Origin of the sequence: Enterobacter sp. A8, assembly GCF_004296595.1 — a bacterium.
Taxonomy (GTDB): Bacteria; Pseudomonadota; Gammaproteobacteria; order Enterobacterales; family Enterobacteriaceae; genus Enterobacter; species Enterobacter cloacae.
The window spans coordinates 743,485-1,666,230 of record NZ_SCMF01000001.1 but is presented as its reverse complement, the minus strand read 5'-3'; the positions used below and the strand labels follow the sequence as shown (position 1 = coordinate 1,666,230).

The window sequence follows — 922,746 nt, the reverse complement described above, 5'->3', positions numbered from 1 at the left end:
AATGACGCACAAAAAGGTGCCTGCCGTCCAACTACTGATCATAGCGTTGCTTTATCAGGACAGGGCGAAACGTCGAGTTAGGCACCGCCTCATTCCATGACAAAGCCGGGTTTTTACCCGGCTTTGTTGTATCTGAAGGGCAGACTCAGTTACGCTCTCCTCAAACCCATTCAAAGAGAGTAATGCGTTGAAACGCTGGCCCGTTTTCCCCCGTTCCCTGCGTCAACTCGTAATGATGGCCTTTTTGCTGATCCTGCTGCCTTTACTGATCCTGGCCTGGCAGGCGTGGCAAAGCCTGAACGCGCTCAGTGCTCAGGCGGCACTGACTAACCGCACGACGCTTATTGACGCCAGACGCAGTGAGGCGATGACCAATGCCGCGCTGGAGATGGAGCGTAGCTATCGTCAGTATTGCGTGCTTGACGATCGCACGCTGGAAAAGGTCTACCAGAATCAGCGTAAACGCTATAGCGAGATGCTGGATGCGCATGCCGGCGTGTTGCCGGACGATAAGCTCTACCAGGCATTACGTCAGGATTTGAACGATCTGGCCCAGTTGCAGTGTAAGAACAGTGGACCTGATGCCGCCGCAGCCGCGCGCCTTGAAGCCTTTGCCAATGCCAATGCTGAGATGGTGCAGTCTACCCGTGCGGTGATTTTCTCTCGCGGTCAGCAACTGCAGCAGGAGATTGCCGAACGCGGTCAGTTCTTTGGCTGGCAGGCGCTGGTGCTGTTCCTGGTCAGCCTCGCGCTGGTGTTACTTTTTACCCGAATGATCATCGGCCCGGTGAAGGGCATCCAGCGGATGATCAATCGTCTGGGAGAGGGGAAATCACTGGGCGATACGGTGGCCTTTAAAGGCCCGCGCGAGTTGCGTTCCGTGGGGCAGCGGATTATCTGGCTTTCGGAGCGCCTGTCGTGGCTGGAATCCCAGCGTCATCAGTTTTTACGTCATATTTCCCACGAGCTTAAAACGCCGCTGGCCAGCATGCGCGAAGGCACGGAATTGCTGGCAGACGAAGTGGCGGGGCCGCTGACGGTGGAGCAGAAAGAGATTGTTGAGATCCTCGACGCCAGCAGCCGCAATCTGCAGAAATTAATTGAGCAACTGCTCGATTACAACCGCAAGCTGGCGGATGGAGCGGTCGTCCTCGAAAATGTCGAGATTGAGCCGCTGGTGGATATGGTGATCTCTGCCCACAGCTTGCCTGCAAGAGCTAAAATGATGCATACCGGGGTGGCGCTTAATGAGCCAACCTGCCTGGCTGAACCAATGTTATTGATGAGCGTTCTGGATAATCTTTATTCCAATGCGGTGCACTATGGTACTGAATCCGGTAACATTTATATCCGAAGCTATACGAATGGTTCACGGGTGTTTATTGATGTCGCCAACACCGGCACCCCGATCCCCGATGACGAAAGAGAGATGATATTTGAACCCTTCTTCCAGGGAAGTCATCAGCGAAAAGGTGCGGTTAAAGGAAGCGGTCTGGGGTTAAGTATCGCCCGGGATTGTATACGACGCATGCAGGGGGAGCTAAACATTGTCACGGATGAACGTTCCGATGTTTGCTTCCGTATCGAACTGCCCCTGAGCCGGAAAAACCAATAAAATGAAGCTATGTCTGGTGAGTATGTCACACGTCTTTTTCCGCGCCATACGCGCGGTGTTTTCCCGTAAAACGTTGCGCCTGAGTCTGCCTTGTTTATTGCTGGCGGGGTGTGTTTCCCATGTGCCAAAAAGTGCCATTAGCGATAAACAGGAAGATAAATGGCCAGAGAATCAGCTGGCAGATTTTCTCTCAACCCGCTGCGACGACATCTGGAACCTGTCGGGGCATGACGTCGAAACCAATCCTCTGTTCTGGCTACGCGGAATAGACTGCGCGCAGCGTCTGGCTCCGGTTGAAGCCCGCTCAAAAGCGGCGATGCTGGACGACGATACCTGGCAGGACGCCTTCAAGCGCGGAATATTGCTTGGGGATGCCAAAATTACCCCTGTCGAACGACGCACGAACGTCACGCGGCTCGACACCTTTGTGGCATATCTTCCCGCTCAGGTACGCCCTGTTTATCAGCTCTGGCGCGATGGGCAGACATTACAACTTCAGCTGTCTGAAGAGCGCTCCCGTTACAGCAAGCTGCAACAGTCAACCGACAGCGAGCTGGATACCCTGCGTCAACAGCAACAACATTTGCGTACGCAACTGGATACCACGACCCGTAAGCTGGAGAACCTGACCGATATCGAAAGACAGCTCTCGTCGCGTAAATATCAGCCTGGGAGTTCATCCGCTGTACCGGACAGCGATACACCGAAACAAGAGGATGTGAAGCATGACGAGCCGTAAACCTGCCCATCTCCTGCTGGTGGATGACGATCCTGGTTTGCTCAAGTTGTTGGGAATGCGTCTGGTTAGTGAAGGCTACAGCGTCGTGACGGCTGAAAGCGGGCTGGAGGGGCTCAAAATTCTCGCCCGGGAGAAAATTGACCTGGTGATAAGCGACCTGCGGATGGATGAAATGGATGGCCTGCAGTTGTTCGCGGAGATCCAAAAGCAGCAGCCGGGCATGCCGGTGATTATCCTGACGGCGCACGGCTCGATCCCGGATGCCGTCGCGGCGACACAGCAGGGGGTTTTCAGCTTCCTGACCAAGCCGGTGGACAAAGACGCGCTGTATAAGGCCATCGACAGTGCGCTGGAACATGCTGCCCCGTCGAGCGATGAGGCGTGGCGGGAGCCGATTGTCACGCGTAGCCCCATCATGCTGCGTCTGCTGGAACAGGCCCGGATGGTGGCGCAGTCTGACGTCAGCGTCCTGATTAACGGGCAGAGCGGCACCGGGAAAGAGATCCTGGCGCAGGCCATCCATAATGCCAGCCCGCGCAGCAAAAACGCCTTTATTGCCATTAACTGCGGCGCACTGCCGGAACAACTGCTCGAATCTGAACTCTTCGGCCACGCCCGCGGTGCGTTCACCGGTGCAGTCAGCAGCCGGGAAGGCCTATTCCAGGCGGCGGAAGGCGGTACGCTTTTCCTGGACGAGATTGGCGACATGCCTGCACCGCTGCAGGTCAAATTACTGCGCGTGCTGCAGGAGCGAAAAGTGCGCCCGTTGGGCAGCAACCGCGATATCGACATTAACGTGCGCATCATCTCCGCCACGCACCGTGATTTACCAAAGGTAATGGCGCGCAATGAGTTTCGTGAAGATCTTTACTACCGCCTGAACGTCGTGAACCTGAAAATTCCGGCGCTGGCCGAACGTGCGGAAGATATCCCTTTGCTGGCGAATCACCTGTTGCGCCAGTCTGCGGATCGCCACAAACCGTTTGTGCGGGCGTTTTCCACCGATGCGATGAAGCGGCTGATGGCCGCAAGCTGGCCGGGAAACGTGCGCCAGCTGGTCAACGTGATAGAGCAGTGCGTGGCGCTGACGTCGTCACCTGTCATCAGTGACGCGCTGGTGGAGCAGGCGCTGGAAGGCGAGAACACGGCACTGCCAACGTTTGCCGAAGCGCGTAACCAGTTCGAGCTAAACTATCTGCGTAAGCTGTTGCAGATCACTAAAGGTAACGTGACCCACGCGGCACGCATGGCCGGACGCAACCGCACCGAGTTCTATAAGCTGCTGTCACGCCATGAACTGGAAGCCAACGATTTTAAAGAGTAGTACCGCAAACTTCGAATGAATATGATACTGTGAGCAATCGATTACGACGCAGCTTACAGGCAAGAGTTTAAGGACCCACCATGAAAAAGATTGATGCGATTATTAAACCTTTCAAACTGGATGATGTACGTGAAGCGCTGGCGGAAGTGGGCATCACCGGTATGACCGTGACCGAAGTGAAAGGTTTTGGTCGTCAGAAGGGCCACACCGAGCTTTACCGTGGTGCAGAGTACATGGTGGACTTTCTGCCGAAAGTGAAAATTGAAATCGTGGTAAGCGACGATATTGTCGATACCTGTGTGGATACCATTATCCGTACGGCGCAAACGGGTAAAATTGGCGACGGTAAAATCTTCGTCTTTGACGTGGCGCGCGTCATCCGTATCCGTACCGGCGAAGAAGACGACGCCGCGATTTAACATTGTCAGCGGTTTTGCAGGCCGGGTCAGGCGTAGCCGCCACCCGGCAAAAAAAGCCCCTCGTTCGAGGGGCTTTTGTATTACAGCACTTTATGCGGTCCAAAACATTCGTAATGGATGTTGTCTTTATTGACGCCCAGCTCAACCAGCTGTTTCGCGGCATACTGCATAAACGCCACCGGACCGCAGACGTAGAACTGCATCTCCGGCGCGCTGAACGCGCCTTCATGCTGGCGTAAATCCATCAACCCTTCGCTGTCAAAGCGGGCCGCTGTACGATCGGCATCCGTTGGCAGACGATACCAGGTGTGCGCGGTGAAACGCGGCAGGGTAGCACCCAGCGTTTTCACCTCATCAGCAAAGGCGTGCACATCCCCGTTTTCAGCGGCGTGGAACCAGTTAACCTGCGCGCTGTGGCTGGATTTCGCCAGCGTGTCCAGCATCGCCAGCATTGGCGTTTGACCCACACCCGCAGAGATCAGCGTCACCGGGGTATTTGCCTCAACGGTCATAAAGAAATCGCCCGCCGGCGCAGCCAGATGAACCACGTCGCCCACGCTGGCCTCGTTATGCAGCCAGCTGGAAACCTGGCCGCCGTCCTCGCGTTTCACCGCAATACGGTAGCCTTTGCCGTTTGGCTTACGGGTGAGGGAGTACTGGCGGATCTCCTGATGCGGGAAACCTTCAGGCTTCAGCCAGACGCCGAGATACTGCCCCGGCTGATAATCGGCAACGGGTTGACCATCCACCGGCTCGAACTCAAAACTGGTAATCAGCGCGCTACGCGGCGTTTTCTCAACAATGCGGAAGGCGCGGGTCCCTTCCCAGCCACCGTTCTTGCTGGCGTTTTCGCTGTAGATCTGCGCTTCACGGTTGATAAAGACGTTTGCCAGCACGCCGTAAGCTTTGCCCCATGCGTCCAGTACCTCCTGGCCCGGGCTGAACATCTCGTCCAGCGTCGCCAGCAGGTGACCGCCCACAATGTTGTACTGCTCGGGTTTGATCTGGAAGCTGGTATGCTTCTGCGCGATTTTCTCCACCGCAGGCAGCAGGGCTGGCAGATTTTCAATGTTGCTGGCGTAGGCCGCGATGGCATTGAAAAGCGCTTCCCGCTGATCGCCGTTACGCTGGTTACTCATGTTGAAAATCTCTTTCAACTCCGGGTTGTGCGCGAACATGCGGTCGTAGAAATGAGCGGTGAGCTTAGGGCCTGTCTCCACCAGCAGGGGAATGGTGGCTTTAACGGTAGCGATGGTTTGAGCGTCGAGCATGAGCGCGTCCTTCTGATGTGAACTTAATGATGTATTTTAAATGCATCTTATAAAAATAACCCTGCGATGTAAATGGTTCTTTGCAAGATGAAATATATGCATCACAAACCTGAAAAGAAATCCGTTGAAAATGACGAGGGCTTTATTCCTCAAACCCTTGCGTGGCGTGAAGGAAAACGTTTGCGTAAAATCGTTTGTCAAGACCTGTTATCACAGAACTATTCAGTTATACTGTTGCCCGTCGTCCAACAGGACTGCCTTTTCAGGCCAAATTTTACTTGTTAGCTGAGTCAGGAGATGCGGATGTTAAAGCGTGAAATGAACATTGCCGATTATGATGCCGAACTGTGGCAGGCTATGGAGCAGGAAAAAGTACGTCAGGAAGAGCACATCGAACTGATCGCCTCCGAGAACTACACCAGCCCGCGCGTCATGCAGGCGCAGGGTTCTCAGCTGACCAACAAATATGCTGAAGGTTATCCGGGCAAGCGCTACTATGGCGGTTGCGAGTACGTTGATATCGTTGAGCAACTGGCGATTGACCGTGCGAAAGAACTCTTTGGCGCTGACTACGCTAACGTCCAGCCGCACTCCGGCTCTCAGGCAAACTTCGCGGTCTACACCGCGCTGCTGCAGCCGGGCGATACCGTTCTGGGTATGAACCTGGCGCAGGGCGGTCACCTGACTCACGGCTCCCCGGTAAACTTCTCTGGCAAACTGTACAACATCATCCCTTACGGTATTGATGAGTCAGGCAAAATTGACTACGAAGACATGGCGAAGCAGGCTAAAGAGCACAAGCCGAAGATGATCATCGGTGGTTTCTCTGCTTACTCCGGTATCGTTGACTGGGCAAAGATGCGTGAAATCGCAGACAGCATCGGTGCTTACCTGTTCGTGGATATGGCGCACGTTGCCGGTCTTATCGCCGCGGGCGTTTACCCGAACCCGGTTCCTCATGCTCACGTTGTGACCACCACCACGCACAAAACCCTGGCGGGTCCACGCGGTGGCCTGATCCTGGCGAAAGGCGGCGATGAAGAGCTGTACAAAAAACTGAACTCCGCTGTGTTCCCAAGCGCACAGGGCGGCCCGCTGATGCACGTGATCGCGGCAAAAGCCGTCGCGCTGAAAGAAGCGATGGAGCCAGAGTTCAAAGTCTACCAGCAGCAGGTTGCCAAAAACGCCAAAGCGATGGTGGAAGTGTTCCTGAACCGTGGTTACAAAGTGGTGTCCGGCGGTACTGAAAACCACCTGTTCCTGCTGGATCTGGTTGATAAGAACCTGACCGGTAAAGAAGCTGACGCCGCCCTGGGCCGCGCCAACATCACCGTGAACAAAAACAGCGTACCAAACGATCCGAAGAGTCCGTTCGTGACCTCCGGTATCCGTATCGGTTCTCCGGCTGTTACTCGCCGCGGTTTCAAAGAAGCGGAAGTGAAAGAGCTGGCTGGCTGGATGTGTGACGTTCTGGACAACATCAATGACGAAGCGGTTATTGAGCGCGTAAAAGCGAAAGTTCTGGATATCTGCGCACGCTTCCCGGTATACGCATAATTCTTCTGCTTAGCAGAAATAAAAAGGCCGCGTTTGCGGCCTTTTTTTATGTCTTAACGTCGGTCGAGGGATATTGCTCCCGGTCCCACAATGGCCAGCAGGATAAATGCGCCAGCAATACTGACGTTCTTGTAGAAATTAATCATATTCGGCACAACCGCATCCCCGGTCATGTCCCAGTAATGGTGACCAATAACTGCCGTGCCCAGCGTGTAGAACACAAACAGTACGGCGAGAGGGCGGGTGAAAAAGCCCAGCACGATCAGGATGGCGGCAGGGACTTCCATCACCACGGCGATAATGGCCGCCAGCATGGGCATTGGCGCGCCAAGCGACGTCATATATTGTACGGTGCCGTTAAACCCCGTCAGTTTTGGATAGCCGAAGATAATAAAGAGTACGACAAGCGCGATACGGGCAATCAACAACAACAGGTGGCGTGACTGACCGAAATCGAAATAGCGAAGTGAGTTCATGGCAGAAAACCTCTGCAAGTGGAGTAATTTAAACGTAATACACATTTTCGTTCCCTGCCATAAGCCAGACGACTGCATAGAATGTTAATTTTTCGTTAATTTATAGCAGGCTATCTACTTGCTTAATTTTTATATTCTCGCCAGACTATGGCCTCCATTTCGGGAGGGATTCATGGTCTTGCATTCCACGCGCTGGCTGGCGCTCAGCTATTTCACCTATTTCTTTAGTTACGGTATTTTTCTGCCTTTCTGGAGCGTCTGGCTCAAGGGAATTGGCCTTACTCCGGAAACCATCGGTTTCCTGCTGGGGGCGGGGCTGGTGGCGCGTTTCCTTGGCAGCCTGCTGATTGCACCGCGCGTCAGCGATCCCTCCTCACTCATCAAAGCGGTGCGTATTCTTGCCTTGTTAACGCTGGTCTTTGTGGCCTGCTTCTGGGTCAGCCATCAGTTTGCCTGGCTGATGGTGGTGATGGTCGGCTTTAACCTGTTCTTCTCCCCGCTGGTTCCCCTGACGGACGCCCTGGCAAACACCTGGCAAAAGCAGATCACCATGGACTACGGTCGCGTGCGCCTGTGGGGCTCCATTGCGTTTGTGATTGGCTCTGCGCTGGTGGGGAAACTGGTCAGTCTTTACGATTACCACGCCATTCTTGCCCTGTTAAGCATCGGTATCGCCTCGATGTTGCTGGGCATGCTGCTGCGACCGTCAGTCATGCCGCAAGGCGAAAGTCGCCATCAGGAAAGCGCAGGCTGGCCCGCCTGGCGAAGCCTGGTGGCGCAAAGCTGGCGTTTTCTGGCCTGCGTCTGCCTGCTTCAGGGGGCGCACGCGGCGTATTACGGCTTCAGTGCCATTTACTGGCAGGGCGCCGGTTACTCTGCCTCTGCCGTGGGCTACCTGTGGTCGCTTGGCGTGGTGGCCGAAGTGATTATCTTTGCGCTCAGCAAGAAACTGTTTCGCCGCTTCGGCGCGCGCGACCTGCTGCTGCTCTCCGCCGTGTGTGGCGTGGCGCGGTGGGGCATTATGGGCTGGACGACTGAACTGCCCTGGTTGATCGTGGCGCAAATTCTGCACTGCGGCACCTTTACCGTCTGCCATCTGGCGGCCATGCGCTATATCGCCGCGCGTGAAGGCGGGGATGTGATTCGCTTGCAGGCGGTCTATTCTGCGGTGGCGATGGGCGGCAGCATTGCCGTGATGACGGTCTTTGCGGGCTTCCTGTATCAACATCTGGGACACGGCGTGTTCTGGGTAATGGCACTGGTCGCGCTACCGGCGATGTTTATTCGCCCGAAAGTGGCCGCGCGCGCCTGACTACGATTCCAGCATAGCGCGAATATGTTCTTGCTGCTGTGCGTTCAGCGATTCCACGGCGTGGATCAGCGGCGGCGAGAACAGGGGCAGGGCGGTGGGGTAAGGGGTAATGACCAGCGCCGCTTCGCGCGGAGCTCCCTCTTTCTGAAAAGCCTGCAGCGTCAGATAACGAATATTGAGCGGCAGCAGCGTTAGTTCGCGTAGCTGCTGTTCAATCACTTCTTCACAGGATTTATCCTCTCCGGTTAATAACACCACCTGTTTTTCGTGCAGATCGGTCTCCTGCATCAGCCAGGCGCCAAAAATCACCGCCACCAGACTCATCTCTTCATCAGAAAAACGCAGGCCAAACTCCGCTTCCAGCTCAAACAACGCCTCCTTGGTGGTGCGTAACAGACGGGGGTAAAGGCGATGGATCTCTTCTGGCAGGCTGTTGTCGATGCCGATCTCAAACAGCGACCGGTCCAGCGCCTGTGCCAGATGAACGTAGAGCTGATCGGTCAGCCCTTGTTCATCGCTGAAGTTCATTCCTGTCTGGGCGCGAAAACGGGCAATCATCCGCACGATGGCCCGGCGCAGACGCTGATCCTGCTGATGTTTATCGAGCACCGGATCGGGCGTGCGCAGCATCATAAACAGCAGCGCGAGGAACAGTTGTTCGTTGCTGTGGGTGCCCTGCGGCACGCAGCGTTTCCAGTGACGCACAATTTCCTGCGCCGTAAAGTATTCCCCTCGCGACTGTGTCCAGTTGCGCTGATCGGGGGAAAACTGCGGCGTATTGCCCAGGTGATGCTGGATCAGACAATACTGCAAGAAGAGCTGTAAAAATTGCACGTCACGGCAGTCAAAGGGGCGCTGTAGCTTTCGCGAACAGAAGCTGATCAACGCCCGCAGATTCGTATCGTCATAAAGCGGACGCGCGATGCCCTGCTGTTTAAGCGCGGTTTTAAGCGCCGGGGTAAACTGTTGCGAAACAAAATGTGGGCACAGGCGGAGCGCCCTGCGCAGCCAGTGCAGCAGACATAAACGCTGATTCAGGACCGTGCCTTCAATCCGGTAGCTGCCGTCATGGTGCGTGACAATGTCCAGCCGGTGATAGCGCTGGATTTCATCGCGCGTCTCGGCTATATCTTGCCGTGCCATGGCGTCGTCCACGCCGTTGGTTGCGATTATGCTCTGTGCGGTGACGGCAGCATCGGGCAGGTAAAGCATCAAAAGCACCTGGCAGCGGCGCTGCGAACTGGAAAGCACAGATGGAATTTCAAGCGTTGTCATCATCTGTTGGGTATCCAGTGTGAATGTCTGGTAAGAATAGCTAAAGGATCGACGCTGAAAAGCGTACCGGCAGCCCTTTCACTCAGGATTGCTGGCGAACATCACAGAATTTTTGACGTGAGGAATTGATGCAAACAGTTAAACACAGCGCGATGGCGTTATTTTTGGCGGTTATCACTTTCACCGCCGGCGCGCATCCTCACAGTTTTATCAGTCTCAAAACCGAGCTGGTGACTGACGGAACCCAGTTGAGCGGCCTGAAAATGCGCTGGACGATGGATGAAATCACCTCGGCCGATCTCCTGTATGACGCGGGAAATGCAAAGCCAGGCGATGAGATCTGGAAAAAGCTGGCGGCGGAGGTCATGGCCAACGTGCTGGGACAGCACTACTTCACCGAGTTCTGGCATAACGGACAAAAGGTGAAGTTTATGAATCGCCCGACGGAGTACGGCATGTCGCGCGACGGTCATCAGGCGGTGCTGACGTTTGTTCTCCCGCTGGCGCATCCTCAGCCGCTGGCAGGACAGACGTATACCTTTTCCACCTTCGACCCCACCTATTACGTCGATATGAGCTATGCGAAGGAGAGTGACGTGACGCTACCGACTACCCTGCAAAAATCCTGCAAACTCGCTGTTCATACGCCAAAACCCAGCGAAGAGACGCTCAACTTCGCCGTCTCTCTGGATAAAGAGGATGCCCCTCCTGAAGATATGGAACTGGGTAAACAGTTTGCACAGCAGGTGACGTTACAATGTCAGTGATCGCCTCTTCCGCCCGCAAACCACGTCGCTGGCTTCATCTCTGGCCGCTGGCGCTTTTTTTATTGTTGGCCGTGTGCGGCGCGCTGTGGTTATGGCAGGCCTGGCCGCAGGTTATGATGAAAAGCATTCTCTGGCAGCGTGACGTTAACCAGCAGATGAGTGGACTACTCAAGGCGGTGGCGGATAACCCAACAAAAGCAGGTGGTTCCCTGCTGGCATTCAGTTTTGTCTACGGGGTGCTGCATGCGCTGGGGCCGGGGCACGGCAAGATTGTGATTACTACCTGGCTTGCCACGCATCCCTCGAAGCTGAAATCGAGCATCGGTCTGACACTGGCCTCTTCGCTGCTGCAGGGCGGCGTCGCTATCGGGCTGGTAGTGGTCGTCCTCTCGCTGTTACAGCTTCCCGCTCGTCAGCTGCACCTGAGCAGTTTCTGGCTGGAGAAGGGAAGTTATGCGCTGGTGGGCGTGCTGGGGGTGATCCTCTGCTGGCGGGCGCTGAAAAAACTGCGCGTACTGCTGCAAAAGCCAACCTTCAAATCCTTTACGCCACATCATGTCCATGATGCCCACTGCGGCTGCGGACATCAGCATCTGCCTACGCAGGCGCAGTTGCAGAGCGGCGGCGACTGGCGTGCGCGGGTGATGATTGTTCTTTCAATGGGGATGCGACCATGTTCAGGCGCAATCATGGTGCTGCTGTTCAGCAAAGTGATTGGCGTATTCGGCTGGGGCATGCTCTCTGCGCTGGCTATGGCGGCAGGAACGTCCCTGACCATTTCGTCACTGGCATTACTGGTTCACAGCTTCCGTCAACTGGCGGTAAAACTCAGCGGCAATAAGACGCCGGTGCTGTGGCGACAGGTAGGCTGGACGACGCTCGCGCTGGCGGGCGGGGTGATTCTGCTGGTAGCGGCGGTGACGATGTGGATGAGTGCGGTGCCGGTGGGAAGGGGATTACGGCCGTTTTAGTAGGGTGCGGTCTGATGCCCTCACCCTGACCCTCTCCCACCGGGAGAGGGAATTACCGGGATTAACGCTTCAGCGCATCGCTCAGTTCATCACGCATGTTTGCCAGCATGGCTTTAACAACGCGTGGGTTACCTGCAACGATGTTGCCGGTAGACATATAGTTATGGCCGCCGGTGAAATCGCATACCAGTGCGCCTGCTTCACGCGCGATCAGCTCGCCCGCAGCAAAGTCCCACGGCTTCAGCGCCAGTTCGAAGTAACCGTCAACGCGGCCGGTCGCCACGTAGGCCAGATCCAGCGCGGCAGAGCCGGTGCGACGGAAGTCCGCGCATTCGGTGAACAGTTTGCCGAGGATATTCATGTAGGTGGTTGCGTGCTGTTTCGCCTTGAACGGGAAACCGGTCGCCAGAATGGTGCCGTCCAGATCGCGTGCATTGCTGCAGCGCAGACGGTAACCGTTCAGCTGCGCGCCCTGACCGCGGGTAGCGGTGAACAGTTCGTTACGCATTGGATCATAAACAACGGCAACTTCAGTACGGCCTTTAATGCGTACTGCAATAGACACAGAGAAGTGTGGCAGGCGTTTAACGAAGTTGGTGGTGCCATCCAGTGGATCGATAACCCATTGAACATCCTGATCGGTACCTTCATGTTCACCGCTTTCTTCGGTGATGATGGTGTGCTGTGGGTAAGATTTGCGGATCGTTTCGATAATAATCGCTTCTGCGGCTTTATCGACGTTAGTCACGAAATCATTGCTGCCTTTCTGGCTGGTTTCTACGGAGTCTGGCGTTTCGTAGTGTTTGGCAATTACATTACCCGCCTTGCGCGCTGCGCGCACGGCGATTGTCAGCATCGGATGCATCGGTCTCTCTCACTGGATGTTAAAGAACAGGAAAATCGGCGCAGAGTATAGCAGCGGGATCGGAATATGTCTCTCGTTTATGATAATATGCCCGAATATTCTTTAGACACTGAATTCAGACATCCAAAACTATGCTGCAAAACATTCGAATCGTGCTGGTCGAAACATCGCATACCGGCAATATGGGCTCCGTTGCCCGCGCTATGAAAACCATGGGCTTAACGAATCTGTGGCTGGTTAATCCGCTGGTGAAACCGGACTCTCAGGCCATCGCACTGGCCGCCGGTGCCAGCGACGTGATTGGCAACGCGCAAATTGTTGATACCCTGGACGAAGCGCTGGCGGGTTGCAGTCTGGTCGTCGGTACCAGCGCGCGTTCCCGTACGCTGCCGTGGCCAATGCTGGACCCGCGCGAATGCGGCCTGAAAAGTGTCTCAGAAGCGGAACAGGCGCCTGTGGCGCTGGTGTTTGGGCGTGAGCGCGTCGGCCTGACCAATGACGAACTGCAGAAGTGCCATTACCACGTCGCGATTGCGGCGAACCCGGAATACAGCTCGCTGAACCTGGCGATGGCGGTACAGGTCATTGCCTACGAAGTGCGGATGGCCTGGCTGGCGACCCAGGAGAAAGTGGCAGAACCGAAAGAAGAGACCGCCTATCCGCTGGTGGACGATCTGGAGCGCTTCTATGGTCACCTGGAGCAGACGCTGCTCTCTACCGGTTTTATCCGCGAAGGCCATCCGGGGCAGGTGATGAATAAGCTGCGTCGCCTGTTCACCCGTGCGCGCCCGGAAAGCCAGGAGCTGAACATCCTGCGTGGGATTCTGGCGTCGATTGAGCAGAAGAATAAAGAGTAGTGTCGTCTGTTCGCCGGGTGGCGCTGCGCTTACCCGGCCTACAAAACCCGTAGGCCCGTGCAAGCGCAGCGCCGCCGGGCAAAAGAATACGGCACGGAAGGTTAAATACCTGACTAAAACAGTCAAGTAAATAGTTGACCAATTTAGTCAGGAATGTCAGACTTGGCCCTGCTATGCAATACCCCATTTTACTATAAAAAACCCCGGGCAGGGGCGAGTTTGAGGTTAAGTAAGACATGAGACTGACATCTAAAGGGCGTTATGCCGTAACCGCGATGCTGGACGTTGCGCTCAACTCCGAAGCGGGCCCGGTTCCGTTGGCTGATATTTCTGAACGACAAGGGATCTCCCTCTCTTATCTGGAACAGCTGTTCTCCAGACTGCGTAAAAATGGACTGGTTTCCAGCGTTCGTGGCCCAGGCGGCGGTTATCTGCTGGGTAAAGACGCGGGCAGTATTGCGGTTGGCGAAGTCATTAGTGCGGTTGACGAATCCGTTGATGCGACCCGTTGCCAGGGTAAAGGTGGCTGCCAGGGCGGCGATAAGTGCCTGACCCACGCGCTGTGGCGCGATCTGAGCGATCGCCTGACCGGCTTCCTGAACAACATCACCCTTGGTGAACTGGTGAATAACCAGGAAGTTCTGGATGTATCGGGCCGTCAGCACAGCCAGGAATCTCAACGCAGCACCCGCGCGCAGGACGCTATCGACGTTAAATTACGCGCGTAATAAAAAGATAAGTATTTCAGAATCAGGCCGGGGCGAAGCTGCCCCGTGTACTCGGTCGTACATCCAGCCGGTTGCCTGATTCCTTGCATTGAAGCGATGTACGGAGTTTATAGAGCAATGAAATTACCGATTTATCTCGACTACTCCGCAACCACGCCGGTGGACCCGCGTGTTGCCGAGAAAATGATGCAGTGTCTGACCCTGGACGGAAACTTTGGTAACCCAGCTTCCCGTTCACACCGTTTTGGCTGGCATGCTGAAGAGGCGGTGGATATCGCCCGTAATCAGATTGCTGACCTGGTGGGTGCCGACCCGCGTGAGATTGTGTTCACCTCCGGTGCGACCGAATCCGACAACCTGGCGATCAAAGGTGCAGCCAACTTTTATCAGAAAAAAGGCAAGCACATCATCACCAGCAAAACCGAACATAAAGCTGTGCTGGACACCTGCCGTCAGCTCGAGCGTGAAGGCTTTGAAGTCACTTACCTGGCGCCACAGAGCAACGGTATTATTGACCTGAAAGAGCTCGAAGCGGCGATGCGTGATGACACCATCCTGGTTTCCATCATGCATGTAAACAACGAAATCGGCGTGGTGCAGGATATCGCGACCATCGGCGAAATGTGCCGTGCGCGCGGCATCATCTATCACGTTGATGCGACTCAGAGCGTGGGCAAACTGCCTATCGACCTGAGCCAGCTGAAAGTCGACCTGATGTCCTTCTCCGGCCACAAAATCTATGGCCCGAAAGGTATCGGCGCGCTGTACGTTCGTCGTAAGCCACGTATCCGCATTGAAGCGCAGATGCACGGTGGCGGACACGAGCGCGGCATGCGTTCCGGTACGCTGCCTGTTCACCAGATTGTGGGCATGGGCGAAGCTTACCGCATTGCGAAAGAAGAGATGGAAACCGAGATGGCGCGCCTGCGCACGCTCCGTAACCGTCTGTGGGACGGCGTGAAAGATATGGAAGAAGTGTATCTGAACGGCGATCTCGAGCAGGGCGCACCCAACATCCTCAACGTGAGCTTCAACTATGTTGAAGGCGAATCGCTGATCATGGCGCTGAAAGACCTGGCGGTCTCTTCCGGTTCTGCCTGTACGTCTGCAAGCCTGGAGCCATCCTACGTGCTGCGCGCGTTGGGTATGACTGACGAGCTGGCACACAGCTCTATCCGTTTCTCTTTAGGTCGTTTCACTACCGAAGAAGAGATTGGCTACACCATCAAGCTGGTTCGCAACTCCATCGGCCGTCTGCGTGACCTTTCTCCACTGTGGGAAATGTTCAAGCAGGGCGTGGATCTGAACAGCATTGAATGGTCACATCACTAATCGGTACATAAGGAGAATTCAATCATGGCATACAGCGAAAAAGTAATCGATCATTACGAGAACCCGCGCAACGTTGGCTCTTTTGACAACAGCGACGAGAGCGTAGGTAGCGGTATGGTTGGCGCGCCAGCTTGTGGCGACGTGATGAAGTTGCAGATTAAAGTCAACAATGAAGGTATCATTGAAGACGCGCGCTTCAAGACCTACGGCTGCGGTTCTGCTATCGCGTCCAGCTCCCTGGTTACCGAGTGGGTGAAGGGCAAGTCTCTGGACGAAGCACAGGCAATCAAGAACACGGATATTGCTGAAGAACTCGAACTGCCACCGGTGAAAATTCACTGTTCTATCCTGGCAGAAGACGCGATCAAAGCCGCCATTGCGGATTACAAAAGCAAACGTGAAGCAAAATAATTGAGGTTTGAGTATGTCGATTACCCTTAGCGACAGCGCTGCCGCGCGAGTAAGCTCTTTTCTGGCGAACCGTGGTAAAGGCTTTGGCCTGCGACTGGGCGTACGTACCTCCGGCTGTTCTGGTATGGCTTACGTACTGGAGTTTGTTGACGAACCAGCGTCCGATGACACTGTGTTTGAAGACAAGGGCGTGAAGGTGGTGGTCGATGGCAAAAGCCTGCAATTCCTCAACGGCACTCAGCTGGACTTTGTAAAAGAAGGCCTGAACGAAGGGTTCAAATTCACGAACCCGAACGTCAAAGACGAGTGTGGTTGCGGCGAAAGCTTCCACGTTTAATCGCGCGTCATCCGAAACCCCACCGTGGCTTTATTTGCTACGCGTGGGGTTTGTTCTAACAGGCTACCCCTGAGATTGTTATGGATTACTTCACTCTCTTCGGTTTACCCGCTCAATACCCGATTGATCTCCAGGCGCTGACGATCCGTTTTCAGGACCTGCAGCGTCAGTATCATCCGGACAAATTCGCCAGCGGTACTCAGGCTGAACAACTGGCTGCGGTGTCGCAATCCGCGACCATCAACCAGGCCTGGCAGACGCTGCGCCATCCGCTGGCGCGTGCAGAATATCTGCTTTCGCTCCACGGCTTTGATCTGGCGAGCGAACAACACACCGTACGCGACACGGCGTTTCTGATGGAACAGCTTACGCTTCGCGAAGAGCTGGATGAGATTGAACAGGCCAAAGACGAAGCGCGTCTGGAAGGGTTCATCACGCGCGTGAAGGGCATGTTTGATACCCGCCATCAGCAGATGGTGGCGCAACTGAACAACGAGACCTGGGACGTGGCGGCAGACACTGTGCGCAAACTCCGTTTTCTCGATAAACTGCGAAGCAGTGCTGAACAACTCGAAGAAAAGCTGCTCGATTTTTAATTTCGGAAGCAATTATGGCCTTATTACAAATTAGTGAGCCTGGCTTAAGTGCCGCACCGCACCAGCGTCGTCTGGCGGTGGGTATTGATCTTGGCACCACCAATTCCCTCGTGGCAACCGTGCGTAGCGGCCAGGCGGAGACGCTGGCTGACGAGCAGGGCCGCCATCTGCTGCCTTCCGTGGTCCACTACCAGCAGCAGGGCCACGCGGTGGGCTTTGATGCCCGCGCTAACGCCGCGCGCGATCCGGCGAATACCATCAGCTCCGTTAAGCGGATGATGGGCCGCTCGCTGGCCGATATTCAGACCCGTTACCCGCATCTGCCGTATCAGCTGCAGGCCAGTGAAAACGGCCTGCCGATGATTGCGACTGCGGCCGGGCTGCTGAACCCAATTCGCGTATCCGCTGACATCCTTAAAGCGCTGGCGGAGCGTGCCACGGCAACGCTCGGCGGCGATTTAGACGGTGTGGTGATTACCGTTCCGGCCTACTTTGATGACGCACAGCGTCAGGGCACCAAAGACGCCGCGCGTCTGGCGGGCCTGCACGTGCTGCGCCTGCTGAACGAACCGACAGCGGCAGCGATTGCCTACGGCCTCGACTCCGGCCAGGAAGGGGTGATTGCGGTTTACGATCTCGGCGGCGGTACCTTTGATATCTCGATCCTGCGCTTAAGCCGTGGGGTGTTTGAAGTGCTGGCGACCGGCGGGGACTCCGCGCTGGGCGGCGATGACTTTGACCATCTGCTGGCGGATTACATTCGCGAGCTGGCGGGTATCAGCGATCGCAGCGATGCCCGCGTACAGCGTGAACTGCTGGATGCGGCCATCGAGGCCAAAATTGCGCTAAGCGATGCTGAGTCAGTCAGTGTGAACGTGGCGGGCTGGCAGGGTGAGATCGCCCGTGAACAGTTTAACGATCTCATCGCCCCTCTGGTGAAACGCACGTTGTTAGCCTGCCGTCGTGCGCTGAAAGATGCCGGCGTTGAGGCGGATGAGGTGCTGGAAGTGGTCATGGTGGGTGGCTCCACCCGCGTACCGCTGGTGCGTGAGCGTGTAGGCGAATTCTTTGGCCGCACGCCGCTGACCTCCATTGACCCGGACAAAGTGGTTGCCGTGGGCGCGGCGATTCAGGCGGATATTCTGGTCGGCAACAAGCCGGACAGTGAAATGCTGCTGCTGGACGTCATCCCGCTGTCGCTGGGTTTAGAGACCATGGGCGGACTGGTGGAGAAAGTCATTCCGCGCAACACCACCATTCCGGTGGCACGTGCGCAGGAGTTCACTACCTTTAAAGACGGTCAGACGGCCATGTCCATTCACGTGATGCAGGGCGAACGCGAACTGGTGCAGGATTGCCGTTCTCTGGCGCGCTTTGCGCTGCGGGGCATTCCGGCGCTGCCTGCGGGCGGGGCGCATATTCGCGTCACCTTCCAGGTGGATGCGGACGGCCTGTTGAGCGTCACGGCGATGGAAAAATCGACTGGTGTCGAATCGTCCATTCAGGTGAAGCCGTCCTACGGCCTGACCGATGGCGAAATCGCCTCCATGATTAAGGACTCAATGAGCTACGCCGAGCAGGATGTGAAGGCGCGTATGCTGGCCGAACAAAAAGTGGAAGCCGCACGCGTGCTGGAAAGCCTGAACGGCGCGCTCGCTGCCGATGCCGCGCTGTTAAGCGCCGCTGAGCGTCAGGTGATTGACGAGGCTGCTGCGCACTTAAGCGTGGTCGCCCAGGGCAATGACGCTGACGCAATAGAAGAAGCCATTAAAAACGTTGATAAACAAACCCAGGACTTTGCTGCTCGCCGCATGGATAAATCTGTCCGCGTCGCGCTGAAAGGCCAGTCCGTGGACGAGGTTTAATATGCCAAAGATTGTTATTTTGCCTCATGCGGACCTCTGTCCGGATGGCGCTGTTCTGGAAGCGAAGACCGGTGAAACCATTCTCGATGTTGCCCTGCGTGCAGGTATCGAAGTGGAACACGCCTGTGAAAAATCCTGTGCCTGCACGACGTGCCACTGCATTGTGCGTGAAGGTTTCGACTCGCTTGCCGAGAGCACCGAAGACGAAGATGACATGCTGGATAAAGCATGGGGTCTGGAGCCCGACAGCCGCTTAAGCTGCCAGGCAGCGGTGACCGACGAGGATCTGGTCGTGGAGTTCCCACGCTACACCATCAACCACGCACGCGAGCATTAATATGGGACTGAAGTGGACAGACAGCCGTGAAATCGGCGAAGCGCTCTACGACGCTAACCCGGATCTCGATCCAAAAACCGTACGTTTCACCGATATGCATCAGTGGATCTGCGATTTAGAGGATTTTGACGACGATCCCAACGCATCCAATGAAAAAATTCTGGAGGCGATTCTGTTAGTCTGGTTAGATGAAGCAGAGTAAATCACGTAACGGGCTGCCTTCAGGCGGCCCGTTTGCTAATAAGGATAAATAAAATGACCGAAGCGATGAAGATTACGCTCTCTACGCAACCCGCCGATGCGCGTTGGGGCGAAAAAGCCACTTACAGTATCAACAACGACGGTATTACCCTGCACCTGACGGGCAACGACGATCTGGGCCTGATCCAGCGCGCCGCGCGTAAAATTGATGGGCTCGGCATTAAGCATGTCTCTCTGGCAGGCGAGGGCTGGGACACCGACCGCAGCTGGGCGTTCTGGGCTGGTTATAAAGGGCCAAAAGGCACCCGCAAAATTGAGTGGGCCAACCTTGACGAAGCCGGTCAAAAAGAGCTGGAAAGCCGCCTGACCATTATCGACTGGGTACGTGACACTATTAACGCACCGGCTGAAGAGCTGGGGCCGGAACAGCTGGCACAGCGCGCCGTTGACCTGCTGTGCGGCGTGGCCGGCGATAACATGTCTTATCGCATCACCAAAGGTGAAGACTTGCGCGAGCAGAACTACATGGGCATTCACACCGTGGGTCGTGGCTCTGAGCGTCCACCGGTGCTGCTGGCGCTGGACTACAACCCAACCGGCGATAAAGACGCGCCAGTGTTTGCCTGCCTGGTCGGGAAAGGTATCACCTTCGACACCGGTGGCTACAGCCTGAAGCAGAGCGCGTTCATGGACTCCATGAAATCCGACATGGGCGGGGCGGCAACCATCACTGGTGCGCTGGCGTTTGCGATTACCCGTGGCCTGAAAAAACGCGTGAAGCTGTACCTGTGCTGCGCGGACAACATGGTAAGCGGTAACGCCTTCAAGCTGGGCGACATCATTCGCTACCGCAACGGCAAAAATGTTGAAGTGATGAACACCGATGCAGAAGGCCGTCTGGTGCTGGCCGATGGCCTGATCGACGCTTCTGCCCAAAAGCCAGAGTTGATTATCGATATGGCCACCCTGACCGGCGCGGCAAAAACGGCGCTGGGTAACGACTACCATGCGCTGTTCAGCTTTGACGACAAGCTGGCGGCCCGCCTGCTGGCAAGCGCCGCGGCAGAAAACGAACCGTTCTGGCGTCTGCCGCTGGCGGAATTCCACCGCAGCCAGCTGCCGTCTAATTTTGCCGAACTGAATAACACCGCGAGCGCGGCGTACCCGGCGGGTGCCAGCACTGCAGCAGGCTTCCTGTCCCACTTCGTTGAGAACTATCACGAAGGCTGGCTGCATATCGACTGCTCCGCAACCTACCGTAAAGCGGCAGTTGAGCAGTGGTCTGCGGGCGCGACCGGCCTGGGCGTGCGTACCGTGGCGAACCTGCTGACGGCTGAGTAATGCTTTTTGCCCTCACCCTAACCCTCTCCCTTGAGGGAGAGGGCCGGGGTGAGGGGGGAAATTCGACATCTGGAATTGTTATGTCCGAAACCAAAAACGAATTAGAAACCCTGCTGGAACAGGCGGCGACCGAGCCCGCCCACCGTCCGGCATTTTTCCGCACGCTGCTGGAATCCACCGTCTGGGTGCCAGGAACCGCGGCGGAAGGTGAGCAGGTTGTTGAAGACAGCGCGCTGGATCTGCTGCACTGGGAGAAAGACAACGGCACCTCGGTGATCCCGTTCTTTACCTCGCTGGAAGCGCTGCAGACCGCCGTTGAAGATGAACAGGCGTTCGTGGTGATGCCGGTGCGCACGCTGTTCGAAATGACGCTGGGCCAGACGCTGTTCCTTAATGCGAAACTGCCGACCGGGAAAGAATTCACGCCGCGTGAAATCAGCCATCTGATTGGTGAAGAGGGTAACCCGCTCAGCACCCAGGAAGTGCTGGAAGGGGGCGAAACGCTGCTGCTCTCTGAAGTGGCCGAACCGCCAGCGCAGATGATCGATTCCCTGACCACGTTGTTCAAAACCCTGAAGCCGGTAAGACGCGCGTTCCTCTGTTCGATTAAAGAGCAAGCGGATGAACAGCCGGTACTGTTGATTGGTATTGAAGCTGACGGCGATATCGATGAAATCATCCAGGCGGCGGGCAGTGTGGCCACTGATACGTTGCCGGGCGATGAGCCAATTGATATCTGCCAGGTGAAGAACGGTGAGAAGGGCATCAGTCACTTTATTACCGAGCACATCACACCGTTCTATGAGCGTCGCTGGGGCGGTTTCCTGCGCGATCTCAAAACCAACCGCATCATCTGATTACAGCGGGGTGACTGTCACCCCGTTGCTTCCAGCAGCAGTAAATCCATCAGCAGTACCAGATTCGACTCAAACGACGTCACCCCTGCGGCTTCCGCGGCGTAATGCACCGCCTCGTCATAGAGAGCGAAGTGCACGTCCGCCATGCCCGCCAGCGTATTGGCCGAGGCGCGGGTAAACGCGACAATCGTCATCCCGACGTTTTTGGCGATCCGCGCTTTATCCAGCACCTGCTCTGTTTCGCCGCTGCGCGAGACGGCAATAAATACCTGATAACGGGCGGCGTTGCTGAGGAAAATGTTCCGGCTGTCACCCGGCCCGGAGATAAACGCCGTTTTCCCCAGCACCTGCAGTTTTTTGGTCAGGTATTCGGCAAACAGATAGGAAAACCCGGCACCGTAGAGAAAGAAGCTCTCTTTGTGACGCAGCAGGTCGGCAAACTGCAGACGCTTCTCATCGGTCACCCACTGGAATGTCTGCTGATAGTTGGCAATAAACTGGCTGAACAGCGCGGGCAATTGCGGAAGGGCGTTTCCTTGCGTCGTAATATGCGGCGTGTCGGTGAGGAGCTGTTTGCAGTGCCAGATAAACTCGCTAAACCCGCTGAACCCCAGCTTCTGACACAGCCGCATAATCGTCGCGGTAGAGACAAATGTCGCCTGCGCCAGTTCCCGCACCGTGATGTTGCCCACCAGCAGTGGATGCTCCGTGAGATGTGCGAGTACGCGATATTCCGCGCGGGTCAGCGATTCCCCGCGCGTTAACAGCGTGGCCAGGCGGTTATCCATTATTTCGCGGGTTCAACCGGCAGGTCGTCCCGCGCACCCCACTCACTCCAGGCGCCATCGTACAGCGTGACGTCGTTTACGCCGAGCGTGGCGAGCGCCAGGATCACCACGCAGGCCGTTACGCCGGAACCGCAGCTGGCAATAATCGGACGGTGTAAATCCACGCCCTGACGATCAAAAATCGCGCGTAGCTCATCGGTGGTTTTCAGCTCGCCCTCAAACACCAGATCGCCCCACGGCACGTTCAACGCCCCCGGAATGTGTCCGCGTTTCAGGCCAGGGCGAGGTTCGTCCGCTTCAGCGTTAAAACGTGCGGCAGGACGCGCATCGACGATTTGAGCAGTGTTTTCATGGCTGACGACCAGCACGTCGGTCAGGCGTTTCACCACATTTGCGTCAAACGTCGCGTCAAAATCCCCCTCCGGCAGCGTCACATCTCCCTGCTGCAGCGGCAATTCGTCGCGCTTCCAGCCAGCCAGACCCCCCGCCAGAATCGAGACTTTCTCGACGCCGAAGTTTTTCAGCATCCACCACGCGCGCGGGGCAGAGAAGAGGTTACCTTCATCATAAACAACGAGGTGTTTGTCTTTGCTGATGCCCAGCTCGCGCATCGCTACGGAGAAGGCTTCCGGGCGCGGCAGCATGTGCGGCAGAGAGGAGGTGTGATCGGAGAGGGCTTCGATATCAAAAAATACCGCGCCCGGCAGGTGCCCTGCGCGGTATTCACCGGGAACGTCACGATGCTCCTGGCCCGGAGGAGCCATACGCGCGTCAATAATCTGCACTTCAGGATCGTCGCCGTGCTCAATCAGCCAGTCGGCGGCGACAAAATATGAGGTGGACATGGGTTGCCTCCATTCTTTTCCGTAAAAAAGGATTGTCGGTGTTTTTTCTGACACCGACAAGCAAACCACGTTCAACTCGCGAGCAAGCCCCTATTTTTTCACCGCTTCGCCGTTCTGCCAGGCTTTTTGCAGCGCAGGCCAGTACTCGCGGTTAGCCTCGATCATCTCATCCAGAATCGCTTTCGCGTGCTCCATGGTCGGCACGGTGCGATTCAGGGTAAATGCCTGCAGCGCTTTCTCATAGCTCCCTTCAATGGTTGCTTCCACCAGCAACTGTTCAGAGGCGAGCTGCTGTTGCAGCAGCGTCTGATGGAACAGCGGCACCTGGCCCACGCGGACAGGCTCTGGCCCCTCGGATGTGATATAAGCGGGAACCTCGACGACCGCATCGTACGGCAGATTAGTAATTGCCCCGCGGTTTTCCACCATCACCAGATGACGGCTCCGCAGGTTGAAGGCCAGCGAGCAGGCGACATCGACGATAAACTCGCCGTGAACGCCAACGTGGAAGGCATCCGGCAGGATCCCGGTACGCTTATATTCTTCGGCTGCGGCAAACAGCTTTTTCTCACGCCCGTTCATCACTTCGTTAGCGCGGGTGTAGTCCGGGTTCTGATGCTCGACAATCTGGTTCGGCATCAGGTAGTACTGCAGATACGGGTTCGGCAGATACTCCGGGAAGTTATCCATGATCGGCTTGATGTTGCGCCAGGTTTTCACCCACGACGGATCGGAGTGCTGCGGGTCGGTTTTGGCGGCATCTTCCGTCAGCAGACCAAACTTCGCGATATGTTTACGCAGCTCCGGCAGCTTGTCCTCGCCGTCCACCAACACACGGGTAAACCAGCCGAAGTGATTCAGCCCAAAGTAGTCCACCTCCAGCTTGCGGCGATCAACCCCCAGAATGGCTCCCATGTTACGCATTGCAGCAACCGGCATATCGCAAATATTCAGCACGCGGGCGTTTGGCCGCAGACGACGCACCCCCTCTGCGACGATTGCCGCCGGGTTGGAGTAGTTTACGATCCATGCTTTTTCATGCGCGTAGCGATCCACCAGATCGATAAGCTCGACCATTGGGAGGATCGTACGCAGCCCGTAAGCCAGCCCGCCGGGGCCGCAGGTCTCCTGACCAACCACGCCGTGTCGCAGCGGGATCTTCTCATCCTGCTCGCGCATTTTATACTGGCCAACGCGCATCTGGGCGAAGACGAAGTGTGCGCCGCTGAAGGCCACTTCCGGGTCATTGGTGACGGTAAATTTGATGCTCTGGCTGTGGTCGCGGATCACTTTTTCCACCACCGGGGCAATCGTGTTCTGACGCGCCTCGTCGATGTCGTAAAGGCGGATTTCGGCCAGCGGGAAGTCCTGCAGACGCACCATCAGGCTTTTCACAATACCTGGCGTGTAGGTGCTACCGCCGCCAGCAATCGACAGAATGAATGGGGGTGTAAACATCTTTAGCTCCTTTCAGAGAAACGTCTCAACGGCTTCTCGCATTTTTTTGACATGCAGCCCGTAGACCACCTGAACGTTGTTACCTTGTTTGATAATCCCTTTTGCGCCGGTCGCTTTCAGGCGCGGCTCATCAATGATGGCGACATCCTTTACCGTCACACGTAAGCGGGTGTAGCAGTTATCCACCACTTCAATATTTTCCCGGCCGCCCAGACCGACGACGATGGATTCACCCAGCCCGTCGTTATTGCCCTTCGCCTGGTACTCCTGTTTGCTGTAAAGGCGCGTCTCCTGGTCCTCATCTTCACGGCCTGGCGTTTTCATGTTGAAACGCAGGATCAGGAAGCGGAACACCACGAAGTAGAGGGCGAACATGATCAGCCCGACCACGATGTACATCGGCCAGTTGGACTTCTCCGTACCGAGCGGCAGGTTGTAGAGAATAAAATCGATAATCCCGTTAGCGCCGATGGCGTGAACACCCAGCAGGGAGAACAGCATCATCCCGATACCCGTCAGCACCGCGTGCACCACGAACAGCAGCGGGGCGACAAACAGGAAGGAGAACTCGATGGGCTCGGTGACACCGACCAGCAGTGAAGTGAGCGCCGCCGGGATCAGAATCGCTTTTGCTGCCGCTTTACGCTCCGGCTTTGCGGTCATGTACATCGCCAGCGCCGCCGCCGGCAGGCCAAACATCTTGCTGATGCCGCGCGCATCCCATACCACCGTGCTGCTGAGCTGTTTCACCTCCGGGCAGGCCATTTCCGCGAAGTAAATGTTGCGCGCGCCCTGATAAACCGTACCGCACACCTCTTGCGTGCCGCCCAGTTCGGTATACAGGAACGGGGTATAGACCAGATGATGCAGACCGGTGGGCACCAGAATGCGCTCAAGGAAGCCGTAGATCGCCACGCCGAACGGACCAGAACCTTTGATGGCAAGCGCCATTGCGCTAATGCCGTGCTGGGCAAACGGCCACAGCTCGCTCATCACTACGCCGAGCAGCATGGAAACGGGCAGCATCACAATGGCGACAAAACAGTGACCAGAGTAAATCGCCATCGCGCCGTTAAACTGTACGCCGGAGTATTTGTTGTACAGGTATCCGGAAAGCGCGCCGGTCAGGATCCCTGCGAACACGCCCATCTCCAGCACCTGAACGCCCAGCACCATAGTCTGCCCGGCGGCTTTCATCTGTGCTGCGGGTGCCAGTTCGCCCTGAAGCTGTAGCGTGACGTTCATGGCGTTGATAAACACCACAAACGTTACCAGTCCAATCAGCGCCGCGTAGCCTTTGTCCCGTGTTGCCAGACCAATCGGGATGCCGACGGCAAACACCAGGGCCAGGTTAACCAGCACCGACACGGCAGATTTGGCGATCAGCTGGCCGATATTCTGGATCAGCGGATGGCCGAGAAACGGCAGATACTCGGCCAGGTTGCCATTGCCCAGCACATTGCCAAAGGCGATAAACAGACCGACGATCGGTAAAATAAGTACCGGTCCGTACAATGATTTTCCGAAATTTTGTAGGGCGTTCACGGCTCGTTTCATGGCTTTCTCTCTTATTGAACCGCGCACTCGGGGTGCGTCTTGAGCTTAAAACTAGCAGGCTCCCGGCGAGCTTATCCAGCTATCTTCTTGTTTTAAAAACAAATGACGTGAAAGGTAACATGTGACGTTTGACGTTGTGATCGGCGTAACATCACCACGTTGACGATGCGAGCCGCCTTCCAGATCCTAAAAATGGACTTTTTGTATTAACGAAACTTGCGGATAATACTTATCCGGAAGACGACCAACAGGCTCCATGGGCCAGGGACAAAGGATGAAACCGTTTCGCTTAGCCGCGCTCTCTCTTGCGCTGCTCACCACGTTTACGCTTGTCGGCTGTGATAACAGCGACGATAAACCTCAGGCTGCGGCTCCCGCGGCATCTACAGCAACCACACCAAAAGCGGCGGAAAAGCCAGACGCTGACAAGCTGGCAAAACTGGCGGCACAAAGTCAGGGCAAAGCGCTCACTCTGCTTGATGCCTCTGAAGTGCAGCTGGACGGCGCCGCCACGCTGGTGCTGACATTCTCTGTTCCACTGAATCCGGATCAGGATTTCTCGAAAACCGTGCATGTCGTGGATAAGAAAAGCGGCAAGGTTGACGGGGCGTGGGAACTGGCGCCGCACCTGAAAGAGCTTCGTCTGCGCCATCTGGAGCCTAACCGCAATCTGGTCGTCACCGTGGAACGCGATCTGCAGGCGTTAAACAAAGCGACTTTTGGCATCGACTACGAAAAAGCCCTGACCACCCGGGATGTCGAGCCGACGGTCGGCTTCGCCAGCCGCGGGTCACTGCTGCCGGGGAAAGTCGTGGAAGGCTTGCCTGTCATGGCGCTCAACGTCAATAACGTGGACGTGAACTTCTATCGCGTGAAACCGGAATCGCTGGCTTCATTCGTCAGCCAGTGGGAATACCGTAACTCGCTGACCAACTGGGAATCTGACAATCTGCTGAAGATGGCCGAGTTGGTTTATACCGGTCGTTTCGATCTTAACCCGGCACGCAACACGCGTGAAAAACTGCTGCTGCCGCTGAAAGATATCAAGCCGCTCCAGCAGTCGGGCGTCTATATTGCAGTGATGAATCAGGCAGGGCACTACAACTACAGCAATGCCGCCACGCTCTTCACCTTAAGCGATATTGGGCTGTCCGCTCACCGTTATCATAACCGTCTCGATATCTTCACCCAGAGCCTGGAAAACGGTGCGGCGCAATCCGGTGTAACCGTCACGCTGTTAAACGATAAAGGGCAGACCCTGGCTGAGGCGAACAGCGATGCCGACGGCCATGCAAAGCTCGAAACTGACAAAGAAGCCGCGCTGCTCCTTGCCAGTAAAGATGGCCAGACTACGCTGCTTGACCTCAAGCTGCCGGCGCTCGATCTGGCGGAGTTCGACATTGCCGGTAGCCCGGGTTACAGCAAGCAATTCTTTATGTTTGGCCCGCGTGACCTCTATCGCCCAGGCGAAACGGTGATCCTGAACGGCTTACTGCGCGACAGCGACGGTAAACCGCTACCCGCGCAGCCGGTGAAGCTGGATGTGCTTCGCCCGGACGGGCAGGTAGCGCGTACCGTCGTCGTCCAGCCGGAGAATGGTCTCTATCGCTTTAACTATCCGCTGGACAGCGGGGCGCAAACCGGCATGTGGCATATCCGCGCCAATACGGGCGATAACCAGCAGCGTCTGTGGGACTTCCATGTCGAAGATTTTATGCCAGAGCGTATGGCGCTGAATCTGAGCGGACAAAAAACGCCGGTTTCACCGCAGGATAACGTCGACTTTAACGTGGTGGGATATTACCTGTACGGCGCACCGGCCAACGGTAATGCCCTGCAGGGGCAGCTCTTTTTGCGTCCACTGCGTGAAGCGGTTCCGGCGCTGCCTGGCTTCCAGTTTGGCGGTATCGCCGAAGACAACCTGAGTCGCAGCCTGGATGAAGTGCAGCTTACGCTTGATGAACAGGGGCGTGGGCAGGTCTCTACAGAAAGCCAGTGGAAAGAGGTGCACTCTCCGCTTCAGCTGATCCTGCAGGCCAGCCTGCTGGAATCAGGCGGTCGTCCGGTGACGCGTCGTGCTGAACAGGCTATCTGGCCAGCAGCCGAATTACCGGGTATTCGTCCTCAGTTCGCCAGCAAGGCGGTGTATGATTACCGCACCGATACCACCGTTAACCAGCCTATCGTCGATGAAAACGGCAACGCCAGTTTCGACATTGTCTATGCCGATGCCAGTGGGGCGAAAAAGGCTGTTTCCGGGTTACAGGTGCGCCTGATCCGCGAACGCCGCGACTATTACTGGAACTGGTCAGAAAGCGATGGCTGGCAGTCCCAGTTTGATCAAAAAGATCTCATTGAAGGCGAGCAGGAGCTGACCCTCAAGGCCGATGAAACGGGCAAAGTGACGTTCCCGGTAGAGTGGGGCTCCTATCGTCTGGAAGTGAAAGCGCCTGATGACATGGTCAGCAGCGTACGTTTCTGGGCCGGGTACAGCTGGCAGGATAACAGTGACGGCACGGGAGCCGCGCGCCCCGACCGCGTGACCCTGAAACTGGATAAGCCTTCTTACCAGCCGGGTGACACCATCCAGTTGCATATCGCCGCACCTGCCGCAGGTAAAGGCTATGCGATGATCGAATCCAGCGAAGGGCCACTGTGGTGGAAAGAGATCGACGTCCCGGCCAACGGACTGGATCTCTCTATTCCGGTAGACAAAGCCTGGAAACGCCACGACCTCTATCTCAGCACGCTGGTGGTTCGCCCTGGCGATAAATCCAAATCCGCCACGCCGAAGCGGGCGGTTGGCCTGCTGCATCTGCCGATGGGGGATGAAAATCGCCGTCTGAATATCGCGCTGGATAACCCGCAGAAAATGCGCCCTAACCAGACGCTTTCCGTGAAAGTAAAAGCCAGCGTTAAAGAGGGCCCGGTACCACAGAAAGTGAACGTGCTGGTCTCCGCGGTGGACAGCGGCGTGCTGAACATTACCGATTACGTCACGCCGGATCCGTGGCAGGCCTTCTTTGGTCAGAAGCGCTATGGTGCGGATATCTACGATATCTACGGCCAGGTGATTGAAGGCCAGGGACGTATGGCCGCGCTGCGTTTTGGTGGTGACGGCGATGAGCTTAAACGCGGCGGTAAGCCGCCGGTGAACCATGTCACCATTATCGCCCAGCAGGCACAGCCTGTGACGCTTGATGCGAATGGTGAAGGGTCCATCACCCTGCCAATTGGAGACTTCAACGGTGAGCTGCGTCTGATGGCGCAGGCCTGGACGGAAGAGGATTTCGGCAGCAGCGAAAGCAAAGTGATTGTGGCCGCGCCGGTCATTACCGAGCTTAATACGCCGCGCTTCCTGGCAAGCGGCGATACCTCACGGTTGACACTGGATCTCACTAACCTGACCGATCAGCCGCAAACGCTAAATGTGGCCTTAACCACGACCGGCAAGCTGTCGCTGGAAGGGGCACAGCCGCAGCCTGTCAAACTGCCACCGGATGCGCGCAGCACGCTGTTTATTCCGGTGCGTGCACTGGAAGGTTACGGTGACGGCGAATTGACGGCGCAGGTAACAGGACTTCAGCTGCCTGGCGAGACCTTCGCTCCGCAGCAGAAGAGCTGGAAAATCGGCGTCCGTCCTGCGTTCCCGTCGCAGACGGTGAATACCGGGGCCATGCTGAACCCGGGTGAGTCCTGGACTGCGCCAGGGCAGCATATCAACGGCTTCTCTCCCGCTACATTGCAGGGACAACTGCTGCTTAGCGGCAAACCGCCGCTTAATCTGGCGCGCTATATCCGTGAGCTGCAGGCATATCCTTATGGCTGTCTTGAACAAACCACCAGTGGCCTGTTCCCGTCGCTCTATACCAACGCGTCACAGCTGAAGGCGCTTGGCATTAAAGGCGACACGGACGACAAACGTCGTGCTGCCATTGATATTGGCATCTCCCGCCTTCTGCAGATGCAGCGTGATGACGGTGGTTTTGCGCTCTGGGATAAAAACGGTCCGGAAGAGTACTGGCTGACTGCCTATGTCACTGACTTCCTGGTGCGTGCCGGTGAGCAGGGCTACAGCGTGCCGACGGATGCGGTCAATAATGCCAATAGCCGACTGCTCCGCTACCTGCAGGATCCGGGCATGATGTCCATCCGCTACAGCGACAATACTCAGGCCAGCAAATTTGCCGTGCAGGCCTATGCCGCACTGGTACTGGCGCGCCAGCAAAAAGCCCCGCTGGGTGCGTTGCGTGAAATCTGGGATCGTCACGGGCAGGCGGCTTCCGGTCTGCCGCTGATGCAGCTCGGTATGGCACTCAAACTGATGGGGGATGCCCCGCGCAGCCAGCAGGCGCTGGATCTGGCCCTCAAAACACCGCGCAACGACAGCAGAAACTGGATGGCGGATTACGGTAGCGCGCTTCGTGATAACGCGCTGATGCTCTCCCTTCTGGAGGAGTACAAGCTGCTGCCGGATGCGCAAAATACGCTGCTGAATGCCCTGTCTGAACAGGCCTTCAGCCAGCGCTGGCTGTCTACGCAGGAGAGTAACGCGCTGTTCCTGGCCGGACGTTCGCTACAAACTCTGTCCGGAGCATGGCAGGCGGAAACCTCACTCTCGGGTACCGCATTGAGCGGTGACAAGGCGCTGGTGCAGAATATGAATGGCGATCAGCTTGGTGCGCTGCAGATGACCAACACCGGCACGACACCGCTGTGGGTGCGTCTGGATAGCACCGGTTACCCGGACTCAGCCCCTCAGCCATCCTCGAATGTTCTGCAGATTGAACGCCATATTCTGGCAACCGACGGCAGTTCGAAATCGCTCTCTTCGCTGAAGAGCGGTGAGCTGGTGCTGGTATGGCTGAAAGTGAAGGCCAGCCAGGACGTGCCGGATGCGCTGGTGGTGGATCTCCTCCCGGCGGGTCTGGAGCTGGAGAACCAGAACCTGGCGAGCAGCAGCGCCAGCCTGCAGGACAGCGGCAGCGAAGTGCAGAACCTGCTTAGCCAGATGCAGCAGGCGGATATTCAGCATATGGAGTTCCGCGACGACCGCTTTGTGGCCGCAGTGCCGGTAAACGAAGGGCAGCCGGTTACGCTGGTTTATCTGGCGCGCGCCGTGACGCCGGGAACGTACCAGGTACCGGTGCCGCTGGTGGAGTCCATGTATGTTCCGCAGTGGCGGGCAACGGGTGCGGCCAGTGGCCCGCTGATTGTTGTACCGTAATATGTCAGTTGCACGTCTGATACGCTCCCGCTGGCTGTGGCTGGCGGGGGCGCTTCTCATTTTATGGGGGCTGATCGTTGCCGCCGACCGCCTCTGGCCGTTGCCGCTGAAAGAGGTTAACCCCGCCCGGGTGGTGGTGGATGAGAAGGGCACGCCGCTCTGGCGTTTTGCCGACAGCGAAGGGATCTGGCGTTATCCGGTCACGATTGAAGAGGTCTCTCCTCGCTATCTTGAGGCCCTGATCCAGTATGAAGATCGCTGGTTCTGGGAGCATCCAGGCGTGAATCCTTTCTCTGTGCTGCGCGCTGCCTGGCAGGATCTGACGTCCGGTAAGGTTGTCTCCGGCGGCAGTACACTGACCATGCAGGTTGCGCGTCTGCTGGATCCGCATCCGCGCACCTTTGGCGGTAAAATTCGTCAACTCTGGCGGGCGATGCAGCTTGAATGGCATCTCTCCAAGCGCGAGATCCTCACCCTCTACCTTAACCGCGCCCCGTTTGGCGGGACGCTCCAGGGAATAGGTGCCGCAAGCTGGACCTATCTGGGTAAACCGCCATCACAGCTCAGCTATTCCGAAGCGGCCCTGCTGGCGGTGCTACCTCAGGCCCCCAGCCGTTTACGCCCGGACCGCTGGCCAGCGCGGGCGGAAGCGGCGCGCAACAAAGTGCTCGACCGGATGGTAACGCAGGGCGTCTGGTCAGCCCGACAGGTTAACGAATCCCGTGAAGAGCCGGTATGGCTGGCTCCCCGGCAGATGCCCCAGCTGGCGCCGCTCTTCGCACGCATGATGCTGGGAAAAAGCCGTGATACCAAAATTGTCACCACTCTGGATGCCGCCTTACAACGGCAGCTGGAAGAGCTGGCAATGAACTGGAAATCCCGCCTGCCGGCGCGCAGTTCACTGGCGATGATCGTCGTGGATCATACCAATATGAAAGTGCGCGGCTGGGTCGGTTCGGTGGATATTAACGATGACACCCGCTTCAGCCATGTGGATATGGTGAATGCGATCCGATCCCCAGGATCGGTACTGAAACCTTTTATCTACGGTATGGCGCTCGATGATGGATTGATCCATCCCGCTTCGCTGCTTCAGGATGTCCCCAGGAAAACCGGTGATTATCGTCCCGGTAACTTTGACAGCGGATTCCATGGGCCGGTGAGCATGAGCGAAGCGCTGGTGCGCTCCCTTAATCTGCCTGCCGTGCAGGTGCTGGAGGCGTACGGGCCTAAGCGTTTTGCCGGCATGCTCAGCAACGCAGGGTTGCCGCTTATTTTGCCTGCGGGGGCGCAGCCAAATCTGTCGTTGATCCTGGGCGGGGCGGGAGCGCGGCTGGCAGATATTACTGCTGCCTACAGCGCTTTTGCCCGCCACGGTAAAGCGGGAAGGCTGCGCTTACAGCCAGGTGATGCGCTGGTTGAACGTCCGCTGTTGTCACCCGGCTCGGCCTGGATTATTCGCCGTATTCTGGCGAATGAAGCCCAACCGTTACCGGATAACGCACTGCCGCAGGTTGCGCCGCTGGCATGGAAAACGGGCACCAGCTACGGCTATCGCGATGCCTGGGCCATTGGCCTGAATGCGCGTTACGTGATTGGCATCTGGACAGGAAGGCCGGACGGCACGCCCGTGGCGGGACAGTTTGGTTTTGCCAGTGCCGTGCCGCTGTTAAATCAGGTGAATAACCTGCTTCAGTCGCGCTCAACGATAGACGAAGCGCGCCTGCCACGCGATCCGCGCCCGGAAAGCGTCGGGCGAGGCGTGATCTGCTGGCCTGGCGGGCAATCGTTGCCGGAGGGCAGTGAAAACTGCCGTCGACGCCTGTCGACCTGGCTGCTGGAAGGAAGTGAGCCGCCGACGCTGTTGCTGCCGGAGCAGGAGGGCATCCGCGGGATCCGTTTCCCGATCTGGCTGGATAAAACTGGCAAAAGCGTTGCGGCAGATTGCCCGGATGCCACAGAGAAAGTGCTGGACGTCTGGCCGCTGCCCCTGGAGCCGTGGCTACCGGCAGCGGAAAAAAGAGCGGCACGTCTTCCCGCACCCTCAACGGTTTGTCCACCGCTGGATGATAACAATGCGGCACCGCTAATGATTTCGGGTGTCAGAGAGGGGGCGGTCATTAAGCGTCTTCCGGGTGAGGAAAAAGTGACAATTTCCGCCACGACCAGCGGGGGAGAAGGGCAGCGATGGTGGTTTTTAAATGGCGAGCCTCTTGAACATAAAAATCGGAATTTTTCAATGCAGTTATCTTTGCCCGGTAAATATCAATTAGTTGCAATGGATGAGGCCGGGAAATTGGCTACGCTTAATTTTGAATTAAGCCGCTAACCCCTACTCCCTATTAATTAGCTTGATAATAATCAATGTTCGTTCCTGCGAAAAAACGAGAATGCGTTTTTATTTGAAGGAATGAGCAATGACAAAAATAAAAAGCCAGGGAGACGGCCTTTTACCCGCTGTATCCCGACGTCAGTTTATCCAGGCCGGGTCGGCGCTTGCTGCCCTGCCGTTTGTCGCCCGCGTAGGCAAAGCAGAAGCGAGTGAAGGCACCGCTGCACAAGACGAGCCTGCGGAAAACATTATTCAGACCTGCAGCACATTTGACTGCGGGGGGAAGTGTGATATTCGGGCCCACGTCAACGATGGCGTGGTGACCCGAATTTCTACGCGCCCGGATAATGAGCTGGATCCGCAAATGCCGGTGATGCGCGCCTGCGTTCGTGGCCGGGCTTACCGGAAATTTGTTTACCATCCTGACCGTTTAAAATATCCGATGAAACGCGTGGGTAAGCGCGGTGAAGGTAAATTTGAACGTATTTCGTGGGATGAAGCTACCACGCTTATTGCCGAACGGTTAAAAACGATCACGCAACAATATGGCGCAGCCTCGCGCTATGTTCATGTGGGTACGGCGGTTTCCGGGGGCACCTTTTCCGGGGATAAGATGGTCCGTCGTTTGCTCAACTTAACCGGCGGATACCTTGAAAGCTATCATTCGGTCAGTATGGGCAATACAGCTGCCGCGACGCCTTACACCTACGGCACTGCCGCCAGCGGCAGTTCGCTGGATACACTGCAGGATACCCGGCTGGTGATCCTCTGGGGTCATAACCCAACGGAGACCATTTTTGGTCACAGCAACCACTATTTCCAGAGGATGAAGCAAAACGGCACGCGTTTTATCGTGGTGGATCCACGCTACTCAGATACCGTTTCATCCCTTGCCGATCAATGGATCCCCTTATTACCGACGACCGATAACGCGCTAATGGACGCGATGATGTACGTTATCGTCACGGAAAACCTGCACGATCGTGAATTTATTCAGCGCTATACGCTGGGCTTCGATGAAGCCTCAATGCCTGAAGGTGTGCCCGCCAACGAGTCTCTTGTCGCCTATCTGACCGGTGCGAAAGATGGAGTGGTGAAAACTCCCGAATGGGCAGAGCAAATTACCCATGTGCCAGCGCAGACCATCCGGCAGCTGGCACGCGACTATGCCACAACAAAACCTGCCGCGTTAATTCAGGGCTGGGGTCCACAGCGCCACAACTGCGGCGAACGCACCGCGCGTGGCTCTACGCTGCTGGCAACGCTGACGGGCAATGTTGGCGTAAAAGGTGGGTGGGCTGCAGGATATGGTGGTTGTGCCAACCGGAAATTTGCGGTCGGTCCTGACATGCCGGATAACCCGGTCAAAGCAAAAATATCGGTGATGAACTGGGTTCAGGCCGCTGACGATGCCTCACAGGTCACACCGGATGTCGGCCTGAAGGATGCTGAAAAGCTCGACAGTAATATCCGCATTCTGTTTTCTCTGGCGGGTAACTATCTTGCTAACCAGAACCCCGATCTGCACCAGGCGACACGGGTACTGGAAGACGAGTCGAAAATTCAGTTCATCGTGGCAAGCGATCTCTTCATGACGCCGAGTGCCCGCTATGCCGATCTTCTGCTGCCGGAAACCAGCTTTATGGAACGCTGGAATATCGGTGAAACCTGGGGGACCGCAAGCTATCTGATCCTGTCGGAAAAGCTGATCAAACCCGAATTTGAACGCCGTTCAGACTATGACTGGCTGCGCGAAGTAGCCGCTAAGCTGGGTATCGAACCGGCCTTCAGCCAGGGGCGGGATGAAAAGGCGTGGATTGAACACATATGGGAGCAGACACGCCTGGCGATGCCAGAGGAAAACTTGCCTGACTTCGCGACGTTGCAAAAGACGCGGCAACATCTCTTCAAAAGCGCACCGTATGTCGCTTTTGAGGACAATATTCGCGACCCGCAAAATCATCCCTTCCCGACGCCATCCGGAAAAATTGAGATCTTCTCGAAGCGTCTTTACGACATGCATCACCCGGAAATCCCTGCGCTGTCGCATTACGTGCCAGCCCATGAAGGACCGGAGGATGAACTGGCGAAGACGTTCCCGTTACAGCTCATTACCTGGAAAGGGAAAAACCGCGCCAACTCCACTCAGTATGCCAACCCATGGCTGATTGAGGTTCAGCAGCAAAAGTTATGGATTAACCCACAGGACGCGCAAAAACGCGGTATTGCGCAGGGAGATACCGTGCGTATTCACAATGCACGGGGCATTTGTGAAATCCCGGCCGAAGTCACGCCGCGCATCATTCCTGGCGTTGTTGCCATGCAGGCTGGCGCCTGGTGGCAGCCGGACGAGCGGGGCATTGATAAAGGTGGCTGCGCGAACGTGCTCAGCTCCGCCCGCATTACCGCACTTGCGAAAGGGAATTCTCATCAAACCATGCTGGTGGAGGTAGCAAAAGCATGAGTCAGTTTAAACACTACGCGCCGGTGAGCGACAAACAGCTGGGTTTCTATATCGACTCATCCCGCTGCTCGGGCTGCAAGGCCTGCCAGGTGGCGTGCAAAGATAAAAACAACCTTGAACCCGGGCGTCGTTTCCGTCGCGTGTACGAAATCAACGGCGGGAATTTCATCCCAACCGGCCAGGGCGGCGTCAGCAATAACGTTTTTGCCTACACACTTTCTGTCTCCTGCAACCACTGTGCGGATCCTGTCTGCACCAAAAACTGCCCGACCACCGCGATGCATAAGCGTCCGGGTGACGGCATCGTGCGCGTCGATACGGATAAGTGCGTCGGCTGTGGATATTGTGCGTGGTCATGCCCCTATGGCGCGCCGCAGCTCAACGAGCAGACCGGGCAGATGTCCAAATGCGATTTTTGCGTGGATCTGCAGGCGAAAGGCGAACAGCCTGTCTGCGTGGCAACCTGTCCCCTTGAAGCGATCAAATTCGGGCCGATTGATGAACTTCGGGCGAAATACGGTGTGGTCTGTGACGTGAAGGGATTGCCTGATTCCTCCATCACCAAACCTAACCTGGTGATCAAAGCACATCAGGGCGCAGAGAAAGAGGGGACACGTCATGCATGAGTTACCGTTGCTGATTTTTACCCTGTTCCTTCAGGGATCGGTAGGCGTTACGCTCTGGCTGGCGCTCGGAGGCGCGCAGGCTTCGCCGCGTAACGCGCTGCTGCCTGCTGCCGGGGCATTCGTGCTGGCCTGCCTGGGGCTGCTCGCCTCGACGCTGCATATGGGCTACCCGCTCAATGCTCTCAACGCGCTGCGCCACGTATCCAGCTCCTGGCTGAGCCGTGAGATTGTATTTGCCAGCCTTTACCTTGCGGCGCTTGGTCTTGCGACGCTGCTGATGTTCGCGAAAAAACCAGGCTGGAAGCCGCTTCTGGCGGTGGCGGGGCTTGTCGGGCTGGTGGACGTGTTCTGCATGGCGCAGATTTATATCCATACGTCGGTTGTCACCTGGCAGCACATCAACACGCTGGTGCTGTTCATCGGCTCGGTGGGAATCATTGGCTCAGCCTGCGTGGCCGTTGGGGCGCCTTCCCGGATTAACCTGCGCGCGGCGGTTGTGATTATTACGCTGCTGGTGCTTGTGCGTCTGGTGACGCAGCCCGTCTGGCTGGCAGACATTACAGCCATGGACAACACCGAGGTGACATTCCCTCACGCTCCGTTACGGATGCTGGAGCAACTGCGCACGGTGCATCTGCTGAGCTGGTGCGTTTCCGTTGCGGGCATGCTGTGTTTTGCCGCGGGCGGTCTGAAGGCCGCGCGAGGCCCGGTGCTGCTGGGCAGCGCATTACTGATTGTGGGTGAGCTAATGCTGCGCTTCGTTTTCTTCAGTATTGGCTGATGGCCGGATTAACGCTTATCCCGGCGATGGACGTGACGCATGCTTGCGTTCGTCGCCGTTTCCGCCATGCCTCCTGCCACGCCTGTGCGGACGCTTGCCCTGTGCAGGCGTTCTCTTTTACGGACTCGGGCGTTCTGATTGATGACAGCCGATGTATTGAATGCGGTGACTGCCTGTTTGTCTGCCCAGCCGGAGCCATTACCGGCATCGTACCGCGAAAACGCTTTTTGCGTGGAGATACGCTTGTCGGGCCGTTTGCGGAACGCGCACCTGGAGTGAATGAGCTGCTACTGTGGCACGCGCAATACCGCGTTCGTTTTATCAGTATTGAGGTGGAGCACCATCCTGACTGGTTGCTGGCGCTTGCCCGGCTTAATCTTACGCTTCGCCGACGCGGTGAAGGGGCGTGGGCATTTAAGCTCATCCCGCACAACGAGGTGAATCTCGCCCGCCGTGCGCTAATGCACGTTCCCCGCGAGGATGTTCGTGCCTGTCGCGTCATGCCCGGCCTGCGTGAGTTGCGAAGGGCTTTTCCCGCGTTTAGCGAGGCAGAGATCGCTCTCGACGCCGGAAAGTGCGTGCTGTGCGGGGCGTGCTGGCGAAGCTGTCAGGAAAAGGCGATTCGTTTTGAGAACGCCAGTCTGAGGGTGGAAACCGAATATTGCACCGGTTGCGGTGGTTGTGAAGTGGTTTGCCAGCATGCGGCGATAAAAGTGACACAAACAGAGGGAATAGCGAAAACGGTAACCATGCCCGCATATGAGGCCATTTGCCAGACGTGCCGCCGTCGGTTCTGGTCATTTACGCCTGAAGAAAAGCAGTGCCCGCTCTGTTTCCACCATCACTACGGGATGCGAAATCTGTCCTGTTGCTAATCTTCGTCTCATTTTAAAAAAATGTTATGTATAACCATAGGCAATGGCGCTATTGCTCTTTATAATCCGCGCCACACCATACTCAGGTATGCAAAAACAACAGAACATTTTACAGAGGTTATCAATGGCTATTGAACGTACTTTTTCCATCATCAAACCAAACGCGGTGGCAAAAAACGTTATTGGCAGCATCTTCGCTCGCTTTGAATCAGCAGGGTTTAAGATCGTTGGCACCAAAATGCTGCATCTGACCGTTGAGCAGGCTCGCGGTTTCTACGCTGAGCATGAAGGTCGCCCATTCTTTGACGGTCTGGTTGAGTTCATGACCTCTGGCCCGATCGTGGTATCCGTGCTGGAAGGCGAAAATGCGGTACAGCGTCACCGTGACCTGCTGGGTGCAACCAACCCGGATAACGCGCTGGCAGGTACGCTGCGCGCTGACTACGCTGACAGCTTCACCGAGAACGGCACCCACGGTTCTGACTCTGTTGAATCTGCAGCGCGCGAAATCGCTTTCTTCTTCGCTGAAGGCGAAGTGTGTCCACGTACCCGTTAATTTAACGGTTTCGTTTACACATTATTTTCGTAAATGCCACGTGCAAACGTGGCATCCCTGCGCCAGACTTTGTACAATGCAACGCCCCGGACGAGCAGAACGCTTTCCGGGGCGTTTCTTTTCAACCCTCCATGGGCCATAACGTGTAACAACGAGGCCGGAAAATATTATGTCTGAATTAGTGAATACCTCCGAAGTCGCCACGCCTGCGGTTCCAAATAAAAATGGAAAAATTAACCTGCTGGATCTGAACCGTCAGCAGATGCGCGAGTTCTTTAAAGAGTTGGGCGAGAAGCCGTTTCGTGCCGATCAGGTCATGAAATGGATGTACCACTATTGCAGCGACAACTTTGATGACATGACTGATATCAACAAAGTGCTGCGCAACAAGCTCAAAGAAGTGGCTGAAATCCGCGCACCGGAAGTGGTGGAAGAACAACGCTCTTCAGATGGCACCATCAAATGGGCGATTGCCGTTGGCGATCAGCGTGTTGAAACCGTGTATATCCCGGAAGACGATCGCGCCACGCTGTGCGTCTCTTCTCAGGTTGGCTGTGCGCTGGAGTGCAAATTCTGCTCAACCGCGCAGCAAGGTTTTAACCGTAACCTGCGTGTATCGGAAATCATTGGCCAGGTCTGGCGTGCCGCGAAAATCGTTGGCGCGGCGAAAGTGACCGGAACCCGCCCAATTACCAACGTGGTGATGATGGGGATGGGTGAACCGCTGCTGAACCTGACTAACGTGGTTCCGGCAATGGAAATTATGCTGGACGATTTCGGTTTTGGCCTCTCCAAACGTCGCGTGACGCTCTCTACGTCAGGCGTGGTTCCGGCTCTGGATAAGCTGGGTGACATGATTGACGTGGCGCTGGCCATCTCTCTGCATGCGCCAAACGATGAAATCCGCGACGAAATTGTGCCGATCAACAAAAAGTACAATATCGAAACCTTCCTTGCGGCGGTGCGTCGCTACCTGGAAAAATCCAACGCCAACCAGGGCCGCGTAACCATCGAGTACGTGATGCTCGACCACGTGAACGACGGTACCGAGCATGCGCATGAACTGGCTGCACTGCTGAAAGATACGCCGTGCAAAATTAACCTGATCCCATGGAACCCGTTCCCGGGAGCGCCGTATGGCCGCAGCTCGAACAGCCGTATCGACCGTTTCTCGAAGGTGTTGATGGAGTACGGTTTCACCACCATCGTGCGTAAAACCCGTGGTGATGATATCGATGCCGCATGCGGTCAGCTGGCGGGTGATGTGATTGACCGAACCAAACGTACCCTGCGTAAACGCATGCAGGGCGAGACGATTGCGGTCAAAGCTGTTTGATTATTATGCAATCACGGCGCATTATTGCGCCGTGAAGCATAATCTTACTGAATAATCAGTCAGATTCGTGATGACTGAGTAATAATTACGGTGCGTTTCATACGACTTTCGGGCAGTATGTAACGACGTAACAACAGTTTAGCTTCACGGGCAGGGCGCACTGTCATCTCCGGGCTGACAGTCTTATACTGACTGTTCAAGGTTAACTGACCAGAAGTTTCGCGGTGCGGGTGGCATTGTGACTCACCGGCACCTGAACCCTTATTTTTCACGTACCAGTAGTTGTAGCGAATGAATACTGAAGCCACTCACGACCAACATGAAGCACTCTCCACTGGCGTTCGTCTTCGCAACGCCCGTGAACAACTCGGACTCAGCCAGCAAGCCGTTGCAGAACGCTTGTGCCTGAAGGTTTCCACGGTTCGCGATATTGAAGAAGATAAGGCACCTGCCGATCTGGCTTCAACATTCTTGCGCGGGTATATCCGCTCTTACGCAAAACTGGTGCACATCCCTGAAGACGAATTACTGCCAATGATGGAGAAGCAGGCACCGGTTCGTGCAGCCAAAGTTGCACCGATGCAGAGCTTCTCTTTGGGCAAACGTCGTAAAAAACGTGATGGCTGGCTGATGAGCTTCACCTGGCTGGTGCTGTTTGTGGTGGTCGGCCTGACCGGCGCATGGTGGTGGCAAAACCACAAGGCGCAGCAGGAAGAGATCACCACGATGGCCGATCAATCCTCTGCCGAACTTAACCAGGCCGGAAACGGTAACGCGCAGAGCGTTCCACTGAGCACCGACAGCGCGGCAACGACCAGCGAACCACAAACCGCGACGACCGATACGCCAGCTACCGACGCTGCGCAGACCCCAGCGGCAACGGCTAACACGCCAGCGCCTCAGACGCAGGCTCCAGCGCAGGATCAAAACGCGGTGGTTGCACCTTCTCAGGCTCCTGTGGATACCGCAACGAACGCACCGGCGGCGAACACCGCTGCCCCCCTGCCGACCGATCAGGCCGGTGTCGCAACGCCCGCGGTTGACCCTAACGCGCTGGTGATGAATTTCACTGCAGACTGCTGGTTAGAAGTCACTGACGCAACAGGTAAAAAACTGTTCAGCGGCCTGCAGCGTAAAGATGGCACGTTAAACCTAACCGGTCAGGCACCGTATAAACTTAAAATCGGCGCACCGGCAGCGGTACAGATCCAGTATCAAGGAAAACCTGTCGATCTGAGCCGCTTTATCAGAACTAACCAGGTTGCACGTCTTACCGTTAATGCCGAACAATCAGCAGCACAGTAACAGACGGGCTACGCGGGAGATTTTTCATGCATAACCAGGCTCCGATTCAACGTAGAAAATCAAAACGGATTTACGTTGGGAATGTGCCAATCGGCGATGGGGCGCCTATCGCCGTCCAGTCGATGACCAATACGCGCACCACGGATGTGGAAGCGACGGTCAACCAAATCAAAGCCTTAGAACGCGTAGGCGCGGACATTGTTCGCGTCTCCGTGCCGACCATGGACGCCGCAGAGGCGTTCAAACTGATCAAACAGCAGGTCAGTGTGCCGCTGGTTGCAGACATCCACTTCGACTACCGCATTGCGCTTAAAGTTGCCGAATACGGCGTCGACTGCCTGCGTATTAACCCAGGCAACATCGGTAACGAAGAGCGTATCCGTATGGTGGTGGACTGCGCACGCGATAAGAACATCCCCATCCGTATCGGCGTGAACGCCGGTTCTCTGGAAAAACATCTGCAGGAAAAGTACGGCGAACCCACGCCGCAGGCGCTGCTTGAATCCGCGATGCGCCACGTTGATCATCTGGATCGTCTTAACTTCGATCAGTTCAAGGTCAGCGTAAAAGCCTCCGATGTCTTCCTGGCGGTAGAGTCCTATCGTCTGCTGGCAAAGGAGATCGATCAGCCCCTGCACCTTGGCATCACCGAAGCGGGTGGCCTGCGCAGTGGCTCTGTCAAATCAGCCATCGGCCTGGGTCTGCTGCTCTCGGAAGGGATCGGCGACACCCTGCGCGTTTCGCTGGCGGCCGATCCGGTCGAAGAGATCAAAGTTGGCTTCGACATTCTGAAATCACTGCGTATCCGCGCCCGTGGGATCAACTTCATTGCCTGTCCAACCTGTTCACGTCAGGAGTTTGACGTCATCGGAACCGTGAATGCCCTGGAGCAGCGTCTTGAAGACATCATCACCCCAATGGACGTCTCCATCATCGGTTGTGTGGTGAATGGCCCGGGTGAAGCGCTGGTGTCAACGCTGGGCGTCACCGGCGGTAACAAGAAAAGTGGTCTCTATGAAGATGGCGTTCGTAAAGATCGTCTGGATAATAGTGATATGATCGATCAGCTTGAAGCGCGCATTCGTGCCAAAGCGTCGATGATGGACGAAGCGCAGCGCATCAGCGTTCAGCAGGTTGAAAAATAACGTGATGGGAAGCGAAGTGCTTCCCATGTATGATTGAACCCATTCTTTGGGTTCTTTTTTGTATATAGAAAGAGAATAAACGTGGCAAAAAACATTCAAGCCATCCGCGGCATGAACGATTATCTGCCTGGCGAAACCGCCATCTGGCAGCGCATTGAAGGCACACTGAAACAGGTGCTCGGCAGCTACGGTTACAGCGAAATCCGTTTGCCGATTGTAGAGCAGACCCCGTTATTCAAACGCGCGATCGGCGAAGTGACCGACGTGGTTGAAAAAGAGATGTACACCTTTGAGGACCGCAACGGCGACAGCCTGACGCTGCGTCCTGAAGGTACGGCGGGCTGCGTACGCGCCGGCATCGAACATGGTCTCCTGTACAATCAGGAGCAGCGCCTGTGGTATATCGGCCCGATGTTCCGCCACGAACGTCCGCAGAAAGGTCGTTATCGCCAGTTCAACCAGCTGGGTGTGGAAGTGTTTGGCCTGCAAGGACCCGACATTGACGCTGAGCTGATCATGCTGACCGCCCGCTGGTGGCGCGCGCTGGGCATCTCTGAGCATGTCTCTCTGGAGCTGAACTCTATCGGCTCTCTGGAAGCGCGTGCCAACTACCGCGATGCGCTGGTGGCGTTCCTTGAAGAGCACAAAGAGAAGCTGGACGAAGACTGCAAACGTCGCATGTACAGCAACCCGCTGCGCGTGCTTGATTCCAAAAATCCGGACGTGCAGGCGCTGCTGAACGATGCGCCTGCATTAGGCGATTACCTGGACGACGAGTCTCGCGAACACTTTGCTGGTCTTTGCAAACTGCTCGAAGCAGCAGGCATTGCCTATACCGTTAATCAGCGCCTGGTGCGCGGTCTGGACTACTATAACCGTACCGTGTTTGAGTGGGTTACCACCAGCCTCGGTTCGCAGGGCACCGTGTGTGCTGGCGGCCGTTATGACGGTCTGGTTGAGCAGCTTGGCGGCCGTGCCGCGCCTGCGGTTGGCTTCGCGATGGGCCTTGAGCGACTTGTTTTGCTGGTTCAGGCAGTTAATCCGGAATTTAAAGCAGATTCCGTTGTCGATATATACCTGGTGGCCTCAGGCGCGGAAACGCAGTCTGCGGCGATGCAGCTTGCTGAACGCGTGCGCGATGCACTGCCTGAGGTTAAGCTGATGACCAACCATGGCGGCGGCAACTTCAAAAAACAGTTTGCTCGTGCCGATAAGTGGGGCGCAAGTATTGCACTGGTGCTGGGTGAGTCCGAAGTGGCCAACGGCGAAGTGGTAGTGAAAGACCTGCGCTCTGGTGAGCAGACAACGGTAACGCAGGACGGCGTTGCGGCGCACTTGCGCACTCTATTGGGCTAAGGAGAAGGACTGCGTGGAAATTTACGAGAACGAACACGACCAGGTCGACGCGATCAAACGCTTCTTTGCTGAAAACGGCAAAGCGCTGGTTGTTGGGGTTATTTTAGGTGTAGGTGCATTGATTGGCTGGCGCTACTGGAACAATCATCAGGCGGATTCCGCGCGCGGCGCGTCTCTGTCCTATGAAAATACCGTGAGCGCCATTCGTGCCGATCAGCCGCAAACGCTGACGGCAGCAGAGAAATTTGCCGCTGACAACAAAAACACCTACGGTGCGCTGGCCGCGCTGGAAGTGGCTCAGCAGTACATCGACAAGAACGAACTGGATAAAGCGGCTGCCCAGCTGTCGCAGGGGCTTGCAGCCGCCAGCGATGACAACCTGAAAGCGGTTATCAATCTGCGCCTGGCCCGTATCCAGGTTCAGCAGAAAAAAGCTGATGAAGCGCTGAAAACGCTCGATACCATCAAAGGCGAAGGTTTTGCTGCCATCGTTGCCGATCTGCGCGGTGAAGCACTGCTGAGCAAAGGTGATAAAGCGGGCGCGCGTAAAGCGTGGCAAGCTGGTGTAGATAGCAATGCATCCCCTGCGCTGAGCGAAATGATGCAGATGAAAATAAATAATTTGTCCGTCTGAGAGGGACCCGATGCAATTGCGTAAATTACTTCTGCCAGGACTGCTTTCTGTTACGTTATTGAGTGGCTGTTCACTGTTCAGTGGCGAAGAAGACGTTGTGAAAATGTCCCCGCTGCCGACGGTTGAAAACCAGTTTACCCCGTCAACCGCGTGGAGTACTTCCGTGGGCGATGGAATTGGTGATTTCTATTCCAACCTGCACCCGGCTTTTGCTGACAGCGTTATCTATGCGGCTGACCGTAAAGGTACCGTAAAAGCGCTTAACGCCGATGACGGAAAAGAAGTGTGGTCCGTTAACCTGGCAGAAAAAGACGGCTGGTTCTCCCGTAAACCTGCACTGCTGTCTGGCGGCCTGACCGTTGCCGGCGGTCACGTATACGTGGGAAGCGAAAAAGCACAGGTCTATGCCCTGAACACCAGCGACGGTTCTGTTGCCTGGCAAACCACGGTTGCCGGTGAGTCTCTGTCTCGTCCGGTGGTGAGCGACGGCCTGGTGCTGATCCACACCAGCAACGGCCAGCTGCAGGCGCTGAACGAAGCCGATGGTCTGGTGAAGTGGACCGTCAACCTGGATATGCCATCACTCTCCCTGCGCGGCGAATCTGCCCCGGCGACAGCCTTTGGTGCTGCCATTGTGGGTGGTGATAACGGTCGCGTGAGCGCGGTGCTGATGCAGCAAGGTCAGATGATCTGGCAGCAGCGTATCTCTCAGGCGACGGGGTCAACTGAAATCGACCGTCTGAACGACGTCGACACGACGCCTGTTATCGTCAACGGTGTGGTTTATGCGCTGGCGTACAACGGAAACCTGACCGCGCTCGATCTGCGCAGTGGCCAGATCATGTGGAAACGTGAACTGGGCTCAGTGAATGATTTCATTGTTGATGGTAACCGTATCTATATGGTTGACCAGAACGACCGTCTGCTGGCGCTGAGCACCGATGGCGGCGTGACGCTGTGGACGCAAAGCGATCTGCTGCACCGTCTGCTGACCGCACCGGCGCTGTACAACGGTAGCCTGGTGGTGGGTGATAGCGAAGGCTACATGCACTGGATCGATCCGGAGACGGGCCGCTTTACTGCGCAGCAAAAAGTCGACAGCTCTGGCTTCCTCACCGACCCGGTTGTGGCTGACGGCAAACTGCTGATTCAGGCAAAAGACGGCACGCTGTACGCGATCACGCGTTAATTACCCGGCGGTTGTAGTATACTAAACGGCTCCTGTTCACTCAGGAGCCGTTTTGACATTTTTAAAAACGCTGCGAAAGCGACGTTATTTTGAATTTTATGAGGCTTCAAACATGGTACCTGTGGTCGCGCTTGTCGGGCGCCCTAACGTTGGAAAATCCACTCTTTTTAACCGTTTAACACGCACCCGTGATGCGCTGGTTGCGGATTTCCCGGGGCTGACGCGTGACCGTAAGTACGGTCGTGCAGAGGTGGAAGGACGCGAGTTCATCTGTATCGATACCGGTGGTATCGACGGGACAGAAGACGGCGTTGAAACCCGCATGGCGGAGCAGTCTCTGCTGGCCATCGAAGAGGCAGACGTCGTGCTGTTTATGGTGGATGCTCGTGCTGGCCTGATGCCTGCGGATTCCGCCATTGCTAAACATCTGCGTTCGCGTGAAAAACCGACCTTCCTGGTGGCGAACAAAACTGACGGTATCGATGCCGATCAGGCGATCGCCGATTTCTGGTCTTTAGGTCTGGGTGATATCTACCCGATCGCCGCATCGCATGGCCGCGGCGTGACCAGCCTGCTGGAAACCGTTCTGCTGCCGTGGGTTGACGAAGTGAACCCGCCGGAAGAGGTGGACGAAGACGCGGCATACTGGGCGCAGTTCGAAGAAGGTGAAGAAGGCGAAGAAGAAGAGCCTGAAGAGACATTCAACCCGCAGGATCTGCCGATTAAACTGGCCATTGTGGGGCGTCCAAACGTAGGTAAGTCTACGCTCACTAACCGTATTCTGGGCGAAGAGCGTGTGGTGGTATACGACATGCCGGGCACCACCCGCGACAGCATCTACATCCCGATGGAGCGTGATGAGCGTGAGTATGTGCTCATCGACACCGCGGGCGTGCGTAAGCGCGGAAAAATCACCGATGTGGTGGAGAAATTCTCCGTCATTAAAACCCTGCAGGCGATTGAAGATGCCAACGTTGTGCTGCTGGTTATCGACGCGCGTGAAGGTATCTCCGATCAGGACTTGTCGCTGCTCGGCTTTATCCTCAATAGTGGGCGCTCACTGGTTATCGTGGTGAACAAATGGGATGGCCTGAGCAATGAAGTTCGTGAGCAGGTGAAAGAGACGCTGGACTTCCGTCTGGGCTTCATCGACTTTGCTCGCGTGCACTTTATCTCTGCGCTGCACGGCAGCGGTGTGGGTAACCTGTTCGACTCCGTGCGTGAAGCGTATGACAGCTCCACCCGTCGTCAGAGCACCGCTATGCTGACCCGCATCATGAATATGGCAGCAGAAGACCATCAGCCGCCGCTGGTACGTGGCCGTCGCGTGAAGCTGAAATACGCCCACGCCGGTGGTTATAACCCGCCAATCGTAGTGATTCATGGCAACCAGGTGAAAGACCTGCCGGATTCCTACAAGCGTTATCTGATGAACTACTTCCGTAAATCGCTGGACGTGATGGGCACCCCTATCCGTATCCAGTTCAAGGAAGGGGATAACCCGTTTGCCAACAAGCGCAACACCCTGACGCCAAACCAGATGCGTAAGCGTAAGCGTTTGATTAAGCACATTAAGAAAAGCAAATAAGCTTTGCGATCTTACAAAAACCCGCGCCTGTCGCGGGTTTTTTTCGCTCATACAAAACGCCTGCCTTCCCTGTGTGATGTCAATCACTATTCGCTTTTAACCATGTTTAAATCTAAGAAAGTAGACAATCGTCGAATTTTCATCTTAAAGTCCAGGGTCTGGTACTAGACAAAACTAGCGCCTGGTTATCAAATGGTTAACTCATTTTTCGCCGCATGTAAAAAATCGGTCAGATACGTAACTGGCCGGCGTACGCGCGGTGCTTTCAGCACAACGACATACCTTTCGGGAGAATTATGCAATCCTCTGTTAATCAAAAAGAAAGCCGAACGTTCTTCGGTCATCCTTATCCGCTCGGTTCGCTGTTCTTTACCGAGATGTGGGAGCGTTTCTCGTTTTACGGCATTCGTCCGTTACTGATCCTCTTTATGGCCGCCACTGTCTATGACGGCGGCATGGGGCTGGCGCGTGAAAACGCCTCGGCGATTGTCGGTATCTTCGCTGGTACCATGTACCTGGCCGCGCTGCCGGGTGGCTGGCTGGCCGATAACTGGCTCGGCCAGCAGCGAGCCGTCTGGTACGGTTCGATTCTGATTGCGCTCGGCCACCTGTCGATTGCGCTCTCGGCGGTGATGGGGAACAACCTGTTCTTTATCGGCCTGATGTTTATTGTGCTGGGATCGGGCCTGTTCAAGACCTGTATCTCCGTGATGGTCGGCACCCTGTATAAAAAAGGCGATGCGCGTCGTGACGGCGGATTCTCGCTGTTCTATATGGGCATCAACATGGGCTCGTTCATTGCGCCGCTGATTTCCGGCTGGTTGATTAAAACCCACGGCTGGCACTGGGGCTTTGGTATTGGCGGCATCGGGATGCTGGTGGCGCTGATTATCTTCCGCGTGTTTGCTGTCCCGTCCATGAAGCGCTACGACAGCGAAGTGGGCCTCGATTCCACCTGGAACAGCCCGGTGGTCAAACGCAACGGCGTGGGCGCGTGGCTGCTGGCGCTGGCGGTTGGGGTGGCGGTTCTCGTCACGCTGATCGCCCAGGGGGTCATTGTGATTAACCCGGTCGCGGTGGCCAGTATGCTGGTCTATGTGATTGCGGCATCCGTTGCGCTCTACTTTATTTATCTGTTCATCTTCGCCGGCCTGACCCGTAAAGAGCGCGCCAGACTGCTGGTCTGCTTTATCCTGCTGGTTTCCGCTGCGTTCTTCTGGTCCGCGTTTGAACAGAAACCGACTTCCTTTAACCTGTTTGCCAACGACTACACCAATCGCATGATCGGTGATTTCGAAATTCCGGCCGTATGGTTCCAGTCGATCAACGCCCTGTTCATCATTCTGCTGGCACCGGTATTCAGCTGGGCGTGGCCGAAGCTTGCCACCATGAACATTCGCCCGAGCAGTATCACCAAGTTTGTTATCGGTATTCTCTGTGCGGCGGCGGGCTTTGGCCTGATGATGCTGGCGGCGCAGAATGTGCTGAGCAACGGCGGGGCAGGCGTTTCGCCGTTCTGGTTGGTAGGCAGTATTTTGATGCTGACGCTGGGTGAGTTATGTCTGAGCCCGATTGGTCTGGCTACCATGACCCTGCTGGCACCAGAAAGAATGCGCGGTCAGATGATGGGGCTGTGGTTCTGCGCAAGTGCGTTGGGTAACCTGGCTGCCGGTCTGATTGGCGGCCACGTGAAGGCCGACCAGCTGGATATGCTGCCAGATCTCTTCGCGCGTTGCTCCATCGCGCTGCTGATTTGTGCTGCGGTACTGATCGTTCTCATTGTGCCGGTTCGTCGCATGCTGGAAAATGCCCGGACGAAACCTGCCACTGAGGCGGTATAATCGATCTGCCGGGGCGACCGCTTCGCCCCGGCAACCTGCTTAAGGAGTTACTATGTCGATCGCCTGTCCAACCTGCCATGCCGAGCTGGAGCCGCAAAACGGCGTGGCTTACTGCGAACACTGTCATAAAGATATTGCGCTCGAAGCCCGTTGCCCGGAGTGCCATCAGCCACTCCAGGTATTAAAGGCCTGTGGTGCGGTGGACTATTTCTGCCAGAACGGCCACGGCCTGATCTCTAAAAAACGCGTGGAGTTCGTCCCTGCCGGGGCTTAATCACACACGCAGCCTTCGCCTTTCTGCCAGAGTTCAACCAGCGATTCGGGCGCTTCCTGCTCCGGTACCAGCACAATAATATCGGTATACTGCGCTTCATTGTGCCGGGTCCAGAAGATCTGGATACGAAAATAACGCTGGTCACCGCTGCCTGGTGACGACGTCTGACCAGGCGGTTGCCCACGCGGAATGGCCTGCTCCAGAATACTCACCACGCGCTGACGCTGCGCCTCATTGAGAGATGAGAGCGTGATGGTGCGCTGGCCGCTCAGCCTGGGAATAAAAGCGACGCCGCCTTCCCGGGCCAGCTCAACCACGGCGTCATCCGTCAGTTCCGGAACCTGCATTTACAGCACTCCCACCTGTTCCCAGGCTTGTCTTATCGCCGCCCCAACGTCGCTGCCCGAGCGCTTTTCGCCGTGGGCTATCGTCAGTTTTGCGAAGGCATCAAAATCCGCATCTTGTGGCAGATTGCGATCGCAAACTGTGTCGTACCAGGCATAACCCGCTTTTTCCCAGGCATAGCCGCCGATTGCCGTTGCGGCCAGATAAAACGCCCGGTTGGGAATGCCGGAGTTCAGGTGGACGCCGCCGTTATCTTCACGCGTTTTGATGAAATCCTTCATGTGCGCCGGTTGCGGATCTTTACCGAGCAGAGGATCGTCATAGGCGGTGCCCGGCTCCGACATGGAGCGCAACCCTTTGCCGTTAATCCCTTTCGCCAGCAGACCTTCGCCAATCAGCCAGTCGGCCTGGTCGGCGGTTTGCTTCAGGTGATACTGTTTAACCAGCGAGCCAAACACGTCCGACAGGGACTCATTCAGCGCACCCGATTGTTCAAAATAGATCAGCCCGGCTTCGGTCTCGGTAACGCCATGGCTGAGTTCGTGCGCCACAACGTCGATGGCAATGGTAAAACGGTTAAATATTTCCCCGTCGCCATCGCCAAAGACCATCTGCTGACCGTTCCAGAAGGCGTTCTGGTATTCCCGGCCATAATGCACGGTGCCGGTGAGGATCAGCCCTTTATTATCGAGCGAGTCACGCTGGTATTCTTTCCAGAAGAAATCGTGGGTGATGCCTAAATAGTCATAGGCTTCATCGACCGCCACATCCCCATTGGACGGCTGGCCTTCATAGCGCACCTGCGTGCCCGGCAGCTCCTGGGTCTGTTTCGCATCGTAGATATCACGCTCCAGCTGTCCGGCTTTGCTCACGTGCGGCGCGGCTGGTTTACCGGGCATGTGGGCCATCAGCGTCTGAACATGGGTTAAAGTCTGGCGGGCGCAGCGCTGCTGCGGCTCTGAACCGCTTTCGATAATACGACGAAGAATATAGGGGGGGATCACGCTGTGAATTCGGGTCATGCAACTCTCCTGTTTTCTGGCAATGCCGAAAAAAGAATCTTCTTAAGTGTAAAACATTAAACCGGTGCTGGTTGTAAGTCGGACAATTCGTCTCCTTAAAAACTGGCGCAACGCTTCACCACCGTTTAGGTTTTTTAAACGGCATTAACTAAGAGGAGCGTAATGAACAGGCAGACTTCGCTGAGCATAACCGGGTTTTCAATCATCGCGGTGACCTATGGTATGGCAAGGTTTTCGTGGGGCCTGATGCTGCCTGATATCCGCCAGGCTATCCCTTTCACCCCGCAGGTGGCGGGGTTTATAGCCTCCTGTAGTTATGCGGCGTATTGCATGTCGATATTTATGGCCTCATACCTTATTGCGCGCGTAGGGCCTCGTTTGCCCGCCTTGCTGGCGGCCATCGCCGCCGCCGCGGGGTTGTTCATTCTCGCGACTTCGGCACATTCAACGATGCTGGCGATAGGTTTATTTATTGCCGGGCTGAGCTCCGGCCTGGCCTCACCGGCCCTTGCCGGGGCGGTTAATGACAGGATCGCCTCCGACCGTCAGCTTCATGTGAATACCACCATCAATGCCGGAACGAGCGGTGGGATCATTCTCTCGGTGCCCGTTCTGTTTTTCATGCCCGGGGGCTGGCGGGCAGCCTGCATTGTGTTCGCCATTATGGCACTGCTGTGCCTGCCGGCTTTGTGGCGGTATCTGCCGTCATCTGCGGCGAAATCCCGTGAGTCAACGCCAAAGGTGCTATCTATCGTACGCAAACCCGGCATGTTTCGGCTGCTGGGGATTGCCTTTATCAGCGGTATGGCCAGCGCCGCATGGTGGAGCTTTGGCCCGGAAATACTTATGCGTCACACGGAGCTGGATAGCGCAGCGACCAATGTTCTCTGGCTGATAAGCGGCGGGGCGGGGATTGTTGCCATATTTACCGGAAGTATGGCAAGGCGTATCGGCATGCGGGGGGTCTATCGTTTATCCCAGATCTTCATGGCCATTTCTCTGGCGGTTCTGACAGTAAGCCACGGTTTCTCCTGGTGGCTTATTCCGGCAGTGGCCATGAGCGGCGCGGGGTATGTGATTTTGTCCGGGGTATTGCTGGTGAAGGGGGCAGAGATCGCACATCCTTCACCTGCGGCTGGAGTCAGCCTGGCCTTTCTTATGCTGGCAGGTGGGCAGGTTGTGGGGGCTATCCTTTTTGGCCTGCTTCTGGGGTTAACGAGCGCAGTGGCTGCGCTGGCGATTTTTTCAGGCATGTCCTGGCTGATGCTAGCCGTCACGCCAGAGAGCCATCGCTGATTACGCCTTTTTACGGGCGCGAGGTTTTTTTACCGGCATCACGCCTTTCACTTCGCTTTCCACCCAGCCGTCCGACAGACGGGTGGTCAGCACGTCTCCGGCTTTCACCTGTTTGGTTTGCTTCAGCACTTTGCCGTCAGTGGCGGTGGTAACGCTATAGCCGCGTGCCAGGGTAGAAAGTGGGCTAACCGCTTCAAGATGGGTCACCGCATTGCCAAAGCGTTCGCGGGTGGTGCTAAGTCGTGCCCGGACAGTTTCTGCCAGACGATACTCCAGCTGCTGAATGCGCGTTTGTGCGCGGTAAATTTTCGGCTGCGGGTTTTGCTGGTTCAGGCGCTGCGTCACGCGCTGCTGACGCGACATCGCGCGCTTGAGCTGATTATCCAGCGCGAAGTTCATCCGCTGGCGCAGACGCTCCAGCACGGTTTGCTGACGCGCAAGGCGAAGCTGTGGATGCTGCTGCTGCAGGCGGTGATGAAGCTGGGTAAAGCGGCGGGTACGGTTAGCGAGGAAGTAGTCCATCGCCATCTCCAGGCGCTGCTGGCCGTTCTGGATCTGACGCAGCAGCTCCAGCTGATTGCGGCTCACCACTTCCGCCGCAGCAGACGGCGTAGGCGCGCGTAAATCCGCAACGAAATCGGCTATCGTCACATCCGTTTCATGCCCGACCGCGCTCACGATGGGAATAGCACTCGCAAAAATCGCCCGCGCCACGCGCTCGTCGTTGAAGCTCCACAAATCTTCCAGCGAGCCGCCGCCACGCCCAACGATTAATACGTCGCACTCATGACGCGCGTTCGCCAGCTCGATGGCACGCACAATCTGGCCTGGCGCATCGTCACCCTGAACAGCGGTCGGGTAGATGATGACGGGCAGGGAAGGATCGCGACGCTTGAGGACGTGCAAAATATCGTGCAGCGCGGCACCGGTTTTCGAAGTGATTACCCCAACGCAGTGGGCTGGTGAGGGCAGGGGCTTTTTATACTGCTGGTCGAACAACCCCTCTTGCGAAAGCGCAGCCTTAAGCTGTTCATACTTCTGCTGGAGTAAGCCTTCGCCCGCAGGTTGCATGCTCTCGACGATAATCTGGTAGTCGCCGCGCGGTTCATACAATGTGATATTGGCGCGCACCAGCACCTGCTGGCCATGCTGAGGACGAAACGTCACTCGGCGGTTGCTGTTGCGGAACATGGCGCAGCGCACCTGGGCGGTGTCGTCTTTTAATGTAAAGTACCAGTGGCCGGAAGCGGGCTGCGTGAAGTTAGAGATCTCGCCGCTGATCCAGACCTGCCCCATCTCCTGCTCAAGCAGCAAACGCACCGTCTGATTCAGGCGGCTGACAGTATAAATTGAGGGGGATTGAGAGGATAACATGTGAGCGGGATCAAATTCTAAATCAGCAAGTTATTCAGTCGATAGTAACCTGCTGAGAGGGGAGTGCAAGGTTTTTTTATAAAAAAGTGTGGATGCAATCGGTTACGCTCTGTATAATGCCACGGCAATATTTAACCACCCAGGTCAGAGATATTGCCCATGCTACGTATCGCTAAAGAAGCACTGACGTTTGACGACGTCCTCCTCGTTCCCGCTCACTCCACCGTTCTGCCGAATACTGCCGATCTCAGCACGCAGTTGACGAAAACCATTCGCCTGAACATTCCTATGCTCTCTGCGGCAATGGACACCGTGACTGAAGCGCGCCTGGCTATTGCCCTGGCACAGGAAGGTGGCATTGGCTTTATTCACAAAAACATGTCTATCGAGCGTCAGGCGGAAGAAGTTCGCCGCGTGAAGAAGCATGAATCCGGCATCGTATCCGATCCACAGACCGTTCTGCCAACCACCACCCTGCACGAAGTGAAAGCCCTGACCGAACGTAACGGCTTTGCCGGTTACCCGGTGGTGACCGAAGAGAACGAGTTGGTGGGTATCATCACCGGCCGTGACGTGCGTTTCGTGACCGACCTGAACCAGCCGGTTAGCGTATATATGACACCAAAAGAGCGTCTGGTGACCGTGCGTGAAGGTGAAGCGCGTGATGTCGTCTTCGCAAAAATGCACGAAAAACGCGTTGAGAAAGCGCTGGTTGTGGATGCGAACTTCCACCTGCGCGGTATGATCACCGTTAAAGACTTCCAGAAAGCAGAACGTAAACCTAACGCCTGTAAAGACGAGCATGGCCGTCTGCGCGTTGGCGCTGCGGTTGGCGCAGGTGCCGGTAACGAAGAGCGTGTTGATGCGCTGGTTGCCGCAGGCGTTGACGTGTTGCTGATTGACTCCTCCCACGGCCACTCCGAAGGCGTTCTGCAACGTATTCGCGACACCCGTGCGAAATATCCTGATCTGCAGATCATCGGCGGTAACGTGGCGACGGGCGCAGGTGCTCGCGCGCTGGCTGACGCAGGTTGCAGCGCGGTGAAAGTGGGTATCGGCCCTGGCTCCATCTGTACAACCCGTATCGTGACCGGTGTAGGTGTTCCACAGATCACTGCGGTTTCTGACGCGGTTGAAGCGCTGGAAGGCACCGGTATTCCGGTCATCGCAGACGGCGGCATCCGCTTCTCTGGCGACATCGCTAAAGCGATCGCCGCAGGTGCTTCCGCGGTGATGGTTGGCTCCATGCTGGCAGGGACTGAAGAATCCCCGGGTGAAATCGAACTCTACCAGGGCCGTTCTTACAAATCTTACCGTGGTATGGGCTCTCTGGGCGCGATGTCTAAAGGTTCTTCTGACCGTTACTTCCAGACCGATAACGCTGCTGACAAACTGGTGCCGGAAGGTATCGAAGGCCGCGTTGCCTACAAAGGCCGTCTGAAAGAGATCATTCACCAGCAGATGGGCGGCCTGCGCTCCTGTATGGGTCTGACCGGCTGTGGTACCATTGACCTGCTGCGTACTAAAGCGGAATTCGTACGCATCAGCGGTGCGGGTATCCAGGAGAGCCACGTTCACGACGTGACGATCACCAAAGAGTCCCCGAACTACCGTCTGGGCTCCTGATAAGTTTCCGCGCCCGGCTCATGCCGGGCGCTCTGTTTTTGTTTCACTTGCCTCGGAATTAGCGTCAATGACGGAAAACATTCATAAACATCGCATTCTCATCCTGGACTTTGGTTCTCAGTACACTCAGCTGGTGGCGCGTCGCGTGCGTGAACTGGGCGTTTACTGTGAACTGTGGGCGTGGGATGTCACGGAAGCACAGATTCGCGAATTCAATCCAAGCGGCATTATCCTGTCCGGCGGCCCGGAAAGCACCACCGAAGAGAACAGCCCGCGTGCGCCGCAGTATGTGTTCGAAGCGGGCGTGCCGGTATTCGGCGTCTGCTACGGTATGCAGACCATGGCAATGCAGCTGGGCGGCCACGTAGAAGGCTCTAACGAGCGTGAGTTTGGCTATGCACAGGTTGAAGTGGTGAACGACAGCGCGCTGGTGCGCGGTATCGAAGACTCCCTGACCGCAGACGGCAAACCGCTGCTGGACGTGTGGATGAGCCACGGCGATAAAGTGACCGCTATCCCGTCCGACTTCGTGACCGTTGCCAGCACCGAAAGCTGCCCGTTCGCGATTATGGCGAACGAAGAGAAACGCTTCTACGGCGTGCAGTTCCACCCGGAAGTGACTCACACCCGTCAGGGTATGCGCATGCTGGAGCGCTTCGTGCGCGATATCTGCCAGTGTGAAGCGCTGTGGACCCCGGCTAAAATCATCGACGACGCCGTTGAGCGCATCCGTCAGCAGGTTGGCGATGACAAAGTCATTCTCGGCCTGTCCGGTGGCGTTGACTCCTCCGTAACCGCGATGCTGCTGCACCGCGCTATCGGTAAAAACCTGACCTGCGTATTCGTGGACAACGGTCTGCTGCGTCTGAATGAAGCCCAGCAGGTCATGGACATGTTTGGTGACCACTTCGGTCTGAACATCGTTCACGTGGAAGGCGAACAGCGCTTCCTGGACGCGCTGGCCGGTGTCAACGATCCGGAAGCCAAACGTAAGATCATCGGCCGCGTCTTCGTGGAAGTGTTCGACGAAGAAGCGCTGAAGCTGGAAGACGTGAAGTGGCTGGCACAGGGCACAATCTACCCTGACGTGATCGAGTCTGCGGCATCCGCAACCGGTAAAGCACACGTCATCAAATCTCACCACAACGTGGGCGGCCTGCCGAAAGAGATGAAGATGGGTCTGGTTGAACCTCTGCGTGAGCTGTTCAAAGACGAAGTGCGTAAGATCGGTCTGGAATTGGGTCTGCCGTACGACATGCTCTACCGTCACCCGTTCCCGGGTCCGGGTCTGGGCGTGCGTGTGCTGGGCGAAGTGAAGAAAGAGTACTGCGACCTGCTGCGTCGCGCGGACGCGATCTTCATCGAAGAGCTGCACAAAGCTGACCTGTATAACAAAGTGAGCCAGGCGTTCACCGTGTTCCTGCCAGTTCGCTCCGTCGGCGTTATGGGCGATGGCCGTAAGTACGACTGGGTTGTTTCCCTGCGTGCGGTGGAAACCATCGACTTCATGACCGCGCACTGGGCGCACCTGCCGTATGACTTCTTAGGCCGTGTGTCTAACCGCATCATCAACGAAGTGAACGGTATTTCCCGCGTGGTGTATGACATCAGCGGTAAGCCACCGGCTACGATTGAGTGGGAATAATCCCCCTCTGAGTTAACACCAAAACCCTCTGCCTGCGCAGGGGGTTTTTTATTTCCTTACTTCCCTTCACCCAACCTATACGCCAGCGCCACCACCAGCGACTGCACCAGGCACAGCGTTGCCGACTGAGATCGAAACGCATCCACCTGCGCCTCTTTCACCACAAAGCAGAGATCGCTAAATGTCGCCAGCGGGCTAATCTGGCTGTCCGTAATCACAATCTGCCGCGCGCCGACGCTGGCGGCGGTTTCGCTGACCATCACCGTCTCTTCCGCGTACGGCGAGAAGCTGATCGACACCACAATGTCGCGCGCCTTAATGCGGCTGATCTGCTCACGCAGCATGCCGCCCATGCCGTCGAGCAGAATCGGGCGGCACTCCAGGTGGCTTAAAGCATAGGTGAGATAAGCAGCGACGCTAAAGGAGCGGCGCAGTCCGGCGATGTAGATGGTGTCCGCGTCGGCCAGAAGCTGTACGGCGCGCTCCAGCATCTCCGGTTCGGCGCGGGCGGCCAGCTGCTGCAGCGCCTGCGCGTTCGAGCGGGCAAACTCCTGCAGGATATCGAGCGGCGTTTCCGGCACGGCTTCGCTCTCCATTTCGCGGAACAGCCGCGCGCGATCGCTGTAGCTGGCGGTCTCCTCCACCAGGTTCATACGAAACAGCTGTTTCATCTCGTTGAAGCCGGTAAAGTCAAAGGCATTGGCAAAACGGATTAGCGTCGAGGGCGGCACATCGGCACGCTCGGCAATGACCGCAACCGTATCAAACGCCACACTGTTCGTATTATCCAGTACATAGCGGGAGACCTGCTGCAGCCTCTTGCTCAGGCTATCGTAGCGATCGCGGATTTGCTGCTGCAGTTCGTTCAGGCTGGTTGCTGTCGTCATGTTATCCCCCAAATACAGTCTTATGATTCTAAACGCAAAACCGCGTCTTTTAAATGTTGGCCATCCATCTGGCAGCAAAAATGAAACAGAAACTTCACTCATTTCATCGCCTGAAAATCCTTAATAGCGCACGCTGCGTCAGTGTTGTTGGCTGTTAACATAAAAATCCATCCTTGATCACAATAATCATCATTTATTTTATTTCAACTTAAAATGGAATATTTGTTTCATATATAGTGTTCAGTACACAGTGTTCAGGTAACAGTCACGTATCAACAGCGAGAGGTTAAGGATGGAGACGGTAGCGAATTTTATTCACGGCGAATGTGTCACCGGTTCAGGCCAGCGCGTTCAGGCGATCTTCAACCCGGCCACCGGCGAGCAGATCCGTCAGGTGGTGATGAGTACGGCACAGGAAACGGAGCAGGCGATTGCCGCCGCGCAGCAGGCGTTTCCGGCGTGGGCGCGTCATTCTCCGCTTAAGCGCGCGCGTGTGATGTTCCGCTTCAAAGCGCTGCTGGAAGAGAATATGGAACGTCTGGCCCGTCTTATCAGCGAAGAGCACGGTAAGGTCTTCTCCGACGCGGTAGGCGAGCTGACCCGTGGCCTGGAAGTGGTGGAGTTCGCCTGTGGCATTCCGCATCTGCAAAAGGGTGAACACTCTGCCAACGTGGGCACCGGTGTGGACAGCCACTCGCTGATGCAGCCGCTCGGCGTCTGCGCCGGGATCACGCCGTTTAACTTCCCGGCGATGGTGCCGATGTGGATGTTCCCGATTGCGCTGGCGACCGGCAATACCTTCGTGCTGAAACCATCAGAAAAAGATCCCTCTCTGGCGCTCGCGCTGGCAAAACTGCTGAAAGAGGCCGGCCTGCCGGACGGCGTGTTTAACGTGGTGCAGGGGGATAAAGAATCCGTTGATGTGCTCCTGACCGACCCGCGCGTGCAGGCCGTGAGCTTTGTTGGCTCTACGCCGATTGCGGAATACATCTACCAGACCGCGTCCGCCCACGGCAAACGCTGTCAGGCGCTGGGTGGGGCGAAAAACCACTGCATTTTAATGCCGGATGCCGACATGGAGATGGCAACCAACGCCATTATGGGCGCGGCCTACGGCGCGGCGGGGGAACGCTGTATGGCGCTTTCAGTGGTACTGGCGGTGGGCGATAAAACCGCCGATGACCTCTGCGCCCGTCTGGAAAAACAGATTGCCGCGCTGCGCGTTGGGCCAGGGCTGGACCAGACGCCAGAAAACGAAATGGGGCCGCTTATCTCCTCCGCGCACCGCAGCAAGGTGCTGGGCTACATCGACAGCGGGGAAGCGCAGGGGGCGAATCTGCGCGTGGACGGCCGCGGCTTTAGCGTGCAGGGTCACGAGAAGGGCTATTTTGTCGGGCCGACGCTGTTCGATAACGTCACCCCGGAGATGACGATCTATAAGGAAGAGATTTTCGGCCCGGTGCTTTCTGTGGTACGCGTAGCAGATTACGCCAGCGCGGTGGATCTGATTAACCGCCATGAATATGGTAATGGTTCAGCCATTTTCACCCGCGACGGCGGCTGCGCGCGCCGCTTCTGCGAAGAGGTGCAGGCGGGCATGGTAGGGGTTAACGTGCCGATCCCGGTGCCGATGGCGTTCCACAGTTTCGGCGGCTGGAAGCGCTCGATTTTTGGCGCACTCAACGTTCACGGTAACGACGGCGTGCGTTTCTACACCCGAATGAAAACCGTCACCGCACGCTGGCCGGAAATGCAGCAGGAGACAGGCGCTGCGTTCTCCATGCCGACGCTGGGCTGACAGGAGGTTTTATGCAAACCGAACGTATGACCATGGCCCAGGCGCTGGTCCGGTTCCTTAATCAACAGTACGTCAGCATTGATGGCATTGAAACACCCTTCGTGGAGGGCGTGGCGACCATTTTTGGTCATGGCAACGTGCTGGGCATCGGCCAGGCGCTGGAACAGGATCCGGGCCATCTGCAGGTAATGCAGGGCTGTAATGAGCAGGGCATCGCCCACATGGCGACGGGATTCGCCAAACAGCATCGCCGTCAGCGCATTTTCGCCGTGACTTCTTCCGTCGGGCCGGGAGCCGCCAATATGATCACCGCGGCGGCAACCGCCACGGCGAACCGTATTCCGCTGCTGCTGCTGCCGGGGGATATCTACGCCAGCCGCCAGCCGGACCCGGTGTTGCAGCAGATCGAGCAGTATCACGATCTCAGCATCAGCACCAACGACTGCTTCCGCCCGGTCTCCCGCTACTGGGACCGCATCAATCGCCCGGAGCAGTTAATGAGCGCCATGTTAAACGCGATGCGAACGCTCACTGACCCCGCAGATACCGGTGCGGTAACCCTTTGCCTGCCGCAGGACGTGCAGGGCGAAGCCTGGGATTACCCGCCGAGCTTCTTCGCGCGTCGCGTGCATCACATCGAGCGTCGACCGCCAGATCCGCAGCGTCTGGCGCAGGCGCAGGCGTTGATTGCGCGCAAACGCCGTCCGCTGGTGGTGTGCGGCGGCGGCGTACGCTACTCCGGCGCGCATGAGGCGTTGCGCGAATTTGTCGAGACGCTGCATCTGCCGTTTGCCGAAACCCAGGCCGGAAAAGGGGCGCTGGTAAGTGACCACCCACTTAATATGGGCGGGGTGGGCGTGACGGGCGGAATGGCCGCCAACCAGCTTGCGCCGCAGGCCGACTTAGTGATTGGCGTGGGGACACGTCTTACCGATTTTACCACCGGCTCCAAGGCGCTCTTTTCCCACCCGGACGTCGAGTTTCTGCTGCTCAACGTGGCCGAGTTTGACGCCCTGAAGCTTGACGCCACCGCGCTGATTGCCGATGCCCGGACCGGACTGCAGGCCTTAACCCACTCGCTCAGGGAGTATCGCAGCGGCTGGGGAGAGGAGATTGCGCAGGCGAAAGCCGCCTGGCATGACGAGTGCCGCCGTCTCTGGGATCGCCAGTGGCGCCCGGACGAGGCACCGGAAGTGGCGGGCCATCTTGATGCCCAGCTGACGGAATATGGCGAGACGCTCAACACCTGCCTGACCCAGACGCGGGTACTGGGGCTGATTAATCAGCATGTTGAAGATAACGCCATCGTGGTTGGCGCAGCCGGTTCGCTGCCGGGAGATTTACAGCGCCTCTGGCAGGTCAAAATGCCTGATACCTATCATCTGGAGTACGGTTACTCCTGCATGGGTTACGAGATTGCGGCGGCGCTTGGCGCGAAGCTTGCCCGACCCGGGCAACCGGTTTACGCCATGGTGGGGGATGGCTCTTACATGATGTTGCACTCCGAGTTGCAAACCGCGGTGCAGGAGGGCATTAAAATCACCGTTCTGCTGTTTGATAACGCCAGCTTTGGCTGCATTAATAACCTGCAGATGGGACATGGAATGGGAAGCTTTGGCACGGAAAATCGCCACCGTAACCCGCAGACCGGGCAGCTTGACGGGCCGCTGGTGAAGGTCGATTTCGCGCAAAACGCGGAAAGCTACGGCTGTCGCGCGTGGCGGGTACATGATGAGCAAAGCCTGCTGGCGGCGCTGGAGGCGTCCCGCGCCCATCCAGGCCCGACGCTGCTGGACATCAAAGTGCTGCCGAAGACCATGACCCACGATTACGCCTCCTGGTGGCGAACCGGCGATGCGCAGGTAGCAGCGTCTACTGCCGTGCGCGAAGCCGCGGCGCAGACGCAGGCGCAGGTGAAAAAAGCTCGTCAGTATTAAGATTTCCCGCCTTAACGAAATTTTCATTTCATTTTTCTTTTTCCCCTCACCCTAACCCTCTCCCACTGGGAGAGGGGATAGTTCGGTGCGGTTTTCCCTCCCTCTCCCTGAGGGAGAGGGCCGGGGTGAGGGGAAGATGTCCTCCCTCCCATGTTGTGAGATTGATAACAAAATTTATCTCATTCATCTCAAAAGTGTTAACCCACACTCAAAAACATAATTTTCACTATTTATAAAAATGAAATAAATGTTTTATTTAAAGGGTCGTTAGTTCACAGCATTCACCAACACCGGGAGCCGTTATGTTTAACATTGCTTTACTGGGCGCTGGCCGAATTGGCCAGGTACATGCAGCTAACATCGCCAGCCACAGCGCGACCACACTCTGGTCCGTGGTTGACCCGAATCAGGAATTTGCCACCCGTCTCGCCACGCAGTATCAGGCCCGCCAGCAGAGCCTGATTGAGGCGATGACCGACCCTGACGTTCATGCCGTGCTGATCGCCTCGGCGACCGATACCCATGCGGACCTGATTGAAATGGCCGCCCGTCATGGCAAAGCCATCTTCTGTGAAAAACCGGTACACCTCGACCTCGCCCGCGTGCGTGACTGCCTGAAAGTAGTCAAAGAGTACGACGTGCCGCTGTTTATCGGCTTTAACCGTCGCTTTGACCCGCAGTTCCGCCGTGTGAAAACCGACGCCCAGGCCGGGCGTATCGGCAAACCGGAATCGCTGCTGATCATCTCCCGCGATCCGTCTCCACCACCGGCGGAGTATGTCCGCGTCTCTGGCGGCATGTTCCGCGATATGACCATTCACGACTTTGATATGGCGCGCTTCATCATGGGTGAAGAGCCGGTGTCAGTGTATGCCCAGGGCAGTAACCTGGTGGATCCGGCGATTGGCGAGGCGGGGGACATCGACACCGCATTTATCGTTCTGAAATATGCCTCCGGCGCAATGGCGACCATCGTCAACAGCCGCCGCTCCTCTTACGGCTACGACCAGCGCCTGGAGCTACACGGTTCTGAAGGGCTGCTCTGCGCGGGCAATATTCTTGAAAATCAGGTGCAGCACTACGGCAAACAGGGCTGCACCAGCGCGCTGCCGGAACACTTCTTCCTGCAGCGCTACAAATCCGCTTACGCCGCGGAATGGGAACACTTTGTTGCGGTATTGCGCGGCGAAGCGGTGCCTGACTGCAGCGGCGATGATGGTGAACGTGCGCTGTACCTCGCGGATAAAGCGCTGGAGTCGCTGCGTAGCCAGCGCGAGATCGTCCTCTAAACACAACCACCCTACACAGAGAGACATAATAATGAAAAAGCTGATCTTAGCCGCCCTCATCGCCATGACGTCCGGGGCCGCCCTCGCCGAAAACGAGCAAATTGTTTTCAGTACGCCAAACCTGGCGATGCCGTTTGAAGTTCACATGCAGCGCACGGCGGTGAAAGCCGCAAAAGAGATGGGCGTCAAGTTGCAGGTGCTGGACGGGCAGGGCAGTTCACCAAAACAGGTGGCTGACCTGGAAAACGCCATCACCCGCGGAGCGCAGGGGTTCATCGTCTCCCCGAACGACGTGAACGCGGTCTCCAGCGCGGTGGATGAAATTCAGGATGCGAAGCTGCCGGTGGTCACCCTTGACCGCTCCGTCGACAGTCAGAAGAAAGTGCCGCACTTTGGTGCCAATAACTACAAAGGCGGCCAGGCGATTGGCGACTTCGTGAAAAGCAAATTCCCCGACGGGGCAGAGATCATTCTGCTCACCGGTCAGCCGGGCTCCTCTTCCAACATCGAACGCACCAAAGGGATCCGCGACAGCCTGAAAGCGGGTGGCGATAAATACAAGATCGTCGCCGATCAGACCGGCAACTGGATGCGTTCTGAAGGGATGCGCATTGTAGAAAGCGTTCTGCCGTCACTGCCGAAACGCCCGCAGGTGATCCTCTCTGCCAACGATGATATGGCGCTGGGGGCGATTGAAGCCCTGCAGAGCCAGGGCGTGAAGCCCGGTGAAATCCTGGTAACCGGCTTTGATGCGGTTCCTGAAGCGCTGGCTCGCGTGCGTGACGGCTGGCTGGCGGTGACTGCGGATCAGCGCCCGGGCTTTGCGGTGCAAACGGCAATGAGCCAGCTGGTGGCCAACGTGCGTGAGAAGAAAGCCATCACCGGCGCGGACTACCCGCCAACGCTTATCACCAAAGAGAACCTGCAGCAGGCTGAGCGTATCGGTGAAGCCGGTAACTAATATGTCCCGAGCCGCCTTTGGCGGCTCATCATGAGGAGGAGCAGACTGATGTCGCAACCCTTACTGAAAGTGACCGAGCTGGCGAAAAGCTTTTCCGGCGTCTGGGCGCTGAGCAATGCCCAGTTGACCGTCGGGCCAGGAGAAATCCACGCCCTGCTGGGGGAAAACGGGGCGGGAAAATCCACGCTGCTGAAGGCGCTTGCGGGCGCGCAGCCGCAAACGCGCGGGGAGATCTGGTTCAACGGCGAAACGCTGCCGGTAGATGACTCCCCGGTGGAACGACAGAACAAGGGCATTATCACCATCTATCAGGAATTTAATCTGCTGCCCAACATGACCGTCGCGGAAAACATGTTCCTTGGGCGTGAGCCGCGCAAGCGGAACCTGATCGTCGATGAAAAAGCGGTAAACCAGGAGGCGCAGGTCATTCTCGATTACCTGCAGCTGAACGTCGCGCCGACCACACCCGTTGCCCGCCTGAGCGTGGCCCAGCAGCAGATGGTCGAGATCGCGAGAGCGCTGACTCTCAACGCCAGGCTGATCATCATGGATGAACCTTCCGCCGCGCTGAGCGACAGCGAAGTAGAAAGCCTGCACCGTGTGGTGCGGGAGCTTAAAAACCGCGGGGTGAGCATTATCTATGTGACGCACCGCCTGCATGAAGTTTTCCAGCTCTGCGACCGTTTCACCGTTTTCCAGGATGGCCGTTTCACCGGCACCGGCGCGGTGGCAGAAACGAACGTAGAGCAGCTGATCCGCCTGATGGTCGGGCGCGACGTGGCGTTTAACCGCCGTCCCGCCAGTGAAACCCATCATGAGGATAAACCCATCCGTCTGGCCGTGAAGGGGCTGAGCCGCGAAAAGCCGCCGCTGGATCCGCACGGTATTGCCCTGCATGACATCAGCTTCCATGTCCACGCGGGTGAGGTGCTGGGCATCGCCGGACTGGTGGGGGCAGGACGCACCGAAGTGGCCCGCTGCCTGTTTGGCGCAGACGCGTTTACCTCTGGCAGCTTTGAGCTTGACGGCGTGCCGTACCAGCCGCGCGACCCGCTGTATGCCCTCGATCAGGGCGTGGCGCTGGTGCCGGAAGATCGCAAAAAAGAGGGGGCGGTGCTGGGGCTGTCGATTCGCGACAACCTGTCGCTCTCCTGCCTTTCGTCACTGCTGCAATGGCGCTGGTTCGTCAATACCCGCAAAGAGGACGATCTGATTGAGTCCTACCGCCAGGCGCTGCAGATCAAGATGGTCAACAGCGCGCAGGAGGTGCGCAAGCTCTCCGGCGGTAACCAGCAAAAAGTGATCCTCGCGCGCTGCATGGCGCTCAACCCGCGGGTGCTGATTGTCGATGAGCCAACGCGTGGCATCGACGTGGGGACCAAATCAGAAGTGCACCAGGTGCTGTTTGACATGGCGAAAAAGGGCGTGGCGGTGATTGTGATCTCCTCCGATCTGCCTGAAGTGATGGCGGTGTCCGACCGGATCATCACCCTGAGCGAAGGCCGGGTCACCGGCGAGATCCACGGCGATGATGCCAACGAAGAGCGGCTGATGACGATGATGGCCATCAACCACAACGCCCTGAACGCGGCATAACGGAGTTTCTCATGACGCAGATGATTTCTAAAACGCAGGCCCCGGTCAAACGCGCCGGACGCATCGATCCCATCGCCTTCTTCGAGCGCTTTGGGGTGCTGATTTTCATGATCCTGCTGCTGATCTTCTTCCAGTCGCAGAACAGCAATTTTTTCTCGGAACGCAACATTTTCAACATCCTGACCGAAGTCTCCATCTACGGGATCATGGCCGTGGGGATGACCTTCGTCATCCTGACCGCCGGGATCGACCTCTCCGTCGGCTCCATTCTGGCGGTGTGCGCCATGACCGCGGCGTACGTGATTAAAGGCGACAACTTTACCACCGTCGACCCGAACGCCTGGGGCGGCATGAGCTGGCTGATAGGGCTGGGGATTTGTCTGGCGATGGGCACGGCGATTGGTTTTCTGCACGGTCTGGGCGTCACCCGCCTGCGTCTGCCGCCGTTCATCGTCACCCTCGGGGGGATGACCATCTGGCGCGGCCTGACCCTGGTGATTAACGACGGCGCGCCAATCGCCGGTTTCGATCAGGGCTACCGCTGGTGGGGACGGGGCGAGCTGCTCGGTATCTCCATTCCGATCTGGATCTTCGCCATCGTCGCCGTTGGCGGTTATCTGGCGCTGCACAAAACCCGCTGGGGGCGCTTCGTTTACGCCATCGGTGGCAACCCGGAGGCGGCGCGTCTGGCGGGTGTGAACGTGAAGCGCGTACTGGTCAGCGTCTATGTGCTGATTGGCTGTCTGGCGGGGCTGGCGGGCTTTATTCTCAGCGCGCGTCTGGGGAGCGCCGAGGCGGTAGCCGGGATCTCCTTTGAATTGCGCGTCATTGCCTCGGTGGTGATTGGCGGCACCTCGCTGATGGGCGGCTACGGACGCATCGGCGGCACCATTATCGGCTCCATCATTATGGGCATTCTGATTAACGGCCTGGTGCTGATGAACGTCTCGGCTTACTACCAGCAGATTATCACCGGGTTAATTATCGTTCTGGCGGTGGCGTTCGACACCTACGCCAAGAGCCGTCGCGGCGCACTGTGAGGATCACGATGAAAGAGGTTCGTATTGGATTAATTGGCACCGGGTATATCGGCAAGGCGCATGCCATCGCTTATGCCCAGGCCCCTACGGTATTCAACCTGCGCGGCAAGCTGGTGCGTGAGATGGTGGCCGAGGTAAACCCGACGCTGGCGGCAGAGCGCGCGCAGGCGTTTGGCTTTAACCGTTCAACGGGAGACTGGCGGGCGCTGGTGGCCGACCCGGCCATTGATGTAGTGGATATTTGCTCGCCCAACCATCTGCATAAAGAGATGGCGCTGGAGGCGATCCGCCACGGCAAGCACGTTTACTCGGAAAAACCGCTGGCGCTGAACGCCCACGACGCGCGTGAGATGGTCGAGGCCGCTAAGCGGGCTGGGGTGAAAACCCTGGTGGGCTTCAACTACATGAAAAACCCTACGGCGCAGCTGGCGAAAGAGATAATCGCCCGCGGCGAAATAGGCGAGGTGATCCACTTCTACGGCACCCACAACGAAGACTACATGGCCGACCCGCTTTCGCCCATTCACTGGCACTGCTTCAAAGAGACTGCCGGGCTGGGGGCGCTGGGCGATCTGGCGGCGCATATCGTCAATATGGCGCAGTACCTGGTGGGGGAGATTGAGCAGGTTTGCGGCGACCTGAAGATTGTGGTCCCGGAACGTCCGGCGAAGGCCGGGTCGTCGGAGATGATTGCCGTCGAAAACGAGGACCAGGCCCACGCGATGGTACGTTTCGCGGGCGGGGCGCAGGGTGTGATTGAAACCTCCCGCGTCGCCTGCGGCCGCAAGATGGGGTTGTCATATGTGATCACCGGAACGAAAGGCGCCATTAGCTTCACTCAGGAGCGCATGGCCGAGCTGAAGCTCTATCTGCATGACGATCCGGTCAACCGTCAGGGATTCCGCACGCTGCTGGTCGGCCCGGCACACCCGGACTACGGCGCGTTCTGTATGGGCGCAGGCCACGGTATTGGCTTTAACGATCAAAAAACGGTGGAAGTGCGTGACCTGGTGGATGGCATTGCCGCCGACGCACCGATGTGGCCGGACTTTGAAGAGGGCTGGAAAGTCTCGCGCGTGCTGGACGCCATCGCACTCTCACACCAGCAAGGCCGCTGGCTGAACGTGAATGACATTGTCTGAAGAGGTATCAACGTGGAAAAGCAGTTTGATGTGATATGCATGGGCCGCGTGGCGGTAGACCTCTACAGTCAGCAGATTGGTGCGCGGCTGGAGGATGTGTCGAGCTTTGCCAAATATCTCGGCGGCTCGTCCGGCAACGTGGCGTACGGCACGGCGCGGCAAGGGTTGCGTTCGTCGATGCTGGCGCGCGTGGGCGACGAGCATATGGGCCGATTCCTGCGCGAAGAGCTAAATCAGGTGGGCTGTGATACCAGCCATCTGATCACCGATAAAACACGCCTCACGGCGCTGGTGCTACTCGGCATTAAAGATCGGGACACCTTTCCTCTGATTTTTTATCGCGATAACTGCGCGGATATGGCCATTACGGCCAGCGATGTGGACGAAAACTACATCGCTTCCGCACGGTGTCTTGCCATCACCGGGACTCACCTTTCTCATCCGCAGACCCGCGAGGCGGTGCTGACGGCGCTGGGCTACGCCCGTCGTCACGGCGTGCGCACGGTGCTGGACATTGATTATCGCCCGGTGCTGTGGGGGCTGACCTCCTTAGGCGACGGCGAAACGCGCTTTATCGCGGCCGATCAGGTCACCCGTGAACTTCAGGAAGTGCTCCACCTCTTCGACGTTATTGTCGGCACCGAGGAGGAGTTCCACATTGCGGGCGGCAGCACGGACACCCTGCAGGCGCTGGCGCAGGTGCGTGCCGTGAGTCAGGCCACGCTGGTCTGCAAACGCGGCGCGCTTGGCTGTTCGGTCTATACCGGTGCCATTCCGGCCCGTCTGGATGACGGCCTGACGGTGACCGGCGTGCGCGTGGAGGTGCTGAACGTCCTCGGTGCGGGCGATGCCTTTATGTCCGGCCTGCTGCGCGGCTACCTGAACGATGAGGGCTGGGAGCAGGCGTGCCACTATGCCAACGCCTGCGGCGCGCTGGTGGTCTCGCGCCACGGCTGCGCCCCGGCGATGCCGAGCAAAATTGAGCTGGATGACTATCTCTCGCGCGCCGCGCTCGTTCCACGCCCGGATCTCGACCCGCGTCTGAACCATCTGCACCGGGTCACCACCCGTCGCCGCGAATGGCCGGAATTGTGCGTAATGGCGTTCGATCACCGCAGCCAGCTTGAAGATATGGCACTGCAGTGCGGGGCGTCGCTCAAACGTATTCCGGCGCTCAAGCAGCTGATCCTGCAGGCCAGCCGCGAGGCGGCGAGCCGTGCCGGGCTGGCAGGCAAAGCGGGCCTGCTGTGTGACGGTACGTTTGGTCAGGACGCGCTCAACGCCATTACCGGTGAAGGGTGGTGGATCGGGCGGCCCATTGAGCTGCCGGGCTCCCGTCCGCTGGAGATGGAGCACGGCAACATTGGCACCCAGCTTATCAGCTGGCCGCAGGAGCATGTGGTGAAGTGCCTGGTCTTTTTCCACCCGGAAGATGCCCACGGCCTGCGCCTGGAGCAGGAGCAGAAAATTGCCGAGGTCTACCACGCTTGCTGCCAGTCCGGGCATGAGCTGCTGCTGGAGGTGATATTGCCCGCCAGCATGCCGCGTAGCGATGAACTTTATCTGCGTGCCATCTCCCGCTTCTACAACCTGGGTATTTACCCGGACTGGTGGAAATTGCCGCCGCTGACGTCCGATGGCTGGACGGCACTGAGCGAGATTATCCAGCGCCGGGATCCGCACTGTCGTGGGGTGGTGATCCTCGGGCTGGATGCGCCTGCCGAGCAGCTGCGTGCCGGGTTTAACGCCGCGGCAGGGCACGAACTGGTGAAAGGATTTGCCGTGGGGCGCACGCTGTTTGGCGAAGCTTCCCGCGCATGGCTGAAACACGATATTGACGATGCGCAGCTGGTGGCGCGCATCCGGGACAATTACCTGCAGCTTATCGCCTGGTGGCGCGAGCGCGGACACGCATAATGGAGACGACAATGAGTGTGCAATTAGGCATTAACCCCCTGACGTGGACTAACGACGATCTGCCTTCCCTTGGTGCCGAAACGCCGCTGGAGACCTGTCTGAGCGAGGGGAAAGAGGCCGGTTTTGCCGGTTTCGAACTGGGCAACAAATTCCCGCGTGAAGCGCGCCTGCTTGGCCCCATTTTGCAGCGCCACGATCTGCAGCTGGTCTCTGGCTGGTACTCCGGCCGCCTGCTGGAGCGCAGCGTGGAAGAGGAGATTGCCGCCGTGCAGTCCCATCTGACGCTGCTGCGTGAGCTGGGGGCAAAGGTGCTGGTATTTGCGGAGGTGAGCGGCTGCATTCACGGCGAGCAGCAGACGCCGGTGCATCTGCGCCCGCGCTTCCCGCAGGCACGCTGGAAAGAGTATGGCGAGAAGCTCACGGAATTTGCCCGCTACACTCAGCAGCAGGGGGTGCAGATTGCCTATCACCACCATATGGGGACGGTGATTGAGTCTGCTGACGACGTGGACAACCTGATGACCCATACCGGCGAAGAGGTCGGGTTGCTGCTGGACACCGGTCACCTGACCTTTGCCGGGGCCGATCCGCTGACGGTGGCGCAGCGCTGGGCGTCGCGCATCAACCACGTTCACTGCAAAGATGTGCGTGCCGACGTGCTGGCAGATGTCAAAAACCGCAAAACCAGCTTCCTCGATGCGGTGCTGAGCGGCGTGTTTACCGTGCCGGGCGACGGTTGCGTGGATTATCCGCCGATCATGCAACTGCTGAAAGCGCAGAATTATCATGGCTGGCTGGTGGTGGAGGCGGAGCAGGATCCTGCGATTGCCCATCCGCTGACCTATGCCCGTCTGGGGTATAACAACCTGAGCCGTCTGGCGCGCGACGCCGGGCTTATCTGAGGAGATGACATGTCACGTCTGCTATCACGCTGGCAACAGCCGAACGCTGAAGGGCGGACCCAGTCCGTCACGCCGGAACGCGCCGGGTGGGGATATGTTGGCTTTGAGGCCTATGAGCTGCAGGAGGGGCAGCAGTTGACGCTGCCCGCCGTCAGCGAAGAGCGCTGTCTGGTGCTGGTGGCCGGGCGCGCCTCCATCAGCACGCCTTCCGCGCAGTTTAACGATATTGGCGAGCGGATGAGCCCGTTCGAGCGCATCAAGCCGTGGGCGGTGTACGTTACCCCGCAGGAGACGGTGCAAGTGAAGGCGCTCACGAAGCTGGAACTGGCGGTTTGTGCCGCTCCGGGTAAAGGTAGCTGGCCGACGCGGCTGATTGCACCGCAGGATATCGACGCTGAAGCGCGCGGCAAAGGCCATAACCAGCGCTATGTGCACAACATTCTGCCGGAAGACAAACCGGCTGACAGCCTGCTGGTGGTGGAGGTCTGGACCAACGAAGGCTGCACCAGCTCGTACCCGAGCCATAAGCACGACACGGATAATCCGCCCCAGGAGACGTATCTGGAGGAGACCTATTACCATCGCCTCAACCCGGATCAGGGGTTCTGCATGCAGCGGGTCTACACTGACGACAGAACGCTGGATGAATGCATGGCGGTCTACAACCGTGACGTGGTGATGGTGCCGAAGGGCTACCACCCGGTGGCAACCCTGGCGGGGTATGACAGCTACTACCTCAACGTGATGGCCGGGCCGGTGCGCAAATGGATGTTCACGTGGGAAGAGGACCACGCGTGGATTAACCGGGATTATCCCGCAGAGAATGGGGGCTGAAGCGGCCTTTCTTGTCGGGTGGCGCTGCGCTGACCCGACCTACGAAACCGTAGGCTCGCGCAAGCACAGCGCCGCTGGTCGAATTGTCTTCAGTGCATCTGCCTCGCCTGCTCAATCGTGCGGGCAATGGCTTCCGGCTGGCTCACCATCGATACGTGGCTCGCCGCGACCTCGGTGGTGTTCGCGTGGATGGCCTTCGCCATCGCGCGTTCAAGCTCAGGATTGATCATCCGGTCGTTCTTGCTTACCACATACCAGCTCGGCTTCGCGTGCCACGCCGCGCGAGTGACTTTTTCGCCAAACGCATCGCCCTTTATTGGCCCCTGTGTGGCGGCGATGATCTGTTGTTCACCCGGTTTCACATCCGGTGCGAAGTCCTTACTGACCGACGCAGGCGGCAGGTATAAAAAGCCGTCCGCGGTTTTTGCGATACCGGCGCTCCCCGGTGGCGCCGGGTAGCTATTCGCCAGCTCTGCCGTTGACTGACCGGCGTCCGGCGCGAACGCCGCCACATACACCAGCGATTTCACCCGCGCATCGTTGCCGGCCTCGCTAATCACGGTGCCGCCCCAGGAGTGACCTACCAGTACCACGTCCCCGTGTGCACGAGCGATGGCGCGCCGGGTGGCTGCTACGTCATCTTTTAGTGAAGTCAGCGGCAGCTGGACGGCTATTACCTCGGTGTGGCGTTTCTGCAAAAGGGAAATCACCTTGTTCCAGCTGCTACCGTCGGCAAATGCGCCATGCACCAGCACCACGCTGGTTTCACTCTGCGCAAAGGCGCTGGCCGACATCGCCAGCAGACCCGCCGTCAGTATCGATAATGTTTTCATCTTCAGGCTCCTCAGAAATGGTGGACCGGCGCATGCGGCGGCACGGTGAATTCAAGGGTTTTATGGTCGAGAGGCTTATGCGTCGGGTCGGCCAGAATAATGGTCACCTTGTGTTTTCCGGCGGGCAGTCCCACCAGAATCACCGGCTCACCGCTGGTGTCCGCCCAGTGCCAGGGTGCGTCATCCACCACAACGTGAATATGGCCGATGCGCGGAGTGACTTTCAGCGCGTCGGGCCCAAAGACAGGTTCAATGCGCAGGTTTTCAACACGGTACTGAATAAAGACGGCACCCTTACTCAGCGGGCCTGCCAGCGGTGGATCGACAATCAGCCTGGCGGGCGGCTGGGGCTGCTCAAGCGGGGCAACGGCAGCCGGACCGTTGACGTCGGCGGCGCTGAGGCCGCTCAGGGGCGCGGCGCAGACGGAAGACGTTAGCGCGAGTAAAGGAAGCAACAGATGCTGGCGAATCATTTTGGTCTCTCCTCGTGGGGTCATGTCACGAGAGACAGCAGACCATTTTTATGTATCGCGTCTGTTTGCTGATGCGGGATTTTTGTATCGATGCGTAAGCCAGATGAGGGAGATACAGTGCGATACATTTCCCCCGGGCATGACGAGAAGTTTGCTGGCATGGTGTCTTCAGGCGCATCCATCGGATGTGGAGATTTCCCGGAGAAAACATCATGAATAGTGAAAAAGTTGCGTTGATTTTCGGCGGCGCACGTGGAATTGGTGCGGCTATAGCGGCACGGCTGGCGAAGGAAGGATATCGCGTTGCCGTGACATGGGTATCACGTCCGGACTGGGCTAATGCACTGGTCTCATCCATTACTGATGCGGGCGGGGTGGCGCTGGCGATTAACGCTGATAGCGCAGATGCAACTGCAATTCAGGCTGCGGTTGATGCCACGATCAACCATTACGGCAGGCTGGATGTTGCCGTAGTGAACGCAGGCGTACTGCGGCTGGGCATGCTTGAGGATTATTCAGTGGACGATCTGGATACCACGCTGTCGGTGAACGTGCGCGGCGTTTTCCTCTCTGTGCAGGCGGCAGTTAAACGAATGAGGGAAGGGGGAAGGGTGATCACCATTGGCAGCAATACCGCTGTGCGAACCGGGCATGCCGGTAGTAGCGTTTATGCGATGAGTAAAGCTGCGGTGGCAGCCATGGTGCAAAACCTGGCGCTGGATCTGGCTCCGAAGCGGATCACAATTAACAATATCCAGCCCGGCCCCATCGCCACGGATATGACGGCCGGAATGGCGGAGCAGATCACTGCACATATCCCTTTAAAACGCATTGGGCAGCCTGAGGAGATCGCATCACTTGCCGCATGGCTTGCTGGAGAAGAGTCTGGATATATGACAGGCGCGAGCCTGACGATTGACGGTGGATTCGTGCTTTAACTGCAGGGGGCAGGGAAGCCCGACATTCTGACTAGCGCACGGGTGCGTCGACCACCAGACCCGTTTGCTGCGACTGGAGTTTGTCCTGATGGTGATACCAGGCACCAATGGAGGAATAAACGAAGCGGCCAAAGAAAAACAGGAAGCTGATTAGCAATATGATGCGGGTCATTCGAGTGTTAAATCGATGTCGTTTTCGCATACGTGTGGCCTGACTCACTGTGTTTTTCCTGGACATACCCTTTTGGGCGACGCGGATATTAAGGCACAGCGGGAAGGGTGGGTCAATTCTGCGATGTGTAAATAACCGTCAACATATACATTAACCGATGTTATTAAAAATAATAATTGCATTTACGATATTGATAACACGAAGAAAATTCACCGGAAAAAAACAGAAGAAAGGAAATTTTGAATTAAATAGTTTGATTTAAGTCAACGGATTCCCCTCAGTGGTATTTAAAATCCCTCCTCCATACTGTTTGCCCCGGGTGTTAGCGGGCAGCACGTACGTCAGGTCGGATGCCTGTCTTCATTTTCCCTCAGGAGAAAGGGGTTTAATCGGGCATCTATGAACACTATTGCTTTCCTGAAACAGAATAAAGACCGCTGGTGGGCGCTGCCGCTTATTTTACCGGTGGTGTTGCTGCCCGTGCTGAGTGCGGCCAATACCCTGACGCAACTGGGCGACGGCATTGTGGCACTCTATTATCTGCCGCTCTTTTTCCTGCTCACCTTAATGCTGTTTTTCGGCGTTGGGGCTATTCCCGGAATAGTGCTGTCGCTGTTTATTCGCTATTACCCGCAAGTTGGGCTGTTTGAAACCATTGCCGGGATCTTCCATTTTATTATTCCCTTAGTGCTGAGTTGGGGCGGTTATCGCGTTTTTGCCCCCAGACGCAATATGACGGCTTACGGCGATATACGGCTGATGGCGCAGCGCATTTTCTGGCAGGTGTTATGTCCGGCAACGCTGTTTCTGGTGCTGTTTCAGTTTGCGGTTTATCTGGGCGTGTATGAGAGTCGCCAGAGCCTGGCGGGGCTGAACCCGCTTAATATTCACACGCTGATCAACTATCAGGCGCTGCTGGTCAGCGGCTTAACGGGCGTACCGCTGAGTTACCTGATAATCCGGCTGATTCGCCATCCGCGTTATTTCAGGGCATTGATTTCACAGAGCCGCGCGCAGATAGATAAAAAGGTGACGCTCATCGAGTTTCTGATCTGGTTGATCATACTGGGCGGGCTGCTGCTGTTGCTGCTGATACCAATGAATGAGAACAGCTCTATCTTCACCACTAACTACACGCTGTCGCTCCTGATGCCGGTGATGCTCTGGGGCGCGATGCGCTTTGGTTACAGGCTGACATCCCTCATCTGGACGCCGGTCCTGCTGGTCTCTATTCACTATTTTTACCGTTATATCCCTGTGAATCAGGGCTACGACATTCAACTGGCGATCACCTCTTCCAGCTACCTGGTCTTCTCGTTTGTGGTGGTCTATATGTCGATGCTGTCGACCCGCCAGCGTGCCGTGAATAAGCGCTCCCGCAGGCTGGCGCTCCTCGACCCGGTTGTCCATATGCCTAACCTGCGGGCGTTGTTACGCGATCTGGCCCGGAACCCGTGGTCGGCGCTCTGTTTACTGCGTATTCCTGAACTGGAAGTGCTGGGCCGAAATTATGGCGTATTGCTGCGAATTTTATACAAACAGCAACTGGCACAGTGGGTTAATGGCACACTCCAGCCCAATGAGCGGGTGTATCACCTTACCGGGTATGATCTGGCAGTGCGACTCAACGCGGAATCTCACCAGCAGCGAATCGAGACGCTGGATGAGCATATCAAACAGTTCCGTTTTATCTGGGATGGCATGCCGCTTCAGCCGCAGGTGGGCATGAGCTACTGCTATGTGCGCTCACCCGTGAACCATCTCTATCTGGTGCTGGGGGAGTTAGGGGTTATTGCCGATCTGTCGCTCTCAACCAACCACCCGGAAAACCTTCAGCAGCGTGGTGCTGTCCATCTGCAGCGCAGCCTTAAGGATAAAATCGCGATGATGAGCCGCCTGCAAAAGGCGCTCGACAACAACGAATTCACCCTGCTGGCGCAGCCCGTTCGTGGCCTGCGTGGCGATCGCTATCATGAAGTGCTGCTGCGGATGCCGGATGCGGACGGCGCGTTACTTACTCCCGATCGGTTCCTGCCCGTCGCTCAGGAGTTTGGCCTGTCGTCGCGGGTCGATTTGTGGGTGCTGGAGCGCACGCTGCGTTTCCTGGCCGAACACCGTGACAGGCTGCCCGGCCAGCGCTTTGCCATTAATCTTGCGCCCTCAACCGTTTGTCGGGTGCAGTTCCCGCTGGAGGTAAGCCGTCTGCTGAATAAATACGCCGTGGAGGCGTGGCAGTTGATCTTCGAGGTGACCGAGTGCAGTACCTTCGGCAGCGCGGAGCAGGCGATGCATACCCTCCGGCAGCTACAAAAAATGGGCGTACGCATTGCGATAGATGATTTTGGTACCGGCTATGCAAGCTATGCGCGGCTGAAAAGCGTGGACGCAGACATCCTCAAGATTGACGGCAGCTTTATTCGCAATATCGTCAGTAACAGCCTAGATTACCAGATTGTGGCCTCTATTTGCCATTTAGCGCGAATGAAAAAGATGCTGGTGGTTGCGGAATATGTGGAGACCGAAGAGATACGTAGCGCGGTTCACGCGCTCGGTATCGACTATGTGCAGGGCTATCTGATAGGTCGGCCGGAGGCACTTGAGTCACTGCTGGAGGCAGAGGCGTCCTTGACGGACGCCTGAGCCGTTACGCCGCGACGTCGGCGCTCTCTTCTTCGATTTTGAGCAGCCAGCCGGTGACCGCTTCCCAGTACTGCTGCTCTTTTTCCAGATCCAGCAGAACCAGCGCATTCTGGCTAAACCAGTCGTGCGGGAAGCTCAGCGTCCAGTGATGGTCATCCGTTTTGAGTTTCAGCGTGGGCGGCGTGGTTGTGGCCTGACGCTGGTTATTCAGCAGCACGCCCAGACGCAGTAGCTGAATCAGCGGCAGGAACTGCTTTTTCTTGAACAGCGTGAAGCGCGGCAGATCGTCGAGCTTAATGGCTTTGCGATGATAGCGCACCAGCGTCGCCATCATGGTTTGCTGCTCCTGGTTGAAGCCCGGCAAATCGCTGTTTTGCAGAATGTAGGCGGAATGACGGTGCATGCCGCTGTGGTTAATGTTCAGCCCCACTTCGTGCAGCATCGCGGCCCATTTCAGCAGGGCGGCAAGCTGCGGATGGGCAAGCTTCGGATTCTGCTCCTGCCACTGATCGTACATCTGAACGGTCGTTTCCAGCACCCGCTTCGCCTGTTCGCGGTCGATGTTGTACTGGTTTGCCAGGCTTTGCGCGGTACGGCTGCGAATATCCTGATGGCGGAAGCGGCCTTCCATCTCATACAGCACGCCTTCACGCAGCGCGCCGTCAGAGAGACGCAGCTCCTTAATGGCCAGGGCATCGAATACGCCGCACAGGATAGCCAGCCCCGGTACAAACACCGCTTTACGCTCGTCGGAAAGACCCGGCAGGCTTAACGCGTCGAAACTTTTATGTTTCAGCACCTCTTCGGTCAGCAACGTCAGGCGTTCGGGGGTGATAAAACCGTCTTTTTCACCCATCGCCAGCAGCACTTCATGGGCCGCTTTGATGGTGCCCGAGGCTCCCAGCGCGACGTTCCAGCCCTGGATACGGTACTGCCAGGCCAGATTTTCCAGCTTCTGAACGGCGGCCATGCGCGCCCGCTGGAAGTTTTCCCGCGAAATCGCACCGCCCGGGAAATACATCTGCGCAAAGCTGACGCAGCCCATACGGCGGCTTTCCACCAGACGCGGTTCAAAGTCTTCGCCAATGACCAGCTCTGTGGAGCCGCCGCCGATATCAATCACCAGCTTGCGGCCTTTTTCCGGCTGCGTGTGCTCAACGCCCATAAAAATCAGACGCGCCTCTTCGTTACCGGAGATGATCTCAATGGGGTAGGGGATCACTTTTTCCGCACGCTTGAGGAATTCAGGGGCATTCAGCGCCTGGCGCAGGGTATGCGTTCCCACAATGCAGACGCTGGAGGGTGAGAAGCCCTGCAGGCGTTCGGCAAACAGCGACAGGCAGTTCAGGCCGCGCTCCATCGCCTCTTCGCTGAGCATGCTGCGTTCATCAAGACCATCTGCCAGGTGTACGCGCTGCTTCAGACGACCGATGATCTGCAGCGCGCCATCCACCTCACGGGCGATGACCATGTGGAAACTGTTAGAACCAAGGTCGACCGCGGCGAATTCCTGTGGTCGTGGGGTCTTATCATTTATCGGCATAGGTTAATCGGGTTGCTCGAGTGATTTGATATAGTCGTAAATCGCCAGTTGCGACCGCACTTTGCGGCGGTTGCCGCGCGGTACATAGCGGTTACTGAGTTCTTTGTCGATATAGCGCGCTTTCACCGTGTCGCTAAACAGAATCTCGATAATGTCGAGAATACGCTGTTTCAGGCGCGGATCCAGCAGCGGCGCTGCGACTTCAATTCGATAATCAATATTGCGCGTCATCCAGTCTGCCGAAGAGAGATAGACCTGTTTATCTCCCGCATTATCGAAAATATAGACCCGATCGTGCTCCAGGTAGCGGTCGACAATGCTGATGACGCGAATATTATCGCTGATACCTTCCAGTTCCGGGATGAGGGAGCACATGCCGCGGATCAGCAGGTTAACCGGAACGCCGGAGCTGGACGCCGCATAGAGTCTGTCCACGAGACCTTTGTCGACCAGATTGTTGAGCTTCAGCGTGATGCCGGACGACAAGCCTTTCTGGGCGTTGGCAATTTCTTTGTCGATCATATCGTACAGCAGGCGGCGCGAGTTCTGCGGTGACACCAGCAGATAATCGAAGCTCACCGGGCGGTACGGGTTCTCAATAAAGTTGAACACCCGGCGCACCTCGTTGGTGATGCGCGCGTCGGCGGTCAGCAGCGAGTAGTCGGTATAAATTCGTGCGGTTTTCTCGTTAAAGTTCCCGGTACCGATGTGGGCATAGCGCACCACGTCGTCACCCTCTTTACGGGAGATAAGGAACAGCTTGGCGTGAATTTTCAGCCCCGGGGCGGAGAAGATAACGTGCACACCTGCTTCCGTCAGACGGCGCGCCCAGTGGATATTGGCCTCTTCGTCGAAACGTGCCTGCAGCTCAACCACCACGGTTACTTTTTTGCCGTTGTGCGCGGCGTGGATCATCGCATCGATGATGCGGGAGTCTTTCGCCACGCGGTAAATATTGATTTTGATTGCCAGCACGCTCGGGTCAAAGGAGGCCTGACGCAGCAGCTCCAGCACGTGTTCAAACGTGTGATACGGATAGTAGAGCAGGACGTCGCGTTCGCGGATGGCATCGAAACCGTTACGGAACTTATCGAACCAGAGATGACGCAGGCGCGGCAGTGGTTTATTTACCAGATTGGCTTTGCCGACGTTCGGGAAGCCAATAAAGTCTTTAAAGTTATGGTAACGACCGCCCGGCACGATGGAGTCATAGCGCGAGATAGTCAGCTTGTCGCGCAGCATTTCCACCATCGCGTCTGGCATATCACGCTGATAGACAAAGCGCACCGGTTCGGCCGTCAGACGCTGCTTGAGGCTGGAGGACATCAGCTCCATCAGGCTGGCTTCCATCTCGTGCACCAGGTCATATTCGGCGTCACGGGTCATCTTCATCGAGTAGGCGTTTAACGCGTCGTAATCGAAGAAGCCTTTGAAGATATCGTCCAGACAGTAGCGCAGGATGTTATCCAGCAGGATCATCGGCTTGCGTCTGCGCGGGGTTTCCGGCGGCAGGTTCACAAAACGTGGCACCTTGTCGGACGGGATCTCCAGCAGCGCGTAACGGATGGATTCACCGCGAATAATTTCCACCGCCAGGTAGGTGTAGTCATCTTTCAGGAACTGCACCAGATCGGTTTCGCGGTTGATCAGAATAGGGGTGATGTGCTGGCGCAGATACTGTTTAAAGTAGTGGCGCAGCCAGTTTTGTTGGTTAACGGAGAGCTGACGTTCGTTAATCAGGAAGATTTGATTGCGTGCCATCTCCAGCAGCAATTCGTTATAGAGGCCGTCAAATTCCTGATCGGCTTTCAACACGCGGGACTGAATTTTGCCTAACAGATGGCGAGAGTGAGAGTTTAAGCCCTGCTCTTCGCTGATGATGATCCGCCGTTTCAGCTCGGCAAAGCGAACCTTGTAGAACTCATCAAGGTTGTTGGAATAAATGCCCAAAAAACGCATGCGCTCAATAAGCGGGTTGCTTTTGTCCGCCGCTTCCTGGAGTACGCGTTCGTTGAATGCTAACCAGCTTAGCTCTTTCTCGATATATAACTTTTCCTGACCCATTACAGCTCACACTCCAGTTCAATCACAGGACGTGGTAAATCCGTCTCGTCCTTATTATGGCGAGCATTTCCACGATATGTCCAACAGTGCCAGAAAAGTATGACAGTTATTTTTTTGTTGGAGATTTTAGAAGGTTGGAGAAGGGAATATCGGGTAATGCGCTTTGTTGGTCGGGGACGCGCTGCTGCGCCACCCGACAGAACAGACTACTCTTCGGCCGCGTAACCCTGCGGGGGCAGTTTCACGCCATCCAGCCAGGCAGCCCCGTCGCGCATCGCCAGACGCCCGTCGACAAACCAGCTGACCACCAGTGGATAAATGGCATGTTCCTGGCTCTGCACCCGTTCGGTGATGTCGTCTTCGGTGTCGCCGTCAAAGACCGGGACTTTCGCCTGCAGGATCACCGGTCCGCCGTCCAGCTCATCGGTCACGAAATGCACCGAGGTCCCATGCTCTTCATCGCCGTTTTCCAGCACCTGACGATGGGTGTGCAGGCCGGGATATTTCGGCAGAAGCGAAGGGTGGATATTCAGCAGACGCCCGGCGTAGTGCCCGACAAATGCCGGGCTCAGGATACGCATATACCCCGCCAGCACCACAACGTCCGGCGCGTAGGCATCAATCTCCTGAACCAGTTCGCGGTCAAACGCTTCACGGCCAGCGAACTGACTGGCCTCCAGCGCGTGCGCGGGAATGTTTGCTTCCCGGGCGCGCTCAAGGCCGAACGCGTCGGCCTTGTTGCTGAATACTGCCCGAATGGTGCCATTGATTTTCTTCTGTTTGCAGGCGTCAATGATGGCCTGCAAATTGCTTCCGTTGCCGGAAATGAGCACCACGATGTTTTTCATTCAATGACCACACGCTGTTCGGAATCGGAAGCTTTGATAATACCGATTTTCCACGCGTTTTCACCTTTGTCCGTCAGCAGCTTAACGGCTTTATCCGCTTCGCTCGCTGGCAGGGCGATCACCATACCTACGCCACAGTTAAAGGTGCGGTACATTTCGTGAGAACTCACGTTGCCCGCGGTTTGCAGCCAGTTAAAGACCGCTGGCCACTGCCAGGACGATTCGTCGATTACCGCCTGGGTGTTGTCCGGCAGTACGCGCGGAATGTTTTCCCAGAAGCCGCCACCGGTCAGGTGGGCAATGGCGTGAACGTCCACGTTCTCAATCAGCTCCAGCACGTTTTTCACGTAGATGCGGGTCGGTGCCAGCAGATGGTCAGCCAGAGGTTTACCTTCAAGCTCGGTGACTTGTGGGTCGCAACCGCTTACTTCGAGGATTTTACGCACCAGCGAGTAGCCGTTAGAGTGCGGGCCGCTGGAGGCCAGCGCAATCAGCACATCACCATCAGCCACTTTACTGCCGTCGATAATTTCTGATTTTTCTACCACACCCACGCAGAAGCCTGCGACGTCATAATCTTCGCCGTGATACATGCCTGGCATTTCTGCGGTTTCACCGCCAACCAGCGCGCAGCCAGACTGCAGACAGCCTTCGGCAATACCGTTGATCACGCTGGCTGCGGTATCCACATCCAGTTTGCCTGTCGCGTAGTAGTCGAGGAAGAACAGCGGTTCAGCGCCTTGTACCACCAGGTCGTTTACACACATCGCGACCAGATCGATACCGATCGTGTCGTGACGTTTTAAATCCATCGCCAGGCGCAGTTTTGTGCCTACACCGTCAGTACCCGAGACCAGAACAGGTTCACGATATTTTTGCGGCAGCGCGCACAGTGCGCCGAAGCCACCCAGACCACCCATCACTTCCGGGCGGCGGGTTTTTTTCACCACACCTTTGATTCGGTCAACCAGCGCATTACCTGCGTCAATATCAACACCGGCATCTTTGTAGCTGAGAGAAGTTTTGTTGGTCACGGCTCAAGTCCCCACGCGATTGCATAGCTAGTAAGAAAAATCGGCGCAATTCTAACAGTCCAGGCAAACGTTTGCGAGCCTATTCTCGGCGCGAGGATCTTTTTTTCTGCTCCACCCCCGGCGGCGCGCAAACTTGACTCCGTTCACGAAAATGAAACCGGTTTCGGCGATCTGCTTGCATGCGGTTTAGGGAATGAACATCATGAAATGAAACCGGTTTCAGTTTCATTTAGGAGGAATGAAGGCCATGAACATCGCCGCATTTGATATCGGTGGCACCGCGTTAAAAATGGGCATCGCGACCGCGCAGGGAGAGCTACTGCAAACGGATAAGGCCGCCATCAGGAACAGCGACGGTGACGCCATTCTTGCGCAGATGCTGAACTGGGTAACGGCCCATCCCGGGCTTAAGGGGATCGCCATCAGCGCGCCGGGGTATGTTAATCCACATACCGGTTTTATTGAGATGGGCGGGGCCATTCGCCGCTTCGACCAGTTCGCAATGAAAGGCTGGCTTGAGGCGCAAACGGGTTTACCGGTCACCGTCGAGAATGACGCTAACTGCGTGCTGCTGGCGGAGCGCTGGCAGGGCAAGGCGAAAGATATCGATAACTTTCTGGTACTGACCATCGGCACCGGGATCGGCGGGGCAATTTTCTGCAACGGCAGGCTGGTTCACGGGGCGCGTTTTCGCGCCGGAGAGTTCGGCTACATGCTCACGGAAAGGGCAGACTCAAGACGTGTTGCCCGCCACTCCATGAATGAAAACTGTACGTTACGCACGCTTCGCAAGCGCTATGCCGACTTTCACAGTCTGACGCTTGAGAGCGTCACCGGCGAGGCCATTTTTGATGGCTATGACGCAGGCGACACCGTATGCCGCCGCCTGGTGGATGATTTTCTTAACGGCATTGCGACAGGGCTCTACAACCTGGCGAATGTGTTCGACCCGCAGAGCATCTTCATTGGCGGCGGTATCGCGGAGCGGCCCGGGTTTATGGATCTGCTTCGCACCCATCTTGCGTGGTTTGGCATCGCGGATATCGCCGATGTCGTCAGCCACGGCAACCGGGCCGGTCTTGTCGGCGCGGTTTACCACTTCAGACAGCAGTATCCGTCAGCAATCAGCAACATCGAATGAGGGAAAGAGTATGTCAGGATTTAAAGAAGGTTTTCTGTGGGGCGGCGCGGTGGCCGCGCACCAGCTGGAAGGTGGCTGGAAAGAGGGCGGTAAAGGCGTAAGCGTCGCCGATGTTATGACCGCTGGCGCCCACGGCGTGCCGCGTGAAATCACCGACGGCGTGCTGCCAGGAAAAAATTACCCGAACCACGAAGCCATCGATTTTTACCATCGCTATAAAGAAGACATCAAACTCTTTGCGGAGATGGGGTTCAAATGCTTCCGTACCTCCATTGCCTGGACGCGTATTTTCCCGAAAGGGGATGAGCTGGAGCCGAACGAAGCGGGCCTTCAATTCTACGATGACCTGTTCGATGAGTGCCTCAAATACGGCATCGAACCGGTTATCACCCTGTCGCATTTTGAGATGCCGTATCATCTGGTCACCGAGTACGGCGGTTGGCGCAACCGTAAGTTGATCGACTTTTTTGTCCGCTTCGCAAAAGCGGTTTTCCAGCGCTATCAGCATAAGGTGAAGTACTGGATGACCTTTAACGAGATCAACAACCAGGCTAACTTCCACGAAGATTTTGCGCCGTTTACCAACTCCGGGCTGAAGTATGCGCCGGGTGAAGACCGTGAGCCGGTGATGTTCCAGGCCGCGCACTATGAACTGGTGGCCAGCGCGCTGGCGGTAAAAGCCGGGCGCGAGATTAATCCTTCCCTGCAGATCGGCTGCATGATTGCCATGTGCCCCATTTATCCGCTGACCTGCGCGCCTGACGACATCATGATGGCGATGAACGCGATGCATCGTCGCTACTGGTTCACCGACGTTCATGTGCGTGGCAAGTATCCGCAGCATCTACTTAACTACTTTGCGCGTCGTGGTTTCACGCTGGACATTACCGAAGAAGACAAAGCGGCGCTGACGCAGGGCTGCGTGGATTACATCGGCTTTAGCTATTACATGTCCTTCACCACCAAAGCGACGGCGGATAACCCGGAACTGGATTACGATGAAAGCAAGAGCCTTGTCTCCAACCCGTACGTGCAGAAATCTGACTGGGGTTGGCAGATTGACCCGGTTGGCCTGCGCTACTCCCTGAACTGGTTCTGGGATCACTACCAGCTGCCGCTGTTCATCGTTGAGAACGGCTTCGGCGCGATTGACGTGCAGGAGAGCGACGGCACGGTGAACGACCAGTACCGCATTGATTATCTCTCGGCGCACATCCGCGAGATGAAAAAAGCGGTGGTGGAAGATGGCGTGGATCTGATGGGCTACACCCCGTGGGGCTGTATCGATCTCGTTTCTGCCGGCACCGGTGAGATGAAGAAACGCTACGGGTTTATCTTTGTTGATAAAGACAACGAAGGGAACGGCACGCTGAACCGCAGCAAGAAAAAGTCGTTTGACTGGTATAAGCAGGTGATTGCGAGCAACGGCGACAACCTGTAATTGTCGGGTGGCGCTTACGCTTACCCGACCTACACTACACGTAGGCCCGCGTAAGCGCAGCGCCACCGGGCAGAACCCCGCACCCAAGCCGGAGTCTCGCCTCCGGTTTTTTTGTCTCTAAATCACTTTGCTTGATATACGTCAAGCAAGATGGGTATGGCCTAATCCGAAAAAAGCGGTATAATCCCGCGATTTTTTTGCGGACGCCACCTCAGAGGAGAAAGAGAATGAAGATTGTGGAAGTGAAACACCCACTCGTTAAACACAAGTTGGGCCTGATGCGTGAGCATGACATCAGCACGAAGCGTTTTCGCGAACTGGCATCTGAAGTCGGCAGCCTGCTGACCTACGAAGCGACCTCTGACCTCGAAACGGAAAAAGTGACCATCGAAGGCTGGAACGGCCCGGTGCAGGTTGAGCAGATCAAAGGTAAGAAAATTACCGTGGTGCCAATCCTGCGTGCTGGTCTTGGCATGATGGAAGGCGTGCTGGAGCACGTACCGAGCGCGCGTATCAGCGTGGTGGGGATCTACCGTAATGAAGAAACCCTGGAGCCGGTTCCGTACTTCCAGAAGCTGGTGTCTAACATCGACGAGCGTATGGCGCTGGTGGTTGACCCGATGCTGGCGACCGGCGGCTCAATGATTGCCACCATCGACCTGCTGAAAAAAGCAGGCTGCAGCAGCATCAAAGTGCTGGTGCTGGTTGCGGCACCGGAAGGGATCGCGGCGCTGGAAAAAGCACACCCGGATGTGGAGCTGTACACCGCGTCTGTCGACCAGGGGCTCAACGAGCACGGGTACATCATCCCGGGGCTGGGCGATGCCGGCGATAAGATCTTTGGTACGAAATAATCGAATAACGATAAATAAGCCGACTTTGAAAGTCGGCTTTTTTTTGAATAAAACACACATAACTAACCATCTCAGAGGAAAACACTATGACGCGCCGTGCTATCGGGGTGAGTGAAAGACCGCCGCTTTTACAGACTATCCCGCTTAGTTTGCAGCACCTGTTCGCTATGTTTGGCGCAACCGTGCTGGTGCCAATCCTGTTTCACATTAACCCGGCTACCGTGCTGTTGTTCAATGGTATCGGGACGCTGCTGTACCTCTTTATCTGTAAAGGCAAAATCCCGGCGTATCTGGGGTCGAGCTTTGCCTTTATCTCGCCGGTGTTGCTGCTGCTGCCCCTGGGGTATGAAGTGGCGCTGGGCGGCTTTATCATGTGCGGTGTGTTGTTCTGCCTGGTCTCTTTCATTGTGAAGAAGGCCGGTACCGGCTGGCTGGACGTGATGTTCCCACCGGCGGCGATGGGGGCCATCGTTGCCGTTATCGGTCTGGAGCTGGCAGGCGTGGCGGCGAATATGGCTGGCCTGCTGCCTGCTGATGGGCAGTCGCCGGACTCTAAAACCATCATCATCTCACTGGTGACGCTGGGCGTGACGGTATTTGGCTCCGTGCTGTTCCGCGGTTTTATGGCGATTATCCCGATCCTGATCGGCGTGCTGGCGGGTTATGCACTCTCCTTCGTGATGGGTGTTGTCGATACCACGCCAATTGCTCAGGCGCACTGGTTTGCCCTGCCAACCTTCTATACGCCACGCTTTGAATGGTTTGCTATCTTCACTATTCTGCCTGCCGCGCTGGTGGTTATTGCTGAACACGTTGGCCACCTTGTGGTGACGGCGAACATCGTTAAACGTGACCTGATCCGCGACCCGGGTCTGCACCGTTCGATGTTTGCAAACGGCTTCTCGACGATCATCTCCGGTTTCTTTGGCTCCACGCCAAACACCACCTACGGTGAGAATATTGGCGTCATGGCGATCACTCGCGTTTACAGTACCTGGGTTATCGGCGGTGCGGCAATCATCGCAATCCTGCTCTCCTGCGTGGGTAAACTGGCGGCAGCGATCCAGATCATCCCGGTTCCGGTGATGGGCGGCGTGTCTCTGCTGCTGTACGGCGTAATTGGCGCATCCGGTATTCGCGTGCTGATTGAGTCCAAAGTGGACTACAGCAAAGCGCAGAACCTGATCCTGACTTCCGTTATCCTGATCATCGGCGTGAGCGGCGCGAAGGTACACATCGGCGCGGCCGAGCTGAAAGGCATGGCGCTGGCGACCATCGTTGGTGTGGGCCTGAGTCTGATTTTCAAGCTGATTTCCGTGATCCGCCCTGAAGAGGTGGTGTTGGACGCTGACGAAAGCGAAAAAGCGTCACACTGATCGTAAAACCGGGTGGACGATCCGCCCGGTTCTCTCCTGGCAGGTTCCGTGCTAAACTCCGTTCCGATTTTATGTAAGATCTGGTTGAGGTACTTCTGAACGGACCGGCACAGCTCTCTCTGCCACTCTATCTCCCTGACGACGAAACTTTCGCGAGTTTCTGGCCGGGTGATAACCCCTCTTTACTGGCTGCACTGCAGAACGTGCTGCGCCAGGATCACAGCGGATACATCTATATCTGGTCACGCGAAGGCGCGGGACGCAGCCACCTGTTGCATGCCGCCTGTGCTGAGCTTTCAGCGCGGGGGGATGCGGTAGGCTATGTACCGCTGGATAAACGTACCTGGTTTGTGCCTGACGTGCTGGAGGGAATGGAACATCTCTCCCTGGTCTGCATCGATAATATCGAATGCGTGGCGGGGGATGAGCCGTGGGAAATGGCGATCTTTAACCTCTATAACCGTATCCTGGAATCGGGCAAAACCCGGCTGCTGATCACCGGCGATCGTCCGCCGCGCCAGCTGAATCTGGGGCTGCCGGATCTGGCCTCCCGACTCGACTGGGGGCAAATCTACAAACTGCAACCGCTGTCAGATGAAGACAAACTCCAGGCGCTTCAGCTGCGCGCCAGACTGCGCGGATTTGAACTGCCGGAAGACGTAGGGCGCTTCCTGCTCAAGCGTCTGGACAGGGAGATGCGCACGCTGTTTGATACGCTCGATCAGCTCGATCGCGCCTCCATTACCGCCCAGCGCAAGCTCACCATTCCGTTTGTGAAAGATATTCTGAAGCTTTGAGTTTTTTGCCCGGTGGCGCTGCGCTTACCGGGCCTACGGGATCGAATAGGCCGGGTAAGGCGCAGCCGCCACCCGGCTAGAGGTCTCCCATCAGGTGCTCAACCAGCAGCGGAATCGGCCTCCCTGAGGCCACGCTTCTGCCACCCTCACGCCACAGCGCCGTACCGCTAATATCCAGATGCGCCCACGGGATTGTCGGCGGGCAGAAGTGATGCAGCAGCCACGCCGCCGAGGCACTGATCGCCGCATTGTTGGGCGGCGTATTGCACAGATCGGCGATGGCGCTGTCGGTCTGCTTTTTCAGCCGCGCATCCAGTGGCAGGGACCACACTTCATCTCCGCTCTGTTTTCCTGCCTGCGTCAGCGCCTGGCGCAGTGGCTCGTCCTGGGTCATCAACCCGCTCAGCTCATATCCCAGCGCTTTGACCACCGCACCCGTCAGCGTTGCCATATCGATAATGTAGCGCGCCTGCGGATGGCGCTGGCTGGCCCAGGCGATAGCGTCTGCCAGCACCAGTCGGCCTTCGGCATCGGTATTGTTGATTTCAACCGTGGTGCCGTTGTAGGCTCTGGCTACCGTGCCAGGCTGCATGGCGTCCGGGCCGATGGCGTTTTCTGCCAGCGCCAGCACGCCCATGAGGCGCACGGGGAGCGCCAGCTCTGCAACGGTCAGCATCAGCCCCAGCACGTTCGCTGCCCCGCACATGTCATATTTCATGGTGTACATGCCTGCGCCGTCTTTGAGCCACAGGCCGCCGGTATCGAAGGTAATGCCTTTACCTACATAGCAGCGCACCGGGCCGTCAGAAACACCGTCATAGTGAATAGCCAGCAGTCGTGGCGGGCAGGAGGCGCCTTTGCCAACGGCGTGAAGCAGCCCCAGACCCTGCTCAACGATCTGCTTTTCATCCAGCACTTCACAGTGCAGGGCAGGGAAGGCCGCGCACAATGTTTGCGCCTCCTGCACCATAAATTGCGGCGTGCAGCGGTCGGAGGGGATATCGGCCAGACGGCGTGCGGCGACCATTCCACGGCTAATGGTGAGCTGCTGGCGGAAGATAACGTCCAGCCGCGCCTGCTGTTCTGGCAGGCAGAGGGCGGTAACGTGCTCAACGCGCAAAGTGGCATCGTCCGCTTTCTTCAGCTGCAGATCGCTAAGCCTGTGCGACTGATTAAAAAGAAAACGCAGGACCTGTTGCAGCACAACGTCGTCAATGTGGGTGACATCCAGGACCACGTCGGTGCTGACGGGCGTGGCCAGCAGCGGACGGAGTGCCGTAAGCAATCCTTCGGTAAGGCTATCCTGCCAGAGTGCATCTGGCAGCAGCGTGATGCGCGCAAAAGGCGCACAGCCAAAACGGGTGTCGGCAACGGCATCTTGCCCGCGCATTTCCGCAATCAGTGGCGTGTCCGGTAACAGCGTAGACGAGCTGCGGGCGATGAAGTGGCCGTGTGGCTTTACGTCAGAAAGGGCGGTGATCAGCTGATACGTCATCATCATTACTCCTCAATCGGTGCGCGGATCCGTGCGGCATAGGCCTGCATCCATTCATCATCCACCGCCTGATAGTGCGTTTTTTCCCGCAGCCGTTCGGCGCGAAACACGGTCAGCGGCTGGCGTGCCGTCGCCACCACAAAGGAGAACGTTTTAATGTTGGTGGCGGCGCCAAATTCACCTTTGTTATTCATGCATACCACGGAGAGATCCCCCGCGCGGCCAAAGCGCGACATCAGCCTGTCTTCCAGCTCGAACACCACGGAATCTGCCGCCTGCTGCGGAGACATCCCCTGCGCCATGCGGCGAACAATTTCGTAGCTGGTGCAGCCTTTCATCAGATCTTCGCCCACGCCCGTGGCGGTGGCGGCGCCGGTTTCACTGTCGCAGTAGAAGCCGGAGCCGATGATCGGCGAATCGCCAAGTCGGCCGCGCTTTTTCATAAACAGGCCGCTGGTGGAGGTCGCCACGCTCATGGATCCCTGTTTGTCGAGACCGATAATCCCGACCGTGTCATGGCCATCGTAGGGGCTTAAGCCTTTATCCAGCGTCTCCCGGCAGCGCTTGCGGTAGTGCTGCATGGCCCGGTCGGTGAGCATCGTTTTGTCGGCAAAACCCTGGCTCAATGCCCACTCGCGTGCGCCCTGGCCGACCAGCAGGCTGTTATAGCGCTGGCGGCTTAACGCCTGCGCCACGCGTACCGGGTTGGCGATATCCACCAGATTTCCCACGGCGCCAAACGCCAGCGTGTCGCCGTCCATGTAGGCGGCGTCCAGTTCCACCTCGCCATTTTCGGTTGGTAGCCCGCCGTAGCCGACCGATTTATAGAACGGGAAGTCCTCGACGGCGGCAACGGCATCCACGACCGCGGCAGCCACCGGTTTCCCTGCTGCCAGCGCAGAGGCCGACTCGGTGACGCCTTCAAGCGCCATTCGCCAGGTGGCGATAATTCCCCACATGCTTTACTCCTGTTTTGCAAGGGTGGTGTCGGTTTGCGTCACGGTGGCAATCTCCGCGGCGCGGTACTGTTTATCCACGATACGCATGAATGGCAGATACAGCATGGCGCCAATCAGCAGGTTGATAAGCTGCATGATGCTGCCGCTGAGATGCCCGGTGACGATAAAACCGCTGATAACAGGCGGCAGCGTCCAGGGGATAAACACCCCGGTGGTGACGGCGACCGCACCAATTTTCATTGCCACGTACTGCACGGTGACCAGCACCAGCGGCACCAGATTGAACGGAATGAGCATGATCGGGTTCATGATCACCGGCAGGCCGAACAGAATCGGCTCGTTGATGTTAAACACCGAGGCCCCCGCGCCCAGGCGGGCCACTTCGCGCATGTTTTTACTGCGGGCGAAAATCAGCATCGCAATCACCAGCGACAGCGTGGCCCCTGCGCCGCCCATCCAGATCATGTCAAAAAACTGTTCGGTGATAATGTGCGGTGGGGTGGCGCCGGCCTGAATGGCGGCGATGTTATCGGTCTGGTTCTCCATCCACAGCGGGCGAATAATGCCGTTGATCATCGAACCGGAGTTAATGCCCACTGACCACAGAATGGTGATGCTGAAGACCGTCATCAGCGCGCCAAAATAGGAAGTGCCGTAGTGGCGAACCGGGGTTGCCACCACCTCGTAAATAAACTGGTGGATGGTGTTGTAATGGGTGTTTTCAAAGCCGATACGGATCATCAGTACCAGGATCATCACCAAGAGGGCAGGGATCAGCGCCGCGAACGACTCCTGCACCGCAGGCGGCACGCCATCCGGCATTCTGATAACCAGTTTTTTGCGCTTCAGCCAGCAGAACAGCTCCGTCCAAAGCAGAGAGCCAATCATCGCCACGAATAGCCCTTTACTGCCAATCCACTCTACCGGCATGACGGTGATGCCACCCTGTTCCGCCACTTTGATAAAAGGGGTCAGGATCAGAAAGGCGACCAGCGCCAGAATGCCGCAGGAGATACGGTCTTCGCCATAGTGTTCAGCCAGGCGATAGGCGACCAGGAAGCTAATAAACAGCGACATGGTCGAGAACACCGCGTTGAACGGGATTTCGATAATCGCGCTCCAGCTTTCCCCAAACGCCTGAGACATAAACTGCTGATAGGTTTGGTTGGGGAAGGAGGAGATCACCAGCAGGATAGAGCCGACGATGATAAACGGCATGAATGAAACGTAGGCACCGCGAATGGCACCAAGATGACGCTGCTGGGCCGTTTTGGCCGCCAGCGGCATCAGTTTTGCTTCAAGAAATCCCAGAACATTGTTCATTGTGAACTCCGTACAAGATTGAGAGGTGTTGTTTATGTTATCTCTGGGGATTATCAGTGAAGCGCGGCGAGCGAAAGGTGAAATCGGTCACAAAGCAATCGCTGGTCCATTATAAATCTCATAAGATTAGTTCTGGAGTTTGTTGCGATGGAAATCAAACTGCACGCCAATGCGACCACGACGCCGCGCATCCGTCGTTATCTTCAACAGTCGGATAAGAGCGACAGAGAGCTGGCCGTCGAGCTGGGTATTTCGGTCACCACCGTCAGACGCTGGCGCAATCGCGACCAGGTGTCGGATAACCATACGACGCCAAAAGTGATACACAAAGCGATGAGACAAGAGCAGGTTGCGCTGGTGAATGCCCTGCGTGACATCCTGGGTGCGCCGTTGGATGACCTGCTGCTTATGGTCAACGACGTCCTGGGCATTGCCGTTTCCCGCGCCACGCTGAACCGCTATCTCAAACCAGCCGCTGCAAAGCAAAAAGGGGCCCCCTTGCAGGGGAAAAAGGCGCTGAATGCGGGTATTACGCCCCATACGCTGGAACTGCACCATTTGCCTTTGTCGCTGCATATGGACGACGGCGGGGAGCAGCATCTGCTTTGGGCGCGAGAGCCGGTGAGCGGCTGGTGCTATGCCCGGCTTTATGCGGGGCTGTCGCCTCAACGACTGAATACCTGGACGCAGGAGGTGCTGGCGGCGTGTCCGGCTGCTATACAATCTATTGAGACTTTTGGTTTTGAGGCGACGCTGGCTGTTAACAACATTGCGGTGAAGGCACATCCACGTACCTGCAGGGCACTTCAGGTGATAGTGCCCTTACGCGATATTATTCCGCGCGTGAATGTTGAACCGGCGGGTGCGCTATTGATGACCTTGTGCGAGTTTTACAACCGGGGTAAAGCGCAGAAAAAACTGGGGGAAAGTACGCCGCAGGCCTTTCTGGAAAGGCTGCGGCGCGAGGTTTAAAGAATGTCGAGCACATCTTCCGGCGGACGCCCGATGCGCGCCTTGCCGTTTGCCACCACAATCGGGCGTTCAATGAGCTTCGGATTGTCAACCATCGCCTGCACGAGTTCAGCTTCAGTGAGACGCGGGTCGTCCAGGTTAAGTGACTTATAGAGATCCTCTTTCTGGCGCATCAACTCACGTGCACTGCCCATGCCCAGCATATGCAGGATCTGGCGGATCGTCTGTGCGTCTGGCGGTGTCTCCAGATACAGCACCACCTCAGGCTCTACACCGTTGGATTTCAGCAGGCTGAGGGTGTCGCGGCTCTTGGAGCAGCGAGGGTTATGGTAGATTTTTACCGCGTCAGTCATATTTTCTTCCTTTTTACATCTTTTCGTACGGCTTGAAGCGCTGCTGTAGCGCGCGCAGCTGATCGATACGCGCATCGTAACGGGCCTGTTGCAGGCTGCCAAGTTTGACCTGCGAACTGGCGCTGCTGAGCATCGAAATGGCCTGATCCAGACGCCCCACCAGGGCAAACCCTTCGGCGCGTGCCGCCAGCTCCTGATCGCGGTTGCCCAGTTGGGCTTCTGCCTGAGCGAGCAGATCCCAGCCGTTTTGATCGTCTTTATTGTCGAAGGTGTAGCGGTTCAGAATGGTGGCCGCTTCACCCGGCTGGCCGCCCTGCAGATAAGCGTTCGCCAGGTTAAGCTGCAGCACCGGGTTGGTCCGCACCTCTTTGGCACCTTTCAGGCGGTTAATCGCATCGGCAGGTCTCTTCTGCCCCAGATCGATATCCGTGGAGAGGTCGAGATACCACGGGTTATTCGGGTCGGCGGCCAGCAACGGTTGCAGCGTTTTTCGCGCTTCGTCGTATTTGCTGGCTTCCATCGCCTGCAGGGCACGGCCGTATTGCGCCGCGTTCTTCTCGCGCACGTTGCCTTTTGCCAGGGCATCCAGCAGGTCGCTGGTGAGCTGGTTGCGCCCGGAATTGTACATGCCCAGCGTTCTCACTTTCGCCATGTAGAAATCCTGTGAGGATTGCACCACCACCGGACGCATCTGATTGGCACGGTTACGCGCATCGGACAGACGGCTTTCCGGTAACGGGTGGGTGAGCAGAATTTCGGGTGGACGTGACGAGTAGCGTGCCTGATCGAGCAGTTTTTCCAGGAAGCTGGGCATGGCCTGTGGGTCAAAGCCCGAGCGCTGCAACACCTGGATGCCAATGCGGTCCGCTTCCTGTTCGTTTTGCTGGGTGAAACTGATCATCCCCTGGCGCGTGCCTGCCAGCGTGCCGGTTAATGCGGCCATCCCGGCCTGCGGGCTGGCCATCGCCAGCAAAATAGAGCCCAGCGCACCCACCCAGGTCAGGGGCGCGTTGCGTTTCTGGTCTTCCATCGCACGGGCCAGATGGCGCTGAGTCACGTGGGAAATTTCGTGCGCCATGACCGACGCCAGCTGGCTTTCGTTATCGGAGTAACGGAATAACGCCGAATGCAGCACCACGTTACCGCCAAAGAAGGCGAAGGCGTTGATTTCGTCGTTATTGATTAAATAGAAGTGGAAGGGGGTTTTTACCGAGTTGGCGTGCGCGACCAGGCGCATCCCCAGACCATTAATGTACTGCACCAGCAATGGGTCATTGATCAGCGGAGCACTGCCGCGCAGCTGGCGAACATAGTAATCACCCATCTGCATCTCCTGACCAATGGAGAGCGTGCTTCCTGCTGTGGTGCCCATGTCCGGCAATGAATCGGACGAATCAGCAAAAGCTGGCAACACCTGACCGACCGTTACGGCGGCAATCAGTGTCGCAACCACTGTTTTTTTCAACTGCCTGAACATAACCACTGTCCTGTATTTTGGATGTGCTAATTTGACCGATGAACCCGCATATCGTTCATCTCCACTGCCCTGCGAGTGTAGCCGTGTTGTGGCATGAAGAAAATCCCATTCATCAGGCTTTTGCGGATTGTGACAGCGATACAAAAAGCGAAAGTCTTTTTTGTGACAGTTAGATACAATTCACCTTTTGACTCCCGTCATTCGATTCAGGGAAGGGTTGTATGCTCGAAATGTTAATGCAGTGGTACCGGCGCCGGTTTAGCGACCCGGAAGCCATTGCTTTGCTGGTTATTCTGGTTGCCGGGTTCGGTATTCTGTTCTTCTTCAGCGGCCTTCTGGCGCCACTGCTGGTGGCGATTGTGCTGGCCTATCTGCTGGAGTGGCCAACCGCGCGGCTGGAGAATATCGGCTGCTCCCGACGCTGGGCGACCAGCATCGTGCTGGTGCTGTTTGTTGGCATTCTGCTGTTGATGGCGTTTGTGGTCATGCCCGTCGCCTGGCAGCAGGGGATCAACCTGATCCGCGATATGCCCGGCATGTTAAATAAGCTTTCTGATTTTGCCGCCACGCTGCCGCGTCGTTATCCGGCGCTGATGGACGCGGGGATCATCGATGCGATGGCCGAAAACATGCGCGCCCGCATCATGACCATGGGTGATTCGGTGGTGAAATACTCCCTGGCGTCGCTGGTTGGGCTCCTTACGCTCGCCGTCTACCTGGTGCTGGTACCGTTGATGGTGTTCTTCCTGGTGAAGGACAAAGACCAGATGCTCAACGCCGTGCGGCGAATTCTGCCGCGTAATCGTGGGCTGGCCGGGCAGGTGTGGGAAGAGATGAACCAGCAAATCACCAACTACATTCGCGGCAAGGTGCTGGAGATGATTGTGGTTGGGGTCGCGACGTGGATTGGCTTCCTGATCTTCGGGCTTAACTACTCGCTGCTGCTGGCGGTGCTGGTGGGGCTGTCGGTCCTTATTCCGTATATTGGCGCTTTTGTGGTCACCATTCCGGTTGTTGGGGTCGCGCTGTTCCAGTTTGGCCTGGGCACCGAGTTCTGGAGTTGCTTCGCGGTTTACCTGATTATTCAGGCCCTGGATGGCAACCTGCTGGTGCCGGTGCTGTTCTCAGAAGCGGTGAATCTGCATCCGCTGGTGATTATCTTATCGGTGGTGATTTTCGGCGGGCTGTGGGGATTCTGGGGCGTGTTCTTTGCCATTCCGCTGGCGACGCTGATTAAAGCGGTCGTCCACGCGTGGCCGGATGTGCCAGCGGTGGAGGAGAAGTAGTTTTTGTGCGGCCTGATGCCCTTCTCCCACGGGGAGAGGGGCAAAACACTAAAAACGGCAACCAGGTTGCCGTTTTGCATTTATCTTGTAGGTCGGGTAAGGCGAAGCCGCCACCCGACACTCACTTTCAGGCACTTTGTTTCAGCCAGTTCAGCACCACGTCGTGGTGGTTGCTGGTTTTGAAGTCGTCAAAGACATGTTCCACTTTACCGTCAGCGTCAATCAGGAAGCTGATGCGGTGAATGCCGTCATAGGTTTTGCCCATAAACGTCTTCTCGCCCCAGACGCCGAACTGCTCACAGACCTGATGATCTTCGTCGGAAAGCAGCGTGAAGTTCAGCAGCTCTTTTTCAGCAAATCGTGACAGCTTTTCTGGCTTATCGGTGCTGATGCCCAGCACTTCCACGCCGGCTTTTTTCAACTCGTCCATGTTGTCGCGTAAGCCGCAGGCCTGCACGGTGCAGCCCGGGGTCATGGCTTTCGGGTAGAAATAGACCAGAACACGCTGTCCCTGGAAGTCGGTCAAATTTACTTGCTCACCATCCTGATCCGGTAAGCTAAATTTCGGTGCGATGTCACCGGCTTTCAGTGGGTTCATTACTCAACTCCATCCTGTTCATGCTGCGAATAATTTACGACGCTTATACTGCCTTGCGCGTGTAATTCTGTACAGAGGGCTTTGAACGCTTGCTCGATATTTGACGCATCCTGTGATGCAGGACTGTGGGCGGTGATTTGAATAAAGAGGGTAGGAACGGCACTCTCATCAGCCGGTTGTGTGCGGGAAACCAGCTCGGCAATGTTCATCTGATGGCTGTCAAACAGCGCGGTAAAACGCTCAATCAGATGAGGGGAATCAGGAACTTCAACCTGTACCCAGACGGTGGCAGGCATGGCCGGACGCGGACGCGCATTGGTGCGTTTCATCACGATCAGCAAATCCAGCTCCGCGCCTTTCAGCGGCAGGGTAGATTCGATAAGCGTGATGGCGTTCCATGTCCCGGACAGCAGCATAATAAACGTGAACTCTTCGCCCAGCATCGCCAGACGGCTGTCCTCGATATTACAGCCGCAGCTGCTCACGTGGCGGGTAATGGTGTTCACGATACCCGGCCTGTCAGCACCCAGCGCAGTGATAACCAGGTAATGTTGTGATGAGGTTGTCAAACCTGTTCTTCCTTTGCTTGGTTAAGTCTTCCTAAGGAAAGCATAAAAAAAACATGCATACAACCGCCTGAGGGCCTCAGGTCGCTTGCTTTTATTACAGTTCCAAACGTACCATTGAGGCTCTTGTTCGCACAGAGGATGGCTCATGTTCACGGGAAGTATTGTCGCGCTTGTAACACCGATGGATGAAAAAGGTAATGTCTGCCGGTCAAGCATGAAGAAGCTGATTGATTACCATGTCGCCAATGGAACCTCGGCGATCGTTTCGGTAGGGACTACCGGTGAATCTGCAACGCTGAGCCACGAAGAGCACGGCGATGTGGTGATGTTGACCCTCGAACTGGCTGACGGACGTATTCCTGTCATCGCGGGAACGGGCGCGAATGCAACCGCAGAAGCGATCAGCCTGACCCAACGTTTTAACGACAGCGGCGTTGTTGGCTGTCTGACGGTCACCCCTTACTACAACCGTCCTACTCAGGAAGGTTTGTTCCAGCATTTCAAAGCCATCGCTGAACATACTGACTTGCCACAAATTCTGTATAATGTGCCGTCCCGTACTGGCTGCGATATGCTGCCGGAAACCGTTGGTCGTCTCTCGAAAGTAAAAAATATTATCGGGATTAAAGAGGCGACAGGGAACTTAAGCCGCGTTCATCAGATCAAAGAGCTGGTTTCAGACGACTTTATCCTGTTGAGCGGTGACGATGCGACCGCGCTGGACTTCATGCAGCTCGGTGGTCATGGCGTGATCTCCGTAACGTCGAACGTTGCGGCCCGCGATATGGCGGAAATGTGCAAGCTGGCGGCGGCAGGTCACTTTGATGAAGCCCGTCTCATTAATAAACGTCTGATGCCGTTGCACAATAAATTATTTGTCGAACCCAATCCGATCCCGGTGAAATGGGCATGTAAGGAGTTGGGACTTGTAGCAACCGATACGCTGCGTCTGCCAATGACACCGATTACCGACCACGGTCGTGAAATCGTCACTGCAGCGCTGAAGCATGCCGGTTTGCTGTAAAGTTTAGGGAGATTTGATGGCTTATTCAGTACAGAAGTCGCGCCTGGCGAAGGTTGCGAGTGTTTCGCTTGTTATGCTGCTCGCTGCCTGTAGTTCAGACTCGCGCTACAAGCGCCAGGTGAGCGGTGATGAATCCTATCTGGATGCGACCCCGCTTGCTGAACTTCATGCACCGGCTGGCATGATCCTGCCGATTCAGAACGGCGATTATAATATCCCCGTGACCAACGGCAGCGGCCCGGTGGGCAAAGCGCTTGATATTCGTCCGCCAGCACAGCCTCTGGCGCTGGTGAGCGGGGCGCGCACCCAGTTTACCGGTGATACCGCGTCTCTGATGGTGGAAAGCACACGTGGCAGCACGCTGTGGCCACAGGTGGTGAGCGTCATTCAGTCGAAGAACTACACGATTGACAAGCGCGATGACGCCAGCCAGACGTTAACCACCGACTGGATCGAGTGGAATCGTCTGGATGAAGACCAGCAGTACCGTGGTCGTTATCAAGTCTCCGTTAAACCGCAGGGCTATCAGCAGGCGGTTACCGTTAAGCTGTTGAACCTGGAGCAGGCGGGTAAACCGGTGGCGGATGCTGCCTCTATGCAGCGTTACAGCACTGAAATGCTGAACGTGATTGCTGCGGGTCTGGATAAGAACGCCACAGACGCGGCTAACGCCTCACAGAACCGCAACGGCATGACGTTTGATGTCCAGAGCGGCGCGGATGATACCGGCCTGCCAATGCTGGTTGTTCGTGCGCCATTCAACCAGACCTGGCAGCGCCTGCCAGCGACGCTGGAGAAAGTGGGCATGAAGGTGACCGACAGCACGCGTTCAACCGGTAGCATAACCGCAACGTATAAGCCGCTGTCCGACAGCGCATGGCAGGAGCTGGGCGCACGCGATCCACAGCTCGCTTCCGGCGACTACAAGATTCAGGTAGGCGACCTTGATAACCGCAGTAGCCTGCAGTTTATCGATCCGAAAGGCCACACGCTGACCCAGTCGCAGAACGATGCGCTGGTCGCGGTCTTCCAGGCTGCATTCAGCAAATAAATACGAGGGCTGGTGAATCCAGCCCTTTTTATTTTCGTGCTACGCAAACGTGTGCGTGGCATAATATGCCCAGTTTTGAACACAAATCATCACACCAGGAGTAATCAAGATGCAGAAGCAAGCTGAGTTGTATCGTGGCAAAGCGAAGACCGTATACAGCACGGAAAACCCGGATCTGTTGGTGCTCGAGTTCCGCAATGATACGTCAGCAGGGGATGGCGCACGCATTGAGCAGTTCGATCGTAAAGGCATGGTGAACAACAAGTTCAACCACTTCATTATGACCAAACTGGCCGAAGCGGGTATCCCGACTCAGATGGAAGCGTTGCTGTCCGATACGGAATGTCTGGTGAAAAAACTGGATATGGTTCCGGTTGAGTGCGTCATTCGTAACCGTGCCGCGGGCTCCCTGGTGAAGCGTCTGGGCATTGAGGAAGGCATCGAGCTGAATCCACCGCTGTTCGATCTGTTCCTGAAAAACGACGCCATGCACGATCCGATGGTCAATGACTCCTACTGCGAAACCTTCGGCTGGGTGAACAAAGAGAACCTGGCGCGCATGAAAGAGCTGACCTACAAAGCCAACGACGTGCTGAAAAAACTGTTTGATGATGCTGGCCTGATCCTCGTTGACTTCAAGCTGGAGTTCGGTCTGTTCAAAGGCGAAGTGGTACTCGGCGACGAGTTCTCACCGGACGGCAGCCGTCTGTGGGACAAAGAAACGCTGGATAAAATGGATAAAGACCGTTTCCGTCAGAGCCTGGGTGGCCTGATTGAAGCGTACGAAGCAGTGGCTCACCGTTTAGGCGTTAAGCTCGACTAACTCCCTCATCGCCAAAGGATGTTCATATCCTTTGGCGTCTTACCTTTGTTTCCTATGGTAATCTTGCCGTTAACCGCCTACGATCATAGCTATTATTAATGGAATAGTTCGAGGTAGTTATGCGCTGGCAAGGGCGTCGTGAAAGTGACAATGTAGAAGACAGACGTGGTGATAGCGGTGGCGGCCCTTCCATGGGTGGCCCCGGCTTCCGTTTACCCAGTGGAAAAGGCGGAATCATTCTGCTGATTGTGGTGCTGGTTGCGGGTTACTACGGGGTCGATCTCACCGGGTTAATGACCGGTCAGCCGCTGCAGCAACAGCAGCAATCTCAGCGCTCCATCAACCCAAATGAAGATGAAGCGGCCAAATTTACCTCCGTTATTCTCGCGACCACTGAAGACACGTGGAGCCAGCAGTTTGAGAAAATGGGGCGCAGCTACCAACAGCCGAAGCTGGTGATGTACCGTGGTGCGACCCGCACCGGCTGCGGCACCGGACAGTCGGTGATGGGGCCGTTCTACTGCCCGGCAGACAGCACCGTCTATATCGATCTCTCTTTTTATGATGACATGAAACGCAAACTCGGTGCCGACGGTGATTTTGCTCAGGGCTACGTGATTGCGCATGAAGTGGGGCATCACGTGCAAAAATTGCTGGGCATTGAGCCTAAGGTTCGTCAGCTTCAGCAAAACGCCTCGCAGGCAGAGGTCAATCGCCTCTCCGTGCGTATGGAGCTGCAGGCGGACTGCTTCGCGGGCGTCTGGGGTAACAGCATGCAGAAGCAGGGCGTGCTGGAATCTGGCGACCTGGAAGAGGCGTTAAATGCCGCAGAGGCCATTGGTGACGACCGTCTCCAGCAGCAGAGCCAGGGCCGGGTTGTGCCGGACAGCTTCACTCACGGGACGTCAGAACAACGTTACACCTGGTTTAAACGCGGTTTTGACAGCGGTGACCCGGCGCAGTGCAATACCTTCGGTAAAGCCATGTAATGGTGGCGTTTGACCAACTGATTAGCCAGCTTGAGCGCACCGGCCAGCGTCGGCTGGTGGTGCTCAGCGGTGATGCGCAGTGGTCCCTGGCGCAGGCCGGGGCGCTGCGTGATACGCTTTCCGGGGATTGGGTGTGGCTGGATGAAAACCCTTCCCGGGAGATAAGCGGGCTGCTGGGGCGCGAGTTCCGGCATGCTGTTTTTGATGCCCGCGTCGGGTTTGATGTCTCAGCCTTTGCCGCCCTGAGCGGAACGCTGCGTGCCGGGAGCCTGCTGGTGCTGTTGGCTCCCCCGCTTGCGGTGTGGGCTGGCACGCCCGACAGTGATTCCCTGCGCTGGAGCGACAGCGCGGAACCCATTCCCACGCCGAATTTCATTCGCCACTTTTGTCAGACGATTACCCGCGATCCCGATGCAATCGTCTGGCAACAAAACCAGCCGTTAACCCTTCCTCCGTTTCCTGATGCCCCTGACTGGCAACCCGCTAACGGTGCACCCCAGCGCGAGCAGGCGGAAATCCTGCAGGCACTTCGTGCAATGCCGAAAGGCGTTGCGGCCGTTACCGCCCCGCGCGGGCGGGGAAAATCGGCGCTTGCCGGCATGCTGCTGAACAGCATTGAGGGCAGAGCAGTTGTCACCGCACCGGCAAAGGGAGCAACGGAGGTCATCGCACGGTTTGCGGGTGAACATTTTCGCTTTATGGCACCGGATGCGCTGCTGGCCTCCTCACACCATGCCGACTGGCTGATTGTCGATGAGGCGGCGGCCATACCCGGCCCTGTGCTGGAGAAGCTGGTTGCGCGCTTTCCACGGGTACTGTTAACCACGACGGTACAAGGGTATGAAGGAACCGGAAGAGGGTTTTTGCTTAAATTCTGCGCGCAGTTCAGCGCCCTGCAGCGTTATACCTTATCCACCCCCGTTCGCTGGGCTGCGGGATGTCCGCTTGAGCGGGTAGTCGCCAGCGCACTGCTGTTTGACGACACGCTCATCGACCAGCAGCCGAAAGGAGAGGTGCAACTGACCTCTCTGGCCCCCGACGCATGGGAGCACACGCCTGCACTCGCCGCGAGTGTCTACGAGCTGCTTTGTGCGGCCCATTACCGTACCTCGCCGCTGGATCTGCGCCGTATGATGGACGCCCCCGGTCAGCACGTTGCCGTCGCGCAAACGGACCCGGTCATTGCGGGCGCGCTGTGGCTGGTAGACGAAGGCGGGTTAAGCCCGGCGCTAAGTCGCGCAGTATGGGCGGGTTTTCGTCGACCTCGCGGCAATCTTGTCGCGCAGTCTCTGGCCGCGCATGGTGGCACGCCTCTGGCAGCAACGCTGAAAGGTCGACGGATCACGCGCATCGCTGTTCACCCTCACCGGCAACGGGAAGGGATCGGCCGGGCGCTCATCCGCGAGGCCTGCGGGGAGGATTATCTCTCGGTGAGCTTTGGCTTTACCGACGCGCTGTGGCATTTCTGGCAGCAGTGCGGCTTTGAGCTGGTACGGATAGGCAGCCACCGCGAAGCCAGCAGCGGCTGCTATACCGCAATGGCATTATTGCCGCAAAGTGAGGCGGGGCATCGTCTGTGTGAACAGGCCCGGCTGCGCCTGCATCGCGATGCGCGTGTCTTATCATTGTGGAATGGCGAAAAGATCCCGGTGGCAGATGAGTGGGAAGCTACCCTTAATAGTGACGACTGGCTGGAGCTGGCAGGCTTTGCCTTTGCACACCGGCCCTTTGCTACGTCCGTTGCCGCATTGACGCGTTTGCTGCTCGCCGTGGATCTGCCGCTTCCGGCCCTGCGCGGTAAAATTGAGGCACGAAGAGAGGACGCTGCGCTCAGTGCTGAACTGTCGCTCACCGGGCGAAAAGCGGTGCTGGCAAGATTACGCGCTGAAACGGCGCAGGCCCTTGAATGTCTTGATAAAGCACGCAGTCAGCAGCTCAAAAGCGACATTTTGCAATGGCAATTTTTTCAATGACTTCTTCAGTAAAGTGGCATGGTCATTCCCCCCGCAAGGCGTAGAATCCAGGTCATCAATTAAGGAGACCGCCATGAAACACGATCATTTTGTTGTTCAAAGCCCCGACAAACCGGCTAAACAGTTACTGTTGCTGTTTCATGGCGTTGGCGATAACGCCGTCAATATGGGAGAGATTGGTCGCTGGTTTGCACCTGTTTTTCCTGAGGCGCTGATTGTCAGTATCGGCGGCGTGGAGCCGTGTGGCCCTGACGGACGGCAGTGGTTCTCCGTTCAGGGCGTGACGGAAGAGAACCGTCAGGCGCGTATTGATGCCATTATGCCGGTCTTTATCGAAACCGTGCGTTACTGGCAGCAGCAGAGCGGCGTCGGTGCCGACGCGACCGCGCTGATTGGCTTTTCACAGGGGTCAATTATGTCTCTGGAGAGCGTGAAAGCAGAGCCGGGTCTGGCTTCGCGCGTGATTGCCTTTAACGGCCGTTTCGCGACGCTACCGACGAGCGCGACCACGCAGACAACGATCCACTTGATCCACGGTGGCGAAGACCGGGTGATTGAGCTTTCGCATGCCGTAGCTGCCCAGGAAGCCCTGATCCGGGAAGGCGGGGATGTGACGCTGGATATCGTTGACGATCTCGGCCACGCGATTGACGATCGCAGCATGCAGTTTGCGCTCGACCATCTGCGCTATACCGTACCGAAGCACTACTTTGATGAAGCGCTCAGCGGCGGTAAGCCGGACGATGATGATATTGTTGAATTTATGTGATTATTTCCCCTCACCCTAACCCTCTCCCCTAAGGGGAAAGGGAACATGGCACCCCTCGCCTCTCTGGGGAGAGGGGCTGGGGGTGAGGGGATTACTTCTTCTGGTCTTTCTTCGGCCAGTCGTCGTCGTCATCCCACTTATCGTTAAAATCACGATGAGGCGGAAGATCCGGCTTGTTGGCGAGGAATTTTTTATGGTCAACGCGCTTAAGATCTTTAATCACGTTAAGCAATACGCCTACCAGAAACACTAACACCAGAATCCACCAGTACTTTGCAAGCCAATCCATTCGCTATTCCTCTCAGAGCGCTCGTCAGGCGACGATTTGCTCCATAATACGTTGATACATACGGGCCAGCAGTTGTAAATCCGCGGCATTTACACACTCATTGATTTTATGAATGGTCGCGTTCACTGGCCCCAGTTCGACAACCTGAGCTCCCATGCGGGCGATAAAGCGTCCGTCTGAGGTGCCACCCGTCGTCAGCAGTTGTGGCTTAATTTCATTATAGTGCTCGATGGCGTTCACCACCGCATCCACCAGTTTGCCACGCTGTGTCAGGAACGGCTGGCCGGAAAGCCACCAGTCCACGGTGTAACGCAGCTGATATTTTTCCAGCAGGGCGATAACGCGCGCTTTGATCATCTCATCGGTCAGCTCGGTGCTGAAACGGAAGTTAAACTGAACGAAACAATCGCCCGGGATCACGTTATTGCTGCCGGTTCCGGCCTTCACGTTCGCAATCTGCATGCTGGTTGGCGGGAAAAACTCATTGCCTTTGTCCCACTCAATGCTTACCAGTTCACTCAGCATTGGCGCTGCGCGGTGAACTGGGTTATCGGCCAGATGCGGGTACGCCACGTGTCCCTGTACGCCGTGAATGGTCAGGTTACAGGTTAACGAACCGCGGCGGCCATTTTTCACCACATCGCCCACCACCTCGGTGCTGGACGGCTCGCCGACCAGACAGTAGTCCAGACGCTCGTTGCGGGCCATCAGGGCCTCAACCACCTTGACGGTGCCGTTATGGGCGCTGGCTTCTTCATCAGAGGTAATGAGAAACGCGAGACGGTTTTTATGGTTCGGGTGCTGGGCGACAAAGCGCTCAGCCGCCACAACCATTGCCGCCAGGGAGCCTTTCATGTCTGCGGCGCCGCGGCCAAACAGCATGCCATCGCGGATGGTTGGTTCAAACGGAGGGTTGATCCAGCGGTCCGCATCACCTGCGGGAACCACGTCGGTATGCCCGGCAAAGGCCAGTGTTTCACCCTGGCCACGCCACGCCCAGAAATTCTGGGTGTCGCCAAAATCCATCCGCTCCACGGTAAAACCGATGGCACGCAGGCGCTCAATCATTAATGCCTGACAACCTGCGTCGTCCGGGCTAAGGGAAGGACGGCGAATAAGCTGCTGAGTCAGCTCAATGACCGGGCATGACATAAACTACACCTCAACGAAAAAAGTCGGAATAAAGGGTTTCACTGAAACCCAGCAGCATAGGCTGCCCGGGCGCGCAGAGCAATGGGCGTTTGATGATTGCTGGCATTTCAAGCATCAGATTTGCTGCGCTGTTGGCATCCTTGATGCTGGCGCGCAGTGATTCGTCCAGCTTGCGCCAGGTCGTGCCGCGGGTGTTCAGCAGCGCGTCCCACCCCAGTTCGTTAATGGCGGTATGCAGAAATTCTGCATCAAGCCCATCGGCACGGTAATCGTGGAAGCGGTACTCGATGTTGTTAGCTTCGAGCCAGCGACGGGCTTTTTTGATCGTGTCACAATTTTTAATGCCGTACATGACAACCATGTTGAATCCTTTTGTTCTTATGACCATTAAATGTTCAGTAAATTCGAAGATATATCCTTAAACGGAATATAACACATTCAGAAACGCTCTGGATTAACACCTCTTTTAAATTCAACTCACACCTGTACGCTGAATATTCTTTCATCATTTAAGCATAGATGTCCATCAGGTATAAATTGTCTGTAAACTCAGCGGGTAAAATAAAACTCACCCGTGCGTAGGGTTATTTCAAAATATTGCTGGCCGTCACACAAAATTTAAGGTTCTCCGTTCATATTTATCATAAATCCAGCGCGCAGACGGGGTACAATCACAGCAATCGGTTAAATTGTCTTCACAATGATGATACGTTTTCGTAGAATGCGCATAATAATAAGAGAGGTTGTTATGATTGAACGTGAACTGGGGAACTGGAAAGATTTTATCGAAGGCATGCTTCGTAAATGACATTCAGTAAGAATTGCAAGAGCACTTAAATAAGTAAAATAACCATAGTGTGAATTAATCGCACAGTAAAAAGGCGGCCTACTGAGCCGCCTTTTTTATTTTCACTATCTTATTCAGGCCGTTCCTTGAGCGGGAAGCGGCGACGCACCAGCACGAAGAACAGCGGCACAAAATAAATGGCCAGGATCGTGGCTGAAATCATTCCTCCCATGACGCCTGTACCTACCGCATGCTGGCTGCTGGAGCCTGCACCTGAGCTGGTTGCCATTGGTAACACCCCGAAGACAAACGCCAGCGAGGTCATCAGGATTGGACGTAAGCGCTGACGGCAGGCATGCAGCGTGGAAGCCATCAGCTCATGGCCTTTCGCATTCATCTCATTGGCAAACTCAACAATCAGGATGGCGTTTTTCGCTGACAACCCAATCACGGTGAGCAGCCCCACCTGAAAGTAAACGTCGTTCTCCAGACCGCGCATCCAGGTGGCGAGCAGCGCGCCGATCACGCCAAGCGGTACCACCAGCATGACCGAGAACGGGACTGACCAGCTTTCATACAGCGCCGCAAGACAGAGGAAGACCACCAGCAGCGAAAGCGCGTAAAGCGCGGGAGCCTGCGCCCCGGAGAGCCGCTCCTGATAAGACATGGCCGTCCACTGCAGACCAAAGCCAGCGGGCAGCTGTTGCACCAGCTTTTCCATGGTGTCCATCGCCGTACCGGTGCTGACACCCGGCGCGGCTTCACCGACGATCTCAACGGCGGAATAGCCGTTATAGCGCTCCAGACGCGGAGAACCGCTCTCCCAGTGCGAGGAGGCGAAGGCGGAGAACGGCACCATGCCGCCCGCATTGTTGCGGACATACCAGCGGTTAATATCGTCCGGCAGCATGCGGTATGGCGCGGCGGATTGCACATACACTTTTTTAACGCGACCGCGATCCATAAAGTCATTCACATAGCTTGAACCCCACGCCGTTTGTAGCGTGTCGTTGATGTCGTCGATGGAAACGCCCAGCGCCTGCGCCTTACGCTGATCAATATCGACCTGCAGCTGCGGGCTGTCATCCAGACCGTTGTGACGAACGCGGGTCAGACCCGGATCTTTACCGGCCAGCTCTAACAGCTTGTCGCGCGCCGCCATCAGCGCCGTGTGGCCCGCACCGGCATGGTCCTGCAACTCCATGTCAAACCCGGCAGAACTGCCGAGACCGCTGATGGCCGGTGGGCTGCTGGCAAAAACGCGAGCCTCTTTGATACGGGAGAAGGCTTTGGTCGCGCGTTCGATAATGGCAAACGAGGTACCCGTTTTCGTATCGCGCGCGTCCCAGTCTTTCAGGCGCACAAACATACGTGCAACGTTCTGCCCGTTCCCGCCCGGGCCTGAGCCGACGGTGGAGAAGACCGACACCACGTTATCTTTCTCTTTGGTAAAGAAGTACTGCTCCACCTTCTGAACTACCTTCAGCGTTTGCTGCTGCGTTGACCCGCTCGGGAGTTGCACTGAAGTGATGAACATCCCCCGGTCTTCCTGCGGCAGGAACGAAGTCGGCAGATGCAGGAACAGCCACACCATACCGCCCAGCAGCACAACGTAAATCATCATCCAGCGCAGGCTGCGGTGCAGCACCTTGCCGACGGCGGTTTCATAACGCGCGGCACTGCGGTTGAACATGCGGTTAAACCAGCCAAAAAAGCCCTTCTGACCGTGCTGCTCCCCTTTATGTAGCGGTTTGAGGAGGGTGGCGCAGAGGGCAGGCGTGAGGATCAACGCCACCAGCACCGACAGCACCATTGCGGAGACGATGGTGATTGAAAACTGACGATAAATGGCGCCAGTTGTGCCGCCGAAAAACGCCATCGGGATAAAGACCGCCGAGAGCACCATCGCGATGCCAACTAACGCCCCCTGAATTTGTCCCATCGATTTACGCGTGGCCTGACGGGGGGAAAGCCCTTCCTCGCTCATGATGCGCTCGACGTTTTCGACCACCACGATGGCATCGTCCACCAGCAGGCCAATCGCCAGCACCATTGCAAACATCGTCAGGGTGTTAATGCTGTAACCAAACGCGTAAAGCACCGCGAAGGTACCCAGCAACACCACCGGAACGGCAATGGTCGGGATCAGCGTTGCGCGGAAGTTTTGCAGGAACAGGTACATGACCAGGAAGACCAGCGCGATCGCTTCCAGCAGCGTTTTCACCACATCTTCAATAGAGGCTTTAACGAAGGAGGTGGTTTCGTAGGCGACTTTATATTCCAGCCCGTGGGGAAAATAGTGCGACAGCTCATCCAGACGATCCAGCACCAGCTGCGCGGTGGCCATTTCATTGGCCCCGGAGGCCAGTTTTACCCCCAGACCGGAGGCCGGGTTACCGTTAAAGCGGCTGAGATAATCATATTTCTCTGCCCCCATTTCTACTGTGGCGACATCGCCCAGGCGGACCTCTGAACCATCCTGATTTACGCGCAGGGTAATGTTGCGAAACTGCTCCGGGGTCTGAAGCAGCGACTGTGAGTTAATGGTGGCATTCAACGCTTGTTTATCGACGGAGGGCGTTCCCCCCAGTTGTCCCACCGCAATCTGGGCGTTCTGGGATTTAATGGCATCCGTCACGTCGGTTGCCGTCATCTGGAAGCTGTTCAGCTTATTCGGATCAAGCCAGATACGCATTGAATACTGAGAGCCGTAAGCATCGATATCACCGACGCCGTTAATACGGCTGAGGGGATCCTGAATATTACTGGCGACGTAGTCCGCAATGTCCTGCTTATCCATGGAACCGTCGGTAGAGACAAACGCAATAGTCAGGATGTTGGTGTCACCGGTTTTACGTACGGTAACCCCCTGATTCTGCACCGCCTGAGGCAGTTTACGCATCGCCGACTGCAGCTGGTTTTGCACCTGCTGTACGGCTTCGTCCGGATCCGTACCGGCGGTAAAGCTCAGGGTGACGGTCGCCTGGCCCGTGGCGCTACTCTGCGAGGACATGTACATCAGGTTATCCAGACCCGTCATGTTCTGCTCGATAACCTGCGTGACGGTATTTTCCAGCGTTTGTGCTGAAGCTCCGGGGTAATTTGCCGTGACGCGCACGTTTGGTGGTGCCAGGTCGGGATATTGCTCAACAGGAAGTGAAGTAATGGCCAGGACACCTGTCAGACACAACAGTATGGCAAGTACCCAGGCAAAAATGGGGCGATCGATAAAAAAATTCGCCATGAAAATGAGACCTCGTTTTGCTGCACGTCATTATTGTTTATTGCCCGCATCACTTTAGCGGCAAGACGAAGACCAAACGTGGAGAAATAAAGGAGATAGTGTAAATTATCATGCGCTTTTCTCTGCGCTTCACCTTTTACCGTTATTTACCTCCCGGCCCCGTTTGTCGGGAAGATCACGCTCACCAGCGTCCCCCCGTTTTGCGGCTGGGAAAAGTGCAGCGTTCCGCCAAGTCGCGCCGCCCGTTCGCGCATAATATTCAGCCCGTAATGTCCCGGCGGCTCGCTGGCTTCGCCAATCCCGATACCGTTATCGCGAATGCTGACGCTGTGGGTGCCGTCAGCAGACGTCACGCAGCTGACGGTTATCTCGCTGGCCTGGGCGTGCTTCATCGCATTCAACACCGCTTCACGCACGATCTGCAGCAAATGCACCTGTTTCTGGGCATCCAGCGCCAGCGAGGAGAGGCGGCAGTCGAGGTGCAGCTTTGCCTGCGTCTGGCTCTGTAACCCGTCCAGTGACTCCTGTAGGGCCGCGGGCAGATTGGCGTGGTTAAGCGTCAGGCGGAAGGTGGTAAGCAGTTCCCGCAATTGATGCCAGGCGTTGTTAAGCTCGCGGGAAAAGTCGGTGATAATGGTCTGCGCCGGGGCATTTTCCTGCGGGATAGCGCGTTTCAGCAGCGCCAGCTGAATACGTAAATACGACAGTACCTGCGCCAGGGAATCGTGCAGCTCGCGGGCGATCGTCGCGCGTTCTTCCATCAGCAGCAACTGCTGGTAGTGCTTTTGCGCCTGGTTGAAATACAGTCCGCGTCCGAGCATTGTCGCCACGCTTTCCATCAGCGGCAGAGGAACGTGGCCCGTCTCGCTTTGCCAGCGTAATTCCCCGTACAGGGTATCCTGCATCAGCACGGGCAGCGTTTGGACAGGGCTCCCGGTTGATTCGATACCTTCACTGAGCCGCCAGTCGTCGCTGGTGCGCAACTCCAGGTAGTTCATCTGCGTGTACTCATGCACTATCTGCAAAATATGCCGGAAACAGTGGCTGTCTATCTGGCCGGTATTCAGTGCCTGAGAGCATTTAAACAGCATCTCTAGTTGCTGATGCGCCTCATTCAGATGCTGCGTTTTTTCCGCTACGGAGTGTTCAAGCGAGCGATACAGCGTATGCAGCTCGGCAGACATGTGGTTGAACGCCCGGGAAAGTTGGCCCAGCTCGTTTGGCAGCGCGGTATCCGGTGCAGGCGTATCGAATTGCCCCCGCTCAATGCGCTCGCTGGCCGCCACCAGATTATTAAGCGGTAACACCACCTGGCGGCGGATGCGTCGCAGGGTAAAGATCGTCAGGATCAGGATGCCCATCCCGCCCGCCAGGGAGATCAGAATCACCGCCCGGATTTTATGTTCGGTGTAGTGCTGAAGGGCGAGCACAAAGGCGTCAATCCGGCCGACAAAGTCTTCAATGTGGGCCTGATACCACCCGATATCGCCGCGAGCGATGTGGTTGTCCATCTCCTGCCATGCCAGATGCAGTTGCTGATAGCGCGCCTTAACATCGTCCGGCACGTACCAGCGGCTCAGCTTCTGTAGCGCAGGGGCGCTCAGCGTCTGCTGCCAGCTCTCGCGATGCGCCGCCAGGGCGTCGCTGTTGCGTTGCATCTCATAGCCCAGACGGTAGCTCTGCATTCGCAGGGAACCGGCAATATTGATGGCTTCTGCATCCCGCTGGCTGCTGGCAAGCGTGAACAGTGCGACGGTGCTGGTCAGAACGGACAGCACGATAATGGAAATGAAAGCCCGGGCCAGGCTTCCGGAAACGGGTCGTTTAACGGTCACAGAACAGCTTCCTGAAAAAAATTGATCTGCCACAGGTTCACTGGAGATAGTTCGGCTTCCTGGGCATTTGTACATTGCCTGATAGCGCCGCCGTGGGTAAATACAATATTCCTATAAAGAATAAGGTTATTGAACCAAAAACAGGTGTCGTTATGAATCGTTTTATTATGGCCAACAGCCAGCAGTGTATAGGGTGCCGTGCCTGCGAAGTGGCCTGCGTGATGGCGCACAACGATGAACAACACGTGCTGAGCGAACGCCATTTTCATCCCCGCATCACTGTCCTGAAATCTGGCGCGAAGAGCACGCCTGTAACCTGCCACCATTGCGAGAATGCGCCCTGCGCGCAGAGCTGCCCTAACGGGGCCATCAGCAAATGCGATGACAGCGTACAGGTGAATCAACAAAAATGCATTGGCTGTAAAGCCTGCGTGGTTGCCTGTCCGTTCGGCACGATGGAGATCGTTGTTACGCCTCTCGACAAGGGCAACGTAAAAGCCTCGGCGCATAAATGCGATCTTTGCCACACGCGCCCACAGGGCCCGGCCTGCATCGAAAATTGTCCGGCACAGGTGCTTACCCTGGCGACGCCCGCCGTACTGAATAACCTGGCGAAAACCCGCCGCCAGCGCACCGCCCGTCAGGAGGCGCAGCCCTGGCACGGCGAGGCGGTAAGGCCAGACCTGCCGCACACCCGCTTTGAGCAGATGAGAAACACACCGCGACGCGGGGAGCCGGATAAACTCGCCGCGAGTGCACGCGTCAGCCATTTTCAGGAGATCTACCTGCTGTTTCGGGCAGAGCAGGCCGCGCGTGAGGCATCGCGCTGCCTGAAGTGCGGCGAACACAGCATTTGTGAATGGACCTGTCCGCTGCACAACCATATCCCCCAGTGGATTGAACGCGTTAAAGCGGGGGATATCGCCGGGGCGGTTGAGCTTTCACACCAGACCAACTGTTTACCTGAAATTACCGGCCGCGTCTGCCCGCAGGACCGATTATGTGAAGGCGCCTGTACCGTGCGTGATATCTCAGGCGCGGTGACCATTGGCAACATCGAGCGCTATATCTCTGACCAGGCGCTGGCGATGGGCTGGAAGCCGGATCTGAGCGGCGTGACGCCGGTTGATAAACGTGTGGCGGTGATCGGCGCGGGGCCTGCGGGGCTTGCCTGTGCCGACGTGCTGGCGCGCAGCGGTGTCAGCGTCACGGTCTATGACCGGCACCCGGAGATTGGCGGCTTGCTGACGTTTGGTATCCCGGCCTTTAAGCTCGATAAATCGCTGCTCGCACGGCGCAGGGAGATATTCACGGCCATGGGGATCCAGTTCGTTCTGAACTGCGACGTCGGACAGGATGTGCCGCTGTCACAGCTGCAACGCGAATACGATGCACTGTTTATTGGTGTGGGAACCTATCGTTCCATGAAAGCGGGTATCGCACATGAAGATGCGCCCGGCGTCTATGACGCGTTACCTTTCCTGGTGGCAAACACCCGCCACGTGATGGGGCTTGAGGCAACAACCAAAGAGCCATTTATCGATACCCGGGGGCTGAACGTGGTGGTGCTCGGCGGGGGCGATACCGCCATGGACTGTGTCCGCACCGCGTTACGTCACGGTGCGGCGAAGGTAACCTGCGCCTACCGCCGGGATGAAGCCAATATGCCGGGCTCGAAAAAAGAGGTGAAGAATGCGAAGGAAGAGGGCGCCGCGTTTGAGTTTAACGTTCAGCCCGTGGAGTTAACTCTGGCACCTGACGGACAGGTCAACGGCATTCGCATGCTGCGTACCGAACTCGGCGAACCGGATGCTCAGGGCCGTCGTCGGCCGGTACCGATAGCGGGGAGCGAATTTGTGATGCCTGCGGATGCGGTGATCATGGCATTTGGTTTCAATCCACACGAGATGCCGTGGCTGCAGGCGCAGGGCGTGGAGACGGATAGCTGGGGACGAATTATCGCCTCGGTGGAGAGCCGCTATCGCTATCAGACCTCTAACCCGCAAATTTTCGCAGGCGGTGACGCCGTACGCGGCGCAGATTTAGTGGTCACCGCCATGGCGGAAGGGCGACATGCTGCGCAGGGTATCCTCGACTGGCTGGGCGTCAGCGCGTTAAAAACGCATTAAATCGGGTGGGCGACAAAGCGGGGTTCACGGCGTAATATAGGCAGACTCATTGTGTCGTGGAGCCCGTATGACCCTGAAAATTGACGTTATCAAAGACAAAATCCTTTCTGATAATTACTTTGTCCTGCGTAACATCACCTATGATTTAACGCGTAATAACGGGGACGTGATCCGCCACAAACGTGAGGTTTACGACCGCGGCAATGGGGCAACCATTCTGCTTTATAACCGTGAAAAGCAGAGCGTGGTGCTGATCCGCCAGTTCAGGGTGGCGACGTGGGTCAATGGCAATCCGGACGGACGGCTGATTGAAACCTGCGCAGGTCTGCTGGATGACGATGAGCCGGAAGTGTGTATCCGCAAAGAAGCCATCGAGGAGACGGGCTTTGAAGTGGGTGAGGTTAAAAAAGTTTTCGAACTGTTTATGTCACCCGGCGGCGTGACGGAAATCGTCCATTTCTTTATTGCCGAATACAGCGATGCGCATCGTATCCATCAGGGCGGTGGGGTGGAAGATGAAGATATCGAGGTGCTGGAGATACCGTTTGTCCAGGCGCTGGCGATGATCCGTTCCGGGGAAATTAAAGATGGTAAAGCTGTAATATTACTGCAGTATTTACAAACAACCGGGCTGATGGATCCCTCTTTCGAACGGATGTAGTTTGTTTTTCGGATAAATCTATCCGATAAATCCGATTGAGCAACCCCGGCGGGAACACGAAGATACTGCCCAGTTAAGCGTTTTCGTTCCGGGATTGTGCCATTCATGCGCTACTGCGTTTTTATTTTTTTCCTGATTTGTGTGCTCCCCGCACCGCGGGTGTGGGCTGCGCCTGCACAGCAATCATTCTCAGACTGGCAGGTGACCTGCAATAACCAGAATTTTTGCCTGGCACGCAACACCGGTGAACACCGTGGTCTGGTGATGACGCTTAGCCGCAGCGCTGGCGCGAAAACCGATGCCTCGTTACGTATCGATCTCGGCGGTCTTTCAGACCCGTCTGTCAAAGAGCCTGCAATTGCGCCGCGCCTGCTGCTTGATGGGGTGCCCGTGACGCTGGAGCGCCAGCACTGGCAGTTAACGCCGTGGCATCTGAAAACGGACGATGCTGCGACCATCACTGCATTTCTTAAGCATATCCAGGAAGGGAAAGCGCTAACCCTGCGTGATGGCAAGCAGGCGATCTCCCTCAGTGGCCTGAAAGCGGCGCTGTTGTTTATCGATGCGCAGCAAAAGCGCGTCGGCAGTGAAACCGCCTGGATTAAAAAAGGTGACGATCCGCCGTTAAGCGTGCCGCCCGCACCGGCCCTGAAAAAGGTGGCGGTTGTGAATCCCACCCCGACACCGCTCTCCCACAGCGAACTGAACGATCTGCTGGATTATGGTACCTGGCGGATGAATAACAGCCAGTGCTCGCTCGACCCCAACCGTCGGGAAGTGCGCGTCACTGCGCTTACCGATGACAAAGCGCTGCTGATCGTCAGTTGCGAAGCGGGGGCGTATAACACCGTCGATCTGGCCTGGCTGGTATCACGTAAAAAACCGTTTTCTTCCCGTAGCGTCAGGCTGCGTCTGCCGTTTACGCCGTCCAGCGGCAGCAGTGAAATGGAGTTAATGAACGCTCGCTTTGATGAGAAAACGCGTGAGTTGACCACCCTGGCGTTAGGGCGGGGGATTGCCGACTGCGGTATCCAGACGCGCTGGCGCTTTGACGGCCAGCGCTTCCGTCTGGTGCGTTATGCCGAGGAGCCCAGCTGCGATAACTGGAATGGGCCAGATGCCTGGCCCACGTTGTGGATCACACGCTAGTTTTGCCCGGTAAGCGTAGCGTCACCGGGCACGCAGGCCGCACTAAAGCACGCTTAACGCCTTCTCAACGACGTTCTCAACGGTAAAACCGAAATACGGGAACAGCTTGTCGGCCGGCGCCGATTCACCGTATCCCCGCATGCCGACAATGGCCCCTTTCAGCCCGACATATTTGTACCAGTAGTCGGCAATGCCCGCCTCAACTGCCACGCGGGCCGTCACGCTGGATGGCAGGACCGATTCACGATACGCCTCATCCTGCGCGTCAAAGATGTCGGTTGAAGGCAGGGAAACCACGCGCACCGCGTGACCTTCGGCAGTCAACTTCTCCGCCGCTTTGACGGTAATCTCCACCTCGGAACCGGTGGCAATCAGGATCACATCCGGCTTGCCGCCGCTGTCCTTCAGAATGTAACCGCCACGGGCAATGTCTTTCACCTGCTCCGGCGTGCGTTCAATCTGCGCCAGGTTCTGACGTGACAGGATCAGCGCCGTCGGTCCGTTATGGCGCTCTACTGCCAGCTTCCAGCCCACCGCGGCCTCGACCTGATCGCAGGGACGCCAGGTGCTGAAGTTTGGCGTCAGGCGCAGGCTCGCCAGCTGTTCAACGGCCTGGTGGGTTGGCCCGTCTTCCCCAAGCCCGATGGAGTCATGGGTGTAAACCATAATCTGCCGCGCTTTCATCAGAGCCGCCATGCGTGCGGCGTTACGGGCGTATTCCACAAACATCAGGAAGGTGGCGGTGTAGGGGACAAATCCGCCGTGATGAGCGATACCGTTGGCAATGGCGGTCATGCCGAACTCGCGTACGCCATAGTGAATATAGTTTCCGGCGATATCCTCTTTCAGCGATGTCGAGCCAGACCAGATGGTCAGGTTGCTGGGGGCCAGATCCGCCGAGCCGCCCAGCAGCTCAGGCAGGATTGGGCCAATCGCATTCAGGGTGTTTTGCGACGCCTTACGGGTGGCGATTTTGGCCGGGTTAGATTGCAGGTTTTCAATCAGCGCCTGGGTTTTCTCTTCCCAGTCCTCCGGTAGCCCTCCGCTCATGCGGCGGGTGAATTCGGCCGCCAGCTCCGGGTAGGCCTTTTTGTAGGCGGCAAATTTCTCGTTCCAGGCGTGCTGGGCCTTTTCACCCTCTTCACGGGCATCCCATGCGCGGTAAATCTCTTTCGGAATTTCGAACGGCGGATATTTCCAGCCCAGTTTCTGCCGGGTCAGCGCCACTTCCTCATCACCCAGCGCCGCACCGTGCGCCTCTTCTTTACCTGCTTTGTTCGGCGAACCAAAGCCGATAACCGTGCGGCAAATAATCAGCGACGGTTTGTCCTTCACGCTTTGCGCTTCCTGAATCGCTTTTTTCACCGCCTCGGGATCGTGGCCGTCAATTTCATGCACCACATGCCAGTGGTAGGCCTCAAACCGTTTTGCCGTGTCGTCGGTAAACCAGCCCTCGGTTTCCCCGTCTATGGAGATGCCGTTGTGGTCATAGAAGCCAATCAGCTTGCCCAGCCCCAGCGTGCCCGCGAGCGAACAGACCTCATGGGAGATCCCCTCCATCAGACAGCCGTCACCCATAAAGACATAAGTGTAGTGATCGACGATGTCATGCCCCGGCTGGTTAAACTGCGCACCCAGCGTGCGTTCCGCGATGGCTAGCCCAACGGCGTTGGCTAAACCCTGTCCCAGCGGCCCGGTGGTGGTTTCCACCCCAGGCGTATAGCCGATCTCCGGGTGGCCGGGGGTTTTCGAATGCAACTGGCGGAAGTTTTTCAACTCTTCGAGCGGCAGATCGTAGCCGGACAAATGCAGCAGGCTGTAGAGCAGCATCGACGCGTGGCCGTTAGAGAGAATAAAACGGTCGCGATCGTACCAGGTGGGGTCGTTAGGGTTGTGCTTCAGGAAGTCATTCCACAACACTTCGGCAATATCTGCCATGCCCATTGGTGCGCCAGGGTGGCCGGAATTGGCTTTTTGCACGGCATCCATGCTGAGGGCGCGAATGGCATTGGCTAACTCTTTACGGGACATAGTTCACTCCGTGGCAAGGTTAAAGTTTGGCGGCGAGAAGATCTTCAAGTTTGCGCTGGTCGACGGCGAACTGGCGGATGCCGTCCGCCAGTTTTTCCACGGCCATTGGGTCCTGATTGTGCTCCCAGCGGAATTCCGCTTCGGTCATGGCTTTCGGTTTGGGCAGTACGGTAGAGGTCGGCACCAGTTTACGGATCACCGTCTCTTCTTTGTCCTGCAGCTTTTTCAGCAGGTCAGGGGAGATGGTCAGGCGGTCACACCCTGCCAGCGCCAGGATCTGCTCGGTGCGGCGGAAGCTGGCCCCCATTACGATGGTTTCGTAGCGGTGCTGCTTGTAATAGTCGTAGATATTACGTACCGACTTCACGCCCGGGTCTTCTTCTACCACGTACGGATCCATCGGCTGTTTTGCCTGATACCAGTCGTAGATGCGCCCGACGAACGGTGAGATCAGGAATACGCCCGCTTCGGCACAGGCGCGCGCCTGCGCAAACGAGAACAGCAGCGTCAGGTTGCAGTGGATCCCCTCTTTTTCCAGCACTTCCGCCGCGCGGATGCCTTCCCAGGTGGAGGCGAGCTTAATCAGAATGCGTGATTTGTCGATCCCCTGCTCCTGGTAGAGTTCGACGAGGCGGCGGGCTTTATTGATGCTCTTCTCTTTATCGAAGGAGAGGCGGGCATCGACTTCGGTGGAGACGCGCCCCGGGATGCTTTTCAGAATTTCCGCACCGAAATTAACCGCCAGCTTGTCACTGGCTTCGGCAACCTGTTGTTCCTGGGTTTTGCCGCGCTGTTTGCCATAGGCAATGGCGTCATCAATCAGATGACTAAAATGGGAAAGCCCTGCCGCTTTGAGCAGCAGCGACGGGTTGGTGGTTGCGTCTTCAGGCTGGTAGTGCCGAATCGACTCGATATCGCCGCTGTCTGCAACCACGGTAGTGAATTGTTTGATGCCGTCAAGTTGGTTCATAAGTCATGACTCCTTGAAAATAAAAGCGTTAGACGAGTGCGTTAGTTCACACTTCTGGAAAAATCATGATGGACTTAACAAAAAAGCATAGCAGACGGGGGAGGCATTGCTTTTGAGACGGGTAACATGGCTGTTATAAATTGATAACAATTTTTAATGTGTGATGGTGAGAGTTTGGCAGCCTTCAAAGTTTATGCGGCAGCCTGCGGCGATACTATCTGACCGATACGTAAAAGGAATAACAAGATGGACGATCAGTTAAAACAGAGTGCCCTCGATTTTCACGAGTTTCCTGTCCCGGGTAAAATTCAGGTCTCCCCGACAAAACCGCTGGCAACCCAGCGCGACCTGGCGCTGGCCTACTCGCCGGGCGTGGCGGCACCGTGTCTCGAAATTGAAAAAGATCCGCTGGCCGCTTACAAATATACCGCGCGCGGCAATCTGGTCGCCGTGATCTCTAACGGTACGGCGGTGCTGGGCCTGGGCAACATTGGTGCGCTGGCCGGTAAGCCTGTGATGGAAGGAAAGGGCGTTCTGTTCAAGAAATTCGCCGGTATCGACGTGTTTGATATCGAAGTGGACGAACACGATCCCGATAAATTCATCAACGTCGTGGCGGCGCTGGAGCCGACCTTTGGCGGTATTAACCTCGAAGACATCAAAGCGCCGGAATGTTTCTACATTGAGCAGAAACTGCGTGAACGTATGAACATTCCCGTGTTCCATGATGACCAGCACGGGACGGCGATTATCAGCACCGCCGCCATTCTTAACGGCCTGCGCGTGGTGGAGAAAAATCTTTCTGACGTGCGCATGGTAGTTTCCGGCGCGGGGGCGGCGGCCATTGCCTGTATGAACCTGCTGGTGGCGCTCGGGATGCAGAAACACAACATTGTGGTCTGCGACTCCAAAGGCGTGATCTACAAAGACCGCGAACCGAACATGGCGGAAACCAAAGCAGCCTACGCGGTGGACGACGACGGCAAGCGTACGCTTGAGGATGTCATTGACGGCGCGGATATCTTCCTGGGCTGTTCAGGCCCGAAAGTGCTGACCCAGGAGATGGTGAAGAAGATGGCGCGTGCGCCAATGATTCTGGCGCTGGCGAACCCCGAGCCGGAAATCCTGCCGCCGCTGGCGAAAGCGGTGCGTGAAGATGCCATCATCTGTACCGGTCGCTCCGACTACCCGAACCAGGTGAACAACGTGCTCTGCTTCCCGTTCATCTTCCGTGGGGCGCTGGACGTAGGCGCGACGGCCATTAACGAAGAGATGAAGCTCGCGGCGGTGCACGCCATTGCGGAACTGGCACACGCCGAGCAGAGCGAAGTGGTTGCTTCAGCCTATGGCGATCAGGATCTGAGCTTTGGCCCGGACTACATCATTCCAAAACCGTTCGACCCGCGTCTGATTGTCAAAATCGCGCCAGCGGTTGCGAAAGCGGCGATGGACTCTGGCGTGGCGACGCGCCCGATAACCGATTTCGATGCTTACGTGGATAAGCTCACCGAGTTTGTTTACAAAACTAACCTGTTTATGAAGCCGATTTTCTCTCAGGCTCGTGCCGACGCGAAGCGGGTGGTGCTGGCGGAAGGGGAAGAGGCGCGCGTGCTCCATGCCACGCAGGAGCTGATCACCTTAGGGCTGGCGAAGCCGATCCTGATTGGCCGCCCGAGCGTTATCGAGATGCGTATCCAGAAGCTGGGCCTGCAGATCAAACCGGGTGTTGATTTTGAGATCGTCAACAATGAATCCGACCCGCGCTTTAAAGAGTACTGGAGCGAATACTACGCGATCATGAAACGTCGCGGGATCACTCAGGAGCAGGCGCAGCGGGCGGTGATCAGCAACACCACGGTGATTGGCGCAATCATGGTTCATCGCGGCGAGGCGGATGCGCTGATCTGCGGAACCATCGGTGATTACCACGAGCACTTCAGCGTGGTGCAGGAGATCTTCGGCTATCGCGACGGGGTGCACACGGCCGGTGCGATGAACGCGCTGCTGCTGCCAAGCGGTAACACCTTTATCGCCGATACCTACGTCAACGACGATCCAACCCCGGACGAGCTGGCGGAGATCACCGTGATGGCGGCTGAAACCGTGCGTCGCTTTGGTATCGAACCGAAGGTGGCGCTGCTGTCGCACTCTAACTTCGGCTCCTCTAAATCTGCGGCGGCCTGCAAAATGCGACAGACGCTGGAGCTGGTTCGCGAGCGCGCACCGGAGCTGATGATTGACGGTGAGATGCACGGCGACGCCGCGCTGGTGGAGAGCATCCGCAATGAACGTATGCCAGACAGCCCGCTGAAAGGCTCAGCGAATATCCTGATTATGCCAAACGTGGAAGCGGCGCGTATCAGCTACAACCTGCTGCGCGTCTCGAGTTCTGAAGGGGTGACCGTGGGGCCGGTGCTGATGGGTGTGGCAAAACCGGTGCATGTGTTAACGCCAATTGCCTCTGTACGCCGTATCGTGAATATGGTGGCGCTGGCGGTAGTTGAGGCGCAGACGCAGCCGCTGTAAGCGCGTGGTGTCGGGTGGCGCGTTCGCTTACCCGACCTACGGGTTGACCAGGACGGATAAGCGCAGCGCCATCCGGCAGTTAAACCCAGTCCCGAACCTTAATAAACTCACTCAGGGCAGCCTCCGGGCTGCCTTCTTTTGGCTCGTAGCAGTACTCCCAGCGCACCAGCGGCGGCATTGACATCAGAATCGACTCCGTGCGCCCGCCGGTTTGCAGGCCAAACAGCGTCCCGCGATCCCACACCAGGTTAAACTCCACGTAGCGCCCGCGACGGTAAAGCTGGAACTCGCGTTCGCGCACGCCGTAGTCGGTGTTTTTACGCCGTTCAACAATGGGCAGATAAGCGTCGGTATAGCCTTCGCCCACCGCACGCATAAAGCTGAACGCGGTATCAAAATCAGGCGTGTTCAGATCGTCAAAGAACAGCCCGCCAATGCCGCGCTGTTCGTCGCGGTGTTTGAGGTAAAAGTAGTCGTCGCACCACTTTTTGTATTTCGGGTAAACGTCTTCGCCAAACGGCAGGCAGAGATCGCGTGCGGTCGTATGCCAGTGCACGGCATCCTCTTCAAAGCCGTAGTAGGGGGTCATGTCGAAACCGCCCCCGAACCACCAGACCGGATCGGCCCCCGGTTTTTCCGCAATGAAAAAACGCACGTTGGCGTGGCTGGTTGGCACAAACGGGTTGTGCGGGTGTACCACCAGCGAAACGCCCATCGCCTGGAAGCTGCGGCCTGCCAGTTCAGGACGATGCGCCGTTGCAGAAGCGGGCATGGCTTCCCCGTAAACGTGGGAAAAATTGACGCCCGCCTGTTCAAAGATACCGCCGTTTCGCAACACACGGCTACGCCCGCCGCCGCCGGCCTCGCGCTGCCAGTTATCTTCCTGAAAATTACCGCCGTCTGCAGCGGCCAGTTTCTGGCAAATCTCATCCTGCAACTGCAGCAGGAAGGTTTTTACCCGCTTTGCATTCGGTTTCATTAACGTTTCCTGGAGTGCGCTTTTTGATTATCGAACCAGTTAAAGTAACTGATGATGCCGGAGGCGATGGCATTGGCGATCTTCTGACGAAACGCCGCGGTACCAAGCAGACGCTCTTCTTCCGGGTTAGTAATGAAAGAGGTCTCCACCAACACGGACGGAATCGACGGTGATTTCAGCACCACGAACGCGGCCTGCTCCGTGCTCTTGCTGTGCAGACGGTGCACCGGCTTAATCCGTTTGAGGATATGCGAGCCCAGCGTCAGACTGTTTTTGATGGTATCGGTCTGCACGAGGTCGAACAGCACCTGCTGTAACAGGTGATCTTTATCGGTGGCCTTCTTCCCAGCGACTTCATCCGCACGGTTTTCACGGTCGGAGAGATATTTCGCCATGGCGCTACTGGCGCCGCGATTGGAGAGGGCAAATACCGACGCGCCCGCAGCGGAAGGGTTTGTAAAGCCATCCGCGTGAATGGACATAAAGAGATCGGCACCATGCTTATGGGCAATTTCCACGCGGTCATACAGCGGAATAAAGGTGTCGCCCGTGCGCGTCAGGCGGGCGTCAATGCCGTTGCTGCGTAAAATCGATCGCACATTTTTTGCAATTGCCAGCACGACGTGTTTTTCTTTTGACCCGTTTTTGCCAATGGCGCCGGTATCAATGCCGCCGTGACCCGGGTCGAGCATGACCAGACGCTTCGCGCCTGGTTTTTTGGCTTTGGGTTTGCTGTGTCCGTTACTGGTTTTAAGCGTGCTCTCTTCTTTTGCCTGAGCCTGCTGTGCGATGCCCGTTAACGTTAAGGCCGCCAGCCCCGCTTTGAGAACCTGACGACGCGATGTGAGTGCTTTTAATGGTTTGAATGTGCTCATGCGGCCTGAATAGTAAAAATTGCGGTCCTGGTGTTATATCGTATCGCGTTTAGCGTTACGACAGTCCTTATTGAGAATTGTTTTACTTTTCATTTCAATACGTGACAAAGTGACATTATGCCAAATTTTGGCGAGATTTTCCCCGGTTATTGGCTAAATGCCCTGTTCGCGCCATAATCACTGTTTTTAAACCCGAAAAGGCGGTTAATACCATGGAGATACGCGTTTTTCGCCAGGAAGATTTCGAAGAGGTGATCACCCTTTGGGAGCGCTGCGATTTGCTGCGTCCGTGGAACGATCCAGAGATGGACATTGAGCGTAAGCTGAATCACGACGTCAGTCTGTTTCTGGTGGCGGAAGTGAACGGCGAAGTGGTGGGCACGGTGATGGGCGGTTACGACGGCCATCGCGGCTCTGCTTATTATCTGGGCGTTCACCCGGAATACCGGGGGCGCGGCATTGCCAATGCGCTGCTCAATCGTCTTGAGAAAAAACTGATCGCTCGCGGTTGTCCAAAAATTCAGATCATGGTGCGCGAAGATAACGACGTGGTGCTGGGCATGTATGAACGTCTGGGCTATGAACACGCTGACGTGCTGAGCTTAGGTAAGCGTCTGATCGAAGATGAAGAGTATTGAGATCCACCCGGCAGATTACGACGCGCAGGGGCGTGTCAGGCTGCCTTTCTTATTCTGGTGCGTACTGCTGCTGCAGGCCCGCACCTGGGTGCTGTTTGTCATGGCCGCCGCGTCCCGCGGGCAGGGCGATACATTACTGACGCTCTTTTATCCCGATCACGACGCCTTTTGGCTCGGCCTGTTACCGGGCGTACCGGCGGTGGTGACGTTTTTGTGCAGCGGCCGACGACAGGCGATCCCACGGCTTTGGCGTGCGCTTCGCTGGCTGCTGATCCTGGCCCAGATTGCGCTGCTCTGCTGGCAGCCTGTGCTCTGGTGGTACGGTGAACCGCTTACGGGCATCGGCATTGCGCTGGTGGTTGCCGATATCGTGGCTCTGCTGTGGCTGCTGACTAACCCCCGCTTACGCGCCTGTTTTACGCATGAGTCAGATTAACGCGGCACTTTTTGCCGATGCTGCACTCCAACAAGCGTTGATTTAACACGTAAGGACGTTTCAATGAAATCGCTGCGTTTACTTTTATGCGCTCTCCCGCTGGCGTTAACCGGCTGTTCAACGCTCTCCTCCATTAACTGGTCGGCCGCTTATCCGTGGAACTGGTTTGGCTCTTCGCTGGAAGTGACCGAGCAGGGCGTGGGCAACATTACCGCCGCGACGGCGCTGGATCAGGACGCGCTTCAGGCGGCCCTGAGCAGCGACTATCGTCTGCGCAGCGGCATGAAAACTGAAAACGGCACTATCGTGCGTTACTTCGAAGCGCTGAAAGGAGACAAACTGGCGCTGGTGATTAACGGCGATAAAGGCACGGTAAACCGTATTGCCGTGCTGGACGATGCCATCCCGACGGCGAGCGGCGTGAAGGTTGGTACGCCGTTTAGCGATCTCTATAAACAGGCTTTCGGCAATTGCGCCAGCGCGCCTTCAGACGATGGCGTGGCGGTGCAATGTAAAGCACCGGACAGCCAGCACATCAGCTACCTCTTTACCGGAACCTGGAGCGGCCCTGAAGGCTTAATGCCGTCTGACGATACGCTGAAAAACTGGAAAGTGAGCAAAATTATCTGGCAGCAGTAATTTGCGCCTGAACAATCCGTCTCGCTGAAATCCGGGTATAATACCCGCCATCAATGCCACGTTGTCGTGGCATCTTTATTTCAGGAGGAGCGATGTCTCAGGTTCAGAGTGGCATTTTGCCAGAACATTGCCGCGCGGCGATTTGGATTGAAGCCAATGTGAAAGGGGATGTGGATGCCCTGCGTGCGGCCAGCAAAGTTTTTGTGGATAAACTGGCCACCTTCCAGGCCAAATTCCCGGATGCCCATCTGGGCGCTGTGGTGGCCTTTGGCAATAACGTCTGGCGTCAGCTGAGCGGCGGTGAAGGGGCGGAAGAGCTCAAAGACTTTATCCCTTACGGCAAAGGTCTGGCACCGGCAACCCAGTACGACGTGTTGATCCATATTCTCTCTCTGCGCCACGACGTGAACTTCTCCGTTGCTCAGGCGGCGGTAGCGGCGTTTGGTGACAGCATTGACGTTCAGGAAGAAGTCCACGGTTTCCGCTGGGTGGAAGAGCGCGACCTGAGCGGCTTTGTCGACGGGACGGAAAACCCGGCAGGTGAAGAGACGCGCCGTGAAGTGGCGGTCATCAAGGATGGCGTGGATGCCGGCGGCAGCTACGTATTTGTTCAGCGCTGGGAGCATAACCTTAAGCAGCTTAACCGCATGAGTGTTCAGGACCAGGAGATGATGATTGGCCGTACCAAAGAGGCCAACGAAGAGATCGACGGCGATGTACGCCCGGTGACCTCTCACCTGAGCCGCGTTGACCTCAAGGAAGACGGTAAAGGGCTGAAGATTGTTCGCCAGAGCCTGCCGTATGGCACCGCAAGCGGAACCCATGGCCTTTATTTCTGCGCCTACTGCGCGCGTCTGTACAATATTGAGCAACAGCTGCTGAGCATGTTCGGCGATACCGACGGCAAGCGTGACGCCATGCTGCGCTTCACCAAACCGGTCACCGGCGGCTACTACTTCGCACCATCCATTGAGCGTCTGCTGGCGCTGTAATTCCCTTCCTCCCTCTCCCTTTGGGAGAGGGTTGGGGTGAGGACAACAGGCCACACCCTTATTCCCTTTTCTGCTTGTAAATCACCAAACGGTATATAAAACCGTTACTCCTTTCGACCTCGTTATAAATATTATGACAATAAGATAGTCATCACATTTATAAGGGTGCGCAATGGCCGTTACTGTACTGAAAAAAGGATCCCTGGCACTGGCAGGTTTACTGCTGGTGGCACAGGCGCAGGCGACTGAGCTGCTGAACAGTTCATATGACGTCTCCCGCGAGCTGTTTGCCGCCCTTAACCCGCCGTTTGAGCAGCAGTGGGCGAAAGACAATAACGGCGACAAGCTGACCATTAAACAGTCTCACGCCGGTTCGTCCAAACAGGCGCTGGCGATCCTCCAGGGGCTTAAAGCGGACGTGGTGACCTATAACCAGGTGACCGATGTGCAGATCCTGCATGACAAAGGCAAGCTCATCCCGGCCGACTGGCAGAGCCGTCTACCAAACAACAGTTCGCCGTTCTACTCCACCATGGGCTTCCTGGTGCGTAAAGGCAATCCGAAGAATATCCACGACTGGAGCGATCTGGTTCGTTCTGACGTAAAGCTGATTTTCCCGAACCCTAAAACTTCCGGTAACGCGCGTTATACCTATTTAGCGGCGTGGGGCGCGGCGGACAAGGCTGACGGTAACGATAAAGCCAAAACCGAGCAGTTCATGACCCAGTTCCTGAAAAACGTCGAAGTGTTTGATACCGGCGGTCGCGGAGCAACCACGACTTTCGCAGAACGCGGTCTGGGCGATGTGCTGATTAGCTTTGAATCGGAAGTGAACAACATCCGCAAACAGTATGAAGCGCAGGGCTTTGAAGTCGTTATCCCGAAAACCAACATCCTGGCCGAGTTCCCGGTGGCGTGGGTGGATAAAAACGTGCAGGCAAACGGCACTGAGAAAGCGGCAAAAGCCTATCTCAACTACCTGTACAGCCCACAGGCGCAGACCATCATTACTGATTACTACTATCGCGTGAACAACCCTGACGTGATGAACAAACTGAAAGATAAATTCCCCCAGACCGCGCTGTTCCGCGTGGAGGATCATTTCGGCTCCTGGCCTGAGGTGATGAAAACGCATTTTGCCAGCGGCGGTGAATTAGACAAATTGCTGGCGGCGGGGCGTAAGTAATGTTTGCCCTCTCGACTAAACGCGTGCTGCCGGGGTTTACCTTAAGCCTCGGAACCAGCCTGCTGTTCGTCTGCCTGATTTTGTTGTTGCCGCTCAGCGCGCTGGTGATGCAGCTTGCGCAGATGAGCTGGTCCCAGTACTGGGAAGTGGTCACCAACCCACAGGTCGTTGCGGCCTATAAAGTGACGCTGCTGTCGGCGTTTGTGGCCTCGCTTTTTAACGGCGTGTTTGGCCTGCTGATGGCGTGGATTTTAACCCGCTATCGTTTTCCGGGCCGCACGCTGCTCGACGCGTTAATGGATTTACCGTTTGCACTGCCGACGGCCGTTGCCGGTTTGACGCTGGCGTCACTTTTCTCTGTAAACGGTCTGTACGGCGAGTGGCTGGCGAAATTTGACATCAAAGTGACCTATACCTGGCTCGGTATCGCGGTGGCGATGGCCTTTACCAGCATTCCGTTCGTGGTACGTACCGTACAGCCGGTGCTGGAAGAGTTAGGCCCGGAATATGAAGAAGCGGCAGAAACGCTGGGGGCTACGCGCTGGCAGAGCTTCCGTAAAGTTGTCCTGCCTGAGCTTTCCCCGGCGCTGATGGCGGGAGTGGCGCTGTCGTTTACCCGTAGCCTCGGCGAGTTCGGTGCGGTCATTTTTATCGCCGGTAATATTGCGTGGAAAACGGAAGTGACGTCGCTGATGATTTTTATCCGTTTGCAGGAGTTTGATTACCCGGCAGCGAGCGCCATTGCCTCGGTCATTCTTGCCGCATCGTTGCTGCTGCTCTACACAATCAACACTCTGCAAAGTCGCTTTGGTCGACGTGTGGTAGGTCACTGATGGCGGAAGTTACTCAATTGAAGCGATACGATGCGCCCCGCATCAACTGGGGTAAATGGTTTTTGATTGGTACGGGCGTGCTGGTTTCTGCTCTCATCCTCGTGGTACCGACAATCTATATTTTCGTGCAGGCGTTCAGCAAAGGGATTATGCCCGCGCTGGAAAACCTGGCGGACCCGGATATGCTGCACGCCATTTGGCTGACGGTGCTGATTGCGCTGATCACCGTGCCGGTCAACCTGGTATTCGGTACGCTGCTGGCCTGGCTGGTGACGCGCTTTACCTTCCCGGGGCGTCAGATGCTGCTGACGCTGCTGGATATCCCGTTCGCCGTCTCACCGGTGGTGGCGGGTCTGGTCTATCTGCTCTTTTACGGCTCTAACGGCCCGCTGGGTGGCTGGCTGGATGAGCACAACCTGCAGGTGATGTTTGCCTGGCCGGGTATGGTGCTGGTGACTATCTTTGTAACCTGTCCGTTTGTGGTACGCGAACTGGTACCGGTGATGTTAAGCCAGGGGAGCAACGAAGACGAAGCGGCTGTGCTGCTGGGCGCGTCAGGCTGGCAGATGTTCCGCCGCGTCACGCTGCCGAATATTCGCTGGGCACTGCTCTATGGGGTGGTGCTGACCAACGCCCGCGCAATTGGCGAGTTTGGGGCGGTGTCGGTTGTATCCGGTTCCATTCGAGGTGAAACCCTGTCGCTGCCGTTACAGATTGAACTGCTGCAGCAGGACTATAACACCATCGGCTCCTTTACCGCCGCAGCGTTGCTGACGCTGATGGCTATTTTGACCCTGTTTTTGAAGAGTGTGGTGCAGTGGCGTTTAGAAAATCAGGAAAAACGTCAGCATCAGGAGGGAAATCATGAGCATTGAGATTGCCAATATTAAGAAGTCTTTTGGTCGCACCCAGGTGCTGAATGATATCTCGCTGGATATCCCTTCCGGACAAATGGTGGCGCTGCTGGGGCCGTCTGGCTCGGGTAAAACCACGCTGCTGCGTATCATCGCCGGTCTTGAACATCAGACCAGCGGACATATCCGTTTTCACGGCACCGACGTGAGCCGCCTGCATGCCCGCGATCGTAAAGTCGGCTTCGTGTTCCAGCATTACGCGCTGTTTCGCCACATGACGGTGTTCGACAACATTGCGTTTGGCCTGACCGTGCTGCCGCGTCGCGAACGCCCGGATGCGGCTACCATCAAAGCGAAAGTGACCAAACTGCTGGAAATGGTGCAGCTGGCCCACCTGGCTGACCGTTTCCCGGCGCAGCTTTCGGGCGGCCAGAAACAGCGTGTCGCACTGGCGCGCGCGCTGGCCGTGGAGCCACAAATACTGCTGCTTGATGAGCCGTTTGGCGCACTGGATGCGCAGGTGCGTAAAGAGCTGCGCCGCTGGCTGCGTCAGCTGCATGAAGAGCTGAAATTCACCAGCGTCTTCGTCACCCACGACCAGGAAGAGGCGATGGAAGTCGCGGACCGCGTGGTGGTCATGAGCCAGGGGAACATCGAACAGGTGGACGAGCCAGAGCAGCTCTGGCGTGAACCTGCCACCCGTTTTGTCCTGGAATTTATGGGCGAAGTTAACCGTCTGCAGGGCACCGTACGCGGCGGACAATTCCACGTTGGCGCACACCGCTGGCCGCTGGGATACACGCCTGCCCATCAGGGGCCAGTGGACCTGTTCCTGCGCCCGTGGGAAGTGGATGTCAGCCGTCGTACCAGCCTGGATTCACCGCTGCCGGTGCAGGTACTGGAAGCTAGCCCTAAAGGTCACTACACACAAATGGTGGTACAACCGCTGGGCTGGTATACCGAGCCGCTGACGGTGGTAATGCGCGATGAAGAGGCGCCACACCGGGGTGAACGCCTGTTTGTGGGGCTGCAGCATGCCCGTATTTATCACGGTAACCAGCGCATCGAGACGCGCGAGGATATTGCTCTGGCGGAGTCAGCCTGATAGGTTATTAGGATGTTTATCGCCCGGTGGCGCTGCGCTGACCGGGCCTACAGCTAAAACTGCGTCTTGTAGGCCGGGTAAGCGAAGCGCCACCCGGCTTTTTTATTGAGTAAAAATCGTGAATACACTCGAACACACCATCGGCAACACTCCACTGGTCAAGCTTCAGCGCATGGGGCCTGACAACGGCAGCGAAATCTGGGTCAAACTCGAAGGCAATAACCCGGCGGGGTCGGTCAAAGACCGCGCGGCGCTGTCGATGATTGTCCAGGCTGAGAAGCGCGGTGAAATTAAGCCAGGCGACGTGCTCATTGAGGCCACAAGCGGGAATACCGGCATTGCGCTGGCGATGATTGCCGCGCTGAAAGGCTACCGCATGAAGCTGCTGATGCCGGACAACATGAGTCAGGAGCGCCGCGCCGCGATGCGCGCTTACGGTGCTGAACTGATACTGGTGACCAAAGAGCAGGGAATGGAAGGGGCGCGCGACCTGGCGCTGGCGATGGCTGAGCGCGGTGAAGGCAAACTGCTGGATCAGTTCAATAATCCGGATAATCCCTACGCCCACTACACGACCACTGGCCCGGAAATCTGGCAACAAACCGACGGGCGTATCACCCATTTTGTCTCCAGCATGGGCACCACCGGCACCATCACCGGCGTGTCGCGTTTTCTGCGCGAGCAGGAAAAACCGGTCGCCATTGTCGGCCTGCAGCCGGAAGAGGGGAGCAGCATTCCGGGTATTCGTCGCTGGCCTGCGGAATACATGCCGGGCATTTTTAATGCTCAGCTGGTGGATCAGGTGCTGGATATTCATCAGCGCGAGGCGGAAAATACCATGCGCGAGCTGGCGGTACGCGAAGGCATCTTCTGCGGGGTTAGCTCGGGTGGCGCGGTAGCAGGTGCGATGCGTGTGGCGCAGGATAATCCTGGTGCAGTGGTGGTGGCGATTATCTGCGATCGCGGCGATCGTTATCTGTCTACCGGCGTCTTTGGCGAAGAGAGTTATTCGCAGGGGGCGGGGATTTAAGCGTCATGGAGATGATTTTATTCCGGGATAAAACCCGGGCGCAGCAAACCGATATTGTCGCGGTGCAGTCGCAGGTGGTGTACGGCAGCGTGGGGAACAGCATTGCGGTACCCAATATTCGAACCCACCGGCTTAACGTGACCGCCGTGCCGACGGTGCTGTTCAGCAACACGCCGCACTATGACACCTTTTACGGCGGGGTGATCCCCGATGAGTGGTACAGCGGCTACCTGAAGGCGCTGGAAGAGCGCGAGATCCTGCGCGAGCTTAAGGCGGTCACCACTGGCTACATGGGCAGCGCCAGCCAGATCGTTCTGCTGGCGCAGTGGCTGAAGGCGATCAAAGTGCAGCACCCGGAGCTGCTGGTGCTGGTTGACCCGGTGATCGGGGATATCGACAGCGGTATGTACGTTAAACCTGATATTCCTGAGGCGTATCGTGAGCATCTGCTGCCGCTGGCGCAGGGCATTACGCCCAACGTATTCGAACTGGAAGTGTTAAGCGGTAAACCGTGCCGCACGCCAGAGAGCGCCATCGCCGCCGCGCAGGGGCTGCTTTCCGATACGCTGAAATGGGTGGCGATAACCAGTGCGCCAGTGGCCGACGACCCGCAGAATATTCACGTCGTGCTGGTGAGTAAAGAGGGCGTTACCGTAAGCGCGCACCCGCGCGTCGAGACGGATCTGAAAGGAACGGGCGATCTGTTCTGTTCAGAACTGGTCAGCGGTATCGTGGGGGGGAAAACCGTTGCTGACGCCATACGCATGGCAGGCGATCGGGTGACTGACGTCATGATCTATACGCAGTCGAAAGGTTACGACGAGCTTATCCTCCCCGCATAAACAAAAATGGCGCCCGAAGGCGCCATTTTTCTGTGCGGCAAGAATTACTTCTTGATGCGGATAACCGGGGTTTCACCCACGGTGACGCTGCCAGACAGTTTGATCAGCTCTTTGATTTCGTCCATGTTGGAGATAACAACCGGCGTCAGGGTAGACTTGGCTTTTTCTTCCAGCAGTGGCAGATCGAATTCAATCACCGGGTCGCCAACTTTAACACGCTGGCCTTCTTCTGCGATACGTTTGAAGCCTTCGCCTTTCAGTTCAACGGTGTCGATACCGAAGTGAACGAACAGTTCGATACCGCTATCAGATTCGATAGAGAACGCATGGTTGGTTTCAAAAATTTTACCGATGGTGCCGTCAACTGGAGCAACCATTTTGTTGCCAGTTGGTTTGATAGCAATGCCATCACCAACGATTTTCTCAGCAAACACTACATCCGGCACGTCTTCGATGTTGACGATCTCGCCGGAGAGCGGAGCAACAATCTCAATAGTTCCGGAGTCTTTCTTATCATCAGAAACCAGAGATTTCAGTTTATCGAACAAACCCATGATCTTCTCCTAAGCAGTAATTTGGGCCGCATCTCGTGGATTAGCAGATTGTTTTTTCTTCAATGAACTTGTTAACCAGCGTCATTAACTCGTCCGTTGTCGGTTGAGCAAGAGCCTGCTCTGCTAACACCTTCGCATCTTCGAAGTTCGTGTTACGGATAATCTTCTTAATGCGCGGGATGGAAATGGCGCTCATAGAGAATTCGTCCAGACCCATACCCAGCAACAGAAGTGTAGCACGTTCGTCGCCTGCAAGCTCACCACACATGCCAGTCCATTTACCTTCTGCATGAGAAGCATCAATAACTTGCTTGATCAAGTTCAGTACGGACGGTGACATTGGCTGGTAGAGATGTGAAATCATATCATTACCACGGTCAACTGCCAGGGTGTACTGCGTTAAATCATTGGTGCCGATACTAAAGAAATCAACTTCTTTGGCTAAATGACGCGCAATGGTCGCGGCTGCTGGTGTTTCCACCATTACGCCGATCTCAATTGACTCGTCAAATGCTTTACCTTCGTCACGCAGTTCCTGTTTGTAAATCTCGATCTCTTTCTTCAGTGCACGCACTTCTTCAACAGAGATGATCATCGGGAACATAATGCGCAGCTTACCGAAAGCAGAGGCACGCAGAATCGCACGCACCTGGTCACGCAGGATCTCTTTACGATCCATGGCGATACGCACTGCACGCCAGCCCAGGAATGGGTTCTCTTCTTTCGGGAAGTTCATGTACGGCAGCTCTTTGTCGCCACCGATGTCCATGGTACGGACGATAACGGCCTGAGAGCCACAGGCTTCAGCCACCGCTTTGTACGCCGCAAACTGCTCTTCTTCAGTTGGCAGGGCGTCACGGTCCATGAACAGGAATTCAGTACGATACAGACCCACACCTTCCGCGCCGTTGCGCTCAGCGCCATCGACGTCGCGTACGGTACCGATGTTAGCGCACACTTCTACCTGATGGCCGTCCAGCGTGATGGCTGGCAGGTCTTTCAGTTTAGCGAGTTCCGCTTTCTCGGTGGCAACCTGCTCCTGAACGGTACGCAGTTGCTCGATCACATCGTTAGTTGGGTTGACGTAAACCACGTTGTTTACGGCATCCAGAATCAGATAGTCGTCGTTTTTCACCTGAGTGGTGACGTTACCGGTACCCACGATGGCAGGCAGTTCCAGAGAACGCGCCATGATTGAGGTGTGGGAGGTACGGCCACCGGCGTCGGTGATGAAACCCAGCACCTTGTTAAGGTTCAGCTGTGCGGTTTCAGACGGGGTCAGATCAGCGGCAACCAGGATCACTTCGTCCTGAATCGCGCTCAGATCGATGATGGCCAGACCCAGGATGTTGCGCAGCAGGCGCTTACCGATGTCACGTACGTCAGCCGCACGCTCTTTCAGGTATTCATCGTCCAGCTCTTCCAGGGCAGATGCCTGACCTTCGATAACTTCATGCGCAGCCGCGTCGGCCGTCATGCCTTTATCTTTAATCAGGGCTATGATTTCCTGCTCCAGCTCCTCATCTTCGAGCAGCATGATGTGCCCTTCGAAGATAGCTTCTTTTTCTTCACCGAAAGTTTCGCCAGCTTTAGTTTTGATTGCTTCCAGTTGCGCAGATGCCTTGGCACGACCGCTCAGAAAACGTTCAACTTCCTGATCAACCTTGTCGGCAGAAATTTTTTTCCGGTCGATGACGATCTCGTCTTCTTTCAGCAGCAATGCTTTGCCGAAAGCGATACCCGGGGATGCTAAAATGCCTGAAATCATAACCCTACCTTACTTGTGACTGATATTTAAAAGAACCCGGAAACTTACTCGAGCTCAGCCATCAGTTTTACCAGATGCTCAACTGCTTTCTGCTCGTCTTCACCTTCAGCAGAGATAGTGACAACGGTGCCCTGAGTCAGGCCCAGAGTCTGCAGTTTGAACAGGCTTTTTGCGCTAGCGCTTTTGCCGTTGGAAGTCACAGTGATTTCAGAAGTGAAGCCTTTCGCTTCTTTAACAAACTGAGCAGCAGGGCGGGTGTGCAGACCGTTCGGAGCGGTAATGGTAACTTCTTGCTGGAACATTGTATTTCCCCAACTTATAGGTTTAGTGTTGTGGAACTAAAGTCTAGCCTGGCGACTGAACTTTAGCCTGTATTGTTAGCGCTGACGTTTCGATCGTCATTAAACATTATGCAGCGAAAGCAAGACTTGAACCAAATCATAAAATCGATTCAGCAAGGGTATTTCGTTCGCTGATTAATTTCACGCATCAAAATAATTGCTGGTTTAAATACCAGACCCAACGGGGTGAATCAATGCCAGGAGGGGTAAAACTTTGAAGCAGTCCACAAAAAAGCACCTAAAAAGGTGCTTTTTTACGCGTTATTAACATGCTGGCATTACTGTTGCAGTTCTTTCTCGGTAAACAGATCGGCAAACAGTGCAGTGCTTAAGTAACGCTCACCTGATGAAGGTAGGATAACCACAATATTCTTGTTGGTAAAGGACTCATCTTCCTGAAGTTTGAGCGCCGCCGCAACGGCCGCGCCGGAAGAGATACCGGCCAGAATACCTTCTTCATCCATCAGGCGGCGTGCCGTCGAGATGGCTTCTTCGTTCGTGATCGTGACGACTTTATCGATAAGCTTCAGATCCAGGTTACCCGGAATAAAGCCTGCGCCGATACCCTGAATCTTGTGCGGGCCCGGTTTGAGCTCTTCACCCGCCAGCGCCTGGGTGATAACCGGCGAGTCGGTCGGCTCAACGGCCACGGTGATCAGGTCTTTTTTACCTTTCGTGCCTTTAATATAGCGTGACACACCGGTCAGCGTACCGCCGGTACCCACGCCGGAGATAAACACATCAACCTGGCCATCGGTATCTTCCCAGATTTCCGGGCCGGTGGTTTTTTCGTGAATTTCCGGGTTTGCCGGGTTGCTGAACTGCTGAAGCAGCAGGTATTTCGCCGGATCGCTGGCAACAATCTCTTCGGCTTTCTGAATGGCACCTTTCATGCCCTTCGCGCCTTCGGTCAACACCAGGTTTGCACCCAGCGCTTTTAGCAGCTTGCGGCGTTCGATGCTCATGGTTTCAGGCATGGTCAGCGTCAGCTTATAGCCACGCGCCGCAGCCACATAGGCCAGCGCAATACCGGTGTTGCCGCTGGTAGGCTCCACCAGCTCAACGCCTGGCTTGAGCACGCCACGTTTTTCGGCATCCCAAATCATATTTGCACCGATACGGCATTTTACGCTGAAGCTCGGGTTGCGGGATTCGACCTTCGCCAGAATGCGTCCATTACCGATACGGTTCAGTCGAACCAGGGGCGTATGACCGATAGTCAGCGAGTTGTCTTCATAAATCTTACTCATGGCCTGTCCTTAACTGTATGAAATTGGGATACCGACCCAGCATACCTGCTAAGCAAGTAGGGGGAAGTAAGGAATTCGCATATCTATATACTGCAAGGAAATAATGGGGATCAGTATGGAATAAGGGATAGCATAAGCCATCCCTTGTTTACACATTTTTGCATTACTTCCATAACGCGTGCTTAGCACGGTAGCAGTCGACCCACATTGCCGTTGCGCCGCACACCGCAACGGGCATGATGAAAAGATTAAGGAAGGGGATCAAGGTGAACAGGCTGGTAAGCGCGCCAAACTGCATATTGGCCACTTTCTGCGTGCGCAGCGCGGTACGCATCTCTTTAAAGGGCACCTTGTGGTTATCAAAAGGGTAGTCGCAGTACTGAATAGCCAGCATCCAGGCGCTGAACAGGAACCACAGCACAGGCGCCACCGTCTGGCCGATACCGGGCACCAGATAAAGGAGAAGCAGTACAATTGCACGGGGGAGATACCAGGCGAATTTTTGCCATTCGCGCTTCATGATGCGCGGAATATCTTTCATGATCCCCAGTACGCCCGTGTCCGGTGGCGTGGCACCTGTCAGACGCGCTTCGAGCTGTTCCGCCAGCAGGCCGTTAAACGGCGCCGCAATCCAGTTGGCGATCGTTGAGAAGAAATAGCCGAACACCAACAGCACAGAAATCACCGCGAGTGGCCACAGCAGATAGCTCAGCCACTGCAGCCAGTCAGGCACATAGCTCATCATGGCCGGGACCCAGCTTTCAAGCTTCGTGAAAAGCCACCAGAAGGCGCCGCCCATAAGAATAATGTTGATCAGCAAGGGCAGAATGACGAAACGTCGAATACCCGGCAGGGAGACCAGTTTCCAGCCCTGAGAAAAATACCAGACGCCGCTGCGTGGGGGAGAAGAAAATGTTGAAACCATAACCAGGCTGTACTCCTTTTTTCACAACCAGTGGAATTGCCCGCCTATATTATCCAGTTACGGACCAATGACCAGTTCGGAAATGTTCGAAAAAACAGCAAAAAGCACGATTTAGTTCATCTTTATGCTGTGAATGCTCTGCACACACTTGCACTTGACGTAAACGGCAAATACTCTTAGTGAGTAAATGTTTGCCGTGGTGGCAAGGTGTTAGAACAACAGAGAATATAATGATGCAGGATTTGCGTCTGATATTAATCATTGTTGGCGCGATCGCCATAATCGCTTTACTGGTACATGGTTTCTGGACCAGCCGTAAAGAGCGTTCTTCTATGTTTCGCGATCGCCCACTGAAGCGCATGAAGTCCAGTCGTGACGACGATGACAGTGAATATGACATCGACGATCGCGATGACGACGGCGTGGGTGAAGTTCGTGTTCATCGGGTCAATACTGCGCCCGGCGCGGCTCATGGGGAGCATGAAGCCCCCCGTACTGCGCAGCACCAGTATCAACCGCCGTATGCTTCTGCACAGCCGCGCCAGCCTGCGCCGCAGCCTGTGGAAGAGCCGGTGCGTCAGCCGCCGCAGCAGCCTGTTCAACAGCGGCCAGCTGCGCCGCAGCCGGTTCCACAGCAACCCGTGCAGCAGCCTGTACAACCGCAGCCTGCTCAGCCGGTACAGCAACCGCCGCAACAGCCTGTTCAGGCGCAGCCTGCACCACAGCCAGCCCCGGCACCGCAGGTTGAGCCAGAGCCCGTTGTAGAGCCAGAACCGGTTGTTGAAAAACCGCAGCGTAAAGAAGCGGTGATCATCATGAACGTGGCCGCCCATCACGGCAGCCATCTGAACGGTGACGTGCTGCTTAACAGTATTCAACAGGCTGGCTTCAAGTTTGGCGACATGAATATTTTCCATCGCCACCTGAGCCCGGACGGTAGCGGCCCGGCGCTGTTTAGCCTGGCCAACATGGTTAACCCTGGCACCTTCGACCCTGAAATGACGGGCGATTTCGTGACGCCGGGCGTGACGATCTTTATGCAGGTTCCGTCATACGGTGATGAACTGCAAAACTTTAAGCTGATGCTGCAGTCCGCTCAGCACATCGCTGACGAAGTCGGTGGTGTGGTGCTCGACGACCAGCGTCGCATGATGACGCCGCAGAAACTGCGCGAGTATCAGGACCGCATCCGCGAAGTTAAGGAAGCCAACGCGTAATCGACGCGTTTTCTTCAACTCCTCCTCAACCCCCGCCTGTCGGGGGTTTTTTCTCATTGATGGTGCGATATGGACTCAATCGAACAACAAATCACTGAACTGCGAACCACGCTTCGCCATCATGAATACCTTTATCATGTGATGGACGCACCGGAAGTGCCGGATGCGGAGTACGATCGCCTGATGCGTGAACTGCGCGATTTAGAGGCGCAGCACCCGGAGTTGATCACCCCGGACTCGCCAACCCAACGTGTCGGCGCTGAACCGCTAGGTGCGTTCAGCCAGGTACGTCATGAAGTGCCGATGCTCTCTCTGGATAACGTCTTCGATGAAGAGAGCTTTCTCGCCTTTAATAAGCGTGTGCAGGATCGACTCAAAAGCAGCGACGCCCTGACCTGGTGCTGTGAGCTGAAGCTGGATGGCCTGGCCGTCAGCATCCTCTACGAAAACGGCGTGCTGGTCCGTGCCGCAACGCGCGGTGATGGCACCACCGGGGAAGACATCACCACCAACGTGCGTACCATCCGCGCGATCCCGCTGAAGTTGCACGGCGACAATATTCCTGCTCGTCTGGAAGTGCGCGGTGAAGTTTTCCTGCCGCAGGCGGGCTTCGAGAAAATCAACGAAGAGGCGCGTCGCACCGGTGGGAAGGTGTTTGCGAACCCGCGCAATGCGGCGGCAGGCTCTTTACGCCAGCTGGACCCGCGTATTACCGCGAAGCGACCGCTTACTTTCTTCTGCTATGGCGTCGGTATTCTGGAAGGAGGGGAGCTGCCGGACACCCACCTCGGGCGTTTGCTGCAGTTTAAAGCGTGGGGCTTGCCGGTCAGCAACCGCGTGCAGCTTTGCGACTCACCGGAGGCGGTTCTTGCGTTTTATCGCAAGGTTGAAGAAGACCGCCCGACGCTCGGTTTTGATATCGATGGTGTGGTGATCAAGGTTAACTTGCTTGCGCTTCAGGAGCAGCTAGGCTTTGTGGCGCGAGCACCACGCTGGGCTGTGGCGTTTAAATTCCCGGCTCAGGAACAGATGACCTTTGTTCGCGATGTGGAGTTCCAGGTGGGTCGTACCGGAGCTATCACGCCGGTTGCGCGTCTGGAGCCAGTACACGTGGCCGGTGTGCTGGTGAGCAACGCCACGCTGCATAACGCGGATGAAATCGATCGTCTTGGCCTGCGTATTGGTGACAAAGTGGTGATTCGCCGGGCGGGAGATGTGATCCCGCAAGTGGTCAACGTGGTTCAGTCAGAACGCCCTGATGATACGCGCGCCATCGTGTTTCCGACGCATTGCCCGGTATGTGGCTCAGACGTAGAGCGTGTGGAAGGCGAAGCGGTGGCTCGCTGTACCGGGGGATTAATCTGTGGCGCGCAGCGTAAAGAGTCACTCAAGCACTTCGTTTCCCGACGGGCAATGGACGTTGACGGCATGGGCGACAAAATTATCGATCAGCTGGTTGAGAAAGAGTATGTCCATACGCCTGCGGATCTTTTCAAACTGACGGCGGGTAAGCTGACCGGTCTTGACCGCATGGGGCCGAAGTCGGCTCAGAATGTGGTGAATGCGCTGGAAGCCGCCAAAGAGACCACGTTTGCCCGTTTCCTCTATGCGCTTGGTATTCGTGAGGTGGGTGAAGCCACCGCTGCAGGTCTGGCGGCGTACTTTGGCACGCTGGACGCGCTGGAAAAAGCGAGCATTGAGGAGCTGCAAAAAGTGCCTGATGTCGGCATTGTGGTGGCCACGCACGTCTTTAACTTCTTTGCCGAAGAGAGCAACCGCGACGTCATCGGCAAACTGCTGGAGCAGGGCATTAAATGGCCTGCGCCAGTCGTCGTCAATGCCGAAGAGATCGACAGCCCGTTTGCCGGTAAAACGGTAGTACTGACCGGCAGTCTCAGCCAGCTTTCACGGGATGATGCGAAGGCGCGTCTGGTGGCACTGGGGGCAAAAGTGGCGGGCAGCGTGTCGAAGAAAACGGATCTGGTGATCGCCGGGGAAGCCGCCGGTTCCAAGCTTGCAAAAGCGCAGGAGCTCGGGATTGAGGTAATCGATGAAGCAGAAATGATGCGTCTGCTGGGAGAGTAACGTGGAAAAAGAGCAGCTCGTCGAGATCGCCAATACGGAGATGCCGTTCGGTAAATATAAGGGCCGCAGGCTGATTGATTTGCCGGAAGAGTACCTTCTGTGGTTTGCCCGAAAGGATGAATTCCCGGCAGGACGACTGGGCGAGCTGATGGCCATCACGCTACTGATTAAAACCGAGGGGCTGACCCAGCTGGTTCAGCCCCTGAAACGTCCTTAAGCCTTCGCGGCGCGGGTCTCTTCCTGCGCCAGTTTTTCCGTCTGACGCTTGTAACGACGCGCCAGTACCGCACAGACCATCAGCTGGATCTGATGGAAAATCATCAGCGGCAGTACCATCATCCCAATCACCGAGGTAGGGAACAGAATGTTGGCCATCGGGATGCCGTTTGCCAGGCTTTTCTTCGAGCCGCAGAACACAATGGTGATTTCGTCTGCTTTATTGAAGCCGCACTTGCGTGCCACAAAGACGTTTACCGCAATGACAATCGCCAGCAGGACGATACTGACCACTACGATAAACAGCAGCGAGCCTGCGCCCACCTTATGCCAGATACCATTCACCACGGCTTCGCTGAAGGCGGAGTAAACCACCAGCAGGATCGACGTCTGATCGGTTTTTGAGATCCATTTCTTGTGCTTCGCCACAAACGCCCCCGTCCACGGACGAGAAAGATGACCAAGGACAAATGGCAGAAGCAGTTGCAGACAGATTTTCCCGACCTGCTCCAGATTACCGCCTGCACCGTGCATATTCATCAGTAGGCCAACCAGCAGCGGCGAGACGAAAATCCCTAACAGGCTTGATGCCGATGCCGAGCAGACAGCGGCCGCGACGTTGCCGCCTGCCAGCGAAGTAAAGGCAATCGCGGACTGGACGGTGGCTGGCAAAATACAGAGGTAGAGGAAACCGGTATAGAGCGCCGGGTCAACATTGACCGGAGCCCACCACGCAAACAGCACGCCGAGTATTGGGAAAAGAATAAAGGTGCTGCACATGACCCACAGGTGGAGTCGCCAGTGGCTTCCCCCTGCGATAATGGCTTCGCGGGAGAGTTTGGCGCCGTGCATAAAGAACAGCAGCGCGATGGCCGCGGTAGTGAGTCCTTCAAAGAACGGCACAAAACCGCCGCGCGCGGGGAAGAAGGAGGCCAGTAAAACGGTGACGACCAGGGTTAGTGTAAACGGATCAAGAATACGAAATAGTTTCATAATGACTCCTGAAAACAGATGTCGCTATTGTGCTTTGTTCCCTTTGAGAAATAAAATTGATTTATTGCATCTATTCATGAATTAAACAGATGAATTATTCCTTACGTCAGCTTCGCGTTTTTGTCACCGTGGCCCATGCTCGCAGCTTCAGCCGGGCAGGGGAGATCATTGGCCTGAGCCAGTCGGCCGTGAGCCACAGTGTGAAAGAACTGGAACTCCAGACAGGTGTGCGTCTACTCGACCGCACCACGCGTGAAGTGGTATTAACCGAAGCCGGACAGCAGCTGGCGCTGCGACTGGAGCGGTTACTGGATGAACTGAACAGCACGCTCAGGGATGTCGGGAGACTGGGGCAGCAGCTTTCTGGCACCGTACGGGTGGCAGCAAGCCAGACGATTTCGGCGCATCTTATTCCGCAGTGTATTGCTGAGGGTAACCAGCGCTATCCGGATATCGATTTTGTGCTGCACGACAGGCCGCAACAGTGGGTGCTGGAGAGCATCCGCCAGGGCGATGTGGATTTTGGCATCGTCATCGATCCCGGCCAGGTGAGTGACCTGGAGTGTGAGATTGTGCTTTCTGAGCCTTTTTTGCTGCTCTGTCGGGACGACGATCCGCTGGCAATGCTGCCTCATGTTAGCTGGCAGACGCTGCAGGGCGCGAAACTGGTTTTACAGGATTATGCATCGGGCAGCCGTCCGTTGATTGACTCCGCGCTGAATGCTCAGGGGGTAAAAGCAACCATCGTGCAGGAGATTGGTCATCCGGCTACGCTGTTTCCTATGGTTGAGGCAGGCATTGGGATCAGCGTATTGCCTGCCCTGGCGCTGCCGTTGCCACAGGGGAGCCGGCTGGCTGTAAGACGGTTGACCCCGGTGGTTGACAGAAAGCTGATGCTGGTTCGACGAAAAAATCGTTCTCTTTCGGGGGCGGCACAGGCTATCTGGGAAGTGGTGCGTATCCAGGCGCAACGGTTAACCGAAGCCCGCATACGCGACCCACTGTTTAATGCTGCAGATGATTAGATGTAAATATCGATCTGATTGACATCTGATGGGTTGTTTACGCCTTCCACTTTGCCCTGCTTCTGGTCTTGTTTCTTCTGGGCCTCTTCCGCCTGCTGGCGCAATAGTTGTGCAAGCTGTGTCTGCAGCACTTTAAGCTGTGCCTGAATGAGCTCCTGCTGTTTTTTCTTCTCTTCCGGGCTGCCGGCACTCTCTGGCAGCTCTTTTAGCTGTTGAGTCAGTTTGGTGATTTGCTCCGTAATGCGGCTGATTTGGGCAGCAATATCGTTGCCACTGGAAGCACTCCCACCACTGTTACTGGTTTGAATAGGGTGGGTTGATGTCTGAATGGTCGTCATAGTCTTTCCTCTTACCATAAAACAGAGATATCGGCACCGATGGTGGGAGCTTGAGGAAAACTGCTATATCTGGCAGGGCGTTAGGCTGGCTGGAGCGGCTACAGGAAGTTTCTGTGCAAAAGATTCGAACCGTCCATATCGCAGATAGCAAAAAAGCGCCTTTAGGGCGCTTTTTTACATTGGTGGGTCGTGCAGGATTCGAACCTGCGACCAATTGATTAAAAGTCAACTGCTCTACCAACTGAGCTAACGACCCGAAATGGTGGGCGATGACGGGCTCGAACCGCCGACCCCCTCCGTGTAAAGGAGATGCTCTACCAACTGAGCTAATCGCCCATTTCGGAACTGCTGCGATAAGGTGAGAATGGTGGGCGATGACGGGCTCGAACCGCCGACCCCCTCCGTGTAAAGGAGATGCTCTACCAACTGAGCTAATCGCCCAATCTCAATTCTTATCTACACTGCGAGTCTACGTGAAGTAGATGGTGGGTGATGACGGGCTCGAACCGCCGACCCCCTCCGTGTAAAGGAGATGCTCTACCAACTGAGCTAATCACCCCCGCTGTGTGGAGTCGCATTATAGGGAGAGTTGAAAATGAGTCAACGCATTTTCTAAAGTTTTTATTCGTTCGTCGTAAAATTAAACAAAACGATCGTGAAATGGGCTGTGGCGCATGATTTCTAAACAAAAACAGCAAACTCGGTCACGATAAAGGGATCGACATTGAGGAATCGCCGCACAGTGATAGAATATTGCCCATCGTTTTTTCCCCAGGATTTGCCGATTGCCGGCATCTTTATAACGTAAGGCCATTTCATGAAAATCAAAACTCGCTTCGCGCCCAGCCCGACAGGCTACCTGCACGTCGGTGGTGCACGTACTGCTCTCTATTCCTGGCTTTTTGCACGCCACAACAAAGGTGAGTTCGTGCTGCGTATTGAAGACACCGATCTCGAGCGCTCCACGCCGGAAGCAATTGAAGCCATTATGGATGGGATGAACTGGCTGAATCTGCAGTGGGATGAAGGTCCTTACTTCCAGACCAAACGTTTTGACCGCTATAACGCGGTAATTGACGAGATGCTGGTCGCGGGTACGGCATACAAATGCTATTGCTCTAAAGAGCGCCTGGATGCGCTACGTGAAGAGCAGATGGCGAACGGCGAAAAGCCGCGTTACGACGGCCGCTGCCGCCATGACCACAGCGAGCATGCCGCTGATGAACCTTGCGTGGTGCGTTTTGCTAACCCACAGGACGGCTCTGTTATTTTTGACGACCAGATCCGTGGCCCAATCGAATTCAGCAACCAGGAGCTGGACGACCTGATCATCCGCCGTACCGACGGTTCTCCAACCTATAACTTCTGCGTGGTGGTGGACGACTGGGACATGGAAATCACTCACGTTATCCGTGGCGAAGACCATATCAATAACACCCCGCGCCAGATCAACATTCTGAAAGCGTTAAATGCCCCTGTTCCGGTCTATGCGCACGTTTCAATGATCAACGGTGACGACGGTAAAAAGCTGTCTAAACGTCACGGTGCGGTCAGCGTTATGCAGTATCGCGACGACGGCTATCTGCCGGAAGCGCTGCTGAACTACCTGGTGCGTCTGGGCTGGGCTCATGGCGATCAGGAAATTTTCAGCCGCGAAGAGATGATCGATCTGTTCTCTCTGAACTCTGTGAGCAAATCCGCCAGTGCGTTCAACACTGACAAGCTGCTGTGGCTGAACCACCACTACATCAATACCATGCCGCCGGAATATGTGGCGACTTACCTGCAGTGGCACATTGAGCAGGCCAATATTGATACCCGTACTGGCCCTGAGCTGGCGGACCTGGTGAAACTGCTCGGCGAGCGTTGCAAGACGCTGAAAGAGATCGCCGAAAGCTGCCGCTATTTCTATGAAGAGTTTGATGAGTTCGATGCGGATGCCGCGAAGAAACATCTGCGTCCTGTTGCGCGTCAGCCGCTGGAAGTGGTACGTGACAAACTGGCTGCCATCACTGAGTGGACCGCCGAGAATGTGCATCATGCGATTCAGGCTACAGCTGACGAACTGGAAGTCGGTATGGGTAAAGTAGGTATGCCACTGCGCGTAGCGGTGACCGGTGCGGGTCAGTCTCCGGCGCTGGATGTTACCGTTCACGCGATCGGTAAGTCTCGCAGCGTGGCGCGCATTAACAAGGCTCTGGGATTTATTGCTGAACGCGAAAACCAGCAGTAAAACAGCCTGAGATGCAAAAACGGCAGGGTAACCTGCCGTTTTTTTATGCGTGTAATTCAGCAATACCCAGGCGCGAAAGAAAACCGCTGATGCCTTCGCGTTTTAGCAACACATGCAGTCGCTCCTGTTCCAGCTGCGTCATGTTTTCAAGTGTGTCGACAATCTGCACGAGCAGATTCGATGACGCAGGATCGCCATAGGGCATCGTTACTTCTGCCAGGTGGTAAACCGCCTGACGGTTGCGAATGGCAGGGAGGTTCATGATATGCTCCTTCACCCGAGCATCAATGTGGATCAGCCGCGCCCGTCCCCCTTTCACGCCATTGATCCCTTCGGTTTTCCAGCCCTGCTGACGAATCCAGCGGTTAACGGTTTGCCGGGCAACACCCAGGCTGTTCGCCAGCTCTTCCGTGGTCATTTTGCTGCGTAATCTTTTCATATCAGTTATGGTCGCGAATCCCTAAACGTTGCAACAATCCGGTAATCCCTTCCCGCAGTAACAGCGATGTCATCTGCTTTTGCTCTTCCGGCGTCATTTCATTCGCCAGCGTCAGAAGTAATGTGTGCAGAGAACCGTTTTGCAACGCATTTTCCGGCATATCTGCGGTTTCCGTTGCCCGGCGCGCGCTGCGGATAAAGTCACGCACTTTCTCGTTCACATGTACCAGGCGCGCTTTCCCGCCCTGAACTCCCGGTTTTGGCGATGTAATCCAACCCTCTTTGCGTACCCATTTATTGATGGTCTGGCGGCTATAGCCAGTGAGGAGGGCTAACTCTTCTGGCGTCATTCGTTCCTTGATCATACAATTTCCTGAATATTTGTGGGGTCAATTAACGGTTCATTTTATAGCACCGTTTTAGGTGAAAACGTGACAGGCTTAACTCCTGACTGCGAGGCGGCTCGCAAAGTGGTTCATTTGCATGATTTTTCGGCGATTGAACGGCAGTGATTGATTTTGCCGTTGACACTCCGCAGCGGAATTCATATTATGCCGCCCGTCAACATGACAGCTTTACGATGGGGCTATAGCTCAGCTGGGAGAGCGCTTGCATGGCATGCAAGAGGTCAGCGGTTCGATCCCGCTTAGCTCCACCAAACTCTGAACCCAACAGAGTAGGGTAAGTAAAGTAACATGTGGGGCTATAGCTCAGCTGGGAGAGCGCTTGCATGGCATGCAAGAGGTCAGCGGTTCGATCCCGCTTAGCTCCACCAAAATTTGAACCCTCGTCGAAAGACGGGGGTTTTTTTATGTCTTTGTAACGACCTTCACCCTCTTTTGTTGCCAAATTAGCAGCGTTCCTATACCTCGCCTCAATCCAAATCAATAAACGAGTCTATAAATGGACTTCAACTTGATTCGAGCAATTAATAAACCTATTATCCGTCCGGCCAATAATTTGCATGGTAAAACAGATTATCCAACTTAATGAATAGAAAAACTTACAATAATGTAAAGATATTTATGATTGCTCTGGCGCTGTGTTTGATTACGGTGCCCTTTTCCCGTTATATCTCTCCACGCGCTATAGTAAATGGTCATGATGTTTATCTGGCATGGCTGCCGTTAAGCGTTATGCTGGCCGTGATTTTGTTATTTGGGCGTCGGGCAATCATTCCCATTCTTTTAAGTTTCACTATTGCTAACATCTACAATATTAATTTAGCGCCACTACAATATTTAGTATTATTGATCTGTCAGACGTTTTCTGTTTTTGCTGCCTGTGGCGTCCTGCGCCTTGTGCTGGGCAAGCGCTGGCGTCACTGCGTGCCGAACAAACACATTGGGCAACGTATATTCTGGCTGGGCTTTATGGTGCCGATAGGCATTAAAGGGTTGATGTATCTGTCTGGCTGCTTATTTGATTTTCCCGTGACTATCTCAACATTCTTTGGCGAAGGCACCGTAATTTATAACATCGTTGATATTCAAAGCTTGATATGCGCAGCGTTGATTTTCACCATGATGTTCTATTATCCATTAAGAATGATAATTAATCCCCGCTATGTCAGAACCTTCTGGCTGCGGAGCGTGAAGCCAGTGTTTTTTCATAAAAAATCTTTGTATGTATTCATCTGGCTGGCTTTTTTAATTTTCACCCTTGCCGTGTTATGTGCGCCATTTGAGTCACCGGTTATTGCTGGCTATTTAATGCCAGTCATTTTTATTCTCTTTACGCTAGGCATCAGTCGCCTCAGCTATGCGCTCATCTCTTTACTGTGGGCGGCATCCGCTCTGCTGCTGTTGACCTATAACTACAACTTCCTTAATGGCGTCGAATCTGGGCATTCACTCTCCTTTATCCTGTCTGTGCTGATCTCTTTCGCTATCTGTCTGCTTTACATGTCGCGGCTCTACCAGCGAAGCAACTGGTTGAAGCAGGACTGGCAGGACAGGGCGCTGACCGACCCGCTGACTGGTTTACCGAATATTCGGGCGCTGGAAGAGTTTCTTCAGGCTCAGCCGGATGCAAAAATCTGCTGCCTGCGGATGGACAACCTGGAATTTTTAAGTCGCCACTACGGCATTCTCATGCGGGTGCATTGCAAACGTAGGGTAACCACCTCCCTGCAGCCGCTGTTGCAGAAAGATGAGAAGCTCTTCCAGTTGCCAGGCAGCGAGCTGGTCATTGTATTGCTGGGGCCTGAAACCGCTGAACGGCTGCAGCATATGGTCGATCAATTAAATAGCCGAAAAATTTACTGGAACAACACGGGGCTGGATATCGAGTTTGGCGCATCCTGGGGAATGGTCGAAAACGGCGAGAACTTGCACCATACGCTGGGCCAACTGAGCTGGCTGGCCGAGCAGTCATGCGGAGCGCATAACGTACTCGCGCTCACCAATAGCCTGGAGGCCGCATCGGGGCAAACCACAGAACGGGTGCTGATGTTAGCGCGTATTAAACATGCCCTGGATGCCGGTCAGTTTCATTTATATGCCCAGCCAATCCAGAAAGCGGATGGCAGCGGTTATTACGAAATACTGGCGCGCATGGAAAGCGAGGGAGAGATTATCACGCCTGACCGCTTCATCCCGCTGATTGCCCAGTTTAACCTGAGCCACCGGTTTGATATGTGCGTGCTGGAAAAACTGCTGTTGTGGTTGCGCGATCATCCTGCGTCGCAGGGTGGCACTCGCTTTTCTGTCAATCTGATGCCTCTGACGCTGATGCAAAAAGAGGTGGCTACCGAGATTAGCGTGTTGTTCGAACACTATGGTATCGCGCCGCAGGACGTTGTCCTTGAGATCACGGAAGAGCAGGCCTTCTCGAACTCTGGCAGCAGTATCAAAAACCTTCAGCAGCTGCGGGATCGTGGGTTCCGTATCGCGATTGATGATTTTGGTACCGGCTATGCCAACTACGAACGACTCAGACGCCTTCAGGCGGATATCATTAAAATAGATGGCTGCTTTGTTAAAGATATCTGTACCGACGACATGGACGCGATGATTGTGCAGTCGATTTGTAATCTGGCAAAAACCAAATCACTGAGTGTGGTGGCAGAATATGTGGAGACGCCGGCGCAACGCGACATGCTGCTGCGCTTTGGTGTGGATTACCTGCAGGGATACCTGATAGGCAAACCGACGCCGCTTGACGCACTGCAGGCATAAAAAAACCGGGAGCCAGGCTCCCGGTTCTCATATAACGTGACGGGTTACAGTACCAGTGCTGCGATAGACGCTGACAGTACGCTCACCAGCGTTGAGCCGTAAACCAGTTTCAGACCGAAGCGAGAAACAACGTTACCCTGTTCTTCGTTCAGACCTTTAATCGCACCGGCGATGATACCGATGGACGAGAAGTTCGCGAAGGAAACCAGGAACACGGACAGGATGCCTTCCGCACGTGGAGAGAGCGTGCTGGCGATTTTCTGCAGATCCATCATTGCAACGAATTCGTTAGAAACCAGTTTGGTCGCCATGATACTGCCAACCTGCAGCGCTTCGTGAGCAGGGACACCCATCACCCAGGCAACAGGGTAGAAGATGTAGCCCAGGATGCCCTGGAAGGAGATGCCCAGAACCGCGGCGAACAGGGCGTTCAGGGCAGAGATCAGGGCGATGAAGCCGATCAGCATCGCGGCAACGATAATCGCCACTTTAAAGCCCGCCAGAATATATTCACCCAGCATTTCAAAGAAGCTCTGACCTTCGTGCAGATTTGCCATCTGCAGGTTCTCTTCGCCTTCCTCAACACGGTATGGGTTGATCAGTGACAGCACGATAAAGGTACTGAACATATTCAGCACCAGAGCAGCAACCACATATTTTGGTTCCAGCATGGTCATATACGCGCCCACGATAGACATGGAAACGGTGGACATTGCTGTTGCGGCCATGGTGTACATACGGTTACGGGACATCTTGCCGAGAATATCTTTATACGCGATAAAGTTCTCTGACTGGCCCAGAATCAGGGAGCTGACGGCGTTGAATGATTCCAGCTTACCCATACCGTTAACTTTGGACAGTACGGTACCAATGGCGCGGATCACAATCGGCAGAACACGGATGTGTTGCAGAATACCAATCAGCGCAGAGATGAAGACGATTGGGCAAAGTACTTTCAGGAAGAAGAACGCCAGCCCTTCGTCGTTCATTTTACCGAAGACAAAGTTCGTCCCTTCGTTAGCGAATCCGAGCAGTTTTTCGAACATTTCGGAGAAGCCTTTTACGAAGCCAAGCCCCACGTTGGAGTTCAGGAAGAACCACGCGAGCAAAACTTCAATAACGAGAAGCTGAACAACAAAGCGAATGCGGATTTTTTTACGGTCATGGCTGACCAGCAACGCAAGCGCAGTAACGACAACGAGTGCCAGGACAAAGTGAAGGACGCGGTCCATATTTGCTCCAAATATGAGGCAGGTTTAATTTTCGTGCACATTCTATGTAACAACCGAAAAGAAAACGAGATCAAGGACACACTATAGTTACATCCTGTGACGAGTCTCAAAAATAGTGATCCACAATACATTTTTGTTATGTTAGGTAAATGAGTGAAAAGTTAAGTTTGTGTGCTAGTCTTCACAAAAGAGCGCGCGATTTCGGTTTCTGTTAGAGCGCCCCCGCTTACCCGCCTGTCTATCGTTCAAAGCTATCAGAGAAATCACTGCAACCGTTACAAATGATCTTGATAATCATTCTCATTTTGATAGCATTAAACATAGCAAAGGCTATATTTCAGAGGCAGAAATGACAAACAGTCGCGTAGAGGGTAGCAGTGGCAGAGCAGCGCGCAAGTTGCGGTTCGCATTAATGGGACCTGCGTTCATCGCTGCCATTGGCTATATCGATCCAGGCAATTTTGCGACCAATATTCAGGCCGGGGCCAGCTTTGGCTATAAGCTTCTGTGGGTGGTTGTCTGGGCTAACCTGATGGCTATGCTGATTCAGATGCTCTCCGCGAAACTGGGTATTGCCACCGGTAAAAACCTGGCGGAACAGATTCGCGATCATTACCCGCGCCCGGCGGTATGGTTGTACTGGATCCAGGCGGAAATCATTGCGATGGCAACCGATCTCGCCGAATTCATTGGTGCGGCAATTGGTTTCAAGCTGATCCTTGGCGTATCGCTGCTGCAGGGGGCGGTGCTTACCGGCATTGCCACCTTCCTTATTCTGATGCTGCAGCGTCGGGGGCAAAAACCGCTGGAAAAAGTCATCGGCGGCCTGCTGCTGTTTGTCGCTGCGGCCTATATTGTCGAACTGATTTTCTCGCAGCCTAACCTGGCGCAGCTCGGTAAAGGGATGGTGATCCCAAGCCTGCCAACCTCTGAAGCGGTGTTCCTCGCTGCCGGGGTGCTGGGGGCGACCATCATGCCACATGTGATTTACCTTCACTCCTCGTTAACCCAGCACCTGCACGCGGGGACGCGCAAAGAACGCTATTCGGCAACCAAATGGGATGTGGCTATCGCCATGACGATTGCCGGTTTTGTGAATCTGGCGATGATGGCTACCGCTGCCGCAGCGTTCCACTTTAACGGTCACACCGGCATTGCCGATCTCGATCAGGCCTATCTGACGCTGGAGCCGTTACTGAGCCATGCGGCTGCGACCATATTTGGCTTAAGCCTGGTGGCGGCAGGTCTCTCCTCTACGGTGGTAGGAACACTGGCCGGGCAGGTGGTCATGCAGGGGTTCGTCCGCTTCCATATACCGCTGTGGGTACGTCGCACCGTCACAATGTTGCCGTCATTTGTGGTGATCCTGATGGGGCTGGATCCAACACGCATTCTGGTCATGAGCCAGGTGCTGCTGAGCTTCGGGATCGCACTTGCGCTGGTGCCGCTGCTGATCTTTACCAGCAACAAACATCTGATGGGTGAACTGGTTAACACCACGCTGGTGAAACGGACCGGATGGGTCATCGTGGTTGTGGTAGTGGCGCTGAACCTGTGGTTACTGATAGGCACGGCATTGGGGTTATAAAAGAAAAAGGAGCCGGGAGGCTCCTTTTTTAGATTAGTGACGACCGTGGCCGTGACCATGTCCACCGCGACCTTTACCGCCGCGATCCCAGCCGCCACGGCGGTCATCACGGTCGTTCCAGCCTTCGCGATAACCACGCTCGTAGGCGTTGTTTTTGTACCAGCCGCGGTGCAAACCATTATCATGTTTCCACCAGCGGTCGCCGCGCCACTCATAGTGACGGTGCCAGTAGTCACGGTCGCGCCAGTAGCCACCGTCCCAGTATCTGCCGTAGTCGTCACGATCGCCAATTTGTAATTTTACTGATGGCAACAGGGTGATTTCGCCAGCAGTGGCGACCAGCGGGGCCGAAGCCAGTAATACCGCTGCAAGAATCAGTGACCTGAACATACTCTTCTCCTTCACGATCGGGGCCTTAGGGGGCCTGTTAACGCAATTTTACGAGTTAGAAAAGCCTCGTTTCATCGCCTCAACTCCGAATTCAGACGTGATAGCACTTTTTGCTAAAACAGGATTTATTTTGAGCTATTCAGGATCCCGTCAATGGTGGCCAGCTCTTCCGCCGTGAAATGGCGGTTCTCCAGCATGCCCACTGCATCGTCTATTTGCCCGGTTTTACTGGCGCCAATCAGTACGGAAGTTACCGCCTCGTGGCGTAAAATCCAGGCCAGCGCCATCTGAGACAGCTTCTGTCCCCGGCTTTCTGCCAGCGCGTTCAGTCTTCTGACTTTTTCCAGTTTCTCCTGGGTTATCTGATCCGGGTTCAGGAACTTACTCCCGCTCGCGGCACGGGAGTCCGCCGGAATGCCGTTCAGATAACGATCGGTCAGTTGACCACCCGCCAGCGGCGAGAACGGAATGCAGCCGACACCTTTTTCCTGCAAAACGTCCAGCAAGCCCGCTTCCGGCGCACGTTCAAACATTGAATATTTAGGCTGATGGATCAGACACGGCGTGCCGAGGTCATGGAGTATGTCGATAGCCTGCCGTGCAAGCTCGGCCGGGTAATTGGACAAACCGACATACAGGGCTTTCCCCTGACGCACCAGATGGTCAAGCGCTTTCATTGTCTCCTGCAGCGGCGTTTCCGGGTCTGGACGGTGGTGGTAGAAGATATCGACATACTCCAGCCCCATACGTTTCAGACTTTGATTCAGGCTTGCGATGAGATATTTGCGCGATCCCCAGTCACCGTAAGGGCCGTCCCACATGGTATAGCCCGCTTTCGTCGAGATGATCAGCTCATCGCGCCACGGCAGAAAATCTTCCTGCAAAATGCGGCCGAAATTGCGCTCGGCGGAACCGGGAGGCGGACCATAGTTATTGGCAAGGTCGAAGTGTGTAATACCAAGATCAAACGCGCGCTGTAAAAGTTGACGGCTGTTTTCGATAAGCGTGGCGTCACCGAAGTTGTGCCAGAGCCCAAGAGAGACGGCGGGTAATTTAACGCCATTTTGCCCACAGCGACGATACAGCATTGTCTGATAACGGTTTTTATCTGGCTGATAGTGCATTCTCATGACCTCTGGCGCTAAAAAATAATTACAGTGTATGCGTTTACACTGATGCGAAAAAACAGAGCATAGCGCAGCCTTTTTTGTAAAGCATTCTTTCCATACTCTTCTTTCTGCCATTTCTGGACAGCCATCACGCTTATTTAATACTCAAAGTGAGGTCAACGTCAGAAGGACACCTGTTATGCGAACCCCGTACTGCGTCGCCGATTACCTGCTGGACCGTCTTACAGATTGTGGTGCCGATCATCTGTTTGGCGTGCCGGGCGACTATAACCTGCAGTTTCTCGATCATGTCATCGACAGCCCGGATATCTGTTGGGTGGGCTGTGCCAATGAGCTAAACGCATCTTATGCCGCTGACGGATATGCCCGATGTAAGGGCTTTGCCGCGCTGCTGACAACATTTGGTGTAGGGGAATTAAGTGCCATGAACGGCATGGCTGGCAGCTTTGCTGAGCATGTTCCGGTTTTACACATTGTGGGGGCACCGGGTACGGCCTCACAGCAAAAAGGGGAGCTGCTGCACCACACGCTGGGTGATGGTGAGTTCCGTCACTTCTACCATATGAGTGAACCGATCACGGTCGCGCAGGCGATCCTGACCGAACAAAACGCCTGCTACGAAATCGACAGAGTGTTAACAACCATGCTGCGGGAGCGACGTCCAGGCTACCTGATGCTGCCTGCTGATGTGGCTAAAAAATCAGCCACGCCGCCTGTAAACGCTCTCACGTTAAAGACAGCGCATGCCGATAACGCCTGCCTGAAAGCGTTCCGAGACGCCGCCGAGAGCAGGCTGAAAACAAGCAAGCGTACCGCGCTGTTGGCCGATTTCCTGGTCCTGCGCCACGGCATGAAACATGCCCTGCAGAAGTGGGTGAAAGAGGTGCCCATTGCCCACGCCACCATGCTGATGGGCAAGGGCATTTTTGACGAACGCCAGCCCGGTTTTTATGGCACGTACAGTGGTTCGGCAAGCGTCGGGGCGGTAAAAGAGGCCATCGAAGGGGCGGATACGGTACTGTGCATTGGCACGCGTTTTACCGATACCCTGACGGCGGGGTTTACCCATCAGCTGACGCAGGCGCAAACGATAGAAGTGCAGCCCCATGCCGCACGGGTGGGGGATGTCTGGTTTACCGGTATCCCTATGTCTGACGCGATCGAGACGCTGGTGGCTCTCTGCAAACAGTATGTCCACGATACCCTGGCGCCAGTCTCTCACAGCGGTATCGCCTTCCCGCAATCGGAGGGCTCGCTCACTCAGGAGAATTTCTGGAGCACCCTGCAAAACTTTATTCGCCCGGGTGACATTATTCTTGCCGACCAGGGGACGTCAGCCTTTGGTGCGATCGATTTGCGTCTGCCGGCAGACGTGAATTTTATCGTCCAGCCGCTGTGGGGCTCCATTGGCTACACTCTGGCCGCGGCGTATGGTGCCCAAACCGCCTGTCCAGACCGGCGCGTCATTGTGCTCACGGGGGATGGCGCCGCGCAGTTGACCATTCAGGAACTGGGCTCGATGCTGCGTGATAAACAGCACCCCATTATCCTGGTGCTCAACAATGAAGGGTACACCGTAGAAAGGGCCATTCACGGACCGGAACAGCGCTATAACGACATTGCCTTATGGAACTGGACGCAAATTCCGCAGGCACTGAGCCTGGATCCTCAGGCACAGTGCTGGCGGGTCAGTGAAGCGGAACAGCTGGCGGAGGTGCTCGAAAAAGTGGCACACCACGAGCGGCTATCACTGATTGAAGTGATGCTACCCAAAGCGGATATCCCGCCGCTGTTAGGGGCGATTACCAAAGCGCTGGAAGCGCGTAACAACGCCTGATCACTTGTCGTTACGCCAGGCCATCATCATCGGTTTGCCCGCCAGCAGGAGCCAGGCGGGCAACATCACGATGCAAAGTAAGGGGATGAGAGTAGTATCCGGAACCACCACCGCGGCCATAAACAGGCTCAGCCAGGCATCACGTGTCACCACCAATATCAGCCCCAGAATAGAGCAAGAGACGGTAATCGCCGCCGGAACCGCATCCACATGTTCATGCAGCATCAGCCCCAACGCGACGCCAACAAAGACCGCCGGGAAAATCCGTCCGCCACGGAAACCGCACGCTGCCGCCACCACCAGCGCAGCCAGCTTTATGAGTGCAAACAGCAGATAATCGGACACGCTAAACACCTGACTGAAGGCCAGTTGTTGCATCTCATCCAGACCTTTAAACAGCGTTACCTTACCGCCGATGGCCCCTAAAATGCCGAGGATCAATCCGCCAACCCCGAGGATAAGCACCGGATGTTTGAGCTTATGCACCAGCCGGTGCAGACGCGGCAGACACCATACGGCGATCATCCCCAGCGCAATGGCAATAGCGACCACAACCGCACCGCTGAAGATATCGGCTATCTGCATCTGGCCGTAGTGGGGAAGGGAGAGCGAGAAGTGTGGATTGAAAAACAGACTGGTGGTGAGCGCACCAGCCGCAGCAGCCATCAGTGGCGCAAAGAGTTTATCCCAGAGCGGCACGTCGTTATTGCTGGAGAGCGTCTGCGAGAAAATCAGCGCGGCCGCGACCGGCGTGCCGAAGAGCGCGCCAATGGTGCCGGCCGATGCCAGAATCGTCCAGTCCAGGGCCCCGACGCGGGGTAAAATGCGTGAGCCGAGATACACCGCCAGACCGATGTTGACCGCCATGATCGGGTGTTCCGGCCCCAGGCTAACGCCGCCCGCCAGACCGATAATCAACGCGATAATAAGTCCTGGCAGCGCTGCAGGTGCGACCGGAGCACCAATCAGCGGTTCCAGCGCCGGATCAGGCCCGGCGTGCCCTGGGCTAAAGCGGATCACCAGACCCACCGCAACCCCCGTCAGGGTCAGCATCATAATGATCCATGCCGGCGAATCAACGCTGATACCCACCTGAGCCGGAAGCGCAGTCCATAACATCGTTTGCAGCACCGAGGCGACTTTCATCACGACGATAAGCACCAGGCTTGAGACAATACCAATAATTAAGGCCGGGATTGCCAGCAACAGCATGGTTCTGGCTCGCGGGTGGAGCATGATAATTTCCTTGTACAAAAAGGTATTACGTTACTTTGCACAATCAGCATTGTGGCAATAGTGCAAAAGGTGCTGAAACGGTAAAGTTATTCTGTGACGAAGATCGATAATCCCGGGGCATTCACCTTCCGGTCATTGTTGTTATCACGCCTTGAATTTACAGTGTTCCAAAGATTTATTCTGACTTTAGCGGAGCAGTAGAAGAATGACAAAGTATGCTTTGGTAGGAGATGTGGGCGGCACTAACGCGCGCCTGGCATTATGCGATGTAAGTAGCGGTGAAATTTCCCAGGCGAAAACCTATTCAGGGCTGGATTACCCCAGCCTTGAGGCCGTTGTACGCGTCTATCTGGAAGAGCACAAGGTCAGCGTTGAAGATGGCTGTATCGCGATTGCCTGCCCGATTACCGGCGACTGGGTCGCGATGACCAACCATACCTGGGCATTTTCCATTGCCGAGATGAAAAAGAACCTCGGCTTTGCACATCTGGAAATCATCAACGACTTTACTGCGGTGTCGATGGCCATCCCGATGCTGAAGCCAGAGCACCTGACTCAGTTTGGCGGTACTGCCCCGGTAGAAGGCAAGCCGATTGCCGTATACGGTGCCGGTACAGGGCTGGGCGTTTCGCATCTGGTTCATGTTGATAAGCGCTGGGTGAGTCTGCCGGGTGAAGGTGGCCACGTGGACTTTGCACCGAACAGCGAAGAAGAGGGCATTATTCTGGAAGAGCTACGCGCTGAGATCGGCCACGTGTCGGCTGAGCGCGTGCTTTCCGGCCCGGGGCTGGTAAACCTGTATCGTGCCATTGTGAAGTCTGACGGCCGTCTGCCGGAAAATCTGCAGCCGAAAGACGTGACCGAGCGCGCACTGGCAGACAGCTGCATCGACTGCCGTCGCGCACTGTCGCTGTTCTGCGTGATAATGGGGCGTTTTGGTGGCAACCTGGCGCTTACGCTCGGCACCTTTGGTGGCGTTTACATTGCCGGTGGCATTGTGCCGCGCTTCCTGGAGTTCTTCAAAGCGTCAGGCTTCCGCGGCGGGTTCGAAGACAAAGGACGTTTTAAAAGCTACGTGCAGGACATTCCTGTTTATCTGATTGTGCACGACAACCCGGGTTTACTTGGCTCGGGCGCCCACCTGCGTCAGGTGCTCGGCCAGATCCTCTAAAACCCAGCCCCTCTCTTGCGGGAGAGGGGATTTACAGGTGCATTAACTGGCGGAACTCTTTGACCTTGCTGCGGCTCACTGGCACCTGAAAATCAAGATCCTTCAGGCGCAAAATGTAGGTATTGTTAAACCACGGCTCGATCTCGCGGATCTTGTTTAAATTCACACAAAACGAGCGGTGACAGCGGAAGAAATGCGCTGTCGGCAGCTTGCTGCAAAACTCGGTAATGTTCATCGCCATCACGTACGATTCCCGCCGCGTATAAACAAACGTCATCTTTTCATGGGCTTCGGCATAGTAGATATCGTTAACCGGCGTCACGATGATACGTTCATCCTTCACCAGGTTAATCGTGTCATTCTCACGTACTGCGGGGCTTGCGGTGACAGGGGCGTTCTGCTGTTGCCACGCGGCCTCCAGCTTTTGCAGCATGGTGACGATGCGCGACTCCTGGTAAGGCTTAAGGATATAGTCAAACGCCTCCAGCTCGAAGGCTTCAACCGCGTGCTCCTTCCAGGCGGTGACGAAGACAATAAACGGCTTATGGGCAAACTGATTGATGTTTTGCGCCAGTAATACGCCATCCAGCGACGGAATGTTGATATCAAGAAAAATGGCATCAACGCGGTTATGCTGCAAAAACTTCAGCACGTCCAGACCATCGTCAAACGTGCCCACGATCTCCATCTGACTGTGCGTTTTGATGAGCCAGCTCAGCTCCTGTTGAGCCAGAAACTCATCTTCTACAATGATCACTTTCACGGGTTACTCCGGCCTAAGGCAACAGGGATGTAGACGCATGAACGGGAGAGCGTTCATTCGGAATATAAAAGGCGATCTCGGTGCCCGGTTCAAGGCGCTGAATATGCAGCCCGTCGCCGTACAGCAGTTTGACCCGGTGGTGGACATTCAGCAGCCCAATCTTATTCCCCGGCATCTCGTTGGCCTCAACGCGCTCAATGACTTTAGGATCAATTCCGTGGCCGGTATCGCGCACGGCAATCCGCACGCGGTTGCCGCTTTCGGTCACGCTGATGGTCACCACCCCTTTCCCTTTACACGGCTGAATCCCATGGACGATAGCGTTCTCAACCAGCGGCTGGATCAGCAGGCTTGGGATCACACAGTTGACCTCTTCATCAATATCGTAAATGACCGTGAGTTTGTCACCAAAGCGCGCCTGCTCAATCGCAATGTAATCCTTGATCTGATAAAGCTCTTTTTTAATGTCGATCTGCTCGTCATCTTTTAGCTCAATGTTGTAGCGCAGATAGCGTGACAGATTGAAAATCAGCTGACGTGCGGTATCCGGATTAAGTCGAATGGATGAGGAGATCGCATTCAGCGCGTTAAACAGAAAATGAGGATTAATTTTACTCTGCAGCGCGCGCAGCTCTGCCTTATTTGCCATCTCGCGCAGCTGTTCCGCGCGGGAGACCTCCAGCTGGGTAGAGATAATCTGCGACAGCCCGATGGCCATCTCCTGCAGGGAGGAGGTGATCTGGTGCGCGTGGCAGTAGTAAATTTTCAGGGTTCCCGTCACCACGCCTTTCTCCCACAGCGGGATCACCAGCATGGAGTGAATTTCTGGGGTTCTGTGGGCTTCATCATTGTTTTTAATGATGATTTTACCGTAATTGATCGCCTGCCTGGTGGTGGGGCTGATGGTGTCATCGCTGTCCTGATAGTTATGCTCACCTACGCCAACATAGGCCAGGACGTGGTCGATATTGGTAATGGCCACGGCATCGGCATGAATATCGCGACGGATGATATCGCAGACCTGACGTAAGGATTCGGCGTTAACATGGCGGAAGAGCGGCAGCGTTTTGTTGGCGATATCCAGCGCCAGCTTGGCCTGACGTGCGGCGCTGGCCTCTTTTTCCCCTTCAACGCTTTGCACCAGCAGCACGATAAAACCGATACAGACGCTGCCGAGGATCATCGGAATACCGATTTTAGAGACAATATCCAGCCCCAGCGCGATGGTGGGAGCCCAGACGACCACCAGAACCATGGTCAGCGTTTCGCACAGCATGCCCGCGATGATCCCGGCGCGCCAGTGCTGCTTTTTCGGTATTTTGCGGTTAATCCAGCCGGAAAGGACACCGGCGATGATGCTGGTGATAAAACACGGCACCGCCGTCACGCCGCCGATATCTATCAGGTAACGATGTGTCCCGGCGATGAGACCCGTAATAATGCCCACCCAGGGGCCAAACAAGATCCCACCGGACATCACGGCGATAACACGCACGTTGACCAGCGACCCTTCTACCGGCACCCCGGACCAGGTGCTGAACAGGGCGAACAGTGAAAAGATGGCGGTAACGGCCAGCAGCTCTTTTGCCGAGTGGGCAGACTTGTGCAAAAGCTCGCGGAACAGGCGAATACGAATGAGGAAAAACAGGCAAATCAGCATTAATGCCGCACGGTCAAAAACCGCCAGCAGCATATCGAATATTTCGTGCACGAGTCGACCAGCGAAAAGAGGAAAGCCCAATGATAAAAAACCTGACGCCTGTTGACCAGCTATCCGTCGTGTTTATCAAATGAGGAAAAACCATAATCTTCAAAGGGGATTGAGGGTGACTTCCTGAAGATGCCAGTTTTTTAACTCCTGGAGAGCGACAAGGTAACAGCTTTGATATCATCATGTTAAACACTGGGTATTAAAATTGCGCAATTAGCAGGAACGCTTCCGCTTTCAGTACCTGAAGGTTCCCGTTTTTAATGCGACATCTTTTTTTTGCTTAACCCCTCGACAGCATGTTTTTTTTCAGGTTATTTTCTAAACACGCCACATAAGTGGCAGCGTCGCTCGGACGGTCCGGGCGCTAACGTTAATCTGAGGAATCTATGGCTGAATTCAGTCCTGAACGCCGTTTTACGCGTATCGATCGTCTCCCCCCTTATGTTTTCAATATCACTGCTGAACTGAAGATGGCTGCGCGTCGTCGCGGCGAAGATATTATCGATTTCAGCATGGGTAACCCTGACGGCCCAACGCCTGCGCATATTGTTGAGAAGCTCTGCACGGTCGCCCAGCGCCCGGATACGCACGGTTACTCCACCTCTCGCGGCATTCCTCGATTACGTCGCGCGATCTCTCGCTGGTACCGGGATCGCTATCAGGTTGACATCGATCCGGAAAGTGAAGCCATTGTCACCATTGGCTCGAAAGAGGGGCTGGCGCACCTGATGCTGGCTACGCTGGATCATGGTGATACGGTGCTGGTGCCTAATCCAAGCTACCCCATCCATATTTACGGCGCGGTGATTGCCGGCGCACAGGTTCGCTCTGTGCCGCTGGTGGAAGGGGTCGATTTCTTTAACGAGCTGGAACGTGCGATTCGTGAAAGCTATCCGAAACCGAAGATGATGATCCTCGGTTTCCCGTCTAACCCTACGGCGCAGTGTGTAGAACTCGACTTCTTTGAGAAAGTCGTCGCACTGGCGAAGCGTTACGATGTGCTGGTGGTACACGACTTAGCCTACGCCGATATTGTGTACGACGGCTGGAAAGCGCCTTCCATCATGCAGGTTCCGGGCGCACGTGATGTGGCGGTGGAATTCTTTACCCTGTCGAAAAGCTACAACATGGCGGGGTGGCGTATTGGCTTTATGGTGGGTAACAAAACGCTGGTGAGTGCACTGGCGCGTATTAAGAGTTACCACGATTACGGCACCTTTACCCCACTGCAGGTGGCCGCTATCGCCGCGCTGGAAGGCGATCAGCAGTGTGTTCATGATATTGCCGCCCAGTATAAACGCCGTCGCGATGTGCTGGTGAAAGGGCTGCATGAGGCTGGCTGGATGGTGGAAATGCCGAAAGCGTCAATGTATGTCTGGGCAAAAATCCCTGAGCCTTACGCGGCGATGGGGTCACTGGAGTTTGCCAAAAAGCTGTTGCAGGACGCGAAAGTCTGCGTCTCGCCGGGCATTGGCTTTGGTGATTATGGCGACACCCATGTACGGTTCGCGCTGATTGAAAACAGCGACCGTATTCGCCAGGCGGTGAGGGGCATCAAGAGTATGTTCCGCGCCGACGGGCTTCTCGCATCAAAGAGTGCCGTTGAACAGCACGAATCTTAATGACATAAAAAGACAGGAGCCAACGGCTCCTGTTTTTTTGACTGCATGTTCTTCGCTAGATCATCAGGGCGAAGGTTCCGGCCCACACTAAAACAATCACCGAAATGCCCATAAAGAAATATTTCACGTTTCATCGCTCCGCGTATCTTCTGGTACGCACTTAAAAACAGAGTCCACCTGATTATAGAGAACTGACATTTGCCTGAGACGGAAATGAGAATTATCCCGTTACGATGCAAACTCCAGCTCAGAATTCTGTGCTTTCCTGTTGCCAGACGGCGCTAATGTACGCCTAAAAATGAGGGGTGACAAGAGGCATTTTTTTAAATACTTTCCGTAACTTACGGGTGTCGTGGAACGGCGACAGTTTGATTTCAGAGCGCAATAAATCCACGTTGAGCGACGGCAAGAAAAGACAATTACTCAGGGTGATTACAGGTGATTGAAAAGGTTAGTTTCTTAGCGAAACTAACCTTTCTCCATATTAAATATAGAGAGACGCTTCGCCATGCGGCCGCGTTTTGAAACGGCGATGCATCCACAGATACTGCTCCGGCGCGCGCATAATTTCGGTCTCGATAACTTTATTGATGAACGCTGCAGCTTCGCATTCATTTTCCGGATAGTTTGCCATCTCCGGTGAGATGTGCAGACGATAGCCAGATTTATCAACCTTTCTCACCATTGTTACGGTCAGCATTGCGGCGCCTGACAGACGCGAAATCACGAACGTGCCGTTGGTGGTGGCGACATTTTTAACCGCAAAGAAGGGCGCAAAACTGCTGCCTTTACGTCCGTAGTCCTGATCGGGTGCAAACCAGACGGCTTCGCCTTTCTTCAGGGCGCCGACCATACCGCGCAGATTGTTACGGCTGATCATCGCCTTATTGGAACGCATGCGACCACGGGTTTGTACCCACTCCATCAGCGGACTGTTGTGCGGGCGGTAGGTGGCCATCATCGGCTGACAAAGCCCCATTACTCGGCCGCCCAGCTCCAGCGACATAAAGTGGACACCAACGACCATCACGCCACGGTTTTGCATTTGCGCGCGTTTCAGGTTTTCGAGACCTTCCACGTCAAACCATTTGCGGACGCGCTCATCAGGCCAGAACCAGGCCATGCCGGTTTCAAGCAATGCCATGCCGATAGATTTAAAGTTCTCGGCAATCAGTGTTTCGCGCTGCTGCGCATTATACTGGGGAAAGCACAGTTCGAGATTTTTACGGGCAATAGATTCACGACGTTTGAGGAAGTGGCGGGACGCGCTGCCGAGCCTGGAGCCCAGTACGCGGATCACAGGATAAGGAAGTTGAACCAGAAGCCAGAGTACGCCAAGACCAAACCATGTAAACCAGTAACGCGGGTGTAAAAACGCACGTTTGAAGTGGGATTGAGACAAAATAGTGAACCTATGTAAAGCCTTTGAAAGTAACGCATAAAGCGATACCACGTGCCAATTAGACCGTTGGACAAGGTCATGGTTGCAGGCTTTACCGATCTTTACGGCGTTGCCTGACCACTGCTGACGTTGGGTGGGCGGCGTAATGTAGCACCGTTATACGATATGTGCTATTACTCGTTTTTGATTAAAAAAGCGGCACCTGGAAAGGGTGTTGATTTTGTTGCTGTTGTTGATTATCACGCATGCCAGACGGTGAATCCGTGCGCTCAATTCCCGTCGGACAAGCTAACGATCTCCCCTAGAGGGTGTAAATGGAAACCTATTTACAAACCGTAAGGGATGAGTGGATTCAGTTAATCAATGAAACGGATCCCCTCGTTCATCAACTTACTGCGCAACTGGCCAGCGATCATGCTTCTGGTCTGATTACGGAGTTTTATCGTGTGGTCCTGGCCGACCCTCATGCAGCGGAGTTTCTGACCACTGAGCAGGTTGAAAGGCAGCTGCAGGAGGCGCTGCGCCGTTGGCTTGTTGATGTTCTCTCCTGCCGGGTTGAACAGGTTGATGAACAGATGCGGGCTCAGCAGCGCGCCGCCGATGTTCACGCCCGAATAGGTATATCAGTCGACCTGGTTGAGATGGGTTTTCGGATCCTGAAAAAGCTGTTGTTACCTCTTATTAATGCCACACCACACCCTTCTGAGACCAAGTTAAGCATCTATCACTACGCCATTAACAGCATTGATCTGGCAATGGAGGTGATGTCGCGCGCGTATGTCTTCAGCGAGAACAATGCGGCAAAAGAGGACGAGAACTATCGAATCTTCTCGCTGATGGAAAATGCGGAAGTTGAGAAGGAACGGCAGACCGCCGCATTACTGACGTGGGAACTGTCGCTGCTTTATAAAGTGATGCTGGACTCCAGCATCGACAATAGCCGGCCGCTCGGGCAGTCCGACTTTGGGCTGTGGTTCAGTCATAAGGGACGTCACTACTTCAGTGGTATTGCCGAAGCAGGGCATATCTCTCGTCTTATCCAGGAGTTCGACGCGGCTTTTCATGACGTTCGTCAGACAGACGATGCCCTTCACGACAGACTGCGGCAGGTGCAATTTTTGCGGCTGACGCGAACGACCTTCTCGCAAATCGTGACCCTGCTGCATGAGCTGTTTGATGAGGTAGCCCGGCACGAGGTGGGCGTGGATGTGCTCACTCGTCTGCTTAACCGTCGCTTCCTGCCAACCATTTTTAAACGTGAAATTACCCAGGCAAGTCGTTCTGGTACGCCGCTGTCGGTGTTGCTTATTGATGTCGATAAGTTCAAGCAAATCAACGATACCTGGGGGCACAACACGGGAGATGAAATATTAAGAAAGGTTGCCGGGGCATTTTATGACAACGTTCGCACCTGTGACTATGTCTTCCGCTACGGCGGAGATGAGTTTTTGATTGTGCTAACAGAAATCACCGAAGCCGATACCCTGCGCATTGCCGAGCGGATCCGCCGACGCGTGGAAAAAATTAAGGTTCATTCCCCGACAGGCGAGCCAATACCGTTGTCGCTTTCGATTGGGGCGGCCATGTTTAATGGTCATCCTGACTACGAACGTCTGATTCAGGCTGCGGATGAGGCGTTGTATGGGGCAAAACGACGGGGGCGAAACTGCGTGGAGTTATGGAAAGCGCAGTGATGTTTACTATCAAAGTGTCCCCTGCAGGAATCGAACCTGCAACTAGCCCTTAGGAGGGGCTCGTTATATCCATTTAACTAAGGGGACGAGGCGGCACGAGTATACCGTTATTTACACTTTGCGTTAAGCGCATTGCCGCCCGACTGCTCAAAGAGTCACCATTCAGGCCGATTTATTTGCCGATTTTTCATCATTTTCCTGCGCTTTCAGCTCGGCTTTACGCTTATTAGACATGTCGTTACGGATCTGGGCATGACTCAACAGCGCAAAAATAAAGGTTCCGCCGCAGATGTTGCCCGCAAGCGTGGGCAGTGCAAATGGCCAGAAGAAATCGGTCCAGTGAAGCGTGCCGTTAAACACCAGATAGAGGATTTCTACAGTACCCACCACGATATGGGTGGTGTCGGCCAGCGCAATCAGCCACGTCATTAATATGATTACCACAATTTTGGCGCTGCCTGCAGACGGGAACATCCAGACCATTGTCGCGATAATCCAGCCAGAGATAATGGCGTTAGAGAACATCTCCACGGGCGTGTTTTTCATCACATCCATACCGATTTTCACAAACGCATCCCGGGTGGGTTCATCAAATATCGGCATATATTCAAACGCCCAGGCGGCGATACCCGTGCCGATGAGGTTGCCCAGCAGGACCACGCTCCACAGACGCATCAGTAAGCCAAAGTTACCCAGGGTCGGGTTTTGCATGACCGGCAGAACGGCGGTGACCGTGTTTTCAGTAAAAAGCTGCTGGCGGGCCATAATGACGATGATAAAGCCGAAGGTGTAGCCCAGGTTCTCCAGCAAAAAGCCACCGGGTACACCTTCAAGCTGCACATGGAAAATGCCCTTCGCAAGTAGCGATGCCCCCATCGAGAGGCCGGCCGCGATAGCGGACCACAGCAGGGCCATGGCATCGCGCTCCATCTCCTTTTCCCCATCCTGACGGATATGTTCATGGATCGCCATCGCGCGGGAGGGAAGACGATCTTCATCAATCTCTATCTTTTCACCGCGCTCTTTTTCCTCGCTCTCAATTTCAAGTTCTTCATTGCTCTCGCCAATTTTCTCTTCGCCCACGTCTTTCATAACCGCTCCAGTTGGGTGTTCTTTCTTTTAAGCGTAGCGGCTTTTAACAAAATGCCCGTGGGGATGCTCTTAAAGTGAGGGTAATGGCAACAAAGGTGAGACATCTCATTCAAAGCCATTATAAAATTGCCAGCGAAACGAATTCTAAAAGCCAGGCTATGCTGAGATCAGAGTGACGGTGGTTACTGCCCGTAATTGTGCTCATAGACATCGGTAAACGTGCTGATACAATCACTTGCACGTTTACAGACGGAGCATCAAATGCTCCGTTACGGATGGCAATCAACGATAGCCATACTGAACAGGGAGAATTTTATGAAACTTCGGCTGTCGGCGCTTGCGCTGGGCGCGACGATGCTTGTGGGCTGCGCCAGCTCCGGGGAGCAAACGGGACGCTCCGATCCTCTCGAAGGATTTAACCGCTCAATGTATAGCTTCAACTATAACGTGCTGGATCCGTATGTGGTTCGCCCGGTGGCGGTTGCATGGCGTGATTATGTTCCCCAGCCTGCGCGTAACGGGTTGAGCAATTTCACCAGTAACCTTGAAGAGCCAGCGGTGATGGTCAACTACTTCCTGCAAGGCGATCCGTATCAGGGGATGGTGCACTTTACTCGCTTCTTCCTGAACTCCCTGCTGGGGATGGGGGGCTTTATCGATGTCGCCGGCATGGCGAACCCGAAACTGCAGCGTGAACAGCCGCACCGCTTCGGGAGTACGCTGGGTCATTATGGCGTCGGTTACGGCCCGTACGTTCATCTGCCGTTCTATGGCAGCTTTACCGTGCGTGATGATGGCGGTGATATGGTGGATACGCTGTATCCGGTTCTTTCGTGGCTGACCTGGCCGCTGTCGATTGGTAAATGGACGGTAGAAGGGATTGAAACACGTGCGCAACTGCTCGATTCCGACGGTCTGCTGCGTCAGTCTTCCGATCCATACATCATGGTGCGTGAAGCTTACTTCCAGAATCATGACTTTATTGCCAATGGTGGCAAGCTGAAGCCGGAAGAGAATCCAAACGCGAAGGCAATCGAGAACGAATTAAAAGATATCGATTCGGAATAAATAAAAAAGGTGAGCGATGCTCACCTTTTTTGATCCCTGCGCGAATTAGAACGCGTAGTTGAAGTTCAGGCCATACAGCCAGGCTTTACCTTCGGAAGAGAACTCATACGGACCTTCCTTGAAGCTGACTTTTTGACCGTGCATATACGAAACACCCGCATCGACAGAGGCATCTTTGTTGAATGCATAGGTCGCACCGGCGCTCAGCCAGAAGCGGTCCTGATCCGGAATGGAGATAGAACGTTTGTCAGCCGGAACCGGGCTATCATCGAAGGCAATACCGGTACGGAACGTCCAGTTGTCATCCATATAGTAGGTGGTACCCAGTGCGATGCGGTAGGCATCACGGAAGCTTTCATCTTTATAGAACAGCGTGTCGCCTTTGCTGTTGGTCGCTTTCAACTCCTGGAACTGGCTCCAGCTGGTGTAGGTCAGGCTATAGTGAATCGCCCACTGTGGTGCCACGCGGTTATAACCGGACAATTCCCACATTTCCGGTAAGTGCAGACTCAGAGAACCGCCAGTGGTACGGCCATCCGTGCCCATTGGCAGGCCGAAGGTGCCGAGGATCTGGTTATAAGCAGAAGGCAGGCTGCTCTTGTAGTCGCCGTCAAAGTCGATTTTCACTTCGGAACGGTAGGTGAAACCGTAACGGTTGTTTTTATCGAGTTCATAAAGGATACCGGCGTTCCAGCCAAAGCCCCACTCGTCGCCCTTCAGATAGGCGATCTGGGTGTCTGCCGGGATCCCTGCAACCTGTTGTGCCAGAGGCGGCGGCAGTGCGCCGGAGCCCGCAACGATTTTGCCGAGATCGCCCGCGTAACGTTCGATTTTCGCTTTAGCATAAACGGCATCAAAGCCAACGCCGAAGCTCCAGTTACTGTTCAGACGGTAAGCACCGCTCAGGTTCAGGTTCAGAGTCTCAAGGTCGGTCTTACCGCCATAGGCTCCTGCTGCGTAGTCGTTATTAAACTCGGTCGCTAAACCATAGTTAGAGGTTACGGATGCACCCCAGCCAAACTGGTCGTTGATTGGCGCGACGAAGTGCAGGTTTGGCACCCATGCCGTTGGCGCGATGTTATCGGAATTCAGGCTGGCTCCGCTCGGGGAACGGCCCGTAATATCCACACCCGGATCAACAAAGATGGCGCCCGCTGAGAAGGTTGGGCGATCAAACATCATGATCAGCGCAGGGTTACGACTGGCGTTACCTGCATCATCAGCAATTGCACCTTCCCCGGAATACGCACGGCCAAGGCCAGAGGAAGAAAATTCGTTTAACTGGAAGCCCGCTGACCAGGCGGACGTAGAGACGATTGCCACTGCGACTGCCAGCGCAGTCTTGTTGAACAGGGTTTTCTGGCTCATGACCATAACCTCATTGAGTTATTTTTATTCAATAATTGTTACATACCGTAACAGGAGCGCGAAGTGTAGGGTCTGAGGTATGACTTACAAATCAGACCAGTGGCCAGAGTATAGGTCTGACCAGCTAGAATGTTGCAAGTTTGTTTATTAATATTTTCAAACATGTTTCTTGAAACGAGATCTGGTTGGCAAAAATGTGACCATCACGACTCACCCAAAAGGGCGAATTTTGTTTTAGATCATTTTTTAGTGTGATATTGGTCACTTATCCCGTTTTGCGCCATTAACGGCTGGAGAGCGTCTGCATCGGGGCGTAAAATATCAGCATCGTGTTTGTCTCGCGTCCTGCGCGAATACAGAGGAAATTGAGATATGAGTAAATGCAGTGCTGATGAAACCCCGGTTTGCTGCTGTATGGATGTTGGTACCATCATGGACAACTCCGATTGCACCGCCTCTTACAGCCGCGTGTTCACCAACCGTGCCGAAGCGGAAGAAACCCTGGCGGCGCTGAGCAAGCGCGCGCGCGACGTAGAATCCGATCCGTGTGAAATCAAGTCCACCTACACGGAAGTGGACGGCGGCGTGAAGCTGGATATCGACTTTATCTTCGCCTGCGAAGCTGAAACGCTGATTTTCCAACTCGGTCTGCGTTAATCTCCGCGGCCTGATGCCCTCTCCTACGGGTGAGGGTGCAAACACTCAAAACGGTAACCTCTGGGTTACCGTTTTGTTTTTACCTCGGGGCATTTTCTTTTTTCTTCTCTGTGTTTTAGTTCGCATTTTTTCGTTTCCCCAATTGGCTGAATGTAAAAAAATGGTTAAGACTATTTATCAGGTCAGACCACTTTATGTTTGCAAAAAATTTTTACAGGGGAATGTTATGAGTCAGGCATTACCGCTTATCACCCGACAAGGTGACCGCATTGCCATTGTCAGTGGATTGCGTACGCCGTTTGCGCGTCAGGCGACAGCGTTTCACGGCATACCGGCCGTCGATCTGGGGAAAATGGTGGTGGGGGAGATGCTGGCTCGCAGCGAAATACCGCCTGACGTCATTGAGCAGCTGGTTTTTGGCCAGGTTGTTCAGATGCCAGAAGCCCCGAACATTGCACGAGAAATTGTCCTTGGCACCGGAATGAACGTGCATACGGATGCTTACAGCGTCAGCCGTGCGTGTGCAACCAGCTTTCAGGCGGTGGCAAACGTGGCCGAAAGCCTGATGGCGGGCACCATCCGCGCCGGGATCGCCGGCGGGGCAGACTCGTCCTCCGTGCTGCCGATAGGGGTCAGTAAAAAGCTGGCCCGCATTCTGGTGGATGCAAATAAAGCGCGCACCACCGGGCAAAAACTCAAGCTCTTCTCGCGTTTACGCCTTCGTGACCTGATGCCTGTTCCACCTGCGGTGGCTGAATACTCCACCGGCCTGCGCATGGGCGACACCGCCGAGCAGATGGCCAAAACCTACGGCATTACCCGGGAGCAGCAGGATGCGCTGGCTCACCGTTCCCATCAGCTTGCGGCGAAAGCCTGGTCGGAAGGCAAGCTTAACGACGAGGTGATGACCGCGTATATCCCGCCTTACCGCGAACCGCTGGTGGAAGATAACAACATTCGTGGCACCTCGACGCTGGCGGACTACGCCAGACTGCGTCCGGCATTCGACCGCAAACACGGCACCGTTACGGCCGCCAACAGTACTCCGCTGACGGATGGTGCTGCCGCGGTGATCCTGATGACCGAATCGCGAGCCAAAGAGCTTGGCCTTACCCCGCTCGGTTATCTGCGCAGCTACGCGTTTACGGCGATCGACGTCTGGCAGGACATGCTGTTAGGCCCGGCCTGGTCCACGCCGCTGGCGCTGGATCGCGCAGGGTTGACCCTCGCTGATTTAACGCTGATTGATATGCACGAGGCCTTTGCCGCACAAACCCTGGCCAACGTCCAGCTACTGGCCAGCGAAAGTTTTGCTCGCGATGTGCTTGGCCGCGCCCATGCCACCGGAGAAGTGGATCAAAGCAAATTTAACGTACTGGGCGGCTCTATCGCCTACGGTCATCCGTTTGCGGCGACGGGTGCGAGGATGATCACCCAAACATTACATGAGTTACGTCGCCGTGGCGGCGGTTTTGGCCTCGTCACCGCCTGCGCGGCGGGCGGTCTTGGGGCAGCAATGGTTCTGGAGGCTGAATAATGGCAATGGCATCTGCATTTAATCTGACGGTTCGCCTCGATAACGTGGCTGTGATTACCATTGATGTCCCCGACGAAAAGATGAATACCCTGAAGGCGGAATTTGGCGTTCAGGTGCGCGAGATGTTAAAGCAGATCCGCGAGAACAAAGCGATTCGCGGCCTGGTGTTTATCTCGGCAAAGCCAGACAACTTTATTGCCGGGGCCGATATCAACATGATCGCCCGGGCGCAAAGCGCGCAGGAGGCGGAAGATCTGGCGCGCCAGGGGCAGCAGGTGATGGCGGAGATCCATTCGCTGCCGATCCCGGCGATCGCCGCGATCCACGGTGCATGCCTGGGCGGTGGGCTGGAGCTGGCGCTGGCCTGTCACAGTCGTATTTGTACTGACGACGCGAAAACCGTTCTTGGGTTGCCGGAAGTACAGCTTGGGCTGCTTCCCGGCTCCGGTGGAACGCAGCGTCTGCCGCGGCTGGTTGGCGTTAGTACAGCGCTGGAAATGATCTTAACCGGCAAACAGCTGCGCGCCCGTCAGGCGCTGAAAGCGGGGCTGGTTGATGACGTCGTTCCGCATTCTATTTTGCTGGAAGCCGCCGTAGAGCTGGCGCTGAAGGGACGTCAGGCAAGACGTGTTCTGCCGGTGCGTGAGCGCGTCCTGGCCGGGCCGCTGGGGCGGGCGCTGCTGTTTAGCATGGTGGGCAAGAAAACCGAACAAAAGACCAAAGGCAACTATCCGGCGGCGAAGCGCATTCTTGAGGTGATTGAAACCGGGTTGTCGCAGGGCAGCAGCAGCGGTTATGCCGCGGAGGCAAAAGCCTTTGGTGAACTGGCGATGACGCCGCAATCGCAGGCGTTGCGCAGCATCTTCTTTGCCAGCACTGACGTTAAAAAAGATCCGGGTAGTGACGCTGAACCTGCGCCGCTCAACGCCGTTGGCGTTCTCGGGGGCGGTCTGATGGGCGGCGGCATTGCGTTTGTCACAGCCAGCAAAGCCAAATTGCCCGTACGTATCAAAGACATCAACCCGAAAGGGATCAACCACGCACTGCAGTACAGCTGGCAGAACCTTGATCGGAAGGTTAAACGCCGCCATATCAAGGTAAGCGAGCGGGATAAAACCGTGGCCATGATCAGCGGCACTACGGACTACCGTGGTTTTGCCCATCGCGATCTGGTCATTGAAGCGGTGTTTGAAGATCTGGCGCTTAAGCAGCAGATGGTTGCGGACGTTGAGCAACATTGTGCGCCGCACACGATTTTCGCCTCGAATACCTCTTCATTACCGATCGGTGATATCGCAGCTAAAGCCGCGCGTCCTGAGCAGGTGATTGGCCTGCACTTTTTTAGTCCGGTTGAAAAAATGCCGCTGGTTGAAGTTATTCCACACGCGTCAACCAGCCCGCAGACTGTCTCTACGGTAGTGAAACTGGCGAAAAAGCAGGGCAAAACCCCGATCGTCGTGGCGGATAAAGCGGGTTTCTACGTCAACCGCATTCTGGCGCCGTATATCAACGAAGCGATGCGCCTGCTGGTGGAAGGGGAGAAGATCGAACACGTCGACGAGGCGCTGGTCAAGTTTGGTTTCCCCGTTGGGCCCATCCAACTTTTGGATGAGGTAGGAATAGACACCGGCACTAAAATTATACCTGTGCTGGAGGCCGCATACGGCGAGCGTTTTAGCCCGCCTGCAAACATTGTTTCTGCAATTTTGAAGGACGATCGCAAAGGCAGAAAAAATGAACGCGGTTTCTATCTTTACGGTGCAAAAGGGCGTAAAAGCAAGAAACAGGTCGACCCTTCGGTCTATGGGCTTATCCCAACAACCGGACAGGCGAAACTGTCTGCCGTTCAGTGTGCTGAACGCTGTGTGATGATGATGCTTAATGAAGCCGCACGCTGTTTTGGCGAGCAGGTGATTAAAAGCGCACGCGATGGCGATATTGGCGCCGTATTTGGTATTGGTTTCCCGCCGTTCCTTGGCGGCCCGTTCCGTTACATGGACACCCTCGGAGCGGGTGAAGTGGTTGCGATTCTGCAACGTCTTGCCACGCAGTATGGTCCCCGGTTTACACCCTGTGACGAATTATTGCAGATGGCGGAACGGGGCCAGACATTTTGGCCAGCAAGGGAAACTGTCCTCGTAAGTTGAGGTCAAAGAAGGGTAAATCCGGCGGTGAATGAATCTGATTTGGCGATTTTGTAAACAGAGATTGACTATACTTACGCCATTGAGGTAAAAAACAGCGTTTCATTCACCGAATGGATCAGGCACAATGCCCGGCCATCGGGTTTTCTACCTCAAGCATTAATCGCGGGTAGTTAACGCCGGTGATTCTGGTTAACAAAAGCGGTGCAATATGCAAGTTTTTATCATGCGTCACGGCGACGCGGCACTCGATGCCGCCAGTGACTCAGTACGTCCTTTAACCGTCTGCGGCTGCGACGAATCTCGTCAGATGGCGAACTGGCTTAAAGGTCAAAAAGTGGACATTGAACGCGTTCTGGTGAGTCCGTTCCTGCGTGCTGAACAGACGCTGGATGTGGTAGGGGAGTGTATGAACCTGCCGACCAGCGTGGATGTTCTCCCTGAACTCACGCCGTGTGGTGATGTCGGCCTTGTCAGTGCCTACCTGCAGGCGCTGTGCAATGAAGGTGTCGCTTCTGCACTGGTCATTTCCCACCTGCCACTGGTTGGCTATCTGGTATCTGAACTGTGCCCAGGCGAGACGCCACCGATGTTTACAACCTCCGCCATTGCCAACGTCACCCTCGACGAAACCGGCAAAGGGGTCTTCAACTGGCAAATGAGTCCATGCAATCTCCGGATGGCGAAAGCAATCTGAGGTGACGTGCGATAAGGCGGGAGCAACTATGCCTCCCGCCATGTTTTCAGGGCAGTTCTGGCGGTTGCCACTCTTCAACTTCAATCAACACCAGCAAGGCGGCATCTCCGCCGTACTCTTTGGGCGCCTGATGAAACGCCATCACGTGTGGATGCTGAGCCAGCCACAGCGGCGTTTGTTGCTTAAGAACATGTTTACCGTGGCCGTGCATCACGCAGGCACAAAACACATGTTCGCGGCGACAGGCGGCAATCAACGCCCCCAGCTCCTGTTTCGCCTGCATCTGCGTCAAACCATGCAAATCGAGAAACAGCTCGGGTGAATAATCTCCCCGGCGTAATTTTTTCAGCTCAAAGTGGCTGACATCTTCGCGAACGTACTTGACCGCACCCTGCGTGTTAAGCAGCGGCTGAAACTCATCGGAAAAATAGTGGCTATTATCCGCCTGCTCCTGCAATAGCCTTTTGACCGGTACTTCGCTGACTTTTTTGCGCATCGGCCGGTGGACAATGGTGTCCTGCTTGATTTGACGCGTCCCGGTCATGAGCTGACGGAAGAGCGCCTGATCCTCCTCGCTGAGCGATGTTTTCTTTTTCATTCGTCGTTCTCATCTCGTATTTCCGATAGTGTACCCGACTAAACGCATTTTTTAACCTCAAGCGGTATGCGTCATTGCTGATTTATCGCCGTCTTCATGGCAAACTAGCCGCCGAAAATTATGCGAGCATGCCCTGGAGGAAAGAGTGGATAAAATTTTTGTCGATGAAGCAGTAAACGAGCTGCATACCATACAGGACATGTTGCGCTGGTCGGTTAGCCGCTTCAGCGCCGCCAATATCTGGTACGGACACGGTACGGATAACCCGTGGGATGAAGCTGTTCAACTGGTGCTGCCTTCTCTCTACCTGCCGCTCGATATTCCGGAAGACATGCGCACCGCGCGTCTGACCTCCAGCGAAAAGCACCGTATCGTTGAGCGTGTGATCCGCCGCGTGAACGAGCGTATTCCGGTAGCCTATCTGACCAACAAAGCCTGGTTCTGCGGTCACGAATTCTATGTTGATGAACGCGTGCTGGTGCCGCGCTCGCCAATTGGTGAGCTGATCAACAACCACTTCGAAGGGCTGATTAACCGTCAACCGCAGCACATTCTGGATATGTGTACCGGCAGCGGCTGTATTGCTATTGCCTGCGCTTATGCCTTCCCGGAAGCGGAGGTGGACGCGGTGGACATCTCCACCGACGCGCTGGCGGTAACCGAACACAATATCGAAGAACACGGGCTTATCCACCATGTCACGCCTATCCGCTCCGATCTGTTCCGTGACCTGCCGACGCTGCAGTACGATCTGATCGTAACCAACCCGCCGTACGTGGATGCGGAAGATATGTCCGATCTGCCGAACGAATATCGTCACGAGCCAGAATTGGGCCTGGCATCGGGTTCTGACGGCCTGAAGCTGACCCGCCGCATTCTGGCCTGCGCACCGGATTATCTGACCGACGACGGTGTTCTGATTTGTGAAGTGGGCAACAGCATGGTACATCTGATAGAGCAGTACCCGGATGTGCCGTTCACCTGGCTTGAGTTCGACAACGGCGGTGACGGCGTCTTTATGCTGACCAAAGCGCAGCTGCTCGACGCGCGCGAACATTTCAGCATCTACAAAGATTAATCCAGCGGGCTTCGGCCCGTTTCACAACGCTCACACACAAATAACGACATCGGAGCCGTGATGGCAGGAAACAGTATTGGACAAATATTCCGCGTGACCACCTTTGGTGAGTCGCACGGGCTGGCACTGGGCTGTATCGTTGACGGCGTACCGCCAGGCATCGAACTCACCGAAGCCGATTTACAGCACGACCTTGACCGTCGTCGTCCGGGCACCTCTCGCTACACCACGCAGCGTCGCGAGCCGGACCAGGTCAAAATTCTCTCAGGCGTTTTTGAAGGCCGCACCACCGGGACCAGTATTGGTCTGCTGATTGAAAACACCGACCAACGTTCTCAGGACTACGGTGCCATCAAAGATGTGTTCCGTCCGGGCCACGCTGACTACACCTACGAACAAAAGTACGGTTTTCGCGACTATCGCGGCGGTGGACGCTCCTCCGCCCGTGAAACTGCGATGCGCGTCGCCGCAGGGGCGATTGCCAAGAAATACCTGCAGCAGAAATTTGGCATCGTGATCCGCGGGTGCCTGACCCAGATGGGTGACATTCCGCTGGCCATTAAAGACTGGGAGCAGGTTGAACAAAACCCGTTCTTCTGTGCTGATGTTGAGAAGCTGGAGGCGCTGGACGAGCTGATGCGTGGCCTGAAAAAAGAGGGCGACTCTATCGGTGCAAAAGTGACCGTGGTGGCTGACGGCGTACCGCCAGGCTGGGGTGAGCCTGTATTTGACCGTCTGGACGCGGACATTGCCCACGCGCTGATGAGCATCAACGCGGTGAAGGGCGTCGAAATTGGCGACGGTTTTGACGTGGTTCAGCTTCGCGGCAGCCAGAACCGTGACGAAATTACAAAAGAGGGCTTCCAGAGCAATCATGCGGGTGGCATTCTCGGCGGCATCAGCAGCGGGCAGCAGATTATTGCCAATATCGCGCTGAAGCCAACGTCCAGCATTACCGTGCCGGGCCACACAATTAACCGCTCTGGTGAAGAAGTTGAGATGATCACCAAAGGACGTCACGATCCGTGTGTCGGGATCCGCGCGGTGCCAATCGCAGAAGCCATGCTGGCAATCGTGTTGATGGATCACTTCCTGCGCCAGCGTGCGCAGAATGCGGATGTGACGACCACCATTCCACGCTGGTAACTATGAAAAAAACCGCAATTGCTCTGCTGGCGCTACTCGCCAGTGGGGCCAGTCTGGCCGCCACGCCATGGCAAAAAATCACTCACCCGGTGGCGGGAAGCGCGCAGTCGATTGGTGCGTTCTCCAATGGCTGTATCGTTGGTGCGCAGGGACTTCCTCTGCAGTCGGATACTTATCAGGTGATGCGTACCGACCAGCGTCGTTACTTCGGCCACCCGGATCTGGTGCTGTTTATCCAGCGTCTGGGCAACCAGGTGCATAACCTGGGGCTGGGTACGATGCTGATTGGCGATATGGGTATGCCTGCTGGCGGTCGTTTCAACGGTGGGCACGCCAGTCACCAGACCGGGCTGGATGTGGATATTTTCCTGCAGTTGCCTAAAACGCGCTGGACCTCGGCCCAACTGCTGAAGCCGCAGGCGCTGGATCTGGTGGCGCGCGACGGCAAAAGCGTTGTGCCATCGCTGTGGACACCGGATGTTTTCAGCCTGATTAAGCTGGCAGCGAAGGACAACGAGGTCACGCGGATCTTCGTTAACCCGGCCATCAAGCAGCAGCTCTGCCTGGATGAGGGAACCGATCGCGACTGGCTGCGCAAAGTGCGTCCGTGGTTCCAGCATCGTGCGCATATGCACGTACGTCTGCGCTGCCCGGCAAACAGTCTGGAATGTGAAGATCAGCCGCTACCACCGCCAGGCGATGGCTGCGGTGCGGAACTGCAAAGCTGGTTTGAACCGGAAAAACCTGGAACCTCTAAGCCTGAGAAGAAGACACCGCTTCCGTTGCCGCCTTCCTGCCAGGCGCTACTGGATGAGCATGTACTTTAATGGATAATTTCGTCGACCTGTTTATGGTGTCACCGCTGCTGCTGGTGGTGCTGTTCTTTGTGGCAATGCTGGCCGGTTTTATCGATGCCCTCGCGGGCGGTGGCGGGTTGCTTACCGTTCCGGCGCTGCTGGCGGCGGGCATGAGCCCGGCTCAGGCGCTTGCCACCAACAAGCTTCAGGCCTGCGGCGGGTCCCTTTCCGCGTCGCTCTATTTTATTCGCCGTAAGGTGGTTAATCTTGCCGACCAGAAGCTCAATATTCTGATGACCTTCATCGGCTCAACCTCCGGTGCGCTGTTGGTTCAGCATGTACAGTCTGACATTCTGCGTCAGATCCTGCCGGTGCTGGTCATCTGTATTGGCCTCTACTTTCTGCTGATGCCTAAGCTTGGTGAAGAGGACAGGCAGCGTCGGCTGCATGGTCTGCCGTTCGCGCTTATCGCAGGCGGCTGCGTCGGGTTTTACGATGGCTTCTTTGGCCCAGGCGCCGGGTCGTTCTATGCCCTGGCGTTTGTCACGCTGGCCGGATTTAACCTCGCCAAATCTACCGCCCACGCTAAAGTGCTGAATGCCACCTCGAACGTCGGCGGCCTGCTGCTGTTTATCATCGGCGGCAAGGTTATCTGGGCAACCGGGTTTGTGATGATGGCGGGGCAGTTTTTAGGCGCGCGCGCGGGCTCGCGTCTGGTATTAAGCAAAGGACAGAAGCTGATTCGCCCGATGATCGTCATCGTCTCGGCGGTGATGAGCGCCAAGCTTCTTTATGACAGCCATGGACAGGAGATCCTCACCTGGCTGGGGATGAATGCATGAACAGTACGCATAACTATGAACAGCTGATTGAGATTTTTGACGGCTGTTTTGCTGATGATTTTAATACCCGTCTGATTAAAGGCGACGACGAACCGATCTATCTTCCTGCTGATGCAGAGGTGCCCTATAACCGCATCGTGTTTGCGCATGGTTTTTACGCCAGTGGCCTGCATGAGATTTCACACTGGTGCATTGCGGGAAAAGCGCGTCGCGAGCTGGTGGACTTTGGTTACTGGTACTGTCCGGACGGACGTGACGCGGCCACGCAGGGTCAGTTTGAAGATGTGGAAGTCAAACCGCAGGCGCTGGAGTGGCTGTTCTGCGTGGCGGCGGGTTTCCCGTTCAACGTCAGCTGTGACAATCTCGAAGGGGATTTCGAGCCAGACCGTATTCTCTTCCAGCGCCGCGTACATGCGCAGGTGATGGAGTATCTTGAGAAAGGCATCCCGGAACGCCCGGCACGCCTGATCAAGGCTTTACAGAATTATTACCATACGCCGGAGATCACGGCGGAATGCTTCCCGTGGCCGGAAGATCTTTAACAGAGGAAAGAAGATGATCGCAGAATTTGAATCACGCATTCTGGCGTTAATTGATGACATGGTGGAACACGCCAGTGATGATGAGCTGTTCGCCAGCGGTTATCTGCGTGGTCACCTGACGCTGGCCGTTGCCGAGCTGGAAGCCGGGGACGATCACTCTGCCGAGGCCATTCATGATGAAGTGAGCCGCAGTCTGGAAAAAGCCATCCAGGCGGGCGAGCTTTCTCCCCGCGACCAGTCTCTGGTGCTGGGTATGTGGGACAACCTGTTCCAGCAGGCGAAAGCGAAGTAAGCGTTTCACCTCCCTCTCCCGGTGGGAGAGGGCACCCTATTTAACCTGCTTCCCCTTCAGCAATTTCCGCACCCACAAACGATTCGGATTCAGCCCTGCGAGCGTGGTGCTGTCCAGCGGAATGGGCTCATCGCTCATTTGCGCCGCTAACGCCTCAGCCAGCAGCGGTGCAGAACATAACCCGCGCGATCCTAGTCCGCCCAGCATAAACAGCTCCGGATGAACCGGTGAGACCACAGCCGTCTCCTTGTGTTCAGCCAGATCCTGATACGCCTCAAGCGTTGCCTCATAGTCCGGTACATTTCCCGCCATGGGCAGATGATCGCGGGTGGCGCAGCGTACGCCGCAGCGCGCTTCGCCCTCGCTGACGTCAACCTCTCTCGCCCACGCCGCGTCCGGGAAGCAGTCAATCAGGCGCTGGCGGTTTTGCTGCTGATCCTCCTCGCGGTAATGCGTGTCTGTTTCACCGCGATGGTAACTGGCACCAATGCAGTGATGAGCATTAGACGGATTTTGCGGCGTCAGGTAGCCGTCATAGCACAGCACCTGGCGTAGTTGGCTCAGTGCAGGCGCGGTCGGAATATGGCTCACCTGGCCGCCAACCGGATAAACGGGCAATGTCTCTGTCTGGACAAACTGATTGATGTGATGTCCGTTTGCCAGCACAACGCTGGCATGCGTGGCCTCTTTGCCATCGGCAAAGCGCAGGGTCCAGTGGGCTGTCCGGCTAAGCGATGCAACCTTATGAGCATAATGCACCGTCAGCCCGCGTGACTGTGCCAGGGTAATCGCCGCAGTGGTCAATTCGGCAGGGCACAGCCAGCCGCCGAGCGGATACTGAATACCGCCGCAGCCCGTCTCAACGCCGGTGGTGTCTGTCACCGTTTTCGCACTTACCGCGCGGGCAATCTCTTCCGGCAGGCCCAGCGACAGCATCTGCGCGATTTTTTGCTGGCTCTTTTCATCCCAGCCGAGCTGCGTCACGCCGCACCAGTCATGGTCGAATGCCACCGGAAGAGTGTCGTATACGCGACGGGCAAAGGTAAAGGCCGCGGGGAAAAACTGGAACAGCGCCGGGTCGTGCGCGCTTAAAAGCGGATAAAGGGCTCCCTGACGGTTGCCGGAGGCGCCGTTTGCCGGAGCCGGGTCAGCACAGTAGAGCGTCACCTGCCAGCCACGGTGTAAAAGCGCGAGCGAAAGCAGTGCGCTGGCAATCCCTCCGCCGATTATCGCCACCTCACGGGAGGCGCTGGCGCGGCGTGCAAACCAGGGCGCCCGGGCGGGGATCGCCAGCGTCTGCTCCATCGTCCCGACCAGCATGTCGCGCTTGCGGCCAAACCCTTTGGTTTTTCGCATCGTAAAGCCTGCTTCCTGTAAGCCGCGGCGGACAAACCCCGCCGAGGTAAAGGTCGCGAGCGTTGCGCCAGGCCGCGCCAGACGCGCCATGGCGCTAAACAGATGCTGACTCCACATCTCCGGGTTTTTGGCTGGCGCAAACCCGTCAAGGAACCACGCGTCCACCTTCTGGTTCATTGAATCATCAAGCTTATCGGTCAGTTCGTTGATATCGCCGAGCCATAAGTCCAGCGTGACGCGTCCACCGTCCAGCAGCAGACGATGGCAACCGCCGATGGCGGGCGGCCACTGCGCCTGAAGCTGTTCAGCCCAAGGGGCAAGCTCCGGCCAGCGCTGGTGCGCCAGGTGCAGGTCGTGCGCGGTGAGTGGAAATTTTTCGAAACTGATGAAATGTAATCTTTGTAGCGTACCCTCAGGATGGGCAGCGTGAAACTGGTCGAAAGCCTGCCAGAGGGTCAGAAAATTCAGGCCGGTACCGAACCCGCTCTCTGCGACGACAAACAGACTGCGCGGATGGGCGGGAAAGCGTGCGCTGAGCTGATTTCCGTCGAGGAAAACATAGCGGGTTTCTTCCAGTCCGTTATCATTAGAAAAATAGACGTCATCAAAATCTCGGGAAACAGGTGTACCCTCAGCGTTGAATTCGAGGTTGGCGGGTTGTATAGCGTTTTGTTTCACGTAAGTTACTCGTCTGACAGGCAGTGGCACGATCTTAACGATGTGAGTCCATCGGTGCAAATTTCCGCAGAAAATGTCTGATCGGACTTGTTCGGCGTACAAGTGTACGCTATTGTGCGACTCGAAACTTACTATAGTGCGACTTACAGAGGTATTGAATGAAACGTGCAGTGATTACTGGCCTGGGCATTGTTTCCAGCATCGGTAATAACCAGCAGGAAGTCCTGGCATCTCTGCGTGAAGGACGCTCCGGGATCACTTTCTCTGAAGAGTTTAAAGATTCAGGTATGCGTAGCCACGTATGGGGTAACGTCAAACTGGACACCACCGGTTTGATTGACCGTAAAGTGGTTCGTTTCATGAACGATGCCTCTATTTATGCTTATCTCTCCATGCAGGAAGCGATCAAAGATTCTGGCCTGAGCGAAGAGGTTTACCAGAACAACCCGCGCGTGGGTCTGATTGCCGGTTCCGGTGGTTCATCCAAAGCGCAGGTATTCGGTGCTGACGCCATGCGTAGCCCGCGTGGTCTGAAAGCAGTAGGTCCGTACGTGGTAACCAAAGCCATGGGTTCTGCGGTCTCCGCGTGCCTGGCAACCCCATTCAAAATTCACGGTGTGAACTACTCCATCAGCTCTGCATGTGCGACGTCCGCACACTGCATCGGTAATGCTGTTGAGCAGATCCAACTGGGTAAACAGGACATCGTATTTGCTGGCGGCGGCGAAGAGCTGGGCTGGGAAATGGCTTGTGAATTCGACGCAATGGGTGCCCTGTCTACCAAATACAATGAAACCCCGGCTAAAGCATCCCGTACCTATGATGCGCACCGTGACGGTTTTGTTATCGCAGGCGGCGGCGGTATGGTTGTGGTTGAAGAGCTGGAACACGCTCTGGCACGTGGCGCGCACATCTACGCTGAGATCGTGGGCTACGGTGCAACGTCTGACGGCGCTGACATGGTTGCTCCATCCGGCGAAGGCGCGGTGCGCTGCATGAAGATGGCGATGCACGGCGTTGATACTCCAATCGACTACCTGAACTCCCACGGGACTTCTACGCCGGTAGGCGATGTGAAAGAACTGGGTGCGATCCGTGAAGTCTTCGGCGACAACAGCCCGGCAATCTCCGCGACCAAAGCCATGACCGGTCACTCTCTGGGTGCAGCTGGCGTGCAGGAAGCAATCTACTCTCTGCTGATGCTGGAAAATGGCTTTATCGCGCCAAGCATCAACATCGAAGAGATGGACGAGCAGGCAGCGGGCCTGAACATCGTGACCGAAACCACCGAACGTGAGCTGACGACCGTAATGTCCAACAGCTTCGGTTTTGGCGGCACCAACGCCACGCTGGTGATGCGCAAGCTGAAAGCGTAAGCGTTTGAAGGTATAGTAGAAGGGAGCCGCGAGGCTCCCTTTTTTTATGCCTGAACACGGAGTTACGCATGAAGGCCGTTATCCCTGAGAAGAGTACCCCTTCCGGGAACCTTTCCCTTTTCCGTATCGCCTTTGCGGTATTTCTGACCTACATGACCGTTGGCCTGCCGCTGCCAGTTATCCCGCTGTTTGTTCACCAGGAGCTGGGCTACGGCAATACCCTGGTTGGCATCGCCGTGGGTATTCAGTTTTTAGCTACCGTATTAACCCGCGGCTACGCCGGGCGTCTGGCGGACCAGCACGGTGCCAAACGCTCAGCGCTGCAGGGCATGTTTGCCTGCGGGCTGGCGGGCGCAGCGTGGCTACTTGCCGCGCTTCTGCCGGTCGACGCAGCGTATAAATTTGCCCTGCTGGTGGTGGGACGTTTAATTCTCGGCTTTGGTGAAAGCCAGCTGCTGACCGGTACCCTGACCTGGGGAATGGGGCTGGTAGGTCCTGCGCGCTCGGGCAAAGTGATGTCCTGGAACGGTATGGCCATCTATGGCGCACTCGCGGCAGGTGCGCCGCTGGGGCTGTTGATCCACAGCCAGTTCGGTTTTGCCGCGCTGGCGGCCACCACCATGCTGTTACCGCTGCTGGCATGGGCATTTAACGGCTCGGTGCGCAAAGTACCTGCCCATAAAGGTGAGCGTCCTTCCCTGTGGAGCGTAATAGGTCAAATCTGGCAGCCGGGGCTGGGGCTGGCGCTACAGGGCGTGGGCTTCGCGGTGATTGGGACATTCGTTTCGCTGTACTTTATGAGCCGCGGCTGGGCGATGGCGGGCTTTACGCTAACCGCCTTTGGTGGCGCGTTTGTCCTGATGCGCGTGCTGTTCGGCTGGATGCCGGATCGCTTTGGTGGCGTGAAGGTGGCCGTGGCGTCGCTGGTGATTGAGACCCTCGGTTTGCTGCTGCTGTGGTATGCCCCTGTGGCCTCCGTTGCCCTTCTCGGAGCGGCACTGACCGGCTGCGGCTGTTCCCTGATCTTCCCGGCGCTGGGGGTTGAGGTGGTAAAACGCGTCGCGCCACAGGTGCGCGGTACGGCGCTGGGCGGTTATGCGGCGTTTCAGGACATCTCATACGGTGTCACCGGACCGCTGGCGGGGCTCCTGGCCACGTCATTTGGCTATCCGTCCGTCTTCCTGGCAGGTGCGGTTTCAGCCGTTGTTGGGATCGTGGTGACGCTGGTGGCGTTTCGCAGGCCTTGAGCCGTTGTCGCCGGATGGCGGCTTCGCCTTACCCGGCCTACGGTTCGGGTCGTTGTAGGCCCGGTAAGCGCAGCGCCACCGGGCAAAACATCAGGCAACCAGCCAGAAAATTGCCAGCGCAATCAGTAACGCAATAAACAGTAATCCCGGACGCGCAGAGAGGGTTCTGAAGGTCTCCACCACCGGCGCAAACAGCGGGCTATAGATCGGTTGAATATCCCTGACTTCCGGCACGCCGCCTTCGCGCTCGGCGCGGCGAATAAAGATCTGATTCAGCAAATCTTGCACCTGCGCGGTGGTCAGTACCGTTTGCGGCGTGGCCTGCCAGGTCTGCTGGGCGTAATCCCGAATCACCTCAAATTCATGCGGCTCCAGCGGCTGCTTCAGTGCCGCCTGTAGCGTATGCAGGGTAGGGGTACTTTGGGTGCTCAGCGTCTGGCGAGCCTGTAGCCAGGTGACCAGATGCGTAAACTGTTTGGCCGGGATCAGCTCACCCGCCTTCACGCCGGAAAGCTCGAGCATCGACTGCCAGATAAGCTTTGTTGATTCGCCGGTGGCGGCGGCCAGCCTGGTCACCATCTGGTTCAACGTATTGTGTTCAGCAGGCAGCAGCGGACGCTCGGTTGACGGACGCTGTTGCGGTTGCGGAATGGTCAGCTGATTGGTTTGCAGCAGCGTCAGCACGGTTTTCAACTGGTCTGGCGTTAGCTGGCTCAGGGCGGTCTGGCCAAACTGCTGGCGAATGAAATCACTGACTGCCTGACGGTTGTTGCCCTGGCCCAACAGCTCGGTCAGTTGTGCAACTATCTGGCGAGTGGTGTGATTTTGCTGTGCGGTGGTAATACGCTGATTCAGATTTTGCTCGGCCGCAGGGAAGTGGCGCGACTGCAACGGTGCATCGTTCCGGACGCCTAAATCATGCTTTACCCCGGCCCAGACTTCCGCATTTTGCTGTGAAGTGAGCGCGATCAGGCGCGTGATCAGGCGCTCCAGCACGGTGCGCTGTTGCGTGGAAAGCGGTTGTTCACCTGCAACGTTTGGCGTGACAGGGCCTTCACCCGGAGGGCGTGGTGGCGTACCTGAAATAGGCTGCATCGTCAAAAATCCTTAAAGTCAAAACTCAGCGTAAACCCGGCATGCATATATGCCTGGCGGCCAGATTATGGCACACTTGGCAGGTTTTCTTCCTCTCAAACAGGTACTCAGACGTGAAAATCCTCGTTGATGAAAATATGCCTTACGCCCGCGAGCTCTTTAGCCGCCTTGGTAATGTTAAGGCTGTCCCTGGTCGACCCATTCCGGTAAACGAGCTGGATGATGCCGATGCCCTGATGGTGCGCTCGGTGACCAAAGTAAATGAGGCGTTGCTCTCCGGCAAAGCGATTAAATTCGTCGGAACCGCAACGGCCGGGACGGATCATGTGGATGACAAGTGGCTTACGCAGGCGGGGATCGGATTTTCCGCCGCGCCTGGCTGTAACGCCATTGCGGTAGTGGAATACGTTTTCTCTTCTCTGCTGATGCTGGCAGAGCGCGACGGTTTTGCGCTGAAAGACCGCACCGTAGGCATTGTCGGGGTGGGCAACGTGGGAGGACGCCTGCAAAAACGCCTTGAGGCGTTAGGCATTCGCACCCTGCTATGCGACCCGCCGCGTAAAGACAACGGTGATGAAGGCGACTTCCGCCCCCTGGATGAGCTGGTTGAAGCATGTGACGTCATCACCTTCCATACGCCCCTCTTCAAAGAGGGGGCCTATAAGACGCTCCATCTTGCTGACGAGGCGCTGATCCGTCGTCTGAAGGCTGGCACTATTCTGATAAATGCCTGTCGTGGCCCGGTCGTCGATAACGCCGCGTTGCTGAAATGTCTGGAAGAGGGGCAGGATCTCAGCGTGGTGCTGGACGTCTGGGAGCCGGAGCCCGATCTCAACGTTGCGCTGCTGAACAAGGTCGACGTTGCAACCGCGCATATTGCGGGTTATACGCTCGAAGGAAAGGCCCGTGGTACAACCCAGGTCTTTGAGGCCTATAGCGCCTTTATTGGCCGTCCGCAGCAGGTGGCGCTGGACACCTTACTCCCCGCGCCTGAATTTGGTCGCATTACCCTGCATGGCCCGCTCGATCAGGCAACGCTGAAAAGGCTGGTTCATTTGGTGTATGATGTGCGCCGCGATGATGCGCTGCTGCGTAAAGTGGCGGGGATCCCGGGGGAGTTTGACAAGCTGCGCAAGAATTACGTTGAGCGCCGTGAATGGTCTTCTCTGTATGTCATGTGCGATGACGCAGCGGCGGCAACGCTGCTGCATAAACTGGGTTTTAACGCCGTTCATCACCCGGCGCATTAATGTCTTCTTAACGCTCCCTGTTGGATACTCCGACAGGGACGCTTTTTTATTTCTGGAGTAAACCACCATGTCTGAAGGCTGGAACATTGCCATTTTAGGTGCCACGGGTGCCGTGGGTGAAGCCCTGCTCGAAACCCTTGCTGAGCGTCAGTTCCCGGTGGGTGATATCTATGCACTGGCGCGCACTGACAGCGCCGGTGAGCATCTGCGTTTTGGCGGCAAATCCGTCATGGTTCAGGATGCCGCCGAATTCGACTGGACGCAGGCGCAGCTGGCCTTTTTTGCGGCAGGTGCTGAAGCCACCGCGTCGTACATTGAAGACGCGACGAATTCTGGCTGTCTGGTGATCGATCTGAGCGGCCTGTTCTCGATGGAGCCGGATGTCCCGCTGGTGGTGCCGGACGTGAACCCGTTTGTCCTGGCCGACTACCGTAACCGCAATATCATTGCGGTTCCCAATAGCCTGACCAGCCAGCTGCTGACCGCTCTTAAACCTTTAATCGACGATGGCGGTCTGTCGCGTATCACCGTGACCAGCCTGCTTTCCGCTTCTGCGCAAGGCAAAAAGGCCGTCGACGCGCTGGCCGGACAGAGTGCGAAGCTCCTGAACGGCATCCCGATTGACGAAGACGATTTCTTCGGCCGTCAGCTGGCATTCAATATGTTGCCGCTGCTGCCGGATCGTGAAGGCTCCGTGCGTGAAGAGCGCCGTATCGTCGACGAAGCGCGCAAAATTCTGCAGGACGAGGGGCTGATGATCTCCGCAAACGTCGTGCAGTCGCCGGTCTTTTACGGTCATGCGCAGATGGTAGGTTTCGAAGCCCTGCGTCCGCTGGCCGCAGAAGAAGCGCGTGATGCGTTCGGCCGCGGTGAAGACATTGTGCTCTCCGAAGAGAGTGAATTCCCGACGCAGGTTGGCGATGCCACCGGCAGCGCACACCTCTCGGTGGGCTGCGTACGGAATGATTACGGTATGCCGGAGCAGGTTCAATTCTGGTCCGTAGCCGATAACGTGCGCTTCGGCGGCGCGCTGATGGCGGTCAAAATCGCTGAAAAACTGGTGCAGGAGTATCTGTACTGATGTCAGACGTGGAACAAAAGCCGGTTCATAAAGTCGCCCTCGGTATCGAGTACGACGGCAGTAGATATTATGGCTGGCAGCGTCAAAATGAGGTGCGCAGTGTCCAGGAAAAACTGGAGAAAGCGCTCTCTCAGGTGGCGAACGAACCGATTAACGTCCTGTGTGCAGGACGCACTGACGCCGGTGTCCACGGAACGGGGCAGGTGGTTCACTTTGAAACCACCGCCGTGCGCAAGGACGCTGCCTGGACGTTGGGTGTAAATGCGAATTTACCTGGTGACATTGCGGTGCGCTGGGTGAAAGCTGTGCCGGATGATTTTCATGCGCGTTTCAGCGCCACTGCGCGCCGTTATCGCTATGTCATCTACAATCAGCGTCTTCGTCCGGCGGTGTTAAGCCAGGGCGTGACGCATTTTTATGAACCGCTGGATGCAGAACGTATGCATCGTGCGGCGCAGTGTCTGATTGGTGAAAATGACTTTACCTCGTTTCGTGCGGTGCAGTGTCAGTCCCGCACGCCGTGGCGTAACGTCATGCACATAAACGTCAGCCGTTTTGGCGCGTATGTGGTGGTGGATATCAAAGCCAATGCCTTTGTACATCATATGGTGCGGAATATTGTGGGCAGCTTGATGGAAGTGGGCGCCGGACACCAGCCGGAGAGCTGGATTGCAGAACTGCTGGCAGCGAAGGACAGAACGCTTGCGGCAGCAACGGCGAAAGCGGAAGGGCTGTATCTGGTCTCGGTGGACTATCCGGACCGGTTTGACCTGCCAAAACCGCCAATGGGCCCGCTGTTCCTGGCGGACTAAACAAAGGTGCAATTAAGGCTTAGACAATATGGACGTAATACGTTTTCTGATTGATTTCATTCTGCATATTGATGTTCACCTAGCGGAGCTGGTCGCGCAGTATGGCGTCTGGGTGTATGCCATTCTGTTCCTCATTCTGTTCTGTGAAACCGGTCTGGTAGTCACGCCGTTTCTACCGGGGGATTCGCTGCTGTTCGTCGCGGGGGCGTTATCTGCGCTGCCTGGCAACGATTTGAATGTGCACATAATGGTGGTGCTGATGGTGATCGCCGCAATTGTCGGTGACGCGGTCAACTACACCATTGGACGGGTCTTCGGTGAGCGCTTATTCAGCAATCCGGACTCAAAAATATTCCGTCGTAGCTATTTAGATAAAACCCATGCGTTTTATGAGCGCCACGGTGGAAAAACTATTATCCTTGCGCGTTTTGTGCCTATTGTGCGTACATTTGCGCCATTTGTGGCGGGAATGGGGCACATGTCCTATCGTCATTTTGCGGCATACAACGTCATTGGCGCGCTGCTGTGGGTGCTGCTCTTTACCTATGCAGGCTACCTGTTTGGCGATCTCCCTGTAGTTCAGGAAAACCTTAAGTTACTGATTGTAGCGATTATTGTGCTTTCTGTTTTACCGGGTGTTATCGAAATTATTCGTCACAAGCGCGCGGCAGCAAAGCAAGCGAAGTAAATGCACGCAGGCGGTTCGACCACTTTTTTATCCAAAGTTTCGGGCTGTTATGTTTTAATGTGCAACATTCATGGTCTGTTGGAGGCAAAAATGGCATTATTCGCCTCTTACAGCAAAACTGGCATACGACCAGGTTCAGGCAGAAAGGTTATCAATGAGCTGGATTGAACGAATTAAAAGCAACATTACCCCAACGCGTAAAGCGAGCATTCCTGAAGGGGTATGGACGAAGTGTGATAGCTGTGGTCAGGTTCTGTATCGCGCAGAGCTGGAACGCAATCTTGAGGTGTGTCCGAAGTGTGACCACCACATGCGCATGACGGCGCGTAATCGCCTGCACAGCCTGCTGGACGAAGGTTCTCTGGTAGAACTGGGTAGCGAGCTTGAGCCAAAAGATGTGCTCAAGTTCCGTGATTCCAAAAAATATAAAGATCGCCTGGCCTCTGCACAGAAAGAGACCGGCGAGAAAGACGCGCTGGTCGTGATGAAAGGCACCCTGCACGAGATGCCGGTAGTGGCCGCCGCGTTTGAGTTCTCCTTCATGGGTGGCTCAATGGGTTCCGTGGTCGGTGCGCGCTTTGTGCGTGCTGTTGAGCAGGCGCTGGAAGACAACTGCCCGCTGATCTGCTTCTCCGCCTCTGGCGGTGCACGTATGCAAGAAGCGCTGATGTCCCTGATGCAGATGGCGAAAACCTCTGCTGCGCTGGCTAAAATGCAGGAGCGCGGTCTGCCGTACATCTCTGTACTGACCGACCCAACCATGGGTGGCGTTTCTGCAAGCTTTGCGATGCTGGGCGATCTGAACATCGCTGAGCCAAAAGCGCTGATCGGCTTTGCTGGTCCTCGCGTTATCGAGCAGACCGTACGTGAAAAACTGCCGCCGGGCTTCCAGCGCAGTGAGTTCCTCATTGAGAAAGGCGCGATTGACATGATCGTCCGCCGCCCGGAAATGCGCCTGAAACTGGCGAGCATCCTGGCGAAGCTGATGAATCTGCCGGCGCCGAACCCGGATGAGCCGCGCGAAGGCGTGGTAGTACCGGATCAGGAACCCGAGGCCTGATAACTGAAAAGGGCAGGGCCGGTTGGCGCTGCCCTTTTGCTTTATAAACTGTTAATGACAACCGGGCATCATGGAAAATAAAAGCATTCCCCAAGCCACGTCGCCCCTGGCCACGTGGCTTTCTTATCTGGAAAACCTGCACAGTAAAACCATTGATATGGGGCTTGAACGCGTAAGCCAGGTTGCTGCGCGTCTCGATGTGCTGAAACCTGCGCCGTTTGTTTTTACCGTCGCCGGAACCAACGGTAAAGGCACCACCTGCCGTACGCTTGAAGCTGTCCTGATGGCTGCCGGTTACAAGGTTGGTGTCTACAGCTCTCCGCACCTGGTACGTTATACCGAGCGGGTTCGCATGCAAAACAGCGAACTGCCAGAGTCTGCGCATACGGCGTCGTTCGCAGAAATTGAAGCGGCGCGCGGTGAGATTTCATTAACCTATTTCGAATACGGCACTCTGTCGGCGCTGTGGCTGTTTAAACAGGCGCAGCTGGACGTGGTGATTCTGGAAGTGGGCCTCGGCGGGCGTCTGGATGCCACCAATATGGTGGATGCCGATGTGGCGGTGGTCACCAGCATTGCCCTGGATCATACCGACTGGCTCGGCCCCGATCGCGAAAGTATTGGCCGTGAGAAGGCCGGTATTTTCCGCACGAATAAGCCCGCGGTGGTTGGCGAGCCGGATATGCCGCACACCATTGCCGACGTGGCGAAAGAGAAGGGCGCTCACCTGCTGCGCCGGGGTGTGGACTGGCAGTATGAGGTTCAGAACAACGGCTGGCGCTATCGCGATGCGCAGGGAACGCTGGAGAATCTGCCCCTGCCGCAGGTACCGCAACCTAATGCCGCCACCGCCCTGGCGGCACTGCGCGCAAGCGGGCTGGCGGTGAGCGAACAGGCCATCCGCGACGGTATTCAGAATGCGATTCTGCCCGGGCGTTTTCAGATTGTCAGCGACGCTCCGCGGCTGATACTGGATGTCGCACATAACCCGCATGCTGCGGCGTATCTCGCCGCGCGTCTCAAATCGTTACCAAAAACCGGGCGCGTGCTGGCGGTTATCGGTATGCTTCATGATAAAGATATCGGCGGTACGCTGGCCTGCATGGAGAGTGTGGTCGATAGCTGGTATTGTGCTCCTCTGGAGGGGCCGCGCGGTGCGACGGCCGAGCAGTTGCTGGAACATCTCGGCAAAGGCGCAATCTACAATAGCGTGGCTCAGGCCTGGCAAGCTGCGATGGCGGATGCTAAACCAGAAGATACCGTGCTGGTGTGTGGTTCGTTCCACACGGTGGCACATGTCATGGAAGTGATGGACGCGGGGAGAACCGGTGGCGAGTAAGTTTCAGAACCGTTTAACAGGAACCATTGTGCTGGTCGCGCTCGGGGTGATTATCCTCCCGGGTCTGCTCGACGGGCAGAAAAAGCATTACCAGGATGAATTTGCAGCCATTCCGCTGGTGCCGAAGCCGGGCGATCGCGACGAACCGGATATGCTGCCTGCGGCGACCCAGGCGCTGCCTGCTCAGCCGCCGGAAGGGGCGGCTGAAGAAGTGCGTGCCGGGGATGCGGCCGCGCCGTCCCTCGATCCGTCTCGTCTGGCGGCGAATAACAACATCGAAATCGATCCGGTGCCGGTAGAGCAGCCGAAGCCGGTGGAAAAAACACAGCCGAAACCGCAGCGGGATAAAGCAGCAGAACAGCTGGCCGCGGCTTCAGAGACGCCGCCTGCGGCAAAACCGGCCCAGCAAGAGGCTGCACCGACGGGGAAAGCCTACGTTGTGCAGTTGGGTGCGCTGAAAAATGCCGATAAGGTCAATGAGGTAGTGGGTAAGCTGCGCAGTGCGGGTTATCGCGTTTACACTTCACCTTCCACGCCGGTGCAGGGTAAAATCACCCGTATCCTTGTGGGGCCAGAAGCGTCTAAGGATAAGCTCAAAGGCTCGCTCGGTGAGCTGAAGCAGATCTCTGGCCTGAGCGGTGTGGTGATGAACTACAGCGCCAATTGATAAGGTTCCCCTCACCCCGGCCCTCTTCTCAAAGGGGAGAGGGTGAGGGGGAGTGGCAGACGTCCAAAGAGACGTAATAAGCCAACGGCGTTGAACATTTTTTCAGCGCCTTTTTTATTTACGCGCGGGAAGGAAATCCCTACGCAAACGTTTTCTTTTTCTGTTAGAATTCGCCCCGAACTGGATGACAGGGCGTTAAATCGTGGGACACATATGGTCTGGATTGATTACGCCATCATTGCGGTGATTGGTTTTTCCTGTCTGGTTAGCCTGATCCGTGGCTTTGTTCGTGAAGCGTTATCGCTGGTGACTTGGGGTTGTGCTTTCTTTGTTGCCAGTCATTACTACACTTACCTGTCTGTCTGGTTCACGGGCTTTGAAGATGAACTGGTCCGAAATGGAATCGCCATCGCGGTGCTGTTTATCGCGACGCTGATTGTCGGCGCTATCGTGAATTACGTGATAGGTCAGCTGGTCGAGAAAACCGGTCTGTCAGGAACGGACAGGGTGCTCGGGATCTGTTTCGGGGCATTACGAGGCGTGCTGATTGTGGCCGCGATACTGTTCTTCCTGGATACCTTTACCGGGTTCTCCAAAAGCGAAGACTGGCAGAAATCGCAGCTCATTCCAGAGTTCAGCTTCATCATCAGGTGGTTCTTTGACTATCTGCAAAGCTCGTCGAGTTTCTTGCCCAGAGCGTAACCCGCTCTGAGATGTGGCTTAACGAGGAAAAGACGAATGTGCGGTATTGTCGGTATCGCCGGTTTCATGCCGGTAAACCAGTCGATTTATGACGCGTTAACGGTGCTTCAGCACCGTGGGCAGGATGCTGCGGGTATCATCACCATTGATGCAAACAACTGCTTCCGTTTACGTAAGGCGAATGGCCTGGTAAACGATGTGTTTGAAGCCCGCCATATGCAGCGTCTGCAAGGTAATATGGGGATCGGTCACGTTCGTTATCCTACTGCTGGCAGTTCCAGCGCCTCTGAGGCACAGCCTTTCTACGTCAACTCACCGTATGGCATCACGCTTGCTCACAACGGCAACCTGACCAACGCGCATGAGCTGCGTAAAAAGCTGTTTGAAGAGAAACGTCGCCACATTAACACCACCTCTGATTCAGAAATCCTGCTCAACGTGTTCGCGAGCGAGCTGGATAACTTCCGCCACTATCCGCTGGAAGCAGACAATATCTTTGCCGCCGTTGCTGCGACAAACCGCCAGATCCGCGGTGCCTACGCCTGCGTGGCGATGATTATCGGTCACGGAATGGTCGCCTTCCGCGATCCAAACGGTATCCGCCCGCTGGTGCTCGGCAAGCGTGACCTGGGTGATGGCCGTACCGAATATATGGTTGCCTCTGAAAGCGTGGCGCTGGACACCCTGGGCTTCGAATTCCTGCGTGATGTAGCTCCTGGCGAAGCGGTCTATATCACTGAGAAGGGCCAACTGTTTACCCGCCAGTGTGCAGACAACCCGGTCAGCAACCCATGCCTGTTCGAATACGTGTATTTCGCCCGTCCGGACTCGTTTATCGATAAGATCTCCGTCTACAGCGCCCGCGTGAACATGGGAACCAAGCTGGGTGAGAAGATTGCCCGCGAGTGGGACGATCTGGACATCGACGTGGTCATTCCTATCCCGGAAACGTCCTGCGATATCGCGCTGGAAATCGCCCGCATTCTGGATAAGCCATACCGTCAGGGCTTCGTGAAGAACCGCTACGTTGGCCGTACCTTTATCATGCCGGGTCAGCAGCTGCGCCGTAAGTCCGTGCGTCGTAAACTGAACGCTAACCGTGCTGAGTTCCGCGACAAGAACGTGCTGCTAGTGGATGACTCCATTGTACGTGGCACCACCTCAGAGCAGATTATCGAGATGGCGCGTGAAGCCGGTGCGAAGAAAGTGTATCTGGCCTCTGCGGCGCCAGAGATTCGCTTCCCGAACGTGTATGGCATTGATATGCCTACCGCGAACGAGCTGATTGCCCACGGCCGTGAAGTGGACGAGATTCGCCAGATCATCGGTGCCGATGGCCTGATTTTCCAGGATCTGAACGATCTTATCGACGCGGTGCGCGCCGAGAACCCGGATATTCAGCAGTTTGAATGTTCCGTGTTTAACGGGGTTTACGTCACCAAAGATGTTGATCAGCAGTATCTGGACTATCTCGATTCGCTGCGCAACGACGATGCGAAAGCCGTCCAGCTGCAAAACGATCTCGAAAGCTTAGAGATGCACAACGAAGGTTAATTGTGCAGGCAAGTGAGGGCCTTCGCCCTCACTTGCAACTCCCCGCAAAATCCTGCACAGTCTGCCCTGAAATCAGTAAGGGCGAAAATCATGAAACGACTCATTGTTGGGCTTAGCGGCGCCAGTGGCGCGATCTACGGCGTGCGTCTGCTGCAGGTGCTGCGTGACGTGGCGGAAGTCGAAACCCATCTGGTGATGAGCCAGGCGGCGCGTCAGACTCTCTCCCTCGAAACCGATCTCTCCCTGCGCGATGTCCAGGCGCTGGCGGATGTCGTACACGATGCCCGCGATATCGCTGCCAGCATCTCCTCCGGCTCGTTTAAAACCGCGGGCATGGTGATATTGCCATGTTCAATTAAGACCCTCTCCGGCATCGTTAACAGCTATACCGACACGCTGGTGACGCGTGCGGCGGACGTGGTGCTGAAGGAGCGTCGTCCTCTGGTGCTTTGTGTGCGCGAAACGCCGCTGCATCTGGGGCATCTGCGTTTAATGACCCAGGCCGCTGAACTGGGCGCGGTGATCATGCCGCCGGTGCCGGCGTTTTATCATCGTCCGGCCTCGCTCGATGACGTGATTAATCAGACTGTGAACCGCGTGCTGGATCAGTTTGATATCCACCTGCCCGAAGACCTCTTCACCCGCTGGCAGGGCGCCTGATTCTGTGCACAAACAGCGTGCATGAACAGAGACGATGCCCTGTTTCAGGGCAAAATTGCAACGGCGATCATATCCTCGACATTTAATTCGTTTTTTCCCTTTTTCTCTTTCCGGTTCGTTCGGCAGACCTGCTATCTTTCACCATTAAGGCAATATCGCAACGTTTTATTAACATATTTAACGTCGAAGTTTTGACCCGACGGCAATGTGGCATAAGACCTGCAAGAGAAGCCTGCAACACAACACACAACACAATACATAATAAAATCACGGTACTTGAGGGTAAATGTATGAAGAAGACGGTTCTGGCTCTGTCTTTGCTGGTGGGGTTAAGTGCAGCAGCAGGTAGCTATGCAGCGCTTCCACAGACAGTGCGTATCGGTACAGACGCAACCTACGCGCCATTCTCTTCCAAGGATGCGAAAGGCGATTTCGTAGGGTTTGATATCGATCTGGGTAATGAGATGTGCAAACGCATTGCGGTGAAATGCACATGGGTGGGCAGCGACTTTGACGCGTTAATTCCGTCGCTCAAAGCCAAGAAAATCGACGCCATTATCTCTTCTCTTTCCATCACCGAAAAACGTCAGCAGGAGATTGCCTTCTCTGACAAGCTCTACGCCGCGGATTCCCGTCTGATTGCGGCAAAAGGCTCCCCCATTCAGCCAACCATTGACTCCCTGAAAGGCAAGCATGTCGGCGTGCTGCAGGGGTCGACTCAGGAAGGTTATGCCAATGCAAACTGGCGTGAGAAGGGCGTTGACGTGGTGGCTTACCAGAACCAGGATCTGATTTATTCTGACCTGGCGGCCGGTCGTCTGGATGCGGCATTCCAGGATGAGGTTGCCGCAAGTGAAGGCTTCCTGAAACAGCCGGCAGGTAAAGACTACGCCTTTGCTGGCCCGTCCGTGAAAGACAAAAAATACTTTGGTGACGGCACCGGTATTGGCCTGCGTAAAGATGATACCGAGCTGAAAGCCGCCTTCGACAAAGCGTTTGCAGAACTGCGCAAAGACGGTACCTACGACAAACTGGCGAAGAAATACTTCGACTTCAACGTCTACGGTGATTGATACTCGATGATGGTGCACTGTTCTGGTGCATTGCGGGTGTGATTGATCCAATATGGTGCGTTTCGTGCACCGTATTGGATCGCTGTGTGCATACTTACGCATTTATCATGCAAAAAATCTCGCCTGAAAGGCATTAATCTTTGCCTGATGGCGTGGATTGATGGCACATTAGCACCACCCCGTCGTCGTAAAAATCACGTAAGAAGACAGTTTGTTGAGGACAGATATGAAAAAACTCGTGTTGTCGTTATCTCTGGTGCTGGCCTTTTCCAGCGCTACCGCGGCGTTCGCAGCAATTCCGCAGAAAATCCGTATTGGTACCGACCCTACCTATGCCCCGTTCGAATCTAAGAATTCGAAGGGTGAACTGGTCGGTTTTGACATTGATCTGGCCAATGAGCTGTGCAAACGCATCAAAGCGCAGTGTACCTACGTCGAGAACCCGCTGGATGCACTGATCCCATCGCTGAAAGCCAAAAAAATCGACGTTATCATGTCCTCGCTTTCCATCACTGAAAAACGTCAGCAGGAGATTGCCTTCACCGACAAACTCTATGCGGCAGATTCTCGTCTGGTGGTGGCTAAATCGTCTGATATCCAGCCTACCCTTGAATCACTGAAAGGCAAACGCGTGGGCGTGCTGCAGGGCACTACCCAGGAAACCTACGGTAATGAACACTGGGCACCGAAGGGGATTGAAATCGTCTCTTATCAGGGCCAGGAAAATATCTACGCTGATCTGACGGCAGGCCGTATCGACGCCGCTTTCCAGGATGAAGTCGCCGCGAGCGAAGGCTTCCTGAAGACGCCGGTAGGTAAAGATTACAAATTTGGCGGCCCATCCATTAAAGATGTGAAGTTGTTTGGTGTCGGCACCGGTATGGGTCTGCGTAAAGAAGACAACGAGCTGCGCGAAGCGCTGAACAAAGCATTCGCTGAAATGCGCGCGGATGGCACGTACGACAAACTGGCGAAAAAGTACTTCGATTTTAATGTTTACGGCGGCTAATCGCCCCGTCAAATAACGTGCGGCCCCTCCCGCTCAGGGAGGGGATAAGACACGGTCCATCACTCACGATACGACAGGGCTCGCGGTATGCTGTACGGATTTTCTGGCGTTATTTTACAGGGCGCGCTTGTCACCCTTGAGCTGGCTATCAGCTCCGTGGTGCTGGCGGTGCTGATAGGTCTGGCAGGCGCAGGGGCGAAGCTTTCGGCAAACAAACCGCTGGCGCTGATTTTTGAAGGTTATACCACGCTGATTCGCGGCGTTCCCGATCTGGTGCTGATGCTGCTTATCTTTTACGGGCTGCAGATCGCGCTTAACAGCGTGACGGACGCCATGGGAATGGGACAGATCGATATCGACCCGATGGTGGCCGGTATTATCACTCTCGGTTTTATCTACGGCGCGTACTTTACCGAAACTTTCCGCGGCGCTTATATGGCGGTACCGAAAGGACACATAGAAGCGGCGACCGCCTACGGTTTTACCTCCTCCCAGACGTTTCGCCGGATTATGTTCCCGGCCATGATGCGCTACGCGCTTCCGGGCATTGGCAACAACTGGCAGGTTATCCTCAAGGCCACGGCGCTGGTCTCTCTGCTGGGTCTGGAAGATGTGGTAAAGGCCACGCAGCTTGCCGGTAAAAGTACCTGGGAGCCGTTCTACTTTGCGGTGGTGTGTGGCGTGATCTATCTGGTCTTTACGACCGTCTCCAATGGTGTGCTGCTTCTGCTCGAACGTCGCTACTCCGTGGGTGTGAAGAGGGCTGACCTGTGATTGAGATTATTCAGGAATACTGGAAATCGCTGCTGTGGACGGACGGCTATCGCTTCACCGGCGTGGCCATTACGCTGTGGCTGCTGATCTCTTCGGTGGTGATGGGTGGCATTCTGGCGGTGTTTCTTGCCATTGGCCGCGTGTCGAACAATAAATTTATTCAGTTCCCGATCTGGCTGTTTACCTACGTATTCCGTGGTACACCGCTTTACGTACAGCTGCTGGTGTTCTATTCGGGCATGTATACGCTGGAGATTGTGAAAGGCACCGAGATGCTGAACGCCTTCTTCCGCAGCGGCCTGAACTGTACGGTGCTGGCGTTGACGCTCAACACCTGCGCCTACACCACCGAGATTTTCGCCGGGGCCATCCGCTCCGTTCCTTACGGAGAAATCGAAGCGGCGCGCGCGTACGGCTTCTCGTCGGTGAAACTGTACCGCTGCATTATTCTGCCGTCGGCGCTGCGTATCGCATTGCCAGCCTACAGTAACGAAGTGATTTTAATGCTCCACTCCACCGCGCTGGCCTTTACCGCCACGGTGCCCGACCTGCTTAAAATCGCCCGCGATATTAACTCTGCGACCTATCAGCCGTTTACCGCGTTTGGCATTGCGGCAGTGCTCTATTTGATTATTTCATACGTCCTGATTAGCCTGTTCCGTAAGGCAGAAAAGCGCTGGTTGCAGCATATAAAACCCTCTTCGACGCACTGAGAATGATGATGGCTGAGAACAAATTAAACGTAATTGATTTGCACAAACGCTACGGCGAACATGAAGTGCTGAAAGGGGTGTCGCTGCAGGCAAATGCAGGCGACGTGATCAGTATTATCGGATCATCCGGCTCGGGGAAAAGTACCTTCCTGCGCTGCATCAACTTCCTCGAAAAGCCGAGTGAAGGCTCAATTGTGGTGAGCGGGCAGAATATCAATCTGACCCGGGATAAAGACGGCCAGCTGAAGGTGGCAGATAAGAACCAGCTGCGCCTGCTGCGCACGCGACTGACAATGGTTTTCCAGCACTTCAACCTCTGGAGCCACATGACGGTGCTGGAGAACGTGATGGAAGCGCCGGTTCAGGTGCTGGGTTTAAGCAAGCAGGAGGCCCGTGAGCGCGCGGTGAAATACCTGGCGAAAGTGGGTATCGATGAGCGACAGCAGATAAAGTACCCGGTGCATCTCTCTGGTGGTCAGCAGCAGCGTGTCTCTATCGCCCGCGCGCTGGCGATGGAGCCTGAAGTATTGCTGTTCGACGAACCGACCTCAGCACTTGACCCGGAACTGGTTGGCGAAGTACTGCGCATCATGCAAAAGCTGGCGGAAGAGGGTAAAACCATGGTCGTAGTAACGCACGAGATGGGCTTTGCCCGCAACGTCTCGAACCACGTGATCTTCCTGCATCAGGGGAAAATCGAAGAGCAGGGACATCCGGATGAGGTGCTGGCGAATCCGCAAAGCCCGCGTTTGCAGCAGTTCCTGAAGGGCTCTTTGAAGTAGGTTTTGCCTTTCTCCCTCTCCCCCTGGGAGAGGGCCGCAGTGCAGCCCAATCGCCCGGTGGCGCTTCGCTTACCGGGCCTACAGGCTGGGTTTTCTCCCTCTCCTGTGGGAGAGGGCCGGGGTGAGGGCATCAGACCGCACCGCACTCCAGCCGATACACCCAGTCGTCATACCGTACGCCGTCAATCTCGTACGCCTTCTCCAGCACCTGCGTACGCACAAACCCCGCTTTCTCCAGCACCCGCACCGACCCGCCGTTGTCCGCCAGTACGTAGGCGTTAATCGCTTTCACGCCGGTCTGGTTAAACGCATACTCACATACCGCCCGCAACGCCTCACTGGCGATACCTTTCCCCTGTGCAGCAGGCACAACCGTATAGCCAATATCAGCCTCTTCACGATTCTCTGGGCTGATCTGCAGGCCGATATCGCCCAGCGGCGTGTCATCATCATGAAAACGAATCACAAAAACGTGCGCCGCCGTTAAGCGCGCAGCAAATACGCGCCGGGTCTCATTTTCCGGCGCGATGGCGGCCATGTAACGCATGATATTGCGATCTTCCCGCAACGAGCGGAAGAAGGCCCAGTCAGTGGGTTCGAAAGGGGTGAGGTGAAGCCGGGGTGTGGTGATGGTTGCCATTGTTACGCCATTTCATCGGGACATGGCGTACAAATGTAACATATTCATCCCACCACATCCCTCAACGCCTCTTCTAAGTCATACCAGCGAAACGCAAACCCGGCCGCTTCGAGTCGTTTAGGCTGCGCGCGCTGCCCGCCCAACACCAGCACAGACGCTTCACCCATCATCAGGCGAATCACCGTTGCGGGCACGCGTAAAATCGCCGGGCGATGCAGAGCATGGCCCAGCGCGTGGGCAAACTGCTCGTTACGCACCGGGTACGGCGCAACCATATTGAACGGCCCACGCAGATCGTTATCCAGCAGCCAGAGAATGCCGTTGACCATATCGTCGATGTGGATCCACGGCAGATACTGACGGCCATTACCGATGGGGCCGCCCAGTCCGAGCCGGAACGGAGGAAGCATTTTCGCCAGAATGCCGCCTTTCGGCGCGAGAACGACGCCGGTACGCAGCAGGCACACGCGGGTATTATCGCTCTGGGCAGCACAGGCAATACGTTCCCACTGGGCGCAGAGCTTATGGGTAAACTCGTTGTGCGGCGGCTCTTCTTCGGTCACGACCACCTCACCGAGATCGCCGTAATAGCCTACCGCAGAACCGGAAATCAGTACCGATGGCGGGGTATGGCTGTTACGGATGAGCTCGACCAGCTTTTCGGTGATGTTCCAGCGGCTGCTGCATAACAGCTGTTTTTGCTCTTCCGTCCAGCGTTTGTCGGCGATGGGTTCACCGGCCAGGTTGATGACGGCGTCAAAGCCGTCCAGATTCTGCCGGTCAGCCAGATTTTTCCAGATGTCGATACCGGCACCCAGCACCTGGCGCGCTTTCTCAGGGCTGCGCGTTACCACGGTAATGTCGTGATGTAACGCCTGCAGGCGCGCAATGAGATGACGGCCAATCAGGCCTGTACCGCCGGTCAGCAGAATCTTCATACAACCTCCAGGTTTACGCCCGGCGCTGCCAGCTTAACGTCATGGAGACGGAGTCGGCATAACGCAGGGCGTGAAGTTTATCGATCTCTACTTCAGCATAAGTGACCCAGTGATGTTCGCGTGCGATGTCGAGCACATCCTGAGTTAATTTTTCCAGCAGAGAGAAGCGGTTATTTTCCACGTACTGAATGATGCTTTTCGTAATCGTGCGATAGTTCAGCGCGTCATTGATATCTTCACTGCCTCTCGCCTTGTCTGCCGGATAGTGGATAACCACATTAATCACGATATCCTGACGGTTGGCGATCTCCTCGTCTTTGATACCGATAAAAGTACGTAAGCGTAAATTTTTTATACGAATAATAGCGTCATGCTGCGACATTGCAGGTCTTCTCCGTGTCAGTATTTCCTCCCCATAATACATGAGAGCCTGACACGCGCCCAACCGGGCGCAGGCCTAAATCTCCTGGATTTTTTTCATCGCACGCTCGGTCGCCGGGCGGGTGCGGATACGTTCAAACCAGTTGTTAACCGCCGGGTAAGAGGCTAAATCAATACGGTGACGTTCATGGGTATTCACCCACGGCCAGCAGGCGATATCGGCGATACTGTAATGATCGCCCCCGAGCCACGGTGATTTCTCCAGCCGACGGTTCAGTACGCCGTACAGCCGCTGCGTTTCCACCTGATAGCGCTCTATCGCATACGGGATGGGTTGTGGCGCGTAAGCGGTAAAGTGGTGGTTCTGCCCCAGCATTGGGCCCAGGCCGCTTGTCTGCCAGAACAGCCACTGTAGCGTGTGGTGACGCTCGCGCAGTTCCCCGCTCAGCAGTTTGCCGGTTTTCTCCGCCAGATAGAGCAAAATCTCCCCGGATTCAAACAGGCTCAACGGTTTGCCGCCATCAGCTGGCAGGTTATCGATGATGGCCGGGATTTTGTTGTTCGGTGAGATGGCCAGAAAGAGAGGCCTGAACTGATCGCCTTTGCTGATATCCACGCGGATGATCCTGTATTCCAGCTCGGCTTCTTCAAGAAAGAGGGTGATCTTATGGCCGTTTGGAGTAGGGGCGTAATAAAGGTCGATCATTCTCAACTCCTGTCAGTGTGAAGTGTAATGCCATGACCAATCAGTATAGGTGGTTGTGCAAAATCGTGAGTTTTCATCAAGTGACAGCGGCGTAAAGAGACTATATGTTGAGGGAATATCGATCAGCCGATGAGGATGTTATGAACCAGCCTGTAATCACGTTGTGGTCCGATGCCCAATTCTTTTCACCCTATGTCATGAGCGTGTACGTGGCGCTGGCGGAAAAAGGGCTGTCATTTAGCCTGAAAACCGTTGATCTGGACGGCGGTGAACATCTGAAACCGCAGTGGCAGGGTTACGATCTGACCCGGCGCGTGCCGGTACTGGACATTGATGGTTTCGCCCTGAGCGAATCGTCTGCGATCGATGAATACCTGGAAGATCGGTTCGCGCCACCAGAGTGGGAGCGTATTTATCCTCACGATCTGCAAAAGCGGGCCCGGGCACGGCAAATCCAGGCGTGGCTACGCAGCGATTTGGTGCCGATTCGCGTTGAACGCTCCACGGATGTGGTATTTGCGGGTGTGAAAAAGCCCGCCCTGAGTACTGAGGGGGCGCAGAGCGCGCAAAAGCTGATTGACACCGCCACCTCGCTGCTGGCCCACGGTAACCCGAACCTGTTTGGCGAATGGTGTATTGCCGATACCGACCTGGCGCTGATGCTGAACCGCTTGATCCTTAACGGCGATGACGTTCCCCAGCTGCTGGTGGATTACGCCACTTTCCAGTGGCAACGTGCGTCGGTGCAGCGCTATGTGGCACTCTCCGCTAAGCGCGTCGGCTGATAAGCCCTGGCGCTTAAGGTATGATAAGGGCAGTCTGTTTTTCTGAGGAGTGACTGATGAAACTGATGTTTGCGTCGGATATCCATGGATCGCTGCCCGCGACCGAGCGCGTTCTTTCCCTGTTCGCACAAAGTGGGGCGCAGTGGCTGGTTATTCTGGGTGACGTGTTGAACCATGGCCCACGTAACGCATTGCCGGAAGGCTATGCCCCTGCGCAGGTGGCGGAAAAACTCAACCCCTATGCCTCGCGCATTATTGCCGTGCGCGGTAACTGCGACAGCGAAGTGGACCAGATGCTGCTGCACTTCCCCATGACCGCTCCGTGGCAACAGGTGCTGCTGGAAAAATGCCGTCTGTTCCTCACCCATGGTCATCTTTTTAGCCCGGATAATCTCCCGGCGCTGGCCGCTGGCGATGTCCTGGTTTACGGCCATACTCATATTCCGGTAGCAGAAAAACGCGGGGAGATTTATCACTTCAACCCAGGTTCGGTCAGCATCCCGAAAGGCGGATACCCGGCGAGCTATGGCATGCTTGATGAGCATACGTTAAGCGTTATCGCACTTAATGATCAGCAAGTTATTGCACAGGTAGCGATTAATCCGTAAGTTACACCTCAACTGTAAACGCGCCGTAAGAGCGCTTAGACGAGAAGGTTTCCCGATGGTGGAGCAGAGTCATTTGGCAAGTACAGAGTGGGTTGACATTGTCAACGAAGAGAATGAAGTGATCGCGCAGGCCAGCCGCGAACAAATGCGCGCTGAACGCCTGCGTCATCGTGCGACGTATATTGTTGTTCATGACGGCATGGGCAAAATTTTGGTTCAACGCCGCACGGACACCAAAGATTTTCTCCCTGGTATGCTGGATGCCACTGCGGGCGGTGTCGTTCAGGCGGATGAGGTCCTGCTGGATTCCGCACGCCGTGAAGCGGAAGAAGAGTTAGGCATTGCGGGCGTACCGTTTGCCGAACATGGGCAGTTCTATTTTGAAGACGAACATTGCCGCGTCTGGGGCGGGCTGTTTAGCTGCGTTTCCCACGGGCCGTTCGCCCTGCAGGAAGAAGAAGTGAGCGAAGTGAGCTGGATGACGCCGGAAGAGATCACCGCGCGTTGTGACGAGTTCACGCCGGATTCGTTAAAAGCGCTGGCGCTGTGGATGACCCGCAACGCCAAGAACGAATCGACCAAATCTGAGAAAGAAGAAGAGGCCGAATAAGCTTTAGCAGCTCTCCCTCAGACACAGACTGGATGCGATGGGTTTCTGATCGCGCCAGTCTCCGTCATTCAGACGTTCCAGCAATGCACGTCCCGCTTCAATACCAATCTTACGATGGGGTACTGCCATCGTCGTCAGCGGCGGCTGACAGACACGGCTGACGTCGCTGTCGCCAAACCCGACCACGGCCAGATCGTCCGGCACCTTGATACGCCTGCGCTGGCACTCGTACAGCGCGCCACAGGCCAGTTCATCTGAGACGCAAACCAGCGCATCCAGCTCCGGCCACGCCAGCAGAAATTCAGGAAGTTGTGCGGCCCCCGTCGAAAAGCTCGGCGGCATGGCGGCGTTAATCACCCGGTTAGGCGACATATGGTGGCGCAGCATCGCTTTGTACCAGCCCTGCAAATGCTGCTGGAAAATCCACTGCTCCTGGTTGGCACACAGCAGGCCGATGTTCTGGTAGCCGCGTTTGATGACCATTTCCGTAAGTTCATACATGGCCGCGACGTTATCAATCCCGATATTCATATCGATAGGATCGGCGCGCATGGCGCCCATCTCCATCACCGGAATCGAGGCGTTTTTTAGCCAGTGACGCACGGTGTCAGTATGTTCAACACTGAGCAAAATCGCTGCAGCGATATTTGACGCCAGCAGCGTTTCCAGCAATTTCTCTTCCTGTTCAAGACGATGCTGGGATTCGGCCAGCATGATCTGATAGCCGGCGGGCTGTAACACCTGCTGGAGCCCGGCGAACATTTCTGAACAACCGGCTTCGGAAAGATTGGGGACGACCATCGCAATCGTCCATGACGAGGCCGAAGCCAGCGCACTGGCTGCAAGATTGGGCATATAGCCTAACTCTTGTACCGCGGCTTCTATTTTTTCTCGCAGTTTATCGGAAACCTGTTCAGGCGTGCGAAGAGCACGGGACACGGTCATTGTGCCCACACCGGCAAGCTGTGCGACATCGGCAAGTGTCACTTTACCGGTACTGCGCCGTTTTCGGGTTAGAGACATACACCTTCCTGCTGACAGGACGCCACTCATTTCATCCTTCGCTTCACGTGACAGGCAGTATACGCCTTAAATCCCTTTTTTTGCTGTGATTTCGCGCCAGGATGTTAATTTGATAGCGCTATCACACTTCTGAATGTTAGATCTTGGTAGCGCTATCTTTGTGATCCTGATCGCAGCCAATTCGTTATGCGTTGAATAAAGTTTGTTCATCTTTAGCGCGATGTCGGGAGGGGAAATGCTCAAAAAGTGGATATATGATACAACCATCACGCTGCAGGATAGCGTTGAGAGTTGGCGGCAGGCGCTGGAGATATGCGCGAAACCGTTGCTGGAGCTGCAGGTCATTGCGCCGGAATACGTGACGGCCATTATTGAGCAGCACCACACTTTAGGACCCTATTATGTGCTGGCACCAGGGCTGGCCATGCCGCATGCGCGGCCGGAAGAGGGGGCAAAAGGACTGGGCCTCTCATTATTAAAACTCAGGAAGGGCGTTTCATTCGGTGCAGGCGAATTTGATCCCGTCGATGTGATCGTTATGCTGGCAGCACCGGATAAACACAGCCATATAGAAATGATCTCCGCGCTGGCTGAATTATTTTCAAGCGATGAGGATATGGCGGAATTACATCAGGCGAATACCCTGGAGGAAATTAAAACGATAATCGACCGCTTCTGATTTAATTATTTAATCCGACTCGTCACACACATTACGCGCAAGCGTGATGGGACATACTCTACGCAAAAAAAGGGGACAACAATGAAAATCATGGCTATATGCGGTTCTGGCCTGGGCAGTAGTTTTATGGTCGAAATGAATATTAAAAAAGTGCTTAAGAAGCTGGACATTGACGCCGAGGTTGAGCATTCCGATCTCTCTTCAGCCACGCCCGGTGCGGCCGATCTTTTCGTGATGGCGAAAGATATTGCCTCCAGCGCCAGCGTGCCGGAAAACCAGCTGGTGGTGATCAACAACATCATCGATATCAACGAACTTGAAGCGCAGCTGCGTGCCTGGTTCGAAAGACAATAACCCTGATAAGGCGAGGTGGATATGTTTATCCTTGAAACGCTGAATTTCGTTGTCGATATTTTAAAAGTCCCTTCCGTGCTGGTGGGCCTGATTGCCTTAATTGGTCTCGTTGCGCAGAAAAAAGCCTTTTCTGACGTTGTAAAAGGGACCATTAAAACTATTCTCGGGTTTATTGTGCTGGGTGGTGGCGCCACCGTGCTGGTGGGGTCTTTAAATCCATTAGGCGGTATGTTTGAACACGCCTTTAATATCCAGGGCATTATTCCCAATAATGAAGCGATTGTTTCCATTGCGCTGGAAAAATATGGGGCCTCGACTGCGCTGATTATGGCGTTTGGGATGGTGGCCAATATTCTCGTCGCCCGCTTTACCCGTCTGAAGTATATCTTCCTGACCGGACACCACACGTTCTACATGGCGTGCATGATTGGGGTGATCCTCACGGTTGCGGGCTTTGAAGGGGTAGGGCTGGTCTTTACGGGGTCGCTGATCCTCGGGCTGGTCATGGCCTTCTTCCCGGCGATTGCGCAGCGTTACATGAAGCGCATTACTGGCAACGATGATATTGCTTTCGGCCATTTCGGCACTCTGGGCTACGTGCTGTCCGGCTGGATTGGCAGCAAGGTCGGCAAAGGTTCACGTTCAACCGAAGAGATGAACCTGCCGAAGAACCTGAGCTTCCTGCGTGACAGCTCGATCTCCATCTCTCTGACCATGATGATTATCTACCTGATCATGGCGGTGAGCGCCGGGCGTGAATACGTCGAGGCGACCTTCAGCGGCGGTCAGAACTACCTGGTCTACGCCATTATCATGGCAATCACCTTCGCCGCTGGGGTGTTTATCATCCTGCAGGGTGTACGCCTGATCCTGGCAGAAATCGTCCCGGCCTTTACCGGCTTCTCAGAAAAACTGGTGCCCAATGCGCGTCCGGCCCTGGACTGCCCGGTGGTCTATCCGTATGCGCCCAACGCGGTGCTGATTGGCTTCCTGTTCAGCTTCCTCGGGGGGATCGTGGGGTTAATTATCTGCGGCCAGTTTAACTGGGTGCTGATCCTGCCGGGCGTGGTGCCGCACTTCTTCACCGGCGCAACCGCGGGCGTGTTTGGTAACGCCACCGGTGGACGTCGCGGGGCAATGATTGGCGCCTTTGCCAACGGGCTCTTAATCACCTTCCTGCCGGTGCTGCTGCTGCCAGTACTGGGAGCCATTGGCTTTGCCAATACCACTTTCTCGGACGCTGACTTCGGCGCCGTCGGGATTGTGCTTGGCAACCTGGCGCGCTTCCTGTCACCACTGGCCATCACCGGGCTTGTCGTTGCGTTGTTCGCGCTGCTGGTGGCGTACAACGTGTTCGCGAAAAACAAATCTGCGGGTGGTAATGCGCAGGAAAACACCGGAGCCAAATCATGAATGAGAATGAGATAACCGAACTCGCGCGTCAAATTCGACTCGAGACCCTGAAATCGCTGACGCAGCTGGGATTTGGTCACTACGGCGGCAGTATGTCGGTCGTCGAAACCCTGGCCGTACTGTACGGTGCGGTAATGAAAATTGACCCGGCAGACCCGGACTGGCCAGAACGAGACTACTTTGTCCTGTCGAAGGGCCATGCGGGACCGGCCCTGTACAGTACGCTGGCGATTAAGGGCTATTTCCCGATGGAAGAGCTGAGCACGCTTAACCAGAACGGCACACGCCTGCCAAGCCATCCGGACCGGCTAAAAACACGCGGTGTGGATGCCACGACCGGTTCGCTTGGCCAGGGGATCTCCATCGCGGGGGGCATGGCGCTGTCGCACAAGCTGGCCGGGCGGTCAAATCGGGTCTTTTGCATCGTCGGTGACGGCGAGCTGAACGAAGGGCAGTGCTGGGAAGCGTTCCAGTTTATTGCCCACCATCGTCTTAACAACCTGACGGTGTTTGTGGACTGGAATAAACAACAGCTTGATGGCGAGCTGGATGAGATCATCTGCGCGTTCGATCTGGAAGGGAAATTCCGCGCCTTTGGTTTTGACGTGGTGACGGTGAAAGGAGATGACATCCCGACACTGCTGAAGGTCACCGCACCGGTTCCGCCAGCGGATGCGCGTCCGCGGGTGGTGATCCTCGACAGCATCAAAGGACAGGGAGTGGCGTATCTGGAACAGCTGGGTAACTCGCACCATCTGCGATTGACCCCGGAGAGCAAAGCGGCCCTCGACGAGGCGATCCGCCAGCTGGAGGTAACTCATGATTAAGGTTGCACCTGCAGGACAGAAAGATGCCATAGAGATGCGTAAGATCTACGCGGGCTTTGTGGCAAAACAGATTGAAGCCGGGAGCGAGATCATCGCCCTGGAAGCGGATCTGATGAGCTCAATGGCGATGGACGGCGTGGCGCGCGATTATCCGCAACATGTGATCAACTGCGGCATTATGGAGGCCAACGTGATCGGTACCGCGGCCGGGCTGTCACTCACCGGCCGCAAGCCGTTTGTTCATACCTTTACCGCGTTTGCCAGCCGTCGCTGCTTCGACCAGCTGTTTATGTCCCTGGACTACCAGCGTAATAACGTGAAGGTTATTGCCTCGGATGCGGGCGTGACGGCCTGCCACAACGGCGGGACGCATATGTCGTTCGAGGATATGGGCATTGTGCGCGGTCTGGCGCATTCGGTAGTGCTGGAGGTGACTGACGCGGTGATGTTTGAAGACATACTGCGCCAGCTTATCGACCTCGACGGGTTCTACTGGGTACGTACTATCCGTAAGCAGGCGCCAAGCGTGTATGCCCCGGGTTCAACGTTTACCATCGGCAAAGGCAATGTGCTGCGCGAAGGAAGCGACATTACCCTGATTGCCAACGGCATTATGGTGGCCGAAGCGCTGGAAGCGGCCCGTCAGCTTGAGCAGGAGGGCGTTAACGCGGCAGTGATAGACATGTTTACCCTGAAGCCCATCGACCGGATGCTGGTGAAAAACTACGCCGAGAAAACCGGGCGGATCGTGACCTGTGAAAACCACAGCATTCACAACGGGCTGGGCTCGGCGGTGGCGGAAGTGCTGGTGGAGACCTGCCCGGTGCCGATGCGTCGGGTGGGGGTGAAGGAGCGTTATGGCCAGGTAGGGACGCAGGACTTCCTGCAGAAGGAGTATGGCCTGACGGCGCATGACATCGTTTCAGCGGCGCGAGAGTTGCTGTAAATAAAAAAGGCGACCGTGGGGTCGCCTTTTTGTTGCCCGGTGGCGCTAGCGCTTACCGGGCCTACGGTCCTGTAGGCCGGAAAAGCGAAGCGCCATCCGGCAAGACCTTATTTACTGCTGCTGAGAAGACTGGATCGCCGTCAGCGCGATGGTGTAGACGATATCGTCTACCAGCGCGCCACGGGACAGGTCGTTCACAGGTTTGCGCATACCCTGCAGCATTGGCCCGATGGAGATCAGGTCTGCTGAACGCTGTACCGCTTTGTAGGTGGTGTTACCGGTGTTCAGATCCGGGAAGATGAACACGGTAGCGCGACCTGCAACCGGGGAGTTTGGCGCTTTGGATCTCGCAACGTCAGCCATAACTGCGGCATCGTACTGCAGCGGGCCGTCGATCATCAGATCAGGGCGTTTTTCCTGTGCAATACGGGTCGCTTCACGCACTTTCTCTACGTCGCTACCTGCACCAGAAGTGCCGGTAGAGTAGGAAAGCATCGCGACGCGTGGTTCGATACCGAAGGCAATCGCGGAGTCCGCGGACTGGATTGCGATTTCAGCCAGCTGCTCTGCGGTTGGATCCGGGTTGATCGCACAGTCGCCGTAAACGTAAACCTGTTCAGGCAGCAGCATGAAGAATACGGAGGAAACCAGAGAGCTGCCTGGAGCCGTTTTGATCAGCTGCAGCGGTGGGCGGATGGTGTTCGCGGTAGTGTGAACCGCACCGGATACCAGGCCGTCAACTTCGTCCTGCTCCAGCATCAGCGTACCCAGCACCACGTTGTCTTCCAGCTGCTCACGCGCAACGGCTTCGGTCATGCCTTTGTTCTTACGCAGTTCGACCAGACGGGCAACGTAGCTTTCGCGAACCACTTCTGGATCAACGATTTCGATGCCAGCACCCAGCTCAACACCCTGGGATGCCGCAACGCGGTTAATCTCATCCGGGTTACCCAGCAGCACACAGGTCGCGATGCCGCGCTCTGCACAGATTGCGGCCGCTTTCACGGTACGTGGTTCGTCGCCTTCTGGCAGAACAACACGTTTGCCCGCTTTACGCGCCAGCTCGGTCAGCTGGTAACGGAAGGCCGGAGGAGACAGACGACGGCTGCGCTCGGAGGTTGCGGTCAGCGATTCGATCCAGTCTGCGTTGATGTAGCTTGCAACGTATTCCTGAACTTTCTCGATACGCTCGTGGTCATCAACCGGCACTTCCAGGTTGAAGCTCTGCAGGCTCAGGGAGGTCTGCCAGGTGTTGGTATTAACCATGAATACCGGCAGGCCAGTCGCGAACGCGCGTTCGCACAGCTTGCTGACGCGTGGATCCATCTCGTAAGCACCGGTCAGCAGGATAGCACCGATTTCTACGCCATTCATCGCGGCCAGGCAGGCAGCAACCAGCACGTCTGGACGGTCTGCGGAGGTCACCAGCAGGGATCCTGCACGGAAGTGCTCCAGCATGTGCGGAATGCTGCGGGCGCAGAAGGTCACGGATTTCACGCGGCGGGTATTGATGTCGCCTTCGTTGATCACGGTGGCGTTCAGGTGACGCGCCATATCGATGGCACGAGTGGCAATCAGATCGAAGCTCCACGGCACCGCGCCCAGAACCGGCAGCGGGCTGGATTCCTGCAGTTTAGCCGGGTCAACTTTAATGACTTTCGCTTTGGAAGAGTCGTCGAAGATCTCGGACAGGTCAGGACGCGTACGGCCCTGCTCATCCACCGGCGCATTCAGTTTGTTGACGATAACGCCCGTGATGTTGGTGTTTTTAGTACCACCGAAGCTGCTGCGGGTCAGTTCGATACGCTCTTTCAGCTGCTCTGGGGTATCAGTGCCCTGAGACATCACAAAGACGATCTCGGCGTTCAGGGTTTTCGCAATTTCGAAGTTCAGCGACTGGGCAAACTGGTGTTTGCGGGTCGGAACCAGGCCTTCAACCAGCACCACTTCCGCGTCTTTTGTATTGGCGTGGTAGTTGGCGATGATCTCTTCCATCAGCACGTCTTTCTGGTTGCTGGAGAGCAGAGATTCAACGTGGTTCATCTTCAGCGGTTCGGCCGCTGGCAGATTGGAGTTCTTACGAACGATGGTGGTGGTCTGGTCTGGCGCATCGCCACCGGCACGTGGCTGGGCGATTGGCTTAAAGACGCTCAGACGAACGCCTTTGCGTTCCATAGCACGGATCACGCCAAGGCTGACGCTGGTCAGGCCGACGCTGGTTCCGGTAGGGATCAGCATAATAGTACGGGACACGGTTTATCCTCTTTCGTTACCGCCTGATTGTGGCGGGTGACAAAACAGCACCGCCAGCAGAGCTGGCGGTGTGGAATCAAGCAGTCAGACGGTGCGCGTCTTGCGCGATGACCAGCTCTTCGTTTGTTGGGATAACGAGAGCAGGGCGGGTGCCTTCTTTGTTGATGAAGCCAGACTTGCCGAAGCGGGCAGCCAGGTTACGCTCGTGATCAACCTCAAAGCCCAGAACGCCCAGTTTGCCCAGGGACAGTTCGCGAACCATTGCCGCGTTCTCACCGATACCACCGGTGAAGACAACAGCGTCAAGACGGCCATCCATCAGCGCAGTGTAAGAGCCGATGTATTTCGCCAGACGGTGGCAGTAAACGTCCATTGCACGTTTAGCATCTTCTTTCTCTGCGTAGTTGTCTTCAACGTAACGGCAGTCGCTGGTGACTTCGGTCAGACCCAGCAGGCCAGACTCTTTGGTCAGCATTTTGTTGATCTGGTCAACGCTCATGCCCAGGGTGTCGTGCAGGTGGAAGATGATCGCCGGGTCGATGTCACCGGAACGCGTACCCATCACCAGACCTTCCAGCGGGGTCAGACCCATGGAGGTATCAACACATTTACCGTTGCGGATTGCAGAAACGGAACCACCGTTGCCCAGGTGGCAGGTGATGATGTTCACTTCTTCAACCGGTTTGTTCAGCACTTTTGCCGCTTCCTGAGTCACATAGAAGTGGCTGGTGCCGTGCGCGCCATAGCGACGAACACCGTGCTCTTTGTAGAGGCTGTATGGCAGGGCATAGAGGTAAGACTCTTCCGGCATGGTCTGATGGAACGCGGTGTCAAACACGGCCACGTTTTTGTCTTTCAGATTCGGGAAGGATTTCAGCGCTTCAGCGATACCGATCAGGTGCGCCGGGTTGTGCAGCGGTGCAAAAGATGCAGAGTCTTTGATGCCCTGGATAACAGAGTCGTCAATCACGACGGAACTGGTGTATTTCTCGCCACCATGGACGATACGGTGACCAATCGCAGTCAGCTGAGCAGACAGTTCTGGTTTTTGTGCCAGAATAGTGTTAACGATAAAGTTCAGCGCTTCACTGTGAGCGGCGCCTGCACCTAAAGCCGCTTCTTGTTTGCTGCCGTCCATCTTCCACTTGATACGTGCTTCAGGCAGATGGAAACATTCGGCCAAACCAGAGAGGTACTCGTCACCGTTGAGCGCATCGATGATGGCGAATTTCAGTGAGGAGCTACCGCAGTTCAGAACCAGTACTAACTTACTCGACATGGAAGTACCTATAATTGATACGTGGCTAAAAAAACGTCAAAGAGTCTAAAAGCGTAACGCATGCTGACCCAGACATTTATGATTAACATCATGCCAAACGAACATTCTGGCAGGATGGAAGAAATACCTATGATTTTAAGCCATTTTGAACATTTTTCAGACAATGGCATAATATGCGATAATTTGACGAGTTAACGATTCTCGTCTACGGCCCTATCAGGCTGGCACAGGATACCCGATACGGGGTAGTGATGACAAAATATTTTGAACGTTGTCATAGCTTGTTGTGGTTTTGCACGAAAATTTTAATTTTTATATGTGAAGTTGAGGTATGCCATGTCGACACCTGAGATCCCGTCCGTGAATTTTTTTAGTCTGTTTCGTCGGGGACAGCATTACGCGAAGACGTGGCCGATGGAAAAACGCCTTGCACCCATGTTCATTGAGAATCGCACAATCCGCGCCACGCGCTACGCGATTCGCTTCATGCCTCCTGTCGCTATTTTTACCCTCTGCTGGCAAATTGCGCTGGGCGGACAGCTCGGCCCTGCCGTGGCGACGGCGCTTTTTGCGTTAAGCCTGCCGATGCAGGGGCTGTGGTGGTTAGGTAAGCGTTCAATCACACCTCTGCCGCCTTCTATTTTACACTGGTTTTATGACGTTCGCGGGAAACTGGAAGAAGCCGGTCAGGCGCTCGCTCCGGTTGAAGGCAAGCCCGATTATCAGGCGCTGGCTGACACGCTTAAGCGAGCTTTTAAGCAACTTGATAAAACATTCCTCGATGATTTGTGATTGATCATCGAAACGACTAATAAAAGAAGGCACAGTAACACACCGTTACCGTGTCTTTTTTTTCAAGTGCCATGCGCTACAGGAGTCGAAAGATGGAAATGACCCATGCTCAACGTCTGATTTTGTCCAACCAGTACAAAATGATGACTATGCTTGATCCCGATAACGCTGAGCGCTACAGCCGCCTGCAGACCATCGTCGAACGCGGTTTTGGTTTGCAGATGCGTGAACTGGACCGCGAGTTTGGCGAGCTGAAAGAAGAAACCTGCCGCATCGTGATCGACATTATGGAGATGTACCACGCGCTTCACGTGTCCTGGACCAACCTGAAAGATCAGCAGTCCATTGACGAGCGCCGCGTCACTTTCTTAGGCTTTGATGCCGCAACGGAAGCGCGCTATCTGAGCTATGTCCGCTTTATGGTGAATACAGAAGGGCGTTATACGCACTTTGATGCGGGCACCCACGGCTTTAACGCGCAGACCCCTATGTGGGAAAAATACCAGCGCATGCTGAGCGCATGGCACGCCTGCCCGCGCCAGTACCACTTAAGCAGCAACGAAATTCAACAAATCATTAATGCCTGACGGAGGTGCGTGTGCAGTGTAGAGGTTTTCTGTTTGATCTGGACGGTACGCTGGTGGATTCGCTACCGGTTGTAGAGCGTTCATGGTGCCATTGGGCGGACAGACATGGCATCGACCATCAGGACGTGCTGAATTTTATCCACGGCAAACAGGCCATAACCTCGCTCCGCCATTTTCTGGCGGGACGCTCTGAGGACGAAATTCAGGCAGAGTTTAAATATCTGGAACACATTGAAGCCACCGATACGGACGGCATTACTGCGTTACCCGGTGCTCGTGAACTGCTTGAGCATTTGAATGAAGCGGAAATTCCGTGGGCCATTGTCACCTCCGGCTCGGTTCCCGTGGCTCACGCTCGTCATAAGGCGGCGGGTTTACCCACGCCGGACGTGTTCATTACCGCTGAGCGCGTAAAACGCGGCAAACCGGAACCTGATGCCTTTTTGCTGGGTGCAGAACTGCTGGGCATCCCCCCGGCGGAGTGCGTGGTGGTGGAAGATGCGGCAGCGGGCGTGCTGGCCGGATTGAACGCCGGCAGCCACGTTATTGCCGTCAACGTTCCGGCCGATTCTCCCCGTCTGGACGAGGCGGACTTTGTGCTCAATACGCTGACCGCGCTTGATATCGCTAAGGCGCCAGACGGTATTGTAACCGTCTCGCTAAAAGTGTAATCCCATGATTTAGCCCCACGCTGCTGGGGCTTTTTTATGGCACAATTTCGCATCTCTCTCTGACAAGGACATGTTGTGAACGGTGAACTGATCTGGGTGCTCAGCCTGCTTTTAATCGCCATCATTCTGTTTGCTACAGGCAAAGTGCGCATGGATGCCGTCGCTTTGTTTGTTATCGTTGCGTTTGCGCTGAGCGGTACGCTCACGCTGCCGGAAGCCTTCTCGGGGTTTAGCGATCCTAACGTCATTCTGATTGCCGCGCTGTTTATTATCGGCGACGGGCTGGTGCGCACCGGCGTGGCAACCCTTGTGGGGGCATGGCTGGTGAGGGTGGCTGGCAACAGCGAAACCAAAATGCTGATCTACCTCATGCTAACGGTCGCCGGGCTGGGAGCCTTTATGAGCTCGACGGGCGTCGTTGCCATCTTTATCCCGGTGGTGTTGAGCGTCTCCATGCGCATGCAAACCTCACCGTCGCGCCTGATGATGCCCCTGAGCTTTGCCGGGCTCATCAGCGGTATGATGACCCTGGTGGCCACGCCGCCAAACCTGGTGGTCAACAGCGAGCTGATACGTGAAGGGCTGGAGGGCTTTAGCTTCTTCAGCGTCACCCCGCTTGGGCTGGTCATTTTGTTGATGGGTGTGGTGTATATGCTGCTGACTCGCTTCGCCCTGAAAGGCGAGAAGCAGGATAAAACTAAAGATGGCTGGAAACGACGCACCTTCCGCGATTTGATCAAAGAGTACCGTCTGGCCGGCCGCGCCCGCCGTCTGTCTATTCGTCCCGGTTCGCCAATGGTCGGCCAGCGCCTGGATGACCTGAAACTGCGCGAACGGTATGGCGCGAACGTGATCGGCGTGGAGCGCTGGCGTCGCTTTCGCCGGGTCATCGTCAACGTGAACGGGGTCTCCGAATTCCGGGCGCGTGACGTTCTGCTGATCGATATGTCCACCGCAGAGGTCGATCTGCGTGAGTTTTGCAGTGAGCAACTGCTGGAGCCGATGGTGCTACGCGGAGAGTATTTCTCCGACCAGGCGCTGGATGTGGGGATGGCGGAAGTGTCGCTGATCCCGGAATCGGAATTGTTGGGCAAAACCGTGCGTGAAATGGGGTTCCGTACCCGCTACGGCCTTAATGTCGTCGGCCTGAAGCGTGATGGCGTGGCGATGGAAGGGGCCGTGGTGGATGAGCCCATCCTGCTGGGCGATATTTTTCTCGTGGTGGGTAACTGGAAGCTTATCAGCCAGCTCGGCCAAAAAGGCCGCGATTTTGTGGTACTCAACATGCCCGTTGAGGAGAGCGATGCCTCTCCGGCCCACAGCCAGGCGCCTCACGCCATTTTTTGTCTGGTGCTGATGGTGGCACTAATGCTCACCGACGAGATCCCGAACCCGGTGGCGGCGATTATTGCCTGCCTGTTAATGGGCAAGTTTCGCTGTATTGATGCCGAGAGCGCCTATAAAGCAATTCACTGGCCAAGCATCATTTTGATTGTCGGGATGATGCCATTCGCCCTTGCCCTGCAAAAAACTGGTGGGGTGGATTTAGTGGTTAAAGGGCTCATGGACATCGGCGGGGGATACGGTCCGTATATGATGATGGTGTGCCTGTTCGTGATGTGCGCCACGATAGGGCTGTTCATTTCCAATACCGCCACGGCGGTGCTGATGGCGCCCATTGCACTGGCGATGGCGAAATCGATGGGTGTGTCGCCGTACCCCTTTGCAATGATGGTGGCGATGGCGGCCTCTGCGGCGTTTATGACGCCGGTCTCTTCGCCGGTTAACACGCTGGTACTGGGGCCGGGGAATTACCGCTTTAGCGATTTCGTGAAGATTGGCGTACCGTTCACCATACTGGTGATGCTGGTATGTGTGGTGCTGATTCCGGTGTTATTCCCGTTTTAGCGTGAGCGCAGAAACGTTGGCCGGGTAAGGCGAAGCCGCCACCCGGCGAAAAATTACAACGGAGAATCCTGGCTGATCTCATCCAGCGATAAATGGAAGCTCGGCACAAACACCTGCATAAAATAATCCATCTCTTCGCTGCGGCGGGATTCCAGCGTCTTCTCCAGACGCGTTTTGGCCAGTAAAAACTCGTTATTCCCCGCGGACAACTCTTCCAGACATTTCAGATAGGCACACAGCGCGTCCGCCTGCTTCACCAGTGACTTTTCCTCTTCCGTATACTGATGTTCGTCAATCAGCGGCTCAAAGACGTCACGTAGCTCTTCCGGGACCATCTCAATCAGCTTCTGCTGGGCAATCTTCTCAATGGCCTTATATTCCTGTGCAATCTGCGAATTGAAGTATTTCACCGGCGTGGGGAGATCCCCGGTCAGCACTTCGGACGCATCGTGATACATCGCCAGCAGCGCGATACGTTCCGCATTGACCTGACCGTTGAATTTGCGGTTTTTAATGGCCGCAAGGGCATGCGCGACCATCGCAACCTGCAGACTATGTTCTGAGACATTTTCGGTGCGCACATTGCGCATCAAAGGCCAGCGGTTGATGAGTTTCAGGCGGGAGAGGTGGGCAAAAAAATGACTCTGACTCATAGGTTACCTTTTGTCTTCACTGCGACAGACTTCATTGTGCGGGGAGGGGAGGGAAGATGCAAATTTGCGGATTTTGAAGGCCGGGTTAGCGCAGCGCCACCCGGCAGAATGATTGTATTACTGGTGGTAGCCGGAGAGGAATCGCCCGAAGCGGCTGATGGCCATTTCGAGGTCGTCTTCGCGCGGCAACGTCACGATACGAACGTGATCCGGCCATGGCCAGTTAAAGGCCGTGCCCTGAACCAGCAGCACTTTTTCCTGCAGCAGGAAATCAAGCACCATTTTTTGGTCATCGTGAATGTTGAAGCGCTTCGCGTCGATTTTCGGGAACATGTAAAGCGCACCGTTAGGCTTCACGCATGAGACGCCAGGGATGTCGTTGATCAGCTCCCAGGCGCGGTTACGCTGTTCGTACAGGCGGCCGCCGGGCACGATGAACTCGCTGATGCTCTGATAACCGCCCAGCGCCGTCTGGATCGCGTGCTGGGCCGGAACGTTGGCACACAAACGCATGGAAGCCAGCATCTCCAGCCCTTCAATGTAACCTTTCGCATGTTTTTTCGGGCCGTTCAGGACCATCCAGCCCTGGCGGAAACCGGCCACACGGTAAGTTTTAGACAGGCCGTTAAAGGTGACGGTCAGCAGGTCTGGCGCCAGCGCGGCGATAGAGTGGTGCTGCGCGGCGTCATACAGGATCTTGTCGTAAATTTCATCAGCGAAGATGATCAGGTTATGCTGACGGGCGATCTCCACGATCTCCATCAGCAGCGCTTTAGAGTAGACGGCACCCGTCGGGTTGTTCGGGTTAATAATCACGATGCCGCGCGTACGCGGGGTGATTTTTGCACGAATATCATCGAGGTCCGGGAACCAGTCAGAGGATTCGTCGCAGAGATAGTGCACCGCCTTACCGCTGGAGAGTGATACGGCCGCCGTCCACAGCGGGTAATCCGGGGCGGGTACCAGCATTTCGTCGCCGCTGTTCAGCAATGCCTGCATGGCCTGCACGATCAGCTCAGAGACGCCGTTGCCGATATAAATATCCTCAACGGTAACGTCACGCATACCGCGTGCCTGGTAGTGCTGCATAATGGCTTTGCGTGCGGAGTAGAGTCCTTTTGAATCACAATAGCCTTGTGCAGTAGGCAGGTTGCGGATCACATCAACCAGGATTTCATCCGGCGCTTCAAAACCAAACGGCGCAGGGTTACCAATGTTGAGTTTCAGAACCTTATTGCCTTCTTCTTCCAGGCGTTTTGCCTCTTTGAGAACCGGGCCACGGATGTCGTAACAGACGTTATCTAGCTTGCTGGATTTTTCGATAGGGGACATGAACCTTTAACCTTTTCGCTATTATTGCCGCTCCCTGCCGTGGAAGTCAGCACGGAACAATGTACTCCCCCCTCGCTTCGTTTTGAAGGGTAAACAGAAGAAGATTTTGTGCAATAGAAAAAATTCTGCTGAATCTCTTTCGCTGCCTGCGTTGAAATTTTCTGGTCTAAAGTTATGCATGAAAGCGTTTTATTAGGTTAATTGTGCTGTTAATTTTAATCTTTGTTGCATATTGTGCTATTAAAAATAAAATAGCGGCCAGGGTTAAGACGGAAGTTTACCTGAGTGACTTTTCGTAAAATCTGAGTGCTTCAATAGATCACGCTGTAATAGCAGGCTTTGGTTAAAAGTTGCTCATGTGAAATTAATGTTAAGTGTTATTAATGATTGGCCTTAATCTAAATTAAAATTTATTTATTATTAACCTACAAAATGCAACTTTAGTTAATTTTAATAAAATTAGTTTAGAAGCCTAACAACAACCTTAAATCCTGAATATTGCGATAAGACTTATAAATAAAGTGGATTTGAGTTAAGATGTCTTTAAGGAAAGCAGAGGAAAGACGTATGTGATTTGTATATCTTGCCCTGATTTTCTGAATTAATTGATTGTTATTGTTGGAGTTATCTCTGGCTGGCGTGTGCAAAGCACAACCTGCAACGTTGACAGCGCTGCGATAAAGATGGCAGAAAAGGTGTCATACCTTTAATGTAATTTACATTAACCTGCGATCATCTAAATATCCTGAACGTTTAAGAGAATTAAAATAACGTCATGAAACGTGCTTTCTGACTGTTGATATATACACTAAAGCAGCACAATAACTATCTGTCAGGCAGTCTGCCGGGCCGGGATGCGAGGGAAAACTCCAGAAGGAATTGCTTAACTGTTACACACAGCTTCAACCCGGGCAGCTCCGCACGAGCAACCTGAAAGTGAATAGATATGATAAATGCAAATCGTCCGATAATGAATCTCGACCTCGATCTGCTGAGAACGTTTGTTGCGGTCGCAGACCTCAACACTTTTGCAGCAGCTGCTGCCGCAGTTTGCCGAACCCAGTCCGCCGTCAGTCAGCAAATGCAGCGTCTGGAACAACTGGTTGGTAAAGAGCTTTTTGCCCGTCATGGCCGTAATAAGCTCTTAACGGAACACGGTATTCAGCTACTGGGTTATGCCAGGAAAATACTTCGCTTTAATGACGAAGCATGTATGTCATTAATGTTTAGCAACCTTCAGGGTGTGCTAACGTTAGGTGCATCTGATGAGTCAGCGGATACTATATTGCCGTTCCTTCTTAATCGAATCAGTTCGGTTTATCCGAAGCTTGCGCTGGATGTTAGCGTGAAGCGTAATGCTTTTATGATTGAGATGTTAAAAGAGAACGAGGTTGACCTCGTGGTCACTACGCATCGTCCCGGCCAATTTAATTGCCTGACGCTGCGAACGTCTCCTACGCACTGGTATTGCGCGGCGGAATATGTGCTTCAGCAAGGCGAGCCGGTTCCTCTGGTCTTACTGGACGATCCGAGCCCATTCCGCGATATGGTGCTGGCGGCGCTCAACGAGGCCAACATTCCGTGGCGACTGGCGTATGTGGCCTCCACATTGCCTGCCGTTCGCGCAGCGGTCAAAGCCGGCCTTGGCGTAACGGCGCGTCCGGTGGAGATGATGAGCCCGGATCTGCGGGTGCTGGGAAAATCCGATGGGCTCCCTCCGCTGCCGGATACGGAGTATCTGCTGTGCCACAACACGTCCAGTAACAACGAGCTGGCGAAAGTGGTGTTCGAAGCAATGGAGAACTACCATAACCCGTGGCAGTTCGAGCATGTTACCCACGAAGGGGGGGATGACTCCCTGATCGTTGAAGGTGACTTTGAGTGATCGAGAGCTCAAAATTCTGGTAACAAAATGTAAGTGTAAAAAAATGCCACTCGCGCGATTTTCGCATGGAGTGGCTTTTTTTTGCACAAATTCTCTCCGCTAATGAGAGTGAAATGAAAAGAGTTCTTAATTATCAATAAGTAAAATACAGTTGATTAAAGTCTGAACAAATTCTTTTCTCACTTCCTTCCCGCGCCCGGCATGTTAATAAAACAGGAAAGATGTTGCCGTTTTATTGGTTGAATTAACAAAAGCGTGTCTCAGATCAAGAAAATACTCCCATTTAGGGGGAGGAATCGTTGGCAAATCCTGTCAAAATAGGAGGGTTATTTTTTTTACTTCCAAAACGGACACGATTCAACAACATGCATTTGACGAAAAGTCAGGTAACCACCAGGGTTAAAGGGCACCAAATGTTAATGAGAATCGCTCGATGTAATTTAATGTGAAGAAACCTTTGTTAAAGTTGACAATAGGTTATAGAAAGGAGTAAAAAACCCCATCATTTTGCTGTCTACGTCTCATTTCTGACAGTTAGTGTAAGGTTATTTGTTCCTCCCCATGAATCGATGTGATGCCCATCTGCCAGCAAGAGCAGTGTCGTTGGTATCACTTTTGATGAGTAAGCAATGAGTATGTCAACATCCACAGAAGTCATCGCTCATCACTGGGCATTCGCAATCTTTCTTATTGTAGCCATTGGCCTGTGCTGCCTGATGTTAGTCGGCGGCTGGTTCCTGGGCGGTCGCGCCCGCGCAAGGCACAAAAACACCCCTTTCGAATCAGGTATTGATTCAGTAGGTTCCGCTCGCTTACGCCTGTCTGCCAAGTTCTATCTGGTAGCCATGTTCTTCGTCATCTTTGACGTGGAAGCGCTTTACCTTTTCGCATGGTCGACCTCCATCCGCGAAAGTGGTTGGGTAGGCTTTGTCGAGGCCGCAATTTTCATTTTAGTGCTACTGGCCGGTCTGGTTTATCTGGTGCGTATTGGCGCGCTTGACTGGACGCCTGCGCGTTCACGTCGTGAACACATCAACCCGGAAAACAGTATCTCTAATCGTCAGCAGTAACAGCGAGGCAATAAGATGGATTATACGCTCACCCGCATAGATCCTAACGGTGAGAATGACCGTTACCCCCTGCAAAAACAGGAGATCGTAACCGACCCCCTGGAGCAAGAAGTCAATAAAAGCGTGTACATGGGCAAGCTCGAACATGCCATGCACGATATGGTCAACTGGGGTCGTAAGAACTCCATCTGGCCATACAACTTTGGCCTTTCCTGCTGCTACGTTGAAATGGTGACGTCATTCACTGCGGTGCATGACGTTGCGCGTTTTGGGGCAGAGGTACTGCGTGCATCCCCACGTCAGGCTGACCTGATGGTGGTGGCCGGTACGTGCTTTACCAAGATGGCACCGGTTATTCAGCGTCTTTATGACCAGATGCTGGAGCCAAAATGGGTTATCTCCATGGGCGCATGTGCAAACTCTGGCGGTATGTACGACATTTATTCCGTTGTGCAGGGCGTAGATAAGTTTATTCCAGTGGATGTATACATCCCGGGTTGCCCGCCACGTCCGGAAGCTTACATGCAAGCGCTGATGCTGCTGCAGGAGTCTATCGGTAAAGAACGCCGCCCGCTGTCGTGGGTTGTTGGCGATCAGGGTGTCTATCGCGCGAACATGCAGTCTGAGCGCGAGCGTAAACGTGGTGAACGTATTGCCGTCACCAACCTGCGTACGCCTGACGAAATTTAATTTGCGCCTGTGGGCCTGGAGAACACCTTCGCATATCACTACTCAAATAGCGCGAAGCCAGGCTTAACAGTCACCACGGACCATTTGCAATGGTGAACAATATGACCGACTTAACCGCGCAAGAAGCCGCCTGGCAGACCCGGGATCATCTGGATGACCCCGTCATTGGCGAACTGCGCAACCGTTTTGGGCCGGATGCCTTTACTGTTCAGGCGACCCGCACCGGGGTACCCGTTGTTTGGGTGAAGCGTGAACAATTGCTGGAAGTTGTCGATTTCCTCAAGAAATTGCCAAAACCTTACGTCATGCTGTTTGACTTACACGGCATGGATGAACGTCTGCGCACGCACCGCCAGGGTCTCCCTGCTGCGGATTTTTCCGTTTTCTACCACCTGATCTCAATAGACCGCAATACGGATATCATGCTCAAGGTGGCATTGTCTGAAAACGACATGCATCTGCCGACGCTCACAAAACTTTTCCCGAACGCCAACTGGTACGAGCGTGAAACCTGGGAAATGTTCGGTATGACCTTCGACGGCCACCCGCATCTGACGCGCATCATGATGCCGCAGACCTGGACCGGCCACCCGCTGCGTAAAGACTACCCGGCACGTGCGACTGAATTCGATCCGTTTGAGCTGACCAAAGCCAAGCAGGATCTGGAGATGGAAGCGCTGACCTTCAAGCCGGAAGACTGGGGCATGAAGCGCGGTACCGAAAACGAGGACTTCATGTTCCTCAACCTCGGTCCAAACCACCCGTCTGCGCACGGTGCATTCCGTATTATTCTTCAGCTTGATGGCGAAGAGATTGTCGACTGCGTTCCGGATATCGGTTACCACCACCGTGGTGCTGAGAAAATGGGCGAGCGTCAGTCCTGGCACAGTTACATTCCGTATACCGACCGTATCGAGTACCTCGGCGGCTGCGTAAACGAAATGCCTTATGTGCTGGCCGTTGAGAAACTGGCAGGCATCACTGTGCCGGATCGCGTTAACGTGATTCGCGTTATGCTGTCAGAACTGTTCCGTATTAATAGCCATCTGCTGTACATCTCCACGTTCATTCAGGACGTTGGCGCGATGACCCCGGTCTTCTTCGCCTTTACCGACCGTCAGAAAATTTACGATCTGGTGGAAGCGATTACCGGTTTCCGTATGCACCCGGCCTGGTTCCGTATCGGCGGTGTGGCACACGATCTGCCGCGAGGCTGGGACCGTCTGCTGCGTGAATTCCTCGACTGGATGCCGAAACGTCTGGCCTCGTATGAGAAAGCCGCGCTGCGTAACTCCATCCTGAAAGGCCGTTCCCAGGGCGTTGCTGCCTACGGCGCGAAAGAGGCGCTGGAGTGGGGGACCACCGGTGCTGGCCTGCGTGCGACCGGTATTGATTTCGACGTGCGTAAAGCGCGTCCTTACTCTGGCTATGAGAACTTCGACTTTGAAGTCCCGGTTGGCGGCGGTGTTTCCGACTGCTATACCCGCGTGATGCTGAAAGTAGAAGAGCTGCGCCAGAGTCTGCGCATCCTTGAGCAGTGCCTCAACAACATGCCGGAAGGTCCGTTCAAGGCGGATCACCCGCTGACGACGCCGCCACCGAAAGAGCGCACGCTGCAGCATATCGAAACCCTGATCACCCACTTCCTGCAGGTTTCCTGGGGCCCGGTCATGCCGGCACAAGAATCCTTCCAGATGATCGAAGCGACCAAGGGTATTAACAGTTACTACCTGACCAGTGACGGCAGCACCATGAGCTACCGTACCCGCGTGCGTACGCCGAGCTTTGCGCACCTGCAGCAGATCCCGTCCGCCATCCGCGGCAGTCTGGTCTCCGACCTGATTGTGTATCTGGGTAGTATCGATTTTGTTATGTCAGATGTGGACCGCTAATTATGCACGAGAATCAACAACCACAAACCGAGGCTTTTGAGCTGAGTGAAGCAGAGCGTGCCGCCATTGAGCACGAGATGCACCACTACGAAGACCCGCGTGCGGCGTCCATTGAAGCGCTGAAAATCGTACAGAAACAGCGTGGTTGGGTGCCGGATGGGGCGATCTATGCGATCGCAGAAGTGCTGGGTATCCCGGCCAGTGACGTAGAAGGCGTAGCCACGTTCTACAGCCAGATCTTCCGTCAGCCGGTGGGCCGCCATGTGATCCGCTACTGTGACAGCGTTGTTTGCCACATTACCGGTTATCAGGGCATTCAGGCTGCGATTGAGAAAAAACTCAATATCAAGCCGGGCCAGACCACGTTCGATGGTCGCTTTACTCTGCTGCCAACCTGCTGCCTGGGTAACTGCGACAAGGGGCCGACCATGATGATTGATGAGGATACTCACAGCCATCTGACGCCGGAAGCCATTCCTGACCTGCTGGAGCAGTACAAATGAAAACTGTAATTCGTACTGCTGAGACGCATCCGCTGACCTGGCGTCTGCGCGATGACAAACAGCCGGTATGGCTCGACGAATACCAAAGCAAAAACGGCTATGCCGGGGCGCGTAAAGCCCTGGGCGGCATGGCGCCAGACGACATCGTTAATGCGGTGAAAGAGTCGGGTCTGAAAGGCCGCGGCGGCGCGGGCTTCTCCACCGGTCTGAAGTGGAGCCTGATGCCAAAAGATGAATCCATGAACATCCGTTACCTGCTGTGTAACGCGGATGAAATGGAGCCGGGTACCTATAAAGACCGTCTGCTAATGGAGCAACTGCCGCACCTGCTGGTGGAAGGCATGTTGATCTCCGCGTTCGCGCTGAAAGCGTACCGTGGTTACATCTTCCTGCGCGGTGAGTACATCGAAGCGGCGGAAAACCTGCGTCGCGCGATTGCCGAAGCGACCGAAGCGGGCCTGCTTGGCAAAAACATTCTCGGCACCGGGTTTGACTTCGAGCTGTTCGTGCACACCGGTGCAGGGCGTTATATCTGCGGTGAAGAGACCGCGCTAATTAACTCCCTGGAAGGCCGCCGTGCGAACCCGCGTTCCAAGCCGCCGTTCCCGGCAAGCTCCGGCGTGTGGGGTAAACCGACCTGTGTGAACAACGTCGAAACCCTGTGTAACGTTCCGGCTATCCTCGCCAACGGCGTGGAGTGGTATCAGGGCATCTCCTCAAGCAAAGATGCCGGTACCAAGCTGATGGGCTTCTCCGGCCGCGTGAAAAACCCTGGCGTCTGGGAACTGCCGTTCGGTACTACCGCCCGCGAAATTCTTGAAGACTACGCCGGTGGCATGCGCGATGGCCTGAAATTCAAAGCCTGGCAGCCGGGTGGGGCAGGGACAGACTTCCTGACCGAAGCCCACCTTGACCTGCCGATGGAATTCGAAAGCATTGGTAAAGCAGGCAGCCGTCTGGGTACGGCGCTGGCAATGGCCGTCGACCACGAGATCGGCATGGTCTCGCTGGTGCGTAACCTGGAAGAGTTCTTCGCCCGTGAGTCCTGCGGCTGGTGTACACCGTGCCGTGACGGTCTGCCGTGGAGCGTGAAGATCCTGCGTGCTATCGAACGCGGCGAAGGCCAGCCTGGTGATATCGAGACACTTGAGCAACTGTGTCGATTCTTAGGGCCGGGCAAAACCTTCTGTGCCCACGCACCGGGTGCCGTCGAGCCACTGCAGAGCGCGATTAAATATTTCCGCGACGAATTCGAAGCAGGCATCAAGCAGCCGTTCAGCAATACCCATTCAATCAATGGTATTCAGCCGAACCTGCTGAAAGCACGCTGGTAAAAACAGAATTTTGATTAACGCTCGAAGCAATTCGAGACAACTGGAAGCATGCTAATGGCTACGATTCATGTAGACGGCAAAGAATACGAAGTCAACGGGGCGGACAACCTGCTGGAAGCTTGTCTGTCTCTTGGCCTCGATATTCCGTACTTTTGCTGGCATCCGGCGCTGGGCAGCGTCGGTGCTTGCCGCCAGTGTGCGGTGAAGCAATATCAAAACGCGGAAGACACGCGTGGTCGCCTGGTGATGTCCTGTATGACGCCAGCCACCGAAGGCACCTTTATTTCGATTGATGACGAAGAAGCAAAACAGTTCCGTGAAAGCGTTGTGGAATGGTTGATGACCAACCACCCGCACGACTGCCCGGTCTGTGAAGAGGGCGGCAACTGCCACCTTCAGGATATGACCGTAATGACCGGTCACAGCTTCCGTCGCTATCGCTTTACTAAACGTACTCACCGTAACCAGGATCTGGGGCCGTTCATCTCTCACGAAATGAACCGCTGCATCGCCTGCTACCGCTGCGTGCGTTACTACAAAGATTACGCAGACGGTCAGGATCTGGGTGTGTATGGCGCACATGACAACGTCTACTTCGGTCGTCCGGAAGACGGTACGCTTGAGAGCGAATTCTCCGGTAACCTGGTAGAAATCTGTCCGACCGGCGTATTTACCGATAAAACTCACTCCGAGCGTTACAACCGTAAGTGGGACATGCAGTTTGCACCAAGCATCTGCCAGCAGTGTTCGCTGGGCTGTAACACCAGCCCGGGTGAGCGCTACGGCGAACTGCGTCGTATCGAAAACCGTTACAACGGTACCGTAAACCATTACTTCCTGTGCGACCGCGGTCGTTTCGGCTATGGCTATGTGAACCTGAAAGACCGTCCGCGTCAGCCGGTTCAGCGCCGTGGCGACGACTTTATCACCCTGAACGCTGAACAGGCGATGCAGGGTGCGGCAGATATTCTGCGCCAGTCGAAGAAAGTGATCGGTATCGGCTCCCCGCGTGCCAGCATCGAAAGCAACTTCGCGCTGCGTGAGCTGGTGGGGGCGGAAAACTTCTACACCGGTATCGCTCAGGGCGAGCAGGAACGTCTGCAGCTGGTACTGAAAGTGCTGCGCGAAGGCGGTATTCATACCCCTGCGCTGCGCGAAATCGAATCGTATGATGCGGTTCTGGTGCTGGGCGAAGATCTGACGCAGACCGGCGCTCGCGCGGCTCTGGCGGTTCGCCAGGCGGTGAAGGGTAAAGCACGTGAAATGGCAGCGGCGCAGAAAGTGGCTGACTGGCAGATTGCGGCAATCCTCAACATCGGCCAGCGCGCGAAGCATCCTCTGTTTGTGACGAACGTCGACAACACCCGTCTGGACGATATCGCCGCGTGGACCTACTGCGCGCCGGTTGAAGATCAGGCGCGTCTTGGCTTTGCCATTGCTCATGCGCTGGACAACAATTCTCCGGCCGTTGAACTGGATCGTGACCTGCAAAGCAAAGTCGACGTGATTGTTCAGGCGCTGGCGGGGGCGAAGAAACCACTGATTATCTCCGGGACTAACGCCGGTAGCGCCGAGATCATTCAGGCTGCAGCGAACGTTGCCAAAGCCCTGAAAGGCCGCGGTGCGGACGTTGGTGTCACCATGATTGCCCGTGCGGTGAACAGCATCGGTCTGGGTATGATTGGCGGCGGCTCGCTGGAAGAAGCGTTAAGCGAACTGGAGTCCGGTGCTGCTGACGCCGTTGTGGTGCTGGAAAATGACCTGCATCGCCATGCCTCTGCCGCGCGCGTTGACGCTGCGCTCTCTAAAGCACCGCTGGTGATGGTAATCGACCATCAGCGCACCGCGATTATGGATAAAGCGCACCTGGTGCTCTCTGCGGCAAGCTTCGCAGAAAGCGACGGTACGGTTATCAACAACGAAGGCCGCGCACAGCGTTTCTTCCAGGTTTATGACCCGGCGTACTACGACAGCAACACCGTGATGCTGGAAAGCTGGCGCTGGCTGCACTCCCTGCACAGCACCGTGCAGAGCCGTGAAGTGGACTGGACGCAGCTCGACCACGTTATCGATGCGGTAGTCGAAAAACTGCCTCAGCTGGCGGGCATTAAAGATGCCGCGCCTGAAGCGAGCTTCCGTATTCGCGGCCAGAAACTGGCGCGTGAACCGCACCGTTACAGTGGCCGTACCGCGATGCGTGCCAATATCAGCGTGCACGAACCGCGTCAGCCGCAGGATAAAGACACCATGTTCGCCTTCTCCATGGAAGGGAACAACCAGCCGTCTGCGCCGCGTTCACAGATCCCATTCGCATGGGCGCCGGGCTGGAACTCCCCGCAGGCGTGGAACAAGTTCCAGGCGGAAGTGGGCGGTTCACTGCGTCACGGCGATCCGGGCGTGCGTCTGATTGAAGCCTCCGAAACCGGTCTGGACTTCTTCACCACCGTTCCGGCGAGCTTCCAGGCGCAGGACGGTAGCTGGCGTATTGCGCCGTACTACCATCTGTTTGGTAGCGACGAGCTGTCCCAGCGTTCACCGGTATTCCAGCAGCGTATGCCGCAGCCGTACATCAAGCTCAACCCGGCAGACGCCGCGAAGCTTGGCGTGAACGCGGGTGCGAACATTGCCTTTAGCTACGAGGGCCAGACCATCAGCCTGCCGCTGATTATTTCTGAAAGCCTGACAGCAGGGCAGGTCGGTCTGCCGATGGGTATGCCTGGCATCGCGCCGGTACTGGCGGGTGCGCGTCTTGATAACCTGCAGGAGGCAAAAGCATGAGTTGGTTAACGCCGGATCTTATCGACATCCTGCTGAGCATTCTGAAAGCGATTGTCATTCTGCTGGTGGTGGTCACCTGTGGTGCGTTCATGAGCTTTGGTGAACGTCGTCTGCTTGGTCTGTTCCAGAACCGTTATGGACCAAACCGCGTTGGCTGGGGGGGATCACTCCAGCTGGTTGCGGACATGATCAAGATGTTCTTCAAAGAGGACTGGATCCCACGCTTCTCGGATCGCGTGATCTTTACGCTGGCACCGATGATCGCCTTCACCTCGCTGCTGCTGGCGTTTGCTATCGTTCCTGTCAGCCCGACCTGGGTGGTGGCTGACCTGAACATCGGCATTCTGTTCTTCCTGATGATGGCAGGGCTCGCGGTTTACGCGGTACTGTTCGCAGGCTGGTCCAGTAACAACAAATACTCGCTGCTGGGTGCGATGCGTGCTTCCGCGCAGACGCTGAGCTACGAAGTGTTCCTGGGGCTCTCCCTGATGGGCGTGGTGGCGCAGGCCGGTTCATTCAACATGACCGACATCGTTAACAACCAGGCCGACATCTGGAACGTTATCCCGCAGTTCTTTGGTTTTGTTACCTTTGCTATCGCGGGCGTGGCGGTGTGTCACCGTCACCCGTTTGACCAGCCAGAAGCCGAACAGGAACTGGCCGACGGTTACCACATTGAATATTCCGGTATGAAATTCGGTCTGTTCTTCGTGGGCGAGTACATCGGTATCGTCACCATTTCCGCATTGATGGTAACGCTGTTCTTTGGTGGCTGGCATGGCCCGTTCTTACCGCCGTTCATCTGGTTCGCGCTGAAAACCGCGTTCTTCATGATGATGTTCATTTTGATTCGCGCAGCGTTACCGCGTCCGCGTTATGACCAGGTAATGTCCTTCGGCTGGAAAGTGTGCCTGCCGCTGACGCTCGTCAACTTGTTGGTAACGGCGGCTGTCATTCTCTGGCAGCAGCCATAAGGGGCTATAGACCATGACCTTAAAAGAATTACTGGTAGGCTTTGGTACCCAGGTACGCAGTATCTGGATGATCGGCCTGCACGCGTTTGCCAAACGCGAAACCCGGATGTACCCGGAAGAGCCGGTATATCTGCCGCCGCGCTACCGTGGCCGTATCGTGCTGACGCGCGACCCGGACGGCTCCGAGCGCTGCGTTGCCTGTAACCTGTGTGCGGTAGCGTGTCCGGTAGGCTGTATCTCTCTGCAGAAAGCAGAGACGGTAGACGGCCGCTGGTACCCTGAGTTCTTCCGCATCAACTTCTCACGCTGCATCTTCTGTGGTCTGTGTGAAGAAGCGTGCCCAACCACGGCGATTCAGCTCACCCCGGACTTCGAACTGGGTGAGTACAAGCGTCAGGACCTGGTGTACGAGAAAGAGGATCTGCTGATTTCCGGTCCGGGCAAATACCCGGAATATAACTTCTACCGGATGGCGGGTATGGCAATCGACGGCAAAGATAAGGGCGAAGCAGAGAACGAAGCCAAGCCTATCGACGTCAAGAGCCTGTTACCGTAAGGAGAGGGCAATGGAATTCGCTTTTTATATCTGTGGCCTTATCGCCATCCTGGCTACGCTACGAGTGATTACGCACACCAATCCGGTGCATGCGCTTCTGTACTTAATCATTTCGCTGCTGGCTATTTCCGGGGTGTTCTTTGCGCTCGGCGCGCACTTTGCCGGTGCGCTGGAAATCATCGTTTACGCCGGTGCCATCATGGTGCTGTTCGTCTTCGTGGTGATGATGCTGAACCTGGGCGGCTCTGAAATTGAGCAGGAACGTCAGTGGTTAAAACCGCAGGTGTGGATTGGCCCGGCAATTTTGTCGGCCATCATGCTGGTGGTGATTGTTTATGCCATTCTCGGCGTGAACGACCAGGGCATCGACGGTACGCCAATCGGCGCGAAAGAAGTGGGTATCACGCTGTTTGGCCCATACGTTCTGGCGGTTGAACTGGCCTCTATGCTGCTGCTGGCGGGTCTGGTTGTTGCCTTCCACGTTGGCCGCGAAGAGCGTGCTGGTGAGGTGCTGAGCAACCGCACTGACGACCGCGCGAAAAGAAAAACGGAGGAACGCGCATGATCCCCTTAACACATGGACTGATCCTCGCTGCGATTTTATTCGTTCTGGGCTTAACCGGTCTGGTTATCCGCCGCAATCTGCTGTTTATGCTGATCGGTCTGGAAATCATGATTAACGCCTCCGCGCTGGCCTTCGTGGTCGCCGGAAGCTACTGGGGCCAGACCGATGGTCAGGTGATGTACATTCTCGCCATCAGCCTCGCGGCTGCCGAAGCGAGTATTGGCCTGGCGCTGTTGCTGCAGCTCCATCGTCGCCGCCAGAACCTGAACATCGATTCAGTAAGTGAGTTGCGTGGATGAACATGCTTGCCTTAACCATTATTTTTCCGCTGATTGGCTTCGTGCTGCTGGCGTTTTCTCGCGGCCGCTGGTCTGAGAATCTGTCTGCGACCGTCGGCATGGGATCTGTCGGTCTGGCTGCGCTGGTAACAGCGTATGCGGGTATCGATTTCTTCAACAACGGGCGTCAGGCCTTCAGCGTGCCGCTGTGGACCTGGATGTCGGTCGGTGATTTCAACATCGGTTTTAACCTGGTGCTGGATGGTCTCTCGCTGACCATGCTCTCCGTGGTGACCGGCGTGGGCTTCCTGATCCATATGTTCGCCTCCTGGTACATGCGCGGTGAAGAGGGCTACTCCCGCTTCTTCGCCTACACCAACCTGTTTATCGCCAGCATGGTGGTTCTGGTGCTGGCCGATAACCTGCTGCTGATGTATCTGGGCTGGGAAGGCGTGGGTCTCTGTTCGTACCTGCTGATCGGGTTCTATTACACCGATCCGAAGAATGGCGCAGCGGCCATGAAAGCGTTCGTCGTGACCCGTGTGGGTGACGTCTTCCTCGCGTTCGCGCTGTTCATTCTCTATAACGAACTGGGCACGCTGAACTTCCGCGAAATGGTGGAACTGGCGCCGGCACACTTCGCCGCAGGCAACAACATGCTGTGGTGGGCAACGCTGATGCTGCTGGGTGGTGCTGTGGGTAAATCTGCACAGCTGCCGTTGCAGACATGGCTGGCCGACGCGATGGCGGGTCCAACCCCTGTCTCTGCGCTGATCCACGCCGCGACCATGGTTACCGCCGGTGTGTACCTGATTGCGCGTACCCATGGCCTGTTCCTGATGACCCCGGAAATTCTGCATCTGGTGGGTATCGTCGGTGCGGTCACGCTGGTGCTGGCAGGCTTTGCCGCGCTGGTGCAGACCGACATCAAACGCGTTCTTGCTTATTCCACCATGAGCCAGATTGGCTACATGTTCCTGGCGCTGGGCGTTCAGGCGTGGGACGCGGCGATTTTCCACCTGATGACGCACGCGTTCTTTAAAGCGCTGCTGTTCCTCTCATCCGGTTCCGTGATCCTGGCCTGCCATCACGAGCAGAACATCTTCAAGATGGGCGGACTGCGTAAGTCCATCCCGCTGGTGTATGTCTGCTTCCTGGTGGGCGGCGCGGCGCTGGCGGCACTGCCGCTGATTACCGCGGGCTTCTTCAGTAAGGACGAAATCCTTGCCGGTGCCATGGCGAATGGTCATATCAATCTGATGGTTGCGGGTCTGGTCGGTGCGTTCATGACCTCCCTGTATACCTTCCGTATGATTTTCATCGTATTCCACGGTAAAGAACAAATTCACGCTCATGCAGGGAAGGGGATTACTCACCACCTGCCGCTGATTGTGCTGCTGGTCCTGTCCACCTTCGTTGGCGCGATGATTGTGCCGCCGCTGCAGGGTGTACTGCCAGACACCACCGAGCTTGAGCACGGCCGCGTTCTGACGCTTGAAATCACCTCTGGTGTGGTCGCTATCGCGGGTATCCTGATTGCTGCATGGCTGTGGCTGGGCAAACGCACGCTGGTGACAGCCGTTGCCAACAGTGCGCCAGGCCGCCTGCTGGGCACCTGGTGGTACAACGCGTGGGGCTTCGACTGGCTGTACGACATGATCTTCGTTAAGCCGTTCCTGGGCATTGCGTGGCTGCTGAAGCGCGACCCACTGAACAGCCTGATGAATATCCCGGCGATCCTCTCCCGCTTTGCAGGTAAAGGCCTGCTGTACAGCGAGAACGGTTACCTGCGCTGGTATGTGGCGTCCATGAGCATCGGTGCGGTTGTCGTGCTGGCGCTGCTGATGGTGTTGCGTTGATCGTAAAGTGAATTTTATTCGAATTCGTTGAAAATCAGGCCCCTTCTGGGGGCCTTAAAAAGGAATGTAAATCGCCATGTTACTACCCTGGCTAATATTAATTCCCTTCATCGGCGGCTTCCTGTGCTGGCAGACTGAACGCTTTGGCGTGAAGATGCCGCGCTGGATCGCGCTGATCACCATGGGATTGACGCTCGCGCTTGGTCTGCAACTCTGGTTGCAGGGTGGCTACTCCCTGACCCAGTCTGCGGGCATTCCGCAGTGGCAGTCTGAGTTTATCCTGCCGTGGATCCCGCGTTTCGGCATTACGATCCACCTGGCGATTGACGGTCTGTCGCTGCTGATGGTGGTGCTGACCGGTCTGCTCGGCGTTCTGGCGGTACTTTGCTCCTGGCGAGAAATCGAAAAATACCAGGGCTTCTTCCACCTGAACCTGATGTGGATCCTGGGCGGCGTAATCGGCGTGTTCCTTGCCATCGACATGTTCCTGTTCTTCTTCTTCTGGGAGATGATGCTGGTGCCGATGTACTTCCTGATCGCGCTGTGGGGCCATAAGGCGTCCGACGGTAAAACGCGTATCACGGCGGCCACCAAGTTCTTCATCTATACCCAGGCGAGTGGTCTGGTGATGCTGATTGCCATTCTGGCGCTGGTGTTTGTGCACCACAATGCGACCGGTATCTGGACCTTCAACTACGAAGACCTGCTGAAGACCCCGATGTCTCACGGTGTGGAATACCTGCTGATGCTCGGCTTCTTCATCGCCTTCGCGGTGAAAATGCCGGTCGTACCGCTGCACGGCTGGCTGCCAGACGCGCACTCTCAGGCGCCAACCGCAGGTTCTGTTGACCTGGCGGGCATCTTGCTGAAAACGGCAGCCTACGGTCTGCTGCGTTTCGCACTGCCACTGTTCCCGAACGCGTCCGCTGAGTTCGCACCGATTGCCATGTGGCTGGGTGTGATTGGTATCTTCTACGGTGCCTGGATGGCATTCACGCAGTACGACATCAAACGTCTGATTGCGTACACCTCCGTTTCCCACATGGGCTTCGTGCTGATTGCTATCTACACCGGCAGCCAGCTGGCGTACCAGGGCGCGGTGATCCAGATGATTGCGCACGGTCTGTCCGCAGCCGGTCTCTTCATCCTCTGTGGTCAGCTGTACGAACGTCTGCACACCCGTGACATGCGTATGATGGGCGGTCTGTGGAGCAAAATTAAGTGGCTGCCGGCGCTGTCCATGTTCTTCGCGGTGGCGACCCTGGGTATGCCAGGTACCGGTAACTTCGTCGGCGAATTTATGATTCTGTTCGGCAGCTTCAAAGTGGTACCGATGATTACCGTCATCTCCACCTTTGGTCTGGTGTTCGCGTCCGTCTACTCGCTGGCGATGCTGCACCGTGCTTACTTCGGTAAAGCGAAGAGCGAAATTGCTGCACAAGAACTGCCGGGGATGTCGCTGCGTGAGCTGTTCATCATCCTGCTGCTGGTCGTACTGCTGGTGCTGCTGGGCTTCTTCCCGCAGCCGATTCTGGATACCTCGCACTCCGCGATGGGTAATATCCAGCAGTGGTTTGTTAATTCTGCTTCTACTACAAGGCCGTAATTCGCCATGACAATAACTCCACAACAACTGATCGCGCTGCTACCGCTGCTGATCGTCGGATTGACGGTGGTGGTTGTGATGCTCTCCATTGCGTGGCGACGCAATCACTTCCTGAATGCCACGCTGTCGGTCATCGGACTGAATGCCGCGTTAGTCTCTCTCTGGTTTGTTGGCCAGGGCGGGGCGATGGACGTCACCCCGCTGATGCGCGTTGACGGCTATGCCATGCTGTACACGGGGCTGGTTCTGCTGGCGAGCCTGGCGACCTGTACCTTTGCCTATCCGTGGCTCGAAGGCTACAACGACAACAAAGAAGAGTTTTACCTGCTGGTACTGATTGCCGCACTCGGCGGCATTCTGCTGGCGAATGCAAACCATCTGGCTGCGCTGTTCCTCGGCATTGAGCTTATCTCTCTGCCGCTGTTCGGCCTGATTGGTTACGCCTTCCGTCAGAAGCGCTCTCTGGAAGCGAGCATCAAGTACACCATCTTGTCTGCTGCTGCCTCGTCCTTCCTGTTGTTTGGTATTGCGCTGCTGTACGCGCAGACCGGTAACCTTTCGTTTATGGCGCTTGGTAAGAGCCTCGGCGACGGCATGCTGCACGAGCCGCTGCTGCTGGCGGGTCTGGGCATGATGATTGTTGGCCTCGGCTTTAAACTCTCTCTGGTTCCGTTCCACCTGTGGACCCCGGATGTTTACCAGGGCGCACCGGCGCCGGTTTCTACCTTCCTGGCGACGGCGAGCAAAATCGCTATCTTCGGTGTGGTCATGCGCCTGTTCCTGTACGCACCGGTAGGTGACAGCGAAGCAGTTCGCACGGTGCTGGGGATTATCGCGTTCGTCTCCATCATCTTCGGTAACCTGATGGCGCTGAGCCAGACCAACATTAAACGTCTGCTGGGTTACTCCTCCATCTCTCATCTGGGCTACCTGCTGGTGGCACTGATTGCGCTGCAGAGCGGTGAGATGTCGATGGAAACCGTAGGCGTTTACCTGGCCGGTTACCTGTTCAGCAGCCTCGGCGCGTTCGGCGTGGTGAGCCTGATGTCCAGCCCGTACCGTGGCCCGGATGCAGATGCACTGTTCTCCTACCGTGGCCTGTTCTGGCACCGTCCGATCCTGTCTGCGGTGATGACCGTGATGATGCTCTCTCTGGCGGGTATCCCAATGACGCTGGGCTTCATCGGTAAGTTCTACGTGCTGGCTGTCGGTGTGCAGGCGCACCTGTGGTGGCTGACTGCGGGCGTGGTTATCGGCTCGGCAATCGGTCTGTATTACTATCTGCGTGTGGCCGTGAGCCTGTACCTGAGCGCGCCTCAGCAGCTCAACCGCGACGCACCAGGCAACTGGCAGTACAGCGCAGGTGGTATTGTGGTGCTGATCTCCGCGCTGCTGGTGCTGATCTTCGGTATCTATCCGCAGCCGCTGATTGATATCGTGCAGCGAGCAATGCCGCTGATGTAAAAGCAAAAAACCCGCCTCGGCGGGTTTTTTTATGGTTTTCGCCCTCTCCCTGTGGGAGAGGGACGGGGTGAGGGCTCCAGCCCGCACCAGACTTAAGCCAGCTGTTTCCTGCTAATCAACGGCCCGTCAATCTTCTTCATCGAACGGTCCAGCACCTCTTCAATCACCGACGACAGCTCGTTCAGCTCAAACTTCGCCACGTAGCCGTCGGCCTTCACTTTACGAATATGATCTTCGTTGGCGTTGCCCGAAAGCGAAGAGTGGATCACAACGGGAATATCTTTCAGCAGCGGGTCGGTTTTGATTTTGCGCGTCAGCGTGAAACCGTCCATCTCTGGCATTTCGAGGTCGGTCAGCACCAGGGCAATTTTATCGGTGATCGGCACCCCTTCAGCCTGCGCCTGCGCGGCCAGCACGCCAATTTTCTCCCATGCGTCTTTACCGGTGATATGCAGCTGCGCCGGGATCTCCATAGCCTGTAATCCTTTCTCCAGCATGGAGCGCGCGACTTTGGAATCTTCCGCCACAATCGCCACAGCGCCAGGCTTGATGTGGAACTTAGTGGTCTGCAGATTCGTGGCGTGCAGATCGTGGTTGGCCGGCGTAATGTCATACAGGATCTGCTCAACGTCCAGCACCATCGCCAGCTCGTTGGTATCGGTCTTTTCGTCCAGACAGGCGATACTGGTGATGTAACGTCCGCTGACGGCGGTTTCCGCCGCGTGAACCTGCTTCCAGTCGAGGCGCATGATGTTCTCAACCGATTCCACCGCAAACGCCTGCACGCTGCGGGCATATTCGGTGATCAGCAGGATGTTGAGCCCCGTCGTCGGCTTACAGCCCGCCACCGCGGCCAGGTCGATCACCGGGATCACCTGATCGCGGATATTCACCATCCCCATCAGCGGGGACTTCATCCCTGCGGGTTTGGTGAACTCCGGCATCGGCACAATTTCACGCAGCTTAAAGACGTTAATGCCAAATAGTTCGGATTTATTTTCATTCAGAGACGTGCCCAGACGGAACAGCAACAGCTCAAAACGATTCGACAGGGTGAGATTTGCCCTGTCATCAATATCTTTCTGGAAATTATCCATTCTACCCTCAAGTGAAATGCTGCCCTTTTAATCGTTATCGGCATCCTGAGAGAAAAATGAAGGACTAAACGCTGACCTTAGTGAAATCGTTGGCCAGCTCACACGCCGGGAACACGTCGCGGCACTCTGCCAGCAGTTTTTCACAGCCGTGGGCGTCATAGCGCGAGCTGACATGGGTGACAATCAATCTTCCGGCGTTCGCTTCACGGGCAAGCGCCGCCGCCTGACGCGTGGAGCTGTGACCCCGGCTGTTGGCTTTCTCTTCCATCGCCGTTTCAAGCGTGGCTTCGTGCACCATCACATCCACCTCTCGCGCCAGTTGCAGGGCCGCAGGGCAGGGCGCGGTATCGCCAAAAATCGCCAGTTTTTTCCCTGGCTGCGGTGGGGCGAGATAGTCCTGGCCATTAATCGTGCGGCCGTCCTCAAGCGTGACGGTATCGCCCTGTTTCAGTCGCTGGAAAAGCGGTCCGGGCTTCACACCATCGGCAATCAGCGCAGCGGCGTCGAGCGCGCCGGGCTTATCATGCGCTTCGATGCGGTAGCCATAGCACTCAACCGGATGATTCAGCGGCCGGGCGGTGACGGTATAGTCCCCGTCATCCAAAACCAGCCCCTCGGTTATCTCAATCACCTCCAGCGGATAATCCGTCCACGACCCGCTCAGGCGCAGCGTGGTTTCAACAAACTCACCAGTACCCGCCGGCCCGTAAATCGTCAGCGGGTTGGCATTACCCGCCATCGAACGGCTGCACAGCAGGCCCGGCAGGCCAAACAGGTGATCGCCATGCAAATGCGTGATAAAGATCTTATCCAGCTTACCGGGATGATAAGCGGTGTGTAACAGCTGATGCTGCGTTCCTTCGCCACAGTCAAACAGCCACAGTCCGCCACGGGTTGGGTGCTGCAGATCCAGCAGGATCGCGGTCACGTTTCGTGTGCGTGTTGGCACGCCAGCGGACGTACCCAGAAAAATCAGTTCCATAACGCAATCAGCCCTTTGCCGAATGGGGGAGGGTTTAGTATAACGTGATGAACCCAGGAAGGAGACCGACATGATCCAGTGGCAAGATTTACACCATAGTGAACTCACCGTTCAGACACTGTACGCCCTGCTCAAACTGCGCTGCGAAGTGTTTGTTGTGGAACAAACCTGCCCGTATCAGGACATCGATGGTGATGATCTGGTGGGCGAGAACCGTCATATTCTCGGCTGGAGGGATAACGAGCTGGTGGCGTATGCGAGGATTCTGAAAAGCGGGGACGATTTTGAGCCTGTCGTTATTGGTCGCGTCATTATTAGCGGCAAGGCGCGCGGTGAAAAACTGGGCTATCAGCTGATGGAAAAAACGCTGGAGGCATGCCAAAAACAGTGGCCAGACAAGGCGTTATACCTTGGCGCACAGGCGCACCTTCAGTCTTTCTACGGCCACTTTGGCTTTATGCCGGTCACGGACGTGTACGACGAAGACGGCATTCCTCATATCGGTATGGCGCGGGAAGTGAAACAGGCGTAATGGCAGGTCGTTGGCTATAGTTAGCGGACTGGTGTACTAACATGGAGAAAAATATGTCATTTCAATCCTGGGATACCCGTGTCGATGACGACCTGACGTTACTGAGCGAAACGCTGGAAGAGGTGTTACGTTCGTCCGGCGACCCTGCCGATCAGAAATATATCGAACTCAAGGCACGTGCCGAACAGGCGCTACATGACGTCAAAACCCGCGTCAGCCATGCGTCCGACAATTACTACTACCGCGCAAAAAAAGCGGTGTATCGCGCCGATGATTACGTCCATGAAAAACCGTGGCAAGGCATTGGTGTCGGAGCGGCGGTGGGGCTGGTGCTGGGGCTGCTTCTGGCCCGTCGTTAACCCCTGAATCGGACGCTTAACCCCTCCCTATACGTGGGTACTGATATTTCTGGTGGTACCCCGTATACTAAGCGTTTTTACAGGGAGAGGTTCGCGTGCATTCGATTTCCAACGCGCTGGAACGTCTGCGTACTCAGCTTGCGCAAGCGTTACCCGCTACACCCGGCTTACGTCACGTTGACGTCTCTTTCCCGTTAAACGACGCTTTCGACCCTCTCGCCTGGCTTGGTGCTCAGTGCCTGTTTCCCCAGTTTTACTGGCAGCAGCGTAACGGTGATGAAGAGCTGGCTGCGCTGGGCGCCGTGATCCATTTTTCCTCTCTGGCTCAGGCTTCGCAGTTTTTACAGCAACAGCCTGTAGCGAACGACACGCGGATCTGCGGCCTGAATGCCTTCACCCCGGAGCAGGGCAGTCTCTTTTTACCCCGCCTGCTGTGGCGACGTTCTGCCGGGACCGCCACGTTGCGTCTGCAGCTGTGGAGTGACCGTTCCCTTCAGGAGGATGCCGACGCGGCGCTGGCGTTCTTACAGCAGCTTCGCGATGCCCGCCCAATCCGCCCGCTCTCCGCCCAGGTAGTGCAGGAGACCCATCAGCCGCAAAAACCGGAATGGCTGCGCCTTATCCGTCAGGCGACAGAGACCATTGCGCGCGGCGAAGTCGAAAAGGTGGTGCTCGCCCGGGCAACCGATCTGCAGTTCAGTCAGCCGGTGAATGCCGTGGCGCTGATGGCGGCCAGCCGTGCCCTGAATCTGAACTGCTATCATTTCTGCATGGTTTTCGATGCCAGCAACGCGTTTCTTGGCTCCACACCTGAACGGCTGTGGCGGCGGCGCGGCAACCTGCTGCGTACCGAAGCGCTGGCCGGTACCGTCGCCAGCCATCCCGATGACAAGCAGGCCCGCCTTCTGGGCGACTGGCTGATGAACGATGATAAAAACCAGCGTGAAAACATGCTGGTGGTAGAGGATATCTGCCAGCGGCTGCAGCACCATACCCGGACGCTGGAGGTCCTGCCAGCACAGGTTATGCGGTTGCGCAAAGTGCAGCATCTTCGCCGCTGCATCTGGACCGAGCTCAAGCATGCGGATGATGAGCAATGTCTGCATGTGCTGCAGCCGACGGCTGCGGTTGCCGGGTTACCGCGCCAGCCAGCACGCGAATTTATACACCGCGTTGAACCTTTCGACCGGGAATGGTATGCCGGATCCGCCGGATATCTGTCGCCAGAACAAAGCGAGTTCTGCGTGGCCCTGCGCTCGGCACGCGTCCATGACGCCACCGTCCGTCTTTACGCCGGGGCGGGGATCGTCAGCGGTTCCGATCCGGAACAGGAGTGGCAGGAGATCGAAAATAAAGCCGCAGGCTTGCGCTCTCTGCTCCTGAAGGATTAGTACTGATTCGCGCAATCCCGATTCATATCAAAATTCTATTTTTTTCTATTATTTATACTGTGTCGCATTCTTGATACCGGACAATCTCATGTCAGTAAGTTCTTTTAACCGACGCTGGGCGACGGTGATCCTTGAAGCCCTGACTCGCCATGGCGTCAGGCATGTGTGTATTGCGCCGGGCTCACGCTCCACACCGCTGACGCTGGCGGCAGCAGAGAACCGGGCATTTATTCACCACACCCATTTTGACGAGCGCGGCCTGGGCCACCTGGCTCTGGGGCTGGCAAAGGTCAGCATGGAACCGGTGGCGGTGATCGTCACCTCCGGTACTGCCGTGGCAAACCTCTATCCGGCCCTTATCGAAGCCGGGCTGACCGGTGAGAAACTGGTGCTGCTGACGGCCGATCGCCCGCCCGAGCTTATTGACTGCGGAGCGAACCAGGCTATTCGTCAGCCGGGCCTCTTTGCCTCGCATCCTTCGCAGACGGTTTCGTTACCCCGACCCACGCAGGACATTCCCGCAAGCTGGCTGGTCTCGACCGTCGATCATGCCATGGAGACATTGCGCAGCGGGGCGTTACATATTAACTGTCCGTTTGCCGAGCCGTTGTACGGCGAAATGGACGACACCGGTCTTGCCTGGCAGCAGCAGCTTGGCGACTGGTGGGAGAGCGAAAAGCCGTGGCTGCGCGAGCAGACACACCTTGAGAGCGCAAAGCAACGTGACTGGTTTTTCTGGCGACAAAAACGCGGCGTGGTTATTGCCGGGCGCATGAGCGCCGCCGAAGGCAGGCAGGTGGCCGAATGGGCACACACCCTTGGCTGGCCGCTGATTGGCGACGTGCTGTCCCAGACCGGACAGCCGCTGCCGTGTGCCGATCTCTGGCTCGGGAATGCGAAAGCGGTGACTGAGCTGGCGCAGGCGCAGATTGTGGTTCAGCTGGGCGCAAGCCTGACCGGCAAACGGTTACTGCAGTGGCAGGCAACCTGTAGCCCGGAAGAGTACTGGCTGGTGGATCCACTGGAAGGGCGGCTCGATCCGGCGCACCATCGCGGCCGTCGTCTGGTGAGCGACATTGACGCCTGGCTGGGGCTCCACCCGGCGGAAAAGCGCGCCCCGTGGGCCGTTGAGATCCCGGCGCTGTCGCGTCAGGCGTGGGAGTTGACCGAAGCACAATGCGAAGAATTTGGTGAAGCGGAGCTGGCGCACCGTATTTACCGGTATCTGCCGGAGCAGGGGCAACTGTTTGTCGGCAACAGCCTGGTGGTGCGTCTGATTGATGCGTTCTCAAAACTGCCTACGGGCTATCCGGTCTACAGTAACCGGGGAGCCAGCGGCATTGACGGGTTGATCTCTACGGCGGCGGGTGTGCAGCGAGCCAGCGCGAAATCCACGCTGGCGATCGTGGGCGATCTTTCAGCGCTGTACGATCTCAATGCGCTGGCGCTGCTGCGGCAGGTGTCGGCGCCGTTTGTGCTGATTGTGGTCAACAATAACGGCGGGCAGATCTTCTCCCTGCTGCCGACACCGCAGAGCGAACGCGAGCGTTTCTACCTGATGCCGCAGAACGTGCAGTTTGAATATGCCGCAGCGATGTTTAATCTGAAATACCACCGCCCGGAAAACTGGGAAGCGCTGGATGCAGCCCTGAGCAGCGCCTGGCGACAGCCCGGTGCAACGCTGATTGAACTGGTCGTCAACGAGGCTGACGGTGCGCAGAAGCTGCAAAGTCTGCTGGCGCAGGTGAGCCACCTGTGATCCTCGCAGGCGCGCAGCAGGCCGGTAAGCCAGGTTACCCCTGGCTGGTCTTTTTGCATGGATTTTCTGGCGATTGCCGCGAGTGGCAGACGGTCGGCGAGGCGCTCAGCGATTATCCCCGGCTTTATCTCGACCTGCCGGGGCATGGCCGGTCCGCCAGTATGGCCGTCACGGGGTTCGACGAGATGAGTGACGTGCTTACCCGAACCCTTGTTAGTTACAACATACTTAACTACTGGCTGGTGGGGTACTCCCTTGGCGGCCGCATTGCGATGTTTCATGCCTGCCAGGATCCTGCGGGGCTTTGCGGCATCATCGTGGAAGGCGGACATCCGGGCCTGAAGGGGGTCGCAGCACGAGAGGCAAGAGCAGCATCCGACCATCTGTGGGCTCAGCGTTTTCGCACGCAGCCCCTCTCAAACGTCTTTGCCGACTGGTATCAACAGCCTGTCTTTGCCTCCCTGACGGACAGCCAGCGCAGGGCGCTCATCGCCCTGCGCTGTCGCAACGCGGGCACAAACCTGGCGATGATGCTCGAGGCAACCTCGCTCGCCGTGCAACCAGACCTGCGTGCCGCCCTCAGCGCGCGAAATTTCCCTTTTGATTATCTCTATGGCGAACGTGACGAGAAGTTCGCGGCCCTGGCCGCTGAACTGAACGCTGTTCGCCATGTCATTCCAAACGCCGGACACAACGCCCACCGGGAAAATCCCGGGGCGGTTAGCGCGAGTCTGGCTCAGATACTGCGTCGTCGAATAAAGGACACTCTATGATCTATCCTGATGAAAACATGCTCTATGCACCGGTTGAATGGCAAGACTGCTCCGAAGGTTACACCGACATTCGTTACCACAAATCGGCTGACGGTATCGCCAAAATCACCATTAATCGTCCGCAGGTGCGTAACGCCTTCCGTCCCCTGACCGTAAAAGAGATGATTCAGGCCCTGGCGGATGCGCGCTATGACGACAACATCGGCGTTATCGTCCTGACCGGGGAAGGCGAAAAAGCGTTCTGCTCCGGTGGCGATCAGAAAGTACGCGGTGACTACGGCGGATACCAGGACGATGCGGGTACCCATCACCTGAACGTGCTTGATTTCCAGCGTCAAATCCGTACCTGCCCAAAACCCGTGGTGGCCATGGTAGCAGGTTACTCCATCGGCGGCGGCCACGTGCTGCACATGATGTGCGATCTGACCATTGCCGCAGAGAACGCCATCTTCGGTCAGACGGGCCCGAAAGTCGGCTCCTTTGACGGCGGCTGGGGGGCTTCTTACATGGCGCGCATTGTTGGTCAGAAAAAAGCCCGCGAAATCTGGTTCCTGTGCCGTCAGTATAACGCCCAGGAAGCGCTGGATATGGGCCTGGTTAACACCGTGGTGCCGATTGCCGATCTCGAAAAAGAGACCGTTCGCTGGTGTCGCGAAATGCTGCAGAACAGCCCAATGGCGCTGCGCTGCCTGAAAGCGGCCCTGAACGCTGACTGTGACGGTCAGGCGGGGCTGCAGGAGCTGGCGGGTAACGCCACTATGCTGTTCTACATGACCGAAGAGGGTCAGGAAGGGCGCAACGCGTTTAACGAAAAACGCCAGCCAGACTTCAGTAAATACAAACGGAACCCGTAATGCGTCGCGCGCAGGTATACCGCTGGCAGATACCGATGGACGCGGGCGTGGTGCTGCGTGAACGGCGGTTAAAAACCCGTGATGGCTTCTTCGTGCAATTGCAGCAGGGCGAAGGGCAGGGCTGGGGCGAGATTTCGCCTCTGCCGGGCTTCAGCCTGGAGTCGCTGGAGGAGGCGCAGGCTGCGCTGATGGCATGGGTAGAGGAATGGCGCACAGGCCTGAATCCGCCGCTGCCCGATCTCCCTTCCGCCGCGTTTGGCATCAGCTGCGCGCTCGCGGAGCTCGACGGCAGCCTCCCTGATGAGGCCGATTACCGTGCCGCGCCGCTCTGCACGGGCGATCCGGACGAGCTGTTTGCCTTGCTCAGCGCAATGCCCGGCGAGAAAGTGGCGAAAATCAAAGTCGGTCTTTACGAAGCGGTACGCGACGGCATGGTCGCTAACCTCTTGCTGGAGGCGATCCCCGATCTGCGCCTGCGTCTGGATGCCAACCGCGCCTGGACGCCGCTTAAGGCGCAGCAGTTCGCGAAGTACGTCAACCCGGCGTACCGCAGCCGCATCGCTTTTCTGGAAGAGCCGTGCAAAACCCGTGAGGATTCACGCGCTTTTGCCCGAGAAACGGGCATTGCCATCGCCTGGGATGAAAGCCTGCGCGAGGCGGACTTTGCCTTTAGCGCCGAGCCAGGCGTCAGCGCCGTGGTCATAAAACCGACGCTAACGGGCAGTCTGGCGAAGGTGCGCGAACAGGTGGCGGCAGCGCATGAGGCAGGGCTGACGGCGGTGATCAGCTCCTCCATCGAATCCAGCCTTGGGCTGACGCAGCTGGCGCGCATTGCCGCCTGGTTAACGCCCGACACCATCCCGGGGCTGGATACGTTAAACCTGATGCAAACCCAGCTCATTCGCCCGTGGCCGGGGAGCGCGCTGCCGTGCGCGGGCGTTGAGGCGCTGGAGCCGTTGCAATGAGTTTTAGCGACTGGCCGTGGCGGCACTGGCGCGAGCAGCGTGCTGATAAACCGGCTCTGCGTCTAAACGACGAGGTGCTGAGCTGGCAACAGCTCTGCACCCGCATCGACAATCTGGCTGCAGGGTTTCATCAGCAGGGCGTGGAGGCGGGTGACGGCGTGCTACTGCTCGCCCATAATCACCCGCAGACCCTGCTGGCATGGCTGGCGCTGCTCCAGTGCGGCGCGCGAATTCTTCCCGTTAATCCCCAGCTCCCGCATCCGCTGCTGGAGGTGTTGCTTCCGCAGATGACGCTGCGTTTTGCGCTGGTGCTGGATGGTCACTATGACGGGCTCGCCGCGCTTAGCATGCATGCTCCGTCCGGCGAATACCGCGTGGCATGGCAGCCTGAGCGGCTGGCCTCAATGACGCTCACCTCCGGCTCCACCGGGCTGCCGAAAGCGGCCGTTCATACCTGCGGGGCGCATCTTGCCAGCGCTGAGGGCGTCCTCGCGCTGATGCCCTACGGCGAGGATGACGACTGGCTGCTTTCGCTGCCGCTGTTTCATGTCTCCGGGCAGGGGATCTTATGGCGCTGGCTGCAGGCTGGCGCGCGCTTAACCGTACGCGAGAAGCAGCCGCTGGAGCAGGCCTTGCAGGGGTGTACGCATGCCTCGCTGGTGCCAACCCAGCTCTGGCGTCTGCTCAATACCCACCAGCGGATCGCGCTGAAAGCGGTACTGCTGGGCGGGGCCGCCATCCCCGTTGAGTTGACGCAACAGGCGCGCGCGCAGGGTATTTCTACCTTTTGTGGCTATGGCCTGACGGAGTTTGCCTCTACCGTCTGCGCGAAAGAGGCTGACGGTGAGCCGGACGTGGGCAGCGCATTGCCGGGCAGGGAGGTGCAGGTCGTTAACGGTGAAGTGTGGATCAAGGCGCAAAGCATGGCCTCAGGCTACTGGCGCGACGGCGCGTTGCTGCCGCTCACGAATTCAGAGGGCTGGTTTGCCACCCGCGATCGCGGCGAACTGCATGACGGTCGCCTCACGATCCTCGGTCGGATGGATAACCTCTTTTTCAGTGGAGGCGAGGGCATTCAGCCGGAGAGCCTTGAGCGGATTATCGCGACCCATCCGCACATCAGCCAGGTTTTCATTGTTCCGTTGAATGACGCCGAATTCGGTCAGCGTCCGGTAGCGGTGGTGGAGTGTGAACCGGGAACGGATATCACCCATTTGCCGGAATGGGTACAGGGCAAACTGGCGCGATTTGAGCAGCCCGTGCACTGGCTGGTACTGCCTGCGGAGTTAAAAAATGGCGGGATTAAGATCTCCCGCCAGGCGTTAAAACAGTGGGTGAATGCCCAGTTGTCTGGTTAATTAGCCGACATCGGGCTGCGGCTTACGCTGACGACGCAGCAGGCGCAGCACCGGCGGCACGACCACCACCACAATAGCCAGCACCAGCAGGATCTTCGCCACATTGCTGTCCCACAGAATGGCGACATCGCCATTGCTGATGGACAGGGCGCGGCGCAGGTTCTGTTCCAGCATCTCACCCAGCACAAAGCCCAGAATCAACGGCGACATCGGGAAGTGCATTTTACGCAAGATGTAGCCGAACACCCCCAGCACCACCATCAGAATCAGGTCGAAGGTGGTGCTGTGCACCGCATACACCCCTACCGCCGAGACGGCCGCGATTGCGGGTACCAGGAACCACAGCGGAATGGTCAGCATACGGGTGAACAGGCCAATCAGCGGAATGTTCATGACCAGCAACATCACGTTGGCAATCAGCAGTGCCGCAATCAGCCCCCAGACGATATCCGGCTGTTCGGTGAACATCGCCGGTCCTGGCGTGATGTTATAGAGCGTCAGCGCCCCCATCATCACCGCCGTGGTACCGGAGCCGGGCACGCCGAGCGTCAGCATGGGAATAAACGAGCCACAGGCCGAGGCATTGTTGGCCGCCTCGGGTGCGGCGACGCCGCGAATATCGCCTTTACCAAAGCTGTCGCTGTTACCGCTGAGTTTTTTCTCCGTCATGTAGGTGATGGCGCTGGCGATGGTCGCCCCGGCACCCGGCAGAATGCCAACAAAGAAGCCAATGACCGCTGAACGCAGCGTGGCACCGATACACTGCGCGCCCTCTTTGGCGTTAAAGAGCATCCGGCCGGTTTTACGCACCAGCGTCTGCCCGCTGCTGGTATGTTCCAGCATCAGTAAGATCTCAGAGACAGAGAACAGACCAATCACGACCACGATAAACTGCACGCCGTCAGACAGGTGAACGCTGTCGAAGGTAAAGCGATAGACCCCGGTGTTGGCATCCACGCCGACGGTGGCTAACCCTAAGCCAATCAGCGCAGACAAAAACGATTTCAGTGGGTTTTGCGCCATCATGCTGCCGAGACAGGCAATGGCGAAGACCATCAGGGCAAAATACTCTGCCGGACCAAACGCCAGCGACCACTGGGCCAGCGCAGGCGCAAACAGAATGATGCCGCCAATGGCAATCAGCGAGCCAAAGAACGAACTGACGGCGGAAATAGACAGCGCCACGCCGCCGCGCCCCTGCCGCGCCATCGGGTAACCATCCAGCGCGGTCATAATGGCCGCCGCATCTCCGGGCACGTTGAGCAGTATTGATGAGATTCGGCCGCCATATTCACAGCCGATGTAGACCGTCGCCAGCAGGATCAGCGCTGATTCCGCAGGCAGATGCAGGGCAAACGCCAGCGGGAGCAAAATAGCGACCCCGTTGATGGGCCCAAGCCCAGGCAACAGACCGACGATCGTCCCGACGAAGCAGCCGATCAGGGCGATCACCAGGTTTTCCGGGGTCATCGCCACAGCGAACCCCTGTGAGAGGTAAATCCAGGTATCCATAGCGTGCTCCGTTAATTAAGCCAGGCGCCAAGCGGCAACGTCACATCCAGCAGGCTGTCAAAGGCGTACCACAGGAAAATGCCCATCACCACGCCCGAGATCCCCGCCGCAGGCAGGCTGGCGTTAAACAGCGTGCCGATGACCATCGTCAGGATGGCGGTCGCCACCGGGAAGCCGAGCCATTCAAAGCCCCAGGCATACATCAGCAGCACAATGACCATCACCAGCAGCCGCTGCAAAATGCGCTTAGGCGGCCACTCGACGGTATCCGGGTGGCGTAACAGCATGGCCACCGAGCAAAGCAGCATCAGTCCGACAATGCCCATTGGAAAGGGGCGGGGCCCCACGGGTTCATAGCTGTATTCGCTGTGGATCTGCCAGGCGACGAACATCCCGCCAATGCAGAGCAACAACCAGATCCCGGCAAAAATGCGATCGCTCATAGCGCCTCCGGTTATTTGGCCAGGCCAAACGCTTTTGCTTTCTCGCGGTAGTCATTCACCTGTTTTTTGACATACTCGTCCAGCTGCTTGCCGTTCAGGTTGAACTCAAACAGCCCGCGCAGATCGCGCTGCTTTTTAAATTCGTCTGTCTGCTGCAGTTTGTTAAAGGTGTCGACCCACCACTGGTATTCGGCATCGGTCACTTTTGGCCCGACAAAGAAGCCGCGGATAATCGGCCAGACGAGGTCATAACCCTGTTCTTTTGCAGTCGGCACGTTTGCCAGCTGTCCCGGCAGACGGTTTTCGGAGAAGACCGCCAGCACGCGGATTTTATCGCCGTTCAGGTAGGGCACCATTTCACTAAGGTCACCGGAAACTGCCTGCACGTGGTTGCCCATCAGCGCCGTCACCGGTTCACCGCCGCCCTCAAACGCCACGTAACGCATTTTGTGCGGATCCACTTTCGCCTGCTGCGCCAGCAGGGCGGCTTTCATCCAGTCCTGGCTGCCGATGGAGGCGCCTGCACCAATCACCACGCTGTTAGGGTCTTTTTCCATGGCGGTGAGCAAATCCTTCAGGGATTTCCACGGGGAATCTGCACGCACGGCAATCATGCCGTAGTCGGTACCGACGGTGGCCAGCCAGCGCACGTCATCCACGCCGTAGCGGCCAAACTTGCCCTGGGAGAGGTTAAGCAGCGAGCCGCCGGAGAAGGCCACCACCGTGCCGGCTTCCGCCGGACGTTGCGCGACAATCGCGTTATAGGCTACCGCGCCCACGCCGCCTGGCATGTAGGTCACGCGCATCGGTTTTTCAATGGCCTTCGTCTCCAGCAGGCTGACCTGAATCAGCTTGCAGGTGAGATCGAAACCGCCGCCCGGTTTGGCCGGAGCGATACATTCGGTGCGGGACGGGGCGTCCTGCGCCTGGACAACAGAGGTACTCAACATTAATACGCTTGCAGCAATCGTTGAAAGTAATTGTTTTTTCATCGTTTATCCTCACGCCGGTGATCCGGGGGTACGGGTTTTTTTCTGATTATGTGAACCACCTTGTAGCGGTTCCGTTGCGTGATTGTTAAAACAATAACCTTTCATTTCCCTTTCAACGCGACACCAACTTTACAGGATGTGATATGCGTCTCTTACTGGCGGAAGATAATCGTGAGCTGGCTCACTGGCTGGAGAAAGCGCTGGTGCAGGAAGGCTTTGCCGTAGACTGCGTTTCTGACGGGCGCGCGGCCGATCATCTGCTGCAGGGGGAAAACTACGCGGTGGCGATACTGGACATCGGTATGCCCGGTTTTGACGGCCTGGAGGTGGTGCACCGTTTACGTAAACGCGGCCAGACCTTGCCGGTGCTGTTTCTCACCGCACGCAGCAACGTGGCTGATCGGGTAAAAGGCCTGAACGCCGGGGCGGATGATTATCTGCCAAAACCGTTTGAGCTGGAGGAGCTGGACGCCAGGCTTCGCGCCCTGCTGCGCAGAAGCGAGGGGAGAACCCAGGAACGCCAGCGCCTTGGTGAGCTGGAGTACGACGACGACGGTTTTTTCCTGCTGCGCGACGAGCCGCTCTCGCTCACCCCGCGCGAACTGTCGCTGCTGAAGGTGCTGATGCATCGTCGCACCCGCCCCGTTTCCCGGCAGCAGTTGTTTGATCAGGTGTTTAGCCTCAACGACGACGTCAGCCCGGAGAGTCTCGATCTTTACATTCATCGCTTGCGCAAAAAGCTGAGCGGCAGCGGCGTGCGGATCACCACCCTGCGCGGACTGGGCTATGTGCTGGAGTGCGGCGATGAAGTGGGTTAAGCCTCAGTCGCTTTATCTGCAACTGCTGCTTTTTCTCGGCCTGCCGCTGCTGTTGCTGTGGGGATTATCGGCTTTTAACAGTTACGTCAGCGCCCTGCAGGCGGCGACCCAGGCGTACGACCGCACGCTGTTATCTTCGGCGCGTACCGTCTCTGAGCGGCTGGAGGTGCACAACGGCAAGCTGCTGGTTGATGTTCCCTGGGTGGTGCTCGACAGCTTTGAGCTGAACATGAACGATCGTCTCTATTACAAGGTGGTTGACCCGGAGGGGCGGGTGATCTCCGGCTATGACGATCTGCCGAACATGCCCCCCTCCACGTCGCGCACCACGCACTATCCCGCGCTGGCCTGGTTTTATCATACCGAGTATCGCGGCCAGGCGATCCGCGTGGCGAAGCTGCTCCAGCCGATTAACGAAGACAATGTTTCCGGTATGGCGGAGATCTACGTCGCCGAAACCTTGCAGTCGCGGCGCTATCTGGCCACTCAGCTTCTGTTTTCTTCGCTCGTTTCGCAGGGACTGCTGGTACTGCTGACGCTGGTCTTAACCGCCTGGCTGCTGCGCCGCGTGCTGCGCCCGATGCGTCAGCTTTCCTCGCTGATGGTGCGCCGTGAGCCTGGGCTGCTGGCCCCGCTGCCGGAGCTGCTGCCCTGGTCGGAAACGCGGCTGCTGATCGTGGCTTTTAACCGTTATATCGACAGGTTACGCGGCGTGCTTTCCCGCCAGGAGCGCTTCAACGCCGATGCGTCTCATCAGCTCAAAACGCCGCTGGCGGTGCTCAAAACCCAGGTTTCCGTTGCCCTGACGCGAAACGATCCGGCCCTGTGGCAGGAGAGTTTACGCGCCATGAACGTGACGCTGGATAACACCATCGTCCTCACCGAACGGCTGCTGCAACTCTCCACGGTGAGGCGCAAAGAGCAGGGGGATCGTCAGTTTGCGCCGGTGGACCTGGTTCAGGTGGTGCAGAACTGCTGTTTCTCCAGACTGACGCAGGCGCGCAGCAAGGCGATCGATTTGGGTTATGACGGCATTCAGCAACCCGTCTTGATAGACGGTGATGAGGTGCTGCTGGGGGAGCTGTGCGCCAACCTGCTTGAGAACGCGATCAAGTACACCCCGGCAGGAGGCATCGTCACCGTGTTCCTGCACACCGACGCGGGCGGCGTTGAGCTCAGCGTGGAGGATAGCGGGCCCGGCATCGAAGACAGCCAAATTCATCAGGCAATACTGCCTTTCCATCGGCTCGACAACGTCGGGGACGCCAGCGGATCGGGTATCGGGCTGGCGCTGGCGAGCGATATCGCCCGGCTTCACCGAAGCCACCTGCAGCTTTCCCGCAGTGAGGCACTGGGAGGGCTGAGCGTAAAAATGCGCTTTCTGTTGCTGACGTAAAAAAAACGCGCGTTTCAAATCGTTACAATCTCCTTGCCCGCCGCACGCAGAGTGCTTGATCGCCAGGCGTCTCAGGTTAAAATCTCGCGGTTTTTTTGGGACTTTTCTATAAATTGCGCGGGAACACGATAATGAAAAAAGTGGCATTGATGGGCTTAGGCCTGATATTCGTTTCGGCGGCGGCTAACGCCATCAGTTTTAACGGCTCTGCGGGTCAGGATTACACCCACCTGGGCTTTGGCCTGGGTACCGAGACCGCCGGTCTGGCGATGACCGGCGGCTGGACGCATAACGATGACGATGGCGATGCGGCAAGCCTCGGCCTGGGTCTGAATATTCCTCTTGGCCCGTTCCTGGCCACCGTCGGCGGTAAAGGCATCTACACCAACCCGAACGACGGCGACGAAGGGTATGCGGCAGCGGTGGGCGGCGGTCTGCAGTGGAAAATTGGCGACAGCTTCGGCCTGTTTGGTGAGTACTACTACTCGCCGGACTCCCTCTCCAGCGGTATCGACAGCTATGAAGAAGCCAACGCGGGTGCGCGCTGGACCATCATGCGCCCAATTACCATTGAAGCGGGTTATCGTTATCTGAATCTGGCGGGCAAAGACGGCAACCGCGACAACGCGCTGGCTGACGGCCCGTACGTGGGCGTCAGCGCAGGCTTCTAACTCCTCCGGCGCGGCGTCCGTCGCGCCAGTTTCTCTCCTCTCCATGCCGGTGATTGCGTTATAGTGTTTTCACCATATAAGCGGGAGAACACAATGATTAACGTGGAGATGTTATCCACCGGCGACGAAGTGCTGCATGGACAGATTGTTGATACCAATGCTGCCTGGCTTGCCGATCTTTTCTTTGAGCAAGGATTACCGTTAACGCGCCGCAATACCGTAGGCGACAGTCTTGAGTCGCTGGTGACTGTCCTGCGCGAGCGTAGCGAACACTGCGACGTGCTGATTGTGAACGGTGGGCTCGGCCCCACCAGCGACGATCTCAGTGCGCTGGCTGCCGCGACCGCCAAAGGCGAAGGGCTGGTATTGCACGAGGAGTGGCTGGCCCACATGGAGCGTTTCTTCTCCGAACGTGGCCGCGTGATGGCCCCCAGCAACCGCAAACAGGCTGAAATCCCAGCCAGCGCCGAACTGGTCGATAACCCGGTGGGTACCGCCTGCGGTTTCGCCGTTCAACTGAACCGCTGCCTGATGTTCTTCACGCCGGGTGTCCCGTCTGAATTTAAGGTGATGGTCGAACAGCAGATCCTGCCGCGCCTTCGCCAACATTTTACCCTGCCTGAACCGCCAGTCTGCCTGCGCCTGACCACCTTTGGCCGTTCGGAAAGCGATCTGGCGCAGAGCCTCGATCACCTGCCGCTGCCGCCGGGGGTATCCATGGGCTATCGCTCTTCCATGCCGATCATTGAACTCAAGCTCACCGGGCCTGCCACGCAGAAAGCGGCGATGCTGGCGCTCTGGCCGGAAGTGCAGCGCGTGGCGGGCGAAAGTCTGATTTTCGAGGGTACGGAAGGGCTACCGGCGCAGATTGCGAAGCATCTGCAGTCGCGCCAGCTGAGCGTCACCCTCAGCGAGCAGTTCACCGGCGGCCTGCTGGCGCTGCAACTGTCGCGCGTTAATGCTCCGCTGCTGGCCAGCGAGGTGGTGCCGTTCCAGCAGGAGACGCTGGCGCAGACGGCGCGCTGGGCGTCAGAACGCCGGGTCAACCATTTTGCCGGGCTGGCGCTGTTTGTCGGGGGGATGGATGAGGAATATCTCAACTTTGCGCTGGCTACGCCGGAAGGGACGCATGCCTTAAGAGTCAAAATGAGTATCACCCGCCACAGCCTGGCGGTGCGTCAGGACGTCTGCGCCATGATGGCGCTGAACATGCTGCGTCGCTGGCTGGCAGGTAAAGAGGTGGCCAGCGAGCACGGCTGGATCAACGTGGTGGAATCGCTGTTCGTTGAGTGACCGGTTTGCCGGGGCGGCGGCCCCGGCGATACCTAACCCAGGGCCTTCGCCAGCAACGTGATCGGATGCTCGCAGCGCTTGCTGGTGGACATCTCTATCTGCCACTTGCAGGTTTCGCAGTCGGTCACCACGATATCCGCGCCGCTCTCCTCAATCTGGCGGAACAGCGGCGCGCCAATTGCCTGTGATGTTTCGTAATTTTCACGTTTAAAGCCGTACGTCCCCGCAATGCCGCAGCAGCGCGAATCCAGCACCGTCAACTCCAGCCCCGGAATTAACCGCAACAGTTCCAGCGTGTAAAGCGCCCAGCCCATTTTTTCCATATGGCACGGCGTGTGGTAGACCACTTTCAGGGGTAAATTTTTCAGCGGTAGCGTCTGCCCGCTGTCCAGCTTGCGCCACAGGAAACGGGTTGCCAGCTCGATATGTTCGCGCAGGCCGGTATTGTCCACGTCCAGCAGGTGCGGATACTCATCGCGCAGCGTGAAGGTACAGGTCGAGGAGGTGGCCAGCACCGGAATGCCTTTATCGACGATGGCCTCGCGCAGCGACGAGACGTTGCTTCTGGCCTGTTTGCGCGCTTTATCGGTAAATCCGTTGGCGATCAGCGGCACGCCGCAGCATTTCTCCTTGTTCAGTAACTGCACGCCTGTACCCATGGCGTTCAGCACTTTCAGCAGATCTTTACCCAGTTGCGGATGGTTGTAGTTCACGTAGCAGCCATGAAAGAACGCGACCTGGTCGGCATACCGCGCCTGGTCTGCCGCTACGGATTTGTACCAGCGGCGGAAAGTGCCGTGGGAATATTTGGGCAAACTGCGGTGATGGTCGATCTTAAGCGTGGCATCCAGCAGCTGGCGCACCGGTTTCAGCGAGGTCGCGGCGTTCACCAGCGGGGCAAACGGCGTGGAGACGCTGCCCATTAGATCGGTATGGCTAAGAATGGCATCGCGCAGCGACGGTTTTTGCGTGCTATAGCGTGCCCGGGCGCGCTGAATAATGTCGCCGATTTTCACATCCGACGGACAGGCGACTTCACAACGTTTGCAGTTGATGCAGTATTTCAGCGCGTCATCGTACAGCGCGCCGTCCTTCAGACGCAGGCGCTCGCCGTCCGGCCCGGCCTGTTTCGGACCGGGATAGCGCGGGTTAACGCCGCTGACCGGGCAGACGGTGGTGCAGACCGTGCATTTGATGCAGCTTTCAAAGCGGGTATCGTTCATTGTTCAGCCTCCGTGCGCTGGCAAATCTGCTCTGCCACATAGAGCGCCGTTATGGCGCAGACGCCGCCGCCGCAGCCCTGGGCGATAGGATCGTATCCGCCCAAAAGCGAGCCGATGGCGTAGAGATTCGGTACTGACTTTCCTGAAAGTTGCGGATGCAGCTGGTTATCCACGATTACGCCGAACTGCTGCCACGGCTGCGGGGCAAAGAAATCGCTCTGATACCAGTCCGCGCGAGAGGCGCTCTGGCGGACGTCCAGCCCCATAATCGCCTCGCGAATGCCGTCCCGGCTGCTCAGCAGACCGTTGCTGAAGAAACTGCCGCTTGCCAGCACCGCGTAACGCGTACGAAGCGGAATATCGTCGTGGTTGCGGGTCCAGATTTCGCTCACCGAGCCGTCAGTCAGGGTGATTTTTTTCACTTCATCACCCGCCATCCACACGCCTCCCTGGGCCACAAACTGGCGCTGAAGCTGGGTATGCAGGCGAATACCGGGCACCGACGGAGGAAGCGTTGGCAGCAGGCCGAGCGAGCAGGGCAGGCGGTCGGACAGCCAGCGCCACAGCCGGTTGTCCTGTAAGCCAAAGCAGGCGGGCATAAACAGCGCATCGCATCCCTCTGCAAGCGGTTTGAGCGCCTCATACAGCAGCGGCCATTTCTCTTCGTTATCGAGCAAACGGGCAATATTCACCGCGCGGAACTCGCTGGGGTTGTCGCGCAGGACATCCAGCTCAGGAAGGTCAATCTCTGCCGTTTCAGCGTTGACCCCCTGGCGACTGAGCGAGGCCGCCGCCAGATGGGGCTGAAAATCCAGAAAACCGCTAATGCCCACCACCCGCACGCGCGTGGCCTTGAACGGGGCAACGGGCACCTCCTCCGGGCTGAGCCAGGCGGAACGCAGGGTGCCAAGCGGCGTGACGCGCGCGTGATTTTGCCTGGCGCTCCCCTGCATACGTGCGCCGCAATCAGCCAGCAGCGCTTCGGTCTCCAGGGCAAAGCGGTCAATGTGCTGCGCGCCAGTCAGGTGATAAGGATGCTCTGCCGGCAGTTTTTCGCGGTACGTTTCGTCCACCAGATCCAGCGAGCCCGACGAGAAGTGCAGGGCGCTCTGGCCCCGGGTGATAATGGCGCAGCGCAGTCCCTGCTTCGTGAGTTTGATGCCACAGAGCAGACCCGCCAGCCCGCCGCCGACGATCACCGTATCAAATTTCATCGCGTTGCTCCTTCTCAAGACCGCAAAGCCCCTGGTACACCCAGCGGGTAAATTCGCTTTCACGCAGGGCATCACCCCAGGCGACAGGCTGAATGCCTTTCCAGCGCTCGTTCAGAAAATCGCTGAGCTGATCGAGCGACTGGGTGGCGGTGGTGGTATGAAAACGCTGCAGCAGCCCGGCGGCACGGCAGGCACACAGCTCCCCCTGACAGGTGCCCATCCCGACGCGGGTGCGGCGGCGGAGATCGAGCAGGCTATTCACCGTCAGATTCTCCACCGCGTATTGCACTTCCCCGGCGGTAACGGCCTCGCACTCGCATACCAGACTGCGGCTCAGCCGTCCTTCACCCAGCCAGACCGGTGTTCTGTCGCCATGGCGATAGACAGCCGAACCACGCAGGGGGGCAGGCAGGGAGATAATTTTTTGCAGCGTTTTCTCGGTGGACTGGCGCGAGCCGGGCAGGGGCTGTTCTGCGGTCACGCACGGTTCGCTATTGCCCAGCTTGCGGCAGACAGCATCCGTCGCCCATTCGGCCATCAGGCGGTAGGTCATCAATTTACCGCCGGTGATGGTGATGAAGCCGTCCAGCCCGTCGCGCTCGGCATGGTCAAGCAGCACAATGCCACGGCTGACATTGCGTCCGCTCGGGTCGTTATCGCTGGCGACAAGCGGACGCACACCCGCGTAGGCGCGCAGGATGCGGGTCTGGGCCATCACCGGCGCCAGTTTTTCTCCTTCGCGCAGCAGGATGTCGACCTCTTCTGCGGTGACCCGATTGTAGTCAATCTCGCTGTAGTCAACGTGGGTGGAGGTGGTCCCGATTAACGAAATGGTATCGCCGGGGACAAGGATGTCTGCGTCAGACGGTTTACGGCAGCGGTTGATGACATGGTTATTAATGCGGTGGTCGAGGATCAGCAGCGAGCCTTTGGCCGGGAACATGCGCACAGATAAATCGGCGTATTCTGCGATGTGTTGCCCCCAGATCCCCGCCGCGTTGACCACCACGGCGGCATACAGCTCGCTGTGTTCGTTGTACTGCGTATCCAGGACCCGCACGCCCACGATGCGATGCCCCTCACGGATAAGCCCGGTGACCTGATGGCCGGTCAGGATCCGCGCGCTGTGCTCGCGGGCGTCCAGCATGTTGGCCGCCGTCAGACGAAACGGATCCACGGTGCCGTCCGGGACTTTTACTGCACCCGTCAGTGCCGGATTAACCGAAGGTTCGATGCGGCGTGCAAGGGCCGGGTCAATGGCTTGTGCCTGAATTCCCGCGGCCTGGCAGGCGGTAATGAAAGTTGACTGAAAGGCGAGATCGTCTTCGGGAAGCGTAATAAACAGGCCGTCGGTCGGTTCAATACAGTGGCGGGCGATACGTCGCAGGATCTGATTTTCGGCGATACATTCGCGTGCCGATTCGCCGTCGGTAACGGCGTAGCGGGCGCCGCTGTGCAGCAGGCCATGATTGCGTCCGGTAGCGCCGGTCGCAATATCATGGCGCTCCAGGAGCGTGACGCTCAGCCCTCTGAGCGCACAGTCGCGTGCGATGCCAGCGCCGGTCGCGCCCCCGCCAATGATAATCACATCGCTGTAGCGTGGATCGTGAATTGTCATTGTCATCCCTCTGTGTTCGTTTTTTATCATTTAGCCACATGAAAACTGTGATTTGTTTGATTTCGAACACAAACGAGCGAAATTCGAAAGTGAAACGTGATTCCATGCGCTTTTTTGCGCATGTTGTCATATTTCTGTAACAATTTGTGCGTTGATTCACAGTAACAATCACCGTGATTTCTTAACATCCCCGCCTTGCTGGAGTTTGGGGCAGTTAAACCCCTGTAAATTCAATACATGGCCACGGAGGCTGTCATGCTCAGTATCTTTAAACCTGCGCCGCACCGGGCGCGTCTGCCTGAGGCAGAAATAGATCCGCTTTACCGCCGCCTGCGCTGGCAAATCTTCCTGGGGATCTTCTTCGGGTATGCGGCGTATTACCTTGTGCGTAAAAACTTTGCCCTCGCCATGCCTTATCTGGTTGAGCAGGGCTTTTCGCGTGGCGATCTCGGGTTCGCGCTGTCGGGGATCTCCATCGCCTACGGCTTTTCGAAATTCATCATGGGATCGGTGTCGGATCGCTCGAATCCGCGCGTGTTCCTTCCAGCCGGTCTGATCCTGGCGGCGGCGGTGATGCTGTTTATGGGCTTTGTGCCATGGGCAACGTCCAGCATCGCCATTATGTTTGTGCTGTTGTTCCTGTGCGGCTGGTTCCAGGGGATGGGATGGCCGCCATGCGGGCGTACCATGGTGCACTGGTGGTCGCAAAAGGAGCGTGGCGGCATCGTGTCGGTGTGGAACTGCGCGCATAACGTGGGTGGCGGCATTCCGCCTCTGCTGTTCCTGCTGGGGATGGCCTGGTTCAACGACTGGCACGCTGCGCTCTATATGCCTGCCTTTGGCGCCATTCTGGTGGCGATTATCGCCTTTGCGCTGATGCGTGATACACCGCAGTCCTGCGGCCTGCCGCCGATTGAGGAGTACAAAAACGACTATCCGGATGATTACAGCGAGAAGCACGAAGAAGAGCTGACGGCAAAGCAGATCTTCATGAAGTACGTGTTGCCAAACAAACTGCTGTGGTACATCGCGGTTGCGAACGTGTTTGTTTACCTGCTGCGCTACGGCATCCTCGACTGGTCACCGACCTACCTGAAAGAGGTGAAGCATTTCGCGCTGGATAAATCCTCCTGGGCCTACTTCCTGTACGAATACGCGGGGATCCCGGGGACGCTGATTTGCGGCTGGATGTCGGACAAAGTATTTAAGGGCAACCGTGGCGCAACGGGCGTCTTCTTTATGACGCTCGTGACCATTGCCACCGTCGTCTACTGGCTCAACCCGCCGGGTAATCCGGGCGTGGATATGACCTGTATGATCGTCATCGGCTTCCTGATTTATGGTCCTGTTATGTTGATCGGTCTGCATGCGCTGGAACTGGCACCGAAAAAAGCAGCCGGTACGGCGGCAGGCTTTACCGGTCTGTTTGGCTACCTGGGCGGTTCGGTCGCGGCGAGCGCCATCGTGGGCTATACCGTTGACTTCTTCGGCTGGGACGGCGGCTTTATGGTGATGATCGGCGGCAGCGTGCTGGCGGTACTGCTGCTGATTGTTGTGATGATCGGTGAAAAACGTCACCACGCGGACGTGCTGGCGCGTCGTCAATAAGGAGCATTGCCATGAAATTAACTCAATTAGCGACCGGTCTGCTGCTGGCGGGCCTGATGACCGGCTCCGCACTGGCGGCGGATAAAATCGTTATTGCCCATCGCGGCGCAAGCGGCTATCTGCCGGAGCATACGCTGCCGGCGAAAGCGATGGCCTACGCGCAGGGGGCCGATTATCTTGAGCAGGATCTGGTGATGACAAAGGACGACCAGCTGGTCGTCCTGCATGACCACTATCTTGATCGCGTGACCGATGTGGCGGAGCGTTTCCCGGACCGCGCCCGTAAAGATGGTCGTTTTTACGCCATCGATTTTACTCTGGATGAAATCCGCTCTCTGAAGTTTACCGAAGGCTTCGAGATTGAAAACGGCAAGAAGGTGCAGGTTTATCCGGGACGTTTCCCAATGGGTAAATCTGACTTCCGTATCCATACCTTCCAGGAAGAGATTGAGTTTGTTCAGGGGCTGAACCACTCGACGGGCAAAAATATCGGTATCTATCCGGAAATTAAAGCCCCGTGGTTCCATCACCAGGAAGGGAAAGACATTGCCAAGAAGACGCTGGAGGTGCTGAAGCAGTACGGCTACACCAGCAAGAAGGACAAAGTTTATCTCCAGTGTTTTGACGCCGCAGAACAGAAGCGCATCAAAACCGAGCTGGAGCCTAAGATGGGGATGGATCTCAATCTGGTCCAGCTGATTGCCTATACCGACTGGAACGAAACCCAGGAGAAGCAGGCAGACGGCAAGTGGGTAAACTACAACTACGACTGGATGTTCAAACCGGGCGCCATGAAGCAGATCGCGCAGTACGCCGACGGGATCGGGCCGGATTACCACATGCTGGTGGCGGAAGGTTCAACCCCGGGCCACGTGAAGCTGACGGCGATGGTAAAAGAGGCACACGCCAGCAAGATGCAGGTGCATCCGTATACGGTGCGTGCTGACCAGTTACCGCCGTACGCCACGGACGTGAATCAGCTTTACGAGGTGTTGTATAAGCAGGCGGACGTAGACGGGTTGTTTACGGATTTCCCGGATAAAGCAGTTTCATTCCTGCATAACAAGTAATACAAGGGGCCGTAAGGCCCTTTTTTATTCGGGCAGTAGGCCGGCCAGCCTTAGCTTTTTTTCCCATTCTGGCTCTGGCCCTAGCTGTTCTGCGACCAGGTTGACCAGCGCCTGGATCACTGGCGAGGCGCGACGCGTCTGGCGATACAGGGCCACAATGTTGCCACCATCCGGTTGCCAGCCGGGTAAAATGATATTCAGTTCTCCGCGCAATATCGCATCAGCACCTAAAAATAACGGCATGACCACAATCCCAAGCCCTGCTTTGGCGGCTTCCAGCAGGCTGAAAGCGTTATCCGAACGCAGGCGATTTCTGACGCGCCAGTTCTGGTGCTGCCCGTTATGCAGTAGCTGCCAGCAACCGCCTGGCGCACGGTGGGTATATAACAGTCCGTCATGCTGCTCCAGCTCAACGGGGTGCACAGGCGTGCCCCGTTGCGCCAGATAGTCCGGGCTCGCGCACAGCCAGGTCAGATTGAGCGCCAGCGTGCGGGCGATGAGCGTAGAGTCCGGGACGAGACCGAGGCGGATGGCGATATCAAAGTCGGGCTGATGCATATTAATCTGCCGATCTTCTGTCGAGATATCGAGAGACAGTCCCGGATGAGCGCCAATAAATCCGGCCAGGATCGTCGACAGATGGGTGGTCATAAAGGTATGCGAGGTGGCGATACGCAGCTCGCCGTGAAGCTCGCTGCGTGAGGGTGCCACGGCTTCTTCCGCCTGTGTGACTTCGTCAAGGATACGCACGCACTCCTGATAAAAAAGCAGACCCGCTTCCGTCAGGCTAAGGCGGGGCCCACGCTCCAGCAAGCTTGCGCCAAGCCGTTTCTCCAGCATCTTCACGCGCTGGCTGACCACCGATTTTGATGTTCCCAGCTTTGCCGCCGCGCCAAAAAAGCTTTGCGACTCAACAACCGAAACAAACGTGCTCATCTCCACGAACTTGTTCACACAGGCGCTCCTTTATGGCTTATTCGGTTTACTATGCGCCGTTCAGGGAGCCGGAAAAACGGCTGGCGAGATATTCTGCCGCCATGATCACATCCGGGTTAGTCGCCTGAGAGGGAACGTCCGGGAACAGCGAGGCATCGACGACAAACAGCCCGTTAATGCCGAAGACGTTGCCGCACGCGTCCACGACTGCTGCCGGATCGCTTTCTTTACCCATCGGTGCTGTCGCGCTGAGGTGTAGATTGCTTTTCACCGTCGCACGCTGCTCCTCTGCTATCTGCTGGTCTGTTTTGGCGAGTTTACCGCCTTTAACTGCCGGGACTTCGCCAGTAACCAGTGCCTGCAATGGACCTTCCTGCACCAGTGCCCGGGACAACTTCACCGCTTCGACCATCCGTATGACGTCGCGCTTGTCGCCCAGCAGATTGAGATCGATAGTGGGGGCGAGCAGCGGATTGCGGCTCGTCAGTGTCAGACGCCCACGGGCACAGGGGCGAGCCACGGTGAAAAAGAGCTGGAAACCCGCCCCGTATGGAAACAGTCCCGGATCGACGAAGTGATTATTGCTGATATACAGATCCAGTTCGTCGGCTGCGGCCAGCGAAGATTGTGTCCAGAGCGTTGCACCTATTGGGGGATAGCTGGCATGTTCTGTAGAGGTCGCCAGCATGATCCCGTTCACGGGTTGTTCCTGCAAATTGCGGCCAACGGGGAGATCCTGTTTTAGCGGGATTTCCAGACGGCGTAAATCGTCAGCAGGACCAATGCCGGAGCGTAACAGAATGGCTGGCGTACCGGCCGCACCGGCACAAAGGAACACGCAGTCGGCAGCGATCCGTGTCCCATCCGCAAGCTGTATGCCGTTCACCCGCGAATTGTCTATCAGCGCTTTATCCACAACCGTCATGCCGACAATTGACAGATTCTTGCGCGCCCGAACCTCCGCCGTCAGGTAGACCATGCCGGTGTTTTGCCGGATGCCGTTGACAACATTCAGTGGATAGATGGCGACGCCGTGTTGTTGTGCGCCGTTAATATCGTCAATGGCGGCAAAGCCGTGAGCGCGACAGGCGTGATAAAACGCCTGACTTGCCGGACTGAGTGTCTCCAGCGCAGGTAATCGCACCGGAACGGGACCGTGGCGGCCATGCCAGCGATCGTCGCCATAGTCGGCATTTTCAAGCCGTTTGAACCACGGTAAGACCTTATCAAACGACCAGTCGCTCAGGCCGCGCTTTACCCAGCGGTCAAAATCGAATTTAGGGGCGCGAACAAACGCGCCTGCGTTGATCGTGGAGCCGCCACCGAGTACTTTGGCCCGCAGATGACCAGAGGTATGATCGGTTCCCGTCGCCGCGCCGTGTTCCCAGACGTAATCACCGCCGCCAACAGAGTGGCTTTGCGTCAGTTCATCCGGCCAGCCATCGGGGGCAAAGACGGGGCCGCCCTCCAGCAGCAATACCTGGCAGTCAGGGTTCTCGCTAAGACGTGCGGCGAGAACCGCACCCGCTGAACCACCGCCTGCGACTATGACGTCGTACGATTGTTTCATTATTCTGGCGCTGTTTTCCGGCTTGATGGATACCATTTTTCCTCTCCTCATGAATATCGTTACGCAGCGCATCAGCCAGTTTTTCTGCCATCTTGATGATGGTCGGATTGAGGTTGATGAGCGGGATTTCGGGCAAGATCGATGCGTCGATGACCCGTACGTCATGCAGACCATAGAGGCACCCGTTTTCATCCACCACGGCATAGGGGTCATCAGGGGGTCCCATCGGTGCGGTGGAACAGGGGTGCTGGAGGGTGCTAACCCCCTGCGCCAGAGCCTGGCGAATGTCAGATTCATCATCCCCGACCGAGGCTCCGGGGCTGATTTCGTACTCAATGAGCTGGCGCAGCGGCGGCATATCCGCCAGCAGGCGTGCCAGACGAAAGCACTCGACCATCCGGCGCATGTCATCTTCTGTCGTCAGGTGATTAAGCGCTATTTCCGGTGCATCGTGAGGGGCACGGCTCTTCAGGCGGATGTAGCCTGTGGAGCTGCAATGCATGAGTTCCAGCCCGAGGGAGAAGGCGACGCCGGTTGGGCTGAGGTCTGCAGGTAACAGATGCGAAAGGGAAATGGCAATGTCCATTTCGCGGGCTGATTTGGCAAAGCTTGAATTCGTCCAGATCTGGGCGGCGACAACCGGATGCTCGTGGCCCTTAAGTTCGGCTTTTCCGGCGAAGTTGATCCAGTAGAAGGCGTGATCCCGCAGACGCTCACCCACCGGGGCCTCTTTCACGACGGGGATCGACAGCGATTCCAGATGGTGGCGTGGGCCGATGCCTGAGCGCAGCAATATCGCGGCGGAACCATAGGCGCCGGCGCTGAGGATTGTCTGGCGGGCAAAGCACTGTTCCCCGTCGGCAAGCTGCACGCCTTTGACCCGGTTCTCCTCAACGATCAGCTTGTCCGTGAGCGCCCCATACACGATGGTCAGGTTCGGGCGCTGGCGCACCTTGCGGGTAAGCCATGCCATTCCGGTATTCACCCGAACGCCGTTAATAATATTCATCGGATTGGGCCCGGCGCCGTTGTTGGCTTCTGGGTGGTTAAAGTCTTCAACCCGCGCAAAACCCAGCTGCCACGCCGCTTCCAGGGTGGCCCGCTGAACTGGGGTGATCTCCTCTAACGTCATCTGATGGATCGGAAGTGGACCTTCACGACCGTGATATTTATCCTCACCCAAAGGGTAGGTTTCCATCTTTTTGTAGTAGGGCAGCACATCCTCATATTTCCAGCCCTTGAGCCCTTTTGCCGTGATGCGTTCGAAATCCCAGGGGAGCGCCCGGCAGGCGACGGCGGCGTTAATGGCTGAACTTCCGCCGAGGGTTTTGCCGCGCGGAGTATAGACGGGATCGGGCTGGCTGACCGGGCTGGCGTAATAGCCCCATTCATATCGCTGATCGCCATTCGCCGCGATAATATTGCCGCTGTAAAGCAGTTCCGGATAGCCATCGGGATCAAAAGACGGACCATATTCCAGCAGCAGAACACGTGTCTGCTCATCTTCGCTAAGACGTGCTGCCAGCACTGCCCCGGCAGAGCCCGCGCCAACAATGATAATATCGTAGGGCATCTGCTCAGGGGGCGTGGTCATGAACTGTTCTAAGGATAAAACGGACATTGCTGATGGCCTCCTCAGGTGGATATACCGTTAGAGTAAGCGGCATGAGGAGGGGTGAACAGGTGAGGAAAGGCGAATCACGGGTTCGTAAATCACGAACCCGAAAGGAGGGGGGGCGCTATATTTCTATTTCAATATCACCTTTTGCCCGGCAGCAGCAGGGCAAAATTTCCCCTTCATTGATAAAGGCCAGCGGTTCGGTCAGCCAGTCCACCTGGCCGGTGACCAGGCGGCAGCGGCAGGAGCCGCAATAGCCTTCACGACACTGATACTCTACCGTCACCTGATTCGCCTCAAGGGCTGCCAGCAGGGAAGGGTGCTCTTCCTGGCACAGCACTTCTGTGCCCGAAAGACTCAGCGTTACGCGCGTCATCAGAGCTGGAAATTGCTCAGGTCGTCAGTGTTGACTTCAGAATCAATCTGACCGACCAGGTAAGAACTGACTTCCACTTCTTGTGGCGCCACCTGCACGTTATCGGACACCAGCCAGGTGTTGATCCACGGGATCGGGTTGGAACGCGTCTGGAATGGCAGATCGAGACCGACCGCCTGCATACGGATGTTGGTGATGTACTCAACGTACTGGCACAGAATGTCTTTGTTCAGGCCAATCATGGAGCCGTCGCGGAACAGGTAGTCTGCCCACTCTTTCTCCTGCTGTGCGGCCAGCACGAACAGGTCGTAGCACTCCTGCTTGCACTCTTCAGCGATTTCCGCCATCTCCGGGTCGTCTGCACCGCTGCGCAACAGGTTCAGCATGTGCTGGGTGCCGGTCAGGTGCAGGGCTTCGTCACGGGCGATCAGACGGATGATTTTGGCGTTACCTTCCATCAGCTTGCGCTCGGCAAACGCAAAGGAGCAGGCAAAGCTCACGTAGAAGCGGATGGCTTCCAGGGCGTTAACGCTCATCAGGCACAGGTACAGCTGCTTTTTCAGCGCGCGCAGGTTCACGGTGACAGTTTTGCCGTTCACGTTGTGGGTCCCTTCGCCCAGCAGGTGCCAGTAGCTGGTCATCTCGATCAGCTCGTCGTAGTAGTGGGCAATCCCTTCCGCGCGTTTCTGAATCTGCTCGTTGGTGACGATATCGTCAAACACCACCGCCGGATCGTTAACGATGTTGCGGATAATGTGGGTGTAAGAGCGGGAGTGGATCGTCTCCGAGAACGCCCAGGTTTCCACCCAGGTTTCCAGTTCCGGAATGGAGATCAGCGGCAGCAGGGCAACGTTCGGGCTGCGGCCCTGAATGGAGTCCAGCAGCGTCTGGTACTTCAGGTTACTGATGAAAATGTGTTTTTCATGCTCCGGCAACGCCTGGAAATCAATACGATCGCGGGAAACGTCAACTTCCTCCGGACGCCAGAAGAAGGAGAGTTGCTTTTCAATCAGCTTTTCGAAGATGTCATATTTTTGCTGATCGTAGCGTGCCACATTGACCGGCTGGCCGAAGAACATCGGCTCTTTGAGCTGGTCGTTTTTCGTCTGTGAAAAGGTGGTATATGCCATGAGTGTGTCCTGTGGTGTTATTTCCCCCTCATCCCGGCCCTCTCCCACAGGGAGAGGGGGAAAGAGTTCCCTCTCCCTGTGGGAGAGGGTTAGGATGAGGGGATTTATTAGATCTTACATGCGCCGCTTTCGCAGCCATCATCCTGAATTGACGGTGCCAGATCGTCCTGCGCGTCTTCTGCACCATCACGGGTGTTGTGATAATACAGGGTTTTCACGCCAAATTTGTACGCGGTGAGCAGGTCTTTCAGCAGTTGCTGCATTGGCACTTTACCAGACGGGAAACGCGTCGGGTCGTAGTTGGTATTGGCAGAGATCGACTGATCGATGAATTTCTGCATGATACCCACCAGCTGCAGATAGCCGTCATTGTTTGGCATTTCCCACAGCAGCTCGTAGTTGTCTTTCAGCAGTTCGTAATCCGGCACCACCTGGCGCAGGATGCCGTCTTTCGACGCTTTAATGCTGACGTGACCGCGCGGCGGCTCGATACCGTTGGTGGCGTTAGAGATTTGCGAAGAGGTCTCAGACGGCATCAGGGCAGAGAGCGTGGAGTTGCGCAGGCCGTGAGTCTTAATGGACTCGCGCAGTGCTTCCCAGTCCAGATGCAGCGGCGCGTTTGCAATCGCATCCAGGTCTTTCTTGTAGGTGTCGATTGGCAGAATGCCTTTCGCATAGGTGGTTTCGTTAAACCACGGGCATGCGCCTTGCTCTTTCGCCAGCTCGTTAGACGCTTTCAGCAGGTAATACTGGATCGCTTCGAACGTTTCGTGGGTCAGGTTGTTCGCGCTGCCGTCGGAGTAACGCTTACCGTGTTTCGCCAGCCAGTAGGCGAAGTTGATGACGCCGATACCCAGCGTACGACGGCCCATTGCGCCGCGTTTCGCCGCCGGGATTGGGTAATCCTGGTAGTCCAGCAGGGCGTCGAGCGCACGGACGGCCAGCACCGCCAGCTCTTCCAGCTCGTCCAGGCTCTTAATCGCGCCCAGGTTGAACGCAGACAGTGTACACAGCGCGATTTCGCCGTTTTCGTCGTTTACGTCTTCCAGCGGTTTGGTCGGCAGGGCGATCTCCAGGCACAGGTTAGACTGGCGCACTGGCGCAACAACCGGATCAAACGGGCTGTGGGTGTTGCAGTGGTCAACGTTCTGGATGTAGATACGGCCGGTAGAGGCACGTTCCTGCATCATCAGGGAGAACAGATCGACCGCCTTCACGCGCTGTTTACGGATGCTGTCGTCTTTTTCGTATTTGGTGTACAGACGTTCAAACTCGTCCTGATCGGCGAAGAACGCGTCATACAGACCCGGGACATCGGACGGGCTGAACAGGGTAATGTCTTCGCCTTTCAGCAGACGGGTGTACATCAGTTTGTTGATCTGTACGCCGTAGTCCATGTGACGCACGCGGTTACCTTCAACCCCACGGTTGTTTTTCAGTACCAGCAGGCTTTCGACTTCCAGGTGCCACATTGGATAGAACAGGGTTGCCGCACCACCGCGCACGCCGCCCTGAGAGCAGGATTTTACTGCCGTCTGGAAGTGCTTGTAGAACGGGATACAACCGGTATGGAAGGCTTCACCGCCGCGAATTGGGCTGCCCAGGGCACGAATGCGACCGGCGTTGATACCGATACCGGCACGCTGGGAGACGTATTTGACAATCGCGCTGGAGGTCGCGTTGATGGAATCCAGGCTGTCACCGCACTCGATCAGTACGCAGGAGCTGAACTGACGGGTTGGGGTACGCACGCCAGACATAATCGGCGTCGGCAGAGAAATCTTGAACGTAGAGACCGCATCATAGAAACGCTTAACGTATTCCAGACGGGTGTCACGCGGGTAGTTTGAGAACAGGCAGGCGGCCACCAGAATATAGAGGAACTGGGCGCTCTCGTAGATTTCGCCCGTGACACGGTTCTGGACCAGGTATTTGCCTTCGAGCTGTTTCACCGCTGCGTAGGAGAAGTTCATATCACGCCAGTGGTCGATAAACCCGTTCATCTGCTCGAACTCTTCTTCCGTATAGTCTTCCAGCAGATGCGTGTCGTATTTACCCAGCTCAACCATTTTCACCACGTGGTCGTAAAGCGCAGGCGGCTCGAACTGGCCGTAGGCTTTTTTACGCAGGTGGAAAATCGCCAGACGTGCAGCGAGGTACTGATAATCCGGCGCTTCGCGGGAGATCAGATCCGCCGCCGCTTTGATGATGGTTTCGTGGATATCAGACGTTTTGATGCCGTCGTAGAACTGAATATGGGAACGCAGTTCAACCTGGGAGATAGATACGTTGTTCAGGCCTTCTGCTGCCCAGTCGAGAACTCGATGGATTTTGTCCAGATTGATACGCTCGGTAGTACCGTCGCGCTTTGTCACCAGCAGACTCTGATTCATGTGGGTTTTACCTGTCCGTGAAATAAAAAAATATCCCCCGTTTATCCACAGATCCGCCTTGTGACTAACTCTGTGGATAAATACTACATATAGGGGGTTTGCGATAAGAGAAACGCTATATGGTGAGTATTCTAGTAAGGATTCTTTTCAGTACAAGGGTTGATTTTGACGTTAAATTGGGGTTGTGAAAGGGTAAAAAAGGCTAAGTCCTCATGCTGTAAGGCCTGGAAGAGATGTCAATAATTAAGAAAAAAAATTCAAAATTTGATCGAGTGCTGATTTCTTCAACGGGAGGTCAGAATTGCGCAACATGATGTCGCGCAATCTTTATAAGAATAATGGATGACGTTAGTCGTTTTTGGCGGTGGTGTGCAACATATAGTTAACATCCACACCCGGGGCGAGTTTGAATTTATCGGTCAGCGGATTGTAGTGCAGACCGGTGATGTGCTGCTCCTTGAGCCACGTCTGGTCAACCCAGCCCAGTAACTCGGCAGGCTTGATGAATTTCTTCACGTCGTGTGTACCTTTGGGCACCATGCGCAGTACATATTCTGCGCCGACGACGGCCATCAGCCAGGCTTTGCCGTTACGGTTGATGGTGGAGAAGAAGACCTGGCCGCCCGGTTTCACCAGTTTTGCGCAGGCGTTGACGACGGACTGCGGGTCGGGAACGTGCTCCAGCATCTCCATGCAGGTGACCACGTCGTACTGGTGCGCATGTTTTGCCGCGTGTTCCTCAACGGTTTCCTGTACGTACTCCACCTGAATCCCGGACTCCAGGGCATGCAGACGGGCAACCTGCAACGGTTCAAAACCCATATCCAGGCCGGTGACGGTGGCCCCTTCGCGCGCCATGCTCTCTGCCAGGATGCCGCCGCCGCAGCCGACATCGAGCACTTTTTTACCGAACAGACCGCCGGAACGCTCCGCGATATAGCCCAGACGCAGCGGGTTGATGCGATGCAGAGGTTTGAACTCACCTTCGAGATCCCACCAGCGGGATGCCACCGCTTCAAATTTGGCAATCTCTTCGTGGTCTACGTTGTGAGCCACCGGGGATTTTTCGGCATTCATGGGCGCTTTTACTCCTTATTTAGCAAGACGAATGAGTATATCAGGCAATCCCTGTGAATAAAGCGTATAGGTTTACCTGTATCACCGCGGCTGTGTTATAATTTGCGACCTTTGAATCCGGGATACAGTAGAGGGATAGCGGTTAGATGAGCGACCTTGCGAGAGAAATTACACCGGTTAACATCGAGGAAGAGCTGAAGAGCTCCTATCTGGACTATGCGATGTCGGTCATTGTTGGCCGTGCGCTGCCGGACGTCCGCGATGGCCTGAAGCCGGTACACCGTCGCGTACTATACGCCATGAACGTATTGGGCAATGACTGGAATAAAGCCTACAAAAAATCTGCCCGTGTCGTTGGTGACGTAATCGGTAAATACCATCCCCATGGTGATTCCGCGGTGTACGACACCATCGTTCGTATGGCGCAGCCTTTCTCGCTGCGTTACATGCTGGTAGATGGTCAGGGTAACTTTGGTTCTATCGACGGCGACTCCGCCGCGGCAATGCGTTATACGGAAATCCGTCTGGCGAAAATTGCCCATGAGCTGATGGCCGACCTGGAAAAAGAGACGGTTGATTTCGTTGATAACTACGACGGCACGGAAAAAATTCCTGACGTCATGCCAACGAAGATCCCTAACCTGCTGGTGAACGGTTCGTCCGGTATCGCCGTAGGGATGGCGACCAACATTCCGCCGCACAACATCACCGAAGTGATCAACGGCTGCCTGGCCTATATCGACGATGAAGACATCAGCATTGAAGGGCTGATGGAACACATCCCGGGCCCGGACTTCCCGACGGCGGCCATCATCAACGGTCGTCGTGGTATTGAAGAAGCGTACCGCACCGGTCGCGGCAAGATTTACATCCGTGCCCGCGCCGAAGTGGAAGCAGATGCCAAAACCGGCCGTGAAACCATCATTGTTCACGAGATCCCGTATCAGGTGAACAAAGCGCGACTGATTGAAAAAATCGCCGAGCTGGTAAAAGAAAAACGTGTTGAAGGCATCAGCGCGCTGCGTGACGAGTCTGATAAAGACGGTATGCGCATCGTGATTGAAATCAAACGCGACGCGGTGGGCGAGGTTGTGCTGAACAACCTGTACTCTCAGACCCAGCTGCAGGTCTCCTTCGGTATCAACATGGTTGCACTGCACCATGGTCAGCCGAAGATCATGAACCTGAAAGAGATCCTGAGCGCGTTTGTCCGTCACCGCCGCGAAGTGGTGACCCGTCGTACTATTTTCGAACTGCGTAAAGCGCGTGACCGTGCCCACATCCTTGAGGCACTGGCCGTGGCGCTGGCCAACATCGACCCGATCATCGAGCTGATCCGTCGCGCGCCAACCCCGGCGGAAGCGAAAACCGCGCTGATTTCCCGTCCGTGGGATCTTGGCAACGTTGCGGCAATGCTGGAGCGTGCCGGTGATGACGCCGCGCGTCCTGAGTGGCTGGAACCTGAATTCGGCGTGCGTGATGGTCAGTACTACCTGACTGAACAGCAGGCCCAGGCGATTCTGGATCTGCGTCTGCAGAAACTGACCGGCCTTGAGCATGAAAAACTGCTCGACGAATATAAAGAGCTGCTGGAGCAGATCGCTGAACTGCTGCACATCCTGGGCAGCGCAGAGCGCCTGATGGAAGTGATCCGCGAAGAGCTGGAGCAGATCCGCGATCAGTTCGGCGATGAGCGTCGCACCGAAATCACCGCCAACTCCGCAGATATCAACATCGAAGACCTGATCAACCAGGAAGACGTTGTTGTGACCCTGTCTCACCAGGGCTACGTGAAGTATCAGCCGTTAACTGACTACGAAGCACAGCGTCGTGGTGGTAAAGGCAAATCTGCGGCACGTATAAAAGAAGAAGACTTTATTGACCGTCTGCTGGTGGCGAACACCCATGACACCATCCTCTGCTTCTCCAGCCGGGGTCGTCTGTACTGGATGAAGGTCTACCAGTTGCCGGAAGCGAGCCGTGGTGCACGTGGTCGTCCGATCGTTAACCTGCTGCCGCTGGAAGCGAACGAACGTATCACCGCCATTCTGCCGGTACGCGAGTACGAAGAGGGCGTGAACGTCTTTATGGCGACCGCCAGCGGTACCGTGAAGAAAACCGCGCTGACCGAGTTCAGCCGTCCACGTTCTGCCGGTATCATCGCGGTGAACCTGAACGAAGGCGATGAGCTGATTGGCGTCGATCTGACTTCAGGCAAAGATGAAGTCATGCTCTTCTCCGCAGCCGGTAAAGTGGTGCGCTTCAAAGAAGACGCCGTCCGTGCAATGGGTCGTACCGCAACGGGCGTTCGCGGTATCAAACTGGCGGGCGAAGACAGCGTCGTTTCTCTGATTATTCCGCGCGGGGAAGGGGCTATCCTGACCGTGACGCAGAATGGTTACGGTAAACGTACCGCGGAAGGGGAATACCCAACCAAGTCGCGTGGCACGCAGGGCGTTATCTCTATCAAGGTGACCGAGCGCAACGGTTCCGTTGTGGGCGCGGTGCAGGTAGACGATGCCGACCAGATCATGATGATCACCGATGCCGGTACGCTGGTGCGTACCCGCGTGTCGGAGATTAGCGTGGTGGGTCGTAATACCCAGGGCGTTATCCTCATCCGTACGGCGGAAGATGAAAACGTGGTGGGTCTGCAACGTGTTGCTGAGCCAGTGGACGACGAAGAGCTCGACTCCATCGACGGTAGCGTCGCGGAAGGTGATGATGATATCGCACCGGAAGTGGACACCGACGATGATGCAGCGGATGATGCTGACGAGTAATGTCTCCTGACGCATAAAGGGCCGGATTCCGGCCCTTTTCTTTTGCAGATGCAGACAAGTCAACGTTGCGACAAGCCGCGTTTACCGCTACCTTAACCACATTCTTTTTGACCCCGACGGCGGAGCCTCGCCCCTTTGAAATACCTCGTCTCCTTTCGAACCACGCTGAAAGTCTCTCGCTATCTGTTTCGGGCGCTGGCGCTCTTGCTTTGGTTACTGGTGGCCTTGTCCTCGGTGTTTTACATCGTCAACGCGCTGCACCAGAAAGAAGCGGAGATCCGTCAGGAATTTAACCTAAGTTCCGATCAGGCCCAGCGCTATATTCAGCGCACCTCCGACGTGATGAAGGAGCTGAAGTACATTGCCGAAAATCGCCTGACGGCGGAAAACGGTATTCTTGCCATCCGCGGCCGTAATGACAAAACCGAAGTACCGGATTTCGAGCCGCTGTTCCCGGATTCCGACTGCTCCGCCATGAGCAACACCTGGCGCGGTTCCCTGGAATCGCTCTCCTGGTTTATGCGCTACTGGCGCGACAACTTCTCCGCCGCCTATGACCTGAACCGCGTATTCCTGATTGGCAGTGAAAACCTCTGCATGGCCGACTTTGGCCTGCGCGATGTGCCCGTTGAACGTGATGATGCGCTGAAAAGCCTGCATGAACGCATTTTGAAATACCGCAATGCGCCGCAGGACGAGCGCGGGAATAACATCTTCTGGATAAGCCAGGGGCCGCGCATGGGCGTGGGCTATTTCTATGCGCTGACGCCGGTTTATCTGGGCAATCGCCTGCAGGCGCTGCTGGGCATTGAACAGACCATCCGCATGGAAAACTTCTTCACGCCGGGCAGTCTGCCGATGGGAGTGACCATTCTGGATGAGAACGGCCATCCCCTGATTTCACTCACCGGGCCGGATAATCGCCTGAACGTCGATCCGCACTGGATGCAGGAGCGTTCGTGGTTTGGCTATACCTCAGGATTCCGTGAGCTGGTGCTGAAGAAAAGCTTACCGCCATCGTCGCTGAGTATCGTCTATTCCCTGCCTGTGGATATGGTGCTTGAGCGGATCCGTATTCTTATCATGAATGCCATCCTGCTGAACGTGCTGGCCGGTGGCGCGCTGTTTACCCTGGCGCGGATGTATGAGCGGAAGATTTTTATCCCCGCTGAAAGCGATGCCCAGCGTCTGGAGGAACACGAGCAGTTTAACCGTAAGATTGTTGCCTCCGCACCGGTGGGGATCTGTATCCTGCGCACCCAGGACGGCACCAATATCCTCAGTAATGAACTGGCGCATAACTACCTGAACATGCTGACGCACGAGGACCGGCAAAGGCTGACGCAAATTATCTGTGGTCAGCAGGTGAATTTTGTCGACGTGCTGACGAGCACCCACACTAACTTACAGATAAGCTTCGTGCATTCGCGCTATCGCAATGAAAACGTGGCGATTTGCGTGCTGGTGGATGTCTCCGCACGTGTGAAGATGGAAGAGTCTTTGCAGGAGATGGCCCAGGCGGCAGAGCAGGCCAGCCAGTCGAAATCCATGTTCCTTGCCACCGTCAGTCACGAACTGCGTACGCCGCTGTACGGGATTATCGGCAACCTCGATCTGCTGCAAACCAAAGAGCTGCCGAAAGGCGTTGATCGCCTGGTGACGGCGATGAACAACTCCTCAAGCCTGCTGCTGAAAATCATCAGCGACATTCTCGATTTCTCGAAAATTGAGTCCGAGCAGCTGAAAATTGAACCGCGAGAGTTCTCTCCGCGCGAGGTGATGAACCACATCAGCGCCAACTATCTGCCGCTGGTGGTACGTAAACAGCTGGGTCTCTATTGCTTTATTGAGCCAGACGTACCGCTGACGCTGCATGGCGATCCTATGCGTCTGCAGCAGGTCATTTCGAACCTGCTCAGTAACGCCATCAAGTTCACCGACATCGGCTGTATCGTGTTGCATGTGTGCCGGGCAGGGGACTACCTGAGCATTCGCGTGCGGGATACCGGTGTTGGGATCCCGGCGAAGGAAGTGGTTCGTCTGTTTGACCCGTTCTTCCAGGTTGGTACCGGCGTGCAGCGTAACTTCCAGGGGACCGGACTGGGGCTGGCAATTTGTGAGAAGCTCGTCAGCATGATGGACGGCGATATCTCGGTGGATACCGAACCCGGCATGGGCAGCCAGTTCACCATTCGTATTCCGCTCTATTCTGCGCAGTATCCGGCGAAAACGACGGTTGACGGCCTGAGCGATAAGCGCTGCTGGCTGGCGGTGCACAACGCCTCGCTGAATGATTATCTGACGGCACTGCTGAACCACAGCGGCGTGCGGGTTTCCCGTTATGAAGGCCAGACGCCGGACGTGGACGATGTATTGATCACCGATGACACGCTGGCGCAACCGTGGCAGGGAAGGGGCGTGGTGATGTTCTGTCGTCGCCACATCGGTATTCCGGTTGAGCGTGCGCCGGGCGAGTGGGTTCACAGTGTGGCGACGCCACATGAGCTGTTGGGGCTGCTGGCGCGCATCTACAGCGTGCAGCTCGAAGAGAACGATGGCGCGGCGACCCTGCCGTCACCGGAATCGCTGGCGTCAGTAAACGACGATATGATGATTCTGGTCGTGGATGACCATCCGATTAACCGTCGCCTGCTGGCTGACCAGCTGGGCTCGCTGGGTTATCAATGTAAAACCGCTAATGACGGCGTGGATGCGCTGAATGTGCTGAGTAAAAACCATATTGATATCGTTCTCAGCGACGTGAATATGCCCAATATGGACGGCTATCGTCTGACGCAGCGTATCCGCCAGCTTGGTCTGACGTTGCCGGTGGTTGGCGTCACGGCGAATGCGCTGGCGGAAGAGAAACAGCGCTGCCTGGAGTCAGGAATGGACAGCTGTCTGTCGAAACCGGTTACGCTGGACGTACTGAAGCAGACATTGTCGATTTACGCGGATCGGGTGAGAAAAACGCGGACATAAAAAAGGCCCGTAAGGGCCTTTTACTTTTCACCCTCTCCCCGTGGGAGAGGGACGGGGTGAGGGCATCAGGACGCACACCCGTTCTGGATCAATCCTTATCCGTCGCGCTCAGCGTCACGGAGGAGAGATAGTTCAGCAGCGCGATATCGTTGTCCACGCCCAGTTTCATCATGGCTGATTTCTTCTGGCTACTGATGGTTTTAATACTGCGGTTCAGCTTCTTGGCAATCTCGGTCACGAGGAAACCTTCAGCGAACAGACGCAGAACTTCGCTCTCTTTTGGCGACAGGCGTTTGTCACCGTAGCCACCTGCACTGATTTTTTCCAGCAGACGAGAGACGCTCTCAGGGGTGAACTTTTTGCCTTTCTGCAGCGCAGCCAGCGCTTTAGGCAGGTCAGTTGGTGCGCCCTGTTTCAGTACAATCCCTTCGATATCCAGATCCAGCACGGCGCTCAGAATCGCCGGGTTGTTATTCATGGTCAGAACAATGATCGAGATGTCCGGGAAGTGACGTTTAATATATTTGATGAGCGTGATCCCATCACCGTATTTGTCTCCAGGCATGGAGAGATCGGTAATGAGCACGTGTGCATCAAGTTTTGGGAGGTTATTGATCAGTGCTGTAGAGTCTTCAAATTCACCGACTACATTCACCCACTCGATCTGTTCAAGTGATTTGCGAATACCGAACAGTACAATCGGATGGTCATCGGCAATAATTACGTTCATATTGTTCATGTATTAGGCTACCTTGCTACAGCAAGCTTTTGACGTAGGCGTCAATGTCGCTGATGTATTTTTCAATGCCAGAGGCATCTTTCTCACGAATTAGATGTTCCAGCGTTTCACATAACTGCTTGCCGGGAACCAGATTAAGCATGGCAAACACCCCTTTAAGCCGGTGTGCTGTCTGCGCCAGCGCTGCAAAATCATTCGCAGCGGACTCAGTATACAACCGCTTAACATCATCTGGTACTGTATCAACAAAGAGTGAATAATATCCGCTGGCGTGAAGCTCGGCATTTTCATTGCCGCCTAACGGGGATTCCGCTATCTCTTCCTGCGCCAGTTGCTCTTCTATTAGTTGTAGTACAGCTTCCTGCATCGCATTGCTTATATTAAAGTTGACGCGCAGCTGGCCTGGGCCGATTTTTCGCACGCCTGGCTCATCATCGCTTAAAAGCAAGCCGGAGGCAGTAAGATTAGACGGATTATCAGTTAAAAACAGATCAAATTCTTGACTTGAGAGTCTTTCATCCGGCGTGATGCAGGCCGCACCCCAGTTTTCCAGCAGGCGTACCACGATATTGCGGATCTCGTTCGAGGTCACATCCACCATCACAACCACATCGTCCAGCAGGCGTTCTTCATCTTCTTCCTGAGGATTGGCGGCCATTTTTACGTGCAGCGAATAACGGGTGCCAAGCGATTCACGGGCTTTAATGTTCAGATGGCCGCCAAGCTTACGCGCCAGCTGATCGCACAGCCAGAAGGTCAGGGCATTGGCCTTACCGTAGCGATCGCTTTGGGTATCGTTCAGGAACGGGAAGTGCAGATTATCAATCTCACTGGTTGTGACGCCTTCACCGGTATCGAGGATACGGAACGTCAGACGATCCTCCGCGGACTCGTCGGTATTGACCTCAAGCGTGATTTTGCCAATTTGCGTGGTGGTGACGGCGTACTGAATAATCATCAGCAGAATTCGACGCAGCGCCTCACGATCGCCGTGACGTTCGTCGTTGGCCGGCAGATGGTTATTAATCAGCAGCTGCAGACCTTTGCGCTTAATCACCGGCAGAACTTCCGGCACCACTTCGTCAATCAGATCCTGAATCGAGAAGAGGGTCGGCGTGCCTTTCCAGAAGTCGTTCTCAAGCATGTTCGCGAGCTGGATCTCATCCACCATCCGCACCAGCGAATCCGCCTGGCTTGCCAGCTGTTGACTTTCAGGCGTGCTCAACGCCGCCGCCTGCGTCGCCAGCGTTCTTAATGGCTGTTTGAAGGCATCACCAATATTTTGCATAAACGCGGCGCGACCCTGCTGATTTTTCTCATACAGTCTTTGCGCCTGCTTCAGTTTTTTGTTCACCAGCACTTCGCGATCCTGATCGCGAATAATGAAGATCTGCGTGCGGGAGGCGACCTGGCTGCGGAACTGACGGATCTCGTACAGTTCATTATTGATGGTGGCCTGAATCACCCCCTGATGCTGATCCGCCATGGTGGTGATGTTCTGCAGGTTAAGATGCGGCAGCAGATGGTCGGCAATTTTATTGCTCATCACCGTGCGGTTGGCTTCCTGGTCGTGAACCAGCACACCCAGCGGCAGTACTGAGATGATTTCTTCATTCAGGGCACGTAATACGCGCAATTCATTACTGGTTCCGGCCGGGACCGTTGAGGCATCGCTCTGACGCCCGGGCTGGAAACGGAACGTACTGTAGCCAAACAGCGCCAGCGCCAGCAGCCCAATATTCAGCAGCAGCGGTAACAGGATATTTTGCAGGGTGTCGAGCAGCAGCGTGCCAAACGGCACCTGCCACACCAGGCGCATACCGGTTGAGTTCAGCGAAGAGGCAATTTCAATCTTCGAGCCGTTAAAGGAGATAGAAACGCTTTCTGCGGCCTCTTTATCCGAGGCAGCACGCATGTTCTGGGTACTGCTGTCCGGCTCCAGGCGGAAGCTGTCGAGCGGCATATCCGGCGGGATCAGATCGTTAATTGGCAGATCGAACGCCACAACCGTCGCCAGATGTCCTGGCTGGTTAAAGGTGGTGCGCAGGGTAAAGTAATGGCCATTTTGCCAGGCCAGACGGCGCAGGGAAGAGAAGCTCTCGCGTTCATCAAGGGCGTTCGCCTGCTGCAGCATTTCTGCCCGGCGGGAATCGACTATGCTGCCCACGGTCGTCTCTTTAAAACCTGAGGAGAGATCTTTAAGCGGCAGGGTCGAAATCAGGATCATGCTGTTATCCTGACCGTTCAGATAGTACATCGACCATGGCACCGTCTCGGCACCCCAGAGGGTATCGAGATAGGTCGAAATGCGCTGCGTCATCTCAAGCGTCGCGCTGTCGTGCGAGCCGAAAATAAGCGCTTCCGTTTTGCGCTGCGGCTTTTCCAGGTAGTAAACGTCCTGCTTCAGTCGCGTTTCCTGCAGCCCTTCGCCTGAGGACGTCGCCGGGGCGGCCGCGATATTGTCGTAAATCTGCCAGGTGGCGTAGCGCCAGGTGTCAATGCGCTTGTGCACGGCATGCGTGATATCAACGACCTGATAGCTCTTATCCTTCAGCCAGGCGTTCACCGCGCTCTGAACCATAACCCCCATCGTGACCAACAGCACAACGATCAAAAGAAGAAAGAAACGGGTGATGCTCCCGGGGAGAAGGGAGAATTTGCTCGGGGCGGTAGTTTCAGTCTGACTCATTGATATGTTTAACCCGTAATGGCCGTGCTTTATGGCGATAGGGCAGTATAAAGGGTAATAACTGAATTTCCAGCCTCATAGCCTTTGAACACGCGACTTTTTCCTCTGTGAGTACTACTGAATGGTCTGTATTAAATGTGTACATACCCGAGGTGAATGTACAGATTACGCTCGATATCAGACAGGGAATAGCACGAATAAACAAGAAATTATGATTTGTTGCGTTGCGTTTTATGCGGGAGGGGTTTCAGGTGAATTTAGTTAATAGTCGTTATGATTTCTGTGCGGTAGCACAAAAAAAGAATAATTACGTAAAGAAAGGTAAAAAAAAACCGAATGCGAAGCATTCGGTTGAATTAGGGATAAACAGACATTCAAAGCTGAATGACGGTAATAAATAAAGTTAATGATGATAGCGAGAGTTATTTTAGTGATTACGCACGATCTTGTTTTGTCATTCAGTGCTGTAAATTTTTATATTGTAACTATATGATTTTTATGGGTGTATATTTTCGTTTGATTATTAGTGCTAATTTCTTAAGCGCTTTGTGCTTTGTAAAAGTTCCTTGATGTTTACAAATTGAAACATCTTGATAGTGAAATGAAACATTTTCAAAGTTTTCGTATCATATTCCTGTTGGATTATTCTGTAATTTTGAGGAGAATGAAATTGCCGACTGGTTAAGAGGGTTAACCGGTAAGCAGTGGTAATAATAAGGCATATAACAGAGGGTTAATAAAATGAAAGTTAAAGTACTGTCCCTCCTGGTACCAGCACTGCTGGTAGCAGGCGCAGCAAATGCGGCTGAAATTTATAACAAAGACGGCAACAAATTAGATCTGTACGGCAAAGTCGATGGTCTGCACTATTTCTCTGATGACGACGGTCAGGATGGCGACCAGACCTACATGCGTCTTGGCTTCAAAGGCGAAACTCAGGTTAACGATCAACTGACCGGTTACGGCCAGTGGGAATACCAGATTCAGGGTAACACGACGGAAAGCGACAACCAGGCCTGGACGCGTGTGGCGTTCGCGGGTCTGAAATTCGCTGACGCGGGTTCATTCGATTATGGTCGTAACTATGGCGTGATCTACGACGTAACCTCCTGGACTGACGTTCTGCCAGAATTCGGCGGCGACACTTATGGTTCAGATAACTTCCTGCAATCCCGTGCTAACGGTGTAGCAACTTACCGTAACCAGGACTTCTTCGGTCTGGTTGATGGCCTGAACTTTGCTCTGCAGTATCAGGGTAAAAACGGCAGCGTAAGCGGTGAAAACGACACCGGCCGCAGCACCCTGAAACAGAACGGTGACGGTTACGGTGCGTCCCTGACCTATAACCTGGGTGAAGGCTTCAGCATCGGTGGTGCAATGTCTTCTTCCAAACGTACTGCTGACCAGAACAACACCGCTAACCCTGCGCTGAAAGGCGAAGGCGATCGCGCTGAAGTCTATTCTGGTGGTCTGAAATACGACGCCAACAACATCTACCTGGCGGCGCAATACTCCCAGACCTACAACGCAACCCGTTTCGGCAACTCTCAGAGCAGCAGCGATATTTACGGCTTTGCTAACAAAGCGCAGAACTTCGAAGTGGTTGCTCAGTACCAGTTCGACTTCGGCCTGCGTCCATCCGTGGCATACCTGCAGTCCAAAGGTAAGGACATTGAAGGTTACGGCGATCAGGATCTGCTGAAATATGTTGATGTTGGTGCGACTTACTACTTCAACAAAAACATGTCTACCTACGTGGACTACAAAATCAACCTGCTGGATGACAAAGAGTTCACCCGTAATGCAGGTATCAGCACTGACGATATCGTAGCACTGGGTCTGGTTTACCAGTTCTAATCGCTTTTCAGTGTAACAAAGGGGCCGGCTGGCCCCTTTTTATTGCCTTTTTTAAGGCCTTTCAATTCCCGCATTTTGGTGTACTCTTGCCGCCCTGGCATGAGGATAATAATGAATGGACATGACTTTTTTACGCGCCAGCGTCCTGGCAACCTTTTTTTTCCTGACCGCATGTGACTCTTCCACGCCTGTGGCACACACCGACGCGCCAGCGGCGACGGTGCTGGAAGGCAAAACGATGGGGACATTCTGGCGCGTCAGCGTAATGAACCTTGATAAAGCACGCGCAGAAGAACTTCGCGGCAAAATTCAGTCTCAGCTGGATGCCGACGATCAGCTGCTATCCACCTACAAAAACGACTCGGCGCTGATGCGCTTTAACCTCTCTACCAGCACGTCCCTGTGGCCGGTGAGCGAGGAGATGGCCGATATCGTGACCGAATCGATGCGCGTGGGCTATAAAACCCACGGTGCGATGGACGTGACCGTGGGGCCGTTAGTTAACCTCTGGGGATTCGGCCCAAATAAGCAGCCGGTGACCACCCCCGATCAGGCGGCCATTGACGACGCCCGCGCCCGGACAGGGCTTCAGCACCTGACGGTGATCAACCAGTACGGGCAACAATATCTGCAAAAAGATATCCCCGATCTGTTTGTTGACCTGTCGACAGTCGGGGAAGGTTATGCGGCGGATCATCTGGCCGCACTGATGGCTCAGGAAGGCATCCCGCGTTATCTGGTCTCCGTGGGTGGCGCATTGGTCAGCCGGGGGATGAACGCCAGCGGCAAACCGTGGCGTGTGGCGATTCAAAAACCGACCGACCAGCAAAATGCGGTGCAGGCGATTGTCGATATTAACGGCCATGGCATCAGCACCTCCGGCAGCTACCGTAACTATTACGAGCTCGACGGGAAGCGGATCTCGCATGTCATTGACCCCCAGACCGGGCGACCCATTACGCATAATCTGGTCTCGGTTACGGTGATTGCCCCGACGGCGCTGGAAGCCGATGCCTGGGATACCGGGTTAATGGTGCTCGGTACTGAGAAAGCCAAAGAGGTGGTTCGCCAGCAAGGGCTGGCGGTGTATATGATCACCAAAGAGGCCGACGGCTTTAAGACCTGGAGTTCACCGCAGTTCGACAGCTTCCTGGTGAGCGAAAAGAATTAAAAAGCAAGGTTGCGGGTTTTTGATTGCTGGCGCTCAGGCAAGCTGTAGGTATGCTTGTAAGAGGAGCCGATGATGAAAAACCCGACCTATATGACCGATGAGGATCGCTGGCAGGCTGTGCTGGCCCGCGATCCGCGTGCTGACGAACAATTTGTCTTTGCCGTCCAGACGACAGGGATCGTATGTCGTCCGTCCTGTCGCGCCCGACACGCGCTGCGTAAAAATGTCCACTTTTACCCCGATGTGCACCATGCTGTTCAGGCAGGGTTTCGGCCGTGCAAGCGCTGCCGACCGGACAAACGCGACCCGCAGGAAGAGAAGCTGGAAAAAGTGGAGCGCGCCTGCCGCCTGCTGGAGCAGGATCCCGCGTTAACGCTGGAAATGCTGGCGCAGCAGGTTGCCATGAGTCCTTTCCATTTTCACCGCCTGTTTAAATCCGTAACCGGGATGACGCCAAAAGCCTGGCAGCAGGCAGCGCGAGGACAGCGCCTGCGCAATGCGCTCGCCCACGGGGATAAAATAACCGATGCCGTGTTGGCGGCAGGGTTCCCGGACAGCAGCAGCTACTATCGTAAAGCCAACGACGCGCTGGGCATGACGGCAAAGCAGTACCGAAAAGGGGATGTCGCAGTGCGCTATGCCATCAGCGAGTGTGCCTTAGGCCGCTGTCTGGTGGGCGAAAGCGAGCGGGGGATCTGCGCAATATTGCTGGGCGATGATGATGCCAAAGTCACCCTGGAGATTTTGTCGCTGTTTCCGGACGCTGAACGCGCGCCGCTGGAAGGCGAATTTGCCCGACGTATTGCTCAGGTTATCCATACCATCGATAACCGTGGCGTGCCGCTGGCTCTGCCGCTGGATATTCGCGGAACCGCTTTCCAGCAGCAGGTCTGGCAGGCCCTGCGCAATATTCCCTGCGGTGAAACAGCCAGCTACCAGCAGGTGGCGCAGGCGATTGGCAAACCTGGCGCGGTACGTGCGGTGGCCGCAGCGTGTGCCGCAAATAAACTGGCGATCGTCATCCCTTGTCATCGTGTTGTACGCCAGGACGGAGCGCTTTCGGGCTATCGCTGGGGGACGGAACGAAAGGCGCTATTATTGAAACGTGAGTCCAGGAATCAGGAGGGATAATGCTCGATCTCTTTGCGGATGCAGAACCCTGGCAGGAGCCGCTAGCGCCTGGCGCAGTGATCCTGCGCCGGTTTGCACTCTCCCGGGCCTCGGCGCTGCTGGCCGGGATCCATGACGTCGCGGCCGTTTCGCCATTCCGACATATGGTGACGCCTGGCGGCTACACCATGTCGGTGGCGATGACCAACTGCGGTACGGCAGGATGGGCAACCAACGAACGGGGCTATCTCTATGCCCCGGACGATCCCGTCACCGGCAAGCCCTGGCCGCCCATGCCTGCGGTTTTTCAGGCGCTCTGCCATGATGCCGCCGTCGAGGCCACCTATCCCGATTTTCAACCGGATGCCTGTCTTATCAACCGCTATGGCGTTGGGGCGAAACTCTCGCTGCATCAGGATAAAGATGAACCCGATCTGCGTGCGCCGATCGTCTCGGTATCCCTGGGTCTGCCCGCCATATTCCAGTTCGGCGGATTACGCCGCAACGATCCTCTCCAGCGTCTGATGCTGGAGCATGGGGATGTGGTGGTGTGGGGCAGGGAGTCGCGGCTCTATTACCACGGCATTCAGCCACTGAAGCCTGGCGTCCATCCGCAGACGGGCGAGTTCCGCTTTAACCTGACTTTCCGCCAGACCGCGCCAGGCAAACAAAAATAAGAATTATTCTTGATGTAAACGCAGGGCAGTTTACACTGCTGGCTGATTTTTATTGTCCGGATTGCCTGCATGCAACTACTTCTTCTTGTCTGGCGTCAGTATCGCTGGCCCTTTATTGCGGTAATGGCGCTAAGCCTTGCCAGCGCCGCATTAGGTATTGGTCTTATCGCCTTCATCAACGTGCGTTTGATCGAAATGGTCGACACCTCGCTGTCCGTTCTGCCGGAATTTCTGGGGCTATTATTGCTGCTGATGGCGGTCACGCTGGGTTCCCAGCTGGCGCTGACGGCCCTCGGGCATCATTTCGTCTTCCGCCTGCGCAGCGAGTTTATCAAGCGGATCCTGGACACCCAGGTGGAGCGCGTCGAGCAGCTCGGCAGTGCCTCTTTGCTGGCGGGACTGACCAGCGACGTGCGCGCCATCACCATTGCGTTTGTCCGTCTGCCGGAGCTGGTGCAGGGCATTATCCTGACCGTTGGCTCGGCGGCCTATCTCGCCTGGCTCTCCAGCAAGATGCTGGCCGTTACGGCACTGTGGATTACTATCACCATCTGGGGTGGTTTTCTGCTGGTTTCCCGCGTCTACAAACACATGGCGGTACTGCGTGAAACCGAGGACAAACTCTATAACGATTACCAGACGGTACTGGAAGGGCGTAAAGAGCTGACCCTGAACCGCGAGCGTGCCGAGCATATCTTCAACAACCTCTACATCCCGGACGCGCGTGAATACCGGCACCATATTATCCGTGCCGATACCTTCCACCTGAGCGCGGTTAACTGGTCGAACATTATGATGCTGGGCGCGATTGGCCTGGTCTTCTGGATGGCCAACAGCCTGGACTGGGCCGATACCAATGTAGCGGCAACTTACTCCCTGACGCTGCTGTTTTTGCGCACACCGCTGCTCTCTGCCGTCGGCGCATTGCCCACCTTGCTGAGCGCGCAGGTGGCGTTTAATAAGCTCAAAAAGTTCGACCTTGCGCCGTTCAAAGCCGAGTTCCCGCGCCCTCAGGCCTTCCCGAACTGGCAAACGCTGGAACTGCGTAACGTCACATTCCGCTACCAGGACAACGCCTTTTCCGTGGGGCCGGTCAATCTGACGATTCATCGCGGCGAACTGCTGTTTCTCATTGGCGGTAACGGCAGCGGGAAATCGACGCTGGCGATGTTGCTGACGGGGTTATATCAGCCGCAATCGGGTGACATTCTGCTGGATGGCCGCGCGCTCAGCGCAGAGAAACATGAGGATTATCGCAAGCTGTTCTCGGCGGTATTCACCGATGTCTGGCTCTTCGATCAGCTGCTGGGGCCGGAAGGGCAACAGGCTAACCCGGCGCTGGTGGAGAAGTGGCTGGCGCATCTGCAGATGTCGCACAAGCTTGAGCTGCAGGACGGCAAGATCCTCAACCTGAAGCTCTCGAAAGGCCAGAAAAAGCGCGTGGCGCTGCTGCTGGCTCTGGCGGAAGAGCGCGACATCATTCTGCTGGACGAGTGGGCAGCGGATCAGGACCCGCATTTCCGCCGCGAGTTCTACCAGGTGCTGCTGCCGCTGATGCAGGCGATGGGCAAAACTATCTTTGCCATCAGCCATGACGATCACTACTTCATTCACGCCGACCGGCTGCTGGAGATGCGTGACGGCAAGCTGAGCGAACTGACCGGTGAAGAGCGCGATGCGGCGTCTCGCGATGCGGTGGCGCGCACGGCTTGAAGCCTTCACTCTAACCCTCTCCCACGGGGAGAGGGGATAAATCGTGCATGTTATGCCGATTTTTTCTCCATCCCGCCCCGTTGTTTATTCTTATTTACATATCTCCGCGCTATGCTTAAAGCCAACTTATTTCATGGATTTATGATTAATGTCGGTTTTAAAGAAAAACAGTGCCAGGCAGCGCGACCAGGAACGTGCGCGTCTCATCTGGCTCCTCACGACGGATAAAGCGGTCACCTCTGCGTTACTGGGCAAACTGACCCTGGCTGAGCAATATGATGTCGGCACGCTGGCCGACGATATTGCTGAGGTAGGTGCGCTGGTTGCTCATTTACCTCCGCCGGATCTGGCGGATACCCTGGAAGCCCTCCCCTCGGAAGAGCGTCACGCCCTGTGGCGGCTGGTGCAGGATCACGAGCGCGGGCAGGTGTTGCTGGAAGCCTCTGAAAACGTCTGGGACGATCTCATTGATGAGATGAGCGACCGGGATATCCTCGATGCCCTGCAGACGCTGGACATTGACGAGCAGATTTACCTCGTTCAGCACCTGCCGCGAAACCTGACCGGGCGACTGCTGGCTTCGCTGCCTGCGGAAGAGCGGGCACGCGTGCGTCAGGTGATGCACTATGACAAACACAGCGTGGGCGCCATTATGGAGTTTGGCGTCATCATGGTGCGCCCGGATGTAACTCTCGGTACGGTGCAGCGCTATCTGCGTCGCCTGGGCAGCATGCCGGACAACACCGATAAACTGTTCGTCACCTCCCGGGATAAAACCCTGCTTGGCGAGCTGGAGCTTAAAACGATCCTGCTCAACAGCACCCAGCGGCGGGTGAGTGAGGTGATGGAAACCGAGCCGATGGTCTTCTCCCCGGAAGACGACGCGGAAAAAGCGGCCCGTACCTTCGAACGTGACGACCTTGTGAGCGCGGCGGTCGTTGATTCTGTGGGTAAACTGATGGGGCGTCTGACCATCGATGAGATCGTTGACGTGGTTTACGAAGAGACCGATAACGATTTACGTGCGCTCGGCGGGATCAGCGCCGAAGATGACGTCCACGCCTCCGTCGGCAAGGCGGTGAAAACCCGCTGGGCATGGCTCGCCATTAACCTCTGCACTGCATTTATCGCCTCACGGGTGATCGACGGCTTTGAACACACCATTTCACAACTGGTCGCGCTGGCCTCGCTGATGCCGATTGTGGCCGGCATTGGCGGCAACACCGGCAACCAGACCATTACCATGATCGTCCGTGCACTGGCGCTGGAGAACATTCAGCCGGGTAACTTCGCCTTCCTGATCTTCAGGGAGATGGGGGTGGCGCTGATTAACGGCCTGGTGTGGGGCGGCATTATGGGCGGCATTACCTGGTGGCTGTACGATGATATGGCGTTAGGCGGGGTGATGATGCTGGCGATGGTGCTGAATCTGCTGGTGGCCTCCATGATGGGGGTCATTATCCCCCTGACGATGACCAAACTGGGGCGCGACCCCGCGGTGGGGTCGAGCGTGATGATTACCGCCATCACCGATACCGGCGGTTTCTTTATTTTTCTTGGGCTTGCAACGATTTTTCTTCTTTAAGCCGACGCTTGAGCCGGGCGGGAAGCAGGGCCATCACAATAATCCCGCCCAGTACGCCAATGGCCAGGTTACCGGTTGAAACCGTTGCTGCAACGGTAATCAGCATCACAACCGTTTCGGCAATGGGCGCACTTTTTAACGTGGCAGGCTGAAGGCTGTGCCAGTTAAACGTTTTGATGGCAACAATCGCCATGATCCCGGCCAGAACGGCCATAGGGATTTTTGCCATCACCTCACTGAGGGCGGTGACCAGCACCAGCAGCACCATGCCCGCTGCAAAAGTTGAGACGCGACTGCGACCTTTGCCCATCTCCACGTTGACGATGGTTTGTCCGATCATGGCACAGCCCGCGATCCCGCCGTACAACCCGGCAAGAATATTCCCTGCGCCCAGACCAATACTTTCACGGCGTTTGCTGGACGTCGTCGCGGTCAGTTCATCCACCAGTTTTGCCGTCAGCAGTGATTCCAGCAGGCCGACAAAAGCGATACTCAGCGCGCATGGCCAGATGATGCTGAGCGTTTCCATGTTCAGCGGAACGAGCAGCTGTGTCAGCCCTGGCAAACCACTGCTCATAGAACCTTCATCCCCCACCGTCGGGAGAACCTGTCCGCTGGTCACGGTGAACAGGGTGAGCAATACAATCGCAATAAGCGGTGACGGGATGCTTTTAACAAAGCGCGGCACCCACAGCACAATCAGCAGCGTCAGCACGAACAGGCCCACAATCAGCGGGCTGCGGCTCCAGAAGTGGGGAACCTGTGCGAAGAAAATTAACAATCCCAGCGCATTTACGAAACCGGTCATCACCGACTGGGGAATAAAGCGCATCAGGCGCGCCATTCCGAACACGCCGAACAGAATCTGGATTATCCCCGCCATCAGGACCGCCGGCAGGATGTACTGCACCCCGTGCTGATGCACCATCGGGCCAATCACCAGCGCGACGGAGCCCGCAGCTGCTGTGACCATCGCACGACGACCGCCGAACGCTGAAAGGGTCAGACACAGCACCACAGAGGCAATCAGGCTGACCTTTGGGTCAACGCCTGCGACCACGGAAAAGGAGATCACCTCAGGAATGAGGGCCAGAGCGGTAATTACGCCTGCCAGCGTTTCGCGTAGCAGCAGTTGAGGGGAACGCAGCACCGTGGCGACCTGGTCTTCACGGGAAAGAGAAGCATGGGGTAATGACATAACAATTCGCAGATTAGGGCGGGCTTCCGTGCGCGCGATCACAAAGTGCAGCATAGTAACCAGAAATAACGCGCCTTGCCAGTTTCATCCGGCAATCCCACACAAACAATCCATCATTAAATTTCACAATTACAATAATTTCGTAACCTTTAAACAATATTTAAAAGTTGCTACCGTTCCCCCCGCAGCTTTTTTCACCTGCAATTTCCACGCTTCAAGCACTACTCAACTAAGGCAAAATTATGAAAAAAATGACTGCCATGCTCTTTTCTCTGGCCGTGGGGCTGAACACCGTCTCCTTGGCGGCGAAAGCTGACGCACCAAAAGAGCAGGAAACGGACGTCCTTTTAATTGGCGGCGGCATCATGAGCGCCACGCTGGGAACCTATCTGCAAGAGCTTCAGCCGGACTGGTCAATGACCATGGTCGAGCGCCTCGATGGCGTGGCGCAGGAAAGCTCAAACGGCTGGAATAACGCCGGTACCGGACATTCGGCACTCATGGAACTGAACTATACGCCGCAGAAAAAGGACGGTTCCATTAGTATCGAGAAGGCGGTAGAGATCAACGAAGCATTCCAGATTTCTCGCCAGTTCTGGTCTCACCAGGTGAACAGCGGCGTGTTGCACGATCCGCACTCCTTCATCAACACCGTGCCGCACATGAGCTTTGTGTGGGGCGAGCAGAACGTGAACTTCCTGCGCGCACGCTACGCGGCGCTGCAGCAGAGCACGCTGTTCCGCGGCATGAAATATTCTGAAGATCACGCGCAGATCAAAGAGTGGGCACCGCTGGTGATGGAAGGCCGTGACCCGAACCAGAAGGTGGCGGCAACCCGTACTGAGATTGGTACTGACGTCAACTATGGCGAAATCACCCGTCAGCTGGTGGCCTCTCTGAAGAAAAAAGAGAACTTCAATCTGCAGCTCAGCACCGAAGTGCGTGGCTTTAAGCGCAACGCTGACAACAGCTGGAGCGTGACCGTTGCCGATCTGAAAAACAACGAAGCCGAGCATGTCATCAAGGCAAAGTTTGTCTTTATTGGTGCGGGCGGTGCGGCGCTGAAACTGCTGCAGGAGTCCGGTATTCCGGAAGCGGACGACTACGCGGGCTTCCCGGTGGGCGGTCAGTTCCTGGTATCGGAAAACCCGGAAGTGGTGAACCGTCATCTGGCAAAAGTGTATGGTCAGGCCTCCGTGGGGGCGCCGCCAATGTCCGTTCCACACATCGATACCCGTATGCTTGATGGTAAGCGTGTGGTGCTGTTCGGGCCGTTTGCAACCTTCTCCACTAAGTTCCTGAAAAACGGCTCGTTGTGGGATCTGCTGAGCGCAACCACCACCTCAAACGTGAAGCCAATGATGGATGTCGGGCTGGATAACTTCGATCTGGTGAAATACCTGATTAGCCAGGTGATGCTTTCTGATGAAGAACGCTTCGAGGCGCTGAAAGAGTACTATCCGCAGGCGAAGAAAGAAGACTGGCGCCTGTGGCAGGCGGGTCAGCGCGTACAGATCATCAAACGCGATCCGAAAGAGGGCGGTGTGCTGCGTCTGGGTACCGAAGTGGTAAGCGATAAAGACGGCACTATTGCCGCCCTGCTGGGGGCTTCCCCTGGTGCCTCTACCGCTGCACCTATCATGCTGCACCTGATGGAAAAAGTGTTTAAAGATAAAGTCGCCACGCCGGAATGGCAGGCGAAGCTGAAAACGATTATTCCATCCTACGGTACGAAGCTGAACGGTAACGTGGACGCGACGGAGCAGGAGCTGGAATACACCAGCCGCGTGCTGCAGCTGCAATACGTTAAGCCGCAGGCTGCTGATGCTGCACCAAAAGCGGAGCTGAAGCCGCAGGCAGAAAACAAACCGGTGGCGGATATCGCGCTGTAAGGTAAAAGCAAAACGGTAACATCCGTTACCGTTTTTAGTGTTTTCTCCCTCTCCCGGTGGGAGAGGGTTGGGGTCAGGGCACCAGAGCACACCCATTCCGGGTCGGGTAAGGCGAAGCCGCCACCCGACTTATTCTTAACGTACTACCGCTTGTCCGATATTTTCATCCGCCTTCCACACGCGATATTTCACTTCCACGTTTTCCGGCGTATACACCACGATTGGCAGCTTGCTGTTGTAGCGTAACAGGCTGTTATCACCCAGATACGCGGTCACGAATTTCTTCTCTTTCTTGCCATCCGGGCAGGCCATCATGGTGGAAACCGGTGACGTCACTTTATCAAAGATAAAGTAGTCGTAGCCCCAGCCTTCCAGCGTTTTGCTTTCCAGCTGTCCGCCGAGACGATGCTGGTTGCAATCCACTTCCAGCGTCTGGCCGATCAACAGTTCCACTTTGAAATTCGCTTCATTTTGCTGAGCCGGTAACTGGATCACCTGACGCTTCATGCCTTTTTCCGCTTGCGGATAAGGCGCGATTTTTTCCAGAGGTTGTACCTTCTGGCTTTCAGTTGCGAAGGCGCTGGTGCTGACGCACGCGGCGGCGATCAGGGCAAGGGCAAATTTAGGTGCGTTTTTCACAGTCATTCCTTTATGTCAAAACCATCCTGATGAGATTAGCATAACGCCCATGAATGATTAGCGTGATTTACTTACATTTTCAATAAAAGCAGTGTAATGAGCTAATGCAGTGCCATTTTTGTGGTGGTTTGTACTTCGGTGGAGTCTGGCGGCAGATCGTGTTATTTTAAGGCATACATAATGTTATTCATCTGTAAAGGGAAGAGAGATGATTCGTGCAAAACTGAAAACACCTGAAGGCCGTAAGTTCCTCCTGGCGCTGCTGGTTGTGTTTATGATTGCGGCCGCGTGCGTGGGCCGGGCTACCATTGTCGGCGTCATCGAACAGTACAACATTCCACTCTCTGCGTGGACGACCAGCATGTATGTCCTGCAGTCGGCGATGATCTTCGTTTACAGCCTGGTGTTCACCGTCCTGCTTGCCATTCCGCTGGGTATTTTCTTCCTTGGCGGGCGCGACAAGCACTAAGCGTTCACTTGCGATCTCAAAAGCCAGCCTGCGGGTTGGCTTTTTTTGTGCACAAAAAAACCAGCCATATGGCTGGTTTTTAAATAGTTTTGGTCGGCACGAGAGGATTTGAACCTCCGACCCCCGACACCCCATGACGGTGCGCTACCAGGCTGCGCTACGTGCCGACGCATGAAATGAATACTACTCGATTCCGTTTTGAATGCAAGGGAATCTGAGGCTAACTGGTTTATAATTAATCAGTTAGCGATAAACCGTTTCTCATCCGTCAGAACCTGTAGCAGCAGATTCAACTGCGGTTTCTGGTCTTTCAGCCGTTCACCCTGCAGATTATACGTCTGATAGTTTCCGTTATTGTTCAATACCAGCGTCAGCATTGGCGTGGTGACCGCCAGCGTATCATTGCCCGCTGCCGTGACCCAGTTGTGGCGACGCGTGGCGCTGAAGAGATCCTGCCCCTGTGAATACTCATTTGCCGGTGTACTGACGTGCAGCAGCCGTTGCATCAGCGTGGTCATCACATCTTTATGTTCGGTGAGCATGTTAATGCGCTGAGCGGGGGTGCCCGGCCAGTGGATCACCAGCGGAACATGCAGATTCGGCCGCGACCAGCTCATACTCTTCGCTTCGTCGCCCAGCGGTACGCCGTGGGCTGCCGTCACGATCACCACGGTGTTTTCGAGCTTGCCGGATTCGCGTAAGGCATCAAGCACGCGGCTAATCTGGTCATCAACATTGCCTGCTGCACGGCTGTAGCGGCGCGCAAAGCCTTTCTGATTGCTGTCATCGAGCGTGGTGCCATTAAAGGCAACCCAGGAGAACCAGCGGTTATCTTCCTGCGCATAACGCTGCAGCCAGTTAATCCACTGACTGGCGGTCTGCTCGTCCGACTGGCTTTCCGCGGCTGGCAGGGAGAAATCAGACAGCAGCGCCTGGCGGTACAGCGCGCTGTTAAAGCCGTCTGAGGAGAACAACCCTAACTGATATCCCTGCTGATTGAGCCCGGTGATCAGCGCTGCAGGAATGCGCGCAGAAAGCACGCCGTCCATGTAGGCGGCTGAAATGCCATAGAACAGGCCAAAAATGCCCGCATCGGCGGTGTTGCCGGAGCTCATATGCTGGGTGAACGTCACGTTCTTGCTGGCGAACTCGGCCAACGCGGGCATCTGCTTCTCGTAACGGGAGTAGTTCAGACCATCGACGGTGATCAGCAGGACGTTCTGCCCGCGTCCCATATCGCGATAGCGCAGATCGCTCAGCGGATACTGCACACTAACCGCTTCCGGATTCCCTTGCTCAATCAGACGACGCTGGTACTCCTGCGCGTCCAGCAGCCCGTGCTTCTCAAGGAAACGACGCGCCGTCATTGGATAAGAGAGCGGCAGGTTCGCCCGCTGCATGGTGATCGGGCGATAGAAGTTCGCATCCGCCCAGATATACATGATGTGCGAACTGATAAAGGAGATGAAAAAGATCGCGGCCACCGGTTTCGCGTAATGGCGTCGGCGGGTCAGGCTGCGCAGTTTTTGCCAGCTCCAGGTGGCAAACAGCATCTCTATCAGAAGGATCACCGGGACGCTGATAAACATCAGCTGCCAGTCACGGGCCGTTTCGTTCTGATCGGGGTTAATCACCAGCTCCCAGACGATGGGATTGAGATGCAGGTGGAAGCGGGTGAACACTTCACTGTCGATAAGCAGCAGCGTCATCCCTGCCGTTGCAAGGATGGCGGATAAAAATCGCATCAGACGCTGCGACATGACGATAAACGTCAGCGGGAAGAGGATCAGCAGATAGGTGGCGAAAACCAAAAAGCTAAAGTGCCCTACAACGCTTATCCAGGAGTAAATACGCCCGGTTAGCGTCGTCGGCCAGTCTGCGACAAACAGATAACGACAGCCGATAAGCGTCGCCAGCAGAATGTTGAACAGGGCAAACCAGTGCCCCCAGCTGACCATCTGGGAGACTTTTTCACGGTAGCGCTGACGATTCGTCACCATAAACTGTTGTTCGTTTCCCTTAATGGGCCTGGTCGTCGCTAACGGAAGACTGTAAAGCCTGGGCGAAAGATTTGGCGATCGCCTGACGCTGAGCCGGAGCAACGCTGGTATTGATAAGGTTGGTGACCATATTTCCCAAAACCATCAGGGAGAGATCGGTCGGTGTTTTATGTTTTTCCAGTACGTTGACCAGCTCACTGAGCAATTGTTCAACGTGTTCATCACTGTAGCGGGAATGTTGTGGCATAAATCAAAATCAGTTTGTTGATGAAAGGGCAACATATTACCGTAGCAACAGCTTTTTTTCCCCTTTTTTATCAGTTGTTGCACACATGTCCTGGTGGTGGTTGAATACCGCCCGGTCTAAAAGGAGAGTTTATCATGAGTCTGGAAATCAACCAGATTGCCTTGCACCAGCTTATCAAGCGTGATGAGCAAACCCTTGAAGTGGTGCTGCGCGATTCGTTACTGGAACCCACGGCAACCGTTGTGGAAATGATGGCGGAACTGCACCGCGTCTACAGTGCAAAAAATAAAGCCTATGGTCTGTTCAGCGACGAGAGTGAACTGGCTGATAGCCTGCGCCTGCAACGCCAGGGTGAAGAAGATTTCCTGGCGTTTAGCCGCGCGGCAACCGGGCGTCTGCGCGACGAACTGGCAAAATACCCGTTTGCCGACGGCGGTATCGTTCTGTTCTGCCACTATCGCTACCTGGCGGTCGAGTATCTGCTGGTCACCGTGCTGAACAATTTAAGCAGTATGCGCGTGAATGAGCAGCTGGATATCAGCTCCACCCATTATCTGGATATCAATCATGCGGATATCGTTGCGCGTATTGATTTGACCGAGTGGGAGACCAATCCGGAGTCGACGCGCTACCTGACCTTCCTCAAAGGGCGTGTTGGCCGTAAAGTGGCCGATTTCTTTATGGACTTCCTCGGTGCCAGCGAAGGTCTCAACGCCAAAGCGCAGAACAAAGGGCTGTTGCAGGCGGTGGATGACTTCACGGCGGAAGCGCAGCTCGATAAATCTGAGCGCCAGAACGTGCGTCAGCAGGTTTACAGCTACTGCAACGAACAGCTGCAGGCGGGGGAAGAGATTGAGCTGGAGTCGCTGTCAAAAGAGCTGGCCGGCGTCAGTGAAGTCAGTTTCCAGGAATTTACTGCTGAGAAAGGGTATGAGCTGGAAGAGAGCTTCCCGGCGGATCGCAGTACTCTGCGTCAGTTAACAAAATTTGCCGGAAGCGGCGGCGGGTTAACCATCAACTTTGATGCCATGCTGCTGGGGGAACGTATCTTCTGGGATCCGGCCACCGATACGCTGACCATTAAAGGTACGCCACCCAACCTGCGCGATCAGCTGCAGCGTCGTACTACTGGCGGTAAATAACCGCCATAAAAAAACCCCGCCGAAGCGGGGCTTTTTTTCGACATGTTTGCGATTACGCGCGAACGAAGTCGATGTGAGTCAGTTTTGGCTTGAACGCGTGACGCTGAACAGCCTGAACTTTCACTTTTTCTTCTTTACCGCCAACAACGATGGTCAGAACTTCGCTGTAGAATTCAGCTTTGGTCTGCATGTTCCATACTTTGTCGTGATCCAGTTCGATAGAAACTGGAGCAGCTTCGCCACCGTAAACGATAGCCGGGAACTTGTTAGCGGTACGCAGGCGGCGGCTCGCACCCTTACCCTGCACGTTACGTACTTCTGCTTCGATAGTGAACATTGATTTCTCTCTGTATTTAAAACCCTACTACAGGCGACCCAGCAGCAGGTGAGTGTTCTGCTTTGCGGATGCAAAAGCGGGCGGCATTATAGCCCCCAATCCACCTCAGGGCAATGAATTAATCCCCACTAAAAAAACCGCTTAGGGCGTCGGCGACGGCCTGAGGCTGCTCTTCTGGCTGAAAATGGCCGCAACGGGGGATCACGTGCCCGTCAACGCGTTCTGCAAACGCCCTCAGCGGCGAGGCCATATCAGGAATCGAACCCTGATCGGCACTGAGTGCCAGAACGGGAACGGAGAGTTTACCCCGTTCGCTAAGCGCCCGGTTTTGCGCGGCGGAGAGGGCGGCAGCGCGATAGTAAGCCAGCCCTGCGCGCAAGCCACCTTCGCGCGTAAAAATGCGCAGATACTCGTCAAGATCTGCCTCGCTGAAGGTGAGGGGATTCGCCGCTTTGCGACGCAGAAACCACTCCAGATAGCCACGTTCTTTGCCCCTGATGAGGAATTCAGGCAGGTCTGCAATTACGTGAAAGGCAAAATGCCAGGTGCGCCAGGCGCGGTCCGCGGTGACGGGGAGGGCATCGGGTAAGGTAACACCCGGAATGCCGGCGTCCAGCAGCGCCAGCTTTATCACCTCATCGCTGTACATCGCCGCATAAGGCCAGGCAACCCAGGCTCCCACGTCGTGACCGGCCAGATAGTAGCGATGCACGCCAAGCTGGGTCAGCAGTTCATGAACATGGCTGGCGAGGGTGTGGGTGTCATACCCCTCTGACGGACAATCGGTATCACCCTGTCCGGGTAAGTCCGGGGCGATGACATGATAACGCTCGGCCAGCAAAGGGATAACATGGCGCCAGGCGTACCAGCTTTCGGGGAAACCTGCCAGCAGGACAACCGTCTGCGCGTGCTGTTCTCCGGCGGTGACGTAGTGCGTGCGGATGCCATTGATGAGCGTGAAGTGGTGCTGCGGGGCGATGGGCATGGTCATAACGATCTCCGGAATAATAGGAAATAATCGTTTCCTAATTGGTTAAAAAAACTCAGCCGAGCAGGCTGAGTGCCGCGTTAACGGCGCTATTGATTTCGTCCTCAGACAGGCCTTTTTTGCCGATCACGCGGTAACCCTGCAGCAGCGCGAAAAGATTACGTGCCGTTTGCTCCGTGGGCAGCGCGCGGGAAAGGCTACCGTCCCGCTGGCCTTCCTGAACCAGTTCGAGTAACAACTGCTCGGTACGCTGCATGGCGGCTTTGATGTACTGCGCGGTTGCCTCATCAAAAACCGCCAGCTCGGTCGCGCTGGCGACCACCAGACAGCCGCGTATGCCCTCTGGACCGTGGCTGCTCTCGGCGTAGAAACGTAACACCGCCGCGATTTTATCTCGCCCGCTGCGTGCCGCCTCGGTACGCTGGCGCAGGGCGGCGCTGCGCGTCCGGATGTAACGGTCGAACGCCGCGAGAAACAGGCCATTCTTGCTGCCAAAGGCTTTATACAGGCTTCCCGCCGTAAGGCCCGTCGCGTCACTCAGCTCTTTGATTGAGGTAGCATGATAGCCGCGCTCGCGGAAAACGAGCAGGGCGCTGTCGATGGCAGCGTCGGTGTCAAATTCACGCGGGCGACCGGGAAGACGTGACATGAGTGAGTCCTGTTGCAATACGATAATGCATAATAGGAAACAATCGTTTCCTATTCAAGGCCTGTCTGTCGTTAACGCAGTTCGTTGGCCCGACGAAAACGGCCTTCATAGTCAAAAACCTTTTCACGGACTTGCCAGTACTGGCCTTTCTTGCGGGCGACAACAAAATCCGGATGGCGCAGCAGCACCTGCTGATGCACGATATCCGCCACGGTTATCCAGCGCAGCGGTACGCCCGGCGTGCGGGTATGCGGGCGGATAAAGAGCTGTTCGAAAGCCATGCGCTGAGCCGGAGTGTGCACCCGGAAGCGCTCGCTGACGTCGGCACCGTCCTCATCGTAATAGGTGATTTTCAGCCATTCGCCTTTTTCATCCGCTCCCGGTTGCAGCGCCATGCCAGAGCAGCGCAGCACCAGGGCATCCTTTAACTTCAGCGCGGCCTTCAGCATGTCATCAGGGTCGACCAGAACCGTGTCACATTCGCGGCAGCGGCGGGCGGCAATATCATTTTCTGCGTTGCACTGGGGGCAGTTTTTAAAGCGGAAACGGAAATCGCACTGCTCGCGATGCCCTTCATCATCTTCAAACCAGCCCTGACAGCGGCGGCCAAAATGTTCGATCAGCGTACCGTCAGCCGTCGTCTTGCCCCAAAAGGTGTTGGCAAAGCCACAGGCAGGACAGAAGACCTGTACCGGCACGTTGTCACTTTTTCCTTTCGGCGTACCCACTTCAGGCGAGTAGAGATCGTGCGGGTTACCGGCGTAATCCAGGATCAGGCAGTCGGTTTTACCGGGAGCCAGACGCAGACCGCGGCCAACGATTTGCTGATACAGGCTGACCGATTCGGTCGGACGCAGAATAGCAATCAGGTCGACGTGGGGGGCATCAAACCCGGTGGTGAGTACCGAGACGTTTACCAGATAGCGAAACTGCTGTGCTTTAAACGCCTCAATCAGGCTGTCGCGCTCCGGGCCGGGCGTCTCGCCGGTGATCAGCGCCGCGTCGCCAGAGGGCAGTAAGCCGGTGATTTCGCGCGCATGCTCAACGGTGGCGGCAAAAATCATTACCCCTTTGCGCGTTTCAGCGAACTCTTCAATCTGGCTGATAATGTGCGGAGTGATGCGCTTTTGCTTTTTCAGCTCCTGGTTCAAATCCGCTTCGCTAAATAAGCCGTTGCTCTGCGCCAGTAAGCGGCTGAAATCGTACTGGACGACCGGCATATCCAGCCGTTCAGGCGGGGTCAGGTAGCCGTGTTTAATCATATAGCGCAGCGGAAGTTCATAGATACAGTCGCTGAACAGCGCCTTCTCATCCCCTCGCACCATACCGTGATAATGAAAGCGGTAAATCCAGCCTTTACCCAGGCGAAATGGGGTTGCCGTCAGGCCCAGCAGGCGTAAGTGAGGGTTCACCTCTTTCAGGTGAGTGAGGATTTGCTGATACTGGCTATCGTCGTCATCACTGATGCGATGGCACTCGTCGACAATCAGCAGCGAAAATTCGCTGCGAAACAGGTCAAGGTTGCGGGCAACAGACTGCACGCTGCCGAACACCACTTTGCCGTGGCTCTCTTTCCGCTTTAGCCCGGCGGCGAAGATATCGGCCTCCAGACCAAGCGCACAATACTTGGCATGGTTTTGCGCAACCAGCTCTTTGACGTGCGCCAGCACCAGCACGCGGCCGCGCGCCAGGCGGGCAAGTTCGGCGATCACCAGGCTTTTGCCTGCGCCAGTCGGGAGCACAATGGCCGCGGGCTCACGGTGTTTGCGAAACCAGGCCAGGGTGGCGTCAACGGCTTCCTGCTGATAGGGGCGAAGTGTAAAAGTCATGGGGTCTCTGTATCGTTATTCCGCATATAGTATGCCACGAAACTTTTTCCCTTGAGTGGCGCAACCAGACCATTATACTGAACCGTTCCTGACTGCTTCTTTTTCGGACGCATTGTCCGACTTCCAGCACCATTAAGGCTAAAAAGATTTCATGCGACTTGATAAGTTTATCGCTCAGCAACTCGGCGTAAGCCGTGCTATTGCCGGGCGCGAGATCCGCGCCAGCCGCGTTACCGTGGATGGCGACATTGTGAGAGACAGCGCGTTCAAACTGCAACCTGACCATCAGGTGGAGTATGACGGCAACCCGCTCACCCAGCAGCACGGCCCGCGCTATTTCATGCTCAATAAGCCGGAAGGCTACGTCTGTTCTACGGACGATCCGGATCACCCGACGGTGCTCTATTTCCTCGACGAACCGGTTGCGCACAAGCTGCATGCGGCTGGCCGCCTCGATATCGACACCACGGGGCTGGTGCTGATGACCGACGACGGTCAGTGGTCCCACCGCATTACCTCTCCGCGACATCACTGTGAAAAAACCTATCTGGTGACGCTGGAATCGCCGGTGGCAGATGACACGGCAGAACAATTTGCCAAAGGCGTTCAGCTGCATAATGAAAAAGACCTCACCAAACCGGCGGTGCTGGAAGTCATTACCCCGACCGAAGTCCGTCTGACCATCAGCGAAGGGCGTTATCATCAGGTGAAACGTATGTTCGCCGCGGTGGGTAACCACGTTGTCGGTCTGCATCGTGAACGTATTGGGGCAATTGAACTCGATCCCGATCTGGCGCCTGGCGAATATCGCCCGCTGACAGAAGAAGAGATCGCCAGCGTCGGTCTGCCCTCGCATTAATTTCAGGAGAACCCTGTGACCATCAGGCCACACTCGTCTTTCAAAATCGTGTTCATTCTTGGCCTGCTGGCCATGTTGATGCCGCTGTCGATTGATATGTATCTGCCTGCGCTGCCGGTGATTTCGGCGCAGTTTGGCGTACCGGCAGGCAGCGCACAGATGACGCTCAGTACCTATATTCTCGGTTTTGCCCTTGGCCAGTTGTTTTATGGCCCGATGGCCGACAGCCTCGGGCGTAAGCCGGTTATTCTGGGCGGAACGCTGATCTTTGCAGCCGCAGCCGTGGCCTGTGCGCTGGCACAGAGTATCGATCAGCTGATCGTGATGCGTTTATTCCACGGCCTCGCGGCGGCGGCGGCAAGCGTGGTGATTAACGCCCTGATGCGTGATATCTACCCGAAAGAAGAGTTCTCCCGCATGATGTCGTTTGTCATGCTGGTAACCACCATTGCGCCGCTGGTGGCGCCGATGGCCGGTGGCGCGGTGCTGGTATGGTTCAGCTGGCATGCCATTTTCTGGATCCTGGCGCTTGCCGCACTGCTGGCCTCGGCGATGATTTTCTTCTTTATTGATGAAACGTTAGCCGTCGAGCGCCGCCAGAAATTCCACATCCGTACCACAATGGGGAATTTTGCCTCGCTGTTCCGCCACAAGCGCGTGCTGAGCTACATGCTGGCAAGCGGCTTCAGCTTTGCCGGCATGTTCTCCTTCCTGAGCGCCGGGCCGTTTGTCTATATTGAGCTGAACCACGTTTCCCCTCAGCACTTTGGGTATTACTTTGCACTGAACATTGTGTTCCTGTTCATCATGACCATCATCAACAGCCGCTTTGTTCGCCGGATTGGAGCACTGAACATGTTCCGTGCCGGGTTGTGGATCCAGTTTGTGATGGCTATCTGGCTGGTGGTCAGCGCGTTTTTCGACGTGGGATTCTGGGCGCTGGTGGTGGGGGTTGCCGCTTTTGTTGGCTGCGTCTCGATGATCTCATCCAATGCGATGGCGGTTATCCTTGATGAGTTCCCGCATATGGCTGGCACCGCCTCATCGCTGGCGGGGACGTTCCGCTTCGGGATTGGTGCCGTGGTGGGGGCGTTACTCTCAATGGCGACCTTTAACACGGCCTGGCCAATGCTGTGGGCGATGGCGTTTTGTGCCACCAGCTCCATCCTCTTCTGTCTTTATGCCAGCCGACCGCGAAAAGCCGCTCATTAATCTGCACATCAGGCCCGATACGGGCCTTTTTGTTGACCCATATCAACCAAACTTGCGTTCGTTTACCCTGTGTTTGTTTCTTTTATGTAAAATCTATTTGTGTAAAAAGTCACATCATTGTATTTAAAAAGGTTGAGTTAGATCGCAGAAACGGGTACATATAGCGCCGACGCGAGCCTGGATACCTATAAAAAAGCGCTGAATAGTGCAGGTTGGCGATGATGTGTTACTATAAATGTAAATAAATTGTGAAGTAAATTTGCTTCCGGGGATCGAACGTGAATACATTACAACTCTCCATAGTCCATCGCTTGCCCCAGAGCTATCGCTGGTCGGCGGGTTTTGCAGGTTCGAAAGTTGAACCGATTCCGCAAAACGTTGCAGGTTGCGAGAATTGTCTGGTCGCGCTCAAACTGCTTAGCCCGAGCGACGAAGAGGCATGGCCGGTAATGGAACGCTTAAGCCAGGCGCTGTCGGATATCGAAGTGGACAGTTCCGTACTGGAGTGTGAAGGCGAGCCGTGCCTGTTTGTTAAAAGTCAGGATGAATTTGCCGCAACCTGCCGCCTGAAAAACTTTGGCGTGGCCATTGCTGAGCCTTTCTCGGGACAGTATCCCTTCTGAGTGCTAGTCTGCCGATAACAGCTGGCGCGTGTAGCTCTGCGTCGGTGCAGTAAATACGCGCTGGCTCTCACCTTGCTCGACCACTTCTCCCTGCCGTAGCACAATCACCTGATGGCATAACGCCCGCACCACCTGTAGATCGTGGCTGATAAAGATATAGGCCAGCCGGTGCTTTTCTTGTAACCCTTTCAACAGGGTCAGGATCTGTGCCTGCACGGTTCTGTCCAGCGAGGAGGTCGGTTCATCCAGGATGATCAGCTCAGGTTTGAGGATCAGCGCGCGGGCAATGGCGATACGCTGGCGCTGTCCGCCAGAAAATTCAGCCGGGTAGCGGTGGCGCGTCTCGGGATCTAACCCTACCTCTGCCATCACACGCCTGACCTCATTTTCACGTTGCAGAGCCGTCAGGGTAGGCTGATGGACGCGCAATCCTTCTTCGATGATCTGCAAAATACTCAGCCTTGGATTGAGCGAGGAGTTGGGATCCTGAAACACCACCTGCATGCGGGGACGTACCGGCAGCATCTGCCGACGGTTCCAGTGGTGCAGCGGCATGCCGTCAAACAGGATCTCGCCCTGCGAGGCAATTAAACGCAGCAGTGCCAGGCCGGTGGTGCTTTTGCCTGAACCTGACTCGCCCACCAGTCCCAGCGACTCGCCCGGGCGCAGTGAAAAACTGATGTTCTTCAGCACGGCGTTCTGGTCGACCACGCGGCGCAGAATACCTTTACGGATGGGGAAGGAGACAGACAGCCCCTCGACGTTGAGCAACGGCGCGCTGTCCCCCCGGAGAGGCACAGGATCGCCTGAGGGTTCACTGTCGAGCAGCCGCTGCGTATAGGGGTGCTGAGGCGCGTTCAGCAGTGCGGCGGCGGTGTTCTGCTCTACACAGCGTCCGTTTTGCATTACGGCGACGCTGTCGGCCAGCTTTTTCACAATGCTCAGGTTATGGGTGATAAACAGCAGACTCATGTTCTGCTCGCTACGTAGCTCCCGCAGCAGCTGCAAAATCTGCGCCTGCACCGTGACGTCCAGCGCGGTGGTGGGCTCATCGGCGATCAGCAGTTCCGGGCGCGTCAGTAGCGCCATGGCAATCATCACACGTTGACGTTCACCGCCGGAAAGCTGATGCGGGAAATCGCTCAGCCGTTTTGCCGCGTTGCGGATGCCGGTTCTCTCGAGGCAGTCGAGGATTTCCCCGCGCGCGGCCTCTTTGCGCATGCCCCGGTGCAGGGAGAGCACCTCGTAAAGCTGTTTTTCCAGGGTATGCAGCGGGTTGAGTGAGACCATCGGCTCCTGGAAAATCATCGCAATTTTATTGCCGCGGACGCCCCGCAGGGTCTGTTCGTCGGCGTGCAGCAGCGAGCTGCCGTGAAACAGAATATCTCCTTGCGGGTAGCTCACTGGCGGAGACGGGAGCAGGCGCAGAATGGAGAGTGCCGAGACGCTCTTGCCGGAGCCGGATTCCCCCACCAGCGCCAGCGTTTCGCCACGCTGGATCTGCAGCGACAGATCGCTGACCACGGTGCGCGTCTCACCCTGTTTCGAAAAGGCAATCGACAGATTCTCGATACTGAGAAGGGGCTGCGTCATGTTACACCGCCTTGTTGGGATCGAAGGCGTCGCGCACGGCTTCGCCAATAAAAATCAGCAGCGAAAGCAGTACCGCCACAGAAAGAAAGGCTGTAATGCCCAGCCACGGTGCCTGCAGGTTGTTTTTGCCCTGCAGCAACAGCTCGCCGAGCGAGGGGGAACCGAGCGGTAGCCCGAAGCCCAGAAAATCGAGCGAGGTGAGGGTGGTGATGGAGCTGCACAAAATAAACGGCAGAAAGGTCAGTGTCGCCACCACGGCGTTCGGCAGCATATGGCGGAAGATGATCCCGCGGTCGCTCACGCCCAGTGCCTGTGCGGCACGAATATAGTCAAAATTACGGGTGCGCAGAAATTCTGCGCGCACGACGCCCACCAGCGCCATCCAGCCAAACAATACGGTGATCCCCAGCAGCCACCAGAAGTTTGGCTGCACCACGCTCGACAGCAGGATGATCAGAAACAGCGTTGGCATACCTGACCACACCTCAATCACGCGCTGACCCCAGAGGTCAATTTTACCGCCATAGTAGCCCTGGACGGCACCTGCCACCACGCCCATCACGCTGGAGAAGAGCGTCAGCATCAGCCCAAAGAGGATCGAAATTCGGGTACCGTAGAGGATGCGCGCCAGCACGTCGCCACCGTTGGCATCCGTTCCCAGCCAGTTTTGCGTGGACGGGGGAGAAGGGAAGGGGGTCGTGGTGGCGAAATTGATACTGTTGGCGCCAAAACGGATCGGGGCCCACAGTGCCCAGCCGTGTTGATCAATCTGCTGGCGCAGCCACGGATCCTGATACTCCGCCGGTGTTGCAAACGGGCCGCCAAAGTCACTTTCACTGTAGTTATTAAGCACGGGTACATACCAGCGGTCGTTGAAATGCACCAGCAGGGGTTTATCGTTGGCAATCAGCTCTGAGCACAGGCTTAACACAAACAGGACGGCAAAAATCCATAACGACCAGTAGCCACGACGGTTGTGGCGAAAACGGGCCCAGCGGGCCTGATTGACGGGGCTTAAACGCGGCATCATCGGCCCTCAAAATCGATTCGGGGATCGACCAGCGTATAGCTGATATCACTGACGATATTCAGCAGCAGGCCAATCAGGGTAAAAATGTAGAGTGTGCCAAACATCACCGGATAATCCCGCGACACGGTGGCTTCATAGCCCAACAGCCCCAGACCGTTAAGCGAGAACATCACCTCAATAAGCAGCGAGCCGGTAAAAAACATACTGATGAACGTGGCAGGAAATCCGGCAATCACCAGCAGCATGGCGTTGCGGAACACGTGCTTCCACATGATCTGTTTTTCACCCACGCCCTTCGCGCGGGCGGTGACGACATACTGTTTGCGGATTTCATCAAGAAAGGCGTTTTTGGTCAGCATGGTCAGGGCGGCAAATCCGCCAATCACCGTTGCCAGCACCGGCAGCGTGATGTGCCAGAGATAGTCGGTGACTTTCTGATACCACGGCAGGGTGCTGAAATCGGCGGATACCAGCCCCCGCAGCGGGAAGAGATCGAAATAGCTGCCGCCGGCAAAAAAGACAATCAACAGCACAGCGAACAGAAACGCCGGAATGGCATAGCCGATGATAATGAACGTGCTGCTCCAGATATCAAAACGGCTGCCGTTGTTGACCGCTTTGCGGATCCCAAGCGGAATGGAAACCAGGTAGATAATCAGCGTTCCCCACAGTCCCAGGGTGATCGACACCGGCAGGCTTTGTTTGATCAGGGTTAAGACCGAGGCACTGCGGAACAGGCTATCACCAAAATCAAACCGGACGTAATCCCACAGCATTTTGAAATAGCGCTCGTGAATCGGTTTATCAAAGCCATAGCGATGGGTGATCTCGGCAATCACCTCCGGATCCAGCCCGCGGCCGCCGCGATAATGGCTTTCGCTGATATTCCCCACGCCCGTTTTGGCATGGCTTGCGCCCATTCCTTCTCCGCCACCGCCGGGCATCCCGCCGCTGGTGCCAAATTCAATCGCCGCAATCGCCTGATCGACCGGCCCGCCGGGCGCGATTTGCACAATAAAAAAGTTAATAGTGATGATGGCCCACAGGGTTGGGATGATCAGCAGGAGACGGCGGATTAGATACGCACCCATGATGATTCCTTATCGCCGCTCAGCTGGGAGTCTGGCGGCTTTGTTAACGTCATACCACCAGGTATCGAAGCCCAGCGAATAGATCGGGCGCACGGCAGGCAGCGAAAATTTGTCCCAGCGGGCAAGACGATCTTCACCCATATACCACATGGGCAGCATGTAGTAGTTCCAGGTTAACACTCTGTCGAGGGCGCGTCCTAATGGCAGGAGCTTCTGTTTATCGCCCTGTGCCGCCACGATCTTTGCAATTAGCGCGTCAACGACCGGGCTTTTTACCCCCGGCGCATTGTACGAGGAGTCGATGTAACTGGACGCCCAGGAAATCTGCAGGTCGGAGCTTGGCCAGGGCTGCGCGGGCCACAGGCTCTGCATCATATCGTAATCCCGGCTGCGCTTGCGGTTGGTCAGCTGGGCGATATCCACCTGGCGTATGTTCATTGTGATCCCCAGCCGGGCCAGGTTGTGCTTAAACGGCAAAACCCACTGATCGTTTGCCCCTGACGCGATCAGTAGCTCGAAGCTCAACGGTTTTCCCGTTTGGGCATTGACCCGTTTTTGATTTTTCAGGACCCAACCGGCCTCATCCAGCAGTTTGCTGGCTTTCAGCAAATTGTCACGATCAAAGCCGTTGCCATCGGAGGTGGGGGGATCAAACACGGTGGTAAACACTTCCGGCGGCAATTGTGCTTTGAAGGGGGCCAGCAGCGTCAACTCGTCGGCATTGGGGTAAGCGCGCGCCGCGTATTCGGTATTCTGAAAATAGCTGTTAGCGCGGCTGTAGGCGCCATAAAACAGCGCCTTGTTCATCCACTCAAAGTCAAAGGCCAGGGTAATGGCCTGACGTACCCGGCGGTCGTTAAATACCGGACGCTGAATATTAAACGCCAGCCAGCGCGTGTCCTGGGCAGAGCTATTTTTTTGCTCGTCCTTGACGATGTAGCCTTTGGCAAAGTTTTTACCGATATAGCGCGTAGCCCAGTTTTTAGCGCTGCTCTCCAGGCGTAAATCGAAGGCTCCGGCCTTAAAGGCCTCAAAAGCCACGTTATCGTCCAGGTAGTAATCATAGCGAAGGGTGTCGAAATTCCAGCGCCCCCGGTTTACCGGCAGGTTGGCGGCCCAGTAGTCTTTTACACGGGAATAGACCACATACTGCCCCATGCGCCAGTCGGTGATGCGGTACGGGCCGCCTGCCAGCGGTGGCGTGGAGAGCGGGTCGCTCAGCTTATGGGCTTTCCAGAACGATTCAGGCATTACGGGCAGGGAGAACAGGCTCAGCATATTCTCTTTATTCGGCTCGCTCAGCTCAATGCGCACGGTGAGCGGTGCGATGGCCCTGACCGACGCGCCTTTGTAGACAATACGGAACTGGGGAACGCCTTCAGTCATAAATTTATGAAACGTAAAGGCGACATCGCTTGCCCTGACCGGCGAACCGTCATGAAAACGCGCCCGCGGGTTAAGCGAAATTTCCGCCCAGGCAAAATTATCCGCATACCGCACGTTTTCGGCGATCAGCGGATAGTAGCTTCCGGGCTCATCATCAGAGGTGACAAACAGGGTATCGTAGAGAGATTCTGTGCGCGCCGCGGCCACACCGCGCAGGGCAAAGCGGTTGAAGTTATCGAACGTGCCGGTGGCGGAGAGCGTCACATTCCCGCCTTTCGGCGCGGCAGGGTTGACGTAATCATAATGGGTGAAATTCACCGCGTATTTCGGTTCACCAATCACCGCAAACGCAACGTCTTCTTTGATGGTTTGCGCCTGGCTGGACAGGGCCGTCAGTGCCAACAGCAACAGTATGAAGCGCATAAACATCTCGCAACAGCTCCCTCTTTAACAGACCGGCTCAGTTAAGCTGAATAATAAGTGACGTCACGGGCAATGTGAAATTATTCGCCAGCGTGCGTCAGGTCGGGCCGCCACTCACGGAACTGCTCCAGCGGCATCGGACGGCTAATCCAGTATCCCTGCAGGAAGTTAACGCCATGTTCGCGCAGCCAGGCCGCCTGTTCCGGCGTTTCCACGCCCTCTGCGACGGTGGACATGTTCAGCCGTCTTGCCAGCATCAGTACGGCATCAAGCACCGGTGAGGTGACGGTTTCCGTCCCGATGGCGTTAACAAAACCCCGGTCGATTTTGATGTAATCCATGGTGAAATGTTCAAGATAGATCAGCGCACTGTGGCCGGTACCAAAATCATCGATCGCTATCTCAAACCCTTCGTTGTGCAGCCATTCGAACAGGTTGTTGGCTTCACGGTGGTTGAGCATGTCGCGCTCGGTAATTTCCAGCACCAGCTGGAAGTGATCCGGCGGCAGTAACTCTTTAAACGTGCGCATATCATCTTTAAAGCTGTCGGCGTGCAGATGCCCCGGCGCAATGTTGATACCGAGTTTTGCGCCCGGCGGTAGCTGGGTCTGTAATACCGGCGCATCGTGAATGATAAGGTCAAACAGATGCAGCGTGAGCGGAACAATCAGCTGCTGCGCTTCAGCAAAATTGATAAACGCATCAGGGGGGATCTCACCCATGGTGGGGTGCTTCCAGCGCATCAGGACCTCAACCCCCCGCATTTTCAGATCTTTTGCATCCACCACGGGCTGATAGACCACATAAAACTGGCCGCGCTTAATGGCGCTGAGGATCTCTTTGCCGGGATTTACGCGGATGGTGAGGATATAGAAATTCAGCGAACCTGCCGCAATGCCGCACACCAGCCCAAAGAAGAGGGCGTAGAGGATTTCGTCGCTTGTCCACTTTTCAGCGTACAGCTTAATGGTCAGCGGCACGGCCTTAAGCGTGGCGGTACGCTCGGGCACGGCATGTAAATCTTGCGCCCTGACCAGAGTACTGGATATGGTGGACAGCGCCATATCACCGATGATGATGGCAATCCCTGCGAAGTCGTCCTGGCGCGCGGTATAAAGCAGGTACGGGGTCAGATTGAGATTAACTGACGTAAACACCCCGCCGTCTTTAACCAGAGGGTTTCGGTACCAGATGGCAATGGCGGGTTTATTCGGCAGCATAGGCGTGCCCGGCAGTAATGCCATATCAATCTTCTTGTTGATGTGCAGCTCAGGTATAAGAGCTTCCATCGGCGTATCCATCGGCCCGGTGGCCGACGAGCAGAAGGCGATTTTGTCCCTGACCAGCAAGAACGCGCGCACATTGAGGCTGAAGGCCGCGCGCGACGTCAGCTCGGCATTGACGTCATGGCAGCTGTTCAGCGTGAGGGGCTGAAGAACATCGATAGAGGTTTTCAACTCTTCGAAATAGCTCTCCATGTAGAGGCTCACATCGGTAATCAGGGTGTCGAACCGGACTTCCCGCTTGTGGTAACTCCAGAAAAATTGCAATGAACCCAAAAGCAGGGCAGTGACCAGACCTGTAATAATACTGAGGAACAGTATCTTGCGATGACTGGAAAAGTAGCGGGTGAACATAGACGTCGTGATTCCTGAATTGCCGCTGGATGTATTCAGTGTAACGGGCAAAAAAAAACACCGCCGAAGCAGTGTTTTTTTTCATCATATCGCCAGCCAAGGGATAACCAACGATACAATCATCATATTAACTGCGGGTCAGTACGCGACGCGCTTCGTTGTAGCGCTTCTTCCAGTATGGCTCGTTCATGCTGGAAATGGTCACACCGCTGCTGGTGGAGGCATGCACAAACTGGTCATTACCAATATAGATGCCGACATGTCGACCCGTTGAACCGGCACGGAACAGAACTAAATCACCGGTGCGCAGTTTTGTACGTGAAATCGACTTACCCACTTCCTGCTGTTCGTAAGTTGAACGCGGCAGGTCTAACCCAAACTGCTCACGGAAGGTACGCTGTACAAAGCTGGAACAATCGATACCTTTTTTGGTGCTGCCGCCCAGACGGTAACGCACGCCTTTCCAGTCAGCATACTGGTCCATAATACGGGACTTCACGTCCAGATTACGTACCATATTTTCAAATTCATCCTGAGAGGCTTGCAGTGACGAGGAATCTTCCATTCCCACAACACGCGTCTCAGGATGCATATTCTTTGCGGTGTTCGATGTACTACATGCAGACAACAGTACCGCAACTGCTATCGCCGGGATCCCCCGCAAGATATATCTCAAAATCGGTTGAGATTTGACCATTTTGTTTATTTTCCCTTGAAGTCCTTAACGACAAATATCGTTATAAAAATGCCAAACGTGACGAGACTAATTATCTGTTCACAATGAGACAATTCTTTCTGGTCACATTTGTGGCGCAGCGCACAAATTTATTCACCAAGGAAATAATTATCTCTATGGGGCAAAACGAGTTCGAGATTAACCGATTGCCAGGGCTATTGCGAGTAAAAAAAGCCTTTTTTTTATAAGAAATTGTGATACAGAAAGTAAAAATCCGACATTGCTTAAAATGCAGTCAGATCCGGCGCTTAATCACGCAATTGATTCATTTTTATCATGAAAGAGATGACGGGAAGATGACAGTGCGAAACGATCGTGGCGGGAGATCTATCAGGGATCGCAATGATCCCTGATAGCGGACGTTAATTTTGGTTAATTATTTGTTTAATGCTTGTTGCTTTTTACCCGGCAGATAGCGATCGAACAGGGCTATTATCCGGTCGCTCAGCGGTGTCATCAGGCACCACGGTAACGCGACCAGCGCAACAGAGAGCGAGCCCACGGCAATATCGGTGAACCAGTGTGCGCCAATCATTACGCGAGGGAAGGCGAAAACCACAAAAATAATCAGGGCTATGGCGAACGCCTTCCTGCCGAAATAGCGCAGCATGACCGCACAAAAAATAAGCAGCATCATGCCGTGATCGCCAGGGAAACTGGCCTTCGAGGCATCTTTCGTTGGAATATGCAGCAATTCGCTGACGCGATAAATATCGGTAAAGAACAGCGTTGGGCTTGAGCGTTTGACCGGAATAATAGCCGTAGCCAGCTGGTTAATGGCGACAGCCAGCAGCAGCATCATCAGACCAATAATCATAATGCGGCGACGCCCGGTTTTGTCCTCTTTCAGCCAGAAAGAGAGCATCAGGCAGCCCATCGCCACCAGCGAACAGCCGTCAAACGCGCGGTTGTTGGTAATCGCCACCAGCCACAGAAAGGCATCACTCTTCACCAGAGCCTGGTTAAAGAAATGGAAGATGGCAGAATCCAGCGGAAACCAGAAACCATGATCCACCGGGATATACCAGGAGAAAAAGAGCGCCAGTCCGGCGACATTGAGCAGCAAAATCAGGGGAATTCGAGTTGTCATAACATTCAGCATACAGGGAAATCAGGGGCAACGTTAGCCGCCCGAACTTAAACGAAGCTTCAACAGGCTGGACTGCAGGGCATTCCAGTCGGCGTTAACCGCACTAATTAACTCTATTCGGCTATCCGGGGGCGCAACATTCTGCGTTTCAATAAAGAAATCTTCACCCTGACGGTTGATGCGCACCAGGCCGTCGGGGGTGCGCATAATCCCCTTAACGCGATCGACCGGCGCCAGTCTTGCCCACTCAAGCACGCCTATGGTGTCGAAAACGGTGTCGGCATCAAAGATCCACCCGCAGGCCTGATGACCCTGACCGCTGTTGAGATTACGTCGCCAGCGCTGGTGTTCCGGCAGGCTCAACGCCGCCAGACCCTGCTTTGCGGGATGACTATGCGCATGCTCCGCACTGGCTGGCAGCTCGGTGAGGTTCAGGCGTGGCAGGTCGAGCAGGGCGACATCTATCTTCCCCTGAGTGGTTTGCACCCGCTGACGGTTGCCCCCGAAATGTTGCCACCAGGCATCGAATGCCGCCTGGCTTTCAGCCGTGGCCCGATCTTCTTTATTGGCGACGATAATATCTGCGCAGGCGAGCTGATCGCGGAAGTTGTCGTTGGCCACCGCTTTTTCATCCAGCAGCTGTCGCGGGTCGAGCAGGCAAAGCGTGGCGCGTAAGTCTATCCACGGCTCGTAAACCGGCGCGGTGAGTAAATCAAGAATTTGCTTCGGGTGGCCAAGCCCCGTCGGTTCAATCAGCAGGCGGTCGGGTTTACCCTGACGCAGCAGCGTGTTCAGCCCCACCTGCATGGGCAGGCCATTCACACAGCACATGCATCCGCCCGGGATCTCTTTGATCATGGCGCCGCTGTCAGACAGTAACGCGCCATCAATACCCACTTCGCCGAATTCGTTGACCAGCACGGCCCATTTTTCTGCCGGATCTTTATTGGCCAGCAGGTGGAGAATTGAGGTGGTTTTCCCGCTACCGAGAAAACCGGTAATAAGGTTGGTCCTGGTCACGTGCGCTCCGGTAGATAATTGTGATGATGTAACAATTATCTCTTATCCTGACGAAAAAAGGGCGCAATGAGAAGAGGAAGGGCAAACGGAGCGCATGTCCGTTCGCCTTAAGCGCAATAAACGTTAAAGTTTTAACGTTTCGATAACAGCCTGGCGCGCCCCGAGACGGGCAATACGTTGGTATGCCTGGTTCACCGACTCGACAAAAACGTGGTTTTGCGCGAGATCGTGACCAAAGACTTCGCTCAGCGTCAGCAGAGCGTTTACGCGGTTTGCGTCATTGCTGGCTTCAACCTTCGCACGGATTTTGTCGCTGAGCGGATCGCGGACATCAATCGTATTGCCTTGTTCATCTGTACCGCTGACGTAGCGGATCCAGCCCGCCACACCCAGCGCCAGCAGGGGCCACGCGCTTTGACGCTCCAGATGAATACGGATCCCATCCAGCATGCGCTGGGGCAGCTTTTGACTGCCGTCCATCGCAATTTGCCAGGTACGGTGCTGCAGTGCCGGGTTGGCAAAACGGTCGAGGAGGCTGTCGGCGTAAGCCGTCAGATCAACATCGGTGATACGCAGCGTAGGGGCCTGTTCATCCAGCATTAACCGCCGCGCGGCCTGACGAAACGCCTCATCCTCCATACATTCATTAATGTGCGCATACCCGGCGAGATAGCCCAGATACGCCAGGAAGGAGTGGCTGCCGTTCAGCATACGTAATTTCATCTGTTCCCACGGCAGAACGTCCTGCACCATCTGCACGCCTGCCACTTCCCACTCCGGGCGTCCGGCGACAAAGTTATCTTCCACGACCCACTGAATAAAGGGCTCGCAGCTGATGGCGCACGGATCTTCCACACCGAGTTCCTGCGCGACCTCCGCCAGCGAGGCATCGGTGGCGGCGGGCACAATCCTGTCAACCATTGTGCCCGGGAAACTCACATGGGTATCAATCCATCCGGCCAGGTCTTCAGAGCGTTTCTGCGCCATGCCGAGCACGGCATTTTTCACCACGTGGCCGTTATCCGGGATGTTATCGCAGGAAAGCACCGTAAAGGCGGGTAAGCCGCGTTCACGGCGGCGGTGGAGCGCTTCGACGATGATCCCTGGGGCGGAATGGGGCTCCGTCGGGTTTTCCAGATCGTGAACGATCCGGGTGTTTTGCAAATCGAGTTTCCCGGTTGCGGGGTCGATGCAATAGCCTTTCTCAGTAATGGTGAGGGAAACAATTGCCACCTGCGGCTCGCAAAATTTCTCAATGATGGCAGCCAGCGAGTCCAGTTTTGCGTTCAGGCATTCATGCACGGCTCCAGTGATAATCGGCTGGTTGCCCTCCGCGCCTTTCTCCAGCACGGTGAAGAGGTGATCCTGCGCCCGCAGCTGGCTCATCAACACGTCGCCGCTGAACAGGCTGATCTCACAAATGCCCCAGTCGCCTCCTTTGGCATTCAGCACCCGATGGGTTAATAACGCCTGATGCGCACGGTGAAAAGCACCAAAGCCGAAGTGGACGATGCGCGAGCGCAGAAGCGAGCGATCGTAGCGCGGCTGCTGAACATGGGCAGGAAGCGAGGTGGAGGCAATTGTCTTCATGAAATACACACCTGATTAACCATTAATTAACAATGCCAGTGTAAAGTTATATGACAACAAAGAGAATTGGTAAGCCGTAAATATCGCCGTTCTGTGAGTTCGATCAATCAATCTGTGGCGCTGTGTTGACCCTCTTCATTAAACATGTATGGTAGTCGTCATCGCAGTAATACATATTGGTATAACAACTTTGGAGGGTGGGCAATGGAACAAACCTGGCGTTGGTACGGGCCGAACGATCCAGTTTCTCTAGATGATGTGCGTCAGGCTGGCGCAACGGGTGTCGTCACGGCGCTGCATCATATTCCGAATGGCCAGGTGTGGCCGGTAGAGGAGATTCAACAGCGTCAGGCGCTGCTGGCAGAAAAAGGCTTAACTTGGTCTGTCGTGGAAAGTATTCCCGTTCACGAAGATATCAAAACCCATTCTGGGGAGTATCAGACCTGGATTGCTAACTATCAGCAGAGCATCCGCAACCTGGCGGCCTGCGGCATCGATACCGTTTGCTATAACTTCATGCCTGTTCTTGACTGGACGCGTACTGACCTTGAGTATCAGCTGCCAGACGGTTCCCGAGCGTTGCGTTTTGATCAGATCGCCTTCGCGGCCTTTGAGTTACACATTCTGAAACGCCCTGGCGCGGAAGCCGATTACACGGCCGACGAGCAGCAGCAGGCGCGCGAATGGTTTAATGCAGCAAGCGAAGCAGACATTGAAAAGCTGACCCGCAATATCATCGCGGGCCTGCCGGGTGCAGAAGAGGGCTACACGCTGGATCAGTTCCGCGCCCGTCTGGCAGAGTACGGCGGCATTGATAAAAATCAGCTGCGCGAAAACATGGCGTACTTCCTGCGCGCGATTGTGCCGGTCGCGGAAGAGGCGGGCGTGCGTCTGGCCGTGCACCCGGACGATCCTCCGCGTCCCATCCTCGGCCTGCCGCGTATCGTCTCAACCATTGAAGATATGCAGTGGCTGAAAGAGACGGTCGATAGCATCTATAACGGCTTTACCATGTGCACGGGCTCGTATGGCGTGCGTGCGGATAATGACCTGGTGCGGATGATTGAAACCTTTGGCGATCGTATTCACTTCACGCATCTGCGTGCGACCTGCCGTGAAGAGAACCCGAAAACCTTCCACGAAGCGGCGCACCTGAGCGGTGATGTGAATATGGTGGCGGTGGTGGATGCCATTCTGGCGGAAGAGGCACGTCGTAAACAGGCTGGCGATTTACGTCCTATCCCGTTCCGCCCGGATCACGGACACCAGATGCTGGACGATCTGCGTAAGAAAACGAACCCGGGCTATTCGGCGATTGGCCGCCTGAAAGGGATGGCAGAAGTGCGCGGCGTAGAGCTGGCGCTGAAGATGACGAAGTATCCTGAGCTTCTGTAAGTTCTGTTGCCCGGTGGCGCTACGCTTACCGGGCCTACAAAAAACCGGCCTGAGAGCCGGTTTTTGTGTTTTTGTAGATCGGGTAAGGCGAAGCCGCCACCCGACAAAAGCCGCACTCAGTCAGCACGACCCATATAGCGTTTTTCTTCGATATGGATGCGGATTTTCTCACCCGCGGACAGGTATTCAGGCACCTGTACCACCAGACCGGTGGTCAGCGTCGCGGGTTTGTTACGCGCACTGGCGGACGCGCCTTTGATGCCCGGTGCCGTTTCAACGATTTCCAGATCAACCGTCTGCGGCAGTTCCAGCGCCAGCAGCACGCCGTCCCAGGTCAGAACCTGCATATCCGGCATACCGCCCTCAGGAATGAACAGCAGCTCTTCTTCAATCTGATCTTTGGTGAAGATATACGGGGTGTAATCTTCTTTATCCATGAATACATATTCGTTGCCGTCGATATAGGAGAAATCAACATAGCGACGGGTCAGAGTGACGGTATCAACGATATCGTCACCTTTGAAACGTTCTTCCACTTTAAGGCCGGTACGTACATCGGCGAAACGCATTTTGTACAGCGTTGCTGCACCACGGGCGCTCGGGGCCTGAATATCGATATCTTTCACAATCAGCAGTTTGCCGTTGTAATTCAGTACCATACCTTTCTTAATTTCGTTCGCTCTTGGCATTGCAGTAATCCTGTCTACGGGAGGTAAAAAATATCGCGCCAAATTACTCGTGCGCGGCCTTTCAGGCAAGCGGAATTCGTGGCTTTTGCTATCAATACATAAAAGGTGTTACTGTGCGCCCGATACCCGACTGCGCGGGTCTTTCACCGATAGAGAGCATTTATGGATTGTCGTCCCGATTGCGGCGCGTGCTGTACCGCACCGTCCATTTCCAGCCCCATTCCAGGAATGCCGGAGGGCAAGCCTGCGAATACCCGCTGCGTTCAGCTCTCTGAAACCAACCTGTGCATGATCTTTGGCTCGCCTCTGCGCCCGAAGGTCTGCTCCGGGCTGCAGCCCTCCGCCGAGATGTGCGGCAACACGCGCGCGCAGGCGATGACGTACCTGCTTAATCTGGAAGCACTCACCGCACCTTAAACGTCTTTAATTCTTGTCAGGCACGCTATCGTCAGGGTGCACATCACCAGCGCAATCCAGAACACTGTGTGATAGTTCCAGATTTCAGCCACCACGCCGGCCATTGAGCCTGCGATGATCCAGCCCACGCGGGTGGTATTAGTATAAAGGGTGGTGGCAGAGCCTGCCTGGCCCGGCATCAGATCCTGGAAATAGAGCATGCCAATTCCGGCGAGTATGCCGATATAGATGGCGTTCAGCAGCTGTAAAGCCAGCAGCAGCCCCGGCGTATGTACCGTCAGCATTCCGACATAGAACAGTAGCCCGGCGACGGCGGCGATACGCATCAGAAAACGTTTCCCGAAACGCTTCGCGTAATAGCCAGCAATCAGCATGGTGGGGATTTCAAGCCCGGCCGCGGTCCCCATCATGATGCCAGCAAGCTTTTCGGGCAGATGCAGTTCATCAATAATAAACAGCGGCATATTAATGATATACAGGCTGTTTGTGCCCCACATCAGCGTACAGATAATAAAGAGGAGCAGGGCGTCACGACGGTTACGACGCGGTGCCTCCAGCACGCCTGTTGCCACTTTTGGCTCTTTACGCATCGACGGCAGAAAGAACCACACCATGGCGCCACACACCACAAAGGCCACTGCCGCACTCAGGTACATCACCGTAAAGCCAAACCCCATAGCCAGCGCGTAAGCCAGCGGCGGGCCAATAACCCACGCCAGCGATACTTGCGCACGCAGAATAGAGCTGAACATCACCGCTTCTCGCCCGGTATGGTCGGCATGCTCACGGGCAAGGGCGAACATCTGCGGATTCGCCGTTGAACCGAAACTGCTCAGAAACACCCCGATAAACAGCAGAACAAAATAGTTGCGGTTCCAGGCAAACAGGACGCAGGCGAACACCCCCAGCAGACAGCAAAAGACGATCAGGCTTTTACGATCGCCTTTTTTATCTGAACGCCCCGCCAGAAACTGGCTCACCAGGATGCCGATAATGGCGCTTCCGGTAAAGAAGAAGCCCACCATCGCCGGACGCGCATGGACTTCATTGGTCAGGAACAGGCTCAGCGTAGGGGTCTGCAGCGCACCGGCGATGCCGGTCAGGAAGGCAACAATTAAAAATGCCGTTGAGGTGAAATCAAAGGGCTTCGGTGAGACGGCGGCGGGCGTGTTATGCATGTTTCACAGTCGGTGAGTTTCCAGGAGACGCGGAGTGTACGTCGCGAGTCAGAAAATAAACAGAGGGTGAGGTCAATTTCGCCACGAATAATCAAAATGGCATTTCATATTCGCGTGCAGCTGACCTTAGCTGAAACTGATTTGCTGACCGTCAGCAAAATTCAGCTGAACGAGGAAGAAATGTGCTGCATCTCTAAATTCTGCAATCAGAAATGTAACTTTCCTTGCAACGTCTTGCAGAAAGCGCAAGACTTTTTGAAACGTTTCAGCGCTATCTTGTTTTAACAAACGGAGCAGGCTAGCGCATTTTTTCTCAGTGAAGCTGAAACGATTCACTTTCAGCAGGAGAGGAGAACCATGTTCCAGTTATCTGTACAGGATATCCACCCGGGCGCTCAGGCCGGGAACAAAGAAGAGGCCATTCATCAGGTTGCCGCTGCCCTTGTGCAGGCCGGCAATGTGGCTGAAGGCTACGTCAACGGCATGCTGGCGCGTGAGCAGCAGACCTCGACCTTCCTCGGCAATGGCATCGCCATTCCGCACGGCACCACTGACACCCGCGATCAGGTGCTGAAAACCGGCGTTAAGGTTTATCAGTTCCCGCAGGGCGTAGTGTGGGGCGAGGGGCAGGTGGCTTACGTGGCCATCGGTATCGCGGCCAGCAGCGACGAGCACTTAGGTTTGCTGCGTCAGCTGACGCATGTGCTGAGCGATGACGCCGTGGCCGAGCAGTTGAAATCTGCCACCACCGCTGAAGAGCTGCGCGCTCTGCTGATGGGCGAAAAACAGAGCGAAGCGCTGAAACTGGATAACGATACGCTGACGCTGGACGTTGCCGCGACCGATCTGGTGACGCTGCAGGCCCTGAACGCCGGACGCCTGAAAGAGGCCGGGGCAGCAGACGCCACCTTTGTTACCCGCGTCATTAACGATAAGCCTCTCAATCTGGGCCAGGGAATCTGGCTGAACGACAGTGCTGAAGGCAACCTGCGGAGTGCTATCGCGGTGAGCCGTGCCGCAAGCGCCTTTGACGTAGACGGTGAAAGCGCTGCACTGCTGGTGACCGTCGCCATGACCGATGACCAGCCGGTTGCCGTGCTGAAGCGTCTGGGCGATCTGCTGCTGAACAACAAAGCTGAAAAACTGCTGAACGCGGATGCCGCCACCGTGCTGGCTCTGCTGACCAGTGATGATGCGCTGACGGATGACGTGCTGAGCGCAGAGTTCGTTGTACGTAACGAGCACGGCCTGCATGCCCGTCCGGGCACCATGCTGGTGAATACCATTAAACAATTTGAAAGTGAGATCACCGTGGCTAACCTGGATGGCACGGGCAAAGCGGCCAATGGTCGTAGTCTGATGAAAGTTGTCGCGCTGGGCGTGAAGAAGGGTCACCGTCTGCGTTTCACCGCGCAGGGTGCGGATGCTGAACAGGCGCTGAAAGCGATTGGCGATGCCATCGCGGCGGGTCTGGGGGAGGGCGCATAATGAGCAGACGTGTTGCGACTATTACGCTGAACCCGGCTTATGACCTGGTGGGGTTTTGCCCGGAGATTGAGCGCGGCGAAGTAAACCTCGTGCGTACCACTGGCCTGCATGCTGCAGGCAAAGGGATTAACGTCGCGAAAGTGCTCAAGGATCTCGGTATCGATGTCACCGTGGGGGGATTCCTCGGTAAAGATAACCAGGATGGTTTCCAGCAGCTGTTCAGCGAGCTGGGCATTGCTAACCGTTTCCAGGTTGTTCAGGGCCGTACCCGTATCAACGTCAAACTGACGGAGAAAGACGGGGAAGTGACCGATCTGAATTTCTCTGGCTTTGAAGTGACGCCGTCTGACTGGGAGCGTTTTGTTAACGATTCTCTGACCTGGCTGGGCCAGTTCGACATGGTGTGCGTCAGCGGCAGTCTGCCATCCGGCGTAAGCCCGGAAGCCTTCACCGACTGGATGACGCGCCTGCGCAGCCAGTGCCCGTGCATCATCTTTGACAGCAGCCGTGATGCGCTGGTCGCCGGCCTGAAAGCGTCCCCGTGGCTGGTGAAGCCTAATCGCCGTGAACTGGAGATCTGGGCTGGCCGGAAGCTGCCAGAATTAAAAGATGTGATTGACGCTGCCCATGCGCTGCGCGAGCAGGGTATCGCTCACGTGGTGATTTCGCTTGGTGCAGAAGGGGCGTTGTGGGTTAACGCGTCTGGCGAATGGATCGCCAAACCGCCGTCGGTTGACGTTGTCAGCACCGTTGGCGCAGGGGATTCGATGGTTGGAGGTCTGATCTATGGCCTGCTGATGCGCGAATCCAGTGAACATACTTTACGTCTTGCCACCGCCGTTGCAGCCCTGGCCGTGAGTCAGAGCAATGTCGGCATTACCGATCGTACCCAGTTAGCCGCGATGATGGCGCGCGTTGACTTAAAACCTTTTAACTAACAGCAGGAGAGGAATAATGAAAACGCTGCTGATTATTGACTCCGGTCTCGGACAGGCTCGCGCCTATATGGCGAAGACCCTGCTGGGAGCGGCGGCGAACAAAGCACATCTGGAAATGACCGATAACCCGGGCGACGCTGAACTGGCGATTGTGCTGGGTGATAAGGTCCCGGCTGACAGCGCGCTGAACGGCAAAAAAGTGTGGCTGGGCGATATTAATCGCGCGGTGGCACATCCGGAACTGTTCCTGAGCGAAGCGAAAGGCCACGCGTCTGTCTACAGCGCACCGGCTGCGGCAGCACCGGTTGCTGCCACGGGCCCGAAACGCATTGTGGCGGTGACAGCTTGTCCGACGGGCGTCGCGCATACCTTTATGGCGGCTGAAGCGATTGAAACCGAAGCGAAAAAACGCGGCTGGTGGGTGAAAGTTGAAACCCGTGGCTCGGTGGGTGCGGGCAATGCCATCACCCCGGAAGAAGTGGCGGAAGCCGATCTGGTGATCGTTGCGGCGGATATCGAAGTGGATCTGGCGAAATTCGCGGGTAAACCGATGTACCGCACCTCTACCGGTCTGGCGCTGAAAAAGACCGCGCAGGAGTTTGATAAAGCGCTGGTGGAAGCCCAGCCTTATCAGGCAACCGGTGCGGCTAAACCGGCTACCGAAGGGAAAAAAGAATCTGCGGGCGCCTATCGTCACCTGCTGACCGGTGTGTCTTATATGCTGCCGATGGTGGTGGCGGGCGGTCTGTGTATCGCACTGTCATTCGCGTTTGGTATCACCGCATTTAAAGAAGAAGGGACGCTGGCTGCGGCGTTAATGCAGATTGGTGGCGGCTCCGCGTTCGCGCTGATGGTGCCGGTGCTGGCAGGCTTTATCGCCTTCTCCATCGCTGACCGTCCGGGTCTGACGCCGGGTCTTATCGGCGGTATGCTGGCCGTGAGCACCGGTTCCGGCTTTATTGGCGGTATCATTGCCGGTTTCCTGGCGGGCTACGTCGCGAAGCTTATCAGCTCGAAGCTGAAGCTGCCGCAAAGTATGGAAGCCCTGAAACCGATTCTGATCATTCCGCTGATTTCCAGCCTGGTGGTCGGTCTGGCGATGATTTACCTGATTGGTAAGCCGGTGGCAGGTATCCTGGCGGGTCTGACCCACTGGCTGCAAACCATGGGCACGGCAAACGCGGTGCTGTTGGGTGCTATCCTCGGTGGCATGATGTGTACCGACATGGGTGGTCCGGTAAACAAAGCGGCCTATGCATTCGGTGTTGGCCTGCTGAGTACCCAGACCTACGCGCCAATGGCGGCCATTATGGCGGCCGGTATGGTGCCACCGCTGGCGCTCGGACTGGCAACGATTATTGCGCGTCGTAAATTCGACAAAGCGCAGCAGGAAGGCGGCAAAGCAGCGCTGGTACTGGGCCTGTGCTTTATCACCGAAGGGGCGATTCCGTTCGCTGCCCGTGACCCAATGCGTGTTCTGCCTTGCTGTATCGTTGGCGGCGCGGTGACCGGGGCTATCTCAATGGCGATTGGCGCGAAGCTGATGGCACCGCACGGTGGTCTGTTCGTTCTGCTGATCCCAGGCGCTATCACCCCGGTACTGGGTTACCTGCTGGCGATTGTTGCCGGTACGCTGGTGGCGGGGCTCTCTTACGCGGTGCTGAAACGCCCTGAAGCGGAAGCGGTGGCAAAAGCAGCCTAAAAGTGGTGTCGGGTGGCGGTTTCGCCTTACCCGACCTATAAAAAAGCCGGACGCTTAACGCGATCCGGCTTTTTTTATGCCGCCTGTTCAGCGGTCTGCTGTGCCTTCAGCCAGGCGATCTCTTCCGCCCAGATATCCGGATTGATGGTTTCCAGCACCATGGGGATACCATCGAAACGGGCGTCCTGCATGATAAAGCGGAACGCATCATGGCCAATATTACCTTCACCCAGGCTGTGGTGACGGTCTACGCGGCTGCCAAAGGCGCTTTTGGCATCGTTTAAGTGCATTCCGCGCAGATACTTAAAGCCTACCACGCGTTCGAACTCATCGAAGGTGTTTTTCGTGGCCTCGGTTGTACGCAGGTCGTAACCGGCTGCAAATGCGTGACAGGTATCGATACATACGCCCACGCGGGATTTATCTTCCACGCCGTCAATGATGGCGGCCAGATGTTCAAACTTAAAGCCGAGGTTGCTGCCCTGACCGGCGGTATTCTCGATCACCGCGGTAACCCCCTGGGTTTTATCCAGCGTGATGTTAATGGACTCCGCAATGCGTGCCAGGCAGGCCTCTTCGTCTATCTGCATCAGATGGCTACCCGGATGGAAATTCAGCAGCGTCAGCCCAAGCTGCTCGCAGCGCTGGACTTCATCCAGAAACGCTTCGCGGGACTTCTCCAGCGCTTCCTGAACCGGATGGCCGAGGTTGATCAGATAGCTGTCGTGGGGAAGGATTTGACCCGGCCCGTAGTGGTACTTCTCACAGGCGGCTTTGAAATCATCTATGACATCAGCGGTAAGCGGCGCGGCGCGCCACTGGCGCTGGTTTTTGGTGAACAGGGCGAAAGCGGTCGCCTCAATTTCGGCGGCGCGAATGGCGGCATTCGCAAGGCCACCGGCAGCGCTGACGTGCGCTCCAACGTATTTCATAAAGGGACTCCTGTTAACCCGAAATGCGTATCATAACGGGTTAACAGGGGAAGGATGTAGTGGTTTATGCCATCAGGCTGTGGACCACGAGGTTAATCGCGCCGCCACCCACAATCAGCCAGATGAAGAGCACCAGCGCCATCAGCAGCGGTTTCGCACCGGCTTTTTTCAGCGCGCTGACGTGCGTGGTCACCCCCAGCGCCGCCATCGCCATCGCCAGCAGCACGGTATCCAGCGTCACCAGCATATCGACCACCGCTTTTGGCAGCAGGTGGAAGGAGTTGAAAATCGCCACCACGATAAACAGGATCGCAAACCACGGTATGGTGATTTTACTCTTCTGATTACCACCCGCGGGCGCAAGCTGTTTCACGCGGGCGGCCAGGATAATCAGGAAGGGTGCCAGCATCATGACGCGCAGCATTTTAGCAATCACCGCGGCGTTTTCTGCTTCCGGGTTAATGGCATGACCCGCCGCCACGACCTGCGCCACTTCATGCATGGTTGAGCCAATGTAGATGCCATAGGTTTCCGGGCTAAACCAGTGGGCCACCAGCGGATACATGGCCGGGTAGAGGAAAATAGCCAGCGTACCGAAGATCACCACGGTCGCGACCGCCACCGTAACTTTGCTGGATTCCGCCTTGACCACAGGTTCGGTTGCCAGCACCGCCGCCGCACCGCAAATACTGCTCCCGGCACCGATCAGCCAGCTGGTCTGTTTATCCAGGCCAAAGATTTTCTGCCCGATAAAGCAGGCCAGTAAAAAGGTGCTGGTCAGGGTCAGGACGTCAATGGCGATACCGCTAATGCCAACATCCGCAATCTGTGAAAAGGTGAGGCGAAAGCCGTAAAGAATGATCCCGAGGCGCAGCAGATGCTGCTTGGCAAAAATAACGCCGCCATCACAGGACTTCCAGATGTGCGGGTAAACGGTGTTACCCACGACCATGCCGAGCAGGATCGCCAGCGTTAAGGCGCTAAAACCGGCACCGGCGACGGCGGGAATGCTGCCGCCCCATAATGCCACACCGGTGACGACCGCGCTGAGCGCAAGACCCGGCACGAAGTGCCACAATGTACGATGATGCTGTAAGGTGATTTCTGACATAACCTTCTCCTTTGTCTGGCTAAAGGTTACGGCGCGCTGGTTTAAAAATAAAATTGATTATATACTTATAATCAATCTATATAAGTGGTAAGCAACCATGCACATTACTTTGCGTCAGCTGGAAGTTTTTGCCGAAGTGCTGAAAAGCGGGTCGACGACCCAGGCCTCGCAGATGCTTTCGCTTTCCCAGTCTGCGGTCAGCGCCGCGTTAACCGATCTTGAGGGCCAGTTGGGCGTGCAGCTCTTCGACAGGGTAGGGAAGCGGCTGGTGGTTAACGAACATGGCCGCCTGCTTTATCCCCGCGCGCTGGCACTGCTGGAACAGGCAACGGAAATTGAACAACTCTTCCGGGAAGAGAACGGTGCCATCCGCGTGTATGCCAGCAGCACCATCGGGAACTATATCTTGCCGGAAGTGATCGCCCGCTATCGCCGGGATTTCCCGACCCTGCCGCTGGAGATGAGCGTGGGGAACAGTCAGGATGTGATTAATGCGGTAATCGATTTTCGCGTGGATATCGGTCTTATCGAAGGGCCATGCCATAACGTCGATATCATTGCGGAACCCTGGCTGGAAGATGAGCTGGTGGTCTTCGCCTCACCCGCCTCGTCGTTATTGCAGGGTGAAGTAACCCTGGAACGTCTGGCGCAGGCGCAGTGGATCCTGCGTGAGCAGGGCTCCGGCACGCGGGAAATTGTTGATTATCTGCTGCTCTCCCATTTGCCGCATTTCCAGCTGGGGATGGAGCTGGGCAACTCAGAGGCAATCAAGCATGCGGTGCGACATGGCCTTGGGATCAGCTGCCTTTCACGACGGGTCATTATTGAACAGCTTGAGGCCGGAACGCTGGTTGAAGTTCCGCTTCCGCTGCCCAAACTGGTGCGCACGTTGTGGTGTATTCACCATCGTCAGAAACATCTTTCCAGCTCGCTGCAGCGTTTTCTGCGCTATTGCGCCATGTAAAAGCGCCCCTCACCCCAATGGGGAGAGGGAAAAATTATGCTTTACTTATAATCCTGGCCGAGTCATGAAGCTCTCTTATAACTCAGTATTTCTGCCGGAAGGAACGCGGATCGTCTGCTACAATCGCGCCTCATTTATTAGATGGACAGCATTTTCACATGGTTTCAGAAACTAAAACCACAGAAGCGCCCGCGCTACGCCGCGAACTCAAGGCGCGTCACCTGACGATGATCGCCATCGGCGGCTCAATCGGTACAGGTCTTTTCGTTGCCTCCGGGGCAACCATTTCGGCAGCTGGCCCGGGTGGGGCACTTTTCTCTTATATCCTGATTGGCCTTATGGTCTACTTCCTGATGACCAGCCTGGGCGAACTGGCCGCGTACATGCCGGTATCCGGTTCGTTTTCGACCTACGGTCAGAAATACGTTGAAGAAGGCTTCGGCTTCGCGCTGGGCTGGAACTACTGGTACAACTGGGCGGTCACCATCGCCGTTGACCTTGTCGCCGCACAGCTGGTTATGACCTGGTGGTTCCCGGACACGCCAGGCTGGATCTGGAGTGCGCTGTTCCTCGCGGTCATCTTCCTGCTGAACTACATCTCCGTTCGCGGCTTTGGCGAAGCGGAATACTGGTTCTCTTTGATCAAAGTGGCAACCGTCATCATCTTTATCGTCGTCGGTGTGGCGATGATCGTTGGTATTTTCAAAGGGGCGGAACCGGCCGGGTGGAGCAACTGGACGATTGGCGATGCGCCGTTTGCCGGTGGTTTCTCGGCGATGATTGGCGTGGCGATGATTGTTGGCTTCTCCTTCCAGGGCACCGAGCTGATTGGTATTGCCGCCGGTGAGTCTGAAAACCCGGAGAAGAACATTCCGCGCGCGGTGCGTCAGGTATTCTGGCGTATTCTGCTGTTCTATGTGTTCGCGATCCTGATTATCAGCCTGATTATCCCGTACACTGACCCAAGCCTGCTGCGAAACGATGTCAAAGACATCAGCGTCAGCCCGTTCACGCTGGTCTTCCAGCATGCCGGTCTGCTCTCTGCGGCGGCGGTAATGAATGCCGTTATCCTGACAGCGGTGCTGTCTGCGGGTAACTCCGGTATGTACGCCTCAACCCGTATGCTCTATACCCTGGCCTGTGACGGTAAAGCGCCGCGTATTTTTGCAAAACTGTCTCGTGGCGGTGTGCCGCGTAACGCGCTGTATGCCACAACGGTCATTGCTGGTCTGTGCTTCCTGACCTCCATGTTCGGTAACCAGACGGTCTACCTGTGGCTGCTCAACACCTCTGGTATGACGGGCTTTATTGCCTGGCTGGGGATTGCCATCAGCCACTACCGCTTCCGTCGCGGCTATGTTATGCAGGGACACGATCTGAACAACCTGCCGTACCGTTCCGGGTTCTTCCCGCTGGGGCCGATTTTCGCCTTCATTCTGTGTCTGATTATCACCCTGGGCCAGAACTATGAAGCGTTCCTGGCGGACACCATTGACTGGGGCGCCGTAACGGCCACCTACATTGGTATTCCGCTGTTCCTGGTGATCTGGTTTGGCTACAAGCTGATGAAAGGAACGCACTTCGTTCGCTACAGTGAAATGGAATTCCCTGAACGATTTAACAAATAAACCGCACTTCCTCTCTTTTAGCCCGCTCATTTGAGCGGGCTTTTTTATCTCCACATTATGCAGAACGGATATAATTTTTAACAATTTAATTGATAATAATAATCGTTTGCTTTATCGTTACGTCAAAATAAGCAGACCACCGACCCGCCGGAGATGCGGGCGGAGCAAAAGGCATTGTGGGCAATAATCTTTTGATTTAGTTGTATTTACCTCATGGAGATATGGAATGTTTAGGTTGAATCCCTTCGTCAGGGGAGGACTTTGTGCGTCCGCAATGTCCCTGGCACTGCCTGTCATCGCTGCGGAATCCAGCGACACACTGGTTGTCACGGCGTCAGCGACTGAGCAAAACCTGAAGGACGCACCGGCGAGCATCAGCGTCATCACCCAGGAAGACCTGCAGCGTAAACCCGTTCAGAACCTGAAAGATGTGTTGCAGGACGTACCGGGCGTGCAGCTCACTAATGAAGGGGACAACCGTAAAGGGGTAAGTATTCGCGGTCTGGACAGCAGCTATACGCTGATCCTGATCGACGGTAAGCGTGTTAACTCCCGCAACGCCGTCTTCCGCCATAACGATTTCGATCTGAACTGGGTTCCGGTCGATGCGATCGAGCGGATCGAAGTGGTGCGCGGGCCAATGTCCTCGCTCTACGGCTCAGATGCGCTGGGCGGCGTGGTGAACATCATCACCAAAAAAATCGGTCAGAAGTGGACGGGCACCCTGAGTGCCGACTCCACCATTCAGGAACACCGCGATCGCGGGGACACCAACAACGGCCAGTTCTACACCAGCGGCCCGCTGGTGGACGGCGTGCTGGGGCTGAAGGCCTACGGCAGTGTGTCTAAGCGTGAAAAAGACAAGCAGCAAGAATCGTCTACCACAACGAGCGGTGAAACGCCGCGCATTGAGGGCTTCACCAGCCGCGATGCCAACGTGGAATTCGCCTGGACGCCGACGGAAAATCATGACTTTACCGCAGGCTATGGTTTCGACCGCCAGGATCGTGATTCCGATTCCCTCGATAAAAATCGCCTTGAGCGCCAGAACTACTCTCTGAGCCACAACGGCCGATGGGGGACAGGCAACAGCGAACTGAAAGTTTACGGCGAGAAGGTGGACAACAAAAACCCGGGTAACAGCCATACCATCACTTCCGAGAGCAACGCCGTTGATGGTAAATACGTGCTGCCGCTGGGTGAAATCAATCAGCTGCTGACCTTCGGCGGCGAATGGCGTCACGACAAACTGAAAGATCCGGTAAACCTGACCGGCGGCTCCGGCAGCGCGACCTCTACCAGCCAGTATGCTCTCTTCCTTGAAGATGAATGGCGGATATTTGAACCGCTGGCGCTGACTACCGGCATTCGTATGGACGACCACGACACCTACGGCGATCACTGGAGTCCGCGAGCGTATCTGGTCTATAACGCGACCGATACCGTCACGGTGAAAGGGGGCTGGGCAACCGCGTTTAAAGCGCCATCCCTGCTGCAACTGAGTCCGGACTGGATCACCGGATCGTGTCGCGGTGCCTGCGAGATTGTCGGTAACCCGAACCTGAAACCGGAAACCAGCGAAAGCTTTGAACTCGGGCTGTACTACAGCGGGGAAGAGGGATGGTTAGAGGGCGTGCAGGCCAGCATTACCACCTTCCAGAACAATGTTGATGACCGTATCAGCATCAGCCGTACGGCGAACGTTGACCAGGCTAAGAGCTACCCGAACTACGTGGGGCTGAATGCTGACGGTGAACCGATCTTCCGCTATTACAACGTCAACAAGGCGCGTATTCGTGGCGTGGAAACCGAGCTGAAGATCCCGGTGGCTGAGGACTGGAAGCTGACGCTGAACTATACCTACAACGACGGGCGTGATATTAGCAACGGCGGCAACAAACCGCTGTCCGAACTGCCGTTCCATACCGCCAACGGTACCGTGGACTGGAAGGCGACGCAGGACTGGTCGTTCTACGTCCAGGGCCACTACACCGGCGAGAAACGTGCGTTAACCAGCGCAGACGCAACGCCGGGCGGCTATGTCATCTGGAATACCGGCGCGGCATGGCAGGCAACGAAAAGCGTGAAGCTGCGCGCGGGCGTGCAGAACATGCTGGATAAAGATCTGAGCCGCGACGATTACAGCTACACGGAAGATGGCCGCCGCTACTTTGTGGGTGTGGATTATAAGTTCTGATGTGGTTTTCATGCCCGGTGGCGCTTCGCTTACCGGGCAAAAAAGACCGCACTTACCCGAACAAATGCTCCGCATGGAAGCGGAGGTGATCCTCAATAAAGGATGCAATGAAATAGTAGCTGTGGTCATATCCGGGCTGAATACGCAGCGTCAGCGGCCAGTCTTTCTGACGTGCGGCTTCAGCCAGCACGGCGGGCTGTAGCTGTCCGGCCAGGAACTGATCCGCATCACCTTGATCGACAAGCGTCGGGATCGCATTTCCAGGCTGGCTCGCCAGCATCAGGGCACAGCTGTCCCACTCCTGCCAGCGTTGTGCGTCATCGCCCAGATAGTTCGTAAAGGCTTTCTGCCCCCACGGTACCTGGGTGGGGTTCACTATTGGCGCAAACGCGGAAACGCTGGTGTATCTGCCAGGATTTTTTAGCGCCATGATCAACGCGCCGTGCCCACCCATGGAATGCCCGCTGATGGCACACCGGTTGCTTACTGCAAACTCACGCTGGATCAGGGCTGGCAGCTCGTCGGCAATGTAGTCGTACATGCGGTAATGGCTCGCCCACGGCTGCTCTGTGGCGTTCAGATAGAACCCGGCCCCTTTGCCCAGATCATATCCGGCATTGTCCGCCACCTCATCGCCACGCGGGCTGGTGTCTGGCATCACCAGGGCGATACCCAGCTCAGCCGCCACACGCTGCGCGCCCGCTTTGGTGGTGAAATTTTCATCGTTACAGGTTAATCCCGAGAGCCAGAACAGAACCGGGGGCTTAGCACCCTCTTCAGTGGGCGGCAGGAAAATGCTGAACGTCATGGCACAGTTCAGGACAGTGGAGTCGTGGCGCCAGCGCTGCTGTCGACCTTCAAAACAACGATGCTCTTCGAGCAGTTCCATGCAAGGCTCCTTAATGCGAATTGCTATTCATTCAGCCCATAATACAGAGTTTTCATTTACCTGTGAGCAACTTTCACTTTCGCAAGACAGCGAGATCCTGCATCATAAATTTACTTTTTATTAACAACTGGAGCGGTCATGGCGCTGCGAATTGCGCTCAGTGGATTTGTGGTTCTGGTGGTAGCGATGGGAATTGGGCGCTTCGCGTTTACCCCTCAGGTGCCGCTGATGATTGCCGCCGGGCAACTCACGCTCACCAGCGCAGGTCTGGTGGCGGCGATGAACTATCTGGGCTATCTGGTGGGCGCATGGGATGCGATGCGCGCCCATCGCTTCGTTGAAACCCGCCTTTGGCTGGGTATTACTGGCGCTGTGGCGCTGACGCTGCTTTCCGCCGCAGCGGATAACGCGCTGGTACATGGTCTGCTGCGCTTTGTGATTGGCTGCATGAGCGGCTGGTCGATGGTGCTGATTGCCGCCTGGACCAACGAGCGGCTGGGGCAACTGGGTAAACCGGGTTTGAGCGCGGCCGTGTTTGCCGGGCCGGGCGCAGGTATCGCCCTGAGCGGACTGCTTGCGGTCTATATTCACGCAAAAGCGTTGTCGGCCGGGGCCGCATGGCAGATTTACGGCGTGCTGGCGCTGGTGCTTATCACACTGGTTGCCCGCTATTTACCGCGTGCCGGGCAACTGCACCGGCCGGGCAGCGCGCCTGAACCCCTTATTCTGACGAAAGATTTGAAGTGCCTGGTCTGGAGCTACAGCCTGGCCGGATTTGGCTACATCCTGCCTGCAACATTTTTATCACAAATGGCGGCCGTGCGTTTTCCCGGCAGCCTGTTTGCACAGTTTGTCTGGCCGATATTTGGCGCTGCCGCTGTTGTGGGCATCGTGCTCAGTATCGTTTTGCGTCACACCTCTACCTCGAACCGCAGGCTGGCTATCGTGCTGTGGTTACAGGGGGCGGGTGTGCTGGCGGCGTGGCTACTGCCGGGAATTGGCGGCTTGCTGACGGGCGGCCTGCTGGTCGGCGGCGGATTCCTGTGTGCCGTTCAGCTCTCTTTACTCTACGGGCGCGAGCTGGCACCCGAACATACCCGCTATATGGCGGGGCTACTGACTACCGGTTATGCCATTGGACAGCTGGTGGGGCCGATGACCTCGGCGTTATCCACCTGGCTTACCCACAAGCTTGAGCCTGCGCTGGGGCTGGCGGGCATTGCGCTGTTCATTGCGGGCGCGCTGGTGTGGAACCGTCAGGCCGAAAGGCAGCAGCAATTGCAATAATTATCGTCGTGAATACTGGATTATGTGCGCGGCCTCACGCACAATGAGCGCACACTTTTGCCACAACGAGGGCAAAAGACGCCACACCTGCAGGAGAAAAGAATGTCATCACTCAGTAAAGAAGCGGCCCTTGTCCACGAAGCTCTGGTTGCGCGCGGTCTTGAAACGCCACTGCGTCCACCCGTTCAGGAAGTGGATAATGAAACCCGTAAGCGTCTGATTGCCGGGCACATGACCGAGATCATGCAACTGCTGAATCTCGATCTGAGCGACGACAGTCTGATGGAAACGCCGCATCGCATCGCAAAAATGTATGTCGACGAAATTTTCTCCGGCCTGGACTACGCCAACTTCCCGAAAATCACCGTCATTGAAAACAAAATGAAGGTGGATGAGATGGTGACGGTGCGCGATATCACGCTGACCAGCACCTGCGAGCACCACTTCGTGACCATCGACGGTAAAGCGACCGTGGCTTACATTCCAAAAGATACGGTGATTGGTCTGTCCAAAATCAACCGTATCGTGCAGTTCTTTGCCCAACGCCCACAGGTGCAGGAGCGTCTGACGCAGCAGATCCTGACCGCGCTGCAAACGCTGCTGGGCACCAATAACGTCGCGGTCTCTATTGACGCGGTTCACTACTGCGTGAAGGCGCGCGGTGTACGTGATGCCACCAGTGCGACCACCACCACGTCGCTGGGCGGTCTGTTTAAATCCAGCCAGAACACCCGCCAGGAGTTCCTGCGCGCCGTGCGTCACCACAACTAATCAGACAGGGCAGGGACCATGGAGCGAAACGTCACGCTCGATTTTGTTCGCGGCGTCGCCATTCTCGGTATCCTGCTGCTTAATATCTGCGCCTTCGGTCTGCCGAAGGCCGCTTATCTCAACCCCGCCTGGTATGGCGAGATCACCCGTCGCGATGCCTGGACGTGGGCAATCCTCGATCTCTTTGCTCAGGTGAAATTCCTCACCCTCTTTGCGCTGCTGTTTGGCGCCGGTCTGCAACTGCTGCTCAAACGCGGCACCCGCTGGATCCAGTCACGTCTGACCCTGCTGGTGCTCCTTGGCTTTATTCACGGCCTGTTCTTCTGGGACGGTGATATTCTTCTCGCCTATGGATTAGTCGGGCTGATTTGCTGGCGACTCATCCGTGATGCGCATAGCGTCAAAAGCCTGTTTAACACCGGCGTGATGCTCTATGTCATGGGGCTTGGCGTGCTGCTGTTGCTGGGCATGATCGCCGGCGACGCAACAAGCCGCTCGTGGATACCGGACGCCGCCAACCTGCAGTATGAGCAGTTCTGGAAGCTAAAAGGCGGCGCGGAAGCGATAAGCAATCGCGCGGATATGCTGGGCGATAACCTGCTGGCACTGGGGGCGCAATACGGCTGGCAGCTGGCGGGGATGATGCTGATGGGCGCATCCCTGATGCGCACCGGCTGGCTGAAAGGGGAATTTAGCCTGCGCCACTATCGTCGCACCGGAGTCTTGCTGGTGCTGCTGGGCGTGGCGATCAATCTCCCGGCGGTGATTGCGCAGTGGCATCTACACTGGGATTACCGCTGGTGCGCTTTCCTGCTGCAGGTTCCGCGCGAGCTCGGTGCCCCGTTCCAGACCATCGGCTACGCCGCGCTCATCTATGGCTTCTGGCCGCAGCTCTCCCGCCTCTGGATTGTCAGTGCCGTTGCCTGCGTTGGCCGCATGGCGTTAAGCAATTACATTCTGCAGACCCTCATCTGCACCACGCTGTTCTATCGATTCGGCCTGTTTATGAAATTCGACCGTCTTACGCTGGTGGCGTTTGTTCTTCCGGTCTGGACGATAAACCTGGCGTTTTCGGTTCTCTGGCTGCGGTATTTCCGCCAGGGGCCGCTGGAGTGGGCGTGGCGTCAGTTAACCGCAAAAGCGTCAGGTGTTTCATTGAATAATACATCCAGATAACGATCTGGATCACAATCATTAACAAAATGGATGTAACCGTTTTCATCTGTGTGAGCTTCTTCACGTAGTCCCCTTTCTCTCGCTGCCAAAATAGCCACCTTGCTAAACACAGGGGGTGTCTGTGAGTTGCTGCAATCCTTTTAAGGATGGTGAATATGATCACCATTCGTGACGTCGCCCGTCAGGCGGGCGTTTCTGTGGCCACCGTCTCTCGCGTGCTGAACAACAGCGCGCTGGTCAGCCCTGAAACCCGTGAAACCGTAATGAAAGCCGTGACCCAACTGGGTTACCGCCCCAATGCTAACGCGCAGGCGCTGGCTACGCAGGTCAGTGACACCATTGGCGTGGTGGTGATGGACGTGTCGGATGCGTTTTTTGGCGCGCTGGTGAAAGCGGTGGATGTTGTTGCCCAGCAGCACCAAAAGTATGTGCTGATCGGCAACAGCTATCATGAAGCAGAAAAAGAGCGCTATGCCATCGAAGTGCTGATCCGCCAGCGTTGTAACGCGCTGATTGTGCATTCAAAAGCCCTGAGTGATGAGGAACTTGCCGGATTTATGGAGCAAATCCCCGGCATGGTGCTCATCAACCGGATTGTGCCCGGCTATGCCCACCGTTGCGTGGGGCTGGATAACGTGAGTGGCGCCATGATGGCCACGCGCATGCTGATTAATAACGGGCACCAGCGAATCGGTTATCTGGCCTCCAGCCACGCGATTGAGGACGACGAACTGCGTCGCGAAGGCTGGCAAAATGCTCTGAAAGAGCACGGCATTGCGCCTGCTGAAAGCTGGGTAGGCACCGGTACCCCGGACATGCAGGGAGGGGAGGCGGCGATGGTCGAGCTGCTGGGCCGTAACCTACAGCTCTCCGCGGTGTTTGCCTACAACGACAGCATGGCTGCCGGAGCACTGACGGCGTTAAAAGATAACGGCATTGCGGTGCCACAGCATTTGTCGTTGATCGGTTTTGACGATATTCCCATTGCCCGTTACACCGACCCGCAGCTGACAACGGTACGCTATCCCATTGTCTCGATGGCCAAACTGGCGACTGAGCTGGCGTTACAGGGCGCGGCAGGGCTGCTTGATACGGGAGCAACACACTGTTTCATGCCGACATTAGTGCGCCGCCATTCGGTCTCTGCCCGGCAAATTGTGGTTCCGATCACTAACTGATAAAGCCAGCTGATGTAACCGTTTTCAATCTGTGAGTAAATTCACAGTATCTTAACAAGGCGCTGACTATGATGTCAGCGTTTTAGGGGCTGAAACGCTATGTAACAGTGATTATTCACTTTCACTATAGCCAACGTGCCGCAAACAACGAATAAAACGCATTTCTGGAGCGTTACCGAACACGGAAGATAGAAATTTTATAAGTGAACTTCGGCTGTCAGTAACGTTTTATTAACACCTGCCCGCCGATCGTTATTCACAAGAACTACCCTGCATAAAAAAAACCGGAGATACCATGAATAAGAAGGTGTTGACTCTGTCTGCTGTAATGGCAAGCATGCTTTTTGGTGCAGCAGCGCACGCTGCGGATACCCGTATTGGTGTGACTATCTATAAATACGACGACAACTTCATGTCTGTTGTGCGTAAAGCGATCGAGAAAGATGCTAAAGCAGCGCCAGATGTTCAGCTGCTGATGAATGACTCCCAGAACGACCAGTCCAAACAGAACGATCAGATTGACGTCCTGCTGGCAAAAGGCGTGAAGGCGCTGGCAATCAACCTGGTTGACCCGGCTGCTGCAGGCACAGTTATCGAGAAAGCGCGCGGCCAGAACGTGCCAATCGTCTTCTTCAACAAAGAACCTTCCCGTAAAGCGTTGGACAGCTATGACAAAGCGTATTACGTCGGTACTGACTCCAAAGAGTCCGGTATTATTCAGGGCGATCTGATCGCGAAACACTGGGCGGCCAACCCGAACTGGGATCTGAACAAAGACGGCCAGATCCAGTTTGTGCTGCTGAAAGGCGAGCCAGGCCACCCGGATGCTGAAGCGCGTACCACTTACGTTGTCAAAGAGTTGAACGACAAAGGTCTGAAAACCCAGCAGCTGGCTTTAGATACCGCGATGTGGGATACAGCTCAGGCGAAAGATAAAATGGACGCGTGGCTGTCTGGTCCTAACGCGAACAAAATTGAAGTGGTCATCGCTAACAACGACGCGATGGCAATGGGTGCGGTAGAAGCCCTGAAAGCACACAACAAATCCTCTATCCCTGTGTTCGGCGTGGATGCGCTGCCAGAAGCGCTGGCACTGGTGAAATCAGGTGCGATGGCCGGTACCGTATTGAACGATGCCAACAACCAGGCGAAAGCCACCTTCGATCTGGCGAAAAACCTGGCCGACGGTAAAGGTGCGGCAGATGGCACCAACTGGAAAATCGACAATAAAATCGTTCGCGTACCTTACGTGGGCGTAGACCAGTCCAACCTGGCTGAGTTTATCGGTAAATAAGATAGTTAGTTATGTCTCCACAGGGCGCAACATGTTGCGCCCTTTTATAACGCGATATGCGAGGCCAACAAGGTATAATTATGGTCAGCACAACTACTCCGTCGTCCGGTGAATTCTTGTTGGAAATGAACGGCATCAACAAGTCGTTTCCCGGTGTTAAGGCACTCGATAATGTTAATTTAAAAGTTCGGCCTCATTCAATTCATGCCTTAATGGGTGAAAACGGTGCCGGTAAATCAACATTATTAAAATGTCTTTTTGGGATCTATCAAAAAGATTCTGGCAGCATTCTTTTTCAGGGGAAAGAGATCGATTTCCATTCAGCGAAAGAAGCACTGGAAAACGGTATCTCTATGGTTCACCAGGAATTGAACCTGGTACTGCAACGCTCGGTAATGGATAATATGTGGTTGGGACGTTATCCAACCAAAGGTGTTTTTGTCGATCAGGACAAAATGTACCGTGACACCAAAGCCATTTTCGATGAGCTGGATATTGATATTGATCCGCGTGCCCGCGTGGGAACATTATCCGTCTCACAAATGCAGATGATCGAAATTGCCAAAGCGTTCTCTTATGATGCCAAAATTGTCATCATGGATGAACCGACATCGTCATTAACGGAAAAAGAGGTTAACCACCTTTTTACCATTATTCGTAAGCTAAAAGATCGCGGCTGCGGCATTGTTTATATCTCCCATAAAATGGAAGAAATCTTCCAGTTGTGTGATGAGATAACCATCCTGCGCGACGGCCAGTGGATTGCCACTCAGCCTCTCGAAGGGCTGGACATGGACAAGATCATCGCCATGATGGTGGGCCGTTCCCTGAACCAGCGTTTCCCGGACAAAGAGAACAAGCCGGGTGAGGTGATCCTTGAGGTGCGTAATCTGACCTCGCTGCGTCAGCCCTCTATTCGCGACGTCTCCTTCGACCTGCACAAGGGCGAAATTCTGGGCATTGCAGGCCTGGTCGGGGCAAAACGTACCGATATCGTCGAAACCCTGTTTGGTATTCGCGAGAAAGCCGAAGGCACCATCACGCTGCACGGTAAGAAAATTAACAACCACAACGCCAACGAAGCCATTAATAATGGTTTTGCGCTGGTGACGGAAGAGCGTCGTTCGACCGGTATTTATGCCTATCTGGATATTAACTTTAACTCGTTAATTTCTAATATCCGTAACTATAAAAACAAAGTGGGTCTGCTGGATAACTCCCGCATGAAGAGTGATACCCAGTGGGTTATTGACTCTATGCGCGTAAAAACGCCGGGGCATCGTACGCAAATTGGTTCGTTGTCGGGCGGCAACCAGCAAAAAGTCATTATCGGTCGTTGGTTATTAACGCAGCCAGAAATTCTGATGCTGGATGAACCAACCCGCGGTATTGACGTCGGCGCGAAGTTTGAAATTTATCAGCTGATCGCTGAACTGGCGAAAAAGGATAAAGGGATCATTATTATCTCTTCCGAAATGCCGGAATTGTTAGGGATCACAGACCGTATTCTGGTTATGAGCAATGGTCTCGTTGCCGGTATTGTTGACACGAAAACGACAACGCAAAACGAAATTTTGCGTTTAGCGTCTTTGCACCTTTAAGATCAGGGGCTCCTCATGAGTGCGTTAAATAAAAAAAGTTTTCTCACTTATCTGAAAGAAGGCGGTATTTACGTTGTTCTTTTAGTATTGCTGGCCATTATCATTTTCCAGGACCCTACGTTCTTAAGTCTGCTGAACCTGAGTAACATTCTGACTCAGTCTTCCGTGCGTATTATCATCGCGCTGGGCGTGGCGGGGCTCATCGTCACCCAGGGGACTGACCTTTCCGCAGGGCGCCAGGTCGGCCTGGCGGCGGTGATCGCGGCAACCCTGTTGCAGTCGATGGAAAACGCCAACAAGGTGTTCCCGGAAATGGCGACCATGCCCATTTTCGTGGTGATCCTGATTGTCTGCGCCATCGGTGCGGTGATTGGTCTGATTAACGGTATCATCATCGCTTACCTGAACGTGACGCCATTTATCACCACCCTGGGTACGATGATCATCGTTTACGGTATCAACTCCCTGTACTACGACTTCGTCGGTGCGTCCCCCATCTCGGGCTTCGACAGCGGTTTCTCGACCTTCACGCAAGGATTTATTGCGCTGGGCAGCTTCCGCCTGTCGTACATCACTTTCTACGCGTTGATTGCGGTGGCGTTCGTCTGGATCCTGTGGAACAAAACCCGCTTTGGTAAGAACATCTTCGCTATCGGGGGTAACCCGGAAGCAGCGAAAGTGTCCGGCGTGAACGTGGCCCTGAACCTGCTGATGATTTATGCCCTGTCCGGTGTGTTCTATGCCTTCGGCGGGATGCTGGAAGCGGGCCGTATCGGCTCTGCCACCAACAACCTCGGCTTTATGTACGAACTGGATGCGATTGCCGCCTGCGTGGTGGGCGGGGTCTCCTTCAGCGGCGGTGTGGGTACCGTGCTTGGCGTGGTCACCGGTGTGATCATCTTTACGGTCATCAACTATGGTCTGACCTACATCGGCGTGAACCCGTACTGGCAGTACATCATCAAGGGTGCCATTATCATCTTCGCGGTTGCGCTGGATTCACTGAAATACGCGCGTAAGAAATAACCTTCCTGAAAAGTTAAACCCGCCGTATGGCGGGTTTATTTTTTCTTCTGCATGTCCAGCAGCTGCTCCGGCGTCACCGCAGGGTAACCCTGCGCATCTTCCGGTACTTCATGCATGGCCGGAATCGGCACCAGGGGGCCTAAAAAGCGCGGTTCACGTTTGAAGATATAGAGATCGGCCAGCGCGCCAAAGCGAGCGCCAAACTCACGCACGCGCACGCTCAGCATATCTTTTGGCGAGGGCACCGCATAACACTGCGCCTGAATGCCCATGTGCAGCGCGATAAACAGCGCACGTTCGCAGTGGAAGCGCTGGGTGATGATGATGAAGTCGTTGGTGTCGAACACTTTGCGCGTGCGCACGATGGAGTCGAGCGTGCGGAACCCGGCGTAGTCGAGCACGATATCTGCCGGATCAACGCCTGCGGCAATCAGGTCTTTGCGCATGGTGACCGGTTCGTTGTAGCTTTGCAGCGCGTTATCGCCGCTTAACAGCAGGTAATTGACCTTGCCGCTGTTGTAGGCGTTGAGCGCGCCCTGAATGCGGTAGCGGTAATACTGATTGATGACACCGGTGCGGTAATACTTCGCGGTGCCGAGCACCACACCCACCTGGCGATAGGGCAGGTCCTGCAGGTCATCAAAAATGTAGGGGGCCGTTTTCCAGCTCATCCAGCGGTCGAGACCCAGCACGATCAACAGCAGTATGCCGACCAGGACAGACAGGCTGTAAAAAACGCGCTTTAACATGCAGATGGCTCGTACCGAAGGTGAATTTAACTCAGGCTACTGTACCCGCCTGGTTAGCGCAAGAAACAGCGCATCAACTGAAGGCTTTTTCAGCAAAACGGGCGGGCATGTCTGCCCGCCAGAAGGATCACGCCAGCAATACACGCTCGATTGACGTGCAGCCCAGCGCTTTCAGGGTGGCGGCGGTGGCATCCCATTGAATCAGCGGTGCATCGGCAATTTCTGCCAGAATGGCGCGCTGAATATCCGGGTAGTCATAGCCGTTCAGACTCAGCAGGTTCAGTGCGCCCTGCAGCGGTGGCAGCGTTGGGTTAAACGCGGCGTTTTCGGCATAGCTGCCGCTAAAAATACGCCCATCGCGGCATTGCAGTGCCACGCCGCTCGGGGATTTGCTGTACGGCGTATGGCTCTTGTTGGCAGCGCGAATGGCCGCCTGAGTCAGGTCATCACCGGTCAGCGTGTAACCGTGATCCTGCTCGTCCATCAGCAGGGTTTTGATTTCAAGATCTTTCGGACCAAAGGCGTCAGGCAGGTAGTCGCCCAGCGTATGCGGCGCGCGACCCGGCAGATTAATGCGCAGCTGCAGCCCGCTGTTCAGTTCATTCATAAACTGACGGCAGTGCCCGCACGGGGTGTAGTTCACGGTAATGGCGCTCAGGGCCTTTTCGCCGCGCAGCCAGGCGTGGCTGATGGCGCTCTGTTCCGCATGAACAGTCTGCTGCATGGTTGCGCCCAGGAATTCCATGTTTCCGCCGAAGTACCAGGTTCCGCTGACGCCGCGCGCAATGGCGCCAACGTTAAAATGGGAAAGATCGGCACGTGCACAGGCGGCAGCCAGCGGCAGCACTGCGAAAGCCAGCGCGTCTTCGTCAAGATCCGTGGCCTGTTTCAGCGTGGTGATCTGCTCAGCGGTGAGCAGGGCGGGGAAATGCTCATCCGCCAGAATCGGGGCCAGAGCTGATTGCAAATTCTCTGCAAGCCGGGCGAAAGCCGCTTGAAAACGTGGATGCATGGCGTTTGCCTCATAAAGGTTAATGGATCGGTAGTGTACGGAGCCGCTGGGGCTTTATATGTGATCCATATCTCATTATGTATGCAACTTATGAAAACAAAATGAAATTTGCGCGACGCATCGCAAATTTTAGCCCATCACCGCCAGAATCACGGGGAAAATGAACGGCGCCATCAGCGAGGTCATGATTCCGCAGATCACCAGTGCCAGCGAGCTGAACGCCCCCTCCTGATAATCCAGCTCCGCACAGCGGGCGGTGCCCAGCGCGTGCGACGCGGTGCCCATCGCCAGACCGCGTGCGGCTTTGGTATGAATGCGCATGACATTGAGTAGGGTATGGCCAAACACGGCGCCCAGTATGCCAACAAAGATCACGCACATGGCGCTGATGGCAGGAATGCCGCCGAGGCTGCCGCCCACGGCCATGGCGATAGGCGTGGTCACCGATTTCGGCAGAATAGAGGCGGCAATTTGCGCAGAGGCCCCCATCAGCAGTGCGACTGAAGTACCGGTGATCATCGCCACCAGGCTCCCCACAAAACAGATGGTAATAATGGATTTCCAGCGGGCGCGGATCTGGTGCAGCTGTTCATATAAAGGAAATGCGAGCGCGACCACGGCGGGTTGTAGCAGGTCGTTTAAAATTTTGCTGCCGGCAAAGTAGCGTTCGTAAGGAATACCGGTAAGCAGCAGGAACGGGATAATCACCACCATCGCCACCAGCAACGGGTTAAGCAGCGGCATCTTGAACCGGGCGGCAAGTTTGCGCGCCGCGAAGAACACCGCCAGGGTTAATGGCAGCGACCACCAGATATTGGCCATCATTGTTTTGTTCCTTTCTGTACAACCACTTTACGTTCGCCATGTACCAGATGCGAACTCCAGCTCACCACAAGGAAAACCACCAGCGTACTGACTGCGCAGGAGACGACAATCGGGCCGAACTGGGCTTTAAGCAGTTCGAAGTACTGCATGACCCCGACGCCAATCGGCACGAACAGCAGCGCCATATAGCGAATAAGAACGAAGCAGCCGGGGTTGACCCACTTAGCGGGCAGAATTTGCAACGCCAGCAGAACAAAGAGGATCAGCATGCCGATAATGCTGCCGGGAATGGTGATAGGAAGCAGGGAAGCGATGAAAATCCCGGCGTACAGGCAGGCGTAAATCAGGACGAATGCGCGCAGATATTGCCAGATAATGTTCAATGATTTTCTCATGGTTAAAATCCTTGCTGAAACGCATTCATCATACAATTAAACCCGAAAGTGTGCCATGGATCACATCATGAATTTTAAGCATACCCGTCATTCCAGAATAGAACGTCGTGCTTTCAACATACATACAGAGCGATTACTATAGCGCGTCTTTTTTCACAGGTACTGCTATGCGTGTTTTACTGGCCCCAATGGAAGGCGTGCTCGACTCCCTCGTGCGCGAACTTCTGACCGAGGTAAACGATTACGATCTCTGCGTGACGGAGTTTTTGCGCGTGGTCGATATGTTGTTGCCGGTAAAATCGTTCTACAGACTCTGCCCGGAGCTGCACCGTCAGAGCCGGACTACCTCCGGCACGCTGGTGCGTATTCAGCTGCTGGGCCAGTATCCTGAATGGCTGGCCGAGAACGCCGCCCGTGCCGTCGAGCTGGGCTCTTACGGGGTCGATCTCAACTGTGGCTGCCCGTCGAAGCTGGTGAACGGCAGCGGCGGCGGGGCGACGCTGCTGAAAGATCCTGAGCTGATTTACCGTGGCGCGAAAGCGATGCGTGAAGCCGTGCCTGCCCATTTGCCGGTGACGGTGAAAGTGCGCCTGGGCTGGGACAGCGACGCGCGGCAGTTTGAAATTGCCGATGCGGTGCAGCAGGCCGGGGCTACTGAACTGGTGGTGCATGGCCGCACCAAAGAAGATGGCTACAAAGCCGAGCGCATTAACTGGCAGGCAATTGGTGAGATCCGCAAACGCCTCAGCATTCCGGTGATCGCCAACGGTGAAATCTGGGATTACCAGAGCGCGCAGGCCTGTCTCAAGGCCACCGGCTGCGAGGCGGTGATGATCGGCCGCGGGGCATTGAATGTGCCTAACCTCAGCCGGGTGATTAAATATAACGAGCCGCGTATGCCGTGGGCTGATGTTGTGACGCTGCTGCAAAAATATAGCCGTCTGGAAAAGCAGGGCGACACCGGGCTATATCACGTGGCGCGCATCAAACAGTGGCTCAGCTATTTACGCAAAGAGTACGATGAAGCGCTGGGGTTATTTCAGGAGATTCGGACATTACAGACTTCTGCGGATATTGCGCGGGTGATCCAGGCAAAATAATAAGCGTGTGACCGCAATTATCCCTGTGAAGCGCTGGACCAGACGCATGGGCTGGTTGACCTTTGCCCGGCGCGGTGCCGGGCAAATGAATCAGAAAATCATCTTGAACACACCCGTTACTACCAGCAGTCCTATCAGAAATATAATTAAAATGACCCACAATAATATTTTCATTCCCTTCTCCTGCGTATGTATGTCAACAGTAAGTGTAGCAGGTGATTTATAATTAAGATGAATTTGTTAGTTTGACTTATTCTCGGCATGTATAATTTTCTAATTACAAAAATGTATGACAATTTGCGCATTGCCACGCATTACTAAAAAAAAGAGAGACATCAGGCGTACTTTGCGCCTTTATTTTTTGGCGTGAATGGCGTAATGAAACGTTTTCTTATTTTATCTCTGAGTGCTCCCTTTGCCGTTATTCTGGCCGGCTGTGCGCCACAACATGCCACGGTAACTCCCCTTAATACCCAGTCACTCACGGCGTCGGTTAATACGGTGCTGCCTCATCAGGACTGGCCGAAAAATGCATGGTGGAAAGCGTATAACGATCCGCAGCTTGATAAGCTAATTGCCATAGCATTAAGCGATGCGCCCGATATGCAGATTGCCCGTCAGCGTATTACCCTTGCCGAAGCCCAGGCCAAAGCAGCCCTGGCGGCCGACGGCCCGCAAATTGATTTTTCGGCCGATGCTGAACGTCAGAAAATGTCCGCTGAAGGGCTGATGGGGCCCTTTGCCATAACCGACCCGGCTGCGGGCACCACCGGCCCCTGGTATACCAACGGTACCTTTGGCTTGACCGCGGGCTGGGATCTGGATTTGTGGGGCAAAAATCGCGCCCGGTTGGAGGCCCGGATAGGCAAGGTGAATGCGCAAAAAGCGGAGCTTGAGCAGACCCGTCAACTGCTTGCCAGCAGCGTGGCGCGGCTCTACTGGGACTGGCAAACTCAGGCCGCCGTGGAGGAGGTCCTCACGCAGATCAAATCCCAACAGGACAATATCATCGGTGCCGATCGCGAGCTGTATCAGCACGGGATCACCTCCTCTGTGGAAGGTGTCGAAACCGACATCAGTGCCAGCAAAACCGAAGAGCAGATCGCAGAGGTTCACGGCAAAATGAAAGCCATCGAGGCGCGTCTGAACGCGTTGACTAATACCCCCGCGCTGGCGCTCACACGGCATGCCTTACCGACGGTTGAAGCGTCGTTACCGTCGACGCTGGGGTATGAACTGCTGGCCCGACGGCCGGATCTGCAGGCGGCGCACTGGTATATCGAAGCGTCAATGAGCGAGGTCGAAGCCGCCAGAGCGGCGTTTTATCCTGATGTGAATCTGATGGCGTTTTTACAACAGGATGCCCTGCACCTGAGCGATCTGTTCCGTTCTTCAGCTCAGCAAATGGGTGTGACCGCCGGGCTGACTCTGCCCATTTTTGACAGCGGCAGGCTGAACGCGCAGCTGGATATTGCCCAGGCACAGAACAATCTGTCGGTGGCGAACTACAACAAGGCGGTGGTGGATGCTGTGAACCAGGTGGCGCGCACGGCCAGCGAAGTGGAAATGCTGACGGCGAAAAATCAGCATCAGCAGCAGGTAGAAAAAGATGCGGCGCGCGTGGTGGCGCTGGCGCAGGCACGTTTTAGCGCCGGAATTATTGCCGGTTCGCGCGTCAGTGAAGCCAGAATTCCAGCGCTGAAGGAACATCTCGCCGGATTGATGCTGCAGGGTGAGTATATCGACGCCACGCTACAGCTCACCTCCGCGCTGGGTGGTGGTTATCATCATGGCTAATCAGGGTCATTATCTATACTTACCTCTTTGCCGTTCTTCAGGAGGTGAGTATGACCAAAGTAGCGATTGTTACCGCATCGGATTCCGGGATTGGTAAAACCACGGCCCTGATGCTGGCTGAACGTGGGTTTGATATTGGCGTCACCTGGCACTCTGATGAACAAGGGGCGCGGGATACCTGCCGCGAAGTGGAGGCGCAGGGACGGCGGGCTGAAGCTATCCACCTTGATCTAAGCACCCTTCCACAGGGCGCGCAGGCGATAGAAACGTTAATTGCCCGTTTTGGTCGCCTGGACGTGCTGGTTAACAATGCGGGTGCGATGACCAAAGCGCCCTTCCTGGATATGCCGTTTGACGAGTGGCGAAACATTTTCACCGTCGACGTGGACGGTGCGTTTCTCTGTTCGCAGATTGCCGCACGTAAAATGGTGGAGCAGGGGGAAGGAGGGCGAATCGTCAATATCACCTCGGTGCACGAACATACGCCTCTGCCGGAAGCCAGCGCCTATACCGCCGCAAAACATGCGCTGGGAGGTTTAACCAAATCGATGGCGCTGGAACTGGTGCAGCACAACATTCTGGTGAATGCCGTTGCGCCGGGGGCGATTGCCACACCGATGAATGATATGGACGAGAGTGAAGTGAAGGAAGGATCGATGCCAGCGATCCCGCTCGCAAGACCGGGATATACCAAAGAGATCGCCAGTCTGGTGGCGTGGTTATGCGACAGCGACGCCAGCTACACCACCGGGCAGTCGTTTATCGTCGATGGCGGGTTTATGCTGGCGAATCCGCAGTTTAAGCCGGAAGGTTAGCTTCCCCTCACCCCGTGGGAGAGGGTGCTTTAAGTTCCCTCTCCCAGTGGGAGAGGGTTAGGGTGAGGGCAACAGACCGCACTCACTCCTCATCCTGCTTCTTCTCTCTGTGCCGCATCCACAGCCTGACTCCAATCACCGCTACAACCACCAGAATCAGCCACGCCCAGTGCTTCAGATGCTGGTCAAGGTTATGCAGCCACGGGCCAATCACTTCTCCACCCACGTAACCGAGCGTGGTAAAGATCAGCGCCCAGGCGCACGCGCCAATCACGTTCAGCGGCAGGAAAATTTTCGGCGGCAGGCGGCTGGCGCCAATCAATATCGGCCCGATAATCCGAAAGCCGTACATAAAGCGGGTGCCAATCACAAACAGGTAAGGGTGGCGCTGGATCAGCCGCTGCGCGCGGTTAATTTTCTTCTTGTGCTTAGCGAAACGCTTAAGCAGCGTCGGCCCAAAACGCAGCCCCAGAAAGTAGAGCAGCTGATCGCCAATCATCCCGCCCAGCGCAACCGCGGCGACAACCAGCGGGAATTTAAGTAATCCCTGATGCGCGGCGACGCCGCCTAACAGGGTGATGGTTTCACCTTCTGCCACGCTTCCGACAACCAGCGCAGCGTATCCGTATTGTTCAATAACTCCGTTGATATCCATTACGTAAATATCATCTCCCTCAGCGTGCCTCGGTTAATCATATACCCCTTGTGACAACCGCGGGGCAATCAACGGAAATTTCCCGCTGTACATAAAATAATCTAAACCCTGCATTATACTTAAGGTATCGATGACGGGCCGACAACAAGGGGGCGCTATGAACCATGTCTGGGGACTTTTTTCCCATCCCGATCGTGAAATGCATGTCATCAAAAGTGAGAACGAAACGGTCTCACATCATTACACGCACCACGTGCTGCTGATGGCGGCGGTGCCGGTGATATGCGCGTTTATTGGTACAACACAAATCGGCTGGAACTTTGGTGATGGCACCGTAGTACAGCTTTCCTGGTTTACCGGGCTTTATCTTGCCATTCTCTTTTATGGCCTGATGCTGGCAGGGGTGGCGGTTATGGGACGCGTCATTCACTGGATGGCACGTAACTATCCGCAGCGTCCTTCCCTGGCACACTGTATGGTCTTTGCCGGATATGTCGCAACCCCGCTGTTCTTAAGCGGTATTGTTGCGCTCTATCCCCTGGTCTGGCTGTGCGCGCTGATCGGGACCATTGCGCTCTTTTACACCGGCTATCTGCTGTATCTGGGCGTACCTACCTTCCTGAATATCAATAAAGAAGAAGGCCTGAGCTTTTCCAGCTCTACGCTCGCCATCGGCGTGCTGGTACTGGAAGCGTTACTGGCGCTGACGGTGATTCTTTGGGGTTATGGTTACCGTCTCTTCTGAGTTAATTGCATTGCTGGCGTAAATGCCAGCAATGCAGCATCTGTTCACGATTATCCGCTGGCGACAATGCACGGTGACCGCTATGATGCCGAAGCCAGCCTGTGTTTCTCCGTCGACGCAGGCGGTGTACGTCATAACGTGCGTGAATAATTATCAGAAGTCTCACCATGCTGAAATTCCGAGTTTCTTTACTTAGCCTGGCACTGTTGCTGGGGGCGTCCGCTGGCGTGCCAGCTGTCGCCAAAACGCCCGCGGTGACCACCGCTGCTCAACCGCAAATCGCTTCCGGCAGCGCGATGATTGTTGATCTCAACACCAATAAGGTGATCTACGCCAGTCACCCGGATCTGGTGCGCCCGATCGCCTCGATAACCAAATTAATGACCGCGATGGTAGTGCTGGATGCACATCTGCCGCTGGATGAAAAACTGAAAGTGGATATCAGCCACACGCCGGAGATGAAAGGGGTTTACTCCCGCGTACGCCTGAACAGTGAGATCAGCCGTAAAAACATGCTCTTGTTGGCGCTGATGTCGTCTGAAAACCGCGCCGCGGCGAGCCTCGCCCACCATTATCCGGGCGGCTACGACGCCTTCATTCGAGCGATGAATGCCAAAGCCAAAGCGCTGGGAATGAATAACACCCGTTTTGTTGAGCCGACAGGTCTGTCGATTCACAACGTCTCTACGGCGCGCGATCTGACCAAACTGCTGATTGCCAGCAAACAGTACCCGCTGATTGGGCAGCTCAGTACCACCCGTGAAGAGATGGCGACCTTTGCGAACCCGGCCTATACGCTGCCGTTTCGCAATACGAACCACCTGGTGTACCGCGAGAACTGGAATATTCAGTTAACGAAAACCGGCTTTACTAACGCGGCGGGGCACTGTCTGGTGATGCGTACCGTGTTCAACGGTAAACCGGTGGCGCTGGTGGTGATGGATGCCTTCGGCAAATATACTCACTTCGCCGATGCCAGCCGACTGCGCACCTGGATTGAAACCGGGAAAGTGCAGCCTGTTCCGGCTGCGGCATTGACGTATAAAAAACAGAAAGCCGAGCAGATGGCGACGGCGCAGAACGATTAGGTAAAAGCAAAACGGTAACTGTGTTACCGTTTTTTATGTTTTCTTCCTCTCCCGGTGGGAGAGGGCGGGGGTGAGGGCACCAGACCGCACTGGTCCTATTCCGGCAGGGTCCAGTCTCCGTCGTTGAGCGGGCGCTGCATAATCACCGTATCCCGCCAGTCGCCTTTTTTGTAGCCCACGCTGCGCAGCTGACCGACCACTTCAAAACCGTGCTTTTTATGCAGCCGCAATGACCCGGCGTTATTATGGCCATCCCCCACAACGGCAATCATCTGACGCCAGGGACCTTGTTCGCAGCGTTCAATCAGCGCGTCCATTAGTGCACTGCCAAAACCGCGTCCGGTGGTGCTGGCATCCACGTAGATTGACTCTTCCAGCGTGAAGCGATACGCGTGTCGTGGACGGTATGGCGTGGCGTAGCAATAGCCCACCACAATGCCGCGATACAGCGCCACCAGCCAGGGCAAACCGTTATCGGTCACGTTTTTCAACCGCTTACGCATTTCATCAACGGTGGGGGGGATTTCCTCAAACGACGCACGTCCGTGAAGTACATGCCATGCATAAATAGCCGAAATGGCATGCACATCGTCGGGAAGGGCATCGCGCACTTCCACTTCGGTTACGGATAAAATATCAACAGCCGACATGATGTGCCTGCTCCTCGTCAAAGAATGCCGGAGAAACGTTTCTCCGGCGAGTGCAGGTACTCTAGTACGATTGAGCTGTGCTTAACAATCTCTTAAATATGGCTGTATGAATTAATCAGATGCTTGCGTAATGGCCTGCTCTGCGTTATCGCTCTCTTTCCAGTATTTATTCCGCGTTGTTTTACCAATGCCGGGATTCATACTGTTTGTAGGGTCATTCTCGCGATAAAACTGCTTAAGTGTCTCAGGGGCTTTGTAAAGATGCCCAACGTTGTGTTCCGCAGGATATTGTGCGCCACGTTCGCGCAGAAGGGCGAGCATTTCCTCTTTCAACGCGTGCGCGTCGACCCCTTTTTTAACGATGTAATCCTGGTGGAAGACGTAGCACATAAAGTGGCCGTAGTAGAGCTTATGCACCAGCTTGCTGTCGATTTCCGGCGGCAGGTGTTCAAACCACTCGGTATCGTTGCGTCGCAGCGCAATATCCAGCGCCAGAATATCCTCTACTTCTTCTGAGTGTACGGCCTGATAACGGATGGCGGCCCCCGCAGCGGCAAAACGGTGCAGGAACGCTTTGCTCCCCTCCTCAGGTGTACAGGCGAAGAAATCTCCCTCGGCGGTTTTGAAGAATTCGCTCAGCCAGTTTTGTGCTTCGGCGATCCCGTCCCCGGCCATTTTCAGCAGCAGGTGATGTTCATACTTGTCGCGCCAGGTTTTCATTCGCTCCGGCAGGTGGGCCGGGAAAACGTTACCCAGCTTCTGCATAAAGCGGTCGGTGAAGTGGGGTTTAAACAGCGGCACTTTCTCCAGCATTGCATCAGTGCGGCCCTTCATGGTGAAGAAGAACGGCATTTTGTCGGTGCCGAGCTTGTCGATCATCAGGAACGTATCTTTGCCGTAGCGTTCGGCGATGTCGTAAATATCCCGATGCATATACTCGCCCGCCACCGGCAGATGCGTGAATTCGCCAAGAATATGACGACGGATTTCGGTCAGCACGTCAGGCTGATTGGTGCCGATGTAAAACACCTGCTGTTTTTTCTCGGCCGGGAAGGTGTCGAGCCGGACCGCGAAAACGGCCAGTTTGCCCGCGCAGCCGGAGGATTCAAACAGGCGATCCGGGTCGGCGTTGTAACGCGCTGGCGTATCCGCGTTGATATCCCGTACGCGGGTGATGTAATCGTGATCGTGGGCATGACGCCCATCGTGCTGTACGTCTTCATCTTTCACGCGATCGTCGTCGAGCTTACTCAGGATCTGCTCCGGCGTGACGCCCAGATCGATTCCCAGATGGTTCACCAGCGTCAGCTTGCCGTTTTCATCAATACGGGCATAGAGCGACATTTCGGTATAAGCCGGGCCGCGCTGCACCAGCGAACCGCCGGAATTATTACAAATCCCACCAATGACGGAGGCGCCGATGCAGGATGAACCAATCACCGAATGCGGTTCTCGCCCAAGCGGCTTAAGCGCTTTTTCCAGCGAGTAGAGGGTGGTGCCAGGGAAGGCCAGTACCTGCTCGCCTTTATCGAGCAGGTGAAGTTTGTCGAGGCGCAGGGTGCTGATAATCACGATGTCGCGATCGTAATCGTTGCCGTTCGGCGTCGAGCCTTCGGTCAGGCCGGTGTTAGCCGCCTGCATTAAAATAATCTTGTCCGCGGCGACGCAGGCGCTCAGGACGCGCCACAGCTCCAGCAGCGTGCCGGGAAAAACCACCGCCAGCGCATCGCCCTGTCCGGAACGAAAGCCCTTACGGTAGCGGGCAGTTTTGGCCGGGTCGGTAAGCAGGTGAGAGTGACCAACCAGGCGCGACAGTTCGTTAATAAAAGTCGTGTTATCGGCAGTTCGAACAGAAGACATCTTCCACTCCTTGTGGTGGGGCAAATTTCTCGCTGTAAAGCATAGCGCGATTAGCTGTTTAGAGGGCGCGTATTTGCGAGAAAAATCAGAGAATAACCCTGCAACGTTCTGAGGGTTTGTGGCACACTGCGCTTTTCGCACGCCCTGGCCGAGATCTTCCGGCGGAAATTGATGAGAGAGTAAAACGACATGAAATGGCTATGTTCTGTAGGTGTCGCCGTCAGCCTGGCACTGCAACCTGCGCTGGCAGATGAACTGTTTGGTAATCACCCGCTTACGCCTGAAGCACGGGACGCGTTTGTCACGGAATTGCTCAAGAAAATGACGGTCGATGAGAAGATCGGCCAGCTGCGTCTTATCAGCGTCGGCCCGGATAACCCGAAAGAGGCGATCCGCGAAATGATTAAAGAGAGCCAGGTAGGGGCGATTTTTAACACCGTGACCCGTCAGGATATCCGCAAAATGCAGGATCAGGTGATGGAACTTAGCCGCCTGAAAATTCCGCTGTTCTTCGCCTATGACGTGGTACACGGACAGCGTACCGTTTTTCCTATCAGCCTCGGTCTGGCCTCCTCCTTTAACCTCGACGCGGTGAAAACCGTTGGGCGCGTCTCGGCATATGAAGCCGCAGACGACGGCCTGAACATGACCTGGGCCCCGATGGTTGACGTCTCCCGCGATCCGCGCTGGGGCCGCGCGTCAGAGGGCTTTGGTGAAGATACTTATTTGACCGCCACAATGGGGAAAACCATGGTGGAAGCGATGCAGGGTAAAAGCCCGGCGGATCGTTATTCGGTCATGACCAGCGTCAAGCACTTCGCCGCCTATGGTGCCGTGGAAGGCGGTAAAGAGTACAACACCGTCGACATGAGCCCGCAGCGCCTGTTTAACGATTACATGCCGCCGTACAAAGCAGGCCTGGATGCCGGTAGCGGCGCGGTGATGGTCGCCCTGAACTCGCTCAACGGCACGCCTGCCACCTCTGACGCCTGGCTGCTGAAAGACGTGCTGCGCGACCAGTGGGGCTTCAAGGGCATCACCGTCTCTGACCATGGCGCCATTAAAGAGCTCATCAAACACGGTACGGCCTCCGACCCGGAAGATGCGGTGCGCGTGGCGCTCAAATCCGGCATCAACATGAGCATGAGCGACGAATATTACAGCAAATACCTGCCGGGGCTGGTGAAGAGCGGCAAGGTGACGATGGCGGAGCTGGACGATGCCACGCGTCACGTGCTGAACGTGAAATATGACATGGGGCTGTTTAACGATCCATACAGCCACCTGGGTCCGAAAGAGTCAGACCCGGCGGACACCAATGCCGAAAGCCGTCTGCACCGTAAAGAGGCCCGAGAAGTGGCCCGTGAAAGCCTGGTGCTGCTGAAAAACCGCCTCGACACGCTGCCGCTGAAAAAATCCGGCACCATTGCGGTGGTCGGCCCGCTGGCCGACAGCAAGCGCGACGTGATGGGGAGCTGGTCCGCTGCGGGCGTGGCCGATCAGTCCGTGACCGTGCTCACCGGTATTAAAAATGCGGTCGGTGAAAACGCTAAGGTGGTGTACGCCAAAGGGGCGAACGTCACTGATGATAAAGATATCGTGACCTTCCTCAATCAGTATGAAGAGGCGGTGAAGGTGGATCCGCGCTCGCCGAAAGAGATGATTGACGAAGCGGTAAACGCCGCGAAACAGTCTGACGTGGTGGTTGCCGTGGTGGGTGAAGCACAGGGGATGGCACACGAAGCCTCCAGCCGAACGGACATCACGATCCCGCAAAGCCAGCGCGATCTGATCGCCGCCCTGAAAGCCACCGGCAAGCCGCTGGTGCTGGTGCTGATGAACGGTCGTCCACTGGCGCTGGTGAAAGAAGATCAGCAGGCTGATGCTATTCTGGAAACCTGGTTCGCCGGTACGGAAGGGGGCAACGCCATCGCCGACGTGCTGTTTGGTGATTACAACCCGTCGGGCAAACTGCCGATGTCCTTCCCGCGCTCTGTCGGGCAGATCCCGGTGTACTACAGCCACCTGAATACCGGCCGTCCGTATAACGCCGATAAGCCAAACAAGTACACCTCCCGTTACTTCGATGAAGCGAACGGTCCGCTGTATCCGTTTGGTTACGGTTTGAGCTACACCACCTTTAAGGTCTCTGACGTGAAAATGTCGGCCCCGAGCCTGAAGCGTGACGGTAAGGTGACTGCCAGCGTTGACGTGACGAACACCGGTAAACGTGAAGGTGCGACGGTGATCCAGATGTATGTTCAGGATGTGACCGCCTCCATGAGCCGTCCGGTGAAACAGCTGCGCGGCTTTGAGAAGGTCAACCTGAAACCTGGTGAAACCAAAACCATCAGCTTCCCGATTGACGTGGATGCCCTGAAGTTCTGGAACCAGCAGATGAAATACGATGCGGAACCGGGCAAGTTCAATGTCTACATTGGTGTGGATTCCGCCCGCGTCAATAAAGGCGAGTTCGAGCTGCTGTAACCTTTCCCTCCTTTGCATCCCCCGTTCACCGGGGGATGCGTCTTACCTTATGCTAAAAAGGCATTTTGCCGGGTAAATCCGCCGTTTTAAGCTACGCTTTTCTCTCAAGCCTCTGAAAAAGGCAGCAAAAAAATGAGGATAGTGGAATGACGATTAAAACGGGGATGGTAGTTTCTGCGGCGTTATTCGCGGCGCTAAGCCTGCCGCTACAGGCGGCAGAACCGGTAAAAGTGGGCTCAAAGATCGACACTGAAGGCGCGCTGCTCGGGAATATTATTTTGCAGGTGCTGGAAAGCCACGGCGTGAAAACCGTGAATAAAGTTCAGCTGGGTACCACGCCCGTGGTACGCGGGGCCATCACCTCCGGCGAGCTGGATATTTATCCGGAATACACCGGCAACGGGGCATTTTTCTTCAAAGATGAAAACGATCCGGCATGGAAAAACGCCAAAGCCGGGTATGAAAAAGTCAAAAAACTCGATGCAGAACAGAACAAGCTGGTCTGGCTGACCCCGGCTCCGGCCAACAACACCTGGACCATCGCGGTGCGTAAAGACGTGGCGGAGAAAGGCAAACTGACGTCACTTGCGGATCTCAGCCGCTATCTGAAAGAGAAGGGCGACTTCAAGCTTGCGGCCTCGGCGGAGTTTATCGAGCGTCCGGACGCGCTGCCTGCTTTCGAAAAAGCCTACGACTTCAAGCTTGACCAGGCACAGCTGCTCTCGCTCGCGGGCGGTGACACCGCGGTGACCATCAAGGCGGCGGCGCAGCAGACCTCTGGCGTCAATGCGGCGATGGCCTACGGTACGGACGGCCCGGTCGCGGCGCTTGGTCTGCAAACCTTAACCGATCCAAAAGGCGTTCAGCCTATTTATGCCCCCACGCCTGTGGTGCGTGAGGCGGTGCTGAAAGCCTACCCGGATATCGCCGACTGGCTCAAACCGGTCTTTGAAAAACTGGATGCAAAAACGCTGCAACAGCTCAATGCGAGCATTGCCGTAGAGGGACTGGATGCCAAAAAAGTGGCCGCCGATTTCCTGAAACAACAAGGGCTTGTGAAGTAACAGGACAGGGCTGTGCCAATAAAATGTCATAACCGCGTACTGCTGCTGTTGGCCTGTGTGGCCATTGCGGCGGTCGCGCTACCGTTTGTCAATGTGGCGCCAAACCGCCTGATGTCGGGGGAAGGGCGCGCGCTCTGGCAGGTCTGGCCGTTTACGCCGCTGCTGCTGGTTGTGGCGCTGGGTGCACTGGTTGTGCTCTCGCTCAGCCGTGGGCGGGTTGCACAGTGGCTGACGCTACTCCTCAGTGAAGGCCTCTTCATCACCTTGTTCTGGAGTGCCGGGCTTGCCGCCACGCACATGACCTCGGCGGAAAGTCCACTGGCGCGAACCACCGTGGGCAGTGGCCTGTGGCTGTGGCTGGCGCTGTGTCTGCTGGCCTGCAGCGATGCGATCCGTCGCCTGATCCCGTCATCTGCCTGGCGCTTGGTGCTCAATGCCCAGATCTGGTGTATTCCGTTGCTGCTGCTGTTCAGCGGTGAGCTGAATAATCTCTCGCTGTTAAAAGAGTACGCCAACCGTCAGGAGGTGTTTGATGATGCGCTGGCGCAACACCTGACGATCCTCTTCGGCACGCTGTTCCCGGCGTTACTGCTGGGGGTACCGCTGGGCATGTGGTGTTATCGTCATCCCTCCCGCCAGGGCGGGGTTTTTGCCGTGCTCAACGTGATCCAGACCATCCCTTCCGTGGCCCTGTTTGGCCTGCTGATTGCGCCGCTGGCGGGGCTGGTGAAGTCATTTCCGGCGTTAGCCTCGGTCGGTATCGCCGGAACCGGATTAACCCCCGCGCTTATTGCCCTGGTGCTGTACGCGCTGCTGCCGCTGGTCCGCGGCGTGGTGGCGGGCTTAAGCCAGGTCGCGCCGGATGTACTGGAGAGCGCCCACGCGATGGGGATGAGCCGGCGACAGTGCTTCTGGCAGATCCAGCTGCCGCTCGCCTTGCCCCTGCTGCTGCGCAGCCTGCGGGTGGTGGCGGTCCAGACCGTCGGGATGGCGGTTATCGCCGCGCTGATTGGCGCAGGCGGTTTTGGCGCGCTGGTGTTCCAGGGGCTGCTGAGCAGCGCGCTGGATCTGGTGTTACTGGGCGTGGTGCCCACGATTGCACTGGCGGTCGTCATCGATGCGCTGTTTGCCTTATGGCTCGCGTTGCTCGGGAGAAGAGCCAATGATTGAATTACACGATGTCAGTAAAACATTTGCCGGTCGTCCGGCAGCAAGTCACCTGAACCTGAATTTTGCCGAGGGGGCGTTTTCGGTACTGATTGGCACCTCGGGGTCGGGGAAATCCACCACGCTGAAGATGATCAACCGCCTGGTGGAGCACGACAGCGGTGTAATACGTTTTGCCGGGGAAGAGATCCGCAGTCTGCCGGTGCTGGAGCTGCGTCGTCGCATGGGCTACGCCATCCAGTCCATTGGCCTGTTTCCCCACTGGACGGTCGCGCAGAATATTGCCACCGTGCTGCAGCTGGAAAAATGGTCGCGGGCAAAGAGTGACGAGAGGGTGGACGAGCTTATGTCGCTGCTGGGGTTAGAGCCTGGGCTGCGTGGTCGCTATCCGCATCAGCTTTCAGGTGGACAACAGCAGCGTGTGGGAGTGGCGCGCGCGCTGGCGGCGAACCCGCAGGTATTGCTGATGGATGAGCCTTTTGGCGCGCTCGATCCCGTTACGCGCGGGGCACTGCAGACGGAGATGACCCGCATTCACCGCATCCTTGGCCGGACGATCGTCCTCGTGACCCACGATATTGATGAGGCGCTGCGGCTGGCCGATCATCTGGTGTTGATGGACCACGGGGAAGTGATCCAGCAGGGCACGCCGCTTGAACTGCTGACCCATCCGCAGAACGATTTTGTGCGCGAGTTTTTTGGACGCAGCGAACTGGGCGTCAGACTGCTCTCCCTGCGAACCGTCAGCGATTATATGCGTCGACAGGATGTGGCGATGGGTGGTGAACCGTTACAGGAACAGATGAGCCTGCGGGACGCGCTCTCTGCATTTGTGGCGCGCCAGTGCGAGGTACTGCCGGTTACGGATGCCGCTGGGGCACCGTGCGGTACCCTGCATTTTCGCGATCTGCTGGCCGGGGAGGTGACGCATGAAGGTCATGCGTGATCCGCTCCTCTGGCTGACGGGGCTTTTTGTTGCCCTGCTGTTTCTGATGCCGCACAGTGGGGCGCTGTTCAGCTCGCTTTTTCCCGGCCTGCCGCGCCCCGTCTATCAGCAGGAGAGTTTTATCAATCTTGCCCTGGCGCACCTGTGGCTGGTGGCGCTCTCCAGCGCGATTGCCGTGGTGCTGGGCGTGGGGGCGGGGATTGTGGTCACCCGGCCCTGGGGGAGAGAGTTTCGCCCGCTGGTAGAGACGATTGCGGCTATCGGACAGACATTTCCGCCGGTGGCGGTACTGGCGATTGCGGTGCCGGTGATCGGGTTTGGTCAGCAACCGGCTATCATTGCGCTGATCCTTTACGGCGTGTTGCCTGTTCTTCAGGGGACGCTGGCGGGCATTGCGTCGGTACCGGCATCGGTACTGAGCGTGGCCGAAGGGATGGGCATGAGCAGCGGTCAGCGGCTGTGCAAGGTTGAGCTGCCGCTTGCGGCACCGGTGATTATCGCGGGGATCCGTACGTCGGTGATTATTAACATCGGCACGGCGACCATCGCGTCTACGGTGGGGGCCAATACGCTGGGAACGCCGATCATTATCGGCTTAAGCGGGTTTAATACGGCCTATATCGTTCAGGGTGCGGTACTGGTCGCGCTGGCGGCCATCGTTATCGATCGCCTGTTTGAACGACTGGCCCGGCTTCTCAGCCGACACCGCCACGAACAATAAATGAGTACCCGGCCAGCATCACGCCGCCGATGCCGCTTACGGCCATCAGTACAAAAAGGGTAATTACGGCCAGTTTGGTTGCCTTCATCATCTGCTCCTGTTGTTAACGGAACAATTATACGGTGAAGCGCAGCTGTTAATGAACCATTAAATGCCGTTACGTTTCGTCGGGGCCCAGGGCGTAAACCGGATAACCGTGCTCCCGCCATTCCGTCAGCCGCTGTTGCTGCGAGGCGGTGGGCACTTCCCCGCACCAGACCAGCAGAGTCTGGCCGTCGAAGAATTCGGGCCGTAGCTGAGCCAGCGAATGCGCCAGCACCTCCACGCGCCAGCCCTGCTGGGTGGCGATCCAGGCTTCGAGCCACAGCCGCGTGGTATCGTGCACGTTCCAGCCAACAACCAGCGCGTCTTTTCCGCCCTTGTTTCGCGCCGAGGCAAGACAGACGGCGATATAATTGATCAGCACCCCGTCGAGCATACTCAGCAGCGCCTGCAGGGTAGAGTGCTGGCATTGCAGCCGTCGACGAAGCGGGATGAAAAGATGGTTGATTAAGGTTTGCGCCGGATAATCGCGGCCTTGCTCTTTGATCCACGCGCGCAGACGTTGAACGTTGCCCGCCTGCAGAAGCCGGAGCAGGGTTTCCTGCTGTTCGCGCCAGCGGTGTTGGGTATCGGGATCGTCATGGCAGAGCAGCGACTTTACCTTGCTCACCTGCACACCGTTATCTATCCAGCTTTTGATCTCGCGGATCCGATCGATGTCGGCATCATTGAAAAGGCGGTGACCACCGTCCGTGCGCTGCGGTTTGAGTAAACCATACCGTCGCTGCCAAGCCCGTAGCGTGACGGGATTGATATCACAAAGGAGTGCCACTTCACCGATCGTGTAAAGCGCCATATTCGCCCCCTGGCTAACGCGTCCCCAGCTTAACTGTAGACCCAGTTTGTCGAACCAGGAAGAATTGCCTTTTTTTTGTACAAATAATGCGAAGCAGCCGTTATGTTCGGCAAAAGATGTGATGACGGACACGATTTACCGCTTTTTTGGACTGCTTCAAAGAAACTTCGGCGCCTTCAGTGTATGTTACGCGTTTTCAGAAGGTGCGGTTCCTGAGTATGTACGAGTTTAATCTGGTGCTGCTGTTGCTTCAGCAGATGTGCGTGTTTCTTGTCATCGCCTGGTTGATGAGTAAGACGCGTCTGTTTATCCCGCTGATGCAAGTTACCGTCCGCCTGCCGCACAAGCTCCTCTGTTATGTGACCTTCTCCATTTTCTGCATCATGGGGACCTATTTTGGCCTCCATATTGAAGACTCGATTGCCAATACGCGCGCCATCGGCGCGGTGATGGGCGGGCTGCTCGGCGGCCCGGTTGTGGGTGGCCTTGTCGGTTTAACCGGTGGGCTGCACCGCTATTCCATGGGCGGGATGACGGCGCTGAGCTGCATGATCTCGACCATCGTGGAAGGGCTGCTTGGTGGCCTGGTGCACAGCTACATGATCAAACGTGGCCGCCCGGATAAAGTCTTCAGCCCGCTTACCGCTGGCGCGATCACCTTTGTGGCCGAAATGGCGCAAATGGCGATCATTCTGCTTATCGCCCGACCTTTTGAGGACGCACTGCATCTGGTGAACAGTATTGCCGCCCCGATGATGGTCACCAACACCGTGGGCGCGGCGCTGTTTATGCGCATTCTGCTCGACAAGCGCGCCATGTTTGAGAAATACACCTCGGCGTTCTCTGCCACGGCACTGAAAGTCGCCGCTTCAACCGAGGGGATCCTGCGTCAGGGCTTTAACGAAGAAAACAGCATGAAGGTGGCGCAGGTACTCTATCAGGAGCTGGATATCGGTGCCGTTGCGATTACCGATCGTGAAAAGCTGCTGGCCTTTACCGGTACCGGCGACGATCACCACCTTCCTGGCAGACCGATTTCGTCCGCGTATACGCTTCGTGCGATAGAGACCGGTGAGGTAGTCTATGCCGACGGTAACGAAGTGCCTTACCGCTGTTCGCTGCATCCGCAGTGTAAGCTCGGCTCTACGCTGGTCATTCCGCTGCGGGGGGAAAACCAGCGGGTGATGGGAACCATTAAGCTCTACGAAGCGAAGAACCGCTTGTTCAGCTCGATCAACCGGACGTTGGGGGAGGGGATTGCGCAGCTGCTTTCCGCGCAGATCCTGGCGGGGCAATATGAGCGGCAAAAAGCCCTGTTAACGCAGTCGGAGATTAAGCTCCTGCACGCTCAGGTGAACCCGCATTTCCTGTTTAATGCCCTCAACACCCTGAAAGCGGTGATCCGTCGCGACAGCGATCAGGCCGCGCAACTGGTGCAATTTCTGTCGACGTTTTTCCGCAAGAACCTGAAACGGCCGTCTGAGATTGTGACCCTGGCCGATGAGATTGAACATGTTAACGCCTATCTGCAGATTGAGCAGGCACGCTTCCAGTCTCGTCTGCAGGTGTCGTTATCCGTGCCGGATGAGCTGGCGTATCAGCATCTCCCGGCCTTTACGCTGCAGCCTATTGTGGAAAATGCCATTAAACACGGGACATCGCAGCTTCTGGGCACCGGGGAGATCACTATTTCTGCCAGCCGTTTTAATCATCATCTGGTGCTGAATATTGAAGACAATGCCGGGCTTTACGTCCCGTCCGCTTCCGGCGGGCTGGGGATGAGCCTGGTGGATAAACGCCTGCGCGCTCACTTTGGGGATGGATGTGGCATTACCGTGGCCTGTGAGCCGGACCGATTTACCCGTATTACGTTACGATTGCCGCTGGAGGAGACCGCATGTTAAGAGTGCTGATAGTCGATGATGAACCGTTGGCACGGGAAAACCTGCGCGTGCTGTTGCAGGAGCAGAGTGACATTGAGATTGTGGGAGAGTGCGCCAATGCCATTGAAGCCATTGGTGCTGTGCATAAATTGCGCCCGGATGTGCTATTCCTCGACATCCAGATGCCCCGTATCAGTGGGCTGGAGATGGTCGGCATGCTTGACCCGGAGCATCGCCCGTATATCGTGTTTCTGACGGCGTTTGACGAATATGCCGTGAAGGCCTTTGAAGAACACGCGTTCGATTACCTGCTGAAGCCGATTGAAGAGAAGCGGCTCGAAAAGACCCTGACGCGTTTACGCCAGGAACGCACGGTACAGGACGTCACGCTGCTGCCGGAAAACCAGCAGCCGCTGAAGTTTATCCCGTGTACCGGGCATAGCCGGATTTACCTGCTGCAAATGGATGATGTGGCATTTGTCAGCAGCCGCCTGAGTGGGGTGTTTGTCACCAGCGCCGAGGGCAATGAAGGCTTCACCGAGCTGACGCTGCGCACGCTGGAAAGCCGCACGCCGCTTGTCCGCTGCCATCGGCAGTATCTGGTTAACATGGCGCACCTGAAAGAGATTCGTCTGGAAGATAACGGTCAGGCAGAGCTGATACTGCGGGCCGGTCAAACGGTACCCGTCAGTCGTCGCTACCTGAAAAGTTTGAAAGAGGCGATTGGGCTGTAAAACTGGTACACTGCGCGCCATTGCATCATCGACAGTTAAAGGCACTCATGCTTAGTAATGATATTCTTCGTAGCCTGCGCTACACCCTGAAAGCAAACAACAACGACATGGTGCGCATTCTTGCGCTGTCTGCCATGGAATCCACCTCTGCTGGTTTTGACACCTGGATGACCAAAGAGGACGAAGAGGGGTTTGTTCGCTGCCCTGACATTATCCTGTCAGGCTTCCTGAACGGCCTGATCTACGATAAGCGTGGCAAAGATGATTCTGCACCTGAACTGGCGCTGGAGCGTCGGGTGGACAACAACACGGTGCTGAAAAAGCTGCGTATCGCGTTCTCGCTGAAAACGGATGATATTGTGGCGATCATGACGGAGCAAAAATACCGTGTATCCGTGCCAGAAGTGACCGCCATGATGCGTGCGCCGGGCCACAAAAATTACCGCGAGTGCGGCGACCAGTTTCTGCGTAACTTCCTGCGCGGGCTGACCCACCGGGTGCATAATACGAAGGCGTGATTGCGGAATGGGTGCGGCCTGATGCCCTCATCCCGGCCCTCTCCCTGTGGGAGAGGGAGAACAAAAAAAGCCGGAGATAATCTCCGGCTTTTTTTGTTATTTCACCTGCTGACCCGGCTTCGCGCCTTCGTCAGGGCTTAACAGGAAGATATCTTTCCCGCCAGGGCCTGCGGCCATCACCATCCCCTCAGAGATGCCGAAGCGCATTTTACGCGGTGCCAGGTTCGCGACCATGACGGTCTGACGGCCAATCAGTAACTGCGGATCAGGATAGGCAGAACGGATGCCGGAGAAGACGTTACGCTTCTCACCGCCCAGATCCAGCGTCAGGCGCAGCAGCTTGTCAGAGCCTTCCACGAATTCCGCGTTTTCAATCAGCGCCACGCGCAGGTCAACTTTAGCGAAATCGTCAAAGGTGATGGTCTCCTGAATCGGATCGTCTGCCAGCGGGCCGGTCACCGGTGCGGCAGCTGCTTTCACCTCTTCTTTCGAGGCTTCCACCAGGGCTTCAACCTGTTTCATTTCGATGCGATTGTAGAGCGCCTTGAAGGTATTCACCTTGTGGCCAAGCAGCGGTTGCTGGATTGCATCCCAGCTCAGTTCGGTGTTCAGGAACGCTTCTGCACGCGCTGCCAGCTGCGGCAGTACAGGCTTCAGCCAGGTCATCAGCACGCGGAACATGTTCAGACCCATGGTGCAGATCGCCTGCAGGTCAGCGTCACGGCCTTCCTGTTTCGCGACAACCCACGGGGCCTGCTCGTCCACATAGCGGTTGGCAACATCGGCCAGCGCCATGATTTCACGAATTGCTTTACCGAATTCACGGCTTTCCCAGGCTTCGCCAACCGCAGCGGCGGCATCGGTGAAGGTTTTATACAGCTCAGGATCGGCCAGCTCGGCAGAAAGCACGCCGTCAAAACGCTTGGCGATAAAGCCCGCGTTTCGGGACGCCAGGTTCACCACCTTGTTCACGATGTCCGCGTTCACGCGCTGCACGAAATCTTCCAGGTTCAGGTCGATATCGTCGATGCGGGAAGAGAGCTTCGCCGCGTAATAATAACGCAGGCTGTCTGCATCAAAGTGGTTCAGCCAGGTGCTGGCTTTGATGAACGTCCCACGCGATTTGGACATCTTCGCGCCGTTCACCGTCACGTAGCCGTGAACAAACAGGTTGGTTGGCTTGCGGAAGTTGCTGCCTTCCAGCATTGCCGGCCAGAACAGGCTGTGGAAGTAAACGATGTCTTTGCCGATGAAGTGATACAGCTCGGCGGTGGAATCTTTCTTCCAGTATTCGTCGAAGCTGACGGTGTCGCCACGCTTGTCGCACAGGTTCTTGAAGGAGCCCATGTAGCCGATTGGCGCGTCCAGCCAGACGTAGAAATATTTGCCCGGTGCATTTGGAATTTCGAAACCAAAGTAGGGCGCATCGCGGGAGATATCCCACTGCTGCAGGCCGGATTCGAACCACTCCTGCATTTTGTTCGCTACCTGCTCCTGCAGCGCGCCGCTGCGGGTCCACGCCTGCAGCATTTCGCTAAAGGATGGCAGGTCGAAGAAGAAGTGCTCGGAGTCACGCATCACAGGCGTGGCGCCGGAGACCACCGATTTCGGGTCGATCAGCTCTGTCGGGCTATAGGTAGCGCCGCACACTTCGCAGTTATCGCCGTACTGATCCGGTGATTTACATTTCGGGCAGGTGCCTTTGACGAAACGGTCCGGCAGGAACATGCCTTTTTCCGGATCGTACAGCTGAGAGATAGTGCGGTTTTTAATAAAACCGTTCTCTTTCAGACGGGTGTAGATAAGCGTTGACAGCTCGCGGTTCTCCTCGCTGTGCGTGGAGTGGTAGTTGTCATAGCTGATGTCAAAGCCAGCAAAATCGGTCTGATGCTCCTGACTCATTTCGGCAATCATCTGCTCCGGGGAAACACCCAGCTGCTGGGCTTTCAGCATGATCGGCGTGCCGTGGGCATCGTCCGCGCAGATGAAGTTAACCTCGTGGCCGCGCATTCGCTGGTAACGGACCCAGACATCAGCCTGGATATGCTCCAGCATGTGGCCGAGGTGGATTGAGCCGTTGGCGTACGGCAGTGCGCACGTTACCAGAATTTTTTTCGCGACTTGAGTCATAGTAGGCATTACTTCTTTTAACTGTGAAAAGGGTTTTTGATATTACCAAAAGGGGCATTATTAAGTAAGCACAAACCACGGCCTTTCAGGTAAACTTGTTCATCTAAGGTCTTATTCACAAGAACAAAGGAGTCGGGATGAGTTCGCAATCCCAGGCCAAATCACCGGAAGCCTTACGAGCAATGGTCGCCGGGACGCTGGCTAACTTTCAGCATCCAACCCTGAAGCACAATCTCACTACGCTGAAAGCGTTGCACCATGTCGCATGGCTGGACGATACGCTGCACATCGAGCTGCAGATGCCGTTCGTCTGGACCAGCGCCTTCGACGCGCTGAAAGAGCAAACCAGCTCGGAGCTGCTGCGCATTACCGGTGCAAAAGCGATTGACTGGAAGCTGAGCCACAGTATCGCCACCCTCAAGCGGGTGAAAAACCAGCCCGGCGTTAACGGTGTGAAAAACATCATCGCCGTCAGCTCCGGCAAGGGCGGGGTGGGGAAATCGTCTACCGCCGTCAACCTGGCGCTCGCGCTGGCGGCCGAAGGGGCGAAGGTCGGTATTCTGGATGCGGATATCTACGGGCCGTCAATTCCCAACATGCTGGGCGCAGAAAACCAGCGTCCAACCTCGCCAGATGGAACCCACATGGCGCCAATCATGGCGCACGGTCTGGCAACGAATTCCATCGGTTATCTGGTGACTGATGACAATGCGATGGTCTGGCGTGGTCCAATGGCCAGCAAAGCGCTGATGCAGATGCTGCAAGAGACCTTGTGGCCGGATCTGGATTATCTGGTGCTGGATATGCCGCCGGGTACCGGTGATATCCAGCTGACGCTGGCGCAGAACATCCCCGTCACCGGGGCAGTTGTCGTCACTACGCCGCAGGATATCGCGCTGATCGACGCCAAAAAAGGCATCGTGATGTTTGAGAAAGTCGAGGTGCCTGTGCTCGGTATCGTCGAGAACATGAGCATGCACATCTGCAGCAACTGTGGTCATCACGAGCCTATCTTCGGCACCGGCGGTGCAGAAAAACTGGCGGCGCAGTATCACACCCAGTTGCTGGGACAGATGCCGCTGCACATCACGCTGCGTGAAGATCTGGATAGCGGGAAACCGACGGTCATCAACCGCCCGGACAGTGAGTTTGCGGAGTTGTACCGTCAGCTGGCGGGGCGCGTTGCGGCGCAGCTTTACTGGCAGGGTGAAGTCATTCCTGGCGAAATCGCCTTCCGCGCGGTGTAATTCTTCTGCGCTTGAGTGCCGGGTGGCGCTTCGCTTACCCGGCCTACAAATGGCACCATCATGTAGGTCGGGTAAGGCGAAGCCGCCACCCGACATTAACGCAATCGGTAATGCATCAGATAGTACTCTCCCTCCGGAGAATCCCCCGTTGCCTCGATGTGCCAGCCATGACGCTGATAAAACGCGATAGCCCGTTCGTTTCTCACCAGGCACTTTAACGCCCCCGTACTGGTAAACGTTTTTTGTACCTGTTCCAGCAGCAAACGGCCTACGCCCAGGCTCTGATACTGCGGATCAACGAACAGATTGTGCAGAAAGTTATCATTCGTCCAGACTGACGCAAAGCCCACACGATGGCCGTTCTGTACAGCAACCCAAATCACTTCGTCTCGGGTTGCCTCGTCAAAATCTTCGAGTTGCCATTCTGCACCGTTCAGCCACGGCCACGCCTCGCGGCGGGCATGCAGGTAAAGGGTGCGCAGGAAAGGACGATCGCTCTCCTGCCACGGCCGAATATGGACGGTATCAGCGATGATAGAAGATATCTCCGTTGTATGCTTTATAGATCTTACCGTCGGCATCGCCGATCAGGACATAGTTCTCGCCCATATAGGTCCAGTGCGTACCCGCATCCGGCGCCGGGAGGTTACGCAGTTGATACTGTTTGATGGTGTATTCAGGGGTTTGATACAGCGCCGGAGCCGTGTCGCCAATTTTGAACTTCGTGAAATCAGCAATGAACTCTTGTTCTTCATAAGCTTTGATGCCGCCAGATGCTGACGCCGTTTGCGGGGCTGCCGAAGCCGCGCTCGCAAGAGACATTACTACACCCAGAAGCAGCCATGTACGCTTAGCCATTTTTTCTCCAGTTATACCGTTACTGATACGCTCAGCCTGCTGTGTTGACGATATGGCAGACAGCCTATTTTAAGTATCCCAGCAGAGCCTGTTAGAAAAAAAATGTAACAAAAGTGGACGGTTTTGTGTAGATCAAACGGTTAATACTATTTTGTTTATGAATATTATTTCCTAGGACTTATTCAGAACGGAAATATTTTTTTTAATTAATTCTGAAAATATAAGTTTACTCTAAATTTGTGACCTGAAATGCATGCATTTCATTTGAAGACGATTTAAACTTCTAAAAGCGGAGCGGTTTAATTCTCAATTCTACGTGGTTCCGGTCCTTCAGTTCATTCTACACATCATTCAGTGATGTGTGATTTTACGTAATTGCTTGAAAAACAGCATGTTGAAAAAGTAGGCGATTCTTCCGGAATGGCCTGTTATGCGTTTTTTGCGCTCATGAATGAAATATTAATTCTAATGAAAAACACAACCACATTATCTGTAATATTCTTAGCGATAAGTCAGTTGACGGGCTGCGTATTTTCTCCCGGGCAAACATTAAGCTCAGCGGGAAAAAACGTCATTACGTCGGGTGATGAAAATAATAATTTAGATAAGCGCGTGGATCTCTATCCTGTTACCCCTTCATTGATTGAGAAATTGCGCCCTGCCGTCACCAAATCTCAGTCTAATCCTAAGCTCGATGAGCAGGTCAGAAACTGGGAGTACCGCATTGGAACCGGTGATATTTTGACCGTAACCGTCTGGGATCACCCTGAACTGACAACACCGGCCGGACAGTATCGCAGTGCCAGTGACACCGGCAACTGGGTCAACGCCGACGGTACGCTCTTTTATCCCTATGTCGGCAAACTCCCGGTGGCGGGAAAAACGGTCTCTGAAGTCAGGGAAGAGATCGCCAAACGGCTGGATAGCGTGATCGAAAGCCCGCAGGTTGACGTCAGCGTGGCTGCCTTCCGCTCGCAAAAAGCCTATGTCACGGGCGAAGTCGTCAAATCTGGTCAGCAGGCAATCACCAATATTCCCCTGACGGTCATGGATGCCGTCAACGCGGCAGGCGGGCTTTCTGCCGATGCGGACTGGCGCAATGTGGTTCTCACTCACGAGGGGAAAGATTCGCGCCTCTCTCTGTATGCGCTGATGCAGCACGGCGACCTGACGCAAAATAAGCTGCTCTATCCGGGCGATATCCTTTTTGTGCCTCGTAATGACGCCCTGAAAGTCTTCGTGATGGGGGAGGTGATCAAGCAGAGCACGCTCAAGATGGACAGGAGCGGAATGACTCTTGCTGAAGCGCTAAGCAATGCGGGCGGCCTGAATCAGGATATGGCCGATGCGACGGGCATTTTTGTCATTCGCTCCATTGCCAAAGGCAACGACGCGGGAAAAATTGCCAACATTTATCAGCTTAACGCGCAGGATGCCTCCGCGATGGTGTTGGGCACTGAATTCCAGCTTGAGCCGTACGACATTGTCTACGTCACCACGGCACCGCTGTCACGCTGGAATCGCGTCATTACGCAGCTCGTGCCGACCATCAGTGGCGTTCATGACCTGACCGAAACGGTCCGTTACATCAGATCGTGGCCGCAATAATGTTTGATTCCATCTTAGTGGTCTGCACCGGCAATATTTGTCGCTCGCCGATTGGCGAGCGGCTGTTGCGTCAGCTGCTACCGGGAAAACGGATAACCTCGGCAGGTATCTATGGGCTGGAGGGCAGCCCGGCGGATGTCAGCGCTCAGGACGTGGCCAGGCGACATGGGATCTCACTTGAGGGACATCGCGCGCGCAAACTGACCCCGCAGATCATGCGGGAATCGGATCTGATTCTGGTGATGGAACCTGCCCATCTTCGCTTTATCTCTGACATGGCCCCGGAAATTCGCGGCAAATCGCTGCTTTTTGGGCAATGGCTGGGGCCGCAGGACATCCCAGATCCCTATTGTAAAAGTCGTGAAGCGTTCGATTATGTTTTCGGTCTGCTGGGCAAAGCCAGTCAGGAATGGGCTCATCGTTTGAGTCAACAAGGAATGAAGCGTTAATGTCGTCTTACACAACAGACAGTTACGGTGCGGCAGCACCGGAGAACCATGAAATCGATCTCATTAGCCTGCTCGGCGAGGTGATCGATCACCGTGCAGTCATTTTATCGATAACTTTCCTGTTCACCCTGCTGGCGGGGCTGTATGCCTTTCTGGCCACGCCCGTTTATCGCGCAGATGCCTTAATCCAGGTAGAAGGAAAGCAGGATAACAGCCTGCTCAAAAATTTAAGGCAGTTTGGGAGTGAGATGTCTCCCGATGTCGAACCTGAAATTCTCCTGCTTAAATCGCGGATGATTCTGGGCGCAACCGTCGATGAATTAGGCCTAACACAGCACGTGACGCAGCGTACGTTCCCGGTTGTGGGGCGTCTGTGGGCACGATTGCAGGGCCGTAAACCGGCGACGGTTGCCCTTGGCTGGCTGCAACTTCCCCCTGTCGAAGGCAAACCTCGCACCCTTGTGCTCATTGTGCTGGAAAAAGGGGCATACCGGCTGGAGGGGGATAACTTTTATGCCGAGGGCAGGGAAGGGAAACCGCTGGAAAAAGCCGGCGTTTCACTGTTGGTGGTGAAAATGAATGCGCCAACGGGCACGCAATTCACGGTGCAAAACAGCACCCGCCTGGAGGCGATCAATACGCTCAGCACCCAATTTAGCGTCGTTGAATCGGCAAAGCAGAGTGGGGTGCTGACGCTCACGCTGACCGGCAACGATCCTGAGCGCATTGCGCATGTGCTTGACCGGATTGCCAACAACTATCTGCAGCAAAACATTGCGCGCCAGGAAGCCCAGGATGCCCGTAGCCTTGCATTTTTGCAGAAGCAGTTGCCTAAAATCAGAAGCGAACTGGATCTGGCTGAAGAGCGGCTGAATCAGTATCGCAAACAGCGTGACTCGGTGGATCTCTCCCTGGAAGCGAAATCGGTTCTCGAGCAGATTGTGAATATCGAAAACCAGCTCAACGAGCTGACGTTTCGTGAGGCGGAGATTTCTCAGCTGTTCAAGAAAGATCACCCGAACTACCGCGCCTTGCGTGAAAAGCGTCAGACGCTTGAGCAGGAGAAGGTCCGCCTTAATCAGCGTGTCGCCGCCATGCCATCGACTCAGCAGGATATTTTGCGCCTTAGCCGGGATGTGGAGTCAGGCCGCACCATCTATTTGCAGCTCCTCACCCGTCAGCAGGAGCTGAACATTTCGCGCTCCAGCGCCATTGGTAACGTGCGAATTATCGACAGCGCGGTGACGCAACCCGATCCCATCAAACCGCGAAAGCTGGTGGTCATCGTCTTAGGCATCCTGTTGGGGCTGATATGCTCAATGGGGCTGGTCCTGGTCCGCATGGCGCTCAGACGCGGCATCAACACCTCCGAGCAACTGGAAGGGCTTGGCGTACAGGTGATGGCCACCTTGCCCCGTTCCCTGTGGCTGTGGAAAAAAACCAATCTGCGTAAAAAACGTGTTTTTGGCTCACGCTGGAGACACAAGATTGTCGATGTCCCTTTCCTGCCAGTTGATCGGCCTGCGGATGTTTTTGTCGAGGCCGTGCGGGGGCTTCGCACCAGCCTGCATTTCACCTTGCAGGATGCCGCTAACCGGATCGTCATGATTTCAGGCCCAACGCAGGACTGCGGTAAAACCCTTGTCAGCACCTCGCTGGCCGCGATTGAGGCGCAGGCCGGGCTCAGGGTGTTATTCATTGATGCGGATATGCGCGAAGGCTATGTACACAACATCTTCGATCTGAAAAACCATACCGGGCTTTCCGACGTGCTTGACGGGAAATGTCATTTCCAGGCGGCGATTCAGCGCTATGAGAAAGGCAACATTGATGTGCTGACCTGCGGGCCGGTTCCGTTACGCCCCTCTGAACTGCTGATGAGCGAACGCTTCAGGGCGTTAATGACCTGGGCAGACGAGCATTATGACCTTGTGATCCTCGATACCCCGCCGGTGCTGGCCGTAACCGACGCCTCAGTGGCTGCCCCGGTGGCCGCCACCTCGCTGCTGGTGGCCCGCTATGGTAAAACCAGCCTGAAAGAGATGGAGAACAGCATTAAGCGTTTGCAGCAAACGGGGGCGCATATCAACGGCACCGTGCTGAACGATGTGGTGAAATCAGCAGCGCTGTATTACCGTGCAGGCTATGGCCATTACGAGTATGGCCAACGCCCGACACGGCAACCGCGCAAGGATTAGTGCTTCACCAGCGTGGCAAAGTAATACACCAGCGGAATGGCGAGGATCCAAAGACCAACGGGGATTTCTCGCCATTTTCCTGCAATCGCTTTGATGACGATGTAAAACAGCAGCCCTCCCGCAATCCCTGTCCCGAAGCTGTTGGCAATCAGCGTAATCATTACCATCATCAGCACCGGCAGCCCATCGGTGAAGTTTGCCAGATCCACCTTACGCAGGCCGCTGAACATATTCAGGCCGATCAGGATCAGGGCAGGGGCGGTGGCTTCTTTTGGGATCATGAGCGCAACGGGCGTAAACAGCAGCATCAGCAAGAACATGACCGCAGCGGCCAGCGCCGTCATGCCGGTTTTACCCCCTGCTTCTGCGGCCGCGGAGGATTCAATCAGCGCCGTGGCGGCAGGAATACCCACCCACGGGCCAATCGCGGCGGCTATCGAGTCCACCATAAACGGGCGATTGATGTTTGCCATATTGCCCTCTTCATCCAGCAACCCGGCTTCACCTCCCACCGCCAGCGTGGTGCCCATGGTGGAGAAAAACTCCGATGCGAAAAAGACAAACAGGAACGGCAGGAAGGCAATATTCAGCGCGCCCAGCATGTCGATATGGCCCAGCACCGGCGTCAGTGAGTGAGGCATGTCAATAAAGCTGGCAGGAAGGTGAGTCACCCCCATCGGAATGCCCACGAGGGTGGCAAACAAAATGGCCCACAAAATGGCGCCCGGAATGCGACGCGCCTGCAGGGCAATGGCGAGGAACAGACCGCTGAGCGCCACCAGCGCGCCTGGGGAGAGAAAATCACCCAGCATCAGCGCGTTCGTTTTTGCGTTAGCCAGCACCAGCCCGGCATTGCGAAAGCCCAGTACGGCGACAAAAAGACCGATAGAGGCCGTCAGTCCCAGTTTGATGGACTGCGGTACGGAGCGGGTCACAACCTCTCGCAGGCCAAAACGGGTGAGCAGGAAGAACAAAATTCCCGACCAGCAGGCAATGCCCAGACCAATTTGCCAGCCGATGCCTTCACTGCCCGCCAGCGTTACCCCAACCAGCACCGAGCCACCAATGCCGGGCCCGACAATAAACGGCAGGTTGGCGTAAAACGCCATCAGCAGCGTACCGGCCACAAACACCAAAATGGTGCCGGTGGTCGCCGCGCCTTTATCCATCCCGCCCACGGCCAACAGCCCCGGGATGACCACCAGCAAATAGGCGGCGGCGAGAAAACCGGTGAGACCGGCCAGACACTCTGTGCGCACGGTACTGCCGCGCGTATGCAGTGCAAAACGACGTTCAAGCCAGTTCCCTGGTGCTGGCGAATTAACGGTATTGTCGGCCATTATCCGGCTCTCCTTCGGTATTATTGTGTGGTGTCCGGGGTTTCCCGGTAAGAAATCAGCGGATCGACAATCTGGCGCGTGCTGCCATCGGTCAGTCCAAGATCGGTTAAATGCGGCCCGGCGTTGCAGGCAAGGCATGTCCCTTCAATGGCTTTAAATACTCTGTATGGCGGCTCCCAGTCGGCAATCTGGCTGCTGCGTTCGCGCAGCTCACGGAACTGGCGCGCCAGTTCCGCAGGGGCGAGTTCTGACAACATCCCCGCAATGGGCATCGCCACATGGGCGATCACATCCCCGTTCTGCACCAGCGCCATCCCGCCACCGCTTTGGATCAGCGTGTTGGCGGCCAGTGCCATGTCATCAGGATTGCGTCCCAGTACCACCAGGTTGTGTGAATCGTGGGAGTAGCTGGTGGCAATGGCCCCCCGCAGCTCTCCCCAGCCTTCCAGCAGGGCGATTTGCGGTTTTGCCGCATGGCGCGCGTGGCGGTGCTGAACCCAAATCAGGCTAAAACCAGCCGGTATCTCAACGCGTCCGTCACGTACCCGGGCGTCGGTTTCTCCCCAGCGGGTAAAACGTGCGCCGCTGATATGACGCAGGCGCGCCACACCGTGGTTTGCGTTGTCGATGCGCATGTAAAAATCACTGGCGGTCAGCGACGACAGTCGCACGGTATCCCGGGGCAGCGTCAGGGGCGTATCAACAATCGGCTCGATCATCGCTCCGTCACGGGCAATGCATTTTCCGGCGACGTACACCCGGCGAGCCGTCAGTTTATCCAGTGAATCGAACACCACCAGATCCGCACGACGACCCGCGGCAATCAGCCCGAGATCGTTACGCTGCAGGCGCAGGGAAGCATTCAGGGTGGCAAACCGCAGCGCGTCCGTCGCCGGAAGGCCATGTTCAATCAGCAGGTTGAGCAGGGCGATGATGCCGCCTTTTTCCATCAGGATGTCCGGTGGGACATCGTCAGTGCAGACCGTGATTTGTGACGACAGATGCGGCAGCGTTTTCAGCGCGCTGACGATATCAGGCAGCAGATAAGGATGCGAGCCGCGGATCTCCAGCGTCAGCCCGGCGCGTAATTTTTCCAGCGCATCGTCGGCAGAGGTGAGTTCATGATCGGAGGTGACGCCCGCCGCCAGGTACGCCTGTAAATCCGCGCCGCTCAGACCACGCGCGTGACCTTCAATCAGCTTCCCACTTTCCAGCCCGGCCTGCAGGATCTCCAGCATACGCTGACTGCCATTCAGCACCCCGTGCATGTCCATCACTTCCGCCACGCCGCGCACTTCGGGCCAGCCAAGCAGGGTATTCATCTCTTCGCCCGCAAAGTCTGCGCCGGACATCTCCAGCCCCGGTGTGGAAGGAACGCTCGATGGCGCCGCGACCATTACCTGCAGTGGCAGGTTGCGGCTCGCCTCAATGGCAAAGCGGACGCCTTCAATCCCCAGCACGTTTGCCAGCTCGTGCGGATCCCAGAACACCGCAGTGGTGCCCTGCGCCAGTACGATCTCTGCGTAGCGGGCAGGCAGCAGGTGCGAGCTTTCAAGGTGAACATGCGTGTCCATTAGCCCCGGAGAGAGAAACTGGTTGTTCAGGTCATGCGTCTCAAGCGCATCGTTGCGGCTGCCGCGCGGATGGACGCTGGCGATAAGCGAGCCGACGATACCCACATCCGCGTCGCGGATCTCACCGGTTGCCATATCAACAACTCGGGTATGCGTAAGCAACAGGTCAAACGGCGTTTCGCCTCGTGCAGCCTTCACGGCGCGGCGTCGGGTTTCGGCAGTCATGCAATTAACAGTTCCAGCATTGAAATATTGACGTTACTCTATGCACCCGGCAAACGTTTGCCCAGCTGATAAAATTTATCGTCCGATAACCCCGGGTTATTCTGTGACGCGTGTAATGGATAATGATGACGGAACCCTGGCAGCGCTTGCCTGCGCTCTCTCTTCGGCAGCTACAGTATTTTGTCACTCTGGCGCAACTGCGTCATTTTACGGATACCGCCAGTAAACTGGCCATCAGCCAGCCGGCGCTCAGCAGCGCCCTGCGGCAAATCGAAACCGTGCTCGGCGGTAAACTGGTCAACCGTACCGCGTCGGCGGTCACGCTGACCGAGCTGGGTCACGCCATTCTGCCACACGCCCAGCGGGTGCTCAGCGTGGCGCAGCTGGCGTTTGATGATATGCAGCAGATTGTGCAGGCCGGCGGCGACGGTACGGTGCGGATCGGTCTGGTGCCTTCTGTCAGTTCACTGCTGTTTCCGCTGCTGCCGCAGACGCTGGCGCAGGCTTTTCCGCGCCTGCGGGTGGAGTTTCACGACCAGACCAACGATGCGCTGGTGGCGCAACTGCTGAAAGGGCAGATTGATTTTGGCATCGGGGCGCTGGACAACTCGGTACCCGAACAGCTGGACGTGTTCCCGTTGCAGGAGGATCCGTTTGTGGCCGTGCTGCATTGCGACGATCCGCTCGCCGCGTCGGCACATGTTCCCTGGAAACAGCTGGTGGGCCGGGATATTGCCGTTTTCTCAAAAGGCAATATTCAGCGGCTGGTCAATGCGCTTGCCGAAAGCCACCGTCTGTCCCTGCAGACCCGTTATCAGGTGGACTATATCGAGACATTATACGGGCTGGTGCGCTCGAAGCTTGCCGTGGGTATATTGCCTCAGCTTTATACCACCCACCTGCAGGACCCGCAGCTTAAGGTGGTTCACCTTCAGCAACCGGCCCTGGCGCGCACGGTGGCGCTGATGCGTGCCCCGCAGGCGCTGCCTCCGCTCATTGAGTCCTGCTTTACCCTGATGGTTGATACCTTGCGCACCAGGTAGGGCGACACTTCTTTACAGCGAAACGGCGCGCAGCTCGCTAAGATGACCTTCGTTAAATCACGAGGTCACAATGGAAAACAGCAAATTCAGCCAACTGCGCCGCTGGGCGCGGGAAGGGATCATACTCGTACTGCTGGCGCTGGCCGTGATGTGGGGTGTGGATCAGTACCGCAAGCCGACATTACCCGCCACGTTTAGCGCTACCCCAATGCAGGGCATTGATGGCTCAGTACATGACATTGCTGCACTCAGTCAGGATCGGCCGCTGCTGATTTACGTCTGGGCGACCTGGTGCAGCATCTGTCGCTATACCACGCCTGCGGTCAATAGGCTGGCAGAAGAGGGCGGGAACGTGGTGAGTATTGCCATGCGCTCTGGTGATGACGCTAAGCTTGCGCGCTGGGTCGAAAAGAAACAGCTGAAAATGCCGGTGATTAATGACGAAAACGGTGCGCTGTCACAGCAATGGCAGGTTAGCGTAACGCCGACGCTGGTGCTGGTCTCTAAAGGCAATGTCGTCAGTACAACAACGGGCTGGACAAGCTACTGGGGATTAAAAGTCAGGATGTGGTGGGCAGGGTTATAAAAATAGCCCCTCTCCCGGTGGAAGAGGGGCTGTGGTATTACTTCGCCAGAACTTCCTGCGCAGTACGCTCAACCAGAGACAGCAGGGTTTTGATATCCTCCAGCGTCACGGTTGGGTTCAGCAGCGTCAGCTTCAGACAGGTCACGCCGTTATGCTCGGTCACGCCGACGTTTGCACGGCCGGACTCCAGCAGCGCATCACCAATTTTCTGGTTCAGCAGGGCGATACCTGCATCATCTGCCTGCACCTCGCCACGGAAGCGGAACAGCACGCTTGCCAGCTGTGGCTGCATAACCAGTTCCAGTGCGGGCTGCTCTTTCACATAAGCTGCAACCTGCTGTGCCAGCGTCACGCCGTGATCGATGATCGCTGCGTATTGCTCCTGACCCAGCGCTTCCAGGCTCATCCACAGCTTCAGCGCGTCGAAACGGCGTGTGGTCTGCAGCGATTTGGAAACCAGGTTCGGCACGCCGGCTTCTTCGTCGAACTCAGAGTTCAGGTAAGCCGCCTGATAGCGCATCAGCTCATAGTGGCGCGCTTCCTTCAGCAGGAATGCACCGCAGCTGATGGTCTGGAAGAACTGTTTGTGGAAGTCCAGAGTAACGGAATCCACCAGTTCAATGCCGTCCAGGTAGTGGCGATACTGCTCAGACATCAGCAGTGCGCCGCCCCAGGCCGCATCAACGTGTACCCAGATGTTCTGCTTCGCCGCCAGTTCAGCAATGGCACGCAGCGGGTCAATAGCACCGGCATCGGTGGTCCCTGCTGTCGCGACAATCGCCAGAATCTGTTCGCCGTTGGCGTTGCACTGCTCGATTTTCGCCGCCAGATCGGTCAGATCCATGCGAGAGAATTCGTCAGTTTTCACCTGCACGACGGACTGATAACCCAGCCCCATCAGCGCCATGTTTTTCTGCACGGAGAAGTGCGCGTTTTCGGAGCACAGTACGCGGATCTTACGCAGATCGCCCGTCAGACCATCCTGCTGGACAGAGTGGCCCTGACGTGCGAAGAACGCATCACGTGCCAGCATCAGACCCATCAGGTTGCTCTGGGTGCCACCGCTGGTGAAGACACCCGCGTCGCCAGCCTGATAACCCACGCGGGTACGCAGCCATTCGATCAGTTTGATCTCAATAATGGTTGCGGACGGGCTTTGATCCCAGGAGTCCATGCTCTGGTTAGTGGCGTTAATCAGCACTTCCGCCGCCTGGCTAACGACCAGGCTTGGGCAGTGCAGGTGCGCCACACACTGCGGGTGATGAACGGACAAACTGTCTTTCAGGAAGAACTCCACGGCGCGTTCAATCGCCGCTTCGTTGCCCAGCCCTTTCGGGTTGAAATCCAGCTTAATGCGGTCGCGCAGTTCCGCGACCGTTTTGCCCTGATACATCTCAGGCTGTTTCAGCCACTGCATCACAGCCTGAGTGCTTTGTTCAATCGCCTGCTGGTAAGCTTCAATGCTCTGCGCAGAGGAGAACAAAATTGGGTTTGAATCAGACATCGTAATCAACAACTCCGGTTACGCCGGGCGAACGCCCGCAGCAAGCAGTGCCTGCTCGAATTTATCCAGGAAGACTTTCAGCTCATCATCGCTGATCAGCAGAGAAGGCAGCAGACGCAGAACGATACCGTTACGACCACCGCGCTCCAGAATCAGACCGGCTTCGAAGCACTTCTTCTGAATCAGTGCAGACAGCTCGCCATCACCCGGGAAGCAACCCATGTGGTCAGCGGCTTCGTGTGGTTTAACGATCTCAATACCGATCATCATGCCCAGACCGCGAACGTGGCCGATAACCGGATAGCGTTTCGCCATCTCGTTCAGCTGGCCTTTCAGCCATTCGCCCTGTGCAGCCACTTTGCCAGCGATGTTTTGGTCTTTCAGGATCTTCAGCGTCGTCAGACCGGTTGCCATCGCCAGCTGGTTGCCGCGGAAGGTGCCGGTGTGGTGACCTGGTGCCCATGCATCGAACTGCTTTTTGATACCCAGCACAGCCAGTGGCAGACCGCCACCAACGGCTTTAGACATCACGATGATGTCTGGCTCAATGCCCGCGTGTTCGAACGCGAAGAATTTACCGGTACGGGCAAAGCCTGCCTGAACTTCGTCCAGGATCAGCAGAATGCCGTGTTCCTGAGTCACTTTACGGATGCGCTGCAGCCACTCAACAGGAGCCGGGTTCACGCCGCCTTCACCCTGAACGGCTTCCAGGATTACCGCAGCAGGTTTACGCACGCCGCTTTCAACGTCGTTGATCAGGTTTTCGAAGTAGTAGGTCAGCGCTTTCACGCCCGCTTCACCGCCGATACCCAGTGGGCAACGGTACTGGTGTGGGTAAGGCATGAACTGCACTTCTGGCATCATACCGTCTACCGCTTCTTTCGGAGACAGGTTACCGGTCACGGACAGTGCACCGTGAGTCATACCGTGGTAACCACCCGAGAAGCTGATGATACCGCTACGGCCGGTGACTTTTTTCGCCAGCTTCAGCGCCGCTTCCACGGCGTCAGCACCGGATGGACCGGTGAACTGCAGGCAGTACTCTTTGCCCTGACCAGGCAGCAGAGAGAGCAGGTATTCGGAAAACGCGTCTTTCAGAGGCGTAGTCAGATCCAGAGTATGTAACGGCAAGCCGCTGGTAATGACATTTTGGATGCTTTTCAGCACATCAGGGTGGTTATGGCCAAGCGCGAGGGTGCCTGCGCCTGCTAAACAGTCAAGGTATTCTTTATTATCTGCATCGGTGATCCACACGCCTTCTGCTTTAGTGATGGCCAAAGGCAGTTTGCGCGGATAACTCCTGACGTTAGATTCAAACTCGGCCTGACGGGCCAGATAGGTTTCGTTGCTTTTGTGGGCATCTACGGTGTCAATACGGACTTTATCCGTCATCATATCACTCCTACAACCGCCGCTTCGTTATGAGCCACGATTGAATAAAAAGTTAAAAAACAGATGGGGGCCTGAAAAAAACGCCGCCAATATAGAGCCTTTTGCCACGGGGCTCAATGGTTAATTTGTTTACTGTTTTGTGACATGGGGCACAGGGGACGGAATATCCCCGTTTTGAGAAAGAAAATTATGCGTTATGGCAAATAAAAACAGCCGGTTACGTGCTAACTGCCCAGAGGGTAAAATCATAAAAAAGAGTGTGACAAATCGTGCCATTTTTCCCTGAAAGGGAGGTTGACGCCTCCTTAGCCTGCTTATTACTGCGACAGGGCTAAAAAGCGGTGGTCATGATAGATGCGTAATGGAATTCCGCATTAAAAATGGACTTTCAACGCGCGTGGTTTCCCGATGGGTTTCACCGTGAATAATATGCAGAGCACTGAGGCGACCAATTTCATAATGCGGCAGTTGAACCGTTGAAAGAGGCGGAAGAAAGAGTTCTCCAATGCCTACCATATTGTCATAGCCGATCACCGCGATATCTTCAGGGATGCGAATTCCTTGCGCCAGCAGGGTCTGGTAAACCATCAATGCGATACGATCGTTGCCGCAGATAACCGAGTCGAACTGGGGAAGGCCATTCTGAATGCGCGCCTGCAGAACTGACGGAATGTCGCGATAGTGCTCGTCCCCAAACGCCATATAACTATGATCCAGACGGTCCGGGTCGAGCCCCGCTTCACGGCATGCACGTTCCAGCCCGTGACGGCGTCGGGTTGTGGCCAGATGATCTGCGGGTAAATGCAGGCACAGGGGCTGTCGATAGCCTGCGGCGAGTAACGCCTGTACGGCGGCGTACTGCCCCTGTTCATCATCAGGAATATAGCTGGCGACCTCTTCATCGATACTTTCGCAGTTGGCCAGCACGCAGGGAAGGGTAAGGAGCTTGGCCGGGAGAGGAACCTGACGTAATCCCATGGTGGTGTAAATAATGCCGTCCGGGCGGTGAGAGAGCAGCAGATCGACGATTGCCTCCGGGTTGTCATCGGTAAACATATTCATGACGAAACTGTTCCAGCCGTGCATCCGGGCCGTCTCTTCAATGGACAGCGTAATCTCCACCGAGAAAGGTGTCGTCACCGTATCGAGTGCCAGCACGCCTATGGTTTTTGGCGAGGCATGCGCGCCGCGTACTTTCTTGGCGGAAAGATCGGGTACGTAGCTGGTCTGCTCAATAGCCTGCTGTACGCGTGCCAACGTTTCCGGTTTAAGGCGCTCCGGGTTGTTAAGCGCGCGTGAGACGGTCATCAGCGATACGTTAGCCAGCTTTGCGACGTCCTTCAGGGAAGCCATTTTCTTACTCCGTTAATGTCACGTGTTAAAGAGTATACAACTAAGTTACTGATGTAAAAGGAAAGGGGGTATGTGAGTGGAGCCAGACAGGCTTCATTGATGAATAATTGATCGCGATCTCACTTCTGTAATGTTAACGTTAACTTTCGTGATTAACATCATGAATCTGCTCCAAACCGCATGAGTAACGCTCAATGTTAACGTTACCATTTTGTCATTACTCCAACATGAGAATGTCATGATGAAAACGCATCACTCTCACAGCTATCCCTTATTGAGCGCATTACTGTTTTTCTTTTTTGTCACCTGGTCTTCTTCCGGCTCTTTGCTTTCCATCTGGCTCCACCAGGAGGTGGGCTTAAAAGCGGGCGACACCGGCATTATCTATGCCGTGCTTTCTGTCTCCGCGCTTTTCGCTCAAATCTGCTATGGATTCATTCAGGACAAACTTGGTCTGCGCAAGAACCTGCTCTGGTTTCTGACCAGCCTGCTCATTCTTTCTGGTCCGGCCTTTTTGCTGTTTGGTTATCTGCTGCAGATTAACGTTTTACTCGGCAGTATTTTCGGCGGGATCTATATCGGCCTGACGTTTAACGGTGGGATAGGGGTACTGGAGTCCTATACCGAGCGTGTCGCCCGCCAGAGCCAGTTTGAGTTCGGCAAGGCGAGGATGTGGGGATCGCTTGGCTGGGCGGTGGCAACCTTTTTCGCGGGACTTCTGTTTAACATTAATCCGAAGCTGAACTTCGCTGTCGCAAGCTCTGCAGGACTGCTGTTTTTTGTTTTGCTGGCGCGTCTCAGGGTCTCTTCCGCCCCGCACGCCATGCAGGAAGCGGTGTCAGGCGGTAAAGTCACGCTGGAAGATGCATTGCGTCTGCTGACGCTGCCGCGGTTCTGGGCGCTGGTATTTTTTGTTATCGGCACCTGTATTTATGGCGTTTACGACCAGCAGTTCCCGGTCTATTTCTCCTCCCAGTTCCCGACGTTACAGGAAGGAAACGCCATGTATGGCTATCTCAACTCCTTCCAGGTTTTCCTTGAGGCGGCGGGCATGTTCTGCGCCCCATGGCTGGTGAATCGCCTTGGCGCAAAGAATGGCCTGATTTTTGCGGGAATGGTGATGGCGATGCGTATGGTGGCTTCGGGGCTGGTTGAGGGACCGGTACTGATCTCCATTACCAAGCTATTACACGCGGTCGAACTGCCCGTTTTGCTGGTCTCAATTTTTAAATACAACAGCTTACATTTCGATAAACGGCTCTCTTCCACCCTCTATCTGGTGGGCTTTGCCTGTACCAGCTCGGTGATCGCCTCGGTCCTCTCGCCGCTGGCGGGTTACAGCTATGAGAAATACGGCTTCGCCCAGTCCTATCTCATTATGGGGCTGTTAGTTTTCAGCACCACGTTTATCTCCATCTTCCTGTTGCGCTCGGGTAAATCCTCTTCTGACCCGCTCATGCCGCAACCTTCCACCATCTGATCGAAAGAGTAGAGAAATGACGTATTCAATTACTAAAGCAGAGCAGGAACTTCAGTCCAGACGCGAAGGGCTCAATCTGCGCTGGTATCCGCGTTACCACCTCGCTGCGCGCGCTGGCTGGATGAACGACCCAAATGGCCTGGTCTGGTTTGACGGTTGGTATCACGCTTTTTACCAGCATCATCCGTACTCCACCCAGTGGGGGCCTATGCACTGGGGCCATGCGCGTAGCAAGGATTTAGTTCACTGGGAACATCTCCCCGTTGCGCTGGCGCCAGAAGGGCCTGAAGACAAGGATGGCTGTTTTTCCGGATCGGCGGTGGTGGATGGCGATACGCTGGCGCTGATTTACACCGGACATAAATTCCATGGCGATCCTGATGACGAGGCGAATCTCTACCAGGTGCAATGTCTGGCGACCAGCCGTGACGGCATTCATTTTGTCCGGCAGGGAATGATCGTTGATACCCCGCCAGGTCTGCATCACTTCCGCGACCCGAAGGTGTGGCGTGAAGGGGATAACTGGTACATGGTTGTCGGTGCGCGGGACGGTGAGACGGGCCAGGTGCGCGTTTATCGTTCTGCCGATCTGCGCCAGTGGCAGGATATGGGCGTGCTGGCGGTGGCTGAAAAAGAGATGGGCTACATGTGGGAATGCCCGGACTTTTTCACGCTCAATGGCAAACGCGTGCTGATGTTTTCGCCTCAGGGGATGGCCGCTGAAGGATTCAAAAACCGTAATCTTTTCCAGAGCGGTTATCTGTTGGGCGAATGGCAGCCCGGGCAGCCTTTTGTGCGGGAAGGTGAGTTTGTGGAGATGGATCGCGGGCATGATTTCTATGCGCCACAAAGTTTCCTCACGCCTGATGGTCGCCGCATCGTTATCGGCTGGCTGGACATGTGGGAATCCTCCCAGCCGGAACAGGAGGACGGCTGGGCAGGCATGCTCTCTTTACCGCGCGAACTGACGCTTAGTGCGGATAACCGTCTGCAAATGCGACCGGCCAGAGAGGTCGAAGGTCTCCGGCGAGCGTGGTTCCCCTGGCCGGTCAGTACGCTGACTCATCAGCAGATGGCTCTGGTGGAGCGCTGCGACGCGATGGAGGTTATTCTGCAGTGGGATTGTGCCAATAGCAGTGCCGAGCAGTACGGCATGAGTCTGGGAGAGGGGCTGCGCGTCTACGTGGATGCTCAAATGCAGCGTCTGGTTCTTGAGCGAAACTATCCGCAGTATGGCCTGTGCGGGACACGAAGCGTCGCGCTGAACCTGGATAATACGCTTAATCTGCGTCTGTTCTTCGACAGTTCATCCGTGGAAGTTTTTGTCAATGAAGGCGACGCGTGTTTAAGCAGCCGAATTTATCCTGAGGCAGGGCGAAGGGAAATAAACGTATTTGCCTGGGGTGGCTCAGCGTTATTATTCGAAGCCGGAGCCTGGCAGCTGGAGTGACGACTTCCCGTTCATTCGCATGGTGAGTTTGCAATAAAGGGGCTGCCACCCCTTTATTGTTGCCGGTTTAGATCATTATTTTGACAGCTGGCTGTTCACAACAATTCCCTTTTCAACCACCAGCGTTAAGGTATATCCCTGTTTATGCCATTTACCGTTGTTTGGTTTCCATCCTTGCCCCAGCAGGAATGCCGCACCGTCATCGATGGTACCGTTCATTACCGCTTCGGCCTCGCGGGAGAGCTGTTTTAAATCACGCGATTGACTTTTATCTGAATTTGCAGTGCATTCGCCGTTAGCTTCCTCAACCTGCGTACATCCTGAATGAGCAAGCTCTTTTCTGTGCTTATGCGTCATTTGTGCATGTTGCACCGCATAAGCCGCATTCGCAAAAGCCGCATTCATCGACGCGTTGCTGATCGCTGCCTGGCGTTGTGATTCTGCGAGATAACAGGTGTCTTTAGAAATGCCTTCATTAAGACACTCCTGCATCCTTGACGCCTTTGTTGCACATCCGCCGAGAAAATACGCTATGCCGAGTATGACTACAGTAAATATCGTTTTTTTCATTGCGCTAACATCTCAATTTTAATATATGCTGTGATGATAATAATTATTATAAAAATAACTATCACCGCTAATGACCAGTAAATGATTTTAATTTTACACCCCAGTAGATCATTTAATTGCGCTCTTGCTTTGATATAAACAAAGCATGTCATTGCAAGAGCAGATGTCTAAATTATTTCAGGAATTTAAACGCAACTTGCGATTAATGGTTTTACTCTATGTGGTTGTTTTTAATTACCAGCCAAGCCCTATACCCGCCCCTACAGCATAATCGTTATTCGTTGTGGTGGTGACACCCGCTTTCACAATGGCATGTTCACCCGCATGGAAGGACGCGCCTACCGCAACGGCGCTTTCGTCATGAAAAGTCCCGGCACCCGCACTCACCATAAACGTTTGATCCCGCTCGACTTGCGGCATTGAAGCGATAGCAACGGCACCGGCGATTCCACTACGGGACTCTTTTTTATTATCGTCCACGTCGTCTTTAAGGCTTTTAAACTGTGCGTTAGAACTTTTTTGCTGCTGAATAAGCATTTGTCGGGCCGCGTTGAGCTCCTGTGCTTGCCCGGCTGTTTGCGTAGTCAGCGTATTGATCTGTTTAACGGCGGCTGTATCAGTGATATTACGGGTGATAATCGTCGTCACGCCGTCTTTGCCCGGACGGCCATCACGACCATTAATGACCTGGTTATGTTGACCGTCTAAATGTGTTGCCTGCGCGGTTTTCAACGCCGTTGCAGAACCATCAACAGAGCTTTGTATTGGGTCAACCGCAATTTGTTTCACGGGAGTTTTCTGCGGCGGCAGAACAGGCGTGGGCGCCTGACCAGGCTCAATATGCTGCCCGTCCAGGTGAGGGGCTAATAATACTGGCTGTGGTGCAACCGGTGTTTGTTGCGTCGGCAGGGTAATAACAGGTGTGGCAGTAAATTGCTCATTCTTTGCGGAAATATATGCGTCCCCCCAACTGGATGTAACCGGCGAGGTAGAGGCAAGAACTGCTGTGCCAGGAACAGAAGTTAAAATAAAAACAGATATGGCGGTTTTAATACATTTCATTTCCAAACTCTCATCAATAAAATTATTTCGCTATCCTGGCGGGAGGATATAACGTCTTGTTATATTTAATTTAAAAAAGGAGGTTACGGTGATTTTTTCTAAATCACTTTTTTTTGTAACGCGCAGCAACTATCCCGGATATTCACGTTTTATTTATTGATCTTCATCAATACTGGCACGCATGGCTAAAAAGGGGAGTTTGAGAGCGGATTGATCTACTCATTATAAAACAAGGAGTTAATTTTTATGGGGATTGACGGGCGTTCTTGGGTAAAACTAAGAATACATTAATCTTGCTTATCTTTTTTCGTCAAAAAATTACATTATTACGCCTGTTTAATTAATTTATTTAAAGCGTCTTTTGGTTTTCCTTTCTATTGATTTCGTTATTTGTTTTGAATGAAACTTTTATGATTGCCTCTGCAAAATATTTTCCACATGAAAAAATATCATGTTGTAACGGTTTAAAAAGAACGAATTTATCGTGTTTAGGTAACAATGATTTAATTATCGCGAAACGTATAGCTAAAAAATACAGGAATGATCTCCCTACGATAAGCTGCGGCCACATGCTGCATGCGACTGGCCTTGTAGAAACCCCTTGCACCGTGGCCTTCGCTACGGTTACACTAAATTCAAGCAAATATTTGTATCTAACTATTTGTTTTAAAAGTATTTTGACTCGGGGTGCCCTTCTTTGTGAAGGCTGAGAAATACCCGTATTACCTGATCTGGATAATGCCAGCGTAGGGAAGTCAGATGCCTCCTCTGGTCATCGCTTCTTCACGCAAGGCAGGAGCGAACCTATGCAGCCTGACCTGCTCGATTTACACGTTTTACATCACTTCCGGACCCGTTCCCCGCTTACGCACTGTATGACCAATGATGTCGTGCAAACCTTTACGGCCAACGTTCTGCTGGCGCTTGGCGCTTCTCCGGCAATGGTGATTGAAGCCGAAGAGGCCGAGCAGTTTGCCGGGATGGCCGATGCGCTGCTGATTAACGTCGGTACTCTCACCACGCCCCGCGCCCAGTCGATGCGTCGTGCTATTGAGAGCGCGGTGGCGGCAGGCAAGCCCTGGACGCTTGACCCGGTTGCGGTGGGCGCTCTGGCGTTCCGTACCCGCTTTTGTCATCAAATCCTTGCCCTGAAACCAGCAGCCATTCGCGGCAATGCGTCGGAAATTCTCGCCCTTGCGGGGATGAGCGCAGGGGGACGCGGTGTAGATACCACCGACACCGCCGCCGCCGCGCTACCCGCCGCGCAGGTGCTGGCTCGCCAGACCAATGCCATTGTGGCAGTGACGGGGGAGGTGGATTACGTCACCGACGGCCAGCGCACCCGAACGGTTGCGGGCGGCGATCCGTTAATGACCCGCGTGGTGGGCACCGGGTGTGCGCTCTCGGCGGTGGTGGCGGCGAGTTGTTCCCTGCCGGGGGAGCGGCTGGATAATGTTGCCGCTGCCTGCGGATGGATGAAGCGTGCCGGAACGATCGCCGTTGCGCAGTCTCACGGGCCGGGCAGCTTTGCCAGCGCGTTCCTTGATGCGCTGCACAACCTGGAGGCACAGGCATGAAACGAATTAATGCTCTGACGATTGCCGGTACCGATCCAAGCGGCGGTGCCGGTATCCAGGCCGACCTGAAAACGTTCTCGGCTCTTGGCGCTTACGGCTGCTCGGTGATCACCGCGCTGGTGGCGCAAAACACCCGTGGCGTGCAGTCGGTCTACCGTATCGAGCCTGATTTTGTCGGTGCACAGCTGGACTCGGTATTCAGCGATGTGCGCATCGACACCACCAAAATTGGGATGCTGGCAGAAACGGATATCGTCGAAGCGGTGGCTGAGCGGCTGCAACGTTATCAGGTGCAAAATGTGGTGCTGGATACGGTGATGCTGGCTAAAAGCGGTGACCCGCTGCTCTCTGCCTCTGCTGTTGAGACATTGCGCAAGAAACTGCTGCCGCAGGTGGCGCTGATTACGCCAAATCTGCCGGAAGCGGCCGCACTGTTAGACGCGCCACACGCGCAGAACGAACGTGAGATGAAAGAGCAGGGGAACGCCCTGCTGGCGATGGGGTGCGGCGCGGTGCTAATGAAAGGCGGCCATCTCGATGACGATGAAAGCCCGGACTGGCTCTTTACCCGCGACGGTGAACTGCGTTTCACGGCCCCGCGCGTGCATACCAAAAATACCCACGGTACGGGGTGCACGCTCTCTGCCGCGCTGGCGGCGCTGCGTCCACGGCACAACAGCTGGGACGATACGGTACGCGAGGCCAAAACATGGCTCTCGGCCGCGCTGGCAAAAGCCGATACTCTGGAAGTGGGTCACGGTATTGGGCCGGTTCATCATTTTCATGCATGGTGGTAAGCCAGTATACTGGCAGGAAACACCACGCCTGAGAAAACAGAGATGGAACAAGCGCATACCCGGTTAATCGCTCAACTGAATGAACGGATCGCCGCGCCCGACAACATGCCGCTGTATCTGAAATTTGCCGAAACGGTAAAAAACGCGGTACGCAGCGGAGTGCTGGAGCACGGGAATATTCTGCCCGGCGAGCGCGATCTGAGTCAGTTAACCGGGGTGTCGCGCATTACCGTGCGCAAAGCGATGCAGGCGCTGGAAGAAGAGGGCGTGGTAACGCGCGCCCGGGGTTACGGGACACAGATCAACAACATCTTTGAATATTCGCTCAAGGAAGCGCGCGGGTTTTCCCAGCAGGTGGTGCTGCGCGGTAAAAAACCTAACACGCTGTGGGTGAATAAACGGGTGGTGAAGTGTCCGGAAGAGGTGGCCAGCCAGCTGTCGGTACCCCCGAACAGCGAGGTATTCTTGCTTAAGCGCATTCGTTACGTTGACGATGACGCGGTGTCGATTGAGGAGTCCTGGGTTCCGGTTGAGTTAATTCATGACCCGGACGCAATTGGCATCTCGCTGTACGACTACTTCCGTAGCCAGAATATCTTTCCGCAACGCACCCGCTCCCGGGTCAGCGCCCGGATGCCGGACAGCGAGTTTCAGGCGCATATCAGTATGGATGACAAAATACCGGTACTGGTGATCAAGCAGGTTGCGCTTGACCAGCAGCACCGGCCGATTGAGTACAGCATCAGCTACTGTCGCAGCGACCTATACGTCTTTGTGTGCGAGGAGTAATGCCTCGCGCGTCGGCGCGCAATCCCCGCCGCGGTGGCTGACCACCCAGGCCGCCACGGCATTTCCCAGCGTCACGGCATCCGCCAGACGCCATCCTGCCGCCAGACCGGCAAGCGTACCGCCCGCATGGCTGTCGCCTGCGCCAATGGTATCGACGACGGTGGCGGGAAACGCAGGAACATAACCCGATGCGTCGCCTTCATACCAGGCTGCGCCATCTTTGTCGTGACGAATAATTAGCGCGGCGCCATAACGGTGCTGCCACTGCACGCCTAAGGTATCAACGTCCATGCCAGCGCGCTCTGCGGCAATCTGCGCCTCCTGACGATTGAGCGACACGATAGGTTTCAGGGCCATGATCCGCGCCATCAGCGCGTCGGGAATATCAGCAATGCGGGGGCCAAAATCGATAAACGCGGTGACGTTTTCCAGCGACTCCAGCCAGCGTGTGAGCAGTTCGCCCGATGGCGATGCCAGCTGATAGCCGGACAGATACACCAGGCTACCCGGTGGGACGTTCAGCCCATCCAGCCAGTGCGGCTGCCACTGGTTCTCCACGCCGCTAAACGACATAAAGGTGCGTTCGCCGTCAGGCTCTACCAGCGCCAGACACCAGCCGTTATCGCCCGCTTCGGCCTCCACGGCGCTGTGCAGATCCTGTCTTGCCATGGCGTTACGGATGATCTCCGCCCATACGCCGTGGCCGACGGGCAGGGCGTTTTGCGCCGCAATGCCGAGCCGCTTCAGGGCGATGGCAATATTCAGCGCACAGCCGCCGATATTCACCCCTTGTTGTTTCAGCTCGATATCGCATCCGCGCCAGGGCAGGGCGTACGCGTCGGCGATCACGTCGATGACCGCCGCGCCCAGCACCGTGACCGGGCGTGTGGCCTGTAATGTTTCAAGACGCTGGGCTAACGTACTCATACGCCCTCCCTTTGCTCCCGGTAGTGCAGCAGTTTTTCGCAATAGTAGTCAAAATCGAGCCGGTTTTCGGTATCGAGTTCATCCTTCAGCGCCGGGTCAATCGCCTGCACGCCGTGCAGTGCCCCGCAGATGGCCGTTGCCATCGCCCCGATGGTGTCTGTATCTCCGCCGAGGTTGGCGCACAAAATCGCGCAGCGGTTTGGGTCCGTGCCGGCCAGCTCCACCATCGCAATTGCCGCCGGAACGGACTCGATGGTGCTGGTGCCCGCACCAATAAGCTGATAAATCTGCTCGCTGGCGGAGTCGATGCCGTGTGCTTCCCGCACGGTCTTAAGCGCCAGTTCAATACGAGCCGCCAGCGAGGCGCTGAAGGTGGTGGTATTCGCCTCCTGTGCGTAGCGGGCAATGCCGGGCAGGGCATCGACGATGTTCTGCCAGCGCTCGCCGTCGATGGCGCGCGAAACCGCCCAGGCAATAACCACGGCCCCGGCGATGGCGAGGTCCGATTTATGCGTCGGGCTGGAGGCCAGCGCGACCTGCCCGACAAAATGTTCCAGCCGCGTCGCCGGTAGCAGGCAGCCCAGCGGGGAAGCCCGCATAGCCGCCCCGTTGGTCACACCGTTGTTGTCCAGTTCGCTGACGGGTTTGCCGTCGCGGATGGCGTTAAGCGCGATTTTTGAGGTGGGACCCAGCACGTTTTTATTAAAGGCATCGAAATCCAGCGCCCAGTTCAGGATGTGTTTGCCGATGACATCCGCGTCAATCTCCCCGTCGCATTCGATAATCGCATCGGCCAGGCACAGCGCCATCGAAGTATCATCGGTAAACTCCGCGCGCTTAAAATAGCAGGCCGCGTTATTCTCTGCCGGGCCGGGTAAGAAGCGATCGATCCAGCCGAAGTGCGCTTTGACGCGCTTTCTTGGCCACAGCTCGGAGGGCATACCCATCGCATCCCCTAACGCCTGCCCGTAAAGAGCACCGAGAATACGTTCTTGTTTCATTTAACTTCCCCTTGTGTCAGCGCAGCATCGCCATCAACCACCTCAATTGCGGTGATCTCTTTGTCCGATTCGCGGAAAAACAGCATAAACAGCACGGCGATCACGGCAATCATGATCGCACCGAATGTCCACATTCCGGCCCAGTTGAAGGTCAGCCCATTCACCGGCTCTTTGTAAGCGAACATTTTTTCCATCATCACGCCGCCCAGGCGGTAACCCAGCAGGCTACCAAAGCCCTGACAGCACAGCGTAATCAGGCCTTGCGCAGCCGTACGCATATGCGCCGGCGCTTTTTTATCCACGTAGATATACGCGGTTACATAGTAGAAGTCGTAGCTCACCCCGTGCAGCAGAATGCCGAGGAACAGCAACGCATAGGTGAAGTATTGTTCCGCGCCACCGTAAACAAAGAAACCGTAGCGGATGGCGGCCGTGAGCAGGCCCAGCAGTAAGACCTTCTTAATACCAAAGCGTTTTGTGAAGAACGGCAGTGCCAGCATAAAGAAGATTTCAGAGAACTGGCCGAGCGTCATCCAGCCGGTGGCGTTTTTCATCCCCACTTCGGTGAGATAGCCGTTGGCGAAGATGTAATAGAAGGCCAGCGGCATCGCGAACAGGAAAGAGCAGAAGAAGAATACCAGGAAGTTTTTGTCGCGCAGCAGGATCAGCGCGTCCAGACCGAGCATCACTTTGAAATCCAGCTTGCCGGTACTTTTCGGCGGCGTATTCGGCAGGAACAGGGCAAACACGCCCAGCAGGGCAGAGCTGGCTGCGGTCATCAGCAGCGGAATATTGGTATCAGAGATATCGCTATAGCCCAGCATCTGCGGCAGGAACCCGCATGCCAGACCGGAGGCGATCCAGCCGATAGTGCCCATCACGCGAATACGCGGGAAATCGGCTTCCACGTCATCGACGTTGGCGAAGGCAATACTGTTGGTCAGCGCAATGGTGGGCATATAGGTAAGAGAGTAGGCCAGCAGCAGCGGGAAGAAGGTGCTGAACTGGGTTTGCTGTGCGGCGAAGTACATCAGAACGGCACCGGCAAACATCAGCACCGCCAGCACTTTCTGGGCGGCAAAGAAACGGTCGGTCAGCGAGCCGACGAGAATAGGCGACAGGATCGCCGCAATGGCCGTACAGGCGTAGGACCAGCCAATCTCCCCGGCGGTAAAGCCGCTTTTGCTCAGCCATAGCCACAGCGGCACAAACCACGCTCCCCAGATAAACCATTCAACAAACATCATGAATGACAGTTGGACTTTCGTTTTCATTGTTTAATCCTGCATGTCAGTGAGAGTACGCCTTTAACATACCATTAAATAATACCTTTGAAATACCTTTGTGGTGATTGTTTGATCAATGTAACAGTTTTGTTGTACACGAATCGAGCCAGCAGATTGTGCTGAAAAAAAATGCAAATGCTGGAAAATCTGTTAAGTCGGTACCAGGCTTAGTCTGCCCATAAAAATGTGGGTCTGGATAAACACTCACCGACATGACGTCGGAATTACGGGAGCATCGCTATGACTGATATTGCGCAGTTGCTTGGCAAAGACGCCGACAGCCTTTTACAGCATCGTTGTATGACCATTCCAGCCGACCAGCTTTATCTGCCCGGCCACGACTACGTTGACCGCGTGATGGTGGATAACAACCGTCCACCGGCCGTGCTGCGAAATATGCAGACGCTCTATAATACCGGGCGGCTGGGCGGTACCGGGTATCTCTCGATTCTGCCGGTTGACCAGGGCGTTGAGCACTCGGCAGGCGCCTCCTTTGCAGCCAATCCGCTCTACTTTGATCCGAAGAACATTGTTGAGCTGGCGATTGAAGCAGGCTGTAACTGTGTGGCCTCTACCTATGGCGTGCTGGCGTCTGTTTCACGGCGTTATGCCCACCGCATTCCTTTCCTCGTCAAACTGAACCACAACGAGACGCTCAGCTACCCAACCGAATATGACCAGACCCTCTACGCCAGCGTAGAGCAGGCGTTCAATATGGGCGCAGTAGCGGTTGGGGCGACGATCTACTTCGGTTCTGAGCAGTCCCGTCGTCAGATTGAAGAGATTTCCGCCGCCTTTGAACGCGCCCATGAACTCGGGATGGTGACCGTGCTGTGGGCGTATCTGCGTAACTCCGCGTTTAAAAAAGACGGGGTGGATTACCACGTCTCAGCTGACCTGACCGGTCAGGCGAACCACCTGGCCGCAACCATTGGCGCTGACATCGTGAAGCAGAAAATGGCCGAGAATAACGGCGGCTATAAAGCGGTGAACTTCGGTTATACCGATGACCGTGTCTACAGCAAGCTGACCAGCGATAACCCGATCGACCTGGTGCGCTACCAGCTGGCGAACTGCTACATGGGACGCGCCGGGCTGATTAACTCCGGCGGTGCGGCGGGTGGAGATACTGACCTGTCTGACGCGGTACGCACGGCGGTTATCAACAAACGCGCAGGCGGTATGGGGCTGATACTTGGCCGTAAAGCGTTTAAGAAATCGATGGCTGACGGCGTGAAGCTGATCAATGCAGTTCAGGATGTCTATCTGGACAGCAAAGTGACGATCGCCTGACGCCTCACTCTCCCTCTCCCTTTGGGAGAGGGCTGGGGTGAGGGGATTAGCGCAGAAGCACACAATCCGGCGGCAACCGGCACTGCAGCGCGCCGGGCAATACCTCTATTCGGAAATGCTCCCCGCTCAACGGTTCCCCATCCAGATTAAACGTCATCCCGTGCGGGGCATTCACTTCGAACCACGCGGATTTTCCGGCAATAATGTTTGGGCTCTCTTCGGGCTGCGTCAGCGTGGTAAATAGCGCGGGCAGCAGGCCGTCGCCGGTGAAAATACGCAGCTGAAGCTGACCGTCATTAATCAGCGCCTCCGGGCAAAGCTGCTGCCCGCCGCCTGCCTGACGTCCGTTGCCAATGCCAATCACCAGCGCGTCTCCCTGCCACTGGAAATCCTCGCCGCGAATTTCACAGCGGTCAGGCTTGAGGGTGTCCATGCGCATCAGGCCGTGGATCAGATAAGAGACACCGCCCAGCGCCGCTTTGAGTTTTTCCGGCGTTTCGCTGGTGATCCGCGTGCCGAACCCGCCCGTCGCCATGTTGATAAAGCAGGTTTTGTCATTCACCTGCGCAATGTCCACGGCGGTAGCTTTGCCAAGGATCGCCAGTTGCAGGGCTTTACTCAACTCCTCCGGAATGCCAGCGCTGGTGGCAAAATCATTGGCGGTACCGAGCGGTAAAATGCCCATCACCGGACGGCCTTCGGTGGGCAGGTCGACAAGCGCAGAGGCGATCTCATTGATGGTGCCGTCGCCGCCGCCGGAGATAATGGTTTCGACACCCAACGTCAGGCCTTCATGGATATACCGTGCCGCGTCGCCTTTTTCCCACGTGACCCGTACATGGATCCGCGCCCCATCTTCCCGCAAATCAGTGATTGCCTGACGCAGCAGATCGTTGCCTGCACTTTTACCATTGAGAATCAATAAACTGTCTGGATAGGTTGCCATCCTCGCTGCTCCCTTTTTTAGCGTTAGTAAGAGTGTATAGCAGTGACGAAAAAAGCGGGTAAGAACAGGATGAAAGGGAAAAATAAGGCCGCCAATTTTATCTGGAGGCCTTTCCAATTTAGACTCATTTATGAGGAGGGTAATCGAAACCTCCATGAGGACGACGACAGCGATAAATGCGTTGTAATCCCAATCTCCACCCTTTCAGAAAACCGAACCGCTTCAGGCTAATCAGCGTGTACTTTGAGCAAGAAGGAGTATGGCGGCAGCGATTACGGATACTCATTGGGGCATGGTTACGGTATAAGAGTATGAAATGTATGCTAAGCCATTTAAGCATCTGTCACTTCTTTTCTGAAAGTAATGACATAATAGTGGGTCAATGTTGATTTATTTCCGCCAAAGCACCCTGGCCGCTCTTCTATACCGATTGTATCAACGCGCTGGAATTCCCACCCTTCGGCAGCCCAGGAATTCACTTCTTGCTCTAAATACGCTGCTGCAATGCCATCTTTATTATCCTTTGCCTTGATAGAAATGTTTGGTGGTATCTGAACCATCTTATAGGTGTACATATAGAATCCCTTGCTGTTTGAGTGGTTATTGATGGTAAGGCCTGACATCTTTTGATTCAAATGGATTGTTGCAGAAACAAGGTGATGCGATCGCCTACAGGCATCAAAAGTGTAATTTTATTTCCTCAGGAGATGTTCAATACAAGTGCAGCAGAATGGCGAAAAACAGAGCATTAAAAAAATAAGCCCACGTAAGGGAGATTACGCGGGCTAAGGAGGTGGTTCCTGGTACAGCTAGCATTTATGGGTTATGTTTTTCAGCGCTGGGGATAATACCCGTATTGAACGAAGCGGTATGTGATCCGATTCTAAGAATTTTCCCGGCGCGAAAAAATTTCCCTGGTTGACTATTTACTATGCGGATTTCGGGTGCTTTCACCGTTGAAATTACGCATCAGCAGGGCAAACTCCAGCTCCACCTCTTCCGGTACCGGCAGCCAGACGGTATGGCCATTGCCCGGCGCGACCTCAATCGCTTCGCCTTTGCCGTTCTCCAGGTGTTCCAGCGTGAAGTTCATGTTGCCCTGCGGGGTCATCAGCTCTAGGCTGTCGCCTTTGGTGAACTTGTTTTTCACCGCCACGGCGGCCAGCGTACCTTTGCGCTCGCCGGTAAAGTCGCCGACAAACTGCTGACGCTCGGACACAGAATAGCCGTGCTCGTAATTCTGGTAGTCGTCATGGGTATGACGACGCAGGAAACCTTCGGTATAGCCGCGGTGCGCCAGACCTTCCAGAGTTTCCAGCAGGCTGGTGTCGAACGGTTTACCGGCTGCCGCGTCGTCAATCGCTTTGCGGTACACCTGTGCGGTACGCGCGCAGTAGTAATAGGATTTGGTGCGGCCTTCAATTTTCAGGGAGTGCACGCCCATCTGGGTCAGACGTTCAACGTGGGCGACGGCGCGCAGATCTTTTGAGTTCATGATGTACGTGCCATGCTCGTCTTCAAAGGCGGTCATGTACTCGCCCGGACGTTTGGCCTCTTCAATCATAAACACGCTGTCGGTTGGCGCGCCGATGCCCAGCGTAGGCTCAACGTTCGTAACCGGGATTGGCTCATGCTTGTGGACGATATTACCGATATCGTCCTCTTTGCCTTCCTGGACATTATATTCCCAGCGGCAGGCGTTGGTGCAGGTGCCCTGGTTCGGGTCGCGCTTGTTGATGTAACCGGAGAGCAGGCAACGCCCGGAGTAGGCCATGCACAGCGCACCGTGAACGAAAATTTCGATTTCCATATCCGGCACCTGGGTGCGGATCTCTTCAATCTCGTCGAGGGAAAGTTCACGCGACAGAATGACGCGGGTCAGCCCCATCTGTTTCCAGAATTTGACCGTCGCCCAGTTCACGGCGTTAGCCTGCACGGAGAGGTGAATATCCATCTCCGGGAAGTTCTCCCGAACCAGCATGATTAGACCCGGATCCGACATGATCAGCGCGTCCGGCCCCATATCCACCACCGGCTTCAGGTCACGGATGAACGTCTTCAGCTTGGCGTTGTGCGGCGCGATGTTGACCACCACGTAGAATTTTTTGCCCAGGGCATGCGCTTCGTTGATGCCGAGCTGCAGATTCTCGTGGTTGAATTCGTTGTTGCGCACGCGTAGCGAGTAGCGCGGCTGGCCCGCGTAGACGGCGTCGGCACCATAGGCGAAAGCGTAACGCATATTTTGCAGCGTTCCCGCCGGGGAAAGGAGTTCCGGTTTAAACATGTTTATTCTCGTTCTGATGACAGGTCAGATCCGCGTGCACCAGGTGCAGCGGTAAGGGGAGATCCCCCACTTTAAGGGCGGGCATTGTAGCGCTGCGGGGCAGGGAGGTAAAGCTTTGCCCCTCACCCCTTTGGGGAGAGGGGGAGGGGGCGTTTAGCTATGCAATCCTGCACGCATCCGCTTCCCAGCGGTATCCCACGCCATACACCGCGCGAATAAATGACTGTTCGGCGTCGAGCGCCTCCAGCTTACGGCGCAGGTTTTTGATGTGGCTGTCGATGGTGCGGTCCGTCACCACGCGGTAATCGTCATACAGGTGGTTGAGCAGCTGCTCGCGAGAGAACACTTTCCCCGGCTCGTGGGAAAGGGTTTTCAGCAGGCGGAACTCTGCAGGCGTGAGATCGAGAAGCTTGCTGCGCCAGCTGGCCTGGAAGCGGCTCTCATCAACAATCAGCGGGCTTTCGGCGTCCAGCACCTGAAGCTCGCGCTGCGGTTTACAGCGGCGGAGAATGGTTTTCACGCGGGCGACCACTTCACGCGGGCTGTAGGGTTTGCAGATGTAATCGTCCGCGCCAATTTCGAGTCCCAGCAGGCGGTCGATCTCTTCGATTTTTGCCGTCACCATGACGATCGGCACGTCGGAGAAGCGACGAATTTCCCGGCACAGGGTCAGGCCATCCGTTCCGGGGAGCATCAGATCCAGCAGGATCAGATCCGGCGGCGTCTGGCGCACGTACGGTAACACCTGATCGCCATGGCTGATAAGCGACGGGGCGTAGCTGGCCGCACGTAAATAGTCGATCAGTAACTGCCCAAGCTTAGGCTCGTCTTCCACAATCAAAATGCGTGGCGTGTTTTCGTCAATCGGTAATTCGGTCATGCTTCTCTCGATAAATCCCGTTCCAGCGGTAACTCTACTGTAATGCTAACCCCGCCAAAAGGCGAATGGGCGGCACGCAGGGTGCCATTGTGCGCCTCGACGATATTAACGCAAATCGCCAGTCCCAGCCCGGAGCCGCCGCTGGCACGGTTGCGGGAGCCTTCGGTGCGATAAAAACGTTCAAACAGTTTTTCCAGCTGCGCATCCTGCACGCCAGGAGCGGAGTCGGCAAAGGTGAGGGCGAAGCGGCCGTTTTCTTGTCTGCCGGAGATGTGCAGTCCGCCACCGCTGTCGGTGTAGCGCAGGCTGTTTTCCAGCAGGTTGTTGAAAAGCTGCATCAGACGATCTTTATCGCCAAACACCACCGCGCTGTCCGGCAGGGAGAGGTCAATGGTCAGGTTGCGGCTGGCAAAACGCTCGCGGAAAGCCCCGCTGATAACCTCCAGAATGTTGATTACGTCCACCGGTGCTTTCTGATAGGCCAGCGCCCCTTCGTCTGACATGGAGAGCTGGTGCAGATCGTCTACCAGTTTGGTCAGCGTACCCACTTCCGCCTGCAGCGAGGCCACGGATTCGGGCGTGAACTTGCGCACGCCGTCCTGAATGGCCTCCAGTTCGCCGCGCAGCACTGCCAGCGGGGTGCGCAGCTCGTGCGAAATATCGGCCATAAAATCGCGCCGCATCTGCTGGTTTTTCTCCAGCGTACTGGCGAGCTGGTTAAAATCCTGCGCCAGCTTGCCCAGCTCATCCTGGCTGCGCGTGTCTACGCGGGTGGAAAAATCCCCGGCGGCCAGTTTATGCGTGCCTTCCACCAGCCTTTTCACCGGGGCGAGCAGGCCCCGCGCCAGCGGGAAGGTGGCAAGCGCAGCCAGCAGCGTGGAGAGGATGACGATCAGCCAACTGGCCCGGCGCTGCTGACGATCGAAGTTGATATCGGTGTTGCGCGTCAGGCGCTCCACTGGCGAGGCGATAACCCAGCCGACGGTGGCGTTATTCACTTTGATTGCCCGCCGGGTGCCGTCCGGGGGGATGGGCGCACGTGGGCCAACCAGCGTGCGCATATCCTGGTCGATCACCCAGAACTGGGTGCGCCAGCCGTGGGGCGGCATGCCCGGGCCGGGGCGGTCATCGCCGCTATCGTGCTCCAGCGAGCGCAGGATCTGGAAGATAAAACGGTCATTGTTACGTAAAAAACGCCAGTTCCCGTGCTGGGCATACTGCTCGCTCAGTGCATCGCTCAAACCCTGCAGGCGCTGCTCATTACCATGCTTAATGTAATCGATAAAACCGCGCTCAAAGCTGAGCCGCACGGCCCAGTGCATGGTGATCAGCAGGACAATACAGGTGGCAAAAATTGCCAGAAAGAGCTTACCGGTAATGCCCGGACGCCAGAATTTCATGATCCACTCCTTTTACTGCGCCGGATAACGACGTTCTTACGGGTATCATCCGGCACGCGGGCGAAGATGAAAGCGGGCAGGGCGATGATAACCGCCATGCTGAGATACGTGTATAAAAAGACCTGATGCGCCACCGGCGTGTCGATGCTGAGATGGTGCTGACCGTACATGCCGAGCAGTAAACCGGCAATGGTGACCCCCACGCTCATGGAGAGCTGCATGATCATCGACAGCAGACTGTTGCCGCTGCTTGCCAGTTCGTCCGGCAGATCCTTCAGCGTCAGGGTGTTCATCGACGAGAAGCGCATGGAGTTAATAATGCCCTGGCAGAACAGCACCAGCGGCAGGGCGTAGTACCAGCCCATCAGCGCTACGGCCATAAACAGCAGGCTGACCAGTGCCAGCCCCAGCGTGGCGGTGACCAGCACGTGGCGATAGCCAAAGCGGTTAACCACCTGCACCACAATGCGCTTCATTCCCATGCTGCCCAGCACCATCGGGATCATCATCAGCCCCGCGTGAAACGGTGAAAAGCCCATACCGATTTGCAGGAACACGGGTGTCATAAACGGCAGCATGCCGCTGCCCACGCGCCCCGCAAAACTTCCGAACAGGCCAAGCCGGTAGGTAGGGTTTTTAAACAGCGTCAGGCTGAACAGCGCCCGGTCGTTTCCTCTGGCATGCCACAGATACCACAAAATGGCGCTCATCCCGATAACGATCAGAATGGCGAGCGTCAGTGAGGAGATTCCCAGCCCTTTTTGCCCGTCGAGAGCGAGGGTCAGCGTCGCCATACCGGTGGCGAGCAACAGAAAACCGACTACATCAAAGCGCCGCGTCTGCAAGGTATAGTTGGGCATCAACGCCAGGGTGGCGATAGCACCAATAATGCCCACCGGCAGGTTGATGAGGAAAATCCAGTGCCAGGAGGCATATTCCACGAGTATCCCGCCCAGCGCCGGACCAAGCAGCGGACCCACCTGGCCTGGTAAGGTCACAAAGGTCATTGCCGCCATATACTGCTCGCGCGGGACGATTTTCATCACCGTCAGTCGCCCGACTGGCACCATCATGGCTCCGCCAACGCCCTGCAGAACGCGTGCCATTACCAGCTGATCCAGCGTATTCGCCATCGCGCAACACAGCGAACCCGCGGTAAACAGCACGATAGCGGTGAAGAAGATATTGCGCACCCCCACTTTGTCCGCCAGCCAGCCGCTGGCAGGGAGCATCAAGGCAACGGTCAGCACGTAGGAGACAATCACCATATGCATGTGCAGCGGGCTCTCCCCGAGGCTTTTTGCCATTGAGGGGAGGGCGGTGTTGACGATGGTAGTATCCAGCGACTGCATAAAAAAGCCGAAGGCCACTATCCATAATTGCCAGCGAACGTTACTGGGAAGATCAGTCATTTACCCGGTCACCGTGGTTCTGTTTTTACGTGAAAAACGCAGCCGCAGGCGGTCAAAGAACAGATAGACCACCGGCGTGGTGTAGAGCGTCAGGAGCTGACTCATCACCAGCCCACCGACAATAGTGATCCCCAGCGGCTGGCGCAGCTCTGAACCATCGCCACCGGAGATCACCAGCGGCAGCGCGCCAAACAGCGCCGCCAGAGTGGTCATCATGATCGGACGAAAACGCAGCAGGCAGGCCTGGAAAATAGCCTCTTCTGGCGTCAGGTTGCCGTTACGCTGAGCCTCCAGCGCAAAGTCCACCATCATGATGGCGTTTTTCTTCACAATACCAATTAACAGCATGATCCCGATTAAGGCGATGAGGCTAAAGGGCGCGCCAAACAGCTCCAGCGCCAGCAACGCCCCCACGCCTGCCGATGGTAGCGTCGAGAGAATGGTCAGCGGATGAACATAGCTCTCATACAGCACGCCAAGCACGATATAGACCGTGGCAATGGCCGCCAGAATCAAAATCACCTGCGAATTCATCGTCTCCTGGAAGACCTGCGCGGTCCCGGCAAAACTGCCGCGCACGGTCGAGGGCACGCCGAGCTGGGTCATGGCACGGTCGATGGCCTCGCTGGCCTCGGAAAGCGACGAGCCGGTGGGCAGGTTAAAGGAGATTGTGGACGCTGCCGACAACCCCTGATGGTTCACAGAGAGCGGCGCGTTAGCGGGCCGCCAGCTGGCGAAGTAAGAGAGCGGGATCGCTTTACCGTCGTTGTTAATGACAAACATTTTATCCAGCGCGCTGATGTCCTGGGTATAGCGCGGGTCCACTTCCATCACCACCTTGTACTGGTTCATTGGCTGATAGATGGTGGAAATCTCGCGCTGGCCAAAAGCGTTGTTCAGCAGACTGTTGGCGGCTTCAACGTTAATGCCCAGCCGCGACATGGTTTCACGATCGTAGGTCAACGCCATTTCTGCCCCGTTGTCCTGCTGATCGGAGTTCACGTCCGCCAGCTGCGGCAGGGCGGCCAGCGCTTTACGGATTTTGGGCTCCCACTCGCGCAGCGCGGCCAGATCGTCAGAGAGCAGGGTGTACTGGTAACTGGCGTTCGCCTGACGTCCGCCCACGCGGATATCCTGAACGGCCATCAAAAACAGGTTGGCGCCTGGCTCTTTGGCGAGCTTCATTCGCAGCCGGTCTATTACCTGCTGCGCCGTTTCATTGCGCTCGCCGCGCGGCTTAAGGGTGATAAACATCATCCCGCTGTTAACGCGTGACCCGCCGGTAAAGCCGGTGACGTTATCCACCGCCTTGTCTTCGCGGATGATCTTCATAAAATCCTGCAGCTTGCCGCGCATCGCCTGGAAGGAAATACTCTGGTCAGCCTGGATGCCGCCCATCAGCACGCCGGTGTCCTGCTCCGGGAAGAAGGTTTTCGGGATGGAGATATACAGCCAGACGTTGAGCGCGATGGTGCCGACAAGCACCAGACCAACCAGCCGCGTATGGTTGAGCACCCACTTCAGCGATTTTCCGTACCCTTCCTGCATTGCCAACAGGAAACGGCCAAACCCTTTACGACGCGGCTGCGAGTGCGGTTTGCTGCGCTTAAGCATCCAACCGCACATCATTGGCGTGAGCGTTAGCGAGATAATCAGCGAGATGCCGATAGCCACCGAAAGGGTGACGGCAAATTCGCGCAGCAGTCGCCCCGGCAGCCCGCCCATAAGCAGCAGCGGCAGGAATACCGCCACCAGCGACAGGCTCATGGAGAGCACCGTAAAGCCCACTTCGCGCGTGCCCTGCAGGGCGGCCTGCAGCGGTTTTACCCCGGCTTCCAGATGGCGGGAAATATTCTCCAGCACCACGATGGCGTCATCCACCACAAAGCCGGTGGCGATGGTCAGCGCCATCAGCGACAGGTTGTTCAGGCTAAAGCCGCACAGGTACATGGCGGCGAAGGTACCAATCAGCGACACCGGTACCGCAACGGCAGGAATAAGCGTTGCGCGGCCCGAGCGCAGAAACAGGAACACCACCAGAATCACCAGCCCGACGGAGATCACCAGCGTCTGTTCCACCTCTTCAAGCGAGGCGCGAATGGTCGGCGAACGATCCTGGGCAATCTGCAGATCAATAGCGGCCGGAATGGTCTTCTGTAACTCCGGCAGACGCGCGCGAATGCTGTTTACCGTTTCAATAATATTGGCTTCCGGCAGCTTGCGGATCATCAGCAAGATGGCCGGTTTGGCGTTGGTCATCCCGGCGTTGCGCACGTCCTGCACCGAGTCGGTGACGCTGGCTACGTCGCTTAAACGTACCGCCGCGCCGTTATTGTAGTGGATGATGAGCGGCTGATATTCGGCGGCGGTTTTGAGCTCGTCGTTGGTCTGGATCTGCCAGCGGTGGCTGTTGCTCTCTATCGCCCCCTGCGGCCTGCGCACGTTGGCGCTGCTGATGGCGGAGCGCACATCATCCAGCGACACGCCCTGGTTAAACAGCGCCTGCGGGTTCAGGCCGACGCGCACGGCGGGCAGGGAGCTACCGCCAACGCTCACGTCACCCACGCCGTTTATTTGTGAGATCGTCTGCGCCAGCTGGGTCGACGCAAAGTCGTAGAGCTGCCCCTGGGAATAGGTGTCCGAGGTCAGCGTCAGGATCATGATCGGCGCGTCGGACGGGTTGGCTTTACGGTAGGTCGGGCGGCTTGGCATTCCGCTCGGCAGCAGGCTTTGCGCGGCGTTGATCGCCGCCTGCACGTCGCGCGCCGCACCGTTAATATCCCGGTCGAAGCTGAACTCCAGAATGATGCGCGTGCTGCCGAGCGAGCTGCTGGAGGTCATCTCGTTGACCCCCGCAATTCGCCCGAGCGAGCGTTCCAGTGGCGTGGCAACCGACGAGGCCATGGTCTCCGGCGACGCGCCCGGCAGCGATGCGCTGACCATGATCACCGGAAAATCCACCTGCGGCAGGGGGGCCACCGGCAGCAGGCGGAAGCCCAGCACGCCGCACAGCGTAATGGCGAGCGAGATTAAAATCGTCGCCACCGGGCGGTAAATGAAGAGGGCGAAAAACTTCACTTACGCCTCCTCTTCACGTTTCGGGAAGCGGCTTTTGGTCCACAGGGCCAGTTGGTCAAACAGCAGGTAAATCACCGGCGTGGTGAACAGCGTCAGCACCTGGCTCACCAGCAGACCACCGACCATGCCGATACCCAGCGGACGGCGCAGCTCGGCACCGACGCCGGTGCTGAGCATCAGCGGCAGCGCGCCCAGCAGGGCGGCGAGCGTGGTCATCAGGATCGGACGAAAACGCAACAGACAGGCCTGGAAGATGGCATCTCGCGGCGACATGCCCTGCTCGCGCTCGGCGGCAAGGGCGAAGTCGATCATCATGATGGCGTTTTTCTTCACGATCCCGATAAGCAGAATGATGCCGATAATGGCGATGACGTCCAGTTCGCTGCCCGCCAGCATCAGGGCCAGTAGCGCACCCACCCCGGCAGTCGGCAGGGTAGAGAGGATGGTGATTGGGTGGATAAAGCTTTCGTACAGCACCCCAAGGACGATGTACATCGCCACCACGGCAGCCACGATCAGCCAGATGGTATTGCCCAGCGCAGCCTGGAACGCCAGGGTGCTGCCCTGGAACTGGGTCTGAATATCAGACGGGAAGTTGAGTTCTTTCTCCGCGCCCAGAATGGCCTCGACCGCTTCGCCCAGCGAATAGTTGTCCGGTACGTTGAACGAGATGGTGGTGGACGGGAACTGATCGAGATGGTTAATCGACAACGGCGTATAACGCTCCTCCACGCTGGCTATGGCGCTTAACGGCACAATACCACCGTCTTTGCTGGTCAGGCGCACCGAGTCCAGCGCGGCCAGGCCGGGCGTGTTATCGGTGTTGTGTTCCAGCACCACGCGATACTGATTCGCCTGGGTATAAATGGTGGAGATGAGGCGCTGACCAAAGGCGTTATAAAGCGCGTTGTCCACGTCGGACATGGTGATGCCCAGCCGGCTGGCAGTATCGCGATTGACGTTCACATATGCCGCCAGCCCTTTGTCCTGCCAGTCGCTGCTGACGTCAGAAAGCTGCGGCAGCGCCTTGAGTTTGTTTACCAGTTGCGGTACCCACGTGCTCAGCGCATCAAGGCTGGTGGCCTGAAGCGTGAACTGGTACTGCGTGCGGCTGACCTGGGTATCGATGGTCAAATCCTGAATTGGCTGCAGGTAAAGTTCAATCCCCGGCACGCGCGCCACGGCAGTTTGCAGCCGCTCAATAACGGCGTTGACCCGATCGTCGCGGTCATCCAGCGGCTTGAGGTTGATCTGCAGACGCGCACTGTTCAGCGACGGGTTGGTGCCATCGACGCCCACATACGCGGTCAGGCTTTCCACCGCCGGATCTTTCATGATGATGTCAGAGACCTGCTGCTGACGCTGCGCCATACTGGCGAAGGAGACCGACTGGGGCGCCTGAAGCGTGCCCTGAATAATGCCGTTGTCCTGGATGGGGAAAAAGCCTTTCGGGATAACGATCCACAGCATGACGCTGAGCGCCAGCGTGCCGAGCGCCACGCCGAGCGTCGCCCACGGGTGGTTAAGCACTTTTGCCAGCACCCGGCCGTAAGCGGCAATGATCCGTTCGAACATCCGCTCAGAGGCACGAGAGAAGCGGTTTTGCTTGCGCAGGGATTCATGGCTCAGCATACGGGCGCACATCATTGGCGTCAGGGTCAGCGACACCACGGCAGAGATCAGAATGGCGACCGCCAGCGTGACGGCAAACTCGCGGAACAGCCGCCCGACGATATCGCCCATAAACAGCAGCGGGATCAGCACCGCAATCAGCGAGAAGGTCAGCGAGATAATGGTAAATCCGATCTCACCCGCACCTTTCAGCGCTGCGGCCAGCGGTTTTTCGCCTTTCTCGATATAGCGCGAGATGTTCTCGATCACAACGATAGCATCATCCACCACGAAGCCGGTGGCGATGGTGAGCGCCATCAGCGTCAGGTTGTTGATCGAAAAATCGAGGAACACCATCACGGCAAATGTTCCCACCAGCGAGAGCGGCACGGCAACGGCGGGAATGATGGTTGCCGGTACGTTGCGCAGGAACAGATAGATGATCATCACCACCAGCGCAATCGCCAGCATCAGCTCAAACTGGGTATCGGTAACCGACGCGCGAATGTTGGTGGTACGGTCGGAAAGCACCTTTACAGTGACCGATTTGGGCAGGCTTTCAATAAGCTGCGGGAGCATGGTGCGAATGCTGTCGGCGGTTTCAATGATGTTAGCGCCCGGCTGGCGCTGCACGTTCATCACAATCGCCTGCTGTTTGTTGGCCCACGCACCCAGCCAGCTGTTTTCTGCGCCTTGCTCAACGGTGGCGACGTCACCCAGACGTACCGGCGCACCGTTCTGGTAGGCAATAATCAGCTGACGGTACTCATCGGCAGACTGCATCTGATCGTTAGCCGAGAGCGTCACGGCGCGGGTGGGGCCGTCCAGCGAGCCTTTCGCCGAGTTGACGTTGGCGTTGCTGATGGCGGTGCGGATGGTTTCGCTGGTCAGCCCCAGCGCAGCGATGGCCTGCGCGTTAAGCTTCACGCGCACCGCCGGGCGTTGTCCGCCCGCCAGCGTTACCAGCCCGACGCCGGAGACCTGGGAAATTTTCTGTGCCACGCGGGTTTCGACCATGTCTTCCACCTGCGTCATTGGCATGGCGGAAGAGGTGACAGCAAGGGTCATGATCGGCGGATCCGCCGGGTTTACTTTGCTGTAGACCGGCGGGTTAGGCAGGTCTGACGGCAGCAGGTTGGTGGCGGCGTTGATCGCAGCCTGCACCTCCTGCTCGGCCACGTCCAGTGACAGCGAGAGCTGGAACTGCAGCGTTACCACCGATGCCCCACCGGAGCTTTGCGATGACATCTGTTTCAGGCCCGACATCTGACCAAACTGGCGTTCCAGCGGAGCGGTAATGGCGGAGGTCACCACATCCGGGCTGGCGCCAGGATAGAGGGTAACGACCTGAATGGTGGGGTAATCCACTTCCGGCAGCGCCGAGACGGGCAGGAAGCGATAGCCAATAATCCCGGCGAGCAGGATCGCCACCATCAGCAGCGTGGTGGCAACAGGGCGCAGAATAAACAGGCGTGATGGCCCACCTGTTGCGCCTGGCGGCATGACCTGCATCAGGAGTTCGCTCCCTGTTTCGCGGGTTCAACCACTTCGACTTTGGCGCCTTCGGTCAGACGATCGATACCGTCCGTCACCACGCGGTCGCCCGCAGAGAGTCCGGCGCTGATCACAACCGTCTGGCTGTCCTGAATTCCGGTTTTCACCAGGTGCTTGCTGACTTTATTGTCGCTGTTCAGCACCCAGACGAAGTTACCTTCGTTGCCCATCTGCAGCGCGGCGGTGGGGATCACCACCGCGTTTTCTTCGGTCGCCACCAGCATGCGTGCGTTTACAAACTGATTCGGGAAGAGGGCGTCGTCCTGGTTGTTAAAGCGCGCTTTCAGCTTGATGGTGCCGGTGGTGGTGTCGATCTGGTTATCCAGGCTAAGCAAAGAACCTTTGCTCAACTTCTGCTTGTTGGTACGGTCCCAGGCTTCCACCACCAGCCCCTTTCCGGCTTTCTGTGCCTGCACCACCGTCGCAATTTCGCTTTCCGGCAGGGTGAAGACTAAATCAATCGGGTGGGTTTGGGTTATGACCACGATGCCCGTGGTATCTCCGCTTGAGATCTGGTTGCCGATATCGACCTGCTTGAGGCCAACGCGTCCGTCAATTGGCGCGGTGATGCGGCTCCAGTCAAGCTGCAGCTGCGCGCTGGCCACCGCGGCCTCGTCAGCTTTGATGGTGCCCTGGGTTTCGCTGACCAGCGATTGCTGCGTGTCCAGCTCCTGACGAGAGACCAGATTGGTTTTCACCAGCTGCTGATAGCGCGCCAGATCGCGCCGGGCGTTAGCGAGCGTGGCTTTGTCTTTGGCAAGCTGCCCCTGAGCCTGGGCAAGGGCGACTTTGAACTGGCTTGGGTCGATCTCGGCCAGTAAATCGCCAGCTTTCACCTGCTGACCTTCCTGGAAGTGGATCGCCATGAGCTGACCGTCGACGCGGCTGCGTACTGTGACGGTGTTGGCGGCGGTAATGGTCCCGAGGCCTGTGAGATAGCGAGGAACGGCTTTATTCACCGCGGTGGCCGCCTGAACCGGTGCCAGCGCGCCGCCTCGCATACCGTGACGACCCCCGCCCGCAGGGCGTTTTGACTGACTGCTGGCGCCTGCCGGAGTAGAAGGCTCGGCGGATTGAGTGTGCCAGTACCAGGCGGCGGCAAGGACCACCACAATGATGCCAGCGGCGATTGCCCAGCGGGATTTGTTACTGCCTTTCATCGTTATACGTTCTCATCCTGAAACACTTCGGGGAATGATACTAGTTTAGTCAGGTCAGTCGGCAGAAAAATGGAGGAAATATGGAAGACTGTCGGGAATTGTCTGAATAGCGGAGAGGGCAATGTGACACCGTGTGCACGGGCATAAGATGCTATCTCATCGCTTTGAGTGAAAGCGGCGAAGAACAGCAACACGTTGTGATAAATGCGCGAAATAAACCGTATCATTCGAATACCAGGATTTTTATATTATTCGCGGAATATTCTTATTTTTATAAATAACCAAGAAAATAATGAATTTCTCGTGCGTTATTACTTTTAGGTTGCGTATAAGAATTTTCCTTGATTTATTTATTTGCGTTAGGAATATTTCATTTTTTACTAAAATGGGTTGTTTTTGTAGCATTTTTTTAACAAGTTTTTTCTTTTCTGAGGGTTTTCATAGTTTATTGATTTGAAATGTTTTTTAATCCTTTGAATCTTTTTTTAATTTTGATTTGCATCAAAAAGCAAGAATGGATGAAAATTTTTTAATTTGATTATTTTTTAGATTTAAAAACTTAGTTATGAATTTTTATGGTTTTAAGTTCTAATCTGTAGGTGTTTACTTATCTTCCAGACAAGAAAATTCCTAATGATGTTGAGGATTTGATAATTTCATGCTGTTGCTGTTAACAATATCTCGGAACATAATTTTTCGGCGCGGCAATTCTCGCTCGCAATTAAATGGAGCTTCCCGGTTACTTATTATGAAAAGTGCCAGGTTGCGCGTTTGTTCTTAGGAGAAGAAAATGAAAAAATTATTACTGGTGGCCTCTCTGGTTTCTGTTTTCGCAGCAGCAAATGCAATGGCTGATGTTACTGCATCTGCCACTGCGTCATGGGATGCTACAGCAACAAAAGATACAACTAGCATGCTGGTTGTTACTCCGCTGAACTCGCTGACATTCCAGTATGCGGAAGGTCTGAATGCTTTTAATACTCAGGATGGTGCTTTTGACATTACGATCCAGGGACAGGAAAGTGCAACCGACTTTGAACTGACTGCACAGGTCATTAGCAATACCCTAACCAATGCAAGCGGCGATGCATCTACTCTGGATGTCGGTGTTGCCTGGAACGGTAATGCACTTTCCAGTTCCGCTGAAACCGTTCTGGTTAATGCCTCATCAACTTCTGGTCTGGAAAGTCTGATGGCTGACGGTGCTTATAACGGTGCTGAACGCGTGAGCGATCAGTCCAGCTTTAAGTTCTCTATCGCCTCTGCGACGTCTGATGGTTCAACAGCTGTCACTGACTATTCTGCTTTGCCTGATGGCTACTGGACAGGCGATGTGAAAGTACAGTTCAACGCGACCTAGACCACGCCTGCGTAATGAATGAAAAAATTCGGGAGATTTTTCTCCCGAATTTCTTAGGAATGTACTGATGAATAAATATTTACCCTTTGCCATATTGGCGGGGATCGCTACGTCTTTTTCCAGTTGGGCAATTAATGTGGGTGATATCACGTCGATAATGACTTCCGAGCAGAGTTCATTATCGAAAGAGATTATCAACACGACGAATTCCGCACGCTATGTCAGCGTTACGGTGAAACGACTCTCATCACCGTTGCCTGATGGCACCGAAATAAGCATTAATCCAGGCGAATTACTATCTACACCCGCCAGCCTTATTCTTCCAGGCGACGCGAAAGATGTTTTCCGCTTTTTCTATAAAGGGCCAGAGGATGATAAAGAACGCTATTATCGCCTGCAATGGATTGATGAACCTGTGAGCGAAAGCGCAGCAACGAAAGCGGGCAAAGCCGCGACGGCAACGGCTTCAGCGGAAATTGGGACTATTTTAGTTGTAGCTCCGCGTAATGAGCGCTTCAACTACAGTCGTCAGGACGATTTGATCATCAACACAGGTAATGTCTCTTTCCGCGTGATTGCCTATGGCGTGTGTAAGGATCCCGCTCAGGACCAGGGGCGGGGATGCCGGGAACGCTATTACGTTATGCCTGGAACCAAAATAAGGCTTCAAAAAAGCGATGTATCAAACAGCCGCACTCGTATTGGCATTTGGCATGGCAAGCAATTTATTACAGTGAAGTAATGCACGACGCCATTACCGGTGCCAATAATAAAATGCTGAAGTGTAAGGATGCATATGTCATTTAAATATTTTATTGGAGGGAGTGTATTTCTCTCTTTAGCGTTAACACCAGGGGCAGTTCATTCCGCCCCCGTTAAAATTGGTCATTATGTCATTCCTGGTACTTTTGCGCGCTCTCTGGAGCAAGGGATGACAGTTCCGGTGTTTATTCGGTATCAAGAGACGGACGAAAAAAGCCAGCAAAAAATTGCTGATGCGGTGATCTCATTGGTTGACGGGAATATTACAGTCAAATCGATAATGGTTTCTGACTTGCCAAACAATGCTGTGCTGGCGGATAAAACGCGCGAGATGGTAGAAAAAATAGGCAATGTGAAATTTAAGGACAACACCGCTATTGCCCTTACGCCTGAAGCACGTCTTCAACTGAACATTTCATCGTTCCACCTGGAGATGATCGTCAGCAGGGACGCGTTGACCGAGGCTGTTGTGGCGCGCAGCTCCTTGTTAGGTCCGTCAAGCGTTGACCGGTTAACTAACGTGCTCAATTACAGTTTTGGTACCTATTACAATGATTATCAAAACGGCAACAGTTCCCGCAGCTATTTAACGCTGGATAATACAACGTCACTTCGTGAGCACCATTTTAATATTAATGGTTCGGTATATGGTATTGGTGAAAGTAATGGTTCCAGCAACGTTTATCGGGCGATGTACGAGCGCGATTACGAAGGTTATCGCCTGGCATTAGGAATGCTTGATACGTGGAATGTCCAGTCTATTGCCAGTCTTAACGCCTTAAACGGCGGAAAAATCTACGGTGCAAGCTACGGAAATAAAGGCAGCACCGTTGTCGAAAATACCTCCCTTTCGCTGACCCCGATTACGGTCTTTTTACCGGCAGCAGGGGAGGTGCATGTATTTCGTGACGGACGCCTGCTGAGCGTTCAGAACTTTAACATGGGCAGCTACGAAATTGACACCAGCCGTTTCCCTTACGGGGTGTACGACGTTACGGTGGATATTGTCGTCAATGGGCGCACGGTCAATACCCGCATGAGTCGCGTAAATAAAATCTTCTCACGCCAGCAGGCGGCGGGGCTGCATGAGATCTCATGGCAGGTTTTTGGCGGCTCGCTTGATTACGATCGCGTCAGTTATAAGCGCAATCATTACCGTGACTTAGGCAGTGAACAGAGCTGGATTGGAGGGGGCGCGGCTTCTCTGACGCTGGCGGTGCTTTCCGGCCTGAATATGAAGTCAACGCTTTACGGTTTTGATTCCAATGCGGTTAACGAAACTGATATCACGTTAAATGTGAACGAATACGTGAGTGTGGGTGCGCAAACGATGCTGGCAAATGATGGAACCTGGCGAAATGTCAGCAATGTGAATGTCAGCGCACCCGGTGGATTTGGCTCAGTGTGGGCCTCTCGGGAAGACAGCAAAATTGGTGACCGTTTGCCGGTGCAAGAACGTGATAACTACTCCATTGGCGGCACGATCAACCTGGGAAGCGTTATTCCACACGGAGGATCGCTAACGCTAAGCCAGACGGAAAACCGCTATTCAGGCAATAAGTATCGCAACATAGATTACAGCACAACACTTTATGCCGGACGGTATGCCACTGTCGGTCTGCGGGCGGGTGTACAGCGCTACTTCTATAACAACACGAATGATGACGGTCGTCAGGAGCGTTATGTCAGCCTGGACTTCTCGTTACCACTGGCTTCCTGGTTAAGTGTGGGCGCATCGCGCGATCGTTACGGTGCGACGCAGGGCAATATCAGCGCTCGTAAACAGTTTAAAGATGGCCCAATCACCTCAGCAGGCGTTTCTGCCTCGACGCGCCTGAGCGGAGAGCAGAATTACGGCAACGATTATTCCGTCAATGGCAATGTCAGTTACAGCACCCAATATAACGCCGGGACGGTCTCTGTCACTCGTTCAGCAGATAACTCGACTAACATGAACTTCTCTTCTCTCGGGGCAATAGCCTGGGCTGGCGGTGATGTTGGTCTGAGTAATGAGCGACAACGCTCGGGGATCATTGTTAAAACGGGTCTGGCAGGCGATGGAAAACTGGCAGCAAAAGTCAATAACCGCAATTACCTGCTGAGCGGTAAATCGACCTTTATTGCGCTCCCTCCGTATGCGCAATACAAACTGGAAATTATGAACGACCGGAACTCCGAAGACAGCTTCGATATTGTTTCCGGACGCAAACACGCGATGAACTTGTATCCAGGGAATGTGAGCGTTGTTGCACCGGAAGTGAAAAGTATGGTGACCGTATTTGGTCGCGTCCGCTATCCCGATGGGCAACTGGCGGTGAACACAGATATCCATAATCACATAGGCAAAACTCGGACTGACGGGAAAGGTGAGTTTGCGATCGATATCGATAAAAAGTATCCCATCATTACCCTGGTATCAGCTAATGGAAGTATCTGTGAAGCCGATTTGGATCTGGATAAAGCCAGGGGGGCCGCGTGGGTGGGTGATGTTAAATGTGCACTGCAATCGACAATGGCGCAGAGGTAATTCTATGAAAAAAAGTGCAAATATTATTATTCCTTTACTCATTGTCGGTGCCTTAACACCCTTTACAGCGAAAGCGTTGACGGCGACATCCTCCGGATCTGTCAGTAATAATTTTATGTTTATCGAAAATGCCATTGATGGTGAGTACTTTATTACTCCTTCCTCGCTTGATCCACGTTTCAGCGGGTCGAATACCTGGGTGAAATATGGAACTTCCCAGGTAAGTCTAGGCTATTTAGGCTACGTAGGTTGGACGGCACCGGCGAATAACTATCAGGATATGTGGATTGATAATTCCCCAATCGATGGACCGTTTAGCGGTATTCGTTGCTACAGTGGAACGCAGTGCCCAACGACAGGGTATATTACGGGTCAGGGAACGGACAGCAACGGTTTCTACCATGCTCAGGTCGGGTCTGTCGCCGGTGTGGTCGGCGGGGCATATGGGTTTGCCTCCCTGAGTGACTCTGCCTACGAATATTTCCGCAATATGGCCACCGGAAGTAGCGAAACATATGTTTTCAATCGCTGTTATACCTCGGTCAATTATGATTACGCGGCAGGCGAGCGCTGCAAAGATCAGTCCTCAGGACGCTGGAACTACGTAAACTACACGTTAACCAAACGCGGCCATCTGGCACTGGAATCGACCAGCGCCTTCCAGGAGCTGTGGATTGCAAGCGACGGCACGCCGAGTATTACCAATGATTCAGGTGCCTGTGAGTTGGGCGTCGTCAGTAACGTGAGCGGTGTTATCTGCAAAATGGTCAGCTATAATCTTCAGCAGACAGCTAACCTGACGGCATCATTGACGTTCAGGGCGTATGTGGATTCAACAGCGCTTGGATTTACCCCTGCAGCGGCCACCGTGCGGTATTCCGGTAATGGCTCCACATGGTATAACTTCAGTGCCTCGACGGCGTATTACAACGTGTTCACCACCAGCGGTGAATATGTGTACCTCTTTTTGTCGCAGACATTTCTCAAAAATCTGGTCAATGCGGGCGTCAGTATTACGAATAGCCAGCCGTTTACCTTTGCGTTTACTAATGCTCTAACACCTGAGTCAGGTTATTACCAGTTCACGCCTTCGTTACAGCTTAATATCGTACCTAAGGAGTATGGGATAAGTATTATTTCATCTAATAATACAACGTCTGCTAGCGGTAGCGGCACTATTGGCGAGGATACGCCAATAAGAATGGATTATACCGTTACTGTTTCAGGCCCTCGCCAGGCTGACAGCATTACCGCGCAAGTTATTGGCGATAGCACAACGTTAAATGACACGCCGTACTGCCTGTTTACGTCCGCACAAGGTGGAGTAAGCGTGCCGATACCGGCCTATCTTGAGTATAACAACCAGTCAGGTAGTGTGACTCAGGCAAGAAATAGCTGTGGTGAAGCGGCCATAAGCCTGAATGATGCTCTGTGGCAACAAACGCCCTGGGACGCCAACAACACTGATGACGGGAGTTACTTCAATACCCGTTTATCACTGCTCTTTCCGATGGACGATTCTCGCTCTGCTTTAACGGTATCAGGTTCTGACTGGGAAGGCGTGGTCAGCGCCAGTGGGGAGATAAAAGTCATGGCGAACTGGGTAGGGGTGACAAAATGACCGGATGGCGTGTGGCTATGATCGTTACTGGTTTGGCTCTCCTGGCGTTATTTAGCCTGCCCGCACGCGCCTTGTATCTTGATTCAACCATTTTTGACATGGCGGCGGATAAATCCTTTATCAGCAAACGTGTTTTTAATGACAGCCACAAGCAGAATATTTACAGCATTTCGGCGGTGAAAATTGATAAGCCCGGGCCTGGCGGGGAGCGTCGCCAGGCTATCGAAGAGGGCGAATTACTGTTTGCACCGCTTAATTTCTCGCTTGCACCGGATGCAGGAGAGTTTTTCAAGATTTTCTATCGTGGTCCGCAGGATGACAAGGAGCGCTACTACCGTGTGCAGTTTACTGAAATGCCCATCACCCTTTTCCCGGAGCGCAACAGGGGTAAAAAGAGCGAAGCGATACCAGCTATCGCACTGGAAACCATTCTGGTTGTTCGGCCACGAAAAATGAATTTGCATTATATGCTGGATGAGCAGAAAGGGGTTCTTGAAAATACAGGAAATACCTTTTTTAAAATCATTGTTCAAAAGGGGTGCAATTCGACCGATGATGAAGCGACCATTCGCTATATTCTACCGGGAGAAACGTACCGAAGCCCCGAACTGAAAGCACAAAATAAAAAATTTATAGTGGCTTTGCAAAAGTATATCCCTGTTGGTAGTGGATGTTTTACACATGCCTCATAAAATTGGAACAAACTATTCTTGTATTGCTAACTATCTGGTGTGAATATATTCTGTATCGTATGTGAATCTCGTCAAAGATAAAAATAAGAGTTTATCTGGATGAAAAAAATAATTAACGGTCAGGTTTTATACGATTCAGAGCAGAGGGTATTAAGTGTGCAAGGTGAAAGGATTATCCTCTCTGCACCAACCTCAAGGTTACTGGAACTTTTCATTGATAATAACTATAAGCAAGTAAACCGGGAACTGATCATCGAAGAGGTCTGGGGAAAACATGGCATGATACCCTCAGGGCATAGCCTTAATAAAAGCGTGAGCATATTGCGCAAAGCTTTTTCATCGTTAGGCTTGAACAATATAATCGTCACGATCCCGCGCGAAGGGTTCCTTTTTCAGGCCCGGGTCAGCAGCGTGAATGATGATATCAAGAGTAAAAGAATAACGACCACCCAGTTAGATATTGTTGATAAGGCTTTTCAGTATAGACGGTGGCCGCAGCTTATCCTATGGTGTGTTTTCACTTTTATTGTCTGTGCAGTTATGGTTTTTTTTCTCATATTAATGTTTCGCAATAACGATGGGGTAGTACATATATTGAAATCCGGCTCGTGTGATTTTTACACCACAGATGATAATTCATCAGTGAAGTTATCCCGATTTTTGAATTCACCAAATTGGCAAAAACACAGTTCCATTTGTGAAGGAAGAGATAAAGTCATCATATTTTATGATGACAATAACTTATCGGCAGGTAATAAACTGAAAGAGTATTTCTTTAGCGTGTGTAAAATGGAGCAAAAAGGAACGGTGCATGAGTGCGAAAATTATCTTTATTAGTATGTTCGCTGCGGTCATGGTGATATTTCTTTTTTTGCTTAATCGCCCTCGTATTCCATCGGCTTTTGTGTGTACGGCTAAAAGCCATGTTTTTCTCCATACTCAAAAAGAGGGGGTGAGCATTGAAGGTGAGGTTTTGTTAGTTTTGAGGATTTCGTCTGCAGAGGAAGGTGCTTTCTCACAAGTTGGGGTGCTGGATGTTAACGGTAAACATTATGCTATTAATCGCTCCACTACGTTGAGCTTCCTTAGAGAAGACAGTGATGGTTATTTGCGTACGCAACGCATTGCGGTGGTAAAAAATGATAACGATGACTTGCCTGATGAAATAACCAACCTGCTCATGTCTAAGCAACAACTCTTTTATTACAAGATCATACATATCACCGATAACGTTTATGGGGTCAGGGATCTACGGCGCACGCTGATGGTCTGTCGAGCAAAGTAACGTGACAATGAGGACTTCTCTTTGGCGTGATTCTCTTCATCTTGTGAGTTTCACAGACATTAATTCTGCAATTTTTCTTTTTGTTCTTATTTTATTTTGTCTGGTTCTGAATGTAAGTGCATTAATTTGTACTGTATTAGGATAAGGAAAATTTCTGTATCTGCTGCGGAAATATTCTTATCATTGTGGAAAAAATATGATCTTGACGGAGGGAGGGACCATTAAGATTAACCATTTCTTGTTCTTGTTTTATTAAGGCGGATATTGTCTACCGGGCATTGGATGTTTTGCGAAAACCAAAGCAAATATAATCTTTCTCTCTGTACGATAGAAGGAAGCGATTTTCAATTAAACTTTTACGGTGATAATTATGAACACGAAAAAGGTCTTTCTGCTCAGTTACGACATTTATCTTTTCTCAGGAATAAGGTCATTTCTGCCTAATCTGGTACTCGTTGATTCTGGAACGTTTGTTTCTGATTCAGACATTTTAATGCCACAGTACAACAGCTGTTTGTTAATCATTGATAACAGAGTGCCATTTTGTATAATACAAAAATGGCTGCAAAGAAATAGCAGCCAGTTTATCTATGTTAACAGTATTGTTCTCACGATGAGTGACAGTAAATGTATCAATCGAGGCTGTGAAAATAGTGAGTCTGTTAACGCTAAAGTAAGCTGTAATAGCCTTATTTCTGTTCTAAAAACTAAATTGATGTCAAATGTGCAGGGGGGCGCTCCGTCAACATTGGGCTGCGTTGATAGATTTCATTTAAGTGATTTTGAACAAGAGATGATTTACGCCTCTTTCACTAAAATGGGGCTGGAAGAATTTTGCAAGGCAAATTCTTTAACGCCAAAATCGCTCTATCGTTATCGAGATAAAATAACTCATCGCCTGAGTTTTGATAACTTTAATGAGACTATAATTTATCTTTCCAGAAATGGTTTTTTGGCAGAACGATGGGGGGTACATGACAACAAGAAAAGCCAAACAATGACAGAGGGTATATTTGATAGCAACGAAGCTAATAGATTAACTCTGGCTTTGAAAAATGATGAGATTGTGCCTTATTTTCAACCCATCGTCGGAATTAAAGGAGAGCTGTGTGGCGTTGAGGTGCTGGCGCGGTGGCCTTCAGGCCACAACTATGCCATTTCTCAACGTGAGTTCATCCCGCTGGCGGAAATTAGTGGTCAAATAAACGATCTGACAAGTTATCTGATGAATAAGGTCGCGAGTCATTTAAATCACGATATTACCTGGCATGGACAGTCTTTTTTTGTGGCGTTTAACGTGAGCCCCTCAAATTTGAGTAACCCTGTTTTTTATTGGGAATGCCTCAATTTTTTGGAATTAACGGAATCACTGCCAATAAAATTGATGATTAAGATTACTGAAAACCAGACACTGGTAGTCACGCCTGCAATAAAAGAGTTAATCCGTTCGTTACGTAACCGGGGTGTCCTCTTTGCTCTGGATGATTTTGGAACGGGATACGCCAATCTGTGTTGTCTGAATGAACTCGAGCTGGACGTGATTAAGATTGATAAGATCTTTATCAAAGGGATCCATGCAGAAGATCAGACGCTGCCGATGCTGGAATCGATCATTAATCTGGCTGGCATTCTGGGGTTACGTACTGTTGCAGAGGGCGTGGAGTATGCCTGTCAACGCGAATGGCTTATCGCCCATAAGGTTGATTTCCTGCAGGGGTATTATTTCATGCCACCTATGGCACTGGCTGAATTTCATCGCTATATGCAGCAGTATGGCTCCGCAGCAATAGGGTCTGCATGGAGGAGAAAAAGACTAAATTCAGACCCAATGCAAGTGGAGCGTTGTCGCTCACTATAGATACCGATACTGAGGCCCCACGAGATGATCGAGGGGCCTCAGTTTGTGTATTTAACTAAACATCACCTGCGCCCAGCGCGCCAGCCCCGCCGTGACGGAGCCAAAGTCATCGCCGCCGGCAACTGGAATGCCCGGCAGCTGTTCTGCCAGCGCTTTCTTGATCAGCGGCGAACGGGCGCTACCGCCGGTCAGGTAAATCACGTCCGGCTTCTCTTTGCCGTTCTCCAGCGCCAGTTGCACCTGTTCCAGAATGCGCTGCAGCGGCTGGGCGAGCGCGGTTTCCAGTCCTTCCTGAGAAATGGCGGTTGCCAGATCTTCACTGATAAACGGCAAGGAAACCGCGTGCTCCGGACGATCGGAGAGGGCGATTTTGCTCTCTTCGGCAGTACGCACCACGCGATAACTCAGACGCTGACGCCAGACTTTGTAGAGCAGGGCGACCTTGTCGGCCTCCCGGGCATCGCGCACCATATCGTTCAGGAAGCGGCCATTCGCGCTGCTGTAAAAATCGCTCTGCGCGGGGACGTCGTTGATGGCGATAGCGTTCCACCAGGGCAGGATCGGCAGGGCGATCCCTTTTTCCGTTTGCCCACCCATGCCCAGCAGTGGCATCAGGCTCTTAAAGGCGAGCGCGATATCCAGATCGTTACCGCCCACGCGGCAGCCGCTGTGCCCCAGCAGGCTGTTTTCGCGGTCACGACGGTTATGCCACTGCGGCCCCATCAGCAGCAGTGAGCAGTCGGTGGTGCCCCCGCCGATGTCGACGACCAGCACGCGCTTCTCTTCTGTCAGCGTGGCTTCAAAATCCAGCCCCGCCGCCACCGGCTCATACTGGAATACCACGTCGCGAAAGCCCGCGCGGTGCGCGGCACGCTCAAGGATCCCCTGCGCCTGCTGGTTAGCCTCGTCGCCACCCAGCCCCTGGAAGTTGATCGGACGGCCAATGACCGCCTGATCGATCGCCTCCGGTACCTGGGTTTGCGCCTGATTGCGAATGTGCAGCATCATGGCGCAGACCAGATCTTCAAACATCGCCACCTGCTGCGGCTTCAGCCCGCTGGCGCCGAGAAACGATTTTGGCGATTTAACGAAGTAGACCTCTTCCGGGTCGTCAATGTAGTGTCCGAGCGACGAGAGGCCGAACTGGACGCTCGACGGTGTGACGTCGATATCTTCTTCGCGGTTAAAACTGACGGCCCGGCGCAGCAACGCTTGTGATTCCGCCGCCGTGGCCGGAACCTGATGGTGGCGGAACAGCCATTCGCTGACCGCTTCGCGGGTTGGTGCGCAGAGCATTGACGGCAGCAGCGTACTCTGGTTTTCCATTTTCAGGAGCAATGGTTGTCCGTTTTGCATAATCGCAACCGAACAGTTCGCCGTACCGTAGTCGAATCCAATAAACACGATTAATCCCCATGCCAGTGAGAAGGGGCGAGACTTTAGCGGAATGCCCGACCGGCGACAACAGGAATATGAAAGCAAGGCGAAACAAGGCCTTTCGGTTTATGCTGAGGTGAACAAAAAAGGAGTGACAATGTATACCCTGACCTGGCAACCCCCTTATGACTGGCAATGGATGTTTGGCTTTCTTGGCGCGCGTGCGGTGGAGGGGATCGAGACGGTTACCGAACGCTACTACGAGCGCAGTTTCACCTGCCAGCGGCACCAGGGGATCTTTCGCGTCACCCCGGATCTGAACACCCATACGCTCAACGTCACGCTTAGCCCGGGGTTAATCCCGGTTGCGCAGACCTGTCTTGAACGCATCGCAGGTCTGTTCGATCTTGCCTGCGATCCGCAGCAAATTCAGCAGGCGCTGGGCGACCTTGGCGCTGCGCGACCAGGGTTGCGCTTACCGGGGGCGATGGATGCCTACGAGCAGGGCGTGCGGGCGATCCTGGGGCAACTGGTCAGCGTGGCGATGGCGGCGAAGCTGGCCTCACGGGTGGTAGCCCTGTGCGGCGAACCTGTAAAAGATGCGCCGGGCTATCTGTGCTTTCCCACACCTGAGGTGCTGGCTGCGGTGGATCCGCTGGCGCTGAAGGCCCTCGGCATGCCGGTCAAACGGGCGGAGTCGTTGATTCATCTGGCCCGCTCCGTGGTCGACGGCACGTTTCCGCTGTTCCCGCCTGCGGATATTGAGGCCGGGATGAAAGCCTTACAGCAGCGGCCGGGGATAGGGCGCTGGACAGCAAATTACCTTGCCCTGCGCGGCTGGCAGGCGAAAGATGTGTTCCTGCCGGATGACTACCTGATTAAGCAACGCTTTGCTGGCATGACGCCTGCGCAAATTTGCCGCTACGCCCAGCGCTGGCAGCCGTGGCGCTCTTACGCCCTTTTGCACATCTGGTATACCGACGGCTGGACGCCATCAGTTGATGGCGAAATAGCTGGTGTTCAGCAGTAGATCCAGCGGCTGCGGCTCACCGATGGTGTCACCGAAAATAAAATCAACGCCGATGCCGGAGAGCGTATCCATCATGATGGGTTGGTTACACGGACCGGCGATGGTACGCATCCCCAGACGCTGGGCATGGCCCTGAATAATGGTAACCATCATCTCATCCATCAGGTTGCCGTGCACATTGGTCACCACTTCGGCGTCCAGCATCAGATAATCAGCCACGTTGGCACCAAGGTGGCTAAAAAGCTCCATGTTGCGTCCCGCCTGGCTGAGCACCACGCGGCAGCCAACGTGGCGGAGCTTTTGTAGCCCCGTCTGGACATTTGGATCCGGGTTTGCCACAACGTCGATCGCGATGACCAGATGCAGCAGACGGCCCGGTAAAGGCCCTTTATCCAGCAGGTCGAGTAATTCGTCGATCAGCGTGGTGCTGGCTAAACCCGCGGCGGACAGGGGAAGGGCGACCCCGAGGCCTTTTTTGGCAACCGGAGCGGCATACGCGCGGAAGAATTCGCTAAATATACGGCGGTCCAGCGCATGTAAAAGCTCAGGCTCCGCCAGGCCGGAACGGAAGGCGTGCTCTTCCTGCACTTCTCCCTGGCTGGTCCACAGGCGCAGCGAAATCAGCCAGAAGTTGCAGCTTTCCGGGATGCGCGGGGAGGCCACGCTGCGGGCGATCATCATCAGATGGTTGTCTTTGATCATATGCCACTGTTCATCAAGCGACATCATGCTGCGCGCGCTGTGTGCCCGCTCCTGCTGCGGCTCGTACACTGTCACCACGCCGCGACCGTTGTTTTTCGAGGCGTAGCAGGCAATGTCGGCCTGGGACATGACTTCCGAGGCCTGATGATTATTTTCATCAATCAGCGTGATCCCCGCGCTGGCGCCGATCCGGTGCAGGCGGCCCTCCCACATAAAGTGATAGTCGTTGATGGTATGGACCAGCCGACCCGCAATATAGCGGGCACTTTCAATATTGCAGTCCGGCAGCAGCAGCCCGAATTCATCCCCGCCCAGACGCGCCAGCACGTCGCTGGAGCGCAGCATGGTCAGCATCAAGGACGCAAGCTCCCGCAACAGGGCGTCGCCCGCCGCGTGGCCTGCGGTATCGTTGACGGCTTTGAAGCGATCGAGATCGATAAACACCAGCGCATGTCGCTGGCGCGTCTCCTGCACGGTTTGCAGCAGCCGCTTGAGGTGATTTTCGAAACTGACCCGGTTTGCCAGATGGGTGAGGGCATCGTGAGAAGCGCTATAACTGAGCTGACGCAGCATTTTGCGCGATTCGGTGACGTCCTGAATAACCAGCACCGAGCCGATATTCTGCCCGTCCAGCGTGCTGAGCGGGGTGATGCTGTAATGGATATCAAAAACGCCGCCGGTACGGCAGTTCAGCACCACATCCTGCTCGATATCTGAACGGGACATATCGCCGCTGTGAATATTCTCCATCAGCGGCCCTTTTTCGCCGAAGGTGATATGCAGAACCTTCAGCACCGGCTGGCCGATGGCCTCGGTTTGCAGCCAGCCGCTCATTTTCTCGGCGACCGGGTTCATAAAGGTGACATTCATGTCGACATCGGTACACAGCACTGCTTCGCCGATGGAGTCGAGGGTAATGTGCAAACGCTCTTTTTCCTGGAACAGGGCCTCATTGAGCTGCTTCACTTCGGTCATGTCCATATTGATACCGAGCAAGCGTTCGACTTCCCCCTGTTTGTTCAGGACCCGGTTCGCCAGGGAGCGAATATGGCGTACCCCCTCTTTCACGCGAATACGGAATTCAAGCTTAAACGGCAGCCGTGAAATGAGTGATTCCCGAAGCACTTTTTCCGCATGGGCGCGATCTTCAGGCAGCATCGTATCGTGCCAGAGCTGCCATGTAGGTTTGATGTGCGGCGGGATTTCATACAGCTCAAACATCCGCTTATCCCAGCTGATGATGTCCGGCTCCAGATCCCACTCCCAGATGCCAATGCCGCCCGCTTCATTGGCAAGGGTAATGCGCTCCATCAGCCGTTTATTGACCCATTCGGTCTGCTTAAGATCGTTAATATCTTCAATCTGGGCAATGAAATAGAGCGGTGAACCGTCGGCATGACGTACAACCGAGACCGCAAGCAGCGCCCAGACCACCTCGCCGCTGCGGGTGTAGTAGCGCTTCTCAAGGGTGTAGGTGTTGATATCCCCGTTGACCAGTTGTTCAAGCTGTTCGAGATCGGTGTGCAGATCTTCCGGCCAGGTTAGCTGCTGGAAGGTGAGCGACTGCAGCTCCGTCTGGCTGTAGCCGAGAAAGTTACACAGCGCTTTATTGGCCTGCAGCCATTGGCCGTCAATGCTGACCAGCGCCATGCCAATGGCGGAATACTCCATCGCATTACGAAAACGCTCTTCACTTTCAGTGATGTGTTTTCGCTCTGCGCGAAAGGCATACATCACCATGGTCATGACGTTGGCTGGCAGAAGCAGCATCAGGAACGGCAGCCAGGGGGCGTTCAGCATCGCGCCAGTGTGCTGCGTGGTCAGTGCCTCCGGGTTATGGGCAATCATCAGCGAAACCACCATCACGGTGACCAGAAACACCATAAAGGCTTCCATGCGCGGCAGGCGTACAGCGCTCCACATCAGCAGAACAATGACGCAGGTAAAAGGCCACGGCAGCCAGACGATGGCCGCCCAGCTGAGGACCAGCGTCACGGCCATGGTTACCAGCGTTTCCAGCAGCAGCTTCGGGTCTCGATGGCGCAGGAGATAGTGCGGCTTAAACAGTAACCCTAATGGCACCAGGGCCAGTGCGCCAACCGCTTCAGACAAGACCCACACGAGGAAATTACGCAGCGGCTCCGGGCTGGGTATCAGTAAATGCACCAGCACACCGCCCACCAGCGGGGGGATCAGCGCGCTGCCGATGGCCAGGCGGATCCAGTCATTCAGATTCTGCAGCGGGTTGTACCAGGGGAGCAGTTTGCGCAGTAATAACGCACCAACTACCGCTTCCACCACGTTAATGGCGGTATAGGTCGGATTAATCGACGACCAGGAAAAGAGCATCCACGAGGCCAGAATATTGCCAAACGAACAGGCCAGAGCAATACCGGGCCACATTTTTCCGGCGTGGCGATAAAACGCCACCATCATAATGGCGGTGGGAAACCAGAGCGGAGCCAGCAGCGCGCCGAAGCGGGTCAACTCCAGCGAAAAAAGGGTAAAGATAAAGGTGACCAGGCCCAGACAGACAAGTCGCATAAGAGGATGTGGGGTGGTAACCAAAACCCGCTGGTGTTGTTTATTCATTACCGCTTTATCCAGAGACGCCATGCCGTCGGGAGTGAAGGTCCGGACGAGTGAATGTGCTAATTTGGTTTATGCTAGTACAAACAATTTACAATTCATATGGCGACTGCTCATAATTTGACATCATAGATTTATTAAATAGTTAGTGTTTAAAAAAATCCTGTTAAACGCTGAAAAAACGCGCGTAAAAATTTCACTCAGGGAACATGACGTCACTTTTCAGCCTGTCTCGCATAACCTGCGCTTTCGACTGGTATCACGCCCGTGAAATCCCTATAATTGCCGCGTTTGACGCTCCGGCGTCGTCCTTCCTTAACATCCAGGTTAATCAGGTCGCTAAATTTATGACTGATAAGTCTCATCAGTGCGTCATTATAGGCATTGCCGGCGCATCGGCTTCAGGTAAAAGTCTTATTGCCAGTACGCTATACCGCGAACTGCGTGAACAAGTTGGTGATGAGCACATCGGCGTCATTCCCGAAGACAGCTATTACAAAGACCAATCCCATCTGTCGATGGAAGAGCGCGTAAAAACGAACTATGACCATCCTAATGCCATGGATCACAGCTTGCTGTTCCAGCATTTAGAAGCGCTCAAGAGCGGCCAGGCGATTGAACTGCCTGTTTATAGTTACGTGGAACATACCCGCACGCAGGAAACGATTCGCATTGAGCCAAAGAAGGTGATTATCCTTGAAGGCATCCTGCTTCTGACCGACGCGCGTCTGCGCGAGTCAATGAACTTCTCCATCTTTGTTGATACCCCGCTGGACATCTGCCTGATGCGCCGCATCAAGCGTGACGTGAACGAACGTGGCCGTTCAATGGACTCCGTCATGGCGCAGTACCAGAAAACCGTTCGCCCAATGTTCCTGCAATTTATTGAACCATCCAAACAATACGCCGATATTATCGTGCCGCGCGGAGGCAAAAACCGCATTGCCATTGATATCTTAAAAGCGAAAATCAGCCAGTTTTTTGAATAAGCCGCGCGAATTGTGTACCGTTCAGAGATAACCTGCTTTGCCCTGAGTCGTTATCCTCAGGGCACGATGCACGAAAGGAGAGAGTGCCATGCGTCTTTGTGATCGCGATATAGAAGCCTGGCTGGATGAAGGCCGCCTGTCTATTACCCCACGTCCACCCGTGGAGCGTATCAATGGTGTCACCGTTGATGTGCGACTGGGGAATAAATTCCGCACCTTCAGCGGCCATACCGCACCGTTCATCGACCTTAGCGGGCCGAAGGATGAAGTCAGCGCCGCGCTTGATCGCGTGATGAGTGACGAAATCGTTATCGACGAAGGCGAGGCCTTTTATCTGCATCCGGGCGAGCTGGCGCTGGCGGTGACCTTTGAATCGGTGACGCTGCCCGCGGATCTGGTGGGCTGGCTCGATGGCCGTTCCTCTCTGGCGCGTCTGGGGTTGATGGTACACGTGACCGCGCACCGTATCGATCCAGGCTGGTCGGGCCGAATCGTGCTGGAGTTTTTCAACGCCGGTAAACTGCCGCTGGCGCTGCGCCCGGGCATGATGATTGGTGCGCTGAGCTTTGAACCGCTGACGGGTCCGGCCGATCGTCCTTACAACCGCCGTCAGGACGCAAAATACCGCGACCAGCAGGGTGCGGTTGCCAGCCGTATTGATAAAGACTGATCGTTAGTCCATTGAGGATGCCATGAGAAGAGTTCTGACAACGCTGATGATTTTGCTGGTGGTGCTGGTTGCTGGCCTTTCAGCGTTGGTTCTGCTGGTTAACCCGAATGATTTCCGCGCCTATATGGTGCGGCAGGTCGAAGCCCGCAGTGGTTATCAACTGAAGCTGGATGGGCCGCTGCGCTGGCACGTCTGGCCCCAGCTCAGCATTCTCTCTGGCCGCATGTCGTTAACCGCGCCGGGGGCTGCGCAGCCCCTGGTGTCTGCCGATAACATGCGCCTTGATGTGGCGTTAGTTCCGCTCTTTTCGCACCAGTTGCAGGTCAACCAGGTGATGTTAAAAGGCGCGGTGATTCAGCTGACGCAACAAACTGAAGCCGTGCGTAACGCGGATGCGCCGGTTGCGCCGCGGGAAAATACCTTACCTGATGAACCGTCGGATACGGGTTGGTCATTCGATATTGGCAAACTGAAGGTGGCCGATAGCGTGCTGGTTTTCCAGCATGAAGACGATGAGCAGGTCACCGTACGGAATATCAACCTCAAGATGGAGCAGGATGAGCACCATCTTGCTTCGCTGGAGTTTAGCGGACGGGTCAACCGCGATCAGCGCGATCTCACTTTGTCTCTGAATGCCAGCGTCAATGCGTCGGATTATCCGCACCAGCTTACCGCCGACATTCAGCAGCTGAACTGGCAACTGACAGGAGCCGATCTCCCTGCCCAGGGGATTGCCGGTCAGGGAACGATGCAGGCCGTCTGGCGTGAAGAGTTAAAACAGCTGGAGATGAATAATCTCAACCTGCAGGCGAACGACAGCAGCCTGAAAGGGCAGGCGAGCGTCATTCTGGAGGCGAAGCCGAAATGGGTGCTCAATCTGCAGTTTGACAAGCTCAACCTGGAAAACCTGCTTCCTCCGCCTCCGGCGAGCGCTACGGACAACGATCCCGCGCAGCTCGGGCAAAACCAGGGGAAACAGACGCGTCCGGTTATCTCGTCTAATCTCGATCAGCCGGACTATAACGGTCTGCGGGGCTTCACGGCGGACATTCTGCTGAAGGCCAACAGCCTGCGCTGGCGCGGTATCGATTTCACCGACGTGAGCAGCCAGATGTTCAACCAGAACGGTTTGCTGGTGATCTCCGAACTGAGCGGCAAAATGGGCGCCGGGCACCTTTCCCTGCCGGGCACGCTGGATGTGCGTAAAGAGGCCTCGACTGCGGAATTTCAGCCGCGTCTCGACAACGTTGAGATTGGCACCATCCTGAAAGCCTTTGACTACCCCATCTCCATGACGGGTCAACTGACGCTGGCGGGGGATTTCTCGGGCACGAAGATCGATGCTGATGCTTTCCGCCGCGACTGGCAGGGGCAGGCTCACCTTGAACTGAAAGATGCCCGCATGGAAGGGCTCAACTTCCAGCAGCTGGTACAGCAGGCGGTGGAGCGTAGCAGCGAAGTTAAAGCGCAGGAAAATTACGACAGCGCCACGCGTCTCGACAGCTTTAGCAGTGACCTGACGCTCGACAATGGGCAGCTCTCCCTGAACGGCATGCAGGGGACCTCCTCACTGTTGTCATTAACCGGCGAGGGCAAGCTCGATCTGGTAAAAGAGACGGCAGATACCCACTTCAACGTTCAGGTGCTGTCCGGCTGGCAGGGTGAAGGTAAGCTGATCGACTTCCTGAAAGAGACGCCGGTACCGCTGAGCGTATATGGCCAATGGCAGTCGCTGAACTACAGCCTGCAGGTGGATCAGATCCTGCGCAAGCATCTGCAGGATGAAGCCAAACGTCGGTTGAACGACTGGGCGGATCGCAATAAAGATACCCAAAACGGGAAGGACGTGAAGAAGCTGCTCGATAAGCTGTGATGCCTGTTGTGCCGGGTGGCGCTTCGCTTACCCGGCCTACAAAAGCCGGGCACAGTAGGCCGGGTAAGCGAAGCGCCACCCGGCTTTTTTACACCTCAAAATCCATCTCGTCTTCGTCGCGCAGCGGTATCAGCTGCACCTTCTGCACGCGATGGTTTTCAATCTGCAGCGTCTTGAGCATATAGTCGCCTACCTGAACTTCTTCACCCGGCTGGGGAATGCGCTGCAGATACTCCATCAGCAGACCTGCAATGGTGTGATACTCGCGCTTTTCATCCAGCGGCAGGGGAACATACTGGACCAGGTCTTCAAGCGGCATATGGCCGTTGGCCGTCCATGAACCGTCCGCGTTTTTCTGAATGTCGTGGCGCGCATCGATTTCATCCACTTCGTTTGGCAAATTACCGGCGATGGTTTCCATCACGTCGCTGAGCGTGACCAGCCCCTCAACCGAACCAAACTCATCCACCACAAAGGCAAAGTGCGTACGCGCGTTACGGAATTGCTCAAGGGCAGAGAGCAACTGCAACCCCTCCGGGAACACCAGCGGCTGGCGCACCAGGGCGCGCAAATTGAGTGCCTCACCGTGCAACTGCTGTTGCAGCAGGTCAATGACGTGCACCACGCCCAGCAGCTCCTCTTCCTCGTCACCCCCCGTCACGACCACCCGGGTATGCTGGTTTCTGTCCAGCAGGGCGCGGATCTGCTCTTCCGGGGCGGTGAGGTCGATATGTTCGATGTCATGGCGCGACGTCATGATGCTGCTGACCGTGCGCTGGTTAAGATTGAGCACCCGCTCAATCATCAGTCGTTCCTGCGGGTTGAAGATCTGCCCGTCACTGTGATCGGCCAGCATCGCGGAGGATTCGGCATCCAGCTCCGCATCTTCTTTCTTCCCGCTGAGCAGGCGCATCACCGTGTCGGCGGTGCGTTGACGTAATGTCTGATTTGCCGAGAGGAAACGGCGGCGGTTGAAAATCGCCAGCTGGTTAAGCGCCTCAATCATGACGGAGAAACCAATGGCGGCGTAGAGATAGCCTTTCGGAATGTGGAACCCAAAGCCGTCTGCCACCAGGCTAAAGCCAATCATTAACAGGAAACTCAGGCAGAGAATCACAATGGTCGGGTGGCTGTTAACAAACCGGGTCAGCGCTTTACTCGCCATCACCATCAGCGTAATGGCAATGATCACCGCAGCCATCATCACCGCCAGATGGTCGACCATCCCGACGGCGGTAATGACGGAGTCCAGGGAGAAGACCGCATCGAGCACCACAATTTGCGCCACCACCGGCCAGAATTTAGCCCCACGCCGCTGGGTGGGGTTTTCGCTGTCTTTGCCTTCGAGCCGCTCGTTCAGTTCTACCGTGGCTTTAAACAGCAGGAACAACCCGCCGAAGAGCATGATCAAATCACGCGCGCTAAAGCTCAGGCCGTGAACGGAGAAAAGGGGCTTTGTCAGGGTCACCAGCCAGGAGATTGAGGCCAGCAGCAGCAGTCGCATCACCATCGCCAGCAGCAGGCCCGTTACGCGCGCACGGTCGCGCTGCGCCGGGGGGAGTTTTTCGGCGAGGATGGCGATAAAGACCAGGTTATCAATACCGAGCACTAATTCGATGACGACCAGCGTAACCAGCCCGGCCCAGATTGATGGATCGGCAATCCATTCCATAGTAATCGCAATACCTTCTGTTATATGAGCAATGTCACACTTCGATCATGGATAAAGCCAGTGGAAATTGCAATGCCGGGCTGAGATTTCTCTTAATACGATCCGGCAAAAAGGAAGAACAATGCGGAATCTGTAAATAAGCTAAATACGTAGATTTAATTACGGCGAACGCATTTTAGGATATATCGCAATAAATGGTTTTTATTTTAATTTTGTCAATATAAAGAAAATCCTAAAACGTCAAAACTTTGCTCTTAATATTAATCTTAAAAACCGTTATTAGGACAGTTGTCTCCTTGCCTGCTATTAGGTTAGCTGCAACAATTCTCCCAGCATCAAATGTTAAATCTCCTTGTTGCTATTATTGTTCCGGTCTTCAGTGATGGTTATTCATTATCTGCCGTGTATCGCAAGCGGTTGATATATTTCCAGAAGGCCTTATCAAAGAGGGTGTCTATCCATAACGCATTGTTTAGTCAGTGGATTGGTAACTGAAAGCCAAGGGCGGTAGCGTGCCTGAAAGCGTGTGAATCAGCCTCGATTATTCTGTCAATAGCCAATGGATGAATAAGCTTTTTTTAGGACTGATGCCAGTTATATTTCTATTTGAACAACTGCATGCTGAAAGCCAAATCGACCCGGCTTATTTAATTGCACAGGATAATTACTCTGCCAAAGTGATAAATAATCAATGATGAAATCCAAAATGAAATTGATGCCATTATTGGTGTCTGTGATCTTGATGAGTGGTTGTACAGTCTTTCCCGGCAGCAATATGTCAACAATGGGTAAGGATGTGATCAAACAACAGGATGCTGATTTTGATCTCGACAAAATGGTGAATGTTTATCCACTGACACCACGTCTGGTCGAACAATTACGTCCACGTCCAAATGTTGCGCAGCCGAATATGTCTCTGGACCAGGAAATTGCCTCCTACCAGTACCGCGTAGGTCCGGGTGACGTGATTAACGTTACCGTGTGGGACCATCCGGAATTGACCACGCCAGCGGGCCAATACCGCAGCTCAAGCGACACCGGTAACTGGGTGCAGTCTGATGGCACCATGTTCTATCCCTATATCGGCAAAGTACACGTTGCCGGGAAAACCCTTGCCGAAATCCGTAGTGATATTACCGGCCGCTTAGCGCAGTACATCGCCGATCCGCAGGTGGACGTTAATATCGCCGCATTCCGTTCGCAAAAAGCCTATATCTCCGGACAGGTGAACAAATCTGGCCAGCAGGCCATCACCAACGTGCCGCTGACCGTGCTGGACGCCATTAACGCCGCGGGCGGCTTAACCGACGGTGCCGACTGGCGCAACGTCGTTCTGACCCACAACGGTAAAGAACAACGCATTTCTCTGCAGGCGCTGATGCAAAACGGCGACTTGACGCAGAACCGTCTGCTCTATCCGGGCGACATTCTGTATGTACCGCGTAATGACGATCTGAAAGTCTTCGTGATGGGTGAAGTGAAGAAACAGAGCACCCTCAAAATGGACTTCAGCGGCATGACCCTGACCGAAGCCCTGGGTAATGCAGAGGGTATCGATCTCACCACCTCTAATGCCACCGGTATCTTCGTGATCCGTCCGCTGAAAGGCGAGGGCAGTGCGAAAGGCAAGATTGCCAATATTTACCAGCTGGATATGTCCGATGCGACTTCTCTGGTAATGGCAACGGAGTTCCGCCTCCAGCCTTATGACGTGGTGTATGTCACCACCGCACCGGTTGCCCGCTGGAACCGTCTGATCAACCAGTTGCTGCCAACCATCAGTGGCGTTCGCTACATGACGGATACGGCGCGCGACATTCATACCTGGTAATCCGCGATGTTTAATAAAATTCTGGTGGTATGCGTGGGGAACATTTGCCGTTCCCCAACGGCTGAGCGGTTGCTGAAACACTACCAGCCCGAGCTCACCGTCGAATCTGCAGGGCTGGGCGCGCTGGTCGGTAAAGGTGCCGATGAAAGCGCCGCGAGCGTGGCCCGCGATCACAACCTTTCTCTTGACGGGCACTGCGCCCGCCAGGTCACCGGCCGCATGTGCCGGGAGTATGACCTGATCCTGACGATGGAAAAACGCCATATTCACTCGCTATGCGAAATCGCACCGGAGATGCGCGGCAAAGTGATGCTGTTTGGTCACTGGGAAAACGAACGCGAAATCCCCGATCCCTATCGCAAAAGCCGTGAGGCCTTTGAGGCGGTGTATACCTTACTTGACCAGTCTGCCCGTCAGTGGGCGCAGGCACTGAAAGCTCAGCAGGGATAACAATGACAGAAAAAACAAAACCTTCTGCCGCCCCGATTTCGGGCAGTGATGAAATCGATATTGGTCGCCTGGTCGGCACCGTCATAGAGGCGAAGTGGTGGGTACTTGGGATCACCGCCGTGTTTGCCGCCGCGGCGATCGTCTATACGCTGTTTGCGACACCCATCTACAGCGCCGATGCGTTGGTGCAGATTGAGCAGAACACCGGCAACTCGCTGGTGCAGGATATTGGCTCTGCCCTGGCGAACAAACCGCCTGCCTCCGAGGCCGAAATTCAGCTGATCCAGTCGCGTCTGGTGCTGGGCAAAACGGTTCACGATCTGGGGCTTGATATCTCCGTCACCAAAAATACCTTCCCGATATTTGGTGCCGGCTGGGATCGCCTGACCGGGCACAGCAACGACACGGTAAAAGTTACCGACTTTGTGCTGCCGAAAGGGAGCGCGGATCAAACCTTTACCCTGACCGTGCTAGGGCCGAAGCAGTATCAGCTGACCAGCGACGCAGGCTTCAGCGCGCGCGGTGAAGTGGGGCAGATGCTGACAAAAGATGGCGTCAGCATGAAGGTGAGCGCTATTCAGGCGCAGGAAGGCAGCGAGTTTACCGTCACCAAATTCTCCACCCTGGGGATGATCAACAATCTGCAAAACAACCTGACGGTCACCGAAAATGGCAAGGACACGGGTGTCCTGAGCATGACCTTTACCGGTGAAGATAAAGATCAAATCCGCGAAATTCTCAACAGCATTACCCGCAACTACCTTGAGCAGAACGTCGAACGCAAGTCGGCTGAAGCGGCGAAAAGCCTGGCCTTCCTCGCCAAACAGCTCCCGGAAGTACGCGCACGTCTGGATGACGCAGAGAACAAACTGAACGCGTTTCGTCAGGATAAAGACTCCGTCGATCTGCCGCTGGAAGCGAAATCGGTGCTCGATTCGATGGTCAACATTGATGCGCAGCTCAACGAGTTGACCTTCAAAGAGGCGGAAATTTCTAAGCTCTACACCAAACGTCACCCGGCCTATCGCACGCTGCTGGAAAAACGTCGCACCCTCGAAGAGGAGAAAGCGAAGCTTAATGACCGCGTCACCGCGATGCCAAAAACGCAGCAGGAAATTGTGCGTCTGACCCGCGACGTGGAATCCGGCCAGCAGGTCTATATGCAGCTGCTGAACAAACAGCAGGAGCTGAAGATTACCGAAGCCAGTACCGTCGGCGACGTGCGTATTGTTGACCCGGCCATTACCCAGCCTGGCGTACTGAAGCCGAAGAAAGCGCTGATTATCCTCGGCAGCATTATCCTCGGCCTGATGCTCTCCATTGTTGGTGTGCTGCTGCGTTCGCTGTTCAACCGCGGTATCGAAAGCCCGCAGGTGCTGGAAGAGAATGGTATCAACGTTTACGCCAGTATCCCGCTCTCCGAATGGCAGAAATCGCATGACCGGGTCAAAAGCGTCAAAGGCGTCAAGCGTTACAAGCAGAGCCAGCTGCTGGCAGTGGGTAACCCGACGGACCTGGCAATTGAAGCGGTGCGCAGCCTGCGTACCAGTCTCCACTTCGCCATGATGCAGGCCAAAAACAACGTACTGATGTTAACCGGTGTCAGCCCGTCGATAGGTAAGACCTTTGTCTGTGCCAACCTGGCGGCGGTGGTCAGCCAGACCAATAAACGGGTGCTGCTGATCGACTGCGATATGCGTAAGGGCTATACCCACGAGCTGCTCGGGACCAATAACGTTAACGGCCTGTCGGAAATCCTGCTTGGCAAGGGTGAGATTAGCCAGAGCGCAAAACCGACCAGCATCCCGAAATTTGACCTCATCCCACGTGGTCAGGTGCCGCCAAACCCATCCGAACTGTTGATGAGCGACCGCTTTGCCGAGCTGGTGGAGTGGGCGAGCAAAAACTATGACCTGGTGCTGATCGATACACCACCAATTCTGGCCGTGACCGATGCGGCCGTGGTCGGTCGCCTGGCGGGAACCACGCTGATGGTGGCGCGCTATGCGGTGAACACCCTGAAGGAAGTGGAAACCAGCCTGAGCCGCTTCGAGCAGAATGGCATTGAGGTGAAAGGGGTGATCCTGAACTCCATCTTCCGCCGTGCGACCGGGTACCAGGATTACGGGTATTACGAGTACGAATATAAGTCTGACAGCAAATAACAATCCCCCTCACCCTAACCCTCTCCCGAGGGGAGAGGGAACTGCCCGGTGCAGCTATTCTCCCTCTCCCTTTGGGAGAGAGGCGGGGTGAGGGATCAGGGGAAGACTATGACCACACAACGCCCTTTAGTTTCTATTTATATGCCGACATGGAATCGTCAGCAGCTGGCGATCCGTGCAATCAAATCGGTGCTGCGCCAGGATTACGATAACTGGGAGCTGATCATTGTTGATGACTGTTCCTCTTCGTATGAGCAGCTGCAAAAGTTTGTCACTGACCTCAATGACCCGCGTGTCAGCTATACCCATAACGCGATCAACTCCGGGGCGTGTGCGGTGCGTAATCAGGCAATTATGCAGGCCAAAGGGCAGTATCTGACCGGCATCGACGACGATGACGAGTGGACACCAAACCGTCTGTCCATTTTCCTGTCGCACAAGGAACAACTGGTCACCCACGCTTTCCTGTATGCCAACGACTATGTCTGTCAGGGCGAGGTTTACTCGCAGCCTGCCAGCCTGCCGCTGTACCCGAAATCACCATACTCTCGCCGCCTGTTCTACAAGCGCAACATTATCGGCAATCAGGTGTTCACCTGGGCGTGGCGCTTTAAAGAGTGCCTGTTCGATACCGAACTGAAGGCCGCGCAGGATTACGACATCTTCCTGCGAATGGTGGTGGAGTATGGCGAGCCGTGGAAGGTGGAAGAGGCCACGCAGATCCTGCACATCAACCACGGGGAGATGCAAATCACCTCCTCACCAAAAAAATTCTCGGGTTACTTCCATTTCTACCGCAAGCACAAGGATAAGTTTGACCGTGCCAGCCGGAAGTACCAGCTCTTTACCCTCTATCAGATCCGCAATAAGCGGATGACCTGGCGTACCTTGCTGACGCTGTTTTCCGTGCGCAACGGCAAGCGACTGGCTGATGGACTGCGGGGGAAATAATGTTTCTGGAAGATTGCCGCGCTAACAGCTGGAGCCTGCGCCCGTGCTGCATGGTTCTGGCGTACCGCATCGCGCATTTCTGCTCGGTGTGGCGTAAGAAAAATGTTCTGAACAACCTCTGGGCGGCACCGGTTCTGGTGCTGTACCGGATTATCACCGAATGCATTTTTGGCTATGAAATTCAGGCTGCGGCCACCATCGGCCGCCGCTTTACCATTCACCACGGCTATGCGGTGGTCATCAATAAGTTCGTGGTCGCCGGGGATGATTTCACTATTCGTCATGCGGTCACCATCGGCAACCGGGGGCCGGAGAGCCTGGCCTGCCCGGTCATCGGCAACAACGTCGAGCTGGGGGCGAACGTGGTGATCATTGGCGACATTACCATTGGTAACAACGTCACGATTGGTGCAGGCAGCGTGGTGCTGGACAGCATTCCGGATAACGCGCTGGTAGTGGGCGAAAAAGCCCGCGTGAAGGTGATCAAATGAACATTCTGCAATTTAACGTCCGTCTCGCCGAGGGCGGGGCGGCTGGCGTGGCGCTGGATCTGCACCAGCGTGCGCTGCAAAAAGGGCTTCAGTCTCGTTTTATCTACGGCTATGGCAAAGGCGGTAAGAAAAGCGTCAGCCACGATAGCTATCCGCAGGTGCACAAGCAGACGCCACGTCTGACGTCTGTCGCCAACATTGCGCTGTTTCGTCTGTTTAACCGCGATCTGTTTGGCAACCTGAACAACCTCTATCGTACGGTCACGCGCACTTCCGGCCCGGTTGTGCTCCATTTTCACGTGCTGCACAGCTACTGGCTGAACCTGCAAGAGGTGGTGACGTTTTGCCAGAAGGTACAGGCTCACAAGCCGGATACCCGCTTCATCTGGACGCTGCACGACCACTGGAGCGTGACCGGACGCTGTGCGTTCACCGACGGCTGTGAAGGCTGGAAAAACGCCTGCCAGAAGTGCCCGACATTAACCAATTACCCGCCGGTGAAAGTGGATCGCGCTCACCAGCTGGTGGACGGAAAACGTCAGCAGTTCCGCGATATGCTGTCGCTCGGCTGCACGTTTATCTCCCCCAGCCAGCATGTGGCCGATGCTTTTAACAGTCTGTATGGGGCAGGGCGGTGTCAGATCATCAACAACGGGATCGACGTGGCGACGGAAGCGATTCTGGCCGAGTTGACCCCGGTTGCGGAAACCGCAGGCAAACCGAAAATTGCAATCGTCGCTCATGACCTGCGTTACGACGGCAAAACCAACCAGCAGCTGGTGCGCGATATGATGGCGCTGGGTGACAAAATCGAACTGCATACCTTCGGCAAATTCTCGCCGTTCGACGGCGCTAACGTGGTGAATCACGGGTTTGAAACGGATAAGCGCAAGCTGATGAGCGCCCTCAACGGGATGGATGCGCTGGTGTTCAGCTCGCGCGTCGATAACTACCCGCTGATCCTCTGCGAAGCGCTCTCGATTGGCGTGCCGGTGATCGCCACCCACAGCGATGCGGCGCGTGAAGTGCTGGAAAAATCGGGCGGGAAAACGTTCGCGGAACAGGAGGTGCTGCCGCTGGTGCAACTGCCGAAGCCGCAGATTGCGCAGGCCGTTTTTGGCACTGACCTGGAATCGTTCCGCAACCGCAGCCGCAAGGCCTACAGTGGACAACAGATGCTGGAGGAATATGTCTCGTTCTATCAGAGTCTGTAGTTATCTGCTGCTGCCGCTGATCTATCTGCTGGTCAACGTCAAAATTGCCCAGCTTGGCGAAAGCTTCCCGATAACCATTGTGACTTTCTTGCCTGCTCTGCTTCTGTTGTACGTCGATAAAATCAACCTCAAGAAGCTGATGATTGCCTTAGGGATGGGCTTTGGCCTGACGCTGTTTAACTACATCTTTGGCCAGTCGCTGGATCCCAGCAAGTACGTCACCTCTACCATGCTGTTTGTTTATATTGTCATTATTATTGGCATGGTGTGGAGTATTCGTTTTAAAACTATTTCTCCGCACAATTATCGGAAAATCCTCAGGCTCTTTTATATTGCCGTTGCGTTAATTGTTATGCTTGCTGCACTGGAAATGGCGCAAATTATTCTCACCGGTGGTAGCAGCCTGATGGAGATAATTTCGAAATATCTCATTTACAGTAACAGCTATGTACTGAACTTCATTAAGTTTGGCGGTAAGCGTACGACAGCCCTCTATTTTGAACCGGCGTTTTTCGCTCTGGCGTTAATCTCAATTTGGCTCAGCATCAAACAGTTTGGTATCAAAACCCCTAAGACCGATGCTATGATTCTTGCAGGAATCGTTCTGTCTGGTTCGTTCTCAGGGGTCATGACATTTATCCTGTTTTACCTCCTGGAGTGGGCATTCCAGTACCTGAACAAAGATGCGATTAAGAAAAAGCTGCCGCTGGCGATCATCTCCCTGACGGTATTTTTAGTAGGCGTGATATTTGCATTCCCGTATATCTCAGAGCGACTGGGAGATTTGGGAACGGAAGGCTCATCGTCCTATTATCGCATTATCGGGCCGCTGGTGATGGTGGGTTATTCCTTAACCCATATCGACGGTGTAGTAAGATTCGGCTCACTTTACGAATATGTTGCATCATTCGGAATCTTTAACGGTGCGGATGTCGGTAAAACCATAGACAATGGCCTGTATCTGTTAATTATTTATTTTTCGTGGTTCGCCGTACTGTTGACGCTCTGGTATCTGTTTAAAGTTTTCAAAATGATGATTAACGCGTTTGGGGATAACCAGAACTTTCGCGTGCAGCTTTATCTGTTTACGCCAGTGTCGCTGTTTTTTACGGGGTCAATATTTAGCCCGGAATATGCTTTCTTGATTGTCTGTCCGTTTATTCTGCGCAAGGCGCTTAATATTACGAACGTATGACGAAATGAGGTGATTTATGTTTCTTAGCGTCATTACTGTTGCCTTTCGTAATTACGAAGGGGTGGTAAAAACCTGGCGCTCGCTGCGCAACCTGGCGCGCGATCCGAGTCTCAGCTTTGAGTGGATCGTGGTCGATGGCGGCTCGAACGATGGCACGGCGGAGTTTCTGGAAAAACTCAACGGTGAGTTCAACTTACGCTTCGTAAGCGAGAAAGATAAAGGCATCTACGATGCGATGAACAAAGGCATTAACATGGCGCAAGGCCGTTATGCCATCTTCCTTAACTCGGGCGATGTGTTCCATGACGATGTGGCGCAATTTGCCCGTCAGCTGGCGCGCCAGAAAGACGACGCGATGTATATTGGCGATGCGCTGCTCGATTTTGGCGACGGGCATAAAATTTGCCGCAGCGCGAAACCCGGCTGGTATATCTATCACAGTTTACCGGCAAGCCATCAGGCCATTTTCTTCCCGGTAAAAGGTCTGAAAAAACAGCCTTACGATCTGCAGTATAAAGTGTCATCAGATTATGCCCTGGCCGCCAGTCTGTATAAATCAGGCTACCCGTTCCGTCGAATTAAAGGGCTGGTGTCTGAATTTTCAATGGGCGGTGTATCCACCTCGAATAATCTGGAATTGTGCCAGGATGCAAAAAACGTACAGCGTAAGATATTACGCGTGCCCGCATTCTGGGCGGAATTGTCTTATTTATTCCGCCTGCGCACCACGGGTAAAACGAAAACCTTATATAACAAAGCCTGAATATAAGGAAATGTAATGCAGGATCTTAACGGGTTCACCGTGCCGAAAGGTTTCCGGGGCGGGAACGGAATTAAAGTGCAGTTATGGTGGGCCGTTCAGGCCACCTTATTTGCCTGGTCACCGCAAATACTGTATCGCTGGCGTGCCTTTTTATTGCGTCTGTTTGGCGCAAAAATCGGAAAAAACGTAGTTATTCGTCCATCGGTAAAAATTACTTACCCCTGGAAATTAACGCTTGGCGATTACGCCTGGGTAGGGGATGACGCCGTGTTATATACCCTTGGCGATATCACGATTGGTGCAAACGCAGTGGTGTCACAGAAGTGTTATTTGTGTACCGGCAGCCACGATTTTATGAGTCAGCATTTTGATATTACCGCTTCGCCAATTGTGATTGGCGAAAAATGCTGGCTGGCAACAGATGTATTTGTTGCACCTGGTGTTTCTGTTGGCGATGGCACGGTAGTCGGTGCCCGCAGCAGCGTTTTTAAATCGCTACCGGCAAATAAAATTTGCCGTGGCAACCCCGCAGTGGTGATACGCGAACGCGTTGAAACTGATTAAATTCATAAGTAGAGGAATATAAACATGTCTAAAGTCGCTCTCATCACCGGCGTTACCGGGCAGGATGGTTCTTACCTGGCAGAGTTACTGCTGGAAAAAGGTTATGAAGTTCACGGTATTAAGCGTCGTGCTTCTTCTTTCAACACGGAACGTGTGGATCATATTTACCAGGATCCGCATGCGGCGAACCCGAAATTCCATCTGCACTACGGCGACCTGACCGATACCTCCAACCTGACCCGCATCCTGCAGGAAGTACAGCCGGATGAAGTTTACAACCTGGGCGCGATGAGCCACGTAGCGGTTTCTTTCGAATCCCCGGAATACACCGCTGACGTTGACGCCATGGGTACGCTGCGTCTGCTGGAAGCGATTCGTTTCCTCGGCCTTGAGAAGAAAACCCGTTTCTACCAGGCATCCACCTCTGAACTGTACGGTCTGGTGCAGGAAATCCCGCAGAAAGAGACCACCCCGTTCTACCCACGTTCTCCTTACGCGGTAGCCAAACTGTATGCCTACTGGATCACCGTAAACTACCGTGAATCTTACGGCATGTACGCCTGTAACGGCATTCTGTTTAACCACGAATCCCCACGTCGTGGCGAAACCTTCGTGACCCGTAAAATTACCCGCGCTATCGCCAACATCGCTCAGGGTCTGGAATCCTGCCTGCACCTCGGCAACATGGACTCCCTGCGTGACTGGGGCCATGCCAAAGACTACGTGAAGATGCAGTGGATGATGCTGCAGCAGGAGCAGCCAGAAGACTTCGTGATTGCGACCGGTGTGCAGTACTCCGTCCGTCAATTCGTGGAAATGGCTGCCGCACAGCTGGGTATCAAACTGCGCTTCGAAGGCACTGGCGTGGAAGAGAAGGGGATCGTTGTCTCTGTGACCGGCCATGACGCACCGGGCGTGAAACCAGGTGATGTGATTGTGCAGGTTGACCCGCGTTACTTCCGTCCTGCGGAAGTGGAAACCCTGCTGGGCGACCCAACCAAAGCGCACGAGAAACTGGGCTGGAAACCAGAAACCACTCTGCAGGAGATGGTCTCTGAGATGGTAGCCAAAGATCTTGAAGCAGCGAAAAAACACTCCCTGCTCAAATCTCATGGCTACGAGGTTGCCATCGCGCTGGAGTCCTGAGAATGACAAAACAACGTATTTTTGTCGCCGGTCATCGCGGAATGGTGGGTTCCGCGATTGTTCGCCAGCTGGAGCAGCGCGGTGACGTGGAAGTGGTTGTCCGTACCCGCGACGAGCTGAATCTGCTCGATAGCCGTGCGGTACAGGACTTCTTTGCCAACGAACGTATCGATCAGGTGTATCTGGCGGCGGCAAAAGTGGGCGGCATTGTCGCTAACAACACTTACCCGGCAGATTTCATCTACGAGAACATGATGATTGAGAGCAACATCATTCACGCGGCGCATCTGCACAACGTGAACAAGCTGTTGTTCCTCGGCTCATCCTGTATCTACCCGAAAATGGCGAAACAGCCGATCGCCGAGAGCGAACTGCTGCAGGGGACGCTGGAAGCAACCAACGAGCCGTACGCCATTGCCAAAATTGCCGGGATCAAGCTGTGCGAGTCCTACAACCGTCAGTACAACCGTGACTATCGCTCGGTGATGCCGACCAACCTGTATGGGCCGCACGATAACTTCCACCCGAGCAACTCGCACGTGATCCCGGCGCTGCTGCGTCGTTTCCACGAGGCGACCGCCGAGAACGCACCGGATGTGGTGGTGTGGGGCAGCGGCACGCCGATGCGCGAATTCCTGCACGTGGATGACATGGCCGCGGCCAGCATTCACGTGATGGAGCTGGATCGCGAGGTGTGGCAGGAGAACACTGAGCCGATGCTGTCGCACATCAACGTTGGCACTGGCGTGGATTGCACCATTCGCGAGCTGGCGCAGACCATCGCTCAGGTGGTGGGCTATAAGGGCCGCGTGGTGTTTGACGCCACCAAACCGGACGGCACGCCGCGCAAACTGCTGGACGTCACCCGTCTGCATCAGCTGGGCTGGTATCACGAGGTGTCGCTGGAACAAGGGCTGGCAAGTACCTACCAGTGGTTCCTGGAAAACCAGCACCGCTTCCGGGGGTAACAATGTTTTTAAGTCAGGAAGATTTTGCCACGGTAGTGCGCTCCACTCCGCTCATCTCAATTGATTTGATCGTGGAGAACGAACGCGGCGAGTTCTTGCTGGGGAAACGAACCAATCGTCCTGCTCAGGGCTTCTGGTTCGTGCCCGGCGGGCGCGTGCAGAAGGATGAGACGCTGGCCAACGCGTTTGAGCGTCTCACTCTGGCGGAACTGGGCCTGCAACTGCCGATGGCAGCAGGCCAGTTTTACGGGGTCTGGCAGCACTTCTATGACGATAACTTTTCAGGTACCGGCTTCACCACGCACTACATCGTGCTGGGGTTCCGCCTGAAGGTGAGTGAGGCAGACCTGCGTCTGCCTGATTCTCAGCACGACGACTACCGCTGGCAGACGCCAGAGGCGCTGCTGGCCAGCGACAATGTGCATGACAACAGTCGTGCCTATTTCCTGGCCGATCGTCAGTCTGAGGTGCCGGGACTATGAAGATCCTCGTATATGGAATCAACTACTCGCCGGAATTGACCGGTATCGGGAAATACACCGGCGAGATGGTCGAGTGGATGGCGAGCCAGGGACATGACGTGCGGGTCATTACCGCGCCGCCGTACTACCCGGAATGGAAAGTGGGCGAGCGCTACTCCAGCTGGCGCTATCGCCGCGAAGAGGGCGCTGCGACCGTCTGGCGTTGCCCGCTGTACGTGCCGAAGCAGCCCTCGACGCTGAAACGTTTAATTCATCTGGGCAGCTTTGCCCTGAGCAGTTTCTTCCCGCTGATGGCGCAGCGTCGCTGGAAGCCGGATCGCATCATCGGCGTGGTACCGACGCTGTTCTGCACGCCGGGCATGCGGCTGCTGGGCAAGCTCTCCGGTGCGCGCACGTTGCTGCACATTCAGGATTATGAAGTCGACGCCATGCTGGGCCTGGGGATGGCAGGTAAAGGCAAGGGTGGCAAAGTGGCGAAACTCGCCAGCGCTTTTGAGCGCAGCGGTCTGCATAACGTGGATTATGTCTCCACCATCTCGCGATCGATGATGAACAAAGCGCAGGAGAAGGGCGTCGCGCCGGAAAAGGTGATCTTTTTCCCGAACTGGTCCGAAGTGGCCCGTTTCCGTGACGTAACAGAACACGACGCGCAGGCGCTTCGCGCAGAGCTCGGTTTGCCTGATGACCAAAAAATCATTCTTTATTCAGGCAATATCGGCGAAAAGCAGGGGCTGGAGAACGTTATCGAGGCGGCTCAACAGCTTAGCGAACATCCGTGGATGTTTGTGATTGTCGGTCAGGGCGGCGGAAAAGCGCGTCTGGAGAAGATGGCAAGCGTTCGCGGCCTGACTAACGTGAAATTCTTCCCGCTTCAGTCTTACGAGGCGCTGCCTGCGCTGCTGAAGATGGGTGACTGCCATCTGGTGGTGCAAAAGCGCGGCGCGGCGGATGCGGTGCTGCCGTCCAAGCTGACCAACATTCTGGCCGTGGGCGGGAACGCTGTGATCACGGCAGAAGCCGAAACCGAATTAGGCCAGCTGTGTGACAGCTACCCGGGGATCGCCGTTTGCGTGGAGCCGGAATCGGTTCCGGCGCTGGTGACCGGAATTGAACAGGCACTCGCCATGCCAAAAGTGAACACGGTGGCACGTGAATATGCCGAACGCACGCTCGAGAAAGAGAACGTGCTGAGCCAATTTATTGCAGATATACGGGGATAAATCATGAGTCAAACCACGTTGTATCCGGTTGTGATGGCAGGTGGCTCTGGTAGCCGGTTGTGGCCGCTGTCCCGCGTGCTCTATCCAAAACAGTTCCTCTGCCTGAAAGGGGATCTCACCATGCTGCAAACAACGGTTAACCGTCTGCAGGGTGTGGAGTGTGAAAGCCCGGTGGTGATTTGTAACGAACAGCACCGCTTTATTGTTGCCGAGCAGCTGCGCCAGCTGAACAAACTCACAGAAAATATCATTCTGGAGCCTGCCGGACGAAATACCGCCCCAGCCATTGCCCTGGCGGCGCTGGCGGCAAAACGCAGCAGCCCGGATTGCGATCCGCTGATGCTGGTCCTGGCGGCAGACCACGTCATTCAGCAGGAAGAGGCGTTCCGCGACGCGGTGCGGGCGGCCATTCCTTACGCAGAAAGCGGCAAGCTGGTGACCTTCGGCATCGTGCCGGATCTGCCAGAAACCGGCTATGGCTATATCCGCCGCGGCAGCGTGACGCCGGGCGAAGGCGACAGCGTGGCGTTTGACGTGGCGCAGTTCGTTGAGAAACCGAATCTGGAAACCGCGCAGGCCTACGTTGCCAGCGGTGAATACTACTGGAACAGCGGTATGTTCCTGTTCCGCGCCGGTCGCTATCTGGAAGAACTGCAAAAGTATCGTCCGGATATCCTGAGCGCCTGCGAAAAAGCCATGAACGTGGTGGATCCGGATCTCGACTTTATTCGCGTCGACGAAGCCGCTTTCCTCGCCTGCCCGGAAGAGTCCATTGACTATGCGGTAATGGAGCGCACGGCGGATGCGGTGGTGGTGCCGATGGATGCAGGCTGGAGCGATGTTGGCTCCTGGTCCTCCCTGTGGGAGATCAGCGCGCATACCCCGGAGGGTAACGTCCATCACGGTGATGTGATTAGCCACAAAACCGAGAACAGCTACGTCTACGCCGAATCCGGCCTCGTGACCACGGTGGGGGTGAAGGATCTGGTGGTCGTCCAGACCAAAGACGCCGTGCTGATTGCCGACCGTAACGCCGTGCAGGACGTTAAAAAGGTGGTGGAGAAGATCAAAGCCGACGGTCGCCACGAGCACCATATTCACCGCGAAGTGTACCGCCCGTGGGGCAAATACGACTCCATCGATGCGGGCGAACGTTACCAGGTGAAGCGCATTACCGTGAAGCCGGGCGAAGGCCTGTCGGTACAGATGCATCACCATCGTGCCGAGCACTGGGTGGTGGTGGCGGGTACCGCCAAAGTGACCATCGACGGCGAAGTGAAACTGCTCGGTGAAAACGAGTCAATTTATATTCCGCTGGGGGCGACACACTGTCTGGAAAACCCAGGGAAGATACCTCTCGATTTAATTGAAGTGCGCTCCGGCGCGTATCTGGAAGAGGACGATATTGTCCGTTTCCAGGACCGCTACGGTCGGGTGTAACCGCTTCGCATCATGCCCGGTGGCGCTGTGCTTACCGGGCCTACGAATGAATAAAAAATATTTTGCCTGTTAATTGGGCGGGCCAACTGTTGCCTGAAAAAGGGGTCATGATGGAAAAGTTAACCTGTTTTAAAGCCTACGATATTCGCGGCAAGCTGGGTGAAGAGCTGAATGAAGACATTGCGTGGCGCATCGGCCGTGCGTACGGCGAATACCTGAAACCGAAAACTATCGTACTGGGTGGCGACGTGCGTCTGACCAGCGAATCCCTGAAGCTGGCGCTGGCGAAAGGGCTGCAGGACGCGGGCGTGGACGTGCTGGATATCGGCCTTTCCGGTACCGAAGAGATCTATTTTGCCACCTTCCACCTGGGCGTGGACGGCGGGATTGAAGTCACGGCTAGCCATAATCCGATGGATTACAACGGTATGAAGCTGGTGCGCAAGGGTGCGCGCCCTATCAGCGGTGATACCGGCCTGCGCGACGTGCAGCGTCTGGCGGAAGCCAATGACTTCCCGCCGGTGAACAAGTCTGCACGCGGCAGCTACAAGCAGATCGATCTGCGTAAAGAGTACATCGATCACCTGCTGGGTTACATCAACGTGGCGAACCTTAAGCCGCTGAAGCTGGTCATTAACTCCGGCAACGGCGCGGCGGGCCCGGTGGTGGATGCCCTGGAAGCCCGCTTTAAGGCGCTGAACGTGCCGGTGACCTTCGTCAAGGTACACAACACCCCGGACGGCAACTTCCCGAACGGTATCCCGAACCCGCTGCTGCCAGAGTGCCGCGACGACACCCGCAATGCGGTGATTGAACACGGTGCGGATATGGGCATCGCCTTTGACGGCGATTTCGACCGCTGCTTCCTGTTCGACGAGAAAGGGCAGTTCATCGAGGGCTATTACATTGTCGGCCTGCTGGCGGAAGCGTTCCTCGAGAAAAATCCGGGGGCGAAGATCATTCATGACCCGCGTCTCTCCTGGAACACCGTTGACGTGGTGTCAGCGGCAGGCGGTACGCCGGTGATGTCCAAAACCGGTCACGCGTTTATTAAAGAGCGTATGCGCGAAGAAGACGCCATCTACGGCGGCGAGATGAGCGCCCATCACTACTTCCGCGATTTTGCCTACTGCGACAGCGGGATGATCCCGTGGCTGCTGGTGACCGAGCTGCTGTGCCTGAAAGGTCAGACCCTGGGCGAGCTGGTGCGCGACCGTATGGCGGCCTTCCCGGCAAGTGGAGAGATCAACAGCAAACTGGCGCAGCCGGCTGAGGCCATTGCCCGTGTGGAACAGCACTTTGCTATTCACGCGCTGGAAATTGACCGTACCGACGGTATCAGCATGGCGTTCCCGCAGTGGCGCTTTAACCTGCGCTCGTCCAATACCGAGCCGGTGGTGCGCCTGAACGTGGAATCCCGCGCCGACACCGCGCTGATGGAAGCCCGAACGAAGGACATTCTGGCGCTGTTGAATCAGTAATCATTGCCCCTCACCCCAGCCCTCTCCCCACAGGGGAGAGGGTGTTCAAGTTCCCTCTCCCCTGTGGGGAGAGGGTTAGGGTGAGGGGTAAGGTTTTGAACTAAAGGAACAACGATGACGAATCTAAAAAAGCGCGAACGAGCGAGAACGAATGCATCGTTAATCTCTATGGTGCAGCGTTTTTCTGATATCACCATCATGGTCGGCGGATTGTGGGCGGTGTGTTGGATCAGCGGGCAATCGTTCTTATACATGCACCTGCTGATGGCACTGATTGCGCTGGTCGTGTTTCAGATGATCGGCGGGATGACGGATTTCTATCGTTCGTGGCGTGGCGTCAAGATGACCACCGAACTGATGCTGTTGCTGCAGAACTGGACCTTAAGCCTGATCTTCAGCGCGGGCCTGGTGGCGTTCAGCCATGATTTTGATAATCGTCTGGTGACGTATCTTTGCTGGTATCTGTTAACCAGCGTCGGCATGGTGGTTTGCCGCTCCCTGATCCGCTTTGGCGCGGGCTGGTTGCGTAACCGTGGTTACAACCGCCGCTATGTCGCCGTTGCCGGCGATCTGCCTGTGGGCCAGGTGCTGCTTGATAGCTTCCGCAAGGAGCCGTGGTTAGGTTTTGAAGTGGTTGGGATCTACCACGACGCGAAACCGGGTGGCGTGCCGTCGGACTGGGCGGGCAACTACGACCAGCTTATTGACGATGCGAAAGCGGGCAAAATTCACAACGTCTACATTGCCATGCAGATGAAAGAGGAGTCCCGCATTAAGAAACTGATGCGCGACCTGGCGGACACCACCTGTTCCGTGATCCTCATTCCGGACGTCTTTACCTTCAACATTCTCCATTCCCGTATCGAAGAGGTGAACGGTGTACCGGTAGTGCCGCTGTACGACACGCCGCTGTCAGGTATCAACCGTGTTCTCAAACGCCTGGAAGACATTGTGCTCTCTTCACTGATCCTTCTGCTGATCTCCCCGGTGCTGTGCTGCATTGCCCTGGCGGTGAAGCTGAGCTCTCCCGGCCCGGTCATCTTCCGTCAGACGCGCTACGGCATGGACGGTAAGCCGATCATGGTGTGGAAATTCCGCTCCATGAAGGTGATGGAGAACGACAAAGTGGTGACGCAGGCTACGCAGAACGATCCGCGCGTGACCCGCGTGGGGAATTTCCTGCGCCGCACCTCGCTGGACGAGCTGCCGCAGTTTATCAACGTCTTTACTGGCGGTATGTCGATTGTCGGGCCACGTCCGCACGCGGTTGCCCATAACGAGCAGTACCGCTCGCTGATTGAAGGCTACATGCTGCGCCATAAAGTGAAACCAGGCATTACCGGCTGGGCGCAAATCAACGGCTGGCGCGGTGAAACCGACACGCTGGAAAAAATGGAAAAACGCATTGAGTTCGACCTTGAGTACATCCGTGAGTGGAGCCTCTGGTTCGATATCAAAATTGTTTTTCTGACCATCTTCAAAGGTTTCGTGAACAAAGCGGCGTACTAAGATGAGCTTACGTGAAAAAACCATCAGCGGCGCCAAGTGGTCAGCGATGGCGACTATCGTCATCATTGGCCTGGGGCTGGTGCAGATGACCGTGCTGGCGCGCATTATCGATAATCATCAGTTCGGTCTGCTGACCGTCTCGCTGGTGATTATCGCGCTGGCCGACACGCTGTCTGACTTCGGTATCGCCAACTCGATTATCCAGCGCAAAGAGATTAGCCAGCTGGAGCTGACCACGCTCTACTGGCTGAACGTGGGGCTGGGGATATTTGTTTTTGTGCTGGTGTTCCTGCTGAGCGATGTGATCGCCAGCGTGCTGCACAACCCGGATCTGGCCCCGCTGATGCGCACGCTGTCGTTTGCCTTTGTGGTGATCCCGCACGGGCAGCAGTTCCGCGCGCTGATGCAAAAAGAGCTGGAGTTCAACAAGATCGGCATGATTGAAACCAGCGCCGTGCTGGCGGGCTTTACCTTCACGGTGGTGAGCGCCCATTTCTGGCCGCTGGCCATGACCGCCATTCTGGGGTATCTGGTGAACTCTACCGTGCGTACGCTGCTGTTCGGCTACTTTGGCCGCAAGATCTACCGCCCGGGGCTGCATTTTTCCCTGGCGTCCGTCTCCTCGAACCTGCGTTTTGGCGCCTGGCTGACGGCCGACAGCATCATCAACTACGTCAATACCAACCTTTCCACGCTGGTGCTGGCGCGCATTCTGGGGGCGAGCGTCGCGGGGGGTTATAACCTGGCCTACAACGTTGCGGTCGTCCCGCCGATGAAGCTCAACCCGATTATCACCCGCGTGTTGTTCCCGGCGTTCGCCAAAATTCAGGACGACACTGAAAAGCTGCGCGTCAACTTCTACAAGCTGCTCTCCGTGGTCGGCATTATTAACTTCCCGGTACTGCTGGGTCTGATGGTGGTGTCGAGCAACTTTGTGCCGCTGGTATTTGGCGAGAAGTGGAACAGCATCATCCCGATCCTGCAGTTGCTCTGCGTGGTGGGGCTGCTGCGCTCCGTGGGTAACCCGATTGGCTCCCTGCTGATGGCGAAAGCGCGCGTGGATATCAGCTTTAAATTCAACGTATTTAAAACCTTCCTGTTTATTCCGGCAATTATCGTCGGCGGACACATGGCGGGCGCCATTGGCGTCACGCTGGGCTTTCTGCTGGTGCAAATCATCAACACCGTGCTGAGCTACTTCATCATGATCAAGCCAGTGCTGGGCTCCAGCTACCGTCAGTACATCCTGAGCCTGTGGCTGCCGTTTTATCTCTCCTTGCCGACCCTGGTGGTGAGCTACGGTCTGGGCGTGCTCCTGAAGGGGCATCTGCCACTGGCCGCGCTGCTGGCAGTGCAGGTTGCTGCGGGCGCACTGGCGTTTGGGGTGATGATTGTGCTGTCACGCAATGCGCTGGTGGTGGAGATGAAGCGCCAGTTTTGCCGTAACGAAAAAATGAAAACGCTGCTTCGCGCAGGCTAGTTATTTAAGAGGCCATTATGAAATTATTAATTCTTGGCAACCATACCTGCGGCAACCGTGGCGACAGCGCCATCCTGCGCGGTTTACTGGATGCAATTAACACCCTTAAGCCTGAGACAGAAGTGGACGTGATGAGCCGTTACCCGGTCAGCTCATCCTGGTTACTGAACCGCCCGGTGATGGGCGACCCGCTCTACAGCCAGATGAAACAGCACAATAACGCTGCGGGCGTGATGGGACGCGTGAAGAAAGTGTTGCGTCGCCGCTACCAGCATCAGGTGCTGCTTTCTCGCGTAACCGACACCGGCAAGCTGCGCAACATCGCCATTGCGCAGGGCTTTACCGATTTCGTGCGTCTGCTTTCCGGCTATGACGCCATTATTCAGGTGGGCGGTTCGTTCTTCGTCGATCTCTACGGCGTGCCGCAGTTTGAGCATGCGCTCTGTACCTTTATGGCGAAGAAGCCGCTGTTTATGATTGGTCACAGCGTCGGGCCATTCCAGGAACCTCAGTTCAACCAGCTGGCAAACTATGTGTTTGGCCACTGCGATGCCCTGATTTTACGTGAGTCAGTCAGCCTCGACATGATGAAGCGCAGCGAGATCGACACCTCGAAAGTCGAGCACGGGGTGGATACCGCGTGGCTGGTGGATCACCAGGACGACAGCTTCCAGCCGAGCTACGCGGTGCAGCACTGGCTGGACGTGGCGGCGAAACAGAAAACCGTCGCCATTACCCTGCGCGAACTGGCACCTTTTGATAAGCGTTTAGGTACGACTCAGGCCGCCTACGAGAAGGCCTTTGCCGAGGTCGTTAACCGCGTGCTGGACAGCGGTTATCAGGTGCTGGCGCTCTCCACCTGTACCGGTATCGATAGCTACAACAAGGATGATCGCATGGTGGCGCTGAACCTGCGCCATCTGGTGAACGATCCGTCCCGGTATCACGTGGTGATGGACGAACTGAACGATCTGGAGATGGGCAAACTGCTCTCTGCCTGTGACCTGACCGTGGGTACCCGTCTGCACTCTGCCATCATCTCGATGAACTTTGGCACGCCGGCCATTGCCATCAACTATGAGCACAAATCTGCCGGAATTATGCAGCAGCTGGGGATGCCGGAAATGGCCGTGGATATCCGTCATCTGCTGGATGGCTCGCTCGGCGCAATGGTGGGCGACACCCTTGGGCAACTGCCCGCCGTGAATGAGCGCCTGACCGTGGCGGTGAAAGCCGAGCGCGAAAAGGGAATGGGGATGGTGAAGTCTGTGCTTGACCGCGTGCGGGAGGGGAAATGAAGGTTGGTTTCTTCTTACTGAAATTTCCACTGTCGTCTGAAACCTTTGTACTCAATCAAATCACCGCGTTTATCGATATGGGATATGACGTGGAAATTATCGCCCTGCAAAAGGGCGATACGCAAAACACCCATGCGGCGTATACCCAGTATGGGCTGGAGGCGAAAACCCGCTGGCTGCAGGATGAGCCATCCGGAAAAGTGAACAAGCTGCGCTACCGTGCCAGCCAGACCTTACGCGGGCTCCATCGCGCGTCGACCTGGCGAGCGCTGAACATCTCCCGCTATGGCGCGGAGTCGCGCAATCTGATCCTGTCGGCCATCTGTGGGCAAACGGCGCAGCCGTACCGCGCTGATGTCTTTATCGCCCACTTTGGCCCGGCAGGGGTGACCGCAGCCAAACTGCGCGAGCTGGGGGTGATTGACGGGAAGATCGCCACGATCTTCCACGGCATTGATATCTCCAGCCGTGAAGTGCTGAACCACTACACGCCGGAGTATCAGCAGCTGTTCCAGCGCGGCGACATGATGCTGCCCATCAGCGACCTGTGGGCCGGACGCCTCAAAAAGATGGGTTGCCCGGGCGAGAAAATCACCGTCTCGCGGATGGGGGTGGATTTGGCGCGTTTTACCCGACGTCCGGTCAAGGTGCCGGGTAAACCGCTGCAGATTATCTCCGTTGCCCGACTGACCGAGAAAAAAGGGCTGCATGTGGCGATTGAAGCCTGCCGCCAGCTCAAGGCGCGCGGGGTGGATTTCCGTTATCGCATTCTCGGTATCGGCCCGTGGGAGCGTCGTCTGCGTACGCTTATTGAACAGTATGAGCTGGAAACGCACGTGGAGATGCCAGGCTTTAAGCCGAGCCACGAGGTGAAGGCCATGCTCGATGAAGCCGACGTGTTTCTGCTGCCGTCCGTTACGGGCGCCGATGGCGACATGGAAGGCATACCGGTGGCGCTGATGGAGGCGATGGCGGTGGGGATTCCGGTGGTATCGACGCTGCACAGCGGGATCCCTGAGCTGATCAAGTCAGATCATTCCGGCTGGCTGGTCCCCGAAAATAACGCCATGGCCCTGGCCGATCGGCTGGCCGCGTTTAGCGATATCGACCAGCAGGCGCTGGAGCCCGTGCTGCACAATGCCCGACAAAAAGTCGAGGCAGATTTTAACCAGCAGGTGATCAATCGCCAGTTAGCGAGCCTGCTGCAAACGTTGTAACGCCGAGGTTGTATGCTGAAAAAGATTACCCGACGCAGCTTTGTCTCTTCTCTGTCCGTCCTGGCGGCAATGCCGCTACTGTCGCCCCGCGTTGCGCGGGCGGCAACCGGCGAGACGGTCTCTGTAAATCAGTACAATAACAACGACTGGATCGCCGCCTTTAAGCAGGCGTTTAACGAAGGCGACACCGTCGTAGTGCCTGCAGGGCTCACCTGCAAAAACATCAACACGGGCATTTTCATTCCTGACGGCAAAACGCTGCTGATTCGTGGGGCGTTAACCGGCAATGGCCGGGGGCGCTTTGTCCTGCAGGAGGGCAGCAAAGTCATCGGTGAGGGCGAAGGCCGTACCGAAAATATTACCCTTGACGTTCGTGGCTCTGACTGCGTGATCAAAGGGCTGGCGATGAGCGGATTTGGCCCGTTAACGCAAATCTACATCGGCGGCAAAAAGCCCAGCGTGATGCGTAATCTGGTCATTGATAACATCCGCGTGAGCCAGGCCAATTACGCCATCCTGCGTCAGGGGTTTCATAGCCAGGTGGATGGCGCCCGCATCACCAACAGCAAATTCAGCCACCTGCAGGGCGATGCGATCGAATGGAATGTGGCCATCAATGACCGCAATATTCTGATCTCCGACCATGTGATCGACAACATCAACTGCACCAACGGGAAGATTAACTGGGGGATTGGTATTGGCCTTGCGGGCAGTACCTACGACAACGACTACCCGGAAAAACAGACCGTGAAGAACTTTGTGGTTGCCAATATCACCGGCAGCAACTGCCGCCAGCTGGTGCACGTTGAGAACGGTAAACACTTTATTATCCGCAATATTAAGGCCAAAAATATTACGCCTGATTTCAGTAAAAAGGCGGGAATAGACAATGCCACGGTAGCAATTTATGGCTGTGATAATTTCGTTATTGATAATGTCGATATGGTCAATAGTGCCGGCATGTTAATCGGTTACGGCGTGATTAAAGGTGACTACCTGTCGATTCCGCAGAACTTCAAGCTTAACGATATTCGTCTGGATAATAGCCAGCTTGCCTATAAGCTGCGCGGCATACAAATTTCATCCGGTAATGCGACCTCGTTTGTGGCCATCACCAACGTCGACATGCAGCGCGCGACGCTTGAACTGCATAACAAACCTCAGCACCTTTTCTTGCGCAATATCAACGTGATGCAGGAAGCAGCAATCGGACCCGCGCTGAAGCTGAACTTCGACCTGCGTAAGGATGTGCGGGGTAAGTTTATGGCGAAAGACGAGACGTTGCTGTCACTGGCAAACATCAAAGCAGTGAATGAGAAAGGGCAGAGCTCGGTGGATATTGACCGGGTGGATCAGCATGTGGTGAATACGGAACGGCTGAATTTTGCGCTGCCGCACAGATAATCGTCAGTGGGCTTTTTGCGACTATTCCTGGCACGGAATCGCATTCTATTCAGATTACAACTACTGTAATTTGTGGTGCTAAGGCGTAATATCATTACAGGATTACGGCAAATCATACTGGCGAAAACAGGTTTAAGAGCTATAATTCGTCAACCATTTTAAGGTGGAAGAAATAATGATTAATTTGAAAGCAGTCATTCCGGTAGCCGGACTGGGCATGCATATGCTGCCAGCCACAAAAGCCATTCCTAAAGAGATGCTACCGATCGTCGACAAGCCGATGATTCAATACATCGTCGACGAGATTGTTGCTGCAGGGATCAAAGAAATCGTTCTGGTTACGCACTCGTCCAAGAATGCGGTTGAAAACCACTTCGACACCTCTTACGAACTCGAAGCGCTGCTGGAGCAGCGTGTTAAACGTCAACTGCTGGCGGAAGTGCAGTCTATTTGTCCTCCTGGCGTGACCATCATGAACGTGCGTCAGGCGCAGCCGCTGGGCCTGGGCCACTCCATCCTGTGTGCTCGCCCTGTCGTAGGCGACAATCCGTTTATCGTGGTCCTGCCGGATATCATCATTGATACCGCTTCTGCGGATCCGCTGCGCTACAACCTGGCGGCGATGGTGGCGCGTTTCAACGAAACAGGCCGCAGCCAGGTGCTGGCGAAACGCATGAAAGGCGATCTGTCCGAGTACTCTGTTATCCAGACTAAAGAAGCGCTGGAGACAGAAGGGCAGGTGAGCCGCATCGTTGAGTTTATCGAAAAACCGGATCAGCCGCAGACGCTGGATTCCGACCTGATGGCGGTTGGTCGTTATGTCCTGAACGCGGATATCTGGGCCGAGCTGGAAAAAACCGAGCCAGGCGCCTGGGATCGTATCCAGTTGACCGATGCGATTGCCGAGTTGGCGAAGAAGCAATCTGTTGACGCGATGCTGATGACCGGTGAGAGCTACGACTGCGGTAAGAAGTTGGGCTACATGCAGGCGTTTGTGAACTATGGGCTGCGCAACCTGAAGGAAGGGGCGAAGTTCAGAAGCCGGATTGAGAAGTTGTTAGCTAACGACTGATTTTATCTTACTTGATTTGCACAAGCGGCAGTCATCATTTGGGTATGTTGAAACATAACCAAAATGGTAGCTGCCGTTTTTTGTTATTAATTCTAATGATAACATGGATTTATCTGATTTAAATCTGGTCAGATTTGTAACGATTTGTGCTTGTTTCTGAGGTCGTTTAGGACGACAATTAACGGCAGTTTTTGCAGTTGTCCAGCGCCAGTAGAGTTCGGTGTCGGACTTCAACAAATGGAACATTTCACCCTCGTTCAGTGCACTGGTAGCTGTTAAGCCAGGGGCGGTAGCGTGGGTAAAACCCATGCAGGGCTGGGTTACAATCTCTTCAATTGTAGCATTCAATAAGTTGATATTTTCTGGTGAAAAACATGTTTGATAATAAAACGATTCTGGTAACTGGCGGCACAGGTTCATTTGGCAATAAGTTCGTTCGCATGACGCTTGAAAAATATAATCCTAAAAAAATTATCATTTATTCGCGTGATGAAATGAAACAGTGGGAAATGGCAAAGCATTTCAAAGATGAAAGTCGCATCCGCTTTTTCATCGGTGATGTGCGTGATAAAGATCGTTTGTACCGCGCGTTAGATGGGGTTGATTTCGTGGTGCATGCAGCAGCAACAAAAATCGTTCCTACCGCAGAATACAACCCGTTTGAGTGTGTAAAAACCAACATCAACGGTGCGATGAATGTTATTGATGCATGTATTGATAAAGGTATCGAGCGTGTCGTTGCACTGTCTACTGACAAAGCAAGTAGCCCAGCAAACCTGTATGGTGCAACTAAACTGGCATCCGATAAATTGTTTGTGGCAGGTAATTCCTACTCCGGTGCTACCAAGACTCGCTTCGCCGTTGTGCGTTACGGGAACGTTATGGGATCCCGTGGTTCCGTAATTCCATTCTTCCTGTCTATCAAAGACAAGGGCGAACTGCCAATCACTGATGACCGCATGACCCGTTTCATGATTACCCTGGAACAGGGTGTGGAACTGGTTTGGCACGCCTTCAATGACATGGAAGGTGGCGAGATCTATGTTAAGAAAATCCCATCAATGAAAGTGACTGATGTTGCAACGGCTGTTGCTCCTGATGCAACTCAGAAAGTGATCGGTATTCGTCCGGGTGAAAAACTGCATGAACAAATGATCAGTGCAGAAGATGCGCATTACACCTATGAATATCCGGAACATTTCAAAATCCTTCCTGCAATCCATAACTGGTGCGATTCTCCTGAACGTATTAAAGATGGTAAACGTGTACCAGAAGGGTTCGTTTACGAAAGCGACAGCAATACCGAGTGGATGAGCATTGAAGAACTGCGTCAATGGATTGATGATAACCGTGAAAAAGTAGGCAATATCTAATGAAATTTATCCCCTACGGACGGCAGGATATCTCAGAAGAAGATATCAGTGCAGTGGTGGACGTACTGAAGTCTGATTTCTTGACTCAGGGGCCATGTGTTCCACAGTTCGAGCAGGCCATTGCTGATTATGTTGGCGTTAAACATGCTGTAGCGGTTAATAGCGCAACGTCTGCACTTCATATTGCATGCTTAGCACTGGGGTTGAAAAAAGGCGACTGGCTTTGGACTTCGCCTAATACCTTTGTGGCTTCGGCAAACTGTGCGCTTTATTGTGATGCCAATGTAAGCTTTGTTGATATTGATCCGCACACTTACAACATGAGTGTTTCCGCTCTGGAAGCTAAACTCATTGCGGCTAAAGCAGAAGGCAAATTGCCTAAAATCGTGGTGCCAGTAGCGTTTGCGGGTCAATCATGTGATATGGAAGCGATCCATAAACTGTCTAAAGAGTATGGGTTCGCCATTATCGAAGATGCGTCGCATGCGATCGGTGGTAATTATCAGGGAGCTAAAATTGGCAACTCGCGTTTTGCCGACATTACCATTTTGAGCTTCCACCCGGTTAAGATCATCACAACTGCTGAAGGTGGTATGGCGCTGACAAACAACGATGCGCTGGCCGAGAGTATGCAACTTTTCCGCAGCCACGGGATTACCCGCGACAACGAGAAAATGACCAAACTATCGGAAGGTGGTTGGTACTATCAGCAGGTAGATCTCGGATTAAACTATCGCATGACCGAACTACAGGCTGCACTGGGTGTGAGTCAGTTAAAACGTATTGACGGTTTTGTGGCTCGACGTCATGAACTGGCAAAACGTTATCACGCGGCTTTTGACGGTGTTCCTGTTTCAATACCGCAGCAATCAGAGAGTGGATACAGTGCTTTGCATCTTTACCCACTGACGGTGAACGATCCGGCGCAACGTAAACCACTGTTTGATTATCTGCGTGATAAAGGCATTGGGGTTAACGTCCACTATATCCCCGTTCATACTCAGCCTTATTATGAGCAGTTAGGTCATAAATCTGGTGATTATCCCGTCGCTGAAGACTATTACTCTCGCGCGCTGAGTATCCCTATGTACTCAACGCTGACAGATGAAGAGCAAGACTACGTTATTCAGTGCATTAGGGAGTTTTTTTAAATGAATGTGGCAATCATTCCTGCGCGTGGTGGCAGTAAGCGTATTCCACGAAAAAACATTAAAGAATTTTGTGGGAAACCAATGATTGCCTGGTCCATTGAAGCCGCTCAAAAGAGCGGCGTCTTTGACCGAATCATTGTCTCAACAGATGATGCGGAGATAGCTGAAGTTGCGCGTCAATATGGTGCAGAAGTGCCATTTATGCGCCCGGAAGAACTCTCAAATGATTATGCAGGTACTATTCCTGTGATTCGCCACGCGACTGATTGGCTCATTAGTCACGACTGCGCGGTTGATTATGTTTGCTGTATTTATGCTACAGCTCCTTTTATCCGCGCTGAAGATATTATTCAGGGATTAGGAACTCTCCAAAGCCAGCAAGGCGATTATGCTTTCACAGTTTCAAGGTTTCCTTATCCCATTCAACGAGCACTTAAAGTCAGTGATGAACAGCGTATAAGTATGTTTTCACCTGAGATGTTCCATGTCCGGTCACAGGATCTTGAAGAGTCGTGGCACGATGCCGGGCAATTTTATTGGGGGACATCCTCAGCTTGGTTGAACGAAAAGCCGATTTTTAGCGCAGATTCCTACTCGATTGAACTTCCGCGTGAACGTGTCCAGGATATTGATACTCCAGAAGACTGGCGCGTAGCTGAGTGGTTGTTTAAAGCCATGGAGTTTAAAAATGAACGTGTTTCTGCGGGCTGATTCATCGCTATCGATCGGTTCTGGTCATATTATCCGTTGTCTAAATCTTGCGAAAGTCTTAGAAAAAGCAGGAGCTCGTTGTTCATTTATATCAAAAGACCACCCTGGTAATATTCTGGATAAAATAAAACAGGAAGGTTTTTCTGTCGAAGTTATCGCAGCTGCCGATAAATCGAGTACTTACATCAGCGATGAAAAATCATGGCTTAATGGAAGTCAATACGATGATGCTGAGAAATTTATCGATTTAATAGTAGAAAACTGTTCTGATCCAGACATCATCATTGTCGATCACTATTCTCTTGATTACGAATGGGAAGCGATTGTGAAAGCACGTTTTCCTGATTCACATTTAGTGGTGATCGATGATCTCTGCAACCGGCCGCATTGTTGTGATTTACTGATTGATCAAACCTATATGCGCAGCGCCAGAGAATATGCCCAATTCAATAAAAGAGAAGGTAAAGTTCTCGCTGGCGCAAAATATGCGTTGCTAAACCCTGCATTTTCGCAATTAAGAAAACAATCAATTGTTCGTAAAGCCAACATTACTGCACCGAAAAAACTATTATTAACAATGGGTGGGGTGGATGCACATAATGTTGCTGGAAAAATGCTGGTATTCCTTGAGCAGTCAAACTTTAAAAACATAGAAAAAATCACTGTTGTATTGGGCTCTGCTTGTCCACACCGTTCTGAAATTATCTCTCTTGCGAATAAATCGAAATACGACGTCGACGTTCTCGTTAATGTGTCAAATATGGCAGAACTGATGCTGGAACACGATTTCGCAATCGGCGCTATGGGGGGAACGACTTGGGAACGATGTACTATGGGATTACCTGCGGTAAACGTAGTCATTGCGGATAATCAAAAAACCATCGCAAACAATCTGTCTAACGCTGGTGCGATTGTGCTATATGCGGATAATTTTAATGCTGCAGAGTTGAGCGAGGCTCTGAATCATTTGATCGCGCATTATCACGAGCAGCGCCTCCTTGCTATGAACATATGTGATGGACAGGGGCTTAACAGAGATATCCAGGAAATAGTAATAATGTCAGCCAAAGATGGCACTAATGTGACTCTGCGTCAGGCTACATTTGACGATATCGATTTTGTATATCAACTTCAATGTGAGCCGCAAACGCGCAAATATGCTCGAAATCCTGAAATTCCTGCATACGAGAATCACGTCGAATGGATGAAACGAAAGTTAAATGCCGACAATGCATTTTTTTACGTTATTGAAAATGCAGGGGCATGTGGTGTCATTCGATTAGACCCTGTTGAGCATGCCTTTGCAAACTATGAAATATCGATTTTTCTGACATCAGCATGTCACGGTAAAGGCATTGCGAGTGCAGCTATCAAACGCGCCTTAATGTTGCATAAAGGTATAAGCATACTGGCAACGGTTTTACCTGAAAACCATACATCGCATCAGTTATTTGAGCGTATCGGATTTTATAAATTTTCACCCAGCGAATATATCAGCGAGAAAAAATAATGAACAAATTTATTACTATTGATGGTCGTAAAATTGGTAAAGATCATCCTCCTTATATTATTGCTGAGCTTTCGGCGAACCATAATGGCGACATCAACCGTGCATTCAAGATTATGGAAGAAGCGAAAGCTGCAGGTGCAGATGCCATAAAATTACAAACATACCGTGCAGACACCATCACCATTGATTGTGATACTGAAGATTTTCAGATTCATGGCGGCCTATGGGATGGGCAAACGCTTTATAATTTATACAAAGGGGCACAAATGCCCTGGGAATGGCATAAGCCTCTGTTTGACAAAGCTAAAGAACTCGGAATCACTATTTTCAGTAGTCCTTTCGATTATACAGCTGTAGATCTTCTGGAGGAACTCGGAGCCCCTGCCTATAAAATCGCTTCATTTGAAGCTATCGATCTGCCATTAATAAAATATGTTGCAAAAACAGGCAAGCCGATGATTATTTCAACGGGCATGGCTGACGAGCAGGAGATTCAGGAGGCTATTACTGCAGCACGTGACGGTGGTTGTAAGGAACTTGTCGTTCTGCATTGCGTGAGTGGTTACCCGGCACCAGCAGAAGATTATAATCTGGCGACTATTCCAGATATGGCTGAGCGTTTTGGGGTCATTACTGGGCTGTCCGATCACACAATCGATAATACGACTGCAGTTGCATCAGTTGTCCTTGGTGCTAACGTTATTGAAAAACACGTTACACTGGATCGGAATGGTGGGGGGCCAGATGACAGTTTCTCGCTTGAACCTGCCGAGTTAATTGCCTTGTGTAGGGATGCAAAAATAGCGTGGAAAGCTTTAGGCTATGTAAATTATGAACGTAAAGAAAGTGAAAAAGGAAATGTTAAGTTCCGTCGTTCACTCTATATAGTTAAGGATGTCAAAAAAGGTGAAAAGCTAACGGCTGAAAACGTCAAAAGCATTCGTCCCGGATATGGGCTTGCGCCTAAAAATTATCATGATGTAATTGATAAATTTGCTACCCGGGATCTAAATAAAGGCACTCCACTTAAAAAAGAACATTTTAGTTAAAATATTAGCCAAGGAGGGCTAAGAGTTCTTAGGATGGTGTAATTTTGTTAAAAATAAAAGTTCCAACGTATTTATTTGATTTGTCATTAAGAATAGCTGCGCTTGGCGGCAAGTTTTTGTTAATGATGGCTATCGCTAGGTTCTTAACAGTTAAAGATGTCGGTGATTATGGATTATATGTCAGTATAATAGTTGTTTCACTTTATTTTGTTGGTTTGGATTTCTATATTTTTTCAACTCGAGAAATATTAGATCCTAAAGTAATTAAAAATATAGGTGAAATACTGTTTAATCAGTTAATTTTTTTTGCTTTTAGTTACTTATTGCTTGCTGCAATCTGGCCGGGGTTATTAACTTTATCCGCAATCACTGGAGTCGGTGGATTGTTGTTTGTCTTAACGATCACAGAACATCTTTCACAAGAGTGTTATCGCGTATTAATTATCAAAGAAAGAATTACGATTGCTAATTTTATATTGTTTATTCGGTCAGGCATATGGTGTTATTTATGTGTGCCACTACTTTATTTTCATTTCATCAAATTAGAACAAATATTCTATATATGGTTAGTCTTTTCAGCAATATCCGTAGCTGTAGGAGTAATCTCTATTGTAAAATTCGAATCTGTTTCAATTTCTGATTTCAAGTTAGATGTTCAATGGTTAAAAAGAGGGGTAAAAACTTCATTCCTTTTTTTTCTCGGTACTCTATGTCTTCGAGTAATTAACTATTTAGATAAAGTCATTGCAGTTCACTTTATTACGTCACCAAACTTAGGTGTATATGTCTTCTTTTTTGGAGTAGCGGCTGCCGTTCAAGCGATTATTGATGTATTGGTCGTGACAAGATACTACCCTTCACTTGTTAAAGCGATTCAAGCTAATAATGTAGTCGAAGCAAAAAAAGCTTTTGTAAGATTCAAAAAGAAAATTTTCTTGTATAATTTTGGGCTTTACATACTATCTATTCCAGCCTGTTATTTAATGATTACATTAACAGGTAAAGTTGAATATGCTAATTATTTCCTGTGGTATATTTTAATAGTTATTGCAACATCAATTTTAAATGTGTCAATGCCTTATCACTATGTTTTATACTCCAAGAAGAAAGACACTTCAATTATCTGTATAAATGCGATTGCATTGCTATTATTTATAATTATTTCATTCTCCGGTGTTAAAATACTGCCTGATAGCGGTATGCTTGCGATATTAATAGCCTTAATTGGTTCTAATCTATTTATCTTAATAATTAAGTATATTCTATTTGTGAAGGAGTTCAATGGTGAAGGGCGTCATCTTAATTAATAATGCAATTTTCTCCCCAGTATTTAAAAGGTTGGCGATTGAATTAATAAATAAAAATGTCGACATTACTATAATTACCGATAGCTATTTTTCCATTAGGAAATATAAACTTCATGAAGTGAAATGTGAAATTATTTGCTTCGAAGAATATACTAGAACAGATAAAGATATTTCATTGCTAAGTCAGTATGATAAGTGGAATATACATTCTGATTATGATCGTGATAATTATTATCATTCAGTTTATTCTTCCGAGAGTAATTTTTGGGGGCGCGTTTCTAAGAATTTATATTGCTTTTTTGAAAGCATTTTCAGTAAACAAAGGTTTGACTTCGTTTTTTATGAAAATGTTTCAAATGGATTGGCATATACTGCAAATCAAGTTGCAGAAAAATACGGTGTGAAATATTTAGGCTTAACAGCGAGTCGTTTGCCAGGGCGATCCTTATTTTCATCTTTGGACGATCGCTTATCTAAAACAATATTAAAAACGATAGATACAATGCCTGAACTCAGCCAGGAGAAGCATGAAGAAATTAGTGAATATATTGCTAATATTCAGCATATCCAACCTGATTATATGAATAATAACGGGCTTTCTTCTGTTAATTTTGTGAGCAAAATTTTAAAGAAACGGGATTTTACTTTTATTACTGAAACTATAAGGCAAACCATTGTCGGTAAAAATGTCTTGTTCCAAGTAGGAAACCCATTGCTGAAAAGTTTTCACATGAATTATAGAGAGGTAAAACGTTGGTTTTGCGTGAAAAGGATAAAAGATTTCTTCGATGAAGATCTTACATCGCAACCCTTTTATCTATATCCATTGCATTACCATCCCGAATCATCTACATCTATTCTTGCAAAATTTTACGATGAATATAACCTCATCCGCAATTTAGCTTTCAGTTTACCACATGGGGCATTTTTGGTTGTAAAAGATCATATTTCCGCGACTGGATATGAAGGTATTGATTTCTATAAAAAAATCCTAAAACTTCCTAACGTTAAACTTGCTAATCCGAAACTGAATTCTAAAGAATTAATAAATAAATCATTAGGTGTATTCACATTAACCAGTACGGTGGGTTATGAGGCTGTACTGATGAATAAACCAGTTGCCGTTTTCGGTGATGTATTTTATATGAGGCATCCTCTTGTGCATCAGTGTAAAGGCTACGGTGATATCGTAAATGCTGTTAAACATATTGATGACAATCAGTCTGCAAATTATAATGAATACAACATTCGATTTGTCGGTGCTTATGACTCTCTTTGTTTTCCACTAACGATAAATTACACGAATTATCCAGGTGCTGAATTTGTTGAAAAAGTCAGCTCACAAATAATTCGCGCATTAAAGGACCACTAAATGCTAATGTTGTGGTGCTGGATATCTGTTTTCTTAACAAGCTATATCTTTCATGGTTCGTATATACTTAATCTGATTGTCGTACTAGGTTATATAATTGTACTTTTTTACCTGTTAATTAAAAAAGAAGATTTCTTTATAATTGGCAGCTTCTTTTTATGGTCTATTTTAACAACAGCGATTAGTGGCTTGATTCTTGAAACCGGTGTATTTTTACCTGAACTCGGAGAAATATCTACGGTAAATGGTGCAACGGCTATAAATGTTAGTTTGGCAGTAATAACCTTTTTGATTGCATCCAATTTTTTTATTTTCATGAACGAGCGTATAGTTGTTAATTTAAATACCTCATTTGTAGTGAATGCTATTATAGAAAGGATATATCCAGTCTTAGTTCTTTTTGCTACCCTAGTCGTGATATTTTTCTTTATTAAATTTGGCAGGCCAAGCGACTACGGCCAGGACAGGTTTTACTACTGGAATAATGTTGCTCCATCTTGGGGCAATAATGTGCGATTGTTTGTGGAACAATCAGTATTTATTCTTGGCTGTATATATGCCAAAACTAAAAGTAAATTTACCCTTGGAATATTCCTTTTTGGCGTCATTTCGCAAGTTCTTGTTGGCGAAAAATTCACGGGAATTTTCCAAATGCTTCTTTTCTTCAGTGTATGTTTTCTCATTGCATCGAACAAAAAAATTAGCAAAAAATTATTTTCATTAAGAAGTATATTGTTATTTTCAGTCTTAGGTATTGCTTTTGTTACTTTAGTTTGGACTAGCTATTTCTCTCTTTCTGGAGATAGTTCGCTCGCATTTGAATCCCTGAAAACGCGTATTGCAGCGCAAAGTCAGCTTTGGTGGTCTCTAACAAATACTGCGAACTCAGCTGAAGTTGATGTGTCGAATATTTTTGGTAATTTTTTTGGCATCGGAGTTCAACCTGAAAATACGGGAATGTCATACCTCATGGGGCTGGTTATGCCTCAACAATTATTCAATGTTTATCAAGAGGCAGGAATTGCTCTGACTATGGCATTCCCTGCAAATGTATTGCTGTTCTTTGGTCCAGTTTTGGCACTACTAGTATGTGCGATATTGGCGTTTTTCCTATCATTGGCCTTTTGGTTTACAGCATATACTTTAAGGAATAAAGACTATATCTTGCTGTTTATAGCAATGAAAGTTTTCAACATCGCTATTCAGTTCATATTGATGGGCAGGGTATACCTTTTGTTTGAATGGAAAATTATTCTTTTACTGCTGCCTTTAGTATTTGCCTTGGTTGCACATTCAAAAAATAGGGTTTCTAGAACCAATGTTTAATGTTTCTTTTATCATACCCGTCTATAATGTATCTGCTTATCTTAAAGATTTTTTTTCACCTTTCAAATTATGTACATTACCTTGTGAAATAATTTTCATTGATGATGGTTCGACTGATACGTCAGCTGAGATACTTAAGCAGTTTGCATTAGCTGATCCAAGAGTGATAGTTTTACATAAAGAAAATGGTGGAGTATCCACTGCAAGAAATTATGGTATTAGTCATGCTTCTGGTAAGTTTATTTCATGTCTAGACCCAGATGATTTGCTCTCACCCGCTTTTTTTAAATACTTAGAAGAATCCATTAAGAAGTTTAATGACGTTGATACAATTATTTACCGCTATGAGAAATTCCAGGATGGTATAGAACCTGAAATTTTAAATGCCGGCTTCGATTTTTCTTCATTGGAACTTGTACCAAAAAAAGTGCTCTCTACAATCCATAATTATCCTTGGGTGAGAGTTGTTCGGCGAGAATTTTTTAATAATAATCTTTTTCCTGAGGGGATTATTTATGAGGATTCGGTAACGGTACCTTTGCTTAACGCTAGGGCTCAAAATGTTTTAAAAATCAATGAAGTGCTTTACTATTACCGCGTAAGAAAAAATTCGTTGACGAATTATAATGTTCTAAGGAACATGGAATTAGTTACTGCACTTTCGCTTCTTGAAGAAAGGGTCAAGAAAATCAAAGAATATCGACCGCACCTATATTCTTGCGTTGCTCATTTATCAAGAAGTGCTTTGATTACGCTATACAAAACCTCCAAAACAAATAGTTCTTCGCATATGTTAAGGGAGAATCAAAAAATTATTTATACAAAATTCAATCAATATCCCCTTTCTTTAATATTACAATGCGATGCTAACCTATCAGATAAGATTTGCTTTGCACTATTGAAAATGAATAAGGTCGGTTTTTTCTGTTTCAAGATACTATACAACCGTATTAGTAAATAAAACGGCAATTGCATTGTCGTGCCTGATAATGATTATGTTAAAGGTAATAAATGAAAGTATTTGTGGTTTCTCATAAACCTTATGAATTTCCAACCACTCGAGAATATGTACCTCTTAAAGTTGGCATGTTAAGTGATGAAATATCTTCGAGTTACGAGCAAGACTGTGCTGGCGACAACATCGCCCATCTAAATTCATCATTCTGCGAACTCACCGCAGCCTATTGGATATGGAAGAACTCTCAGGAAGACATTGTCGGTCTCGCGCACTACCGTCGATATTTTGCATCATCAACTAGTAACCTGATGGTTAAGGGGAAGCGTATCGCCTCTCCTGAAGAGATGATGAACCTTCTGCAAAATGCTGATATTCTGGTTGCTAAACCACGTAATTATTATATTACGAGCATTAAAAGCCATTATATACATGCTCATCATGAATCGGATTACACTCAACTGCGAGATGAAATAGCGCGACAACAACCTGATTATCTCTCAGATTTTGATGATGTTATGGGGGGCACTAAGATCAGCCTGTACAATATGTTCGTCTGTAAAAAAGCATTGATAGATGAATATTTTGCCTGGCTCTTCCCACTATTGTTCGCGCTTGAACAAAAAATTGCTTATCAGAATTATGATGCGTACCAAAAACGCGTCTTTGGGTTTATGGCAGAAAGACTTTTCAATGTGTGGCTTCATCATCAGCGCAATCGACTGAGGATTAAATATATGCCGGTGGTCAATATTGATGGTGAGAACCTCCTTCTGAAGGGGATTGGATTATTAAAACGACATTTTTGGGGAACAAAATGACAGTCGCTATTGTTGGTGCAGGTATCTCTGGGGCCGTTATCGCCAGGCTGTTAGCTGAGCAAGGAATATCATCCGTTGTTTTTGATAAGCGCTCGCATATTGCAGGAAACTGCCATTCTGAACGTGATCCGCAGACTAATGTCATGCTGCACGTCTATGGTCCGCATATCTTCCACACAGATGATAAAGAAGTCTGGGACTTCGTAAATGCTTATTCTGAATTCATGCCTTACACAAACCGCGTAAAGGCTGTTTACAAGGGCAATGTCTATCTGCTGCCTGTTAACCTGCACACCATTAACCAGTTTTTCAATAAAACACTACGTCCTGACGAAGCTCGGGCGTTTATTGAATCAAAAGCGGATAAATCAATTGTCGATCCGCAAAACTTTGAAGAACAAGCAATTAGCATGATTGGCCGTGAGCTCTACGAGGCGTTCTTCAAGGGATACACGCGCAAGCAATGGGGCGTTGAACCAACGGAATTGCCTGCCAGTATTTTGAAGCGTTTGCCGCTGCGCTTCAATTACAACGACAATTACTTTAATCATCAGTATCAGGGCATGCCTAAAGAAGGCTATACCGAGATGGTCGCAAAAATTCTCGACCATGAGCTGATTGAGGTCAGAACGGATACTGAGTTTTCTGCGGCAGAAAGCACTGCGTATGAACATGTGTTCTGGTCAGGAGCCCTGGATGGATACTTTAACTTCAGCGAAGGGCGGCTTGGCTATCGCACATTGGACTTTGAAAAATTCTCCGCAGAAGGCGACTATCAGGGTACAGCAGTGATCAACTATTGTGAAGAAGACGTACCTTATACTCGTATCACCGAGCATAAGCATTTTTCACCCTGGGAATCACACGAAAATACTACCTGCTATCGTGAGTTTAGCCGTTTTTGTACCGAAAACGATGTGCCTTATTACCCGATTCGTATGGTAAAAGAGAAAGAGTTATTAAACCGATATCTTGACAAGGCCATGGCACTCCGTAATACAACTTTTGTTGGCCGTCTGGGTACCTATCGCTATCTTGATATGGATGTCACTATCCGCGAAGCTATTGATGTGGCAAACAAATATCTCGAATGCCAAAAAAATCAGGAGCCGATGCCTGTATTTAATATAAATCCGCGATAAAGTCAGGTGTGGTCATGGATACGGATAATTTTTTGAATAAATATAACCCGTTGCTATGCAAATTTTTTCTGGCGGCTTCGGATTTTATATTTTTTAACGTTTCACTCGCACTCTCAATTGGTTGTGTGTATTGGATTTTTAACGATCTCTATCGTTTTATTCCTGATAACCAACTTGAGATGCGTATCATTTCCCACATTATATTAAGTATAATTTGTGTGGGATGGTTCTGGGTTCGGTTGCGGCATTATTCCTATCGAAAACCATTTTGGTTTGAATTAAAGGAAATTATCCGTACTATTGTTATTTTTGCTGTCTTTGACCTGGCGCTTGTTGCCTTTTCTAAATGGCAGTTCTCACGATATGTATGGGTTTTTTGCTGGACCTTTGCGTTAATCCTGCTTCCATTCTTTAGAGCCATGACGAAGCATCTTCTTAATCGTCTTGGTATCTGGAAGAAAAAAACCATCATCATGGGAAGCGGAAGCAATGCTGTTGAGGCTTACTTCGCGTTGCAGAGCGAAGAAATGCTCGGTTTCGATGTCGTGGCCTTCTATGATGAAGAGTCTTCGGAATCGATGCTCCAGGGACTGCCTGTTTTGCGTGACCCCGAAATTCTTTGGCAGATGAAGAAAACAGGGGATATTCATTTCATCGTCGCATTTGAAATGGAAAACAGCGATAAGACCCTAAACTGGTTGCGAGAACTGTCAAAGAAAGACTGTCGTTCCGTTACGGTGATACCTTCCTTACGAGGTTTACCGCTATATAACACCGATATGTCATTTATCTTCAGCCACGAAGTTATGCTTCTTCGAATCCATAATAATCTGGCGAAGAGGACTTCTCGTTTCCTGAAACGCACATTCGATATTGTTTGTTCGTCACTGATCATCCTGGTTGCGTCACCTTTGCTTATTTATCTCTGGTATAAAGTGACACGTGATGGTGGCCCGGCAATCTATGGACATATGCGCGTCGGGCGACATGGTAAGCTTTTCCCATGTTATAAATTCCGCTCTATGGTCCTGAATTCACAGGAGGTTTTGCAAAAGCTTCTTGATTCGGATCCGGCGGCCCGTGAAGAGTGGGATCGTGATTTCAAGTTAAAAAATGACCCCAGGATCACTTCGGTAGGTCGGTTTATTCGGAAAACTAGCCTTGATGAACTGCCTCAGTTATTCAACGTCCTTAAAGGGCAAATGAGTCTGGTTGGGCCGCGTCCTATTATTTCTGAAGAACTGCCTCGATATGATGATAATGTCGATTACTATCTGATGGCGAAACCTGGCATGACAGGTTTATGGCAGGTGAGTGGCCGTAATGATGTTGATTACGATACGCGCGTCTACTTTGACTCCTGGTATGTAAAAAACTGGTCGCTCTGGAATGATATCGCGATTCTGTTCAAAACTGTGAAGGTCGTTCTTCATCGTGATGGTGCATATTAATGCACCAATACGCGGGTTTTATATGGTTTAAGACCATTCTAAATAAGACATCTATTGCTACCTTCTGGACTCTAACCTGAGTTAACATGTTCTTCACTTTACCCGCCGGCTCCTTTACGGCGGGGTATCCACACCTGACAGGAGTATGTAATGTCCAAGCAACAGATCGGCGTTGTCGGTATGGCAGTGATGGGGCGCAACCTGGCGCTCAACATCGAAAGCCGTGGTTATACCGTCTCCGTTTTCAACCGCTCCCGTGATAAGACCGAAGAAGTCATCGCTGAGAATCCGGGTAAGAAACTGGTTCCTTTCTATACGGTTAAAGAGTTTGTTGAATCTCTGGAAACGCCTCGTCGTATCCTGTTAATGGTGAAAGCGGGCGCAGGTACCGATGCAGCCATCGATTCCCTGAAACCTTATCTGGACAAAGGCGACATCATCATTGATGGTGGTAACACCTTCTTCCAGGACACCATTCGTCGTAACCGTGAACTCTCTGCTGAAGGTTTCAACTTCATCGGTACCGGTGTTTCCGGTGGTGAAGAGGGCGCGCTGAAAGGCCCATCTATCATGCCTGGCGGCCAGAAAGAAGCGTACGAGCTTGTTGCGCCAATCCTGACCAAAATCGCTGCAGTTGCGGAAGATGGTGAGCCGTGTGTGACCTATATCGGTCCGGACGGTGCAGGCCACTATGTTAAGATGGTTCACAACGGCATCGAATACGGCGATATGCAGCTGATTGCTGAAGCCTACTCTCTGCTGAAGGGGGGCCTGAACCTTTCCAACGAAGAACTCGCAGAGACCTTCACTGAGTGGAACAAAGGCGAGCTGAACAGCTATCTGATCGACATCACCAAAGATATCTTCACGAAGAAAGATGAAGAGGGTAAATACCTGGTCGATGTGATTCTTGACGAAGCGGCGAACAAAGGTACCGGCAAATGGACCAGCCAGAGCTCTCTGGACCTGGGCGAACCGCTGTCTCTGATCACTGAATCCGTATTCGCTCGTTACATCTCTTCTCTGAAAGATCAGCGCGTTGCGGCTTCCAAAGTGCTGTCTGGTCCGCAGGCTAAACCAGCTGCTGACAAAGCGGAATTCGTTGAGAAGGTTCGTCGTGCTCTGTACCTGGGCAAAATCGTCTCTTACGCGCAGGGTTTCTCACAGTTACGCGCGGCTTCTGACGAAAACAACTGGGATCTGAACTACGGTGAAATCGCGAAGATCTTCCGTGCAGGTTGCATCATCCGCGCCCAGTTCCTGCAGAAAATCACCGATGCCTATGCTGAAAATGCAGGTATCGCGAACCTGCTTCTGGCACCTTACTTTAAGAAGATTGCTGACGAATACCAGCAGGCGCTGCGTGATGTGGTTGCATACGCTGTACAGAACGGTATTCCTGTGCCGACCTTCTCCGCTGCAGTGGCGTACTACGACAGCTATCGCGCTGCCGTACTGCCTGCCAATCTGATCCAGGCGCAGCGTGACTACTTCGGTGCGCATACGTATAAACGTACGGATAAAGAAGGTGTGTTCCACACCGAATGGCTGGATTAATCTAATTAGTTCTGCCATTCCATCAAGCCCGGTAGCGATACCGGGCTTTTTTATCTCGCCAAGTCCACTCACTTTTGAACGGAATAGATTGCGTGAAAATTCTCGTCACCGGTGGTGCCGGTTTTATCGGTTCCGCGGTTATCCGACATATCATTAATAATACTCAAGATAGCGTTGTTAACGTTGATAAATTGACCTATGCCGGTAATCTGGAATCCTTGCGTGAAGTAAGCGATAGTGACCGCTATGTTTTTGAACATGCTGATATATGCGACAAAATTGCAATGGAAAAGATTTTTGCCGCTCATCAACCCGATGCAGTAATGCACCTGGCGGCAGAAAGCCATGTTGATCGCTCCATCACTGGGCCAGCTGCATTTATTGAAACAAATATTGTTGGCACTTACGTCCTGTTAGAAACGAGTCGCGCTTACTGGTCTGCACTGGATGAGCGGGCTAAATCGACATTTCGTTTTCACCATATTTCAACAGATGAAGTTTATGGCGATTTACCCCATCCTGATGAGCATCACAGCTCCTCTTCGTTACCGCTCTTTACCGAAAAAACAGCGTATGCGCCAAGCAGTCCCTATTCCGCATCAAAAGCATCAAGCGATCATTTAGTTCGTGCATGGATCCGCACCTACGGACTGCCGGGGATTGTCACTAACTGCTCCAATAACTATGGTCCTTTTCATTTCCCGGAGAAATTAATTCCACTCGTCATCCTTAATGCTCTCGAAAATAAGGCATTACCTATTTATGGCAAAGGTGACCAGATCCGCGATTGGCTATATGTTGAAGATCATGCACGTGCGTTGTATGCCGTTCTGACTACGGGTAAAACTGGCGAAACATATAATATTGGCGGCTACAACGAGAAGAAAAATATTGAGGTAGTTCATACAATATGCGATCTGCTGGATGAAATTGTACCAAAAACAAGCTCTTATCGGGACCAGATCACCTACGTAACCGATCGTCCTGGACACGATCGTCGTTATGCCATTGATGCCCGTAAAATTACAGCTGAACTAGGTTGGAAACCTCAGGAGACGTTTGAGAGTGGCATTCGAAAAACAGTCGAATGGTATTTGAACAACCAGGAATGGGTTTCTAATGTTCAAAGCGGTGCTTACAAAAGCTGGATTGAGCAGAATTATGGAGAGCGCAAGAAATGACGAAGCGTAAAGGTATCATTTTAGCTGGCGGTTCTGGTACGCGTCTTTATCCCGTAACGATGGCGGTAAGTAAACAGCTCCTGCCAATTTACGATAAACCGATGATCTATTACCCTCTTTCTACGTTAATGCTGTCAGGTATCAAGGACATTTTGATTATCAGCACGCCACAAGATACGCCTCGTTTCGAACAATTGCTGGGGGATGGCAGCCAATGGGGGTTGCGCCTGCAGTATAAAGTACAGCCGAGTCCTGATGGACTGGCGCAGGCCTTTATTCTGGGTGAAGAATTTATCGGTGATGACAATTGTGCTCTGGTGTTAGGTGACAACATTTTCTATGGCCATGATTTACCCAGATTACTCGAGGATGCAGCCAGTCAGGAAAAAGGTGCGACCGTTTTTGCCTATCATGTCAGTGACCCGGAGCGTTATGGTGTCGTTGAATTTGATAAAGAAGGTGTAGCAATTGGCATTGAAGAAAAGCCTGAAAAGCCGAAGAGTAATTACGCGATAACCGGCCTCTATTTTTATGATAATGATGTTATTGAGATGGCCAAAACCTTACGCCCGTCGGCACGTGGTGAGCTTGAAATAACAGACATCAATCGTCTTTACATGCAGAAGGGACAATTGTCGGTAGCGATGATGAGACGTGGTTATGCCTGGCTTGATACCGGAACACATCAGAGTATGATCGAGGCGAGCAACTTTATTGCCACTATCGAAGAACGGCAGGGGCTGAAAGTATCCTGTCCTGAAGAGATTGCTTTCCGTCGGGGCTTCATCAATGCGGAGCAGCTTCAGTTGCTTGCCGAGCCATTAAAAAAGACGGGTTATGGTCAATATCTACTAAATCTCATTAAGGGATTAGTCTGATTTGAGCTCAACTATTAATTTTCTTTTTTTTAGCTCGAATAGTCGTCAAATGCAGCGTTGATGCTGGTGTAAAGGCGACTAACATGGCGTTTGGATGGTTCCTGAAACGGAGAAAAAGCCCTTGCCCGGCAGGGTGTGAATCTTGACAGGGAATTGGCATTAGCGCTAAAAATCCACCAGTTAATCATTGTGGTGGGCCTTTGAATGTCACCAGAAACTCATACTGAAGAAGTCAAGTAAATGAAAATAACAATCTCCGGAACAGGCTATGTTGGACTCTCGAACGGTATTCTGATTGCCCAGAACCATGAAGTGGTTGCGCTGGATATCGTGCAGTCCAAAGTGGATATGCTCAACCAGAAGAAATCGCCAATTGTTGACAAAGAAATCCAGGATTATCTTACTCATAAAGAACTGAATTTCCGCGCTACTACGGATAAAGAAGATGCCTACCGCGATGCGGATTATGTCATCATTGCTACTCCCACTGACTACGATCCGAAAACGAATTACTTCAACACATCCACTGTAGAAGCGGTCATTAAAGACGTTATCGCAATCAACCCGAACGCGGTGATGGTGATTAAGTCAACCATTCCGGTAGGTTTCACTAAATCCATCAAAGAAGAGTTGGGCATCGATAACGTCTTCTTCTCGCCAGAGTTCCTGCGCGAGGGCAGGGCGTTATACGATAACCTGCATCCTTCCCGTATCGTGATTGGTGAGCGTTCTGAACGTGCTGAGCGCTTTGCTGCCCTACTGCAGGAAGGCGCCATCAAGAAAGATATTCCGGTACTGTTTACCGACTCCACTGAAGCGGAGGCGATTAAGCTTTTCGCCAATACCTACCTGGCAATGCGTGTCGCTTACTTCAACGAACTGGACAGCTACGCAGAGAGCCTGGGGTTAAATACCCGCCAGATTATCGAAGGTGTTTGTCTCGATCCGCGCATTGGTAACCACTATAACAACCCGTCATTTGGCTACGGTGGTTACTGCCTGCCAAAAGATACCAAGCAGCTGCTGGCCAACTATCAGGCTGTGCCAAACAACCTGATTTCAGCGATTGTGGATGCCAACCGCACGCGTAAGGATTTCATTTCTGATTCCATCCTGGCGCGTCAGCCGAAAGTGGTGGGTGTGTATCGTCTGATCATGAAGAGCGGTTCCGATAACTTCCGCGCCTCGTCCATTCAGGGGATCATGAAGCGTATTAAAGCGAAGGGTGTTCAGGTCATTATTTATGAACCTGCAATGCAGGAAGATGAGTTCTTCCATTCACGCGTGATTCGCGATCTGGATGCATTCAAGCAGGAAGCGGACGTGATCATCTCTAACCGCATGGCAGCAGAACTGGCAGACGTGGCGGATAAAGTGTATACCCGAGATCTGTTTGGTAGCGACTGATATTTGCGTTAAGCACGTAAAAAACCCGGCCAGTGTGCCGGGTTTTTTGTTTTAGACGTTGTAGAAAGCGCGATACCAGTCCACGAAGTTTTTCACCCCGTCTTTGACTGAGGTCTGCGGTTTAAAGCCAATAACGTCATACAACGCTTTCGTATCCGCGCTGGTTTCCAGCACGTCACCTGGTTGAATCGGCATCATGTTTTTCTCTGCTTCTTTGCCGAGTGCTTCTTCCAGCGCCGTAATGTAATCCATAAGCTCAACCGGAGAGCTGTTACCAATGTTATAAACGCGATAAGGCGCGGAACTGGTCGCCGGCGAACCGGTTTCGACAGTCCAGTTTTCATCAGCCTGAGGGATGACATCCTGTAGGCGCAGAATAGCTTCGGCGATGTCATCAATATAGGTAAAGTCGCGCTTCATCTTGCCGTAGTTGTAGACATCGATGCTTTTGCCTTCGATCATCGCCTTTGTAAACTTAAACAGCGCCATGTCCGGACGTCCCCACGGGCCATACACGGTAAAGAAACGCAGACCAGTGGTCGGCAGGTTATACAGATGGGAATAAGTATGCGACATCAGCTCATTGGCTTTTTTGGTCGCCGCGTACAGTGACACCGGGTGGTCTACCGAGTCGTCAGTAGAGAAGGGCATCTTACGGTTGAGGCCATAAACTGAACTTGATGACGCATACAGCAGATGCTGAACGTTGTTATGGCGACAGCCTTCCAGCACGTTAAGGTGACCGACCAGGTTAGCATCCGCATACGCGTGCGGATTTTCCAGCGAGTAACGCACACCTGCTTGTGCGGCCAGATGTATCACGCGATCAAACTTCTCAGAGGCAAACAGCGCTGCCATGGCTTCACGATCGGCTAACTCCATCTTGTGGAAGGTGAAATTCCCGGATTTCAGTAAATCCAGACGTGCCAGCTTGAGATTGACGTCGTAGTAGTCGTTCAGATTATCAATACCGACGACCTGGTGTCCGGCATCCAGCAAGCGTTTGCTGACATGCGATCCGATAAAACCTGCCGCGCCCGTAACCAAAAATTTCATATCTTCCTCGTTAACTCTTCGTTCTTGTCGATGCCTGAGACATCAGAATTGCTATATGATAGCGCGTTGGCCGCGAGTTATATAACCCATCTTTCCGATATAACTCATCGGATTCTGATAGAAAAATCGCTGGCAACAGATACACTATGTAGACATCACTTTTTTTGCCCTTTTTCATCTGTTAGGGATTGTATGACGCAGAACAACAATACTCCGGTTAATAGCAGTAATGGTCCGGAGCAAATTGATTTACTTGATTTAGTGCTACAGCTGTGGCGTGGAAAGTGGGTAATTGGCGCTTTTGTTGCTGTTTTTATCATCATTGCGGGTATTTACATCACCGTTGCAAAAGAAAAATGGACCTCGTCCGCCATCATTTCCCAGCCGGATGCGGCGCAGATTGCCACATACGCGAATGCACTGAATATCCTTTATGGTAATGCTGCTCCTTCAATGCAGGATATCCAAAACCGTGCCATTGGTCGTTTCAATTCCTCATTTTCTGCTTTAGCTCAGGCGCTTGAAAATCAGGAAATGCCAGAAAAACTGACCATCGATTCTACCGTTAAAGGGCAAGCGTTGCCGTTGAGCGTCACGTATCAAGGTGAATCTGCTGAAGCTGCGCAGAAGCAGCTGGCGCAATACATTCAGCAAGTAGACGAGCAAACTGCGAAGGAACTTGCGCTCGATCTTAAAGATAACATTAAGCAGCAGATTACCACGCTAAATGACTCTCTTGAAAACCAGGAGAAAGTTGCTCAGGAGCAAAAAGATCTGCGTATCCAACAGATCACTGAGGCGCTTAAGAATGCGGAAGCGGCGAAAATTACCACCCCGCAGATCCAGCAAACTCAGGACGTGACTCAGGAAACCATGTTCCTGCTGGGAAGCGAAGCGCTGAAATCGATGATTGATAACGAAGCGTCTCGTCCACTGGTCTTCCCTGGTGCGTATTATCAGACCAAACAAAACTTACTGGATATTGAGAAGCTAAACGTTAAGCCGGACACTATTCATGTCTATCGTTACGTCATGAAGCCGGATCTTCCTATCCGACGTGACAGCCCGAAAAAGGCCATCACGTTAATTCTGGCAGTCTTGCTCGGTGGGATTATCGGTTCAGGTGTGGTTCTCGGCCGCAACGCGTTGCGTAACTACAAACCAAAAGCCTGACTTGCAGATAAAAAAAACCGGGGAAATTCCCCGGTTTTTTTTATTTATGCCGCTTACGAAGATTCTCAATCACCGCCGTCAAATCCAGCTCCTGATCCTGCAGCAGCACCAGCAGGTGATACATCAAATCAGACGCTTCGTTGGTCAGCTCTTCGCGGTCATGCACCGTCGCGGCCAGCGCGGTCTCAACGCCTTCTTCACCCACTTTCTGCGCAATACGCTTGGTGCCGCTTGCATACAGCTTCGCCGTATACGAGCTAGAAGGATCTGCCGTTTTACGCTCAGCCAGTAACTGCTCCAGTTGATACAGGAACAACCACTGATGGCTAGCCTCTCCAAAGCAGCTGCTGGTGCCTTTATGGCAGGTCGGACCGATGGGGTTAGCCAGAACCAGCAGAGTATCGTTGTCGCAATCCGGCGTAATGCTAACCACATTCAGGAAATGGCCGGAGGTTTCCCCTTTGGTCCACAGGCGCTGTTTCGTGCGCGAGAAAAAGGTCACTTTACCGCTGTCGACCGTTTTCGCCAGCGCCTCCTGGTTCATGTATCCCAGCATCAGCACTTCACCGGAAACGGCATGCTGGACAACCACGGGCAATAATCCGTCAGTTTTTTCCCAATCCAGCTGCGCCTGTTGTTGCTCTGTTAACATACCCTGATCTCCACGCCCTGGTCGGCCAGGTACGTTTTTAACTCACCAATATTGATAATCTGTTTGTGGAACACGGAAGCCGCCAGCGCGCCGTCAACGTTCGCATCGCGGAAGGCTTCCAGGAAGTGTTCCATAGTGCCCGCACCGCCGGAGGCGATCAGCGGTACGTGACAAACCTCACGCACTTTTTTCAGCTGCTCGAGGTCATACCCGTTACGCACGCCGTCCTGGTTCATCATGTTCAGCACGATTTCGCCTGCGCCACGTTTCTGCACTTCCTGAACCCAGTCCAGCGTCTCCCATTGGGTCACGCGGGTACGGCTTTCGTCGCCGGTATACTGGTTGACGTGATACTTGCCGGTGGCCGCGTCATACCAGGTGTCGATCCCGACAACAATACACTGCACGCCAAAGCGATCGGCCAGACGGGTAATCAACTCCGGGTCGGCCAGCGCCGGGGAGTTGATCGAAATTTTGTCGGCACCAAAGGAGAGGATTTTCGCCGCATCTTCTGCAGACTTAATCCCGCCCGCCACGCAGAACGGAATATCAATGACTTCTGCGACGCGCGCGACCCAGCTTTTGTCCACCACGCGGCCATCGCTGGAGGCGGTGATATCATAAAATACCAGCTCGTCTGCACCTTCATCGGCATAGCGTTTTGCCAGTGGGACGATGTCGCCGATGATCTCGTGGTTGCGGAACTGCACGCCTTTTACGACCTGGCCGTCACGTACGTCCAGGCAAGGGATTATCCGTTTTGCCAGCATTGAATCGCCTCCGTCACAGTAAATTTTCCTTCAAGCAGGGCCCGGCCCACAATCACACCCTTCACGCCGGTTCCGCGCAGCGCGGCGATGTCGTTAATATCACCTATGCCACCAGAGGACTGAAACGCCACCTGCGGATAGCGGGCGCAAACTTCTTGATATAAAGAAACATTAGAGCCTGCCAGCGTGCCGTCGCGGGAGATATCGGTGCACAGCACGTGCTTCAGGCCAACGGGCAGATAAATATCCACCAGCTCCTCCAGGGAGACGCCAGAATTCTCCTGCCAGCCGCTGACCGCTACCAGCTTATTGCCCTGTTCGTCGATACGAACATCCAGGGCCAGCACCAGCGCGTCGGCACCGAAGCGGCGGAACCAGCCTTTCACCGTGTCGGGGTCTTTGACCGCCGTCGAGCCGACCACCACGCGCGCCACGCCGGCGTCCAGCAGCGCCGCAACGTCATCTTCCGTGCGCACACCGCCACCAACCTGTACGGGGACATCCACGCCCGCCACCAGTTTTTTTAACAGTGGGATCTGGCGTTTTGCCGGATCTTTCGCGCCCGTTAAATCCACCAGGTGCAACACCTGCGCACCCTGAGCGGCATAATCCTGCAGGCGGGGCAGCGGATCGTTACCGTAGTCGCGCTGCTGGCCGTAATCACCCTGATGAAGACGAACAACCGTGCCGTCAATTAAGTCTAAAGCGGGAATAATCATCACATCTCCAGGAAGTTTTTCAGCAGATGAGCGCCTGCGGCACCCGAACGTTCCGGGTGAAACTGCACGCCGAAGAAGTTATCTTTCTGCACTGCCGCCGTAAACGCCTCGCCATAATTGCACTGGGCGATGGTGTAGGGATTCACCGGCATGGCGTAGCTGTGCACGAAGTAGAAGTAAGCGCCATCCTCAATGCCGCGAAACAGTCTGTCACCCGCTTTCGCATAAACGCGGTTCCAGCCCATATGTGGCAGTGGTAAACCGTGATCGGTCATTTTTGGCACGTCTTCTTCAATAATACCCAGCAGTTCGACGCCGTTGCTCTCTTCACTTCGACGGCCGAGCAGCTGCATACCCAGGCAAATCCCAAGCACAGGCTGGGTACAGGCTTTGATGAGATCGACCAGTTCACGCTCGTGGATCTGATCCATCGCCGCCTGCGCGGTGCCTACACCAGGCAGGAAGAGTTTGTCTGCGCGCAGCACGACGTCCGGGTCACGGCTCACCACCGGCTCGTAGCCGTGGCGGGCAATGGCCGATTTCACGGAGTTCAGGTTGGCGCATCCGGTATCCAGAATCACCACATTCATTACAGCACTCCTTTTGATGAGGGCAGGGCGTCACCTTCCACACGAATTGCCTGGCGCAGGGTACGGCCAAAGGCCTTGAACAGGCTCTCCACTCGGTGGTGGTCGTTCTTGCCTTTGGTCTTCAGGTGTAGCGTCAGGCCCATGGTGTAGGACAATGAACGGAAGAAGTGCTCCACCATTTCGGTGCTGAGATCGCCCACGCGCTGGTAGGTGAAATCGGCTTTATATTCCAGGTGAGGACGACCGGAGATATCCATCGCACAGCGCGCCAGGCACTCATCCATTGGCAGAACAAACCCAAAACGGTTAATGCCACGTTTGTCGCCCAGGGCCAGTTTCAGCGCTTCGCCCAGTGCCAGACCGGTGTCTTCAACGGTGTGGTGATCGTCAATGTAGAGATCGCCTTTTACCGTAATCTCCATGCGGAAGCCGCCGTGGGTGGCAATCTGATCCAGCATGTGGTCGAAGAAACCCACCCCGGTGTGGATCTTGCTGCCGCCTTCGCGATCCAGCCACACCTTCACGTCAATCTGTGTCTCTTTGGTGTTGCGTTCTACGTGCGAGTAGCGGTCACGTTTGGTGAGCTGCTCGCCAATCTTCACCCAGTTGAGTTCGTCGCGGTTGTAGCGCAGCCCGGCGATGCCCATATTTTCGGCAAGCGTAATGTCGGTGGCGCGATCGCCAATGACATAACTGTTGGCTTTATCCAGGACATCTTCCAGCAGATAGCGCTCTACCAGTTTCACCTTCGGCTTGCGGCAGTCGCACGCATCGGCAGGCAGGTGTGGGCAAATCAGCACCTCATCAAATACTACCCCCTGAGAGGTGAGAACCTGCATCATCAGATTATGCGGGCCGTCAAAGTCGGCCTGCGGGAAGCTGTCGGTACCCAGACCGTCCTGGTTGGTGATCATCACCAGCTTATATCCGGCTTTCTGCAGTTTCAGCAGCACCGGGATCACGTCTGGTTCAAAAGCCAGTTTGTCGAAACGATCGACCTGAAAATCGGTTGGTGGCTCCGAAATCAGGGTGCCGTCTCGGTCGATAAAGAGGATCTTCTGGCTCATACTTTCTCCGCTTTCAGTGCGTCAATCACGCGCTGGCTCTCTGCATGGGTACCTACGGTAATACGCAGGCAGCCGCTCAGAGAAGGTTGTTTATTTTGATCACGTAAGATAATGCCCTGATCCCATAAAGATTTAAATACGGCACTGGAGGCGGTAAAGCGAACCAGGAGGTAGTTGGTTTCAGAGTCGAACACCTGCTCTACGCAAGGGATCGCTTTCAGGGCGGTCACCAGGTACTGTCGCTCTTCCAGGATTTGCGCCACACGCTCACGCATCGCATTGATCCCTTGCGGGGTCAGGGCCTGAGCGGCAATGTCAGCCACGGGAGTAGAAAGCGGATACGGGGCGATCACTTTCAGCAGCAGGTCGATCACCGCTTTATTGGCCAGCGTAAACCCGCAGCGCAGACCTGCAAGCGCAAAGGCTTTCGACAGCGTACGCAGCACTACCAGGTGTGGGTACTCTTCCAGCCAGCCGGCCAGCGTCGCCTGAGGGCAGAACTCAATATAGGCTTCGTCGGCGACCACCAGTGCTTTGCCGCGGGTCATTTCCAGCAGGGTACGGATATCCTGAGGGTTGATAATCTGCCCGGTTGGGTTGTTGGGGCTACAGACAAAGACCACCTTCACGCCGTCCAGATTGTCGGCAATTCCCTGCAGGTCCAGCTGCCAGTTCTCCAGGGCGAGCACGTTACGGCACGCCACGCCAAAGGTTTCCGCGCTGACGCTGTACATGCCGTAGGTAGGCTGGCAATACATCACCGCATCTTTACCCGGCTCGCAGAACGCGCGGATCAACAGCTCAATGCCTTCATCCGCCCCGCGGCTGACCAGCACCTGCTCCGGCTTCACGCCCGCATATTGCGCATAGTTTTCAATCACTGCTTTTGGCTGACACTCCGGATAACGGTTCAGCGTCTGCTGTGACAGCTCAAACTGTACCGCTGTCGGGAATTCGTTGGCGTTCAGCCAGACATCACCGTTGCCGCCCAGGCGACGAGCAGACTGATAAGGCGTCAGTCGACGGACATTTTCCCGCGCTAATTCTTCAATGTTCATGCTTGCTCCTTCAGGGCTGCAACGCGCAGCGTAACGGCGTTTTTGTGGGCGATAAGGCGCTCGGCGGCGGCCAGCGTCTCAATGGTGGACGCCAGCGAGGCAAACCCTTCACGGGAGAGTTCCTGCACGGTCATGCGTTTCTGGAAATCGGCCAGACCCAGGCTGGAACAGGTCGAGGTGTAACCATACGTCGGCAGAACGTGGTTGGTGCCGGAGGCGTAATCGCCCGCGGACTCCGGGGACCAGTCGCCGAGGAAAACCGAACCTGCGCTGGTGATGCTGTCGACCAGGTCGCGCGCGTTGCGGGTCTGAATAATCAGGTGCTCCGGGCCGTACTGGTTGGAGATAGCGATGCACTGGTCAAGATCGCGTGCCACAATCAGGCGGCTGGCGGATAACGCCTGGCGTGCCGTGTCGGCGCGGGGTAAATCGGCAAGCTGACGCTCTACGGCTTCACCCACGCGTTTGGCCATATCGGCATCTGGCGTCAGTAAAATCACCTGAGAATCCGGGCCGTGTTCCGCCTGGGATAACAGGTCAGACGCCACAAAATCCGGCGTGGCGCCGCTGTCGGCAATCACCAGCACTTCAGACGGACCCGCTGGCATATCAATGGCCGCGCCATCAAGGCGCTGGCTGACCTGGCGCTTGGCTTCGGTGACAAAGGCGTTGCCCGGGCCAAAAATTTTGTCGACCTTCGGGATAGATTCTGTGCCAAACGCGAGGGCAGAAATCGCCTGCGCGCCGCCGACTTTAAACACTTCCTGCACGCCACAGAGTTTTGCAGCATAGAGAATTTCATCGGCAATCGGTGGTGGGGAGCAGAGCACCACTTTCTGGCAACCGGCAATACGCGCCGGGGTGGCCAACATTAATACGGTTGAGAACAGCGGGGCGGAGCCGCCAGGGATGTAGAGGCCCACCGAGGCGACCGGACGGGTCACCTGCTGGCAACGCACGCCCGGCAGCGTTTCCACATCAACGGTCTGCAATTTCTGCGCGACGTGGAAGGTCTCGATGTTTTTCACTGCGACGGCCATCGCCTGTTTGATGTCATCACCCAGACGATTACTGGCATCAATGATTTCCTGTTCGGTAACCTTTAATGCATCAACTTCCGTTTTATCAAACTTTGCACTGTATTCCCGCAGCGCTTTATCGCCACGGGTTTTGACGTTATTCAGGATCTCCGTCACGGTGCGGGTGATGCTTTCGGAGGCGCTGATGGCCGGGCGCATTAACAGCTCGCGCTGCTGTTCGTCAGTACACTCATTCCAGGTGATGATCGTGTTAAAGCTCATGGCAATTACTCCATCATCTTCTCAATTGGCAGCACCAGAATGGAGCTTGCGCCCAGTGCCTTCAGTTTTTCCATGGTTTCCCAGAACAGCGTTTCGCTACTGACCATGTGCATCGCCACACGCTGCTGATCGCCCGCCAGTGGCAGAATGGTAGGACGCTCAGCACCTGGCAGCAGGGCGATCACTTCGTCAAGACGTTCGGTTGGTGCATGCATCATGATGTACTTGGATTCACGGGCCTGAATCACACCCTGAATACGGGTCAGCAGTTTGTCGATCAGTTGCTGCTTGGCGTCAGCCATTTCGCCGTCACGCTGGATCAGGCACGCTTTGGAGCGGTAGATCACTTCCACTTCGCGCAGGCCGTTCGCTTCCAGGGTGGCACCGGTGGAGACGAGGTCGCAAATGGCATCCGCCAGGCCCGCACGCGGTGCGACTTCAACAGAACCATTCAGCAGACAGGATTTAAACTGCACGCCTTTCTGATCCAGATAGCGTTTTAACAGGTGAGGGTAAGAGGTAGCGATGCGTTTGCCGTTCAGCGCGGCCGGGCCATCCCAGGCTTCATCAACCGGTGTTGCCAGCGACAGGCGGCAGCCGCCGAAGTCCAGGCGACGCAGGGTGAAGTAACGCGGATCTTCACCCTGAGCGCGACGGGTCAGGAGCTCTTCTTCCAGCACGTTTTCACCGATGATGCCAAGGTCAACGACACCGTCCATCACCAGGCCTGGGATATCGTCATCACGCACGCGCAGAATGTCGATGGGCATGTTTTCAGCCAGGGCAATCAGGCGCTGGGTGTGCAGGTTGATTTTAATCCCGCAGCGGGCCAGCAGTTCGCGTGAATCATCACTCAAACGGCCTGATTTTTGAATAGCTATGCGTAAACGTGAGTTATCTAACATTCTGTGTTCCTCGTTAACCTGTTTTAATCTGTCTGAATTTGGTCCAAAAAAAAACCCCGGAAGAAGATCTTCCGGGGGCTTTTTCATGCGTTCATGCACCACTGGAAGATCCAAACGTCTTCCAGCACACATCGCCTGAAAGACTAGTCAGGATGATGGTGATGATGGTGGTGTTTAAATTGAACGCGTGTCATATAAATTCTCGATGAATGCTTATTCATTTGATGTCTTTTAACCTAAACCAGTTGTATGACACATTGCAAGGGCTTTTTTTGATCATTAATTCATTTCATATTGATGCTATGAATTGTGTGTTCTGCTGCGCTGGCGTAGCCTTATGAGAGACGAGTGAGAGTCAGGAGAATTCACATGAAAAAGGTCGCGATTGTCGGTTTAGGATGGCTGGGAATGCCGCTGGCGATGTCATTAGCAGCGAAAGGCTGGCATGTGACCGGGAGCAAAACCACGGCGGATGGCGTGGAGGCGGCGCGCATGTGCGGTATTGATGGCGTCGAGCTGCGTCTTGAACCAGAACTGGTATGTGATACTGACGATCTGGACACGCTGATGAATGTGGATGCGCTGGTCATTACGCTTCCCGCGCGTCGCAGCGGCCCGGGCGAATCGTTCTATCTGCAGGCGATGCAGGAGATTGTCGACAGCGCGCTGGCACACGATGTGCCGCGTATTATTTTCACCAGCTCAACCTCGGTCTACGGTGATGTTGAAGGTGTGGTGAAGGAGACTACCGAGCGCCGTCCTGTTACCGCGAGCGGAAAAGTGTTGAAAGAGCTGGAAGACTGGCTGCACAACCTGCCGGGAACGCAGGTAGATATCCTGCGTCTGGCGGGGCTGGTTGGCCCTGGGCGACACCCGGGACGCTTTTTTGCCGGCAAGTCTGCCCCCGATGGGCAACACGTTGTGAATCTTGTGCATTTAGACGATGTTGTCGGGGCAATTGAGCTCCTCTTACAGGCTCCAAAGGGCGGGCACATCTATAATATATGTGCACCCTCTCATCCTGCGCGAAGCACATTTTACCCGCTGATGGCGCGTCAGTTGGGTCTGGCGCCACCCGTTTTTGGTGAGACAAAGGACGAAAGCAAAGGCAAAATTGTTGATGGCAACCGCATTTGTCATGAGTTGGGTTTTGAGTATCAGTATCCCGATCCGCTGGTGATGCCCATGGCATAAGTCCTCCGGCGGAATCCCTCGCACACCGGAAGGGGGCGAACATGAAACCGCTGCTGGATGTTCTCATTATTCTGGATGCACTGGAAAAAGAAGGCAGCTTTGCGGCTGCCTCAGCGAAGCTCTACAAAACCCCTTCAGCGCTGAGCTACACGGTTCATAAACTGGAAAGCGATCTGAATATCCAGATCCTCGATCGCTCTGGCCACCGGGCCCGCTTTACCCGCACCGGACAAATGCTGCTGGTAAAAGGGCGTGAAGTGCTGCACACCGTCCGCGAACTGGAAAAACAGGCCATCAAACTTCATCAGGGCTGGGAAAATGAACTGGTGATTGGCGTTGACGATACTTTTCCGTTTTCCCTTCTGACGCCGCTGATTGAAGCGTTTTATCAGCGCCACAGCGTGACCCGGCTGATTTTCATTAATGGTGTACTGGGCGGCTCCTGGGAGGCCTTGGTTCAGGGGAGGGCGGATATCATCGTCGGCGCATTACATGAACCTCCTCAACTGAGCGATTTTGGGTTTGCCCGCCTCGGGATACTTGAGCAAGTTTTTGCGGTTGCTCCGCATCATCCGCTGGCCCGGGAGCCTGAGCCCATTAACCGGCGCGTTATTAAAGGTTACCGTGCCATTGTGGTGGGCGACAGCTCGCGGCCGGAATGTGCCGTATCGTCGCAGCTGCTTGATGAGCAGGAGGCCATTACCGTTTTTGATTTTAAAACCAAGCTGGAATTGCAAATCAGTGGGCTGGGTTGCGGCTATTTACCTCGCTATCTGGCGCAGCGATTTCTTGATAGCGGCGCGCTGATTGAAAAACAGGTGCTGGCTCAAAGCAGTAATGAATCGGTCTGGGTTGGCTGGAATGAACAAACGGCGGGGTTAGCCAGCGCCTGGTGGCGGGACGAAATTTTAGCAAATAGTGCTATCGCCGCTGTCTATACGCAGAGCAGCGTCCACAAATCAGCCAGTTAGCGCAGGAATATTTACAATGCCTTTGTAAAGTATTGCGTTTTGTATCTGATGTGGGGCAAAATGCGCCGCAGCAACCAAAGGAATAATCGACGATATAAAAGGCGTCGGTTATTTTTTTTTGCATGTATGAAACGAAACTAAAAACCAAGAGGCCGGGCTTCGTACCGGATAGATATTTACTAAAATCCGACAGTTGTTGTCGCTGAGGAAGAAAGAAATGGGGCAATTTTTCGCTTACGTGGCGGTTATCACCGTAAAGGAGAATAACTATGTCGCATAACGCAACTCCAAACACCTCTCGCGTGGAATTACGTAAAACACTTACGTTGATTCCGGTTGTTATGATGGGCCTTGCCTATATGCAACCAATGACGCTGTTCGATACATTCGGTATCGTATCAGGCCTTACTGACGGTCATGTGGCAACGGCGTATGCCTTTGCACTGGTCGCTATTCTCTTTACAGCGCTGAGCTACGGTAAACTGGTTCGCCGTTTCCCGTCTGCAGGCTCTGCCTACACCTATGCCCAGAAATCCATTAGCCCGGCGGTTGGCTTTATGGTGGGCTGGTCATCGCTGCTGGACTACCTGTTCATGCCGATGATCAACATTCTGCTGGCAAAAATTTACTTCGAAGCGCTGGTACCTTCCGTACCGTCGTGGCTCTTTGTTGTTGCGTTAGTGGCCTTTATGACCATCTCTAACCTGCGCAGCATTAAGACCGTGGCGAACTTCAACACCCTGATTGTTATTCTGCAAATGGGTATTGTTGCGGTTATTGTGGGTTTGATCATTTACGGTGTTTCTCACGGTGAAGGCGCGGGCACGCTGGTCAGCTCTCGTCCGTTCTGGTCTGAAGGGGCACATGTGGTGCCGATGATCACCGGTGCGACTATTCTGTGCTTCTCGTTCCTGGGCTTCGACGGTATCTCTTCTCTGTCTGAAGAGACCAAAGATGCAGAACGCGTGATCCCACGAGCCATTTTCCTGACTGCGTTGATTGGTGGCATGATCTTCATTGGTGCCTCCTACTTCCTGCAGCTCTACTTCCCGGATATCTCTCGTTTCAAAGAGCCGGATGCTTCACAGCCTGAAATCATGCTGTATGTAGCAGGGAAAACCTTCCAGTGGGGCGTACTGATCTTCTCCAGCGTTACCGTTCTGGCTTCTGGTATGGCTGCGCATGCAGGGGTTTCTCGCCTGATGTATGTAATGGGTCGTGACGGTGTGTTCCCAACCCGTTTCTTCGGCTACGTTCATCCGAAATGGCGTACTCCGGCGTGGAACGTGCTGTTGGTTGGCGCAATCGCCCTGATGGCCATTAAATTTGACCTGGTGACGGCAACGGCACTGATTAACTTTGGTGCGCTGGTGGCCTTTACCTTTGTTAACCTCTCCGTGATCTCGCAGTTCTGGATCCGTGAGAAGCGCAACAAAACGCTGAAAGACCACTTCAATTACCTGGTTCTGCCAATGTGCGGTGCGCTGACGGTCGGTGCATTGTGGATTAACCTGGAAGAGAGCTCTATGATTCTGGGTCTGATCTGGGGTGGTATTGGTCTGGTTTACCTGGCCTGCGTGACGAAGAGCTTCCGTAACCCGGTTCCTCAGTACGAAGACGTTGCGTGATAACGTGTCGGGTGGCGGCTACGCTTACCCGACCGACAAAACCCGTAGGCCCGCGTAAGCGCAGCGCCATCGGGCAAAAAAACCGGAGACCATCGCCTCCGGTTTTTTTATCGCTGAATTTCAGACTATCTCTTGTACGTACCTGAACAGTGCTTTCAGCAGCGCCTGCTTCTCTTCATTCCCTTCGTATTGGCCGTAAAGCATCTCCAGCTCCTGCGCATAGCTGTGCAGATATTCAGGCGTAAACACATTACGGCGATGCAGCAGCCAGCGTTCCTGCTCAGCTTCATCCAGCGTGCCGGGATAGTTACGCGCGCGGTAGTTAAACATCAACTTCTCAATGCGTTTATCCGCAAAGGTGATGTCCAGCGCGGGCAGGTTACGCGGTTCAGTTTGTAGGACGATGTTCATCGCAGCACGGTCGGCATCGCTGAAGAAGCCGTTATACAGCTGCGCATCCACGTTTTCGGACGGCACGAATGGCTCGGCTTCGGCAAATATGGCGACGACTTTCTCGCGCACCTGCGGATTTTCGCGCAGTATTTTAAGGTTATCCAGGCAGTGCTGGCGGTTGATCCCGAGCCTGTCGGCATCTTCCGGGCGCAGCGTATTGGCCTGCGCCAGTACGGGACATTTATTGATATGCACCAGTTTGACCGGCACCGCGGGCAGGTCTCCCAGCGCATCTTTAGGGGTATAGAGGCGCTCACGCAAGGTATTGCTGTCGAGCTCCAGCAGCGGGGAGATATCCCCGGCTAAATCCACCATGATGACCGCGTTACGGTTATCCGGATGCCAGGCCAGCGGTGCCACCCAGCTGGTGTTGCCGCGCCAGGCACCAAACATGCCGGAGATATGCACCAGCGGTTTCATCTGCGGCACATCAATCAGGGTCATCAGTTTCTGCTTACTGCGATGACTCAACAGATACTCAAACAGGCGTGGTTGTGCGGTTTTAACGAGCTTCGCCATGGCAATGGTGGCGTAGACGTCGGCCATCGCGTCGTGGGCATTACTGTGCTCAATGCCGTTGGCGCGCGTCAGGTGCTCCAGCCGGAAGCTTGCCAATCCGTCTTCGTTCTCTGGCCAGTTAATCCCCTCCGGACGCAGGGCATAACAGGCACGCATGATATCCAGCAAATCCCAGCGCGAATTGCGGTTCTGCCAGCTCCAGGCGTAGGGATCGTAGAAGTTGCGGTAGAAAATGTTGCGCGTCACTTCATCATCGAAACGGATATTGTTATACCCGACCACGCAGGTATGGGGAACGGTGAACAGATCGTGGATACGGCGGGCGAACTCTGCCTCGTTAACGCCTTTTTCCCGCGCTTCCTGGGGCGTTATCCCCGTGACCATGACCGCGCCGGGCTGCGGCAGGTAGTCATCGGCAGGTTTGCAGTAAAAGACCTCTGGCTCACCAATAATATTGAATTCGTCGTCAGTACGGATGGCGGCAAACTGCGCCGGTCGGTCCAGCGCCGGGTGGGTGCCAAAGGTTTCGTAGTCGTGGAATAAAAAAGTCGGGCGTGCGGCAGAGTCAGACACCAGTAATACCATCCTGTTAAAAAGTGACGTCACTATGGTAAACGATCGTGAGGGACAGACCGAATAAAAAGCGCCGCCATGCTGCAAATTTGCGAGCGTGGTTCCGGGAAAAACATGCTTTCTGTCACATTTTTTTGCAATTAAGCCAGGTAACGACACCAGAACTCCCGTAAAAAGGTCATCGATTTTTAATGACCTGAGGATATACCGTTGAAACGCCGTCTGTTTATTGCTGTTTCTCTACTCGCTTCGAGTGTCTCATCTGCTTTTGCGGCCGATCCGCTGGATTTTTCGCCGCAGCCTCCGGCCATTCAGGCCGGCTCCTGGGTACTGATGGATTACACTACGGGTCAAATCTTAACGGCGGGCAACGAACATCAACAACGCAACCCGGCGAGTCTCACCAAGCTGATGACCGGCTACGTTGTTGACCGCGCTATTGATAGCCACCGCATTTCCCCGGATGACATTGTCACCGTCGGGCGCGACGCGTGGGCAAAAGGTAACCCTGTCTTTGACGGTTCGTCACTGATGTTCCTGAAAGAGGGGGACCGCGTTTCTGTGCGCGACCTCAGCCGCGGTCTGATTGTTGATTCTGGTAACGACGCCTGTGTGGCGCTGGCGGATCACGTGGCCGGTGGCCAGCCGCAGTTCGTGAAGATGATGAACGACTATGTGCAAAAGCTGAATCTGCGCGATACGCACTTCGAAACCGTTCATGGTCTGGATGCCCCAGGCCAGCATAGCTCTGCGTATGATCTGGCCGTGCTGTCCAGAGCCATCATCCACGGCGAGCCTGAGTTTTACCACATGTACAGCGAAAAGAGCCTGACCTGGAATGGGATCACGCAGCAAAACCGTAACGGTCTGCTCTGGGATAAGACCATGAACGTAGACGGACTGAAAACGGGGCACACGTCAGGGGCCGGATTTAACCTGATTGCTTCCGCCGTGGACGGTCAGCGTCGCTTGATCGCCGTGGTGATGGGGGCAGACAGTCCGAAAGGGCGTGAGGATCAGGCCCGTAAACTGCTGCATTGGGGACAACAGAATTTCGATACCGTGCAGATCCTGCACAACGGCAAAAAAGTGGGCACTGAGCGGATCTGGTACGGCGATAAGGAACAGGTGGACCTGGGCACCGACCAGGATTTCTGGCTGGCATTACCGAAAGCAGAAGTACCGAACATCAAGGCAAAATACGTGCTGGATACAAAAGAGCTGGAAGCGCCAATAGCCGCCCATCAGCGGGTAGGCGAGATCCAGTTATACGACCGCGATAAAGTGGTCGCTCACTGGCCGCTGGTGACGCTGGAGCGTGTTGATAAAGGTGGCCTTTTCTCCCGTCTGAGTGATTACCTGCACCACAAAATCTAACCTTTCTGGGCAGACTGGCAGGGTTGCGAGTCTGCTCACATAATAAACTCTCCTCGATTGCCGATTATAGAAATTCTGCTTTATAGTGTATAAATATACAGTGATAAACGGAGGCAGTATGGACTACAGCATCAGGCAGGAAAAGAAACGTAAGATTGCCGGTTTTCACCTGGTCGGGCCATGGGAACACACGGTAAAACAGGGCTTTGAACAGCTGGTCATGTGGGTCGATGGCCGACACATTCAGCCGCTGGAGTGGGTTGCGGTTTATTACGATAACCCGGACGAAGTCCCGGCAGAAAAATTGCGCTGCGATACGGCCGTTACGGTACCGGATGATTTCGTTATCCCGGAAAACAGCGAAGGGGTGATGATGACGGAAATTGCGGCCGGAGATTACGCCGTCGCGAAAGCACGTGTTGAAAACTATGACTTCGCCACGCCGTGGTACCAGTTCTTTAACTCCCTTTTGCAGGACAACACATTCCAGATGGCTCTGAAACCGTGCTTCGAGCGCTATCTCAATGATGGCAACGCCGACGGGTACTGGGACATCGAAATGTTTATCGCCGTAGAGCATAAAGCAGGGTAGTCCTGTTAAATACAGGGTTTTTCAGCCGGGTGTGATCCGCCCGGCTGAAAACACAGTACAATTGTGATTTGCCGTGTAGCTGGAGAGCGGGTGTGCGTCCCGACAAATCATTAACGTCTTTCGAAATTCGGCTGTATAAACACTACCGCGTGGTTCATGGGTGCCGTATCGCGCTGGCATTCGTTCTGACGTTTGTGCTGGTCCGTTTGCTGGATGTTCCTGAAGGAACGTGGCCGCTGATCACGCTGGTGGTTGTCATGGGGCCTATCTCGTTCTGGGGGAATGTTGTCCCGCGTGCCTTCGAGCGCATTGGCGGTACGGTTTTAGGCTCTGCTCTTGGGTTGATTGCCCTGAAGCTGGAGCTTATTTCATTTCCGGTGATGCTGGCCTGGTGCGGTGTCGCCATGTTCCTCTGCGGCTGGCTGGCGCTGGGTAAAAAGCCCTATCAGGCACTGCTGATTGGTATCACCCTCGCGGTGGTGGTCGGCGCGCCAGCGGGTGATATGACCACGGCACTGTGGCGAAGCGGGGATGTTATCCTTGGTTCACTGCTGGCGATGCTTTTCACCGGTATCTGGCCGCAGCGCGCTTTCCTGCACTGGCGCATTCAGATGGCAAATTACGTCACCGCTTTTAACCGCGTCTACCAGGCCGGTTTTTCACCTAATCTTGTCGAACGTCCCCGGCTGGAGAAGCACCTTCAGCAGATCCTTAATGACGTGGTCAAAATGCGCGGTCTGATTACCCCTGCCAGTAAAGAGACCCATATTCAGAAATCGATTTTCGAAGCTATCCAGACCGTGAGCCGTAATCTGGTCTGCATGCTTGAATTGCAAATCAACGCGCACTGGGCCTCGCGCCCCAGCCATCTGTTAATGCTGAACGCGCAGACGCTGAAGGAGACGCAGCAGATGACGCAGCAAACCCTGCTGACCATCGCTCATGCCCTTTATGAAGGTAACCCGCAGCCCATCCTCGCAAACAGCGAGCGTCTGAATGAGATCGTTGCCGAACTGAAACAGCTGATCAACGAGCGACAGGGCGATAACGTAGCGGAAACCCCAATCCATGGTTACGTCTGGCTGAGCATGGAGCTGGCGCGTCAGCTTGAGTTGCTGTCGCATCTCATTTGCCGCGCACTGCGCAAATAAAGAGCAGCTATCGCCATATGTGACGGCTGCTGCTTCGATTCAGCATCAATTGGGGTTATGATAGTTTTAAACGATATACTCATTGTCATTCGCAGCCGCTGTCAGTAAGGTTATTGGTACAACGGTTGCTTTAACGAATCCGAATCTCACATTATCAGGGGTGTAAAAATGGAAACTACCAAGCCTTCGTTCCAGGATGTTCTGGAATTCGTCCGCCTGTTCCGCCGCAAAAACAAACTGCAGCGTGAAATCCAGGACGTTGAGAAGAAGATCCGTGACAACCAGAAACGTGTTCTGCTGCTGGATAACCTGAGCGACTACATCAAGCCAGGTATGAGCGTTGAAGCTATTCAGGGCATCATCGCCAGCATGAAGAGCGACTATGAAGACCGTGTTGATGACTACATCATCAAAAACGCTGAGCTGTCTAAAGAGCGTCGTGACATCTCCAAAAAGCTGAAAGTGATGGGCGAAATCAAAAACGCTGAAGCCAAAAGCGAATAATCGCTGCTGATTGCAAAAAAGGCTCTCTGGTAACAGAGAGCCTTTTTTATTACGCAGAGCGCGGCTGAAGCTGGTAGATCCAGGCCTTAACCTGATCACCTTCGGCGGTGGTCACCATGACCTCGACCCGATCGTAGCCGTCTTCAAATTCGTCCAGCATCGGCCAGTGTGCCTCAAGGTTACTGGAGATAAACAGATAACCCTCAACGCGCGGGCCATCGGCGTGCAGCACGATACCCGGAAAATCTGCCGCAGCGCCCCAGCCACGCGCATAAAATGTCCCGGTGACAAAACCGGCCTGCCATTCACCGCCGATGCTTTCGAGAATATGTGCATTTGAATGGCCCGGGCGTAACGTACCGTAGACAAACAAAGAGTCCATTTTTCCTCACCAGAAAAGCAAAAAGCCCGCTTTAAAAGCGGGCTTTTCAGAATGTGGCTCCTCTGACTGGACTCGAACCAGTGACATACGGATTAACAGTCCGCCGTTCTACCGACTGAACTACAGAGGAATCGTTGTGGAGGCTTATCTTAGCGGCGAAAAAACTTTTGTCAAACCTGATCTTAGTGATTAGCGATCGATTGCCGATTCTGTCATCAGTTTGTTGCAAATCCAGACATCTTTTTATGGAAAATACTTTGCAGGATGAGCTTTTCTCCCCCATCATTTGAAATGGAGTTTCAACTTTTCTCGCTAAGGTCCATTTTGAACGTTACTGCCACTCTCCGCCAGGCGATTATGCGCACGCCATGGTATGCAAAACGTAAAAGTTATCGTGTTCTGTTCTGGCGTGAAATCACCCCGCTTGCCGTACCTATTTTTCTGGAGAATACCTGCGTTCTGCTGATGGGGGTGTTGAGCACCTTCCTGGTGAGCTGGCTGGGTAAAGAGGCGATGGCCGGGGTCGGGCTGGCGGACAGTTTTAATATGGTGGTGATGTCTTTCTTTGCCGCAATCGATCTTGGTACCACGGTGGTGGTGGCCTTTAGCCTGGGCAAGCTGGATCCGAAGCGTGCCCGCGAAGCCGCCCGGCAGTCGCTGATGATCATGACCCTTTTTTCGATCACCCTGGCGGCGGTGATCCACTATTTCGGCAAAGAGATTATCGACTTTGTCGCGGGTGAAGCGACGAATGAAGTTAAGGATCTGGCGCTGACCTATCTGGAAATGACGGTCTTAAGCTATCCTGCTGCGGCTATCGCGCTGATCGGTAGCGGCGCGCTGCGCGGGGCGGGCAACACAAAAATTCCGCTGCTGATCAACGGCGGAATGAACATCCTGAATATCATGATCAGTAGCGTCCTGATCTACGGTGTTTTCTCCTGGGAGGGGATGGGGTTTGTTGGCGCAGGCCTGGGGCTGACTATCTCCCGCTACATTGGTGCGGCAGCCATCATCGGGGTGTTGATGGCGGGGATCACGCCATCGCTGCGCCTCACGTTAAAAAGCTACTTCCGACCCTTTAACTTCGCCATTATCTGGGAAGTGATGGGGATTGGTATTCCTGCCAGTATCGAGTCGGTACTGTTCAACGGCGGTAAACTGCTTACCCAGATGTTTGTTGCCGGTATGGGGACAGATGTGATTGCCGGTAACTTTATTGCCTTCTCCATCGCCTCGCTGATTAACCTGCCGGGTAACGCCTTAGGGTCGGCCTCCACCATTATCACCGGTAAACGGCTCGGCAAAGGGCAGATAGGGCAGGCGGAGCGGCAGCTGCGCCATGTCTTCTGGCTGTCGACCATCGGTCTGACGATAATTGCGTGGGGGAGTGCGCCCTTTGCCGGGCTGATGGCCTCGTTCTATACCCACGAAGATGATGTTAAAGAGGTCGTTAAGATCCTGATTTGGCTCAACGCGGCCTTTATGCCGATCTGGGCGGCGTCCTGGGTACTGCCTGCCGGGTTAAAAGGGGCACGCGATGCCCGCTTTGCGATGTGGGTCTCTATGCTCGGCATGTGGGGTTGCCGCGTGGTAGCGGGGTATACGCTGGGGGTCATGCTCGGTATGGGGGTCGTCGGGGTCTGGCTGGGGATGTTCCTTGACTGGGCCGTGCGTGGGGCATTGTTCTACTGGCGTATGGTAAGTGGGCGCTGGCTCTGGAAATATCCGCGGCACAATGCCTGACAAATGTGCGAAATGTTGAATAAATCGGCAAACGATCGGAAATCTGCATTCTGCCTTTGACAACATCGGGTAGCATCGATAATATGCGCCCCGTTCACACGATTCCTCTGTAGTTCAGTCGGTAGAACGGCGGACTGTTAATCCGTATGTCACTGGTTCGAGTCCAGTCAGAGGAGCCAAATTTGAAAAGCCTGCTTTTAAAGCAGGCTTTTTGCTTTTGTGCGTTCTGGAAACCTGCCGGGTGGCGGCTTCGCCTTACCCGGCCTACGGGACTGTAGGCCCGGTAAGCGCAGCGCCACCGGGCAATAAACCGCACTACCGGTTAACACGAATCGGTGCCGTCGCCTCCACCAGCCACGGACGCGCGTCGCTCTCCACCAGCGGGGACAGCGCTTCGCGCACCTGCTGGTGATACTCATCCAGCCACTGCTTTTCCTGCTCGTTTAACAGATTGAGTTCGACCTGGCTGAGATCGATTGGGATCAGCGTCAACGAGGCAAATTTGCAGAATCCTGGAGAGCTTTCCACAATCTCTACCTGATTTTCAATGCGGATCCCATGGCTATCCGCCAGATAGTATCCCGGCTCGATAGTCATAATATTGCCCGCCACCAGCGGCCATGGGTTGACCTTTTTAGCGATGCGATGCGGGTTCTCATGGATAAGCAACTGATGACCCACGCCATGGCCCGTTCCGTGATCGAAATCCAGCCCCATCTCCCACAGCGGCCGACGCGCGAAGGCATCCAACTGATGCCCCTGGGTGCCGGACGGGAACTGCAGGGTAATCAGCGACAGAAAACCTTTCAGCACGGCGGTGTAGTGTAATCGCTGCTGCGGGCTGACCTTGCCCCACGCCAGGGTACGCGTGGCGTCAGTGGTACCGTTATGGTACTGACCACCAGAATCATTCAGATAAAAGTGGTCATGGCCGATGGGTTTGTTGCTGGCTTCGCTTGAGTGGTAGTGGCACATCGCCGCATTGCTGGACGAGGCCGAAATGGTCGCAAAACTTTGCTCAATAAAGCCTGGCTGCAACTCGCGAAACACGAGTTGCTGTGCCTGGGCCTCCAGCTCGGTCAGCGGCTGGCCTGCTGCCGCACGTGCGGGCACTTCACGGCTCAGCCAGGCAAGGAAATTGACCCACGCGGCACCGTCCTGATGATGGCACTCCCGGTAACCCGCCAGTTCTACCGGATTTTTATTGGCCTTCATCAGCGTGATGGGGTCGGTGCGCCAGAGAATGTCACCGTGTGGCTCAATGGCAAAACGCAGAGCCACCGGCGCTGAATCGGCATCTACCATCACCCGTTTACCGTGAGAAAGGCGCTGGCAGCGTTCAATAAAGGCATCCTGCGGCGCAATGGTGAAAGCGTTTCGCACGCTATCAGGCAGGTTGCTTAGCTTATTGTCGTTAACGAACCACTCAACGCTACCGTCCCGACTGAGCAGGGCAAAAGAGAGCGGAACCGGGCTGGTGGGAATATCTGAACCGCGCACGTTAAGCAGCCAGGCGATGTTATCCGGCAGGGTCACGGCCAGGTAATCGGCATTGTTCGCGGCCAGCACGGCGGCAACGCGCTGACGTTTATCGGCGCTGCTTTCACCGCTGATTTCAACGGGCATCTCGCGGATAAGCCCCGCCGGAGCGGCAGGGCGATCGGCCCATAACGTATCAAACGGTGACTGGTTAAGCGGCACCATTTCGCACGGTGTCGCAGACAGCGTCTCATAATCGGCATTGGTCATCAGCAGCGCTTCAAAACCAATACGGGTGCCAGCTTCAATGTTGGCCGTCAGCCATTGTGCCAGCGGCTCGTTGTGCAGATGATGGATCTCTACTTCATCCATATTGACCTGCACGCGGGCCTGAACCTGATAGCGGCCATCGACAAAAAGCAGGGCTTTGTCTTTTAGCACCAGAGCCAGCCCCGCCGAGCCATCAAAGCCGGTCAGCCAGGCCAGTTTTTCATCATACGGCGCGCAGTATTCGCTCTGCCAGGCATCCGCGCGTGGGACGATCATCCCGTCGAGCTTATTTTCCTGTAGCCACTGACGCAGGGCCGATAACGGTGATGGGGTGTGCATTATTTTTCCTTATTGTTATCAGCGGAAAGGCGGTTCGTTAAAGGTACGCAGCTTGCGTGAGTGCAGCCGGTCACCTTCTGCCCGCAGCAAATCAATGGCGCGAATGCCAATTTGCAGGTGTTCGGAGATAGCCCCTTCGTAGAACCGGTTTGCCTGTCCCGGTAGCTTGATTTCACCGTGCAGCGGTTTATCGGAAACGCACAGCAGCGTACCGTAAGGCACACGGAAGCGATAACCCTGAGCGGCAATGGTGGCGCTTTCCATATCAATCGCCACCGCGCGGCTCAGATTGAAGCGCAGGGCAGAGGCGGAGTAACGCAGCTCCCAGTTACGGTCATCTGTCGTGACTACCGTGCCAGTACGCAGACGCTGTTTGACCTCTTCACCCGGCATGCCGCTCACCTCTTTGGTGGCGTCGTAAAGCGCGCGCTGCACTTCGGCAATGCTTGGGATCGGGATGTCCGGCGGGAGCACGGCGTCAAGCACATGGTCATCACGCAGGTAGGCGTGGGCCAGCACGTAGTCGCCAATCAGCTGGCTTTCACGCAGCCCACCGCAATGACCAATCATCAGCCAGACGTCCGGGCGCAGCACCGCCAGATGGTCGCAGATGGTCTTGGCGTTTGACGGCCCCACACCGATATTGATAAGCGTAATGCCCTGGCCGTCGGCGGTGATCAGGTGCCAGGCTGGCATCTGGTGCTTCTTCCACGCCAGATCGGAGATAGCCTGCTCAGGCGCTTCGGTTTCAGCGGTGATCCAGATCCCGCCGGCGCAGGAGAGGGCGATATAAGGGCTCTCCGGGTCAAGGATCTGGCTACAGCCCCAGCGGACAAATTCGTCGACATAGCGGGTGTAGTTGGTAAACAGTACGAACGGCTGGAAATGCTCGGCTGGCGTCCCGGTGTAGTGACGCAGGCGCGCCAGGGAGAAATCCACCCGGCGGGCGTCAAAATGCGACAAGGGGGAAAACTCTGCCGGGTGATAAATGCCGTCGGCGGTCTCATCGCCAATTTGCGACAGCTCGGTCGTCGGGAAATGGCGCGTCAGCCCTGCGCTCATGGAGCGATCGAGCGTTAACGCCGAACCGTCAATCACGTACGGATAGGGGATTTCATGCTGTGATGGCTCAACGGCAATGTGCGCGCCGTAATCCTGATAGAGCAGAGTGAGTTGCTCCTCAAGATAAGGACGGAACAATGCAGGGCGGGTCACGGTGGTGCTATAGCAGCCGGAGTGGGTAAAACGCGCGTAGGCACGGGTCTTTGGCGTGGTACTGGCGCTGCCGTCCCAGGTGACAGAGAGCGATGGATAAACAAAAAGGCCCTGGGTTCTGGCCTTTTCGTCGGGAAGTTTCCCTGTTTCGATGTACTCACTGATGGCGCTGCGCAGCGCATTGACGGACTGTTCGTACAGCGCGTCGAGTTTTTCCAGTGCCTGAGCCGGGGTCAGGCTGGAGCCCTTATTATTCATGTCTGTCTCCTTGTTCCACAGGTGTGCTGCTATACCCGATAGTATGTCACACGCCTGTGAAACAAAAGGGAGATCAGGAATGGTGTGTCTCTTTCATCACCAGCGCCGTGGCGGCCGACAGCAGGCAGCCTACCAGCAGGTAGCCTGCCACGCTGTGCCAGTTTCCGCCGGAGAACGTCACCAGCGCGGCGGCAATAAACGGCGTAAATCCGCCGCCCACGACGCTCGCCACCTGGTATCCTACGCCCGCCCCGCTGTAGCGGTAGCTTGCGCCGAACAGTTCGGTAAACATCGGTTGCTGCACGCAGACCACCATGTCATGGGCAATGTTGGCGAGCATAATGGCAAAGAAGACTATCCAGAAGACCGACTGTGCCTCCAGCGCCATAAAGAACGGCCAGGCGCTCAAGGAGCCAATCAGCGCACCGGTAATATAGACGCGGCGGCGGCCAAACCGATCCGCAAGCCAGGCGAAGCAGGGGATTGTCAGACAGCTGATCCCGCCCACCAGCAGACCGATATTCAGGAACAGCTCACGGGGGAGGCCGAGGTTCTGCGTGGAATAGTTGAGGGCAAACGCGGTGACGATATACATCGTCAGCAGCTCGCACAGGCGCAGGGCGATAATTTTCAGAAAAGCGCCAGGATGACGAATGAGCGCCTCCATCACCGGCAGCCGTTTTCTGGCAACGGGTTTTTCCCGCTGCTGTTCAAACTCGGCGGACTCTTCCATTCCGTTACGGATCCACAGCGCGGCGATAACCAGCACGATGCTGAAGATGAAGGGAATGCGCCAGCCCCAGCTCAGAAACTGCTCATCGGTCGTGAAGTGGCTGATAAGCGATACCAGCCCGGTAGAGAGCAACAGACCCACGCCGTACCCAACCTGCACGCCGCTGCTGTAGAACGCTTTCTTATTTTTCGGTGCGCTTTCGACCGATAACAGCGCCGCGCCGCCCCATTCGCCGCCCACGGCAAAGCCCTGAATGGCGCGCAGGGTGACCAGCAGTACCGGAGCCCACCAGCCAATCGTGGCAAACGACGGCAAAATACCGATGAGCGCAGTGGCGATCCCCATCATCCAGACGGTGAGCATCAGCATGCGTTTGCGGCCAAGGCGGTCGCCGAAGTGGCCGAAGATCACCCCGCCCAGCGGACGGAACAGGAAGCCGACGCCAAAGGTGGCAAACGCGGCGAGCGTGCCCATGGCGGGGCTAATTTGCGGAAAGAATTCGCGGTTAAAGACCAGAGCGGCGGTGATGCCGTAGAGCAAAAAATCATACCAGTCCACGACGGCCCCCGCGAAGCTGCCAAAGGCGGCGCGGCGGGCACGGTTAAGGCAAGGGGTCCCCTCGCCGGGACGTGTGGAGATGAGGGTGGAGTCCATAGTTGTCCTGTCTGCACTGATTTTTTATTTATTGGTATAAGAAAAGGTTACTCACAAAGCCATCGTCATAGCGACGCGATCTATGAGACTACCGCGACGGGCGGCACGAGGAAACTGATTTTATTTCCTGATGGGTAATGCAAAGCGGCTACGCTATGCTTAGCAAATAGTGAAGCGACTAAGGAAGGGAATATGCGTCGTAGAAATGTGCTGGGCTGTCTGGCTGCCTTGCTCATAAGCCAGAGTGTCCAGGCGGTGAGTTATCCTTTGCCGCCCGCCGGGAGTCGGCTGGTGGGCAGCACGCAGGTTATTACCGTACCGGACCACAACACCTTGCCGCTTGAAGCGTTTGCCGCGCAGCACGGGCAGGGGCTGAGCAACATGCTGGAGGCAAACCCCGGTGTTGATCCGTTTTTACCGCAATCCGGTACCCGACTGGTGGTACCTCAGCAGCTCATTCTTCCCGATACGGTTCGCAAAGGCATCGTGGTGAACGTGGCAGAAATGCGCCTTTATTATTACCCGCCAGGCAGCAATACCGTTGAGGTGTTTCCCATCGGTATTGGCCAGGCCGGGCGCGAAACGCCCCGCAACTGGGTGACAGCCGTCGAGCGCAAGCAGGAAGGGCCAACCTGGTCGCCCACGCCAAACACCCGGCGTGAATACGCGAAAGAGGGGAAAACGTTGCCCGCATTCGTGCCCGCCGGGCCGGATAACCCGATGGGGTTGTATGCGCTCTATATTGGCAGGCTTTATGCCATTCACGGTACCAACTCGAATTTTGGCATCGGCCTGCGCGTCAGTCAGGGGTGCATTCGCCTGCGTAATAACGATATCAAATACCTGTTCGACAATGTGTCGCCAGGCACGCGCGTGCAGCTTATCGATCAGCCTGTAAAAGTGACGACGGAGCCAGACGGCAGCCGCTGGGTGGAAGTGCACGAACCGCTGTCGCGCAACCGCGCAGAATTTGAATCAACCAATAAAGTGCCGCTGCCGATTACCCCCGCGTTGCGGGCACAGCTAATAAACGAGGGGGCGGGCGCTGAGCTGGAACGTCGATCAGGGATGCCGGTTAAGCTTGCTTTGCCCGGTGGCGCTGCGCTTACCGGGCCTACAGTCCCGTAGGCCGGGTAAGGCGAAGCCGCCACCCGGCAGTTTTCCAGAACGCACAAAAGCAAAAAGCCTGCTTTAAAAGCAGGCTTTTCAAATTTGGCTCCTCTGACTGGACTCGAACCAGTGACATACGGATTAACAGTCCGCCGTTCTACCGACTGAACTACAGAGGAATCGTGTGAACGGGGCGCATAGTAACGGCCTGCGTACGCCTTGTCAAAGGGTGAAACCACGCTTTGCGTCTGTTTGCTGACAATTTCAGCAAAGTGGCGATTTTGCCAACGTAATGCACCGTTGTGGTGCGGATATACCTCTTATGGGGCAGATCATAAACCGCTGTTTCAGTAATAAATCCGGCGTCTATGATTAGGTTTCCTTATTTTCAGGCGCTTAGCGAACAAATCTGACCTGCTGGTAAAACTGGCATTCATATTGCAAAACCTGTTCAACAACAACAGCCAGTACCGGCACAGCATTTCGAACAGGGGGCAAAATGAACTTAAGACGACTGAAATACTTCGTAAAAATCGTCGATATCGGCAGCCTGACTCAAGCGGCGGAAGTGCTGCATATCGCGCAGCCTGCGCTGAGCCAGCAGGTGGCTACTCTGGAAGGCGAAATGGATCAGCAGCTGTTGATCCGCACCAAACGCGGCGTGACCCCAACGGAAGCAGGCAAGATCCTGTATACCCACGCGCGCACCATTCTTCGTCAGTGCGAACAGGCGCAGCTGGCAGTAAATAATGTTGGTCAGACGCTGAGCGGACACGTTTCCATCGGGCTGGCACCGGGGACCGCAGCGTCTTCAATCACCATGCCACTGCTGCAGGCGGTGCGCGCTGAACTGCCGGAAGTGCTGGTCTATCTGCACGAGAACAGCGGCTCTGTCCTGAATGACAAGCTGCTCAATGGCCAGCTTGATATGGCGGTGCTTTACGATCGCTCCCCGGTTGCGGGGATCACCAGCCAGCCGCTGCTGAAAGAAGATCTGTATCTCGTGGGCACCCGCGATCGTCCGGGGCAGAGCGTTGATCTCACTGCGGTTGCAGAGATGAATCTTTTCCTGCCGCGTGATTACAGCGCCGTGCGCGTACGCGTGGACGAAGCGTTCTCCCTGCGCCGCCTGACGGCGAAAATCATCGGTGAAATTGACTCCATCTCCACGCTGACTGCGGCGATTGCCAGTGGGATGGGCGTCACGGTGCTGCCAGAATCCGCCGCCCGCTCGCTGTGCAGCGCAGCAAACGGCTGGATGGCGCGCATCACCACGCCATCAATGAGTTTACCGCTGTCGCTGAACATGTCCGCCCGCGGCTCGCTGTCGCCACAGGCACAGGCGGTGAAAGAAATTTTAATGTCGCTGGTCAGTAAGCCATCGCTGGAGAATCGTGAACTGCAGCTCGTGAGTTAATATTCCAGAAAAGCATAAGATGCTGGTTTTTATTATTTGTTCTGCAGCTCAGCTGACTCTAACAATAGAGCTATGTCAGATGCGCCGGAGTGAATCGTGAATTTCCAGCAACTTAAAATTATCCGTGAGGCGGCCAGGCGGGGCTATAACCTGACCGAAGTCGCCAATATGCTTTACACCTCCCAGTCGGGTGTCAGCCGCCATATTCGCGAGCTGGAAGAGGAGCTTGGCATTGAGATTTTTATCCGTCGCGGCAAGCGCCTGCTTGGCATGACGGAGCCAGGTAAAGCGTTGCTGACCATCGCTGAGCGGATCCTCAACGAGGCCAGCAATGTCCGTCGCCTGGCGGATCTCTTTACCAATGATGCCTCCGGCGTGCTCACCATCGCCACTACCCATACTCAGGCTCGGTACAGCCTGCCGCCAGTGATAAAAGCGTTTCGTGAAATTTTCCCTGACGTTCGCCTGGAGCTTATTCAGGGCACGCCGCAGGAAATTGAAATGCTCCTGCAAAACGGTGGGGCGGATATTGGTATCGCCAGCGAACGCCTGAGCAACGACCCGCTGCTGGTGGCCTTTCCCTGGTTCCGCTGGTACCACAGCCTGTTGCTCCCGCTCGATCATCCGTTGAATCAGGTTTCACCGCTAACGCTGGAAGCGATCGCGAAATGGCCGCTGATTACGTATCGCCAGGGTATAACAGGACGTTCGCGCATCGATGAAGCATTCAACCGCAAAGGGTTAACGCCGGATGTGGTGCTGAGCGCGCAGGATTCCGATGTGATCAAAACCTACGTCGAGCTGGGGCTGGGCATTGGCCTGGTCGCGGAACAGTCCGGCGGCGAGGGCGATACCGGGAACCTCGTGCGTCTGGATACACGTCATCTGTTCGATGCCAATACCGTATGGCTCGGCCTCAAGCGCGGACAGCTCCAGCGCAACTACGTGTGGCGCTTTATCGAACTCTGCAACGCCGGGCTGTCCGTTGACGAAATCAAACGCCAGGTGATGGAGCCGGAAGAAGTGGCGATTGATTATCAGATTTAGTTCCTCTGGCTGGGATCGCCTTAGCCAGTAACTAGCGAATAAACAAGCTAAATCAGAATTCCCTTTCGGTTGGCGTTGGTGACATGCTGCTGCACCAATTCAACGATCCAGTCAATAAAAACGCGCAGTCTGGCGTTGACATGGCGGTTCGGCGGAAACGCCAGGTACAGGGGCATTGGAGCAATACGCCAGTGTTCAAAAAGCGGAATCAGGGCACCACGAGCCTGATGCGCTGCCGCCATATAGACTGGCAGTGCGATCACGCCTAATCCCGCTAACCCGGCTTCGAGGTAAGCATTGCCATCATCCACGGCCAGTACATAGCTGCCCGTGATTTCAATACGTTCACTCTCACTGCGCAGTACCAGAGGATCAATCTTACCGGTGCGTGAGGACAAGAACCCTACGATGCGATGGTCGGTGTTTTCCAGCTCTCGCGGGTGCGAAGGGGGGCCAAGGCGTTCCAGATAATTGGGGGCGGCGTAGACGCCGATTTGCAAATCTCCGACATGGCGTGCAATCAGGGACTGATCGGTGATCTCGCCGCCGCGCAGCACGCAATCCACGTTGTCGCCAATCAGGTCCACCACCCGGTCGCTCACACCCATGTTGAACTGAATGTCAGGGTAGCGTGCGTGGAAAGCCGGTAGCGCCGGCACCAGGATGAGGCGGGCCAGCGGACTGGGCACATCCACCCGTAGCCGTCCCCTGGGCGTAATTGCCGCACTGGACAGACTGTTTTCAGCATCTTCCATGTCCGCCAGCAGGCGGATGACGCGTTCGTAGTAGACCGCGCCATCGGGAGTGACGCTGAGTTTGCGGGTGGTGCGATGGAGCAATCTGACGCGCAGGCGCGCTTCCAGCTGCTGAATAAGCTGCGTCACCGTGGTTTTGCTCATATGAAGCGTTTGGGCAGCCTTTGTGAAGCTACCTGCCTCTACCACGCGAGCAAAGGCGCGCATCGCATCGAAACGATCCATTCCTTATCCTCTCTTTTCACCGATTGTTTGGATATTACAAACAATGATGGACTAAGTCGCTTGTTTATCCGCCCGCTCCTGCACCTGTAAAGTGTCTTTAAGTTCATTGGGCAGATTTCGCCCCATTGCAAAGGTGTAAATATGACAGCACGCGAAGCAGTTTTTCCCTCAGGACGCCAGGCGCTCTATGAGCGCAATCGCTATTCACCGGCCATCAAATCTAACGGTTTCCTGTTCGTTTCGGGGCAGGTTGGTAGCCGTGAGGATGGCTCGCCTGAGCCCGATCTAAAAGCGCAGGTCAGGCTGGCATTCAATAATCTTAATGCTGTCCTCGCGGCTGCGGGCTGCACGTTCGATGACGTGGTTGACGTTACCCTTTTTGTCGTCGATCCCGAGTCAAACCTCGACGCTATCTGGAGTATCCTGCCAGAATATTGGGGGGAAGCGCCTTACCCAACGTTGACCGGGATCGGCGTAACGTGGCTGTACGGATTCCAGTTTGAAATTAAGGTGATTGCCAGGCTGCCCTGAGCGTTAGGGACTTTCCGCCAGTCGAAAGTCAAGACAGAGGAAAAATGATGAAAGCAGGGGATTATTGCCCGGTGGCGCTGCGCTTACCGGGCCTACAGTCCCGTAGGCTGGGTAAGGCGAAGCCGCCACCCGGCAGTTTTCCAGAACGCACAAAAGCAAAAAGCCTGCTTCAAAAGCAGGCTTTTCAAATTTGGCTCCTCTGACTGGACTCGAACCAGTGACATACGGATTAACAGTCCGCCGTTCTACCGACTGAACTACAGAGGAATCGTGTGAACGAGGCGCATAGTAGCGACCTCGGTTCGGCTTGTCAAAGGGTGAAAACACCCTTTTTGATTGTTTGCCGACAATTTCAGCAAATCGCTGATTTTATAGCAAATTTGCGCTGAAATTACACAGCAGAATGCGCCGCCCGCGGGCAGGCGGCGCAGTTGTTTAGAACAGCACGGAGTAGTTCAGACCAAATGTGCGGCCACGGCCTTTATAGGTATACAGACCCGGAGCGCCATACGTTGGGCTATACAGCCCCGGTGCGCGCTGTCCCCAGGCGGTGGTGTAGTCTTTGTCCAGCACGTTTTCCACGCTGAAGCTCACTTTACCCACCGGCAGGGCGTAGCTGCCCAGGAAATCTACCGTGTTATAGCCATCGATCTTCTTACCGTCGGCATCAGAGACGTCAAAGGTCTGGGTACTCTGCACGCGCAGGGTCCAGTCGCCCGGCGCCCAGTTGACCCAGGCGCTGGCTTTCGACGGGCTGGCGCTGTCTACCGTCAGCTTCTCCCATTTACCGTTTTCACGGGTTTCAGACTTAATGGCGTTAAAGTTCGCGCCGGTGCTCCAGTCGCTGTCGGTGAAGAAATAGTCCACCTGACCTTCCACCCCGTAGATACGACGCTTGTCGTCTTCAAGGTTGATGGTCATATCGGTTTTGTTGATGGTGATGGTTTTATCCGAGAGCGAGTAGTACGCCGCAACCTGCGTGCGCAGGTTATCACCGGTGTAGCGCCAGCCCAGCTCGTAAGCGTTAACCTTAATGCCGTCCAGCGTCGAGTCGTTAACGTTCACGCTGTTCAGCAGGCGATAGTGCCCGTCGACAAGCTGATAGGTGCCGGAGCCGTAATACTTCGCCAGGTCCGGAATTTCAAAGCCCTGAGAGAAGTTAAACCACAGCTGCTGCTGTTCGGTCAGGCGACTAAGGATCCCGGCGTTAAACAGGAAGTTGTTGTAATCGGTTTTCCCGCCCGGCACCGCGTCTGCTGAGGTGGCTTTCCCGGTGGCGATGGCCTGCTGCTGGGCGTAGCCAACAAAATCATCCACCTTATTTTCAGTGTACTGGTAGCGCACGCCGCCGCTCAGGGTGATGGCGTCAATGTCGTAGCTCGCCTGCAGGAACGGGGCGAGGTTGGTAATGCTGTAACCCGGATAACGCCCCACGTTGTACGCATTGTCCAGCTTCATGCCGCCGCTCGCTGCCGCTTTACTCAGGTCGAAGAACTGCTGGTTGGCGTCGAAGGTTTCATGGTCGGCGTCCACACCCCAGGTGAGCGTCAAATCATCCACCGGCTTGCTGTTCAGCGTCAGCTTGCCGCCGTAAAAATCGGTTTTCTGCTGGGAGGCACCGATGCTGGTCACCGTACCTTTGCTCAGGGTCGGGAACGGGTAGTAGGTCAGGCTCTCGTCACGATAGTAGATCTGCGCGACCAGGTCCTGACCCCAGAAATCGGTATTAGAGTACTGCAGGTTAATCAGATGGCGCTCGGTACCGGGAATACGGTCAGAATCCAGGTTGTTTTTGTTATACGCGGTGGCATCACCCGTAACCGCCGAGAAGTTCTTCCCGAGGTACAGGCCGTGTTTGCCATCAGATTCGCTCTTGTAGTACTGGGTGGTTAACTGCAACTGCTGATGATCGTCAATATTGATGGTACCAGTGCCCATCACATCAATACGGTCAGAATACTGTAAGCCGGTCTGGGTATTATCGATAATCACCTCGTCGCCGTTGCCGTCATACCAGCCGCCGTAACGCTGATAAGACACGGACAGGCGCCCAGACGCATTATCATTGCCGCCGCTGACCGCCGCCGACACGTTCTCATCGTGGTCGTTGTGGCTCTTAAATCCGCTTTTTGCACCGGTCTGGAATTCGACTTCCGTCTCCGGCTGACCTTTTTTGGTGACGATGTTCACCAGGCCGCCGGTACTGCCGCCGCCGTACAGTGAGGTAGCGCCAGAAATCACTTCAATTCGGTCGATGTTGAACGGATCGATAGAGTCAAGCTGACGGCTGTCGCTGCGGGAGGAGTTCAGACGCACGCCGTCCACCATCACCATCATTGAACGACCGCGCAGGTTCATGCCGTAGTTGGTGCGCCCCTGGCTGCTGACGTCCATGCCCGGGATCAGCTGCGCCAGCACGTCTTTAATCTCTTTCCCGCCCTGAACCTGCTGCTCAATTTCCGCACGCTCGATAACCCAGGTGGTCTGCGCCATCTCCGCCATGCTGCGGTGTGCGCGGCTGGCGGAGACAACGATATTTTCTTCCTTTTGTTCTTCTGCCCACGCAGAGGTCGAAAGCATGGCAAGCAAGCACGGATTTAAAACCCAAAGATGAGAACGTTTCATTGTTATGTTGATCCTGATTGTGTGTGTCAGTACTCGGTGGTCTGTGCTAATGATTTAAAAACCTGGCTGTTATCCGTGCTGGTGGTGCTACGCCAGTGGATCACGCCGGGGGTAGTAGCCAGCTCAAACGGCTCGTCATCGTGCGCGCGATTGAGAATTCGCGCGGCGCGCCAGGCCATCAGGCTGAGCTGGGGTTCGGCAATACCGAGACGGTGCATCCCGGCATTCACGGCAAACAGGCGGTTGCCCTGCGGGCCGTCCCATTCAAGGGTGAAATCGTTGTTGATGTGAAAAGCTTCGTCGGCATCCAGGTGCAGACGATGGGAGAGTGGCGCCAGAAACGCAGGCTGCGCGGCGCGGTAGCCCGTGGCAAAGATCACCACGTCGCTCTCCAGCTGTTCACGGCCACCGTCGAGGTGATGCTGTAGCGTCAGGCGTTGCCCGTTTTGCAGCCGCGTGAGTGCGGTTACCGAGCGGGACGGCATCAGGTGCGCCCAGGGTTTTTCACGCAGCACTTCAAAGCGGTGATACATGGCGCGGTAAATCGCCAGCAGGGACTCGGTGGTGATACCGTCAGAGGTCATCTTCTGCTCGTGCAGCATCTGACGACGGGCCTCTTCACCAAGTGTGGAAAAGCTGTCCACGTACTCCGGTGTGAAATACTCGTTGGCAAATGCGGCCTCATCCAGGGCGTTGTAGTTGTTGCGGCGCGACACCCAGTTCAGGCTCAGCGGCTGACCCCACTCCCCGCGGAAGATATTCAAAAACAGATCGGCACCGCTCTGGCCGCCGCCAACGACGGTCACCCGTTTGCCCGCCAAATCTGGCGTGCGCAGCATCATCTCGCTGGCGTGGAAGCAGCTGTCATCCTGCGCGGTCACACAGTCGGGGAGGTTGATCTGTTTACCAATCCCCACGCAGACGTGGCGCGCCAGGAAGCGATCGCGCTGGGTTACTACCTCAAACAGGCCCTTTTTCTCATCAAAACTCACCTGCTGCACCTGCTGGCTGAAGGCGAGGTTGGTGAGGTTATCCGCCGCCCAGCTCAGGTAATCAGCAAACTCCTCGCGGGAGACGGTGCGCTGCTCGGTGGTCAGAAAACGGTAGAACTTTTTACGCTGTACCAGGTAGTTCAGAAAGCTATGGCGGTTGGTCGGCTCCACGGCGCTGACCAGATCCTTCAGGAAGCTGGTTTGCATGTGGCAGTCCGGCACCATCATCCCCGGGTGCCAGGAGAAATGCGGCTTACGTTCAAGAAACAGTGAACTGAATCCGTCCAGCCCCTCTGCAAGGGCAGCGATGCTGAGGTTAAACGGGCCAATACCAATGCCGATGAAATCATACGTTTTCATTGCGCTGACTCCTGGGAGACCAGAAAAAGGGGGTTATCGAGATCGCAGACGTAGTTCGGCAGCATGCGGCTGCCACCGTCGTGTTCGGAGAAGGTGAGTTTGACCGGGTTGAGGATCACGCGAATGATCTGCGGCTTAAACAGGTCGAACTTCGCGAAGCGCCCGGCAAGATCCGGATGCGCGGCCATATAACGGCGCAAAACCTGCGCCAGGATCTGATAGAAGCGGGTTTCGCTGACGCCGCTTTGCTGCGTGAGACGCGAGATAAAACGCAGCACCGTCACGAAGTTGCCGGTTTGCAGGTCATGGATGATGTACTCCGCGCTCAGGCGCGCCGTGACGGCTTTCACCTGTTGCGGCAGGCTTTCCGCCTGTGGGAAATATTCATCGACCAGCCGCATATCGCCCTGGAAATCCTTCAGCAGAATGCGCTGCGGTACGTAGTCTTTCATCACCAGCGTTACGTTCTGTCCGTGGGCGATGAGTGCCACGCCGTAGCGGCAGAGCAGGTGATAGAAGGGGACCACCGTGGCATCGAACAGTTTTTCCAGCCAGGCTTCGGCAGTTAATCCGGAATGGGCAATCCACGCGTCAATCAGCGGGCGTCCGGCGTTGTCGGTCTCCATCAGCGCCGCCATCAGCACCGCCTGCTCGCCGTCCTGCAGATAGCAGGACGGGTTTTCGCGCCAGATCACGCCCAGCATCTCCTGATAGCGATAGGGCGCTTTCGGTAGTGCGGCGTAACCGGTATGCGCCAGATATCCGGCGGCGGGTTCGCCAAGCACCTGCGCGCCAGAGCGGGTGAGAGTGGCGTCGCTGGCAAACTGCTGCTGTAACCAGCGCGAGGCCAGCGGCCCGGCGGCAATGTACTTGCCCGGAATGCCGCGATAGCAGGAGGTGTTGTAGATGGTCAGCGGCAGCTTGATGTCATACGGCGTGCGGCGGCTGGCGTTGGTCAGCGTGCGCAGGGACTGTTGGGCCAGATACTCATCGCCAAATTCCCCCAGCTCTACCATCTCACCGCGCGCGAGCTGGGCCAGGAAATGGACGGCAATTTTTTGCTGCCACTGCCACGGGTGCAGCGGCACCGGCAGCCAGCTGTCGTCAAGCTTCAGCGCCTGCCAGCGGGCGTCAAAGCGCGCGCGCTCGGCACTGTCCATGGTGCTGGCCAGCAGGGAGTTGATATCGCAATCGACATCGCTGCTCCAGACCAGATGCTCGCGCTGCACGGCAACCCAGTGCAGGCGAAAACGGCCACGGTATTCCGGCGCGTACTGGCGCAGCGCCTCCAGCCCCCAGCCGCGGCGTCCTTTGTTAAAAATGAACTTGGGATGGCCGCTCATCAGACACTGGAGTTCGTCCGGGTCGAGATGAATAAGCGCGTAGGCATCCAGCGTCTCTCGCGCCTGCAGCAGCTGCATGTCGCCCCGCAGCGTGGCGTAAAGATCTTCCAGATGCTCTGCCGTTTGTGCGTCGCTCATCTCCAGCACCGTCGCCAGCTGCAGAAACGCGCTTTCCGCTTCCACGGCGGCTCCGCTGGCGGTGGTCAGACTGGCGGGATCGATATGTAACCAGCCCCAGATGCCGCGCGTGGCGCGAAACTGCCATGTTTCGCTGCCCATGGTGATTTGCCAGCGGTCAGCGGCCAGCAGTTCGGCGCTCAGGGTACGTTCGTATTCCAGCTCGGCGAGGATCTTCGCCACCATCTCGCGGTTCACTTTTTGCCAGAGTGCGTTCACAGTCCCACCTCGCTGAAGAAGCGGTGACGCTCGCTCATGATGAGGCGCGAACGTTTATGCGGGAAGTCGAACTCTTTAACGGTGTCGAAACCGGCAGACGCCAGATGGCGGAACAGGCGCTGATTGTCGAAACGTGGCTCAGCGACAATGCGCGTCGTGCGCGGTTCATCCAGCCACAGATAGTGGCTCAGACCGCGCAGCCAGCTACGGATATACTGCGCGCCGCGCCAGTTCTCTTCGCCGACCAGCATATGCAGCCCACGGTCAAACGGCTGCCAGCGATAGTGGCGTCCGATACGGTCTTCTGCGGCCCAGTAGAGTTCAAAATAGCCGAACGGCTGATCGTCAAAGCAGCCGATAACCGGGTAGCAGTACGTCGAGTCGAGCTGACGGCGCAGGTAGTTTTCCTGCTCTTCCTGAGGACCGGCCATCTCCCAGAACGCGTTGACGCGCGGGTTGTTCATCCACTGGGTAAAACGCTCACCGTCCAGCGCCACGTCGGCCACGCGGAAGCTCAGGGTGCGTTTAATTTGCGCATCGTAACGGCGATAGACTTCCCCTTGCGGACGGTGAGGGCGCAGCGGGAAGTAAAGCTGACGGCTCTCATCGAACTGCATGCCACCGCTGGCCTGCGGACGCTCCCCCTGCAGCCACAGCGGCAGCTGCCAGAAGGTCTCACGGGCCAGATAATCGCCGCTGGCAAGCGCGAATAACGCCTGCGCCTGCGGTTCATCCTGCCAGGCTGCCCACGGCAGCGTGATGCCGGTCAGTGCCGGTGCGGCGACAAACAGCTGATCCAGCGCCTCGACCAGCCAGCCGTCCGGGATATCGCGCAGGCGCTCCAGCACCGCGCTGCCGTCGAGGCCTAAGGTCAGCGGCAGGGATGTGTCCGTTGCGGTGCAACGAAAGCCGTAGCCGGAATGGACGATATTCGCGTTAGCCATCACGCCTTCTCCTTGTAAAACGGGTTGCTAAAGTCGAAATAGATCACTGCCGGATCGGCAATCGTGTTTTCGTTGCGATCGTGCAGGTAGCAGAAAAAGTTGCCTTTGCAGTTCCAGGTCGGGCTGTCGAGCACGTAGTCGAGGCAGCGGGTCTGCTTCGCGGTCTGGCGCAGGCTGGCCAGCGCGTCACGCACCCGTGACATCAGGCTCTCTTCGCTGTCGAAACCTGCGGCAGCGAGGGCGGCGGTGACGGCGAGTGTGGAGTTCAGCAGCAGGTAATAGGGGAAGTAGCGCAGCAGCTGGCTCTCGCCGAAGCGGTTTTCCACCTCGCTTTCACCTGCCTCTTTCAGCCACGCATCGGCCCCTTCGGTCCAGGCGCTGCCCTGGCAGTCACGGTAGATAAGCCCGACCGGGAAGTCCTGCTGCATCTCCACAAGAATGTTTTGCTGATGTGCCAGCAGGACCAGACCGTAATCGGCTTCGGCGCTGAACAGCGGAAGGAGAACGCGGTCGCAATAGGCGTCCAGCCAGCAGCGCGCGGCCTGGGCAAGGGGGAGATCCAGACGCTGGCTCAGACGGCGGACCGCAGCCGCCAGCAGGCTGTCACCGCCGTCCGGCGCGGCCTGCGTCAGGCTCACCAGCACGTTGGTTTGCGTATCCGGCGTATCAAACAGCAGGTTCACGCGCAGTGCCATCAGGCTCTCTTCCTGAATGACGCCGCTTTCGTCACGCAGACCCGCCCAGCCGTCTTCCTGCATCACGCGCATGGTGGGGTAGCGCGCCTGGAGCTCCTGCCAGCGCGCCGTTTTCGCCAGACGCGCCAGACGCATCCCGCGCTTAACCTCTTTCAGCGACAGCGTGCGTACCGAGTTGGTCAGGCGCACGCTCAGGGAAAACTTAATCATGTCGCTGTTGGTTTCGCAGTACAGCGAGCGGGAGGAGCTGGTGGGCAGCCACTGCGCGCCCGCTTCGCCCAGATCCTGCAAGGCTCCCTTCGCCACCAGTCGCTGGCACCAGTCCTGACCGAGCAGATACTCCGCCTGCCACGGGTGCATCGGCAGCAGCCAGCGGGTGTCGGTGAAATGACCGAGCAGTTCAGGGGCGCTCTGGGCTGCGAAGCGCAGCAGACGTTCGCGCAGGGAGACGTTCAGACTCTCGCCAGCGATCAGTTCACTCTCAACGGCAAACCAGCGCAGTGGAAAGCGGGAGGCGAAATCGGGCAAATAGCGGCGGGCTTCGGTTTCGTTAAACGGCTCGTGTGACTTCGGGGCCGGATGGAATGCGTGGCCGACCAGCAGCGCTTGTTCCGCCTCGGCGAACGTCAGCGGCGTGTCGCGCAGGTTTGCCCAGCGGTGACGCAAGTCGATCGCCTGCCAGGTATGGGCATGGCTTTCAAGGGCGCGCTGCTTAAAACGCGTCAGCGTATCGGCATCCAGTGAGCCTTTTATATCGGTTTTTTCAAGAATTAAATCAACCAGTTGAGGGAAAGTGACGGCGTCACTACGGTCGCTGTCGGTCTGGATGAGCGTTGCCGGGAAGCGATACTGATGATGCTGGGTTGGGGAGAAATAGTGTACTGAAACCCGGATGGCCTGGGTTTGCGAGAGCGGGATATGGATCTGCGATAGCTCATCCGCAGCGGTAGCGGGGAGATAGCGCCAGTCCTTCGTTTCGCGCAACAGGGCGTTTAAAAAACACTGGGCCGCAACGTCTGTACCGGCAGAGCGGGGCAGAGTACGCATAGATGTACCTCATTCCATGACTGATAATAATTCTCGTTATGATATTCATTCTGTTTACAGTCGCAACTATTTTTGCAATATTTGTTTTCATAAACTTCATGATTTCCACACATTTATTGACACTATGTTCACAATTCTATGCGCTCACTTTCCGACACTCTGACCGACAATCTCACCCCGAAAGCGAACTGGCCCCTGGCGTTGTGTGCCGGTTTACTGGGGATCGGGCAAAACGGTTTGCTGGTCATGCTGCCGCAGCTGGTCACGATGACCGGGCTATCGCTCTCCGTTTGGGCGGGTCTGTTGATGTTCGGTTCGATGCTCTTTTTACCGGCTTCGCCCTGGTGGGGACGCCAGAGCGAGCGGCACGGCTGCAAAAGCGTGATGCTGGCCTCGCTGAGTGGCTATCTGGCAAGTTTCTTCGTCATGGCGCTGGTGGTCTGGGCAATGGCGAACGGGATGCTTAATGCCGCCTGGGGGCTGGCAGGGCTTATCCTCTCGCGCACCCTGTACGGCCTGACGGTCTCTGGTCTGGTGCCGGCGGCCCAGACATGGGCCATTCAACGTGCGGGTCTGGAGAAAAGAATGGCCGCGCTGGCGACGATAAGCTCGGGCCTCAGCTGCGGGCGTCTGCTGGGGCCGCCGCTGGCAGCGCTGATGCTCAGCGTTAACCCGGTGGCACCGCTGTGGCTGATGGCTATGGCTCCGTTTATCGCCCTGCTGATGGTGCTGCGTGAAGTGGCCGATCCGCCTTTACCGCCAGTGGCGCAACAGGCGACGCGGCTGCAGGCATCAATGCTGCCTTATCTTATGCTGGCGCTGTTGCTTGCCGCACTGGTGAGCCTGATGCAGCTTGGTCTGTCACCCCATCTCAGTCCGTTGCTGGACGGCAATGCGGCGCAAATCAGTCATCACGTTGCGCTGCTGCTGAGCCTGGCCGCGCTGGCAACGCTCGCTGCCCAGTTTCTGGTGGTGCGTCCGCAGCACTTTCGCCCGATGACGTTACTTTGCCTGGCAGCGGTGCTGATGGTGGTCGGGCTTGGGGTGATGTGTCTCGCGGATGTGGCGCTGTTCTATGTGGGGATCGTCATTACCTCGCTGGGGGCGGCGATGGCAACGCCCGGCTATCAGCTGCTGCTGAACGACAGATTAACGACAGGCAAAGGGGCGGGGGTGATCGCCACCAGCCATACGCTGGGCTACGGCGTCAGCGCATTGCTGGTGCCGCTGGTGACGCGCACATTCGGTGAAACATTTTTAATCGTGGCCGCCTGGGCAATGGCGCTGCTGTTTTTAGCCTTGAGCTTAGGGGTACGGTCGGTTGAGCGTACCCCAGAAACAGGGGCCTAATGGACGTGACGGGAAGCGGTGCTGCCGGAACCCTCACTCTGGCGCAGACGCTGCAGGGGATCCTGCTGATAAAAATGACAAAAACGTTGCCACAGGGCCGGGAAACGCGGGGCGAACAGCTCCGGGGCGCTAAAGAAATACTCTGACAGCACCGCAAAACACTCGGCCGGATCGGTTGCCGCATAGGCATCAATGCTGGCCGCGCTTTCCCCGACAAGGTCAATCTCATCCTGGATATTTTCCATCGCCGCATGCAGGTCGTGCTCCCAACCGGCGACTTCACGCAGCGGGATCAGCGGAACACCGCTGGCGCGATCGCCGTTGCGGGTATCAAGCTTATGCGCCACTTCGTGAACAATCAGGTTAAACCCGGACGCGTCGAACGAGTCCTGAATATCCAGCCAGTTGAGGATGATCGGGCCTTGCTGCCAGCTTTGCCCGGACTGCACTACGCGCTGGTTATGCACCAGGCCAATATCATCTTCCCACTCGTCATCAACGATAAACGGCGCGGGGTAGATCAGCACTTCGTGGAAGCCATCCAGCCACTCGATACCCAGTTCGAGCACCGGCAGGCAGAAAAGCAGGGCGATACGCGCGCTTTTAAGTGCATCCAGCTCAAACCCCTGCAGCGGAACCAGCCGCTTTTGCTGCAAAAAGCGATCCGCCAGTTGAATTAGCTTTGACTGTTCATCCGGCTGGAGGTTGGCCAGCACGGGGATCGCCAGCGCGTCATCCCACGGCAGCGCCACATGTTGACCAGCGTCATTTGATTTCCAGGGCCACTTAATCATCGCTGTGCTCGCAAACTCGTCACGTGTACAAAATTGAAAGGTCAGGTTCCGTTAACATGCCAAAGAACCCGGCATGAAGGCAACTATAAAACGTAGAGATGTGGGAATGGCAGGAGAGGCCAGCCCTCTGCCATTATTCAAACACTTATCCCGTTTCCTTTCAGTGACAAAAATCCCATTGAGACGATCCCCAGTGGAAAACATGGCACAACGGGTGGCACAGGGCGTTTATCGACGTTTGATTTCCCCGAGCGCGTCGATCAGCTGCGCCTTCTCCAGCGCTGAGATCTGCTTAGTGTTCAGCAACCCGGACAGTGTGCGGTCCTGCTCTTCACCAAATCCGCCACCGGTCATGATTTGCCGGCTAATCAGGTTCAGGATGGTGTTATCCAGTTGAAGAATTTGTGCTCTTACTTCTGCCAGCGGGCGGGGCTGCCACGCTTTTTCAGGCTGCAAACGCCATCGATCGAGATAGCGGTACTGGATGTTTTTACTGACGGCCATCTGTATCTGGATAAACGCATCAATACTCTGCGGATCCAGCATGACGTCGCGGGCAGCACTCTGGGCCTTCAGAAGCACATTTTTTTCTCTCGGAAGATCCTCAACGGGAAGATGGTTCGCCGCCTTATAACCCGCCACATCTTTCATCACCTCGAATCGTGTATTTAATGCCTCAGCCAGCTCAGGAAGGGTTGCCGAATTCACGGACGCGGCCAGCGATGAACCACACATTAAAATTGACGAAACCACAACTGCGAAATAGCGCACGGTTATTCTCCCGCAAAGATGAATTGAGCATCTATTATCGCAGCCTGTTTATTACAGGCAATCGTTTATAACGTTAATAAACGGCCATATTTGTAAGCATTTCAGGGGACGGATAGAAAATAAAAAATCCTGAAGAATAAAGTCATCGATAGCGCAAATGTCTTTAATCTTATTGCCAAATTTCGCATTTCCAATTGCTATGACTGGAATATGCTACCGAGCGACATCTTATTCTCCATTTCAGAAATAATATGAAAAATAACCACCCTATGTTCGGACGAAAATGAAGAAAATTTATAAAAATGAGTCAGGCAAATCACCGATGGCAACGTATGGGATACGCTTAACCCTGGTTGCGATAACTCACCGTGACCTGATTACTCAGCACATGCAGCGGCGCGTCGAAACGCGCCCCCGCCACGGAATAATACTCAAAACGAAACGGCCCGGCGGCTGGCATCCCGGCAGGCAGGGGCAGCTCCCCGGCAAAGCCGGGCAGCGTCAGGCAGCGCGTGGTGCTGCACAGGTGAATGCGAAACCCTACGGGCGTCAGGCCGTCTGTCTGAATCTTCCAGTACACGCGTGAGGCCACTGCGCCAGCGGGCAGGGGTGAGGGGCTTTGCACCGGTTTGCTTTTTAGTACCATTTGCCCCCGTGTCAGCGTGCCGCCAAAGCTCTCTCCGCTCCAGGAACCGTCCGCCGCGACAGCCAGCGGCGAAACCAGAAGCAGCGCAAGCACTGCTCTCATCATCCTTTGCCCCCAATCAGATACGTCATCCGCACGTTGCGCTGGGTATTGATCTCCTGGCTGGAGAGCACCGCCAGTTGCGGGAAGATGCGGCGCAGGTAGCGCGACAGCATCAGACGCAGGGCCGGGTTCACCAGCAGCACCGGCGGTGCGCCTAAACCTTCCTGATGCTGCAGCGCCTTTTCGGTCTGCTTCATCAGGTTTTCAGCTATCCCCGGCTCAATTGCGCTGCCGCTCTGGGTCGCCTGGATCAACAACTGCTCCAGGGAGAGATCCAGCCCAATCAGCTGAATGTCCTCCTCGCCCGGGAACCACTGCTGGGTTATCGCCCGGGAAAGGCGCGCCCGTACGCGGGTGGTCAGCTCATCAGCGTCGCTCTGGGCGGTGGCAAACTCCGCCAGCGTATCGATGATGGTGCGCATATCACGGATCGGCACGCGCTCGGCCAGCAGATTCTGCAGCACCTTATGCAGTGTGGTCAGGCTGATGACCGCCGGGATCAAATCTTCCACCAGTTTCGGTGAATGTTTGGTGATCTGATCGAGCAGCTGCTGCGCCTCCTGACGACCAAACAGCTCCTCGGTATGGGTGGTAATCAGATGGTTAAGGTGCGTTGCCACCACTGAACTCGGATCCACCACCGTGTAGCCCAGCGTCTGCGCCAGTTCGCGGTGGACTTCGTCAATCCACAGCGCAGGCAGGCCAAAGGTGGGCTCGGTGCACGGCGTGCCGGGCACTTCCCCCTCGGCACAGCCCGGATTGATCGCCATCCAGCGATCCGGCTGCACTTCCCCGGAACCAATGGTGACCCCTTTAAGCAGGATGCGATAGTGCGTTGGCGCCAGATCCAGGTTGTCACGAATATGCACGGCAGGCGGCAGGAAGCCCATCTGCTGGGCAAACTTCTTGCGAATGCCGCGCACGCGGGTCAGCAACTGACCCTGCTGTTCGTGATCCACCATCGGGATCAGGCGATAGCCCACTTCCAGACCCAGAGTATCTTCCATCTGAACATCAGACCAGGAGGCCTCGTTCACCTGCGCCACCTCCGCATCTGCCGCATCGGCATCCGCCTGTACGCCGCCGGTTTTTTTCGCTTCACCTTCGCGGCCTCGCAGCCACCAGGCGACACCCAGCAGCGTGGCGGTAAACAGCAGGAAGACGAAGTTAGGCATGCCGGGGATCAGGCCCAGCAGGCCAATCACGCCTGCCGCCAGCACAATCACGCGCGGAGAGGTAAACAGCTGGCCCACCATCTGCTCGCCCACATCCTGGTCGTTGGCAACGCGGGTCACCACCACGCCAGCCGCGGTGGAGATCACCAGACCCGGGATCTGTGCCACCAGACCATCACCGATGGTCAGCAGGGTATAAGTCTCACCGGCTACGCCCACGGACATGTCGTGCTGCATCACACCGATCACCAGGCCACCAATTATGTTGATCGCCATAATCAGCAGCCCGGCGATGGCATCGCCACGCACAAACTTACTTGCACCGTCCATCGAACCGTAGAAGTCGGCCTCCTGCGTCACCTCTTTACGGCGGCGTTTTGCCTCCTCTTCGCCGATCAGTCCGGCATTGAGATCGGCGTCAATCGCCATCTGCTTGCCCGGCATCCCGTCGAGAGAAAAGCGCGCGCCCACTTCAGCAATACGTCCGGCACCCTTGGTGATCACCATAAAGTTAATGATGATCAGAATGATGAACACGATGATACCAATGGCGAAATTACCGCCCACCAGGAAGTGGCCGAAGGCCTCCACCACCTGACCCGCCGCTTCCGAACCGGTATGGCCGTTCATCAGGATCACGCGCGTTGAGGCGACGTTAAGCGCCAGACGCAGCAGGGTGGAGAACAGCAGCACCGTCGGGAACGCCGAGAACTCCAGCGTGTTCTGGGTAAACATGGCGACCAGCAGGATCATGATCGACAGCACGATGTTGAAGGTAAACAGCAGATCCAGCACAAAGGTCGGCAGCGGCAGGATCATCATCGCGAGGATGGTCATGATCAGTACCGGCCCGGCCAGTACCTGCCACTGGGTTTCCTTCATGTTGGGTAATCGTAATTTGGTGGCGATATTGGCCATCACTCTCTACTCTCTTGTGCAAAATCCATCCCCGCCGGAACGGGAAGATCTTTAGGTGTCAGCGGACGTAAGCCATAGCCTTTACGCCAGCGCTTAAGGCCATAAACCCAGGCCAGCACTTCTGCCACCGCGCTGTACAGCTCGGCGGGAACCGGTGTGCCGGGGTCACAGTGGCGATACAGGGCGCGCGCCAGCGGCGGCGCCTCAAGCATGGGGACCCGGTTCTCTTCGGCCAGTTCGCGGATGCGCAGGGCGATAAGCCCGCTGCCGCTGGCAACCACCATCGGCGCGCCCATGGCGCCTTCCTGGTACTTCAGGGCGACCGAATAGTGGGTCGGGTTATTAACCACCACGTCAGCGGTAGGGACGTCGCTCATCATTCGCTGTTGCGCCATCTGACGCTGCAACTGGCGAACCTTACTTTTAATCAGCGGGTCGCCTTCCTGATTTTTGAATTCGTCTTTGATTTCTTTCAGGCTCATGCGCAGCTTTTTGAAGTTGCTCCAGAGCTGGTAAACCACGTCGAACGCCACCATCGGGATCAGCGATAAAATAATGACCAGCATGCAGCCCATCAGCAGGGCGCTGATATCACCCAGCGCCATGCGCAGCGGTTCATACATCAGGCTGATAAACTTCCCTTTGTTGAACCACAAAAACAGCCCGCCGCCGATGCCCGCAAGCGTTACCTTCAGAATGCTTTTCACCATCTCCGACACCATCTGCCCGGAAAACAGGCGTTTGATGCCGCTGATCGGATTGAGCTTTTTGACGTTAAATTTGAGGGCCTTGGCGCTCATATTCAGGCCGCCAATCAGCGACGGCGTGGCGACGGCGGTCAGAAACAGGCCACCGACGAACGGCAGCAGCGCCAGAAACGCCATTCCTAGCAGCGATCCGGCGTGATGCAGCATCTGCTGCGGATCGCTGACTAAGAGCCGGTCAAACGTTAAGCCGTTATGCAGCAGATGCTGCAGCTGTTTTGCCAGCCAGCCGCCCGCCACCAGCAGTAACCCCCAGCCTGCCAGCAGCATCAGGACGCTCGTCAGCTCGCGTGATCGGGGAACCTGTCCCTCTTCGCGCGCTTTTTGCTTTCGGTGGGGGGTGGGGTCTTCTGTTTTTTCGCTGTCGTTTTGTTCTGACATGACGTTCGCCCGGCGGGATTAGAAGCCGAGTGACTCCAGCAGATCGTCCACCTGCTCCTGAGAGGCCACAATGCCTTCGGCGCGGGTATCGATCTGCGGACCGTTCTTCAGATGCGCGTCACCGGTGGCGGCGCTGGCGTCGCGCTCGCTCATGTTTTCCACCAGCACGCTGATAAGCTCTTTCTCAACGGTCTCAATCACATGCATCAGGCTTTGCAGCACCTGTCCGGTGAGATCCTGGAAGTCCTGCGCCATCATGATTTCGGTCAGCTGGCGGTTGGTCTGCTGGGTTTTCTCCGGCACGTCGTGCAGGAAGGCGCGGGTGGCTTTGACCAGCTCGCGGGCATCCTCCAGCGGCTGCGGATGTTCAAACCAGGCGTCCCAGCGCGCGCTCAGCGCAGTGGCGTTATCGCTCAGCCCTTCCTGCAGAGGGCGCGCCACTTCCACGCTGGTCAGCGCGCGATCGGCGGCCTGCGAGGTCTTGCCGACCACATAGTTCAGGCGGTCGCGGGTGTTCGGAAAAGCGTCGGCGACTTCCATAATCGCCTGTTCAAGACCGAGGTTGGCCATGCTGTCGCGCAGCAGACGGGTCAGTTGTCCGATGCGAACGAAAATCTCTTTGGCGTTATCCGCCTGCATATTTAACGGGGAGTTCATAAGCGTTACCCGAGTTTTTCAAAGATTTTGCCAAGCTTTTCTTCCAGCGTGGCGGCGGTAAACGGCTTAACGATGTAACCATTGGCCCCCGCCTGCGCGGCAGCGATGATGTTCTCTTTCTTCGCCTCAGCGGTCACCATAAGCACCGGTAGCTTTGCCATGGTGGCATCGCTGCGAATGGTTTTCAGCAGCTCCAGACCGTCGATGTTTGGCATGTTCCAGTCGCTGACGACGAAATCAAAACCTCCGGCACGCAGCTTGTTGAGCGCATCCTGACCGTCTTCGGCCTCGTCAATGTGTTTGTAGCCCAGATCCTGCAGCAGGTTACGTACGATGCGTCGCATGGTGGCGAAGTCGTCCACCACCAGAAAACGCAAATTTTTATCCGACATGGGGGGTATCTCCTGAACGTGAGTCGGTTTTGGATGAATTATGTTTATGGAAACTGTCCAGTAAGCACTGGCTGATATCGTCGAGGTCGACGACCTTCTTCGCCGCACCCAGCGCAATCGCCTCGCGCGGCATGCCGAACACCACGCAGGTGGCTTCGCTCTGCGCGAGGGTAAACGCCCCGGTCTGGCGCAGATGCAGCAGGCCACGCGCGCCGTCCGCGCCCATGCCGGTCAGCAGGGCAGCGCTGGCATGCTTGCTGGCCTGACGCGCCACGGAGTCAAACAGCACATCCACTGACGGACGATGACGATTCACCGGTGGGGCATCGCTGAGCCGGACCCGGTAGCCGTTGTCCTGACAGATAACCTCCATATGACAATCGCCCGGTGCGATCAGGGCGGTACCTGGCCGCACGGGTTCGCCATCCTGCGCTTCACGCACCGCAATCTGACACAGTGAGTCGAGTCGCTGGGCGAAAGAGTGGGTGAAACCGGCGGGCATGTGCTGGGCTATTACAATCCCTGGCGTACTGACCGGCAGCGGCATCAGCACCCGACGCAATGCCTCCGTGCCGCCGGTAGAGGATCCGATAGCGATGAGGCTCTGCTGGCGCACGGGGATCCCGGCGAGCACCGGTCTGGCGTCGGGGGTATGCTGCGCCAGCTTCGCGCGGGCGGCGACGCGGATCTTCTCCACCACCAGCTGGCTCCAACTGTCGATATTCTCTGCGCCGCGATGCTCGGGCTTGGGCAGAAAATCGACCGCACCGTGCTCCAGCGCGGTGAGGGTGGCTTTCGAGCCGCGGGTGGTCAGGGAGGAGATCATCACGACGGGCATCGGGCGCAGGCGCATCAGGCGGGAGAGAAACTCCAGCCCGTCCATGCGCGGCATGTCGATATCCAGCGTCAGCACGTCCGGGTTGAGCTGTTTAATCAGCTCGCGCGCAATAAACGCATCCGGCGCCGTGCCGACCATTTCCATATCAGGCTGCTGATTGACGACCGCGCTGAGCATGTTACGCATCAGGGCGGAATCATCGACCGCCAGCACACGAATCGACTTCACCGTGTGGCCTCCGTCAGTTCATATACCGACTGCCCACGCAGGCGCAGCGGAATATGTGCATGGTTAAAATGTTCCGAATGGCCGACAAACAGCAGGCCGCCCGGCTTGAGCAGACGCGCAAAGCGCTGCAACAGGCGCTGTTGCGTCGGCGCATCGAAATAAATCATCACGTTGCGGCAGAAAATGGCGTCGAACGGCCCGGGAACGGACCACTTTTCATCGAGTAAATTCAGCTGCTGGTAGTGAATGGCGGACAGCAACTCCTGGCGGGCTTTCACCCATTCGCTGTTGTCACCCGCCCCGCGCAGAAAATAGTGACGCTTTTGCGCCAGCGTCAGCGCGTCCAGATCGTTCAGGCGGTAGATGCCCGCTTCCGCTTTTGCCAGCACCTCGGTGTCGATATCCGACGCCCAGATCCGCGGTCCGGCCACTGACGCGCCCAGCTGTTCATTCAGCGTCATGGCGATAGAGCAGGGCTCTTCCCCCGTGGACGCCGCGGTACACCAGACGCGGTAGCCCGATGCGCGCTGGCGCGCATGTTCCGCGAGGATCGGGAAGTGATACGCCTCGCGGAAAAAGGAGGTCAGGTTAGTTGTCAGCGCGTTGATAAAGTTCTGCCATTCCGGATGCTCTGAGTGTGACTCAAGCAGGGCGATATAATCGCTGAACGTGGCAAGCCCCAGCGTGCGCACGCGACGGGAAAGACGATTAAAAATCATCTCTCGCTTTTGCGCGTTAACGACAATTCCGGCGCGCTTATAGATTAATTTCCCGACACGCTGCAATTCGCTGTCAGTCAGAGAAAGCGTATTCAGGGATAAGCGTGCAGAAGTGCTGATAATTTCACTCATAGAATTGGGGCAGACCTTAAACCGGTGTATTCATTATTTCCTGATACGCACTAATCATCTTATTTCGTGCCTGCATGCCAAAGCTGAATGAAATAGACGATTTCTGCATCGCCAGCATCACGTCATTCAGGGCAATATCGCCACTGCCGGACATCCACTGCTGTGTTTTGCTCTTCGCTTCAACCTGGGTTTTATTTATTTCGTTAATGCTGTTAAATAAAACGTCAGAAAAGGAGGGGGCGTCGCCGCGAGAGGTCTGCAGCCGGTGAGACGGGCCGCTGACCTGCTGCGCCTGGCTCTGAATTTGATCGAGTACGCCACGCATTAATGTCGCTGACATTCTTTTTATTCCTGGTAATTAAGATAAAAACGGCGGTTTGTTGCATATCTTTTAAACGTCGACAGCTTAGCACGTGATTAAAAACCTCAGAAAATCCAATAAGCCGACAGAACTTTGAGCTTATTTATCCTTAAAAAAAATGCCTTTCAGACGATAATGCCCGCCTGAAAAATTCTTATATTTTTGAAATCGTCGACATCACTCTCGCGAATTTCGTGAGCTGACGCGCATCGTTGATGCGTGCTATTTCATACAGGAATACGGCATGAGTGCCACACTAAATGAGTTAACCAACAATCCGGCAGAGCGAATCAAATCGATGCTGTCCTCACTTCGCGGCAGCCCGAAGCTTTTGCTGGTGATTTGCGGCGCTGCGGCGCTTTCCGTCATCATCGCGTTAATGTTCTGGGCAAAGGAGCCGGATTACCGGGTGCTGTTCAGTAATATCAGTGATGAAGAAGGCGGCGCCATCGTGGCGCAGCTGTCGCAGCTCAATGTCCCTTACCGCATCGACACGCCAGGGGGCGTGATCATGGTGCCGGCTTCACAGGTGCATGAGGTGCGCATGAAGCTGGCCCAGCAGGGGCTGCCGAAGGGCGGCGGCGTGGGTTTTGAACTGCTCGATCAGGAGAAGTTTGGCGTCAGCCAGTTCACCGAGCAGGTGAACTATCAGCGTGCCCTGGAAGGCGAGCTGGCGCGTACCATTGAAAATCTCGGGCCGATCCAGAGCGCGCGCGTGCATCTGGCCACGCCAAAACCGTCGATGTTTGTCCGCGAACAGAAAAAACCGACCGCATCCGTCACCGTTAACCTGTTGCAGGGCCGTACGCTTGACGACAGCCAGGTAGTGGCGATCACCCATCTTATTTCCAGCGCAGTGACTGGCCTGGCAGCCGGGAGCGTGACCATTGTCGATCAGCGCGGCAACCTGCTGACCCAGAGCGGCCTGCGTGGTTTGCAGACGGCGCACCTGAAATACACCAGTGAAATTGAAACCGACTATCAGCAGCGCATTCAGCGCATTCTGGCCCCGCTGGTGGGGGATGAAAACATCCGCGCCCAGGTGACCGCGCAGATCGATTTCACCGAGCAGGAACAAACTCAGGAGCAGTATCAGCCGAACAGCGACCCTGAAAAAATGGCCATCCGCAGCCGTCAGGCCAGCCTCTCTGAGCAGGGGAATAGCCGTGGCGCGAGTGGCGTGCCGGGGGCGTTGAGCAATACGCCACCGGCACCGGCCACCGCACCACTGACCCAGCCCCTCAATACCCCGGCGGATGACAAAAAAGAGAAAACCACCGGTAACAGCGCGAACCGTGAGCCTGCACAGCCGTACAACAACCGCAGTGACGAGACCACCAACTTTGAGGTCGATCGCACTCTGATCCATACCAAATCGAATGCCGGACGCATTCAACGTTTATCCGTGGCGGTGGTGATTAATCATCTGCCGCAGGGGGAAGAGGGCAAGCCGGGACCGATTAGCGAGGCCGAACTGACCCGCATTAACGCGCTGGTGAAAGAGGCGATTGGCTATAACGCGGCGCGCGGTGACAGCGTCAATATCCTCAACTCCGCCTTTAACGGCGTGGTGGAAGAGCCGGTGCCGCCGTTCTGGGAACAGGATCGTTTCTACGCGCTGTTGATGGCTATCGCCCGCTATCTGGTCATCGCCATTATCGCCTGGGTCATGTGGCGCAAGCTGGTACAGCCTGCCTGGATCCGTCACCAGGAGACCACCCTGCGCCGTCTGGAGATGGAAAAAGAGGCGCGGGAAGAAGAGATTGCCGCGAAAAAACGTGCAGCGGAGAAAAACAACCGCGACCGTGCCCAGCAGCGTGTGGATACGGAACTCAATGGTCAACAGCTGCGTGAGCTGGCAGAGCAGGAGCCGCGCGTTATTGCCCTGGTGATCCGCCAGTGGATGAGTAAGGAGCCGAAATAATGAATGCCTCAGAAAAAAGCGCCATCGTCATGCTGACGCTGGGAGATGTCCTGGCTGCGGAGGTGTTCAAACACCTCAACGCCCACGAGGTGAAGCAGATCAGTGCCTCAATGGTCAACATGGCGGGCTTTACTCACGACCAGATGGCCATGGTGCTGGAGGAGTTTAAAAAAGACTCCAGCGAATATGCGGCGCTCAGCCTCAACACCAACGATTATCTGCGCAGCGTGCTGGTCAAGGCGCTGGGCGAAGAGCGTGCTTCTTCACTGCTGGAAGATCTGCTGGATACCCATCAGGGCACCAATGGTATCGAAACGCTCAACTTTATGGATCCGCAGGCGGTGTTCGACCTTATCCGCGAAGAGCACCCGCAGATCATCGCCACCATTCTGGTCCACCTTAAACGTAACCAGGCGGCAGACGTGCTGGGTAAATTCGACGAGCGCGAACGTAACGACATCATGCTGCGTATCGCCACCTTCGGCGGCGTACAGCCGGCCGCGCTGCAGGAGTTGACGGAAGTCCTCAACAACCTGCTGCACGGTCAGAACCTCAAGCGCAGCAAGATGGGCGGTGTCCGTCCGGCGGCGGAGATCCTTAACCTGATGAAATCTCACCAGGAAGAGGCTGCCATTGAGGCGGTACGTGAGTTCGACGGCGAGCTGGCGCAAAAAATTATCGACGAGATGTTCCTGTTCGAAAACCTGGTGGAGGTGGAAGACCGCAGCATCCAGCGCCTGCTGCAGGAGATCGAGAGCGAAACGCTGATCATCGCACTGAAAGGGGCCGACGAGCCGCTGCGCATGAAGTTCTTCCGCAATATGTCGCGCCGCCAGGCCGAGCTGATGACCGACGATCTGGCCTCCCGTGGCCCGGTGCGTCTGTCCCAGGTGGAAGCCGAACAGAAGACCATCCTCAACGTGGTGCGTCGTCTGGCCGAGGCTGGCGAGATCCTGATTGGAGGCAGCGACGATGCCTACGTTTGATGAACATAACGCCACCGGGTGGCGCGCCTGGCAGCCTGAAAACCTGCTGGGAGAGCCGCAGGATACCCCGCTGCCGACGATGGATAACACCCAGTCTGAGGCGCAGCTGAAAGCCGAACTGGCGCGTCTGCGCAAGCAGGCGGAGCAGCAGGGGTATGCCCAGGGGCAGCAGCAGGGCCAGGAAGAGGGCCGCAAACAGGGCTATGAGGCCGGGCTGAAAGAGGGCCGCGACGTTGGGTTTGCTCAGGGCGTGGAGCAGGCACGCGTGGAGCAGCAGGCGCTGCTGCGCGAGGCGGAAACCTGGGTCAGCAACTTTAAGCTGGCGCTGGAAAACCTCGAAGGGCTGATCCCGGCGCGTCTGGTGCAGCTGTCGCTGACGGCGGTGCAGCAACTCTACGGTACGTCTCGTGTGGCGGATAACCATGCTCTGGTCACGCAGATCCGCAGCCTGATGCAGCAGGACGCGCTGCTGCACGGCACCATTCAACTCTATGTCAGCCCGGAGGCGTTTGCTTCGGTGCATGAGGCGCTGGGTGAAACGCTTGCCGCGATGGGCTGGGAGCTGCACCGCGACGCCAGCCTGGCCGCCGGGGGATGCCGGGTGGTCTCACCGGATGTGGAAGTGGACGCCAGTATAGAAACCCGCTGGCAGGCGCTGTGTCAGCTGGCGCGCGAGGAGCTCTCGCAATGAGCCAGCAGCTAAAAAAGTGGCTCTGCGCCCTTGACCGGGTGGAGGAAAAACTCACCCAGGTGCCCGATTTTCGCCAGTACGGCAAACTGACGCGCGCCACCGGGCTGGTAATGGAGGCCGTTGGGCTCAAGCTGCCTATTGGTGCGCTGTGCATCGTTGAGCGTCAGACGGAGCAGGGCATTATCCCGGTTGAGAGCGAAGTGGTGGGCTTTAACGGCCAGACGCTGTTTCTGATGCCGCTGGAGCATGTCGACGGCATTCTGCCCGGGGCGCGCATTTATGCCCTGCAAAGCGACAGCCACGCCGGTAAACAACTGCCCGTGGGGCCGCATCTGCTGGGCCGCGTGCTGGATGCGCAGGGTCGACCGCTGGATGGCCGCCCCGCGCCGGGGAAACCGGCGGCGGGGCTGTTTACCCCAACGCTCAATCCCCTGCACCGCGATCCGATCAAAAACGTGCTTGACGTTGGCGTGCGCGCCATCAATGGTCTGCTGACGGTGGGCCGTGGTCAGCGTATGGGCCTGTTCGCCGGTTCCGGCGTCGGCAAAAGCGTGCTGCTCGGTATGATGGCCCGCTTTACCACTGCGGACGTCATCGTGGTGGGGCTGATTGGCGAGCGTGGCCGCGAGGTAAAAGATTTTATCGAGAATATCCTTGGCGAGCAGGGGCTGGCGCGTGCGGTAGTGGTTGCCGCCCCGGCTGACGTTTCGCCGATTTTGCGTATGCAGGGCGCCGTTTACGCCACGCGCATTGCGGAAGATTTCCGCGAGCGCGGCCTTAACGTGCTGCTGATCATGGACTCCCTGACCCGCTACGCCATGGCGCAGCGTGAAGTGGCTCTGGCGATTGGTGAACCGCCCGCGACCAAAGGCTATCCGCCGTCGGTCTTTGCCCGTCTGCCCGCGCTGGTCGAACGGACCGGTAACGGCGTGAAAGGGGGCGGCTCAATCACCGCGTTTTATACGGTGCTGACGGAGGGGGATGACCAGCAGGATCCGATTGCCGACTCCGCGCGCGCAATCCTCGACGGCCACATCGTGCTGTCGCGTCGTCTTGCCGAGGCGGGGCACTATCCGGCGATTGATATTGAAGCCTCGATCAGCCGTGCCATGACCGAGCTTATCCCCCATGCCCAGTACCGCAAGGTGCAACGCTTTAAACAGTTGCTATCCGCGTATCAGCGCAACCGCGACCTGGTGAGCGTGGGGGCGTACGTCAAAGGGAGCGATGCGATGCTGGATCAAGCTATCGACAAATATCCCTCGCTGGAGGCGTTCCTCCACCAGGCGATCCACGAGCGCAGCGGCTATGACGACGCCATTCGCGCCCTGTCCGGGCTTTTCCCGGATATTAAAGACTAAGCCGGAGGCGCGATGAAAGCACATAACCCCATGGTTCTGCTGCGCGACAAGGCGCAGGAGACGCTAACGCAGACCACACGCGCGCTGGGCGGTGCGCAGCAGCAGCTCCAGCAGGCGATGACTCAGCACGAACAGCTTCAGCACTATGAGCAGGAGTACCAGCAGTCCCTGCGTCAGGGGATGATGGGCGGCGGTATGTCGGTGGCGGATCTGGTGAATCACCAGTCGTTTATTTTGTCGCTGAAGCAGGTGGTAAAGCAGCAGGCAGGCCACGTGAACGCCTGCGAAAAGGCGGTAGACGAGGTGAAAAAGAACTGGGTACAAAACAAGCAGCGCCTGAACGCGTTTGAAACGCTGATTGAACGCCGGGCGACGGCGCAGGCGTTAGTTCAGAGCCGACATGAACAAAAGCTGATGGATGAATTTGCTCAGCGTGCCGGACAAAAGAGAGAAAGGCTATGAACATTGATATGGCGACCCTGTTACTGGGTGGGGGAGCGCAGGGCAAACCGAAGGGCGGTTTACTGGCTGACGACGGCTTCAGCCTGGCGCTGGATGACAAGCTGGCTGAACTGGTGCAGCTTTTCCCGGGACTCGACCCGCAGGCGCTGGCAGCCATGCCGGAAGCCGCGCTGGCGGGGTTACCCGCAGATTTACTACCGCAACAGCTTGCCGACGACGCGCCGGTAACGGATGCCGACGGTATGCTGCTCGCCGCGCCGCCGGGGCTGGCAGAGGCCCTGAACGGGGTTTCGCTCACTGAGGGTGAGAGAGAAGAGAGTCCGCAGTGGCAGCTGCAACAGCTGGTGACCCGCAGCGTCACGGGGACAGAAACGGTCAACCCTGCGAAGGGGGTAGCAAATGGGAAGGCTCCTGAGCCTGAGGGCAAAACCGTTTCTCCGCTCATGACCGCTGCCGATAAAACCCCTGCGGCCAATGCCACGCCGCTGACGGCCCAGCCTGCACCGGTCACCAGTGAGATGGTGGTCACGCCAGAGATGCCTGCGGCCACATCGGCGAACGCCGTGGCGCTGCCTGCCGCCGTACGCACCAGCGTCGCGCACGCCCCGCAGCAGGTGGTCACCGTTAACCATCCGCCAGAAACGCCGGAGTGGAAGCAGTCGGTCAGCCAGCATATCGCCATCTTTAGCCGTAACGGGCTGCACAGCGCGGAGATCCGCCTGCACCCGGAAGAACTGGGGTCGCTGCAAATTTCCCTGCGCGTACAGCAGGATCAGGCGCAGATCCATATCGTCAGCGAGCATGCCCACATTCGTCACGCCATGGAGCAGGCCATGCCGCAGCTGCGTGCCGCGATGGCGGAGTCGGGTATTCAGCTTGGCCAGGCCAACGTGAGCGCGGAAGGACAGCAGTTTGCCGCCGGTGAGCAGGGCCAAAACGCATCGGGTGACGAGCACGGTGCCCAGGAAGGGGAAGAGCAGTCGGTTGAAGAGGAGATCGTGCCGACTTTATTAACCACCACCCCCGGAAATATATACGGAATAAATACCTTTGCCTGAAGTGTTGAATTAGCTTCAGGAATGAAATTTTATCACCTGATTATCAGGGTGATGATATGGACTACAATGTCCGCCATATTGACCCGAGGGCAATACGCTGCCCTCTCTTATTTTCAGGTGTACGTTCAATGAGTAATAAAAATAAAAAGGTCGCCAGCGGCGGAGGCTCTCGCTCGCTTCTGATGACGTTCATGTTTTTGACTGCCGTTGCTGCGTGCGGTGTTTCCGGCTACCTGTTCTGGGAAATGAAATTTGCGAAACCGGCAGCAGAGGTTGCACAAGGGGAAGTGGAAACAGCACCGGCACCCGCACAGGTAGAGCCGCTGTACGCCTCAATGAATACCTTTACCGTGAGCCTGAAGCCCACGGCGAACGAATCGGATCGGGTATTGTACCTGGGCTTGTCCATTCGCGTGGCAGAACAAAAATCGCTGGCGGTGCTGGAAAAATATTTGCCGGAATATCGCAGCCGCTTATTTATGTTGTTAACCCATCAGACTTATGAAGATTTAGCCACCGATGAGGGTAAACGCCGTCTGATGACCAATATTAAGAGTGAGCTGGATAAACCGCTGGCTTTTGACCAGTCCATTCGCGTCACCGACGTCCTTATTAATGAATTTATTCTGCGGTAATTATTATGGCTGACAGCTTTTTATCTCAGGATGAGATCGACCGTTTGCTAAACGCCGATGCGGAAAGCAACAGTGAACATCATAAAAACGGCCCCGATGCAGGGATTAAACCTTACGATCCGCACACCCAGCGCCGGGTTATTCGCGAGCGTCTGCATTCGCTGGAAATTATTAACGAGCGTTTTGCCCGTCAGTTCCGTATGGGGTTGTTTAACCTGCTGCGCCGTAGCCCGGATATTACGGCGGGGAACATTAAGATCCAGCCGTATCACGAGTTTGCCCGCAACCTGCCGGTGCCGACAAACCTGAACCTGCTGCACCTTAACCCGCTGCGCGGCACCTCGCTGATGGCGTTCTCGCCGGGGCTGGTGTTTATGGCCGTGGATAACCTGTTTGGCGGCGACGGTCGTTTCCCGACCAAGGCCGACGGGCGCGAGTTTACGCCAACCGAGCAGCGCGTGATCCACCGCATGCTGTCGATGGCGCGCGAGGCCTACGAATTTGCCTGGAGCTCTATCTATAAAATCAAAACGGAGTATATCCGTTCCGAAATCCAGGTGAAGTTCACCAATATCACCTCATCGCCGAATGACGTGGTGGTCACTACGCCGTTTTCGGTGGAGATCGGCTCGCATCGCGGGGAGTTCAATATCTGTATTCCCTTCAGCACCATCGAGCCGCTGCGCGAGCTGCTGAGTAACCCGCCGATGGACAACTCCCGGCACGAGGACTCCCACTGGCGCGGCCTGCTGGCCAGCCAGATGCGGGAAACGGAGCTGGAGCTTACGGCGCGTTTCGCGGATATCGGCACCCGGCTCTCCCGCGTGATGCAGATGAAAAAAGGCGACATTATCGCGCTGGATAAGCAGGAGTTTATCGAAGCCAGCGTCGGCGGTGTGCCGGTCTTCACGGCCCGCTACGGCGCCGTGAACAATCAATATGCCCTGAAGGTCGAGCAGATGATTCAGCCTTCATTACTTTCATTAAACAAGGAGTAATTTCCCCATGAGCGATATGAACACCTCATCGGGTACTGACGATCAGTCCATCGATAATCTTTGGGGTGAGGCCATGACCGAACAGCACGCGGCGGGAATTACCGACACCATGGCTGCACCGCAATTCTCTGACGAGATGAACCTGATCCTGGATATCCCGGTAAAAATGACCGTGGAGCTGGGACGCACCAAAATGACCATTAAAGAGCTGCTGCGTTTAAGCCAGGGCTCGGTGGTCTCGCTGGATGGTCTGGCGGGTGAACCGCTGGATATTCTGATCAACGGTTACCTGATTGCGCAGGGTGAAGTGGTGGTGGTCTCCGATAAATTTGGCATCCGCATTACGGACATTATTACCCCGTCCGAGCGCATGCACCGTCTGAGCCGCTAATGAACGCCACTGATTCCCTTCCGGCCACTGGCTCGATGCTGATGACGGTTACCGGCGCGCTGGCGTTGATTATCCTGCTGATGGTGGTGATGGCCTGGGCTGCCCGCCGTAGCGGACTGGCGCGTCGGCTTAACGACGCCCAGGGCAACATGACCCTGGTGGCGACCCAGTCGCTGGGGCCGCGTGAGCGCCTGGTGCTGGTTGACGTGGGTGAACAGCGTCTGGTGCTGGGCGTCACCGCCTCGCAGATTACCTGCCTCGCCACGCAGGCGCGCCCGGAAAACGCCCCACAGGCCTCCGCGCCCGCGACGTTCCCGCTGATGCTGGAAAAGCTGCGTCAGAAATACCGTCCAGGAGGTGAGCAGTGAAACCTCGTCTGCTGCTGGCGCTCGGCCTGATGTTACCCGCCGCCGGTGCGCTGGCGGCCAACGGTGACATCACCCTCGGCCAGCCTTCCGGGGAAGGGGGCTGGACGCTGCCGGTACAAACCCTGCTGCTGCTGAGCGGCTTTACCTTTATCCCCGCCATACTGCTGATGATGACCGGGTTTACCCGCATCATCATTGTGCTGGGGTTAATGCGTAACGCGCTGGGCACGCCTACCGCGCCGCCAAACCAGGTGCTGGTGGGGCTGTCGCTGTTTTTGACCTTTTTCGTTATGTCGCCGGTGTTCAGCCAGATCTACGAAAAAGCCTGGCAACCGCTGCAGGAAAACAAAATCACCATGGAGGTGGCCCTGACGGAAGGGGTGAAACCGCTGCGCGCGTTTATGCTCGACCAGACCCGTGAAAGCGATCTGGCGATGTTTGCCCGTATCGCCAAAACCCCCGATATCGCCTCGCCGGAAGAGGTGCCGCTCAGCATTCTGGTGCCGGCATTTATCACCAGCGAGCTGAAAACCGCCTTCCAGATTGGCTTCACCATCTTTATTCCGTTTCTGATTATCGATCTGGTGGTCGCCAGTATCCTGATGGCGCTGGGGATGATGATGGTTCCGCCGACCACCATTGCCCTGCCGTTCAAGCTGATGCTGTTTGTGCTGGTCGACGGCTGGCAGCTGCTGGTGGGATCGCTGGCGCAGAGCTTTAACAGTTAGGAGAGACCCATGACCCCGGAAAGCGTAATGGTGATTGGCATGCAGGCGATCAAGGTGGGACTGATGGTATCAGCCCCGCTGCTGGTGGCCGCGCTGGTCACCGGTCTTATCATCAGTATTTTGCAGGCCGCCACCCAGGTCAACGAAATGACCATGACCTTCATCCCGAAAATCCTGATGATTGTCGGCGTCGCGGTGGCGCTTGGCCCGTGGATGATGAAAATCTTTATTGAATACACCCGCGCGGTGTTCGCCAGCATCCCGTTCGTGATCGGCTGATGGCCTTCGGACTTCCTCTCGACCAGCTCTACGGGCTGGTCAGCCACTGTTTTTTCATTATGGTGCGCATTGCCGCGCTGCTGCACGTTGCCCCGGTGTTTGGTGAGAAGGCGGTCAGTGCCCGGCTGCGTGCCGGTCTGGCGCTGTTGATCGCCATTTTGATTGGCGGCACGCTGCCCGATGCGCAGGTGGGCCTTTACGCCTGGGAAGGGGTCTGGGTGCTGGCAAAACAGGTGATTATCGGTGCGGCGATGGGGCTGACGCTGCAATTGCTGTTTGCCGCCGTGCGCATGGCCGGGGAGATCATCGGTATGCAGATGGGGCTGTCGTTCGCCACCTTCTTTGACCCGGGTGCCGGGAACAGCCCGGTGATCTCACGCTTTCTCAACCTGCTGGTGACGCTGCTGTTTCTCGCTTTTAACGGTCATCTCTGGTTGCTGGCGCTGCTGGCGGAAACCTTCCAGACGCTGCCGATAGACGCCACGCCGCTGCACGCGGGCGGGTTTATGTACCTGGTCACCCATGCGGGGATGATCTTCAGCCAGGGGCTGATGCTGGGGCTGCCCGTCATTGCGCTGCTGCTGTGCATCAACTTTATCCTCGGACTGTTAAACCGCCTGACGCCGCAGCTCTCTATCTTTGTGATTGGCTTCCCGCTGACGCTCACCTTCGGCATGCTGGCGCTGTTTCTGATTGCCGAAACGCTGGCCCCATTCTTTGAGTGCCTGATGGCTACCGGGTTTGATATCCTTGCCGGGCTGATTCAGGCGCTGGTATAACCCTTAGTTCATGCAGGCGATGCGGGCGACGGTTTCTGTACCGGAGGCGAGCACTTTGTCATCCAGCAGGTAGGCGGTGCTGGTGGCGACTTCACCCGGTTTAATCTGCGGGAAAATATAATCCGTCACGTCTTGATCCGGGGCCTGGCCGCCAAGTTTGCGGTGTTGGCTGGTGACAGTCAGATGGATCCGTTTGCCCGACAGTTCAACATCGTAACGCACTTCACGGTTCACCGCTTTGGGCAGTCCGTCGCGCTTGCCGTCCCTGAAGTGGCTGATAGTGCCGATATAGGTGGTATGCCCGCTAAACAGACCGTCGCGGTAGGAGCGGTAGATACCGCGTGCCAGCGTCGCGTTGTTGTCGTCCTCAATCACGTAGTAGGAGGTGGGGGCGATACACTGCGATGCGTACGGCGAGGTCTGAAATCCGTACAGCGCCATACCGCCCAGCCCGACGACCATCCCGCCCAGAAACAGCAGCGCGAGCGGGGATTTAATAAAGGCGAAAATAGAACGATTCGCAGTCATTCCCTGAATCCTTAAAGGGTTGTTGGCAGGCAATAAGCCCCTGGAACTGGCTCATTTTTTCAGAGCCGGTGGTGACGTACAGCACGGCGGCCGGTTTTTCGTTGGGGCGGCGGTCCAGCACATGACGGGTATAGGTTTGCAGCGTGGATTCAATCAGCGCTTGCTGCGACTGTTTATCCTCCTGAACCATCACCATTGAGCCCGGCGGCACGCCAGGGCCATTCCAGCGCACAAAGTGAACCGGCTGCGGGCTAAAGTCGACAACGCCGCGCAGGAGGAGCGCAATCACCAGCCCGACGAGCACGCCGCTAAGCGTGACGCAGAGCTTTTGTTTAAACGTGTTGCCCCCACGGGCAGGCGCGTGGGTGACCACCGGCTGTGCTTCAGCTGTGTCTGCCTGTACCGGTTCATCCTGCAGGGGCAGGGGTTCCGCTTGTGGCAGTTCGCTGTTTGCCTCCCGCACCAGCAGGCGGTAGCCGCTGCGCGTCACGGCGATGAGCGTGATCGCTTCCTGCAGGTTCAGTTGAGTAAACGCGCGGCGCAGTTTGGTGATCATCACCCGCACGCTGTTATCCGTGACTTCTACCCCGGCGCTACGCCAGCCGATCTCCATCAGCTGTTCCTGGGAAAGTACCTCACCCTGCGCCTCTGCAAGTGCTGCGAGACACAGGCACGCGCTTTGAGGAAGGGTAACGGTCTGTTGCGTATCCGTACGGGTAAGCATGCGGGTCTGCAAATCCAGCGTGACGGACGTTCCAATCGCGATATGGTTTAGCATAGTTATTTGATTCTTCTGGTGTATTGGGTATCGCTTCTGGTTACTGTAATTAATAGTAATGAATGCCCCTTATTGCTAGCCGAAGGCCAGAGCGACATGCTTTTTATGTCTTACGTCATATTTTTGCAACCACTACGTAATAACAGCCTTAATGCTTTTAAGGTTATTAAATAGGGGGGTATTAACCTCATTAAAAGTAATGCTTTAGGTGGTTTTACTTTAATTTTATTAAAACCAGATACTTGCGACATTGATGGCGCAAATGGGCCATCTGTCGCACTGATAATGAGACGCTGTTATTATTTCGAATTAACAATTTTTAATCTGTATATAATTATTAATTGTGTCGGAAAGGGAACGGGAGCGGTTGCTAATGAGGTCTGCGAATTTATACTGCGCAAAGACAGATTATTGAATTTATTACACAGTATGAATTTTCTTTACAAGGATGGATGATGTTCTCTCTGAAAAGTTTTATGCAAACGTCCGAGCTGCCAGCGATGTTTCCCGTATTTATTTGCCGTCTGGTGGTGGGGGTATTTTTCTTTACCGCCGGGTTTAATAAATTATTTGTGACGGAAAACCAGCTGCTGATGGTCGATACGATGCACGATGCGGGGATCCCGTTTCCGGCCGTGATGGCGATTGTTGTTGCTTTCCTGGAATGCAGTATGGGCCTGCTGTTGACGCTGGGGCTATTCAGCCGTTTTAGCGCGCTGGTACTGATAATTATTAGTACCGTAGCGCTGGCCACCATTGGCATCTATACCATTCCACGCGGGCTTAATCTGATTGCATGGCTGAGCTGGCTCTTTTATCTGCCTGAAACGCTGTATATCGTGCTCTGCCTGTTCCCGTTGACCTGGGGCGGCACGTTTTGCAGTCTCGACGGCTGGCTGGTGAAACGCTGGGATAACGTGCGCAAAATTGTTTTTGTGGAGGGGTAACACAAGTGTGCGGTTATCAACGGTTTGAAGAGCATATTTACTGACGCCTGCATAATAAAATAGCCCTGTAGAGGTAGCGTTGTGCTGCCATTAAAAGAACAGGGCTGTTGTCATGGTTTTTATCGTTATTTTAGTCGTTATTTTTATTACCCTGGTGATTCTGGTGCAGGCTGGGGTTATGCCCTGGTTTATTCGTACCGAGGGACAGCGTCTGCGCACGCAGGTTGATGCCCTGGCCACCCAGTTACGTGAGCAACTCGACAGGGTTGAAGCGCAGCAGCGTTCAATGACCGAAAGTGGGTCACCCTGAAAAGCTTTGCGCTGGACAAAGGAGCCCCTGGCGAGACCGATCTTACGGAAGAGACGGGTACCAGCCGTCAATTCTTCAATTCACTGGTCAAAGAGATCGGCGAGCGTCTTGGCGGTCGCGCCTGGATGGTGGATGACACCGGGCGCATCATCGGTGATGCCGCCGGCGCGCCGACGGTGCAATCTCTTAACGATGCCAGCCTGCCGATGGCGGTTCCGCTGCGTGGGCTGCTGGCCCAGCCGGGCGAAGGGTTACGGCATACCCGTTTTCGCAGCGCCAGCGGCGAACATACGCTGGTGGTGACGCCCATTGCTGAGACACCGTGGCTGCTGGCCACTGATGTTCCCACCCGTAGGCTGGGCGAACGCCCGGGCATACTCCTGCATAAACCGTGGCCGCTGGCGGCCTTGCTGCTGGTCTCCACGTTAACTCTTCTGCGCAGCCTGAACCTGCACCTTTCCCGCCTTAACGAAGAACTCCCGTCGCAGGTGAAAACCGAGCAGTGTGCGCACTTGCCGCCGCTGATGCAGGAGATTGGCGAACAGGTGAGGGTAATTGCGCAGGCAGCCAGCACGATTGCTGAGGAGAACGAGCGTCTGCTGCGGGTACCTGAAGCGAACGGTAATCTCCTCGCCATGCTGAGTGAAAGCACCTCGGGCGTGGTTCAGGCGATGAACGCCCTGCATGACGCCGCGCTGCAGATTGCCGACAGTAGCGGCACGCTGGTGCAACTGGCCAGCCGTGCTTACAGCTATTCGCTGCATAACGAAGAGGGTATTTTTGCCGTCGAGTCGCGCAATCTGGCCAGCCGCTGTGCGCGTTCCTCGAAAGAACTCCGGGCGCTGATTGACGACGCGATGATGCAGGCGCAAAGCGGGGCACCGTCGGTGACGCAGAATAATAGCGTGCTGATTGAAGAGGTTTATACGGTGGCGAATGCCCTGCTTCAGCGCACAGGCAGCTAGCCGGGTGGCGCTGCGCTTACCCAGCCTACTTTCGGAGATTTTGTAGGCCGGGTAAGGCGTAGCCGACACCCGGCACAAATCTGGAAGCCGCCTCGCAATCCCATAAGTAACTCTCTGTAATACGCGATTTATCCTGTTATTAGTTTCTATCCCAACTAAAGTGCCCGCGTTGCGGCAATACCCGCAGCCGGGCGTGAGAACCTGAAAATACAAGGTGGTACCGAAGCGACCTGCTGGTTTGCTCTTTGTTATTCATTTCTCATCTCTCCGGAGGCTTTCATATGACGATTCTGTCCGCACTTTCTTCTTTCTCTCGCAACGATTTCTCCAGCAACTCATTGCCCATGACGCCACGCCGTTGTGCATGCCGGACAGCTGGCAGGACACGTTTACGCCGGTTCACTATGCGCAGGCGCTGCCACAGGCAATATTGGGAAACATCCTGCCGCAGGAGGTGAATATAGCGTTGATGGGATGACTGCACGATATGGTGTACCTGCTGGCGGATTATGTGAAGGAGCCTTATCTCCCGTCTTAAACCCTTGCCGGGTGGCGGTGGCGGCTGACCCGACCTACGTTTGCCTTGATCCTTGTAGGCCCGTGCAAGCGCAGCGCCGCCGGGCAATGCGCACAGAGCACAAAAACAAAAAAGCCCTCCACCAGGGAGGGCAAACCGCGCGTGAGTCACGCGCGTAATAATAGTGAGGTGGTAACGCAGATTAACGCAGCAGGGACAGCACGTTCTGCGGAACCTGGTTGGCCTGGGCCAGTACGGAAACACCTGCCTGCTGGAGGATGTTCGCGCGGCTCATGGCGGACACTTCTACGGAGAAGTCAGCGTCCTGAATACGGGAGCGCGCTTCGGTGGTGTTGATGATATTGGTGTTCAGGTTCGCAATGATGGAACTGAAGCGGTTCTGAACGGCACCCAGGTCGGCGCGGAAGTCCGCGACGGTGGTCAGGGCTTCATCCAGCTTGGCCAGCAGGCCATCGGCTACAGCCTGGCCTGCCTCTTTCTGAATGAATTCAGCGTCTGCCGGACGAGCTTCTTTAATTGACGCTGCAGTAACGGAACCATCGTTTTCCAGAGTGAATGTTTTAACGTCGCCGGCTTTGTTGATTGCATAGTAAGTATTTGCTGCACCGCCATCAACGGAGAAAATCTTCATCCCGGAGGTGGCTGCGTCCTCATTATTAAACAGGGCTTTTGAAAGATCATCCAGCTTGTTTTCGTCAAGGTTAATATCTGTGCCGGCTTTATCCTTGAAGGTATCTGCGGCTGTCATCTGCTTTGCATTTGACAATGTAGATGGGCCGTTTACCAGCATATCAGAATCTGCAGCATCCAGCGCAGTCAGCGCTGCTTCTGGCGCGGTAGCCAATTTCTGACGGTCTGTTGCGCCAGCTGCCCAGGTAACAGCAGTGAGATCGAGTTTGTATACTTGTCCTGTGTCTTTATCATGTACGAATGCTTCGCCATCAAGAGTGAGAATTTCAGCATTCGCAGTAGTCTCACCGGTGATACCATTGATTGTAGCGTTCAGTTTGGTAATATCGTCCGCGTGAACCTGCCATTCATCTCCGCCGCCTGGAGGAGTGATTCCAGTGTCAGCGTTTACGGCTACCGGAGTAGCCGCTTCTTTATACTGGCTACCTGCAGTGCCTGCACCATTCAGCGTAATCCCGATATCCGCGAAATCATCCATAAATTTATCCAGACCCAAGGTTTCCATATCCAGCTTGCTCAGCTTGATATCGATGGTGTCTTCGTCTTTATCTCCGATCTGAATGGTAATTTTCTCTTTCGAGCCGTCAAACACTTTCACACCGTTGAAGTTGGTGGTTTCCGCTACGCGGCCAATCTCTTCCAGGCGGGTGGTGATCTCTTTCTTGATAGAGTCCAGGTCGCTGGCGGAGTTGGTGCCGTTTTTCGCCTGTACGGTCAGCTCGCGAATACGCTGCATGTTTTCCGTCACTTCTTCCAGCGCGCCTTCGGTGGTCTGCGCCAGGGAAATACCGTCGTTGGCGTTACGCGCCGCCTGGGTCATACCGCGGATAGAAGAGGTGAAGCGGTTAGAAATTGCCAGACCTGCCGCATCGTCTTTGGCGCTGTTAATACGCATACCTGAAGAGAGGCGCTGAATTGCGGTACCCAGCTGAGTCTGGGATTTGTTCAGGTTATTCTGAGCCATCAGGCTCAGCGCGTTGGTATTAATGACCTGTGCCATTGTTATATCCTTCTAAGTAATAACGAAATATGAGATATGCGTTAATTGCTTCGCATACTGAATTCATCGGGGGAAATTAAAATGACTGAATTATTTTTTCGATTTTTTTGTCATTACCGGAAATGGCGACAGAGTTGACATTAATTATCGGGATGGTCAAAAGCAATTAACCAATAAACGCGCATCTCTGTTATCCGCACGCCTGCGCGTTGTTCACGCATATATGAAAAATTAAACTTCCTTCTTTATTTCCCGATAGAAAAGTAACAGGACATCCCTTTACAACAGGAGACTTTATTATGGTAACAACCAATTTTTTAGGCATGGGCTCGGGCCTGCCGTTTGAAGAACTGCTGGCAAAGGAGCGTGAGGCCAGTTCAGTCAAGCTGAACCCCTATCTGCAAAAACAGAAAACCTATAACGGACAAATCTCCGCATGGGGCTCTATTTCCAGCGCGCTGAGCACCCTGAAGGATAATCTTGGCAAGCTGGAAGATGAGGGCTTTAACGGCGTCAGCGTCAGCGATAACAAAACCTTTAAGGCCACGGCGGGTAAAGGGGCAATCCCCAACAGCTACTCCATGGCCGTGGAGCAGCTGGCGAAAGCGCATCAGCTTGGGGTGACGCGAGATTCACGAGATAAGGATATTGGTAAGAGCGCCGCGACGGTCACCATCGAGATGAAAGGCAGTGACAAACCGCTGGTGGTGGAACTCAAGCCAGACGAAACGTCCCTCGATGATATTGCTAAAAAAATCAATGCGCAGAAGGGCGACGTTGCGGCTGAAGTGGTCACCGTTAAAGAGGGGGAGCACAAACTCGTCCTGACCTCAAAAAAAACCGGTACAGACGGTGAGATGACGATAAAGGTCACGGGGGATACCGAAGTCGAAAAGGCGCTTGAGGGGGCTAATGACGTCACTAAACCTCAAAATGCCATTGTCTGGCTCAACGGCGATATGGTTGAGCGCAGCTCGAATACCATAAAAGATTTGATTACCGGCGTAACCCTTGAACTGCGCGAAGTGTCGGAGAAAGACCCTGATGCCGAACCATTAGATCCACACCCCTTCAAAACCGAATCCCTCACCATCACCGAAGACACCTCGAAGGTGAAATCACTGATTGAGGAGTTCGTGAAGAACTACAACAGTTACCTCAGCACCGTCGCCAGTGCCACCAAATACACGGCGCCCGATCGCGACAAGCTCGCGGAGGGCGAAATCCCGCTGCCTGACGCCGACAACGGCGCGCTGTTCAGCGACGGCTCCCTGCGTCGTCTCACCAGCCAGCTGAAGGCCACCGTAGGCGGTGAGTACCGTGATGCCGGGGATGTGATCACCTCCCTTGGCCGTCTCGGGATCACCGTCACCTTCGATGGCAAAACCGGTGAGGATCGCACCGGGACGCTCGGCACCCTGACCATCGACAGCAAAAAGCTCGATGCCGCCCTGAAGGATAACCCGAAGGAGGTCGAGGCGCTGTTCCTTGGCAAAGGGGGAAGCGAGGGGATCAAAGATCGCATGGAGGGCATCTTTAACACCTATCTGGGCGATAAGGACGCGATTCAGAAAAAAGACGGCGTTATTGAAACCACGCTGGAGTCCCTTCGCGATCAGGAAAAGCGCGTTGGTAAACAGATCACGGCGGTGCAGAGACGTATCGATGAAGCCATGCTGCGCAGCGAAAAAGAGTATCAACGCCTCGATAAAGCCATGAGCGATATGAACAGCATGAGCACCCGGTTGCAGCAGTCGCTGGCGGGGTTAATTTAATTATTAGCAATCCGGGCAGGCCGCTGCCCGGCAGGATTTGACGATGTACACCAAAACGGGCAACAGTGCCTACACCGCTGTCTCACTCGACAGCCAGATCACCGGCGCCACGCCGCACCAGCTGATCGTTCTGCTCTACGACGGGGCGATCAACGCCATGAAGCGCGCGGAAATCTACTTCCAGTCGGGCAATATCGCCCGTCGCGGTGAGATGATTTCCCGCGCCATCAATATTATCGATAACGGCCTGCGCGCCGGGCTGGATCACGAGAAGGGCGGGAAAATCGCCGAAGAGCTGGAGAGTTTGTACGACTATATCTCCCGCACGCTACTGGAGGCGAATCTCAACAAATCCGGCGAAAAGCTGCCGCACCTTATCGCCCTGATGACAGGCATGGCTGAAACCTGGCAGGCCATTGCGCCACAGCAAAAGCAGGTGAAACATGGATAAGGACATCATCGCGCTGATTGAAGAACTGCTTATCAGCAATGCTAAGCTGCGCCAGCAGGCTGAGGCTGGCGAATGGGATCTGTTTCTTGACGAGTCTGTGACGTACACCATGGGGATGAGAACGCTGTGTGATATCGATTTAACCCAGCTGGCACAGCACAACAAAGCGTCCGTCAGCTCTCAACTGGCGACGCTGCTGGAGCACGACGCCCTGTTAACGCAGGCTATTCAGGGCCGTCTGACCACCATCAGCACCGAACTCTCCGCCATGCATAAATCCCGCACGATGAATAAAGCCTACACGGCTGTTTAGTTCCCTCCCTGATTGCCGGGTGGCGCTGCGCTTACCCGGCCTACTCAACGATGAAACCCGCAGGCCCGTGCAAAAAAAAGCCCACCTGAGGCGGGCAAAAGAGGACAACGCAGACAGGAACGATCAGATACTGATGTTGTACTTGCGGCCAGAAGGCAGCTGGCTGGATTCTCCTGCCGGGCCATAGAGCGCGTTTGCATGGCCCACATGGTCGATAGCCTTGCGGATATGCTGATTTTTCTTCATATGACTTTGCAGCAGCGATTCCACTTTTTGATTCAGCGCCTTGGTGCTGCGCACCTTCTCATGCACCTGCTGCCAGCTGGCAAACAACTTACCGAGCCCCGGGTAGGGGGCTTCCGTGCCACAGCTCTGCTCCTGCTGGCGGCGCATATCGTCGTAATACTGAAGCGTGGTCAGCAGCTGGTTTTTGTTATCCGCCAGCACCTGCAGCGACACCGGGTTGATCTGCGTGCGGTTGAGCTGATTCACCTCTTCAATCATGATCGCCTCCAGTTCATCCAGAGACGTTTTCATCTGCGCGAGTATCGGGTAAAGCTTGTCCATAAGGGGCCTGTAAACGGTTAAAACTGAAACATGTCCTGCACCATGGCCTGAGCAATTTTCTCAGGCTCAATGCGCAGGGTACCTGCTGCCAGCGCGTCGCGCAGTTCGGCGACACGCGCGTAATCCACGTCGCGGCTGTCGTCGGTCTGGATCTTTTTGGTCAATTCACTCAGGGTGACGTTGGTTTTGTCGCTCTTTTCCGGGTGTTTTGCCGCAGCGTCATGTTCCTGAGACTGCGTACGGGCGCGCAGTTCCTGCGTTGGGGCGATTTTTGCAATCGGCGCGGTGGTCTGGCTGCTGTTAATGCTCATGGGTGTCCTCGCAAATCAATTTATCTACTCAATACTGCTTTCATCGGTGATTCACAGAAAACCTAAAATTTATTGTTGGGAAATAATCATCACCTGACCGTCAGCCCCCACTTTTCCGCTTACGGTGCGCCCGCTCACCGTTTTCACCTTCAGTACGTCATCCACCGCCGCGTTGTTCAACGCCTTGCCCTGGCTGCGAATACGAAAGCCTGCGCCGGTGGTGACCAGGTCCACCGTCTGCCCGGCCCGCAGTCGCCACTGCTGGCGCAGCTGGTTTTCTAACAGCGGTTTACCGGCATCGACGGCGCGGGTCAGACGCTGGCCGATTATCTCGTCGGCGTTAAAGATTAAACCGCCAGGCTGGTGGTCGAGACTGCCGGTGACCGGTTCGATATCGCTGCGCTGGACAATCGCCCCACCGGGCAGGCTCTGGCTTGCCACCCACCAGGTACCTTCGGCGCTAATGCGTACCGGCAGGAAATGGCGGCGCGGGCCACACTGCGCGAGCACGGTGCGTTTGCCGGTGAGACGGCTGTCGCGTCCCACCAGGCTCAGCGTGGGGTTCTCGCACACGGCGGCCAGCTGTGCCGGGGTGGCGAGCAGGGTCGCGGTACGCACGATCTCGCTGCCGTTCTCGGGCTGTTTGATCAGGGCGTCCAGTTTGAGCATCAGACGTTGCTTCGCCGTCTGGTCGGATGGCACGCTGGCTGCTGCAGAGGCAGAACAGAGCAAGACGGCCATCGCCGTGCTGAATAATCGGAGCGTCATCTTATTGCCTTAATATATAAAACGTGGCGAAATTATATACGCAGGAACCTGTGTTTTATTCCCTTAAATAATGACACTTTTGACGCTATTTAAATTCTTCGATGTTTTAACGTTTCTCTCATTATTTCTATTTCTCTAAATAGGCTTATTTCTGTCGGGTCTTCGCGGTGTGATATTTCACCCGTGCTGACTACACTATCGCAGTTTAAATAACGCGAGACAGGAGTCCTGTTGTCATGAATAAACTTGATGACGCCTTTCGCTTTCAACAGCAGGCGTTAGGTTTGCTGTCGCGCCGCCAGGATATATTGGCTTCAAATATTGCGAATGCTGATACGCCGGGCTACAAGGCGCGAGATATTGATTTTACTCAGCAGCTAAAAACCGCCATGGAAAATAACGCCATGGCGAAATCACCCGTGTCATTGTCATTAACGTCAAATAAGCATATTGAAGGTAAAGCGAGGCCGTTTGACGACAGTCAGTTGCTGTATCGCGTACCGGATCAACCGAGTGCCGATGGCAATACCGTGGATATGGATCGAGAGCGCGTCAATTTTGCGGATAACGCCGTGAAATATCAGTCGGGACTGACGTTCCTTGGCGCGGATATTAAAAAAATGATGACTGTGCTCAGTCAGGGGTAATCAACGATGTCGCTCTTTAGCGTATTTGATATTTCGGGCTCGGCGATGGCCGCCCAGTCCCGTCGCCTTAACGTCAGCGCCAGCAATATGGCCAACGCCGACAGCGTGGCGGGCCCGGACGGGCAGCCGTACCGCGCGCGTCAGGTGGTGTTTTCCGTTGACGCGTCTGCCGGCCAGGAGATTGGTGGCGTGCAGGTTAGCGACGTGGTGGAGAGCAGCGCGCCGGACCGCCTGGTCTATGAGCCGGGTAATCCGCTGGCGGATGAACAGGGCTACGTGCGCATGCCCAACGTCAACGTCATGAACGAGATGGTGAATACCATTTCAGCCTCCCGCAGCTACCAGGCCAACGTGGAAGTGATGAACTCCGCCAAAAGCCTGATGCTGAAAACATTAACGCTTGGTCAGTAAGGACACCTATGGCGGTCTCTTCGATTAACAACAACAGCGGCGCAGGTGGCACCGGTACCGGCAACAGCGCGGCGGATCTGTCGAACCAGTTTATGACCCTGCTGGTCGCGCAGATGAAAAACCAGGATCCCACCAATCCGATGGATAACAACCAGCTCACCTCGCAGCTGGCGCAGTTCAACATGGCGGCAGGCGTGGAGAAGCTCAACACCTCTGTCGCGAATGTACAGGCGTGGATGGTTCAGCTCGGCAGCATGAGCGCCTCCTCCTGGGTGGGTCGCAGCGTGCTGATAGAAGGGGAGGCAAAGGTTTCCTTTGGCGAACCGGGGATCGGCATCATGCAGGAAGGCGTGGAGATCCCGGGCAATTCGGACGACTTCCACTTCGCGCTGACGGCCGATGCAGAAACGGTCACCGTCACCCTGGAAGACAGCGAAGGGAATGCCTACACCGCCGAGCTGAAAAACGTTAAGCAGGGGATGAATACCTACAACCTCGATGACCTGGAAAACTTCAAGCCGGAGCCGGGTCCACCGCACGATCGCGAATACGACATCTCCTTTGCTGCCAGTAATCCTGATGGCGATAAGCCGGAGGTATTTGGTCTGGTACAAGAGCAGGTGCAAGGGGTCACCATGGATCCGACCGGCCCGATTCTGCATCTGCTGAATCACGACCCGATTCGCATGGATAAAGTCTTCGTTATTCAAAAATAGTTATCACTTACTTTCTGGAAATTAATAATGGGTTTTTCACAAGGTCTTAGCGGCCTGAGTGCCGCTGCAAAAGCACTGGACGTGGTGGGTAACAACATCGCCAACTCCCAGACCGTGGGGTTTAAAGCGGGTTCTGTTTCGTTTGCCGATATCTTTGCCGGTTCAACCGGGATGGGGGTACAGGTCGCCGGTGTGAGTCAAAACTTTGCTCAGGGCGGGCCAGCGGCAGGCAGTTCGGCGCTGGATATGATGATCAATGGACGAGGCTTTTTCCGCATGGTTGATGAAGCGGGCAGTGTGTTCTACGGGCGCAACGGTCAGTTCGAGGAAAATGAGAGCGGCTTCATCACTAACAAAACAAATGGTCTTTTTTTAACTGGCTACCAGGCCACGGATGGGGTGATCAACCCCGGTGCACAGGTGGGGCCGATCCAAATTCCAAAAGATGATATGCCACCGGTGGCGTCGAAAGCCGGTTCATTGACGGGCAATCTGAAGTCGGATGCCGAAGTCATAACCAAGGTCCCCTTTAACAAGGATGACAAAGAGACTTATAACTATGTGAGTGATGTTACCGCGACAGACAGTCTCGGGAACAAACATACCATCAAAGTCTATTTTGTGCATACCGCGGAAGGGAAATGGGAAGCGCATGCCGAAGACTCCACCTCACCTGATGGTTTGGCGAAACTTGAGCTTAATTTTGACTCATCCGGTAATTTGATCGGCCCTGGGGTAATGGATATCAAGGGCAAGGGCTACAACGGCTCCGATGCGTTGACGTTGAAGTTGGACCTGTCAAAGCTCACCCAAAACGCCAGCGATACCCAGGTGATGCTGGATGAAATTGACGGCCAGGCACCGGGTAAATTTAACAGCTATCAGGTCAGTGACACTGGCGAAGTGATCGCCATCTACAGCAACGGCAAACGTCAAACCGTGGCGCAGGTCGTACTGGCAGATTTCGCCAACGCGGGTGGTCTGGAACAGCAGGGGAATAACCTGTGGGCGGAAACGGTGCAGTCTGGCCAGCCGTACCTTGGCACCTCGGGTTCCGGCAGCTTCGGGAACATGACGGGCGGTTTGCTGGAATCCTCCAACGTCAACCTGGGCGACGAGATGGTCAACATGATCGTCTACCAGCGCAACTACCAGTCCAACTCACAAACCATCAAAACCCAGTCTGAAGTTCTGCAGACACTGGTTAACCTGCGTTAAGGCTGAGTAATGGATCGCGCTATCTATACCGCCATGAGTGCCGCGAACGCGGCGCTCAACCGCCAGGCGGTCACCTCAAACAATCTGGCGAACAGCTCCACTGCGGGCTTTCGTGCCCAGCTGGCGGCCTTCCGTTCGGTACCCATTGAAGGGGAAACCCTGCGCACCCGCGCGCTGGTGGCGGAGTCTACGCCGTTTCACGACACCACCATGGGGCCGATCACCCACACCGGGCGCAGCCTGGACGTGGCTTTGCCGCAGAACGGCTGGCTGGCAGTGGCGCTGGACGACGGCAGTGAAGGCTATACCCGCAACGGCGCTATTGAAGTGGATCAGGATGGGGCGCTCAGCGTCAACGGCCGTCCGCTGATGGGCGACGGCGGACCGCTGGAAGTGCCGCCGCAGTCCCACGTCACCATCGGTAGCGATGGCACCATCTCGGCACTCGGCATGGGCGATGACCCGACGGCGCTAGTGCCGGTTGGCCGTCTGAAGCTGGTCAACGCCGACATGAACAGCCTGGTTCACGGCGACGACGGCCTGTTCCGCACCGTGGACGGCGAGAGGCTGGCGCAGGACGAAACCCTGCGTCTGACGCCAGAGGCCATCGAGGGCAGCAACGTCAGCCCGGTGCAGGCCATGACGCAGATGATCGCCAACTCCCGCGGCTTCGACATGAACATGAAGGTGATCCGTACCGCCGACGAGAACGCCCAGAAAGCCAACCAGCTATTAAGCGTGAGCTAAGCCCGCGCAAGGAGTCACAATGATTCGTTCTTTATGGATCGCAAAAACCGGGCTGGAAGCACAGCAGCTCAATATGGACGTTATCTCCAACAACCTGGCGAACGTCAACACTAACGGCTTTAAGCGTCAGCGCGCCGTGTTTCAGGATCTGCTCTATCAGAACATGCGCCAGCCTGGTGCGCAGTCAACCGAGCAGAATACCCTGCCAAGCGGCCTGCAGCTGGGTACCGGTGTGCGTCCGGTTTCCACTCAACGCGTGCATACCCAGGGCGGCATGAACCAGACCGGCGACGAGTACGACGTGGCTATCGAAGGGGAAGGGTTCTTCCAGGTACAGATGCCGGACGGCAGCACCGCCTACACCCGCGACGGCCACTTCTCCAAAAGCCCGGACGGGCAGCTGGTGAATGCCGAAGGCTATCCGATTCAGCCGGGGATCGTCATCCCGCAGGATGCCACCAACCTGAACATCGGCAGCGACGGTATCGTTAGCGTGAAGGTGCCCGGTCAGGCGGAAGAGCAGCAGATCGGCCAGCTGACGCTGACTACCTTCGTCAACAACGCGGGGCTCGAAAGCATCGGCGGCAATCTCTACAAAGAGACGCAGTCGTCCGGTGCGCCGAACGAGCTGAACCCCGGCATGGAGAGCGCGGGCACGCTGAAGCAGAGCTACGTGGAAATTTCTAATGTCAACGTGGCGGAAGAGCTGGTGACCATGATTCAGGTGCAGCGCGCCTACGAAATCAACAGTAAAGCGGTCTCTGCTTCTGACCAGATGCTGCAGCGTCTTTCCCAGCTTTAATCCTCTCTCTGGCCGCGCGAGCGGCCAGACATTTTATCGACACTGAAATGAAAATATTGTCTATGCACATTCCGGCGGCTGCGCTGCTGGCAAGCACGCTGCTGCTCAGCGGCTGCGCGCACATCATGCAAAAGCCCCTCGTTGAGGGTCCTACCACGGCAACACCATTACCGATGGCACCGGCGGCCACCGGCGGCTCACTGTTTCAAGCCGGGCAGGCCATGAACTACGGCTATCAGCCCATATTCGAAGACCGCCGCCCGCGTAACGTGGGCGATACGCTGACCATCCTGCTGCAGGAGAACGTCAGCGCCAGCAAAAGTTCTTCCGCCAGTGCCAACCGTAATGGATCGGCCGGGATGGGGCTGATTGCGGTACCGACCAAACTCAACGGCTGGCTGGGGGACGGCAAAGCGGATTTCGAAGCCGAAGGCAAAAATGATTTCGCGGGGAAGGGCGGTGCGGCGGCACGCAACACCTTCACCGGCACCATCACCGTCACCGTAAAAGAGCTGCTGCCCAACGGCAACCTCGGCGTGGTGGGCGAGAAGCAGATCGCCATCAACCAGGGCACCGAATTTATCCGCTTCTCCGGCGTGGTGAACCCGCGCACCATTAGCGGCAGCAACACGGTGCCGTCCACTCAGGTGGCGGACGCGCGCATCGAGTACGTCGGCAACGGCTACATCAACGAAGCGCAGAACATGGGCTGGCTGCAACGCCTGTTCCTGAACCTCTCTCCTTTCTGATATGACCATGAAAAAAGAATCTATCCTGTTTTTTCTCAGCATCCTGCTCTATGGCATGACGCTGGCGGTACCCAAAGTGGTCCACGCGGAACGAATCCGCGATCTGGCGACGGTACAGGGTGTGCGTTCAAACTCCCTGATGGGCTACGGCCTGATTGTCGGTCTTGACGGGACCGGCGACCAGACCATGCAGGCCCCGTTCACCGGCCAGAGCCTGAACAACATGCTCTCGCAGCTGGGGATCACCGTCCCGCCTGGCACCAATATGCAGCTGAAAAACATCGCGGCGGTGATGGTCACCGCCGAGCTGCCGCCGTTTGCCCGTCCCGGCGACAAGCTGGACATCGTGGTCTCCTCGGTGGGTAACGCCAAAAGCCTGCGCGGCGGCACGCTGCTGATGACCCCGCTGAAAGGGGCCGATAACCAGATCTACGCCATCGCCCAGGGCAACATTTTGATCTCCGGCGCAGGGGCGCAGGCGGGCGGCAGCCGCGTGCAGGTGAACCAGCTTAACGGCGGGCGCATCAGCGGCGGGGCGACCGTGGAGCGGGAAGTGCCGAACGATTTCGCCGCCCAGAGCATCGTGCGCCTGCAGCTGAACGAGACCGATTTCTCGCTCGCGCAGCAGATCAGCGACGCCATTAACCAGCGTTACAGCGGCGGGGCGGCATTGCCGGAAGATGCCCGCACCGTGCGCCTGTTCGCGCCGCCGGACGGCCCGTCCCGCGTGCGTTTTATGGCCGACATTCAGGACATTCCGCTACGGGTGAACGTGCAGGACGCGAAGGTGATTGTGAACTCGCGTACCGGCTCGGTGGTGATGAACCGCCACGTCTCGCTCGACGCCTGCGCGGTGGCGCACGGCTCGCTGACGGTGGAGGTGATGCAGAACAACATCATCAGCCAGCCGGATACGCCGTTTGGCGGCGGCGAAACGGTGGTGGTGCCGCAAACCGATATCTCGGTGCGCGACAGCGGCGGCTCGCTGCAGCACGTGCGCAGCAGCACCGATCTGAACGCGGTGATCCGCGCCCTCAACAGCTTGGGCGCCACGCCAAACGAGCTGATGTCGGTCCTGCAGGCGATGAAAAACGCCGGCTGTCTGCGGGCGAAGCTGGAGGTGAACTGATGAACGCCTTCGATAAATTCGACCAGCCCGCCTTTGATGTTCGTTCGCTGGATACCTTAAAACGGGAGGCCGGGCGGCAAACGCCCGGCGCGCTGAAGGCGGCGGCAAAGCAAATGGAGGGGATTTTCGTGCAGATGATGATGAAGAGCATGCGCGATGCCACCTTTAAGAGCGATCTGCTGAGCAGCCAGTCTTCAGAGATGTACACCGCGATGCACGATCAGCAGGTCGCACAAAACATTGCCGGGAGTGGTCAGCTCGGCTTTGCCGATCTTATCGTCCGCCAGCTGGGCGGGGAGAGTGATGAACCCGTAGTGAGCGCGCCAGGACGTGATTTCCTGCGCCCGGGCCTGTCTTCGGCTCCCGCCACCGGTCCACTGCGTCTGCCTGCGCCCGTGTCGTTCGCCAAACCGGCGGAAGGGGCGCATCCGTTTATTGCCCGTCTGCTGCGTCCGGCCCAGGCTGCCGCGCAGCAGAGCGGGCTGCATCCGCATCTGATCCTCGCCCAGGCGGCGCTGGAGTCCGGCTGGGGGAAACGCGAAATCCCGGCCGCAGACGGCCGCCCGAGCCACAACCTCTTTGGCATCAAGGCCACCGGCGACTGGCGCGGCAAAACCACCGAAATCACCACTACCGAATACATCAACGGCGTGAAGCAGAAGGTGAAAGCCGCCTTCCGCGTCTACGACTCCTATGAACACGCGCTCGCGGATTACGCAAAGCTGCTGACCAACAATCCGCGCTATCGCGGCGTGGTGCAGTCCGGTTCACCGGAGCAGGGGGCAAAAGCGCTGCAGGCAGGCGGTTATGCGACTGACCCGGCTTACGCCAAAAAGCTCATCACCATTATTCAGAAAGTGAAAGGCGATATTCAGCAGGGCGTGAACGCCTACAAAAACGATATCGACAAAATTTTTTAGTGAATTTTTGAATCACCGATGAAATAGACAGAGCCATGAACTTTCTGGCCCGGTTGCGTATGCCGGGCCTGCAATCAGGGAATATCGAATATTATGAACAACTTATTTAACCTCGCGAAAGGTGGCCTGAGCGTTGCACAGGCTGCATTGCGCGTGACGGGTGATAATCTGACAAACGGCATGTCCGGCACTTACAGCCGTCGCAGTCTGATCATTGGTGAACTGGGCGGTATGTCTACCGGGCAGGGCTTTTTCGGTTACGGGGCGCGCGCCAGTGGTGTCGAGCGCGCCTATGACGCGTTTGCCAACAATCAAATGCGTGGCTCGCTTTCTCACTATGCCGCTCTCGCCGGGCGAAATGAACAGTTGGCTGACATCGACAATATGCTGGCCGACGAGTCCGATAATGTTTCAGTCTCAATGAACGATATGTTTAAGGCCATGGCGACGCTGAGCGGTAATCCGTCTGATGGGGCGGGGCGAGCGGCGGTGTACAACTCCCTTGGTACGCTGGCGAATCGTTTTAACGCCAGCGCCAGACGCCTGACCGCACTGGAAAAGAGCACCAATACACAGATTGAGCAGAGCACCAAAGATATTAACAGTTACACCCAGCAACTGGCAGAGCTGAATAAACAGCTTGAACGCGCCCAGGGAAATGGTGCTCCGCCTGCCGACCTGCTCGACCAGCGCGATGCGCTGCTGGAAAAGATGAGCGAGCACATTGGGATCACAGTGACCGAAGACAAAACCTCGGGTCGGGTTGACGTACTCCTGTCTGACGGACGTCCGCTGGTGTCCGGGGACAGAGCCTATAAGCTACAAACCTCGCCCTCGGACAGCGATCCCAATAAAACCATCGTCTCCTATGTGGATGCGAACGGTAAAGCCTCGCCGCTCGATGAAAGCAGCATCACCAAAGGTCGTCTGGGCGGGTTGTTTAAATTCCGTAACGAAGACCTGACCGTTGCGCGCCAGGAGCTCGATCAGATCGCCTTTACGATGGCGAACCGCATGAACGAGCAGCATGCGCAGGGTTATACCCCAGACAGAAAACCGGGTGGGGATCTCTTCTCACTGGCAGAAATTAAAGCCTATGCCAACGCGAAAAACACCGGGACCGGTAAGCTGGGAGCAATTACCGTCGCCGACTATAAAAATGTCAAATCAGAAAACTATACCCTGACCAGCGATGGTGCTGGGGGTTGGACCGTAACGGGTGAAGATGGACGCACGGTACCTGTAGATACGACCGATCCGACGAAGCTCAAATTTGACGGTGTGGAAATTGACGTTCCGGCGACCGGTTTCGATGCCGGCGACAGTTTCACCCTTAACCCGATGGCGGGTGCTGCGGAAGGGATAACCCGCAAGATCGCCAGCGCGCAGGAGTTTGCGGCTGCGGGTGATAACGCGGGTGAACCGGGTGATAGCAAGAACCTCGATGCGCTGCGAAAAATCCAGGATGAAAAGCTGATTGGCGAAAACACGTTAACTGAAGCCTACGCCAGTCTGGTGGGGACTATCGGTGACCATGCGCGTGGCGTGAAATCTGAGCTTGCCAGTGCCGAAACTGATTTTCAGACCAAGTACGACACTAAGCAGGCGCTCTCTGGCGTCAATATGGATGAGGAGTACATCAATCTGGATATGTTTAAACAGTATTACAACGCCAACGCGCAGCTGCTGAAAACCGCTACCGATATGTTTGATGCCTTACTGTCTATCCGATAAGGAACCGATGATGCGATTAAGTACGCTTTATATGTATAAAACTAGCGCAGAGGCCATGACGAAACGCATGAGTCAAAGCAATGATGTTTATTTACGCATGTCGGCAGGCAAAACGCTGCTGAAAGCGTCGGACGATCCGGCGGCTGCAACAGATGCGGTGAAGCAGCAGGACGTGCTGGCCAGGCTGGAGATGTACAACAACGTGCGTTCCCTGGCGCGCGGTGCGCTGGAGCATCAGGACAATATTCTGAATGGGGTGGGGAATTTATTAACCACGACGCTGAAAGAAAAAATTGTCGCGGCGAAAAGCGATACCTACTCAGCGGAGGATCGTAAGGCGTTGGGAGAGGAGATCAAAGGCATCCGTGCCAATCTTCTCGACTTAGCGAATAACCGCGACGCCAGCGGAAACTATATTTTCTCTGGTTTTAAGACCGATACCCCCGCGTTTGATGAAGTGGGTAATTACCGTGGTGGAGACGAAGCCCGCAGGCAAACCGTGGCTGACGGAACTGAAATGCAGATCAGTCATCTGGGTAAGGACGTCTTCGGTGACATTTTCATGGTACTGAATGACGCCGTTGCCGCGCTGACCGCTGACCCTGACGGAGCTGATTACGACACGAACCTCGAAGCCGCTCTCAGCGCTGCAAGCCTGGCTGTGGATGACGGTATCAACCGTCTGGGCAAAGCCCAGGCCGAAATTGGTACTAACCTGCAACAGATTGATGCCCTGGATCTATCCGGGAACGTGCTGATCAACGACACCATTGTGAAAGTGCAGAACGCCATCGGTTCTGATACCAGCAAGCTGGTGACGCTGGTGTCTGAATCACAGATGTCAGAGCTGGCCTTTAATGCGTCGATGTTCGTCTACAAAAAAATGCAGTCGATGAACCTCTTTAATATGTCCTCCAGTTGACCGTTTAATTGACTCCCACAGGCACCGGCCGTCTGCGGCCGGTGAAAATCTATGTTAACGAAACTCAAAATTTATAGCGCAATCAGCCTGATTATTGGCCTGTTTGCGGTGATGCTGTTCGGCGTAACCGCCTATTCTGTTTATGACGCTGTCTCTAATAACAAGAATTTTAAACGTATTGTTGTCGCCTCTGAAAATAACGATCAGATGCGTGATGCGGCCTATAACATCAGCGCGGTAATGGCCAATACCAACGGCCTGATGCTGCAGGCGGCGTTGGGTAACCCGGTCTCTGAGAATGTCGCTAAACACACGGTGAATGTGGTGAAAATTGCGCGTCGTAATATGGATGCGTTTATGGCCTCACCGTTTAATACCGAAGAAGAGAGCCGTCTGGCGGCTGAAGTGAACGCGGCGTTTAACGAGGTGTATAAAGTCGCCAACGTTAAGCTGGGTTACCTGCGAAATCCGGCTGGATATACCGGGTCGCTGGAAAATGATATGGAGCTGCGCACCGCGCTGCGTAATAAGGTCGATCAGTATACCGATGCCAGCGCCCGCATAAGCGAAAGCTATATTCATGCTTCCGAGCGCGGCTACCGGATTATGCTGGGCGTGGGGATTGTCGTACTCATTCTGGCCGTCGGGTTGCTGCTTGCCGTACGTTACTGGTTGCGTCATACCCTGGTGCGTCGTATGGAGACCACGGTTGAAATGCTGCGTCGCGTGGCGGCGGGCGATCTGAGTCAGCCCATTGACGCTGGCAGCCAGAATGAAATTGGCCACATGTTGACCGAGCTGGAGACCATGCGTACTTCCCTGACCAGTACGATCCTCGGCATCCGTGACAGCGTGCAGCGTATTCACACCAACGCCCAGGAGATTGCCCACGGCAATAACGATCTCTCTTCCCGTACGGAAGAGCAGGCGGCGGCGCTGCAGGAGACGGCGGCCAGCATGGAACAGATCAAAACCACCGTACGTCAGAACGCCGACAACGCCCACGCGGCGCGTGAGCTGGCGGAAAGCGCCAGCCACAATGCCCATAACGGCGGGGAAGTGATGCAGAGCCTGGAGCAGATCATGGCGCAGATCACCACCAGCTCGCGCCAGATTGCCGATATCAACGGCGTGATCGACAGCATTGCCAACCAGACCAACATTCTGGCCCTGAACGCGGCGGTGGAAGCGGCACGAGCAGGTGAGCAGGGGCGTGGTTTTGCGGTAGTGGCAGAAGAGGTGCGTAACCTGGCAAAACGCAGCGCCGATGCGGCCAAAGAGATCAACCAGCTGATCAATACCAGCGTGAACAATATCGATATCGGTTCACGTCAGGTGGGGCAGGCCAGCACGGTGATGCAGGAGATTGTGACCTCTGTTGCACAGGTAACGCAGATCATGGGCGAAATCACCTCGGCGTCTGACGAGCAGAGCGCGGGTATCAACCAGATTTCCCAGGCAGTCAACGAAATGGATCTGGTGACCCAGCAGAATGCGGCGATGGTGGAAGAGGCGGCAATGGCGGCGGGCGAACTTGAAGCGCAGTCCGATGCGCTGGAGAAACTGGTAGCGCAATTCAGGTTGAACCATGAGAGCGCGATGGCGAAGGTGCCTGTAGAAGCGAATAAACCGCAGCGTCAAAAAGAGCCCGACCTGGCCCAGTGGGAAACCTTTTAATCTTATTAAATACCGCCGTTAATCACGCTATTTTATAAAATAGCCTGTTAATACAAACGAAGTATCAGAATGCGCATTTTTATAAAGGCTTATCGCACTATTTGAATGCGCTATTTCACCGGATAATTCTTAAAGAGAATAGCAGGTGGAATGCAATCGTGGATGGTATTTACACGGCCGAAGGGCTGGAAAATAAATCGGTAGTCTGGTCTAAATATCACTATCTGGTGCGGCAGGAAGCATTGCGTTTACATAAGCGACTTCCTGCCAGCGTCGAGCTGGATGATTTAATTCAGGCGGGCTCGATAGGTTTTTTAAGTGCAGTCGAGAGTTTTGACCCGAAAAAAGGGGTAACGCTTACGGCGTGGATCACCCAGCGGGTGAAATGGGCATTATTAGATGAGCTGAGAGAAAGTGACTGGGTTCCGCGTCGGGTTCGAACTCATACTCGGGAAATTGTCGCGCTTATTCAACAAATCGAGCAGGAAAAAGGGGGTGAAGCTACGGAAGCTGAAATCGCCGAACGCATGGGCGTCTCGTTGCAGGAATTTCAGCAGATGCTGGCAGATAATAACGCCAGCCAGATGTACTCGGTTGACGAGTTGCAGGAGAATTATGCCGACAGCTGGGAAACCAGTGATGAGGAAAATGAACAGCTTAATCCATTGAACGATGCGGTCAGGCAGAATTTGATGGAACGGATCACAGAACATATTCAGGTCATACCCGAAAGAGAGCAGGTGCTGTTGCAGCTCTATTATCTGCAGGATTTGAATATGAAAGAGATCGGGCTAATCCTGGGTATTACGGAAACGCGCGTAAGTCAGTTACACAGCCTGGCTGTTAAGCGGTTAAGAAGTCGGATGGAATCATCATCGAAATAATTACAGGCTATTAACATTGCGGCTGTTAATTCGGAGTAAGGAACAGGGTTAATCATTAAAATCAAGGTTTAATAATGTTTAATAATGCTTTATTAACTTATAAAATCAACGAGTTAACATCAATTTGTGGATTTGAGGAAATTTCTGTCGCTTGTTCGGAAAATACTTAGTGTTTATGATTTTGCCAGTTTTGAGATGCAGCCTCCTTTGGCATTGACTCATTTACTGAGGAAGAATGACTTACCTTGGTGAATATCAATACCAAAAGACTCTCTGCATCAGTTCGGAAACGTTATCTATCTTAACTGACATGCCAGCTTTTGGCTGAATAACATTGGGAGTTTTCGCCTGTGTCCAATTTTGACGAGTATCTGCAAAATATTCACGATATTAACCTGTCCTATCTTCTGCTGGCGCAGCAGCTGATCCGTCAGGATAAATTTGCGGCGGGTTTTCGCCTTGGATTGTCTGAAGGCACAATTGATAACCTGAAAGAACTTTCGCTGCCACAATTAATGAAGCTGGCCACCACTAATCAGCTTATCTGTCGTCTGCGGGTTGACGATGAAGTTGTGATTGAAAATCTGACCAAGGATTCGCGTATTGAAGCGCTGCAGCAAATTCACACCGGCATTATTTTGTCGACCAATCTTCTTAATGCCTTAAGCGAAGAAGATGCCATTACCGCGGAGGAGGCATAATCATGTGTGGTGAAAAGAGTCTGCTGCAGGAAATTGACGAAGTAAATATCGCCATGGGGTTAATTTCTCTCGGGGCGAGAATGCAGGTGCTGGAATCGGAAACATCACTCAGCCGCCGTCGCCTGCTTCGTTTATATAAAGAGTTGCGCGGCTGTCCGCCGCCAAAAGGGATGCTGCCCTTTTCCGAAGACTGGTTTATGTCGTGGGAGCAGAATATTCACTCTTCCATGTTCTACAACATTTACCTCTATTTGAAAAAGACCGAGCAGGGCCGCTCCATTGAAATGCTGATGAAGACCTATCGTCTTTATCTGGAACAGTGCAGTACCTGTTCTGATGAGAAGCCGGTGCTGGGTCTGACCCGAGCCTGGACACTATTACGTTTTATCGACTGCGGCATTATTTCGCGTAAAGCCTGCAGCGTGTATGGCGGTGGTTTTATCGTCACCACCGAATTTATTAAAAACCCATTTACCTGCAGCTTGTGCAGCCCGCCGTCGCGCGCGCTTAAAAAATCCCAGGTGAGCAATACCGGGCTTCTGGGCACGTTTGCCGCGCCGGAAATCATGACGGCGTAACTCCGGACGGCTGTGCGCAAGATGGCGTTTACCTGATGCCGGGAGGACCGGCATCGGTCAAAAAAGTAAAAGGAGAGAGTGTGTTAGTTATTGTTGGCTATCTTGTTGTCATATTGACCGTTTTTGGTGGTTTTCTTTTGTCCGGCGGTAACCTGATGGCGCTGTTTCAGCCGCTGGAGCTGTTGATTATCGGCGGTGCCGGGGTTGGGGCGTTTATTGTCGGCAACAATATTAAATCCCTGAAGTCGACGGGGAAGGCGCTGGTTAAAATCTTTGTCGGTAAGCGCTACAACAAAGCGGTGTATATGGATTTGATGGCGCTGATGTTTCTGCTGCTCTCCCAGAGCCGCGTTCACGGGCTGATGTCGCTGGAAAAGGACATTGAAGACCCGCAGAACAGCGATATTTTTAGCGCCTATCCCCGCCTGATGAGCGACCCGATGCTCGCCAATTTTATCCTCGACTACTTCCGTCTGATGATTGGCGGCAGCATGAATTCCCATGAAATCGAAGCCCTGATGGACGAGGAGATAGAAACCTGTGAAGAAGAGCTGGAAGTGCCCGCCCACAGCCTGAACACGGTAGGCGATGCGTTTCCGGCGTTCGGTATTGTAGCGGCGGTGATGGGGGTGGTTAACGCGCTGGGGTCGGCGGATCGTCCGGCGGCGGAGCTGGGTATGCTGATTGGCCATGCACTGGTGGGCACCTTCCTCGGGATCCTTATCGCTTATGGTTTTGTCTTGCCGCTGGCGACATTGCTGCGCCAGAAGAGTTCTGACCAGGTCAAAATTTTGCAGTGCATTAAGGTGACGCTGCTCTCCAGCCTGAATGGTTATGCCCCGCAGATTGCGGTTGAGTTTGGTCGTAAAACCATCTTTACCAGCGAACGTCCATCGTTTGAAGAGCTGGAAGAGCACGTGCGTGAAGTCAAATCTAACGCCACGCTGAAAACCAAAACCTCGGACGGCGCCGCATGAAGAACGTCACGCCTGTCATCATTTCACGTAAGCGTAAGAAAAAGAAACATGCCCACCACGGTGGGACATGGAAGATTGCCTATGCCGATTTTATGACCGCGATGATGGCGTTCTTTCTGGTGATGTGGCTGCTGTCGCAGTCCACGGACATGGAAAGGGAGCTCATTGCCGATTACTTCCGTATGCCGCTGAAGCCCTCGATGGCCAACGGCGATAAAACCAGCCTGAGCGACAGCGTCATTCCCGGCGGAGGGGATGACATTCTCAAGCGGCAGGGTGAGGTGTTTAAAGGACAAATTGCCAGTATCGATAAGCACAAGCGCTTCGAAAGCCTGAAGCAGGCGAAAGAGAAGCTGCAGAAGATGATCGAAACCGATCCGCGGCTGAATAACTTTAAATCCAACATTCTGCTCAACCTCACCAACGACGGTCTGCTGATCCAGATCACCGACTCGCAGGACCGCCCGATGTTCCGCGTCGGCAGCGAACTGCCGGAATCCTACATGAACGGCATTCTGCAGGCGCTGGTGCCGCTGCTGCAGGAGTTGCCAAACGCGTTGAGCCTGACGGGGCACACCGATTCGCTGCCGTATGCCGGTGGCGACGGCGGATACAGCAACTGGGAGCTATCCGCCGGGCGCGCAAATGCCGCCCGCCGGGTGTTGGTCCGGGGCGGCCTTAACGATGAACGCTTCTTACGCGTGATTGGCACCGCCAGCCGAATGCCGCTGGAGAACACATCCCCGGACAGTGCGGTGAACCGCCGCATCAGCATCCTGGTGCTCAGCCGCTCGAAAGAGCAGGAGATCCGTCTGGAAGATACGCAGGCCCAGCGTGCAGATAGCGTGCTGAGCGATATCAATCTGCAAAATGTGCAGGGCTATACCGATGGACATGAATGATTTTTCGCAGATTTTCTTTACCGAGGCGGAAGAGCTGCTGACTGAGATGGAGCAGCTTTTGCTGCAGCTTGACATCGAGGCGCCGGACCCGGAGCAGCTGAATGCCATCTTTCGTGCGGCGCACTCGCTGAAAGGGGGCGCGGCCACCTTTGGCTTTACCGCATTACAGGAGACGACCCACCTGCTGGAGAACCTCCTTGACCAGGCGCGGGCAGGGGAGAGAACGCTCAGTCGCTCAATCATCAACCTTTTTCTGGAATGTAAGGACATTATGCAAGCGCAGCTGGAAGCCTATCAGTCTTCGCAGGAGCCTGATGAAGCACGTTATCGCTATATCTGTGAAGCCCTGAGGGAGATTGCCCTTGACGGCCAGCAGCCTGTGATGCCAGCCGAACCCGCGCCAGCGTCGGCCAGTACGATGCAGGAAACGGAAACCACACTGGTGGTGACCCTGCGTGACGTCGGGGCGCGCGAACAGACGACGCTGCGCGACGAGCTGACCAACATGGGCGAGGTGACAGACGTTGAGGCGACGTCAGACAGCATGACGGTCACGCTACAGACCACTGCCTCGGCGGAGAATATCACCGCCGTGCTCTGTTTTGTGCTCGACAGCAAGCAGATTGAGATACGTTCTGCAGAAGCCACTCCGCCGGTACCAACGCCTGCTGCGCTACCTCAAACCGTTATCAAAAAAGCGCCTCCTGCACCGCGCGCAGCCAGTCAGGAGTCGGGCAGCATTCGCGTGGCGGTGAGTAAAGTCGACCAGATCATCAACCAGGTCGGGGAGCTGATTATCACCCAGGCAATGCTCTCCCAGCTGTCGAAAACCCTCGATCCGGCCAGCTACGATCTGCTTTCCGGCTGCGTGGCGCAGATGGAGCGCAACACCCGCGAGCTGCAGGAGTCGGTGATGTCTATCCGTATGATGCCGATGGACTACGTCTTTAGCCGCTTCCCGCGGCTGGTGCACGACCTTGGCGCTCGCCTGAATAAAGAGGTCGAACTGACCCTGAAAGGCGGTTCCGCCGAGCTGGATAAGAGCCTGATTGAGCGCATTATCGACCCTCTTACCCACCTGGTGCGTAACAGCCTCGACCATGGCATTGAAGAGAAAGAGGTGCGCGCCGCAAAAGGTAAACCGGTGACCGGGAACCTGACGCTTTCAGCCGAACACCACGGTGGCAATATTGTGATTGAGGTCAGCGACGACGGGGCGGGGCTGAACCGGGAGAAAATTCTCGCCAAAGCCCGCTCGCAGGAGATGACCATCAGCGACACCATGAGTGATGACGACGTGTGGATGCTGATCTTCGCCGCCGGTTTCTCTACTGCCGAAAGCGTGACGGATGTCTCCGGGCGTGGCGTCGGCATGGACGTGGTGCGACGCAACATCCTGGCGATGGGCGGCCACGTGGACGTGCTCTCGACGCCGGGGGCCGGGACCACCATACGCATTATTCTGCCGCTGACGCTGGCGATCCTCGACGGCATGCTGGTGAAGGTGGGGGACGAGATTTACGTCCTGCCGCTGGGCGCGGTGATGGAGTCGCTGCGGCCGACCGACGACATGCTGTGCCGCTTTGTCGGCGAAGAGCGTCTGCTGCAGGTGCGCGGCGAATATCTGCCGCTGGTGCTGCTGCGCCAGCGCCTCTCGGTGGCGGGCGAAGCGCCTGCCGATGACGGCATTGTGGTTATTGTGCAAAGCGCGGGCTGCCGCTATGCGCTGTGGGTCGATCAGCTTATCGGCCAGCAGCAGGTGGTGGTGAAGAACCTCGAACATAACTATCGCAAAGTGCCTGGCGTCTCCGCAGCGACCATCCTAGGGGATGGCAGCGTGGCGCTGATCCTTGATGTGGTTGAGCTTTCAACGCTCAACGCTCCACAACCCCAGAGGGAGGGGGTAAATGCATGACTGTAGCAACCGCCAGTAAACCCGCCGCAACCGACGCCATCGCCCAGGAGTACCTCGTATTCCGCCTGGGCGACGAAGAGTACGGCATTGATATCCTTAAAGTGCAGGAGATCCGTGGCTGCGATCGCCTCACGCGCATTCCGAACGCGCCGAACTTTATTACCGGCGTAACCAACCTGCGCGGCGTGATTGTGCCGATTGTCGATCTGCGCGTGCGCTTTGATCTGCCCGATCCGTCACAGGACGACAAAACGGTGGTCATCGTGCTCAATCTGAACGATCGCGTGGTGGGTATCGTGGTTGACGGCGTGGCGGACGTGCTGTCGATAGATGTGGATAACATCAAGCCGACCCCGGACGTGGCCTCGGTGCTCTCTGGCCGCTACCTGCTTGGGCTGGGCGTGCTCGACAGTCGAATGATTATTCTGGTGAATATTGAGATGCTGCTGAGCCGTGAAGAGATGGCGCTGGTGGATTCGGTGACCGAGTCATATATCGACTCCCACTAAGGCGCATCGCGCTTTCTGGATACGCATCAGCGGTGGAGGTTGCCGCTGATTCATAAGTCGCTATTATGAATATTCGAGTTTCCAGAAAGCGCTAAGGATTGCCAGAATCTATGCCCGTCAATTTCGACCTCAACGATCTTTATGCCTTCCGAGCGCTGGTGGAGTACGGTAACTTCCGTATTGCCGCGGAATCTATCTGCCTCTCCCAGTCCGCCTTAAGCCGCCGCATTGAAAAGCTGGAGACCGCCGTCGGCGCGAAACTGTTCGACAGAACCACCCGGCGCGTGACGCTGACGCTCTTCGGGCAGACCTTTGCCGACCGCTGCGGGCAGCTTCTGGAAAATGTGGAAACGATGCTGGCGGATATCGACAAGGTGAGCGAGGAGCGCACCGGGCTAATTACCGTTGCCACCGTGCCTTCGGCGGCCTGCCATTTTATGCCGGAGGTGATCCGCCAGTTTCATCGCCGCTATCCGCGTGTGCGCATCAAGCTTATCGACAGCAGCGCGGGCAACGTCATTGACGCGGTGGCCAGCGGGCAGGCGGATTTTGGCATCTGTTTTGCGAGGAGCCTGCAGCCAGATCTCACCTTTATTCCGCTGGTGGAGGATGTATACGTCGCCGCGTGTCGTCGCGATCATCCGCTGGCGGGACGCAAGAGTCTGACCTGGCAGACGTTTTATCAGCAGGATTACATCAGCCTGGACATTACATCGGGGAACCGGAATCTGCTCGATCAGATGCTCGGCCATATTAAGCCGGAGCGCCCGGGGATCTGCGAGACGCGCCACGTCACCACGATGCTGGGAATGGTGGAGGCGGGGATTGGTATTGCTGCCGTCCCCGCCATGTCAATGCCGCACTCTGAGCACTCCTTCCTGACGCACATTCCGCTGACCGAGCCCGAGGTCAAACGCACTGTCGGGCTGATCCGGCGCAGCGGGCGTATTCAGTCGTGGATTGCCGCTGAGCTGGAAACACTCATTACTGCGCGTTATCGCGCGGCGGAGTGACGGGGATCATCCCGGTGGCGGTGATGGTCTCCTGCGCGTTTGCTGATGCGAGGTAATCCAGCAGCGCTTTACCTTCGGAAGGATGCTCCGCGTGAGCGGTGACCGCGCCGGCAAAACGGGTGATGTACTGCAGGTTATCCGGCAGTTTGCCAACAAAGGTTACGCCGGGCACGGGTAACAGCTCGCTGACCTGCTGGAAACCCACGGCGTATTTCCCTTTTGCCACCTCGGAGGCGACCGGTATGCGCTCCACCTTATGCGCTTTGCCCTCTACCTGTGCTTCAATCCCCAGCTTTTTGAAGAGCTCTGTTTGCACATACCGGCCGCTGGCGCTGTCGGAATAGGCGATGGTGGTGGCCTTAAGCAGAGTCTGTTTGAGCGCGCTATCGGTCGCGATATCCGGTACCGGCGAGCCGGCTTTCACCACCACGCCGATGGGCGAATCCGCCAGTTCAACGCGCGAGCCTTCTTTGACCATCCGGTCATTCGCCAGGTGCGCCAGTGCATCACCCACCATAATCACCACGTCTGCTTTTTCACCGCGCGCCAGTCGGTTGGGGATCGCCTGCGGCGTCTGTCCCATCGACGGCCCCGGGATCAGCACGATATGGTCGCCCGTCCGGGCTTCATACTGGGGGGCGAGTTTTTCCAGCGCGGCCTTAAAACCGCCTGAAATCATGACCGTCACCTCCTGGGCCAGCGCACCTGCGCTGGTCGCCAGTATTACCAGCCCGGTCAGGCCTGAACGTACAAATATGCGCATATTATCCTCTCTGTACTTGCAGACGCATCGCGCTGCGACGGTAGAGATAAAGCGTTGCCAGCAACGCGCATATCGCCGCGAAGCTCATCCAGTACCCCGGGGAGGCTTTATCGCCGGTGTACTCAATCAGGGCCGTTGAAATGACCGGTGTAAACCCGCCGAAGATCGCGGTAGCAAGGCTATACGCCAGTGAGAAACCGGCAACACGCACTTCAACCGGCATGATCTCCGTCAGCGCCGGGATCATCGCGCCGTTATAGAGGCCATAGAGGAAGGAGAGCCACAGCAATACGCTCAGCATCATGGAGAAGCTCGGTGCCTGCGCCAGCAGCGTCAGGGCCGGATAGCTGGTGATCAGCGCCAGCAGCGTCATGGCAACCAGCACCGGTTTACGGCCGAAGCGGTCCGACAGGGCTCCGCCCACCGGCAGCCAGATAAAGTTGGAGATGGCCACCAGCAGCGTCACCAGCAGGCTGTCGGAGGCGCTGAGCATTAACACTTTTTTGCCGAAGGTAGGCGCATAGACGGTGATCAGGTAGAACGCGGTGGTGGTCATGGCGACCATCAGCATGCCCGCGACCACAACCGGCCAGTTCGCCAGCAGGGTGGTAAAGACCTGACGCATCGCCAGCGTGTGACGGCGGGTGCGAAACTCTTCGGTCTCTTCCAGCTTGCGGCGCAGGAAGAAGATAAACGGCACAATCAGACAGCCGAACAGGAACGGGATCCGCCAGCCCCATTCACGAATGGCGCTCTCTTCCAGCATCGCGTTCAGCGCAAAGCCCATTGCGGCGGCCACCATAATCGCCACCTGCTGACTGCCGGACTGCCAGCTGGTAAAGAAGCCTTTGCGACCCGGCGTGGCAATTTCAGCCAGGTAGACCGACACGCCGCCAAGCTCCGCCCCGGCGGAAAAGCCCTGCAGCAAGCGTCCAGCCAGCACCAGCAGTGGCGCCCACAGGCCCATGCTCTCATAAGAGGGGATCAGCACAATCAGGAAGGTACCGGCCGCCATTATCGACAGGGTGGTGATTAACCCTTTACGGCGACCCACCTTGTCGATGTAAGCCCCGAGGACAATCGCGCCAATGGGGCGCATTAAGAAGCCTGCGCCAAAGACGGCGAAGGTCATCATCAGCGAGGCAAACTCACTGCTCGCCGGGAAGAAGGTATGCGCGATGTAGGTGGCATAGAACCCGAACAGGAAGAAGTCGAATTGCTCAAGGAAATTGCCCGAGGTGACGCGAAGTATCGCGCCCGCTCTTGCGCGAACGGTTGCAGGTGGGGTTGAGGAAATCATGGTCGTCTCCAGTTTTTTATTGACGTGTTATCCGTCTGTTTCTGAAAACTGGCGCATTAAACGGAAATTAATAAGCGCAAATCACGCATGGACTGATGCGTGCTGCACATCAATGACAGGACGTTGACCGGGATTTACATGCCTAACAATAACTTAACAATTCATTGATTTTTTATTCACCATAATTCGCTAAGTGGCTGATATCGCTATTTTGTGATATCGCGCAGAAGGGCAGAGTAGCCGCTGCTCTTGTCGGGTGGCGCTTCGCTTACCCGACCTGTGAATTTTGTAGGCCCGTGCAAGCGTAGCGCCGCCGGGCAAAACTGGCAGAGCGCTCTATTCAGCGCAGCGCCTGTGCAATTGCGCTAAACATCAGCGACGCTTCCAGCGGCTGGGCGCTGAAAGACGGCTCCGCCTGCGGCCAGGTGGACCACTGGACGATCACCAGGTTTTCCTTTTGATTCACCATAATCATCTGGCCAAAAATCCCCAGCGCCCAGAGTGAATCTTTCAGGGAATCCTCTGGCGCGGGCTTAACGTCTGTGGCCGTGGCGGGCACCTCGTTATTCCACCACTGATAGCCGTACAACCCTTTCGGATGCGCGTCTGAGACGGAGCCTTTCGCCTGGGTCCAGTCTGACGACTCTTTTACCCAGCCGTCAGGCAGGATCTGTTTGCCCGAAGGGAGCGTACCGTTATGCAGGATAAATTCGCCGAAGCGGCCCCAGTCTTCCAGCGTGGCGTTAAAGCCGTGCGCGCCGACATCGTGCTGGCCTTTACGGTAGGCATGCCATACGCCGTCGTTCGCCATCCCGTACGGCTGCCAGATGCTTTTCTCCAGGTACGCCGCCAGCGTCATACCGGTGGCGCGCTCCAGCACGTCACCCAGCAGCCACGCGCCACCCGATGAATAGGACCAGTTCTCTCCGGCCGGGTGTTCCCGATGTAACCCCTTCACCAGCTTACGCACGCAGTCGTAGGTGCCCGGCTTCGCTTCGCATTCGGTGAGCTGCGCGAAATCAGACTGTGGGTTGGTGTAGTCTTCGTTCCACGCCACGCCAGAGGTGTGAGTGATCAGCTGTCTCAGCGTCACCCCATCCCACGCCGTGCCTTTTAAATCGGGTTCGTAGCGGGTGATAAGATCGTCAAGGGAGTGGATTTTGCCCTCTTTAAGGGCGACCCCGACCAGCGCAGAGACCACGGATTTCCCCACCGAACGTGATGTCCAGAGCGTGGAATCGGTATTGCCTTCACCCAGATATTTCCACGCTATTTTGCCGTCCTTCAGCACCAGCATGCCGCTGACGTTCTGGCGCTTCACGTAATCCTGGAGGGTATAGGTCTTGCCATTAACCTGATAGCGGGCGTCGGTAAGCGGTTTCTCTGCTGCCAGCAGCGGTGTGGCCTTTCCGTGGCGGAAAACATCGCCCGCGTAGTTGCGATAGTCGTTACGAAAGCCCACCACGCGATCCGCCTGACTCCAGGTGAGCATGCTGTGCGTGTCGGGAAGGGTTGCGTCAAACGGTGCGGGGCACTGGTTGAGGTCGGTGCCGTGACAGGCAGCCATAACGGCAGGGGATAAGAGGCTGCTGACCACCAGTGCGGCGAGCAGGCTGCGGTTTAACGTTTTGTTTTTCATGTTTATCTCGTTTGGTTCAGGAAGGACTTCAGTTTAAGAAGCCGCGCCCTATAATAAAAAACGGGTTATGGGGGAAATTCCCCCGAAAAACGGAATGAAGGGAGAGGAGACGATGGTCTATTCATTTGCCCAGCTGGAGGCGTTTACTGCGGTGGCAGAGCACGGCAGCCTGATGAAGGCGGCCATTAAGCTCGGTAAAGACCGTACGACCCTGCGCGATCTGATCGATTTTCTTGAGGACGGGCTGGGTTATGCCCTGTTCCTGCGCGAGGGACGCAGCGTGCGGCTAACGCCTGAAGGGGAACAGCTTCAGCGACAGGCGCACCTGCTGATGCGTCAGGTGAAAGCCTTTGAGGCCTTTGCCAGAGCGGTGCCGGACAGCGCGACGCAGGACATTGCTCTTGTTTACGATCCGTTCACTCCCCGGGCTTTTCTGCAGGCGCTGATTGCAGAGATGGCGGCACAAAAAATACGCCTGAGCCTGACCAGCGCGTCGCGTGACGAGGCCGAAGCCCTGCTGGCGAGCGGAGAGGCGGATTTAGGTATCTGCCAGGCGCGCAACCGCAGCGTGGGTAATGAGATGGAGTGGCGGGCTCTGGGAGCCATCGACATGGATTTTTACGCCGCAGACGCGCTTTTTGCGAAGGTTGCCACGCCGGTTTCGCTGCTCGATCTCTCTCTGGTTCCGCAGGTGGTTATGCATGCCGCGTCAGATGAACCGGTTGCCCGTCGTCTGCAAATTGCCGGGCATACCCTTTTCACTAATGAAATTGAGATGCTGCGCGGCCTGCTGGAACAGGGCTGTGGCTGGGGCTTTTTGCCGACCCATCTTCATGCGACGCAGTGGAAAAACGTAAAAAGGCTGCCCACCGAAGTGGGCAGCCAGGGGATAAGTCAGACGATGGTCACTATCTGGAAGCCGGGCAGCGACAAGCGTGAGAGGATCAATCAAACGTTGTCGCGGCTGCCGGCACTATGGAAACGCTCAGCGCTGTGAACATCCCTGGCACTGTTTGTTCTGGATCTGCTGGAAGAAGTCGTTACCTTTGTCATCCACCAGGATAAACGCCGGGAAGTTCTCCACTTCAATTTTCCAGATGGCTTCCATTCCCAGTTCCGGATACGCCACGCACTCCAGGCTCTTGATGCTGTTTTGCGCCAGTACCGCCGCCGGGCCGCCGATGCTGCCCAGATAGAAGCCGCCGTGTTTGTGGCAGGCATCCGTCACCTGCTGGCTGCGGTTGCCTTTGGCCAGCATGATCATGCTCGCGCCGTGGGACTGCAGTAAATCCACATACGAGTCCATGCGGCCCGCAGTGGTTGGGCCGAGTGAGCCGGAGGCATAACCTTCCGGCGTTTTGGCCGGGCCCGCGTAGTATATCGGATGGTCTTTAACGTACTGCGGCAGTTCCTCGCCGTTGTCGAGCAGCTCTTTCAGCTTCGCGTGGGCGATATCACGCGCCACGATGATGGTACCGTTCAGCGACAGGCGGGTAGAGACCGGGTGCGCGGAAAGCTGCGCCAGGATCTCGTTCATCGGCTTGTTGAGGTTGATGCTGACCACGTCGCCTTCGCCCTGCTGGCGCAGCGATTCAGGAATGTACTGACCCGGGTTGTGTTCCAGCTTTTCAATCCAGATCCCGTCGCGGTTGATTTTAGCTTTGATGTTACGGTCTGCGGAGCAGGAGACACCCATGCCGATTGGGCAGGAGGCACCGTGGCGCGGCAGGCGGATCACGCGGATATCGTGAGCGAAGTATTTACCACCAAACTGCGCACCCAGACCCAGGTTCTGCGCTTCCTGGAGCAGTTCCTGTTCGAGCTGAACATCGCGGAACGCCTGGCCGTGCTCGTTCCCCTCGGTAGGCAGGGCGTCGTAGTAGCGGGTAGAGGCCAGCTTCACCGTTTTCAGCGTCGCTTCCGCGGAGGTTCCGCCAATCACGAAGGCAATATGGTAAGGCGGACAGGCCGCGGTACCCAGGGTGCGCATTTTCTCCACCAGATAGTTTTTCAGCTTCGCCGGGGTGATCAGCGCTTTGGTTTCCTGGTAGAGGTAGGTTTTGTTGGCTGAACCACCGCCTTTCGCCATGCAGAGGAATTTGTACTCGTCGCCGTCGACGCTGTAGAGATCGATCTGCGCAGGCAGGTTGGTGCCGGTGTTCACCTCTTTATACATATCCAGCGCCGCGTTCTGGGAGTAGCGCAGGTTGTCTTCGATGTAGGTGTTGTACACCCCCTGACTCAGCGCGGCTTCATCGCCACCGCCGGTCCAGACACGCTGGCCTTTTTTACCCATGATAATCGCCGTGCCGGTATCCTGGCAGGTTGGCAGCACGCCTTTAGCGGCGATTTCAGAGTTACGCAGGAACTGCAGGGCAACGTACTTATCGTTCTGGCTCGCTTCCGGATCGTTAAGAATGGCGGCGACCTGCTTCTGATGGGAAGGACGCAGCATAAACGCAGCATCGTGGAACGCCTGCTGTGCCAGCAGCGTCAGCGCCTCTGGCTCGACTTTCAGGACTTGCTGACCGTCGAACTCGGCAACGGAGACGTGCTCTTTGGTCAGCAGATAATATTCGGTGTCGTCGTGCGCGAGTGGGAAGGGGTTTTGATAAAAAAACGGTTTGTTTGACATAGCTTGCTCCAGAAAAATAAAACCGCCGGAGGAGAAGTCCGGCGGTCAGGAATCAGAACATCATGGACATCCACGGATAACCAATCAGCAGCAGGGCCGCCAGGAAGATGGCACCGAAGATAGTGCCCAGGCGCCAGTAGTCTTTGGTTGGCAGGTAGCCACTACCGTAGTAAATCGGGCTTGGGCCGGTACCGTACGGGGTGATGATCCCCATCACACCCAGCGAGGTCACCATCAGCAGGACGAAGACTTCCATATTCATGCCCGGAATGGTGGAGGCGATGGTCAGCATCGCCGGCAGCAGCGCGGTGGTGTGCGCGGTGGTGCTGGCAAACAGGTAGTGCAGCAGGTAGAACGCCAGCAGCAGTACGATGGTGGCAACGCCCGGCGAGATACCGCTCATTAACAGACCGCCCTCTTTACCCAGCCAGCTGATAAAGCCGGTCGAGGAGAGGCCATCTGCCAGCGCGACCAGGGTGGCGAACCAGACGAAGGTATTCCACGCGGCTTTATTGCCGGTGATATCGTTCCACTCCAGCACGCCGGTCCACAGCATCAGACCTACAATCAGCAGGGCAGCCATGGCTGGTTCAATCCACGCGGCGGCGAAGATCCACATCAGCAGCGCACAGCACACGAACACCAGCAGCAGAATTTCATTGCGGGACAATTTGCCCAGTTTTTCCAGCTCACGGGTTGCCCACAGCGGTACTTCATTATTCACTTTGACTTCTGGCGGGTAGAACCAGTAGGCCAGCAGCGGCATAGTCAGAATCAGCAGAATGCCCAGCGGCAGGAAGGCGAGGAACCAGGTACCCCAGGAGATATCAATCCCTACCGTGCTTTTCACCAGCGCCAGTGCCAGCAGGTTCGGCGCAAGGGCGGAGAGGAACATCGAGCTGGTGATACAGGCCGCGGTGATCGCCACCCACATCAGGTACGAACCTATTTTACGCGCGCTTGGGTCGTTTGGTTTTGAGCCATACAGCGGCGGCAGGTTAGCGATGATCGGGTAGATGGTCCCGCCGCTACGTGCGGTGTTGGACGGCGTAAACGGTGCCAGCAGCAGGTCCGCGAAGGTGATGGCATAACCGAGCGTCAGGCTGCGACGGCCGAGATATTTCACCAGAATCAGCGCCAGACGGCGGCCGAAGCGGGTTTTATCATAGCCCGCGGCGAACATGAAGGCGCCGAAGATCAGCCACACAGTCGAGTTACCAAACCCGCTGACCGCCCACTTAAAGGAGGCACCCGCCAGCTTGAATTTCGGGTCGGCCAGCTGTTCAGGGCTGAACAGCACCCACTGGCTGCACAGCGCAATCGCCACCACGCCAGTCAGACCGATCACCGCGCCCGGCAGCGGTTCGAAGATTAAGCCGACGATCACGCCGACAAAGATCGCGAAGTAGTGCCACGCATAAGGCGGCAGTCCTTCTGGTACCGGAACAAACAGCAGCAGGACGGCGACGATGACGGGCAATGCCATCATCAGCAGTCGTTTTGCTTTCCCATTTGATGCCTGGTTCGCCACAGGGGGCGTTACAGCAGTTTTTGTATTCATAGTTTCACGTCTTAAGTTGTCAAAAATTCGGTCGCACTGAAAAACAAAATTGCTTTCTTAAGTTTCTTTGCTTTTTTTAGTTATTAAAGGTGCTGATTTGTATTTTCAGTAATAGCGATTTAACGCATTTTGGTTTGCGCTAAATTAAAAATTGATGATGTTTTTATATTGCGCTTTTGGATGCCGTGACTATTGATCGCGATCAAAAAAAGAGAATTGCAGAGTTATTTTTATGCTTTTATTAATAACCACTCTGGCGTATGTGGGTATTACGTATATTATGAGTTCAATTTATCATTTCTGTAACAATATCGAGTTTTGATAATTTTTATATGATTGATTTTTATGGGCTTTGTTGGTTTTTGGAGAAATGGTCTTACCATTGATTATTTAACGAATTTTAAATTATTGTGAATGGCTAAATTACAATCGCTAACACCAATGTGTTATTTGTGTTATCGCAGGGATTAAATAGTTTTTTAACTAACGTAATAACTTTAGAAACTAAAAAAATCATTATATTAATATCATGACATCGGCAAATAACGACGAAATAAAAAATCCATCCGATAACGAATTCTTAATTTTTAAAGTTTGGAGTTTCAATTATGAGCACTGACGAACGTATTCTGAGCCCCTTCACATTACCGAATGGCACCGAACTGAAAAACCGTTTGTTAATGGCACCCATGACCACCTGTACCGGCTATTACGACGGCACGGTCACCAGCGAGCTGGTGGAGTACTATCGGGCCCGTTCCGGCAGCATTGGTACCATTATTGTTGAATGCTGCTTTATCGATGATCTTGGCCTTGCGTTCCCCGGCGCGATTGGTATCGATAACGACGAGAAAATCGCCGGGCTGGCGAAAATCGCGGACGCCATTAAATCCAAAGGCTCGAAAGCCCTGCTGCAGATCTACCACGGCGGCCGTATGGTCGATCCAAAACTGATCGGTGGCCGCACGCCGGTTGGCCCAAGCGCCGTTGCCGCGCCGCGTGACGGGGCCGCCACGCCGGTTGCTCTGACCGGTGAAGAAGTGGAAGGCATGATCGGCAAGTTTGGTGAAGCCGTACGCCGCGCTATCCAGGCCGGTTTCGACGGGGTTGAAATTCACGGCGCAAATACCTACCTGATTCAGCAGTTCTACTCCCCGAACTCTAACCAGCGCGACGACGAGTGGGGCGGCAGCCGCGATAACCGCGCTAAATTCCCGCTGGCGGTGCTGGATATCACGCACAAAATGGTGCGCCAGTACGCGGACGACGCGTTCATTATTGGCTACCGTTTCTCCCCTGAAGAGCTGGAAGTCCCGGGCATCCGCTTTGAAGACACCATGTACCTGCTGGAAAAACTGGCGGCGCGCGGTGTGGATTATCTGCACTTCTCCGTGGGGGCGACCCTGCGTCCTTCCATTGTCGACACGCAGGACCCAACCCCGCTCATCAAAAAATATTGCGCCATGCGTTCTGAAACCCTGGCTCAGGTTCCGGTGATGGGTGTCGGCGGCGTGGTGAATGCTGCAGACGTTAACGAGGCGCTGGATAGCGGTTACGACCTGATTGCCGTGGGCCGCGCCACCATCGCTTACCCGGACTGGACTGACCGGATCGCGGCCGGTGAAAGTCTGGAGCTGTTTATGGACAGCACCAAACGCGAAGATCTGAGCATTCCTGAACCGCTGTGGCGCTTCTCGCTGGTGGAAGCGATGATCCGCGATATGAGCATGGGCGAATCAAAATTCAAGCCAGGCATGTTCACTGAGAAGGTGCAGGACGATGTTAACGAACTGGTAATCAACGTCAGTCTGGAAACCGATCGCATCGCCGATATTGCGCTGGCGTCTGGCCCTAGCGAAGACGTTGAGTTTGTCACCAGCTTTGAAGAGATCCGCACCCGCATTCTGGACGCCAACACCCCGCACGTGGATGCCATCACGGGTGCAACCAGCCAGAGTGAAGCGGTGAAAAAAGCGGTCTCTAAAGCGATGCTGAAATCCAGCAAAGCGCTGGCGGCAGAAGAGGGCGCTGACCCGAACGCGACCCGCAGCGTGGATGTGGTGGTAGTGGGTAGCGGCGGCGCCGGTCTGGCCGCAGCCATTCAGGCCCACGATGAAGGCGCGAGCGTGCTGATTGTTGAGAAGATGCCAACCATCGGCGGGAACACCATCAAAGCTTCTGCCGGGATGAATGCCGCAGAGACGCGCTTCCAGCGGGTGAAAGGGATCCAGGACAGCAAAGAGCTGTTCTACCAGGAGAGCCTGAAAGGGGGCGGTAACAAGAACAACCCGGAACTGCTGCGCCGCTTCGTGGAGAATGCGCCTCAGGCGATTGAATGGCTGGCAACCCGCGGTATTATGCTGAATGACATCACCACCACCGGCGGGATGAGCATTGACCGTACGCACCGTCCAAAAGACGGCTCTGCGGTAGGCGGCTATCTGATCAGCGGCCTGGTGCGTAACGTCAACAAACGCAACATCGACGTAATGCTTGATACGTCTGTCTGCGAGATCCTGTTCGAAAACGGCGAAGTCACCGGCGTGCGTCTGACCACAGAAGAGAACGAAACCCTTACCGTGACCACTAAAAGCGTCATTGTCGCCACCGGTGGCTTCAGCGCCAACAGCCAGATGGTGGTGAAATACCGCCCTGACCTGGAAGGTTTTGTCACCACCAACCACAAAGGGGCAACCGGCGGCGGTATCGCGCTGCTGGAACGCATCGGTGCCGGTACGGTAGATATGGGTGAAATTCAGATCCACCCAACCGTTGAGCAGAAAACCTCGTACCTGATTTCCGAATCCATTCGCGGCGGCGGAGCGATTCTGGTGAACCAGCAGGGGAACCGTTTCTTCAATGAGATGGAAACTCGCGATAAAGTCTCGGCGTCAATCATCGCACTGCCGGAGAAATACGCGTATATCGTCTTTGACGAGCACGTTCGTGCCAAAAACAAAGCGGCGGATGAGTACATCGCCAAAGGCTTTGTGACCAGCGCCAGCTCGCCAAAAGCCCTGGCCGAGGCGCTGGGTATGGATTACCACGCTTTCCTGGCGACCCTTGAGCGCTACAACGGCTTTGTTGAAAAACAGCATGACGATGATTTTGGCCGTACCACCGCGCTGCGTGCGCCCATCAACGAAGGGCCGTTCTACGCCATTCAGATTGCGCCGGGCGTGCACCACACCATGGGCGGCGTGACCATCAACACCGAAACCTGCGTGCTGGACAGCAACCACAACGTGCTGCCAGGGGCGTTTGCGGCCGGTGAAGTGGTCGGCGGGATCCACGGTGGTAACCGTATCGGCGGTAACGCGGTGGCAGATATCATTATTTTTGGTACGCTTGCAGGACATCAGGCGGCTATGCGTTCGAAAAAGCAGTAAGACCCCTGTGTTGTATGCCGGATACGCGCAGCGTTATCCGGCATTTTCCCCGGCGGCGCGGTGCTTGCCGGGGCTACATCTGAGGACTCATGCTATGCCTGATGACCATCGCGTTTACAATTATTCCGCCGTCCTGATGGGATCGCCCATTCTCCTCAAACTCTTTTCCCATGACGAAGCCCTCGCGTCCCGCGTATTTCGCTTAATCAAACAGTACGAAGATCTGCTTACCGTTAACCGTGCGCATTCACAGGTGATGGATATCAACCATGCGGCCGGTCAGCATCCGGTTGCCGTCAGCCGTCCGGTGTTTGAGTTGATCCGCTGCGCGAAAGCGGCAAGCGTGCTTAAAGACAGCGCGTTTAACCTGGCCATCGGCCCGCTGGTGAAACGCTGGAAAATTGGCTTTCGCGGCGACAGCGTGCCGCCCGCCGAAGACATCGCCGCCTTGCTGGCGATTACCCGCCCTGAGGATGTGGTGCTGGACGAGGCCAGCAGTAGCGTCTTTTTGACCCAAAAAGGGATGGAGATCGACCTGGGCGCCATCGCCAAAGGCTATATCGCCGACAGGGTGCGGGATTATCTGCGCAAAGAGGGCGCTGAACTTGGGCTGATCAACCTTGGGGGCAATATCCAGACGCTGGGCTCGCCGGAGGGGGGCTGGAGCGTGGGGCTTAAAAAACCGTTTGCGGGTGATGAGCTGATCGGCGCGATGACGGTAGAGAATCGCTCCGTGGTGACGTCGGGAACCTATGAACGCTACTTTGAACAAAACGGCAGGCGCTACCACCATATCCTTGACCCGCGTACCGGGTATCCGCTGGATAATGAACTGGACAGCGTGACCATCATTTCAAACGATTCTATCGACGGGGATATCTGGACCACGCTGATGTACGGCATGGGTGTGGAGAAGGGCTGTGCGGTGCTGCGCGCGCGACCTGATATTGAAGCGATCTTTGTGACCAAAACAAAAGAAGTGGTGCTCTCGTCAGCGCACCACTTCCGCTTTACTTTACTGGATAATAGTTACCGCATTACTGACAGTACTGTTTGAGCAGGCCTGTCTGCTCGGGCTGGAGACGGTAACGATATACCGGGCGCCCGGTAGCGCCGTAGTGAATGCTGGTGAACAGGATATTGATTTGCGCCAGCCAGATCAGATATTTTCGGCAGGAGACGCGCGAGATATTCACCGCGCTGGCCAGGTCATCGGTGGAAAACTCGGTCTCCGGGTGAGCGTCAATCCACTGGCAGATAGTGCGCAGCGTTTGCGGCGTTAACCCTTTTGGCAGCTTTTTGCTGTCTGCCAGCTCCGGCGCGCCGCCGTGGATCAGCCTGTCGACGTCCGCCTGCTCATAATACTGGTGCGAGCCCATCAGGCTGTGCTTTGCCTTCCAGCCGTTCAGCGCCTCTTCAAAGCGCGGGAACTGGAACGGTTTAATCAGATAATCCACCACGCCGTAATGGATAGAGGTCTGGATTGTCGCGGCGTCCGCAGCCGAAGAGATCATAATGACATCGATTGGGCGACCGGAGGCGCGGATCACTGGCAGCAGATCCAGCCCGTTATCCTGCTGCATGTAGACATCCAGCAGCACCAGATCAACCGGCTGGGCAGGGTTGTTAATAATGGCCTCGGCCTGGTTCAGCGTGGAGGCGACGCCGCAGCAGCTAAAGCCTTCAACACGGTTAACATACAGACGGTTGAGGTCGGCTACCATGGCGTCATCATCGACAATTAATACATTTATCACGCGATATTCCTCTCGCTATCCCAGGGGATGTGAACAAAAAATTGGGTAAATACGCCAGGTTCAGATTCGACGGTGATATCACCGCCCAGGTTCTGAATTTGCTGGCGGGCAAGGAACAGCCCAACGCCCCGGTTTTCACCTTTTGTTGAGAAGCCTTTAGTAAAAATAGTCTCCAGCTGGGCGGGATCAATTCCCGGGCCGTCATCGCTGACTTCACAGCTGAGCCAGCCATTCTGATAGTGCAGCAGCAGGGTGATTTCGCCTTCCGGCTGGCCCTCCATCGCGTCCAGTGCGTTTTCAATCAAATTACCGAGCACGGTGACCAGCACCGCGACCTGCTCTTCGTTGGCGGTATCCGGTATCTGGCACTCATCCGCCAGGGTGAGGGTGATCCCCGCTTCTTTCGCCCGGTTGATTTTACCCAGCAGGAACCCGGCAATCACCGGGGATTTCACCTTGCTCTGGATGGTGCCAATGTCCGTCTGATAATTGTGCGCTGTCTGCAGGATGTACTCTTCCAGTTTGTCGTAGCGCTTGATATGCAGCAGGCCCAGGATCACGTGCAGTTTGTTCATAAACTCGTGCGTGTGGGCGCGCAGGGCGTCGACGTAATTCACCATGCCGTCGATGCGCTGCATCAGCTGGCTGATTTCGGTTTTGTCGCGGAAGGTGGTGATGGCGCCTATCACTCGCTCCTGACTTTTCACCGGCACCATGTTGCACAGCAGCAGCCGGCCGTTGCAGCTGATCTCCTGATCCTGACGCGCGATGCCCGTCTTTGACACCTCACGCAGGCTGGCCAGCAGGGGCGCGCTGGCGTTTTCGGTCTGCTTGCCGGAGGGCAGGAGCAATATCTCTCTGGCGGTGTGGTTTATCATCGTCACGCGGCCATGAATATCGACCGCTAACACTCCTTCGCGGAGCGACTGCAGCATCGCCTGACGTTGTTCAAACAGCGCGGAGATTTCATACGGCTCCAGCCCGAACAGGATGCGTTTCAGAACGCGAACCAGTCCCCAGATCGCCATGGAGCTCATAAAGATACTGAACAAAATGGTCCAGACGGCGTTAAGTCGCCCGCGGGCGATCTGGTCTTCCACTTTTTTTAGCGAGATGCCGACCACCACCACGCCGATCTGCTCATGCTGGCTGTCATACACGGGCGTAAATACGCGAAGGGCTTCCGCGAGCGCACCCCGGTTGACGGAGACGTTCTCTTTCCCTTCCAGCGCCGGGTTCAGATCGTCGCCGATGAAATGCAGGCCAATCAGCGCTTCGTTCGGGTGCGAATAGCGAATACCGCGCATGTCGGTGACCACGGTCAGCAGCAGGTCGTTGCGTTTTGTAACGCCCTGGGCGATGGGCTGGATGATATCGGCCTGCGGCGGTTGCATCAGGCCGCGCTGGATCTCCGGGCTGTTCGCCAGCGTTCGGGCAATACCCAGCGCCGTATCTTTGACATCATCGCGGGTTGCCCGGGTGATCTGCACTGAATAAAGCGCAAAGACCAGCAGCAGCACAGAGGCGATGATCGCGCACACCATCAACGTGACCAGCGTGTTCAGTTTCATGGGGCGCTTGCGCATCTGGGGAAAGGGCTGCAAATCGCTCATCAACACTCCGCGATGAAGAAGAAAGGGGTAATTATCGCCGATGACGCGCTTTTCTTAAAGCTGTGTAAAAGCATGCATTTGCTCCGCTTTTCGTGACCCTCCTCGCATGTCATCCATATAAAACACTTTATAGTGTGTGGGTACTCATAATAAGGAGGCTGTTTATGAGCATTATGCTTACCGGTTCGGTCAAGGAAAGACGGCACGCCAGCACGATGAATATCGATAGATTGTCCACGCTGGACATGCTGAAAGTCATTCACCAGGATGATGCACTTATCTCCGCTGCAATCACCCCTTTTTTACCCATTATTGCCCGTGTGGTGGATAACGCTGCCGCGACCCTGAGCCACGGGGGGCGTCTGGTCATGGTTGGCGCGGGGCCGTCCGGCTGTGTGGCAAAACAGGCGGCGGATGAGTATGCCCCGGGTAAAACCCCGGTGATTGCCATCACGGCGGACGACGGTGCGACAAGCTACGAGCGCGGCGTTGCCGACCTGCAGGCGATTAACTTTGGCGAGCACGATATGATGCTGGCGGTCACCGTAAGCGGAAAAACGCCGTGGGTCTGGGGCGCCATGCGGCATGCGTGGTCGCTCGGTTCACCGGTGGCGGTGATTACCGATAATGCGCAAAGCGAAGCGGCGCAGCTGGCAAGTATGGTGATTGCGCCAGAGCTGGGCCCGGATGTGGTTGCCGGGTATCTGAACACCAAAGCGGCCATCGCGCAGAAAATGATCCTCTCTATGGTGACCACCGGGCTGGCCGTCCGCACCGGGCGGGTTTACAGCAACCTGCGCGTGGATCTGGAGGCGAGCAGCATCCAGTGGGCTGAACGGCAAATCGCGATAGTGATGGAAGCGGGGGGATGCACCCGAGCGGTAGCAAAAGCCGCGCTGGAGAGCTGTAACCATAACTGCAAAACGGCGGTGCTGATGGTGCTGACCGGGCTGGATGCATGGAAAGCGCATGAGTTGCTTGCGCAGAACAACGGGTTCATTCGGGTGGCGTTGCAGGAAGCGCCGTAATAGAGCGCGCAGGAATAAAAAAAGGCCGCGATTGCGGCCTTTGCACTTTTTAAATATTAGAACTGATAAGTTAAACCAATACCTACAACGTCATCGGTAGAAATACCATACGCCTCATACAATGATTCATCTTCATCAAGCAGGTTGATTTTGTAATCGATGTAAGTGGAGAAGTTTTTATTGAAATAGTAGGTACTTGCAACGGAAATATAATTCACCAGGTCGTGGTTGAATCCTTTACCATCCAGGTCTTTACCTTTTGAGTAGACCCAGGCGAGGGAAGGACGCAGACCGAAATCAAACTGGTATTGCGCAACAGCTTCAAAGTTTTGAGTCTGGTTGGCTATACCATAATTACCAATTGGAGTCATATTGCGGGTTTCTGCATACATCATCGCCAGATAGACATTATTGGCATCATATTTTGTGCCAACGGTCCAGGCTTCGGCTCTTTCACCTCCGGCCATACCGATGCTTTCAAAAGCTTTGCCTTCAGCAACCTGAACATTCGTACGGTCAGAAGATGCGTAAGCTGCACCGAAGCTGAGACCACTTAAATCGCCGGAGAAATCATAGGAGGTTGAAATACCGAAGCCATCACCATTCTGGAAACGTGGATTTTCATGGCCATTGCGAGTGCCTTCCTGATCTTCATTATTATTGGTGCCTTCATTGGCTGCCTGATATTGCAGCGCAAAGTTGAGCCCTTCAATCTGACCAAAGAAATCACTGTTGCGGTAAGTCGCTACACTGTTTGCACGACCTGTCATGAAGTTGTCAGTCCAGGTATAGGAGTCACCACCGAACACTGGCAGCATATCAGTCCATGCTTCGACGTCATAAATCACACCATAATTACGGCCATAATCAAATGAACCGTAATCTGCAAATTTCAGACCAGCAAAGGCAAGTTTTGCATAACTATTTTGTGCGCCTTCAGTATCACTTGCCTGAGTTTTTAACAGTGCCTGGCCATAACCCATCAGTTCACTATTAATTTGTGTTTCACCGCGGAAACCCACTTCAATAATGGTATCATCGCCATCTTCTTTTGCATTGTCAGAGAAAGTATGACGAGCATCAACTTTTCCGTACAAATCCAGTTTATTACCGCCTTTGTTATAAATCTCAGCGGCATTTGCTGCGCCAGCCATTAATAACGCGGGTACAAGAATGGCCAATACTTTTCTTTTCATTATATATTCCCTTTAGAGATAATTTATATGAATATATGTAATCACGCTCCGCAACTACAGCGTCGATACTATTCCAGGAGAGGGGGTTTAAGTTCAATAATAAATGTAATTAAATGGGTAAAGATATTGCTAAATATTTCTAAGTGTCGCTTTATTTTTCTCGTGAATTATAATTTGAAATATATATTGGTTAATTATTGTTAAGTATTTTTCGTGATTATTTTATTAATTCTATTATTAACCTAAATTATATTTCTCCGAATTAAACACTCACCAGTCGTCCTCTTCTGTAACCTTGCCCAGGATCAACTTAAGGCAAACTGAGCGTCAGAAACCTTCACACAGCACAGGGTTTAATGCCAAAATGTGATAGTTGTCACAAAACTAAAGTAAGCATGTGCAAACGGTACGGCGGTGACCGTGGAGTGAAAGATGGAACGAAAAATCGAACGCAGCCTGGGAGGCAAACTGGCCCTGTGGGTGTTTTATGCTTTTTGCGGTTACTTTGTCTGGGCAATGGCCCGGTATATCTGGGTGATCAGTAAAATACCGTCGCTGCCGAATGCGGCAGTGGAAGGGGATTTGGGGTCGACTAGCGGCAAATGGCTTGGGGCATTGCTGGGGTTTCTGGTGCTAGGCACGGTCGGCCTGATCCTGGGTGGAATTGCGTGGTACACCCGTCCCCGTCAGGACAACTCGTGATAGCGTCCGGGAAAGTTGCTATTGTAACCATTTTAACAACAGGACGTGATGATGGAACTTACGCAGTGGCAGCAACGTTTTGAGCGCTGGCTCGGGGAAAACCATACCACCGACGACACCGCGCATGATATTTCCCATTTTCGTCGCGTCTGGATGACGGCGCAAAAAATCCTGGCTAACCAGGCGGTCGAGCCGCTGGTGATCCTGACCGCATGCTATTTCCATGATATTGTCAGCCTGCCGAAAAACCATCCTGAACGCGGCCAGTCATCCCAGCTGGCAGCGCGTAAAACGCGTGAGATCCTGCATCGCGACTTCCCGGACTTTCCCCCCGCGCATTATGACGCCGTGGCGCATGCTATTGAGGCGCACAGCTTCAGCGCCGGGATCGCGCCGCAGAGTCTGGAAGCGAAAATTGTGCAGGATGCTGACCGGCTGGAAGCGTTAGGGGCAATTGGCCTGGCGCGCGTGTTTGCCGTTTCTGGGGCGCTGGGCGTGCCGCTTTTTGACGCACACGATCCCTTTGCTGACGCGCGAACCCTTGATGACCGGGCGTTTGCTCTCGACCATTTTCAGACCAAGCTGCTGCGCCTGCCTGATACAATGCAAACAGAAATGGGGCGCGAGCTGGCACGCCAGAACGCCGATTTTCTCATCCAGTTTATGGCAAAACTGAGTGCCGAATTACAGGGTGACTGCCTGGGGCTGGATAGCCAGGTACTGAGCCGCTTCCGCCGCAGTTTGCACCGTTGAACTGTGGTAATCTGTTTCCAGTCTTTATTGTCCGGTTAAAAGAATGCAGGAAAATCGATCAGTGAGTGAGCCCGCACCTGAGCAGGCTGAGAAATCAACGGCAACGGTGCAGGCGCTGCTGCGCCAGCTGCTGGATATCTATGATGCCAAAACCCTCGCCAGCCAGCTCATGGCACACGGCGAGGGCCACTGGAGCCCGGCAATCATTAAGAGACTTATCACCAGCGAGCGGGCAGGGCATCGCCTGAGCGACGGCGAGTTTCGTTATCTGCAAACGTTGCTTCCGCGTCCTTCCGCCGCCCATCCCCACTATGCCTTCCGCTTTATCGATCTGTTTGCCGGTATCGGGGGCATTCGACACGGATTTGAAGCCATCGGCGGACAGTGCGTCTTCACCAGTGAGTGGAACAAACACGCGGTCCGCACCTATAAAGCCAACTGGTATTGTGACCCGGACGCGCATCAGTTCAACGCGGATATCCGCGATGTCACGCTGAGCCATAAAAGCGGCGTGAGCGATGAAGAGGCGGCCGAGCATATCCGCCAGAACATTCCGGCGCATGACGTACTGCTGGCGGGCTTCCCGTGTCAGCCATTCTCGCTTGCCGGGGTATCGAAGAAAAATGCCCTCGGACGTGCCCACGGTTTTGCCTGCGATACGCAGGGAACCCTGTTTTTTGATGTTGCCCGTATTATCGATGCCCGCCGTCCGGCCATTTTTGTGCTGGAAAACGTCAAGAATTTAAAGAGTCATGACGGCGGTAAAACCTTCCGCATTATTATGCAGACGCTGGATGAGCTGGGCTACGACGTGGCGGACTCCCAGGATATGGGTGCCGATGATCCGAAAATCATTGACGGGAAATACTTCCTGCCCCAGCACCGGGAACGTATTGTGCTGGTCGGGTTCCGCCGCGATCTCAACCTGAAAGGTGATTTTACCCTGCGGGATATCCCGTCGCTCTATCCGGCGCGCCGTCCGTCCGTCGCCGATCTTCTGGAGCCCGCCGTCGACGCGAAATTTATCCTCACCCCGGTGCTGTGGAAGTACCTCTATCGCTATGCCAAAAAGCATCAGGCAAAAGGCAACGGTTTTGGTTTTGGCCTGGTCAACCCGAACGATCCGCACTGTGTCACCCGCACCTTGTCCGCGCGCTATTACAAAGACGGTGCGGAGATCCTGATCGATCGTGGCTGGGACAAAGCGCTGGGCGAGAAAGACTTTGATAACCCTGAGAACCAGCGTCATCGTCCACGTCGCTTAACCCCACGCGAGTGCGCGCGGCTGATGGGGTTTGAGACGCCGCAGGGGTACAACTTCCGCATTCCGGTCTCTGATACGCAGGCCTACCGACAGTTTGGCAACTCGGTGGTGGTGCCCGCCTTTGCGGCGGTGGCGAAACTGCTGTCCTCACGCATTAAACAGGCGGTTGCCCTGTGCCAGAGTGAGGCCGTCAATGACGGATGTGCACAATAAGGCGACGCGCAGTAAAAACATGCGTGCCATCGGCACGCGTGATACGGCGATTGAGAAACGCCTCGCCGGGCTACTGACTGAGGCAGGCTTTGACTTTCGGGTGCAGGATGCCGCACTTGCCGGGCGTCCTGATTTCGTCATTGATGCCTATGAGTGCATTATCTTTACCCACGGCTGCTTCTGGCACCGTCACGACTGCTATCTGTTTAAAGTCCCGGCGACGCGCACCGATTTCTGGCTGGAGAAGATTGGCAAAAACGTCCAGCGCGATCGGCGGGATATCGGAACGCTTGTCGAACAGGGATGGCGGGTGCTGGTGGTGTGGGAGTGTGCGCTACGCGGCAGACTGAAGCTGAACGATCGGGAGTTGACCGAACGGCTGGAAGAGTGGATCTGCGGCGGCGGTCAGACCGCGCAGATCGACACTCAGGGTATTCATCCGTTTACGGTTTCTCCACCTGACACGGCACCACCTCAGGCTTAGCGGGCAGCAGGTATTTCCCCAGCGTGACCAGCACCACGGCAAAGACAATCACGCCCAGCGCCAGCCATTCAACCGGCGACAGCGTTTCACCGCCGAGTCCCGTTCCCAGCAGCACGGCCACCACCGGGTTAACGTAGGCGTAGCTGGTGGCGACCGCCGGAGAGACGTTGCGGATGAGGAACATGTACGCATTAATGGCAATGATGGAGCCAAACAGCGCCAGATAACCCACGGCGAGGAAGCCAGACAGATCCGGCATGGTTGTCAGCGTTTCGCCCGTTAGCGTGGAGGCAATCAGCAGCACAATGCCTGCGGCAAGCATCTCAATGGCGCCCGCCATCATGCCGGACGGCAGCTCAATACGCGAACCGTAGACGGAGCCAAACGCCCAGCTCATGGATCCGATAAGGATAATCACGGCCCCCCACGGGTTACCGCTCAGGTTGCCGCCGCTGTTGAGCAGAATGATCCCGGCGAGCCCAATTCCAATCCCCAGCCATTCCAGCTTGCGGGTGCGAATGCCGAAAAGACGGCTAAAGCAGAGCGTGAACAGCGGGACAGTGGCGACCACCACCGCCGCGATACCGGAGGGCACGTTCTGATGTTCAGCGACGGTGACAAAGCCGTTGCCCACGGCCAGCAGCAGCAGGCCAATCAGCGCCGCATTCAGCATCGGGCGCAGCGGAGGGAGTTTATGTCCGCGCAGCAGCAGGAAGGCCATCAGCAGGACGCCAGCCGAGAGAAAACGGATACCCGCCATCATCAGCGGAGGCCAGCTTTCCACCCCAATGCGAATGACGAAGTAGGTTGACCCCCAGATGATATACAGCGATAAGAGCGCCCCGATGAGCGGTAGTAAGTGCCGAAAACGCATAGTCCCTCACGACGAAATAAAAAGTTCGCTCATAGTAAACGCCAAAACTACCGGGCTGGCGAGCCCTTTAATTGTGTAGTTGCTGTGAAATTTTTGTTGACGCAATGTGCCTGTTTCCGGGTGTGCGGTTTTGTTCCATACTATTCACTTAATTAGCAAAAAAAGAAGGATAGTCATTTTGGCGGGAAGTAGCTTATTAACATTGCTGGACGATATTGCCACCTTGCTGGACGATATTTCCGTTATGGGAAAACTGGCGGCGAAGAAAACAGCAGGGGTTCTGGGGGATGATTTATCGTTAAATGCGCAACAGGTAAGCGGGGTGCGGGCTAACCGCGAGTTGCCGGTAGTATGGGGCGTGGCAAAAGGCTCATTCCTCAACAAGGTTATCCTGGTGCCGCTGGCGCTGCTGATCAGCGCCTTTATCCCCTGGGCGATTACGCCGCTGCTGATGATTGGCGGCGCATTTTTATGCTTTGAAGGGGTAGAGAAGGTGCTGCACTCCTTCGCCGCGAGGAAGAAGCACGACACGCCAGAAATGCGCCAGCAGCGTCTGGAAGCGCTGGCGGCGCAGGATCCAAAAACCTTCGAACGCGATAAAATCAAGGGCGCCGTTCGTACCGACTTTATTCTGTCGGCGGAGATTGTGGCTATTACCCTGGGTATTGTGTCTGAATCGCCGCTGCTGAATCAGGTGCTGATCCTCTCCGGGATCGCCATTCTGGTGACGGTGGGGGTTTACGGCCTGGTAGGGCTTATCGTTAAACTCGATGATATTGGCTTCTGGCTGGAAGCGAAATCGAGCGCGGTAGCTAAAGGGATTGGTAAAAGCCTGCTGGTGCTCGCCCCGTGGTTGATGAAGAGTCTTTCCGTGGTGGGGACGCTGGCGATGTTCCTTGTCGGCGGTGGGATTGTGGTACATGGTATTGCGCCGCTGCACCATGCGATAGAACATTTTGCTGCACAGCAGGGCGCCGTGGTGGCGGCCATTCTGCCTACGCTGCTTAATCTGGTGCTGGGCTTTATTGTGGGCAGTATCGTGGTCGCCGCAGTGAAGCTGGTTGAAAAGCTGCGCGGTACGGCGCACTAATTGTTACCCGCGCCAGGATGCAAAAAGGCCATTCCTCGTCTAAATTGAAACAGTTTCACCCTGATACAGGAGGCAGGTATGGTCTTTTTGGTCAGTGATGAAGTTAAGCCTAAGAAGGGCGGCCCACGTATGATTGTCACCGGCTATTCCAGCGGAATGGTGGAGTGTCGGTGGCATGACGGTTACAGCATCAAGCGGGAAGCGTTTCGTGAAGATGAGCTTCAGCCGGGTGACGGGCGGCAAAAGCGTGACAAGGCTTAATCACTTAACGCCCGGCCTTGCCGGGCGTTTTTATATCAAGTATCGGGTGTAAGGAAGCGATCAGGGAGTATTTGTGCAGCGTGATACTTTTGTTGTAAGACGAACTTTTCTGCAATGGCTGCATAAGCGTAGCAATCCAGGTGCGATTGTTAATCTCTGTTTTCTTGTGGTACTGGTTTTTTCGACCCTCCTCACCTGGCGTGAAGTGGTGGTGCTGGAAGATGCCTATATCTCAAGCCAGCGCAACCATCTGGAAACGGTGGCCACGTCGCTGGACAGACAGCTTCAGTTCAGCGTGGACAAACTGCTTTTTTTTCGCCAGAGCATGCGCGATGCGCTCCAGACGCCGCTGGCGTTTGATGTCCTGCGTGCAGCGGTGACACGCTTCAATGCAGACCGGTCTCGTCCTTTCTGGCAACTTGCCGTGGATACAAAACGTACGCTGCCCATCAACGGCGTATCGGATGCCTTTGTTGAAAAGACCACGCTGCTTAATCGCGACGATGAACTTCTCGATAATGAAGTGTCTGCTGCGCTTGAAGTGGGGTATTTGCTCAGGCTGGCCTCACCGGTCATGCGCAGCGAAGAACGTGTGGTCTATGTCTCCCGCGCCGGGTTTTACCTCTCCACGGAGACAGCGACACAGACTGCCGATATTATCCCGCGCTATTACCATCTGGTGACCCAGCCCTGGTTTACGCAGCAAACGGAACGTAACAACCGTGCGCGCGCGGTGTTGTGGTTTATCACCTCGCCGTCAACCTGGACGGGCAACGAGCGCATGATCACCGCCAGCGTACCCATCTATTTTGACCATTACTGGTACGGCGTGGTGGCGATGGATTTTTCTCTCAATACCATGAAACGTCTGCTGGCCGACGCGACGGATGACCACGCCGAGGGCGAATATCAGCTGTATGATACCCGGCTCAATATGATTGCCTCTTCTGAAGCGTCCACAAGCGAGGCTAACCATTTTGATGAGCGTGAAACGGCACAGATTGCGCATGCTATTGAGAACAATACCGGCGGCGGGATCCGGCTCGGCAGCCGTTTTGTCAGCTGGGAGCGGCTCGACCATTTTGACGGGGTTATCCTGCGGGTGCATACCCTGCATGAAGGGGTAAAAGGCGACTTCGGCAGCATCAGTATCGTGCTGGCGCTCCTGTGGGCGCTCTTCACCGCCATGCTGCTGATCTCCTGGCTGGTGATCCGCCGGATGGTCAGCAATATGTACACGCTCCAGCACTCGTTGCAGTGGCAGGCCTGGCACGATCCTCTCACCCGCCTCCATAACCGTGGGGCGTTGTTCGAGCGGGCAAAAGCGCTGGCCGGGCAATGTCAGGCGCAGTCGCTGCCGTTCTCGGTGGTGCAGATCGATCTCGATTATTTTAAAAGCATCAACGACCGTTTCGGCCATCAGGCCGGAGATAAGGTGCTGTCCCATGCGGCGGGGCTGATTGCCAGCGCCCTGCGTAAGAACGACGTTGCCGGGCGCGTGGGCGGGGAAGAGTTTTGCGTGGTCCTGCCGGGTATCGGGCTGGAGGAGGCAAGAGCGGTGGCGGAACGCATTCGCTCACGCATCGACAGCAAAGAGCTCCTGGTGAAAAAGAGCACGACGTTGAGGATCAGCGCGTCGATGGGGGTCAGCTGCGCGCAGGAGAAGGGGAATTACGACTTCGAACAACTGCAGTCGATAGCGGATGCCCGGCTGTATCTGGCAAAACAGCGCGGCCGCAACCAGGTGGTCTGGGACGATCAGGACAAGAAGTGATCCAGCCCTTCATGCCAGCCCGCCGGTCCTGCTTGCTGCGTGTGATACACCCGGGCAGGGTTATCGTCGCGCAGTGTGATGCCCTGGCGGTTAATGCCCTTGATCACCACCGCGAAGTCGACGCTGTCGAGCAGGGGCGCATCATTCGGACCGTCGCCCAGCCCGAGCGTCGTGGGCATGATGCCTTCCTGTTCGCGATATTGCGCAATGAGCCAGTTCACCGCCACGTCCTTTCCGCAGCGGGCGTCCAGAATGTGCCAGAAGCGGGCACCCTGCAGGCATTTCAGACCGCGCTGCGCCAGCTCCTCTTCAAACTGCACCATTTTCTCATCGGTGTCGCGCCAGATGAGCGTGACAGAGGCTTCATGTTTACGCGCAAGCGTAGAACGATATCGGCTCAGCCCCGTCCATTCGCCGATCACCCGGTCATCGACATCGTCAAAGGTGGTGAATTTATACCCTGCCTGCAGGCGGATTTGCTCAATGAACGGGCGAATGTCGCGGTGAAGCATTCCCATAGTATGGCGCTGCGCCTTTTCCCAACGGACATCGGGCTGGATGACCGCGCCGTTTTCGGCAATAAAAGGTAACCCCTCGAGGCCCAGATCCTGCTGAATATCCTGCATCTCCGCTGCGGTTTTGCTGCTGCACAGAATGAGCGGTACCTGAAAATCCTGCAGCTTATCCAGCCAGGGCATTGCCGGCTGCCAGGCGTAGGTATGAATATCCAGCAACGAACCATCCAGGTCGGAAAAAACCAGCAGGGTGTCCTGCAGGGAAGGCCGTGCAGCTCCCGATTGCGAATAGCGCTTCATCTAAGAATATTCCTAAAAAAATAGGACTGTCGGAAGGGAAACGCGCGGAACCGATCCCGCCAAACCCGCATTCGACGTACCTTGCTGCTCATAACAAAAATTCACGTTTAGAAAATATAATATTCGCCACGAGAATATATGCTTGTCAGGCAAAATCGTTGAGGATAGTGTTTCAGCTACATCAGATTTCCTGGTGTAACGAATTTTCAAGTGCTTCTTGCATAAGCAAGTTTGATCCCGGCCATCCCCATGACCGGGATTTTTTTCGCCCTAACGATTCGCTTCAGACACGCTAAAGTCATGGATATCAAGCTCGAAGGCCTCGGCCAGTTCACGGTAGGTGTGATAATCCCTTCCGTTGACGATGACCCGGTCAGAGTTGTCATCCGTACGACGAACTTCTGACTCACTGATCTCATTGATGGCGGCCAACAGGGCATCGACATCCACTTCGACCTCGCGTTTGATGGTGTCGCTGTACTCTTTATCGGTCTTCATTTCGGGGTCCTCATTCAACCGTGTCCAACATTGATTATAGACTGAACACAAAAACGCCATTCGCGCGCCGTGGCGATGTGTGTTTTTGCGTTTTGTTCTACACTGGCTCAAAACCACAGGAGGAACGTATGAAGGTTAACGATCGGGTTACTGTCAAAACGGACGGTGGACCGCGCCGCCCGGGGGTGGTACTGGCAATTGAAGAGTTTAGTGAAGGTACAATGTATCTGGTATCACTGGAAGACTACCCGCTCGGCATCTGGTTCTTTAACGAACTGGGGCATCCGGATGGCATCTTTGTGGAAAAAGCGGAGTAACACGGCATCGGGTGCCCGACAGCGCCCGTAAAAGCAAAAATCTCTGGCCAGGCCAGAGATCGTGTAGGGTACTCAAGGTCTTATGCAACTAACGCATGTTGACGAAAATCCCGTTCGTCACATTATCGGTCAGGCGGACAACGTGGTAGATCACTTGCTTATTATGGGTTTTAATCTTCCTTTTAATATTTCCTTTATGTGACGAAACGGTTTTCGCTTTAATATTCATCTGGTCTGAAATTTGAATCGTTCCTTGCCCGGCCATCCACATTCGCAGCATGCTTGATTCAGTTCTGCTTAATGATAGGGTGGGTAAGTTAACCGCTCCTACATTCTTAACTTCCTTATTCAAATAATCCCCCAGAATGTCATCCAGCGACTCTGGTTTTATCGATTTAGAACTGATCAATAAATTTTTACGGACCAACAAATACTCATCGAAATGGATATTTGCGATCGCCATAAAAACAATAAACAGGGTTTTAGGATGCTGATTAATGATTTGCTTAATGTGCTGACTGTTGGCTGGATCGTGAATGAAACAGTCCTCATTAATAAACACCACGCCTGGTTTGAGTTCATCACAAGCGGCTGCGAGCTCCTCAACGGTGTGTGCGTCGTTGATGTCTCTCTTTCTTACCCCTCTGCTTGCCAGATACCCGGTTAACCCTAGCCGGGTGTAGCTGCATAAATCCATAATGATCGTTGACATGGCATACCCTCACTCAATGCGTAACGATAATTCACCATCTGCCTGAGAGCTCATAAACAGCCATACGGGATGGAAAAAATTAATAAACCTGTGAGCATGACAAAGACTTTCAGGCGGACTCACTATCCCGTAAAGTTACGTATAATTTGCCAGGAATCATCTTAAAGTAAAGTAAATATTAAGTATTGTGAGGTGGTTAGAAACAATTAAACCGCGTCAGATATATCCTGGAAGATGTTTTTCGTGTTTTATTTTAGGAATATCCTCAGAAAGACAATAACAACCGTGGGGACTATTATTTACGAGGCAGCTCGCTGACAATATCCGCTAAGAGGTTGAATATCTCGCCGAATAAATGCTCACAGAAGGGGGCGATAAGTGGCATTAGCAATGACATTAATAAAATTCCCACCGTCAGCGTCAGCGGAAAACCAATGACGAACACCGACAGCTGCGGGGCCATGCGGTTGAGTAAACCCAACGCCAGGTTCACGGTCAGGAGCAGGGTGATGATCGGCAGCGCCAGCATCAATCCGTTGAGGAACACCAGCCCGGCGGCGCGGGTGAGTGCCAGGAACGCATTGCTGTTAACCGGGTTTTCCCCAATCGGCAACGTGTGGAAGGTGTCCACCAGCATGGAGATGAGCCACAGATGGCCGTTAAACGACAGGAAAAGCAGCATCGCCAGCATATCGATAATGCGCGCCAGCACCGGCATGTTGAGGTGGCTGCCGGGGTCGACAAACGTGGCGAACGATAGCCCCATCTGCAGGCCGATCAGTTCCCCGGCGGTGCGCACGGCCGCAAAGGCCAGCTGCATGGTAAAACCAACCGCGACGCCAATCAGAATTTGCTGCAACGCCACCCATACCGCATTGGCCGAGAAGATCGGAATATTCACCGGAGGCAGGGAAGGGGCAACGATGATGGTGATGATGATGCCCAGCCCCACTTTGACCCGCTTCGGGATCGCTTTCTCGCTCAGGATGGGGGCGGTGGTGATCAGCGCCAGGATGCGCAGCATGGGCCAGAAATAGACCCCAAGCCACTGAATCCACTGGTCGCTGGTAAAATGGAGCATCGTCGCGTCAGCCGATGATGTACGGCAGATTGGTAAACAGGTTACGCATGTAGTCCAGCAGCAGATTGAGCATCCACGGCCCGGCAACAATGATTGCCACGAACACGGCGATGATTTTCGGAATGAACGAGAGCGTCATTTCGTTAATCTGCGTGGCGGCCTGCAGAATACTGATGATCAGACCGGTCACCAGGGCGACAAGCAGCAGCGGCGCGGCAACGGCGATTGCGATTTTCATCGCTTCCGTGCCCATCATCATGACCGATTCTGGCGTCATTGCGCGCTCCTCAACTGTAGAAACTCTGCGCCAGCGAACTGACCAGCAGCTGCCAGCCGTCGACCAGCACAAAGAGCATGATCTTAAAGGGCAGGGCAATGGTGGCTGGCGGTACCATCATCATACCGAGCGCCATCAGTACGCTGGCGATCACCAGGTCGATAATCAGGAACGGAATAAAGATGGTAAAGCCAATCTGGAAGGCGGTTTTCAGCTCGCTGGTGACGTACGCAGGCAGCAGTATGCGCATCGGCACGGCTTCCGGGCCCTGCAGCTCCCCGGTGTTGGAAAGGCGGGCAAAGAGGGCCAGATCCGCTTCGCGCGTCTGGCGCAGCATGAATTCACGCAGCGGCTGCGCGCCTTTCTCCAGCGCCTCCTGCATGGAGATTTTATCTTCACTGAACGGCTGGTAGGCGTCGGTATAAATCTTATCGATCACCGGCGACATAATAAAAAAGGTCAAAAACAGGGCCAGGCCCAGCAGCACCTGGTTTGGCGGCGCGGAAGGGGTACCCAGCGCGTTTCGCAGCAGGCCAAAGACAATGATGATGCGGGTAAAGCTGGTCATCATCAGCAGGATCGCCGGAATAAAGGTCAGCGAGGTGATGAACACCAGCGTCTGAACCGGGAGCGACCAGCTTTGTCCGCCGCCCGCCAGAGGGGTTGAAACCAGACCGGGCAGTTGCGCATAAACCGCAGGAGCAAACAGGCCAACGCCCGCGAGCGTCAGGGATAACAAACGGCGCATCAGGATCTCCCGGAACGCTTAAGCAAACTCTTCATGACGGACTGGAAATCCGCAGGGGCTTCTGCACGCTCATCACTGATAGCAGGGGCGGGCGGCAGTTTATGTAAAACGTTGACGTTTGACGCGGTGACGCCCAGCACCAGCCGTGCGTCCTCAACGTCTACGATGACCACGCGCTCGCGTGGCCCCAGTGTTGTACTGGCGCTGACCTTCAGACCGCGCGTCCCGGCGGTTTTACCCGCCAGGCCAAAACGCTTCGCCAGCCAGGCGGCGATAAGAATAAAGGCAATAATACCGAGCAACGCGCCGCTCACCTGGAGCAGCGGTGAGCCGGGAACGGCGGAAGGTTGTGATACTGTTGCCTGGGTTTTCATTCTTAACGGCTCAGACGACGCATGCGCTCAGACGGGGTAATGATGTCGGTGATACGCACGCCGTATTTATCGGCCACGACCACCACTTCACCCTGAGCAATCAGATACCCGTTGATCAGGATATCCAGCGGCTCACCGGCCAGACCGTCGAGGGCCACGACGGAACCCTGCGTCAGACGCAGCAGCTCTTTAATGGTCATGCGGGTGCGGCCCAGCTCAACGGTGAGCTTAACCGGGATATCCATAATCAGGTCGATGTCCTGCAGCGTACCGCTGACATCACCGCCGCCTAACTGCTGGAAGACGGCATCCGCTGCACTTTTGGCCGGGGTCGCTTTTTGCTCGTTTAACGCGTCAGCCCACAGATCGTCCAGTGCTCCGCTGTTTTCATCGGACGGATTGTTCATGTCACTCATTTGGGCTGTTCCTCATTCAGCGAATTCAAAATCGGGTTGATCAAGTGCTCAACGCGTAACGCATACTGGCCGTTAATTGTGCCGTACTGACTTGTCAGCACGGGGACACCATCCACATGGGCAATAATGCGGTCGGGTTTTTCTATCGGCAAAACGTCACCGGGTTGTAATTTCAGGATCTGGGATAACCGCAGCGGAATATCGGCAAAGCTCGCCACCAGCTCAAGCTGTGAGTGCTGGACCTGGCGCACCAGGTTTTCACGCCAGTTCTGATCTTCATGACGTGAATTCTCCAGCGGCGGGTTGACCAGCAGCTCGCGCAGCGGTTCGATCATGCTGAACGGCAGGCAGATGTTGAACTCGCCGGTCAGGTTACCGATCTCCACGTGGAATGGCGTGTTGACGACGATGTCGTTCGGAGAGGTGGTGATATTGGTAAATTTCACCTGCATCTCAGAACGCACATACTCCACTTCCAGCGGGTTAATGGCCTTCCACGCGTCGCTGTATGACTCCAGCGCCAGCTTCAGCATGCGGTTAATGACGCGCTGTTCGGTGTGGGTGAATTCACGACCTTCTACTTTGGTCGGGAAGCGCCCGTCGCCGCCGAACAGGTTATCCACCGCAATAAACACCAGGCTTGGGGAAAACACCACCAGACCTGTGCCGCGCAGCGGTTTCAAATGGATCAGGTTAAGGTTGGTTGGCACCGGCAGGTTGCGGGCAAACTCATGATACGGCTGAATGCGGATCGCACCGACCGTGATATCCGGGCTACGACGCAGCAGGTTAAACAGCCCCATACGGAACTGACGTGCAAAACGTTCGTTAATGATCTCCAGCGCCTGCAGACGTTCACGTACCACGCGACGCTGGGTATTCGGGTCATAGGGACGAATATCGCTATCGCCGCCAATGCCCGGTTGCGGATCATCACTCTTATCGCTGTCGCCGTTGAGCAGCGCATCGATTTCTGCCTGAGAAAGAATACTGTCGCCCATGTCGTTACCGCAGAATAAAGGCTGTATACAGAACGTCAGTGACTTCCTGCTTAGGTTGGCCGTTCACCAGCGGGGTCGCCAGCGTTTGCTTAATAGCGTCGACCAGCTTTTGCTTGCCTTCATCGGTGGCAAGCGTTGAAGCGTCCTGACGAGAGAACAGCAGCAGCAGACGGCTGCGCACTTCCGGAAGGTAATCGTTCAGTCGGGAACGGGTGGCTTCATCTTTCAGGCGCAGCGTGATGCCGACATACAGCACACGATCCGCATCACCGAGGTTGACGGTGAAGGTATCCAGCGGGAAGAACACCGGTGCCGGCGGAGGTGGCAGTTCGGCTTTGGCCGCAGCAGTAGAAGGTTTCTGCTGCATGCGCCAGTAACTATAGCCCGCGGTAGCGCAGGCGGCGAGCGTGATTAACACCAGCAGCGGGATCCAGATGGAACGCTTACTTTTTTTGGTGATCGCGGAGTCAGTCATCTGATACGAGCTTCCTGTTTCGGTACAGCTTAATATGGTGATTATCCCGTGTCCGGCTGACGTCAAAGCGTGGAAAAGACGGGGATAATCACGCTACCTCTGGCGTTTAGGCGAAGATGTCTACGGCGCGGTTGCCGCTCGCAGCGGATTGCAGGGCTGACGGGGTCGGCAGCAACTCATCGCTCTCTTCAGTAAATCCGCCATGTTGGCCGGAACGCGACGCCTGCTGTTGCTGCTGGGACGAAGACTGCTGCTGCCCGGCAAAGCTCTCGCTGCTGACGCTACTCTGCGTAAGCTGAATACCGTTTTCCGCCAGTGACGTACGCAGTACCGGCAGGGCGGCTTCCAGTGCGGCACGCACGTGGCCGTGCGCAGAGACCATCTGCAGCTGCGCCTGGTCATTATCCAGCTTCAGCGAAATGTGCACCTGGCCCAGATCTTCCGGGTTCAGGCGCAACTCTGCGGTTTGCTGTCCTTGCTTCGCAAACAGCGTGATGTGCTGGCTCAGGTTCTGTTGCCATTCGTGGGTGCCGAGCGGCTGACTCAACACCGGTGCGGTGGCAACGGTTGCGGCAGGCTGCGCAGTGGCGTGGCTGGAGACAATCGGCGCCAGGGTGGCGGTTGGTGTTGAAGACGAAGACGCGCTGGCAAGATCCTGTTTCTCGGCCGCGACGGCGAGCGCTGGCGTCGCCGGTGCGTTGGCCGGCAGGGACGGATCAACGCTTTGCGCCTGCCCGGCGAAAGATGGCTGCGCGTTATCCTTGCCCGTCAGGGCGCTGCTCAACGCGTGTGCAGACGTGCCGTTTTGCGTAAGCGTCGTGGCGGTCAGGGCTGACGTTGCTTTGAGTCCCTCACTGCCCGCGCCTTTCGCCGTGACCGGCGTGGAGGTCTGCTGGTGCGGCAGCATGGCCATCAGCGCGCTTAAGCCCGCCAGCTCTTCTTCGCTCAGTTCGGTTTTGCTGTTATCGGCGCTATTCGCCGTGGTCAACGTCTTCAGGGCATCGCCCTTAGCGGCAGGCATCAGCCCGGAGACCAGCGTTTGCAGCGGCGTCGTCTGCGCCGTTTCATCGCCAGCCTGCGTGGATTGACGCGCGAGCAGATCGGCAATTTTCGCCTGCAGGGTGGACTCTCCCCCGGCGTCCTTCGCGACCTTTGACAGCTTGCTGCCAGCCGCCTTCAGGTCGGCCAGCGTCAGCGGCGCATCTTTGCCCTGACCGCTGGCGTCCGTTAACGCGCCCGCCAGCAGAGAAAGAAAGTCTTGCGCACCGTCGGTGCCTTTCCCCGTTTGCATGCCGCCTGACAGGTCGCTGTCGGTCATCAGCAGTTGTTGCAGTGTGATCATTCCGGTTTCCTCATTGATGCGCGCTGGGCAAACTCATCCATTTTTTTCTGATCCTGGCGGTTTTCCGCCAGCGTCGCCGCGGCAATCTGCCGGTCCTGTAAGGTCTGCCAGGCCTGCAGTCGCTGCTTCTTCTCGCGCCAGAAATTCAGCGCGGTGTCGACTTTTTGGGTCCATTGCTGAAGCTGCTGGCGATGCTGTTCTATCGCCTTCTCCAGCGTCTGAATAAACTGCTGATAGTTAATCCAGCGCTGGCTTCCAATGCCCTGTGTCATATCGGTATTGAGGTTGGTGCGATACTCATGCTGATAGTCGATTAACATCTTCAACTGCTCTTCAGCCTGCTGGCACCCGCGTCGCATTGCGCCAAGCTGCAATGCGGCATCATCAACTTCTTTTTCAGCCAGATCTTTCAGCGTTGATAACGCGCTGTTTTGCGCCATGATCGTCGCCCTCCACCTGTGTTACACCTGCGGGAAAATCAGCTCCAGAGCCTGAATCGAATCTTCCCAGTCGGCACGTTCAAATATGCCTTGTTGCAAAAATGCCTCCAGCTGCGGCCACAGGCTAATCGCTTTGTCGAGCATGGGATCGCTACCTTTGGCATACGCCCCCACGCTCACCAGATCGCGGTTGCGCTGGAAGCTGGAGAGCAGTTGTTTGAAGTTACGCACGCGGGCGTAGTGCTTCTCGGTAATCAGCGCCGTCATTGCGCGGCTGATGGATGCTTCAATATCAATGGCCGGATAGTGTCCGGCTTCGGCCAGGCGACGCGATAACACAATATGACCGTCGAGGATCGCACGCGCAGAGTCGGCAATCGGGTCCTGCTGGTCGTCGCCTTCGGTCAGCACCGTATAAAACGCGGTAATGGAGCCACCGCCGCTAATGCCGTTCCCTGCGCGTTCAACCAGCGCCGGGAGTTTGGCAAAGACCGACGGCGGATAGCCTTTGGTGGCCGGTGGCTCACCGATGGCCAGCGCGATTTCACGCTGCGCCATCGCGTAACGGGTCAGGGAGTCCATGATTAGCAGCACGTGCTGGCCGCGGTCACGGAAATCTTCGGCGATGCGGGTGGCATACGCGGCACCCTGCATACGCAGCAACGGGGAGACATCCGCCGGGGCGGCGATGACCACCGAACGGGCGCGGCCTTCCGCACCCAGAATGTTTTCAATGAAGTCTTTAACTTCGCGGCCACGTTCACCGATCAGCCCCACGACGATCACATCGGCCTGGGTGTAACGGGCCATCATGCCGAGCAGGACCGATTTACCCACCCCTGAACCGGCGAACAGACCCATACGCTGGCCGCGACCGACGGTCAGCAGGGCGTTGATCGGGCGCACACCGGTATCAAGAACATGTTCGATCGGGGTACGCTGCAGGGGGTTAAACGGTTGGGTGATCAGCGCGCCGGTTTCGGTGGTATCCGGGGCGGGCAGGCCGTCGAGCGGTTTACCGCTGCCGTCCAGCACGCGGCCCAGCAGGGCAGGGCCGAGCGGGAGCTGCTTACCGCTTTGCAGACCATCGCCGATGATGTTTTTCGCATAGACGCGCGCGCCGGGCAGAATGCCTTCCACCTCTTCAAGCGGCATCAGGAAAAGACGCTGGCCGTTAAAGCCCACCACTTCGCTTTCCACTTCTCGCGTTTCCTGCCCATCCTGACGCTCGATCACGCAGGTGGCCCCCAAAGGCAGCTGCAGGCCGGTGGCTTCCAGCACCAGACCGGTGGCGCGGGTCAGGCGTCCATAACGACGAACAGATGGCAGTTGCGCCATCTTCGTTTCAAAGTTATCGAGCGTGTTGAGCCAGCGAGTGAGGCGTGCGGTCATCAGACGACTCCCGGAGCCGCCAGGCGGCACAGTTCCTGCCAGCGGGTGGCGACGCTGGCATCCAGATCGCCTTCATCGGCGGAGACTTTGCATCCGCCGTGATGTAGCGACGGGTCACCGCGCAGACGCCAACCGTGCAGGCTCAGCGTGGCACCGAGACTCTCTTCCACGCGCTGGAGATCGTCCGGATGAACGCGCAGCTGCGGTTTCCCGCTGAACAACGGCTCTTGCTGCAGCAGGCCCTGAATTTGTTTGATCAGCGCTGAATTATCGACCGCCGGGGTCTGGCCAATTACCTGACGGGCCGCTTCCAGCGCCATCTGCATCAACCGGGAAGCAATCACGCTGTCCAGCGCATCCAGGGTGTGCTGGAACTCGCTGACCAGCTGCTGCATACGGGCATGGAGAGGCGCCTGCTGCTGGCGCGCCTGCTCAATACCCTGTTCTAACCCTTTCGCCAGACCTTCCTGATAACCCTGGTCATGGCCTTTCTGTCGGCCTTCGTTCAGACCCGCATTAAAACCTTGCTCATGCGCCTGCATTTGTAACTGCGCCAGCATCTGCGTGCGCTGTTCTTCTTCGCTCAGTTCAGGCGCCTCGACGTCGGTGTCGCCCTCCTCGGGCGACGCTACGACAGCCGGGGTGAATTCAGAGAGGGCAGGGGCCAGATCGTCAGGCGTCCAGCGCTTCCACGGTAGCTCATTAGACATAGGTGTCGTCTCCGCTGCCAATTACCATCTCGCCGGTTTCTGCCAGACGACGAACGATGAGCAGGATCGCTTTCTGTTCGTTTTCCACCTGAGACAGACGCACCGGGCCACGGTTGGCAAGGTCGTCGCGCAGGATATCTGCCGCACGCTGGGACATGTTGCGCAGGAACTTCTCGCGCAGCGGCTGTTCGGCACCTTTGAGGGCGATAAGCAGCGACTCGGAGTCCACTTCCTGGAGCAGGCGCTGGATGCTGCGGTCGTCCACTTCGACCAGGTTTTCGAACAGGAACATCTCGTCGATAATTTTCTGCGCCAGCTCGCCGTCGAACTCGCGAACCGCCGTAATAACGGCTTCTTCCTGCTGCGTTTTCATCAGGTTGATGATTTCCGCTGCCGTTCTCACGCCGCCCATTTTGCTGCGCTTGAGGTTTTGGCCGTCGAGCAGGTTGTTCAGCACTTCGGTCAGCTCCGCCAGCGCGGCTGGCTGGACACCGCCGAAGGTGGCGATACGCAGCATCACATCGTGACGCAGGCGCTCTTCGAACAGCGCCAGAATATCGGCCGCCTGACCACGTTTGAGGTGAACCAGGATGGTGGCGATAATCTGCGGGTGCTCGTCGCGAATAAGGTCGGCGGCACTCTGCGGCTCCATAAAGTTGAGCGTTTCGATCCCGCTGGCGGTATCGCGCGTTTCGAGAATGTCCTCCAGCAGGCTGGCGGCACGCTCTTCGCCCAGCGCCTTGACCAGCACGGAGCGCAGATAGTCGTTGGCGTTGACGTTGAGCGCTGCAAACTGTTCGGCTTCCTGCTCAAACTCCGACAACACTTCGGTCAGCTGTTTGTTGGAGATCTGACGCACGTTGGCCATGGCCGCACTCAGAATTTGTACTTCTCGCTGGGAGAGGTGTTTAAACACCTCTGCCGCTCGATCTTCGCCAATGGTCATCAGCAGGATGACGCTTTTATCGGTGCCCGTAAGCGTATTACTCATGTTCGTTACCCATCCACTGGCGGATGACCAGCGCCACGACGCGCGGATCGTTATCTGACATTTCGCGAATGCGCTGGCTCATGACCTCAGCACCCATGCGCTGGTTAGCACGACGCTGCTGCATCTGTTCGTCTTTGCTGAGGCGGACTTCCACCGCTTCTTCCACTTCCTGACGCGCGTTCATCTGTTCGCGAGCCGCTTTCTCGGCTTCTGCACGACGCTGCAACTGAGGACGAACGCCCTTACGCCACAGCAGCCAGGCGACAATCAGCACCAGCAGCCAGCGTCCTGCAGACATCAGCTGATCGATAAACGCCTGCTGTTGCCAGAACGGCAGCTCACCGCCGGTCTCATCTACCGGGTTAAACGGTGAATTCACCACGTTGAGGCTATCGCCACGCTTCTCGGAGTAACCCATCGCTTCACGGGTCAGGTCTTCGATCTGCTTCATCTGCTCTGCCGTCAGCGGCAGCGGTTTGCCATTCGGCAGCGTTTTGTAGTTCACAACGACGGCCACCGACAGACGCTGAATATCACCCACGTTCAGTTTTGTGTGGCGGATAGTCCGATCCACTTCGTAGTTGGTGGTTTCGTTACGGCTGCTGGTACGTGGACCGGCATTGCTGGCCGTCGAGGTTGTGGTCTGCTGATTTTGCTGACCGTTCTGCTGATTAGCCGGCGGCGTAGAAATAGGGGCCGCGTTAGCCGGGGCAGGCTGGTTAGAGAGTGCGCCCGGCACGCCGCCTGGGTATGCACCGCCAACCTGTTCGTTTTCGTTAACCTGGCGAGAGCGCATCACTGCCTGAGCCGGATCGCCGTTCGGGCGGTACTGCTCTTCGGTCTGTTCTTTATTAGAGAAGTCGATCTGCGCGGTAACCTGGGCATGGACGTTGCTGTTACCCACAACCGGGCCGAGGATCGCTTCGATGCGGCGCTGGAGGCGCGCTTCCACATCGGCGGCATATTTCAGCTGCGCGTCATTCAGATCGCGTCCGGCGGTATTGCTTTGGGTCAGCAGATGACCACTCTGGTCAACCAGCGTGACGTTACCCGGCGGTAAACCGGCGACGGCGCTGGAAACTAAATGTGTAACCGCGCTGATTTGCCCTTCATCCAGCGCCCGGCCGGGTTCAAGGTTGACGGTGACGGAAGCCGACGGGGATTTCTGTTCGCGGACAAACAGGGACGGTTTAGGCATGGCAAGGTGCACGCGGGCACTCTTCACCGGGCCTAATGTTTCAATCGTGCGGGCCAGCTCACCTTCCAGCGCACGCTGGTAGTTCACCTGCTCGCTGAACTGGCTGATACCGAACTTTTCCTGATCCAGCAGTTCAAAACCCACCGCGCCGCCCTTCGGCAGGCCCTGCTGCGCCAGACGCAGACGGAGTTCATGGACTTTATCTGCCGGTACCTCAAGCGCACCCCCGTTATCGGCGAAGCGATAAGGGATGTTCATTTGAGTCAGTTGGGTGACGATGGCGCCGCCATCCTGATCGGAAAGGTTGCTGTAAAGCGTGCGGTAATCAGGACTTTTCGCCCACAACACCATCGCTACAAGGATCGCAATTGCGGCAGCGCCTGCCACGATCAACGGGATTTTAGGATTCGCGCGAAGGCGGTTCATCCACTCGAGTGATTTATTCTGCGGCGCTGTCGATGCTGCTGCACTCATTGCGCACCTCTTAAATCCTGGTGGTTTACGTTATTCGTGTAGAGAAACAAAACTGACTCCCGGGTCGGCAAACACGACAAAAGTTCCATATTGATGGCCCAGCCATTATTTGATGATTCGTGATTTTCTATGGGCCAAATAACCTGGTTTTTTATCGCTATTTACCGCCATTATCTTATTGACAAGCTGTTAGTCTTGACCGCGTAAAAAACCATCCAGGGGAGAGTCATGGCTATACAGGGTATTGAAGGGGTTATCAGTCAGCTGCAGGCAACCGCGATGACGGCCCGTAATCAGAATGTGGCAGAACAGCAGCCGACCATCAGCTTTGCCGGGCAACTGCATGCTGCGCTCGACCGTATCAGCGATACCCAGACCGCCGCGCGTACCCAGGCCGAGAAGTTCACCCTCGGTGAACCTGGCGTGGCGCTGAACGATGTGATGACCGATTTGCAAAAAGCCTCGGTCTCTCTGCAGATGGGGATCCAGGTGCGTAATAAGCTGGTGTCTGCGTATCAGGAAGTCATGGGGATGCAGGTCTAAGACCTGGACGATCTTCGCTGGCAGCCTTAGCGCTTTAATGCCACAATATTTTTTTCTTCGAATGCAGGAAAGATGATGAAAAAAATAGCAATTGCTGGCGCGCTGCTGGCACTCACCGGGTGCGTACAGGTTGATAGCTACAAGGATGTGATCAAACATCCTGTTCCGGCACATCTGGCGGGATACTGGCAGTCAAAAGGGCCGCAGAGCAAAATGGTCAGCCCGGAGGCGATTGCCACGCTGGTGGTGACGGAGGAGGGCGATACGCTGGACTGCCGTCAATGGCAGCGCGTGATTGCCGTGCCGGGTAAAATCATGCTGCGTTCAGACAGCTATTACAACGTAACCAGCAAGCTGGATATCTACCCGCTGGAGCGCGATGGCTCGGTGCTGGAGTATGATGGCATGGAGCTGCAGAAGGTCGATCGCCCAACGGTTGAATGTGCCGATTACCTGAGCAAAAATCCGCTGGAAAGTAAGCTGCCGTAGCTGTTTTTGGTGTTTGCACCCTCTCCCTGTGGGAGAGGGCCGGGGTGAGGGCATCTGGCCGCACTCTTCAAATACTACAATGCATCCTCAATTACCCACACGCTCACGCTTCCGCCTTTGCAGGTAAATGTCCCTTCGCCATCCGCTGCGGTGGTGACCGTTTCTTCACGATTGCCGAGAAAATCACGCCAGGTTTTGTTCCCGTAGTTTTCCCCAAGGCAGATCACTTTCTCGCCATCATCACCGTTGGACATCACCACCACGCAACCGGGATCCTCTTCCGTCCCACTGCGGCTGAATGCGATGCAGTTAGGGTGGTCAAAAAACAGCGTCTGCACGCCGTGGGCAAAGCGCTGACGGGCGAGGATCAGCTCGTGCAGTTGCTCAATCACCGGCATATCAATGTGGTAAGTTTCACCGTCTCCCCCGGTATCGTCATAGCTGGCGCCAAAGAGATCGGGATAAAACACGCTCGGCACGCCATTTTCCCGCAGCAGGATCAGCGCATACGCCAGCGGTTTAAACCAGGCTTCCACCGGGGCTTCAAGCGCCTGCAACGGCTGGGTGTCATGGTTGGCAACCAGCGTCACCGCATGGAACGGATCGGCCTCCACCAGCGTGCCGGTGAAAATCTGGCTCATGTCGTAGTCCCGCCCCTGGCGTGAGGCCTCGTGGAATTTCATCTGCAGGGGGGCATCAAACAGCATCGTTTTACCCTCGACCTGATTAATATACGCCTGCAGCTTATCCACCTCGTGCGACCAGTATTCCGCGACGATAAACAGCGGCTGCGTCGCCACTTCCTGAACGTGTTCAATCCACTCCTTATAGAACCAGGCGGGGATATGTTTGACCGCATCCAGGCGGAATCCGTCGCAGCCGGTTTGTTCCATGACCCAGCGCGCCCAGTACTTGATCTCCTCCGTCACGGCATGGTTACGGAAATCGATATTTTCGCCCATCAGATAGTCGAAATTACCCATTTCGTCATCGACCTGATCGTTCCAACCTTCGCCGGTGTAGTCATTGACGATTTTGAAGATGCCATCCTCATCGGGGTTTTCGATGTGGTCGATGCCGCTAAAGCATTTGTAATCCCAGACGAACTGCGAATACTGTCCGGCGCGGGCAGGGAAGGTGTAGCGGGTCCAGGCTTCGCACTCGATGATCTCATCATCGATTTGCGTGCGGTCCTGTTCGTTCACACGCTGAACGCGAACGTGCTCTTTCTCATCGGCGCCCATTTTGTGGTTAACCACCACGTCCAGCAGCACCGCGATGTTATTACTTTTGAGCGCATCAATGGCTTCCAGAAGCTGGGCTTTATCACCGTATTTGGTGGCAACACTGCCTTTCTGGTCAAACTCGCCGAGATCAAACAGATCGTAAGAGTCATACCCGACCGAGTAACCGCCCGATGCGCCTTTATAGGCTGGCGGCAGCCAGATCATATTGATGCCGATTTCGTTAAGATTGGGGGCTAATGCCGTGACCTCTCGCCACAATTCACCGCCTGCAGGGTAATACCAGTGAAAGCATTGTAACAGGGTGGGGTTTTTCATCGTCCGTGCTCCAGAAGCCGTTTGGCTGACTTCTGGAGTATGGATTAAAAAAAGACTGAGTGGGGGCTATTGGTTGAGATTGTCTGGGAAGAGCACTTTGCCGGACATGCTGCCGTACGCGGTGGTGACCGAGTGCTGTTTACCGGTAGTATTGATAAGGTCGCGCAACACTTCCATCCGTACCTGCAGCAATCCTTTTAATTCCGCTTCGTTGGCGAGTACGCGCTTCAGTAAATCTTTGGCCTGCTCGCTCTGTAGCGTGTTGTTCGGACTAATAGGATTTTGTGCAATGTGTTCGACAAGCTGCACATAATTCACTTCTTGTTCAATCAATTCATCCCATTTGCCTGAATGGGCGAGGTTTAGCATGGAAACGCTGAGAGCATGTAACGCATGCCAGTCAGTCAGTGATGGGATGAAATTTGTCATCAACGCATATCCTGATGGGTAGAAGCCGTTTCGCCAATTTGTTTCCACGCATCAGCGATATTATTCAGCAGTCCCTCAACTTCAATAATGGTTTCCACGTCGTTATGCATGTTAGCCAGTAACAAGCGGCGCACCATATAGTCATAGAGCGATGCCAGATTTTTGGAAAGGTCTCCTTCTGCATTCATATCCAGTCCTGCTTTAAGACCGCTATCAATAATGCCGATCGCTTTTGACAGCGCCTCGCCTTTAGATACCATGTCCCCTTGCTCCAGGAACAGTCTCGCTCTGACCAGGGCGCTTAACGCCCCGTCAAAAAGCATGACAATCAGTTGATGAGGGCTCGCACTCATTACCGCGCTTTCCACGCCCACTTTCTGATATGAAAGTGCACCACTTTGGCTATACATATTAAATCCTTAACTGCTGGACTTACTAAACTGCGACGCCAGGTACGTTGAAGTACTGTTCATCTTGGTTACCAGGCTGTCCAGCGCAGTGAATTGCGCTTTGTAGCGAGCCATAGTGGCTTCGATACTGGCTTCCATTGCGGTATAGCGTTTGTCCAGGGTTTTAATTGTGGCATTGATACCGTCCTGCGCACTCTGGATCACCCCTTCGCTACCGGCTGATGTGTTCAGCATGTTGGTGAGAGAGGTACCCATTGTGGTTGCCAGACCGGTTGTTTTACCATCACCGATGAAATAGGCCTGAACGGCTTCCGGATTTTTTGTCAATGCGGCGTTCAGTTTGTCAGTGTCAACTTTCAGGTTGCCGGTTGAACCATCTGAGCCCACTTTAGGATCCTGAGTGATCCCGAACTGCGCCATAATGGCATAAGAACCCGACTGTACCTGCGTCAGATGGCTGCGCAGCTGTGCCTGCACGCTGCGAACGGTACCGTCACCTATCAGCGCACCGTTAGAGGTTGACTGACTGTCTGCGCCAGCATCAACAGACACATATTTCGTGACGCTGGCAATGGTCGACTGTAGCGCGTTGTAGGCCGTTACCCAGTCGTTAACTGCTTTCGTTGTTGCGTCTGTTGAGCGCGTAACGTCCAGCGATTCATCGGCTGAGCTTTTGGCTTTCAGCGTAAGCGTGACGCCCGTTAATGCATCGTCAATTTTATTGACAGAACGCTCAATCATAATGCCATTAATGGAGACGCGGGCATTTTGTGATGACGTCTGTACGCTCATTGCGCTTGAGGTATTGTCATGACCAATCAGCTGCTGGAGCGTATCATCGCCATCAACTGTGACCGTCATATCCCCATCCGTTCCCGTTGATTTGGAGGTCAGGAACAGACGATATTCACCGTCATCCGCTTTCATGACGGTAGCCGAGACGTTGCCGCCCGCTTTATTAATCTCACTGGCGATACTTGTCAGGGAGGTTTGCGAGTCTGACAGCTTAATTTTAAGCGGCTCTTTCGTGCCTGGCTGCGTGATGGTTAAAGTACGCGTGCCATTACTGGTCGTCCCGCCCAGCTGTTTAGTGCTGCTGTCGATATTACCGGACATCAATACCTGAGCTTTAGCAATTTGGTCCACGTTAACCGTATACGATCCTATCGTGGCATCGGTAGAGGTTGTAGCAGAAAACGCAGTATTAGAACTGGTAACGGAAGTTGCATTCCAGGTTGAAGCTTTACCTAACGCGGTCGTTGCCGTTTGCAGGCTAGTCAGGGCGCTTTGCAACTTACCGTAAGCACTTAACTGAGCGGAATAGGTCGTTTTCTGCTTGGTAATCGCCGTAAGCTTAGTATTTTCAGCCGTTTCAAGGTTGTTATAGAGCGTGGCCAGCGGCAAACCAGAACCCACACCCAAATTACTCAAATCAACAGTAGCCATGTCAGAATTCCTTGCGTCTTTGATTTAACTTGACTCTGTATCGGCATCAATGAGGAAAAGTTTACACACGCAGTGAAAAAATAATCGATAGAAAAGGGCGACCAGTTAGCGGTAAATAAGCTGATTGTCTGGTTGAAAAATAACCGAAATGGCCAGCTGACAAATACCTTAGTCACACTTGAGTAAATTTAAACATAATAAAATCAATGGCATGAAAGTTTTTAATCGATTAATTCTAAAGTCCCTTGAAGTTGGGTCGATACCCTTTTTGACGGTGAGAGACGCCGTGAGTGTTAGGCACCGAACCTAAACCCAATTTTTGAAGGAAAGTAAATTATGGCAGTTATCAATACTAACCTGTTGTCCCTGACTACTCAGAACAACCTGAACAAATCTCAGTCTTCTCTGGGCACTGCGATCGAGCGTTTGTCCTCCGGTCTGCGTATCAACAGCGCAAAAGACGATGCTGCTGGTCAGGCGATTTCTAACCGCTTCACCTCTAACATCAAAGGTCTGACTCAGGCTGCGCGTAACGCAAACGACGGTATCTCTATCGCTCAGACTGCTGAAGGTTCTCTGAACGAAATCAACAATAACTTGCAGCGTATCCGTGAACTGTCCGTACAGGCTCAAAACGGTACTAACTCCGGTTCCGATATCGACTCCATCCAGTCTGAAGTTAACCAGCGTCTGGACGAGATCAACCGTGTTGCAAGCCAGAGCCAGTTCAACGGCATCAAAATCCTTGCTTCTTCTAACTCTGACACCACCATCAAAATCCAGGTCGGTGCTAACGATGATGAGAAAATTTCTATCAGCATCACTGGCAACAGCGGCTGGAACAAATACAACGCAACAGGTACTACCGGTGTTACTACTGGTCTGGCAACGGGCGAAAGCCGTAGCGTTACCACAAAAGGCTTCGACGTTCTGGCAACCAACGTACTGTCAGCTATCGATGATGCACTGAAAGCTGTTGATACTCAGCGTTCAGACCTGGGTGCGATTCAGAACCGTTTCGAATCTACCATTTCTAACCTGAACAACACGGTCACCAACCTGACCGCCGCACAGTCTCGTATCCAGGATGCTGACTATGCAACTGAAGTATCCAACATGTCTCGCGCGCAGATCCTACAGCAGGCTGGTACTTCTGTACTGTCTCAGGCAAACCAGGTTCCACAGACCGTTCTGTCTCTGCTGCGTTAATCGGTTTACTCTCCGATATACAGACTACCGCCTTTATGGCGGTAGTTTTTTTCATGCGCTTCTATCTTCCGAATAGAAAGCGATTCCTTATTTTCTTCCGCCATTCAACATCATCCCGATTTGCTACGATAACCTCATTTCCAGGAAACACACCGTGTGGATCTTGGGAACGTAGCGCTATTAGCAGGAGTACCTCCGTGAAAGTATCCATCATGCAGCCCTATATCTTTCCGTGGATAGGTTATTTTCAACTTATATCGCAGTCAGATATTTTTGTGCTCTACGACGACGCGAATTATATCAAGCAGGGGTACATCAACCGTAATAGCCTGCTCTGTAATGGGCAAGTACACCAATTTACCCTGCAGGTGCCTGGTGCCTCCTCTTTTAAACGGATCGGCGAACTGACGTTTAGCGATCAAATGACAAAAATCGTAAAAACGATCGCTCAGAGCTATTGCAAAGCGCCTTATTTCTCATCGGTTATGCCCCTGGTCGAAAAGGTCTTATTACAGCCCAATCGCGATATTACGTTTTGCTGCCAATTAGCGATTGAGTCTATTTTTGATTATCTTGGGCTTAACCTAACGATTTTGCGCTCTTCTACCCTTTCCTATGACCGGCATGAGAGTGCAGAGAATAAAGTCATTGGCATGTGCCACGATCTGGGTGCCAGCGTGTATGTCAATAATCTTGGCGGGCGGCATTTATACAATGCAAACCACTTCGCACAGCGCGGGATAGCACTACGTTTTCTGGAGGGGCGGAATATGCCGTATTATCAAGGGATAGACACCTTTGTGCCGAATTTGTCTATTATCGATGTGTTAATGCACTGTGAGCCTGAGCAAGTTAGACGCGCGCTGGAGACGTATTCCTGTTCAACACCAGTTGTAGAATGAAAAATCAAACCTTTGGCGGTTATCTTCCGTTAGAATTATACGCTAACGATGAAATGTACTATCCCGACGCCTTGCGCTATCGCTCAGCAAGAAATGCCTTGTCCCATCTTCTTTGCATCATTAAACCAGCGATTCTGTGGCTGCCACGGCTTATCTGCAACAGTGTTGTTGATGCAGTGGCGGCATCGGATACTGATATCCGCTGGTATTCCCTGGATGAGCATTTTCTTCCTGAAGATTGCGGATCGTTCAATCAGCAGGACATCTTCCTGTACGTGAATTACTTCGGGCAATGTGACGAGCAGGAGGCGCGGCTGGCCGCGTTCATTCCACCTGAACGCACGCTGTTCGATCATTCTCAGGCGTTTTATTCACGGCGAGAACGCGCCCTGGGCAATCTCTACTCTCCACGCAAATTCTTTGGTGTCCCCGATGGTGGGATACTGGATACCTGCTACCATCTTCCCGCACCGCACAATAGCGATAACACGTCATACCTGCGGTGCTTGCATCTGCTTTTACAACATGAGCAGGGCACCTCCGCGGGATACGCTGCCTTCATGCAGGCCGAAGAGACGTTAGATGAACATGTTCCCTGCTCAATGTCCGCGCTAACTGAGAGAATGCTTCATAGCGTTGATTACCTTCAGGTTAAAGTGCAGAGGGAAAGAAATTATGCCCTGATGCACTCCCTGCTAAGCGATCTGAATGGGTGGCGATTCGCCCCTCTTAGCGTAGAGGGACCCTTTTGTTATCCCTTCTTAATGCCGGGACGACAATTACACCAGGCGCTTATCAATAAAAATGTCTTTGTGGCAACGTACTGGCGCGAGGTGCTGCAACGTGTTGAACCTGACAGCGTAGAGGCTCGCTTTGTGAATAACGTAGTGCCGTTACCTTGCGATCAGCGTTATAGCGAAAGAGATATTCGCCAGCTTTGCGAGCGCGTCAGAACGGTTGTGGAAGAGGAGAGGAAGCAGGCATGCAAGCAATGAAAAAACTCAACGTACTGGTCTTTCCCTGCGGATCGGAGAATGCGGGGGAAATTGCACAATCGCTTCGCTATTCTCTGCATGTTAATCGGCTCATTGGCGCCTCGAGTTGCGAGGATCATGGCCGCCTCCATTTTGCCGACTACATTGGGGACGTTCCCTATATCTCTGCGCCGGAGTTTGATACCTACTTTGCCGCACTGCTCGAACAGCACCAGGTTGACGTCATTTTTGCCACACATGATTCCGTTTGTGAAAAACTCGCCAGTCTGGTGCTCCCGGCCGCGTGCTATCTGGTGAACGGGGATAAAACCACCACGCATATTGCACGCAGAAAAAGTGCAACCTACGCACATTTCGCAGGTGCCGATTGGCTTGCGCATGTTTATCCTCAGGGAGTCGTACCCGACTGCTGGCCGGTCATTGTGAAGCCTGACTGCGGGCAGGGAGGTAACAGCGTCGGCCTGGCTCATGATCGTGGCGAGCTTGAACACCTGCTTCGTACCGTTGAAGAGCCCGTTGTCGTTGAATATCTTCCCGGTAATGAACTGACGGTAGATTGCTTTACCGATCGTCAGGGCAGGATAATCTGGACCGGGCCCCGAACGCGCGAGCGCGTCAGGGCCGGGATTGCAATGCGTTCCCGGTTTGTACCGCTGGAGAAAGAAATCGCGACTATTGCAGAGAGTATAAACGCCCGGCTGGCCTTGCGCGGCCCTTGGTTTTTCCAGATAAAACAATCGCGTACAGGGCAGTGGAAATTGCTGGAAATTTCTTGCCGCATCGCCGGAACGATGGTTGCTCAGCGGGCGAAGGGGGTTAACCTACCCTTGATGGCGCTGCATGACTATATGGGCCGAGACGTCACTCCGCTTCCAACCCCTCATGTTGCAGAGATTGAACGTTCAATAAAGACGCGGGCCGTGCCGACGCTTGAATACGGTCGCGTTTATGTTGATCTCGACGATACCCTGATCGTTAACGATTGGCCTAACCCGGTGGTGCTTGCCTTTTTATACCAGAGCCGGGCAAGCGGAAAACGCATTTATCTCATCACTCGCCATGCCTGTGAGCCGCTTGAAACCTTAAACAAGGCGGCCATTTCGCCTTTGCTGTTTGATGAAATTATTCATCTTCGTGAAGGTGAGCATAAATCTTCACGCATCACGGGCCCGGCGATGTTTATCGATAATTATTTCCCGGAAAGGGTCGACGTTGCCCGGTTTGAAGATGTCCTGGTGCTTGATGTCGATGCCGTCGAGTTTTACCTGCGATAAGGTGATACTGATGGTGAAACGTGACGCCGGTGCCTGGCAAAATTTACGCTGCTGTCACAGGGGCACGTCCGGTAAATTCAACGTTATCCGATAGAAAGAATTAACTCAATAAATGGCGTTTACTCTACCAATGGTTACTACAGCGCGCTGCTAGGATGAGGAAAATAACTTCAAGATCCTAAAGGATAGCGCTGTGTTCTCATTAGATTTACCGCAAAGTTTTAGTCTCGCCTCCGTCTCATCCGAGCTCCTTAAGTCTGATTCGGTGGCTCCCTATCTCTGCGTAAATAGAATTCAGGCCAGCGCCTGGCTTTACGGTGCCGAGGGGGAAGATCCTCATTCGGCGCGCGTGCTCGATCTGGGGTGCGGTGATGCCTCCCACCTGTTACCTTTTGCGCTCTCCTATCCCCAGGCAAGGATTATTGGTATTGATTTGTCCCCGAACAAAATCGAGGCGGGCCAGTTCCAGATGAGGCTGGCGGGCATCGACAATATCCAGCTTTTCTGCGCCGATCTGGCGACGATTTTAGGTGGAATCGACCAGACGTTTGATTACATCATCATCCATAACGTCTTCTCTCTTCTCGATGCGGAGTCCAGAAAGGCATTGTTTGCCTTTTGCCGCCAGCATCTCAGCTTAAAGGGAATTATCGCAGCAGAATGGCTGACGCAGCCGGGCACCGGCCTCGCTCAGTTCGTCAGGGATGCGATTGCCCTGCATACGCGTGATGCGAGCAATGAAGAGATGCAGATTGAAAGCGCTAGGGCCGCATTAACCTGGCTCTCGCTTGGAATGTGCAACCATCCTGCCCGCGAAGCCTTAGCCGAGCTGATTAAAGAAGCTGAGGCGATGGAGGATGATATCTTTGCGCTGCGCTATCTGCATGGAATGGAAAATGCGACCTATTTTGTAGACTTCCACCATTCAGTTGAACAATCGGGTCTGCAGTATTTGGGAGATTTGTTCCCCTGGAAAGAGTGTCCCCAGCATTATGGCGAAAATGTTGCCGCGCTTTCAGAAGCCATCTGCCCGGGCCAGGAACACCTTTTACAGCAGCAATACCTTGATTTTTCGGTTAACCGCCGCTCGCGCTTTAGCCTTTTGAGCGGGGATACCGAGAATCAGGCGCGTTCAGCCTCTCCTGATTTGACGCGTTTGCGCGATCTTCACTGGGCCGGCAGTTTCCGTCGCGTGGTTGACGGTGAGGGACACGTTAAGAACCGCCTACGTTCCGAGTCGGGCCATTTTGTGGCAACGGATGATGTGGTCACGCTCTCAGTACTGGATGTGGTAGGTAATGCCTGGCCGCTTAGCCTCAGCTTCGATCAAATCGTTTTCCATACTCATTCTCCTGAGGACGATCTCCTGGAGCATGAGAATAAAGTGCTCCTTTCGTTGGGGGCCTTGTTTATGCAGGATACCGTTGGGCTTCACTTCCAGCGCGTCACCTCAGTGTATAACACTAAACGTTCCACCCACCTTGAATCCATTTTTGGCCGCGCTTTCCACCAGATCAAAGCGGGGTTCAACCTGTGGGGAGAGCCCGTTGAACTGACGGCGCAGGAAGTCTCGATCTTGGAGAAAGGTGACTTTCTCCATGCTGACGTTAAACGCATTGATGAGCTGCGCCGTAAAGGGATCATGACCGGAAGCCCGGCCTGCTGGCGGGCACATTTCCAGCGATTAATTACGCAGGTATATCCGCACGAACTTGCCGACAGCTTATTGCCGCTCATCCTTTTCTCTTCGCCGCCGCATGCTGGTGGCTTTGAGGATGCGCTCTCAGATACCGTGAACAAAACGGTAGATAAGAAAGATACCCAGCCGGTTGATCAAAAATTGATTGATCGTATGCATGCCCTTATTGCGCGAGAAGAGTTTGCTAAAGCCCGTGAACTGGCCCGCGAGTTAACGCAAAAATCAGAAAATAATCCTAACGCGTGGTTGGAACTGTCCCGCGTCTACAGCCGTACGATGGAATATGCTGCCGCAGTCCGGGCGATCTGCCGCACCCTTAACATTACTTCGATTAACTGGGATATCTATTTTGAGCTTTCAATTGCGCTCTGGAATCTTGAGAAAGGCTGGCTCACGGGCAGGGTGGTCAGAGCCATATTGCGTGCGAATCTGAATAACGGTCTTGCCTGGAACTCCCTGGCACATATGTATGCAGAGTTTCAAATAGTAGATAAAGCAGAAGTCTGTTTTGAAAAAGCGTTGAAGATCATGCCTGAGAACAGCGGCGTGCTCTCAAATTATTCGGCGCTCATTTCAGAAAAACTGCGCATGAATGAAGCCATTGCGATGCTGCGCAAAGCCATCCAACTGTCCCCTTCAGATATGAACCTTTACAGCCGCCTCAATTTTGAGCTCTCCCATAGCGGTGAATGCTCCCCGGCTGAACTGTACGAACAGCATCGGGTGTACGGTCGGCAGGTTGAAAAATGGGCGAAAGGGCAAAAAACGGCGTTTACATGGTCTGCGGATAAAAACCCTGAACGCCGTCTGCGCATTGGTTTTGTTTCGGGCGATCTGTGTCGCCATCCGGTGACCTGGTTCCTGAAACCCTATTGGGTCAATATTAACCGCGATCTCTACGAACTCTACGTCTACAACACCTCGCCAATTTATGACGAGGTTAGCGAAACCTTTGCGAAAACGGCGTCCAAGTGGCGCAACGTCTTCTCCGAGAGTTCAGTGGAGCTTGCACGTATCATTAATGGTGATGACATTGATATTCTGCTCGACCTGTCTGGGCATACCGGATATAACCGGCTGCCAACCTTCGCACTGAAACCCGCCCCCGTGTCAATCGGGTGGATTGGCTATCCATGCACCTCCGGACTGAAGGAGATGGATTACCATATCTGCGGGACCGGTATGGCCACGCCGGGGGAACTGGACGATCAATTTTCAGAAAAGCTGATCTTTATGTCGATGCCAGTACAGTACGAGCCGCCGGCAAATTCGCCGGACATCAACCCTCTGCCCGCACTGTCATCAGGAGTCTTTACCTTTGGTAGCTTGAACAGACCAAAGAAGATTAGCGACAAAGTCATTGAAGTGTGGGGCCGACTGCTCGCCACTGCACCACAAACGCGCCTGTTGATTGGCTATATGCCTTCTGATGATGTTATTCAGACCTTACGGACCAAATTGGAGGCACATGGGGCAAGGCCAGACCAGCTGAATTTCCGCATGAAGACACACTTCGACGAATATATGCGCATGCATCACGAAATCGACCTGATGCTTGATACCTTCCCTTATGACGGCGGCACGACCAGCAACAACGCCGTATGGATGGGCGTGCCGATGATCACCCTCAACGATAAAACGATGGCGGGCCGCCAGGGCAATGAAATTATCAAGGCATACCAGCTAGAACAGTTCCTGGCCGCAGATGAAGACGCTTATTTTGAACAGGCTCTGGCATGGACTGAGAAACGGGAAGAACTCAACACGATCCGACTGACCATGCGAGAGCGTTTCGAGAAAAAAAGAAATCAGGTTACTGAGCCTGCCCGTACCTTCGAGGCAACCCTCCGCACCGTCTGGGAAAATTACTGCTCAGGTCATAGGCCAAAAAGTTTTGTCGTAGACGGCGACGACCATAACGCTGAAGAGAATTAACCATGCGTGAGAATCTTTTTGTCACTAGTCCGTTGTTGCCGCCTTTAGAAGAGTTCATTCCGTATCTTGAACAAATCTGGCAAAGCAAACAGCTCACTAACTCGGGGCCTTTTCATCAGCAGCTGGAAAAGGCGTTGGGGGAATATCTTGGGGTGAAGCATTTATCGTTGTTCTCGAACGGTACGCTGGCGCTGCTTACGGCGCTTCAAGCATTAAGAATAAAAGGTGAAGTCATCACGACACCTTATTCATTTGTGGCAACGGCGCATACGATCTTGTGGAATTCGCTGACGCCGGTCTTTGTTGATATTGATCCCGTAACCTGCAATATGGATCCTAAAAAAATCGAAGCGGCGATCACCCCAGAGACGACGGCGATTTTGCCAGTCCATTGCTATGGTATTCCTTGCAATGTACAGGAGATCCAACGCATAGCAGATATGTATGACTTACGCGTGATTTACGATGCGGCACATGCTTTTGGCGTCAAAGAGCAGGGAGAAAGTATCCTCAATCATGGGGATCTCTCGGTGCTGAGTTTCCATGCGACCAAAGTATTCAATACCATTGAAGGCGGGGCAATTATCTGTCAAGACGCGAAGATGAAAAAGCGCATTGATGATCTTAAAAACTTTGGTTTTGCAAATGAAACCACGGTTGTTGCTACGGGTATCAACGGCAAAATGAATGAAGTTCAGGCAGCCTTTGGAATGCTACAGCTTCAGCATATTGATGAGGCTTTAGAGAAACGGAAAATTATCTATGATTATTATCGTGAGAACATCGCAGATATTCAGGGGATCACCCTTCTTGAAAAGCCCACTGAAATTGAGTGGAACTATGCTTATGCGCCTGTTTTTGTTGAACCATCGTCGATGTGCACGCGTGATGAACTTTATGAAAATTTGAAGCTACACGGTATTTTCACCCGGCGCTACTTCTATCCGTTAATTTCTGAGTTTCCAATGTACAGGGGATTGCCTAGTGCGCAACCGGGCATGATGCCGGTCGCTGAAAGTATTTCCGCGAGCGTACTGTGTCTGCCTGTTTTTCCAACCTTAGCGCTTGATGAGGTTGAAAGAATTGTTGGGTTAATTCGTGCGCAGATTGAAAGACATCAGTTTTCAATCGATTCTCCGCTCTGTAAAACCGCTTGAGAAGGTAAAATAGATGAAGCGAGTTATCACCTTTGGTACGTACGATGTTTTTCATATAGGACATATTAATATTCTTGAGCGTGCCGCGCAGTTGGGGGAGTATCTTATTGTAGGGATCTCCTCTGACAATCTGAGTTATAAAAAAAAGCAGCGCTATCCGCTTTATTCTCAGGATGACAGGATAAAAATAATCAGTTCAATGCGTTGCGTTGATGAAGTCTTCATTGAGGAGTCTCTTGAGGATAAAGCCCGCTATATCCAGGAAAAAAATGCAGACTTACTGGTCATGGGGAATGACTGGGAAGGGCGATTTGACTGGGTAAAGCCCTGGTGCGACGTGGTTTATCTTCCTCGTACCCCGTCAATATCGACAACAGAAATTATCGAAATTGCCCGGGGCCGTTAGAAAAAACCCATCATTATGATGGGTTTTATACATTCAGAGCAGGCTGTCTTTCCTGGCAATATAATCCTGTAGCAGTTTCGACATCTCTTCGTACGCCGTCATGATAATCTCCTCGCAGCCGGGAGATAAAAAGTTCTGAATATGCGGGTGGGCTCCGGCAGAGCGACCAATGCCTAGTCGCTCATAGTCGATCGTCATTTTCCCCTTCACGTTTTTCATATAATCGAGCAGATTGAACTGGTTAGCGCTATCGGCTTGCCAGGCATACATTTTATACTCGCCATTAACATACAGCAGATGAAAAAGCTCAGAGGTGATGGAATAGCCCTTACGGAGCGGGGTGTGAGGTGTATCACCCGACTGTGCGGCAAAAAGGTTGCGGCTATAGCAGTACTTGCGTTCACCAGAGAGGGCGGACCATGTTGTCGGCGTTTTTTCCGGCATGACAGGAAGATCCAGCATGTCGAACACCGTTTTCTGCAGATCAATCATGCTCACAAGATGATTAATATCACGGGCTTTATGGTGGCTATTATAAATGAAGGCTGGCGTATGAACTAACGATGTATAAGGCTCGATGGCATGGGCAAAGCCACCATTTAAACCGTGATTCCAGAAATCGTCACCGTGATCGCCAAAAATTACCAGAACGGTGTTTTCCATCTGTTTGTAATTCATCAGCAAACGCAGGATATCGCCTACGGTGCTATCCATACTCTCGTATCCGCGCTGCCAGCGAACAAAACTGTTCTCACCGGCGGACTTATAGCTATCCTGATAGCAGAGATGGCTGCTGAGGTTCCAGATATAGAGCGCGAAAGGTTGTGAGCGATCTGAAATGATACTTTCCGCGTTATGCACCATTTCATTAGCTGTAGAGAACCATTTAAATTTATCGCTTTCACTCCAGATCTCATCGAAGTTAGCCCAGTTGATGGGATAACCTAATCCTGAGGTGCGATATCCTGCCTGGCGAAGCTGGTCAAACATGGCGGGTGCTTTACGGTTTGGCGTCAATCCCACTTCAAAATTCACATTGTGCTCGAGAACATCATCATCGCCATGCAGCAAGTCACTTACCGCCATGAAAGAAGACGTCGCCGATGAGATGAAATTATTCAGTCGTAATGAATGAGGAACAAGGCTATTGAGGCAGGGAAACCACTGCCGGTGGCTGTAAATTGCCTGATTGAGGCTTTCAAGATGAATGAATACAACATTCTTTTTCATGGATATTCCTTGGCCTGGCTACGATACGATTGACAAAAGGGGATGCCGTAGAGGCGTCATATCGATGACGCTGCCTTGATTTAGCGGTGAATAAAGTAGAGTGAGCATAAGCAATCAAAAGATCCGTTGCTCCCAAATACAGTATGAAATGATGTTCAGACCACAACAGGTTAAATAACCCCTCATTTCACCCACTATTCATCCAATTAAAACCCCTGCAGAATCGGATAATCATGCCGATAACTCAACTAACGCAGGGCTGTTTATCGTGAATTCACTCTATACCGCTGAAGGTGTAATGGATAAACACTCGCTGTGGCAGCGTTATGTCCCGCTGGTGCGTCACGAAGCATTGCGCCTCCAGGTGCGTTTGCCGGCGAGCGTGGAACTGGACGATCTGCTACAGGCGGGCGGTATCGGGTTATTGAATGCAGTTGACCGATACGACGCTCTGCAAGGAACGGCATTTACCACTTACGCAGTTCAGCGTATTCGTGGTGCGATGCTGGACGAGCTGCGCAGCCGGGACTGGGTGCCGCGCAGTGTTCGCCGCAACGCGCGCGAAGTGGCGCATGCGATGGGGCAGCTGGAACAGGAACTGGGACGCAACGCGACGGAAACGGAAGTGGCGGAACGGCTTGGTATTCCTGTTGAAGAGTATCGTCAGATGTTGCTCGATACCAATAATAGCCAACTCTTCTCTTATGACGAGTGGCGCGAAGAGCATGGCGATAGCATCGAGCTGGTGACGGATGAGCATCAGCAAGAAAACCCGCTACACCATTTAATGGAAGGTAATTTACGCCAGCGCGTGATGGAAGCCATTGAAGCTTTGCCAGAGCGCGAACAGCTGGTGTTAACCCTCTATTATCAGGAAGAGCTTAATCTCAAAGAGATTGGCGCTGTTCTGGAAGTGGGGGAGTCGCGGGTAAGCCAGCTGCACAGCCAGGCCATCAAACGCTTACGAACCAAGCTGGGTAAGTTATAGGTGATTGATTCACCTGAAAAATGCCGCACAACGTATTGACAACCAGGAGTTATCATGACGGTGCAGCAATCTAAAAGACGGCCTTTAAGCCGCTACCTGAAAGACTTTAAACACAGCCAGACGCATTGCGCCCACTGTAACAAGTTACTCGATCGTATCACGCTGGTTCGTCGTGGCGAAATCGTCAATAAAATTGCGATTTCTCGTCTCGACACGTTGATGGACGAAGCCGCGTGGCTCGAAGAGCAGAAAGAGTGGGTGGCGCTTTGCCGTTTCTGTGGCGATCTCCACTGCAAAGAGCAAAGCGACTTCTTCGATATTATCGGTTTCAAACAGTTCCTGTTTGAACAGACCGAGATGAGTCACGGGACCGTTCGCGAATACGTGGTTCGCCTGCGTCGCCTGGGACAGCATCTCACCGTGAATAACATTTCCCGCGATCTGCTCAAGACCGGCTATCTGGATGAAAACCTGGAGCCGTGGCTGCCTGCGACCAGTACCAATAACTACCGTATTGCGCTGCGCAAGTACGCACAATATAAGGTCCAAATGCCGGCGGCGGTAAAGCAGAAAGCCCACGCCGGGACAACTTCTGATATATATTAAAAAAGAATAAGATGTAGCGCAGTCGCCTTTGACCTTGCAGGCGATTTCTCTACACTACACAAAAATTCCACTATATCGGGGTACTTATGAAATTAGCACTTCTGGGTCGTCAGGCGCTGATGGGCGTTATGGCCGTTGCGCTGGTCGCGGGAATGAGCGTGAACACCTTCGCCGCAGAGAACCTGCTTAACAAAGTGAAAGAGCGCGGTACGCTGTTGGTCGGGCTGGAAGGAACCTATCCTCCGTTCAGCTTCCAGGGTGATGATGGTAAACTGACCGGTTTCGAAGTGGAATTTGCAGAAGAACTGGCGAAACACCTTGGGGTGAAAGCGTCCCTGAAACCGACCAAATGGGACGGTATGCTGGCGTCGCTGGATTCCAAACGTATTGATGTGGTGATTAACCAGGTGACCATTTCTGACGAGCGTAAGAAGAAGTATGACTTCTCCACGCCGTACACCGTGTCCGGTATCCAGGCGCTGGTGAAGAAAGGCAACGAAGGCTCAATCAAAACGGCCGCGGATCTGAAAGGTAAAAAAGTCGGTGTCGGTCTGGGAACCAACTACGAAGAGTGGCTGCGCCAGAACGTTCAGGGTGTGGATATCCGCACCTATGATGATGACCCGACAAAATACCAGGATCTCCGCGTTGGCCGTATCGATGCCATCCTGGTTGACCGTCTGGCGGCGCTGGATCTGGTGAAGAAAACCAACAACACCCTGGCGGTCGCCGGTGATGCGTTCTCTCGTCAGGAATCCGGGGTTGCTGTCCGTAAAGGTAACGAAGACCTGGTCAAGGCGATCGACTCCGCCATTGCGGATATGCAAAAAGACGGCAGCCTGAAAGCGCTTTCTGAGAAGTGGTTTGGGGCAGACGTCACCAAATAAGTCTTTGACGTTAAAAAAAGGCGCTTTTAAAAGCGCCTTTTTTATTTCTTACGCGTCTGCGTGCATAATGAAAAATATTACATTTTGTCTGAGTTACCGGAGAACCCATGTCACTACAGAATTTAACGCGCTTTCCCCGCCTGGAGTTTATCGGCGCGCCGACGCCGCTGGAGTATCTGCCGCGATTTTCTGACTTTTTAGGACGCGATATTTTTATTAAGCGTGATGACGTGACGCCAATGGCGATGGGGGGCAATAAGCTGCGCAAACTGGAGTTTCTGGCGGCTGACGCGCTGCGTGAAGGGGCGGATACGCTCGTCACCGCAGGGGCGATTCAGTCCAACCACGTTCGCCAGACGGCGGCGGTGGCGGCAAAACTTGGGCTGCACTGCGTGGCGTTGCTGGAAAACCCAATCGGTACACGGGCAGAGAACTACCTCACCAACGGTAACCGTTTGCTGCTAGATCTCTTTAACGTGCAGGTTGAAATGGTCGATGCGTTGACCGACCCGACCGCACAACTCGATGAGCTGGCCACACGCCTTGAAGCACAGGGCTTTCGTCCGTATGTCATTCCGGTGGGCGGCTCGAATGCGCTGGGTGCGCTGGGGTATGTGGAAAGCGCGCTGGAGATTGCTCAGCAGTGCGAAGGGGCGGTGAGCCTCTCGTCAGTGGTGGTTGCCTCTGGCAGTGCGGGCACGCACGCGGGGCTGTCCGTCGGGCTGGAGCACCTGCTGCCGGACATTGAGCTGATTGGTGTGACGGTATCGCGCAGCGTTGCGGATCAGAAACCCAAAGTGGTGAGCTTGCAGCAGGCGGTGGCAGAGCAGCTGGAATTGAAGGCAAAGGCCGATATTCTGCTCTGGGACGACTATTTTGCGCCGGGTTACGGCACACCGAACGAAGAGGGAATGGAAGCGGTTAAACTGCTGGCGCGCCTTGAAGGCATACTGCTGGATCCGGTCTATACGGGCAAAGCGATGGCCGGGCTTATTGATGGCATTGCGCAGAAACGCTTTAAGGATGAAGGGCCGATTTTATTTGTGCACACCGGCGGCGCGCCCGCGCTGTTTGCCTATCATCCTCATGTCTAAAAATCAGGTCGAAAAATAATAATGCAAGAAAGTATTCAACTGGTTATCGATTCGCTGCCGTTCCTGCTGAAAGGCGCGGTGTTCACCTTACAGCTCAGTATTGGTGGCATGTTCTTCGGCCTGGTACTCGGGTTTGTGCTGGCCTTAATGCGTATGTCGCCCGTCTGGCCGGTGCGCTGGCTGGCTCGTTTTTATATCTCTGTGTTTCGCGGCACGCCGCTTATCGCGCAGCTCTTTATGATCTACTACGGTTTACCACAGTTCGGGATTGAACTGGACCCGATCCCGGCAGCGATGATTGGGCTGTCGCTTAATACGGCGGCGTATACCTCGGAAACCCTGCGTGCGGCAATTTCGTCGATTGATAAAGGGCAGTGGGAAGCCGCGGCCAGTATCGGTATGACACCGTGGCAAACCTTGCGCCGGGCCATTCTGCCGCAGGCGGCGCGGGTGGCGTTGCCGCCGCTCAGCAACAGCTTTATCAGCCTGGTGAAAGACACCTCGCTGGCGGCGACGATTCAGGTGCCGGAGCTGTTCCGTCAGGCGCAGCTTATCACCTCGCGCACGCTTGAAGTGTTTACCATGTATCTTGCTGCCTCGCTGATCTACTGGGTGATGGCAACGGTGCTGTCTGCCCTGCAAAACTATTTTGAAAACCAGCTTAACCGCCAGGAGCGTGATCCAAAATGAGTGCTATCGACGTTAAAAACCTGGTGAAGAAATTCCACGGGCAAACGGTGCTCCACGGGATCGATCTGGAGGTGGAGCAGGGGGAAGTGGTGGCGATTATCGGCCCGAGCGGCTCAGGAAAAACCACGCTGCTGCGCAGCATTAACCTGCTTGAACAGCCGGAGGGAGGCACCATTCGGGTTGGGGAGATCACCATTGATACCGGTAAATCCATCAGCCAGCAAAAAGGCCTGATCCGCCAGCTGCGCCAGCACGTGGGGTTTGTTTTCCAGAGCTTCAATCTGTTCCCTCACCGGACGGTGCTGGAGAACATTATTGAAGGACCGGTGATTGTGAAAGGTGAACCAAAAGAGGAAGCCACGGCACGCGCGCGGGAACTGCTCGCCAAAGTGGGGCTGGCAGGGAAAGAGACCAGCTACCCGCGTCGTCTTTCGGGCGGGCAACAGCAGCGTGTGGCGATAGCCCGCGCGCTGGCAATGCGCCCGGATGTGATCCTCTTTGACGAACCCACTTCTGCGCTCGATCCTGAGCTGGTGGGCGAGGTGCTTAACACCATTCGTCAGCTGGCACAGGAGAAACGCACCATGGTCATTGTGACTCACGAAATGAGCTTTGCCCGTGACGTCGCCGACCGGGCTATTTTCATGGATCAAGGACGGATTGTGGAGCAGGGGCCGGCAAAAAGTTTATTTGCCAACCCGCAGCAGCCGCGAACCCGTCAATTCCTTGAAAAATTCCTTATGCAGTAGCATTTTTGCACGCATTTGCTCCAGATTTTTCTTCTGGAGCAAATTATTCTCTCGCGGTTTCGTCTGCCATGTTTTTTTATTCCGCTCAGTTCAGATAAACCTTATCAAAACTAAAGTTAATTGTGCTATTGCCGATATTTTGTGGTTAGAAATAAGTTTTATGTGTTAGGTTATATTCACCTTAATAATGAATATCATTTCAGAGGCTTCATTTAGTAAGTATGAAGGATTCAGACTTTTTCACCTGGCGACGGGATTGCTTCCTCCGGTTTCAGGCACTGACCTGTGCCAGTGAGGTATATCAGGAACTACAGCGACAAACTCAGGCGCTCGAATTTGATTATTACGCACTCTGTGTGCGCCATCCTGTGCCATTTACGCGCCCCAGGATATCTGTGCACGCCACGTATCCACAACAGTGGATGGCGCAATATCAGTCAGAGAATTATTTCGCCATTGATCCGGTGCTCAAACCGGAGAATTTCATTCAGGGCCATTTACCCTGGACGGATGAATTATTCGCGGACGCTGAGGCATTATGGAATGGCGCACGCGACCATGGCTTGCGTAAGGGAATAACACAGTGCCTGATGCTGCCAAATCACGCGCTCGGTTTCCTGTCCGTTTCGTGTACCAGCGTTCAGGCGGGCGCGGTCACCAGCGAAGAATTAGAGCTGCGGTTGCAGATGCTGCTGCAAATGGCGTTAACCAGCCTGCTGCGTTTTGAAGATGAGATGGTGATGCCACCCGAAATGAAATTCAGCAAACGTGAGCGGGAAATTCTGAAATGGACTGCGGAAGGGAAGACATCAGCGGAAATAGCGATCATTCTCTCTATCTCGGAGAATACCGTTAACTTCCATCAGAAGAATATGCAGAAGAAATTCAACGCGCCAAACAAGACGCAGATTGCGTGTTACGCGGCGGCGACAGGGTTAATCTGAGCAGAGAGAACGTTCTGCGTGCCAGACGAGATAACGGCTGAATGCAACACATTCAGCCGTTTTTTTTACTGACGGTAGGCTTGTTTAATTTGCTTAACGGTATTGGCAAATACCGCTGACTCAGCCTGGTTTTCCATCTGCGCGATTTGCTTTTCCATTTTAATGATCACACGTCCGGCGTCAGCCTGACCCATTGCCTGTAACATCAGCGTCAGCAGGGCTTTCAGGCAGTTGACTTCCTGGGCCAGTTCCTGGCTATTCTCCGCAGTTGCAAATTCAGGTGTGCTCATTTATTTTCCTCGTTATAAAACAGCGCTCGCGCGCGATGATGCAAGTCAAGGCGGCGGAGTATACCACAAGCTGTTCCAAAAAATGCAGCGGTTGTTTTTCATACTTTTCCGCAGGGTGTTTATTTGCATAAACACCGCGTGCCAGTAAACTGTACAGGGTCGAAGATTATTAATTGTTTATGGCCGGTTCGCTTGCCGTTAATTATTGTTACAAAAATTTGAGAACTGTTTTTTTGACCGTGACGGGGCAGCGATTTTTGTAACTTTTTGAATACAGATGCTTAAAAAAAGCCGTACAAGCGCTCACCGCGCGGGCTTTCTTTCCAGCATCTGTACAGGCTAATTTCCAAAAACGCGAGCGAAATCGAATAGCCGGTTTTTTAACGTTTTAATCTTGTGAGGAAAAACGTTAATATAAAGCCAATTATCACTCAGTAGCGTTATCCCTATTCTGGAGACATTCCCTTTGATCAACGTCCTTCTTGTTGATGACCACGAACTGGTGCGCGCAGGGATACGACGCATTCTTGAAGATATAAAAGGTATTAAAGTTGCCGGTGAGGCGTGCTGTGGCGAAGATGCCGTTAAATGGTGCCGCACCAATTCAGCCGATGTGGTGCTGATGGATATGAACATGCCCGGTATCGGTGGGCTTGAAGCAACACGCAAAATCGCGCGTACCTTTGTTGACACAAAAGTCATCATGCTGACCGTACATACCGAAAACCCGCTTCCTGCGAAGGTGATGCAGGCAGGGGCGGCAGGTTACCTCAGTAAAGGCGCCGCGCCGCAGGAAGTGGTGAACGCGATTCGTTCCGTCTTTGCCGGCCAGCGTTACATTGCTTCCGACATTGCGCAACAAATGGCGCTGAGCCAGATTGAGCCGGAGAAAACCGAATCTCCGTTTGCCAGTTTGTCTGAGCGTGAATTGCAGATTATGCTGATGATCACAAAAGGGCAGAAGGTAAATGAGATCTCGGAGCAACTGAATCTCAGCCCGAAAACGGTGAACAGCTATCGTTACCGGATGTTCAGTAAACTGAACATCCACGGTGATGTTGAACTGACTCATCTTGCCATCCGTCATGGTCTGTGTAATGCGGAGACGTTATTAAGTCAGTGAGTGATGTATTTGATTCAAAAGCATTTCTGAAAACCGTGACCAGCCAGCCTGGCGTTTATCGCATGTATGACGCTGGCGGTACGGTTATCTACGTGGGGAAGGCGAAAGATCTCAAGAAACGCCTCTCCAGCTATTTTCGCAGCAACCTAGCCTCCCGTAAGACTGAAGCGCTGGTCGCGCTCATCCAGAATATTGATGTCACCGTCACCCATACGGAGACAGAAGCACTCCTGCTTGAGCACAACTATATTAAGCTCTATCAGCCGCGCTATAACGTTCTGCTCCGGGATGATAAATCCTACCCGTTTATTTTTCTGAGCGGCGATACCCATCCCCGGCTCGCGATGCACCGTGGTGCGAAACATGCGAAGGGTGAATACTTTGGGCCGTTTCCTAACGGCTATGCCGTGCGTGAGACGCTGGCGCTGCTGCAAAAAATCTTTCCTGTTCGTCAGTGCGAAAACAGTGTCTACCGTAACCGCTCGCGTCCGTGCCTGCAGTACCAGATTGGCCGCTGTCTGGGGCCCTGCGTCGCCGGGCTGGTGAGTGAAGAAGAGTACGCGCAGCAGGTTGAGTACGTGCGCCTGTTTTTAGCCGGTAAAGACGATCAGGTCCTGACCCAACTGATTGCCCGTATGGAGAAAGCCAGCGCCGCGCTGGAGTTTGAAGAGGCCGCGCGCATACGTGACCAGATTCAGGCGGTGCGCCGGGTGACGGAGAAACAGTTTGTTTCGAACACCGGTGACGATCTCGACGTGATCGGCGTTGCCTTTGATGCCGGTCTGGCCTGTGTGCATGTGCTGTTTATTCGTCAGGGCAAAGTGCTCGGCAGCCGCAGCTATTTCCCGAAAGTGCCAGGCGGTACGGAGCTGGGTGAAGTGGTTGAAACTTTTGTCGGCCAGTTTTATCTGCAGGGGAGCCAGATGCGCACGCTGCCGTCGGAGATCCTGCTTGATTTTAACCTTGCCGATAAAACCCTGCTGGCCGATTCTTTATCCGAGCTGGCAGGACGCCGGGTGAATGCCCAGACCAAACCGCGCGGCGACCGTGCGCGTTATCTGAAGCTGGCGCGTACCAATGCCGCGACAGCGCTCAGCACCAAACTTTCCCAGCAGTCGACGGTGAGCCAGCGTTTAACGGCTCTGGCGACGCTTCTGAAATTGCCGGAAGTGAAACGCATGGAGTGTTTCGACATCAGCCATACCATGGGGGAGCAGACCGTTGCTTCCTGCGTGGTGTTCGATGCGAACGGTCCGCTGCGTGCTGAGTATCGTCGCTACAACATCACCGGCATCACCCCGGGGGATGACTATGCGGCAATGAATCAGGTGCTGCGTCGTCGCTATGGTAAAGCCATTGAAGAGAGCAAGATCCCGGATGTGATCCTGATTGACGGCGGGAAAGGGCAGCTCGGCCAGGCGAAGGCGGTCTTTGAATCCCTGGATGTCAGCTGGGATAAAAACCATCCCCTGCTGTTGGGGGTGGCAAAAGGGGCCGATCGTAAAGCCGGGCTGGAGACGCTGTTCTTCGAGCCGGAAGGTGAGGGCTTTAGCCTGCCGCCGGATTCCCCGGCGCTGCATGTTATTCAGCATATTCGCGATGAGTCGCACGATCACGCGATTAGCGGTCACCGAAAAAAACGGGCGAAGGTGAAAAACACCAGCACGCTGGAGACCATTGAAGGCGTTGGGCCAAAACGTCGCCAGATGCTGCTGAAGTATATGGGCGGATTGCAAGGATTACTCAACGCCAGCATGGAGGAAATTGCAAAAGTGCCGGGTATTTCGCAAGGGCTGGCAGAAAAGATCTACTACTCGTTGAAACATTGAGGGCTCTGTAGCAACATAGAGCTAAATTTTACTGACAACAAATAGTTACCGTCATTATGCAATATAACATCCCTACGTTGCTCACTCTCTTTCGCGTCGTGCTTATCCCGTTCTTTGTACTCGCGTTTTATCTGCCATTTGTCTGGGCCCCTTTTGCCTGTGCGCTGATTTTCCTGGTTGCCGCGGTCACCGACTGGTTTGATGGTTATCTGGCGCGCCGCTGGAACCAAAGCACCCGTTTTGGTGCTTTCCTCGATCCGGTGGCCGATAAAGTGATGGTGGCTATTGCCATGGTGCTGGTGGCTGAACATTACCATACCTGGTGGGTGACACTGCCAGCCGCCACCATGATTGGACGCGAGATCATCATCTCTGCACTGCGTGAATGGATGGCTGAACTGGGTAAACGCAGCAGCGTGGCGGTATCCTGGATCGGTAAAGTGAAAACCACCGCGCAAATGGCGGCGCTGGTCTGGATGCTGTGGCGTCCGAACGCCTGGGTAGAGTGGGCGGGAATCGGCCTGCTGTGGGTTGCCGCGGCGCTGACCCTGTGGTCAATGCTGCAATATTTGAACGCGGCGCGCGGAGATTTGCTTGAACAGTGATCGTTTCGCCGTAATTTTCAGCAAACGATCCGGGGATGCAAAAAATAACGTTGACTCATCACGTCATATCAGTAGAATGCAACGCATCGAACGGCGGCACAGTTAGCCGGACGATAATGAAATCAAGTGGTTAGCAGTTAACTTGATGACATGCGGGAATAGCTCAGTTGGTAGAGCACGACCTTGCCAAGGTCGGGGTCGCGAGTTCGAGTCTCGTTTCCCGCTCCAGATTAAAGACATGCGCAATAGCGGGTGTCAGTTTAAAAAAGTTTAACGGCGCGTTAGCAAAGCGGTTATGTAGCGGATTGCAAATCCGTCTAGTCCGGTTCGACTCCGGAACGCGCCTCCACTTTCTTCCCTGGCCGGATGGTGGAATCGGTAGACACAAGGGATTTAAAATCCCTCGGCGTTCGCGCTGTGTGGGTTCAAGTCCCACTCCGGCTACCATGGGAAACAAAGAATAATCAAAGCAATAAGCAGTGTCGTGAAACCACCGAAAGGTGGTTTTTTTGTGTCTGAAATTTGCTTTTCCTGGTATTAATGCAAGAGTGGGTGCAAAAAATAAGGCGGATTAACCGCCCTGCATTAGACTGTAACGCGCTCGTTCCATGCGTCCGAGTATTGGACATTCCCGTCGCAGTACTTCCAGGTGATACGCTCATAGCGGAGCTGTATACCTTCGTTGTGATTGTGTATCTGTAATGCTGGCTCTTTGCAGTTATGCATAACGGGGTTAATACTGACTACCCGGACGTTTTCAAGCAACATATTGAAGTATTCAACTTCTTGTCCTGCATCGTTGATTTTATACCATTTGATCTCTGCACTTCTTAGCGTCTGACCTGTTGCTACCGCTTTGTAGAGGTACGGACTCGAGCTATCAAACTCTTTTTCGATTACGAGAGGCGCATGGAGGCGCGTACCGGTTATTTTGCCCGTCCCGTTATCGGTCGGAACCAATAAGCCGTGGCTAAAGGAAAGCACTTCAATGCTCCCTTCACGATCTAAAATATCAACAGATCCTTTGATATCCGCACCACCGTCATCCTTAAGCCACAAGTAAGCAGGAATAGCCATTTCTAAAACTCCTTGTTGATGATTAAACGGCCATTAACGGCTAAAACTGGATAGCGCGTAATACAGATTGTGCCATTGGTGAATGAAATGAAATTACGTTACTTATTGATATTAATAATAAAAATATTAAATTGATCTCGGGCAATATACACAATCTCAATTACTTTTATGTTGCCTGCTTTAAATGGCTACAGAGATCAAGGATGGCATGTATACCAATTTACCCACCCCGTGGGCTGGAGATTTTACGGGAACATATCAGACTCGCGAGAGCACGGTGCGAAGTGCAGGACATGGCCGCTCCGCTAACGTATATCTGGTTTTATCAGCGAGTCAGAAACGGTGGGCCGTGGGATTACAAACAAAAAAATCGGCTGTGGGCTGATTTTGGTAACTTTCATTTCGGGGCAGTGGGCTATGCTGCTTGCATTCCGGCAGAAATTTTACATATGGCCGCTGGTGCGGCGCAGTGGAAAGCGGGCACATCAAGAAAAGAATGGGGAAATTTCATGCAAGGCCCACCGTTCGGCGATGACCCGATTGATCAGTTCTGGATAAAACAGGGAATAGACTATGCTAAACAGCACCACTTTTAGAGTGCTGCATTGGACCGCCACTGTGATTATGGCCGTTATGATCGCGATGTACTGCTATTTACAGCATATTCAGCGCTTAACTGTGCGAGACAAGCTTTACGAGGTTCGTCAGCTCACTCCGCGGACGTGGCTATATATCACTGAATACGCAGAACCGGACACGACAACAGGGGACGTATACCGCTATTTCTTGGCGAGCAAGTTTGACGGCGATCCCCTGGAGGGACTCGAAAAACAGCACATTGCCCCCACGCTTACAGCGAACACGCCACGAGCAAAAGTTGATGGAATCGGAAATAACATCTCTTTCACCGTTCACGGCACCGTATACGACTTTACGACCTCCGCATTTTTTTATGATGCTGAGGGAATAGCTGTCGTGCCATCGGTCGATTTAACTGCTCGTGGTGAAGGCTGGGATAAAGGAAAATTCAACAAATAAATAATGTTGGCGCGCTCTGCTGTTCAAGAAGTTAATGACCAGCCTTTGACATCACACCCCGCCCAAATACGCCTTCCTCACCTCCTGATTCCCCAGTAACTCTTCTCCGCTGCCGCTCAGGCGGATCTGCCCGTTAACCATCACGTAGCCGCGGTCAGAAAGCTTCAGCGCGTGGTGCGCATTCTGCTCCACCAGAAAAATGGTCATCCCGTTGCGGGCCAGTTCGCGCAGCGTCTGGAAGATCTGTTTCACCACAATCGGTGCCAGGCCGAGGCTGGGTTCATCCAGAAGCAGGAGTTTAGGGCGGCTCATCAGCGCCCGGGCGATAGCCAGCATCTGCTGTTCCCCGCCGGACATGGTCATCGCGCGCTGTTTACGCCGCTCTTTGAGGCGAGGGAAGAGGTCAAACATGGTGTGCATATCTTCCGTTGCAAACTGGCTGCCAATGGGGATGGTCCCCATCAGCAGGTTCTCCTCCACGGTCATATCGGGAAAAATGCGTCGTCCTTCCGGCGCCTGGGCAATGCCTTCGGAGGCGACATAGTGGGTCGATTTATGGCTAATGTCCTCTCCGCAAAACACGATCTGACCGCTGCGAATACGCGGCTGGCCGAAGATAGACATCAGTAATGTCGATTTACCCGCGCCGTTAGCGCCTATCAGCGCCACGGTCTCCCCTTTGTTTACTTCAAGGGTTACCTGTTTCAGCGCCTGGATCGCGCCGTAAAACACGTCCACCTCGCGAAAGGCCAGCATCGGTTCGCTCATAGATTGACCTCGCTTTCTTCGGTGCCCAGATACGCGGCGATCACTTTTTCATCATGCTGGATCTGCTCGGGTTTTCCCCTCGCGATGACGTCTCCATGGTCGAGCACAATGATGTCGTCCGAAATCTCCATCACCATTCCCATATCGTGTTCAATCAACAGTACCGTAATGCCGTGGTGGTCGCGCAGAAAACGGATGATGTTGCTCAGCTTGTGCGTTTCAACCGGGTTGAGCCCGGCGGCGGGTTCATCCAGACAGATCATCTCTGGTCCGGTGCACATGGCGCGCGCGATTTCCAGACGCCGCTGCTGGCCGTAGGACATCTCGCCCGCCAGGCGATTGGCACACTCCACAAGATCCACCACCTCAAGCCAGTAGAAGGCCCTGTCCAGGGCGTCGCTCTCTGCCCGTCGGTAAGCGGGGGTATTGAGGATCCCGGCGAGCAAATGACGGTTAACGCGCATATGCTGTGCGACCAGCAGGTTTTCCACGACCGACATCTCGCGGAACAGACGAATGTTCTGGAAGGTGCGCGCCAGCCCGGCGCGGTTGACCAGATGCGTCCCGCCAAACATCTTATAGAAAAGGCGCTGCCCCAACTGTGCAGGGTGAATCCAGTCGCCCGGCTGGAATTTTTGCCCGAGTACCTGAATGACGTTGGTCGTTCTGTTGCGTGCATTAAACAGAATGTTCCCGCCGGACGCTTTATAGAAGCCGGTCAGGCAGTTAAAGACGGTGGTTTTGCCAGCGCCGTTTGGGCCGATAAGGGCGGTAATTGAACCGCGCTGCACGTCGAGATTGACGTCATTGAGCGCCTTGATCCCGCCAAAATGCATCATCAGGTGCTCTACGCTTAATATCGTTCCGTTCATGGCGCCACGCCCTTACGCACGGCAAACCCGCTTCGGTTAATGCGGATCAACCCGCGCGGACGCCAGATCATCATCACCACCATCAGCATGCCAAACAGCAGGACGCGATACTCAGCAAAGCTGCGCAACAGCTCGGGTGTCACGGTGAGCACAAAGGCTGCCAGCACGACTCCGAGCGTAGAGCCCATGCCGCCCAATACCACGATGGCGAGGATCAGCGCAGATTCAAAAAAGGTGAATGAGGTTGGATTCACAAAACCCTGATAGGTGGCAAAGAACACGCCCGCAATCCCGGCCGTTGACGCGCCCAGCGTAAAGGCCGAAAGCTTAACCAGCACATGGTTGAGGCCCATGGAGCGGCAGGCGATTTCATCTTCCCGCAGGGCTTCCCATGCCCGGCCAATTGGCATTCGTGTCAGACGATGCTTGATATAAAGCACTAGCAGCACCACCAGAAACAGCACCGCGTAAATAAAGATAAACTTCATATTCGGGTTGTACGTCAGATGGAAAAACTCATGAAATGGCACGCCACCTTCTTTGGCGCGTCGACCAAACTCCAGTCCGAAAAACGTAGGCGGTGGGGCTGACACGCCATTAGGCCCGCCGGTGAAGGTTAGCCAGTTGTTCAGCACCAGACGGATAATTTCCCCGAACCCGAGCGTCACAATCGCCAGGTAGTCGCCGTGCATGCGCAGCACCGGGAAGCCGAGCAGGGCACCGGCAGCCGCAGCCATAATTGCCGCCAGCGGCAGCATGCTCCAGAATCCGAGTCCCAGATATTGATACCCCAACGCCAGCCCGTAAGCGCCGATGGCGTAGAAGGCGACATACCCCAGATCCAGCAGTCCGGCCAGACCCACGACGATATTCAGGCCGAGGCCGAGCAGGACGTAAATCAGCCCGAGGATAGCAACCGTCAGCAGGTATTTGGTGGCGACAAACGGGAAGCAGATCGCAAGGGCGATCGCCAGAGGAATAACCCAGCGCAGACGGCTTTTGTATTCCGGCGGGCGAACATATACCCCCGCGCTGTCGGCTTCGAACCGCGCCTGAAAACGGGCCCCGGCAGCAGTACTTAAAAAAGCGCTCAGCAGAAAACGCCCAACCATCACTGTGCCAACCATCCAGGCCAGGCGCTGTCCGGCAAAGTTAAAGCTATACCCGTCCAGCACCAAGCCCGCAATCGGGCCAAAAATAATCAATGCGATCAGCCCGGAAAACATCGCGTCCAGCAGGCAGCGCTTGAGGGAGAAACCGTGTGATGTCATCGTTCTCTCCTTCACACTTTGGCCACGACAGGGCGGCCGAGCAGTCCCTGAGGGCGGAAAATCAGGATCATGACCAGCAGCCCAAACGAGAACACATCTTTGTAGTCCGAGTTCACCATGCCGGAAAATTGAGCTTCGGCCACCCCCAGAATCAGCCCGCCGAGCATCGCGCCGGGCAGCGAGCCGATCCCCCCGAGCACCGCGGCGGTAAAGGCTTTGATACCAATCACAAACCCGACGTAGAAATCAAAGGTGCCGTAATTCATGGTAATGAGCACCCCCGCCAGACCGGCCATTGCCGCGCCGATGACAAATACCAGAGAAATAATCCTGTCGGTATTTATCCCCAGAATGGAGGCCATTTTGCGATCCTGTTGTACCGCACGACACATGCGTCCCAGCCGGGTATGGCTGATAATCCAGGTGAGCAATAGCATCCCGGCGAAGGAGGCGACCAGAATGAATACTTTGGTATAGGTAATCTGCACGAACCCCTCTCCCAGATGCAGACGAATCACGCCATCCAGCATGGTTGGCACCCCTTGCTGACGCGGCCCCTGGCTCAGTTGCGCGTAATTTTGCAGGATAAGCGACATGCCGATGGCGGAGATCAGCGGTGCCAGACGGGTGGAGTTGCGTAGCGGTTTATAGGCAATGCGCTCGATGGTCCAGCCATACACTCCGGTGACCACGATGGTGAATACCAGCGTGCCGAGGATCAGTAGAGGGAACGACTGCAGGCCGAAGAAGGAGAGCAGCGCCAGGCCAATCGCGCAGAGATAGGCAGAGATCATATACACTTCGCCGTGGGCGAAGTTAATCATGCCGATGATGCCGTACACCATCGTATAACCGATGGCGATGAGTCCGTAGACGGAGCCCAGCGTTAAGCCATTAATTAACTGTTGCAGGAAGAATGTACTCATCTTAGCGCGCTCTTTATAACGGCCGCATAAACCGCGCAGCCTGATGTGTTGTTTGCGTCGGCAGGCGGCCCTGCCGACGTTGAGCGTGACTCCGTCCTGTTACGGCACTTCCTTATACTTTCCTTTGTCGTCCCACTGATACACCACGTAGTCAGAGACTTTCAGATCGCCTTTGCTGTCCCAGGCTTTTTTGCCCATCACCGTATCGACGGAATTAGCCTTCAGCCATTCGCTTGCTTTGGCTGAGTCCTTGCCGCCCGTCGCCTTGAATGCCGCAGCGATAGCCTGCACGGAGGCATAGGAGTAGAGGGTGTATCCTTCCGGTTCGAATTTACCGGCGCGGAATTTCTCAATAACCGCTTTACCGTCCGGGATCAGGCGCGGATCTTTACCGAAGGTCATATAGATGCCGTTGGTATATTGCGGTCCTCCCGCCGCGGTCACCATCTCTTCGTTGACAATACAGTCGCCGGAGAAGAATTTTGCCTGCACGCCCTGTTCACGCATCTGGCGAACCAGCGGGCCGGCTTCAGGGTGACAGCCCCCGAAGAAGACGACGTCCGGTTTTTGCGCCCCAATTTTGGTGACCAGGGCGTTAAAGTCTTTTTCACCGCGGGATAACCCTTCGTACATTACGTCCTGCACGCCGCGTTTTGCCAGTGCGGCTTTGGTGGCGTCCGCCAGCCCCTGACCGTAGGTGTCTTTGTCGTGAATGATCACCACCCGTTTGGCTTTCAGCTTGTCGATAATGAAATCGCTGGCGACCTGACCCTGCTGGTCATCGCGGCCGCACATGCGGAACATATCGCTCATGCCGCGCTCGGTAATCTGCGGGTTGGTGGAGCCAGGCGTGATGGCGATGATCCCCGCGTCGCTGTACACCTCAGAGGCGGGCATGGTGGACGAAGAGCAGAAATGACCGACCACCGCGTTGACCTTATCCTGGTCGACTAAACGGTTGGCGACGGCAACGGCCTGCTTGGGCTCGCAGGCATCATCTCCCTGAACCAGCTTAATTTTTTCACCGTTGATCCCGCCTGCGGCGTTAATGTCCTCTGCTGCCTGTGTTGCGCCATGCCAGTACTGATCGCCGTAGGTGGCATTGGGGCCTGTAAATGGCCCGGCCACGCCAATGACAATATCTGCCCGGGCGGAAAATGCCGTCACCAGACAACCGGCCAACACAAGAGAAAGAGGAGTTCTGATTAATTTCAGCGACATTATTGTGTTCCTTAGCAATGAGGTTTTTGCACCACGGTGTAAACCCGAACGCCCGACGGCGCAGCCAATCAAAAACACGAGCGAGAAAAATGATGTTACGAACAAGATACGGTCAGCATCCTGCTTAATACGGCGAGGTTTCCATGCGCAGTGTCGCGTGCTGAAGATTAAGCAAAATCGTTGCCAGAATGGTTAACCTGTTGACGGCGTTGCGACATGTTGAGTATAGAGCGCCGTTGTACGCAGCCTTGCGGGACGCACTGAAATTACAGCGGAGATCACATCTCGTTAACAATAAAGCCCATAAGTTGTGCAAGGGTCACGATTTGCACGTTTTTGCAGCAATAATTCCCGTAACTTCCGCCGGGAAAGGCGTACGATATGTGCTAGGATCCTTTCCTTTTTGATCAGGAGTGTCAGCAATGACTGAAGGCCCATTAAATGAAAGCGAAATGGCGTGGCTGGAAGAGACGTTAATGTCTTACGGTCATGACGATGCGTCCGTGATTGACGTGTCCGAACTGGACGGCATGCTTACGGCAGTGCTTTCCGGCCCCGTGGTTGTCGAGCCAGACACCTGGCTGGTGGCGGTATGGGGCGGCGAGAAATATATCCCGCGCTGGAAAAACGATCGAGAAATGAACCGTTTTATCGATCTCTGCTTTAAGCATATGAACGACATTGCTGAGCGCCTGAGCGAATACCCGGATCAGTTTGAGCCGATGTTTGGTTATAACGACGTGGACGGTCAGAGCTACACCGTGGTGGAAGAGTGGTGTTATGGCTATATGCGCGGCGTGTCGTTGACCGACTGGTCTGCACTGCCTGAAGAGCTGAAAGCGGATCTGGATGTCATCGCGCTTCACGGCGCAGAAGAGAACAGCGAGAAGCTGGACGCGCTGAGCGAAGAGGAGTACATCGCCAGCATTGAGCGTATCCAGCCAGCGGCGCTGCGTTTATACGACTACTGGTCTGCTAACCCACAGCAACCGGAAGCGAAGAAACCGATTGTTAACGGCACAAAGGTCGGGCGTAACGATCCGTGTCCGTGCGGCAGCGGGAAGAAGTTTAAGAGCTGTTGCTTACACTGATAAAAAAGGGGCTGTTGATAGCCCCTTTTTTTTACCCCACTTCCGGCAGCATTCCCGCCGCAATCAAAAATTGCACCAGAATAATGACGACCCCGCAGGCAAACACAATGCACAGCAGCGGCTTTCCACCTGCCACCCGGTACCCTTGCCGGGCATGCTGTTGGCGGCTCTTCCACGCCAGCAGAGAAGGGAGCAGCAGGGCAAGGATGGATAGAGCCACCCCCGCATATCCCAGCGCCATGACAAACCCGCGCGGGTAGAAGAGGGCAAAGGCCAGCGGAGGCAGGAAGGTGATCGCCCCTGTCTGTAAGCGGCCGGTGACGGAATTGCGACGCTGGAACAGATCTGCCAGATAATCAAACAGACCGAGCGCCACGCCCAGGAAGGAGGTGGCCAGCGCCAGATCGGCAAACAGATGCACCGCCAGCTCAACGTGTGGAGAAGTTACCACTTCACGCAGCGCCAGCAAGAAACCATTCAGACCGGCGTGTTCCGCCATCAAGCCAATAAAGGTGGAAGAGTCGATACTGCCCAGCGTCACCAGCTGCCAGAAAATGTAGGCAATCAGCGGGATGGCGCTACCGATAACAAACACGCGGCGAAGCTTGCGAATATCACCGTTCATGTAGCTGACAATGCTTGGCACACTGCCGTGGAAGCCAAATGAGGTAAAAATGACCGGGATCGCGGAAAGCGCCAGGCCTTTTTCCAGCGGCAGCGTCAGCAGGTTAACCTTATGAACATGCGGTGCCAGCAGAACCAGCATCACAATCAGAAAAAGAATTTTGGCGCTGAATAAAAAACGGTTAAACAGATCGACCAGCGAGGTGCCCACACAGACCACGCCGCCGCCGATGAGCGTAAAGAAGATGGCCCCCGTCGCTGGCGTAATGTCAGCACCGAACCCGTCGTTGACGCTGGAAGCGATCAATTCCCCGGCACCGCTGATATATGCAGCGGTCAGGGCGTACATCAGAAACATCATGCTAAAGCCTGTCACCCACTGTCCGTAACGGCCCAGATAGCGTGCCGCAAGCGAACCCAGCCCGGTATCGGCGGGGACGTGCTGATAAACCTCAAGCAGCAACAGCGCGGTGTAACACATTAATGCCCAGAGCGTACCCAGCAGCAGTAATGTCATGCCAAATCCGACGCCCGCGGCGGCCAGCGGCATCGCCAGCATTCCTGCGCCAATCGTCGTTCCGGCGACGATAAAAATACTTCCCAGGGTTCTGTTTTTCACGCTTTCCTCTACAACGCTTCACGATCGCGACAAAATCTGCGGCGCAGAGTAAGGGAAAAGCCGTATTTCGTCAAATCACCGTTACAAGAAGTGTAACTTTAACTTTACGATTTTAGCCGGGCGAGGCTCTTCAGGTAACTCTCTGATCCTTCGGAGGTGTAAGGCTACTTCATAAGGACAATAGGATCGCGTGAAAATCAGGCGTAATTTAAACAAAAATTGCAAAACATAAAATAAAATGAGGGTCTGATGGCGGGGGAAAATCCATTCACAGCGGCCTGGAGCCGGGGAGGCAATTTGCTATGTCACGGCCACTGGATCATTAGCTGGCAGAATACGGCGCTGACGTTGCCGGAATCCCGACGTGAAAAGGATATGGGCACATGGGCGATTTATTCGATTATCGATCCTGAGGATGAGACCTTTGCACAGGGGTTAAAAGAGGATGAGTGGATAATCGAAAACGTGGACTGGCTGACGGATTTATTCTTCGACGCCGGGATCCCGCTTGAGGCGGCAAACTACCGGTACTTTTTCCAGGCCGTAAATCCGCATGACTGGCGCTGTACCAGTTGCGCAGGTTGCATGTAAAACAATACGGCGCTGAAAGTCAGCGCCGTATCGATATTAATTCTGGGTATCAAGCGTAGAGAGTTCTTTATCAATAAAGTAAAGACCTTCACCGGTTTTACCGGCCAGCGATAATTTATCCAGAACCGATTTAAACAGTTTCTCTTCTTCGTGTTGTTCGGCCACATACCACTGCAGGAAATTAAAGGTTGGATAATCCTGGCTGGTCATTGCCGCATGCACCAGTTCGTTAATTTTCTGGGTGATCAGCTGCTCGTGCTCGTAGGTAGCGCGGAAGAGTTCATCAAGTGAGCCATACTCCGCAAACGGTGATGCCACGTTATCAATGCGCGGCAGGCTGCCGGTATCTGTCAGATAATCAAAGAGACGCTGCATGTGGGTCATCTCTTCCTGAGCGTGACGACGCAGGAACGCGGCGGCACCTTCAAAGCTGTGATAGCTGCACCAGGCACTCATCTGCTGGTAGAGCAGGGAGGAAAAAAGCTCAAGATTCATTTGTGCGTTGAGCTTGTCGATCATTTCAGTTTTCAGCATGGTGACGCTCCGGTTTATTATTTCTGGTTCACAATGAGCGACACTATAATTTGTTATTTAATTATATGCAAAACGTAAAATAAATATTTGCTTATTTAAAAATACGAATGGGAATAAAACGCATTGGCGATATTTATATTTATAAATGAGAATTGTTTATTTTAACGGGCTGCCAGCCAAAACTGGCAGCGCAGATTAATACCACGGATTACTGGTGGCAGGTTTAACAGCATAACCCATGCATTTGTACTGAATGGTGACGCTCTCGTTCAGACACAGTGAGCCGCTAATCAGGGTGCAGGTTTTAATGGGCTGCCCATAGGAGGAGGCGGTGGCATATCCCATGCCCTGGCACGCTTTGGTTGCGGTGCCGTTATTCACATATTCATCAGACCAGGCGTTTTGTAGGGCGGCCTGACCATAGTCAAGGCGGACTATGCCATTTGGCGCATCCAGACTGCTCACCTGTGCCTGGCGGTTGATGCTACATCCCGCGAGCAGCAGGACCGTGCCGACAACGAAGACTCTTTTCATGGTTCGCTCTGAGTGGAGGGAAATACGTTATCGTACCGCTCGCTGTCCGCCGCAATGCCCTGAATAGCCGGACAATCTGCCCTTTCTCTTTGCAACGGGCCGGGCTCAGACCTGTCATCAACAAAAATGTGAGTCCTCTTTGGTTTTTTAAAACAATCTTTCATTTAATTTGAAAGTGCGTTTGTGTGATAGTAGGGTGAAGATGAAAAGGTATCCATGATGGGCTCGCCCGCAACGCATTCAGGAGAGAGACAATGAAAATCGCACTGATGATGGAAAACAGCCAGGCCGCAAAAAATCCAGTGATTCTGAAAGAGTTAAAAACGGTCGCCGACGAAAAAGGGTTCCCGGTGTATAACGTTGGCATGAGCGATGAGAACGACCATCATCTGACCTATATCCATCTGGGGATCATGGCGAGCATTTTACTCAATGCGAAGGCCGTTGATTTTGTGGTGACTGGGTGTGGAACGGGCCAGGGGGCGTTGATGTCGCTGAACATCCACCCGGGCGTGATCTGCGGTTACTGTATCGACCCTGCAGATGCGTTTCTCTTCGCCCAGATTAACAACGGTAACGCGCTTGCCCTGCCGTTTGCCAAAGGCTTCGGCTGGGGCGCAGAGTTGAACGTTCGCTTTATCTTCGAAAAAGCGTTCACCGGCCGCAAGGGAGAAGGTTATCCGCCAGAGCGCAAAGAGCCTCAGGTACGTAATGCGGGGATCCTGAATCAGGTGAAAGCGGCTGTGGTCAAAGAGAACTATCTGGACACGCTGCGGGCAATCGATCCTGAGCTGGTAAAAACCGCCGTTTCCGGCCAGCGCTTCCAGCAGTGCTTCTTTGAAAACTGTCAGGACAAAGAGATCGAGGCTTTCGTGCGCGAGATTGTCGGCTAACACGCGTAGTTGAATACAGAAAAAATTGTGATGTGAGTCACAAAAATATTGATTTTTGTGATAGTGGTCATATTATAGGCACATTGACGATAAAGTTGTATAACAAGTTAATGGAGCATCACAATGAAACTGCGCAAAATCCTCAAAAGCATGTGGGCTAACTACTGCAACACCTTCAAAGACGTGCCGCCTGGCGCGATGTTCTGATAAAAAAACCTGCTTCGGCAGGTTTTTTTATGCCTGCAACCACCAGAAGGGAGATGAAAGGGGGCGTGTTTTGTTACTATGGCGGCCTTTGAATAAGGAGAAACCCCATGTCTCAAAACCTGAGCGCCGATCAGGAACTGGTATCTGATGTTGTCGCATGCCAGCTGGTCATCAAACAGATCCTTGATGTCTTAGATGTTATCGCGCCGGTGGAAGTGCGCGAGAAAATGTCTACCCAGCTGAAAAACATCGATTTTTCCAGCCATCCCGCTGCGGCTGACCCGGTTACGCTTCGGGCGATTCAGAAAGCCATCGCGCTGATTGAGCTGAGATTCACGCCGCAGAGTGAATCTCACTGATAGCGCGCAACGTGAGAAGGGCGACAGTGCCTGTCGCCCGAAAGCGTTTAAAAGAAGGTCTGTACCAGCAGATAACTCGCCGCGCAAGCACAGCTCACGCCAATTATCCCCGGCAGGATAAAGCTGTGGTTGATAATAAATTTGCCGATACGGGTTGTCCCTGAACGGTCAAACCCGATGCAGGCCAAATCGCTTGGGTAGGTAGGCAGAACAAAATAGCCATACGACGCCGGGAAGAAAGCGATCAGCATTTTCGGATCGATACCCAGCATTAACCCCATCGGCGCCACGGCCGTCAACGCTGCCGCCTGGCTGTTCACCAGTTTAGAGACCAGGAAAAGCACGATGGCGTAGGTCCACGGATGGCTTTTCACGACCCCTTCCAGCGCCAGTTTTAGCTCGTCGAGATGCGCCTGGAAAAAGGTATCACTCATCCACGCGACGCCGAACACCGAGAAAATCGCCACCATTCCGGCTTTAAAGACCGCGCCGTTAGAAATGGTCGCTGCATTGACCTTGCAGGTGACCAGCATCACCGCACCCGCAATGAGCATCATCATCTGAATGACAAGGTTCATCGACAGCGCCGTCATTTTGCCTTTCACCTCAAACGCCGGACGCAGTTCAGGCAATGCCCCGAGCAGCACCACCACCGCGATCCCGGCGAAGAAAATCCACGTTGACCAGTAGGCCTGTTTCGGAAAACGTTGGTTCATCAACGTCTCGGTTCCGCCGTAGATAAACTCGCGCTGTTTTGGATCTTTCAGCTTTTCCTGGAATTCCATGTCATCGGCTAAATCTTTCCCGCGGCGTAAACTCCACAGGGCGGCAATGGTCACACCGAACAGCGAGGCGGGAACCGACACGGCGAGAATTTCAAGGATCCCCCACGCGTGTCCAATGCCATGCTGGGCGGCCAGAATGGAAATCAGCGACACCACGGCAACGGAGACCGGGGAGGCGGTGATCGCCATTTGCGATGCCACCGACGCCACGGCCATCGGACGTTCCGGGCGGATCCCTTTTTTCAGGGCGATATCGGCAATAATCGGGAACATGGTGTACACCACATGGCCGGTACCGCAGAGAAAGGTCAGCATCCAGGTGGTAAAGGGGGCGAGGAGGGTGATGTGCTGAGGATGCTTGCGCAGCAGGCGCTCGGCAAATTGCATCATCACATTCAGCCCGCCTGCCGTCTGCAGGGTGGCCGCACACCCGATCACAGCGAGGATGGTCAGCATCACATCAACCGGCGGTTTACCGGGCTGCAGACCAAAGATAAACGTCAAAATAAACAGACCGATACCGCTTATCAGCCCCAGTCCCATCCCGCCAAAACGCGTGCCTGTCAGCAGGCACAGGAGGATGACAATAAACTCAATGGTGATCATGATGCTCCCTCGTCATTAATTATGTAATTAAATAAATCATTACATGTTGTAGGGATAATCATTGAGAGCGAGATCTGATTTGTTAAATCTTTTAAAAAGCAGGAGGTTGGCTGTGAAAAAGAGGCCCACTCCCGAACGGGAGCAGGCGAAAAGCTTAGTGGTGCTGTACTGTTACCAGATCGAGCAGGTGACGGTCGGTCTGTTCCGGGCATAACCCGGACTGTTGCGCGTTGCGGAGCTCATCCGCCAGTGCTTTAAGCAAAATGCCGTCCTGCTGCTGCTCTTTGTCCATATCGCGCAGGAACTGCAGTGTTGCGCTGTCATGCTGAGCCCTGGCTTCATCCGCCAGTTTATTCAGCGTGGCGCAGCGTTGCTCATACTCTTCAAGCGTTTTCCTGAATAACTCCTCCAGCGAGGAGTAGTGCCCATTAATTGCATCCGGGGCTTTGACGATAGGATTTGCCCCTGCGCCTTTCAAAAAGTTAAAGACGCGCATCATATGGGTGACGTTACTTTGTGCCTGGGTACGAAAAAAAGTGGCGGTACCGTTGAGACGGTTCTCAGAACACCACTCGCTCAAATGGAGGTGCAGATTCGACGCATAGAACTCCAGGTTCATCTGCGCATTGAGTTTTTGCATCATCGTTTGGGTAGTCATACCAATATCCTTATAGACTGTTAGTGTGATGTCCGTAACAAAACCTGAACGGGCAGGTTAAGACGAGTAAGTGGCAGAAAAGCATTTCTGCAGTGACAAAAGTCGACCGAATAATCACTTCCTGTGTTCGATATAAATAAGCATACCCCTGCCCGGTGTTTAAGAAAACTCTTAATTGGTGCGTTTTACCATACATTACAAAATTTAATATAGTACAAAAATAACAACATGTTGTTATAAAATAAGATTTATCTAATGCCTTGAAATTACTGGTTTTTACCTATTTTAATATCGATTTTTACCCACTGGGAATAGTGAGTCGGAATAATACTCTGAGAAAGATTTAATTCAGGATTAACTATTTCAAATATATGATGCGCCGACTAAATTGCGCTAAATCAATTTTCGCAGAATAACGCCATAAAATATATTTTGCGGCAACGCCAGTGCTACACAGTTCCTGATGATGGTAACGCCGTACCGCGATCGCGCCCGGAGCGCGGGGGTTTGGGTATCAGGGATTTCTTAGCTGATCTTATGGATAATTCTGCTTATCTCGGTTTCATTTGTCCGACAAATACTGCCGTTTTTATGTCATTTTTCGCTGAATTTATGTACGCAATTACTGTAATTCTGCGGTGTGATGGCGCTCTCTTATGGATGATTAATTTCCCGCTAAAACTATCACCAGCACTAACGCTTATGACGAGGTAAGCGCTAATGCCTTGTTTTAATTCCGATTAAATAAGAAGTACGCAAATATTCCCTACAGAAAAGAACGCTAATGCTGGAGTTTACCATGCACAAATTTACTAAAGCGCTGGCGGCCATCGGTCTGGCTGCCGTTATGTCACAATCCGCTATCGCTGAGAATTTAAAACTCGGTTTTTTGGTAAAACAGCCGGAAGAACCCTGGTTCCAGACCGAATGGAAATTCGCCGATAAGGCCGGGAAAGATTTAGGATTTGAAGTCATTAAAATCGCCGTGCCTGACGGTGAAAAAACGCTGAACGCTATCGACAGCCTGGCGGCCAGCGGGGCGAAAGGGTTCGTTATCTGTACGCCGGATCCCAAACTGGGCTCTGCGATTGCAGCCAAAGCGCGCGGTTACGACATGAAGGTCATTGCGGTTGACGATCAGTTCGTCAACGCCAAGGGCAAACCGATGGACAGCGTGCCGCTGGTGATGATGGCGGCCACCAAAATTGGCGAACGTCAGGGCCAGGAACTCTATAAAGAGATGCAGAAACGCGGCTGGGATGTGAAAGATACCGCCGTGATGGCCATCACCGCCGACGAGCTGGATACCGCCCGCCGTCGTACCACCGGGTCAATGGACGCGCTGAAAGCGGCCGGCTTCCCGGAAAAACAGATCTATAAAGTGCCGACAAAATCCAACGACATTCCGGGGGCCTTCGACGCCGCCAACTCCATGCTAGTTCAACATCCAGAGGTGAAGCACTGGCTGGTGGTCGGCATGAACGATAACACCGTCCTGGGCGGTGTACGCGCAACGGAAGGTCAGGGCTTCAAAGCGCCTGATGTGATCGGTATCGGCATCAACGGCGTTGACGCGGTGAGTGAGCTCTCTAAAGCGCAGGCGACGGGCTTCTACGGCTCACTGCTGCCAAGCCCGGACGTACACGGCTATAAATCCAGCGAAATGCTCTACAACTGGGTCACCAAAGGGGTGGAACCGCCGAAGTTTACTGAAGTGACCGACGTGGTGCTGATCACCCGCGACAACTTCAAAGAGGAGCTAGCGAAAAAAGGACTGGGCGGTAAGTAATACGCGGTGATTGTGCCCCTCGCGAACCGCGAGGGGCCAGACGTACACACTACAGGAATCACGGAGACGTTATGCGACAGTCTGATCCGTATCTCTCTTTTCGCGGTATCGGGAAAACCTTCCCCGGTGTTAACGCGCTGACCGATATCAGCTTCGACTGCTATGCCGGTCAGGTTCACGCCCTGATGGGCGAAAACGGCGCCGGAAAATCCACGCTGTTGAAAATCCTCAGCGGCAACTACACGCCAACCACCGGCACGCTGGCCATTCGCGGCCAAGAGGTGGCGTTTGCTGATACCACCGCTGCGCTCAACGCCGGGGTGGCCATCATCTATCAGGAACTGCATTTGATCCCTGAGATGACGGTGGCGGAAAACATCTATTTAGGCCAGCTCCCGCACAAAAGCGGCGTGGTAAACCGGTCGCTACTTAATTACGAAGCGGGGCTGCAGCTGAAACATCTGGGTCTGGATGTCGATCCCCAGACACCTCTGAAGTATCTCTCCATCGGCCAGTGGCAGATGGTTGAAATTGCCAAGGCGCTGGCGCGTAACGCCAGGATCATTGCCTTCGACGAACCGACAAGCTCGCTTTCCGCGCGTGAAATCGAAAACCTGTTCCGGGTGATCCGCGAGCTGCGTAAAGAAGGCCGCATTATTTTGTATGTTTCGCACCGTATGGAAGAGATTTTTGCCTTAAGCGATGCCATCACCGTCTTTAAAGATGGCCGCTACGTGCGCACCTTTACCGATATGGAGCAGGTCAATCATGACCAGCTCGTTCAGGCGATGGTTGGCCGCGAGCTGGGAGATATCTATCACTGGCAGCCACGCAAATACGGCCCTGAGCGCCTGAAGCTGGAAAACGTTAAAGCGCCGGGTGTGCGAACGCCGATCTCGCTCTCGGTGCGCAGCGGGGAGATTGTCGGGCTGTTTGGTCTGGTGGGCGCAGGGCGTAGCGAGTTAATGAAAGGCCTGTTTGGCGGTACGCGCATCACCGAAGGGCAGGTATCCATTGACGGGCAGCGGGTCGATATCCAAAAGCCCGCACATGCCATCCAGGCCGGGATGATGCTCTGCCCGGAAGACCGCAAAGCGGAGGGCATTATTCCGGTGCACTCGGTACGTGACAACATCAATATTTCCGCGCGGCGGAAGTTTATTCGCGCCGGTTGCCTGATCAACGACGGCTGGGAGGAGAGCAACGCCGACCACCATATCCGTTCGCTGAACATCAAAACCCCGGGCCCGGAACAGCTGATCATGAATCTCTCCGGCGGTAACCAGCAGAAGGCGATTTTAGGCCGCTGGTTGTCGGAGGATATGAAGGTCATTTTGCTGGATGAGCCAACGCGCGGCATCGATGTGGGGGCGAAACACGAAATTTATAACGTGATCTATGAGCTGGCAAAACGCGGTGTGGCGGTGTTGTTCGCCTCCAGCGATCTGCCTGAGGTACTCGGCGTGGCCGACCGCATTGTTGTGATGCGTGAGGGCGAAATCGCCGGTGAATTGCTTCATGAACAGGCGAATGAACAACAGGCGTTGAGTCTCGCCATGCCGAAAGTTAGCCAGGCTGTCGCCTGAGTAAGGAGTTAATGATGTCCTCTGTTACTACATCCGGAGCGCCGAAATCGAAATCGGCCTTCAGTTTTGGCCGCATCTGGGATCAGTACGGCATGCTGGTGGTCTTTGCCGCACTCTTTGTCGCCTGCGCGATCTTTGTGCCCAACTTTGCCACCTTCATTAATATGAAAGGACTGGGGCTGGCCATTTCCATGTCCGGCATGGTGGCCTGCGGGATGCTGTTCTGTCTGGCCTCGGGCGATTTCGACCTGTCAGTGGCCTCCGTCATTGCCTGCGCTGGCGTCACCACGGCGGTGGTGATCAACATGACCGAAAGCCTGTGGATTGGCGTGCTGGCGGGTCTGCTGCTGGGCGTTATCAGCGGTCTGGTTAACGGGTTTGTGATTGCCCGCCTGAAGATTAACGCCCTGATCACCACGCTTGCGACCATGCAGATTGTGCGCGGTCTGGCCTATATCATCTCCGACGGTAAAGCGGTGGGGATTGAAGACGAGCGCTTCTTCACCCTGGGCTATGCGAACTGGCTGGGGTTGCCTGCGCCAATCTGGCTGACGGTGGCCTGTCTGATCCTGTTCGGCTTCCTGCTTAACCGCACCACGTTTGGCCGAAATACCCTGGCGATCGGCGGTAATGAGGAAGCGGCGCGGCTGGCGGGTGTACCGGTGGTGCGCACCAAGATCATTATCTTTGTGCTCTCCGGTCTGGTCTCGGCGGCAGCGGGGATTATTCTGGCATCGCGCATGACCAGCGGCCAGCCTATGACCTCCATTGGATACGAGCTGATCGTCATTTCAGCCTGCGTGTTGGGCGGGGTTTCGCTGAAGGGCGGCATCGGAAAAATCTCATATGTGGTGGCCGGTATCCTCATTTTGGGGACGGTAGAGAACGCCATGAACCTGCTGAATATTTCGCCGTTCTCCCAGTATGTGGTTCGTGGCCTGATCCTGCTCGCAGCCGTGATTTTCGACCGTTACAAGCAAAAAGCGAAGCGTACCGTGTAACGTTCTTTCTGCCTTTTAATTGCTCAACTTATAACCTTAGTTGACGCCTGAACCGCCCCGCCAGTTCCGCTGGCGGGGCGGTTGTCAAATGGCGAGCGACGTCACACTGTCTATACTTACATGGCTATGAAAGAGGTAAAGGCGTTTACCTCTCGTAAACCGTAAGGAGGACCAGGGTGGCTGACTTGTTAACCGCACCGCCTGTACTGCCCGGACACTATGCTTTCTTTTTCGATCTCGACGGCACGCTCGCCGGGATAAAACCGCACCCCGACCAGGTGGTTATCCCGGAGGCGGTATTACAGGATTTGCATCAGCTCTCGCAAATGAATGAGGGAGCACTGGCATTGATATCAGGGCGCTCAATGGCCGAGCTGGATTTGCTCGCCAGTCCTTACCACTTTCCGCTGGCCGGTGTACACGGAGCGGAGCGCCGCGACATCCATGATCACACGCACATCGTTTCACTCCCCGATGCATTAATCGAAAAGCTGCAGGCGCAGCTCGCTGCTGCACTGGCTGAACTGCCGGGCACGGAGCTGGAAGCCAAAGGGATGGCCTTTGCCTTGCACTATCGCCAGGCACCGCAGCATGAAGAGGCCGTGCTTGCGCTCGCCGCCAGGGTCGCGCAGGCGCATCCTGAGCTGGCGCTGCAGCCGGGTAAATGCGTCGTGGAGCTTAAACCGAAAGGGATCAATAAAGGGGCTGCGATCGCCGCGTTTATGGCAACGCCGCCTTTCCAGGGCCGGACGCCCGTTTTTCTTGGGGATGACCTGACCGATGAGGCCGGGTTTCGTGTAGTGAATCAGGCCGGAGGGATCTCCGTGAAGGTTGGGCCTGGTGACACTGAAGCCGAATGGCGTCTGGCAAATGTGGCCAGCGTCTGGCAGTGGATATCTGACATCGCTAACCAGCAACAACAACAAATAGCGCAAAACAAAGGGGGAAACCATTATGGGTCGCTTAGTCGTCGTCTCTAACCGTATCGCACCGCCTGACGATAAAAAAGCCAGTGCAGGTGGACTGGCGGTGGGGGTATTAGGTGCCTTAAAAGCTGCTGGCGGGCTGTGGTTTGGCTGGAGTGGTGACATCAGTGAGGAAGAAAAACCACTTAAAAAGGTGACGCGCGGCAACATCACCTGGGCGTCATTCGCCCTGAAAGAGAAAGATTATGACGAGTACTACTCCCAGTTCTCGAATGCCGTGCTGTGGCCCGCGTTCCACTACCGTCTGGACCTGGTCAAATTCCAGCGAGAATCGTTTGAAGGCTACAGCCGCGTCAATGCGCTGCTGGCGGATAAACTGCTGCCTTTAATCGAGGAAGACGATATTTTATGGATCCACGATTATCATCTGCTTCCCTTCGCCCGCGAGCTGCGAAAACGCGGAGTCAACAACCGCATCGGCTTCTTCCTCCATATTCCGTTCCCGACACCGGAAATTTTTACCGCGCTGCCGCCACATGAAGAGCTGCTGGAAGCGCTGTGTGATTACGATTTGCTGGGCTTCCAGACTGAGAATGACCGCATTGCGTTCCTGGATTCGGTATCGGGCAAAACACGCCTGATGACGAAAGGGGGCAAAACGCATACGGCCTGGGGTAAAACGTTCCATACCGAAGTCTATCCGATTGGGATAGAACCGGATGAGATTGCTGAGCAGGCGTCTGGTCCGTTGCCGCCGAAGCTGGCGCAGCTTAAAAACGAGCTGAAACACGTGAAGAATATCTTCTCGGTGGAGCGTCTCGACTACTCCAAAGGGCTGCCGGAGCGCTTCCTGGCGTATGAAACGCTGCTGGATAAATATCCGCAGCACCACGGTAAAATCCGCTATACGCAGATTGCACCTACGTCGCGTGGAGAAGTGCAGGCCTATCAGGATATTCGTCATCAACTGGAGACGGAAGCAGGGCGCATCAACGGCCGCTACGGTCAGCTGGGCTGGACGCCGCTGTTTTATCTGAACCAACACTTTGACCGTAAGATCCTGATGAAGGTGTTCCGCTATGCTGACGTCGGCCTCGTAACACCGCTGCGCGACGGGATGAACCTGGTGGCAAAGGAGTATGTGGCGGCACAAGATCCGGCCGATCCGGGGGTGCTGGTGCTTTCTCAGTTTGCGGGAGCCGCGAACGAACTCACTTCAGCGCTCATCGTGAACCCTTACGACCGGGATGATGTGGCGAACGCGCTCAACCGTGCTCTGACGATGCCGCTGACGGAACGTATTTCCCGTCATGCGGAAATGATGGATACGATCCGCGAGAACGATATTAATCACTGGCAGGCACGTTTTATTCGCGATTTGCGTAATATTGAGCCGCAAAGCCATGAAGGCGTTCTGCAAAAAAAGATCGCGACTTTCCCTAAACTGGCGTGATATTCCTCTGGGGGTTTAACGACCCCCAAGAGGCACCAACAGCACATCAACCAGGCTTGAGGCGACTATCGATTTCGCCGCGCAGGCCGCCCGTGAAATAAAGCTTTGGTTATGATTACCGCATATCACTAAATCAATTTTCTCTTTGCGACATACGTCGAGAATATGCGCATTCAGTTCACCTGTCGCAATGACGGTCTGATAAATGGGATATTGCGCTTTCTCCACCAGCTCCTGCAGAAATTGCTGCGTTTCTTCCTGTAACACCTCACGAATATCTTCCAGCATGGGGGCTGCCAGTTGATTGTACATCTCGGGTTCGGCCGCAAGGGTAATTAAGCTGATGCGCGCATTATGCGGGCGGGCGATGGACACCGCCCGGGCAACGAGTTGGTGACTTTCCGGTGAAACTGCAACAGAAACAAGAAGATGGGAGTAACTCATCACGCACTCCTTAGCTGTCTGAAAAACCGCGTCTGTGTCAGCATTACCGCGAAATCAGCACTTCTGCAAGAGGTGAATACGACATTAGTGTGAAGCTTCTCATAATTATTCATTAATTATTCTTATAAGAAGAATAACGCCAAACCGCGTGCAAATGAAAAAAATTAACAACTTAACGTAAATCACACATTTTGATGCGCGTGATGTTAAATCGTTTTAAAGCGTTATAGACGCAATGTGAATGATCACGCTTTGAAACAAATTTTTCACCCCTCAAGCATAACTGTATGTTTTTCATAGGTAATGAAAATGTGGCCCTGAGATGTATAGCGTGTGAATTGTTGCGGTAGTCGCTATTGCTCAAAAAAGCAATCGCCATGCGCCTTCTGTTCGCACTTCTGCATGAGTATTCGTCCATAAAGAATATAAAATGGTCTTGATTGGTTAAAAAGTGAACAAATTACAAGTCTCACTGATGGATTTATGGATGATATTCACTTAAATTATGTGACATTGATCACATTTTTTTTAAATTTGAGGATGGCTGCATTGTATGTGTCAAAACTGACGAGTAGAGTTTGCGTCGAATTAGGAAAAATCTTAGTTATTTGTAAGAAATGATAAAACATGTAAGAAGCGCATCCGCGCTTCGTTGGTGCACGTTTTGCAGAATACAAACCTAAATTCAACTATGCATTTAGCCTTTTTTTTAAATACCGGGTGTTTTCCCGGCGACATCACGGGGTGCGGTCTTTCCGCATAAAAATAATAGTTGGTTATTCGGGATGGGAAAAATGCATACATCCGAGTTGCTAAAACATATCTATGACATCAACCTGTCATATTTACTGCTCGCGCAGCGATTGATTAGTCAGGACAAAGCGTCCGCGATGTTTCGTTTAGGTATTAACGAAGAGATGGCAACCATGCTGGGCGGGTTAACCCTGCCGCAAATGGTTAAACTGGCTGAAACGAATCAACTGGTTTGCCAGTTCCGCTTCGATAATCCTCAGACTATCACGCGGCTGACACAGGAATCTCGTGTGGACGATCTGCAACAGATCCATACCGGTATTCTTCTCTCCACCCGCTTGCTCAACGAAATCAGCCAGCCTGATGACGCAGCCCGTAAAAAAAGAGCGTAGAAATGAGCGAGAAAAGCATTGTTCAGGAAGCGCGTGACATACAGTTGGCCATGGAGCTGATTACACTGGGTGCTCGTTTACAAATGCTGGAAAGCGAAACTCAGTTGAGCCGTGGTCGTCTCATCAAACTGTACAAAGAGTTACGTGGTAGTCCCCCACCGAAAGGAATGTTGCCGTTTTCAACGGACTGGTTTATGACCTGGGAGCAGAACATTCACGCCTCCATGTTCTGTAATGCCTGGCAGTACCTTCTCAAAACCGGTTTGTGTAGCGGCGTCGATGCCGTGATCAAAGCGTATAAACTTTACCTTGAACAATGCCCACAGCAGGAAGAGGCTCCCCTGCTGGCGCTGACCCGCGCATGGACGCTGGTGCGTTTTGTTGAGAGCGGAATGCTTGAATTGTCGCGCTGCAACTGCTGCGATGGCAATTTCATTACCCATGCTCATCAGCCTGCAGGCAGCTTCGCCTGTAGTTTATGTCAGCCTCCATCCCGTGCAGTAAAAAGACGTAAACTTTCCCGGGATGCTGCCGATATTATTCCACAACTGCTGGATGAACAGATCGAACAAGCTGTTTAACCCGAACGTGTGGGAAAGATTCCAGCAGCGGTAAGCCATTACCGCTGCTTTTTTTTATCCTGGATTCGGTAAACGCTGCGAGCTGAACGTCCTTGCCATAGTCACTAGCGGAAGGATGATGTCGTGCTTATCTTATTAGGTTACCTGGTAGTTCTCGGTACAGTTTTCGGCGGTTACATGATGACCGGCGGGCACCTTGGAGCACTCTATCAACCGGCTGAACTTATTATCATCGGCGGCGCAGGGGTAGGGGCTTTTATCGTTGGTAACAACGGGAAATCGATCAAGGGGACGCTGAAAGCTATTCCATTGCTGTTCCGTCGCTCGAAATACACCAAAAGCATGTATATGGATCTGCTGGCTCTGCTCTATCGCCTGATGGCGAAGTCGCGCCAGCAGGGGATGTTCTCGCTGGAACGGGATATCGAAAACCCGAAAGAGAGCGAGATTTTTGCCAGCTACCCGCGCATCCTTGCCGATGCCATGATGCTGGATTTCATTGTCGATTACCTGCGCCTGATCATCAGCGGCAATATGAATACCTTCGAAATTGAAGCGCTGATGGACGAAGAGATCGAAACCCACGAGAGCGAATCCGAAGTGCCGGCCAACAGCCTGGCGCTGGTGGGGGACTCATTGCCGGCCTTCGGTATCGTGGCGGCGGTCATGGGGGTTGTTCACGCGCTGGCCTCGGCGGATCGCCCGGCGGCAGAGCTGGGGGCGCTGATTGCCCACGCCATGGTGGGAACCTTCCTCGGTATTTTGCTGGCGTATGGTTTTATCTCTCCGCTGGCCAGCGTTCTGCGTCAGAAGAGCGCGGAAACCACCAAAATGATGCAGTGCGTGAAGATTACGCTGCTCTCTAACCTCAACGGTTATGCGCCACCGATCGCGGTTGAGTTTGGCCGTAAAACGCTTTACTCCAGCGAGCGTCCGTCGTTTATCGAGCTTGAAGAACACGTGCGTGCGGTGAAAAACCCAAACCAACAGACGACAACTGAGGACGCATGAAAAACCAGTCCCATCCGATCGTCATCGTAAAAAAGCGCAAGCATAAGGGGCATGGGCACGGTGCGCATGGCTCCTGGAAAATTGCCTACGCCGATTTTATGACCGCAATGATGGCCTTCTTTCTGGTGATGTGGTTGATCTCGATCTCCAGCCCGAAAGAGCTGATTCAGATTGCGGAATACTTCCGTACGCCGCTGGCGACTGCGGTCTCTGGTGGGCCGCGTATCTCTAACAGTGACAGCCCGATCCCCGGCGGCGGCGATGATTACACTCAGAAGCAGGGTGAGGTGAAAAAAGAGCCGAACATCGACGAGCTGAAGAGAAAGATGGAGCAGGCGCGTCTGAAGAGACTGCGCGGCGATCTCGATCAGCTGATTGAAGCGGACCCGAAACTGCGCGCGCTGCGACCGCATCTGAAGATCGATCTGGTGCAGGAAGGGCTGCGTATCCAGATTATTGATAGCCAGAACCGCCCGATGTTCAAAACCGGTAGCGCCGAGGTTGAACCCTATATGCGCGATATTTTGCGCGCCATTGCGCCGGTGCTGAACGGTATTCCAAACCGCATTAGCCTGTCAGGCCACACGGATGACTTCCCGTACGCCACGGGCGAGAAGGGATACAGCAACTGGGAGCTTTCTGCCGATCGTGCCAACGCCTCGCGTCGCGAGCTGGTGGCGGGTGGGCTTGATGATGGCAAGGTACTGCGCGTGGTCGGCATGGCAGCAACCATGCGTGTCTCTGACCGCGGGCCGGATGACGCCATCAACCGTCGTATCAGTCTTTTAGTGCTGAACCAGCAGGCGGAGCAGGCCATCCTGCATGAAAACGCCGAAAGTCAGAATGAGTCACTGGACGATTTAAAACAGCCTGGGGCCGTTCCTTCGGCTGCCGTTCCAACATCGCCACCAGCCAATCCGAGGTGATAGCGTGAGCATGGATATTAGCGATTTTTACCAGACATTCTTTGATGAAGCCGACGAATTGTTGGCGGATATGGAGCAACATTTGCTGGATTTGGTGCCAGAAGCGCCAGACTCTGAGCAGCTCAATGCCATCTTCCGCGCTGCGCACTCCATTAAAGGCGGAGCCGGAACATTTGGATTTACCATCCTGCAGGAAACCACCCATTTAATGGAAAACCTGCTTGATGAAGCACGACGCGGTGAGATGCAGCTCAATACCGACATTATCAACCTGTTTTTGGAAACCAAAGATATTATGCAGGAACAGCTCGACGCCTATAAAAGTTCGGCAGAGCCTGATGCCGCCAGCTTTGAATACATCTGCAATGCGCTGCGCCAGCTTGCGCTGGAAGCAAAAGGTGAGGTTGCCGCAGCCGTTGTTCCTGCAGCCAAACTGAGCGTTGTTGATGCGCCAGCCGCTGAAGATGCAGCACCTGCCGCCGCTAAAGCGGGGAAACTGCGCGTTGTGCTGTCACGCCTGAAAGAGAACGAAGTCAACCTGCTGGAAGAGGAGCTGGGTAACCTGGCGACATTAAGCAACGTGGTAAAAGGCAAAGACAGCCTTGCTGCGACGCTCGATGACGGTATCAGCCAGGACGACATCGTGGCAGTGCTGTGCTTTGTTATCGAAGCCGATCAAATCGCCTTTGAAACGGAAGCGGTTGCCGTTGACGCGCCAGCTGCAGTGGAGGAGGTTGCCGCTGTGGCTCAGGCTGCTGCGCCCGCGGTCGCCCCTGCTGCCCCGGCGTTGAAAGCCGTTCCTAAAGAAGCTGCCGCCCCGGGCCGTGGTGAAAAACCGGCGGCGCGCTCCAGCGAATCGACCAGCATCCGCGTTGCCGTAGAGAAGGTTGACCAGCTGATCAACCTGGTCGGCGAGCTGGTGATTACCCAGTCAATGCTGGCCCAGCGTTCTAACGAACTGGACCCGGTCACGCACGGCGATCTGATTACCAGCATGGGGCAGTTACAGCGTAACGCCCGCGATCTGCAGGAATCGGTGATGTCCATCCGTATGATGCCGATGGAGTACGTCTTTAGCCGCTTCCCGCGTCTGGTGCGCGACCTGGCCGGTAAACTCAATAAGCAGATTGAACTGACGCTGATGGGTAGCTCCACCGAGCTGGATAAGAGCCTGATTGAACGCATTATCGATCCGTTAACGCACCTGGTGCGTAACAGCCTGGACCACGGTATCGAACTGCCGGAAAACCGTATTGCCGCCGGAAAGTCCCCGGTCGGTAACCTGATCCTGTCTGCGGAGCACCAGGGCGGGAACATCTGTATTGAAGTAACCGATGACGGCGCGGGCCTTAACCGCGAGCGTATCCTGGCGAAGGCGATTTCGCAGGGGATGGCGGTCAGCGAAAACATGACCGATGAAGAAGTGGGCATGCTGATCTTCGCCCCGGGTTTCTCAACCGCCGAGCAGGTAACGGATGTCTCCGGACGCGGCGTGGGAATGGACGTGGTGAAGCGTAACATTCAGGAAATGGGCGGCCACGTCGAAATCCAGTCTAAGCAAGGTTCTGGTACCACCATTCGTATTCTGCTGCCGCTGACGCTGGCGATCCTCGACGGTATGTCGGTGAAAGTGGCGGACGAAGTCTTCATTCTGCCGCTGAACGCGGTAATGGAATCACTGCAGCCACGTGAAGAAGATCTGCACCCACTGGCAGGTGGCGAGCGCGTGCTCGAAGTGCGCGGGGAATACCTGCCGCTGGTGGAACTGTGGAAAGTCTTCGAAGTCGACGGGGCGAAAACAGAGGCCACGCAGGGTATCGTCGTGATCCTGCAAAGTGCGGGTCGCCGCTACGCGCTTCTGGTTGACCAGTTGATTGGTCAGCACCAGGTGGTGGTGAAAAACCTCGAAAGCAACTACCGCAAAGTGCCGGGTATTTCTGCCGCCACCATTCTGGGTGATGGTAGCGTGGCGCTGATCGTCGACGTGTCGGCGCTTCAGGGATTAAATCGTGAACAACGTGTGGCGTACACAGCCGCCTGATTAAGTAAAGGGTAAGAACATGACCGGTATGAGTAATGTAACGAAACTGGCGGGCGAGCCATCAGGACAGGAGTTCCTGGTATTCACTTTAGGCGATGAGGAGTACGGCATCGATATCCTGAAAGTGCAGGAAATTCGTGGTTACGATCAGGTTACCCGCATCGCGAACACGCCAGCGTTTATTAAAGGCGTCACCAACCTGCGCGGCGTGATTGTGCCTATCGTTGACCTGCGCGTGAAGTTCAGCCAGGGCGATGTGGAGTATAACGATAACACCGTGGTGATTGTCCTCAATCTGGGGCAGCGCGTGGTCGGTATCGTGGTGGATGGCGTGTCTGACGTGCTTTCACTGACGTCTGACCAAATCCGTCCGGCGCCGGAGTTTGCGGTCACGCTGTCTACCGAGTACCTGACGGGGCTGGGTGCGCTGGGTGAGCGTATGTTGATTCTGGTGAACATCGAGAAGCTGTTGAACAGCGAAGAGATGGCATTGCTGGATATCGCGGCGAACCATGTAGCGTAGGTAAATGCAAAACGGCAATCCAGGTTGCCGTTTTTTGTGTTTGCTCCCCCTCCCACAGGGAGAGGGGTGGGGTGAGGGCATCAGGCCACACCCCTTTTGTACTCTTACACTTCCTGCTCTACCAGCTCCGCTTCAGCTTCCCGCGCCCCTTCATTCTGCGACAGCATTGCGGTTGCAATCCCGTTACCCAGCACGTTAATGGCGGAACGCCCCATATCCAGGAAGTGGTCGATCCCCATCAGCAGCAGAATACCCGCCACCGGAATATTAAAGCTTGGGATGGTCGCCGCCAGTACCACCAGCGAAGAGCGTGGTACGCCCGCAATGCCTTTTGATGCCAGCATCAGCGTCAGCATCAGAACGGTGACCTCAGAGAAACTCAAATGAATATTGTACGCCTGAGCGATAAACATTGAGGCAAAAGAGCAGTAGACCATCGAACCGACCAGGTTAAAGGAATACCCAATTGGCAGGACGAAAGAGGCGATGCTGCGCGAACAGCCAAATCGCTCCAGTTGCTCAAGGGTTTTCGGATACGCTGCCTCGGAGCTGCTGGTGGTAAAGGCGACCAGCACCGGATCTTTCAGCATGCTGAGCAGGCGGAACACCTCTTTTTTCAGCACCATGTAACCCACTGCCAGCAACACCATGCAGGTGAGCAGGATCGCCACATAGTAGCCGCCAATAAAGGAGGCATAGTTCAGCAGAATGCCGAGACCCTGGGTGGCAATCACCGACGAGATCGCGGCGAAAATCGCCAGCGGGGCAACATACATGACGTAGCCCGTGACCTTCAGCATTATATGGGATACCACATCCAGCGCCGCGACCAGCGGGGCGTTGAATTTCTGGCCCAGCGACGCGCCGCCGATGCCAAAGAACATGGAGAACACTACAATTTGCAGAATTTCATTGTTCGCCATCGCCCCGGCAATGCTGGTCGGAATGGTGTGGGAGAGGAACGCTTTCAGGGTCATGCCGCCGACGGCCAGCCCGGTATCCACTGCTTCAGTGGGGATCGTCAGGTTCAGACCGCTGCCTGGATGCTCCAGAGTGACAATAAACAGCCCCACCAGAATAGAAAGCACCGATGAGCTGATAAACCATACCATCGCTTTACCGCCTACGCGGCCAATAGTCGAGGTTTCGCCCATTTTCATAATGCCGACCGTCAACGTGCTGAAGACCAACGGTGCAATCACCATTTTGATCAGTCGCAGGAAAATATCGGTGAGAAGCGTAATGTTATCCGACCAGGTTTTGATGGCATCCGCAGATGCGTATTCATGAATGGCCGCCCCTGAAAGAATACCCGCCAGCATGAATATCACGATGAAGAGCGTAAGTTTGTTTGCACTTGCCACGAAAAAGACCCCTATGCGCTGTAGATGTCGCCCGCGCCGATATATATGGATTTTTTATTACTGCGCGGGAAATTATTCGGCACATAAATTGAAGTAAAGCGGGGGGAGATACAACTCCTTTTTAAATTTTATTAATTTTGTTGCTAATGCCGCGACGATATATTGTGATGCTTATCACACTTTAATGGGATATATCCTCAGGCAACATTCGGTAAATTCCGTTTATAAATCAATAACCCAATGTTTCTAAAATCATTTCTCTGTCAATCGGACAAGGGGGTGACTGACATGGCCGCTAGTGGTCGAAGCGATAACCATAAACTAAATTCTCAATAACCCCCTCGGAGGAACATTAAGCGGGGCTAACATCTTGAACGTTAAAACTAAATTGTTGTACGTGAACGGAGACGTCTTCTGGAGGGTGGTAAATGAAAAGAAAACGCCTTTTGACCTGCGCTGGCATTCTGTTAACCGCGACAACCGCCCATCAGGCGCTGGCGGTCACCAGTAGTGGCACTATCGGCGCGACGCTGACATTGACAAACGGGTGTCTGATTAATGGATCGCCCACTCAAAACGGCATTAACTTCGGGACACTGGATTTCGGGACCCATCCTGCAACCTTTTCCACCCTGACGACGCAGTTGACCGGTGCCAGCGGCGGAAACACCTTCACGATTCAATGTACAACCGCCAGCTACACGGTGGCGATAACCGGGAATACCAACTCCACTGCGCCGGGCACCGTCGTTGGCACGACGGGGACACCCGCCCGCTATCTGATCAACACCACCAACACGGCGCAGGGTGTGGCATACAGCCTGTATAGCGACAGCGGATTTAATAACGTTGTGGCGAATAACGCGGCATTGCCGATCGCGTCCACGGCCGGTGGGGTGGACAGTTACACCCTCTACGGGCGTATTACCGGCGGCGGAAACAGCGTTACGGTGGTACCGGGGACCTACACCGACACCATAAATGTCAGCGTAACCTATTAGCCCACTTAGCCCATGAAGACCGCTTTTTCAGGTCTGCGCCACTGCGCAGAGGGGATCGTGCATCTTTTTTTTACGCTGATCCTCGGGCTGGCGCTGGTGCCGGCCGCTATGGCCGTCACGTCGCAGTCCTTTAAGGTCAGCGCGACCATTGTGCCGGGATGCGCGGTGAGCACCGGCAGTGGGGGGCTGTTAGGCACGCTGAACTTCGGTACCCATACCGGTGTGGAGAGTGCTCCGGTGAGCACCAGCTTCGTACCAAACGGGGCACTCTCGATCGCCTGTACGCCAGGCGTGGCGCTGAGTATGAGTATTAACGGCGGGCAGAATTACGCCTCCGTGCGGCGAATGACGCGCAACGGCGGGAACGACGTGGTGGGATACCGGCTTTACAGCAGCAGTTCACTTGCGGCGAACAGCGAAATAGGGGTCAACCAGGCGATTCCGGTGACCTATACCAACAGCAATAACATCGCGCTGCCGCTGTTTGGCGTGGCGCTATTGACCGGGTTCAGCCCGGCAGGAACCTATTCTGATCAACTTACCGTGACCTTGTCATGGTGATAAAGGGAGAGCGTCGATGACGACATATTTCAGGCGCATATGTCTGGGAAGTTTGCTGGGGGTGATGGCCCTGGCGGCAGGCCAGGTGCAGGCCGCCGCGACCATTCTGTTATGGCCTATCGATCCGTGGCTGGCGGCTGACGCCAAAGCCACGGAGCTGTGGATCCAGAATCAAGGAAACAGCCCAACCACCATGCAGGTACGCATTGTGCGCTGGAAGCAGGAGGGCGGGTTCGAACGTTACAGTGCCCAGCAGGATGTGGTGGCCAGCCCGCCAATTGTCACCATCGCAGCGGGCAGCAAGCAGCTTATTCGTCTTATCAAACAGGGGACGGTTCCGGTGGGGGTCGAGCAGGCCTACCGCATTATTGTCGATGAAATTCCTCAGCCGGACAACAAAGCCGAACCGGCTATTGGTCTCAAACTGCAGATGCGTTATTCCATTCCCCTTTTTGTCTATGGGCAGGGGATCCCGACAAGCAAAGAGGGGGCGCACCATGCGTTTGTGGATACGCACAACCTCAGCTGGCGGGTAAAAAATGAGGGCGGACAGCCTCACCTGGAGGTTAACAACCGGGGCGATGTACACGTCAGGCTCAGTCAGGTTTCGCTGGTGCAGGGCGGGCAGAAACGTCCTGTTGCTGAGGGATTGCTGGGCTACGTGCTGGCGGGCAGTACCCGCAGCTGGGCCATCCCGGCCGGAATTCGGCAGCCAGACCAGATGCGCGCGCAGATTAACGCCAGGGATGAACAATGGCAGTCGACGCCCGTCAACTGAAACCGGCGATGATGATCCTGCTTTGCGTCACGACCAGCGCCTGGGCAGAACCCGGCGATGACAGTTTACCGCCGCCTCCCGAGGCCCGGGCGGTGAACGATGAGGCGGTTTTTCAGCTTGGCCTCATAGTGAACCACTACGATACCGGTCTGGTGGTGCCCGTGACGCAGCGTAAAGGCGCTTACTTTGTCTCGAGCGCCGATTTGCTGCGTGCCGGGCTGCCGCCGGAGCATGTGCCGACCGGCGAGGTGGATCTCTCATCGCTTGCTCAGGTTCGCGTGGAGTACGACAGCGCCGGACAGCGTCTGCTGCTCAGCGTGCCCCGCGAATGGGTGGCCTCCCGGGTGACCTCCTTTGGCGGGCAAACCGCGCAAAGCAAACCTCACTTTGGGCGCGGGGCGCTGCTGAATTACGATCTTTATACTAACCACACGGAACACGTGGGCGGCCAGGCTTCTCTGTGGCATGAGTTCCGCTACTTCAATGAACGCGGTTCGCTCTCTTCTACCGGTTATGTGCGGAAAAATTTCGCTGGCGATGACGGCCAGCAGGCCGGATATGTGCGCTATGACACCACCCTGCTGGTCACCAACGAAGAGGACGCCACCACCTGGACGGCCGGGGATGTGATCAGCGATGCCCTGAGCTGGAGCTCCAGCGTGCGTATGGGCGGGATAAGCTACGGGCATGACTTCTCCCTGCGCCCGGATCTGGTGACCTGGCCGCTGCCGGAATTCTCCGGGGAAGCAGCGGTTCCCACCTCGGTCGATCTCTTTATTAATGGCTATCGGTCTGGCTCTACGCAGCTTCAGCCGGGCCCCTTTACCCTGACGAATCTGCCCTATATTAACGGGGCCGGGGACGCGGTGCTGATCACCACCGATGCGCTGGGACGGCAGGTGAGCACTACGCTGCCGTTCTATGTCACCAGCGAACTGCTTAAACGCGGCTTGAGCGATGGGGCGGTGACGCTGGGAAGCCTGCGGCGCAACTACGGGATCGACAATTTTGATTATGGTCCGGCGGCGGGCAGCGGTTCTTATCGCTACGGGGTAACGGACTGGCTGACCCTTGAAGCTCACGCGGAAGGGGCGGAGTCGCTGGCGCTGGGCGGGGCCGGGACGGTGGTGAAGCTCGGGCACTTTGGCGTTGTGAATACCGCGTATACCCAAAGCCGGATGCGCGGCGATGAGGGCGGGCAGATCGCCTGGGGCTATCAGTACAGCACCAGCGATTTTAGCCTTGCCACTCAACATACGCGACGCGATCGCGGCTTTGGCAACCTGGCCCTCTATGACCAGCCGACGATCTATGACGAAAACGACCGGCCTGTCGCCAGCTTCAGCCGCAATACCGATCAATATTCCCTGACTTTTAACCTTGGGCAGTACGGCAATATCGGGGCTGCCTAGATCGGTGTGGAGAGTTTTGACAGCCAGAAAACAGAACTGCTTAACCTCTCATGGAGCCGCAACCTGTGGGGCGCGAGCAGTCTTTACCTCGCCGCAAGCCGTGATCAGCAGCGGGGCGACTGGACGGTTGCACTCTCGCTACAGGTCCCGCTTGGGGAACGGGACAGCGCCGCAGTCACCTTCGAAAACACGCCGGAGGCAGGCAGCACGCAGCGCATCAACTACAACCACTCCATGCCTTCCGATGGCGGGTTAAGCTGGAACATGGCATGGGCGCATCAGTCGCGGGCGAACAATTATCAGCAGGGAACCTTGGGCTGGCGTAACAATAATATCGAAGTGCAGGGTGGGGCCTACGGTGAAAAGGACATGATGACCTGGTGGAGCGAGGCGCTGGGCTCCATTGTGCTGATGGACGGCGAGCTGTTTGCGGCGAATAAAATCAACGACGCCTTTGTGGTGATCAGCACTGATGGTCAACCGGATGTACCCGTCAGCTATGAGAATCAGCCGGTCGGCAAAACGAATCGCAACGGCTATCTGCTGGTGAGCGGCGTGTCGGCCTATTACCCGGCCAGTTACCGCATTGACACCCTTAATCTGCCTGCCGATACGCGTCTGAAAGAGACCGAACGCCGGATTGCGATCCGCCGCCACAGTGGTTATCTGGTGGACTTCCCTATGGAGCAGGAGCGGGTGGCAAGTGTCATTCTGCATGATGCCGAGGGACAGGCCATTCCGGTGGGCAGCCAGGTCAGACGTGCCTCACGCAGCAACGCGGTGGTGGGTTATGACGGGATCGCCTGGCTGGAAAATCTTAGCGACGTCAATTCGCTGGAGGTGATCACCCCGACGGGGAAACGGTGCCAGGCGACGCTGACCGTTGGCGCGAACCCGGAACACAGGCTGCAAACCTACGGGCCGCTGGTATGTCGGGAGGCACGGTGACGCGTTATCTGCTGGTGATTTTGCTGCTCTTCTCCGGTGCCAGCGGCGCGGCCTGCACCGTCAGTACGGTGAATGCGTCGTTTGGCAGCGTGACCTCGTTCGCGCTGAGCGGAACCGGGGAAGTGGAAACCACAGGCACGCTGGTGGTGGCCTGCGATACAGTCCTCAACCTGCTTACCAACGACTCGGTGGCGCTGACTTACACCTCGGCATCGATATTCGCCAACAGTCGCGCCACCCTGAAGCGCACGGACAATGCGGCTATTACCGATGTCATACCCACGCGCCTGTGCGCTGCCTCCGGCTGTGGCGGTAGCAGCGAAGTGCAGATCGGTAATGCCTATACCTGGAGCGGGAACACGCTGCTCGGGCTGCTGGGGTCGAAGCGCTACAACATTCCGCTCTATTTCCGTACGGTGCCGGGACAGAACGTCTCGGCCGGGCCGTATCAGGTGCTGCTGACATTCAGCATTAATTACAACGTCTGTGCCGTTGGCGCTGCCGGACTTTGCCTGACGCCGCAAACCGGCACGGCCACCACCACGATCCTTCTCAACATGACCGTCACTAACGACTGCAGCACCATGACCACCCCGGACGTGAATTTCAACAGCGCGCCGCTGGTACAAAGTTTTCCAACCGTCTCGCAGGCCATCGCCGTCACCTGCACCAAAGGCAGTACCTATACCATAGGGATTAATAATGGTGCCAACGCGCTGAACAACGTTCGTCGCATGGTGAGCGGCAGTAACTACATGAGTTACGACATCTATAAAGAAGCGACCACCAACCGCTGGGGCAGCAGCGGCACCGAACGCTGGACCAGTGCGACCTCGTCCCAGGTCAGTACCGACGGATTACTGCGTACCTACAATTACACCGCCAAAGTCCTGACCGGGCAGGCCACGCCCCCCGCCGGAACCTATACCGACACGCTGATTGTTGACGTGGCGTTCTAACCCCCGCGCTTTTCCCTTTCGCAAATGTAAAGTTCCTGTGGCCTGTGCCGATAACACCGTTAATAAATCTATGAGAAGGTGTTGTATGTTGAACCGTATCCGCGTTGTCACAATGCTCATGATGGTGCTGGTCATTTTCGCACTACTTCAGCTTATCTCCGGTGGGCTTTTTTTCTCGTCGTTAAAACAGAATCAGGACAGTTTCGCCGCCTCAAACGATCTGCGCCTGCAGCAGAGTGAACTCACGTCAACGTGGGATTTGATGCTGCAAACGCGTATCAACCTGAGCCGCTCCTCCGCCCGCATGATGATGGATCCCAATAACCAGCAGAGCAGCGCGAAAACCGATCTGCTGAAAAATGCCCGCGCGACCCTTGCGGATGCCGCAAAGCACTACGACGCCTTTAAGAAGATCGCCCCGCAGCCTGCCATGGAGCAGGTGAGTCAGAACATCGACGAAAAATATAACGCCTACTATGCCGGTCTGACGGAGCTAATCCAGTTCCTGGAGAGCGGCAACATGGACGCCTATTTCGCCCAGCCGACACAAGGAATGCAAAACGCGCTCGGCGCGGCGCTGAGTGAATACGCCAAAGCCAGCGCAGATCTCTACCACTCGGCCTTTACGGAAAGCCAGAATGATTACCGCTTTGCCAAATGGCAGATGGCTGTAATGGCGCTGGCGCTGGCCATTGTGCTGATCGCGGTATGGTACGGCATTCGCCATAGCCTGCTGAACCCACTGGGTCGCGTCATTGCCCATATCCGCGAGATTGCCAGCGGCGATTTGACCAAAACGCTGACCGTCTCCGGGCGTAACGAAATCACCGAACTGGCTAACAGCGTAGACCATATGCAGCGTTCGCTTATCGATACCGTTGCCAACGTGCGTAGCGGCACGGATGCCATCTATACCGGCACCAGCGAAATTGCGATGGGCAATAACGATCTCTCTTCCCGTACCGAACAACAGGCCTCCGCGCTGGAAGAGACCGCGGCCAGCATGGAACAGCTCACCGCCACCGTGAAGCAGAACGCGGATAACGCGCGTCAGGCTTCTCAGCTGGCAGAAAGCGCGTCCGAAACGGCGCAGCGTGGCGGTCGGGTGGTGGATGGGGTGGTGAAAACCATGCATGAAATTGCCGACAGCTCGAAGAAAATCGCTGACATCATCAGCGTGATCGACGGCATTGCCTTCCAGACCAATATCCTGGCGCTGAACGCCGCCGTTGAGGCTGCGCGTGCGGGTGAACAGGGGCGCGGGTTTGCGGTGGTGGCCGGTGAAGTGCGTAATCTCGCCAGCCGCAGTGCTAACGCGGCGAAAGAGATTAAAGCCCTGATTGAAGGCTCGGTTTCCCGCGTCGATACCGGCTCCGTGCTGGTGGAAAGCGCAGGGGAGACCATGAATGACATCGTGAATGCCGTTACCCGCGTAACGGACATCATGGGTGAAATCGCCTCTGCCTCTGATGAGCAGAGTCGTGGTATCGACCAGGTTGCCCTGGCGGTATCGGAAATGGATCGCGTGACACAGCAAAACGCCGCTCTGGTCCAGCAGTCCGCCGCGGCGGCCGCTGCGCTGGAAGACCAGGCGAGCCGTCTGAAGATGGCCGTCTCGGCGTTTCGTCTCGCTTCACTCGCTGGAAATACGGTCACCCCGCAAGCCACGTATCGTGCGCCAGCCGCTGAGCCGGCGGCCACGCGTAACCGCGCCGCGACGACCGGACATGATGAAAACTGGGAAACATTTTGACTGACATTTAAACCGCGGCTGCTTGCCGCTTGATGGGAGCGTGGATGTTAAATCGTATTCGTATCTCGACCACACTGTTTTTGATTCTGATCCTTTGCGGTGTGTTGCAGGTTGGCAGTAACGGGTTGTCTTTTTGGGCGTTTCGCGATGGCTATCAGAATTTGCAGGAAGTTGAGGCGAGTAATCAGCAGCGCTCCGCACTGGCACAAACGCGTGCCGTGCTGTTGCAGGCAAGCACTGCGCTGAACAAGGCGGGAACCTTAACCGCGCTGAGTTATCCGCCGGATGATATCAAGGCGCTGATGGCGACGGCACGCAACAGCCTTAAACAGGCCGACGCGCAGTTCAAAACGTTCACCGCGCAGGAGGACGTCAGCGAAAAAGGGAAAGCGCTGAAAGCTGCCATGAAGAAGAACTTTGAGCAGTGGCACAGCGATCTGGATCACCAGGCGACCTGGCTTGAGAACAACCAGCTCTCGGACTTTATGAGCGCGCCGGTGCAGGCCTCACAGGCGGCGTTTGATGACAGCTTTAACGCCTGGCAGCAGGACATTAACCAGTTTGTGCAGCGCGCAGGGGAAAGCAGCCGCATGAGCTACCACATGTCCGGCGTGATTTTTACCGTGGTGGTGATTCTGGCGGCGCTGCTGACCGGTGCCGCGCTGCTCTGGTCGCGCAAGATGATTGTTCAGCCGCTGGCGATCATCAGCAGCCACTTCGACAGCATTGCGAAGGGGGATCTGGCGCGTCCGGTGGCGGTGTATGGCAAAAACGAAATTTCGGCGATCTTTGCCAGCCTGAAGGCGATGCAAGGATCGCTACGGGAAACGGTCTCCGATGTGCGCCAGGGCAGCTATGCCATGCACACCGGGATCTCAGAGATTGCGGCTGGCAATAACGATCTCTCTTCCCGCACCGAGCAACAGGCGGCCTCGCTGGCGCAAACGGCGGCCAGCATGGAACAGCTGACTGCGACGGTAAGCCAGAACGCCGACAACGCGCGCCAGGCGTCAGACCTGTCAAAACAGGCGGCGATGACGGCGAAGAAGGGGGGCGACCAGGCGTCTCATGTGGCCAGCACCATGCAGGATATTGCCGCCAGTTCGCAGAAAATTGGCGACATCATCAGCGTGATTGATGGCATTGCGTTCCAGACCAACATTCTGGCGCTGAACGCGGCTGTGGAAGCGGCGCGTGCGGGTGAGCAGGGGCGCGGGTTTGCGGTGGTGGCGGGTGAAGTCCGTAACCTGGCGAGCCGCAGCGCCAACGCGGCGAAAGAGATCAAAGGGCTGATTGAAGAGTCTGTCTCCCGCGTCCAGCAAGGCTCCGCGCTGGTGGATACGGCGGCGAAAACCATGCACGAGATTGTCACCTCCGTTACGCGGGTGAACGACATCATGGGCGAAATTGCCTCGGCGTCTGATGAGCAGCGTCGCGGGATTGAGCAGGTGGCCCAGGCGGTAAGCCAGATGGATCAGGTCACGCAGCAGAATGCCTCGTTAGTGGAGGAAGCGGCAGCGGCAACCGATCAGCTGGCCAGTCAGGCGGATCATCTGACCGGGCTGGTCGCGGTATTTAATGTCAAAGAGCACGTTGAAGCAGTAACAGAAGTCGGGCGGTCGCAGGCCGTGCCAGTTGTATCCTGAATGTAATTAAGAAGGCGCTATGACATCACCAATGCCCCCAGGGCAAACGTCATTATTGTTGCAGATGACACAGCGCCTCGCGCTGTCCGACGCGCATTTTCGTCGGATATGTCAGTTAATTTACCAGCGTGCGGGGATCGTGCTTGCTGACCATAAGCGAGACATGGTCTACAACCGTCTGGTGCGGCGCCTGCGTACGCTGGGGCTGGATGACTTTGGTCGCTACCTGAGCATGCTCGAAGCGAACCAGAACAGCGCCGAGTGGCAGGCTTTTATTAACTCTTTAACCACTAACCTGACGGCCTTTTTCCGCGAAGCTCACCACTTCCCGGTACTGGCAGAGCACGCCCGCCGTCGCACCGGGGAATATCGCGTCTGGAGTGCGGCGGCCTCGACCGGGGAAGAGCCTTACTCGCTGGCGATCACCCTTGCCGATACCCTGGGAATGGCGCCGGGTCGCTGGAAAGTGTACGCCAGCGATATCGACACCGAAGTGCTGGAGAAGGCGCGTAACGGCGTCTATCGCCAGGATGAGCTGAAGACGTTGTCGCCTCAGCAGCTTCAGCGTTACTTCATGCGCGGTACCGGCCCGCATGAAGGGCTGGTGCGCGTGCGCCAGGAGCTGGCGAACTGCGTGGAGTTTGCACCGGTTAACCTGCTGGATAAGCAGTACAACGTGCCGGGGCCTTTCGACGCCATTTTTTGCCGTAACGTCATGATCTATTTTGATAAAACGACGCAACAGGACATTCTGCGTCGGTTTGTTCCGTTGCTCAAGCCTGACGGTTTACTGTTTGCCGGGCACTCGGAAAACTTCAGCAACCTCGTGCGTGAGTTTAGCCTGCGTGGGCAAACGGTATATGCGCTGAGTAAGGAAAAAGCATGAGTAAAATCAGGGTATTGTCTGTCGATGATTCGGCGCTGATGCGCCAGATCATGACTGAAATTATCAATAGCCACAGCGACATGGAGATGGTCGCTACCGCGCCGGATCCGCTGGTAGCGCGGGATTTAATTAAAAAATATAACCCCGACGTGCTGACGCTGGATGTCGAGATGCCGCGCATGGATGGCATTGATTTCCTGGAAAAGTTGATGCGTCTGCGTCCGATGCCGGTGGTGATGGTCTCATCGCTGACCGGCAAAGGCTCGGAAATTACGCTGCGCGCGCTGGAGCTGGGGGCGGTGGATTTCGTCACCAAACCCCAGCTTGGCATTCGTGAAGGCATGCTGGCCTACAGCGAAATGATCGCTGAGAAGATCCGCACCGCCTCGCGCGCGAAGCTCGCGGCCCATAAGCCAACGGCTGCCCCGGCAACCCTGAAGGCGGGTCCGTTACTCAGCTCGGAAAAACTGCTGGTGATTGGCGCATCAACCGGAGGAACAGAGGCAATTCGCCATGTACTCCAGCCATTGCCGCTTTCCAGTCCGGGTATTCTGATTACTCAACATATGCCGCCAGGCTTTACCCGCTCGTTCGCGGAGCGTCTGAACAAGCTGTGCCAGATCAGCGTGAAAGAGGCGGAAGATGGCGAGCGTGTGCTCCCGGGTCATGCTTACATCGCGCCGGGCGATAAGCATATGGAGCTGGCGCGCAGCGGCGCTAACTATCAAATCAAAATTCATGACGGGCCGCCGGTAAACCGGCACCGTCCGTCGGTGGATGTGCTGTTTCATTCGGTGGCGAAACATGCGGGGCGCAACGCCGTTGGGGTGATCCTGACGGGGATGGGCAACGATGGTGCCGCCGGAATGCTTGCAATGCACCAGGCTGGCGCCTGGACGATTGCGCAGAATGAAGCAAGTTGTGTGGTGTTCGGCATGCCGCGCGAGGCCATCAATATGGGTGGCGTGAGCGAAGTGGTCGATCTTAGCCAGGTAAGCCAGCAGATGCTGGCGAAAATCAGTGCCGGACAGGCAATACGTATTTGACTCAGGAGTATTATTTTATGGCGGATAAAGAGCTTAAGTTTTTGGTTGTGGATGACTTTTCCACCATGCGTCGCATTGTGCGTAACCTGCTGAAAGAGCTGGGCTTCAACAACGTTGAAGAAGCAGAAGACGGCGTGGATGCGCTGAACAAACTGCAGGCGGGCGGGTTTGGTTTTGTTATCTCTGACTGGAACATGCCGAACATGGATGGTCTGGAACTGCTGAAAACCATCCGCGCGGATGCAGGCATGGCCTCTATGCCGGTGCTGATGGTGACCGCAGAAGCGAAAAAAGAGAACATCATTGCCGCTGCACAGGCGGGCGCAAGCGGCTATGTGGTGAAGCCATTCACCGCGGCGACCCTGGAAGAGAAGCTCGGTAAGATCTTCGAGAAACTCGGCATGTGAGGTGTTGGTTATGATGCAACCTGCTATGAAACCCGTTGAAGAACATTCGCCCAGCGATATCATTGCCCGCATTGGCAGCCTGACACGCATGCTGCGTGACAGCCTGCGTGAACTGGGGCTGGACCAGGCAATCGCAGAAGCGGCGGAAGCGATTCCTGACGCGCGTGACCGTCTGGACTACGTTGTGCAGATGACCGCGCAAGCGGCTGAACGTGCGCTGAACAGCGTTGAAGCGTCACAACCGCACCAGGATGCGATGGAAAAGGGCGCGAAAGCGCTGACCAAACGCTGGGATGAGTGGTTTGAGAATCCTATCGAGCTGGCGGATGCCCGCGAACTGGTGACGGATACCCGTCAGTTCCTGGGCGATGTACCGGGCCACACCAGCTTCACCAACGCTCAGCTGCTGGACATCATGATGGCGCAGGATTTCCAGGACCTGACCGGTCAGGTGATCAAGCGCATGATGGATGTGATTCAGGAGATTGAACGTCAGCTGCTGATGGTGCTGCTGGAAAACATCCCGGAACCGGCTGCACGTCCGAAACGCGAGAACGAAAGCCTGCTTAATGGCCCACAGCTCGACGCCACCAAAGCGGGCGTTGTGGCAAGCCAGGATCAGGTAGACGACCTGCTGGACAGCCTCGGCTTCTGATACGCCTTTCCGCCTCAGGTGTGCATGCGCCTGAGGCGGTTAACGCAGAATCACCGAAAAGAGCCCGAATAAACGGGCTTTTCCCGCCATTGGATTTCCTCTGCGCTGGCATGATACCCGTGACGTAATGGGCTGAGCATGCACTGTGGCAGAAGAGAACGACGACAAGACAGAAGCCCCCACACCCCACCGACTTGAAAAAGCGCGTGAGGAAGGGCAGATCCCCCGATCCCGAGAGCTGACATCCCTGCTGATCCTTATTGTGGGTGTGTGCATCATCTGGTGGGGTGGGGAGTCGCTCGCCCGAAAACTGGCGGGGATGCTCTCTGCCGGATTACGTTTCGACCACAGTATGGTCAACGACCCAAACCTTATCCTCAGCCAGATTATTCAGCTTATTAAAGGGGCCATGGTTGCACTGCTGCCCCTGATTACCGGGGTGGTGCTGGTCGCGCTGATCTCGCCGGTGATGCTTGGTGGTCTGGTCTTTAGCACCAAATCGCTGCAACCGAAATTTTCCAAACTGAACCCGCTGTCCGGCATCGCGAAAATGTTCTCCGCGCAGACCGGGGCAGAACTGCTTAAAGCCATCCTCAAAGCAGCGCTGATGGGCAGTGCCGCGGGGTTTTATCTCTGGCACAACTGGCCGGAAATGATGCGGCTTATCAGCGAGTCGCCTTTGACCGCGATGAGCAATGCGCTGAATCTGGTCGGACTCTGCGCGCTGCTGGTGGTCCTCAGCATTATTCCGATGGTGGGGTTCGACGTCATCTTCCAGCTGTACAGCCACTTCAAAAAACTGCGCATGTCCCGTCAGGATATCCGTGACGAATATAAGCAGATGGAAGGCGACCCGCACGTGAAAGGGCGTATCCGCCAGATGCAGCGCGCCGCCGCCCGTCGAGGGATGATGGAAGATGTGCCGAAAGCCGACGTTATTGTCACCAACCCGACCCACTATTCCGTTGCGCTGCAGTACGACGAAAACAAAATGAGCGCGCCGAAAGTGGTGGCGAAGGGGGCGGGCTTAATCGCTCTGCGCATCCGCGAGATTGGCACGGAAAACCGGGTGCCAATACTGGAAGCGCCGCCGCTGGCGCGTGCGTTGTACCGCCACGCGGAAATTGGACAACAGATCCCAGGACAACTCTACGCCGCCGTGGCGGAAGTGCTGGCCTGGGTATGGCAGTTGAAACGCTGGCGTCTGGCTGGCGGTCAACGACCTGTCAAACCTGAGAACCTTCCGGTGCCTGCTGCGCTGGATTTTATGAACGAGAAGGACACTGATGGCTAATCTGGTGGCAATGTTGCGCCTGCCCGGCAACCTGAAATCGACCCAATGGCAAATCCTTGCCGGGCCGATCCTCATCCTGCTAATCCTGTCGATGATGGTATTGCCGCTGCCGGCATTCATCCTCGACCTGCTTTTCACTTTCAACATTGCGTTGTCCATCATGGTGTTGCTGGTGGCGATGTTCACCCAGCGTACCCTTGAGTTTGCGGCGTTTCCGACCATCCTGCTGTTTACCACCCTGTTACGACTGGCGCTGAACGTGGCGTCCACGCGTATCATCCTGATGGAAGGCCACACCGGCGCGGCAGCAGCGGGTAAAGTGGTTGAAGCCTTTGGCCACTTCCTCGTGGGCGGTAACTTTGCTATCGGCATCGTGGTGTTTGTCATTCTCGTTATCATCAACTTTATGGTTATCACCAAAGGTGCAGGGCGTATTGCGGAAGTGGGTGCGCGCTTTGTGCTGGACGGGATGCCGGGTAAGCAGATGGCGATCGACGCCGACCTTAACGCCGGGCTTATCGCGGAAGATGAAGCGAAAAAACGCCGCGCGGAAGTGACCCAGGAAGCGGACTTCTACGGCTCAATGGACGGTGCGAGTAAGTTTGTGCGCGGTGACGCCATCGCGGGCATTCTCATCATGGTGATTAACGTGGTGGGTGGCCTGCTTGTTGGGGTGCTGCAGCATGGCATGGGCATGGGCCAGGCGGCTGAAAGCTATACGCTGCTGACCATTGGTGACGGTCTGGTTGCCCAGATCCCGGCGCTGGTCATTTCTACCGCCGCGGGCGTTATTGTTACCCGCGTCAGTACCGATCAGGACGTTGGCGAGCAGATGGTTGGCCAGCTGTTCAGCAACCCGCGCGTCATGCTGCTGGCGGCGGCGGTGCTGGGTCTGCTCGGCCTGGTGCCGGGCATGCCGAACCTGGTTTTCCTGCTGTTCACGGCAGCACTGCTGGGCCTTGCCTGGTGGATGCGTGGCCGTGAAATGAAACCCGCGGCAGAACCTGTACCGGTAAAAATGCCGGAGAACACGCAGGCCGTGGAAGCCACCTGGAACGACGTTCAGCTGGAAGATTCGCTGGGGATGGAAGTGGGTTACCGTCTGATCCCGATGGTCGATTTCCAGCAGGATGGCGAACTGCTTGGCCGCATCCGCAGTATCCGGAAAAAATTCGCCCAGGATATGGGCTTCCTGCCGCCGGTTGTGCACATCCGCGACAACATGGATCTTCCGCCTGCCCGCTACCGTATTCTGATGAAAGGGGTTGAGATTGGCAGCGGCGATGCGTATCCAGGCCGCTGGCTGGCGATTAACCCGGGCACAGCCGCCGGTACGCTGCCGGGTGAACAGACCATCGATCCCGCGTTTGGTCTGGCCGCTATCTGGATTGAAAGCGCGCTCAAAGAGCAGGCACAAATTCAGGGGTATACCGTGGTGGAGGCCAGTACCGTGGTGGCTACCCATCTTAACCACCTGATTGGACAGTTCTCAGCAGAGCTGTTTGGCCGTCAGGAAGCACAGCAGTTACTCGACCGCGTGAGCCAGGAGATGCCGAAGCTGACGGAGGATCTGGTACCGGGCGTGCTGACGTTGACCACCCTGCATAAGGTGCTGCAAAACCTGCTTGATGAAAAAGTGCCGATCCGCGATATGCGCACCATTCTGGAAACCCTCGCCGAGCATGCACCGCTGCAAAGCGATCCGCATGAGCTGACGGCGGTGGTGCGCGTGGCGCTGGGCCGCGCGATCACCCAGCAGTGGTTCCCGGGCACCGGCGAAGTGCAGGTGATTGGCCTGGATACGCCGCTGGAACGTCTGCTGTTGCAGGCCCTGCAGGGCGGTGGCGGGCTGGAGCCGGGTCTGGCTGACCGTCTGCTGGCGCAAACACAGGAGGCGCTGGCGCGTCAGGAGATGCTGGGGGCACCGCCGGTGCTACTGGTAAACCATGCGCTGCGTCCGCTGCTGTCACGCTTCCTGCGCCGTAGCCTGAACCAACTGGTGGTGCTGTCGAATCTGGAGCTGTCTGATAATCGCCATATTCGTATGACGGCGACGATTGGAGGTAAATAATGCGTAAGTGGTTAGGGCTATTACTCTTCCCGCTGGTGGCGCAGGCCGCGGGCGAAGGGAGCTGGCAGGCCAGCAGCATCGGCGTGACCCTCAGCAACCGTGGCGTGGCGATGTCGTCGCGCCCGCTGGCGCCTTCTGAACCGGTGTCCGGTCAGATGAGCCTGGTGGTGTGGAACTACTCGCTGATTGGCCCGACGCCTGCCGGGCTGCAGGTGCGTCTGTGCTCCCAGAGCCGTTGCACGGAAATTGACGGAGAGAGCGGCACTACCCAGGCGTTTAACGGCGTACCTGCTATAGAACCTTTACGCTTTATCTGGGAAGTGCCGGGCGGCGGGCGGTTGATCCCGGCGCTCAAGGTGCAGAGTAATTCCGTTATCGTTAACTACCGCTAGTTGCCTGCCTCAACGCCCGTTATCAACGTTTATGATAGCGGGCTCGCAAAAATGACCTCACCTTTTGAAGTAATAGAAACGCTGTTTTATAAATCAGTGATGCACGTAATGACACTCTTTGCATTTTTGCCAGCCTTTGCGGTGTGATGGCAGAAACAGAAAGGTTTCCACAGTGCGTTAATTCTACTGTAGCCGTGTAAAAACTCCCGGACGAGGTTTGCTTACAGGGGGTCTCCTAAAACTGATTAGGGTTGACGGCAATGAAAACACGAAAAATTGGACTCGCAAACTATCTTGCATACGGGGCAGGGGATTTCCTCGGCGCGGGAACGACCGCGCTGACGGCGGCCTGGCTTTTGTATTTTTATACGACCTTCTGTGGACTCACACCGATTGAAGCGACCTTTATTTTTGCTGCTGCAAGGGTACTGGACGCGGTGGTCAGCCCGCTGATGGGCTTTTTAACCGATAACTTTGGCACCACCTGGCTGGGAAAACGCTTTGGTCGCCGCAAATTCTTTATTCTGCTCGGCATTCCCTGCGTCTTCAGCTACTCCCTGATGTGGGTTGGGGAGATGAATTTCTGGTACTACCTGCTGACCTATCTGGTCTTCGATATCGTCTACACCATGATTCTGGTGCCGTATGAAACGCTGGTCCCGGAGATGACCGATGACTTTAAACAGAAAACGAAATTCTCCGGTGCGCGTATTTCGATGGCGCAGATGTCCGCTATCCTGGCTTCGTTCCTGCCGGGGATCCTGCTGACCCACTTTGGTAAAGACAACGCGATCTCTTTCTTCTACGCAAGCCTGGTCTTCTCGGTGCTGTGCGCGCTGATGCTGACCTTTGTCTGGTTCTTCACCTGGGAGCGCCCGCGTGAGGAGTGGTCTGAAGCGGCCCTGCGCGCGGAAGAAGAGAAGAAAAAACTGACCCTGGGCCAGAGCCTGAATCGCCTGTTTGTGGAGTTAAGCTCGACGCTGCGCATCAAGATTTTCCGGCAGCACCTGGGCATGTACCTTGGCGGCTACATTGCGCAGGACGTCTTCAACGCCGTCTTTACCTATTACGTGGTGTTTGTGCTAATGCAGGAGGCGTCTATGGCGTCGAACCTGCTGGGCACGATGGCCATTTTCCAGTTCCTTGCCGTGATTGGGATGATCCCGCTGTGCATTCGCTTTGGGCCTGCGCCGTCTTACCGCATGGTGGTGGTGCTGTTTGGCCTGGCCTCTCTCTCTTACGCCGCGCTGTATTACGCCGGGCTGAGCGACGTTTACGCTTTGCTGCTGCTTATCTCCGCGGTTGCCGGTCTTGGTCGCGGCGGTATCAACTATGTGCCGTGGAACACCTATACCTACATTGCTGACGTGGACGAAGTGATCACCGGCCAGCGTCGTGAGGGCATCTTCGCCGGTATCATGACGTTGACCCGAAAAGCGTCTCAGGCCGGTGCGGTAATGCTGGTGGGCATCGTGATGCAGATGTCCGGCTTTGTCAGCGGTCAGAAAACCCAGCCTGCTGAAGTCAGCCACACCATTCTGCTGATTTTGAGCGTGGGAACCCTTCTGGTGCTGTTCTGCGGCTTCCTGGTTTCCCTGCGCTTCAGGCTCAATCTACAAACCCACAGCACGCTGCGCGAAGAGACCGCGAAAATGCGCGAATCGGGCCGCGCCATGCCTGAAGCGGCCAGCCCGCACGCCCGCGCCACCGTAGAAATGCTGGCCGGTATGCCGTTCGAATCCTTGTGGGGGAATAACAACATTGGTTATCTCAATCGCAATAAACCAGCGGCTCCTTCGCTGAAGGGACGTGCGGTACTGAATTCGACATACAACAGAGGTTAAGATGATGAAAATTTGGCCTGTCAAACATAGCCCCTTGCTGCGTCAGCCAGAGCGTTTTATCGCCAGGGACGAGCTGAAATCGCTGATTCAGAAGGTGACGCATAACCTGGTCAATATCCACGACAAAACGGGTGAATTTTTGCTGCGGCTGGACGACGGGCGCGTCATAGATACCAAAGGCTGGGCAGGGTGGGAGTGGACGCACGGCGTCGCGTTGTACGGTATCTGGCAGTACTACTGCCAGACCGGCGACGACGGGATGCGCGACATTATCGACAGCTGGTTTGCGGACCGTTTTGCGGAAGGGGCAACCACCAAAAACGTGAATACCATGTCGCCGTTCCTGACGCTGGCGTACCGCTATGAAGAGACCCGAAATCCGGCCTGGCTGCCGTGGCTGGAGAGCTGGGCGGAGTGGGCGATGCATGAGATGCCGCGTACCGAACACGGCGGCATGCAGCACATTACCCTGGCGGAAGAGAACGCGCAGCAGATGTGGGATGACACGCTGATGATGACGGTCCTGCCGCTGGCCAAAATTGGCAAGCTGCTGAACAAACCGGAATACGTTGAGGAGGCGGTGTACCAGTTCCTGCTGCATGTGCAGAACCTGATGGACCGGGAGACCGGGCTGTGGTTCCACGGCTGGAACTATGACGGCAACCATAACTTTGCCCATGCCCGCTGGGCGCGTGGCAACAGCTGGCTCACCATTGTGATCCCGGACTTCCTCGAACTGGTCGATCTGCCGGAAAACAACGCCGTGCGCCGTTATCTGACGCAGGTTCTCAATGCGCAGATTGCCGCGCTGGCGACATGTCAGCACGACAGTGGCCTGTGGCATACGCTGCTCGACGACCCAGACTCATACCTGGAGGCGTCGGCCACGGCAGGCTTTGCCTACGGTATTCTTAAGGCCGTGCGTAAACGCTATGTGGCGGCGGAATACGCTGAGGTCGCGGAGAAAGCCATCAGAGGGATTGTGAAAAACATCTCGCCGGAAGGGGAGCTGCTGCAAACGTCGTTCGGAACCGGGATGGGGAGCGATCTGGAGTTTTACCGCCAGATCCCGCTGACGTCGATGCCGTACGGTCAGGCAATGGCAATCCTCTGTTTGACGGAGTATTTGCGGAAGTACTTCTGATCATAAAAAAACCCGGCGATGATGGCCGGGTTTTTTGTATTACATACGTTCTACGGTTTCGATACCCAGGGTATCCAGACCCAGCTTCAGGGTCTTCGCCGTCAGCTGCGCCAGCTTCAGGCGGCTGTTGCGGACCGATTCATTTTCCGCAGACAGAATAGGGCAGTGCTCGTAGAAGCCGGAGAACAGACCGGCCAGATCGTACAGGTAAGCACACATCACATGCGGCGTACCGTCGCGTGCAACCACGGACAGCGTCTCTTCAAACTGCAGCAGACGGGCCGCCAGCTGGGCTTCACGATCTTCGGTAATGGTGACGGTCGCATTCGCCAGCACGCTTTCATCGATATTCGCTTTACGGAACACCGAGAGCACGCGGGTGTAGGCATACTGCATGTACGGCGCGGTGTTACCTTCAAACGCCAGCATGTTGTCCCAGTCGAAGATATAGTCGGTGGTACGGTTCTTGGAGAGATCCGCGTATTTCACCGCACCGATACCCACGGCGTTCGCCAGTTTTTCCAGCTCCTCGGCCGGCATATCCGGGTTCTTCTCTGCCACCAGGCGACGGGCGCGTTCCAGCGCTTCGTCCAGCAGGTCGGACAGCTTCACCGTACCGCCCGCACGGGTTTTGAACGGCTTGCCGTCTTTACCCAGCATCATGCCGAACATGTGGTGTTCCAGCGGTACGCAATCGGGAACATAACCGGCTTTACGCACGATAGTCCACGCCTGCATCAGGTGCTGGTGCTGACGGGAGTCGATGTAGTACAGCACGCGGTCAGCATGCAGCGTTTCGTAACGGTACTTCGCACAGGCGATATCGGTGGTGGTGTAGAGGTAGCCGCCATCCTTTTTCTGGATGATCACGCCCATCGGTTCGCCTTCCTTGTTTTTGTACTCATCAAGGAATACGACCGTTGCGCCTTCGCTCTCAACCGCCAGATGTTTGGCCTTCAGGTCGGCCACAATGCCCGGCAGCATTGGGTTATAGAGGCTTTCACCCATCACGTCGTCGCGGGTCAGGGTGACGTTCAGACGGTTATAGGTGAGCTGGTTCTGGGACATGGTGATGTCCACCAGCTTGCGCCACATCTCCAGGAAATACGGGTCGCCGCCCTGCAGTTTCACCACATAGCTACGCGCGCGCTCGGCGAAGGCTTCATCTTCGTCGTAGTGTTTTTTGGCTTCACGGTAGAACCCTTCCAGGTCCGCCAGCGCCATTTCACCCGCGTTTTCCTGCTGCTGTTTTTCCAGGTAAGCAATCAGCATACCGAACTGGGTACCCCAGTCGCCCACGTGGTTCGCGCGGATCACCTTGTGACCGAGGAACTCAAGGGTGCGTACTGCCGCGTCACCGATGATGGTGGAGCGCAGGTGGCCAACGTGCATCTCTTTCGCGACGTTTGGCGCGGAGTAGTCAATCACCACGGTCTGTGGCTCTGGCTGGGTTACGCCCAGACGGTCAGATTTCAGCGCTGCGTCAACGTGGCTTGCCAGGAAGGCCGGCTCAAGGAAAATGTTGATAAAGCCCGGGCCAGCGATTTCGGTTTTGCTGGCAATGCCGGTGAGATCCAGATGAGTCAGCACCTGCTCAGCCAGTTGTCGCGGCGGCATGCCCAGTTTTTTAGCCACTGCCATCACGCCATTAGCCTGATAGTCGCCAAACTGTACTTTCGCTGACTGACGAACCTGCGGTTCGCAATCCGCAGGCGCACCTGCGGCAATCAGTGCCTGACTGACTTTTTCTGAGAGAAGAGCCTGAATATTCACCTGGATACCTTACGTTTTTGATGCGGGCTGACTGCCACCCGCGCCAGTTAAAGAATGAGGGCGGGAGTATACTGCAAATGCCTTCTGGCGTCAGCACTGCGGGGGGCGAAGATTGCGCAGAATCCAGGCTAAGAAAGCATGCATAATCATGCAGTGATAAAAAGCGTCATTCCGCGGTTGGTCAAAAGGGGGCAACAGAGTAAATTAGCGGCTTTGCGACACGATAAGAGACTGACTTATGGCGAACTGGCAATCCATTGACGAACTGCATGATATTTCCGCAGATTTACCGCGCTTCACCCAGGCGTTCACAGAACTTGCCACCCGTCTTGGTCTGGACATTGCGCCGCTTGAGGCCGATCACATCTCCTTGCGCTGTCATCAGAACGCCACCGCCGAGCGCTGGCGTCGCGGGTTTGAACAGTGCGGGGAACTGCTCTCTGAGAACATCATCAACGGCCGTCCTATCTGTCTGTTTAAACTGCATGAGCCGGTCTGCGTAGCGCACTGGCAATTTAGCGTTGTTGAACTGCCGTGGCCGGGAGAAAAACGTTACCCGCATGAAGGCTGGGAGCACATCGAAATCGTGCTGCCTGGCGAGCCCGACACGCTGAATGCGCGCGCGCTGGCGCTGCTGTCTGATGAGGGGTTAAGCAAGCCGGGTATCTTTGTGAAAACGAGTTCACCAAAAGGCGAGCGCGAGCGTTTACCAAACCCGACGCTGGCCGTGACTGACGGACAGGTGACGGTGAAGTTCCATCCCTGGACGATAGAACAGATTGTTGCCAGCGAAGAGTAAGCGTTGTGACGACACGCGAAGACCGACCGGGAGCGGCGTGTCATGATGGTGCATTACGCGGAATTTAAGGAGGAGTGGATGGCGCGGCTGGAGATTTGCTGTTACAGCGTGGAGTGTGCCGTGACGGCGCAACAGCGGGGGGCAGACCGCATTGAACTGTGCGCGGCACCGAAAGAAGGGGGGTTAACGCCCTCGTACGGTGTGTTGAAGTCTGCCCGTCAGGCTGTCACCGTTCCGGTACACCCTATCATTCGTCCTCGGGGCGGTGATTTTTGTTACTCGGCAGGCGAGTTCAATGCCATGCTTGACGATATCGCCCTTGTTCGCGATCTGGGATTCCCGGGGCTGGTGACGGGGCTGCTCGATGAAGAAGGCAACGTCGATGTACCGCGTATGCGCCAGGTAATGGCGGCCGCAAAGGGGATGGCGGTAACATTTCATCGCGCGTTCGATATGTGTAAAAACCCATTACAAGCCTTTGATACCCTTGCGGAACTTGGCGTGGCGCGTGTGCTGACATCGGGCCAGCAGTCGTCGGCTGAAAAAGGACTGCAATTAATTACGGAACTAAAAGCACATTCCGGTGTTCCAATAATAATGGCGGGTGCGGGAGTCCGTGCCAGCAATCTGGAACTGTTTTTAAACGCCGGGGTGGAAGAGCTTCACAGCTCTGCCGGGAAATGGATACCGTCGCCCATGCGTTATCGCAACACAGGGTTGTCTATGTCGACGGATGCTGAAGCGGATGAGTACTCACGCTACGGTGTAGATGGAGAGTCGGTTGCGGAAATGAAATCGCTGATTGAACGTCATCACGTGTAGCAACGTACCGATTTTTACCGCGCATCATGTCGCCCAATATGATGCTTGCTTGTACCAGGCCCCTGCCAATTACACAGGGGCCTTTTTTTCTCCTTCATATTTCAAGCCGCAGCTGCGTTGGCTGCCTCGCTCCCCCCAGTCACTTACTGATGTAAGCTCCTGGGGATTCGCTGCGTTGCCGCCTTGCTGCAACTTGAAATATTTTGGAGAAAACCTGCGATGACCAGGCCGGGTAAGGCGCAGCCGCCACCCGGCTAAAAGGCTACGGCTTCGTGGCAATCAACACCGCACGCATTGGCGCCGGATAGCCTTCAACGGTTTTGCTGTGGTCGGTTGGGTCAAGGAACTGCTCCAGCGATTCGGTCACCATCCACTCCGTGCGGCGTTGCTCCTCGATGGAGGTCACGCAGACGTCGGCGATGCGCACATCCACAAATCCGCACTTCTCCAGCCAGTTTTTCAGCGCCAGCGCGGAAGGAATGAAGTAGACGTTGCGCATTTGCGCGTAACGATCGCCGGGAACCAGAACGGTATTTTCATCGCCTTCGACCACCAGCGTTTCCAGCACCAGTTCGCCGCCGCTGACCAGCTGATCTTTCAGCTGCCATAAATGCTCCAGCGGGGAACGGCGGTGGTAAAGCACGCCCATGGAGAAGACGGTATCAAACGCTTTCAGCGCGGGCAGTTGCTCAATGCCCAGCGGCAGCAAATGCGCGCGCTGGTCGTTACCCAGCAGCTTACGCACGGCTTCGAACTGGCACAGGAACAACTGCATCGGGTCGATGCCAACGGCTAAATGCGCGCCCGCGCCAATCATGCGCCACATGTGGTAACCGCTACCGCAGCCGACGTCCAGAATGGTACGCCCGGTCAGGTCGGAGAGGTGCGGCAGCACGCGATCCCATTTCCAGTCGGAGCGCCATTCAGTATTGATATTCACCCCGTAGAGCGAAAACGGTCCTTTGCGCCACGGCATCAGGTTACGCATCAGCGTTTCGATGCGATTAATCTGCCCGGCGGGCAGCGGCTCTGCGCTTTCTGCCGTGACGCTGTGCAGCAGATCCAGACGGTGAGGCGTCAGCTCCGGCAGAAACTCCACCGCATTTGACCACTGCTTCAACAGCCCATGCTGCTGATCGCGCTGCCAGGTGGCAATCTGCGCAGGCAGCGTCTCCAGCCAGTGGGAGAGATGGTTTTTTGCAATCAGCTGATAGAAGTTACCGAACTCAATCATGCCGCGTCCTCAGCTTTCAGCGCCACCAGGGAGCCAAAGTTAAAGCACTGGAACCACAGTTCGCTGTGCTCAAAGCCTGCCTGGCGCAGACGCGCTTTATGGGTTTCCACGGAGTCCGTCAGCATCACGTTTTCCAGCATGCTGCGTTTCTGGCTAATCTCCAGCTCGCTGTAGCCGTTTGCACGTTTGAAATCGTGGTGCATGTTGAACAGCAGTTCGCCGACGGTCGCGTCTTCAAAGCTGAATTTCTCAGACAGCACCAGCGCGCCACCGGGGTTAAGGCCCTGATAAATTTTGTCCAGCAGCCGCTGGCGGTCATCGGGCACCAGGAACTGCAGGGTAAAATTCAGCACGACCATCGAGGCGTTGTGGATTTCGATGTCACGAATGTCGCCTTCAACGACCTCGACCGGAGTTGCCGCTTTCCAGGCATCAATATGACGGCGGCAGCGTTCAACCATCGCCGGGGAGTTATCGACGGCAATGATTTTACAGCCTTCGTGATGAACGTTACGACGTACCGACAACGTTGCCGCGCCGAGCGAGCAGCCCAGGTCATACACCAGCGTGCCGGGTTGAACGAAGCGCTCAGCCAGCATGCCGATCATGGAGATAATATTGGAATAACCGGGAACAGAGCGCTGGATCATATCCGGGAAGACTTCGGCTACCCGTTCATCGAAGGTCCAGTCGCCCAGGCTGGCGATAGGCGCGGAAAAAAGCGTGTCGCGATCTGACATAACGTAAAAATCCGGGAAAAATAAAGTGGCGTATTGTGCGCTAACGGAAGGAGAAAACCAACTCCCACGGCATATACCAAAGGTTAGCCAGCACCATCAGCAAAAGCGAGCACCATGTCGCGCTCATGCCGGAACGACGCCAGCGGAATAAGCGGTGGTGAAAGCCGTAATAATGCATTAACCGACCCGCAATCAGCAGCAGGCCACAAATGTGTACCATCCAGGTTTCGGCGCCATTCATCTCCATAAACAGCAGCAAAATGAGTGCCACCGGAATGTACTCAACCGCGTTGCCGTGGATACGGATAGCGCTTTGCAGTTCGGAAAACCCCCCGTCGCCGTATGAGACGCGGTACTGCATTCTGAGTCGCACAACATCAAATGAAAATTTAATCAGCAGTAATGCACCTAGCACCGCATACAACGCGCTGACCATACAAACTCCCTGTGTTTTGGCAGATGGCGTCTCTATGATATGGCGTGATCTCAGAAAAGAGAAGATTGTTGTGGGATGGAGGGCGCGCTGCCGAGCGACGGAACCGCGGTTTGCAGGGCCTGCCAGAGCGTATCGACCAGTTCGGGGGCCTGGGCGATATCCGGCGTATGTAAAAAAAGATACGGCGTGGTGGTCTGTTCCCATTTCGCTAACGTGTGCAGCCAGACGGCGAACATCTCCTGATTTTGCTGCATATTGTCGCTGCCGATAAACCGGACCATCGGATTGTGCGCGGTTACGATAGCGTGGACCGGGACTTTGGGCTTCTTGCGCTGGGCATCAATAATGGCTTCGTTATGCGCAATTGCGCTGTGAACAGGACGACTGTCAAGGATGACGCGGTTGACTGAGCGCTCATGCAATCCCCGGTTGAGTGCTTTCTCTACCTCGCCTTTGGCAAAAAATTCAGGATGTCTCACTTCAACGCCGTAGGTAAAGTCCCGGGGCAGGCCATCAAGGAATGGCCAGAGCGCGGGCAGATCGCGCGGACCAAAGGTGGCGGGAAGCTGCAGCCAGTACTGGCCGATACGGTTTGCCAGTGGCGACATTCGGCCAAAAAACTCTTCGGTTAAATCACTGCAGTTACGCAGGGCGGCGTTATGGGAGATGGTTGCCGGAAATTTAAAGCAGAAGCGGAAATCATCCGTGGTTTGATCCCGCCAGCGCTCGACAATCTCTGCCCGGGGAAGGGCATACAGCGTGGTGTTGCCCTCCACGCAGTTAAAGTGCCGGGCGTACTCTTCAAGGCTGGTTATGCCAAGGCGCACCCATTTCGGGTGCGACCACTGGGGCAGGCCCACGTACATCATAACGCGCTTAAAATCTCATCCGTGCTGCGCACGCGACCGATGCGCGGGAAAATATGGGTCATGCTGCCCTGGTGTTGTTCCGCAGAAGCCGCGCTGCATGCGTCTTCGGCAATCACCAGGTTAAAGCCCAACTCCCAGGCGTTACGGGCGGTGGATTCCACGCCAATGTTGGTGGAGATCCCGCACAGGATAATGGTGTCGATACCGCGGCGGCGCAGCTGTAGCTCCAGGTCGGTGCCGTAGAAGGCGCCCCACTGGCGTTTGGTCACTTCGATATCGCTGTCGCGTTTGCCGAGCGAGACCGGATACGTCCACCAGTTGTCCGGCAGGGCGTGCGCGGGCGCCTGAGCGTCAACCGGCTGTTTTAACGCTTCGGCAAAATCGGCCGACCAGCCAACGCGCACCATGACAACCGGTGCACCGCTGGCGCGGCATTTTTCCGCCAGACGGGCGGCACGGCTGACGACATCATCAGCGGTGTGCGGGCCACCGGCAAAGGGAAGGATCCCTTCCTGTAGATCAATCACCACCAGGGCGGTTTTGCGGGCATCAAGTGTCAGCATGGTAACTCCAGTTAAATGAATCGCTTCCGTTACACCTTACGACGTTATGGCCTGTTATCGGTCGGATAATTTTGTTAATTTTTGTGAGAATTCGCAATAAGAGCGCAGCAAACGTGCGTCTGGCCGTGCTTCGCTCTTATCGTCCGGCGGAATTTCCAGTATAATAGCCGCCTTTTTTCATCCAGTTGTGACATACAGAAAGCTGCGACATAGTAGCCTGCATACCAGGCGACATTTAGCCTGCGGCTAATTAAGGGATATCTCATGCGTACAGAATATTGCGGGCAGCTGCGTCAGTCCCACGTCGGACAGCAGGTGACCCTGTGTGGTTGGGTCAACCGTCGTCGTGATCTTGGTAGCCTTATCTTCATCGATATGCGCGACCGCGAAGGTATCGTTCAGGTGTTCTTCGATCCGGATCGCGCGGACGCGTTGAAGCTGGCTTCTGAGCTGCGTAATGAGTTCTGCATTCAGGTCACCGGCACCGTACGTGCGCGTGACGAGAAAAACGTCAACGCAGATATGGCGACCGGTGCCATTGAAGTGCTGGCCTCCGATCTGACGATCATCAACCGTGCTGAAGCGCTGCCGCTGGACTCCAACCACGTCAACACTGAAGAAGCGCGTCTGAAATACCGCTACCTGGATCTGCGTCGCCCGGAAATGGCACAGCGCCTGAAAACCCGTGCGAAAATCACCAGCCTGGTGCGTCGCTTTATGGATGACCACGGTTTCCTCGATATCGAAACCCCGATGCTGACCAAAGCCACGCCGGAAGGCGCGCGCGATTACCTGGTGCCATCCCGCGTTCATAAAGGCAAATTCTACGCGCTGCCGCAGTCTCCACAGCTGTTTAAACAGCTGCTGATGATGTCCGGCTTCGATCGCTACTATCAGATCGTAAAATGCTTCCGTGACGAAGACCTGCGCGCTGACCGTCAGCCAGAATTTACCCAGATCGATGTGGAAACCTCCTTCATGACCGCTGAGCAGGTGCGTGAAGTGATGGAAGCGCTGGTGCGCAGCCTGTGGAATGACGTGAAGGGCGTGGAGCTGGGCGACTTCCCCATTATGACCTTCGCCGAAGCCGAGCGTCGTTACGGCTCCGACAAACCAGACCTGCGTAACCCTATGGAGCTGGTGGACGTTGCTGACCTGGTGAAATCCGTTGAGTTTGCGGTGTTTGCCGGCCCGGCTAACGATCCGAAAGGTCGCGTAGCAGCCCTGCGTGTACCGGGCGGTGCAGCGCTTAGCCGTAAGCAGATTGACGACTACGGCAACTTCATCAAGATCTACGGCGCGAAAGGTCTGGCCTATATTAAAGTAACCGAGCGTGCGAAAGGTCTGGAAGGTATCACCAGCCCGGTGGCGAAGTTCCTGAACGCGGAGATTGTAGAAGCGATCCTTGAGCGCACCGGCGCACAGGATGGCGACATGATCTTCTTCGGCGCTGACAACAAGAAAATTGTTGCCGATGCAATGGGCGCGCTGCGTCTGAAACTGGGCAAAGATCTGAACCTCACCGACGAGAGCAAATGGGCGCCGTTGTGGGTTATCGACTTCCCGATGTTTGAAGACGACGGTGAAGGCGGCCTGACTGCCATGCACCACCCGTTCACCTCGCCAAAAGACATGACGGCGGCAGAGCTGAAAGCGGCACCGGAAGAGGCAGTCGCGAACGCCTACGATATGGTTATCAACGGCTATGAAGTGGGCGGCGGCTCCGTGCGTATTCACAGCGGTGAGATGCAGCAGACGGTGTTCGGCATTCTGGGCATCAACGAACAGGAACAGCGCGAGAAGTTCGGCTTCCTGCTGGATGCGCTGAAGTACGGTACGCCGCCTCACGCAGGCCTGGCATTCGGTCTCGACCGTCTGACTATGCTGCTGACCGGCACCGACAACATCCGTGACGTTATTGCCTTCCCGAAAACCACCGCAGCGGCGTGTCTGATGACCGAAGCGCCAAGCTTCGCTAACCCGGCCGCGCTGGCTGAGCTGGGTATCGACGTGGTGAAAAAGGAAGAGAAAAACTGATATGGCATATAAGCGTCCCGTTTCTGTCTTAGTTGTAATTTACGCTCAGGACACGAAGCGGGTGCTGATGTTGCAGCGGCGCGATGACCCTGAATTCTGGCAGTCGGTTACCGGCAGTCTGGAAGAGGGCGAAACCGCGCCGCAGGCCGCCGCGCGTGAAGTAAAGGAAGAGGTCACCATTGACGTTGCTTGCGAGCAACTGACCCTGAAGGACTGTCAGCGCACGGTGGAGTTCGAAATTTTTAGCCATTTACGTCATCGCTATGCACCGGGTATCGAGCGCAACACGGAATCGTGGTTCTGTCTCGCGCTCCCTCACGAACGGGAGATCGTGTTCACTGAACATCTGACCTACCGCTGGGTGGATGCGGCGGATGCCGCCGCACTGACCAAATCGTGGAGCAACCGGCAGGCGATTGAAGAATTTGTAATTAACGCAGCCTGAAAAGGCGCGATTTTTGGAGAACTTTTTATGGCAGGTCATAGTAAGTGGGCCAACACCAAACACCGCAAAGCGGCACAGGATGCCAAGCGCGGTAAGATCTTTACCAAAATCATTCGCGAGCTGGTGACAGCAGCGCGTCTGGGCGGCGGCGATCCGGCGTCTAACCCACGTCTGCGTGCGGCAGTAGATAAAGCGCTGTCCAACAACATGACGCGTGACACCCTGAACCGTGCTATCGCTCGTGGCGTGGGCGGTGATGAAGACACGAACATGGAAACCATCATTTATGAAGGTTACGGTCCTGGCGGCACCGCGGTAATGGTTGAATGTCTGTCCGACAACCGTAACCGTACCGTTGCAGAAGTGCGCCATGCGTTCACCAAAACCGGCGGTAACCTGGGGACTGACGGTTCTGTAGCGTATCTGTTCAGCAAAAAAGGCGTCATCTCCTTCGAGAAAGGCGACGAAGATGTCATCATGGAAGCGGCACTGGAAGCGGGTGCGGAAGACGTAGTCACCTTCGACGATGGCGCTATCGATGTCTACACCGCGTGGGAAGAGATGGGCGCAGTACGTGATGCGCTGGAAGCGGCGGGCCTGAAAGCCGACAACGCTGAAGTCTCCATGATCCCGTCCACCAAAGCGGATATGGATGCTGAAACGGCACCAAAACTGCTGCGTCTGATCGACATGCTTGAAGACTGCGACGACGTGCAGGAAGTGTATCACAACGGTGAGATCTCTGATGAGGTTGCAGCGACTCTCTGATGAGAGCGTTTAAACCGTTTACGGGAGACGCGTGATGTCGATTATCCTTGGGATTGACCCCGGCTCACGCGTCACCGGTTACGGCGTTATCCGTCAGGTTGGACGCCAGTTAACCTACCTTGGCAGTGGCTGTATTCGCACCAAAGTCGAAGATCTGCCGTCGCGACTGAAGCTCATTTATGCAGGCGTGACGGAGATTATCACCCAGTTTCAGCCTGACTATTTCGCCATCGAGCAGGTCTTCATGGCGAAAAACGCCGATTCGGCGTTAAAGCTCGGTCAGGCGCGGGGCGTGGCAATTGTTGCTGCCGTGAACCAGGATCTTCCGGTATTTGAATACGCGGCAAGACAGGTCAAGCAGACGGTGGTGGGGATTGGTAGCGCGGAGAAAAGCCAGGTGCAGCATATGGTGCGTACCCTGTTGAAGCTCCCCGCGAACCCGCAGGCCGATGCCGCCGATGCGCTGGCAATTGCGATCACCCACTGTCATGTCAGCCAGAACGCGATGCAAATGAGCGAGTCGCGGCTCAATCTGGCGCGAGGCAGGTTACGATAATGAGAAATCAGGCTGGATGTTTATCCAGCCTTTTTTTATTATGTCGCAAATCAATAATTTTCCAGAACGCAGGAGCGTCACGTGATAGGCAGACTCAGAGGCATCATCATTGAAAAACAACCCCCGTTAGTGCTGCTGGAAGTGGGCGGCGTGGGCTATGAAGTCCATATGCCAATGACCTGCTTCTACGAGCTGCCGGACGCGGGCAAAGAGGCGATTGTCTTTACCCAGTTTGTGGTGCGTGAAGATGCTCAACTGCTCTATGGCTTCAACAACAAACAGGAACGCACCCTGTTCCGCGAGCTGATTAAAACCAACGGCGTCGGGCCGAAGCTGGCGCTGGCCATTCTCTCCGGTATGTCCGCCCAGCAGTTCGTGAATGCCGTTGAGCGCGAAGATCCTGCCGCGCTGGTTAAGCTCCCGGGCATTGGTAAGAAAACGGCAGAGCGCCTGATTGTTGAGATGAAAGACCGCTTTAAAGGTCTGCATGGCGATCTCTTTACCCCTGCTGCCGATCTGGTGCTGACTTCGCCGGGTGCGCCTGTGTCGGATGATGATGCCGAGCAGGAAGCGGTTGCCGCGCTGGTGGCGCTGGGCTATAAACCTCAGGAGGCCAGCCGAATGGTGAGCAAAATTGCCAAACCGGATGCCAGCAGTGAAACTCTGATTCGTGAAGCGCTGCGCGCTGCGTTGTGAGGTAAAGGATGATTGAAGCAGATCGCCTGGTATCGGCAGGCACTATTCAGGCAGAGGACGTGGTGGATCGTGCGATCCGTCCGAAGTTGCTTGATGAGTATATTGGCCAGCCGCAGGTGCGTTCCCAGATGGAGATCTTCATCCAGGCGGCAAAGCTGCGCGGCGATGCGCTCGATCACCTGCTGATTTTCGGTCCTCCGGGTTTGGGGAAAACCACCCTGGCGAATATCGTTGCCAATGAAATGGGCGTGAACCTGCGTACCACGTCTGGCCCGGTGCTGGAAAAAGCAGGCGATCTGGCGGCGATGCTGACCAATCTTGAACCGCACGACGTGCTGTTTATCGATGAGATCCACCGCCTGTCACCGGTGGTGGAAGAGGTTCTCTATCCGGCAATGGAAGACTACCAGCTGGATATCATGATCGGCGAAGGCCCTGCCGCGCGTTCGATCAAAATCGATCTGCCGCCGTTTACCCTGATTGGCGCCACCACCCGTGCCGGGTCTTTAACCTCTCCACTGCGCGACCGCTTTGGTATTGTGCAGCGCCTCGAGTTCTATCAGGTCGCCGACCTCCAGCATATCGTGGGCCGCAGTGCCCGCTATATGGGGCTGGATATGAGTGAAGAAGGGGCATTTGAAGTGGCGAAGCGTTCGCGCGGAACACCGCGTATCGCTAACCGCCTGCTGCGCCGCGTCCGTGACTTTGCAGAAGTGAAGCACGATGGTTCTATTTCTGCCGAAATTGCTGCTCAGGCGCTGGATATGCTGAATGTCGATGCTGAGGGTTTTGACTACATGGACCGCAAGCTGCTGCTGGCGGTACTGGACAAATTCTTTGGCGGGCCGGTCGGGCTGGATAACCTGGCGGCGGCAATCGGGGAAGAGCGCGAGACAATTGAAGATGTACTCGAACCGTATCTGATCCAGCAGGGCTTCCTGCAACGTACCCCGCGTGGGCGTATGGCCACGGTGCGGGCGTGGAATCATTTCGGTATCACGCCACCGGCAATGCCGTAATGCTTAATTCCCTCTCCCAAAGGGCTGAGGGATCCCCATAAATAATGCCTGCACAGACGGCCCCCCTCTCCCTTTGGGAGAGGGCTGGGGTGAGGGGGAACATACGGCTATGGAGGTCATTCCGTTCACTTCATGTTCCTTGCTACTCTGCAATAACATGATCCGTGAACGTGCCAGGGCGGCTCAATCGCCGCCGCCCTGGCGACCCGGGCTCCCGGCGGTAAATCGCCGCTTCGCGGTGCCCTCGGCTTATTCCTTCCGGCTTATCGGGGACGGGCGGATGTAACGTCCCTGTAAAGCCGCCCTCTCGGCGCATCCCTGCGCCTCGCCCCGGCCTGCAGGAAACGCCTCAGCGATTTACAGCCGGACCAGGGCGTCGCTGTAAGTCATTCATTTTCCTGAAGCAACATTCATCGCTTTCGGTAAAAAATTACTGGGGATTCCTCAGCCCAAAGGGAGAGGGTTAGGATGAGGGCATCAGCGCCCTCGATATCAACTAGCGGTCTTCTTCATCATACTTAAAATAAACAGTACCGCCGCACACAGCACCACTGACGGCCCCGCAGGCGTGTCATAGAACGCCGAGAAGGTTAACCCGCCCGTGACCGCAATCATCCCGATAATCACCGCCACGCCTGCCATCTGCTCCGGCGTACGGGCAAAACGACGCGCGGTGGCCGCAGGAATAATCAGTAGCGACGTAATAATCAGCGCACCGACGAACTTCATCGCCACGCCGATGGTTAACGCCGTCACCAGCATCAGCAGCAGCTTCACCCGCTGCAACTTCACGCCGTCTACAAATGCCAGATCCGGGCTGACGGTCATCGCCAGCAAATTACGCCACTGCCACAGCAGAATACCCAGCACCACCACCACGCCAATGGCAATAGCAATGAGATCTTCAGGCGTCACGGCGAGCAGGTCGCCAAACAGATAGGCCATCAGGTCAACGCGGATATTGGACATCAGGCTCACTACCACCAGACCCAGGGACAGGGCGCTGTGCGCCATAATGCCGAGCAGGGTATCAATGGCGAGGTGAGGGCGTTTTTCCAGCCAGACCAGACCGGCGGCGAGGAGCAGCGTAACGACAATCACCGCATAGAACGGGTTGACGTCCAGCAGTAACCCAAAGGCCACGCCCAGCAGTGAAGCATGGGCCAGGGTATCGCCGAAATAGGACATTCTGCGCCAGACCACAAACGAGCCAAGCGGACCCGCGGCGCAGGCGAGCATAATCCCGGCCAGCCAGCCGGGCAGTAACAGTTCAATCATGAGTGTCCATTTCCCCGGCGCAGGACAATTCGTCCCTGTAAATCATGGCGGTGGTTATGATGATGGCGATAAATACCCAGTTGTTCAGCCCCGCGAGGGCCAAACATAGAGATAAATTCGGGGTGCATTGACACCACTTCAGGCGTGCCGGAACAGCAGATATGATGGTTCAGACAGAGCACTTCGTCGGTTTTCGCCATCACCAGATGCAGGTCGTGGGAGACCATCAGCACCGCGCAGTTCAGTTCGTGGCGCAGCTGGTCAATTAAATCGTAAAGCGCGACCTGACCATTGACGTCCACACCCTGCGTTGGCTCATCCAGTACCAGCAGCTGTGGGCTGCTGAGCAGCGCCCGGGCAAGTAACACGCGCTGGGTTTCCCCGCCGGACAGTTTTTGCAGTGGCGCGTCCACCAGGTGGCCCGCCTGGACACGTTTCAGCGCCGGAAGAATATCGGCTTTACGCGTACCAGGGCGCAGGCGCAGGAAGCGGCTGACGGTCAGCGGCAGCGTGGCATCAAGATGTAATTTTTGCGGCACGTAGCCGATACGCAATTTTTCTTCACGCTTGATGACACCTTCATCAGGGGCTACCAGACCCAGCACCACGCGCACAAGGGTGGATTTACCCGCGCCGTTCGGACCGAGCAGCGTCAGAATTTTACCGGGCTTCAGATCTAGCGACACGTCAGAAAGGACGCGGCGCTGACCGAAAGAGACCGAAACATTTTCAAGAGAAACCAAAGTTGTCATGTCAATTTAAGCTTGCAGAAGTCAACGAATGTTATAATATCACATTCCACGCATTCATTACGATGATTAGTCGCATTATGTTACATAAAAATACGCTTCTTTTCGCAGCATTATCCGCTGCCCTTTGGGGCACAACAGCACAAGATGTTAACGCTGCCGTTGTCGCTTCGCTCAAACCGCTGGGATTCATTGCATCGGCCATTGCAGATGGGGTGACGGAAACCCAGGTTCTGCTGCCCGATGGGGCCTCTGAGCATGATTATTCCCTGCGTCCATCCGATGTAAAACGCTTACAAAACGCGGACTTAGTTGTCTGGATTGGGCCGGAGATGGAAGCCTTCATGCAGAAGTCTGCGAACCAGATCGCGGACACGAAAAAGGTCACCATTGCCGAACTTTCTGGCGTGAAACCGTTGCTCATGAAGGGGAGTGATGACGACGGTGACGAACACGAAGGTCATCATGCTCATGATGAAAAAGGTGACGGGGATCACCATCACGGCGAGTACAATATGCATCTTTGGCTCTCCCCAGAGATAGCGCGGCTTTCGGCGGTTGCAATCCATGACAAATTAGTGGAACTTATGCCGCAAAGTCGAGCCAAACTAGACGCCAACCTGAAAGATTTTGAGGCACAATTAGCCGCAACCGATAAGCAGGTGGGTAACGAGCTGGCACCGCTGAAAGGAAAAGGGTATTTCGTTTTTCATGACGCCTATGGCTATTACGAAAAACACTACGGCCTGACCCCGCGTGGGCATTTTACCGTCAACCCTGAAATTCAGCCTGGTGCGCAGCGTTTACATGAGATCAGAACACAGTTGGTTGAGCAAAAAGCGTCCTGCGTTTTTGCTGAGCCACAGTTCAGGCCAGCGGTCGTAGAAGCCGTGGCCAGGGGAACATCCGTGCGCATGGGAACCCTTGACCCGCTAGGAACGAACATCCAGTTGAGTAAAGCGAGCTATTCGCAGTTCCTCACTCAACTGGCGAACCAGTATGCGAGCTGCCTGAAAGGAGATTAACGAGGAAGTGAATACGTGCAACAGATAGCCCGCTCTGTCGCCCTGGCATTTAACAATCTGCCCCGACCCCATCGCGTTATGCTGGGGTCGCTTACAGTTCTCACCTTAGCGGTCGCCGTCTGGCGGCCCTATGTTTACCACCCGAGTTCTGCCCCTATCATCAAAACCATCGAGCTTGAGAAGAACGAAATCCGTTCTCTGCTGCCGGAGGCCAGTGAGCCTATCGACCAGGCGGCTCAGGAAGATGAAGCCATTCCGCAGGATGAGCTGGACGATAAAACCGAGAATGAAGCCGGGATCCATGAATATGTGGTCTCCACTGGCGATACGCTGAGCAGCGTACTGAACCAGTACGGCATTGACATGGGGAATATCAGCCAGCTGGCTGCCGCAGATAAAGACCTGCGTAACCTGAAAATTGGCCAGCAGCTCTCGTGGACGTTAACGCCAGAGGGCGATCTGCAGCGCCTGACCTGGGAAATGTCCCGTCGCGAAACGCGCACCTACGACCGCACTGCAAACGGTTTCAAGATGACCAGCGAGTTGCAGAAGGGCGACTGGGTTAACAGCGTGATGAAAGGGACCGTAGGCGCAAGCTTTGTCTCCAGCGCGCGTGATGCGGGCCTGACCAGCGCTGAAATCAGCTCGGTTATCAAAGCCATGCAGTGGCAGATGGATTTCCGTAAGCTGAAAAAAGGTGATGAGTTCTCCGTACTGATGTCCCGCGAAATGCTGGACGGCAAGCGTGAGCAGAGCCAACTGGTGGGTGTACGTTTGCGCTCTGATGGTAAAGATTACTACGCCATTCGCGCTGAAGACGGCAAATTCTATGACCGCAGCGGTACCGGGCTTGCGAAAGGCTTCCTGCGCTTCCCAACGGCGAAACAGTTCCGCATCTCATCCAACTTTAACCCGCGTCGTCTGAACCCGGTCACCGGGCGCGTGGCGCCGCACCGTGGCGTGGACTTCGCCATGCCGCAGGGCACACCGGTGCTGGCGGTGGGAGATGGTGAAGTGGTTGTCGCCAAACGCAGCGGGGCGGCCGGGTACTATGTTGCGGTCCGTCATGGTCGCACTTATACCACCCGTTATATGCACCTGCGTAAGCTGCTGGTGAAACCAGGCCAGAAAGTGAAACGTGGCGACCGTATCGCCCTCTCAGGCAATACCGGACGTTCTACAGGGCCACACCTGCATTATGAAGTGTGGATCAACCAGCAGGCGGTAAACCCGCTGACGGCGAAACTGCCGCGCACCGAAGGGCTGACGGGTAAAGATCGTAAAGATTACCTGGCGCAGGTGAAAGAGGTTGTGCCGCAACTGCGTTTCGACTAAACCCTTCCGTTTTGTCTAAAGCCGGCGTCAGTAAGCGCCGGCTTTTTCTTTTGTGCGTGGGGCGCTGCCTCGCTACACTATCGTCATTATATTTTGCGTCACCAGACCCTGGAACCAGCATGGAAACCAAAAAAAACAATATTGAGTTCATTCCTGAGTTTGAAAAATCCTTTCGCCACCCGCGTAACTGGGGCGCCTGGCTTGGCGTTTACGCGTTTGCTGGCATTGCCATGTTACCTGCCTCTGTGCGCGATCCCGTTCTGGGGAAAATTGGCCGTCTTGCAGGACGAATGGGCAAAAGTGCCCGTCGTCGTGCGCAAATCAATCTCTACTACTGCTTCCCGGAAAAGAGCGATGCCGAGCGCGAAGCGATTATTGATGACATGTATACCACCGCGCCACAAGCCATGGCGATGATGGCAGAGCTGGCGCTAAAAGGGCCAGAAAAGGTCCTTAAGCGTGTTGACTGGAAAGGGCTGGAGATCATTGACGAGATGCGCCGCAACGATGAAAAAGTGATTTTTCTCGTCCCGCACGGCTGGGGTGTGGATATTCCGGCCATGCTGATGGCATCTCAGGGCCAGAAGATGGCGGCCATGTTCCATAACCAGGGTAATAAAGTGTTTGATTTCGTCTGGAACACCGTGCGTCGTCGTTTTGGTGGACGCCTGCACGCCCGTAACGATGGTATCAAGCCGTTTATTCAGTCCGTGCGACAGGGGTACTGGGGTTACTATCTGCCGGATCAGGATCACGGCCCTGAGCACAGCGAGTTTGTCGATTTCTTTGCCACCTACAAGGCGACGCTTCCGGCGATTGGCCGTCTGATGAAAGTCTGCCGCGCCCGGGTTATTCCGCTGTTCCCGGTCTACGATGGCAACACGCACCGTCTGAGCATTGAGGTTCGCCCGCCGATGGACGACTTACTGACCGCGGACGATAACACCATCGCGCGTCGCATGAACGAAGAGGTGGAGGTGTTGGTGGGACCGCATCTTGAGCAATACACGTGGATCCTGAAGTTGCTCAAAACGCGTAAGCCTGGCGAGAAAGAGCCGTATCAGCGCAAAGAACTTTACCCAAAGAGATAAAACCCCTCACGCTGACCCTCTCCCCGTGGGGGAGAGGGAAACATCTGTTTATTATTCGACGGTTAATACGCGGGTGGTGTTGGTTGAGCCGATGGTGCTCATGACATCACCCTGGGTCACGATGACAATATCACCGGATACCAGGTAGCCTTTGTCGCGCAGCAGATTAACGGCATCGTGCGCCGCTGCCACACCGTCATTGGTGCTGTCGAAGTAAACCGGGGTTACGCCGCGGTACAGCGCCGTCAGGTTCAGCGTGCGCTCGTGGCGGGACATCGCGAAGATCGGCAGACCGGAGCTGATACGGGACGTCATTAGCGCGGTACGGCCCGATTCGGTCATGGTGATGATCGCCGTGACGCCCTTCAGATGGTTAGCCGCATACATGGCGGACATCGCAATCGCTTCTTCCACGTTGTCGAACTGCACGTCCAGACGGTGTTTAGAGACGTTGATGCTTGGGATCTTCTCCGCGCCCAGACAGACGCGCGCCATCGCGGCAACGGTCTCTGCCGGGTACTGACCGGCTGCGGTTTCCGCAGAGAGCATGACCGCATCGGTACCGTCCAGCACGGCGTTAGCCACGTCCATCACCTCTGCACGGGTCGGCATTGGGTTGGTGATCATGGATTCCATCATCTGGGTTGCGGTGATCACCGCGCGGTTCAACTGACGCGCGCGACGGATCAGCGCTTTCTGGATGCCGACCAGTTCCGGGTCGCCAATTTCCACACCCAGATCGCCACGGGCAACCATCACCACGTCAGACGCCAGAATCACGTCGTCCATGGCATCCTGATCGCAAACGGCTTCCGCACGTTCAACTTTTGCTACGATTTTGGCATCGCAGCCTGCATCACGCGCCAGACGGCGGGCATAGTTCAGGTCTTCGCCGCAGCGCGGGAAGGAGACGGCCAGATAGTCCACGCCGATCAGCGCCGCGGTAACGATATCCGCTTTGTCTTTATCGGTCAGCGCTTCGGCAGACAGGCCACCGCCGAGCTTGTTAATGCCTTTGTTGTTAGAGAGTGGGCCGCCGACGGTGACTTCGGTGAACACCTTCATCCCCTGAACTTCCAGCACTTTCAGCTGAACACGACCGTCGTCGAGCAGCAGGATATCGCCAGGCACAACGTCAGCCGGCAGACCTTTATAGTCGATACCCACTTTCTCTTTATCGCCTTCACCTTTACCCAGGTTGGCATCAAGCAGGAATTTATCGCCGATATTGAGGAAAACTTTGCCTTCTTTGAAGGTCGAGACACGAATTTTTGGACCCTGCAGGTCACCGAGAATAGCAACATGGCGGCCCAGTTTAGCCGCGATCTCACGCACTTTGTCGGCACGTAATTTATGGTCTTCTGGCGTACCGTGAGAGAAGTTCATACGCACCACGTTGGCACCCGCGGCGATAATCTTTTCGAGGTTATTATCGCGATCGGTGGCCGGGCCTAAGGTGGTGACGATCTTGGTTCTGCGAAGCCTTCTGGACATGTAATACTCCGTTGACTGAAACAACTTTGGTGTTGCGTGAAGATTGAATCGGCCTTCATCTGCTGCAAAGCAACCGCGAGGGGACCGAATGCCGTAAATCGTTACATCGTAATTATTCGTTACGTCTTAGTTATCTACTATCAGGGAACATCGCTCTTTATAAGCAATTCTTTATCAAAACGCGATTCCTTGAGCGCTTCCTTGACACGCTTCAAGTTATCTCTGAATTTAGCGCCGCGGCGTAAGGTAAAACCGGTTGCCAGGACGTCAATCACCGTCAGCTGCGCCAGACGGGAGACCATTGGCATATAGATATCCGTATCTTCCGGAACGTCCAGAGTGATGGCGAGCGTGGCTTCTCTTGCCAGCGGCGTGCCTGCCGTCGTGAGGGCGATAACCATGGCATCGTTTTCACGCGCCAGCTGCGCCAGCTCAACCTGACTTTTGGTGCGCCCGGTATGGGAAATCAGGACCACCACGTCATCCTCGCTACAATTCATACAGCTCATGCGTTGCAACACGATGTCATCGGAATAAATGACCGGGACGTTAAAGCGGAAGAATTTATTCATGGCATCATGCGCCACGGCCGCCGACGAACCGAGTCCGAAGAACGCAATTCGCTTGGCCTGGGTCAGCAAATCGACCGCCCGGTTAACGGAACTCATATCCAGCGACTGACGCACGTGGTCAAGCGTGGCCATGGCCGATTCAAATATTTTCGCCGTGTATGCATCTACGCTGTCGTCTTCATCCACATTGCGATTAACATAGGGCGTACCATTTGCCAGACTTTGTGCCAGATGCAGTTTAAAATCAGGAAAGCCACGCGTTTCCAGGCTCCGGCAGAACCGATTCACCGTCGGCTCGCTGACGCCTGCATCCTGTGCCAGAGCGGCGATGCTTGAATGAATCGCCTGAGCAGGCGAGGCGAGAATAACTTCAGCCACTTTTCGCTCGGATTTGCTAAGGTGTTCCAGTTGAAACTGAATTTTTTCCAGCATGTTCATGTTAACAGGACGCTCATGGGTGTAAACGATTTCATCCATAGATGAAATTGAGATTCGATTTAGCCGATATTACCCTCGTGGCTTCCATAAAGGGTAACAGTCGACAAGATAATGTTGTTGTTTTTTTTCATTACTTGATCGGTGTCGGGTTTTACTGTGACCGTGTTGCGCAAAGAATCGACGCTTGTTGCGTCATCAGGCCAGCGTAATCCTCTTAAGGGGTGAAAAATCGCCGTATCGCACGCGACGTTAAGCGCTAATGGTTTCGGGAATGACGTAAAAGCAGTACAGTGCATTGTAATAAAATTACAACGATACCTGGCAGAAGCACCAGGTGATCCAACTGAGGAGAATGACATGGCGGTAACGCAAACAGCCCAGGCATGTGACCTGGTCATTTTCGGCGCGAAAGGCGATCTTGCACGCCGAAAATTGCTGCCTTCCCTGTATCAACTGGAGAAAGCGGGCCAACTTCATCCGGATACCCGTATCCTGGGTGTAGGGCGCGCCGACTGGGACAAGGACGCATACACCAAAGTCGTGCGTGAAGCGCTCGAAACTTTCATGAAAGAGAAAATTGATGAAAGTTTGTGGGATACCCTGAGCGGACGTCTCGATTTCTGCAATCTGGATGTGAACGACGTGAGCGCGTTTACCCGTCTGGGTGAGATGCTGGATCAGAAAAACCGGGTCACCATTAACTATTTCGCCATGCCACCAAGCACCTTCGGCGCCATCTGTAAAGGTCTGGGCGAAGCGAATCTGAACGCCAAACCTGCGCGTGTGGTAATGGAAAAACCGCTGGGTACCTCACTGTCTACCTCCCGCGAAATCAACGACCAGGTGGGCGAATACTTCGAAGAGTGCCAGGTCTACCGCATCGACCACTATCTGGGCAAAGAGACGGTACTGAACCTGCTGGCGCTGCGTTTTGCCAACTCTCTGTTTGTGAACAACTGGGACAACCGTACCATCGACCACGTGGAAATCACCGTGGCCGAAGAGGTGGGTATCGAAGGCCGCTGGGGTTACTTTGACCAGGCCGGTCAGATGCGTGACATGATCCAGAACCACCTGCTGCAGGTACTCTGCATGATTGCCATGTCTCCGCCATCAGACCTGACCGCTGACAGCATCCGCGACGCGAAGGTGAAAGTGCTGAAGTCACTGCGTCGTATCGACCGTTCTAACGTGCGCGAGAAGACGGTGCGTGGTCAGTACACATCCGGCTTTGCGCAGGGCAAAAAAGTCCCTGGTTATCTGGAAGAAGAGGGCGCGAACAAGTCCAGCAACACTGAGACGTTCGTGGCGATCCGCGTGGATATCGATGACTGGCGTTGGGCGGGTGTGCCGTTCTACCTGCGTACCGGTAAACGTCTGCCAGCCAAATGCTCTGAAGTTGTCGTTTACTTCAAAAACCCTGAACTGAACCTGTTTAAAGAGTCGTGGCAGGAGCTGCCGCAGAACAAACTGACTATCCGTCTGCAGCCGGATGAAGGTGTGGATATCCAGATCCTGAACAAAGTGCCGGGGCTGGATCACAAACATAACCTGCAGACCACCAAACTGGATCTGAGCTACTCCGAGACCTTCAATCAAACGCACCTGGCGGATGCTTACGAGCGCCTGCTGCTGGAAACCATGCGCGGTATCCAGGCGCTGTTTGTGCGTCGCGACGAAGTGGAAGAGGCGTGGAAATGGGTCGACTCCATCACCGAAGCCTGGGCTGCCGATCAGGATCCGCCAAAACCGTATCAGGCGGGCACCTGGGGACCTGTCGCCTCCGTGGCGATGATCACCCGTGATGGCCGCTCCTGGAACGAGTTTGAGTAAGATAATCCTCTAGCCCGAAGGTGTTATTTTACCGGTAACATGATCTAACACAGCTAGTGGCACAATTTTTATACTTTTAAGCTCCGCGTGGATTCACCCGCGGGGCTTTTTTTATTACACTGCCGGAAGCGATTTTGCCCCTGAGCTCCGGACAGCAAGCGTTTCAGCGTTGTTAACAACTGCCAGCGACTTTGTAAACTCCCGAGCCCGGACAGATAAATTAGAGGAGCTTTTATGAATCCGACATTGTTACGCGTAACACAACGCATTATCGAGCGCTCGAAAGAGACCCGTTCGGCCTACCTCGCCCGCATTGAACAGGCTAAGACCAATACCGTACACCGCTCGCAGCTGGCCTGCGGTAACCTGGCGCACGGTTTCGCCGCCTGTCAGCCTGAAGACAAAGCCTCATTAAAGAGCATGCTGCGTAACAATATCGCCATCATTACCTCCTATAACGACATGCTCTCCGCGCATCAGCCGTACGAAGTGTACCCGGACATCATCCGTAAAGCGCTGCACAGCGTGAATGCGGTGGGCCAGGTGGCGGGGGGCGTGCCGGCCATGTGTGACGGTGTGACCCAGGGGCAGGACGGGATGGAGCTGTCGCTGCTGAGCCGCGAAGTCATTGCCATGTCTGCAGCGGTCGGTCTGTCTCATAATATGTTCGATGGCGCGCTGTACCTCGGCGTGTGCGACAAGATTGTCCCGGGGCTCGCCATGGCGGCGCTGTCGTTTGGTCATCTTCCGGCCATTTTTGTGCCGTCAGGTCCGATGGCCAGCGGTTTGCCAAACAAAGAAAAAGTGCGTATCCGCCAGCTGTATGCCGAAGGTAAAGCAGACCGCCAGGCGCTGCTGGAAGCGGAAGCCGCTTCCTACCATGCGCCGGGTACCTGTACCTTCTACGGTACGGCCAACACCAACCAGATGGTGGTGGAATTTATGGGGATGCAGCTTCCGGGCTCCTCCTTCATTCAACCCGATGCGCCGCTGCGCAAGGCTCTGACCGAAGCCGCCGCCCGTCAGGTGACGCGTCTGACCGGGAACGGCAACGAGTGGATGCCGCTGGGTAAAATGGTCGACGAGAAAGTGATCGTCAACGGCATCGTGGCCCTGCTGGCAACGGGGGGCTCAACCAACCACACCATGCACCTTGTGGCAATGGCACGTGCGGCTGGCATCCTGATCAACTGGGATGATTTCTCCGACATCTCTTCCGTGGTGCCGCTGATGGCGCGCCTGTATCCGAACGGTCCGGCAGACATTAACCACTTCCAGGCCGCCGGTGGTGTACCGGTGTTGATGCGTGAGCTGCTCAAGGGTGGTCTGCTGCACGAAGACGTGAACACGGTGGCGGGCTATGGTCTGCATCGCTATACCCTTGAGCCGTGGCTGAACAACGGTGAGCTGGACTGGCGTGATGGGGCGAGCGCCTCTCTTGATCCGCAGGTCATTGCTACCTTCGAACAGCCGTTCTCACGCCACGGCGGCACGAAAGTGCTGAGCGGCAACCTGGGACGCGCGGTGATGAAAACCTCTGCCGTGCCGGAAGAGAACCAGGTGATTGAAGCCCCGGCAGTGGTCTTTGAGAGCCAGCATGATGTTTTACCTGCCTTTGATGCGGGCCTTCTCGACAAGGATTGCGTGGTGGTGGTGCGTCATCAGGGACCCAAAGCGAACGGGATGCCAGAATTACATAAACTTATGCCACCGCTTGGTGTATTATTGGACCGCCGTTTCAAAATTGCACTGGTCACCGATGGACGCCTCTCGGGTGCCTCAGGTAAAGTGCCTTCAGCCATCCACGTAACGCCTGAAGCGTATGATGGTGGTTTGCTGGCTAAGGTGCGTGACGGCGACATCATCCGCGTCAATGGCCAGACAGGTGAGTTAACCCTGCTGGTGGACGAAGCCGAGCTGGCGGCCCGTCAGCCGCATATTCCAGACCTGAGCGCATCGCGCGTGGGAACCGGACGCGAAATGTTTGGCGCGCTGCGTGAGAAACTCTCCGGGGCGGAGCAGGGCGCAACCTGTATTACGTTTTAAGACGACTTGATTTTATCGATCTGGCGAGAGAAAACTCTGATGAAAAACTGGAAAACAAGTGCAGAAGCAATCCTGACCACTGGCCCCGTTGTGCCGGTTATCGTGGTGAACAAACTGGAGCACGCGGTACCGATGGCGAAAGCGCTGGTTGCGGGTGGCGTTCGCGTTCTGGAAGTGACCCTGCGTACCGCCTGCGCGATGGACGCGATTCGCGCAATCGCTAAAGAAGTGCCGGATGCCATCATTGGTGCGGGTACCGTTACGAACGCAAAACAACTGGCTGAAGTGACCGAAGCGGGCGCGCAGTTTGCCATCAGCCCGGGTCTGACCGAGCCGCTGTTAAAAGCGGCAACCGAGGGCACCATCCCGCTGATCCCCGGGATCAGCACCGTTTCTGAACTGATGCTGGGCATGGACTACGGTCTGAAAGAGTTCAAATTCTTCCCGGCAGAAGCCAACGGCGGCACCAAAGCGCTGCAGGCGATTGCGGGTCCCTTCTCTCAGGTGCGCTTCTGCCCGACGGGTGGCATCTCTCCGGCCAACTACCGTGATTACCTGGCGCTGAAGAGCGTGCTGTGCATCGGCGGCTCCTGGCTGGTACCGGCGGATGCCCTGGAAGCAGGCGACTGGGATCGCATCACCAGACTGGCTCGCGAAGCGGTTGAAGGCGCGAAGCAGTAAGCACCTCGCATCATGAAAAACGGGCCATCAGGCCCGTTTTTTTTATCCGTTAACGCTAACCGCGGCAGCGGCAGCTTTCGCCCTTGCCACGGCATCATCCACGCTATCGCCAGTGGCTAATGCCACGCCCAGTCGACGCGTACCGTCGATCTCCGGTTTCCCGAACAGGCGAACCTGCAGACCTGCCCCAACCGCGCCTTCAACGTTGTCAAAGGTGATGTTCTGGCTGGTCAGTTGCGGGAGGATCACCGCCGAGGCGGCCGGACCATACTGGCGAATACCACCAACCGGCAGGCCGAGGAACGCGCGCACGTGCAGGGCGAACTCGGAGAGATCCTGGGAAATCAGGGTCACCATCCCGGTATCGTGCGGGCGAGGGGACACTTCGCTGAATATCACCTCATCACCGCAGACAAACAGTTCCACACCGAACAGGCCGTAACCGCCCAGCGCCAGCACCGTTTTACGGGCGATCTCCTGCGCGCGCGCCAGCGCCAGGGCACTCATCTGCTGCGGCTGCCAGGATTCACGGTAATCGCCATCCTCCTGACGGTGTCCAATCGGATCGCAGAAATGGACACCATCAACGGCACTGACGGTCAGGAGGGTAATTTCGAAATCAAACTTCACCACGCCTTCAACAATCACGCGACCGGCTCCGGCGCGACCGCCCTGTTGGGCATAATCCCATGCCTTGTCCAGCGTGCTGCTGTCGCGGATGAAGCTCTGCCCTTTACCGGAGGAACTCATCACCGGCTTAATGATGCACGGATAGCCAATCTCCTCAACGGCCTGCAGGAAAGCAGCTTTATCGCCGGCAAAACGGTAGCCAGAGGTGGGTAATCCCAGCTCTTCCGCCGCCAGGCGACGAATGCCTTCGCGATTCATGGTCAGCTTCGCGGCCTTTGCACAGGGCACCACGCGCTGGCCTTCCTGTTCAAGGGCAAGCAGCGTATCGGTGGCGATGGCTTCGATTTCCGGTACGACAAAATCCGGTTTCTCACGCGTAATCAGCTCGCGCAGGGCATCGTCATCCAGCATGTTAATCACATAAGAACGGTGGGCAACGTGCATGGCGGGTGCATCGGCGTACCGGTCTACGGCAATGACTTCCACGCCTAAACGCTGACACTCAATGGCGACCTCTTTGCCCAGTTCACCCGATCCCAACAGCATTACACGCGTTGCCGCAGGTCGCAGCGCGGTTCCTAAACGAGTCATAACAATCCCCCTGAAAAAGTTGCGCGCAGTATAAACGAAAACGTTTGCGTGTGTCTTGATCGGGGCCCGTGCGCGGGGAAGAAATTTGCGCTTCTTTAGCCCCGCCAGACATTTCCTGACGCCTGCTCGCTTACGCTGTGGAATATGTACACCGTTAAGTGAGGGAAACCATGTCTGGCTGGTTAAATCAATTGCAATCACTGTTAGGGCAGAAAACGTCGCCATCCGGCGAGCAGGGGCTGAGCAAACTGGTCCCCGGGGCGCTCGGCGGGCTGGCGGGCCTGCTGGTGGCGAATAAATCCTCGCGCAAGTTGCTGGCAAAATATGGCACCGGCGCGTTACTGGCCGGTGGCGGAGCCATTGCGGGCACGGTTCTGTGGAATAAATACAAGGACAGAGTACGAACCGCACATAGCGATGAACCCGATTATGGTCAGCACACATCACCGTTGGATCTGCGCACTGAACGGCTGATCCTTGCGCTGGTTTTTGCCGCGAAAAGTGACGGGCATATCGACGATAAAGAACGGTCGGCGATTGAGCAGCAGCTGCGGGAGGCCGGTGTGGAAGAGCAGGGCAGAACGCTGGTGGCTCAGGCCATCGAACAGCCGCTGGATCCGCAGCGCCTTGCGCAAAGCGTAAAGAATGAGGAGGAGGCGCTTGAACTCTATTTCTTAAGCTGTGCCGCCATTGATATTGACCACTTTATGGAGCGCAGCTACCTCAATGCCCTCGGCGACGCGTTGAAGATCCCTCAGGACGTGCGCGACGGCATTGAGAAGGATATCAGGGAGCAAAAACAGGCGTTAGCGGGTTAACTGTCACCGTCGCGGTCATGTTTCGCTTGCATCATGCGCGTGTTTTGCCAACCTTATAGGGTGTAAAACTCAAAAGAAACATGACATGCCACCAAAAGCCCGACGTACTCCTTATGCGATCACCACGCATGGCGATACGCGCATTGACAACTATTACTGGCTCCGGGACGATTCGCGTTCCCGGCCAGAGGTGCTCGACTATTTGCACGCGGAAAATGACTATGGCCGCAAGGTCATGGCCAGCCAGCAGGCGCTTCAGGATCAGTTGCTGAATGAAATGGTGCAGCGTATTCCCCAGCGCGATGTCTCCGCACCCTGGACCAAAAACGGCTATCGTTATCGCCATATCTACGAGCCCGGTAATGAATATCCCATCTACCAGCGTCAGTCGGTGTTAAGCGCCGAGTGGGATGAATGGGATATTTTGCTGGATGCCAACCAGCGTGCTGCCCACAGCGAGTTTTATACGCTGGGCGGCATGTCGGTCTCGCCCGATAACGCCATTATGGCGCTGGCGGAAGATTACCTCTCCCGGCGTCAGTACGGCCTGCGTTTTCGCAATCTGGAAACCGGTAACTGGTATCCGGAGATGATTGCGAACGTTTCGCCGGATTTTGTCTGGGCGAATGATTCTGAAACCGTCTATTACGTGAAGAAACATGCCTCCACGCTGCTGCCTTATCAGGTATGGCGTCATACCGTCGGCACCAGTGCGGATGATGACGAGCTGGTCTACGAAGAGAAAGATGAAACGTTCTATGTCAGTCTGCATAAAACGTCGTCACGCCACTATGTGATTATCTTCCTCGCCAGCGCAACCACCTCTGAAGTTCTGCTCCTGGATGCCGAGCTGCCTGATGCGCAGCCGCTCTGCTTCCTGCCGCGTCGTAAAGATCATGAGTACAGCCTGGATCACTTCCAGCACAGCTTTTACCTGCGCTCTAACCGCGAGGGCAAAAACTTTGGCCTCTATAAAACCAAAGTACGCGATGAACGGAAATGGGAAGTGCTCATTCCTGCGCGGGAACAGGTGATGCTGGAAGGATTTACCCTCTTTACCGACTGGCTGGTGGTGGAAGAGCGCCAGCGGGGGCTGACCAGCCTGCGGCAAATTAACCGCAAAACGCGGGAGGTCATCGGGATTGCGTTTGACGATCCGGCCTATGTTACGTGGATTGGGTTTAACCCCGAGCCGGAATCTTCCCGCTTGCGCTATGGCTACTCGTCAATGACCACGCCGGATACGCTGTTTGAGCTGGACATGGAGACCGGACAACGTCAGGTGCTTAAGCAGTCTGAGGTAAAAGGGTTTGATTCCGATAACTACCGAAGCGAACACCTGTGGGTCACCGCCCGGGATGGCGTTGAGGTGCCCGTCTCGCTCGTCTATCACAAGGCGCATTTCCAGAAAGGGAAAAACCCGATCCTGGTCTACGGGTATGGATCCTACGGCTCAAGCATGGATGCCGATTTCAGCAGCAGCAGATTAAGCCTGCTCGATCGTGGCTTTGTTTTCGCCATCGCCCACGTGCGCGGTGGCGGCGAGCTGGGCCAGCACTGGTACGAAGACGGGAAATTCCTGAAGAAGAAAAACACCTTTAACGACTACCTCGACGTCTGCGATGCGCTAATAGAGCAGGGCTATGGCGATCCGCAGCTCTGCTTTGGCATGGGCGGCAGTGCGGGAGGGCTGCTGATGGGGGCGGCCATTAACCAGCGTCCTGACCGCTTCAAAGGGGTCATCGCGCAGGTTCCGTTTGTCGACGTGGTAACCACGATGCTGGATGAGTCTATTCCGCTGACGACCGGTGAGTTTGAAGAGTGGGGGAATCCTCAGGACGAGATCTATTACCGCTATATGAAAGAGTACAGCCCGTACGATAACGTGGAAGCTAAAGCCTATCCGCACATGCTGGTGACCACCGGTCTGCACGATTCACAGGTGCAATACTGGGAGCCCGCAAAATGGGTGGCTAAGCTGCGGGAGCTGAAAACCGATAATAACCTGCTGCTACTCTGTACCGACATGGACTCCGGACACGGCGGGAAATCGGGACGATTCAAATCGTATGAAGGGGTCGCGCTGGAGTATGCCTTTTTGATTGGCCTGGCGCAGGAAACGCTGCCAGGCCGTGCCGGAAGTTAAGCTTCACCCAGATAGTGCTTGAGCGTTAAGCGAAGCTCCGGGCTCATTTTGTCGAGGTTGTTATACAGCCAGCGCAGGTAGCCCGGATCTTTATCGGCGATATCGGACACCGCTTTGCCGCGGTATTTGCCAAAGGTGAAGGTGGTCAGCAGCGCCGGTCGCCCGGTGATCGTTGCCATATCATCCGGCGTCCAGCCAGAGGTATTCATAATATCTATGAGTAGCGCCGCGGTGATATAGCAGTCGTACAGGGCGCGGTGATGATGCAGCCCCTCGGGCGTTCTGACGCTGAGCTTACGCGATTTATACAGCGCCATATTGCTGTATTTGATCCCCGGCCACAGACGACGCGCCAGCTTCATGGTGCAAATCCATTCGCCGGGCATCTCGGGCAGTACCCGGCGGTCAAAGCTGGCGTTGTGCGCGACATACCACGGGCTACCGTAATAGTGCGGAATGACCTCTTCAATCCAGGGTTTATCTGCCACCATCGATTCTGTAATGCGATGAATGGCCATCGCCTGCGGGCTAATCGGGCGGTCGGGACGCACCAGATGGCTCATTGGATTGACGATTTTACCGTCAATGACGTCAACAGACGCCACTTCCACTATTCCGCCCTGAAGATCGCAAGTTTCGGTATCGATGACGCGCAGCATTGAACGCTCCTGAGCTAAAACGCTTAGCCTAAAGGAATGATATCGCCTTGCCAACCCTGTCGGCCCAGAGATCCGGTCAATAATAGTTCGCCCTTATCCGCACGGACAATCAGCTGGCCTTTTTCATCCCACAGCGCGCTACCGCCACGGGCGTTCGCCATTAACACGGCAATGGCATACCTGTGCGCGAAGCGCTGCAACGTGTTGATGGACTGGCGCCAGCGGGTATCGCCCACCGACTGACAGCTGGTAAACAGCGTCGCCTGCGGATCCAGATTGGGGGAATCGGCATGCGTATCAACAATCGTCAGCTGTTTATCACCCGGCACCAGGCTGGCTCCACTTCCCTGGGGGTAGCGCAGGATGCTGTGCCGGGACGGCGAAAACAGGGCGAGGCCCTTAACGCGCTGACCATTCAGATCAAGGGGCAGACCGGCAATGATGGTTATTCGGTAACGCTTTGCGGCGGCGAGCAAAGGGGCCAGCTGTGCGTCATCGGGTGGGGGAGGTAGGTCCGTCCTTCCCGGTCCTGTTAACGAGAGTTCAGGAAAGACCAGGAGATCGCACCGCTGTTGTGCCGCTTCCGCAACGAAACGGAGGTGGTGCGCTACGTGGTCATCTACACTGTGATGCTGCCCGGCATACTGGGCGGCGGCAATATTCCATTGTGACATCGTGACTTCCTTATACACAGAGTCGCAGGATTTAAGAATACACCTAAACTAATCAGGGTTTTCTTATCCTGGCATATTCCGCGTAAGGAAGTGTAACGAGTCGTTAAGCTTATTTAACTTTAGGTTCGTACGGCAAACGAGAGAGATTGACCGACGCGAGTCGGTGCGCAATCAAACGTTCGCGGAACCAGTCACGCAGATGGGCGGGTTGTTCACGTTCCACCACCTCAGCCACGATTGGCATGTTGTAACGCTCTTTAAACGCGACACCTGCGGCAGCGAGATCGACATTCACTTTATCCATCTCGTCCTGAGGAAGGGCAGCCAGATTGATCTTCATTACCTTCTCCTTTTTATGCGGCGGCAACGTTACCGCGATTGCACGATGATGACAAGCGGAGGTGGGATGATCCTCGACTCGATTATTATACAGCGTTATTCTTTAGCATACAGGCATAACAAAAAGGAATGATTGCGATGGGTTTATCCGCTTCCCGCGCGGTATGCGCGCTGGCTTTTCTCTTCTCTTCCGTTACAGCGACCCCGGTGCTGGCGCATGCGCACCTCCAGCAGCAAATCCCGGCAGCCGATAGCCAGGTAGCAGCTCCTCAGGCGCTTACCCTGAATTTTTCCGAAGGCATTGAACCCGGATTCAGCGGTGTCGTGGTGAAGGATGCACAGGGGAACGTGGTTAAAACCGGTGATATACAGCGTGACGAGCAGAATAAGGCCCAGTTCCATGTTCCGCTGGAGCAGACGCTGGTGACCGGCACGTACCGGGTTGACTGGCATGTGGTCTCGGTAGATGGTCACAAAACCAAAGGCAGCTATCGCTTCAGCGTGAAATAATATGCTGGCCTTCATCTATGTGGGGTTGCGCTTTATCCATTTCGGCGCGCTGATGCTGATTTTTGGTAATGCGCTGTATAGCGTCTGGTTCGCGCCGTCTTCTTTGTACCGTCTGATGTCCTGTCGTTTTCAGGCGCAGCAACAGATTGCGGCGCTGGTCAGTCTGACGTCAGCCATGCTGATGTTCATGATCCAGGCGGGGCTCATGGGCAACGGCTGGGGAGACGTGTTTAACCCGAACGTCTGGCAGAGCGTGCTGGCAACGCAGTTTGGTAGCGTGTGGCTGTGGCAAATTATCCTGGGTGCAATTGCGGCCTGTGTCGCCTGGCTTGCGCCCCAGAAAGGATCGCGACTCTTGCTGCTCGCCATGGGGCAATTTGTCCTGCTGGCAGGCGTAGGGCATGCTGCAATGAACGACGGTGCAGCGGGGGCGTTGCAGCGTATCAATCACGCTCTACATCTGCTCTGTGCCGCCACCTGGGTTGGCGGCCTCCTGCCGCTGCTGTATTGCATGCATCTGGCGAAAGGGCGCTGGCGGGTTGCGGCAATTTATACCATGATGCGCTTCTCTCGCGTGGGGCATTATGCCGTAGCGGGGGTAGTGCTTACCGGCGCGATCAATGGGCTCTTTATTCTGGGCATTACGCTGCCCTGGCAGACGGGCTACGTGCAACTTTTGTTGTTCAAATGTGCGCTGGTGGCATTGATGGTGGTAATTGCGCTGGTGAATCGGTATTTTCTGGTGCCACGGTTTGGTGCCCACATCGGGCGCGAACAACAGATTTTTATCAGAATGACACAGGCAGAGGTGGTGCTGGGGGCGTTGGTGCTGGCAACGGTCAGCCTGTTCGCGACCTGGGAACCCTTTTGACAAGGTTAAAAAGCATATGAAAAAGACAGTACTTTCTCTCTTATTGTTGGCCTGCACGGGTAGCGCGCTGGCGGCACCACAGGTTATTACCGTCAGCCGTTTTGAAGTGGGTAAGGATAAATGGGCGTTCAATCGTGAAGAGGTGATGCTGACCTGCCGTCCGGGTCATGCGCTGTATGCCATCAACCCAAGCACGCTGGTGCAATACCCGTTAAACGACGCGGCCGAGCAGCAGGTCGCCAGCGGTAAGAGCAGCGGACAGCCCATCAGCGTTATCCAGATTGACGACCCGTCCAGCCCGGGGCAGAAAATGAGTCTGGCGCCGTTTATCGAACGCGCTGACAAGCTCTGCTAGCTTTCGGTTTCCAGTAAAAAAAACCGCAGTGGCTTGCGAAAGCACTGCGGTTTTTCATATTTATTGATGTTTTGACGCTTTTTTTCCGGCCGCTTTAGCTGTGGACTGGAAAACCTGGCGTCGTCATCTATTCTTAAAAGGCAAGGCGACTTAGCCTGCATTAATGCCAACTTTTAGCGCACGGCTCTCTCCCAAGAGCCATTTCCCTGGACCGAATACAGGAATCGTATTCGGTCTCTTTTTATCTGATTGAAAGTAACGACAAAATCCACTTATCGACTCTCTCAGAAGGGACACTTCCAGTGAACCGCCTTCAACCATACCACACTACGGCAGGCGGAAGTCCAGCCCTTTTTGACGGTTTTGTTAAATTTTTGTATGTGGTTGGCAAAAGCAAGACGCAGGGTTAAAAGCGGGCGTTAATGGCCGTTTTAATTTCATCAAGCAGCTCAAAGCGGCGGCGATATTCTGCCCGTTTCTTACTGGCAATCTCGTCCAGGGATTTACGCGCCATCTCAAGTGGCAACTGCCAGCAGAAGGTCGAGCGTTTCTTACCGTCCAGGGTTTCCCAAAACTCATCGTAGCTGGCGTGGAAATGACGGCCTTTGCTCAGGCGATAACGCAACGCGCGGAAAACATGGCCCTCATCACTGACGGCATAGATGGCGCGGATGTTTGACTGTGCGACCAGCTGGAAAATCACTTCCATCAGTACGCGTTTTGGGAACAGACCGTGGCAGGCGCGGGTAGCCTGTTTTATCACATCGCGCGTGACGCCACGGCGAGGCCCCTGAAGACCGCCGATCACCAGTACCCGTTGTCCCGCGCTGTGCGCAACAGTGAAGGTCAGGCTTGCGAGTAAGGTATTCTCGTCATCGCGCAGCCACAGTGTGCTTTCACCTTCGCGCTCGGCTTTGTGAGCGGAGGAGGCGTTGACGGTATAGAGCACCTCATTTTTAGCCCTGAACTGCACGACAGGTTGCTCCTGAGGGCTGGTCAGCGCATGGGCGAGTAAGGGGTCTTTCAGACCATCAATCCAGTGGTAGTGGCTGACGATCGCGTCAGCACGGTCGCCGGCATTCAGGCCGCGCATCAAGTACTGGCGGTGGGTTTTACTGGGTAACGTGATTTGCGCGGCCAGCAGTCGCTCAAAGTCATCCCGGCCAGAGAGTGCCTCAAGCATGCGTCGGGTAGAAGACCAGAACAGAAGCGAGCGTAACAGGAATTTCAGCCGATACTCACGCTTTTTCCAGATGGGGCCCGGAACGCATCTTCCGTTGACCAGGTCGGAAATAATATGTGTACGATGCGGATAGAGCACATCGTTATGCATGTGAGTATTGGACACGTTGAAACCTCTCTTTTATTTAGCGCTTATTTTAAAGGCCCGATAAAAAGGGATTAATAGCGCGGGAAGGTTTATTTCCGTTTGGTTTAGCGTTTGTTTGGCTTTGTGATGCCCGGCGCTGATATTTGCATTTTCTGATGCGGCTATACTTATTCAGGGAGGCCTTATGTCTCAGCGAATCGATGGTGGAAAGTGGCGTCACGTCTGGGTTGTGAGCGATATACACGGTTGCTATCAGTGGCTCTTGGACGAACTGAAACGCCGCCGTTTTAATCCTTATGAGGATTTGCTGATCTCCGTTGGGGATTTGATTGATCGTGGCCCTGACAGCGTTAAGTGCCTGCAACTGATCAATGAAAAATGGTTTCGCGCAGTCCGGGGGAACCATGAGCAAATGGCAATCGACAGCGTGGAAAATAACGACGTTGCGCTCTGGTTGATGAATGGTGGAAGCTGGTTTTCGCAGCTTGGTGATTCGCAACAGCAGCAGGCGCTGACCCTGTTAGAAGCGTGCCGACAGTTGCCGCTGATTATTGAGATAACCTGCACAAACGGCCTGAATGTTATTGCTCATGCTGACTATCCGGCAGCGGAATATCGCTGGCAGCAGCCGGTGAGCGCTGAGCGGGTGCTGTGGGATCGGGATCGGCTAATGGGGTTTATGGCAGGAAAAGGGCAGGGAATTCGCGGAGCGGATCACTTCTGGTTTGGTCATACGCCGCTGGATAAGCGATATGATTTTGACAACCTGCACTACATTGATACCGGCGCGGTGTTTGACGGCTATTTCACGCTGGCGCAGCTGCAGTAATAAATAACCCGCCTTCGGGCGGGTTCTCTCTGGTCAGGCAAGACGCATGACCCAGGCATCGGTTTTACTATCGTAATGCTCGCGGTAAAGGACGGAATGTTCGCCATCAAGGATTGCCGGAACGCTGGTGTCGGCATCCCAGGCATCCAGTTGCATACACAAATCCGGGTCGGATTTGCAGGGAATACTTAACGTTCGTTCGCCCTGTGTTTCGCCGCGCAATTCTGCGTCGTCGATTTCAAAAGCGCCAATTCGCACGCTGGTTTTCGTCATAATGCTCTCCGGGTGTGTTGTCAAAATCTGGTATGACCAGTACAGCCATCCATTTTTGATCGTAGACAAGGAGAGCAAAATCGCCAGTAAAAAAGTGCGCTTTTTTTAGTCGGCGCGATCGTTACCGGTAAACAGGCGACCATCGCGCACCAGTTCGCGTGGATAGCTGTTTTTCAGACGCGAACCCACTTTCTTTGCCAGTCCCAGCGGGTATCCCTGGTACGTCACCACAACGTCATCCTGAGAAGGGGCCGTTTCCGGATACACATCGCGCCCCCGGTACCACTCTTCAGCTTCCTGATGCGTCAACGCGAAGGTGTTAGCCGTGCCGGCAAGGGCAATGACCGCCTCGTGCTGCCAGCGATAGCCCTTGTTATGCACTTCCGCCAGGCGGATCCCGATTCGGGAAAAACGAACTTTGCCGATAAGCGGTTCGATGTTCGCCGGGAAAAGCCAAATCTCTTTATCGCGCTGCCAGAGGTGAAGATCGTCATTCCAGTTCAGTCCGGCTATGCGGGCTGCGGTGGTGACCTGCTCTGCTTCACGGCTCTTCAGCGGTGTGAAGGGGAAATTACCGACCTTAAATGTTGGCGCGGGCAGTGGTGCGATGGCGGCAGTTTTACGCAGACGGGCGACAAAAAAACCTTCGCAGTCATAAATCTGCGGGAATACGTGGAGGAAACCTTCCGGGGTGATGGCGTCTTCAGCAGAGGCAAATAAGTCATTCAGTGGCAGAAACTCAACCGCATCGGGGTATTGCGCTTTCAGCCACAGGCAGACGTCTTCGTTTTCATCACGGTTTAACGTGCAGGTGGAATAAACCAGCGTACCGCCTGGACGAAGGGCATGAAACGCGCTGTCGATCAGTTCGCGCTGCGTTGCGGCAATGTCGAGGTTGCTTTCAACTGACCAGTTTTTTAGCGCATCGGGATCTTTGCGTACCACGCCTTCACCGGAGCAGGGGGCGTCCAGCAGGATGGCGTCAAACGCTTCCGGCAGGGCGGCGCCAAACACGCGTCCGTCGAAATGCGTCAGGGCAACATTCTGAATGCCGCAGCGGCTGATGTTGGCATGCAGCACCTTCACGCGGCTGGCTGAAAACTCATTGGCGAGAATGGCCCCGCGGTTAGCCATGCGGGCGGCAATCTGCGTGGTTTTTGAACCGGGGGCGGCAGCCACATCCATGACCCGTTCAGGCGCGTTGCCATCGGCAAACAGCGCAGCAACCGGCAGCATTGAGCTGGCTTCCTGAATATAAAACAGACCGCTCAAATGCTCGGCGGTACTGCCCAGCGGCAGTGACGCTTCGTCCTCCCGTTCGATCCAGAAACCCTCTTCACACCACGGCACGGGCGTGAGCTGCCAGTGGTAAGGTGATACCAGCGCAAGGAAATCCGCGACGCTGATTTTCAGCGTGTTGACGCGAATACTCCGGCGTAACGGTCGCTGACAGGCGGCGATAAAATCGTCTAACGAGAGGTGAGAAGGAAGCGCCTCGCGCATCTGCGCCAGGAATTGTTCAGGAAGATATACGGAGTTTTGAGCCACGGGCACACCACAGGGAAAAGTTCAGGTGCGCAGTGTAACATAAAGGCTCCGGCGCGTTGACACCGGAGCCCTGAGATTAACGCGGCAGGGCGGTTCCCCACTCACGCCACTCTTTAGGTTCGCTTTCGAGCAGCAGGAAGTGTTTGCCCGGCTGTGCTTTCGGCGCCAGCGGTGTACCCGGCGGCGTGGCGAAAGCAATACCGCCGCGAATAAACTGGTTGAACGTACCGGTTTTCACCACGCCGCCCGTCAGGCCGAAGTCCAGCGAATAGCCAGAGGCCAGCCAGAACACCGAGTTATTCCGCACCAGATGCTGGTAACGATCGCTGATGCGTAACGCCACCATCACGCGGTCGGAGAGCGTCCCGAGCGTCAGGCCGGTCACCGTTCCTACTTCAATACCGCGGAACAGGACTGGCGTGCCGATGCTAAGCGAGCCGGCTTCCGGTACCTCCACCACAATGCTCAGACCATCAAGATAGCGCGAGTCGGTGATGGTGGCTTCCTGCAGTTCAAAATCACGACGCGCGTTGCCACGGCCAGGCTCGACGTTGATATACGGCTGCAGAATGGTGTCGAGATGTTCAACGCCCGCGGCCGAGATCTGCGGCGTCACCACGGAGAAACGCGTGCCTGAACGGGCGAACGTCTGCACATATTCCGGATAAAGCACCGCGGTGGCCTGCACTTCATTGCGGGCGGTGATCAGCGTCAGCTTCTGGATCTGTCCGATATCAATGCCCAGGTAGCGGATAGGCATTCCTTCCGCCAGCTTTCCGGCATCGAAGGCGTGCAGGGTAATCTGCCCGCCAACCGCACGTGCAGCGGTTTCAGACGGGAAGAGGATACGCTTGTCACCCTTGCGCATATTGCCGCCCGCGCCGGGCAGATTATCGAAGCTGATCGCTCCGCGCAGCGCGCGCGAGAGCGGGGAGGCCTGCACGGTCAGCCCGCTACCGTTAAGCTGAACTTTTGCGCCACCTTCTGCCCAGAAGACGCTGTTCGGGGTAAGCAGTTTGCGATACTCCGGCTTGATGTGCAGTTCAATATCAAAGGCGTCTGCACGAGGGCGAACGGTGATGACCTCCCCAACTTCAAATTTGCGATACAGCACGACCGAGCCTGCCTGAACGTCCGGCAGCGTTTCCGCACTTAATGTCAGCGTGGTGGTCGGCAGATCGCTCATGCTGTTTTCAATCGCTTTATCCAGATTGGCATACAGCGGATAGCTGTCGCGAACGGGACCTTTGCTTCCCGGCAGGATGCGGATCCCGCCGTTCACCCACTCGCTCGCACTGGCTCCGAGGAATTCAACGCCGTCCAGCCCGACCTTCACGTCTACGCGGCTGTTAACCACGAATTTGCTGTCGCCATGCACCAGATTGCTGTATTGCGGATCGATTGCAGCGGAGAAGCTCACACCGTTTCCCGACAGCGACCGCTCCAGCACCTGACCTACCTGTACACCGTGTAAGATCAGCGGCTGACCGGCTTCGATACCGTAACTTTCCGGCGCGTTCAGTGTTATTGTCACCACGCCGGGTTTTTGCAGCAGGGCTTTATCCGCCGGGGCAACCACAAAGGTGTTGCTGGGCTGGCCTTCGCCGGGGATCAACTCGAAGGTACTGCCTGTCAGGAGGCTGCTGATGCTGGCATCACTCAGGGACAGTTTCGGGCTGCGCATTTCGATACGCGTTTTTTCGCGCAGAAGATCTACCACGCTTGGGTCAACCGTCATCTCCCCGGTTACGGAACCGCCCGGATTGAGCGTCATTTTGGTGAGCTGACCGACCTCCAGACCCTGATACATCAGCGGCGTAGAACCGGCTTTTAACCCTTTGGCATCGGGCAGGGCAAGTTTGACGATCACGCCACGCTGGCTGTGCGCCAGGTCGGCATACAGACCGAACGTGTCATCTGCGGCGGCAGGGCTGGAATTTTCCGGGGAGTCAAAGGCAATGGCACCATTGACCAGCGCGGCCAGACTTTCAAGCTTCACTTTCGCACCGCTGAGGCTTAGGTCAGCATCCACGCCGGAAACGTTCCAGAAACGGCTGCCTTTTTTCACCAGATTGGTAAAGCGACGCTCGATTAACACATCGATAGTTACCCCCTGCTTGTTGGGGTTGATGGCGTAATCGTACACCCGGCCCACCGGGATTTTACGGAAGTACACCAGCGAGCCGCTGTTAAGTGACCCCAAGTCCGGCGCCTGCAGGTGGATCATCAGATCGCCGTTATTGAGACGATATTTGGGCTGCGTATCAAGCGCCACAAAGTGATCCTGTGGCTCACCTTTACCCGGCATCATGCCGATATAGTTCCCGCCAACCAGCGCATCCAGACCGGACACCCCCGCCAGAGAGGCCTTAGGCGTTACCAGCCAGAACTGTGTTTCGCTGCGCAGCGCGTCCTGCATATCGGATTTGATGCTGGCCCGCACCTGAATCTTATTCAGCCCTTTTCCAAGGGAGATATCCTGGACGGTACCGACTTCCACCCCCTGGAAACGCACCGGGGTACGTCCGGCCACAATGCCGTCGGCAGACTGGAAATCAATGGTGATGGTACTTCCGCGATCTTCATAGCTCGTCCAGATAAGCCAGCCTGCAATCATCAGGGCGATGACAGGTAGCAACCAGAATGGCGAAATGCGGCGTTTTGTTTTAATTCTCGCTTCAGTCGGCGAAGCGGGGGTTTCCTGACTCATGTGCATCCCAAAGTAAGCGGCTATCCAGCCATTCCACAGCAAGAATAGTCAATATCACCGCAGAGCCGAAATAAAAAGCTGCGGGTCCCATTGTAAAAGCAAGTAGCTGGTCGCGGTTAATCAGCGACATCATCAACGAAATCACGAACAGATCCAACATCGACCAGCGGCCAATCCAGGTAACGAAGCGCAGGAGCAGGATACGGGTACGTAAGCCTTGCTCACATTTAAAGTGAATGCTGATGAGCAGGGTAAACATCACCACCACTTTGGTAAACGGCACCAGAATACTGGCGATAAACACAATTGCCGCCACGCCAATATTACTGTGCGCAAGGGAGATAATGCCCGAGAGGATGGTATCCTCCTGCCGCCCGCCATTCACGTAAATAATCGATATCGGCAACATGTTGGCAGGAAGCAGGAATATCAACGAGGCGATGAGGGCGGCCCAGCATTTTTGCAGGCTATTGTTGCGCCGCAGTCGCAAGGGAATATGGCAGCGTGGGCAGCGGCCGCGCGCATCGGGCAGCCCGGTGTAGTGGCAGCCCAGACAGACCCGGAGATTCTCGTCCGGGCGCGTGGCGGGGCGCTGCGGGTAAAATCGCTCCCAGAGCTGCTCAACGTTGAGATGGATCAGCGTCAGGATACTGAGCAATACCAGACAGATAAAAGCAAAGAGGCCGACACCCGGTTGCAGAAACGCGTAGTCTTGCACTTTTATGGAGGCCACGCCAACACCCACCAGATAGATATCCAGCATCACCCACTCTTTGAGTTTATCGAGCATCAGCAACACCGGGCGCAGGTTCATGCCGAGAATATTACCGAACCAGAGATACGCAATGGCGGCGACTAGCACCAGCGGTGCACCAACGGTACAGAAAAGCACCATGGCTGCGGTCACCGGATCGCCCTGGCGCGTCATCTGCCAGATCCCCTGCAGCACGTTGGCATCGATGCGCACGCCGAGCAGGTAGAGCTTCAGCAGCGGCTCGCTCCAGGCAAAGGGCATCAACAGCAGCATGGTGACCGCCATGGCGGCGAGACGGGTTAATGACCAGTCGCGGCCGTCACGAATTTTGGCGTCGCAGCGGGGACAAAAGGCGCTTTGGTGCGATTTCATCTTCGGCAACATAAAAAGCGTATCGCACTGGGGGCAACGCTGATAATGTGCACGAGGCAAAGCTGCGCTTACCGTATGGACAGTTATCTTTTTTGTCGGCGTGATTTTGGTTGTTTTTAAGGCCATCAGTTGCGCACAAATAGGTATTGTTGAAAGTTATAATAACTCATGAATGGATTCATCTTGAGCATGAGCGCATTAAATGCTTATTTTAATAGGCTATGCGGTAATTTTGTAAGACAACTAAGTGATTGAAGAATGAACAAAACAGAATTCTACGCGGATCTGAACCGCGATTTTAAGGCATTGATGGCGGGTGAAACCAGCTTCTTAGCCACTCTGGCAAATACTAGCGCATTGCTGTTTGAACGTCTCTCTGACGTGAACTGGGCCGGTTTTTATCTTCTGGAAGGTGAAACGCTGGTGCTGGGGCCGTTCCAGGGCAAACTGGCCTGCGTGCGCATTCCGGTCGGCCGGGGTGTCTGCGGCACGGCAGTCGCCGAGAATCAGGTACAGCGTGTGGAAGATGTGCATGCGTTTGACGGGCATATTGCCTGTGATGCCGCCAGTAATTCTGAAATCGTGCTGCCGCTGGTGGTAAAAAATCAGATTATTGGCGTTCTGGACATCGACAGTACGGTCTTCAGTCGCTTTACAATCGAGGACGAACAGGGGCTGCGCGAGCTGGTGGCGAATCTGGAAAACGTTCTTACAGCAACCGATTATCAAAAATTCTTTGCGAGCGTCGCAGGATAATCAACGGATAACGTAGCATTTACTGATAGCGTCATTATAATGACGCCTGTTCATGCCTGCGCTTGTTGGCAACGTCCGTTGTAATCAGGAAATTTCATGGAAAATCAACCTAAGTTGAATAGCAGTAAAGAAGTTATCGCATTTCTGGCCGAGCGTTTCCCACAGTGCTTCAGCGCTGAAGGCGAAGCTCGTCCCCTGAAAGTCGGTATTTTTCAGGATCTGGTAGCACGCGTTGAGGGGGAAATGAACCTCAGCAAAACTCAGCTGCGTTCCGCCTTACGTCTTTATACTTCGAGCTGGCGCTACCTGTACGGTATCAAACCGGGCGCGACTCGCGTGGATCTTGACGGCAACCCATGTGGTGAGCTGGACGAGCAGCACGTCGAGCATGCGCGTAAGCAGCTTGAAGAAGCCAAAGCACGCGTTCAGGCACAACGTGCAGAACAGCAGGCGAAAAAACGTGAAGCCGCTGCGGCAAACGGCCAGGAAGAAGCGCCTCGTCGTGAGCGTAAACCGCGTCCTGCACCGCGTCGCAACGAAAATAACGATCGCAAACCGCGTGCTGACAAACCAGCAGCTAAAGCCCCGCGCGCGCCTCGTGAAGAGCAGCGCCACACTCCGGTTTCAGACATCAACGCCCTGAGCGTCGGTCAGGCACTGAAGGTAAAAGCGGGTAACAATGCAATGGACGCCACCGTTATGGAAATCACCAAAGATGGCGTTCGTGTACAGCTGACTTCTGGTATGTCAATGATTGTACGCGCAGAACACTTGTTGTTCTGAAACGGAGGCCAAGCCTGGCATGAACACTTTTTTTAAGCTCACCGCGCTGGCCGGCCTGTTTGCCATAACAGGCCATGCTTTCGCAGTGGACGATATTACGCGTGTTGATCAAATTCCGGTTCTCAAGGAAGAGACGCAGCACGCGACGGTGAGCGAGCGTGTAACGTCACGCTTCACCCGTTCGCACTATCGTCAGTTCGATCTCGATCAGGCCTTTTCGGCCAAAATCTTCGACCGCTATCTGAACTTGCTGGATTACAGCCATAACGTACTGCTCGCCAGCGATGTCGAGCAGTTCGCCAAACGTAAATCCGACGTCGGTGATGAGCTGCGTTCCGGCAAGCTGGATCTGTTCTACGATCTGTATAACCTGGCACAAAAGCGCCGCTTTGAACGTTATCAATATGCGCTGAAAGTGCTGGAACGTCCGATGGACTTCACCGGCAATGACACCTTTAATCTGGACCGCAGTAAAGCGCCCTGGCCGAAAGACGAAGCCGAGCTGAACGCCCTGTGGGACAGCAAAGTGAAGTACGACGAACTGAGTCTCAAGCTCACTGGCAAAGATGAGAAAGAGATCCGTGACACGCTGACGCGCCGTTACAAGTTTGCCATTCGTCGTCTGGCACAAACCAACAGCGAAGATGTTTTCTCGCTGGCAATGACTGCCTTTGCCCACGAAATCGATCCGCATACGAACTATCTCTCCCCGCGTAACACCGAACAGTTCAATACCGAAATGAGCCTTTCTCTGGAAGGTATCGGCGCGGTGCTGCAGATGGACGACGATTACACGGTGATCAACTCCATGGTTGCGGGTGGCCCGGCATCAAAAAGCAAAGCGATAAGCGTAGGCGATCGCATTGTCGGTGTAGGCCAAACCGGGCAGAACATGGTTGATGTCATCGGCTGGCGTCTGGACGATGTGGTTGCGCTGATCAAAGGTCCGAAAGGCAGCAAAGTTCGTCTTGAAATTCTGCCTGCCGGGAAAGGCACCAAAACCCGTATCGTTACCCTGACCCGTGAGCGTATTCGTCTTGAAGACCGCGCGGTGAAAATGTCGGTGAAAACCGTCGGTAAAGAGAAGGTGGGTGTACTTGATATCCCTGGCTTCTACGTAGGGCTGACCGATGACGTAAAAGTGCAGCTGCAGAAGCTTGAGAAGCAGAACGTCAGCAGCGTGATCATCGATCTGCGCAGCAACGGCGGTGGTGCACTGACAGAAGCTGTCTCTCTGTCTGGCCTGTTTATCCCGTCTGGCCCGGTCGTGCAGGTGCGCGATAACAACGGTAAAGTGCGTGAAGATGCCGACAATGATGGCGTGGTTTACTACAAAGGCCCGCTGGTAGTGCTGGTCGATCGCTTCAGTGCGTCAGCATCAGAAATCTTTGCCGCTGCAATGCAGGACTATGGTCGCGCGCTGATCGTGGGTGAGCCGACGTTCGGTAAAGGTACCGTCCAGCAGTATCGTTCCCTGAATCGTATTTACGATCAGATGCTGCGTCCGGAATGGCCTGCGCTGGGGTCTGTTCAGTACACCATTCAGAAATTCTATCGTGTGAACGGCGGCAGTACGCAGCGTAAGGGCGTGACGCCAGACATCATGATGCCGACAGGCACGGAAGAGACGGAAACCGGTGAGAAGTTTGAAGATAACGCGTTGCCGTGGGATAGCATCAATGCCGCGACTTACGTGAAAGCCGGTGATATGACCCAGTTTGGTCCGGAGCTACTGAAAGACCACAACGAACGCATCGCGAAAGATCCTGAATTCCAGTACATCATGAAGGACATTGCCCGCTTTAATGCCCTGAAAGAAAAACGGAATATTGTTTCTCTGAACTACGCTCAGCGTGAGAAAGAGAACAATGAGGATGACGCAACGCGTCTGGCGCGTATCAACGATCGCTTCAAACGTGAAGGTAAACCGTTGCTCAAGAAACTGGACGATCTGCCAAAAGATTACCAGGAGCCGGATCCGTACCTGGACGAGACGGTACATATCGCTCTTGACCTGGCGAAACTCGAAAAAGCCAGGCCCGCCGAGCAACCCGCTCCGGCAAAATAATCCCCAACAGGCACAAGAAATTGTGCCTGTTTCTTTTTGTTCTGCATCCTTCCGTCAGGCAGATTTCCAATTGTGTAAAGTTGTGTCTTTCTGGTGACTTACGCCCTTCGTATGCTTGAAAATAGCCACAATACCCATACGATGTGGGTAATCGCATAGTGCGTTTTGTTAAACTGAGGTTAAAAGAAAATTATGATGCGAATCGCGCTCTTCCTGCTCACCAACCTGGCGGTAATGGTGGTATTCGGGCTGGTGCTAAGCCTGACAGGAATTCAGTCGAGTAGCGTTCAGGGTCTGTTGATTATGGCGCTGCTGTTTGGTTTTGGTGGCTCTTTTATTTCACTTCTGATGTCGAAGTGGATGGCGCTGAAATCGGTAGGTGGTGAGGTCATTGAACAGCCGCGCAACGATATGGAGCAGTGGCTGATGAATACGGTGGCGCAGCAAGCTAAGCAGGCGGGGATCGCCATGCCGCAGGTTGCCATTTACCATGCGCCGGACATCAATGCCTTTGCTACGGGTGCCCGTCGCGATGCGTCGCTGGTTGCCGTAAGTACCGGGCTGCTGCAGAACATGAGCCGTGACGAAGCCGAAGCGGTTATCGCGCACGAGATCAGCCATATTGCGAACGGTGACATGGTAACCATGACGCTGATTCAGGGCGTGGTGAACACCTTTGTGATCTTTATTTCCCGTATTCTGGCGCAGATCGCCGCTGGCTTTATGGGTGGAAACCGCGATGAAGGTGAAGAGAGCAACGGTAACCCGCTGATCTACTTCGCGGTATCAATGGTTCTGGAACTGGTGTTCGGCATTCTGGCCAGCATCATCACCATGTGGTTCTCCCGTCACCGTGAATTCCATGCGGATGCCGGCTCTGCGAAACTGGTTGGTCGTGAGAAGATGATTGCTGCCCTGCAGCGTCTTAAAACCAGCTACGAGCCGCAGGAAGCAAACAGCATGATGGCATTCTGCATCAACGGTAAATCAAAATCGTTGAGCGAGCTGTTTATGTCTCACCCGCCGCTGGATAAACGTATTGAAGCGCTGCGCAGTGGGGAATACCTGAAGTAACGCTGAAGATGCAGTCTGAGCCGGGCGGAGGTAACTCCGCCCGGCTTTTTTTACGCCTGTACGCTGGGCTGCGTGACGCGCAGGCCGCTGACGATCGCGGCAAGTGTGGCAAGTGCGCCTGCGGTGAGGAGCGCAAGGTGATTACCATTCTGCCCGGCGAGGTTGAACATCAGGGCGACCAGTGCCGCACCGGTGCTTTGCCCCAGCAGGCGCGCGGTACCCAACATGCCACTGGCTCCTCCACTGCGGTGGCGCGGTGCGGAGGTGATAATGGTGTGGTTGTTCGGTGACTGGAACAGGCCAAAACCGGCACCGCAGAGGATCATACGCCAGATAATATCCAGATCCGTAGGTTGCGAGGGAAGCAGCGCCAGCGCAAACAGACCCGCCGCCATGACCGCCAGACCCAGCGCGCCCAGTAATCCGGCATGCACGCGCTCTATGAGATAACCTGCCAGCGGTGCCATCACCATCGTTGCCAGCGGCCATGGGGTCAGCAGCAGTCCAGTCTCCACTTCCGAACGTCCTATTACGCTCTGCAGGAAAAAGGGCAGAGAGACGAGGGCGAGCATCTGGGCGCAGAACGAACAGATGGAGGTGCATATTGAGAGCGAAAAAAGCGGAATACGCAGCAGATCCACCGGCAGTAACGGCACAGGCAAAGCGAGCTGGCGGCGAACAAAGAAGTAGCCAATGATCAGCAGAGCAGCAACCTCTGCAACGGTCAGCAGGAGTGATTGACCCTGCGCAAAGCCGCTCAGAGCCGTAATCAGCAGGCCAAAGGTCAGCGCATTCATCACCGCACTGGCGATATCAAAACGAGGCATGGTGCTTTTGGGGCCGTTCCCCGGCAGATAGCGCAGGGCAAAGAAGATGGCCACTATACCCAGCGGCACATTGATGGCGAACAGCCATTGCCATGAGGCGACAGACAGTATAGCCGCCGCAATGGTGGGCCCGGCGGCTGAGGATACCGCCACAATAAAGGAGTTTATTCCCATTCCGCGCCCCAAATGGCGCTGAGGATAAATTAAGCGAATCAACGCGGTATTAACGCTCATCAACGCCGCGCCGCCAAAACCCTGCGCAATGCGGGCCAGCGTCAGCATATGCAGCGAATCAGAGAGGGCGCAGAACAGTGAGGTTAAGGTAAACACAGCCAGACCGCACTGATACACCCGCCGGTAGCCGAACATATCACCAAGAAACGAGAACGAGAGCAGTGAGATCACGATCGCTATCTGATAAGCGTTAACTATCCAGATTGAGCTGGCGGGTGAGGCATGCAGATCGCTGGCAATGGTAGGCAGGGCAACATTGGCAATCGCGCCGTCGAGCACGGCCATTGAAATACCGATGATAATCGTAGCGATAGCGCCATACCGCTGGGGTAAAGGCAGGCCATCGGACAGTTTTTTTTCCATGTGGGATGAATAGCTCAGTGTGAAATTATTCTCAGGGTAACTATTTTAGCACTGTTACAACCGCTTTATGTCGCAGATTTGTAACGAAGTAAACGCGGATTGATTGCAGCAGGCATGACGGGAATTTATAATAAAAACCGGTTCTGATTTTTATAAAACACTCTCTATGAGGTGATGAATGGCAATTGCAGATTTGGATAAACAACCCGATTCTGTTTCTTCCGTGCTGAAGGTGTTTGGCATCCTGCAGGCGCTCGGAGAAGAGCGTGAAATTGGTATTACAGAATTGTCGCAGCGTGTGATGATGTCGAAAAGCACCGTTTATCGCTTTTTGCAAACCATGAAGTCACTGGGGTATGTCGCGCAGGAAGGCGAGTCTGAAAAATATTCTCTGACGCTGAAACTGTTCGAATTAGGTGCCCGTGCGCTGCAAAACGTTGACCTGGTGCGTAGTGCAGATATCCAGATGCGTGAGCTCTCTCGTCTGACCAAAGAAACCATTCACCTGGGTGCTCTGGATGAAGACAGCATTGTTTACATCCATAAAATTGACTCAATGTATAACTTGCGCATGTACTCTCGCATCGGGCGTCGCAATCCGTTATACAGCACGGCTATCGGCAAAGTTCTGCTGGCCTGGCGCGACCGTGAAGAAGTGAAGCAGATTCTGGATGGGGTGGAGTACAAACGCAGTACCCAGCGTACCATCACCAGCACGGACGAACTGCTGACGGTGCTTGATAAGGTACGTGAGCAGGGCTATGGCGAAGATAACGAAGAGCAGGAAGAAGGGCTGCGCTGCATTGGTGTGCCGGTATTTGACCGCTTTGGTGTGGTGATTGCGGGTCTGAGTATCTCCTTCCCGACGCTGCGCTTCTCAGAAGAGCGTCTGCATGAGTATGTTGCTATTCTTCATACCGCCGCGCGTAAGATTTCTGAGCAGATGGGCTATAACGCGTATCCGTTTTAACCCCTCTCAGCATAAAAAACGCCGCAGACATTGCGGCGTTTTTTATCGGTCGTAAAAAAGGGTAATTAACCGTTATCAATGACGACAGAAGTTTTACGCAGAACCGGGCAGTTGGTTAAACCGATGATCCCGCTATCAGAATGCAGGTACTGGGCGGTGCTCATTCCCTGGGCAGTCAGGTATTTACACTGGATACCTAATCCAGCTGCGTTTTCGGTGCTCCCCACAAGCACGCCATATCCGGTTAATAAAAGGCCAATCCATACTACGGCCAGTGCAATAATTGTTCGAATGATTAAATGCATCATTGCCTCTTTATCTTTGTTGTCATGCCTCAAGACTAAACGGTTTACTCTATGAAACAAGTGCATGATTCTGAAAAGGGCTTACAGGCGTTACAGTTAGTCCTTGTTTAAGATAACCGTGATAACCTGTATGCAACAGGTGTTAAGACGGAGTGTGGAGTGAAAAAAATACGCTGGGTAATTCTGGTTATCGTGCTGATTGCATGCGTGGTGTTGTGGACGCAGACGATCAATGTGATGTGCGATCAGGATGTACAGTTTTTTAGCGGCGTTTGCGCAATCAATAAGTTTATTCCGTGGTAACAGGCATTTTTTCTTAAGGTGATTTCCTTCCTTCGCGCCAGTGGTAAAATGCGTGTTTTTATTGAGGTGGTGAAATGGGTGAGTTACTGAATTCAGGGCTGCTGAATATGGCATCCCTGATGGTTTCTGTCGTTGTTTTGCTGGTGGGACTTGTCATCTGGTTTTTCGTGAACCGTGCGAGCTCCCGGACGAACGAGCAGATCGAACTGCTGGAAGCGCTGCTCGATCAGCAAAAGCGTCAGAATGCGCTGTTACGCCGTCTCTGTGAGGCCAACGAACCGGAAGAGAAAGAGACGGCGAAAGAGGTGGCTGCGGAAGAGAGCGACGACAAAGACGACTTTATCCGTCTGGTGGCAGAGCGTTAATCTTTCTGACCTGGGAGGTGGTCGTGGTCTGGAAAAATCCCTGGTATGACGCCTCCCTGAAGCATCACACACCGAACGGTTTTCAGAATACCTGTCCCGTTGGGCATCAGCCCGGCGACCTTGAGCGCTGGCGTAAAGCGCGTAAAGAAGCCGGTTTGCCCAAACCTCCTGCGCTCGGTTATGACGACTTTATCCGCCAGTGGTGGCAGCCCGTGTCGCTTAATCAACCTCATGAAGATGGGGTATGGTGGCTGGGGCATGCGAGTATGCTGCTGCAAATGGACGGCAATACTCTTCTCACCGACCCGGTGTTTTCCCGACGCGCCTCTCCCGTACCGTTCCTGGGGCCCCTGCGCAGAACGCCTCCCGCTCTCTCTGTGGAACAACTCACGCAGCTTGATGCAGTGGTTATCTCCCACAATCATTACGATCACCTTGATGACGCGACCATTCGCCGTATCCTGAAGCGCTTTCCCGACGTCAGTTTCTTCGTGCCGTTAGGACTTGCACAATGGTTTCGCCGCCGGGGAGCAAGGCGCATCGTTGAGCTGGACTGGTGGCAGAGTATCACCTGGCAGGGGATAACCCTGACCGCCGTTCCGGCACAGCACTGGAGCATGCGAACACTCTGGAACCGCAATCGCTCTCTGTGGTGTGGCTGGGTCTTTGAGGGACGACACCGCCGTTTCTGGTTTAGCGGCGATACGGGTTACTCTCCGGAGCTGCTTTTGATCCCGGAACGATTGGGCAAGATCGACGCCGCCGCATTGCCAATTGGTGCCTATGCACCAAGATGGTTCATGGCGGTACACCATATGGATCCGCAATCTGCCGTCGCATTGTGGCAGCAACTGGGAAGTCCCTTAGCCTTTCCCATTCACTGGGGGGTGTTTGAACTAGCGGATGAATCACTGGATGAACCTATCAGAGAGTTAACTGACGCGCTTGTTAATTTAGCACCGGTTAATAATTCCTTCAGGATACTGAAAATTGGTGAATATTTATCCTTGTAAGCGAAGCGATGATTTGTTGCATATATTCTGCTATTAAAGCCACTATCTAATGTTTTATTTTTATCGAAACGTTTTGCTTGCCTTCTTTTGAGGCAGAGTCATAAAAATTTCATTATTTTGGTGCATAACGTTTTTATTATCTGGTGATTTTTAACACAGTTTGGCCGGGCTTATTAGCTGTGTATTTTCTTTGTAACAATACAGTTGCGTTACAATGATTTGAGCATAACTTTTCACAAAATGTTCTAAATCAATCACTGTTTCCGGCTTTCTTTCGTAGGTTGCTGGACGCATTGTAATGATTGAGCTATGTTAAAAAAGTCTTTGATTACAGCGGGTGTGAAAGCAACGTTGAGTCTGTATAAGGACGAGGACTGGTTTGTATGCGGTAAGCATAAATGTGCAAATCCTTACAGGCTGTGTTCGAATTTGTGCGGCGGATCGAGACATGTTTAAAAATGGCTTGCCATATTAAACATAGTGTGTGATAACACGTTTTGGGTCAAACGAGGTACAGTTCTGTTTATGTGTGGCATTTTCAGTAAAGAAGTCCTGAGTAAACACGTTGTCGTTGAATACCGCTTCTCTGCCGAACCTTATATTAGTGCCTCAAGCAGTAATGTCTCAGTTTTATCTCAGTCAATGCCTGCGGGCTAAGAAAACACTCTAAGGAATTTTGCAAATGGCAAAGATTAAAGGTCAAGTTAAGTGGTTCAACGAGTCTAAAGGTTTTGGTTTCATTACTCCTGCTGACGGCAGCAAAGACGTGTTCGTACACTTCTCTGCAATCCAGGGTAACGGCTTCAAAACTCTGGCTGAAGGCCAGAACGTTGAGTTCGAAATTCAGGACGGCCAGAAAGGCCCAGCTGCAGTTAACGTAACTGCTATCTGATCGAACCGCTGCTGACTGAAGCGCGTAGCACTTCAATCTCAGACATAAAGCCTCGCAAACGCGGGGCTTTTTTATATGCCTTATCTTTCAAAATATTACCATCCCTGTGTCTGTTAGTACCTTGTTGCAAAGCTACGAGATTATTAGCACTGTTTTCCCCCCTCCACAGCGGCTTTTCCCGTTAAATCAGGGCGTTGTTCAACAGCCCTGGGGTTCAGGTGAAGAAGAAAATGATACCGAGTGCCGGCAGTTTCACCCCGGCACGTTTTGCTCTGCTCTGTTTTGCTATTTTTTGCAGCCTGGCATTTTTACTGGGACGCGTTGCCTGGCTGCAGATTATTAAACCTGACAATCTGGTAAAACAGGAAGATATGCGATCGCTGCGTGAGGTGGCGATTGATGCACCGCGTGGCATGATCATGGACCGTGAAGGTCGTCCGCTGGCGGTGAGTGTGCCCGTCAGGGCCGTGTGGGCCGACCCCAAAACGGTGCTGGCAAAAGGTGGGGTTGGGTTTGATGACCGCTGGCAGGCGCTGGCCAGTGCGCTGCATCTCTCCCTTAGCACGCTGGCATCGCGCATTAACAGCAATCCACAGGGGCGCTTCATTTACCTTGCCCGTCAGGTGGATCCTGCTCAGGCGCAGTGGATCGATAAACTCAATTTGCCGGGCATCAACCTGCGCGATGAGTCCCGGCGTTTTTATCCGGCAGGTCATGTGGCCGCAAACCTTATCGGTTTTACCAATATTGATGGTCAGGGGATTGAAGGCGTAGAGAAGAGCTTCAACGCGCAGCTGATGGGGAAGGCCGGGGTCCGGCAGGTGAGGGAGGACCGCTATGGACGCGTGGTGGAAAACCTGACCGAAGTGGCGCCCGTTCCTGCGCATAATATCCAGTTGAGCATTGACGAGCGGCTGCAAACCATCACCGAGGACGCGCTTGATAATGCGGTGGCCTGGAATAAAGCCGAGTCGGGTGCATCGGTCCTGATCAATATCCCCACAGGGGAAATACTCGCCATGGCGAGCTATCCCGATTTCAACCCGAACAACCGTGAAGGTGCAACGTTAAACGATTTTCGTAATCGTGCCATTAGCGATACCTTCGAACCCGGCTCCACCGTTAAGCCGCTGGTTCTGATGACGGCATTGCAGCAGGGGCTGGTGCAACCGGACAGCGTCATTGATACCCATCCGTATACTCTTGACGGTCACCGTATCCGTGATGTGGGTTACTATCCGGAACTGACGATGACCGGGATCCTGCAAAAATCGAGCGACACCGGTGTTTCCCGTCTCTCTCTGGCGATGCCCATCCAGCATCTTATCGATACCTACCGGAACTTTGGCTTTGGCACCAATACCGGGCTGGGTTTAACGGGCGAAAGCTCAGGGTTACTGCCGCAGCGTAAATTCTGGAGTCAACTCGACAGGGCAACCTTTGCCTTCGGCTACGGCCTGATGGTGACGCCCCTTCAACTGGCCCATGTCTACGCCACCATTGGCGGGTATGGGCTTGAGCGCCCGCTCTCGATCACCCGTATCGACCCGCCGGTGATAGGCCACAGAGTCATGCCAGAAAAGATTGTCCATGAAGTGGAACACATGATGGAAAGCGTGGCGCTTCCGGGCGGTGGAGGAGTGAAGGCCGCCGTACGGGATTACCGGGTGGCGGTCAAAACCGGTACGGCGAAAAAGATTGATGACAGTGGCAAGTACGTCGATAAGTATGTCGCCTATACCGCAGGCGTTGCGCCTGCCAGCGACCCGCGTTTTGCGCTGGTGGTAGTCATAAACGATCCGCAGAACGGTGCCTATTATGGTGGTGCCGTTTCAGCGCCCGTTTTCAGTGAGATCATGGGGAATGTGCTGCGCCTGGAGAACGTGAAACCGGATGGCCTGCCGGCTGATTCCGGCCACCTTATCGTCATGCGTTAACCCTGGCGTTTTATAACGGGGCGAATAGCGGTACACTTCGCCCTTTGATTTATGCCCCGGAGTTGTCATGCCCTTCAGTTGCCCCCTTTGTCACGCGCGTCTGACGCGTTCTGAGAAAAGTTATGCGTGTCCGCAGGGACATCAGTTTGATATGGCGAAAGAGGGGTATGTGAATCTTCTGCCGGTGCAGCATAAACGCTCCCGCGATCCGGGCGACAGCGCAGAGATGATGCAGGCGCGACGTGCATTTCTGGATGCCGGACATTACAAGCCGCTAAGGGAGAGTGTCGCGCAGCTGCTGGACCACACGCTGACGCAGAGTGCCTCCGCTCTGCTGGATATCGGCTGTGGTGAAGGGTATTACACCGCAAGGTTTGCCGAGATTGCCGCCGGGAAGGGCGCGCAGACGACGGGTCTGGACGTGTCGAAAGCGGCGATCCGCGCAGCGGCAAAACGCTACGCGGGGGTGATGTTCTGCGTGGCCTCAAGCCACCGGCTGCCGTTTGAAGATGCCAGCATGGATGCCGTTGTGCGTATTTATGCTCCCTGTAAGGCAGAAGAGCTGGCCCGGGTGGTGAAACCCGGCGGGTGGGTGATAACCGTCACGCCAGGACCACGTCATCTGATGGAGCTGAAAGGGCTGATTTATGACGAGGTTCGCCTGCATGCTCCCCATTCAGAACAACTGGCTGGTTTTGTGCTCAGGCAGGAAGAAACCGTAGCATATGAGATGGATCTGACAGGGGATGAAGGCGTGGCGTTACTGCAAATGACGCCGTTTGCCTGGCGGGCAAAACCGGCTGTCCGGGAGACGCTGGCTGCACAGGCCACGTTTCGCTGCCAGACGGATTTCAGCATCCACTGCTGGCAGCGCGAAGGTTAACCCGCGAAGTGTGCCCAGAGTATCTGGGCACCAATACCGATTAACACGATCCCGCCCAGGATCTCGGCTCGCTTACCCAGCAGCGGGCCGATAAAACGGCCAACCATCATGCCCAGGGTGGACATAATCAGTGTGGCGCAACCAATGGCCAGCGCGGTGGCAATGATATTCACCTGCAGGAAGGCCAGACCAACACCGACGGCCATCGCGTCAAGGCTGGTGGCAATTGCGGTGGTGACCAGCAGCCAGAACCCGTGGCGGTGCTGAGGCTCTTCATCTTCATCGCTGTTGCCACGGAATCCTTCAATCACCATTCGTCCGCCGAGAAACACCAGCAGCACAAACGCAATCCAGTGGTTCCACTCCAGTACAAACTGGCTGGCCAGCATACCCAGGCCCCAGCCGATAAGCGGCGTCAGGGTTTCGATAGCACCGAAAATCAGACCTGTGCGCAGCGCTTCAGAAAATTTTGGTTTATGGAGTGTGGCACCTTTTCCGATGGAAGCAGCAAAAGCATCCATGGACATGCCGAAAGCGAGAAGAATGGTGGCGGAGATGTTCATACAAGCGTCCAGACCGGGAGAAATCCATATGACACATCACTGCCCCCAGTAAACAGCAGTTGATGTATCTATGGTCTCGCCTGACCGTCACACAATGATGTGCAGAAAACGATCCGTACGCGCCACGTTTTTCAACGAGTATGTTGACACGTACATTTCCTGAGTACAGGAAATTAGCTACTCCCCAACGACGGGCGCAACCTTAACATATTTTGAGAATATAAAACAACAACAGCGGGGGTATTATTTTATTATCTTGTTGATAACGATTTTCATTTAGATTTATTCGTAAAAATAGCGTTAAAAAATAGGAAGGATAAAAAGAATGGAATATAGCTATGGCTATATTTCGTGAGCAACGTTAACACGGAATATAGCCGATGCTATAAATATAACTTATTGAGTTTTAATGAGTAATTTGTATATCTTTTCCAGGTCATCTATATTTTTGACCCGAATGAGCAGGCGGCGCTGTTCTAATTGCATCACCAGCACCCCGTCTTCAGATAAATTCATCTCTTTAATGCGGTTATATTCTATCCAGACATTGGCAAAGAAGAACCCGTGTTTTTTAAAAATGAGTTTTGGCGAACGGATCCAGAACAGGTAAATCGCCATTAATGCCAGCGCACATAATAACCATGTGGTTAATATTGCACCATGGCTGGTCACGTTATTGTAAATCAGGATGACCACCAGCCCGGCGAAGATAAACGCATCAATGCGTCCACGGCGTAAGAGGGGAAGGGTCAGCAGCGTCTCGCCGTGGCGGCGAGGCATAATGAACTCGTCATAGATCGCGTAAGCCAGAAGGGCAACAATAAACAAAACCAGTACGGTGTCCGTGACAGTCATTCATCCTCCAGATAAAAAAACCGGGGGCAAGCCCCCGGCGTATAACATAAAGCTTTACAGGCCCAACAGACCGACAGCGTAGCCCGCGATACCGATGACGAAGAAGCCAACGATGATCCACAGCGGGTTCACTTTCTTACGCAGCAGCCACATACAGGCGAAGGTCAACAGCAGCGGCACCAGGCCAGGCATCAACTGGTCAAGGATGGTCTGCACGGTGGTCACACGGGTTTGCCCATCCTGTCCGGTGATGGTTGAAACCACCAGCGGGATGTTCACGTGCGTCCACTTGTTAACCAGCGCCCCCATCACAAACAGGCCGAGGATTGACGCCCCCTCTGTCAGTTTTTGCAGGAAGCCGCCGCCCATATCTTTAACGATATCCACCCCTTTACGGTAACCGTACGCCACGCCGTAGTAACGGGTCAGCAGACGCACCGCATTGAACAGGATGAAAAACAGCAGTGGACCGAGCAGGCTGCCGCTCATCGCGATACCCGCGCCCAGCGCTGCAAAGACCGGACGAACGGTACCCCAGAAGATCGGGTCACCTACGCCTGCCAGCGGACCCATCAGACCGACTTTAATACCGTTGATGGCACCATCGTCGATCTCTGCGCCGTTTGCACGCTGCTCTTCCATCGCCAGGGTAACGCCCAGTACCGGTGCCGCTACGTAAGGATGGGTGTTAAAGAATTCCAGGTGACGCTTAATCGCCTGGCGACGTGCTTCGTTGTTCTCCGGGTATAGGCGTTTGATCGCCGGTACCATGGAGAAGCAGAAGCCCAGGGCCTGCATACGTTCGAAGTTCCATGAACCCTGAAACAGGTTAGAACGGATGAACACGCCACGAATATCACCCGGAGTGAGTTTCTTCTCAGGGGTAGTTTTAGTCATATCAACCATTTCGCTCACCTGTTAGTCCAGTTCGTTATCGAGATCGTTATTACCAGCAGCCTGCGCTGGGGCACCCGCAACGCGGTTATATTTCGGGCTGAGCTGGATGTAGAGAATTGCCATTACCGCACCAATCACACCGAGAGCAACCAGGTTGAAGTTGGTGAACGCCGCGGTTACGAAGCCCAGGTAGAAGAATGGCATCAGGTAGCCTGCGCGCATCATGTTGATGACCATCGCATAACCAACCACCACGATCATACCCCCGGCGATGTTCAGACCGCTGGTGACCACTTCAGGGATGGCGTTGAGCATGCCCTGAACTTCGCTGGTGCCTACGGAGATAGCGACGATAACGGCAGGAATAGCGATACGCATCGCCTGCAGGAACAGGGACGAGACGTGGATCCAGGAGAGCGCCGTGAGGTTGCCGTTTTCGGCCGCCTTATCCGCCGCGTGCTGGAAAGCCACGGTGATAGTACGAACGATAATGGTCAGTACCTGGCCTGCGGCAGCCAGCGGAATTGCCAGAGCGATACCGGCACCGATGCTTTGATGACCGGCAATGACCAACACAGTTGAAATAATGGACGCCAGCGCGGCATCGGGCGCAACCGCCGCACCGATGTTCATCCAGCCAAGGGCGATCATTTCCAGGGTACCACCGATGATGATACCGGTTTTCATATCACCGAGAACGGCGCCAATCAACGTACAGGCCACCAGAGGGCGGTGGAACTGAAATTCATCAAGTACGGATTCCATACCCGCAATACACGCGACGATGAACACCAGCACAATCTGAAGAGTGGTAATCTCCATTGTACTTCTCCTATTGCATAATCTTTATGTGAAAAACCGGCGCGGGCTTATTTCCCAACTTTGCCGATCAAATCCATCATTTTCAGTTTCGGGTCCGTGGAAACCTTACGGGCTTCCAGTTCAATACCGCGAGCATTCAACTTGTTAAATGCCTCGATATCCTTCGCATCGACTGAAATCGCGTTGTTGACCTGCGTTTTGCCCTGACGGAAAGCCATACCACCAATGTTCACGGAGGTAATTTTCACGCCGCCTTCAACAATGCGTTCGACGTCTGTCGGGTTAGTGAACAGAAGCATCACGCGTTCACCGGCATATTTCGGGTTGTTATAGACGCGAATCATCTTGGCGACATCCACCACGTGCGCGGTAACGCCCGGAGGAGCAACCTGGGTGAGGAGGGTTTTACGCACCGTGTCGGCGGCCACTTCGTCGCTGACCACGATAATACGTTGAACGTTGGTCTCTTTAGTCCAGCGCGTTGCCACCTGGCCGTGAATTAAACGGTCATCGATGCGCGCAAGGCCAATCACCATATAATCGTTCGGGCCCATCGGTTTTGCGGGGGCAGCGGCTTTCGGTGCCGCGGCAGCCGCCGGTGCGGGTTTCTCAACCGGCTGTGCCTTCAGCGCTTTCACGCCTTCGCGACCGGTTTCGACCGCCAGGGCAACCAGCTCATCAAAAGCCGGATTGTCGTCGCGTGCCATGAAGGTTTCCACCAGCATCGGAATATTGACCCCGGCGACAACTTCATAGTGCTCTTTATCGACGACAATGCGGCTGGCAGCGTTGAACGGGCTGCCGCCCCATGTATCAACGAGAAACAGCACGCCTTTGCTGGTATCCAGCTTCGACAGTTGAGCCGTGTATTTCTCAATCAGCGTCTCGGCGTTTTCACCGGGAACGAAATCGATCCAGCCGACGTTTTCCTGCTCGCCCAACAGCATCTCTGCTGTTTTGAGTAGCTGCTCTGCAGCCCAACCATGTGTGCCTATGACAATAGCAATGGTCACTTGCTACCTCCTTTTATTATCATTAATACCTCTGCCAGGCAGACGTACTGAGAATCGTATTGGCGAACCGAATCGATTCAGATAAGGGTTAGAGTTAAAAAAGCTCAGACTTACGCGAATTATTTTAGATAGTGAAAAAATAATTTATGTGATGAAGATCCGTAATTTAGGTTTCGAAAATCAGAAATTACTCAACACAAATTCTGCCTTTTCACGTTTTTGCAAAGGAACGTAAATCTTTGCTAAAAACGTAATGTCTCTGATATGTTTAGCCTCCGTTTAATTGATCAGGAGTATAGGGCTACAGCCCACTATATGGACCGTCACCGACGTCAGTCATCTATCAGGCCACTTCGCGCCTTTTTCACCGGCGATCCTCGCCACGTATCGACTCTGTTTACCGCTGTTTTGCCCACATTGAGTGGGGCACCGTTTCGTCATTCCTTTAGCAGGAGCTTGTCATGGAATTCTTAATGGACCCGTCAATCTGGGTGGGATTGCTCACGCTGGTGGTGCTGGAGATCGTTCTCGGCATTGATAACCTGGTGTTTATTGCCATCCTCGCGGACAAACTGCCGCCAAAACAGCGTGATAAAGCGCGTCTGATCGGCCTCTCGCTGGCGCTGGTTATGCGTCTGGCGCTGCTGTCCGTGATCTCGTGGATGGTGACCCTGACAAAACCGCTCTTTACCGTCATGGATTTCACCTTCTCTGGCCGCGATTTGATCATGCTGCTCGGTGGGATATTCCTGCTCTTTAAAGCAACGACAGAACTGCACGAGCGGCTGGAGAACCGTCAGCACGACGATGGTCATGGCAAAGGCTATGCCAGCTTCTGGGTTGTGGTGCTGCAAATCGTGGTGCTGGATGCTGTCTTCTCGCTTGATGCGGTGATCACAGCGGTGGGTATGGTGAACCATCTCCCGGTGATGATGGCGGCGGTGGTTATCGCCATGGCGGTTATGCTGCTGGCGTCTAAACCGCTGACCCGCTTTGTGAACCAACATCCGACGGTCGTGGTGCTGTGTTTGAGCTTCCTGCTGATGATCGGTCTGAGCCTCGTTGCGGAAGGTTTCGGTTTCCATATTCCGAAAGGTTATCTGTATGCCGCGATTGGCTTCTCGATCCTGATCGAACTGTTTAACCAGATTGCACGCCGTAACTTTATTAAGCAGCAGTCCAATCAGCCGCTGCGTGCCCGCACCGCGGATGCCATCCTGCGCCTGATGGGCGGTCGCCGTCAGGTGAATGTGCAGAGTGACACCGAGAACCGTAACCCGGTTCCGGTGCCGGAAGGGGCATTTGTGGAAGAAGAGCGTTATATGATTAACGGCGTTCTCTCCCTGGCCTCCCGTTCACTACGCGGCATCATGACCCCACGCGGCGAGATCAGCTGGGTAGATTCCCGGTTGAGCGTTGATGAAATTCGTCAGCAGCTGCTCTCTTCACCGCACAGCCTGTTCCCGGTGTGTCGTGGTGAGCTGGATGAGATCATCGGTGTCGTGCGTGCCAAAGAGATGCTGGTCGCGCTGGAAGAGGGCGTTGACGTCGAAGCCATCGCCGCCGCCTCACCGGCTATCGTGGTACCGGAAACGCTGGACCCCATCAACCTGCTTGGCGTTCTGCGCCGTGCCCGCGGCAGCTTCGTGATTGTCACCAACGAGTTCGGTGTGGTGCAGGGGCTGGTCACGCCGCTGGACGTGCTTGAAGCCATTGCCGGTGAGTTCCCGGATGAGGACGAAACACCGGAAATCGTGGCCGATGGTGAAGGCTGGCTGGTGAAAGGTACCACTGACCTGCACGCGCTTTCGCATACGCTGGGGCTGGAAAACGTGGTCAACGATGAAGAAGACATTGCCACCGTGGCCGGTCTGGTCATCGCCGTGAACGGGCAGATCCCGCGCGTGGGGGATGTGATCGAACTGCCCCCGTTGAGCATTACCATTGTTGAAGCCAACGACTATCGCGTTGATATGGTGCGTATTGTTAAAGAGCAATCCGTGCACGACGAAGATGAGTAACGCTTCTTAACGCAACGGCATTAAGGGCACGATGTGCCCGTTATGATGCGCTGGCGGAGGTGAACTCTCCGCCAGCCATTGTGGAAAATCCCGCAGCGGCATCGGCCGCGCATAGAAATACCCCTGCAGAGTATGAACACCGTGTCGGCGTAAGTAGCGCGCCTGCTCCTCCGTTTCGACCCCTTCCGCAACCAGCTCAATATTCAGCCGCTGACCCAGCGCAATAATGATATCTGTCACCGTTGAGTTCACGGCATCGGTTCCAATGGCGGTGGTAAAGGACTGGTCGATTTTCAGTACGTCAGGATGAAGCTTTTCAAGCCAGGAGAGCGAACTGTTCCCGGTACCAAAATCGTCGATAGCCAGTTTGACCCCTTTGCGATGCAGCTCGCGCACGATGCGATAATCTGCATCGACCAGCGCGTCACGCTCGGTAAGTTCGATAACCAGCCGCTGGCTCGGGTTTGCACTGAACCAGTAACGGTTCAAATCCTGAAGTAGCACGGCGTGACGGAAGTGGCTGGCCGCCACGTTAATACCGATGTGAAAGCCCGGGTGGGAGGGGAAATAGCCTATCTGGCGTACCGTCTCGGCAATCACGTAGCGCGTCAGGGGAACAATCAGGTTATGTTCTTCTGCCAGGGGGATGAACACTTCCGGGGAGATCCAACCCTGACGCGGGTTGTTCCAGCGCAGAAGAATTTCCACGCCGATACACTCCTGCGTACGGGCATTCACCAGCGGCTGACAGAACAGCTCAAATTCCCGCGCCGCAATCCCCATATCGATTTCCCACGTGAAGCTCATCCGGTTTGCTGTGGCCAGCCAGGCCAGATACCCCAGAACCAGGCTCAGCATTAACCCCAGCGGCAGCTGTGCCGGCAGGCTTTTAAGTGCCAGCGCGCCAGGACCCGGCCCACTGACCGTGATGGTAAATGGAAAGCGTGTAGAGACTTCCTCTATTCGCGAGTCAGCCTCATTAAACTTCAGCGCGTCGGTAATACCTTGACCGTAGCGTAAAGAGCGATCTCCCACGGTTAACGCCACGTCAGTGATAAGCGGGCGGGGCGGCTCAAGGATCATTCTGGTGATGAGATCGATATTGATCACCTCCATCACCCCCTCTTCACCGCGTTGTGACGTCGGGTGCCACTGGATAAGAATAGGGCTGCCTTTAAGCAGCCACTTATCGGTCGATAAAATCAGTTTTGGCAGACCTGACGGCAGTTCGGGAAATAATTCATGAACCGGGACGGCGCGACTGCCAAAAATACTGGAGCAGTAGAGGATCCCCTCTTTAATCAGGGTAATCGAGCGGACGGTCTGTAAAATGGCGGCCTGCTTACGCAGAGTCAGATGCGCCTGCGGGCACGGCTGGCCGACAAGACCCAACAACTCCGGTCGGCGGTTATCCAGAGAAAGCAGGACGTTTTCAAGTGAGCGAACGGTATGGCTGGCGAAATCGACAATGCGTTGTTGATTAACATTGCGCTGTGAAATAAATCGAATGCCCAACGTCAGGATGAGCGTAAGGAGCGCAACCGTCACGCAGACGATAACGCGTTTTCGGCGATAGTTTTTAATGATCGTTTGTGCGGTTTGCATGAACGGTCGCCTGATACACCTCCAGCCCCAAAAGCCAGACGCAACAGTGAAAGTGTAGTGGGGAAAGTGAAAGGCGACGAGAATCAGAAGGAAATTTCGCCCATCCGTTGCAGATGGGCGAGGGGAGGTATTAGTCGCACTGTACCTTAATGGCCAGACCACCACGGGAAGTCTCACGGTACTTCGCGTTCATGTCTTTACCGGTTTCGTACATGGTCTCAATAACTTTATCCAGCGACACGCGAGGCTCGCTGGTACGGCGCATTGCCATACGGGAGGCGTTAATCGCTTTCACCGACGCAATGGCGTTACGCTCAATGCACGGTACCTGCACCTGCCCGGCAACCGGGTCACAGGTCAGGCCCAGGTTATGTTCCATACCGATTTCCGCCGCCACGCAAACCTGCTCAGGGCTTGCGCCCAGCAGTTCAGCCAGACCAGCGGCCGCCATGGAACAGGCCACACCCACTTCACCCTGGCATCCTACTTCAGCGCCAGAGATAGAAGCGTTCATTTTGTACAGCGCACCAATGGCACCTGCCGCCAGGAAGTAACGGATGTAGATATCTGGCGTAACAGGTTCAATAAAGTGATCGTAATAAGCCAGCACCGCCGGAACAATACCGCACGCACCGTTGGTGGGCGCCGTCACTACGCGGCCACCGGCAGCGTTTTCTTCGTTAACTGCCAGAGCGAACATATTCACCCAGTCGACCACGTTCATCGGGTCGTTGGAGAATTTATCGGTGGTCACCAGCATGCGGCGCAGGGCAGAGGCACGACGCGGTACGCGCAGCGGACCCGGCAGCACGCCTTCGGTGTTCATCCCGCGATCGATACAGGCGCGCATGGTCTGCCATACGTTTGCAAAATAGTCTTCGATCTCTTTTTTGCTGTGCAGTGCCAGTTCGTTCTGCATCACCATGCCGGACAGCGACAGGCCGGTCTCTTTGCAATAACCCAACATCTCGGTGGCCGATTTGAACGGATACGGCACGTTGACGTCGCCGGTGCTCTCTTTACCGAAATGCTCTTCATCCACGATGAATCCACCGCCGATGGAGTAGTACGTTTTGCTGTAAATCTCTTTTTCACCATTCCAGGCATGGATGGTCATGCCGTTTTCATGCAGCGGCAGGTTGTCGCTACGAAAACGCATCCCGTCATCCTGCGGGAAATCCACTTCGTGCTGGCCGTTAGCCAGCAGCAGACGACCGCGCGCTTCCACGTCACGGATGAATGCCGGGATGGCATCAATATCTACAGTGTCCGGCATATTGCCCGCCAGACCCATAATAATGGCGATATCGGTGTGGTGGCCTTTACCCGTTAATGACAGTGAGCCGTAGACATCCACGGCGACACGGGTAACGCTTTCCAGTAATCCTTTTTCGACCAGATCATCGACGAACTGTTTACCGGCCTTCATCGGCCCAACAGTATGGGAAGACGAAGGGCCAATTCCCACTTTGAACATGTCGAATATACTAATCACTTTCACACTCCTGACAGGGTTACCGGGGTTCCAGTAACGATGTTATAACTGCGCATAGTGTAAGAGGGAACATCGACCTCGGCTTAACTATTCACATGAATTAAACTAATGGTTAACGATGGTTTTGCTAATAGCGCGACGCCGATCGCAAACCTGACAAAAGAGGGTGGAATGTAAAGTATAGTCAAGGCTTCAGGCCGATTTGCAGAGCCAGTTCACGAATGATGCCCGCCGTCATGCCCCAGACAAAATAATGCTGATACCAGGACAACCAGACCCGATGATCGTGTCCACGGCGCTGAATATCCAGCGGGTGATAGCGGCTCAGGCGAAGGGCTTCTTCCAGCGGCATTTCAAACACCGCAGACACCTCATCAACACTGGCGTGATACTGCAGGCCGGGCGGGATAATGCCCACCACCGGCGTCACCTGGAAACCGGTCACGCTGTCCACCGGCGGGAGGACGCCGACAATCTCGACGGCCTCCGGTGGGATCGCCACCTCTTCCTGCGCTTCACGCAGCGCCGCGGCAATCAGCGAGGCATCGCTGCTGTCTACCGCGCCGCCGGGGAAAGCGACCTGACCGGCATGTTTGCGTAAATGAGGGGAGCGCTGGGTCAACAGCAAACCGGGCTGCTCACGACGCACCACGGGGATCAGCACCGCCGCCTGACGTTGATTAAGCGCTTCGCGGCTCACCTGTGGCCGCAAAAGCTGAAAGCGCGACAGAAAATCATCCAGCGTCAGGTTCTCTCTCTCCACCCGTCAGTTCTCCAGTTGTTGCAGGATACGGTTAACTTTATCAAAGGTTTCCTGATATTCCGCCTCGACCTGGCTGTCAGCAACAATTCCGCCACCTGCGGAACAGTAAAGCTGGCCGTCGCAGGCCGTCAGGGTGCGAATAGTGATGCTGGTATCCAGCGTGCCGCAGACGCTAACGTAGCCAATGCTGCCGCACCAGGCGTTGCGACGGTGCGGTTCCAGCTCATCGATAATCTCCATCGCCCGCACTTTTGGCGCGCCGGTGATGGAGCCACCCGGGAACGCGGCGCGCAGAAGATCGCAGGGGGTACGCGAAGCCGGCAGCTGTGCGGTAATGGTGCTGACCAGATGGTGCACCGCCGGGAAAGGCTCGACGACGAACAGCTCCGGCACGCGAACGCTGCCCGGTACCGCCACCCGGCCAATGTCGTTGCGCATCAGGTCGACAATCATTAAATTTTCGGCGCGATCCTTCGGTGACGCGGCGAGCTTTTCCGCCTGCTGGCGGTCGGCAGCCGGATCGCTCAGGCGCGGCAAGGTCCCTTTAATCGGGCGTGTCTGGATCTTGCCTTCCGCCAGATGAATAAACCGCTCAGGCGAAAGACTCAGGATCGCGCCTTGATCGAGACGGATAAACGCACTGAACGGTGCCCGGTTGCTGGCATTGAGGCGGGTAAAGGCCTGCCATTCATCGCCCTGATACGTTGCCTGGAAGCGCTGGGCAAGGTTAACCTGATAACAATCGCCGCTTTGCAGATACGCCTGCACGCGTGCGAATTTTTCCGCATAGGTCTGCGGGGTCATGTTTGAACGCCACGCAGAGGTCAGACGGAAATCTGGCGCGGCTGCGGGCTGCTGTGCGTTCAGCCAGGCCAGGCGTGCCTCCACATCCGAATGGCTGAGCAGGGAGACCACCTGTTTATGGTGATCGACAATCAGCGCCCAGTCGTAAAGTCCCACCGCCATATCCGGCAGCGGAATATCCGCCTTCGCAACGGAAGGCAGCGTTTCAAAGCGGCGACCAAGGTCATAGCCAAACACGCCCAGCGCACCGCCCTGGAAGGGAAGATCCGGGTTCGGCGTGGCAGACAAACCCAGCTCGTCGATAGCCTCCTGAAGCTTGATCAGCGGATCGTGCGTGGAGGGCTGGTTTTCGGATGTCACCGTGCGCACCGGGTCAGCAACCACAATGTCGAAGCGGCTGTAAGGATGGTCCGCATGGCCGGAATGCAGCAGCATCGCCCAGGGAAGATGGCTCAGATGAGCAAACCAGAATTCAGCGGCGTCAGTACGCCACGGCAGGGTAATAACAGTGGGGAAGCGCATGTTCATGTGTGGCATACTACCGGGCAGCGTGAAATAATTAGCGCGAATAATTTAGCAGGAGTTGACGATGTTTGCAGGTTTACCTTCTCTGAGCCACGAGCAACAGCAGAAAGCAGTTGAGCGGATACAGGAGCTGATGTCCCAGGGGATGAGCAGCGGGCAGGCCATTTCTCAGGTGGCGGAAGAACTTCGCGCCACCCATACCGGCGAGCGGATCGTGGCGCGTTTCGAGGATGAAGATGAAGAGTAACCGGCTTACACAGCCGCGATAATCTTAATCTCTACCTTGTATTCCGGCTTCATCAGCGTGGCCTGTACGGTACAACGTACAGGCGCGTGACCCGCCACCACCCACGCATCCCAGGCTTTGTTCATGGCCGCAAAATCGTCTTTATTCGCCAGGAAAATGGTGGCGTCCAGAATACGCGATTTGTCGCTGCCTTGCTTTTCCAGCACCGCATCGATCTGCGCCAGGGTGTCAGCTGTTTGTTCAAAGGCATCCGCATCCAGATTGGACGGCACGCCAGTGTAATAGAGCGTCTGGTTATGAATGACTACATCAGACCAGCGGGCTTCGGCATCAATGCGCACAATTGTCATAAACGTTTCCTCGTTACTTTCGTCATCAGGCGGCAAGACTGCCATATTGTTTCGCCGTCGTCACTATTTGGGGTGGCACAGGAGAGGATGGGCTGACATAATCCCTGTGCAAAAATACAGTGAGAGAACACCGTGGCAGACGATTTTTCCCCTGAAGGGCAGTTAGCACAGGCTATTCCCGGTTTTAAACCGCGTGAACCGCAGCGTCAGATGGCGCATGCCGTCGCTCGCGCCATCGATAAGGCACAGCCGCTGGTGGTCGAGGCCGGAACCGGCACGGGAAAAACCTACGCTTACCTTGCACCGGCGCTGCGCGCGAAAAAGAAGGTGATCATCTCTACCGGCTCGAAGGCGTTGCAGGATCAGCTCTACAGCCGTGATTTGCCGACGGTGGCAAAAGCGCTGAAATACAAAGGGCGGCTGGCGTTGCTGAAAGGGCGCTCCAACTATCTCTGCCTGGAGCGTCTTGAACAGCAGGCGCTGGCGGGCGGCGACCTGCCGGTGCAGACCCTGAGTGATGTGATCATCCTTCGCGCCTGGGCTAACCAGACGGAAGAGGGGGATATCAGCACCTGCGCGAGCGTGGCGGAAGACTCTCCCGCCTGGCCGCTGGTGACCAGCACCAATGACAACTGCCTGGGCAGCGACTGCCCGCTGTATAAAGACTGTTTTGTGGTCAAAGCGCGTAAAACCGCGATGGATGCAGATGTGGTGGTGGTCAACCACCATCTGTTTCTCGCGGATATGGTGGTGAAAGACAGCGGTTTTGGCGAACTTATTCCTGAAGCGGAAGTGATGATCTTCGACGAAGCCCATCAGCTTCCGGATATCGCCAGCCAGTATTTCGGCCAGTCGCTCTCCAGCCGCCAGCTGCTGGATCTGGCGAAAGATTTCACCATTGCTTATCGCACTGAATTAAAAGATACCCAGCAGCTGCAAAAATGTGCCGATCGCCTCGCGCAAAGCGCGCAGGATTTTCGCCTGCAGCTTGGCGAGCCGGGCTACCGCGGCAATCTGCGCGAGCTGCTGGCGGACAATAATATCCAACGTGCGCTACTGCTGCTGGATGATGCGCTGGAACTCTGTTACGACGTGGCGAAACTGTCGCTTGGCCGTTCTGCGCTGCTGGACGCTGCCTTCGAGCGCGCCACGCTCTATCGCGGGCGGCTGAAACGGCTGAAGGAGATCAACCAGCCGGGGTACAGCTACTGGTATGAATGCACGTCTCGTCATTTCACCCTGGCGCTTACGCCGCTGACGGTGGCAGACAAATTCAAAGAGGTGATGGCGCAAAAACCGGGGAGCTGGATATTTACCTCCGCGACCCTGTCGGTGAATGACGATCTGCACCACTTCACCGAGCGTCTCGGGATTGAACAGGCGGAGTCACTGCTGCTGCCGAGCCCGTTTGATTATGAAAAACAGGCGCTGCTCTGCGTGCCGCGTAATCTGCCGTTACCCAACCAGCCCGGCGCCGCACGCCAGCTGGCAGCCATGCTGAAGCCGATGATTGAGGCCAACAATGGCCGCTGCTTTATGCTCTGCACCTCTCACGCCATGATGCGCGACCTGGCAGAACAGTTCCGCGCCACCATGACCTTGCCGGTGCTGCTGCAGGGGGAAACCAGCAAAGGGCAACTGTTACAGCAGTTTGTCAGTGCCGGGAATGCGCTTCTGGTGGCAACCAGCAGCTTCTGGGAAGGCGTGGACGTGCGGGGCGATACCCTGTCGCTGGTGATTATCGATAAACTGCCTTTTACCTCGCCGGACGATCCGCTGCTCAAAGCGCGAATGGAAGACTGCCGTCTGCGCGGGGGCGATCCTTTCGACGAGGTACAGCTGCCGGACGCGGTGATCACCCTCAAACAGGGGGTAGGACGCCTGATCCGTGACGTGGACGACCGCGGCGTGCTCGTAATCTGTGATAACCGGCTGGTGATGCGCCCCTACGGTGCGACCTTCCTCGCCAGCCTGCCGCCCGCGCCGCGTACGCGGGACATTAAACGCGCGGTTCGCTTCCTGGCCAACCCAACGGCGGAGTAATTTGCCCGGGAGTGTGCTAAGATGCGCGCCATTTTGTGACTGACCATTGCGAGAGCGCGACGACTGATGCGAATTCTGGCTATTGATACCGCTACAGAGGCGTGTTCCGTTGCTCTGTGGAACGACGGTGCTATTTCTGCTCATTTCGAAGAGTGCCCACGAGAACACACCCAACGTATTCTGCCCCTGGTGAAAGCGATTTTGACCCAGGGCAACACCACCTTAACCGACCTCGATGCGCTGGCCTTTGGCCGTGGCCCCGGCAGCTTTACGGGTGTACGCATTGGGATCGGTATTGCGCAGGGGCTGGCGCTTGGCGCTGACCTTCCGATGATCGGTGTTTCCACCCTGGCGACGATGGCGCAGGGCGCGTGGCGTATGACCGGTGCTACCCGTGTGCTGGCAGCGATTGATGCCCGCATGGGCGAAGTCTACTGGGCTGAATACACCCGCGACGAGAAGGGCGTGTGGCACGGCGAAGAGACGGAAGCGGTGCTCAAGCCGGAAGCGGTAACCGAACGGTTGCAGAACCTCTCCGGTGAATGGGCGACGGTAGGGACCGGTTGGGCGGCATGGCCTGACATGGCAAACGGTACCGGCGTAACGCTGGTGGACGGCAACATGCTTCTGCCTGCCGCAGAGGATATGCTTCCTCTGGCTTGCCAGCTGCTCGCAGCAGGAAAAACCGTGGCTGTTGAACATGCCGAGCCGGTTTATTTGCGAAACACCGTCGCGTGGAAGAAACTTCCAGGCCGCGAGTGAATCTCAGTAACAGGAACTGAGAAAAAGGAGTCGCATCATGGCGGTTCAGACTAAAGTAGTACGCCTAATTATGGCAGGCGCTGTGGCCATAGCATTGAGCGGATGCGTTTCCGTTCCTGATGCGATTAAGGGCAGTAGCCCTACGCCACAGCAGGATCTGGTTCGCGTGATGAATGCCCCTGAGCTTTACGTCGGTCAGGAAGCGCGCTTCGGCGGGAAGGTGATTGAGGTGCAAAACCAGCAGGGGAAAACCCGGCTGGAAATCGCCACCGTGCCACTGGATAGCGGCGCGCGGCCGATCCTCGGCGAAACCTCGCGCGGGCGCATTTTTGCCGATGTCAGCGGCTTCCTCGACCCGGTTGATTTCCGTGGACAGCTGGTGACCGTCGTCGGGCCGATTACCGGCACGACACAGGGCAAAATCGGCACAACGCCCTACAAATTTATGACCATGCAGGTTAACGGCTACAAACGCTGGCGGCTGACACAGCAGGTGATCATGCCGCCTCAGCCTGTTGATCCGTGGATGTGGGGCCCACACCCGTATCGTTACGGCTACCCCGGCTGGGGCTGGTATAACCCAGGCCCGGCGCAGGTACAGACGATCGTTACTGAGTAACTTACTGTTATTGTTAGAAAAGAGACAGCGGCTCAGCCGCTGTCTCTGTTTTTTTACGGCTAAAACGAAAAAAAAGAGTGACGCGCTTCGCAACCTTAAATCTGGGCAATTAATAAACTGGTACGCTGAGTTAATATAATGTTAACAAACTGTTTATTATCGGGGTTGTGATGACGACGAACACTCAATTCAGAGGTGATGCATTGAACAAGGTTTGGCTTAACCGTTATCCCGCAGATGTGCCTGCGGAGATCAATCCTGACCGTTATCAATCCCTGGTTGAATTATTTGAACACTCGGTAAGGCGTTACGCCGATCAGCCCGCGTTTATCAATATGGGTGAGGTGATGACGTTCCGTAAGCTTGAGGAGCGGAGTCGGGCGTTCGCGGCCTATTTGCAGGAAGGGCTGGGGCTGCAAAAAGGGGATCGCGTCGCGCTGATGATGCCGAACCTGCTGCAATACCCGGTCGCGTTATTTGGTATCCTGCGGGCCGGGATGATTGTCGTCAACGTCAACCCGCTCTACACCCCACGTGAGCTGGAGCATCAGCTGAACGACAGCGGCGCGACCGCAATTGTGATCGTCTCAAACTTTGCCCACACGCTGGAGAAAGTGGTCGACAGAACCCAGGTGAAACACGTCATCCTGACGCGCATGGGGGATCAGCTCTCCACCGCCAAGGGCACACTGGTTAACTTTGTCGTCAAATACATCAAACGTCTGGTACCGAAATACCATCTGCCGGATGCCATCTCCTTCCGCCGCGCGCTGCATGCCGGGTATCGTATGCAATACGTCAAACCGGAAGTGGTATCAGAGGATCTTGCGTTCCTGCAGTACACCGGTGGCACTACCGGCGTGGCCAAAGGCGCCATGCTGACTCACCGCAATATGCTGGCGAACCTTGAACAGGTGAATGCGACCTACGGGCCGCTGCTGCATCCGGGCAAAGAGGTGGTCATCACCGCGCTTCCGCTTTATCACATTTTCGCGCTGACCATGAACTGCCTGCTGTTTATTGAGCTGGGTGGTCAGAACGTGCTGATCACCAACCCACGCGACATTCCGGGGCTGGTTAAAGAGCTGGCGAAGTACCCATTCACCGCCATGACCGGGGTCAATACCCTGTTTAACGCGCTGCTTAATAACAAAGAGTTCCAGCAGCTTGATTTCTCCACGCTGCACCTCTCTGCGGGCGGCGGAATGCCGGTTCAGCAGGCGGTGGCCGAGCGCTGGGTGAAACTCACCGGGCAGTATTTACTCGAAGGCTATGGCCTGACCGAATGCGCCCCGCTGGTCAGCGTCAATCCGCATGATATCGACTATCACAGCGGCAGTATCGGCCTGCCCGTACCGTCGACGGAAGCCAAACTGGTGGATGATGATGACAACGAGGTTGCACCGGGCGAGCCGGGTGAACTGTGCGTTAAAGGGCCACAGGTGATGCTGGGCTACTGGCAGCGTCCTGATGCCACCGACGAAATCATCAAAGACGGCTGGCTGCACACCGGTGATATCGCGGTGATGGACGAAGAGGGCTTCCTGCGCATCGTCGATCGTAAGAAAGACATGATCCTCGTCTCGGGATTTAACGTCTATCCGAATGAGATCGAAGATGTGGTGATGCAGCATAGCGGCGTGCTTGAAGTTGCCGCGGTTGGCGTACCTTCCGGCAGCAGCGGCGAGGCAGTGAAGATTTTTGTGGTGAAGAAAAACGCCTCTCTTACCGAGGAGGAGCTCATCACGTTCTGCCGCCGTCAGCTCACCGGCTATAAAGTGCCGAAGCTGGTGGAGTTCCGCGATGAGCTGCCGAAATCGAACGTCGGGAAGATATTACGACGAGAATTACGTGACGAAGCCCGTGCCAAAGTGGACAATAAGGCCTGAGCTTCACGCTAATCGCCCAGACGCCGGTTTAGCCGGCGTTTTTTATGGGCGCAAACAAAAGAGAAACCGTTTTGAATTACCAGATGATCACGACCAACGACGAGCTGGCTTCGCTGTGCGAAGTGACGCGCGACTTTCCTGCCATCGCCCTGGATACCGAGTTTGTCCGTACCCGGACGTATTATCCGCAGTTGGGTTTGATTCAGATGTACGACGGCAAACACGTGTCGCTGATTGACCCGCTCGGCATTACCGACTGGACGCCGATGCGTGACCTGCTGCTTGATACTGCGGTCACCAAATACCTGCACGCAGGCAGTGAAGATCTGGAAGTCTTTCTGAATACGTTTGGCATCATGCCGCAGCCGCTGATTGACACGCAGATCCTCGCCGCGTTCAGCAATCGTCCGCTTTCATGGGGCTTTGCCGCCATGGTTGAGGAGTACACCGGCCTGACCCTGGATAAAAGTGAATCCCGTACCGACTGGCTGGCGCGCCCGCTCACGGAGCGTCAACTGGATTACGCTGCGGCAGATGTGTTTTACCTGCTGCCGATTGCCGGACAACTGATGAAAGAGGCAGAAGCCTCCGGCTGGCTGCCTGCTGCTCTGGATGAGTGCCGCATGACGCAGCAGCGTCGCCAGGAAATTGCTGACCCGAAAGAGGCCTGGCGCGATATCAGCAACGCGTGGCAGCTGCGTACGCGTCAGCTGGCCTGTCTGCAATTATTAGCCGACTGGCGCCTGCGTAAAGCGCGCGAACGCGATTTGGCCGTTAACTTTGTGGTACGCGAAGAGCACCTGTGGGCGGTCGCACGCTATATGCCAGGCAGCATGGGCGAGCTGGACAGCATTGGGCTTTCAGGCAGCGAAATCCGTTTTCACGGAAAAACGCTGCTCGCGCTGGTGGCCAAAGCGCAGCAGATACCGGATGACGCACTGCCAGAGCCTCTGCTGAATCTGATGGATATGCCGGGTTACCGCAAAGCGTTTAAAGATATTAAAGCGGTGGTGCAGGCTGTGGCGGCAGAAAGCAAACTGAGTGCCGAACTGCTGGCATCACGTCGTCAGATAAACCAGTTGCTGAACTGGCACTGGAAGCTGAAACCGCAGAATGGCTTACCGGAAATGATGGCGGGCTGGCGCGGGGAATTGATGGCCGATCGCCTGAATACGTTGCTGGAAGGGTATCCACGATAATAAATATGCCGGGCGATATACCCGGCATATTCCCCCGGTGGCGCTGCGCTTACCGGGGCTACGAAATCAAAAACTACGGACGCGACTCTTCCGCTTCCGGGAGCGTGACGTTCAGCTCCAGAATCGAAATATCCCCGTCTTTTTGCTCCAGCTGCACGGTGACCATCTCCGGGTCAATCTGCACATATTTGCAGATCACTTCCAGGATGTCCTTGCGCAACTGCGGCAGGTAGTGAGGCTCGGCGTCGCTACGACGACGCTCCGCAACGATGATTTGCAGTCGTTCTTTTGCGATGTTGGCGGTGTTCTTTTTCCGCGAGAGAAAAAAGTCCAGTAATGCCATAACTTATCCTCCGAACAGGCGTTTGAGGAAACCTTTCTTCTCTTCTTCAATGAAGCGGAAAGGACGTTCTTCTCCCAGCAGACGGTCAACCGTATCCGCATACGCTTTACCGGCATCTGCTGTTGTATCAAGGATCACTGGCTCGCCCTGGTTAGAGGCGCGCAGCACGGACTGGTCTTCCGGGATGACGCCCACCAGTTTAATGCGCAGGATCTCCAGCACGTCTTCCATGCTCAGCATGTCACCTTTGTTTACGCGGCCCGGGTTATAGCGGGTCAGCAGCAGGTGCTCTTTAATCGGGTCTTCGCCATTTTCCGCACGGCGGGATTTGGATGCGAGGATCCCGAGAATGCGGTCAGAGTCACGGACGGATGACACTTCAGGGTTCGTGGTGATGATCGCTTCATCAGCGAAGTAGAGCGCCATCAGGGCACCGGTTTCGATACCGGCAGGGGAGTCACAGACAATGAAGTCGAACTCCATTTTTTTCAGCTCATCGAGCACCTTTTCAACCCCTTCGCGGGTCAGGGCGTCTTTGTCACGCGTCTGAGAGGCCGGGAGGATATAAAGGTTCTCGGTGCGCTTGTCTTTAATCAGCGCCTGGTTAAGGGTGGCATCGCCCTGAATCACGTTTACGAAGTCATACACGACGCGACGTTCACAACCCATAATCAGGTCGAGGTTACGCAGACCGATATCGAAATCGATAACGACGGTTTTCTTTCCCTTCTGGGCCAAACCAGTAGCGATGGCCGCGCTGGAGGTGGTCTTGCCAACGCCTCCTTTACCCGAAGTAACAACAATAATGCGTGCCATAGAAATTCCTTGTTAAAAAGGGATCAATTCAACGGTTGAACGGTCAACGCGTCGTCTGCCAGTCGCAGACGAGCCGCTTTGCCATAAAATTCGGCTGGGATCTTGTCGCTCAGCCAATATTCACCTGCGATGGACACCAGTTCCGCAGTCAGGTGAGTACAAAATATTTGTGCGTCCCGATCGCCACTCGCCCCGGCGAGTGCACGCCCACGCATCATACCGTAAACGTGAATGTTGCCATCTGCAATCAGCTCAGCGCCAGCGCTGACGTGGCTTGTAACAATTAGATCACAGTTTGGTGCATAAATGCGCTGTCCGGAACGAACCGGCACATCAATCATTCGCGTTTTTGTGAGGGCGGTAACGTTTTGTACCGCAGGTGGGGGCGTTTCAACGGCAACGGGGGCCGCACGTGGGGCTTTTTCTTTGCCCTCGTTCAGAAGAGGCAGTCCCGCACGGTCGATTTCCGCTTTCAGCTCAGTATCTTTACAGCCGCTGATGCCCACAATGCGCAGACCGGTAGAGGAGACGGCCTGCTGGAGTTGTTTCCAGTTAACCGGGGATTCCAGACCGCTGACATTGATAACAACAGGGGCGTGTTTCAGAAAGGCGGGAGCCTGAGCGATTTTGTCTTCTAACGCCTGACGAATAACCTCGGGTTTTGCATCATGCAAATGTACCACTGATAAGGTGAAGCTACTGCCTTTAAGCTCGATGGGCGTGTTTGACATCCTGGCCTTACTCAATTTGCTATTAACCGCAACCACTCGCTGCGATATTCCGAAGAGTATCAGGCATGTTATAGTCAGGAGTATATTGAGGCAAGCAACCACCTATGAATTCAGAGTAAAAACATGTTTTGTGTGATCTACAGAAGTACAAGCCGCGACCAGACCTATCTTTATGTCGAAAAGAAAGACGATTTTTCCCGCGTGCCAGAAGAATTAATGAAGAGCTTTGGCCGACCTCAGCTGGCGATGCTGCTGCCGCTCGACGGTCGTAAGAAACTGGTTAACGCCGATCTGGAAAAAGTTAAAACGGCCTTAACGGAGCAAGGCTATTATTTACAGCTCCCGCCACCTCCCGAGAATTTATTAAAACAGCATCTTGAGGTGACCGGTAAAAAATAGCCTCACCTGTTTTCGGGCATAACACATCAACCGTTTAGGGGTCGACCATGTATCAACATCATAACTGGCAAGGTGCATTACTGGATTATCCCGTCAGCAAAGTGGTTTGCGTGGGCAGCAATTATGCCAAACACATTCAGGAGATGGGCAGCGCGACGCCAGAAGAGCCGGTGCTGTTCATTAAGCCGGAAACCGCGCTTTGCGATATCCGCCAGCCGCTGGCACTGCCGCAGGGACTGGGTTCAGTGCATCATGAAGTGGAGCTGGCGGTGCTGATTGGCGCGACGCTACGCCTGGCCTCCGAAGAGCATGTGCAAAAAGCTATCGCCGGTTACGGTGTGGCGCTGGATCTGACGCTGCGTGAGGTACAGGGCAAGCTGAAGAAAGCAGGGCAGCCGTGGGAAAAAGCCAAAGGCTTTGATAATGCCTGCCCGATCTCGGGTTTTGTTCCGGTCGGCGAATTTACCGGCGATCCACAGAACACGTCCCTCAGCCTGAAAGTGAACGGTGAGATCCGCCAGCAGGGCACCACGGCAGATATGATCCATAAGATCGTGCCACTGATTGCCTATATGAGCCGCTTCTTTACCCTTAAGCCGGGTGATGTGATCCTGACCGGTACGCCAGAAGGTGTCGGCCCTCTTAACGGTGGAGACGAACTGGAAGTGAGCTTTAACGGCCTGTCACTGAAAACCCGCGTGCTGTAAACGCATTTTGCCGCCCCTCAGGGCGGCAAAACTTGCATCAACGTGCCAGACTCGTTATAAGGTGCGCTTTCTTTTGACGTGTGGACATCCTGATGAACGACATCCCTTTCTGGCAACGCAAAACTCTCGACGAAATGACAGACGTGGAGTGGGAGTCGTTATGTGACGGCTGCGGGCAGTGCTGCCTGCATAAGCTCATGGATGAAGACACTGATGAAATCTATTTCACCAACGTTGCCTGTAAGCAGTTAAACATCAAAACCTGCCAGTGCCGCAACTACGAGCGCCGCTTCGAGTTCGAGCCGGACTGCATTAAGCTCACCCGTGAGAACCTGCCGACGTTTGAATGGCTGCCGCATACCTGCGCGTATCGCCTGCTGGCGGAAGGGAAGGATCTGCCGACATGGCACCCCTTGCTGACCGGGTCTAAAGCGGCCATGCACGGCGAACGTATTTCGGTGCGCCACATCGCGGTGAAAGAGTCCGAGGTGCGGGACTGGGAAGACCACATTATGAATCACCCGACCCGGTGATAAATAAAAACCCGCCGAGGCGGGTTTTTATTGGGGTGCGGCCTGATGCCCTCACCCCAACCCTCTCCCACGGGAGAGGGCGCAAAAACTAAAAACGGCAACTATCGTTGCCGTTTTGCTTTTACCTTCCGAACAGATCGCGCTTCTTCGGCTTAAACGGCTGAGCAATTAGCACCAGCAGCGCGACCACGAAGTAGGCCACAAAAATGCCCACCAGCCACTGCGGCATCTCCAGCGACAGGAATTCCCACTGACGTACAGAGCAGTCACCGGAAGCGACAAACACCTGCGGCAGCCATTTATCCAGCGGCAACCAGCTCGGGAAGCGGGCAGCGAAATCACAGGTCATAAACGGCGACGGGTGCAGTTGCATCATGGTGTGCTGCCAGGAAAGCTCAATCCCTTTCCAGGCGCTATACAGCCAGACCGCGATAGCGACGTAGCGGAGCGGTGTTTTTGGTGCAATCGCACCCAACAGACCCGCGCCCATGACGCCAAACAGCGCGCAGCGCTCGTAGATACAGAGCACGCAGGGTTTGAGTCCCATCACATGCTGGAACCACAGCGCGACCATTTCCAGCGCAAAGGCGGTCAGGGCCATTAACAACCATGCTCCGCGACCGCGGGAGCACTGGTTTAAAAATCTCAACATAATCATTTCCCTGGAACATGCTTAGAAAGCGCAGTGTAAACGAATTTTAATGCGCCGCAAGTATACCCGCTTGTATCAGCCATTGCGTACAGGGAATGAGGGTAATTTTGACGCAAAGCAATCCCACAATGGTGAGAACCAGCGTATAGGGCAGCGCCATCCAGACCATCTTTCCATAAGAAAGACGTATGAGTGGCGCGAGGGCCGAGGTCAGCAGGAACAGGAACGCGGCCTGTCCGTTTGGCGTCGCCACCGACGGCAGGTTGGTGCCGGTATTAATGGCAACCGCCAGCAGCTCGAACTGCCCGGCGTTGATAATGCCTTCTTCCATCGCCGCTTTGGCTTCATTGATGTAGACCGTGCCGACAAAAACGTTATCGGAGATGGACGACAGCAGGCCGTTGAACAGATAGAAGAGCGACAGTTGCGCGTCGGGCGCCGCCTGCAGTACAAAAGTAATAATCGGGGCGAACAGGTGTTGGTCGATAATCACCGCCACCACCGCAAAGAAGACCGCCAGCAGCGCGGTAAACGGCAGGGCTTCGGTAAAGGCTTTACCGATAGCATGTTCATCCGTTACCCCGCTAAAGGTCGTCGCAAGAATAATAACCGAAAGACCAATCAGCCCGACTTCGGCAAGATGGAAAGCCAGCGCGACGATAAGCCAGATACCGATGATCCCCTGCGCAATCAGACGAAGCGTCTCCTGGCGCGTGCGCTGCGTACGGTTCTGCTCGTCAAATTTATGCAGCTCTTTGCGAACTGGCTCAGGCAACTGCGCACCGTAGCCGAAAACGTTGAATTTCTCGACCAGGATACAGGTCGCTAACCCGCAGACGAACACGGGCAGGCTGACCGGGGCCATGCGCAGGAAAAACTCGCCAAAATGCCACTCAGCCGCTTTGGCGATGATCAGGTTTTGCGGCTCACCAACCATGGTCATCACGCCACCTAATGCGGTACCGACGCCCGCGTGCATCATCAGGCTGCGCAGAAACGCGCGGAACTGTTCCAGCACCTCACGGTTATGCGCCTCGACGTGGCTGTCGTCCTGCAAATCCTCGCCCGGACGGGACGATGCCACGCGGTGATAAATGCCGTAAAACCCGACGGCAACGCTGATGACCACCGCCACGACGGTTAGCGCATCCAGGAAGGCCGAAAGGAATGCGGCAGCAAGGCAGAACGCCAGCGACAGCATCGTTTTAGACGGAATGCTGAGCAACAGGCGGGTGAAGATAAACAGCAGCAGCTGTTTCATAAAGTAGATACCGGCCACCATGAAGATCAGCAGCAGAAGCACTTCAAGGTTGGATGCCAGCTCGGCTTTGACATGTTCTGCGCTCGTCATGCCGATAACCACGGCTTCAAAAGCCAGCAAACCACCCGGCAGCAGGGGATAACATTTCAGCGCCATGGCCAGGGTGAAGATAAACTCCGCCACCAGCAGCCACCCGGCGACGAACGGAGTGATACTAAAAATAATGGGATTAACAACCAGGAAAACCAGAAGTATCAGTTTGTACCAGTCAGGAGACTGGCCTAAAAAATTGCGCCACAGCGCGCGCCCAAAAGAAATTTCCACAACAGACGTCCTTCCCCGTCAGGTAAAACAAAACATCAGTATACGCAAAAAATGCGGGGCAGAGGCGGATAAGCGTGTATTGTAAATTTCACGAAAATAAAACAGCGATCCCTCTTTTCTCTCTTTCACGCGCTACCTGCCATTGCATGCCTCTGGTATGATGAGTGCAATTTGCAAAAGCTGTGTAATGGAAATCTCACTATGGTCATTAAGGCGCAGAGCCCGGCGGGTTTCGCGGAAGAGTACATCATTGAAAGCATCTGGAATAATCGCTTCCCTGCGGGATCCATTCTTCCGGCTGAACGCGAACTCTCTGAACTGATTGGCGTCACTCGCACCACGCTGCGTGAAGTGCTCCAGCGACTGGCGCGCGATGGCTGGTTGACGATCCAGCACGGTAAGCCAACGAAAGTAAACAACTTCTGGGAAACTTCCGGGCTGAATATTCTTGAAACGCTGGCGCGCCTCGATCACGAAAGCGTGCCACAGCTGATCGATAATCTGCTCTCGGTGCGTACCAACATTGCGACAATCTTTATTCGTACCGCTTTTCGTCAGCATCCGGAAGACGCGCTGCAGGTGCTTGCCAGCGCGAACGAAGTGGAAGATCACGCGGATGCCTTTGCCACGCTCGATTACAACGTTTTCCGCGGACTGGCGTTTGCCTCCGGTAACCCGGTGTACGGTCTGATCCTGAACGGCATGAAAGGGCTGTATACCCGTATCGGTCGCCACTACTTTGCTAACCCCGAGGCGCGCAGCCTGGCGCTGGGCTTCTACCATAAGCTCAGCAAGCTCTGTACTGAAGGCCTGCACGATCAGGTGTATGAAACGGTGCGCCGCTACGGCCACGATTCCGGTGAAATCTGGCACCGGATGCAGAAAACGCTGCCGGGTGATTTAGCCATTCAGGGCCGCTGAAATAAAAAACCTCTCAAGTGAGAGGTTTTTTTTCGCCCGGTGGCGCTTCGCTTACCGGGCCTACAAAACCCGGCAAAAACCATTACAACGTATTCAACCGCGCCGGGCAACGTTCCAGCAGCTCCACGCTGCCATCTTCATTCTGCTGCTCCAGCAGCACATCAAAGCCCCACAGGCGATGCACATGCTTCAGCACCTCTTTGCGTCCTTTATCCAGCGGCGCCCGGTTGTGCGGAATATAGCGCAGCGTCAGGGAGCGATCGCCGCGTAAATCCACGTTCCATACCTGAATGTTGGGTTCAAGGTTGCTCAGGTTGTACTGGGAGGAGAGGCGAGAGCGAATCTCACGGTAGCCTTCCTCGTTATGGATCGCCGAAATCTCCAGGTAGTTATTGCGGTCGTCATCCAGCACGGTGAAGAAGCGGAAATCACGCATGATCTTCGGCGACATAAACTGGCTGATGAAGCTCTCATCCTTAAAGTCACGCATCGCGAAATGCAGCGTTTCCAGCCAGTCAGAGCCGGCGATATCCGGGAACCAGTACTTATCTTCTTCCGTTGGCGACTGGCAGATGCGTTTAATGTCCTGGAACATCGCAAAGCCGAGCGCGTACGGGTTAATGCCGCTATACCACGGGCTGTTGTAAGGCGGCTGGAACACCACGTTTGTATGGCTGTGCAGGAACTCCATCATGAACCGCTCGGTGACTTTCCCTTCATCGTACAGATGGTTAAGGATGGTGTAATGCCAGAAGGTGGCCCAGCCTTCGTTCATCACCTGGGTCTGTTTCTGCGGATAGAAATACTGGCTGACCTTACGCACGATGCGCAGGATCTCACGCTGCCATGGCTCCAGCAGCGGCGCGTTTTTCTCCATAAAATAGAGCAGGTTTTCCTGCGGCTCAGACGGGTAGCGACGCGCTTCGGTAACCGCTTTTTCTTCTTCACGTTTCGGCAGGGTGCGCCACAGCATATTCACCTGGCTTTGCAGATACTCTTCGCGGCTTTTCTGCCGCGCTTTCTCCTCCTGGAGGGAGATTTTCTGTGGACGTTTGTAACGATCAACGCCGTAGTTCATAAGCGCGTGACAGGAGTCGAGCAGTTTCTCCACTTCGTCCACGCCGTAGCGCTCTTCGCAGTCGGTAATGTACTTACGCGCGAAGATCAGGTAATCGACAATCGAGCTGGCATCCGTCCAGCTGCGGAACAGGTAGTTATTCTTGAAGAACGAGTTATGCCCGTAGCAGGCATGCGCCATCACCAGCGCCTGCATGGTAATGGTGTTCTCTTCCATCAGGTAGGCGATACACGGATTGGAGTTGATCACGATCTCATACGCCAGCCCCTGCTGGCCGTGCTTATATAAGCGCTCCGTTTCAATGAATTTTTTACCAAACGACCAGTGCGGATAATTGATCGGCATCCCGACGCTGGAGTAGGCGTCCATCATCTGCTCGGACGTAATGACTTCAATCTGATGGGGATAAGTATCCAGACGATACAGTTTTGCCACCCGGTCGATTTCGGCGAGATAGACATCCAGCAACTCGAAGGTCCAGTCGGGTCCATCGCTCAGACGTGTGCTGTCCTTATTCAGGGAATCAATAGTAGCCATTAGCGCGCCCTCGTTGTGGGAGCTCTCTCTGTCTGGAGAGCCTCCTGATAAGCATAGATCACCGTGTTAAAAAGCGTGCTGGAGCAGAAATTTTTTCTTTGCGATTTCCCGTTTTTGATGCGGCAAAAAAAGCGGTCTTCACAGAATTTTATACTGGTTAAAAATAACGCGCAGCAGGAGATCCCAAATTCGCCTCATCCCCTGACGCTGGGGGATGTGTGAGGTAAGTCACCATAAAAAAGTCGTATGTTGAATAATATTTTCATCTAGGTTATCAATCTGTAATTAGAAGATTGTTCTTTTGCACATATGGAGTGGCTATGCGTGTTGTCATACTGGGAAGTGGTGTCGTTGGCGTAACCAGCGCCTGGTATTTAAGTCAGGCGGGACATGACGTGACCGTTATCGATCGTGAGTCAGGGCCTGCGCTGGAAACCAGTGCGGCGAACGCCGGACAGATCTCTCCGGGCTATGCCGCGCCGTGGGCGGCACCCGGCGTTCCGCTGAAGGCAATTAAGTGGATGTTCCAGCGCCATGCGCCGCTGGCCATCAGCCTCGACGGCACCCAGTTCCAGCTGAAGTGGATGTGGCAGATGCTGCGCAACTGCGACACCCGGCACTACATGGAAAACAAAGGTCGGATGGTGCGTCTGGCGGAATACAGCCGTGACTGCCTGAAAGCACTGCGCGCCTCCACCGGTATTGAGTACGAAGGTCGTCAGGGCGGCACGCTGCAGCTGTTCCGCACCGCGCAACAGTATGAAAACGCCACCCGTGATATTGCCGTGCTGGAAGATGCGGGCGTACCGTATCAACTGCTCGAAGCCAGCCAGCTTGGGCAGGTTGAACCGGCACTGGCAGAAGTGTCGCACAAGCTGACGGGCGGCCTGCGTTTGCCGAATGATGAAACCGGCGACTGCCAGCTGTTTACGCAGCGTCTCGCGCAGATGTGCGAGCAGGCGGGGGTGAAATTCCGCTTTAATACCGCGGTCGACAAACTGCTGTCAGAAGGCGGCAGTATCTACGGCGTGAAGTGTGGCGATGAAGTCATTAAAGCGGATGCCTACGTCATGGCGTTTGGCTCCTATTCCACCGCGATGCTGAAGGGCATTCTCGACATTCCGGTTTACCCGCTGAAGGGCTACTCCCTGACCATTCCGGTAAAAGAGGACAGCGGGGCGCCAGTTTCCACCATTCTGGATGAAACCTACAAAATCGCCATTACCCGCTTTGATAACCGCATCCGCGTTGGCGGGATGGCGGAGATTGTCGGCTTTAACACCGAGCTGCTGAAGCCGCGCCGTGAAACGCTGGAGATGGTGGTGGGCGACCTGTTCCCGCGTGGCGGTTTTGTCGAGCAGGCAACCTTCTGGACCGGGCTGCGTCCAATGACGCCAGACGGCACGCCAATTGTTGGCCGTACGCCGTTCAAAAACCTGTGGACCAATACCGGCCACGGTACGCTTGGCTGGACAATGGCCTGCGGCTCTGGCCAGCTGCTTAGCGATTTGATATCCGGGCGCACGCCGGCAATTCCGTTTGACGATTTAAGTGCCGCACGCTATCAATCGGGGTTTACCCCTTCGCGTCCACAGCACCTCCACGGCGCGCATAACTAAGGAGTTGTCATGTCCCGTCCTGTTCTGGCTCAGCTCGATTTGCAGGCCCTGAAGGATAACCTACAAATTATTCGCCGGGCGGCGCCAGGTTCACGCGTCTGGTCGGTGGTGAAAGCCAATGCCTACGGCCACGGTATCGATCGTATCTGGAGTGCGCTCAGCGCCACCGACGGTTTTGCGTTACTGAATCTGGAAGAGGCCATTCTGCTGCGCGAGCGCGGCTGGAAAGGGCCCATTCTGTTGCTTGAGGGGTTCTTCCACGCCGACGATCTGCCGCTGCTGGATAAGTACCGGCTGACCACCAGCGTTCACAGCAACTGGCAAATTAAAGCGATTCAGGATGCAAAACTGCATGCGCCGCTGGATATTTATCTCAAGGTGAACAGCGGTATGAACCGCCTGGGCTTCAAGCCTGAGCGGGTCCATACGGTATGGCAACAGTTGCGCGCCCTGAAGAACGTGGGCGAAATGACGCTGATGGCGCATTTTGCCGATGCGGAAAAACCGGACGGCATTGCCGATGCGATGGTACGCATTGAGCAGGCGGCAGAAGGACTGGATTGCCCACGTTCGCTCTCCAACTCAGCGGCCACGCTGTGGCATCCTGAGGCGCATTATAACTGGGTGCGTCCTGGCATTGTCCTTTATGGCGCCTCTCCCTCAGGCCAGTGGCAGGATATCGCCAACAGTGGCCTTAAGCCGGTGATGACCCTGCGCAGCGAAATCATCGGTGTGCAGACGCTGAAGGCCGGCGACACGGTGGGCTACGGCAGCCGTTACCGGGCGACGGGCGAGCAACGGATTGGTATTGTGGCGGGCGGTTATGCTGACGGCTACCCGCGTATCGCGCCGAGCGGCACGCCAGTCTGGGTAGACGGGGTGCGTACGGGAACGGTGGGCACCGTCTCCATGGATATGCTGGCCGTTGATCTCACGCCATGTCCGCAGGCGGGCATTGGTTCCCCGGTCGAGCTGTGGGGTAACGAAGTCAAAATTGATGACGTGGCTGCCGCGGCGGGGACGGTAGGGTATGAACTGATGTGCGCGCTGGCACCGAGAGTGCCGGTTGTGACGGTGTAACGTGTCTGTGTGCCGGGTAAGCGTTAGCGCCACCCGGCAAAAAACCACTACTCCACGTCCTCTTCCATCGGCCGCAAACCGACTTTCCGCACTGCGTTATCTTCTTTCTCTGCTACGGTCCAGATCATCCCGGCAAACTCCACCTGGTCACCCACAACCGGGGCCGCACCAAGGCGCTGCTGGATGATTTCGCCCAGCGTTTGCTGGTTATCGTCGCCTTCAGCACCTTCATCCAGCCCATAAATCAGGGCCACATCCGCAAACCTGGCGCTGGCTTCCAGAATAAAATCGCCGAAGAAACGCTGATCCAGCGCCACCGGAGGCGACTGGCTGAACAGTTTACCCAGGGCGGGCAGGTCCCGCTCGCGGCCAATCACACACAGAATATCGCCTTCGCGTAGCCGGGTGCTGCCGGTTGGGTGCAGCAGGACATTATCGCGGAACAGGGCGGCAATTCGCGTTTCCGCAGGCATGTGCAAATCGCGCAGCGATGCCCCCACGCACCATTTATCAGCGCTGAGCTGGTAAACAAACTGTTCCCACGGGTTTTCCGGGTGAATATCCAGCCCCACGCGGGAAACCGGCCAGCCCACAGGGGGAACCACCACTTTGGCTTTTTTCGCCGCCCACCCGAGCGAGGTTCCCTGGAACAGCAGCGAGATCAGCACCACGAAGAAGGCGACGTTAAAGAACAGCCGCGCGTTATCCAGTCCGGCCATCATCGGGAAGACAGCCAGGATAATGGGTACCGCGCCGCGCAGCCCCACCCAGCTGATAAAGACCCGTTCGCGCAGGTTGAAGCCGCGAAACGGCAGCAGACCGGCAAACACCGACAGGGGGCGTGCGAAGAAGATCATCCACGCCGATAAAATCAGCGCCGGAACGGCAATCGGCAGCAGGTCTGACGGCGTCACCAGCAGGCCCAGCACGAGGAACATCCCGATTTGCGCCAGCCAGGCCAGCCCGTCGAAGTTCTGCAAAATGGCGTGACGGTTGCGAATAGGGCGATTGCCCAGCAGGAAGCCGCAGAGATAAACCGCGAGGATACCGCTACCGTTCAGCGCAGTGGTGACGGCAAAAATGAGAATGCCGCCGCTCAGGGCAAGCAGCGGATACAGCCCCGAAGGCAGCGATATCCGGTTGATCGTCTGCTGAAGCAGGTAACCCCCGGCCAGGCCGAGCGCAATCCCCAGGCCGAACTGCTGCAGGATATGCAGGACAAACATCCAGCTTAAGCCCGTTTCATGCTGCTGAATCATCTCTATCAGCGTGATGGTGAGAAATACCGCCATCGGATCGTTACTGCCGGATTCAATCTCAAGCGTGGACCCGACGCGTTCGTTCAACCCTTTGCCCCCCAGCAGGGAAAACACCGCCGCCGCGTCGGTTGAGCCGACAATCGCGCCAATCAGTAAACCTTCCATCAGATCGAGATGGAACAGCCACGCCGCCATCATGCCGGTCAGACCGGAGGTAATTAACACCCCGACCGTCGCCAGCGACAGGGCGGGCCCCAGCGCCACGCGAAATGAGCTCGCCTGGGTGCGCATCCCGCCGTCGAGCAGGATCACCGCCAGCGCAAGGTTACTGATCATGTAAGCGAAAGGGTAGTTATCGAAAGGAATACCGCCGATACCATCGACACCCGCCAGCATGCCGATGGCAAGGAAAATAACAAGAATAGGTATGCCGAGACGCGATGAAAATGAACTTAATAAAATACTACAGGTTACGAGCACAGAACCCAGAATGAAAAGACTGATTATCGCTGTGGCATCCAATGTTGTCTTACTCCCACCTCAATGTTAATGCTGTTACTAAAACCCTAACATATTAACGACGGAAACAGCGGTTTATTGAGGGGGATTAACGGCTTTTTTATGCCTTTAAGACCGGATGACCCCCAATCGTTAACCGACTGCCCGTTTCATCATGCTTCAGGGTGGCCTGCGCGCCTAACGCCAGGGTGACGGTTTGCTGCTCGTGGCCGAAGTCCAGCCCGGTAATAACAGGAATATCAAGGCGTGAGCGGATGAAATCGACCATCGTTTCCAGCGAGTATCCTGCGTCATAGTCATTCGGTGCGGCACCGGTAAAACTGCCAAGAATAACCGCGGATTGACGTTCCAGAATACCGGCGTAATACAGCTGCAATAACATGCGCTCGACGCGGAACGGATGTTCATTGATATCTTCCAGCACCAGAATGCCGCCGTCAATTTGCGGCAGCCATGGCGTTCCAATGAGCGACACCAGCATTGCCAGATTTCCGCCCCAGAGTTGTCCTTCACACGACCAGTGCGGCCCGTTGCCCTGCCACTCAACGCTGTAGGTCGGGTTTTTCAGGGCGCGCCAGAAGTTTTCCACCGTAAATGGGTCAAGCTCGGGTGCCCCGAAATTACCGGCCAGCATCGGGCCGCTGAAGGTCACCACGTTATGCAGCGCGAGCAGCCCGAGCTGGATTACGGTAAAGTCGCTGTGGCCGCAGATAAGCAGCGGATCCTGCTGCTGACGCTTTGCCAGCCCTTGCCAGTCAATACTCTCCAGCAACCGGCTCGCACCATAGCCGCCGCGCACCGCCAGCACGATATTGTTCTCACCCTGCAGGTTCACCAGGCTGTTGATATCATTCAGCCTTTGCGCTTCCGTACCGGCAAAACGCTGCTGGCGGCGGGGGATAATTGTCTGATTTTCTACCGGGTAACCGAGTTCCAGTAAGCGCTCAACGCCCCGCCGTGCCGCCTCCTGGTTGATGCAGTACCCGGACGGCGCGATAAGATGAAACTGAGACATGGCAATTCCTTGCTGAATGAGAATCTAATTGTCTATATCATGCCGCTTATACGTTGCCTGCTTCAAGGGCGATGACCGGCTATAAGGATAGATGACGTGAAATTGAGATGGTTTGCTTTTTTGATTGTGTTGCTGGCTGGCTGTAGTTCAAAACATGACTATCAAAACCCGGCATGGAACCCGGAAGTGCCTGTAAAACGGGCCATGCAGTGGATGCCGATCAGTGAACAGGCAGGCAAGGCCTGGGGCGTCAGCCCGCGACTGATCACGGCGATCATTGCCGTGGAATCCGGCGGTAACCCAACGCTTGTCAGCAAATCTAACGCCGTAGGGCTGATGCAGCTTAAGGCCTCAACCGCAGGGAGAGAGGTCTACCGCTATATGGGCTGGCGTGGTCAGCCGTCAACCAGCGAGCTGAAAAACCCGGAACGCAACATCTCCATGGGCACGGCCTATTTGAGCATTCTGGAACACGGCGTGCTGAAGGGAATCGAGGATCCTGAAGTGATGCAGTATGCGCTGGTGGTCTCTTACGTGAACGGCGCGGGTGCGCTGCTCAGGACGTTCTCATCGGACCGTAAAGAGGCGATAGAAGAGATCAACGACATGGACAAAGACGAGTTCTTTGAACACGTGGTGAAAAATCATCCGGCACCACAGGCTCCGCGTTATATCTGGAAAGTTCAGAAAGCGATGGATGCCATGTAATGCCGTTGTCGGGCGGCCTGTGTGCTGCCCGGCTCCTGTCACAACACTTTATTCGCCCGCTCCCGCGCCTCTCGCTCCAGAGAATAGATAATCCGCTGCAGTTCACGCTCTGCGCCCGGCCCGACGTTCAGGAAGCGGAAGCTCAGACGCGGCGTGACGATCGTTTCATTTTTGCTGTCGACCACCTTACGCTCGCTGATGGCAATCAGCTGCGCATCAAAGTAAAAACGCCCCCAGCCTCCCATATCCAGTTCGATTTGGGTAAATCGCATGCCTTCTACCAGTCCGTCAGGCTTTGGCGTATCCATCAGCGCACCCATGCCGCCCAGGGAGAGGTCAAAAAGGCGAAAGCGGATCTCTTTTTTGTCCGGCATTTTGGCCTTACCAAAATAGGCAGGGTGAAGCGGGGCACTGATACGAAAATATTCACGGCGCTGAACAAACCAGAGGTTGGCCGGCAGCGGGGTGACAAACGCCGGAAGACCACCGTATTCGCTCAACTCCAGGCGCGGCAGGACAAATTCCACTTTTGCGCCGTGCGTTTCTGCCATCACCGAGATTTTCTCCGCCCGCAGCGCGGCGCGGTTTTCATGCTCCTGGCTGCCCAGGTCAATGACCAGCCTCTCTGCAGAAGCATCCAGGATCTTGCTGATGAACTGATTGTTTGACCAGCTGATGCGCAGCGGTACCTCGCCTTTTTGCAGGTCGCGCAATACCCCTAATACAGCCAGCGGATTTTGCTTCAGGAACTGCTCACTGTAATTACTCACGCCGGATGGCTCCTTGATAAATGACAGACTGTCTCTGCGTTATCGGCAGCGTGAAACGAAACTTAATACAAACCGGTGAGTTTTTTTCGCAGTACAGAGAAGTTAAGTCGGTGAGATGAAATCGGTTTTACCGTGATGACCTATACTTACGTTACCTGCGCGGAGGGTTTTCTGCGCATGCGTTAAACCTGCAAGAGGGCATCGCTATGGGTATTATCGCGTGGATCATCTTTGGTCTTATTGCCGGGGCTATCGCTAAACTCATCATGCCGGGAAATGATGGCGGCGGCTTTATATTGACCTGTGTTCTTGGGGTTATTGGTGCGGTTGTCGGCGGCTGGCTGGCGACCATGTTTGGCTTTGGAGGCGACATCAGTGGATTCGACCTGCACAGTTTCCTTGTGGCTGTGGTGGGCGCCATTGTTGTCCTGGGCATATTCAGGTTGCTCCGACGGGCATAGATGACACAAAACGGCTCTCGCGACAGGGCCGTTTTTTTTGTCGTGATATTGATTTGCTAATCGAAATGATAATAATTGTCGTTCCTAGTTACATATAATCACAAGACGACATTATGAACACCTCACGTTTTGCAGTATGCGCGTTGGCAGGAGCCGTGACGCTGGCATTACAGGCACAGGCATTTGCTGAAGAATCCACCATTCTTGTCACCGGCTCTGAGCAGGGCAGCGTTCTCCCCGCATGGACAAACAGCGCAACCAAATCGGCCGTTGCCGAAAGTAAAACGCCGCAGGTGATCGATACCGTCTCTGCGCAGCAGATCGCGCAACGCCATGCCAACTCCGTGAACGAAATCCTGCGCTATGTTCCGGGCGTTTCGACAGAGCTGCGTGGCAATACCACCTACATGAGCGAATATAAAATCCGTGGTTTTTCCGTTGACCAGGAGTTCTACAACGGACTGCAACTGCCGTATAACGTCACCGGAAATACCAAAGCGCGCATCGATCCACTGCTGATTGAAAGCGTTGATATCCTCAAAGGGCCATCTTCTGTGCTCTACGGCGGTGGCTCCCCGGGGGGGCTGGTGAATATTCAGGGTAAAAAGCCACAAAAAACCGCCCATACCGAGTTGGGTTTCAACACCGGCAATCGCAATCTGAAGGAGGGTTATCTCGACTCGACCGGACAAATTGCCGACAGCGACTGGAACTACCGACTGCTGGGCAAAGCCACGGAAAATGACGATCAGCCCCATACCACGCGCTATGAAAATTATCTGGTTGCCCCGTCCGTGACATGGGAGCCGGACAGCAAAACGCGTCTTACGGTTGATGCACTGGCGCAAAACTCCCCGAGCCTGTCTCCATCCAACCCGTTGCCGCTTGCTTATCTGCGCTCGAAATATGCCGACCGCCGGGATTATGCCGGGGATGAGTGGAGCGGTTTCAAACAGCGTCAGTGGATGCTGGGCTACAGCTTTGAACATGAGTTTGACAGTGGCTGGGGCTTTAACCAGAAGGCACGGTACTTTGATGTCGACACCCACCAGCGCAGTGTTTATGCCACGGGGACGGGGAGCGCGGTATACCAGCTTAACCGGTTTGCTTACACCACGGATGAAGATCTGAAGAGCTTCAACATCGATAACCAGGTAACCAAAACCGTGGCGCTGGGAGAGTGGAAACACCACCTGTTGGCCGGGTTTGACTATCAAAAGATGGACTCTCACTTCTACTACCGTTATGCCTCAACAACGCCTGGCATCGATATGCGAAATCCTGACTATTCGCAGATCAATGAACGCGATCTCGGGTTGTATACGGGGCAGAAAAATCGTCTGAGCTATCAGCAAAACGGCTATTACCTGCAGGATCAGGTGGAGTTTGGCGGTTTAAATCTGCTGGCCAGCCTACGTTATGACGATTACCGCTCGGTAACCACCAACTATATGCAGAATGGCGACAAGGCGTGGGTCTCGCAGGACCGCGTGACCAAACGTCTGGGCGCGCTTTACGCGTTTGAGAATGGGCTTTCACCGTTCATCAGCTACTCCGAAGGGTTTGCTCCGGTGTCGCCGCAGGGTACGCTCACCGCTAAAGATGTGAAGCCAACCACCAGCAAGCAGGTGGAAGGCGGGGTGAAATACCTGCTGGCGGATTACGCCACAACCTTTACCGCCTCGGTATTTAATATCCGTCAGAAAAATGTCGTCACCTCCGATCCGGGCTTCCTGAATTACAGCCAGACCGGAGAAGTGGAATCTAAAGGGGCTGAGCTCTCAATCGTCAGCCGCCCAGCGGATAACGTGACCCTGATTGCCAACTATGCCTACACCCATCTGATCAATACCGAAGATGACAAATACCAGGGCAAACGGCCAACGCAGGTACCGGAGAACGCGTTCAACCTGTGGGGGGATTACACCTTTGACAACACGCCGCTGAGAGGGCTGATGCTGGGGGCAGGGGCGCGCTACACCGGTCCAATGGAAATTTCACCGAACAACGATGCGGGCAAACTGGGCGGCACCATGCAGTACGATCTGGCGGCCTCCTATCGTATGGGGGAAATCCTGCCGTCGCTGGAGGGATTGACGCTGAAAGCCAGTGCGCAAAACATCACCAACAAAGAGACGCTGACCTGCTACGACGCGACAAACTGCTGGATTGGACGTGACCGGACGTATCAGTTGGGGGCGAGCTACAGCTTCTGATTATCGTTTCCCTCTCCCGAAGGGAATGCAGGCCGGGTAGGCGTTAGCGCCACCCGGCATTGTTCACTTACTGCGCCGTACTTTTCACCGGCGCAGCCTCATCATTCGCCGCAGGCTGATTCTGCGGCACGCTGTCACACGGTTTCTCTTTCGGACAGACCAGATCCAGCATCTTCAGCGTCACGCCGTTGCTCCAGCCGAATCCATCCTGTAGCGGATACTCACCGCCGCCGCCGCCCGTACCGGTGGAGGAGACATCATATTTCTCCACCAGTTTCTGCTCGCGATCGTAGGTATGCTGAACATTTTTCAGGAAGCGCCAGGTGACATCCATCGCAACCTTGTCCTGTCCATAATTCTGCAACCCTTCCGTGGCTACCCACTGCAGTGGCGCCCAGCCATTGGGGGCATCCCACTGCTGGCCGCTGTTCACGGTGGTGGTGGTGATGCCGCCCGGTTTCAGCAGACGTGAGGACGTCGCTGCAGCCACTTTATCCGCGCGATCCTGTGCCGCGGCCTTCACATACAGCGGGAAGAGCGCTGCAGCCGTGAGCTGATTACGCACCTTCTTACTCTTCAGGTCGTAATCCGCATACCATCCCTCTTTATCGTTCCACAGATACTTCTCCATCGCCTTCTGGCGCGCCGTGGCCAGGGCTTCATATTTGCTCGCGCTGGCGGCATCGCCGCTCTCCTGGCTTGCCCGGGCGAGCAGTTTTTCCATCTTGAACATCAGGGCGTTCAGATCCACCGGCACAATACTGGTGGTGCGGATGGTGCCCAGCTTTTGCGGATCGTCCATCCAGCGGGAGCTGAAGTCCCAGCCTGAGGCCGCCGCAGAGCGCAAATCGCGGTAGATTTCGGTTGCCGGGCGGTTAGGGTTGCTTTTGGCGGTGGTGATATCGTCAAGCCACGACTCCGGACGCGGCGTGTCGCGGTCATCCCAGTAGCGGTTAAGCAGCGAGCCATCCTCCAGCTTCACCACGCGTTTGTTGGCCTCTCCGGCCTGCAGCGCATCTGCGCCCTCCATCCAGTAGGCGTACTCCTTTTCCATCTGCGGACGGTATTTCTTCAGCGCCTCGCTGTCGTGCGTGGCCAGCAGTTCCACCATCAGCGAGAAAAATGGCGGCTGGGAGCGGCTCAGATAGTAACTGCGGTTGCCGTTCGGAATGTGCCCCCATGTATCCAGCTCGTAGGCAAAGTTGTCCACCATATCGCTGATTTTGTCCCAGTGGCCGCTTTCCGCTAGCCCTAACATGGTGAAATAGCTGTCCCAGTAGTAGACCTCGCGGAAACGCCCGCCCGGCACGACGTAGGATTTCGGTAAGGGCAGGAGTATATCCCATTTGTTACTGGCTTTATCGGTGGTACGCGTCAGCACAGGCCACAGCCCGTCAATATGCTCACGCAGGCTCTGCCCCGCAGGAGGAACATATTTTTCCCCTTCCGCGGGAAGCGTGAAGTTCATATCAACAAAATGGCGTAAATCAAACCCGGACTGACGACGCTGCATGCGGTAGTCGGCCAGGATCGTCAGGGGATCGCTTTTCGGTACGGCATCGGCAAAGGTTTTTTGATCGGGGAAGAGTTTGGCGCTCTGGACATCGTTGAAGAGAGGGCCGAGCAAGATATCCGGTGAATTTGTCTGGCCAGAGTTCATCTCTTCCGCGTTGCCTGTCGCGGCAACCGCGAGCAGCGCACTGCCCAGAACCAGAGGTAAGAGGCGAGGGCGCAGCTTTTGAGGTGTTATCATCGGTGCTTCTCCTTATTTCGCTGAGCAGCGGTCACGCTGTAATCATTCACCAGAAAACCTTAGTCGAATATTCCGCGCTTCGCGTGTCGAACATCGCACTTTGCACAAATCCAGACAATTTACCGTTGCGTTTAATGCCCCGGTGGCGCGGCTGAAATATTGATATTGTGAATGGCTGTAGGCGAGAAAATAAATTGCGATCCGTTACGCATAATTTTCCGGATAAAGGCTTTCTTTTAATTATCCCGATCACATAAAGCAAAAAACATAACTTCATGGTGAAAAAACATAATGGATCGCCTCGTTGCGCTCAGGCGAAATTATTGCCAAAGCAGAAACCGGTTTCATCAATAAGGAGTAACGTGATGTCAGTGAGTGAAAAAATTCCGGTCCGGGAAAAAATAGGCTACAGCCTTGGAGATGCCGCGAGTCATATTGTTTTTGACTCCTCGGTCGCCATTCTGGCGTATTACTACACGGATATTTATGGCTTACCCCCGGCCGTAATGGGAACCATGTTTCTTTTGGTCCGCTTATTAGATGCCATTACCGACCCCGTTATGGGAGCGATTGCCGATGCAACATCCACTCGCTGGGGACGTTTTCGTCCCTGGCTGCTGGCGATATGCGTTCCTTTTGCGGTGAGTTGCGTGCTGGTATATTCCATACCTGATTTTACTGAAACCGGGAAAATTTATTATGCCGTTGGCGCGTATATATTTATGACCCTGATGTATACCGCCATAAATATCCCGTATTGTTCTCTGGGGGCGGCGCTGACGTCCGATCCGCATGAAAACCTCTCGTTGCAGTCCTGGCGCTTTGCCATTACGCCAATTGGCGGGGCGCTCGGCACCGCGTTGATTCTGCCCCTGGCGGACTATCTCTACCCCGGCGACAGGGCGACCGGCATCCAGGTGGCGATGGCGCTTTTTGGCGCAATCGGCTGCGTGATGTTTATCATTTGTTTTGTTACCACCAAAGAGCGTGTCCAGCCGATCAAAGAGGAAAATCTGAACATCGCCCGGGACGTTAAAATCCTCTTTCGTAACGATCAGTGGCGCATTCTCTCGATCTACAACTTTATGATGCTGGTGGCGGTGGTGATCCGCGGTGGCGCAGTGGTCTATTACGTGAACACTGTTCTCAACAAGGGGGCTGACGTCATCTCGTTCTTTATGCTGGGCGGGATGCTGGCCTCGATGTTTGGTTCGGTTCTGGCGCAGCCGTTCGGTACCCGTTTTTGCAAGGTTAAACTCTCGTTCTGGATCAATATTCTCAACGCTGCGTTAGGCGTGGCCTGCTTCTGGCTGCCGCTGGAGTTCTGGGTCATTCCACTGATTGCCCATGTGCTCATTCAGATTGTCCAGGGCGGTAACGGCGCGTTGCAGTGGTCAATGATCACTGATGCAAATAATTACGGTGAATGGAAAACCCAACGTCGTATTACAGGTATGAATGTTGCGGCCAATATTTTCGTGATTAAGTTGGGTGTCGCCGTCGGTGGTGCTATTCTGGGTTGGGTGCTGGCCTGGTTTAATTACCAGTCGAACAGTACCGTACAGTCAGAATCCGCCATTCAGGGCGTTATTTTATTGTTCACGTTAATCCCTTCACTCTTTTATTTACTCACCGCATTCTCGATCAAATTTTATAAATTAACTGAAAACGTCATGAATGGCGTGGTGAGTGATTTAAACAAAGGCGAATTCGCTAACTCTTAATAGTTGAAGCAGTAAGCCGATAATTCATTTGAATTATCGGTGAGGTTCTCTGTGTCCGTCAGGAAATAATGATTAACTCACGAGGATGGAGTCGATGAAAGTGAAAAATATTGCACTGCTCGTCAGTGCGTTTTGTTCTACCGCAGCAATGGCAGCAAATGATACCCAACGTCTGGAAGATAAACTGGCGCAACTGGAGGCGCGCCTCGAAAAGGCCGAAACAAGGGCAGCAAAGGCAGAAGCACAAATTCAGGTTCTTGAGCAACAGCAGCATCCCGTGGTAGCTGCAAATCCTGTGGTGGTTGAATCCACAGAGCCTGCGACAGCGCAAACGGCACCTAAGCTTACGTTATCCGGCTACGGTGATATTAAATTTTATGGTGACGTTGAATTTAATATGGATGCGGCCAGCAAGACCGGCAGTTTAACGTCCATGAAAACGACAGCCAATAAAGACTGGGCACCCGGTAACCATGAACGCTGGGATATTAACGGGCGTTTGCTGCTGGGGTTTGACGGCTATAAGCGAATGGAAAATGGCAATTTTGCCGGTTTCTCCGTACAGCCGCTGGCGGACTTAACGGGCAAAATGAACCTGGATGACGCGGTCTTCTTCTTTGGCACGGAAAACGACTGGAAGGTAAAAGTTGGCCGCTTTGAAGCCTATGACATGTTCCCGCTTAACCAGGATACCTTCGTTGAATATTCCGGCAACACCGCTAACGATCTCTACGGCGATGGCTATGGCTATATCTATATGATGAAAGAGGGGCGGGGGCGTAGCGACAGCGGCGGTAACTTCCTGCTGAGTAAAACCCTGGGCAACTGGTATCTCGAGGTTAACACGCTGCTGGAAGACGGCAGCTCGCTGTTTGTTGACCAGCAGTATCATGGCATGGACCTGGATAACGATAAAAACGTCGCCTACGTCCGTCCGGTGATTGCCTGGCAGGAAGGAAACTTCTCGACCGCCATCGCGATGGAGAGCAACATCGTCAACAATGCCTACGGCTACCACGATGCGTCCGGAAGATGGGTCGACCAGTCTGACCGCACCGGCTATGGCTTTACCATGACCTGGAACGGGCAAAAAACCGATCCGGATGACGGTATCGTGGCGAACCTGAATACCGCCTACATGGATGCTACCGACGAGACGGATTTCACCGCGGGCGTGAATGCCTTATGGCGCAATGTTGAGCTGGGCTATATCTACGCGCATAACCAGATCGATAATTTCAACACCGCCAACTTTAATGCGGATTGTGATGGCGACTGCTGGGTGACCGATCCCGGTGATTATGATATTCACACCATTCATGCGTCGTACCTGATCCCGAACGTCATGAAGATGAAGAATTTCAATATCTATCTTGGTGCGTATGCCTCCTGGGTTGAAGCACATCCGAATGACGGCGATGACCGTAACGACGATCGCTATGGCGGGCGCGTGCGCTTCAAATACTACTTCTGATGTCCTGCGCCAGTCAGGCCTCTTCCGGGGTCTGGCTGGTCTCCCGCAGCGTGCCCGGCGCATGGCCGATTATTCGCTTGAACGCCCGGCTAAACGCCGCAAGGGATCCGTACCCCAGGCGCAGCGCGACCGTTTCAATAGGCTGATTTTCATGGCGAATGTAATGAATGGCCAGGCGCATCCTCAATTCGCTGAGGTATTTCGCCGGGGTGGTGCCCGTTGCGGCGAGAAAACGTTCCGCAAACACCGAGCGGGAGGTGCCAGCCTCTTTTGCCAGATCCGCCACGCTCCAGTTCAGACCCGGCTGCTGGTGCATGGCGTAAATGGCCCGGCTCAGACGCGGGTCACGCAGTACCTGGACCCAGCCGGTGGCTTTTCCGCAGCCTCCTTCAACCCAGCCCCGCACGATTAGCGCCGCCACTACGTCCGCCAGCCGCGCGAGGATCCCGGCGAATCCGGCCTGACGCGTCATGGATTCGCGCTCCATCGCCGCCAGCAGCGGGTGGATCTCCGGCCAGGTGGACATCAACCGGCTCACCATCATTACTTCCGGCATCGCTTTAATTAGCGGCTGCATTCCGCCCAGTTCAAAGTCCATGCATCCGCTGAAAATCACGGTGTTCTCGCTGTCCGGGCAGGGTTCGCAGGTGATGGCGCAGACCGAGCCGCAGATAGGCTCGCTGGGAAACGCGCTAACCGGCGTGATGGTTGCTTTCTCGTCAGACAGCAGGGCGTGCGCATTACCGTTCGGAATAAAAAGGGCATCGCCGCCGCTTAAGGTGAACGTTGCGCCACTCTCCATACGCAGCAGGGCGCTGCCGCGGCTGACAAAATGAAACTGTGCTTTGCCCGGTGCCTGGTGGAACGCCACGCCGAAAGGCGCGCTGGCTTCAATGCGGCGGTATTTCACGCCCGACAGGCGCATTCCGCGCAACAGCTCGCTGATCAGATCGGGGGACTGAGCGGTCATGGCAAAACTCCGGACGAATAATCAATAAGTGGAGATTATATGTCATAGATCGTCCAGGGTGAACACTCTATCCTTTTGCGACAGTTGTCACATTTTCATAACGGGAGATCAACAGATGAGTTCATGTGTCGCGGCGAGAGAGGCTGTTGTGCCTGCAAAACCCGCCTGGCGGGCCGTCTATTCACTGGGGCTGGGGGTGTTTGGTTTGATCACGGCGGAGTTCCTGCCCGCCAGTTTGTTAACGCCCATGGCCGCAAGCCTGGGCGTAACGGAGGGGATGGCTGGGCAGGCGGTGACCGCCACCGCGCTGGTCGCGCTGGTCACCGGATTGCTGATCACCCCGGCGACCAAAAGTATCGACCGTCGCTGGGTACTGATGTTTTTCTCGGTGCTGCAAATCGTCTCCAGCCTGCTGGTGGCTTTTGCACCCACGCTGCACGTACTGCTGATGGGACGCCTGCTGTTAGGGATTGCCATCGGGGGATTCTGGGCGATGTCGACCGCCACGGCGATGCGTCTGGTGCCTGCCGATAAAGTGCCGAAAGCGCTGGCGGTGATCTTCTCCAGTGTGTCGATCGCCACGGTGGTCGCGGCCCCGCTGGGCAGCTATCTTGGCAGCCTGATTGGCTGGCGTAACGTCTTTATCCTCTGCATTCTGCCGAGCATGCTGGCGTTGCTGTGGCAGCTCTGGGTACTGCCGTCAATGAAGCCGGAGAGCAGCGGCAGCCTGGGCACACTGTTCCGCGTGCTGCGTCGTCCGGGAATGATCGGTGGAATGCTGGCGACCATTCTGATCTTCAGCGGTCATTTTGCCTTCTTTACCTATCTGCGTCCGTTCCTTGAAACGGTGGGGCAGGCAAGCGTGGAGAGCATCTCGCTGATCCTGCTGGGCTTTGGGATAGCCAACTTTATCGGTACCTCCGTAGCCGGACATCTGCTGGCGCGTAATCTGCGCCTGACGCTGGCGCTGGTACCGTTCGCCATGGGCGTGCTGGCACTCACCATGGTGGCGTTTGGTCATCTGGCGATACTGGATGGATTGCTGGTGGCGATGTGGGGCTTTGCGTTTGGTCTGGTTCCGGTGGGCTGGTCAACCTGGCTTGCCACGACGGTGCCAGATGAAGCCGAAAGCGCAGGTGGTTTGCTGGTAGCCTCTATCCAGCTGGCAATCAGCGCCGGTGCTGCCGTGGGCGGGGCGGTATTTGACCTCAACGGCGCCAGCGGCGTCTTTGCCGGAAGCGGTTTCCTGCTGGTAACGGCGATGGTGATTGTGTTGATGGGCGTGAAGGTTAAGGCGGAGTGAATTATTAGCCGGGTAAGCGCAAGCGCCACCCGGCTTAAACCTTACAACCCTTTCTTATCCATCAGCACCGCCAGATCCACCAGGCGGTTAGAGAAGCCCCACTCGTTGTCATACCACGCCAGGATCTTCACCATCCGACCACCAATTACCAGCGTGGAGAGACCGTCAATAATCGAAGAGCGCGGGTCGCCCTGATAATCGCTGGAGACCAGCGGTTCATCGCTGTATCCCAGAATGCCTTTCAGTGGCCCGCTGGCCGCGGCTTTGCGGAACGCATCGTTCACCTCTTCGGCCGTAACGTCACGGCTCAGCGTCACCGTTAAGTCCACAATCGAGACCACCGGAACCGGTACGCGCAGGGAATAGCCGGTCAGCTTGCCGTCCAGAGACGGGATGACTTTCCCCAGTGCCTTCGCGGCACCGCTGGAGTACGGCACAATCGACAGGGCTGCTGCACGTGCGCCGCGCAGATCTTTTTCCGGCTGGTCGTGCAGCGCCTGGCTGTTGGTATAAGCGTGCGTGGTGTTCATCAGGCCATGCTCAATACCAAACTGCTGATGCAGGACCTGAGCAGCCGGGGCCAGGCCGTTCGTGGTGCAACTCCCGTTGCTTACTACCACGTGCTTAGCCGGATCGTACTGCTCGTGGTTAACGCCCATCACCACCGTCAGATCGTCATTTTTACCCGGCGCGGAGATGATGACGCGCTTCGCCCCACCGTGGGTGATATGCACCAGCGCTTTTTCGCGCTCGGTGAAGAAACCGGTCGCTTCAATTACCACGTCAACGCCCGCATCGCGCCAGGGAATATTCGCCGGATCGCGTTCGCTAAAGACGGTAATGCGCTGGCCGTCAACCTTCAGCGCGCCTTCCGCCGCTTCAACGGGTGCCGGTAGCGTGCCGAGCAGGGAATCATGCTTAAGCAAATGGGCGAGGGTTTTGCTGTCCGTCAGATCGTTAATCGCCACAATCTGCAGGTCCGGATTGCCCAGCGCCGCGCGCAGGAAATTACGTCCGATACGGCCGAAACCGTTAATGCCGACCTTAACCATAATGCACTCCTTATCTCTGTTGTCTGGAGTCACTGTAGGCTTCAGGCCGGATGGCGTAAACGACAAAAAAGGATCACATTACGCCATTTTGCGGCAGTGAAAACGCTGACGGTATTCACCGGGTGTGAGGTGGAGCTGTTTTTCAAATACGCGACGCAGGTTGATGCTGGTGCCAAATCCGCTTTTCTCGGCGATAACGGACAGCGGATCGTCGGTCTGTTCAAGCAACTGTCGGGCTGCGGCAAGGCGCGCTTCGGTCACATAGCGTGCCGGAGACGCCCCCGTGTCGCGGGTGAATACCCGGGTGAAATTGCGCGGGCTCATGGCTACTTTTTCCGCCAGCTTTTCGACGCACAGATCGGCCGTCAGGTTTTGCAGGATCCAGGTTTGCAGCTCGCTGATGGGGCCGGAGGAGCCGGACTGCGACAGGTTATAGCGGCTGAACTGTAGCTGTCCTCCCGGGCGGCGCAGATACATCACCATATCCTGCGCCACGTCGCGCGCGAGGCTGAAGCCATAATCGTCTTCCACCAGCGCCAGGGTCAGATCAAAGCCGGAACTCACGCCACCGGAGGTCCAGACAGGGCCATCCTGAATATAGAGCGGCCCCCCCTCAACACGGATGGTGGGGTACTGCGCTTGCATGGTTTCCAGCAGCCGCCAGTGGGTGGTTGCCCGACGGCCGTCAAGCAAACCTGTCTGGGCCAGCAGCATTGCGCCACCGCAAATGGAGGCGATCCGCCGCGCATGGGGGGCTGCAAGATGCAGCCAGTCCACCACGGCGGTGCTCTCCTGCTCGTTCATGCCGCGCCCGGTAATGATGATGGTATCAAGCGGCTCACGGGGATCCAGCTCCGGCAGGCGATAATCTGCCAGCAGATTGAGACCGGACTGGCCGTGGATCACCTGGTGCGGCTGGGTCGTGGCGATGATGATGCGATAGCAGGGCTGCGCAAGGCCTCCCGGGTGCAGGCGGTTGGCCTGCATCAGAATGTCGGCGATGCCGGCGGCTTCAAACAACATGCCGCCGTCAGGAACAATAATCAGGATCTTCTTCATGTCCTGAAAAGTACCTTTATTGCAAAATAAGTCAAGCGGAGGGCAAGGGGGTTAACGGGCGCTACGCGCCTTTCTGGCAAAGCAAAGTGATTTAAGTTCTTTGTTATTTCAGGCGTTATCCCGGATCGTCAGCATATTATCTCTGGCGAAACGGCTCTGAAGGAATGGGTAAACGAAGCTCCCTCTATTTACATCCGCAGCAACGCGACCAAATTCACCATCTCGCCTCGGGGTTTCTCTGGCGAACCGAACTGCCCACGTGGCTGTTGATCGCCACCATTTATGGCGGCTGGTTCTCGACGCTGGCGTTCTGGCACACCCTCGGTCTGCTGCCTGCCACGCTGTTGCTGATTGGGTTTACCGCCTGGTATATGTCCCTTCAGCATGAATTGATCCACGGCCATCCCACGCGTTTCGTGTGGCTGAACCAGCTCTTTGGCACGCTGCCGCTGGCGGTCTGGTATCCGTATGGTCTGTACCGGGACTCTCATCTGGCCCACCATCGTCATGACCATCTGACCATTCCGGTGGATGACCCGGAGTCATACTACTTTACGCAGGCGAGCTGGGCGCGATTGTCGCCCTGGCAGAAGCGGGTGATCCACGCCCGAAACACCTTTACCGGGCGACTGTTGCTGGCGCCGCTGCTGGATATTCTCCAGACGCTGGGCAGCGCGGTGGCGGCGTTTCGCCATCTTCAACTGCGTGCGATGGTGATGTGGCTTGTGCATATAGCGTTATTGGCGCTGCTTTTTACCTGGATGATGCACAACGGTTTCTCTCCGCTCTGGTTTGTGCTGGCGGTAAGCTACCCGGCGCTGGCGCTGACAAAAGTACGCTCTTTTCTGGAACATCGCGCGGCGGACGACCCGCTGGCGCGTTCGGTGATTAACGAAGCAGGCTTGTTCTGGCGCGTGCTGTTTTTAAATCTTAACTACCATTCAATACATCATGATTTACCCGGCGTGCCCTGGTACGGGCTGAAGACGATCTACCTGCAAAACCAGCAGGCGTACCGGGAGCGTAACCACGGGTTTCTGGTCAGAGGGTATGGCGAATGGATGCGACGGTTCTGGAAAACGTCGGTGGACGTCACCGTACATCCCTGGCGTCAACAGGAGGAAGGAGATGAGTAACCGGCTGGCGTTTCCGATGTATGCGGTGGATAGTACCGATACTCTTGCCCTGTGGCGGGCCGTCCAGCGTCTGCTGGTGGCGCGTGGTCTGCCGGTGGAGAAGCTTATTCCCGGCAGGCCTGAGCCTGATCTGCTGGCACACTGGCAGCAGCCTAATCTTATCCTGAGCCAGACCTGCGGCTACCCGCTGATGACACAACTGCCGGAGGTGCAGGTCGTCGGCTGTTTTCAATACCGGGTACCGGGCTGCGAAGGGATAAATTACTGCAGTTTTCTGGTGGTACGTGATGAGGATAAACACCGCACGCTGGCTGATTTTCGCGGACGGCGGGTGGTATGTAACGCGCCCGATTCCCAGTCTGGCTACAATGCGCTGCGCAAACGCGTGCCGTCACGTGCGTTAAATGCCTGGTTCTCACAGGTTATCTTTAGCGGCAGCCATCGCCAGTCGCTGATCGAAGTAAAACGTGGGGGAGGGGATATCGCGGCGATCGACTGCGTGACGTATGCGCTGTTGCAGCGGCATGAACCGACCCTGCTGGCGGAGCTAACTGTGATTGACCAGACGCCCCTCACGCCAGGACTGCCGCTGATCACTGCGTCCGGCACTCCCCCCGAAACGCTTCATGCCATCCGTGATGCGCTAACCACGCTGGTGAGCGCCCCGGAATACCGGGGCGTGTGTGATGCGCTGTTTATCGGCGGGTTTAGCGTCGTGGCGCGTGAGGCCTGGTCTGTGTTAACCGGGATTACAGCGGACGGATCTCTTTCGAGCGCAGGGTGAGGCGGACAGGCACCGATTTATACGACGGCGTGCCGCTCTCTTTATCCAGATAGTCGAGCGGAACCAGCACGTTAGCCTCAGGATAGTAGGCCCCGACCGAGCCCGGGGCGATGGCATACGCCACCACAGTGATATCCTCCAGACGCTGAGCGCTGCCTGGCAGGGCGGTTTCGATATCCACCCGGTCGCCGTGCTCCAGTCCTGACTGCGCCATATCCGCTTCATTCATAAACAGCACGTCGCGACGGCCAAAGACGCCCCGGTAGCGGTCGTCGAGAGCGTAAATCGTGGTGTTGTACTGGTCGTGACTGCGCAGCGTGATCAGACGCAGGACGTTATCGCCTTCACCGCTGGCATCTTCATTGACCCCTTCAAATACCGAGAACATCGCTTTGCCCGTCGCCGTCGGCCAGATACGTTTCGTGGGCGGCAGCGGCATACGGAATCCACCGGGTACCCGGATCCGCGCGTTATAGTCCTCAAAGCCCGGAATGGTCTGCTCAATCAGATCGCGAATGCGATCGTAATCCGCAACCAGGTGCATCCAGTCCACGCGGGTTGTCTTCAGGGTTGCTTTCGCCATGCCGGCCACAATAGCCGGTTCGGCGCGAAGCAGAGGAGAGGCGGGTTTCAGCTTGCCTGAGGAGGCATGAACCATCGACATGGAATCTTCAACGGTAATGGACTGACGTCCGCTGGCCTGCATATCCAGTTCCGTGCGACCAAGGCAGGGGAGAATGAAGGTCTCTTTACCCACCAGCAGGTGCGTACGGTTCAGCTTGGTGCCAACGTGCACGCTCAGATCCAGCTTACTCATCGCCGGGAAGCCGTTTTCGTGATCGGGCATCGCCACCGCGAAGTTGCCGCCGAGGCAGATAAGCGCTCTGGCACGACCGTCAATCATGGCCTGGGTTGCCTGTACTGCGTCATGGCCATGGTGAGAGGGCGGCTCAAAGCCAAACACCTTCTTAAGACGGTTCAGAAATGCCGGAGTTGGTTTCTCGCTTATCCCGACGGTACGGTTTCCCTGAACGTTAGAGTGGCCGCGCAGCGGACAGATCCCCGCACCGGGCTTTCCTATATTGCCGCGCAGCAGCAGCACATCGGCGATCAGGCGGACGTTGGAAGTCCCTTTATTATGCTGCGTAATGCCCATGCCGTAGGTAATGATGGTGGCATTCGATTTCGCGTAGGCATCGGCAACCTGTTTCAGCGCCGCCTGGCTCAGCCCGGACTCGCGCTCAATGGCGTCCCAGCTCGTTTGCGCAATGTCTGCCGCAAAGTCTTCAAAGCCCTGTGTGTGTTCAGCGATAAACGCGTGGTCGAGCACGTTGCCGCGCCCGGCTTCCATTTGCAGCAGGTGTTTGGCGATGCCTTTTAGCGCGGCGGCATCGCCCCCGGCTTTAACCTGAAAGTAGGTAGAGGCGATGTCGGTAGAGCTGTAGGTCGCCATCTCAATCACGCTCTGGGGATCGGCAAACCGTTCCAGCGCGCGCTCGCGCAGCGGGTTCAGGACGATGATCGGCACGCCGCGGCGGGCCAGTTCATGCAGAGTGCCCATCATACGCGGATGGTTGGTGCCGGGATTATGCCCGATGGAGATCACCAGCTCCGTCTTGTCAAAATCGTCCAGCGAGACGGTGCCTTTTCCGATACCAATAGAGCGCGGTAAACCGACGCTGGTGGCTTCGTGACACATGTTGGAGCAGTCGGGAAAATTATTGGTTCCGTACTCACGGGCAAAAAGCTGGAACAGCCAGGCCGCTTCGTTGGAGGCGCGGCCGGAGGTATAAAACTCCACCTGGTCTGGTTCAAGCCCACGCAGAACCTCGCCGATGCGTTCGAAGGCATCCTCCCACTCAACGGGGCGGAAGGTGTCACTTGCCCGGTCATAGCGCAGGGGATGGGTCAGGCGCCCGTATCCTTCCAGCTCAAAGTCAGATTTTGCCAGTAACGACGTAACGGTGCTATGAGCGAGGAACTCAGGGGTCACCCGTTTGCTGGTGGCTTCCCAGGTGACCGCTTTTGCCCCGTTCTCGCAGAACTGAAATGTGGATTTATGCTCTTTGTCTGGCCACGCGCAGCCCGGGCAGTCGAAGCCGTCAGGCTGGTTGGTGCGCAACAGCGTGGCGGGAGCATCCAGGGCATCCATCTGTGTTCGCACGGCAATTGCCGTCGCTTTTAATGCTCCCCAGCCGCCTGCAGGGCCGTCGTAAGGTCTGATGCCGGGAACGGCACGTCGTTTGTTATTCATTCCAGATTACCCTGTTAGACCGCCGGTCGTGCATGATGCGGCTGAGAAAAATTAAAGAAATCATAACAAATTTTTATCATGTCGATAATGTGTCCTGACCAGGGTGGCGTGAAGGCGACAATGTTAGTGACAGTAAAATTTCAAACGAAAGGCGGGCAGGGGAACCTGCAATATATTTACCCGACGATGCTGAAGGCGATAAAGTGAACAATGCGCCGGGGAATAAAGATGTAGTCCTGCTTAACTGTTAATTCACTGCGGGTGGTGTAAATCGTGCCTCTCAGGGATTAAAGGCATCAGGTTATTTTGCGCCGTAAAATTAATTTTTTTCATCGTCTATGAATTGTCTTAATTCAGGGCGGAAAAGTCATCGCTATTAAAGATACGCTATCAATGCAACAAATAATTCATGGAAGATATATTCATACTCCCCCTGAAAAAATCCCCATTCTACTAATTATGGTAGTGGCGATAATAGCAGTATTGCGTTAATGACAATGGTTCTCTTTTGATTTTTTTTGTTTCTCATTCAATGGTTTGTGTTAGAGGAACGCGTAATAATAAGACAAATTCAGCAAAGTAAGCTTTTTTTCTCAGATTAATCCTATAATGAGTCGGGTGCTTCATTAAGCAGCAGTTGTGAGGAAGGAAATATTGAATTGGTGACAAGCTCATGTAAACTTGTTTACCGTTTGTCAAAATATGTCAGGAAGACGCTGGGCCTTATTCTGAAGGGCTCGTGCGGTAGCTATGTCCGAATAATAGTAACGCCCCGAAAATATCCTGGCTATTTTAACGATAGCACTTAAGTCAAACTTCATCCCCTTTATCTCATCATCGAAATATCGCTACGGAAAAGCATATGAAAATGCGCGTATTGTTTTCACTTCTGTTTGTAATGGCGGTGGCGGGCTGTAAAGCGCCGCAGAAACCTGTGGTCACCGACGATACGATCGTGACCAGCCAGGTCAACGGCGTCACCTTAACCCACCGTCATGCCATCACGCCTCCTGCTGAGTTCACTCAGGTTAACGAGCCATACCGTGCCATGTATCCGGCCTCCCTGATGAGCCGCCCTGATTTCGGTGGGAAAGTGGTCAGTACGCTTGTCACCGGTAAAACCTACGTGGTGCTGGGGCAGGTTGAACACTACTGGATGGCGCTTGCCGATGAAGGACAAGACCAGCTGATTGGTTACGTTCCAATGCGTGCGGTAATCAAAGCCGATCAGTACGAAGCCACCGTGCGTAAACAGGCTATTCGTCCTAAGGCGCGTAAAAAAGCGACCTGTGTCGATGTCGATGGTAACAGCAAAGCCTGCAAAGACAGCGCTAACGGTACCTGGATCCTGAACTAAACGGCTTTTCTGAGCGTATTTTTATGAATAATAAAAATTTTCATAAGCTGTGGTTCGTCTTTTACGCGGTGATATTCGCCCTGGTCAGTGGTTGTTCGTCGTCTTCACACAGCGACCCCTCCCGCTACAATCTGCAGTTTCAGGCTCATCCACAAATCAATGATTCTGCGCCGCTTAAAGTCAGAGTGCTGCTGTTGAAGTCCGATGCGGATTTCATGTCCAGTGACTTCTATTCCCTGCAGAACAACGCGTCAGCCACGCTTGGCGCGAATCTGCTGAACAGCGATGTTTTCTTCCTGATGCCGGGCCAGCTTTCGAAAACCCTTAGCGGACAAAGCTCACCCGAGGCGCGCTATATCGGTGTTATGGCCGAATATCAGATGCTGGATGGAAAGAAATGGCGTGTCTCACTCCCACTGCCTGTTCCGGGCGAAAACCATCTCTACCAGTTCTGGAAATGGTCATCCGATGAACTCCAGGCCAATGTCTTTCTCGACATAAATGGCATCCGGGTCATCAGCCAGTAACGCGCTTAAAAACAGGAAACCTATCATGACCAAAGCAGAGAAGGTCGTCTGGACCGAAGGCATGTTCCTGCGTCCACACCATTTTCAACGGACAGAAAGTTATCTGCTCAACCACGTTCGGGAATGGGGTGCGCTGCAGCGATCGTATCTTTGGGGCTTCCTCGACGTTGAACTGGACGAAGCGATGCTTCGCCAGGGCTGCATTGCCCTGAGCTACGCCAGCGGTGTGCTACCCGACGGTACGTTTTTCCAGGTTCGCAACGGGCGCAATGGCCCGGCCCCGCTGAAAATTCCTGACAATCTCACCAACGAAAAGGTGGTGCTCGCGCTGCCGGTACGTAGGGGAGAGCGTGAAGAGGTTATTTTCAGCGAAGAGCCCGCGTCACTGGCGCGTTTCATCGCCTTCGAGCAGGAAGTGGAAGACGATAACGCCATGTCGGTGGGGGATGCCACGGTGCAGTTTGGCCGTTTACGTCTGACCCTGATGCTGGAAAAAGATCTGACGGCCGAATGGACAGCGATTGGCATCGCGTTTGTCGCGGAAAAGCGCAACGACAACCATGTGCGTCTGGATAGCAGCTACATTCCGCCGATGCTGAACGCCTGCAACAGCCCGCAACTCTACAGCATGGTCAACGATCTCCACGGCTTGCTGGTGCAGCGCAGCCAGCAGATTGGGGGGCGTTTGCGCCAGCCTGGCCGCTTTAACACCTCAGAGCTGATCGAATTTACGCTGCTGTCGCTGATTAACCGTCACCTGGGCGAAGTCTCCCATTTAAAAACGCTCCCGCTGTTGCACCCGGAAACGCTCTGGCGCAGCTGGCTGCCGTTTGCCACGGAGCTTGCCACCTGGACCTCGCAACGCACCGCCGAAAGCGTGCTGCCGATTTACGATCACGACGACCTTGCGGGATGCTTCAGCAAGCTGATGCTGATGCTGCGTCAGGGGCTGTCGCTGGTGATGGAAGATCAGGCCATTCAGCTGCCGCTGAACGAGCGCTCCCATGGCCTGAACATCGCCACGGTGCCGGAGACCAGCATGGTGCGCGAGTTCGGCTTCGTCCTGGCGGTGAAAGCCAACGTGCCGGGCGAACACCTGCAAACCCATTTCCCTGCCCAGATGAAAGTCGCGCCGGTGTCGAAAATCCGCGATCTGGTTCAGTTACAGCTGCCGGGCATTATGCTGCGCGCCATGCCGGTTGCGCCGCCGCAAATCCCATGGCATGCGGGCTACAGCTACTTTGAACTGGAGAAGGGCAGCGAGCTGTGGCACGAGATGGATAAGTCCGGTGCATTCGCCCTGCATCTCGCAGGGGAGTTCCCGGGTCTTGATATGGAGTTTTGGGCCATCCGTAGCCCGACTGAATAATAAAGCGAGCGCTTAATATGCAGGAACGACAGGATACCGGCAGTGATGCCGCGTTTACCGGAGCCAGTAGCAACAATCAGCTGGTGGCGGCCGCCAATCCGCTGCTCAACGCGATTCCGCAAATCCGTCATTCGGTGTCTCATGACGATCAGGTGGCACTGCGCCAGCGTCTGATCGACGAGATTCGCCGTTTTGAAGTCCGCTGCCAGCAGGCAGGGCTGGCGTATGAGGTGATCGTCGGGGCGCGCTATTGCCTCTGCACGGCGCTGGATGAAGCCGCGGCGCTGACCCCCTGGGGCAGCAGCGGTGTCTGGTCAAGCAATGGTCTGCTGGTCACGTTTCATAACGAAACCTGGGGCGGCGAAAAGTTCTTCCAGCTGCTGGCGCGTCTGTCGCAGAACCCGCGTGAACATATCCTCCTGCTGGAGATGATCAACTACTGCCTGCTGCTCGGTTTCGAAGGGCGCTATCGGGTTCTGGATAATGGCCGCACCCAGCTGGAAACCATCAAGCAGCGGCTGTGGCAGATGATCCGTGGCGTGCGCGGCAGCTATCCGGCACCGCTCTCTCCACACCCGGAAGATCGTCCCGTGCTGCGCAAGCTGTGGCGGCCGATGGTGCCGCTGTGGGCCTGTGTCGCGTTGGCCGGGTTTATCGCCTGCCTGTTCTACATCATTCTCAACTGGCGTCTTGGCGACAACACCAACCCGGTACTGGCGAAGATTTACCAGTCTCAGTTGCCTGAAACCACCATTCAGCAACCTGCGCGTCAACTGCCTGCGGTGCTCAACCTGCGTGGCTTCCTGAAGCCGGAAATCGACGCCGGTCTGGTGGCGGTGAAGGATGAAGCGGATCGCAGCGTGGTGATCCTGAAAGGAGACGGGCTGTTTGCTTCTGCCTCTACCGTGGTGCGTGACCGCTATGAGCCGGTTATCAACCGGATTGCCCAGGCGATGAACAACGTCAGCGGCAAAATTCTGGTGGTGGGCTACAGCGATAACGTGCCAATTCGCAGTGCGCGCTTCGCCTCCAACTATGAACTCTCTTTGGATCGCGCCCGGTCCGTGCAAAAAATGTTGCAGGGAAGCCTCTCGCAGCCTGACCGCGTGAAAGCGGAAGGGCGGGGAGAGATCAATCCTGTGGCGCCAAACAATACGCCTGAAAACCGCGCCCGTAACCGCCGTGTGGAAATAACTCTGCTGGTGTCGCCTGAAAATACGCAGGCTGAGCTGAACGGATTGCCGCAAGGAAACTAAGGATGCTGACGACTCTTCTTTCCATACTGACCAATCGCATTCTGTGGAGCTTCCTGGGCGTTACCGCGCTGTCGGCGGTGATCTGGATGATTGGTCCACTGTTATCCATCGTGGATACCCGCCCGCTCGAATCTGAACAAAACCGCATCATCAGTATTGCGGTGGTTTATCTGCTCTGGGCGCAGGGGCATATTCTGCCGCGGCTGTACAACGCCTGGCTGAACCGCAAGCTGATGGACAAGCTCAATGAAAACACCGCCAAACCGGACGCGGCCGATCCCCAGAAGCGGCTGAACAGCGAGGAGCAGATCCTCGCCGGACGTTTTGATGAAGCGGCGCAAATGCTGAAAAAAGCCCACTTCAGCAAAGCGGGACACGGTGCCCAGTGGACGCAGCGCTTCAGTACGCAATATCTCTACCAGCTGCCGTGGTACGTCATTATCGGCGCACCGGGCGCTGGTAAAACCACGGCGCTGGTCAATTCCGGCCTGCAATTCCCGCTGGCGGATCGCTTCGGTAAAACCGCTCTGCGCGGCATTGGCGGCACCCGCAACTGCGACTGGTGGTTCACTAACGAAGCCGTCCTGCTGGACACCGCGGGGCGCTACACCACTCAGGAGAGCGAGCAGGTTCAGGATGCCGGGGAGTGGCTGGAATTTATCGGCCTGCTTCGTAAGTATCGCCGCCGCCAGCCTATTAACGGCGTCATTATCACCATCAGCATTTCCGATCTGCTGACGCTCTCCCCGGAAGCCGCGCGCCAGCAGGCGGTCAACCTGCGCCAGCGGCTGTCTGAGCTGCATGAACAGCTGGGTATCCGCTTCCCGGTTTACGTGATGGTGACCAAGGCGGACCTGCTTAAAGGCTTCCGCGCCTGGTTTGCTGACTACGACAAAGCGCAGCGCGACCAGATTTGGGGCTTCACGCTGCCGTGGGAACAGACCAAACACGCCGATTTCGACCTGATGGGGAACTTCCACCAGGAGTTCTCGCTGTTGCAGCAGCGTCTGGACGCCGGGCTGCCGGAGACCATGCTGAAAGAGCATGACGCCAAAACCCGTGCCGAAGCGTATCTCTTCCCGCAGGAGTTCGCGGCGCTGCGCCCGCTGCTGGCAGACTACCTGAGCACGGTCTTTGCCCGCTCTAACTTTGAGACCGAGTTCTCCCCACGCGGAATATACTTCGCCAGCGGCACCCAGGAAGGCATGCCGTTCGACCGCGTCATGGGTGAACTGAACCGCGCCCTGTCACTGCCGGAAGGGGCAGAGGCAGAGAAGTGGGATTCGGTCAGTAAAGAGGCGCCGATCCCTGGTGCAAAAGGGCAGAGCTTCTTCATTAAAAACCTGCTGCAAAACGTCATTTTCCAGGAAGCCGGTATTGCCGGTGAAAACCGCTGGTGGGAACTGCGCAACCGCGCGGTGATCTGGTCCGGATACGCGGCGCTGCTGGCGCTGCTGGTGATCCTCGGCGGACTGTGGCTGACCAGCTATGCCAAAAATAAGGCCTATCTGGAAGAGGTGGACGCTAAAGTCCCGCAGCTGGAGCAGCAGAGTAAAGCGTTACAGAATCAGCCTCAGCGCGATCTGTTCGCGCTCCTGCCGCTGCTGAACAGCCTGGTCGATCTGCCGAAAAGCGAGGCCTTCGATGTCAACGACCCGCCGGTCTCCCGCCGTATGGGGCTCTATCGCGGGGATGACGTCAGCGATGCTTCTCAGTCGCTGTATCAGAAAGCGCTGGATCAGATGCTGCTGCCCGCCGTGGCGATGCATATCACCACCTGGCTGCGCAACGACAACGGCAGCGACGTGGAATACAGTTACGAGGCGCTGAAAGCCTACCAGATGCTGTATCAGCCTAAACACTACGACGGCAAATTCCTGCATTCCTGGGTGATGCTCAATTTGCAGCGTAATCTGCCGCAGAACGTGACGCAGGCGCAGCTGCAACAGCTGGAGTGGCACCTGACGCAGCTGCTGGAGCCAAAAATTCAGGCCTCGCCGTATGCTCAGGACGAAGCGCTGGTGGCTCGCGAGAGGGCACTCATCAACCAGCAGCCGCTCTCCACCCGCGTGTATGGGCGTCTGAAGCGTCTGCTGGAGCATGACGACAACCTGAAGCCGGTCTCCCTGTCCGACCTGGGTGGCCCGCAGAGCGAACTGGTGTTCTCCCGCAAAAGCGGCAAACCGGTGAGCGAAGGCGTGCCGGGGCTCTATACCCCGGACGGCTACTGGAAGAGCTTTAACAGCCAGATTGACAGCGTGACCACGGCGCTGCATGAAGATGATGCCTGGGTGCTGGGCGCGACCACCTCCGGGGAAGACAAGCAGCAGATCGATAACGCCGTGCGTCAGCTCTACATGCGCGACTTTATCGCTAACTGGGATCGTTTCCTCGCCGACATTCAGCTTAACAACAGCGCCGATCTCTCGCAGCGCATCAACACGGCGCGCCTGCTCTCCGGCGCAAACTCGCCGCTGCGCCGTCTGGTGCAGAACCTGAGCCAGGTGCTGACGCTGTCGCGCAACGCGCCAGCGCCGGAGGACGCGGGGAAAGCGCAAGACCAGAGTAACCGCGCCACTCGTACGCTCGAAGCGCTGTTCAGCAATAACGACAATGCCCCGACGCAGGGGGCAGTAGTGACGCAGGCACCTGAACAGCTGGTGACCGACCATTACGCGCCGATGATCGAGCTGGCTCAGCCGCTGGAGAAGGGCGGCAAGACCATCGTCTTTGATGATTTCCTCAAGCAGGTGGATGAGCTGTATCGTTACCTGACCGCGGTGCAGGACGCTGCCAACAGCGGCATGCCAGCCCCGGGTGGTGAAGCAATCAGCCGTCTGCAGGCCAGCGCCGGGCGTCTGCCGGGCGGGCTGCAAACCATGTTCAGCAACATGGCGGTGGGGGCCAGCAGTGATACCCAGCGTCGCGATCTGGAAAACGTCCGTAAGCGCATTAACGTCGAAGTGGGCGGTTTCTGCCGTCAGGCAATTGCCGGTCGCTACCCGCTGGTGCGCAGCGCCAGCACCGAGGTGACGCCGGACGATCTGGCACGCATGTTTGCGCCGGGTACCGGGCTGATGGATACCTTCTTTCGCGACAACCTGACCAACAAAGTGGATACCACTCAGGCGAACTGGCGCTTTATGCCGGGGATCGACGGGAAAACGCTGCCGGGAAGTGAAGGACTGCTGCGACCGTTCCAGCAGGCCCAGTCCATTCGCGATGCCTTCTTTGCTAACGGTGCGACGACCCCCTCTTTCAAGGTGACGGTGCGTACCGTGCGGATGGATAACACCATTCTTAACCTGACGCTGGACGTTGACGGCCAACTGCTGCGTTACAGCCACGGTCCACAGGCGGTGCAGATCATGAACTGGCCAGGGCCGGGCGGCACCAACCAGGTGCGTATGCAGCTGGGTCTGGCCAACGGCAGCACCGCGACGCTGGTAACCAACGGCGCCTGGGCCCTGAACCGCTTCTTCGATAAAGCGCGCACCAGCCCTGGGGCAGGTAGTCTGAGCCGTCAGGCCACGTTCAACGTCGATGGCCATCAGGTCACGCTGGAGTTTGCGCCGAACAGCATTCGCAATCCGTTCCAGCTTCCTCGTTTCTCATGCCCATAACCGCAAGGACAGCCGTATGACGAATACCCCTGCGATGAACCGCTACAGCTGGTATGGCAAATTACCCAGCGCCGGAGATTTTTTGCAGCGTCGCTTTCCTGACACTCTACAGCGTCAGTGGTCACACTGGTTTCAGGTCGGCCTGCTGGCCTGGCAACAGGAAGAGCAGCGCAGCGGCGAACGCCAGTTTAACAAGGCGCCGGTGTGGAACTTTGTTGTCCCGCCGATGCTGGGCAGCCAGATGATCCAGATGGGCTGCCTGCTGCCGGGCCGCGATAGCGTGGGCCGACAGTACCCGATCTGCATTCAGCTCAGCTTCGCCCCGTCAGAGTGGTCGACCAACCTGCTCAGCCAGGCTGAAAGCTGGTATCAGCAGATTGGCCGTCTCGGGCTGCATGCGGTGCGCAACAGTTTTTCCGCCTCGCAGCTGGATGAGATGCTGATGTCGATTCCGGCGCCGCAGCCCGTCGAGCCGCAGAAGCGTTCCGACATCCTTGATGTGATTGGTTATGACGAAGACGGCCAGAGCACGCTGGGCTGGCCTCAGGCGGCGGAGTGTTTTGACCCGCTTCGTCAGACCAGCTACTGGTGGACCAACCGCTGCGACGGCTACCCGCTCTACACCCACGTCCACAGCGGAAACTTCACCGGGCAGCTCTTTACGCTGCTGTTCGATCCGGCTGGCGGCGCCCGACCAGGCCGTCACGGTCTTTATCCGCCTATGTTTGAATAAGCAGGGATCACATGAATATCGAAGAATTTCTCGCGCCGATAAGCCCCGAAAAACCCTGCGGCGACAACCTTGAGTACGACGCCGATTTTCAGGCTATGGGACAGGCAAGCCAGGGTAAAGCGGAACAGCAGTTCGGCGACACGATCATTCCCGCCGAGCCCGCTGACTGGAATACGGTAGAAAAGCTCGCCACCAGCCTGCTGGGGCGCACCAAAGATCTTCGCGTCATGCTGGCGTTAACCCATGCCTGGACCCGACGTCGTGGGCTGCCGGGCTACGCGGACGGCCTGCTGCTGGTGCAGGAGGCGATCACCCGCTACTGGGAGCCGCTTTATCCACTGCTGGAGGAGTATGGCGAAACGGACCCGTTCTATCGCATTAACGCCCTTGCCGCGCTGAGCGATAAATCTGACCTGACCGTCGCGCTGCGAAACGCCTCGCTGCTGCGCTCAAACGGCGATGAAATTTCGCTGCGTGACGCGCAGGCATTGCTGGATGGCAGCAAAACCGAATGCCCGGATTATCCCGGCGGCCGCCCAAGGCTGATTGACGAACTGGCGCGCGGCGACCAGCCAGGTACAGAGGCCGTCATCCTGATTAACGAAAGGCTGCTGGCCATTCGCGATCTGCTCAGCGGTTACCTTGGTGAAAGCGGCGTACCGGAAATGGAGCAGTTGTTGAAAACCGTGGGCCTGGTTGCCAGTGCCTGTCAGGTGACCGACATCAGCAAGCTGCTGCCCAATCGGGATGCGCAGGCGGAACACCACGCTGAGCCGCAGACGGTGGCCACCCAACCCGTGCAGCAGGTCACCGACTGGCGCAGCGTGCAGGTTACCAGTCGCGCCGACGCCCAGCTGATGCTGGAGAAAGCGAAACAGTATTTTGCGCAGTACGAACCGAGCCACCCCGCACCGCTGATGATTGAACGAGTGCAGCGGCTGTCAGAACTTAACTTTATGGACATTATTCGCGACCTGGCGCCAGACGGCGTTAACCAACTGGAAAATATCTTTGGACGCCGCGAATGACGCGTCCAGGCATTATGACGGCGGGCACGGAGCTTGTCGTTTCACCTTCACCGCGCATCTTTGATGGAGAACATCATGGCAATGAGTAACAGTGGGCAGAAATTTATCGCACGTAACCGTGCCCCCCGCGTACAGATCGAGTACGACGTAGAGATCTACGGTGCAGAACGTAAAATTCAGCTGCCGTTCGTGATGGGCGTTATGGCCGATCTGGTCGGCAAACCGGTGGAAAATCTGCCGGCCGTCGATGAGCGTAAATTCCTCGAAATCGATATTGATAACTTTGACGAACGCATGAAGGCGCTTAAGCCACGCGTGGCGTTCCAGGTGGATAACACCCTGACCGGCGAAGGCAAGCTCAACGTCGATCTGACCTTCGACAGCATGGACGACTTCCTGCCGGATGCGGTGGCTCGCAAGGTTGAACCGCTGAACAAGCTGCTGGAAGCGCGTACTCAGCTTTCCAATCTGCTGACCTACATGGACGGTAAAAACGGCGCGGAAGAGCTGATCGCTAAAATTCTGCAGGATCCGACGCTGCTCAAATCCCTGAGCCAGTTGCCGAAAAATGACGAAAGTGCGAAAGGTAGCGAGGAGTAATCGATGAGCAACCAGACTCAACAACACGAGCAGCAGGCAGGTCAGGCGTTCAGCCAGGACGAGTTCAGCGCACTGCTGAACAAAGAGTTCCGTCCTAAAACTGACCAGGCGCGTTCCGCCGTCGAGAGCGCGGTAAAAACTCTGGCGCAGCAGGCGCTGGAAAACACCGTTACCTTCTCCAACGACACCTATCGCACCATCCAGAACCTGATTGCGGGTATCGACGAACAGCTCTCTCAGCAGGTGAATCAGATCATTCACCACGAAGAGTTTCAGAAGCTGGAGAGCGCCTGGCGCGGTCTGAGCTATCTTGTGAACAACACTGAAACCGACGAGATGCTGAAGATCCGCTTTATGAGCATCTCCAAGCAGGAGCTGGGCCGTACCCTGAAACGCTATAAGGGTGTGGGCTGGGATCAGAGCCCGATCTTCAAGAAAATCTACGAGCAGGAGTACGGTCAGTTTGGTGGTGAGCCGTTTGGCTGCATCGTCGGCGACTACTACTTTGACCACAGCCCGCAGGACGTTGAACTGCTGGGTGAAATGGCGCGTATCGGCTCTGCGGCTCACTGTCCGTTCATCACCGGTACCGCACCGGGCGTGATGCAGATGGAGTCCTGGCAGGAGCTGGCTAACCCACGCGATCTGACCAAAATCTTCCAGAACACCGAATACGCCGCCTGGCGTTCACTGCGTGAATCGGAAGATGCCCGCTATCTGGGCCTGGTGATGCCGCGCTTCCTGTCTCGCCTGCCTTACGGCATTCGTACTAACCCGGTCGACAGCTTTGACTTTGAAGAGCAGACCGACGGCGCGAACCACAACAGCTACGCCTGGGCGAATGCTGCTTACGCGATGGCGGCCAACATCAACCGCTCTTTCAAAGAGTACGGCTGGTGCACCTCCATTCGCGGCGTGGAGTCCGGCGGGGCGGTTGAAAACCTGCCGTGCCATACCTTCCCGAGCGACGACGGCGGCGTGGACATGAAATGTCCGACCGAGATCGCCATCAGCGACCGTCGCGAAGCCGAACTGGCGAAAAATGGCTTTATGCCGCTGGTTCACCGCAAAAACTCCGACTTTGCTGCCTTCATTGGCGCGCAGTCGCTGCAAAAACCGGCCGAGTACCACGACCCGGATGCCACCGCCAACGCGCGTCTGGCCTCCCGTCTGCCGTACCTGTTCGCCTGCTGCCGCTTTGCGCATTACCTGAAGTGCATCGTGCGTGACAAAATCGGCTCCTTCCGCGAGCGCGAAGAGATGGAACGCTGGCTGAACGACTGGGTCATGAACTACGTGGACGGTGACCCGGCCAACTCCTCTCAGGAGACCAAGTCCCGCAAGCCACTGGCCGCTGCAGAAGTCCAGGTGCAGGAGATTGAAGACAACCCGGGCTACTACGCCGCGAAATTCTTCCTGCGTCCGCACTACCAGCTGGAAGGTCTGACCGTTTCTCTGCGTCTGGTATCTAAACTGCCGTCGCTGAAGACGAAAGACGCGTAATTTTTGTGAGTTTCGCCCGGCGGCGCTACGCTTGCACGGGCCTACAATGCAACGTGAAATATATTGATATCGCTGCACAGCGTAGGCCGGGTAAGCAAAGCGCCACCCGGCAAGAAAGTCTGGTCCTGAGAGGTTCCGGAATAACGTTCGGTAGTAAAAGACTTCTCATTCTTTCCTTTTATTCGGGAGGGAATGTAAGACTGTCAAATGACACGGGTCATTTGATGTGAGGCAGAGGTAAAATATGGACGGTTTTATTCAGCCCCATGCTTTCCTGTTTGCCATATAAGTGCTTTTTCGAAAGCAATATTGTTCATCCACGAAGAGTAGATATTATGGCTATTGATATGTTTCTGAAGGTCGAGGGTGTTACGGGCGAATCTAAAGATTCTAACCACACCGGCTGGACTGATATTACCTCCTTCTCCTGGGGCGCTTCCCAGCCAGGTAATATGAGCGTTGGCGGTGGCGGCGGTGCCGGTAAAGTTAACTTTAACGATCTGCACGTTAACGCTCTGATCGACAAATCCACCACAGCAATTCTGAAACACTGCGCCAGCGGTAAACACCTGACCAAAGTTGAGCTGTCCGTCTGTAAAGCCGGTGGCCAGCAGGTGGAATACTCTCGCATTACCCTGGAAGACGTTCTGGTAACGTCTGTTCAGTACACCGGTGCAGACAACGGCGATACCGTTGGTGTGACCTATGCATTCCAGGCTGCGAAAGTGAAACAGCAGTACTGGGAGCAGACCACCTCTGGTGGTAAAGGTGCTGAAAGCAGCGCTGGCTGGAACATCAAAGAAAACAAAGAAGCATAATAGTAGTGGGTCCGAAAGGGCCCACTTTTTCCTGAGCTTCTTTTCAAGGAGAAACAAGATGTCTCATATGCGTCCTGCTTTTGGTGCCGCCTGGAACCGATTTAAAGAAGTGAACGTCAACGTAGAACAGGTTGGCAAGTTATTGGGGGGGAAAGTTCAGCATAATATAGATGCTGGTATTTTTAAAAATGCCTGCCCCATTCGTATGAGCTATGTTTTAAATTATTGTGGCATTCCAGTTCCTTCTAATAGTAAATATGCAACTGTGACCGGGAGCGACAAGAAGCGATATATGTTCCGTGTTAAAGATATGATTGCTTTTTTACCCACGGTATTGGGAAAAGCTGACATATCTGTTTCTTCTCCAACCCCAGCACAATTTGCGGGCAAGCAAGGTATTATTATTTTTACCGGGCATGGCTGGCTTGATGCAACCGGGCATGTAACACTCTGGAACGGAAATATTTGTTCGGATGATTGTCATTTCCTTGGCTCACCGGGTAATGGTTCATTTATCCCTACTAACGCAACCTTCTGGAGCCTGAAATGAAAAAGCCATTGCTCTTTGTCTTAGCCTTCGTTGCCTCCGCCGCAAATGCCCAGACGTTGCCTGATATCAGTACTTTTTCTCAACAACAAATCTTCGAAAACTGGGTGCAGAATCGATGCATCGGTAAGATTGCGGACAGTAAAAGCCTGAAAGAAGATGCTGACGCCAGCGCCGCGGCATGGCTGGAAGCAAGCAATCTGCCTGCTGAGAATTTTGAAAAAGCTGATGAGGTGATTGTTTCTTTACTGAAACAGAAGGTAGGTGGTACCGAGCCTGGTCATTATCAGATATTGAAGTGCACCTTGATCGCTAATAGTGACGCTATTCGACCACTCAAATCCTCAAAGTAGTAAAGATGAAATCGGCCCCAAACGCCGCCGTTCTCACCCCCGAGAGCGGCAGCGTTTGAGCGCTAATCATACCAGCAGGAATACGCCATGCGATTCACGATTATTTCTACGAAACCCGGTCATCAGCCGCCGCAGAGCAGTTGTGATTTTTATGCCCCCGGGGGCACTATTGGGCGCGGTACGGATAACAATCTGGTACTGCCGGACAATGACCGCACCATCTCGCGCCTGCAGGCTATTGTTCACGTTGACGCCCAGGGCGAATGCCGCGTGACCAACCGTGGCAGCGTCACCCGCGTGGTTTTGAACGACATCCCGCTGGAGCGGGGGCGTCAGGTAGAGCTGCAGGACGGGGATATTCTCGGTATTGATGACTACCGCATCGAAGTGACGGAACTTATCCACGACACGCAGCCGGTGAGCCGCATGGCCGCCAGTATGCAGCAGCAGGCTCGCCCGACAGTGGCGCAGACACCTGCTCCGCAGCCGAAGCCAGCCAGTGCCGCACCGCGCGGCAAGGCGGAGCCAACGGCCGTGCCGTCGGAAATCTGGGATAGCCTGATGCAGGAGTTCTCAATCTCTGACAGCATCTCCAGCAACCGCGCGAAACCGCAGCCTGCGGCGTCTCACGATCCCTTCTCGCAACCCGCGGCACCCGAGCGTAACGCTGAAGACCCGCTGGCAATGTTCAACGACAGCGAGCCGAAGCTTGAGCGTAAGAATGTCGATCCCGACACGCTGTTCAGCGATGAAGCGTTGTTCAAAAAAGAGAGCATTTTTGACGATGTCACCCCTTCAACGCTGGTGCCGCCGGTAGAGAGCAAACCTGCGCCTGCAGAAGAGGCGACGGATGAACTCGACCCGCTGGCCCTGTTTGGTGGTTCGGCCAGCGCGCCAGCCGCGCGTAACGATGATCCGCTCGGGCTGATGGGCGGGGCGCCATTAACCCATCCGGATGAGATCGTGCCTGAGACATCTGCACCCGCGCCAGAGCCAGAGGCCGTACCGCAGGACGATCCGCTGGCGGATTCTCCGCTGTTTGCCCCTGAGCCACAGGACCCACCGCGTGCGGAAGAGGAAGAGCCGGTACGTACCGATTACGCAGGCTTTACTATGCCTACGCCGCAGGCCGTCGCACGCAGCAGCGCACAGACGCCGAAGGGGCGTCTGCGTATCGACCCGGTCAAAAACGCGGCTGTGCCAAGCGCTACGGCGCAAAACGGTGAGAAAGGCGAGGTGCTGCAGGGCGAGCTGCTGGAGGCGCTGTTGGAAGGGATGGGCCTGAGCGAAATGCAGCCGGTGCCGCAGTTTGACCGTGAAAATATGCGTCAGCTGGGCCAGATCCTCGGCATGTTCTCGCAGGGCACCGTGGCGTTGCTCTCTTCGCGCTCTATCCTCAAGCGCGGCGTAAAAGCCGATATGACCATGGTGCTGGACGATGCCAACAACCCGTTCAAGCTGCTGCCGACCGGGAAAACGGTCCTGATTCAGATGTTCGGTACGCCGATGCCGGGCTTTATGCCACCCACCAAATCAGTGCGTGACGCGCTGATCGATCTGCAGGCGCATCAGCTGGGGATGATCTCCGGTATCCGCGCCATCATCGCCGCGATGCTGCAGTCCTTTAATCCGGAGCAACTGGAAGAGCAGGCGAAGCAGAACGGCATGACCTCTCGTCTGGCGCTGCCGGGCAGCCGCAAAGCCGCGCTGTGGGACTACTTTGTTCGCAGCTATGGCGAGACGGCCGGTGAGATTGAGGATGACTTCCACACCCTGTTTGGCGAAGCGTTCCTTCATGCCTATGACATGGAGGTCAATCAGTACAAAGACTCACAGAGCGGATCGGAAGAAAAATGAATATCGCAACGGCTTCTCTCTCCCGCCAGGGAACGCGCGCCAGCAATCAGGACCAGACGGGAGAAACCATAGGGGAACGTTCAGCCTGCTTTGTCGTCTGTGACGGCATCGCTGGTCTGCCGGGCGGTGAGGTGGCCGCTGAACTGGCCCGCAACAGCATCATCTCCCGTTTTGATGGCGACAAACACCTTAACGCGCAGCATATTCGTGACTATGTGCAAACCGCGAATCGCACCATTCTCAGCGAACAGCAGGCGGTGCAGGACTATCGCCGGATGGGTACCACCCTGGTCAGCCTGTTTATCGACCGGGATTACCGTCTGGCCTACTGGGCACACGCCGGGGACAGCCGTCTGTACCTGTTTCGTCGCGGCTGGCTGTGGCATGTCACCACCGACCACAGCCTGGTTCAGCAGATGAAAGATGCCGGTCACCAGACCGATAACCTCAACAGCAACCTGTTGTATCTGGCGCTGGGTATTGAAAACGGTGGCCCGGAAGCGAGTTACAGCGACGTGGTGCAGGTTGAAGACGGCGATGCCTTTTTACTCTGCACCGACGGTTTCTGGCACGGCGTCAGCGAAGAGCAGATGAAACAGTCGCTGCATATGGTCAACACCCCACAGGAGTGGCTGACCTTAATGAACCAAATCATTCAAAAGAATGCTGAACAGGAGGGGAATGCTCAGGATAACTATACGGCGCTGGCGGTATGGATGGGCAACCCTCAGGACACCACTTTGCTGCATACGCTCTCTGACGCAGCACAATTTCTTCCCTGCGGAACTGACTAGACACACAAGGAACGATATGAAACTTTGGCTATCGGGTTTGGCACTTCTGGCGGTGGCCTCCACCGCCCAGGCTGAAAATTTCCGCATCGTGCAGTCTCCTGCGCAGAAGCTGGATATCTGGATCGACAACATCAAAGACAACACCCCGCAGAGCTGGTGTAAATCAGAGATTGCGCTGCGCATTGTGGCGAACGGCAATAAAGACGTTTCAGTGCTGGAAAACTTTGTTCCGCGTCTCGGCTCGCTGCTGGAACACCAGTGCAGCAAAGTGAATAAGCTGAGCTGGGCCCTTAACGATCCGGCAGGGACTACGCTTGCGCAGGGAACGGCAGACAAAGCTCAGGAGTGGAAGCTGGTGGTGAAACAGCAGCAGACGGCGCCCGTAGCGACCCAGACCAGCGGCGCGTTACTGCCACCTGACCAGAACTCTGAAACCAATACGGTGGCCGCTGACCGCACACCGTGGCAGGAGTTTACCCTCCAGGACGGCTGCCATCTGCGCACCTTCTGGGAAGGCGGATCTTCCGCGCCGGCGCTGTTTATCCCGGATTCCGACACGACCCGCTGCGGCAACGGCAGCTGGCTGAGCGGCCACACGGTTATCTCGCAGATCCGCAGCGGCGGTCAAAAAGAGATAGCGGTGACTTACATTCACGGCTTCCCGGTGATGGGGCTGAATCAAAGCGTCGACCCGGAACATGCTCTGATCACCTCCGTCAACAAAGAGCGTATGGTCTTCAGCACCCCGAACAGCGACCAGAGCTGGATGATCCTGCCTTACGACAGCGCCCTGAACGGCTGGAAAAGCAACGGCACGGTGGCCGTGGAGATCTCGCGTGAAACCGCCAGCGACGATGCAAAACTGCAGGCGCGTATTGCTGCAGTGAAGAAGGTCTGGAGCGCCTGGGTTACCCCTGGCACCACGCTGAATATTGTCCTGATTGATACCCTGCGTCCTCAGCTGCGTGACCCGGCAGTGGGCGCCTGGCGCGCGGCAAACTAAGGAATGGCTATGAATACGCTCTATCAACATCTGGCGGGTGAGTCGCTCAGCGACGCGCTGGTGCGTCTTGAAAACGAGATTAAAGCCCGTCCGGCGGATGCCGATCTCCGTGCCGCGTTTGTGCAGTTTCTCACCCTCAGCGGTAACTGGACGCGCGCACTGACCCAGCTGAAAAGCTGGCTGGCGCTTAAGCCGCAGGCGAAACCCACCGTCACCCTGCTGGAGCAGTGCATTCAGGGAGAACTGCAGCGCGCGCAGGTGATGGCGGGAGAACGTCGTCCGGCCATGCCGGAAGCCCAGTGGCCATGGCTGACAACCCTTGCCGCCGCGCTGAGCGAGAGCGATGAACGCGCTCACGCGCTGCGTCTGGAAGCCCTTGAACAGGCGCAGGCGAGCGCGGGGCAATGGACGCTTGAGAATGATGAGACGCAGACCTTTGAATGGCTGATGGACGGCGATGCCCGTCTGGGGCCGGTGTGCGAAACCCTTGTTAACGGCCGTTACTTCTGGCTGCCGTTTAGCGCTATCGCGGAGATCCGTTTCCAGGCTCCGGCCAGCGTCACCGATCTGGTCTGGCGTCATGCGCTGGTGCGTTTGACCGATGGGACGGAGCAGGTGGGTCAGATCCCGGCGCGTTATCCTTTTGCCGCCGATGCCTCTGACGCCGTTAAACTCGCACGCACCACCGAGTGGCTGCCGCTCGATGATGACGGCACTCTGTATGAAGGGTTGGGGCAGAAAGCCTGGCTCAGCGAGCAAAGCGAAAGCCCGCTGCTGTCGCTGAGTCTCGTTACTTTTGCAACGGATGGAGCCCATGAGTAATCCTGCTGGCGAAGGCGATCTGCTGCGCAGCGGCTGGCAAGCCCGCAGTAAGCAGGAGAAGGTGGGCGCACGCGATAAAATGCAGCCGTCGCTGCTCGATCGCCTCACCGATAACGACCCGGAGAAAAAGCGCGAGTCGGCCAACAGCAACCTGATCACCCATGCCGCGCTGCGTCGCAACGTGCTGCGGGATCTGCAGTGGCTGTTTAATACCATCAATCACGACGCCTCCGGCGATTTGAGCATGCTGCCACACGTAAGTCGTTCGGTAGTGAATTTTGGCGTTGCGCCGCTGGCCGGAAAGCGCATGTCGGATATCGAATGGCACGACATTCAGCGCAAACTCACTGAGGCCATTGTCAACTTTGAACCCCGCATTTTGCCCCAGGGGCTGCAGGTCCGCTGTGTGTCGGACACCTCCTCGCTGGATCTGCACAACGTGCTCTCCATCGAGATAAAAGGGCGTTTGTGGTGTGTGCCGTACCCGCTGGAGTTTCTGTTTCGTACCGATGTCGATCTGGAAAACGGCCACTTTGAACTGAAAGATGCGGGGTGATCGTGGAAAGTAAACTGCTCGAATATTACAACCGTGAGCTGGCCTATCTGCGTGAGATGGGCGCCGAATTTGCCGAGCGCTATCCCAAAGTGGCCGGACGGCTGGGCATGCGCGGCATCGAAGTGGCGGATCCGTACACCGAACGACTGATGGAGGGCTTTGCCTTTCTGACCTCGCGCGTGCAGATGAAAATGGACGCGGAGTTTCCGCGCTTCTCCCAGCGCTTGCTGGAGATGATTGCGCCGAACTATCTCGCGCCCACTCCGTCCATGGCGATTGCTGAAATTCAGCCTGACAGCAGCCGTGGCGATTTGAGCAACGGTTTTATCGTGCCGCGCGGCACAATGATGGACAGCCTGGCGCTGAAGAAAACCGGCGTGACCTGCAGCTACACCACGGCGCATGAGGTGAACCTGCTGCCGCTGAAAATCGACAAGGTTGAGCTGGGCGGTGTGCCTGCCGACCTGCCCCTGACACAGCTTGGTCTGGGCCAGCAGGGGATCAGCAGCGCCTTACGGATCCGCATTGCCTGCGACGGTCCGCAAAACCTCGGCCACCTTGATTTTGACCGGCTGGAGTTTTTCCTTAGTGGCCCGGATATCGAGGCGTTAAAGCTGCTGGAGCTGGTAATGGAGCACCATGTCGGGGTGGTCTGCCAGACCGTCAGCAAACATCCGCAGCGTGATGTGCTGGCGTCTGATGCCCTGCGTCAGGAAGGGTTTGACGCGGATCAGTCGCTACTCCCGGACGATCTGCGCAACTTTGACGGCTACCGTCTGCTGCAGGAGTACTTTGCTTTTCCGGCCCGTTTCCGCTTCATCAGCCTGAGCGGGCTGAGCAAACTGATCCAGCGCTGCGAAAACGAAAAAGCCTTCGATATCTTCATTCTGCTGGATAAAACCGATGAACAGCTGGAGCGCGTTGTCGATGCCAGCCATCTGGCCCTGCACTGCACGCCGGTGATCAACCTGTTCCCGAAGGTAGCGGCGCGTCAGAAGCTGAGCGAAGGCCAGCATGAATACCATCTGGTGGTGGATAACATCCGCCCGCTGGATTACGAAATTTACGCGGTAAATAAGATATACGGCAGCGCGGATGGTCAGCGCGACGACCAGACGTTTCGTCCGTTCTGGAGCACCTGGAGCGGCGATGCAGGCAACTACGGGGCCTACTTTTCCCTGCGCCGGGAACAACGCGTGCTCTCTGAGCATGCCCTGCGTTACGGCACCCGCACCGGCTATATCGGCTCGGAGGTCTTTGTCTCGCTGGTGGATGAGCAGCATGCGCCCTGGCAGGAGAACCTGCGCTACATCTCGGCCGAGGTGTTGTGCACCAGCCGGGATCTGCCGCTGATGCTGCAGCAGGAGCTGGGACAGTTCATTATGGCTGACTCCATGCCGGTGAAGTCGCTGACCTTGCGTAAGGGGCCGACGCCGCCGCGTCCGGCGCTGGCAGAAGGGTTCAGCACCTGGCGGTTGATCAGCCAGCTACAGATGAACTACCTCAGCCTGATGGACAGTGAAAACGAAGAGGGCGCCGCCGCGCTGCGTCAGCTGTTAGGGCTGTACGCCAATCTCGCGGAGACGCCGGTTGCGCGTCAGGTAGAAGGGGTTCGTCACTGCGTGCTGGAGCCGGTTCACCGCCGCGTGCCCGAGCCGGGACCGGTCGTCTTCGCCCGTGGCATCGGCATTACCCTGACGGTGGATGAACGTGCGTTTTCCGGTGCCAGTCCCTGGCTTTTCGGTAGCGTGCTGGAGCGGCTGTTTGCCCGTCTGGTGTCGATCAACAGCTTCACGGAATTCACCCTGAAAAGTCAGCAGCGCGGCGAGATTGGCTACTGGGCGCCGCGTATGGGCAAAAGGGCACTGGTATGAGCGACGTTGTCACTGCGCCACTGAAGGTCCATCGTCTGACGCCGCTGCCGGACAGTTTATGGCGCGGGGTTCGCGAGACGCCATGGCGCTACGATCTGTTCCAGCTGTTAAGGCGCATTGATGCTCAGGGCGGGGAGCGCTACCCGCTGGGGCGTGCGCCGCTGCCAAAATTCGAGCCGCTACGCCTGGGCCAGCAGCCGTCGATGAGTTTTGCACCTTCGACGGTGGCGCAGGTACGCCAGCGCGAAGGCAACGGGCTGCACGAGGTCTCCATTCTGAGCTTCGGCCTGTTTGGTCCTAACGGGCCGCTGCCGGTTCACATGACCGAGTACGCCCGCGAGCGGATCCATCATCATCAGGACACCAGCCTGAGCGCGTTTGCCGATCTGTTCCATCATCGTCTGACGCTGCTGTTTTATCGCGCCTGGGCCGATGCGCAGCCTGCCGTCTCCCTCGACCGCGCCGACAATAAACGTTTTGAGGGATATCTGGCGTCGTTGATTGGTATGGGGCAGCCCGGCCAGATGGACAAAGGCAGCCTGAGCGCCCATGCCCGCTTTACCCACGCCGGACACCTGACCCGCCACGGACGGGATCCTGAAGGTCTGGAAAAAATCCTGCGTAACTATTTTAAAGCCCCGGTCAAACTGATCGCCAACGTACCGCAGTGGATGCCGCTTTCACCGCGCGAGCAGGCGCAGCTGGGAGCAGGACGCCGCGTGCCGCGGATGGGCGAATCTGCGTTTCTGGGCGTGGCGGTCCGCGACGTGCAGCATAAATTTCGCATCGAGATTGGCCCACTCAGCGCGGAAGAGTACAACCGGTTTTTGCCCGGAGAAGCATGGGTAACCGAACTGCGGGACTGGGTACGCCAGTACGCAGGGGTGGAATTTGAATGGGAAACACGGGTGATCCTGCGCGCTGACGCCGTGCAGGGCGCCACGCTCGGCAGCACCGGGCGATTGGGGTACAACACCTGGCTGGGCCTTCAGCCGCAGCCTGTCCCGCGTGGCGATCTGGTGTATCGCGCAGAGCGGTAATCCTTCCGTATACCGAATCATTGTTAATGGAAACTAACATGTCAGAAATTAGCCGTGCCGTGCTTTTCGGCAAACTGGATACGCTGTTATTTACCTCTCTGGAAAGCGCCACCGCGTTCTGCAAGCTGCGCGGCAACCCCTACGTCGAGCTGGTGCACTGGCTGCATCAGTTGATGCAGCAGCAGGATGGCGATCTGCAACAGGTGATCCGTCATTTTGCCCTCGACGAACAGCAGCTGACGCGCGATATCGTGGCGGCGCTCGATGCCCTGCCGCGCGGAGCCAGTTCCGTTTCCGATCTCTCCGAACATATCGACAGCGCCGTCGAGCGCGCCTGGGTCTATGGATCGCTGAAGTTTGGCGTCAGCCGTATCCGCGGCGGCCATCTGCTGATCGGCATTCTGAAAACCTGGAATCTGGCGAACGTGCTGAAGAGCATCTCGGCGCAGTTTACCCGTCTTAACGTCGAGGTGCTGATTGAGCAGTTCGACACCATCTGCGCCAACAGCAAAGAGACGCAGCAGGCCGCTGCCGCAGTGGATGCGCCAGCCGGTTCGGTGCCTGCTGCCCAGGGAACGCTGGCCCAGTATGGTCAGGACCTGACCGCCCGTGCCCGTGAAGGCAAAATTGACCCGGTGGTTGGGCGCGATGAAGAGATCCGCCAGATGGTCGATATCCTGATGCGTCGTCGCCAGAACAACCCGCTGCTGACCGGGGAAGCCGGCGTCGGAAAAACGGCGGTGGTGGAAGGGCTGGCGCTGCGCATCGCCGACGGCGATGTGCCGGAGCCGCTGCAAAACATTCAGCTGTGGCTGCTGGATATCGGCATGCTGCAGGCCGGTGCCGGGATGAAAGGCGAGTTCGAAGCCCGTCTGCAGGCATTAATCAATGAAGTACAGTCCAGCGCCACGCCAATCATTCTGTTTATCGATGAAATCCACACCCTGATCGGTGCGGGCGGTCAGCAGGGCACCGGTGATGCCGCCAACCTGCTGAAGCCAGCGCTGGCGCGTGGACAACTGCGTACCATTGGCGCCACCACCTGGGCGGAATACAAAAAATACATCGAGAAAGATCCGGCGCTGACCCGTCGCTTCCAGACGGTGCAGGTACATGAACCCGATGAGGCCAAAGCGGTTCTGATGCTGCGCAGCACCGTGTCGCCGCTGGAGACCCACCACCAGGTCTTACTGCTCGACGAAGCGGTTAGCGCAGCCGTGAAGCTTTCGCATCGCTACATTCCGGCCCGTCAGCTGCCGGATAAAGCCGTTGCGTTGCTGGATACGGCCTGCGCTCGCGTGGCGGTGAGCCAGAGTGCACCTCCGGCGCAGCTGGAAGATTGCCTGCGCCATCTTGCGGCGCTGGACGTGGAAATTGAGATAGCGGAGCGCGAAGCGCGCGTCGGTGCAGGGGAATCTGAGCGCGTCACGGCATTAACCGCAGAGCGTGACGCGTATGAGGCCAAACGTGAGGCCCTGGCCCGGCGCTGGGAAGACGAGCGTAGTCTGGTGCAGGAGATCATTCGCCTGCGTGCCGCACTGTTTGCGGCGGGCGATGACGACACCGCTGAGCTGCGCAGCCAACTGGCAGAGCAGCAGCAGGCGCTGAACGCCTTACAGGGTGATGAACCGCTGCTGTTTGCCGCTGTGGATGAAAACGTGGTGGCGGCCGTAGTCTCTGACTGGACCGGCATCCCGCTGGGCCGGATGGTGAAAAACGAGATTGATGCGGTACTGAACCTCGCCGACACGCTGAACCAGCGGGTGATTGGCCAGCGTCATGGTCTGGATCTGATTGCCCGCCGGGTGAAAACCTCCCGGGCAAAACTCGACGATCCGAACAAGCCGGTTGGCGTGTTTATGCTCTGTGGCCCGTCCGGCGTGGGGAAAACCGAAACCGCGCTGGCGCTGGCGGAGTCGCTGTACGGAGGTGAGCAGAACGTCATTACCATCAACATGAGTGAATTCCAGGAAGCGCACACCGTTTCCACCTTAAAAGGTGCACCCCCGGGATACGTCGGGTATGGTGAAGGCGGGGTGTTAACCGAGGCCGTCCGTCGCCGTCCTTACAGCGTGGTGCTGCTGGACGAAATCGAAAAAGCGCACCCGGACGTACATGAGATCTTCTTCCAGGTCTTCGACAAAGGCTGGATGGAGGATGGCGAAGGTCGTCACATTGATTTCCGTAATACGATTATTATTCTGACGTCTAACGTCGGGACCGAGCTTATCAGCGCCATGTGTGCCGATCCGGAACTGATGCCGGAGCCGGAGGCGTTAAGCGGGGCGCTGCGCCAGCCGCTGCTGGAGGTGTTCCCACCGGCGCTGCTGGGCCGTCTGCTGGTGGTGCCGTACTATCCGCTGAGCGACGCGATGCTGGGGCAGATTGTTCGCCTGCAGCTCAAACGCATTCAGCGTCGACTGGAAGAGAATCACAATATTATTTCCGAGTTTGATGACAGCGTTGTAGAACAGATTGTTCAGCGCTGTACCGAGGTGGAATCAGGTGGACGTATGGTGGATGCGATCCTGACCAACACCTTGCTGCCTCAGATGAGTCAGATATTACTTACCGCCAGCCGCAGCGACGAGCAGTACCGACGTCTGCATGTCACCTGCGAGCAGGGCGAGTTTCACTGTCAGTTTGCCGCGTAATAATCATCAAGAGAACTGTAAAAGATGACGGATAATGATAACAATCGGACTGTCCCAAACGCGCTCCCGGTCGGGTATCGCTTCAACGAGTTTGAAATTAAAGAGGTGATTGGCGGCGGCGGATTCGGCATCGTCTATCGCGCCTGGGATCACCAGCTCGAACGCACTATCGCTATCAAAGAATTTATGCCTTCCTCGCTCGCCGTGCGCGGCGACGACATGACGCTGGTACTGCGCAGCGAACGCTTTGGCAAAGCGTTTTCGGCGGGGCTGAACAGCTTCATTCAGGAAGCCCGCCTGCTGGCGCGCTTCAACCACCCGAACCTGCTGCACGTGTTGCGCTTCTGGGTGCAAAACGATACGGCTTACATGGGCACGCTGTTTTACAGCGGCACCACGCTTTCTCGCCTGCGCGAGGAGAAGCCGGAGCTGATTAACGAGGCATGGATCCGTCGTACGCTGCCGATGCTGTTTGGCGCAATCAAGACCATCCATGACGAGGGCTATCTGCACCGCGATATTTCGCTGGATAACATTCAGATCCAGGATAACGGCCTGCCGGTGCTGCTGGACTTCGGCTCCGCGCGTCGCACCATCGGTAACCTCTCTGACGAAACCGAGACCATGCTGCGTCCGGGCTTTGCGCCTATCGAGCAGTACACCGACGACAACGAAAGCGAGCAGGGACCGTGGACGGATATCTACGCGCTCGGCGCGGTGCTGCGCACCCTGATCGTGGGCTCACCGCCGCCGGTCAGCGTGGTGCGTTCTATTCAGGATACCTGCAAACCGCTGGCGGAAATCCAGCCGCAGGGGTACTCCCTGTCGCTGTTGCAGGCTATCGACCGTGCCCTGGCTTTGCACATGGAAGACCGTCCGCAGTCTATTGATGAGTTCGCGGCGTTAATCGAGATGCCGGTCGCCGGTATCGATGACGTGCTGACTGCTAAAAAACCGGGCACCATGCTGGTGCCGGTGGAAGAAGAGGCACCGGCTTCGGCATTTGACTGGCGTCGTTACAAGATCCCCGGGATGGTTGCCGCGGGTGTGCTGGTTGGGGTGGTCGCTGGCGCGATGCTGTTCAGCGGCGGCCACGATGCGCCAGAACAGGCTGCGCAAGCGCCGGAAGCATCCCGCACGACGGAAACCGCATCGAACGCGCCAGATGTCAAACAGGAGACCGCGAAGGTAAGCGAACAAGCGGCAACGCCTGCGACAGCGCAACCGACGCCGCCACCGGTTGAAGCCAGCCCGATTGCTCTGGTCTACATTCGCATCCTTGACGGCGAGACGTTGAAAGTGAACGGCGAGCCGAAAGCGCTGCGTCCGGCGAACAACGGCTATGCATCGCTCAAGCTGCCAGCGGGTGAGGTGAGCATTGAACTGCAGGGCAACGGCAGAACCCGTAGCCAGACGCTGGATATCGTGAAGCCTGGCACCTGGCTGGTGAATCCGTAGGAATATAAACAGGAGATCTTATGGAAGTGTACGATCTTAGAAGCCAAAGACTTCATCCAAAGGAATTCGAAAAGATTGTCTCTCCTGTGTATGCACGGAGCGATGTAGGTCGTGAATTTGTCGTGGTTCGTGGAGTATCTAATCCATTTCACAGCATAGACGGCCTGAGTATACGACATCGCTTCGAATTTAACCCTAATGCGGTATTCGATCCGCTATATGCTCAGAACCTGAATAAGATTGAGCGATTAATTGACTCAGGGGAAGTGGTTTTAATTGCTCAACGCCAACGCACAAAATCCACTTACCCTTTTTTCATCGCTGAATCGGGTGATTTATTTTGTGTTGATCTGGCGATGTACAACTCGGCTTTTGTAAATTACATCATCGAGCGCTATCGCCATAATGTGGCTCTGTTCGGAAAACCTTCTCCAACGAGAGATACGTTTGTTCCCGCCACGGCTCAATATGGGCCTGGATATTGGAAGACGGTAGACAATGATTATCATGGCACAAAAAATGTTGTGATTATGGCGATAAACCGACTGACAAGTATGGGGGATGAGGGGCGAGTTTTTGGATCTGACGGCAAAGATTATATGAATACGTCACGTGATAAAATTCAACATTGGACGCCTTTGCCTGCTGATTTAGATAGTGTTTCTCGTGCCTTAATATCGGAAAAGTCTGTAATCAGGCGATATGGTGAAGTACGATCGATTTATCAAAAGTATCAGGAAGGGGATGATGCCTGGGCTGTAAGTGGTAAATCATGGCAATGGATACCGGGAGTCAGAGAAGAAGATTATGAATTTAAAAAATAAATTATGGTATTTCTGGGGATGTATGGATGTCCTGGCAGTCATGCTTTATTTTGTGAATACAATTCGGCAGGGTAGAATTCCATTTATTTCTGATATCGTGGCGTTTAGTGGCCTTTCCAGCGATGTTGCAAGCGGTGGTTATAGCGTTCTGGTGTTTCTTTTTTTTATTTTGGATTTAGTTCTCTTACTTTCGCTATTTGCTTCTGCCTGGTTCTTCTTTAAAAGAAAAACATATGCGATTAAGTTTGCGATTATGCAAGAGGTTTTGCGGCTTATTTCTTTCAGATGTTCAGTAACGCTATTCCCTCTGTTAGTAACAGTGTCTGGAATATCAAACACTTGGCTGAATTTAGGGTTGTTTGTTTTATCTGAGTGTCTGAAATTATATTCTATGCTCTATTTAATGAGCAACAGGAAAACAGAACGTAGTTTAAATGGCTCGCGTTGATTGCTGAAAATAAATTTTCTTTGCGAAATTTAAATTACGTTGGTGCCCAGTATGACTGCGAGAGAAAAAATATTCTACTTTTGGGGTGTCATGGATGTCATTGGGGCTGTGTATTACGCCATTGATTCCTGGGGTTTTCTGGGTGGAGATTGGGTTTCAGCATTAGTGAATCTGGCTTTGCTAGTGTACATGACATGGTTCGGAGGGGTAGATGATACGTTGCAGGGGACGTATTACCTTGTTTATGTGTTGATACCGCTGGTGTTGCTTTTTTCTGCGTGGTTTTTTTTCAAGAAAAAGCATTATGCTGTTAAGTTTTCATTGTCACTTGAGGTTTTGCGCATTATCACTTTACGAAGCTCAGTACCTTTTTTTCCTATGATTGCAGGTGGATTAGGATGGGGCGGATTAAAAGTAAATATCTCTCTTCTTGTCCTGTCTGAAATAGCAAAGATAGGTTCACTTATTTATCTCATAAAAAGTCAACCCGCCATAAATAAGTCGGCTGAATCAGAATAGTATTCAGCATGTCAGATCTACTGACGTAATCATTTGTGTCGCATAAGCCATATGGAATAACGATTATGCTCAACCGAATTACCGTTCAGCTCCCCGTCGAGGGGCTGCTTTTCTGGAAACTCTCCGGCCGCGAGGCGATGTCCGAGTCGTTCGCCCTGACGCTGACCCTGCTCGGCACGGATGCGCGTATCGACCGCAGCAAACTGCTGGGCCAGCCGGTCACGGTGACCATCCCGACCCAGAACCTGCTTACCCCGCGCTACATCAACGGCAAAGTCACGCGTGTGGCGGTGAGCGCCGTTGAGCTGACGGGCACGCGCTATGCGGTGTATCAGCTGACGGTGGAGCCGGACCTGTGGCCGATGAAGCGCGACCGTAACCTGCGTATCTTCCAGGGGCAGACGGTGCCGCAGATTGTGAAAACCCTGCTGGGCGAGCATCAGGTCAACGTGGAAGATAAGCTCACCGGCAGCTACCGGGTGTGGGACTACTGTGTCCAGTATCAGGAGTCGAGCCTGGACTTCATCAGCCGCCTGATGGAGCTGGAGGGAATAGCGTATTACTTCAGCCACGAGGCCGACAAACATACCCTGGTGCTCACCGATGCCGCGACGCAGCATCAGCCATTCAGCGGCTACGAGGTCATCCCCTATCACCAGACGCCGTCCGGCGGCAGCACGGACGAAGAGGGCATCAGCCAGTGGGCGCTGGAGGACAGCGTCACGCCGGGCATTTACAGCCTCGACGACTACGACTTCCGCAAGCCGAACGCGTGGCTGTTCCAGGCGCAGCAGAACCCGGCCTCGCCGAAACCGGGCAGCATTGACGTGTACGACTGGCCGGGGCGCTTTGTGGAGACCGGGCATGCGGAGTTCTACGCCCGCATTCGCCAGGAGCGCTGGCAGGTGGAGCATCAGCAGATTCAGGCCACGGCCACGGCAGCGGGAATTGCGCCGGGCCACACCTTCACCCTGACCAACGCACCGTTCTTCAGCGATAACGGTGACTATCTGGTGACGGCGGCCGGGTATCATCTGGAAGAGAACCGCTATGCCAGCGGCGAAGGGGAGACCATCCACCGCACCGATTTCACGGTTATCCCGGCGTCGGTGTCGTTCCGTCCGGCGCAGTCCACGGCGTGGCCGCGTACCTACGGCCCGCAGACGGCGAAGGTTGTCGGGCCCCAGGGAGAGAGCATCTGGACGGACAAATATGGCCGCGTGAAGGTGAAATTCCACTGGGACCGTCTGGCAAAAGGGGACGACACCAGCTCCTGCTGGGTGCGTGTGTCGAGCGCCTGGGCGGGCCAGGGTTACGGCGGGGTGCAGATCCCGCGCGTGGGCGATGAGGTGGTGGTGGACTTTATCAACGGTGACCCGGACCGTCCGATTATCACCGGGCGCGTGTACAACGATGCCAGCATGCCACCGTGGGCGCTGCCGGCGGCGGCGACGCAGATGGGCTTTATGAGCCGCACGAAAGATGGTTCCGTGGATAACGCCAACGCCCTGCGGTTTGAGGACAAGGCGGGTGCGGAACAGGTGTGGCTCCAGGCCGAGCGCAATCTCGATATCAACGTCAAAAATGATGAATCGCATGCCACGGAAAAAAATCGAACTCAATATGTGGGAGAGGATGAAACCTTACGGGTGGCAAAAAATCAGAAGGCAGGGGTTAAAGGGGATGTGGTCTGCCTGACGGGCAACAGCCGCAGCGATAAAGTTGTTAATAACTTTATTATTTCAGCGGGCAATACGTTGAGGCTGGAGTGTGGTGAAAGCGCTATCGAATTATCAAAAGACGGGAGCGTGAATATCATTGGCAATAACTTTAACTTTACCGCTAAACAGAGTGCGCAAATAAACACGCTTTCCGGAGAATTGCATCTTAACCCTGCTGATGGCAGCAATGCCATCGATGCGCCAGGGGCATCCCACCAGACGGCAATCCAGCAGGAAGTGGATGGTTTTTTTGTTATTAATGCCAACAAATAAGAGTAACTCAAATGGCTGAATATATTATCCAGGAAGCTATCCTGGCGTTACCAGATGTATATAAAGACAGAACCATGAATTTATTTACCCTGAGCGAAAATGGTGCCAGTGAGTTTACCTTCGTTGTTTCTCGTGCCAGTGTAAAAAAAGATGAGAGTGTGCATGATGTGGCAACTCGTCTGGTGCGTGAGTTAGAAATTACCGTACCAGATTTTAACCTGATGTCCTCGCATATGACCACTGTTGATAATCACGCGGCTGCGGAGCTTTTTTATCATTTTAAAAATGATGGTACGACCGTTTTTCAGAAGCAGACCATTATTTTAATGGACGAGCATCCCGCTGGGCGAAAAATGGTGTGTTACATCGGTACCTGTCCTGGTGAGTTTAGCGATTATTATCACAATCAATATCAAGCAATTATCCGCAGTATCAAGTTCCATAAGCCAGCTCCGACCGAAACCAGAGATATGCTTGAGGCCAACACAGAGGGGCCATTTTTTGCACTCGATAGCGAGAGTAAGATACTCAGCGTGTTTAAAAACATTCAGGAGCTTTACGGGCATCTTTCGCTTCAGCGGGCGAAAGAGGGACACTATTTACTTTTTGATAAGCAGGGGGCACCTTTAAGTATTGCGCCTGTCCCGGGCAGTCAGCCTCTTCGTTACGCGCTGTGGACCCTTTCTGCAGAAAAATCCCACCACTTAGTTTCACAGCTTTCTGTTTGCCGCCAGGTCTCAGGTTCCGACGACCTTAACTCAACAGATCAGATCCGCAAGTATCTGATGGCGCAGAGAGCCGAATAGTCATGTCCGAATGTCTGGCCGCACGTGTAGATGACGAGATTGCTCATACAGCCTCAAAAGGATGGATGATCGCTGGGCTTGTAGGTGGGGCAATTCTGGGAGCAGCTGCTGTTGTTGTTACCGGTGGGACCGCTCTGGTAGCCGTTTCTGCTGTCGCCGCAGGGGCGTGTGCTGCCGGTGGTTTGGGTGAGGTACTGGGAAGTATGTCATGGGCACCGCGTCACACTACGGGTACGTTGAAAGAAGGTTCGCCCAATGTTTTTATCAACAGCCGAAAGGCTATCCGCGCTCATCTATCGGCCGGAGAGTGTGACGAACACAGCGGCAGCCTGCAACGGGTTGCCGAAGGTTCGATAAAGGTTTACATCAACAACTTTCCTGCTTCTCGCACTGGCGATAAGCTGACATGCAGCGCTGAGATTAGCCAGGGTTCGCGTAATGTTATCATTGGTGGAGGCAAGGTCCAGACCGATGAAATAAGTCCTGAAATTCCTGAATGGGTAAACTGGACGATGCTCGCCGTTGGTGCCGGAGCGGTGGCGGTGCTGGCCAGTCCGGCAATCGCACTTCTGAGCACTCTCGGTGCAATGGGCGGTGGAACTATTGGTAGCTACGCGGGTGGGATGCTTTTTGGCGAAGGTAGCGACGGTCAGAAATGGGGGATGCTAATCGGCTCCGTTATCGGCGGCGGGGCTGGCATGAAGGGCGGGGCACGATTTGATGCGTGGCGTGCTGGTAAGCCTGTTCTCGAACCTGTTAAGCCAGTTGTTTCGGCCCGAAGAGCTGAACTTAATAAAAAATTTGGACGCACGGGCGATCTCAATAGAGATATTAATATCCGTGCAAATCAAAAAATTGTTGGTGATTTTATGCGTTCTCAGGGTGTTGAAGAAGGAAAAATATCATCTTATCTCACCGGTATAGATCTTGAGCAGAGAGTGACAATTGAAACAATTAATAAAGGGAAAATAGCTTATCAGAATCAATCCCCTGGGAATTGGCAAGGAAACTGGTATTCACTTGACGAATCGACCCCTCCCACAAAACTTGGAATTAATCCAAATGGAGAGGTTAGGGATACGGGATTAATTGTTCCTAAAGAAGTAAAAGCTTATCAGGCGCAACAAAAAGTAGAAATGCTACGAAGTAGTGCCGCACCAGCCTTGGACACGTGGTCTGTACCAGACAAACCTTTCCAGACAGAAGGCGGTGGGATACAATGGTTTACCACTAAGCGTGATATTTGGACTCCCTATAATGAATGACATGACAGCTCTAAATTATGTTGAAAAAGCATTAACTTTAGCAAAAAAGAGATATGCTGAGGTTAAGAGTCTCAATCCCCATGCACCTCTTTTGCAAATGTACGACTCTATAGTACAACAATTATTATTTCTACGAGATTTAATCGAAGGCAAGGAAAAGGATAAAGCGAAATTATGGGAAATGACGTTCGGTATGTATGCAGTGAAGGAGTTTGACAATTCTGATGAGTTGTTTTTTGAAAGATTGTCGGATGCTTGGTTTATTGTGGATCAAATCCGCCGAGGGTTAAAGGTTAGGCTGCCGCATGAGGTTAATGCCAGTTACAGAACAAAGCAAGAATATCTCAAGATGAAGTATCCTGATGAGTTTTAGGAGTGGATATTAAATATATTTTTATTATGGGTGAATGGTGATTGATTTACATGCTAATTTGAATGTGTTGTTAAAATATGTTGATAAATATCGTAAGTACTTACCTATTAACAGCCCTTCAGTCCAGCGGAAGATGCAGTATGTATATAATAATGATAAACCATTAGAATCATCTTTTGAATGCGATGCACAACAACAATGGGACTTAACCCCATCATGTAACATCTCACTAGCGGAATCACGGGATCGTGCTGTCGGTGCGCTTATTGGTCTTGCGGTTGGAGATGCTGTAGGTACCACACTTGAATTTCTACCACGTGACAGAGCACACGTTAAGGATATGATAGGTGGTGGGCCATTTCGACTCCGCGCAGGCGAATGGACGGATGATACATCCATGGCATTATGTCTTGCGGAAACTCTACTTGAGAAAGGTGATGCTGATACTATATGCTTCAGGAATAAGCTTCTGGAATGGTATCAGCATGGTTATAACAGTTCAAATGGCATCTGTTTTGATATAGGTAATACAACTCGATTTGCTTTAGAGCAATATTTAACTGTTGGTCCTGGGTGGAGCGGTAATACTGCGCCAGAAACTGCAGGTAATGCTTCCATTATCAGACAAGCACCTGTCTCTATTTTTTTTAGAAAATCATTAAGCAAAGCGTTTTATGAAGCTAAAAAACAAAGTATCGCAACACACGGTGCCGCGGAAGCAATAAATAGTACACAGTATTTAAGTTATTTACTTGTGCATATGATTAACGGTAGCAACAAAAATTTTGTTTTTTCTCCGCACGTTATGCCGCTTCAACCACGTGTAATGATTATCAACGCAGGTGAGTATAAGCAAAAAAAACGCGATCAGATTCGTTCAAGTGGTTATGTAATCGATACGCTTGAGGCCGCGATGTGGTCCGTATGGAATACTGATAATTTCCGGGATGCGATTCTGCTGGCTGCCAATCTTGCCGATGACGCTGACAGCGTTGCGGCGACGGCAGGACAAATAGCAGGCGCGTTGTATGGTTATTCCGGTATTCCGCTGGAGTGGAAAAACAAGCTGGTCCAGCACGATAGAATTTTCCAAATGGCAGGTGAATTGTTCGATAGGGCACCCGAGGATACTTTTTTATAAATACAACATAGTACGGTTATTCTCCCGTGCCGTGTATTTAGGCGCTAAAGCCATAATATAAAGATAATTCCGCCGATTACTTCTAATAATAAAAAAATCCACGCCAAAGCGTGGATTTTTTTCATTCATACCGACTCAGACGTTAAACAGGAAGTTCATCACATCGCCATCTTTAACGATGTAGTCTTTCCCTTCAGCACGCATCTTGCCAGCTTCTTTCGCGCCTTGCTCACCCTTGTAGGTGATGAAGTCTTCAAACGCGATAGTCTGCGCACGGATAAAGCCTTTCTCGAAATCGGTGTGGATCTTGCCCGCAGCCTGTGGAGCCGTTGCGCCAACAGGAATAGTCCACGCACGCACTTCTTTCACCCCAGCGGTGAAGTAGGTCTGCAGGTTGAGCAGGGCATAACCTGCACGGATAACGCGGTTCAGACCTGGCTCTTCCAGACCCAGCTCGGCCATGAACTCGTCTCGCTCTTCGTCATCCAGCTCGGCGATATCGGCTTCTACAGCGGCGCAAACCGGAACAACGACAGAACCTTCTTTCTCGGCGATAGCACGAACCTGATCGAGGTACGGGTTATTTTCAAAACCGTCTTCGTTCACGTTGGCAATGTACATTGTTGGCTTCAGCGTCAGGAAGCTCAGGTAGCGGATAAGCTCTTTCTCGTCTTTGCTCAGGTCAAGAGAGCGCAGCATACCTGCGTTTTCCAGCTGTGGCAGACATTTTTCCAGCACCGCTAATTCGGCTTTGGCGTCTTTATCGCCACCTTTGGCTTTCTTGGAGATACGGTGGATCGCACGTTCGCAGGTATCCAGATCCGACAGCGCCAGCTCGGTATTGATTACATCAATATCTTCCGCCGGGTTTACTTTACCTGCTACGTGGATAATGTTGTCGTTCTCGAAGCAACGCACCACGTGACCGATCGCTTCGGTTTCACGGATGTTGGTCAGGAACTGGTTACCCAGACCTTCACCTTTGGATGCACCTTTCACCAGGCCCGCGATGTCCACGAACTCCATGGTGGTTGGCAGAATGCGCTGCGGCTTCACGATTTCCGCGAGCTGGTCCAGACGCGGGTCGGGCATTGGCACAACGCCGGTGTTAGGTTCGATGGTACAGAACGGGAAGTTCGCCGCTTCGATACCCGCTTTGGTAAGCGCGTTAAACAGGGTGGATTTGCCCACGTTTGGCAGACCGACGATACCGCATTTGAATCCCATTTCTAAATCACCTTAATATCTTGATAATCAATCCGTTAACGATAACCGACTGATGAAAAGTAAATAACTACGCCTATTATACACGTAACCCGCCTACCGCGCGGTAAAAATGCCGTATCAGGCGGATTATTGCGCTTTGAAAGCATGTAAGCGGTTTGTCGCTTTGGTTAACCCATCTTTGAGCCAGATTTCAGTGCAGCGCGCCGCTTCGTCTACCGCCTCGTCAATCAGTTTCTGCTCAGAAACCGGGGGCTTACCCAGCACAAAACCAACAACTTTGTTTTTATCGCCCGGATGGCCGATTCCTACGCGCAAACGGTGAAAATTCGGGTTATTACCCAGCTTGCTGATGATATCTTTCAGACCGTTGTGTCCGCCATGTCCGCCGCCCAGTTTAAACTTTGCCACCCCTGGCGGCAGGTCCAGCTCATCGTGAGCAACCAGAATCTCATCCGGATTGATGCGATAAAACGTTGCCATTGCCGCCACGGCCTTGCCGCTCAGGTTCATAAAGGTGGTAGGCACCAGCAGGCGCACATCCGCACCGGCGAGATTGATACGTGAGGTATACCCGTAGAATTTTGGTTCTTCACGCAGGGGAGCACGTAACCGTTCGGCCAGCAGATCAACGTACCAGGCCCCGGCATTGTGGCGGGTTGCAGCGTACTCTGCGCCTGGGTTGGCGAGGCCGACAATCAGTTTAATCGTCACGATTCAATTCCTAATGGGTTCCAGATCTGGCGCGTAGTTTACTGTCTGGCGCGCCGCTTGACAAAATTCTGCGACCTTAACAGCGAAATACGAATAATTACTTATTTGAACAATTAGAATTTCAAGCTGTTCAATGCGTTATTTGTAAATTTTTGTTTGGGAGTAATCTGTAATTGTGATCATTGACGCAACTCATAAAAGGGGCGTTGTCTATACTTTACACACAAGGAATAGGGACTTATTCTCTACAACCCAAAGTTCCGGAGGTGACATATGAAACGCAAAAACGCTTCGTTACTCGGTAACGTGCTGATGGGGTTGGGGCTGTTCGTGATGGTAGCCGGTGTGGGTTATTCAATTTTAAACCAATTGCCGCAGCTTGATCTCCCACAATACTTCGCGCATGGTGCGGTATTGAGCATCTTCCTGGGGGCGGTACTGTGGCTCGCCGGGGCGCGTGTGAGCGGTCATGAGGAAGTGTGTGATAAATACTGGTGGGTGCGCCATTACGACAAACGCTGCCGCCGCGACCAGCATAAGCACAGCTAGTGCGCATAGAATAAAGAACACTGAAACGACTCCAGATGGAGTCGTTTTTTTTTTGCCTGAGGGGTTGACCCTCACGTAACGTAAGGCACCAGAGTGGCGTCACTGGCAAAATAAAAGGAGCAGTTATGTTGATTCAGGTGGGTGAACTGGCAAAACGCGCTGGGATCACCGTGCGCACATTGCATCACTATGAGCAAACAGGGTTATTGCTACCTTCTGCCAGAAGCGCGGCAGGCTACCGGCTTTATAATCTGGCGGATGTACAGCGCTTGCATATGATTCAGGCACTGGCAAAAGCGGGGCTGGAGCTTGCTGAAATCAGGGATTTTCTGGAGCAGGAGTCGCTTTCGTTAACGGAACTCCTCGATGCGCAAATCAGTTTGCTGGATAAACAGCTGCGCAGCATTAACACGCTGCGTGACAGGCTGGTGGACTTGCGCACCGGGCTTACCGGCGATGAAACCCCCGATCTGGAATCCTGGCTACAGACTCTGGAGTTAATGAATATGTACGATCGTTGGTTTAGCAAAGAAGAGTTACAGCAACTGCCGTTTGCGGTGCAGAAAGATGCGCTGGCGGCTGTCTGGTCAGGGCTGGTTACCGAGGCCAACACGCTGCTGGAACAGCATACACCCGTTTCTGACCCGCGGGCGATGGATCTCGCGACGCGCTGGATGGAGCGCCTGGAGCAGGACACTGCCGGCAAGCCGGAGTTTCTCACCCGGCTGAACGAGATGCACAGCGTCGAGCCGCAAATGCGTGAGCAAACGGGCATCACCGCAGAGATGACCGACTACATTACGCGGGCGTTTGCCGAATCGAAGCTGGCCATCTGGGAAAAGTATCTCTCTGCCGATGAGATGGCTTTTACCCGGAAACACTACTTTGACCGCATGATGGAGTGGCCGCCGCTGGTGGCGAAGCTGCACCAGGCGCAGCGGGAAAATCTCGACCCCGCCTCTGACGAGGCGCAAAAGCTGGCTGAAACCTGGCTGGCGTTGTTCCAGTCATACGCAGGAACAAACCCTGAGACGCAGCAAAAGTTTCGCGCTGCTATGCAGCAGGAGCCGCATCTGATGAAGGGGACGTGGATGACGCCTGCTGTGCTTGAATGGCTCCAGCAGGCGATAGGGATAATGATGCAGAGACGTTTCTCCGCATCAGATGAATCACAGATCCGCTAACGCGGCGTCGCGGTTGGGATAGAAGGCAAGGCGGCCAGGGATCGGCTGCACGCCAGCGCGCGCCATAGTGCGCAGCGGCTGAAATTCCAGATTACTCACCCGCAGCTCACAGCCTTCCGGCAGACGTTTTACAAAGCGCTGGAAGGCGTCCAGCCCACCGGCGTCCAGCACCGGTACGGCATCCCATTTCAGCACCACAATCCGTTTGCCCGCAATGCGGGATTCCAGATCGCTGAACAGGCCTTCCGCCGCAGCGAAGAACAGCGGACCGATCACCCGCAACACCAGCACATCATCAGGCACCTCCACGTTTACCGGGGAAAGGCGCGTCATCTGCGCGATCCGGCGCATAAACAGCAGGGAGGCCAGCACGATGCCGACGCTGATGGCGATCACCATATCGAAGAGCACGGTCAGCGACATACAGATCAGCATGACGATGATGTCGTCTTTCGGTGCGCGACGCAGCAGGTTCACCACCTTATGCGCTTCGCTCATGTTCCAGGCCACCATTAGCAGCAGGGCGGCCATGGCGGAGAGAGGCAGCCAGGAGAGCAGCGGCGCGAGGATCAGCAACGCGAGGATCACCAGCAGGGAGTGGATAACCGCTGAAACCGGTGAGGTTGCACCCGCGCGCACGTTGGCCGCAGAACGGGCGATAGCCGCGGTGGCTGTAATACCGCCGAAGAACGGAGCGATGAGGTTACCTAAGCCCTGGCCGACCAGCTCGCTGTTGGCTTTGTGCTTGGTACCGGTCATGCCATCGAGCACTACGGCGCAGAGCAGAGATTCAATCGCCCCCAGCATCGCCATTGAAAAGGCGGCGGGCAGCAGTGCACGCAGCGAATCCCAGCTTAAGGTAAAGCTGGAGCCGGGCATGTCCCAGGGAAGAACCAGCTGCGGTAACAGTTGGGGAATACCGCTGCCCTGAGAACCGTCCGCCAGAACATAGTGGAACTGTGAGCCGATGGTGGCGACATGACCACCAAACATGTTGACGATGGCCATAACCGCACAGCCCAGCAGCAACGCGGGCAGGTGGCCAGGCAGACGAATGCCTAAGCGCGGCCAGACGATGAGCGTACCCAGCGTAACGATCCCGATGGCGGCATCGCCCATGTTGGCTGTGGGCAGTGCCATAAACAGTGCTCCCACTTTCTGCAGATAGTGCTCAGGAACGTGAGGCATCTGCAGCCCCAGGAAATCTTTAATTTGCATCGTTCCGATGGTGATGCCGATCCCGGAGGTGAATCCCAGCGTTACGGAAAGGGGAATATATTCAATCAGCCGGCCAAAGCGGGCCAGGCCAAAGAGAATCAAAAAGAGGCCAGACATGAGCGTGGCAACCAGCAGGCCTGCCAGGCCAAACTGCTGTGATACCGGATAGAGGATCACCACAAAAGCAGCGGTAGGGCCGGACACACTGAAACGCGAACCGCCCGTGAGGGCAATCACGATCCCGGCGACGGCCGAGGTATACAGGCCATACTGTGGAGCCACGCCGCTGCCAATCGCCAGCGCCATGGCGAGCGGAATGGCGATAATACCAACGGTGATCCCGGCAATCAGGTCACGGATAAAGCGTGACGAGGTGTATTTCTCTTTCCAGCATGCGTCGATGAGGGCGCGAAAGGGCAGAACATGTGAGGAAGTGATGTTTTTCACAATTATCTATCATCCGTATGCGCATCATCTGTCATATGAATGGCAGGTGAAGGAGGCATTAATCATACAAATAAAACCCAGAGACAAAAAAACCCGCCGCAGCGGGTTTTTCGGCCGTGTTCGATTAGTGTTCGAACATTGCAGAGATGGATTCTTCGTTGCTGATACGACGAATCGCTTCGGCCAGCATCCCGGACAGGGTCAGGGTACGCACGTTTGGCAGTGCCTTGATCTCGTCACTCAGTGGGATGGTATCGCATACCACAACTTCGTCAATGACGGAGTTAAGGAGGTTGTTTACCGCGTTACCGGAGAAGATCGGGTGAGTCGCGTACGCGAACACGCGCTTGGCACCACGCTCTTTCAGCGCTTCAGCGGCTTTACACAGCGTACCGCCGGTATCGATCATGTCGTCAACCAGCACGCAGTCACGGCCAGCAACGTCACCGATGATGTGCATCACCTGAGAAACGTTAGCGCGCGGACGGCGTTTGTCGATGATTGCCATGTCGGTATCGTTCAGCAGCTTAGCGATAGCACGGGCACGTACCACGCCGCCGATGTCCGGAGAAACCACAATCGGGTTGTCCAGGTTCAGCTGCAGCATATCTTCCAGCAGGATTGGGCTACCGAACACGTTATCAACCGGGACGTCGAAGAAGCCCTGAATCTGCTCTGCGTGCAGGTCAACGGTCAGTACGCGGTCAACGCCAACGCTGGACAGGAAGTCCGCGACAACTTTAGCGGTGATTGGCACACGCGCGGAACGGACGCGACGGTCCTGGCGGGCATAGCCAAAGTAAGGGATTACAGCAGTGATACGGCCTGCAGAAGCGCGACGCAGGGCATCGACCATAACAACCAATTCCATCAGGTTGTCATTCGTTGGAGCACAGGTGGACTGGATGATGAAAATATCACCACCGCGTACATTTTCGTTAATTTGTACGCTGACTTCGCCGTCGCTAAAGCGACCTACAGCGGCGTCGCCGAGGGAAGTGTACAGGCGGTTGGCAATACGTTGTGCTAGTTCCGGGGTGGCGTTACCAGCAAAAAGCTTCATATCAGGCACGAGAAGAACCTCAGGCATGCGTCCAGTGGTGGATAGCGATCGCCGCAAACTGTGCGGGGCCAGGCGAAATGCTATCCAGGCGGTGTATTAAAGAGCGCGATGCAACGTCTGGAACAGGGTGACGTTGTCACCGAAACTCAGTCTGCGCCAGAATGGCCTGCTGTAGGGGGGAGGTGTTCATCCCGCGCGCTACAAAACCATGCAGCCAATCCGGCGCTTGCTCAAGCACCTGACGAGCGGCGGATTCGGTGTCAAATTCAGCAAAGACACAGGCCCCTGTACCAGTCAGGCGCGACGGCGCGTATTCTAACAGCCAGGAAAGCGCCGCATCAACCTCGCGAAAACGTTTTCTTGCGATAACCTCGCAATCGTTGCTGAATTCACAATTTAATAACGTTTCTATTGACCGCGCCGGGGTATTGCGTGGCAGCTCAGGATCTTTGAAGATGACCGGTGTCGGAATGCTGACGCCTGGATGGGCTACGAGGTACCATTTTTCCGGCGGTTCAACCGGGGAGAGGATTTCACCCACCCCCTCAGCAAATGCGGCATGACCGCGCACAAACACCGGGACATCCGCCCCCAGCGTTAACCCTAACGCGGCCAGTTCATCCGTTGACAATCCGCAGCCCCAGAGATGATTCAGGGCGACCAGGACGGTCGCGGCATTGGATGAACCGCCACCCAGCCCACCGCCCATCGGCAGACGCTTCGCAATGCGAATATCCGCACCGCTCCCGGCGGGCAAGCGCCCGGTGTCAGCCGCAGCGTTCATCAGCAGACGCGCGGCGCGCACGATCAGGTTATCCTCATGCGCTACGCCTTCCACCGGCGTCAGCAGACAAATCTGCCCGTCCTGACGCAGCTCAATCGAGAGCGTGTCGCCATAATCGATAAACTGAAACAGCGTCTGCAGGGTGTGATACCCGTCAGCACGTTGGCCGGTGATATATAAAAACAGGTTAAGTTTTGCCGGAGAGGGCCAGTGGGTCATCATTTAACGATCCAGTTGTCCATTTTCAGCTTGATGCGCTGGCTACCCTGCGTCAGCTCCATATTCGATGGCAGCGACGGTTTACTGTTGCTGTCATAGGCGCTGTACACCACCTTCCAGGTTTTACCGTTCTGCGTGTAGTTCACCTGGCTCAGACGGTACTGATCGTCCAGGGTGTAGTCGGTGGCGTCACCCGGCAGGCCCAGGATCCACTGGCGCAGGCTGTTCAGCGGGATAGGCATTCCGGTCAGTTTGCCAATCATCTCTTCCGCGTCGGTGGCGGTGTAGTGCTGGCCTTTGTTATCCGTGATCTGCGCTTCACCCGGCTTAGCGTTAAGCTCCAGCTCGGTACTGCCCAACGGGTTCAGCAGCAGCAGGCGGTAGTTATCCTGCCCCGTTTGCTGCCAGAAGAAGCGGGCATAAACCTTTTGTTCGTCAGAGAGATAAGCAAACGCGCCGCGGGTCTGGTACTGACTTAAATTACGTACGTCCTGCTGGTGCTGACGCCACTGTGGTGAGTCAGGGCTTTTGCCCGGGCCTTTTGGTTGAGTGACAGAACATGCGGTCAGAACCAGTGCTGCCAGCGGCAGCAGGCGAATCAGTCGGGTCATAATGAGGACAAATCCTTGAGATACGTTGCAGTTATAACTGTTAATGCTAGCGTTGAAGGGTGTCACCGTCTACGTTCAAATTATCTCAAAGCGTTGAGTAACCTATTACTCCGAAAGGGGGCAGTCTCTTTTATTGATCTCGCGCATCCTGTATGATGCGTCTTGCTAACCTTATTAACGCTGGTACTACTCCCGCTCAACATGACCCTATTAGCACTCGGCATCAACCACAAAACCGCCCCGGTTTCGCTGCGAGAACGCGTCACGTTTTCGCCGGATACGCTCGACCTGGCGCTGGATAGCCTGCTTGCACAACCGATGGTGCAGGGCGGGGTGGTGCTCTCGACGTGCAACCGTACCGAGCTTTACTTAAGCGTGGAAGAGCAGGATAACCTGCATGAAGCGCTGATCCGCTGGTTATGCGACTACCACAATCTCAACGAAGACGAGCTGCGTCAGAGCCTGTACTGGCATCAGGATAACGATGCGGTGAGCCATCTTATGCGTGTCGCGAGCGGTCTGGATTCGCTGGTGCTGGGCGAGCCGCAAATTCTCGGTCAGGTAAAAAAAGCGTTTGCGGATTCGCAAAAAGGGCATCTGAAAGCCAGCGAGCTGGAGCGTATGTTCCAGAAGTCATTCTCCGTGGCGAAGCGTGTGCGAACCGAAACCGACATTGGTGCCAGTGCGGTTTCTGTTGCGTTCGCGGCCTGTACCCTTGCACGTCAAATCTTCGAATCCCTGTCGACCGTCACCGTGATGCTGGTCGGCGCGGGCGAAACCATTGAGCTTGTGGCGCGCCATCTGCGCGAGCATAAAGTGAAAAAGATGGTTATCGCTAACCGCACCCGCGAGCGTGCACAGGTGTTGGCAGACGAAGTCGGGGCCGAGGTGATTGCGCTGAGCGAGATCGACGAACGTCTGAAAGAGGCGGACATCATCATAAGCTCGACGGCCAGCCCGCTGCCGATTATCGGTAAAGGGATGGTAGAGCGCGCGCTGAAATCCCGTCGTAATCAGCCAATGCTGCTGGTGGATATCGCCGTTCCGCGTGATGTCGAACCGGAGGTTGGCAAACTGGCCAACGCCTATCTCTACAGCGTGGATGACCTGCAAAGCATCATTTCGCACAACCTTGCCCAGCGTAAAGCGGCAGCGGTGCAGGCGGAAACCATTGTCGAGCAGGAAGCCAGTGAATTTATGGCCTGGCTGCGCGCGCAAAGCGTCAGCGAGACCATCCGCGAATATCGCGGTCAGGCGGAGCAGGTGCGTGATGACCTGACTGCCAAAGCGTTAGCAGCTCTGGAACAGGGCGGCGACGCACACGCTATTATGCAGGATCTGGCCTGGAAACTGACCAATCGCTTGATCCATGCACCAACCAAATCACTCCAGCAGGCTGCCCGTGACGGGGACGATGAACGCCTGACTATTCTGCGCAACAGCCTCGGGCTGGAATAGCGCCCTATACCCATTTTCTATTATAAGGTGCACTTACGCCTATGAAGCCTTCTATCGTCGCTAAACTGGAAGCTCTGCACGAGCGCCATGAAGAAGTCCAGGCGCTGCTCGGCGATGCCGGGACCATTGCGGACCAGGAACGTTTTCGCGCACTGTCGCGTGAATATGCGCAGTTAAGTGATGTTTCAAAATGCTTTACCGACTGGCAACAGGTTCAGGAAGATATCGAAACCGCGCAGATGATGCTTGACGATCCTGAAATGCGCGAAATGGCGCAGGAAGAGCTGCAGGATGCCAAAGCGCGCTCAGAAGAGATGGAGCAACAGCTGCAGGTGCTTCTGCTGCCGAAAGATCCAGACGACGAGCGTAACGCGTTTGTGGAAGTCCGCGCCGGAACGGGCGGTGATGAGGCAGCACTGTTCGCCGGAGACCTGTTCCGCATGTACAGCCGTTACGCCGAATCGCGTCGCTGGCGCGTGGAGATCATGAGCGCCAACGAAGGCGAGCACGGCGGTTTTAAAGAGGTGATCGCCAAAATCAGCGGTGACGGCGTGTATGGCCGTCTCAAGTTTGAGTCCGGCGGCCATCGTGTGCAGCGTGTACCGGCGACCGAGTCGCAGGGCCGTATTCACACTTCAGCCTGCACGGTTGCGGTGATGCCAGAGCTGCCGGAAGCGGAACTGCCGGACATTAACCCGGCGGATCTGCGTATCGATACCTTCCGTTCTTCCGGGGCGGGTGGTCAGCACGTTAACACCACCGACTCCGCCATCCGTATTACCCACCTGCCAACCGGCATTGTGGTGGAGTGTCAGGACGAACGCTCTCAGCACAAAAACAAAGCCAAAGCGCTGTCCGTGCTGGGTGCGCGTATTCACGCGGCGGAAATGGCAAAACGTCAGCAGGCGGAAGCTTCTACCCGTCGTAACCTGCTGGGCAGCGGCGATCGTAGCGACCGTAACCGTACCTACAACTTCCCGCAGGGCCGCGTGACCGACCACCGCATCAACCTGACGTTATACCGTCTGGATGAGGTGATGGAAGGCAAGCTCGATATGCTGATTGAGCCTATCGTGCAGGAATACCAGGCCGACCAGCTGGCGGCATTGTCCGAGCAGGAATAATGGATTTTCAGAGCTGGTTACGCCAGGCCACCGGCGCGCTCTCTGACAGTGAAAGCCCGAAGCGCGACGCCGAAATTTTGCTGGAATATGTGACGGGAAAAGCCCGCACGTATCTGTTGGCCTTCGGTGAAACCGAACTGACCGTAGAGCAGGAAGCGCAACTGTCCGCGCTGCTTGCCCGCCGTAAAACCGGCGAGCCGGTGGCACATCTGGTCGGGGAGCGCGAGTTCTGGTCGTTACCCTTGTTCGTCTCAGCGGCGACGCTGATCCCACGTCCCGACACCGAATGTCTGGTGGAGCAGGCGCTGGCGCGGTTACCCGCAGCGGCCAGCCGCATTCTTGATCTTGGAACGGGCACTGGCGCAATCGCGCTGGCGCTCGCCACCGAGCGGCCCGATTGCGCGGTAACGGCTGTTGATGTGATGCCCGACGCGGTGGCGCTGGCGCAGCGTAACGTTGAGCGACTGGGCGTGACTAATGTGACCGTGCTGCAAAGCAGCTGGTTCAGTGCGCTGGAGAAGCAGACGTTCGCGATGATTGTCAGTAATCCGCCCTATATCGACGAACATGACCCGCACCTGGCGCAGGGGGATGTTCGCTTTGAACCGCTGACGGCGTTGGTCGCAGGTAATGCAGGGCTGGCCGATCTGGAACACATTGTGACAACGTCACGACAACATCTCCTGCCCGGCGGCTGGCTGCTGGTGGAGCATGGCTGGACGCAGGGGGAGGCGGTGCGTGGGCTCTTCAGGCAGACGGGTTATGCTGCTGTCGAGACCTGCCGCGACTACGGCGGTAACGAGCGTCTGACGCTGGGGCAGTGGCAGTGAAAACAGGTTATCTGCCATTTACTGATAAAGGCGCATGGCTGACTGAAAAGCTGTTTGGCGTTATCATCTATACCCAAAATAATTCGAGTTGCATGAAGGCGGCAAGAGAGCGAGTCCTCAGGAGCATAGTTAACTATGTGACTGAGGTGAGCGAGCGCAGCCAACGCGCATGCAGCTTGAAGTATGATGGGTATATATCGTTTTGGGTTTTATCGCGCCTGGACGTCGTCGTCCGCGCAGCCAGCAGGTCGGGTTTATCGCCTTTCTGCTGGGTCTGGTGGTGCTGTACATCATCATTAAACTCGCCACCACTAGAATACCGTTACTGGGGTAAGTCATGAGGTCCTTAGCCGATTTCGAATTTAATAAAGTGCCGCTCTGCGATGGCATGATCCTGATTTCGGAGATGATTCGCGACGATTTTACGTCGCAGTATGTCTACGATGAGCTGGAGAGTCTGGTCAGCCTGGCGCGCGAAGAGATCAATCAGGCGCGTCCGCAGGACTGGCAACTGGAAAAGCTGCTGGAGCTTTTCTACGGCGAGTGGGGTTTCTGCGACACGCGTGGCGTGTATCGCCTGTCTGACGCATTATGGCTGGACCAGGTCTTAAAAAATCGTCAGGGCAGCGCCGTTGCGCTGGGCTCTATTTTGCTGTGGATCGCGCACCGTCTGGATATTCCACTGGTGCCGGTCATTTTCCCGACGCAGATGATCCTGCGTGCCGAGTGGCTGGACGGGGAGATGTGGTTAATCAATCCGTTTAACGGCGATACGCTGGATGAACATACGCTGGATGTCTGGCTGAAAGGTAATATAAGCCCGGTGGCCGAGCTCTTTAACGAAGATCTCGACGAAGCCGATAACGCCGAAGTGATCCGCAAGCTGCTGGATACGCTGAAATCTGCACTGATGGAAGAGCGGCAGATGGAGCTGGCCTTGCGCGCCAGCGAAGTGCTGCTGCAATTTAATCCGGAAGACCCGTACGAAATTCGCGACCGCGGGCTGATTTATGCCCAGCTCGACTGCGAGCATGTGGCGCTGAACGATTTAAGCTATTTCGTCGAGCAATGCCCGGAAGACCCGATCAGCGAAATGATTCGCGCGCAGATCAACGCGATCTCGCACAAACAAATTACACTGCATTAATCTTAATTCCGATTCACACCTGAATAAGGCGATCCTATGAAACAAAAAGTGGTTAGCATTGGTGATATCAACGTGGCAAACGACCTGCCGTTCGTGCTGTTTGGCGGTATGAACGTGCTGGAATCCCGCGATCTCGCCATGCGTATCTGCGAGCACTACGTGACCGTGACCCAGAAGCTGGGCATCCCGTACGTGTTTAAAGCCTCTTTTGACAAAGCCAACCGCTCTTCCATTCACTCCTACCGTGGCCCGGGCCTGGAAGAGGGGATGAAAATTTTCCAGGAACTGAAGCAGACCTTTGGCGTGAAAGTGATCACCGACGTTCACGAGGCGTCTCAGGCGCAGCCTGTGGCTGACGTGGTTGACGTTATTCAGTTGCCAGCGTTCCTGGCTCGTCAGACTGACCTGGTGGAAGCGATGGCCAAAACCGGTGCGGTCATCAACGTGAAGAAGCCGCAGTTCGTGAGCCCAGGCCAGATGGGGAACATCGTCGATAAGTTTATCGAAGGGGGTAACGACAAGGTGATCCTGTGCGACCGTGGTTCCAACTTCGGTTACGACAACCTGGTTGTGGATATGCTGGGCTTCACCGTGATGAAAAACGTCTCTAACCAGTCTCCGGTGATCTTTGACGTGACCCACTCTCTGCAGTGCCGCGACCCGTTTGGTGCCGCGTCTGGCGGCCGTCGTGCGCAGGTGACCGAACTGGCGCGCGCCGGTATGGCGACCGGCCTGGCGGGTCTGTTCATTGAAGCGCACCCGGATCCGGCGAATGCGAAATGCGACGGTCCGTCCGCGCTGCCGCTGGACAAACTGGAGCCGTTCCTGAAACAGATCAAAGCGATTGACGATCTGGTGAAGAGCTTCGACGAGCTGGATACCAGCAATTAATAAAAAAACCCGCTTCGGCGGGTTTTTTTTCTCCCTCTCCCTGTGGGAGAGGGTTGGGGTGAGGGCATCAGCCCGCACCAGATAAAACTACGCAAATATCGTCATCAGATACGCCACAAACAGCGCCATATGCGCCGCGCCGTTGAGCACATTGGTGCGCCCGGTTGAGAACGAAATCTGACACAGCAGCAGTGACGCTACCATCACAATCATCTCCGGCGCGCCCAGCGCAAACTGCAGCTCGTTACCGGTCATAAAGGCAATCAGCGTCACCACCGGAACGGTAAGCGAAATGGTCGCCAGTACCGAGCCGAAGAACAGGTTCATGGCGCGCTGTACCTGATTGTTCAGCACCGCTTTCAGCGCGCCCAGCCCTTCCGGCGAGAGGATCAGCAGCGCCACCAGGAAGCCGGTAAAGGCCACCGGGGCATTCATCTCGGTTAACAGTGTCTCCAGCGGGTTGGCGTTCATCTTGGTGACGGCGATAACCGCAATCAGATGTACGATCAGCCAAACCGTGTGCCACGCGCTGCTGTGGGCAGATGGTTTGCCATGGTGCGGGTCATCGTCGTCGCTGTCATCTTCATGCTCATACACAAACAGACTCTGGTGCGTTTTGGTCTGAATCAACAGGAACACGCCGTACATGGCGGCGGAAATCAATGCGACCAGCAGCGCCTGACCGGTAGAGAAGTTTGCTCCCGGCAGCGCCATCGGGAAAACCAGCACGATAATCGCCAGCGGGAACAGGGCGATCAAATACTGTTTAATGCCAAACAGGTTCATATACTGGGTGGCGAACTTACGGCCGCCCAGCAACAGTGAAAAACCCACCAGACCGCCGGTCACAATCATAATGATGGAATAGAGCGTATCGCGCATCAGGGTTGGCGCGGCGTCGCCGGTCGCCATCAGCGCGGAAATGAGGCTGACCTCAAGAATCACAACGGAAAGGCTGAGAATTAACGATCCATACGGCTCGCCCAGACGGTGAGCCAGGACATCGGCATGGCGAACCACGCTAAAGGCACTGGTTAAAATCCCTACCAGCGCAAGAATATTGATACCAACCACCACTGGCAGTGACTGACTGCTTCCCCAGAAGAGCAGCACAGCCAGTGCCAGAACCGGGAAAATGAGCGACGTCTCCTTGTGGCGGGTTTTTACCGCCTCGTGTGCTGCTGTCATGTGCTTCTCCATCAATGCAGGTGCTTGTAATTATAGATAGAATTTTGAGGTCATTACATTAACAGATCTCTGTTAAATACCCTTTATCTTTTACTTAATTTTACCCTAATCCTGTTTTACATCTCCTGGCACTCATAATGTCATATTTTTTATTAATACATATTAAATAACATGTAATTAACTTCATTCATTCTTCAAAATTGATCCGCGACTGGCAGCTTGCAGCATCGTCGTCCACACTTATCTTTTTAAGCAAAAGAGAGGTTAGTGATGCCATATAAAACGAAACGCGATTTACCCGATAACGTGCAAAACGTACTGCCCGCACATGCGCAGGATATCTATAAAGAGGCGTTTAACAGCGCCTGGGATCAATACAAAGATAAAGACGATCGTCGGGACGATGCCAGCCGGGAAGAGACGGCGCATAAAGTGGCCTGGGCGGCAGTAAAACATGACTACGAGAAAGGAGACGATGATAAATGGCATAAAAAGAAATAGCCGTAAAATAATAAGCTGCCTTCATTTTGACTTTTCAGGCGGTTGAACTGCCGTTGTATTGCAACTGGCCCGCGAATTGCTTATCGTTATTCAACTGCTGGCAAAATGACCAGTAGATAATGCCGGGAAGGTGAATTACAGATGTCGCAAGGAAGCATGCAGTGGCGGAGGTGTAAAGTGTTAACGCGTGATTTCTTAATGAAGGCAGATTGTAAGACGGCATTTGGTGCTATTGAGGAATCGCTTCTCTGGTCAGCTGAACAACGTGCGGCGTCGCTCGCTGCCACGCTTGCCTGCCGCCCGGATGATGGCCCGGTATGGATTTTTGGCTACGGTTCGCTGATGTGGAACCCGGCTCTGGAATTTGTCGAATCGGCGACAGGTACGCTCCCGGGGTGGCATCGCGCATTTTGTCTGCGATTAACCGCCGGACGCGGAAGTGCCTGTCAGCCGGGACGTATGCTTGCACTGAAAGAGGGCGGACGCACCACGGGGGTGGCGTATCGACTGCCGGATGCCACCCTCGAAGAGGAGCTGACGCTGCTCTGGAAGCGCGAGATGATCACCGGCTGCTATATGCCAAGCTGGTGCAAGCTGGAACTTGATGACGGACGCTCCGTCAACGCGCTGGTGTTTATTATGGATCCGCGCCATCCCCTGTATGAAGCGGATACCCGCACGCAGGTGATCGCGCCGTTGATTGCGGCGGCCAGTGGACCGCTCGGCACAAACGCGCAGTATCTGTTTTCACTCGATCAGGAACTGACGCGCCTCGGCATGCAGGACGAGTGTCTGAATGAGCTGGTAGCGAAGGTGAAAGCGCTGCTGGAAGGAAATCCGCTGAATAACCCGCTGCGTCCGGGTTTTGCCTGATAATACGCCCGGCTGCGAGAGTGCAGACCGGGCGTCTGTTTTTAAGCGGCCACGTAGCTGACTGAGTGTTCGAGTGACTGACTATGGCTGTCAATCAGGACATCCCATGTGCCGGTATAAGGGACGGTTAGCCACGCCTTATCATCCTGCACGGTCAGGATATCTGCCTGCGATTGTTTTTGTGCCTTCGCACTCATCAAATGAATACGGCAGCGCTCTGAACAACGCACCACTACCGTATCCCCGCCAAACAGTTTCAAACTTGTTTTTACCAGTGCCATTTATTTACCCCGTAGTCTTAAACAACGCTCTCCCTGCTGCCATTTCCGAGCGTGATGTTGTTCACAATTCACTCATGGCATAACACCAAAGGGGGAGCGTCGGGATGCTGATTTTGATCAAAAAATGGCATAACGTTTAAACAAAAATGACAAAATACCTGAAAGCATTCAGCTGGCGCGCATTTACACGGTCAAGGCGCGCCAGAAGAAAATTAAATGCGGAAATGTCCGGCAGTTTCAGCAAGGTCGCCCGCCTGGCTCTGCAGGGCGCTGGCGGCTGCGGCGGATTGCACCACCAGTTCAGCGTTCTGCTGCACCATTCTGTCGAGGTGCGTGACAGCATGGTTGATCTCATGGATGCCTTTCATCTGCTCGCTGGTGGCGATGGAAATTTCACGCATGATACCCGAGACGCTGCCGATGCTGGCGCGGATCTCATCCATGCTTTCCCCGGCCAGATGTACATAGCGGGAGCCGGTTGCCACGCTGTCGGTGGTGGAGTCGATAAGCGATTTGATCTCCTTCGCCGCCTGGGCGCTGCGGCTCGCCAGGTTACGTACTTCGCCTGCCACCACGGCAAACCCGCGGCCCTGCTCACCGGCGCGCGCCGCTTCCACCGAGGCGTTCAGCGCCAGGATATTGGTCTGGAAGGCGATGCCATCAATCACGCTGGTGATATCGCCAATTTTTGCCGAAGCCACTTCAATGGATTGCATGGTGCTGATGGCCTGAGAGACGACCTCACCGCCGCGTGAGGCCGCAGCGGAGGCTTTACTGGCCTGTTCATTCGCTTCTGCCGCGGACTCATTTGACTGGGTCACCGACGCGGTGATCTGCTCTACGGCGCTGGCGGTTTCACGCAGGCTGGAGGCTGCCTGCTCGGTACGCCCGGAGAGATCCTGGTTGCCAGCCGCGATCTCCTGGGCGGCATTTTTCACCGAGGCGCTGGCGTCACGCAGCTGGATCATCACCACCGAGAGCTTATCGCTAAAGGCGTTAAACGCCTGGGCGATTTGCGCCACTTCGTCGTTACCGCTCTCCGGCAGGCGCTGGGAGAGGTCGTTGGTACCGTTGGCGATGTTATGCATCGCGTCGCGGATATCGGACAACCGCTTGAGCAGGCGGGCAATCAGGATGTGGACAAGCGCGCCGCTCAGCAGGGCGAGGATCACCAACGAGAGTGCCGAGGCTTTCAGCAGCGAGCGCATGCCGGAGGTGGCGTCGTTATTGTCGAGCGCGACCACCAGCATCCAGTTTGTTCCCGGAACGGCCGTGGCGACGAGGGTTTTATCACCGCCGTCAAATGTGCCATCAACCGGTTCACCGCTTTTCAGGGTCGCTAAATCGGTGCCGGTAATGGTCTCTGCAAACGGTTTTAACGTCAGGGCCGGATCGTTGGCGGCGATAACGCTGCCGTCGCTGTTCAGAAGTAACCCGCTGCTGGCCGGGGTCGGGTGAATGCCGCGCACGTTAGCCACCACGCTATCCATGGCCACGTCGCCCGCCACCACCGCTTTCAGGGTCCCGTTTTCTTTTACCGGTACCGCAAATGTTACCACCAGTTTTCCGGTTCCGGCATCCACGTAAGGCGCGGTCACCACCGGTCCGTCCTGGCTGACCACCTGCTGATACCAGGGGCGAATGGTCGGGTCATAATCCGCAGGCACGCCCGCAGGCTCAGAGAATTTCGCCGTTTTAGTGGCATAGCCCACATAGACGTTGGTGAAGCCTCCCGCCTGGGCGAGTTGTTTAAAGACCGGTACCGGGTCGTCACTCAACGCCACGCTCTGGGCGGAGGTAATGACCGTCATTTTGCTTTTCACCCAGTCGGCAATCGCCATGTTATGGCTGGCGCTGGTGCTGGTCAGAATGTCACGCTGCGACTGCTGATTATCCTGGCGCGTGACCTGGAAATTAATGACGGTATTGAGAAGAAGGGCGACGACCAGGCAGCCTGTCGTCGCGGCAATGATGCGAGCACGAATCGATCTAAACATATGTGAAATACCTGCTGTGTTGTTTCCATGCCTATCGGCAACCCCGCAGGTAAACTTGATGCTGAAACCGCGTCCATAAGAAAATAATATTTTTACGGGTTTATTATTAAAAAGTTAATACTTTATCGGCGGCTAACGTCCACTCGGCCAGCTCGACAAGTGTGCCAATTTCCACGCCGTCAATCAGCGGCAGCCCGGTGATACCGCGCCCGTCAGTGCAGGTTTTGCAGAGCTTAACCGGCACGTTTTGCGCCGTCAGGATCTCCAGCATCTGCTGAATGTTGTAGCCCTCTGCCGGTTTTTGGCCTTTCAGACCGGCGGTGACCGCGTCGGACATCAAAAAGATCCGCAGCTCCAGCTCGCTCGCGTTATCGCGCAATGCTATGGCCAGACGCAGGCTGTTAAAAAGGGATTCGCTGCCGTAGGCCGCCCCGTTGGCGACGATCACAATCTTCTGCATGTTAACTCCTGTTTATATTAAGGCACGAATATTGCTTCATTCTCCCAGGTAGGGTTATCCGGGAGAGTAAGCATGACATTAATGGCTGGCAATTCGTCGGGTGCAACCGAATGGCTCCAGCGCGCAAAGGCGTTGCGTCAGGAGCAGCTCAGCAAACTGGCACAGCTGGGCGTACTGGTGAATGGCATTAGCCAACTGGTGCATATGCTACAGTGCGAGCGCGGTGCATCAAACGTCTGGCTCTGCTCACAGGGTAAGCTCTATGCCCCCGAATGCAAAGCCAGCCGGGCGCTGGTGGATGAAAATCTCACCATACTGTATGGCATTCTGGATAGACACTCCCCAGTGCCGGGCAGCGCCGTGTGTGAGCGCATCGCCGCTGCGTTGCAGAGCCTTGAATCACTCCCCGCCCTGCGAGAAGGGGTGAACCAACAAACCGTTACCGCTCCGCAGGCGATGGAGCATTACTGTCGCATGCTTCGCCATCTGCTCAGTATCGTGCCGCAGCTCAACGACAGCATTGACGATCCGCATCTGGCGGGGCGTTTTGTTGCCCTCTACAGCCTGATGCAGGGCAAAGAGCTGGCGGGACAAGAGCGGGCGCTGGGGGCTATTGGCTTCACGCAGGGTTTTTTTGATGATGTCACCCGTCAGAGGCTGGTGGATCGCATTGACGGGCAGCAGGCCTGTTTTGAGATCTTTTTAAGCCACAGCCCGGCGGATGTGCAGAGCACCTTTTCCCGGGACTGCCAGCCCGACCGCGAGACAGAGCAACTCCGGCGTGTGGCCTGTACCCGCCAGCCTGCTGCGGATAATGGCGATACGGCGCTGAACTGGTTCGCCCTGCAAACGTCGCGTCTTGAGCACCTGCGCACCCTGGAGGAGATGGTTATCGCCGACCTGATGCTGGCGGTTGATGAGCGTATCCATCATGACCCTAAACATCCGGTAAGTGCCGATGAGAATGACGATCCGCTCGCGCTTTATCCGGATAAACCTTTGCTGCCGCTGGTTCGCCAGCAGGCTCGTGAAATAGAACAGCTTTCCCGCCAGCTCGCGACGCTGCGCGATACGCTGGAAGAGCGCAAGACCATTGATAAAGCCAAAAGCGTGCTGATGACCCACCACAATATGAGTGAGGAACAGGCGTGGACGGCGCTGCGCAAAATGGCGATGGACAAGAACCAGCGCATGGTGGATATCGCCCGCGCGCTGCTTACCGTGAAGCGATTGTGGCAGCTAACCCCTAAGGAGTAGCTGCACAATCAGTGGGCACGTTGTGCCTGATTGAGGTGCGTTTTTGCAGAGCCAGTGGGGCAAAAGCCATAAAAACAAGGCATTAAAACCTGGCATTCGCTTTGCATTATTTCAGTAACCAATTTTGACGGTGCGCCAACGGCGGTGCATCAGTCTTCGGGATAAAGGCGTCCAGCGGTGCTTCGGCACTGTCGGGCGCTTTTTTTTGTCTTTTTTTCAGGAGTGGTCATGGCGGATTTGTCGAGACGGCGGTTTTTGCAGGCCAGCGTGCTGGCGAGCAGTGCAATGTTGTTACCGGGTGTCATGCAGGCCGCGTGGGCGGCAGGCTCGGATAAACCCGAGCAGGAGACGGTGCGCATCGGGTTTATCCCGCTGACCGACTGCGCTCCGGTGGTCATCGCGGCGCTGAAAGGGTTCGATAAAAAGCATGGCATTACCATCGTGCCCACCAAAGAGGCGAGCTGGGCGGCCGTGCGCGATAAGTTAGTCGCGGGGGAGCTGGACGCGGCGCACATTCTTTACGGTCTGCTGTACGGACTGGAACTGGGGATCGCTGGTAAGACACAGCAGATGGCGAATCTGATGACCCTCAACCAGAACGGCCAGGCGATTACGCTCTCTGCCGATCTGGCAGAGAAGGGCGTTCGCGATCTCGACGGGCTGAAGAAACTGATTGGTCAGCAGGCACCGGGCACGTACACCTTCGCGCATACCTTCCCGACGGGCACGCACGCCATGTGGCTCTACTACTGGCTGGCCAGTGCGGACATTAACCCGTTTGACGATGTTCGCACCGTGGTGGTACCGCCGCCGCAGATGGTGATGAACATGCGTATTGGCAATATGGTCGGCTTTTGCGTCGGCGAGCCGTGGAATGCCCGGGCCATTAACGATCGCATCGGTTTTACCGCTGCAACGTCGCAGTCTATCTGGGCTGACCACCCGGAAAAAATCCTCGGTACCCGTCGCGACTGGGTGGAGAAAAATCCGCACACCGCGCGGGCGCTGGTGAGCGCAGTACTGGAAGCCGCGCGCTGGATCGACGCTTCACCGGAAAACAAACGTGAAACGGCGCAGATCCTCTCGCGTCGCGCATGGCTGAACACCAAAGAGCAGTACCTCACCGGACGGATGCTGGGTGAGTACGACAACGGGGTGGGCACGCGCTGGCAGGACGCGCATCCGATTCGTTTCTTCAACGAGGGGGCTGTGAGCTACCCGTATCTCTCCGACGGCATGTGGTTTTTAACCCAGTTCCGCCGCTGGGGTTTGCTCAAAGCCGCGCCGGACTACGCGGGCATCGCGCAGCGCATTAACCAGACCGCGGTCTGGCAGGATGCCGCCACCGCGGTGGGGGGCATTACCACACCGACTTCACCACTACGCAGTAGCACCCTGATGGACGGCACCGTCTGGAACGGTACCGATCCTGAAGGCTATGCCAACCGCTTCGCTATTCACCGTAAAGGGGCCTGATTATGCAGCATCTGCACAGCACGAAAGTAAAACACGAGACGCCGGTGAGTGGCGAGGTGATTACCCTGCCACCGGTTCAGGTTCGCCGTCGTCCTCCGGCGATTGCCCGCCGGATTAACGACCTGCTCCAGCGTATCATTCCGGCGCTGCTGGGGCTGGGGCTGCTGGTGGTGCTCTGGCAACTGGCGGCAATCAACAGCAAAGGCTTCCCGACGCCGCTGAGCACGCTGGATTCTGCCATCACGCTGTTTGCCGATCCGTTTTATCGCGACGGGCCAAACGACATGGGGATCGGCTGGAATGTGCTTGCCTCCCTGCAGCGCGTGGCGGTGGGCTTTGGCCTGGCCGCGTTAGTCGGTATCCCGCTCGGTTTTCTGATTGGCCGTTTCACCTTTTTCTCACGCATGTTCAGCCCGCTGATTGCGCTGCTGCGCCCGGTCAGCCCATTGGCCTGGCTGCCTATCGGCCTGCTGCTGTTCCAGAAAGCAGAGCCGGCTTCCAGCTGGACCATTTTTATCTGTTCGATCTGGCCAATGGTGATTAATACCGCCGAAGGGGTACGCCGTATTCCGCAGGATTACCTCAACGTCGCCCGCGTGCTGCAGCTTTCTGAGTGGACCATTCTGCGTCGGATCCTCTTCCCGGCGGTGCTGCCGGCGGTGTTGACCGGGGTACGTCTTTCCATCGGTATCGCCTGGCTGGTGATTGTCGCCGCCGAAATGCTGACAGGCGGCTTAGGGATCGGTTTCTGGATCTGGAATGAGTGGAACAACCTCAACGTCGAAAACATTCTCATCGCCATCGTCATCATTGGCGTGGTCGGGTTACTGCTGGAGCAGGGGCTGATACTGATCGCCCGTCGCTTTAGCTGGCAGGAAAAATAAGGAGCGAATATGAAACCAATCATTCAGGTCCAGGCCGTAAGCCAGCGTTTTTCTACCGCCAGCGGTGAATTTCTGGCGCTGCAGAACGTCTCGTTTGATATCCACGAAGGGGAAACCGTGAGCCTGATTGGCCACTCCGGCTGCGGCAAATCAACGCTGCTGAACTTGATCGCCGGGATCACCCTGCCGACGGAAGGGGGACTGATTTGTGACAACCGTGAAATTGCGGGTCCGGGACCGGAACGTGCGGTGGTCTTTCAGAACCACTCCCTGCTGCCGTGGCTGACCTGTTTCGACAACGTTGCGCTGGCGGTCGATCAGGTGTTCCGCCACACCATGAGCAAGGCGGAGCGTCGTGAGTGGATTGAACACAACCTCGATCGCGTGCAGATGGGGCACGCCCTGCATAAACGCCCGGGGGAGATCTCAGGCGGCATGAAGCAGCGCGTGGGCATTGCCCGTGCGCTGGCGATGAAGCCGAAAGTGTTGCTGATGGATGAACCGTTTGGCGCGCTGGATGCCCTGACGCGTGCCCATCTGCAGGACTCCGTGATGCAAATCCAGCAGGCGCTCAACACCACCATTGTGCTCATCACCCACGACGTGGACGAAGCGGTGCTGCTCTCTGACCGCGTGCTGATGATGACCAACGGCCCGGCGGCGACCGTCGGCGAAATCCTGGAGGTTGACCTGCCGCGTCCGCGTAACCGGGTGCAGCTGGCGGACGACAGCCGCTACCACCACATGCGCCAGCAGATCCTCCATTTCCTCTATGAAAAACAGCCCAAAGCGGCGTAGTGGGGGCACCACGATGCGACTGGTCATTATCGGCAATGGAATGGCAGCAACACGGCTGATTGCCTCGCTGACCGGGCGTGCGCCTGGCCGCTTCGCGATCACCGTGTTGGGTGAGGAGCCTGAGCATGCGTACAACCGCATCCAGCTTTCGCCGGTGCTGGGTGGGGAAAAACGTCCGGAACAGATCCGCCTGCAGGACGATGACTGGTACCGCGAGCGCGGCGTCACGGTGCTCAGGGGGCAAAAGGTGCTCGCCGTGGACGTGGCGAAACGGGAAATCCGTACCGCGCAGACCACGCTGGCGTGGGATGAACTGGTCTTCGCCACCGGGTCGATACCGTTCGTGCCGCCGATCCCCGGGGGCGATGCGCCACACGTCTTTACCTTCCGCCGCCTTGAGGATACGCGAGCCATTGCGCAGATCCCGGGGCCAGCGGTGGTGTTGGGCGGTGGCGTGCTGGGCGTTGAGACGGCAGCGGCGCTGGCACAAACTTGTGACAACGTCACGCTGGTGCATCGCGGACCGTGGTTGATGGAACAACAGCTGGATCGGCAGGCGGGGCTGCTGCTGGAGGCTGCGCTGGCGGAGCGCGGCGTACGCTGCGAGCTGTCGTCAGGGATCGCGGCAATCGCGCCGGATTCAGTGACGCTGCTCAACGGACGCCAGGTTAGCGCCGCGCGCGTGGTGCTGGCTACCGGCGTACTGCCCAACATCGCCCTGGCAAGCGCCAGCGGTATTCACTGCGCCCGTGGCATTGTGGTCGACCAGCAGATGCAGACCTCCGTCCCGGCTATTAGCGCCATTGGGGAGTGCTGCGAAATCGACGGTCAGACGTTTGGCCTGGTTGCCCCCTGCCTGGCACAGGCGGACATTCTCGCCGCCCGGCTGGCAGGGGACGCCCCAGTGCCTTTTGCCCATACCGACAGCGGGATGCGCCTGAAGGTCACCGGTGTGGAGCTCTTCAGCGCCGGGCGCGTAACGGCGCAACCGGAGGATACGGTCTGGGACGCGAGGGATCCGCTGACCCGTCACTACCGTCGCTTACTGATTCATCGCGGTGCGCTGGCTGGCGTACTGCTGATGGGAGATTGCCGCAACGCGGCAACATTTACCGATTTACTGGCAACGGCTGCGCCCGCACACGTGGACTGGCTGTTCGATCGATTCACTACGACGCAACCGCAGGTTGCAGGACAGAACGCTATGACAAAACCTACTCTGGTGGTGGTTGGGCACGGTATGGTCGGCCACCATTTTCTTGAAGACTGCGTAAACCGCAATCTGCATCAGCAATACCAGATTGTCGTCTTTGGCGAAGAGCGTTATGCCGCTTACGACCGCGTCCATCTCTCAGAGTATTTTGGCGGCCGCAGCGCGGAGTCCCTCTCGCTGGTGGAGGGCGATTTCTTTGCCAGACACGGCATAGAGTTGCGTTTGTCGCAGCAAATTGTCGCCATCGATCGCGACGCGCACGTTGTGCGTACCGCCAGCGGTCACGAAATCCACTGGGACAAACTGGTGCTGGCGACCGGCTCGTATCCGTTTGTGCCGCCGGTGCCGGGCAACACGCTGCCGGGCTGCTTTGTCTACCGTACGCTGGACGATCTCGATAACATTGCCGCGCATGCGAAGGGATCCCGACGCGGCGTGGTCATTGGCGGTGGCCTGCTCGGGCTGGAGGCGGCCAACGCCCTCAAACAGCTGGGGCTAGAAACCCACGTGGTGGAATTTGCCCCCAACCTGATGGCGGTACAGCTCGACAACGACGGCGCGGCGATGCTGCGTAAAAAAATAGAAGCGCTCGGCGTCGGGGTTCACACCAGCAAAGCCACCACTGAAATTGCGGCCACCGACGACGGACTGGTCCTGCGTTTTGCCGACGGTGAACAGCTGGACACCGATATGGTGGTCTTCTCTGCCGGGATCCGCCCGCAGGATGCGCTGGCGCGCAGCAGCGGCCTGGCGATCGGCGAGCGCGGCGGGATCTGCATTGATACCGCCTGCCAGACCTCAGACAAGGACATCTTCGCCATCGGGGAATGTGCGCTGTGGGAAGGTAAAATCTTCGGTCTGGTGGCGCCGGGTTACCAGATGGCACGCGTGGCGGCGGCCACGCTGGCGGGTGAGGAGAAATCCTTCACCGGCGCGGATATGAGCACCAAGCTTAAGCTGCTGGGCGTGGACGTGGCCTCGTTTGGGGATGCCCATGGCCGTACGCCGGGGGCATTGAGCTATCAGTGGACCCACGGCCCGCAGCAAATCTATAAAAAAATTGTCGTCAGCCATGACAACAAAACCCTGCTCGGCGGCGTGCTGGTGGGGGATGCTAGCGAATACGCCACGCTGGTGCAGATGATGCTTAACGGAATCAGCCTGCCAAAAGAGCCTGAAACGCTCATCTTGCCAGCCTTCTCCGGTAGCGCGCCAAAAGCGCTGGGGGTGGCGGCGCTGCCGGACAGCGCGCAGATCTGCTCCTGTCATAACGTCAGCAAAGGCGATATCTGCCAGGCAGTGAGCGCCGGTGCGACGGAGATCGGTGCCATCAAGCAGTGCACTAAAGCGGCGACCGGCTGCGGTGGGTGCAGCGCGCTGGTGAAACAGGTGATGGAGTTCCAGCTGGCTGAGCAGGGCGTGGAGGTGAAAAAAGATATCTGTGAGCACTTCCCGTACTCGCGTCAGGAGATATACCACCTGGTGCGCGTCAACCATATTCGTACCTTCGACCAGCTGATTAGCCGCTACGGCCAAGGGCACGGCTGTGAGATCTGTAAACCGCTGGTGGGGTCAGTGCTGGCCTCCTGCTGGAACGAATACCTGCTGAAACCGGCGCATCTGCCGTTGCAGGACACCAACGACCGCTACTTTGCCAATATTCAGAAGGACGGAACGTACTCCATCGTGCCGCGCATGCCCGCCGGGGAAGTAACGGCCGACGGGCTGATTGCTATCGGGCAGATCGCAAAGCGCTACGGGCTGTACAGCAAGATCACCGGCGGCCAGCGTATTGACCTGTTTGGTGCCACGCTGGAGCAGCTGCCGGAGATCTGGCAGGCGCTGGTGGAGGCCGGATTTGAAACCGGGCATGCGTACGGTAAATCCCTGCGTACCGTGAAATCCTGCGTCGGGTCAACCTGGTGCCGCTATGGCGTGCAGGACTCCACCGGCCTTGCGGTCAAACTGGAGCACCGTTACAAGGGGCTGCGCGCGCCGCACAAAATCAAAATGGCGGTGTCCGGCTGTACCCGCGAGTGTGCCGAGGCGCAAAGCAAAGATGTCGGCGTGATCGCCACGGACAAGGGCTGGAATCTCTATCTGTGCGGCAACGGCGGCATGAAGCCGCGACACGCGGATCTCTTCGCCAGCGATCTGGATGAAGAGACGCTGATCCGTACCGTCGACCGTTTTCTGATGTTCTACATTCGCACGGCGGATCGCCTGCAGCGGACCAGCACCTGGATGGACAACCTTGAAGGCGGTCTCGACTATCTGCGGGAGGTGATCCTCGACGATAGCCTCGGTATTGCGCACGAGCTGGAGCAGGAGATGGCCCGTGTGGTGGAAACGTATCAGTGCGAATGGCAGACCACGCTTAACGATCCGAACCGTCTGGCGCTGTTCCGCACGGCGGTGAACGGTCCGGCGACGGAAGAAAGTAAACGCTGGCAGGAAATTTGCGGTCTGGATGAGATCCCTGAGCAGGCGGGGATCGGCGCCCGGCTGGGGCGTAAGCCGATCGCGCTGTTCCGTTTTGGCAAATCGGTCTATGCCCTTGACGATCAGGAGCCAGGCAGCGATGCGAACGTGCTGTCACGCGGTATTCTTGGCGATGCGGCGGGTGAGCCGGTGGTTATCTCGCCGCTCTATAAACAGCGTATTCGCCTGCGCGACGGCTGCCAGGTGGATAACGGTGAGCCTGCGGTGCGCGCCTGGCCGGTGAAAATCGAAAACGGCAAGGTGTGGGTGGGGAACGACGCGTTGCTGGTCCGTGCGGAGGCATCATGAATGAAACCCGAACAACGTGCCCGTACTGCGGCGTCGGTTGCGGCGTGGTGGCCCGGGTTGAGGGCGACAAGGTCACGGTGCGCGGCGATGAACACCATCCCGCCAGTTTTGGACGGCTGTGCGTCAAAGGCGCGGCGTTAGGTGAAACCACGGGCCTGCAGGGGCGGCTGCTGCACCCGGTGGTGGACGGGCTGGAGGTGGACTGGCCGCAGGCGTTAAGCGCGGCCGGCGAGCGGCTGCGGGCGATTATCGACACCTGGGGGCCGCAGGCGGTGGCGTTTTACGCCTCCGGCCAGCTACTCACCGAGGATTACTACGCTGCCAATAAGCTGATGAAAGGGTTTATCGGCGCGGCGAACATCGATACCAACTCGCGGCTCTGCATGTCGTCGGCGGTAGCAGGCTATAAGCGCGCATTTGGCGAAGATGTGGTGCCGTGCAGCTATGAGGACGTGGAGAACAGCGATCTGGTGGTGCTGGTGGGTTCAAACGCGGCATGGACGCATCCGGTGCTTTATCAGCGGCTGGTTCAGGCGCGGCAAAACAATCCGCAGATGAAAGTGGTGGTGATCGATCCGCGTAAAACCGCCACCTGTGATATCGCCGACCTGCATCTGGCGCTCGCGCCCGGCAGTGACGCCGGGCTGTTTGTCGGTTTGCTCAACCTGATCCAGGGTACCGACGACTGGCCGATTGCCCGCGTGGCCGGGTTTTGTGGTCTTGATGCACAGGAGATTGCCACGTTTTACGACTGGTTCCTCACGGCGCCGCGTGCCATTACGCTCTACACCATGGGGATCAACCAGTCTTCCAGCGGCAGCGACAAGTGCAACGCCATCATTAACGTTCATCTTGCCAGCGGGAAATTTTCCCGTCAGGGCTGCGGGCCGTTTTCGCTGACCGGCCAGCCAAACGCGATGGGGGGACGGGAAGTGGGGGGACTCGCGAATCAGCTGGCGGCGCACATGAACTTCGAGCCGGACGATCTCTCGCGGGTGGCGCGTTTCTGGGGAACCGAACGGCTGGCGCAAACGCCGGGCCTGATGGCCGTTGATCTGTTTGACGCCATTGCCCGCGGTGATGTGAAGGCGGTATGGATCATGGGCACCAATCCGGCTGTCTCGCTGCCGGACAGTCACGCGGTATGCCAGGCGCTGGCGAACTGTCCGCTGGTCATTGTTTCTGAGGTGATGCAGGAGACTGACACCAGCCGCTACGCCCATATTCGTTTCCCGGCGCTGGGCTGGGGAGAGAAAAACGGCACGGTTACTAACTCCGAACGGCGGATCTCGCGCCAGCGCGCCTTTCTGGCAGCCCCGGGCCAGGCAAAACCGGACTGGTGGATTGTTGCCCAGGTGGCGAAACAGCTGGGCTATGGTGAGGCCTTTGCCTGGGAACATCCGCAGGAGATTTTTTGTGAACATGCGGCACTGTCGGCGTTTGAGAATGACGGGGCACGGGCGTTTAATCTGCATGCGCTGGCGGGGCTTACCCGTGAGGACTGGGATCAGCTTGAGCCTTATCAGTGGGCGGCGGGCGATTTTCCCCACCGGAATGTGGTGCCCGTTGACCCGCGTCCGCACGGCGCGGCGCCAGATGCGTTATATCCGTTGCTGCTGAATACCGGACGCATCCGCGATCAATGGCATACCATGACCCGTACGGGATATGTTCCCGGGCTGATGCAGCATATCTCTGAGCCCTGCGTTGAGATCTGCGCTGCAGATGCCGCGCGTTTCGCCCTTTGCGACGGGCAACTGGCACGGATCAGTTCTCCGCGTGGAGTGATGGTGGCAAAAGTACGTATCAACGATGGACAAAGGGAAGGTGAAGTATTCGCGCCCATGCACTGGAATGCGCAGTTTGCCCGTCAGGGAAAGGTTAATACGCTGGTGGCAGGGCGCTGCGATCCGCAGTCTGGCCAGCCGGAGAGTAAACAGACCGCCGTCAGGATCATGCCATGGCAGCCTGAATGGCAGGGAGAGCTGTATGCCCGTGTGCTGCCGGAACTGCCGCCTTCGGTACACTGGTGGCGCAAAGCCTCACGCCTGACGGTGGCGGCTGACGAACCGTTGATGCCGTGGGTGAAAGATTATGCTGAACAGCAGGGCTGGCAACTGCAACTTGCCCGAACGGATGCGCGCAGCAGCGTACTGGCATGGCATAACGGCGAGCTGATGCTCGGATTCTGGGAAGGGACTACGTTGCCAGCGCTGGCGCATGCGACTATTGAAGAGGCTTTCCGTCGGGCTCCAGAGACGCTTGCGGAGCGGCATGCGCTCCTGAACGGCGCGGGCGCGGGGGAGAGTGTCGATCCGGGACGCATTATCTGCAGCTGTTACTGCGTCGGGGAAAATGCGATACGGGAGGCGATTGTCGGCGGGTGCGATTCCGTTGCAGCGCTGGGGGCGAAACTACGGTGTGGCACCAACTGCGGCTCCTGCGTGCCGGAGCTGAAAGGGCTGTTTGGATAATGGTCTAAGAGTGTCGGGTAAGGCGACAATAATGTTCAGGATATTCCTGAAATTTGCGCTAAGACTGCATTTCACAGCTTATCGCGTTAACATTAAAAGCGTTGCCTCATAAACACAGGTTCTTATTTACGACGTTGATGGCTGTATCGTCCCGCATTCGCTTTCTGTTATTACTCCCACTTCTTACGGCGGGTGCCGTTCACGGTGCCCCGAATTCCTTTATGCATCAGGCAGAAAACCCCTTTGATAACAACGGGGACAGTTTGCCCGATCTCGGCATGGCGACGCCAACAGACGAGGGGGAAAAGCACCTGGCCGAAATGGCAAAAGCCTTTGGCGAAGCCAGTATGACCGATAACGGCCTCACCACCGGCGAGCAGGCGCGTCAGTTCGCGTTTGGTAAGGTGCGTGACGCGGTGAGCGGCGAGGTGAATCAGCAGATTGAGTCCTGGCTCTCGCCCTGGGGCAACGCCAGCGTCAATTTACTGGTGGATGACGAGGGGAACTTTAACGGCAGCAGCGGGAGCTGGTTCATCCCCTGGAATGATAACAACCGTTACCTGAGCTGGAGCCAGCTGGGGCTGACGCAGCAGAGTGACGGCCTGGTGAGCAATGCCGGCATCGGTCAGCGCTGGGTTGCCGGAAAATGGCTGCTCGGCTACAACACCTTTTACGATAATCTGCTTGATGAAAACCTGCAGCGTGCCGGACTGGGTGCGGAGGCGTGGGGCGAGAATCTGCGTCTGTCTGCCAATTACTATCAACCGCTGGCCAGCTGGCGCGAGAGTTCGGACGTGCAGGAGCAGCGCATGGCGCGTGGCTATGACGTGACCGCTAAAGCCTGGCTGCCGTGGTTTCATCATTTCAACACCAGCGTCAGCTTTGAGCAGTACTTTGGTGACAACGTTGACCTGTTCAACAGTGGAACCGGCTATCACAACCCGGTGGCGGTCAACCTGGGGCTTAACTATACGCCTGTTCCTCTGGTCACCCTGACGGCGGCGCATAAGCAGGGGGAGAGCGGTGCGAGTCAGAACAACCTCGGGCTTAAGCTCAACTACCGCTTTGGTGTGCCCCTTGCCAAGCAGCTTTCCGCCAGCGAAGTTGCCGCCACGCGCTCCCTGCGCGGCAGTCGCTATGATTCACCGGAGCGGGATAACCTGCCGGTAATGGAGTTCCGCCAGCGCAAAACGCTCTCCGTCTGGCTGGCGACTCCGCCGTGGGATTTGAAAGGGGGCGAGACCGTGATGCTCAAGCTTCAGGTACGCAGCACTCATGGTATTCGGCAGATCCACTGGCAGGGCGATACCCAGGCATTGAGCCTGACTGCGCCTGCCAACACGCACAGCAGCGATGGCTGGAGTGTGATTATGCCTGCCTGGGATGACAGTGACGGGGCGAAGAACCGCTGGCACCTGTCGGCGGTGGTTGAAGATGAAAAAGGACAGCGCGTCTCATCCAATGAGATCACGCTTACCGTGGTTCAGCCGCTTGTCGCGTTACCTGACGACGACCCGCGCTGGAAGTTACTCCCGGATGAGTAATCCTCAGAAAATGCGTTCCTGATGCACCCACACGGCGGCTTCAACGCGGGATTTTAGCTTCATCTTCTTCAGCATATGTTTCACATGCACCTTGACCGTGCTTTCGGTGATATCCAGACGACGGGCGATCATTTTGTTCGGCAGACCCTGGGCAATCAGCTTCAGAATATCGCGCTCGCGCGGGGTTAACTGGCTGACGTCGCGGTCGGAGGTGGCGCGGTTTGCCCGCAGGCTGGCGGCCAGCACCGGGGTTAACGCCTCGCTCAGTACCATTTCGCCTGCGGCAGCCTGTTGCAGGGCCTTGAGCAGATCTTCCGGCTCCATATCTTTCAGCAGGTAGCCGTCTGCACCGCGTTTTAACGCCGTGACCACATCTTCTTCATGGTTTGAGACGCTGAAGACCACCACGCGTCCCGACAGCGATTTTTCACGCAGCTTATCGAGCGTCTCCAGACCGTTCATGCCTGGCATGTTCAGATCGAGCAGGATCAAATCAGGATCAAGCGATTCGGCAAGTTCAATACCCTGTTCACCGTTGCTGGCTTCGCCAACGACGGTGATATCAGGTGCCATGCTGACCAGCTGTTTTACGCCAGTACGCAGCATCGGATGGTCGTCAATCAACAGGATGGATGCCGGTTCCTGATTAGTCATGGGTTTCTCCCTGTATAGTTGTGAGGGGTTTTTCGGGGATAAAGGTGACAACCACTTCTGTGCCACCTGTTTCTCGCCGACGAACCTGGCAATCACCGCGCAGGCTTTGGGCGCGGTCTCGCATGATAATTAAACCGTAATGGTTTGTCCGTTCGGCATTTTCCGGCACGCCGCGGCCGTTGTCATGAACCGTGAGCTTCACCTGATTATCGTGCTGGCTAACGGTAACGGTGACCGCCGTCGCGTCAGCGTGTTTTAGCACGTTGCTCAGCGCTTCGCGGGCGATCTGCAGTAAATGAATGGCCTGATGAGAAGGCACAAAACGAGGCGGTAACTGGTAATCGAGCTTCACCGGGAACCCCAGTCGGGCGCTAAATTCCTGGCAGCTTGCTTCCAGCGCCGGGCGCAGGCCGGGCTCGGTGAGCTGCAGGCGGAAGGTGGTCAGCAGTTCGCGAAGCTGTACCCAGGAGGTGTTCAGCTCGTTGCGGATCTGGCTCAGCAGCGCTTTGTTGCTTTCCGGCATTTCTGCGGCCTGCATTTGCAGACAGCTGACCTGCATTTTCATACAGGAGAGTGATTGGGCGATAGAGTCGTGGAGTTCGCGGGCGATGGTGGCGCGCTCTTCCATCACGATCAGCTGCTGCTGCTTCTCCTGATGGCGGTCGAGTGCCAGCGTGGCCGTCAGCTGTTCAACCAGCGTATCCACCAGTTGCTGCTGGTCGTGGCTCAGATGACGCCCGGCGGGCAGGGTCGCCAGCAGAATACCGTACTGGGTGTGGCTGTCTGTCAGCCGCCATTTTAGCGTCGTGCCGCTGGTGGTCAGCGGCGGTAAGCCGCGTGGGCACAGGTGGCAGCCTTTGTCATCGCAGCTCATATCTGACTGACAGGTAAACTCCTGGTGATTTTCTTCATCTTCCATGTCGTACACCCGAAGCTCCAGATCGTGCAGCAGGGTCAGATTCTGCAGGCCATTCAGGACCGGGGAGAGACGTTCGCACAGCGGCACCTGCATATGCAGGCGGCGATTAGCCTGCCACAGAAACGAGAGGATCTCGTTTTTCTGCTCCAGCCCCGCGGTTTTCTCCTGTACGCGTTTTTCCAGTACCGCGTAACTCTCGGCGAGTTCATCTGACATGGTGTTGAGCGCCTGGCCCAGCATCGCCATTTCGTTGCGTCCGCTGATGTGGGTGCGCTGGGTAAAATCCCGGGCAGTCACCGCGCGGGCCATCGCCAGCAGTTGCTTCCAGGGATTCAGCAGCCGGGCGCGCAGCCAGACAATGGTGAAAATCAGCAGCAGCCCCATAAACAGCGCCATCGCCCGGTGGATCATCACCACCCGGTCGATGCGTAATTCGGTGGTTTGATCGAAAGAGGAGACCAGGGTATCAATGCGGGAAACGAACCCGGCGACATCATGGGCAACGGTATCAGGATTTTTCGCCTGCTTTAACCCCGGCTCCAGCTGAGTGTGCCAGTAGCCCTGAAGGGCTTTAAGCTGGGATTCCTGACCGGCACGAATCGCGGCACTTTCCAGTTCGGTGCTAAAAGCGGTATGTTCCATATCGTCCAGCAGCTTCTGATCGTCCTGGGTTAACGGCACCGATGCCAGTAGACGATAACTCTGCATGCGTAGTGAGCCTGCCTCGTTGATGGCATGGGCATTACCCTGTACACCCTGTACCAGCCAGCCGGAAATCGCCATGCCGGTCACGCCGATGGCGGTAGACAGCAAAACGATCAGGGCGACCTGATTGACGAGTGTTAGCGGAGATAAACATCTTTTTAACATAGAGTTGCCGGGCTCCTGACGTGGCCTGCTTGCAGGAATGGCGTTATTCTGGTGCATACCCTGGAGTATACCCATACCAATAAAGGATTACCTCTAAATTGCCAATGGGGTAAGGCTCAGGGGGAGGAATGGACAGCGAGACGTCAGTCCTGTGAAAAACCACGTCTTTTTTACCGTTTTACTCTACTCACTAAGGATGATGGCTTTTTTTTCGCCGCAAATCCTCCCACTTTTCCTTTGATTTATATCAACTTACCGCCGCCCTAAAACCCTAATGTTTGCAGCATCATTCGAGAATCAGAGGTGTCTATGAGTCACACATCCGCTCCCGAAAGGGAAAATGGTGCCGTTATAACTGACTGGCGTCCGGAAGATCCGGCGTTCTGGCAGCAGCGCGGCCACCGTGTCGCAAGCCGAAATCTGTGGATTTCCGTTCCATGTTTATTGTTAGCGTTTTGCGTCTGGATGTTGTTCAGCGCGGTAGCGGTGAACCTGCCTAAGGTCGGATTTACCTTTACCACCGATCAGTTGTTTATGCTGACCGCGCTGCCGTCGCTGTCGGGAGCCTTGCTGCGCGTGCCTTACGCGTTCATGGTGCCGGTTTTTGGCGGCCGTCGCTGGACGGCGTTCAGTACCGGTATCATGATCGTGCCTTGTGTGTGGCTCGGTTTTGCGGTGCAGGACACCTCCACGCCGTTTAGCGTGTTCGTGATCATCTCTCTGCTCTGCGGCTTTGCGGGCGCAAACTTCGCGTCCAGCATGGCAAACATCAGCTTCTTCTTCCCGAAAGCGAAGCAGGGCGGTGCGCTGGGGATTAACGGCGGCCTGGGTAACATGGGCGTCAGCGTAATGCAGCTGATTGCACCGCTGGCGATCTCCGTCTCTATCTTCGCGGCGTTTGGCGGCGGTGGGGTGACGCAGGCAGATGGCTCTTCCCTGTATCTGCAAAACGCGGCCTGGATCTGGGTACCGTTCCTGGTGGTCTTTACCCTTGCGGCCTGGTTCTTTATGAATGACCTGTCTGCATCGAAGGCATCCCTGAGCGAGCAGTTGCCGGTGCTGAAGCGCGGCCACCTGTGGGTGATGGCGCTGCTCTATCTGGCGACCTTCGGCTCGTTCATTGGTTTCTCTGCGGGCTTTGCCATGCTGTCGAAAACCCAGTTCCCGGAGGTGCAAATTCTGCAGTTCGCCTTCTTCGGACCGTTTATTGGCGCGCTGGCGCGTTCGCTGGGCGGCATGGTCTCTGACCGTCTGGGCGGGACCCGCGTGACGCTGGTTAACTTCGTTGTGATGGCGGTCTTCTGTGCGCTGCTGTTCCTGACCCTGCCAGCCGACGGACAGGGCGGTAACTTCATCGCCTTCTTCGGCGTGTTTATGGTGCTGTTCCTGACGGCCGGGCTGGGAAGTGCTTCTACCTTCCAGATGATCTCCGTCATCTTCCGTAAGCTGACCATGGACCGCGTGAAAGCACAGGGCGGTAGCGAAGAGCAGGCCATGCGCGAAGCGGCAACGGATACGGCGGCAGCGCTGGGCTTTATCTCCGCGATTGGCGCTATCGGTGGCTTCTTTATTCCAAAAGCGTTCGGGATCTCTCTGGACCTGACCGGCTCCCCGGCAGGAGCAATGAAAGTATTCCTCGTTTTCTATATCGCCTGTGTCGCCATCACATGGCTGGTATATGGCCGTAATTCCAAGAAAAATAAGTAAGTTTGATTATCCGTTTACGCGGCCTTCGGGTCGCGTTTTTTTGTTTCCTCAGTAGTTACAACATACTCATGGCTTTTCTAACGTCCCGCCCGCAGGTAACTCTGTGATCGCCATCGCTTTTCAGCCGAGCCTACCCCTTAATACCCGAGATGTTAAAAACAGGCGGGCTTATTGTACGATAAATAAAAAATTCCTTTAAAAATCATTGATATATAAAAATAAAAATTCTACCGCTTTGGTGGTATTCGTTATAACACCTCACTTCATAGTCCCCCTCCGTCTTGATCGTTATCAATTCTCCCTCTCTTACAGGACGTTACCTTCGCTGCAAATCAGCAATGTCGATTTAGAGAGCCACAGGCTCCACACAGGAGATACCCGATGAGCAAATTTTTGGACCGGTTTCGCTACTTCAAACAGAAGGGTGAAACTTTTGCCGATGGGCACGGCCAGGTTCTGGATACCAACCGGGACTGGGAAGACGGTTACCGCCAGCGCTGGCAGCATGACAAAGTCGTCCGTTCAACCCACGGTGTAAACTGCACTGGCTCGTGTAGCTGGAAGATTTTCGTTAAAAACGGTCTGGTGACCTGGGAAATGCAACAGACCGACTATCCGCGCACCCGCCCGGATATGCCGAACCATGAACCACGTGGCTGCCCGCGTGGTGCCAGCTACTCCTGGTATCTCTACAGTGCGAACCGTCTTAAATATCCTCTGATGCGCAAGCGCCTGATGAAAATGTGGCGTGAAGCGAAGGTGCAGCACAGCGATCCGGTAGAGGCGTGGGCATCCATTATCGAAGACGCCGACAAAGCGAAAAGCTTCAAGCAGGCGCGTGGCCGCGGTGGTTTTGTTCGCTCCTCCTGGAAAGAGGTGAATGAGTTGATTGCCGCCTCTAACGTCTATACCGTCAAAACTTACGGTCCTGACCGCGTGGCAGGCTTCTCGCCGATCCCGGCGATGTCGATGGTCTCTTACGCCTCTGGCGCGCGCTATCTTTCCCTGATTGGGGGAACCTGTCTGAGCTTCTACGACTGGTACTGCGACCTGCCGCCAGCGTCTCCACAGACCTGGGGTGAGCAGACCGACGTGCCGGAGTCCGCCGACTGGTATAACTCCAGCTACATTATCGCCTGGGGCTCCAACGTACCGCAGACCCGTACCCCGGATGCCCACTTCTTTACAGAAGTGCGTTACAAAGGCACCAAAACCGTTGCGGTGACCCCGGACTACGCCGAAATTGCCAAGCTGTGTGACCTGTGGCTGGCGCCTAAACAGGGTACTGACTCCGCGATGGCGCTGGCGATGGGCCACGTCATGCTGCGTGAATTCCATCTCGATAAACCAAGCCAGTACTTCACCGATTACGTGCGTCGTTATACCGACATGCCAATGCTGGTGATGCTGGAAGAGCGTGACGGCTACTACGCAGCAGGCCGTACGCTGCGTGCGGCGGATCTGGTGGACGCGCTGGGCCAGGAAAACAACCCTGAGTGGAAAACCGTCGCGTATAACAGCAACGGTGAGCTGGTGGTGCCAAACGGTTCAATCGGCTTCCGCTGGGGTGAGAAGGGCAAATGGAACCTTGAACAACGTAACGGTACAACCGGCGAAGAGACCGAGCTGCGCCTGAGCATGCTGGGCAGCCAGGATGAGATCGCAGAAGTGGGCTTCCCGTACTTCGGCGGTGAAGGTTCTGAGCACTTCAACAAGGTTGAGCTACAGAACGTCCTGATGCATAAACTGCCGGTGAAACGCCTGCAGCTGGCCGACGGCTCTAGCGCCCTGGTGACCACCGTGTATGACCTGACGCTGGCCAACTACGGCCTGGAGCGCGGTCTGAACGATGAAAACTGCGCGACCAGCTATGACGATGTGAAGGCGTACACCCCAGCCTGGGCGGAGCAGATCACCGGCGTACCGCGTGCGCAGATCACTCGTATCGCCCGTGAATTCGCAGAAAACGCTGACAAAACCCACGGTCGTTCAATGATTATTGTCGGTGCCGGTCTGAACCACTGGTATCACCTCGATATGAACTACCGTGGCCTGATCAATATGCTGATCTTCTGCGGCTGTGTCGGTCAGAGCGGTGGCGGCTGGGCGCACTACGTGGGCCAGGAAAAACTGCGTCCGCAGACCGGCTGGCAGCCGCTGGCGTTTGCCCTTGACTGGCAGCGTCCGGCGCGTCATATGAACAGCACTTCCTACTTCTATAACCACTCCAGCCAGTGGCGCTATGAGACGGTTACCGCGCAGGAGCTGCTATCACCGATGGCAGATAAATCCCGCTACAGCGGTCATCTGATCGACTTTAACGTCCGCGCTGAACGCATGGGCTGGTTGCCGTCCGCGCCTCAGCTGGGTACTAACCCGCTGCGCATTGCAGAAGAGGCGAAGCAGGCAGGGATGTCGCCGGTGGATTACACCGTTAAGTCTCTGAAAGACGGTTCAATTCGTTTTGCAGCCGAGCAGCCAGAAAACGGTAAAAACCATCCGCGTAACCTGTTCATCTGGCGTTCCAACCTGCTGGGCTCGTCCGGTAAAGGCCACGAGTACATGCTGAAATATCTGCTCGGTACCGAAAACGGTATTCAGGGTAAAGATCTCGGCAAGCAGGGCGGCGTGAAGCCGGAAGAGGTGGAGTGGAAAGACAACGGTCTCGACGGCAAGCTGGATCTGGTGGTGACCCTCGACTTCCGTCTCTCCAGTACCTGCCTGTACTCCGATATCGTGCTGCCTACCGCTACCTGGTACGAAAAAGACGACATGAATACCTCGGATATGCATCCGTTTATTCATCCGCTGTCTGCGGCCGTTGACCCGGCGTGGGAATCAAAAAGCGACTGGGATATCTACAAAGACATCGCGAAGAAATTCTCTGAAGTCTGCGTAGGGCACCTGGGCAAAGAGACCGACGTGGTGACGCTGCCTATCCAGCACGACTCCGCCGCAGAACTGGCGCAGCCGCTGGACGTGAAGGACTGGAAAAAAGGTGAATGTGACCTGATCCCGGGCGTAACGGCACCGCACATTATTCCGGTGGAACGTGACTACCCGGCGACCTACGAGCGCTTTACCTCTATCGGCCCGCTGATGGAGAAAATCGGCAACGGCGGGAAAGGGATTGCCTGGAACACCCAGAGCGAAATGGATCTGCTGCGCAAGCTCAATTACACCAAAGCGGACGGCCCGGCCAAAGGCCAGCCGATGCTGAATACGGCGATTGATGCGGCAGAAATGATCCTGACCCTGGCACCGGAAACCAACGGCCAGGTTGCCGTGAAGGCCTGGAAAGCGCTGAGTGAATTCACCGGCCGCGACCATACGCATCTGGCGCTCAACAAAGAAGACGAAAAAATCCGCTTCCGCGATATTCAGGCGCAGCCGCGCAAAATTATCTCCAGCCCGACCTGGTCTGGCCTGGAAGATGAACATGTCTCTTATAACGCCGGGTATACCAACGTTCACGAGCTGATCCCATGGCGTACTCTGTCCGGTCGTCAGTCGCTGTATCAGGATCACCAGTGGATGCGTGACTTCGGTGAAAGCCTGCTGGTTTACCGTCCACCAATCGACACCCGCTCCGTGAAAGCGGTGATGGGCGCGAAATCGAACGGCAACCCGGAGAAGGCGCTGAACTTCCTGACGCCGCACCAGAAGTGGGGGATCCACTCTACTTATAGCGACAACCTGCTGATGCTGACCTTGTCCCGCGGTGGTCCGATTGTGTGGATGAGTGAAGCGGACGCCAAAGATCTGGGTATTGAAGATAACGACTGGATCGAAGTGTTCAACAGCAACGGCGCCCTGACGGCGCGTGCGGTGGTGAGCCAGCGCGTACCGGCCGGGATGACCATGATGTACCACGCGCAGGAACGTATCGTGAACCTGCCGGGTTCAGAGATCACCGAGCAGCGCGGCGGTATTCACAACTCCGTGACCCGTATTACGCCGAAGCCGACCCACATGATCGGTGGCTATGCACAGCTGGCCTACGGCTTTAACTACTACGGTACGGTAGGTTCTAACCGCGATGAGTTCGTGGTGGTACGTAAGATGAAAAATATTAACTGGTTAGATGGCGAAGGTAATGACCAGGTACAGGAGAGCGTAAAATGAAAATTCGTTCACAAGTCGGCATGGTGCTGAATCTGGATAAATGCATCGGCTGTCATACCTGCTCAGTCACCTGTAAGAACGTCTGGACCAGCCGTGAAGGGATGGAATACGCCTGGTTCAACAACGTGGAAAGCAAGCCGGGCACCGGCTTCCCGACCGACTGGGAAAACCAGGAGAAGTGGAAGGGCGGCTGGATCCGTAAAATCAACGGTAAGCTGCAGCCGCGCATGGGTAACCGTGCGATGCTGCTGGGTAAAATCTTCGCCAACCCGCATCTGCCGGGTATCGAAGATTATTACGAGCCGTTTGACTACGACTACCAGAACCTGCATAACGCGCCGGAAAGTAAGCACCAGCCGATCGCCCGTCCTCGCTCCCTGATCACCGGTCAGCGCATGGACAAAATTACCAGCGGTCCAAACTGGGAAGAAATTCTGGGCGGCGAGTTCGAAAAGCGCGCCAAAGACCAGAACTTCGAGAACATGCAGAAGGCGATGTACGGCCAGTTTGAAAACACCTTCATGATGTACCTGCCGCGTCTGTGTGAGCACTGCCTCAACCCGGCGTGCGTGGCGACCTGCCCGAGCGGCGCCATCTACAAGCGTGAAGAAGACGGCATCGTGCTGATTGACCAGGACAAGTGCCGCGGCTGGCGTATGTGCATCACCGGCTGCCCGTACAAAAAAATCTACTTCAACTGGAAGAGCGGTAAGTCTGAGAAGTGCATCTTCTGTTATCCGCGTATCGAAGCCGGTATGCCGACCGTTTGCTCCGAGAGCTGCGTAGGCCGTATTCGTTACCTCGGCGTGCTGCTGTATGACGCAGACGCGATTGAAAATGCCGCGAGCACCGAGAACGAGAAAGATCTGTACCAGCGTCAGCTGGACGTGTTCCTTGACCCGAACGATCCGAAAGTGATTGAGCAGGCGCTGAAAGAAGGCATTCCGCAGAGCGTAATCGACGCGGCGCAGCAGTCTCCGGTATACAAAATGGCGATGGACTGGAAGCTGGCCCTGCCGCTGCACCCGGAATACCGCACGCTTCCGATGGTCTGGTACGTGCCGCCTCTGTCGCCGATTCAGTCAGCCGCGGATGCAGGCGAGCTGGGCAGCAACGGCATTCTGCCGGACGTGGAGAGCTTGCGTATCCCGGTTCAGTACCTGGCAAACCTGCTGACCGCAGGCGATACCCAGCCGGTACTGCTGGCGCTGAAACGTATGCTGGCGATGCGCCACTTCAAACGTGCGGAAACCGTGGACGGCGTGACCGACACCCGTGCGCTGGAAGAGGTCGGCCTGACCGAAGCGCAGGCGCAGGAGATGTACCGCTACCTGGCCATTGCCAACTACGAAGATCGTTTCGTGGTACCAAGCAGCCACCGTGAACTGGCCCGCGAAGCCTTCCCGGAGAAAAACGGTTGTGGCTTTAGCTTTGGCGACGGTTGCCACGGGTCTGACAGCAAATTCAACCTGTTCAACAGCCGCCGCATCGATGCCATGGATGTGACCAGCAAAACGGAGCCGCACCCATGATTGAACTCGTGATTGTTTCGCGTCTGCTGGAGTACCCGGATGCTGCGCTGGCGCAGCATCAGCAGGAACTCTTTGATGCGCTCGCGTCCTCTGAAAACCTGGATAAAGAAGATGCCCAGACACTGGGCGTTTTCCTCCGCGACCTGTTAGCGCGCGATCTTCTCGATGCGCAGGCGGATTACAGCCAGCTGTTTGATCGCGGTCGCGCAACCTCGCTGCTGCTGTTTGAACACGTTCACGGGGAATCCCGCGATCGGGGGCAGGCGATGGTGGACCTGATGGCCCAGTACGAGCAGCACGGCCTGCAGCTCGACAGCCGCGAGCTGCCGGATCATCTGCCGCTGTACCTGGAGTATCTGGCGCAGTTGCCAAAAGAAGAGGCGCTGGGTGGTCTGCAGGACATCGCGCCGATTCTGGCGTTGCTCAGCGCCCGTCTTCAGCAGCGCGAGAGCCGCTATGCGGCGCTGTTTGGGGTGCTGGTGAAGCTGGCGAATACCTCGGTCGACAGTGAAAAAGTGGCGGAGAAAATTGCGGACGAAGCCCGCGACGACACGCCACAGGCGCTGGATGCAGTCTGGGAAGAAGAGCAGGTGAAATTCTTTGCTGACCAGAGCTGCGGCGAATCTGAAATTTCGGCTCACCAGCGTCGTTTTGCCGGCGCGGTTGCCCCGCAATATTTGAATATCTCTAACGGAGGACGGCACTAATGCACTTCCTGAATATGTTCTTCTTTGACATTTACCCGTATATCGCGGGCACCGTGTTCCTGGTGGGAAGCTGGCTGCGTTATGACTATGGCCAGTACACCTGGCGTGCTGCCTCCAGCCAGATGCTGGATCGTAAAGGGATGCACGTTGCGTCTAACCTGTTCCACATCGGTATTCTGGGGATTTTTGCCGGTCACTTCCTGGGAATGCTGACGCCACACTGGATGTATGAAGCGTGGCTGCCCATCGAAGTGAAGCAGAAGATGGCGATGATCGCCGGTGGCGCTTGCGGCGTGATGACCCTGGTGGGTGGTCTGCTGCTGCTGAAACGCCGTCTGTTCAGTCCGCGCGTGCGGGCTACCACTACCACGGCGGATATCCTGATCCTCTCTCTGCTGATGGTTCAGTGCGCACTGGGTCTGCTGACCATTCCATTCTCGGCGCAGCATATGGACGGCAGCGAGATGATGAAGCTGGTGGGATGGGCGCAGTCCGTAGTGACCTTCCACGGTGGTGCATCTGAACATCTGGACGGGGTGGCGTTTATCTTCCGCCTGCACCTGGTGTTGGGTATGACCCTGTTTGTGCTGTTCCCGTTCTCTCGTCTGGTGCACATCTGGAGCGCGCCGGTGGGGTACCTGACGCGCAAATACCAGATTGTGCGTGCCCGTCGCTAATTTGTCGTTTTGATACTAACCCCGCATTCGCGGGGTTTTTTTTCGCCCCAGCCCAGGTTATTGCCTGCCGCAGCAAACAGGATCAGCGCGCCGCCCGCCAGTTGGGTAATATCCAGCGAATGCCCGAAGACCACATTATCGACAACGATGGCTATTACCGGATAGATAAAGGACAGTGAACCGGTAATGGGCGTCGGAAGTTTTTGGATGGCGCTATACAACAGCTGATACATGATACCGGTATGGACAATGCCCAGCGTCAGTAAAATTGGCCACGGAAAATCAGCGGACAAGGTGGGCATACGGGCAAACGGCAGTAGCATTACCACGCCTGTCAGCACCTGAATAAACGCTATATGCTGTGGCGCGATGGATTTCAGTTTGCGGGCAATAATCGCCGTCAACGCATAGAAGAACGCCGCACCCAGTGCCAGACCGATCCCCGCGAGCCAGGCTGAGCCATGGGAACCGGACAGTTCGCCTGAGAGCAAAATTATCACCCCGCCGAAGGCAAGAAACAGCCAGCCCCATTTGACCAGACTGACGCGTTCGCCTAATAACATACCCATCATCACCAGCATAAAGGGCTGAGTGTTATAGACCACAGTGGAAAGGCCAATCGAAATACGTTCATAGGCAGCGAACAGCAGCAGCCAGTTCACCACTAATGCTACCCCGCCGAGAATAGCCAGCAGCAGAGAGGTACGGGTGAGGGGACTAAAGGGTTTTTGGCTCATTCGAATGAAAATGAACAGTGCGATTGCGCCGATCAGACAGCGCCAGAAAACCTCTTCTGACACTGGCAGTCCGGAGAGTAAAACAAACGCGCCAATCGAGCCGGAAATTAACATCGCCAGGCTCATTTGCCAGACGCCTTTATGTAAGTCACGCATCATTCACCTCCTGGTTGATGACGCTATTGTCGAAAATTGCTGTCGGGTTTTACAGGGTTGAGATAAGGTTAAATACGCGAATGGCTTTTTAAAATTAGGTGAAAACGATGGAATACCTTCTCGATGATATCGATCGGCAAATTTTGGCTTGTCTGGTCGAGGATGCGCGTATGTCGCTGAAGGTGCTCAGCGGCCGTATCGGTCTGACTTCGCCCAGCACGGCAGAACGCCTGAAAAGGCTGGAAGAGCGTGGAGTGATTCAGGGTTACGGTGCCCGGGTCAATCTGGCGGCGTTAGGTTATACGCTGCAGGCGCTGGTGCGGGTTCGCCCGTTGCCTGGACTGTTACATAAAGTGGATAAATACATCCAGGCGATGCCGGAGTGTATTGAAAGCGACAAAGTGACCGGTGAAGACTGTTTTGTCATCCGGCTGGTGGTGCGGTCGATTGAACAACTGGATGTGTTGCTGGACGGGCTGGCGGAGCATGCCCAGTGTAATACGTCGATTGTGAAGAGCTCACCGGTGAAGCGACGCTTGCCGCCGATGTAGCCGTCTGTCGCCGGGTGGCGGCTACGCCTTACCCGGCCTACGAAAGTGTGCTTGGTTAGGTTTTATTATGATTTTTGGAATTGATGGTGGTGGGGGAAGGATTACTCGGCGCGTTGCGCCCTGCGGCATGGAAGTAATGGTGGTGGGGGAAGGATTCGAACCTTCGAAGTCGATGACGGCAGATTTACAGTCTGCTCCCTTTGGCCGCTCGGGAACCCCACCAGGGGTAATTCAAATTTTGAGGTCGTGCTGAGAGATGGTGGTGGGGGAAGGATTCGAACCTTCGAAGTCGATGACGGCAGATTTACAGTCTGCTCCCTTTGGCCGCTCGGGAACCCCACCACGGGGTAATGCTTGTACTGGCCTGCTTCCTGCTGGAAGCGGGGCGCATCATATCAAATGACACGCCCCTGTAAAGCGTTACCACAAGAAAAATAAACTGGTTGCCTGATTTTTACCCGCAAAGCTGTAAAGCTAACCAATTCATTTCACTGTCGATTAAAGAATGATCGTTCTGTTACCGTAAACGAATACGCGCTGCGCCAGCACCTGATAGAGTGCGCGGCTCAGAACGTTCTTCTCAACATCGCGTCCGGCACGCATCATGTCTTCCGCCGTGTAGGTGTGATCCACATGAATCACGTCCTGCATGATGATTGGGCCTTCATCCAGATTGTCATTTACGTAATGCGCCGTTGCGCCGATGATCTTCACGCCGCGTTCATAGGCCTGATGGTAGGGACGTGCGCCAATAAAGGCGGGCAGGAAGGAGTGGTGAATGTTAATAATTTTGTTCGGGAAACGCGCCACGAAGGAGGGTGTCAGCACGCGCATGTATTTCGCCAGGACAACGTAGTCCGGGTTGTGCGCTTCAATAGCCTCAGCCATCAGGTTGTCGTGCTCTTCACGCGTATGGCCTTCATGGCTCACCAGCTCGAACGGAATATCAAAACGCTCTACCAGCGTACGCAGCGTCTCGTGGTTACCGATAACGGCGGCGATTTCGACATCCAGACCGCCGTAGTTTGCTTTCATCAGCAAATCGCCCAGGCAGTGGGCTTCTTTGGTCACCAGAATCACGATGCGACGACGGCCCGCTGGCGTCAGCTCGCGTACGGAACCTTCCGGCAGCGCGCTGTCCAGATCGGCAAGCAGAGTGGTGTCGTTGAAAATACCTTCCAGTTCGGTACGCATGAAGAAACGACCGGTACGGTGGTCAACGAATTCGTTGTTCTGCACGATATTCAATTCATGTTTGTAACAGATGTTGGTAATTCGTGCGATCAGCCCTTTTTGATCGGGACAGATGGTGCGCAGAACTTTACGTTGTAGTGATTGCATCGCCGGGAAATCCTGTTTGAGTATTTGCGAAGTCTCGGTTGTCGGGCGTTACTGCCCGCAACACTTTTTAAATTTTTTACCAGAACCACAAGGGCAGGGATCGTTACGACCAAACTGCGGGCGCGTTCCGTCAATATAATACCATTGCCCGCTTTCCTTTAAGAACCGGGAACGCTCGATAATGGCACCCGGTTTAATGTGTTCAGTAAACCGGGCAACAAAGCTGACGTAACCTTCATTTTCGTGACTACCGGGTGCGGATTCATAAACGGTAAGACCGAGCCACTGGGTATTGGCGAACCCGGCTTCGATCTCCTGTTTGAAACTGGCGGCCTGGCATGAGGGGTGCCAGGTTTTAATCAGGTAGTCTGCGTCTTTGATCACAAAAGCGGTATACCGTGAACGCATAAGGTGTGATGGGTCTGGTGCAACCTGATCGCCAGAAAGATATCGCTGGCAACATAGGCTATACTCCAGAGCGCTACCACAGGGGCAGAGTTGAGACACGATTCTCTTCCTGGAACAAAAAATTAAGGGCGTAAAACGCTTCGGGTAGCACCATGTTAACTGAGCTGTTGCGTTGACGCTATGTCGGGAATCCAGGGGAAGTAAAACAGGGCTAATGAGAAAGGTTAAAATTGGACTGGCGCTGGGCTCAGGTGCAGCCCGCGGATGGTCACACATCGGCGTGATAAATGCCTTAAACCAGATGGGCGTCGATGTCGATATTGTTGCAGGATGTTCGATTGGATCGCTGGTAGGTTCCGCCTATGCGTGCGGCAAATTGCCCGAACTTGAAGCGTGGGTGCGATCCTTCAGTTACTGGGACGTGCTGCGCCTGATGGACCTTTCCTGGCAGCGCGGTGGGTTGCTTCGCGGTGAACGTGTCTTTAACCAGTTCCGTCAGATTATGCCTCTTCAGGACTTCAGCGATTGTCAGCTGCCATTTGGCGCCGTGGCAACGAATCTCAGTACGGGACGTGAGCTGTGGCTGACCGAAGGGGATATCCACCTTGCCGTTCGCGCCTCCTGCAGTATGCCGGGCCTTATGGCTCCTGTCCCGCATAATGGGTACTGGCTTGTTGATGGCGGAGTCGTTAACCCCGTGCCAATCTCTTTGACGCGCGCAATGGGGGCTGACATCGTGATCGCGGTCGATTTACAACACGACGCTCACCTGATGCAGCAAGACCTCATGCCGGTCAATTTGCAAAGCGAAGATGCGGAGGCGGAAAAACTGGCCTGGCATGAGCGCTTACGCGGGCGAATTGGTCGGATAGCCGCGCGCCGCTCGGTCGCTGCACCCACGGCAATGGAGATTATGACCACCTCAATCCAGGTGCTGGAAAACCGCCTGAAACGTAACCGTATGGCGGGCGACCCACCGGATATTCTGATTCAACCCTATTGTCCACAAATCTCTACCCTTGATTTCCATCGGGCTGAGGCCGCCATCGCAGCGGGCTCTTTAGCCGTCGAAAAGAAAATGGACGAATTATTGCCATTTGTGCGAACCGCACGTTGAGCACCTTTTTTTGACTACTTCAGCAAAATCTGACAGGCGATAGTGCCGATAGCATGCCACTATTTAGTAACTGTCAGCCAGGGGAGGAACCATGACGCAGCCATTGGCCGGAAAACACATTTTGATTGTTGAAGACGAGCCCGTTTTCCGATCGCTACTGGATTCGTGGTTATCCTCGCTGGGGGCAACCACTGCCCTGGCTGAAGATGGTGTTGATGCCCTGGAAAAAATGGTCAGTATCACGCCCGATCTGATGATCTGTGATATCGCAATGCCGCGGATGAATGGCCTGAAGTTGGTTGAACATCTGCGTAATGAGGGCAACCAGACGCCCATACTGGTGATCTCCGCGACGGAAAATATGGCGGATATTGCCAAAGCATTGCGTCTGGGGGTGCAGGATATTCTGCTGAAACCAGTAAAAGATCTGAACCGTTTGCGTGAAACGGTATTGGCCTGCCTTTATCCGAATATGTTTAATTCCCGCGTCGAGGAAGAAGAGCGCCTTTTCCAGGACTGGGATGCTTTAGTCAGTAATCCGCCTGCCGCGGCCAAGCTATTGCAGGAACTTCAGCCGCCGGTACAACAGACCTTTTCACACTGTCGAATAAATTATCGCCAGCTTGTGGCCGCGGATCAGCCCGGTCTGGTGCTTGATATTGCGCCATTATCGGATTCCGATCTTGCGTTTTATTCCCTGGATGTTACCCGTGCCGGGGATAATGGTGTATTAGCAGCATTATTACTTCGTGCGCTATTTAACGGGCTGTTGCAGGAACAGTTATCGCATCAGGGGCAACGGCTTCCGGAGTTAGGCAGTTTACTTAAACAGGTTAACCAGCTTTTTCGCCAGGCCAATTTACCAGGACAATTTCCATTGCTGGTTGGCTATTACCATAGTGGATTGAAAAATCTTATCCTCGTTTCAGCGGGTTTGAACGCCTCTCTGAATACCGGGGAACATCATATTCAGGTTAGCAATGGTGTGCCGCTGGGTACATTGGGTACGGCTTATCTTAATCAAATTAGCCATCGCTGTTCTTCCTGGCAGTGCCAAATTTGGGGTGCCGGGGGGCGGTTGCGGTTAATGTTGTCCACGGAATAAGCAGTTGGACCTTAATTTTAAGATTGCCTTACCTGTGCTTTGTGGGGAGTGCTACTATCGCTGCCCAGATTCATGCGTATTTATCCTAATTGATCGGCAACGCGTTCTTTTCAGACTCGGACTGTATGATGAGGCTGATATACTCAACGCGTTATTTAATGCATAAAAGTTCAAAACTTGAACAGCTCAGGAGAATTTGAATGGCTGCCCTAAATTCGAAAGTCAGAAAGGCCGTCATCCCGGTAGCGGGATTGGGGACCAGGATGTTACCAGCAACTAAGGCAATTCCTAAAGAGATGTTGCCACTGGTTGATAAGCCATTAATTCAGTATGTCGTAAACGAATGTATCGCGGCCGGCATCACTGAAATTGTGCTGGTTACACATTCATCTAAAAACTCTATCGAAAACCATTTCGATACCAGTTTCGAACTCGAAGCCATGCTGGAAAAACGCGTTAAGCGTCAGCTGTTAGAAGAAGTGCAGTCTATTTGCCCTCCGCACGTTACCATTATGCAGGTGCGTCAGGGGCTGGCGAAAGGTCTGGGCCACGCGGTACTTTGTGCATATCCTGTTGTGGGTAATGAACCTGTTGCGGTCATTCTGCCAGACGTCATTCTGGACGAATATGAATCCGATCTGTCTCAGGATAACCTTGCTGAGATGATCAAGCGCTTTGACGAAACGGGTAGCAGCCAGATTATGGTTGAACCTGTTGAAGACGTGACGGCTTACGGTGTTGTTGACTGTAAAGGCGTTAATCTTGAACCCGGTGAAAGCGTGCCAATGGTAGGCGTCGTAGAGAAGCCTAAAGCCGACGTAGCGCCGTCTAATCTGGCGGTAGTAGGTCGCTATGTCCTGAGTGCTGAAATCTGGCCACTGCTGGCGAAAACGCCTCCAGGAGCAGGAGATGAGATCCAGCTGACCGATGCCATCGATATGCTGATCGAGAAAGAGACCGTTGAAGCCTACCATATGAAAGGTAAGAGCCATGACTGCGGTAATAAACTCGGTTATATGCAGGCATTCGTGGAATATGGCATCCGCCACAATTCACTGGGTGAAGAATTTAAAGCCTGGCTGAAAGAGAGCGTGGGTATTAAAAAATAACCCCGTCTGCAAATGATCAAGACCGGTGAGGCGATGCCCACCGGTTTTTTTATGCCCACCACTCAGGGTAACCACGCCGGTCTGTAAGGAACGTTAAATAGTACGATGTCCCAATATGACGGCATGTAAGGGGATGTTTGCAGGAATTGAGGATAAAAAAAATCCCGCATTAAGCGGGATTTTTCTGAATACGTTAGGATTAATCCTTGATCAGGAAGTCGTCCAGCTGTTTACCTTGCTCATCCATGGCTTTTTTGATAACAGCAGGCGTACGACCCTGGCCAGTCCAGGTTTTAGTTTCGCCGTTCTCGTCTACATAGCTATATTTAGCAGGACGAGCAGCGCGTTTTGCTTTAGTACCGGTCTTCGCTGCAGCCATGCTGTTCAGCAATTCATTTGGATCGATACCATCAGCAATCAGCATTTCACGATATTGCTGCAGTTTACGCGTACGCTCTTCGATTTCAGCAGCAGCAGCGCTTTCTTCTTCGCGACGTTCATTAACTACAACTTCTAATTTTTCCAGCATTTCTTCAAGCGTTTCCAGGGTGCATTCTCTTGCCTGCGCACGAAGAGTACGGATGTTGTTCAGAATTTTAAGTGCTTCGCTCATTGTAGTAATCTCAAACTTATAATGGGGGGTGGTTTGTTGTCCTAATAATAGAGCGATAAATTCAGTTGTGCAATAGGTGGGAATGTAAGGAATTCAAAAAATACGGAATAATGGGCGCTATTATTAATTACGCTAACTTAAATTTCATACCCACACAGGCTCGCTTGTTATCACGCTTACCTGCTTAACCCGTTCGGTTGCATCTTTTTTTTGTGACATTTACCGCAGGAATTATAGTTGCGGCGGATAAATATCAGCCTTTTGTATTAGTTTCTGCCAGCGTTGCCAGGGCAAAAATAGTTAATAAATAGTGAATTTTAATGAACGTGGATTCCAGTATAAAAAGAAGTGTTATGTTTAGTGGGTTCGCGACATATAGAGCATGCTGAATCCGTTTACCTCCTGTTTTATCGCATTATTTTCCTGTGCATCTCGTGGTTAACTGCGGCTTGAACCCCATACTCTGTGTGGTGTATCGCTGATGACCAGACAAAATATGGTACAATGAATCATTGGGAATATTACACATTGATTAGGGTTTGACGGCCAATGGCACAACTTTATTTCTACTATTCGGCAATGAATGCCGGAAAATCCACGGCGTTACTGCAATCCTCTTACAATTATCAGGAACGAGGGATGCGCACCGTTGTTTACACCGCTGAAATCGACGATCGCTTCGGTGCAGGTAAGGTGAGTTCAAGAATTGGTCTCTCGTCTCCGGCCAGACTGTTTAACCCACAAACGGACCTGTTGCAGGATATCCGTGCCGAGCATACTTCCCAGCCCATTCATTGCGTTCTGGTCGATGAAAGCCAGTTCCTGACGCGTGAACAGGTGCATGCGCTTTCAGAGGTCGTAGATGAACTTGATATTCCCGTTCTCTGCTATGGTTTGCGCACGGACTTTCGCGGGGAGCTATTTGCCGGTAGCCAGTATTTGCTTGCCTGGTCCGATAAACTGGTCGAACTGAAAACCATCTGTTTTTGCGGCCGTAAAGCCAGTATGGTGCTTCGTCTCGATCAGTCTGGTAAACCCTATGCAGACGGTGAGCAGGTGGTGATAGGGGGCAATGAACGCTATGTGTCGGTCTGTCGTAAGCATTATAAAGAGGCGTTGTCTGTGGGCTCCCTGACGGCGATTCAGCACGATAACAGGAAGTAGTTTCAAAGAACTTAAAGCCTGATCTTCAGACATAAAAAACCCGCCAGAGGCGGGTTTTTTAACAGCGGTCAATTAAGCGCTTTTCTTCGCTTTTTTGTCAGCTTTAATGACGGGTGCTTCTGTTTTCACAGCAGCGACGTCACCTTCTTTGAACTCACGTCCGTAGAATGTATCCAGCAGGATCTGTTTCAGCTCGGAGATCAGTGGGTAGCGCGGGTTCGCACCAGTACACTGGTCATCGAATGCATCTTCAGACAGCTTATCAACGTGTGCCAGGAAGTCAGCTTCCTGAACACCCGCTTCGCGGATAGATTTAGGAATGCCCAGTTCAGCCTTCAGGCTTTCCAGCCATGCCAGCAGTTTCTCGATCTTAGCAGCAGTACGGTCGCCCGGTGCGCTCAGACCCAGGTGGTCTGCGATTTCAGCATAACGACGACGTGCTTGCGGACGGTCGTACTGGCTGAAAGCAGTCTGCTTGGTTGGGTTGTCATTCGCGTTATAACGGATAACGTTGCTGATCAACAGGGCGTTCGCCAGACCGTGAGGAATGTGGAACTGAGAACCCAGTTTGTGAGCCATGGAGTGGCAAACCCCGAGGAAGGCGTTAGCAAACGCGATACCGGCGATGGTTGCTGCACTGTGGACACGCTCACGGGCAACCGGGTTTTTAGACCCTTCGTTGTAAGACGCTGGCAGGTTTTCTTTCAGCAGTTTCAGCGCCTGCAGAGCCTGACCATCAGAGAACTCAGAAGCCAGTACGGAAACATAGGCTTCCAGGGCGTGAGTCACAGCGTCCAGACCACCGAATGCACACAGTGATTTCGGCATATCCATCACCAGGTTGGCATCAACGATGGCCATATCTGGGGTCAGCGCGTAGTCAGCCAGTGGGTATTTCTGACCCGTTGCGTCATCAGTGACCACTGCGAACGGCGTAACTTCAGAACCTGTACCGGAAGTGGTGGTAACGGCGATCATCTTCGCTTTTACGCCCATTTTCGGGAACTTGTAGATACGTTTACGGATGTCCATAAAGCGCAGCGCCAGTTCTTCGAAGTGGGTTTCTGGATGTTCGTACATTACCCACATGATTTTCGCGGCGTCCATTGGGGAACCACCACCCAGTGCGATAATCACATCTGGTTTGAAGGAGTTAGCCAGCTCCGCACCTTTACGCACAACGCTCAGGGTTGGGTCAGCTTCAACTTCAAAGAATACTTCAGTTTCTACGCCAGCGGCTTTCAGAACAGAGGTGATCTGGTCAGCGTAACCGTTGTTGAACAGGAAACGGTCAGTCACGATGAGCGCACGTTTGTGGCCATCAGTAATCACTTCATCCAGCGCGATTGGCAGAGAACCACGGCGGAAGTAGATAGATTTCGGAAGTTTGTGCCACAACATGTTTTCAGCTCGCTTAGCAACGGTTTTCTTGTTGATCAGGTGTTTTGGACCAACGTTTTCAGAGATGGAGTTACCACCCCAGGAACCACAACCCAGAGTCAGGGAAGGTGCGAGTTTGAAGTTGTACAGGTCGCCGATACCACCCTGAGAAGCCGGGGTGTTGATCAGGATACGTGCAGTTTTCATCATCTGACCAAAGTGAGCAACACGTTCTGGCTGGTTATCCTGGTCAGTGTACAGGCACGAGGTATGGCCGATACCACCCATCGCAACCAGTTTCTCTGCTTTCTCTACTGCGTCTTCGAAATCTTTGGCGCGGTACATCGCCAGAGTAGGGGACAGTTTTTCGTGAGCGAATGGTTCGCTTTCGTCGACAACTTTAACTTCACCAATCAGAATTTTGGTGGTTGCCGGAACAGTGAAGCCTGCCAGTTCAGCGATTTTATACGCTGGCTGACCCACGATAGCCGCGTTCAGCGCGCCATTTTTCAGAATGATATCCTGAACCGCTTTCAGCTCTTTGCCCTGCAGCAGGTAGCCGCCGTGGCTGGCGAAACGTTCGCGAACAGCATCATAAACGGAATCAACAACAACAACAGACTGTTCAGAAGCACAGATAACACCGTTGTCGAAGGTTTTGGACATCAGCACGGACGCAACAGCACGTTTGATATCGGCCGTTTCATCAATAACTACAGGGGTATTACCCGCGCCTACGCCGATAGCAGGTTTACCGGAACTGTATGCCGCTTTAACCATGCCAGGACCGCCGGTCGCCAGGATCAGGTTAATGTCCGGGTGGTGCATCAGCGCGTTAGAAAGCTCAACGGACGGTTGGTCGATCCAGCCGATCAGGTCTTTAGGGGCACCGGCAGCAATCGCAGCCTGCAGAACGATGTCAGCGGCTTTGTTGGTCGCATCTTTTGCACGTGGGTGCGGGGAGAAGATGATTGCGTTACGGGTCTTCAGGCTGATCAGAGATTTGAAGATAGCGGTAGACGTTGGGTTGGTGGTTGGAACGATACCGCAAATAATGCCGATAGGTTCTGCAATGGTGATAGTACCGAAAGTGTCGTCTTCAGACAGCACGCCACAGGTTTTCTCATCTTTATAGGCGTTGTAGATATACTCTGAAGCGAAGTGGTTTTTGATCACTTTATCTTCAACGATACCCATGCCGGATTCGGCAACGGCCATTTTAGCGAGAGGGATTCGAGCATCTGCAGCAGCCAGAGCGGCCGCGCGGAAGATTTTATCAACCTGTTCTTGGGTGAAATTGGCATATTCACGCTGGGCTTTTTTAACGCGCTCGACGAGGGCGTTCAGTTCAGCGATATTAGTAACAGCCATAATGCTCTCCTGATAATGTTTAAACTCTTTTAGTAAACCAGCGCTCGATACGTCAGACAGTATAGACAGAGCCAATACGACTTGCGTAACACACAGTAAAACAATGGGTTACTTCCTGCACCAGCACACTAATTTACTAAAAGAGCCTTACCTTAGCATCATCCTTTTTTGGCAGGTCATCTCCCTGGGGGCGTAATCAAGATTACTCACTTCTGAGTACGAAAATCATGATCTGCGTCAATTTTCCCCCAAGCTGATACCTTTCAGCAGGGTTATTTCTTTGAGATTATTCCAGTGTTAAATAATTAAGTAACTATTGGAAGTGGCGCTATCATTGCTTATACAAATATTTAACATCATGAATTGATAACGTTTTGGCACAGATTTCTGGTGAACTATGCTGATAAAAAGCGTATCTTCAGCGCGATTTTCACTGACGGTTGTCAGCCCCGGGGCATACGCATAAGCGGAGCAAAATGTGATCTTATCGCTCTTTGATTTTCCTACATATTTTAAGTTTTTTATTGGTTTGTTTGCATTGGTCAATCCGGTGGGGATCATTCCTGTCTTCATTAGTATGACCAGTTACCAGACGGCGGCGGCCAGAAACAAAACCAATCTTACCGCTAACCTGTCAGTGGCGATTATTCTCCTGACCTCCCTTTACCTTGGGGATGCCATTCTTCAGGTGTTCGGTATCTCGATTGATTCTTTCCGTATTGCGGGTGGGATCCTGGTGGTCACCATCGCTATGTCGATGATCAGCGGTAGGCTGGGGGAAGACAAACAGAACAAGCAGGAAAAATCAGAAACCGCCATTCGCGAGAGCATTGGCGTAGTGCCGCTGGCGTTACCGCTGATGGCCGGTCCCGGCGCTATCAGCTCGACGATTGTCTGGGGTACGCGCTACCACAATTGGATGCATCTGATTGGCTTTTCTGTCGCCATTGCCATTTTTGCGCTTTGTTGTTGGGGCGTGTTCCGCATGGCACCCTGGCTGGTGCGTCTGCTTGGGCAGACAGGCATCAACGTCATTACCCGTATTATGGGGTTGCTATTGATGGCCCTGGGCATCGAATTCATTGTGACCGGCATCAAAAGCATTTTCCCTGGCTTATTGCACTGACATTTCATACGAAAGAACGGAGCCAACGGCTCCGTTTTTTTACGTGAATATCAGCAAATCATATAAATAAAGTTGAAATGCTTACCTGCCATAATAAATTCTACTAATAATGTTCAATTCTTATATTTCAACAAGTTATTAATCCCACCGTTTCCCGCCTGCACAGAAAACCTGCGATCATTCTGTTATTTTACTCACACGATACTCTGGGGCTTGCTGAGTGATAACCGAAATGATATTAGTAAATTCAACGTTCCCTTAGAGGAATGTGCTAAATAATAATCAGTTGTTAAATTTTTGTACAAAATGACGAGATGGTAGCGCAGCGACGCGCGCAGAGAGACTGATCTTTGTATCTCTTTGAATGAAAAGATTTTTCTTGTCCTTTCATGTCAGGCAGGGCTGCCCTCAACGATTTAGTACACTTCGTAAAAGAGAATTGCTTAACAAATTTGCAAAATGTATTGGCGTGCGTTTACGCCTTTTGATACTTTCCGGCCTAATATTTTGCAGCATAAAACAAGAAGATGAGAATTATTTTCATATAGTCATCTTCGCGAATATCCAACACATGTCTCAGACAGGGGAGACGTGTAAAGAATCGACGCAAGACGGCCATACGAGCGGTCAGTAATAAAGAAGTCGGTGATAGCAAGAAGTAAAAAAAGAACCTGACAGCAGCAAAAAAAACTCCTGCGCTGTACAGGCCCCAACAGGGGATTACACAGCTGGCGAAGGCCAGTAATTATAATGAGTGGAGTACCAACACAATGTCCATCATCACAAAAAAAAATCTGGTAGCGGCGGGGATTTTAACTGCGCTAATCGCGGGCAACGCTGCAATGGCTGCGGACGTGCCTGCAGGGGTACAGCTGGCTGAGAAGCAGACGCTGGTACGTAACAACGGGGCGGAAGTACAGTCTCTTGATCCGCATAAAATTGAGGGCGTGCCAGAGTCAAACGTCAACCGCGACCTGTTTGAAGGGCTGCTGGTCACTGACGTAGAAGGCCACCCGGCGCCGGGTGTCGCCGAAAAGTGGGAAAATAAAGATTTTAAAGTCTGGACCTTCCATCTGCGCAAAGATGCTAAATGGTCCGACGGTACACCGGTTACCGCCGAAGATTTCGTTTACAGCTGGCAGCGCCTGGCGAATCCAAACACCGCCTCTCCGTATGCGAGCTATCTGCAATATGGCCATATCGCCAATATCGATGACATCATCGCCGGTAAAAAACCGGTCACCGATCTGGGTGTAAAAGCGATTGATGCCAACACGTTTGAAGTGACGTTGAGCGAACCTGTTCCGTACTTCTATAAACTGCTGGTTCACCCGTCTGTCTCCCCGGTACCGAAATCCGCAGTGGAAAAATTCGGTGAAAAATGGACCCAGCCTGCCAATATTGTGACCAACGGTGCTTATAAACTGAAAGACTGGGTGGTCAACGAACGTATGGTTCTGGAGCGTAACCCGCAATACTGGGATAACGCCAAAACCGTGATTAACCAGGTGACCTACCTGCCAATCTCTTCTGAAGTGACTGACGTGAACCGCTACCGCAGCGGTGAAATCGACATGACCTATAACAACATGCCGATTGAACTGTTCCAGAAACTGAAGAAAGAGATCCCGAAAGAAGTTCACGTCGATCCATACCTGTGTACTTATTACTACGAAATTAACAACCAGAAAGCACCGTTCACCGACGTACGTGTCCGTACGGCGCTGAAGCTGGCACTGGATCGCGACATCATCGTGAACAAAGTGAAAAACCAGGGCGATCTGCCAGCCTACAGCTACACTCCACCGTACACCGACGGCATGAAACTGGTTGAACCTGAGTGGTTCAAGTGGTCACAGGAAAAACGTAACGAAGAAGCGAAAAAACTGCTGGCCGAAGCGGGGTATACCGCAGATAAGCCGCTGACGTTTAACCTGCTGTACAACACGTCCGATCTGCATAAAAAACTGGCGATTGCCGTTGCCTCTATCTGGAAGAAAAACCTGGGCGCGAACGTTAAGCTGGAAAACCAGGAGTGGAAAACCTTCCTGGATACCCGTCATCAGGGCACCTTTGACGTGGCGCGTGCAGGCTGGTGTGCGGACTATAATGAACCGACATCCTTCCTGAACACCATGCTCAGCGACAGCTCGAACAACACGGCGCACTATAAGAGCCCGGCATTCGATAAGCTTATCGCTGAAACGCTGCAGGTTACTGACGATGCAAAACGCGCAGACCTGTACGCCAAAGCAGAACAACAGCTCGATAAAGACTCGGCAATTGTACCGGTTTACTACTACGTGAACGCCCGCCTGGTGAAACCATGGGTTGGCGGCTATACCGGTAAAGACCCGTTGGATAATATTTCCGTTAAGAATCTTTATATTATCAAGCATTAATGGCAATACGTGGGGCGGGCCTGGCTTGCCCCACTGTGTCTACTTTGTAACATTCATCAGGCACACGCCAGAAGGTACGGGCAATGTTGAAATTTATCCTGCGTCGCTGTTTAGAAGCGATACCAACGTTATTTATTCTAATTACAATTTCCTTCTTTATGATGCGTCTCGCGCCGGGAAGTCCATTCACGGGGGAACGTACGCTGCCACCTGAAGTGATGGCGAATATCGAAGCGAAATATCATTTAAACGATCCGATCTCCACGCAATACTTCAACTATCTGAAGCAACTGGCGCATGGCGATTTCGGGCCGTCATTCAAATATAAAGACTATTCCGTTAACGACCTGGTGGCGTCCAGCTTCCCGGTATCGGCAAAACTGGGTGCTGCGGCTTTCTTGTTGGCCGTGGTTCTCGGGGTCACCGCAGGCGTTATCGCCGCGCTTAAACAAAATACCAAATGGGATTATACGGTAATGGGGGTCGCAATGACCGGGGTGGTTATCCCCAGCTTCGTTGTCGCGCCGTTACTGGTGATGATATTTGCCATCACGCTGAAATGGCTGCCCGGCGGCGGCTGGAACGGCGGGGCACTGAAATTCATGATTTTACCGATGGTGGCGCTTTCTCTGGCTTACATCGCCAGTATCGCGCGTATCACCCGTGGTTCGATGATAGAAGTGTTACATTCAAACTTCATCCGTACCGCGCGCGCGAAAGGGTTGCCGATGCGCCGAATTATCTTCCGCCATGCGCTCAAGCCAGCTCTGTTACCTGTACTCTCGTACATGGGACCGGCGTTCGTCGGTATTATTACCGGTTCAATGGTTATTGAAACCATCTACGGTCTGCCGGGTATTGGCCAGCTGTTTGTTAACGGTGCCCTCAACCGCGACTATTCTCTGGTGCTGAGCCTGACGATCCTCGTGGGTGCGTTGACCATTCTCTTTAACGCTGTTGTCGATGTGCTGTATGCCGTTATCGACCCGAAAATCCGTTACTAACTGGAGCACGCCATGATGTTGAGTAAGAAAAACAGCGAGGCGCTGGAAAACTTCAGTGAAAAACTGGAAGTCGAAGGTCGTAGCCTCTGGCAGGACGCCCGCCGTCGCTTTATGCATAACCGCGCAGCGGTCGCCAGTCTGGTTGTTCTGGTGCTGATCGCGCTGTTTGTGACCCTGGCGCCGATGCTGTCGCAATTCACCTATTTCGATACAGACTGGGGGATGATGTCCAGTGCGCCGGATATGGAGTCCGGCCACTACTTTGGTACGGACTCGTCCGGCCGTGACCTGCTGGTCCGCGTTGCCATTGGGGGCCGTATTTCATTGATGGTGGGGATTGCAGCAGCGCTGGTGGCCGTGATCGTCGGCACGCTCTATGGCTCGCTCTCCGGCTATCTCGGCGGGAAAGTGGACTCGGTCATGATGCGTCTGCTGGAGATTTTAAACTCCTTCCCGTTCATGTTCTTCGTGATCCTGCTGGTGACCTTCTTCGGCCAGAACATCCTGTTGATCTTCGTGGCCATCGGCATGGTTTCCTGGCTGGATATGGCGCGTATCGTACGTGGCCAGACGCTGAGCCTTAAACGCAAAGAGTTTATCGAAGCGGCGCAGGTGGGGGGGGTATCGACAGGGAATATCGTTGTCCGCCACATTGTTCCTAACGTACTGGGCGTGGTGGTGGTGTATGCCTCACTGCTGGTACCAAGCATGATCCTGTTTGAATCCTTCCTGAGTTTCCTGGGGCTGGGCACGCAAGAGCCGCTGAGCAGTTGGGGCGCGCTGTTGAGCGATGGCGCAAACTCAATGGAAGTTTCACCGTGGCTGCTGTTATACCCGGCGGGTTTCCTGGTCGTGACCCTGTTCTGTTTCAACTTTATCGGCGATGGCCTGCGTGATGCCCTCGACCCGAAAGACCGTTAAGGAGCGCCGTCATGACAATTATTGAAACGGCAACTGCGCCACAGGCGCAACAGCGGAGTGACCTTCTGCTGGATGTAAACGATCTCCGCGTCACCTTTAAGACACCGGACGGTGATGTCACCGCCGTAAACGATCTCAACTTCAACCTGCGCGCGGGTGAAACGCTGGGTATCGTGGGCGAATCCGGCTCCGGGAAATCTCAGACGGCGTTCGCGCTGATGGGGCTGCTGGCCGCAAACGGTGTGATTGGCGGATCTGCCAAATTCAACGGACGTGAGATCCTCAACCTGCCTGAACACGAGCTGAACAAGCTGCGTGCTGAGCAGATTTCGATGATTTTCCAGGATCCGATGACCTCGTTGAACCCGTACATGCGCGTCGGTGAGCAACTGATGGAAGTCCTGATGCTGCACAAAGGGTTGAGCAAAGCTGAAGCCTTTGAAGAGTCCGTTAAAATGCTCGATGCGGTAAAAATGCCAGAGGCGCGTAAGCGCATGCGCATGTTCCCGCATGAGTTCTCTGGCGGTATGCGTCAGCGTGTGATGATTGCCATGGCGCTGCTGTGTCGTCCAAAACTGCTGATTGCCGATGAACCGACCACCGCGCTGGATGTGACCGTCCAGGCGCAAATCATGACCCTGCTGAACGAGCTTAAGCGTGAGTTCAACACGGCGATTATCATGATCACCCACGATTTGGGCGTGGTTGCCGGTATCTGTGACAAAGTGCTGGTGATGTATGCCGGCCGTACGATGGAATATGGCAAAGCGCGCGATGTTTTCTATCAGCCTGCGCACCCGTACTCGATCGGCCTGTTGAATGCGGTGCCACGTCTTGATGCGGAAGGGGAATCCCTGTTGACCATTCCGGGCAACCCGCCAAACCTGCTGCGCCTGCCGAAAGGCTGCCCGTTCCAGCCGCGCTGCCCGCACGCGATGGAGATTTGTAACAGCGCTCCGCCGCTGGAAGAGTTTGCACCAGGCCGTCTGCGCGCCTGCTTTAAGCCGCAGGAGGAGCTGGTATGAACGCATTAGATGAAAAAAGAAATGTGCTGCTCGAAATTGCCGATCTTAAAGTGCATTTCGACATCAAAGACGGTAAACAGTGGTTCTGGCAGCCGCCCAAGACTCTGAAAGCTGTGGATGGCGTAACGCTTCGTCTGTATGAAGGGGAAACGCTGGGCGTGGTGGGTGAGTCCGGATGCGGTAAATCGACCTTTGCGCGTGCCATTATCGGGCTGGTGAAAGCGACCGGCGGTAAAGTGGCGTGGCTGGGTAAAGATCTACTGGGGATGAAGCCCGAAGAGTGGCGCGACGTACGCAGCGATATCCAGATGATATTCCAGGATCCGCTGGCGTCCTTAAACCCGCGTATGACCATCGGTGAGATCATTGCCGAGCCGCTGCGGACCTATCATCCGAAGATGCCACGTCAGGAAGTACGCGATCGTGTTAAGGCGATGATGATGAAAGTGGGGCTGCTGCCAAACCTCATCAACCGCTATCCGCACGAATTCTCCGGCGGCCAGTGTCAGCGTATCGGTATTGCCCGCGCGTTAATCCTTGAGCCGAAGCTGATCATCTGCGATGAGCCTGTCTCCGCGCTGGACGTGTCGATTCAGGCGCAGGTGGTTAACCTGCTGCAGAAGCTACAGCGTGAGATGGGGCTGTCGCTGATCTTCATTGCGCACGACCTGGCGGTGGTGAAGCACATTTCTGACCGCGTACTGGTTATGTACCTGGGCCATGCCGTGGAGCTGGGCACCTATGATGAGGTGTACCACAATCCACTGCACCCCTACACCAAAGCGCTGATGTCCGCGGTGCCAATTCCCGATCCCGATCTGGAAAAAAATAAAACCATCCAGCTGCTGGAAGGCGAATTGCCGTCGCCGATTAATCCGCCATCAGGCTGCGTGTTCCGTACGCGATGCCCACTGGCCGGGCCGGAGTGTGCGAAAACACGACCAGTTCTGGAAGGCAGTTTCCGACATGCGGTTTCCTGCCTGAAAGTAGACCCGTTATAATCGCAAGGGCTGACATGATGTCAGCCCTTATTTTTTGCGAGGTTACCGTGTCGAGTCTATTCACCTCTGCCCGTCGGCGGCTTTATCATTTTTTATTCGATCCTAAAACGATATCCGGACGCCGCTTCGAAGGGATCTGCGGGCTGTTTGCACTCATCAGCGTGGTGGTTATTTTCTTTGAATCGGGAGCCGGGACGCAGTATCACCTGACCTATGATGAATGGCATATATTTGTCTGGATCGAACTGATTATTACCCTGGTCTTTACTGCCGAATATCTGCTGCGGGTCGTCTGCTGGCCCAACCCGGCGAGATATGTTTTCAGTTTCTGGGGATTTATCGATTTAGCCACCGTCCTGCCGCTCTACGTCATGTGGTTGTGGCCGGAGATTAGCCTGAGCTATGTCTTTGCATGGCGGGCGATGCGCGTTATTCGTGTATTACGTATTCTGAAATTGCTGCGTTTTATGCCGTCTCTGCGGGTCTTCTGGAGCGCAATAGTCAGTGCCCGGCATCAGCTCATTCTGTTTTACTCGTTTATCGCGATCGTCATGATTGTTTTCGGTGCGTTGATGTACCTGATAGAAGGGCCAAAATATGGCTTCACAACGCTGAATGCCTCTGTGTATTGGGCCATTGTCACCGTCACGACCGTTGGCTACGGGGATATCACGCCGCATACGCCGCTTGGACGTATCGTCGCATCGGTGCTGATTCTGATTGGGTATTCGGTGATTGCCATTCCGACAGGTCTTATCACAACCCATATGAGCAGCGCATTTCAGAGCCGCAAACAGCAGCGAAAATGTCCGGGTTGTCGCCAGGCTGAACATGAGCTTAACGCCCGCTTCTGTAACCGTTGCGGGAGTGCGCTACCGGATTAAACAAAAAAGGCTGCATCCGCAGCCTTTTACTATTCGCGCCAGATGATATGGCACAGCTTATGGTCTTTCTCGCGGCAGAGCAGCACGCGGGCGAAGATGTCATTAATTTCGCCACCATCTTCATCTGCCAGCCCAATCACCACTTCGGCAAAGAAGTCAGGATTGAGATCGTAATCCACGTGCTCAGCCCAGTCTTCTGCAGGGTCGAATAACTCCGCGCCGCCGCGCTCTTCGAACTGCAGATTAAAGAGGATCACATCTGCGGGATCGAGGTTATCAACCGCCAGTTCGAGAAAAATGTCATAGGCCTGCTCGAGCGTTTCGTCTTCGGTCAGGCGATTGTTCAGATCCATTTCCATGATGACTACCTGTTAAACATCGTTGGGCACGTTTTACAGCAACGGACTAAAGAAGTAAAACAGTCGTTCAGCAATTCTCTGCCACAGCGGACGTTTTACCCACAGCCGGGCATCCAGCAGACGTGAACGGGAGATATAATCGTCCTGTACCGCCGCCAGATCACCCCCGAATCCGGCATCATCAATGACCAGCGTGATTTCAAAGTTTAACCACAGGCTGCGCATATCCAGGTTTACCGTGCCCACCAGACTTAACTCACCGTCCACGAGGACGCTTTTGGTATGCAGGAGCCCGCCTTCAAACTGGTAGATTTTTACCCCGGCGGCAAGCAGTTCGCTAAAGAACGCGCGGCTGGCCCAGCCCACCAGAAGCGAGTCATTTTTGCGCGGCAGAATGATGCTGACATCGACACCGCGCTGTGCTGCGGTGCAGATTGCGTGCAGCAGGTCATCGCTCGGAACGAAGTAGGGCGTGGTCATGATCAGATATTCACGCGCCGCGTAAGTGGCGGTCAGTAGCGCCTGATGGATTAAATCCTCCGGGAAACCCGGCCCGGAGGCAATGGTATGGATGGTATGTCCGCTGGCCTCTTCAAAGGGCATGATATTGCCATCCGGTGGCGGCGGGAGAATACGTTTGCCGGTTTCTATCTCCCAGTCACAGGAATAGACAATCCCCATGGAGGTGGCGATCGGCCCTTCCATCCTTGCCATCAGGTCAATCCACTGGCCGACCCCCGAGTCCTGCTTGAAGAAGCGGGGGTCAACCATGTTCATGCTGCCGGTATAGGCAATATAGTTGTCGATCATGATCATCTTGCGGTGCTGGCGAAGGTCCATCCGGCGCAGGAAAACGCGCAGTAAATTGACCTTTAACGCCTCCACCACTTCGATGCCGGCATTACGCATCATCCCTGCCCAGGGGCTACGGAAAAAGGCGACGCTGCCTGCGGAGTCGAGCATCAAACGGCAGTGAATGCCACGACGTGCGGCAGCCATCAGCGATTCCGCCACCTGGTCTGCCATTCCGCCGGGCTGCCAGATATAGAACACCATCTCGATATTGTGACGAGCCAGTTGAATATCGCGGATCAAGGCCTGCATGACGTCATCAGAAGAGGTTAGCAGCTGGAGCTGATTGCCTTTTACCCCTCCAATACCTTGTCTGAGTTCGCACAGTTTAAATAATGAGGAGGCAACGCTGCTGTTTTCCTCTGCGAAGATGTGTTTACAGGCTTTGAGATCGCTCAGCCATTTGGCGGTGGAAGGCCACATGGCCCGGGCACGCTCGGCACGACGCTTGCCCAGATGAAGTTCACCGAAAGAGAGATAGGCAATAATTCCTACCAGCGGCAGGATATAAATTATAAGAAGCCAGGCCATGGCAGAGGGTACGGCTCTGCGCTTCATCAGGATGCGCAATGTCACACCCGCGATTAACAGCCAGTATCCCAGAATGACCAGCCAACTCACCACGGTGTAGAAGGTTGTCATAGGTAAAAAAATCCTTTTGAAAGCGTATTGTTATGAGTGTACGCATCAGGAATCATCTGGCAAATAAAAACGCCAGGTAAAAGCGCTGGTTTGCTGCAGGGTTGGGTTTATAATGGCCTCTCTTTTAAAGAAAGAGTTGTAGACATGAAGCGCAGTAGAACTGAAGTAGGGCGCTGGCGCATGTTGCGACAGGTGAACCGTCGTAAGGCTCGTTGGCTGGAAGTACAATCCCGCCGCAATATGCGTATACACGCCATCAGGAAATGTGGAATGACCCGGCACCGCAACGCGTTGCTGTTCGCAGTCCAGGATTTCTGAGAACCATCAGGGCACCGCAAGGTGCCCAATGATTTTATGGCGTCTGGTTGTTGGGAATAGCGTCTTTGCAGCGCTATTCCTGTTGTGTTGAGCAAAAGGAGGGAGAAGTGTTTGCGGAGTTTGGCGTACTGAATTTCTGGACATACGTTGTCGGCGCATTTTTTATCGTGCTGGTGCCAGGGCCGAATACTTTGTTTGTGCTGAAAACCGGGATTGGTCACGGCGTTAAAAAAGGGTATCTCGCCGCCACCGGCGTGTTTATCGGCGATGCCGTACTGATGTTCCTGGCCTGGGCGGGCGTTGCCGCGTTAATTCAGACCACACCGGTACTGTTTAATATCGTACGTTATTTAGGTGCTTTTTATCTGCTGTGGCTGGGCGGTAAAATGCTTTGGTCGGTTATTACCCGTCAGAATAATACACATGAAAGCGGTACCGAGCCTGCCAGCATGATCATGAAACGCTCGCTGGTATTGAGCCTGACGAACCCGAAAGCGATTCTGTTCTACGTCTCGTTCTTTGTTCAGTTTATCGATGTGAATGCGAAGAATACCGGTACCTCTTTCCTGATCCTCGCGACCACGCTTGAGCTAATAAGCTTTATGTATATGAGCTTCCTGATCTTCTCAGGCGCTTTTGTCACACGTTATCTGAAAACGAAAAAGAAACTGGCAAAGCTGGGGAACGGCCTGATAGGACTGTTGTTTGTCGGGTTTGCGGCGCGGTTAGCATCGCTGCATTGATTGAAAGAAAGGCTCCTGAGGGAGCCTTTTTGGTATCAGAACACTTTCTTGTACGGCCGAACCGCCACTTTCGCATACACACCCGCAGCAACGTACGGATCGGCATCGGCCCAGGCCTGAGCGGCCTCCAGGGATTCAAACTCGGCAATCACCGTGGAGCCAGAAAAACCGGCAGCACCCGGATCGTTGCTGTCGACGGCCGGCATAGGGCCCGCAGTCAGTAAACGCCCTTCATCCTGCAGCAACTGTAAGCGTGCGAGGTGAGCAGGGCGTACAGACTGGCGTTTTTCCAGGGAATCAGCGACATCTTCAGAGTAAATCACGTAAAACACGGTGAAGCTCCTTAACCATTAAAAGTGTCAGTTACGTTATGTGAAAGGACAACTGACTGCAATGTAAAATAAAAACAATGTTAATACCCTGATCTGAATGCCTCTTTTTTGGCCTCTCCCGCGCCTAAATTGCGCCAGAACAAAGTGTCTTATTGAATATGATTGCTATTTGCATTTAAAATCAGGATTCGGTTTTTTAACGTTGATGATTATGACTTCGATGACCCTTGATTTACCTCGCCGCTTTCCCTGGCCGACGCTGCTTTCTGTCGTGATTCACGGTGCTGTCGTGGCGGGTTTGCTCTATACCTCGGTTCATCAGGTTATTGAAATGCCAGCGCCTTCGCAGCCCATTTCAGTGACGATGGTCTCGCCTGCGGATCTTGAGCCGCCGCAGGTTGCACCACCGCCGCAGCCGGTTGCTGAGCCAGAACCAGAACCTGAGCCGGTTCCGGAGCCACCAAAGGAAGCGCCGGTGGTGATCCATAAGCCAGAACCCAAACCGAAGCCTAAGCCGAAACCAAAACCGGTGAAAAAGGTGGAGGAGCGCCCTAAACGGGAAGAACGTCCGGTTGAACCACGCGCTACGCAGAGGGTAGAAAACACAGCGCCTTCGCGTCCGTTGATGAATAACACGCCCGCGACCGCAAAACCGACGCCAACCGCGCCCGCTGGCCCGCGCGCCGTGAGCCGCAACCAGCCGCAATATCCTCCTCGTGCTCAGGCGTTGCGCATTGAAGGTCGCGTGCGGGTCAAATTTGACGTCACCCCGGACGGGCGTGTTGATAACGTGGAAATCTTATCTGCTCAGCCTTCAAATATGTTTGAGCGTGAAGTGAAATCGGCGATGCGCAGATGGCGTTATGAGCCAGGCAAACCAGGCAGTGGGTTGATCGTTAATATTGTTTTCCGCCTGAACGGCGGGGCGCAGATGGAATAAGAAAAGCCTCCGAAAGGAGGCTTTTTTATGCCTGAAGATCAGGCCTGAGGCAGCTGGCGGGGTTTGCCCTCGCTATCGACTGCCACATAAATAAACAGCGCTTCTGTTGCTTTATAACGCTGTCCAATCGGTTCAGATGAGACCTTCTTCACCCAGACTTCAATGTTAATGGAAATGGAAGTATTACCGCGCTTGACGCAGCGTGCATAGCAGCAGACCACATCACCCACCGCGACCGGGCGCAGGAAGGTCATCCCATCCACCCGGACGGTCACAACGCGACCATGCGCGATCTCTTTTGCCAGAATTGCGCCGCCCATATCCATTTGCGACATCAGCCAGCCGCCAAAAATATCGCCATTGGCATTCGTGTCCGCAGGCATTGCCAGTGTGCGTAAAACCAGTTCGCCCTGAGGGGCGTCATTTGTTGTCATTGTTTTAAACTCGTAACTGAAGACTTCAGGCGGGATGCTACTATGATTTTTGGCAGGAGAGAATAGACCAGAACGCCTGTTGTGCACGTTCTGGTCGGGGATTCATCAGTGTTTATCATCCTGCGGCATGTGCCGGTAGATATAGACACCGCTTAACAGAGTGAAGATGAGCGTCAGCGCCGTCAGGCCAAAGACCTTGAAGTTGACCCAGATATTCTGCGGCAGCCAGAAGGCGATGTAGATATTCGCCAGGCCGCAAAGAATAAAGAACAGCGCCCAGGCGATATTCAGACGAGACCATACTTCCTGTGGCAGCGTCAGCTCTTTACCCAGCATGCGCTGGATCAGGGGTTTTTTCATTACCCACTGGCTGATCAGCAATGCACCGGCAAACAGCGCGTAAATCACGGTGACTTTCCATTTAATGAATTCATCGTTATGGAAGAACAGCGTCAGCCCACCGAACACGGCCACCAGTGCGAACGTAATCAGAGCCATTTTTTCGACTTTACGATAGCGAACCCAGCTGTAGATCAGCACGATAGCGGTAGCAACGATCAGCGCCATCGTGGCTGCATAAATGTCATACAGCTTATAAAACGCGAAAAACACGACCAGCGGTAAAAAATCAAGAAACTGCTTCATTCTGTGATTCCATCTTCTGTGTGTGGCCGGGTGCTGCGATGCACCCGGCCACAGGATTACTGACGAATTAACATATACAGGCGGAACAGATAAACCAGCAGTATCGCTGAAATCAGGTTACTCAGCGTGTTGGCTACCACCGCACCGACGTTCGGCGTTAAGACTGCAAAGTTTGGGGCAAACAGCAGCAGGAGCGTTTTGGCCAGCAGCCAGCTAATTACGGCCGGTGCCACCAGGCGCATATTGGCCCATGCCAGTTTGATGCTGCTGCGCATGGCGGTAAAGATCCCCATTTTGTCCTGCACCACCATCACCGGAGCGAACGCGAGGACGATAGCCAGCAGCACACCTGGAACCACAACGAGCATGATCCCCATCTGCACCAGCAGGGTGGTTAAAAAGATGAGGATAAACAGCTTAGGCAATACCGGCGCGCTGGCACCGATCGCCCGTAAGGCGCTGACGCGGTGGCCTGCAGAAACCAACTGGATCATCAGCAGAACGCCGCCCGCGAGAATGGCATTGCCGATCAGTCCAGAGAAGGTCGATGCAGCAGAGGCCCGCAGCAGGATTTGCTGCTGCTCTGGCGTCATGTTTTGCACCAGCTCAAACAACCCCACGCTCCCTGCAAGATGGTCACCCTGGCTCAGGCTGGCGATCTGTTCGTCACTCGGAGAGAACGCGTGACCCAGCACCACCGTAATAAAGGCGCATAACAACGCGATCAGTAAAAAGGTTACGAACTGATTGCGGAAAAAGTTTCCCGTGTCACGGTAGACAGACTTCGCCGTGATAGACATGCACTCTCCTTGAGTATTGCAGGTGTTAATTAGCCGGCAATTGTACACCGGATAACGCGGTCGTGGCAGCATCAAGGCTTGTATGGAAAAGCATATCTTTGTAAAGCGGCGGTAATCCGAAGCGCGCGCGGGCGCGATTACAGGCTTCGTTGACCTGACCTTCTTCGCCAGACATCGCAAAGTCCCGACACGGGCTGGGGCGATCATCATAGATGGAACAGCGGGTCGACACGCCTGGCTCTCCTTGTAACGCCACACAGCGGGCCTGCTTTTGATTCGTACCGCTCATGCAGCGCAGAAAGGGGGATAACGGTTCAGTGAGATGAACCGGAACGGTACCGCCGCCATCGCTGGCTTCGGCCCAGTAGAAAGAGACTCGAAAATACGCACAACAGGCTCCGCACGTCATGCACGGGTTCATATCACTCATGGCACACCTGCAAAAAAGAACGCATCAAATCACATTGTGAGAGCGCTAAATTATCCAGCCGCCATTCGTAGAGCAAGAGGGGGGAAACAGAAAATTTTGTAACCGATAAATGCCAAAAATTGACGTAAGAACAACTTTTGGCCTTACGGTGTGTCACCAAAAATTAACCCAGATCAATGAATGTTAAGTTACTGGTTTTAATGTGATCTGTGACAGATCACTTATTACTCATTTGTGAGTATATTCTCATCCGCAGCTAAAACCACAACGATGGAGCGGATATGAAAAAATTAGCGGTGGCAGCCCTTATCATAAGCAGTCTCTCTGGCGGCGCGTATGCGCATGAAGCAGGTGAATTCTTTATTCGTGCCGGTTCGGCAACGGTACGTCCAACTGAAGGTTCTGATAACGTGCTGGGGATGGGTGGCTTTAACGTCAGCAACAATACCCAGTTAGGTTTAACATTCACGTATATGGCGACGGATAACATTGGCGTTGAGCTTCTGGCAGCGACGCCATTCCGTCATCGCGTTGGTTTAGGCCCAACCGGTGATATCGCCACGGTGCACCATCTGCCGCCAACGTTGATGGCGCAGTGGTACTTTGGTGACTCAAGCAGCAAACTGCGCCCCTATATTGGCGCGGGCGTGAACTACACCACCTTCTTTGATGAGAAATTCAACGATACCGGTAAAGAGGCCGGGCTGACCGATCTCAGCCTGAAAGATTCATGGGGCGTGGCAGGACAGGTGGGGATGGACTATCTCATTAACCGCGACTGGTTAATTAACGCCTCAGTCTGGTATATGGATATCGATACCGATGTCCGCTTCAAGGCAGGCGGACAGCAACAAAGCATCAGTACCCGTCTGGATCCATGGGTATTTATGTTCTCTGCAGGTTATCGTTTCTGATTCTACTTTCCGGGACTGGCCAGAACATGGCCAGTCTTTCTACCGGCTTACCTCTACGGTTGCCCCTCCATGTTCCAGCGGGCAGAACCCATATCCTGAAACACACGCTCGTCTGTGAAGGGCGGGAAGGTGGCCCGTGTTGCCGCGTCGGCTAAAGCCTGGCAATATGCTTTGTCTCCGCCTTTTATCTCCAGGTTCTGCAGTAGCCCGTCGACGGTAAAGTCGAGATGCATGTTGCATTGCTTACCATTCCAGGCGTGTGGATCGGCCAGTGCCGAGTCCAGCGCTTTCTTAATCGCGGCAGCCTGTTGACCATAGATATCCTTATCGGAGACTTTACCGGACTGCTTATAGGAGCACGAGTCGAGAGCGGTTTTCTTCTGACAACCTTCAGGCGCGAGAGGAGCACAGCCCGTTATTGCTGTGGCAAGGCATACCAGCATCACTACTTTTTTCATTGTTAAGTCCGTTTATCGAAATTATTTTATTGTACAACGTCTTAAATAAGCCCCGGAATTCCGGGGCTTAAGTTTCTCAGCAGCCTCGCTAGCGTACAACCAGCACCGGGCATTTTGCATGGCGTACCACAACCGCCGCGTTTGAACCTAAAAGGTAGGTTGTGATATCCGGTCGATGGGACGCAATGATAATAAGGTCTGCGTTGATACTGTCAGCCAGCTTCAGGATCTGATCTTTAGGCGCACCTGAAATGGCGTGTGTCTCCACACGATCGGCAGGTAAATTAAACTGCTTAACCATCTCTTTGAGCTTCGTAAGGGCTTCCTCCTGAATCTCCGCCAACTTTGGCATTTCAACCGAATACGCCAGCCCAAGCGATGAATAGTAAGGGAAAGAAGGCACTACCGTCAGAAAATGGATTTTACCGTTACCGATTGCTGCGTTTGCCTGAACATAGGGAATCACCTGTTCGGTCAGACGACTTTCAGAGATATCGACAGGGACTAAAATTGAATTAAACATACCTCACCTCCTGTTTGTTTTTTATCCACTTTAAGTGTAGTGCTACCATTTTCAGTGGCGCTGTATTCGCCATCAAAATGGGAGGTGAGGCAGCTTTTTTGACGGGGGGACGCCCCCCGTCACCTGGCGGTTTACTTCTGGATAAGATAGCGAATGGTCGGGCCATCCTGCTGAATATCCAGTACGGTATAACCGTGGTTTTTGGCATCCAGAGGAATGTTGTTGATGGACTGCGGGCAGTCGCTCACCACTTCCAGAATTTCCCCTTTTTGAAGCTGCGGGAGCGCTTCAAGCGTAGCGACAGCCGGGTAAGGACACGGTTCACCGACCATATCAAGGCGGTAGTCAGGCACAATCTCTTTCATGCTGCATTCTCCTGGGGTTCAGGTTTAACCGTGGCACGGCGAAAGAAGCGTTTCTCTTGCGCGACAACCAGTAAAAAAGCGACCAGCAGCAGGGCGTAGGTCACCAGCAGCCCGCCGAGCGGGCCAAACGTGCTGAGCAGATTCACCTTGTCCCAGTTCGTGGCCAGCACCGGAGACAAATCGTCCCAGTACCAGGCCAGCAGGGTGGAGCCGATGACGTTCCCCAGACCTACCCACCAGTAATGCACCTGACCTTCAACCGCGCGGTACATCCAGCCGGTTTCACACCCGCCAGCCAGTACAATTCCGAAGCCAAACAGCAGACCGCCAATCACCGCGTTCGGACCAGCCCACATGATTTTCGGCTCAACACCCAGTTGCACATAGCTGAAGATGCCAATGGCGCTTACCGCCATACCCGCAATAATCGCTTTGGCCATCATTGTACGGCCGGTGATCCACATATCGCGAAACGCCGAGGTGAAGCAAATCTGCGCACGTTCTATCAGCAGGCCGAAACCGACACCGAACAGCATGGCCAGGCCCAGCTTAGGCTGGTTGAGCGCCGTACAGAGCGCCCAGGCGACCATGGCGAAAAAGACCAACATGCCGAGACGAAAACGACGACGCGCCTGAGAAGGCTTTTGCGTCAGCGGCGAGGCAGCGCTGACCTTCACCATTTTGACCGGAATGCGGAACAGCGGCAGGAGGGTAAACTTCGCGCCAAAGTAAGAGCCAATCGCCGTGGCGACAGCAAAAAACCAGGCGTGCAGCGAAAACTGTGGAATGCCGGTAAAGAAAGCGGCCAGGTTGCACCCCATCGCCAGACGGGCGCCGAACCCGGCAATCATGCCGCCGACAATCGCCTGCATAACGCGTATCCGGCTTTTAGGCATTCGCAACTTAACGTTGTTAGCCCACAGCGCGGCGGCAAAACAGCCCCCGAACATGCCGATAATCATCATACCGTCGATGCGGGTCAGCGGCGTGCCGTCCAGATGAATAAGCTTAAAGTAACCCCACTCCTCGGTATGTACGCCAGCGAGCTGCAGCAGTTGCCCACCCCAGCGGGTGAATTCGCCGGTCACGGCCCAGAAGGTGCCGGTAATGCCGAAATAGTAGGTGGAAAGGATCCCCGCCGCGATGACGGCCGGTACTGGTGACCAGAACTTAACCAGGTAAGTCTGTTTGAAGTATTGCCATGACATGAGTAAGCCTCTGAACTCAGAAGGTTTAAAGCCGAAAAGAGACCAAATCATACGCTTACGGCAAGGTTTGAAAAGCCATTCACGCCGAAAATATCGATGGGATCAATTTTGGCGTAACGCTTAAGTGATAGCGGGAATATAAGAGAAAGACCGTCTGGCTGAGTCGCCAGACGGTGGAAGGATCAGGCTTTACGCGTTGCGGCTTTCATCGCCGTAACAAATGCTTTGAGTTCAGCCAGCATCTGATCGGGTTTGTCCACGTTCTTCTCAATGATTTTGACGATAGCAGAGCCGGAGATCGCGCCTGCCGCTTTTGCGTCAATTGCCGCCGTAACCTGATCCGGGGATGAAATCCCGAATCCCTGCAGCGGAGGCGCTGCGTGGTATTCAGCCAGTTTTTCTACCAGATGATGCAGCGGCAGCGCGGCTTTGTTTTCAGCACCCGTCACGCCCGCGCGGGAGAGCAGGTAGGTGTAACCACGGCCGTAAGAGGCAATCTGGCGCAGCAGTTCGTCATCGGCGTTTGGCGGGCAGATGAAAATCGGCGCCAAGTTATGACGCATAGCCGCCTGGCGGAACGGTGCAGATTCTTCAACCGGGACGTCGGCCACCAGCACGGAGTCTACGCCGACCCGCGCGCACTCGGCATAAAATTCGTCGATTCCGCGGTTAAAGACCAGGTTGGCATACATCAGCAGGCCAATCGGAATGGTCGGGTGCTTCTGACGGATCGCGGCCAGCATCTCAAAACACTGCGTTGGGGTGACGCCCGCGGCAAAGGCACGCAGGGTGGCGTTCTGAATGGTCGGGCCATCCGCCAGCGGGTCAGAGAACGGGATCCCCAGCTCCAGCGCATCGGCACCGGCTTCAATCAGGGCGTCGATAATTTTTAGCGACTGTTCCGGGCCCGGATCGCCCAGGGTTACGAAGGGAACGAACGCGCCTTCCTGGCGGGATTTCAGTTGTGCAAATGCGTTATCGTAGCGTTCCATCAGATTTCCCCTCGTGCTTTCAGAATATCGTGAACGGTGAAGATATCTTTATCACCGCGACCGGAAAGGTTAACGACCAGCAGTTGCTCTTTTTCCGGGTTTTCTTTCATCATTTTCAGCGCATGCGCCAGAGCATGCGAGGACTCCAGTGCCGGGATGATCCCTTCGCTGCGGCACAGCGTCTTAAACGCTTCCAGCGCTTCGTCATCGGTGATGGAGACGTAGTCCGCGCGTCCGGTGCTGTTCAGGAACGCATGCTGTGGCCCGACGGACGGGAAATCCAGACCGGCAGAGATGGAGTACGACTCTTCAATCTGACCTTCATCGGTCTGCATCATCGGCGCTTTCATGCCGAAGTAGATCCCCACGCGGCCATGTTTCAGCGGAGCGCCGTGCTCACCGGTTTCAATCCCGTGACCCGCTGGCTCCACGCCGATCAGGCCAACACGGGTTTCGTCGATAAAATCAGCGAACATCCCGATGGCGTTTGACCCTCCGCCCACACAGGCAATCACCGCGTCCGGCAGACGGCCTTCTTTTTCAAGGATCTGCGCTTTGGTCTCTTCGCCAATCATGCGCTGGAATTCACGCACGATAGTCGGGAACGGGTGCGGGCCAGCGGCCGTGCCGAGCATGTAGTGCGCGGTTTCATAGCTACCAGACCAGTCGCGCAGCGCTTCGTTACAGGCATCTTTCAGCGTGGCAGAACCACTGTGAACCGGGATCACTTCTGCGCCCATCAGACGCATACGGAATACGTTCGGAGACTGACGCTCAACGTCTTTCGCCCCCATATAGATACGGCATTTCAGGCCAAGCAGGGCGCTTGCCAGTGCTGATGCCACGCCGTGCTGACCCGCGCCGGTTTCGGCGATGATCTCGGTTTTGCCCATCCGTTTTGCCAGCAGCGCCTGTCCTAACACCTGGTTGGTTTTATGCGCGCCGCCGTGCAGCAGGTCTTCACGCTTGAGGTACAGCGTGGTTTTGGTGCCGGCAGTCAGGTTACGGCATTTGGTCAGCGCAGTTGGACGGCCCGCGTAGTTTTTCAGCAGGTCGGTAAATTCAGCCTGAAACGCTGGATCTTTCTGTGCGCTCACAAACGCTTCTTCCAGCTGGCGCAGTGCGGGCATCAGGATCTGCGGAACGTACATCCCGCCGAACTCACCAAAATACGGGTTAAGTAATGTCGTCATTTTTTCTTCCTTAATATGCACGCAGAGTTTTAAATACCGAGGCCAGCTTACTGGCATCTTTGATGCCCGGTTGCAACTCTACGCCTGAATTGAAATCGAGGCCCGCGCAGCCGGTTTTGGCTGCTTCCACACAGTTATCTGGGCTAAGTCCACCCGCCAGCAGGACATTGTCCAGCGCTTCGCCGTTCAGCAGTGACCAGTCAAAACGCTGGCCTGTACCGCCCTGGCCGTTATCGAGCACGTATTTATCAACATGATTCAGGTTACGTGCTGGCAGGGTGCTGCCCACGCTCTGTGCTTTCCAGATCTGAACCTGAGGAGCAAGCCCGGCACGCAGGGCATCGATGTATGCTTGATCTTCATCACCGTGCAGTTGTACTGCACTAAGGGATAACGCTTCGGCTTTTGCCGTAACGTCCGCAATATCAGCGTTACGGAAGACGCCCACATAGCTGAGTGGGGCTGCCGCTATCACCTTGCGTGCCTGTTCATCGCTCACCGCACGCGGTGAGGAGCCCACAAAGATCAACCCGCCGTAAATAGCCCCCGCCTCATAGGCGGCCTGGGCATCCTGTTCGCGGGTTAAGCCACACACTTTGTTTTCACCTAACAGCACCCGACGCACTGCGGCATTGAGATCGTCATGTGCCATCATCGCGGAGCCAATCAGAAAACCGTTGGCAAAGTGGCTCAGCTCACGCACCTGGGCGTAGCTGTTGATCCCGGATTCACTGATAACAGTCACCCCAGAGCCCAGACGCGGTGCCAGCTGACGCGTACGATTCAGGGCAATTGACAGATCGCGCAGATCGCGGTTGTTAATCCCGACCACTTTCGCCTGCAGTGCAATGGCACGCTCCAGCTCTTCTTCGTTGCTCACCTCGGTCAGCACGCCCATGTTGAGGCTGTGCGCCACCGCAGCCAGCTGGCGATACTGCTCGTCGTCGAGTACCGAGAGCATCAGCAGGCAGGCGTCAGCCTGGTAAAAACGTGCCAGCCAGATCTGATACGGGTCGATAATAAAGTCTTTGCACAGAATCGGTTGCGGCGCGATGCTGCTGACAACAGGCAGAAAATCGAAGCTGCCCTGGAAATATTTCTCATCCGTCAGCACGGAGATCGCCGACGCATGATGCTTATAAATGCCGGCAATACGCGCCGGATCGAAATCCTCACGGATAACGCCTTTCGACGGGGAGGCTTTTTTGCACTCAAGAATAAATGCGGTGCGCGCGCCCTGCAGGGCATCATAGAAACGACGGCTGCTTGGGACGACGTCGTTCTGAAAACTGGCAAGCGGCTGCTGCGCTTTGCGGGCTTCCACCCAGATGGCCTTATCGGCAACGATTTTCGCTAAAACGGTCTGCATTCTTTACCCTCTTGCCGCAAGTGCGGTAACGCGATCGTAAGCTGCACCAGAGCGCAGTACGTCCAGAACTTTTTGTGCGTTGGCTTTGAGATCCTCTTCGCCGTGCAATCGCATCAGCATGGCCACGTTGGCTGCCACGGCTGCCTCATGGGCGACCTCTCCCTTACCTTGTAATAAGCGCGTGAGAATGTCACGGTTTTCTTCCGGCGTGCCGCCTGCCAGCGCCTCCTGATGATACGGCGTTAAACCAAAGTCGGCGGCTTCCAGCTGGTAGCTCAGGATTTCGCCATTGCGCAGTTCCGCGACGAGAGTTGGCGCGTGAAGGGACACTTCATCCATTCCCCCGCTGTGAACTACTGCCGCGCGCTGATAACCGAGCACGCGCAGGGTTTCGGCAATTGGCAGAACCAGTTCCGGGCTGTAAACACCAATCAGCGCCAGCGGCGGGTGCGCCGGGTTGATCAGCGGCCCCAGTACGTTAAACAGCGTGCGTGTTTTGAGCTGCTGACGAACCGGCATCGCATGGCGGAAACCGGTGTGATACTTCGGCGCAAACAGGAAGCAGACGCCCAGATCGTCCAGCGCTTCACGGGAGCGTTCGGCGTTCATATCCAGGTTAATGCCGAAGGCAGCCAGCAAATCGGACGAGCCCGAGCGGCTGGAGACGCTGCGGTTACCGTGTTTCGCCACCTTCAGGCCACACGCTGCGGCCACGAAGGCACTGGCGGTGGAGATATTGATGCTATTGCTGCCATCACCCCCGGTGCCGACGATATCCGCAAACTGATAATCCGGGCGCGGGAAGGGGGCGGCATTTTCCAGCAGGGCCGTGGCGGCACCGGCGATTTCTTGCGGGCTTTCGCCGCGCACTTTCATGCTTACCAGTGCGGCCGCCAGCTGTTCAGGTTTCAGCTCACCGCGAACCACGGCAGAAAAGAGCTGGTGGCTCTCCTGCTGGCTCAGGGTCTGCGCCTGATACAGCTTTTCCAGAATCGGTTGCAGCGTGTTGGTCTGCTCCAGTTTCTGCAACGCCCAGTCCAGCGTCTGCTCCAGCAGTCGCGCGCCATGGGTCGTGAGAATCGACTCCGGATGGAACTGCATGCCGCAGACGCGATCCGCATCGTGACGCACGGCCATTACCATCCCTTCAAACGACGCGTTAATGGTCAGCCCGGCCGGGATGTTGCTGCCCACCAGGGAGTGATAGCGCGCAACCGGCAGAGGATTTGGCAGGCCGGCAAACATCGCCTGGCCGTCATGTTCAATGCTGGAGGCTTTGCCGTGCAGGATCTCACCTGCCTGACCCACGTAGCCGCCATAGGCTTCCACAATCGCCTGGTGACCCAGGCAGATACCGATAATCGGCAGTTTACCGCGCATACGGGTCAGCAGCTCCGGCATACAGCCCGCTTCACTGGGGGCACCAGGGCCAGGAGAGAGCATCAGCACCGGGTTTTGCATGGTTGCCAGACGGTCTATCAGCGTCTGTGCCGGAACATGGTTACGATAGATAACGACGTTGTGACCATTCGCACGCAGCTGATCTGCCAGGTTATAGGTAAAAGAGTCGATGTTATCGAGCAGCAGAATGTCAGCCATCAGAAAATCTCCTGTGCGTGATGTGCGGTAGCAATGGCGCGCAATACCGCGCGGGCTTTACTGCGGGTTTCGTCAGCTTCAGACTGCGGAACAGAATCCAGAACAATCCCTGCGCCTGCCTGCACGGTAGCGATACCGTCCTCAACGTAGGCGGAGCGGATCACAATGCAGGTATCCAGATCGCCATGGGCGGTGAAGTAGCCCACTGCACCACCGTAACTGCCGCGACGGCGCCCTTCAGCCGCCGCGATCAGCTGCATGGCGCGGACTTTCGGCGCGCCGCTCAGCGTGCCCATGTTCATACAGGCGCGGTAGGCGTGAAGCACGTCGAGGTCGCTGCGCAGTTCGCCCACCACGCGGGATACCAGATGCATAACAAACGAGTAGCGATCGACCTTGGTTAAGTCCGCCACGTAGCGGCTGCCAGGGGTACAAATGCGCGCCAGGTCGTTACGGGCCAGATCAACCAGCATCAGATGCTCGGAGAGCTCTTTATGGTCGGTACGCATTTCCAGCTCAATGCGGCTGTCGAGATCGCGATCCAGCGAGCCATCGGCTCGACGGCCGCGTGGACGGGTTCCGGCAATTGGGTAGATCTCAATCTGGCGGCTGGTGGCGTCATATTTCAGTGAACTTTCAGGGGATGCGCCAAACAGGGTGAAATCGTTGTCCTGCATAAAGAACATGTACGGGCTTGGGTTGCTCTTTTTCAACACGTCATAGGCCGCGAGCGGCGACGGGCAGGGCAGAGAGAAACGACGGGAAGGAACAACCTGGAAAATTTCTCCGGCGCGAATCGCTTTTTGCATCTGGCGAACCACGGCACCGTACTGATCGTCGCTCTGATTAACCTCACAGGTCATTTTCTCGACACGATGTACAGGCAGCGCAGGCGGCGCTTCGGTCATTTGTTGCTGCAACTGCTCAATACGCTGTTCAAGGCGTTTTTTCTCTGTCGCGGATGGCGTGAAGAGGCTTGCCTGAATACGGGTGTTTTTTTTCTGGTGGTCGATCACCAGTAAGGTTTCGGCCAGGTAGAAGCAGTAGTCGGGGCAGCGGTTACCCTGTTCAATGTCCGGTAAATCTTCGAACCCGGCCACCAGGTCGTAAGCAAACAGCCCGCCAAAGAACATTGCTTCGCGTTCATCTTCCGGCACGGTGACCAGATTTTGCAGCAGACGGAAGGCATCAAAAACGGAAAGAGAGCACAGGCGCGCGTCTTCGTCCAGCAGTTGGCTCACCGGCGGGAAGTGCAGAACGCGCATTTCAGGATGGTGTTCATTTTCAATACCAGCAGGCAGGCTCGCATCCAGTAACGGCAGCAGAGCCGCACCGTTATCCGATAACGCTTTGATAGTGACAGTGTCACCTAGCGCCGTAATGCGCAGCGCGCTGTCCACCAACAGCAGGCTCTTGAGATCGTCTTTGCTGTCAATATCGGCGGATTCCAGTAACAACGTGGCTGGACGCGCACCGCAGACCTGATGAAACAGCGCGGTTGGGTTGTGGCGATAGGCCGCCTCGCTGGTCAGCAATTCGAGGTGTGGTTTGGCTGTTTGCATTATGTTGTTCTCATTTATTCTGTTCAAAAAAAAGCCCGCTGATGAGCGGGCGGGTATCTGTTTGCTGTACGCAGACGTGTGACACTGCCCGGGAATCAGGAAGTGCGCCACCAACCGTGCAGAGTGAAATGTGCAGTCATTTTCAGATACCTTTCTCGTGTGAACTTACGTACTAGTTAACTAGTTCGATGGCGTGTTGTCAACCCTTGATTTCAGAATTTCGTGGCAAGTCGGTATCATGGGCTTTTAAGATGTCTCTAACCTGTGACGGGAAGTGCTTTGAGCGATACCACCTACGCCGTAATTTATGATTTACACAGCCATACCCAGGCCTCCGATGGTCTGCTGACGCCCGAAGCGTTGGTGCATCGTGCCGTTGAAATGCGGGTTGGCACGCTGGCCATAACCGATCACGATACAACCGATGCCATTCCAGCCGCGCGCGCCGAGATTGCCCGCAGTGGTCTGGCACTCAAACTGGTTCCTGGCGTCGAGATATCGACCGTCTGGGAGAATCACGAAATCCATATTGTTGGCCTGAACATCGATATAGACCATCCGGTAATGTGTGCGTTTTTGCAAGAACAAAAAACGCGCCGCAACCAGCGCGCAGAAATGATCGCTGAACGTCTGGAAAAGGCGCATATTCCGGGCGCACTGGAGGGGGCACAAAGGCTGGCAAACGGGGGCGCGGTAACGCGCGGTCATTTTGCCCGTTTTCTGGTTGAGGCCGGCAAGGCCACAACGATAGCGGATGTCTTTAAACGCTATCTGGCTCGCGGGAAAACCGGATATGTTCCGCCACAGTGGTGTACAATAAAACAAGCTATTGATGTGATTCATCATTCTGGCGGTAAGGCCGTGCTGGCCCATCCGGGGCGGTATAATCTTTCTGCTAAATGGCTGAAAAGACTGCTGGCGCATTTTGCCGAATGCGGTGGCGAGGCGATGGAAGTCGCCCAGTGTCAGCAGGCGCCCAACGAGCGTTCGCAGCTTGCGACCTACGCCCGCCAGTTTGGTTTGCTGGCGTCACAAGGCTCAGATTTTCATCAGCCCTGTGCGTGGATAGAACTGGGACGCAAGCTTTGGTTACCCGCAGGCGTTGAGCCTGTCTGGCAGCTCTGGGAACAGCCACAGCAACTTGAAGAGAGGGAAGTATGAGTCAGTTTTTCTATATTCATCCGGATAATCCGCAGCCGCGCCTGATTAATCAGGCCGTGGAGATCGTGCGTAAAGGGGGCGTTATCGTCTACCCGACCGATTCGGGTTACGCGCTGGGCTGTAAGATTGAAGATAAAGCGGCGATGGAGCGTATTTGCCGTATTCGCCAGTTGCCGGACGGTCACAACTTTACCCTGATGTGCCGGGATCTCTCTGAGCTATCGACCTATGCTTATGTCGATAACGTGGCATTTCGTCTGATTAAAAATAACACGCCGGGCAACTACACCTTCATCCTGAAAGGGACGAAAGAGGTTCCGCGCCGTCTGTTACAGGAAAAGCGCAAAACCATCGGGATGCGCGTGCCGTCTAACCCGATTGCCCAGGCCTTGCTGGAAACGCTGGGTGAGCCGATGCTCTCAACCTCGCTGATGCTGCCCGGCAGTGAATTCACCGAGTCCGATCCGGAAGAGATCAAAGACCGTCTGGAAAAGGTAGTTGAGTTGATTATTCATGGCGGTTACCTCGGTCAGCAGCCGACCACGGTTGTCGACTTAACGGAAGATGCACCGGAAGTGATTCGCGAAGGCGTGGGTGATGTTAAGCCTTTCTTGTAAAGGTGTAAGCAGCTATACTACGCGGCCATCAAATCAGGGCATAGCCCTGGTTTGACCTGATTCGACGCCTGTGAAGGCGACACCTGAGGAAGCTCAATGAGCGAGAAGTTACAGAAAGTGCTGGCGCGTGCCGGCCACGGCTCACGCCGTGAAATCGAAGCCATTATTGAAGCCGGACGCGTGAGTGTGGACGGTAAAATCGCCACGCTCGGTGACCGCGTAGAAATCGTGCCGGGGCTTAAAATCCGTATCGACGGTCATCTTATCTCGGTTAAAGAATCTGCTGAGCAGATCTGCCGCGTGCTGGCGTACTACAAGCCGGAAGGTGAACTGTGTACGCGCAACGACCCGGAAGGTCGCCCGACGGTATTTGACCGTCTGCCTAAACTGCGTGGCGCACGCTGGATTGCCGTGGGGCGTCTGGATGTGAACACCTGCGGTCTTCTGCTGTTCACAACGGATGGTGAGCTGGCAAACCGTCTGATGCACCCAAGTCGTGAAGTGGAACGCGAATACGCCGTACGCGTGTTCGGCCAGGTTGATGAGAACAAACTGCGCGATCTGTCGCGTGGCGTTCAGCTGGAAGACGGTCCTGCAGCGTTCAAAACCATCAAATTTACCGGTGGTGAAGGGATCAACCAGTGGTACAACGTTACCCTGACCGAAGGCCGTAACCGTGAGGTTCGTCGTCTGTGGGAAGCGGTGGGCGTGCAGGTTAGCCGTCTGATCCGTGTCCGTTACGGCGATATTCTGCTGCCAAAAGGTCTGCCACGTGGTGGCTATACCGAACTGGACCTGACGCAGACCAACTACCTGCGTGAACTGGTGGGACTGGCGCCAGAAACCACCTCCAAAGTGGCGGTGGAGAAAGATCGTCGTCGCATGAAGGCGAACCAGATCCGTCGTGCGGTGAAACGCCACAGCCAGGTGAACAACAATCGCCGCGCTGGCAGCCGTAATAACAACGGTTAAAAATAAAAGCCCGGTTAATATCACCGGGCTTTTTTATCAGTAATCAATGCCGATTTGCGCTTTGATACCGGCATCAAAAGCATGTTTAACCGGACGCAATTCGCTGACGGTATCCGCTAATTCCAGAATATCCCGATGACAGCCGCGGCCTGTGACGATCACCGTCTGATGCGCCGGGCGATTCCTCAGTGCCTCCAGTACGGCGTCCAGCGGCAGATAGTCGTAGGCGACCATATAGGTGATCTCATCCAGTAACACCATGTTCAGGGTAGGGTCTGCCAGCATTCGTTTTGCATGCTCCCATACCGCGAGGCAGGCCGCGGTGTCGGTTTCCCGGTTTTGGGTATCCCACGTAAAGCCTGTCGCCATCACCTGGAACTCAACCCCGTGCGGTTCAAGTAAGTTACGTTCACCGTTGGGCCATTCCCCTTTAATAAACTGAATGACACCCACTTTCTGCCCGTGACCAACGGCGCGCGTGGCGGTACCAAAGGCAGCGGTGGTTTTGCCTTTGCCGTTGCCGGTAAACACGATGATGATCCCGCGTTCATCCTGCGCAGCGGCGACACGGGCATCAACCTGTTCTTTCAGGCGCTGCTGACGTTGCTGGTGACGTTTTTCACTCATTGCGAAATCCCGGGTTTACGGCCTGGCTGGGCATCAAAGGTCATCCCTGTTTTACGGCGGCTGTCATCGCCCATCAGCCAGAGATAGAGCGGCATAATATCTGCCGGGGTTTTAAGCTTCTGCGGATCTTCCGTCGGGAAGGCGCTGGCGCGCATTTTGGTACGCGTTCCGCCTGGGTTAATGCAGTTTACGCGCAGATGACGGCTCTGATACTCCTCCGCCAGCACCTGCATCATCCCTTCGGTCGCGAATTTTGAGACCGCATACGCCCCCCAGTTTGCGCGGCCTTCGCGCCCTACGCTGGAGGAGGTGAATACCAGCGAACCGGAATCAGATTTGAGTAATAAAGGAAGCAGTGCCTGGGTCAGGAAAAAGGTGCCGTTGATATTGACCTGCATGACCTGCTGCCAGATCTCAGGATCCTGTTCATCCATCGGGCGAACCTCCCCTAGCAAGCCGGCATTGTGCAGTACGCCATCCAGCCGTGGGTAGTGGGTGCTGATGCGCTGGGCAAGCTCCTGGCACGTTTCAGGGGTACAGGTGAGCAGATCCAGCGTGTACCAGCGGGCAGGAATGCCACCGGCGGCGTCAATCTCCTGAGCCACTCCTTTGAGTTTTTCTTCGTTACGGCCAATGAGAATTACGCTCGCACCATAGTCAGCGTAGGTCAGTGCCGCTTCGCGGCCAATGCCATCGCTGGCACCAGTGACCAGAATGATGCGGTTCTGCAGCAGATTTTTTTGCGGTTGATAATGCACGGTGACTCCTCGGCGCACAGTGATGCAAAGACGCCTTATTGTGTGACTTTTCGGCTTTATGCCCGAATTAGCATGAGAATTCAATCAGTCTACAGGACGCATCGCTGTAAAATTAACAATTTGCAAATATTTAAACCAGAATCGGGGGATTCCTGAAGACGGCTCGCAGAGGTAATGTCACGAGCGAGACGCATGGGCAGGGCTGTTGTACACTGCCGTGAAAGATTCGTGGTTAAATCAAGGTGGAACGCGTGGAATTACTTTCTCAATATGGGTTGTTTTTGGCAAAGATCGCGACGGTGGTGATTGCCATTGCGGTAGTGGCCGTTCTGATTGTTAACCTGACGCAGCGCAAACGTCAGCGTGGTGAGTTACGCATTACCCGCCTGAGCGAGCAGTATAAAGAGATGCAAGAAGAGATGTCGCTGGCCCTGCTTGACAGCCATCAACAGAAACTGTGGCACAAAGCTCAGAAGAAAAAGCATAAGCAGGACGCCAAAGCGGCAAAAGCCAAAGCGAAGCTTAACGTGCCGGAGGAAACCTCAACCCCGCGTGTCTATGTGCTCGATTTTAAAGGCAGCATGGATGCCCATGAAGTCTCTTCCCTGCGTGAAGAAGTCACCGCCGTGCTTGCCGTGGCTAAACCGCAGGATCAGGTGGTTGTCCGTCTTGAGAGTCCGGGTGGGGTCGTTCATGGTTATGGGCTGGCGGCTTCGCAGCTACAGCGTCTGCGTGAAAAACAGATCCCGCTGACGGTTGCGGTGGATAAAGTCGCGGCGAGCGGTGGCTATATGATGGCCTGCGTGGCGGATAAAATTGTTGCGGCGCCGTTTTCTATTATTGGCTCCATCGGGGTGGTTGCGCAAATCCCGAACTTTAACCGCTTCCTGAAAAGCAAAGAGATCGACATTGAATTGCACACGGCGGGTCAGTACAAACGTACCCTGACGCTGCTGGGGGAGAACACGGAAGAAGGACGGCAGAAATTCCGTGAAGATCTCAATGAAACCCATCACCTCTTTAAAGACTTTGTGCACCGTATGCGCCCGGCGCTTGATATTGACCAGGTGGCAACAGGGGAGCACTGGTACGGTACGCAGGCGCTGGAAAAAGGGCTGGTGGATGAAGTGGGCACCAGTGACGACCTGCTGTTGAATCTGATGGAAGGGCGCGAACTGGTTGGCGTGCGCTTTACCCAGCGTAAGCGACTGCTTGACCGCTTTACGAACAGCGCGGCCGAAAGCGCGGATCGCCTACTGCTCCGCTGGTTGCAACGCGGACAAAAACCGCTGCTGTAAACAAAAACGCGAGGCCAGAGCCTCGCGTTTTGCGTTAATCGACCAGGTGATATTTCTCTGAAAGCGTGTGCGCCAGGTATTTAAACATATTGAATACGGCGGTGCTTTTCGGGGTGGGTAACCCTTGTTCGTCAAGGAAGTATTCGCCGCTGAATACCAGCACGCCGTTACGTTGTTCCACGCCGGTCGCTTCAATGCCCGCCAGGGTGTCTTCATGGTCACGAATCAGCTTATTTGCTTCGATAAGCAGAGAGGCTCGATCAATGGGTTGGGTTGTATTCTGCATAATCCACTCCTTAAACAGTGACAATAGTCTACGCCGGGGGCGCTTTGGGGGCAAATTTTCCCTGTAATGTGAGGGGGTAAGGTGCCGTGACCTGGCTGGCAGGATTTGCTTTTGCATGCTAATAAAGTTGCGTAACGAATTTTATCAGGTAGAGTGTGCGCTTTCGTCATTCTGGCAACAGAATTGCTTGACATTCGACCGGGAATTCGTCACGAATTACATCCGATGTGAGAAAAATACCCGATAACTCAATCACCTGGGCGTTAACGCTTTGACGTTCAGTAAGACAAAGGGGTTGATATCCCCTGACGCAGTCGCAATATCAATGGCTCGTCGTCAGTGGAAGGGAAATCAACATGCGGCGTATTCCTGGAAGAATTAAATTAGGTAAAGGTGAATATGGGTAAAGCTCTCGTCATCGTTGAGTCCCCGGCAAAAGCCAAAACGATCAATAAGTATCTGGGTAATGACTACGTGGTTAAGTCCAGCGTCGGTCACATCCGCGATTTGCCGACCAGTGGCTCAGCCAGCAAAAAGAGCGCAGACTCTACCTCCACCAAAGGGGCTAAAAAGCCTAAAAAGGATGAACGTAGCGCGCTTGTCAACCGTATGGGTGTTAACCCATGGCATAACTGGGATGCACACTATGAAGTGCTGCCCGGCAAAGAAAAAGTCGTTAACGAGCTGAAGCAGCTTGCTGAAAAAGCAGACCACATTTATCTCGCAACCGACCTTGACCGCGAAGGGGAAGCCATTGCCTGGCACCTGCGGGAAGTGATCGGGGGTGACGACAAACGCTACAGCCGTGTAGTGTTTAACGAAATTACGAAGAATGCGATTCGCCAGGCGTTTGAGAAGCCGGGTGAACTGAACATCGACCGCGTAAACGCGCAGCAGGCACGCCGTTTTATGGACCGTGTCGTGGGTTACATGGTCTCTCCACTGCTGTGGAAAAAGATTGCCCGCGGTCTGTCCGCAGGGCGTGTGCAGTCCGTTGCTGTGCGTCTGGTTGTTGAGCGCGAGCGTGAGATCAAAGCCTTCGTCCCGGAAGAGTTCTGGGAAGTGGATGCCAATGTCACCACGCCGGGTGGAGATGCGCTGCCGCTGCAGGTGAGTCATCAGAATGACAAACCGTTCCGTCCTGAAAACCGTGAGCAGACCATGGCTGCCGTGGCGCTGCTGGAAAAAGCGCGCTACCAGGTTCTGGAGCGTGAAGACAAACCGACCAGCAGCAAACCTGGCGCACCGTTTATTACGTCTACGCTGCAACAGGCTGCGAGCACGCGCCTGGGTTATGGCGTGAAGAAAACCATGATGATGGCCCAGCGTCTGTATGAAGCGGGTTATATCACCTATATGCGTACTGACTCGACAAACCTGAGCCAGGATGCCGTCAACATGGTGCGCGGTTACATCAGTGACAACTTCGGTAAGAAATACCTGCCAGCGAGTGAAAACCAGTACGCCAGCAAGGAGAACTCACAGGAAGCGCACGAAGCCATTCGTCCTTCTGACGTCTCCGTGTTAGCCGAATCGCTGAAAGATATGGAAGCCGATGCCCAGAAGCTGTATCAGCTTATCTGGCGTCAGTTCGTGGCGTGCCAGATGACACCAGCACAGTATGACTCCACCACGCTGACCGTTGGTGCAGGTGATTTCCGCCTGAAAGCGCGTGGCCGTATCCTGCGCTTCGATGGCTGGACTAAAGTGATGCCTGCGCTACGTAAGGGTGATGAAGACAGAACCCTGCCTGCGGTAAACAAAGGGGATGAGCTCTCTCTGGTTGATCTCGTGCCTGCCCAGCACTTCACCAAGCCGCCAGCGCGTTTCAGCGAAGCGTCTCTGGTTAAAGAGCTGGAAAAACGCGGTATTGGCCGTCCATCCACCTATGCGTCGATTATTTCGACCATTCAGGACCGCGGTTACGTGCGTGTTGAAAACCGTCGTTTCTATGCGGAAAAAATGGGTGAGATCGTCACTGACCGCCTGGAAGCCAACTTCCGCGAACTGATGAACTACGACTTCACCGCGCAAATGGAAGACAGCCTCGATCAGGTTGCCAGCCATCAGGCCGAGTGGAAAAAGGTTCTCGACAGCTTCTTCAGCGACTTTACCAACCAGCTTGAAAAAGCGGAAAAAGATCCTGAAGAGGGCGGCATGCTGCCGAATCAGATGGTCCTGACCAGCATCGACTGCCCAACCTGTGGTCGTAAAATGGGGATCCGTACTGCCACCACTGGCGTTTTCCTCGGCTGTTCTGGCTACGCGCTGCCGCCGAAAGAACGCTGCAAAACCACCATTAACCTGGTACCTGAGAACGAAGTGCTCAACGTGCTGGAAGGTGATGATGCGGAAACCAACGCTCTGCGTGCAAAACGTCGCTGCAAGAAATGTGGCACCGCGATGGACAGCTACCTCATCGATCCAAAACGTAAATTGCACGTCTGCGGTAATAACCCGACCTGCGATGGATATGAGATCGAAGAGGGTGAGTTCCGCATTAAAGGTTACGACGGTCCTATCGTTGAGTGTGAGAAGTGTGGTTCTGAGATGCACCTGAAAATGGGGCGCTTCGGCAAGTACATGGCGTGCACCAACGACGAGTGTAAGAACACGCGTAAAATCCTGCGTAACGGTGAAGTCGCGCCGCCTAAGGAAGATCCGGTTCCGCTGCCAGAGTTGCCGTGCGAGAAGTCCGACGCTTACTTCGTGCTGCGTGATGGTGCTGCCGGCGTGTTCCTTGCGGCAAACACCTTCCCTAAATCGCGCGAAACCCGCGCACCACTGGTGGAAGAGTTGTACCGTTTCCGCGACCGCCTGCCTGAGAAACTGCGCTACCTGGCCGATGCGCCACAGCAGGATCCGGAAGGCAATAAAACCGTTGTGCGTTTTAGCCGTAAAACGAAGCAGCAGTATGTTGCGGCGGAGAAAGACGGCAAGGCAACCGGCTGGTCAGCATTCTTTGTGAATGGCAAATGGGTTGAAGGTAAGAAATAATCTTTCCTTACCGTAACTTACCTGTGAAAGGGCCGGACTTCCGGCCCTTTTTTATTACCTTGTTATTATTTTTTGTTCCGTACTATACAGTCAGGCTATAAATGATATAGTGGTTATAGTTAACCCTTTTCTTATTATCAAATCGTCTTAAGCGATTGACCGCATGCGCTAAATCGGATGGTCTGGCATGAAATTACAGCAGCTTCGTTATATTGTTGAGGTGGTAAACCACAACCTTAACGTCTCTTCTACCGCTGAGGGGCTATATACTTCCCAGCCGGGTATCAGCAAGCAGGTCCGCATGCTGGAAGATGAGTTAGGTATTCAGATTTTTGCTCGTAGCGGTAAACACCTCACCCAGGTGACGCCAGCAGGGCAGGAGATTATCCGCATCGCGCGGGAGGTCCTCTCTAAAGTCGACGCCATTAAATCGGTGGCGGGAGAGCATACCTGGCCGGATAAAGGGTCGCTGTATATTGCCACCACCCATACCCAGGCACGCTATGCGCTGCCGGGCGTTATTAAGGGCTTTATTGAGCGCTATCCACGTGTTTCTCTCCATATGCATCAGGGCTCGCCGACGCAAATCGCTGAGGCGGTTTCGAAGGGTAATGCGGACTTTGCTATCGCAACCGAAGCGCTGCATCTGTATGACGATCTGGTTATGCTGCCGTGTTATCACTGGAACCGTTCTATTGTCGTCACGCCCGATCACCCGTTAGCCGGTAAAGGGTCGGTCACTATTGAAGAGCTGGCGCAATATCCCTTAGTGACGTATACCTTCGGCTTCACCGGGCGCTCCGAGCTTGATACTGCATTCAATCGTGCAGGATTAACGCCGCGTATCGTCTTCACCGCAACCGATGCTGACGTAATTAAGACCTACGTGCGGCTTGGACTGGGGGTAGGGGTGATTGCCAGCATGGCGGTTGATCCCGTATCTGACCCTGACCTCGTGCGTCTTGATGCGCATGATATTTTCAGCCATAGCACCACTAAGATTGGTTTCCGTCGCAGTACCTTCCTGCGTAGCTATATGTATGATTTTATTCAGCGCTTTGCCCCACATTTAACGCGCGACGTGGTCGATACGGCCGTAGCATTACGTTCAAATGAAGATATCGAAGAGATGTTTAAAGACATCAAACTTCCGGCAAAATAATCACTCCCGGTATCTTTCCGCCCAGGAAAGATACCGAAATAACCTCTCAAAGCTAAATTAGAATTATCATCATCTGCACTTAACTGCCGTATAATGTCATTAACCATTTATTCATTGTGGTTATAATGTCGTGAATTGGCGACAAAAGTAGAACTAATTTTTGGCTTCGCAAATATTTCCTTTCAAATATTTATTTCTGGTCAAAAGAATGAATATTTCCCATCAATAGATACGTAAATTCACTGGCTTTTCGGCTAAAGTTTCTTTAGGATTTATCTCAACAGATGATTAATTGTACCAATTGTTTGGTCTCTAAATGATAAGCGATATCGATTGTATGAGGTTAGCAATGCCTTCAGGAAGTGAAGAACCGCAAAGGGATCCTGCGCTCAAGCGTAAAGCCTGGCTGGCGGTCTTTCTCGTCTCTGCCTTGTTTTGGGTGGTGGTTGCTTTCCTGGCCTGGAACTATTGGGGTTGAATATGGCAGTGACGGTACGTACAGAAACAGTTAAACAGATGTGTCAGCTTCGTGACAGGGGCCACAAAGTGCGCAAAGCACCTGCCACTGCCGTACCCGCGTCCTGGAAACTGACGCCGCAACAGCAAGCGTTTATTGATGTGTTCGCAGAAGACGAACCCAAAAAACAATAATTTACTTAATTGCGTAATGATGCAAATAGTCTGAATAAAGGCTCAATGCATTTGTACTCTTTAATAAATACACATCAGCAATATTGAACTGAGGGCAGACCTCGGAACCTTTAATAAATAATGCCTGGTGTCCCTATGATGAATAACATGATGTCTATGAAATACTGGTCATGGCTCGGCGTTTTTTCCGCGTCGATTCTGTTCTGGTCACAGCTTATCTGGCTGGCCCTCCACTAAATCGTAAAACCTCGCTACGGCGGGGTTTTTTGTTTTCTCCCCCGCACTGGAACATTCCTGGATTTATCATTTCGGGTTGTTATCAAAACGTTACGACATCTTTGTGTTATCTTTAATTACAGCCCTGATGATTGTCAGGACATCTCTGTAATTAAGGAGGAGCTTATGTCGGTAACCCTACGCGAAGCCAGTAAGGACACATTACAGGCAGAAAATAAAACCTGGCACTACTACAGCCTGCCGCTGGCAGCCAGGACGCTTGGGGACATTTCGCGTTTACCCAAGTCCTTGAAAGTTTTACTGGAAAACCTCTTACGCTGGCAGGATGGTGATTCCGTCACCCTTGAAGATATCCAGGCGCTGGCAGGGTGGCTTAAGCATGCCCATGCTGACAGAGAAATTGCCTATCGACCGGCAAGGGTTCTGATGCAGGACTTTACCGGGGTCCCTGCTGTGGTTGACCTTGCGGCAATGCGCGAAGCGGTGAAGCGCCTTGGCGGCGATACCGCTAAAGTAAATCCGCTCTCTCCCGTTGATCTCGTTATCGACCACTCTGTCACCGTGGACCACTTTGGTGACGACGATGCCTTTGGCGAAAACGTACGTCTGGAAATGGAGCGTAACCACGAACGTTACGTCTTTCTGAAGTGGGGGCAGCAGGCCTTTAGCCGCTTTAGCGTCGTTCCGCCCGGTACGGGTATCTGCCACCAGGTGAATCTTGAATACCTGGGCAAAGCGGTCTGGAGTGAATTGCAGGATAAAGAGTGGGTGGCCTATCCGGATACTCTGGTGGGCACCGATTCGCACACCACCATGATTAACGGCCTGGGCGTTCTGGGCTGGGGCGTTGGCGGAATTGAAGCCGAAGCGGCCATGCTTGGCCAGCCGGTATCGATGCTGATCCCTGATGTGGTGGGCTTTAAGCTTACCGGCAAACTGTCGGAAGGCATTACTGCCACCGACCTGGTACTTACCGTCACGCAGATGCTGCGTAAGCATGGTGTGGTGGGTAAATTTGTCGAATTCTACGGTGACGGGCTGGATTCATTGCCGCTTGCCGACCGTGCCACCATCGCCAACATGGCGCCGGAGTATGGCGCAACCTGCGGCTTTTTCCCCATCGATACTGTCACGCTGGAATATATGCGCCTGAGTGGCCGTAGCGAAGAGCAGGTGGCGCTGGTTGAAGCGTATACCAAAGCGCAGGGGATGTGGCGTAATCCGGGCGATGAACCGGTATTTACCAGCACACTTGAACTGGATATGGGGACCGTCGAGGCGAGCCTGGCGGGGCCAAAACGTCCGCAGGATCGGGTGGCGTTGAGTGACGTACCGAAAGCCTTTGCCGCCAGTAATGAACTGGAGGTAAACACGGCGAAAAAAGACCACCGCCCAATCGACTATGTCCTGAACGGACATCAGTATCAGCTTCCGGATGGTGCGGTTGTCATTGCAGCCATAACCTCCTGTACAAATACGTCGAACCCCAGCGTGCTGATGGCCGCCGGTCTGCTGGCGAAGAAAGCGGTAGAGCTGGGGCTTAAGCCACAGCCGTGGGTAAAAGCCTCTCTGGCACCGGGCTCCAAAGTGGTTTCAGATTACCTTGCACAGGCCAGATTAACGCCGTATCTGGATGAGCTGGGCTTTAACCTGGTGGGGTACGGTTGCACCACCTGTATCGGGAACTCGGGTCCGTTACCTGAACCGATTGAGATGGCGATCAAGCAGGGCGATCTCACCGTCGGGGCCGTTCTCTCCGGTAACCGAAACTTTGAAGGCCGTATTCATCCGCTGGTCAAGACCAACTGGCTGGCGTCTCCACCGCTGGTTGTGGCATACGCTCTGGCCGGGAATATGAATATCAACCTGGTCACCGATCCGATTGGCCACGATCGCAAGAATGATCCGGTCTATCTGAAGGATATCTGGCCATCTGCCCGGGAAATTGCATTGGCCGTAGAGAAAGTTTCTACCGGAATGTTCCGCAAAGAGTATGCGGAGGTGTTCGAAGGTACGCCGGAATGGAAGGCCATCGACGTCGTGGGTTCAGATACCTATGACTGGCAGGACGATTCGACCTATATCCGCCTGTCGCCGTTCTTCGATGAGATGCTGGCTGAACCTGCACCGCTGCAGGATATCCACGGCGCGCGCATTCTGGCGATGCTGGGAGACTCCGTCACCACGGACCACATATCGCCGGCGGGAAGCATCAAAGCCGACAGTCCAGCAGGCCGTTACCTGCAGAGCCGGGGCGTGGAGCGCCGGGATTTCAACTCCTATGGCTCACGTCGTGGTAACCATGAAGTGATGATGCGCGGCACGTTTGCCAATATCCGTATCCGCAATGAAATGGTGCCGGGCGTGGAAGGGGGCATGACGCGACATTTGCCGGGGAGCGACGTGATCTCAATTTATGACGCCGCCGTCAAATACCAGCAGGAAGGCACGCCGCTGGCGGTTATCGCCGGGAAAGAGTACGGCTCTGGCTCCAGCCGTGACTGGGCGGCGAAAGGCCCGCGTCTGCTTGGGGTTCGGGTGGTGATTGCCGAATCGTTTGAACGTATCCACCGTTCAAACCTGATAGGGATGGGGATCCTGCCACTCGAATTCCCGCAGGGCGTCACCCGTAAAACGCTGGGACTCACCGGGGAAGAGCTGATTGACATCAGCGGCCTGCAAAATCTGCAGCCGGGTAAAACGGTGCCGGTGAAATTAACGCGCGCAGACGGTAAAACAGAGGTGCTCGACTGCCGGTGTCGTATCGATACGGCAACAGAACTCACCTATTACCAGAACGACGGCATTCTACATTACGTGATTCGTAAGATGCTGGACTGATGGAGCCAGCCCGGCACGCGATGGCGTTGCCGGGCACTTCGCGATCACTCGCTCAGCAGATGCCCCATTTTGGCGGCTTTGGTATCGAGGTAGTGCGCGTTTTTTGGGTTACGTCCCACAATGAGCGGTACACGCTCAACGATATTGATCCCCGCTTCGGTCAGAATTTCGACTTTTTTCGGGTTGTTAGTCAGCAGGCGTACTTCATCCACGCCCAGCAGCTTAAACATATCCGCACACAGCGTGAAATCGCGCTCATCGGCAGCGAAGCCGAGCTGGTGGTTTGCTTCTACCGTGTCGTACCCCTGGTCCTGCAGCGCGTAGGCGCGGATTTTATTCAGCAAGCCAATATTGCGCCCTTCCTGGCGGTGATAAAGCAGCACACCGCGACCCTCTTCGGCAATATGAGAGAGCGCTGCCTCCAGCTGGAAACCGCAATCACAGCGCAGGCTGAACAACGCATCGCCGGTCAGACACTCCGAATGAACGCGAGAAAGTACCGGGGTTTGTCCTGAAATGTCGCCGTACACCAGCGCGACGTGATCCTGTCCGGTCGCCAGTTCTTCAAATCCCACCATCAGGAAATCGCCCCATGGGGTTGGCAGTTTGGCTTCTGCCACACGTTTAAGCTGCATGTGATTCTCCAGAGTAGGCTGACACGTTTCGTGTCTTCCGCCTGTTTTTGCTTTCTGTATCCGTTCATTTTGCCACAAGCTCAGCAGGTTCGCCTAATGGCTGCCATGCTATACGAACGTTAAACGCACGATCCGACATATCCACCCGTCGGATGAATTTCAGTTATGATTGTGACGCTTAGCGAAAAAGGAGAAGACATGCTTTCAATCGCCAGACGAACGGCAGCAGGTGCGGCCATATTGTTGATTATGCCATTAGTCGTTTGGGTATCAGGCTGGATGTGGCAGCCCGGGCACAATACCCTGTGGCTGAAAACGTTATACTGGATAACAGAGACGGTCACCCAGCCATGGGGCATCATTACTCATGTAGTGCTTTGCGCCTGGTTTTTGTGGTGCCTGCGCTTTCGTCTCCGCGCAGCGCTGGTGCTCTTTGCTATCCTCGGTGGGGCGATCCTTGTTGGCCAGGGGGTAAAATCCTGGGTGAAAGGCCATGTGCAGGAGCCGCGGCCTTTTGTGGTCTGGCTGGAAAAAACGCATCATGTTCCGGTGAATGAGTTCTACAATTTAAAACGTAAAGATCGCGGTGCGCTGGTAAAAGAACAGCTTGCGGAACAGCAGGATATCCCGACGTTTTTACGTAAACACTGGCAAAAAGAGACCGGCTTTGCGTTTCCATCCGGGCACACCATGTTCGCCGCCAGTTGGGCACTTCTTGCCGTCGGCCTTTTATGGCCGCGGCGTCGTACTGTCACTATCGCCATTTTACTGGTCTGGGCGACGGGGGTGATGGGGAGCCGTCTACTGCTGGGCATGCACTGGCCACGCGATTTAGTGGTGGCGACGCTCATTTCATGGCTGCTTGTTACCCTTGCCACCTGGCTGGCTGAACGGCTCTGCGGTCCGTTAACGCCGCCGCCGGAAGAGAAAGAAGAGATCGCCGAAAGGGAGCACAGTGACGTCTGAAGGTTGATTTTGCGCATTCAGCCCATAAATCCATGACGGGCGCGTCACTTTTTCCGTTTCGCGCCCGTCGCTAAAATGGTAGTTTATAAGGCTGATTGCGGTAAGTTGAACACACTTTATTCGCTTGAACCACATAACGGGAAGTAATGTGAAATATTTACTCATTTTCTTACTGGTATTGGCGATTTTTGTCATTTCAGTCACATTGGGTGCACAAAACGATCAACAGGTGACGTTTAACTATCTGCTGGCGCAGGGCGAGTATCGGGTTTCGAGCCTGCTGGCGGTCTTGTTCGCAGCGGGTTTCGCCATCGGCTGGCTGGTTTGCGGTCTGTTCTGGTTAAAAATACGTGTTTCGCTTGCGCGCGCTGAACGTAAAATTAAACGCCTCGAACATCAAATTGCGCCTGCGTCCGACATCCCGGAAAGCTCTGGTGTGCCGGTCGTCAAGGAATAATCGAATATGCTGGAGTTGTTGTTTCTGCTTTTGCCTGTAGCCGCTGCCTATGGCTGGTATATGGGCCGCAGAAGTGCGCAACAAACAAAACAGGATGAGGCGAACCGACTCTCCCGCGACTACGTTGCAGGGGTGAACTTCCTCCTGAGCAATCAACAGGATAAAGCGGTCGACCTGTTCCTCGACATGTTAAAAGAGGACACAGGGACCGTTGAAGCACACCTGACCCTGGGCAACCTGTTCCGCTCGCGCGGCGAGGTTGACCGTGCCATTCGTATTCACCAGACCCTCATGGAAAGCGCCTCGTTAACTTACGATCAGCGCCTGCTGGCAGTACAACAGCTGGGCCGCGACTACATGGCGGCAGGGTTGTATGACCGTGCGGAAGATATGTTCTCGCAACTGGTGGATGAAACAGATTTCCGCATAGGTGCGCTGCAGCAGTTGCTGCAGATTTACCAGGCCACCAGCGACTGGCAGAAAGCCATTGATACCGCTGAACGTCTGGTTAAGCTAGGTAAAGACAAACAGCGCGTCGAGATAGCCCATTTTTACTGCGAACTGGCCCTGCAGCAGATGGGGAACGACGACATGGACAAAGCCATGGCGTTGCTGAAAAAAGGGGCCGCCGCAGACCGCAATAGTGCGCGTATTTCCATCATGATGGGGCGCGTGTTTATGGCAAGTGGCGACTATGCCAAAGCCGTTGAAAGCCTGCTGCGCGTCATTGATCAGGACAAAGAGCTGGTCAGTGAAACCCTTGAAATGCTGCAGACCTGTTATCAACAGCTGGGTAAACAGGATGAGTGGGTAGCGTTCCTGCGCCGCTGCGTGGAAGAGAACACCGGAGCCACTGCGGAGCTGATGCTTTCCGACGTAGTGGAGCAGCATGAGGGCAGCGACACGGCGCAGGTTTATATTACGCGTCAGCTGCAGCGTCATCCTACCATGCGGGTTTTCCATAAGCTGATGGATTACCACCTGAACGACGCAGAAGAAGGGCGTGCTAAAGAGAGCCTGATGGTGCTGCGTGACATGGTGGGCGAACAGGTGCGTAGCAAGCCGCGCTACCGCTGTCAGAAGTGTGGTTTTACCGCGTATACGCTGTACTGGCACTGTCCTTCATGCCGGGCCTGGTCAACCATCAAGCCCATTCGCGGTCTCGATGGACAGTAATTTTTTTAAAACACCTCACTTTAGTTACAACATACTGATCACTTTTATAATCCCGTTCAGCATCGTGCGGTTTGCCAGCCTGGCAGGGAATAAAACGATCCTGTCAATTTGTGGCGCTGGAAGGTAGAATGCACGCCGTTTATCTGTTCCGCGCCGCTGCGCGCCCATAGACGAAAAGGGCTGGTCATGACGTCTGTTACTTCCTCCACATCCCGCGTAGTTACTGATTCTCCTGTTGTTGTTGCTCTTGATTACAATAAACGTGACGCTGCTCTGGCTTTTGTCGACGGTATTGATCCTCGCGACTGTCGCCTTAAAGTGGGCAAAGAGATGTTTACGTTATTTGGACCGCAAATCGTACGCGATCTGCAACAGCGCGGTTTTGACGTTTTCCTCGACCTCAAATTCCATGATATTCCAAACACCACGGCGCACGCCGTTGCCGCGGCTGCCGAATTGGGTGTATGGATGGTTAACGTGCATGCATCGGGTGGGGCGAGAATGATGACAGCCGCGCGTGAAGCGCTTCTGCCGTTTGGTAGCGACGCCCCCTTATTGATTGCGGTAACGGTGCTGACCAGCATGGACGAAAATGACCTGCGTGACCTCGGTGTGACGTTGTCACCGGCTGAACATGCAGAGCGTCTTGCGCGGCTGACGCAGAATTGCGGCCTGGACGGTGTAGTCTGTTCCGCGCAGGAAGCGGTGCGTTTCAAAACGGAGCTGGGCCAGAATTTCAAACTGGTCACGCCGGGTATTCGCCCAGCGGGTAGCGAGGCTGGCGATCAGCGCCGTATTATGACCCCCGAGCAGGCGCTGGCGGCAGGCGTGGATTACATGGTCATCGGCCGTCCGGTGACACAATCTGCTAATCCGGCAGAGACGCTTAAGGCTATCAACGCATCACTGAAAAAGGGGGCGTAATGACCGACTCAAACAGCCGTCTGGTCTATTCAACCGAAACCGGGCGCATTGATGAACCGAAAGCGAAAGCAGAGCGCCCGAAGGGCGACGGTGTTGTCCGTATCCAGCGCCAGACCAGCGGGCGTAAAGGTAAGGGTGTTTGCCTTATCACGGGTATCGATCTGGATGATGCAGAACTGGCGAAACTGGCGGCTGAACTGAAAAAGAAATGTGGCTGCGGCGGTGCCGTCAAAGACGGGATAATCGAAATCCAGGGTGATAAACGCGATGTCATTAAATCGCATCTCGAAGCCAAAGGGATGAAAGTAAAGCTGGCGGGCGGCTAAAATAAATGAGCCACGGTATTTACCGTGGCTCTTGTTTTATACGTGCGTAAGTCAGACCTGAAATGCGATAAATATCGCGATGCCCATCAGGGCGTATAATAATTATTTGCCGACCTGGTGACCGATAATACCACCAACAGCAGCACCACCTAATGTACCCAGCGTACTACCGTCTGTTAATACTGCACCACCCAGTGCACCAGCACCGGCACCAATAGCGGTGTTACGGTCACGTTTAGACCAGTTAGAGCATGCGCTCAGGGACATTGCTACAGTGATTGCCAGAACAGCGGCGGCTAATTTTTTGCTGGTTAAGGTCATAATACTTTCTCCTGAATTATCGATTCACGGAAAGATGCACGCTTTAAGTATAGACTAAACGAATACTTAAATTCTGTTCTCCGTGAAAGCTGGTCGCGCAGGTGTTACGTCATCACGCAGGTGATAGTCACTTCCTGTTATATCGCTAACATTAATTTTACGTCTTCAGGGTCAGTTAAACAGGTAAAAACTCTTAAAGGGGGGTTAGGATTCCTCTCAGAGAGAGGTTAAGAGGCGCCTGAAATTCAGGCGCTCGCGGACTCAGGCGGGTTTTTTAATAATGTCGACGATAAGTCCGTCTTCCTGGAGTTTATTCCGATGTGCTTCGCTCAGACGGTCATCGGTAATTACGCGGCTGAACCGGGATATTGGCCCCATTGTATAAGGATGGACCGCGCCAAATTTTGAACTGTCGGTCAGCACGATTGCCTCACACTCTTTTTCCAGTACCGCGTTCACAACGTCTGAACGCATCATATCCCTGCCGGTAAAGCCGGTTTCAGGCTGCCAGCCGTCAATACCGATGAAGGCCTTGCTGAAATGCACCTGCTGAACGTACTGACGCGTCAGCGGGCCGACCATACTCTCACTTTTTTTCTGATAGATACCGCCCAGCAGGATGACCTCGCAGCGTGTCTCCTTCAACAAGTGAGCGATATAGCTACTGACGGTAATGATGGTGATGTCTTTTTGCTCGGCCAGGGTGCGGGCCAGCAGGGCGTTGCTACTGCCGTTCTCAATAAAGACCGTTTCGCCATTGTTCACTAAGGACGCGGCAAACTCAGCCAACTCACGTTTGAGGGCATAGTTATTCATCATGCGGGTTTCTACGTCCTCGCTGTCCAGCGGGACCGCATACCCATGCGCACGACGCAGGTAGCTCTGTTTTTCGAGTAGATTCAGATCCTGACGGATGGTGACTTCAGAAACGCCTGTCGTTTTAGCGAGATCGACGACGCTCACGCGCCCCTGATCGATGACCATCTGCAAAATGATTTGTTGTCGGGAATTCATAGCATCCATTTAATAAAGCGAAACGAGGGCGGATAGGGCGTGGTTAAACTTCCCACGGGGCTTTTGGCTGTCTGTTTTCTGACGCGGTTTCGGCGCCATTCTGAGCCAGAAGTTCAGACTTCAGGATCTCAAGGTTACGGATCGCAGAGTGATAATCGCCCGCAACCAGTATATCCAGCACGGTATCAATTCGTTGGGCTACGGCCTGCGCATCAATGTTAGACATAATCTCATCCCGGGTACGAAAAGTTAATATTTTCAATGATGCAGAAAATGGATTCAAAAGAGAAGGGAAAAAATGCAATAACTAAATTACATAAATGAAAGTAATAAATTTATTCCCCCGCATGCAGCGTGATGAATGAGTGGATTAGTCTAAAACTGCGCGCAAGGCGCTTTTTTATATGAGGAATTAGACTATGACAGTTATCAATCAGACTACCTGCACACTGTTTACCGATACTGAACGTTTCACTCAGTTGTCCGGGTATTATGAGGAGGAGCGCCGCACAGTCTGGATGATGTTGCGGGCGCAGCCACGACCTTGCTTCAACCATGCGTTAATCGAAGAGATCATGAACCTCTCCTGGCTTGTTCGCCAGTCCGGGTTTGCGGTCGATTTTTGGGTTACCGGTTCGCTGGTACCCGAGATGTACAATGCGGGAGGTGATTTACAGTTCTTTGTCGAATGTATCCAAAACGGACGCCGCGAAGCGTTAAGAGCCTATGCCCGTGCCTGCGTGGACTGCGTTCATGCGGCGTCACGGGGGTTTGATACGGGGGCTATTACCCTGGCGATGGTCGAAGGCAGTGCGTTAGGGGGCGGATTCGAAGCCGCGCTGGCGCACCACTTTGTGCTGTCCCAGCGCGATGCCCGCTTAGGCTTCCCTGAGATCGCCTTCAACCTTTTCCCCGGCATGGGGGGGTACTCGCTGGTTGCTCGCCGCTCAGGCATGAAGCTGGCGGAGGAGCTCATCTACAAAGGGGAGTCTCATACGGCAGAATGGTATGAACAGCATGGGTTAGTGGATGTCCTGTTCGAACCCGGGCAAAGTTACGTCTCCGTCAGAACGTTCATTGACACGCTGCGGCCGAAGATGAACGGCGTAAAGGCGATGTTACGCGCCCGTACCCGCGTGCTGCAGCTGCCTCGCAGTGAGCTGATGGATATCACGGAAGATTGGGTTGACGCCGCGTTCTGCCTTGAACCAAAAGATATCGCTTATATGGAGCGTCTGGTCATGCTGCAAAACCGCCATCATGCGGCGGGTTTACGCAAAGCCAGTTAGTGCTGTTTACGCGCCTGATATCGCTTTAGCCATCGCTCGAATGCGACAGCGGGCATGGGCTTAGCAAAGAGAAAACCCTGCCGTTCGTTGACGCCGTTCTTAGTCAGAAAGGCGTCTTCTTTTGCGTTCTCCACACCTTCGGCAATGACCTGCAAATTAAGCGCCTGTGCCACCGCGACGATGGCCCGCACCAGCGACTGGGAAATAGACTGTTTATGAATGTCCCGGACAAATGACTGATCGAGTTTTATCGCATCGATGGGGAAGCGTGCCAGCTGTGACAAAGACGAGTAGCCGGTACCAAAATCGTCCAGATGGATTTGCGCACCAAGCTGGCTGAACTGCTGGATCACCGACAGCGCCAGCTCTTCGTTTTCAATGAGGCAGCTTTCCGTTAACTCAACGTCGATAGGGCAGTATTCAAAATCCAGATCCTTCAGGGCCTGTTTTAAGTCGCTGAAAATGGTTTGATCTGCCAGCTGACGGGCCGAGACGTTCACCGCCACGCGCAGGTTAATGCCTTTGTCGCGCCATTTCGCCACCTGGCGAACCACATCAAGCATGACCCAGCGGCCAAGCGGCACAATCAGCCCTGACTCCTCAGCATACGAGATAAACTCCAGCGGAGGAATTAACCCGCGTTCTGGTGATTGCCAGCGCACCAGCGCTTCAAGGCTTCTGACTTCACCGCGCCAGGTGACTTTAGGCTGGTAGTGGATCAGCAGCTGATCGTTATCCAGCGCTTTGCGCAGGTTGGTATCCAGCCAGAGATACTCAAACACGCGCTGGTTCATTTCCGGCGAGAAGACGCAGAACTTACCCCGGCCGTTCTCTTTTGCGGTGTACATGGCGGTATCGGCATTGCGGATGACGCTTTCCCGATCGTTACCGTGCTGCGGGGCGAGGGCGATACCTAACGAGCAACCGGTGTAAATTTCAATCAAACCAATTCTGAACGGCTGGCGCAGACGGGTCAGAATGCGTGATGCCATCGCTTCCAGAGAACCCTGAGAGGTATTGGTGGCCATGACAATAAATTCATCGCCGCCGAGTCGCGCCAGCACCTGGCCTTCTTCCAGACAGCTCAGAATGGCCAGCGCGACCGCCTGTAATAACTGATCGCCAAACATGTGCCCGTAGGCGTCGTTCACCTTTTTGAAGTTATCGAGATCGAGATACACCACGCCAACCTGCGTCTCACCGCGGCTGTCGATGGCATCTGAAATCAGTTCGTGGATCGCGTTGCGGTTCGGCAACCCGGTGATGGTGTCGGTATTGGCCAGCACCCGCAGGCGCTCCTGGGCGCGGCGCTCCTCCGTAATATCGGTGCCGGAACAGATAAGAAAAATTTCATTTTTACCGCTGCCGCTGTGGACAAATTTGTTTCTGAACAGAAACAACCGTTGTCCTTTTCGCGTTTTGATCCAGCGCTCGACTTCGTAAGAGCTGCCGTTGCGAAAGAAGCCGGTGATGTTGCGCTTAGAGGCTGCCGCTTCACTGCGGCTCATAAACAGCTTAAACACGTTCTGGCCGATAACTTCTTGTTCTTTCAGGCCGGTGTACTCCTCGCTCAGGCGGTTAAACCGCTGAATATTGCCGTTCTGATCGAGGATTACGATAACGGAGTTGGCTTCCGAAACCACTTGTTCCGCAAAGGACAGCCCCTGAGCAAGGTCCCGGGCTACGGAAGGCGTATCGTTCCACGCAGAAGCTGTTCCGGCCCACTCATTACGGGTTATTTTGCGTCCGACAAGGTGAACAGGAACATCTTCGCCGTACAACGAGAGCGTCATAGAGATACTGGACGTAATAACGGTTAACTGGCGAATAAGTTCGGCCTGTTCATCATCCAGCGCCACCACCTGAGTGACATCGGCATTTTCGCTGGTAGAAAGGTGCAGAGCATTGCTGTCTGCTGTCAGTCGCCACCAGGGGCTGTGAGTTCCCATGTAACGAAACAGCAAATTCTGCTCCAGATCGTCCATCATGTTTTCTCCTGCAGCTACCTGTTAGCGCACAATTTATTCCGTTGCAATCGGCTTTTTCGAGGTGAGACCACGGCCAGACCGATGTGAACTTATTGTTTTTTCCCGGGTTTCTTATAATAAAACGAGTCAGGTAAAAAAGGATACTTAGCAAATAAAAATTCACGTAACCGAATATAACGGCACTCTTTTACTGTAGATAATTCTGGCGAATTTGGGCGGGGGAAGTCTGAAAATAGTAAGAAAAAATGAAGAGTTTGCAGCGTGGCGTAAAAGAAAAAATTGTCGGCCCGTCCGGCAAGGAAAGGGCCGACAATTGAACAGCTTATCAGGCGGCAGGGCGCGCGATGATGCTGCGGGTTTCCATGCGGACTTCGGCGATAGTTACGTCAATCACGTCGGTGGCCTTGTAAACCGTTTCACCTTTGATTTGCACAGTCCCGTTTTCCTGGCTGCAGACAAGTTCATCGCGAACGGCATGCAGGAACGGCGCAGGGATAAAGGCCACCGCCCCGTTATCCACCAGACGTACGCGCATCCCCCCACGGCTGATATCAATGATTTCTGCAGCGAAGCGAGTGTCTGTGCCGGCTTTGTCCTGCAGGAAGCGGGCGTACAGCCAGTCACCTACGTCACGTTCCGCCATGCGGTTCAGGCGCCGACGATCTGCCATCTGCAGGGTCGTGTCATCCTGAGGACGCGCAATTGATTCGCCCTTAATGATCGCTTTCAGCAGGCGATGGTTAACCATATCGCCATACTTACGAATTGGAGATGTCCAGGTGGCGTAGGCTTCAAGACCGAGGCCGAAGTGTGGGCCAGGCTCAGTGCTGATCTCGGCAAAGGACTGGAAGCGACGAATACGGCTGTCGAGGAAACCAGAAGGCTGTGCGTCCAGCTCGCGGCGCAGCTTGCAGAAGCCCTGCAAGGTCAGCACTTCTTCCGGGTCAACATGCACATCATGGTTCTTCAGTAAGGCGGCCAGCGCTTCGGTGTTCGCCGGATCAAACCCGGTATGAACGTTATAAATGCCGAAGCCGAGCTTGTCGCGCAGCACACGTGCGGCACAAATATTGGCGGAAATCATCGCTTCTTCGACGATGCGGTTCGCAATGCGTCGTGGTTCGGCCACGATATCCAGCACTTCGCCTTTTTCGCCCAGAACGAAGCGATAGTCCGGACGATCCTTGAACACCAGCGCATGGGTTTGACGCCACTCGCTGCGGCTCAGACAGATGCGGTGCAGCAGACGAATCTGTGCGGCAACGGCCTCAGAGGCAGGTTCCCAGCTGCCCGTGTTCTCCAGCCAGTCAGAGACGTCGTCGTAAGCCAGCTTGGCTTTAGATTCAATGGTGGCCGCGAAGAATTCGATATCATCTTCAATTGTGCCGTCCGCAGCAATGGTCATGCGGCAGGCGAGCACCGGACGCACTTCGTTCGGCCGCAGCGAACAGAGATCGTCGGAGAGTTCACGAGGCAGCATCGGGATGTTAAAGCCCGGCAGATAGTTGGTGAACGCACGGATTTTCGCGATATCGTCCAGCTTGCTGCCTTCAGCAATCCAGGCGGTAGGATCGGCAATGGCCACGGTTAACAGCAGTTTGCCGTCAGCAAGTTCTTCAGCATACAGGGCGTCATCCATGTCTTGCGTACTGGCGCTGTCGATAGTGACAAACTCCAGGGCAGTCAGATCGCGACGCTCCAGACCTTCGTCCTGCATCTCGGTGGCGACGCCGTTCGGGGCTTCTTTCTCAAGATTATGGCGCGCAAGCGTAACCCACCACGGTACAAAATGGTCATCACCGAACGTGATGAACTGGGTCAGTTCCGCATAGAAACCGCGATCGCCTTTCAGTGGATGACGGCGCATTTCGGCAACGGCCCAGTCACCTTCTTTAAAATCATGCTCAACGCCGCGAGCGGCACGGCAGGGGATGGCGTCTTTCAGCAGAGGATGATCCGGCACGATGGAGAGACGATCGTCTTTTCTCTGCACCTTGCCCACAAAACGGGTCAGGAACGGCTCGATCAGTTCTTCCGGCTCGGCAGATTCACGCTCTTTTTCGGTATGAATAACCGCCATGACGCGGTCGCCGTGCATCACTTTCTTCATCTGCGGTGGCGGAATGAAGTAGCTTTTCTGCGCGTCGACTTCAAGGAAACCAAAGCCTTTTTCCGTGGCTTTTACGACCCCTTCTGCACGCGGCGTCTGGGAATGCAGTTGCTGTTTAAGCTGCGCTAGCAGCGGGTTGTCCTGAAACATAATGTTCTATTTTCGTAGCCATTGAGCGGCTGACAGTTTTACGCGATTCTCACTGCCACAGCAAGCGCTCTTTGGGTAAATAGTATGGTTATTCCGCTTTGCCAAGCGCCACTTTCAGACGCTCCAGCCAGCCGTCTAACGCGCTTCGCGTAAGCAGTGCAATCGCCCGGCCAGCGGGAAGACCTTCCTCCGTAAGCGGGTTAAACTGTGCTGCACTGAAACGGTCCGGTGAACGTGTCAACAACTCCACGGCCGCTAAGAGCGCTGGTGACGCGGCCCGGTCTTCATCTCGGCAATGGTTCAGGATTTCTCCCGTCAGATCGAGCAACGTGGGTTCGTGGCAGAGCACAGGCGTCAGCGCCTGAAGGGCGGGCTCGGCTTGCCAGCGTGAAAGCGACTCGAGTTGATGCGCACTGGCATAGCGCAGTTCCAAGACAGGCAGTAGAGCGATCCAGGCGCCGGGCCTGGCGGGCAGCGTGTGCGGTTGAATATGGTGTCCCGGCAACCAGCGTACGGGGTGGCCCAGCAGCGCCTGAAATACTGCTACCACGCGGGCCTGAAAACCGATGAAGCCAATAATCTGGCTGATGAGCACGATGTCATACGTTGTCAGACCCACCTCATCAAGCTGGTGCTGCGCTTTATCATCAATGACATCCGGTGAACTGGCAAGCTGGCGGGCATACTGCGTGATCTGAGCCAGACGGCGGTTACTTTCGCGAGACGAGTCCGGGCCGGGAAGGGGGGCGAGAAGGGCGGCGTAATGGTTACAGAGCCTCTGAACCCCGCAGGCCTGCGCCACCGTCAGCGCGGTGCTCAGCCTGTCGTAGGCACTCAGCGTATGCAGACGGTTGACGGCGATATCGAGTGGAAACAGCCGGTGACATAACGCCCGGGCAGGAGTAAGCCAGCCAGCACAGGCAGTAACAATCTCATCCGGTAAGGCTAAATCGAGCAAAAAACGATCGTCGACGTTAGCGGCTTCGGGCACCAGAGGCAGGACATCCGTCTGCGCGTGGTTTGACTGGGTTTCGTGGTACCAGTGGCCTTTGCCGGAAAAACGGCGTTGTTCCATGGGCGTTCCTTGATCTCAAAATGGCGATCAATATCCTGGCGTAAGGCGGATGAGGGGAAAAATATTGTTAGGTGATAACAAATAGCAGAACGGAATAACGAGAGATGGCGGGCCGGGAAAAACTCTCTTCCCGGGCGGGAAGAGAGTCACAAACTTATTTAATTTCCAGCTCGTTCATTGCAGCGATGTTGAAGCCGCCGTCAACGTGAACCACTTCGCCGGAGATACCCGCGGAAAGGTCAGAGCACAGGAATGCTGCAGAGTTACCCACATCTTCAATGGTAACGGTACGACGAATCGGGGTAACCGCTTCGCAGTGTGCCAGCATTTTACGGAAATCTTTGATACCGGAAGCCGCCAGGGTGCGGATTGGACCTGCAGAGATGGCGTTAACGCGCACGCCTTCAGGACCCATTGCGTTCGCCATGTAGCGGACGTTTGCTTCCAGAGACGCTTTAGCCAGACCCATCACGTTGTAGTTAGGGATTGCGCGCTCTGCGCCCAGGTAGGACAGGGTCAGCAGGGCGGAGCCCGGGTTCAGCATGGCACGGCAAGATTTCGCCATCGCAACAAAGCTGTAAGAGCTGATGTCGTGAGCGATTTTAAAGCCATCGCGGGTTACCGCGTTCACGTAGTCACCGTCCAGCTGGTCGCCAGGTGCGAAGCCGATGGAGTGAACGAAACCGTCGAATTTGTCCCACGATTTTGCCAGTTCAGCAAACATGCCATCGATGCTTTCATCTTGTGCAACGTCACATTCCAGAACAATGCTGGAACCCAGCTGCGCGGCAAATTCTTCAACACGGCCTTTCAGCTTGTCGTTCTGGTAGGTGAACGCCAGCTCAGCGCCTTCGCGATGCATTGCCTGTGCGATGCCGTATGCGATGGACAGTTTGCTGGCAACGCCGGTTACCAGAATGCGCTTACCGGAAAGAAAACCCATAGCTTTAATCCTTATATTCATTGCTTATTTTGCCTTGTAATTCATAGCGTTACAGGCAGTATTTCAAAATTATTCGAAATCAGCTCGAAATTATAGCCCACTCACTGCCCCTTGTGTCACGCTATTTCTTGCTCTTCTGCCGCGACGGGGCTCCCGGGAAGTATTGAGCTGACGCTTTACTACTCTGTTTCACAGGGTTCTCAGCAGTATACCACTGCGCGTCAGGTTCGCCTCATCCAACCAGAGAAGGGAGAACGACGCCGCCGCGTCGATACGCCCGGACCTTTTGCGCAAAATGATCCGTTCAGCCGTTTCAACTGACTAAAATTTATCGCGGGTCGAAGCACATCAGAAATTTTATTCTTATATTTACGCGTAAAGTAAAAATTTGAAAACAGGAAATATTTCGTGCCTTCGCTTAGAAATAAATATCTTACAAAGGGAGTTGTAATTGATGAAAGAGGAAATGTATCAATACGATGACGATGATATCGACTCGATTGCCTGGTCCGTCGCATTTAGCGAGTGGCTGGGAATGGACTCATTACAGGATTGCGTTCTGAAAAGGATCTCAGAGAAGGACAGGGAAAAATATGAAAGTAAGTTAGCTGAATTTCGCCATTTTTTTCAATACGCATCAGGAGAAGAATATTTTTCACGTTATCTAATACAAAATAAAATGCAGCGCTAAGTTTATTTTATACGGATATATGGATTATATGCATGAGGATTGCACAGTTATTAGCAAAAACGTTAATTGCCGGAACGTTTTCTCTCCCATACGTGACGGTGTCGGCCATGATGCCCGCGGATAATAATCAGTACGACGCCATGATTATCGAGGCGAGAAAAGGCAATACACAACCTGCATTAACCTGGTTTTCGGGTCATCACCAGCTTGATGAATCTCAGGTTGCCGACTGGATGCAGATCGCCCTCTGGGCAGGCAAAAATGACGAGGTCATCGAGGTCTATTCCCGTCACCAGAATTACACGCTGCCGGCGAGAGCCTTGGCCGCACTGGCGGTTGCCTGGCGCAATAAGCAGGAGTGGAAAAAAGCGCTACAAGTCTGGGACCGTATCTGTGATGAAAGCCCGTACACGGCGGAGTTTTGCCGGGGAAGAGTATTGACCCTCGCCGACAGCGGTGAGTATGACGGGGCGCTGCGCGAAATACGCCTGCTGCAAAAAAGAGCGCCAGACAGCAAAAATTCTCTGGCGGAAGCGTATGTACACAGGCTTGCCGGCCATTACCCCGAAGAATTACTGGCCATCACACAGGCGATGCGCCAGTCAGCACTCCCGGAAATGTTGTTTGATGCCTGGCGTGAGGCGCTGGCAAACAATCAGTTGCCGGCAGCCGAACTCAAGCATGTGCAGGCGCAGGGGAAACAGCCACAGGCCAGCGAGCGCGCGGACGCGGCGGCTGAGTTAGTCAGGCTGGCGTTCATGCCGACCCGCAGCGAAAAAGAGCGCTACGTTATCGCCGATCGGGCTTTATCCCTTTATGACGGGATGATCGCCGAGTGGAAAAATAAGCCGGAGTATGACGCGGTATACCGCCGAATTTACGTCGACAGACTCGGGGCCTTGCTTTCACGCAATCGCCACGAAGAGGTCATCGCGCAATATCAGCAGATGCAACAGGATGACTTCGTGCTGCCGGAGTATGCCCAGTACTGGGTGGCGTCGGCGTATCTCAAAACGGGTCAGCCCGATCGGGCGCAGGCAATGCTCTCAAGGCTGTTTTATCAGACACCCCAGAAGGTCGATGACATTTCGGAGGAGGAACGTGCCGATCTGTTTTATAGCCACCTGGAGAGTGAAAACTACCGCCCTGCGATGCTGCTGACGAAACGCGTCGTTGATACCACGCCAGCCACCGTTTATCCACGCGGATCGTCAGTGCCCGTGCCGAATGATAAGTGGCTTGAAGGGCAACAGTTCCGTTCCTCGCTGGCGATGTACGAACAGGACCTGGCCCGAGCGGAATCACTGACGCGCAACCTTGCGCAGGCGGCGCCGGGTAACCAGGGATTGCGTATTGATCATGCGCGCGTTCTTCTTGCACGCGGACTGCCACGAGCCGCAGAAGAGAGCCTAAAGCAGGCCGAATTGCTTGAACCGTCCAGCATTGCCCTGGAAACCGAACAGGCCTATGCCGCGCTGGATCTTCAGGAGTGGCAACAGGCTGAGGAGCTGTCAAAGGATGTGGTGCAACGCGCTCCTGACAATGCGGCGGTAAAGCAGCTCAGTAGGGCGCTTGCTACCCACCAGCGTGCCGAATTACGGGTGGCAGGAACGGTTGGTATTGATTCTGACTCTCCTGACGCAGGACGTCACGATGTTAGCTTCAACAGCACCCTTTATAGCGCTCCGCTGAACTATAACTGGCGAGGATTCGTTGGCTACGGCTTTTTTGACGGCCGTTTCCAGGAGGGAAAAGGCGTAGTGCATGACGGACTCATGGGGCTGGAATGGCGTTCGCGAGACCTTTGGGCGGAGGCTGAAGTCTCGGGCCGACGTTTCAGTGGCGATCAAAAAATCGGGGCCCGGCTTTCGACCCGTATCGATTTTAACGATAGCTGGCAGTTGGGGCTGGAAGGTGAACGCGTGTCGCGTAATGCGCCGATGCGTGCCATGAAAAACGGCATTACCGCGAACAGCGGTGGGGTGGAGATACGCTGGTATCAGCATGAAAGTCGACAATACAGCGCGCGCTATCTGAAGACCGATTTCTCTGACGGAAACCACCGGAATGAATATTTCCTCAACGGTCAGGAACAGGTCTGGACTTCGCCTGATGTGAGCCTGAACCTCCAGCCGGGCGTCTATTACGGCATTAACAGCCAGTCAGACGTGCCTTACTTCAGTCCGGAAAAACGTATGGACGTGATGGCCGGGATGACACTGGATCATCGGCTGTGGCGCCGGTACGAAAACAGCTGGACGCAGAGATTCAGTGCCGGTGCAGGAAATGCGTGGCAGAAGAGCTATGGCAGCGGGCTCATCACCCAACTGGGCTATGGACAGCGCGTGTCCTGGCGCGACGGGGGAGAAGCGAGTGCGACGATACGCTGGGATAAACGCCCCTACGACGGAAAGCAGGAACACAATCTATCTGTTGATTTTAATGTGAACCTTCGATTCTGAGGCAACATATGTTACGGAAAGGATTTCAAACATTACTCATGCTGCTTGGCATTATGCTCGTAGCAGCGTGCGTCGACGGGCGCGGGCCTGCCTATACCAGCCCGGCCCTGCGCGAAAAGTTACGTGCCGAAATGCCATGGCCGGCGAATGGCTTCGTGACGATTGCGTATCATGAAGTGGAAGATGGCGAAACGGATCAGCGTTTTATGTCCGTGCGCACCTCCGCGCTGAAAGAGCAGTTTGCCTGGCTACGTGAAAATGGCTACAAGCCGGTTAGCCTGGCGCAGATCCGTGAGGCACACCGCGGGGGTAAGCCCTTACCGGAAAAAGCGGTTTTATTGTCCTTCGACGACGGCTTCAGTAGCTTTTATACGCGTGTCTTCCCGCTGCTTGTTGCCTTTCAGTGGCCTGCTTTATGGGCACCGGTTGGCAACTGGATTGACACCCCCGCCGGGCAACCGGTGCAGTACGGCGATGAAAAGATCGCGCGTGAACGCTTTGCAACCTGGCAGCAGGTACAGGAGCTTTCCCGTTCTCCGCTGGTGGAGATAGGTGCGCATACCTGGAACAGCCATTTTGGCACCCTGGCGAATCCGAGCGGCAGCATGCTGCCTGCATTTGCGAATCGTCGGTTTCTCAAGAGCGATCAGCGCTACGAAACCGAAAAGGAGTATCGTTCGCGCATACGGCAAGACGCAAAGATGCTGATAAGCCACTTTAAGACGCATACCGGTAAAGCCCCTACGGCCTGGGTGTGGCCATATGGCGCGGCGAACGGGACGGCAATTCAGGAGCTTAAGGCTCTCGGCTTTGACATGTTTTTCACGCTGGAGGATGGGCTTTCAACGGCCACGGAGCTGGATTCAATTCCGAGGATATTGATAAATGGCAACCCTACCCTTGAAGAGTTTGCGCTTCAGGTGACGGGGGTGCAGGAACAAGCGTTCCAGCGCGTGATGCATGTCGATCTGGACTATGTGTTTGATCCCGATGCCGGGCAGATGGAAAAAAATATCGATGCCCTCATTCAGAGGGTTAAAGATATGGGGATCACCACCGTTTACCTGCAGGCGTTTGCCGATCCGGCGGGTGATGGTCTGGTGAAGGCGGTCTACTTCCCAAACCGTTGGCTGCCGGTGAAGGCTGACATTTTCAGTCGCATTGCGTGGCAGCTCCGCACCCGGGCAAACGCGGCCGTTTATGCCTGGATGCCGGTCCTGAGCTGGGATATGTCGGCAAACTTAACCCGCGTGCATAGCCTGGCGGCAGACGATGACGAACGTCCTCAGGTCAGTCCATCACAGTATCGGCGTCTGTCACCATTTGATGCTGAGGCGAGGCAGCGCATTGGTGATATGTATCAAGATCTGGCGGCGCATGCCTCGTTTGACGGCATTCTTTTTCATGACGACGCCGTGCTGACCGATACGGAGGACGCCAGCTCTGTAGCACTGGCCGCTTATGAAAAAGCGGGTTTTAGCCGTGATATCAGGGCAATTCGCGATGACGCGCAGCAATTTGAGGCATGGACCCGGTTCAAAACCGAAACACTCACCCGTTTCACCCTTGAACTGGCGGATAAAGTAAAAGCTATCCGTGGCCCGCAAATCAAAACGGCGCGTAACCTGTATGCGTTGCCGCTGATTGAACCGAAAAGCGAAGCGTGGTTTGCACAGAACCCCAATGACTTTCTTACGCACTATGACTGGACGGCCGTCATGGCGATGCCATACATGGAGGGTGTGGAGGATCGGGAGAGCGACAAGTGGTTTAAGGCACTTATTGCGCGCGCAGCGGCTTTATCTGACGGGAAAAATAAGATGATTATCGAGCTTCAGGCTCGGGACTGGCGACCGGACGGGCAACACCAGCGTATTGAATCCCGCAAGATTGCGGAGTGGATGCGTATTATGCAGCTCTCTGGAATGAAACATTATGGCTATTACCCTGATGACTTTTTGAATAATCAGCCGAAAATAAATGTTATTCGGCCGGAATTCTCAACGAACTGGTACCCTGAAGATGAATAATCGCTATTTCTCAATCGTTATTTTAATTCTGGTGTTGTGTATCCCTGTCGGGTTAACCCTGCTGTTTTCCGCAGAGGTGATGCTGAGATATGTCTTTTTCTGGCCGTTCTTTATGTCGATATTCTGGATAGCAGGCAGCGTCTTTTTCTGGTTCTATCGCGAGCGGCACTGGGAGTGGGGTAAAGATGCGTCGGTACCGATGATTAAAGATAACCCTTTAATTTCGATCGTTATCCCTTGTTTTAATGAATCGAAAAATATTCAGGAGACCATCGCGGCGGCTATGTCACAGCGGTATGACAATTTTGAAGTTATTGCAGTGAATGACGGATCGTCGGACGACACGGGCTTTCAGCTAAATATGTTGGCCGAGCGTTATCCCCGCCTGCGTGTAGTGCATTTGATGGAGAACCAGGGAAAAGCGATTGCGTTGAAAAGTGGTGCCGCCGCTGCAAAAGGGGAGTTTCTGGTTTGCATTGACGGCGACGCCTGTTTGGATCGTGACGCCGCAGCCTGGCTTGTCGCGCCGATGATTGATAACCCGCGTGTGGGGGCTGTGACCGGCAATCCGCGGATCCGCACTCGCTCAACGTTAATCGGCAAAGTCCAGGTCGGTGAATTTTCATCGATCATTGGTCTTATCAAACGTACGCAACGGGTCTATGGCCAGGTGTTTACCGTTTCAGGGGTAATTGCGGCGTTCCGCCGGAGCGCGCTGGCGGATGTGGGTTACTGGAGCGATGACATGATCACGGAGGATATTGATATCAGCTGGAAACTACAGCTTCGTCGCTGGTCTGTGTTCTATGAACCGCGGGCGCTGTGCTGGATTTTAATGCCGGAAACGCTGCGCGGGCTGTGGAAACAGCGTTTACGTTGGGCGAAGGGGGGCGCGGAGGTTTTCCTGAAAAACATGAGCTCCCTCTGGCGCTGGAAACACAGGCATATGTGGCCCCTTTTTATGGAATATTGCGCGACGACGGCATGGGCATTCACCTGCCTGGTCAGTGGGTTGGTCATCCTGGCGGAGGTAATCCAGAACGGATCAACGGGAGGGCTCTCCATTTCATCGGTGTCAGAAAATGCCGGAGTGCTGCTTTGCAGCCTGTGTCTGGTGCAATTCCTGGTGAGTATCCTGATTGAGTACCGCTATGAGCATAACGTCGTTGCCACGCTGTTCTGGATCATCTGGTATCCGATCATCTTCTGGCTCATCAGTTTATTCACCACGCTTGTCGCGTTCACTGTTGTGATGCTGAATCCCCGTAGCACCCGTGCGCGTTGGGTCAGTCCGGATCGCGGGATTGCAAGGGGGTAACATGAAACACTGGATTATCAATTCGCAAAAAAGCGTCTTCCGGGAGTGTCTGGAACTGATCGTAACCTGTCTTTTGTGGGCTGTGTTTGTTTACTTTGCCTCGGGGTTTATCGCTTTATTCCTGAAGGGGTTTACGCAGGGGAATGACGCTTTTTTGCGGCTGTTCTTCTATTTCATCCTGGCGATACTTAACGCGCTGGTACTGGTGCTCTGGGCGATTTACAACCGCTATAAGCATCAGAGAATTGCGGTTCCTCCTGCCCGTGTGGCGAGTGAGGCGGAACTGGCGATGAGCTTTTCACTTTCCCAGCCGGTTTATCAGCAGTTCCAGGCTAATAAAAAGTTATACGTTGATTTTGACAACCATGGTGACGTGGTAAATGTCACCTCAGAGTAGTAGTACGATCCCCCTGACCGTGCCGGTCAGGGGGCGGTTTGCGTCTTTATAGTTATGCGGTAAGAAGGATGATAAATAACATTACGTTGGCCGAGAAAATGATCATGCTTTCCGGTGCATTTCTGTTTGCACTGATGATCGCGGTAAACTCTTTTTGCGTGAATGATAATCCAGGCTTCAGAGTACCCATGACCACATATTTAATCGTCATGATTGCGCTGTTCTTTCTGGATACCATCATCTTTATTTTTATCCAGATGCAGTATGCGTCTGACAGAACACACCTGTCCTCATTGATTCTGAGTATGGCGTTTTTAAGTGGTTTGGTCTATTTCATTGAAACGATTGTTATTATTCAATATCCTGAACACGCTGGTTTTTCTAATGCGGTAAAAACAAACGACACGGCTGTATTCTATTTTTTCAGGCAACTGAGTTTTATCTTTTTACTGGCGCTCGCCGTTCGGGTGGAAAAAATCACAACACGTTCGTCGTCAGGACAGATTAATAAGTTCAGTCTGGCGTTAACATTATTTATTCCGCTGGTTGTGTTCCCGGTTCTGGCCCATTATATGAGCAGCTATCATCCTGCATTGTCATTAACGATAGCGGCAGATGGTCGTGACCAGCATGCTCCCGTCTGGGATGTACGGTACGTTAACGTTCTGATCACGCTCTGGTCGTTTTTACTCTGCTATATGACCTATGTGACGCGACTGTCTTCAGGCATGTGGAACAGTATTATTGTGGTGTGTCTCTCCGCCATCATTTACAATTTTTTCCTGTTGCTGCTCGATACGTATAATATGTCACTCTGGTATATTAGCCGTACAGTAGAGGTATTTAGTAAATTATTTGTTATTTTCACCTTGTTATTTCACGTATTCAGCACGTTAAAGATTTTTGGCGATCGAATTAATCGCGATCCGCTTACGCAGATCTTCAACCGTAAGTATTTTTATGAGGCGCTTCAACGGAACCGCATGCTCAGGACAGAAAAAGGCACGAGCATAATGATGCTGGATATTGACAACTTTAAGTCTATTAATGATACCTGGGGTCATCCGGTAGGGGATCGCGTCCTTCTGGCGGTGGTGGATATTATCAAAGACAGTATCCGGGATAAGGATATTTTTGCCAGACTGGGCGGTGAGGAGTTTGGTCTTCTGCTACCGAATACTGACGAGAGCCTGGCGGTATCCGTTGCCGAGCGTATTCGCCATAATGTCCAGCACCGGACCGGACAGGGTAACCTTTACGCGCTTCCTGCAGAGGTGACGCTGAGTATCGGCGTGTGCTCAGCCATTCAGAGCAACCTCAACAGCACCGATATTATTCGTAACGTGGATGAGGCGCTCTATGAGGCCAAGCACAACGGTAAAAACAGAATCGTAAGCAGACACGCAGAATGTGGGTGAGCTTATAAAATGGGGATAAAAACGTCAAAATTAACATGCTCATCGCTGTAAGAATTAAACTGCATTAAATAAATGCCCTCGCGCAACGCCAGACGCTTTTTAACCATTGCTTTAACGAAGGCAATTTTGTTAAAGGCGCTGTAGCCCTCCCAGCTACCGCTGAAGGTCATTTTTGCGTATTTTCCTTTTACTACGCACGTCCCTCTTTTTGCAGTCGTGTCGCTTTGTAAGGAATACGAGATTAAGACCTCAACAAGATAAGATCGGCTTTTGCCTAAGCGTTCGGGTGGGCGAGGCACAAGGGTGATGCGATCAATCTCATGACGATTTTCGATAAGCAGTTTCTTGATTTTTTTAGTAATATCATGGACCGAGGTATCAAAAAGATGATCATGTTCGATAATTTGATGGGTATAGAGAAATGTTTCATTCAGTTCACAAATTTCGAGTTCTGGAGTTTGATGGTCGCTTAATAAAAAAGAGGGCTGTAAAACATCAAAATTCCACACTCTGGCACGTCTGTACTCAGAGGGTGTCAGCCCGGTCATTTTTTTAAAGGCTCTGGAAAAACCCTGGCTACTCTGGTAATGGAAAAGATAAGCAATATCCGTCACCGGAATCGAAGTCATCCTTAGCATAATAGCAGCACGGCTCAGCCTTCTTCTGAGAATATATTCTCCTAACGAGAGCTGATAGTGCTCCTTAAACCAGGTTTCAATGGTTCGTCTGCTGTATCCGATATCCGCAACCAGGTCATCAATATGTAAAATAGTAAAGTTATTTTCCTCCACCCAGGAGAGAATATACCTTCTGATGCTGTCTTTCATTGGCGTGTCAGTTATTACTTAACGGTAAATGAGTTTCATGCTGGGCAAATTATGCCGGAAGTTAATTGACTGGCGAAGGGATTCTGGCAATAACTTTAATTTCAAAATCAAAACCAGCGAGCCAGTTAACGCCTATGGCAGTCCAGTTTGGGTAAGGAGGACGCGGGAACGCCATTTTTTTCGCCTGCATAATGACGGGAAACTGGTTTTCAGGGTCGGTGTGAAATGTCGTTACATCGATAATATCGTCAAAGGTACATCCCGCGGCCGCAAGGGTAGCCTGGAGGTTATCAAATGCGAGCTGTACCTGAGCGGCGAAATCGGGCTCAGGTGTGCCATCGCTGCGGCTGCCGACCTGGCCAGAAACAAATAACAAATCGCCCGAGCGGATGGCAGCAGAATAGCCATGCTCTTGATAGAGGGCATGACGGTTGGCCGGGAATACAGGTTCACGTGGGTGCATAGCATTTCCTTTTATAGTCGAGGTTATTGTCGTGATGACAAAGTAGAAGTAACATACGCGATGTATGTGAAAAAATGTAATCCACATACGCCGTGTATGTTAAATGGAAAACGCTGCTTAACCAAGGAACCCCCATGGCTGCAAAACGTCGTGCTGAGACGGCACAGGAAAATCGCGAAAAAATGATACAGGCAGCCCGTAAGGCGTTTGCTGAAAAAGGATATGCCGCTGCCTCAATGGATGAACTGACTGCCAGCGTGGGCTTAACGCGCGGTGCGCTGTACCATAATTTCAGCGATAAGAAAGGGTTACTGGCGGCTGTAGTCGCACAGATAGACAGTGAAATGGCTGAAAAAGCGAAAGCCATTGCTTCCACTGCGGAAAATGACTGGGAGAGGTTGCTGGCGGAAGGCGTCGCTTATATCAAAATGGCGCTGGTTCCGGAAGTGCAGCGTATCGTTCTTCTTGATGGTCCAGCTGTTCTGGGCGATCCGGCGCAATGGCCTAGCCAGAACAGTTGCCTGGAGTCGACTCGTCACACCATCGAAAAAATGATCGCATGCGACGTTCTTAAACCGGTTGATGCAAAAGTCGCAGCCCATCTGCTGAATGGCGCTGCGCTGAATGCTGCCTTGCTCATTGCCGCGAGTGACGACCCGCAGAAAACGCTGCCCCATGCCATTGAGGTATTCACTCTTCTGGCTGGCGGGTTACGCAATAGCTAAGGGATATTTTTAACGATCCTTTCTCCATGCATCAGCAGTTAGCGCTTCACCAAAATGTCCGGCAATCAGGCGTTTTGTTAAATCGTGGAGTGGGGAGGCCAGCACATCCGCCGTGCTGCCGCGCTCGACAACTTCCCCCTGATGCATGACCATCACCTGGTCGCTGATGTGTTTCATCATGCCAAGATGTTGGGTCACGTAGATATAAGAGATCCCCTGTTTTTCCTGCAATTCCAGCATCAGGTTAATTAACTGCGAACGCATCGACATATCCAGTGAGGCGAGTGCTTCGTCAGCAATAATCACCTTCGGGCGCAAAATCAGGGCGCGCGCCAGCCCCAGACGCTGCTTCTGTCCCGGAGCCAGCATATGCGGATAGTAACTTTCGTGATCGGGCAGCAGTCCGACCATACGCAGGGTTTCAAAGATACGTTTACGGCGAGCGTCAGGCTCCAGATCGGTATTCAGCCGCAGCGGGAAATCCAGGATCTGCGAAATACGCTGGCGCGGATTGAGCGAGGTGGAGGGATCCTGGAAGATCATACGGATGCGCTGGCTGCGGAAGGAGTAATCGCCAAATGCCAGCGGATGATCGTCAATCAGCACTTCACCGCCGCTTGGCTCAACCATGCCCGCCAGCATCTTAGCCAGCGTGGATTTGCCGGAACCATTCTCGCCAATAATCGCCAGCGTCTGCTTTTCGCGCAGCGTAAAGCTCAGCGGTTTCACCGCTTCCACGGTCTGGCGATGGAACAGCCCGGTGCGGTAGCGAAAGGTCTTACTCAGGTTGCGTACTTCCAGTAAGGTTTCGACCATTTCACTCTCTCTCCATGTTCAGCGGGAAATGACAGGCGTAAAGATGGTTTTTCGCCCCCGTCAGACGCGGCGTTTCAATACACTTACGCTGAGCATACGGGCAACGTGGCCCAAGACGACAGCCTATCGGCAATGATTCCAGAAGCGGGATCGCACCCGGCAGCGTGTTCAGACGGCTCTTGTGCGGCATGGCGCTGCCAAAATCCGGGATCGCACGAATCAGCGCCTGGGTGTAGGGATGGTGCGGCGTGGTGATCAGATCTTCACTGGGGGCGGTTTCCACCGTTTGCCCACAGTACATCACATCAATTTTATCCGCCCATTTGCTGAGCATTTGCAGGTCGTGACTGATCAGCAAAATGGTGGTGTTGTTATTCTGATTCAGCCGCGTCAGCAGACGGAATATCTGCGCCTGCGTGGTCGGCTCCATCGCGTTCGTTGGTTCATCCGCAATCAACAGACGCGGCTGATTGGCCAGCGCGATGGCGATCATCACTTTCTGGCATTCACCGTCGGTGAGTTCGTAGGGGAAACTGCGCATTGCGTCTTTATGATCTTTGATCCCGACGCGGTGCAGCAGCTCAATGGCGCGGCGTTTGCGCCAGCCGAAACGCTGCCACCAGCGGCCTTTATAAGTCCAGCCGGGGATATTCTGCATCAGCTGCTTACCTACGCGCTCGGACGGGTCAAGGCAGGATTGTGGCTCCTGGAAAATCATCGAGACGTTATGGCCGACCAGCTTGCGACGCTCGCGCGGAGAGAGGCGCAGCAGGTCAATATCATCAAAACGCATGCGGTCGGCGGTGACGCGCCAGTTGTCCTTCGCTACACCACAAATGGCTTTGGCGATGAGGCTTTTCCCGGAGCCGGATTCGCCCACCAGCCCGCGAATTTCACCTTCAGCAAGGGTAATGCTGATTCGATCGACAGCCTTAACCCAGCCCTCACCGGTTTTAAACTCGATGGTGAGGTTGCGGATATCAAGAAGCGGCATTATTGTACCCCCGCATTAATTGCGCGGCGAATACCGTCGCCCAGCAGGTTAATCAGCAACACGCTGACCATAATGGCCGCACCCGGTAACATAACTGTCCACGGGGCGACGTAGATAAGCTCCAGCGCATCGCCCAGCATCGCACCCCATTCCGGTGACGGCAGCTGGGCACCCAAATCGAGGAAACCCAGCGCAGCGATATCCAGTATCGCCATCGACAGGGCGCGGGTGATCTCGGTGACCAGCCCGGCTGCGATATTCGGCAGGACGGCAAACCAGAGAATATTCAGCGTGGTGGCACCGTCCAGACGGGCAGCAACAACATACTCTTTCTCCAGTTCGTCATGCACCATGCTGTACACAGAGCGAACGATACGGGGCAGGATTGCCAGCCACACGGCAAACATGGCATGCGTCAGGTGCGGCCCGGCAAAGGCCACCACAATGATCGCCAGCAGCAGCGATGGGATAGAGAGCAGGGTGTCCAGAATGTGATTCAGCACCGCCGAGCGCAGACCGTGGGTGGAGCCAGCAAAAATGCCCAGCGCCAGACCGCAAACTGTGGCGGCGAGCGTCACCACAAACGCGCCACCCACCGTTGGGGCGGCACCGCTCAGCAGGCGGCTCAGCACATCACGGCCCAGATCGTCGGTGCCCAGGAAGAAGGAAACCTCCCCATAGCGCGACCACGACGGAGGCAACAATTGATAGCCGAGGAACTGCTGGTCGATACCGTATGGCGCAAACCACGATCCAAATACGCACAGCAAGACCAGACCGGCACAGCCGTACAGGCCGATCATTGCCGTGGTGTCACCATAGAATTTACGCCACACGGTACGTAGCGCACCGGGCGTGCGCTTTTCACTGTATACGCTATCGTAGGGCATACCATTCCTTATGCTTCAACGGGTTGGCCATTGCACCCAAAATATCGGAAATCACGTTAACAATAATCACCAGCGAACCAATCACCATGACGCCTGCTGAAATGGCGGCGTAATCCTGCTGACGAATGGCGTTAATCAGCCACCGGCCCAGACCTGGCCAGCTAAAGACCATCTCGGTGATCATCGCCAGGGTCAGCATGGTCGAAAACTGCAGCCCAAGGCGCGGAATAACCGGCGGGAGCGCGTTATGCAGTACGTGACGACGCAAGATAGTCAGGCGTGAGAGACCGCGCGTGGCCGCAGCTTTAACGTAGTTCTGATCAAACACTTCCATGGTGCTCAGGCGCATCAGGCGGATCACTTCGGTTGTTGGCGCCACCGCAAGCGTTAGCACCGGCAACACCATATGACGCAGGGCGCTGACGATCATTTCGTGACGCCAGACGGAGTCAGAGAGCCATGCATCAATAATGGCGAAACCGGTCACCGATTTAACCGTGTAGAGGAGGTCAAAGCGGCCTGAAACCGGCAGCCAGCCCATTGTCAGAGAGAAGAACAGCGTCAGCAACAGCGCCAGCCAGAAAACCGGGATAGAAAAGCCGAGCAGGGCGAGGGCGCTGATAAATTTATCCTGCCATTTATTGCGATAAATCCCCGCCAGCATGCCCACCGGAATGCCCACCATCAGGGCAAAGCCGAAGGCCAGAATGCAGAGCTCCATCGTGGCCGGGAACACGTCTTTCAACTGCTCAGAGATAAGCTGTCCGTTGATACTGGAGACGCCAAAATCCCAGTGCAACAGGCCGTTGAACCAGAACAGCCAGGCATCCCACAGCGACGATCCCTGAAGCGGGGCGTGCGGCGTAAAGTAGCTCAGGCTGAAGCCCACGAAGGTCAGTAAAAAGAGCGTCACCAGCAGTAACAGGAGTCGACGCAAGGTAAAAATGATCATGGTTTTTTCACCTCTTGTTCTTTTTCACGGTCGACCCCGGCGAAGGAGGCGTTGCCAAACGGGCTCAATACCAGGCCTTTAATATCGTAACGATAGGCCTGCAGACGCAGGGAAGAGGCCAGCGGCAGCACGGGCAGTTCCTTAGCGAGGATCTTTTGCGCTTCATCATAGGCATCAATGCGTGACGAGAGCTGTTGTGACGCCAGCGCTTTTTGCAGAACGGCGTCAAACTCGCGGTTGCACCAGTGAGCGTAGTTGGTCTGTGAGTTTATTGCCGCGCAGCTTAACAACGGACGGAAGAAACTGTCCGGGTCGTTACTGTCAGTCGCCCAGCCCGTCAGCGTAAGGTCATGGTTCATATCCATCAGGCGCGCTTCCTGGAAACGCCCTTCAACCGGAACGATGATCACTTTTACACCGACCTGCGCCATATCGGCCTGCAGCAGCTCGGCGGTTTTCAGCGGGCTAGGGTTCCATGCCTGAGAGCTGGTCGGTACCCAGAGCTGCAGCGTCAGGTTTTCAGCGCCCAACGCTTTAAGCTGTTCGCGTGCTTTTGCCGGATTGTATTCCGTGATTTTGGCTTCACCGTCATACGCCCACGAGGCGCGCGGTAGAATAGAGGCGGCGGTTTCCGCGGTGCCGTAATAAATGGACTGCATCAAACGCTGGTTGTTAATGGCCAGCGCCAGCGCATGACGAACTGCCGGGTTATTCAGCGGCGGCTTATCGGTGTTAAAAGCGAGATAGGCAATGTTCATACCCGGGCGCAGCGTCAGGCGCAGGCGCGGATCGTCGCGTAAAATAGTGAGCTGGCTGGCGGCAGGCCAGGCCAGCACATCACATTCGCCGGTCAGCAGCTTTGAGAGCCGTCCTGTACCGCCAGACCCGAGGTCGACCACAACCTGAGGCATCAGCGGCGTGCCGCGCCAGAAGTGTTCGTGGCGCTGCAGGCGAATATATTGCCCGGCGCGGTATTCGGCCAGCTGGAACGGACCGGTGCCGACCGGCTGGCGGTCAAGCAGCTCCTGACGATCCTGCTTGTTCAGCTTTGCCGCGTACTCAGCGGACATGACGGACGCATAGTGGGTCGCCAGATGCCAGAGGAAAGAGGCATCCGGGCGCGTCAGGGAAAATTCAACCGTCCGGTTATCCAGTTTGCGCACGCTTTTAACGGTGTCGGCAAACTGCAGGCTGTCGAAATAGGGGAAGTTCCCCCCGTTGACGTTATGCCAGGGGTGATGGCGGTTGAAGATACGCTGGAACGTAAAGACCACATCGTCTGCATTCAGCTTGCGCGTGGGGGTAAACCACGGCGTATGCTGAAACGCAACGTCATCACGCAGACGGAAACGGTAAGTTGCGCCGTTGTCCAGCACCTCCCAGCTTTCCGCCAGCTCCGGCACCAGACGGTAGGTGTACGGATCAACATCAAGCAGACGGTCGTAAAGCTGAGCGGCGAGAGTATCCACAATCAGGCCGCTACCCGCTTTTTGTGGGTTGAAGGTATCAACCTGTCCGCTGACGCAGTAGACGAAGCCACTGTCACGAATATCAGGCTGCTCAGTTGGCTCGGGGGCAGCAAAGGCCTGGCTACTGAACAGACTGAGTGCAAAAAAGGACGATAAAACCAGACGCATAATTTTTAAGGTATGATATGTTAAGTGGCTATCTTACTAATATTAAACGAAATTATCCAGTGTCGTTTATCCCTGAGGGCATCCTGGGGCAGTAGCGTTTGCAGTCGCTCATTCAGCATACCAACCTGATCGGCGTTCATACCGACTCTCCACTTTGAATATACCTCATAAACCATCTTAGCATTTTCATGCCCTGTATGACTCGCTATAAACGAAGGATTCGCCCCGACAGACTGTATGCGGTTAGCAACTGCGTGCGTGATTGGCTGATGGAACTCACGACAGACATCTTCCCGTTACCTCGCGATGCGATATTGGGTGGGCAATAAATCCCCTATAATAAAGTGCGCGCTGTTTATCCTGTGCAAGCATGATGCGATGGCGTGAATTATTATTGAGTCGATGTATTACAATAAGAAATATTCACTAAACGCATACTTGCTTAATTAATGGTTGCGTTACGAGTAATGTTGATTTATATACTGACCCTCTGATCCTGCAATTTGGTAGGGAGAAATAAAAAAAGAATAAAATGAATCATCATAACATCTAAGAAAATTACAGTTTTCTGTTGAGGCATACCGAACGGCACTGCGCCTGATTGTCTGCTTTTTTATATTTAATGTTAAATCTTTTTCATCATGGACGTCTCGCGTCTTTCTCATGGCATGAGAAGTGACCAAAACATCAGAGAGTTAGGGAATGATTGAACCTTTGGGGCTAATTAAGAATTTTGCACGCGTTCGCACGCGCATATTCGTGACGATTGCGTTTTTCTCATCGGTCATAAATATACTGATGCTGGCACCATCTATTTATATGTTGCAGGTTTACGATCGCGCGCTGTCATCCGGGAATACCACAACGCTTTTTATGTTGACGCTGCTGGTGTTATTTATGTTTGCCGTCATGGCACTCCTTGATTACGCGCGTGGCATCGTCATCATCCGATTGGGTAATCAATTTGATAATGCGCTTTCGCCTGCACTCTATATCGCTGCATGTGAAAGTAATCTCGTTAAGCACAGCCCGAATGCCGGGCAGGCTATCAGCGACCTCACCGTTATACGCCAGTTTGTTACCGGCCCGGCGTTATTTGCGGTTTTTGATTCCATTTGGTTTCCCGTTTACCTCGGCGTTATTTTTCTTTTTAACACCTGGCTCGGGGTGTTCTCGCTTTCAGGCGCATGTCTGCTGCTGGCCCTGGCGTTTATTAACGAAAAAACGA

The 922,746-nt window shown here is 55.1% G+C and carries 834 protein-coding genes, 17 tRNA genes, 7 pseudogenes, 1 riboswitch and 2 other annotated features (1 of these 861 only partly in view); of the genes and pseudogenes, 529 read left to right on the top strand and 329 right to left on the bottom strand.

Annotated elements, in window-relative coordinates; genetic code table 11:
• The first annotated feature begins 187 nt into the window (after positions 1–187).
• From qseE to glnB, 4 genes are all read left to right on the top strand, one after another.
• Positions 188–1,615, top strand: a complete 1,428-nt coding sequence (gene qseE, locus EQV24_RS07810) for a two component system sensor histidine kinase QseE/GlrK (RefSeq protein ID WP_023620113.1) — start codon at positions 188–190, stop codon at positions 1,613–1,615.
• Position 1,616: 1 nt separating this feature from the next.
• On the top strand, positions 1,617–2,354 hold the full coding sequence (gene qseG, locus EQV24_RS07805) for a two-component system QseEF-associated lipoprotein QseG (RefSeq protein ID WP_038985697.1): 738 nt from the start codon (positions 1,617–1,619) through the stop codon (positions 2,352–2,354).
• Positions 2,341–3,678 carry a two-component system response regulator GlrR gene (gene glrR, locus EQV24_RS07800; protein WP_013098304.1) on the top strand — a complete coding sequence of 446 codons (1,338 nt, stop codon included), beginning with the start codon at positions 2,341–2,343 and terminating at the stop codon, positions 3,676–3,678. The genes qseG and glrR overlap by 14 nt, the downstream gene beginning before the upstream one ends.
• An 80-nt stretch (positions 3,679–3,758) precedes the next feature.
• A complete protein-coding gene (gene glnB / locus EQV24_RS07795) occupies positions 3,759–4,097 on the top strand; it encodes a nitrogen regulatory protein P-II (RefSeq protein ID WP_003860685.1) in 339 nt (112 codons plus the stop codon).
• A gap of 80 nt (positions 4,098–4,177) precedes the next feature.
• On the opposite strand, the gene hmpA is transcribed toward glnB, so the two are convergent.
• Positions 4,178–5,368 carry an NO-inducible flavohemoprotein gene (gene hmpA / locus EQV24_RS07790; RefSeq protein ID WP_095908107.1) on the bottom strand — a complete coding sequence of 397 codons (1,191 nt, stop codon included), beginning with the start codon at positions 5,366–5,368 and terminating at the stop codon, positions 4,178–4,180.
• A gap of 303 nt (positions 5,369–5,671) precedes the next feature.
• Between hmpA and glyA the strand changes: the two genes are divergently transcribed.
• The gene (gene glyA, locus EQV24_RS07785) at positions 5,672–6,925 is read left to right on the top strand and encodes a serine hydroxymethyltransferase (protein ID WP_013098302.1); all 1,254 of its coding nucleotides are present in this window, start codon (positions 5,672–5,674) and stop codon (positions 6,923–6,925) included.
• A gap of 53 nt (positions 6,926–6,978) precedes the next feature.
• Here the strand turns inward: glyA and EQV24_RS07780 are convergent, their stop codons facing one another.
• Complete coding sequence (locus EQV24_RS07780) at positions 6,979–7,401, bottom strand: DoxX family protein (RefSeq protein ID WP_013098301.1); 423 nt, start codon at positions 7,399–7,401, stop codon at positions 6,979–6,981.
• Between the two features lie 172 nt (positions 7,402–7,573).
• On the opposite strand from EQV24_RS07780, the gene EQV24_RS07775 reads away from it, so the two are divergent.
• Positions 7,574–8,713, top strand: coding sequence for a 3-phenylpropionate MFS transporter (locus EQV24_RS07775; protein ID WP_130626387.1), 1,140 nt, complete (start codon positions 7,574–7,576; stop codon positions 8,711–8,713).
• Here the strand turns inward: EQV24_RS07775 and csiE are convergent, their stop codons facing one another.
• Entirely contained in the window at positions 8,714–9,991 is a 1,278-nt protein-coding gene (gene csiE, locus EQV24_RS07770) for a stationary phase inducible protein CsiE (protein WP_130626386.1), read from the bottom strand.
• A gap of 125 nt (positions 9,992–10,116) precedes the next feature.
• On the opposite strand from csiE, the gene EQV24_RS07765 reads away from it, so the two are divergent.
• Positions 10,117–10,755 (top strand): DUF1007 family protein, encoded by a 639-nt coding sequence (locus EQV24_RS07765; protein WP_023620117.1) that lies wholly within the window; start codon positions 10,117–10,119, stop codon positions 10,753–10,755.
• Positions 10,746–11,726: a nickel/cobalt transporter gene (locus EQV24_RS07760; RefSeq protein ID WP_130626385.1), complete on the top strand. Its 981-nt coding sequence runs from the start codon at positions 10,746–10,748 to the stop codon at positions 11,724–11,726. Before EQV24_RS07765 ends, EQV24_RS07760 begins: the two co-directional genes overlap by 10 nt.
• 61 nt (positions 11,727–11,787) lie before the next feature.
• On the opposite strand, the gene suhB is transcribed toward EQV24_RS07760, so the two are convergent.
• The gene (gene suhB / locus EQV24_RS07755; RefSeq protein WP_013098296.1) at positions 11,788–12,591 is read right to left on the bottom strand and encodes an inositol-1-monophosphatase; all 804 of its coding nucleotides are present in this window, start codon (positions 12,589–12,591) and stop codon (positions 11,788–11,790) included.
• Between the two features lie 131 nt (positions 12,592–12,722).
• Between suhB and trmJ the strand changes: the two genes are divergently transcribed.
• From trmJ to sseB, 11 genes are all read left to right on the top strand, one after another.
• On the top strand, positions 12,723–13,448 hold the full coding sequence (gene trmJ, locus EQV24_RS07750; protein WP_013098295.1) for a tRNA (cytosine(32)/uridine(32)-2'-O)-methyltransferase TrmJ: 726 nt from the start codon (positions 12,723–12,725) through the stop codon (positions 13,446–13,448).
• Between the two features lie 236 nt (positions 13,449–13,684).
• Positions 13,685–14,176 (top strand): Fe-S cluster assembly transcriptional regulator IscR, encoded by a 492-nt coding sequence (gene iscR / locus EQV24_RS07745; RefSeq protein WP_013098294.1) that lies wholly within the window; start codon positions 13,685–13,687, stop codon positions 14,174–14,176.
• A gap of 117 nt (positions 14,177–14,293) precedes the next feature.
• The gene (gene iscS, locus EQV24_RS07740; RefSeq protein ID WP_130626384.1) at positions 14,294–15,508 is read left to right on the top strand and encodes a cysteine desulfurase; all 1,215 of its coding nucleotides are present in this window, start codon (positions 14,294–14,296) and stop codon (positions 15,506–15,508) included.
• A gap of 24 nt (positions 15,509–15,532) precedes the next feature.
• The gene (iscU, locus tag EQV24_RS07735) at positions 15,533–15,919 is read left to right on the top strand and encodes a Fe-S cluster assembly scaffold IscU (protein WP_003860661.1); all 387 of its coding nucleotides are present in this window, start codon (positions 15,533–15,535) and stop codon (positions 15,917–15,919) included.
• A gap of 13 nt (positions 15,920–15,932) precedes the next feature.
• Entirely contained in the window at positions 15,933–16,256 is a 324-nt protein-coding gene (iscA, locus tag EQV24_RS07730) for an iron-sulfur cluster assembly protein IscA (protein ID WP_003860659.1), read from the top strand.
• Between the two features lie 80 nt (positions 16,257–16,336).
• Positions 16,337–16,852, top strand: coding sequence for a co-chaperone HscB (gene hscB, locus EQV24_RS07725; protein ID WP_020690034.1), 516 nt, complete (start codon positions 16,337–16,339; stop codon positions 16,850–16,852).
• A 14-nt stretch (positions 16,853–16,866) separates the two neighbouring features.
• On the top strand, positions 16,867–18,717 hold the full coding sequence (hscA, locus tag EQV24_RS07720) for a Fe-S protein assembly chaperone HscA (protein WP_130626383.1): 1,851 nt from the start codon (positions 16,867–16,869) through the stop codon (positions 18,715–18,717).
• 1 nt (position 18,718) lies between these two features.
• Positions 18,719–19,054: an ISC system 2Fe-2S type ferredoxin gene (gene fdx, locus EQV24_RS07715; RefSeq protein ID WP_003860652.1), complete on the top strand. Its 336-nt coding sequence runs from the start codon at positions 18,719–18,721 to the stop codon at positions 19,052–19,054.
• A 1-nt stretch (position 19,055) separates the two neighbouring features.
• Positions 19,056–19,256 carry a Fe-S cluster assembly protein IscX gene (gene iscX / locus EQV24_RS07710; protein WP_003860650.1) on the top strand — a complete coding sequence of 67 codons (201 nt, stop codon included), beginning with the start codon at positions 19,056–19,058 and terminating at the stop codon, positions 19,254–19,256.
• A 53-nt stretch (positions 19,257–19,309) separates the two neighbouring features.
• Complete coding sequence (gene pepB / locus EQV24_RS07705; RefSeq protein ID WP_013098291.1) at positions 19,310–20,596, top strand: aminopeptidase PepB; 1,287 nt, start codon at positions 19,310–19,312, stop codon at positions 20,594–20,596.
• Positions 20,597–20,676: 80 nt separating this feature from the next.
• Positions 20,677–21,453, top strand: coding sequence for an enhanced serine sensitivity protein SseB (sseB, locus tag EQV24_RS07700; RefSeq protein WP_094916595.1), 777 nt, complete (start codon positions 20,677–20,679; stop codon positions 21,451–21,453).
• A 17-nt stretch (positions 21,454–21,470) separates the two neighbouring features.
• Here sseB and EQV24_RS07695 read toward each other — a convergent pair whose 3' ends face one another.
• The 4 genes from EQV24_RS07695 to EQV24_RS07680 form a co-directional block, all read right to left on the bottom strand.
• On the bottom strand, positions 21,471–22,241 hold the full coding sequence (locus EQV24_RS07695; protein WP_013098289.1) for a MurR/RpiR family transcriptional regulator: 771 nt from the start codon (positions 22,239–22,241) through the stop codon (positions 21,471–21,473).
• The gene (gene sseA, locus EQV24_RS07690; protein ID WP_038420386.1) at positions 22,241–23,086 is read right to left on the bottom strand and encodes a 3-mercaptopyruvate sulfurtransferase; all 846 of its coding nucleotides are present in this window, start codon (positions 23,084–23,086) and stop codon (positions 22,241–22,243) included. Before sseA ends, EQV24_RS07695 begins: the two co-directional genes overlap by 1 nt.
• A 90-nt stretch (positions 23,087–23,176) precedes the next feature.
• The gene (locus tag EQV24_RS07685) at positions 23,177–24,544 is read right to left on the bottom strand and encodes a 6-phospho-alpha-glucosidase (RefSeq protein WP_023620126.1); all 1,368 of its coding nucleotides are present in this window, start codon (positions 24,542–24,544) and stop codon (positions 23,177–23,179) included.
• 12 nt (positions 24,545–24,556) lie between these two features.
• On the bottom strand, positions 24,557–26,101 hold the full coding sequence (locus tag EQV24_RS07680; RefSeq protein ID WP_045293487.1) for a PTS transporter subunit EIIC: 1,545 nt from the start codon (positions 26,099–26,101) through the stop codon (positions 24,557–24,559).
• Between the two features lie 274 nt (positions 26,102–26,375).
• Between EQV24_RS07680 and EQV24_RS07675 the strand changes: the two genes are divergently transcribed.
• The 16 genes from EQV24_RS07675 to EQV24_RS07600 all read left to right on the top strand — a co-directional run bounded on the left by EQV24_RS07675 (position 26,376) and on the right by EQV24_RS07600 (position 49,630).
• Positions 26,376–31,328, top strand: a complete 4,953-nt coding sequence (locus EQV24_RS07675) for an alpha-2-macroglobulin (protein ID WP_130626382.1) — start codon at positions 26,376–26,378, stop codon at positions 31,326–31,328.
• Between the two features lies 1 nt (position 31,329).
• Entirely contained in the window at positions 31,330–33,657 is a 2,328-nt protein-coding gene (pbpC, locus tag EQV24_RS07670) for a peptidoglycan glycosyltransferase PbpC (protein ID WP_097534399.1), read from the top strand.
• Between the two features lie 88 nt (positions 33,658–33,745).
• Positions 33,746–36,124 carry a DMSO/selenate family reductase complex A subunit gene (locus EQV24_RS07665; protein ID WP_062935178.1) on the top strand — a complete coding sequence of 793 codons (2,379 nt, stop codon included), beginning with the start codon at positions 33,746–33,748 and terminating at the stop codon, positions 36,122–36,124.
• Positions 36,121–36,750 carry a DMSO/selenate family reductase complex B subunit gene (locus EQV24_RS07660; RefSeq protein WP_013098282.1) on the top strand — a complete coding sequence of 210 codons (630 nt, stop codon included), beginning with the start codon at positions 36,121–36,123 and terminating at the stop codon, positions 36,748–36,750. Before EQV24_RS07665 ends, EQV24_RS07660 begins: the two co-directional genes overlap by 4 nt.
• On the top strand, positions 36,743–37,531 hold the full coding sequence (locus EQV24_RS07655; RefSeq protein WP_100168229.1) for a DmsC/YnfH family molybdoenzyme membrane anchor subunit: 789 nt from the start codon (positions 36,743–36,745) through the stop codon (positions 37,529–37,531). The genes EQV24_RS07660 and EQV24_RS07655 overlap by 8 nt, the downstream gene beginning before the upstream one ends.
• Positions 37,531–38,406 (top strand): 4Fe-4S binding protein, encoded by an 876-nt coding sequence (locus EQV24_RS07650; RefSeq protein WP_100168230.1) that lies wholly within the window; start codon positions 37,531–37,533, stop codon positions 38,404–38,406. The genes EQV24_RS07655 and EQV24_RS07650 overlap by 1 nt, the downstream gene beginning before the upstream one ends.
• Before the next feature lie 124 nt (positions 38,407–38,530).
• The gene (gene ndk / locus EQV24_RS07645) at positions 38,531–38,962 is read left to right on the top strand and encodes a nucleoside-diphosphate kinase (protein ID WP_003860625.1); all 432 of its coding nucleotides are present in this window, start codon (positions 38,531–38,533) and stop codon (positions 38,960–38,962) included.
• A 169-nt stretch (positions 38,963–39,131) separates the two neighbouring features.
• Complete coding sequence (locus EQV24_RS07640) at positions 39,132–40,298, top strand: bifunctional tRNA (adenosine(37)-C2)-methyltransferase TrmG/ribosomal RNA large subunit methyltransferase RlmN (protein ID WP_013098279.1); 1,167 nt, start codon at positions 39,132–39,134, stop codon at positions 40,296–40,298.
• A 291-nt stretch (positions 40,299–40,589) separates the two neighbouring features.
• Entirely contained in the window at positions 40,590–41,603 is a 1,014-nt protein-coding gene (gene rodZ / locus EQV24_RS07635; RefSeq protein WP_047023259.1) for a cytoskeleton protein RodZ, read from the top strand.
• 26 nt (positions 41,604–41,629) lie between these two features.
• The gene (ispG, locus tag EQV24_RS07630) at positions 41,630–42,748 is read left to right on the top strand and encodes a flavodoxin-dependent (E)-4-hydroxy-3-methylbut-2-enyl-diphosphate synthase (protein ID WP_130626381.1); all 1,119 of its coding nucleotides are present in this window, start codon (positions 41,630–41,632) and stop codon (positions 42,746–42,748) included.
• A gap of 81 nt (positions 42,749–42,829) precedes the next feature.
• The gene (gene hisS / locus EQV24_RS07625; protein WP_013098276.1) at positions 42,830–44,104 is read left to right on the top strand and encodes a histidine--tRNA ligase; all 1,275 of its coding nucleotides are present in this window, start codon (positions 42,830–42,832) and stop codon (positions 44,102–44,104) included.
• A 13-nt stretch (positions 44,105–44,117) separates the two neighbouring features.
• A complete protein-coding gene (locus EQV24_RS07620) occupies positions 44,118–44,738 on the top strand; it encodes a YfgM family protein (protein ID WP_013098275.1) in 621 nt (206 codons plus the stop codon).
• Positions 44,739–44,748: 10 nt separating this feature from the next.
• A complete protein-coding gene (gene bamB, locus EQV24_RS07615; protein ID WP_029882244.1) occupies positions 44,749–45,927 on the top strand; it encodes an outer membrane protein assembly factor BamB in 1,179 nt (392 codons plus the stop codon).
• Between the two features lie 112 nt (positions 45,928–46,039).
• Complete coding sequence (gene der, locus EQV24_RS07610) at positions 46,040–47,515, top strand: ribosome biogenesis GTPase Der (RefSeq protein WP_023620376.1); 1,476 nt, start codon at positions 46,040–46,042, stop codon at positions 47,513–47,515.
• A gap of 296 nt (positions 47,516–47,811) precedes the next feature.
• A complete protein-coding gene (locus EQV24_RS07605) occupies positions 47,812–49,356 on the top strand; it encodes a peptide MFS transporter (protein ID WP_013098271.1) in 1,545 nt (514 codons plus the stop codon).
• A 52-nt stretch (positions 49,357–49,408) separates the two neighbouring features.
• Positions 49,409–49,630 carry a zinc ribbon domain-containing protein gene (locus EQV24_RS07600; protein ID WP_013098270.1) on the top strand — a complete coding sequence of 74 codons (222 nt, stop codon included), beginning with the start codon at positions 49,409–49,411 and terminating at the stop codon, positions 49,628–49,630.
• On the opposite strand, the gene EQV24_RS07595 is transcribed toward EQV24_RS07600, so the two are convergent.
• Positions 49,627–49,977, bottom strand: a complete 351-nt coding sequence (locus tag EQV24_RS07595) for a protealysin inhibitor emfourin (protein WP_013098269.1) — start codon at positions 49,975–49,977, stop codon at positions 49,627–49,629. The genes EQV24_RS07600 and EQV24_RS07595 overlap by 4 nt on opposite strands.
• Positions 49,978–50,997 (bottom strand): M4 family metallopeptidase, encoded by a 1,020-nt coding sequence (locus EQV24_RS07590; RefSeq protein WP_023620379.1) that lies wholly within the window; start codon positions 50,995–50,997, stop codon positions 49,978–49,980.
• A 162-nt stretch (positions 50,998–51,159) separates the two neighbouring features.
• Here EQV24_RS07590 and EQV24_RS07585 point away from each other — a divergent pair, with 162 nt between their 5' ends.
• A complete protein-coding gene (locus tag EQV24_RS07585) occupies positions 51,160–52,293 on the top strand; it encodes an MFS transporter (protein ID WP_130626380.1) in 1,134 nt (377 codons plus the stop codon).
• Here EQV24_RS07585 and xseA read toward each other — a convergent pair whose 3' ends face one another.
• Positions 52,294–53,667, bottom strand: coding sequence for an exodeoxyribonuclease VII large subunit (gene xseA, locus EQV24_RS07580; RefSeq protein WP_038985667.1), 1,374 nt, complete (start codon positions 53,665–53,667; stop codon positions 52,294–52,296).
• A 159-nt stretch (positions 53,668–53,826) separates the two neighbouring features.
• On the opposite strand from xseA, the gene guaB reads away from it, so the two are divergent.
• Entirely contained in the window at positions 53,827–55,293 is a 1,467-nt protein-coding gene (gene guaB / locus EQV24_RS07575; protein WP_013098265.1) for an IMP dehydrogenase, read from the top strand.
• A gap of 67 nt (positions 55,294–55,360) precedes the next feature.
• The gene (guaA, locus tag EQV24_RS07570; protein WP_013098264.1) at positions 55,361–56,938 is read left to right on the top strand and encodes a glutamine-hydrolyzing GMP synthase; all 1,578 of its coding nucleotides are present in this window, start codon (positions 55,361–55,363) and stop codon (positions 56,936–56,938) included.
• A 56-nt stretch (positions 56,939–56,994) separates the two neighbouring features.
• Here guaA and EQV24_RS07565 read toward each other — a convergent pair whose 3' ends face one another.
• Complete coding sequence (locus tag EQV24_RS07565; protein WP_008502123.1) at positions 56,995–57,825, bottom strand: MurR/RpiR family transcriptional regulator; 831 nt, start codon at positions 57,823–57,825, stop codon at positions 56,995–56,997.
• Positions 57,826–58,117: 292 nt separating this feature from the next.
• On the opposite strand from EQV24_RS07565, the gene EQV24_RS07560 reads away from it, so the two are divergent.
• From EQV24_RS07560 to iolB, 10 genes are all read left to right on the top strand, one after another.
• A complete protein-coding gene (locus tag EQV24_RS07560; RefSeq protein WP_029882251.1) occupies positions 58,118–59,623 on the top strand; it encodes a CoA-acylating methylmalonate-semialdehyde dehydrogenase in 1,506 nt (501 codons plus the stop codon).
• Positions 59,624–59,634: 11 nt separating this feature from the next.
• Positions 59,635–61,560 (top strand): 3D-(3,5/4)-trihydroxycyclohexane-1,2-dione acylhydrolase (decyclizing), encoded by a 1,926-nt coding sequence (iolD, locus tag EQV24_RS07555; protein WP_130626379.1) that lies wholly within the window; start codon positions 59,635–59,637, stop codon positions 61,558–61,560.
• 302 nt (positions 61,561–61,862) lie between these two features.
• Complete coding sequence (gene iolG, locus EQV24_RS07550) at positions 61,863–62,849, top strand: inositol 2-dehydrogenase (protein WP_013098257.1); 987 nt, start codon at positions 61,863–61,865, stop codon at positions 62,847–62,849.
• A 31-nt stretch (positions 62,850–62,880) separates the two neighbouring features.
• Complete coding sequence (locus tag EQV24_RS07545; RefSeq protein WP_013098256.1) at positions 62,881–63,810, top strand: sugar ABC transporter substrate-binding protein; 930 nt, start codon at positions 62,881–62,883, stop codon at positions 63,808–63,810.
• 48 nt (positions 63,811–63,858) lie between these two features.
• Entirely contained in the window at positions 63,859–65,406 is a 1,548-nt protein-coding gene (locus tag EQV24_RS07540) for a sugar ABC transporter ATP-binding protein (protein WP_013098255.1), read from the top strand.
• A gap of 11 nt (positions 65,407–65,417) precedes the next feature.
• The gene (locus EQV24_RS07535) at positions 65,418–66,446 is read left to right on the top strand and encodes an ABC transporter permease (protein ID WP_013098254.1); all 1,029 of its coding nucleotides are present in this window, start codon (positions 65,418–65,420) and stop codon (positions 66,444–66,446) included.
• Between the two features lie 8 nt (positions 66,447–66,454).
• Positions 66,455–67,588: a Gfo/Idh/MocA family oxidoreductase gene (locus tag EQV24_RS07530; RefSeq protein WP_023620385.1), complete on the top strand. Its 1,134-nt coding sequence runs from the start codon at positions 66,455–66,457 to the stop codon at positions 67,586–67,588.
• Positions 67,589–67,600: 12 nt separating this feature from the next.
• On the top strand, positions 67,601–69,505 hold the full coding sequence (gene iolC / locus EQV24_RS07525) for a 5-dehydro-2-deoxygluconokinase (RefSeq protein WP_130626378.1): 1,905 nt from the start codon (positions 67,601–67,603) through the stop codon (positions 69,503–69,505).
• A gap of 11 nt (positions 69,506–69,516) precedes the next feature.
• On the top strand, positions 69,517–70,407 hold the full coding sequence (gene iolE, locus EQV24_RS07520; RefSeq protein ID WP_044789531.1) for a myo-inosose-2 dehydratase: 891 nt from the start codon (positions 69,517–69,519) through the stop codon (positions 70,405–70,407).
• Between the two features lie 9 nt (positions 70,408–70,416).
• Entirely contained in the window at positions 70,417–71,241 is an 825-nt protein-coding gene (gene iolB, locus EQV24_RS07515; RefSeq protein ID WP_058651794.1) for a 5-deoxy-glucuronate isomerase, read from the top strand.
• Positions 71,242–71,330: 89 nt separating this feature from the next.
• On the opposite strand, the gene EQV24_RS07510 is transcribed toward iolB, so the two are convergent.
• Positions 71,331–72,074, bottom strand: coding sequence for an alpha/beta hydrolase (locus EQV24_RS07510; protein WP_013098249.1), 744 nt, complete (start codon positions 72,072–72,074; stop codon positions 71,331–71,333).
• Between the two features lie 11 nt (positions 72,075–72,085).
• Positions 72,086–72,547 (bottom strand): DUF6130 family protein, encoded by a 462-nt coding sequence (locus EQV24_RS07505; RefSeq protein ID WP_013098248.1) that lies wholly within the window; start codon positions 72,545–72,547, stop codon positions 72,086–72,088.
• A gap of 212 nt (positions 72,548–72,759) precedes the next feature.
• Between EQV24_RS07505 and EQV24_RS07500 the strand changes: the two genes are divergently transcribed.
• Positions 72,760–73,485, top strand: a complete 726-nt coding sequence (locus EQV24_RS07500; protein WP_130626377.1) for an SDR family oxidoreductase — start codon at positions 72,760–72,762, stop codon at positions 73,483–73,485.
• 31 nt (positions 73,486–73,516) lie between these two features.
• Here the strand turns inward: EQV24_RS07500 and EQV24_RS07495 are convergent, their stop codons facing one another.
• On the bottom strand, positions 73,517–73,687 hold the full coding sequence (locus EQV24_RS07495) for a YfgG family protein (RefSeq protein ID WP_038420351.1): 171 nt from the start codon (positions 73,685–73,687) through the stop codon (positions 73,517–73,519).
• 369 nt (positions 73,688–74,056) lie between these two features.
• On the opposite strand from EQV24_RS07495, the gene EQV24_RS07490 reads away from it, so the two are divergent.
• Complete coding sequence (locus tag EQV24_RS07490) at positions 74,057–76,297, top strand: EAL domain-containing protein (protein WP_130626376.1); 2,241 nt, start codon at positions 74,057–74,059, stop codon at positions 76,295–76,297.
• 4 nt (positions 76,298–76,301) lie between these two features.
• On the opposite strand, the gene ppx is transcribed toward EQV24_RS07490, so the two are convergent.
• The 4 genes from ppx to purM all read right to left on the bottom strand — a co-directional run bounded on the left by ppx (position 76,302) and on the right by purM (position 81,786).
• Positions 76,302–77,840: an exopolyphosphatase gene (gene ppx, locus EQV24_RS07485; RefSeq protein WP_014832869.1), complete on the bottom strand. Its 1,539-nt coding sequence runs from the start codon at positions 77,838–77,840 to the stop codon at positions 76,302–76,304.
• Positions 77,841–77,843: 3 nt separating this feature from the next.
• On the bottom strand, positions 77,844–79,904 hold the full coding sequence (ppk1, locus tag EQV24_RS07480; RefSeq protein ID WP_013098243.1) for a polyphosphate kinase 1: 2,061 nt from the start codon (positions 79,902–79,904) through the stop codon (positions 77,844–77,846).
• Positions 79,905–80,110: 206 nt separating this feature from the next.
• Positions 80,111–80,752: a phosphoribosylglycinamide formyltransferase gene (gene purN / locus EQV24_RS07475; RefSeq protein ID WP_020689985.1), complete on the bottom strand. Its 642-nt coding sequence runs from the start codon at positions 80,750–80,752 to the stop codon at positions 80,111–80,113.
• The gene (gene purM, locus EQV24_RS07470) at positions 80,749–81,786 is read right to left on the bottom strand and encodes a phosphoribosylformylglycinamidine cyclo-ligase (RefSeq protein ID WP_095453334.1); all 1,038 of its coding nucleotides are present in this window, start codon (positions 81,784–81,786) and stop codon (positions 80,749–80,751) included. Before purM ends, purN begins: the two co-directional genes overlap by 4 nt.
• A 247-nt stretch (positions 81,787–82,033) precedes the next feature.
• Between purM and bglK the strand changes: the two genes are divergently transcribed.
• The 5 genes from bglK to EQV24_RS07445 all read left to right on the top strand — a co-directional run bounded on the left by bglK (position 82,034) and on the right by EQV24_RS07445 (position 87,395).
• On the top strand, positions 82,034–82,927 hold the full coding sequence (gene bglK / locus EQV24_RS07465; protein ID WP_130626375.1) for a beta-glucoside kinase BglK: 894 nt from the start codon (positions 82,034–82,036) through the stop codon (positions 82,925–82,927).
• A 10-nt stretch (positions 82,928–82,937) separates the two neighbouring features.
• Positions 82,938–84,368, top strand: a complete 1,431-nt coding sequence (locus tag EQV24_RS07460; RefSeq protein WP_047352197.1) for a 6-phospho-beta-glucosidase — start codon at positions 82,938–82,940, stop codon at positions 84,366–84,368.
• 227 nt (positions 84,369–84,595) lie between these two features.
• On the top strand, positions 84,596–85,222 hold the full coding sequence (upp, locus tag EQV24_RS07455) for a uracil phosphoribosyltransferase (protein ID WP_003860560.1): 627 nt from the start codon (positions 84,596–84,598) through the stop codon (positions 85,220–85,222).
• 86 nt (positions 85,223–85,308) lie between these two features.
• Positions 85,309–86,598: a uracil permease gene (gene uraA / locus EQV24_RS07450; RefSeq protein ID WP_013098238.1), complete on the top strand. Its 1,290-nt coding sequence runs from the start codon at positions 85,309–85,311 to the stop codon at positions 86,596–86,598.
• Between the two features lie 95 nt (positions 86,599–86,693).
• The gene (locus EQV24_RS07445; protein WP_211944493.1) at positions 86,694–87,395 is read left to right on the top strand and encodes a DnaA inactivator Hda; all 702 of its coding nucleotides are present in this window, start codon (positions 86,694–86,696) and stop codon (positions 87,393–87,395) included.
• A 76-nt stretch (positions 87,396–87,471) separates the two neighbouring features.
• On the opposite strand, the gene EQV24_RS07440 is transcribed toward EQV24_RS07445, so the two are convergent.
• The 3 genes from EQV24_RS07440 to celB are packed head-to-tail and all read right to left on the bottom strand — an operon-like array spanning position 87,472 to position 91,172.
• Positions 87,472–88,893 carry a leucyl aminopeptidase family protein gene (locus EQV24_RS07440; protein ID WP_130626420.1) on the bottom strand — a complete coding sequence of 474 codons (1,422 nt, stop codon included), beginning with the start codon at positions 88,891–88,893 and terminating at the stop codon, positions 87,472–87,474.
• A 2-nt stretch (positions 88,894–88,895) separates the two neighbouring features.
• Positions 88,896–89,849: a N(4)-(beta-N-acetylglucosaminyl)-L-asparaginase gene (locus tag EQV24_RS07435; protein WP_023620392.1), complete on the bottom strand. Its 954-nt coding sequence runs from the start codon at positions 89,847–89,849 to the stop codon at positions 88,896–88,898.
• 3 nt (positions 89,850–89,852) lie between these two features.
• Positions 89,853–91,172, bottom strand: coding sequence for a PTS cellobiose transporter subunit IIC (gene celB / locus EQV24_RS07430; protein ID WP_023620393.1), 1,320 nt, complete (start codon positions 91,170–91,172; stop codon positions 89,853–89,855).
• A gap of 147 nt (positions 91,173–91,319) precedes the next feature.
• Here celB and EQV24_RS07425 point away from each other — a divergent pair, with 147 nt between their 5' ends.
• Positions 91,320–92,144 carry an XRE family transcriptional regulator gene (locus EQV24_RS07425; protein WP_129251946.1) on the top strand — a complete coding sequence of 275 codons (825 nt, stop codon included), beginning with the start codon at positions 91,320–91,322 and terminating at the stop codon, positions 92,142–92,144.
• Here EQV24_RS07425 and arsC read toward each other — a convergent pair.
• Together arsC and bepA are read right to left on the bottom strand one after the other, a co-directional pair.
• Positions 92,141–92,497, bottom strand: a complete 357-nt coding sequence (gene arsC, locus EQV24_RS07420; RefSeq protein ID WP_129251944.1) for an arsenate reductase (glutaredoxin) — start codon at positions 92,495–92,497, stop codon at positions 92,141–92,143. The genes EQV24_RS07425 and arsC overlap by 4 nt on opposite strands.
• A gap of 13 nt (positions 92,498–92,510) precedes the next feature.
• A complete protein-coding gene (bepA, locus tag EQV24_RS07415) occupies positions 92,511–93,974 on the bottom strand; it encodes a beta-barrel assembly-enhancing protease (RefSeq protein WP_013098231.1) in 1,464 nt (487 codons plus the stop codon).
• Positions 93,975–94,195: 221 nt separating this feature from the next.
• Here bepA and EQV24_RS07410 point away from each other — a divergent pair, with 221 nt between their 5' ends.
• The gene (locus tag EQV24_RS07410; protein ID WP_013098230.1) at positions 94,196–95,260 is read left to right on the top strand and encodes an AI-2E family transporter; all 1,065 of its coding nucleotides are present in this window, start codon (positions 94,196–94,198) and stop codon (positions 95,258–95,260) included.
• 127 nt (positions 95,261–95,387) lie between these two features.
• Here the strand turns inward: EQV24_RS07410 and bcp are convergent, their stop codons facing one another.
• Together bcp and EQV24_RS07400 are read right to left on the bottom strand one after the other, a co-directional pair.
• Positions 95,388–95,858, bottom strand: a complete 471-nt coding sequence (bcp, locus tag EQV24_RS07405; protein ID WP_013098229.1) for a thioredoxin-dependent thiol peroxidase — start codon at positions 95,856–95,858, stop codon at positions 95,388–95,390.
• Positions 95,858–96,427: a glycine cleavage system transcriptional repressor gene (locus tag EQV24_RS07400; RefSeq protein WP_013098228.1), complete on the bottom strand. Its 570-nt coding sequence runs from the start codon at positions 96,425–96,427 to the stop codon at positions 95,858–95,860. Before EQV24_RS07400 ends, bcp begins: the two co-directional genes overlap by 1 nt.
• A 145-nt stretch (positions 96,428–96,572) precedes the next feature.
• Between EQV24_RS07400 and dapA the strand changes: the two genes are divergently transcribed.
• The 6 genes from dapA to ypfH all read left to right on the top strand — a co-directional run bounded on the left by dapA (position 96,573) and on the right by ypfH (position 103,056).
• Positions 96,573–97,451: a 4-hydroxy-tetrahydrodipicolinate synthase gene (gene dapA / locus EQV24_RS07395; protein WP_013098227.1), complete on the top strand. Its 879-nt coding sequence runs from the start codon at positions 96,573–96,575 to the stop codon at positions 97,449–97,451.
• A 16-nt stretch (positions 97,452–97,467) separates the two neighbouring features.
• Positions 97,468–98,502, top strand: coding sequence for an outer membrane protein assembly factor BamC (gene bamC, locus EQV24_RS07390; protein WP_130626374.1), 1,035 nt, complete (start codon positions 97,468–97,470; stop codon positions 98,500–98,502).
• Between the two features lie 109 nt (positions 98,503–98,611).
• Entirely contained in the window at positions 98,612–99,325 is a 714-nt protein-coding gene (gene purC, locus EQV24_RS07385) for a phosphoribosylaminoimidazolesuccinocarboxamide synthase (protein WP_008501631.1), read from the top strand.
• Between the two features lie 119 nt (positions 99,326–99,444).
• The gene (locus tag EQV24_RS07380) at positions 99,445–100,314 is read left to right on the top strand and encodes a neutral zinc metallopeptidase (RefSeq protein ID WP_029882266.1); all 870 of its coding nucleotides are present in this window, start codon (positions 99,445–99,447) and stop codon (positions 100,312–100,314) included.
• Positions 100,314–102,287: a GNAT family N-acetyltransferase gene (locus EQV24_RS07375; protein WP_130626373.1), complete on the top strand. Its 1,974-nt coding sequence runs from the start codon at positions 100,314–100,316 to the stop codon at positions 102,285–102,287. Before EQV24_RS07380 ends, EQV24_RS07375 begins: the two co-directional genes overlap by 1 nt.
• Before the next feature lie 73 nt (positions 102,288–102,360).
• Positions 102,361–103,056, top strand: a complete 696-nt coding sequence (gene ypfH, locus EQV24_RS07370) for an esterase (RefSeq protein WP_013098223.1) — start codon at positions 102,361–102,363, stop codon at positions 103,054–103,056.
• A gap of 91 nt (positions 103,057–103,147) precedes the next feature.
• Here the strand turns inward: ypfH and EQV24_RS07365 are convergent, their stop codons facing one another.
• The 3 genes from EQV24_RS07365 to EQV24_RS07355 are packed head-to-tail and all read right to left on the bottom strand — an operon-like array spanning position 103,148 to position 104,858.
• Positions 103,148–103,345 carry a YpfN family protein gene (locus tag EQV24_RS07365; RefSeq protein WP_013098222.1) on the bottom strand — a complete coding sequence of 66 codons (198 nt, stop codon included), beginning with the start codon at positions 103,343–103,345 and terminating at the stop codon, positions 103,148–103,150.
• 24 nt (positions 103,346–103,369) lie between these two features.
• Positions 103,370–104,497, bottom strand: coding sequence for a succinyl-diaminopimelate desuccinylase (gene dapE, locus EQV24_RS07360; RefSeq protein ID WP_013098221.1), 1,128 nt, complete (start codon positions 104,495–104,497; stop codon positions 103,370–103,372).
• A 10-nt stretch (positions 104,498–104,507) separates the two neighbouring features.
• The gene (locus EQV24_RS07355) at positions 104,508–104,858 is read right to left on the bottom strand and encodes an ArsC family reductase (protein WP_130626372.1); all 351 of its coding nucleotides are present in this window, start codon (positions 104,856–104,858) and stop codon (positions 104,508–104,510) included.
• 387 nt (positions 104,859–105,245) lie between these two features.
• Here EQV24_RS07355 and ypfM point away from each other — a divergent pair, with 387 nt between their 5' ends.
• Positions 105,246–105,305, top strand: a complete 60-nt coding sequence (gene ypfM, locus EQV24_RS07350; RefSeq protein WP_015572204.1) for a protein YpfM — start codon at positions 105,246–105,248, stop codon at positions 105,303–105,305.
• 109 nt (positions 105,306–105,414) lie between these two features.
• On the opposite strand, the gene acrD is transcribed toward ypfM, so the two are convergent.
• Both acrD and narQ read right to left on the bottom strand, forming a co-directional pair.
• Positions 105,415–108,528: a multidrug efflux RND transporter permease AcrD gene (gene acrD / locus EQV24_RS07345; RefSeq protein WP_029882269.1), complete on the bottom strand. Its 3,114-nt coding sequence runs from the start codon at positions 108,526–108,528 to the stop codon at positions 105,415–105,417.
• Positions 108,529–108,674: 146 nt separating this feature from the next.
• Positions 108,675–110,363 (bottom strand): nitrate/nitrite two-component system sensor histidine kinase NarQ, encoded by a 1,689-nt coding sequence (gene narQ / locus EQV24_RS07340; protein WP_038984267.1) that lies wholly within the window; start codon positions 110,361–110,363, stop codon positions 108,675–108,677.
• Between the two features lie 152 nt (positions 110,364–110,515).
• On the opposite strand from narQ, the gene aegA reads away from it, so the two are divergent.
• From aegA to EQV24_RS07320, 3 genes are all read left to right on the top strand, one after another.
• Positions 110,516–112,492 carry a formate-dependent uric acid utilization protein AegA gene (gene aegA / locus EQV24_RS07330; protein WP_130626371.1) on the top strand — a complete coding sequence of 659 codons (1,977 nt, stop codon included), beginning with the start codon at positions 110,516–110,518 and terminating at the stop codon, positions 112,490–112,492.
• Between the two features lie 67 nt (positions 112,493–112,559).
• Positions 112,560–113,153 carry a GDP-mannose pyrophosphatase NudK gene (gene nudK / locus EQV24_RS07325; protein WP_023620399.1) on the top strand — a complete coding sequence of 198 codons (594 nt, stop codon included), beginning with the start codon at positions 112,560–112,562 and terminating at the stop codon, positions 113,151–113,153.
• Positions 113,154–113,258: 105 nt separating this feature from the next.
• The gene (locus EQV24_RS07320) at positions 113,259–114,302 is read left to right on the top strand and encodes a DUF1176 domain-containing protein (RefSeq protein WP_020689967.1); all 1,044 of its coding nucleotides are present in this window, start codon (positions 113,259–113,261) and stop codon (positions 114,300–114,302) included.
• A gap of 42 nt (positions 114,303–114,344) precedes the next feature.
• Here the strand turns inward: EQV24_RS07320 and tkt are convergent, their stop codons facing one another.
• Positions 114,345–116,333: a transketolase gene (tkt, locus tag EQV24_RS07315; protein WP_013098214.1), complete on the bottom strand. Its 1,989-nt coding sequence runs from the start codon at positions 116,331–116,333 to the stop codon at positions 114,345–114,347.
• Positions 116,334–116,352: 19 nt separating this feature from the next.
• The gene (tal, locus tag EQV24_RS07310; protein WP_013098213.1) at positions 116,353–117,303 is read right to left on the bottom strand and encodes a transaldolase; all 951 of its coding nucleotides are present in this window, start codon (positions 117,301–117,303) and stop codon (positions 116,353–116,355) included.
• Positions 117,304–117,549: 246 nt separating this feature from the next.
• Between tal and maeB the strand changes: the two genes are divergently transcribed.
• The gene (gene maeB / locus EQV24_RS07305) at positions 117,550–119,829 is read left to right on the top strand and encodes an NADP-dependent oxaloacetate-decarboxylating malate dehydrogenase (RefSeq protein ID WP_013098212.1); all 2,280 of its coding nucleotides are present in this window, start codon (positions 117,550–117,552) and stop codon (positions 119,827–119,829) included.
• Positions 119,830–119,908: 79 nt separating this feature from the next.
• Here maeB and hemF read toward each other — a convergent pair whose 3' ends face one another.
• Positions 119,909–120,808: an oxygen-dependent coproporphyrinogen oxidase gene (gene hemF / locus EQV24_RS07300; RefSeq protein WP_038420320.1), complete on the bottom strand. Its 900-nt coding sequence runs from the start codon at positions 120,806–120,808 to the stop codon at positions 119,909–119,911.
• On the bottom strand, positions 120,808–121,683 hold the full coding sequence (amiA, locus tag EQV24_RS07295; protein WP_013098210.1) for an N-acetylmuramoyl-L-alanine amidase AmiA: 876 nt from the start codon (positions 121,681–121,683) through the stop codon (positions 120,808–120,810). Before amiA ends, hemF begins: the two co-directional genes overlap by 1 nt.
• A gap of 212 nt (positions 121,684–121,895) precedes the next feature.
• Between amiA and EQV24_RS07290 the strand changes: the two genes are divergently transcribed.
• From EQV24_RS07290 to pdxK, 10 genes are all read left to right on the top strand, one after another.
• On the top strand, positions 121,896–122,321 hold the full coding sequence (locus EQV24_RS07290) for a GNAT family acetyltransferase (protein ID WP_014832842.1): 426 nt from the start codon (positions 121,896–121,898) through the stop codon (positions 122,319–122,321).
• Positions 122,308–122,757 (top strand): DUF2919 domain-containing protein, encoded by a 450-nt coding sequence (locus tag EQV24_RS07285; protein WP_014832841.1) that lies wholly within the window; start codon positions 122,308–122,310, stop codon positions 122,755–122,757. The genes EQV24_RS07290 and EQV24_RS07285 overlap by 14 nt, the downstream gene beginning before the upstream one ends.
• Positions 122,758–122,820: 63 nt before the next feature.
• Positions 122,821–123,396 (top strand): RpoE-regulated lipoprotein, encoded by a 576-nt coding sequence (locus EQV24_RS07280; RefSeq protein WP_013098207.1) that lies wholly within the window; start codon positions 122,821–122,823, stop codon positions 123,394–123,396.
• Positions 123,397–123,488: 92 nt separating this feature from the next.
• A complete protein-coding gene (locus EQV24_RS07275) occupies positions 123,489–124,388 on the top strand; it encodes a Dyp-type peroxidase (RefSeq protein WP_013098206.1) in 900 nt (299 codons plus the stop codon).
• A 172-nt stretch (positions 124,389–124,560) separates the two neighbouring features.
• Entirely contained in the window at positions 124,561–125,574 is a 1,014-nt protein-coding gene (gene cysP, locus EQV24_RS07270) for a thiosulfate/sulfate ABC transporter substrate-binding protein CysP (RefSeq protein WP_013098205.1), read from the top strand.
• Positions 125,574–126,407, top strand: a complete 834-nt coding sequence (gene cysT / locus EQV24_RS07265; protein WP_013098204.1) for a sulfate/thiosulfate ABC transporter permease CysT — start codon at positions 125,574–125,576, stop codon at positions 126,405–126,407. Before cysP ends, cysT begins: the two co-directional genes overlap by 1 nt.
• On the top strand, positions 126,407–127,282 hold the full coding sequence (gene cysW / locus EQV24_RS07260) for a sulfate/thiosulfate ABC transporter permease CysW (protein WP_013098203.1): 876 nt from the start codon (positions 126,407–126,409) through the stop codon (positions 127,280–127,282). Before cysT ends, cysW begins: the two co-directional genes overlap by 1 nt.
• Positions 127,272–128,366: a sulfate/thiosulfate ABC transporter ATP-binding protein CysA gene (cysA, locus tag EQV24_RS07255; protein WP_013098202.1), complete on the top strand. Its 1,095-nt coding sequence runs from the start codon at positions 127,272–127,274 to the stop codon at positions 128,364–128,366. The genes cysW and cysA overlap by 11 nt, the downstream gene beginning before the upstream one ends.
• 118 nt (positions 128,367–128,484) lie before the next feature.
• Positions 128,485–129,396 carry a cysteine synthase CysM gene (gene cysM, locus EQV24_RS07250; RefSeq protein WP_038984271.1) on the top strand — a complete coding sequence of 304 codons (912 nt, stop codon included), beginning with the start codon at positions 128,485–128,487 and terminating at the stop codon, positions 129,394–129,396.
• Between the two features lie 5 nt (positions 129,397–129,401).
• Positions 129,402–130,238 (top strand): pyridoxine/pyridoxal/pyridoxamine kinase, encoded by an 837-nt coding sequence (gene pdxK / locus EQV24_RS07245; protein ID WP_130626370.1) that lies wholly within the window; start codon positions 129,402–129,404, stop codon positions 130,236–130,238.
• A 44-nt stretch (positions 130,239–130,282) separates the two neighbouring features.
• Here pdxK and crr read toward each other — a convergent pair whose 3' ends face one another.
• The 5 genes from crr to cysZ all read right to left on the bottom strand — a co-directional run bounded on the left by crr (position 130,283) and on the right by cysZ (position 135,076).
• Complete coding sequence (gene crr / locus EQV24_RS07240; protein WP_003861316.1) at positions 130,283–130,792, bottom strand: PTS glucose transporter subunit IIA; 510 nt, start codon at positions 130,790–130,792, stop codon at positions 130,283–130,285.
• Positions 130,793–130,832: 40 nt separating this feature from the next.
• Positions 130,833–132,560: a phosphoenolpyruvate-protein phosphotransferase PtsI gene (gene ptsI, locus EQV24_RS07235; protein ID WP_013098199.1), complete on the bottom strand. Its 1,728-nt coding sequence runs from the start codon at positions 132,558–132,560 to the stop codon at positions 130,833–130,835.
• 44 nt (positions 132,561–132,604) lie between these two features.
• Positions 132,605–132,862 (bottom strand): phosphocarrier protein Hpr, encoded by a 258-nt coding sequence (ptsH, locus tag EQV24_RS07230; RefSeq protein ID WP_000487600.1) that lies wholly within the window; start codon positions 132,860–132,862, stop codon positions 132,605–132,607.
• 317 nt (positions 132,863–133,179) lie between these two features.
• On the bottom strand, positions 133,180–134,151 hold the full coding sequence (gene cysK, locus EQV24_RS07215) for a cysteine synthase A (protein WP_013098198.1): 972 nt from the start codon (positions 134,149–134,151) through the stop codon (positions 133,180–133,182).
• A 163-nt stretch (positions 134,152–134,314) separates the two neighbouring features.
• Positions 134,315–135,076: a sulfate transporter CysZ gene (gene cysZ, locus EQV24_RS07210; RefSeq protein ID WP_058651775.1), complete on the bottom strand. Its 762-nt coding sequence runs from the start codon at positions 135,074–135,076 to the stop codon at positions 134,315–134,317.
• A 230-nt stretch (positions 135,077–135,306) separates the two neighbouring features.
• On the opposite strand from cysZ, the gene zipA reads away from it, so the two are divergent.
• The 3 genes from zipA (at position 135,307) to EQV24_RS07195 (ending at position 138,595) form a co-directional block, all read left to right on the top strand.
• Positions 135,307–136,293, top strand: coding sequence for a cell division protein ZipA (gene zipA, locus EQV24_RS07205; protein WP_040022324.1), 987 nt, complete (start codon positions 135,307–135,309; stop codon positions 136,291–136,293).
• Positions 136,294–136,362: 69 nt separating this feature from the next.
• The gene (gene ligA / locus EQV24_RS07200; RefSeq protein ID WP_095455055.1) at positions 136,363–138,378 is read left to right on the top strand and encodes an NAD-dependent DNA ligase LigA; all 2,016 of its coding nucleotides are present in this window, start codon (positions 136,363–136,365) and stop codon (positions 138,376–138,378) included.
• 1 nt (position 138,379) lies between these two features.
• Positions 138,380–138,595, top strand: a complete 216-nt coding sequence (locus EQV24_RS07195; protein ID WP_003861328.1) for a DUF3820 family protein — start codon at positions 138,380–138,382, stop codon at positions 138,593–138,595.
• Here the strand turns inward: EQV24_RS07195 and EQV24_RS07190 are convergent.
• Positions 138,592–139,587 carry a bile acid:sodium symporter family protein gene (locus tag EQV24_RS07190; RefSeq protein ID WP_029883927.1) on the bottom strand — a complete coding sequence of 332 codons (996 nt, stop codon included), beginning with the start codon at positions 139,585–139,587 and terminating at the stop codon, positions 138,592–138,594. The genes EQV24_RS07195 and EQV24_RS07190 overlap by 4 nt on opposite strands.
• An 89-nt stretch (positions 139,588–139,676) precedes the next feature.
• Here EQV24_RS07190 and EQV24_RS07185 point away from each other — a divergent pair, with 89 nt between their 5' ends.
• Positions 139,677–140,612, top strand: a complete 936-nt coding sequence (locus tag EQV24_RS07185; RefSeq protein WP_013098193.1) for a LysR family transcriptional regulator — start codon at positions 139,677–139,679, stop codon at positions 140,610–140,612.
• Here EQV24_RS07185 and EQV24_RS07180 read toward each other — a convergent pair.
• The 5 genes from EQV24_RS07180 to EQV24_RS07160 all read right to left on the bottom strand — a co-directional run bounded on the left by EQV24_RS07180 (position 140,609) and on the right by EQV24_RS07160 (position 141,509).
• Complete coding sequence (locus EQV24_RS07180; RefSeq protein ID WP_013098192.1) at positions 140,609–140,950, bottom strand: FlxA-like family protein; 342 nt, start codon at positions 140,948–140,950, stop codon at positions 140,609–140,611. The two genes, EQV24_RS07185 and EQV24_RS07180, sit on opposite strands and share 4 nt — an antisense overlap.
• A 180-nt stretch (positions 140,951–141,130) precedes the next feature.
• Positions 141,131–141,206: transfer RNA gene (locus tag EQV24_RS07175), tRNA-Lys, on the bottom strand.
• 4 nt (positions 141,207–141,210) lie between these two features.
• Positions 141,211–141,286: transfer RNA gene (locus EQV24_RS07170), tRNA-Val, on the bottom strand.
• 29 nt (positions 141,287–141,315) lie between these two features.
• Positions 141,316–141,391 (bottom strand) — tRNA-Val (locus EQV24_RS07165).
• 42 nt (positions 141,392–141,433) lie between these two features.
• Positions 141,434–141,509, bottom strand: a tRNA-Val gene (locus EQV24_RS07160).
• A 258-nt stretch (positions 141,510–141,767) separates the two neighbouring features.
• Between EQV24_RS07160 and gltX the strand changes: the two genes are divergently transcribed.
• Entirely contained in the window at positions 141,768–143,183 is a 1,416-nt protein-coding gene (gene gltX, locus EQV24_RS07155; protein ID WP_040022334.1) for a glutamate--tRNA ligase, read from the top strand.
• A gap of 43 nt (positions 143,184–143,226) precedes the next feature.
• Here the strand turns inward: gltX and EQV24_RS07150 are convergent, their stop codons facing one another.
• On the bottom strand, positions 143,227–143,622 hold the full coding sequence (locus tag EQV24_RS07150) for a YfeC-like transcriptional regulator (protein ID WP_095455054.1): 396 nt from the start codon (positions 143,620–143,622) through the stop codon (positions 143,227–143,229).
• Between the two features lies 1 nt (position 143,623).
• Entirely contained in the window at positions 143,624–143,986 is a 363-nt protein-coding gene (locus EQV24_RS07145; protein ID WP_020690601.1) for a YfeC-like transcriptional regulator, read from the bottom strand.
• A 217-nt stretch (positions 143,987–144,203) separates the two neighbouring features.
• Between EQV24_RS07145 and EQV24_RS07140 the strand changes: the two genes are divergently transcribed.
• The 3 genes from EQV24_RS07140 (at position 144,204) to EQV24_RS07130 (ending at position 146,800) form a co-directional block, all read left to right on the top strand.
• Positions 144,204–144,279: transfer RNA gene (locus tag EQV24_RS07140), tRNA-Ala, on the top strand.
• Positions 144,280–144,320: 41 nt separating this feature from the next.
• A tRNA-Ala gene (locus EQV24_RS07135) sits at positions 144,321–144,396 on the top strand.
• Between the two features lie 214 nt (positions 144,397–144,610).
• Positions 144,611–146,800, top strand: a complete 2,190-nt coding sequence (locus tag EQV24_RS07130) for an EAL domain-containing protein (protein WP_095455053.1) — start codon at positions 144,611–144,613, stop codon at positions 146,798–146,800.
• 44 nt (positions 146,801–146,844) lie between these two features.
• Here the strand turns inward: EQV24_RS07130 and EQV24_RS07125 are convergent, their stop codons facing one another.
• A complete protein-coding gene (locus tag EQV24_RS07125) occupies positions 146,845–148,032 on the bottom strand; it encodes a NupC/NupG family nucleoside CNT transporter (RefSeq protein ID WP_013098187.1) in 1,188 nt (395 codons plus the stop codon).
• Between the two features lie 349 nt (positions 148,033–148,381).
• On the opposite strand from EQV24_RS07125, the gene EQV24_RS07120 reads away from it, so the two are divergent.
• A complete protein-coding gene (locus tag EQV24_RS07120) occupies positions 148,382–149,620 on the top strand; it encodes an Nramp family divalent metal transporter (protein WP_130626369.1) in 1,239 nt (412 codons plus the stop codon).
• Positions 149,621–149,653: 33 nt separating this feature from the next.
• Here the strand turns inward: EQV24_RS07120 and EQV24_RS07115 are convergent, their stop codons facing one another.
• Positions 149,654–150,010: a DUF2502 domain-containing protein gene (locus tag EQV24_RS07115; protein WP_013098185.1), complete on the bottom strand. Its 357-nt coding sequence runs from the start codon at positions 150,008–150,010 to the stop codon at positions 149,654–149,656.
• Positions 150,011–150,135: 125 nt separating this feature from the next.
• Positions 150,136–151,134 (bottom strand): L-glyceraldehyde 3-phosphate reductase, encoded by a 999-nt coding sequence (mgrA, locus tag EQV24_RS07105; RefSeq protein WP_130626367.1) that lies wholly within the window; start codon positions 151,132–151,134, stop codon positions 150,136–150,138.
• Positions 151,135–151,318: 184 nt separating this feature from the next.
• On the opposite strand from mgrA, the gene ipdC reads away from it, so the two are divergent.
• On the top strand, positions 151,319–152,977 hold the full coding sequence (gene ipdC / locus EQV24_RS07100) for an indolepyruvate decarboxylase (protein ID WP_130626366.1): 1,659 nt from the start codon (positions 151,319–151,321) through the stop codon (positions 152,975–152,977).
• Here ipdC and EQV24_RS07095 read toward each other — a convergent pair whose 3' ends face one another.
• Positions 152,978–154,213, bottom strand: coding sequence for an ion channel protein (locus EQV24_RS07095; protein ID WP_130626365.1), 1,236 nt, complete (start codon positions 154,211–154,213; stop codon positions 152,978–152,980).
• 205 nt (positions 154,214–154,418) lie between these two features.
• On the opposite strand from EQV24_RS07095, the gene glk reads away from it, so the two are divergent.
• Positions 154,419–155,384 (top strand): glucokinase, encoded by a 966-nt coding sequence (glk, locus tag EQV24_RS07090; protein WP_038420298.1) that lies wholly within the window; start codon positions 154,419–154,421, stop codon positions 155,382–155,384.
• A 31-nt stretch (positions 155,385–155,415) separates the two neighbouring features.
• Here the strand turns inward: glk and EQV24_RS07085 are convergent, their stop codons facing one another.
• Positions 155,416–156,147 carry a LytTR family DNA-binding domain-containing protein gene (locus tag EQV24_RS07085; RefSeq protein ID WP_013098180.1) on the bottom strand — a complete coding sequence of 244 codons (732 nt, stop codon included), beginning with the start codon at positions 156,145–156,147 and terminating at the stop codon, positions 155,416–155,418.
• Positions 156,148–156,160: 13 nt separating this feature from the next.
• Positions 156,161–157,858 carry a sensor histidine kinase gene (locus tag EQV24_RS07080; RefSeq protein WP_032618314.1) on the bottom strand — a complete coding sequence of 566 codons (1,698 nt, stop codon included), beginning with the start codon at positions 157,856–157,858 and terminating at the stop codon, positions 156,161–156,163.
• A 386-nt stretch (positions 157,859–158,244) separates the two neighbouring features.
• On the opposite strand from EQV24_RS07080, the gene alaC reads away from it, so the two are divergent.
• The gene (alaC, locus tag EQV24_RS07075; RefSeq protein WP_130626364.1) at positions 158,245–159,480 is read left to right on the top strand and encodes an alanine transaminase; all 1,236 of its coding nucleotides are present in this window, start codon (positions 158,245–158,247) and stop codon (positions 159,478–159,480) included.
• Positions 159,481–159,535: 55 nt separating this feature from the next.
• Here alaC and ypdK read toward each other — a convergent pair whose 3' ends face one another.
• A complete protein-coding gene (gene ypdK / locus EQV24_RS07070) occupies positions 159,536–159,607 on the bottom strand; it encodes a membrane protein YpdK (RefSeq protein WP_099458937.1) in 72 nt (23 codons plus the stop codon).
• Between the two features lie 357 nt (positions 159,608–159,964).
• Positions 159,965–160,885, bottom strand: a complete 921-nt coding sequence (lpxP, locus tag EQV24_RS07065) for a kdo(2)-lipid IV(A) palmitoleoyltransferase (RefSeq protein WP_167816581.1) — start codon at positions 160,883–160,885, stop codon at positions 159,965–159,967.
• Positions 160,886–161,196: 311 nt separating this feature from the next.
• Between lpxP and EQV24_RS07060 the strand changes: the two genes are divergently transcribed.
• A complete protein-coding gene (locus EQV24_RS07060; protein WP_013098174.1) occupies positions 161,197–162,576 on the top strand; it encodes a diguanylate cyclase in 1,380 nt (459 codons plus the stop codon).
• Positions 162,577–162,591: 15 nt separating this feature from the next.
• Here the strand turns inward: EQV24_RS07060 and EQV24_RS07055 are convergent.
• Positions 162,592–162,663: transfer RNA gene (locus EQV24_RS07055), tRNA-Arg, on the bottom strand.
• A gap of 75 nt (positions 162,664–162,738) precedes the next feature.
• On the bottom strand, positions 162,739–163,668 hold the full coding sequence (locus tag EQV24_RS07050; protein ID WP_013098160.1) for a formate/nitrite transporter family protein: 930 nt from the start codon (positions 163,666–163,668) through the stop codon (positions 162,739–162,741).
• Positions 163,669–163,983: 315 nt separating this feature from the next.
• Here EQV24_RS07050 and mlaA point away from each other — a divergent pair, with 315 nt between their 5' ends.
• A complete protein-coding gene (gene mlaA, locus EQV24_RS07045; RefSeq protein ID WP_013098159.1) occupies positions 163,984–164,736 on the top strand; it encodes a phospholipid-binding lipoprotein MlaA in 753 nt (250 codons plus the stop codon).
• A gap of 45 nt (positions 164,737–164,781) precedes the next feature.
• Here the strand turns inward: mlaA and fadL are convergent, their stop codons facing one another.
• On the bottom strand, positions 164,782–166,104 hold the full coding sequence (gene fadL / locus EQV24_RS07040; RefSeq protein WP_014832806.1) for a long-chain fatty acid transporter FadL: 1,323 nt from the start codon (positions 166,102–166,104) through the stop codon (positions 164,782–164,784).
• Positions 166,105–166,476: 372 nt separating this feature from the next.
• Here fadL and EQV24_RS07035 point away from each other — a divergent pair, with 372 nt between their 5' ends.
• The 4 genes from EQV24_RS07035 to sixA all read left to right on the top strand — a co-directional run bounded on the left by EQV24_RS07035 (position 166,477) and on the right by sixA (position 171,139).
• Entirely contained in the window at positions 166,477–166,761 is a 285-nt protein-coding gene (locus EQV24_RS07035; RefSeq protein ID WP_013098157.1) for a YfcZ/YiiS family protein, read from the top strand.
• Between the two features lie 226 nt (positions 166,762–166,987).
• Positions 166,988–168,298, top strand: a complete 1,311-nt coding sequence (gene fadI, locus EQV24_RS07030; RefSeq protein ID WP_130626363.1) for an acetyl-CoA C-acyltransferase FadI — start codon at positions 166,988–166,990, stop codon at positions 168,296–168,298.
• Positions 168,298–170,445, top strand: a complete 2,148-nt coding sequence (fadJ, locus tag EQV24_RS07025; protein ID WP_126850829.1) for a fatty acid oxidation complex subunit alpha FadJ — start codon at positions 168,298–168,300, stop codon at positions 170,443–170,445. The genes fadI and fadJ overlap by 1 nt, the downstream gene beginning before the upstream one ends.
• A gap of 208 nt (positions 170,446–170,653) precedes the next feature.
• Entirely contained in the window at positions 170,654–171,139 is a 486-nt protein-coding gene (sixA, locus tag EQV24_RS07020; RefSeq protein ID WP_014832802.1) for a phosphohistidine phosphatase SixA, read from the top strand.
• A 46-nt stretch (positions 171,140–171,185) separates the two neighbouring features.
• Here the strand turns inward: sixA and smrB are convergent, their stop codons facing one another.
• Entirely contained in the window at positions 171,186–171,737 is a 552-nt protein-coding gene (smrB, locus tag EQV24_RS07015) for an endonuclease SmrB (protein ID WP_013098153.1), read from the bottom strand.
• A 145-nt stretch (positions 171,738–171,882) separates the two neighbouring features.
• Between smrB and prmB the strand changes: the two genes are divergently transcribed.
• The 6 genes from prmB to EQV24_RS06985 are packed head-to-tail and all read left to right on the top strand — an operon-like array spanning position 171,883 to position 176,434.
• Entirely contained in the window at positions 171,883–172,815 is a 933-nt protein-coding gene (gene prmB / locus EQV24_RS07010) for a 50S ribosomal protein L3 N(5)-glutamine methyltransferase (RefSeq protein ID WP_013098152.1), read from the top strand.
• A 60-nt stretch (positions 172,816–172,875) separates the two neighbouring features.
• The gene (gene aroC, locus EQV24_RS07005) at positions 172,876–173,961 is read left to right on the top strand and encodes a chorismate synthase (protein ID WP_023619788.1); all 1,086 of its coding nucleotides are present in this window, start codon (positions 172,876–172,878) and stop codon (positions 173,959–173,961) included.
• Positions 173,962–173,963: 2 nt separating this feature from the next.
• A complete protein-coding gene (gene mepA / locus EQV24_RS07000; protein WP_130626362.1) occupies positions 173,964–174,788 on the top strand; it encodes a penicillin-insensitive murein endopeptidase in 825 nt (274 codons plus the stop codon).
• Entirely contained in the window at positions 174,788–175,600 is an 813-nt protein-coding gene (locus EQV24_RS06995) for a sulfite exporter TauE/SafE family protein (RefSeq protein WP_013098149.1), read from the top strand. The genes mepA and EQV24_RS06995 overlap by 1 nt, the downstream gene beginning before the upstream one ends.
• Entirely contained in the window at positions 175,597–176,142 is a 546-nt protein-coding gene (locus tag EQV24_RS06990) for an elongation factor P hydroxylase (protein ID WP_013098148.1), read from the top strand. Before EQV24_RS06995 ends, EQV24_RS06990 begins: the two co-directional genes overlap by 4 nt.
• Before the next feature lie 13 nt (positions 176,143–176,155).
• Positions 176,156–176,434, top strand: a complete 279-nt coding sequence (locus EQV24_RS06985) for a YfcL family protein (RefSeq protein WP_013098147.1) — start codon at positions 176,156–176,158, stop codon at positions 176,432–176,434.
• Positions 176,435–176,470: 36 nt separating this feature from the next.
• Here the strand turns inward: EQV24_RS06985 and mnmC are convergent, their stop codons facing one another.
• Entirely contained in the window at positions 176,471–178,468 is a 1,998-nt protein-coding gene (gene mnmC, locus EQV24_RS06980; RefSeq protein WP_130626361.1) for a bifunctional tRNA (5-methylaminomethyl-2-thiouridine)(34)-methyltransferase MnmD/FAD-dependent 5-carboxymethylaminomethyl-2-thiouridine(34) oxidoreductase MnmC, read from the bottom strand.
• A 158-nt stretch (positions 178,469–178,626) separates the two neighbouring features.
• Here mnmC and fabB point away from each other — a divergent pair, with 158 nt between their 5' ends.
• Positions 178,627–179,844: a beta-ketoacyl-ACP synthase I gene (gene fabB, locus EQV24_RS06975; RefSeq protein WP_013098145.1), complete on the top strand. Its 1,218-nt coding sequence runs from the start codon at positions 178,627–178,629 to the stop codon at positions 179,842–179,844.
• A 68-nt stretch (positions 179,845–179,912) separates the two neighbouring features.
• Entirely contained in the window at positions 179,913–181,091 is a 1,179-nt protein-coding gene (locus EQV24_RS06970) for an MFS transporter (RefSeq protein ID WP_047023797.1), read from the top strand.
• 90 nt (positions 181,092–181,181) lie between these two features.
• Here EQV24_RS06970 and flk read toward each other — a convergent pair whose 3' ends face one another.
• Positions 181,182–182,186, bottom strand: a complete 1,005-nt coding sequence (flk, locus tag EQV24_RS06960; protein WP_029881743.1) for a flagella biosynthesis regulator Flk — start codon at positions 182,184–182,186, stop codon at positions 181,182–181,184.
• Positions 182,187–182,299: 113 nt separating this feature from the next.
• Between flk and pdxB the strand changes: the two genes are divergently transcribed.
• The 15 genes from pdxB (at position 182,300) to hisP (ending at position 196,350) form a co-directional block, all read left to right on the top strand.
• The gene (gene pdxB / locus EQV24_RS06955; RefSeq protein WP_020690620.1) at positions 182,300–183,436 is read left to right on the top strand and encodes a 4-phosphoerythronate dehydrogenase PdxB; all 1,137 of its coding nucleotides are present in this window, start codon (positions 182,300–182,302) and stop codon (positions 183,434–183,436) included.
• A 67-nt stretch (positions 183,437–183,503) separates the two neighbouring features.
• The gene (locus tag EQV24_RS06950) at positions 183,504–184,517 is read left to right on the top strand and encodes an aspartate-semialdehyde dehydrogenase (RefSeq protein ID WP_013098141.1); all 1,014 of its coding nucleotides are present in this window, start codon (positions 183,504–183,506) and stop codon (positions 184,515–184,517) included.
• The gene (gene truA, locus EQV24_RS06945) at positions 184,517–185,329 is read left to right on the top strand and encodes a tRNA pseudouridine(38-40) synthase TruA (protein WP_130626360.1); all 813 of its coding nucleotides are present in this window, start codon (positions 184,517–184,519) and stop codon (positions 185,327–185,329) included. The genes EQV24_RS06950 and truA overlap by 1 nt, the downstream gene beginning before the upstream one ends.
• A gap of 28 nt (positions 185,330–185,357) precedes the next feature.
• Positions 185,358–186,017: a DedA family protein gene (locus EQV24_RS06940; RefSeq protein WP_013098139.1), complete on the top strand. Its 660-nt coding sequence runs from the start codon at positions 185,358–185,360 to the stop codon at positions 186,015–186,017.
• A 154-nt stretch (positions 186,018–186,171) separates the two neighbouring features.
• Positions 186,172–187,077, top strand: coding sequence for an acetyl-CoA carboxylase, carboxyltransferase subunit beta (gene accD, locus EQV24_RS06935; protein ID WP_013098138.1), 906 nt, complete (start codon positions 186,172–186,174; stop codon positions 187,075–187,077).
• Positions 187,078–187,147: 70 nt separating this feature from the next.
• The gene (gene folC / locus EQV24_RS06930) at positions 187,148–188,416 is read left to right on the top strand and encodes a bifunctional tetrahydrofolate synthase/dihydrofolate synthase (RefSeq protein ID WP_114518873.1); all 1,269 of its coding nucleotides are present in this window, start codon (positions 187,148–187,150) and stop codon (positions 188,414–188,416) included.
• Positions 188,406–189,083 carry a cell division protein DedD gene (dedD, locus tag EQV24_RS06925; RefSeq protein ID WP_130626359.1) on the top strand — a complete coding sequence of 226 codons (678 nt, stop codon included), beginning with the start codon at positions 188,406–188,408 and terminating at the stop codon, positions 189,081–189,083. The genes folC and dedD overlap by 11 nt, the downstream gene beginning before the upstream one ends.
• Positions 189,084–189,296: 213 nt before the next feature.
• Positions 189,297–189,785 (top strand): colicin V production protein, encoded by a 489-nt coding sequence (cvpA, locus tag EQV24_RS06920; RefSeq protein ID WP_000262116.1) that lies wholly within the window; start codon positions 189,297–189,299, stop codon positions 189,783–189,785.
• A 36-nt stretch (positions 189,786–189,821) separates the two neighbouring features.
• The gene (purF, locus tag EQV24_RS06915; protein ID WP_014832786.1) at positions 189,822–191,339 is read left to right on the top strand and encodes an amidophosphoribosyltransferase; all 1,518 of its coding nucleotides are present in this window, start codon (positions 189,822–189,824) and stop codon (positions 191,337–191,339) included.
• A gap of 90 nt (positions 191,340–191,429) precedes the next feature.
• Positions 191,430–191,999: a UbiX family flavin prenyltransferase gene (locus tag EQV24_RS06910; RefSeq protein WP_013098133.1), complete on the top strand. Its 570-nt coding sequence runs from the start codon at positions 191,430–191,432 to the stop codon at positions 191,997–191,999.
• Between the two features lie 290 nt (positions 192,000–192,289).
• Positions 192,290–193,072 carry a lysine/arginine/ornithine ABC transporter substrate-binding protein ArgT gene (gene argT, locus EQV24_RS06905; protein ID WP_013098132.1) on the top strand — a complete coding sequence of 261 codons (783 nt, stop codon included), beginning with the start codon at positions 192,290–192,292 and terminating at the stop codon, positions 193,070–193,072.
• Positions 193,073–193,298: 226 nt separating this feature from the next.
• Positions 193,299–194,081 (top strand): histidine ABC transporter substrate-binding protein HisJ, encoded by a 783-nt coding sequence (hisJ, locus tag EQV24_RS06900; protein WP_008502592.1) that lies wholly within the window; start codon positions 193,299–193,301, stop codon positions 194,079–194,081.
• An 87-nt stretch (positions 194,082–194,168) separates the two neighbouring features.
• Positions 194,169–194,855, top strand: a complete 687-nt coding sequence (locus EQV24_RS06895) for a histidine ABC transporter permease HisQ (RefSeq protein ID WP_013098131.1) — start codon at positions 194,169–194,171, stop codon at positions 194,853–194,855.
• A complete protein-coding gene (locus tag EQV24_RS06890) occupies positions 194,852–195,568 on the top strand; it encodes an ABC transporter permease (protein WP_008502590.1) in 717 nt (238 codons plus the stop codon). Before EQV24_RS06895 ends, EQV24_RS06890 begins: the two co-directional genes overlap by 4 nt.
• Before the next feature lie 8 nt (positions 195,569–195,576).
• The gene (hisP, locus tag EQV24_RS06885) at positions 195,577–196,350 is read left to right on the top strand and encodes a histidine ABC transporter ATP-binding protein HisP (RefSeq protein WP_020690627.1); all 774 of its coding nucleotides are present in this window, start codon (positions 195,577–195,579) and stop codon (positions 196,348–196,350) included.
• 130 nt (positions 196,351–196,480) lie between these two features.
• Here hisP and EQV24_RS06880 read toward each other — a convergent pair whose 3' ends face one another.
• The 4 genes from EQV24_RS06880 to yfcG form a co-directional block, all read right to left on the bottom strand.
• Complete coding sequence (locus EQV24_RS06880; protein WP_130626358.1) at positions 196,481–196,990, bottom strand: GNAT family N-acetyltransferase; 510 nt, start codon at positions 196,988–196,990, stop codon at positions 196,481–196,483.
• Positions 196,991–197,034: 44 nt separating this feature from the next.
• Entirely contained in the window at positions 197,035–197,928 is an 894-nt protein-coding gene (locus tag EQV24_RS06875; RefSeq protein ID WP_130626357.1) for a TIGR01777 family oxidoreductase, read from the bottom strand.
• A 13-nt stretch (positions 197,929–197,941) separates the two neighbouring features.
• The gene (gene folX, locus EQV24_RS06870) at positions 197,942–198,310 is read right to left on the bottom strand and encodes a dihydroneopterin triphosphate 2'-epimerase (RefSeq protein ID WP_013098127.1); all 369 of its coding nucleotides are present in this window, start codon (positions 198,308–198,310) and stop codon (positions 197,942–197,944) included.
• 75 nt (positions 198,311–198,385) lie between these two features.
• The gene (yfcG, locus tag EQV24_RS06865) at positions 198,386–199,015 is read right to left on the bottom strand and encodes a GSH-dependent disulfide bond oxidoreductase (protein ID WP_023621684.1); all 630 of its coding nucleotides are present in this window, start codon (positions 199,013–199,015) and stop codon (positions 198,386–198,388) included.
• A 140-nt stretch (positions 199,016–199,155) separates the two neighbouring features.
• On the opposite strand from yfcG, the gene yfcF reads away from it, so the two are divergent.
• The 3 genes from yfcF to yfcD are packed head-to-tail and all read left to right on the top strand — an operon-like array spanning position 199,156 to position 201,018.
• Complete coding sequence (gene yfcF, locus EQV24_RS06860; protein WP_013098125.1) at positions 199,156–199,800, top strand: glutathione transferase; 645 nt, start codon at positions 199,156–199,158, stop codon at positions 199,798–199,800.
• A gap of 56 nt (positions 199,801–199,856) precedes the next feature.
• The gene (gene yfcE, locus EQV24_RS06855; RefSeq protein WP_013098124.1) at positions 199,857–200,408 is read left to right on the top strand and encodes a phosphodiesterase; all 552 of its coding nucleotides are present in this window, start codon (positions 199,857–199,859) and stop codon (positions 200,406–200,408) included.
• Positions 200,409–200,463: 55 nt separating this feature from the next.
• On the top strand, positions 200,464–201,018 hold the full coding sequence (yfcD, locus tag EQV24_RS06850) for an NUDIX hydrolase YfcD (RefSeq protein ID WP_013098123.1): 555 nt from the start codon (positions 200,464–200,466) through the stop codon (positions 201,016–201,018).
• A 3-nt stretch (positions 201,019–201,021) separates the two neighbouring features.
• Here yfcD and EQV24_RS06845 read toward each other — a convergent pair whose 3' ends face one another.
• The gene (locus EQV24_RS06845) at positions 201,022–202,041 is read right to left on the bottom strand and encodes a LacI family DNA-binding transcriptional regulator (protein WP_013098122.1); all 1,020 of its coding nucleotides are present in this window, start codon (positions 202,039–202,041) and stop codon (positions 201,022–201,024) included.
• Positions 202,042–202,276: 235 nt separating this feature from the next.
• Between EQV24_RS06845 and EQV24_RS06840 the strand changes: the two genes are divergently transcribed.
• The 5 genes from EQV24_RS06840 to EQV24_RS06820 all read left to right on the top strand — a co-directional run bounded on the left by EQV24_RS06840 (position 202,277) and on the right by EQV24_RS06820 (position 206,260).
• Positions 202,277–202,720, top strand: a complete 444-nt coding sequence (locus EQV24_RS06840) for a PTS sugar transporter subunit IIA (RefSeq protein ID WP_038984395.1) — start codon at positions 202,277–202,279, stop codon at positions 202,718–202,720.
• Positions 202,721–202,801: 81 nt separating this feature from the next.
• On the top strand, positions 202,802–203,074 hold the full coding sequence (locus EQV24_RS06835) for a PTS sugar transporter subunit IIB (protein WP_013098120.1): 273 nt from the start codon (positions 202,802–202,804) through the stop codon (positions 203,072–203,074).
• 21 nt (positions 203,075–203,095) lie between these two features.
• On the top strand, positions 203,096–204,487 hold the full coding sequence (locus EQV24_RS06830; RefSeq protein ID WP_023622509.1) for a PTS ascorbate transporter subunit IIC: 1,392 nt from the start codon (positions 203,096–203,098) through the stop codon (positions 204,485–204,487).
• Positions 204,484–205,314 carry a transketolase gene (locus EQV24_RS06825; RefSeq protein WP_023622510.1) on the top strand — a complete coding sequence of 277 codons (831 nt, stop codon included), beginning with the start codon at positions 204,484–204,486 and terminating at the stop codon, positions 205,312–205,314. Before EQV24_RS06830 ends, EQV24_RS06825 begins: the two co-directional genes overlap by 4 nt.
• On the top strand, positions 205,307–206,260 hold the full coding sequence (locus tag EQV24_RS06820) for a transketolase family protein (RefSeq protein WP_102751975.1): 954 nt from the start codon (positions 205,307–205,309) through the stop codon (positions 206,258–206,260). The genes EQV24_RS06825 and EQV24_RS06820 overlap by 8 nt, the downstream gene beginning before the upstream one ends.
• 111 nt (positions 206,261–206,371) lie before the next feature.
• On the opposite strand, the gene pta is transcribed toward EQV24_RS06820, so the two are convergent.
• Together pta and ackA are read right to left on the bottom strand one after the other, a co-directional pair.
• Positions 206,372–208,513 (bottom strand): phosphate acetyltransferase, encoded by a 2,142-nt coding sequence (gene pta, locus EQV24_RS06815; RefSeq protein ID WP_114518874.1) that lies wholly within the window; start codon positions 208,511–208,513, stop codon positions 206,372–206,374.
• 76 nt (positions 208,514–208,589) lie between these two features.
• Positions 208,590–209,792, bottom strand: coding sequence for an acetate kinase (gene ackA, locus EQV24_RS06810; protein ID WP_013098115.1), 1,203 nt, complete (start codon positions 209,790–209,792; stop codon positions 208,590–208,592).
• Positions 209,793–210,128: 336 nt separating this feature from the next.
• Between ackA and yfbV the strand changes: the two genes are divergently transcribed.
• From yfbV to EQV24_RS06790, 4 genes are all read left to right on the top strand, one after another.
• Positions 210,129–210,584 carry a terminus macrodomain insulation protein YfbV gene (gene yfbV / locus EQV24_RS06805; RefSeq protein ID WP_020690637.1) on the top strand — a complete coding sequence of 152 codons (456 nt, stop codon included), beginning with the start codon at positions 210,129–210,131 and terminating at the stop codon, positions 210,582–210,584.
• Positions 210,585–210,676: 92 nt separating this feature from the next.
• On the top strand, positions 210,677–211,171 hold the full coding sequence (locus EQV24_RS06800; protein ID WP_013098113.1) for a YfbU family protein: 495 nt from the start codon (positions 210,677–210,679) through the stop codon (positions 211,169–211,171).
• 11 nt (positions 211,172–211,182) lie between these two features.
• Complete coding sequence (locus tag EQV24_RS06795) at positions 211,183–211,842, top strand: sugar phosphatase (RefSeq protein ID WP_038420266.1); 660 nt, start codon at positions 211,183–211,185, stop codon at positions 211,840–211,842.
• A gap of 75 nt (positions 211,843–211,917) precedes the next feature.
• Positions 211,918–213,750: an SLC13 family permease gene (locus EQV24_RS06790; RefSeq protein WP_130626356.1), complete on the top strand. Its 1,833-nt coding sequence runs from the start codon at positions 211,918–211,920 to the stop codon at positions 213,748–213,750.
• Between the two features lie 53 nt (positions 213,751–213,803).
• On the opposite strand, the gene yfbR is transcribed toward EQV24_RS06790, so the two are convergent.
• Together yfbR and alaA are read right to left on the bottom strand one after the other, a co-directional pair.
• On the bottom strand, positions 213,804–214,403 hold the full coding sequence (gene yfbR, locus EQV24_RS06785; protein WP_013098110.1) for a 5'-deoxynucleotidase: 600 nt from the start codon (positions 214,401–214,403) through the stop codon (positions 213,804–213,806).
• Between the two features lie 117 nt (positions 214,404–214,520).
• Positions 214,521–215,735 carry an alanine transaminase AlaA gene (gene alaA / locus EQV24_RS06780; protein WP_013098109.1) on the bottom strand — a complete coding sequence of 405 codons (1,215 nt, stop codon included), beginning with the start codon at positions 215,733–215,735 and terminating at the stop codon, positions 214,521–214,523.
• Between the two features lie 946 nt (positions 215,736–216,681).
• Between alaA and lrhA the strand changes: the two genes are divergently transcribed.
• The 14 genes from lrhA to nuoN all read left to right on the top strand — a co-directional run bounded on the left by lrhA (position 216,682) and on the right by nuoN (position 233,189).
• Positions 216,682–217,620: a transcriptional regulator LrhA gene (gene lrhA, locus EQV24_RS06775; protein ID WP_029881734.1), complete on the top strand. Its 939-nt coding sequence runs from the start codon at positions 216,682–216,684 to the stop codon at positions 217,618–217,620.
• Between the two features lie 629 nt (positions 217,621–218,249).
• A complete protein-coding gene (gene nuoA, locus EQV24_RS06770; RefSeq protein WP_014171000.1) occupies positions 218,250–218,690 on the top strand; it encodes an NADH-quinone oxidoreductase subunit NuoA in 441 nt (146 codons plus the stop codon).
• Positions 218,691–218,705: 15 nt separating this feature from the next.
• Positions 218,706–219,380, top strand: coding sequence for an NADH-quinone oxidoreductase subunit NuoB (gene nuoB, locus EQV24_RS06765; RefSeq protein ID WP_003861482.1), 675 nt, complete (start codon positions 218,706–218,708; stop codon positions 219,378–219,380).
• An 89-nt stretch (positions 219,381–219,469) separates the two neighbouring features.
• Positions 219,470–221,272 carry an NADH-quinone oxidoreductase subunit C/D gene (gene nuoC, locus EQV24_RS06760; RefSeq protein WP_013098106.1) on the top strand — a complete coding sequence of 601 codons (1,803 nt, stop codon included), beginning with the start codon at positions 219,470–219,472 and terminating at the stop codon, positions 221,270–221,272.
• Between the two features lie 2 nt (positions 221,273–221,274).
• The gene (nuoE, locus tag EQV24_RS06755; RefSeq protein WP_003861486.1) at positions 221,275–221,775 is read left to right on the top strand and encodes an NADH-quinone oxidoreductase subunit NuoE; all 501 of its coding nucleotides are present in this window, start codon (positions 221,275–221,277) and stop codon (positions 221,773–221,775) included.
• Positions 221,772–223,109, top strand: a complete 1,338-nt coding sequence (nuoF, locus tag EQV24_RS06750; protein ID WP_003861487.1) for an NADH-quinone oxidoreductase subunit NuoF — start codon at positions 221,772–221,774, stop codon at positions 223,107–223,109. The genes nuoE and nuoF overlap by 4 nt, the downstream gene beginning before the upstream one ends.
• A gap of 54 nt (positions 223,110–223,163) precedes the next feature.
• Positions 223,164–225,887 (top strand): NADH-quinone oxidoreductase subunit NuoG, encoded by a 2,724-nt coding sequence (nuoG, locus tag EQV24_RS06745; protein ID WP_023621514.1) that lies wholly within the window; start codon positions 223,164–223,166, stop codon positions 225,885–225,887.
• Complete coding sequence (gene nuoH, locus EQV24_RS06740; protein ID WP_013098104.1) at positions 225,884–226,861, top strand: NADH-quinone oxidoreductase subunit NuoH; 978 nt, start codon at positions 225,884–225,886, stop codon at positions 226,859–226,861. Before nuoG ends, nuoH begins: the two co-directional genes overlap by 4 nt.
• A gap of 13 nt (positions 226,862–226,874) precedes the next feature.
• Positions 226,875–227,417: an NADH-quinone oxidoreductase subunit NuoI gene (nuoI, locus tag EQV24_RS06735; protein ID WP_003861491.1), complete on the top strand. Its 543-nt coding sequence runs from the start codon at positions 226,875–226,877 to the stop codon at positions 227,415–227,417.
• A gap of 10 nt (positions 227,418–227,427) precedes the next feature.
• Positions 227,428–227,982: an NADH-quinone oxidoreductase subunit J gene (gene nuoJ, locus EQV24_RS06730; RefSeq protein WP_008500212.1), complete on the top strand. Its 555-nt coding sequence runs from the start codon at positions 227,428–227,430 to the stop codon at positions 227,980–227,982.
• Positions 227,979–228,281, top strand: a complete 303-nt coding sequence (nuoK, locus tag EQV24_RS06725) for an NADH-quinone oxidoreductase subunit NuoK (protein WP_003861496.1) — start codon at positions 227,979–227,981, stop codon at positions 228,279–228,281. The genes nuoJ and nuoK overlap by 4 nt, the downstream gene beginning before the upstream one ends.
• Entirely contained in the window at positions 228,278–230,119 is a 1,842-nt protein-coding gene (gene nuoL, locus EQV24_RS06720) for an NADH-quinone oxidoreductase subunit L (protein ID WP_014832758.1), read from the top strand. Before nuoK ends, nuoL begins: the two co-directional genes overlap by 4 nt.
• Positions 230,120–230,195: 76 nt before the next feature.
• A complete protein-coding gene (gene nuoM / locus EQV24_RS06715; RefSeq protein ID WP_014832757.1) occupies positions 230,196–231,725 on the top strand; it encodes an NADH-quinone oxidoreductase subunit M in 1,530 nt (509 codons plus the stop codon).
• Between the two features lie 6 nt (positions 231,726–231,731).
• Positions 231,732–233,189: an NADH-quinone oxidoreductase subunit NuoN gene (gene nuoN, locus EQV24_RS06710; protein WP_130626355.1), complete on the top strand. Its 1,458-nt coding sequence runs from the start codon at positions 231,732–231,734 to the stop codon at positions 233,187–233,189.
• 92 nt (positions 233,190–233,281) lie between these two features.
• Here nuoN and EQV24_RS06705 read toward each other — a convergent pair whose 3' ends face one another.
• Positions 233,282–234,286 carry a chemotaxis protein gene (locus EQV24_RS06705; RefSeq protein ID WP_013098100.1) on the bottom strand — a complete coding sequence of 335 codons (1,005 nt, stop codon included), beginning with the start codon at positions 234,284–234,286 and terminating at the stop codon, positions 233,282–233,284.
• A gap of 64 nt (positions 234,287–234,350) precedes the next feature.
• The gene (rbn, locus tag EQV24_RS06700) at positions 234,351–235,268 is read right to left on the bottom strand and encodes a ribonuclease BN (RefSeq protein ID WP_130626354.1); all 918 of its coding nucleotides are present in this window, start codon (positions 235,266–235,268) and stop codon (positions 234,351–234,353) included.
• Between the two features lie 70 nt (positions 235,269–235,338).
• On the opposite strand from rbn, the gene EQV24_RS06695 reads away from it, so the two are divergent.
• From EQV24_RS06695 to menE, 8 genes are all read left to right on the top strand, one after another.
• Complete coding sequence (locus tag EQV24_RS06695) at positions 235,339–235,800, top strand: GNAT family N-acetyltransferase (RefSeq protein ID WP_058651761.1); 462 nt, start codon at positions 235,339–235,341, stop codon at positions 235,798–235,800.
• 53 nt (positions 235,801–235,853) lie between these two features.
• On the top strand, positions 235,854–236,159 hold the full coding sequence (gene elaB, locus EQV24_RS06690) for a stress response protein ElaB (protein WP_028028061.1): 306 nt from the start codon (positions 235,854–235,856) through the stop codon (positions 236,157–236,159).
• Positions 236,160–236,254: 95 nt separating this feature from the next.
• Positions 236,255–237,550 (top strand): isochorismate synthase MenF, encoded by a 1,296-nt coding sequence (gene menF, locus EQV24_RS06685; RefSeq protein WP_013098096.1) that lies wholly within the window; start codon positions 236,255–236,257, stop codon positions 237,548–237,550.
• A gap of 88 nt (positions 237,551–237,638) precedes the next feature.
• The gene (gene menD, locus EQV24_RS06680; protein ID WP_130626353.1) at positions 237,639–239,309 is read left to right on the top strand and encodes a 2-succinyl-5-enolpyruvyl-6-hydroxy-3-cyclohexene-1-carboxylic-acid synthase; all 1,671 of its coding nucleotides are present in this window, start codon (positions 237,639–237,641) and stop codon (positions 239,307–239,309) included.
• Positions 239,306–240,082: a 2-succinyl-6-hydroxy-2,4-cyclohexadiene-1-carboxylate synthase gene (gene menH, locus EQV24_RS06675; protein WP_130626352.1), complete on the top strand. Its 777-nt coding sequence runs from the start codon at positions 239,306–239,308 to the stop codon at positions 240,080–240,082. The genes menD and menH overlap by 4 nt, the downstream gene beginning before the upstream one ends.
• A complete protein-coding gene (menB, locus tag EQV24_RS06670) occupies positions 240,079–240,936 on the top strand; it encodes a 1,4-dihydroxy-2-naphthoyl-CoA synthase (protein ID WP_013098093.1) in 858 nt (285 codons plus the stop codon). The genes menH and menB overlap by 4 nt, the downstream gene beginning before the upstream one ends.
• Positions 240,936–241,901 carry an o-succinylbenzoate synthase gene (gene menC / locus EQV24_RS06665; protein WP_038983967.1) on the top strand — a complete coding sequence of 322 codons (966 nt, stop codon included), beginning with the start codon at positions 240,936–240,938 and terminating at the stop codon, positions 241,899–241,901. The genes menB and menC overlap by 1 nt, the downstream gene beginning before the upstream one ends.
• Positions 241,898–243,259, top strand: coding sequence for an o-succinylbenzoate--CoA ligase (gene menE / locus EQV24_RS06660; RefSeq protein WP_130626351.1), 1,362 nt, complete (start codon positions 241,898–241,900; stop codon positions 243,257–243,259). Before menC ends, menE begins: the two co-directional genes overlap by 4 nt.
• Here the strand turns inward: menE and EQV24_RS06655 are convergent, their stop codons facing one another.
• From EQV24_RS06655 to EQV24_RS06645, 3 genes are read right to left on the bottom strand one after another with little or no spacing between them, the layout of a single operon-like run.
• Positions 243,260–244,771, bottom strand: coding sequence for a tripartite tricarboxylate transporter permease (locus EQV24_RS06655; RefSeq protein ID WP_130626350.1), 1,512 nt, complete (start codon positions 244,769–244,771; stop codon positions 243,260–243,262).
• Positions 244,772–244,782: 11 nt separating this feature from the next.
• Positions 244,783–245,214 carry a tripartite tricarboxylate transporter TctB family protein gene (locus EQV24_RS06650; RefSeq protein ID WP_045292161.1) on the bottom strand — a complete coding sequence of 144 codons (432 nt, stop codon included), beginning with the start codon at positions 245,212–245,214 and terminating at the stop codon, positions 244,783–244,785.
• Positions 245,215–245,225: 11 nt separating this feature from the next.
• Positions 245,226–246,206: a tripartite tricarboxylate transporter substrate binding protein gene (locus EQV24_RS06645; RefSeq protein ID WP_130626349.1), complete on the bottom strand. Its 981-nt coding sequence runs from the start codon at positions 246,204–246,206 to the stop codon at positions 245,226–245,228.
• A 143-nt stretch (positions 246,207–246,349) separates the two neighbouring features.
• Between EQV24_RS06645 and tctD the strand changes: the two genes are divergently transcribed.
• From tctD to EQV24_RS06625, 4 genes are all read left to right on the top strand, one after another.
• The gene (tctD, locus tag EQV24_RS06640) at positions 246,350–247,024 is read left to right on the top strand and encodes a transcriptional regulator TctD (protein ID WP_013098025.1); all 675 of its coding nucleotides are present in this window, start codon (positions 246,350–246,352) and stop codon (positions 247,022–247,024) included.
• Positions 247,011–248,420 (top strand): sensor histidine kinase, encoded by a 1,410-nt coding sequence (locus tag EQV24_RS06635; RefSeq protein ID WP_029881725.1) that lies wholly within the window; start codon positions 247,011–247,013, stop codon positions 248,418–248,420. Before tctD ends, EQV24_RS06635 begins: the two co-directional genes overlap by 14 nt.
• A 131-nt stretch (positions 248,421–248,551) precedes the next feature.
• The gene (locus tag EQV24_RS06630) at positions 248,552–249,091 is read left to right on the top strand and encodes a YfaZ family outer membrane protein (RefSeq protein ID WP_013098023.1); all 540 of its coding nucleotides are present in this window, start codon (positions 248,552–248,554) and stop codon (positions 249,089–249,091) included.
• A 93-nt stretch (positions 249,092–249,184) separates the two neighbouring features.
• Entirely contained in the window at positions 249,185–250,384 is a 1,200-nt protein-coding gene (locus tag EQV24_RS06625; protein WP_130626348.1) for a nicotinamide mononucleotide deamidase-related protein YfaY, read from the top strand.
• Positions 250,385–250,416: 32 nt separating this feature from the next.
• Here the strand turns inward: EQV24_RS06625 and glpC are convergent, their stop codons facing one another.
• Genes glpC through glpA form a run of 3 tightly spaced genes read right to left on the bottom strand, consistent with a single transcriptional unit; the run spans position 250,417 to position 254,439 of the window.
• Positions 250,417–251,607: an anaerobic glycerol-3-phosphate dehydrogenase subunit GlpC gene (gene glpC, locus EQV24_RS06620; protein ID WP_020690658.1), complete on the bottom strand. Its 1,191-nt coding sequence runs from the start codon at positions 251,605–251,607 to the stop codon at positions 250,417–250,419.
• Entirely contained in the window at positions 251,604–252,821 is a 1,218-nt protein-coding gene (gene glpB, locus EQV24_RS06615; RefSeq protein ID WP_040022395.1) for a glycerol-3-phosphate dehydrogenase subunit GlpB, read from the bottom strand. The genes glpC and glpB overlap by 4 nt, the downstream gene beginning before the upstream one ends.
• A complete protein-coding gene (gene glpA, locus EQV24_RS06610; protein ID WP_038420241.1) occupies positions 252,811–254,439 on the bottom strand; it encodes an anaerobic glycerol-3-phosphate dehydrogenase subunit A in 1,629 nt (542 codons plus the stop codon). Before glpA ends, glpB begins: the two co-directional genes overlap by 11 nt.
• Positions 254,440–254,694: 255 nt before the next feature.
• On the opposite strand from glpA, the gene glpT reads away from it, so the two are divergent.
• Both glpT and glpQ read left to right on the top strand, forming a co-directional pair.
• Positions 254,695–256,047, top strand: a complete 1,353-nt coding sequence (gene glpT / locus EQV24_RS06605) for a glycerol-3-phosphate transporter (RefSeq protein WP_013098018.1) — start codon at positions 254,695–254,697, stop codon at positions 256,045–256,047.
• An 11-nt stretch (positions 256,048–256,058) separates the two neighbouring features.
• Positions 256,059–257,117: a glycerophosphodiester phosphodiesterase gene (glpQ, locus tag EQV24_RS06600; protein ID WP_130626347.1), complete on the top strand. Its 1,059-nt coding sequence runs from the start codon at positions 256,059–256,061 to the stop codon at positions 257,115–257,117.
• A gap of 24 nt (positions 257,118–257,141) precedes the next feature.
• Here the strand turns inward: glpQ and EQV24_RS06595 are convergent, their stop codons facing one another.
• The 7 genes from EQV24_RS06595 to ubiG all read right to left on the bottom strand — a co-directional run bounded on the left by EQV24_RS06595 (position 257,142) and on the right by ubiG (position 266,217).
• On the bottom strand, positions 257,142–258,071 hold the full coding sequence (locus EQV24_RS06595; RefSeq protein ID WP_130626346.1) for a LysR family transcriptional regulator: 930 nt from the start codon (positions 258,069–258,071) through the stop codon (positions 257,142–257,144).
• Positions 258,072–258,102: 31 nt separating this feature from the next.
• Positions 258,103–259,659: a GMC family oxidoreductase N-terminal domain-containing protein gene (locus EQV24_RS06590; RefSeq protein WP_130626345.1), complete on the bottom strand. Its 1,557-nt coding sequence runs from the start codon at positions 259,657–259,659 to the stop codon at positions 258,103–258,105.
• Complete coding sequence (locus EQV24_RS06585; protein ID WP_130626344.1) at positions 259,553–261,244, bottom strand: GMC family oxidoreductase N-terminal domain-containing protein; 1,692 nt, start codon at positions 261,242–261,244, stop codon at positions 259,553–259,555. Before EQV24_RS06585 ends, EQV24_RS06590 begins: the two co-directional genes overlap by 107 nt.
• Before the next feature lie 118 nt (positions 261,245–261,362).
• Positions 261,363–261,617 (bottom strand): class I ribonucleotide reductase maintenance protein YfaE, encoded by a 255-nt coding sequence (gene yfaE / locus EQV24_RS06580; protein ID WP_013098013.1) that lies wholly within the window; start codon positions 261,615–261,617, stop codon positions 261,363–261,365.
• On the bottom strand, positions 261,617–262,747 hold the full coding sequence (nrdB, locus tag EQV24_RS06575) for a class Ia ribonucleoside-diphosphate reductase subunit beta (RefSeq protein ID WP_013098012.1): 1,131 nt from the start codon (positions 262,745–262,747) through the stop codon (positions 261,617–261,619). Before nrdB ends, yfaE begins: the two co-directional genes overlap by 1 nt.
• A gap of 107 nt (positions 262,748–262,854) precedes the next feature.
• The gene (nrdA, locus tag EQV24_RS06570; protein ID WP_020690664.1) at positions 262,855–265,140 is read right to left on the bottom strand and encodes a class 1a ribonucleoside-diphosphate reductase subunit alpha; all 2,286 of its coding nucleotides are present in this window, start codon (positions 265,138–265,140) and stop codon (positions 262,855–262,857) included.
• Positions 265,141–265,488: 348 nt separating this feature from the next.
• Positions 265,489–266,217 (bottom strand): bifunctional 2-polyprenyl-6-hydroxyphenol methylase/3-demethylubiquinol 3-O-methyltransferase UbiG, encoded by a 729-nt coding sequence (ubiG, locus tag EQV24_RS06565; RefSeq protein ID WP_020690665.1) that lies wholly within the window; start codon positions 266,215–266,217, stop codon positions 265,489–265,491.
• 146 nt (positions 266,218–266,363) lie between these two features.
• On the opposite strand from ubiG, the gene gyrA reads away from it, so the two are divergent.
• Together gyrA and rcsC are read left to right on the top strand one after the other, a co-directional pair.
• Positions 266,364–269,000, top strand: coding sequence for a DNA topoisomerase (ATP-hydrolyzing) subunit A (gene gyrA, locus EQV24_RS06560; protein ID WP_130626343.1), 2,637 nt, complete (start codon positions 266,364–266,366; stop codon positions 268,998–269,000).
• 135 nt (positions 269,001–269,135) lie between these two features.
• On the top strand, positions 269,136–271,982 hold the full coding sequence (gene rcsC, locus EQV24_RS06555) for a two-component system sensor histidine kinase RcsC (protein WP_020690666.1): 2,847 nt from the start codon (positions 269,136–269,138) through the stop codon (positions 271,980–271,982).
• A gap of 88 nt (positions 271,983–272,070) precedes the next feature.
• On the opposite strand, the gene rcsB is transcribed toward rcsC, so the two are convergent.
• Together rcsB and rcsD are read right to left on the bottom strand one after the other, a co-directional pair.
• Positions 272,071–272,721, bottom strand: a complete 651-nt coding sequence (rcsB, locus tag EQV24_RS06550) for a response regulator transcription factor RcsB (RefSeq protein ID WP_003859405.1) — start codon at positions 272,719–272,721, stop codon at positions 272,071–272,073.
• A 16-nt stretch (positions 272,722–272,737) separates the two neighbouring features.
• Complete coding sequence (gene rcsD, locus EQV24_RS06545) at positions 272,738–275,410, bottom strand: phosphotransferase RcsD (protein WP_023619743.1); 2,673 nt, start codon at positions 275,408–275,410, stop codon at positions 272,738–272,740.
• A gap of 741 nt (positions 275,411–276,151) precedes the next feature.
• Here rcsD and EQV24_RS06540 point away from each other — a divergent pair.
• From EQV24_RS06540 to mgtE, 6 genes are all read left to right on the top strand, one after another.
• Positions 276,152–277,267 carry a porin OmpC gene (locus tag EQV24_RS06540; RefSeq protein WP_023619744.1) on the top strand — a complete coding sequence of 372 codons (1,116 nt, stop codon included), beginning with the start codon at positions 276,152–276,154 and terminating at the stop codon, positions 277,265–277,267.
• Between the two features lie 115 nt (positions 277,268–277,382).
• Positions 277,383–278,438 (top strand): FAD:protein FMN transferase ApbE, encoded by a 1,056-nt coding sequence (gene apbE / locus EQV24_RS06535; RefSeq protein WP_013098005.1) that lies wholly within the window; start codon positions 277,383–277,385, stop codon positions 278,436–278,438.
• A 72-nt stretch (positions 278,439–278,510) separates the two neighbouring features.
• Positions 278,511–279,569 carry a bifunctional DNA-binding transcriptional regulator/O6-methylguanine-DNA methyltransferase Ada gene (ada, locus tag EQV24_RS06530; protein ID WP_130626419.1) on the top strand — a complete coding sequence of 353 codons (1,059 nt, stop codon included), beginning with the start codon at positions 278,511–278,513 and terminating at the stop codon, positions 279,567–279,569.
• The gene (gene alkB, locus EQV24_RS06525; protein WP_045903369.1) at positions 279,569–280,225 is read left to right on the top strand and encodes a DNA oxidative demethylase AlkB; all 657 of its coding nucleotides are present in this window, start codon (positions 279,569–279,571) and stop codon (positions 280,223–280,225) included. Before ada ends, alkB begins: the two co-directional genes overlap by 1 nt.
• A 69-nt stretch (positions 280,226–280,294) precedes the next feature.
• Complete coding sequence (locus EQV24_RS06520) at positions 280,295–281,938, top strand: multidrug ABC transporter permease/ATP-binding protein (protein WP_130626342.1); 1,644 nt, start codon at positions 280,295–280,297, stop codon at positions 281,936–281,938.
• A 148-nt stretch (positions 281,939–282,086) separates the two neighbouring features.
• Positions 282,087–283,523: a magnesium transporter gene (mgtE, locus tag EQV24_RS06515; protein WP_013098001.1), complete on the top strand. Its 1,437-nt coding sequence runs from the start codon at positions 282,087–282,089 to the stop codon at positions 283,521–283,523.
• Here mgtE and EQV24_RS06510 read toward each other — a convergent pair.
• Positions 283,486–284,775, bottom strand: coding sequence for a SulP family inorganic anion transporter (locus tag EQV24_RS06510; protein WP_020690674.1), 1,290 nt, complete (start codon positions 284,773–284,775; stop codon positions 283,486–283,488). The genes mgtE and EQV24_RS06510 overlap by 38 nt on opposite strands.
• A gap of 188 nt (positions 284,776–284,963) precedes the next feature.
• On the opposite strand from EQV24_RS06510, the gene mqo reads away from it, so the two are divergent.
• Positions 284,964–286,613, top strand: a complete 1,650-nt coding sequence (mqo, locus tag EQV24_RS06505; protein ID WP_058651749.1) for a malate dehydrogenase (quinone) — start codon at positions 284,964–284,966, stop codon at positions 286,611–286,613.
• A gap of 135 nt (positions 286,614–286,748) precedes the next feature.
• Here the strand turns inward: mqo and eco are convergent, their stop codons facing one another.
• Positions 286,749–287,258, bottom strand: coding sequence for a serine protease inhibitor ecotin (gene eco, locus EQV24_RS06500; RefSeq protein WP_029883097.1), 510 nt, complete (start codon positions 287,256–287,258; stop codon positions 286,749–286,751).
• Positions 287,259–287,460: 202 nt separating this feature from the next.
• Between eco and EQV24_RS06495 the strand changes: the two genes are divergently transcribed.
• Positions 287,461–287,721: a DUF2534 family protein gene (locus tag EQV24_RS06495; RefSeq protein ID WP_013097997.1), complete on the top strand. Its 261-nt coding sequence runs from the start codon at positions 287,461–287,463 to the stop codon at positions 287,719–287,721.
• 90 nt (positions 287,722–287,811) lie between these two features.
• Here EQV24_RS06495 and EQV24_RS06490 read toward each other — a convergent pair.
• The 3 genes from EQV24_RS06490 to EQV24_RS06480 all read right to left on the bottom strand — a co-directional run bounded on the left by EQV24_RS06490 (position 287,812) and on the right by EQV24_RS06480 (position 289,968).
• A tRNA-Pro gene (locus EQV24_RS06490) sits at positions 287,812–287,888 on the bottom strand.
• A gap of 72 nt (positions 287,889–287,960) precedes the next feature.
• On the bottom strand, positions 287,961–289,721 hold the full coding sequence (yejM, locus tag EQV24_RS06485; RefSeq protein WP_029883096.1) for an LPS biosynthesis-modulating metalloenzyme YejM: 1,761 nt from the start codon (positions 289,719–289,721) through the stop codon (positions 287,961–287,963).
• Positions 289,722–289,740: 19 nt separating this feature from the next.
• On the bottom strand, positions 289,741–289,968 hold the full coding sequence (locus tag EQV24_RS06480) for a YejL family protein (protein WP_001135586.1): 228 nt from the start codon (positions 289,966–289,968) through the stop codon (positions 289,741–289,743).
• A 134-nt stretch (positions 289,969–290,102) separates the two neighbouring features.
• Here EQV24_RS06480 and yejK point away from each other — a divergent pair, with 134 nt between their 5' ends.
• The gene (yejK, locus tag EQV24_RS06475; RefSeq protein ID WP_014832722.1) at positions 290,103–291,110 is read left to right on the top strand and encodes a nucleoid-associated protein YejK; all 1,008 of its coding nucleotides are present in this window, start codon (positions 290,103–290,105) and stop codon (positions 291,108–291,110) included.
• A gap of 52 nt (positions 291,111–291,162) precedes the next feature.
• On the opposite strand, the gene rplY is transcribed toward yejK, so the two are convergent.
• From rplY to EQV24_RS06455, 4 genes are all read right to left on the bottom strand, one after another.
• Positions 291,163–291,447, bottom strand: coding sequence for a 50S ribosomal protein L25 (rplY, locus tag EQV24_RS06470; RefSeq protein ID WP_013097994.1), 285 nt, complete (start codon positions 291,445–291,447; stop codon positions 291,163–291,165).
• Positions 291,448–291,565: 118 nt separating this feature from the next.
• The gene (locus EQV24_RS06465; RefSeq protein ID WP_130626341.1) at positions 291,566–292,438 is read right to left on the bottom strand and encodes an alpha/beta fold hydrolase; all 873 of its coding nucleotides are present in this window, start codon (positions 292,436–292,438) and stop codon (positions 291,566–291,568) included.
• Positions 292,439–292,490: 52 nt separating this feature from the next.
• A complete protein-coding gene (locus EQV24_RS06460) occupies positions 292,491–293,084 on the bottom strand; it encodes a TetR/AcrR family transcriptional regulator (protein WP_062934667.1) in 594 nt (197 codons plus the stop codon).
• Positions 293,085–293,155: 71 nt separating this feature from the next.
• Complete coding sequence (locus tag EQV24_RS06455; RefSeq protein ID WP_130626340.1) at positions 293,156–294,913, bottom strand: DEAD/DEAH box helicase; 1,758 nt, start codon at positions 294,911–294,913, stop codon at positions 293,156–293,158.
• Between the two features lie 151 nt (positions 294,914–295,064).
• On the opposite strand from EQV24_RS06455, the gene rsuA reads away from it, so the two are divergent.
• The 3 genes from rsuA (at position 295,065) to EQV24_RS06440 (ending at position 297,607) form a co-directional block, all read left to right on the top strand.
• Positions 295,065–295,772 carry a 16S rRNA pseudouridine(516) synthase RsuA gene (gene rsuA, locus EQV24_RS06450; RefSeq protein WP_013097990.1) on the top strand — a complete coding sequence of 236 codons (708 nt, stop codon included), beginning with the start codon at positions 295,065–295,067 and terminating at the stop codon, positions 295,770–295,772.
• Positions 295,773–295,787: 15 nt separating this feature from the next.
• Positions 295,788–296,984 (top strand): Bcr/CflA family multidrug efflux MFS transporter, encoded by a 1,197-nt coding sequence (locus EQV24_RS06445; RefSeq protein ID WP_130626339.1) that lies wholly within the window; start codon positions 295,788–295,790, stop codon positions 296,982–296,984.
• A gap of 278 nt (positions 296,985–297,262) precedes the next feature.
• Positions 297,263–297,607, top strand: a complete 345-nt coding sequence (locus EQV24_RS06440) for a YejG family protein (RefSeq protein ID WP_130626338.1) — start codon at positions 297,263–297,265, stop codon at positions 297,605–297,607.
• Between the two features lie 3 nt (positions 297,608–297,610).
• On the opposite strand, the gene yejF is transcribed toward EQV24_RS06440, so the two are convergent.
• From yejF to EQV24_RS06395, 9 genes are all read right to left on the bottom strand, one after another.
• Positions 297,611–299,200, bottom strand: a complete 1,590-nt coding sequence (yejF, locus tag EQV24_RS06435; protein WP_130626337.1) for a microcin C ABC transporter ATP-binding protein YejF — start codon at positions 299,198–299,200, stop codon at positions 297,611–297,613.
• A gap of 1 nt (position 299,201) precedes the next feature.
• Positions 299,202–300,227 (bottom strand): ABC transporter permease, encoded by a 1,026-nt coding sequence (locus EQV24_RS06430; protein ID WP_014832713.1) that lies wholly within the window; start codon positions 300,225–300,227, stop codon positions 299,202–299,204.
• Positions 300,227–301,321, bottom strand: a complete 1,095-nt coding sequence (locus EQV24_RS06425; RefSeq protein ID WP_029883090.1) for a microcin C ABC transporter permease YejB — start codon at positions 301,319–301,321, stop codon at positions 300,227–300,229. Before EQV24_RS06425 ends, EQV24_RS06430 begins: the two co-directional genes overlap by 1 nt.
• 9 nt (positions 301,322–301,330) lie before the next feature.
• Positions 301,331–303,136: an extracellular solute-binding protein gene (locus EQV24_RS06420; protein WP_013097984.1), complete on the bottom strand. Its 1,806-nt coding sequence runs from the start codon at positions 303,134–303,136 to the stop codon at positions 301,331–301,333.
• 74 nt (positions 303,137–303,210) lie between these two features.
• Complete coding sequence (locus EQV24_RS06415) at positions 303,211–304,767, bottom strand: cyclic di-GMP phosphodiesterase (RefSeq protein ID WP_130626336.1); 1,557 nt, start codon at positions 304,765–304,767, stop codon at positions 303,211–303,213.
• Positions 304,768–304,894: 127 nt separating this feature from the next.
• Positions 304,895–305,464, bottom strand: a complete 570-nt coding sequence (mepS, locus tag EQV24_RS06410; RefSeq protein WP_023619753.1) for a bifunctional murein DD-endopeptidase/murein LD-carboxypeptidase — start codon at positions 305,462–305,464, stop codon at positions 304,895–304,897.
• Positions 305,465–305,879: 415 nt separating this feature from the next.
• Positions 305,880–306,593 carry a phosphatase PAP2 family protein gene (locus EQV24_RS06405; protein WP_029883087.1) on the bottom strand — a complete coding sequence of 238 codons (714 nt, stop codon included), beginning with the start codon at positions 306,591–306,593 and terminating at the stop codon, positions 305,880–305,882.
• Between the two features lie 33 nt (positions 306,594–306,626).
• Positions 306,627–307,613: a GTP-binding protein gene (locus EQV24_RS06400; protein WP_023619754.1), complete on the bottom strand. Its 987-nt coding sequence runs from the start codon at positions 307,611–307,613 to the stop codon at positions 306,627–306,629.
• A gap of 123 nt (positions 307,614–307,736) precedes the next feature.
• Positions 307,737–309,203 (bottom strand): fructuronate reductase, encoded by a 1,467-nt coding sequence (locus EQV24_RS06395; protein WP_038984020.1) that lies wholly within the window; start codon positions 309,201–309,203, stop codon positions 307,737–307,739.
• 204 nt (positions 309,204–309,407) lie between these two features.
• Here EQV24_RS06395 and uxuA point away from each other — a divergent pair, with 204 nt between their 5' ends.
• Complete coding sequence (gene uxuA / locus EQV24_RS06390; RefSeq protein ID WP_029883084.1) at positions 309,408–310,598, top strand: mannonate dehydratase; 1,191 nt, start codon at positions 309,408–309,410, stop codon at positions 310,596–310,598.
• Between the two features lie 116 nt (positions 310,599–310,714).
• Here the strand turns inward: uxuA and yeiP are convergent, their stop codons facing one another.
• A complete protein-coding gene (gene yeiP / locus EQV24_RS06385; protein ID WP_008500940.1) occupies positions 310,715–311,287 on the bottom strand; it encodes an elongation factor P-like protein YeiP in 573 nt (190 codons plus the stop codon).
• A 162-nt stretch (positions 311,288–311,449) separates the two neighbouring features.
• On the opposite strand from yeiP, the gene EQV24_RS06380 reads away from it, so the two are divergent.
• Positions 311,450–311,704 carry a YkgJ family cysteine cluster protein gene (locus EQV24_RS06380; RefSeq protein WP_038420213.1) on the top strand — a complete coding sequence of 85 codons (255 nt, stop codon included), beginning with the start codon at positions 311,450–311,452 and terminating at the stop codon, positions 311,702–311,704.
• Here EQV24_RS06380 and setB read toward each other — a convergent pair.
• Positions 311,701–312,882: a sugar efflux transporter SetB gene (setB, locus tag EQV24_RS06375; RefSeq protein WP_013097970.1), complete on the bottom strand. Its 1,182-nt coding sequence runs from the start codon at positions 312,880–312,882 to the stop codon at positions 311,701–311,703. The two genes, EQV24_RS06380 and setB, sit on opposite strands and share 4 nt — an antisense overlap.
• 357 nt (positions 312,883–313,239) lie before the next feature.
• Here setB and fruB point away from each other — a divergent pair, with 357 nt between their 5' ends.
• From fruB to fruA, 3 genes are read left to right on the top strand one after another with little or no spacing between them, the layout of a single operon-like run.
• Entirely contained in the window at positions 313,240–314,370 is a 1,131-nt protein-coding gene (fruB, locus tag EQV24_RS06365) for a fused PTS fructose transporter subunit IIA/HPr protein (RefSeq protein WP_045903361.1), read from the top strand.
• Positions 314,370–315,308: a 1-phosphofructokinase gene (gene fruK / locus EQV24_RS06360; protein WP_014170919.1), complete on the top strand. Its 939-nt coding sequence runs from the start codon at positions 314,370–314,372 to the stop codon at positions 315,306–315,308. Before fruB ends, fruK begins: the two co-directional genes overlap by 1 nt.
• A gap of 16 nt (positions 315,309–315,324) precedes the next feature.
• Complete coding sequence (gene fruA / locus EQV24_RS06355; RefSeq protein ID WP_023619758.1) at positions 315,325–317,010, top strand: PTS fructose transporter subunit IIBC; 1,686 nt, start codon at positions 315,325–315,327, stop codon at positions 317,008–317,010.
• 74 nt (positions 317,011–317,084) lie between these two features.
• On the opposite strand, the gene nfo is transcribed toward fruA, so the two are convergent.
• Positions 317,085–317,942, bottom strand: coding sequence for a deoxyribonuclease IV (nfo, locus tag EQV24_RS06350; RefSeq protein WP_013097964.1), 858 nt, complete (start codon positions 317,940–317,942; stop codon positions 317,085–317,087).
• A gap of 64 nt (positions 317,943–318,006) precedes the next feature.
• A complete protein-coding gene (locus tag EQV24_RS06345) occupies positions 318,007–319,053 on the bottom strand; it encodes a YeiH family protein (RefSeq protein ID WP_013097963.1) in 1,047 nt (348 codons plus the stop codon).
• Positions 319,054–319,150: 97 nt separating this feature from the next.
• Between EQV24_RS06345 and yieE the strand changes: the two genes are divergently transcribed.
• The 3 genes from yieE (at position 319,151) to cirA (ending at position 323,842) form a co-directional block, all read left to right on the top strand.
• Positions 319,151–320,017: a DNA-binding transcriptional regulator YeiE gene (gene yieE / locus EQV24_RS06340; protein ID WP_029883079.1), complete on the top strand. Its 867-nt coding sequence runs from the start codon at positions 319,151–319,153 to the stop codon at positions 320,015–320,017.
• Between the two features lie 158 nt (positions 320,018–320,175).
• Positions 320,176–321,645, top strand: a complete 1,470-nt coding sequence (locus EQV24_RS06335) for an amino acid permease (protein WP_013097961.1) — start codon at positions 320,176–320,178, stop codon at positions 321,643–321,645.
• A 226-nt stretch (positions 321,646–321,871) separates the two neighbouring features.
• Positions 321,872–323,842 carry a catecholate siderophore receptor CirA gene (gene cirA / locus EQV24_RS06330; protein ID WP_130626335.1) on the top strand — a complete coding sequence of 657 codons (1,971 nt, stop codon included), beginning with the start codon at positions 321,872–321,874 and terminating at the stop codon, positions 323,840–323,842.
• 52 nt (positions 323,843–323,894) lie between these two features.
• Here cirA and fghA read toward each other — a convergent pair whose 3' ends face one another.
• Positions 323,895–324,731, bottom strand: a complete 837-nt coding sequence (gene fghA / locus EQV24_RS06325; RefSeq protein ID WP_095427709.1) for an S-formylglutathione hydrolase — start codon at positions 324,729–324,731, stop codon at positions 323,895–323,897.
• Positions 324,732–324,869: 138 nt separating this feature from the next.
• On the opposite strand from fghA, the gene EQV24_RS06320 reads away from it, so the two are divergent.
• The 7 genes from EQV24_RS06320 to mglC all read left to right on the top strand — a co-directional run bounded on the left by EQV24_RS06320 (position 324,870) and on the right by mglC (position 333,064).
• Positions 324,870–326,018, top strand: coding sequence for a YbfB/YjiJ family MFS transporter (locus EQV24_RS06320; RefSeq protein WP_130626334.1), 1,149 nt, complete (start codon positions 324,870–324,872; stop codon positions 326,016–326,018).
• A 102-nt stretch (positions 326,019–326,120) separates the two neighbouring features.
• Positions 326,121–326,789: a GTP cyclohydrolase I FolE gene (folE, locus tag EQV24_RS06315; protein ID WP_013097957.1), complete on the top strand. Its 669-nt coding sequence runs from the start codon at positions 326,121–326,123 to the stop codon at positions 326,787–326,789.
• Positions 326,790–326,807: 18 nt separating this feature from the next.
• Entirely contained in the window at positions 326,808–327,965 is a 1,158-nt protein-coding gene (gene yeiB, locus EQV24_RS06310) for a DUF418 domain-containing protein YeiB (RefSeq protein WP_130626333.1), read from the top strand.
• 155 nt (positions 327,966–328,120) lie between these two features.
• The gene (galS, locus tag EQV24_RS06305; RefSeq protein ID WP_020690130.1) at positions 328,121–329,143 is read left to right on the top strand and encodes an HTH-type transcriptional regulator GalS; all 1,023 of its coding nucleotides are present in this window, start codon (positions 328,121–328,123) and stop codon (positions 329,141–329,143) included.
• A gap of 295 nt (positions 329,144–329,438) precedes the next feature.
• Positions 329,439–330,437, top strand: a complete 999-nt coding sequence (gene mglB / locus EQV24_RS06300; protein WP_014832691.1) for a galactose/glucose ABC transporter substrate-binding protein MglB — start codon at positions 329,439–329,441, stop codon at positions 330,435–330,437.
• An 80-nt stretch (positions 330,438–330,517) separates the two neighbouring features.
• Positions 330,518–332,038, top strand: a complete 1,521-nt coding sequence (mglA, locus tag EQV24_RS06295) for a galactose/methyl galactoside ABC transporter ATP-binding protein MglA (protein ID WP_029883073.1) — start codon at positions 330,518–330,520, stop codon at positions 332,036–332,038.
• A gap of 15 nt (positions 332,039–332,053) precedes the next feature.
• A complete protein-coding gene (mglC, locus tag EQV24_RS06290; protein WP_013097952.1) occupies positions 332,054–333,064 on the top strand; it encodes a galactose/methyl galactoside ABC transporter permease MglC in 1,011 nt (336 codons plus the stop codon).
• Positions 333,065–333,099: 35 nt separating this feature from the next.
• Here the strand turns inward: mglC and sanA are convergent, their stop codons facing one another.
• From sanA to EQV24_RS06270, 4 genes are all read right to left on the bottom strand, one after another.
• Positions 333,100–333,813, bottom strand: a complete 714-nt coding sequence (gene sanA / locus EQV24_RS06285) for an outer membrane permeability protein SanA (RefSeq protein WP_023619764.1) — start codon at positions 333,811–333,813, stop codon at positions 333,100–333,102.
• Positions 333,814–333,940: 127 nt separating this feature from the next.
• On the bottom strand, positions 333,941–334,825 hold the full coding sequence (gene cdd, locus EQV24_RS06280) for a cytidine deaminase (protein WP_130626332.1): 885 nt from the start codon (positions 334,823–334,825) through the stop codon (positions 333,941–333,943).
• 129 nt (positions 334,826–334,954) lie between these two features.
• The gene (locus tag EQV24_RS06275) at positions 334,955–335,650 is read right to left on the bottom strand and encodes a CidB/LrgB family autolysis modulator (protein WP_013097948.1); all 696 of its coding nucleotides are present in this window, start codon (positions 335,648–335,650) and stop codon (positions 334,955–334,957) included.
• Positions 335,647–336,045 (bottom strand): CidA/LrgA family protein, encoded by a 399-nt coding sequence (locus EQV24_RS06270; protein ID WP_130626331.1) that lies wholly within the window; start codon positions 336,043–336,045, stop codon positions 335,647–335,649. Before EQV24_RS06270 ends, EQV24_RS06275 begins: the two co-directional genes overlap by 4 nt.
• Before the next feature lie 167 nt (positions 336,046–336,212).
• On the opposite strand from EQV24_RS06270, the gene dusC reads away from it, so the two are divergent.
• The 3 genes from dusC to EQV24_RS06250 all read left to right on the top strand — a co-directional run bounded on the left by dusC (position 336,213) and on the right by EQV24_RS06250 (position 339,757).
• Positions 336,213–337,145: a tRNA dihydrouridine(16) synthase DusC gene (dusC, locus tag EQV24_RS06265; RefSeq protein ID WP_013097946.1), complete on the top strand. Its 933-nt coding sequence runs from the start codon at positions 336,213–336,215 to the stop codon at positions 337,143–337,145.
• 378 nt (positions 337,146–337,523) lie between these two features.
• Positions 337,524–338,942: a multidrug resistance outer membrane protein MdtQ gene (mdtQ, locus tag EQV24_RS06255; protein ID WP_130626330.1), complete on the top strand. Its 1,419-nt coding sequence runs from the start codon at positions 337,524–337,526 to the stop codon at positions 338,940–338,942.
• A 50-nt stretch (positions 338,943–338,992) separates the two neighbouring features.
• Complete coding sequence (locus EQV24_RS06250) at positions 338,993–339,757, top strand: SDR family oxidoreductase (protein WP_080453126.1); 765 nt, start codon at positions 338,993–338,995, stop codon at positions 339,755–339,757.
• Positions 339,758–339,839: 82 nt separating this feature from the next.
• Here EQV24_RS06250 and EQV24_RS06245 read toward each other — a convergent pair whose 3' ends face one another.
• A complete protein-coding gene (locus EQV24_RS06245) occupies positions 339,840–340,412 on the bottom strand; it encodes a DedA family protein (RefSeq protein WP_013097943.1) in 573 nt (190 codons plus the stop codon).
• Between the two features lie 157 nt (positions 340,413–340,569).
• Between EQV24_RS06245 and EQV24_RS06240 the strand changes: the two genes are divergently transcribed.
• Complete coding sequence (locus EQV24_RS06240) at positions 340,570–341,157, top strand: Yip1 family protein (RefSeq protein ID WP_013097942.1); 588 nt, start codon at positions 340,570–340,572, stop codon at positions 341,155–341,157.
• Positions 341,158–341,324: 167 nt separating this feature from the next.
• Entirely contained in the window at positions 341,325–342,245 is a 921-nt protein-coding gene (gene pbpG / locus EQV24_RS06235) for a D-alanyl-D-alanine endopeptidase (protein ID WP_130626329.1), read from the top strand.
• Between the two features lie 95 nt (positions 342,246–342,340).
• Here the strand turns inward: pbpG and EQV24_RS06230 are convergent, their stop codons facing one another.
• The gene (locus EQV24_RS06230) at positions 342,341–342,895 is read right to left on the bottom strand and encodes a GNAT family N-acetyltransferase (RefSeq protein ID WP_020690140.1); all 555 of its coding nucleotides are present in this window, start codon (positions 342,893–342,895) and stop codon (positions 342,341–342,343) included.
• Positions 342,896–343,006: 111 nt separating this feature from the next.
• Complete coding sequence (dld, locus tag EQV24_RS06225; protein WP_013097938.1) at positions 343,007–344,755, bottom strand: D-lactate dehydrogenase; 1,749 nt, start codon at positions 344,753–344,755, stop codon at positions 343,007–343,009.
• Between the two features lie 189 nt (positions 344,756–344,944).
• On the opposite strand from dld, the gene bglX reads away from it, so the two are divergent.
• From bglX to EQV24_RS06200, 5 genes are all read left to right on the top strand, one after another.
• The gene (bglX, locus tag EQV24_RS06220; protein ID WP_013097937.1) at positions 344,945–347,242 is read left to right on the top strand and encodes a beta-glucosidase BglX; all 2,298 of its coding nucleotides are present in this window, start codon (positions 344,945–344,947) and stop codon (positions 347,240–347,242) included.
• A gap of 146 nt (positions 347,243–347,388) precedes the next feature.
• Positions 347,389–348,306 carry an ABC transporter substrate-binding protein gene (locus tag EQV24_RS06215; RefSeq protein ID WP_013097936.1) on the top strand — a complete coding sequence of 306 codons (918 nt, stop codon included), beginning with the start codon at positions 347,389–347,391 and terminating at the stop codon, positions 348,304–348,306.
• 12 nt (positions 348,307–348,318) lie between these two features.
• Positions 348,319–349,476, top strand: coding sequence for an ABC transporter permease (locus EQV24_RS06210; protein ID WP_126347523.1), 1,158 nt, complete (start codon positions 348,319–348,321; stop codon positions 349,474–349,476).
• Entirely contained in the window at positions 349,469–350,419 is a 951-nt protein-coding gene (locus tag EQV24_RS06205) for an ABC transporter ATP-binding protein (RefSeq protein WP_013097934.1), read from the top strand. The genes EQV24_RS06210 and EQV24_RS06205 overlap by 8 nt, the downstream gene beginning before the upstream one ends.
• Positions 350,403–351,140 (top strand): ABC transporter permease, encoded by a 738-nt coding sequence (locus tag EQV24_RS06200; protein WP_013097933.1) that lies wholly within the window; start codon positions 350,403–350,405, stop codon positions 351,138–351,140. Before EQV24_RS06205 ends, EQV24_RS06200 begins: the two co-directional genes overlap by 17 nt.
• Here the strand turns inward: EQV24_RS06200 and EQV24_RS06195 are convergent.
• Together EQV24_RS06195 and mlrA are read right to left on the bottom strand one after the other, a co-directional pair.
• Positions 351,115–351,228 carry a protein YohO gene (locus EQV24_RS06195; protein ID WP_010433613.1) on the bottom strand — a complete coding sequence of 38 codons (114 nt, stop codon included), beginning with the start codon at positions 351,226–351,228 and terminating at the stop codon, positions 351,115–351,117. The genes EQV24_RS06200 and EQV24_RS06195 overlap by 26 nt on opposite strands.
• A gap of 69 nt (positions 351,229–351,297) precedes the next feature.
• Positions 351,298–352,038 (bottom strand): HTH-type transcriptional regulator MlrA, encoded by a 741-nt coding sequence (gene mlrA, locus EQV24_RS06190; RefSeq protein WP_029881769.1) that lies wholly within the window; start codon positions 352,036–352,038, stop codon positions 351,298–351,300.
• A gap of 218 nt (positions 352,039–352,256) precedes the next feature.
• Here mlrA and EQV24_RS06185 point away from each other — a divergent pair, with 218 nt between their 5' ends.
• The 3 genes from EQV24_RS06185 to EQV24_RS06175 are packed head-to-tail and all read left to right on the top strand — an operon-like array spanning position 352,257 to position 355,173.
• A complete protein-coding gene (locus tag EQV24_RS06185; protein ID WP_013097931.1) occupies positions 352,257–353,942 on the top strand; it encodes a sensor histidine kinase in 1,686 nt (561 codons plus the stop codon).
• Complete coding sequence (gene btsR / locus EQV24_RS06180; protein WP_013097930.1) at positions 353,936–354,655, top strand: two-component system response regulator BtsR; 720 nt, start codon at positions 353,936–353,938, stop codon at positions 354,653–354,655. Before EQV24_RS06185 ends, btsR begins: the two co-directional genes overlap by 7 nt.
• A gap of 47 nt (positions 354,656–354,702) precedes the next feature.
• The gene (locus EQV24_RS06175; protein WP_020690148.1) at positions 354,703–355,173 is read left to right on the top strand and encodes a DUF1456 family protein; all 471 of its coding nucleotides are present in this window, start codon (positions 354,703–354,705) and stop codon (positions 355,171–355,173) included.
• 96 nt (positions 355,174–355,269) lie between these two features.
• On the opposite strand, the gene metG is transcribed toward EQV24_RS06175, so the two are convergent.
• Complete coding sequence (gene metG, locus EQV24_RS06170) at positions 355,270–357,303, bottom strand: methionine--tRNA ligase (protein ID WP_013097928.1); 2,034 nt, start codon at positions 357,301–357,303, stop codon at positions 355,270–355,272.
• Positions 357,304–357,440: 137 nt separating this feature from the next.
• On the opposite strand from metG, the gene apbC reads away from it, so the two are divergent.
• Complete coding sequence (gene apbC, locus EQV24_RS06165) at positions 357,441–358,550, top strand: iron-sulfur cluster carrier protein ApbC (RefSeq protein ID WP_013097927.1); 1,110 nt, start codon at positions 357,441–357,443, stop codon at positions 358,548–358,550.
• Positions 358,551–358,645: 95 nt separating this feature from the next.
• Here the strand turns inward: apbC and EQV24_RS06160 are convergent, their stop codons facing one another.
• Together EQV24_RS06160 and EQV24_RS06155 are read right to left on the bottom strand one after the other, a co-directional pair.
• Positions 358,646–359,131 carry a GNAT family N-acetyltransferase gene (locus EQV24_RS06160; RefSeq protein WP_126347522.1) on the bottom strand — a complete coding sequence of 162 codons (486 nt, stop codon included), beginning with the start codon at positions 359,129–359,131 and terminating at the stop codon, positions 358,646–358,648.
• Entirely contained in the window at positions 359,076–359,408 is a 333-nt protein-coding gene (locus tag EQV24_RS06155) for an RcnB family protein (protein ID WP_013097925.1), read from the bottom strand. The genes EQV24_RS06160 and EQV24_RS06155 overlap by 56 nt, the downstream gene beginning before the upstream one ends.
• A gap of 468 nt (positions 359,409–359,876) precedes the next feature.
• Here EQV24_RS06155 and EQV24_RS06150 point away from each other — a divergent pair, with 468 nt between their 5' ends.
• From EQV24_RS06150 to etk, 3 genes are read left to right on the top strand one after another with little or no spacing between them, the layout of a single operon-like run.
• Complete coding sequence (locus tag EQV24_RS06150; RefSeq protein ID WP_023622076.1) at positions 359,877–361,016, top strand: polysaccharide export protein; 1,140 nt, start codon at positions 359,877–359,879, stop codon at positions 361,014–361,016.
• A complete protein-coding gene (locus EQV24_RS06145; protein ID WP_013097923.1) occupies positions 361,016–361,465 on the top strand; it encodes a protein-tyrosine-phosphatase in 450 nt (149 codons plus the stop codon). Before EQV24_RS06150 ends, EQV24_RS06145 begins: the two co-directional genes overlap by 1 nt.
• Positions 361,465–363,663: a tyrosine-protein kinase gene (gene etk / locus EQV24_RS06140; protein WP_130626328.1), complete on the top strand. Its 2,199-nt coding sequence runs from the start codon at positions 361,465–361,467 to the stop codon at positions 363,661–363,663. Before EQV24_RS06145 ends, etk begins: the two co-directional genes overlap by 1 nt.
• On the opposite strand, the gene EQV24_RS06135 is transcribed toward etk, so the two are convergent.
• Complete coding sequence (locus EQV24_RS06135; protein WP_020690155.1) at positions 363,660–365,003, bottom strand: NCS2 family permease; 1,344 nt, start codon at positions 365,001–365,003, stop codon at positions 363,660–363,662. The genes etk and EQV24_RS06135 overlap by 4 nt on opposite strands.
• Positions 364,984–366,802: pseudogene (locus tag EQV24_RS06130) on the bottom strand (adenine deaminase C-terminal domain-containing protein). The gene EQV24_RS06135 and the pseudogene EQV24_RS06130 overlap by 20 nt, the downstream one beginning before the upstream one ends.
• Before the next feature lie 122 nt (positions 366,803–366,924).
• On the opposite strand from EQV24_RS06130, the gene EQV24_RS06125 reads away from it, so the two are divergent.
• Both EQV24_RS06125 and EQV24_RS06120 read left to right on the top strand, forming a co-directional pair.
• On the top strand, positions 366,925–367,845 hold the full coding sequence (locus EQV24_RS06125) for a LysR family transcriptional regulator (protein ID WP_162780648.1): 921 nt from the start codon (positions 366,925–366,927) through the stop codon (positions 367,843–367,845).
• A 70-nt stretch (positions 367,846–367,915) separates the two neighbouring features.
• Positions 367,916–368,431: a protein disulfide oxidoreductase gene (locus EQV24_RS06120; RefSeq protein ID WP_130626327.1), complete on the top strand. Its 516-nt coding sequence runs from the start codon at positions 367,916–367,918 to the stop codon at positions 368,429–368,431.
• Positions 368,432–368,468: 37 nt separating this feature from the next.
• On the opposite strand, the gene EQV24_RS06115 is transcribed toward EQV24_RS06120, so the two are convergent.
• The 3 genes from EQV24_RS06115 to EQV24_RS06105 all read right to left on the bottom strand — a co-directional run bounded on the left by EQV24_RS06115 (position 368,469) and on the right by EQV24_RS06105 (position 372,680).
• Complete coding sequence (locus tag EQV24_RS06115) at positions 368,469–369,935, bottom strand: aspartate aminotransferase family protein (RefSeq protein WP_013097917.1); 1,467 nt, start codon at positions 369,933–369,935, stop codon at positions 368,469–368,471.
• Positions 369,936–369,953: 18 nt separating this feature from the next.
• A complete protein-coding gene (locus tag EQV24_RS06110; RefSeq protein ID WP_013097916.1) occupies positions 369,954–371,330 on the bottom strand; it encodes a diaminobutyrate--2-oxoglutarate transaminase in 1,377 nt (458 codons plus the stop codon).
• A 342-nt stretch (positions 371,331–371,672) separates the two neighbouring features.
• On the bottom strand, positions 371,673–372,680 hold the full coding sequence (locus EQV24_RS06105; protein ID WP_130626326.1) for a LacI family DNA-binding transcriptional regulator: 1,008 nt from the start codon (positions 372,678–372,680) through the stop codon (positions 371,673–371,675).
• A gap of 238 nt (positions 372,681–372,918) precedes the next feature.
• Here EQV24_RS06105 and EQV24_RS06100 point away from each other — a divergent pair, with 238 nt between their 5' ends.
• Positions 372,919–374,160 (top strand): MFS transporter, encoded by a 1,242-nt coding sequence (locus EQV24_RS06100; protein ID WP_020690161.1) that lies wholly within the window; start codon positions 372,919–372,921, stop codon positions 374,158–374,160.
• 16 nt (positions 374,161–374,176) lie between these two features.
• A complete protein-coding gene (locus EQV24_RS06095; protein ID WP_130626325.1) occupies positions 374,177–375,610 on the top strand; it encodes a glycoside hydrolase family 32 protein in 1,434 nt (477 codons plus the stop codon).
• A 75-nt stretch (positions 375,611–375,685) separates the two neighbouring features.
• On the opposite strand, the gene EQV24_RS23705 is transcribed toward EQV24_RS06095, so the two are convergent.
• Both EQV24_RS23705 and EQV24_RS06085 read right to left on the bottom strand, forming a co-directional pair.
• The gene (locus EQV24_RS23705) at positions 375,686–376,180 is read right to left on the bottom strand and encodes a hypothetical protein (RefSeq protein WP_179291466.1); all 495 of its coding nucleotides are present in this window, start codon (positions 376,178–376,180) and stop codon (positions 375,686–375,688) included.
• A 234-nt stretch (positions 376,181–376,414) separates the two neighbouring features.
• On the bottom strand, positions 376,415–377,242 hold the full coding sequence (locus tag EQV24_RS06085) for a YadA C-terminal domain-containing protein (protein ID WP_130626324.1): 828 nt from the start codon (positions 377,240–377,242) through the stop codon (positions 376,415–376,417).
• 673 nt (positions 377,243–377,915) lie between these two features.
• Positions 377,916–378,012: riboswitch (TPP riboswitch) on the top strand.
• Between the two features lie 36 nt (positions 378,013–378,048).
• Here EQV24_RS06085 and thiM point away from each other — a divergent pair.
• Genes thiM through EQV24_RS06070 form a run of 3 tightly spaced genes read left to right on the top strand, consistent with a single transcriptional unit; the run spans position 378,049 to position 380,405 of the window.
• A complete protein-coding gene (gene thiM / locus EQV24_RS06080; RefSeq protein WP_058679559.1) occupies positions 378,049–378,819 on the top strand; it encodes a hydroxyethylthiazole kinase in 771 nt (256 codons plus the stop codon).
• Entirely contained in the window at positions 378,816–379,616 is an 801-nt protein-coding gene (gene thiD / locus EQV24_RS06075; RefSeq protein WP_038420163.1) for a bifunctional hydroxymethylpyrimidine kinase/phosphomethylpyrimidine kinase, read from the top strand. The genes thiM and thiD overlap by 4 nt, the downstream gene beginning before the upstream one ends.
• A 42-nt stretch (positions 379,617–379,658) precedes the next feature.
• The gene (locus EQV24_RS06070) at positions 379,659–380,405 is read left to right on the top strand and encodes a GntR family transcriptional regulator (RefSeq protein ID WP_058679560.1); all 747 of its coding nucleotides are present in this window, start codon (positions 379,659–379,661) and stop codon (positions 380,403–380,405) included.
• On the opposite strand, the gene EQV24_RS06065 is transcribed toward EQV24_RS06070, so the two are convergent.
• The 3 genes from EQV24_RS06065 to EQV24_RS06055 are packed head-to-tail and all read right to left on the bottom strand — an operon-like array spanning position 380,379 to position 383,607.
• The gene (locus EQV24_RS06065; protein ID WP_038979523.1) at positions 380,379–381,332 is read right to left on the bottom strand and encodes a PfkB family carbohydrate kinase; all 954 of its coding nucleotides are present in this window, start codon (positions 381,330–381,332) and stop codon (positions 380,379–380,381) included. The two genes, EQV24_RS06070 and EQV24_RS06065, sit on opposite strands and share 27 nt — an antisense overlap.
• Entirely contained in the window at positions 381,329–382,333 is a 1,005-nt protein-coding gene (locus EQV24_RS06060; protein WP_102752100.1) for an ADP-ribosylglycohydrolase family protein, read from the bottom strand. The genes EQV24_RS06065 and EQV24_RS06060 overlap by 4 nt, the downstream gene beginning before the upstream one ends.
• Positions 382,330–383,607, bottom strand: coding sequence for a nucleoside permease (locus EQV24_RS06055; protein WP_038979525.1), 1,278 nt, complete (start codon positions 383,605–383,607; stop codon positions 382,330–382,332). Before EQV24_RS06055 ends, EQV24_RS06060 begins: the two co-directional genes overlap by 4 nt.
• A 252-nt stretch (positions 383,608–383,859) precedes the next feature.
• Here EQV24_RS06055 and fbaB point away from each other — a divergent pair, with 252 nt between their 5' ends.
• Complete coding sequence (gene fbaB / locus EQV24_RS06050; protein ID WP_008500869.1) at positions 383,860–384,912, top strand: class I fructose-bisphosphate aldolase; 1,053 nt, start codon at positions 383,860–383,862, stop codon at positions 384,910–384,912.
• A gap of 46 nt (positions 384,913–384,958) precedes the next feature.
• Here the strand turns inward: fbaB and yegS are convergent, their stop codons facing one another.
• The 9 genes from yegS to EQV24_RS06000 all read right to left on the bottom strand — a co-directional run bounded on the left by yegS (position 384,959) and on the right by EQV24_RS06000 (position 399,237).
• The gene (gene yegS, locus EQV24_RS06045) at positions 384,959–385,858 is read right to left on the bottom strand and encodes a lipid kinase YegS (protein ID WP_048971183.1); all 900 of its coding nucleotides are present in this window, start codon (positions 385,856–385,858) and stop codon (positions 384,959–384,961) included.
• A gap of 332 nt (positions 385,859–386,190) precedes the next feature.
• On the bottom strand, positions 386,191–386,433 hold the full coding sequence (locus tag EQV24_RS06035) for a hypothetical protein (RefSeq protein WP_013097906.1): 243 nt from the start codon (positions 386,431–386,433) through the stop codon (positions 386,191–386,193).
• Between the two features lie 347 nt (positions 386,434–386,780).
• Positions 386,781–388,142, bottom strand: coding sequence for a tRNA 5-hydroxyuridine modification protein YegQ (yegQ, locus tag EQV24_RS06030; RefSeq protein WP_029881788.1), 1,362 nt, complete (start codon positions 388,140–388,142; stop codon positions 386,781–386,783).
• A gap of 157 nt (positions 388,143–388,299) precedes the next feature.
• Positions 388,300–389,022, bottom strand: coding sequence for a two-component system response regulator BaeR (gene baeR / locus EQV24_RS06025; protein WP_013097904.1), 723 nt, complete (start codon positions 389,020–389,022; stop codon positions 388,300–388,302).
• On the bottom strand, positions 389,019–390,422 hold the full coding sequence (gene baeS / locus EQV24_RS06020) for a two-component system sensor histidine kinase BaeS (RefSeq protein ID WP_020690175.1): 1,404 nt from the start codon (positions 390,420–390,422) through the stop codon (positions 389,019–389,021). The genes baeR and baeS overlap by 4 nt, the downstream gene beginning before the upstream one ends.
• Complete coding sequence (locus tag EQV24_RS06015; protein WP_130626323.1) at positions 390,419–391,834, bottom strand: MFS transporter; 1,416 nt, start codon at positions 391,832–391,834, stop codon at positions 390,419–390,421. The genes baeS and EQV24_RS06015 overlap by 4 nt, the downstream gene beginning before the upstream one ends.
• Positions 391,835–394,912, bottom strand: a complete 3,078-nt coding sequence (mdtC, locus tag EQV24_RS06010; RefSeq protein ID WP_013097901.1) for a multidrug efflux RND transporter permease subunit MdtC — start codon at positions 394,910–394,912, stop codon at positions 391,835–391,837. It lies immediately after the preceding gene.
• Positions 394,913–398,035 carry an MdtB/MuxB family multidrug efflux RND transporter permease subunit gene (locus EQV24_RS06005; protein ID WP_040022498.1) on the bottom strand — a complete coding sequence of 1,041 codons (3,123 nt, stop codon included), beginning with the start codon at positions 398,033–398,035 and terminating at the stop codon, positions 394,913–394,915.
• Positions 398,035–399,237 (bottom strand): MdtA/MuxA family multidrug efflux RND transporter periplasmic adaptor subunit, encoded by a 1,203-nt coding sequence (locus tag EQV24_RS06000; protein ID WP_130626322.1) that lies wholly within the window; start codon positions 399,235–399,237, stop codon positions 398,035–398,037. Before EQV24_RS06000 ends, EQV24_RS06005 begins: the two co-directional genes overlap by 1 nt.
• A 790-nt stretch (positions 399,238–400,027) precedes the next feature.
• Between EQV24_RS06000 and EQV24_RS05995 the strand changes: the two genes are divergently transcribed.
• From EQV24_RS05995 to EQV24_RS05960, 8 genes are all read left to right on the top strand, one after another.
• Positions 400,028–400,597: a common pilus major fimbrillin subunit EcpA gene (locus EQV24_RS05995; protein ID WP_130626321.1), complete on the top strand. Its 570-nt coding sequence runs from the start codon at positions 400,028–400,030 to the stop codon at positions 400,595–400,597.
• A gap of 67 nt (positions 400,598–400,664) precedes the next feature.
• Positions 400,665–401,339 carry a hypothetical protein gene (locus EQV24_RS05990; protein WP_013097897.1) on the top strand — a complete coding sequence of 225 codons (675 nt, stop codon included), beginning with the start codon at positions 400,665–400,667 and terminating at the stop codon, positions 401,337–401,339.
• A 54-nt stretch (positions 401,340–401,393) separates the two neighbouring features.
• The gene (locus EQV24_RS05985; protein ID WP_130626320.1) at positions 401,394–403,886 is read left to right on the top strand and encodes a TcfC E-set like domain-containing protein; all 2,493 of its coding nucleotides are present in this window, start codon (positions 401,394–401,396) and stop codon (positions 403,884–403,886) included.
• A 4-nt stretch (positions 403,887–403,890) separates the two neighbouring features.
• Positions 403,891–405,507: a hypothetical protein gene (locus tag EQV24_RS05980; RefSeq protein ID WP_058651726.1), complete on the top strand. Its 1,617-nt coding sequence runs from the start codon at positions 403,891–403,893 to the stop codon at positions 405,505–405,507.
• A 17-nt stretch (positions 405,508–405,524) separates the two neighbouring features.
• Positions 405,525–406,199: a hypothetical protein gene (locus EQV24_RS05975; protein ID WP_013097894.1), complete on the top strand. Its 675-nt coding sequence runs from the start codon at positions 405,525–405,527 to the stop codon at positions 406,197–406,199.
• Positions 406,200–406,298: 99 nt separating this feature from the next.
• Positions 406,299–407,036: a winged helix-turn-helix domain-containing protein gene (locus tag EQV24_RS05970; protein ID WP_095427539.1), complete on the top strand. Its 738-nt coding sequence runs from the start codon at positions 406,299–406,301 to the stop codon at positions 407,034–407,036.
• On the top strand, positions 407,011–407,484 hold the full coding sequence (locus EQV24_RS05965; protein WP_058678672.1) for a hypothetical protein: 474 nt from the start codon (positions 407,011–407,013) through the stop codon (positions 407,482–407,484). Before EQV24_RS05970 ends, EQV24_RS05965 begins: the two co-directional genes overlap by 26 nt.
• Positions 407,485–407,854: 370 nt before the next feature.
• Complete coding sequence (locus tag EQV24_RS05960) at positions 407,855–409,342, top strand: EAL domain-containing protein (protein WP_130626319.1); 1,488 nt, start codon at positions 407,855–407,857, stop codon at positions 409,340–409,342.
• 51 nt (positions 409,343–409,393) lie between these two features.
• Here EQV24_RS05960 and yegD read toward each other — a convergent pair whose 3' ends face one another.
• Positions 409,394–410,746: a molecular chaperone gene (gene yegD, locus EQV24_RS05955; protein WP_130626318.1), complete on the bottom strand. Its 1,353-nt coding sequence runs from the start codon at positions 410,744–410,746 to the stop codon at positions 409,394–409,396.
• A 130-nt stretch (positions 410,747–410,876) separates the two neighbouring features.
• Between yegD and alkA the strand changes: the two genes are divergently transcribed.
• Positions 410,877–411,749 carry a DNA-3-methyladenine glycosylase 2 gene (gene alkA / locus EQV24_RS05950; protein WP_047351627.1) on the top strand — a complete coding sequence of 291 codons (873 nt, stop codon included), beginning with the start codon at positions 410,877–410,879 and terminating at the stop codon, positions 411,747–411,749.
• Here alkA and EQV24_RS05945 read toward each other — a convergent pair.
• On the bottom strand, positions 411,714–415,043 hold the full coding sequence (locus EQV24_RS05945) for a diguanylate cyclase (RefSeq protein ID WP_047351635.1): 3,330 nt from the start codon (positions 415,041–415,043) through the stop codon (positions 411,714–411,716). The genes alkA and EQV24_RS05945 overlap by 36 nt on opposite strands.
• Before the next feature lie 344 nt (positions 415,044–415,387).
• On the opposite strand from EQV24_RS05945, the gene udk reads away from it, so the two are divergent.
• The 3 genes from udk to asmA all read left to right on the top strand — a co-directional run bounded on the left by udk (position 415,388) and on the right by asmA (position 418,572).
• Positions 415,388–416,029: a uridine kinase gene (udk, locus tag EQV24_RS05940; RefSeq protein WP_008500855.1), complete on the top strand. Its 642-nt coding sequence runs from the start codon at positions 415,388–415,390 to the stop codon at positions 416,027–416,029.
• An 88-nt stretch (positions 416,030–416,117) separates the two neighbouring features.
• Positions 416,118–416,699: a dCTP deaminase gene (gene dcd / locus EQV24_RS05935; RefSeq protein WP_013097886.1), complete on the top strand. Its 582-nt coding sequence runs from the start codon at positions 416,118–416,120 to the stop codon at positions 416,697–416,699.
• A 22-nt stretch (positions 416,700–416,721) separates the two neighbouring features.
• Complete coding sequence (asmA, locus tag EQV24_RS05930) at positions 416,722–418,572, top strand: outer membrane assembly protein AsmA (protein WP_029881803.1); 1,851 nt, start codon at positions 416,722–416,724, stop codon at positions 418,570–418,572.
• Positions 418,573–418,660: 88 nt separating this feature from the next.
• On the opposite strand, the gene EQV24_RS05925 is transcribed toward asmA, so the two are convergent.
• Positions 418,661–420,244 carry a TerC family protein gene (locus tag EQV24_RS05925; protein WP_029881804.1) on the bottom strand — a complete coding sequence of 528 codons (1,584 nt, stop codon included), beginning with the start codon at positions 420,242–420,244 and terminating at the stop codon, positions 418,661–418,663.
• 691 nt (positions 420,245–420,935) lie between these two features.
• Between EQV24_RS05925 and EQV24_RS05920 the strand changes: the two genes are divergently transcribed.
• From EQV24_RS05920 to ugd, 37 genes are all read left to right on the top strand, one after another.
• Positions 420,936–422,075 carry a polysaccharide export protein gene (locus EQV24_RS05920; RefSeq protein WP_100168289.1) on the top strand — a complete coding sequence of 380 codons (1,140 nt, stop codon included), beginning with the start codon at positions 420,936–420,938 and terminating at the stop codon, positions 422,073–422,075.
• 6 nt (positions 422,076–422,081) lie between these two features.
• Positions 422,082–422,525, top strand: coding sequence for a low molecular weight protein-tyrosine-phosphatase Wzb (gene wzb, locus EQV24_RS05915; protein ID WP_013097882.1), 444 nt, complete (start codon positions 422,082–422,084; stop codon positions 422,523–422,525).
• A 2-nt stretch (positions 422,526–422,527) separates the two neighbouring features.
• Positions 422,528–424,690, top strand: a complete 2,163-nt coding sequence (gene wzc / locus EQV24_RS05910) for a tyrosine-protein kinase Wzc (protein WP_047023873.1) — start codon at positions 422,528–422,530, stop codon at positions 424,688–424,690.
• A gap of 108 nt (positions 424,691–424,798) precedes the next feature.
• Positions 424,799–425,641, top strand: coding sequence for a colanic acid biosynthesis glycosyltransferase WcaA (gene wcaA, locus EQV24_RS05905; protein ID WP_013097880.1), 843 nt, complete (start codon positions 424,799–424,801; stop codon positions 425,639–425,641).
• Positions 425,641–426,132 (top strand): colanic acid biosynthesis acetyltransferase WcaB, encoded by a 492-nt coding sequence (gene wcaB / locus EQV24_RS05900; protein WP_013097879.1) that lies wholly within the window; start codon positions 425,641–425,643, stop codon positions 426,130–426,132. The genes wcaA and wcaB overlap by 1 nt, the downstream gene beginning before the upstream one ends.
• Entirely contained in the window at positions 426,129–427,346 is a 1,218-nt protein-coding gene (gene wcaC, locus EQV24_RS05895; RefSeq protein WP_013097878.1) for a colanic acid biosynthesis glycosyltransferase WcaC, read from the top strand. The genes wcaB and wcaC overlap by 4 nt, the downstream gene beginning before the upstream one ends.
• A complete protein-coding gene (wcaD, locus tag EQV24_RS05890) occupies positions 427,321–428,541 on the top strand; it encodes a colanic acid polymerase WcaD (RefSeq protein WP_013097877.1) in 1,221 nt (406 codons plus the stop codon). Before wcaC ends, wcaD begins: the two co-directional genes overlap by 26 nt.
• A gap of 16 nt (positions 428,542–428,557) precedes the next feature.
• Positions 428,558–429,304, top strand: a complete 747-nt coding sequence (gene wcaE / locus EQV24_RS05885) for a colanic acid biosynthesis glycosyltransferase WcaE (protein ID WP_013097876.1) — start codon at positions 428,558–428,560, stop codon at positions 429,302–429,304.
• 15 nt (positions 429,305–429,319) lie between these two features.
• Entirely contained in the window at positions 429,320–429,868 is a 549-nt protein-coding gene (gene wcaF / locus EQV24_RS05880; protein WP_013097875.1) for a colanic acid biosynthesis acetyltransferase WcaF, read from the top strand.
• 24 nt (positions 429,869–429,892) lie between these two features.
• Entirely contained in the window at positions 429,893–431,014 is a 1,122-nt protein-coding gene (gene gmd, locus EQV24_RS05875; protein ID WP_003863514.1) for a GDP-mannose 4,6-dehydratase, read from the top strand.
• Positions 431,015–431,016: 2 nt separating this feature from the next.
• A complete protein-coding gene (locus EQV24_RS05870) occupies positions 431,017–431,982 on the top strand; it encodes a GDP-L-fucose synthase (protein ID WP_013097874.1) in 966 nt (321 codons plus the stop codon).
• A 2-nt stretch (positions 431,983–431,984) separates the two neighbouring features.
• Complete coding sequence (locus EQV24_RS05865) at positions 431,985–432,464, top strand: GDP-mannose mannosyl hydrolase (RefSeq protein ID WP_013097873.1); 480 nt, start codon at positions 431,985–431,987, stop codon at positions 432,462–432,464.
• On the top strand, positions 432,461–433,684 hold the full coding sequence (gene wcaI, locus EQV24_RS05860; RefSeq protein ID WP_029881807.1) for a colanic acid biosynthesis fucosyltransferase WcaI: 1,224 nt from the start codon (positions 432,461–432,463) through the stop codon (positions 433,682–433,684). Before EQV24_RS05865 ends, wcaI begins: the two co-directional genes overlap by 4 nt.
• Positions 433,685–433,687: 3 nt before the next feature.
• The gene (gene cpsB / locus EQV24_RS05855; protein ID WP_000084309.1) at positions 433,688–435,124 is read left to right on the top strand and encodes a mannose-1-phosphate guanyltransferase; all 1,437 of its coding nucleotides are present in this window, start codon (positions 433,688–433,690) and stop codon (positions 435,122–435,124) included.
• A 110-nt stretch (positions 435,125–435,234) separates the two neighbouring features.
• Positions 435,235–436,605 (top strand): colanic acid biosynthesis phosphomannomutase CpsG, encoded by a 1,371-nt coding sequence (gene cpsG, locus EQV24_RS05850; RefSeq protein ID WP_130626418.1) that lies wholly within the window; start codon positions 435,235–435,237, stop codon positions 436,603–436,605.
• Positions 436,606–436,719: 114 nt separating this feature from the next.
• Positions 436,720–438,114 carry an undecaprenyl-phosphate glucose phosphotransferase gene (wcaJ, locus tag EQV24_RS05845; protein WP_014832616.1) on the top strand — a complete coding sequence of 465 codons (1,395 nt, stop codon included), beginning with the start codon at positions 436,720–436,722 and terminating at the stop codon, positions 438,112–438,114.
• A 1-nt stretch (position 438,115) separates the two neighbouring features.
• Positions 438,116–439,594 (top strand): colanic acid undecaprenyl disphosphate flippase WzxC, encoded by a 1,479-nt coding sequence (gene wzxC / locus EQV24_RS05840; protein ID WP_023622057.1) that lies wholly within the window; start codon positions 438,116–438,118, stop codon positions 439,592–439,594.
• Between the two features lie 17 nt (positions 439,595–439,611).
• Complete coding sequence (wcaK, locus tag EQV24_RS05835) at positions 439,612–440,892, top strand: colanic acid biosynthesis pyruvyl transferase WcaK (protein ID WP_058683803.1); 1,281 nt, start codon at positions 439,612–439,614, stop codon at positions 440,890–440,892.
• Complete coding sequence (gene wcaL / locus EQV24_RS05830; RefSeq protein WP_020690194.1) at positions 440,889–442,109, top strand: colanic acid biosynthesis glycosyltransferase WcaL; 1,221 nt, start codon at positions 440,889–440,891, stop codon at positions 442,107–442,109. Before wcaK ends, wcaL begins: the two co-directional genes overlap by 4 nt.
• 12 nt (positions 442,110–442,121) lie before the next feature.
• Complete coding sequence (gene wcaM, locus EQV24_RS05825; RefSeq protein WP_130626317.1) at positions 442,122–443,513, top strand: colanic acid biosynthesis protein WcaM; 1,392 nt, start codon at positions 442,122–442,124, stop codon at positions 443,511–443,513.
• Positions 443,514–443,688: 175 nt separating this feature from the next.
• Positions 443,689–444,585: a GalU regulator GalF gene (gene galF, locus EQV24_RS05820; RefSeq protein WP_013097865.1), complete on the top strand. Its 897-nt coding sequence runs from the start codon at positions 443,689–443,691 to the stop codon at positions 444,583–444,585.
• A gap of 374 nt (positions 444,586–444,959) precedes the next feature.
• Positions 444,960–445,958 (top strand): UDP-N-acetylglucosamine 4,6-dehydratase (inverting), encoded by a 999-nt coding sequence (gene pseB / locus EQV24_RS05815; RefSeq protein WP_013097864.1) that lies wholly within the window; start codon positions 444,960–444,962, stop codon positions 445,956–445,958.
• A complete protein-coding gene (gene pseC, locus EQV24_RS05810; RefSeq protein ID WP_058683802.1) occupies positions 445,958–447,109 on the top strand; it encodes a UDP-4-amino-4,6-dideoxy-N-acetyl-beta-L-altrosamine transaminase in 1,152 nt (383 codons plus the stop codon). The genes pseB and pseC overlap by 1 nt, the downstream gene beginning before the upstream one ends.
• A complete protein-coding gene (gene pseF, locus EQV24_RS05805) occupies positions 447,110–447,820 on the top strand; it encodes a pseudaminic acid cytidylyltransferase (protein ID WP_013097862.1) in 711 nt (236 codons plus the stop codon).
• Entirely contained in the window at positions 447,798–449,330 is a 1,533-nt protein-coding gene (gene pseG / locus EQV24_RS05800; protein ID WP_058683801.1) for a UDP-2,4-diacetamido-2,4,6-trideoxy-beta-L-altropyranose hydrolase, read from the top strand. The genes pseF and pseG overlap by 23 nt, the downstream gene beginning before the upstream one ends.
• Positions 449,330–450,379, top strand: a complete 1,050-nt coding sequence (gene pseI / locus EQV24_RS05795) for a pseudaminic acid synthase (RefSeq protein WP_063122235.1) — start codon at positions 449,330–449,332, stop codon at positions 450,377–450,379. The genes pseG and pseI overlap by 1 nt, the downstream gene beginning before the upstream one ends.
• A 44-nt stretch (positions 450,380–450,423) precedes the next feature.
• On the top strand, positions 450,424–451,686 hold the full coding sequence (locus EQV24_RS05790) for a hypothetical protein (protein WP_095439611.1): 1,263 nt from the start codon (positions 450,424–450,426) through the stop codon (positions 451,684–451,686).
• Complete coding sequence (locus EQV24_RS05785) at positions 451,661–453,058, top strand: hypothetical protein (RefSeq protein WP_095439612.1); 1,398 nt, start codon at positions 451,661–451,663, stop codon at positions 453,056–453,058. The genes EQV24_RS05790 and EQV24_RS05785 overlap by 26 nt, the downstream gene beginning before the upstream one ends.
• Complete coding sequence (locus EQV24_RS05780; protein ID WP_095439613.1) at positions 453,059–454,384, top strand: DUF6418 domain-containing protein; 1,326 nt, start codon at positions 453,059–453,061, stop codon at positions 454,382–454,384. It begins immediately after the preceding gene.
• Positions 454,377–455,345 carry a glycosyltransferase gene (locus EQV24_RS05775; protein ID WP_095439614.1) on the top strand — a complete coding sequence of 323 codons (969 nt, stop codon included), beginning with the start codon at positions 454,377–454,379 and terminating at the stop codon, positions 455,343–455,345. Before EQV24_RS05780 ends, EQV24_RS05775 begins: the two co-directional genes overlap by 8 nt.
• 50 nt (positions 455,346–455,395) lie before the next feature.
• The gene (locus tag EQV24_RS05770) at positions 455,396–456,160 is read left to right on the top strand and encodes a DUF4422 domain-containing protein (protein ID WP_130626316.1); all 765 of its coding nucleotides are present in this window, start codon (positions 455,396–455,398) and stop codon (positions 456,158–456,160) included.
• Positions 456,157–457,302: a UDP-galactopyranose mutase gene (glf, locus tag EQV24_RS05765; RefSeq protein ID WP_038979586.1), complete on the top strand. Its 1,146-nt coding sequence runs from the start codon at positions 456,157–456,159 to the stop codon at positions 457,300–457,302. The genes EQV24_RS05770 and glf overlap by 4 nt, the downstream gene beginning before the upstream one ends.
• A gap of 14 nt (positions 457,303–457,316) precedes the next feature.
• Positions 457,317–458,753 carry an undecaprenyl-phosphate galactose phosphotransferase gene (locus tag EQV24_RS05760; protein ID WP_095439616.1) on the top strand — a complete coding sequence of 479 codons (1,437 nt, stop codon included), beginning with the start codon at positions 457,317–457,319 and terminating at the stop codon, positions 458,751–458,753.
• A gap of 150 nt (positions 458,754–458,903) precedes the next feature.
• The gene (gene gndA, locus EQV24_RS05755; RefSeq protein WP_000043519.1) at positions 458,904–460,310 is read left to right on the top strand and encodes an NADP-dependent phosphogluconate dehydrogenase; all 1,407 of its coding nucleotides are present in this window, start codon (positions 458,904–458,906) and stop codon (positions 460,308–460,310) included.
• A 92-nt stretch (positions 460,311–460,402) separates the two neighbouring features.
• Complete coding sequence (gene rfbB, locus EQV24_RS05750; RefSeq protein WP_130626315.1) at positions 460,403–461,491, top strand: dTDP-glucose 4,6-dehydratase; 1,089 nt, start codon at positions 460,403–460,405, stop codon at positions 461,489–461,491.
• Positions 461,488–462,369 carry a glucose-1-phosphate thymidylyltransferase RfbA gene (gene rfbA, locus EQV24_RS05745; protein ID WP_058683792.1) on the top strand — a complete coding sequence of 294 codons (882 nt, stop codon included), beginning with the start codon at positions 461,488–461,490 and terminating at the stop codon, positions 462,367–462,369. The genes rfbB and rfbA overlap by 4 nt, the downstream gene beginning before the upstream one ends.
• 240 nt (positions 462,370–462,609) lie before the next feature.
• Complete coding sequence (ugd, locus tag EQV24_RS05740; protein ID WP_023620898.1) at positions 462,610–463,776, top strand: UDP-glucose 6-dehydrogenase; 1,167 nt, start codon at positions 462,610–462,612, stop codon at positions 463,774–463,776.
• Positions 463,777–463,827: 51 nt separating this feature from the next.
• On the opposite strand, the gene EQV24_RS05735 is transcribed toward ugd, so the two are convergent.
• Positions 463,828–464,832: an NAD-dependent epimerase gene (locus EQV24_RS05735; RefSeq protein ID WP_013097849.1), complete on the bottom strand. Its 1,005-nt coding sequence runs from the start codon at positions 464,830–464,832 to the stop codon at positions 463,828–463,830.
• A gap of 192 nt (positions 464,833–465,024) precedes the next feature.
• Here EQV24_RS05735 and wzzB point away from each other — a divergent pair, with 192 nt between their 5' ends.
• The gene (gene wzzB, locus EQV24_RS05730; RefSeq protein WP_130626314.1) at positions 465,025–466,005 is read left to right on the top strand and encodes an LPS O-antigen chain length determinant protein WzzB; all 981 of its coding nucleotides are present in this window, start codon (positions 465,025–465,027) and stop codon (positions 466,003–466,005) included.
• A 40-nt stretch (positions 466,006–466,045) separates the two neighbouring features.
• Here the strand turns inward: wzzB and hisIE are convergent, their stop codons facing one another.
• From hisIE to hisL, 9 genes are all read right to left on the bottom strand, one after another.
• Complete coding sequence (hisIE, locus tag EQV24_RS05725; RefSeq protein ID WP_000954830.1) at positions 466,046–466,657, bottom strand: bifunctional phosphoribosyl-AMP cyclohydrolase/phosphoribosyl-ATP diphosphatase HisIE; 612 nt, start codon at positions 466,655–466,657, stop codon at positions 466,046–466,048.
• Positions 466,651–467,427: an imidazole glycerol phosphate synthase subunit HisF gene (gene hisF, locus EQV24_RS05720; RefSeq protein ID WP_023620900.1), complete on the bottom strand. Its 777-nt coding sequence runs from the start codon at positions 467,425–467,427 to the stop codon at positions 466,651–466,653. The genes hisIE and hisF overlap by 7 nt, the downstream gene beginning before the upstream one ends.
• Complete coding sequence (gene hisA / locus EQV24_RS05715) at positions 467,409–468,146, bottom strand: 1-(5-phosphoribosyl)-5-[(5-phosphoribosylamino)methylideneamino]imidazole-4-carboxamide isomerase (RefSeq protein ID WP_130626313.1); 738 nt, start codon at positions 468,144–468,146, stop codon at positions 467,409–467,411. The genes hisF and hisA overlap by 19 nt, the downstream gene beginning before the upstream one ends.
• Entirely contained in the window at positions 468,146–468,736 is a 591-nt protein-coding gene (gene hisH, locus EQV24_RS05710; protein ID WP_130626312.1) for an imidazole glycerol phosphate synthase subunit HisH, read from the bottom strand. Before hisH ends, hisA begins: the two co-directional genes overlap by 1 nt.
• Complete coding sequence (hisB, locus tag EQV24_RS05705; RefSeq protein WP_047024631.1) at positions 468,736–469,803, bottom strand: bifunctional histidinol-phosphatase/imidazoleglycerol-phosphate dehydratase HisB; 1,068 nt, start codon at positions 469,801–469,803, stop codon at positions 468,736–468,738. The genes hisH and hisB overlap by 1 nt, the downstream gene beginning before the upstream one ends.
• Complete coding sequence (gene hisC / locus EQV24_RS05700; protein WP_023620903.1) at positions 469,800–470,861, bottom strand: histidinol-phosphate transaminase; 1,062 nt, start codon at positions 470,859–470,861, stop codon at positions 469,800–469,802. Before hisC ends, hisB begins: the two co-directional genes overlap by 4 nt.
• Entirely contained in the window at positions 470,858–472,162 is a 1,305-nt protein-coding gene (gene hisD / locus EQV24_RS05695) for a histidinol dehydrogenase (RefSeq protein WP_130626311.1), read from the bottom strand. The genes hisC and hisD overlap by 4 nt, the downstream gene beginning before the upstream one ends.
• 5 nt (positions 472,163–472,167) lie before the next feature.
• Positions 472,168–473,067, bottom strand: coding sequence for an ATP phosphoribosyltransferase (gene hisG / locus EQV24_RS05690; RefSeq protein WP_000886595.1), 900 nt, complete (start codon positions 473,065–473,067; stop codon positions 472,168–472,170).
• A 44-nt stretch (positions 473,068–473,111) separates the two neighbouring features.
• Positions 473,112–473,235, bottom strand: a sequence feature (His leader region).
• Positions 473,211–473,261: a his operon leader peptide gene (gene hisL / locus EQV24_RS05685; protein WP_001364200.1), complete on the bottom strand. Its 51-nt coding sequence runs from the start codon at positions 473,259–473,261 to the stop codon at positions 473,211–473,213. It overlaps the preceding feature by 25 nt.
• A gap of 175 nt (positions 473,262–473,436) precedes the next feature.
• Here hisL and EQV24_RS05680 point away from each other — a divergent pair, with 175 nt between their 5' ends.
• From EQV24_RS05680 to EQV24_RS05665, 4 genes are all read left to right on the top strand, one after another.
• Positions 473,437–474,261 carry an SDR family oxidoreductase gene (locus EQV24_RS05680; RefSeq protein ID WP_013097842.1) on the top strand — a complete coding sequence of 275 codons (825 nt, stop codon included), beginning with the start codon at positions 473,437–473,439 and terminating at the stop codon, positions 474,259–474,261.
• Between the two features lie 41 nt (positions 474,262–474,302).
• Positions 474,303–475,232 carry a LysR substrate-binding domain-containing protein gene (locus EQV24_RS05675; RefSeq protein WP_130626310.1) on the top strand — a complete coding sequence of 310 codons (930 nt, stop codon included), beginning with the start codon at positions 474,303–474,305 and terminating at the stop codon, positions 475,230–475,232.
• A 217-nt stretch (positions 475,233–475,449) separates the two neighbouring features.
• Positions 475,450–475,512: a membrane protein YoeI gene (yoeI, locus tag EQV24_RS05670; protein WP_099458931.1), complete on the top strand. Its 63-nt coding sequence runs from the start codon at positions 475,450–475,452 to the stop codon at positions 475,510–475,512.
• A complete protein-coding gene (locus tag EQV24_RS05665) occupies positions 475,502–476,860 on the top strand; it encodes an APC family permease (RefSeq protein WP_013097840.1) in 1,359 nt (452 codons plus the stop codon). The genes yoeI and EQV24_RS05665 overlap by 11 nt, the downstream gene beginning before the upstream one ends.
• Positions 476,861–476,980: 120 nt before the next feature.
• On the opposite strand, the gene sbcB is transcribed toward EQV24_RS05665, so the two are convergent.
• Positions 476,981–478,408 (bottom strand): exodeoxyribonuclease I, encoded by a 1,428-nt coding sequence (gene sbcB / locus EQV24_RS05660; protein WP_207905499.1) that lies wholly within the window; start codon positions 478,406–478,408, stop codon positions 476,981–476,983.
• Between the two features lie 207 nt (positions 478,409–478,615).
• Here sbcB and dacD point away from each other — a divergent pair, with 207 nt between their 5' ends.
• From dacD to EQV24_RS05640, 4 genes are all read left to right on the top strand, one after another.
• Positions 478,616–479,782 carry a serine-type D-Ala-D-Ala carboxypeptidase DacD gene (gene dacD, locus EQV24_RS05655; RefSeq protein WP_130626308.1) on the top strand — a complete coding sequence of 389 codons (1,167 nt, stop codon included), beginning with the start codon at positions 478,616–478,618 and terminating at the stop codon, positions 479,780–479,782.
• 118 nt (positions 479,783–479,900) lie between these two features.
• Complete coding sequence (sbmC, locus tag EQV24_RS05650) at positions 479,901–480,374, top strand: DNA gyrase inhibitor SbmC (protein WP_029881832.1); 474 nt, start codon at positions 479,901–479,903, stop codon at positions 480,372–480,374.
• A 92-nt stretch (positions 480,375–480,466) separates the two neighbouring features.
• A complete protein-coding gene (locus tag EQV24_RS05645; protein ID WP_045292640.1) occupies positions 480,467–481,525 on the top strand; it encodes an FUSC family protein in 1,059 nt (352 codons plus the stop codon).
• Positions 481,526–481,693: 168 nt separating this feature from the next.
• Positions 481,694–482,029: a DUF496 family protein gene (locus EQV24_RS05640; RefSeq protein WP_010432067.1), complete on the top strand. Its 336-nt coding sequence runs from the start codon at positions 481,694–481,696 to the stop codon at positions 482,027–482,029.
• 49 nt (positions 482,030–482,078) lie between these two features.
• On the opposite strand, the gene EQV24_RS05635 is transcribed toward EQV24_RS05640, so the two are convergent.
• On the bottom strand, positions 482,079–482,411 hold the full coding sequence (locus EQV24_RS05635; RefSeq protein WP_029881834.1) for a gamma-glutamylcyclotransferase family protein: 333 nt from the start codon (positions 482,409–482,411) through the stop codon (positions 482,079–482,081).
• A gap of 54 nt (positions 482,412–482,465) precedes the next feature.
• Positions 482,466–482,541: transfer RNA gene (locus tag EQV24_RS05630), tRNA-Asn, on the bottom strand.
• Between the two features lie 161 nt (positions 482,542–482,702).
• Between EQV24_RS05630 and emmdR the strand changes: the two genes are divergently transcribed.
• Both emmdR and EQV24_RS05620 read left to right on the top strand, forming a co-directional pair.
• The gene (emmdR, locus tag EQV24_RS05625; protein ID WP_130626307.1) at positions 482,703–484,157 is read left to right on the top strand and encodes a multidrug efflux MATE transporter EmmdR; all 1,455 of its coding nucleotides are present in this window, start codon (positions 482,703–482,705) and stop codon (positions 484,155–484,157) included.
• A gap of 103 nt (positions 484,158–484,260) precedes the next feature.
• Positions 484,261–484,336, top strand: a tRNA-Asn gene (locus tag EQV24_RS05620).
• A gap of 136 nt (positions 484,337–484,472) precedes the next feature.
• Here the strand turns inward: EQV24_RS05620 and EQV24_RS05615 are convergent.
• The 3 genes from EQV24_RS05615 to shiA all read right to left on the bottom strand — a co-directional run bounded on the left by EQV24_RS05615 (position 484,473) and on the right by shiA (position 489,105).
• Positions 484,473–486,245, bottom strand: coding sequence for an aminopeptidase P family protein (locus EQV24_RS05615; RefSeq protein ID WP_130626306.1), 1,773 nt, complete (start codon positions 486,243–486,245; stop codon positions 484,473–484,475).
• Between the two features lie 18 nt (positions 486,246–486,263).
• On the bottom strand, positions 486,264–487,718 hold the full coding sequence (locus tag EQV24_RS05610) for an AMP nucleosidase (RefSeq protein WP_013097832.1): 1,455 nt from the start codon (positions 487,716–487,718) through the stop codon (positions 486,264–486,266).
• A gap of 73 nt (positions 487,719–487,791) precedes the next feature.
• Positions 487,792–489,105 carry a shikimate transporter gene (gene shiA / locus EQV24_RS05605; protein WP_130626305.1) on the bottom strand — a complete coding sequence of 438 codons (1,314 nt, stop codon included), beginning with the start codon at positions 489,103–489,105 and terminating at the stop codon, positions 487,792–487,794.
• Positions 489,106–489,297: 192 nt separating this feature from the next.
• Between shiA and ldtA the strand changes: the two genes are divergently transcribed.
• Positions 489,298–490,233: a L,D-transpeptidase gene (gene ldtA, locus EQV24_RS05600; protein ID WP_029881837.1), complete on the top strand. Its 936-nt coding sequence runs from the start codon at positions 489,298–489,300 to the stop codon at positions 490,231–490,233.
• An 85-nt stretch (positions 490,234–490,318) separates the two neighbouring features.
• Here the strand turns inward: ldtA and EQV24_RS05595 are convergent.
• Positions 490,319–490,394: transfer RNA gene (locus tag EQV24_RS05595), tRNA-Asn, on the bottom strand.
• 320 nt (positions 490,395–490,714) lie between these two features.
• Between EQV24_RS05595 and nac the strand changes: the two genes are divergently transcribed.
• On the top strand, positions 490,715–491,632 hold the full coding sequence (nac, locus tag EQV24_RS05590; protein ID WP_130626304.1) for a nitrogen assimilation transcriptional regulator NAC: 918 nt from the start codon (positions 490,715–490,717) through the stop codon (positions 491,630–491,632).
• A gap of 96 nt (positions 491,633–491,728) precedes the next feature.
• On the top strand, positions 491,729–492,679 hold the full coding sequence (gene cbl, locus EQV24_RS05585) for an HTH-type transcriptional regulator Cbl (protein ID WP_130626303.1): 951 nt from the start codon (positions 491,729–491,731) through the stop codon (positions 492,677–492,679).
• Between the two features lie 47 nt (positions 492,680–492,726).
• Here cbl and EQV24_RS05580 read toward each other — a convergent pair whose 3' ends face one another.
• Positions 492,727–493,659: a LysR family transcriptional regulator gene (locus EQV24_RS05580; RefSeq protein ID WP_130626302.1), complete on the bottom strand. Its 933-nt coding sequence runs from the start codon at positions 493,657–493,659 to the stop codon at positions 492,727–492,729.
• A 141-nt stretch (positions 493,660–493,800) separates the two neighbouring features.
• On the opposite strand from EQV24_RS05580, the gene EQV24_RS05575 reads away from it, so the two are divergent.
• Positions 493,801–494,190: a RidA family protein gene (locus EQV24_RS05575; protein ID WP_013097827.1), complete on the top strand. Its 390-nt coding sequence runs from the start codon at positions 493,801–493,803 to the stop codon at positions 494,188–494,190.
• Positions 494,191–494,381: 191 nt separating this feature from the next.
• On the opposite strand, the gene EQV24_RS05570 is transcribed toward EQV24_RS05575, so the two are convergent.
• The 6 genes from EQV24_RS05570 to EQV24_RS05545 all read right to left on the bottom strand — a co-directional run bounded on the left by EQV24_RS05570 (position 494,382) and on the right by EQV24_RS05545 (position 502,592).
• Positions 494,382–494,457, bottom strand: a tRNA-Asn gene (locus EQV24_RS05570).
• Positions 494,458–494,625: 168 nt separating this feature from the next.
• Complete coding sequence (locus EQV24_RS05565) at positions 494,626–496,815, bottom strand: TonB-dependent siderophore receptor (RefSeq protein ID WP_130626301.1); 2,190 nt, start codon at positions 496,813–496,815, stop codon at positions 494,626–494,628.
• Between the two features lie 26 nt (positions 496,816–496,841).
• Positions 496,842–498,167: a SidA/IucD/PvdA family monooxygenase gene (locus EQV24_RS05560; protein ID WP_130626300.1), complete on the bottom strand. Its 1,326-nt coding sequence runs from the start codon at positions 498,165–498,167 to the stop codon at positions 496,842–496,844.
• Positions 498,164–499,906: an IucA/IucC family siderophore biosynthesis protein gene (iucC, locus tag EQV24_RS05555; RefSeq protein WP_130626299.1), complete on the bottom strand. Its 1,743-nt coding sequence runs from the start codon at positions 499,904–499,906 to the stop codon at positions 498,164–498,166. Before iucC ends, EQV24_RS05560 begins: the two co-directional genes overlap by 4 nt.
• Positions 499,903–500,850, bottom strand: coding sequence for a GNAT family N-acetyltransferase (locus EQV24_RS05550; RefSeq protein ID WP_029881841.1), 948 nt, complete (start codon positions 500,848–500,850; stop codon positions 499,903–499,905). Before EQV24_RS05550 ends, iucC begins: the two co-directional genes overlap by 4 nt.
• Entirely contained in the window at positions 500,850–502,592 is a 1,743-nt protein-coding gene (locus EQV24_RS05545) for an IucA/IucC family protein (RefSeq protein WP_130626298.1), read from the bottom strand. The genes EQV24_RS05550 and EQV24_RS05545 overlap by 1 nt, the downstream gene beginning before the upstream one ends.
• A 138-nt stretch (positions 502,593–502,730) precedes the next feature.
• On the opposite strand from EQV24_RS05545, the gene EQV24_RS05540 reads away from it, so the two are divergent.
• Positions 502,731–503,942 carry an MFS transporter gene (locus EQV24_RS05540; protein WP_130626297.1) on the top strand — a complete coding sequence of 404 codons (1,212 nt, stop codon included), beginning with the start codon at positions 502,731–502,733 and terminating at the stop codon, positions 503,940–503,942.
• Here EQV24_RS05540 and mtfA read toward each other — a convergent pair.
• From mtfA to fliE (EQV24_RS05490), 10 genes are all read right to left on the bottom strand, one after another.
• Complete coding sequence (gene mtfA, locus EQV24_RS05535) at positions 503,939–504,736, bottom strand: DgsA anti-repressor MtfA (protein WP_029881844.1); 798 nt, start codon at positions 504,734–504,736, stop codon at positions 503,939–503,941. The two genes, EQV24_RS05540 and mtfA, sit on opposite strands and share 4 nt — an antisense overlap.
• A 228-nt stretch (positions 504,737–504,964) precedes the next feature.
• A complete protein-coding gene (locus EQV24_RS05530; protein ID WP_130626296.1) occupies positions 504,965–505,507 on the bottom strand; it encodes a chorismate mutase in 543 nt (180 codons plus the stop codon).
• A gap of 343 nt (positions 505,508–505,850) precedes the next feature.
• A complete protein-coding gene (locus tag EQV24_RS05525; RefSeq protein ID WP_130626295.1) occupies positions 505,851–506,258 on the bottom strand; it encodes a flagellar protein FlhE in 408 nt (135 codons plus the stop codon).
• On the bottom strand, positions 506,255–508,348 hold the full coding sequence (gene flhA / locus EQV24_RS05520; protein ID WP_013097816.1) for a flagellar biosynthesis protein FlhA: 2,094 nt from the start codon (positions 508,346–508,348) through the stop codon (positions 506,255–506,257). Before flhA (EQV24_RS05520) ends, EQV24_RS05525 begins: the two co-directional genes overlap by 4 nt.
• Positions 508,348–509,493, bottom strand: a complete 1,146-nt coding sequence (flhB, locus tag EQV24_RS05515; protein WP_130626294.1) for a flagellar biosynthesis protein FlhB — start codon at positions 509,491–509,493, stop codon at positions 508,348–508,350. The genes flhA (EQV24_RS05520) and flhB (EQV24_RS05515) overlap by 1 nt, the downstream gene beginning before the upstream one ends.
• 18 nt (positions 509,494–509,511) lie before the next feature.
• Positions 509,512–510,150, bottom strand: a complete 639-nt coding sequence (cheZ, locus tag EQV24_RS05510; RefSeq protein WP_130626293.1) for a protein phosphatase CheZ — start codon at positions 510,148–510,150, stop codon at positions 509,512–509,514.
• A gap of 5 nt (positions 510,151–510,155) precedes the next feature.
• Entirely contained in the window at positions 510,156–510,542 is a 387-nt protein-coding gene (gene cheY, locus EQV24_RS05505) for a chemotaxis response regulator CheY (protein WP_013097813.1), read from the bottom strand.
• A complete protein-coding gene (locus tag EQV24_RS05500) occupies positions 510,532–511,608 on the bottom strand; it encodes a chemotaxis response regulator protein-glutamate methylesterase (RefSeq protein ID WP_130626292.1) in 1,077 nt (358 codons plus the stop codon). Before EQV24_RS05500 ends, cheY (EQV24_RS05505) begins: the two co-directional genes overlap by 11 nt.
• Positions 511,605–512,459: a CheR family methyltransferase gene (locus tag EQV24_RS05495; protein WP_013097811.1), complete on the bottom strand. Its 855-nt coding sequence runs from the start codon at positions 512,457–512,459 to the stop codon at positions 511,605–511,607. Before EQV24_RS05495 ends, EQV24_RS05500 begins: the two co-directional genes overlap by 4 nt.
• A 16-nt stretch (positions 512,460–512,475) precedes the next feature.
• Positions 512,476–512,799, bottom strand: coding sequence for a flagellar hook-basal body complex protein FliE (gene fliE / locus EQV24_RS05490; protein WP_013097810.1), 324 nt, complete (start codon positions 512,797–512,799; stop codon positions 512,476–512,478).
• 265 nt (positions 512,800–513,064) lie between these two features.
• On the opposite strand from fliE (EQV24_RS05490), the gene fliF (EQV24_RS05485) reads away from it, so the two are divergent.
• From fliF (EQV24_RS05485) to fliR (EQV24_RS05425), 13 genes are all read left to right on the top strand, one after another.
• Positions 513,065–514,744: a flagellar basal-body MS-ring/collar protein FliF gene (gene fliF, locus EQV24_RS05485; protein WP_130626291.1), complete on the top strand. Its 1,680-nt coding sequence runs from the start codon at positions 513,065–513,067 to the stop codon at positions 514,742–514,744.
• A complete protein-coding gene (fliG, locus tag EQV24_RS05480; RefSeq protein ID WP_013097807.1) occupies positions 514,744–515,730 on the top strand; it encodes a flagellar motor switch protein FliG in 987 nt (328 codons plus the stop codon). The genes fliF (EQV24_RS05485) and fliG (EQV24_RS05480) overlap by 1 nt, the downstream gene beginning before the upstream one ends.
• Complete coding sequence (locus EQV24_RS05475) at positions 515,717–516,421, top strand: flagellar assembly protein FliH (RefSeq protein WP_130626290.1); 705 nt, start codon at positions 515,717–515,719, stop codon at positions 516,419–516,421. Before fliG (EQV24_RS05480) ends, EQV24_RS05475 begins: the two co-directional genes overlap by 14 nt.
• Entirely contained in the window at positions 516,418–517,782 is a 1,365-nt protein-coding gene (gene fliI / locus EQV24_RS05470) for a flagellar protein export ATPase FliI (protein WP_013097805.1), read from the top strand. The genes EQV24_RS05475 and fliI (EQV24_RS05470) overlap by 4 nt, the downstream gene beginning before the upstream one ends.
• 30 nt (positions 517,783–517,812) lie before the next feature.
• Complete coding sequence (fliJ, locus tag EQV24_RS05465) at positions 517,813–518,244, top strand: flagellar export protein FliJ (protein ID WP_029882513.1); 432 nt, start codon at positions 517,813–517,815, stop codon at positions 518,242–518,244.
• Positions 518,241–519,302, top strand: a complete 1,062-nt coding sequence (locus EQV24_RS05460) for a flagellar hook-length control protein FliK (protein ID WP_130626289.1) — start codon at positions 518,241–518,243, stop codon at positions 519,300–519,302. The genes fliJ (EQV24_RS05465) and EQV24_RS05460 overlap by 4 nt, the downstream gene beginning before the upstream one ends.
• A 128-nt stretch (positions 519,303–519,430) precedes the next feature.
• The gene (locus EQV24_RS05455) at positions 519,431–519,937 is read left to right on the top strand and encodes a flagellar basal body-associated FliL family protein (protein ID WP_130626288.1); all 507 of its coding nucleotides are present in this window, start codon (positions 519,431–519,433) and stop codon (positions 519,935–519,937) included.
• A gap of 5 nt (positions 519,938–519,942) precedes the next feature.
• Positions 519,943–520,935 (top strand): flagellar motor switch protein FliM, encoded by a 993-nt coding sequence (gene fliM / locus EQV24_RS05450; protein WP_029882516.1) that lies wholly within the window; start codon positions 519,943–519,945, stop codon positions 520,933–520,935.
• A gap of 7 nt (positions 520,936–520,942) precedes the next feature.
• Positions 520,943–521,326, top strand: a complete 384-nt coding sequence (gene fliN, locus EQV24_RS05445; RefSeq protein ID WP_013097800.1) for a flagellar motor switch protein FliN — start codon at positions 520,943–520,945, stop codon at positions 521,324–521,326.
• Positions 521,326–521,694, top strand: coding sequence for a flagellar biosynthetic protein FliO (gene fliO, locus EQV24_RS05440; protein ID WP_013097799.1), 369 nt, complete (start codon positions 521,326–521,328; stop codon positions 521,692–521,694). The genes fliN (EQV24_RS05445) and fliO (EQV24_RS05440) overlap by 1 nt, the downstream gene beginning before the upstream one ends.
• Positions 521,695–521,723: 29 nt before the next feature.
• Positions 521,724–522,422 carry a flagellar type III secretion system pore protein FliP gene (gene fliP / locus EQV24_RS05435; RefSeq protein WP_130626417.1) on the top strand — a complete coding sequence of 233 codons (699 nt, stop codon included), beginning with the start codon at positions 521,724–521,726 and terminating at the stop codon, positions 522,420–522,422.
• Positions 522,423–522,431: 9 nt separating this feature from the next.
• Positions 522,432–522,701, top strand: a complete 270-nt coding sequence (gene fliQ, locus EQV24_RS05430) for a flagellar biosynthesis protein FliQ (RefSeq protein ID WP_013097797.1) — start codon at positions 522,432–522,434, stop codon at positions 522,699–522,701.
• Entirely contained in the window at positions 522,701–523,480 is a 780-nt protein-coding gene (gene fliR, locus EQV24_RS05425) for a flagellar biosynthetic protein FliR (protein WP_130626287.1), read from the top strand. Before fliQ (EQV24_RS05430) ends, fliR (EQV24_RS05425) begins: the two co-directional genes overlap by 1 nt.
• Before the next feature lie 3 nt (positions 523,481–523,483).
• Here fliR (EQV24_RS05425) and EQV24_RS05420 read toward each other — a convergent pair whose 3' ends face one another.
• Together EQV24_RS05420 and EQV24_RS05415 are read right to left on the bottom strand one after the other, a co-directional pair.
• Positions 523,484–524,008: a hypothetical protein gene (locus tag EQV24_RS05420; protein WP_013097794.1), complete on the bottom strand. Its 525-nt coding sequence runs from the start codon at positions 524,006–524,008 to the stop codon at positions 523,484–523,486.
• Complete coding sequence (locus EQV24_RS05415; protein WP_038420036.1) at positions 523,974–524,786, bottom strand: winged helix-turn-helix domain-containing protein; 813 nt, start codon at positions 524,784–524,786, stop codon at positions 523,974–523,976. Before EQV24_RS05415 ends, EQV24_RS05420 begins: the two co-directional genes overlap by 35 nt.
• Before the next feature lie 476 nt (positions 524,787–525,262).
• On the opposite strand from EQV24_RS05415, the gene EQV24_RS05410 reads away from it, so the two are divergent.
• The 3 genes from EQV24_RS05410 (at position 525,263) to EQV24_RS05405 (ending at position 527,008) form a co-directional block, all read left to right on the top strand.
• Positions 525,263–525,733 carry a DoxX family protein gene (locus tag EQV24_RS05410; protein ID WP_223232791.1) on the top strand — a complete coding sequence of 157 codons (471 nt, stop codon included), beginning with the start codon at positions 525,263–525,265 and terminating at the stop codon, positions 525,731–525,733.
• A gap of 112 nt (positions 525,734–525,845) precedes the next feature.
• Positions 525,846–526,043 carry a hypothetical protein gene (locus tag EQV24_RS23795; protein ID WP_243649007.1) on the top strand — a complete coding sequence of 66 codons (198 nt, stop codon included), beginning with the start codon at positions 525,846–525,848 and terminating at the stop codon, positions 526,041–526,043.
• Between the two features lie 125 nt (positions 526,044–526,168).
• A complete protein-coding gene (locus EQV24_RS05405) occupies positions 526,169–527,008 on the top strand; it encodes a methyl-accepting chemotaxis protein (protein ID WP_243649005.1) in 840 nt (279 codons plus the stop codon).
• Positions 527,009–527,727: 719 nt separating this feature from the next.
• Here the strand turns inward: EQV24_RS05405 and EQV24_RS05400 are convergent.
• Positions 527,728–529,236: a flagellin gene (locus EQV24_RS05400; protein WP_063412772.1), complete on the bottom strand. Its 1,509-nt coding sequence runs from the start codon at positions 529,234–529,236 to the stop codon at positions 527,728–527,730.
• 299 nt (positions 529,237–529,535) lie between these two features.
• Between EQV24_RS05400 and fliD (EQV24_RS05395) the strand changes: the two genes are divergently transcribed.
• The 3 genes from fliD (EQV24_RS05395) to fliT (EQV24_RS05385) are packed head-to-tail and all read left to right on the top strand — an operon-like array spanning position 529,536 to position 531,775.
• Complete coding sequence (gene fliD, locus EQV24_RS05395) at positions 529,536–531,011, top strand: flagellar filament capping protein FliD (RefSeq protein WP_130626286.1); 1,476 nt, start codon at positions 529,536–529,538, stop codon at positions 531,009–531,011.
• Between the two features lie 43 nt (positions 531,012–531,054).
• Positions 531,055–531,462 (top strand): flagellar export chaperone FliS, encoded by a 408-nt coding sequence (gene fliS / locus EQV24_RS05390; protein WP_013097788.1) that lies wholly within the window; start codon positions 531,055–531,057, stop codon positions 531,460–531,462.
• The gene (gene fliT / locus EQV24_RS05385) at positions 531,455–531,775 is read left to right on the top strand and encodes a flagellar protein FliT (protein WP_048971624.1); all 321 of its coding nucleotides are present in this window, start codon (positions 531,455–531,457) and stop codon (positions 531,773–531,775) included. Before fliS (EQV24_RS05390) ends, fliT (EQV24_RS05385) begins: the two co-directional genes overlap by 8 nt.
• A gap of 123 nt (positions 531,776–531,898) precedes the next feature.
• On the opposite strand, the gene flgN is transcribed toward fliT (EQV24_RS05385), so the two are convergent.
• From flgN to flgA, 3 genes are all read right to left on the bottom strand, one after another.
• Positions 531,899–532,342 carry a flagellar export chaperone FlgN gene (flgN, locus tag EQV24_RS05380; protein WP_013097786.1) on the bottom strand — a complete coding sequence of 148 codons (444 nt, stop codon included), beginning with the start codon at positions 532,340–532,342 and terminating at the stop codon, positions 531,899–531,901.
• A 17-nt stretch (positions 532,343–532,359) separates the two neighbouring features.
• Positions 532,360–532,653 (bottom strand): flagellar biosynthesis anti-sigma factor FlgM, encoded by a 294-nt coding sequence (flgM, locus tag EQV24_RS05375; RefSeq protein WP_038420026.1) that lies wholly within the window; start codon positions 532,651–532,653, stop codon positions 532,360–532,362.
• Between the two features lie 69 nt (positions 532,654–532,722).
• Positions 532,723–533,421 carry a flagellar basal body P-ring formation chaperone FlgA gene (gene flgA / locus EQV24_RS05370; protein ID WP_130626285.1) on the bottom strand — a complete coding sequence of 233 codons (699 nt, stop codon included), beginning with the start codon at positions 533,419–533,421 and terminating at the stop codon, positions 532,723–532,725.
• Between the two features lie 236 nt (positions 533,422–533,657).
• Between flgA and flgB the strand changes: the two genes are divergently transcribed.
• From flgB to EQV24_RS05270, 20 genes are all read left to right on the top strand, one after another.
• Positions 533,658–534,068, top strand: a complete 411-nt coding sequence (gene flgB, locus EQV24_RS05365) for a flagellar basal body rod protein FlgB (protein WP_045903235.1) — start codon at positions 533,658–533,660, stop codon at positions 534,066–534,068.
• A 6-nt stretch (positions 534,069–534,074) separates the two neighbouring features.
• A complete protein-coding gene (gene flgC / locus EQV24_RS05360) occupies positions 534,075–534,479 on the top strand; it encodes a flagellar basal body rod protein FlgC (protein WP_029882533.1) in 405 nt (134 codons plus the stop codon).
• Between the two features lie 8 nt (positions 534,480–534,487).
• Positions 534,488–535,195 carry a flagellar hook capping FlgD N-terminal domain-containing protein gene (locus EQV24_RS05355; RefSeq protein WP_029882534.1) on the top strand — a complete coding sequence of 236 codons (708 nt, stop codon included), beginning with the start codon at positions 534,488–534,490 and terminating at the stop codon, positions 535,193–535,195.
• Between the two features lie 27 nt (positions 535,196–535,222).
• Complete coding sequence (flgE, locus tag EQV24_RS05350) at positions 535,223–536,413, top strand: flagellar hook protein FlgE (protein WP_029882535.1); 1,191 nt, start codon at positions 535,223–535,225, stop codon at positions 536,411–536,413.
• Between the two features lie 9 nt (positions 536,414–536,422).
• Entirely contained in the window at positions 536,423–537,160 is a 738-nt protein-coding gene (locus EQV24_RS05345; RefSeq protein ID WP_130626284.1) for a flagellar basal body rod protein FlgF, read from the top strand.
• Positions 537,161–537,179: 19 nt separating this feature from the next.
• Positions 537,180–537,962 carry a flagellar basal-body rod protein FlgG gene (gene flgG, locus EQV24_RS05340; RefSeq protein ID WP_130626283.1) on the top strand — a complete coding sequence of 261 codons (783 nt, stop codon included), beginning with the start codon at positions 537,180–537,182 and terminating at the stop codon, positions 537,960–537,962.
• A 62-nt stretch (positions 537,963–538,024) separates the two neighbouring features.
• A complete protein-coding gene (locus EQV24_RS05335) occupies positions 538,025–538,711 on the top strand; it encodes a flagellar basal body L-ring protein FlgH (protein WP_130626416.1) in 687 nt (228 codons plus the stop codon).
• Between the two features lies 1 nt (position 538,712).
• Entirely contained in the window at positions 538,713–539,840 is a 1,128-nt protein-coding gene (locus tag EQV24_RS05330; RefSeq protein WP_130626282.1) for a flagellar basal body P-ring protein FlgI, read from the top strand.
• Complete coding sequence (flgJ, locus tag EQV24_RS05325) at positions 539,840–540,760, top strand: flagellar assembly peptidoglycan hydrolase FlgJ (protein WP_130626281.1); 921 nt, start codon at positions 539,840–539,842, stop codon at positions 540,758–540,760. Before EQV24_RS05330 ends, flgJ begins: the two co-directional genes overlap by 1 nt.
• Before the next feature lie 93 nt (positions 540,761–540,853).
• A complete protein-coding gene (flgK, locus tag EQV24_RS05320; RefSeq protein ID WP_130626280.1) occupies positions 540,854–542,494 on the top strand; it encodes a flagellar hook-associated protein FlgK in 1,641 nt (546 codons plus the stop codon).
• Between the two features lie 10 nt (positions 542,495–542,504).
• Positions 542,505–543,416: a flagellar hook-associated protein FlgL gene (gene flgL, locus EQV24_RS05315; protein ID WP_130626415.1), complete on the top strand. Its 912-nt coding sequence runs from the start codon at positions 542,505–542,507 to the stop codon at positions 543,414–543,416.
• A 51-nt stretch (positions 543,417–543,467) separates the two neighbouring features.
• Positions 543,468–545,093, top strand: a complete 1,626-nt coding sequence (locus tag EQV24_RS05310) for a methyl-accepting chemotaxis protein (protein WP_130626279.1) — start codon at positions 543,468–543,470, stop codon at positions 545,091–545,093.
• A 158-nt stretch (positions 545,094–545,251) separates the two neighbouring features.
• Complete coding sequence (gene fliA / locus EQV24_RS05305; protein ID WP_114518945.1) at positions 545,252–545,977, top strand: RNA polymerase sigma factor FliA; 726 nt, start codon at positions 545,252–545,254, stop codon at positions 545,975–545,977.
• Positions 545,978–546,327: 350 nt separating this feature from the next.
• Positions 546,328–546,678 carry a flagellar transcriptional regulator FlhD gene (flhD, locus tag EQV24_RS05300; RefSeq protein WP_013097770.1) on the top strand — a complete coding sequence of 117 codons (351 nt, stop codon included), beginning with the start codon at positions 546,328–546,330 and terminating at the stop codon, positions 546,676–546,678.
• A gap of 2 nt (positions 546,679–546,680) precedes the next feature.
• Entirely contained in the window at positions 546,681–547,256 is a 576-nt protein-coding gene (gene flhC / locus EQV24_RS05295; RefSeq protein WP_130626278.1) for a flagellar transcriptional regulator FlhC, read from the top strand.
• A gap of 80 nt (positions 547,257–547,336) precedes the next feature.
• Positions 547,337–548,233, top strand: a complete 897-nt coding sequence (motA, locus tag EQV24_RS05290) for a flagellar motor stator protein MotA (protein ID WP_029882545.1) — start codon at positions 547,337–547,339, stop codon at positions 548,231–548,233.
• Complete coding sequence (motB, locus tag EQV24_RS05285; RefSeq protein WP_013097767.1) at positions 548,230–549,135, top strand: flagellar motor protein MotB; 906 nt, start codon at positions 548,230–548,232, stop codon at positions 549,133–549,135. Before motA (EQV24_RS05290) ends, motB (EQV24_RS05285) begins: the two co-directional genes overlap by 4 nt.
• Complete coding sequence (cheA, locus tag EQV24_RS05280) at positions 549,122–551,050, top strand: chemotaxis protein CheA (RefSeq protein WP_130626277.1); 1,929 nt, start codon at positions 549,122–549,124, stop codon at positions 551,048–551,050. The genes motB (EQV24_RS05285) and cheA (EQV24_RS05280) overlap by 14 nt, the downstream gene beginning before the upstream one ends.
• On the top strand, positions 551,047–551,559 hold the full coding sequence (locus EQV24_RS05275) for a chemotaxis protein CheW (RefSeq protein WP_013097765.1): 513 nt from the start codon (positions 551,047–551,049) through the stop codon (positions 551,557–551,559). Before cheA (EQV24_RS05280) ends, EQV24_RS05275 begins: the two co-directional genes overlap by 4 nt.
• 110 nt (positions 551,560–551,669) lie before the next feature.
• Positions 551,670–552,572: a LysR family transcriptional regulator gene (locus EQV24_RS05270; RefSeq protein ID WP_062934721.1), complete on the top strand. Its 903-nt coding sequence runs from the start codon at positions 551,670–551,672 to the stop codon at positions 552,570–552,572.
• Here EQV24_RS05270 and EQV24_RS05265 read toward each other — a convergent pair.
• From EQV24_RS05265 to EQV24_RS05255, 3 genes are all read right to left on the bottom strand, one after another.
• The gene (locus EQV24_RS05265; protein ID WP_013097763.1) at positions 552,544–553,335 is read right to left on the bottom strand and encodes a substrate-binding domain-containing protein; all 792 of its coding nucleotides are present in this window, start codon (positions 553,333–553,335) and stop codon (positions 552,544–552,546) included. The genes EQV24_RS05270 and EQV24_RS05265 overlap by 29 nt on opposite strands.
• A gap of 1 nt (position 553,336) precedes the next feature.
• The gene (locus EQV24_RS05260) at positions 553,337–554,635 is read right to left on the bottom strand and encodes an MFS transporter (protein WP_130626276.1); all 1,299 of its coding nucleotides are present in this window, start codon (positions 554,633–554,635) and stop codon (positions 553,337–553,339) included.
• Between the two features lie 340 nt (positions 554,636–554,975).
• Positions 554,976–556,274 carry a serine hydrolase gene (locus EQV24_RS05255; protein WP_013097761.1) on the bottom strand — a complete coding sequence of 433 codons (1,299 nt, stop codon included), beginning with the start codon at positions 556,272–556,274 and terminating at the stop codon, positions 554,976–554,978.
• A 112-nt stretch (positions 556,275–556,386) separates the two neighbouring features.
• Here EQV24_RS05255 and EQV24_RS05250 point away from each other — a divergent pair, with 112 nt between their 5' ends.
• Complete coding sequence (locus tag EQV24_RS05250) at positions 556,387–557,271, top strand: LysR family transcriptional regulator (protein WP_058660535.1); 885 nt, start codon at positions 556,387–556,389, stop codon at positions 557,269–557,271.
• Here the strand turns inward: EQV24_RS05250 and fumA are convergent.
• Together fumA and EQV24_RS05240 are read right to left on the bottom strand one after the other, a co-directional pair.
• Positions 557,260–558,909: a class I fumarate hydratase FumA gene (gene fumA, locus EQV24_RS05245; protein ID WP_130626275.1), complete on the bottom strand. Its 1,650-nt coding sequence runs from the start codon at positions 558,907–558,909 to the stop codon at positions 557,260–557,262. The two genes, EQV24_RS05250 and fumA, sit on opposite strands and share 12 nt — an antisense overlap.
• 52 nt (positions 558,910–558,961) lie before the next feature.
• Positions 558,962–560,470, bottom strand: a complete 1,509-nt coding sequence (locus EQV24_RS05240; protein ID WP_013097758.1) for an anion permease — start codon at positions 560,468–560,470, stop codon at positions 558,962–558,964.
• Between the two features lie 608 nt (positions 560,471–561,078).
• Between EQV24_RS05240 and EQV24_RS05235 the strand changes: the two genes are divergently transcribed.
• Positions 561,079–563,859 carry a flavocytochrome c gene (locus EQV24_RS05235; protein ID WP_130626274.1) on the top strand — a complete coding sequence of 927 codons (2,781 nt, stop codon included), beginning with the start codon at positions 561,079–561,081 and terminating at the stop codon, positions 563,857–563,859.
• A gap of 94 nt (positions 563,860–563,953) precedes the next feature.
• On the top strand, positions 563,954–564,916 hold the full coding sequence (locus tag EQV24_RS05230; protein WP_062857403.1) for an FAD:protein FMN transferase: 963 nt from the start codon (positions 563,954–563,956) through the stop codon (positions 564,914–564,916).
• Here EQV24_RS05230 and dcuR read toward each other — a convergent pair.
• Positions 564,897–565,616 carry a two-component system response regulator DcuR gene (dcuR, locus tag EQV24_RS05225; protein WP_013097755.1) on the bottom strand — a complete coding sequence of 240 codons (720 nt, stop codon included), beginning with the start codon at positions 565,614–565,616 and terminating at the stop codon, positions 564,897–564,899. The two genes, EQV24_RS05230 and dcuR, sit on opposite strands and share 20 nt — an antisense overlap.
• Positions 565,613–567,229, bottom strand: coding sequence for a sensor histidine kinase (locus tag EQV24_RS05220; RefSeq protein WP_130626273.1), 1,617 nt, complete (start codon positions 567,227–567,229; stop codon positions 565,613–565,615). The genes dcuR and EQV24_RS05220 overlap by 4 nt, the downstream gene beginning before the upstream one ends.
• A 164-nt stretch (positions 567,230–567,393) precedes the next feature.
• Here EQV24_RS05220 and EQV24_RS05215 point away from each other — a divergent pair, with 164 nt between their 5' ends.
• Positions 567,394–568,257 carry an N-acetylmuramic acid 6-phosphate etherase gene (locus EQV24_RS05215; RefSeq protein WP_130626272.1) on the top strand — a complete coding sequence of 288 codons (864 nt, stop codon included), beginning with the start codon at positions 567,394–567,396 and terminating at the stop codon, positions 568,255–568,257.
• Between the two features lie 56 nt (positions 568,258–568,313).
• On the opposite strand, the gene EQV24_RS05210 is transcribed toward EQV24_RS05215, so the two are convergent.
• Positions 568,314–569,453 carry a porin gene (locus EQV24_RS05210; protein WP_048971659.1) on the bottom strand — a complete coding sequence of 380 codons (1,140 nt, stop codon included), beginning with the start codon at positions 569,451–569,453 and terminating at the stop codon, positions 568,314–568,316.
• A gap of 432 nt (positions 569,454–569,885) precedes the next feature.
• On the opposite strand from EQV24_RS05210, the gene drpB reads away from it, so the two are divergent.
• The 4 genes from drpB to EQV24_RS05190 all read left to right on the top strand — a co-directional run bounded on the left by drpB (position 569,886) and on the right by EQV24_RS05190 (position 572,869).
• A complete protein-coding gene (drpB, locus tag EQV24_RS05205) occupies positions 569,886–570,155 on the top strand; it encodes a cell division protein DrpB (protein ID WP_029882559.1) in 270 nt (89 codons plus the stop codon).
• Between the two features lie 51 nt (positions 570,156–570,206).
• Positions 570,207–570,908 (top strand): phosphohydrolase, encoded by a 702-nt coding sequence (locus EQV24_RS05200; protein WP_057072411.1) that lies wholly within the window; start codon positions 570,207–570,209, stop codon positions 570,906–570,908.
• A gap of 61 nt (positions 570,909–570,969) precedes the next feature.
• Complete coding sequence (locus EQV24_RS05195; RefSeq protein WP_130626271.1) at positions 570,970–572,385, top strand: DNA cytosine methyltransferase; 1,416 nt, start codon at positions 570,970–570,972, stop codon at positions 572,383–572,385.
• Complete coding sequence (locus EQV24_RS05190; RefSeq protein ID WP_130626270.1) at positions 572,366–572,869, top strand: very short patch repair endonuclease; 504 nt, start codon at positions 572,366–572,368, stop codon at positions 572,867–572,869. The genes EQV24_RS05195 and EQV24_RS05190 overlap by 20 nt, the downstream gene beginning before the upstream one ends.
• On the opposite strand, the gene yedA is transcribed toward EQV24_RS05190, so the two are convergent.
• Positions 572,829–573,743 (bottom strand): drug/metabolite exporter YedA, encoded by a 915-nt coding sequence (gene yedA / locus EQV24_RS05185; RefSeq protein ID WP_130626269.1) that lies wholly within the window; start codon positions 573,741–573,743, stop codon positions 572,829–572,831. The genes EQV24_RS05190 and yedA overlap by 41 nt on opposite strands.
• Before the next feature lie 169 nt (positions 573,744–573,912).
• Here yedA and EQV24_RS05180 point away from each other — a divergent pair, with 169 nt between their 5' ends.
• From EQV24_RS05180 to dgcQ, 3 genes are all read left to right on the top strand, one after another.
• On the top strand, positions 573,913–574,833 hold the full coding sequence (locus tag EQV24_RS05180; RefSeq protein ID WP_170942733.1) for a DUF808 domain-containing protein: 921 nt from the start codon (positions 573,913–573,915) through the stop codon (positions 574,831–574,833).
• A gap of 78 nt (positions 574,834–574,911) precedes the next feature.
• Positions 574,912–575,094 (top strand): DUF2158 domain-containing protein, encoded by a 183-nt coding sequence (locus EQV24_RS05175; RefSeq protein ID WP_013097745.1) that lies wholly within the window; start codon positions 574,912–574,914, stop codon positions 575,092–575,094.
• A gap of 73 nt (positions 575,095–575,167) precedes the next feature.
• Positions 575,168–576,868, top strand: coding sequence for a cellulose biosynthesis regulator diguanylate cyclase DgcQ (gene dgcQ / locus EQV24_RS05170; RefSeq protein WP_130626268.1), 1,701 nt, complete (start codon positions 575,168–575,170; stop codon positions 576,866–576,868).
• Here the strand turns inward: dgcQ and EQV24_RS05165 are convergent.
• The gene (locus EQV24_RS05165) at positions 576,853–577,683 is read right to left on the bottom strand and encodes a mannosyl-3-phosphoglycerate phosphatase-related protein (RefSeq protein ID WP_061772570.1); all 831 of its coding nucleotides are present in this window, start codon (positions 577,681–577,683) and stop codon (positions 576,853–576,855) included. The two genes, dgcQ and EQV24_RS05165, sit on opposite strands and share 16 nt — an antisense overlap.
• Before the next feature lie 270 nt (positions 577,684–577,953).
• Entirely contained in the window at positions 577,954–578,181 is a 228-nt protein-coding gene (gene yodD / locus EQV24_RS05160; protein WP_013097742.1) for a YodD family peroxide/acid resistance protein, read from the bottom strand.
• Between the two features lie 128 nt (positions 578,182–578,309).
• Between yodD and dsrB the strand changes: the two genes are divergently transcribed.
• Positions 578,310–578,498 carry a protein DsrB gene (gene dsrB / locus EQV24_RS05155; protein ID WP_013097741.1) on the top strand — a complete coding sequence of 63 codons (189 nt, stop codon included), beginning with the start codon at positions 578,310–578,312 and terminating at the stop codon, positions 578,496–578,498.
• A gap of 88 nt (positions 578,499–578,586) precedes the next feature.
• On the opposite strand, the gene rcsA is transcribed toward dsrB, so the two are convergent.
• The 14 genes and pseudogenes from rcsA to fliF (EQV24_RS05085) form a co-directional block, all read right to left on the bottom strand.
• Positions 578,587–579,210: a transcriptional regulator RcsA gene (gene rcsA, locus EQV24_RS05150; RefSeq protein WP_013097740.1), complete on the bottom strand. Its 624-nt coding sequence runs from the start codon at positions 579,208–579,210 to the stop codon at positions 578,587–578,589.
• 288 nt (positions 579,211–579,498) lie between these two features.
• Positions 579,499–580,291, bottom strand: a pseudogene (gene fliR / locus EQV24_RS05145) (flagellar biosynthetic protein FliR); the annotation flags it as partial.
• 7 nt (positions 580,292–580,298) lie between these two features.
• Positions 580,299–580,568 (bottom strand): flagellar biosynthesis protein FliQ, encoded by a 270-nt coding sequence (gene fliQ / locus EQV24_RS05140; RefSeq protein WP_008500315.1) that lies wholly within the window; start codon positions 580,566–580,568, stop codon positions 580,299–580,301.
• Between the two features lie 10 nt (positions 580,569–580,578).
• Complete coding sequence (fliP, locus tag EQV24_RS05135; protein ID WP_013097738.1) at positions 580,579–581,316, bottom strand: flagellar type III secretion system pore protein FliP; 738 nt, start codon at positions 581,314–581,316, stop codon at positions 580,579–580,581.
• Positions 581,316–581,690 carry a flagellar biosynthetic protein FliO gene (fliO, locus tag EQV24_RS05130; RefSeq protein ID WP_013097737.1) on the bottom strand — a complete coding sequence of 125 codons (375 nt, stop codon included), beginning with the start codon at positions 581,688–581,690 and terminating at the stop codon, positions 581,316–581,318. The genes fliP (EQV24_RS05135) and fliO (EQV24_RS05130) overlap by 1 nt, the downstream gene beginning before the upstream one ends.
• Before the next feature lie 2 nt (positions 581,691–581,692).
• Positions 581,693–582,106: a flagellar motor switch protein FliN gene (fliN, locus tag EQV24_RS05125; RefSeq protein ID WP_008500318.1), complete on the bottom strand. Its 414-nt coding sequence runs from the start codon at positions 582,104–582,106 to the stop codon at positions 581,693–581,695.
• A complete protein-coding gene (fliM, locus tag EQV24_RS05120; protein ID WP_013097736.1) occupies positions 582,103–583,107 on the bottom strand; it encodes a flagellar motor switch protein FliM in 1,005 nt (334 codons plus the stop codon). Before fliM (EQV24_RS05120) ends, fliN (EQV24_RS05125) begins: the two co-directional genes overlap by 4 nt.
• Positions 583,108–583,111: 4 nt before the next feature.
• Positions 583,112–583,582, bottom strand: a complete 471-nt coding sequence (gene fliL / locus EQV24_RS05115; RefSeq protein ID WP_014832480.1) for a flagellar basal body-associated protein FliL — start codon at positions 583,580–583,582, stop codon at positions 583,112–583,114.
• Positions 583,583–583,688: 106 nt separating this feature from the next.
• The gene (fliK, locus tag EQV24_RS05110) at positions 583,689–584,924 is read right to left on the bottom strand and encodes a flagellar hook length control protein FliK (RefSeq protein ID WP_130626267.1); all 1,236 of its coding nucleotides are present in this window, start codon (positions 584,922–584,924) and stop codon (positions 583,689–583,691) included.
• Positions 584,921–585,364, bottom strand: coding sequence for a flagellar export protein FliJ (fliJ, locus tag EQV24_RS05105; RefSeq protein WP_013097733.1), 444 nt, complete (start codon positions 585,362–585,364; stop codon positions 584,921–584,923). The genes fliK and fliJ (EQV24_RS05105) overlap by 4 nt, the downstream gene beginning before the upstream one ends.
• A gap of 21 nt (positions 585,365–585,385) precedes the next feature.
• A complete protein-coding gene (fliI, locus tag EQV24_RS05100; protein WP_013097732.1) occupies positions 585,386–586,756 on the bottom strand; it encodes a flagellar protein export ATPase FliI in 1,371 nt (456 codons plus the stop codon).
• Entirely contained in the window at positions 586,756–587,466 is a 711-nt protein-coding gene (gene fliH, locus EQV24_RS05095; RefSeq protein WP_013097731.1) for a flagellar assembly protein FliH, read from the bottom strand. The genes fliI (EQV24_RS05100) and fliH overlap by 1 nt, the downstream gene beginning before the upstream one ends.
• Positions 587,459–588,457 (bottom strand): flagellar motor switch protein FliG, encoded by a 999-nt coding sequence (gene fliG, locus EQV24_RS05090; RefSeq protein WP_008500327.1) that lies wholly within the window; start codon positions 588,455–588,457, stop codon positions 587,459–587,461. The genes fliH and fliG (EQV24_RS05090) overlap by 8 nt, the downstream gene beginning before the upstream one ends.
• Positions 588,450–590,129 carry a flagellar basal-body MS-ring/collar protein FliF gene (gene fliF / locus EQV24_RS05085; RefSeq protein WP_023619799.1) on the bottom strand — a complete coding sequence of 560 codons (1,680 nt, stop codon included), beginning with the start codon at positions 590,127–590,129 and terminating at the stop codon, positions 588,450–588,452. Before fliF (EQV24_RS05085) ends, fliG (EQV24_RS05090) begins: the two co-directional genes overlap by 8 nt.
• A 228-nt stretch (positions 590,130–590,357) precedes the next feature.
• Between fliF (EQV24_RS05085) and fliE (EQV24_RS05080) the strand changes: the two genes are divergently transcribed.
• On the top strand, positions 590,358–590,672 hold the full coding sequence (gene fliE / locus EQV24_RS05080; protein WP_013097729.1) for a flagellar hook-basal body complex protein FliE: 315 nt from the start codon (positions 590,358–590,360) through the stop codon (positions 590,670–590,672).
• 75 nt (positions 590,673–590,747) lie between these two features.
• The gene (yedD, locus tag EQV24_RS05075) at positions 590,748–591,161 is read left to right on the top strand and encodes a lipoprotein YedD (RefSeq protein WP_013096004.1); all 414 of its coding nucleotides are present in this window, start codon (positions 590,748–590,750) and stop codon (positions 591,159–591,161) included.
• Between the two features lie 74 nt (positions 591,162–591,235).
• On the opposite strand, the gene amyA is transcribed toward yedD, so the two are convergent.
• The 4 genes from amyA to fliD (EQV24_RS05055) form a co-directional block, all read right to left on the bottom strand.
• On the bottom strand, positions 591,236–592,723 hold the full coding sequence (gene amyA, locus EQV24_RS05070; RefSeq protein WP_020687606.1) for an alpha-amylase: 1,488 nt from the start codon (positions 592,721–592,723) through the stop codon (positions 591,236–591,238).
• A gap of 66 nt (positions 592,724–592,789) precedes the next feature.
• A complete protein-coding gene (gene fliT / locus EQV24_RS05065) occupies positions 592,790–593,152 on the bottom strand; it encodes a flagella biosynthesis regulatory protein FliT (protein WP_057072472.1) in 363 nt (120 codons plus the stop codon).
• A complete protein-coding gene (fliS, locus tag EQV24_RS05060; RefSeq protein WP_057072473.1) occupies positions 593,152–593,562 on the bottom strand; it encodes a flagellar export chaperone FliS in 411 nt (136 codons plus the stop codon). The genes fliT (EQV24_RS05065) and fliS (EQV24_RS05060) overlap by 1 nt, the downstream gene beginning before the upstream one ends.
• A gap of 9 nt (positions 593,563–593,571) precedes the next feature.
• Positions 593,572–595,008, bottom strand: coding sequence for a flagellar filament capping protein FliD (gene fliD, locus EQV24_RS05055; RefSeq protein ID WP_057072474.1), 1,437 nt, complete (start codon positions 595,006–595,008; stop codon positions 593,572–593,574).
• Between the two features lie 336 nt (positions 595,009–595,344).
• Here fliD (EQV24_RS05055) and EQV24_RS05050 point away from each other — a divergent pair, with 336 nt between their 5' ends.
• From EQV24_RS05050 to EQV24_RS05020, 7 genes are all read left to right on the top strand, one after another.
• Complete coding sequence (locus EQV24_RS05050) at positions 595,345–596,217, top strand: flagellin (protein ID WP_014070765.1); 873 nt, start codon at positions 595,345–595,347, stop codon at positions 596,215–596,217.
• A 197-nt stretch (positions 596,218–596,414) separates the two neighbouring features.
• Positions 596,415–597,119, top strand: coding sequence for a WbqC family protein (locus tag EQV24_RS05045; protein ID WP_095427587.1), 705 nt, complete (start codon positions 596,415–596,417; stop codon positions 597,117–597,119).
• Complete coding sequence (locus EQV24_RS05040) at positions 597,116–598,114, top strand: hypothetical protein (protein ID WP_057072476.1); 999 nt, start codon at positions 597,116–597,118, stop codon at positions 598,112–598,114. The genes EQV24_RS05045 and EQV24_RS05040 overlap by 4 nt, the downstream gene beginning before the upstream one ends.
• Positions 598,102–599,388, top strand: a complete 1,287-nt coding sequence (locus tag EQV24_RS05035) for an ATP-grasp domain-containing protein (protein WP_057072477.1) — start codon at positions 598,102–598,104, stop codon at positions 599,386–599,388. Before EQV24_RS05040 ends, EQV24_RS05035 begins: the two co-directional genes overlap by 13 nt.
• A 193-nt stretch (positions 599,389–599,581) precedes the next feature.
• Positions 599,582–603,022 (top strand): bifunctional class I SAM-dependent methyltransferase/glycosyltransferase, encoded by a 3,441-nt coding sequence (locus tag EQV24_RS05030; protein WP_130626266.1) that lies wholly within the window; start codon positions 599,582–599,584, stop codon positions 603,020–603,022.
• Between the two features lie 2 nt (positions 603,023–603,024).
• Positions 603,025–604,179 carry a DegT/DnrJ/EryC1/StrS family aminotransferase gene (locus EQV24_RS05025; protein ID WP_130626265.1) on the top strand — a complete coding sequence of 385 codons (1,155 nt, stop codon included), beginning with the start codon at positions 603,025–603,027 and terminating at the stop codon, positions 604,177–604,179.
• A gap of 13 nt (positions 604,180–604,192) precedes the next feature.
• Positions 604,193–604,585, top strand: a complete 393-nt coding sequence (locus tag EQV24_RS05020; RefSeq protein ID WP_095427590.1) for an adenylyltransferase/cytidyltransferase family protein — start codon at positions 604,193–604,195, stop codon at positions 604,583–604,585.
• Positions 604,586–604,618: 33 nt separating this feature from the next.
• Here the strand turns inward: EQV24_RS05020 and EQV24_RS05015 are convergent, their stop codons facing one another.
• Complete coding sequence (locus tag EQV24_RS05015; protein ID WP_129327240.1) at positions 604,619–605,815, bottom strand: sulfatase-like hydrolase/transferase; 1,197 nt, start codon at positions 605,813–605,815, stop codon at positions 604,619–604,621.
• Between the two features lie 268 nt (positions 605,816–606,083).
• Here EQV24_RS05015 and EQV24_RS05010 point away from each other — a divergent pair, with 268 nt between their 5' ends.
• The 7 genes from EQV24_RS05010 (at position 606,084) to sdiA (ending at position 611,773) form a co-directional block, all read left to right on the top strand.
• Positions 606,084–606,803 carry an RNA polymerase sigma factor FliA gene (locus EQV24_RS05010; RefSeq protein ID WP_013096018.1) on the top strand — a complete coding sequence of 240 codons (720 nt, stop codon included), beginning with the start codon at positions 606,084–606,086 and terminating at the stop codon, positions 606,801–606,803.
• A gap of 54 nt (positions 606,804–606,857) precedes the next feature.
• On the top strand, positions 606,858–607,409 hold the full coding sequence (gene fliZ, locus EQV24_RS05005) for a flagella biosynthesis regulatory protein FliZ (protein WP_013096019.1): 552 nt from the start codon (positions 606,858–606,860) through the stop codon (positions 607,407–607,409).
• Between the two features lie 86 nt (positions 607,410–607,495).
• On the top strand, positions 607,496–608,296 hold the full coding sequence (gene tcyJ, locus EQV24_RS05000) for a cystine ABC transporter substrate-binding protein (RefSeq protein ID WP_048972056.1): 801 nt from the start codon (positions 607,496–607,498) through the stop codon (positions 608,294–608,296).
• A 107-nt stretch (positions 608,297–608,403) separates the two neighbouring features.
• Positions 608,404–609,390 carry a D-cysteine desulfhydrase gene (gene dcyD, locus EQV24_RS04995; RefSeq protein ID WP_130626264.1) on the top strand — a complete coding sequence of 329 codons (987 nt, stop codon included), beginning with the start codon at positions 608,404–608,406 and terminating at the stop codon, positions 609,388–609,390.
• Between the two features lie 21 nt (positions 609,391–609,411).
• A complete protein-coding gene (gene tcyL, locus EQV24_RS04990) occupies positions 609,412–610,080 on the top strand; it encodes a cystine ABC transporter permease (protein ID WP_013096022.1) in 669 nt (222 codons plus the stop codon).
• Positions 610,077–610,829 carry an L-cystine ABC transporter ATP-binding protein TcyN gene (gene tcyN, locus EQV24_RS04985; RefSeq protein ID WP_013096023.1) on the top strand — a complete coding sequence of 251 codons (753 nt, stop codon included), beginning with the start codon at positions 610,077–610,079 and terminating at the stop codon, positions 610,827–610,829. The genes tcyL and tcyN overlap by 4 nt, the downstream gene beginning before the upstream one ends.
• A 221-nt stretch (positions 610,830–611,050) precedes the next feature.
• Positions 611,051–611,773: a transcriptional regulator SdiA gene (gene sdiA / locus EQV24_RS04980; protein ID WP_040019946.1), complete on the top strand. Its 723-nt coding sequence runs from the start codon at positions 611,051–611,053 to the stop codon at positions 611,771–611,773.
• Between the two features lie 65 nt (positions 611,774–611,838).
• Here sdiA and EQV24_RS04975 read toward each other — a convergent pair whose 3' ends face one another.
• Positions 611,839–612,063, bottom strand: coding sequence for a DUF2594 family protein (locus EQV24_RS04975; protein WP_013096025.1), 225 nt, complete (start codon positions 612,061–612,063; stop codon positions 611,839–611,841).
• A gap of 466 nt (positions 612,064–612,529) precedes the next feature.
• Between EQV24_RS04975 and uvrY the strand changes: the two genes are divergently transcribed.
• The 6 genes from uvrY to EQV24_RS04945 all read left to right on the top strand — a co-directional run bounded on the left by uvrY (position 612,530) and on the right by EQV24_RS04945 (position 616,067).
• The gene (gene uvrY / locus EQV24_RS04970) at positions 612,530–613,186 is read left to right on the top strand and encodes a UvrY/SirA/GacA family response regulator transcription factor (RefSeq protein WP_013096026.1); all 657 of its coding nucleotides are present in this window, start codon (positions 612,530–612,532) and stop codon (positions 613,184–613,186) included.
• Positions 613,183–615,015, top strand: coding sequence for an excinuclease ABC subunit UvrC (gene uvrC, locus EQV24_RS04965; protein WP_130626263.1), 1,833 nt, complete (start codon positions 613,183–613,185; stop codon positions 615,013–615,015). Before uvrY ends, uvrC begins: the two co-directional genes overlap by 4 nt.
• 56 nt (positions 615,016–615,071) lie before the next feature.
• Positions 615,072–615,620: a CDP-diacylglycerol--glycerol-3-phosphate 3-phosphatidyltransferase gene (gene pgsA, locus EQV24_RS04960; protein WP_130626262.1), complete on the top strand. Its 549-nt coding sequence runs from the start codon at positions 615,072–615,074 to the stop codon at positions 615,618–615,620.
• Positions 615,621–615,772: 152 nt separating this feature from the next.
• Positions 615,773–615,848, top strand: a tRNA-Gly gene (locus EQV24_RS04955).
• A gap of 47 nt (positions 615,849–615,895) precedes the next feature.
• Positions 615,896–615,969, top strand: a tRNA-Cys gene (locus EQV24_RS04950).
• An 11-nt stretch (positions 615,970–615,980) separates the two neighbouring features.
• Positions 615,981–616,067 (top strand) — tRNA-Leu (locus tag EQV24_RS04945).
• Between the two features lie 138 nt (positions 616,068–616,205).
• Here EQV24_RS04945 and EQV24_RS04940 read toward each other — a convergent pair.
• Complete coding sequence (locus EQV24_RS04940; protein ID WP_130626261.1) at positions 616,206–616,697, bottom strand: Hcp family type VI secretion system effector; 492 nt, start codon at positions 616,695–616,697, stop codon at positions 616,206–616,208.
• A 293-nt stretch (positions 616,698–616,990) separates the two neighbouring features.
• On the opposite strand from EQV24_RS04940, the gene EQV24_RS04935 reads away from it, so the two are divergent.
• A complete protein-coding gene (locus EQV24_RS04935; protein ID WP_226834736.1) occupies positions 616,991–617,293 on the top strand; it encodes a polymorphic toxin type 44 domain-containing protein in 303 nt (100 codons plus the stop codon).
• Positions 617,271–617,735 carry a hypothetical protein gene (locus tag EQV24_RS04930; protein ID WP_048970804.1) on the top strand — a complete coding sequence of 155 codons (465 nt, stop codon included), beginning with the start codon at positions 617,271–617,273 and terminating at the stop codon, positions 617,733–617,735. Before EQV24_RS04935 ends, EQV24_RS04930 begins: the two co-directional genes overlap by 23 nt.
• A gap of 51 nt (positions 617,736–617,786) precedes the next feature.
• Here the strand turns inward: EQV24_RS04930 and EQV24_RS04925 are convergent, their stop codons facing one another.
• The 5 genes from EQV24_RS04925 to EQV24_RS04905 all read right to left on the bottom strand — a co-directional run bounded on the left by EQV24_RS04925 (position 617,787) and on the right by EQV24_RS04905 (position 622,793).
• Positions 617,787–618,503 (bottom strand): ABC transporter ATP-binding protein, encoded by a 717-nt coding sequence (locus tag EQV24_RS04925; RefSeq protein ID WP_130626260.1) that lies wholly within the window; start codon positions 618,501–618,503, stop codon positions 617,787–617,789.
• Positions 618,500–619,375 carry an ATP-binding cassette domain-containing protein gene (locus EQV24_RS04920; protein ID WP_130626259.1) on the bottom strand — a complete coding sequence of 292 codons (876 nt, stop codon included), beginning with the start codon at positions 619,373–619,375 and terminating at the stop codon, positions 618,500–618,502. Before EQV24_RS04920 ends, EQV24_RS04925 begins: the two co-directional genes overlap by 4 nt.
• Complete coding sequence (gene livM, locus EQV24_RS04915; protein ID WP_130626258.1) at positions 619,372–620,646, bottom strand: high-affinity branched-chain amino acid ABC transporter permease LivM; 1,275 nt, start codon at positions 620,644–620,646, stop codon at positions 619,372–619,374. Before livM ends, EQV24_RS04920 begins: the two co-directional genes overlap by 4 nt.
• Positions 620,647–620,657: 11 nt before the next feature.
• Entirely contained in the window at positions 620,658–621,572 is a 915-nt protein-coding gene (locus EQV24_RS04910; RefSeq protein WP_020687620.1) for a branched-chain amino acid ABC transporter permease, read from the bottom strand.
• A gap of 99 nt (positions 621,573–621,671) precedes the next feature.
• Complete coding sequence (locus tag EQV24_RS04905; RefSeq protein ID WP_029882586.1) at positions 621,672–622,793, bottom strand: branched-chain amino acid ABC transporter substrate-binding protein; 1,122 nt, start codon at positions 622,791–622,793, stop codon at positions 621,672–621,674.
• A 422-nt stretch (positions 622,794–623,215) separates the two neighbouring features.
• On the opposite strand from EQV24_RS04905, the gene EQV24_RS04900 reads away from it, so the two are divergent.
• Positions 623,216–623,884 (top strand): YecA family protein, encoded by a 669-nt coding sequence (locus EQV24_RS04900; RefSeq protein ID WP_029882587.1) that lies wholly within the window; start codon positions 623,216–623,218, stop codon positions 623,882–623,884.
• 31 nt (positions 623,885–623,915) lie between these two features.
• Here EQV24_RS04900 and tyrP read toward each other — a convergent pair whose 3' ends face one another.
• Complete coding sequence (tyrP, locus tag EQV24_RS04895; protein ID WP_029882588.1) at positions 623,916–625,127, bottom strand: tyrosine transporter TyrP; 1,212 nt, start codon at positions 625,125–625,127, stop codon at positions 623,916–623,918.
• 249 nt (positions 625,128–625,376) lie between these two features.
• On the opposite strand from tyrP, the gene EQV24_RS04890 reads away from it, so the two are divergent.
• On the top strand, positions 625,377–625,718 hold the full coding sequence (locus EQV24_RS04890; protein ID WP_013096037.1) for a hypothetical protein: 342 nt from the start codon (positions 625,377–625,379) through the stop codon (positions 625,716–625,718).
• 36 nt (positions 625,719–625,754) lie between these two features.
• On the opposite strand, the gene ftnA is transcribed toward EQV24_RS04890, so the two are convergent.
• Both ftnA and yecR read right to left on the bottom strand, forming a co-directional pair.
• Entirely contained in the window at positions 625,755–626,252 is a 498-nt protein-coding gene (gene ftnA / locus EQV24_RS04885) for a non-heme ferritin (protein WP_013096038.1), read from the bottom strand.
• 195 nt (positions 626,253–626,447) lie between these two features.
• The gene (yecR, locus tag EQV24_RS04880) at positions 626,448–626,786 is read right to left on the bottom strand and encodes a YecR family lipoprotein (protein WP_013096039.1); all 339 of its coding nucleotides are present in this window, start codon (positions 626,784–626,786) and stop codon (positions 626,448–626,450) included.
• A gap of 254 nt (positions 626,787–627,040) precedes the next feature.
• Here yecR and EQV24_RS04875 point away from each other — a divergent pair, with 254 nt between their 5' ends.
• The 3 genes from EQV24_RS04875 to EQV24_RS04865 all read left to right on the top strand — a co-directional run bounded on the left by EQV24_RS04875 (position 627,041) and on the right by EQV24_RS04865 (position 628,245).
• On the top strand, positions 627,041–627,679 hold the full coding sequence (locus EQV24_RS04875; protein ID WP_013096040.1) for an RpiB/LacA/LacB family sugar-phosphate isomerase: 639 nt from the start codon (positions 627,041–627,043) through the stop codon (positions 627,677–627,679).
• A gap of 123 nt (positions 627,680–627,802) precedes the next feature.
• Positions 627,803–627,886 carry a stress response protein AzuC gene (gene azuC, locus EQV24_RS04870; RefSeq protein ID WP_014832437.1) on the top strand — a complete coding sequence of 28 codons (84 nt, stop codon included), beginning with the start codon at positions 627,803–627,805 and terminating at the stop codon, positions 627,884–627,886.
• A gap of 107 nt (positions 627,887–627,993) precedes the next feature.
• Complete coding sequence (locus EQV24_RS04865; protein ID WP_023620128.1) at positions 627,994–628,245, top strand: DUF2766 family protein; 252 nt, start codon at positions 627,994–627,996, stop codon at positions 628,243–628,245.
• Positions 628,246–628,292: 47 nt separating this feature from the next.
• Here the strand turns inward: EQV24_RS04865 and EQV24_RS04860 are convergent, their stop codons facing one another.
• Together EQV24_RS04860 and EQV24_RS04855 are read right to left on the bottom strand one after the other, a co-directional pair.
• Positions 628,293–629,636 carry an anaerobic C4-dicarboxylate transporter gene (locus EQV24_RS04860; RefSeq protein WP_013096042.1) on the bottom strand — a complete coding sequence of 448 codons (1,344 nt, stop codon included), beginning with the start codon at positions 629,634–629,636 and terminating at the stop codon, positions 628,293–628,295.
• Positions 629,637–629,790: 154 nt separating this feature from the next.
• Positions 629,791–630,294, bottom strand: a complete 504-nt coding sequence (locus tag EQV24_RS04855; RefSeq protein ID WP_020687625.1) for a non-heme ferritin-like protein — start codon at positions 630,292–630,294, stop codon at positions 629,791–629,793.
• Positions 630,295–631,093: 799 nt separating this feature from the next.
• Here EQV24_RS04855 and araF point away from each other — a divergent pair.
• The 5 genes from araF to otsA all read left to right on the top strand — a co-directional run bounded on the left by araF (position 631,094) and on the right by otsA (position 637,049).
• Positions 631,094–632,083, top strand: a complete 990-nt coding sequence (gene araF / locus EQV24_RS04850; protein WP_028027935.1) for an arabinose ABC transporter substrate-binding protein AraF — start codon at positions 631,094–631,096, stop codon at positions 632,081–632,083.
• A 71-nt stretch (positions 632,084–632,154) separates the two neighbouring features.
• The gene (araG, locus tag EQV24_RS04845; protein ID WP_130626257.1) at positions 632,155–633,669 is read left to right on the top strand and encodes an L-arabinose ABC transporter ATP-binding protein AraG; all 1,515 of its coding nucleotides are present in this window, start codon (positions 632,155–632,157) and stop codon (positions 633,667–633,669) included.
• Between the two features lie 14 nt (positions 633,670–633,683).
• Complete coding sequence (araH, locus tag EQV24_RS04840; protein ID WP_013096046.1) at positions 633,684–634,670, top strand: L-arabinose ABC transporter permease AraH; 987 nt, start codon at positions 633,684–633,686, stop codon at positions 634,668–634,670.
• A gap of 176 nt (positions 634,671–634,846) precedes the next feature.
• A complete protein-coding gene (gene otsB / locus EQV24_RS04835) occupies positions 634,847–635,650 on the top strand; it encodes a trehalose-phosphatase (protein WP_020687626.1) in 804 nt (267 codons plus the stop codon).
• Positions 635,625–637,049, top strand: coding sequence for an alpha,alpha-trehalose-phosphate synthase (gene otsA, locus EQV24_RS04830; protein ID WP_013096048.1), 1,425 nt, complete (start codon positions 635,625–635,627; stop codon positions 637,047–637,049). The genes otsB and otsA overlap by 26 nt, the downstream gene beginning before the upstream one ends.
• Positions 637,050–637,064: 15 nt before the next feature.
• Here the strand turns inward: otsA and uspC are convergent, their stop codons facing one another.
• Positions 637,065–637,493: a universal stress protein UspC gene (gene uspC / locus EQV24_RS04825; protein ID WP_029882593.1), complete on the bottom strand. Its 429-nt coding sequence runs from the start codon at positions 637,491–637,493 to the stop codon at positions 637,065–637,067.
• 794 nt (positions 637,494–638,287) lie between these two features.
• Between uspC and flhD (EQV24_RS04820) the strand changes: the two genes are divergently transcribed.
• The 6 genes from flhD (EQV24_RS04820) (at position 638,288) to cheW (ending at position 643,720) form a co-directional block, all read left to right on the top strand.
• Complete coding sequence (gene flhD, locus EQV24_RS04820) at positions 638,288–638,638, top strand: flagellar transcriptional regulator FlhD (protein WP_013096050.1); 351 nt, start codon at positions 638,288–638,290, stop codon at positions 638,636–638,638.
• 2 nt (positions 638,639–638,640) lie between these two features.
• Positions 638,641–639,219: a flagellar transcriptional regulator FlhC gene (flhC, locus tag EQV24_RS04815; RefSeq protein ID WP_045903192.1), complete on the top strand. Its 579-nt coding sequence runs from the start codon at positions 638,641–638,643 to the stop codon at positions 639,217–639,219.
• A 123-nt stretch (positions 639,220–639,342) separates the two neighbouring features.
• Complete coding sequence (gene motA, locus EQV24_RS04810; protein ID WP_008500417.1) at positions 639,343–640,230, top strand: flagellar motor stator protein MotA; 888 nt, start codon at positions 639,343–639,345, stop codon at positions 640,228–640,230.
• The gene (motB, locus tag EQV24_RS04805; RefSeq protein ID WP_038419941.1) at positions 640,227–641,156 is read left to right on the top strand and encodes a flagellar motor protein MotB; all 930 of its coding nucleotides are present in this window, start codon (positions 640,227–640,229) and stop codon (positions 641,154–641,156) included. The genes motA (EQV24_RS04810) and motB (EQV24_RS04805) overlap by 4 nt, the downstream gene beginning before the upstream one ends.
• A gap of 4 nt (positions 641,157–641,160) precedes the next feature.
• Positions 641,161–643,197 carry a chemotaxis protein CheA gene (cheA, locus tag EQV24_RS04800; protein ID WP_028027937.1) on the top strand — a complete coding sequence of 679 codons (2,037 nt, stop codon included), beginning with the start codon at positions 641,161–641,163 and terminating at the stop codon, positions 643,195–643,197.
• Positions 643,198–643,216: 19 nt separating this feature from the next.
• A complete protein-coding gene (gene cheW / locus EQV24_RS04795; RefSeq protein WP_013096054.1) occupies positions 643,217–643,720 on the top strand; it encodes a chemotaxis protein CheW in 504 nt (167 codons plus the stop codon).
• A gap of 104 nt (positions 643,721–643,824) precedes the next feature.
• Here the strand turns inward: cheW and EQV24_RS04790 are convergent, their stop codons facing one another.
• On the bottom strand, positions 643,825–645,084 hold the full coding sequence (locus tag EQV24_RS04790) for a dicarboxylate/amino acid:cation symporter (protein ID WP_023620134.1): 1,260 nt from the start codon (positions 645,082–645,084) through the stop codon (positions 643,825–643,827).
• 428 nt (positions 645,085–645,512) lie between these two features.
• Between EQV24_RS04790 and EQV24_RS04785 the strand changes: the two genes are divergently transcribed.
• The 16 genes and pseudogenes from EQV24_RS04785 (at position 645,513) to EQV24_RS04710 (ending at position 663,881) form a co-directional block, all read left to right on the top strand.
• Positions 645,513–646,085: a spore coat protein U domain-containing protein gene (locus EQV24_RS04785; RefSeq protein WP_013096056.1), complete on the top strand. Its 573-nt coding sequence runs from the start codon at positions 645,513–645,515 to the stop codon at positions 646,083–646,085.
• A gap of 12 nt (positions 646,086–646,097) precedes the next feature.
• Positions 646,098–646,646: a spore coat U domain-containing protein gene (locus tag EQV24_RS04780; protein ID WP_028027938.1), complete on the top strand. Its 549-nt coding sequence runs from the start codon at positions 646,098–646,100 to the stop codon at positions 646,644–646,646.
• Between the two features lie 16 nt (positions 646,647–646,662).
• Positions 646,663–647,424: a molecular chaperone gene (locus EQV24_RS04775; RefSeq protein WP_095907946.1), complete on the top strand. Its 762-nt coding sequence runs from the start codon at positions 646,663–646,665 to the stop codon at positions 647,422–647,424.
• A pseudogene (locus EQV24_RS04770) lies at positions 647,400–649,784 on the top strand (fimbria/pilus outer membrane usher protein). The gene EQV24_RS04775 and the pseudogene EQV24_RS04770 overlap by 25 nt, the downstream one beginning before the upstream one ends.
• Positions 649,781–650,743: a spore coat U domain-containing protein gene (locus EQV24_RS04765; protein WP_038420939.1), complete on the top strand. Its 963-nt coding sequence runs from the start codon at positions 649,781–649,783 to the stop codon at positions 650,741–650,743. Before EQV24_RS04770 ends, EQV24_RS04765 begins: the two are co-directional and overlap by 4 nt.
• A gap of 85 nt (positions 650,744–650,828) precedes the next feature.
• The gene (gene tar / locus EQV24_RS04760; protein WP_130626256.1) at positions 650,829–652,496 is read left to right on the top strand and encodes a methyl-accepting chemotaxis protein II; all 1,668 of its coding nucleotides are present in this window, start codon (positions 650,829–650,831) and stop codon (positions 652,494–652,496) included.
• Between the two features lie 44 nt (positions 652,497–652,540).
• Positions 652,541–654,142 (top strand): methyl-accepting chemotaxis protein IV, encoded by a 1,602-nt coding sequence (tap, locus tag EQV24_RS04755; RefSeq protein WP_029882322.1) that lies wholly within the window; start codon positions 652,541–652,543, stop codon positions 654,140–654,142.
• Between the two features lie 19 nt (positions 654,143–654,161).
• Positions 654,162–655,028 carry a protein-glutamate O-methyltransferase CheR gene (gene cheR / locus EQV24_RS04750; RefSeq protein WP_008500429.1) on the top strand — a complete coding sequence of 289 codons (867 nt, stop codon included), beginning with the start codon at positions 654,162–654,164 and terminating at the stop codon, positions 655,026–655,028.
• Positions 655,025–656,074, top strand: a complete 1,050-nt coding sequence (locus EQV24_RS04745; protein ID WP_003859716.1) for a chemotaxis response regulator protein-glutamate methylesterase — start codon at positions 655,025–655,027, stop codon at positions 656,072–656,074. Before cheR ends, EQV24_RS04745 begins: the two co-directional genes overlap by 4 nt.
• Positions 656,075–656,091: 17 nt before the next feature.
• The gene (gene cheY / locus EQV24_RS04740; RefSeq protein WP_008500431.1) at positions 656,092–656,481 is read left to right on the top strand and encodes a chemotaxis response regulator CheY; all 390 of its coding nucleotides are present in this window, start codon (positions 656,092–656,094) and stop codon (positions 656,479–656,481) included.
• 10 nt (positions 656,482–656,491) lie between these two features.
• A complete protein-coding gene (cheZ, locus tag EQV24_RS04735) occupies positions 656,492–657,136 on the top strand; it encodes a protein phosphatase CheZ (RefSeq protein ID WP_013096065.1) in 645 nt (214 codons plus the stop codon).
• A gap of 145 nt (positions 657,137–657,281) precedes the next feature.
• The gene (gene flhB / locus EQV24_RS04730; protein ID WP_130626255.1) at positions 657,282–658,430 is read left to right on the top strand and encodes a flagellar biosynthesis protein FlhB; all 1,149 of its coding nucleotides are present in this window, start codon (positions 657,282–657,284) and stop codon (positions 658,428–658,430) included.
• Positions 658,423–660,501 (top strand): flagellar biosynthesis protein FlhA, encoded by a 2,079-nt coding sequence (gene flhA, locus EQV24_RS04725; RefSeq protein WP_020687642.1) that lies wholly within the window; start codon positions 658,423–658,425, stop codon positions 660,499–660,501. The genes flhB (EQV24_RS04730) and flhA (EQV24_RS04725) overlap by 8 nt, the downstream gene beginning before the upstream one ends.
• Positions 660,501–660,893: a flagellar protein FlhE gene (locus tag EQV24_RS04720; RefSeq protein ID WP_013096068.1), complete on the top strand. Its 393-nt coding sequence runs from the start codon at positions 660,501–660,503 to the stop codon at positions 660,891–660,893. The genes flhA (EQV24_RS04725) and EQV24_RS04720 overlap by 1 nt, the downstream gene beginning before the upstream one ends.
• Before the next feature lie 260 nt (positions 660,894–661,153).
• On the top strand, positions 661,154–662,737 hold the full coding sequence (locus EQV24_RS04715; RefSeq protein ID WP_040019968.1) for an MFS transporter: 1,584 nt from the start codon (positions 661,154–661,156) through the stop codon (positions 662,735–662,737).
• Between the two features lie 4 nt (positions 662,738–662,741).
• Entirely contained in the window at positions 662,742–663,881 is a 1,140-nt protein-coding gene (locus EQV24_RS04710; protein ID WP_130626414.1) for a glycoside hydrolase family 105 protein, read from the top strand.
• A gap of 39 nt (positions 663,882–663,920) precedes the next feature.
• On the opposite strand, the gene argS is transcribed toward EQV24_RS04710, so the two are convergent.
• Positions 663,921–665,654 (bottom strand): arginine--tRNA ligase, encoded by a 1,734-nt coding sequence (argS, locus tag EQV24_RS04705; RefSeq protein WP_029882318.1) that lies wholly within the window; start codon positions 665,652–665,654, stop codon positions 663,921–663,923.
• Between the two features lie 238 nt (positions 665,655–665,892).
• Between argS and EQV24_RS04700 the strand changes: the two genes are divergently transcribed.
• Together EQV24_RS04700 and cutC are read left to right on the top strand one after the other, a co-directional pair.
• On the top strand, positions 665,893–666,453 hold the full coding sequence (locus EQV24_RS04700; protein ID WP_013096073.1) for a VOC family protein: 561 nt from the start codon (positions 665,893–665,895) through the stop codon (positions 666,451–666,453).
• Positions 666,454–666,531: 78 nt separating this feature from the next.
• Positions 666,532–667,275 carry a copper homeostasis protein CutC gene (gene cutC, locus EQV24_RS04695; RefSeq protein ID WP_130626413.1) on the top strand — a complete coding sequence of 248 codons (744 nt, stop codon included), beginning with the start codon at positions 666,532–666,534 and terminating at the stop codon, positions 667,273–667,275.
• A 262-nt stretch (positions 667,276–667,537) separates the two neighbouring features.
• Here the strand turns inward: cutC and cmoB are convergent, their stop codons facing one another.
• The 5 genes from cmoB to EQV24_RS04670 are packed head-to-tail and all read right to left on the bottom strand — an operon-like array spanning position 667,538 to position 671,117.
• Positions 667,538–668,509 (bottom strand): tRNA 5-methoxyuridine(34)/uridine 5-oxyacetic acid(34) synthase CmoB, encoded by a 972-nt coding sequence (cmoB, locus tag EQV24_RS04690; RefSeq protein WP_013096075.1) that lies wholly within the window; start codon positions 668,507–668,509, stop codon positions 667,538–667,540.
• Entirely contained in the window at positions 668,506–669,249 is a 744-nt protein-coding gene (cmoA, locus tag EQV24_RS04685; protein WP_045292481.1) for a carboxy-S-adenosyl-L-methionine synthase CmoA, read from the bottom strand. Before cmoA ends, cmoB begins: the two co-directional genes overlap by 4 nt.
• Before the next feature lie 40 nt (positions 669,250–669,289).
• Positions 669,290–669,685, bottom strand: a complete 396-nt coding sequence (locus EQV24_RS04680) for an MAPEG family protein (protein ID WP_013096077.1) — start codon at positions 669,683–669,685, stop codon at positions 669,290–669,292.
• Between the two features lie 50 nt (positions 669,686–669,735).
• The gene (locus EQV24_RS04675; protein ID WP_129252432.1) at positions 669,736–670,554 is read right to left on the bottom strand and encodes a DUF72 domain-containing protein; all 819 of its coding nucleotides are present in this window, start codon (positions 670,552–670,554) and stop codon (positions 669,736–669,738) included.
• Positions 670,551–671,117 (bottom strand): hydrolase, encoded by a 567-nt coding sequence (locus tag EQV24_RS04670; protein WP_013096079.1) that lies wholly within the window; start codon positions 671,115–671,117, stop codon positions 670,551–670,553. Before EQV24_RS04670 ends, EQV24_RS04675 begins: the two co-directional genes overlap by 4 nt.
• A gap of 264 nt (positions 671,118–671,381) precedes the next feature.
• On the opposite strand from EQV24_RS04670, the gene aspS reads away from it, so the two are divergent.
• The 6 genes from aspS to ruvB all read left to right on the top strand — a co-directional run bounded on the left by aspS (position 671,382) and on the right by ruvB (position 676,638).
• Positions 671,382–673,154 carry an aspartate--tRNA ligase gene (gene aspS / locus EQV24_RS04665; protein WP_013096080.1) on the top strand — a complete coding sequence of 591 codons (1,773 nt, stop codon included), beginning with the start codon at positions 671,382–671,384 and terminating at the stop codon, positions 673,152–673,154.
• A gap of 1 nt (position 673,155) precedes the next feature.
• Positions 673,156–673,599 carry a dihydroneopterin triphosphate diphosphatase gene (nudB, locus tag EQV24_RS04660; RefSeq protein WP_023620451.1) on the top strand — a complete coding sequence of 148 codons (444 nt, stop codon included), beginning with the start codon at positions 673,156–673,158 and terminating at the stop codon, positions 673,597–673,599.
• 27 nt (positions 673,600–673,626) lie between these two features.
• Positions 673,627–674,367, top strand: coding sequence for a YebC/PmpR family DNA-binding transcriptional regulator (locus EQV24_RS04655; protein ID WP_013096082.1), 741 nt, complete (start codon positions 673,627–673,629; stop codon positions 674,365–674,367).
• Positions 674,368–674,401: 34 nt separating this feature from the next.
• Complete coding sequence (gene ruvC, locus EQV24_RS04650; RefSeq protein WP_013096083.1) at positions 674,402–674,923, top strand: crossover junction endodeoxyribonuclease RuvC; 522 nt, start codon at positions 674,402–674,404, stop codon at positions 674,921–674,923.
• Positions 674,924–675,004: 81 nt separating this feature from the next.
• Positions 675,005–675,619: a Holliday junction branch migration protein RuvA gene (gene ruvA / locus EQV24_RS04645; RefSeq protein WP_013096085.1), complete on the top strand. Its 615-nt coding sequence runs from the start codon at positions 675,005–675,007 to the stop codon at positions 675,617–675,619.
• A gap of 8 nt (positions 675,620–675,627) precedes the next feature.
• The gene (gene ruvB / locus EQV24_RS04640; protein ID WP_020687650.1) at positions 675,628–676,638 is read left to right on the top strand and encodes a Holliday junction branch migration DNA helicase RuvB; all 1,011 of its coding nucleotides are present in this window, start codon (positions 675,628–675,630) and stop codon (positions 676,636–676,638) included.
• 492 nt (positions 676,639–677,130) lie between these two features.
• Here the strand turns inward: ruvB and znuB are convergent, their stop codons facing one another.
• Positions 677,131–677,916 carry a zinc ABC transporter permease subunit ZnuB gene (znuB, locus tag EQV24_RS04635; RefSeq protein ID WP_130626254.1) on the bottom strand — a complete coding sequence of 262 codons (786 nt, stop codon included), beginning with the start codon at positions 677,914–677,916 and terminating at the stop codon, positions 677,131–677,133.
• Positions 677,913–678,668, bottom strand: a complete 756-nt coding sequence (gene znuC, locus EQV24_RS04630; protein WP_014832401.1) for a zinc ABC transporter ATP-binding protein ZnuC — start codon at positions 678,666–678,668, stop codon at positions 677,913–677,915. The genes znuB and znuC overlap by 4 nt, the downstream gene beginning before the upstream one ends.
• A 77-nt stretch (positions 678,669–678,745) precedes the next feature.
• Here znuC and znuA point away from each other — a divergent pair, with 77 nt between their 5' ends.
• The 3 genes from znuA to lpxM all read left to right on the top strand — a co-directional run bounded on the left by znuA (position 678,746) and on the right by lpxM (position 682,116).
• Positions 678,746–679,690, top strand: a complete 945-nt coding sequence (gene znuA, locus EQV24_RS04625; protein ID WP_013096089.1) for a zinc ABC transporter substrate-binding protein ZnuA — start codon at positions 678,746–678,748, stop codon at positions 679,688–679,690.
• A 15-nt stretch (positions 679,691–679,705) separates the two neighbouring features.
• Positions 679,706–681,025, top strand: a complete 1,320-nt coding sequence (gene mepM / locus EQV24_RS04620) for a murein DD-endopeptidase MepM (protein WP_013096090.1) — start codon at positions 679,706–679,708, stop codon at positions 681,023–681,025.
• A gap of 119 nt (positions 681,026–681,144) precedes the next feature.
• Positions 681,145–682,116, top strand: a complete 972-nt coding sequence (gene lpxM / locus EQV24_RS04615) for a lauroyl-Kdo(2)-lipid IV(A) myristoyltransferase (RefSeq protein ID WP_130626253.1) — start codon at positions 681,145–681,147, stop codon at positions 682,114–682,116.
• A 51-nt stretch (positions 682,117–682,167) separates the two neighbouring features.
• Here lpxM and pyk read toward each other — a convergent pair whose 3' ends face one another.
• Positions 682,168–683,610, bottom strand: coding sequence for a pyruvate kinase (gene pyk / locus EQV24_RS04610; RefSeq protein WP_013096092.1), 1,443 nt, complete (start codon positions 683,608–683,610; stop codon positions 682,168–682,170).
• A gap of 140 nt (positions 683,611–683,750) precedes the next feature.
• The gene (locus EQV24_RS04605) at positions 683,751–684,620 is read right to left on the bottom strand and encodes a MurR/RpiR family transcriptional regulator (protein WP_029882312.1); all 870 of its coding nucleotides are present in this window, start codon (positions 684,618–684,620) and stop codon (positions 683,751–683,753) included.
• Positions 684,621–684,977: 357 nt separating this feature from the next.
• Here EQV24_RS04605 and zwf point away from each other — a divergent pair, with 357 nt between their 5' ends.
• The 3 genes from zwf to kdgA all read left to right on the top strand — a co-directional run bounded on the left by zwf (position 684,978) and on the right by kdgA (position 689,180).
• Entirely contained in the window at positions 684,978–686,453 is a 1,476-nt protein-coding gene (gene zwf, locus EQV24_RS04600) for a glucose-6-phosphate dehydrogenase (protein ID WP_014832396.1), read from the top strand.
• Positions 686,454–686,687: 234 nt separating this feature from the next.
• Positions 686,688–688,499 carry a phosphogluconate dehydratase gene (gene edd / locus EQV24_RS04595; RefSeq protein WP_029882311.1) on the top strand — a complete coding sequence of 604 codons (1,812 nt, stop codon included), beginning with the start codon at positions 686,688–686,690 and terminating at the stop codon, positions 688,497–688,499.
• A 39-nt stretch (positions 688,500–688,538) separates the two neighbouring features.
• Positions 688,539–689,180 carry a bifunctional 4-hydroxy-2-oxoglutarate aldolase/2-dehydro-3-deoxy-phosphogluconate aldolase gene (kdgA, locus tag EQV24_RS04590; RefSeq protein ID WP_029882310.1) on the top strand — a complete coding sequence of 214 codons (642 nt, stop codon included), beginning with the start codon at positions 688,539–688,541 and terminating at the stop codon, positions 689,178–689,180.
• A gap of 42 nt (positions 689,181–689,222) precedes the next feature.
• Here the strand turns inward: kdgA and purT are convergent, their stop codons facing one another.
• A complete protein-coding gene (gene purT / locus EQV24_RS04585; RefSeq protein WP_130626252.1) occupies positions 689,223–690,401 on the bottom strand; it encodes a formate-dependent phosphoribosylglycinamide formyltransferase in 1,179 nt (392 codons plus the stop codon).
• Between the two features lie 170 nt (positions 690,402–690,571).
• Between purT and EQV24_RS04580 the strand changes: the two genes are divergently transcribed.
• A complete protein-coding gene (locus EQV24_RS04580; RefSeq protein ID WP_020690815.1) occupies positions 690,572–691,219 on the top strand; it encodes a tellurite resistance TerB family protein in 648 nt (215 codons plus the stop codon).
• Positions 691,220–691,304: 85 nt separating this feature from the next.
• The gene (ptrB, locus tag EQV24_RS04575; RefSeq protein WP_020690816.1) at positions 691,305–693,365 is read left to right on the top strand and encodes an oligopeptidase B; all 2,061 of its coding nucleotides are present in this window, start codon (positions 691,305–691,307) and stop codon (positions 693,363–693,365) included.
• On the opposite strand, the gene exoX is transcribed toward ptrB, so the two are convergent.
• From exoX to EQV24_RS04560, 3 genes are all read right to left on the bottom strand, one after another.
• A complete protein-coding gene (gene exoX / locus EQV24_RS04570) occupies positions 693,362–694,024 on the bottom strand; it encodes an exodeoxyribonuclease X (protein ID WP_013096100.1) in 663 nt (220 codons plus the stop codon). The genes ptrB and exoX overlap by 4 nt on opposite strands.
• Positions 694,025–694,047: 23 nt before the next feature.
• Entirely contained in the window at positions 694,048–694,698 is a 651-nt protein-coding gene (locus tag EQV24_RS04565; RefSeq protein ID WP_023620454.1) for a carbon-nitrogen hydrolase family protein, read from the bottom strand.
• 109 nt (positions 694,699–694,807) lie between these two features.
• On the bottom strand, positions 694,808–695,038 hold the full coding sequence (locus tag EQV24_RS04560; protein ID WP_013096102.1) for a DNA polymerase III subunit theta: 231 nt from the start codon (positions 695,036–695,038) through the stop codon (positions 694,808–694,810).
• Positions 695,039–695,175: 137 nt separating this feature from the next.
• Here EQV24_RS04560 and yobA point away from each other — a divergent pair, with 137 nt between their 5' ends.
• Genes yobA through EQV24_RS04545 form a run of 3 tightly spaced genes read left to right on the top strand, consistent with a single transcriptional unit; the run spans position 695,176 to position 696,773 of the window.
• The gene (yobA, locus tag EQV24_RS04555) at positions 695,176–695,547 is read left to right on the top strand and encodes a CopC domain-containing protein YobA (protein WP_130626251.1); all 372 of its coding nucleotides are present in this window, start codon (positions 695,176–695,178) and stop codon (positions 695,545–695,547) included.
• A gap of 1 nt (position 695,548) precedes the next feature.
• Entirely contained in the window at positions 695,549–696,418 is an 870-nt protein-coding gene (gene copD / locus EQV24_RS04550) for a copper homeostasis membrane protein CopD (protein WP_130626250.1), read from the top strand.
• Between the two features lie 16 nt (positions 696,419–696,434).
• Positions 696,435–696,773, top strand: coding sequence for a YebY family protein (locus EQV24_RS04545; protein WP_013096105.1), 339 nt, complete (start codon positions 696,435–696,437; stop codon positions 696,771–696,773).
• 406 nt (positions 696,774–697,179) lie between these two features.
• On the opposite strand, the gene EQV24_RS04540 is transcribed toward EQV24_RS04545, so the two are convergent.
• The gene (locus tag EQV24_RS04540) at positions 697,180–698,121 is read right to left on the bottom strand and encodes a VirK/YbjX family protein (RefSeq protein WP_130626249.1); all 942 of its coding nucleotides are present in this window, start codon (positions 698,119–698,121) and stop codon (positions 697,180–697,182) included.
• 166 nt (positions 698,122–698,287) lie between these two features.
• On the opposite strand from EQV24_RS04540, the gene pphA reads away from it, so the two are divergent.
• On the top strand, positions 698,288–698,932 hold the full coding sequence (gene pphA, locus EQV24_RS04535) for a protein-serine/threonine phosphatase (protein WP_130626248.1): 645 nt from the start codon (positions 698,288–698,290) through the stop codon (positions 698,930–698,932).
• Positions 698,933–698,965: 33 nt separating this feature from the next.
• Here the strand turns inward: pphA and EQV24_RS04530 are convergent, their stop codons facing one another.
• The 4 genes from EQV24_RS04530 to yebS all read right to left on the bottom strand — a co-directional run bounded on the left by EQV24_RS04530 (position 698,966) and on the right by yebS (position 704,715).
• Entirely contained in the window at positions 698,966–699,205 is a 240-nt protein-coding gene (locus EQV24_RS04530) for a YebV family protein (RefSeq protein ID WP_013096113.1), read from the bottom strand.
• 105 nt (positions 699,206–699,310) lie between these two features.
• A complete protein-coding gene (rsmF, locus tag EQV24_RS04525) occupies positions 699,311–700,753 on the bottom strand; it encodes a 16S rRNA (cytosine(1407)-C(5))-methyltransferase RsmF (RefSeq protein ID WP_058684089.1) in 1,443 nt (480 codons plus the stop codon).
• A 76-nt stretch (positions 700,754–700,829) separates the two neighbouring features.
• Positions 700,830–703,463, bottom strand: a complete 2,634-nt coding sequence (locus EQV24_RS04520) for a PqiB family protein (RefSeq protein ID WP_165876005.1) — start codon at positions 703,461–703,463, stop codon at positions 700,830–700,832.
• Positions 703,432–704,715 carry a membrane integrity lipid transport subunit YebS gene (gene yebS / locus EQV24_RS04515; protein WP_038984489.1) on the bottom strand — a complete coding sequence of 428 codons (1,284 nt, stop codon included), beginning with the start codon at positions 704,713–704,715 and terminating at the stop codon, positions 703,432–703,434. The genes EQV24_RS04520 and yebS overlap by 32 nt, the downstream gene beginning before the upstream one ends.
• Positions 704,716–704,847: 132 nt before the next feature.
• Here yebS and EQV24_RS04510 point away from each other — a divergent pair, with 132 nt between their 5' ends.
• The 4 genes from EQV24_RS04510 (at position 704,848) to htpX (ending at position 709,270) form a co-directional block, all read left to right on the top strand.
• Positions 704,848–705,345, top strand: coding sequence for a GAF domain-containing protein (locus EQV24_RS04510; protein ID WP_130626246.1), 498 nt, complete (start codon positions 704,848–704,850; stop codon positions 705,343–705,345).
• Between the two features lie 96 nt (positions 705,346–705,441).
• Complete coding sequence (proQ, locus tag EQV24_RS04505) at positions 705,442–706,128, top strand: RNA chaperone ProQ (protein ID WP_023620460.1); 687 nt, start codon at positions 705,442–705,444, stop codon at positions 706,126–706,128.
• A 19-nt stretch (positions 706,129–706,147) separates the two neighbouring features.
• Positions 706,148–708,196, top strand: a complete 2,049-nt coding sequence (prc, locus tag EQV24_RS04500; RefSeq protein WP_013096119.1) for a carboxy terminal-processing peptidase — start codon at positions 706,148–706,150, stop codon at positions 708,194–708,196.
• Between the two features lie 192 nt (positions 708,197–708,388).
• Positions 708,389–709,270, top strand: coding sequence for a protease HtpX (gene htpX / locus EQV24_RS04495; protein WP_013096120.1), 882 nt, complete (start codon positions 708,389–708,391; stop codon positions 709,268–709,270).
• A gap of 50 nt (positions 709,271–709,320) precedes the next feature.
• On the opposite strand, the gene EQV24_RS04490 is transcribed toward htpX, so the two are convergent.
• On the bottom strand, positions 709,321–710,694 hold the full coding sequence (locus EQV24_RS04490) for an MFS transporter (RefSeq protein ID WP_038419904.1): 1,374 nt from the start codon (positions 710,692–710,694) through the stop codon (positions 709,321–709,323).
• A gap of 178 nt (positions 710,695–710,872) precedes the next feature.
• On the opposite strand from EQV24_RS04490, the gene kdgR reads away from it, so the two are divergent.
• On the top strand, positions 710,873–711,664 hold the full coding sequence (kdgR, locus tag EQV24_RS04485; RefSeq protein ID WP_013096122.1) for a DNA-binding transcriptional regulator KdgR: 792 nt from the start codon (positions 710,873–710,875) through the stop codon (positions 711,662–711,664).
• A gap of 65 nt (positions 711,665–711,729) precedes the next feature.
• On the opposite strand, the gene EQV24_RS04480 is transcribed toward kdgR, so the two are convergent.
• Complete coding sequence (locus EQV24_RS04480) at positions 711,730–711,969, bottom strand: YobH family protein (protein WP_013096123.1); 240 nt, start codon at positions 711,967–711,969, stop codon at positions 711,730–711,732.
• A gap of 159 nt (positions 711,970–712,128) precedes the next feature.
• Between EQV24_RS04480 and mgrB the strand changes: the two genes are divergently transcribed.
• From mgrB to rlmA, 7 genes and pseudogenes are all read left to right on the top strand, one after another.
• Complete coding sequence (gene mgrB / locus EQV24_RS04475) at positions 712,129–712,272, top strand: PhoP/PhoQ regulator MgrB (RefSeq protein ID WP_013096124.1); 144 nt, start codon at positions 712,129–712,131, stop codon at positions 712,270–712,272.
• Between the two features lie 74 nt (positions 712,273–712,346).
• A complete protein-coding gene (locus EQV24_RS04470; protein ID WP_130626245.1) occupies positions 712,347–712,637 on the top strand; it encodes a YebO family protein in 291 nt (96 codons plus the stop codon).
• Positions 712,638–712,660: 23 nt separating this feature from the next.
• Positions 712,661–713,650, top strand: a complete 990-nt coding sequence (locus EQV24_RS04465; protein WP_130626244.1) for an MBL fold metallo-hydrolase — start codon at positions 712,661–712,663, stop codon at positions 713,648–713,650.
• 525 nt (positions 713,651–714,175) lie between these two features.
• Positions 714,176–714,320, top strand: a pseudogene (locus tag EQV24_RS04460) (DUF2627 domain-containing protein).
• Between the two features lie 12 nt (positions 714,321–714,332).
• Positions 714,333–714,542, top strand: a complete 210-nt coding sequence (gene cspE, locus EQV24_RS04455; protein ID WP_001062678.1) for a transcription antiterminator/RNA stability regulator CspE — start codon at positions 714,333–714,335, stop codon at positions 714,540–714,542.
• A gap of 230 nt (positions 714,543–714,772) precedes the next feature.
• Positions 714,773–716,479 (top strand): peptidoglycan glycosyltransferase FtsI, encoded by a 1,707-nt coding sequence (gene ftsI / locus EQV24_RS04450; RefSeq protein ID WP_130626243.1) that lies wholly within the window; start codon positions 714,773–714,775, stop codon positions 716,477–716,479.
• A 67-nt stretch (positions 716,480–716,546) separates the two neighbouring features.
• Positions 716,547–717,362 (top strand): 23S rRNA (guanine(745)-N(1))-methyltransferase, encoded by an 816-nt coding sequence (gene rlmA / locus EQV24_RS04445; RefSeq protein ID WP_130626242.1) that lies wholly within the window; start codon positions 716,547–716,549, stop codon positions 717,360–717,362.
• Here rlmA and mntP read toward each other — a convergent pair.
• The 5 genes from mntP to manX all read right to left on the bottom strand — a co-directional run bounded on the left by mntP (position 717,359) and on the right by manX (position 721,512).
• Positions 717,359–717,925, bottom strand: a complete 567-nt coding sequence (gene mntP, locus EQV24_RS04440) for a manganese efflux pump MntP (RefSeq protein ID WP_013096130.1) — start codon at positions 717,923–717,925, stop codon at positions 717,359–717,361. The genes rlmA and mntP overlap by 4 nt on opposite strands.
• A 396-nt stretch (positions 717,926–718,321) precedes the next feature.
• Positions 718,322–718,780 carry a DUF986 family protein gene (locus EQV24_RS04435; RefSeq protein WP_013096131.1) on the bottom strand — a complete coding sequence of 153 codons (459 nt, stop codon included), beginning with the start codon at positions 718,778–718,780 and terminating at the stop codon, positions 718,322–718,324.
• 54 nt (positions 718,781–718,834) lie between these two features.
• Complete coding sequence (locus tag EQV24_RS04430) at positions 718,835–719,686, bottom strand: PTS mannose transporter subunit IID (RefSeq protein WP_006175979.1); 852 nt, start codon at positions 719,684–719,686, stop codon at positions 718,835–718,837.
• A 12-nt stretch (positions 719,687–719,698) separates the two neighbouring features.
• Positions 719,699–720,499, bottom strand: coding sequence for a PTS mannose transporter subunit IIC (gene manY, locus EQV24_RS04425; RefSeq protein ID WP_003859914.1), 801 nt, complete (start codon positions 720,497–720,499; stop codon positions 719,699–719,701).
• Positions 720,500–720,546: 47 nt separating this feature from the next.
• Positions 720,547–721,512 (bottom strand): PTS mannose transporter subunit IIAB, encoded by a 966-nt coding sequence (manX, locus tag EQV24_RS04420; protein WP_038419895.1) that lies wholly within the window; start codon positions 721,510–721,512, stop codon positions 720,547–720,549.
• A gap of 461 nt (positions 721,513–721,973) precedes the next feature.
• Between manX and yoaE the strand changes: the two genes are divergently transcribed.
• Positions 721,974–723,533, top strand: coding sequence for a CNNM family cation transport protein YoaE (yoaE, locus tag EQV24_RS04415; RefSeq protein ID WP_013096133.1), 1,560 nt, complete (start codon positions 721,974–721,976; stop codon positions 723,531–723,533).
• A 6-nt stretch (positions 723,534–723,539) separates the two neighbouring features.
• Here the strand turns inward: yoaE and EQV24_RS04410 are convergent, their stop codons facing one another.
• The 4 genes from EQV24_RS04410 to pabB form a co-directional block, all read right to left on the bottom strand.
• Positions 723,540–725,138: a cyclic diguanylate phosphodiesterase gene (locus tag EQV24_RS04410; protein ID WP_020690838.1), complete on the bottom strand. Its 1,599-nt coding sequence runs from the start codon at positions 725,136–725,138 to the stop codon at positions 723,540–723,542.
• Between the two features lie 130 nt (positions 725,139–725,268).
• Positions 725,269–726,633, bottom strand: a complete 1,365-nt coding sequence (gene sdaA / locus EQV24_RS04405) for an L-serine ammonia-lyase (RefSeq protein ID WP_038419892.1) — start codon at positions 726,631–726,633, stop codon at positions 725,269–725,271.
• A 184-nt stretch (positions 726,634–726,817) separates the two neighbouring features.
• Positions 726,818–727,396 (bottom strand): CoA pyrophosphatase, encoded by a 579-nt coding sequence (locus EQV24_RS04400; RefSeq protein WP_013096136.1) that lies wholly within the window; start codon positions 727,394–727,396, stop codon positions 726,818–726,820.
• Positions 727,397–727,399: 3 nt separating this feature from the next.
• Positions 727,400–728,728: an aminodeoxychorismate synthase component 1 gene (gene pabB, locus EQV24_RS04395; RefSeq protein ID WP_130626412.1), complete on the bottom strand. Its 1,329-nt coding sequence runs from the start codon at positions 728,726–728,728 to the stop codon at positions 727,400–727,402.
• 61 nt (positions 728,729–728,789) lie between these two features.
• On the opposite strand from pabB, the gene EQV24_RS04390 reads away from it, so the two are divergent.
• Positions 728,790–728,972 (top strand): YoaH family protein, encoded by a 183-nt coding sequence (locus EQV24_RS04390; RefSeq protein WP_008500497.1) that lies wholly within the window; start codon positions 728,790–728,792, stop codon positions 728,970–728,972.
• 5 nt (positions 728,973–728,977) lie between these two features.
• Here EQV24_RS04390 and EQV24_RS04385 read toward each other — a convergent pair whose 3' ends face one another.
• Positions 728,978–729,322, bottom strand: coding sequence for a RidA family protein (locus EQV24_RS04385; RefSeq protein WP_013096138.1), 345 nt, complete (start codon positions 729,320–729,322; stop codon positions 728,978–728,980).
• Between the two features lie 132 nt (positions 729,323–729,454).
• Here EQV24_RS04385 and EQV24_RS04380 point away from each other — a divergent pair, with 132 nt between their 5' ends.
• From EQV24_RS04380 to rnd, 5 genes are all read left to right on the top strand, one after another.
• The gene (locus EQV24_RS04380; protein WP_062934762.1) at positions 729,455–731,365 is read left to right on the top strand and encodes an ATP-dependent DNA helicase; all 1,911 of its coding nucleotides are present in this window, start codon (positions 729,455–729,457) and stop codon (positions 731,363–731,365) included.
• Positions 731,366–731,431: 66 nt separating this feature from the next.
• Complete coding sequence (tsaB, locus tag EQV24_RS04375) at positions 731,432–732,127, top strand: tRNA (adenosine(37)-N6)-threonylcarbamoyltransferase complex dimerization subunit type 1 TsaB (RefSeq protein WP_100168386.1); 696 nt, start codon at positions 731,432–731,434, stop codon at positions 732,125–732,127.
• Between the two features lie 37 nt (positions 732,128–732,164).
• Positions 732,165–732,746 carry a Slp family lipoprotein gene (locus EQV24_RS04370; protein WP_013096141.1) on the top strand — a complete coding sequence of 194 codons (582 nt, stop codon included), beginning with the start codon at positions 732,165–732,167 and terminating at the stop codon, positions 732,744–732,746.
• A gap of 203 nt (positions 732,747–732,949) precedes the next feature.
• Complete coding sequence (gene fadD, locus EQV24_RS04365) at positions 732,950–734,635, top strand: long-chain-fatty-acid--CoA ligase FadD (protein ID WP_072193822.1); 1,686 nt, start codon at positions 732,950–732,952, stop codon at positions 734,633–734,635.
• A 71-nt stretch (positions 734,636–734,706) separates the two neighbouring features.
• Positions 734,707–735,834: a ribonuclease D gene (rnd, locus tag EQV24_RS04360; protein ID WP_165876004.1), complete on the top strand. Its 1,128-nt coding sequence runs from the start codon at positions 734,707–734,709 to the stop codon at positions 735,832–735,834.
• A 73-nt stretch (positions 735,835–735,907) separates the two neighbouring features.
• On the opposite strand, the gene minE is transcribed toward rnd, so the two are convergent.
• The 3 genes from minE to minC are packed head-to-tail and all read right to left on the bottom strand — an operon-like array spanning position 735,908 to position 737,724.
• Positions 735,908–736,177, bottom strand: a complete 270-nt coding sequence (gene minE / locus EQV24_RS04355) for a cell division topological specificity factor MinE (RefSeq protein ID WP_008500504.1) — start codon at positions 736,175–736,177, stop codon at positions 735,908–735,910.
• Positions 736,178–736,180: 3 nt separating this feature from the next.
• Positions 736,181–736,993: a septum site-determining protein MinD gene (gene minD, locus EQV24_RS04350; RefSeq protein WP_013096144.1), complete on the bottom strand. Its 813-nt coding sequence runs from the start codon at positions 736,991–736,993 to the stop codon at positions 736,181–736,183.
• A gap of 23 nt (positions 736,994–737,016) precedes the next feature.
• Entirely contained in the window at positions 737,017–737,724 is a 708-nt protein-coding gene (gene minC, locus EQV24_RS04345) for a septum site-determining protein MinC (protein WP_020690845.1), read from the bottom strand.
• A 123-nt stretch (positions 737,725–737,847) separates the two neighbouring features.
• On the opposite strand from minC, the gene EQV24_RS04340 reads away from it, so the two are divergent.
• The 3 genes from EQV24_RS04340 to EQV24_RS04330 all read left to right on the top strand — a co-directional run bounded on the left by EQV24_RS04340 (position 737,848) and on the right by EQV24_RS04330 (position 739,363).
• Entirely contained in the window at positions 737,848–738,123 is a 276-nt protein-coding gene (locus EQV24_RS04340) for a YcgL domain-containing protein (protein WP_130626240.1), read from the top strand.
• A 47-nt stretch (positions 738,124–738,170) separates the two neighbouring features.
• Positions 738,171–738,830, top strand: coding sequence for a fumarylacetoacetate hydrolase family protein (locus EQV24_RS04335; protein WP_130626239.1), 660 nt, complete (start codon positions 738,171–738,173; stop codon positions 738,828–738,830).
• Positions 738,831–738,922: 92 nt separating this feature from the next.
• Entirely contained in the window at positions 738,923–739,363 is a 441-nt protein-coding gene (locus EQV24_RS04330) for a YcgN family cysteine cluster protein (RefSeq protein WP_014832353.1), read from the top strand.
• Between the two features lie 121 nt (positions 739,364–739,484).
• Here the strand turns inward: EQV24_RS04330 and dsbB are convergent, their stop codons facing one another.
• The gene (dsbB, locus tag EQV24_RS04325; protein ID WP_028028084.1) at positions 739,485–740,015 is read right to left on the bottom strand and encodes a disulfide bond formation protein DsbB; all 531 of its coding nucleotides are present in this window, start codon (positions 740,013–740,015) and stop codon (positions 739,485–739,487) included.
• A 46-nt stretch (positions 740,016–740,061) separates the two neighbouring features.
• The gene (gene nhaB / locus EQV24_RS04320) at positions 740,062–741,600 is read right to left on the bottom strand and encodes a Na(+)/H(+) antiporter NhaB (RefSeq protein WP_020690847.1); all 1,539 of its coding nucleotides are present in this window, start codon (positions 741,598–741,600) and stop codon (positions 740,062–740,064) included.
• A gap of 201 nt (positions 741,601–741,801) precedes the next feature.
• Here nhaB and fadR point away from each other — a divergent pair, with 201 nt between their 5' ends.
• Positions 741,802–742,521: a fatty acid metabolism transcriptional regulator FadR gene (gene fadR, locus EQV24_RS04315; RefSeq protein WP_013096152.1), complete on the top strand. Its 720-nt coding sequence runs from the start codon at positions 741,802–741,804 to the stop codon at positions 742,519–742,521.
• Positions 742,522–742,603: 82 nt separating this feature from the next.
• Here fadR and EQV24_RS04310 read toward each other — a convergent pair whose 3' ends face one another.
• Positions 742,604–744,136 carry a SpoVR family protein gene (locus EQV24_RS04310; RefSeq protein ID WP_048972793.1) on the bottom strand — a complete coding sequence of 511 codons (1,533 nt, stop codon included), beginning with the start codon at positions 744,134–744,136 and terminating at the stop codon, positions 742,604–742,606.
• A gap of 320 nt (positions 744,137–744,456) precedes the next feature.
• On the opposite strand from EQV24_RS04310, the gene EQV24_RS04305 reads away from it, so the two are divergent.
• Both EQV24_RS04305 and dadX read left to right on the top strand, forming a co-directional pair.
• Positions 744,457–745,755 (top strand): D-amino acid dehydrogenase, encoded by a 1,299-nt coding sequence (locus EQV24_RS04305; RefSeq protein WP_014832348.1) that lies wholly within the window; start codon positions 744,457–744,459, stop codon positions 745,753–745,755.
• A 9-nt stretch (positions 745,756–745,764) separates the two neighbouring features.
• Positions 745,765–746,835, top strand: a complete 1,071-nt coding sequence (dadX, locus tag EQV24_RS04300; protein WP_130626238.1) for a catabolic alanine racemase DadX — start codon at positions 745,765–745,767, stop codon at positions 746,833–746,835.
• A gap of 47 nt (positions 746,836–746,882) precedes the next feature.
• Here dadX and EQV24_RS04295 read toward each other — a convergent pair whose 3' ends face one another.
• Both EQV24_RS04295 and ldcA read right to left on the bottom strand, forming a co-directional pair.
• Positions 746,883–748,616 (bottom strand): potassium/proton antiporter, encoded by a 1,734-nt coding sequence (locus EQV24_RS04295; RefSeq protein WP_013096157.1) that lies wholly within the window; start codon positions 748,614–748,616, stop codon positions 746,883–746,885.
• Positions 748,617–748,713: 97 nt separating this feature from the next.
• Positions 748,714–749,628, bottom strand: coding sequence for a muramoyltetrapeptide carboxypeptidase (ldcA, locus tag EQV24_RS04290; protein ID WP_130626237.1), 915 nt, complete (start codon positions 749,626–749,628; stop codon positions 748,714–748,716).
• A 96-nt stretch (positions 749,629–749,724) separates the two neighbouring features.
• Between ldcA and emtA the strand changes: the two genes are divergently transcribed.
• Positions 749,725–750,336 (top strand): membrane-bound lytic murein transglycosylase EmtA, encoded by a 612-nt coding sequence (gene emtA, locus EQV24_RS04285; protein WP_023621731.1) that lies wholly within the window; start codon positions 749,725–749,727, stop codon positions 750,334–750,336.
• Positions 750,337–750,374: 38 nt separating this feature from the next.
• Here the strand turns inward: emtA and EQV24_RS04280 are convergent, their stop codons facing one another.
• On the bottom strand, positions 750,375–751,106 hold the full coding sequence (locus EQV24_RS04280) for a flagellar brake protein (protein ID WP_023621730.1): 732 nt from the start codon (positions 751,104–751,106) through the stop codon (positions 750,375–750,377).
• A gap of 206 nt (positions 751,107–751,312) precedes the next feature.
• On the opposite strand from EQV24_RS04280, the gene EQV24_RS04275 reads away from it, so the two are divergent.
• Together EQV24_RS04275 and EQV24_RS04270 are read left to right on the top strand one after the other, a co-directional pair.
• Positions 751,313–751,567: a GlsB/YeaQ/YmgE family stress response membrane protein gene (locus EQV24_RS04275; RefSeq protein WP_020690853.1), complete on the top strand. Its 255-nt coding sequence runs from the start codon at positions 751,313–751,315 to the stop codon at positions 751,565–751,567.
• A gap of 113 nt (positions 751,568–751,680) precedes the next feature.
• Complete coding sequence (locus EQV24_RS04270) at positions 751,681–753,783, top strand: TonB-dependent siderophore receptor (protein ID WP_029882291.1); 2,103 nt, start codon at positions 751,681–751,683, stop codon at positions 753,781–753,783.
• Between the two features lie 67 nt (positions 753,784–753,850).
• On the opposite strand, the gene EQV24_RS04265 is transcribed toward EQV24_RS04270, so the two are convergent.
• Entirely contained in the window at positions 753,851–755,536 is a 1,686-nt protein-coding gene (locus EQV24_RS04265) for an alpha,alpha-trehalase (RefSeq protein ID WP_130626236.1), read from the bottom strand.
• Between the two features lie 365 nt (positions 755,537–755,901).
• Here EQV24_RS04265 and EQV24_RS04260 point away from each other — a divergent pair, with 365 nt between their 5' ends.
• Entirely contained in the window at positions 755,902–757,260 is a 1,359-nt protein-coding gene (locus EQV24_RS04260) for a glycoside-pentoside-hexuronide (GPH):cation symporter (RefSeq protein WP_130626235.1), read from the top strand.
• 94 nt (positions 757,261–757,354) lie between these two features.
• Positions 757,355–758,734, top strand: a complete 1,380-nt coding sequence (locus EQV24_RS04255; RefSeq protein WP_130626234.1) for a carbohydrate porin — start codon at positions 757,355–757,357, stop codon at positions 758,732–758,734.
• A gap of 13 nt (positions 758,735–758,747) precedes the next feature.
• Here the strand turns inward: EQV24_RS04255 and EQV24_RS04250 are convergent, their stop codons facing one another.
• Positions 758,748–759,704, bottom strand: coding sequence for an AraC family transcriptional regulator (locus EQV24_RS04250; RefSeq protein WP_130626233.1), 957 nt, complete (start codon positions 759,702–759,704; stop codon positions 758,748–758,750).
• 115 nt (positions 759,705–759,819) lie between these two features.
• Here EQV24_RS04250 and EQV24_RS04245 point away from each other — a divergent pair, with 115 nt between their 5' ends.
• Entirely contained in the window at positions 759,820–761,007 is a 1,188-nt protein-coding gene (locus EQV24_RS04245) for an MFS transporter (RefSeq protein ID WP_013096167.1), read from the top strand.
• Positions 761,008–761,048: 41 nt separating this feature from the next.
• On the opposite strand, the gene gap is transcribed toward EQV24_RS04245, so the two are convergent.
• On the bottom strand, positions 761,049–762,059 hold the full coding sequence (gap, locus tag EQV24_RS04240; RefSeq protein ID WP_130626232.1) for a type I glyceraldehyde-3-phosphate dehydrogenase: 1,011 nt from the start codon (positions 762,057–762,059) through the stop codon (positions 761,049–761,051).
• 78 nt (positions 762,060–762,137) lie between these two features.
• Complete coding sequence (locus EQV24_RS04235) at positions 762,138–763,118, bottom strand: helix-turn-helix domain-containing protein (RefSeq protein ID WP_020690861.1); 981 nt, start codon at positions 763,116–763,118, stop codon at positions 762,138–762,140.
• Positions 763,119–763,282: 164 nt separating this feature from the next.
• Between EQV24_RS04235 and EQV24_RS04230 the strand changes: the two genes are divergently transcribed.
• A complete protein-coding gene (locus EQV24_RS04230; RefSeq protein ID WP_130626231.1) occupies positions 763,283–764,254 on the top strand; it encodes a fatty acid desaturase in 972 nt (323 codons plus the stop codon).
• A complete protein-coding gene (locus EQV24_RS04225; RefSeq protein ID WP_130626230.1) occupies positions 764,247–765,038 on the top strand; it encodes a PhnD/SsuA/transferrin family substrate-binding protein in 792 nt (263 codons plus the stop codon). The genes EQV24_RS04230 and EQV24_RS04225 overlap by 8 nt, the downstream gene beginning before the upstream one ends.
• Here the strand turns inward: EQV24_RS04225 and EQV24_RS04220 are convergent.
• Positions 765,004–767,292 carry an FdhF/YdeP family oxidoreductase gene (locus EQV24_RS04220; RefSeq protein ID WP_130626229.1) on the bottom strand — a complete coding sequence of 763 codons (2,289 nt, stop codon included), beginning with the start codon at positions 767,290–767,292 and terminating at the stop codon, positions 765,004–765,006. The two genes, EQV24_RS04225 and EQV24_RS04220, sit on opposite strands and share 35 nt — an antisense overlap.
• A gap of 862 nt (positions 767,293–768,154) precedes the next feature.
• Here EQV24_RS04220 and EQV24_RS04215 point away from each other — a divergent pair.
• The 29 genes from EQV24_RS04215 (at position 768,155) to tri1 (ending at position 800,434) form a co-directional block, all read left to right on the top strand.
• Complete coding sequence (locus tag EQV24_RS04215; protein ID WP_058678610.1) at positions 768,155–768,649, top strand: hypothetical protein; 495 nt, start codon at positions 768,155–768,157, stop codon at positions 768,647–768,649.
• A gap of 23 nt (positions 768,650–768,672) precedes the next feature.
• The gene (gene tssJ / locus EQV24_RS04210) at positions 768,673–769,176 is read left to right on the top strand and encodes a type VI secretion system lipoprotein TssJ (RefSeq protein WP_013096175.1); all 504 of its coding nucleotides are present in this window, start codon (positions 768,673–768,675) and stop codon (positions 769,174–769,176) included.
• 25 nt (positions 769,177–769,201) lie between these two features.
• Complete coding sequence (gene tssK / locus EQV24_RS04205; protein ID WP_062857082.1) at positions 769,202–770,545, top strand: type VI secretion system baseplate subunit TssK; 1,344 nt, start codon at positions 769,202–769,204, stop codon at positions 770,543–770,545.
• 17 nt (positions 770,546–770,562) lie between these two features.
• Positions 770,563–771,801 carry a DotU family type VI secretion system protein gene (locus tag EQV24_RS04200; protein ID WP_013096177.1) on the top strand — a complete coding sequence of 413 codons (1,239 nt, stop codon included), beginning with the start codon at positions 770,563–770,565 and terminating at the stop codon, positions 771,799–771,801.
• A gap of 2 nt (positions 771,802–771,803) precedes the next feature.
• Positions 771,804–775,424 (top strand): type VI secretion system membrane subunit TssM, encoded by a 3,621-nt coding sequence (tssM, locus tag EQV24_RS04195; RefSeq protein ID WP_061771443.1) that lies wholly within the window; start codon positions 771,804–771,806, stop codon positions 775,422–775,424.
• 16 nt (positions 775,425–775,440) lie between these two features.
• Positions 775,441–776,157, top strand: coding sequence for a type VI secretion system-associated protein TagF (gene tagF / locus EQV24_RS04190; RefSeq protein ID WP_013096179.1), 717 nt, complete (start codon positions 775,441–775,443; stop codon positions 776,155–776,157).
• An 11-nt stretch (positions 776,158–776,168) separates the two neighbouring features.
• Positions 776,169–777,185 carry a type VI secretion system protein TssA gene (gene tssA / locus EQV24_RS04185; RefSeq protein WP_013096180.1) on the top strand — a complete coding sequence of 339 codons (1,017 nt, stop codon included), beginning with the start codon at positions 776,169–776,171 and terminating at the stop codon, positions 777,183–777,185.
• 75 nt (positions 777,186–777,260) lie between these two features.
• Entirely contained in the window at positions 777,261–777,785 is a 525-nt protein-coding gene (gene tssB / locus EQV24_RS04180; protein WP_008502644.1) for a type VI secretion system contractile sheath small subunit, read from the top strand.
• A 3-nt stretch (positions 777,786–777,788) separates the two neighbouring features.
• Positions 777,789–779,288 (top strand): type VI secretion system contractile sheath large subunit, encoded by a 1,500-nt coding sequence (gene tssC, locus EQV24_RS04175; RefSeq protein ID WP_013096181.1) that lies wholly within the window; start codon positions 777,789–777,791, stop codon positions 779,286–779,288.
• Between the two features lie 335 nt (positions 779,289–779,623).
• Complete coding sequence (locus EQV24_RS04170) at positions 779,624–780,106, top strand: type VI secretion system tube protein Hcp (protein ID WP_008502640.1); 483 nt, start codon at positions 779,624–779,626, stop codon at positions 780,104–780,106.
• Positions 780,107–780,164: 58 nt separating this feature from the next.
• Positions 780,165–780,656: a type VI secretion system amidase effector protein Tae4 gene (locus tag EQV24_RS04165; protein WP_013096182.1), complete on the top strand. Its 492-nt coding sequence runs from the start codon at positions 780,165–780,167 to the stop codon at positions 780,654–780,656.
• The gene (locus EQV24_RS04160; RefSeq protein ID WP_013096183.1) at positions 780,653–781,006 is read left to right on the top strand and encodes a T6SS amidase immunity protein Tai4 family protein; all 354 of its coding nucleotides are present in this window, start codon (positions 780,653–780,655) and stop codon (positions 781,004–781,006) included. The genes EQV24_RS04165 and EQV24_RS04160 overlap by 4 nt, the downstream gene beginning before the upstream one ends.
• 87 nt (positions 781,007–781,093) lie before the next feature.
• Positions 781,094–782,863: a type VI secretion system-associated FHA domain protein TagH gene (gene tagH / locus EQV24_RS04155; protein ID WP_130626228.1), complete on the top strand. Its 1,770-nt coding sequence runs from the start codon at positions 781,094–781,096 to the stop codon at positions 782,861–782,863.
• Positions 782,860–783,657 (top strand): protein phosphatase 2C domain-containing protein, encoded by a 798-nt coding sequence (locus tag EQV24_RS04150; RefSeq protein ID WP_013096185.1) that lies wholly within the window; start codon positions 782,860–782,862, stop codon positions 783,655–783,657. The genes tagH and EQV24_RS04150 overlap by 4 nt, the downstream gene beginning before the upstream one ends.
• 16 nt (positions 783,658–783,673) lie before the next feature.
• Complete coding sequence (locus tag EQV24_RS04145; RefSeq protein ID WP_061771446.1) at positions 783,674–784,660, top strand: hypothetical protein; 987 nt, start codon at positions 783,674–783,676, stop codon at positions 784,658–784,660.
• Positions 784,661–784,669: 9 nt separating this feature from the next.
• Positions 784,670–785,482: a type VI secretion system accessory protein TagJ gene (locus EQV24_RS04140; protein WP_040020073.1), complete on the top strand. Its 813-nt coding sequence runs from the start codon at positions 784,670–784,672 to the stop codon at positions 785,480–785,482.
• Positions 785,475–786,038: a type VI secretion system baseplate subunit TssE gene (gene tssE / locus EQV24_RS04135; RefSeq protein ID WP_013096188.1), complete on the top strand. Its 564-nt coding sequence runs from the start codon at positions 785,475–785,477 to the stop codon at positions 786,036–786,038. The genes EQV24_RS04140 and tssE overlap by 8 nt, the downstream gene beginning before the upstream one ends.
• Positions 786,039–786,040: 2 nt before the next feature.
• Entirely contained in the window at positions 786,041–787,912 is a 1,872-nt protein-coding gene (tssF, locus tag EQV24_RS04130) for a type VI secretion system baseplate subunit TssF (RefSeq protein WP_038420938.1), read from the top strand.
• The gene (tssG, locus tag EQV24_RS04125; protein ID WP_130626227.1) at positions 787,909–788,952 is read left to right on the top strand and encodes a type VI secretion system baseplate subunit TssG; all 1,044 of its coding nucleotides are present in this window, start codon (positions 787,909–787,911) and stop codon (positions 788,950–788,952) included. Before tssF ends, tssG begins: the two co-directional genes overlap by 4 nt.
• A 38-nt stretch (positions 788,953–788,990) precedes the next feature.
• Positions 788,991–791,606, top strand: coding sequence for a type VI secretion system ATPase TssH (gene tssH, locus EQV24_RS04120; protein WP_130626226.1), 2,616 nt, complete (start codon positions 788,991–788,993; stop codon positions 791,604–791,606).
• A 24-nt stretch (positions 791,607–791,630) separates the two neighbouring features.
• Complete coding sequence (locus EQV24_RS04115; RefSeq protein WP_013096192.1) at positions 791,631–793,064, top strand: serine/threonine-protein kinase; 1,434 nt, start codon at positions 791,631–791,633, stop codon at positions 793,062–793,064.
• Positions 793,065–793,084: 20 nt separating this feature from the next.
• Positions 793,085–793,888 carry a hypothetical protein gene (locus EQV24_RS04110; protein WP_130626225.1) on the top strand — a complete coding sequence of 268 codons (804 nt, stop codon included), beginning with the start codon at positions 793,085–793,087 and terminating at the stop codon, positions 793,886–793,888.
• Complete coding sequence (locus EQV24_RS04105; protein WP_130626224.1) at positions 793,872–794,336, top strand: hypothetical protein; 465 nt, start codon at positions 793,872–793,874, stop codon at positions 794,334–794,336. The genes EQV24_RS04110 and EQV24_RS04105 overlap by 17 nt, the downstream gene beginning before the upstream one ends.
• A gap of 51 nt (positions 794,337–794,387) precedes the next feature.
• On the top strand, positions 794,388–794,855 hold the full coding sequence (locus EQV24_RS04100; RefSeq protein WP_062728698.1) for a hypothetical protein: 468 nt from the start codon (positions 794,388–794,390) through the stop codon (positions 794,853–794,855).
• A 65-nt stretch (positions 794,856–794,920) separates the two neighbouring features.
• Positions 794,921–796,849, top strand: a complete 1,929-nt coding sequence (tssI, locus tag EQV24_RS04095) for a type VI secretion system tip protein TssI/VgrG (protein ID WP_058661898.1) — start codon at positions 794,921–794,923, stop codon at positions 796,847–796,849.
• An 11-nt stretch (positions 796,850–796,860) separates the two neighbouring features.
• On the top strand, positions 796,861–797,655 hold the full coding sequence (locus tag EQV24_RS04090; RefSeq protein WP_130626223.1) for a DcrB-related protein: 795 nt from the start codon (positions 796,861–796,863) through the stop codon (positions 797,653–797,655).
• A 2-nt stretch (positions 797,656–797,657) separates the two neighbouring features.
• On the top strand, positions 797,658–798,920 hold the full coding sequence (locus tag EQV24_RS04085) for a polymorphic toxin type 46 domain-containing protein (RefSeq protein ID WP_130626222.1): 1,263 nt from the start codon (positions 797,658–797,660) through the stop codon (positions 798,918–798,920).
• On the top strand, positions 798,913–799,293 hold the full coding sequence (locus EQV24_RS04080; protein WP_095454525.1) for an immunity protein Tsi6 family protein: 381 nt from the start codon (positions 798,913–798,915) through the stop codon (positions 799,291–799,293). Before EQV24_RS04085 ends, EQV24_RS04080 begins: the two co-directional genes overlap by 8 nt.
• Before the next feature lie 34 nt (positions 799,294–799,327).
• The gene (gene tri1, locus EQV24_RS04075; protein WP_130626221.1) at positions 799,328–800,434 is read left to right on the top strand and encodes an ADP-ribosylarginine hydrolase Tri1; all 1,107 of its coding nucleotides are present in this window, start codon (positions 799,328–799,330) and stop codon (positions 800,432–800,434) included.
• Between the two features lie 135 nt (positions 800,435–800,569).
• On the opposite strand, the gene ychF is transcribed toward tri1, so the two are convergent.
• Together ychF and pth are read right to left on the bottom strand one after the other, a co-directional pair.
• Positions 800,570–801,661, bottom strand: coding sequence for a redox-regulated ATPase YchF (gene ychF / locus EQV24_RS04070; RefSeq protein ID WP_013096225.1), 1,092 nt, complete (start codon positions 801,659–801,661; stop codon positions 800,570–800,572).
• 126 nt (positions 801,662–801,787) lie between these two features.
• A complete protein-coding gene (gene pth / locus EQV24_RS04065; protein WP_013096226.1) occupies positions 801,788–802,372 on the bottom strand; it encodes an aminoacyl-tRNA hydrolase in 585 nt (194 codons plus the stop codon).
• A gap of 273 nt (positions 802,373–802,645) precedes the next feature.
• On the opposite strand from pth, the gene ychH reads away from it, so the two are divergent.
• The gene (gene ychH, locus EQV24_RS04060) at positions 802,646–802,921 is read left to right on the top strand and encodes a stress-induced protein YchH (RefSeq protein ID WP_013096227.1); all 276 of its coding nucleotides are present in this window, start codon (positions 802,646–802,648) and stop codon (positions 802,919–802,921) included.
• 125 nt (positions 802,922–803,046) lie between these two features.
• Entirely contained in the window at positions 803,047–804,105 is a 1,059-nt protein-coding gene (locus EQV24_RS04055; protein ID WP_045294333.1) for a MerR family transcriptional regulator, read from the top strand.
• Here EQV24_RS04055 and dauA read toward each other — a convergent pair.
• The 4 genes from dauA to lolB form a co-directional block, all read right to left on the bottom strand.
• Entirely contained in the window at positions 804,091–805,770 is a 1,680-nt protein-coding gene (gene dauA, locus EQV24_RS04050; RefSeq protein WP_058684586.1) for a C4-dicarboxylic acid transporter DauA, read from the bottom strand. The genes EQV24_RS04055 and dauA overlap by 15 nt on opposite strands.
• A 124-nt stretch (positions 805,771–805,894) precedes the next feature.
• Positions 805,895–806,842, bottom strand: a complete 948-nt coding sequence (gene prs, locus EQV24_RS04045) for a ribose-phosphate diphosphokinase (RefSeq protein ID WP_130626220.1) — start codon at positions 806,840–806,842, stop codon at positions 805,895–805,897.
• A 127-nt stretch (positions 806,843–806,969) separates the two neighbouring features.
• The gene (gene ispE, locus EQV24_RS04040) at positions 806,970–807,839 is read right to left on the bottom strand and encodes a 4-(cytidine 5'-diphospho)-2-C-methyl-D-erythritol kinase (protein WP_013096230.1); all 870 of its coding nucleotides are present in this window, start codon (positions 807,837–807,839) and stop codon (positions 806,970–806,972) included.
• On the bottom strand, positions 807,836–808,447 hold the full coding sequence (gene lolB / locus EQV24_RS04035) for a lipoprotein insertase outer membrane protein LolB (protein WP_013096231.1): 612 nt from the start codon (positions 808,445–808,447) through the stop codon (positions 807,836–807,838). Before lolB ends, ispE begins: the two co-directional genes overlap by 4 nt.
• A 201-nt stretch (positions 808,448–808,648) precedes the next feature.
• Between lolB and hemA the strand changes: the two genes are divergently transcribed.
• The 7 genes and pseudogenes from hemA (at position 808,649) to kdsA (ending at position 813,897) form a co-directional block, all read left to right on the top strand.
• Positions 808,649–809,905, top strand: a complete 1,257-nt coding sequence (gene hemA, locus EQV24_RS04030; RefSeq protein ID WP_130626219.1) for a glutamyl-tRNA reductase — start codon at positions 808,649–808,651, stop codon at positions 809,903–809,905.
• Positions 809,906–809,946: 41 nt separating this feature from the next.
• Entirely contained in the window at positions 809,947–811,029 is a 1,083-nt protein-coding gene (gene prfA, locus EQV24_RS04025; RefSeq protein ID WP_013096233.1) for a peptide chain release factor 1, read from the top strand.
• On the top strand, positions 811,029–811,859 hold the full coding sequence (prmC, locus tag EQV24_RS04020) for a peptide chain release factor N(5)-glutamine methyltransferase (RefSeq protein ID WP_013096234.1): 831 nt from the start codon (positions 811,029–811,031) through the stop codon (positions 811,857–811,859). Before prfA ends, prmC begins: the two co-directional genes overlap by 1 nt.
• A pseudogene (locus EQV24_RS04015) lies at positions 811,835–811,930 on the top strand (siroheme synthase); the annotation flags it as partial. The gene prmC and the pseudogene EQV24_RS04015, both read left to right, overlap by 25 nt.
• 119 nt (positions 811,931–812,049) lie before the next feature.
• Positions 812,050–812,193 (top strand): annotated as a pseudogene (locus EQV24_RS04010) (siroheme synthase); the annotation flags it as partial.
• 3 nt (positions 812,194–812,196) lie between these two features.
• Positions 812,197–813,006, top strand: coding sequence for an invasion regulator SirB1 (sirB1, locus tag EQV24_RS04005; protein ID WP_013096236.1), 810 nt, complete (start codon positions 812,197–812,199; stop codon positions 813,004–813,006).
• Positions 813,007–813,042: 36 nt separating this feature from the next.
• Positions 813,043–813,897, top strand: coding sequence for a 3-deoxy-8-phosphooctulonate synthase (kdsA, locus tag EQV24_RS04000; RefSeq protein ID WP_013096237.1), 855 nt, complete (start codon positions 813,043–813,045; stop codon positions 813,895–813,897).
• Between the two features lie 87 nt (positions 813,898–813,984).
• On the opposite strand, the gene chaA is transcribed toward kdsA, so the two are convergent.
• A complete protein-coding gene (gene chaA / locus EQV24_RS03995) occupies positions 813,985–815,085 on the bottom strand; it encodes a sodium-potassium/proton antiporter ChaA (protein ID WP_013096238.1) in 1,101 nt (366 codons plus the stop codon).
• A gap of 270 nt (positions 815,086–815,355) precedes the next feature.
• Here chaA and chaB point away from each other — a divergent pair, with 270 nt between their 5' ends.
• On the top strand, positions 815,356–815,586 hold the full coding sequence (gene chaB, locus EQV24_RS03990; protein ID WP_013096240.1) for a putative cation transport regulator ChaB: 231 nt from the start codon (positions 815,356–815,358) through the stop codon (positions 815,584–815,586).
• 177 nt (positions 815,587–815,763) lie between these two features.
• Positions 815,764–816,459, top strand: a complete 696-nt coding sequence (locus EQV24_RS03985; protein ID WP_095452691.1) for a gamma-glutamylcyclotransferase — start codon at positions 815,764–815,766, stop codon at positions 816,457–816,459.
• Positions 816,460–816,500: 41 nt separating this feature from the next.
• Here the strand turns inward: EQV24_RS03985 and EQV24_RS03980 are convergent, their stop codons facing one another.
• From EQV24_RS03980 to EQV24_RS03970, 3 genes are all read right to left on the bottom strand, one after another.
• Positions 816,501–816,740, bottom strand: a complete 240-nt coding sequence (locus EQV24_RS03980) for a DUF1883 domain-containing protein (protein WP_013096243.1) — start codon at positions 816,738–816,740, stop codon at positions 816,501–816,503.
• Between the two features lie 212 nt (positions 816,741–816,952).
• Positions 816,953–818,737 (bottom strand): methyl-accepting chemotaxis protein, encoded by a 1,785-nt coding sequence (locus tag EQV24_RS03975; RefSeq protein WP_020690904.1) that lies wholly within the window; start codon positions 818,735–818,737, stop codon positions 816,953–816,955.
• 106 nt (positions 818,738–818,843) lie between these two features.
• Complete coding sequence (locus EQV24_RS03970; RefSeq protein WP_013096245.1) at positions 818,844–819,197, bottom strand: DsrE/DsrF/TusD sulfur relay family protein; 354 nt, start codon at positions 819,195–819,197, stop codon at positions 818,844–818,846.
• A gap of 72 nt (positions 819,198–819,269) precedes the next feature.
• On the opposite strand from EQV24_RS03970, the gene nasR reads away from it, so the two are divergent.
• The 7 genes from nasR (at position 819,270) to EQV24_RS03930 (ending at position 831,633) form a co-directional block, all read left to right on the top strand.
• Entirely contained in the window at positions 819,270–820,454 is a 1,185-nt protein-coding gene (nasR, locus tag EQV24_RS03965) for a nitrate regulatory protein NasR (protein ID WP_129328040.1), read from the top strand.
• A 228-nt stretch (positions 820,455–820,682) separates the two neighbouring features.
• A complete protein-coding gene (locus EQV24_RS03955; protein WP_095427519.1) occupies positions 820,683–821,930 on the top strand; it encodes a CmpA/NrtA family ABC transporter substrate-binding protein in 1,248 nt (415 codons plus the stop codon).
• A gap of 2 nt (positions 821,931–821,932) precedes the next feature.
• Positions 821,933–822,814: a nitrate ABC transporter permease gene (ntrB, locus tag EQV24_RS03950; RefSeq protein ID WP_095427518.1), complete on the top strand. Its 882-nt coding sequence runs from the start codon at positions 821,933–821,935 to the stop codon at positions 822,812–822,814.
• A 9-nt stretch (positions 822,815–822,823) separates the two neighbouring features.
• On the top strand, positions 822,824–823,612 hold the full coding sequence (locus EQV24_RS03945; protein WP_013096250.1) for an ABC transporter ATP-binding protein: 789 nt from the start codon (positions 822,824–822,826) through the stop codon (positions 823,610–823,612).
• 13 nt (positions 823,613–823,625) lie between these two features.
• Complete coding sequence (gene nirB / locus EQV24_RS03940) at positions 823,626–827,615, top strand: nitrite reductase large subunit NirB (RefSeq protein WP_130626218.1); 3,990 nt, start codon at positions 823,626–823,628, stop codon at positions 827,613–827,615.
• The gene (locus EQV24_RS03935) at positions 827,612–830,089 is read left to right on the top strand and encodes a nitrate reductase (RefSeq protein WP_130626217.1); all 2,478 of its coding nucleotides are present in this window, start codon (positions 827,612–827,614) and stop codon (positions 830,087–830,089) included. The genes nirB and EQV24_RS03935 overlap by 4 nt, the downstream gene beginning before the upstream one ends.
• Before the next feature lie 137 nt (positions 830,090–830,226).
• A complete protein-coding gene (locus EQV24_RS03930) occupies positions 830,227–831,633 on the top strand; it encodes a YchO/YchP family invasin (RefSeq protein ID WP_040022167.1) in 1,407 nt (468 codons plus the stop codon).
• 3 nt (positions 831,634–831,636) lie between these two features.
• Here EQV24_RS03930 and narL read toward each other — a convergent pair whose 3' ends face one another.
• The gene (gene narL / locus EQV24_RS03925) at positions 831,637–832,287 is read right to left on the bottom strand and encodes a two-component system response regulator NarL (protein WP_003856701.1); all 651 of its coding nucleotides are present in this window, start codon (positions 832,285–832,287) and stop codon (positions 831,637–831,639) included.
• On the bottom strand, positions 832,280–834,076 hold the full coding sequence (narX, locus tag EQV24_RS03920) for a nitrate/nitrite two-component system sensor histidine kinase NarX (protein ID WP_130626216.1): 1,797 nt from the start codon (positions 834,074–834,076) through the stop codon (positions 832,280–832,282). Before narX ends, narL begins: the two co-directional genes overlap by 8 nt.
• Before the next feature lie 309 nt (positions 834,077–834,385).
• Between narX and EQV24_RS03915 the strand changes: the two genes are divergently transcribed.
• The 5 genes from EQV24_RS03915 (at position 834,386) to narI (ending at position 842,824) form a co-directional block, all read left to right on the top strand.
• Positions 834,386–835,783, top strand: a complete 1,398-nt coding sequence (locus EQV24_RS03915; protein ID WP_130626215.1) for a NarK family nitrate/nitrite MFS transporter — start codon at positions 834,386–834,388, stop codon at positions 835,781–835,783.
• A gap of 381 nt (positions 835,784–836,164) precedes the next feature.
• The gene (locus EQV24_RS03910; RefSeq protein WP_013096256.1) at positions 836,165–839,908 is read left to right on the top strand and encodes a nitrate reductase subunit alpha; all 3,744 of its coding nucleotides are present in this window, start codon (positions 836,165–836,167) and stop codon (positions 839,906–839,908) included.
• Complete coding sequence (narH, locus tag EQV24_RS03905) at positions 839,905–841,440, top strand: nitrate reductase subunit beta (protein ID WP_130626214.1); 1,536 nt, start codon at positions 839,905–839,907, stop codon at positions 841,438–841,440. The genes EQV24_RS03910 and narH overlap by 4 nt, the downstream gene beginning before the upstream one ends.
• On the top strand, positions 841,437–842,147 hold the full coding sequence (gene narJ, locus EQV24_RS03900; protein WP_045294319.1) for a nitrate reductase molybdenum cofactor assembly chaperone: 711 nt from the start codon (positions 841,437–841,439) through the stop codon (positions 842,145–842,147). The genes narH and narJ overlap by 4 nt, the downstream gene beginning before the upstream one ends.
• Positions 842,147–842,824: a respiratory nitrate reductase subunit gamma gene (gene narI, locus EQV24_RS03895; RefSeq protein WP_130626213.1), complete on the top strand. Its 678-nt coding sequence runs from the start codon at positions 842,147–842,149 to the stop codon at positions 842,822–842,824. Before narJ ends, narI begins: the two co-directional genes overlap by 1 nt.
• Here narI and EQV24_RS03890 read toward each other — a convergent pair.
• Positions 842,821–843,717, bottom strand: a complete 897-nt coding sequence (locus EQV24_RS03890) for a DMT family transporter (RefSeq protein WP_130626411.1) — start codon at positions 843,715–843,717, stop codon at positions 842,821–842,823. The genes narI and EQV24_RS03890 overlap by 4 nt on opposite strands.
• Positions 843,718–843,824: 107 nt before the next feature.
• On the opposite strand from EQV24_RS03890, the gene EQV24_RS03885 reads away from it, so the two are divergent.
• On the top strand, positions 843,825–844,268 hold the full coding sequence (locus EQV24_RS03885) for an Lrp/AsnC family transcriptional regulator (protein ID WP_029740417.1): 444 nt from the start codon (positions 843,825–843,827) through the stop codon (positions 844,266–844,268).
• Between the two features lie 137 nt (positions 844,269–844,405).
• Here EQV24_RS03885 and EQV24_RS03880 read toward each other — a convergent pair.
• The 4 genes from EQV24_RS03880 to EQV24_RS03865 form a co-directional block, all read right to left on the bottom strand.
• A tRNA-Tyr gene (locus EQV24_RS03880) sits at positions 844,406–844,490 on the bottom strand.
• A 35-nt stretch (positions 844,491–844,525) separates the two neighbouring features.
• Positions 844,526–844,610, bottom strand: a tRNA-Tyr gene (locus tag EQV24_RS03875).
• Positions 844,611–844,766: 156 nt separating this feature from the next.
• On the bottom strand, positions 844,767–845,609 hold the full coding sequence (gene purU, locus EQV24_RS03870; RefSeq protein ID WP_013096262.1) for a formyltetrahydrofolate deformylase: 843 nt from the start codon (positions 845,607–845,609) through the stop codon (positions 844,767–844,769).
• Between the two features lie 48 nt (positions 845,610–845,657).
• Positions 845,658–846,116: a YchJ family protein gene (locus tag EQV24_RS03865; RefSeq protein WP_130626212.1), complete on the bottom strand. Its 459-nt coding sequence runs from the start codon at positions 846,114–846,116 to the stop codon at positions 845,658–845,660.
• Positions 846,117–846,231: 115 nt separating this feature from the next.
• Here EQV24_RS03865 and rssA point away from each other — a divergent pair, with 115 nt between their 5' ends.
• The 3 genes from rssA to galU all read left to right on the top strand — a co-directional run bounded on the left by rssA (position 846,232) and on the right by galU (position 849,348).
• Positions 846,232–847,134 (top strand): patatin-like phospholipase RssA, encoded by a 903-nt coding sequence (gene rssA / locus EQV24_RS03860; RefSeq protein WP_013096264.1) that lies wholly within the window; start codon positions 846,232–846,234, stop codon positions 847,132–847,134.
• A gap of 91 nt (positions 847,135–847,225) precedes the next feature.
• Positions 847,226–848,239 (top strand): two-component system response regulator RssB, encoded by a 1,014-nt coding sequence (gene rssB, locus EQV24_RS03855; protein WP_013096265.1) that lies wholly within the window; start codon positions 847,226–847,228, stop codon positions 848,237–848,239.
• Between the two features lie 200 nt (positions 848,240–848,439).
• Entirely contained in the window at positions 848,440–849,348 is a 909-nt protein-coding gene (gene galU, locus EQV24_RS03850; RefSeq protein WP_029883446.1) for a UTP--glucose-1-phosphate uridylyltransferase GalU, read from the top strand.
• Positions 849,349–849,547: 199 nt separating this feature from the next.
• Here the strand turns inward: galU and hns are convergent, their stop codons facing one another.
• Entirely contained in the window at positions 849,548–849,961 is a 414-nt protein-coding gene (gene hns / locus EQV24_RS03845) for a histone-like nucleoid-structuring protein H-NS (RefSeq protein ID WP_008502781.1), read from the bottom strand.
• A gap of 549 nt (positions 849,962–850,510) precedes the next feature.
• Here hns and tdk point away from each other — a divergent pair.
• A complete protein-coding gene (tdk, locus tag EQV24_RS03840; protein ID WP_013096267.1) occupies positions 850,511–851,125 on the top strand; it encodes a thymidine kinase in 615 nt (204 codons plus the stop codon).
• A gap of 72 nt (positions 851,126–851,197) precedes the next feature.
• Here the strand turns inward: tdk and adhE are convergent, their stop codons facing one another.
• Together adhE and EQV24_RS23645 are read right to left on the bottom strand one after the other, a co-directional pair.
• Positions 851,198–853,876: a bifunctional acetaldehyde-CoA/alcohol dehydrogenase gene (gene adhE, locus EQV24_RS03835; protein ID WP_013096268.1), complete on the bottom strand. Its 2,679-nt coding sequence runs from the start codon at positions 853,874–853,876 to the stop codon at positions 851,198–851,200.
• A gap of 297 nt (positions 853,877–854,173) precedes the next feature.
• Positions 854,174–854,449 carry a hypothetical protein gene (locus EQV24_RS23645; RefSeq protein ID WP_165875997.1) on the bottom strand — a complete coding sequence of 92 codons (276 nt, stop codon included), beginning with the start codon at positions 854,447–854,449 and terminating at the stop codon, positions 854,174–854,176.
• Here EQV24_RS23645 and EQV24_RS03830 point away from each other — a divergent pair.
• From EQV24_RS03830 to EQV24_RS03800, 7 genes are all read left to right on the top strand, one after another.
• Positions 854,355–855,002, top strand: a complete 648-nt coding sequence (locus tag EQV24_RS03830) for a YchE family NAAT transporter (protein ID WP_130626211.1) — start codon at positions 854,355–854,357, stop codon at positions 855,000–855,002. The two genes, EQV24_RS23645 and EQV24_RS03830, sit on opposite strands and share 95 nt — an antisense overlap.
• 770 nt (positions 855,003–855,772) lie before the next feature.
• Positions 855,773–857,404, top strand: coding sequence for an oligopeptide ABC transporter substrate-binding protein OppA (oppA, locus tag EQV24_RS03825; RefSeq protein ID WP_020690922.1), 1,632 nt, complete (start codon positions 855,773–855,775; stop codon positions 857,402–857,404).
• Between the two features lie 83 nt (positions 857,405–857,487).
• Positions 857,488–858,408 carry an oligopeptide ABC transporter permease OppB gene (gene oppB, locus EQV24_RS03820; protein ID WP_013096271.1) on the top strand — a complete coding sequence of 307 codons (921 nt, stop codon included), beginning with the start codon at positions 857,488–857,490 and terminating at the stop codon, positions 858,406–858,408.
• Between the two features lie 12 nt (positions 858,409–858,420).
• The gene (gene oppC / locus EQV24_RS03815) at positions 858,421–859,329 is read left to right on the top strand and encodes an oligopeptide ABC transporter permease OppC (RefSeq protein ID WP_013096272.1); all 909 of its coding nucleotides are present in this window, start codon (positions 858,421–858,423) and stop codon (positions 859,327–859,329) included.
• A gap of 11 nt (positions 859,330–859,340) precedes the next feature.
• A complete protein-coding gene (locus EQV24_RS03810) occupies positions 859,341–860,354 on the top strand; it encodes an ABC transporter ATP-binding protein (protein ID WP_013096273.1) in 1,014 nt (337 codons plus the stop codon).
• Positions 860,351–861,355 carry a murein tripeptide/oligopeptide ABC transporter ATP-binding protein OppF gene (gene oppF / locus EQV24_RS03805; RefSeq protein WP_020690924.1) on the top strand — a complete coding sequence of 335 codons (1,005 nt, stop codon included), beginning with the start codon at positions 860,351–860,353 and terminating at the stop codon, positions 861,353–861,355. Before EQV24_RS03810 ends, oppF begins: the two co-directional genes overlap by 4 nt.
• Before the next feature lie 14 nt (positions 861,356–861,369).
• Positions 861,370–862,239, top strand: a complete 870-nt coding sequence (locus tag EQV24_RS03800) for an ion transporter (RefSeq protein WP_020690925.1) — start codon at positions 861,370–861,372, stop codon at positions 862,237–862,239.
• Between the two features lie 29 nt (positions 862,240–862,268).
• On the opposite strand, the gene EQV24_RS03795 is transcribed toward EQV24_RS03800, so the two are convergent.
• Both EQV24_RS03795 and cls read right to left on the bottom strand, forming a co-directional pair.
• The gene (locus EQV24_RS03795) at positions 862,269–862,598 is read right to left on the bottom strand and encodes an HI1450 family dsDNA-mimic protein (RefSeq protein WP_013096276.1); all 330 of its coding nucleotides are present in this window, start codon (positions 862,596–862,598) and stop codon (positions 862,269–862,271) included.
• 33 nt (positions 862,599–862,631) lie between these two features.
• The gene (gene cls / locus EQV24_RS03790; protein ID WP_020690926.1) at positions 862,632–864,092 is read right to left on the bottom strand and encodes a cardiolipin synthase; all 1,461 of its coding nucleotides are present in this window, start codon (positions 864,090–864,092) and stop codon (positions 862,632–862,634) included.
• 144 nt (positions 864,093–864,236) lie between these two features.
• Between cls and EQV24_RS03785 the strand changes: the two genes are divergently transcribed.
• The gene (locus EQV24_RS03785; RefSeq protein ID WP_130626210.1) at positions 864,237–864,410 is read left to right on the top strand and encodes a YciY family protein; all 174 of its coding nucleotides are present in this window, start codon (positions 864,237–864,239) and stop codon (positions 864,408–864,410) included.
• A gap of 107 nt (positions 864,411–864,517) precedes the next feature.
• On the top strand, positions 864,518–865,153 hold the full coding sequence (gene leuE / locus EQV24_RS03780; protein WP_013096278.1) for a leucine efflux protein LeuE: 636 nt from the start codon (positions 864,518–864,520) through the stop codon (positions 865,151–865,153).
• A 35-nt stretch (positions 865,154–865,188) separates the two neighbouring features.
• Here leuE and EQV24_RS03775 read toward each other — a convergent pair whose 3' ends face one another.
• Complete coding sequence (locus EQV24_RS03775; protein ID WP_040022181.1) at positions 865,189–865,485, bottom strand: YciI family protein; 297 nt, start codon at positions 865,483–865,485, stop codon at positions 865,189–865,191.
• A 220-nt stretch (positions 865,486–865,705) separates the two neighbouring features.
• Here EQV24_RS03775 and tonB point away from each other — a divergent pair, with 220 nt between their 5' ends.
• The gene (tonB, locus tag EQV24_RS03770; protein ID WP_023620261.1) at positions 865,706–866,425 is read left to right on the top strand and encodes a TonB system transport protein TonB; all 720 of its coding nucleotides are present in this window, start codon (positions 865,706–865,708) and stop codon (positions 866,423–866,425) included.
• A gap of 38 nt (positions 866,426–866,463) precedes the next feature.
• On the opposite strand, the gene yciA is transcribed toward tonB, so the two are convergent.
• From yciA to EQV24_RS03750, 4 genes are all read right to left on the bottom strand, one after another.
• Positions 866,464–866,859 carry an acyl-CoA thioester hydrolase YciA gene (gene yciA / locus EQV24_RS03765; protein WP_013096281.1) on the bottom strand — a complete coding sequence of 132 codons (396 nt, stop codon included), beginning with the start codon at positions 866,857–866,859 and terminating at the stop codon, positions 866,464–866,466.
• Positions 866,860–866,964: 105 nt separating this feature from the next.
• Complete coding sequence (locus EQV24_RS03760; protein ID WP_013096282.1) at positions 866,965–867,504, bottom strand: septation protein A; 540 nt, start codon at positions 867,502–867,504, stop codon at positions 866,965–866,967.
• A 56-nt stretch (positions 867,505–867,560) separates the two neighbouring features.
• Positions 867,561–868,304: a YciC family protein gene (locus EQV24_RS03755; protein ID WP_013096283.1), complete on the bottom strand. Its 744-nt coding sequence runs from the start codon at positions 868,302–868,304 to the stop codon at positions 867,561–867,563.
• Between the two features lie 25 nt (positions 868,305–868,329).
• The gene (locus tag EQV24_RS03750; RefSeq protein ID WP_130626209.1) at positions 868,330–868,734 is read right to left on the bottom strand and encodes a YkgJ family cysteine cluster protein; all 405 of its coding nucleotides are present in this window, start codon (positions 868,732–868,734) and stop codon (positions 868,330–868,332) included.
• A gap of 281 nt (positions 868,735–869,015) precedes the next feature.
• Between EQV24_RS03750 and ompW the strand changes: the two genes are divergently transcribed.
• The gene (ompW, locus tag EQV24_RS03745; RefSeq protein ID WP_130626208.1) at positions 869,016–869,648 is read left to right on the top strand and encodes an outer membrane protein OmpW; all 633 of its coding nucleotides are present in this window, start codon (positions 869,016–869,018) and stop codon (positions 869,646–869,648) included.
• Between the two features lie 53 nt (positions 869,649–869,701).
• On the opposite strand, the gene EQV24_RS03740 is transcribed toward ompW, so the two are convergent.
• The 9 genes from EQV24_RS03740 to EQV24_RS03700 all read right to left on the bottom strand — a co-directional run bounded on the left by EQV24_RS03740 (position 869,702) and on the right by EQV24_RS03700 (position 878,917).
• Positions 869,702–870,106: a cell envelope integrity TolA C-terminal domain-containing protein gene (locus EQV24_RS03740; protein ID WP_045903117.1), complete on the bottom strand. Its 405-nt coding sequence runs from the start codon at positions 870,104–870,106 to the stop codon at positions 869,702–869,704.
• Between the two features lie 88 nt (positions 870,107–870,194).
• Positions 870,195–870,629: a universal stress protein UspF gene (uspF, locus tag EQV24_RS03735; protein ID WP_013096287.1), complete on the bottom strand. Its 435-nt coding sequence runs from the start codon at positions 870,627–870,629 to the stop codon at positions 870,195–870,197.
• Between the two features lie 131 nt (positions 870,630–870,760).
• Positions 870,761–870,994, bottom strand: a complete 234-nt coding sequence (gene yedF, locus EQV24_RS03730; protein ID WP_013096288.1) for a sulfurtransferase-like selenium metabolism protein YedF — start codon at positions 870,992–870,994, stop codon at positions 870,761–870,763.
• Positions 870,991–872,202 carry a selenium metabolism membrane protein YedE/FdhT gene (gene yedE / locus EQV24_RS03725; protein WP_029883576.1) on the bottom strand — a complete coding sequence of 404 codons (1,212 nt, stop codon included), beginning with the start codon at positions 872,200–872,202 and terminating at the stop codon, positions 870,991–870,993. The genes yedF and yedE overlap by 4 nt, the downstream gene beginning before the upstream one ends.
• A gap of 182 nt (positions 872,203–872,384) precedes the next feature.
• Positions 872,385–873,194: a tryptophan synthase subunit alpha gene (gene trpA, locus EQV24_RS03720; RefSeq protein WP_130626207.1), complete on the bottom strand. Its 810-nt coding sequence runs from the start codon at positions 873,192–873,194 to the stop codon at positions 872,385–872,387.
• Positions 873,194–874,387 carry a tryptophan synthase subunit beta gene (trpB, locus tag EQV24_RS03715; protein ID WP_013096356.1) on the bottom strand — a complete coding sequence of 398 codons (1,194 nt, stop codon included), beginning with the start codon at positions 874,385–874,387 and terminating at the stop codon, positions 873,194–873,196. The genes trpA and trpB overlap by 1 nt, the downstream gene beginning before the upstream one ends.
• Positions 874,388–874,397: 10 nt before the next feature.
• Positions 874,398–875,756, bottom strand: coding sequence for a bifunctional indole-3-glycerol-phosphate synthase TrpC/phosphoribosylanthranilate isomerase TrpF (trpCF, locus tag EQV24_RS03710; protein WP_130626206.1), 1,359 nt, complete (start codon positions 875,754–875,756; stop codon positions 874,398–874,400).
• Positions 875,757–875,759: 3 nt separating this feature from the next.
• Entirely contained in the window at positions 875,760–877,355 is a 1,596-nt protein-coding gene (gene trpD / locus EQV24_RS03705; RefSeq protein ID WP_020690934.1) for a bifunctional anthranilate synthase glutamate amidotransferase component TrpG/anthranilate phosphoribosyltransferase TrpD, read from the bottom strand.
• Complete coding sequence (locus EQV24_RS03700; protein WP_029883574.1) at positions 877,355–878,917, bottom strand: anthranilate synthase component 1; 1,563 nt, start codon at positions 878,915–878,917, stop codon at positions 877,355–877,357. Before EQV24_RS03700 ends, trpD begins: the two co-directional genes overlap by 1 nt.
• A 25-nt stretch (positions 878,918–878,942) precedes the next feature.
• Positions 878,943–879,036: a sequence feature (Trp leader region), on the bottom strand.
• Positions 879,037–879,196: 160 nt separating this feature from the next.
• Here EQV24_RS03700 and rnm point away from each other — a divergent pair.
• The 3 genes from rnm (at position 879,197) to rluB (ending at position 881,667) form a co-directional block, all read left to right on the top strand.
• Positions 879,197–880,078, top strand: a complete 882-nt coding sequence (gene rnm, locus EQV24_RS03690; protein ID WP_013096361.1) for an RNase AM — start codon at positions 879,197–879,199, stop codon at positions 880,076–880,078.
• Entirely contained in the window at positions 880,075–880,695 is a 621-nt protein-coding gene (locus EQV24_RS03685) for an L-threonylcarbamoyladenylate synthase (protein WP_013096362.1), read from the top strand. Before rnm ends, EQV24_RS03685 begins: the two co-directional genes overlap by 4 nt.
• Before the next feature lie 96 nt (positions 880,696–880,791).
• Positions 880,792–881,667: a 23S rRNA pseudouridine(2605) synthase RluB gene (gene rluB / locus EQV24_RS03680; protein WP_013096363.1), complete on the top strand. Its 876-nt coding sequence runs from the start codon at positions 880,792–880,794 to the stop codon at positions 881,665–881,667.
• Positions 881,668–881,703: 36 nt separating this feature from the next.
• Here the strand turns inward: rluB and cobO are convergent, their stop codons facing one another.
• Positions 881,704–882,294 carry a cob(I)yrinic acid a,c-diamide adenosyltransferase gene (cobO, locus tag EQV24_RS03675; RefSeq protein WP_130626205.1) on the bottom strand — a complete coding sequence of 197 codons (591 nt, stop codon included), beginning with the start codon at positions 882,292–882,294 and terminating at the stop codon, positions 881,704–881,706.
• Positions 882,291–883,052, bottom strand: a complete 762-nt coding sequence (locus tag EQV24_RS03670) for a YciK family oxidoreductase (protein ID WP_130626204.1) — start codon at positions 883,050–883,052, stop codon at positions 882,291–882,293. The genes cobO and EQV24_RS03670 overlap by 4 nt, the downstream gene beginning before the upstream one ends.
• A 251-nt stretch (positions 883,053–883,303) precedes the next feature.
• Between EQV24_RS03670 and sohB the strand changes: the two genes are divergently transcribed.
• Positions 883,304–884,350, top strand: a complete 1,047-nt coding sequence (gene sohB, locus EQV24_RS03665; protein ID WP_040022203.1) for a protease SohB — start codon at positions 883,304–883,306, stop codon at positions 884,348–884,350.
• A 34-nt stretch (positions 884,351–884,384) separates the two neighbouring features.
• Here sohB and EQV24_RS03660 read toward each other — a convergent pair whose 3' ends face one another.
• On the bottom strand, positions 884,385–884,636 hold the full coding sequence (locus EQV24_RS03660; protein ID WP_003856804.1) for a YciN family protein: 252 nt from the start codon (positions 884,634–884,636) through the stop codon (positions 884,385–884,387).
• Positions 884,637–885,035: 399 nt separating this feature from the next.
• Here EQV24_RS03660 and topA point away from each other — a divergent pair, with 399 nt between their 5' ends.
• From topA to acnA, 5 genes are all read left to right on the top strand, one after another.
• On the top strand, positions 885,036–887,633 hold the full coding sequence (topA, locus tag EQV24_RS03655; RefSeq protein WP_130626203.1) for a type I DNA topoisomerase: 2,598 nt from the start codon (positions 885,036–885,038) through the stop codon (positions 887,631–887,633).
• A gap of 187 nt (positions 887,634–887,820) precedes the next feature.
• On the top strand, positions 887,821–888,795 hold the full coding sequence (gene cysB, locus EQV24_RS03650; RefSeq protein ID WP_006175683.1) for an HTH-type transcriptional regulator CysB: 975 nt from the start codon (positions 887,821–887,823) through the stop codon (positions 888,793–888,795).
• 337 nt (positions 888,796–889,132) lie between these two features.
• A complete protein-coding gene (locus tag EQV24_RS03645) occupies positions 889,133–889,273 on the top strand; it encodes a YmiA family putative membrane protein (RefSeq protein WP_213382645.1) in 141 nt (46 codons plus the stop codon).
• Positions 889,274–889,584: 311 nt separating this feature from the next.
• Entirely contained in the window at positions 889,585–889,683 is a 99-nt protein-coding gene (ymiC, locus tag EQV24_RS23790) for a small membrane protein YmiC (RefSeq protein ID WP_044159376.1), read from the top strand.
• 165 nt (positions 889,684–889,848) lie between these two features.
• Positions 889,849–892,524 (top strand): aconitate hydratase AcnA, encoded by a 2,676-nt coding sequence (gene acnA, locus EQV24_RS03640; RefSeq protein ID WP_130626202.1) that lies wholly within the window; start codon positions 889,849–889,851, stop codon positions 892,522–892,524.
• Between the two features lie 44 nt (positions 892,525–892,568).
• Here the strand turns inward: acnA and ribA are convergent, their stop codons facing one another.
• A complete protein-coding gene (ribA, locus tag EQV24_RS03635; protein ID WP_013096372.1) occupies positions 892,569–893,159 on the bottom strand; it encodes a GTP cyclohydrolase II in 591 nt (196 codons plus the stop codon).
• Between the two features lie 198 nt (positions 893,160–893,357).
• On the opposite strand from ribA, the gene pgpB reads away from it, so the two are divergent.
• The 5 genes from pgpB to yciH all read left to right on the top strand — a co-directional run bounded on the left by pgpB (position 893,358) and on the right by yciH (position 897,008).
• Positions 893,358–894,125, top strand: coding sequence for a phosphatidylglycerophosphatase B (gene pgpB, locus EQV24_RS03630; protein ID WP_130626201.1), 768 nt, complete (start codon positions 893,358–893,360; stop codon positions 894,123–894,125).
• A gap of 148 nt (positions 894,126–894,273) precedes the next feature.
• A complete protein-coding gene (locus EQV24_RS03625) occupies positions 894,274–894,582 on the top strand; it encodes a LapA family protein (RefSeq protein WP_130626200.1) in 309 nt (102 codons plus the stop codon).
• Between the two features lie 6 nt (positions 894,583–894,588).
• Complete coding sequence (gene lapB / locus EQV24_RS03620) at positions 894,589–895,758, top strand: lipopolysaccharide assembly protein LapB (protein WP_013096375.1); 1,170 nt, start codon at positions 894,589–894,591, stop codon at positions 895,756–895,758.
• Between the two features lie 186 nt (positions 895,759–895,944).
• The gene (pyrF, locus tag EQV24_RS03615) at positions 895,945–896,682 is read left to right on the top strand and encodes an orotidine-5'-phosphate decarboxylase (protein WP_028027957.1); all 738 of its coding nucleotides are present in this window, start codon (positions 895,945–895,947) and stop codon (positions 896,680–896,682) included.
• A complete protein-coding gene (gene yciH / locus EQV24_RS03610; protein WP_130626199.1) occupies positions 896,682–897,008 on the top strand; it encodes a stress response translation initiation inhibitor YciH in 327 nt (108 codons plus the stop codon). The genes pyrF and yciH overlap by 1 nt, the downstream gene beginning before the upstream one ends.
• Before the next feature lie 102 nt (positions 897,009–897,110).
• Here the strand turns inward: yciH and osmB are convergent, their stop codons facing one another.
• From osmB to EQV24_RS03595, 3 genes are all read right to left on the bottom strand, one after another.
• On the bottom strand, positions 897,111–897,329 hold the full coding sequence (gene osmB / locus EQV24_RS03605) for an osmotically-inducible lipoprotein OsmB (RefSeq protein ID WP_008501216.1): 219 nt from the start codon (positions 897,327–897,329) through the stop codon (positions 897,111–897,113).
• A gap of 261 nt (positions 897,330–897,590) precedes the next feature.
• Positions 897,591–898,343, bottom strand: a complete 753-nt coding sequence (locus EQV24_RS03600) for a DNA-binding transcriptional regulator YciT (RefSeq protein WP_058660359.1) — start codon at positions 898,341–898,343, stop codon at positions 897,591–897,593.
• Between the two features lie 43 nt (positions 898,344–898,386).
• Positions 898,387–898,569, bottom strand: coding sequence for a hypothetical protein (locus EQV24_RS03595; protein ID WP_020690946.1), 183 nt, complete (start codon positions 898,567–898,569; stop codon positions 898,387–898,389).
• Positions 898,570–898,762: 193 nt separating this feature from the next.
• On the opposite strand from EQV24_RS03595, the gene EQV24_RS03590 reads away from it, so the two are divergent.
• Complete coding sequence (locus tag EQV24_RS03590; protein ID WP_020690947.1) at positions 898,763–899,632, top strand: crotonase/enoyl-CoA hydratase family protein; 870 nt, start codon at positions 898,763–898,765, stop codon at positions 899,630–899,632.
• Here EQV24_RS03590 and pdeR read toward each other — a convergent pair.
• The 4 genes from pdeR to fabI all read right to left on the bottom strand — a co-directional run bounded on the left by pdeR (position 899,629) and on the right by fabI (position 905,898).
• Complete coding sequence (gene pdeR, locus EQV24_RS03585; protein WP_130626198.1) at positions 899,629–901,620, bottom strand: cyclic di-GMP phosphodiesterase; 1,992 nt, start codon at positions 901,618–901,620, stop codon at positions 899,629–899,631. The genes EQV24_RS03590 and pdeR overlap by 4 nt on opposite strands.
• 325 nt (positions 901,621–901,945) lie before the next feature.
• Positions 901,946–903,880, bottom strand: coding sequence for an exoribonuclease II (locus EQV24_RS03580; protein ID WP_130626197.1), 1,935 nt, complete (start codon positions 903,878–903,880; stop codon positions 901,946–901,948).
• Positions 903,881–903,968: 88 nt separating this feature from the next.
• Complete coding sequence (locus tag EQV24_RS03575) at positions 903,969–904,955, bottom strand: CMD domain-containing protein (RefSeq protein WP_130626196.1); 987 nt, start codon at positions 904,953–904,955, stop codon at positions 903,969–903,971.
• A gap of 154 nt (positions 904,956–905,109) precedes the next feature.
• Positions 905,110–905,898, bottom strand: coding sequence for an enoyl-ACP reductase FabI (gene fabI, locus EQV24_RS03570; RefSeq protein ID WP_013096384.1), 789 nt, complete (start codon positions 905,896–905,898; stop codon positions 905,110–905,112).
• A gap of 454 nt (positions 905,899–906,352) precedes the next feature.
• Between fabI and EQV24_RS03565 the strand changes: the two genes are divergently transcribed.
• From EQV24_RS03565 to EQV24_RS03540, 6 genes are all read left to right on the top strand, one after another.
• Positions 906,353–906,589 (top strand): hypothetical protein, encoded by a 237-nt coding sequence (locus EQV24_RS03565; protein WP_058681314.1) that lies wholly within the window; start codon positions 906,353–906,355, stop codon positions 906,587–906,589.
• A 32-nt stretch (positions 906,590–906,621) separates the two neighbouring features.
• Positions 906,622–909,051, top strand: a complete 2,430-nt coding sequence (gene pgaA / locus EQV24_RS03560; RefSeq protein ID WP_130626195.1) for a poly-beta-1,6 N-acetyl-D-glucosamine export porin PgaA — start codon at positions 906,622–906,624, stop codon at positions 909,049–909,051.
• Positions 909,052–909,059: 8 nt separating this feature from the next.
• Positions 909,060–911,081, top strand: coding sequence for a poly-beta-1,6-N-acetyl-D-glucosamine N-deacetylase PgaB (gene pgaB, locus EQV24_RS03555; protein WP_130626194.1), 2,022 nt, complete (start codon positions 909,060–909,062; stop codon positions 911,079–911,081).
• Positions 911,074–912,399 (top strand): poly-beta-1,6-N-acetyl-D-glucosamine synthase, encoded by a 1,326-nt coding sequence (gene pgaC / locus EQV24_RS03550; RefSeq protein ID WP_130626193.1) that lies wholly within the window; start codon positions 911,074–911,076, stop codon positions 912,397–912,399. Before pgaB ends, pgaC begins: the two co-directional genes overlap by 8 nt.
• A 1-nt stretch (position 912,400) precedes the next feature.
• A complete protein-coding gene (gene pgaD, locus EQV24_RS03545) occupies positions 912,401–912,796 on the top strand; it encodes a poly-beta-1,6-N-acetyl-D-glucosamine biosynthesis protein PgaD (RefSeq protein ID WP_095907904.1) in 396 nt (131 codons plus the stop codon).
• A 68-nt stretch (positions 912,797–912,864) separates the two neighbouring features.
• Positions 912,865–914,214: a GGDEF domain-containing protein gene (locus EQV24_RS03540; protein WP_243649000.1), complete on the top strand. Its 1,350-nt coding sequence runs from the start codon at positions 912,865–912,867 to the stop codon at positions 914,212–914,214.
• A 2-nt stretch (positions 914,215–914,216) separates the two neighbouring features.
• Here the strand turns inward: EQV24_RS03540 and EQV24_RS03535 are convergent, their stop codons facing one another.
• Entirely contained in the window at positions 914,217–915,041 is an 825-nt protein-coding gene (locus EQV24_RS03535) for a helix-turn-helix transcriptional regulator (protein ID WP_058681310.1), read from the bottom strand.
• A 61-nt stretch (positions 915,042–915,102) separates the two neighbouring features.
• Positions 915,103–915,504 (bottom strand): RidA family protein, encoded by a 402-nt coding sequence (locus tag EQV24_RS03530; RefSeq protein WP_058681309.1) that lies wholly within the window; start codon positions 915,502–915,504, stop codon positions 915,103–915,105.
• A gap of 134 nt (positions 915,505–915,638) precedes the next feature.
• Between EQV24_RS03530 and EQV24_RS03525 the strand changes: the two genes are divergently transcribed.
• A complete protein-coding gene (locus EQV24_RS03525; RefSeq protein ID WP_095907902.1) occupies positions 915,639–916,229 on the top strand; it encodes a TetR/AcrR family transcriptional regulator in 591 nt (196 codons plus the stop codon).
• 9 nt (positions 916,230–916,238) lie between these two features.
• On the opposite strand, the gene sapF is transcribed toward EQV24_RS03525, so the two are convergent.
• The 6 genes and pseudogenes from sapF to EQV24_RS23785 form a co-directional block, all read right to left on the bottom strand.
• Positions 916,239–917,045 carry a putrescine export ABC transporter ATP-binding protein SapF gene (gene sapF / locus EQV24_RS03520; protein WP_013096393.1) on the bottom strand — a complete coding sequence of 269 codons (807 nt, stop codon included), beginning with the start codon at positions 917,043–917,045 and terminating at the stop codon, positions 916,239–916,241.
• A gap of 1 nt (position 917,046) precedes the next feature.
• Positions 917,047–918,039, bottom strand: a complete 993-nt coding sequence (sapD, locus tag EQV24_RS03515) for a peptide ABC transporter ATP-binding protein SapD (protein ID WP_013096394.1) — start codon at positions 918,037–918,039, stop codon at positions 917,047–917,049.
• On the bottom strand, positions 918,039–918,929 hold the full coding sequence (gene sapC, locus EQV24_RS03510; protein ID WP_020690956.1) for a putrescine export ABC transporter permease SapC: 891 nt from the start codon (positions 918,927–918,929) through the stop codon (positions 918,039–918,041). The genes sapD and sapC overlap by 1 nt, the downstream gene beginning before the upstream one ends.
• Positions 918,916–919,881, bottom strand: a complete 966-nt coding sequence (sapB, locus tag EQV24_RS03505) for a putrescine export ABC transporter permease SapB (RefSeq protein ID WP_013096396.1) — start codon at positions 919,879–919,881, stop codon at positions 918,916–918,918. Before sapB ends, sapC begins: the two co-directional genes overlap by 14 nt.
• Positions 919,878–921,518 (bottom strand): ABC transporter substrate-binding protein SapA, encoded by a 1,641-nt coding sequence (gene sapA / locus EQV24_RS03500; protein WP_038419595.1) that lies wholly within the window; start codon positions 921,516–921,518, stop codon positions 919,878–919,880. The genes sapB and sapA overlap by 4 nt, the downstream gene beginning before the upstream one ends.
• 20 nt (positions 921,519–921,538) lie before the next feature.
• A pseudogene (locus tag EQV24_RS23785) lies at positions 921,539–921,757 on the bottom strand (hypothetical protein); the annotation flags it as partial.
• Between the two features lie 463 nt (positions 921,758–922,220).
• On the opposite strand from EQV24_RS23785, the gene EQV24_RS03490 reads away from it, so the two are divergent.
• Positions 922,221–922,746: the start of a type I secretion system permease/ATPase gene (locus EQV24_RS03490; RefSeq protein ID WP_279388620.1), read on the top strand. The gene runs 1,199 nt beyond the window's last position; only the first 526 of its 1,725 coding nucleotides appear in the window; its start codon is at positions 922,221–922,223; its stop codon lies beyond the right edge, outside the window.

Coding starts and splice junctions, on each gene's coding strand:
- qseG (WP_038985697.1), top strand. CDS start 1,617: ATGAAGCTATGTCTGGTGAGTATGTCACACGTCTTTTTCCGCGCCATA.
- glrR (WP_013098304.1), top strand. CDS start 2,341: ATGACGAGCCGTAAACCTGCCCATCTCCTGCTGGTGGATGACGATCCT.
- glnB (WP_003860685.1), top strand. CDS start 3,759: ATGAAAAAGATTGATGCGATTATTAAACCTTTCAAACTGGATGATGTA.
- hmpA (WP_095908107.1), bottom strand. CDS start 5,368: ATGCTCGACGCTCAAACCATCGCTACCGTTAAAGCCACCATTCCCCTG.
- glyA (WP_013098302.1), top strand. CDS start 5,672: ATGTTAAAGCGTGAAATGAACATTGCCGATTATGATGCCGAACTGTGG.
- EQV24_RS07780 (WP_013098301.1), bottom strand. CDS start 7,401: ATGAACTCACTTCGCTATTTCGATTTCGGTCAGTCACGCCACCTGTTG.
- EQV24_RS07775 (WP_130626387.1), top strand. CDS start 7,574: ATGGTCTTGCATTCCACGCGCTGGCTGGCGCTCAGCTATTTCACCTAT.
- csiE (WP_130626386.1), bottom strand. CDS start 9,991: ATGATGACAACGCTTGAAATTCCATCTGTGCTTTCCAGTTCGCAGCGC.
- EQV24_RS07765 (WP_023620117.1), top strand. CDS start 10,117: ATGCAAACAGTTAAACACAGCGCGATGGCGTTATTTTTGGCGGTTATC.
- EQV24_RS07760 (WP_130626385.1), top strand. CDS start 10,746: ATGTCAGTGATCGCCTCTTCCGCCCGCAAACCACGTCGCTGGCTTCAT.
- suhB (WP_013098296.1), bottom strand. CDS start 12,591: ATGCATCCGATGCTGACAATCGCCGTGCGCGCAGCGCGCAAGGCGGGT.
- trmJ (WP_013098295.1), top strand. CDS start 12,723: ATGCTGCAAAACATTCGAATCGTGCTGGTCGAAACATCGCATACCGGC.
- iscR (WP_013098294.1), top strand. CDS start 13,685: ATGAGACTGACATCTAAAGGGCGTTATGCCGTAACCGCGATGCTGGAC.
- iscS (WP_130626384.1), top strand. CDS start 14,294: ATGAAATTACCGATTTATCTCGACTACTCCGCAACCACGCCGGTGGAC.
- iscU (WP_003860661.1), top strand. CDS start 15,533: ATGGCATACAGCGAAAAAGTAATCGATCATTACGAGAACCCGCGCAAC.
- iscA (WP_003860659.1), top strand. CDS start 15,933: ATGTCGATTACCCTTAGCGACAGCGCTGCCGCGCGAGTAAGCTCTTTT.
- hscB (WP_020690034.1), top strand. CDS start 16,337: ATGGATTACTTCACTCTCTTCGGTTTACCCGCTCAATACCCGATTGAT.
- hscA (WP_130626383.1), top strand. CDS start 16,867: ATGGCCTTATTACAAATTAGTGAGCCTGGCTTAAGTGCCGCACCGCAC.
- fdx (WP_003860652.1), top strand. CDS start 18,719: ATGCCAAAGATTGTTATTTTGCCTCATGCGGACCTCTGTCCGGATGGC.
- iscX (WP_003860650.1), top strand. CDS start 19,056: ATGGGACTGAAGTGGACAGACAGCCGTGAAATCGGCGAAGCGCTCTAC.
- pepB (WP_013098291.1), top strand. CDS start 19,310: ATGACCGAAGCGATGAAGATTACGCTCTCTACGCAACCCGCCGATGCG.
- sseB (WP_094916595.1), top strand. CDS start 20,677: ATGTCCGAAACCAAAAACGAATTAGAAACCCTGCTGGAACAGGCGGCG.
- EQV24_RS07695 (WP_013098289.1), bottom strand. CDS start 22,241: ATGGATAACCGCCTGGCCACGCTGTTAACGCGCGGGGAATCGCTGACC.
- sseA (WP_038420386.1), bottom strand. CDS start 23,086: ATGTCCACCTCATATTTTGTCGCCGCCGACTGGCTGATTGAGCACGGC.
- EQV24_RS07685 (WP_023620126.1), bottom strand. CDS start 24,544: ATGTTTACACCCCCATTCATTCTGTCGATTGCTGGCGGCGGTAGCACC.
- EQV24_RS07680 (WP_045293487.1), bottom strand. CDS start 26,101: ATGAAACGAGCCGTGAACGCCCTACAAAATTTCGGAAAATCATTGTAC.
- EQV24_RS07675 (WP_130626382.1), top strand. CDS start 26,376: ATGAAACCGTTTCGCTTAGCCGCGCTCTCTCTTGCGCTGCTCACCACG.
- pbpC (WP_097534399.1), top strand. CDS start 31,330: ATGTCAGTTGCACGTCTGATACGCTCCCGCTGGCTGTGGCTGGCGGGG.
- EQV24_RS07665 (WP_062935178.1), top strand. CDS start 33,746: ATGACAAAAATAAAAAGCCAGGGAGACGGCCTTTTACCCGCTGTATCC.
- EQV24_RS07660 (WP_013098282.1), top strand. CDS start 36,121: ATGAGTCAGTTTAAACACTACGCGCCGGTGAGCGACAAACAGCTGGGT.
- EQV24_RS07655 (WP_100168229.1), top strand. CDS start 36,743: ATGCATGAGTTACCGTTGCTGATTTTTACCCTGTTCCTTCAGGGATCG.
- EQV24_RS07650 (WP_100168230.1), top strand. CDS start 37,531: ATGGCCGGATTAACGCTTATCCCGGCGATGGACGTGACGCATGCTTGC.
- ndk (WP_003860625.1), top strand. CDS start 38,531: ATGGCTATTGAACGTACTTTTTCCATCATCAAACCAAACGCGGTGGCA.
- EQV24_RS07640 (WP_013098279.1), top strand. CDS start 39,132: ATGTCTGAATTAGTGAATACCTCCGAAGTCGCCACGCCTGCGGTTCCA.
- rodZ (WP_047023259.1), top strand. CDS start 40,590: ATGAATACTGAAGCCACTCACGACCAACATGAAGCACTCTCCACTGGC.
- ispG (WP_130626381.1), top strand. CDS start 41,630: ATGCATAACCAGGCTCCGATTCAACGTAGAAAATCAAAACGGATTTAC.
- bamB (WP_029882244.1), top strand. CDS start 44,749: ATGCAATTGCGTAAATTACTTCTGCCAGGACTGCTTTCTGTTACGTTA.
- der (WP_023620376.1), top strand. CDS start 46,040: ATGGTACCTGTGGTCGCGCTTGTCGGGCGCCCTAACGTTGGAAAATCC.
- EQV24_RS07605 (WP_013098271.1), top strand. CDS start 47,812: ATGCAATCCTCTGTTAATCAAAAAGAAAGCCGAACGTTCTTCGGTCAT.
- EQV24_RS07600 (WP_013098270.1), top strand. CDS start 49,409: ATGTCGATCGCCTGTCCAACCTGCCATGCCGAGCTGGAGCCGCAAAAC.
- EQV24_RS07595 (WP_013098269.1), bottom strand. CDS start 49,977: ATGCAGGTTCCGGAACTGACGGATGACGCCGTGGTTGAGCTGGCCCGG.
- EQV24_RS07590 (WP_023620379.1), bottom strand. CDS start 50,997: ATGACCCGAATTCACAGCGTGATCCCCCCCTATATTCTTCGTCGTATT.
- EQV24_RS07585 (WP_130626380.1), top strand. CDS start 51,160: ATGAACAGGCAGACTTCGCTGAGCATAACCGGGTTTTCAATCATCGCG.
- xseA (WP_038985667.1), bottom strand. CDS start 53,667: ATGTTATCCTCTCAATCCCCCTCAATTTATACTGTCAGCCGCCTGAAT.
- guaB (WP_013098265.1), top strand. CDS start 53,827: ATGCTACGTATCGCTAAAGAAGCACTGACGTTTGACGACGTCCTCCTC.
- guaA (WP_013098264.1), top strand. CDS start 55,361: ATGACGGAAAACATTCATAAACATCGCATTCTCATCCTGGACTTTGGT.
- EQV24_RS07565 (WP_008502123.1), bottom strand. CDS start 57,825: ATGACGACAGCAACCAGCCTGAACGAACTGCAGCAGCAAATCCGCGAT.
- EQV24_RS07560 (WP_029882251.1), top strand. CDS start 58,118: ATGGAGACGGTAGCGAATTTTATTCACGGCGAATGTGTCACCGGTTCA.
- iolD (WP_130626379.1), top strand. CDS start 59,635: ATGCAAACCGAACGTATGACCATGGCCCAGGCGCTGGTCCGGTTCCTT.
- iolG (WP_013098257.1), top strand. CDS start 61,863: ATGTTTAACATTGCTTTACTGGGCGCTGGCCGAATTGGCCAGGTACAT.
- EQV24_RS07545 (WP_013098256.1), top strand. CDS start 62,881: ATGAAAAAGCTGATCTTAGCCGCCCTCATCGCCATGACGTCCGGGGCC.
- EQV24_RS07540 (WP_013098255.1), top strand. CDS start 63,859: ATGTCGCAACCCTTACTGAAAGTGACCGAGCTGGCGAAAAGCTTTTCC.
- EQV24_RS07535 (WP_013098254.1), top strand. CDS start 65,418: ATGACGCAGATGATTTCTAAAACGCAGGCCCCGGTCAAACGCGCCGGA.
- EQV24_RS07530 (WP_023620385.1), top strand. CDS start 66,455: ATGAAAGAGGTTCGTATTGGATTAATTGGCACCGGGTATATCGGCAAG.
- iolE (WP_044789531.1), top strand. CDS start 69,517: ATGAGTGTGCAATTAGGCATTAACCCCCTGACGTGGACTAACGACGAT.
- iolB (WP_058651794.1), top strand. CDS start 70,417: ATGTCACGTCTGCTATCACGCTGGCAACAGCCGAACGCTGAAGGGCGG.
- EQV24_RS07510 (WP_013098249.1), bottom strand. CDS start 72,074: ATGAAAACATTATCGATACTGACGGCGGGTCTGCTGGCGATGTCGGCC.
- EQV24_RS07505 (WP_013098248.1), bottom strand. CDS start 72,547: ATGATTCGCCAGCATCTGTTGCTTCCTTTACTCGCGCTAACGTCTTCC.
- EQV24_RS07500 (WP_130626377.1), top strand. CDS start 72,760: ATGAATAGTGAAAAAGTTGCGTTGATTTTCGGCGGCGCACGTGGAATT.
- EQV24_RS07495 (WP_038420351.1), bottom strand. CDS start 73,687: ATGCGAAAACGACATCGATTTAACACTCGAATGACCCGCATCATATTG.
- EQV24_RS07490 (WP_130626376.1), top strand. CDS start 74,057: ATGAACACTATTGCTTTCCTGAAACAGAATAAAGACCGCTGGTGGGCG.
- ppx (WP_014832869.1), bottom strand. CDS start 77,840: ATGCCGATAAATGATAAGACCCCACGACCACAGGAATTCGCCGCGGTC.
- ppk1 (WP_013098243.1), bottom strand. CDS start 79,904: ATGGGTCAGGAAAAGTTATATATCGAGAAAGAGCTAAGCTGGTTAGCA.
- purN (WP_020689985.1), bottom strand. CDS start 80,752: ATGAAAAACATCGTGGTGCTCATTTCCGGCAACGGAAGCAATTTGCAG.
- bglK (WP_130626375.1), top strand. CDS start 82,034: ATGAACATCGCCGCATTTGATATCGGTGGCACCGCGTTAAAAATGGGC.
- EQV24_RS07460 (WP_047352197.1), top strand. CDS start 82,938: ATGTCAGGATTTAAAGAAGGTTTTCTGTGGGGCGGCGCGGTGGCCGCG.
- upp (WP_003860560.1), top strand. CDS start 84,596: ATGAAGATTGTGGAAGTGAAACACCCACTCGTTAAACACAAGTTGGGC.
- uraA (WP_013098238.1), top strand. CDS start 85,309: ATGACGCGCCGTGCTATCGGGGTGAGTGAAAGACCGCCGCTTTTACAG.
- EQV24_RS07440 (WP_130626420.1), bottom strand. CDS start 88,893: ATGATGACGTATCAGCTGATCACCGCCCTTTCTGACGTAAAGCCACAC.
- EQV24_RS07435 (WP_023620392.1), bottom strand. CDS start 89,849: ATGTGGGGAATTATCGCCACCTGGCGAATGGCGCTTGAAGGCGTCACC.
- celB (WP_023620393.1), bottom strand. CDS start 91,172: ATGAACAATGTTCTGGGATTTCTTGAAGCAAAACTGATGCCGCTGGCG.
- EQV24_RS07425 (WP_129251946.1), top strand. CDS start 91,320: ATGGAAATCAAACTGCACGCCAATGCGACCACGACGCCGCGCATCCGT.
- arsC (WP_129251944.1), bottom strand. CDS start 92,497: ATGACTGACGCGGTAAAAATCTACCATAACCCTCGCTGCTCCAAGAGC.
- bepA (WP_013098231.1), bottom strand. CDS start 93,974: ATGTTCAGGCAGTTGAAAAAAACAGTGGTTGCGACACTGATTGCCGCC.
- EQV24_RS07410 (WP_013098230.1), top strand. CDS start 94,196: ATGCTCGAAATGTTAATGCAGTGGTACCGGCGCCGGTTTAGCGACCCG.
- bcp (WP_013098229.1), bottom strand. CDS start 95,858: ATGAACCCACTGAAAGCCGGTGACATCGCACCGAAATTTAGCTTACCG.
- dapA (WP_013098227.1), top strand. CDS start 96,573: ATGTTCACGGGAAGTATTGTCGCGCTTGTAACACCGATGGATGAAAAA.
- bamC (WP_130626374.1), top strand. CDS start 97,468: ATGGCTTATTCAGTACAGAAGTCGCGCCTGGCGAAGGTTGCGAGTGTT.
- purC (WP_008501631.1), top strand. CDS start 98,612: ATGCAGAAGCAAGCTGAGTTGTATCGTGGCAAAGCGAAGACCGTATAC.
- EQV24_RS07380 (WP_029882266.1), top strand. CDS start 99,445: ATGCGCTGGCAAGGGCGTCGTGAAAGTGACAATGTAGAAGACAGACGT.
- EQV24_RS07375 (WP_130626373.1), top strand. CDS start 100,314: ATGGTGGCGTTTGACCAACTGATTAGCCAGCTTGAGCGCACCGGCCAG.
- ypfH (WP_013098223.1), top strand. CDS start 102,361: ATGAAACACGATCATTTTGTTGTTCAAAGCCCCGACAAACCGGCTAAA.
- EQV24_RS07365 (WP_013098222.1), bottom strand. CDS start 103,345: ATGGATTGGCTTGCAAAGTACTGGTGGATTCTGGTGTTAGTGTTTCTG.
- dapE (WP_013098221.1), bottom strand. CDS start 104,497: ATGTCATGCCCGGTCATTGAGCTGACTCAGCAGCTTATTCGCCGTCCT.
- EQV24_RS07355 (WP_130626372.1), bottom strand. CDS start 104,858: ATGGTTGTCATGTACGGCATTAAAAATTGTGACACGATCAAAAAAGCC.
- acrD (WP_029882269.1), bottom strand. CDS start 108,528: ATGGCGAATTTTTTTATCGATCGCCCCATTTTTGCCTGGGTACTTGCC.
- aegA (WP_130626371.1), top strand. CDS start 110,516: ATGAATCGTTTTATTATGGCCAACAGCCAGCAGTGTATAGGGTGCCGT.
- nudK (WP_023620399.1), top strand. CDS start 112,560: ATGACCCTGAAAATTGACGTTATCAAAGACAAAATCCTTTCTGATAAT.
- EQV24_RS07320 (WP_020689967.1), top strand. CDS start 113,259: ATGCGCTACTGCGTTTTTATTTTTTTCCTGATTTGTGTGCTCCCCGCA.
- tkt (WP_013098214.1), bottom strand. CDS start 116,333: ATGTCCCGTAAAGAGTTAGCCAATGCCATTCGCGCCCTCAGCATGGAT.
- tal (WP_013098213.1), bottom strand. CDS start 117,303: ATGAACCAACTTGACGGCATCAAACAATTCACTACCGTGGTTGCAGAC.
- maeB (WP_013098212.1), top strand. CDS start 117,550: ATGGACGATCAGTTAAAACAGAGTGCCCTCGATTTTCACGAGTTTCCT.
- hemF (WP_038420320.1), bottom strand. CDS start 120,808: ATGAAACCGAATGCAAAGCGGGTAAAAACCTTCCTGCTGCAGTTGCAG.
- amiA (WP_013098210.1), bottom strand. CDS start 121,683: ATGAGCACATTCAAACCATTAAAAGCACTCACATCGCGTCGTCAGGTT.
- EQV24_RS07290 (WP_014832842.1), top strand. CDS start 121,896: ATGGAGATACGCGTTTTTCGCCAGGAAGATTTCGAAGAGGTGATCACC.
- EQV24_RS07285 (WP_014832841.1), top strand. CDS start 122,308: ATGAAGAGTATTGAGATCCACCCGGCAGATTACGACGCGCAGGGGCGT.
- EQV24_RS07280 (WP_013098207.1), top strand. CDS start 122,821: ATGAAATCGCTGCGTTTACTTTTATGCGCTCTCCCGCTGGCGTTAACC.
- EQV24_RS07275 (WP_013098206.1), top strand. CDS start 123,489: ATGTCTCAGGTTCAGAGTGGCATTTTGCCAGAACATTGCCGCGCGGCG.
- cysP (WP_013098205.1), top strand. CDS start 124,561: ATGGCCGTTACTGTACTGAAAAAAGGATCCCTGGCACTGGCAGGTTTA.
- cysT (WP_013098204.1), top strand. CDS start 125,574: ATGTTTGCCCTCTCGACTAAACGCGTGCTGCCGGGGTTTACCTTAAGC.
- cysW (WP_013098203.1), top strand. CDS start 126,407: ATGGCGGAAGTTACTCAATTGAAGCGATACGATGCGCCCCGCATCAAC.
- cysA (WP_013098202.1), top strand. CDS start 127,272: ATGAGCATTGAGATTGCCAATATTAAGAAGTCTTTTGGTCGCACCCAG.
- pdxK (WP_130626370.1), top strand. CDS start 129,402: ATGGAGATGATTTTATTCCGGGATAAAACCCGGGCGCAGCAAACCGAT.
- crr (WP_003861316.1), bottom strand. CDS start 130,792: ATGGGTTTGTTCGATAAACTGAAATCTCTGGTTTCTGATGATAAGAAA.
- ptsI (WP_013098199.1), bottom strand. CDS start 132,560: ATGATTTCAGGCATTTTAGCATCCCCGGGTATCGCTTTCGGCAAAGCA.
- ptsH (WP_000487600.1), bottom strand. CDS start 132,862: ATGTTCCAGCAAGAAGTTACCATTACCGCTCCGAACGGTCTGCACACC.
- cysK (WP_013098198.1), bottom strand. CDS start 134,151: ATGAGTAAGATTTATGAAGACAACTCGCTGACTATCGGTCATACGCCC.
- cysZ (WP_058651775.1), bottom strand. CDS start 135,076: ATGGTTTCAACATTTTCTTCTCCCCCACGCAGCGGCGTCTGGTATTTT.
- zipA (WP_040022324.1), top strand. CDS start 135,307: ATGATGCAGGATTTGCGTCTGATATTAATCATTGTTGGCGCGATCGCC.
- ligA (WP_095455055.1), top strand. CDS start 136,363: ATGGACTCAATCGAACAACAAATCACTGAACTGCGAACCACGCTTCGC.
- EQV24_RS07190 (WP_029883927.1), bottom strand. CDS start 139,587: ATGAAACTATTTCGTATTCTTGATCCGTTTACACTAACCCTGGTCGTC.
- EQV24_RS07185 (WP_013098193.1), top strand. CDS start 139,677: ATGAATTATTCCTTACGTCAGCTTCGCGTTTTTGTCACCGTGGCCCAT.
- EQV24_RS07180 (WP_013098192.1), bottom strand. CDS start 140,950: ATGACGACCATTCAGACATCAACCCACCCTATTCAAACCAGTAACAGT.
- gltX (WP_040022334.1), top strand. CDS start 141,768: ATGAAAATCAAAACTCGCTTCGCGCCCAGCCCGACAGGCTACCTGCAC.
- EQV24_RS07150 (WP_095455054.1), bottom strand. CDS start 143,622: ATGAAAAGATTACGCAGCAAAATGACCACGGAAGAGCTGGCGAACAGC.
- EQV24_RS07145 (WP_020690601.1), bottom strand. CDS start 143,986: ATGATCAAGGAACGAATGACGCCAGAAGAGTTAGCCCTCCTCACTGGC.
- EQV24_RS07130 (WP_095455053.1), top strand. CDS start 144,611: ATGAATAGAAAAACTTACAATAATGTAAAGATATTTATGATTGCTCTG.
- EQV24_RS07125 (WP_013098187.1), bottom strand. CDS start 148,032: ATGGACCGCGTCCTTCACTTTGTCCTGGCACTCGTTGTCGTTACTGCG.
- EQV24_RS07120 (WP_130626369.1), top strand. CDS start 148,382: ATGACAAACAGTCGCGTAGAGGGTAGCAGTGGCAGAGCAGCGCGCAAG.
- EQV24_RS07115 (WP_013098185.1), bottom strand. CDS start 150,010: ATGTTCAGGTCACTGATTCTTGCAGCGGTATTACTGGCTTCGGCCCCG.
- mgrA (WP_130626367.1), bottom strand. CDS start 151,134: ATGCACTATCAGCCAGATAAAAACCGTTATCAGACAATGCTGTATCGT.
- ipdC (WP_130626366.1), top strand. CDS start 151,319: ATGCGAACCCCGTACTGCGTCGCCGATTACCTGCTGGACCGTCTTACA.
- EQV24_RS07095 (WP_130626365.1), bottom strand. CDS start 154,213: ATGCTCCACCCGCGAGCCAGAACCATGCTGTTGCTGGCAATCCCGGCC.
- glk (WP_038420298.1), top strand. CDS start 154,419: ATGACAAAGTATGCTTTGGTAGGAGATGTGGGCGGCACTAACGCGCGC.
- alaC (WP_130626364.1), top strand. CDS start 158,245: ATGGCTGAATTCAGTCCTGAACGCCGTTTTACGCGTATCGATCGTCTC.
- EQV24_RS07060 (WP_013098174.1), top strand. CDS start 161,197: ATGGAAACCTATTTACAAACCGTAAGGGATGAGTGGATTCAGTTAATC.
- EQV24_RS07050 (WP_013098160.1), bottom strand. CDS start 163,668: ATGAAAGACGTGGGCGAAGAGAAAATTGGCGAGAGCAATGAAGAACTT.
- mlaA (WP_013098159.1), top strand. CDS start 163,984: ATGAAACTTCGGCTGTCGGCGCTTGCGCTGGGCGCGACGATGCTTGTG.
- fadL (WP_014832806.1), bottom strand. CDS start 166,104: ATGAGCCAGAAAACCCTGTTCAACAAGACTGCGCTGGCAGTCGCAGTG.
- EQV24_RS07035 (WP_013098157.1), top strand. CDS start 166,477: ATGAGTAAATGCAGTGCTGATGAAACCCCGGTTTGCTGCTGTATGGAT.
- fadI (WP_130626363.1), top strand. CDS start 166,988: ATGAGTCAGGCATTACCGCTTATCACCCGACAAGGTGACCGCATTGCC.
- fadJ (WP_126850829.1), top strand. CDS start 168,298: ATGGCAATGGCATCTGCATTTAATCTGACGGTTCGCCTCGATAACGTG.
- sixA (WP_014832802.1), top strand. CDS start 170,654: ATGCAAGTTTTTATCATGCGTCACGGCGACGCGGCACTCGATGCCGCC.
- smrB (WP_013098153.1), bottom strand. CDS start 171,737: ATGAAAAAGAAAACATCGCTCAGCGAGGAGGATCAGGCGCTCTTCCGT.
- aroC (WP_023619788.1), top strand. CDS start 172,876: ATGGCAGGAAACAGTATTGGACAAATATTCCGCGTGACCACCTTTGGT.
- mepA (WP_130626362.1), top strand. CDS start 173,964: ATGAAAAAAACCGCAATTGCTCTGCTGGCGCTACTCGCCAGTGGGGCC.
- EQV24_RS06995 (WP_013098149.1), top strand. CDS start 174,788: ATGGATAATTTCGTCGACCTGTTTATGGTGTCACCGCTGCTGCTGGTG.
- EQV24_RS06990 (WP_013098148.1), top strand. CDS start 175,597: ATGAACAGTACGCATAACTATGAACAGCTGATTGAGATTTTTGACGGC.
- EQV24_RS06985 (WP_013098147.1), top strand. CDS start 176,156: ATGATCGCAGAATTTGAATCACGCATTCTGGCGTTAATTGATGACATG.
- fabB (WP_013098145.1), top strand. CDS start 178,627: ATGAAACGTGCAGTGATTACTGGCCTGGGCATTGTTTCCAGCATCGGT.
- EQV24_RS06970 (WP_047023797.1), top strand. CDS start 179,913: ATGAAGGCCGTTATCCCTGAGAAGAGTACCCCTTCCGGGAACCTTTCC.
- flk (WP_029881743.1), bottom strand. CDS start 182,186: ATGCAGCCTATTTCAGGTACGCCACCACGCCCTCCGGGTGAAGGCCCT.
- EQV24_RS06950 (WP_013098141.1), top strand. CDS start 183,504: ATGTCTGAAGGCTGGAACATTGCCATTTTAGGTGCCACGGGTGCCGTG.
- truA (WP_130626360.1), top strand. CDS start 184,517: ATGTCAGACGTGGAACAAAAGCCGGTTCATAAAGTCGCCCTCGGTATC.
- EQV24_RS06940 (WP_013098139.1), top strand. CDS start 185,358: ATGGACGTAATACGTTTTCTGATTGATTTCATTCTGCATATTGATGTT.
- accD (WP_013098138.1), top strand. CDS start 186,172: ATGAGCTGGATTGAACGAATTAAAAGCAACATTACCCCAACGCGTAAA.
- folC (WP_114518873.1), top strand. CDS start 187,148: ATGGAAAATAAAAGCATTCCCCAAGCCACGTCGCCCCTGGCCACGTGG.
- cvpA (WP_000262116.1), top strand. CDS start 189,297: ATGGTCTGGATTGATTACGCCATCATTGCGGTGATTGGTTTTTCCTGT.
- purF (WP_014832786.1), top strand. CDS start 189,822: ATGTGCGGTATTGTCGGTATCGCCGGTTTCATGCCGGTAAACCAGTCG.
- EQV24_RS06910 (WP_013098133.1), top strand. CDS start 191,430: ATGAAACGACTCATTGTTGGGCTTAGCGGCGCCAGTGGCGCGATCTAC.
- argT (WP_013098132.1), top strand. CDS start 192,290: ATGAAGAAGACGGTTCTGGCTCTGTCTTTGCTGGTGGGGTTAAGTGCA.
- hisJ (WP_008502592.1), top strand. CDS start 193,299: ATGAAAAAACTCGTGTTGTCGTTATCTCTGGTGCTGGCCTTTTCCAGC.
- EQV24_RS06895 (WP_013098131.1), top strand. CDS start 194,169: ATGCTGTACGGATTTTCTGGCGTTATTTTACAGGGCGCGCTTGTCACC.
- hisP (WP_020690627.1), top strand. CDS start 195,577: ATGGCTGAGAACAAATTAAACGTAATTGATTTGCACAAACGCTACGGC.
- EQV24_RS06880 (WP_130626358.1), bottom strand. CDS start 196,990: ATGGCAACCATCACCACACCCCGGCTTCACCTCACCCCTTTCGAACCC.
- EQV24_RS06875 (WP_130626357.1), bottom strand. CDS start 197,928: ATGAAGATTCTGCTGACCGGCGGTACAGGCCTGATTGGCCGTCATCTC.
- folX (WP_013098127.1), bottom strand. CDS start 198,310: ATGTCGCAGCATGACGCTATTATTCGTATAAAAAATTTACGCTTACGT.
- yfcG (WP_023621684.1), bottom strand. CDS start 199,015: ATGATCGACCTTTATTACGCCCCTACTCCAAACGGCCATAAGATCACC.
- yfcF (WP_013098125.1), top strand. CDS start 199,156: ATGAACCAGCCTGTAATCACGTTGTGGTCCGATGCCCAATTCTTTTCA.
- yfcE (WP_013098124.1), top strand. CDS start 199,857: ATGAAACTGATGTTTGCGTCGGATATCCATGGATCGCTGCCCGCGACC.
- yfcD (WP_013098123.1), top strand. CDS start 200,464: ATGGTGGAGCAGAGTCATTTGGCAAGTACAGAGTGGGTTGACATTGTC.
- EQV24_RS06845 (WP_013098122.1), bottom strand. CDS start 202,041: ATGTCTCTAACCCGAAAACGGCGCAGTACCGGTAAAGTGACACTTGCC.
- EQV24_RS06840 (WP_038984395.1), top strand. CDS start 202,277: ATGCTCAAAAAGTGGATATATGATACAACCATCACGCTGCAGGATAGC.
- EQV24_RS06835 (WP_013098120.1), top strand. CDS start 202,802: ATGAAAATCATGGCTATATGCGGTTCTGGCCTGGGCAGTAGTTTTATG.
- EQV24_RS06830 (WP_023622509.1), top strand. CDS start 203,096: ATGTTTATCCTTGAAACGCTGAATTTCGTTGTCGATATTTTAAAAGTC.
- EQV24_RS06825 (WP_023622510.1), top strand. CDS start 204,484: ATGAATGAGAATGAGATAACCGAACTCGCGCGTCAAATTCGACTCGAG.
- EQV24_RS06820 (WP_102751975.1), top strand. CDS start 205,307: ATGATTAAGGTTGCACCTGCAGGACAGAAAGATGCCATAGAGATGCGT.
- ackA (WP_013098115.1), bottom strand. CDS start 209,792: ATGTCGAGTAAGTTAGTACTGGTTCTGAACTGCGGTAGCTCCTCACTG.
- yfbV (WP_020690637.1), top strand. CDS start 210,129: ATGTCGACACCTGAGATCCCGTCCGTGAATTTTTTTAGTCTGTTTCGT.
- EQV24_RS06800 (WP_013098113.1), top strand. CDS start 210,677: ATGGAAATGACCCATGCTCAACGTCTGATTTTGTCCAACCAGTACAAA.
- yfbR (WP_013098110.1), bottom strand. CDS start 214,403: ATGAGTCAGAGTCATTTTTTTGCCCACCTCTCCCGCCTGAAACTCATC.
- alaA (WP_013098109.1), bottom strand. CDS start 215,735: ATGTCCCCTATCGAAAAATCCAGCAAGCTAGATAACGTCTGTTACGAC.
- lrhA (WP_029881734.1), top strand. CDS start 216,682: ATGATAAATGCAAATCGTCCGATAATGAATCTCGACCTCGATCTGCTG.
- nuoA (WP_014171000.1), top strand. CDS start 218,250: ATGAGTATGTCAACATCCACAGAAGTCATCGCTCATCACTGGGCATTC.
- nuoB (WP_003861482.1), top strand. CDS start 218,706: ATGGATTATACGCTCACCCGCATAGATCCTAACGGTGAGAATGACCGT.
- nuoC (WP_013098106.1), top strand. CDS start 219,470: ATGGTGAACAATATGACCGACTTAACCGCGCAAGAAGCCGCCTGGCAG.
- nuoE (WP_003861486.1), top strand. CDS start 221,275: ATGCACGAGAATCAACAACCACAAACCGAGGCTTTTGAGCTGAGTGAA.
- nuoF (WP_003861487.1), top strand. CDS start 221,772: ATGAAAACTGTAATTCGTACTGCTGAGACGCATCCGCTGACCTGGCGT.
- nuoG (WP_023621514.1), top strand. CDS start 223,164: ATGGCTACGATTCATGTAGACGGCAAAGAATACGAAGTCAACGGGGCG.
- nuoH (WP_013098104.1), top strand. CDS start 225,884: ATGAGTTGGTTAACGCCGGATCTTATCGACATCCTGCTGAGCATTCTG.
- nuoI (WP_003861491.1), top strand. CDS start 226,875: ATGACCTTAAAAGAATTACTGGTAGGCTTTGGTACCCAGGTACGCAGT.
- nuoJ (WP_008500212.1), top strand. CDS start 227,428: ATGGAATTCGCTTTTTATATCTGTGGCCTTATCGCCATCCTGGCTACG.
- nuoK (WP_003861496.1), top strand. CDS start 227,979: ATGATCCCCTTAACACATGGACTGATCCTCGCTGCGATTTTATTCGTT.
- nuoL (WP_014832758.1), top strand. CDS start 228,278: ATGAACATGCTTGCCTTAACCATTATTTTTCCGCTGATTGGCTTCGTG.
- nuoM (WP_014832757.1), top strand. CDS start 230,196: ATGTTACTACCCTGGCTAATATTAATTCCCTTCATCGGCGGCTTCCTG.
- nuoN (WP_130626355.1), top strand. CDS start 231,732: ATGACAATAACTCCACAACAACTGATCGCGCTGCTACCGCTGCTGATC.
- EQV24_RS06705 (WP_013098100.1), bottom strand. CDS start 234,286: ATGGATAATTTCCAGAAAGATATTGATGACAGGGCAAATCTCACCCTG.
- rbn (WP_130626354.1), bottom strand. CDS start 235,268: ATGGAACTGATTTTTCTGGGTACGTCCGCTGGCGTGCCAACACGCACA.
- EQV24_RS06695 (WP_058651761.1), top strand. CDS start 235,339: ATGATCCAGTGGCAAGATTTACACCATAGTGAACTCACCGTTCAGACA.
- elaB (WP_028028061.1), top strand. CDS start 235,854: ATGTCATTTCAATCCTGGGATACCCGTGTCGATGACGACCTGACGTTA.
- menD (WP_130626353.1), top strand. CDS start 237,639: ATGTCAGTAAGTTCTTTTAACCGACGCTGGGCGACGGTGATCCTTGAA.
- menB (WP_013098093.1), top strand. CDS start 240,079: ATGATCTATCCTGATGAAAACATGCTCTATGCACCGGTTGAATGGCAA.
- menC (WP_038983967.1), top strand. CDS start 240,936: ATGCGTCGCGCGCAGGTATACCGCTGGCAGATACCGATGGACGCGGGC.
- menE (WP_130626351.1), top strand. CDS start 241,898: ATGAGTTTTAGCGACTGGCCGTGGCGGCACTGGCGCGAGCAGCGTGCT.
- EQV24_RS06655 (WP_130626350.1), bottom strand. CDS start 244,771: ATGGATACCTGGATTTACCTCTCACAGGGGTTCGCTGTGGCGATGACC.
- EQV24_RS06650 (WP_045292161.1), bottom strand. CDS start 245,214: ATGAGCGATCGCATTTTTGCCGGGATCTGGTTGTTGCTCTGCATTGGC.
- EQV24_RS06645 (WP_130626349.1), bottom strand. CDS start 246,206: ATGAAAAAACAATTACTTTCAACGATTGCTGCAAGCGTATTAATGTTG.
- tctD (WP_013098025.1), top strand. CDS start 246,350: ATGCGTCTCTTACTGGCGGAAGATAATCGTGAGCTGGCTCACTGGCTG.
- EQV24_RS06635 (WP_029881725.1), top strand. CDS start 247,011: ATGAAGTGGGTTAAGCCTCAGTCGCTTTATCTGCAACTGCTGCTTTTT.
- EQV24_RS06630 (WP_013098023.1), top strand. CDS start 248,552: ATGAAAAAAGTGGCATTGATGGGCTTAGGCCTGATATTCGTTTCGGCG.
- EQV24_RS06625 (WP_130626348.1), top strand. CDS start 249,185: ATGATTAACGTGGAGATGTTATCCACCGGCGACGAAGTGCTGCATGGA.
- glpC (WP_020690658.1), bottom strand. CDS start 251,607: ATGAACGATACCCGCTTTGAAAGCTGCATCAAATGCACGGTCTGCACC.
- glpB (WP_040022395.1), bottom strand. CDS start 252,821: ATGAAATTTGATACGGTGATCGTCGGCGGCGGGCTGGCGGGTCTGCTC.
- glpA (WP_038420241.1), bottom strand. CDS start 254,439: ATGACAATTCACGATCCACGCTACAGCGATGTGATTATCATTGGCGGG.
- glpT (WP_013098018.1), top strand. CDS start 254,695: ATGCTCAGTATCTTTAAACCTGCGCCGCACCGGGCGCGTCTGCCTGAG.
- glpQ (WP_130626347.1), top strand. CDS start 256,059: ATGAAATTAACTCAATTAGCGACCGGTCTGCTGCTGGCGGGCCTGATG.
- EQV24_RS06590 (WP_130626345.1), bottom strand. CDS start 259,659: ATGGTATCCATCAAGCCGGAAAACAGCGCCAGAATAATGAAACAATCG.
- EQV24_RS06585 (WP_130626344.1), bottom strand. CDS start 261,244: ATGTCCGTTTTATCCTTAGAACAGTTCATGACCACGCCCCCTGAGCAG.
- yfaE (WP_013098013.1), bottom strand. CDS start 261,617: ATGACGCGCGTAACGCTGAGTCTTTCGGGCACAGAAGTGCTGTGCCAG.
- nrdB (WP_013098012.1), bottom strand. CDS start 262,747: ATGGCATATACCACCTTTTCACAGACGAAAAACGACCAGCTCAAAGAG.
- nrdA (WP_020690664.1), bottom strand. CDS start 265,140: ATGAATCAGAGTCTGCTGGTGACAAAGCGCGACGGTACTACCGAGCGT.
- ubiG (WP_020690665.1), bottom strand. CDS start 266,217: ATGAATGCCGAAAAATCCCCGGTGGCTCACAACGTAGACCACGAAGAG.
- gyrA (WP_130626343.1), top strand. CDS start 266,364: ATGAGCGACCTTGCGAGAGAAATTACACCGGTTAACATCGAGGAAGAG.
- rcsB (WP_003859405.1), bottom strand. CDS start 272,721: ATGAACAATATGAACGTAATTATTGCCGATGACCATCCGATTGTACTG.
- rcsD (WP_023619743.1), bottom strand. CDS start 275,410: ATGAGTCAGACTGAAACTACCGCCCCGAGCAAATTCTCCCTTCTCCCC.
- EQV24_RS06540 (WP_023619744.1), top strand. CDS start 276,152: ATGAAAGTTAAAGTACTGTCCCTCCTGGTACCAGCACTGCTGGTAGCA.
- apbE (WP_013098005.1), top strand. CDS start 277,383: ATGGACATGACTTTTTTACGCGCCAGCGTCCTGGCAACCTTTTTTTTC.
- ada (WP_130626419.1), top strand. CDS start 278,511: ATGAAAAACCCGACCTATATGACCGATGAGGATCGCTGGCAGGCTGTG.
- alkB (WP_045903369.1), top strand. CDS start 279,569: ATGCTCGATCTCTTTGCGGATGCAGAACCCTGGCAGGAGCCGCTAGCG.
- EQV24_RS06520 (WP_130626342.1), top strand. CDS start 280,295: ATGCAACTACTTCTTCTTGTCTGGCGTCAGTATCGCTGGCCCTTTATT.
- mgtE (WP_013098001.1), top strand. CDS start 282,087: ATGTCGGTTTTAAAGAAAAACAGTGCCAGGCAGCGCGACCAGGAACGT.
- EQV24_RS06510 (WP_020690674.1), bottom strand. CDS start 284,775: ATGCTGCACTTTGTGATCGCGCGCACGGAAGCCCGCCCTAATCTGCGA.
- mqo (WP_058651749.1), top strand. CDS start 284,964: ATGAAAAAAATGACTGCCATGCTCTTTTCTCTGGCCGTGGGGCTGAAC.
- eco (WP_029883097.1), bottom strand. CDS start 287,258: ATGACTGTGAAAAACGCACCTAAATTTGCCCTTGCCCTGATCGCCGCC.
- EQV24_RS06495 (WP_013097997.1), top strand. CDS start 287,461: ATGATTCGTGCAAAACTGAAAACACCTGAAGGCCGTAAGTTCCTCCTG.
- yejM (WP_029883096.1), bottom strand. CDS start 289,721: ATGGTGACGAATCGTCAGCGCTACCGTGAAAAAGTCTCCCAGATGGTC.
- EQV24_RS06480 (WP_001135586.1), bottom strand. CDS start 289,968: ATGCCACAACATTCCCGCTACAGTGATGAACACGTTGAACAATTGCTC.
- yejK (WP_014832722.1), top strand. CDS start 290,103: ATGAGTCTGGAAATCAACCAGATTGCCTTGCACCAGCTTATCAAGCGT.
- rplY (WP_013097994.1), bottom strand. CDS start 291,447: ATGTTCACTATCGAAGCAGAAGTACGTAACGTGCAGGGTAAGGGTGCG.
- EQV24_RS06465 (WP_130626341.1), bottom strand. CDS start 292,438: ATGACCATGCCCATCGCCCCGCAGCACCACTTCACGCTCATCAATGGC.
- EQV24_RS06460 (WP_062934667.1), bottom strand. CDS start 293,084: ATGTCACGTCTTCCCGGTCGCCCGCGTGAATTTGACACCGACGCTGCC.
- EQV24_RS06455 (WP_130626340.1), bottom strand. CDS start 294,913: ATGACTTTTACACTTCGCCCCTATCAGCAGGAAGCCGTTGACGCCACC.
- rsuA (WP_013097990.1), top strand. CDS start 295,065: ATGCGACTTGATAAGTTTATCGCTCAGCAACTCGGCGTAAGCCGTGCT.
- yejF (WP_130626337.1), bottom strand. CDS start 299,200: ATGACGCAGCCCCTTCTCAGTATCGAGAATCTGTCGATTGCCTTTTCG.
- EQV24_RS06430 (WP_014832713.1), bottom strand. CDS start 300,227: ATGCCGCGTTTAAGCCCCGTCAATCAGGCCCGCTGGGCCCGTTTTCGC.
- EQV24_RS06425 (WP_029883090.1), bottom strand. CDS start 301,321: ATGGGTGCGTATCTAATCCGCCGTCTCCTGCTGATCATCCCAACCCTG.
- EQV24_RS06420 (WP_013097984.1), bottom strand. CDS start 303,136: ATGTTTATGCGCTTCATACTGTTGCTGTTGGCACTGACGGCCCTGTCC.
- EQV24_RS06415 (WP_130626336.1), bottom strand. CDS start 304,767: ATGTTCACCCGCTACTTTTCCAGTCATCGCAAGATACTGTTCCTCAGT.
- mepS (WP_023619753.1), bottom strand. CDS start 305,464: ATGGTCAAATCTCAACCGATTTTGAGATATATCTTGCGGGGGATCCCG.
- EQV24_RS06405 (WP_029883087.1), bottom strand. CDS start 306,593: ATGACAACTCGAATTCCCCTGATTTTGCTGCTCAATGTCGCCGGACTG.
- EQV24_RS06395 (WP_038984020.1), bottom strand. CDS start 309,203: ATGAAGACAATTGCCTCCACCTCGCTTCCTGCCCATGTTCAGCAGCCG.
- uxuA (WP_029883084.1), top strand. CDS start 309,408: ATGGAACAAACCTGGCGTTGGTACGGGCCGAACGATCCAGTTTCTCTA.
- yeiP (WP_008500940.1), bottom strand. CDS start 311,287: ATGCCAAGAGCGAACGAAATTAAGAAAGGTATGGTACTGAATTACAAC.
- EQV24_RS06380 (WP_038420213.1), top strand. CDS start 311,450: ATGGATTGTCGTCCCGATTGCGGCGCGTGCTGTACCGCACCGTCCATT.
- setB (WP_013097970.1), bottom strand. CDS start 312,882: ATGCATAACACGCCCGCCGCCGTCTCACCGAAGCCCTTTGATTTCACC.
- fruB (WP_045903361.1), top strand. CDS start 313,240: ATGTTCCAGTTATCTGTACAGGATATCCACCCGGGCGCTCAGGCCGGG.
- fruK (WP_014170919.1), top strand. CDS start 314,370: ATGAGCAGACGTGTTGCGACTATTACGCTGAACCCGGCTTATGACCTG.
- fruA (WP_023619758.1), top strand. CDS start 315,325: ATGAAAACGCTGCTGATTATTGACTCCGGTCTCGGACAGGCTCGCGCC.
- nfo (WP_013097964.1), bottom strand. CDS start 317,942: ATGAAATACGTTGGAGCGCACGTCAGCGCTGCCGGTGGCCTTGCGAAT.
- EQV24_RS06345 (WP_013097963.1), bottom strand. CDS start 319,053: ATGTCAGAAATCACCTTACAGCATCATCGTACATTGTGGCACTTCGTG.
- yieE (WP_029883079.1), top strand. CDS start 319,151: ATGCACATTACTTTGCGTCAGCTGGAAGTTTTTGCCGAAGTGCTGAAA.
- EQV24_RS06335 (WP_013097961.1), top strand. CDS start 320,176: ATGGTTTCAGAAACTAAAACCACAGAAGCGCCCGCGCTACGCCGCGAA.
- cirA (WP_130626335.1), top strand. CDS start 321,872: ATGTTTAGGTTGAATCCCTTCGTCAGGGGAGGACTTTGTGCGTCCGCA.
- fghA (WP_095427709.1), bottom strand. CDS start 324,731: ATGGAACTGCTCGAAGAGCATCGTTGTTTTGAAGGTCGACAGCAGCGC.
- EQV24_RS06320 (WP_130626334.1), top strand. CDS start 324,870: ATGGCGCTGCGAATTGCGCTCAGTGGATTTGTGGTTCTGGTGGTAGCG.
- folE (WP_013097957.1), top strand. CDS start 326,121: ATGTCATCACTCAGTAAAGAAGCGGCCCTTGTCCACGAAGCTCTGGTT.
- yeiB (WP_130626333.1), top strand. CDS start 326,808: ATGGAGCGAAACGTCACGCTCGATTTTGTTCGCGGCGTCGCCATTCTC.
- galS (WP_020690130.1), top strand. CDS start 328,121: ATGATCACCATTCGTGACGTCGCCCGTCAGGCGGGCGTTTCTGTGGCC.
- mglB (WP_014832691.1), top strand. CDS start 329,439: ATGAATAAGAAGGTGTTGACTCTGTCTGCTGTAATGGCAAGCATGCTT.
- mglA (WP_029883073.1), top strand. CDS start 330,518: ATGGTCAGCACAACTACTCCGTCGTCCGGTGAATTCTTGTTGGAAATG.
- mglC (WP_013097952.1), top strand. CDS start 332,054: ATGAGTGCGTTAAATAAAAAAAGTTTTCTCACTTATCTGAAAGAAGGC.
- sanA (WP_023619764.1), bottom strand. CDS start 333,813: ATGTTAAAGCGCGTTTTTTACAGCCTGTCTGTCCTGGTCGGCATACTG.
- cdd (WP_130626332.1), bottom strand. CDS start 334,825: ATGCATCCACGTTTTCAAGCGGCTTTCGCCCGGCTTGCAGAGAATTTG.
- EQV24_RS06275 (WP_013097948.1), bottom strand. CDS start 335,650: ATGATGGCCAATATCTGGTGGTCGCTGCCATTAACCCTGGCGGTGTTC.
- EQV24_RS06270 (WP_130626331.1), bottom strand. CDS start 336,045: ATGAGAAAATCATTGAACATTATCTGGCAATATCTGCGCGCATTCGTC.
- dusC (WP_013097946.1), top strand. CDS start 336,213: ATGCGTGTTTTACTGGCCCCAATGGAAGGCGTGCTCGACTCCCTCGTG.
- mdtQ (WP_130626330.1), top strand. CDS start 337,524: ATGAAACGTTTTCTTATTTTATCTCTGAGTGCTCCCTTTGCCGTTATT.
- EQV24_RS06250 (WP_080453126.1), top strand. CDS start 338,993: ATGACCAAAGTAGCGATTGTTACCGCATCGGATTCCGGGATTGGTAAA.
- EQV24_RS06245 (WP_013097943.1), bottom strand. CDS start 340,412: ATGGATATCAACGGAGTTATTGAACAATACGGATACGCTGCGCTGGTT.
- EQV24_RS06240 (WP_013097942.1), top strand. CDS start 340,570: ATGAACCATGTCTGGGGACTTTTTTCCCATCCCGATCGTGAAATGCAT.
- pbpG (WP_130626329.1), top strand. CDS start 341,325: ATGCTGAAATTCCGAGTTTCTTTACTTAGCCTGGCACTGTTGCTGGGG.
- EQV24_RS06230 (WP_020690140.1), bottom strand. CDS start 342,895: ATGTCGGCTGTTGATATTTTATCCGTAACCGAAGTGGAAGTGCGCGAT.
- dld (WP_013097938.1), bottom strand. CDS start 344,755: ATGTCTTCTGTTCGAACTGCCGATAACACGACTTTTATTAACGAACTG.
- bglX (WP_013097937.1), top strand. CDS start 344,945: ATGAAATGGCTATGTTCTGTAGGTGTCGCCGTCAGCCTGGCACTGCAA.
- EQV24_RS06215 (WP_013097936.1), top strand. CDS start 347,389: ATGACGATTAAAACGGGGATGGTAGTTTCTGCGGCGTTATTCGCGGCG.
- EQV24_RS06205 (WP_013097934.1), top strand. CDS start 349,469: ATGATTGAATTACACGATGTCAGTAAAACATTTGCCGGTCGTCCGGCA.
- EQV24_RS06200 (WP_013097933.1), top strand. CDS start 350,403: ATGAAGGTCATGCGTGATCCGCTCCTCTGGCTGACGGGGCTTTTTGTT.
- EQV24_RS06195 (WP_010433613.1), bottom strand. CDS start 351,228: ATGAAGGCAACCAAACTGGCCGTAATTACCCTTTTTGTACTGATGGCC.
- mlrA (WP_029881769.1), bottom strand. CDS start 352,038: ATGGCGCTTTACACGATCGGTGAAGTGGCACTCCTTTGTGATATCAAT.
- EQV24_RS06185 (WP_013097931.1), top strand. CDS start 352,257: ATGTACGAGTTTAATCTGGTGCTGCTGTTGCTTCAGCAGATGTGCGTG.
- btsR (WP_013097930.1), top strand. CDS start 353,936: ATGTTAAGAGTGCTGATAGTCGATGATGAACCGTTGGCACGGGAAAAC.
- EQV24_RS06175 (WP_020690148.1), top strand. CDS start 354,703: ATGCTTAGTAATGATATTCTTCGTAGCCTGCGCTACACCCTGAAAGCA.
- metG (WP_013097928.1), bottom strand. CDS start 357,303: ATGACTCAAGTCGCGAAAAAAATTCTGGTAACGTGCGCACTGCCGTAC.
- apbC (WP_013097927.1), top strand. CDS start 357,441: ATGAGTTCGCAATCCCAGGCCAAATCACCGGAAGCCTTACGAGCAATG.
- EQV24_RS06160 (WP_126347522.1), bottom strand. CDS start 359,131: ATGCCGACGGTAAGATCTATAAAGCATACAACGGAGATATCTTCTATC.
- EQV24_RS06155 (WP_013097925.1), bottom strand. CDS start 359,408: ATGGCTAAGCGTACATGGCTGCTTCTGGGTGTAGTAATGTCTCTTGCG.
- EQV24_RS06150 (WP_023622076.1), top strand. CDS start 359,877: ATGAAAAACACAACCACATTATCTGTAATATTCTTAGCGATAAGTCAG.
- EQV24_RS06145 (WP_013097923.1), top strand. CDS start 361,016: ATGTTTGATTCCATCTTAGTGGTCTGCACCGGCAATATTTGTCGCTCG.
- etk (WP_130626328.1), top strand. CDS start 361,465: ATGTCGTCTTACACAACAGACAGTTACGGTGCGGCAGCACCGGAGAAC.
- EQV24_RS06135 (WP_020690155.1), bottom strand. CDS start 365,003: ATGGCCGACAATACCGTTAATTCGCCAGCACCAGGGAACTGGCTTGAA.
- EQV24_RS06125 (WP_162780648.1), top strand. CDS start 366,925: ATGATGACGGAACCCTGGCAGCGCTTGCCTGCGCTCTCTCTTCGGCAG.
- EQV24_RS06120 (WP_130626327.1), top strand. CDS start 367,916: ATGGAAAACAGCAAATTCAGCCAACTGCGCCGCTGGGCGCGGGAAGGG.
- EQV24_RS06115 (WP_013097917.1), bottom strand. CDS start 369,935: ATGTCTGATTCAAACCCAATTTTGTTCTCCTCTGCGCAGAGCATTGAA.
- EQV24_RS06110 (WP_013097916.1), bottom strand. CDS start 371,330: ATGATGACGGATAAAGTCCGTATTGACACCGTAGATGCCCACAAAAGC.
- EQV24_RS06105 (WP_130626326.1), bottom strand. CDS start 372,680: ATGGCTTCCCTGAAGGACGTCGCAAAGCTGGCTAACGTATCGCTGATG.
- EQV24_RS06100 (WP_020690161.1), top strand. CDS start 372,919: ATGATGAAAACGCATCACTCTCACAGCTATCCCTTATTGAGCGCATTA.
- EQV24_RS06095 (WP_130626325.1), top strand. CDS start 374,177: ATGACGTATTCAATTACTAAAGCAGAGCAGGAACTTCAGTCCAGACGC.
- EQV24_RS23705 (WP_179291466.1), bottom strand. CDS start 376,180: ATGAAAAAAACGATATTTACTGTAGTCATACTCGGCATAGCGTATTTT.
- EQV24_RS06085 (WP_130626324.1), bottom strand. CDS start 377,242: ATGAAATGTATTAAAACCGCCATATCTGTTTTTATTTTAACTTCTGTT.
- thiM (WP_058679559.1), top strand. CDS start 378,049: ATGCAGCCTGACCTGCTCGATTTACACGTTTTACATCACTTCCGGACC.
- thiD (WP_038420163.1), top strand. CDS start 378,816: ATGAAACGAATTAATGCTCTGACGATTGCCGGTACCGATCCAAGCGGC.
- EQV24_RS06070 (WP_058679560.1), top strand. CDS start 379,659: ATGGAACAAGCGCATACCCGGTTAATCGCTCAACTGAATGAACGGATC.
- EQV24_RS06065 (WP_038979523.1), bottom strand. CDS start 381,332: ATGAGTACGTTAGCCCAGCGTCTTGAAACATTACAGGCCACACGCCCG.
- EQV24_RS06060 (WP_102752100.1), bottom strand. CDS start 382,333: ATGAAACAAGAACGTATTCTCGGTGCTCTTTACGGGCAGGCGTTAGGG.
- EQV24_RS06055 (WP_038979525.1), bottom strand. CDS start 383,607: ATGAAAACGAAAGTCCAACTGTCATTCATGATGTTTGTTGAATGGTTT.
- fbaB (WP_008500869.1), top strand. CDS start 383,860: ATGACTGATATTGCGCAGTTGCTTGGCAAAGACGCCGACAGCCTTTTA.
- yegS (WP_048971183.1), bottom strand. CDS start 385,858: ATGGCAACCTATCCAGACAGTTTATTGATTCTCAATGGTAAAAGTGCA.
- EQV24_RS06035 (WP_013097906.1), bottom strand. CDS start 386,433: ATGTACACCTATAAGATGGTTCAGATACCACCAAACATTTCTATCAAG.
- yegQ (WP_029881788.1), bottom strand. CDS start 388,142: ATGTTTAAACCGGAACTCCTTTCCCCGGCGGGAACGCTGCAAAATATG.
- baeR (WP_013097904.1), bottom strand. CDS start 389,022: ATGACCGAATTACCGATTGACGAAAACACGCCACGCATTTTGATTGTG.
- baeS (WP_020690175.1), bottom strand. CDS start 390,422: ATGAAATTCTGGCGTCCGGGCATTACCGGTAAGCTCTTTCTGGCAATT.
- EQV24_RS06015 (WP_130626323.1), bottom strand. CDS start 391,834: ATGACTGATCTTCCCAGTAACGTTCGCTGGCAATTATGGATAGTGGCC.
- EQV24_RS06005 (WP_040022498.1), bottom strand. CDS start 398,035: ATGCAGGTCATGCCGCCAGGCGCAACAGGTGGGCCATCACGCCTGTTT.
- EQV24_RS06000 (WP_130626322.1), bottom strand. CDS start 399,237: ATGAAAGGCAGTAACAAATCCCGCTGGGCAATCGCCGCTGGCATCATT.
- EQV24_RS05995 (WP_130626321.1), top strand. CDS start 400,028: ATGAAAAAATTATTACTGGTGGCCTCTCTGGTTTCTGTTTTCGCAGCA.
- EQV24_RS05990 (WP_013097897.1), top strand. CDS start 400,665: ATGAATAAATATTTACCCTTTGCCATATTGGCGGGGATCGCTACGTCT.
- EQV24_RS05985 (WP_130626320.1), top strand. CDS start 401,394: ATGTCATTTAAATATTTTATTGGAGGGAGTGTATTTCTCTCTTTAGCG.
- EQV24_RS05980 (WP_058651726.1), top strand. CDS start 403,891: ATGAAAAAAAGTGCAAATATTATTATTCCTTTACTCATTGTCGGTGCC.
- EQV24_RS05975 (WP_013097894.1), top strand. CDS start 405,525: ATGATCGTTACTGGTTTGGCTCTCCTGGCGTTATTTAGCCTGCCCGCA.
- EQV24_RS05970 (WP_095427539.1), top strand. CDS start 406,299: ATGAAAAAAATAATTAACGGTCAGGTTTTATACGATTCAGAGCAGAGG.
- EQV24_RS05965 (WP_058678672.1), top strand. CDS start 407,011: ATGAGTGCGAAAATTATCTTTATTAGTATGTTCGCTGCGGTCATGGTG.
- EQV24_RS05960 (WP_130626319.1), top strand. CDS start 407,855: ATGAACACGAAAAAGGTCTTTCTGCTCAGTTACGACATTTATCTTTTC.
- alkA (WP_047351627.1), top strand. CDS start 410,877: ATGTATACCCTGACCTGGCAACCCCCTTATGACTGGCAATGGATGTTT.
- EQV24_RS05945 (WP_047351635.1), bottom strand. CDS start 415,043: ATGAATAAACAACACCAGCGGGTTTTGGTTACCACCCCACATCCTCTT.
- udk (WP_008500855.1), top strand. CDS start 415,388: ATGACTGATAAGTCTCATCAGTGCGTCATTATAGGCATTGCCGGCGCA.
- dcd (WP_013097886.1), top strand. CDS start 416,118: ATGCGTCTTTGTGATCGCGATATAGAAGCCTGGCTGGATGAAGGCCGC.
- asmA (WP_029881803.1), top strand. CDS start 416,722: ATGAGAAGAGTTCTGACAACGCTGATGATTTTGCTGGTGGTGCTGGTT.
- EQV24_RS05925 (WP_029881804.1), bottom strand. CDS start 420,244: ATGGAATGGATTGCCGATCCATCAATCTGGGCCGGGCTGGTTACGCTG.
- EQV24_RS05920 (WP_100168289.1), top strand. CDS start 420,936: ATGATGAAATCCAAAATGAAATTGATGCCATTATTGGTGTCTGTGATC.
- wzb (WP_013097882.1), top strand. CDS start 422,082: ATGTTTAATAAAATTCTGGTGGTATGCGTGGGGAACATTTGCCGTTCC.
- wzc (WP_047023873.1), top strand. CDS start 422,528: ATGACAGAAAAAACAAAACCTTCTGCCGCCCCGATTTCGGGCAGTGAT.
- wcaA (WP_013097880.1), top strand. CDS start 424,799: ATGACCACACAACGCCCTTTAGTTTCTATTTATATGCCGACATGGAAT.
- wcaB (WP_013097879.1), top strand. CDS start 425,641: ATGTTTCTGGAAGATTGCCGCGCTAACAGCTGGAGCCTGCGCCCGTGC.
- wcaC (WP_013097878.1), top strand. CDS start 426,129: ATGAACATTCTGCAATTTAACGTCCGTCTCGCCGAGGGCGGGGCGGCT.
- wcaD (WP_013097877.1), top strand. CDS start 427,321: ATGTCTCGTTCTATCAGAGTCTGTAGTTATCTGCTGCTGCCGCTGATC.
- wcaE (WP_013097876.1), top strand. CDS start 428,558: ATGTTTCTTAGCGTCATTACTGTTGCCTTTCGTAATTACGAAGGGGTG.
- wcaF (WP_013097875.1), top strand. CDS start 429,320: ATGCAGGATCTTAACGGGTTCACCGTGCCGAAAGGTTTCCGGGGCGGG.
- gmd (WP_003863514.1), top strand. CDS start 429,893: ATGTCTAAAGTCGCTCTCATCACCGGCGTTACCGGGCAGGATGGTTCT.
- EQV24_RS05870 (WP_013097874.1), top strand. CDS start 431,017: ATGACAAAACAACGTATTTTTGTCGCCGGTCATCGCGGAATGGTGGGT.
- EQV24_RS05865 (WP_013097873.1), top strand. CDS start 431,985: ATGTTTTTAAGTCAGGAAGATTTTGCCACGGTAGTGCGCTCCACTCCG.
- wcaI (WP_029881807.1), top strand. CDS start 432,461: ATGAAGATCCTCGTATATGGAATCAACTACTCGCCGGAATTGACCGGT.
- cpsB (WP_000084309.1), top strand. CDS start 433,688: ATGAGTCAAACCACGTTGTATCCGGTTGTGATGGCAGGTGGCTCTGGT.
- cpsG (WP_130626418.1), top strand. CDS start 435,235: ATGGAAAAGTTAACCTGTTTTAAAGCCTACGATATTCGCGGCAAGCTG.
- wcaJ (WP_014832616.1), top strand. CDS start 436,720: ATGACGAATCTAAAAAAGCGCGAACGAGCGAGAACGAATGCATCGTTA.
- wzxC (WP_023622057.1), top strand. CDS start 438,116: ATGAGCTTACGTGAAAAAACCATCAGCGGCGCCAAGTGGTCAGCGATG.
- wcaK (WP_058683803.1), top strand. CDS start 439,612: ATGAAATTATTAATTCTTGGCAACCATACCTGCGGCAACCGTGGCGAC.
- wcaL (WP_020690194.1), top strand. CDS start 440,889: ATGAAGGTTGGTTTCTTCTTACTGAAATTTCCACTGTCGTCTGAAACC.
- wcaM (WP_130626317.1), top strand. CDS start 442,122: ATGCTGAAAAAGATTACCCGACGCAGCTTTGTCTCTTCTCTGTCCGTC.
- galF (WP_013097865.1), top strand. CDS start 443,689: ATGATTAATTTGAAAGCAGTCATTCCGGTAGCCGGACTGGGCATGCAT.
- pseB (WP_013097864.1), top strand. CDS start 444,960: ATGTTTGATAATAAAACGATTCTGGTAACTGGCGGCACAGGTTCATTT.
- pseC (WP_058683802.1), top strand. CDS start 445,958: ATGAAATTTATCCCCTACGGACGGCAGGATATCTCAGAAGAAGATATC.
- pseF (WP_013097862.1), top strand. CDS start 447,110: ATGAATGTGGCAATCATTCCTGCGCGTGGTGGCAGTAAGCGTATTCCA.
- pseG (WP_058683801.1), top strand. CDS start 447,798: ATGAACGTGTTTCTGCGGGCTGATTCATCGCTATCGATCGGTTCTGGT.
- pseI (WP_063122235.1), top strand. CDS start 449,330: ATGAACAAATTTATTACTATTGATGGTCGTAAAATTGGTAAAGATCAT.
- EQV24_RS05785 (WP_095439612.1), top strand. CDS start 451,661: ATGGTGAAGGGCGTCATCTTAATTAATAATGCAATTTTCTCCCCAGTA.
- EQV24_RS05780 (WP_095439613.1), top strand. CDS start 453,059: ATGCTAATGTTGTGGTGCTGGATATCTGTTTTCTTAACAAGCTATATC.
- EQV24_RS05775 (WP_095439614.1), top strand. CDS start 454,377: ATGTTTAATGTTTCTTTTATCATACCCGTCTATAATGTATCTGCTTAT.
- EQV24_RS05770 (WP_130626316.1), top strand. CDS start 455,396: ATGAAAGTATTTGTGGTTTCTCATAAACCTTATGAATTTCCAACCACT.
- glf (WP_038979586.1), top strand. CDS start 456,157: ATGACAGTCGCTATTGTTGGTGCAGGTATCTCTGGGGCCGTTATCGCC.
- EQV24_RS05760 (WP_095439616.1), top strand. CDS start 457,317: ATGGATACGGATAATTTTTTGAATAAATATAACCCGTTGCTATGCAAA.
- gndA (WP_000043519.1), top strand. CDS start 458,904: ATGTCCAAGCAACAGATCGGCGTTGTCGGTATGGCAGTGATGGGGCGC.
- rfbA (WP_058683792.1), top strand. CDS start 461,488: ATGACGAAGCGTAAAGGTATCATTTTAGCTGGCGGTTCTGGTACGCGT.
- ugd (WP_023620898.1), top strand. CDS start 462,610: ATGAAAATAACAATCTCCGGAACAGGCTATGTTGGACTCTCGAACGGT.
- EQV24_RS05735 (WP_013097849.1), bottom strand. CDS start 464,832: ATGAAATTTTTGGTTACGGGCGCGGCAGGTTTTATCGGATCGCATGTC.
- wzzB (WP_130626314.1), top strand. CDS start 465,025: ATGACGCAGAACAACAATACTCCGGTTAATAGCAGTAATGGTCCGGAG.
- hisIE (WP_000954830.1), bottom strand. CDS start 466,657: ATGTTAACAGAGCAACAACAGGCGCAGCTGGATTGGGAAAAAACTGAC.
- hisF (WP_023620900.1), bottom strand. CDS start 467,427: ATGCTGGCAAAACGGATAATCCCTTGCCTGGACGTACGTGACGGCCAG.
- hisA (WP_130626313.1), bottom strand. CDS start 468,146: ATGATTATTCCCGCTTTAGACTTAATTGACGGCACGGTTGTTCGTCTT.
- hisH (WP_130626312.1), bottom strand. CDS start 468,736: ATGAATGTGGTGATTCTGGATACCGGATGCGCCAACCTGAACTCCGTG.
- hisB (WP_047024631.1), bottom strand. CDS start 469,803: ATGAGCCAGAAGATCCTCTTTATCGACCGAGACGGCACCCTGATTTCG.
- hisC (WP_023620903.1), bottom strand. CDS start 470,861: ATGAACATTGAAGAATTAGCGCGGGAAAATGTCCGTCGACTGACGCCT.
- hisD (WP_130626311.1), bottom strand. CDS start 472,162: ATGAGCTTTAACACGATCATCACCTGGAATGAGTGTACTGACGAACAG.
- hisG (WP_000886595.1), bottom strand. CDS start 473,067: ATGTTAGATAACTCACGTTTACGCATAGCTATTCAAAAATCAGGCCGT.
- EQV24_RS05680 (WP_013097842.1), top strand. CDS start 473,437: ATGAAAAAGGTCGCGATTGTCGGTTTAGGATGGCTGGGAATGCCGCTG.
- EQV24_RS05675 (WP_130626310.1), top strand. CDS start 474,303: ATGAAACCGCTGCTGGATGTTCTCATTATTCTGGATGCACTGGAAAAA.
- EQV24_RS05665 (WP_013097840.1), top strand. CDS start 475,502: ATGTCGCATAACGCAACTCCAAACACCTCTCGCGTGGAATTACGTAAA.
- sbmC (WP_029881832.1), top strand. CDS start 479,901: ATGGACTACAGCATCAGGCAGGAAAAGAAACGTAAGATTGCCGGTTTT.
- EQV24_RS05640 (WP_010432067.1), top strand. CDS start 481,694: ATGGAAACTACCAAGCCTTCGTTCCAGGATGTTCTGGAATTCGTCCGC.
- EQV24_RS05635 (WP_029881834.1), bottom strand. CDS start 482,411: ATGGACTCTTTGTTTGTCTACGGTACGTTACGCCCGGGCCATTCAAAT.
- emmdR (WP_130626307.1), top strand. CDS start 482,703: ATGGAGTTTCAACTTTTCTCGCTAAGGTCCATTTTGAACGTTACTGCC.
- EQV24_RS05615 (WP_130626306.1), bottom strand. CDS start 486,245: ATGCACACCCCATCACCGTTATCGGCCCTGCGTCAGTGGCTACAGGAA.
- EQV24_RS05610 (WP_013097832.1), bottom strand. CDS start 487,718: ATGAATAATAAGGGCTCCAGCCTGACCCCGGCTCAGGCACTGGAAAAA.
- shiA (WP_130626305.1), bottom strand. CDS start 489,105: ATGGACTCCACCCTCATCTCCACACGTCCCGGCGAGGGGACCCCTTGC.
- ldtA (WP_029881837.1), top strand. CDS start 489,298: ATGCGTCGTAGAAATGTGCTGGGCTGTCTGGCTGCCTTGCTCATAAGC.
- nac (WP_130626304.1), top strand. CDS start 490,715: ATGAACTTAAGACGACTGAAATACTTCGTAAAAATCGTCGATATCGGC.
- EQV24_RS05580 (WP_130626302.1), bottom strand. CDS start 493,659: ATGGATCGTTTCGATGCGATGCGCGCCTTTGCTCGCGTGGTAGAGGCA.
- EQV24_RS05575 (WP_013097827.1), top strand. CDS start 493,801: ATGACAGCACGCGAAGCAGTTTTTCCCTCAGGACGCCAGGCGCTCTAT.
- EQV24_RS05565 (WP_130626301.1), bottom strand. CDS start 496,815: ATGAAACGTTCTCATCTTTGGGTTTTAAATCCGTGCTTGCTTGCCATG.
- EQV24_RS05560 (WP_130626300.1), bottom strand. CDS start 498,167: ATGAAAACGTATGATTTCATCGGCATTGGTATTGGCCCGTTTAACCTC.
- EQV24_RS05550 (WP_029881841.1), bottom strand. CDS start 500,850: ATGGCTAACGCGAATATCGTCCATTCCGGCTACGGCTTTCGTTGCACC.
- EQV24_RS05545 (WP_130626298.1), bottom strand. CDS start 502,592: ATGCGTACTCTGCCCCGCTCTGCCGGTACAGACGTTGCGGCCCAGTGT.
- EQV24_RS05540 (WP_130626297.1), top strand. CDS start 502,731: ATGCGCTCACTTTCCGACACTCTGACCGACAATCTCACCCCGAAAGCG.
- mtfA (WP_029881844.1), bottom strand. CDS start 504,736: ATGATTAAGTGGCCCTGGAAATCAAATGACGCTGGTCAACATGTGGCG.
- EQV24_RS05525 (WP_130626295.1), bottom strand. CDS start 506,258: ATGATGAGAGCAGTGCTTGCGCTGCTTCTGGTTTCGCCGCTGGCTGTC.
- flhA (WP_013097816.1), bottom strand. CDS start 508,348: ATGGCCAATATCGCCACCAAATTACGATTACCCAACATGAAGGAAACC.
- flhB (WP_130626294.1), bottom strand. CDS start 509,493: ATGTCAGAACAAAACGACAGCGAAAAAACAGAAGACCCCACCCCCCAC.
- cheZ (WP_130626293.1), bottom strand. CDS start 510,150: ATGAACTCCCCGTTAAATATGCAGGCGGATAACGCCAAAGAGATTTTC.
- cheY (WP_013097813.1), bottom strand. CDS start 510,542: ATGTCGGATAAAAATTTGCGTTTTCTGGTGGTGGACGACTTCGCCACC.
- EQV24_RS05495 (WP_013097811.1), bottom strand. CDS start 512,459: ATGAGTGAAATTATCAGCACTTCTGCACGCTTATCCCTGAATACGCTT.
- fliE (WP_013097810.1), bottom strand. CDS start 512,799: ATGTCAGCGACATTAATGCGTGGCGTACTCGATCAAATTCAGAGCCAG.
- fliF (WP_130626291.1), top strand. CDS start 513,065: ATGAGTGCCACACTAAATGAGTTAACCAACAATCCGGCAGAGCGAATC.
- fliG (WP_013097807.1), top strand. CDS start 514,744: ATGAATGCCTCAGAAAAAAGCGCCATCGTCATGCTGACGCTGGGAGAT.
- EQV24_RS05475 (WP_130626290.1), top strand. CDS start 515,717: ATGCCTACGTTTGATGAACATAACGCCACCGGGTGGCGCGCCTGGCAG.
- fliI (WP_013097805.1), top strand. CDS start 516,418: ATGAGCCAGCAGCTAAAAAAGTGGCTCTGCGCCCTTGACCGGGTGGAG.
- fliJ (WP_029882513.1), top strand. CDS start 517,813: ATGGTTCTGCTGCGCGACAAGGCGCAGGAGACGCTAACGCAGACCACA.
- EQV24_RS05460 (WP_130626289.1), top strand. CDS start 518,241: ATGAACATTGATATGGCGACCCTGTTACTGGGTGGGGGAGCGCAGGGC.
- EQV24_RS05455 (WP_130626288.1), top strand. CDS start 519,431: ATGAGTAATAAAAATAAAAAGGTCGCCAGCGGCGGAGGCTCTCGCTCG.
- fliM (WP_029882516.1), top strand. CDS start 519,943: ATGGCTGACAGCTTTTTATCTCAGGATGAGATCGACCGTTTGCTAAAC.
- fliN (WP_013097800.1), top strand. CDS start 520,943: ATGAGCGATATGAACACCTCATCGGGTACTGACGATCAGTCCATCGAT.
- fliO (WP_013097799.1), top strand. CDS start 521,326: ATGAACGCCACTGATTCCCTTCCGGCCACTGGCTCGATGCTGATGACG.
- fliP (WP_130626417.1), top strand. CDS start 521,724: ATGTTACCCGCCGCCGGTGCGCTGGCGGCCAACGGTGACATCACCCTC.
- fliQ (WP_013097797.1), top strand. CDS start 522,432: ATGACCCCGGAAAGCGTAATGGTGATTGGCATGCAGGCGATCAAGGTG.
- fliR (WP_130626287.1), top strand. CDS start 522,701: ATGGCCTTCGGACTTCCTCTCGACCAGCTCTACGGGCTGGTCAGCCAC.
- EQV24_RS05420 (WP_013097794.1), bottom strand. CDS start 524,008: ATGACTGCGAATCGTTCTATTTTCGCCTTTATTAAATCCCCGCTCGCG.
- EQV24_RS05415 (WP_038420036.1), bottom strand. CDS start 524,786: ATGCTAAACCATATCGCGATTGGAACGTCCGTCACGCTGGATTTGCAG.
- EQV24_RS05410 (WP_223232791.1), top strand. CDS start 525,263: ATGCAAACGTCCGAGCTGCCAGCGATGTTTCCCGTATTTATTTGCCGT.
- EQV24_RS23795 (WP_243649007.1), top strand. CDS start 525,846: ATGGTTTTTATCGTTATTTTAGTCGTTATTTTTATTACCCTGGTGATT.
- EQV24_RS05405 (WP_243649005.1), top strand. CDS start 526,169: ATGGTGGATGACACCGGGCGCATCATCGGTGATGCCGCCGGCGCGCCG.
- EQV24_RS05400 (WP_063412772.1), bottom strand. CDS start 529,236: ATGGCACAGGTCATTAATACCAACGCGCTGAGCCTGATGGCTCAGAAT.
- fliD (WP_130626286.1), top strand. CDS start 529,536: ATGGTAACAACCAATTTTTTAGGCATGGGCTCGGGCCTGCCGTTTGAA.
- fliS (WP_013097788.1), top strand. CDS start 531,055: ATGTACACCAAAACGGGCAACAGTGCCTACACCGCTGTCTCACTCGAC.
- fliT (WP_048971624.1), top strand. CDS start 531,455: ATGGATAAGGACATCATCGCGCTGATTGAAGAACTGCTTATCAGCAAT.
- flgN (WP_013097786.1), bottom strand. CDS start 532,342: ATGGACAAGCTTTACCCGATACTCGCGCAGATGAAAACGTCTCTGGAT.
- flgM (WP_038420026.1), bottom strand. CDS start 532,653: ATGAGCATTAACAGCAGCCAGACCACCGCGCCGATTGCAAAAATCGCC.
- flgA (WP_130626285.1), bottom strand. CDS start 533,421: ATGACGCTCCGATTATTCAGCACGGCGATGGCCGTCTTGCTCTGTTCT.
- flgB (WP_045903235.1), top strand. CDS start 533,658: ATGAATAAACTTGATGACGCCTTTCGCTTTCAACAGCAGGCGTTAGGT.
- flgC (WP_029882533.1), top strand. CDS start 534,075: ATGTCGCTCTTTAGCGTATTTGATATTTCGGGCTCGGCGATGGCCGCC.
- EQV24_RS05355 (WP_029882534.1), top strand. CDS start 534,488: ATGGCGGTCTCTTCGATTAACAACAACAGCGGCGCAGGTGGCACCGGT.
- flgE (WP_029882535.1), top strand. CDS start 535,223: ATGGGTTTTTCACAAGGTCTTAGCGGCCTGAGTGCCGCTGCAAAAGCA.
- EQV24_RS05345 (WP_130626284.1), top strand. CDS start 536,423: ATGGATCGCGCTATCTATACCGCCATGAGTGCCGCGAACGCGGCGCTC.
- flgG (WP_130626283.1), top strand. CDS start 537,180: ATGATTCGTTCTTTATGGATCGCAAAAACCGGGCTGGAAGCACAGCAG.
- EQV24_RS05335 (WP_130626416.1), top strand. CDS start 538,025: ATGCACATTCCGGCGGCTGCGCTGCTGGCAAGCACGCTGCTGCTCAGC.
- EQV24_RS05330 (WP_130626282.1), top strand. CDS start 538,713: ATGACCATGAAAAAAGAATCTATCCTGTTTTTTCTCAGCATCCTGCTC.
- flgJ (WP_130626281.1), top strand. CDS start 539,840: ATGAACGCCTTCGATAAATTCGACCAGCCCGCCTTTGATGTTCGTTCG.
- flgK (WP_130626280.1), top strand. CDS start 540,854: ATGAACAACTTATTTAACCTCGCGAAAGGTGGCCTGAGCGTTGCACAG.
- flgL (WP_130626415.1), top strand. CDS start 542,505: ATGCGATTAAGTACGCTTTATATGTATAAAACTAGCGCAGAGGCCATG.
- EQV24_RS05310 (WP_130626279.1), top strand. CDS start 543,468: ATGTTAACGAAACTCAAAATTTATAGCGCAATCAGCCTGATTATTGGC.
- flhC (WP_130626278.1), top strand. CDS start 546,681: ATGTGTGGTGAAAAGAGTCTGCTGCAGGAAATTGACGAAGTAAATATC.
- motB (WP_013097767.1), top strand. CDS start 548,230: ATGAAGAACGTCACGCCTGTCATCATTTCACGTAAGCGTAAGAAAAAG.
- cheA (WP_130626277.1), top strand. CDS start 549,122: ATGGACATGAATGATTTTTCGCAGATTTTCTTTACCGAGGCGGAAGAG.
- EQV24_RS05275 (WP_013097765.1), top strand. CDS start 551,047: ATGACTGTAGCAACCGCCAGTAAACCCGCCGCAACCGACGCCATCGCC.
- EQV24_RS05270 (WP_062934721.1), top strand. CDS start 551,670: ATGCCCGTCAATTTCGACCTCAACGATCTTTATGCCTTCCGAGCGCTG.
- EQV24_RS05265 (WP_013097763.1), bottom strand. CDS start 553,335: ATGCGCATATTTGTACGTTCAGGCCTGACCGGGCTGGTAATACTGGCG.
- EQV24_RS05260 (WP_130626276.1), bottom strand. CDS start 554,635: ATGATTTCCTCAACCCCACCTGCAACCGTTCGCGCAAGAGCGGGCGCG.
- EQV24_RS05255 (WP_013097761.1), bottom strand. CDS start 556,274: ATGAAAAACAAAACGTTAAACCGCAGCCTGCTCGCCGCACTGGTGGTC.
- EQV24_RS05250 (WP_058660535.1), top strand. CDS start 556,387: ATGGTCTATTCATTTGCCCAGCTGGAGGCGTTTACTGCGGTGGCAGAG.
- fumA (WP_130626275.1), bottom strand. CDS start 558,909: ATGTCAAACAAACCGTTTTTTTATCAAAACCCCTTCCCACTCGCGCAC.
- EQV24_RS05240 (WP_013097758.1), bottom strand. CDS start 560,470: ATGAATACAAAAACTGCTGTAACGCCCCCTGTGGCGAACCAGGCATCA.
- EQV24_RS05235 (WP_130626274.1), top strand. CDS start 561,079: ATGAGCACTGACGAACGTATTCTGAGCCCCTTCACATTACCGAATGGC.
- EQV24_RS05230 (WP_062857403.1), top strand. CDS start 563,954: ATGCCTGATGACCATCGCGTTTACAATTATTCCGCCGTCCTGATGGGA.
- EQV24_RS05220 (WP_130626273.1), bottom strand. CDS start 567,229: ATGAGCGATTTGCAGCCCTTTCCCCAGATGCGCAAGCGCCCCATGAAA.
- EQV24_RS05215 (WP_130626272.1), top strand. CDS start 567,394: ATGAGCATTATGCTTACCGGTTCGGTCAAGGAAAGACGGCACGCCAGC.
- EQV24_RS05210 (WP_048971659.1), bottom strand. CDS start 569,453: ATGAAAAGAAAAGTATTGGCCATTCTTGTACCCGCGTTATTAATGGCT.
- drpB (WP_029882559.1), top strand. CDS start 569,886: ATGGAACGAAAAATCGAACGCAGCCTGGGAGGCAAACTGGCCCTGTGG.
- EQV24_RS05200 (WP_057072411.1), top strand. CDS start 570,207: ATGGAACTTACGCAGTGGCAGCAACGTTTTGAGCGCTGGCTCGGGGAA.
- EQV24_RS05190 (WP_130626270.1), top strand. CDS start 572,366: ATGACGGATGTGCACAATAAGGCGACGCGCAGTAAAAACATGCGTGCC.
- yedA (WP_130626269.1), bottom strand. CDS start 573,743: ATGCGTTTTCGGCACTTACTACCGCTCATCGGGGCGCTCTTATCGCTG.
- EQV24_RS05175 (WP_013097745.1), top strand. CDS start 574,912: ATGGTCTTTTTGGTCAGTGATGAAGTTAAGCCTAAGAAGGGCGGCCCA.
- EQV24_RS05165 (WP_061772570.1), bottom strand. CDS start 577,683: ATGAAGCGCTATTCGCAATCGGGAGCTGCACGGCCTTCCCTGCAGGAC.
- yodD (WP_013097742.1), bottom strand. CDS start 578,181: ATGAAGACCGATAAAGAGTACAGCGACACCATCAAACGCGAGGTCGAA.
- dsrB (WP_013097741.1), top strand. CDS start 578,310: ATGAAGGTTAACGATCGGGTTACTGTCAAAACGGACGGTGGACCGCGC.
- rcsA (WP_013097740.1), bottom strand. CDS start 579,210: ATGTCAACGATCATTATGGATTTATGCAGCTACACCCGGCTAGGGTTA.
- fliQ (WP_008500315.1), bottom strand. CDS start 580,568: ATGACGCCAGAATCGGTCATGATGATGGGCACGGAAGCGATGAAAATC.
- fliP (WP_013097738.1), bottom strand. CDS start 581,316: ATGCGCCGTTTGTTATCCCTGACGCTCGCGGGCGTTGGCCTGTTTGCT.
- fliO (WP_013097737.1), bottom strand. CDS start 581,690: ATGAAAACCCAGGCAACAGTATCACAACCTTCCGCCGTTCCCGGCTCA.
- fliN (WP_008500318.1), bottom strand. CDS start 582,106: ATGAGTGACATGAACAATCCGTCCGATGAAAACAGCGGAGCACTGGAC.
- fliM (WP_013097736.1), bottom strand. CDS start 583,107: ATGGGCGACAGTATTCTTTCTCAGGCAGAAATCGATGCGCTGCTCAAC.
- fliL (WP_014832480.1), bottom strand. CDS start 583,582: ATGACTGACTCCGCGATCACCAAAAAAAGTAAGCGTTCCATCTGGATC.
- fliK (WP_130626267.1), bottom strand. CDS start 584,924: ATGATCACACTGCAACAACTGCTGATGACCGACAGCGACCTGTCAGGC.
- fliJ (WP_013097733.1), bottom strand. CDS start 585,364: ATGGCGCAAAACAGCGCGTTATCAACGCTGAAAGATCTGGCTGAAAAA.
- fliI (WP_013097732.1), bottom strand. CDS start 586,756: ATGACCGCACGCCTCACTCGCTGGCTCAACACGCTCGATAACTTTGAA.
- fliH (WP_013097731.1), bottom strand. CDS start 587,466: ATGTCTAATGAGCTACCGTGGAAGCGCTGGACGCCTGACGATCTGGCC.
- fliG (WP_008500327.1), bottom strand. CDS start 588,457: ATGAGTAATACGCTTACGGGCACCGATAAAAGCGTCATCCTGCTGATG.
- fliF (WP_023619799.1), bottom strand. CDS start 590,129: ATGAGTGCAGCAGCATCGACAGCGCCGCAGAATAAATCACTCGAGTGG.
- fliE (WP_013097729.1), top strand. CDS start 590,358: ATGGCTATACAGGGTATTGAAGGGGTTATCAGTCAGCTGCAGGCAACC.
- yedD (WP_013096004.1), top strand. CDS start 590,748: ATGAAAAAAATAGCAATTGCTGGCGCGCTGCTGGCACTCACCGGGTGC.
- amyA (WP_020687606.1), bottom strand. CDS start 592,723: ATGAAAAACCCCACCCTGTTACAATGCTTTCACTGGTATTACCCTGCA.
- fliT (WP_057072472.1), bottom strand. CDS start 593,152: ATGACAAATTTCATCCCATCACTGACTGACTGGCATGCGTTACATGCT.
- fliS (WP_057072473.1), bottom strand. CDS start 593,562: ATGTATAGCCAAAGTGGTGCACTTTCATATCAGAAAGTGGGCGTGGAA.
- fliD (WP_057072474.1), bottom strand. CDS start 595,008: ATGGCTACTGTTGATTTGAGTAATTTGGGTGTGGGTTCTGGTTTGCCG.
- EQV24_RS05050 (WP_014070765.1), top strand. CDS start 595,345: ATGGCAGTTATCAATACTAACCTGTTGTCCCTGACTACTCAGAACAAC.
- EQV24_RS05040 (WP_057072476.1), top strand. CDS start 597,116: ATGAAAAATCAAACCTTTGGCGGTTATCTTCCGTTAGAATTATACGCT.
- EQV24_RS05035 (WP_057072477.1), top strand. CDS start 598,102: ATGCAAGCAATGAAAAAACTCAACGTACTGGTCTTTCCCTGCGGATCG.
- EQV24_RS05025 (WP_130626265.1), top strand. CDS start 603,025: ATGCGTGAGAATCTTTTTGTCACTAGTCCGTTGTTGCCGCCTTTAGAA.
- EQV24_RS05020 (WP_095427590.1), top strand. CDS start 604,193: ATGAAGCGAGTTATCACCTTTGGTACGTACGATGTTTTTCATATAGGA.
- EQV24_RS05015 (WP_129327240.1), bottom strand. CDS start 605,815: ATGAAAAAGAATGTTGTATTCATTCATCTTGAAAGCCTCAATCAGGCA.
- fliZ (WP_013096019.1), top strand. CDS start 606,858: ATGACGGTGCAGCAATCTAAAAGACGGCCTTTAAGCCGCTACCTGAAA.
- tcyJ (WP_048972056.1), top strand. CDS start 607,496: ATGAAATTAGCACTTCTGGGTCGTCAGGCGCTGATGGGCGTTATGGCC.
- dcyD (WP_130626264.1), top strand. CDS start 608,404: ATGTCACTACAGAATTTAACGCGCTTTCCCCGCCTGGAGTTTATCGGC.
- tcyL (WP_013096022.1), top strand. CDS start 609,412: ATGCAAGAAAGTATTCAACTGGTTATCGATTCGCTGCCGTTCCTGCTG.
- tcyN (WP_013096023.1), top strand. CDS start 610,077: ATGAGTGCTATCGACGTTAAAAACCTGGTGAAGAAATTCCACGGGCAA.
- sdiA (WP_040019946.1), top strand. CDS start 611,051: ATGAAGGATTCAGACTTTTTCACCTGGCGACGGGATTGCTTCCTCCGG.
- EQV24_RS04975 (WP_013096025.1), bottom strand. CDS start 612,063: ATGAGCACACCTGAATTTGCAACTGCGGAGAATAGCCAGGAACTGGCC.
- pgsA (WP_130626262.1), top strand. CDS start 615,072: ATGCAATATAACATCCCTACGTTGCTCACTCTCTTTCGCGTCGTGCTT.
- EQV24_RS04940 (WP_130626261.1), bottom strand. CDS start 616,697: ATGGCTATTCCTGCTTACTTGTGGCTTAAGGATGACGGTGGTGCGGAT.
- EQV24_RS04935 (WP_226834736.1), top strand. CDS start 616,991: ATGGCCGCTCCGCTAACGTATATCTGGTTTTATCAGCGAGTCAGAAAC.
- EQV24_RS04930 (WP_048970804.1), top strand. CDS start 617,271: ATGCTAAACAGCACCACTTTTAGAGTGCTGCATTGGACCGCCACTGTG.
- EQV24_RS04925 (WP_130626260.1), bottom strand. CDS start 618,503: ATGAGCGAACCGATGCTGGCCTTTCGCGAGGTGGACGTGTTTTACGGC.
- EQV24_RS04920 (WP_130626259.1), bottom strand. CDS start 619,375: ATGAACGGAACGATATTAAGCGTAGAGCACCTGATGATGCATTTTGGC.
- livM (WP_130626258.1), bottom strand. CDS start 620,646: ATGACATCACACGGTTTCTCCCTCAAGCGCTGCCTGCTGGACGCGATG.
- EQV24_RS04910 (WP_020687620.1), bottom strand. CDS start 621,572: ATGAGTACATTCTTCCTGCAACAGTTAATTAATGGCTTAACGCTGGGC.
- EQV24_RS04905 (WP_029882586.1), bottom strand. CDS start 622,793: ATGTCGCTGAAATTAATCAGAACTCCTCTTTCTCTTGTGTTGGCCGGT.
- EQV24_RS04900 (WP_029882587.1), top strand. CDS start 623,216: ATGACTGAAGGCCCATTAAATGAAAGCGAAATGGCGTGGCTGGAAGAG.
- EQV24_RS04890 (WP_013096037.1), top strand. CDS start 625,377: ATGGCGGGGGAAAATCCATTCACAGCGGCCTGGAGCCGGGGAGGCAAT.
- ftnA (WP_013096038.1), bottom strand. CDS start 626,252: ATGCTGAAAACTGAAATGATCGACAAGCTCAACGCACAAATGAATCTT.
- yecR (WP_013096039.1), bottom strand. CDS start 626,786: ATGAAAAGAGTCTTCGTTGTCGGCACGGTCCTGCTGCTCGCGGGATGT.
- EQV24_RS04875 (WP_013096040.1), top strand. CDS start 627,041: ATGAAAATCGCACTGATGATGGAAAACAGCCAGGCCGCAAAAAATCCA.
- azuC (WP_014832437.1), top strand. CDS start 627,803: ATGAAACTGCGCAAAATCCTCAAAAGCATGTGGGCTAACTACTGCAAC.
- EQV24_RS04865 (WP_023620128.1), top strand. CDS start 627,994: ATGTCTCAAAACCTGAGCGCCGATCAGGAACTGGTATCTGATGTTGTC.
- EQV24_RS04860 (WP_013096042.1), bottom strand. CDS start 629,636: ATGATCACCATTGAGTTTATTGTCATCCTCCTGTGCCTGCTGACAGGC.
- EQV24_RS04855 (WP_020687625.1), bottom strand. CDS start 630,294: ATGACTACCCAAACGATGATGCAAAAACTCAATGCGCAGATGAACCTG.
- araF (WP_028027935.1), top strand. CDS start 631,094: ATGCACAAATTTACTAAAGCGCTGGCGGCCATCGGTCTGGCTGCCGTT.
- araG (WP_130626257.1), top strand. CDS start 632,155: ATGCGACAGTCTGATCCGTATCTCTCTTTTCGCGGTATCGGGAAAACC.
- araH (WP_013096046.1), top strand. CDS start 633,684: ATGTCCTCTGTTACTACATCCGGAGCGCCGAAATCGAAATCGGCCTTC.
- otsA (WP_013096048.1), top strand. CDS start 635,625: ATGGGTCGCTTAGTCGTCGTCTCTAACCGTATCGCACCGCCTGACGAT.
- uspC (WP_029882593.1), bottom strand. CDS start 637,493: ATGAGTTACTCCCATCTTCTTGTTTCTGTTGCAGTTTCACCGGAAAGT.
- flhD (WP_013096050.1), top strand. CDS start 638,288: ATGCATACATCCGAGTTGCTAAAACATATCTATGACATCAACCTGTCA.
- flhC (WP_045903192.1), top strand. CDS start 638,641: ATGAGCGAGAAAAGCATTGTTCAGGAAGCGCGTGACATACAGTTGGCC.
- motB (WP_038419941.1), top strand. CDS start 640,227: ATGAAAAACCAGTCCCATCCGATCGTCATCGTAAAAAAGCGCAAGCAT.
- cheW (WP_013096054.1), top strand. CDS start 643,217: ATGACCGGTATGAGTAATGTAACGAAACTGGCGGGCGAGCCATCAGGA.
- EQV24_RS04785 (WP_013096056.1), top strand. CDS start 645,513: ATGAAAAGAAAACGCCTTTTGACCTGCGCTGGCATTCTGTTAACCGCG.
- EQV24_RS04780 (WP_028027938.1), top strand. CDS start 646,098: ATGAAGACCGCTTTTTCAGGTCTGCGCCACTGCGCAGAGGGGATCGTG.
- EQV24_RS04775 (WP_095907946.1), top strand. CDS start 646,663: ATGACGACATATTTCAGGCGCATATGTCTGGGAAGTTTGCTGGGGGTG.
- tar (WP_130626256.1), top strand. CDS start 650,829: ATGTTGAACCGTATCCGCGTTGTCACAATGCTCATGATGGTGCTGGTC.
- tap (WP_029882322.1), top strand. CDS start 652,541: ATGTTAAATCGTATTCGTATCTCGACCACACTGTTTTTGATTCTGATC.
- cheR (WP_008500429.1), top strand. CDS start 654,162: ATGACATCACCAATGCCCCCAGGGCAAACGTCATTATTGTTGCAGATG.
- EQV24_RS04745 (WP_003859716.1), top strand. CDS start 655,025: ATGAGTAAAATCAGGGTATTGTCTGTCGATGATTCGGCGCTGATGCGC.
- cheY (WP_008500431.1), top strand. CDS start 656,092: ATGGCGGATAAAGAGCTTAAGTTTTTGGTTGTGGATGACTTTTCCACC.
- cheZ (WP_013096065.1), top strand. CDS start 656,492: ATGATGCAACCTGCTATGAAACCCGTTGAAGAACATTCGCCCAGCGAT.
- flhA (WP_020687642.1), top strand. CDS start 658,423: ATGGCTAATCTGGTGGCAATGTTGCGCCTGCCCGGCAACCTGAAATCG.
- EQV24_RS04720 (WP_013096068.1), top strand. CDS start 660,501: ATGCGTAAGTGGTTAGGGCTATTACTCTTCCCGCTGGTGGCGCAGGCC.
- EQV24_RS04715 (WP_040019968.1), top strand. CDS start 661,154: ATGAAAACACGAAAAATTGGACTCGCAAACTATCTTGCATACGGGGCA.
- EQV24_RS04710 (WP_130626414.1), top strand. CDS start 662,742: ATGAAAATTTGGCCTGTCAAACATAGCCCCTTGCTGCGTCAGCCAGAG.
- EQV24_RS04700 (WP_013096073.1), top strand. CDS start 665,893: ATGGCGAACTGGCAATCCATTGACGAACTGCATGATATTTCCGCAGAT.
- cutC (WP_130626413.1), top strand. CDS start 666,532: ATGGCGCGGCTGGAGATTTGCTGTTACAGCGTGGAGTGTGCCGTGACG.
- cmoB (WP_013096075.1), bottom strand. CDS start 668,509: ATGATTGAGTTCGGTAACTTCTATCAGCTGATTGCAAAAAACCATCTC.
- cmoA (WP_045292481.1), bottom strand. CDS start 669,249: ATGTCAGATCGCGACACGCTTTTTTCCGCGCCTATCGCCAGCCTGGGC.
- EQV24_RS04680 (WP_013096077.1), bottom strand. CDS start 669,685: ATGGTCAGCGCGTTGTATGCGGTGCTAGGTGCATTACTGCTGATTAAA.
- EQV24_RS04675 (WP_129252432.1), bottom strand. CDS start 670,554: ATGATGTACGTGGGCCTGCCCCAGTGGTCGCACCCGAAATGGGTGCGC.
- EQV24_RS04670 (WP_013096079.1), bottom strand. CDS start 671,117: ATGCTGACACTTGATGCCCGCAAAACCGCCCTGGTGGTGATTGATCTA.
- aspS (WP_013096080.1), top strand. CDS start 671,382: ATGCGTACAGAATATTGCGGGCAGCTGCGTCAGTCCCACGTCGGACAG.
- nudB (WP_023620451.1), top strand. CDS start 673,156: ATGGCATATAAGCGTCCCGTTTCTGTCTTAGTTGTAATTTACGCTCAG.
- EQV24_RS04655 (WP_013096082.1), top strand. CDS start 673,627: ATGGCAGGTCATAGTAAGTGGGCCAACACCAAACACCGCAAAGCGGCA.
- ruvC (WP_013096083.1), top strand. CDS start 674,402: ATGTCGATTATCCTTGGGATTGACCCCGGCTCACGCGTCACCGGTTAC.
- ruvB (WP_020687650.1), top strand. CDS start 675,628: ATGATTGAAGCAGATCGCCTGGTATCGGCAGGCACTATTCAGGCAGAG.
- znuB (WP_130626254.1), bottom strand. CDS start 677,916: ATGATTGAACTGTTACTGCCCGGCTGGCTGGCCGGGATTATGCTCGCC.
- znuC (WP_014832401.1), bottom strand. CDS start 678,668: ATGACAACTTTGGTTTCTCTTGAAAATGTTTCGGTCTCTTTCGGTCAG.
- znuA (WP_013096089.1), top strand. CDS start 678,746: ATGTTACATAAAAATACGCTTCTTTTCGCAGCATTATCCGCTGCCCTT.
- lpxM (WP_130626253.1), top strand. CDS start 681,145: ATGGAAACCAAAAAAAACAATATTGAGTTCATTCCTGAGTTTGAAAAA.
- pyk (WP_013096092.1), bottom strand. CDS start 683,610: ATGTCCAGAAGGCTTCGCAGAACCAAGATCGTCACCACCTTAGGCCCG.
- EQV24_RS04605 (WP_029882312.1), bottom strand. CDS start 684,620: ATGAACATGCTGGAAAAAATTCAGTTTCAACTGGAACACCTTAGCAAA.
- zwf (WP_014832396.1), top strand. CDS start 684,978: ATGGCGGTAACGCAAACAGCCCAGGCATGTGACCTGGTCATTTTCGGC.
- edd (WP_029882311.1), top strand. CDS start 686,688: ATGAATCCGACATTGTTACGCGTAACACAACGCATTATCGAGCGCTCG.
- kdgA (WP_029882310.1), top strand. CDS start 688,539: ATGAAAAACTGGAAAACAAGTGCAGAAGCAATCCTGACCACTGGCCCC.
- purT (WP_130626252.1), bottom strand. CDS start 690,401: ATGACTCGTTTAGGAACCGCGCTGCGACCTGCGGCAACGCGTGTAATG.
- EQV24_RS04580 (WP_020690815.1), top strand. CDS start 690,572: ATGTCTGGCTGGTTAAATCAATTGCAATCACTGTTAGGGCAGAAAACG.
- ptrB (WP_020690816.1), top strand. CDS start 691,305: ATGCCACCAAAAGCCCGACGTACTCCTTATGCGATCACCACGCATGGC.
- exoX (WP_013096100.1), bottom strand. CDS start 694,024: ATGCTGCGCGTCATCGATACCGAAACTTGCGATCTTCAGGGCGGAATA.
- EQV24_RS04565 (WP_023620454.1), bottom strand. CDS start 694,698: ATGTCACAATGGAATATTGCCGCCGCCCAGTATGCCGGGCAGCATCAC.
- EQV24_RS04560 (WP_013096102.1), bottom strand. CDS start 695,038: ATGAAGATCAATCTGGCTGCCCTTCCTCAGGACGAGATGGATAAAGTG.
- yobA (WP_130626251.1), top strand. CDS start 695,176: ATGGGTTTATCCGCTTCCCGCGCGGTATGCGCGCTGGCTTTTCTCTTC.
- copD (WP_130626250.1), top strand. CDS start 695,549: ATGCTGGCCTTCATCTATGTGGGGTTGCGCTTTATCCATTTCGGCGCG.
- EQV24_RS04545 (WP_013096105.1), top strand. CDS start 696,435: ATGAAAAAGACAGTACTTTCTCTCTTATTGTTGGCCTGCACGGGTAGC.
- pphA (WP_130626248.1), top strand. CDS start 698,288: ATGTCTCAGCGAATCGATGGTGGAAAGTGGCGTCACGTCTGGGTTGTG.
- EQV24_RS04530 (WP_013096113.1), bottom strand. CDS start 699,205: ATGACGAAAACCAGCGTGCGAATTGGCGCTTTTGAAATCGACGACGCA.
- EQV24_RS04520 (WP_165876005.1), bottom strand. CDS start 703,463: ATGAGTCAGGAAACCCCCGCTTCGCCGACTGAAGCGAGAATTAAAACA.
- yebS (WP_038984489.1), bottom strand. CDS start 704,715: ATGGCCTTAAAAACAACCAAAATCACGCCGACAAAAAAGATAACTGTC.
- EQV24_RS04510 (WP_130626246.1), top strand. CDS start 704,848: ATGAACAAAACAGAATTCTACGCGGATCTGAACCGCGATTTTAAGGCA.
- proQ (WP_023620460.1), top strand. CDS start 705,442: ATGGAAAATCAACCTAAGTTGAATAGCAGTAAAGAAGTTATCGCATTT.
- prc (WP_013096119.1), top strand. CDS start 706,148: ATGAACACTTTTTTTAAGCTCACCGCGCTGGCCGGCCTGTTTGCCATA.
- htpX (WP_013096120.1), top strand. CDS start 708,389: ATGATGCGAATCGCGCTCTTCCTGCTCACCAACCTGGCGGTAATGGTG.
- EQV24_RS04490 (WP_038419904.1), bottom strand. CDS start 710,694: ATGGAAAAAAAACTGTCCGATGGCCTGCCTTTACCCCAGCGGTATGGC.
- kdgR (WP_013096122.1), top strand. CDS start 710,873: ATGGCAATTGCAGATTTGGATAAACAACCCGATTCTGTTTCTTCCGTG.
- EQV24_RS04480 (WP_013096123.1), bottom strand. CDS start 711,969: ATGCATTTAATCATTCGAACAATTATTGCACTGGCCGTAGTATGGATT.
- EQV24_RS04470 (WP_130626245.1), top strand. CDS start 712,347: ATGGGTGAGTTACTGAATTCAGGGCTGCTGAATATGGCATCCCTGATG.
- cspE (WP_001062678.1), top strand. CDS start 714,333: ATGGCAAAGATTAAAGGTCAAGTTAAGTGGTTCAACGAGTCTAAAGGT.
- ftsI (WP_130626243.1), top strand. CDS start 714,773: ATGATACCGAGTGCCGGCAGTTTCACCCCGGCACGTTTTGCTCTGCTC.
- rlmA (WP_130626242.1), top strand. CDS start 716,547: ATGCCCTTCAGTTGCCCCCTTTGTCACGCGCGTCTGACGCGTTCTGAG.
- mntP (WP_013096130.1), bottom strand. CDS start 717,925: ATGAACATCTCCGCCACCATTCTTCTCGCTTTCGGCATGTCCATGGAT.
- EQV24_RS04435 (WP_013096131.1), bottom strand. CDS start 718,780: ATGACTGTCACGGACACCGTACTGGTTTTGTTTATTGTTGCCCTTCTG.
- EQV24_RS04430 (WP_006175979.1), bottom strand. CDS start 719,686: ATGGTTGATATGACTAAAACTACCCCTGAGAAGAAACTCACTCCGGGT.
- manY (WP_003859914.1), bottom strand. CDS start 720,499: ATGGAGATTACCACTCTTCAGATTGTGCTGGTGTTCATCGTCGCGTGT.
- yoaE (WP_013096133.1), top strand. CDS start 721,974: ATGGAATTCTTAATGGACCCGTCAATCTGGGTGGGATTGCTCACGCTG.
- EQV24_RS04410 (WP_020690838.1), bottom strand. CDS start 725,138: ATGCAAACCGCACAAACGATCATTAAAAACTATCGCCGAAAACGCGTT.
- pabB (WP_130626412.1), bottom strand. CDS start 728,728: ATGAACATGCGCTTCCCCACTGTTATTACCCTGCCGTGGCGTACTGAC.
- EQV24_RS04390 (WP_008500497.1), top strand. CDS start 728,790: ATGTTTGCAGGTTTACCTTCTCTGAGCCACGAGCAACAGCAGAAAGCA.
- EQV24_RS04385 (WP_013096138.1), bottom strand. CDS start 729,322: ATGACAATTGTGCGCATTGATGCCGAAGCCCGCTGGTCTGATGTAGTC.
- tsaB (WP_100168386.1), top strand. CDS start 731,432: ATGCGAATTCTGGCTATTGATACCGCTACAGAGGCGTGTTCCGTTGCT.
- EQV24_RS04370 (WP_013096141.1), top strand. CDS start 732,165: ATGGCGGTTCAGACTAAAGTAGTACGCCTAATTATGGCAGGCGCTGTG.
- minE (WP_008500504.1), bottom strand. CDS start 736,177: ATGGCATTACTGGACTTTTTTCTCTCGCGGAAAAAGAACACCGCCAAC.
- minD (WP_013096144.1), bottom strand. CDS start 736,993: ATGGCACGCATTATTGTTGTTACTTCGGGTAAAGGAGGCGTTGGCAAG.
- minC (WP_020690845.1), bottom strand. CDS start 737,724: ATGTCAAACACGCCCATCGAGCTTAAAGGCAGTAGCTTCACCTTATCA.
- EQV24_RS04340 (WP_130626240.1), top strand. CDS start 737,848: ATGTTTTGTGTGATCTACAGAAGTACAAGCCGCGACCAGACCTATCTT.
- EQV24_RS04335 (WP_130626239.1), top strand. CDS start 738,171: ATGTATCAACATCATAACTGGCAAGGTGCATTACTGGATTATCCCGTC.
- EQV24_RS04330 (WP_014832353.1), top strand. CDS start 738,923: ATGAACGACATCCCTTTCTGGCAACGCAAAACTCTCGACGAAATGACA.
- dsbB (WP_028028084.1), bottom strand. CDS start 740,015: ATGTTGAGATTTTTAAACCAGTGCTCCCGCGGTCGCGGAGCATGGTTG.
- fadR (WP_013096152.1), top strand. CDS start 741,802: ATGGTCATTAAGGCGCAGAGCCCGGCGGGTTTCGCGGAAGAGTACATC.
- EQV24_RS04310 (WP_048972793.1), bottom strand. CDS start 744,136: ATGGCTACTATTGATTCCCTGAATAAGGACAGCACACGTCTGAGCGAT.
- EQV24_RS04305 (WP_014832348.1), top strand. CDS start 744,457: ATGCGTGTTGTCATACTGGGAAGTGGTGTCGTTGGCGTAACCAGCGCC.
- dadX (WP_130626238.1), top strand. CDS start 745,765: ATGTCCCGTCCTGTTCTGGCTCAGCTCGATTTGCAGGCCCTGAAGGAT.
- ldcA (WP_130626237.1), bottom strand. CDS start 749,628: ATGTCTCAGTTTCATCTTATCGCGCCGTCCGGGTACTGCATCAACCAG.
- EQV24_RS04275 (WP_020690853.1), top strand. CDS start 751,313: ATGGGTATTATCGCGTGGATCATCTTTGGTCTTATTGCCGGGGCTATC.
- EQV24_RS04270 (WP_029882291.1), top strand. CDS start 751,681: ATGAACACCTCACGTTTTGCAGTATGCGCGTTGGCAGGAGCCGTGACG.
- EQV24_RS04265 (WP_130626236.1), bottom strand. CDS start 755,536: ATGATAACACCTCAAAAGCTGCGCCCTCGCCTCTTACCTCTGGTTCTG.
- EQV24_RS04260 (WP_130626235.1), top strand. CDS start 755,902: ATGTCAGTGAGTGAAAAAATTCCGGTCCGGGAAAAAATAGGCTACAGC.
- EQV24_RS04255 (WP_130626234.1), top strand. CDS start 757,355: ATGAAAGTGAAAAATATTGCACTGCTCGTCAGTGCGTTTTGTTCTACC.
- EQV24_RS04250 (WP_130626233.1), bottom strand. CDS start 759,704: ATGACCGCTCAGTCCCCCGATCTGATCAGCGAGCTGTTGCGCGGAATG.
- EQV24_RS04245 (WP_013096167.1), top strand. CDS start 759,820: ATGAGTTCATGTGTCGCGGCGAGAGAGGCTGTTGTGCCTGCAAAACCC.
- gap (WP_130626232.1), bottom strand. CDS start 762,059: ATGGTTAAGGTCGGCATTAACGGTTTCGGCCGTATCGGACGTAATTTC.
- EQV24_RS04235 (WP_020690861.1), bottom strand. CDS start 763,118: ATGAAGAAGATCCTGATTATTGTTCCTGACGGCGGCATGTTGTTTGAA.
- EQV24_RS04230 (WP_130626231.1), top strand. CDS start 763,283: ATGGGTAAACGAAGCTCCCTCTATTTACATCCGCAGCAACGCGACCAA.
- EQV24_RS04225 (WP_130626230.1), top strand. CDS start 764,247: ATGAGTAACCGGCTGGCGTTTCCGATGTATGCGGTGGATAGTACCGAT.
- EQV24_RS04220 (WP_130626229.1), bottom strand. CDS start 767,292: ATGAATAACAAACGACGTGCCGTTCCCGGCATCAGACCTTACGACGGC.
- EQV24_RS04215 (WP_058678610.1), top strand. CDS start 768,155: ATGAAAATGCGCGTATTGTTTTCACTTCTGTTTGTAATGGCGGTGGCG.
- tssJ (WP_013096175.1), top strand. CDS start 768,673: ATGAATAATAAAAATTTTCATAAGCTGTGGTTCGTCTTTTACGCGGTG.
- tssK (WP_062857082.1), top strand. CDS start 769,202: ATGACCAAAGCAGAGAAGGTCGTCTGGACCGAAGGCATGTTCCTGCGT.
- EQV24_RS04200 (WP_013096177.1), top strand. CDS start 770,563: ATGCAGGAACGACAGGATACCGGCAGTGATGCCGCGTTTACCGGAGCC.
- tssM (WP_061771443.1), top strand. CDS start 771,804: ATGCTGACGACTCTTCTTTCCATACTGACCAATCGCATTCTGTGGAGC.
- tagF (WP_013096179.1), top strand. CDS start 775,441: ATGACGAATACCCCTGCGATGAACCGCTACAGCTGGTATGGCAAATTA.
- tssA (WP_013096180.1), top strand. CDS start 776,169: ATGAATATCGAAGAATTTCTCGCGCCGATAAGCCCCGAAAAACCCTGC.
- tssB (WP_008502644.1), top strand. CDS start 777,261: ATGGCAATGAGTAACAGTGGGCAGAAATTTATCGCACGTAACCGTGCC.
- tssC (WP_013096181.1), top strand. CDS start 777,789: ATGAGCAACCAGACTCAACAACACGAGCAGCAGGCAGGTCAGGCGTTC.
- EQV24_RS04170 (WP_008502640.1), top strand. CDS start 779,624: ATGGCTATTGATATGTTTCTGAAGGTCGAGGGTGTTACGGGCGAATCT.
- EQV24_RS04165 (WP_013096182.1), top strand. CDS start 780,165: ATGTCTCATATGCGTCCTGCTTTTGGTGCCGCCTGGAACCGATTTAAA.
- EQV24_RS04160 (WP_013096183.1), top strand. CDS start 780,653: ATGAAAAAGCCATTGCTCTTTGTCTTAGCCTTCGTTGCCTCCGCCGCA.
- tagH (WP_130626228.1), top strand. CDS start 781,094: ATGCGATTCACGATTATTTCTACGAAACCCGGTCATCAGCCGCCGCAG.
- EQV24_RS04150 (WP_013096185.1), top strand. CDS start 782,860: ATGAATATCGCAACGGCTTCTCTCTCCCGCCAGGGAACGCGCGCCAGC.
- EQV24_RS04145 (WP_061771446.1), top strand. CDS start 783,674: ATGAAACTTTGGCTATCGGGTTTGGCACTTCTGGCGGTGGCCTCCACC.
- EQV24_RS04140 (WP_040020073.1), top strand. CDS start 784,670: ATGAATACGCTCTATCAACATCTGGCGGGTGAGTCGCTCAGCGACGCG.
- tssE (WP_013096188.1), top strand. CDS start 785,475: ATGAGTAATCCTGCTGGCGAAGGCGATCTGCTGCGCAGCGGCTGGCAA.
- tssG (WP_130626227.1), top strand. CDS start 787,909: ATGAGCGACGTTGTCACTGCGCCACTGAAGGTCCATCGTCTGACGCCG.
- tssH (WP_130626226.1), top strand. CDS start 788,991: ATGTCAGAAATTAGCCGTGCCGTGCTTTTCGGCAAACTGGATACGCTG.
- EQV24_RS04115 (WP_013096192.1), top strand. CDS start 791,631: ATGACGGATAATGATAACAATCGGACTGTCCCAAACGCGCTCCCGGTC.
- EQV24_RS04110 (WP_130626225.1), top strand. CDS start 793,085: ATGGAAGTGTACGATCTTAGAAGCCAAAGACTTCATCCAAAGGAATTC.
- EQV24_RS04105 (WP_130626224.1), top strand. CDS start 793,872: ATGAATTTAAAAAATAAATTATGGTATTTCTGGGGATGTATGGATGTC.
- EQV24_RS04100 (WP_062728698.1), top strand. CDS start 794,388: ATGACTGCGAGAGAAAAAATATTCTACTTTTGGGGTGTCATGGATGTC.
- tssI (WP_058661898.1), top strand. CDS start 794,921: ATGCTCAACCGAATTACCGTTCAGCTCCCCGTCGAGGGGCTGCTTTTC.
- EQV24_RS04090 (WP_130626223.1), top strand. CDS start 796,861: ATGGCTGAATATATTATCCAGGAAGCTATCCTGGCGTTACCAGATGTA.
- EQV24_RS04085 (WP_130626222.1), top strand. CDS start 797,658: ATGTCCGAATGTCTGGCCGCACGTGTAGATGACGAGATTGCTCATACA.
- EQV24_RS04080 (WP_095454525.1), top strand. CDS start 798,913: ATGAATGACATGACAGCTCTAAATTATGTTGAAAAAGCATTAACTTTA.
- tri1 (WP_130626221.1), top strand. CDS start 799,328: ATGGTGATTGATTTACATGCTAATTTGAATGTGTTGTTAAAATATGTT.
- ychF (WP_013096225.1), bottom strand. CDS start 801,661: ATGGGATTCAAATGCGGTATCGTCGGTCTGCCAAACGTGGGCAAATCC.
- ychH (WP_013096227.1), top strand. CDS start 802,646: ATGAAACGCAAAAACGCTTCGTTACTCGGTAACGTGCTGATGGGGTTG.
- EQV24_RS04055 (WP_045294333.1), top strand. CDS start 803,047: ATGTTGATTCAGGTGGGTGAACTGGCAAAACGCGCTGGGATCACCGTG.
- ispE (WP_013096230.1), bottom strand. CDS start 807,839: ATGATGACCCACTGGCCCTCTCCGGCAAAACTTAACCTGTTTTTATAT.
- lolB (WP_013096231.1), bottom strand. CDS start 808,447: ATGACCCGACTGATTCGCCTGCTGCCGCTGGCAGCACTGGTTCTGACC.
- hemA (WP_130626219.1), top strand. CDS start 808,649: ATGACCCTATTAGCACTCGGCATCAACCACAAAACCGCCCCGGTTTCG.
- prfA (WP_013096233.1), top strand. CDS start 809,947: ATGAAGCCTTCTATCGTCGCTAAACTGGAAGCTCTGCACGAGCGCCAT.
- prmC (WP_013096234.1), top strand. CDS start 811,029: ATGGATTTTCAGAGCTGGTTACGCCAGGCCACCGGCGCGCTCTCTGAC.
- sirB1 (WP_013096236.1), top strand. CDS start 812,197: ATGAGGTCCTTAGCCGATTTCGAATTTAATAAAGTGCCGCTCTGCGAT.
- kdsA (WP_013096237.1), top strand. CDS start 813,043: ATGAAACAAAAAGTGGTTAGCATTGGTGATATCAACGTGGCAAACGAC.
- chaA (WP_013096238.1), bottom strand. CDS start 815,085: ATGACAGCAGCACACGAGGCGGTAAAAACCCGCCACAAGGAGACGTCG.
- chaB (WP_013096240.1), top strand. CDS start 815,356: ATGCCATATAAAACGAAACGCGATTTACCCGATAACGTGCAAAACGTA.
- EQV24_RS03980 (WP_013096243.1), bottom strand. CDS start 816,740: ATGGCACTGGTAAAAACAAGTTTGAAACTGTTTGGCGGGGATACGGTA.
- EQV24_RS03975 (WP_020690904.1), bottom strand. CDS start 818,737: ATGTTTAGATCGATTCGTGCTCGCATCATTGCCGCGACGACAGGCTGC.
- EQV24_RS03970 (WP_013096245.1), bottom strand. CDS start 819,197: ATGCAGAAGATTGTGATCGTCGCCAACGGGGCGGCCTACGGCAGCGAA.
- nasR (WP_129328040.1), top strand. CDS start 819,270: ATGACATTAATGGCTGGCAATTCGTCGGGTGCAACCGAATGGCTCCAG.
- EQV24_RS03955 (WP_095427519.1), top strand. CDS start 820,683: ATGGCGGATTTGTCGAGACGGCGGTTTTTGCAGGCCAGCGTGCTGGCG.
- ntrB (WP_095427518.1), top strand. CDS start 821,933: ATGCAGCATCTGCACAGCACGAAAGTAAAACACGAGACGCCGGTGAGT.
- EQV24_RS03945 (WP_013096250.1), top strand. CDS start 822,824: ATGAAACCAATCATTCAGGTCCAGGCCGTAAGCCAGCGTTTTTCTACC.
- nirB (WP_130626218.1), top strand. CDS start 823,626: ATGCGACTGGTCATTATCGGCAATGGAATGGCAGCAACACGGCTGATT.
- EQV24_RS03935 (WP_130626217.1), top strand. CDS start 827,612: ATGAATGAAACCCGAACAACGTGCCCGTACTGCGGCGTCGGTTGCGGC.
- EQV24_RS03930 (WP_040022167.1), top strand. CDS start 830,227: ATGGCTGTATCGTCCCGCATTCGCTTTCTGTTATTACTCCCACTTCTT.
- narL (WP_003856701.1), bottom strand. CDS start 832,287: ATGACTAATCAGGAACCGGCATCCATCCTGTTGATTGACGACCATCCG.
- narX (WP_130626216.1), bottom strand. CDS start 834,076: ATGTTAAAAAGATGTTTATCTCCGCTAACACTCGTCAATCAGGTCGCC.
- EQV24_RS03915 (WP_130626215.1), top strand. CDS start 834,386: ATGAGTCACACATCCGCTCCCGAAAGGGAAAATGGTGCCGTTATAACT.
- EQV24_RS03910 (WP_013096256.1), top strand. CDS start 836,165: ATGAGCAAATTTTTGGACCGGTTTCGCTACTTCAAACAGAAGGGTGAA.
- narH (WP_130626214.1), top strand. CDS start 839,905: ATGAAAATTCGTTCACAAGTCGGCATGGTGCTGAATCTGGATAAATGC.
- narJ (WP_045294319.1), top strand. CDS start 841,437: ATGATTGAACTCGTGATTGTTTCGCGTCTGCTGGAGTACCCGGATGCT.
- narI (WP_130626213.1), top strand. CDS start 842,147: ATGCACTTCCTGAATATGTTCTTCTTTGACATTTACCCGTATATCGCG.
- EQV24_RS03890 (WP_130626411.1), bottom strand. CDS start 843,717: ATGCGTGACTTACATAAAGGCGTCTGGCAAATGAGCCTGGCGATGTTA.
- EQV24_RS03885 (WP_029740417.1), top strand. CDS start 843,825: ATGGAATACCTTCTCGATGATATCGATCGGCAAATTTTGGCTTGTCTG.
- purU (WP_013096262.1), bottom strand. CDS start 845,609: ATGCAATCACTACAACGTAAAGTTCTGCGCACCATCTGTCCCGATCAA.
- rssA (WP_013096264.1), top strand. CDS start 846,232: ATGAGAAAGGTTAAAATTGGACTGGCGCTGGGCTCAGGTGCAGCCCGC.
- rssB (WP_013096265.1), top strand. CDS start 847,226: ATGACGCAGCCATTGGCCGGAAAACACATTTTGATTGTTGAAGACGAG.
- galU (WP_029883446.1), top strand. CDS start 848,440: ATGGCTGCCCTAAATTCGAAAGTCAGAAAGGCCGTCATCCCGGTAGCG.
- hns (WP_008502781.1), bottom strand. CDS start 849,961: ATGAGCGAAGCACTTAAAATTCTGAACAACATCCGTACTCTTCGTGCG.
- tdk (WP_013096267.1), top strand. CDS start 850,511: ATGGCACAACTTTATTTCTACTATTCGGCAATGAATGCCGGAAAATCC.
- adhE (WP_013096268.1), bottom strand. CDS start 853,876: ATGGCTGTTACTAATATCGCTGAACTGAACGCCCTCGTCGAGCGCGTT.
- EQV24_RS23645 (WP_165875997.1), bottom strand. CDS start 854,449: ATGAAGACAGGAATGATCCCCACCGGATTGACCAATGCAAACAAACCA.
- oppA (WP_020690922.1), top strand. CDS start 855,773: ATGTCCATCATCACAAAAAAAAATCTGGTAGCGGCGGGGATTTTAACT.
- oppB (WP_013096271.1), top strand. CDS start 857,488: ATGTTGAAATTTATCCTGCGTCGCTGTTTAGAAGCGATACCAACGTTA.
- oppC (WP_013096272.1), top strand. CDS start 858,421: ATGATGTTGAGTAAGAAAAACAGCGAGGCGCTGGAAAACTTCAGTGAA.
- EQV24_RS03810 (WP_013096273.1), top strand. CDS start 859,341: ATGACAATTATTGAAACGGCAACTGCGCCACAGGCGCAACAGCGGAGT.
- oppF (WP_020690924.1), top strand. CDS start 860,351: ATGAACGCATTAGATGAAAAAAGAAATGTGCTGCTCGAAATTGCCGAT.
- EQV24_RS03800 (WP_020690925.1), top strand. CDS start 861,370: ATGATGTCAGCCCTTATTTTTTGCGAGGTTACCGTGTCGAGTCTATTC.
- EQV24_RS03795 (WP_013096276.1), bottom strand. CDS start 862,598: ATGGAAATGGATCTGAACAATCGCCTGACCGAAGACGAAACGCTCGAG.
- cls (WP_020690926.1), bottom strand. CDS start 864,092: ATGACAACCTTCTACACCGTGGTGAGTTGGCTGGTCATTCTGGGATAC.
- EQV24_RS03785 (WP_130626210.1), top strand. CDS start 864,237: ATGAAGCGCAGTAGAACTGAAGTAGGGCGCTGGCGCATGTTGCGACAG.
- tonB (WP_023620261.1), top strand. CDS start 865,706: ATGACCCTTGATTTACCTCGCCGCTTTCCCTGGCCGACGCTGCTTTCT.
- yciA (WP_013096281.1), bottom strand. CDS start 866,859: ATGACAACAAATGACGCCCCTCAGGGCGAACTGGTTTTACGCACACTG.
- EQV24_RS03760 (WP_013096282.1), bottom strand. CDS start 867,504: ATGAAGCAGTTTCTTGATTTTTTACCGCTGGTCGTGTTTTTCGCGTTT.
- EQV24_RS03755 (WP_013096283.1), bottom strand. CDS start 868,304: ATGTCTATCACGGCGAAGTCTGTCTACCGTGACACGGGAAACTTTTTC.
- EQV24_RS03750 (WP_130626209.1), bottom strand. CDS start 868,734: ATGAGTGATATGAACCCGTGCATGACGTGCGGAGCCTGTTGTGCGTAT.
- ompW (WP_130626208.1), top strand. CDS start 869,016: ATGAAAAAATTAGCGGTGGCAGCCCTTATCATAAGCAGTCTCTCTGGC.
- EQV24_RS03740 (WP_045903117.1), bottom strand. CDS start 870,106: ATGAAAAAAGTAGTGATGCTGGTATGCCTTGCCACAGCAATAACGGGC.
- uspF (WP_013096287.1), bottom strand. CDS start 870,629: ATGTTTAATTCAATTTTAGTCCCTGTCGATATCTCTGAAAGTCGTCTG.
- yedF (WP_013096288.1), bottom strand. CDS start 870,994: ATGAAAGAGATTGTGCCTGACTACCGCCTTGATATGGTCGGTGAACCG.
- yedE (WP_029883576.1), bottom strand. CDS start 872,202: ATGTCATGGCAATACTTCAAACAGACTTACCTGGTTAAGTTCTGGTCA.
- trpA (WP_130626207.1), bottom strand. CDS start 873,194: ATGGAACGCTACGATAACGCATTTGCACAACTGAAATCCCGCCAGGAA.
- trpB (WP_013096356.1), bottom strand. CDS start 874,387: ATGACGACATTACTTAACCCGTATTTTGGTGAGTTCGGCGGGATGTAC.
- trpCF (WP_130626206.1), bottom strand. CDS start 875,756: ATGCAGACCGTTTTAGCGAAAATCGTTGCCGATAAGGCCATCTGGGTG.
- trpD (WP_020690934.1), bottom strand. CDS start 877,355: ATGGCTGACATTCTGCTGCTCGATAACATCGACTCTTTTACCTATAAC.
- EQV24_RS03700 (WP_029883574.1), bottom strand. CDS start 878,917: ATGCAAACAGCCAAACCACACCTCGAATTGCTGACCAGCGAGGCGGCC.
- EQV24_RS03685 (WP_013096362.1), top strand. CDS start 880,075: ATGAGTCAGTTTTTCTATATTCATCCGGATAATCCGCAGCCGCGCCTG.
- rluB (WP_013096363.1), top strand. CDS start 880,792: ATGAGCGAGAAGTTACAGAAAGTGCTGGCGCGTGCCGGCCACGGCTCA.
- cobO (WP_130626205.1), bottom strand. CDS start 882,294: ATGAGTGAAAAACGTCACCAGCAACGTCAGCAGCGCCTGAAAGAACAG.
- EQV24_RS03660 (WP_003856804.1), bottom strand. CDS start 884,636: ATGCAGAATACAACCCAACCCATTGATCGAGCCTCTCTGCTTATCGAA.
- topA (WP_130626203.1), top strand. CDS start 885,036: ATGGGTAAAGCTCTCGTCATCGTTGAGTCCCCGGCAAAAGCCAAAACG.
- cysB (WP_006175683.1), top strand. CDS start 887,821: ATGAAATTACAGCAGCTTCGTTATATTGTTGAGGTGGTAAACCACAAC.
- EQV24_RS03645 (WP_213382645.1), top strand. CDS start 889,133: ATGAGGTTAGCAATGCCTTCAGGAAGTGAAGAACCGCAAAGGGATCCT.
- ymiC (WP_044159376.1), top strand. CDS start 889,585: ATGAATAACATGATGTCTATGAAATACTGGTCATGGCTCGGCGTTTTT.
- acnA (WP_130626202.1), top strand. CDS start 889,849: ATGTCGGTAACCCTACGCGAAGCCAGTAAGGACACATTACAGGCAGAA.
- ribA (WP_013096372.1), bottom strand. CDS start 893,159: ATGCAGCTTAAACGTGTGGCAGAAGCCAAACTGCCAACCCCATGGGGC.
- pgpB (WP_130626201.1), top strand. CDS start 893,358: ATGCTTTCAATCGCCAGACGAACGGCAGCAGGTGCGGCCATATTGTTG.
- lapB (WP_013096375.1), top strand. CDS start 894,589: ATGCTGGAGTTGTTGTTTCTGCTTTTGCCTGTAGCCGCTGCCTATGGC.
- pyrF (WP_028027957.1), top strand. CDS start 895,945: ATGACGTCTGTTACTTCCTCCACATCCCGCGTAGTTACTGATTCTCCT.
- yciH (WP_130626199.1), top strand. CDS start 896,682: ATGACCGACTCAAACAGCCGTCTGGTCTATTCAACCGAAACCGGGCGC.
- osmB (WP_008501216.1), bottom strand. CDS start 897,329: ATGACCTTAACCAGCAAAAAATTAGCCGCCGCTGTTCTGGCAATCACT.
- EQV24_RS03600 (WP_058660359.1), bottom strand. CDS start 898,343: ATGAATTCCCGACAACAAATCATTTTGCAGATGGTCATCGATCAGGGG.
- EQV24_RS03595 (WP_020690946.1), bottom strand. CDS start 898,569: ATGTCTAACATTGATGCGCAGGCCGTAGCCCAACGAATTGATACCGTG.
- EQV24_RS03590 (WP_020690947.1), top strand. CDS start 898,763: ATGACAGTTATCAATCAGACTACCTGCACACTGTTTACCGATACTGAA.
- pdeR (WP_130626198.1), bottom strand. CDS start 901,620: ATGATGGACGATCTGGAGCAGAATTTGCTGTTTCGTTACATGGGAACT.
- EQV24_RS03580 (WP_130626197.1), bottom strand. CDS start 903,880: ATGTTTCAGGACAACCCGCTGCTAGCGCAGCTTAAACAGCAACTGCAT.
- EQV24_RS03575 (WP_130626196.1), bottom strand. CDS start 904,955: ATGGAACAACGCCGTTTTTCCGGCAAAGGCCACTGGTACCACGAAACC.
- fabI (WP_013096384.1), bottom strand. CDS start 905,898: ATGGGTTTTCTTTCCGGTAAGCGCATTCTGGTAACCGGCGTTGCCAGC.
- EQV24_RS03565 (WP_058681314.1), top strand. CDS start 906,353: ATGAAAGAGGAAATGTATCAATACGATGACGATGATATCGACTCGATT.
- pgaA (WP_130626195.1), top strand. CDS start 906,622: ATGAGGATTGCACAGTTATTAGCAAAAACGTTAATTGCCGGAACGTTT.
- pgaB (WP_130626194.1), top strand. CDS start 909,060: ATGTTACGGAAAGGATTTCAAACATTACTCATGCTGCTTGGCATTATG.
- pgaC (WP_130626193.1), top strand. CDS start 911,074: ATGAATAATCGCTATTTCTCAATCGTTATTTTAATTCTGGTGTTGTGT.
- pgaD (WP_095907904.1), top strand. CDS start 912,401: ATGAAACACTGGATTATCAATTCGCAAAAAAGCGTCTTCCGGGAGTGT.
- EQV24_RS03540 (WP_243649000.1), top strand. CDS start 912,865: ATGATAAATAACATTACGTTGGCCGAGAAAATGATCATGCTTTCCGGT.
- EQV24_RS03535 (WP_058681310.1), bottom strand. CDS start 915,041: ATGAAAGACAGCATCAGAAGGTATATTCTCTCCTGGGTGGAGGAAAAT.
- EQV24_RS03530 (WP_058681309.1), bottom strand. CDS start 915,504: ATGCACCCACGTGAACCTGTATTCCCGGCCAACCGTCATGCCCTCTAT.
- EQV24_RS03525 (WP_095907902.1), top strand. CDS start 915,639: ATGGCTGCAAAACGTCGTGCTGAGACGGCACAGGAAAATCGCGAAAAA.
- sapF (WP_013096393.1), bottom strand. CDS start 917,045: ATGGTCGAAACCTTACTGGAAGTACGCAACCTGAGTAAGACCTTTCGC.
- sapD (WP_013096394.1), bottom strand. CDS start 918,039: ATGCCGCTTCTTGATATCCGCAACCTCACCATCGAGTTTAAAACCGGT.
- sapC (WP_020690956.1), bottom strand. CDS start 918,929: ATGCCCTACGATAGCGTATACAGTGAAAAGCGCACGCCCGGTGCGCTA.
- sapB (WP_013096396.1), bottom strand. CDS start 919,881: ATGATCATTTTTACCTTGCGTCGACTCCTGTTACTGCTGGTGACGCTC.
- sapA (WP_038419595.1), bottom strand. CDS start 921,518: ATGCGTCTGGTTTTATCGTCCTTTTTTGCACTCAGTCTGTTCAGTAGC.